At 71.9% G+C, this 728,274-nt stretch carries 712 protein-coding genes, 13 tRNA genes, 1 other RNA gene, 4 pseudogenes and 1 riboswitch (2 of these 731 cut by a window edge); of the genes and pseudogenes, 476 read left to right on the top strand and 254 right to left on the bottom strand.

Going from position 1 to position 728,274, the window contains the following annotated elements; genetic code table 11:
* The 4 genes from EJF31_RS10575 to EJF31_RS10560 all read left to right on the top strand — a co-directional run.
* Positions 1-124: the end of an MBG domain-containing protein gene (locus EJF31_RS10575; RefSeq protein WP_185736200.1), read on the top strand. 497 nt of this gene lie to the left of the window's left edge; the window shows 124 of its 621 coding nt (coding positions 498-621); the start codon falls outside the window, past its left edge; it ends in the stop codon at positions 122-124.
* A gap of 65 nt (positions 125-189) precedes the next feature.
* Positions 190-1,443, top strand: a complete 1,254-nt coding sequence (locus EJF31_RS10570) for an Ig-like domain repeat protein (protein WP_185736199.1) — start codon at positions 190-192, stop codon at positions 1,441-1,443.
* A 154-nt stretch (positions 1,444-1,597) separates the two neighbouring features.
* Positions 1,598-1,888 (top strand): hypothetical protein, encoded by a 291-nt coding sequence (locus EJF31_RS10565; RefSeq protein WP_125037003.1) that lies wholly within the window; start codon positions 1,598-1,600, stop codon positions 1,886-1,888.
* Positions 1,889-1,915: 27 nt separating this feature from the next.
* The gene (locus EJF31_RS10560) at positions 1,916-2,572 is read left to right on the top strand and encodes a hypothetical protein (RefSeq protein ID WP_125037002.1); all 657 of its coding nucleotides are present in this window, start codon (positions 1,916-1,918) and stop codon (positions 2,570-2,572) included.
* Positions 2,573-2,575: 3 nt separating this feature from the next.
* Here the strand turns inward: EJF31_RS10560 and EJF31_RS10555 are convergent, their stop codons facing one another.
* Positions 2,576-3,982: an ATP-binding protein gene (locus EJF31_RS10555; RefSeq protein WP_260430764.1), complete on the bottom strand. Its 1,407-nt coding sequence runs from the start codon at positions 3,980-3,982 to the stop codon at positions 2,576-2,578.
* Complete coding sequence (locus EJF31_RS10550; protein ID WP_125037001.1) at positions 3,979-4,662, bottom strand: response regulator transcription factor; 684 nt, start codon at positions 4,660-4,662, stop codon at positions 3,979-3,981. Before EJF31_RS10550 ends, EJF31_RS10555 begins: the two co-directional genes overlap by 4 nt.
* Before the next feature lie 214 nt (positions 4,663-4,876).
* Between EJF31_RS10550 and EJF31_RS10545 the strand changes: the two genes are divergently transcribed.
* On the top strand, positions 4,877-6,091 hold the full coding sequence (locus EJF31_RS10545; RefSeq protein ID WP_260430763.1) for an MFS transporter: 1,215 nt from the start codon (positions 4,877-4,879) through the stop codon (positions 6,089-6,091).
* On the opposite strand, the gene EJF31_RS10540 is transcribed toward EJF31_RS10545, so the two are convergent.
* Positions 6,075-6,263, bottom strand: a complete 189-nt coding sequence (locus tag EJF31_RS10540; protein WP_125037000.1) for a hypothetical protein — start codon at positions 6,261-6,263, stop codon at positions 6,075-6,077. The two genes, EJF31_RS10545 and EJF31_RS10540, sit on opposite strands and share 17 nt — an antisense overlap.
* A gap of 172 nt (positions 6,264-6,435) precedes the next feature.
* Here EJF31_RS10540 and EJF31_RS10535 point away from each other — a divergent pair, with 172 nt between their 5' ends.
* The 3 genes from EJF31_RS10535 (at position 6,436) to EJF31_RS10525 (ending at position 8,841) form a co-directional block, all read left to right on the top strand.
* Positions 6,436-6,921 carry a glutathione peroxidase gene (locus EJF31_RS10535; protein WP_125036999.1) on the top strand — a complete coding sequence of 162 codons (486 nt, stop codon included), beginning with the start codon at positions 6,436-6,438 and terminating at the stop codon, positions 6,919-6,921.
* Positions 6,922-7,010: 89 nt separating this feature from the next.
* Positions 7,011-8,384, top strand: coding sequence for an NAD-dependent malic enzyme (locus EJF31_RS10530; protein WP_125036998.1), 1,374 nt, complete (start codon positions 7,011-7,013; stop codon positions 8,382-8,384).
* A 25-nt stretch (positions 8,385-8,409) separates the two neighbouring features.
* The gene (locus EJF31_RS10525; protein ID WP_125036997.1) at positions 8,410-8,841 is read left to right on the top strand and encodes an SRPBCC family protein; all 432 of its coding nucleotides are present in this window, start codon (positions 8,410-8,412) and stop codon (positions 8,839-8,841) included.
* Here the strand turns inward: EJF31_RS10525 and ppgK are convergent, their stop codons facing one another.
* Positions 8,842-9,585 (bottom strand): polyphosphate--glucose phosphotransferase, encoded by a 744-nt coding sequence (gene ppgK, locus EJF31_RS10520; protein ID WP_125036996.1) that lies wholly within the window; start codon positions 9,583-9,585, stop codon positions 8,842-8,844. It abuts the gene before it with no gap.
* 99 nt (positions 9,586-9,684) lie between these two features.
* Here ppgK and EJF31_RS10515 point away from each other — a divergent pair, with 99 nt between their 5' ends.
* From EJF31_RS10515 to EJF31_RS10485, 7 genes are all read left to right on the top strand, one after another.
* Positions 9,685-10,236: a DUF4232 domain-containing protein gene (locus EJF31_RS10515; RefSeq protein ID WP_125036995.1), complete on the top strand. Its 552-nt coding sequence runs from the start codon at positions 9,685-9,687 to the stop codon at positions 10,234-10,236.
* Between the two features lie 73 nt (positions 10,237-10,309).
* Positions 10,310-11,083, top strand: coding sequence for a maleylpyruvate isomerase family mycothiol-dependent enzyme (locus EJF31_RS10510; protein WP_125036994.1), 774 nt, complete (start codon positions 10,310-10,312; stop codon positions 11,081-11,083).
* A gap of 78 nt (positions 11,084-11,161) precedes the next feature.
* Positions 11,162-12,595 (top strand): fatty acid desaturase, encoded by a 1,434-nt coding sequence (locus tag EJF31_RS22475; protein WP_125036993.1) that lies wholly within the window; start codon positions 11,162-11,164, stop codon positions 12,593-12,595.
* The gene (locus tag EJF31_RS10500) at positions 12,595-12,786 is read left to right on the top strand and encodes a ferredoxin (RefSeq protein ID WP_125036992.1); all 192 of its coding nucleotides are present in this window, start codon (positions 12,595-12,597) and stop codon (positions 12,784-12,786) included. The genes EJF31_RS22475 and EJF31_RS10500 overlap by 1 nt, the downstream gene beginning before the upstream one ends.
* Before the next feature lie 22 nt (positions 12,787-12,808).
* On the top strand, positions 12,809-13,399 hold the full coding sequence (locus tag EJF31_RS10495) for a TetR/AcrR family transcriptional regulator (RefSeq protein WP_260430762.1): 591 nt from the start codon (positions 12,809-12,811) through the stop codon (positions 13,397-13,399).
* A 9-nt stretch (positions 13,400-13,408) separates the two neighbouring features.
* Complete coding sequence (locus EJF31_RS10490) at positions 13,409-14,830, top strand: MFS transporter (protein WP_260430761.1); 1,422 nt, start codon at positions 13,409-13,411, stop codon at positions 14,828-14,830.
* Between the two features lie 69 nt (positions 14,831-14,899).
* A complete protein-coding gene (locus EJF31_RS10485; protein ID WP_125036991.1) occupies positions 14,900-16,117 on the top strand; it encodes a M15 family metallopeptidase in 1,218 nt (405 codons plus the stop codon).
* Between the two features lie 15 nt (positions 16,118-16,132).
* Here EJF31_RS10485 and EJF31_RS10480 read toward each other — a convergent pair whose 3' ends face one another.
* Positions 16,133-17,014, bottom strand: a complete 882-nt coding sequence (locus EJF31_RS10480; protein ID WP_221767520.1) for an alpha/beta hydrolase — start codon at positions 17,012-17,014, stop codon at positions 16,133-16,135.
* A 74-nt stretch (positions 17,015-17,088) separates the two neighbouring features.
* On the opposite strand from EJF31_RS10480, the gene EJF31_RS10475 reads away from it, so the two are divergent.
* From EJF31_RS10475 to EJF31_RS21835, 5 genes are all read left to right on the top strand, one after another.
* The gene (locus EJF31_RS10475) at positions 17,089-18,054 is read left to right on the top strand and encodes an NADPH:quinone oxidoreductase family protein (RefSeq protein ID WP_125036990.1); all 966 of its coding nucleotides are present in this window, start codon (positions 17,089-17,091) and stop codon (positions 18,052-18,054) included.
* 28 nt (positions 18,055-18,082) lie between these two features.
* Positions 18,083-20,020: a M13 family metallopeptidase gene (locus EJF31_RS10470; RefSeq protein WP_221767571.1), complete on the top strand. Its 1,938-nt coding sequence runs from the start codon at positions 18,083-18,085 to the stop codon at positions 20,018-20,020.
* A 116-nt stretch (positions 20,021-20,136) separates the two neighbouring features.
* On the top strand, positions 20,137-20,667 hold the full coding sequence (locus EJF31_RS10465; protein ID WP_125036988.1) for a hypothetical protein: 531 nt from the start codon (positions 20,137-20,139) through the stop codon (positions 20,665-20,667).
* Between the two features lie 67 nt (positions 20,668-20,734).
* A complete protein-coding gene (locus tag EJF31_RS10460; protein WP_125036987.1) occupies positions 20,735-22,840 on the top strand; it encodes a RecQ family ATP-dependent DNA helicase in 2,106 nt (701 codons plus the stop codon).
* 70 nt (positions 22,841-22,910) lie between these two features.
* Complete coding sequence (locus EJF31_RS21835) at positions 22,911-23,435, top strand: hypothetical protein (RefSeq protein ID WP_185736198.1); 525 nt, start codon at positions 22,911-22,913, stop codon at positions 23,433-23,435.
* Positions 23,436-23,454: 19 nt separating this feature from the next.
* Here EJF31_RS21835 and EJF31_RS10450 read toward each other — a convergent pair whose 3' ends face one another.
* The 3 genes from EJF31_RS10450 to EJF31_RS10440 all read right to left on the bottom strand — a co-directional run bounded on the left by EJF31_RS10450 (position 23,455) and on the right by EJF31_RS10440 (position 27,451).
* Complete coding sequence (locus EJF31_RS10450; RefSeq protein WP_125036986.1) at positions 23,455-24,705, bottom strand: acyltransferase; 1,251 nt, start codon at positions 24,703-24,705, stop codon at positions 23,455-23,457.
* Positions 24,702-26,681 carry a glycosyltransferase family 2 protein gene (locus tag EJF31_RS10445; protein ID WP_125036985.1) on the bottom strand — a complete coding sequence of 660 codons (1,980 nt, stop codon included), beginning with the start codon at positions 26,679-26,681 and terminating at the stop codon, positions 24,702-24,704. The genes EJF31_RS10450 and EJF31_RS10445 overlap by 4 nt, the downstream gene beginning before the upstream one ends.
* Before the next feature lie 281 nt (positions 26,682-26,962).
* Positions 26,963-27,451, bottom strand: a complete 489-nt coding sequence (locus tag EJF31_RS10440; protein WP_125036984.1) for a glutathione peroxidase — start codon at positions 27,449-27,451, stop codon at positions 26,963-26,965.
* A gap of 106 nt (positions 27,452-27,557) precedes the next feature.
* On the opposite strand from EJF31_RS10440, the gene EJF31_RS10435 reads away from it, so the two are divergent.
* Both EJF31_RS10435 and EJF31_RS10430 read left to right on the top strand, forming a co-directional pair.
* A complete protein-coding gene (locus EJF31_RS10435) occupies positions 27,558-30,296 on the top strand; it encodes a DEAD/DEAH box helicase (RefSeq protein WP_260430758.1) in 2,739 nt (912 codons plus the stop codon).
* Positions 30,296-30,985 (top strand): hypothetical protein, encoded by a 690-nt coding sequence (locus EJF31_RS10430; RefSeq protein ID WP_125036982.1) that lies wholly within the window; start codon positions 30,296-30,298, stop codon positions 30,983-30,985. Before EJF31_RS10435 ends, EJF31_RS10430 begins: the two co-directional genes overlap by 1 nt.
* Positions 30,986-31,002: 17 nt before the next feature.
* Here EJF31_RS10430 and EJF31_RS10425 read toward each other — a convergent pair whose 3' ends face one another.
* The 3 genes from EJF31_RS10425 to trxA are packed head-to-tail and all read right to left on the bottom strand — an operon-like array spanning position 31,003 to position 32,267.
* Positions 31,003-31,605, bottom strand: a complete 603-nt coding sequence (locus EJF31_RS10425) for a TetR/AcrR family transcriptional regulator (protein ID WP_260430757.1) — start codon at positions 31,603-31,605, stop codon at positions 31,003-31,005.
* Positions 31,606-31,650: 45 nt separating this feature from the next.
* Positions 31,651-31,914: a metal-sensitive transcriptional regulator gene (locus tag EJF31_RS10420; RefSeq protein ID WP_125036981.1), complete on the bottom strand. Its 264-nt coding sequence runs from the start codon at positions 31,912-31,914 to the stop codon at positions 31,651-31,653.
* Positions 31,914-32,267 (bottom strand): thioredoxin, encoded by a 354-nt coding sequence (gene trxA, locus EJF31_RS10415; protein ID WP_125036980.1) that lies wholly within the window; start codon positions 32,265-32,267, stop codon positions 31,914-31,916. The genes EJF31_RS10420 and trxA overlap by 1 nt, the downstream gene beginning before the upstream one ends.
* Before the next feature lie 102 nt (positions 32,268-32,369).
* Here trxA and EJF31_RS10410 point away from each other — a divergent pair, with 102 nt between their 5' ends.
* From EJF31_RS10410 to EJF31_RS10375, 9 genes are all read left to right on the top strand, one after another.
* Entirely contained in the window at positions 32,370-33,743 is a 1,374-nt protein-coding gene (locus tag EJF31_RS10410; protein WP_125036979.1) for an MBL fold metallo-hydrolase, read from the top strand.
* Positions 33,740-34,543, top strand: a complete 804-nt coding sequence (locus EJF31_RS10405) for a sulfite exporter TauE/SafE family protein (RefSeq protein ID WP_221767519.1) — start codon at positions 33,740-33,742, stop codon at positions 34,541-34,543. Before EJF31_RS10410 ends, EJF31_RS10405 begins: the two co-directional genes overlap by 4 nt.
* A 33-nt stretch (positions 34,544-34,576) precedes the next feature.
* Entirely contained in the window at positions 34,577-34,747 is a 171-nt protein-coding gene (locus tag EJF31_RS21830) for a hypothetical protein (RefSeq protein ID WP_185736197.1), read from the top strand.
* Between the two features lie 64 nt (positions 34,748-34,811).
* Positions 34,812-36,371, top strand: coding sequence for a carboxyl transferase domain-containing protein (locus tag EJF31_RS10400; RefSeq protein ID WP_185736275.1), 1,560 nt, complete (start codon positions 34,812-34,814; stop codon positions 36,369-36,371).
* A gap of 5 nt (positions 36,372-36,376) precedes the next feature.
* On the top strand, positions 36,377-38,347 hold the full coding sequence (locus EJF31_RS10395; RefSeq protein ID WP_125036977.1) for a biotin carboxylase N-terminal domain-containing protein: 1,971 nt from the start codon (positions 36,377-36,379) through the stop codon (positions 38,345-38,347).
* Positions 38,344-39,270: a hydroxymethylglutaryl-CoA lyase gene (locus EJF31_RS10390; RefSeq protein WP_125036976.1), complete on the top strand. Its 927-nt coding sequence runs from the start codon at positions 38,344-38,346 to the stop codon at positions 39,268-39,270. Before EJF31_RS10395 ends, EJF31_RS10390 begins: the two co-directional genes overlap by 4 nt.
* A 25-nt stretch (positions 39,271-39,295) precedes the next feature.
* Positions 39,296-40,402, top strand: coding sequence for a hypothetical protein (locus EJF31_RS10385; protein WP_125036975.1), 1,107 nt, complete (start codon positions 39,296-39,298; stop codon positions 40,400-40,402).
* Positions 40,399-41,547, top strand: coding sequence for a hypothetical protein (locus EJF31_RS10380; protein WP_125036974.1), 1,149 nt, complete (start codon positions 40,399-40,401; stop codon positions 41,545-41,547). Before EJF31_RS10385 ends, EJF31_RS10380 begins: the two co-directional genes overlap by 4 nt.
* The gene (locus EJF31_RS10375) at positions 41,544-42,758 is read left to right on the top strand and encodes a hypothetical protein (protein WP_125036973.1); all 1,215 of its coding nucleotides are present in this window, start codon (positions 41,544-41,546) and stop codon (positions 42,756-42,758) included. The genes EJF31_RS10380 and EJF31_RS10375 overlap by 4 nt, the downstream gene beginning before the upstream one ends.
* On the opposite strand, the gene EJF31_RS10370 is transcribed toward EJF31_RS10375, so the two are convergent.
* Complete coding sequence (locus EJF31_RS10370; protein ID WP_125036972.1) at positions 42,719-43,399, bottom strand: EcsC family protein; 681 nt, start codon at positions 43,397-43,399, stop codon at positions 42,719-42,721. The genes EJF31_RS10375 and EJF31_RS10370 overlap by 40 nt on opposite strands.
* On the opposite strand from EJF31_RS10370, the gene aat reads away from it, so the two are divergent.
* The 3 genes from aat (at position 43,398) to EJF31_RS10355 (ending at position 45,050) form a co-directional block, all read left to right on the top strand.
* Complete coding sequence (gene aat, locus EJF31_RS10365) at positions 43,398-44,111, top strand: leucyl/phenylalanyl-tRNA--protein transferase (protein WP_125037735.1); 714 nt, start codon at positions 43,398-43,400, stop codon at positions 44,109-44,111. The two genes, EJF31_RS10370 and aat, sit on opposite strands and share 2 nt — an antisense overlap.
* A gap of 70 nt (positions 44,112-44,181) precedes the next feature.
* The gene (locus tag EJF31_RS10360) at positions 44,182-44,598 is read left to right on the top strand and encodes a hypothetical protein (protein WP_125036971.1); all 417 of its coding nucleotides are present in this window, start codon (positions 44,182-44,184) and stop codon (positions 44,596-44,598) included.
* The gene (locus EJF31_RS10355; RefSeq protein WP_125036970.1) at positions 44,595-45,050 is read left to right on the top strand and encodes a hypothetical protein; all 456 of its coding nucleotides are present in this window, start codon (positions 44,595-44,597) and stop codon (positions 45,048-45,050) included. The genes EJF31_RS10360 and EJF31_RS10355 overlap by 4 nt, the downstream gene beginning before the upstream one ends.
* 5 nt (positions 45,051-45,055) lie before the next feature.
* Here the strand turns inward: EJF31_RS10355 and EJF31_RS10350 are convergent, their stop codons facing one another.
* Complete coding sequence (locus EJF31_RS10350; RefSeq protein WP_307718971.1) at positions 45,056-45,409, bottom strand: rhodanese-like domain-containing protein; 354 nt, start codon at positions 45,407-45,409, stop codon at positions 45,056-45,058.
* Positions 45,406-46,272, bottom strand: a complete 867-nt coding sequence (locus tag EJF31_RS10345) for an Fpg/Nei family DNA glycosylase (protein ID WP_125036969.1) — start codon at positions 46,270-46,272, stop codon at positions 45,406-45,408. Before EJF31_RS10345 ends, EJF31_RS10350 begins: the two co-directional genes overlap by 4 nt.
* Positions 46,273-46,433: 161 nt before the next feature.
* On the opposite strand from EJF31_RS10345, the gene EJF31_RS10340 reads away from it, so the two are divergent.
* Positions 46,434-46,688, top strand: a complete 255-nt coding sequence (locus tag EJF31_RS10340; protein ID WP_125036968.1) for a hypothetical protein — start codon at positions 46,434-46,436, stop codon at positions 46,686-46,688.
* A gap of 82 nt (positions 46,689-46,770) precedes the next feature.
* Entirely contained in the window at positions 46,771-47,985 is a 1,215-nt protein-coding gene (locus tag EJF31_RS10335) for an ATP-binding protein (RefSeq protein WP_125036967.1), read from the top strand.
* A 9-nt stretch (positions 47,986-47,994) separates the two neighbouring features.
* On the opposite strand, the gene EJF31_RS10330 is transcribed toward EJF31_RS10335, so the two are convergent.
* Positions 47,995-48,492: a GNAT family N-acetyltransferase gene (locus EJF31_RS10330; protein ID WP_185736196.1), complete on the bottom strand. Its 498-nt coding sequence runs from the start codon at positions 48,490-48,492 to the stop codon at positions 47,995-47,997.
* Between the two features lie 78 nt (positions 48,493-48,570).
* Here EJF31_RS10330 and EJF31_RS10325 point away from each other — a divergent pair, with 78 nt between their 5' ends.
* Genes EJF31_RS10325 through EJF31_RS10315 form a run of 3 tightly spaced genes read left to right on the top strand, consistent with a single transcriptional unit; the run spans position 48,571 to position 50,687 of the window.
* On the top strand, positions 48,571-48,942 hold the full coding sequence (locus tag EJF31_RS10325) for a VOC family protein (RefSeq protein ID WP_125036965.1): 372 nt from the start codon (positions 48,571-48,573) through the stop codon (positions 48,940-48,942).
* A 16-nt stretch (positions 48,943-48,958) separates the two neighbouring features.
* Positions 48,959-49,738 carry a glycerophosphodiester phosphodiesterase family protein gene (locus EJF31_RS10320; protein WP_125036964.1) on the top strand — a complete coding sequence of 260 codons (780 nt, stop codon included), beginning with the start codon at positions 48,959-48,961 and terminating at the stop codon, positions 49,736-49,738.
* Between the two features lie 10 nt (positions 49,739-49,748).
* Positions 49,749-50,687: a DUF5926 family protein gene (locus EJF31_RS10315; protein WP_125036963.1), complete on the top strand. Its 939-nt coding sequence runs from the start codon at positions 49,749-49,751 to the stop codon at positions 50,685-50,687.
* A 185-nt stretch (positions 50,688-50,872) separates the two neighbouring features.
* Here EJF31_RS10315 and EJF31_RS10310 read toward each other — a convergent pair whose 3' ends face one another.
* The 6 genes from EJF31_RS10310 to larB form a co-directional block, all read right to left on the bottom strand.
* Complete coding sequence (locus tag EJF31_RS10310) at positions 50,873-51,910, bottom strand: adenylate/guanylate cyclase domain-containing protein (RefSeq protein WP_260430756.1); 1,038 nt, start codon at positions 51,908-51,910, stop codon at positions 50,873-50,875.
* 7 nt (positions 51,911-51,917) lie between these two features.
* The gene (locus EJF31_RS10305) at positions 51,918-52,310 is read right to left on the bottom strand and encodes a Crp/Fnr family transcriptional regulator (protein ID WP_125036962.1); all 393 of its coding nucleotides are present in this window, start codon (positions 52,308-52,310) and stop codon (positions 51,918-51,920) included.
* Between the two features lie 181 nt (positions 52,311-52,491).
* Entirely contained in the window at positions 52,492-53,718 is a 1,227-nt protein-coding gene (locus EJF31_RS10300) for an arginine deiminase (protein WP_125036961.1), read from the bottom strand.
* 19 nt (positions 53,719-53,737) lie between these two features.
* Positions 53,738-54,334 carry a TMEM165/GDT1 family protein gene (locus tag EJF31_RS10295; protein WP_125036960.1) on the bottom strand — a complete coding sequence of 199 codons (597 nt, stop codon included), beginning with the start codon at positions 54,332-54,334 and terminating at the stop codon, positions 53,738-53,740.
* Complete coding sequence (larC, locus tag EJF31_RS10290; RefSeq protein ID WP_125036959.1) at positions 54,334-55,557, bottom strand: nickel pincer cofactor biosynthesis protein LarC; 1,224 nt, start codon at positions 55,555-55,557, stop codon at positions 54,334-54,336. The genes EJF31_RS10295 and larC overlap by 1 nt, the downstream gene beginning before the upstream one ends.
* On the bottom strand, positions 55,554-56,243 hold the full coding sequence (gene larB, locus EJF31_RS10285) for a nickel pincer cofactor biosynthesis protein LarB (RefSeq protein ID WP_125036958.1): 690 nt from the start codon (positions 56,241-56,243) through the stop codon (positions 55,554-55,556). Before larB ends, larC begins: the two co-directional genes overlap by 4 nt.
* Positions 56,244-56,374: 131 nt before the next feature.
* On the opposite strand from larB, the gene EJF31_RS10280 reads away from it, so the two are divergent.
* Positions 56,375-57,154, top strand: coding sequence for a VOC family protein (locus tag EJF31_RS10280; RefSeq protein WP_185736195.1), 780 nt, complete (start codon positions 56,375-56,377; stop codon positions 57,152-57,154).
* 10 nt (positions 57,155-57,164) lie between these two features.
* On the opposite strand, the gene EJF31_RS10275 is transcribed toward EJF31_RS10280, so the two are convergent.
* A complete protein-coding gene (locus tag EJF31_RS10275) occupies positions 57,165-58,010 on the bottom strand; it encodes a prephenate dehydratase (RefSeq protein WP_125036956.1) in 846 nt (281 codons plus the stop codon).
* Between the two features lie 102 nt (positions 58,011-58,112).
* Between EJF31_RS10275 and EJF31_RS10270 the strand changes: the two genes are divergently transcribed.
* On the top strand, positions 58,113-58,517 hold the full coding sequence (locus EJF31_RS10270; RefSeq protein WP_260430755.1) for a DUF4446 family protein: 405 nt from the start codon (positions 58,113-58,115) through the stop codon (positions 58,515-58,517).
* Between the two features lie 47 nt (positions 58,518-58,564).
* Positions 58,565-59,296, top strand: coding sequence for a hypothetical protein (locus EJF31_RS10265; RefSeq protein WP_125036955.1), 732 nt, complete (start codon positions 58,565-58,567; stop codon positions 59,294-59,296).
* Between the two features lie 6 nt (positions 59,297-59,302).
* Here EJF31_RS10265 and EJF31_RS10260 read toward each other — a convergent pair whose 3' ends face one another.
* Positions 59,303-60,877 (bottom strand): diacylglycerol kinase family protein, encoded by a 1,575-nt coding sequence (locus tag EJF31_RS10260; RefSeq protein ID WP_125036954.1) that lies wholly within the window; start codon positions 60,875-60,877, stop codon positions 59,303-59,305.
* 135 nt (positions 60,878-61,012) lie between these two features.
* On the opposite strand from EJF31_RS10260, the gene serS reads away from it, so the two are divergent.
* From serS to EJF31_RS10235, 5 genes are read left to right on the top strand one after another with little or no spacing between them, the layout of a single operon-like run.
* On the top strand, positions 61,013-62,281 hold the full coding sequence (gene serS, locus EJF31_RS10255) for a serine--tRNA ligase (RefSeq protein ID WP_125036953.1): 1,269 nt from the start codon (positions 61,013-61,015) through the stop codon (positions 62,279-62,281).
* Positions 62,278-63,129: an HAD family hydrolase gene (locus EJF31_RS10250; RefSeq protein ID WP_125036952.1), complete on the top strand. Its 852-nt coding sequence runs from the start codon at positions 62,278-62,280 to the stop codon at positions 63,127-63,129. Before serS ends, EJF31_RS10250 begins: the two co-directional genes overlap by 4 nt.
* Entirely contained in the window at positions 63,126-63,617 is a 492-nt protein-coding gene (locus EJF31_RS10245; protein WP_125036951.1) for a GNAT family N-acetyltransferase, read from the top strand. The genes EJF31_RS10250 and EJF31_RS10245 overlap by 4 nt, the downstream gene beginning before the upstream one ends.
* Positions 63,614-64,408 (top strand): Cof-type HAD-IIB family hydrolase, encoded by a 795-nt coding sequence (locus EJF31_RS10240; protein ID WP_125036950.1) that lies wholly within the window; start codon positions 63,614-63,616, stop codon positions 64,406-64,408. The genes EJF31_RS10245 and EJF31_RS10240 overlap by 4 nt, the downstream gene beginning before the upstream one ends.
* A 17-nt stretch (positions 64,409-64,425) precedes the next feature.
* Entirely contained in the window at positions 64,426-65,031 is a 606-nt protein-coding gene (locus EJF31_RS10235) for a hypothetical protein (protein WP_125036949.1), read from the top strand.
* A gap of 7 nt (positions 65,032-65,038) precedes the next feature.
* Here EJF31_RS10235 and EJF31_RS10230 read toward each other — a convergent pair whose 3' ends face one another.
* The 4 genes from EJF31_RS10230 to EJF31_RS10215 form a co-directional block, all read right to left on the bottom strand.
* On the bottom strand, positions 65,039-65,560 hold the full coding sequence (locus EJF31_RS10230) for a bacterial proteasome activator family protein (RefSeq protein ID WP_125036948.1): 522 nt from the start codon (positions 65,558-65,560) through the stop codon (positions 65,039-65,041).
* A 26-nt stretch (positions 65,561-65,586) separates the two neighbouring features.
* Positions 65,587-66,564 (bottom strand): NAD(P)H-quinone oxidoreductase, encoded by a 978-nt coding sequence (locus EJF31_RS10225; protein ID WP_125036947.1) that lies wholly within the window; start codon positions 66,562-66,564, stop codon positions 65,587-65,589.
* 24 nt (positions 66,565-66,588) lie between these two features.
* Positions 66,589-66,966, bottom strand: a complete 378-nt coding sequence (locus EJF31_RS21825) for a DUF6457 domain-containing protein (protein WP_185736194.1) — start codon at positions 66,964-66,966, stop codon at positions 66,589-66,591.
* A gap of 63 nt (positions 66,967-67,029) precedes the next feature.
* Positions 67,030-67,611, bottom strand: a complete 582-nt coding sequence (locus tag EJF31_RS10215) for a molybdenum cofactor guanylyltransferase (RefSeq protein ID WP_125036946.1) — start codon at positions 67,609-67,611, stop codon at positions 67,030-67,032.
* Positions 67,612-67,638: 27 nt separating this feature from the next.
* Between EJF31_RS10215 and EJF31_RS10210 the strand changes: the two genes are divergently transcribed.
* The 5 genes and pseudogenes from EJF31_RS10210 (at position 67,639) to EJF31_RS22310 (ending at position 70,641) form a co-directional block, all read left to right on the top strand.
* Entirely contained in the window at positions 67,639-68,403 is a 765-nt protein-coding gene (locus EJF31_RS10210) for a carbon-nitrogen hydrolase family protein (protein ID WP_125036945.1), read from the top strand.
* Positions 68,404-68,414: 11 nt separating this feature from the next.
* Positions 68,415-69,476, top strand: coding sequence for a hypothetical protein (locus EJF31_RS10205; RefSeq protein ID WP_185736193.1), 1,062 nt, complete (start codon positions 68,415-68,417; stop codon positions 69,474-69,476).
* A 41-nt stretch (positions 69,477-69,517) separates the two neighbouring features.
* Positions 69,518-69,751: a biotin/lipoyl-binding carrier protein gene (locus EJF31_RS10200; protein WP_125036944.1), complete on the top strand. Its 234-nt coding sequence runs from the start codon at positions 69,518-69,520 to the stop codon at positions 69,749-69,751.
* A gap of 35 nt (positions 69,752-69,786) precedes the next feature.
* Positions 69,787-70,467, top strand: a pseudogene (locus EJF31_RS22315) (HNH endonuclease family protein); the annotation flags it as partial.
* Entirely contained in the window at positions 70,459-70,641 is a 183-nt protein-coding gene (locus EJF31_RS22310) for an excalibur calcium-binding domain-containing protein (RefSeq protein ID WP_260430848.1), read from the top strand. The pseudogene EJF31_RS22315 and the gene EJF31_RS22310, both read left to right, overlap by 9 nt.
* 45 nt (positions 70,642-70,686) lie before the next feature.
* Here the strand turns inward: EJF31_RS22310 and EJF31_RS10190 are convergent.
* Both EJF31_RS10190 and EJF31_RS10185 read right to left on the bottom strand, forming a co-directional pair.
* A tRNA-Ser gene (locus tag EJF31_RS10190) sits at positions 70,687-70,774 on the bottom strand.
* 65 nt (positions 70,775-70,839) lie between these two features.
* Complete coding sequence (locus EJF31_RS10185) at positions 70,840-71,232, bottom strand: hypothetical protein (protein WP_185736192.1); 393 nt, start codon at positions 71,230-71,232, stop codon at positions 70,840-70,842.
* A 111-nt stretch (positions 71,233-71,343) separates the two neighbouring features.
* On the opposite strand from EJF31_RS10185, the gene EJF31_RS10180 reads away from it, so the two are divergent.
* The 3 genes from EJF31_RS10180 (at position 71,344) to EJF31_RS22305 (ending at position 72,325) form a co-directional block, all read left to right on the top strand.
* Positions 71,344-71,805, top strand: a complete 462-nt coding sequence (locus tag EJF31_RS10180; RefSeq protein ID WP_125036943.1) for a hypothetical protein — start codon at positions 71,344-71,346, stop codon at positions 71,803-71,805.
* Positions 71,806-71,871: 66 nt separating this feature from the next.
* Positions 71,872-71,965 (top strand) — tRNA-Ser (locus tag EJF31_RS10175).
* Positions 71,966-72,190: 225 nt separating this feature from the next.
* The gene (locus tag EJF31_RS22305; protein WP_260430753.1) at positions 72,191-72,325 is read left to right on the top strand and encodes a hypothetical protein; all 135 of its coding nucleotides are present in this window, start codon (positions 72,191-72,193) and stop codon (positions 72,323-72,325) included.
* A gap of 152 nt (positions 72,326-72,477) precedes the next feature.
* On the opposite strand, the gene EJF31_RS10170 is transcribed toward EJF31_RS22305, so the two are convergent.
* From EJF31_RS10170 to EJF31_RS10160, 3 genes are all read right to left on the bottom strand, one after another.
* Positions 72,478-73,473 (bottom strand): LuxR family transcriptional regulator, encoded by a 996-nt coding sequence (locus EJF31_RS10170; RefSeq protein ID WP_125036942.1) that lies wholly within the window; start codon positions 73,471-73,473, stop codon positions 72,478-72,480.
* Between the two features lie 207 nt (positions 73,474-73,680).
* Positions 73,681-75,489 carry a phosphoenolpyruvate carboxykinase (GTP) gene (locus tag EJF31_RS10165; RefSeq protein ID WP_125036941.1) on the bottom strand — a complete coding sequence of 603 codons (1,809 nt, stop codon included), beginning with the start codon at positions 75,487-75,489 and terminating at the stop codon, positions 73,681-73,683.
* A gap of 250 nt (positions 75,490-75,739) precedes the next feature.
* Positions 75,740-77,581: a phosphoenolpyruvate carboxykinase (GTP) gene (locus tag EJF31_RS10160; RefSeq protein ID WP_125036940.1), complete on the bottom strand. Its 1,842-nt coding sequence runs from the start codon at positions 77,579-77,581 to the stop codon at positions 75,740-75,742.
* A gap of 344 nt (positions 77,582-77,925) precedes the next feature.
* Between EJF31_RS10160 and EJF31_RS10155 the strand changes: the two genes are divergently transcribed.
* The 9 genes from EJF31_RS10155 to EJF31_RS10115 all read left to right on the top strand — a co-directional run bounded on the left by EJF31_RS10155 (position 77,926) and on the right by EJF31_RS10115 (position 83,806).
* A tRNA-Arg gene (locus EJF31_RS10155) sits at positions 77,926-77,998 on the top strand.
* A 167-nt stretch (positions 77,999-78,165) separates the two neighbouring features.
* Positions 78,166-78,549, top strand: coding sequence for an ATP-binding protein (locus tag EJF31_RS10150; protein WP_125036939.1), 384 nt, complete (start codon positions 78,166-78,168; stop codon positions 78,547-78,549).
* 122 nt (positions 78,550-78,671) lie between these two features.
* Positions 78,672-79,043, top strand: coding sequence for an STAS domain-containing protein (locus EJF31_RS10145; protein WP_125036938.1), 372 nt, complete (start codon positions 78,672-78,674; stop codon positions 79,041-79,043).
* A gap of 155 nt (positions 79,044-79,198) precedes the next feature.
* On the top strand, positions 79,199-79,921 hold the full coding sequence (locus EJF31_RS10140) for a GAF domain-containing protein (protein WP_125036937.1): 723 nt from the start codon (positions 79,199-79,201) through the stop codon (positions 79,919-79,921).
* Positions 79,918-80,670, top strand: a complete 753-nt coding sequence (locus tag EJF31_RS10135) for a GAF and ANTAR domain-containing protein (protein WP_260430751.1) — start codon at positions 79,918-79,920, stop codon at positions 80,668-80,670. The genes EJF31_RS10140 and EJF31_RS10135 overlap by 4 nt, the downstream gene beginning before the upstream one ends.
* A gap of 98 nt (positions 80,671-80,768) precedes the next feature.
* A complete protein-coding gene (locus tag EJF31_RS10130) occupies positions 80,769-81,182 on the top strand; it encodes a hypothetical protein (RefSeq protein WP_125036936.1) in 414 nt (137 codons plus the stop codon).
* 5 nt (positions 81,183-81,187) lie between these two features.
* Positions 81,188-82,585: a ferredoxin reductase family protein gene (locus tag EJF31_RS10125; RefSeq protein ID WP_125036935.1), complete on the top strand. Its 1,398-nt coding sequence runs from the start codon at positions 81,188-81,190 to the stop codon at positions 82,583-82,585.
* Between the two features lie 4 nt (positions 82,586-82,589).
* Positions 82,590-83,060: an FMN-binding protein gene (locus EJF31_RS10120; RefSeq protein ID WP_125036934.1), complete on the top strand. Its 471-nt coding sequence runs from the start codon at positions 82,590-82,592 to the stop codon at positions 83,058-83,060.
* Positions 83,057-83,806: an FAD:protein FMN transferase gene (locus EJF31_RS10115; protein WP_221767517.1), complete on the top strand. Its 750-nt coding sequence runs from the start codon at positions 83,057-83,059 to the stop codon at positions 83,804-83,806. Before EJF31_RS10120 ends, EJF31_RS10115 begins: the two co-directional genes overlap by 4 nt.
* 10 nt (positions 83,807-83,816) lie before the next feature.
* Here the strand turns inward: EJF31_RS10115 and EJF31_RS10110 are convergent, their stop codons facing one another.
* Positions 83,817-84,092 carry a MerR family transcriptional regulator gene (locus tag EJF31_RS10110; protein ID WP_125036933.1) on the bottom strand — a complete coding sequence of 92 codons (276 nt, stop codon included), beginning with the start codon at positions 84,090-84,092 and terminating at the stop codon, positions 83,817-83,819.
* Positions 84,093-84,232: 140 nt separating this feature from the next.
* On the opposite strand from EJF31_RS10110, the gene EJF31_RS10105 reads away from it, so the two are divergent.
* On the top strand, positions 84,233-84,658 hold the full coding sequence (locus EJF31_RS10105; RefSeq protein ID WP_125036932.1) for an Hsp20/alpha crystallin family protein: 426 nt from the start codon (positions 84,233-84,235) through the stop codon (positions 84,656-84,658).
* A gap of 5 nt (positions 84,659-84,663) precedes the next feature.
* On the opposite strand, the gene EJF31_RS10100 is transcribed toward EJF31_RS10105, so the two are convergent.
* A complete protein-coding gene (locus EJF31_RS10100; RefSeq protein ID WP_185736191.1) occupies positions 84,664-85,305 on the bottom strand; it encodes a response regulator transcription factor in 642 nt (213 codons plus the stop codon).
* Positions 85,306-85,534: 229 nt separating this feature from the next.
* Here EJF31_RS10100 and EJF31_RS10095 point away from each other — a divergent pair, with 229 nt between their 5' ends.
* Genes EJF31_RS10095 through EJF31_RS10085 form a run of 3 tightly spaced genes read left to right on the top strand, consistent with a single transcriptional unit; the run spans position 85,535 to position 87,347 of the window.
* Entirely contained in the window at positions 85,535-86,257 is a 723-nt protein-coding gene (locus EJF31_RS10095; RefSeq protein ID WP_185736190.1) for an HAD family hydrolase, read from the top strand.
* Between the two features lie 47 nt (positions 86,258-86,304).
* The gene (locus EJF31_RS10090; RefSeq protein WP_125036929.1) at positions 86,305-86,871 is read left to right on the top strand and encodes a DNA-binding response regulator; all 567 of its coding nucleotides are present in this window, start codon (positions 86,305-86,307) and stop codon (positions 86,869-86,871) included.
* Between the two features lie 38 nt (positions 86,872-86,909).
* A complete protein-coding gene (locus EJF31_RS10085; protein WP_125036928.1) occupies positions 86,910-87,347 on the top strand; it encodes a PGPGW domain-containing protein in 438 nt (145 codons plus the stop codon).
* On the opposite strand, the gene EJF31_RS10080 is transcribed toward EJF31_RS10085, so the two are convergent.
* The 3 genes from EJF31_RS10080 to EJF31_RS10070 all read right to left on the bottom strand — a co-directional run bounded on the left by EJF31_RS10080 (position 87,302) and on the right by EJF31_RS10070 (position 89,891).
* Positions 87,302-87,760 carry a hypothetical protein gene (locus EJF31_RS10080; protein WP_125036927.1) on the bottom strand — a complete coding sequence of 153 codons (459 nt, stop codon included), beginning with the start codon at positions 87,758-87,760 and terminating at the stop codon, positions 87,302-87,304. The genes EJF31_RS10085 and EJF31_RS10080 overlap by 46 nt on opposite strands.
* 77 nt (positions 87,761-87,837) lie before the next feature.
* Positions 87,838-89,373, bottom strand: a complete 1,536-nt coding sequence (locus EJF31_RS10075; RefSeq protein WP_125036926.1) for a PAS domain S-box protein — start codon at positions 89,371-89,373, stop codon at positions 87,838-87,840.
* A gap of 41 nt (positions 89,374-89,414) precedes the next feature.
* Positions 89,415-89,891 (bottom strand): response regulator transcription factor, encoded by a 477-nt coding sequence (locus EJF31_RS10070; RefSeq protein WP_185736189.1) that lies wholly within the window; start codon positions 89,889-89,891, stop codon positions 89,415-89,417.
* Positions 89,892-90,024: 133 nt separating this feature from the next.
* Here EJF31_RS10070 and EJF31_RS10065 point away from each other — a divergent pair, with 133 nt between their 5' ends.
* From EJF31_RS10065 to EJF31_RS10025, 9 genes are all read left to right on the top strand, one after another.
* Positions 90,025-90,387: a hypothetical protein gene (locus EJF31_RS10065; RefSeq protein ID WP_125036924.1), complete on the top strand. Its 363-nt coding sequence runs from the start codon at positions 90,025-90,027 to the stop codon at positions 90,385-90,387.
* Positions 90,384-91,049: a response regulator transcription factor gene (locus EJF31_RS10060; protein ID WP_125036923.1), complete on the top strand. Its 666-nt coding sequence runs from the start codon at positions 90,384-90,386 to the stop codon at positions 91,047-91,049. The genes EJF31_RS10065 and EJF31_RS10060 overlap by 4 nt, the downstream gene beginning before the upstream one ends.
* A gap of 444 nt (positions 91,050-91,493) precedes the next feature.
* On the top strand, positions 91,494-92,465 hold the full coding sequence (locus EJF31_RS10055) for a TerC/Alx family metal homeostasis membrane protein (RefSeq protein ID WP_185736188.1): 972 nt from the start codon (positions 91,494-91,496) through the stop codon (positions 92,463-92,465).
* A 59-nt stretch (positions 92,466-92,524) separates the two neighbouring features.
* Positions 92,525-93,316, top strand: a complete 792-nt coding sequence (locus EJF31_RS10050; RefSeq protein WP_125036922.1) for an SDR family NAD(P)-dependent oxidoreductase — start codon at positions 92,525-92,527, stop codon at positions 93,314-93,316.
* 94 nt (positions 93,317-93,410) lie between these two features.
* A complete protein-coding gene (locus EJF31_RS10045) occupies positions 93,411-94,274 on the top strand; it encodes an LLM class F420-dependent oxidoreductase (RefSeq protein WP_125036921.1) in 864 nt (287 codons plus the stop codon).
* Positions 94,275-94,431: 157 nt separating this feature from the next.
* Entirely contained in the window at positions 94,432-95,499 is a 1,068-nt protein-coding gene (locus EJF31_RS10040) for an ABC transporter permease (RefSeq protein ID WP_125036920.1), read from the top strand.
* 4 nt (positions 95,500-95,503) lie between these two features.
* A complete protein-coding gene (locus tag EJF31_RS10035) occupies positions 95,504-96,784 on the top strand; it encodes a substrate-binding domain-containing protein (protein WP_125036919.1) in 1,281 nt (426 codons plus the stop codon).
* 96 nt (positions 96,785-96,880) lie between these two features.
* On the top strand, positions 96,881-99,460 hold the full coding sequence (locus EJF31_RS10030) for an ATP-binding cassette domain-containing protein (protein ID WP_125036918.1): 2,580 nt from the start codon (positions 96,881-96,883) through the stop codon (positions 99,458-99,460).
* A gap of 163 nt (positions 99,461-99,623) precedes the next feature.
* Positions 99,624-99,884 carry a PspC domain-containing protein gene (locus tag EJF31_RS10025; RefSeq protein ID WP_125036917.1) on the top strand — a complete coding sequence of 87 codons (261 nt, stop codon included), beginning with the start codon at positions 99,624-99,626 and terminating at the stop codon, positions 99,882-99,884.
* Between the two features lie 83 nt (positions 99,885-99,967).
* Here the strand turns inward: EJF31_RS10025 and EJF31_RS10020 are convergent, their stop codons facing one another.
* Together EJF31_RS10020 and EJF31_RS10015 are read right to left on the bottom strand one after the other, a co-directional pair.
* A complete protein-coding gene (locus EJF31_RS10020; protein ID WP_125036916.1) occupies positions 99,968-100,357 on the bottom strand; it encodes a hypothetical protein in 390 nt (129 codons plus the stop codon).
* A 7-nt stretch (positions 100,358-100,364) separates the two neighbouring features.
* Positions 100,365-101,153: an N-acyl homoserine lactonase family protein gene (locus EJF31_RS10015; protein ID WP_125036915.1), complete on the bottom strand. Its 789-nt coding sequence runs from the start codon at positions 101,151-101,153 to the stop codon at positions 100,365-100,367.
* A 193-nt stretch (positions 101,154-101,346) separates the two neighbouring features.
* On the opposite strand from EJF31_RS10015, the gene EJF31_RS10010 reads away from it, so the two are divergent.
* The 6 genes from EJF31_RS10010 to EJF31_RS09985 are packed head-to-tail and all read left to right on the top strand — an operon-like array spanning position 101,347 to position 109,061.
* A complete protein-coding gene (locus EJF31_RS10010; protein ID WP_125036914.1) occupies positions 101,347-102,444 on the top strand; it encodes a zinc-binding dehydrogenase in 1,098 nt (365 codons plus the stop codon).
* A gap of 50 nt (positions 102,445-102,494) precedes the next feature.
* Positions 102,495-103,940 (top strand): NAD-dependent succinate-semialdehyde dehydrogenase, encoded by a 1,446-nt coding sequence (locus EJF31_RS10005; RefSeq protein ID WP_125036913.1) that lies wholly within the window; start codon positions 102,495-102,497, stop codon positions 103,938-103,940.
* Between the two features lie 7 nt (positions 103,941-103,947).
* Complete coding sequence (locus tag EJF31_RS10000; RefSeq protein WP_125036912.1) at positions 103,948-105,498, top strand: acyl--CoA ligase family protein; 1,551 nt, start codon at positions 103,948-103,950, stop codon at positions 105,496-105,498.
* Positions 105,495-106,637 carry a thiolase family protein gene (locus EJF31_RS09995; RefSeq protein ID WP_125036911.1) on the top strand — a complete coding sequence of 381 codons (1,143 nt, stop codon included), beginning with the start codon at positions 105,495-105,497 and terminating at the stop codon, positions 106,635-106,637. The genes EJF31_RS10000 and EJF31_RS09995 overlap by 4 nt, the downstream gene beginning before the upstream one ends.
* Complete coding sequence (locus EJF31_RS09990) at positions 106,634-106,987, top strand: Zn-ribbon domain-containing OB-fold protein (RefSeq protein WP_125036910.1); 354 nt, start codon at positions 106,634-106,636, stop codon at positions 106,985-106,987. Before EJF31_RS09995 ends, EJF31_RS09990 begins: the two co-directional genes overlap by 4 nt.
* Positions 106,988-106,991: 4 nt before the next feature.
* Entirely contained in the window at positions 106,992-109,061 is a 2,070-nt protein-coding gene (locus EJF31_RS09985; RefSeq protein ID WP_125036909.1) for an acetate--CoA ligase family protein, read from the top strand.
* A gap of 581 nt (positions 109,062-109,642) precedes the next feature.
* Here the strand turns inward: EJF31_RS09985 and EJF31_RS09980 are convergent.
* From EJF31_RS09980 to EJF31_RS09965, 4 genes are all read right to left on the bottom strand, one after another.
* Positions 109,643-110,731, bottom strand: coding sequence for a glycerol dehydrogenase (locus tag EJF31_RS09980; RefSeq protein ID WP_185736187.1), 1,089 nt, complete (start codon positions 110,729-110,731; stop codon positions 109,643-109,645).
* A complete protein-coding gene (locus EJF31_RS09975; RefSeq protein ID WP_221767516.1) occupies positions 110,728-111,714 on the bottom strand; it encodes a transketolase family protein in 987 nt (328 codons plus the stop codon). The genes EJF31_RS09980 and EJF31_RS09975 overlap by 4 nt, the downstream gene beginning before the upstream one ends.
* Positions 111,704-112,555 (bottom strand): transketolase, encoded by an 852-nt coding sequence (locus tag EJF31_RS09970; RefSeq protein ID WP_125036907.1) that lies wholly within the window; start codon positions 112,553-112,555, stop codon positions 111,704-111,706. Before EJF31_RS09970 ends, EJF31_RS09975 begins: the two co-directional genes overlap by 11 nt.
* A 68-nt stretch (positions 112,556-112,623) precedes the next feature.
* Complete coding sequence (locus tag EJF31_RS09965) at positions 112,624-114,423, bottom strand: sigma-54-dependent Fis family transcriptional regulator (protein ID WP_125036906.1); 1,800 nt, start codon at positions 114,421-114,423, stop codon at positions 112,624-112,626.
* Positions 114,424-114,652: 229 nt separating this feature from the next.
* Here EJF31_RS09965 and EJF31_RS09960 point away from each other — a divergent pair, with 229 nt between their 5' ends.
* The 9 genes from EJF31_RS09960 (at position 114,653) to EJF31_RS09920 (ending at position 129,244) form a co-directional block, all read left to right on the top strand.
* Entirely contained in the window at positions 114,653-116,302 is a 1,650-nt protein-coding gene (locus tag EJF31_RS09960) for an NAD(P)/FAD-dependent oxidoreductase (RefSeq protein WP_125036905.1), read from the top strand.
* Complete coding sequence (locus EJF31_RS09955; RefSeq protein ID WP_125036904.1) at positions 116,299-117,501, top strand: acyl-CoA dehydrogenase family protein; 1,203 nt, start codon at positions 116,299-116,301, stop codon at positions 117,499-117,501. The genes EJF31_RS09960 and EJF31_RS09955 overlap by 4 nt, the downstream gene beginning before the upstream one ends.
* The gene (locus EJF31_RS09950; RefSeq protein ID WP_125036903.1) at positions 117,501-118,511 is read left to right on the top strand and encodes a phosphotransferase family protein; all 1,011 of its coding nucleotides are present in this window, start codon (positions 117,501-117,503) and stop codon (positions 118,509-118,511) included. Before EJF31_RS09955 ends, EJF31_RS09950 begins: the two co-directional genes overlap by 1 nt.
* Positions 118,504-119,256, top strand: coding sequence for an SDR family NAD(P)-dependent oxidoreductase (locus EJF31_RS09945; protein ID WP_125036902.1), 753 nt, complete (start codon positions 118,504-118,506; stop codon positions 119,254-119,256). Before EJF31_RS09950 ends, EJF31_RS09945 begins: the two co-directional genes overlap by 8 nt.
* 19 nt (positions 119,257-119,275) lie before the next feature.
* Entirely contained in the window at positions 119,276-120,013 is a 738-nt protein-coding gene (fabG, locus tag EJF31_RS09940) for a 3-oxoacyl-ACP reductase FabG (RefSeq protein ID WP_125036901.1), read from the top strand.
* Between the two features lie 28 nt (positions 120,014-120,041).
* Positions 120,042-123,410 (top strand): exodeoxyribonuclease V subunit gamma, encoded by a 3,369-nt coding sequence (recC, locus tag EJF31_RS09935; protein WP_125036900.1) that lies wholly within the window; start codon positions 120,042-120,044, stop codon positions 123,408-123,410.
* Complete coding sequence (locus EJF31_RS09930) at positions 123,407-126,811, top strand: UvrD-helicase domain-containing protein (RefSeq protein WP_125036899.1); 3,405 nt, start codon at positions 123,407-123,409, stop codon at positions 126,809-126,811. The genes recC and EJF31_RS09930 overlap by 4 nt, the downstream gene beginning before the upstream one ends.
* Positions 126,808-128,559 (top strand): exodeoxyribonuclease V subunit alpha, encoded by a 1,752-nt coding sequence (gene recD, locus EJF31_RS09925; RefSeq protein WP_125036898.1) that lies wholly within the window; start codon positions 126,808-126,810, stop codon positions 128,557-128,559. The genes EJF31_RS09930 and recD overlap by 4 nt, the downstream gene beginning before the upstream one ends.
* A 73-nt stretch (positions 128,560-128,632) precedes the next feature.
* A complete protein-coding gene (locus EJF31_RS09920; RefSeq protein ID WP_125036897.1) occupies positions 128,633-129,244 on the top strand; it encodes an ACT domain-containing protein in 612 nt (203 codons plus the stop codon).
* Between the two features lie 22 nt (positions 129,245-129,266).
* On the opposite strand, the gene EJF31_RS09915 is transcribed toward EJF31_RS09920, so the two are convergent.
* Complete coding sequence (locus EJF31_RS09915) at positions 129,267-129,704, bottom strand: nitroreductase family deazaflavin-dependent oxidoreductase (RefSeq protein WP_185736186.1); 438 nt, start codon at positions 129,702-129,704, stop codon at positions 129,267-129,269.
* Between the two features lie 55 nt (positions 129,705-129,759).
* Between EJF31_RS09915 and EJF31_RS09910 the strand changes: the two genes are divergently transcribed.
* Genes EJF31_RS09910 through EJF31_RS09900 form a run of 3 tightly spaced genes read left to right on the top strand, consistent with a single transcriptional unit; the run spans position 129,760 to position 131,903 of the window.
* The gene (locus EJF31_RS09910; protein ID WP_125036895.1) at positions 129,760-130,677 is read left to right on the top strand and encodes a 1,4-dihydroxy-2-naphthoyl-CoA synthase; all 918 of its coding nucleotides are present in this window, start codon (positions 129,760-129,762) and stop codon (positions 130,675-130,677) included.
* Between the two features lie 15 nt (positions 130,678-130,692).
* Positions 130,693-131,217 carry a DUF4333 domain-containing protein gene (locus EJF31_RS09905; RefSeq protein ID WP_125036894.1) on the top strand — a complete coding sequence of 175 codons (525 nt, stop codon included), beginning with the start codon at positions 130,693-130,695 and terminating at the stop codon, positions 131,215-131,217.
* Positions 131,214-131,903: an NAD-dependent deacylase gene (locus tag EJF31_RS09900; RefSeq protein WP_125037725.1), complete on the top strand. Its 690-nt coding sequence runs from the start codon at positions 131,214-131,216 to the stop codon at positions 131,901-131,903. The genes EJF31_RS09905 and EJF31_RS09900 overlap by 4 nt, the downstream gene beginning before the upstream one ends.
* 73 nt (positions 131,904-131,976) lie before the next feature.
* Here EJF31_RS09900 and EJF31_RS09895 read toward each other — a convergent pair whose 3' ends face one another.
* Positions 131,977-132,735, bottom strand: a complete 759-nt coding sequence (locus tag EJF31_RS09895) for a TetR/AcrR family transcriptional regulator (protein WP_125036893.1) — start codon at positions 132,733-132,735, stop codon at positions 131,977-131,979.
* Between the two features lie 103 nt (positions 132,736-132,838).
* On the opposite strand from EJF31_RS09895, the gene EJF31_RS09890 reads away from it, so the two are divergent.
* The gene (locus EJF31_RS09890; RefSeq protein ID WP_125036892.1) at positions 132,839-135,037 is read left to right on the top strand and encodes an MMPL family transporter; all 2,199 of its coding nucleotides are present in this window, start codon (positions 132,839-132,841) and stop codon (positions 135,035-135,037) included.
* Here the strand turns inward: EJF31_RS09890 and EJF31_RS09885 are convergent.
* The 6 genes from EJF31_RS09885 to glgX are packed head-to-tail and all read right to left on the bottom strand — an operon-like array spanning position 135,012 to position 144,469.
* Positions 135,012-135,443, bottom strand: a complete 432-nt coding sequence (locus EJF31_RS09885) for a hypothetical protein (protein WP_125036891.1) — start codon at positions 135,441-135,443, stop codon at positions 135,012-135,014. The two genes, EJF31_RS09890 and EJF31_RS09885, sit on opposite strands and share 26 nt — an antisense overlap.
* The gene (locus EJF31_RS09880) at positions 135,440-136,615 is read right to left on the bottom strand and encodes a hypothetical protein (RefSeq protein ID WP_125036890.1); all 1,176 of its coding nucleotides are present in this window, start codon (positions 136,613-136,615) and stop codon (positions 135,440-135,442) included. Before EJF31_RS09880 ends, EJF31_RS09885 begins: the two co-directional genes overlap by 4 nt.
* A gap of 49 nt (positions 136,616-136,664) precedes the next feature.
* On the bottom strand, positions 136,665-138,224 hold the full coding sequence (locus EJF31_RS09875; RefSeq protein WP_125036889.1) for an FAD-binding oxidoreductase: 1,560 nt from the start codon (positions 138,222-138,224) through the stop codon (positions 136,665-136,667).
* 7 nt (positions 138,225-138,231) lie between these two features.
* Positions 138,232-139,974 carry a malto-oligosyltrehalose trehalohydrolase gene (treZ, locus tag EJF31_RS09870; protein ID WP_125036888.1) on the bottom strand — a complete coding sequence of 581 codons (1,743 nt, stop codon included), beginning with the start codon at positions 139,972-139,974 and terminating at the stop codon, positions 138,232-138,234.
* The gene (treY, locus tag EJF31_RS09865; RefSeq protein WP_125036887.1) at positions 139,971-142,259 is read right to left on the bottom strand and encodes a malto-oligosyltrehalose synthase; all 2,289 of its coding nucleotides are present in this window, start codon (positions 142,257-142,259) and stop codon (positions 139,971-139,973) included. Before treY ends, treZ begins: the two co-directional genes overlap by 4 nt.
* Before the next feature lie 20 nt (positions 142,260-142,279).
* A complete protein-coding gene (gene glgX / locus EJF31_RS09860; protein ID WP_220481417.1) occupies positions 142,280-144,469 on the bottom strand; it encodes a glycogen debranching protein GlgX in 2,190 nt (729 codons plus the stop codon).
* A 157-nt stretch (positions 144,470-144,626) separates the two neighbouring features.
* Here glgX and EJF31_RS09855 point away from each other — a divergent pair, with 157 nt between their 5' ends.
* The 9 genes from EJF31_RS09855 (at position 144,627) to EJF31_RS21820 (ending at position 153,216) form a co-directional block, all read left to right on the top strand.
* Complete coding sequence (locus tag EJF31_RS09855) at positions 144,627-146,078, top strand: MDR family MFS transporter (protein WP_125036886.1); 1,452 nt, start codon at positions 144,627-144,629, stop codon at positions 146,076-146,078.
* Between the two features lie 39 nt (positions 146,079-146,117).
* The gene (locus EJF31_RS09850) at positions 146,118-147,434 is read left to right on the top strand and encodes a serpin family protein (RefSeq protein ID WP_125036885.1); all 1,317 of its coding nucleotides are present in this window, start codon (positions 146,118-146,120) and stop codon (positions 147,432-147,434) included.
* A gap of 53 nt (positions 147,435-147,487) precedes the next feature.
* Entirely contained in the window at positions 147,488-148,633 is a 1,146-nt protein-coding gene (locus EJF31_RS09845) for an acyl-CoA dehydrogenase family protein (RefSeq protein WP_125036884.1), read from the top strand.
* Between the two features lie 74 nt (positions 148,634-148,707).
* Positions 148,708-149,451 (top strand): VIT family protein, encoded by a 744-nt coding sequence (locus EJF31_RS09840; RefSeq protein WP_373994698.1) that lies wholly within the window; start codon positions 148,708-148,710, stop codon positions 149,449-149,451.
* Positions 149,448-150,026 carry an RNA 2',3'-cyclic phosphodiesterase gene (thpR, locus tag EJF31_RS09835; RefSeq protein ID WP_260430747.1) on the top strand — a complete coding sequence of 193 codons (579 nt, stop codon included), beginning with the start codon at positions 149,448-149,450 and terminating at the stop codon, positions 150,024-150,026. Before EJF31_RS09840 ends, thpR begins: the two co-directional genes overlap by 4 nt.
* Positions 150,027-150,099: 73 nt before the next feature.
* On the top strand, positions 150,100-151,245 hold the full coding sequence (locus tag EJF31_RS09830) for a Re/Si-specific NAD(P)(+) transhydrogenase subunit alpha (RefSeq protein ID WP_125036883.1): 1,146 nt from the start codon (positions 150,100-150,102) through the stop codon (positions 151,243-151,245).
* On the top strand, positions 151,242-151,568 hold the full coding sequence (locus EJF31_RS09825) for an NAD(P) transhydrogenase subunit alpha (protein WP_125036882.1): 327 nt from the start codon (positions 151,242-151,244) through the stop codon (positions 151,566-151,568). Before EJF31_RS09830 ends, EJF31_RS09825 begins: the two co-directional genes overlap by 4 nt.
* A complete protein-coding gene (locus EJF31_RS09820; RefSeq protein ID WP_125036881.1) occupies positions 151,565-152,947 on the top strand; it encodes an NAD(P)(+) transhydrogenase (Re/Si-specific) subunit beta in 1,383 nt (460 codons plus the stop codon). The genes EJF31_RS09825 and EJF31_RS09820 overlap by 4 nt, the downstream gene beginning before the upstream one ends.
* 98 nt (positions 152,948-153,045) lie before the next feature.
* Positions 153,046-153,216, top strand: coding sequence for a hypothetical protein (locus EJF31_RS21820; protein WP_182541129.1), 171 nt, complete (start codon positions 153,046-153,048; stop codon positions 153,214-153,216).
* Between the two features lie 115 nt (positions 153,217-153,331).
* On the opposite strand, the gene upp is transcribed toward EJF31_RS21820, so the two are convergent.
* Positions 153,332-153,973 carry a uracil phosphoribosyltransferase gene (gene upp, locus EJF31_RS09815; protein ID WP_125036880.1) on the bottom strand — a complete coding sequence of 214 codons (642 nt, stop codon included), beginning with the start codon at positions 153,971-153,973 and terminating at the stop codon, positions 153,332-153,334.
* A gap of 149 nt (positions 153,974-154,122) precedes the next feature.
* On the opposite strand from upp, the gene EJF31_RS09810 reads away from it, so the two are divergent.
* The 21 genes from EJF31_RS09810 (at position 154,123) to EJF31_RS09710 (ending at position 175,396) form a co-directional block, all read left to right on the top strand.
* Positions 154,123-154,608, top strand: coding sequence for a tRNA adenosine deaminase-associated protein (locus EJF31_RS09810; protein ID WP_125036879.1), 486 nt, complete (start codon positions 154,123-154,125; stop codon positions 154,606-154,608).
* A gap of 20 nt (positions 154,609-154,628) precedes the next feature.
* Positions 154,629-155,063, top strand: coding sequence for a nucleoside deaminase (locus tag EJF31_RS09805; protein WP_125037721.1), 435 nt, complete (start codon positions 154,629-154,631; stop codon positions 155,061-155,063).
* A gap of 79 nt (positions 155,064-155,142) precedes the next feature.
* The gene (locus tag EJF31_RS09800; RefSeq protein WP_125036878.1) at positions 155,143-157,809 is read left to right on the top strand and encodes a family 78 glycoside hydrolase catalytic domain; all 2,667 of its coding nucleotides are present in this window, start codon (positions 155,143-155,145) and stop codon (positions 157,807-157,809) included.
* Between the two features lie 71 nt (positions 157,810-157,880).
* Complete coding sequence (locus tag EJF31_RS09795) at positions 157,881-159,011, top strand: FAD-dependent oxidoreductase (protein ID WP_125036877.1); 1,131 nt, start codon at positions 157,881-157,883, stop codon at positions 159,009-159,011.
* Between the two features lie 49 nt (positions 159,012-159,060).
* A complete protein-coding gene (locus EJF31_RS09790) occupies positions 159,061-160,002 on the top strand; it encodes a VOC family protein (protein ID WP_125036876.1) in 942 nt (313 codons plus the stop codon).
* Between the two features lie 14 nt (positions 160,003-160,016).
* Positions 160,017-161,189: a xylose isomerase gene (xylA, locus tag EJF31_RS09785; protein WP_125036875.1), complete on the top strand. Its 1,173-nt coding sequence runs from the start codon at positions 160,017-160,019 to the stop codon at positions 161,187-161,189.
* 10 nt (positions 161,190-161,199) lie between these two features.
* Positions 161,200-162,489, top strand: a complete 1,290-nt coding sequence (locus EJF31_RS09780) for a xylulokinase (protein WP_125036874.1) — start codon at positions 161,200-161,202, stop codon at positions 162,487-162,489.
* Between the two features lie 77 nt (positions 162,490-162,566).
* Positions 162,567-162,959 carry a DUF6379 domain-containing protein gene (locus tag EJF31_RS09775; protein WP_125036873.1) on the top strand — a complete coding sequence of 131 codons (393 nt, stop codon included), beginning with the start codon at positions 162,567-162,569 and terminating at the stop codon, positions 162,957-162,959.
* Positions 162,956-164,068 (top strand): sugar phosphate isomerase/epimerase, encoded by a 1,113-nt coding sequence (locus EJF31_RS09770; protein ID WP_125036872.1) that lies wholly within the window; start codon positions 162,956-162,958, stop codon positions 164,066-164,068. Before EJF31_RS09775 ends, EJF31_RS09770 begins: the two co-directional genes overlap by 4 nt.
* A gap of 9 nt (positions 164,069-164,077) precedes the next feature.
* Complete coding sequence (locus EJF31_RS09765; protein ID WP_125036871.1) at positions 164,078-164,710, top strand: TetR/AcrR family transcriptional regulator; 633 nt, start codon at positions 164,078-164,080, stop codon at positions 164,708-164,710.
* A 79-nt stretch (positions 164,711-164,789) separates the two neighbouring features.
* Positions 164,790-165,689, top strand: a complete 900-nt coding sequence (locus tag EJF31_RS09760) for a thioredoxin family protein (protein ID WP_125036870.1) — start codon at positions 164,790-164,792, stop codon at positions 165,687-165,689.
* Positions 165,689-167,215 carry a GMC oxidoreductase gene (locus tag EJF31_RS09755; protein WP_125037720.1) on the top strand — a complete coding sequence of 509 codons (1,527 nt, stop codon included), beginning with the start codon at positions 165,689-165,691 and terminating at the stop codon, positions 167,213-167,215. The genes EJF31_RS09760 and EJF31_RS09755 overlap by 1 nt, the downstream gene beginning before the upstream one ends.
* Entirely contained in the window at positions 167,212-168,387 is a 1,176-nt protein-coding gene (locus EJF31_RS09750; protein ID WP_125036869.1) for a Gfo/Idh/MocA family protein, read from the top strand. Before EJF31_RS09755 ends, EJF31_RS09750 begins: the two co-directional genes overlap by 4 nt.
* The gene (locus EJF31_RS09745) at positions 168,384-169,397 is read left to right on the top strand and encodes a sugar phosphate isomerase/epimerase (RefSeq protein ID WP_125036868.1); all 1,014 of its coding nucleotides are present in this window, start codon (positions 168,384-168,386) and stop codon (positions 169,395-169,397) included. Before EJF31_RS09750 ends, EJF31_RS09745 begins: the two co-directional genes overlap by 4 nt.
* Positions 169,394-169,591, top strand: a complete 198-nt coding sequence (locus tag EJF31_RS09740) for a hypothetical protein (RefSeq protein ID WP_125036867.1) — start codon at positions 169,394-169,396, stop codon at positions 169,589-169,591. The genes EJF31_RS09745 and EJF31_RS09740 overlap by 4 nt, the downstream gene beginning before the upstream one ends.
* Positions 169,588-171,090, top strand: coding sequence for a GMC oxidoreductase (locus EJF31_RS09735; RefSeq protein ID WP_125036866.1), 1,503 nt, complete (start codon positions 169,588-169,590; stop codon positions 171,088-171,090). Before EJF31_RS09740 ends, EJF31_RS09735 begins: the two co-directional genes overlap by 4 nt.
* Before the next feature lie 25 nt (positions 171,091-171,115).
* A complete protein-coding gene (locus EJF31_RS09730) occupies positions 171,116-171,895 on the top strand; it encodes a nuclear transport factor 2 family protein (RefSeq protein WP_125036865.1) in 780 nt (259 codons plus the stop codon).
* A complete protein-coding gene (locus tag EJF31_RS09725) occupies positions 171,892-172,704 on the top strand; it encodes a TIM barrel protein (protein ID WP_125036864.1) in 813 nt (270 codons plus the stop codon). The genes EJF31_RS09730 and EJF31_RS09725 overlap by 4 nt, the downstream gene beginning before the upstream one ends.
* Positions 172,685-173,647 (top strand): sugar phosphate isomerase/epimerase, encoded by a 963-nt coding sequence (locus tag EJF31_RS09720; RefSeq protein ID WP_125036863.1) that lies wholly within the window; start codon positions 172,685-172,687, stop codon positions 173,645-173,647. The genes EJF31_RS09725 and EJF31_RS09720 overlap by 20 nt, the downstream gene beginning before the upstream one ends.
* On the top strand, positions 173,644-174,621 hold the full coding sequence (locus EJF31_RS09715) for a sugar phosphate isomerase/epimerase (RefSeq protein ID WP_125036862.1): 978 nt from the start codon (positions 173,644-173,646) through the stop codon (positions 174,619-174,621). Before EJF31_RS09720 ends, EJF31_RS09715 begins: the two co-directional genes overlap by 4 nt.
* 1 nt (position 174,622) lies before the next feature.
* A complete protein-coding gene (locus EJF31_RS09710; protein WP_125036861.1) occupies positions 174,623-175,396 on the top strand; it encodes a TIM barrel protein in 774 nt (257 codons plus the stop codon).
* A 21-nt stretch (positions 175,397-175,417) separates the two neighbouring features.
* Here the strand turns inward: EJF31_RS09710 and EJF31_RS09705 are convergent, their stop codons facing one another.
* Positions 175,418-176,323, bottom strand: a complete 906-nt coding sequence (locus EJF31_RS09705) for a LysR family transcriptional regulator (protein ID WP_260430744.1) — start codon at positions 176,321-176,323, stop codon at positions 175,418-175,420.
* A 202-nt stretch (positions 176,324-176,525) separates the two neighbouring features.
* Here EJF31_RS09705 and EJF31_RS09700 point away from each other — a divergent pair, with 202 nt between their 5' ends.
* The 7 genes from EJF31_RS09700 (at position 176,526) to EJF31_RS09670 (ending at position 183,392) form a co-directional block, all read left to right on the top strand.
* Positions 176,526-177,446 carry a hypothetical protein gene (locus EJF31_RS09700; protein ID WP_125036859.1) on the top strand — a complete coding sequence of 307 codons (921 nt, stop codon included), beginning with the start codon at positions 176,526-176,528 and terminating at the stop codon, positions 177,444-177,446.
* Entirely contained in the window at positions 177,443-177,841 is a 399-nt protein-coding gene (locus EJF31_RS09695; protein WP_125036858.1) for a DUF6379 domain-containing protein, read from the top strand. Before EJF31_RS09700 ends, EJF31_RS09695 begins: the two co-directional genes overlap by 4 nt.
* Positions 177,838-178,848, top strand: coding sequence for a sugar phosphate isomerase/epimerase (locus EJF31_RS09690; RefSeq protein WP_125036857.1), 1,011 nt, complete (start codon positions 177,838-177,840; stop codon positions 178,846-178,848). The genes EJF31_RS09695 and EJF31_RS09690 overlap by 4 nt, the downstream gene beginning before the upstream one ends.
* Before the next feature lie 234 nt (positions 178,849-179,082).
* Entirely contained in the window at positions 179,083-180,363 is a 1,281-nt protein-coding gene (locus tag EJF31_RS09685; protein WP_125036856.1) for an ABC transporter substrate-binding protein, read from the top strand.
* Between the two features lie 81 nt (positions 180,364-180,444).
* Positions 180,445-181,404 (top strand): carbohydrate ABC transporter permease, encoded by a 960-nt coding sequence (locus EJF31_RS09680; protein WP_125036855.1) that lies wholly within the window; start codon positions 180,445-180,447, stop codon positions 181,402-181,404.
* Between the two features lies 1 nt (position 181,405).
* Positions 181,406-182,248 carry a carbohydrate ABC transporter permease gene (locus EJF31_RS09675; protein ID WP_125036854.1) on the top strand — a complete coding sequence of 281 codons (843 nt, stop codon included), beginning with the start codon at positions 181,406-181,408 and terminating at the stop codon, positions 182,246-182,248.
* A 61-nt stretch (positions 182,249-182,309) separates the two neighbouring features.
* Positions 182,310-183,392 carry an ABC transporter ATP-binding protein gene (locus tag EJF31_RS09670; RefSeq protein ID WP_125036853.1) on the top strand — a complete coding sequence of 361 codons (1,083 nt, stop codon included), beginning with the start codon at positions 182,310-182,312 and terminating at the stop codon, positions 183,390-183,392.
* On the opposite strand, the gene EJF31_RS09665 is transcribed toward EJF31_RS09670, so the two are convergent.
* Positions 183,382-184,791: an MFS transporter gene (locus EJF31_RS09665; protein ID WP_185736185.1), complete on the bottom strand. Its 1,410-nt coding sequence runs from the start codon at positions 184,789-184,791 to the stop codon at positions 183,382-183,384. The genes EJF31_RS09670 and EJF31_RS09665 overlap by 11 nt on opposite strands.
* A 231-nt stretch (positions 184,792-185,022) precedes the next feature.
* Here EJF31_RS09665 and EJF31_RS09660 point away from each other — a divergent pair, with 231 nt between their 5' ends.
* Genes EJF31_RS09660 through EJF31_RS09640 form a run of 5 tightly spaced genes read left to right on the top strand, consistent with a single transcriptional unit; the run spans position 185,023 to position 189,405 of the window.
* Positions 185,023-186,018 carry a sugar phosphate isomerase/epimerase gene (locus EJF31_RS09660; protein WP_125036851.1) on the top strand — a complete coding sequence of 332 codons (996 nt, stop codon included), beginning with the start codon at positions 185,023-185,025 and terminating at the stop codon, positions 186,016-186,018.
* Positions 186,019-186,027: 9 nt separating this feature from the next.
* The gene (locus EJF31_RS09655; protein ID WP_125036850.1) at positions 186,028-186,411 is read left to right on the top strand and encodes a DUF6379 domain-containing protein; all 384 of its coding nucleotides are present in this window, start codon (positions 186,028-186,030) and stop codon (positions 186,409-186,411) included.
* On the top strand, positions 186,408-187,367 hold the full coding sequence (locus EJF31_RS09650; protein ID WP_125036849.1) for a fumarylacetoacetate hydrolase family protein: 960 nt from the start codon (positions 186,408-186,410) through the stop codon (positions 187,365-187,367). The genes EJF31_RS09655 and EJF31_RS09650 overlap by 4 nt, the downstream gene beginning before the upstream one ends.
* Positions 187,364-188,341 (top strand): cyclase family protein, encoded by a 978-nt coding sequence (locus EJF31_RS09645; RefSeq protein WP_125036848.1) that lies wholly within the window; start codon positions 187,364-187,366, stop codon positions 188,339-188,341. Before EJF31_RS09650 ends, EJF31_RS09645 begins: the two co-directional genes overlap by 4 nt.
* The gene (locus tag EJF31_RS09640; protein ID WP_125036847.1) at positions 188,338-189,405 is read left to right on the top strand and encodes a hypothetical protein; all 1,068 of its coding nucleotides are present in this window, start codon (positions 188,338-188,340) and stop codon (positions 189,403-189,405) included. Before EJF31_RS09645 ends, EJF31_RS09640 begins: the two co-directional genes overlap by 4 nt.
* A 17-nt stretch (positions 189,406-189,422) precedes the next feature.
* Here EJF31_RS09640 and EJF31_RS09635 read toward each other — a convergent pair whose 3' ends face one another.
* The gene (locus EJF31_RS09635) at positions 189,423-189,953 is read right to left on the bottom strand and encodes a cupin domain-containing protein (RefSeq protein WP_125036846.1); all 531 of its coding nucleotides are present in this window, start codon (positions 189,951-189,953) and stop codon (positions 189,423-189,425) included.
* Positions 189,950-190,882: an MBL fold metallo-hydrolase gene (locus EJF31_RS09630; protein ID WP_125036845.1), complete on the bottom strand. Its 933-nt coding sequence runs from the start codon at positions 190,880-190,882 to the stop codon at positions 189,950-189,952. Before EJF31_RS09630 ends, EJF31_RS09635 begins: the two co-directional genes overlap by 4 nt.
* A gap of 118 nt (positions 190,883-191,000) precedes the next feature.
* Here EJF31_RS09630 and EJF31_RS09625 point away from each other — a divergent pair, with 118 nt between their 5' ends.
* On the top strand, positions 191,001-192,236 hold the full coding sequence (locus EJF31_RS09625) for a multidrug effflux MFS transporter (protein WP_221767514.1): 1,236 nt from the start codon (positions 191,001-191,003) through the stop codon (positions 192,234-192,236).
* On the opposite strand, the gene EJF31_RS09620 is transcribed toward EJF31_RS09625, so the two are convergent.
* Positions 192,191-193,132: a LysR family transcriptional regulator gene (locus tag EJF31_RS09620; protein WP_260430741.1), complete on the bottom strand. Its 942-nt coding sequence runs from the start codon at positions 193,130-193,132 to the stop codon at positions 192,191-192,193. The genes EJF31_RS09625 and EJF31_RS09620 overlap by 46 nt on opposite strands.
* Positions 193,133-193,183: 51 nt before the next feature.
* Here EJF31_RS09620 and EJF31_RS09615 point away from each other — a divergent pair, with 51 nt between their 5' ends.
* Positions 193,184-194,110, top strand: coding sequence for a LysR family transcriptional regulator (locus EJF31_RS09615; protein ID WP_125036843.1), 927 nt, complete (start codon positions 193,184-193,186; stop codon positions 194,108-194,110).
* A 62-nt stretch (positions 194,111-194,172) separates the two neighbouring features.
* A complete protein-coding gene (locus EJF31_RS09610) occupies positions 194,173-195,438 on the top strand; it encodes a hypothetical protein (RefSeq protein WP_125036842.1) in 1,266 nt (421 codons plus the stop codon).
* 3 nt (positions 195,439-195,441) lie between these two features.
* Here the strand turns inward: EJF31_RS09610 and EJF31_RS09605 are convergent, their stop codons facing one another.
* The 4 genes from EJF31_RS09605 to EJF31_RS09585 all read right to left on the bottom strand — a co-directional run bounded on the left by EJF31_RS09605 (position 195,442) and on the right by EJF31_RS09585 (position 197,480).
* Positions 195,442-195,723, bottom strand: coding sequence for a hypothetical protein (locus EJF31_RS09605; RefSeq protein ID WP_185736184.1), 282 nt, complete (start codon positions 195,721-195,723; stop codon positions 195,442-195,444).
* A gap of 121 nt (positions 195,724-195,844) precedes the next feature.
* Positions 195,845-196,627, bottom strand: a complete 783-nt coding sequence (locus tag EJF31_RS09595; RefSeq protein ID WP_125036839.1) for an alpha/beta fold hydrolase — start codon at positions 196,625-196,627, stop codon at positions 195,845-195,847.
* Positions 196,628-196,738: 111 nt separating this feature from the next.
* The gene (locus tag EJF31_RS09590) at positions 196,739-196,942 is read right to left on the bottom strand and encodes a cold-shock protein (protein WP_125036838.1); all 204 of its coding nucleotides are present in this window, start codon (positions 196,940-196,942) and stop codon (positions 196,739-196,741) included.
* A 151-nt stretch (positions 196,943-197,093) separates the two neighbouring features.
* Positions 197,094-197,480, bottom strand: coding sequence for a TraR/DksA C4-type zinc finger protein (locus EJF31_RS09585; protein ID WP_125036837.1), 387 nt, complete (start codon positions 197,478-197,480; stop codon positions 197,094-197,096).
* A gap of 47 nt (positions 197,481-197,527) precedes the next feature.
* Between EJF31_RS09585 and EJF31_RS09580 the strand changes: the two genes are divergently transcribed.
* Positions 197,528-197,839: a hypothetical protein gene (locus EJF31_RS09580; protein ID WP_125036836.1), complete on the top strand. Its 312-nt coding sequence runs from the start codon at positions 197,528-197,530 to the stop codon at positions 197,837-197,839.
* A 10-nt stretch (positions 197,840-197,849) separates the two neighbouring features.
* Here EJF31_RS09580 and EJF31_RS09575 read toward each other — a convergent pair whose 3' ends face one another.
* The gene (locus EJF31_RS09575) at positions 197,850-200,771 is read right to left on the bottom strand and encodes an AAA family ATPase (RefSeq protein ID WP_125036835.1); all 2,922 of its coding nucleotides are present in this window, start codon (positions 200,769-200,771) and stop codon (positions 197,850-197,852) included.
* A 187-nt stretch (positions 200,772-200,958) separates the two neighbouring features.
* Here EJF31_RS09575 and EJF31_RS09570 point away from each other — a divergent pair, with 187 nt between their 5' ends.
* Together EJF31_RS09570 and EJF31_RS09565 are read left to right on the top strand one after the other, a co-directional pair.
* The gene (locus EJF31_RS09570) at positions 200,959-201,177 is read left to right on the top strand and encodes a hypothetical protein (protein ID WP_125036834.1); all 219 of its coding nucleotides are present in this window, start codon (positions 200,959-200,961) and stop codon (positions 201,175-201,177) included.
* A 199-nt stretch (positions 201,178-201,376) separates the two neighbouring features.
* Complete coding sequence (locus tag EJF31_RS09565) at positions 201,377-202,390, top strand: Ltp family lipoprotein (RefSeq protein ID WP_125036833.1); 1,014 nt, start codon at positions 201,377-201,379, stop codon at positions 202,388-202,390.
* A gap of 154 nt (positions 202,391-202,544) precedes the next feature.
* On the opposite strand, the gene EJF31_RS09560 is transcribed toward EJF31_RS09565, so the two are convergent.
* The 3 genes from EJF31_RS09560 to EJF31_RS09550 all read right to left on the bottom strand — a co-directional run bounded on the left by EJF31_RS09560 (position 202,545) and on the right by EJF31_RS09550 (position 205,279).
* Positions 202,545-204,038, bottom strand: coding sequence for an MDR family MFS transporter (locus EJF31_RS09560; protein WP_125036832.1), 1,494 nt, complete (start codon positions 204,036-204,038; stop codon positions 202,545-202,547).
* Positions 204,039-204,265: 227 nt separating this feature from the next.
* A complete protein-coding gene (locus EJF31_RS09555) occupies positions 204,266-204,550 on the bottom strand; it encodes a hypothetical protein (protein ID WP_125036831.1) in 285 nt (94 codons plus the stop codon).
* Between the two features lie 99 nt (positions 204,551-204,649).
* Entirely contained in the window at positions 204,650-205,279 is a 630-nt protein-coding gene (locus EJF31_RS09550; RefSeq protein ID WP_125036830.1) for a hypothetical protein, read from the bottom strand.
* 236 nt (positions 205,280-205,515) lie between these two features.
* On the opposite strand from EJF31_RS09550, the gene EJF31_RS09545 reads away from it, so the two are divergent.
* The gene (locus EJF31_RS09545) at positions 205,516-206,334 is read left to right on the top strand and encodes a DUF4839 domain-containing protein (RefSeq protein ID WP_125036829.1); all 819 of its coding nucleotides are present in this window, start codon (positions 205,516-205,518) and stop codon (positions 206,332-206,334) included.
* A gap of 40 nt (positions 206,335-206,374) precedes the next feature.
* Here the strand turns inward: EJF31_RS09545 and EJF31_RS09540 are convergent, their stop codons facing one another.
* From EJF31_RS09540 to EJF31_RS09510, 6 genes are all read right to left on the bottom strand, one after another.
* On the bottom strand, positions 206,375-206,743 hold the full coding sequence (locus EJF31_RS09540; RefSeq protein ID WP_125036828.1) for a DUF6221 family protein: 369 nt from the start codon (positions 206,741-206,743) through the stop codon (positions 206,375-206,377).
* A 109-nt stretch (positions 206,744-206,852) separates the two neighbouring features.
* Positions 206,853-208,196, bottom strand: a complete 1,344-nt coding sequence (locus EJF31_RS09535; RefSeq protein WP_125036827.1) for an FAD-binding oxidoreductase — start codon at positions 208,194-208,196, stop codon at positions 206,853-206,855.
* Positions 208,196-210,319 carry an alpha/beta hydrolase fold domain-containing protein gene (locus tag EJF31_RS22120; RefSeq protein WP_221767513.1) on the bottom strand — a complete coding sequence of 708 codons (2,124 nt, stop codon included), beginning with the start codon at positions 210,317-210,319 and terminating at the stop codon, positions 208,196-208,198. The genes EJF31_RS09535 and EJF31_RS22120 overlap by 1 nt, the downstream gene beginning before the upstream one ends.
* A gap of 4 nt (positions 210,320-210,323) precedes the next feature.
* The gene (locus EJF31_RS09520) at positions 210,324-211,124 is read right to left on the bottom strand and encodes an ATP-binding cassette domain-containing protein (protein ID WP_125036826.1); all 801 of its coding nucleotides are present in this window, start codon (positions 211,122-211,124) and stop codon (positions 210,324-210,326) included.
* Positions 211,125-211,128: 4 nt separating this feature from the next.
* Positions 211,129-212,232 (bottom strand): ABC transporter permease, encoded by a 1,104-nt coding sequence (locus tag EJF31_RS09515; RefSeq protein WP_125036825.1) that lies wholly within the window; start codon positions 212,230-212,232, stop codon positions 211,129-211,131.
* A gap of 3 nt (positions 212,233-212,235) precedes the next feature.
* Entirely contained in the window at positions 212,236-213,228 is a 993-nt protein-coding gene (locus tag EJF31_RS09510; RefSeq protein ID WP_125036824.1) for a sugar ABC transporter substrate-binding protein, read from the bottom strand.
* Between the two features lie 193 nt (positions 213,229-213,421).
* On the opposite strand from EJF31_RS09510, the gene EJF31_RS09505 reads away from it, so the two are divergent.
* The 8 genes from EJF31_RS09505 to EJF31_RS09470 are packed head-to-tail and all read left to right on the top strand — an operon-like array spanning position 213,422 to position 219,693.
* On the top strand, positions 213,422-213,712 hold the full coding sequence (locus EJF31_RS09505) for a putative quinol monooxygenase (RefSeq protein WP_125036823.1): 291 nt from the start codon (positions 213,422-213,424) through the stop codon (positions 213,710-213,712).
* A gap of 6 nt (positions 213,713-213,718) precedes the next feature.
* On the top strand, positions 213,719-214,717 hold the full coding sequence (locus EJF31_RS09500; RefSeq protein WP_125036822.1) for a fumarylacetoacetate hydrolase family protein: 999 nt from the start codon (positions 213,719-213,721) through the stop codon (positions 214,715-214,717).
* The gene (locus EJF31_RS09495; RefSeq protein WP_125036821.1) at positions 214,714-216,105 is read left to right on the top strand and encodes an NAD-dependent succinate-semialdehyde dehydrogenase; all 1,392 of its coding nucleotides are present in this window, start codon (positions 214,714-214,716) and stop codon (positions 216,103-216,105) included. Before EJF31_RS09500 ends, EJF31_RS09495 begins: the two co-directional genes overlap by 4 nt.
* Positions 216,102-216,512: a VOC family protein gene (locus EJF31_RS09490; protein ID WP_125036820.1), complete on the top strand. Its 411-nt coding sequence runs from the start codon at positions 216,102-216,104 to the stop codon at positions 216,510-216,512. The genes EJF31_RS09495 and EJF31_RS09490 overlap by 4 nt, the downstream gene beginning before the upstream one ends.
* The gene (locus EJF31_RS09485) at positions 216,509-217,279 is read left to right on the top strand and encodes an SDR family NAD(P)-dependent oxidoreductase (protein WP_125036819.1); all 771 of its coding nucleotides are present in this window, start codon (positions 216,509-216,511) and stop codon (positions 217,277-217,279) included. Before EJF31_RS09490 ends, EJF31_RS09485 begins: the two co-directional genes overlap by 4 nt.
* 34 nt (positions 217,280-217,313) lie before the next feature.
* Complete coding sequence (locus EJF31_RS09480; protein WP_125036818.1) at positions 217,314-218,261, top strand: VOC family protein; 948 nt, start codon at positions 217,314-217,316, stop codon at positions 218,259-218,261.
* The gene (locus EJF31_RS09475) at positions 218,261-219,049 is read left to right on the top strand and encodes an SDR family NAD(P)-dependent oxidoreductase (RefSeq protein ID WP_125036817.1); all 789 of its coding nucleotides are present in this window, start codon (positions 218,261-218,263) and stop codon (positions 219,047-219,049) included. The genes EJF31_RS09480 and EJF31_RS09475 overlap by 1 nt, the downstream gene beginning before the upstream one ends.
* Positions 219,046-219,693 carry a DapH/DapD/GlmU-related protein gene (locus tag EJF31_RS09470; protein ID WP_260430738.1) on the top strand — a complete coding sequence of 216 codons (648 nt, stop codon included), beginning with the start codon at positions 219,046-219,048 and terminating at the stop codon, positions 219,691-219,693. The genes EJF31_RS09475 and EJF31_RS09470 overlap by 4 nt, the downstream gene beginning before the upstream one ends.
* On the opposite strand, the gene EJF31_RS09465 is transcribed toward EJF31_RS09470, so the two are convergent.
* Positions 219,694-220,929 (bottom strand): glycoside hydrolase family 1 protein, encoded by a 1,236-nt coding sequence (locus EJF31_RS09465; protein ID WP_125036816.1) that lies wholly within the window; start codon positions 220,927-220,929, stop codon positions 219,694-219,696. It lies immediately after the preceding gene.
* 367 nt (positions 220,930-221,296) lie between these two features.
* On the opposite strand from EJF31_RS09465, the gene EJF31_RS09460 reads away from it, so the two are divergent.
* From EJF31_RS09460 to EJF31_RS09445, 4 genes are all read left to right on the top strand, one after another.
* Complete coding sequence (locus tag EJF31_RS09460; RefSeq protein WP_260430737.1) at positions 221,297-222,475, top strand: HNH endonuclease signature motif containing protein; 1,179 nt, start codon at positions 221,297-221,299, stop codon at positions 222,473-222,475.
* A gap of 57 nt (positions 222,476-222,532) precedes the next feature.
* On the top strand, positions 222,533-223,948 hold the full coding sequence (locus tag EJF31_RS09455) for a glycosyltransferase (RefSeq protein ID WP_125036814.1): 1,416 nt from the start codon (positions 222,533-222,535) through the stop codon (positions 223,946-223,948).
* 75 nt (positions 223,949-224,023) lie between these two features.
* Complete coding sequence (locus EJF31_RS09450; RefSeq protein ID WP_125036813.1) at positions 224,024-225,178, top strand: S9 family peptidase; 1,155 nt, start codon at positions 224,024-224,026, stop codon at positions 225,176-225,178.
* Positions 225,179-225,198: 20 nt separating this feature from the next.
* On the top strand, positions 225,199-225,480 hold the full coding sequence (locus EJF31_RS09445; protein ID WP_125036812.1) for a DUF2218 domain-containing protein: 282 nt from the start codon (positions 225,199-225,201) through the stop codon (positions 225,478-225,480).
* 14 nt (positions 225,481-225,494) lie between these two features.
* Here the strand turns inward: EJF31_RS09445 and EJF31_RS09440 are convergent, their stop codons facing one another.
* Positions 225,495-226,535 carry a LacI family DNA-binding transcriptional regulator gene (locus EJF31_RS09440; RefSeq protein WP_125036811.1) on the bottom strand — a complete coding sequence of 347 codons (1,041 nt, stop codon included), beginning with the start codon at positions 226,533-226,535 and terminating at the stop codon, positions 225,495-225,497.
* Between the two features lie 189 nt (positions 226,536-226,724).
* Between EJF31_RS09440 and EJF31_RS09435 the strand changes: the two genes are divergently transcribed.
* The 9 genes from EJF31_RS09435 to EJF31_RS09395 are packed head-to-tail and all read left to right on the top strand — an operon-like array spanning position 226,725 to position 237,846.
* Positions 226,725-228,269: a sugar ABC transporter ATP-binding protein gene (locus EJF31_RS09435; protein WP_125036810.1), complete on the top strand. Its 1,545-nt coding sequence runs from the start codon at positions 226,725-226,727 to the stop codon at positions 228,267-228,269.
* Positions 228,266-229,297 carry an ABC transporter permease gene (locus tag EJF31_RS09430; protein ID WP_260430736.1) on the top strand — a complete coding sequence of 344 codons (1,032 nt, stop codon included), beginning with the start codon at positions 228,266-228,268 and terminating at the stop codon, positions 229,295-229,297. The genes EJF31_RS09435 and EJF31_RS09430 overlap by 4 nt, the downstream gene beginning before the upstream one ends.
* Positions 229,294-230,391: an ABC transporter permease gene (locus EJF31_RS09425; RefSeq protein WP_125036809.1), complete on the top strand. Its 1,098-nt coding sequence runs from the start codon at positions 229,294-229,296 to the stop codon at positions 230,389-230,391. The genes EJF31_RS09430 and EJF31_RS09425 overlap by 4 nt, the downstream gene beginning before the upstream one ends.
* Entirely contained in the window at positions 230,388-231,410 is a 1,023-nt protein-coding gene (rhaS, locus tag EJF31_RS09420) for a rhamnose ABC transporter substrate-binding protein (RefSeq protein ID WP_125036808.1), read from the top strand. Before EJF31_RS09425 ends, rhaS begins: the two co-directional genes overlap by 4 nt.
* A gap of 10 nt (positions 231,411-231,420) precedes the next feature.
* Positions 231,421-231,891, top strand: coding sequence for an L-rhamnose mutarotase (locus EJF31_RS09415; protein ID WP_260430735.1), 471 nt, complete (start codon positions 231,421-231,423; stop codon positions 231,889-231,891).
* Entirely contained in the window at positions 231,888-233,051 is a 1,164-nt protein-coding gene (rhaI, locus tag EJF31_RS09410) for an L-rhamnose isomerase (protein ID WP_125036807.1), read from the top strand. Before EJF31_RS09415 ends, rhaI begins: the two co-directional genes overlap by 4 nt.
* 3 nt (positions 233,052-233,054) lie before the next feature.
* Positions 233,055-235,133, top strand: a complete 2,079-nt coding sequence (locus EJF31_RS09405; RefSeq protein ID WP_125036806.1) for a bifunctional aldolase/short-chain dehydrogenase — start codon at positions 233,055-233,057, stop codon at positions 235,131-235,133.
* Positions 235,130-236,617, top strand: coding sequence for a rhamnulokinase family protein (locus tag EJF31_RS09400; protein WP_125036805.1), 1,488 nt, complete (start codon positions 235,130-235,132; stop codon positions 236,615-236,617). Before EJF31_RS09405 ends, EJF31_RS09400 begins: the two co-directional genes overlap by 4 nt.
* On the top strand, positions 236,614-237,846 hold the full coding sequence (locus EJF31_RS09395; protein WP_125036804.1) for an alpha-hydroxy acid oxidase: 1,233 nt from the start codon (positions 236,614-236,616) through the stop codon (positions 237,844-237,846). Before EJF31_RS09400 ends, EJF31_RS09395 begins: the two co-directional genes overlap by 4 nt.
* On the opposite strand, the gene EJF31_RS09390 is transcribed toward EJF31_RS09395, so the two are convergent.
* The 3 genes from EJF31_RS09390 to EJF31_RS09380 all read right to left on the bottom strand — a co-directional run bounded on the left by EJF31_RS09390 (position 237,843) and on the right by EJF31_RS09380 (position 241,123).
* Positions 237,843-238,190 (bottom strand): DUF779 domain-containing protein, encoded by a 348-nt coding sequence (locus EJF31_RS09390; RefSeq protein WP_221767512.1) that lies wholly within the window; start codon positions 238,188-238,190, stop codon positions 237,843-237,845. The genes EJF31_RS09395 and EJF31_RS09390 overlap by 4 nt on opposite strands.
* Positions 238,191-238,297: 107 nt before the next feature.
* Complete coding sequence (locus EJF31_RS09385; protein WP_125036803.1) at positions 238,298-239,821, bottom strand: aldehyde dehydrogenase family protein; 1,524 nt, start codon at positions 239,819-239,821, stop codon at positions 238,298-238,300.
* A gap of 87 nt (positions 239,822-239,908) precedes the next feature.
* A complete protein-coding gene (locus EJF31_RS09380; protein WP_125036802.1) occupies positions 239,909-241,123 on the bottom strand; it encodes a helix-turn-helix domain-containing protein in 1,215 nt (404 codons plus the stop codon).
* Positions 241,124-241,274: 151 nt separating this feature from the next.
* On the opposite strand from EJF31_RS09380, the gene EJF31_RS09375 reads away from it, so the two are divergent.
* A tRNA-Ser gene (locus EJF31_RS09375) sits at positions 241,275-241,364 on the top strand.
* A gap of 40 nt (positions 241,365-241,404) precedes the next feature.
* Here EJF31_RS09375 and EJF31_RS09370 read toward each other — a convergent pair.
* Together EJF31_RS09370 and EJF31_RS09365 are read right to left on the bottom strand one after the other, a co-directional pair.
* Positions 241,405-242,025 (bottom strand): bifunctional 2-polyprenyl-6-hydroxyphenol methylase/3-demethylubiquinol 3-O-methyltransferase UbiG, encoded by a 621-nt coding sequence (locus tag EJF31_RS09370; RefSeq protein ID WP_125036801.1) that lies wholly within the window; start codon positions 242,023-242,025, stop codon positions 241,405-241,407.
* Positions 242,026-242,055: 30 nt separating this feature from the next.
* Positions 242,056-243,159, bottom strand: coding sequence for an alkaline phosphatase family protein (locus tag EJF31_RS09365; RefSeq protein WP_125036800.1), 1,104 nt, complete (start codon positions 243,157-243,159; stop codon positions 242,056-242,058).
* Between the two features lie 146 nt (positions 243,160-243,305).
* On the opposite strand from EJF31_RS09365, the gene EJF31_RS09360 reads away from it, so the two are divergent.
* The 7 genes from EJF31_RS09360 to EJF31_RS09330 all read left to right on the top strand — a co-directional run bounded on the left by EJF31_RS09360 (position 243,306) and on the right by EJF31_RS09330 (position 249,793).
* The gene (locus EJF31_RS09360) at positions 243,306-244,769 is read left to right on the top strand and encodes a glycoside hydrolase family 32 protein (RefSeq protein WP_221767511.1); all 1,464 of its coding nucleotides are present in this window, start codon (positions 243,306-243,308) and stop codon (positions 244,767-244,769) included.
* A gap of 65 nt (positions 244,770-244,834) precedes the next feature.
* Positions 244,835-245,356 (top strand): gamma carbonic anhydrase family protein, encoded by a 522-nt coding sequence (locus tag EJF31_RS09355; RefSeq protein ID WP_125036799.1) that lies wholly within the window; start codon positions 244,835-244,837, stop codon positions 245,354-245,356.
* 37 nt (positions 245,357-245,393) lie between these two features.
* Complete coding sequence (locus EJF31_RS09350; protein ID WP_125036798.1) at positions 245,394-246,302, top strand: hypothetical protein; 909 nt, start codon at positions 245,394-245,396, stop codon at positions 246,300-246,302.
* Positions 246,299-246,607, top strand: coding sequence for a hypothetical protein (locus tag EJF31_RS09345; protein WP_125036797.1), 309 nt, complete (start codon positions 246,299-246,301; stop codon positions 246,605-246,607). Before EJF31_RS09350 ends, EJF31_RS09345 begins: the two co-directional genes overlap by 4 nt.
* 134 nt (positions 246,608-246,741) lie before the next feature.
* Positions 246,742-247,500, top strand: a complete 759-nt coding sequence (locus EJF31_RS09340; RefSeq protein WP_185736183.1) for a crotonase/enoyl-CoA hydratase family protein — start codon at positions 246,742-246,744, stop codon at positions 247,498-247,500.
* 47 nt (positions 247,501-247,547) lie between these two features.
* Positions 247,548-248,414 carry a MoxR family ATPase gene (locus EJF31_RS09335; RefSeq protein ID WP_185736182.1) on the top strand — a complete coding sequence of 289 codons (867 nt, stop codon included), beginning with the start codon at positions 247,548-247,550 and terminating at the stop codon, positions 248,412-248,414.
* Positions 248,414-249,793 carry a VWA domain-containing protein gene (locus tag EJF31_RS09330; RefSeq protein ID WP_125036794.1) on the top strand — a complete coding sequence of 460 codons (1,380 nt, stop codon included), beginning with the start codon at positions 248,414-248,416 and terminating at the stop codon, positions 249,791-249,793. The genes EJF31_RS09335 and EJF31_RS09330 overlap by 1 nt, the downstream gene beginning before the upstream one ends.
* A gap of 8 nt (positions 249,794-249,801) precedes the next feature.
* Here the strand turns inward: EJF31_RS09330 and EJF31_RS09325 are convergent, their stop codons facing one another.
* The 3 genes from EJF31_RS09325 to EJF31_RS09315 are packed head-to-tail and all read right to left on the bottom strand — an operon-like array spanning position 249,802 to position 252,415.
* The gene (locus tag EJF31_RS09325) at positions 249,802-251,106 is read right to left on the bottom strand and encodes a hypothetical protein (RefSeq protein WP_125036793.1); all 1,305 of its coding nucleotides are present in this window, start codon (positions 251,104-251,106) and stop codon (positions 249,802-249,804) included.
* Positions 251,103-252,041, bottom strand: a complete 939-nt coding sequence (locus EJF31_RS09320; RefSeq protein ID WP_125036792.1) for a hypothetical protein — start codon at positions 252,039-252,041, stop codon at positions 251,103-251,105. Before EJF31_RS09320 ends, EJF31_RS09325 begins: the two co-directional genes overlap by 4 nt.
* Positions 252,041-252,415, bottom strand: coding sequence for a putative T7SS-secreted protein (locus tag EJF31_RS09315; protein ID WP_125036791.1), 375 nt, complete (start codon positions 252,413-252,415; stop codon positions 252,041-252,043). Before EJF31_RS09315 ends, EJF31_RS09320 begins: the two co-directional genes overlap by 1 nt.
* A gap of 114 nt (positions 252,416-252,529) precedes the next feature.
* On the opposite strand from EJF31_RS09315, the gene EJF31_RS09310 reads away from it, so the two are divergent.
* Positions 252,530-253,789 (top strand): YncE family protein, encoded by a 1,260-nt coding sequence (locus EJF31_RS09310; RefSeq protein ID WP_125036790.1) that lies wholly within the window; start codon positions 252,530-252,532, stop codon positions 253,787-253,789.
* A 399-nt stretch (positions 253,790-254,188) separates the two neighbouring features.
* Here the strand turns inward: EJF31_RS09310 and EJF31_RS09305 are convergent, their stop codons facing one another.
* The gene (locus EJF31_RS09305) at positions 254,189-255,355 is read right to left on the bottom strand and encodes a pyridoxal phosphate-dependent aminotransferase (protein WP_125036789.1); all 1,167 of its coding nucleotides are present in this window, start codon (positions 255,353-255,355) and stop codon (positions 254,189-254,191) included.
* Positions 255,356-255,364: 9 nt separating this feature from the next.
* The gene (locus EJF31_RS09300) at positions 255,365-256,861 is read right to left on the bottom strand and encodes an FAD-binding protein (RefSeq protein ID WP_125036788.1); all 1,497 of its coding nucleotides are present in this window, start codon (positions 256,859-256,861) and stop codon (positions 255,365-255,367) included.
* A gap of 45 nt (positions 256,862-256,906) precedes the next feature.
* Between EJF31_RS09300 and EJF31_RS09295 the strand changes: the two genes are divergently transcribed.
* Both EJF31_RS09295 and EJF31_RS09290 read left to right on the top strand, forming a co-directional pair.
* Entirely contained in the window at positions 256,907-257,878 is a 972-nt protein-coding gene (locus EJF31_RS09295; protein ID WP_125036787.1) for a TlpA disulfide reductase family protein, read from the top strand.
* A 99-nt stretch (positions 257,879-257,977) separates the two neighbouring features.
* Complete coding sequence (locus EJF31_RS09290) at positions 257,978-259,489, top strand: potassium/proton antiporter (RefSeq protein ID WP_125036786.1); 1,512 nt, start codon at positions 257,978-257,980, stop codon at positions 259,487-259,489.
* A gap of 3 nt (positions 259,490-259,492) precedes the next feature.
* Here the strand turns inward: EJF31_RS09290 and EJF31_RS09285 are convergent, their stop codons facing one another.
* Both EJF31_RS09285 and EJF31_RS09280 read right to left on the bottom strand, forming a co-directional pair.
* Complete coding sequence (locus EJF31_RS09285) at positions 259,493-259,999, bottom strand: LytR C-terminal domain-containing protein (RefSeq protein WP_125036785.1); 507 nt, start codon at positions 259,997-259,999, stop codon at positions 259,493-259,495.
* A gap of 10 nt (positions 260,000-260,009) precedes the next feature.
* Entirely contained in the window at positions 260,010-260,306 is a 297-nt protein-coding gene (locus tag EJF31_RS09280) for a type II toxin-antitoxin system VapB family antitoxin (protein WP_125036784.1), read from the bottom strand.
* Positions 260,307-260,359: 53 nt separating this feature from the next.
* Here EJF31_RS09280 and EJF31_RS09275 point away from each other — a divergent pair, with 53 nt between their 5' ends.
* Positions 260,360-261,964 (top strand): helicase HerA-like domain-containing protein, encoded by a 1,605-nt coding sequence (locus tag EJF31_RS09275; RefSeq protein ID WP_125036783.1) that lies wholly within the window; start codon positions 260,360-260,362, stop codon positions 261,962-261,964.
* A 65-nt stretch (positions 261,965-262,029) separates the two neighbouring features.
* On the opposite strand, the gene EJF31_RS21815 is transcribed toward EJF31_RS09275, so the two are convergent.
* Positions 262,030-262,203, bottom strand: a complete 174-nt coding sequence (locus EJF31_RS21815) for a hypothetical protein (protein WP_182541089.1) — start codon at positions 262,201-262,203, stop codon at positions 262,030-262,032.
* Positions 262,204-262,326: 123 nt separating this feature from the next.
* Here EJF31_RS21815 and EJF31_RS09270 point away from each other — a divergent pair, with 123 nt between their 5' ends.
* Complete coding sequence (locus EJF31_RS09270) at positions 262,327-262,806, top strand: nuclear transport factor 2 family protein (RefSeq protein WP_125036782.1); 480 nt, start codon at positions 262,327-262,329, stop codon at positions 262,804-262,806.
* Positions 262,807-262,818: 12 nt separating this feature from the next.
* Here EJF31_RS09270 and eccCa read toward each other — a convergent pair whose 3' ends face one another.
* Both eccCa and EJF31_RS09260 read right to left on the bottom strand, forming a co-directional pair.
* Positions 262,819-266,799 carry a type VII secretion protein EccCa gene (eccCa, locus tag EJF31_RS09265; RefSeq protein WP_260430731.1) on the bottom strand — a complete coding sequence of 1,327 codons (3,981 nt, stop codon included), beginning with the start codon at positions 266,797-266,799 and terminating at the stop codon, positions 262,819-262,821.
* A gap of 100 nt (positions 266,800-266,899) precedes the next feature.
* Entirely contained in the window at positions 266,900-267,481 is a 582-nt protein-coding gene (locus EJF31_RS09260; protein WP_125036781.1) for a hypothetical protein, read from the bottom strand.
* Positions 267,482-267,594: 113 nt separating this feature from the next.
* Here EJF31_RS09260 and EJF31_RS09255 point away from each other — a divergent pair, with 113 nt between their 5' ends.
* The 8 genes from EJF31_RS09255 (at position 267,595) to EJF31_RS09220 (ending at position 275,799) form a co-directional block, all read left to right on the top strand.
* Positions 267,595-268,953 (top strand): hypothetical protein, encoded by a 1,359-nt coding sequence (locus EJF31_RS09255; RefSeq protein WP_125036780.1) that lies wholly within the window; start codon positions 267,595-267,597, stop codon positions 268,951-268,953.
* Between the two features lie 156 nt (positions 268,954-269,109).
* The gene (locus EJF31_RS09250; RefSeq protein WP_182541084.1) at positions 269,110-269,412 is read left to right on the top strand and encodes a WXG100 family type VII secretion target; all 303 of its coding nucleotides are present in this window, start codon (positions 269,110-269,112) and stop codon (positions 269,410-269,412) included.
* 29 nt (positions 269,413-269,441) lie between these two features.
* The gene (locus EJF31_RS09245) at positions 269,442-269,738 is read left to right on the top strand and encodes a WXG100 family type VII secretion target (RefSeq protein ID WP_125036778.1); all 297 of its coding nucleotides are present in this window, start codon (positions 269,442-269,444) and stop codon (positions 269,736-269,738) included.
* A gap of 101 nt (positions 269,739-269,839) precedes the next feature.
* On the top strand, positions 269,840-270,295 hold the full coding sequence (locus tag EJF31_RS09240; protein WP_125036777.1) for a hypothetical protein: 456 nt from the start codon (positions 269,840-269,842) through the stop codon (positions 270,293-270,295).
* The gene (locus tag EJF31_RS09235; protein WP_125036776.1) at positions 270,292-271,593 is read left to right on the top strand and encodes a hypothetical protein; all 1,302 of its coding nucleotides are present in this window, start codon (positions 270,292-270,294) and stop codon (positions 271,591-271,593) included. The genes EJF31_RS09240 and EJF31_RS09235 overlap by 4 nt, the downstream gene beginning before the upstream one ends.
* Positions 271,594-271,723: 130 nt before the next feature.
* Entirely contained in the window at positions 271,724-273,076 is a 1,353-nt protein-coding gene (gene eccD, locus EJF31_RS09230) for a type VII secretion integral membrane protein EccD (protein ID WP_125036775.1), read from the top strand.
* Between the two features lie 3 nt (positions 273,077-273,079).
* Positions 273,080-274,531 carry a type VII secretion protein EccB gene (gene eccB / locus EJF31_RS09225; protein WP_125036774.1) on the top strand — a complete coding sequence of 484 codons (1,452 nt, stop codon included), beginning with the start codon at positions 273,080-273,082 and terminating at the stop codon, positions 274,529-274,531.
* Entirely contained in the window at positions 274,522-275,799 is a 1,278-nt protein-coding gene (locus EJF31_RS09220; protein WP_125036773.1) for a S8/S53 family peptidase, read from the top strand. Before eccB ends, EJF31_RS09220 begins: the two co-directional genes overlap by 10 nt.
* 12 nt (positions 275,800-275,811) lie before the next feature.
* Here the strand turns inward: EJF31_RS09220 and EJF31_RS09215 are convergent, their stop codons facing one another.
* The 3 genes from EJF31_RS09215 to EJF31_RS09205 all read right to left on the bottom strand — a co-directional run bounded on the left by EJF31_RS09215 (position 275,812) and on the right by EJF31_RS09205 (position 277,818).
* Positions 275,812-276,582, bottom strand: coding sequence for a universal stress protein (locus EJF31_RS09215; RefSeq protein ID WP_125036772.1), 771 nt, complete (start codon positions 276,580-276,582; stop codon positions 275,812-275,814).
* A gap of 103 nt (positions 276,583-276,685) precedes the next feature.
* The gene (locus tag EJF31_RS09210; RefSeq protein ID WP_260430730.1) at positions 276,686-277,489 is read right to left on the bottom strand and encodes a hypothetical protein; all 804 of its coding nucleotides are present in this window, start codon (positions 277,487-277,489) and stop codon (positions 276,686-276,688) included.
* A 240-nt stretch (positions 277,490-277,729) separates the two neighbouring features.
* A tRNA-Ser gene (locus EJF31_RS09205) sits at positions 277,730-277,818 on the bottom strand.
* Between the two features lie 95 nt (positions 277,819-277,913).
* Between EJF31_RS09205 and ffs the strand changes: the two genes are divergently transcribed.
* The 7 genes from ffs to EJF31_RS09170 all read left to right on the top strand — a co-directional run bounded on the left by ffs (position 277,914) and on the right by EJF31_RS09170 (position 284,293).
* An RNA gene (ffs, locus tag EJF31_RS09200) (signal recognition particle sRNA small type) lies at positions 277,914-278,004 on the top strand.
* An 88-nt stretch (positions 278,005-278,092) separates the two neighbouring features.
* A complete protein-coding gene (locus EJF31_RS09195) occupies positions 278,093-280,207 on the top strand; it encodes a DNA polymerase III subunit gamma and tau (RefSeq protein WP_125036771.1) in 2,115 nt (704 codons plus the stop codon).
* Positions 280,208-280,274: 67 nt separating this feature from the next.
* Positions 280,275-280,652: a YbaB/EbfC family nucleoid-associated protein gene (locus EJF31_RS09190; protein WP_125036770.1), complete on the top strand. Its 378-nt coding sequence runs from the start codon at positions 280,275-280,277 to the stop codon at positions 280,650-280,652.
* A 12-nt stretch (positions 280,653-280,664) separates the two neighbouring features.
* The gene (gene recR / locus EJF31_RS09185; protein ID WP_125036769.1) at positions 280,665-281,264 is read left to right on the top strand and encodes a recombination mediator RecR; all 600 of its coding nucleotides are present in this window, start codon (positions 280,665-280,667) and stop codon (positions 281,262-281,264) included.
* A complete protein-coding gene (locus EJF31_RS09180; RefSeq protein ID WP_125036768.1) occupies positions 281,257-281,874 on the top strand; it encodes a DUF5063 domain-containing protein in 618 nt (205 codons plus the stop codon). Before recR ends, EJF31_RS09180 begins: the two co-directional genes overlap by 8 nt.
* 89 nt (positions 281,875-281,963) lie before the next feature.
* Positions 281,964-283,238, top strand: a complete 1,275-nt coding sequence (locus tag EJF31_RS09175; protein ID WP_125036767.1) for an aspartate kinase — start codon at positions 281,964-281,966, stop codon at positions 283,236-283,238.
* Positions 283,239-283,240: 2 nt separating this feature from the next.
* A complete protein-coding gene (locus EJF31_RS09170; RefSeq protein ID WP_125036766.1) occupies positions 283,241-284,293 on the top strand; it encodes an aspartate-semialdehyde dehydrogenase in 1,053 nt (350 codons plus the stop codon).
* A 33-nt stretch (positions 284,294-284,326) separates the two neighbouring features.
* Here EJF31_RS09170 and EJF31_RS09165 read toward each other — a convergent pair whose 3' ends face one another.
* A complete protein-coding gene (locus tag EJF31_RS09165) occupies positions 284,327-285,025 on the bottom strand; it encodes a hypothetical protein (RefSeq protein WP_125036765.1) in 699 nt (232 codons plus the stop codon).
* Positions 285,026-285,176: 151 nt separating this feature from the next.
* On the opposite strand from EJF31_RS09165, the pseudogene EJF31_RS22545 reads away from it, so the two are divergent.
* Together EJF31_RS22545 and EJF31_RS22110 are read left to right on the top strand one after the other, a co-directional pair.
* Positions 285,177-285,518 (top strand): annotated as a pseudogene (locus tag EJF31_RS22545) (helix-turn-helix domain-containing protein); the annotation flags it as partial.
* 254 nt (positions 285,519-285,772) lie between these two features.
* On the top strand, positions 285,773-286,441 hold the full coding sequence (locus EJF31_RS22110) for an integrase core domain-containing protein (protein WP_260430729.1): 669 nt from the start codon (positions 285,773-285,775) through the stop codon (positions 286,439-286,441).
* Positions 286,442-286,502: 61 nt separating this feature from the next.
* On the opposite strand, the gene EJF31_RS09155 is transcribed toward EJF31_RS22110, so the two are convergent.
* Together EJF31_RS09155 and EJF31_RS09150 are read right to left on the bottom strand one after the other, a co-directional pair.
* A tRNA-Pro gene (locus EJF31_RS09155) sits at positions 286,503-286,577 on the bottom strand.
* Between the two features lie 99 nt (positions 286,578-286,676).
* The gene (locus tag EJF31_RS09150; RefSeq protein ID WP_125036764.1) at positions 286,677-287,612 is read right to left on the bottom strand and encodes a metallophosphoesterase; all 936 of its coding nucleotides are present in this window, start codon (positions 287,610-287,612) and stop codon (positions 286,677-286,679) included.
* A gap of 27 nt (positions 287,613-287,639) precedes the next feature.
* On the opposite strand from EJF31_RS09150, the gene EJF31_RS09145 reads away from it, so the two are divergent.
* Positions 287,640-288,098 carry a GatB/YqeY domain-containing protein gene (locus tag EJF31_RS09145; RefSeq protein WP_185736181.1) on the top strand — a complete coding sequence of 153 codons (459 nt, stop codon included), beginning with the start codon at positions 287,640-287,642 and terminating at the stop codon, positions 288,096-288,098.
* 15 nt (positions 288,099-288,113) lie between these two features.
* Here EJF31_RS09145 and EJF31_RS09140 read toward each other — a convergent pair whose 3' ends face one another.
* Positions 288,114-290,483 (bottom strand): penicillin-binding protein, encoded by a 2,370-nt coding sequence (locus EJF31_RS09140; RefSeq protein ID WP_125036762.1) that lies wholly within the window; start codon positions 290,481-290,483, stop codon positions 288,114-288,116.
* 195 nt (positions 290,484-290,678) lie between these two features.
* Here EJF31_RS09140 and EJF31_RS09135 point away from each other — a divergent pair, with 195 nt between their 5' ends.
* Complete coding sequence (locus tag EJF31_RS09135) at positions 290,679-290,984, top strand: WhiB family transcriptional regulator (protein WP_182541618.1); 306 nt, start codon at positions 290,679-290,681, stop codon at positions 290,982-290,984.
* A 35-nt stretch (positions 290,985-291,019) separates the two neighbouring features.
* Here the strand turns inward: EJF31_RS09135 and EJF31_RS09130 are convergent, their stop codons facing one another.
* A complete protein-coding gene (locus EJF31_RS09130) occupies positions 291,020-292,207 on the bottom strand; it encodes an ArsA-related P-loop ATPase (RefSeq protein ID WP_125036760.1) in 1,188 nt (395 codons plus the stop codon).
* Positions 292,204-293,211 (bottom strand): ArsA-related P-loop ATPase, encoded by a 1,008-nt coding sequence (locus EJF31_RS09125; RefSeq protein ID WP_373994717.1) that lies wholly within the window; start codon positions 293,209-293,211, stop codon positions 292,204-292,206. The genes EJF31_RS09130 and EJF31_RS09125 overlap by 4 nt, the downstream gene beginning before the upstream one ends.
* A 95-nt stretch (positions 293,212-293,306) precedes the next feature.
* Here EJF31_RS09125 and EJF31_RS09120 point away from each other — a divergent pair, with 95 nt between their 5' ends.
* The 7 genes from EJF31_RS09120 (at position 293,307) to EJF31_RS09095 (ending at position 298,121) form a co-directional block, all read left to right on the top strand.
* A complete protein-coding gene (locus EJF31_RS09120) occupies positions 293,307-294,080 on the top strand; it encodes a CoA transferase subunit A (RefSeq protein WP_125036758.1) in 774 nt (257 codons plus the stop codon).
* Positions 294,077-294,709 carry a 3-oxoacid CoA-transferase subunit B gene (locus EJF31_RS09115; protein WP_125036757.1) on the top strand — a complete coding sequence of 211 codons (633 nt, stop codon included), beginning with the start codon at positions 294,077-294,079 and terminating at the stop codon, positions 294,707-294,709. Before EJF31_RS09120 ends, EJF31_RS09115 begins: the two co-directional genes overlap by 4 nt.
* Before the next feature lie 53 nt (positions 294,710-294,762).
* On the top strand, positions 294,763-294,921 hold the full coding sequence (locus EJF31_RS21810) for a DUF4177 domain-containing protein (RefSeq protein WP_167880347.1): 159 nt from the start codon (positions 294,763-294,765) through the stop codon (positions 294,919-294,921).
* 5 nt (positions 294,922-294,926) lie between these two features.
* Entirely contained in the window at positions 294,927-295,385 is a 459-nt protein-coding gene (locus EJF31_RS09110) for a RidA family protein (RefSeq protein ID WP_125036756.1), read from the top strand.
* A gap of 7 nt (positions 295,386-295,392) precedes the next feature.
* Positions 295,393-296,238: an NUDIX domain-containing protein gene (locus EJF31_RS09105; RefSeq protein ID WP_125036755.1), complete on the top strand. Its 846-nt coding sequence runs from the start codon at positions 295,393-295,395 to the stop codon at positions 296,236-296,238.
* Entirely contained in the window at positions 296,235-297,038 is an 804-nt protein-coding gene (locus EJF31_RS09100; RefSeq protein ID WP_125036754.1) for an MBL fold metallo-hydrolase, read from the top strand. The genes EJF31_RS09105 and EJF31_RS09100 overlap by 4 nt, the downstream gene beginning before the upstream one ends.
* Positions 297,039-297,203: 165 nt before the next feature.
* Positions 297,204-298,121, top strand: a complete 918-nt coding sequence (locus tag EJF31_RS09095) for a DUF559 domain-containing protein (RefSeq protein ID WP_125036753.1) — start codon at positions 297,204-297,206, stop codon at positions 298,119-298,121.
* Positions 298,122-298,162: 41 nt separating this feature from the next.
* Here the strand turns inward: EJF31_RS09095 and EJF31_RS09090 are convergent, their stop codons facing one another.
* On the bottom strand, positions 298,163-298,840 hold the full coding sequence (locus EJF31_RS09090) for a Crp/Fnr family transcriptional regulator (RefSeq protein ID WP_125036752.1): 678 nt from the start codon (positions 298,838-298,840) through the stop codon (positions 298,163-298,165).
* Positions 298,841-299,021: 181 nt separating this feature from the next.
* On the opposite strand from EJF31_RS09090, the gene nth reads away from it, so the two are divergent.
* The 4 genes from nth to EJF31_RS09070 are packed head-to-tail and all read left to right on the top strand — an operon-like array spanning position 299,022 to position 302,186.
* On the top strand, positions 299,022-299,699 hold the full coding sequence (gene nth / locus EJF31_RS09085; protein WP_125037711.1) for an endonuclease III: 678 nt from the start codon (positions 299,022-299,024) through the stop codon (positions 299,697-299,699).
* Positions 299,696-300,313 (top strand): TlpA disulfide reductase family protein, encoded by a 618-nt coding sequence (locus tag EJF31_RS09080; protein ID WP_125036751.1) that lies wholly within the window; start codon positions 299,696-299,698, stop codon positions 300,311-300,313. The genes nth and EJF31_RS09080 overlap by 4 nt, the downstream gene beginning before the upstream one ends.
* Positions 300,310-301,014 carry a CoA pyrophosphatase gene (locus tag EJF31_RS09075; RefSeq protein WP_221767508.1) on the top strand — a complete coding sequence of 235 codons (705 nt, stop codon included), beginning with the start codon at positions 300,310-300,312 and terminating at the stop codon, positions 301,012-301,014. Before EJF31_RS09080 ends, EJF31_RS09075 begins: the two co-directional genes overlap by 4 nt.
* Positions 301,011-302,186, top strand: coding sequence for a MarP family serine protease (locus EJF31_RS09070; protein WP_125036750.1), 1,176 nt, complete (start codon positions 301,011-301,013; stop codon positions 302,184-302,186). The genes EJF31_RS09075 and EJF31_RS09070 overlap by 4 nt, the downstream gene beginning before the upstream one ends.
* Before the next feature lie 33 nt (positions 302,187-302,219).
* Here the strand turns inward: EJF31_RS09070 and EJF31_RS09065 are convergent, their stop codons facing one another.
* From EJF31_RS09065 to EJF31_RS09045, 5 genes are all read right to left on the bottom strand, one after another.
* Positions 302,220-302,639: a phage holin family protein gene (locus EJF31_RS09065; RefSeq protein ID WP_125036749.1), complete on the bottom strand. Its 420-nt coding sequence runs from the start codon at positions 302,637-302,639 to the stop codon at positions 302,220-302,222.
* Between the two features lie 70 nt (positions 302,640-302,709).
* Positions 302,710-304,176, bottom strand: a complete 1,467-nt coding sequence (locus tag EJF31_RS09060) for a cation:proton antiporter (protein WP_125036748.1) — start codon at positions 304,174-304,176, stop codon at positions 302,710-302,712.
* A 214-nt stretch (positions 304,177-304,390) separates the two neighbouring features.
* Positions 304,391-306,391, bottom strand: a complete 2,001-nt coding sequence (gene acs / locus EJF31_RS09055; RefSeq protein WP_260430728.1) for an acetate--CoA ligase — start codon at positions 306,389-306,391, stop codon at positions 304,391-304,393.
* A gap of 120 nt (positions 306,392-306,511) precedes the next feature.
* Positions 306,512-307,156, bottom strand: coding sequence for a response regulator transcription factor (locus EJF31_RS09050; protein ID WP_125036746.1), 645 nt, complete (start codon positions 307,154-307,156; stop codon positions 306,512-306,514).
* A complete protein-coding gene (locus EJF31_RS09045) occupies positions 307,156-309,177 on the bottom strand; it encodes a histidine kinase (RefSeq protein ID WP_125036745.1) in 2,022 nt (673 codons plus the stop codon). The genes EJF31_RS09050 and EJF31_RS09045 overlap by 1 nt, the downstream gene beginning before the upstream one ends.
* 149 nt (positions 309,178-309,326) lie before the next feature.
* Here EJF31_RS09045 and EJF31_RS09040 point away from each other — a divergent pair, with 149 nt between their 5' ends.
* Positions 309,327-309,977 (top strand): hypothetical protein, encoded by a 651-nt coding sequence (locus EJF31_RS09040; protein ID WP_125036744.1) that lies wholly within the window; start codon positions 309,327-309,329, stop codon positions 309,975-309,977.
* On the opposite strand, the gene EJF31_RS09035 is transcribed toward EJF31_RS09040, so the two are convergent.
* A complete protein-coding gene (locus EJF31_RS09035) occupies positions 309,974-310,834 on the bottom strand; it encodes a class I SAM-dependent methyltransferase (RefSeq protein ID WP_125036743.1) in 861 nt (286 codons plus the stop codon). The genes EJF31_RS09040 and EJF31_RS09035 overlap by 4 nt on opposite strands.
* A gap of 54 nt (positions 310,835-310,888) precedes the next feature.
* On the opposite strand from EJF31_RS09035, the gene EJF31_RS22105 reads away from it, so the two are divergent.
* Positions 310,889-311,617, top strand: coding sequence for an oxidoreductase (locus tag EJF31_RS22105; RefSeq protein ID WP_125036742.1), 729 nt, complete (start codon positions 310,889-310,891; stop codon positions 311,615-311,617).
* Between the two features lie 261 nt (positions 311,618-311,878).
* Here EJF31_RS22105 and EJF31_RS09025 read toward each other — a convergent pair whose 3' ends face one another.
* Complete coding sequence (locus tag EJF31_RS09025) at positions 311,879-312,679, bottom strand: HAD family phosphatase (protein ID WP_125036741.1); 801 nt, start codon at positions 312,677-312,679, stop codon at positions 311,879-311,881.
* A gap of 141 nt (positions 312,680-312,820) precedes the next feature.
* Here EJF31_RS09025 and ssd point away from each other — a divergent pair, with 141 nt between their 5' ends.
* The 7 genes from ssd (at position 312,821) to EJF31_RS08990 (ending at position 317,611) form a co-directional block, all read left to right on the top strand.
* The gene (ssd, locus tag EJF31_RS09020) at positions 312,821-313,882 is read left to right on the top strand and encodes a septum site-determining protein Ssd (protein WP_125036740.1); all 1,062 of its coding nucleotides are present in this window, start codon (positions 312,821-312,823) and stop codon (positions 313,880-313,882) included.
* A 52-nt stretch (positions 313,883-313,934) separates the two neighbouring features.
* Positions 313,935-315,089 (top strand): TadA family conjugal transfer-associated ATPase, encoded by a 1,155-nt coding sequence (locus EJF31_RS09015; RefSeq protein WP_125036739.1) that lies wholly within the window; start codon positions 313,935-313,937, stop codon positions 315,087-315,089.
* The gene (locus tag EJF31_RS09010) at positions 315,086-315,853 is read left to right on the top strand and encodes a type II secretion system F family protein (protein ID WP_125036738.1); all 768 of its coding nucleotides are present in this window, start codon (positions 315,086-315,088) and stop codon (positions 315,851-315,853) included. The genes EJF31_RS09015 and EJF31_RS09010 overlap by 4 nt, the downstream gene beginning before the upstream one ends.
* Complete coding sequence (locus EJF31_RS09005) at positions 315,850-316,572, top strand: type II secretion system F family protein (RefSeq protein ID WP_125036737.1); 723 nt, start codon at positions 315,850-315,852, stop codon at positions 316,570-316,572. Before EJF31_RS09010 ends, EJF31_RS09005 begins: the two co-directional genes overlap by 4 nt.
* A gap of 150 nt (positions 316,573-316,722) precedes the next feature.
* A complete protein-coding gene (locus EJF31_RS09000) occupies positions 316,723-316,911 on the top strand; it encodes a DUF4244 domain-containing protein (protein WP_125036736.1) in 189 nt (62 codons plus the stop codon).
* A complete protein-coding gene (locus tag EJF31_RS08995; protein WP_125036735.1) occupies positions 316,908-317,270 on the top strand; it encodes a TadE family type IV pilus minor pilin in 363 nt (120 codons plus the stop codon). The genes EJF31_RS09000 and EJF31_RS08995 overlap by 4 nt, the downstream gene beginning before the upstream one ends.
* A complete protein-coding gene (locus EJF31_RS08990) occupies positions 317,267-317,611 on the top strand; it encodes an Rv3654c family TadE-like protein (RefSeq protein ID WP_125036734.1) in 345 nt (114 codons plus the stop codon). The genes EJF31_RS08995 and EJF31_RS08990 overlap by 4 nt, the downstream gene beginning before the upstream one ends.
* A gap of 7 nt (positions 317,612-317,618) precedes the next feature.
* Here the strand turns inward: EJF31_RS08990 and EJF31_RS08985 are convergent, their stop codons facing one another.
* On the bottom strand, positions 317,619-317,936 hold the full coding sequence (locus EJF31_RS08985; protein WP_125036733.1) for a hypothetical protein: 318 nt from the start codon (positions 317,934-317,936) through the stop codon (positions 317,619-317,621).
* A gap of 20 nt (positions 317,937-317,956) precedes the next feature.
* A complete protein-coding gene (locus EJF31_RS08980; RefSeq protein ID WP_260430727.1) occupies positions 317,957-320,299 on the bottom strand; it encodes a DEAD/DEAH box helicase in 2,343 nt (780 codons plus the stop codon).
* A gap of 169 nt (positions 320,300-320,468) precedes the next feature.
* Between EJF31_RS08980 and EJF31_RS08975 the strand changes: the two genes are divergently transcribed.
* Positions 320,469-320,807, top strand: coding sequence for an anti-sigma factor antagonist (locus EJF31_RS08975; protein WP_125036732.1), 339 nt, complete (start codon positions 320,469-320,471; stop codon positions 320,805-320,807).
* Between the two features lie 214 nt (positions 320,808-321,021).
* Positions 321,022-323,448, top strand: a complete 2,427-nt coding sequence (locus tag EJF31_RS08970; RefSeq protein WP_125036731.1) for a sodium-translocating pyrophosphatase — start codon at positions 321,022-321,024, stop codon at positions 323,446-323,448.
* 152 nt (positions 323,449-323,600) lie between these two features.
* On the opposite strand, the gene EJF31_RS08965 is transcribed toward EJF31_RS08970, so the two are convergent.
* Together EJF31_RS08965 and EJF31_RS08960 are read right to left on the bottom strand one after the other, a co-directional pair.
* Entirely contained in the window at positions 323,601-324,146 is a 546-nt protein-coding gene (locus tag EJF31_RS08965) for a hypothetical protein (RefSeq protein WP_125036730.1), read from the bottom strand.
* A 49-nt stretch (positions 324,147-324,195) separates the two neighbouring features.
* Positions 324,196-325,782 carry an Ig-like domain repeat protein gene (locus EJF31_RS08960; protein ID WP_125036729.1) on the bottom strand — a complete coding sequence of 529 codons (1,587 nt, stop codon included), beginning with the start codon at positions 325,780-325,782 and terminating at the stop codon, positions 324,196-324,198.
* 220 nt (positions 325,783-326,002) lie between these two features.
* Between EJF31_RS08960 and EJF31_RS08955 the strand changes: the two genes are divergently transcribed.
* Both EJF31_RS08955 and topA read left to right on the top strand, forming a co-directional pair.
* Complete coding sequence (locus EJF31_RS08955; protein ID WP_125036728.1) at positions 326,003-327,475, top strand: methyltransferase; 1,473 nt, start codon at positions 326,003-326,005, stop codon at positions 327,473-327,475.
* Between the two features lie 95 nt (positions 327,476-327,570).
* Entirely contained in the window at positions 327,571-330,303 is a 2,733-nt protein-coding gene (topA, locus tag EJF31_RS08950; RefSeq protein ID WP_125036727.1) for a type I DNA topoisomerase, read from the top strand.
* 45 nt (positions 330,304-330,348) lie between these two features.
* On the opposite strand, the gene cax is transcribed toward topA, so the two are convergent.
* Complete coding sequence (cax, locus tag EJF31_RS08945) at positions 330,349-331,437, bottom strand: calcium/proton exchanger (RefSeq protein WP_125036726.1); 1,089 nt, start codon at positions 331,435-331,437, stop codon at positions 330,349-330,351.
* Positions 331,438-331,493: 56 nt separating this feature from the next.
* On the opposite strand from cax, the gene tmk reads away from it, so the two are divergent.
* From tmk to EJF31_RS08930, 3 genes are read left to right on the top strand one after another with little or no spacing between them, the layout of a single operon-like run.
* Positions 331,494-332,159, top strand: a complete 666-nt coding sequence (gene tmk, locus EJF31_RS08940) for a dTMP kinase (RefSeq protein ID WP_260430726.1) — start codon at positions 331,494-331,496, stop codon at positions 332,157-332,159.
* Entirely contained in the window at positions 332,156-333,304 is a 1,149-nt protein-coding gene (locus EJF31_RS08935) for a DNA polymerase III subunit delta' (RefSeq protein WP_125036725.1), read from the top strand. The genes tmk and EJF31_RS08935 overlap by 4 nt, the downstream gene beginning before the upstream one ends.
* Positions 333,301-334,872: an alpha/beta hydrolase gene (locus EJF31_RS08930; RefSeq protein WP_125036724.1), complete on the top strand. Its 1,572-nt coding sequence runs from the start codon at positions 333,301-333,303 to the stop codon at positions 334,870-334,872. The genes EJF31_RS08935 and EJF31_RS08930 overlap by 4 nt, the downstream gene beginning before the upstream one ends.
* Positions 334,873-334,887: 15 nt before the next feature.
* On the opposite strand, the gene EJF31_RS08925 is transcribed toward EJF31_RS08930, so the two are convergent.
* On the bottom strand, positions 334,888-335,811 hold the full coding sequence (locus EJF31_RS08925) for a LysR family transcriptional regulator (protein ID WP_125036723.1): 924 nt from the start codon (positions 335,809-335,811) through the stop codon (positions 334,888-334,890).
* A 105-nt stretch (positions 335,812-335,916) separates the two neighbouring features.
* On the opposite strand from EJF31_RS08925, the gene EJF31_RS08920 reads away from it, so the two are divergent.
* The 4 genes from EJF31_RS08920 to EJF31_RS08910 all read left to right on the top strand — a co-directional run bounded on the left by EJF31_RS08920 (position 335,917) and on the right by EJF31_RS08910 (position 336,984).
* Positions 335,917-336,099: a hypothetical protein gene (locus tag EJF31_RS08920; RefSeq protein ID WP_125036722.1), complete on the top strand. Its 183-nt coding sequence runs from the start codon at positions 335,917-335,919 to the stop codon at positions 336,097-336,099.
* A gap of 144 nt (positions 336,100-336,243) precedes the next feature.
* A tRNA-Thr gene (locus EJF31_RS08915) sits at positions 336,244-336,316 on the top strand.
* Positions 336,317-336,464: 148 nt separating this feature from the next.
* Positions 336,465-336,746 carry a DUF5994 family protein gene (locus EJF31_RS22540; RefSeq protein WP_221767507.1) on the top strand — a complete coding sequence of 94 codons (282 nt, stop codon included), beginning with the start codon at positions 336,465-336,467 and terminating at the stop codon, positions 336,744-336,746.
* Positions 336,688-336,984: a DUF5994 family protein gene (locus EJF31_RS08910; protein WP_125036721.1), complete on the top strand. Its 297-nt coding sequence runs from the start codon at positions 336,688-336,690 to the stop codon at positions 336,982-336,984. Before EJF31_RS22540 ends, EJF31_RS08910 begins: the two co-directional genes overlap by 59 nt.
* Before the next feature lie 22 nt (positions 336,985-337,006).
* Here the strand turns inward: EJF31_RS08910 and EJF31_RS08905 are convergent, their stop codons facing one another.
* Positions 337,007-337,651, bottom strand: a complete 645-nt coding sequence (locus EJF31_RS08905; protein WP_125036720.1) for a hypothetical protein — start codon at positions 337,649-337,651, stop codon at positions 337,007-337,009.
* 194 nt (positions 337,652-337,845) lie between these two features.
* Here EJF31_RS08905 and EJF31_RS08900 point away from each other — a divergent pair, with 194 nt between their 5' ends.
* The gene (locus EJF31_RS08900; protein ID WP_125036719.1) at positions 337,846-338,931 is read left to right on the top strand and encodes an amidohydrolase family protein; all 1,086 of its coding nucleotides are present in this window, start codon (positions 337,846-337,848) and stop codon (positions 338,929-338,931) included.
* Here the strand turns inward: EJF31_RS08900 and EJF31_RS08895 are convergent.
* On the bottom strand, positions 338,919-339,692 hold the full coding sequence (locus EJF31_RS08895; RefSeq protein ID WP_125036718.1) for an IclR family transcriptional regulator: 774 nt from the start codon (positions 339,690-339,692) through the stop codon (positions 338,919-338,921). The two genes, EJF31_RS08900 and EJF31_RS08895, sit on opposite strands and share 13 nt — an antisense overlap.
* An 80-nt stretch (positions 339,693-339,772) precedes the next feature.
* Between EJF31_RS08895 and EJF31_RS08890 the strand changes: the two genes are divergently transcribed.
* The 11 genes and pseudogenes from EJF31_RS08890 to EJF31_RS08845 all read left to right on the top strand — a co-directional run bounded on the left by EJF31_RS08890 (position 339,773) and on the right by EJF31_RS08845 (position 349,475).
* On the top strand, positions 339,773-340,981 hold the full coding sequence (locus tag EJF31_RS08890) for a 4-hydroxybenzoate 3-monooxygenase (protein WP_125036717.1): 1,209 nt from the start codon (positions 339,773-339,775) through the stop codon (positions 340,979-340,981).
* The gene (gene pcaH / locus EJF31_RS08885; protein ID WP_125036716.1) at positions 340,978-341,748 is read left to right on the top strand and encodes a protocatechuate 3,4-dioxygenase subunit beta; all 771 of its coding nucleotides are present in this window, start codon (positions 340,978-340,980) and stop codon (positions 341,746-341,748) included. Before EJF31_RS08890 ends, pcaH begins: the two co-directional genes overlap by 4 nt.
* A complete protein-coding gene (gene pcaG / locus EJF31_RS08880) occupies positions 341,745-342,296 on the top strand; it encodes a protocatechuate 3,4-dioxygenase subunit alpha (protein WP_125036715.1) in 552 nt (183 codons plus the stop codon). The genes pcaH and pcaG overlap by 4 nt, the downstream gene beginning before the upstream one ends.
* 4 nt (positions 342,297-342,300) lie before the next feature.
* Positions 342,301-343,518 carry a lyase family protein gene (locus tag EJF31_RS08875; RefSeq protein WP_125036714.1) on the top strand — a complete coding sequence of 406 codons (1,218 nt, stop codon included), beginning with the start codon at positions 342,301-342,303 and terminating at the stop codon, positions 343,516-343,518.
* Positions 343,515-344,255: pseudogene (locus EJF31_RS22535) on the top strand (alpha/beta fold hydrolase); the annotation flags it as partial. The gene EJF31_RS08875 and the pseudogene EJF31_RS22535, both read left to right, overlap by 4 nt.
* Positions 344,256-344,339: 84 nt before the next feature.
* The gene (gene pcaC, locus EJF31_RS22530; RefSeq protein WP_373994716.1) at positions 344,340-344,693 is read left to right on the top strand and encodes a 4-carboxymuconolactone decarboxylase; all 354 of its coding nucleotides are present in this window, start codon (positions 344,340-344,342) and stop codon (positions 344,691-344,693) included.
* Positions 344,694-344,707: 14 nt separating this feature from the next.
* Positions 344,708-345,889, top strand: a complete 1,182-nt coding sequence (locus EJF31_RS08865; RefSeq protein WP_125036712.1) for a thiolase family protein — start codon at positions 344,708-344,710, stop codon at positions 345,887-345,889.
* Positions 345,886-346,545, top strand: a complete 660-nt coding sequence (locus EJF31_RS08860; protein ID WP_125036711.1) for a 3-oxoacid CoA-transferase subunit A — start codon at positions 345,886-345,888, stop codon at positions 346,543-346,545. Before EJF31_RS08865 ends, EJF31_RS08860 begins: the two co-directional genes overlap by 4 nt.
* The gene (locus EJF31_RS08855) at positions 346,542-347,204 is read left to right on the top strand and encodes a 3-oxoacid CoA-transferase subunit B (RefSeq protein WP_125036710.1); all 663 of its coding nucleotides are present in this window, start codon (positions 346,542-346,544) and stop codon (positions 347,202-347,204) included. Before EJF31_RS08860 ends, EJF31_RS08855 begins: the two co-directional genes overlap by 4 nt.
* Before the next feature lie 282 nt (positions 347,205-347,486).
* Complete coding sequence (locus tag EJF31_RS08850; protein WP_125036709.1) at positions 347,487-348,722, top strand: HNH endonuclease signature motif containing protein; 1,236 nt, start codon at positions 347,487-347,489, stop codon at positions 348,720-348,722.
* Positions 348,723-348,908: 186 nt separating this feature from the next.
* Positions 348,909-349,475 carry a TerD family protein gene (locus tag EJF31_RS08845; RefSeq protein ID WP_185736180.1) on the top strand — a complete coding sequence of 189 codons (567 nt, stop codon included), beginning with the start codon at positions 348,909-348,911 and terminating at the stop codon, positions 349,473-349,475.
* Positions 349,476-349,488: 13 nt separating this feature from the next.
* On the opposite strand, the gene EJF31_RS08840 is transcribed toward EJF31_RS08845, so the two are convergent.
* Together EJF31_RS08840 and EJF31_RS08835 are read right to left on the bottom strand one after the other, a co-directional pair.
* Positions 349,489-350,757 (bottom strand): SIR2 family protein, encoded by a 1,269-nt coding sequence (locus EJF31_RS08840; protein WP_125036707.1) that lies wholly within the window; start codon positions 350,755-350,757, stop codon positions 349,489-349,491.
* 37 nt (positions 350,758-350,794) lie between these two features.
* Positions 350,795-351,502, bottom strand: coding sequence for a helical backbone metal receptor (locus EJF31_RS08835; protein ID WP_125036706.1), 708 nt, complete (start codon positions 351,500-351,502; stop codon positions 350,795-350,797).
* 114 nt (positions 351,503-351,616) lie between these two features.
* Here EJF31_RS08835 and EJF31_RS08830 point away from each other — a divergent pair, with 114 nt between their 5' ends.
* Positions 351,617-352,945, top strand: coding sequence for a M23 family metallopeptidase (locus EJF31_RS08830; RefSeq protein WP_125036705.1), 1,329 nt, complete (start codon positions 351,617-351,619; stop codon positions 352,943-352,945).
* A gap of 21 nt (positions 352,946-352,966) precedes the next feature.
* On the opposite strand, the gene icmF is transcribed toward EJF31_RS08830, so the two are convergent.
* Together icmF and EJF31_RS08820 are read right to left on the bottom strand one after the other, a co-directional pair.
* On the bottom strand, positions 352,967-356,212 hold the full coding sequence (icmF, locus tag EJF31_RS08825; protein WP_125036704.1) for a fused isobutyryl-CoA mutase/GTPase IcmF: 3,246 nt from the start codon (positions 356,210-356,212) through the stop codon (positions 352,967-352,969).
* Positions 356,213-356,311: 99 nt separating this feature from the next.
* On the bottom strand, positions 356,312-358,567 hold the full coding sequence (locus EJF31_RS08820) for a SpoIIE family protein phosphatase (RefSeq protein WP_125036703.1): 2,256 nt from the start codon (positions 358,565-358,567) through the stop codon (positions 356,312-356,314).
* Positions 358,568-358,724: 157 nt separating this feature from the next.
* Here EJF31_RS08820 and EJF31_RS08815 point away from each other — a divergent pair, with 157 nt between their 5' ends.
* The gene (locus EJF31_RS08815; protein WP_182541020.1) at positions 358,725-359,066 is read left to right on the top strand and encodes an STAS domain-containing protein; all 342 of its coding nucleotides are present in this window, start codon (positions 358,725-358,727) and stop codon (positions 359,064-359,066) included.
* Positions 359,067-359,072: 6 nt separating this feature from the next.
* Here EJF31_RS08815 and EJF31_RS08810 read toward each other — a convergent pair whose 3' ends face one another.
* Together EJF31_RS08810 and EJF31_RS08805 are read right to left on the bottom strand one after the other, a co-directional pair.
* Positions 359,073-359,498, bottom strand: coding sequence for an ATP-binding protein (locus tag EJF31_RS08810; protein WP_125036701.1), 426 nt, complete (start codon positions 359,496-359,498; stop codon positions 359,073-359,075).
* Between the two features lie 11 nt (positions 359,499-359,509).
* On the bottom strand, positions 359,510-359,818 hold the full coding sequence (locus EJF31_RS08805; RefSeq protein ID WP_185736179.1) for an STAS domain-containing protein: 309 nt from the start codon (positions 359,816-359,818) through the stop codon (positions 359,510-359,512).
* A 64-nt stretch (positions 359,819-359,882) separates the two neighbouring features.
* Here EJF31_RS08805 and EJF31_RS08800 point away from each other — a divergent pair, with 64 nt between their 5' ends.
* Entirely contained in the window at positions 359,883-360,572 is a 690-nt protein-coding gene (locus EJF31_RS08800) for a heme oxygenase (biliverdin-producing) (RefSeq protein WP_260430725.1), read from the top strand.
* Here the strand turns inward: EJF31_RS08800 and EJF31_RS08795 are convergent.
* Positions 360,550-361,329, bottom strand: coding sequence for a putative protein N(5)-glutamine methyltransferase (locus EJF31_RS08795; protein WP_260430724.1), 780 nt, complete (start codon positions 361,327-361,329; stop codon positions 360,550-360,552). The two genes, EJF31_RS08800 and EJF31_RS08795, sit on opposite strands and share 23 nt — an antisense overlap.
* Positions 361,330-361,378: 49 nt before the next feature.
* On the opposite strand from EJF31_RS08795, the gene EJF31_RS08790 reads away from it, so the two are divergent.
* From EJF31_RS08790 to EJF31_RS08760, 7 genes are all read left to right on the top strand, one after another.
* Positions 361,379-361,753 (top strand): hypothetical protein, encoded by a 375-nt coding sequence (locus tag EJF31_RS08790; RefSeq protein WP_125036697.1) that lies wholly within the window; start codon positions 361,379-361,381, stop codon positions 361,751-361,753.
* A gap of 22 nt (positions 361,754-361,775) precedes the next feature.
* Positions 361,776-362,210 (top strand): hypothetical protein, encoded by a 435-nt coding sequence (locus EJF31_RS08785; RefSeq protein ID WP_125036696.1) that lies wholly within the window; start codon positions 361,776-361,778, stop codon positions 362,208-362,210.
* 94 nt (positions 362,211-362,304) lie between these two features.
* Positions 362,305-363,288 (top strand): DUF6454 family protein, encoded by a 984-nt coding sequence (locus EJF31_RS08780; RefSeq protein WP_125036695.1) that lies wholly within the window; start codon positions 362,305-362,307, stop codon positions 363,286-363,288.
* 35 nt (positions 363,289-363,323) lie between these two features.
* The gene (locus tag EJF31_RS08775; RefSeq protein ID WP_125036694.1) at positions 363,324-364,517 is read left to right on the top strand and encodes an NADH:flavin oxidoreductase; all 1,194 of its coding nucleotides are present in this window, start codon (positions 363,324-363,326) and stop codon (positions 364,515-364,517) included.
* A 21-nt stretch (positions 364,518-364,538) separates the two neighbouring features.
* Complete coding sequence (locus EJF31_RS08770; RefSeq protein ID WP_221767506.1) at positions 364,539-365,645, top strand: diacylglycerol kinase; 1,107 nt, start codon at positions 364,539-364,541, stop codon at positions 365,643-365,645.
* Positions 365,642-366,448, top strand: coding sequence for an SDR family oxidoreductase (locus EJF31_RS08765; RefSeq protein ID WP_125036693.1), 807 nt, complete (start codon positions 365,642-365,644; stop codon positions 366,446-366,448). Before EJF31_RS08770 ends, EJF31_RS08765 begins: the two co-directional genes overlap by 4 nt.
* Positions 366,449-366,458: 10 nt before the next feature.
* Positions 366,459-367,514, top strand: coding sequence for an MBL fold metallo-hydrolase (locus tag EJF31_RS08760; protein WP_185736178.1), 1,056 nt, complete (start codon positions 366,459-366,461; stop codon positions 367,512-367,514).
* On the opposite strand, the gene EJF31_RS08755 is transcribed toward EJF31_RS08760, so the two are convergent.
* Together EJF31_RS08755 and EJF31_RS08750 are read right to left on the bottom strand one after the other, a co-directional pair.
* Complete coding sequence (locus tag EJF31_RS08755; RefSeq protein WP_125036692.1) at positions 367,501-367,935, bottom strand: GNAT family N-acetyltransferase; 435 nt, start codon at positions 367,933-367,935, stop codon at positions 367,501-367,503. The genes EJF31_RS08760 and EJF31_RS08755 overlap by 14 nt on opposite strands.
* The gene (locus EJF31_RS08750) at positions 367,932-368,843 is read right to left on the bottom strand and encodes an alpha/beta hydrolase (protein ID WP_125036691.1); all 912 of its coding nucleotides are present in this window, start codon (positions 368,841-368,843) and stop codon (positions 367,932-367,934) included. Before EJF31_RS08750 ends, EJF31_RS08755 begins: the two co-directional genes overlap by 4 nt.
* A 91-nt stretch (positions 368,844-368,934) precedes the next feature.
* On the opposite strand from EJF31_RS08750, the gene EJF31_RS08745 reads away from it, so the two are divergent.
* The 9 genes from EJF31_RS08745 to EJF31_RS08705 all read left to right on the top strand — a co-directional run bounded on the left by EJF31_RS08745 (position 368,935) and on the right by EJF31_RS08705 (position 379,668).
* Positions 368,935-369,528, top strand: coding sequence for a carboxymuconolactone decarboxylase family protein (locus tag EJF31_RS08745; RefSeq protein WP_125036690.1), 594 nt, complete (start codon positions 368,935-368,937; stop codon positions 369,526-369,528).
* The gene (locus EJF31_RS08740; protein WP_125036689.1) at positions 369,525-370,394 is read left to right on the top strand and encodes an RNA polymerase sigma-70 factor; all 870 of its coding nucleotides are present in this window, start codon (positions 369,525-369,527) and stop codon (positions 370,392-370,394) included. The genes EJF31_RS08745 and EJF31_RS08740 overlap by 4 nt, the downstream gene beginning before the upstream one ends.
* 13 nt (positions 370,395-370,407) lie before the next feature.
* A riboswitch (TPP riboswitch) is annotated at positions 370,408-370,515 on the top strand.
* Positions 370,506-371,579 (top strand): thiamine ABC transporter substrate binding subunit, encoded by a 1,074-nt coding sequence (locus EJF31_RS08735; RefSeq protein ID WP_125036688.1) that lies wholly within the window; start codon positions 370,506-370,508, stop codon positions 371,577-371,579. It overlaps the preceding riboswitch by 10 nt.
* 35 nt (positions 371,580-371,614) lie before the next feature.
* Complete coding sequence (locus EJF31_RS08730; RefSeq protein WP_260430722.1) at positions 371,615-373,252, top strand: iron ABC transporter permease; 1,638 nt, start codon at positions 371,615-371,617, stop codon at positions 373,250-373,252.
* A 4-nt stretch (positions 373,253-373,256) separates the two neighbouring features.
* On the top strand, positions 373,257-374,258 hold the full coding sequence (locus tag EJF31_RS08725; protein ID WP_125036686.1) for an ABC transporter ATP-binding protein: 1,002 nt from the start codon (positions 373,257-373,259) through the stop codon (positions 374,256-374,258).
* 5 nt (positions 374,259-374,263) lie between these two features.
* Positions 374,264-375,310: a phosphatase PAP2 family protein gene (locus EJF31_RS08720; protein ID WP_185736177.1), complete on the top strand. Its 1,047-nt coding sequence runs from the start codon at positions 374,264-374,266 to the stop codon at positions 375,308-375,310.
* A gap of 193 nt (positions 375,311-375,503) precedes the next feature.
* Positions 375,504-376,820, top strand: a complete 1,317-nt coding sequence (locus EJF31_RS08715) for a C40 family peptidase (RefSeq protein ID WP_125036684.1) — start codon at positions 375,504-375,506, stop codon at positions 376,818-376,820.
* A 43-nt stretch (positions 376,821-376,863) separates the two neighbouring features.
* The gene (locus EJF31_RS08710) at positions 376,864-378,843 is read left to right on the top strand and encodes an acyl-CoA dehydrogenase (RefSeq protein WP_125036683.1); all 1,980 of its coding nucleotides are present in this window, start codon (positions 376,864-376,866) and stop codon (positions 378,841-378,843) included.
* 162 nt (positions 378,844-379,005) lie between these two features.
* Positions 379,006-379,668, top strand: a complete 663-nt coding sequence (locus EJF31_RS08705) for a class I SAM-dependent methyltransferase (RefSeq protein WP_185736176.1) — start codon at positions 379,006-379,008, stop codon at positions 379,666-379,668.
* Positions 379,669-379,698: 30 nt separating this feature from the next.
* On the opposite strand, the gene EJF31_RS08700 is transcribed toward EJF31_RS08705, so the two are convergent.
* The gene (locus EJF31_RS08700) at positions 379,699-380,196 is read right to left on the bottom strand and encodes an inorganic diphosphatase (protein ID WP_125037705.1); all 498 of its coding nucleotides are present in this window, start codon (positions 380,194-380,196) and stop codon (positions 379,699-379,701) included.
* Between the two features lie 177 nt (positions 380,197-380,373).
* On the opposite strand from EJF31_RS08700, the gene dacB reads away from it, so the two are divergent.
* The 13 genes from dacB to EJF31_RS08635 all read left to right on the top strand — a co-directional run bounded on the left by dacB (position 380,374) and on the right by EJF31_RS08635 (position 392,089).
* Complete coding sequence (dacB, locus tag EJF31_RS08695) at positions 380,374-381,738, top strand: D-alanyl-D-alanine carboxypeptidase/D-alanyl-D-alanine-endopeptidase (RefSeq protein ID WP_125036681.1); 1,365 nt, start codon at positions 380,374-380,376, stop codon at positions 381,736-381,738.
* A gap of 50 nt (positions 381,739-381,788) precedes the next feature.
* Complete coding sequence (locus EJF31_RS08690; protein ID WP_260430720.1) at positions 381,789-382,823, top strand: zinc-dependent metalloprotease; 1,035 nt, start codon at positions 381,789-381,791, stop codon at positions 382,821-382,823.
* Positions 382,824-382,851: 28 nt separating this feature from the next.
* Positions 382,852-383,826: a tRNA lysidine(34) synthetase TilS gene (tilS, locus tag EJF31_RS08685; protein ID WP_125036680.1), complete on the top strand. Its 975-nt coding sequence runs from the start codon at positions 382,852-382,854 to the stop codon at positions 383,824-383,826.
* A 92-nt stretch (positions 383,827-383,918) separates the two neighbouring features.
* Positions 383,919-384,632, top strand: coding sequence for a hypothetical protein (locus tag EJF31_RS08680; RefSeq protein WP_125036679.1), 714 nt, complete (start codon positions 383,919-383,921; stop codon positions 384,630-384,632).
* Between the two features lie 23 nt (positions 384,633-384,655).
* On the top strand, positions 384,656-385,207 hold the full coding sequence (gene hpt, locus EJF31_RS08675; RefSeq protein ID WP_125036678.1) for a hypoxanthine phosphoribosyltransferase: 552 nt from the start codon (positions 384,656-384,658) through the stop codon (positions 385,205-385,207).
* 126 nt (positions 385,208-385,333) lie between these two features.
* Positions 385,334-387,388, top strand: coding sequence for an ATP-dependent zinc metalloprotease FtsH (gene ftsH / locus EJF31_RS08670; RefSeq protein ID WP_125036677.1), 2,055 nt, complete (start codon positions 385,334-385,336; stop codon positions 387,386-387,388).
* A 2-nt stretch (positions 387,389-387,390) separates the two neighbouring features.
* Entirely contained in the window at positions 387,391-388,005 is a 615-nt protein-coding gene (gene folE, locus EJF31_RS08665) for a GTP cyclohydrolase I FolE (RefSeq protein ID WP_125036676.1), read from the top strand.
* An 8-nt stretch (positions 388,006-388,013) separates the two neighbouring features.
* Positions 388,014-388,874, top strand: a complete 861-nt coding sequence (gene folP / locus EJF31_RS08660) for a dihydropteroate synthase (protein ID WP_125036675.1) — start codon at positions 388,014-388,016, stop codon at positions 388,872-388,874.
* Positions 388,871-389,242: a dihydroneopterin aldolase gene (gene folB / locus EJF31_RS08655; protein ID WP_125036674.1), complete on the top strand. Its 372-nt coding sequence runs from the start codon at positions 388,871-388,873 to the stop codon at positions 389,240-389,242. Before folP ends, folB begins: the two co-directional genes overlap by 4 nt.
* Positions 389,239-389,808 (top strand): 2-amino-4-hydroxy-6-hydroxymethyldihydropteridine diphosphokinase, encoded by a 570-nt coding sequence (gene folK, locus EJF31_RS08650; RefSeq protein WP_125036673.1) that lies wholly within the window; start codon positions 389,239-389,241, stop codon positions 389,806-389,808. The genes folB and folK overlap by 4 nt, the downstream gene beginning before the upstream one ends.
* Positions 389,805-390,293 (top strand): DUF3180 domain-containing protein, encoded by a 489-nt coding sequence (locus EJF31_RS08645; RefSeq protein WP_125036672.1) that lies wholly within the window; start codon positions 389,805-389,807, stop codon positions 390,291-390,293. Before folK ends, EJF31_RS08645 begins: the two co-directional genes overlap by 4 nt.
* Before the next feature lie 9 nt (positions 390,294-390,302).
* Positions 390,303-390,896, top strand: coding sequence for a hypothetical protein (locus EJF31_RS08640; protein WP_125036671.1), 594 nt, complete (start codon positions 390,303-390,305; stop codon positions 390,894-390,896).
* 95 nt (positions 390,897-390,991) lie between these two features.
* A complete protein-coding gene (locus EJF31_RS08635) occupies positions 390,992-392,089 on the top strand; it encodes a GNAT family N-acetyltransferase (RefSeq protein WP_221767505.1) in 1,098 nt (365 codons plus the stop codon).
* A gap of 118 nt (positions 392,090-392,207) precedes the next feature.
* On the opposite strand, the gene EJF31_RS08630 is transcribed toward EJF31_RS08635, so the two are convergent.
* Positions 392,208-393,170, bottom strand: coding sequence for an ABC transporter ATP-binding protein (locus EJF31_RS08630; protein WP_125036670.1), 963 nt, complete (start codon positions 393,168-393,170; stop codon positions 392,208-392,210).
* A 35-nt stretch (positions 393,171-393,205) separates the two neighbouring features.
* Between EJF31_RS08630 and EJF31_RS08625 the strand changes: the two genes are divergently transcribed.
* The 7 genes from EJF31_RS08625 to EJF31_RS08595 all read left to right on the top strand — a co-directional run bounded on the left by EJF31_RS08625 (position 393,206) and on the right by EJF31_RS08595 (position 397,980).
* Entirely contained in the window at positions 393,206-393,913 is a 708-nt protein-coding gene (locus EJF31_RS08625; RefSeq protein WP_125036669.1) for an ABC transporter permease, read from the top strand.
* Positions 393,910-394,677, top strand: coding sequence for an ABC transporter permease (locus EJF31_RS08620; protein WP_125036668.1), 768 nt, complete (start codon positions 393,910-393,912; stop codon positions 394,675-394,677). The genes EJF31_RS08625 and EJF31_RS08620 overlap by 4 nt, the downstream gene beginning before the upstream one ends.
* A 65-nt stretch (positions 394,678-394,742) precedes the next feature.
* Positions 394,743-395,690 carry an ABC transporter substrate-binding protein gene (locus EJF31_RS08615; protein WP_125036667.1) on the top strand — a complete coding sequence of 316 codons (948 nt, stop codon included), beginning with the start codon at positions 394,743-394,745 and terminating at the stop codon, positions 395,688-395,690.
* A gap of 133 nt (positions 395,691-395,823) precedes the next feature.
* Entirely contained in the window at positions 395,824-396,465 is a 642-nt protein-coding gene (locus EJF31_RS08610; protein WP_125036666.1) for a hypothetical protein, read from the top strand.
* Complete coding sequence (locus EJF31_RS08605; protein ID WP_125036665.1) at positions 396,462-397,181, top strand: WXG100 family type VII secretion target; 720 nt, start codon at positions 396,462-396,464, stop codon at positions 397,179-397,181. The genes EJF31_RS08610 and EJF31_RS08605 overlap by 4 nt, the downstream gene beginning before the upstream one ends.
* Before the next feature lie 8 nt (positions 397,182-397,189).
* On the top strand, positions 397,190-397,618 hold the full coding sequence (locus EJF31_RS08600) for a hypothetical protein (RefSeq protein ID WP_125036664.1): 429 nt from the start codon (positions 397,190-397,192) through the stop codon (positions 397,616-397,618).
* The gene (locus EJF31_RS08595) at positions 397,615-397,980 is read left to right on the top strand and encodes a hypothetical protein (protein WP_125036663.1); all 366 of its coding nucleotides are present in this window, start codon (positions 397,615-397,617) and stop codon (positions 397,978-397,980) included. The genes EJF31_RS08600 and EJF31_RS08595 overlap by 4 nt, the downstream gene beginning before the upstream one ends.
* 20 nt (positions 397,981-398,000) lie before the next feature.
* Here EJF31_RS08595 and EJF31_RS08590 read toward each other — a convergent pair whose 3' ends face one another.
* Positions 398,001-399,107 (bottom strand): glycosyltransferase family 2 protein, encoded by a 1,107-nt coding sequence (locus EJF31_RS08590; protein WP_125036662.1) that lies wholly within the window; start codon positions 399,105-399,107, stop codon positions 398,001-398,003.
* Positions 399,104-399,850: an enhanced serine sensitivity protein SseB C-terminal domain-containing protein gene (locus tag EJF31_RS08585; RefSeq protein ID WP_125036661.1), complete on the bottom strand. Its 747-nt coding sequence runs from the start codon at positions 399,848-399,850 to the stop codon at positions 399,104-399,106. Before EJF31_RS08585 ends, EJF31_RS08590 begins: the two co-directional genes overlap by 4 nt.
* Before the next feature lie 54 nt (positions 399,851-399,904).
* Here EJF31_RS08585 and EJF31_RS08580 point away from each other — a divergent pair, with 54 nt between their 5' ends.
* From EJF31_RS08580 to EJF31_RS08510, 15 genes are all read left to right on the top strand, one after another.
* Positions 399,905-401,032, top strand: a complete 1,128-nt coding sequence (locus tag EJF31_RS08580) for a sulfotransferase family protein (protein ID WP_125036660.1) — start codon at positions 399,905-399,907, stop codon at positions 401,030-401,032.
* Positions 401,029-401,949, top strand: a complete 921-nt coding sequence (locus tag EJF31_RS08575; protein ID WP_125036659.1) for a glycosyltransferase — start codon at positions 401,029-401,031, stop codon at positions 401,947-401,949. Before EJF31_RS08580 ends, EJF31_RS08575 begins: the two co-directional genes overlap by 4 nt.
* A 164-nt stretch (positions 401,950-402,113) precedes the next feature.
* Entirely contained in the window at positions 402,114-403,022 is a 909-nt protein-coding gene (locus EJF31_RS08570; RefSeq protein WP_125036658.1) for a Rossmann-like and DUF2520 domain-containing protein, read from the top strand.
* An 8-nt stretch (positions 403,023-403,030) separates the two neighbouring features.
* Positions 403,031-403,945 carry a pantoate--beta-alanine ligase gene (panC, locus tag EJF31_RS08565; protein WP_125036657.1) on the top strand — a complete coding sequence of 305 codons (915 nt, stop codon included), beginning with the start codon at positions 403,031-403,033 and terminating at the stop codon, positions 403,943-403,945.
* On the top strand, positions 403,945-404,376 hold the full coding sequence (panD, locus tag EJF31_RS08560; RefSeq protein ID WP_125036656.1) for an aspartate 1-decarboxylase: 432 nt from the start codon (positions 403,945-403,947) through the stop codon (positions 404,374-404,376). Before panC ends, panD begins: the two co-directional genes overlap by 1 nt.
* A 9-nt stretch (positions 404,377-404,385) precedes the next feature.
* The gene (locus tag EJF31_RS08555; RefSeq protein ID WP_125036655.1) at positions 404,386-406,077 is read left to right on the top strand and encodes an L-aspartate oxidase; all 1,692 of its coding nucleotides are present in this window, start codon (positions 404,386-404,388) and stop codon (positions 406,075-406,077) included.
* Entirely contained in the window at positions 406,074-406,976 is a 903-nt protein-coding gene (gene nadC / locus EJF31_RS08550; protein WP_125036654.1) for a carboxylating nicotinate-nucleotide diphosphorylase, read from the top strand. The genes EJF31_RS08555 and nadC overlap by 4 nt, the downstream gene beginning before the upstream one ends.
* A gap of 3 nt (positions 406,977-406,979) precedes the next feature.
* Positions 406,980-407,753, top strand: coding sequence for a type III pantothenate kinase (locus EJF31_RS08545; RefSeq protein ID WP_125036653.1), 774 nt, complete (start codon positions 406,980-406,982; stop codon positions 407,751-407,753).
* A gap of 125 nt (positions 407,754-407,878) precedes the next feature.
* Complete coding sequence (locus EJF31_RS08540; protein WP_125036652.1) at positions 407,879-408,208, top strand: Lsr2 family protein; 330 nt, start codon at positions 407,879-407,881, stop codon at positions 408,206-408,208.
* A 38-nt stretch (positions 408,209-408,246) separates the two neighbouring features.
* A complete protein-coding gene (locus EJF31_RS08535; protein ID WP_125036651.1) occupies positions 408,247-408,924 on the top strand; it encodes a hypothetical protein in 678 nt (225 codons plus the stop codon).
* Positions 408,925-409,020: 96 nt separating this feature from the next.
* Positions 409,021-409,482 (top strand): WXG100 family type VII secretion target, encoded by a 462-nt coding sequence (locus tag EJF31_RS08530; protein WP_125036650.1) that lies wholly within the window; start codon positions 409,021-409,023, stop codon positions 409,480-409,482.
* Positions 409,479-410,447 carry a hypothetical protein gene (locus tag EJF31_RS08525; RefSeq protein ID WP_125036649.1) on the top strand — a complete coding sequence of 323 codons (969 nt, stop codon included), beginning with the start codon at positions 409,479-409,481 and terminating at the stop codon, positions 410,445-410,447. Before EJF31_RS08530 ends, EJF31_RS08525 begins: the two co-directional genes overlap by 4 nt.
* Positions 410,444-411,850: an alpha/beta fold hydrolase gene (locus EJF31_RS08520; protein WP_125036648.1), complete on the top strand. Its 1,407-nt coding sequence runs from the start codon at positions 410,444-410,446 to the stop codon at positions 411,848-411,850. Before EJF31_RS08525 ends, EJF31_RS08520 begins: the two co-directional genes overlap by 4 nt.
* Before the next feature lie 190 nt (positions 411,851-412,040).
* Complete coding sequence (locus EJF31_RS08515) at positions 412,041-414,623, top strand: ATP-dependent Clp protease ATP-binding subunit (protein WP_125036647.1); 2,583 nt, start codon at positions 412,041-412,043, stop codon at positions 414,621-414,623.
* 66 nt (positions 414,624-414,689) lie between these two features.
* A complete protein-coding gene (locus EJF31_RS08510) occupies positions 414,690-415,736 on the top strand; it encodes a glycosyltransferase family 2 protein (protein ID WP_125036646.1) in 1,047 nt (348 codons plus the stop codon).
* Here EJF31_RS08510 and EJF31_RS08505 read toward each other — a convergent pair.
* Positions 415,702-416,568 (bottom strand): A/G-specific adenine glycosylase, encoded by an 867-nt coding sequence (locus tag EJF31_RS08505; RefSeq protein WP_125036645.1) that lies wholly within the window; start codon positions 416,566-416,568, stop codon positions 415,702-415,704. The genes EJF31_RS08510 and EJF31_RS08505 overlap by 35 nt on opposite strands.
* Positions 416,569-416,679: 111 nt before the next feature.
* On the opposite strand from EJF31_RS08505, the gene EJF31_RS08500 reads away from it, so the two are divergent.
* Positions 416,680-417,429, top strand: coding sequence for a hypothetical protein (locus tag EJF31_RS08500; RefSeq protein WP_125036644.1), 750 nt, complete (start codon positions 416,680-416,682; stop codon positions 417,427-417,429).
* Positions 417,430-417,455: 26 nt separating this feature from the next.
* On the opposite strand, the gene disA is transcribed toward EJF31_RS08500, so the two are convergent.
* Together disA and radA are read right to left on the bottom strand one after the other, a co-directional pair.
* The gene (gene disA / locus EJF31_RS08495; RefSeq protein ID WP_125036643.1) at positions 417,456-418,538 is read right to left on the bottom strand and encodes a DNA integrity scanning diadenylate cyclase DisA; all 1,083 of its coding nucleotides are present in this window, start codon (positions 418,536-418,538) and stop codon (positions 417,456-417,458) included.
* Between the two features lie 46 nt (positions 418,539-418,584).
* Positions 418,585-419,994, bottom strand: coding sequence for a DNA repair protein RadA (radA, locus tag EJF31_RS08490; RefSeq protein WP_125036642.1), 1,410 nt, complete (start codon positions 419,992-419,994; stop codon positions 418,585-418,587).
* 143 nt (positions 419,995-420,137) lie between these two features.
* Between radA and EJF31_RS08485 the strand changes: the two genes are divergently transcribed.
* Positions 420,138-421,169 carry a LacI family DNA-binding transcriptional regulator gene (locus tag EJF31_RS08485; RefSeq protein WP_125036641.1) on the top strand — a complete coding sequence of 344 codons (1,032 nt, stop codon included), beginning with the start codon at positions 420,138-420,140 and terminating at the stop codon, positions 421,167-421,169.
* A gap of 7 nt (positions 421,170-421,176) precedes the next feature.
* On the opposite strand, the gene EJF31_RS08480 is transcribed toward EJF31_RS08485, so the two are convergent.
* The 3 genes from EJF31_RS08480 to EJF31_RS08470 all read right to left on the bottom strand — a co-directional run bounded on the left by EJF31_RS08480 (position 421,177) and on the right by EJF31_RS08470 (position 423,383).
* A complete protein-coding gene (locus tag EJF31_RS08480; protein ID WP_260430716.1) occupies positions 421,177-421,875 on the bottom strand; it encodes a class I SAM-dependent methyltransferase in 699 nt (232 codons plus the stop codon).
* Positions 421,875-422,513, bottom strand: a complete 639-nt coding sequence (locus EJF31_RS08475; RefSeq protein ID WP_125036640.1) for a VOC family protein — start codon at positions 422,511-422,513, stop codon at positions 421,875-421,877. Before EJF31_RS08475 ends, EJF31_RS08480 begins: the two co-directional genes overlap by 1 nt.
* A gap of 105 nt (positions 422,514-422,618) precedes the next feature.
* On the bottom strand, positions 422,619-423,383 hold the full coding sequence (locus EJF31_RS08470; RefSeq protein ID WP_125036639.1) for a hypothetical protein: 765 nt from the start codon (positions 423,381-423,383) through the stop codon (positions 422,619-422,621).
* Positions 423,384-423,416: 33 nt separating this feature from the next.
* Here EJF31_RS08470 and EJF31_RS08465 point away from each other — a divergent pair, with 33 nt between their 5' ends.
* The 7 genes from EJF31_RS08465 (at position 423,417) to EJF31_RS08435 (ending at position 429,284) form a co-directional block, all read left to right on the top strand.
* Positions 423,417-424,352, top strand: a complete 936-nt coding sequence (locus EJF31_RS08465) for a Ppx/GppA phosphatase family protein (RefSeq protein WP_125036638.1) — start codon at positions 423,417-423,419, stop codon at positions 424,350-424,352.
* 5 nt (positions 424,353-424,357) lie between these two features.
* Positions 424,358-425,161: a sugar phosphate isomerase/epimerase gene (locus tag EJF31_RS08460; protein WP_125036637.1), complete on the top strand. Its 804-nt coding sequence runs from the start codon at positions 424,358-424,360 to the stop codon at positions 425,159-425,161.
* A 57-nt stretch (positions 425,162-425,218) separates the two neighbouring features.
* Positions 425,219-425,932, top strand: a complete 714-nt coding sequence (locus tag EJF31_RS08455) for an ABC transporter ATP-binding protein (RefSeq protein WP_125036636.1) — start codon at positions 425,219-425,221, stop codon at positions 425,930-425,932.
* A complete protein-coding gene (locus tag EJF31_RS08450) occupies positions 425,929-426,666 on the top strand; it encodes an ABC transporter permease (RefSeq protein WP_125036635.1) in 738 nt (245 codons plus the stop codon). The genes EJF31_RS08455 and EJF31_RS08450 overlap by 4 nt, the downstream gene beginning before the upstream one ends.
* Positions 426,667-426,734: 68 nt before the next feature.
* A complete protein-coding gene (locus EJF31_RS08445; RefSeq protein WP_125037701.1) occupies positions 426,735-427,664 on the top strand; it encodes a proline dehydrogenase family protein in 930 nt (309 codons plus the stop codon).
* Between the two features lie 16 nt (positions 427,665-427,680).
* Positions 427,681-428,487: a pyrroline-5-carboxylate reductase gene (gene proC / locus EJF31_RS08440; protein ID WP_125036634.1), complete on the top strand. Its 807-nt coding sequence runs from the start codon at positions 427,681-427,683 to the stop codon at positions 428,485-428,487.
* A gap of 50 nt (positions 428,488-428,537) precedes the next feature.
* Positions 428,538-429,284 (top strand): alpha/beta fold hydrolase, encoded by a 747-nt coding sequence (locus EJF31_RS08435; RefSeq protein WP_125036633.1) that lies wholly within the window; start codon positions 428,538-428,540, stop codon positions 429,282-429,284.
* A 4-nt stretch (positions 429,285-429,288) separates the two neighbouring features.
* Here EJF31_RS08435 and trpS read toward each other — a convergent pair whose 3' ends face one another.
* A complete protein-coding gene (gene trpS, locus EJF31_RS08430) occupies positions 429,289-430,242 on the bottom strand; it encodes a tryptophan--tRNA ligase (RefSeq protein ID WP_125036632.1) in 954 nt (317 codons plus the stop codon).
* Positions 430,243-430,422: 180 nt separating this feature from the next.
* Here trpS and EJF31_RS08425 point away from each other — a divergent pair, with 180 nt between their 5' ends.
* From EJF31_RS08425 to EJF31_RS08405, 5 genes are all read left to right on the top strand, one after another.
* On the top strand, positions 430,423-431,610 hold the full coding sequence (locus EJF31_RS08425) for an acetoin utilization protein AcuC (RefSeq protein WP_125036631.1): 1,188 nt from the start codon (positions 430,423-430,425) through the stop codon (positions 431,608-431,610).
* A gap of 285 nt (positions 431,611-431,895) precedes the next feature.
* Positions 431,896-432,102 carry a helix-turn-helix domain-containing protein gene (locus EJF31_RS08420; protein ID WP_125036630.1) on the top strand — a complete coding sequence of 69 codons (207 nt, stop codon included), beginning with the start codon at positions 431,896-431,898 and terminating at the stop codon, positions 432,100-432,102.
* Positions 432,103-432,240: 138 nt separating this feature from the next.
* A complete protein-coding gene (locus EJF31_RS08415) occupies positions 432,241-432,342 on the top strand; it encodes a 30S ribosomal protein bS22 (RefSeq protein WP_008356322.1) in 102 nt (33 codons plus the stop codon).
* A gap of 18 nt (positions 432,343-432,360) precedes the next feature.
* The gene (locus EJF31_RS08410; protein ID WP_125036629.1) at positions 432,361-433,434 is read left to right on the top strand and encodes an NAD-dependent epimerase/dehydratase family protein; all 1,074 of its coding nucleotides are present in this window, start codon (positions 432,361-432,363) and stop codon (positions 433,432-433,434) included.
* Positions 433,427-434,569: a lysophospholipid acyltransferase family protein gene (locus tag EJF31_RS08405; protein WP_125036628.1), complete on the top strand. Its 1,143-nt coding sequence runs from the start codon at positions 433,427-433,429 to the stop codon at positions 434,567-434,569. The genes EJF31_RS08410 and EJF31_RS08405 overlap by 8 nt, the downstream gene beginning before the upstream one ends.
* Before the next feature lie 12 nt (positions 434,570-434,581).
* Here the strand turns inward: EJF31_RS08405 and EJF31_RS08400 are convergent, their stop codons facing one another.
* The 3 genes from EJF31_RS08400 to EJF31_RS08390 form a co-directional block, all read right to left on the bottom strand.
* A complete protein-coding gene (locus EJF31_RS08400; RefSeq protein ID WP_125036627.1) occupies positions 434,582-435,736 on the bottom strand; it encodes a DUF5667 domain-containing protein in 1,155 nt (384 codons plus the stop codon).
* A gap of 130 nt (positions 435,737-435,866) precedes the next feature.
* Entirely contained in the window at positions 435,867-436,655 is a 789-nt protein-coding gene (locus EJF31_RS08395) for a sigma-70 family RNA polymerase sigma factor (protein WP_125036626.1), read from the bottom strand.
* A gap of 118 nt (positions 436,656-436,773) precedes the next feature.
* Positions 436,774-437,661 carry an HAD family phosphatase gene (locus EJF31_RS08390; RefSeq protein ID WP_125036625.1) on the bottom strand — a complete coding sequence of 296 codons (888 nt, stop codon included), beginning with the start codon at positions 437,659-437,661 and terminating at the stop codon, positions 436,774-436,776.
* A gap of 65 nt (positions 437,662-437,726) precedes the next feature.
* Here EJF31_RS08390 and EJF31_RS08385 point away from each other — a divergent pair, with 65 nt between their 5' ends.
* From EJF31_RS08385 to hemB, 7 genes are all read left to right on the top strand, one after another.
* Positions 437,727-439,352, top strand: a complete 1,626-nt coding sequence (locus EJF31_RS08385) for a class I adenylate-forming enzyme family protein (RefSeq protein WP_125036624.1) — start codon at positions 437,727-437,729, stop codon at positions 439,350-439,352.
* Between the two features lie 3 nt (positions 439,353-439,355).
* On the top strand, positions 439,356-439,598 hold the full coding sequence (locus EJF31_RS08380) for a glutaredoxin family protein (RefSeq protein ID WP_125036623.1): 243 nt from the start codon (positions 439,356-439,358) through the stop codon (positions 439,596-439,598).
* Between the two features lie 203 nt (positions 439,599-439,801).
* Entirely contained in the window at positions 439,802-440,506 is a 705-nt protein-coding gene (locus tag EJF31_RS08375) for a redox-sensing transcriptional repressor Rex (RefSeq protein WP_125036622.1), read from the top strand.
* A 55-nt stretch (positions 440,507-440,561) separates the two neighbouring features.
* On the top strand, positions 440,562-441,854 hold the full coding sequence (locus EJF31_RS08370; protein ID WP_125036621.1) for a glutamyl-tRNA reductase: 1,293 nt from the start codon (positions 440,562-440,564) through the stop codon (positions 441,852-441,854).
* Positions 441,851-442,822 (top strand): hydroxymethylbilane synthase, encoded by a 972-nt coding sequence (gene hemC, locus EJF31_RS08365; protein WP_125036620.1) that lies wholly within the window; start codon positions 441,851-441,853, stop codon positions 442,820-442,822. The genes EJF31_RS08370 and hemC overlap by 4 nt, the downstream gene beginning before the upstream one ends.
* Positions 442,819-444,495, top strand: coding sequence for a uroporphyrinogen-III synthase (locus EJF31_RS08360; protein ID WP_125036619.1), 1,677 nt, complete (start codon positions 442,819-442,821; stop codon positions 444,493-444,495). Before hemC ends, EJF31_RS08360 begins: the two co-directional genes overlap by 4 nt.
* Complete coding sequence (gene hemB / locus EJF31_RS08355; protein ID WP_221767503.1) at positions 444,492-445,496, top strand: porphobilinogen synthase; 1,005 nt, start codon at positions 444,492-444,494, stop codon at positions 445,494-445,496. Before EJF31_RS08360 ends, hemB begins: the two co-directional genes overlap by 4 nt.
* Before the next feature lie 71 nt (positions 445,497-445,567).
* Here the strand turns inward: hemB and EJF31_RS08350 are convergent, their stop codons facing one another.
* On the bottom strand, positions 445,568-446,719 hold the full coding sequence (locus EJF31_RS08350) for a lytic transglycosylase domain-containing protein (protein WP_260430709.1): 1,152 nt from the start codon (positions 446,717-446,719) through the stop codon (positions 445,568-445,570).
* Between the two features lie 294 nt (positions 446,720-447,013).
* Between EJF31_RS08350 and hemL the strand changes: the two genes are divergently transcribed.
* The 6 genes from hemL to ccsB are packed head-to-tail and all read left to right on the top strand — an operon-like array spanning position 447,014 to position 452,986.
* Positions 447,014-448,354 (top strand): glutamate-1-semialdehyde 2,1-aminomutase, encoded by a 1,341-nt coding sequence (gene hemL, locus EJF31_RS08345; protein ID WP_125036617.1) that lies wholly within the window; start codon positions 447,014-447,016, stop codon positions 448,352-448,354.
* Positions 448,351-449,031: a histidine phosphatase family protein gene (locus EJF31_RS08340; RefSeq protein WP_125036616.1), complete on the top strand. Its 681-nt coding sequence runs from the start codon at positions 448,351-448,353 to the stop codon at positions 449,029-449,031. The genes hemL and EJF31_RS08340 overlap by 4 nt, the downstream gene beginning before the upstream one ends.
* Positions 449,028-449,618 carry a TlpA disulfide reductase family protein gene (locus EJF31_RS08335; RefSeq protein ID WP_125037699.1) on the top strand — a complete coding sequence of 197 codons (591 nt, stop codon included), beginning with the start codon at positions 449,028-449,030 and terminating at the stop codon, positions 449,616-449,618. The genes EJF31_RS08340 and EJF31_RS08335 overlap by 4 nt, the downstream gene beginning before the upstream one ends.
* The gene (locus EJF31_RS08330; protein ID WP_125036615.1) at positions 449,611-450,372 is read left to right on the top strand and encodes a cytochrome c biogenesis CcdA family protein; all 762 of its coding nucleotides are present in this window, start codon (positions 449,611-449,613) and stop codon (positions 450,370-450,372) included. The genes EJF31_RS08335 and EJF31_RS08330 overlap by 8 nt, the downstream gene beginning before the upstream one ends.
* The gene (locus EJF31_RS08325) at positions 450,369-452,012 is read left to right on the top strand and encodes a cytochrome c biogenesis protein ResB (RefSeq protein WP_125036614.1); all 1,644 of its coding nucleotides are present in this window, start codon (positions 450,369-450,371) and stop codon (positions 452,010-452,012) included. The genes EJF31_RS08330 and EJF31_RS08325 overlap by 4 nt, the downstream gene beginning before the upstream one ends.
* Complete coding sequence (ccsB, locus tag EJF31_RS08320) at positions 452,009-452,986, top strand: c-type cytochrome biogenesis protein CcsB (protein ID WP_125036613.1); 978 nt, start codon at positions 452,009-452,011, stop codon at positions 452,984-452,986. The genes EJF31_RS08325 and ccsB overlap by 4 nt, the downstream gene beginning before the upstream one ends.
* Positions 452,987-453,150: 164 nt before the next feature.
* Here ccsB and EJF31_RS08315 read toward each other — a convergent pair whose 3' ends face one another.
* On the bottom strand, positions 453,151-453,351 hold the full coding sequence (locus EJF31_RS08315; protein ID WP_125036612.1) for a hypothetical protein: 201 nt from the start codon (positions 453,349-453,351) through the stop codon (positions 453,151-453,153).
* Positions 453,352-453,395: 44 nt separating this feature from the next.
* Between EJF31_RS08315 and EJF31_RS08310 the strand changes: the two genes are divergently transcribed.
* Entirely contained in the window at positions 453,396-453,665 is a 270-nt protein-coding gene (locus EJF31_RS08310; RefSeq protein ID WP_125036611.1) for a DUF4229 domain-containing protein, read from the top strand.
* A gap of 19 nt (positions 453,666-453,684) precedes the next feature.
* On the opposite strand, the gene EJF31_RS22300 is transcribed toward EJF31_RS08310, so the two are convergent.
* Together EJF31_RS22300 and EJF31_RS08305 are read right to left on the bottom strand one after the other, a co-directional pair.
* Complete coding sequence (locus EJF31_RS22300; protein WP_260430708.1) at positions 453,685-453,816, bottom strand: hypothetical protein; 132 nt, start codon at positions 453,814-453,816, stop codon at positions 453,685-453,687.
* A 36-nt stretch (positions 453,817-453,852) separates the two neighbouring features.
* Positions 453,853-454,728, bottom strand: coding sequence for a 1,4-dihydroxy-2-naphthoate polyprenyltransferase (locus EJF31_RS08305; RefSeq protein ID WP_125036610.1), 876 nt, complete (start codon positions 454,726-454,728; stop codon positions 453,853-453,855).
* Between the two features lie 109 nt (positions 454,729-454,837).
* On the opposite strand from EJF31_RS08305, the gene EJF31_RS08300 reads away from it, so the two are divergent.
* The 7 genes from EJF31_RS08300 to EJF31_RS08270 all read left to right on the top strand — a co-directional run bounded on the left by EJF31_RS08300 (position 454,838) and on the right by EJF31_RS08270 (position 463,147).
* The gene (locus EJF31_RS08300; RefSeq protein WP_125036609.1) at positions 454,838-455,881 is read left to right on the top strand and encodes an AMP-binding protein; all 1,044 of its coding nucleotides are present in this window, start codon (positions 454,838-454,840) and stop codon (positions 455,879-455,881) included.
* Positions 455,878-456,840 carry an o-succinylbenzoate synthase gene (locus tag EJF31_RS08295; protein ID WP_125036608.1) on the top strand — a complete coding sequence of 321 codons (963 nt, stop codon included), beginning with the start codon at positions 455,878-455,880 and terminating at the stop codon, positions 456,838-456,840. The genes EJF31_RS08300 and EJF31_RS08295 overlap by 4 nt, the downstream gene beginning before the upstream one ends.
* Positions 456,837-458,432, top strand: a complete 1,596-nt coding sequence (gene menD / locus EJF31_RS08290) for a 2-succinyl-5-enolpyruvyl-6-hydroxy-3-cyclohexene-1-carboxylic-acid synthase (protein WP_125036607.1) — start codon at positions 456,837-456,839, stop codon at positions 458,430-458,432. The genes EJF31_RS08295 and menD overlap by 4 nt, the downstream gene beginning before the upstream one ends.
* An 89-nt stretch (positions 458,433-458,521) precedes the next feature.
* The gene (locus EJF31_RS08285; RefSeq protein WP_125036606.1) at positions 458,522-459,064 is read left to right on the top strand and encodes a VanZ family protein; all 543 of its coding nucleotides are present in this window, start codon (positions 458,522-458,524) and stop codon (positions 459,062-459,064) included.
* A 7-nt stretch (positions 459,065-459,071) separates the two neighbouring features.
* Positions 459,072-460,004, top strand: a complete 933-nt coding sequence (locus EJF31_RS08280) for a helix-turn-helix domain-containing protein (RefSeq protein WP_125036605.1) — start codon at positions 459,072-459,074, stop codon at positions 460,002-460,004.
* A gap of 45 nt (positions 460,005-460,049) precedes the next feature.
* Positions 460,050-461,918 (top strand): Na+/H+ antiporter, encoded by a 1,869-nt coding sequence (locus EJF31_RS08275; RefSeq protein ID WP_125036604.1) that lies wholly within the window; start codon positions 460,050-460,052, stop codon positions 461,916-461,918.
* Positions 461,919-461,977: 59 nt separating this feature from the next.
* The gene (locus EJF31_RS08270) at positions 461,978-463,147 is read left to right on the top strand and encodes a glycoside hydrolase family 3 N-terminal domain-containing protein (RefSeq protein WP_125036603.1); all 1,170 of its coding nucleotides are present in this window, start codon (positions 461,978-461,980) and stop codon (positions 463,145-463,147) included.
* Here EJF31_RS08270 and EJF31_RS08265 read toward each other — a convergent pair.
* Genes EJF31_RS08265 through EJF31_RS08255 form a run of 3 tightly spaced genes read right to left on the bottom strand, consistent with a single transcriptional unit; the run spans position 463,144 to position 465,097 of the window.
* Entirely contained in the window at positions 463,144-463,980 is an 837-nt protein-coding gene (locus EJF31_RS08265; protein WP_125036602.1) for an NAD(P)H-binding protein, read from the bottom strand. The genes EJF31_RS08270 and EJF31_RS08265 overlap by 4 nt on opposite strands.
* Positions 463,977-464,492, bottom strand: a complete 516-nt coding sequence (locus tag EJF31_RS08260) for a GNAT family N-acetyltransferase (RefSeq protein ID WP_125036601.1) — start codon at positions 464,490-464,492, stop codon at positions 463,977-463,979. The genes EJF31_RS08265 and EJF31_RS08260 overlap by 4 nt, the downstream gene beginning before the upstream one ends.
* Positions 464,489-465,097 carry a LysE family transporter gene (locus EJF31_RS08255; protein ID WP_125036600.1) on the bottom strand — a complete coding sequence of 203 codons (609 nt, stop codon included), beginning with the start codon at positions 465,095-465,097 and terminating at the stop codon, positions 464,489-464,491. The genes EJF31_RS08260 and EJF31_RS08255 overlap by 4 nt, the downstream gene beginning before the upstream one ends.
* Positions 465,098-465,152: 55 nt before the next feature.
* Here EJF31_RS08255 and EJF31_RS08250 point away from each other — a divergent pair, with 55 nt between their 5' ends.
* Complete coding sequence (locus EJF31_RS08250) at positions 465,153-465,788, top strand: MBL fold metallo-hydrolase (RefSeq protein ID WP_125036599.1); 636 nt, start codon at positions 465,153-465,155, stop codon at positions 465,786-465,788.
* Positions 465,789-465,798: 10 nt separating this feature from the next.
* Here the strand turns inward: EJF31_RS08250 and EJF31_RS08245 are convergent, their stop codons facing one another.
* The 3 genes from EJF31_RS08245 to EJF31_RS08235 form a co-directional block, all read right to left on the bottom strand.
* Entirely contained in the window at positions 465,799-467,274 is a 1,476-nt protein-coding gene (locus tag EJF31_RS08245) for an NAD(P)/FAD-dependent oxidoreductase (protein ID WP_260430706.1), read from the bottom strand.
* 87 nt (positions 467,275-467,361) lie between these two features.
* Complete coding sequence (locus tag EJF31_RS08240; RefSeq protein WP_125036598.1) at positions 467,362-468,627, bottom strand: isochorismate synthase MenF; 1,266 nt, start codon at positions 468,625-468,627, stop codon at positions 467,362-467,364.
* A gap of 69 nt (positions 468,628-468,696) precedes the next feature.
* Positions 468,697-469,563, bottom strand: coding sequence for a L,D-transpeptidase family protein (locus tag EJF31_RS08235; protein WP_125036597.1), 867 nt, complete (start codon positions 469,561-469,563; stop codon positions 468,697-468,699).
* 104 nt (positions 469,564-469,667) lie between these two features.
* On the opposite strand from EJF31_RS08235, the gene EJF31_RS08230 reads away from it, so the two are divergent.
* The 16 genes from EJF31_RS08230 to EJF31_RS08155 all read left to right on the top strand — a co-directional run bounded on the left by EJF31_RS08230 (position 469,668) and on the right by EJF31_RS08155 (position 486,949).
* The gene (locus EJF31_RS08230; RefSeq protein ID WP_125036596.1) at positions 469,668-470,357 is read left to right on the top strand and encodes a demethylmenaquinone methyltransferase; all 690 of its coding nucleotides are present in this window, start codon (positions 469,668-469,670) and stop codon (positions 470,355-470,357) included.
* Positions 470,358-470,498: 141 nt separating this feature from the next.
* A complete protein-coding gene (locus tag EJF31_RS08225; protein WP_125036595.1) occupies positions 470,499-470,858 on the top strand; it encodes an NADH-quinone oxidoreductase subunit A in 360 nt (119 codons plus the stop codon).
* A 13-nt stretch (positions 470,859-470,871) separates the two neighbouring features.
* A complete protein-coding gene (locus EJF31_RS08220; RefSeq protein WP_125036594.1) occupies positions 470,872-471,426 on the top strand; it encodes an NADH-quinone oxidoreductase subunit B family protein in 555 nt (184 codons plus the stop codon).
* Complete coding sequence (locus EJF31_RS08215) at positions 471,423-472,130, top strand: NADH-quinone oxidoreductase subunit C (RefSeq protein ID WP_125036593.1); 708 nt, start codon at positions 471,423-471,425, stop codon at positions 472,128-472,130. Before EJF31_RS08220 ends, EJF31_RS08215 begins: the two co-directional genes overlap by 4 nt.
* Positions 472,130-473,476 carry an NADH-quinone oxidoreductase subunit D gene (locus EJF31_RS08210; RefSeq protein ID WP_125036592.1) on the top strand — a complete coding sequence of 449 codons (1,347 nt, stop codon included), beginning with the start codon at positions 472,130-472,132 and terminating at the stop codon, positions 473,474-473,476. Before EJF31_RS08215 ends, EJF31_RS08210 begins: the two co-directional genes overlap by 1 nt.
* The gene (nuoE, locus tag EJF31_RS08205; protein WP_125036591.1) at positions 473,473-474,174 is read left to right on the top strand and encodes an NADH-quinone oxidoreductase subunit NuoE; all 702 of its coding nucleotides are present in this window, start codon (positions 473,473-473,475) and stop codon (positions 474,172-474,174) included. Before EJF31_RS08210 ends, nuoE begins: the two co-directional genes overlap by 4 nt.
* Positions 474,171-475,475: an NADH-quinone oxidoreductase subunit NuoF gene (gene nuoF, locus EJF31_RS08200; RefSeq protein WP_125036590.1), complete on the top strand. Its 1,305-nt coding sequence runs from the start codon at positions 474,171-474,173 to the stop codon at positions 475,473-475,475. The genes nuoE and nuoF overlap by 4 nt, the downstream gene beginning before the upstream one ends.
* The gene (locus tag EJF31_RS08195) at positions 475,472-477,889 is read left to right on the top strand and encodes an NADH-quinone oxidoreductase subunit G (protein WP_125036589.1); all 2,418 of its coding nucleotides are present in this window, start codon (positions 475,472-475,474) and stop codon (positions 477,887-477,889) included. Before nuoF ends, EJF31_RS08195 begins: the two co-directional genes overlap by 4 nt.
* Complete coding sequence (gene nuoH, locus EJF31_RS08190) at positions 477,886-479,202, top strand: NADH-quinone oxidoreductase subunit NuoH (RefSeq protein ID WP_260430705.1); 1,317 nt, start codon at positions 477,886-477,888, stop codon at positions 479,200-479,202. Before EJF31_RS08195 ends, nuoH begins: the two co-directional genes overlap by 4 nt.
* Positions 479,202-479,756: an NADH-quinone oxidoreductase subunit NuoI gene (gene nuoI / locus EJF31_RS08185; protein WP_125036588.1), complete on the top strand. Its 555-nt coding sequence runs from the start codon at positions 479,202-479,204 to the stop codon at positions 479,754-479,756. The genes nuoH and nuoI overlap by 1 nt, the downstream gene beginning before the upstream one ends.
* The gene (locus EJF31_RS08180) at positions 479,753-480,532 is read left to right on the top strand and encodes an NADH-quinone oxidoreductase subunit J (protein WP_125036587.1); all 780 of its coding nucleotides are present in this window, start codon (positions 479,753-479,755) and stop codon (positions 480,530-480,532) included. Before nuoI ends, EJF31_RS08180 begins: the two co-directional genes overlap by 4 nt.
* Complete coding sequence (nuoK, locus tag EJF31_RS08175) at positions 480,529-480,828, top strand: NADH-quinone oxidoreductase subunit NuoK (protein ID WP_125036586.1); 300 nt, start codon at positions 480,529-480,531, stop codon at positions 480,826-480,828. Before EJF31_RS08180 ends, nuoK begins: the two co-directional genes overlap by 4 nt.
* A 13-nt stretch (positions 480,829-480,841) precedes the next feature.
* Complete coding sequence (nuoL, locus tag EJF31_RS08170) at positions 480,842-482,785, top strand: NADH-quinone oxidoreductase subunit L (RefSeq protein WP_125036585.1); 1,944 nt, start codon at positions 480,842-480,844, stop codon at positions 482,783-482,785.
* Entirely contained in the window at positions 482,782-484,326 is a 1,545-nt protein-coding gene (locus tag EJF31_RS08165) for an NADH-quinone oxidoreductase subunit M (RefSeq protein WP_125036584.1), read from the top strand. Before nuoL ends, EJF31_RS08165 begins: the two co-directional genes overlap by 4 nt.
* Before the next feature lie 83 nt (positions 484,327-484,409).
* A complete protein-coding gene (gene nuoN, locus EJF31_RS08160; RefSeq protein WP_260430845.1) occupies positions 484,410-485,954 on the top strand; it encodes an NADH-quinone oxidoreductase subunit NuoN in 1,545 nt (514 codons plus the stop codon).
* On the top strand, positions 485,951-486,949 hold the full coding sequence (locus EJF31_RS08155) for a polyprenyl synthetase family protein (protein ID WP_221767502.1): 999 nt from the start codon (positions 485,951-485,953) through the stop codon (positions 486,947-486,949). Before nuoN ends, EJF31_RS08155 begins: the two co-directional genes overlap by 4 nt.
* An 8-nt stretch (positions 486,950-486,957) precedes the next feature.
* Here the strand turns inward: EJF31_RS08155 and rarD are convergent, their stop codons facing one another.
* Entirely contained in the window at positions 486,958-487,866 is a 909-nt protein-coding gene (gene rarD, locus EJF31_RS08150; protein ID WP_221767501.1) for an EamA family transporter RarD, read from the bottom strand.
* A 123-nt stretch (positions 487,867-487,989) separates the two neighbouring features.
* Here rarD and EJF31_RS08145 point away from each other — a divergent pair, with 123 nt between their 5' ends.
* The gene (locus EJF31_RS08145) at positions 487,990-488,379 is read left to right on the top strand and encodes a hypothetical protein (protein ID WP_125036582.1); all 390 of its coding nucleotides are present in this window, start codon (positions 487,990-487,992) and stop codon (positions 488,377-488,379) included.
* Positions 488,380-488,449: 70 nt separating this feature from the next.
* On the opposite strand, the gene EJF31_RS08140 is transcribed toward EJF31_RS08145, so the two are convergent.
* Complete coding sequence (locus EJF31_RS08140) at positions 488,450-489,550, bottom strand: 2-oxoacid:ferredoxin oxidoreductase subunit beta (RefSeq protein WP_125036581.1); 1,101 nt, start codon at positions 489,548-489,550, stop codon at positions 488,450-488,452.
* A complete protein-coding gene (locus tag EJF31_RS08135; RefSeq protein ID WP_125036580.1) occupies positions 489,547-491,484 on the bottom strand; it encodes a 2-oxoacid:acceptor oxidoreductase subunit alpha in 1,938 nt (645 codons plus the stop codon). Before EJF31_RS08135 ends, EJF31_RS08140 begins: the two co-directional genes overlap by 4 nt.
* A gap of 273 nt (positions 491,485-491,757) precedes the next feature.
* Between EJF31_RS08135 and EJF31_RS08130 the strand changes: the two genes are divergently transcribed.
* The 4 genes from EJF31_RS08130 (at position 491,758) to EJF31_RS08115 (ending at position 495,449) form a co-directional block, all read left to right on the top strand.
* Positions 491,758-492,768, top strand: coding sequence for a sulfate ABC transporter substrate-binding protein (locus EJF31_RS08130; RefSeq protein ID WP_125036579.1), 1,011 nt, complete (start codon positions 491,758-491,760; stop codon positions 492,766-492,768).
* A gap of 89 nt (positions 492,769-492,857) precedes the next feature.
* Positions 492,858-493,628, top strand: coding sequence for a sulfate ABC transporter permease subunit CysT (gene cysT / locus EJF31_RS08125; protein WP_260430704.1), 771 nt, complete (start codon positions 492,858-492,860; stop codon positions 493,626-493,628).
* Positions 493,621-494,448: a sulfate ABC transporter permease gene (locus tag EJF31_RS08120; protein ID WP_260430703.1), complete on the top strand. Its 828-nt coding sequence runs from the start codon at positions 493,621-493,623 to the stop codon at positions 494,446-494,448. The genes cysT and EJF31_RS08120 overlap by 8 nt, the downstream gene beginning before the upstream one ends.
* The gene (locus EJF31_RS08115; RefSeq protein WP_125036577.1) at positions 494,445-495,449 is read left to right on the top strand and encodes a sulfate/molybdate ABC transporter ATP-binding protein; all 1,005 of its coding nucleotides are present in this window, start codon (positions 494,445-494,447) and stop codon (positions 495,447-495,449) included. The genes EJF31_RS08120 and EJF31_RS08115 overlap by 4 nt, the downstream gene beginning before the upstream one ends.
* Before the next feature lie 111 nt (positions 495,450-495,560).
* On the opposite strand, the gene EJF31_RS08110 is transcribed toward EJF31_RS08115, so the two are convergent.
* Positions 495,561-496,052 carry a YajQ family cyclic di-GMP-binding protein gene (locus tag EJF31_RS08110; RefSeq protein WP_125036576.1) on the bottom strand — a complete coding sequence of 164 codons (492 nt, stop codon included), beginning with the start codon at positions 496,050-496,052 and terminating at the stop codon, positions 495,561-495,563.
* Positions 496,053-496,171: 119 nt separating this feature from the next.
* Between EJF31_RS08110 and EJF31_RS08105 the strand changes: the two genes are divergently transcribed.
* Positions 496,172-496,253 (top strand) — tRNA-Tyr (locus EJF31_RS08105).
* A gap of 92 nt (positions 496,254-496,345) precedes the next feature.
* Here EJF31_RS08105 and EJF31_RS21800 read toward each other — a convergent pair.
* The 3 genes from EJF31_RS21800 to EJF31_RS08095 all read right to left on the bottom strand — a co-directional run bounded on the left by EJF31_RS21800 (position 496,346) and on the right by EJF31_RS08095 (position 497,157).
* Positions 496,346-496,492 (bottom strand): hypothetical protein, encoded by a 147-nt coding sequence (locus EJF31_RS21800; RefSeq protein WP_182540912.1) that lies wholly within the window; start codon positions 496,490-496,492, stop codon positions 496,346-496,348.
* Positions 496,489-496,767 carry a hypothetical protein gene (locus tag EJF31_RS08100; RefSeq protein ID WP_125036575.1) on the bottom strand — a complete coding sequence of 93 codons (279 nt, stop codon included), beginning with the start codon at positions 496,765-496,767 and terminating at the stop codon, positions 496,489-496,491. The genes EJF31_RS21800 and EJF31_RS08100 overlap by 4 nt, the downstream gene beginning before the upstream one ends.
* A gap of 174 nt (positions 496,768-496,941) precedes the next feature.
* The gene (locus EJF31_RS08095) at positions 496,942-497,157 is read right to left on the bottom strand and encodes a hypothetical protein (RefSeq protein ID WP_125036574.1); all 216 of its coding nucleotides are present in this window, start codon (positions 497,155-497,157) and stop codon (positions 496,942-496,944) included.
* Positions 497,158-497,350: 193 nt separating this feature from the next.
* Here EJF31_RS08095 and EJF31_RS08090 point away from each other — a divergent pair, with 193 nt between their 5' ends.
* On the top strand, positions 497,351-499,036 hold the full coding sequence (locus EJF31_RS08090) for an alpha-glucosidase (RefSeq protein WP_125036573.1): 1,686 nt from the start codon (positions 497,351-497,353) through the stop codon (positions 499,034-499,036).
* Here the strand turns inward: EJF31_RS08090 and EJF31_RS08085 are convergent.
* Genes EJF31_RS08085 through EJF31_RS08065 form a run of 5 tightly spaced genes read right to left on the bottom strand, consistent with a single transcriptional unit; the run spans position 499,026 to position 503,310 of the window.
* A complete protein-coding gene (locus EJF31_RS08085; RefSeq protein ID WP_125036572.1) occupies positions 499,026-499,757 on the bottom strand; it encodes a ZIP family metal transporter in 732 nt (243 codons plus the stop codon). The genes EJF31_RS08090 and EJF31_RS08085 overlap by 11 nt on opposite strands.
* A 2-nt stretch (positions 499,758-499,759) precedes the next feature.
* Complete coding sequence (locus EJF31_RS08080; RefSeq protein WP_221767500.1) at positions 499,760-500,704, bottom strand: metallophosphoesterase; 945 nt, start codon at positions 500,702-500,704, stop codon at positions 499,760-499,762.
* Between the two features lie 19 nt (positions 500,705-500,723).
* Positions 500,724-501,191 (bottom strand): nitroreductase family deazaflavin-dependent oxidoreductase, encoded by a 468-nt coding sequence (locus tag EJF31_RS08075; RefSeq protein ID WP_125036570.1) that lies wholly within the window; start codon positions 501,189-501,191, stop codon positions 500,724-500,726.
* 32 nt (positions 501,192-501,223) lie between these two features.
* A complete protein-coding gene (gene fahA / locus EJF31_RS08070; protein WP_125036569.1) occupies positions 501,224-502,438 on the bottom strand; it encodes a fumarylacetoacetase in 1,215 nt (404 codons plus the stop codon).
* The gene (locus EJF31_RS08065; protein ID WP_125036568.1) at positions 502,435-503,310 is read right to left on the bottom strand and encodes a hypothetical protein; all 876 of its coding nucleotides are present in this window, start codon (positions 503,308-503,310) and stop codon (positions 502,435-502,437) included. Before EJF31_RS08065 ends, fahA begins: the two co-directional genes overlap by 4 nt.
* Positions 503,311-503,389: 79 nt before the next feature.
* Here EJF31_RS08065 and EJF31_RS08060 point away from each other — a divergent pair, with 79 nt between their 5' ends.
* The 3 genes from EJF31_RS08060 to EJF31_RS08050 are packed head-to-tail and all read left to right on the top strand — an operon-like array spanning position 503,390 to position 508,067.
* Positions 503,390-504,619, top strand: coding sequence for a homogentisate 1,2-dioxygenase (locus tag EJF31_RS08060; protein WP_125036567.1), 1,230 nt, complete (start codon positions 503,390-503,392; stop codon positions 504,617-504,619).
* A 48-nt stretch (positions 504,620-504,667) separates the two neighbouring features.
* Positions 504,668-507,052 carry an FdhF/YdeP family oxidoreductase gene (locus EJF31_RS08055; protein ID WP_125036566.1) on the top strand — a complete coding sequence of 795 codons (2,385 nt, stop codon included), beginning with the start codon at positions 504,668-504,670 and terminating at the stop codon, positions 507,050-507,052.
* Between the two features lie 19 nt (positions 507,053-507,071).
* Positions 507,072-508,067: a pirin family protein gene (locus tag EJF31_RS08050; RefSeq protein WP_125036565.1), complete on the top strand. Its 996-nt coding sequence runs from the start codon at positions 507,072-507,074 to the stop codon at positions 508,065-508,067.
* Between the two features lie 7 nt (positions 508,068-508,074).
* On the opposite strand, the gene EJF31_RS08045 is transcribed toward EJF31_RS08050, so the two are convergent.
* Positions 508,075-508,437 carry a TfoX/Sxy family protein gene (locus EJF31_RS08045; RefSeq protein WP_125036564.1) on the bottom strand — a complete coding sequence of 121 codons (363 nt, stop codon included), beginning with the start codon at positions 508,435-508,437 and terminating at the stop codon, positions 508,075-508,077.
* A gap of 107 nt (positions 508,438-508,544) precedes the next feature.
* Here EJF31_RS08045 and EJF31_RS08040 point away from each other — a divergent pair, with 107 nt between their 5' ends.
* The 3 genes from EJF31_RS08040 to EJF31_RS08030 are packed head-to-tail and all read left to right on the top strand — an operon-like array spanning position 508,545 to position 510,241.
* Positions 508,545-509,261 carry a flavodoxin family protein gene (locus tag EJF31_RS08040; RefSeq protein ID WP_125036563.1) on the top strand — a complete coding sequence of 239 codons (717 nt, stop codon included), beginning with the start codon at positions 508,545-508,547 and terminating at the stop codon, positions 509,259-509,261.
* Between the two features lie 39 nt (positions 509,262-509,300).
* Positions 509,301-509,888 (top strand): DNA-3-methyladenine glycosylase I, encoded by a 588-nt coding sequence (locus EJF31_RS08035; protein ID WP_125036562.1) that lies wholly within the window; start codon positions 509,301-509,303, stop codon positions 509,886-509,888.
* The gene (locus EJF31_RS08030; RefSeq protein WP_260430701.1) at positions 509,885-510,241 is read left to right on the top strand and encodes a hypothetical protein; all 357 of its coding nucleotides are present in this window, start codon (positions 509,885-509,887) and stop codon (positions 510,239-510,241) included. The genes EJF31_RS08035 and EJF31_RS08030 overlap by 4 nt, the downstream gene beginning before the upstream one ends.
* Positions 510,242-510,249: 8 nt before the next feature.
* Here the strand turns inward: EJF31_RS08030 and eda are convergent, their stop codons facing one another.
* Genes eda through zwf form a run of 3 tightly spaced genes read right to left on the bottom strand, consistent with a single transcriptional unit; the run spans position 510,250 to position 514,245 of the window.
* Positions 510,250-510,888 (bottom strand): bifunctional 4-hydroxy-2-oxoglutarate aldolase/2-dehydro-3-deoxy-phosphogluconate aldolase, encoded by a 639-nt coding sequence (gene eda / locus EJF31_RS08025; protein WP_125036561.1) that lies wholly within the window; start codon positions 510,886-510,888, stop codon positions 510,250-510,252.
* Positions 510,872-512,752, bottom strand: a complete 1,881-nt coding sequence (edd, locus tag EJF31_RS08020) for a phosphogluconate dehydratase (protein WP_125036560.1) — start codon at positions 512,750-512,752, stop codon at positions 510,872-510,874. The genes eda and edd overlap by 17 nt, the downstream gene beginning before the upstream one ends.
* Positions 512,749-514,245, bottom strand: a complete 1,497-nt coding sequence (gene zwf, locus EJF31_RS08015) for a glucose-6-phosphate dehydrogenase (protein ID WP_125036559.1) — start codon at positions 514,243-514,245, stop codon at positions 512,749-512,751. The genes edd and zwf overlap by 4 nt, the downstream gene beginning before the upstream one ends.
* A gap of 86 nt (positions 514,246-514,331) precedes the next feature.
* On the opposite strand from zwf, the gene EJF31_RS08010 reads away from it, so the two are divergent.
* From EJF31_RS08010 to EJF31_RS07995, 4 genes are read left to right on the top strand one after another with little or no spacing between them, the layout of a single operon-like run.
* The gene (locus tag EJF31_RS08010; RefSeq protein ID WP_221767499.1) at positions 514,332-515,519 is read left to right on the top strand and encodes an ROK family protein; all 1,188 of its coding nucleotides are present in this window, start codon (positions 514,332-514,334) and stop codon (positions 515,517-515,519) included.
* A 29-nt stretch (positions 515,520-515,548) separates the two neighbouring features.
* Positions 515,549-515,899 carry a CidA/LrgA family protein gene (locus EJF31_RS08005; RefSeq protein WP_125036557.1) on the top strand — a complete coding sequence of 117 codons (351 nt, stop codon included), beginning with the start codon at positions 515,549-515,551 and terminating at the stop codon, positions 515,897-515,899.
* On the top strand, positions 515,896-516,603 hold the full coding sequence (locus EJF31_RS08000; protein WP_125036556.1) for an LrgB family protein: 708 nt from the start codon (positions 515,896-515,898) through the stop codon (positions 516,601-516,603). Before EJF31_RS08005 ends, EJF31_RS08000 begins: the two co-directional genes overlap by 4 nt.
* A gap of 10 nt (positions 516,604-516,613) precedes the next feature.
* Complete coding sequence (locus EJF31_RS07995; RefSeq protein WP_125036555.1) at positions 516,614-518,014, top strand: amidase; 1,401 nt, start codon at positions 516,614-516,616, stop codon at positions 518,012-518,014.
* 9 nt (positions 518,015-518,023) lie between these two features.
* On the opposite strand, the gene EJF31_RS07990 is transcribed toward EJF31_RS07995, so the two are convergent.
* Positions 518,024-518,827, bottom strand: coding sequence for a thioesterase family protein (locus EJF31_RS07990; protein WP_125036554.1), 804 nt, complete (start codon positions 518,825-518,827; stop codon positions 518,024-518,026).
* Positions 518,828-518,857: 30 nt separating this feature from the next.
* Here EJF31_RS07990 and EJF31_RS07985 point away from each other — a divergent pair.
* The 6 genes from EJF31_RS07985 (at position 518,858) to EJF31_RS07960 (ending at position 521,188) form a co-directional block, all read left to right on the top strand.
* Positions 518,858-518,930, top strand: a tRNA-Thr gene (locus EJF31_RS07985).
* 54 nt (positions 518,931-518,984) lie between these two features.
* Positions 518,985-519,058, top strand: a tRNA-Met gene (locus EJF31_RS07980).
* A gap of 37 nt (positions 519,059-519,095) precedes the next feature.
* A complete protein-coding gene (gene rpmG, locus EJF31_RS07975; protein WP_121804265.1) occupies positions 519,096-519,266 on the top strand; it encodes a 50S ribosomal protein L33 in 171 nt (56 codons plus the stop codon).
* Between the two features lie 110 nt (positions 519,267-519,376).
* Complete coding sequence (locus EJF31_RS07970; RefSeq protein ID WP_125036553.1) at positions 519,377-519,778, top strand: MaoC family dehydratase N-terminal domain-containing protein; 402 nt, start codon at positions 519,377-519,379, stop codon at positions 519,776-519,778.
* A complete protein-coding gene (locus EJF31_RS07965) occupies positions 519,775-520,149 on the top strand; it encodes a MaoC/PaaZ C-terminal domain-containing protein (protein ID WP_125036552.1) in 375 nt (124 codons plus the stop codon). The genes EJF31_RS07970 and EJF31_RS07965 overlap by 4 nt, the downstream gene beginning before the upstream one ends.
* Complete coding sequence (locus EJF31_RS07960) at positions 520,142-521,188, top strand: UDP-N-acetylmuramate dehydrogenase (RefSeq protein ID WP_125036551.1); 1,047 nt, start codon at positions 520,142-520,144, stop codon at positions 521,186-521,188. The genes EJF31_RS07965 and EJF31_RS07960 overlap by 8 nt, the downstream gene beginning before the upstream one ends.
* Position 521,189: 1 nt before the next feature.
* Here EJF31_RS07960 and EJF31_RS22095 read toward each other — a convergent pair whose 3' ends face one another.
* Genes EJF31_RS22095 through EJF31_RS07945 form a run of 3 tightly spaced genes read right to left on the bottom strand, consistent with a single transcriptional unit; the run spans position 521,190 to position 524,071 of the window.
* A complete protein-coding gene (locus tag EJF31_RS22095; protein WP_221767498.1) occupies positions 521,190-521,798 on the bottom strand; it encodes a DUF4190 domain-containing protein in 609 nt (202 codons plus the stop codon).
* A 12-nt stretch (positions 521,799-521,810) separates the two neighbouring features.
* Positions 521,811-522,836 (bottom strand): adenosine deaminase, encoded by a 1,026-nt coding sequence (locus tag EJF31_RS07950; RefSeq protein WP_125036550.1) that lies wholly within the window; start codon positions 522,834-522,836, stop codon positions 521,811-521,813.
* A 14-nt stretch (positions 522,837-522,850) separates the two neighbouring features.
* Positions 522,851-524,071, bottom strand: a complete 1,221-nt coding sequence (locus EJF31_RS07945) for a pyridoxal phosphate-dependent aminotransferase (RefSeq protein ID WP_125036549.1) — start codon at positions 524,069-524,071, stop codon at positions 522,851-522,853.
* Positions 524,072-524,303: 232 nt separating this feature from the next.
* Between EJF31_RS07945 and EJF31_RS07940 the strand changes: the two genes are divergently transcribed.
* From EJF31_RS07940 to EJF31_RS07800, 29 genes are all read left to right on the top strand, one after another.
* Positions 524,304-524,376: transfer RNA gene (locus EJF31_RS07940), tRNA-Trp, on the top strand.
* 79 nt (positions 524,377-524,455) lie between these two features.
* The gene (gene secE / locus EJF31_RS07935; RefSeq protein ID WP_125036548.1) at positions 524,456-524,704 is read left to right on the top strand and encodes a preprotein translocase subunit SecE; all 249 of its coding nucleotides are present in this window, start codon (positions 524,456-524,458) and stop codon (positions 524,702-524,704) included.
* Positions 524,705-524,784: 80 nt separating this feature from the next.
* The gene (gene nusG, locus EJF31_RS07930; protein ID WP_125036547.1) at positions 524,785-525,618 is read left to right on the top strand and encodes a transcription termination/antitermination protein NusG; all 834 of its coding nucleotides are present in this window, start codon (positions 524,785-524,787) and stop codon (positions 525,616-525,618) included.
* A 106-nt stretch (positions 525,619-525,724) separates the two neighbouring features.
* A complete protein-coding gene (rplK, locus tag EJF31_RS07925) occupies positions 525,725-526,153 on the top strand; it encodes a 50S ribosomal protein L11 (protein ID WP_125036546.1) in 429 nt (142 codons plus the stop codon).
* Between the two features lie 79 nt (positions 526,154-526,232).
* Positions 526,233-526,955, top strand: a complete 723-nt coding sequence (gene rplA / locus EJF31_RS07920) for a 50S ribosomal protein L1 (protein ID WP_125036545.1) — start codon at positions 526,233-526,235, stop codon at positions 526,953-526,955.
* A gap of 75 nt (positions 526,956-527,030) precedes the next feature.
* Positions 527,031-527,975: a D-2-hydroxyacid dehydrogenase family protein gene (locus EJF31_RS07915; protein WP_125036544.1), complete on the top strand. Its 945-nt coding sequence runs from the start codon at positions 527,031-527,033 to the stop codon at positions 527,973-527,975.
* A 264-nt stretch (positions 527,976-528,239) separates the two neighbouring features.
* The gene (gene rplJ, locus EJF31_RS07910) at positions 528,240-528,893 is read left to right on the top strand and encodes a 50S ribosomal protein L10 (protein ID WP_125036543.1); all 654 of its coding nucleotides are present in this window, start codon (positions 528,240-528,242) and stop codon (positions 528,891-528,893) included.
* Positions 528,894-528,982: 89 nt separating this feature from the next.
* Positions 528,983-529,375, top strand: a complete 393-nt coding sequence (gene rplL, locus EJF31_RS07905) for a 50S ribosomal protein L7/L12 (protein WP_125036542.1) — start codon at positions 528,983-528,985, stop codon at positions 529,373-529,375.
* A 314-nt stretch (positions 529,376-529,689) separates the two neighbouring features.
* A complete protein-coding gene (locus tag EJF31_RS07900) occupies positions 529,690-530,643 on the top strand; it encodes an ABC transporter ATP-binding protein (protein WP_125036541.1) in 954 nt (317 codons plus the stop codon).
* Positions 530,644-530,647: 4 nt separating this feature from the next.
* Complete coding sequence (locus EJF31_RS07895; RefSeq protein ID WP_125036540.1) at positions 530,648-531,433, top strand: ABC transporter permease; 786 nt, start codon at positions 530,648-530,650, stop codon at positions 531,431-531,433.
* Between the two features lie 3 nt (positions 531,434-531,436).
* On the top strand, positions 531,437-532,264 hold the full coding sequence (locus EJF31_RS07890; protein WP_125036539.1) for an ABC transporter permease: 828 nt from the start codon (positions 531,437-531,439) through the stop codon (positions 532,262-532,264).
* A gap of 7 nt (positions 532,265-532,271) precedes the next feature.
* On the top strand, positions 532,272-533,555 hold the full coding sequence (locus EJF31_RS07885; protein WP_125036538.1) for an MCE family protein: 1,284 nt from the start codon (positions 532,272-532,274) through the stop codon (positions 533,553-533,555).
* Complete coding sequence (locus tag EJF31_RS07880; protein WP_125036537.1) at positions 533,552-534,586, top strand: MCE family protein; 1,035 nt, start codon at positions 533,552-533,554, stop codon at positions 534,584-534,586. The genes EJF31_RS07885 and EJF31_RS07880 overlap by 4 nt, the downstream gene beginning before the upstream one ends.
* The gene (locus tag EJF31_RS07875) at positions 534,583-535,563 is read left to right on the top strand and encodes an MCE family protein (RefSeq protein WP_125036536.1); all 981 of its coding nucleotides are present in this window, start codon (positions 534,583-534,585) and stop codon (positions 535,561-535,563) included. The genes EJF31_RS07880 and EJF31_RS07875 overlap by 4 nt, the downstream gene beginning before the upstream one ends.
* Positions 535,560-536,711: an MCE family protein gene (locus EJF31_RS07870; RefSeq protein WP_125036535.1), complete on the top strand. Its 1,152-nt coding sequence runs from the start codon at positions 535,560-535,562 to the stop codon at positions 536,709-536,711. Before EJF31_RS07875 ends, EJF31_RS07870 begins: the two co-directional genes overlap by 4 nt.
* Positions 536,708-538,105 carry an MCE family protein gene (locus tag EJF31_RS07865; RefSeq protein WP_125036534.1) on the top strand — a complete coding sequence of 466 codons (1,398 nt, stop codon included), beginning with the start codon at positions 536,708-536,710 and terminating at the stop codon, positions 538,103-538,105. Before EJF31_RS07870 ends, EJF31_RS07865 begins: the two co-directional genes overlap by 4 nt.
* Complete coding sequence (locus EJF31_RS07860; RefSeq protein ID WP_125036533.1) at positions 538,102-539,397, top strand: MCE family protein; 1,296 nt, start codon at positions 538,102-538,104, stop codon at positions 539,395-539,397. The genes EJF31_RS07865 and EJF31_RS07860 overlap by 4 nt, the downstream gene beginning before the upstream one ends.
* A complete protein-coding gene (locus tag EJF31_RS07855) occupies positions 539,394-539,981 on the top strand; it encodes a hypothetical protein (RefSeq protein ID WP_125036532.1) in 588 nt (195 codons plus the stop codon). The genes EJF31_RS07860 and EJF31_RS07855 overlap by 4 nt, the downstream gene beginning before the upstream one ends.
* Positions 539,978-540,784: a DnaJ domain-containing protein gene (locus EJF31_RS07850; protein ID WP_125036531.1), complete on the top strand. Its 807-nt coding sequence runs from the start codon at positions 539,978-539,980 to the stop codon at positions 540,782-540,784. The genes EJF31_RS07855 and EJF31_RS07850 overlap by 4 nt, the downstream gene beginning before the upstream one ends.
* 247 nt (positions 540,785-541,031) lie before the next feature.
* Complete coding sequence (rpoB, locus tag EJF31_RS07845) at positions 541,032-544,496, top strand: DNA-directed RNA polymerase subunit beta (protein WP_125036530.1); 3,465 nt, start codon at positions 541,032-541,034, stop codon at positions 544,494-544,496.
* 87 nt (positions 544,497-544,583) lie between these two features.
* Positions 544,584-548,465 (top strand): DNA-directed RNA polymerase subunit beta', encoded by a 3,882-nt coding sequence (locus tag EJF31_RS07840; RefSeq protein ID WP_125036529.1) that lies wholly within the window; start codon positions 544,584-544,586, stop codon positions 548,463-548,465.
* A gap of 80 nt (positions 548,466-548,545) precedes the next feature.
* Positions 548,546-549,823 (top strand): geranylgeranyl reductase family protein, encoded by a 1,278-nt coding sequence (locus tag EJF31_RS07835; protein WP_307718970.1) that lies wholly within the window; start codon positions 548,546-548,548, stop codon positions 549,821-549,823.
* Between the two features lie 176 nt (positions 549,824-549,999).
* Positions 550,000-550,803, top strand: a complete 804-nt coding sequence (locus tag EJF31_RS07830; RefSeq protein WP_125036528.1) for a 1-acyl-sn-glycerol-3-phosphate acyltransferase — start codon at positions 550,000-550,002, stop codon at positions 550,801-550,803.
* A 4-nt stretch (positions 550,804-550,807) separates the two neighbouring features.
* The gene (locus tag EJF31_RS07825) at positions 550,808-551,707 is read left to right on the top strand and encodes an NUDIX domain-containing protein (RefSeq protein WP_125036527.1); all 900 of its coding nucleotides are present in this window, start codon (positions 550,808-550,810) and stop codon (positions 551,705-551,707) included.
* Between the two features lie 62 nt (positions 551,708-551,769).
* A complete protein-coding gene (locus EJF31_RS07820) occupies positions 551,770-553,044 on the top strand; it encodes a hydroxyacid-oxoacid transhydrogenase (RefSeq protein ID WP_125036526.1) in 1,275 nt (424 codons plus the stop codon).
* Positions 553,041-555,836 carry an FAD-binding and (Fe-S)-binding domain-containing protein gene (locus EJF31_RS07815; protein WP_373994693.1) on the top strand — a complete coding sequence of 932 codons (2,796 nt, stop codon included), beginning with the start codon at positions 553,041-553,043 and terminating at the stop codon, positions 555,834-555,836. Before EJF31_RS07820 ends, EJF31_RS07815 begins: the two co-directional genes overlap by 4 nt.
* Positions 555,837-555,918: 82 nt before the next feature.
* The gene (locus EJF31_RS07810; protein WP_307718969.1) at positions 555,919-557,142 is read left to right on the top strand and encodes an SAM-dependent methyltransferase; all 1,224 of its coding nucleotides are present in this window, start codon (positions 555,919-555,921) and stop codon (positions 557,140-557,142) included.
* Positions 557,135-558,100 carry a hypothetical protein gene (locus EJF31_RS07805; RefSeq protein ID WP_125036525.1) on the top strand — a complete coding sequence of 322 codons (966 nt, stop codon included), beginning with the start codon at positions 557,135-557,137 and terminating at the stop codon, positions 558,098-558,100. The genes EJF31_RS07810 and EJF31_RS07805 overlap by 8 nt, the downstream gene beginning before the upstream one ends.
* Before the next feature lie 51 nt (positions 558,101-558,151).
* On the top strand, positions 558,152-559,156 hold the full coding sequence (locus tag EJF31_RS07800) for a DNA topoisomerase IB (protein WP_125036524.1): 1,005 nt from the start codon (positions 558,152-558,154) through the stop codon (positions 559,154-559,156).
* A gap of 4 nt (positions 559,157-559,160) precedes the next feature.
* On the opposite strand, the gene EJF31_RS07795 is transcribed toward EJF31_RS07800, so the two are convergent.
* A complete protein-coding gene (locus tag EJF31_RS07795) occupies positions 559,161-560,474 on the bottom strand; it encodes a PP2C family protein-serine/threonine phosphatase (protein WP_221767497.1) in 1,314 nt (437 codons plus the stop codon).
* A 42-nt stretch (positions 560,475-560,516) separates the two neighbouring features.
* Between EJF31_RS07795 and EJF31_RS07790 the strand changes: the two genes are divergently transcribed.
* Positions 560,517-561,011, top strand: a complete 495-nt coding sequence (locus tag EJF31_RS07790) for a macro domain-containing protein (protein ID WP_125036522.1) — start codon at positions 560,517-560,519, stop codon at positions 561,009-561,011.
* Positions 561,012-561,519: 508 nt separating this feature from the next.
* Here EJF31_RS07790 and serC read toward each other — a convergent pair.
* Positions 561,520-562,632 carry a phosphoserine transaminase gene (gene serC, locus EJF31_RS07785; RefSeq protein WP_221767562.1) on the bottom strand — a complete coding sequence of 371 codons (1,113 nt, stop codon included), beginning with the start codon at positions 562,630-562,632 and terminating at the stop codon, positions 561,520-561,522.
* Between the two features lie 50 nt (positions 562,633-562,682).
* Between serC and EJF31_RS07780 the strand changes: the two genes are divergently transcribed.
* On the top strand, positions 562,683-563,180 hold the full coding sequence (locus tag EJF31_RS07780) for a GNAT family N-acetyltransferase (protein ID WP_125036520.1): 498 nt from the start codon (positions 562,683-562,685) through the stop codon (positions 563,178-563,180).
* Here EJF31_RS07780 and EJF31_RS07775 read toward each other — a convergent pair.
* Positions 563,126-563,761, bottom strand: a complete 636-nt coding sequence (locus EJF31_RS07775) for a class I SAM-dependent methyltransferase (RefSeq protein WP_221767496.1) — start codon at positions 563,759-563,761, stop codon at positions 563,126-563,128. The two genes, EJF31_RS07780 and EJF31_RS07775, sit on opposite strands and share 55 nt — an antisense overlap.
* A 94-nt stretch (positions 563,762-563,855) precedes the next feature.
* Here EJF31_RS07775 and EJF31_RS07770 point away from each other — a divergent pair, with 94 nt between their 5' ends.
* Complete coding sequence (locus tag EJF31_RS07770; protein WP_125036519.1) at positions 563,856-564,431, top strand: hypothetical protein; 576 nt, start codon at positions 563,856-563,858, stop codon at positions 564,429-564,431.
* Position 564,432: 1 nt separating this feature from the next.
* Here EJF31_RS07770 and EJF31_RS07765 read toward each other — a convergent pair whose 3' ends face one another.
* Both EJF31_RS07765 and EJF31_RS07760 read right to left on the bottom strand, forming a co-directional pair.
* Positions 564,433-565,026, bottom strand: coding sequence for a GNAT family N-acetyltransferase (locus tag EJF31_RS07765; protein ID WP_221767495.1), 594 nt, complete (start codon positions 565,024-565,026; stop codon positions 564,433-564,435).
* Positions 565,002-566,105 (bottom strand): citrate synthase 2, encoded by a 1,104-nt coding sequence (locus EJF31_RS07760; protein WP_125036518.1) that lies wholly within the window; start codon positions 566,103-566,105, stop codon positions 565,002-565,004. Before EJF31_RS07760 ends, EJF31_RS07765 begins: the two co-directional genes overlap by 25 nt.
* A 122-nt stretch (positions 566,106-566,227) precedes the next feature.
* On the opposite strand from EJF31_RS07760, the gene pdxH reads away from it, so the two are divergent.
* From pdxH to EJF31_RS07740, 4 genes are read left to right on the top strand one after another with little or no spacing between them, the layout of a single operon-like run.
* Entirely contained in the window at positions 566,228-566,866 is a 639-nt protein-coding gene (gene pdxH / locus EJF31_RS07755) for a pyridoxamine 5'-phosphate oxidase (protein ID WP_125036517.1), read from the top strand.
* 60 nt (positions 566,867-566,926) lie between these two features.
* On the top strand, positions 566,927-567,559 hold the full coding sequence (locus EJF31_RS21795; protein WP_221767494.1) for a TetR/AcrR family transcriptional regulator: 633 nt from the start codon (positions 566,927-566,929) through the stop codon (positions 567,557-567,559).
* Positions 567,559-569,292 carry an ABC transporter ATP-binding protein gene (locus EJF31_RS07745; protein WP_125036516.1) on the top strand — a complete coding sequence of 578 codons (1,734 nt, stop codon included), beginning with the start codon at positions 567,559-567,561 and terminating at the stop codon, positions 569,290-569,292. The genes EJF31_RS21795 and EJF31_RS07745 overlap by 1 nt, the downstream gene beginning before the upstream one ends.
* Entirely contained in the window at positions 569,289-571,247 is a 1,959-nt protein-coding gene (locus tag EJF31_RS07740; protein ID WP_125036515.1) for an ABC transporter ATP-binding protein, read from the top strand. Before EJF31_RS07745 ends, EJF31_RS07740 begins: the two co-directional genes overlap by 4 nt.
* A gap of 254 nt (positions 571,248-571,501) precedes the next feature.
* Here EJF31_RS07740 and EJF31_RS07735 read toward each other — a convergent pair whose 3' ends face one another.
* From EJF31_RS07735 to EJF31_RS07590, 30 genes are all read right to left on the bottom strand, one after another.
* Positions 571,502-571,741 carry a hypothetical protein gene (locus EJF31_RS07735; RefSeq protein ID WP_125036514.1) on the bottom strand — a complete coding sequence of 80 codons (240 nt, stop codon included), beginning with the start codon at positions 571,739-571,741 and terminating at the stop codon, positions 571,502-571,504.
* Positions 571,738-573,783 (bottom strand): flagellar biosynthesis protein FlhA, encoded by a 2,046-nt coding sequence (flhA, locus tag EJF31_RS07730; RefSeq protein ID WP_125036513.1) that lies wholly within the window; start codon positions 573,781-573,783, stop codon positions 571,738-571,740. Before flhA ends, EJF31_RS07735 begins: the two co-directional genes overlap by 4 nt.
* A gap of 74 nt (positions 573,784-573,857) precedes the next feature.
* Positions 573,858-575,027, bottom strand: coding sequence for a flagellar biosynthesis protein FlhB (locus EJF31_RS07725; RefSeq protein ID WP_125036512.1), 1,170 nt, complete (start codon positions 575,025-575,027; stop codon positions 573,858-573,860).
* Between the two features lie 7 nt (positions 575,028-575,034).
* On the bottom strand, positions 575,035-575,796 hold the full coding sequence (locus EJF31_RS07720; RefSeq protein WP_125036511.1) for a flagellar biosynthetic protein FliR: 762 nt from the start codon (positions 575,794-575,796) through the stop codon (positions 575,035-575,037).
* Between the two features lie 17 nt (positions 575,797-575,813).
* Positions 575,814-576,083, bottom strand: a complete 270-nt coding sequence (locus tag EJF31_RS07715; protein ID WP_125036510.1) for a flagellar biosynthetic protein FliQ — start codon at positions 576,081-576,083, stop codon at positions 575,814-575,816.
* 7 nt (positions 576,084-576,090) lie between these two features.
* The gene (gene fliP, locus EJF31_RS07710; RefSeq protein WP_125036509.1) at positions 576,091-576,879 is read right to left on the bottom strand and encodes a flagellar type III secretion system pore protein FliP; all 789 of its coding nucleotides are present in this window, start codon (positions 576,877-576,879) and stop codon (positions 576,091-576,093) included.
* Positions 576,876-577,295: a flagellar biosynthetic protein FliO gene (locus EJF31_RS07705; RefSeq protein ID WP_125036508.1), complete on the bottom strand. Its 420-nt coding sequence runs from the start codon at positions 577,293-577,295 to the stop codon at positions 576,876-576,878. The genes fliP and EJF31_RS07705 overlap by 4 nt, the downstream gene beginning before the upstream one ends.
* 3 nt (positions 577,296-577,298) lie before the next feature.
* Entirely contained in the window at positions 577,299-578,117 is an 819-nt protein-coding gene (gene fliN, locus EJF31_RS07700; protein WP_125036507.1) for a flagellar motor switch protein FliN, read from the bottom strand.
* The gene (locus EJF31_RS07695) at positions 578,114-579,085 is read right to left on the bottom strand and encodes a flagellar motor switch protein FliM (protein WP_260430700.1); all 972 of its coding nucleotides are present in this window, start codon (positions 579,083-579,085) and stop codon (positions 578,114-578,116) included. Before EJF31_RS07695 ends, fliN begins: the two co-directional genes overlap by 4 nt.
* Positions 579,086-579,177: 92 nt before the next feature.
* Positions 579,178-579,636 (bottom strand): flagellar basal body-associated protein FliL, encoded by a 459-nt coding sequence (fliL, locus tag EJF31_RS07690; protein ID WP_125036505.1) that lies wholly within the window; start codon positions 579,634-579,636, stop codon positions 579,178-579,180.
* Positions 579,633-580,529, bottom strand: coding sequence for a flagellar motor protein MotB (locus tag EJF31_RS07685; protein ID WP_125036504.1), 897 nt, complete (start codon positions 580,527-580,529; stop codon positions 579,633-579,635). The genes fliL and EJF31_RS07685 overlap by 4 nt, the downstream gene beginning before the upstream one ends.
* Positions 580,529-581,296 (bottom strand): flagellar motor protein, encoded by a 768-nt coding sequence (locus EJF31_RS07680; protein WP_125036503.1) that lies wholly within the window; start codon positions 581,294-581,296, stop codon positions 580,529-580,531. Before EJF31_RS07680 ends, EJF31_RS07685 begins: the two co-directional genes overlap by 1 nt.
* Entirely contained in the window at positions 581,296-581,625 is a 330-nt protein-coding gene (locus tag EJF31_RS07675) for a flagellar FlbD family protein (protein ID WP_125036502.1), read from the bottom strand. Before EJF31_RS07675 ends, EJF31_RS07680 begins: the two co-directional genes overlap by 1 nt.
* A gap of 163 nt (positions 581,626-581,788) precedes the next feature.
* Entirely contained in the window at positions 581,789-582,649 is an 861-nt protein-coding gene (locus tag EJF31_RS07670; protein WP_125036501.1) for a flagellar hook protein FlgE, read from the bottom strand.
* 49 nt (positions 582,650-582,698) lie between these two features.
* The gene (locus tag EJF31_RS07665) at positions 582,699-583,163 is read right to left on the bottom strand and encodes a flagellar hook capping FlgD N-terminal domain-containing protein (RefSeq protein WP_221767493.1); all 465 of its coding nucleotides are present in this window, start codon (positions 583,161-583,163) and stop codon (positions 582,699-582,701) included.
* A 10-nt stretch (positions 583,164-583,173) separates the two neighbouring features.
* Positions 583,174-584,364: a flagellar hook-length control protein FliK gene (locus EJF31_RS07660; RefSeq protein WP_125036500.1), complete on the bottom strand. Its 1,191-nt coding sequence runs from the start codon at positions 584,362-584,364 to the stop codon at positions 583,174-583,176.
* Positions 584,361-585,323, bottom strand: a complete 963-nt coding sequence (locus EJF31_RS07655; protein WP_125036499.1) for a transglycosylase SLT domain-containing protein — start codon at positions 585,321-585,323, stop codon at positions 584,361-584,363. Before EJF31_RS07655 ends, EJF31_RS07660 begins: the two co-directional genes overlap by 4 nt.
* On the bottom strand, positions 585,320-585,781 hold the full coding sequence (locus EJF31_RS07650) for a flagellar FliJ family protein (protein WP_125036498.1): 462 nt from the start codon (positions 585,779-585,781) through the stop codon (positions 585,320-585,322). The genes EJF31_RS07655 and EJF31_RS07650 overlap by 4 nt, the downstream gene beginning before the upstream one ends.
* Positions 585,781-587,091, bottom strand: coding sequence for a FliI/YscN family ATPase (locus tag EJF31_RS07645; RefSeq protein WP_125036497.1), 1,311 nt, complete (start codon positions 587,089-587,091; stop codon positions 585,781-585,783). Before EJF31_RS07645 ends, EJF31_RS07650 begins: the two co-directional genes overlap by 1 nt.
* Positions 587,088-587,786: a FliH/SctL family protein gene (locus tag EJF31_RS07640; RefSeq protein ID WP_125036496.1), complete on the bottom strand. Its 699-nt coding sequence runs from the start codon at positions 587,784-587,786 to the stop codon at positions 587,088-587,090. Before EJF31_RS07640 ends, EJF31_RS07645 begins: the two co-directional genes overlap by 4 nt.
* Positions 587,770-588,771, bottom strand: coding sequence for a flagellar motor switch protein FliG (gene fliG / locus EJF31_RS07635; protein ID WP_260430699.1), 1,002 nt, complete (start codon positions 588,769-588,771; stop codon positions 587,770-587,772). Before fliG ends, EJF31_RS07640 begins: the two co-directional genes overlap by 17 nt.
* An 11-nt stretch (positions 588,772-588,782) precedes the next feature.
* Positions 588,783-590,387 carry a flagellar basal-body MS-ring/collar protein FliF gene (fliF, locus tag EJF31_RS07630; protein ID WP_125036494.1) on the bottom strand — a complete coding sequence of 535 codons (1,605 nt, stop codon included), beginning with the start codon at positions 590,385-590,387 and terminating at the stop codon, positions 588,783-588,785.
* Positions 590,384-590,722: a flagellar hook-basal body complex protein FliE gene (fliE, locus tag EJF31_RS07625; protein WP_260430698.1), complete on the bottom strand. Its 339-nt coding sequence runs from the start codon at positions 590,720-590,722 to the stop codon at positions 590,384-590,386. Before fliE ends, fliF begins: the two co-directional genes overlap by 4 nt.
* Positions 590,723-590,727: 5 nt before the next feature.
* The gene (locus tag EJF31_RS07620; protein ID WP_125036492.1) at positions 590,728-591,120 is read right to left on the bottom strand and encodes a flagellar basal body rod protein FlgC; all 393 of its coding nucleotides are present in this window, start codon (positions 591,118-591,120) and stop codon (positions 590,728-590,730) included.
* The gene (locus EJF31_RS07615; RefSeq protein WP_125036491.1) at positions 591,120-591,476 is read right to left on the bottom strand and encodes a flagellar basal body protein; all 357 of its coding nucleotides are present in this window, start codon (positions 591,474-591,476) and stop codon (positions 591,120-591,122) included. Before EJF31_RS07615 ends, EJF31_RS07620 begins: the two co-directional genes overlap by 1 nt.
* A gap of 144 nt (positions 591,477-591,620) precedes the next feature.
* A complete protein-coding gene (locus EJF31_RS07610) occupies positions 591,621-591,950 on the bottom strand; it encodes a hypothetical protein (RefSeq protein WP_125036490.1) in 330 nt (109 codons plus the stop codon).
* Positions 591,947-592,345 carry a flagellar export chaperone FliS gene (gene fliS, locus EJF31_RS07605; protein WP_125036489.1) on the bottom strand — a complete coding sequence of 133 codons (399 nt, stop codon included), beginning with the start codon at positions 592,343-592,345 and terminating at the stop codon, positions 591,947-591,949. Before fliS ends, EJF31_RS07610 begins: the two co-directional genes overlap by 4 nt.
* A 20-nt stretch (positions 592,346-592,365) precedes the next feature.
* The gene (fliD, locus tag EJF31_RS07600; protein ID WP_125036488.1) at positions 592,366-593,712 is read right to left on the bottom strand and encodes a flagellar filament capping protein FliD; all 1,347 of its coding nucleotides are present in this window, start codon (positions 593,710-593,712) and stop codon (positions 592,366-592,368) included.
* Positions 593,713-593,842: 130 nt separating this feature from the next.
* The gene (locus tag EJF31_RS07595) at positions 593,843-595,000 is read right to left on the bottom strand and encodes a flagellin (protein ID WP_125036487.1); all 1,158 of its coding nucleotides are present in this window, start codon (positions 594,998-595,000) and stop codon (positions 593,843-593,845) included.
* Between the two features lie 107 nt (positions 595,001-595,107).
* The gene (locus tag EJF31_RS07590; protein WP_260430697.1) at positions 595,108-595,953 is read right to left on the bottom strand and encodes a sigma-70 family RNA polymerase sigma factor; all 846 of its coding nucleotides are present in this window, start codon (positions 595,951-595,953) and stop codon (positions 595,108-595,110) included.
* 343 nt (positions 595,954-596,296) lie between these two features.
* On the opposite strand from EJF31_RS07590, the gene EJF31_RS07585 reads away from it, so the two are divergent.
* The 7 genes from EJF31_RS07585 to EJF31_RS07555 all read left to right on the top strand — a co-directional run bounded on the left by EJF31_RS07585 (position 596,297) and on the right by EJF31_RS07555 (position 601,940).
* Positions 596,297-596,773: a flagellar protein FlgN gene (locus EJF31_RS07585; protein WP_125036485.1), complete on the top strand. Its 477-nt coding sequence runs from the start codon at positions 596,297-596,299 to the stop codon at positions 596,771-596,773.
* A gap of 1 nt (position 596,774) precedes the next feature.
* Positions 596,775-598,136 (top strand): flagellar hook-associated protein FlgK, encoded by a 1,362-nt coding sequence (flgK, locus tag EJF31_RS07580; RefSeq protein WP_125036484.1) that lies wholly within the window; start codon positions 596,775-596,777, stop codon positions 598,134-598,136.
* Positions 598,133-599,020 carry a flagellar hook-associated protein FlgL gene (flgL, locus tag EJF31_RS07575; RefSeq protein ID WP_125036483.1) on the top strand — a complete coding sequence of 296 codons (888 nt, stop codon included), beginning with the start codon at positions 598,133-598,135 and terminating at the stop codon, positions 599,018-599,020. Before flgK ends, flgL begins: the two co-directional genes overlap by 4 nt.
* A gap of 28 nt (positions 599,021-599,048) precedes the next feature.
* Positions 599,049-599,438: a flagellar assembly protein FliW gene (gene fliW / locus EJF31_RS07570; RefSeq protein ID WP_125036482.1), complete on the top strand. Its 390-nt coding sequence runs from the start codon at positions 599,049-599,051 to the stop codon at positions 599,436-599,438.
* A 37-nt stretch (positions 599,439-599,475) separates the two neighbouring features.
* Positions 599,476-599,706 carry a carbon storage regulator CsrA gene (gene csrA / locus EJF31_RS07565; RefSeq protein WP_125036481.1) on the top strand — a complete coding sequence of 77 codons (231 nt, stop codon included), beginning with the start codon at positions 599,476-599,478 and terminating at the stop codon, positions 599,704-599,706.
* Between the two features lie 144 nt (positions 599,707-599,850).
* On the top strand, positions 599,851-601,458 hold the full coding sequence (locus EJF31_RS07560; protein WP_307718968.1) for an MDR family MFS transporter: 1,608 nt from the start codon (positions 599,851-599,853) through the stop codon (positions 601,456-601,458).
* Positions 601,459-601,499: 41 nt separating this feature from the next.
* Positions 601,500-601,940: a MarR family winged helix-turn-helix transcriptional regulator gene (locus EJF31_RS07555; RefSeq protein ID WP_125036480.1), complete on the top strand. Its 441-nt coding sequence runs from the start codon at positions 601,500-601,502 to the stop codon at positions 601,938-601,940.
* A gap of 96 nt (positions 601,941-602,036) precedes the next feature.
* Here the strand turns inward: EJF31_RS07555 and EJF31_RS07550 are convergent, their stop codons facing one another.
* The 3 genes from EJF31_RS07550 to EJF31_RS07540 form a co-directional block, all read right to left on the bottom strand.
* Positions 602,037-603,638 carry a glycoside hydrolase family 13 protein gene (locus EJF31_RS07550; protein WP_125036479.1) on the bottom strand — a complete coding sequence of 534 codons (1,602 nt, stop codon included), beginning with the start codon at positions 603,636-603,638 and terminating at the stop codon, positions 602,037-602,039.
* A 75-nt stretch (positions 603,639-603,713) separates the two neighbouring features.
* Entirely contained in the window at positions 603,714-604,478 is a 765-nt protein-coding gene (locus EJF31_RS07545; protein ID WP_221767492.1) for a hypothetical protein, read from the bottom strand.
* Positions 604,475-605,815 (bottom strand): deoxyribodipyrimidine photo-lyase, encoded by a 1,341-nt coding sequence (locus EJF31_RS07540; RefSeq protein WP_125036477.1) that lies wholly within the window; start codon positions 605,813-605,815, stop codon positions 604,475-604,477. Before EJF31_RS07540 ends, EJF31_RS07545 begins: the two co-directional genes overlap by 4 nt.
* A gap of 90 nt (positions 605,816-605,905) precedes the next feature.
* Between EJF31_RS07540 and EJF31_RS07535 the strand changes: the two genes are divergently transcribed.
* Positions 605,906-606,592, top strand: coding sequence for a metal-dependent transcriptional regulator (locus tag EJF31_RS07535; RefSeq protein ID WP_125036476.1), 687 nt, complete (start codon positions 605,906-605,908; stop codon positions 606,590-606,592).
* Positions 606,593-606,816: 224 nt separating this feature from the next.
* Entirely contained in the window at positions 606,817-607,188 is a 372-nt protein-coding gene (locus EJF31_RS07530) for a hypothetical protein (RefSeq protein WP_125036475.1), read from the top strand.
* 9 nt (positions 607,189-607,197) lie between these two features.
* Here EJF31_RS07530 and EJF31_RS07525 read toward each other — a convergent pair whose 3' ends face one another.
* Both EJF31_RS07525 and EJF31_RS07520 read right to left on the bottom strand, forming a co-directional pair.
* Positions 607,198-608,016, bottom strand: a complete 819-nt coding sequence (locus EJF31_RS07525) for an NAD-dependent protein deacetylase (protein WP_125036474.1) — start codon at positions 608,014-608,016, stop codon at positions 607,198-607,200.
* On the bottom strand, positions 608,013-608,282 hold the full coding sequence (locus EJF31_RS07520; RefSeq protein WP_125036473.1) for a DUF2277 domain-containing protein: 270 nt from the start codon (positions 608,280-608,282) through the stop codon (positions 608,013-608,015). Before EJF31_RS07520 ends, EJF31_RS07525 begins: the two co-directional genes overlap by 4 nt.
* Before the next feature lie 72 nt (positions 608,283-608,354).
* Here EJF31_RS07520 and EJF31_RS07515 point away from each other — a divergent pair, with 72 nt between their 5' ends.
* Positions 608,355-609,539 carry a trans-acting enoyl reductase family protein gene (locus EJF31_RS07515; protein ID WP_125036472.1) on the top strand — a complete coding sequence of 395 codons (1,185 nt, stop codon included), beginning with the start codon at positions 608,355-608,357 and terminating at the stop codon, positions 609,537-609,539.
* A gap of 36 nt (positions 609,540-609,575) precedes the next feature.
* On the opposite strand, the gene EJF31_RS07510 is transcribed toward EJF31_RS07515, so the two are convergent.
* A tRNA-Arg gene (locus EJF31_RS07510) sits at positions 609,576-609,648 on the bottom strand.
* 146 nt (positions 609,649-609,794) lie between these two features.
* Here EJF31_RS07510 and EJF31_RS07505 point away from each other — a divergent pair.
* A complete protein-coding gene (locus tag EJF31_RS07505; protein WP_125036471.1) occupies positions 609,795-610,487 on the top strand; it encodes a hypothetical protein in 693 nt (230 codons plus the stop codon).
* Between the two features lie 7 nt (positions 610,488-610,494).
* On the opposite strand, the gene argS is transcribed toward EJF31_RS07505, so the two are convergent.
* Positions 610,495-612,261: an arginine--tRNA ligase gene (gene argS, locus EJF31_RS07500; protein ID WP_125036470.1), complete on the bottom strand. Its 1,767-nt coding sequence runs from the start codon at positions 612,259-612,261 to the stop codon at positions 610,495-610,497.
* A gap of 167 nt (positions 612,262-612,428) precedes the next feature.
* Here argS and EJF31_RS07495 point away from each other — a divergent pair, with 167 nt between their 5' ends.
* Positions 612,429-613,643 carry an LCP family protein gene (locus tag EJF31_RS07495; RefSeq protein WP_125036469.1) on the top strand — a complete coding sequence of 405 codons (1,215 nt, stop codon included), beginning with the start codon at positions 612,429-612,431 and terminating at the stop codon, positions 613,641-613,643.
* 8 nt (positions 613,644-613,651) lie between these two features.
* The gene (locus tag EJF31_RS07490) at positions 613,652-613,837 is read left to right on the top strand and encodes a hypothetical protein (protein ID WP_125036468.1); all 186 of its coding nucleotides are present in this window, start codon (positions 613,652-613,654) and stop codon (positions 613,835-613,837) included.
* Between the two features lies 1 nt (position 613,838).
* On the opposite strand, the gene EJF31_RS07485 is transcribed toward EJF31_RS07490, so the two are convergent.
* The 3 genes from EJF31_RS07485 to EJF31_RS07475 are packed head-to-tail and all read right to left on the bottom strand — an operon-like array spanning position 613,839 to position 615,266.
* The gene (locus EJF31_RS07485) at positions 613,839-614,207 is read right to left on the bottom strand and encodes an MscL family protein (protein WP_125036467.1); all 369 of its coding nucleotides are present in this window, start codon (positions 614,205-614,207) and stop codon (positions 613,839-613,841) included.
* Positions 614,208-614,261: 54 nt separating this feature from the next.
* Complete coding sequence (locus EJF31_RS07480) at positions 614,262-614,882, bottom strand: SAF domain-containing protein (protein WP_125036466.1); 621 nt, start codon at positions 614,880-614,882, stop codon at positions 614,262-614,264.
* Between the two features lie 54 nt (positions 614,883-614,936).
* A complete protein-coding gene (locus tag EJF31_RS07475) occupies positions 614,937-615,266 on the bottom strand; it encodes an FmdB family zinc ribbon protein (RefSeq protein ID WP_125036465.1) in 330 nt (109 codons plus the stop codon).
* A gap of 71 nt (positions 615,267-615,337) precedes the next feature.
* On the opposite strand from EJF31_RS07475, the gene EJF31_RS07470 reads away from it, so the two are divergent.
* Complete coding sequence (locus EJF31_RS07470) at positions 615,338-617,974, top strand: penicillin acylase family protein (RefSeq protein WP_125036464.1); 2,637 nt, start codon at positions 615,338-615,340, stop codon at positions 617,972-617,974.
* Between the two features lie 628 nt (positions 617,975-618,602).
* Here EJF31_RS07470 and EJF31_RS07465 read toward each other — a convergent pair.
* Genes EJF31_RS07465 through EJF31_RS07455 form a run of 3 tightly spaced genes read right to left on the bottom strand, consistent with a single transcriptional unit; the run spans position 618,603 to position 621,426 of the window.
* Positions 618,603-619,718, bottom strand: a complete 1,116-nt coding sequence (locus EJF31_RS07465) for a glycoside hydrolase family 6 protein (protein WP_125036463.1) — start codon at positions 619,716-619,718, stop codon at positions 618,603-618,605.
* A gap of 9 nt (positions 619,719-619,727) precedes the next feature.
* Positions 619,728-620,765, bottom strand: coding sequence for a hypothetical protein (locus EJF31_RS07460; RefSeq protein WP_125036462.1), 1,038 nt, complete (start codon positions 620,763-620,765; stop codon positions 619,728-619,730).
* A gap of 1 nt (position 620,766) precedes the next feature.
* Complete coding sequence (locus EJF31_RS07455) at positions 620,767-621,426, bottom strand: TIGR03085 family metal-binding protein (protein ID WP_125036461.1); 660 nt, start codon at positions 621,424-621,426, stop codon at positions 620,767-620,769.
* Positions 621,427-621,524: 98 nt separating this feature from the next.
* On the opposite strand from EJF31_RS07455, the gene EJF31_RS07450 reads away from it, so the two are divergent.
* The 14 genes from EJF31_RS07450 to pyk all read left to right on the top strand — a co-directional run bounded on the left by EJF31_RS07450 (position 621,525) and on the right by pyk (position 638,943).
* Positions 621,525-623,375 (top strand): ABC transporter ATP-binding protein, encoded by a 1,851-nt coding sequence (locus EJF31_RS07450; RefSeq protein WP_125036460.1) that lies wholly within the window; start codon positions 621,525-621,527, stop codon positions 623,373-623,375.
* The gene (locus EJF31_RS07445) at positions 623,372-625,171 is read left to right on the top strand and encodes an ABC transporter ATP-binding protein (RefSeq protein ID WP_125036459.1); all 1,800 of its coding nucleotides are present in this window, start codon (positions 623,372-623,374) and stop codon (positions 625,169-625,171) included. The genes EJF31_RS07450 and EJF31_RS07445 overlap by 4 nt, the downstream gene beginning before the upstream one ends.
* 22 nt (positions 625,172-625,193) lie before the next feature.
* Positions 625,194-625,544 (top strand): phosphoribosyl-AMP cyclohydrolase, encoded by a 351-nt coding sequence (gene hisI / locus EJF31_RS07440; protein ID WP_182539058.1) that lies wholly within the window; start codon positions 625,194-625,196, stop codon positions 625,542-625,544.
* A complete protein-coding gene (locus EJF31_RS07435; RefSeq protein WP_125036457.1) occupies positions 625,537-626,145 on the top strand; it encodes a Trp biosynthesis-associated membrane protein in 609 nt (202 codons plus the stop codon). Before hisI ends, EJF31_RS07435 begins: the two co-directional genes overlap by 8 nt.
* A gap of 65 nt (positions 626,146-626,210) precedes the next feature.
* Positions 626,211-626,411 carry an HGxxPAAW family protein gene (locus EJF31_RS07430; RefSeq protein ID WP_125036456.1) on the top strand — a complete coding sequence of 67 codons (201 nt, stop codon included), beginning with the start codon at positions 626,211-626,213 and terminating at the stop codon, positions 626,409-626,411.
* A 98-nt stretch (positions 626,412-626,509) separates the two neighbouring features.
* Positions 626,510-626,833 (top strand): DUF2752 domain-containing protein, encoded by a 324-nt coding sequence (locus EJF31_RS07425; protein ID WP_221767491.1) that lies wholly within the window; start codon positions 626,510-626,512, stop codon positions 626,831-626,833.
* An 83-nt stretch (positions 626,834-626,916) separates the two neighbouring features.
* The gene (gene trpC / locus EJF31_RS07420; protein ID WP_125037684.1) at positions 626,917-627,699 is read left to right on the top strand and encodes an indole-3-glycerol phosphate synthase TrpC; all 783 of its coding nucleotides are present in this window, start codon (positions 626,917-626,919) and stop codon (positions 627,697-627,699) included.
* Entirely contained in the window at positions 627,696-628,934 is a 1,239-nt protein-coding gene (trpB, locus tag EJF31_RS07415; protein WP_125036454.1) for a tryptophan synthase subunit beta, read from the top strand. Before trpC ends, trpB begins: the two co-directional genes overlap by 4 nt.
* On the top strand, positions 628,931-629,728 hold the full coding sequence (gene trpA, locus EJF31_RS07410) for a tryptophan synthase subunit alpha (protein ID WP_125036453.1): 798 nt from the start codon (positions 628,931-628,933) through the stop codon (positions 629,726-629,728). The genes trpB and trpA overlap by 4 nt, the downstream gene beginning before the upstream one ends.
* On the top strand, positions 629,721-630,317 hold the full coding sequence (locus tag EJF31_RS07405; RefSeq protein WP_125036452.1) for an SCO family protein: 597 nt from the start codon (positions 629,721-629,723) through the stop codon (positions 630,315-630,317). The genes trpA and EJF31_RS07405 overlap by 8 nt, the downstream gene beginning before the upstream one ends.
* On the top strand, positions 630,314-631,186 hold the full coding sequence (gene lgt / locus EJF31_RS07400; protein ID WP_125036451.1) for a prolipoprotein diacylglyceryl transferase: 873 nt from the start codon (positions 630,314-630,316) through the stop codon (positions 631,184-631,186). The genes EJF31_RS07405 and lgt overlap by 4 nt, the downstream gene beginning before the upstream one ends.
* 197 nt (positions 631,187-631,383) lie before the next feature.
* The gene (gltB, locus tag EJF31_RS07395; RefSeq protein ID WP_125036450.1) at positions 631,384-635,925 is read left to right on the top strand and encodes a glutamate synthase large subunit; all 4,542 of its coding nucleotides are present in this window, start codon (positions 631,384-631,386) and stop codon (positions 635,923-635,925) included.
* A complete protein-coding gene (locus EJF31_RS07390; RefSeq protein WP_125036449.1) occupies positions 635,918-637,384 on the top strand; it encodes a glutamate synthase subunit beta in 1,467 nt (488 codons plus the stop codon). Before gltB ends, EJF31_RS07390 begins: the two co-directional genes overlap by 8 nt.
* A gap of 92 nt (positions 637,385-637,476) precedes the next feature.
* Positions 637,477-638,943 carry a pyruvate kinase gene (pyk, locus tag EJF31_RS07385; protein ID WP_125036448.1) on the top strand — a complete coding sequence of 489 codons (1,467 nt, stop codon included), beginning with the start codon at positions 637,477-637,479 and terminating at the stop codon, positions 638,941-638,943.
* Between the two features lie 9 nt (positions 638,944-638,952).
* On the opposite strand, the gene EJF31_RS07380 is transcribed toward pyk, so the two are convergent.
* The 3 genes and pseudogenes from EJF31_RS07380 to EJF31_RS07375 all read right to left on the bottom strand — a co-directional run bounded on the left by EJF31_RS07380 (position 638,953) and on the right by EJF31_RS07375 (position 639,848).
* Complete coding sequence (locus tag EJF31_RS07380; RefSeq protein ID WP_260430695.1) at positions 638,953-639,531, bottom strand: transcriptional regulator; 579 nt, start codon at positions 639,529-639,531, stop codon at positions 638,953-638,955.
* Between the two features lie 63 nt (positions 639,532-639,594).
* Positions 639,595-639,732: pseudogene (locus EJF31_RS22525) on the bottom strand (helix-turn-helix domain-containing protein); the annotation flags it as partial.
* A 30-nt stretch (positions 639,733-639,762) separates the two neighbouring features.
* Positions 639,763-639,848 (bottom strand) — tRNA-Leu (locus EJF31_RS07375).
* Between the two features lie 113 nt (positions 639,849-639,961).
* Here EJF31_RS07375 and EJF31_RS21790 point away from each other — a divergent pair.
* From EJF31_RS21790 to EJF31_RS07345, 7 genes are all read left to right on the top strand, one after another.
* Positions 639,962-640,126 (top strand): hypothetical protein, encoded by a 165-nt coding sequence (locus tag EJF31_RS21790; RefSeq protein ID WP_185736175.1) that lies wholly within the window; start codon positions 639,962-639,964, stop codon positions 640,124-640,126.
* A gap of 29 nt (positions 640,127-640,155) precedes the next feature.
* Positions 640,156-640,770: an ANTAR domain-containing response regulator gene (locus tag EJF31_RS07370; protein ID WP_125036446.1), complete on the top strand. Its 615-nt coding sequence runs from the start codon at positions 640,156-640,158 to the stop codon at positions 640,768-640,770.
* A 178-nt stretch (positions 640,771-640,948) separates the two neighbouring features.
* Positions 640,949-642,076, top strand: a complete 1,128-nt coding sequence (locus tag EJF31_RS07365; protein ID WP_125036445.1) for a branched-chain amino acid ABC transporter substrate-binding protein — start codon at positions 640,949-640,951, stop codon at positions 642,074-642,076.
* Between the two features lie 90 nt (positions 642,077-642,166).
* Entirely contained in the window at positions 642,167-643,183 is a 1,017-nt protein-coding gene (locus tag EJF31_RS07360; RefSeq protein ID WP_260430694.1) for a branched-chain amino acid ABC transporter permease, read from the top strand.
* Complete coding sequence (locus EJF31_RS07355) at positions 643,180-644,367, top strand: branched-chain amino acid ABC transporter permease (protein ID WP_260430693.1); 1,188 nt, start codon at positions 643,180-643,182, stop codon at positions 644,365-644,367. The genes EJF31_RS07360 and EJF31_RS07355 overlap by 4 nt, the downstream gene beginning before the upstream one ends.
* A complete protein-coding gene (locus EJF31_RS07350; RefSeq protein ID WP_125036444.1) occupies positions 644,360-645,145 on the top strand; it encodes an ABC transporter ATP-binding protein in 786 nt (261 codons plus the stop codon). The genes EJF31_RS07355 and EJF31_RS07350 overlap by 8 nt, the downstream gene beginning before the upstream one ends.
* Positions 645,135-645,848: an ABC transporter ATP-binding protein gene (locus tag EJF31_RS07345; RefSeq protein ID WP_125036443.1), complete on the top strand. Its 714-nt coding sequence runs from the start codon at positions 645,135-645,137 to the stop codon at positions 645,846-645,848. The genes EJF31_RS07350 and EJF31_RS07345 overlap by 11 nt, the downstream gene beginning before the upstream one ends.
* Before the next feature lie 48 nt (positions 645,849-645,896).
* Here the strand turns inward: EJF31_RS07345 and EJF31_RS07340 are convergent, their stop codons facing one another.
* The 4 genes from EJF31_RS07340 to EJF31_RS07325 all read right to left on the bottom strand — a co-directional run bounded on the left by EJF31_RS07340 (position 645,897) and on the right by EJF31_RS07325 (position 649,057).
* On the bottom strand, positions 645,897-646,646 hold the full coding sequence (locus EJF31_RS07340) for an amino acid ABC transporter ATP-binding protein (RefSeq protein ID WP_125036442.1): 750 nt from the start codon (positions 646,644-646,646) through the stop codon (positions 645,897-645,899).
* The gene (locus EJF31_RS07335) at positions 646,643-647,437 is read right to left on the bottom strand and encodes an amino acid ABC transporter permease (RefSeq protein WP_125036441.1); all 795 of its coding nucleotides are present in this window, start codon (positions 647,435-647,437) and stop codon (positions 646,643-646,645) included. Before EJF31_RS07335 ends, EJF31_RS07340 begins: the two co-directional genes overlap by 4 nt.
* The gene (locus EJF31_RS07330) at positions 647,434-648,249 is read right to left on the bottom strand and encodes an ABC transporter substrate-binding protein (protein ID WP_125036440.1); all 816 of its coding nucleotides are present in this window, start codon (positions 648,247-648,249) and stop codon (positions 647,434-647,436) included. Before EJF31_RS07330 ends, EJF31_RS07335 begins: the two co-directional genes overlap by 4 nt.
* A gap of 61 nt (positions 648,250-648,310) precedes the next feature.
* Positions 648,311-649,057 carry a DUF554 domain-containing protein gene (locus tag EJF31_RS07325; protein ID WP_185736174.1) on the bottom strand — a complete coding sequence of 249 codons (747 nt, stop codon included), beginning with the start codon at positions 649,055-649,057 and terminating at the stop codon, positions 648,311-648,313.
* A gap of 106 nt (positions 649,058-649,163) precedes the next feature.
* On the opposite strand from EJF31_RS07325, the gene EJF31_RS07320 reads away from it, so the two are divergent.
* The gene (locus EJF31_RS07320; protein WP_260430692.1) at positions 649,164-649,736 is read left to right on the top strand and encodes a GNAT family N-acetyltransferase; all 573 of its coding nucleotides are present in this window, start codon (positions 649,164-649,166) and stop codon (positions 649,734-649,736) included.
* Positions 649,737-650,349: 613 nt separating this feature from the next.
* On the opposite strand, the gene EJF31_RS07315 is transcribed toward EJF31_RS07320, so the two are convergent.
* A complete protein-coding gene (locus EJF31_RS07315) occupies positions 650,350-650,802 on the bottom strand; it encodes a hotdog fold thioesterase (protein WP_125036439.1) in 453 nt (150 codons plus the stop codon).
* A gap of 54 nt (positions 650,803-650,856) precedes the next feature.
* On the opposite strand from EJF31_RS07315, the gene polA reads away from it, so the two are divergent.
* On the top strand, positions 650,857-653,571 hold the full coding sequence (gene polA / locus EJF31_RS07310) for a DNA polymerase I (protein ID WP_125036438.1): 2,715 nt from the start codon (positions 650,857-650,859) through the stop codon (positions 653,569-653,571).
* Positions 653,572-653,576: 5 nt separating this feature from the next.
* Here polA and EJF31_RS07305 read toward each other — a convergent pair whose 3' ends face one another.
* Positions 653,577-654,839 (bottom strand): lipopolysaccharide biosynthesis protein, encoded by a 1,263-nt coding sequence (locus EJF31_RS07305; protein ID WP_125037679.1) that lies wholly within the window; start codon positions 654,837-654,839, stop codon positions 653,577-653,579.
* Between the two features lie 65 nt (positions 654,840-654,904).
* The gene (locus EJF31_RS07300; RefSeq protein WP_221767490.1) at positions 654,905-655,597 is read right to left on the bottom strand and encodes a class I SAM-dependent methyltransferase; all 693 of its coding nucleotides are present in this window, start codon (positions 655,595-655,597) and stop codon (positions 654,905-654,907) included.
* Between the two features lie 17 nt (positions 655,598-655,614).
* Here EJF31_RS07300 and EJF31_RS07295 point away from each other — a divergent pair, with 17 nt between their 5' ends.
* On the top strand, positions 655,615-657,282 hold the full coding sequence (locus tag EJF31_RS07295; RefSeq protein WP_125036436.1) for a hypothetical protein: 1,668 nt from the start codon (positions 655,615-655,617) through the stop codon (positions 657,280-657,282).
* 33 nt (positions 657,283-657,315) lie between these two features.
* Complete coding sequence (locus EJF31_RS21785) at positions 657,316-657,465, top strand: hypothetical protein (protein ID WP_182539019.1); 150 nt, start codon at positions 657,316-657,318, stop codon at positions 657,463-657,465.
* 11 nt (positions 657,466-657,476) lie between these two features.
* On the opposite strand, the gene EJF31_RS07290 is transcribed toward EJF31_RS21785, so the two are convergent.
* From EJF31_RS07290 to EJF31_RS07280, 3 genes are read right to left on the bottom strand one after another with little or no spacing between them, the layout of a single operon-like run.
* Complete coding sequence (locus EJF31_RS07290; protein ID WP_125036435.1) at positions 657,477-658,568, bottom strand: glycosyltransferase family 4 protein; 1,092 nt, start codon at positions 658,566-658,568, stop codon at positions 657,477-657,479.
* A gap of 1 nt (position 658,569) precedes the next feature.
* Positions 658,570-660,576 (bottom strand): hypothetical protein, encoded by a 2,007-nt coding sequence (locus tag EJF31_RS07285; RefSeq protein WP_125036434.1) that lies wholly within the window; start codon positions 660,574-660,576, stop codon positions 658,570-658,572.
* Positions 660,573-662,039, bottom strand: a complete 1,467-nt coding sequence (locus EJF31_RS07280; RefSeq protein WP_125036433.1) for a bifunctional glycosyltransferase/class I SAM-dependent methyltransferase — start codon at positions 662,037-662,039, stop codon at positions 660,573-660,575. Before EJF31_RS07280 ends, EJF31_RS07285 begins: the two co-directional genes overlap by 4 nt.
* 122 nt (positions 662,040-662,161) lie before the next feature.
* Between EJF31_RS07280 and EJF31_RS07275 the strand changes: the two genes are divergently transcribed.
* On the top strand, positions 662,162-663,010 hold the full coding sequence (locus tag EJF31_RS07275) for a 2OG-Fe(II) oxygenase (RefSeq protein WP_125036432.1): 849 nt from the start codon (positions 662,162-662,164) through the stop codon (positions 663,008-663,010).
* On the opposite strand, the gene EJF31_RS07270 is transcribed toward EJF31_RS07275, so the two are convergent.
* Positions 662,920-664,131, bottom strand: coding sequence for an acyltransferase (locus EJF31_RS07270; protein ID WP_185736173.1), 1,212 nt, complete (start codon positions 664,129-664,131; stop codon positions 662,920-662,922). The two genes, EJF31_RS07275 and EJF31_RS07270, sit on opposite strands and share 91 nt — an antisense overlap.
* Before the next feature lie 85 nt (positions 664,132-664,216).
* On the opposite strand from EJF31_RS07270, the gene EJF31_RS07265 reads away from it, so the two are divergent.
* Positions 664,217-665,146: a DUF3068 domain-containing protein gene (locus EJF31_RS07265; protein ID WP_185736172.1), complete on the top strand. Its 930-nt coding sequence runs from the start codon at positions 664,217-664,219 to the stop codon at positions 665,144-665,146.
* A gap of 16 nt (positions 665,147-665,162) precedes the next feature.
* Here the strand turns inward: EJF31_RS07265 and EJF31_RS07260 are convergent, their stop codons facing one another.
* Entirely contained in the window at positions 665,163-665,990 is an 828-nt protein-coding gene (locus tag EJF31_RS07260) for a class I SAM-dependent methyltransferase (protein ID WP_125036429.1), read from the bottom strand.
* A gap of 18 nt (positions 665,991-666,008) precedes the next feature.
* Here EJF31_RS07260 and EJF31_RS07255 point away from each other — a divergent pair, with 18 nt between their 5' ends.
* On the top strand, positions 666,009-666,926 hold the full coding sequence (locus EJF31_RS07255) for a phosphotransferase family protein (protein ID WP_125036428.1): 918 nt from the start codon (positions 666,009-666,011) through the stop codon (positions 666,924-666,926).
* A gap of 224 nt (positions 666,927-667,150) precedes the next feature.
* Complete coding sequence (gene rpsA, locus EJF31_RS07250) at positions 667,151-668,629, top strand: 30S ribosomal protein S1 (protein ID WP_125036427.1); 1,479 nt, start codon at positions 667,151-667,153, stop codon at positions 668,627-668,629.
* A 98-nt stretch (positions 668,630-668,727) separates the two neighbouring features.
* Here the strand turns inward: rpsA and EJF31_RS07245 are convergent, their stop codons facing one another.
* On the bottom strand, positions 668,728-670,641 hold the full coding sequence (locus EJF31_RS07245; protein ID WP_125036426.1) for an aryl-sulfate sulfotransferase: 1,914 nt from the start codon (positions 670,639-670,641) through the stop codon (positions 668,728-668,730).
* A 60-nt stretch (positions 670,642-670,701) separates the two neighbouring features.
* Here EJF31_RS07245 and EJF31_RS07240 point away from each other — a divergent pair, with 60 nt between their 5' ends.
* Positions 670,702-671,652, top strand: a complete 951-nt coding sequence (locus tag EJF31_RS07240; protein WP_221767489.1) for an aminoglycoside phosphotransferase family protein — start codon at positions 670,702-670,704, stop codon at positions 671,650-671,652.
* A gap of 40 nt (positions 671,653-671,692) precedes the next feature.
* Here the strand turns inward: EJF31_RS07240 and EJF31_RS07235 are convergent, their stop codons facing one another.
* From EJF31_RS07235 to EJF31_RS07225, 3 genes are all read right to left on the bottom strand, one after another.
* The gene (locus EJF31_RS07235; protein WP_125036425.1) at positions 671,693-672,973 is read right to left on the bottom strand and encodes an HNH endonuclease signature motif containing protein; all 1,281 of its coding nucleotides are present in this window, start codon (positions 672,971-672,973) and stop codon (positions 671,693-671,695) included.
* A 203-nt stretch (positions 672,974-673,176) separates the two neighbouring features.
* Entirely contained in the window at positions 673,177-674,424 is a 1,248-nt protein-coding gene (locus tag EJF31_RS07230) for a class I adenylate-forming enzyme family protein (RefSeq protein ID WP_260430691.1), read from the bottom strand.
* A gap of 29 nt (positions 674,425-674,453) precedes the next feature.
* A complete protein-coding gene (locus EJF31_RS07225) occupies positions 674,454-677,312 on the bottom strand; it encodes a M36 family metallopeptidase (RefSeq protein WP_260430690.1) in 2,859 nt (952 codons plus the stop codon).
* Between the two features lie 135 nt (positions 677,313-677,447).
* On the opposite strand from EJF31_RS07225, the gene coaE reads away from it, so the two are divergent.
* On the top strand, positions 677,448-678,050 hold the full coding sequence (gene coaE / locus EJF31_RS07220) for a dephospho-CoA kinase (RefSeq protein ID WP_125036423.1): 603 nt from the start codon (positions 677,448-677,450) through the stop codon (positions 678,048-678,050).
* 3 nt (positions 678,051-678,053) lie between these two features.
* Here the strand turns inward: coaE and EJF31_RS07215 are convergent, their stop codons facing one another.
* Positions 678,054-679,010, bottom strand: coding sequence for an RNA polymerase sigma factor RpoD/SigA (locus EJF31_RS07215; protein WP_125036422.1), 957 nt, complete (start codon positions 679,008-679,010; stop codon positions 678,054-678,056).
* Positions 679,011-679,181: 171 nt separating this feature from the next.
* Positions 679,182-681,353, bottom strand: coding sequence for a S9 family peptidase (locus EJF31_RS07210; RefSeq protein ID WP_125036421.1), 2,172 nt, complete (start codon positions 681,351-681,353; stop codon positions 679,182-679,184).
* A 23-nt stretch (positions 681,354-681,376) separates the two neighbouring features.
* On the opposite strand from EJF31_RS07210, the gene EJF31_RS07205 reads away from it, so the two are divergent.
* The 3 genes from EJF31_RS07205 (at position 681,377) to EJF31_RS07195 (ending at position 683,939) form a co-directional block, all read left to right on the top strand.
* Positions 681,377-682,099 carry a LamB/YcsF family protein gene (locus EJF31_RS07205; RefSeq protein WP_125036420.1) on the top strand — a complete coding sequence of 241 codons (723 nt, stop codon included), beginning with the start codon at positions 681,377-681,379 and terminating at the stop codon, positions 682,097-682,099.
* Positions 682,100-682,488: 389 nt separating this feature from the next.
* Positions 682,489-683,082 carry an allophanate hydrolase subunit 1 gene (locus EJF31_RS07200; RefSeq protein WP_221767488.1) on the top strand — a complete coding sequence of 198 codons (594 nt, stop codon included), beginning with the start codon at positions 682,489-682,491 and terminating at the stop codon, positions 683,080-683,082.
* Positions 683,079-683,939, top strand: a complete 861-nt coding sequence (locus EJF31_RS07195; protein WP_221767487.1) for a biotin-dependent carboxyltransferase family protein — start codon at positions 683,079-683,081, stop codon at positions 683,937-683,939. Before EJF31_RS07200 ends, EJF31_RS07195 begins: the two co-directional genes overlap by 4 nt.
* On the opposite strand, the gene EJF31_RS07190 is transcribed toward EJF31_RS07195, so the two are convergent.
* Positions 683,914-685,239 carry a DNA polymerase IV gene (locus EJF31_RS07190; RefSeq protein ID WP_125036417.1) on the bottom strand — a complete coding sequence of 442 codons (1,326 nt, stop codon included), beginning with the start codon at positions 685,237-685,239 and terminating at the stop codon, positions 683,914-683,916. The two genes, EJF31_RS07195 and EJF31_RS07190, sit on opposite strands and share 26 nt — an antisense overlap.
* A 137-nt stretch (positions 685,240-685,376) precedes the next feature.
* On the opposite strand from EJF31_RS07190, the gene EJF31_RS07185 reads away from it, so the two are divergent.
* Both EJF31_RS07185 and EJF31_RS07180 read left to right on the top strand, forming a co-directional pair.
* Positions 685,377-686,381: a DUF4192 domain-containing protein gene (locus EJF31_RS07185; RefSeq protein WP_125036416.1), complete on the top strand. Its 1,005-nt coding sequence runs from the start codon at positions 685,377-685,379 to the stop codon at positions 686,379-686,381.
* 9 nt (positions 686,382-686,390) lie between these two features.
* Positions 686,391-687,854, top strand: coding sequence for a glutamate-cysteine ligase family protein (locus EJF31_RS07180; RefSeq protein ID WP_125036415.1), 1,464 nt, complete (start codon positions 686,391-686,393; stop codon positions 687,852-687,854).
* Positions 687,855-687,858: 4 nt separating this feature from the next.
* On the opposite strand, the gene EJF31_RS07175 is transcribed toward EJF31_RS07180, so the two are convergent.
* Complete coding sequence (locus EJF31_RS07175) at positions 687,859-688,320, bottom strand: hypothetical protein (RefSeq protein ID WP_260430689.1); 462 nt, start codon at positions 688,318-688,320, stop codon at positions 687,859-687,861.
* Between the two features lie 125 nt (positions 688,321-688,445).
* Here EJF31_RS07175 and EJF31_RS07170 point away from each other — a divergent pair, with 125 nt between their 5' ends.
* The 8 genes from EJF31_RS07170 to egtD all read left to right on the top strand — a co-directional run bounded on the left by EJF31_RS07170 (position 688,446) and on the right by egtD (position 697,061).
* On the top strand, positions 688,446-688,847 hold the full coding sequence (locus EJF31_RS07170) for a universal stress protein (RefSeq protein ID WP_125036414.1): 402 nt from the start codon (positions 688,446-688,448) through the stop codon (positions 688,845-688,847).
* A 21-nt stretch (positions 688,848-688,868) separates the two neighbouring features.
* On the top strand, positions 688,869-689,435 hold the full coding sequence (locus EJF31_RS07165; protein WP_125037676.1) for an HhH-GPD-type base excision DNA repair protein: 567 nt from the start codon (positions 688,869-688,871) through the stop codon (positions 689,433-689,435).
* 165 nt (positions 689,436-689,600) lie between these two features.
* A complete protein-coding gene (locus EJF31_RS07160) occupies positions 689,601-691,100 on the top strand; it encodes an RNA polymerase sigma factor (RefSeq protein WP_260430687.1) in 1,500 nt (499 codons plus the stop codon).
* 134 nt (positions 691,101-691,234) lie between these two features.
* Positions 691,235-692,668 (top strand): FAD-binding oxidoreductase, encoded by a 1,434-nt coding sequence (locus EJF31_RS07155; protein WP_185736171.1) that lies wholly within the window; start codon positions 691,235-691,237, stop codon positions 692,666-692,668.
* A gap of 204 nt (positions 692,669-692,872) precedes the next feature.
* A complete protein-coding gene (gene egtA, locus EJF31_RS07150; protein WP_125036413.1) occupies positions 692,873-694,135 on the top strand; it encodes an ergothioneine biosynthesis glutamate--cysteine ligase EgtA in 1,263 nt (420 codons plus the stop codon).
* Positions 694,128-695,405, top strand: a complete 1,278-nt coding sequence (egtB, locus tag EJF31_RS07145; protein ID WP_125036412.1) for an ergothioneine biosynthesis protein EgtB — start codon at positions 694,128-694,130, stop codon at positions 695,403-695,405. The genes egtA and egtB overlap by 8 nt, the downstream gene beginning before the upstream one ends.
* A complete protein-coding gene (gene egtC, locus EJF31_RS07140) occupies positions 695,398-696,090 on the top strand; it encodes an ergothioneine biosynthesis protein EgtC (RefSeq protein ID WP_125036411.1) in 693 nt (230 codons plus the stop codon). The genes egtB and egtC overlap by 8 nt, the downstream gene beginning before the upstream one ends.
* On the top strand, positions 696,090-697,061 hold the full coding sequence (egtD, locus tag EJF31_RS07135) for an L-histidine N(alpha)-methyltransferase (protein WP_125036410.1): 972 nt from the start codon (positions 696,090-696,092) through the stop codon (positions 697,059-697,061). Before egtC ends, egtD begins: the two co-directional genes overlap by 1 nt.
* 13 nt (positions 697,062-697,074) lie before the next feature.
* On the opposite strand, the gene EJF31_RS07130 is transcribed toward egtD, so the two are convergent.
* From EJF31_RS07130 to EJF31_RS07120, 3 genes are all read right to left on the bottom strand, one after another.
* The gene (locus EJF31_RS07130) at positions 697,075-697,908 is read right to left on the bottom strand and encodes an EamA family transporter (RefSeq protein ID WP_125036409.1); all 834 of its coding nucleotides are present in this window, start codon (positions 697,906-697,908) and stop codon (positions 697,075-697,077) included.
* Positions 697,908-698,384: a DUF456 domain-containing protein gene (locus EJF31_RS07125; protein ID WP_125036408.1), complete on the bottom strand. Its 477-nt coding sequence runs from the start codon at positions 698,382-698,384 to the stop codon at positions 697,908-697,910. Before EJF31_RS07125 ends, EJF31_RS07130 begins: the two co-directional genes overlap by 1 nt.
* A gap of 79 nt (positions 698,385-698,463) precedes the next feature.
* Positions 698,464-698,697, bottom strand: a complete 234-nt coding sequence (locus tag EJF31_RS07120; protein WP_125036407.1) for a hypothetical protein — start codon at positions 698,695-698,697, stop codon at positions 698,464-698,466.
* Positions 698,698-699,067: 370 nt separating this feature from the next.
* Here EJF31_RS07120 and EJF31_RS07115 point away from each other — a divergent pair, with 370 nt between their 5' ends.
* The gene (locus EJF31_RS07115; protein ID WP_125036406.1) at positions 699,068-701,149 is read left to right on the top strand and encodes a type IIA DNA topoisomerase subunit B; all 2,082 of its coding nucleotides are present in this window, start codon (positions 699,068-699,070) and stop codon (positions 701,147-701,149) included.
* Positions 701,150-701,157: 8 nt separating this feature from the next.
* Here the strand turns inward: EJF31_RS07115 and EJF31_RS07110 are convergent, their stop codons facing one another.
* Both EJF31_RS07110 and EJF31_RS07105 read right to left on the bottom strand, forming a co-directional pair.
* Entirely contained in the window at positions 701,158-701,970 is an 813-nt protein-coding gene (locus EJF31_RS07110) for a hypothetical protein (RefSeq protein ID WP_221767485.1), read from the bottom strand.
* 68 nt (positions 701,971-702,038) lie between these two features.
* Entirely contained in the window at positions 702,039-702,914 is an 876-nt protein-coding gene (locus tag EJF31_RS07105) for a glycosyltransferase family 2 protein (protein WP_125036405.1), read from the bottom strand.
* Between the two features lie 95 nt (positions 702,915-703,009).
* On the opposite strand from EJF31_RS07105, the gene EJF31_RS07100 reads away from it, so the two are divergent.
* From EJF31_RS07100 to EJF31_RS07090, 3 genes are read left to right on the top strand one after another with little or no spacing between them, the layout of a single operon-like run.
* Positions 703,010-703,708 carry a glycosyltransferase family 2 protein gene (locus EJF31_RS07100; RefSeq protein WP_125036404.1) on the top strand — a complete coding sequence of 233 codons (699 nt, stop codon included), beginning with the start codon at positions 703,010-703,012 and terminating at the stop codon, positions 703,706-703,708.
* Between the two features lie 12 nt (positions 703,709-703,720).
* The gene (locus EJF31_RS07095) at positions 703,721-704,104 is read left to right on the top strand and encodes a DUF2304 domain-containing protein (RefSeq protein ID WP_125036403.1); all 384 of its coding nucleotides are present in this window, start codon (positions 703,721-703,723) and stop codon (positions 704,102-704,104) included.
* Entirely contained in the window at positions 704,088-706,160 is a 2,073-nt protein-coding gene (locus EJF31_RS07090) for a DUF6077 domain-containing protein (protein ID WP_125036402.1), read from the top strand. The genes EJF31_RS07095 and EJF31_RS07090 overlap by 17 nt, the downstream gene beginning before the upstream one ends.
* On the opposite strand, the gene EJF31_RS07085 is transcribed toward EJF31_RS07090, so the two are convergent.
* From EJF31_RS07085 to EJF31_RS07070, 4 genes are read right to left on the bottom strand one after another with little or no spacing between them, the layout of a single operon-like run.
* Positions 706,077-706,571: a carbonic anhydrase gene (locus tag EJF31_RS07085; protein WP_125036401.1), complete on the bottom strand. Its 495-nt coding sequence runs from the start codon at positions 706,569-706,571 to the stop codon at positions 706,077-706,079. The genes EJF31_RS07090 and EJF31_RS07085 overlap by 84 nt on opposite strands.
* A gap of 21 nt (positions 706,572-706,592) precedes the next feature.
* Positions 706,593-708,344 (bottom strand): MFS transporter, encoded by a 1,752-nt coding sequence (locus EJF31_RS07080; protein WP_125036400.1) that lies wholly within the window; start codon positions 708,342-708,344, stop codon positions 706,593-706,595.
* Positions 708,341-709,054, bottom strand: a complete 714-nt coding sequence (locus EJF31_RS07075) for an LppX_LprAFG lipoprotein (protein ID WP_125036399.1) — start codon at positions 709,052-709,054, stop codon at positions 708,341-708,343. Before EJF31_RS07075 ends, EJF31_RS07080 begins: the two co-directional genes overlap by 4 nt.
* Before the next feature lie 4 nt (positions 709,055-709,058).
* Positions 709,059-711,533, bottom strand: a complete 2,475-nt coding sequence (locus EJF31_RS07070; RefSeq protein WP_125036398.1) for a DNA topoisomerase (ATP-hydrolyzing) subunit A — start codon at positions 711,531-711,533, stop codon at positions 709,059-709,061.
* Positions 711,534-711,611: 78 nt separating this feature from the next.
* On the opposite strand from EJF31_RS07070, the gene EJF31_RS07065 reads away from it, so the two are divergent.
* From EJF31_RS07065 to EJF31_RS07055, 3 genes are read left to right on the top strand one after another with little or no spacing between them, the layout of a single operon-like run.
* Positions 711,612-714,314, top strand: a complete 2,703-nt coding sequence (locus EJF31_RS07065) for a bifunctional GNAT family N-acetyltransferase/acetate--CoA ligase family protein (RefSeq protein WP_260430684.1) — start codon at positions 711,612-711,614, stop codon at positions 714,312-714,314.
* Positions 714,315-714,335: 21 nt separating this feature from the next.
* Entirely contained in the window at positions 714,336-714,923 is a 588-nt protein-coding gene (locus EJF31_RS07060; protein ID WP_125036397.1) for a DUF5998 family protein, read from the top strand.
* Positions 714,920-716,068 carry an alkaline phosphatase family protein gene (locus EJF31_RS07055; protein ID WP_125036396.1) on the top strand — a complete coding sequence of 383 codons (1,149 nt, stop codon included), beginning with the start codon at positions 714,920-714,922 and terminating at the stop codon, positions 716,066-716,068. Before EJF31_RS07060 ends, EJF31_RS07055 begins: the two co-directional genes overlap by 4 nt.
* A 30-nt stretch (positions 716,069-716,098) precedes the next feature.
* Here EJF31_RS07055 and EJF31_RS07050 read toward each other — a convergent pair whose 3' ends face one another.
* Both EJF31_RS07050 and EJF31_RS07045 read right to left on the bottom strand, forming a co-directional pair.
* Complete coding sequence (locus EJF31_RS07050) at positions 716,099-717,322, bottom strand: hypothetical protein (protein ID WP_125036395.1); 1,224 nt, start codon at positions 717,320-717,322, stop codon at positions 716,099-716,101.
* 70 nt (positions 717,323-717,392) lie between these two features.
* The gene (locus EJF31_RS07045) at positions 717,393-718,046 is read right to left on the bottom strand and encodes a thymidine kinase (RefSeq protein ID WP_125036394.1); all 654 of its coding nucleotides are present in this window, start codon (positions 718,044-718,046) and stop codon (positions 717,393-717,395) included.
* Positions 718,047-718,090: 44 nt separating this feature from the next.
* On the opposite strand from EJF31_RS07045, the gene EJF31_RS07040 reads away from it, so the two are divergent.
* The gene (locus EJF31_RS07040; RefSeq protein ID WP_125036393.1) at positions 718,091-718,921 is read left to right on the top strand and encodes a sulfurtransferase; all 831 of its coding nucleotides are present in this window, start codon (positions 718,091-718,093) and stop codon (positions 718,919-718,921) included.
* Positions 718,922-718,945: 24 nt separating this feature from the next.
* On the opposite strand, the gene EJF31_RS07035 is transcribed toward EJF31_RS07040, so the two are convergent.
* Positions 718,946-720,952, bottom strand: coding sequence for an SDR family oxidoreductase (locus EJF31_RS07035; protein ID WP_125036392.1), 2,007 nt, complete (start codon positions 720,950-720,952; stop codon positions 718,946-718,948).
* A 69-nt stretch (positions 720,953-721,021) separates the two neighbouring features.
* Complete coding sequence (sepH, locus tag EJF31_RS07030; protein ID WP_125036391.1) at positions 721,022-721,969, bottom strand: septation protein SepH; 948 nt, start codon at positions 721,967-721,969, stop codon at positions 721,022-721,024.
* Between the two features lie 130 nt (positions 721,970-722,099).
* Here sepH and EJF31_RS07025 point away from each other — a divergent pair, with 130 nt between their 5' ends.
* The gene (locus EJF31_RS07025) at positions 722,100-722,741 is read left to right on the top strand and encodes a trimeric intracellular cation channel family protein (protein ID WP_260430682.1); all 642 of its coding nucleotides are present in this window, start codon (positions 722,100-722,102) and stop codon (positions 722,739-722,741) included.
* 7 nt (positions 722,742-722,748) lie between these two features.
* Here EJF31_RS07025 and EJF31_RS07020 read toward each other — a convergent pair whose 3' ends face one another.
* The gene (locus tag EJF31_RS07020) at positions 722,749-724,053 is read right to left on the bottom strand and encodes a D-arabinono-1,4-lactone oxidase (protein WP_125036390.1); all 1,305 of its coding nucleotides are present in this window, start codon (positions 724,051-724,053) and stop codon (positions 722,749-722,751) included.
* 9 nt (positions 724,054-724,062) lie between these two features.
* Positions 724,063-725,247: an MFS transporter gene (locus EJF31_RS07015; RefSeq protein ID WP_125036389.1), complete on the bottom strand. Its 1,185-nt coding sequence runs from the start codon at positions 725,245-725,247 to the stop codon at positions 724,063-724,065.
* A gap of 43 nt (positions 725,248-725,290) precedes the next feature.
* Between EJF31_RS07015 and EJF31_RS07010 the strand changes: the two genes are divergently transcribed.
* The 3 genes from EJF31_RS07010 (at position 725,291) to EJF31_RS07000 (ending at position 727,723) form a co-directional block, all read left to right on the top strand.
* Positions 725,291-726,388 (top strand): ferrochelatase, encoded by a 1,098-nt coding sequence (locus EJF31_RS07010; RefSeq protein ID WP_125036388.1) that lies wholly within the window; start codon positions 725,291-725,293, stop codon positions 726,386-726,388.
* Positions 726,385-727,218: an inositol monophosphatase family protein gene (locus EJF31_RS07005; RefSeq protein ID WP_125036387.1), complete on the top strand. Its 834-nt coding sequence runs from the start codon at positions 726,385-726,387 to the stop codon at positions 727,216-727,218. Before EJF31_RS07010 ends, EJF31_RS07005 begins: the two co-directional genes overlap by 4 nt.
* A 214-nt stretch (positions 727,219-727,432) precedes the next feature.
* Positions 727,433-727,723 carry a DUF4193 domain-containing protein gene (locus tag EJF31_RS07000; RefSeq protein WP_125036386.1) on the top strand — a complete coding sequence of 97 codons (291 nt, stop codon included), beginning with the start codon at positions 727,433-727,435 and terminating at the stop codon, positions 727,721-727,723.
* Between the two features lie 78 nt (positions 727,724-727,801).
* On the opposite strand, the gene EJF31_RS06995 is transcribed toward EJF31_RS07000, so the two are convergent.
* Together EJF31_RS06995 and EJF31_RS06990 are read right to left on the bottom strand one after the other, a co-directional pair.
* Positions 727,802-728,119, bottom strand: coding sequence for a DUF4235 domain-containing protein (locus EJF31_RS06995; protein ID WP_125036385.1), 318 nt, complete (start codon positions 728,117-728,119; stop codon positions 727,802-727,804).
* A gap of 9 nt (positions 728,120-728,128) precedes the next feature.
* Positions 728,129-728,274: the end of a DUF3093 domain-containing protein gene (locus EJF31_RS06990; protein WP_185736169.1), read on the bottom strand. 328 nt of this gene lie beyond the right edge of the window; the window shows 146 of its 474 coding nt (coding positions 329-474); its start codon lies off the right edge, out of view; its stop codon occupies positions 728,129-728,131.

Below are 728,274 nucleotides of genomic sequence, written 5' to 3'. Positions count from 1 at the left end.
GCGGGTGTGGCGAGTGTGGACTACACGTTGCCGGCCGGGACGGCTGTGGGTGAGTACACGATCGTGGCGACCTATTCGGGGACCGGCAACTTCGATGGGTCGATGGACAACTCGAAGAAGTTGACGGTCGGCAAGCGGGGCACCACCACGACCGCGGTGGACAGGTCCTCGACCTATTCGGAGCAGTCGGTGCAGGTGGCCCTGTCCGCGACGGTCGCGGCGACCGGCTCGTCGGTGGGTGCCGGCACGGTGAGCTTCCAGGTCAAGTCGGGTGCCACCAACGTGGGTGCGGCGGTGACCGGTGCCGTGAGTAGTGCGGGTGTGGCGAGTGTGGACTACACGTTGCCGGCCGGGACGGCTGTGGGTGAGTACACGATCGTGGCGACCTATTCGGGGACCGGCAACTTCGATGGGTCGATGGACAACTCGAAGAAGTTGACGGTCGGCAAGCGGGGCACCACCACGACCGCGGTGGACAGGTCCTCGACCTATTCGGAGCAGTCGGTGCAGGTGGCCCTGTCCGCGACGGTCGCGGCGACCGGCTCGTCGGTGGGTGCCGGCACGGTGAGCTTCCAGGTCAAGTCGGGTGCCACCAACGTGGGTGCGGCGGTGACCGGTGCCGTGAGTAGTGCGGGTGTGGCGAGTGTGGACTACACGTTGCCGGCCGGGACGGCTGTGGGTGAGTACACGATCGTGGCGACCTATTCGGGGACCGGCAACTTCGTGGGGTCCACCGATGGCTCCAGGAAGCTGACGGTCAGCAAGCGGGCCACCACCACCGTGGCGGCGGCGGTGTCGGACCAGACCTACTCGGCGACTGCTACAGCGCTGTCGCTGTCGGCCACGGTCTCGGCGATCGGCTCCTCGGTCAACGCCGGCACGGTGACCTTCCAGGTCATGAAGGCAGGCACCGTGATCGCTTCCGGCACCTCGACAACCGTTGCGGGAGGGGCAGCCTCCAAGGTGCTGACGCTCCCTGCAGGTGCGGCGGTGGGGCCCTACACCGTGCTCGCCACCTACAGCGGCACCAGCAACCTGGTCGGGAGCGAGGGAAGCCGTGGGTTCAGCCTCCTCTACGGATGGAACGGGTTCCTGCAGCCCGTCAACGACACTGCTCACCAGACCGGCCTGAACGAGAGCAAGTTCAAGCTCGGGCAGACCATTCCGGTGAAGTTCGACCTGACGAACCTTCAAGGCCAGGTCGTTCAGCAGACGGGTAGCCCGACGTTCTCCAGGTCAGACAACCTGGGTGCCTGTGACGCGACTGCATCAGCGGACACGGTGCCCACCGTCTCGCCCGACGCGTCGGCCGTGTACACCAGCACGGGTGGTCACTATCAGTACAACTGGAGCACGAAGGCCATGACAGCGGGCGAGTACAAGGTATTCGCGAACCTCGCAGATGGCACGAACCAGTTCGTCTACATCTGTCTGACGAAGTAGACGGCGCTCAAAACCAGAGGTCGGACCATCAGGGGAGATGCCGCTGATGGTCCGACCTCGTCGTGGTGACAACGGGCTCGGAGGACAGGGCTCCTGGTGATTTCACCCACCGGGGTCTGTCCACGGAGCCGTGCCTCGACATAGGTTCCCCTGCATGGGTGACCACTGGCGCACCGTGGACTGGCGAGCCGAAGTCCGCGACGCCGACCTTCTCGGGGAGATCGAGCGGTCGGTGCGAGCCCGACTGAGCGCTCTCGCCCACCTGCCATGGCTCGACGACGAGCGCGCGACGCTCCTGGACCACCTCGTGCCCCTCGGCGCGAGCGCCCTCGAACGCATCGACACCGTCTCGCGGGTCGCCCAGGAGCTGGACCGCTCCACCGACGACCAGCGCTCGGCGTTCTTCGCGGGTCTCCTCGGGCGCGCCGCCCCGGCGACCGCCTGACCCGTCGCCGCCCGGGATACTGGCCCGGTGAAGCGCGGATTCAGCACCAAGGCCTGGCTGCTCATCGCCCTCGTGGCGGTGATGATCAACCTGCCTCTCGTGCACAGCTCCATCACGAGCTGGCGTGTCGACCGCTCCGGCGTCGACGTCACCGCGACGGTGGTCGACGCCGAGACCGTTGCCGGCGAGAGCCCGCAGTACTTCGTGAAGTTCCACTTCAGCAAGGACGTCGACCCCGACCAGACGCTGTGGAGCGCTGACGTCGAGAAGGCGACGTACGACGACGCGAGCGCCAGCAAGCAGGTCGCCGTCCGCGTCCTCCCGGGCAACCCCGCGGCGTTCGAGGTCGACGGCCAGGCGCACAGCAGCCTCGGCCTGGTCGTCACGATCGTCGCCGACCTCGCCCTGCTCGGCATGGTGCTGCTCGCCTGGCGCTTCCGCGGCCGGCTGCGCCCCCAGCTCCGCGGCATCGCCGTCGACGACGTCGAGCGCTGCGCCCCGGGCTCCGCGCTCGAGCGCCTCGACGGCGACCTCTACCTCGTCCGCGGCGAGGTCTCGCACGTCGCCGATCACCAGGTCGTGATCGACCTGGGCGACCGCTCGATCGCGATCGAGCTCGACGGGCACAGCAACGACGTGGGCTACCAGCAGCCCGCGCAGGTGCGCGCCCGCCTCGTGGGGTGACCGTCAGGAGCGGTCGAGCGGGAGCAGCACACTGACGCGCATCGCGCCGTCGTGGGCGCACGCCGGAGCAGCCGCCACGGACCCGTAGGAGTGGTGGCGCCCGCCGCTGCACAGGCGGAGCTCACCACCCGACCGGACCACGAGTGCCTCGACGAGCGAGAGCCCCAACCCGAAGCCCTCCGTGGCCCGGGACTCTGGCGAGCGGGTGAATCGGCGGGTGGCGGTGGCGAGCAGCTCGGGCGACATGCCCGGCCCGCCGTCGACCACTTGGAGCCGGGCGCACTCGCCCACGGCGTCCACGCGCACCACGATGGGCGCGCCGCCGTGCCGGGCCGCGTTGTCGAGCAGGTTGCCCACGAGCTGATGCACGGCGGCGGGCGTCAGCCGCACCGGGACGGGGCCGGAGACCTCGGAGCCGGCGCCGCGGCGCCGCGCCTCCTCCGCCACGACGACGGCCAGGTCGCAGCCCTCGGTGTCCTCGGCGCTGCCGTGGCCCACGTCGAGGAGGTGCTCGGCCAGCTGCACCAGCCGGACCACGTCCGTCTCGATCTCGGCCAGCACGGCCTCGTGCTCGGCCACCGACCGGGTCCGGCGCCGGGCCAGCTGGACCCTGGTCGTGAGCAGGGTCAGCGGGGTGCGCAGCTCGTGGCTGGCGTCGTTGACGAAGTGCCGCTCGCGGTCCACCGCCTCCTCGAGGGCGTCCAGCATGGCGTTGAGCGTGTGGCCGAGGCGGGTCACCTCGTCGTCGCGCCCCTCCGGCACCTCCAGGCGGACGCCACTGGCGCCGGCGATGATGTCGTCCGCCTGGGCCCGGTAGCGGTCGACGGGGCGGAGCGCGAACCGCGCCAGGCGATCGCCGACGAAGGCCGTCACCAGCAACGCCCCGAAGAGCGCGGCGGCCAGCTGGCCGAGCAGCTCGAGCAGGGCCTCGTCGCGGTGGTCGCGTCGTACCGCCACGACGAGCACCGCCGCGGGCTGGGCCGGGCCGGTGGCGGGGATCCGGGTGGCGAGCACCCGCAGGGGGTTGCGGGTGGTCGGCAACAAGGCCCCGATGTCGCGGCGCACGGGCCCGTCCAGGGAGTCCCGCACGGTGGCCGGGGTGATCAGGGGCGAACCGTCGAGGGTGGGGCTGGAGGACAGGACCCGTCCCCGCCGGTCCAGCACCTGGTAGAGCTCGCTGCTCCCGAGCCGGCTCGCATCGGCCGTCGCGGTCCCGTCGGGCTGGATCAGGGGGATGAGGACCCGGGTGCTGGCGGCGAGGTCGCCGTCGAGCTGTCGGTCCAGGGCGAACTGCACGCGCCAGTAGACGAACCCGCCGGCCGCGGTCAGCACGACCAGCATCGTCGCGGAGAAGCCGGCGACCAGGCGCACGCGCAGCGGCAGCCGCGTGACGCGCTCGCGCAGGCTCACGGGTCGATCCGGTAGCCGGACCCGCGGAGCGTGCGGATCGTGTCGGTGCCGAAGGGCCGGTCGATCTTGGCGCGCAGGGCGGCGACGTGGACGTCGATGACGTTGCTGCGCACGTCGGTGTCGCCGTCCCAGACCTCGTCGAGGATCGTGAACCGGGTGACCAGTCGGCCGGCCCGGGACATCAGGAGCTCCAGGATGTCGAACTCCCGCGCCGACAGGGTGATCTCGGTGCCGCCACGGTGCACCCGCCGCCCCTCCCGGTCCAGGGACAGGTCGCCCACCTGCACCACGGCACCCTCGAGCTCGTCGGACCGAGCCCGCCGGTGCAGGGCCCGCAGCCGGGCGATCAGCTCGTCGAGGTCGAACGGCTTGCCGAGGTAGTCGTCGGCGCCCGCCTCGAGCCCCGCGATCCGGTCGGGCACGGACGAGCGGGCGGTCAGCATCAGGACCGGGGTCCGGACCCCCGCCTCGCGGAGCCGGCGGCAGACGGTCAGCCCCTCCAGCCCGGGCAGCATCCAGTCCAGCAGCAGGACGTCGTACGCCGCGTCGCCGACGTCCACGGCCGCCGCGAACGCCGCCCGCCCGTCCCCGACCACGTCCACGTCGAATCCGGCCTCGGTCAGCGACTGCTCGAGGAGGACGGCCAACCGGACCTCGTCCTCGGCGACGAGCACCCTCACGGCCTGCTCGTCTCACGGGTCCGGCTCACGCGCCGACCGTAGCCGTCGGACGATGAACGCGACATGAAAGCGATCCTGCTGCCGGCCGGTCTAGGTCCGCCGGGTGAAGGCGACCTAGAAGTACCCGCCGAAGGCGCGACATCCCGCAGCCACACGTCGGCGCGCAACCAGCCCACAGTCCCGGCAGTTGCGACGACTCGACCACAATGACCGCGTGACCGACGTACGAGAGCAGCCCACCTGGTCCCCGTGGCGCACGGTGGTGTGGTTCGGGGTGGTCAGCCTCGCCGCGGACATGGTCTATGAGGGTGCCCGGTCGATCACCGGACCGTTCCTGGCCTCGCTCGGCGCGAGCGCGCTCGTGGTCGGCGTGGTGACGGGTGCGGGTGAGGCCGCGGCGCTGGTGCTGAGGCTGTGGTCGGGGCCGCTGGCCGACCGGAGCGGGCGCTACTGGGCCCTGACGATCGTCGGCTACGGGCTGACGGTGGTGTGCGTGCCGCTGATGGCGGTGGCGCCGTTCCTCGGCGGCGCGGGACTCGCGTTCGGCGCCACGATGGTGCTGCTCGAGCGGACCGGCAAGGCGATCCGGAGCCCCTCGAAGTCCGCCCTGCTCGCCCACGCGGCACGGAGCGTCGGTCGCGGTCGCGGCTTCGCGGTGCACAAGGCGCTCGACCAGGTCGGCGCCTTCGCCGGTCCGCTGGTCGTGGCCGGGATGGTCGCGCTGACCACCCACACCTGGGCAGGCCTGGCCGCCCTCGCCGTCCCCGGAGTGATCGCGCTGGTGCTGCTCGCGGTGATCCGGGCGCGGGTGCCCGACATGACGGTGTACGACGAGCCGGAGGCGCCCCCCACCAGCGCGACCGGCGTGCGTGTCGACGCGCCGACGAAGCTGCCGCGCGACTTCCGGCTCTTCGCGCTCTCCTGCGCGGCCAGCACGCTGGGGCTGATGACCTTCGGGATCATCGGCTTCCACCTCGCCGACGCCAACCTGGTGCGACCCGCGCTCGTCCCGGTCGTCTATGCCGTGGCGATGGGCGTGGAGGCGATCTCGGCGCTGGCGACCGGCTTCGCCTACGACCGGATCGGGGCCAAGGTGCTGCTGGTGCTGCCGTTCCTCGTGGCCGCTGTGCCGCTGCTCGCGCTGGACGACCGCCTGGGTCTGGCCCTCACCGGCATCGTGGTGTGGGGGGCGGCCGTCGGCGTCCAGGACTCCACGGTCAAGGCGCTGGTGGCCGACCTGGTGCCGAGCGGTCGCCTGGCCACGGCGTACGGCGTGTTCGCGGCCTTCCAGGGCGCCGCGGCCCTGGCCGGTGGTGCGCTCGCCGGGTGGCTCTACTCCGGCGGGCGGCTCGACCTGGTGGTCGTGCTCGGCGCCTGCCAGGCGGTGTCGCTCGTGCTGCTGGCGGTCGTGCTCAGGCGGCGCGGCTGAGGGTGGCCGGGGCGGGGAGGACGTCGTTCGTCCCGTTCTCCGTCACCGACTCCTCCAGCGCGCTCGGCCGGCGCAGCTGAACGCTGGCGAACACGAGGACCGAGACCATGAGGACCGGTGCGAGCAGCACGAAGCCCATGGCGCCTGCGGTGAACACGGTGACGAACGACATCTCTCACTCCTGGGTGAAGGCGGGTGTGGACCGACTCCGTCGCGGGCCGGTTGCGGCCCGAGAGGACCGTGCCCAGCGCCGGTTATCGGAAACCTGGTCCAGACCTAGTTCGCCATGTGGTGTGCGACACGGTTGATGTTTGGAGTAACCCCCTGTTACGCATACTTGAAGCATGGCTCCCTCCCTCACCGACTTCTCCGCGCGCGCGATCGACGGCACCGACGTCGACCTCGCGACGTACGACGGCCAGGTGCTCCTCGTCGTCAACACCGCCTCCCAGTGCGGCTTCACCGGTCAGTACTCCGGCCTCCAGGAGCTGCACGACAGCTACGAGGACCGGGGGTTCAGCGTGCTGGGCTTCCCGTGCGACCAGTTCGGTGGGCAGGAGCCGGGCAGCGAGGACGAGATCGCGTCCTTCTGCGAGCGCAACTTCGGCGTCTCCTTCCCGCTCTTCGCGAAGGTCGACGTCAACGGCGACAACGCGCACCCCGTCTTCCAGTGGCTGCGCAAGCAGAAGAGCGGCCTGCTGGGCAACAAGATCCGCTGGAACTTCACCAAGTTCCTCGTCGACCGCGATGGCAAGGTGATCGGCCGCTACGCGCCGACCACGCCGCCGGAGAAGATCACCGGCGACATCGAGAAGGCGCTGGCTGCCTGATCGTCGGACGCGGGTGATCGCGGTCACTTCTGGTCGTTGCGGTCGGAGGTGACTTGCTCGTAACCACGGGCCGAGAGCAAGGTGCTGGCATGGCCGCCACCACCTCGTCGTACTCCATCACCATGCGCCTCTACACGGCGCCGGACCACGGGGTGGTGGGAGCGGTCGCGACCGCGATCGCCCAGGCCGGCGGCATCGTGACCGCCATCGACGTGGCGGAGTCCAGCCACGAGCGGCTCGTCGTCGACGTGACCTGCTCGGCCAGCGACGCCGACCACGCCAAGCTGCTCGAGGCCGCGGTCGACGCGGTGGCCGGCGTCGAGGTCCACAAGACCAGCGACCGGACCTTCCTGCTGCACCTCGGCGGCAAGATCGAGGTCGCCTCCAAGGTGCCGCTGAAGAACCGCGACGACCTCTCGATGGCCTACACCCCCGGCGTCGGCCGGGTCAGCATGGCGATCGCCGAGCACCCCGACGACGTCTGGCGGCTGACGGTCAAGGGCAACTCCGTCGCGGTCGTCACCGACGGCTCGGCCGTCCTCGGCCTCGGCAACATCGGCCCCGGCGCCGCGATGCCGGTGATGGAGGGAAAGGCCGCGCTGTTCAAGCGCTTCGCCGACATCGACGCCTGGCCGATCTGCCTGGCCAGCCAGGACACCGACGAGATCGTCCGGGCCGTCGAGATGATCGCCCCCGGCTTCGGCGGCATCAACCTCGAGGACATTGCGGCCCCGCGCTGCTTCGAGATCGAGGCGCGGCTGCGCGCCAGCCTCGACATCCCGGTCTTCCACGACGACCAGCACGGCACCGCGATCGTCGTGCTCGCCGCGCTGACCAACGCGCTGCGCGTGGTCCGCAAGCAGCTCGCCGACGTGCGGGTCGTGGTCTCGGGCGGTGGCGCCGCCGGCACCGCCATCGTCACGCTCCTGCTCGCCGCCGGCGTCACTGACGTGGTCGTGGTCGACCGGGCCGGCGCCCTGTCGGCCGACGACGACACCCTCGCCCCGGCGCACCGCGAGCTGGCGGCCGCGACCAACCCCCGCCGCGTCACCGGCGACCTGCACACGGTGCTCGCGGGCGCCGACGTCTTCATCGGCGTCAGCGCGCCGGGCGTGCTGCAGCCCGAGTGGATCAAGGACATGGCCGACGACGCGGTCGTCTTCGCGCTGGCCAACCCCGACCCCGAGGTCGACCCCGCCGAGGCCGAGAAGTACGCCGCCGTGGTGGCGAGCGGCCGCTCGGACTACCCCAACCAGATCAACAACGTGCTGGCCTTCCCGGGCGTCTTCCGGGGCCTGCTCGACGCGCGGGCCTCCGAGATCACCGTCGACATGCTGCTCCGGGCGGCCGAGGCGATCGCCCTGGTCGTCAAGGACGAGGAGCTCAACCCCAACTTCATCATCCCGACCGTCTTCCACCCCGACGTGCCCAAGGCGGTCGCCGCGGCGATCCGCGGTCACTGAGTGCGGGGAGGGCTAGCCTGAGCGCATGCCCAGCTTCGCGCACACCGAGACCGTCGCCGCCTCCCCGGAGCACGTCTTCACGATCATCGACGACTTCACCCGGACCCCGGAGTGGCTGACTCGCTGCACGGGCATCGACAAGCTCGAGGACGGCCCCAACCACGCCGGCCTGCCGCTGAAGTACCACTACAAGGACGGCAGCCGGACCGGCACGATGGACGGCGAGGTCGCCGCGCGCGAGCAGGACCGCCACCTCACCCTGCACTTCGTCGACAAGATGACCGACGTGACGGTCGACTTCAAGGTCGCGCCGATGGGTGCCGAGACGTCGCTGACCCACGAGATCACGATCCAGACCAAGGGCTTCGGCAAGCTCTTCACGCCGATGATCAAGCGGGCGCTGCCCAAGCAGACCCTCGACGCGATGACGAAGCTGAAGGCGCTCGCCGAGTCCTGATCAGCGGGTCGCGCAGAGCGCGGCCCCGACGATCCCGGCCTTGTTGCGCAGGGTCGCCGGGACGATCTCGGTGTCGATGTCGATCAAAGGCAGGAACTCGTCGGACTTCTTGCTGATCCCACCGCCCACGACGAAGAGGTCGGGCGAGAAGAGCATCTCCAGGGTCCGGTAGTACGTCGTGAGCCGCTCGGCCCACGTCGCCCAGGACAGGTCCTCGGACTCGCGGGCGCTGTTGGCGGCGCGCTTCTCGGCGCCGTGTCCGTCGATCTCGAGGTGCCCGAGCTCGGAGTTGGGCACCAGCACGCCGTCGTACACCAGGGCGGAGCCGATGCCGGTGCCGAGCGTGGTGACGATGACCAGGCCGTCGCGCCCGCGGGCGGCGCCGTACCGCACCTCGGCCAGGCCGGCGGCGTCCGCGTCGTTGACGACGTGCACGTCGCGGCCGGTCGCCCTGGTGAAGAGGGCGTCCGCGTCGGTGCCGAGCCAGGACTTGTCGATGTTGGCGGCGGAGTGCACCACCCCGTGGCGTACGACGCCGGGCACGGTCACGCCGACCGGACCCCGGGAGTCGGGGAACTGCTCGAGGATCCCCGCGAACACCTCCGCCACCGCCTCGGGGGTGGCGGGCTTGGGCGTCGTCGCGCGCACGCGCTCGGCCGCGAAGTCGCCGGTCCCGAGGTCGACGGGCGCCCCCTTGATGCCGGTGCCGCCGAAGTCGATGCCGAAGGGAAGGTCGCCGCTCATGGGCACAATCTCGCCGTCCGGAGGGCGGGAAGCAACCCCGGCGGCCCCGGCTGCGTGCCAGAGGTGAGGGCCCGTCCGGGCCCCGGACGGAGGACTACGATGGACATCAGGACCCGCCGGCACCCGATCGCCGCGATCGCCCCCACGGTCGCCGCCGCGCTCGCGCTGGCCCTGGGCGCCCCCACCCCCGTGGGCGCCGCGAGCGCGTCGGTCAACGGACCGTCCTCGGGGGACGTGCGCGTGTGCACCGGCCCCGACCTCACCGCGTCCAAGGGGGCCCTCGAGGGGGCTGCGGGGTCGCGCTTCCTCACGGTCCGCGTCACCAACGCCTCGGCGACCGCCTGCCAGACGATGGGCTACACGGCCTACCGGTTCCGCAACGCCGCCGGACCGATCGGGCACGAGTCGACGCCCAACACCGTCACCGACGGCACCGAGGGCGTCCCGGTCGTGATCGCTGCCGGGGCGACGGTGAAGTCGGTGCTGAGCTGGACCGACCCGGGGCCGACCGTGCCGAGCCAGTGCCACGCCAGGAAGACCACGGCGTTCCGGCTCAAGATCCACGACGTGGACCGCTACTACCGCCTGCCGCTGAAGGTCGACGTCTGCACGACGCTGAAGTACCGCCCCCACGGCACCCGGCTCCAGTGACGCGCGCCTGACGGGTCGGCCACCGGACGAAATATCGGAGGCCCGCGGACGGCCGAGGTGTCAGGCTCGGGGCATGCCCACCGAGCTCACCACGCCCCAGCACCTCGAGGGACTGCGTGCTGCCCTGGTCTCCTTCGTCCGGTACGCCGAGCGCGCCGGCCTCCGCGCGCCCGTCCCGACCTGCCCCGACTGGACCGTCCGGCACCTCGTCGCCCACCAGGGGATGGTGCACCGGTGGGCCGCGGCGGCACTGCGAGGCGAGCGGGTCGAGCCGGACGACCTCGAGCGGGAGGGCCGCTCCTCGCCCGACCCGCTGGAGTGGCTGCGCGACGGGGCCGTCGAGGTGGCCGCGGCGGTGACCAACGCGCCCGAGCGGGTGGCCGCGCCGGTGTTCCTGCTCGACGCCCCGCCGGCCCGGGCGTTCTGGGCGCGGCGGCAGTGCCACGAGACCACGATCCACGCCGTCGACGCGCTCGCGGCCTCACTGGGTCGCTACCCGCGCGGGTCGGAGACCTGGATCGACCCCGTGCTCGCCCGCGACGGCATCGACGAGCTGCTCGGCGGCTTCCTGCCCCGGCCGCGCTCGCGGCTGCGGCGCCCGGAGGAGACCACGCTGGTGGTGGCTCCCACGGACGGTCCCGACTGGTGGCGCGTGCAGATCGGCGCGCACCCGCCGGTGACCACGCGTCGTACGGGCCCGGTGGAGGAGGCCGACGTGACGCTCACCGGTCCCTCGGTCGGGCTCTACCTGACGTTGTGGAACCGGTCCGACGCCGAGGAGGACTGCGTCGACTCGCGGGGCGTGCTGGACGACTGGCGCGACCTGTCGGCGGTCCGCTGGGCCTGAAGTTTACAAAGATAGCCCTCTTGTCAAAGTGGTTTACAAACCCTATGGTCATGTAAACCCCGGCAGGAAGGTCCCCGCATGAGCACCGCCAACGCCACCGTCCCCCTCGGCTCGACCGAGGCGTGGAAGGACAAGAAGCGCTACCTGTGGCTGATCGGCCTCGTCGTCCCGAGCCTGGCGTTCATCGCCGGCGGGATGTGGGCGCTGACCGGGTGGGGCGTGTGGTTCTGGATCGGCCCGATCGTGATCCTCGGCGTCGTCCCGGCGATCGACCTGCTCGCGGGCCTGGACCGCTCCAACCCGCCCGACGACGCGATCGAGGCGCTGGAGAAGGACCGCTACTACCGCTGGATCACCTACCTCTTCCTGCCGATCCAGTACGTCGGCTTCGTCGGCGCCTTCTACGTCATCGCCCACGGCGCCGGCGGCTTCGGCGACCTGACCACGCTCGACAAGCTCGGTCTGGCGATCTCGATCGGCTGCATCGGCGGCATCGGTATCAACACCGCCCACGAGCTCGGCCACAAGAAGGAGGCCAACGAGCGCTGGCTGTCCAAGATCGCGCTGGCGCAGAGCTTCTACGGCCACTTCTACATCGAGCACAACCGCGGCCACCACGTCCGGGTCGCCACCCCGGAGGACCCCGCCAGCAGCCGGTTCGGCGAGAACTTCTACCAGTTCTGGCCGCGCACGGTCATCGGGTCGCTGCGCTCGGCCTGGCGGCTGGAGAAGCGGCGCTACGCCCGCAAGCAGCAGCACCCCTTCCGGCTCGGCAACGACGTGCTCAACGCCTGGCTGATGTCCGCGGTGCTGTGGGGCGGCCTGGTCGCCTGGCTGGGCGTGGGGATCCTGCCGTTCCTCGTCGTGCAGGCGGTCGTCGGCTTCTCGCTGCTCGAGGTCGTCAACTACATGGAGCACTACGGCATGCTGCGGCAGAAGGTCGGCGTCGGCGAGCGCCAGCGCTACGAGCGGGTCGACCCCTCGCACTCGTGGAACTCCAACAACATCGCGACCAACGTGCTGCTCTACCACCTGCAGCGGCACAGCGACCACCACGCCAACCCGACCCGTCGCTACCAGACCCTGCGCGACTTCGAGGAGAGCCCGGTGCTGCCCACGGGGTACGCCGGCATGATCGTGCTCGCGATCCTCCCGCCGGTCTGGCGCCGGGTGATGGACCCCCGCGTCATCGCCCACTTCGACGGCGACCTGACCCGCGCCCACCTCCAGCCCCGCAAGCGCGAGCGCATCCTCGCGGCGTACCCGCCCCCGGTGCCCGCCGACCGCGGCGCCGACGGCGACGTCACGGTGGCGGACGTCGAGGCGGTCGAGGTGCTGGCCGCGAAGTGCCCCGGCTGCTCCTACACCTACGACGTCAACGCCGGCGACGAGCACGAGGGCTTCGCCGCGGGGACGGCCTGGGCCGACATCCCCGCCGACTGGTGCTGCCCGGACTGCGGCGTGCGCGAGAAGGTCGACTTCATCCCCCTCAGCCGGAGCGAGGCCCTCTGATGCGCATCCACGTGGACCGCGACCGGTGCGAGGGGCTCGGCATGTGCGAGGCGATGGCGCACGAGTTCTTCGAGCTGGACGATGACGACGTCATGCACCTGCGCGACGAGACACCGGCCGAGGAGCACCGCGGGCAGGTGGCCGCGGCCGTGGCGTCCTGCCCGGTGCTCGCGCTGTCGCTGGTCGACTGACGCCGCTCCCTAGACTGGGTCCGTGACGACCGCCCCCGACCGAGCCCCCCTGACGGCGACGATGCGGGAGCGCGTGGTCGACGCGGCGGTGGCACTGACCACCGAGGTCGGCTGGGCCCAGGTGACGATGGCCCGGATCGCGGACCGGGTGGGGGTCTCGCGGCAGACCGTCTACAACGAGGTCGGCACCAAGCCGGGCCTGGCCGAGGCGATGATCCTGCACGAGCTCGACCGCTTCCTCGGCGTGGTCAACGTCGCCTTCGACGACGCCCCCACCGACCTGGTCGGGGCGATCCGGGGGGCGACCCGCGGGGTCCTCGAGCTGGCCCAGGACAACCCGCTCCTGCACGCCGTCGTCTCCGCGACGCACGGCGCCGACACCGAGCTGCTGCCGCTGCTGACGACCCACGCCGAGTCCCTGCTCGCCGCGGCCAAGATCGTCATCAAGGACCGGATCGAGCCCTACGCCCTCGCCCTCGACGACGAGCACCTCGAGGCCGCCATCGACATGGTCGTCCGGGTGGTGCTCAGCCACGTCATGCAGCCCTCGGCCTCCCCGGCCGACACGTCCGACGACATCGCCTGGATCGCCGCACGGGTGCTCCGCCCCTAGTCTGCAGACGTGGGCGAGCTCCTGGAGGCCGGCGGGGTCCGGATGGGCACGCCCGCCGGACGGGCCGTCGTGGCGGCTGCCCTGCTCGGCTCGGGCATGACGATGCTGGACGGCACGGTCGTCAACGTCGGGCTCCGCACGATCGGCGCGGACCTCGACGCGACGCTCGCCGAGCTCCAGTGGGTCTCCAACGGCTACCTCCTCTCGCTGGCCAGCCTGATCCTGCTCGGGGGCTCGCTGGGCGACCGGTTCGGTCGCGTGCGGGTGTTCAACGTCGGGACCGTCGCCTTCACACTCGCCTCGGTGCTGTGCGGGCTCGCGCCGACGCCGGAGGTGCTGATCGCGGCCCGCGTCCTGCAGGGGGCCGGCGCGGCGCTGCTGATGCCCGGCAGCCTCGCGATGATCCAGGGCGCCTTCGTGCGGGACGACCGGGCGGCCGCGATCGGCGCCTGGTCGGGCCTCGGGGGCATCGCGGCGGCGCTCGGTCCGTTCCTCGGCGGCACCCTCATCGAGTACGCCGACTGGCGCTGGATCTTCTTCATCAACGTCCCCATCGGCGCGCTGAGCGTGGTCGTCGCGACCCGGTCGGTGCCGGAGACGCTCGACCCGCACGCCCCGGCGCGGTTCGACGCGACCGGGGCGCTGCTCGCGTGCCTGGCGCTCGGCGGGACGACGTACGCGCTCATCGAATGGGGCCGGCCCCTCGTGCCCGTGGCCGTGGGGGTCGCGGTGCTGGCGGCAGTGGCGTTCGTGCTCGTCGAGCGGCGCAGCGACCACCCGATGCTGCCGCTGGGGATCTTCGCCGACCGCACCTTCAGCAGCGCCAACGCGATGACGCTCCTCGTCTACGCCGCCCTCGGTGCCGTGCTGTTCTTCCTGGTCCTGCAGCTCCAGGTCGTGGTCGGGTACGGCGCCCTCCGCGCCGGCATCTCCAGCCTGCCGATCACGGTCTGCATGCTGCTGCTGGCCCGGCGCGGTGGCCGGCTGGCGTCGCGGATCGGTCCGCGGATCCCGATGACCCTCGGACCGCTGGTGATGGCGGCGGGGGTGCTGCTGCTGACGCGGGTGGGCCCGGGGTCGACGTACGTGCTCGACGTGCTGCCGGGCATCACCGTCTTCGGGCTCGGCCTGCCGCTGCTGGTCGCGCCGCTGACGGCCACGGTGCTGGCGGCCGCGCCCGACGAGCACGCCGGCCTCGCGAGCGGGGTCAACAACGCGGTGGCCCGGGCGGGATCGCTGCTGGCCGTCGCCGCGCTGCCGCTGCTGGTCGGACTCCGGGGTGACGACTACGCCGACCCGGCCGTGCTCGACGACGCCTACCGCTCCGCGATGGTGGTGTGCGCGGCCCTGCTCGTGCTCGGCGGGTTGCTGTCGTGGGCGACGATCCGGACTCCGGGGGGCCTGGGCAGGTCCGGCGGCAGGTCGCGGTGACGTCACGATCGGCGGAGCGACCCGCACGGGTTGCCCACCCGACCTAGTCTGACCCGTGAGGGAGGGCACATGCCGAACGCGCGCGCACTGGCGGCACTGCTGCTGCCCCTCGCCCTGCTCACGACGGCCGGCTGTGACGGGAAGGCCGCGGCCAAGGACCCGGCCACCAGCCCGGCGGCCGCGACGTCCGGTGCGGGTGACCCGGGCACGAGCACCAGCCCCGTCGCCGACGCCGACCACGCGGTCGACCCGCCCGGCAAGCTGAGCGGCCGGCTCTACGCCGCCGACATGCTCGTCTACAGCCAGGACACCCTCAGCCCCGCGGTCGTGGAGCGGATCAAGCACCTGAAGGGCGTCACCCGCGTCGAGAGCCTCTCGATGGCCCAGGTCAGCATCGAGAACCACGCCCTCAACGTCGCGGCCGTCGACGCGGGCACCTACCGCAACTGGACGCCGTACGCCTCGGCCACCACGCAGGCCGTCTGGGACCGGGTCGCCGGCGGTGAGGTCGCGCTGCTCCCGGAGCTGAAGAAGCGGTTGCCGATCACCGGCAAGGGCTACCTCCAGCTCGGCTCCAGCAAGGACGCCCCCGAGCTGCACGTCGGCGCGTTCGCGCCGCAGATCCCCAACGCCATCGACGCCGTCGTCAACGAGAAGTGGGCCGACTCGCTGGGCATGAAGAAGGACAACGCGCTGCTGATCTACACCGGCAGCACGTCGCCGTCCTCGCTGCGCAAGCCCGTCGAGAAGGTCGCCGGCACGACCGCGTCGGTCCAGAGCCTCGACATCGTCGCGCGCGCCGGCCTGGACATCCACGCCAAGCAGACGGCGTTCCTCGTCGGCTCGGTCGCCGACGCGGTCGGCACCTTCAACTACACCGTGCTCGGCGGCGGCCGGATCGCGCCGGAGGCCTCGTGGGTCGCCTCCCACATCGCCACCGAGCAGGTCCCGATCCTGGGCAGCGTCACCTGCAACCGGCTGCTCTTCCCCCAGCTCACGGCCGCGCTCAACGAGGTCGTCGACCAGGGGCTGGCCGACAAGATCCACCCCGACGAGTACGCCGGGTGCTACTACCCGCGCTTCATCGCCGGCACCACGACGCTGTCCAACCACTCCTTCGGGCTCGCCCTCGACCTCAACGTGCCCGGCAACCAGCGCGGCACCGTCGGCGAGATGGACCGCCAGGTCGTCGCGATCTTCGAGAAGTGGGGCTTCACCTGGGGCGGCCGGTGGCACTACACCGACCCGATGCACTTCGAGATGAACTCGCTGGTCAGCCCCCGCTGAATCCACGCGTGAGTCTCAGGCGGGCGACGTACGACGCCTGATCTGCCCGGCGACCATCTCCATGGTCCGCCGCGCCCGCTCGAGGTCGTGCGAGAGGAAGTAGTGGTCGGCGCCGGGCGTCATGTCGGAGACGACCTCGACGCCGGCGTTGCGCAGCCGGGCGGCGTACTTGTCGCCGTCGGCGCGCAGGGTGTCCCGCTCGGCCGTGAGCACGACCGCGGGTGGCAGGGCGCGCACCGTGTCGGCCAGCAGCGGCGAGGCGTAGGGGTCCGCGCGGGTCGCGGGGTCGGGGAAGTAGACCCGGCGCACGAGCCTGCGCAAGGCGGGCGAGATCATCCCGGGCGCCCCGGTGTCGACCTCGGTCGCCACGTCGAGGGCCGGGACGCCGAGGACCTGCAGGACCGGCGCGAAGGAGCCGCGGTCGCGCGCCTGCAGGCAGGTGGCAGCCGCCAGCGCGCCGCCGGAGCTGAGGCCGCCGACAGCGACGCGGGCCCCGTCGATGCCGTGGTCACTGCCGCGCGTGGCGAGGTGGGCGGCGGCGTCGTGCGCCTCGTGCTGGGCGACGGGGTACTGCACGTAGGGGCCGGCGCGGAAGTCGACGTTGGCCACCACGACGCCCGCCCGGGAGGCGACGTACCGGCACCAGAAGTCGTCCATCTGCGGGTAGCGCATCAGGAAGGCGCCCCCGTGGAAGTGCACGTAGGCGCCGAGGGCGCGCCGGGCCGCGCGGACGGGGCGGTAGAGGTGGACCGGCACGTGGCCGTAGCGGGTGGGCACGCGGACCCTCTCGGGCTCCGGCAGGTCCTCGCCGGCGAAGCGGAGCTCGTCGCCGTAGCGGACGGTGAAGCGGGCGAGTGCGTGCATGAGCCCGGCACGGAGGGCGTCGTCGATCCTCACCTGTGCCGTTCGGAGCCGCTCGCGGATCGGATGGGCCGGTCGGCGAGCGGGCGCCGGTCGGTAGCGTGCCGGGCATGCGCGCCGTCCAGGTCATCACGCCCACCGGTCCCAGCGATCTCCAGATCCGCGACGTCGCCGAGCCGACGCCCGGCCCCGACGACGTGCTCGTCGAGGTGCACCGCGTCGGCATCTCCTTCCCCGACCTGCTGCTGAGCAAGGGGCAGTACCAGCTCAAGCCCGAGCCGCCGTTCACGCTGGGCGTGGACTTCGCGGGGGTCGTGGTCTCCGGGGGCGGGCTCGCTCCGGGGACGCGGGTCGCCGGAGTGGCGCCGTACGGCGCTGCCGGCGAGCTGGTCAGCAACCCGGCGGTCTCGACGTTCGCGCTGCCGGACTCGATCACCCTCGACGAGGGGGCTGCGCTGCCGATGAACTACCTGACCGCGCAGTTCGCGTTGGCCGAGCGCGGCGACCTGAAGGCCGGCGAGACCGTGCTCGTGCACGGCGCGGCCGGCGGCGTCGGCACCGCGACCATCCAGGTCGCGAAGGGCTACGGCGCCCGCGCGATCGCGGTCGTCTCGACCGAGGAGAAGGCCAAGGTCGCGCTGGCGGCCGGCGCCGACGAGGTGGTGCTGCTCGACGGCTTCAAGGACAAGGTCATGGAGCTGACCGGCGGCCGGGGCGTCGACATCGTCCTCGACGTGGTCGGCGGCGACGCCTTCACCGACTCGCTGCGGGTGCTCGGGGCACGGGGGCGGCTTCTCGTCGTCGGCTTCGCGTCCGGCCAGGGCATCCCCGAGGTCAAGGTCAACCGGCTCCTCCTCAACAACATCGACGTCCGCGGCGTCGGGTGGGGCGCCTACGCGATGATGCGGCCCGGCTACATGCACGAGCAGTGGGCCGAGATCCTGCCGATGATGGAGTCGGGCGTCATCAAGCCGCCGATCGGGGCGACGTACGCGCTCGAGGACTTCGGGCAGGCGCTGGTCGACATGGATGAACGCCGCACCCTCGGCAAGTCGGTCGTCCGGGTGCGCGACTGACCGATCGGTTACGGTCGGTCCCGTGAGCATGCTGGATGACGCCCGACCGGGCATGAACCCCGACATCCGTCCCCAGGACGACCTCTTCGGACACGTGAACGGGCGCTGGCTCGACGAGACCGAGATCCCCGCCGACCGCTCGAGCTGGGGACCCTTCGTCCAGCTGGCCGACGTGGCCGAGGAGCAGGTCCGCCGGATCATCGAGGACATCGCGTCCGCCGACCCGGCGTCGCTGGACGACGAGGCGCGCAAGATCCACGACCTCTACGCGTCGTTCATGGACACCGAGACAATCAACCACCGCGGGCTGCGCCCCGTCCGGCCGCTGATCGACGCGGTCGCCGCCCTGCGCGACACCCGCGACCTGGCGGCGTTCCTCGGCGAGTTCGAGCGGATCGGCGGGCACGGCCTCTTCGGCAGCTACATCGCCACCGACAACAAGGACTCCGACCGCTACCTCTTCCACCTCGTGCAGGGCGGCCTCGGGCTGCCGGACGAGTCCTACTACCGCGACGACAAGTTCGCCGAGGTCCGGGAGAAGTACGTCGCCTACCTGACCCGGCTCCTCGGCCTCGCCGAGCACGCCGACCCGGCCGGCGCCGCCGCGACCGTCCTCGCGATCGACACCAAGCTGGCGGCCGGCCACTGGGAGCGCGCGGAGACCCGCGACGTCCAGAAGACCTACAACCTCACGACGATGGCCGAGCTCAAGGAGCTGTGCCCGTCCTTCGACTGGGACGCCTACATCCGCAACCTCGGTGGCAACGAGCAGACGGCGGCCGAGTCGTGCGTGCGGCAGCCGTCGTACTTCGCGCACCTCTCGACGGTGCTCGACGAGGTCCCGATCGAGGACTGGAAGGCCTGGATGGTCGTCCACGTGTTGCGCTCGGCGGCGCCGTACCTCACCGACGACTTCGTCGAGACCAACTTCGACTTCTACGGCCGCACCCTCAACGGCACCCCCGAGCTGCGGGCCCGCTGGAAGCGCGGCGTCTCGCTCGTCGAGGGCGCCATCGGCGAGGCGGTCGGCAAGCAGTACGTCGAGCGGCACTTCCCGCCGACCTCCAAGGCGCTGATGGACGACCTGGTCGCCAACCTGCTCGCCGCCTACCGGCAGTCGATCTCCCAGCTGGACTGGATGACCGACGAGACGAAGGAGCGGGCCTACGAGAAGCTCGCGACCTTCCGGCCCAAGATCGCCTACCCCGACACGTTCCGCGACTACTCCGCGCTGCAGGTCTCCTCGGACGACCTGCTCGGCAACGTGGCGGCGGCGTCCGGCTTCGAGACCGACCGCGAGCTGGCCAAGATCGGCGGGCCGGTCGACCGCGACGAGTGGTTCATGCTGCCGCAGACGGTCAACGCCTACTACAACCCCGGCACCAACGAGATCTGCTTCCCCGCCGGCATCCTGCAGAAGCCGTTCTTCGACCCCGAGGCCGAGCAGGCCGAGAACTACGGCGGCATTGGCGCCGTGATCGGGCACGAGATCGGCCACGGCTTCGACGACCAGGGCGCGCAGTACGACGGCGCGGGCAACCTCAACGACTGGTGGACCGCCGACGACAAGGCGGCCTTCGAGGTGAAGTCCAAGGCCCTGATCGAGCAGTACGACGCCTTCGAGCCGCGCGCGCTGCCCGGCGAGCACGTCAACGGTGCGCTGACCGTCGGTGAGAACATCGGCGACCTCGGCGGCCTGACGATCGGCCACACGGCGTACCTCATCGCGCAGGGGGGCTCGGCCTCGGTCGAGGACCGCCAGAAGCTCTTCATGAACTGGGCCTACTGCTGGCGGACCAAGCGCCGCAAGGAGCAGGAGCTGCAGTACCTCACCATCGACCCGCACAGCCCGCCGGAGTTCCGCGCCAACATCGTGCGCAACCTGGCGGAGTTCCACGAGGTCTTCGAGACCGCCGAGGGTGACGGGCTCTGGCTCGACCCGGACCAGCGCGTCCGCATCTGGTGAGCCGCTGACCGAACGACACACCGAACCCCTCGGATCCGCCCCTCCCGGGCTGGATGCGAGGGGTTCGGTGTGTTCGGCGGTCGTCACTCCTTGCGCAGGGTCGTAATCTTGATTACATGATTACGAACGAATCCCTGGAGCGGGTCCGCGGCTGGTTCACCGGCCGCCTCCCCGCCGACTGGTCGGCCGGGTCCGAGGGCCCCGCCGAGGTCACCGTCGACCGTGAGGAGATCACGGTCCTGCTCGCCGTGCCCGACGTCGAGCTCGCCGCGGACGCCTCCGACGCCGAGCGCGCCGAGGCCCGCGCCGGCCGCGCCAAGGCGTTCCGCGAGGAGACCCGGGACGCCCGCATCGCCATCGCCCGCGAGGCCGAGCACCGCTTCGAGCGCAAGGTCTCGTGGGGCGTCCACGTCGGCGACCACGCCGAGCTCTGGACGCACGTCGCGGCCCCCGTCATGACCCGCCTGCGCCAGCCGCAGCGGCTCGTCCTCGACACCCTCGTCGACGCCGGCGTGGCCCGGTCACGCTCCGAGGCGCTGGCCTGGTGCGTGCGGCTCGTCGGGCAGCACGAGGAGGACTGGCTCGCCGAGCTCCGCGACGCGATGGGCGCCGTCGCCGACGTACGCAGCAAGGGCCCGGCAGCCTGAGGCCGATCCTGCGGACCCCTGTGGATGCGGTACGCCGACTGTCGGGACGCGCTGGTAGACAGGCGGCATGAGCCCCACCACGACCGACGCCCGTGACCGCGCCGAGGAGCACCTGCGGGCGCTGGTCGGTCGTGACGACGCGCGCCTGCGCGAGGACCAGTGGACGGCGATCGAGGCGCTCGCCGTCGACCGCCGCCGGTCCCTCGTCGTCCAGCGCACCGGCTGGGGCAAGTCGGCGGTCTACTTCGTCGCCACCCTGCTGCTGCGCGAGGCCGGGGCCGGCCCGACGGTCATCGTGTCCCCGCTGCTCGCGCTGATGCGCAACCAGATCGAGGCGGCCGAGCGGGCCGGCATCCGCGCGGTCACCATCAACTCCACCAACATCGAGGAGTGGGAGCCCACCCAGGAGGCGATCCGGGCGGGCGAGGTCGACGTGCTGCTGGTGAGCCCCGAGCGGCTCAACAACCCCGGCTTCCGCGACGAGGTGCTGCCACGGCTGGCCGCGACCTGCGGCCTGCTCGTCATCGACGAGGCCCACTGCATCTCCGACTGGGGCCACGACTTCCGCCCCGACTACCGCCGCATCCGCACCCTCCTGGGCGACCTGCCCGAGGGCATCCCGGTGCTCGCCACGACCGCCACCGCCAACGCCCGGGTCACCCAGGACGTCGCCGAGCAGCTGGGGGTCTCGACAGGCTCGACCACCGATGGCGTGCTCGTGCTCCGCGGGTCGCTGGACCGCGAGTCGCTGCGGCTGGGCGTGGTGCGCCTCAAGACCGCCGAGCAGCGGCTGGCCTGGCTGGCCGACCACCTTGCCGAGCAACCGGGCTCGGGGATCATCTACTGCCTGACGGTCGCGGCCACCAAGGAGATCGCCGACTACCTCCGGGCACGCGGCCACGACGTCCAGGCCTACTCCGGCCAGACCGACACCACCGAGCGGCAGGCCCTCGAGCAGGACCTCATCAACGGCCGGGTCAAGGCGCTGGTGGCGACCAGCGCGCTCGGCATGGGCTTCGACGCGACGCTCGGCTTCGTGGTCAACATGGGCGCGCCGGCGTCCCCGGTCGCCTACTACCAGCAGGTCGGCCGCGCCGGCCGCGGCACCGATGAGGCCACCGTCGTGCTGCTCCCCGCGATCGAGGACCGCGACATCTGGGCCTACTTCGGCTCGCTCGCCTTCCCGCGCGAGGAGCTGGTCCGCCAGACCCTGGCCGTGCTCGCCGACTCGCCCAAGCCGATGAGCACCGCCACGCTGGAGACCTACGTCGAGCTCAACCGCACCCGCCTCGAGACGATGCTGAAGGTGCTCGACGTCGACGGTGCGGCCCGCCGGGTGCGCGGGGGCTGGGAGGCCACCGGCGAGCCCTGGCAGTACGACGAGGAGCGCTACCGCCGCGTGGCCGAGGCCCGCGAGCGCGAGCAGCAGGCGATGCTCGACTACCTCCGCACCGACCGCTGCCGGATGCTCTTCCTCCGCGACCAGCTCGACGACCCCGAGGCCACCGCCTGCGGCCGCTGCGACAACTGCGGCGGGCTCGCGCTGTCGGCCGAGGTCAGCGAGAGCGCGGTGGAGGAGGCCGGGGCCCGGCTGTCCCGCCCCGGCGTCGTGCTGGAGCCCCGCAAGATGTGGCCCACGGCGCTGGCCAACCTCGGGGTCGACCTCAAGGGCAAGATCGCCGACGGGGCGAGCGAGGGCCGCGTGGTGGCCCGGCTCACCGACCTCGGCCACGGCCAGGCCCTGCGCGAGCTCTTCAAGCCCGGCACGCCCGACGGGCCGGTGCCGGTGCCGTTGGCCCGCGCGGTGGTCGACGTCCTGGGCGACTGGCGACCGCGGGTCGACGCGATCGTGGTGGTGGAGTCGGCGACCCGGCCCACCCTCACCGCCGACTTCGCCGACGGGCTCTCGCGGTTCCTCCGTGTGCCGGTGGCCGGCCGCTTCGCCATCGTGGACCCGTCGGTGGCCCCGGGCCAGGGGGCGATGAACAGCGCCCAGCGGGTCGCGGCCGTCGGCCGCCGCTACGTCCTCGAGGCCGAGGGCCTGGAGGGCCAGGCCGTCCTGCTCGTCGACGACCTCGTCGCCACCGGCTGGACGATGACGCTCGCCGCCCGGGCGATCCGCCGGGCGGGAGCCACGGAGGTCAGCCCGCTGGCGCTGGCCTCGGAGTCCTGAGGCGGGGCCGCTCAGGTCCGGGCCGCGGTTGCCGATGACTCCGGCACCACCACTCGGAAGGTAGGCCCCCGTGATCAAGCCCCGTCATCTCCTCGTCCCCGCCGCGACCGCCGCCCTGGTCCTCACGGCCGCCGGCGCGTTCGCCGGCCAGGAGTCCGCCAAGGACGCCGCCGGTGATGCGCCCTCGACCGCGGACATCACCCGCGTCACGGTGACCAACGGCGACAAGACCTTCACCGTCCGGGTGAAGCTGCACAAGGCCTCGGCCGAGCGGACCCACGTCGTGGCCACGCTGGCCCCGGCGACCGAGGGCGCGCCGACGTACGTCGTCCGCACGGTCGAGACCGGTCAGGGCAAGAAGGTCGGCGCGACCCTCGAGACCACGGCCGCCGGCGCGACCGAGGCCACGGCCGTCGACTGCGCCGGCATCAAGGCCGCGGTCTCCTCCGGCCGCAACGGGCAGGTCCACGTGCGCGTGCCGCAGTCCTGCTTCGGCGACGACGCCGGCGACTTCACCGTCGACGTCGTCACCGTCACCGGGGCCGGCGACGTCTCCGACGAGACCGACGACCCGATCGAGGTCGAGCAGGGCTGACCCGTCGACGCCGGGACGGTCAGGCCCGCGCGGGCTCCTCGGAGTCGTCCTGCTCCAGCGCGTCCGGCGACAGGTGCGCGTAGTAGTCGCGCGGCCGGCCGTCCTTGTCGATCATGCTGAGCATCCGCAGGCCCGCGGCCTCGACGGTGCGCGAGCTCAGCCACGCCAGCGCCAGGCTCGGGCCGATCACGATCGCGAACGTGATCATGAACCACGCGCCCGGGCGCGCCGCAGGGAGCAGACCCATCCAGCCGACGAGGCGCATGACCGGCTCGTGCAGGAGGTAGACGCCGTAGCCCAGCCCGCCGACCCAGGCGAGCGGCTTCCAGTCCAGGATCCGGGGCCACGGGCCGTCGTTGAGCACGATCGCGGACATCGCGACGGCGAGGGTGAGGGCATAGAGCGGGTGCCACCACTCGGTCGCGTTGGAGTCGAACGGGCGGACCATCACCAGCACGCCGGTGGCCGCGAGGCCGACGACGACCGCGGCGATCCGGGCCGGGCGTCCCAGCCGCACGCCGGCCGCGGCGAGGACCGCGAGGCCCATGCCGATGCCGAAGTCGGCGCCGCGGGACAGCGGCGAGAACCACACCGACCAGTTGGTCGGGTCCTGGTCGGTCAGCACGACCGACCAGAGCAGGTCGCCCAGGCCGACCAGCGTGGCCAGCACGGGTAGCACCGAGACCACCGCGAGGCGGCCGGCGCGCGACGTCGTACGACGCACCGCGCGGTTGACGAACGGCACGGCCAGGGCCATCAGCACGTAGAAGTGGAACTCCACGGCGAGCGACCAGGCCGGCCCGTCGGTCCAGAAGATGTAGGTGTCGCTGTAGACGTGCGTGAACGTCAGGTGCGTCAGCAGGTCCTGCCAGTGGCCGGGCCACACGGGGTTGGTGAGCCCCCACACGATCAGCACGATCGTGAAGTAGAGCGGCACCAGCCGCGCGAGCCGGCGGTAGAGCAGCACCCGGCCGGGGCGCCCCTCGCGGCCGTCGGCGGCGGCGCGGGCGACCGGCAGCCACAGCACCAGGCCGGACAGCACGAAGAACATGTCCACGAACAGGTCGGTGCCGAGCATCAGCTGGTGGGCCGTGCCCGACCACGGCCAGACGGACGTCGGTCCGGTGCGGTTGTTCTGGTAGGCGTGGAAGAACACCACGAAGAGGGCGGCGAGACCACGCAGCCAGCCCAGGGGGTAGACCGGGCGCGCGGGAGCGGGCTGCGCCTCGGTGGGGGTCTGGCGTCGGGGGTGGAGCTGGGTGACCGTCATGCTGCGACCTCCTGGGAGGTGGAGTCGGCGGGGGCGTCGCTGGTGCCGGCGCTGCTGGCCGTGCGGGGGGTGACCACCCACTGGTGCTCACCGCGCATCTGCTTGAGCTGGGCGACGCGGTTCACGAGGTTCTTGGCCTCGGTGTAGAAGACGAGGTTGGCGATCGCGGCCATGACGAACCACCGCGGGTGGCGGCGCATCTCGGGCGCGGCGAGCCGCCAGGCTGCCAGCGTCTGGAGCGGACCGGAGACGGTCACGAACAGCGAGATCAGCAGGAACATCGGCGAGCCCATGTCGATCCCGCCGTCGCGCCAGGCCAGGAAGCCGAGCAGCGGCCACGCGGACATGGCGATCCACGGGTAGAGCTCGCGCCAGCCCAGCAGGTAGACGACGCCGAGCTTCTGGCGCAGCCCCAGGTGGGGGGAGCGCAGGGTCGACACGAGGTGCCGCATCGAGACCTGGAACCAGCCCTGGGCCCAGCGGATCCGCTGGTTCCAGAGCGCCTTGGGGGTGTCGGGGGCCAGCTCGTGGCTGACCAGACCCGGGTCGTTCACGATCCGGCCGCCGGCCTCGAGCACGCGCATGGAGGCCTCGATGTCCTCGGTGAGGAAGGAGCCGCGCAGGCGGATCCGCTCGAGGGCCGAGGCACGCCAGTAGCCGTTCGAGCCGCCGAAGATGCCGAACCCGAAGGCCGCGGCGCGGCCCGGGTGGGCCACGGCGTAGATCTGCTCGAACTCGACGGCGACGAGCTTGGCCATCGCGGAGTCGGCGCCGTTGCGGATCACGCAGTGACCCTGGACGACGTCGGCGGGGTCCTCCGGGTCGCCGATCCAGCGCCAGGCGCGGTCGAAGGAGCCGGGCGCCGGGTGGTGGTCGGCGTCGAAGATCCCGACGAACTCGCCCTCGGCGACGCTGAGCGCGGCGTTGACGTTCTGCGCCTTGGAGGTGCTGTCGGCGACCTTGAGCACCGTCAGGTCCTCGTGCTCGAGCTCGAGCGCCCGGAGCTCGCCCTCGACGTCCAGCGGGACGGGGGTGTTGTAGGCGAGCACGATCTGGAGCCCGCCGGAGTAGCCCTGCTCGAGGAAGCGGTGCACGGTCTCGACGATCGTGTCGGCCTCGTTGGGGAGGTACGCCGCGATGACGGCCGTCGCGCGGGGCGTCGGCTCACCGGTGGCGTCGGGCAGCTTCGGCGGATCCAGTGCGAAGGAGCACTCGGTCCAGATGGTCAGGGCGGTCAGGCCCAGGGCGCCGACCAGCACCCAGTAGACCGCGCCGGAGACGTCCAGGCCGATGGCGTAGAACGCCACCAGCAGCAGGAACGGCATCACGACGGTGCCCACGGTCGCGGCGAGGACCTGGCGGCTGAAGGTGAACCCGTTGATCACCGGCGTGCGCTGGTTGGCGTGCAGGCCGAGCTGACGCGGCTGCAGGTCGCGCTGGCGCGTCGACTCGGCCGCGGCCGTGGTCGCGTGCTCCTCGGCGGCGCGGGCGTCCTGCTTGCGGGTGATCGGCGCCCAGCCGACCCCGAGGTCGGTGACCCCGGCCCGGTCGGCGCGGTCGTCCAGCTGGTCGGTGAGGACGTCGAAGACCTCGATGGCGTGGTAGGCCATCTCCTGCAGTCGCACCGGACGGGCGGCACGGTCCTCGTGGCGGAGCCGGAGGACCAGCTTGCCCCCGGGCGTCGCGGCGACGATCTCGCCGGGCTGCAGGTGACGGGTGAGCCGCTCGGCGGCGGCCCGGACCGTCGCGGGCTCGGGCCGCACGGGGGTGTTGACGTCGCCGTCCGGCGCGGACCAGACGGGGTCGATCACGGCGACGATCTCGCGTCGACGGATCGGGACCCCCGGCCGCGTGTCGGCGGGCAGCTCGAGGACGTCGGTGTGCGTCCCGACCCGGCCCGCCGTGTCGGCGGTCGCGCGGGTCTCGGGACGCTGGTCGGCATGGCCAGGATGGTCTGGGTGACGAGTGTGGGTCACGGCGGAACCTTTCGGTCGACGGACGTGCTGCTGGCACCGAGAGTCGAGGCGGGTGCGCGGACGTGGGTCCGGCCTCCCGGAAAGGCGCGCTGCGTGAGTCGCGCTGCAGAACTTGATCTTCCACCGTGACCAACGGGGCTGCCGGGTGCAAGTTCCGGGTGAGTGGCCCACCTCACGAAACGGCGGATCCCCGCGGGGATCCGCCGTGCGGCGCCCTCGAAATGGGTCGGCCGTCACACGTCAGAGGGGCGGGAGAATCGTCGGCCAGCCGACGGATCTCCTCAGGCGATGAGCTGCTGGATCGCCTGCACGACGAGGGCGTCGTCGGGCTGGACACCGGGGTTGAAGCGGGCCACGACGTTGCCGTCGCCGTCGATGAGGAACTTCTCGAAGTTCCAGGTGATGTCGCCGGCCTCGCCCTTCTCGTTGGGGACCTGCACCAGGTCGTCGTAGATGGGGTGCCGCTCGTCGCCGTTGACCTCGATCTTCTCCGTCAGCGGGAAGCTCACGCCGTACGTCGCGGAGCAGAACTCCGCGATCTCCTCCGAGCTTCCGGGCTCCTGGCCGCCGAACTGGTTGCAGGGCAGGCCCACCACGGTGAAGCCGTGGGCGGCGTAGTCCGCCTGCAGCTGCTCGAGGGCGGTGTACTGCGGCGTCAGCCCGCACTTGCTGGCGACGTTGACCAGGAGCGCGGGCTTGCCGCCGGTGATGTCGCCGAGGGTGGACTCGGTGCCGTCGAGGCGGGCGATCGGGTGCTCGAGGAGGCTCATGTCCTCGAGCCTAACCGGGCCGCCCGAGAGGTCTCGAGGAACGAACTGTCCCCGGCGCCCGTTAGCGTCTGAGTCCCGCACCGCGCCCGCCCGTCTGGAGGCCCGCTTGTCCTTCGTCCCCGTCACCGGGCCGGCGACCTTCCGGGCCGCGGATCCGCCGCGCGAGGGAGTCGTCGAGTTCAGCGACGACCGGAGGACCGTGGCGCTGCCGATCCGGGCGGCGCTGCCGGTGCTGACCAAGGCACACGCGCGTGACGACCTGCACCCCTCGGTCGGACTGCTCTCCGGGGCGGTGCTGCTCGGGATGAGGCTGGTCGCCGCCGGCAAGTTCGAGCCCGCACCCGAGGCCCGGAGCTGGCGGGTCACCGAGCTCGGCGACGACGACACCGACCGGCTGGAGATGCTGGCGAGGTCGACGGCCCACGGGGCCCTCGACGCCGCCGGCGCGGAGGGGCTCATCCGGCAGGTGCTCGACGCGGTCGCCGACGCGATGCCGCGCAGCGCCCCGGTCGCGGGCAGCACACCCCGGGCGGGTCGTCCCGCACCGCGGCGCCGCGGTCCCTCCGACGACTACGCCGCCCGGCTCCAGGCCCGGATCGACCGCCACCGCTCGCTGGCCGCCGACGACCGTCCCCACCTCGTGACCCTCTCGCTCCGGGTCGAGGCGGACGAAGAGGAGCTCGTCGCCGGCGCGGTGCGCCTCGTGCTCCAGGTCCACGACGAGCGCAACCACCTCATGGTCTGCGACGCCGGGGTGCTCTGGACCGAGTCGGGCCCGGGCGCGAGCCACGGGTTCGGCGACCGCGCCCGCACCCACGCCAGCATCGCCCTGCGCGCCGCCGCGGACGCCTGGCCCGTGCTCGACCGGCTCCTGGAGCTGCGCGTGCCCGACGAGATCACGCTCGACACCGACGAGCTGGTCAGCCTCCTCGACGTCGGGGTCGGGGCGCTCAAGGAGCGTGGCGTCGACGTGATGTGGCCCAGGAGCCTGGGTCGCGACCTCACCGCCACCACCGTCCTCGACCGGGCCAAGGCGCCCGGCCCGCCCCGCGAGGGCGACCTGGTGCCGACGATGTTCGGACCCGAGACCCTCTTCGCCTTCAACTGGCAGATCGCGCTCCACGGCGACTCGCTCACCGAGGAGGAGATGGACCAGCTCGCCAGCTCGGCGACCCCGATCCTCAAGCTGCGCGGCAACTGGACGGTCATCGACCCCGCGATCGCCCGGAAGGCCCGCAAGCGGCTGGTCCGGACGGTCAAGCCGGTCGAGGCGGTCGCGGCGGCGCTGACCGGGGTGGTCCAGGTCGAGCACACCGAGGAGCAGGTCGTCGTGGGGGCCTCGCTGCTCAAGGTCCGCGAGGAGCTGGTCACCGCCGCCACCCGGACGCCGGTCGAGCCGCCCGCCGGGCTCGAGGCCACGCTGCGTGACTACCAGCTCCACGGGCTGACCTGGCTGGTGGAGATGACCTCCCTCGGCCTCGGCGCCTGCCTGGCCGACGACATGGGCCTGGGCAAGACCGTCACGCTCATCGCCCTGCACCTCCACCGCCACCAGCACGGCGCGACCGGGCCGACGCTGGTCGTGTGCCCCGCGAGCCTGCTCGGCAACTGGGAGGCCGAGATCGAGCGGTTCGCCCCCGGCGTGCCCGTCCGCCGCTTCCACGGGACGCAGCGCTCGCTCGAGGGTCTCGACAAGCTCGACCACCGGAGGGACCCGGGGTTCGTGCTCACCACCTACGGCACCATGCGGGTCGACCACGAGACCCTGGCCGGCGTCGGGTGGGACCTCGTGGTCGCCGACGAGGCCCAGCACGTCAAGAACGCCCGGTCCTCGACGGCCCGCGGGCTGCGGGCGATCCCGAGCCGGGCGCGCGTCGCCCTGACCGGCACCCCCGTCGAGAACAACCTGACCGAGCTCTGGGCGATCCTCGACTGGGCCACGCCGGGGCTGCTCGGCAGCCGGATGGCCTTCCGCAAGGTCTGGGCCGGGCCCATCGAGTCGGGCCACGAGCCCACCAAGGCGCGCCAGTTCGGCGACCTGATCCAGCCGTTCCTGCTGCGCCGCAAGAAGTCCGACCCCGGGATCGCCCCCGAGCTGCCGGCCAAGACCGAGACCGACCACCCGCTGGGGCTGACCCGGGAGCAGGTCGTGCTCTACGAGGCCTTCGTCCGCGACACGATGGACCGCATCGAGCGCGCCGACGAGGAGATGCGACGCGGCCTGGTCCTGGCGCTGCTCACCGGCCTCAAGCAGATCTGCAACCACCCCGCCCACTTCCTGAAGCAGGCCTCGAGCCGGCTGGCCGGGCGCTCGGAGAAGCTCGACCTCCTCGACGAGCTGCTCGGCACGGTCCTGGCCGAGGACGGCGCGGTGCTGATCTTCACCCAGTACGTCGCCATGGCCCGGCTGCTCGAGAGCCACCTGACCGCGGCCGGCATCCCCCACCAGTTCCTCCACGGCGGCACGCCGGTCCGCGAACGGGAGGCGATGGTGCGCCGCTTCCAGAGCGCGCCCGACGAGCAGCCCGTCCCGGTCTTCCTGCTCTCGCTCAAGGCCGGCGGCACCGGCCTCAACCTCACCCGCGCCGACCACGTCATCCACTTCGACCGCTGGTGGAACCCCGCCGTCGAGGAGCAGGCGACCGACCGGGCCTACCGGATCGGCCAGACCCGGCCGGTCCAGGTCCACCGGCTCATCACGAAGGGCACGATCGAGGAGCGGATCGCCGAGCTGCTGTCCCGCAAGCGGGCGCTCGCCGACTCGGTGCTGGCCCGGGGCGAGGCGGCGCTGACCGAGCTCAGCAACGACGACCTGCGCGACTTCGTCACCCTGCGGAGCGACTGATGGCCGGCCCGGTCGTGCACCCACGCGTGGCCGCACGCCGCGGTGCCGCGCGGGCGACCCGCTGGTGGGGCAAGGCGTGGGTGCGGGCCGTCGAGGAGGCGGCGTACGCCGAGGACGACCTGGCCCGCGCCCGGGCGCTGTCCCGCTCGGGCCGGATCAGCGCCATCACGACCCGGCCGGGCGAGTTCGTGGCGGCCGTCGAGGGCGACCACGGCCTGTGGACCGTCGCCGGCACGGTCCCGGTGCTCGACGGCGCGGCCGCGGAGGCGCTCGTCGAGACCGTCGCCGCGGAGTCCGGCCGGGTGGCCGCCCTGCTCGGCGGCGACCTGCCGCACGACCTGGTCGAGCACGCTGAGGAGTCCGGGGTCGAGCTGCTGCCCTACGGCGGCGAGCTCGGCTCCAGCTGCCCGTGCGAGGCCTGGGTCGACCCGTGCGTGCACGCGCTCGCCGTCCTCTACCAGCTCGCGTGGCTGGTCGATGCCGACCCGTTCGTGCTGCTCCAGCTCCGCGGGCTGCCGCGCGACGAGCTGCTGGCCCGGCTCCACCAGCGCTCCGACGACACCCCGGCGGACGACGACGGAGAGCGCGACGTCGAGGCCGGGCTCGACGCGGCGCTGCGGGCGGCGCGGGTGCTCGACCTGGTCCACGACCCGGAGGACACCGACGCGCCCGTGGGCCACCTCTTCTAGGCGCCGCCCAGAAGGGCTCAGTAGTCGTCGGGGACGCCGAGCGCCCCGAGGGCCATCTGGCGGAGCAGGTCGTGCATGGGCAGGTCGGGCAGCAGGCCGCTGTGCGGGGTCGAGTTGATCAGGCCGAACGCCGCGTGCGCCATCGCCCGCGCGCCGTCCTGGTCGAGCTCGGCGTGGACCCGCCGGAGCTGTCCGGCCCAGAGGTCGACGTACTCCCGCTGGAGGGCGCGGACCCGCTCGCGGGCCTCGCTCGGCAGCGACTGCCAGTCGCGGTCCTGGACCACGATGAGCGGGCGGTGCCGCAGAGCGAAGTCGATGTGCCACTCCACGAGGGCGCCGATCGCACCTCGCGCGTCCGCCGACTGGGCGACCCGCTGCTCGCCGACGGTGAGCAGCTCCTGGCTGATCGAGACCAGCATCTCGGCGAGCACGGCGTCCTTGGAGACGAAGTGCTTGTAGAGGGCGGGACCTGAGATCCCGCAGGCGGCCCCGAGGTCGGCGACCGAGACGCCGTGGAAGCCGCGCGCCGCGAAGAGCTCGGCCGCCGTGGCGAGGATCTGCTCGCGACGGGTCGGCGGGGTCTCGGGCGGCGGCGCGCTGTCGGTCGCCTCGATGGTCACGCGATCTAGGTTAGCGGTCGTTAACGCACCCGGGAATCGCGTCGGTCACGCGAGGGAGAGGAAGAGCTTCTCCATCTTCTTCACGTCGAGGCTGTCGATGCCGTCGCCGCGGGTCAGGCACTGCTGCAGGCCGGTGGACACGATGGCGAAGCCCGCCCGGTCCAGGGCCTTGGAGACGGCGGCGAGCTGGGTCACGACGTCCTCGCACTCGCGGCCCTCCTCGAGCATCCGGAGCACGCCGGCCAGCTGGCCCTGGGCGCGCTTGATCCGGTTGATGACCGGTCCCATGTCCTGGGGGTCGAGCTTCATCAGTCCTCCTGGGCGGCGCGTGCCTCGGCCATGTCGAGCTCGCGTACGGCGGTGAGCACCTGCGCGAGGGCCTCCTTGGGCAGGGCACCCGGCTGCGCGAAGACGAGGGTGCCCTCCTTGAAGGCCATGAGTGTCGGGATCGAGGTGATCTGCGCGGCCGCGGCGAGCTGCTGCTCGGCCTCGGTGTCGACCGACCCGAAGACCACGTCGGGGTTGGCGACCGCCGCCTCCTCGTAGATCGGGGCGAACTGGCGGCACGGGCCGCACCACGACGCCCAGAAGTCGACGAGCACGATCGGGTTCTCCATGACGGTCTGCTCGAAGTTCTCGGCGGTCAGCGTGATGGCACTCATGGGCGGATCCTCCTCCTCGCGTGACTTGACGATACCCCAGGGGGTGTTATCTTGGTGGCGAGCCTATACCCCTCGGGGTATCGAAGGAAAGGGAACATCCGGATGCGAGACGTCGACCTCGACCAGCGCGAGCTCCTGACGATCCTCACGATCGAGACGCCGTCACTGGGTGACCGCAGCTACCTCGTGCACGACGGCGAGGTCGCCTTCGTGGTGGACCCTCAGCGCGACATCGACCGCGTCCTGGCCCTGCTCGACGAGCACGGAGTGCGGCTGACCCACGTCTTCGAGACCCACATCCACAACGACTACGTGACCGGAGGCCTCGCCCTGGCCCAGCACACGGGCGCGGCCTACCTCGTCAACGAGGAGGACGACGTCGCCTTCGAACGCACGCCGGTGCGCGAGGGTTCGCGGATCCGCGTGAGCGACCGGCTGCGGGTCACGGCCGTGGCGACGCCCGGGCACACCTTCAGCCACCTCAGCTACGTCCTCACCGACGGGAGCGACGACCTCGACGAGGCGGTGGCCGTCTTCTCGGGCGGGTCGCTGCTCTACGGCGCGACGGGTCGACCCGACCTGCTCGGCGCGGAGCACACCCACGACCTGGTCCACCACCAGTACGCCTCGGCCCGCAGGTTGGCGAGCCTGCTGCCCTGCGAGGCCAGCGTCCTGCCGACCCACGGGTTCGGGTCGTTCTGCTCGGCGACCCAGACGGAGGCGACCGAGTCGACGATCGGTCGCGAGCGCCGGGTCAACCCGGTCCTGCTCCAGGACGAGGAGACGTGGGTGGAGGAGCTGCTGGCCGGCCTGGATGCCTGGCCGACGTACTACGCCCACATGGCCCCGGCCAACCTCGTCGGCCCGGGTGCGCCCGACCTGGAGCCGCCGTCGCCGGCCGACGCGGCCGAGCTGCGCCGGCGGATCGCCGCCGGTGAGTGGGTCGTGGACCTCCGCCACCGGACGGCGTTCGCGCGCGGACACGCGCCGGGCACCCTGAACTTCGGCCTCGACGGGCCCTTCGTCACCTACCTGGGCTGGCTGATCCCGTGGGGGACGCCGCTGACCCTGCTCGCCGAGCGGGCCGAGGACATCGCCGCCGCGCAGCGCGAGCTGGTGCGGATCGGGATCGAGCGTCCGGTCGCCGCGGCGACCGGTGGTCCCCAAGGGTGGGCCGACCGGGTCGCCGGCTTCCCGACGGCGAGCTTCGCCGACCTGGTCCAGGTCCGCCACCACCGCGACGTGGTCGTCCTCGACGTACGCCGTGAGTCGGAGTTCGCCGCCGCCCGCCTCGACGGCGCGGTGAACATCCCCCTGCACGAGCTGGTCGACCGGATCGCCGACGTGCCGGCCGGCGAGGTCTGGGTGCACTGCGCCGGCGGCTATCGGGCGTCCGTCGCCGCCTCCGTGCTGGACGCGGCCGGGCGCCGGGTCGTGGCCGTGGACGACGTGTTCGAGAACGCGGTCGCCTCGTGACGGTCGCCGTCCTGGCCGCCGTGGCCGGCATCCTGATTGGCCTGGCGCTGGGGGCCCTGGGCGGCGGCGGCTCGGTGCTGGCGGTGCCGGTGCTCGTCGCGCTGGGCCAGAGTCCCCTCGAGGCCACCACCGGTGCGCTCGTCGTCGTCGGCGTCAGCGCGGCCACGGGTGCCGTCGCGGCCCGGCGGCGCGGCAACGTGCTCGTCGGGCGCGGTCTGGGGTTCGGTGCCGTCGCCCTGGGCGGTGCCTGGCTCGGGGCGCACCTCGCCCTGCGGGTCCCCGAGCCGGTGCTCCTCGGTCTGTTCGCGCTGCTCATGGTCGTCGTCGCGGTGACGATGGTGCTGCGGGCGCGCCGGCCGCTCCCCGAGGGGCGCGCCGGCGACGAGGAGCCGATCCTCGGTCTCCACCCCTTCGTGTGCCGCTGCCCCCGCGCCCTCCGGGTGCTGGTGACGGCCACCGGCGTCGGGCTGCTCACGGGCTTCCTCGGGGTCGGCGGCGGCTTCGTCGTGGTGCCGGCCCTCGTGCTCGCCCTCGGCCTCGCGCCCCGCGTGGCCGGCGGCACCTCGCTGGTCGTCATCGCCCTCACCAGCACCGCCTCCCTGCTCTTCCGCGCCGGCTCGGGCGTCCACCCCGCCTGGGACCTGGTGCTGCTCCTGGCCCTGGCGTCCTCGGCCGGCGCCGTGCTCGGCGCCCGGCTGGCCACCAGCGCCGACCAGGGCCGCCTGACGCGCGCCTTCGCCGGTGTGGTCGTCGTCGCCGCCCTCGTCACCGCCGGCCAGGCGCTCCCCAGCCTCGTCTGACACCATCCGTCCCCACCCCTGAAGGAGAACTCCATGTGTCGTCCCGTCCGATGCAAGACCTGCAGCAAGACCACCTGGGCCGGTTGCGGCCAGCACGTCGCGCAGGTGAAGGCCGTCGTGCCCGCCGCTGAGTGGTGCCCCGGCCACGCGAAGGAGGAGCGCGCCGCGTCCGGTGGGTTCCTCGCCCGGATGTTCGGGCGCTGACCCAGGGCCACGCCGTGGACGGCCCGGGTTAACGACCGCTAACCTTGGCTCCGTGAGCCAGGACATGAGGGCGCTCGTCGACGAGCTGCGAGACCGGTTGGCCGTGGCCCGCCAGGGCGGCAGCGAGGCGGCCCGCACCAAGCACACCGACCGCGGCAAGCTGCTCGTCCGGGACCGGGTCGACCGGCTCCTCGACCCGGGCAGCCCCTTCCTCGAGCTCAGCCCGCTCGCGGCGACGGGGATGTACGGCGCCAAGGATGGTGAGGAGGCCGTCCCCAGTGCCGGCGTCGTGACCGGCATTGGCCGGGTGAGCGGCCGCGAGGTCGTGGTCGTCGCCAACGACGCGACCGTCAAGGGCGGCACCTACTACCCGATGACGGTCAAGAAGCACCTGCGGGCGCAGACCGTCGCGGCCGACAACCACCTGCCGTGCGTCTACCTCGTCGACTCCGGCGGGGCGTTCCTGCCGATGCAGGACGACGTGTTCCCCGACCGCGAGCACTTCGGCCGGATCTTCTTCAACCAGGCCAACCTGTCGGCGCGGGGCATCCCGCAGATCGCCAGCGTGATGGGCTCCTGCACCGCCGGCGGCGCCTACGTCCCGGCGATGTCGGACGAGACGGTCATCGTCAAGGAGCAGGGCACGATCTTCCTGGGCGGTCCGCCGCTGGTGAAGGCGGCGACCGGCGAGGTCGTCACGGCCGAGGAGCTCGGCGGCGGCGACGTCCACGCACGCACCTCCGGTGTCGTGGACCACCTGGCCGAGGACGACGCCCACGCGCTCGCGATCGTGCGCAGCATCGTCGACACGTTCGAGCGCCCGGTCACCCGCTCGATCCCGGTGCACCCCGTCGAGGAGCCGCACGAGGACCCCGAGACCCTCTACGACGTCGTCCCGGCCGACACCCGCACGCCGTACGACGTGCGCGAGGTGATCCGCCGGGTCGTCGACGGCAGCCGCTTCCACGAGTTCAAGAAGCTCTACGGCGAGACGCTCGTCTGCGGCTTCGCCCGGATCTGGGGCCACCCGGTCGGGATCATCGCCAACAACGGCATCCTGTTCAGCGAGTCCGCGCTCAAGGGCGCGCACTTCATCGAGCTGTGCAACCAGCGCGGCGTCCCGCTGGTGTTCCTGCAGAACATCACCGGCTTCATGGTCGGCCGCGAGTACGAGAACCGCGGCATCGCCCGCGACGGCGCCAAGCTCGTCACCGCGGTCGCCTGCTCGGTCGTCCCGAAGTTCACCGTCGTCATCGGTGGCTCGTTCGGCGCCGGCAACTACGGCATGTGCGGTCGCGCCTACGACCCGCGCTTCCTGTGGATGTGGCCCAACGCCCGGATCTCGGTGATGGGTGGCGAGCAGGCGGCGTCCGTGCTCGCGACCGTCAAGCGCGACGGCATCGAGCTCAAGGGCGGGGAGTGGTCGGCCGAGGACGAGGAGTCCTTCAAGGCCCCGATCCGCGACCAGTACGAGGCGCAAGGCTCGCCGTACTACTCCACCGCCCGGCTCTGGGACGACGGCGTCATCGACCCCGCCGACACCCGCCGGGTGCTCGGCATGGGCCTGGCCGCCGCGTCGAACGCGCCGATCCCCGAACCCTCCTACGGCATCTTCAGAATGTGATGCGCATGTTGAACTCCGTCCTCATCGCCAACCGTGGCGAGATCGCGCTCCGCATCATCCGCGGCTGCCGGGCCGCGGGCCTGCGCAGCGTCGCGATCTACTCCGAGCTCGACCGCAGCGCGCCGCACGTCCGCGAGGCCGACGACGCCGTGCGCGTCGAGAGCTACCTCGACATCGACGAGGTGGTCCGCGCCGCCAAGTCGTCCGGCGCCGACGCGATCCACCCCGGCTACGGCTTCCTGTCCGAGCGGGCCGCCTTCGCGCAGGCCGTCGAGGACGCCGGCATCAAGCTGGTCGGCCCCTCCGCGACCGTCATGGAGCAGATGGGGCGCAAGGACGCCGCGCGCGAGATCGCGATCGCCGCGGGCGTCCCGGTGGTCCCCCGAGGCACGGGCGACTCCGGCGACCAGATGCAGTTCCCGGTCCTGGTCAAGGCTGCCGCGGGCGGCGGCGGCAAGGGCATGCGGATCGTCCGGGCCGAGGCCGACTTCGACGACGCCGTCGCGGCGGCCAAGCGCGAGGCCGCGTCCGCGTTCGGCGACGACACGATCCTGGTCGAGAAGTACGTCGAGCACGGCCGGCACATCGAGGTCCAGGTGCTCGCCGACGCCCACGGCAACGTCGTGCACCTCTTCGAGCGCGACTGCTCGACCCAGCGCCGCCACCAGAAGGTCCTCGAGGAGGCCCCGGCGCCCACCATCACCGACGACGTACGCCGCACCGTCACCGAGTCGGCCGTCGCCCTGGCCGCGCACGTCGGCTACGAGAACGCCGGCACCGTGGAGTTCCTGCTCGACGACGACACCGGGGAGGTCTACTTCCTGGAGATGAACACCCGCCTGCAGGTCGAGCACCCCGTCACCGAGTCCGTCGTGGTCGCGACGACCATGCACCAGCGGGCGACCGGCACGCCCGGCTCGCCGGTCGACCTCGTGCGCCTCCAGCTGCTCGTCGCGGCGGGCGAGGAGCTGCCCTTCACCCAGGACGACCTGACGGTGACCGGGCACAGCATCGAGGCGCGGGTCTACGCCGAGGACCCGTTCCACGGGTTCCTGCCGCAGGCCGGCACCGCCTCGATCGTGCGCTGGCCCGACGCCGACGCACCGGGCCGGCAGCGCAGTGCGGGGGTCCGGGTCGACGCGGCGCTCGAGAGCGGCAGCGTCGTCAGCACGTCCTACGACCCGATGCTCGGCAAGATCATCGTCACCGGCGCCGACCGCGAGGCCGCCCGCCGCGGCCTGGTCGCCGCCCTCGACGACACCGCGATCCTCGGGCTGACCACCAACCTGGGATTCCTCCGGGCGCTGGCGGCCAGCGACGAGTTCCGCGACGCCACGATCGACACCGCCTGGCTGGACACCGCCGAGGTCCCCGCGCCCGGCAACGACACGGCCCGGGTGATCGCTGCCTGGACGCAGGCCATGCTGGTCGCGACCGATGCCGGGCACCCCTTCCAGGCCGACGGCTGGCGCTCGGCGGGGCCCCACGCGCCGGTCATCGTCGAGCTGGACCGCCCGGTCACGGTCGACCGCGCCCGCGGCGTCGTGGACGACGGCACGACCGTGCACGAGGTCACCGAGCTGCTGGCCGAGCTGCACACCGTGGTGCTCACCATCGACGGCCGCCGCGAGCGCGCGGTCGTCAACGTGCAGCCGCACGTCGTGGAGGTCGCCCACCGCGGCCACCGCCACGTCTTCGAGCGCCCCGACGTCTTCGGCGACCATGCCGCCGACCTCGGCGACGGCACGATCCTCTCGCCGATGCCCGGCACCCTCCTCGACGTCCGCGTCACCGAGGGCCAGGCCGTCGCCGAGGGCGACGTCCTCGGCGTGATGGAGGCGATGAAGATGGAGCTCAGCCTCAAGGCACCCTTCGCCGGCACCGTCACCGCCGTCGAGGCCGCGACCGGCGACCAGGTCGCGCTGGGCGCGCGCCTCTTCCACGTCGAGGCCGACCACACCGGGGAGGACGCATGAGGACCCCCACCGTCGTCCCCGCCGCGGGGCTCCCCGAGCGGGTCACGATCTACGAGGTCGGCCCCCGCGACGGGCTCCAGAACGAGAAGGCGCTCGTCCCGACCGAAGTGAAGGCCGCGTTCATCGAGCGGCTCCTCGACGCGGGTCTCCCGATCGTCGAGGCGACCAGCTTCGTGCACCCCACGTGGGTGCCCCAGCTCGCCGACGCCGCCGACCTGATGACCCGCCTGGGCGCCCGGGGCCAGGACCTCCCGGTCCTCGTCCCCAACGACCGCGGCCTCGACCGGGCCCTCGAGCTCGGCTGCAAGCACATCGCGATCTTCGGCTCGGCCACCGAGACCTTCGCGCAGAAGAACCTCAACCGCAGCCTCGACGAGCAGTTCGCGATGTTCGAGCCGACCGTCACGAGGGCCCGGGCCGCCGGACTCGACGTACGCGCCTATGTCTCGATGTGCTTCGGCGACCCGTGGGAGGGCGGCGTGCCGGTCGAGCAGGTCGTCAGCGTGGGCAAGCGGCTCTTCGACCTCGGCGCCAGCCAGCTCAGCCTCGGCGACACGATCGGCGTCGGCACCGCCGGCCACGTGACGGCCCTGCTGGAGGCGTTCGTGGCAGCGGGGATGGCCACCGACCAGCTGGCGATGCACTTCCACGACACCTACGGGCAGGCCCTGACCAACACGTACGCCGCGTTGCAGGCCGGGATCACGACCTTCGACGCCAGCGCCGGCGGGCTCGGGGGCTGCCCCTACGCCAAGAGCGCCACCGGCAACCTCGCCACGGAGGACCTCGTGTGGATGCTGACCGGGCTCGGGATCGAGCACGGCGTCGACCTCGAGAAGGTCGTCGCGACCAGCGCGTGGATGGCCGGTCAGCTCGGGCGGCCGAGCCCGTCCGCAGTGGTGCGGGCCCTGGCCACGGCGTGAGGCGACGTACGGCAGAATCCACCCCATGAGTCGGGTCGTCCACCTGCACATCGGTGCTCCCAAGACCGGCACGACCTATCTGCAGGACCGGCTCTCGCTCAACGCGAAGTCGCTGGCCCAGCACGGCGTGCACTTCCCGACCCGCTCGCCGCTGGTCAGCCCTGGCCTGTTCCACTTCCGGGCCGCCCTCGACCTGCTGGGCCAGGACTGGGGCGGCGCCCCCGGCCACGCCCGCGGCAGCTGGGACGCGCTCATCCGGCGGGTCAACAAGCGCAGCGGCACGGTCGTGATCAGCCACGAGATCCTGGCTCCGGCCTCGCCCGAGAAGGTCGCCCGCGCGATGCGCGACCTGCGGGGCAGCGAGGTCCACATCGTCTACTCCGTGCGCGACCTCGCCCGCCAGATCCCGGCGGCCTGGCAGGAGAGCATCAAGCAGGGCCGCAAGTGGAGCTACCGCCGCTACCTCAACCGCATCGAGCGCGGCGACGCGTGGTTCTTCCGCGCCTTCGACATCCCCAACGTGCTCAGCACCTGGGGTGACGGCATCCCGCCCGAGCGGATCCACGTCGTCACGGTCCCCCAGAAAGGCAGCACCCAGCGCAGCGGCGGCGAGCTGTGGCTGCGCTTCTGCGAGGCCTTCGGCATCGACCCCGCGTGGGCGCCCCAGGACAGCACGGCCACCAACCGGTCGCTCGGCATCGCCGAGACGCAGGTGATCCGCCAGCTCAACCGCCGGATGGAGCGCGCCACCCGTCGTGAGGCGGAGTACGACGGCCTGATCCGCCAGATGCTCGCCCAGGACCAGCTGGTCAACCGGGACTCCGCCGCGGTCCGGCTGCCGCCGCGGCGCTTCCCGTGGGTGCTGGAGCGCACCGAGGAGTGGATCGACTGGGTCCGGGCCAGCGGCGTCGACGTCATCGGCGACCTGGAGGACCTGCGCCCGGTCATCCCCGCCGAGGACGACGTCTTCGTGCACCCCGACAAGGTCGGCGCCAAGAAACAGCTCAACGCCGCGATCGACGCCCTCGCGGCGATGACCTTCGAGGCCGCCAGCCGGCCCGACCCCGAGCGCCAGCTGGTGCAGCGGGTCCGGGCCCAGGCCCGCCGGCTCCGCTCCCCGGGCGGCTCGTGAGCCTCGGCGCGGCCCACGAGGACACCCCCGGCGTACGCCGTGCCTGGGCGTGGGTGGGTCACCTCCGCGCGGGCGGCACCACCGCCTGGCGGGACTGGGCGACCGAGGGCGAGGCGCGGGGGCGGATCCTCCCCGGGGCCCAGCAGCTCGAGCTCCTGCGCCGGCTCAACGAGGCGGGCCGTCCGAGCGCGGACCTGACCGCGCGCGTCCTCGACGCGTCGGCTCCCGGTCGCGGCCGGCCGGACCTCGAGCTCGTCGGCGTCATCGACCACGCGGCGTTCGGGCCGCCGCCGGTCGACCCGGCCGACCTCCCCGACGACGAGCTGATCCGGGTCGCCACCAGTGTCCTGGCCGACGACGTGGTCGCGGCCGGACTGCCGCGGACCCGCCGGCGTACGCCGCTCCAGCGGCCGTGGCGCACCCGCTACCGCCTGGTCGGCGACCCGTGGGTGGCCGACCCGGTCCGCGCCGAGCTGATCCGCCGCGGCCGGCCGCCGGGCGGGCGCGGCTGCGTCGTCCTGGTCGTGGGCCGCGCGGTCGACGCGATGGTCGTGGATGCCTGGACCCACCGCAGCCTCACCGAGGGCGGCCCCGACTGGGGCGACTGGCTGGACTCGGTCACCCACCAGCCCGGCCTGCCGCCCCGCGTCGACGTCCTGGGGCACGCGCGGCGCTGGTCCGACCGGATCGGCACGCCCCGCGTGCAGGTCGTCCTCGACCCGGCCCTGCTCCCGGGTCTCACCGGCACCCGCAAGCCGCTCCCGGCACCGCTGGAGCTGTCCGCCGACGCCACCGACCTGGCCCGCCGCACCGCTGCCGTCCTCGGCCTGCTCGTCGTGCCGAGCAAGCGCGAGGCGCTCCTGCGGGACACCCTGCGGCCCCGGCTCGCGGCCGACGACGGCCCGCCCCTCGTCGTACCCCCGGAGCACGCGGAGTGGCTGCGTCGTCGCGCCACGCGGATGCGGGCCCAGCTGCTCCGCGCTGGCTACGCTGTCCACGGCGATCCGGACGCGTTGCTGCCCCGGGACCGTCCGGGCGTGACCGCACCCGCGGACGCCGGTGTCCTGGCGCTGGCGCTGCGGCTGCTGCTGGAGGGTGACCGCGACGGGCGCGGTCCGCAACGAGACGGGGGAGAGACGGCGTGAGCAAGCGGGTCCTGCTGCACGTCGGCACCCCCAAGACCGGCACGTCCTACCTCCAGGACGTGCTCTTCCGCAACAAGCGGACCCTCGGCGAGGCCGACCTGCTCTACCCCGCCGACCGGTTCGACGCGCACTTCCTCGCCGCCCTCGACCTGATGCGGCTGCCCTGGGGCGGCCTGGAGACCGAGGCGATCGGCGCCTGGGAGCGGCTCGCCGAGCAGGTACGCCGCTGGGAGGGCACCGCCGTCATCAGCCACGAGATCCTGGCCACCGCCTCGCGGGCCCAGGCCGGGCGGGCGCTGGAGTCGCTGGGCCACCGGGACGGCACCGAGGTGCACCTCGTGCTGTCGGTCCGGGACCTGGTCCGCCAGATCCCGGCGGAGTGGCAGGAGAACGTCAAGCACCGCTCCACGATCAGCTACGCCAGCTTCCTCGACCAGATCCGGGACCCGGCCCGCGAGAGCCGGATCGCCAACTGGTTCTGGGGTGTCCAGGAGGTCCCGGACATCCTGGACCGCTGGGGCCACGACCTGCCGCCGGAGCGGATCCACCTCGTCACGGTGCCGCCCCCGGGTGGCCCGCGCGACCTCCTGTGGCGCCGCTTCTCCGGCACCTTCGGGCTCGACGGGCTCGATCTCGACCTCGAGGCCGAGCGCGCCAACCCCTCGATGGGCGTCCCCGAGACCGCCCTGCTCCGCCGGATCAACCGGTCGGTCAACCGGGTGCTCGAGCCGCCCGACTACCGGCCGCTCGTGCGCGAGCTGCTCGCCCACCAGACGCTGTCCCAGCGCACCGCCTCACCGCGGCTGGCCCTGCCGCCCGACGTGCACCCGTGGGCGCAGGAGGTCTGCGCGTCCTGGATCGAGGAGATCAAGGCGCGCGGCTACGACGTGGTCGGCGACCTCCAGGACCTCATCGGCCCCGAGCCGCCGACCCGCTTCGCCGACCCCGACCAGCCCAACGAGCGCCAGGTCGCCGGTGCCGCCGTCGACGCCGTCCGAGCGCTGCTGCTGGAGAACGCCCGGCTGCGGCAGTCCGAGGAGCGCCTCGGGCGCGAGCTCGACGAGACCCGGGCCGCGCTGTCGCGCTCCTACCTGCGACCGACGTACCGCCTCCGCGAGAAGCTCGTACGCCGGCTCCAGACCGGCCGGGCCGGCCGCGGGTTGCTCAAGGTCTACCGCCGCGCGCGCGGCAGGAGCTCCTTGTCCGCGTAGCGCCCGATCCGCCAGGTCGCGTAGCCGTCGGCGCCCATGCCGACCAGGCCGCCCACGACCGGCACCCGGCGACCGACCGTGATCGCGAGCCGCTTGCCGGCGACCTTCGTGATCAGGTCGGAGGCGACCTCGGCGGAGATGATCCGGTCCAGGTCGGGGTCGTGCGCGGGCGCGGTGGCCAGCGCCATGGGCGGGGCGGGCAGCTTGCGCGCCTTGACCAGGGCGTTGACCTTGTCCTCGCCCAGGAGCGAGGTCAGGACGGCGTTGCGGACGCGCGGGTCGTCGAGGTCGTAGCCGCGCAGGTGCGCGATGCCGGCGATCATCCGGCACTGCACCAGGGCGAGCCCGGAGATGTTGGCCGGGATCGTGACCGCGGCGGTGACCAGGCCGCCGATGTTGGTGACGAAGCCCTGGGCGCCGGCGTAGCGGACGTGGTTCTCGATCACCTCGTGGACCGCGCGGTCGACGTTGCCCCGCTGCTCGGCGAGCTGCTTGTCGGCCGCCTTCGCCGCCGGCGGGAACGGTCCGCCTCCGTGGATGGCCCGGTGCAGGGCCTCCCGCACGAACGAGGTCGTCAGGCCCGGCGCCACCTGCGTGATGCGCGGCGCGACCTGCTTGCCGAGGCTGCCCTTGATGCTCATGCCGCGATCCTACGGACGCGACCACTACCGTGGCGGCGTGCCCGTCGAGCCGCCCCCGTCCGCCTGGTCCTTCGGTGACCCCACGTCCTTCGACGACCTCGACGACCTGGTGGCGATCGGCGCCGACCTGGCCCCGGGCACGTTGCTCGCGGCCTACCGGCGCGGGCTCTTCCCGATGCCCTCGGGGACGCCGGGCGACCCTATGTACTGGTTCTCACCGGTCCACCGCGGGGTGCTGCCGCTGGACGGGCTGGTGGTCTCCCGGTCGCTGCGCCGCGCCTGCCGGGACCACGAGATCCGCGTCGACACGGCCTTCGCCGAGGTCCTGGACGCCTGCGCCGACCCGCACCGCGACTCCGGCTGGATCGACGAGGACATCCGGGCCGCCTACACGCGGCTGCACGACCTCGGGTGGGCGCACTCGGTGGAGGCCTGGCGCGACGGCCGGCTGGTCGGCGGCCTGTACGGCGTCGCGATCGGCGGGCTGTTCGCCGGGGAGTCGATGTTCCACCGCGAGCGGGACGCCTCGAAGGTCGCCCTGGTCGGACTCGTCGAGCGGCTGCGCGACCGGTATGCGGACGACCGGGTCCTGGACGTGCAGTGGTGCACGCCTCACCTGGCGACCCTGGGGGTGATCGAGGTGCCCCGGGCGGCGTACCTTCGACGTCTGCCCGTTGCCCTCGCGGTCCCGGCCGCCGAGGCTTTCGCCTGACCGGCGGTGCATGAACGCCGCGGGATGGGGCAGGGTGACGTACTGACGGACAAACCTTGAGGAGACCACCATGAAGCACGCCCTGATCGCCGCAAGCCTCGTGCTCGTGGCCGGCACCGCTGTCGGCTGCGGCAACGGCAGCGGCAGCGACAGCGGCGGCGCCCCGGCGGACGCGTCCCAGACCGAGTTCTGCGGCAACTTCGACGCCATCGCCAAGGACATCGCCGGGCTGGGTGCCAACGCGAAGCCCGCCGACATCGTCAAGGCCCTCAAGTCCGCCGGCACCAAGATCGAGGACACCGGCACCCCGAAGGACATCTCCGCCGACGCGCGCAAGGGATTCGAGCTGGAGGTCCAGAAGATCGGCGAGCTGCCCGACGACGCCAGCACCGCGGACGTCTCCAACCTCGCCCAGGACCTCAGCAAGGACGAGCAGGCCCAGGTCCAGGCCTTCGACGACTACGTCAAGAAGACGTGCCAGCAGTGACCGTCCGATCGCGCGTCGCGCTCGCGGCCTCCGCCCTGGTCCTCGCCGGCTCGCTGACCGCCTGCGGCGGGGGCGGCGGCGACAAGGCCTCCGACGCACCGGCGTCGGCGTCCAAGGACGAGTTCTGCACGGCGTACAACAGCCTCTTCGACGCCTTCAAGGACAACACGTCCGCGCCCTCGGACAGCGAGACCGTCAAGGCGATCAAGGACTGGGCGGCGAAGATGAAGGAGACCGGGACGCCGCAGGACATCCCCGACGACGCGCGCCGGGGCTTCGAGGCGATCATCGACACGGTCGCCAAGATCAAGGACGACGCCACCCAGGACGAGATCAAGGCGCTCACCGGGGCGCTGAACAGCTCGGACCAGAAGGACACCGAGGCGTTCGGCACCTGGGCCACCGACCTGTGCCCGCTGCCGATGCCCTCGTCCCCGCCGTCGGGCCCGTAGGGCCGTCAGACCACGTGGGGGTCGGCGCCGGACTCGCTCACCATCGAGCGTCCGGCGTCGGCCCACTCGACCATCCCGCCGTCGAGGTTGACCGCGTCGATGCCCTGCTGCACGAGGTAGCCGGTCGCCTGGGCCGACCGCCCGCCGACCCGGCAGACGACCAGTGTCTGGCCCTCCGGCAGCTCGGTGAGCCGCTCGGGCAGGTCCATCAGCGGGATGTGCACGGCGCCGTCGATGTGGCCGTGCTCCCACTCGACCGGCTCGCGGACGTCGAGCACCACGAGGCCGTCCGGGATCGGGTCCGGGACGCCGTCGACGGTCACGGTGGGGATCTGCTGGTGCATGGGTCTCCCGATCACTTGAGGAGCTTGGACATCCGGCGGTCCGCGAGGGGCTTGCCGCCGGTCTGGCAGGTCGGGCAGTACTGCAGGCTGGAGTCGGCGAACGACACCTCCCGCACGATGTCACCGCACACCGGGCAGGCCTGTCCAGTCCGACCGTGCACGGCGAGGTTGGACTTCTTCTCGCCCTTCAGCTCGCTGGCGTGCAGCCCGCGCGAGCGCTCGACGGCGGCGCCGAGGGTGTCCCGGATCGCGGCGTAGAGGGTCTTCAGCTCGCCGTCGTCGAGGCCGCCAGCCGGCTTGTACGGCGACATCCGGGCCGCGTGCAGGATCTCGTCGGAGTAGGCGTTGCCGATGCCGGCGATGGTGCCCTGGTGGCGCAGCACGCCCTTGAGCTGCTTGCGGCCCTCCCGCTGGAGGATCTCGCCCAGCACCTCGATGGTGAACGACTCGACCATCGGGTCGGGCCCCAGGCTCGCGATGCCCGGCACGTCGAGGGGGTCGCGGACGACGTACATCGCCAGGCTCTTCTTGGTGCCGGCCTCGGTGATGTCGAGCCCGGCGTCGTTGTCCAGGACGATCCGGACGGCGAGGGGGTTCTTGGTGCTCGGCTTGGGCGGGATCGTGGGCACCTCGTCGCGCCAGCGGATCCAGCCGGCGCGCGCGAGGTGCAGGCACAGGTGCAGCCCGGAGGCGTGGATGTCGAGGAACTTGCCGTGCCGCGTCACGTCGTCGACCAGCGTCCCCTCGAGTGCCGACAGCGGCGGGTCGAAGGTCTTGAGCGCGCTGAACGCGGCGATGTGGATCTTGACGATCGCGCGGTCCTGGAGCCGGCCCTTCAGGTCGAGGGCCAGGGCTTCCACCTCGGGCAGCTCGGGCACGGGCGCCAGTCTAGGTGGGTGTCGGGGGTGCTCGTGATCGTTCAATTGCTGGGAAAAGCACCTGTTCGCGGCCGGAACAGGTGCCGAACCGCGCAATTGAACGATCTGGTGCACCCCCGAAGCCAGAGACAGGGACCCGCCTGCGGAGGCATGATGGGGACATGGCCACCGCACGACCGCTGCCGGAGGCGGGCTCGATCTTCCTCGACGCCCGCGGCGGCGACCGCGCGCTGCGGGTCTCCTGGCACCACGAGTCCGGTCTGGTCGTGCTCTCCCTCTGGCGCGACAACGTCTGCGCCGGGTCGTTCCGGCTGGCCGTCGACGAGGTGCCCGAGCTGATCAGCATGCTCCGGGCCGGGCTCGACACGGCGTACGAGCGGGTGCTCACCCAGCCCGTCGCGCACCGCACCGCCTGACGGCCAACCGCGCTCCCGCGACACGATCGCCCTCCCTAGCTCAATCTAAGGTCGACCGTAGAGTCCGGGATACGGTCCGATCATGGACCCGATCCGCAACCCGTACGCCCCCGGCGCCGGCCAGCGCCCGCCGGAGCTGGCGGGCCGTGACGAGCAGCTCTCGGCCTTCGAGGTCGTCCTCGAGCGCGTCTCCCGCGGCCGCCCGGAGCGCAGCCTCGTCCTGACCGGGCTGCGCGGGGTCGGCAAGACCGTCCTGCTCAACGCGCTCCGCAGCGCCGCCGTACGACGCCACTGGGGCACCGGCAAGCTCGAGGCGCGACCCGACCAGGGGCTGCGCCGCCCGCTGTCCGGCGCCCTGCACCAGGCCGTGCGCGAGCTCGGCCACCCCCAGGCCGACGACGTCGACCACGTCCTCGGCGTGATCCGGTCCTTCGCCCAGCGCGACGCGGGCGCCAACGCCAAGCTGCGCGACCAGTGGAGCCCGGGCATCGAGGCGCCCGCCGTCCGCGGCCGCGCCGACTCCGGCGACATCGAGATCGACCTGGTCGAGCTGCTCACCGACCTCGGCGGGCTCGCGGCCGACGTCGGCAAGGGCGTGGCGATCTTCATCGACGAGATGCAGGACCTGGGCCCCGACGACGTGTCCGCCCTGTGCGCGGCCTGCCACGAGATCAGCCAGTCCGGCCTCCCGGTGATCGTGGTCGGCGCCGGCCTGCCGCACCTCCCGGCGGTCCTCAGCGCCAGCAAGTCCTACTCCGAGCGGCTCTTCAGGTACCAACGCATCGACCGGCTCGCCCGCGACGCCGCCGACCGCGCGCTCAGCACCCCGGCCGAGGACGAGGACGCGGCCTACACCGCCGACGCCCTCACCGCGATGTACGCCGCCACCGGCGGCTACCCCTACTTCATCCAGGCCTACGGCAAGGTCGTCTGGGACCTGGCCACCTCCTCACCGATCACGGCCGAGGACGTCGCGGTCGCCGCGCCGCAGGCCGAGGCGGAGCTGGCGGTCGGCTTCTTCGGCAGCCGCTTCGAACGCGCCACGCCCGGCGAACGGGAGTACCTCCACGCCATGGCCGACGCCGCCGTCGCGATCGCCGAGAAGGGCGAGGAGGAGCTCGACGAGATCCAGAGCGTCCCGACCGCCGACGTGGCGGCCGCGCTGGGCAAGAAGCCGCAGTCGCTCTCCCCGGCGCGCGACTCGCTGCTCAAGAAGGGGCTGATCTACTCCGGCGAGCGCGGCCGGATCGCGTTCACGGTGCCGCACTTCGGGCGCTACCTGCTCGAGCACGCCTGAGAAAAGACCTCAGCGCGCCTCGAGCTGGACCTCGGCCTCGGTCTCGCCGACCTTCGCGAACCCCAGCCGCTCGTAGAGCGCCCGCGCCCGCGGGTTGTCCTTCTCCACGCTGATCCGCGCCGGCAGCCCCGCGGCCCGCGCCTCGACGAGGAACTGCTCGACCAGGTGCGTGCCGATGCCGTGCTGCTGGTGGGCGGGCAGGAGCTGGATCCCCGCGAGCTCGCGGTGGTCCGGCGCCCGCACCACCCGCAGCCGCCCGGCCCGCTCGCCCTCGATCTCGATGACGTACGTCGTGCTGTGCTCCAGGTCGTCCGGCCGCACCGCGCCCACCTGCTCGGCGGTCCACGCCGAGAAGCCGCTGCGGAACTCGTGCTCGTCGAAGTCCTCGGGCACCCGTCCCTGCGCGACGGTCGCCACCAGCACCACGTCGGTCAGGAAGCCGACGTCGTGCGCGGTCGCCTCGCGCAGGTGCACGGACGGCTGCGGCGTCACCGGGTCGAGGCTCACTCGCGCACCGTACGTCGCGCCCCGTCCCGCTAGCATCCGTTTGCCGACATCGCCACGGTCACGGTCACGGGAGACTCCATGAACATCGTCCAGATCGCCCAGCACGCCGAGGACCTCGAGCGCGCGACCGCGTTCTACGCCGACCTCCTCGGGACGTCGCCGCGCGCGACCTACGACCCGCCGGGCCTGGTCTTCTTCGACCTCGGCGGGGTCCGGCTGCTGCTCGACCGGGTGGCTCCGAGCGCGCTGCACTACCTGGCCGTCGACGACATCGACGCGACGGTCGGGCGGCTGCGCGATGCAGGGGTGGCCGTGGAGAGCGAGCCGCACGTGATCTTCGGCCACGAGGACGACACGCTCGGCCCGGCCGGGACCGACGAGTGGCAGGCCTTCGTCCGCGACTCCGAGGGCAACCTCGTCGGCCTCGTCGAGCAGCGCGTCCGTTCCTGACCTCCGGGACATCACCGTGCGACCCCAGGTCGTCGCCCACCGCGGCGCCAGCCACGACAACGCCGAGCACACCCTCGGCGCCTACATCGCCGCGCTCGACGCGGGTGCCGAGGCGCTCGAGTGCGACGTACGCCTGACCGCCGACGGCCACCTCGTCTGCGTGCACGACCGCGACCTGCGTCGTACGGCGAGCACACGGGGGCTCGTGTCCACGATGGAGCTCGCCGACCTCGACCAGCTCGACTTCGCGTCGTGGAAGAACCCCTGGGCCGACCTCGACGAGGAGCGTCCGGAGCGCGACACCGACCTCGACAAGGTGCTCACCCTGCGCAAGCTGCTCGAGACGGTGGCCGACTACGACCGCCACGTCGAGATCGCGATCGAGACCAAGCACCCCACCCGCTACGGCGGCCTCGTCGAGCGCCGCGTCGTCGACATGCTCAAGCACTTCGGGTGGGACCGGCCCGGATCGCCGGCCCGGGTCATGTCGTTCTCGTTCACCGCGCTCCAGCGGGTCGAGCGGATGGCGCCCGACGTGCCGCTGGTGATGCTGGTCGAGAAGGCCCACCACTGGCCGATGCTGCGCCGCGCCATCGGGCCCGACTGGATCGTCGGCCCCGGCATCGAGGAGCTCACCGAGCACAAGAAGCTCGGCCGCCGGATCGCCGCCGCCGGCCACGACCTGCACGTGTGGACCGTCAACACCCCCGAGCAGCTCGCGCTGTGCCAGGACCTCGGCGTCAAGGCGGTCATCACCGACCGCCCGGCGTACATGCTGGAGCTGCTCGGCGTATAGGTTTCGCCGCATGGCGAAGCGCTCCCGCACCAAGGCCCGTGACACTGAGACCATCCCCGGCGAGGTCGGTCCCCGCCAGCCCTGCCCGTGCGGGTCGGGCCGGCGCTACAAGGCGTGCCACGGCGCGCCGGGCGGTGCCCCGGACGTGTTCGTCGGCCGGCCGTTCCAGGGCCTGCCGTCCGAGTGCGACGTCGTCGCGCTGCGCGAGCTGGTCCCGGCCGCGACCGCGCCGCTCACGTTGAAGGACGGCGTCGGCGACGGTCGACCCGTCCAGCTCTGCTCGCTGCTGCCGATGGCCGCGCCCGCGATGGTCCGCGACAGCGGCCAGATCTGGCTCGGCCTCCAGGTCCAGCACAACTTCGGCGACCCGGCCCGCGACCTCGGCGCCGTGCTGCTCAAGGCGTTGGAGTCCGAGCCCGGCATCGTCGGCCTGACCGACGCCCCCGGCGAGGGCCCGCGCCTGCAGGACCTCGTCGAGGGCGACAGCCTCGACGTGACCGTCCACGACGGCTTCGACTACTGGATCGCCGACGTCGACGACAAGGAGTCGATGGCCGCCGCGCTCGAGCAGGCCAACACCGCCGCGTCCCCGACCGCGCGGCTCGCGAGCGTCGAGGCGGCGTACTGGACCAACGTCGGCTCCAAGGAGCACCTGCGCTGGGTGATGCCCGAGCCCGAGAACGAGCTGCTCGACGCCCTCGCCCGCCTGCACGCCGCCGGCAAGGACGTCGTCGCGGAGGGATCGCGCTTCGTCGGCATGTTCCGCGCCCACGGCCTGCTCGCGCCCGTCTGGGACCTCCCGGTCGGCACCGGCGCGGCCGTCCTCGAGGAGCCGGCAGCCCGGTTCGCGGCCGACCTGGCCGAGGCGCTGGCCGACACCTCCGACCTGACCGCCGAGCAGCGGGCCGCCCGCTCGGGCCTGGCCAACCGGCAGGTCACGATCCGCTAGCGCGGCTCCGGCTGGCAGGTGGCCGGCAGGTGAACGCCCACTTTGTCGTGGATCACGCCAGATTGGTCGGACCCGCAGGTTGTGGTCCCCGGGCGGGTCCCGTAGTTTTGTAGTTGCCCGGTCGTTGTTGTGTCCCCCGTCGACAACGGCCGGGCTTTCACATTTCCTCACACCCCGTGCGTGGCTCAGGGCCGCCGCAGCACCCACGAGTGCAGCCGCGAGTAGCCCTTCACCGAGGTCCGCCGCATCCGCCGGAAGCGGTACGTCGAGCTCCCGGCGTCGGCGTGCGTCGCCGCGTCGTCGGCCCGGTCCTCCTCGAGGCCCGTGAGCGCGGCATAGGCGCCCTTGTCGACCAGCACCGTGTCGGGCCGGGCCACCGAGGTGAGCCGTGCCGCGATGTTGACCGTCGGGCCGAAGACGTCGCCCAGCCTGCTGGTCACCGGCCCGAACGCGATGCCGGCCCGCACGGCGGGAAAGTCGTCGGAGTCGTCGGCGCCGAGCTCGGTCAGGACGAGCGCGATCTCGGCCGCCGCCGCGACGTCGTCGGCCACGAAGAGCACCTCGTCGCCGATCGTCTTGATGATCCGGCCGCCGTGATCGACCACGATGCCGGTCGCCGCGTCCTCGAAGTGCTCGAGCCAGGCGACCAGCTCGGCCTCGGCGAGGGACTTGCTGCGCGAGGTGTAGCCGACGATGTCGGCGAAGCAGACGGCCAGATCGGAGACACCCTGGCCCGCGGACTCCCCGGCCAGCATCCGGCTGCCCGCGCTGGCCAGATGGCGGCGCCAGACATAGCTCTGGAGCTGGTCGACCAGCGGCAGCACCTGCTCGGAGAGGACCTCCAGCTGGGTGGCCGGGTCGGCGCCGGCCTCCCGGGCGACGTCGGCGAGCAGCAGCGTCTGCCACTCGGCCAGCCGCGCGAAGCTGCGGCCCCAGGTCCGGACCAGGGCCGCCTGCCGGTCGGGGCCGAGGATGCCGAGGTCGATCAGGTCGCGCGTCTGCCGCAGGGCGACGACGTCCGCCGGGGTGAACGCGACGTCGTCGTCGGCCGCGTGCGGGAAGCCGAGCTGGCGCCACAGCGCCTCGGCGACCTCCATGGGCACGCCCGCCTGCTCGGCGACCTCGAGCCGGGTCAGGCTGGGCGCCTCGCCCAGCAGCAGCCCCTCGACGGCCTCGAGGTTGTCACCCAGGTCGTGACCGAGCTCGTCCCCGGCGTCTGCCACCCGGGTCTCAGTCGGCCGCGTGCGTGCGGTCGCTCGCGAGCCGCTCGTCGGTGGCGGAGCTGATGGCCTTCTCGAAGGCCGGGACCTCGCTGCACAGCTGCCGCACCGTCTCGGCGCTGAGGTGGATCAGCTCGAGCGGGGTGAGGGCGACGATGGTCGCCGTGCGGAGCGAGTGGTTGACGATCGCGACCTCCCCGACGATGTCGCCGGGGCCGAGCTGGGCGATCTCGTCGCCGTGGCGGCGTACGGAGACGGTGCCGGACAGGATGATGTAGGCCTTGTCCGCCGCGGTGCCCTCCCAGATGGGGGACCACCCCTCGGGCACCTTCACCCCCGTGCCGGCGGCGCTGATGCGCGCGACCTCCTGCGGTGTGAACGTGTCGAAGAACGATTCAGCCATGGTGGTGCCTCTCGCGTGGTTGTCCTCCCCGGGCCACATCCTCGCGGACGGGACCGGGGAGGTCCAGCGTGACGATGCTTACCCGGGTCGTCGGGATAGTCCCCAACGCAATTGCTGTGGGGAAGCCGCCTTCACGACAATTTCGTTGGGGACTGTCCCCACGTGCAGTCCGGAAGTGGGCTCACCCGGCGGGCAGCGGCTCGCGGGAGATCGGGCAGCTCATGCAGCGCGGGCCGCCGCGGCCCGAGCCCAGCTCGGAGCTCGCGATCCGCACGACCTCGATCCCGGCCTCCTCCAGGCGGGCGTTGGTCTCGTCGTTGCGCTCGTAGGCCACGGCCACCCGCGGCGCCAGCGCCAGCGTGTTGTTGCCGTCGTCCCACTGCTCGCGCTCGGCGGTGACGGGGTCCAGCCCGGTGTCGATCTGGTGCAGGGTGTCGATCTGCATCGCCTTGGCGGCCGCGACCAGGAACGGCTCGGCGTCGGCGACGCGCAGCTCCAGCCGGCCCTCGTCCTCGTGGTCGCTGGTCATCGTCACGGCGTGGGCCATCAGCGAGTCGGCGACGTTGGGGTACATCACGATCTTGTCGACGTCGACCATGGTGGCGACGGTGTCGAGGTGCATCGTCGCGCGCTCCTGCGCGATCGGCACCGCGAGCACGGTGTGGGCCAGGCCGGCGTGGAAGACCTGGCGGGCGAAGCGCTCGACGCCGGCGGGCGTCGTACGCTCCCCGACGCCGACGGCGATCACGCCCGGGGCCAGGAGGAGCACGTCGCCGCCCTCGACGTGCTCGTGGTGCCAGCCGTGGATCTTGCGGGTGCCCTGGAAGCGGGGGTGCTCGGTGTAGATGAGCTCGGTCAGCTGGGTCTCGCGGGTCCGTGCGGGCATGGCCAGCGACGTGATCGCGACCCGGTCCTGGACCCAGACGCTGGAGTCGCGGGTGAAGAGCAGGTTGGGCAGCGGGTCGATGAGGAAGTCGTCGCTGGCGAACAGCGAGGTGACCAGGCCGAAGCCGCCGCGGACCTCGTCGTTGCGGATGCCGGCCGTGAGGTAGCCGGTGAGCTCCTCGGGCGAGGCGTCGCGCAGGGCGTGCGCGAGGTAGGTGCGCATCGTGTCGCCGAGGTGCAGGCCGGCCAGCGCGGTCGTGATCGCGTGGTTGCGCGCGTCCTCGCTCGCCAGGGTCTCGGTGAGCAGCTCGGTCAGGTAGAGCACCTCGACATCGCGGGCCCGCAGCGCCTCGGCGAAGGCGTCGTGCTCCTCCTGGGCGCGCGCGACCCACGGGATGCCGTCGAACAGCAGCTTGTCGTTGTTGCGGGGCGTCAGGCGCTTCAGCTCCGGCCCGGGACGGTGGAGCATGACGGTCCGGAGGCGCCCGACCTCGCTGTCGGCGCCGTGCGTGGGGTGACTCATGCGCCGAACTCTAGACGGCTCAGGCCAGCAGCTCGTAGGTCGTGATCCCGGCCAGCAGCAGGCACACCGCCGCCCCGACGTAGTGCAGCGCGTGCAGCGACACGAAGCGCATCAGGGTGCGCCCGGAGATCGCGGCGAGCCCGCTGACGACCAGGAGGGCGCCCAGGGCGCCGATGAACACGCCGACCGGGTCGTCGTACTTGGCGACCAGCGAGATCGTCAACAGCTGGGACAGGTCGCCCCACTCGGCGGCGAAGAGGATCAGGAAGCAGGTCAGCACGGCCCGCCAGCCGGTGGCGGCGGTCGCCTTCGCGGCGAACTCCGCCTCGTCCTCGCTGGCCAGGTGGTGGCTGCGCCCCTCGCGGAACAGCAGCACGGCACCGGCCAGGAAGATCGCGGCGGCGACCCCGCGGACGAGGTCCTGGGGCAGGAAGGTCACGGCGTGGCCCAGAGCCACGGCCACGACGGTCTGCACGGTGAACGCCAGGCCGACCCCGATCCAGACGAGGAGCGGGCGGTACTTCGTGGCGAGCACGAGGGTCGCCACGAACGTCTTGTCCGGCAGTTCGACGACGAAGATCGCGGCGAACGTCAGGGCGATGACGGCGAGGTCCATCAGTGTCCTTGCTTGGTGAAGGGGCGGGCGGCGGCGGCCGCGTCGGCGAGCACGTCCACGACCGGGCGGCCGAGGGCGGCGGCGGCGCGGGCCACGTCGTCGTACTCCGGCTGGGCGTTGACGACCTCGTCCCCGAGGCGGGCCAGCTTGACGGCGATCCGCTGGCCGTCGACCTCGACCGCGACCATCTCGCGGTCGAGGGCGTGCTTGCCGAGCGGCTGCTCACGCAGGCCGATGGTGGAGGTGTTGCGGAAGATCGCGGCGCGGACCTCGGCGGCCTTCGCGGCGGCGACGAGGACGCTGAGGGTGTGGGCCGGGCGGCCCTTCTTCATCAGGATCGGCGTGAGCCAGGCGTCCGACGCCCCGGCCTCGAGGAGCGCCGCGATCACCGCCGGCCACACCCGCGGGTCGAGGTCGTCGATGTTGGACTCGATGAGCAGCGGCGGCGCCTCGGTGGTCGAGCCCGCTTCGGTGGTCGAGCCTGTCGAGACCGCGCCGACCAGCAGGCGCAGCACGTTGGCGTGCCCCTCGGGATCCCGGCCGCCGGCACCGACGCCGATGGCCTCGGTCGTCATCGGCGGCTGCGGACCCCACCCGGTCGCGAGCGTGGTGAGCAGCGCGGCGCCGGTGGGCGTGCACAGCTCCATGGCCGGGGCACCCGGCGGTCCGGCGTACGACGGCACGCCCCGCAGCAGCTCGGCGACCGCCGGCGGGGGGACCGGCATGGCGCCGTGGGCCCCGCGGACCGTGCCCGACCCGACCGCGACCGGGCTCACGACCACGCTCGCTGGTCGAGCCTGCCGAGACCCGAGGTGGACGAAGCCCGCGCACACCCCGACCACGTCGGCGATCGCGTCGAGCGCACCCACCTCGTGGAAGTGGACGTCGAGCGGGTCGGAGCCGTGGACGGCGCCCTCGGCGACCGCCAGCCGCTCGAAGGTCCGGGTGGCGAGGTCGCGGACGGCCTGGTCGAGGGGAGCGGCGGCGAGCAGGTCGCGGATGTCGCGCCAGGAGCGGTGGTGGACCGAGTCGGTGATCTCGACGTGGCAGCGGGTCGCGGCGAAGCCGTTGCGGGTCACCCGCTCGACCGACAGGGACACCGGCTCCGGCGCGATGGCGTCGACCGCGCCCTGCAGGACCTCCAGAGGCACCCCGGCGCCCAGGAGCGCGCCGAGCAGCATGTCGCCGCTCGCGCCCGACGAGGCGTCGATCCAGATCGTCACGGGCGGACCTCGGCCCGCCGGGCCACCCGGGCGGCGAAGACGCCGGCGCCGTAGCCGTTGTCGATGTTCACCACCGTCACCCCGGGTGCGCAGGAGTTGAGCATCCCCAGCAGGGCGGCGATGCCGCCGAAGGAGGCGCCGTAGCCGACCGAGGTCGGCACCGCGACGAGCGGGACTCCGGTCAGGCCGCCGACCACCGACGGCAGGGCGCCCTCCATGCCGGCCACGACGACGAGGCAGTCGGCCGTCGCGAGCCGGTCCCGGACGGCGAGCAGCCGGTGCAGGCCGGCCACACCGACGTCGTCGATCCGGTCGACGCCGGCGCCGTGCACGCGGATGGTCAGCGCGGCCTCGGCAGCGACCGGGGCGTCGCTGGTGCCGGCGGCGACGACCGCGACCGTGCCGCGCGGCTCCGGGAGCGGGCCGAGGGTGACCGCGCGCGCCACGAGGTCGATCGTCGCGTCGGGGAGCGCGCGGCGTACGACGTCGAGGGACTCGTCGGACAACCGGGTCGCGAGGACGGCGCGCTCGGGGTGCTTCTCGTGGAGGGCCGACAGGATCGCCACGACCTGGTCGGGGGTCTTGCCGGCGCCGTAGACGACCTCGGGGTCGCCCGTGCGGGCCGCCCGGTCGACGTCGACGCGGGCGAAGCCGAGATCGGCGGTACGGGGGTCGTCCTGGTCCACGCAGAGAACCTACCTGCCTGTTCACCCGCGCGCCGTTGCCAGTGTCGGTGGGCGGGTGTTGGCTGATGGGTGGGGTCGAGACCCACCCGACCGGATGCACGTCCACAGACACGGAAGAAGGCGCACCACCCATGCCGAAGATCGAGTCCTACACCCAGGGCACGCCCAGCTACGTCGAGCTGATGACCCCCGACCAGCAGGCCGCCAAGGCCTTCTACGGTGCGCTGTTCGGCTGGGACGTCCAGGACGTCCCGCTGGACGACCAGGGCAACGTCTACCTCGCGGCCGAGAAGGACGGCGACTCGGTCGCCGGCATCAGCGGCCAGATGCCCGAGCTCGCCGGGCACCCCGCCTTCTGGGGCGTCTACCTGACCGTCGACGACGTGGACGCCACCGCGGCCAAGGTCGCCGACGCGGGCGGCAAGGTCGAGGCCGGCCCCTTCGACGTCATGGACCTCGGCCGGATGGCCTCCATCCAGGACCCCACCGGTGCCCGGGTCAACCTCTGGCAGGCCGGCGCCACCATCGGGACGATCCGCGCCAATGAGCCCGGCACCCCCATCTGGAACGAGCTCGTGTCCCCCGACCTCGAGACCGCCACGAAGTTCTACGCCGACGTGCTCGGCGTCGAGTGGCAGGCCCAGGACATGCCGGGTGGCTCCTACACGACCCTGGTCTCCGGTGGCCGTCCGGTGGGTGGCGCGATGCTGCCGCCGATGGAGGGCATCCCCCCGCACTGGAACGTCTACTTCAACGTCACCAGCGTCGACGAGACGGTCGCCCAGGCCGAGTCGCTCGGCGGCCAGGTCGTCGCCCCCGCGTTCGACGTCCCGGGCGTGGGCCGCATGGCCGTGCTGTCCGACCCGCAGGGGGCGATGTTCAACCTGATGCAGAACCCGTCCGAGGACTGAGCCCCGGGGCTCAGGCCCGGAAGTCGTCCGCGGGGTAGACCCCGAGGATCTTCACGTCGGTGGTGAAGAACGCCAGCTCCTCGAGCGCGTTCCTCACCCCGATGTCCTCGGGGTGCCCGTCGACCTCGGCGAGGAACTGGGTGGCGGTGAAGTGCCCGCCGACCATGTAGCTCTCCAGCTTGGTCATGTTCACGCCGTTGGTCGCGAAGCCGCCGAGCGCCTTGTAGAGCGCGGCCGGCAGGTTGCGCACGTTGAAGATGAAGCTCGTGACGACCGGCCCGTTGCCGGGCCGCGCCTCGACGTACTCCCGGGAGAGCACCACGAAGCGCGTCGTGTTGTGGTCCTCGTCCTCGACGTCGTCGGCGAGCACCTCGAGCCCGTAGATCTCCGCGGCCAGCGGCGGCGAGATGGCCGCCTGCGTGCGGTCCCCGGCCTCGGCCACCTCGCGGGCGGCGCCCGCGGTGTCGCCCGAGATGATCGGGCGCAGGCCGTGCTCGCGGATGATCTTGCGGCACTGCCCGAGCGCGTGCACGTGGCTGTGCACGGTCTTGATCTCCTCCAGCGAGGTCCCCGGCACGGCCATCAGGCTGAACCGGATCCGCAGGAAGTGCTCGGCGACGATGTGCAGCCCGGAGTCCGGCAGGAAGTGGTGGATGTCGGCCACCCGGCCCGCGATCGAGTTGTCGATCGGGATCATCGCCAGGTCCGCCTCGCCCGACTCCACCGCGGCGAACACGTCCTCGAACGACGCGCAAGCCAGCGCCTCCATCGCGGGGTAGTGCTCCTTGCACACGATGTGGGAGTTGGCGCCGGGCTCGCCCTGGTAGGCGATCCGGCGGGTCTGCTCAGCGGTCACGGCGTCAGTTTCCCACGGCCGCACCTCCCGATCCGGTGCTCGACCGAGGGGTGGCGAGCGCGCCTGCGCGGTCCGACCGGATGCCGCTCCTAGGCTCTCCCGGTGACCTTCCTCGCCATTGCCGCCCTCGTCGTCGCCCTGGTGGGGATGATCGTCTCCGTCATCGCGCTGCGCCGCCTCAGCGCCGGCCGCCGCGGGTCCGGTGCCGACGCCCTGCCCGAGGACGTGCACGGCCTGCGCCAGGAGGTCGCCGCCCTCCGCGCGGAGACCCGCGACGCGCTCCGCCACCTCGCCGTGGTCCGGTACGACGCCTTCGGCGACATGGGCGGCCACCTGTCCTGGTCGGTGGCGATCCTCGACGACGGCGGCAACGGCGTGGTCCTCACCTCGATCCACGGCCGCAGCGAGGCCCGCACCTACGCCAAGAGCATCGCCGGCTGGACCTGCGAGCAGCAGCTCTCGCCGGAGGAGGACGAGGCGATCGACCACGCCCGTCCCTCCCGCTGACCCGCCGTCGACGGCAACCGAACCCGTCCGGGGTGCATCCCACGGACATGAAGACGACGATCTCGGCCACGCTCCTCCTCGCCGCCCTCGCCCTGCCCACCCTGGCCGCCTGCGGGGGTGACCAGGGCGAGGAGAGCCGCCTCGCATCAGCTCACCCGCACCGCGGCGTGGCGCGATCCCCCGTGTCGGCGCCCCGGAAGTCCCCGGGACCTCGTGTCGGCTCCGCCGCCGGGCTCCCACGCCTCTTCCCGGCCGCGGTGGGCTCCGTCGGGGTGGGCGAGCCGGTCCCCGCAGACCTGCCGGGGCAGGCCGGCGCGACCGTGAGGATCGAGGGCCACGTGAGCCCGGACGGCGTCGCGGACGGTGACGTCGAGGTCGTGCTCGACGAGATGCGCGGACGGCTGCAGGCGCCGGTCTCGGCAGGGTGGCCGCCGGTGCTGCTGCGGCAGCCCCTGCACGACGGGTGGGGGGTCGTGGTGTCGCAGGAGGGCGGTGACTCGGACACGTGGACCGTCTTCACCACCGGGGACGGGCGGCTGGTGCGGGCGGTCCCGGACTCGGACGTCCCGATCGGGGGAGGATTCACCCGCGACGGCGAGCACGGCTACCTGAGCTGGCTGACCCCGGACGGCCACCTCTACACCCGCGTCGGGCTGTCGGCCACGGACCACTTCCGGGTGTGGAGCTGGGGCGTCGTCGGCGCCACCCTGCACGCGACCGACCTGGGCGTCGTCTGCCTGGACCTGATGGTCCAGCCGGAGCGCTACGGCACGTGCTGAGTCGGGTCAGCGGGGCACGCGGACCAGCGCCCGCCCGTGGATGCACTCCATGTGCAGCTCGCGGCCGGGACCGATCGAGTCGCCGTCGAGCTGGCGGGGGGTGTCGGTGGAGCACCGGATCACCACGGACGAGCCGGTCATCCGGTTGACCAGGTCGTCGGTGTGCTTGAGCTTGAGCAGCACCCGCCAGGCGAGCGGGATCCAGGAGAAGAAGTTGCGCGGGTGCAGGATCACCACGTCGAGCAGCCCGTCGTCGATCGCGGCGTCGGGGAGCAGCGGCAGGCCGGCCTGCAGGAAGCCGACGTTGCCGACCACGACGGTGCGGGCGCGGTGCCGGGTGAACTCCCCGCCGTCGACCGAGACCTCGATCTTCACGGCCGGGAACATCAGGGACTTCAGGCCGGAGAGGACGTAGGCGACCCAGCCGACCCGCTTCTTCAGGTCCTCGTTGACGCCCTCCATGATCGCGGCGTCGAAGCCCATGCCGGCCATCACCATGAAGTGGGTGTCCTCGATCCCGTCGCCGCCGACGCGGACCAGGTCGATGGCCCGGTCCTGACCGGTCAGGGCGACGTCGATGGCGGCGCGGAGGTAGAGCGGGATGCCCAGGTTGCGCGCCAGCAGGTTGCCGGTGCCGGCCGGGATGATGCCGACGGGGATGCCGGTGCCGGCCAGCTCCGCGCAGACCTCGCGGACGGTCCCGTCGCCGCCGCAGACGAGCATCAGGTCGGCGCCCTCGATCGAGGCGGCCTCGGCCATGCCGGTGCCCGGGTCCTCGACGGTCGTGTAGTGCCAGCTCGGCTCGGACCAGCCGGCCTCGCGCGCCATGGTGGACACGATCGAGCGGAACTGCCCGACGTCCTCGACCTTGATCGGGTTGAGCACCACCGCGAGCTTGCGCGCGGACGGCAGCACCTCGGGCAGTGGCTCGGCGCTCTCGGCGTGGCTGCGCGGCAGCGGGCTGTAGATCGTCAGGCCGAGCAGCACCATCCCGGCGCCGAGCAGCGCACCGGCGGTGACGTCGCTGGGGTAGTGGCGCCCGAGCAGCACGCGGTCGGCCATCACCACGAGCACGACGACCACGAGGCCGGCGTAGAGCAGTCGCCGCGTGCTGGCGCGCCGGATCAGCATCACGATGAGCACCACGCAGATGCCGGCGTACGCCGTCACCGACGAGGCGTGGCCGCTGGGGAAGGACTGGCTGTGCAGCAGGCCCTGGGGGTTCTGCCACGGGGGCCGGACGCGACCGAACTGGGACTTGAGGAACGTCGTCAGCAGCGAGGTGGACACCATGATGACCACGGCGAAGATCGCTGCTCGCCGGTGCCGCTTGAGCAGCATCGCGCCGGCCAGGATCGTGGTGAGCACGGTCATGCCCCAGGTCGCGAAGCACACCTCGATGACCTTCAGCGGCTGCCGGATCCACGTCGTGTCGACCGACCAGCTCTCCAGGCCCTTGCCCCGGTCGTCGAAGCTGTCGAGCGGGCCCCAGCCCTGCGTCACCGCGATCGCGATCAGCGAGAAGGCGGCGAAGCAGGCCAGTGCCCAGCTCAGCGTGACGAGGCGAGGTCGGTCGAGCATTCGCACAGTATGCCGGGGGACGGGCCCCCGACCCGTATCTCGGATGAGCCTCACCGGGAGAGGCCGTTAGCCTTGCCACATGACCTCACCCCACGACGAGCCTCGCTTCGCTCCCCTCGCCGCAGGGACCCCGAGATGATCGACCCGAAGGTGCTCCGAGACGACCCCGACCGAGTGCGCTCAGCCCAGGCCAAGCGCGGGCTCTCCGCCGACGTCGTGGACCGCGCCCTCGCCGCCGATGCCGCCCGGCGTACGGCGATCGCCGACTTCGAGGCCAAGCGCGCCGAGCAGAAGCAGCTCGGCAAGCTGATCCCGCAGGCGCAGGGCGAGGAGAAGCAGGAGCTGCTCGGCCGCACCAAGACGCTGGCCGCCGACGTCAAGGCCGCCGAGGCCGCCCAGACCGCCGCCGAGGCGGAGTGGCAGGGCGCCCTGCTCAGCATCCCCAACCTGGCCGCCGAGGAGTCGCCCGCCGGCGGTGAGGACGACTTCGTCCTGCTCGAGACCGTCGGCACCCCGCGGGAGTTCGACTTCGAGCCCCGCGACCACATCGAGCTCGGCCGGATGCTCGGCGCCATCGACCTCGACCGCGGCGCGAAGGTGTCGGGCTCGCGGTTCTACTTCCTCACCGGCGTGGGCGCCGAGCTCGAGCTGGCCCTGATCAACCTCGCCATGGAGCAGGCCCGTGAGGCCGGCTTCACCCAGGTTATCGCCCCGTCGCTGGTCAAGCCCCGCGCCATGGACGGCACCGGCTTCCTCGGCCAGGCCGCCGATGACGTCTACCGCATCGAGGGCCAGGACATGTACCTCGTCGGGACCTCGGAGGTCCCGATGGCGGCCTACCACTCCGACGAGATCCTCGACGGCGCCTCGCTGCCCCTGCGGTACGCCGCGTTCAGCCCGTGCTTCCGCAAGGAGGCCGGCTCGCACGGCAAGGACACCAAGGGCATCATCCGGGTGCACTGGTTCGACAAGGTCGAGATGTTCGTCTACACCACGCCGGAGGACGCCGAGGCCGAGCACCAGCGGCTCCTGGGCTGGGAGAAGCAGTTCCTCGACAAGCTCGAGCTGGCCTACCGCGTCATCGACGTGGCCGCCGGCGACCTGGGCCTCTCGGCGCAGCGCAAGTTCGACTGCGAGGCGTGGATCCCCACCCAGGGCAAGTACCGCGAGCTCACCTCGACGTCCAACTGCACCGAGTTCCAGACCCGCCGCCTCGACACCCGTGCCCGTCACGCCGGCGAGGTCAAGCCGGTCGCGACCCTCAACGGCACGCTCTGCGCGATGACCCGCACGATCGTGGCCATCCTGGAGACCCACCAGCAGGCCGACGGCTCGGTCCGGGTGCCGAAGGCGCTGCAGCCGTGGCTGCAGGGGCGCGAGTTCCTGAAGCCGATCGCCCCGTGACGAGCTGGCGGCCGCTGCTCGTCGCTCTCGACATCGACGGCACCCTCCTGAAGTGGGTGGAGGGCTCGGGCACCACCCACGAGGAGATCGCACCCGCCGTCCGCGACGCCGTGCGCCGCGCGCTCGACGCGGGCACCCAGGTGGTTCTCGCGAGCGGCCGCTCGGCGCACGGAATGACGCGCATCGCCGACCTGCTGGGCCTCCACGACGAGGAGTCGGAGCGGCTCTGGATCGTGGCCAGCAACGGCGCGGTCGTCTTCCGCTACCCCCCGCTCGAGGTGGTCCACGAGGAGACCTTCGACGCCCGCGCCGCGGTCGAGGCGGTGCTCCGACACCACCCCGACGCGCTGGTCGCGGTGGAGGAGCGCGGCGTCGGCTACCGCGTCAACCGACACTTCCCCGACGGCGAGCTCTCCGGGGAGATGAAGGTGACCACGGTCGACGACATCGTCTCCGGCCCGGTCAGCCGTGTGATCATCCGCGATCCCAACGCGACGGCCGACGACTTCGTCGAGCTCGGCCGCAAGCTCGGCCTGCACGGCACCAACTACGTCGTCGGCTGGACCGCCTGGCTCGACCTGGCTCCGGTGGGGGTCTCCAAGGCCTCCGGCCTGCAGTACGTCGCCGACGAGCTCGGCATCGCCGCCACCGACACCCTCGCCATCGGCGACGGCCGCAACGACATCGAGATGCTCCAGTGGGCCCACCGCGGCGTCGCGATGGGCCAGTCCGTCGAAGCCGTCCACGAGGCGGCCGACGCCGTCACCGCCTCGGTCTACGACGACGGCGTGGCCGTCGAGCTCGCCCAGTGGTTCCCCAACGGCACCGGCCCCGGGACACCGGCATGAGCCTGCCCGCCGTCGTCACCACCGAACGCCTCACCCTGCCGCTGTGGACCGCCGCCGAGGTGGCCGACCTGGTCGCCGGGCGCCGCCGCGAGGGCTGGCACCGCGACTTCCCCCGCGAGGACGACCGCGACGCCGCCACGATGTTCCACGAGGGCGACCCGTGGGGACCGCGCAGCATCGTCCGCGGCGCGACGGTGCTCGGCTCGATCGGCTTCTTCGGCCCACCCGACCCCGCCGGACCCGGAGGCGGGGTGCCCGAGACCGAGGTCGGCTACGGCCTGGTCGAGGAGGCGCGCGGTTGGGGCTTCGCCACCGAGGCACTCCGGGCCCTGCTGGCCGAGGCCGACGCCGCGGGGGTGAAGATCCGGGCCAGCGTGCTGCCCGGCAACAAGCCCAGCATCCGGGTGCTCGCCAAGTGCGGCTTCACCGAGCTGCGCGGCAGCGACGAGGACGGCCAGCTCGTGATGGCCCGGCCGCTGCCCCGGTGAGCCTGCCCCGGCTGGTCGCGACCGACCTCGACGGCACCCTCGTCCGCTCCGACGGCACGGTGTCGGACTACACGCGCGGGGTGCTGGAGGAGCTCGAGCGCCGCGGCGTACCCGTGGTCTTCGTCACCGGCCGTCCGCTCCGCTGGGCCGACGACGTCTTCCCCTACGTCGGGGGGCACGGCCTCGCGGTCGTCTCCAACGGCGGGCTGGTCTGGGACGTCGCGCGGTCCGCGGTCCACCTGATGCGCCCGATCGAGCCCCAGGTGGGGCTGGAGGTGTGCCGGCTGGTCCGGGAGGCCGTGCCGGGGTCGCGGTTCGCGGTGGAGACCCTGGCCGGGATCGGCCTCGAGCCGGACTTCCTCGAGCGGCACGTGGTGCCGGAGGGCAGCCGGCGCGGGGCGGTGGAGGAGATCTTCGACGAGCCGGCCCTCAAGCTGCTGGCCCGCCACGAGGACCTCGCTCCCCAGGAGTTCTGGGACGCCGCCGAGGCCGTCGTCCAGGGCCGCGTGACGATCACCTGGTCCTCGACGACAGCGCTGCTGGAGATGAGCGCGGCGGGGGTCACCAAGGCCTCGACGCTCGCCCTGCTGTGCGCCGACCTGGGCGTCGAGGCCGCCGACGTGATCGCCTTCGGGGACATGCCCAACGACCTGCCGATGCTCGACTGGGCGGGCACGTCCTACGCCATGGCCGATGCCCACCACACCGTCACCGAGCTCGCCGACCACGTCGCGCCCGGCCACGACGACGACGGGGTGGCCCGGGTGCTGGCTGGTGTCTTCGACCTGTGATCTGTTTCGATGTCCGGGTGCTTCACACCGTCTCCGCATCCGTCCCGAGAGCGGCCCTCCGCCTCGTCGCCGCCCTGCTGATCGCCGGGTGCAGCGTCGTCGTGCTCGGTCAGGGGCCGGCCTCGGCCTGCCCGGCGGCGTCCGGCAGCGGCACCACCCAGGACCACACGATGAACGTCAGCGACGTCTTCACCGGTGACGTGGCCGGCGTGACCCGCACCGACCGGACGATCACCTACGACGTGCGCGTCGACCGGGTCTACAAGGGCGACGTGCAGACCGCTGACGTGCTGGTGACGACCTCGGCCCGGGCGCGCAGCTGCACCGGCGTCGAGCTCACCAACGGCCGCAGCTACGTCTTCTTCGCCCAGGCCGGCGGGTCGGACCTCTCGATCGCCCGCGCCGACGGCACCGCCCGAGCCGGCGACCAGCTGGTCAAGCAGGTGGAGCGGCTGCTCGGCGACGGCCACGCGCCGACTCCGCCGGAGCCGAAGACCGCGACCTTCACCCGCGTCGCGCACGCCGAGCCGCCGACGCTGCCCCGCCTCGCAGCCCCCGGCCTCGCGCTGGTGCTGGTCGGCCTGCTCGGCCTCCTCGTCGTACGCCGCGTCGGCTCGCGCTGACCGGACGCTAGAGGTACATCCCGCCGGAGTCGCCCGGCTGCGGCGCGGCGTGATCACCCGCGTCGGCTCCCGGGTGTGCCTGCGGCGGCGTCATCCCGCCCGGGGGCAGGGCCCGGCGGATCTGCTCGAACTGCGCGCGCGAGGCCATCTGCTGCGCGTAGATCGCGGTCTGGATGCCGTGGAAGAGCCCCTCGAGCCAGCCCACCAGCTGCGCCTGCGCGATGCGCAGCTCGCCGTCGGAGGGGATCTCGTCGTCGGTGAAGGGCAGCGTCAGCCGCTCGAGCTCCTCGACGAGCTCGGGGGCGAGCCCCGCCTCGAGCTCCTTGATCGAGGAGCGGTGGATCTCCTTGAGCCGGATCCGGCTGGCCTCGTCGAGGGGCGCGGACTTCACCTCCTCGAGAAGCTGGCGGATCATGCTGCCGATCCGCATCACCTTGGCGGGCTGCTCGACGAGGTCGGTGATCGCGCGCTCCTCGTCGTCGTCCGGACCGATGAGGACGACCTGCTGCTCTTCGGGCTGTTCCGTCATGCCACCCACCCTAGGAGGCCGGGTGCTCACGTCGTGAGCAGGATCTTCCCCATGTGGTCGCCGGACTCCATCAGCGCGTGGGCCGCGCGCGCCTCCGCGAGCGGCATCGTGCCATGCACGACCGGCTGCACGAGCCCCTCGGCGACCAGCGGCCACACGTGCTCGACCACGGAGGCGCAGATGGCGGACTTCTCTGCCGTCGGGCGGGAGCGCAGGGTGGTGGCGATGATCGCGCCGCGCTTGCGCAGCAGGGCGTTGATGTCGAGCTCGGCCTTCGTGCCGCCCTGCATCCCGATGATGACCAGGCGCCCCTCCGTGGCGAGCGCCTCGACGTTGCGGCCGAGGTACTTCGCGCCCATGTTGTCCAGGATGACGTCCACGCCGCGGCCGTCGGTCACCTTGCGGACCACCTCGACGAAGTCCTCGTCGCGGTAGTTGATCGTCACGTCGGCACCGAGCGCCGCGCACGCCGCGAGCTTCTCGGCCGTGCCGCCGGTGGTGAACACCTTGGCCCCGAGCTCGGACGCGAGCTGGATCGCCATCGTGCCGATGCCGCCGGCGCCGCCGTGCACGAGGAAGGCCTCGCCGGGCTGCAGCCCCGCGACCATGAACACGTTGGACCACACGGTGCACGCCACCTCCGGCAGCGCGGCCGCGGTCACCAGGTCGACCCCCTCCGGGACCGGCATCAGCTGCCCGGCAGGTACGGCGACCTTCGTGGCGTACCCGCCCCCGGCCAGCAGGGCGCACGCACGGTCGCCGACGGCCCAGCCCTCGACGTCCGGACCGACCGCGGCGACGGTGCCGCTGCACTCCATGCCCATCACGTCGGACGCGCCGGGCGGCGGGGGGTAGAAGCCCATCCGCTGCAGGAGGTCGGCCCGGTTGAGGCCGGCCGCGGCCACGTCCAGCACGACCTCCCCGGGACCCGCCTCGGGGTCGGGGAGCTCGGCGACGGTCAGGACCTCGGGGCCACCGGGCTCGGTGGCGATGACGGCACGCATGCGAGCCACCCTAGGTGTCTGCCCTCACTCCTCCTCGTCGGAGTCCAGCAGGTCCTCGTCGTCGTCCTCGTCCTCGTCGTCCACGTCGGCCAGGTCGGCCGTGTGGTCCACGACGCTGTCGTCGGGGACCGGGTCGTCGATGTCGTCGGGGTCCGGGGCGTCCGCCGGCCGGTCCCAGCCCTCGGCGAGCGCCTGGGCGCGGGCCGCGAGGCGTTCGATCCCGTCGGGGTCGGCCCCGCGCACCCCGGCGGCGTAGCCGAGGAGGAAGGTCGTCACGGGTGCGGCGGGCCGCTCCACCTGGTGGGCCACGGTGCGGGCCAGGTCCAGCACGAGGCCCTCGTCGATCTCGGCCTCGAGGTCGAGCGCGTCGCACAGCTCATCGATCCAGTCGTGCAGGTTCACAGGGCTCAGGCTTGCGCGCAGCGGCCTCGCCCGCAACCCCAAACCGCCGCGATCGCGGGCCAATCAGCGATCGGAGGCCAGGTCGCGCAGGTCGGCCCACGTGTCGACGTCCACACCCTCGTCGGCCTCGGGCGCGATCGTCGCGAGGTCCAGACCGGCGAGGAGCCGGTGGAAGGCCATGCCGTGCTGGTCCTGGTGGTCGGGACGCACCTCCTCGAGGCGGTCCGCGCGCAGCACGCCCGCGAGCTGGCGCCGTCCGTCGGCCCCGGTGAGGAAGGCGCCGTCGTGCCCCTCCGCGGCCTCGTGCAGCCGCCGGAAGGTCAGGGCGGTCACGCGCGGCATGTCCACCGCCAGCACGCCCACCGTGCGCGGCGCGCGCAGGAGCGCGTCCCGTCCGGTGAGCAGCGCGGCCACGGGCCCGCCGAAGCGCGGGCTCTCGCGCGTGAACGTGACGGGCCGCGTGGTCGGCACCGGGTCGCCGACCACGACGACCTCGGAGGCGTCGATGAGGGCGTCCAGCGCGTGCTCGAGCAGGGTGCGGCCGGCGTACTCGACCGAGGCCTTGTCCGCGCCGCCGAGGCGGACGGCGGTGCCGCCGGCCAGCACGACCGCGCAGAATCCGGTGGTGCCGGGAGGGAGTTCCACGACCGCCAGTCTGACAGGCTGGGGACCATGGACCAGCTGCGCGTCGCCCTCGTCCAGCAGGCGTCCGCCCTCGAGCCGGAGGCCAACCGCCGGTTGCTCGCCGAGCTCACTCCCACCGACGCCGACCTCGTCGTCTTCCCCGAGGCGTTCGCCCGCGACTTCGGCGAGGCCGGGTCCGACGTCAGTGCACACGCCGAGCCGCTCGACGGCCCCTTCGCCACCGAGGTCGCGCGCCTCGCGGCCGAGCGCCGTACGACGATCGTCGCCGGCATGTTCGAGCCGGGCGCCGACCCGGGCCGCCCCTTCAACACGCTGGTCGTGCGCGGCGGGGCCGAGGCGGCCTACCGCAAGATCCACCTCTACGACTCCTTCGGCTACCGCGAGTCCGACCGGCTGACCGCCGGACCGCTGGAGCCGGCGGTCGTCGACGTGCAGGGCTGGAGGGTGGGCCTGATGACCTGCTACGACCTCCGCTTCCCCGAGCTGGCCCGCGCGCTCGTCGACCGGGGCGCCGAGGTGCTGGTCGTGCCCGCCGCCTGGGTCGCCGGGCCGCGCAAGGTCGAGCACTGGCGCACCCTCCTGCGCGCCCGCGCGATCGAGAACACCGTCTTCGTGGCGGCGGCCGGCCAGCCGGGTCCCCGCTACAGCGGGCACTCGCTCGTCGTCGACCCGCTCGGCGACGTGCTCGCCGAAGCCGGTGACGACAACCAGGCCCTGTCGGTCACGCTGGAGCGCTCGGTGCTGGACGAGGCGCGGCGTACCAACCCCTCGCTCGCCAACCGGCGTCTGTAACCTCTTCCGTCGTGTCCACGCACGTTCCGCGCCGCAGAGCGATCCGTCCGCCCTCGCGGTCCGAACGCCTGCGCGCGCGCCTCTCCGGCGGGGTCCTCGCGATCCGCCGGTCCCGCTTCCCCTTCCTGGTGTGGGCCGCCGTCGTGGCGGCGGGGCTGGCCGCGCTGGTGACCGCGATGGTCCCGGTCGGGCCGGAGTGGCTCGGCGGTGCCGGAGCGGTGGCCGTCGCCACCGCCTACACGTGGGGGCTCGCCGCGCGCACCGGTGGCCGCCCCGTCATCTTCAGCGCCCTCGCCCTGGCGATGGGCGTCGCGGTCCTGGTCTCCGACGAGCGGGTGCTGCGCACCGGCGCCGCGGTGATGACGTGCGTGGTGTCCGCCGTCCTGGGCGTCACCGCGACGGTCCCCGCCGTGCGCTTCGTCAACGCCTGCCGCGAGGCGTTCATCGCCACGCTGGTGGCCTCCATCGGCGGGCTCGCCACGGTCGGCTTCGAACCCGTCATCACCCTGGTCCGGTTCGAGTACGCCACGCTCGGCCTGTCCCTGCTCGGCGCCTTCGCCGTCGTCTTCCGGCTCGGTGCCGGCTTCCACGGCCTGGGCCGCCGCGGCATGCTCGCGGTGCTGCTCGGGTCGCTGGTGCTGGCGTTCACGCTCGCCTACGCCGAGCTGATCCGCCGCTACGGCCCGCCGGGACTCGTGGACCACCTCCTCGCGGGCGTGCACTGGAGCCGCGACCACCTCGGCGCCTTCCCCCGGCCGATCGAGGCCATGCTCGGGGTGCCAGCCCTCGCGTGGGGCTGCCACATGCGGGCCCGTCGCCGCCAGGGCTGGTGGGTGTGCGCGTTCGGTGCCGCCGCCACCGCCCCGGTCGCCCAGGCCCTGCTCAACCCCGCGATCTCCTACCTCGAGTGCGGCCTGTCCGTGCTCTACGGCCTGGTCGTCGGGCTGCTCATCGGCTTCGTGGTCATCCGCCTCGACCTGGCCTTCACCGGCCCCCGCGGCTCCCGTGCCCGGCGTGCCGAGGAGGCCGCCGCCGTACGCCCCGAGCCGCCGCGCACGCGCGCGCTGCTCTGAGGTGATTCCGGGTACCTGTCGGTAACGGCTAGGTTCGCTGCATGGCCCGCGAACAGGTGACCGAGATTCTCGCGGAGATGGTGGCCAACGTGATGAGCGTGGCCGTGTCTCCCGGAGACGCCGTGGCGGCGGGCGACACCGTCGTGCTCCTGGAGTCGATGAAGATGGAGATCCCGGTGATCGCGGAGGCCGCCGGCACCGTGCGCGGGGTCAAGGTCGGCCCCGGTGACGTCGTCCAGGAGGGCGACGTGCTGATCGAGCTCCTCCTGGGCTGACTGCCCACCCCTTGCTGACGTCGATCCCGCCCACGCTGCGCCGGTACGTCGCGGCCCTCGCCGCCGCCGGGCTGCTGGCGGTGTTGACCGGCTGCGCGCCCGCGGTCCATGCCACCGCGCCGGGCAAGCCCCACCGATCCGACCGGCCCGACCGGCCCCAGGCCGGGACGGCGCTGGCGCTGCTGGCCACGCTGCCGGTCAAGGGGCGGGCGCCGATGACCGGCTACGACCGGGACCGGTTCGGACCGGCCTGGCTGGATGCCAACCGCAACGGCTGCGACGAGCGCAACGACATCCTCGCGCGGGACCTGACGGGGACCCGGGAGCAGAACTGCCGGATCCTCGACGGCACCCTCATCGACCCGTACACCGGAGGGACCATCCACTACGTGTACGGCGACGGCGCCCTGGTCGACATCGACCACGTGGTCGCGCTCGGCAACGCCTGGGCGACCGGTGCCTCGCGGTGGTCGGTGCTCAAGCGGGCCGGGCTCGCGACCGACCCGCTGAACCTGCTCGCCGTGGACGCCTCCGCGAACCGGCAGAAGGGCGACGGCGACGCGGCCACCTGGCTGCCCCCGAACAAGGCGTACCGCTGCGCCTACGTGGCCCGGCAGGTCGCGGTGAAGGCGAAGTTCGGCCTGTGGGTGACGGCCCCGGAGAAGGGCGCCATCCAGCGCGTGCTCTCCCGGTGCCCCGACCAGCCGGTGCCGGCGGACTCCGGGGCCCCGGTCGAGGTCTCCCACCACATCACCGACCCCGGGGACGGGGACGGGTCCTACGCGAGCTGCGACGCGGCCCGGGCCGCGGGCGCGGCCCCGCTCCACCGGGGCGACCCGGGCTACGGGCCGCAGCTGGACGGCGACGGCGACGGGATCGCCTGCGAGTGAGGGCGCACCCGTCGGGCCGGCTGGCCCTGGCTGGCTGGCCCTGGCTGGCAGAGGGGGCGGGATTCGAACCCGCGGTAGGTCTCCCTACGACCGCTTTCAAGGCGGTTCCGATCGGCCGCTCCGGCACCCCTCCGTGTCGCGCGCGTCAGCGCACGAGCACGGGAGCAGTGTAGAGGGGAGGGTCGGGGCCCCGACGGGCTACTCCGACCCGCCGATCTCCATCTCGACCGCGTCGTAGGCCAGGTCGTGCATCCGCTGCACGTGGCGTGCGGCCTCCCGCAGCAACCGCTTCATCTCCACCCGGATCTCCTCGACCTCGGGGCTCTCGAGGACCATCGGCCCCATCGCGCTGAGCCGGCCGAGCAGCGCGTTGCGCTCGCGCAGGATGGTGCCGCCGCGGGCGGCGAGCCAGCCGTCCTGGGAGTGCTCGCCCTCGGCGATGAGGGCGTCGCGCAGCACGCCCATGCGTTGTCGGACGACCCAGCGCCAGTTGCCGAGCGGGACGCCGGTCTGGCGTGGGGCGTCGAGGGCCTGGTCGAGGCCGTGTAGGGCCGCGGCCATCCCGGCCGTCGGTGTGGACAGAGCGGTCATGGTGCCTCCCGGCGCTCCCGGTGTCGGGTGGAACTTCGAGTGTGACCCGCGCGACGGCCCGTGAACAAGGGCGATTGGCGCCCGAATGAGGTGTCTTGTTCAATCAACTCCATGGCTCTCCCGACCCCGTCCGACTATCGGCTCTCGCCCGCTCTCGGCGCCCGGTTGATGGGCCTGCTGCTGGTCGCCCTGGCGATCCTCCTGTTCGTCCTCACCGCCGCCGTCGCGGTCTTCCACCTGCCGCCCGACCTCCTGGTCGTGCTCGCGGTGCTCGGCGTCGTCGGCGTCTTCGGCGGCGGCTGGCTGCTGACCCGCAGGACGTACGTCGTCCGCCTCGACGCCGACGGCTACCGGGTGCGGTTCGTGCGGGGTGCCGGCGTCACGGCCGCGAGCTGGACCGACGTGGAGGACGCCGTCACGGCCTCCCCGCGCGGCATCCCCTGCGTCGTGCTGCACCTCAAGGACGGCCGCGCCACCACGATCCCGGTGGAGGCGCTGGCCGCGGACCGCGAGGACTTCGTGCGTGACCTGCAGGCCCACCTCCAGCGCGGCCAGGGCCTCACGCCGCTGTGACCCACCCCTGACCCGCCCCTGATTCGTCCCGACAGGTCCGGCCTTGTAGCCTGTGTCCCGCTGTCGGGAGGCGTCGCCTAGTCCGGTCTATGGCGCCCGCCTGCTAAGCGGGTTTGGGGCTAAAACCCCATCGAGGGTTCAAATCCCTCCGCCTCCGCCAGTGTCCGACCCCCGGAGACCCACTAGTCTCCGGGGGTCGGCTGCATTTCAGGGGCAGGTCAGGCGCAGGGCGTTTGCAGAAACCTGCAGACGGGCATCCTGAACTGCAGGAATGTGCAATGCACAAATGTGAGCCAACGATTGGCTGCCGCGCCGCACTGAACTGCCACAAACTCTTCCCAGGGCCTCCCGATGGGCCTAGGACATCAAGGTGGAGGGACCCCCCATGAACATTGCACGCAAGGTTGCGATTGCACTCGCCGCTACCGGCATCAGCCTCGGCCTTCTCGGAATCACCGCGCCCGCCCAGGCCATGGACACCAGCTGGGGCTGCGGCGGGTGCATCTCGACGGGGAAGTGACCTTCCCCCACCCACAGTTTTGAGACCGGGACCCAACTCACCCCCCACTTGTTCGGTCCTCGCGCCACCCCCCCGGCCGGTCTCAAACACACGAGGGCAGTGACCATCCGGTCACTGCCCTCGTGATTATTTCGAGTCTTTGAGGTGTCGGCTCAGCCCGACTCGTTGCCCGAGATCCCCTGGCTGCCCATCGTGTAGCCGAGCTGGAAGCGGGTCTCCGCCTCGTACTCCTCCTTGAGGTCGGCGATGTAGCCGGCGTAGGTGCGGGTGCTCACCCCCAGCCGCTTGGCGCTGGCGGGGTCGGCGTGTCCCTCGATCAGCATCCGGATCGTCATCGCCCGCTGCTCGGCGGCGATGTCCTTCATCATGCTGGTCTCGCGGTTGGTGAACGGGCGGGCCCGCTCCCAGGTGCGCTCGAAGATGTCGACCAGGTAGGCCACCACCGAGGGCTCCCGGATCGCCATGACCGCGCGGAGGTCCTCCTGGCCGGGGATGACCGCCACCCGGCGGTCGATGACGATCATCCGGTTGAAGAACTCGTCGAGGGTGCGCACCTCGGCGCCCCGCTCGGTCACCGCGGCGACGTACTTGTGGGTGACCGCGGAGCGGCGGGCGCTGTGCTGGTAGAGCGTGCGCATCTTGACGCCGCGCTCGAGGGCGGTCGTGTCGCGCAGGGCAGCACGGGCCAGCGTCTGCGGGTCGCGGCCGGTCTGGGGCTGCGCGGTGAGGATCTCCTCCTCGCACTCGGCCACGAGGCCGGCGATGAACGGGTCGATCGCCTCGTTGCGGATGTGGGTGAAGGGGCCGCGCTCGATGCTCTGCGGCGCCCGTCGCCACGCATGGGACAGGGACCCGAAGGCCTTCGCCCACTGCGAGGACTCCTCCAGGAGCTTGGCGCCCTCCTGGCCCAGCGGCGACACGATGCGCGACTGGACGCTGGTCGGATCGACCGGGACGTAGACGTCGGCGACCTGACCCGTGCTCAGCAGACCGAGCTCGACCAGCAGCCGGAAGGCCGCGTGCAGCGGCCCGTCGGGAACGACGCGTGGGTCGTGCGCAGAGAGCTCACCCGTCTCCGCGACCTCCTCGTAGAGCGAGGTGGCCTCGGATTCGAAGAGCGCACGATCCTCGGGACCGTAGGTGCCCACCCTGAACTTCCCCTTCTGCACGCCCCCGGAACCACTTCCGCGACCGATGATTCCACATGCGCCCCGCTGGCACCGGCTGCCCCACCATCCGGGCCGCGTCGCGACACGCCGCCGACACGCCGTGGGACGCGCCGTGGACGCGCCGAGGCCCCGTCCGCGAACGGACGGGGCCTCGGTCGGTGCTGCGGTGCCCCGGAGGACGTCGGCTCAGGCGCCCAGGCGGGCCTTGAGGCCGTCGAGCTCGGTCCAGAGCACGGCCGGGAGGTCGTCCCCGAACTTCTCGAACCACTCCTGGATCTGCGGGATCTCGGCCTTCCACTCCTCGACGTCGACGGCCAGGGCCGACGCGAGGGCGTCCTCGGACATGTCGAGGCCCTCGGTGTCGAGCGAGCCCGGGGCGGGCACGTGGCCGATCGGGGTCTCGACCGCGGCGGCCTGGCCCTCGATGCGCTCCACGACCCACTTCAGGACGCGGGAGTTCTCGCCGAAGCCCGGCCACAGGAAGCCGCCCTCGTCGTCGCGGCGGAACCAGTTGACGTAGAAGATCTTCGGCAGCTTCGCCGCGTCGTTCTCCTTGCCGACCGTGATCCAGTGGTTGAAGTAGTCACCGGCGTTGTAGCCGATGAAGGGCAGCATCGCCATCGGGTCGCGACGCACCACGCCGACCGCGCCGACGGCGGCCGCGGTGGTCTCCGAGGAGAGCGTGGCGCCGAGGAACGTGCCGTGGGTCCAGTCGCGGGCCTCGAAGACCAGCGGGACGGTCGTCTTGCGACGGCCGCCGAAGAGGATCGCGTCGATCGGCACGCCGCGCGGGTCGTCGTACTCGGCCGCGAGGATGTCGCACTGCTTGATCGGCGTGCAGTAGCGGCTGTTGGCGTGGCTGCTGAGCTCCTCGGACTCGGGGGTCCAGGGCTCGCCCTTCCAGGAGGTCGCCTTGGCCGGCGGATTCTCCAGGCCCTCCCACCAGACGTCGCCGTCCTCGGTGAGCGCGACGTTGGTGAAGACCGAGTTGCCCTTCTCGATCGTCTTCATCGCGTTGGGGTTGGTGTGGTAGTTCGTGCCCGGCGCGACGCCGAAGAAGCCGAACTCCGGGTTGACCGCCCACAGGCGGCCGTCCTCGCCCACGCGCATCCAGGCGATGTCGTCGCCGAGGGTCTCGACCTTCCAGCCCGGGATGGTGGGCTGGAGCATGGCGAGGTTGGTCTTGCCGCACGCGGACGGGAACGCCGCGGCGATGTACTTCACGACGCCCTGCGGGCTGGTGAGCTTGAGGATGAGCATGTGCTCGGCGAGCCAGCCCTCGTCGCGGGCCATGACGCTCGCGATGCGCAGGGCGTAGCACTTCTTGCCGAGCAGGGCGTTGCCGCCGTAGCCGGAGCCGAAGGACCAGATCGCGCGCTCCTCGGGGAACTGCACGATGTACTTGGTGTCGCTGCAGGGCCACGCGACGTCGGCCTGGCCGGGCTCGAGGGGCATCCCCACGGAGTGGAGGGCGGGCACGAAGTCGGCGTTCAGCTCCTCCATGCGCGCGAGGACGGCAGATCCCATCCGGGCCATCACGCGCATCGAGGCGGTGACGTAGGCCGAGTCGGTGATCTCGATGCCGAACATCGGCTTCTCGGCGTCCAGGTGGCCCATCACGAACGGGATGACGTACATCGTCCGGCCCTGCATGCAGCCCTCGTAGAGCTTGCGCATGAGCGCCTTCATCTCGTTGGGGTCCATCCAGTTGTTGGTGGGCCCGCAGTCCTTCTCGTCGACCGAGCAGATGTACGTGCGGTCCTCAACACGTGCGACATCGATCGGGTCGGAGGCGGCGTAGAAGGAGTTCGGCTTGATGGAGGGGTTCAGCCGGGTGAAGGTCCCGGTGGACTCGAGGGCGTTGGTGAGCTCGGTCCACTCCTCGTCGGAGCCGGTGCACCAGTGGATGGAGTCGGGGCGGGTCATCGCGGCGACTTCGTTGACGAAGTCGAGGATGCCCTGGTGGGTGGTGGGTGCCTGCGTCTCGGCGGTCATGCCATGTTCCCTCTCGCGCATTCGCGGTGGTCGCCTCCATGCGTGGAAGGCGCCGCCGGCCGTCGAGCGTATCGACGGTGTGTCGTGGAGTTGCTGGGTCCGGGGTGGCGTCGCTGCCGGCCCGGTGGGTCGCCGCGAGGCTATCGCGGGCGCCGTGGCGGCCCCTATTGGATCGATCAACGCAACCGGCGACGGAGCCGGCCCCTGACGGGAGCCGGCACCGTCGCCGGCGCGGGTGGTGCGGTGGTGGTCAGTCCTCGGCGGCCTCGAGGGCCGCGGCGACGCGGCGGTGCGCCTCCCAGATCTCCTCCGGCAGCCGGTCGAACTGGCGCAGGTGCTCCTCACGGAACCCCATCTCCTGCTTCCAGCGGTCCACGTCGATCGACAGGATGCGCTCGAGGTCCTCGGGCCGCGTGTCCATGCCGTCGAGGACGAGCTCGTCCTCGGTCGGGATGATGCCGACCGGGGTCTCGCGCCCCTTCACCTCGCCGTTCTTGAGCTGCAGCAGCCACAGCAGCGGTCGCAGGTTGTCCCGGTAGCCGTGCCAGAGGAAGTGGCCGTCCTCGGGGTCGCGCTGGAACCAGTTCACGTGGGCGAAGATCGGCTGCTCCTTCGCGGCGCCGACGATCTTGAGGTAGTGCGCGGCGTAGTCGCCCTCGCCGTAGGCCATGAACGGCCGGTTCGACATGGGGTCGTAGCGCAGCTGGCCCTCGACGCCCTCGGCCGCGGCGGTCGCCTCGGCGCCCAGGGTGAGGCCGTCGTAGACGCCCTCGGCCAGGTCGGTGATCGCACGAATCAGCGGCTCCCGGTCGCGGGTGCGGCCGCCGAAGATGATCGCGTCGATCGGCACGCCCTTGGCGGCGTTGTAGTCGGGCGCGATGTTGGGGACGTTGTCGAGCGTCGTGGTGAAGCGGCTGTTCGGGTGGGCCCAGGGCGAGGTGTCGCCCTCCTTGCGGTCCGAGATCGGCGCGCCCATCCAGTCCAGCCAGCCCTCGACGTCGGCCGGCGGCTCGGGGGTCCGGCCCTCCCACCAGACCTCGCCGGTCGTGGCGTTGTAGGCGATGTTGGTGAAGATCGTGCCGGTGCCCGGGTCCACGGAGTGCAGCGCGGTCGGGTTGGTCACCTCGTTGGTGTCCTTCGCGACGCCGAAGACGCCGTACTCCGGGTTCATCCCGTAGAGCCTGCCGTCGGTCTCGTCGACCCACAGCCACGCGATGTCGTCGCCGTAGAAGGAGACGTGGTAGCGCTCGCCGAGGGCGTCCGGCGCCAGCATCATCGCGAGGTTCGTCTTGCCCGAGGCGCTCGGGAAGCCGCCGCAGACGTGGTAGGTCTTGCCGGTCTCCTTGTCGTGGATCCCGATCAGCATGTACTGCTCGGCCAGGAACTTCTTCGACGTCCAGCCGTCGTACGCCGCCTGGCGCAGGCCGTGGGCGATCTTGCCGAGCAGTGCGTTGCCGCCGTAGGACGAGCCGAAGTGCAGGATCGTGCGCTCGTCGGCGACGGTCACGAAGTAGCGCTGGTCCTCGGGGGTGCCCTGGCCGAGGTTCTCCAGGTCGCCGGTGACGTGCACGGCGCGCACGAAGCTGTCGGGGTCCTCGAGCTCGTTGAGGAAGTCGACGCCCACGCGGGACATGCGGATCATGTGCAGCACGACCGTGCGGGTGTCGGTCAGCTCGACTCCGGCCGCCCAGGGCGCCAGCTCGTTGCCGGGGGGCGACATCAGGTAGGGGATGACGTACATCGTCTTGCCCGCCGAGGCGCCGCGCATGCGGTCCTCCAGGAGGGGCTTCATCTCCGAGGAGGGGCGCCAGTTGTTGTAGACGCCCTTGTCCTGCGGGTTGCTGGTGCAGACGATGGTGCGCTCCTCGGAGCGCGCGGTGTCCTTGTGGTAGCTGCGGGAGTAGTAGCGACCCTCGCCGGCCGGGAGCAGCTCGCCGGCGTCCAGCGCTTCCTGGATCAGCCGTGCGTCGTCAGCGGCGGTGACGACCTCGACGCGCTCGGCGCCGGTCAGCTCCGCGTAGTGCCGGACGTAGTCCCGGACTCGTGGGTTGGTGAGGCCTGCGGCATCCAGTGCCGCCTCGACGTCTGCCATCGTGATCGTTCCCTCTCGCGCTTCCCGGTGCGTCCCTGACGGGCCCGGACCGAGCCGTCGAGCGTATCGACGGAGGTGAAGTGGAGCTGCCGTTCAGATCGCTCGGCAACGTTGGCGGCGACTGGTCGTGCGAGGGTACTCCCGCGTCAGGGGGGCCTCATATTGGAACGTTCAACGGCTTGTGCGGGTGGTCACAGCGGGGTGGGGCGCATCATCGATCGAGGGGATTGAGGGCTCCGGCGGCGGGCGTGTGCACCGTCACGGCCGGTGAGCGACGTACTGATTTCGGCATCGCGCAAGGGGTCCGCTATCCTCGACCAGTCGTCGGGGCAACCGGACGGCATGCGCCTGTAGCTCAACGGATAGAGCATCTGACTACGGATCAGAAGGTTTGGGGTTCGAATCCCTACAGGCGCGCAGACCAGGACCGCAGGCAGCCAGCAGGCTGACCTGCGGTCCTGTGATTTTCCAGTCATGTTCGCCGCACCTCGAGAATGCCGACGTACAGTCGAAGGACGCGGCCACTCATGCCCGGACTTCGCACCGACGTAGGCCGCGACGCCTGTGTGGTGTTCTGAGGGCTGATGCCTGCCGCACGATGGTCGTACGACCTCGAGCTGCACCCGCGGCCGCAGAGCGTGGCCAGCGCCCGTCGCTTCGTCTCCGACCACCTGGTGGACCACGACCTGCCCCACCTGGTGGACGACGTGCGGCTGGTGGTCAGTGAGCTCGCCACCAACGCGCTGCTCCATGCCGGCACGTCCTTCGGCATCCTCCTGTGGGCGCGCGACGACCTGGTGGTGCTGGAGGTGCGCGACGGGTCTCCGGAAGGACCCTCCCTCGGGGCGGCCGCGGACACGGACACCAACGGCCGGGGAATCACGCTCGTGGGTGCGTTGAGCCGGGACTGGGGGGTCACGGACTACGTGGACGGCGCCAAGTCGGTGTGGGCCTCCTTCGACGGCTGACCCACGGCGGTGCCGTCCGGGCCAGCACGGCGGGGCCATGGACGCCCCTGCGGGTGCGGCGCAGACTGGAGGTTCGAAGGGCCCGGCCCCCGCCACCGTCGTGCAGAGCGGGAGTGAGGCACATGAACAGTCTGGTCCTCGTCGGGGACGGGCTCTCCATCCGGCTGTACGAGCGCGCCGCGTGGTCCGTGGTCGAGGTCGAGGGCGACCTGGACATGGCCTCGCTGCCGCTCCGTCACCGCATCCTCGCCGCGAGCGGCCCGCGCGTCGTCTTCGACCTGCACCGCGTCGCCTTCATGGACGCCAGCGGACTCGGTCTGCTCGGGGCGAGTCACGATGCCTCGGCCCGCGCGGGTGGGTCGGTGCGCGTCGCCGGCGCGACCGCCCACGTGCGCAAGCTCCTCGCGATCACCCACATGGACCGGGGCATCTCGGTCTTCGGCACCCTCGTCGAGGCCCTGGCCGCCCCGGCTCCGACGGGTGCGCCCACCTGAGGCGGGCGCCGTCGCCGGTCGCCGCCGGGTGGGGGCCGACCGGTGTAGCGTTCGGGCAGCGGTCCGATGTCGACACCGTGGGAGAGAGAGATGTCTGCTCGTCACGGTGCCGCCCTCGACCTGCCCGGCAGGAGCCGGGTCGGGCGTCGGGCCTGATGCCCACCCCCGGAGAGATCCTCCTGTCGCTGCTCCACCACGGGGACGGCGTCGGCTCCCTGCCCGAGACCCTGTGCCGCCGGGCCGCGGAAGACCTGTCGGCCGACGGGGTCGGCCTGACGCTGTTGAGCGACGCAGGGCACCGCCAGGTGCTGGCCGCCACTGCCGGCACGGCACGCGTGGTCGAGGAGCTGCAGGTGACGGCGGGGGAGGGTCCCAGCCTGGACGCCTGGCGCGAACGCCGGGTGGTGCTCCTGTCGGACGTCGCCCGGGTCGCCCCCGCCCGCTGGCCCGGACTCGCGCCCGCCCTGCTCGAGGAGGGCATCGGGGCGATCTTCGTCTTTCCCCTCCAGGTGGGCGACATCCGACTGGGGGTCCTCGACGTGTGCCGGACGACCCCGGGGAGGCTGACCGGCGAGCAGCTCGCCATCGGCCTCACCTACGCCGAGGTGGCGGTGACTGTCCTGCTCCACCTCCAGGAGGAGGGCGGCCTCGCCGCGGGTCTCGACAGCCGGCTGCTCGACCCGCTCGCCAGTGCCCCGCAGATCCACCAGGCCACCGGGATGATCTCGGTCCAGGCGGCCGTCGGCCTCGCCGAGGCACTCCTGCTCCTCCGCGCCCATGCCTTCGTCCACAGCCGGTCGGCACGAGACGTCGCACGGGACGTGGTGAACCGCACGCTGCACTTCTATCCTGACAACGACGGTGAGGCTGAGAGATGAGCACGACGGCGGGCCCCTCCGGGGGCGACATGAGCAGGGAGGGACGGCTCTCGCGCGTCTTCGTCGAGCTGGCCGACACCCTGGTCGACGACTTCGATGCGCTCGACATCCTGCACCTGCTGACGGAGCGGTGCGTCGAGCTGCTCGAGATCGACGCGGCCGGGATCATCCTCAGCGACCAGCGCGGCGGGCTGCAGTCGATCGCCTCCACCACCCACGAGGTGGGCCTGATCGAGATCTTCGTGCTGCAGAACTCCGAGGGGCCCTGCCTGGACTGCTTCCGGTCCGGCGATCCGATCGTCAACATCACCTTCGAGGAGTCCCAGCGCCGCTGGCCGATGTTCACCGCGGCGAGCACGGCCCTCGGCTACCGGACCACCCACGCCCTGCCGTTGCGGCTCCGCAACGAGGTGATCGGCGCCATGAACTTCTTCTCCGTGGGGGAGACGGAGCTCAACACCGAGGACCTCGCCCTGGGCCAGGCGCTCGCCGACGTCTCGACCATCGCCCTCCTGCAGGCGCGGGCGGTCCACGAGAAGGACCTGCTGGCCGAGCAGCTGCAGTACGCCCTCAACAGCCGGGTGCTGGTCGAGCAGGCCAAGGGGGTGCTGGCCGAACGCTTCAAGATCGACGTGGAGGAGGCCTTCACCCACCTGCGCTCGTTCAGCCGTCGGCACCGGGTGCCGCTGAGCGAGGTCGCCTCGCGCGTGATAGCGGGCACGCTCACGGTCGCGGACCTCGAGAGGTAGGCCGACCCGCTTCACAGGTGACCCACAGGTTCCTCCCACGGGTGGGCCAGCCCGCGCGGTGACTCTGGTCCTCAGACGGATAGACCTGAGGAGACATCGTGAGCGACGAGAAGCCCACCCCTGACGACGCCAGCATCCCCGCCAGCACCCCCGCCAGCGGCAGCCGCTGGGAGCCCGATGCAGAGACGCAGGCCCAGCCCGTCGACCCGCCGGCCGAGGCCGCGGCCGTGCCCCCCGCCGGGCAGCCGCCCCGCCCCCGGACCGGGTGGCGGACGTCGGTGTCGCGGAACCGCGCCGGCCTGGTCGGTGCGGCCGCCCTGCTCCTGGTCGTGAGCGCCGGTGGCGGGTTCGCGGTCGGCCGGGCGGCCGGTGACGGCCACGACGGTCACCGGGACCTCTCCTCCGACCACCGCGGCTTCGACGGCTCGGTGCCCGGCGGCGACCACGGCCAGCTCCCGCCGCCGGGTGCCCCCCAGGGCTCCGACGACCTGCAGGGACAGGAAGACGGGTGACCACGGTGACCCCTCCACGCGCGTCCCGGCGGCTCGACGCCCCGGCCCCGCTGGGGCGTCGGGCGCGAGCCGACGCGGTCGTCCGGCAGGCCTCGGGTTCGTTGCTGTGGCTGGGCCTCCTCCTCGTCACCTACTGGTGGGCGGCGGGGGGCGGCATCCAGGACCTCGGCGCCTGGGCCTCCGGCCTGACCTCGGTCGGGCGCCTGACCGGCCTGGTCGCCTCGGTGCTCCTCCTGGCGCAGGTCGCGCTGATGGCGCGGGTCCCGCGGCTGGAGTCCGCCTTCGGGCAGGACCGCCTCGCTCACCTCCACCGCATCGTCGGCTTCACGTCGTTCAACCTGATGCTCGCCCACGTCGTCACGATCACGTGGGGGTACGCCGGCGGGCAGCTGCCCGGCACGCCCGGCACGCTGTGGAACCTGACGGTCAACTACCCCGGCATGCTGCTCGCGGTCGCGGGCACCGCCTGCCTCGTCATGGTCGTGGTCACCAGCCTCCGTGCCGCCCGGCGCCGGCTCCGCTACGAGTCCTGGCACCTGCTGCACCTCTACGCCTACCTCGGCGTCGGCCTCGCCCTCCCGCACCAGCTGTGGACCGGGCACGAGCTGACCTCCTCCACCGCGCGCACCGTCTTCTGGTGGGCCGCATGGGGCGCCGTCGCCGGGGCCGTGCTGATCTGGCGGGTCGGGGTGCCGCTCGCGGTCAACCTGCGCCACCAGCTCCGGGTCACCTCCGTCGTCCCCGAGGGGCACGGGATCGTCTCGGTCTACCTGACCGGCCGCCGGCTCGACCTGCTGCGCGCCGAGGCGGGACAGTTCTTCACCTGGCGCTTCCTGGGCCGGTCCGGCTGGAGCCGGGCCAACCCCTACTCGCTCTCCGCGGCACCGGACGGCCGCAGCCTCCGCATCACCATCCAGGCCGTGGGCGACGGCAGCGCCGAGGCGCTCCGCCTGCACCCGGGGACCAGGGTCCTGGTCGAGGGCCCCTACGGACGGCTGAGCGCCCGGTCCCGCAGCCGCGGCAAGGTCGCGCTGATCGGCGCCGGCGTCGGGGTCACCCCGCTCCGGGCGCTGGCCGAGGGGCTCGACTACGCCCCCGGCGATGCCGTGCTCCTCCAGCGCTACGGCGACGACCGGCTCTTCGCCCGCGAGCTCGACGTACTGACCCACGAGCGCGGCCTCCGCGTCGTGCCGCTGCCCGGCCACCGCCGCGGCCGCGACTCCTGGCTCGGCGAGGTGGGCCACGGCTCCGACCTCGACCACCTGCACCGGTGGGTGCCCGACATCGCCGAGCGCGACGTCTACGTGTGCGGGCCGACCCCCTGGGCCGACCTCGTCGTCGAGGACCTCACCTCGGCCGGCGTGACCCCTGACCACATCCATCTCGAGACCTTTGCGTGGTGACCCGATGAAGCGAATCGTCCTGTGGTGCCTGAGCACCCTGTCCGTCCTGGTGCTGCTGTTCGGCTACCACACGTCGACGTCCTCGGTGCTGGCCACCAAGTCCCCGACCGCGATCGTGTCGAGCAGCACGTCGAGCCACAGCGCCGCCTCCACCAACTCGAAGTCGACCGGCTCCGGCAAGTCGACCCAGGCCCCCAAGACCAGCACGGTCACGGGCGCTGTCGCCCAGACCCAGTGGGGCCCGGTCCAGGTCCGGCTCACCCTGCAGGGCAGCTCGATCACCAAGGTCGAGGTCCTGCAGTACCCCAGCGGCAACGGGACCGACAGCCAGATCAACTCCTACGCGCTGCCGATCCTGGTCCAGGAGACGATGAACCAGCAGAGCTCCAAGATCGACATGGTCAGCGGGGCCACGGTCACGAGCACCGGCTACGTGCAGTCGCTGCAGAGCGCCCTGGACCAGGTGTCGGCATGAGGCGCGTCGAGCACGTGATGGGGATGCCGGTCAGCCTCGTGCTGCGGGGTCGGCACGCCGACGGCGAGGCCGGCGAGGCCGCCTGGCAGGACGCGCTGGCCAGCCTGCGCGAGGCCGACCGCGTCTTCAGCACCTGGCGCGAGGACTCCTTCATCTCCCGGCTGGGCCGCGACGAGATCGAGCTCGGGGCCTGTCCCCCCGAGGTCGCGGAGGTGCTCGGCCTCGCGGAGGCGGCGCGCCTGGAGTCCGACGGCGCCTTCGACGTACGACGGGTGGCCGCCGACGGCACGCGGGTGCTGGACACCGACGGCGTGGTGAAGGGGTGGGCCGTGCAGCGGGCCGCGGCGTGCCTGGCCGTGCTCGACGAGACCGACTACTGCCTGTCCGCCGGCGGCGACATGGTCTGCCGCGTCGTCGACCCGGACGCCGAGCCGTGGCAGATCGGGATCGAGGACCCGCGCGACCCGAGCCGGCTGATCGCCCGGATCCCCGTCCGCGACGGCGCCGTCGCCACTTCCGGCTCCGCACACCGGGGCGCCCACATCGTCGACGCGCGGACCGGTCAGGTGCCGTCCGGCGTCGCCTCGGTCACCGTGGTCGCGCCGGACCTCACGTGGGCCGACCTCGACGCGACCTCAGCCTTCGCGATGGGCGACGGCGCCCTGCCCTGGCTGCGGACACGGCCCGGCCGGGTCGGCCTGGTCGTCGCGGCCGACGGCACCGCCGAGGTCTTCGGCGCCGCCTGAGCGAGTCCGATCAGCGGCCGCGCGCCAGGCGCCGCCGCAGGCTCCTCACCTCGGCCTCGAGCGCCATCACCTTGCGGATGCCCGCGAGGTTGAGGCCCTCGCCGAGGAGCTCGCGGATCCGGTGCAACGTCTCGATGTCGTCCTCGCTGTAGATCCGCGTGCCGCCCTCGGTGCGACTCGGCCGGACCAGCCCGTGCCGCTCGTAGACGCGGAGGTTCTGGATCGCCATCGAGACCTTCTCGGCCGCGACGGAGATGGCATAGACCCCGCGCGTGCCCTCGACCATCCGACCTCCTCCTTCCGCCCGCCCGGGAAATTCCGGGGAGGGTCTTGATTTAGACCTGTTCCCCAGACTATAAGAAACCTGTAATCACGAATAGAGGTCTGCGCACCCGGCGTGGATCGAACCTCCAGGAAGGACATGTGATGTTGCTGCGTACGACCGACCCGTTCCGCGACTTCGACCGGCTGGCCCAGCAGCTGCTCGGCACCACCAACCGACCTGCCGTGATGCCGATGGACGCGTGGCGTGAGGGTGACACGTTCGTCATCGAGTTCGACCTCCCCGGCGTGGCCCGGGACTCCATCGACCTCGACGTCGAGCGCAACGTGCTGACCGTCCGCGCGGAGCGCGTCCCGCGCAACGGGGACTGGGAGATGCTCGCCGCCGAGCGGCCGCGTGGCGTGTTCAGCCGCCAGCTGGTGCTGGGCGACAACCTCGACCTGGACCGCATCGACGCGGCGTACGACGGAGGGGTGCTGACCCTGCGCGTGCCGGTCGCCGAGCGGGCCAAGCCGCGCAAGATCCAGATCGGCGGCCGGTCCGAGGACCCGGCGGTCCTGGAGGCCTGACGGCGTCAGGAGGGCGGCGTCCGCACGGCCCGGAAGCGGTCGGGCTCGAAGCCGTGGGCCATCGCCCACACGACGGCCTGGGCGCGCGTGGTCACCCCGATCTTGCGGTAGGCCGTGCGGATGTACGTCTTCACCGAGTTGATGCTCAGGCCGGCGCGGGTGGCGATCTCCTTGTTGGGGAGGCCGCGGACGATCAACGCCAGCATCTCCGACTCCCGGGCCGAGAGGCCGACGGTGTCGCCCGGCCAGCGGCCGAAGTCCTCGTCGGCGCGGGTGGCCGGGTCCGGCAGGACCCGCTCGCCCGCGGCGATCCGCTCGAGCGCGTCGACGATCTCCTCGCCGGACAGGCCCTTGGACAGGTAGCCGGCGACGCCATGGCTGACCGCCCGCTCGATGAGACCGGGGTCGAGGTTCCAGCTGAAGACGACCAGCCGCGCCGCTCCGTGCGGGACGAGCTCCTCCACGTCGAGGGCGTCGCCCTGCACCTGGCCGAAGGTGTCGTAGAGAACGATGTCGACATCGCTGACGACCGGCATCCGGCTGTCCAGCTCGACGACCACGACCCGGTCGCTGAACGGTCCGAGGACCGCGGCGATGCCGGCGACCACGAGCTCGTAGTCGTTGAGGACGGCGATCCGCAGGGGCATGGGTCGCACTCTAGGCCGATGGCCGGGGTGCCGACGGCGCGGACTGCAGTGCCTCCCGTCGGACTGCGTGAGCCCCGCTCGGTCACCGGCCGCCGGCACCCCGGGAACACCGTCCAGCGGACTGTCCAGGAACAGCCACACCCCGACGGGTGGGAACACCTTGCGGGGTGAGGTGAAGAGGTGCGCACACTGGAACCATCGGTCGTGCCGCAGCCACCGGGAGGACCACATGACCCACCATCACACCGCCACCGCGAACGCCCACGTCGAGGACCCCGTCGAGACGGTCGACGCCGTCCTCCTCGACCTCGACGGCACCCTGGTCGACTCCGTCTACGCGCACACGCTGGCGTGGAAGTCGGCCTTCCGTGACGTCGGCATGGACGTGCCGGCGCACCGGATCCACCGCGCGATCGGCATCAGTGGCGACCGCCTCGTCGCGCACGTCGCCGGCGACCGGGTCGAGGCCGCGGTCGGCGACGCCGTCCGCGACGCGCACCGGCGCCACCTCGACGAGCGACTCCACGACGTCGTCCCGACCGACGGGGCGCGCGACCTGCTCGAGGCGCTGCGGGAACGCGACGTGACGGTCGTGCTCGCCAGCGCCGGCGGTGCCGAGATCACCGGGCGGCTGCTCGACCTGCTCGAGGCGGCGAAGCTGCTCGACGAGGTCGTGACGGGCTCCGACGTCGACAGCGGCAAGCCGTCGGGCGAGCTGGTGGCAGCGGCGATGGCCGCGGTCGCCGCCGACCGGGCGGTGCTCGTCGGCGACACCGTCTGGGACGTGCAGGCGGCCACCGACGCCGGCATCCCGTGCGTCGGGCTGCTGACCGGCGGCATCGCCGAGTCGGAGCTGCGTGAGGCGGGCGCGATCGCGGTCTTCGACACCCCGCGCGACCTCGCCGAGCACCTCGACGAGGTGCTCCCGAGCGACAACCACCCGTTGGGGTGAGGTCTTCGGCTCGGGGAAAGGGCCGATGACTCACTAGCGTCTGGAGCGTGCCTGCGCCCATCACCCTGGGGACCGACGAGTCCTCCGAGCTGGTGACCGCGGGGCTCGGCGCGATGCTCGGTCGGCACAGCGAACGGATCCGGTTCGTGGCCTTCGACCCGGCTGCCCCGCCCGTCCCCGACATCGTGCTCTGCGACCCGCACGCCGCACCCGACGGCGCCGCACGCATGCACGAGCTGGTCGGTCTCGGCGCCCGCGTGGTCGCGTTCTCCTGGCGCGTCGACCCGGTCAGTGTCGAGCGTGCCCTGGCCGCGGGAGCGCTCGGCTACCTGCCGAAGTCGCTGACGTCCGAGGAGCTGGTGGCCGCCGTGGAGGAGGTGCACCGCGACGGCCTGGTGACCGTCCGGCCCCCGGTGCTGCCCGGCGAGGAGCTGACGACGCGCGAGAGCGAGGTGCTCGCGCTGGTGTGCCGGGGGCTGAGCAACGACGAGATCGGCGCCGAGCTCTACCTCTCCATCAACTCGATCAAGACCTACATGCGCCAGATCTACCGCAAGACGGCCATGACCCGGCGCGCCCAGCTCGTGGCGTGGGGGCTGCGCCGCGGCTACTGAACCGCGGCCTCCGACCAGGGATCTGACAGGGTGTGCCCATGAAGTCCGCCGCACGCCGGGTCGCGCTGGAGACCCTCGGCTGGATCCTCGTGGTGGCGGGCATCGCCGCCCTGGTCCTCCCGGGCCCAGGCCTGCTGATGGTGTTCGCGGGGCTGGCACTGCTGTCCCAGCAGTACGAGTGGGCCGAGCGCCGGGTCGAGCCGGTCAAGGAGCGTGCGCTCAAGGCCGCCGCCGAGGGCGTCGAGACCGTGCCGCGGATCGTGCTGTCGGTGGTCTTCGCGCTGCTGCTCGTCGCGGCGGGCGTGCTGTGGATCTGGAGGCCGGCCGCGCCGGGCTGGTGGCCGGTCGACGAGTCGTGGTGGCTCCTCGGCGGCTGGGGGACCGGCGCCACGCAGGTAGCTTCGGGCCTCATTGCGCTGGCCACGATCGTCTACAGCGTGCGGCGCTTCCGGATCCGCGGCGAGCGTCCGGACTGAGGGAGCTCCTGGGCCAGGGCCCGCGTGATCACGGTCGTCGCCGGGGGCGGTGGGGCGAGGAGCGGGTCGCAGTCGTAGGGCCCCGGGTGGCCGTTGAGCTCGGCGGCGAGCGCGAGTGAGACCCGGTCCAGGTGGGTGGCGTCCTCGAGGGTGGACAGCAGGTCGTACTCGTCGAGACCGGCCGCCAGGGCGAGGTCCAGCAGCTCGAAGCCGTGCCGCTTGCCCCAGCTGCGGAGCAGCTCGGAGGGGATCGCGGGGATGGGGGCGATCAGCCGCCCGGGCGTCGGCGCGATCCGTGGCACCGGGGGCAGCGGTGTGGTCGGAGCGGGCGCCGACGCCCGGGGGCGGACCAGGAGCCCGACCAGTGCGGCGCAGGCCGCGCCGACGAGGAAGAGCCCGAGTCCGGTGAACATGGCCCCCAGCCTCGACCTCGTTGCGTCCCGCCGTCAGGTGCGGAGGGGCCGACCCGCCTAGTGCGTGGGTACCAGGGTCACGACACCGTCACGACCGCGGACCCGCGCCGCGGGACCCAGAAGCGGAGGGTGGACCCGGGCCCGTCGGACTCCAGCCGGCACCAGCCCCCGGTGATCGTGGCCCGGTCGAGCATCGTGGCGAGCCCCCGGTGGCCGGCGCGCGGCTCGATCGTTTGAGGTACGCCGACCCCGTCGTCGATGACGGCCACCTCCACGCCCTCGTCGTCGGGGGTGATCAGGACCCGCACGTGGGTGGCGCGGGCGTGCTTGCGCACGTTGATCAGCGCCTCCTGGCCGATCCGGAAGGCCTGGGTCGCCAGCTCGTCCGGCAGGTCGAGGGAGCCTTCGCCCTCGACCTCCACCGTCCAGGTCATCGGGACGTGGGCGAACGTGTGGTCGGCGGCGTCGCGGAGCATCTTGGCGAGGTCGACCCCGGGCACCACCGGCTCGAGGTCGAAGAGCAGGTGCCGCAGGCCCGTCGTGACCGAGGAGACCGAGTCCTGGAGCCGGGCGACGCCGTCCTCGAGCTCGGGGGCGGCCTCGTGGATGCGCCGGCGCAGCAGGCCGAGCCGCAGGTCGACGGCCGCGAGTGCCTGCACCGAGTCGTCGTGGACGTCGGCGGCGATCCGGCCCCGCTCCTCCTCCTGGGCCAGCACGAGACGGCGCAGCAGCTCGGTGCGCTGCGCGGCCACCTCCTCGAGCCGGTCGCGCGAGTTGAAGGCCTCCAGGGCGAAGGAGAAGTTGTGGGCCACGGCCTCGAGCAGCCCCCGCATGCCCTCGTCGAAGAGGTGCGGGCGGTCCGAGCAGAGGGTCAGGGCGGAGACGGCCCGGCCGCCGCAGTGCAGCGGGATGGCCGCGGCGTCGACGATGCTGGTGGACGCGTCGTCGCGGTACTCGTCGTACACCGCCGTGCCCTCGCGCAGCGCCCGCGTGGTCGGCCCACCCTCCCGCGGGCCGTCGATGTTGCCGGCCGAGGCGACGACCTCGAGCGCGCCGTCGGGCGCGAGCCGGCCGATCCACGCGCCGTGGAACCGGCCGAACTCCACCGCGACCCGGCAGGTCTCCTCGTAGAGCGACTGGGCGTCCGCCGCCCGGACGATGGCCTCGTTGAACCGGGCCAGCGTGAGGTAGGACCGGTTGAGCTCGCGCAGCCGCGCCGCGGCGGCGAGCTGCTCGGTGACGTCGACGATGGTGGCGATGGTCCACAGGCCGTCGGCGGTGAAGGCCGGGGTCAGGCCGATGTCGCAGGGGAAGGTGGTGCCGTCCTTGCGGATGCCGCGGAAGAGCTCGTGCCCGCCGCGGTTGCGCGCGCCGGGGTTGGCGAAGTACGCCGAGAGGTTGCCCAGGTGGAGTGCCGCGTCCTCCTCCGGCACCAGGATGTCAATCGGCCGGCCGAGGACCTCGTCCTCGGTGTAGCCGAACGTGCTCAGTGCGGCCGGGTTGGCGTAGTCGATGCGGGCCTGCTCGTCGAACCCGATCACAGCCGGGCCGGCCGCGTCCAGGATGGCCCGGGTCATCGCGTCGATGCCGTGGCGGCGTGCGTCGTTGCTCATCCGAACCTCCCCGTGGGCCCGTCAACCGCTGCGGACAGGCCTCACGGTACGTCGGAAGTGGTGGGCGCGGGGGCGTCTGCGAGGAGCTGGCGCAGGGCATCGACGGCGCCGGGCACGGCCAGCACCACCTCGCCGTCGAGCGTGCGGGCGACCAGGTCGGGGAGCTGGGCACCGAGGCGACCCTTCCCGAGGTAGCCGGTGGCTCCGGCGCGCAGCATCGCGAGGATCCCGTTGGCGCCGACCTGCGCGGAGACGGCCACCACGACCGGCCCGGTCGAGCCGCCGGTGGCGGGGTCGACGGTGCGGGTCAGCCGCCGGGCGGCCTCGGGACCGCCGCCGGGCATCCGGATGTCGAGGAGCACCACGTCCGGGTCCTGCCGGTCCACCAGCTGCATCAGCTCGTCGCCGGTGCCCGCGATGCCCACGACCACGAAACGCGGGTCGTCCTCCAGGACGTCGACCAGCGCGCCGCGGAAGGAGAGGTCGTCGTCGGCGACGACGACGCGGATCGGGGGCACAACCTCCATCGTCCTCCGGGTCCGATCGCGCCGTGAGCCCGCTGGCGCACTAGCCCCTCTAGTACGTTGGCACTAGGAGGGTCGCGGGACCGGGCGGCCACGCACGGTGCAGGCCACTTTCGGGGGAGGGCGGATGGCGGACTACCCGCGGACCGAGCCGTTGTTCGCGCGGACCTGGCGGTTCCCGTCCGGGGGCTACCCGTCCCGATCGTCGATGGACGACATGCTCGACGCGCTGCTGCCCGGGATCGAGGCGCTGCCGGGCTACCGGGGCGCGACGGTGCTGGTGGAGCACGGCACCGGGGCGGTGCTGGCCACCGTGTTCTGGGACAGCGAGGAGCACCTGCGGGCCGCGATGGCGCGCGAGACCAACGCCGCCCGCGGCACCCTGGTCCTGACCGGCGGCGAGGCGTCGGAGTCCGCCACGCATGATGTCCTCATCAACAGGCCGGCCCCGCCGGTCTTCGACCGGGACCTGGGCAGGGTGGGGCGATGAGCGAGACCAGCGACCAGCACGACGCGCCGATCCGGGTGCTCGTCGTCGACGACCACGAGGTGCTCGCCGCGAGCCTGGCGCACGTGCTCGACGACGAGCCCGACTTCCTGAGCGTCGGCGTCGCCGGCACGCTCGAGAAGGCGCGCAGCATGATCCGCTCGACGGCCCCCGACGTACTCCTCCTCGACCACCGCCTGCCCGACGGTGACGGCGTCGCCGCGATCCCCGAGCTGCTCGCCCTGCGCCCGAGCCTGCGCGTGGTGGTGCTCACCGCCAGCGCGGCCGACCACGTGCTGGTTGCCGCCATCGAGGCCGGCGCCTCGGGCTTCCTGTCCAAGACCCGCAGCCTGGCCGAGGTCACCTCGGCCGTGCGGTCGGCCGCCACCGGCGAGGCCGTGATCAGCCCCGAGATGCTGGCCCGGCTGCTACCGCGCCTGAGCCGGGGAGGCGGGCGCCGCCACGAGGAGCTCACCGAGCGCGAGCGCGAGGTGCTCGACCTCGTCGCCGACGGACTCACCAACGCCGCGATCGCCGAGAAGCTCGTGGTCAGCGTGCACACCGTCCGCAACCACATCGCCAACCTCTCGGCCAAGCTCGGCGCCCACTCCAAGCTGGAGGCCCTCTCGATCGCCGTCCGTGAGGGCCTGCTTCCGGATCGGTGAGGCAGACCCTCTAGTACATCGGGGCCAGCCCGAGTCGGCACCTGCGTGGCATGTGGGCCGCCGCGGCCCCCGGCAGACTTGGCCGTGGCGTCGGGACGCTCCCCCGAGACCCGGCGCCGCCGGCCCGGCTCGGCGGTTCGTTGGTTTCACCCCTGGATCCAAGCGTCCGTCGGGTCGGGTCCCGAGGTCACCCCCGTGCCTCGGGCGGGTCCCGCCACGTGTCAGCCGCTGCTCCGTGGCGGGACTTCGCACGTGTCCGGGGAAGCAGGCCCGACGGCCCTCCGCTGGTAGCCTCCCGGGCGTTGGAGGGGAGTATTCCTTCGTCGACGTGTCGTCATCACGGACAGGCCCAGACCTGACCCGGTGCGTCGGGCCAGCCGTGACCGGCCGGCGGAAGAGACCTCCGGAGTCGATCGACGTCCGGAGTCTGCCGTGATCAGTGCCGTGTCCCCGTCCACCTGGGTCCTGACCCTGCTCTTCCTCGCCGCCGTGGTGGTGCTCGACCTGCGCGTCATCGCGCGACGCACGGGCGAGGTGACGCTCGCGTCCGCCGCCCGGTGGGTGCTGTTCTACGTCGCCCTGGCGCTGGCCTTCGGGGTGGTGCTGCTCAGGGGGCTCGGCGGCGACCTCGGGACGCAGTTCTTCGCCGGCTACATCACGGAGTACAGCCTCAGCGTCGACAACCTCTTCGTCTTCGTCATCATCATGCACAAGTTCGCGGTGCCCGGGCCGGCCCGCGACAAGGTGCTCTACATCGGCATCCTGCTCTCGATGGCCCTGCGCGGCGTCTTCATCCTGGCCGGGGCCGCGTTCATCTCCGCCGCCTCGTGGAGCTTCTACCTCTTCGGCGCGCTGCTGCTCTACACGGCGTACACGCTGCTCGTCGACGACGACGAGGACGCCGACTTCCAGGAGTACGGCATCGTGCGCGGGCTGCGGAAGGTGCTCCCCATGACCGACGGGTACGCCGGGGACGCGATCGTCGTGCGCGACGAGGCCGGCAAGCGCCGGTGGACCCCGCTGGTGATCGCGATCGCCTCGATCGGCGTCGCCAACGTGGTCTTCGCGCTCGACTCGATCCCCGCGATCTTCGGCCTCACCCAGGACGCCTTCGTCGTGATCACCGCCAACGCCTTCGCCCTGATGGGCCTGCGCCAGCTCTACTTCCTCGTCGGCGGGCTGCTGGAGCGGCTGATCTACCTCAACATCGGGCTGTCCGCGATCCTCGCCTTCATCGGCGTGAAGCTGGTGATCGAGGCGCTGCACGGCAGCGGGGTCGACGCGATCGGTTCGTGGGTGCTGCCCGAGATCGGGATCGTGACGTCGCTCGGGTTCATCGTGGCCGTGCTGGCCGCGGCGACGGTCGCGTCGCTGGCCAAGGGGCGGGTCGACGACCGGGTCAGCGACGCCGCCTGACCGGGGCTGTCGCAGATCGGCACAGCCGAGCAGCCGGATGGGCGCCTAGCGTCCCCGGCATGAGCGACCCGCGCACCGCCCTCGTCACCGGAGCCGGGCAGGGACTCGGCCTGGCCATCAGCACCCGGCTGGCGCGTGACGGGCACCGGGTGGTGATGGGCGACGTCGACGGGGACCTGGTCGCGGCCGCTGCCCTGTGCCTGCACGCGGCTGGTCACGACGTCACGAATGTCGCGTTCGACGTGACCGACGAGGAGGGGGTCGAACGGGCCTTCGCGGCCACCTTGGGCGAGGGGCCGCTGCACGTGCTGGTCAACAACGCCGGCATCATCTCGCGAACGCGCGCGGAGGAGTTCGACCCTGCGCGCTTCGACCTGGAGATGCTGGTCAACCTCGGCGGAACCATGCGCTGCAGCCGGGCGGCGTACCCCTACCTGGTCGCGGCGGCCTCGCCCGCCGTGGTCAACCTGGCGTCCGTCGGATCCACGTTCGGGCTACCGCACCGGCTCGGCTACAGCACCGCCAAGACCGGCATCGTGGGGCTGACCCGGACGCTGGCCGCCGAGTGGGGCCGCTCCGGGATCCGGGTCAACGCCGTGGCGCCCGGCTACATCGAGACGCCCATGATGCTGTCCGGATTCGACAGCGGGGCGCTCGACCGCGACCGGCTGCTCAGCCGGACGCCGCTGATGCGCTTCGGGCGTGCGGAGGAGATCGCCGCGGCGGTGTCGTTCCTGGTCGGGCCGGACGCGTCGTTCGTGACCGGCGTGGTCCTCGAGGTCGACGGCGGCATCACGATCGACGGCACGTTCCACCGCGACGAGCGCCACCGCAGCACTGTCCCGGACTGACCCGAACTGACACAGATCGCCCTCGGCACCCGGACCTACGTTCGCGGGAAGTGGCGGCGGGCCGTCCGGCGCCCGGAGTACCTGGAGGTACCCCATGAAGGTGGGCGTCTACGTCTTTGCGACCGATCTCGACCTCGACCCCGGCCCGCTGGCCGTGGAGATCGAGAGCCGTGGCTTCGACAGCATGTTCTTCCCCGAGCACTCCCACATTCCCGTCGCGCGGGAGACGGCGTACCCCGAGTCGTACGGCGGGGGAGTGCTGCCCGACTTCTACAAGCGCACCTACGACCCGTTCATCAGCTGCGCCTTTGCGGCAGCGGCGACGACCACCCTCGAGGTGGGAACCGGGATCTGCCTGCTGGCGCTGCGCGACGCCGTGCACACCGCCAAGCTGGTCGCGTCGGTGGACCGGCTGTCGGGCGGACGGTTCACGTTCGGCGTGGGGTTCGGCTGGAACGCCGACGAGTTCGAGACGCACGGGGCGGACTTCCGGACCAGGCACCGCAAGGTGCGCGAGCAGGTCGCCCTGATGCGGACGATCTGGACCGAGGACGTGGCCAGCTTCGACGGCGAGCACGTCTCGCTGCAGCCGAGCTGGTGCTGGCCCAAGCCCGTGCAGGAGCCCGGTCCGAAGGTCTACCTGGGGGGCAGCGGTCCCGTCACGATGAAGCACGCCGCGGAGTGGGCGGACACGTGGTACCCGACACCACCGATGGCCGATCCCGTGCTCGCCGAGTCGATCCCGCGCTTCCGTCAGATGGTGGAGGACGCGGGCCGTGACCCCGACTCCGTTCCCGTCGGTGTCGCGCCCGGGGCCGTGGACGAGGCGAGCCTCGACGCGTTCCGCGCCAACGGCGTCGCACACGTCAACATCGCGCTGGTCGCCGAGACTCCGGACCTCATGCTGCAGCAGCTGGACGACCTCACCAAGCTGCGCGTCTCGGTGCTGGGCCGGTGATGTTCCGGCTGGTGTCCCATCCGGCCGTCCCCCGGGTGTCCCACGGGGGCATGTCTCAATCTGACACGACGGCGGGAGCCGTCTCGTTCCTACTTTTCACCGTAGGAGAGACCGCGTGACAGCCGTCACGCGGGACCCGGTGGAAGGGAACGGACCGATGACGATGACCGCGGACGCAGCCGTCCCGACCCGTACGGCGCAGCGCCGTCCGGTGAGGCTGCCGGCGCAGGGCATCCTGCTCGCCAACGTCGCCCTCGTGGCCGTCGGCACGCTGGTGCTCAACGTCGACCTGTTCAGCCGCGCCAGCCTCTCGACCCTGACGCCGGTCATCGGCGTCATGGTCCTGATCGCGCTCGGCCAGGCCTTCATCATCGGCACCGGCGGCATCGACCTGTCGATCCCCGCGACGATCACGCTTGTCGGGATCATCGTGCTCAAGTCGGCCTCCGGCGACAACGCGGCCCTGCTGAAGGCGATCGCTTTGGCGCTGGTCGTGTGCCTCGGGATCGGGCTGGTCAACGGCCTGCTCGTCGAGGTCACCCGGCTGGACGCGCTGGTGGTCACCCTCGCGACCGGGCAGCTGATCGCCGGCGCGACCCGGATGTACCGGGGCCCGGTGCTCGCGGTCTCCAACGTGCCGTCGGACCTTTCGGACTTCTCCCGCAAGTCGGTGGGTCAGGTCAGCGTGATCCTGCTCGTGGCCCTCGCGGTGGCCGCCCTCGTCGCCATCTGGCTGAGGTACCACACCTCCGGACGGCGCCTCGCGGCCAGCAGCGTGGCCCGGGTGGCGGCGGAGAACAGCGGCCTGGCCGCGACCCGCCAGCGGCTGGTGGCGTGGATGACGGGCTCCTTCATCGTCGGGATCGGCGCGGTGGTCCTCGCGGGCCAGATCGCGACCCCCGACCTGACCCTGGGAGCGCCGTACCTGCTCACCCCCATCGTGGCCGTCGTCCTCGGCGGTGCGGCCATCAGTGGCGGACGGGTTCGTCCCGGTGCCACGGCGCTCGGCGCGTTGTTCCTCATGCTCCTCGAGCACATCCTCCGGGTCCGCGGCTACTCCTCGGGGGTCGCGCTCGCCTTCCAGGGCCTCGTTCTCGGTGTCGGGCTCACCCTCGTCGCCACCTCGAAGAAGTTCCGGTGGTCCCCGATCTCCGCCAAGCGCGGTGGAACCCCCAGTGCCCCGTCCACCCAGGACCCGGCAATGAACCAACAGAACCAGGAGTAACGCAATGGGCAACCTCATGCGCCGCTACGGCGGCCACCATGGCAGGGGAAAGCCGGCGCTGGCGGTCACTCTCACGGCCCTCGTGCTGGGAGTCACCGCGTGCAGCTCGGGCGACTCGAGCTCGCCGGGCACTGTCTCGGACTCCAGCGTCGTCGACCTGTCGACGATCACCGATGCGCAGGCGCAGGAGACGGTCAACAAGGCGCTCCAGACCGACACGGTCAAGCTCGCCGACCTCGACCCGACCGTGCAGGAAGCCTTCCGCCGGGCCTCGATCGAGCTGACCCCGGACCAGCTCGACAAGGCCTACGAGTGCTGGACCGGCACCAGCTGCACCGTCGGTGACGGCAAGACGACTCTCGGCATTGCCGAGGCCTACGGCCAGAACCAGTGGCGCAAGATCTCCAAGATGGAGGTCATCCTCCAGGCACTGACCTACCCCGACATCGGCAAGATCATCTACACCGACGCCCAGGGCGACCTCGCGAAGTTCCAGGCCAACGTCCGTAGCCTCGCGGCGCAGGGCGCCAAGGCGATCGTGAGCTACGACGACTTCGGCGCTGCGGCGCTGCCGGCGTTCGCGGCGGCCCAGGCCCAGGGAGCGAAGATCTCGACGTTCGTCGGCCCGGTGCCCGACGCGCCCCCCTCGTCCCTGGCCAACCAGGTGCACGGCGACGTGTGCGCGGTCGGCGAGGAGATGGCGAAGGTGGCCCAGGACGATCTCGGCCTGACCGGGGAGGTGGCCCTGCTCAACGGCACCCCGGGCAACCCGCAGGGTGCGACCTGGAACAAGTGCTTCGAGGACAAGCTGTCCGGCGGCCTGACCGTCGGCGCCAAGCAGGACACGGACTGGACCCTGGCGGGTGCGTTCAAGGCGGCGTCCGCGCTCGTCAGCTCCGGCAAGGACTACAGCGGCATCCTCTACGACTACGCCGACCCGATCCCGCAGGTCATCGACGCCTACGACAAGGCGGGCAAGAAGCCGCCGGCCATCATCACGTGGACCTCGAACAACGGCATGGCCAAGGTCTGGGAGAAGGCGCAGGGCACCGACCGGGCGTTCCCGATCTACTTCACCAACGCCCTGAACTGGGAGGGCCGGGTCTCGGTCACCGCGGTGATGAGCCTGCTGGCCGGTGACGACGCCGCGGCCGACATCACCGTCCCGCAGCCGTTCGTCGAGGCCAAGGCCGGGCTCTACCAGGCAGACCGTCCCGACGACTACCCCGGTCCGAGCGTCCTGGTCCCGGACGACCTGATGACGAAGATGCTCTCTGCCGGCTGACCAAGCCAGCCGGGGGCGGGGGCTCAGGTCCCCCGTCCCCGGCTGTTCCACATCACCCCACGTCACCCGCCCCACCCGAACCCAGGGGGTCACCCCATGTCCGACACCTCATCGACCGTCGTCCGCGACCGCGAGGACGCCGGCGTCGCGCCGGCCCCGCTCTTGACCGCGACCGGTCTCTCCAAGCGGTACGCCGCGGTCCAGGCGCTGCTGGACGTGAGCCTCACCCTCGCCCCGGGCGAGATCCACGCACTCGTGGGCGAGAACGGCTCCGGCAAGTCCACCCTGGTCGGCATCGTCAGCGGCACCGTCACCCGCGACACCGGCACCCTCGAGATCGCCGGCTCGACGGTCACCGCGGCCCGCCCGGTGGTGTCCCAGCGGCACGGCGCGATCACCGTCTTCCAGGACGGCTCCCTCATCGGCGAGCTGTCCGTGGCTCAGAACCTCTACCTCGGTACGGCGCCCGCGCACCGCCCCGCCTTCGGCAAGATGTCGGACTGGGCCGAGGGCGTGCTCAACACCTACGGCTTCGACATCGACACCGAGCTGAAGGCGTCGATCCTGCCTCCCGGGGACCGCCAGCTGGTGGAGATCATCCGCGCGGTCGCGGGGGAGCCGCAGGTGCTCATCCTGGACGAGGCCACCTCGGCGTTGGACTCCAACGGCGTCGACATCGTGCTGGACCTGATGCGTCAGGTCGCGGCGCGCGGGAGCGCCGTCCTCTTCGTGACCCACCGCTTGTCGGAGGTCATGCGGGTCGCCGACAAGGTGACGGTGCTGCGGGACGGCAAGTTCCAGGGCACGCACGACGCGTCGACCGTGACGCCGGCCGGACTCGTGGAGCTGATGGCGGGCACCCGCGTCGACCTCGAGTTCCCGGACCGCAACCCCGACGCCGACGGAGACGTGCTGCTAACGGCCTCGCAGCTCGCGGGGGCGGGGTTCGGCCCGGTGGATGTGGAGCTGCGCGCGGGCCAGATCATCGGCCTCGCGGGCGCCGACGGCAACGGGCAGCTCCCGTTCCTCAAGGGGCTCGCCTGCATCGGCGACAACCACGGCACGATCTCGGTGGCCGGGAAGCGCCTGCGCTCCTACACCAGCGCCGTCGACAACGGCGTCGTCTACCTGAGCTCCGACCGGCGCAACGAGTCGCTCTTCGGCGGCCTGACGATCGGCGACAACCTCGGGCTCGGCGTGTTGCCGGACCTGTCCTCGGGTGGGGTGATGCGGATCAGGCGGGAGAAGGGCTTCGTCGCGGACGCGATCGAGCGCTACCGGATCCGCGTCGGGCACCCGAGCCAGATGCCGGCCGAGCTGTCGGGCGGGAACCAGCAGAAGGTCGCGCTCTCGAGGGTGCTGGCGATGAAGCCCAACGTCGTGCTGATCGACGAGCCGACGCAGGGGGTCGACGTACGATCCCGCCTCGACATCTACCGATTCCTGCGCGCCATCGCCGACAGCGGCAGCGCGGTCGTCGTGGTCAGCTCGGACGCCTCCGAGCTCGCCGGCCTGTGCGACCGGATCCTCGTGATGTCCCGGGGCAGGCTCACGACCGAGCTGGCCGGCCAGGGCGCGACCGAGGAGTCGATCGTGGGCGCGTTCACGGTCGAGCACGAGCTCGCCGCCGACGCCGACGTGGTGGGTGTCGCCGCCGAGGCGCTGCCCGAGACGCCCCGCCGCCGTACGTGGCTGCAGCGGCACTTCACCGCCGATGGCGTCCGCCTCATCGCGCTGTCCGCGCTGATGGTCGGGCTGGCCTTGTTCGCCCAGTCGAAGAACTCGACATTCCTCTCCGAGCAGAGCCTCTACAACGTGATGCTCGTGGCGCTGCCGCTCGTCGCCGTCGCCGCAGCGCAGTTCTTCGTCCTGCTGGTCGGCGGCATCGACGTCTCCGTGGGCGCGACCATGACGCTCGCGGTCGTGCTGATGTCCTCGTGGGCGCAGACCGGCGGCGCGGGCAAGGTGCTGCTGATCGGCCTGGCCGTGTCCGTCTTCCTCGGTGTGGTGGTCGGCGGGCTCAACGCGTTCTTCGTCGAGCGGATCAAGCTTTCGCCGGTCATCGCCACCATCGCGACGCTGGGCATGGTCTCGGGCGTCGCCTACATGATGCGTCCCACCGCAGCCGGCCTGATCTCCCCGGAGCTGGGCGTGCAGCTGATGTTCAAGAAGGTCGGACCGGTCCCGGTCGCGCTCATCGCTGTCCTGGTCCTGCTCGTCCTCGCCGACGTGGTGTTCCGGCGTACTGGTGCGGGCCTGCGGATCCGGGCGGTCGGCCTCAACGGCGCCTTCGCGACCCGCCTGGGCATCCCCGCCAACCGCGTCCGCGCGCTCTGCTACGTCGTGTGCGCCGCCATCGCCGGGGCCGCCGGTGTGCTGCTGGCCGCCCAGGTGGGCATCGGTGACCCCAACGCGGGCAACTCGTTCACCCTGCTCGCCATCGCGGCCCCGGTGCTCGGAGGCGCTGCGCTCTCCGGCGGTCACGGCTCCCTCGTCGGGGCCGCCATCGGCGCCTCGATCCTGGTGTTGAGCCAGAGCCTCGTCACCGTGCTCGGCATGTCGGACGGCACCAGCTACGTCTTCGCCGGCGCTCTCACGCTCCTTGCCCTGCTGAGCTCGGGTGAGTCCCTTGCCCGGGTCCGCCGGCTCGCGCGGTTCCGCCTCGGCTCGTCCTGATCGCTCCCCCGTGCTCCCCCCGAGGTTCCCCCGAGGTTCCCCCGGGGGGAGCACGGGGGGTCGGTCAGGGCTGTGCCCGATGTGCCGACCTCCCGTCGCGGAGCACAGTCGAGGTGTCAGGGAACTGCCCCGGCGCAAGCGATCCGAAGGACGTGCACCACCCATGAACGAGATCAGTCAGAGCCTCGCCCGCCAGGGTCTTGTCCGCTCGCGGGGCCACCGCGTCCTGGGCGGCGTGTGCGCCGGCCTCGGCCGGCGGTTCGGCATCGGCCCGTGGATGTCACGGTTGCTCTTCGTGTTCGTGCTCATGGTCGTGCCCGGCAGCCAGCTCCTGCTCTACCCGGTCCTGTGGATCCTGATGCCGTCGGAGGAGACGGCCGGGGCGTTCCAGCAGACCCAGACCCCACCCCCCGCCGCTGCCTGACGTGCACGGCGCGCGACATCGCGACACGTCGACATGCCCCCGGTGCGGCGCTTCCGCCTGCATCCGGGGGCATGTCCTGGGAACTACTGGTGGGTGTGGGTGATCGCGTCCGCCATGGTGGGTGCGGCGACGGCAGCGCGCGTCTCCTGACGCTCCTGCTCGCGGTCGATGGCCCGTCCGTCCTTGAGGTACTTCGCGACCCACATCCGCCCCGCGCTCTCCGACATGTGGCACAGGCCGGGGACCTGGGGGTAGGACGAGCACAGGCTGCGGGTGGGTGGCCGCGGTGTCCCGGGGGGCGGTTCGTTGGGCTCGGCGGGCGTCGTACGCGATCCGGCGAAGCCGACCGAGGCCCAGGCCCGCCGCGCCTCCGCGCCGCACTCGCAGGGCGTGGACGGCGGCGGCGGACTGGGGGTCCAGCGTTCGGCGCGGGTACCGCAGGCGCCGCACCGGTAGTCGACCAGGATGCTCATGGTCGGCTCACTCGTAGCTGTACGGCGCGTGCCGCAGCTCTTTCCAGTCGTCGGGGTCGTGGGTGATCCAGATGGTCGCCTCCTCGGCCTCGGCGATGCGCTTGATGCGGCGCAGCGAGTCCAGGGCGACACGGGTGTCCCAGTCGATGGGGAAGTGGTACTCCATCTCCAGCGCTCCACGCAGGTGCACGGCGTCCCCGGTCAGCAGGAACGTCCGCGAGGCGAGCCGCACCTTCAGCGACAGCTCGCCGGGCGTGTGGCCGGGCATGGAGAGCAGGACCAGCGAGCCGTCACCGAACAGGTCAAGGTCGCAGCCGGGCACCTCACGCCAGTCGAAGTTGCGGGTCCGGGCCAGCTGGTCGGGCATGTAGCAGAACGCCCCGATCGGGGCGGGGTAGTGCGCGAAGGCCAGCTCACCCTTGCCCGCGTAGTGCTTGGCGTCCGGGAAGAGGTGCGTGCCGCCGGCGTGGTCGAAGTGGAAGTGCGAGGCGATCACGTGCGTCACGTCGCTGACCTTGTAGCCCAGCGCCTCGATCTGCTTGTCGACCGCCTGGTCCGGAGTGCCGCCGATGCCGAGCCCGTCGGCCAGCTCCTGGCCGTAGACCGCGACCGGGTCGACGATCGCCTCGGGCGCGATGCCGGTGTCGAAGAGGACGAGTCCCTTGGAGTGCTCGATGAGGAACGACGGCATCGGGATGGTGAGCATGCCGCTCAGCCCGTACATCAGGCTGTTGGCGTCGACGGTGAGCGTGGGGCAGTCCAGCGCCCACATCTTCTTTGCGAAACCCAGGGACATCGGCTCGTCCTTCCGTGCGGTGACTGGCTGCTCGAGGTGATGTCCCCACCCTCGGCCTCGCGTGCGCGGACGCGTCGTCCCACTTTGGAACAGCCCGGACAGGTCCCGGGACACACTGTCGCAAACTCGTACACGCGCCACCCCGCGCCAGGCCATCTGATGGGTGCACCAGCACTCGACGGAAGGGCAGGCCATGGGCACGGCAGCCAGCACGGGCAGGATCGCGGCACTCACGGGACCCGAGACCGTGGAGGTCAAGGAGTTCGACCTCCCCGACGTCGGGCCCGGCGCGGTGCTGCTGGCGGTACGACGAGCCAACGTCTGCGGCACCGACGTGCACCAGTGGCACTACGAGAGCGCCGTCCTGCGTGAGGCGGGCCTCGGCCATGAGTTCGTCGGCGAGATCGTCGCACTCGGCGAAGGGGTCACGACCGACTTCGCCGGGGAGCCGGTCGCAGTCGGCGACCGCGTCGTCCCCGTCTACTACCTGACCTGCCACAAGTGCCCGCCGTGCCTGCGCTCGGAGTTCAACCTCTGCCAGAACGGCCTGGCCGAGTGGAAGGTCCCGCCGGACGTCGCCCCGCACTTCCGCTCCGGCTTCGCGACGCACTACTACGTCTTCCCCGGCCAGTTCTTCTACAAGGTCCCCGACCAGGTCGACGACGCCACCGTCGCCGGTGCCAACTGTGGCCTCGCGCAGATGCTCTTCGTCCTCGACGAGGTGGGCATCGGGGCCGGCGACACCCTCGTCGTGCAGGGCGCTGGCGGCCTGGGCCTGTACGCCGCCGCGATCGCCCACGAGCGCGGCGCCCGGGTCATCGCGATCGACGCCGTGCCCGAACGGCTCGAGCTCGCCCGGCAGTTCGGGGCCACTGAGACCGTCAGCCTGGCCGACTTCCCCGACAGTCCCGACCGGGTGAAGCGGGTCCATGAGCTCACCGACGGCATCGGTGCCGACATGGTGCTGGAGGTGACCGGAGTGCCGGCGTCCTTCGTCGAGGCGATCGACCTTGCCCGGGTGGGCGGCCGCATCGCGTCGGTCGGCAACCTCAACGCCGACGCCACCGTGACCATGACGCCGGGTCTCGTGACCCGCAAGAGCGTCCACATCCACGGCGTCCTCCGCTACGACCCGTGGTACCTGCACAAGGCGATCGCCTTCCTCGCCCGTCGGCAGCACCTGCACCCGTTCGAGGCGTTCTCGGACCGCTCGTTCCCGCTGGCCGACGTGACCGAGGCGCTCCGGGCCGGAGAGAGCCGCTCGGTCGCCCGTGTCGCGATCGTTCCCTGACGCAGACCCCTGACCCCGACCCCGCCGTACTCCCGAAAGAGGCATCCACCGTGGACTTCCCGACTCAGCTCTTCCTCAACGGCGAGTGGAAGGACGCGTCCAACGGCGCGACCTTCGACGTCGTCGACCCCGCCACCGGCGAGGTGATCGCCCAGGTCGCCGACGCCACCGCCGACGACGTCCGTGCGATGGTCGAGGCGGCCGTAGCCGCGCAGGACGAGTGGGCCGCGACGCCCGCCGTCGAGCGGGCGGCGATCATGCACCGCGCCGTCCGGATCTTCGAGGACCGGATCGAGGAGCTGGCCCGGCTGCTCAGCCGCGAGCAGGGCAAGCCGCTGGCGCAGGCCGTGGGCGAGATGCAGTACGGCGTGGGCTTCATCGACTGGTTCGCGGAGGAGGCGCGCCGCATCCACGGATCGACGATCCCGGCCACCACGCGGGCCAAGCGCATCATCACGATCCGCCAGCCGCTCGGCGTGACCGCCTGCATCACGCCGTGGAACTTCCCCTCCCTCCAGATCCTGCGGAAGCTCGGTGCGGCGCTGGCGGCCGGCTGCACGATGATCGTGAAGCCGGCCGAGCTCACGCCGCTGTCGGCGCTGGAGATCGCGCGCGTCTTCGACGACGCCGGCCTCCCCCCGGGTGTGCTCCAGGTCGCGACCTCCAACGACGCCCCCACGGTGAGCGCGGTCTTCATGGCCGACGCCCGGGTGCGTGGCATCTCCTTCACCGGCTCGACCGAGGTCGGCAAGATCCTGATGCGCGGCGCGGCCGACACGATGAAGAGGGTCTCGCTCGAGCTGGGCGGGCACGCGCCGTTCATCGTCTTCGCGGACGCCGACATGGACCTCGTCGTCCGCGAGGCGATGGCCGTGAAGCTGCGCAACATGGGCCAGACCTGCGTCTCCGCGAACCGCTTCTTCGTGCACGAGGACGTCGCCGAGGAGTTCGGCGACCGGCTGGCCACGGAGTTCCGCAAGCTCATCGTGGGCAACCCCCTCGACGACGGCGTCGATGTCGGCCCGCTCGTCGAGGAGGCCGCGCTGGTCAAGGTCGAGGCCCACGTCGCTGACGCGCTCGAGCACGGCGCCCGCGTCGTCCTCGGTGGCAGCCGGGTCGACACGGGCGCCGACAGCAGGCTCTTCTTCGAGCCGACCGTGATCCTCGACGCCGACGACTCGATGCTGCTGGCGCGCGAGGAGACCTTCGGCCCGGTCGCGCCGATCTTCACGTTCCGCGACGAGGACGAGGTCGTGCGCCGTGCGAACGCCTCGGACTACGGCCTTGCCGGCTACTTCTTCACCCGCGACCTCAACCGCGCGATCCGGGTGGCCGAGAGGCTCGAGTACGGCACCGTCGGCCTCAACGACGCGCAGATCTCGGCCGTCCAGGCGCCGTTCGGCGGCGTCAAGCAGTCCGGCATCGGGCGTGAGGGCGGCCCGTTGGGCGTCGATGAGTACCTCGACACGAAGTACCTCTCCGTCGGCGGTCTGTGAGGCCCCGATGGCCGACTTCACCTTCACCGAGCTCACCCCGACGTCGTTCCTGGAGCGCTCGGCGCAGGTGTACGCCGACCGCACCGCGCTGGTCGACGGCGACCTGCGGCTGACCTACGGCGAGCTCGCCGGGCGCTGCCGTGCGTTGACCGGTGTGCTCGCCGACCTGGGCGTCGGCCCCGGCGACCGCGTGGCGGTGCTCGCGTCCAACTCCCACGTGCAGCTCGAGATGCACCACGCCGTGCCGCTGCGCGGCGCGGTGCTGGTGCCGATCAACATCCGGCTCTCGCCCGCGGAGGTCGGCTACATCCTCGAGCATGCCGGGGCGTCGCTGCTCGTCGTCTCCGTGGAGTACGTCGAGCTCGGGACGCGGGTCGCGGCCGCGGCCGGCGTCCCCCTGCTCGTGGAGGGGCCGGACTACGAGTCACGGATCGCGGGGGCGCGACCCGCGGTGATGCCGCTCGCCGACGAACGGTCCCTGCTCGGGATCAACTACACGTCCGGGACGACCGGGAGGCCCAAGGGCGTGATGACCCACCACCGCGGTGCCTACCTGCAGAGCCTGTCGCTGCTGGTGCACGGCCGGATGGACTCGTCGTCGACCTACCTGTGGACGCTTCCGATGTTCCACTGCAACGGCTGGTGCCTGACCTGGGGCGTCACGGCGGTCGGCGGCACGCACGTGTGCCTGCGGGCGATCGACCCGGAACGGATCTGGTCGCTGCTGCGGACCGAGGGCGTCACCCACTTCAGCGCCGCCCCGACGGTGCTGACCATGATCGCGGCCGCGTCGGGTGCCGACGGGCCGGCGTTGACGCAGCGGGTCGCCGTGCAGACCGGGGGGTCGCCACCGTCGCCCACGCTGCTGGCCAGGCTCGACCGGCTCGGGATGGACGTCACCCACCTCTACGGGCTGACCGAGACGTTCGGGCCGATCGGGATCAACGAGTGGCAGCCCGCGTGGGACGCCTTCGATGCCGACGCCAAGTCCCGGCTGCGCGCCCGCCAAGGGGTCGGCAACGTGATCGCCGAGCCCTTGCGGGTCGCCGACGACCGCGGGATCGACGTACCGCGTGACGGAGCGACGGTCGGGGAGATCCTGGCCCGCGGCAACGACCTGATGCTGGGCTACTACCGCGACGACGAGGCGACCGCGGCGGTCACGCTGGCCGGGTGGTTCCGCACCGGCGACCTGGCCGTGCACCACCCCGACGGGTACGTCGAGATCCGCGACCGCGCCAAGGACATCATCATCTCCGGCGGAGAGAACATCGCCTCCGTCGAGGTCGAACGGGCCATCGACTCGCACCCGGACGTCGTGGAGTCGGCGGTGGTCGGCGTGCCGGACGAGCGCTGGGGCGAGGTTCCGGTCGCGTTCGTGACCGTGCGCAACGGCTCGACCCTGACCGGCGAGGAGGTCGTCGCGCACGTCCGTGAACACCTCGCGGGCTTCAAGGTTCCCCGGCGCGTGCTGTTCGCCGAGCTGCCCAAGACGTCGACCGGGAAGATCCAGAAGCAGGTGCTCCGCGAGACCGCCGTCGCGGAGGTGACGTCGTGACGGCGCACCTGACCGGGGTCGGGGTGACCAGCTTCGGACGGCAGCCGGGGCCGGACTCCGTCGAGTGGCAGTGCACCGCCGCCGCCCTCGCGCTGGCCGACGCGGGCCTCGACCCCGACGAGGTCGACACCGTGATCGCGGGCTACTCGACCGTGGCCGGCCACCTGATGCCGGCCAACCTGTTCGCCGAGCGGTTCGGGATCAGGCCGGCCACGGCGTTCGGGATGAGCGTCGGCGGTGCGACCGGGCTGGCGATGCTCGCCCAGGCGGGGCGGCTGGTCGAGTCCGGCGCGGCCCGGCACGTGCTCGTCGTCGCGGGGGAGAACCGCGCCAGCGGCCAGTCGCGCGAGGCCTCCACCAGGGTCCTCGCGCAGGTCGGCGACGCGGCGTACGAAGTCCCCCTGGGCGGCACCGTGCCGGCGTACTACGCCCTGCTCGCCTCCCGCTACCTGTGGACCTACGGCCTCGCGCCCGAGGCGCTGGCCGAGCTGCCCGTGCAGATGCGTGCACACGCGAGCCGCAAGCTCGGAGCCCAGTTCCAGAAGCCGATCAGCGTCACCGACGTGCGCGGGTCGCGTCCGGTCGCCGAGCCGCTGCGGCTGCTCGACTGCTGCCCGGTCTCCGACGGCGGCGCGGCCTTCGTCGTGTCACGGGCGGCCACGTCGGACCGTTCCCTCGTGATCGCCGGAACCGGCCAGGCGCACCGCCACCAGCACCTCTCCGCCCTCGAGCCCGGCCAGACCGGTGCCGCGCAGGCAGCCCACCGGGCACTCGCCGAAGCGCAGGTGACGTGGGACGACATCGACGTGCACGGGATCTACGACAGCTTCTCGATCACCGTGGCCATGCTGGTCGAGGAGCTCGGACTGACCCCGCCGGGCCGGGCGGGCGCGTTCGCCAGGGCAGGCGCGTTCGAGGTCGACGGCCGTTTCCCGATGAACACCCACGGCGGGCTGCTGTCGTACGGGCACTGCGGCGTGGGTGGGGGCATGGCGCACGTCGCCGAGGTCGCCACCCAGCTGCGGCACGAGCGTGGCGCCTTCCAGGTCTCGGGGTGCGACGTGGGCTACGTCCATGCCGACGGCGGTGTGCTCTCCGCGCACGTCGGGCTGGTGCTGCGGCGAGGGGGCGGGTCGTGAACACCGAGCTCGACTGGACCCAGGGCGAACCGCGCATCCTGGTCTCCTCCTGCGGCCGGTGCAGCAACCAGTGGCAGCTCCCGCAGGTGCACTGCCCCGTCTGCGGCTCCGCCGACGTCGGTCGCCGGGTCTCAGCGGGCGCCGGAGTCTGCGTGGCCCTCACCCGCGTCCACGTCACCAGCGATGGCGGCGACCCGGTGTCGCTCGTCCTCGTCGAGCTCGACGAGGGCCCCCTGGTGATGGGCCGCGTCCACGACGACCTGCTCGAGCCCGGCGCCCGTGCCGCGGTCGAGTTCCACCCGACGGGTCCCGAGCACCGGCTCGTGCCCACCTTCGCCCGAGAGAGCTGACCCCATGAGCCTGGATTTCTTCCACCGACCCGCGTCCGTCGCCGTCGTGGGTGCGTCCGACGATCCGGAGAAGATCGGTGGCCGGCCGCTGCGCTACATGCGCGAGTTCGGGTACGGCGGCCTCGTCGTCCCGGTCAACCCGAAACGCGAGCAGGTGCAGGGGATGGCGACCGTCGCCCGCCTCGAGGACTCGCCTGTCGTTCCCGACGTCGCGTTGATCGGTGTGCCGGGTGAAGCCGCGGTCCGAGCGGTCGCCACCGCCGCCGACATGGGCGTGAAGGGCTGCGTCGTGATGTCGTCCGGTTTCGGCGAGACCGGACGGACGGAGGGTGCGGCCTTGCAGGCCGAGCTGCTGGGGCACGCCCGACGCACGGGCATGCGGATCGTGGGCCCGAACTCCCAGGGGCTCGCAAGCTTCCACTCCGGTGCGGTGCTTGGCTTCTCCACCCTGTTCACCGAGGAGCCGCCGGCCGATGGTCCGGTCGGCATCATCAGCCAGAGCGGGGCGCTCGCGTCCGTGCCGTACGGCATCCTCCGCAGGCGTGGCATCGGCGTGCGCTACGCCCACGGCACCGGCAACGACGCGGATGTCTCCGCCTCGGAGCTCGCGGTGACCGCGATCGACGATCCCGAGCTGAAGCTGTTGATGCTCTACCTCGAGAACGTCGGCGACCCGGAGTGGCTGGTGCAGCTGGGCGAGCGATCGCGCGCCAACGGCGTACCAGTGGTCGCCCTGGTGGGCGGGCGCAGCCAGCGCGGCAGTCGGGCCGCCGCGTCGCACACGGGCGCTCTGGCGACCGAGCGTCGGGTCCTCGACGCGTTCTTCGAGCGGGTCGGGATCTGGCAGGTCCAGAGCGTGCGGGAGCTGGTGTCCGCGAGCGAGCTCTACCTGCAGGACTGGGCGCCGACCGGGTCGTCGCTTGCGGTGGTCAGCAACTCCGGAGCGGTGTGCGTGCTGGCGGCCGACGCCGCCGAGGACGCGGGCCTGCCGCTCGCGTCCCTCGCCCCGTCCACGGTGTCACGACTCGTCGAGGAGCTCCCCGCGTTCGCCGCGACGACCAACCCCGTGGACGTGACCGCCGCGCTGCTGACCGACAGCAGCATCTTCGGTCGGGTGCTGCCGGTGCTCGGCGCGGACCCGTCTGTCGACGCCTGCCTGCTGGGGATCCCCGTCGCCGGGCGGGGGTACGACGTGGACCAGTTCGCCCGCGACGCCGCCACCTTCGCCGCGTCGGGCACGCCGTTGGTCTGCGCGATCCCGCAGCCCAACGTCGCCGCGCCGTTCGTGGCGCTCGGCCTCCCGGTCTTCGAGGAGGAGGCGTCGGCGCTGGCCGCGCTGGGGCAGTACCTCGCGCACCTTCGCCGGATGTCCAGGGCCGACACGCTGCCCCGGCCCGTGACCGGTGCCCGGCCATCGGTCACGCCCGGCGCCCTGAACGAGTCGGAAAGCCTCGCCGGGCTGGCCGAGCTGGGCATCCCGGTAGTGCCGCACGAGCTCGTGTCGTCCGCGGCGCAGGTGGGCGATGCCTTCACCCGGCTCGGGGTCCCCTCTGTCGTGGTGAAGGGGTGCAGCAGCGACGCGACGCACAAGTCGGAGCTCGGGCTGGTGCGGCTGCGTCGTACGTCGCCCTCGTCGGCGTCGTCGGCGGCCGCGGAGATCGCGGCCTCGGCGGCCCTGCACGGGCTCGAGCTGGACGGCTTCCTCGTGGCGCCGATGGTGTCGGGGCTGCACGAAGCGCTCATCGGCGCCCACCTCGACCCGGTGTTCGGTCCGGTCATGGTGATCGGTGCCGGCGGCGTGCACGTCGAGGCCGTGCCCGACACGCAGGTGCTGCTCGCGCCGTGCACCGTCGAGGAGGTGCACGAGGCGATCGCACGGTTGCGGCTGGCGCCGCTGCTGGCCGGCGTCCGGGGCGAGGAGGCCTCCGACGTCGACGCCTGGGCCAAGGCGGTGGTGCGTGCCTCCGAGGCGCTGGCCGATCCCACCTCCCCGGTTGCCGGGTTCGACGCCAACCCGGTCATGCTGCTCGCCGACGGAGTGGTGGCCGTCGATGCGGTGGTGCTGCGGCGCTGAGCGGTGCTCTCGTCACTCCGGTTTCTGGTAGGACAGCCGGACCGTGAACGACTTCAGGTCGTAGCGCGTCGTTCTCGACCCGCCCAGATCACGTCGTGGTCACCGGTGGCTGGTGCGCCCGCGCGCGTAGCCGACCGTCTCCCGGCGTCCAGGACCCTCGCTGCGCTCCGGCCGCTGCGCGGCGGCTTCGCCGTCCTTGACCCCGGGACCCGGACGGTCGGCCGGCGGCGCGCTGTCGGCACGGGCTCCGCCCGCGCCGCCCGCATGCGCGGCCGCCCGGAGCGGTGAGCTGTGAACCGAAATGTTCGCGATGGCCGCGGGTGGCGGTCGGTCAGCAACCGAACTCCAACGGTGGATGGTTGACGCCGCACCGCTGGCCGGGGACCCGCACCAGAAACGGTTGACTGCTCACCGCTCGGGGCCCGGGCGAGTGGGTCGACCGGCGAGGGAACAAATTTTCGATTATCCGCTGGTCAGCGGGCCGGGACTGTCGGTGGGGTCTGGTTGAGTCAGGTCATGGAGCAGCCGATGCCACTCAACGTCGGCCACCCGGGCCACCCGTGGATTCTCAGCCTCTAGCGTCACGCCCGACTCTCCACGTGCCCCTCGATCGCGAGGATCGCGTCGACGAGCAGGTCCTCGTCGACGGGGACGGCGAGGTTGGCGAGGTGCGGGGCGGTCATGGTGACCGCGGCAATGGCCCGGACCTCCTCGGCGGTCGAGTCGGGCATACCCAGCCCCGCGAGGGTGACCGGCAGTCCGCAGGCGACGAGGAACGCGCGCAGGTCGTCGATCTCGTCGGCCGACGCCCCCGTCACCCGCAGCTGGACCAGCGTCGCCCACGCGACGTGCTCGCCGTGCATGGCCGTGGAGGCGCCGCGAGCCCGCATGAGGCCGCGGGTCAGCGAGTGGGCCAGGGACAGTCCGCCGTTCTCGAAGCCCAGTCCGCTGAGCAGCACGACCGCCTCGACCAACGCCTCGAGGGAGTCGTCGACCTCGCCGCGCTCGCACGCCGCCAGGCCGGCGACCGCGTGCTCGCGCAGGACCGCGTAGCAGGCGTCGGCGAGGGCCGAGCCGACGAGCAGGGGCCGGGTGCCGAGCGCGGTCACCCCTGATCCGGCCCGGCACCCGGCAGCTTCGAAGGTCTTCGCGACCGCGTCCCCGACGCCGGATCGCAGGAACCGCACCGGCGCCGCCGCGACGAGGGCGGTGTCGACGACGACAGCGTGCGGGTTGGCGGGGAGTCGGTCGACCGCCGCCAGCCGGTGGTCGTCGTCGTACATCGCGACGGCGCCGCTCGTCGGCGAGTCGTTGGACGCCACGGTCGGGACGGTCACGACCGGCAGCCCCAGGCGGAGCGAGACCGCCTTGGCGGCGTCGAGGGCCTTCCCGCCGCCGACTCCGACGACGACCCCGGCGCCGACGGGCCTGCCAGCAGCGGCCAGTGCGTCCGCCGCGCCCGCGGTGATCTCGCCCCGCAGCAGGAGGAACGCCGGGGAGAGGTCGGCGAGCAGGGACGAGAGGCGGGCGCCCAGCAGGGACTGGACGTACGTGTCGGTTACGAGGAGGGGCCGTGGGCCGTAGGGAGCGAGGACCGGGGGCAGCAGGTCGAGCGCGTCGGGCCCCTGCACGTAGCGCAGCGGTCCGGCGAAGGCTCGGACCCCCGTCACACGCCCTCGACGACGGCCCGGAGCAGGCGCGGGAGGTCGATGCCGTACTTCGCCTCGAGGTACTCCTGCGACCCGCATTCGAAGAACGAGTCCTCCAGCCCGACCCGCACGACGGGCCGCAGCAGGCCGGCGTCGAACATCGCCTCGGTCACCAGCGTCCCCAGCCCGCCGGACTTCTTGTGGTTCTCGGCGATGACCAGCCGCTCATGGCGGGCCGCGAACTCCAGCACTCCGGCGGTGTCGAACGGTTTGATCGTCGGCACGTGCAGCACGCCGGCCTCCACCCCCTGCCCGGACGCGATGCGGGCACTGTCGAGTGCCCGGGCCGTCATGTAGCCGGTCGAGATCACGCCGACCTCGCGCCCTTCGCGGAGCTGCGCAGCCCGCCCCGGCACGAACCGGTAGTCCGGCCCGAGCTCGACCGGAACGTTGCCGCGCAGGAGGCGGACGTAGACGGTGCCGGGGATGTCGGCGACGGCACGCACGACCTGCTTCAGCTCCGTGGCGTCGCACGGGTCGATGATCGTGAGGTCGGCGATCCCGCGCATCATGTTCAGGTCCTCGGTGGCCTGGTGCGTGGCGCCGTACCCGTTCAGCAGTCCCGGCATCCCGGCGAAGATCTTCACGCTCGCCATCGAGTGCGCGCACGCGATGGCGACGAAGTCGTAGGCCCGGCGGGTGAGGAACACCGAGTACGTCGTGCAGTAGGCGATCTTGCCGGTCTTGGCCAGGCCGGCAGCGGTGAGCACCAGGTTCTGCTCGGCCATGCCCACGTTGAAGAAGCGTGAGGGGTGGGCGTCGCGGAAGGGCAGGATGTCGCTGTAGCGGCCCATGTCCGCGGTCAGCGCGACGACCTCGGGCCGCTCATGGCCGAGGGCGACGAGCTCGGTGCCGAACGGCGCCAGCTCGGTCTCCTTGTCGTCGACCTCGATCAGCTCACCCATGCCGCGGGTCTGGCCGAAGACGGCGGGTTCAGTGGTCACGGTTGGCCTCCAGCTCGTCCATGAACGACTCCCACTCCTCGTCGGTGACCCGCACGAAGTGGGCGCGGGGACGGGCCACGAGCGTCGGCACGCCGTGGCCCGGCGTCGTGCGCATCACGATCGCCTTCGGTCGTCCGTCGCGCTCCCGGCAGGCGGCCAGTGCGGTGGTCAGTGCCGCCACATCGTTGCCGTCCACCTCGTGGGTGTCCCACCCGAACGCCGTGAACTTGTCGGCCACGGGCTCGATCGCCACCGTGACGGGCCCGTCGGCCTGGATGCCGTTGCAGTCGATCAGCGCGACCAGGTTGTCGCAGCCGAACGTCGCCCCGCCCATCGCCGACTCCCAGGTCGAGCCCTCGTCGAGCTCGCCGTCGGAGAGCTCGCAGAACACCCGCGACGGGCGCCCGTCGAGCCGCTGTCCCAGCGCCATCCCGACCGCCTGTCCGAGCCCGTGTCCCAGTGAGCCGCCGACGATCTCGATGCCCGGCGTCACGTCGAAGGTGCTCATCGGGAGCCGCGAGCCGTTCAGTCCGTACGTCGGCAGCTCGGCCTCGTCGAGGTAGCCCGCGGCCGCGAGGGCGGCGTACATCGCGATCGAGTAGTGGCCGGTCGACAGCAGGAAGCGGTCGCGGTCGGCCCACTCCGGGTCGGCCGGGTCGTGGCGCAGCTCGTGGAAGTACAGGACGGCGAGGCAGTCGGCGATCCCGAGGCCCTGGGCGATGTAGCCCTCGCCCTTGCCGCGGGTCATCGTCATCATCAGGCGGCGCAGCTGGTGCGCCCGGTCTCGCAGTGCCGCGACGTCAGCGGGCGCGTGCGCCGGGTCGGTGAGGGTGGCTGGCATGCCCCAAGGCTCCGCCCGCGGCGGGGTCGCGCCCTGTCCCACATTGCGACAAGGCGCGAGCGGTCCGCCTAGAAGTACTGCTTGTCCGGGTCGAGCCGGTAGGCCTGGAGCTTGCGGTAGAGCGTCGAGCGGGAGATCCCGATCGACTGGGCGGCGGCCACCTTGTTGCCGTTGTGCTGCTTGAGCGCGCTGAGGATCGCACTGAGCTCGAGCTCCTCGATGGCGCTGAGGTCGCGCTTGCGGGAGTTGCCCTGCAGGTCCAGCGGCAGCGCCTCCGGCCGGATCTCCGGACCGAGGGAGGTCGAGAGGAGGCCGCGGATGGTCGCGTCGAGCTGGCGCAGGTTGCCCGGCCAGGAGTGGCGCATCAGGCAGCGGAGGGCGGAGGAGGAGAAGCGGAGCTCCTTGGGCCCGCGGTGCTTGTCGAGCATGGCCACCGCGGTCGGGGCGATGTCCTCCTGACGGTCGCGTAGTGGCGGCAGGGTGACCCGTCCGACGCCGACCGTGTCGACGAGGCGACGGTGGCCGGGGGTGGGTGCTCCACCGGTGGTCATCGTGGCCACGATGCGAGGCGCGTCGGGGAGGTCGTCGAACTGGTCGAGCAGGGCCGAGCTCGCGGCGGCCGCCTCGGGTGTGAGCGCCTCGAGGTGGCGGAGCAGGAGTGCTTCAGGACTGTTCTCGAGCTCCTCGCGCAGCAGGCTGACGAACTTCGTCGCGCCCTCGGCCCAGCCGGCGGCCGCATCGATGACGGCGATCTTGTCCGCGGTGACGTGCGCGGACTCCAGCACCGCCCGGGCCAGCGCGTACTTGCCGACTCCGGGCTCACCCTCGATCAGGATCGGGACGCCCTTGGCGGCCAATCGGGTGGCGTGCGCGATCGCCTGCACCAGCGCTGGACTCTTGCCGGGCAGCGTGATGGTGGGCCGCGGGGGCGCCACCAGGGCCAGCTCCTCGTGGGCCGCTGGCCGGTCGACGTCGAACTCCACGAGCGCGCCGATGATGCGGCCGTCGTTGATGACCGGCTTGCAGCGGGTGATCCGGAAGCGGTCGGTGGTGAGGCCGAAGTCGTCGGCCGCCAGCCCGGAGCCCAGCGCGATGCCGCGGACGTACTCCCACAGTGCTGCACGGTCGACGCCCTCGAGCAGGTCGGTGACCTTGGGGCCGGCGATGAAGATGTCCTGACCGACCGCGGCGACGGGGGCGCGCCGCGAACCGATGGCGACGAGGTACTCGTCGAGCAGCTGACGCTCACTGGTGGTCGCCTGGGCGAGCAGCCGGCTCTCCACCTCGGTGGCGGTGCTGGTCATCAGGGGGGTGAGCAGCGGGTTGCCGGAGGTGGCCCGGCAGTTCATCGTGATGACGCCCTCGAGGCGGCGGGTGATCGGGTGGTGCACGGGCACGCCGACACAGGTGAAGGGGCGCAGCGCCTCGGCCAGGTGCTCGGGGCCGGAGACCTGGATGGCGGCGTCCTGCTCGATCACGCTGCCGACGCCGTTGGTGCCGATCGACTCCTCGCTGATGCAGAACCCCACGTTGGAGTTGATCCGGTCCATCAGCGGCAGGATCCCCGGGTCGGAGACCCAGCGCTGGACCACGATCGCGTCGTGGTCGGAGAGCAGGACGCCGGCGTTGAGACCGGACAGCTCGTCGGCCAGCCGGGACAGGACCGGGTCGGCGGCCAGGCGCAGCGCGGCCCGGGCGTGGTGCTCGCCCCGGAAGGTCAGCGCCGGGTTGGCCAGGTCGGCGCCGCTCATGATCGAGCGCTTCCAGGACAGGAGGACCTGGGGCCGGACGTTGCGCGCGAGGTCGTCCGGGAGTGCCCCCTCGGACAACAAGTGCTCTCGTGCGGCGTCAACCAGCTTCAACGTCATGGCCCATCTCCTCATGCGGCGGCCCCCGAGCTGTGACCCCCATTACACCCCCGACCTGCGTTAACAGCGATGTAACTGCTCCAAATTGGGACACAACTGTGTTCCACCGTCCGTCCCACTCGCGTCCCGAAATGGGACATGGGCCCGCGCGCCCCGCTACCGACGATGAGTCATGCCCCGGCGGTCGACGTACGACCCGGGCCCCAGACAACGAGAAGGGATGCCAGCGATGAGCGACGCAGCGAACGGCGCAACGGAGTTGGACGGCGGGATCACCGAGGTGGACGCCGTCGTCATCGGGTCGGGCTTCGCCGGGCTCTACAGCATCCACCGGTTGCGCAACGAGCTGGGCCTCGAGGTGCAGGCCTTCGACAACGCCGGTGACGTGGGCGGCACCTGGTACTGGAACCAGTACCCGGGCGCCCGCTCCGACACCGAGGTCAACGCCTACTGCTACTCCTTCGACAAGGAGCTCTTCCACGAGTGGAAGTGGACCGAGCGCTACCCCCGGCAGGCCGAGATCAGGGCCTACCTGATGCACGTCGCCGACCGCTACGACCTGCGCAGGAGCGTCAAGTTCAACACCCAGGTCGAGAGCGCGGTCTGGGACGACGCCGCCGAGCGCTGGATCATCACCGCCGACGGCCAGAAGTACTCCGCCCAGTTCCTCGTCGAGGCCGTAGGGCTGCTGTCGGCCACGAAGGTGCCGCACTTCCCGGGCGAGGAGAACTTCCGCGGGGAGATCTTCCACACCGCACGGTGGCCCCAGGGGGAGGTGGACCTGGCCGGCAAGCGCGTCGGGGTGATCGGCACCGGGTCGTCCGGCATCCAGGTGATCGCCGAGCTCGCCCCGAAGGTCGGCCACCTCACCGTCTTCCAGCGCACCCCGCAGTGGGTGGTGCCCTCCCGACACCGCCCGATCTCTCCGGGGCTGCTCGACCAGATCGAGCAGGACTACGAGGGCTACTGGCGCGACGTCCTCTACTCCACGACCTGCTTCGGGTTCAAGGAGAGCGACATCGCCGCGGAGAGCGTCCCTGTCGAGGAGCGGGTGAAGCGTTTCGAGGAGGTCTACGAGGACGGCGGCGGCTTCCAGTACATGTTCGCCGCCTTCAACGACGTCGCCACCAGCCGGATCGCCAACGCCTCGGCCACCGACGTCATCTCCAAGAAGATCCGCGAGACGGTCAACGACCCGCACCTGGCCAACATGCTCATCCCGGGTGACCTCTACGCGAAGCGCCCGCTGTGCTGCGACAACTACTACGAGACCTACAACCGCGACAACGTCACGCTCGTCGACGTGCACGGCGACCCGATCGAGGAGATCACCGAGACCGGGATCCGGACCGCCGACGGCGTCGTCCACGAGCTCGACGTCCTCGTCCTCGCCACCGGGTTCGACGCCGTCTCCGGCAACCAGCTCAAGATCCACCACGAGGGTCGCGGCGGGGTGACCCTCAAGGACCGCTGGCACGACCGGCCTCGCACGCACCTGGGCCTGATGGCCGCGGCGTTCCCCAACCTGTTCATGATCTACGGCCCGATGGGCCCCTTCACCAACCAGCCGCCGGCCCACGAGGCCCAGGTCGACTGGGTGGCGCGGAGCATCGAGCACGTGCGTGCCAACAACCTCGGCACCATCGAACCGACGCAGGAGGCCGAGGACGCCTGGGTGGCGGAGTGCGACGAGATCGCGAACCAGACCCTGTTCTCCGTCGTGGACTCGTGGATCAACGGATCGAACATCCCGGGCAAGCCGGTGACCAACATGTTCTACATGGCCGGCATGGCGGCGTACATGGGCAAGATGCAGCACGAGGAGGACACGGGCTACCGGGAGAACTTCACCCTCGGCGGTGCCCGGGTGCCCGCGTGACCTTCGGCCTCGACCACTCGCCCGGCGTCCTCGACCTCGCGGCACGCACCTCGGCCTTCGTGGACGAGCACGTGCTGCCGGTCGAGGACGCCCACGGCGGGGACGTCGCCGTGGCCGGCGGTGACGACCTGCGTCGCCAGCTGCAGAAGCAGGCCCGGGACGAGGGACTGCTGAGCCCGCACGCACCGGTCGAGTACGGCGGCCTCGGGCTGGGCATGGTCGACCGGGCCCCGGTCTTCGAGGCGGCCGGCCGCTCGTTGTTCGGGCCGCTCGCGATCAACGGGGCCGCGCCGGACGAGGGCAACGCCCACCTGCTGGCCCACGTGGCCACCGCGGAGCAGAAGGAGGAGTACCTCCGGCCCCTCGTCAGCGGCGAGGTCAGGTCCGCCTTCGCGATGACCGAGCCGGCCCCCGGTGCCGGCTCGGACCCGACGGCGCTGTGCACGACCGCCACGCGGGTCCCGGGCGGCTGGCGGATCAACGGGCGCAAGTGGTTCATCACCGGAGCCGACGGGGCCGGGTTCTTCATCGTCATGGCGCGAACGTCGGGCAGTCCCGGCGACGGGCACGGCGCCACCATGTTCCTGAGCCCGGCCGACGTGCCGGGGATCGAGGTAGGCCGGCACATCACGACGCTGGACCGGTCGATGGTCGGCGGCCACTGCGAGGTCGACCTCCGCGACCTGTTCGTTCCCGACCACGGCGTGCTCGGCGAGGTCGACCGAGGCTTCGCCAACGCCCAGGTCCGGCTCGGCCCGGCCCGGATGACCCACGTGATGCGGTGGCTCGGCGCCGCCGTCCGCGGTCACGAGATCGCGCTGCGGCACGTCGCCGGGCGCGAGGCCTTCGGGTCCCGGCTCGCCGACCTCGGCATGGCACAGCAGCTCATCGCCGACAGCGAGATCGACATCGCCGCCACGAGGGCGCTGCTGCTGCGGGCCTGCTGGGAGCTCGACATCGGCGAGCGCGCATCGACCTCCACGTCGATCGCGAAGACGTTCGCCGCCGAGGCCATCGGCCGGGTCGTGGACCGTGCCATCCAGCTCTGCGGGGGACTCGGGGTCTCCGAGGACCTGCCGCTCGCGCGCCTGTCGCGCGAGGTCCGGCCGTTCCGGATCTACGACGGGGCATCCGAGGTGCACCGCTGGTCGATAGCGCGCCGCGCCGTCGGCCGCGCCGTCGCCGCGGGCGGTCGGTGATGACGCCCGCCCAGCTCGCCGGCGTGGCGGCGTACCTGTCGGACCGCGGCGAGACGGTCGCCGGCCCGCTCACCGCCACGCTCCTCGCCGGCGGGCGCTCCAACCTGACCTACCGGCTCGACGACGGGGAGAGCACCTGGGTGCTGCGCCGGCCACCGACGGGCGGGGTGATCGAGTCGGCGCACGACATGGCCCGCGAGTACCGCGTCGTCGAGGCGCTCCAGGGCACCGGAGTGCCGGTCGCCCGGGCCGTCGGCTGCGACCGTTCGCTGATGGTCCTGGACTCCCCGTACGCCGTCGTGGAGTACGTCGAGGGGCGCACGGTCCGCAGTCGCGACGACCTGGCCGGCTGGACCACCCCCGACTTCGACGCCTGCACGAACGGGCTGGTCGACGCCCTGGTCGCGCTCCACGCGGTGGACCCGGCCGACGTCGGGCTCGCGGACTTCGGGCGACCCGACGGCTACGCCGAGCGACAGCTGCGCCGCTGGTCGCGGCAGTGGGAGTCGATGGGTGCCGACGACCCGCGGGCGGGGCAGCTCCTGGCCCTGCTGGACGCGCGGGTGCCCACGCAGCGCCGTACCTCGATCGTGCACGGCGACTTCCGCGTCGACAACACCATCCTCGCCGTCACCGACCCCGGACGGGTGCTCGCGCTCGTCGACTGGGAGCTCTCCACCCTGGGCGACCCGGTCGCGGACGTCGCGCTGATGGCGGTCTATCGCCACCACGCCCTCGACGGCGTCCTGGGCATTCGCGCTGCCTGGACCGACGACCGGTTCCCCGGGCCGGCGGGACTGCGGGAGAGGTACGCCGACCGCGGCGGTGCCGAGCTCGACGCGTGGGACTTCCACCTCGGCCTGGCGTTCTTCAAGCTCGCGGTGATCGCCGAGGGAATCGCCTACCGGCACCGGCTGGGTGCCACCGAGGGTGAGGGCTACGAGGGGGTCGCGGCGACCGTCCCCGTCCTGCTCGAGGCGGGACTCGAAGCGGTGGGCACTCGTGCCTGAGCCCGTCGGTGGACGGAGCGCGCTCGTCACCGGCGCCTCCCGAGGCATCGGCCTGGGCATCGCCCGGATGCTCGCGGGTCGTGGCTTCTCCCTGACCGTCGCCGCCCGGGATGCCGGGCGCCTTGCCACCGTGGCCGACGAGCTGCGGTGCCTCGGCGCGTCCCGCGTGGTCCCGGTGCCCGGTGACCTCGCCGACCAGGCGTACCCCGCGGTGCTCGCGACGTCCCACCGCGACGCGTTCGGATCCCTCGACTGCCTGGTGCTCAGCGCGGGCGTCGGGACGGCCGGCAACCTCGCCGACTTCCCGGTGGAGCGCTTCGACAAGACCGTGGCGGTCAACGTGCGGGCCCCGTTCCTGCTGGTCCAGGAGTGCCTGCCGCTGCTGCGGGCGGCGGCGCTGGCCCACCCCGACCGCGGTGCCCGGGTGGTCGCGCTGTCCTCGATCACCGGCGTCCATGCCGAGCCCGGCCTCGCGGCGTACGGCGCCACGAAGGCCGCCCTCAACTCCCTCGTCGAGACCCTCAACGCCGAGGAGTCGGGCCGTGGGGTGAGCGCGACGGCCCTCGCGCCGGCGTACGTCGAGACCGACATGTCGGCCTGGGTCCGCGACGTGGTGCCGGCCGAGGAGATGATTCCGGTGAGCGACATCGTCGAGCTGGTCGCTGCGCTGGTCGGGCTGTCGGCCCGGTCGGTCGTGTCGCGGCTCGTCATCAGCCGTGCCGGGACCACCGGGTTCGGCGCGTAGAACAAGGGAGAGAGTCGAGATGTCACTTCTTCAGGGCCGCACGGCCGTCATCACCGGAGGGGCCCAGGGTCTGGGCCGCGCCATCGCCGAGCGGTTCGTGGCAGAGGGTGCTCGGGTCGTGATCGGCGACGTCGACCTGGCCGCGGCCACGGCCTGCGCGGCCGAGCTCGGTGACGGGGTGGCCACCGCGGTGCGCTGCGACGTGACGTCCGAGGAGCAGATGGACGCGCTGGTCGCGGCCGCGACGGAGCGCTTCGGGTCGCTGGACGTGATGGTCAACAACGCCGGGGTGCTGCGTGACGCGACGATGCGCAAGATGACGCTCGACGACTTCCGGCTGGTGCTCGACACGCACGTGCAGGGCACCTGGCTCGGTACCCGCGCGGCCGCGGCCGTGATGCGCGAGGCGGGGTCCGGGTCGATCGTGAACATGTCGTCGATCTCGGGCAAGGTCGGCAACCTCGGCCAGACCAACTACAGCGCGGCCAAGGCCGGCATCGTCGGGCTCACCAAGGCGGCGGCCAAGGAGGTCGCGCACGTCGGGGTCCGGGTCAACGCGATACAGCCCGGCCTGATCCGCACCGCGATGATCGAGGGGATGCGGGCAGACATCCTCGAGCAGCGGATGAAGGACATCCCCATGGGTCGCTTCGGCGAGCCGGCGGAGGTCGCGGCGGTGGCGACGTTCCTGGCGTCCGACCTGTCGTCGTACATGACCGGCACGGTCCTCGAGGTGACCGGCGGGCGTCACATGTGATGTCGGTGTCGGCCCCTAGGGTCGTCCCGTGACCGTCCACCTCCACCGCGCGCCGCGCACCGACCTGCTCGCCGACGCCCTCGGCGACCTGCTGGCGACCCCGCTGGAGGACCCGTTCGCCCAGGAGGTCGTCGTGGTGCCGGCCAAGGGCGTGGAGCGCTGGCTGACCCAGCGGTTCAGCCACCGCCTCGGCACCGGCCCGCGCGGGGGAGACGGGGTCTGCGCCGGGGTGCGGTTCCTCAACCCTCGCTCGCTGGTGAGCATGCTGCTCGACCGCGAGCGCGACGACGTGTGGGACCCCGACCGGCTGGTCTGGCCGCTGCTCGAGGTCATCGACGCGAGTCTCGACGAGCCGTGGTGCGCCACGCTCGCGACCCACCTCGGCCACGGGATGGCCGGCGAGGAGGGGCTGCTGCGGCGCAACCGCCGCTGGTCCGTTGCCCGGCGGCTGGCAGGCCTCTTCTCCTCGTACGCCGTGCAGCGACCCGCGCTCGTCACCGACTGGCGCGAGGGGCGCGACAGCGACGGGGCGGCGGCCACCCTCGACAGCGACCTCGCCTGGCAGGCCGAGCTCTGGCGGCGGCTGGTCGCTCACGTGGCGGAGCCCGCCCCCGACGTCCGGCACGCCGAGACGCTCGAGCGGCTGCGGTCCGGCGGCGACGGGCTCGACCTGCCGCCGCGGCTGTCGCTGTTCGGCCACACCCGGCTGCCCGTCACCGAGGTCGAGCTGCTCGCCGCGCTCGGGGAGACCCGCGACGTCCACCTCTGGCTGCCGCAGCCCTCGCCCGCCCTGTGGGACGCGCTCGCCGGGCTCGGGGCGCACCTGCCGCGCGACCTCGACGACTCCGCCGAGCTCGTGCACCACCCGCTCCTAGCCTCGCTCGGCCGCGACGCGCGGGAGCTGGCGCGCACGCTGTCGGGGGTCTCGACAGGCTCGACCACCGAAGGGAGCTCGACCGCCGAAGGGAGCTCGACCACCGACGAGGCGTCGATCCCGTCGTCGGTCGAGCCTGCCGAGACCCTGCTCGGCTGGCTGCAGTCCGACCTCCGCCACAACACCGCCCCCGACCCGGCCCTACGGACCGGCCGCACCCTGGCGGCCGAAGACCGCTCGGTCCAGGTGCACGCCTGCCACGGACCGGCCCGGCAGGTCGACGTGCTCCGCGAGGTGCTGGTCGGGCTGCTCCAGGACGACCCGACCCTCGAGCCGCGCGACATCCTCGTGATGTGCCCCGACATCGAGACGTTCGCGCCGCTGATCCAGGCCGGCTTCGGGCTCGGCGAGGTCGTCGACCACGGCCACCCGGCCCACCGGCTCCGGGTGCGGCTGGCCGACCGGGCGCTCTCGGCGACCAACCCGCTGCTGGCCGTCGCCGCGGCGCTGGTGGGGCTGGCGGGCGGTCGGGTCACGGCGAGCGACGTACTCGACCTGGCGGCGGGTGACGCCTGCCGCCGCCGCTTCCGCTTCACCGACGACGACCTCGGGCGGATCACCCGCTGGGTGACCGAGGCCGGCATCCGCTGGGGCGTCGACGCCGAGCAGCGGGCCGGCTTCGCGATGGAGCGGTTCGGTCACAACACCTGGCGGGCCGGGCTCGACCGGATCCTGCTCGGCGTCGCGATGAGCGGCGACGACCACCGCCACGTCGGCCGCGGGCTGCCGCTCGACGACGTCGGCAGCAACGACATCGACCTGGCCGGCCGGCTGGCGGAGTTCCTGCACCGGCTCGAGAGCTGCCTGCGCGCCCTCGACGCCGCGGGCGGCGTGGGTGAGTGGATGGCAATCCTCACCGAGGCCGTCCGTGGCCTCACCGACGTGCCGCTCGACGACGCGTGGCAGGTGCCGCAGTTCGAGCGCGAGCTGGCCCGCACGGCCGACTCCGCCGACGGCGGCGCGGTGCCGCTGCGGCTGGCCGACGTGCGCGCGCTGCTGGAGTCCCGGCTCGGCGGCCGGCCCACGCGCGCCAACTTCCGCACCGGCACGCTGACGGTCTGCACGATGGTGCCGATGCGGTCGGTGCCCCACCGCGTCGTGTGCCTGCTCGGCCTCGACGACGGGGTCTTCCCGCGGACCGGCTCGGTCGACGGCGACGACGTGCTCGCCCGCCGGCCCCTCACCGGTGAGCGCGACCCCCGCAGCGAGGACCGCCAGCTGCTGCTCGACGCCGTGCTCGCGGCGAGCGAGACCCTGGTGATCACCTACACCGGCGCCAACGAGCACTCCGGCGCCGGCCGCCCGCCGGCCGTGCCGCTCGGCGAGATCCTCGACGCCCTCGACCGCACCGCCGCCGCGCCCGTCCGCGACCAGGTGCTGGTGCGCCACCCCCTCCAGCCGTACGACGCCCGCAACCTCGCCGCCGGCGCCCTCACCGGCGACCGCCCGTTCAGCTTCGACGCGGCCGCACTGGCAGGTGCCCGGGCCGCGGTGGCCGAGCGGGTCCCGCCGCAGCCGTTCCTGACCGGCGAGCTCGCGCCGCTGCCGCGCGAGGACGTCCAGCTCGCCGACCTCCAGCGCTTCCTGGCCCACCCGGTGCGCGAGTTCCTGCGCAGCCGCCTCGACGTGTCCGCGCCGCTCGAGGCCGACGAGGTCGACGACGCCATCCCGATCGACCTCGACGCGCTCGCGCTGTGGGGCGTGGGTGACCGGCTGCTCCGCGAGGTGATGGCCGGCCAGGACCCGGTCGCGGTGATGACCGCCGAGCAGCTCCGCGGCACCCTCCCGCCGGGCGGGCTCGGCACCACCGCGCTCCAGCAGGTGGTGGAGGAGTCGCAGAAGCTCTTCACCCGCACGGCCCCGCTGCGCGAGGGCGTGGGCCGCTCGCTCGACGTCGACATCGACCTCGGCGACGGCCGACGGGTGACCGGCACCGTCTCGGGCATCTACGGCAGCAAGGTCGTCTCGCTGGGCTACTCCCGGCTCAAGGCGCGCCAGCGGCTCTCCTCCTGGGTCGACCTGCTGGCGCTGAGTGCGGCCTTCCCCGACGAGTCGTTCACGGCGCATGCCGTCGGCAAGGACCGGGCCGGCCCGCTGCGGGCCCTGTCCGGCCCGCTCGACCACCGCGCCACCAGCTGGCTGCGCGACCTGGTCGAGCTGCGCGACCTCGGCCTGCGGCGTCCGCTGCCCGTGCCGCTGGCCACGGCCCAGGCCTGGGCCGACGCGCACGCCCGCGAGCTCCGCGGCGACGACCGGCCGCCGGCCCACGCGGCCGCCCGCGCCTGGGTGACCGACCCCAACAACAGCTTCGGCATCCTCGGCGAGGACGCCGACGCCTCCCACGTCCGGGTCTTCGGCGAGCGGGCCCCGCTGTCGGTGCTCGTCGACGCCGGGCTGCCCGAGCTCGCCTGGCGCATCTGGGAGCCGCTGCTCAACGGCGGGGAGAGGGTGGGTGCGCTGTGACGACGACCCCGTTCGACATCCGGGACCCGCTGCCCACCGGGACCACCCTGCTCGAGGCCAGCGCCGGCACCGGCAAGACCTGGACCATCGGCGCGCTCGTGACCCGCTACGTCGCGCAGGAGGGCGTCCCGCTCGAGCGGATGCTGGTCGTGACGTTCGGCCGCGCCGCCAGCCAGGAGCTGCGCGAGCGGGTCCGCGCCCAGCTGGTCGAGGCCGAGCGTGCCCTGGCCGACGACCCCTCCCTGCCCGAGACGGGCCGCTCCGACCTCCTCGACCTGCTGGTCGACTGCACCGACGCGGAGCGCGTGCTGCGACACCGACGGGTCAGCGAGGCGCTGGCCAGCTTCGACGCGGCGACGATCGCCACGACCCACCAGTTCTGCTCGATGGTGCTCGGCTCGCTCGGCGTCGCCGGCGGCACCGACGCGCGGGCCCGGCTCGTGGAGGACCTCGACGACCTGGTCACCGAGGTCGTCGACGATCTCTACCTCCGCGCGTTCGCCTGGTCCGCCGACCGGCCGGTGTTCAGCCGGGGCGAGGCGATGGAGATCGCCCGCACCGCCGTCTTCGACCCGCAGGCCCGCCTCGAGCCCGCCGGTGAGGATCCCTCGACGCCGGTGGGCCGGAGGGTCGCCTTCGGCAACGCCGTCCGCACCGAGATGGACCGCCGCAAGCGACGGCTCGGGATCCTCTCCTACGACGACCTGCTGTCCCAGCTCGCGCACGCCCTCGAGGACGAGGACGCTCCCGCCCGGGCGCGGATGCGCCAGCGCTGGTCGATCGTGCTGGTCGACGAGTTCCAGGACACCGACCCCGTGCAGTGGCAGGTCCTCGACCGCGCGTTCACCGGTCACGCGACGATGGTGCTGATCGGCGACCCCAAGCAGGCGATCTACGCCTTCCGCGGCGGCGACGTCACCACCTACCTCCAGGCCGCCGAGACCGCCTCGACCCAGAAGACGCTCGCGGTCAACTGGCGCAGCGACGCCCCGCTGCTGGAGTCCTTCCAGACGATGCTCGCCGGCGCCGCGCTCGGGGACCCCCGCATCGTCGTGCACGACGTGGCCGCCCACCACGAGAAGGGTCGCCTGGCCGGCCTGCCCCACCCCGCACCGTTCCGGCTGCGGGTGGTGCGGCGCGACCAGCTCGGCAAGCGCGGGAGCAACCCGCTGACCGTCGGCGACGTGCGCCCCCACGTCGCGCGCGACCTCGCGCTCGACATCCGGTCGCTGCTGGCCTCGGGGGCGACCTTCGAGGGGCGGCCGCTGGAGCCGCGCGACGTCGCCGTCATCACCTACAAGCACGCCGATCTGGCCAACGCCCGCGAGGCGCTGCACGCCGTCGGCGTCCCAGCCGTGATCGCCGGTGGCGGCAGCGTGTTCGCCACCCCGGCCGCGGTCGAGTGGCTCGAGCTGCTCGAGGGTCTCGAGCAGCCGCACCGCTCCGGCCGGGTGCGAGCGGCGGCGCTCACGTCGTTCGTCGGCCACACCGTCCGCGAGCTCGACGAGCAGCGCGACGACCTCACCGACCACGTGGCCGACCGGCTCCGGCAGTGGGGCGAGGTGTTCTCGCTCCGCGGGGTCGCGGCCGTGCTCGAGGCCGCCACCGCCGCGGGGCTCCCGGCGCGCGTGCTGGCCCGGGTCGGCGGCGAGCGCCACCTCACCGACCTGCGGCACATCGGCGAGGCCCTCCACGAGGTCGCGCTCACGGAGCACCTCGGGCTCGTCTCGATGCTGACCTGGCTGCGCGGCCAGGTCGCCGAGGGGCGGGCCGGTCGCGGCACCGAACGGACCCGGCGCCTCGACTCCGACGCGGCGGCCGTGCAGCTGGTGACGATCCACGCGAGCAAGGGGCTGCAGTACCCCGTCGTCTACCTCCCTGCGCTGGCCGACCGCAACGTCCCCAAGCCGCGCAACCCCCTCTTCCACGACGACGAGGGCCGTCGGTGCGTCAACGTCGGCGGCGGGGGCGGCGCCGGCTGGCAGGACCACGTCCAGCGTTGGCTGGCGGAGGAGGGCGGCGAGTGGCTGCGGCTGCTCTACGTCGCCGCCACCCGCGCCCAGTCCCAGCTGGTGGCCTGGTGGTCGCCCACCCGCAACACCCCGGCGTCGCCGCTGCACCGGATGCTCCAGGGGCGTCGCCCCGGCATGCCCGACGTGCCGCTGGAGTTCATGAACCGCACCGACGACGAGGCCGCCGAGATCTTCGAGCGCTGGCGTGCGGCCGGCGGACCGGTCCCCGAGCCGGCGGTGCCGGCTCCCGCCGGGGCCGAGCCGCCGCGGCCCGTCCCGCCCGACCTGGCCGTCCGCACGTTCAGCCGCTCGGTCGACGTGACGTGGCGGCGAGCGTCGTACTCCTCCCTGACGGCCGTCGAGGCGCCGACCCTCGCGGCCGGCCTCGGCGGTGCGGTCGGCAGCGAGCCCGAGGTGGAGGCGAAGGACGACGAGGCCGTCACCGCGGCGTCGGCGCCGAGCGCGGCGCCCGTCGAGTCGGTGCCGTCGCCGATGGCGGACCTGCCCGTGGGTGCGACGTTCGGGTCGCTGGTGCACGCCGTGCTCGAGCACGCCGACCCGGAGGCCGACGACCTGCGCGCCGAGCTCGCGGCCCACCTCGCCGAGCAGCTGGTGCACTGGCCCGTCGACGTCGATCGCGAGGTCCTCGTCGAGGCGCTGGTGGCCGTGTGCGACTCGCCGCTGGGGCCGCTGGCCCCCACGACGCTGCGCGAGGTGCCGCTGCGTGACCGGCTCCGCGAGATGGAGTTCGAGCTGCCGCTGGCGGGCGGCGACCTCGCCGGCTCGGCCGGCACGGGCGACGTACGCCTCGGCGACCTCGCCCCGATGCTCCGTCGCCACCTGCCCGACGGTGACCCGGTGCGGGCCTACGCCGACGCCCTCGACCAGCCGCACCTCGGTGGGCAGGCGCTCCGCGGCTACCTCACCGGCTCGGTCGACGTGGTCCTGCGGCGGCGCACCGACGCCGGGCCGCGCTACGTCGTCGTCGACTACAAGACCAACTGGCTCGGCGCCCACGAGCAGCCGCTGACCGCCCACGACTACCGCCCCGAGGCGCTCGCCGGGGCGATGGGACACAGCGACTACCCCCTCCAGGCGCTGCTGTACGCCGTGGTTCTCCACCGGTTCCTGCGCTGGCGCCAGCCCGGCTACGACCCGGCGGTCCACCTCGGGGGCGTGCTCTACCTCTACCTGCGCGGGATGTGCGGGCCGGAGACACCGCTCGTCGACGGCGAGCCGTGCGGGGTGTTCTCGTGGCGGCCGCCGGTGGCGCTGGTCGAGGAGCTGTCCGACCTGCTCGACGGTGTCTCGGCAGGCTCGACAACCGAAAGCTGGCGAGGCTCGACAACCGAAAGCTGGCGAAGCTCGACAACCGGAGGCGCGCGATGACCGAGATCTTCGAGCCGCTGTCCGAGCAGGACTGGAGGCTGGTGGCCGGGGCGGCGGGGCTGCTCGGCGACTTCAACCGCGCGGGCGTGGTCGAGTCGACCGACGTCCACGTCGCGACCCGGCTGGGCGACCTCGCCGGCGAGGACGACGAGCGCGTCCACCTCGCGGTGGCGCTGGCCGTCCGGGCCGTCCGGCACGGCTCGGTGGGCGTCGACCTCGCCACGGTCCCGGCCATCGCCCCCGAGCTGCCGTGGCCCGAGGCCGACGGCTGGGCCGGCGCCGTGGCGGCCTCGTCGGTGCTGCTGGAGGGTGCGGTGCGGCTCGACCACGGGCTGCTCTACCTCGACCGCTACCACCGGCTCGAGGGACAGGTCTGCGACGACCTGCTCGAGCGGACCGCCCAGTCACCCCCGCCCGTCGACGAGGCCCACCTCGCGGCTGCCGTCGAGCGGGTGCGCGGTGCGCGGCTCAGCGCCGAGCAGGAGGCGGCGGCGGTGCAGGCCGTCCGCCAGTGGACCACCGTCCTCACCGGCGGTCCCGGCACCGGCAAGACCACGACCGTGGCCCGGATGCTCGCCCTGATCGCCGACCAGGCCCACGCCCGCGGCGAGCGGCTCTCGATCGCGCTCAGCGCTCCCACCGGCAAGGCCGCAGCCCGTCTCCAGGAGGCCGTCGAGGACGAGCTGCGCGGGATGCCGCAGGAGGACCGCGACCGGATCGGCCGGATCGAGGCGATGACCCTGCACCGCCTGCTCGGCTGGCGGCCCGACAACACCACCCGCTTCCGGCACGACCGCGGCAACCGCCTCAAGTACGACGTGGTCGTGGTCGACGAGTGCTCGATGGTCGAGCTGACCATGATGGCGCGGCTGCTCGAGGCCGTCCGGCTGCGGTCGCGGCTCGTCCTGGTGGGCGACCCGCGTCAGCTCACCTCGGTCGGCGCCGGCGCGGTGCTGTCCGACCTGGTCGCCGGCTACGAGGGCCGGCCCGGCAGCCCGGTCGTCTCCCTGACCGAGAACTTCCGCTCGACCGAGGACATCAAGACCCTCGCCGAGGCCCTGCGGCTCGGCGACGCCGACGCGGTGCTGGCCGCGCTGCGGGGCGGGTCCGCCGAGGTCGAGTTCGTCGAGACCGACGACCCCGGCTCGGCCCTGCGCGCGGAGACGGTCGCCTCGGCTCTCGCCGTACGCTCCGCGGCCGAGGCGGGCGACGCTGCCACCGCCGTGGCGGCCCTCGACCGGCACCGCCTGCTCTGCGCCCACCGCGAGGGACCCCACGGCGTCCGCCACTGGAACCACCAGGTCGAGCGCTGGCTGGGCGAGGAGACCGGGCAGGAGATCTGGTCGGAGTGGTACGTCGGGCGGCCGCTGCTGGTGACCAGCAACGACTACGCCCTGGAGATCTACAACGGCGAGACCGGGGCCGCGGTGCTGATGCCCGACGGCCGCCTCCGGGCGTTCATCGCGGGGTCGGGCCGGCTCCACGACTTCGCCCCCGGTCGCCTGGACGCGGTGGAGACCATGCATGCCATGACGATCCACAAGAGCCAGGGCAGCCAGGCCGACGCGGTCACCGTGCTGCTGCCGGACGAGGGCTCGCGGCTGTTGACGCGGGAGCTCTTCTACACCGCGGTGACGCGCGCCCGGTTCACGGTGCGGGTGGTCGGCACCGAGGCCGCCGTCCGCGCCGCCGTCGACAACCGCGCCCAGCGGGCCACCGGCCTGCGCCAGCGCCTGGCAGGTGCCTGACCGGGTGCTGGGCTGCGAACTCCGCCGGCAATCTGGGACGGCTAGGGTCGAGCCAACCGATCTTGGAGTAGACATGCCGTTCCTGCTGCGCGTGGAGCTTCCCGACGTCCCCGGGTCCCTGGGACGGGTGGCGAGCGCCATCGGTGAGGCCGGGGGCGACATCGAGGCCATCGAGATCGTCGAGAAGCGCCACGACGAGGGCACGGCCGTCGACGACGTGCTGCTCGAGATCGCGCCCGGGTCGATGCCCGACTCGATCGTGTCGGTCTGCAACGCCCTCGACGGCGTGCAGGTGCTGTGGATCAGCCGGTACGCCGCCGGCGGCAACCTCTTCCTCGACCTCGAGGCCGTGGAGGAGCTGACCACCGATCCGGCCGCCGCCCTCGACCGGCTCGTCGGCCTGCTGCCCGTGACCTTCCGGGCCGACTGGGCCGCCCGCGTCCACCGCGGCGGCAAGGTGCTCGGCCGCACCGAGGCCGCTCCCGAGGACCTCGACTTCGTCGACGTCGACGGCGCCGAGCGGATCAACCTCGAGGACGAGGTCAACATCTACTGCGGCGCCCGGCTCGACCAGGACGAGGTCGTGGTCATCGGTCGCCGCGGCGGCCCGGAGTTCCTCGACTCGGAGCTCGCACGCCTGGCCCACCTGGTCGGGCTCGCGGCCTCGATCGCCCGCAACGCCTGACGCGTCCGGGAGCCGCCGACCGTCAGTCGGTGCGCTCGAGCAGGAAGACCGGGATCTCGCGGTCGGTCTTCTTCTGGTACTCCCCGTAGGTCGGCCAGGTCGCCACGGCGTACTCCCACCAGTCGGCGCGCTCGTCACCTTCGACGATCCGGGCCTTGTAGGTGTGCTTCTCGGCGCCGTCCTGGAGGTCGACCTCCGGGTTGGCCAGGAAGTTGAAGTACCACTCCGGGTGCTCCGGCGCGCCGCCCTTCGACGCGATCGCGACGTAGGTGCCGTCGCGCTCCACGCGCATGACGGGGTTCTTGCGCAGGTTGCCGGACTTCGCGCCGACCGAGGTGATCACGACGACGGGGTAGCCGCCGAGGAAGCGGCCCTTCTCACCGTCGGTCGCCTCGTACTCGGCCACGTTGTCGCGGACCCACTCGGTCTTGCTGGGGACATAGGTGCCTGTCAGTGCCATGCCTCCCACAACACCATGTGTGAGACGGGGATTCCACGGGCACTAGGTTCTCCCCATGAGTGCGATCGACGGAGTCTCCGAGATCTTCGATGCCGACGCGTGGGACGTCGTGCCGGGGTTCGAGGACCTGACCGACCTGACCTACCACCGCGCCAAGGCGCACGGGACGGTCCGGATCGCCTTCGACCGCCCCGACATCCTCAACGCCTTCCGGCCGCACACGGTCGACGAGCTGCTCCGCGTCCTCGAGCACGCGCGCATCTCCAGCGACGTCGGCTGCGTGCTGCTGACCGGCAACGGCCCGAGCGACAAGAACGGCAAGTGGGCGTTCTGCACCGGCGGAGACCAGCGGATCCGCGGCCGCGCCGGCTATCAGTACGCCGAGGGTGAGACTGCCGACACCGTCGACAAGGCCAAGCTCGGCCGGCTGCACATCCTGGAGTGCCAGCGGCTGATCCGCTTCATGCCCAAGGTCGTGATCTGCCTGGTCAACGGCTGGGCGGCCGGCGGTGGCCACAGCCTGCACGTCGTGTGCGACCTGACGCTGGCCAGCCGCGAGCACGCGCGGTTCAAGCAGACCGACGCCGATGTGGGCTCCTTCGACGGCGGCTTCGGGTCGGCGTACCTCGCCCGCCAGGTGGGGCAGAAGTTCGCACGCGAGATCTTCTTCCTCGGCGACGAGTACTCCGCCGAGGACGCCTTCCGGATGGGCGCGGTCAACAAGGTGGTCGACCACGCCGACCTCGAGCGCGAGGCGCTGGAGTGGGGCCGCAAGATCAACGGAAAGTCCCCGACCGCCCAGCGGATGCTGAAGTATTCGTTCAACCTGATCGACGACGGGCTGGTGGGGCAGCAGCTCTTCGCGGGTGAGACCACCCGGCTCGCCTACATGACCGACGAGGCCACCGAGGGACGCGACCAGTTCCTCGAGAAGCGCGAGCCCGACTGGTCCCCGTTCCCCTGGTACTACTAAGGAGCCGTTCGCCCCATGAAGATCCCCGCCCTGAGGCTGGCCGCCGTGACCGTCTGCCTCCTCGCCGCCACCGCCTGCAACGCCGACGTCTCGGTCGGGGGCACCAAGCCGATCTCCCAGGCGGACCTGGAGAAGCAGCTCACCTCCATGTACACCCCGGACGACCCGACGGCCACCATCTCCACCACCTGCGACGGCGACCTGGACTCGAAGGTCGACGCCACCCAGAACTGCCACCTCGACGTGGGCAAGGAGAAGGCTGACGTACGCGTCACCGTCACCGCGATCGACGGGGGTGAGGCGAAGTTCGACGTGCTGTCCTACGTGCCTGCCGAGACGGTCGCGGCGACCGTCCAGAAGTCGCTGACCGACCAGGGCTACCAGGTCGACTCGATCGCCTGCGACGACGAGCTGATCGGCAAGGTGGGCGAGAAGACCACGTGCACGGCGAAGCCGGCCGACGGCGACGGCAAGATCGAGGCCACGGTGTCCAGCGTCGACGGGCTGATGGTCAACTTCGACTACAAGGTCGTCAGCTGAGAATCGTCGTCCTGACCGGTGCCGGCATCTCCGCCGAGAGCGGGGTGCCGACCTTCCGCGACGCCGACGGGCTGTGGGAGGGGCATCGGGTCGAGGACGTCGCGACGCCCGAGGCCTACGACCACCAGCCGATGGTGGTCCAGCGGTTCTACGACGCACGCCGGGCCGCCCTGGCCGCCGTCGAGCCCAACCTCGCGCACACCGCGCTCGCCCGGCTCGAGGGGCACCTCGGCGACGACTTCCTGCTCGTCACCCAGAACATCGACGACCTGCACGAGCGGGCCGGCTCCACCCGCGTGACCCACATGCACGGCGAGCTCCTGTCCGCGCTGTGCCGGGCGTGCGGCGGGCGCAGCCCGTGGACCGACGACCTCGCCGACCTGCCCCCGTGCCCGCGCTGCGGCGTCACCGAGCTGCGGCCCGACGTGGTCTGGTTCGGCGAGATCCCCTACGCCATGGACCAGATCCAGGTGGCCCTCGCCTCCGCCGACCTGTTCGTCTCGATCGGCACCTCCGGCGCCGTCTACCCGGCCGCCGGCTTCGTCCAGCTCGCCACGGCGTACGGCGCCCGCACCCTCGAGCTCAACCTGCAGCCCAGCGAGGGCACCCACCACTTCGCCGAGTCCCGCCACGGTCGGGCGGGGGAGCTCGTGCCGGCCTGGGTGGACGAGCTGCTGGGGTCGTAGAAGGGATAGTCCGGCACGTTTCTGTTGTGGAGAACGACCATCAACAACAGAAACGTGCCGGACTATCGCCCCGTCAGGCCGCCAGCCGCTCCCGCAGCAGCGCCTCGAGCCGGCCCCAGTCGTCGGCGAGGGCGACGCGCTGGCAGAAGGCGTGGACGGTGTCGATGAACATCTCGCCGCTGGTGATCACGCGTGGGTCCATGTGGCCGAAGACCTCGAGGGTCACGACGCCGTAGAGCATGGTCCAGCCCTGCATGTAGACCCAGACCAGGCCGCGGTCGGCGGGCGCGATCTTGTCGACCTTGGCCGGGATGAGGGGGTCGCGGACCGCCTCGGCGACGGCGGGGGGCAGCTCGTCGAGGGTGGGGATGGGGAAGCCGTGGTGCTCCCACAGGTCGTGCATCAGGTCAGTGAAGAAGTGGCCGGAGCTGGAGGCGGTGAGCAGCTCGCGGCGCAGGCACGAGGAGTCGGCGACCGGGTTGGCGAAGCACAGCGAGAACTCGCGGGCGTTGACCAGCGCCCACGCCCGGAACTCGACCGCCGCGCAGATCAGGCGGGCGGCCGGGTCGTCCGCGGGCGCCGTGGCCGCCGCGGCGACGAGCCGCTCGGTGGCCGCCTTGTCGATCTCGAAGGCGACCAGGTCGACGAGCTCCTGGTAGCTCGCGACGTAGCGGTAGAGCGCGGGGGCCGTCATCCCCATCCGGCCCGCGACGGCGCGCAGCGACAACTCCGCACCCTCGCCGAGGAGCTCGCGCGACGCGCGCACGATCTCCTCGAACGTCGCCTCGCGCTGGCGTTCGCGGCGGGTGGGTTCCTGCGTGCCTGTGGCCACTGACTGCCTCCTGGTCCCGGCCAGATCCCGGCCCCGAGCGGCGGGATCTTTACTTGACGCGGGAAGTTTACACCGTTTACGGTTTACACCGTTCACTTTCCTGATGTGTGTTCACGAGGAGGCCGCGATGATCGAGCGGTGGGGGGCCTTCGTGGCCCGACGTGCGGTGGCCGTGCTGCTGGCCGGCATCGTCCTGGCGCTGGCCGCGGGGGCCTATGGCCTGGGCGTCTTCGGCTCCCTGTCGCAGGGCGGCTTCGACGACAGCAGCTCGGAGTCGGCGCGCGAGCTCGCCGCCGAGCAGGACGCCTTCGGCAACAAGTCCGTCGACGTGGTCGCGATCTACAGCGACGCCACGCTCACCGCCTCCGACCCGGAGTTCCGAGCCGCGGTGAAACAGGTCGTCGCCGACATCCCGGCCGGCACCACCGCCTCGGTCGTGCCCTACTACGCGGCCCACGACCCGAGCATGGTCAGCGCCGACGGCCACGCCGCCCAGATCGTCATCTCGCTGGCCGGCAGCAGCCAGTCGGACTACCTCGACAACTACGACCGGCTCGAGCCCGCGCTCGAGGCCGACGGCCTCACCACCCACGTGGCCGGCGCCTTCGCGGTCTACGGCGACGTCAACAAGATCACCTCCGAGGACCTCGCCCGCGCCGAGGAGATCTCGCTGCCGGTCGTGGTGGTCCTGGCTCTGCTCATCTTCGGCAGCCTGGTCGCCGCGTCGATGCCGGCCCTCGTCGGCGCGCTCGCCGTGGTCGGCGCGCTCGCGCTGGTCCGCGTGATCACGCTGTTCACCGACGTGTCGATCTTCTCGGTCAACGTCATCTCGCTGCTGGGCATGGGCCTGGCCATCGACTACGCGCTCTTCGTGATCAGCCGCTTCCGCGAGGAGCTCGCCAAGCTCCCGGACGACGACCCCGACGCCGCCGCCACCGCGATCCGCCGCACGATGACCACCGCCGGCCGGACGGTGCTGTTCTCCGGCCTGACCGTCGCCGCGGCCCTCTCGAGTCTGCTGATCTTCCCCCAGAACTTCCTGCGCTCCATGGGGTACGGCGGCATCGCGGCCGTCGTGATCGCCATGCTCGCCGCCCTGACGGTGCTCCCGGCCGTGCTGCGCCTGCTGGGCCGCCGGGTGGACGGCGGACGCCTCCCGTGGCGCCGGCACCGCGCCGTCTCGGTCGGCGACGACCACGGTTGGTGGGCCCGCCTCGCCCACGGCGTGATGCGTCGCCCGGTGCTCGTGATCGTCGCGACGGTCGCGGTGCTGCTCGCGGTCGCCTCGCCCTTCCTCGGCGCGAAGTGGGGCAGCGTCGACTACCGCGTCCTGCCCTCCGACGCCCCGGCCCACGTCGCGGCCACCAAGCTCAACCAGGACTTCGGCCCCGAGATGTCGACCGCCAGCCTGCTGCTGCGGGGGACCACCCGGGCCGACGTGGCGGCGTACGTCGCCGAGGTCGAGGCACTGCCGGGTGTCGCCGGCGTGCACAAGGTCGACCAGCAGGGCGACACCACGCTGCTGCGGGCGGCGTGGCGGGGCAACAGCCAGACCGAGGCGTCGCAGGAGCTGATCCAGCAGGTCCGCGGGATCGACCCCGCCAGCGGCAGCGCCCTCGTCGGGGGCCAGACCGCCAACACCGTCGACCTCGTCGACTCCGTCGGCGCGCACCTGCCGTGGATGGGCCTGATCGTGCTCGTGGTCATGCTGGTGCTGCTGTTCATGGCGTTCGGGTCGCTGGTGCTCCCGGTCAAGGCCGTCGTGATGAACCTCTTCTCGATCACGGCGTCGTTCGGCGTGGTCACCTGGATCTTCCAGGACGGCCACCTCTCCGGGCTGCTGGGCTTCACCTCGATGGGCTTCCTCGACGCGACCAACCCGATCCTGATGCTGGCCATCCTGTTCGGCCTGTCGATGGACTACGAGGTCTTCCTGCTCTCCCGCGTCCGCGAGCAGTACGACCGCACCGGCGACAACGACCTCGCCGTGGCCACCGGCGTGCAGAAGACCGGCCGGATCATCACCAGCGCCGCGCTGCTGCTGGCCGTCGTGATCGGCGCCTTCGGCCTGTCCGGGATCGTCTTCATGAAGATGATCGGCATCGGGATGCTGGTCGCCCTGGTCATCGACGCGACCGTCGTCCGCGCCCTGCTCGTGCCCGCGACCATGAAGCTCCTCGGCCGCTGGAACTGGTGGGCGCCCGCGCCGATGCTGCGCTGGTGGGAGCGCTACGGCTTCCGCGAGACCGAGGAGCCGCGCGAGACCGCGCAGGTCCTCACTCGCGTCGGAGCCGACGGCTGAGCAGCGCGAAGGCCGCCACGGCCAGCGCCACGACGACGGCGGAGACGTAGACGGTCGGCATCTCCAGACCGTCGCCGTGGGCCTCGCTGCTGCGCGAGACGGCAGCGCCGGCGGCCAGGACGAGCAGGCCGGCGCCGAGACCGCACCACGCGGCGTACCTCCCGGCCACGTCGGCGGCCACCCGCCCGGCCAGTGCCAGTCCGGCGAGGAGCACGGCGTACGGCGACGCGTCGTCGAGCCAGGCCGGCAGGTTGGCCCACTGCTCGACGCCCGCGAACACCACGGCCAGCAGCCCCCCGCTGATAGTGAGCCCGAAGGCCGCCGCGGTGCCGGTCAGGACGGCGCTCACGGTCCGGATCCGTCGGGGCGGGCGGACGGGGGTGTCCACCGGGGTGTCGGCCGTCATCGGAACGCTCCCATCTGCTCGAAGAAGAAATCGAGGTAGCCCGCGGTCAGGCGCTGGGTCTCCTCGAAGTGCGCGATCGTGCTCTCGTAGTCGGCCGCGTCGGCCGGGTCGCCCGGGGGCGGGTGCGCGGTGTTGATCTGGAGGCCGGCCGCCCGGTGCGCACACTCGTCGACCCAGCCGCGCGTGTGCGAGCTCGACCACTCGTCGCCGCCGTGGCCCGTGTGCAGGCGGAAGTCGGTGCGGTAGATCCCGCCCGACGTGACGGCGTGCTCGGCCTGCCGGGGCACGACCCACTCCTCGTAGGCCCGGTGGTTGGGGACGAACGGCGACGCGTGCGGCGGCGCGCAGGCGTCGTCCACGAGGTGGGCGGCCGCGCCGAGGTGGTACATCGCCGTGGACCGGTCGCCGTGCCGCCAGGCCTGCACCGCCTCGGCGAACTGCTCCTCGGCCCAGGTCGCCGCGGACGGTCCGGAGATCGTGCCCTTGCCCGAGTGGGTCCACCAGTTGAAGAAGTGGTCGGGCATCTGGCTCGCCTTGTTCTTGCCGTCGGCGTCGACCGAACCGAGCTGGGCCCGCCACAGGTAGGACTCGCGGTGGGTGGTCGGCGAGCCGTCGGCGTTGCGGGCGTACGGCGCTGCCGGGTCGGCCGAGGACAGGAAGTCGGCCTCCGCGACGCGGCCGTCGTTGCGCAGGATCGTGACGGCCTGCTGCAGCAGGAAGGCGTGCGTGTCCACCTCGACCACGACCCCGTTGCCCGCCCGGAGCTGGGCGGCCGTGGCGCGCCGCGGCTCGTCGGCCGACCAGGCGCCGGCGCCGGCCACGGTGGCGACCTGCGCGACGACCGCGACCCCGAGCAAGGCGGGGACGGACGCCGATGTCGCGAGGGCACCGAGCCCCCAGGCGGCGACGGCCAGCGGGTCGATCGGCACCACCAGCAGGATGCCGAGGGCCAGCGCTGCCGCCGCTCCGGCGAGCACGTCGCGGACCAGGCGGGCGGGGGGACCGACCGGGTGCAGCGACGCACCGGTGGCCGACGCGGCGGCGCCGACGAGCGCCAGGGCGAGGGTGGAGAGCGGCGCGGCCGGCACGGTCGACACGACCACGAGCAGCGCCGCGGTGGCCAGCCCGACCTCGGCCGACACCGCGACGGGCACCCGGGTCCACGACGTCACGCCGCCGAGTCTCCCCGGAACCGCGGCGTGCTGCCAGCGACCCGCTCGGTCAGTAGTCCTGCGGCTGGGTGAAGAACCGGTCCGGGTCATAGGTCTCGCGCACGGATCGGAGGCGTCCGGCGTTGGCGCCGAAGTACGCCGTCGCCGGGTCCTCGATCGTCGCGTCGGCGTAGTTCACGTAGGCGTGCTGCCCCCACCAGCGCGACATCGTCGACCGGAAGCCGCGCACGTAGTCGTCGGCGGACGCCCCGGGACCCTGCGCGTACGTCGCGGTGTACTGCACGGTCGCCAGCGCCTCGCGGTGCACGAAGGCCGTCGCGTCGGGTGCGAGGTCGCGGACCCGGCCGCCGAGGGCGTCGATCGAGATGCCGGCCTCCAGCAGCCCGGTCGCGGCGGCGTCCTCGACCCGTCCGACGAGCGCCGCGACGCCCGCGTCGGGGAGCGGACCGTAGGCCACGTGGGACGTCGCCCCGAACGCCTCCCGGGTCAGGCCGCCACCCGGCGCGGTGGTGCAGCGCTCGATCGGGAGGTCGGTGCAGCCGGCGTAGGCCAGCATCGCGTCGCGGTAGGTCCGCCGGTGGTCCACGCGTACGCCGGGAGCGGGGACGTGGTCGAGGAGGCCGGCGAGCTGCGCGGTGAAGGCGTCGGCCGGCCCGGTCCAGGTGGCCGAGACCAGCAGCACGGGGCCGTCGGGGTGCTTCGTCCCGCCCAGTGCCTTGGTCGTCGACCACAGCCGCGGGTCGGCCCCGGGCGCCCACGCCTGCCAGGCCGGCAGCACGTCCGGGGCGGCCGAGAGCGGCCACTGCAGGAAGGCCGAGCCGACCTCGGGCGTCGCCGAGGTGCGCATCTCGAAGGACGTGACGACGCCGAGGTGTCCGCCGCCCCCGCCGCGCAGCGCCCAGAACAGGTCCGGGTCGTCGTCCGCGGTGACCCGGCGGATGCGCCCGTCGGCCGTGACCACCTCCATCGCGGTGACCGCGTCGCAGGTCAGGCCCAGGTCGCGCGTGAGGACCCCGACCCCGCCGCCGAGGGTCAGCCCCGCGATGCCGACCGTGGCGCAGGAGCCGCCGGCGATCGCGCGGCCGCGGCGGCCGAGGGTGTCGTAGACCGGGGCGAGCGCGGCGCCCGCGCCGATGGAGGCGGTGCCGTCGGCGGCCAGGTCGACGGTCGAGAGCGCACGGCAGTCGAGCACGAGCGCTCGCGGAGAGCCGCCGCCGGACCAGCCGGGGTAGCTGTGGCCGCCGGACCGGATCGCCACCGGCAGCCCGCGCTCCCGCGCGAACCCGATCGCGGTCGCCACGTCGCGCGCCGAGGCCACGGTCAGCACGGCGAGCGGCCGCTGGTCGTCGAAGCGCGGGTTCTGCAGCAGCCGCGCCACGTCGTACGCCGGCTCCCGCGGCAGCAGCAGCCGGCCCTCGACCGAGCGGGCCAGCCGCGCCCAGGTCGGCGGCGTGGGGGCCGGCGTGGTGCTGGGGGTCGTGGTCGGCGTGGGTGACGGGGACGTGCCGGGTGACTCGCTCCGGCACGAGGTGACCAGTCCGGCGGCACCGGCGGCACCGGCGGCGAGCACGCCGCGGCGGGTCCACGCCGCACCGCCGGAGGAGGTCACCCGATGATCATGGCGCGCCGACCAAGGCGCCGGCGTGCGGCGCGAGCGAGAGGACCGCGTCGGCCAGCGTCACGCCCGGTCCGGTGGCGAAGAGCAGGGTGTCGTCGAGCCCGACCTCGACCGTGACGGGTGCGTCGGCGAAGTTGACCACCATCGTGCTGGGGCCGCGTCGCATCGTGAACAGGTGCAGCACCTCGTCGGCGCTGCACCGGACCGACCCGAACGCCGGGTCGGTCAGCTCGGGCCTGGTCCGGCGTAGCTCGGCGAGCCGGCGGTAGGCCGCCAGCAGGTGGCTGCCGCGCGGCCCGTCGACCTCGGACCAGTCCAGCCGCGACCGCTCGAACGTGGCCGGGTCCTGCGGGTCGGGCACGACGGCCGGGTCCCAGCCCATCCGCTCGAACTCCGTGATCCGTCCCTCGGCGGTCGCCCGGCCGAGCTCCGGCTCGGGGTGGGAGGTGAAGAACTGGAACGGCGCGGACGCGCCCCACTCCTCGCCCTGGAAGAGCATCGGCGTGAAGGGGCCGGCGAGGGTCAGCAGGGCGGCGCAGCCGAGCTGGTGGTCGTCGAGCGTCGCGGTGATCCGGTCGCCGACCGCCCGGTTGCCGATCTGGTCGTGGTTCTGGCTGCACACCACCAGACGCCAGGTCGGCATCGCCACCGTGTCGATCGGAACGCCGTGGGCGCGACCGCGGAAGGAGGACCAGGTCCCGTCGTGGAAAAAGCCCCGCTCGCAGACCTTGGCCAGGGCGGCGAGCGGCTCGAAGTCGGCGTAGTAGCCGTCGGTCTCCCCGGTCAGCGCCACGTGCACGGCGTGGTGGAAGTCGTCGCTCCACTGCGCGTCGAGGCCGTAGCCGCGCGCCTCGCGGGGGGTGACCAGCAGCGGGTCGTTGAGGTCGGACTCCGCGATCAGGGTCAACGGCCGGCGCTGGTGCGCTGACAGGGCCGCAACCTCGACCGCCATCTCCTCGAGCAGGTGGACCGGCGAGGCGTCGGCCAGCGCGTGCACCGCGTCGAGCCGCAGCCCGTCCACGTGGAAGTCGGACAGCCACATCGCCACGTTGTCGAGGATGAGGCGACGCACCTCGGCGGAGTCCTCGCCGTCGAGGTTGACCAGGTCGCCCCACGTGTTGGCGCCGGCCTTGAGGTAGGGCGCGAACAGCGGCAGGTAGTTGCCCGACGGCCCGAGGTGGTTGTAGACGACGTCCTGGATCACGCCGATCCCGGCGGCGTGGCAGCCGTCGACGAAGCGCTGGTAGCCGTCCGGGCCGCCGTAGCCCTCGTGGACGGCGAACCAGCCGACCCCGTCGTAGCCCCAGTTGTGACTGCCGTTGAAGGCGTTGACGGGCATCAGCTCGACGAAGTCCACGCCGATCGAGCGCAGGTGGTCGAGCCGGGTCAGGGCGGCGTCGAAGGTGCCCTCGGGGGTGAACGTCCCGACGTGCAGCTCGTAGATCACCGACCCCGCCAGCTGGCGTCCGGTCCAGTCGCCGTCGGTCCAGGTGAACGCCCCGGCGTCGTGGGTTCGCGAGCGCTCGTGGACGCCCGCCGGCTGACGCCGCGACCGCGGATCGGGTCGGGGCGTGTCCTCCTCGTCGATCAGGTAGCCGTAGTCGACCTCCCCCTCCGGCACCGGGCCGACCGGTGTCCACCAGTCATCGGAACCACGTGCCATCTCGACGATCGCATCGCCCACCGACAGTCGCAGGCGGGTCGGTCGGGTCGCCCAGATGTCGAAGCGGCCGCGGGTCATGCGTCCTCCCGGACGAGCAGGGCGACCGGGTGGGTCGCCAGGATGTCGTCGAGCCGGTCCGAGACGGTCCGGCCGGTGAGCACGTCGGTCCAGGCGCCGTCGGGCAGGTCCAGCGTGGTCGAGTCCCAGCCGCCGCGCTCGGCGAGCCCGACCGGCAGCCGGGTCGCCACCGTGATCGCCCCGCCCCGGTCGAAGGCCAGGACGTGGTCGGCGGCCGGCCCGGTCGCCGCGATCCCGGCGTACGACGTGAACAGCTCGGGCCGGTCGCGCCGCAGCACGAGCGCCCGGTGGGTGACCAGCAGCTTGGCGAGCCCGTCGTCGTCGACGGAGTCGGTGAGCCGTCCCGACGATGCTCGAGCGAGCGCCGAGGCCCGCAGATCGAAGTCGACCGGCCGCCGGTTGTCGGGGTCGACCAGGCTCTGCTCCCAGAGCTCGGAGCCCTGGTAGACGTCGGGCACGCCGGGCATGGTGATCGACACCAGCTTGGCCGCGAGCGCGTTGCTCCAGCCCGGCCACGCGAGCAGCTCGACCAGCTCGGCGAGGACGGCCGCCACCTCCGGCGAGTCGAAGGCCGCGTCGACCGCCGCGTGCACGGCCGCCTCGTAGTCGGCATCGGGCTCGGTCCAGGTGGTCCGGTCGCCGGCCTCGCGCATCGCCTTCTCGGCGTACGCGTGGAGTCGCGAGCGGTAGTCCGGGTGCGGCGACGCGGGCCACGCGCCCACGATCGCCTGCCACAGCAGCGAGCCGAAGCCGGGATCGGGCAGCGGCACCAGCCCCAGCAGCCGGTCGAGCGCGGTGGCCCACTCCTCGGGCAGCTCGGCCAGCGCGGTGATCCGGGCGCGGACGTCCTCGCCGCGCTTGGTGTCGTGGGTCGACAGCGTGGTCATCGCGGCCGGCCATGAGGCCTGCCGCTCGACCATCGCCGCGTGGAAGCCGTCGACGTCGAGGGCGAAGACGCTCGGGTCGCCGCCGACCTCGTTGAGCGACGTCAGCCGCGACCAGCGGTAGAACGCGCAGTCCTCGACGCCCTTGGCCATCACCATCCCGCTGGTCTGCTGGAAGCGCTTGGCCGCGGCCAGGTCGGGGTCGGACAGCCACGGGAGCAGCACGTCGAACGTCTCGTCCAGGTCGGGGCGGTGCGAGCGGGCGAGCGTGAACGCCTCGTCGAGGTGGTGGCGCCCCTCGGGGAGGTAGGAGCGGTAGACCGGGAAGCAGGCGAGCAGCTCGCCGACCGCGTCCTCGGCCCGGTGGGCCGGGACGAGCGGGAGGTGCCGGCGCAGGTCGCGGACGATCCGCTTCACCTCGGAGTGCAGGATCCCGTCGGCCACCTCGCGCTTGGTCGCGTGGATCATCGCGTGCCAGTCGACGGCGCCACCGCGCAGTCGCGTCTCCAGCGCGTCGAGCGGCGCCTCGCCGGACGGGTCGGTGAGCACCCGGTCGACGTGCGCGAGGGCGTCGTACCCGGTGGTGCCGGCGGTCGCCCACGAGGCCGGCAGGGCCTCGCCCGGCTCGAGGATCTTCTCGACCAGGACGTAGGCGCCGCCGGTGAGCTCGGCCAGGTCGTCGAGGTAACCCTGCGGGTCGCGCAGCCCGTCGGGGTGGTCGACGCGCAGCCCGTCGACGAGCCCCTCGTCGAACCAGCGCCGGATCTCGCGGTGCGTCTCCTCGAAGACGGCCGGGTCCTCGACGCGCACGGCGGCCAGGGTGTTGACGGCGAAGAACCGGCGGTAGTTGAGGTTGTCGTCGGCCTCGTGCCAGTTGACGAGGCGGTAGTGCTGCTCGTCGTGCGTGGTCGTGCCGGGCGCGAGCGGGAAGCGCTGGTCGTGGTACCTGACCTCGCCGTCCGCCACGACGATCGCGTCCTCGTCACCGTCGCCGACGACCGGGATCTGGATCTTCCCGTCGCCGACCGTCCAGTCGATGTCGAAGGCCGAGGCGTGCTCGGAGTCCTGGCCGTGCTGGAGCAGGTCCCACCACCAGGCGTCGGCAGCCGGGGTCGCGACGCCGACGTGGTTGGGCACGATGTCGACGAGCACGCCCATGCCGAGCTCGCGCGCCGCCGCCGACAGGGCCGCGAGCCCCTCGGCCCCGCCGCGCGACTCGTCGATGTGGTCGTGGGCGACCACGTCGTAGCCGTGCTGGCTCCCGGGCTCGGCGGCCAGCAGCGGCGACAGGTAGACCCAGTCGGCCCCCAGGTCGCGCAGGTAGGGCAACCGGGAGGCCGCCGCAAACAGGTCGAAGTCGGCCGTGATCTGGAGTCGGTAGGTGCTCGTCGGTGTCCGCATGCGCTCCCCGTACGTCGCTCTCAGGTCCGGGTGGCCATCGACGCGACCGAGGCCGCGACGGAGTGGTCGGGCGTGGACTCGGGCTCGCCGTGCTCGCGGAGCACCACGAGGCTGCGCGAGTCCATGGTGAGCGTCGTCCCCGCCACGTGGGTGTCCCCGTCGGCCGAGCCGCCGGTGTCGATCACGACGTCCCACGCCGCGGCGTACTCGTCGGGCGGCAGGGTCACCTGGGCCGGGCCGTCGGCGTTGAAGTAGAGCAGGAAGTGGTCGTCGGTGATGGCGCCGCCGCGGGCGTCCTTGCCCTTGATGCCGTGACCGTTGAGGTACATCCCGATCGCCTGCGTGCCGGACTCCCAGTCGCCGTCCTCCATCGGGCGGCCGTCGAGGTGCAGCCAGACGATGTCGTTGAGGCGGTCGCCCTCCTCGCCGACGGCGCGCACGGTGCTGCCGGTGAAGAAGCGCTTGCGACGGAAGGTCGGGTGCTCCTTGCGCAGGCGCAGCACCGCCGAGGTGAACTCCATCAGCGGCTTGTCGACCTGGTCCCAGTGCACCCAGCTGATCTCGGAGTCCTGGGCGTAGGTGTTGTTGTTGCCCTGCTGCGTGCGGCCCAGCTCGTCGCCGTGCAGGAGCATCGGGACGCCCTGGGAGAGCAGGAGGGTGGCCAGGAAGTTGCGCTGCTCGCGGGCCCGCGCCGCCAGGATCTCCGGGTCGTCGGTCGGTCCCTCGACGCCGTGGTTCCACGAGCGGTTGTGGCTCTCGCCGTCGTTGCTGTCCTCGCCGTTGGCCTCGTTGTGCTTCTCGTTGTAGGACACGAGGTCGCGCAGCGTGAAGCCGTCGTGGGCGGTCACGAAGTTGATGCTCGCGACCGGGCGGCGGCCGCTGTGCTCGTAGAGGTCGGACGACCCGGCGATGCGCGAGGCGAACTCGCCCAGCGACGGCTCGCCGCGCCAGAAGTCGCGCACGGTGTCGCGGTAGGCGCCGTTCCACTCGGTCCACTGCGGCGGGAAGTTGCCGACCTGGTAGCCGCCGGGGCCGATGTCCCACGGCTCGGCGATCAGCTTCACCTGGGAGACGACCGGGTCCTGCTGCACGAGCTCGAAGAAGGTCGCGAGCCGGTCGACGTCGTAGAACTCCCGCGCCAGCGTGGCCGCGAGGTCGAACCGGAAGCCGTCGACGTGCATCTCGGTGACCCAGTAGCGCAGCGAGTCCATCAGCAGCTGGAGGGAGTGCGGGTGGCGGACGTTGAGGGAGTTCCCGGTGCCGGTGTAGTCGGTGTAGTAGCGGAGGTCGTCCTCCTCCAGCCGGTAGTAGGCGCCGTTGTCGATGCCCTTGAAGCTCAGGGTCGGGCCGAGGTGGTTGCCCTCCGCGGTGTGGTTGTAGACCACGTCGAGGATCACCTCGATGCCGGCGGCGTGCATCGACTTCACCAGCGACTTGAACTCCTGGACCTGCTGGCCCAGCGCCTGCTCGTCCCGCGCGGTCGCGGCGTAGTCGGCGTGCGGCGCGAAGAAGCCGAGGGTGTTGTAGCCCCAGTAGTTGCGCAGCCCCTTGTCCAGCAGCGTGCTGTCCTGGACGAACTGGTGCACCGGCATCAGCTCGATGGCGGTGACGCCGAGCTTGGTCAGGTGCGAGGTGATCGCGGGGTGCGCGAGGCCGGCGTACGTGCCGCGCAGGTCCTCGGGCACGTCCGGGTGCAGCTGGGTCATCCCCTTGACGTGGGCCTCGTAGATGACCGACTCGTTGTAGGGGATGTCGAGGCGGCGGTCGCCCTCCCAGTCGAAGAACGGGTTGATGACCACGCCGAGCGTCATGTGCGCGGCCGAGTCGTCGTCGTTGCGCGAGTCGGGGTCGCCGAAGTCGTAGCCGAACAGCGACTGGTCCCAGTCGATCTCGCCGGCGGTCGCCTTGGCGTAGGGGTCGAGCAGCAGCTTGTTGGGGTTGCAGCGCATCCCGATGCTCGGGTCGTAGGCCCCGTGCACGCGGTAGCCGTAGCGCTGCCCGGGCCGGATCGACGGCAGGTAGCAGTGCCAGACGAACGCGTCGACCTCGGTCAGCTCGATCCGGGTCTCCTTGAGCTTCTTGCCCCGCCCCTTGTCGAACAGGCACAGCTCGACGCGCTCGGCGGCCTCGCTGAAGATCGCGAAGTTGGTGCCACTCCCGTCGAACGTCGCCCCGAGGGGGTACGCCGCTCCGGGCCAGATCTCCACCATGTCGCCTCCACGCGTTCGCCGACCCCCGGTCGTACGACGCGCCGTGCGGCGGTCGCATTCTCTCGGTACCCGGTGATTGGAACGATCAAACCATACGCCGGAGTGGGCTGAGCCACCCTCGGGGAATGCCCTGCGCGGAGGCCCGGTTGGGCCGGGCATGACCGCCTCGGAGGAGCAGACCGCCATCACCCGCGCCAGCGTCGGCCTGCGCAGCGAGCGTGGCCCGGTGCTGCTGGCGGTGATGCTGAGCATCGGCCTGGTCGCCATCGACTCCACGATCCTGGCCACCGCCGTGCCCGCGGTCGTCGGCGACCTCGGCGGCTTCACGCAGTTCCCGTGGCTGTTCTCGGTCTACCTGCTGACCCAGGCGGTCGCGGTGCCCGTCTACGGCAAGGTCGCCGACCTCTTCGGCCGCAAGCCGGTGATGCTCCTCGGGATCGGGCTGTTCGTGGTCGGCTCGCTGCTGTGCGGCGTGGCCTGGGGGATGGGCTCGCTGATCGCCTTCCGCGCGATCCAGGGGCTCGGCGCCGGCGCCGTGCAGCCGATGGGCATGACCATCGTGGGCGACATCTACTCGATGGCCGAGCGCGCGAAGGTGCAGGGCTACATCGCCAGCGTCTGGGCCACGGCCTCGGTCGTCGGCCCGACCCTCGGCGGCGTCTTCTCCGACTACCTCACCTGGCGCTGGATCTTCTTCGTGAACCTGCCGATCGGCCTGGCCGCCGCGTGGATGATCATCCGCCGCTTCGACGAGCAGGTCGAGCGGCGCCCGCACCGCATCGACTACGCCGGCTCGGCGCTGCTCTCGGCCGGCGGCGTGCTGCTCCTGCTCGGCCTGCTCGAGGGCGGCGTCCGCTGGGCCTGGGCCTCCCCGGCCAGCCTGGCCGTGCTCGGGGCGGCGGTCGTGCTGCTCGTCGGCTTCGCGCTGGTCGAGCGCCGCGCCGCCGAGCCGGTGCTGCCGCCGTGGATCTTCCGCAACCGCGTCCTCAACGCGTCGTCGGCCGGGTCCCTGGTCGTGGGCGTGCTGATGCTCGGGCTCACGTCGTACGTCCCCCTCTATGCCCAGACCGTGCTCCACCACGACGCCGTCACCGCCGGCCTCGCGCTCGCCGCGATGACCATCGGCTGGCCGATCGCCGCGACCACCTCGGGACGCTTCTACCTCTCGGTCGGCTTCCGTGCGACGGCGCTGATGGGGGCGGCCTTCGCGGTCGCCGGCGCGGCGCTGCTGCTGACGGTCGACCCCGGCAGCTCGCTGGTGCACCTCGCGGCGCCGTGCTTCCTGATGGGGATCGGGTTCGGGTACGTCGCGAGCCCGGCCGTCGTGGCCGCCCAGTCGGCGGTGACCTGGAAGGACCGCGGCGTGGCCACGGCCGCCAACATGTTCGCCCGCTCGGTCGGCAGCGCGCTCGGCGTGGCCGCCTTCGGCGCGATCGCCAACGGCGTCGTCGCGGCCCGGGTCGCCGGCAAGGTCCCCGACCTCGAGCGGCTGCCCGCCTCGACCCTCGACCCCGCCATCCACGCGGTGTTCGTCGCCTCGGCGGTCTTCGCGCTGCTGCTCGTGGCCGTCGCGGTCGCGATGCCGCGGCGGGTCGAGCCCGCCACCTGAGGCCGGGAACCACCGTGGCGGCCGGTCCGTCCGACCGCTGTGGACCTGACTCGTCGCGACACCCTGCGCCTGGCCGTGCTGCTGGGCGCCCTCGTCCCGCTCGCCGCGTGTGACACCCGCGAGCCGTCGGTGCCGCCGACCCAGGGTCCGCTGCGGCTCGAGCTCGCCAGCTCCGGGCTGCGCCACCTGCCGGGTGACCCCGAGGCCGCGCCCGCGGCCGCGGCCTCGGTCCATGCCCTCGCCGCCGGGCTGTACGGCGCCCTGGCCGCCCAGCCCGGCAACATCGCGTTCAGCCCCTACTCGGTGGCCGTCGCCCTGACCATGACGGCCAACGGCGCCCACGGGCGGACGGCGCGCGAGATGCTCGACGTGCTCGGCGCCGCCGACCTCACCGCCCTGGACGAGGGCCTGGACGCGCTGACCCAGCAGGTCGAGGCGCTGGCCGGCCCCGTCGACGACGGCAGCCAGGACCCGCCCGAGATCGAGCTGTCCGCGGCCAACGCGGTCTTCGGCCAGCGCGACGTGCGCTGGGAGGGCGACTTCCTCGATGCCCTCGCCCGGTGGTTCGGCACCGGGATGCGGGTGGTCGACTACCAGCGCGACGCGGAGGGGGTGCGGCGGCTCATCAACGGGTGGACCTCCGACCAGACCCACGACCGGATCCCCGAGATCATCCCCGCGGGCGTCCTGGACCCGCTCACCCGGCTCGTCCTGGTCAACGCGCTCTACCTCAAGGCGCCGTGGGCCGAGCCGTTCATCAAGGAGCAGACCAAGGACCTCGCGTTCGGTCTTCCCGACGGCACCATGGTCGGGGTGCCGACCATGACCGCTGTGCTGGCCTCGACCGCACTGGGCAAAGGTGACGGCTGGCAGGCTGTGCGGATCCCGTACGCCGGCGGCGGGCTCGCCATGACGGTCGTGCTGCCTGACCGGGGCCGCCCGGCCGACGTACTCGCCCTGGTGGCGAGCGGCGGCCTCCCCGACATCCTGGGCTCCGTGGAGCACGCGTCGGTCGAGCTGTTCCTGCCGCGCTGGACCTTCCGCTCGACCAGCCCGCTGACGGACGTGCTGCCCGGCCTCGGCATGCCGACCGCCTTCGACCCCGACCGGGCCGACTTCTCCGGCATGACCAAGGACGCGCGGCTCTACATCTCGGAGGTCCTGCACGAGACGTTCGTCGCCGTCGACGAGGACGGCACCGAGGCGGCGGCCGCCACCGCGGTCGTGATGAGCGAGACCTCGGCGCTGCTCCCGGACACGACGATCTACGTGGACCGGCCGTTCCTCTTCGTCATCCACGACGTCGTCCACGGCACGCCGCTCTTCCTCGGACGGGTCGACGACCCGCGCGCGTGAGACGGGCCACGACGCCTGTTCGGCTCCGGTTACCCGGCAGTAGGATCGCGGCCATGAAGCGCGAGATCTACGACGAGGACCACGAGGCCTTCCGCAGCTCCGTCAAGGAGTTCCTGGACCGCGAGGTCGTGCCGCACCTCGAGGAGTACGAGCAGAACCACGGCCTGAGCCGCGACTTCTGGCTCGCCGCCGGCGCCCAGGGTTTCCTGGGCCTGGAGATCCCCGAGGAGTTCGGCGGGTCCGAGGCCGGCGACTACCGCTTCAATGCGGTGCTCACCGAGGAGCTGGCCAAGGTCAACATGACCCTGCCGAGCTGCGTGGGCATCCACGCCGACATCGTGGCGCCGTACCTCGTGCACCTGACCACCGACGAGCAGAAGAAGCGCTGGCTGCCGAAGTTCTGCAGCGGCGAGCTGCTCACCGGCATCGGCATGACCGAGCCCGGCGGGGGCTCCGACCTCGCCAACCTCAAGACCACCGCCGTCCGCGACGGCGACGACTGGGTCATCAACGGCTCCAAGACCTTCATCACCAACGGCGGCAGCGCCGACCTGATCGTGGTCGCCGCGCGCACCTCGCCGGAGAAGAAGGCCAAGGGCATCTCGCTGTTCGGCGTCGAGACCGACAAGGCCGGCTTCTCGGTCGGCCGGGTGCTCGACAAGGTCGGCCAGGACGAGTCCGACACCGCCGAGCTGGCCTTCGAGGACGTCCGGGTCAGCAACGACGACCTGATCGGCGAGCTCGACACCGGCTTCATCTCGATGATGCAGTTCCTGCCGCAGGAGCGCCTCGGCTCGGCGATCACCAACCTCGCCCACGCCGCGCAGATCCTCGAGGAGACCATCCAGTACGCCAAGGACCGCAAGGCCTTCGGCCAGGCGATCGGCAACTTCCAGCACAACCAGTTCCTGCTGGCCGAGCTGGTCACCCAGATCGAGGTCACCCAGGCCTTCGTCGACCTCTGCATCATGAAGCACACCCGCGGCGAGCTCACCCCCGTCGACGCCGCCAAGGCCAAGTGGTGGACCTCGCAGGTGCAGAACGACGTGCTCGACCACTGCGTCCAGCTGCACGGTGGCTACGGCTTCATGAACGAGTACCGCGTCGCCCGCGCCTGGCGGGACGCCCGCGTCACCAAGATCTGGGCCGGGTCGAACGAGATCATGAAGATGCTGATCGGGCGCGACCTGGGGCTCTGACCCCGCTCGCCCACCGGGCTGAGCCCAGCCTTCCCTTGCTTGCGGGGGACCGACACGGATCCGAGGATCTACCCATGACGATGGACACCGGCGACCTGCCCGACCTCGAGGTCGGCCCGCACGACGACGAGCCCCACGAGTCCGGTATCGGCAACCGCCTCAACTGGCTGCGGGCCGGCGTGCTCGGCGCCAACGACGGCATCGTGTCGACGGCCGGCATCGTGATGGGCGTGGCCGGCGCGACCAGCGACACCAACGCGATCCTGGTCGCCGGGGTGGCCGGCCTCTCGGCCGGCGCCCTGTCGATGGCGGCCGGCGAGTACGTCTCGGTCAGCACCCAGAGCGACTCGGAGAAGGCGCTGCTGGACAAGGAGCGCCGCGAGCTCGTCGAGGAGCCCGAGGAGGAGCTCGCCGAGCTGGCCGACATCTACGTCCAGAAGGGGCTCTCGGAGGAGCTCGCCATGCAGGTCGCGGTCGAGCTCACCGAGCACGACGCCCTCCGGGCGCACGCCGAGGCCGAGCTGAACATCGACCCCGACGACCTCACCAACCCCTGGCACGCCGCCTGGGCCTCGATGCTGGCGTTCACCGTCGGTGCCCTGCTGCCGCTGCTGACGATCACGCTCTTCCCGGACGGCTCGCGGGTGCCGGTGACGGTCGTCGCGGTCCTCATCGCCCTCGGCATCGCCGGCTGGATCAGCGCCAGGATGGGCTACGGCCCCTGGAGCCGCGCCGTGGTGCGCAACGTCGGCGGCGGTGCCTTCGCGATGGCCGTGACCTACGCGATCGGAGCGCTGCTCGGCACCCACGTGGGGTGACCCCCGCGATGAGGATGTTCGTGGCGCTGGTGCCGCCGGCCGAGGTGGTCGAGCACCTCGACGACTTCCTCGAGCCCCGGCGGGCCGCGGCCGACTTCCGGTGGGCCGCGCCCGAGCAGGTCCACGTCACGCTGGCGTTCCTGGCGCAGGTCGCCGACCGCCACCTCGACGAGCTGGTCGAGCGGCTGGGGCGCGCGGCGGGGCGCCGTACGCCGTTCGACGTGCGGATCGCCGGTGGCGGCGCCTTCCCCAACGTGGCGCGGGCCCGCGTCGTCTGGGCGGGGCTGGACCTCGACGAGCACGGGCGGACCGAGCTGGACCGGCTCGCGACCGGCGCCCGCGCCGCGGCGTCGCGGACCGGGATCGCCGTCGACGGGCAGCGGTTCCGCGCCCACCTGACCCTCGCCCGGCTGGGCCGGCCGGCGGAGGTGTCGGGCTGGGTGCGGCTGCTGGACGGCTACGCGGGGCCGGTCTGGCGGGCCGACCGGGTCGCCCTGGTGGCGTCGTACCTCGGCGAGGGACCGCGCGGCCGGCCGCGCCACGAGGTGGTCGAGGAGCTCCCGATCGGCGGCTGACTGTTGGATCCGTCACGACCACATCGGGTGAGATGCCTGTTCGGCATCCGGAATCTGGCCTAGGTTGCGACGCGTGAAGATCGCTGTAGCCAGGGAGACCCGTGACGGTGAGTCACGTGTCGCGATGGTGCCCGAGCTGGTCGGCAAGCTGACCGCGCTCGGGTACGACGTGGCCGTGGAGCCCGGAGCCGGACAGCCCGCCCTCATCGCCGACGACGACTACGAGCAGGCCGGCGCCACCGTCGAGGAGGGCGCGCTGCACGGCGCGGACCTCGTCGTGTCGGTGCAGCCGCTGAGCACCGCGACGATCCGGACGCTGCCCGCGGGCACCGCCACGATCTCGTTCCTGCCGACCAACCAGGAGCCGGACACCGTGCGCGACCTGCGCGACTGCGGGGTCACGGCGTTCGCGATGGAGCTGGTGCCGCGGATCTCGCGGGCGCAGTCGATGGACGCGCTGTCCTCGCAGGCGCTCGTGGCGGGCTACCGCTGCGCGATCGTCGCGGCGGGGATGCTGCGGCGCTTCTTCCCCCTCAACATGACCGCGGCGGGCACCGTCCCGCCGGCGGAGATCGTCGTGCTCGGCGCCGGTGTCGCGGGCCTGCAGGCGATCGCGACGGCCAAGCGGCTCGGTGCGGTCGTCTCGGCGTACGACGTCCGCGCGGCGGCCGCCGAGGAGATCCGGTCGATGGGCGCCAAGGCCATCGAGCTGGAGCTGGAGACGCTCGAGGGCGCCGGCGGCTACGCGCGGGAGATGACCGAGGACCGGGCGGCGCGCCAGCGCGAGCTGCTCACGCCGTACATCGCCAACGCCGACGCGCTCATCACGACCGCGGCCGTGCCCGGTCGGCAGGCGCCGATGCTGGTGACCGCGGAGATGGTCGAGCAGATGAAGCCCGGCTCCGTGGTCGTCGACCTGGCGGCCGAGACCGGCGGCAACGTCGAGGGCTCGGTGCCCGGCGAGGTGGTCCGGATCGGCAACGCCCAGGTGTGGGGCGGGCGCAACGTGCCCAGCCAGATGCCCGGGCCGGCCTCGAGGCTCTACGCCCAGAACGTCGTCAACCTCGTCACGCTGATGACGCGGACCGCCTCGGAGGAGCAGGACGCGGCGTTCGCGCCCGACTTCGAGGACGAGATCGTCGCGGGGTCGTGCGTGACCCACGACGGCACGATCCGGCACGAACCCACCCGACTGAACATCGAAGGGGCCCCCGAATGAGTGAGGCCGTCGTCTGGCTGACGATCTTCGTCCTGTCCGTCTTCGTCGGCATCGAGGTGATCTCCAAGGTCTCCTCGACGCTGCACACGCCGCTGATGTCCGGCGCCAACGCGATCCACGGGATCATCCTGCTCGGCGCGATCCTGGTCACCGGCGCGACCGACAACAACGTCGCGCTCGTCGTCGGCCTGGTCGCGATCGTGCTCGCCGCGGTCAACATGGTCGGCGGCTTCGTGGTCACCGACCGGATGCTGCAGATGTTCACGCGGAAGAAGCCCAAGGCTGCTGCCGCTCCCGCCTCCAGCGACGGGGGTGCCGCATGACGCCGACCTGGGTCCAGCTGACCTACCTCGCCTGCGCGGTCTGCTTCATCCTCGCGCTCAAGGGGCTGTCCGGGCCGAAGACCGCCCGCATCGGCAACATCATCGGCGCGGTTGCGGCCGTCGTCGCGGTGATCATCCCGTTCCTCTACCTCGACCTGAAGCACGTGCCGCTGATCCTGGTGGCGATCGCGCTCGGCACCGCCGGTGGTGTCCTCGGCGCGCAGCGCGTGCAGATGACCCAGATGCCGCAGATGGTGGCGCTGTTCAACGGCGTCGGCGGCGGCGCGGCCGCGCTGGTGGCGCTGCTGGAGCTGCGCGAGCTGGTGCCGGTCCAGGACTCGGTGAACTGGTTCGTGATCGTGGCGACCGCCTTCACGATCGCGGTCGGCTCGATCTCGTTCGCCGGCTCGATCGTCACGTTCGCCAAGCTCCAGGAGCTGATGACGTCGCGGCCCGTGGTCTTCCCCGGCCTGCGCTACGTCTTCCCGATCGCGCTGGCCTCCACGCTGGTGCTCTCGGTGCGGCTCGTCATCGACTCGCACGTCTGGCTCGGTGTCGTGCTGTGCCTGGTCGGCCTGCTGATCGGGCTGCTGCTCGTGCTGCCCGTCGGCGGCGCCGACGTACCGATCGTGATCTCGCTGCTCAACGCCTTCACCGGCCTCACGGTGGCGGCCGGCGGCTACGTGCTGTCCAACGTCGTGCTCCTCGTGGCCGGCACGCTCGTCGGTGCCTCGGGTACGTTCCTGACCCTGCTGATGGCCAAGGCCATGGGCCGCTCGGTCGCCAACATCCTCTTCGGCGCCCTCAAGGGCGGCTCGACCCTCGGCGCCGGCGTGGCCTCGGACCGTCCGGTCAAGTCGGCCGGGCCCGAGGACGTCGCGATCCTGCTGGGGTACGCCGACCGCGTGATCATCGTGCCCGGCTACGGCCTGGCCGTCGCGCAGGCCCAGCACACGCTCCGCGAGCTCGTCGACGTGCTGATCGCGCGCGGCACGAAGGTCGACTACGCCATCCACCCCGTCGCCGGCCGGATGCCTGGGCACATGAACGTGCTCCTCGCCGAGGCGCAGGTGCCCTACGAGCAGCTGATCGAGATGGACCACATCAACGGCGAGTTCAAGCACACCGACGTCGTGCTCGTCGTCGGCGCCAACGACGTGGTCAACCCGGCCGCCAAGACGACGCCCGGCGCCCCGATCTACGGCATGCCCATCCTCAACGCCGACGAGGCGCAGCAGATCGTCTTCATGAAGCGGTCGATGCGGCCGGGCTTCGCCGGCATCGAGAACGAGCTGCTCTTCGACCCGAAGACGACCCTGCTGTTCGGTGACGCCAAGGACTCGCTCGGCAAGCTGCTGAACTCCGTCAAGGCCCTCTGAGCCGGGTGCGGTTGGTTGCCGTTGGTGACCAAACGGCAACCAACCGCCCCGAAAACGTGCCGTTGGTGACCAAACGGCAGGTCGGGCGTTGACAGGGCATGACTGACGACGACGACCTGCGCCCCGGCCCGGACGGGCACCGGTACGACGCCCCCGAGTCCGACGAGACCCGGATCAACAAGGAGTGGGCCTACGCCGCGCTCGGCCTGCTGGTCCTGGTCATCCTGCTGCTGGTCGCGACCGGGACGGTCCAGGTCTTCCCGGGCTGACCGGGGTGTGTCGGGATCACCGGTTAACCGGTGATCCCTCCCGGGTGCGTGCGCAGGATCATCACGTCCCAGCGGGAAATGATGATCGTGCGCACGCAGAAGTGTGGGGCTGACCTCAGCCGGCGACGCCGTACAACCGGTCACCGGCGTCGCCGAGACCGGGCACGATGTAGCCCTTGTCGTTGAGCTTCTCGTCCATGGCGGCGGTCACGACGGTGACGGGCACGTCGAGCCCCTCCAGGTCCGCCTCGAGGCGGGCGCAGCCCTCGGGGGCGGCGAGCAGGCAGATCGCGGTGATGTGGTCGGCGCCCCGGTCGGTGAGGAACTTGATCGCCGCGGCGAGGGTGCCGCCGGTGGCCAGCATCGGGTCGAGGACGTAGCACTGGCGGCCGGACAGGTCGTCGGGCAGGCGCTCGGCGTACGTCGACGCCTCCAGCGTCTCCTCGTTGCGCACCATGCCGAGGAAGCCCACCTCGGCGGTCGGCAGCAGCCGCATCATCCCGTCGAGCATGCCCAGCCCGGCGCGCAGGATCGGCACGACCAGCGGCTTGGGCGTCGCCAGCTTCACGCCGGTGGTCGGGGCGACCGGGGTGTTGATCTGCGAGGGCTCGACGCGCACGTCGCGGGTCGCCTCGTAGGCCAGCAGCGTCACCAGCTCGTCGGCGAGGCGACGGAACGTCGGCGAGTCGGTGTTCTCGTCACGCAGGGCGGTGAGCTTGTGGGCCACGAGGGGGTGGTCGACGACGTGGGTGCGCATGGGCGAAACCCTAGTCCAGCCCGGCCGCACCCCCGACGCAGCGGTGGAGAATGCACCAGCCCGAAAGGGGCTTGGCCGCACGGATACGTTCTGACAGTCTGGAGACGTCCCCAACCCGAGGACACCAGTGCAGAGGGCGGAGGAGTGACATGTCCGACAGCATCGACGGAGTTGACTTCGCTCTCGCGGCCTACCGCGAGGAAGGCGTCTGGACGGTCCAGGAGCTCGCCCACGACGTGCTCGGTGACATCGACACGCTCTCCCACGCGCTGCGCCGGTTCCCCGGTGACGGCGGTGCGGTCGGGATGGTCGCCATCGACGAGGACTTCTTCCTGATCGTCCGGGTGGCCGGGTCCAGCACCCGCGTCCTGCTCTCCGACATCACCGCCGCCGACGAGTGGGAGCTCGCCGCCTCGGCGATCGCCTTCCTGGGCCTCCCCGAGCCGGAGGACGAGGACGACCAGGTCCCCGCCGGCGACCTCGACCTGCTCGGCGACCTCGGCATGCACGCCATGGACCTCGGCGTGCTGCTCGACGACTTCGACCTCTACCCCGACGAGATGCTCTCCGACGTGGCCCGGCGCCTCGGCTTCGGTGAGCTCTTCGACGACGCGGTCGGCCTCACCAACGCGTGACGGGTCCCTGGCGCGAGCCGATGCTCGCCGCCCTCGACGAGGCGCGCGCCGCCCTCGCCACCGGTGACGTCCCGATCGGCGCGGTCGTCCTCGACCCCGCCGGAGCGGTGATCGGCACCGGCCGTAACGTCCGCGAGGCCGACGCCGACCCCACCGGCCACGCCGAGGTCGTCGCGCTGCGGGCCGCCGCGAAGGCTCGCGGCGAGTGGCGCCTCGAGGGCTGCACGCTCGTCGTCACCCTCGAGCCCTGCACGATGTGCGCCGGCGCCGCCGTCCTCGCCCGGGTCGAGCGCGTCGTCTTCGGTGCGTACGACGAGAAGGCCGGTGCCGTCGGCAGCCTCTGGGACGTCGTGCGCGACCGTCGGCTCAACCACCGGCCCGAGGTGGTCTCCGGGGTGCTCGCCGCCGAGTCGGCCGCGCTCCTCGACGGCTTCTTCCGCGACCAGCGCGCCTGACCCCCGCATCGCCGCGGCCGATACCTGTCGTCCGTCCTGGTGATTGGTGCCGGTCCCGGCCCGGGCCGAGGCTGGTCCCATGCGCGTACGTGTGGAGCACCTCGACGAGACCACCGGCATCGGCGACCGCCGCCCCCGGCTGTCCTGGACCCTGCCGGCCGGGGTCTCCGAGCAGAAGGCCTACGAGCTCGAGCTCGACGACGGCACCAGCACGGGACGCGTCGACACCCCCGACAACGTGCTGGTCCCGTGGCCGGGTCGTCCGTTGCGGTCGCGGGAGCGCCGTACCGTCCGCGTGCGTGTGTGGACCGACCAGGGCGACCTCGGCTGGTCGGAGGAGACCGTCCTGGAGGCCGGCCTGCTCGAGCCCGGCGACTGGGAGGCCGGCTGGGTGCGCCCCGCCGAGGACGCCATCGCGGAGCCCGGCTTCCGGCCCGTCCACCTGCTCCGCGGCGAGCTCGAGATCGACAAGCCCGTCACCCGCGCCCGCCTCTACGCCAGCGCCCACGGCGTCTACGAGCCCTGGCTCAACGGCCACCGCGTCGGCGACATCGAGCTGGCGCCCGGCTTCACGGAGTACCACCACCGCCTCCAGGTCCAGACGTACGACGTCACGCAGCTCGTCCGCGAAGGCGTCAACGTGCTGGGCGCGATGCTGGCCGACGGCTGGTTCCGCGGCGAGGTCGGGGTGCTCCGCTCGTTCGACCAGTTCGGCGAGCGCACCGCCTTCCTCGCGCAGCTCGTCGTCGACCACCCGGACGGCTCGGTCACCGTGCTCGGCACCGGCCCCGGCTGGTCGAGCGCCCTGTCGCACGTCACCGCCGGCGACCTGATCGAGGGCCAGGCCGAGGACCGGCGGCTGGTCCGGCACGGCTGGTCCGAGCCGGGCCACGACGGAGCAGGCTGGGCGCCGGTCACCCACGCCGACCTCGGCCACGACCAGCTCGTCGCGTCGCCGGCCCCGCCGGTGCGCGTGGTCCAGGAGATCCGGCCGCGCTCGGTGGCCACCCTCGGCCCCGGCCACCAGGTCTTCGACCTCGGCCAGAACATCAACGGCCGGGTCCGGCTGCGCGACCTCGGCCCGGAGGACACCACGCTCGTCCTCACCCACGGCGAGTGGCTCGGCCCCGACGGCGACGTCACCACCGAGCACCTCAAGCCCACCGACATGCCGTTCCTCGACCGCGAGCTCCGCGCCGGCATGGTCGACACCGTCGTCTCCGCCGGCACGCCCGGCGACGAGTTCGACCCGCGCTTCACCACCCACGGCTTCCAGTACGTCCGCGTCGAGGGCCACCCCGGCAAGCTGACCGCCAACGACCTGACCGGGCTGGTCGTGCACACCGACCTCCGGCGTACCGGCTCCTTCACCTGCAGCGACCCGCGCGTCAACGCCCTGCACGAGGCGGCCGTGTGGAGCTTCCGTGGCAACGCCTGCGACATCCCCACCGACTGCCCGACCCGCGAGCGCGCCGGCTGGACCGGCGACTGGCAGCTCTACGTGCCGATCGCGTCGTTCCTCTACGACGTCGCCGGCTTCTCCACCAAGTGGCTGCGCGACCTGGCCGTCGGCCAGTGGGACAACGGTGTGGTCGGCAACATGGTGCCGATGCCGCCCGCCGAGGCTGCCGGCTTCTTCCAGGCCCTCAACGGCTCGGCCGGCTGGGGCGACGCGGCGGTGCTGGTGCCGTGGGAGCTCTACCAGGAGTACGGCGACGTCCGCGTGCTCGAGGAGCAGTGGCCCTCGATGGTGGCCTGGCTGGGCTTCGTCGAGCGCACCGCGGCCGAGCAGCGCCACCCCGACCGGGTCGCGGCCCGGCCCGACCCCGCCCCGCACGAGCGGCACCTCTGGGACGCCGGCTTCCACTGGGGCGAGTGGCTGGTGCCGGGGGAGGACCTCAGCGACTTCGGCGCGTTCCGGGCGAAGGACAAGTCCGACGTCGCCACGGCGTACTTCGCGCACACCGCGGCCCACGCCGCCCGTGTCGCGCGGGTGCTCGGCCGCGACGACGACGCGGTCCGCTATGCCCGCCTCGCCGGGGCGGTCGCGGACGCGTGGCGCCGGGAGTTCCTGGCCGACGGCACGATCACGCCGGAGAACCAGGCCAACCTGGTGCGGGCGCTGACGTTCGGGCTGGTCCCCGCGGAGCAGCGAGCCGCGACGGCCGACCGGCTCGCCACCCTCGTGCGCGACACCGGCACCCGCCTCGGCACCGGCTTCCTCGCCACCCCCGACCTGCTGCCGGTCCTCGCGGACCACGGCCACGCCGACCTCGCCTACGAGCTGCTGCTCCAGGACGCGCCGCCCTCGTGGATGGCGATGATCGACCGCGGCGCGACCACGGTGTGGGAGCGCTGGGAGGGCGTCGACGCCGACGGCGTGCCGCACGAGTCGCTCAACCACTACTCCAAGGGCGCGGTGATCGGCTTCCTGCACCGCTACGTCGTCGGCCTCCAGCGGCTCGAGCCGACCTGGCGGACCTTCCGCGTCCGGCCGATGCCGGGGGGCGGGCTGACGTCGGCCAGCGCCGAGCACGAGAGCCCGCACGGCCGGGTCGCGGCCGCGTGGCGGATCGAGCACGACGAGCTGGTGCTCGACGTGACCGTGCCGGCCGGCTGCTCGGCCGAGGTCGTCCTGCCGGACGGTACGTCGACCACCGCCGGCCCGGGCGACCACCGGCTCCGCGCCACCGTCCCCGCGCGTGCGGGCGGATCGGGTGCGCTGATGACGAGCATCGACATCTAGGGGTTCCCGGCTCGCGTCACGGGGCGGAAAGTTGGCCGCCTCAGCCAACTGCCTGCCAAGGAGCCCGTGAGATGACTGCCGTCCGTTCCGTTCTCGTCATCGGTGCCGGCGCCGCCGGAACCGCGACGGCGATCCTGCTGGCCGAGGCGGGCGTCGCCGTCGACCTCGTGGACGTGAAGCCCGACGTGAGCGCACTCGGCTCCGGCATCACCCTGCAGGGCAACGCCCTACGGGTGTTCCGCCAGCTCGGCGTCTGGGACGAGATCGAGGCGAAGGGATACGCCTTCAACAGCCTCGGCATCCGCGCGCCCGACCCGAACGGCACCCTCGTCGCGGAGATCCCGGACGCCCGCACCGGCGGCGCCGACCTCCCCGCCACCGTCGGGATGTACCGCCCCGAGCTGGCCCGGATCCTCGTCGACCGGGCCACCGCGGCCGGCGCCAAGGTCCGGTTCGACACGGCCCCGGCCGCGCTCGTCCAGGACGACGACGGCGTGGACGTGACCTTCTCCGACGGGTCCTCCGGCCGCTACGACCTCGTCGTCGGCGCCGACGGCATCCGGTCCTGGACGCGGCACGCCCTCGGCATCGAGCTGGAGACGCGGAGCACCGGCATGGGCATCTGGCGGACCTTCGTGCCCCGGCCCGCGAGCGTCACCCGCACGGACCTCGTGTACGGCGGCCCGTGCTACATCGCCGGCTACTGCCCGACCGGCGAGGACACGATGTACGCCTACCTCGTGGAGGAGGCACAGGACCGGAGCGGGCTCTCGCCCGAGGACTCCCTCGCCGTGATGCGGGAGCTCTCGCAGGCCTACCACGGTCCCTGGGACGAGATCCGTGAGTCGCTCACGGACCCCTCGACCGTCAACTACACCTGGTTCGAGGAGCACGTGCTCCCCGCCCCCTGGAACCGCGGCCGCGTGGTCGTCATCGGCGACGCCGCCCACACCTGCCCGCCGACCCTGGCCCAGGGCGCGGCCCAGGCCCTCGAGGATGCCGCCGTGCTCAGCGAGCTGTTGCTGAGCCACGAGACGCTGGACGAGGAGCTGTGGAGCGAGTTCGAGGCCCGCCGTGTCCCGCGTGCGACCGAGGTGGTCGAGGCGTCGGTGCAGCTCGGCCAGTGGCTCCTCGACGGCGTGCAGGGCGACATGCCGGCGCTGATGGGGCGGATGGCGCAGCTCCTCACCCCGCCCGCCTGAACCCGGCCCGGGCCCCACCCCACCCGACTTCACAGACACGGAGCGAAGCGTGACCGACGAACGCCTGATCACCCACCTGCGGCATGTCGACCTGGCCGTCCCCGACTACGACAAGCAGCTGGAGTTCTACACCAGCACCTGGGGACTCTCGGCCGAGACCACCGACGACGGCATCGCCTTCCTGGCCGCCGAGGGCTCGCCGGAGCAGTACTCCGTCCGGCTCCGCAAGGACACCGAGAAGCGCCTCGACCTCATCTCCTTCGGCGCCGCCAGCGCCGCCGACGTGGACGCGATGGCCGAGCGGCTGGGCACGGCCGGCGTGCAGCTGGTCACCGAGCCCGGCGCGCTGCAGACACCCGGCGGCGGCTACGGCTTCCGCTTCTTCGACGTCGACGGCCGCACGGTCGAGGTGTCGAGCGACGTGGAGGTGCGACAGCACCGCAAGATCGAGGAGGGCGAGTCGATCCCGGTCAAGCTCTCCCACGTCGTCATCAACTCTCCCAACCCCGAGGCGACGGTGGCCTTCTACGAGAAGCACCTCTCCTTCGCCCTGTCGGACACGCTCATGTCGCCGCACATGGGCGAGGTCATGTGGTTCATGCGGACCAACCGCTACCACCACAGCCTCGCGGTGGCCCGCGGCCCGCACGTCTCCCTGCACCACGCGTCGTTCGAGATGCGCGGCATCGACGAGTACATGCGCGGCACCGGCAGGCTCCTGCGGGCCGGCGTCGAGAAGGTCTGGGGTCCCGGGCGCCACATGGCCGGCAACAACACCTTCAGCTACTTCCTCGACCCGCACGGCAACACGGTCGAGTACACGACCGAGCTCGAGGAGCTCGACGAGGACACCTGGCACCCGCACATCTACGACTTCTCGAACCCCGAGGTCACCGACCAGTGGGGCACCGCCAACCCGATGAGCGAGTTCGTGGCCAAGCAGTCGTTCAACGACCCCGACCGGGGCGTCTTCGTCGCCCCGCCCGTCTGAAAGGACCACCCGACATGACCCGACAGCCCACCCCCGAGGACAAGTTCTCGTTCGGTCTCTGGACCGTCGGGTGGCCGGGTGGCGACCCCTTCGGCTCGGCCACGCGCCCGGTCCTCGACCCCTGGGAGTACGCCGGCAGGCTGGCCGAGCTCGGCGCCTGGGGGATCACCTTCCACGACAACGACGTGTTCCCGTTCGACGCCGACGCCGCCACCAGGACCGACCGGGTGACGCGACTCCGGGACGCCTGCGACGCGGCCGGGCTCGTCATCGAGATGGTCACGACCAACACCTTCACCCACCCGGTGTTCAAGGACGGTGGCCTCACCTCCAACGACCGCGGCGTACGCCGCTTCGGGCTGCGCAAGATCCTCGAGGCCGTCGACCTGGCCGCGGAGGTCGGCGCGACGACCTTCGTGATGTGGGGCGGGCGTGAGGGCAGCGAGTACGACGCGTCGAAGGACGTGCACGCCGCCCACGAGCGCTACAAGGAGGGCCTCGACACGATCGCGGGCTACATCAAGTCCCAGGACTACGACCTGCGCATCGGCCTCGAGCCCAAGCCCAACGAGCCGCGGGGCGACATCTTCCTGCCGACCGTGGGCCACGCGCTCGCGCTGATCGCCGAGCTCGAGCACGGCGACATCGTGGGTCTCAACCCCGAGGTCGGCCACGAGCAGATGGCCAACCTCAACTACACGCACGCCCTCGGACAGGCCCTGTGGTGCGGCAAGCTCTTCCACATCGACCTCAACGGCCAGCGCGGCCTGAAGTACGACCAGGACCTCGCCTTCGGGCACGGCGACCTCATGTCGGCCTTCTTCACCGTCGACCTGCTCGAGAACGGGTTCCCCTCCGGTGGCCCGACCTACACCGGGCCGCGGCACTTCGACTACAAGCCCTCGCGCACCGAGCACCTCGAGGGGGTCTGGGAGTCGGCGAAGGCCAACATCGCGACCTACCTGATGCTCAAGGAGAAGGCGCTGGCCTTCCGGGCCGATCCCCGCGTCACCGAGGCGATGAGGTACGCCGGGGTCTTCGACCTCGCCGAGCCGACCGTCGCCGAGGGCGAGTCCCTCGAGGCGTTCCGCGCCACCGATGACGGCTTCGACCCCGAGAAGGCCTCGGAGCGCGACTTCGGGTTCGTCCGGCTCCAGCAGCTCGCGGTCGAGCACCTGATCGGCTGAGGACCGGTCCGTGCCCCTCGTCGCCGGTGTCGACTCCTCGACACAGTCCTGCAAGGTCGTCGTCGTCGACACCGACCGCGGCACCGTGGTCCGTGCCGGTTCGGCGCGGCACCCGGCCGGGAGCGAGGTCGTACCCGACGAGTGGTGGCGGGCTCTCCAGACAGCGATCGAGGAGGCCGGCGGCCTCGACGACGTGGCTGCACTGTCGGTCGCGGGTCAGCAGCACGGGATGGTCGCGCTCGACGAGGACGGGCGGGTCGTCCGGCCCGCGCTGCTCTGGAACGACAACCGGTCGGGCGGCGCCGCCGCCGGGCTCGTCGACGAGCTCGGCGCCGCCGCCTGGGCCACGGCCACCGGGCTGGTGCCGGTGGCGTCGTTCACCGTGAGCAAGCTGCGATGGCTCGCCGACCACGAGCCCGAGCACGCCGCCCGCGTCGCAGCCGTGGCGCTGCCGCACGACTGGCTGACCTGGAAGCTGCGGGGGACCGGTCGCCTGGAGGACCTGACCACCGACCGTTCCGACGCGTCGGGGACCGGCTACTTCGACCCCGTCACCAACGAGTACCGCCGGGACCTGCTGGCCCACGCCCTGCGCAGGGACGTCTCCGCGGCCGAGGAGATCGTGCTGCCGAGGGTGCTCGGGCCACGCGAGGCGATCGACGGCCCCCTGGTGCTCGGCCCCGGCTGCGGCGACAACGCCGGCGCGGCCCTCGGCCTCGGACTGGAGCCCGGGGACGTGATGCTGTCCATCGGCACGTCCGGGGTCGTGGCCGCCGTCTCGGCGACCCCGACGCGTGACGTGACCGGACTCGTGGCGGGCTTCGCCGACGCCACCGGCCACTACCTCCCGCTCGCCTGCACGCTCAACGGGTCCCGCGTCCTCGACTCCGCCGCCACCCTGCTGGGGGTCGACCACGCCGGGCTGGACGCGCTCGCGCTCGCGGCCGCACCCGGTTCCGGGGGGTTGCGGTACACGCCGTACCTCGAGGGCGAGCGCACGCCCAACCTGCCCGATGCCACCGGGACCCTCGAGCAGATGACGCTGGCGAACCTCACCCGGGAGAACGTCGCGCGTGCCGCGGTCGAGGGACTGCTGACCCTGATCCGCGGGGCGCTGGACGCGATCCGCGAGCAGGGGACTGCGGTCCGTTCGGTCACCATGGTCGGAGGCGGCTCGCAGTCGCGGGCGGTGCAGACCCTGGCGCCCGACCTCCTGGGCACGTCCGTCCGGGTCCCCGACTTCGCCGAGTACGTCGCCCTCGGGGCGGCCCGCCAGGCCCGGTCCCTCCTGGACGCCTGACCCATCGGGGTGGGCGATGCGGTGCATCAGCAAAGAGGACTGCCCAGCCCGCCACCGCGCTCCTAGTGTCCGGGACTGTGATCAACGACCGACTCATCGACCCCGACTCGCTGGTGATCCAGCCCGGCCGCGTCTCGCTCGACGTCCGGATCCCGTGGTACCGGGCCGTGCCCGCCTCGTGCATCCACGACGTCACCGTCCACGTCGACGGCCGGCCGGTGCCAGCTGACTCGATGCGGTTCGAGCTGAACGGTCGGGAGCGACGCCTCGCCGAGTTCCCCGAGCTCGTCGACGAGTCGTGGTTCACGACCGACTCCCTGAGGGTCACCGGCGACCTGGAGGTCGCCCCTGCCGACGACCACGACGTGCTCGTCAACCTCAAGCTGTACATCCCCTACATCGTCACCGCCCACGGTGTCCTGATGATCGACGAGTCGCTGGAGACGAAGATGGCTGGAGCAACGCGATGACCGGCCTCGGCAGCCCCATCCAGGGCGTGACCCTCTACAGCTTCACCCGTGCCTTCCACGGTCGCCAGTACGACCTCGAGGGACTCATCCGCAAGGTCGCCGCCGACGGCATGGGACCCGGCCTGGAGATCATCGGGTTCTCCAGCTTCCGCGGGTTCCCCCACATCGACGACGCGTTCGCCGACTGGTTCCAGGGGTTGGTGGCCGAGACCGGGCTGGTGCTGACCGCCTGCGCGGTCAACACCGACGTCGGCATCCGCCGCGACCGGCTCCTCACCGACGACGAGCTCATCGCCGCCATGGAGCTCCAGATCACGGCGGCCGCCAAGCTCGGCTTCCCCCTCGCCCGCGTCCAGATCTCGCTGACCCCGGACTCGATGGAGCGGCTCCTTCCCCTCGCGGAGCGGCTGGGCATCACGCTGGCCATCGAGGTGCACGCGCACCACCACGCGCGCCACGACCTGGTCCAGGCCTTGGTCGAGCGCTACGAGAAGCTCGACTCGCCCCTGCTCGGATTCGTCGCGGACTGGGGCACCACCACCTCGGGGCTCGCTCCGTCGATGGTCGAGGCCTACCGACGACGAGGGGCCTCGCCGGAGTTCCTGGCCGCGGCAGATGCCTTGTGGAACCAGTACTACGACGAGGGCCCGCCGGTGGACGACGCCTCGCACGGAGGACGGTTCGGTTCCTTCATCGGGCTCGCCGCCCAGCACGGATCCCCCGAGCTGGGCATCGACCTCGCCATCAACGCGACCGGCCTCTTCGGCCCCGCGCGGGTGGAGTCGTGGCGCGAGCTGATGCCGTGGGTGCGCCACTCCCACGGCAAGTTCTTCGGCATCGACGCTGCCGGCGAGGAGCCGTCGGTCCCGGTGCGCGACATCATCGCGCTGCTCGTCGAGTCCGGCTACGACGGCGCCGTCTCCAGCGAGTACGAGGGCTGGCACTGGAACTACTGGGACGACGCCTTCGGGATCATCGCCGGCGAGCAGGCCCTGCAGCGCGACGCGGCCAGGGCTGCCGGGTCCCAGATGGTCGTCGATCCCGAGCGCGCCCGCACCCAGCTCGAGCGACACTTCGGACGGTCCCTGAGCGCCCGACCGTCGCCGTAGGCTCGACCCGTGAACAGCAGCCCGCTCGTCCGTGAGCCCCAGCAGGCGCGCAGCCGCAAGTCCTTCGACCGCGCCCTCGACGCGGCGATCGGCCTGCTCGTCGAGCGGGGGTCCGCGGCGTTCACCCTGCTCGAGGTCGCCCAGGCCGCGGGGGTGTCGACCGGCTCCATCTACGGCCGGGTGTCGAGCAAGGACGACCTGATCCGGGTCGCCCACGCGCGCGAGATGGAGCGCATCGCCCTCGAGACCACCGAGTCCTTCGCGGCCGCACCGCGGGACGGGGACGATCCCCAACGCGTGGTGTTCGCCGTGACCGCCCTGGCGAGCCTGCTGCGCGACAACGCCCCGGTGCTCTCCCCCTTCATGCTGCTCGCGCACCACGACCAGGTCATCGCCACCTCGGGCAAGGCCGCCTACGACGAGATGACCCGGCAGTTCGAGGCTGCCCTCCTGGGCAGCAGCCCGGCCACCGGCGGCCGCCGTGAGTCGGTCCGCTGGGCGTGCACCGTCGCCTACAGCGTGCTGGCGCGACAGCTCGCGCTCGGGAGCGACCCCGGCGCCGCCGCGGACTACGAGCTGGCCCAGGTCGTCAGCCGGTTGACCTCCATGATCTCGGCCTACCTGGCCTCCCCGGAGTCGTGAGACGGGCATCACCTCGGTCGATGGAGCGCATCCACAATCAGAACTGTCGTTCTGATCTGGTCGGCGCAAGACTGTCGACATGCCCGACACCTCCTCGCGCCTGACGGTCGGCGACCTCGCTCCCACGATCGAGCTCCCGGACACCGCAGGCCAGCTGCGCACGGTCCGGCCCTCGGAGAGCTCCGCCACGGTCGTCGTCTTCACCTCGAACGGCTGCCCGTACGCCCTGGCCTGGCACGACCGGATCCAGGCCCTCACCCATGACTACGCGGACCGTGGCGTCCTCGTGGTGCAGGTCGTGAGCAACGACGCCGAGCTGCAGCCCCTGGACTCGGTCGAGGGCATGGCGGCCCGCGAGGAGCGTGGCGAGATCGCCGGCCTCTTCCTGCACGACAGTGCCCAGTCCGTCGCGCGCGCCTTCGGTGCGACCGCCACCCCCGAGGTCTTCCTGCTCGACCAGGCAGGAGTGGTGCGCTACCACGGAGCCCCCGACCGGGACTTCGACGACCCGACGCTCGACGCCGCCTGGGTGCGCTCGGCGCTGGACGCCGTCCTGGACGGGCGGGAGCCGGAGCTCCCGACGACCCCGCCGGCCGGCTGTTCGGTCAAGTGGCGTGTCGATCTGCTCTGGTGGGCCGGCTGCCCCAGCCACGAGAAGGCCGCGGACCTGCTCACCACCACGCTCACGGAGATGAACCGCCAGGACGTGCGGGTCCAGCGGGTCGAGGTCACGAGTCCCGCCCAGGCGGCCGCCGCCGGGTTCCCGGGCTCGCCGACCTTCCACGCGGGCGGGGTCGACCTGTTCCCGGCTCCCGAGGCGCCCCCCGCCCTGGCCTGCCGCACCTACACGCTCGAGGACGGACGGGTCAGCCCCTTGCCCTCCGCCTCCCAGCTCGAGGATCGGCTGCGCGAGGCGCTGGTCCGCCCCTGGGAGCTACCCGGCTGGGTCGACTTCCGCAAGCAGACGGCGACCTCGTGATGGGGCGCCACTTCCCGGACGACGTCGACGTCGCGATCGTCGGCAGCGGCCCCACGGGTGCGGCCTACGCCCGCATCCTCAGCGAGCTCCGTCCCGACCTGCGCGTGGCGATGTTCGAGGTGGGCCCGGCCGTGACCGACCCGCCCGGCGCCCACGTGAAGAGCATCGCCGACGAGGACGCACGCGCCGACGCCCAGCACCGCTCCGAGGGACCGTCCAGCCCCGCCGCGGACGGCCGGCTCCGCCGGGCGGGCACCTTCCTGCTTGCGGACGGCTTCCAGCAGGCCGACGAGGACGGCATCCCGTCCGTCGCGATGTCCAGCAACGTCGGCGGCATGGGTGCGCACTGGACGTGCGCGTGCCCGCGGCCCGGCGACAGCGAGCGCATCACGTTCATCCCGGACCTCGACGACCTCCTCGCCGAGGCCGTCCGGCTCCTCGGCGTCTCGACCGACGCCTTCGACGACGCCCCGTTCGCCCACGAGGTGAGGCGGCGGCTGGCCACGGTCTTCGACGAGGGCCGCCCGGCGGAGCGCCGCGTCCAGCCCATGCCGCTCGCCGTCAGCGTGGGCGACGACGGGACCGTGACGTGGTCCGGGTCCGACGTCGTGTTCGGGCACGTCACCCGCAACAACCCGCGCTTCACCCTCCACGCCGAGGCACTCGTACGACGGGTCCTGGTCGAGGACGGCCGCGTCACCGGCCTCCAGCTCATCGACCGGACCGACGGCACCGTGCACGAGGTCAACGCCCGCGAGGTCGTCGTCGCTGCCGATGCCCTGCGGACCCCCCAGCTCCTCTGGGCCTCAGGCATCCGCCCCGTCGCGCTCGGCAGGTACCTCAACGACCAGAGCCAGATCATCCACGCCGTGCGCCTGCGTGATGTCGAGTCGACCACGGCCAGCCGGCTCGACCCCCGCGGCCGCACGACCGTGGTCCGGCAGAGCGGGGTCAGCTGGGTGCCCTACACCGACGCCGAGCCCTTCCACGGCCAGGTGATGCAGCTCGACGCGTCACCGGTGCCGCTCGCGCCCGGCGACGTGCCGGAGCCCGGCAGCATCGTCGGCCTCGGCTGGTTCTGCGCCAAGGAGCTCAGCGCCGAGGACCGGGTCACGTTCGACGCCACGGAGACCGACGGCTACGGCATGCCGGCCATGCGGGTCCACTACCTGCTGAGCGAGGCAGACCACGCGGTCCTCGACCGCGCACGCGACTCGATCAAGCGCGCCGCCGCGGCGCTCGGCGACCCGCTCGACCCCGAGCCGCGGACCCTGCCGCTCGGCGCCTCGCTGCACTACCAGGGGACCGTCCGCATGGGTGCCGTCGACGACGCCACCACGGTGTGCGACCCCGTGAGCCGCGTCTGGGGCGTCGACGGTCTCCGGGTCGCCGGCAACGGCGTCATCCCCACGTCCACGGCGTGCAACCCCACGCTCACGTCGGTGGCGCTGGCGGTCGCCGGTGCCCGCAACATCGCCGAGTCGCTGCCGGCCGCGCGGCCGATGCAGGAAGAGGTGTCCCGATGAGTTCGCTCCGGGTGGCCATGATCGGCCACGCCTTCATGGGGGCGGCCCACAGCCAGGCGTGGCGGGTGGCGCCCCGGTTCTTCGACCTTCCCGTCGATCCGGTCATGCAGGTCCTGTGCGGCCGCGACGCGGCGCGGGCAGCAGAGGCGGCCACGCGACTCGGGTGGGAGGAGAGCTCCGACGACTGGCGGGCGGTCATCGCCCGCGAGGACATCGACGTCGTCGACATCTGCACCCCGGGGGACAGCCACGCCGAGATCGCCATCGCGGCCCTCGCGGCCGGCAAGCACGTCATCTGCGAGAAGCCGCTCGCGAACTCCGTGCTCGAGGCCGAGGAGATGACGGCGGCGGCCGAGCAGGCGGCGCGGCAGGGCGTGCGGGCGATGGTGGGCTTCACCTACCGCCGGGTCCCGGCCGTCGCGTTCGCCCGCCAGCTGGTCGCCGAGGGTCGTGTCGGGGAGGTGCGCCACGTGCGCGCGCAGTACCTCCAGGACTGGATCGCGGACCCCGACGCCCCCCTTTCGTGGCGGCTGGAGAAGGAGAAGGCCGGCAGCGGGGCGCTCGGCGACATCGGCGCCCACATCGTCGACCTCACCCAGTTCATCACCGGACTCTCGATCAGCGAGGTGTCCGGCCAGCTCGAGACCTTCGTGAAGGAGCGGCCGATCGCCGCCGGTGCGACAGCAGGAACCTTGGGCGGAGGCGGCTCCGGAGTCGAGCGCGGTCCCGTGACCGTCGACGACGCGGCTGTCTTCCTCGCCCGCTTCGCCGGCTCCACGGCTCTCGGGGTCTACGAGGCGACGCGGTTCGCGACCGGTCGGAAGAACGCCATCCGCATCGAGGTCAACGGGTCCCGAGGCAGCCTCGCGTTCGACTTCGAGGACATGAACGTCCTCGAGCTCTTCGACGCCGACGAACCCGCCGGCACGGCCGGGTTCCGGCGCATCCTCGTCACCGAGCCCGAGCACCCGTACGTCGCTGCCTGGTGGCCGGCCGGTCACGGGCTGGGCTACGAGCACGGCTTCACCCACCAGGTCGTCGACTTCGTCACGGCGGTCGCCGCCGGCGAGCAGCCGACCCCGTCGTTCGCCGACGGACTCGGCGTCCAGCGTGTGCTGGACGCCGTCGAGACCAGCTCCGACACCCGCTCATGGCAGGAGATCAGCGCATGACCCGACCCATCACCCTCTTCACCGGCCAGTGGGCCGACCTGCCGTTCGAGGAGGTGGCGCGCCTTGCCTCCGAGTGGGGCTACGACGGCCTCGAGATCGCCTGCTGGGGCGACCACCTCGACCCCTGGCAGGGCGCCGAGGACGACGCCTACATCCAGGGCAAGAAGGACCTGCTCGAGAAGTACAACCTCGAGGTCTACGCGATCTCCAACCACCTCAAGGGCCAGGCGGTCTGCGACGACCCGATCGACGCCCGGCACCAGGGGATCCTCTCCTCGAAGGTGTGGGGCGACGGCGACCCGGAGGGCGTCCGCCAGCGCGCTGCCGAGGAGATGAAGTTGACCGCCCGCACCGCCGAGCGCCTCGGCGTGAAGACGGTCGTCGGGTTCACCGGCTCCTCGATCTGGAAGTACGTCGCAATGTTCCCGCCGGCGTCCGAGGAGATGGTCGCCGCCGGCTACCGCGACTTCGCCGACCGGTGGAACCCGATCCTCGACGTCTTCGACGAGTGCGGCGTGCGGTTCGCGCACGAGGTGCACCCCTCCGAGATCGCCTACGACTACTGGACGACGGTCGCGACCATGGAGGCGATCGGGCACCGCCCGGCGTTCGGCCTGAACTGGGACCCCAGCCACTTCGTCTGGCAGGACCTCGACCCGGTCGGTTTCCTGTGGGACTTCAAGGACCGGATCTACCACGTCGACTGCAAGGACGCGAAGCGCCAGACCGGCAACGGCCGCAACGGCCGCCTCGGTTCGCACCTGCCCTGGGCCGACCCGCGTCGCGGCTGGGACTTCGTGTCCACCGGCCATGGTGACGTCCCCTGGGAGCAGTGCTTCCGGATGCTCAACACGATCGGGTACGACGGCCCGATCTCGGTCGAGTGGGAGGACGCCGGCATGGACCGGCTCATCGGCGCCCCCGAGGCGCTGGACTTCGTCCGCCGCCTGGCCTTCGACGCCCCCGCGGCCTCCTTCGACGCCGCCTTCTCCACGGGAGCCGACTCATGAGCTCATTGCTGCACCGGATCCTTCTCGCCCTGGACTGCGACCCGCGGCCCGGGGCGCACACCCTCGCAGGTGGGGGGACGGTCACCGCCTGTGCCGCCCTGGGCTCGGTCGTCGGGAACGTGGCGACGATGCTCCTGCGGGACCGGAGACTCGTGTCGACCTGGCTCGACGAGCACGCGCAGGCGTCGAGATGAGCGCCCGCGTGCTCATCGTCGGCTCGGGTCCGACCGGCGCCACCTACGCCCGGCGCCTCCTGGACCGGTCGGACGCCTCCGTGCTCATGGTCGAGGCGGGACCGGCGCTGACCGACCCCCTGGGCATGAACGTCCGCAACATCCCCGACCCGGCCGCCCAGGCGGCGGCCAAGACGGCGTCCCAGGGCCCGAAGTCCGGCGTCGCCGGCGTTGCCGGCATCCCCACGGGGACCTCCGTCGAGGGCACGGTGACCGCCCGTCAGGGAACCCACCTGGTGGGCCGTGCCGCCGAGGGATCGACCGGCATGCCCGCGGCCGCCGCCGCCACCTGCGTCGGCGGGCAGGGTGCGCACTGGACCTGCGCCACCCCTCGTCCGGTCGGCAGCGAGCGCATCGACTTCCTGGAGGACGAGCTGGACACCCTGCTCGACGAGGCCGAGCGGTTGCTGCACACCACCCACGGTGCCTTCAGCGGAGCGCCCCAGGCCACCGCGCTCCTCGACCTCGTCGACAAGGAGTTCGCCGCGGACGGCCTGCTCGTCACGCCGCTTCCCGTCGCCGGCGACCCGCAGCCCGACGGCTCGATGCGGTGGTCGGGCACGGACGTCGTGCTGGGCGACCTCGCCGCACCGGGCGCGCACGCGGACCGGTTCGAGCTCCGCACCGGGACCCTGGCCGTGCGCCTGGTCCTCGAGGACGGCGCCGTCGTCGGTGCCGTCCTGCGCGACGTGCTCAGCGGCGCGGAGACCGAGGAGCGCGCCGACGCCGTCGTGGTGGCGGCCGACGCACTCAGGACACCGCAACTCCTCTGGGCCTCCGGCATCCGGCCCGAGGCGCTGGGCCGCTACCTCACCGAGCACCCGCTGATCTTCGGCGTCGTGGCGGTCAAGCCCGGTCTCCTCCCGCCCCTGGAGCCCGGCAGCGCCCCGGTCGACCCGGTCCGGGTCGTCGTGGGCGTCCGCTTCGACGAGGAGCGGCACCCCTTCCACGCCCAGCTGCTCTACAGCCCGGTCTGCCCGATCCCGCTCCCGCCCGACAGTCCCCACGCGGGCAATCCCGCGGGCTACGTCGGCATGGGCTGGGGGGTCCGCAAGTGGCCGCGGCCGGAGGACCGCGTGACCTTCCAGGACGACGCCCCTGACGAGAACGGGCTGCCCGGCATCCGCATCGCCTACGAGGTGACGGACCGGGAGCAGGCGCAGCTGACCGCCGCCCGCGCCGTCCAGGCCCGCGCCGCCGCCGCCCTCGGCGAGTTCATCGACGGCATGCCCGTCGTCATGCCGCCCGGCAGCTCCCTGCACTACATGGGCACGGTGCGCATGGGCGACACCGACGACGGCACCAGCGTCTGCGACTCCTGGTCGCGGGTCTGGGACGTGCCGGGCCTGCTCCTCGCCGGCAACGGCCTGATCCCCACGGCCAACTCCTGCAACCCGACGCTGACCAGCGTCGCGCTCGCCGTCCGCGGCGCCGACGCGCTGGCCGAGCGACTCAGCTGACCACCACCCGATCGAGAGGCACACGATGACCACCGTCGACGACACCACCCTGCTGCAGAGGCTGGCCGAGCTCGAGGCGCGGCTCGCCGCCACCGAGCTCCAGGCCGTGCGGGCCGCCGACCGGGGCGCGGTCGAGAACGTGTTCAACCGCTACATGCACCTGCACAACGCCTACGAGGACGAGCGCATCATCGAGGAGCTGTGGGCCAGGCCGGGCACCGACGGGATCCGGTCGCGCTACAACAACGTGGGGGAGTACACGACCTTCGAGTCGGTCACCGCCTACCACCGCGGCCGGCCGCGCCCGATCGGCAAGCTGCTCTTCCACTACACGACCACCCCCGTCATCGAGGTCTCGGCCGACGGGACCACCGCCAAGGGCATCTGGATCATGGCCGGGCTCGAGTCCGGCCTCATGGACCCCGAGATCGCCAAGGAGGCCCCCGACTACGTCTTCTCCGGCGGCGAGGTCGACGGCAAGCCGGTGTGGGCGCACTGGGTGTGGTGCAAGTACGGCGTCGACTTCATCAAGCAGGACGGTGAGTGGCGCATCTGGCACTTCCGTTGCTACGAGGTCGCCCGGGCCCCGTTCAACCGCGACTGGATCAGCTTCGCCAGCGACAACCAGCACAGCCACGACTCCCAGCTGGCCTGGTTCGGCGACGACGGCAAGCCGGTCTTCCTGCCCACCGTCGACGGCCCGATCGTGACCACGAGCTACCACCCGTACGCCAACGACACGGCGCAGAAGCTCGATCCCGAGCCGCCGACGCCGTACGCCGACTTCGAGGACACGTTCCGATGACGGGGCGCTCGCTGTCGGTGAACCTGGAGTACATGTTCCAGGAGGCCGGTGACGACCTGGCCGCGCGGGTGCGCGCCGCCGCGGCCGCCGGGTTCGACAAGGCCGAGATCTTCTGGACCCACGACCTCGACGCGCTCAGCGCTGCTCTCGAGGACACCGGGGTGCGGCTGTGGACCGTTCTCGTCGACCCGCGCACGACCCGGCTGGTCCTCCCCGAGACCCACGGCCAGTTCCTCGAGGACGTACGCCGCACTGTCGCCGACGCGGTCCGCCTCGGCTGCCCCCACGTCGTCGTCGGCTCGGGCCCGGCAGTTCCCTACCTCAAGAGGCCCGTCCAGATCGGCATCATGACCGAGGCGGTCGCCCAGGCGGCCACGATCGCGGCCGACGCCCACGTCACGCTGCTCGTGGAGGCGGTCAACACCCGCATGGACCACCCGGGGGTGCTCACCAGCCAGACCTCGGACTCGGTCGCCGTTGTCCGGGGAGTCGACTCCCCGAGCGTGCGCGTCCTCTACGACCTCTACCACTCGGTCGTGGAGGGGGAGGACCCCGAGACGGTGCTGCCGGAGGTCGTCGACCTGGTGGGGCACGTCCAGATCGCCGACGCTCCCGGCCGGGGACAACCCGGCACCGGGTCCATCGACTGGGCCGCCGCCTTCTCCCTCTTCGACCGCGTCGGCTACCGGGGGAGCGTGGGCATCGAGTGCTACCCGACGGTGCCCTCGACCCCGGACGCGCTCGCCTTCATCCAGAAGATCGCCGCCAGCCAGGAAGCGCAGGAGAGCAATGACCACGCACACCGGTGACGCCGAGCGGCGCATCAAGTGGAGCTACATGGACCACTGGCGCAGCAACGGCCCGTCCGGTCCCGTCGACCAGTGGCACTCGCACAAGACCATGTCCGCCTTCCTCAAGCAGATCAAGGCGACCGGCTTCGACGCGATCGACACCTTCGACTTCCGGATCTGGCAGATCTACGGCGACTACGGCGGCCCCGCGAAGTACCAGGAGATGGTCCAGGACCACGGGCTCGAGCGGATCGTCAACACGTTCCACGCAGCCGACTACGACGTGCGCAACTACGCCCCGCACCTGCCCGAGACGCACGAGAACATCCTCGAGGACTTCCGCGTCACGATGGGGCGCTGGTCGGAGATCCAGCTGGACAACATCATCGTGATGCCGGCGACGCTCTACTACGACATGGAGCCGGTGACCGAGGACAAGATCAAGTACACCGCCGACCTGTGGAACAAGGTCGGTGAGATCACCGCCGGCCACGGGGTGCGGCTCACCTGCCACCACGAGTTCTTCTGCGGCATCCAGAGCGAGCAGGACATCGACACGTTCTACTCGTTCACCGACCCCGACGTCGTGTCGCTGTTCGTGGACACCGCGCAGCACTGCATCGCCGGCGTCGACCCGGTGGCGCTCTACCGACGGCACGCGCACCGGGTGAGCGGCTTCCACTTCAAGGACACCCACGACGTCGCCGTCGGCGACGACCACCGGCACCGGCCCGACTCGGAGATCATGGCGCCGACGACCGGCAAGTGGTTCTACGAGATGGGAACCCCGGACGGCCTGGTCGACTTCGAGTCGATGATGACCGAGGTCCGCGACCAGGACTACCGGGGCTGGATCTCGGTGGAGCACGACAAGGCCAACAAGCAAGGCGGCGACTACTCCGAGAGCACCGCGGTGTCCCGGTGGTACGCCGCCAACGTCCTGGAACGGATCTACTCGTGAGCACGATCAGGTGGGGCTACGCCATCAACCAGTGGAAGCCCCAGTTCGACGACTTCGTCCGCCGTGAGCAGCACGAGCGGGCCCTCAAGACGATCTCCATCGCGGGCTTCGAAGGCGTCGAGCTCAACGCCGGCACCGGCCGCTGGGAGCCCCTGGGCAACCCCCAGCAGCTCGCGGCCAACTTCGGCGATGTCGCCGGATTCCGCCAGTTCCTCGCCTCGTGCGCGATCGACGCGGTCAGCAGCTGGGCCTGGGATCCCGCCGAGCGTTCGATGGAGCACCTCACAGGCCCGCTGTCGCCGCTGGTCGAGGGCGACCTCGCCACGATCGTCGAGCGGGCCGGCGAGTACGCCGCGGCGCTGGCCGAGCTGGGCGGGTCCGTCCTCCTCGTCCGGCCGGCACCCGGAGCAGGTGACGTCGACCCCCTCGACGACGCCGCGATCGACCGGCTGGCCGCCTGCTGGAACGCGGTGGGGCGTGCGACGGCCGACCACGGCATCCGGACGGCGCTCCACGTCGACTTCCTCTCCGCCCTGCGGCGGGAGGACGCGCTGGAGCAGCTCCTGGACCGGACGGACCCCGAGCTTGTCGGGCTGGCCCTCGACACCGGCGAGCTGGCCGCGGCCGGCATCGACCCGGTGACGGCCATCCGGCAGCACGCCGGACGGCTGTGGCACGTCCAGCTCAAGGACGCGCTCGCCGTCGACGACGCGGAGGAGTACCTCCAGCCGCACGCCCACTGGACCGTCCGGGTCCGGGGGGGCGAGCGCGAGGTCCCGCGATGGTTCGCGGAGCCCGGAGCCGAGGGCGGCCTGGTCGACACCCCCGAGGTGGTGCGCACCCTGATGGACATCGGCTACTCCGGCTGGGTCGTCGTGGAGAGCGACCAGAGCCCCCATCCCGCCGCGAGCGTCCTGCTCGCCGGCTACCTGGTGCAGCGCGAGCTGCGCCCCGTCCTGGAGAGGAACTCCTGACATGTACCAGCTGTCTCCCAACATCGAGCTGCTCTTCACCGAGGCGGGCGCGCACCCGGACCGGGTCCGCGCCGCGGCCGCGGCCGGCTTCGACGCCGTCGAGATGTGGGGTACGTCGACGGTCGACGTCGACGCGCTCGCCGCCGCGCTGGACGAGACGGGCGTGGCCCTCACCTCCGTCCTCGCCGAGCCCCGCACGAACTTCGCGCTCCCCTGGGAGACCCTGGACGCGTTCTTCGAGGGCCTGTCGAGGGGTGTCGAGGTCGCCCAGCGGCTGGGCGTCCCCCGCATCGTGCTCGGCTCCGGGACGGGGTTCGCCGGACAGAAGCGCGTCCAGAACCTCGAGCGGCTGGTCGAGGTCTTCAGCCAGGCGGTCGAGCGGACCGAGGGCTCGGGCGTCAAGCTCATCCTCGAGGCCGTGAACACCCGGGTCGACCATCCCGGCGCCCTGACCGACCGCACCGTCGACGCCGTCACCGTGGCCCGCGGCGTCAACAGCCCTGCCTTCGGGATCCTCTACGACCTCTACCACTCCATCGTCGAGGGCGAGGACCCGGCGACCGAGCTGGCGAACGCCGCCGGCCTGGTCGACTACGTCCAGATCGCCGACGCGCCGGGCCGCGGCGAGCCGGGCAGCGGCAGCATCGACTGGGCCGCCCAGCTCGGCGCGCTGAGGGCCTCCGGGTACGACGGGCCCCTCGGCCTGGAGTACTTCCCGACCGTGGCGTCGGAGCAGTCGGTCAAGCTCATCCGCGAGGTGGCCGCCACCGCCTGACCTCCGACCGCACCGCTGGGCTCAGGTGATCTCGATGCCGGCTTCGATCACGATGTCCCTGAGCCATCGGTGCGCGGGGTCCATCTCGTACATCGGGTGCCACCACATGGTCTCCACCAACGGGTCGGCGTCGAACGGCACGGGCACGACCCGGACGCCGAAGGAGCGGGCGAGGAGCTGACCGAGGCGCTCCTGGACCAGGGCGACCCGGTCGGTCCCCTCGACCAGCGAGCCCAGGGTCAGGAAGTTCTCCGTGACCACCTCGGTGTGTGGCTCCAGCCCCTGCATCCGCAGCTGCTGGACGGCCGTGGTGAACGCGGTCCGCTGGTTGAAGGTGAGCACCCACGGCAGCTCGGCCAGGTCCTCGATCGTCAGGTGGTCACCCACCTTGGGGTTGTCGACGCTGACGATGCAGGCCCAGTCGTCCTCGTAGATGTCGCGGTGCTTGAGGTCGGTCAGGAACCCGTGCGGCATGACGACGAGGTCGTGGGTGCGCATCGACTCCGGCGCAGCGTCCACGAGGCCGGGCGTGAGGCCGTAGATGTAGACCTTCGAGCGGGGCGAGCGCTCGCGCACCCGACGGGTGATGGCCGGCCCCAGCGACGCGGTGCAGTAGTCCGACATGACGATCGAGAAGTCACGCACGCTGGTGGTCGGGTCGAACTCCCCGTCGCGCACGAAGACCCGGTCGGTGGCGCGCAGGGCGGTCCGCGTGGGCTCGAGGAGCTCCTTGGCCAGCGGAGTCGGCTCGTAGGTGTTGCCGACCCTCGTGAGCAGCTCGTCGCCGAAGTGCCGGCGCAGCTTGGCCAGTGACGCGCTCATGGCCGGCTGGCTCAGACCGAGCCGCGCAGCAGCCTTGGTCACGCTCTGCTCCTCCAGGATGGCGTCGAGCGCGCGCAACAGGTTGAGGTCGACTTCACGGACCACTGCGCGCACGCTCCTCGGCACATTCGTCGATCCGATGGGGGTCATCGGTTGACTCGGCTTCCCCTATCGTTGCCGCTCCGGAAGGGTGATGCAAGGCACATCGCCAGCACCCGCGCCCCTCCGGAGGAACCTGTTGTCACGCCCTGCACGCCCCGCATCGGAGGGCAGCACGAGCCCGCTCACGGTGGCCTTCGTCGGCCCCGTGAGCGCTCAGGCGCGCGCGTTGGTGCAGGAGACGCACGCCGAGGTCATCGACGACGAGCACGCTGCTGACGTCGTCCACGTGACGGTGCCGGACCAGGCCGTCCCCGACACCGTCGACGGCCTGCTCGGGAGCGCGCGCACGGTGGTGCTGCACGCCCGCCCGACCGGCCTCGACCCCGAGGTCATCGGCCAGCTCACGGCCAACGCCCAGGGGGCGGGGGTCGTGGTCGCCGTGCCGTTCGTGCACCGCTACTACCCCATGGTCCGGCTCGCGAGGCGTCGCGTCCGCAGCGGCACCCCGGGCCCCCTGCACCTCCTGCACGGATGGTCGGCCCCGGGTGCCGTGGCTGCCTGGGGCGACCTGGTCGAGTTCATCAGCCGTCACCGGGTCACCCGCCTCTCGGCAGCCGGCGTCGACTCGATCAGGCCCGAGTCGGAGGGGGACGTCCCGGGGACCCCCGGCGCCCTGGCCGTCCTGTTCGAGACCGACCGGGGCGCGGTGGGCACGCTCGCAGTCAGCCAGACCCGTCCCGTCGAGGGCGGCACCCTGCTCGCCGCCCTGGACGGCGTCGAGGAGTCGATCGTCTTCCACGAGGGCCGTCCAGAGGTCCTCGACGTGATGGGACCCCGCAGCGCCCAGCGCTACCAGCGGGGCGTGGGCGCGGACGTGTCGCGCTACTCGACCCTGCCGGCCGGGCACCCGCAGGGCCACCACGACCTCTGGGCCTCCTTCATCAGGGACGCCCATGCGACGGGGGAAGGCGGTTCGCCCGACGGGCTTCCGACGCTCGTCGACCTCGCCCGCAGCGCGAGCATCCAGGCGGCCATCCGCGCCTCGCTCGCCACCTCGGGGTGGGCCCGCCTGGACCCCGACCTCGACCTGGAACCCCTGGACAGCACGGAAGGAAGAACAGCGTGACACTCGAAGCACAGGTGCTCGGCGACAAAGCCGTCCGCGCAGCAGAAGGCGGGTACGAGGTGGACCTCCACCTCGCGTGGTACCGGTCCCTGCCCTATTCCTGCCTCGAAGGCATCGACCTGACCATCAACGACGTGACCGTGGAGCGCGCGGCCCTCCGCGTGAACGTCGACGGCCGCGAGCTCGGGCTCGACGACCTGCCTGCACTCGACGACGAGTGGTGGTTCGTCCAGGACGCGCTCACCGTGCGCGTCCCCTCCGAGCAGGTCTCGGGACCGGGAGAGGAGATCGACGTGGACGTCATCCTGTCCACCCGGATCCCCTACATCATCATCGGGCCCGAGACTGCCCTCGTGCAGCGGACCCACGTCGCCAAGAAGGTGGTCGTGCAATGAGCATCATGCTGGGCACCACCCTGTACTCGATGACCAACGAGTGGCTCGCCGGCCAGTACACGCTGAGCAGCCTCATCGACGAGGTCGGACGCCGCGGCCTGGGCCCCGGCCTGGAGGTCATCGGCTTCCAGAGCCTGCGCGGATTCCCCTTCAACGTCTCCCACGACGACCAGCGCACCCTGCTCGAGGCCATCGACCGCAACGGCCTGGTCCCCACGTCCCTGGCCTCGAACGCCGACATCGCGCTCCGTGCGGACCAGTGGATGGACGCCGACCGCAGCGTGGAGTACATGCGACCCCAGATCGAGCTCGCGAGCCGCCTCGGCTTCCCGGTGGTGCGGACCCAGATCGGCCTCACCCCCGAGGTCCTGGAGAAGGTCGAGCCCATCGCCGCCAAGGCCGGCGTCAAGCTCGGCATGGAGGTGCATGCGCCCGAGGGGCCGAACACCCCCAAGGTCCAGGCGACCCGGGAGGCCTACGCCCGGATCGACTCGGAGTTCCTCGGCTTCGTCCCGGACTTCAGCAGCTGCATGCGCGCGATTCCCGTCGGGATGCTGGACAAGCTCCGACGCGACGGCCTCTCGGAGGCCGGTGTGGAGGCGCTGACCACGGCCTGGGAGGCACCCGGTGCGCCGTTCCAGCGTTACGGGCAGTTCGCGGCCCAGTGCGCGGAGCTGGGGGAGCCTGACCTCCCCGTCGGCTTCGCCCGACTCGTCTTCACGATGTTCGGGCGCGAGAACCTCGAGGACTGGCGCGAGGTGCTGCCCCAGGTCGTGCACATCCACGGCAAGTTCTACGACGTCGACGACGACCTGACCTCGCCGTCGATCGACTACGAGGGCATCATGCGCGTCTTCTCCGAGCTCGACCGCCCGGTGTCGATGTCGACCGAGTGGGAGGGCCACGCCTACCTCGACGCGGACGAGCAGGACGCCTTCGACATGGTCGCCCGGCACCACGCCATGTGCAGCAGGTTCCTCGGCGCCCAGAACCTCGCCACCGTCTGAGTCAACGCCCGACCTCGGCCCCCGCCCCTCGATGGGCGGGGGCCGAGTCGCGTCCGCGGCACTTCCGCCGCCCGGCACCGGCATGCGCAAAACCAAATTCCCGGTGCTGATTCGCGAGACTGATGACCGGGATCGGCAAACGTCGATTCCCGGATCGGTGGAGCATTGCGACAGTGGCGGAGTTCACACCAATGTCTGCCCGGCTTCGGGTGACGACCACTGAGAGAGAAGACCATGAACACAACCACGTGGCGCCGTCTCGGGGCCCTCGCAGTCCTGCCCCTCATCGGTGCGTCCCTGGCCGCCTGTGGCAGTGATGCCGACGCGGGCAGTGGTTCGCAGACCATCACGTTCGCCTACCAGATCGCCAACCCCAACGCGAAGAGCGTGTTCGAGACCCTGGCCCAGGAGTACGAGAAGACGCACGCGGGGGTGACGATCAAGACGAACCCCATCGCCCTCAACACCTACGGCAGCACCATCACGACGCAGCTCCAGGCCGGCAACGGCCCGGACGTGTTCTTCATCAACGCCGGTGGCGGCCAGGCCGGCTCCGTCGGGACCCTCGGTGAGGCGGGCAAGCTGCTCGACCTGACCGGGAAGGTGGCCGACGGCGCCGTTCCGGAGAACGCCGTGTCGTCGATGTCCTACAACGACAAGCTGGTGGCGGTCCCGGTCTACCTGGCCCCCGCCGGCATCATCTTCAGCCCGATGGCCGCGGAGAAGTCGGGCTTCAAGCTCGACGCGAACTCGACCATGGACGACGTGATCGCCCAGTGCAAGACCGTCGCCGACGGCGGTCAGGCCGTCTTCGGCCTCGCCGGTGCCATGGCCCCGAACACCGCCATCTTCACCTCCGCCATCGCCGCCTCCACCGTCTACGGTCCCGACCCCCAGTGGAACGAGGAGAAGGCGTCCGGCGAGAAGTCGTTCGCCGACACCCCGGGCTGGCGCGACGCCCTGCAGACGGTGAAGGACCTCTACGACGCCGGCTGCTTCCAGGAGGGCGCCGCAGGTGCCGGCTTCGACGCGCTCACCAACGGCATGGGCCAGGGCCAGATGCTCGGCTTCTCGGCGCCGGGTGGCGCGGCCAAGGACATCATGGACTCGACCGGTGGACACGTGACGCTGACCGTGGAGGCCATGCCGGCTCCCGCGGGCTACGACACCTACCTGATGGCGGGCACGCCCGACGCCATCGCCGGCAACGCGGCGAGCGGCAACAAGGACCTCGTCCTGGACTTCATCGACTGGATGTCCCAGCCCGCGCAGACCAAGGCCGCGGCCGAGGCCGCGGGTGACATCCCCGTGAGTGCCACGGACACCTCCAAGCTGCTGCCGCAGTACGCCGGCGTCGCCTCCCTCATCGACGAGGGCAAGGTCGCGCAGTACCCCTACATCGAGTGGCCGAACGGCGAGGTCTACAACGCGCTCGGCACCGGCGTGACCGGCCTCCTGACCGGTCAGATGTCCGTCGACGACGTGCTCGCGTCGCTGGACAAGGCCTGGGGCTGATCCCCCGATGACCTGGCGGCGGGGTTGGTGGTCAACCCGAGCGCCCCGCCGCCGGGCCATCGCAGGCAGGAAGGAACGAGGATGAGCGCGACGACACCGGTCGGCAACACGAAGGAGAAGGTCGTGGAGCTCGAAACCGAGGCGCCCGCGGTCCGGGACGATCGCACCAGCCGCGCCCGGCACGGAGTGCCGGGATGGTGGGCCCTTCCGGGCGTCGCCGTGGTGCTGGGACTCATCTACGTCCCGACGGCGATGGGCGGCTTCTACGCCTTCACCGACTGGAAGGGCATCGGTGGCTGGAACTGGGTCGGCCTCGCGAACTTCCGGGCGGTGTTCTCGGACAAGGAGCTCCTGGGGTCGCTCAAGAACACGGTGTTCCTGGCCTTCGGGTTCCTCGTCCTCACCAACTTCTTCGGACTCCTGCTCGCGCTGGCCCTCAACCGCAACCTGAAGACGCGCTACCTGCTCCGCACCCTGGTGTTCATGCCGGTCGTGCTGGCGCCGATCGCGGTGTCCTACGTCTGGAGCTTCATCTTCGCCTTCAACGGCCCGCTCAACCAGGCGCTCGGGAGCGTCGGCCTCGACTCGTGGCAGCAGGACTGGCTGGCCGACCCGACGCTGGCGAAGTACTGCGTGCTGGCGGTCATGGTCTGGCAGAACGTCGGCTTCGTGATGGTCATCTACCTCGCCGGCCTCGCCGCGGTCCCCATCGACATCGAGGAGGCGGCGGCGCTGGACGGGGCGGGGATGTGGAGCCGGTTCCGGTACATCGTGCTCCCGAGCATCAAGCCGTCGGTCGGCATCGCGACGACGCTGATGCTCATCCAGGGCCTGCGGGTCTTCGACCAGATCATGGCCCTGACCGGCGGGGGTCCCGCCGGCGCCACCCAGACGCTGGCCACCGAGATCTACCAGCAGACGATCGTCTTCGGGAAGTACGGCTTCGGGGCCGCGCTCGCTCTCCTGCTGAGCGTGATGATCCTCGTCCTGTCCAGCGTCCAGCAGCTCGCCACCCGCGACCGATCCGCCCAGGGAGCCTGACGTGTTCCGCTACCGCCGCCGCACCCTCGTCCTCGAGGTCGTCACCGTCCTTGCGGTCCTGCTCCTGCTGACGCCGTTCTGGATCCTGGTCATGACCTCGCTCAAGAGCGGCCCGGACGTCCTGACGACCCCGGCGTTCGAACCGCCGCAGCACCCGACGCTCGACAACTTCACCTCGCTGCTGTCGCCGTCGGCCAACGCGTCCAACAGCATCGTCAACGGCCTCGAGAACAGCGCCATCATCACGATCGGCAGCATCCTCGGCCTGGTGGTCTTCGGCTCGCTCACCGCCTACGCGCTGGTCCGGGGCAAGAGCCGGTGGACGACGCGTTCCTACTTCCTGTTCCTGATCGCCATCATCCTGCCCACGCAGCTGGGCGTCCTCCCGCTCTACGTCGAGGCGCGCAACCTGCACCTGGTGGGGTCCCGCATCGGCATGATCATCATCTACACCGGCGTGCTCCTGCCGCTGTCGGTGTTCCTGTACGCCGGGTTCTTCCGGACCCTGCCGACGGAGTACGAGGAGGCCGCGTCGATCGACGGCGCCTCGCGTCTCCAGACCTTCGTTCGCGTGGTCTTCCCGTTGATGTCCCCGGCGACCGGAACGGTCTCGATCCTGGCCGGCCTCATCGTGTGGAACGACTTCTTCACCCCACTGATCTTCCTCAACGGTTCGGCGCACCAGACCCTGCCCGTGGTCATGTACAACTACGTCGGCGCGCTGGTGTCCCAGTGGAACCTCATCTTCGCGATCGTGCTCATCTCGATGGTGCCGATCCTGACCTTCTACGTCGTGGCCCAGAAGCGCTTCATCCAGGGCTTCTCCGGTGGCCTCAAGAGCTAGTCGGTCGACTCATCCCGTTCGCGTGCCGGCGCCGAGCCCGCCGGTGAAGGAGAAGAACCCCATGGCAACAGTGACTTTCGAGAAGGCGCAGCGCTGGTATCCCGGGGCGGACAAGCCCGCGGTGCCGGGCCTGGACCTGGAGATCAAGGACGGCGAGTTCATGGTGCTCGTCGGTCCGTCGGGGTGTGGCAAGTCCACCTCGTTGCGGATGCTGGCGGGGCTGGAGGAGGTCAACGCGGGCAAGATCTTCATCGGTGACCGCGATGTCACCAAGACCCCGCCGAAGGACCGGGACATCGCGATGGTGTTCCAGAACTACGCGCTGTACCCGCACATGAGCGTGGCCGACAACATGGCGTTCGCGTTGAAGATGGCCAAGGTCCCGACCGAGGAGCGCAACAAGCGGGTGGCCGAGGCGGCCAAGATCCTGGGTCTGGAGGAGTACCTCGAGCGCAAGCCGAAGGCGCTCTCGGGTGGCCAGCGCCAGCGGGTCGCGATGGGCCGCGCGATCGTGCGCAACCCGCAGGTGTTCTGCATGGACGAGCCGCTGTCCAACCTGGACGCGAAGATGCGGGTCCAGACCCGCACCGACATCGCCAAGCTGCAGGCCGACCTGGGGGTGACCACGGTCTATGTCACCCACGACCAGGTCGAGGCGATGACGATGGGGGACCGGGTGGCGGTGATGAAGCTGGGTGAGCTGATGCAGGTCGACACCCCGCTGGGTCTCTACGACCGGCCGGCCAACCTGTTCGTGGCGGGGTTCATCGGCTCGCCGCAGATGAACCTGCTGGAGGCCCACAACGACGGTGGCAAGGCGCGGATCGGGGAGTTCACGGTCCCGGTCGACCCGGCTGCGGCGCAGCGGCTGACCAAGAACATCACCGTCGGGGTGCGTCCCGAGGCGTGGCGCCAGGTCGGCAGCGACGAGGGTGGCCTGCCGGTGCGGGTGACGGTGGTCGAGGAGCTCGGCGCGGATGCGTTCGTCTATGGCACCAGTGGTGTGGAGGGCACGCCCAACAACATCATCGTGCGGGTCAGCGCCCGGGACACGGTGCACAAGGGCGACACCCTCTACGTGACCACCGACCCGCACCACGTGCACGTCTTCGACACCGACACGGGGGCACGCCTCAGCGAGTGACCCCACGCTCCGAGAGCGTGCGGTCCGGGAGCATCAGCGACAGTCCGGCGCCCACCACGAACACGGCGGCCAGGGTCAGGAACAATGCGGGCAGCCGGGGAGCGATGCCGGCGGCGAGGACGCTGCCGATGGTGGCCGCGCCGATCGTGACGCCGAGCTCCCGCACCAGGTTCACCGTCGAGGTCGCCGAGCCGACGAGGTCGGACGAGACGGCGTCCTGCGCGACCGTGACGACCAGCATCATGAAGCAGCCCACGCCGACCCCGAGGACGAACAGGCCCGCAGCGGCCTGCCAGGGCTCCCAGGTGTCGTCGAGGCCGGCCAGGTACGCCAGCGCCACGGCGCAGGTGGCGCACCCGGCCAGCGGCAGCCGCCGGTAGCGGCCGGTGCGAGCGGTCCACCGCGCGGTGGTGGTGGTCGAGACCATCATCCCCATGACCAGGGCCAGCAGCAGCGCGCCCGACGAGGCCGGCCGCATCGACAGGACCTCCTGGACGATCGTCGGGACGTAGCCGACGAGGGCGAACACGGCGGCGCCGACGGCGAAGCCCAGGCAGCTGGCGATGACGACGTTCCGGTTGCGCAGGACACCGACGGGGATGAGGGGGTCCTGGTGCCGGAGCATGCGAACGACGAAGAGCCCTGCGCACAGCGACGTGACGGCGACTCCGGCCAGCGCCCACGGCGACCGCCAGGCCAGCTCGCGACCCAGCGTGCCGGTCAGCACGACCAGGCCCGAGACCGCGGCGACGTACAGGATCGAGCCCCGCACGTCGAGACGACCGTGGGCGCGCGGCCCGACCGGGTGAGGCACGGACCGGAACGCGAGCGCCACGGCCACGGCGCCCACGGGGATGTTCACCCAGAAGATCCAGCGCCAGCCCACCGTCTCGGTGAGCGCTCCACCCACCAGCGGCCCCAGCACGCTGGAGGTCGCATAGATCAGTCCGACGGGTGCCATGAACCGGCCCCGGTCCCGAGGGGACACGGCGTCGGCCACCACGGCCTGGGAGAGGACGAGGACTCCGCCGCCGGCCACGCCCTGCAGGGCTCGCAGGCCGATGAGCTGGGTCATGGTGGTCGCCACCCCGCACAGGGCGGAGGCGACCACGAAGCCGATGAGGCAGCCGAGGAACAGCTGACGACGTCCCTGGAGATCGCCCAGGCGCCCGTAGACGGGCATGGTGGCGGTCATCGCCAGCGTGTAGCCCGCGAAGACCCAGCCCATGCCGGCCCGGCCGCCGACGTCGTCGACGATCGACGGGAGCGCTGTGGCCACGATGGTCTGGTCGATCGCCGTCAGCAACGTGACGACCAGCAGCGAGACCTGGAGCGAGCGGTGTCCGAGCGGTGCGACCGCGAACGTGGACGCGCGAGAAGACAACGAGAGGTTCGGCACGAGACCGGTCCCCACCTTCTGGTGTGACGCGGCGAAGTGCGCGGAGCCCAGGCCATCTGCCTGGTCCGACGAGCCATCTCAGCAGAGGAGACCGACCCCGACGTCCCCGCCAGTCTAGGACAGGCGAGGGGTGCAGAAGGCCCGCAGATCGCATCGAAAGAGTTGATGGACGGCATCGCCAAGTGGGGGTTCCGTCTGCGCGCGCGGTCACCACATGCTGAGCAGGTGTCCATGATCAAGCGCGGAGTCAGCCTCTACAGCTACCAGGAGGAGTTCTTCCTCCGGACCCTGTCACTCGAGGAGTGCGTCGCCCACGCGGCCTCCGTGGGAGCCCGGGGGATCGAGGTGATCCCGGAGCAGTCGCTGCCCGGCTACCCGAACATCAGCGACGAGCAGGTCGCCCAGTGGCGGGGGTGGATGGAGCAGTACGGCACCACCACCAGCGCCACCGACCTCTTCCTGGACACCAAGCGGCACCGGGACCGGTGGCTCACCCACGAGGAGCAGGTCGCCTCCTTCCGCGCCGACATCGACCTCGCGGTCCGCCTCGGCGCACCGGTGATCCGGGCGATCATCAACACCCCGCCCGAGGTCATGCGGGACGCGGCCCCCTACGCGCGGGACCACGGCGTACGCCTCCTGCTCGAGGTGCACGCGCCCTTCCACTACTCGCACCCCTGGATCCTGGAGCACCTCGAGGTCATGCACGCCGAGGGCGGCGTCGGCCTGGGGCTGATGCCCGACATGGGCACGTTCGTCGAGCGGTTCCCGAGGGTCGTCTCGGAGCGTGCGATCCGGGACGGGGCCAAGCCCGAGCTGGTCGACTACATCGTCAAGCTGTACGACGACCACGGCGACACCCACGCGCTGATGGACATCGTCCACTACCGCGGCGGCGGACCCGTCGAGATGGGGCTGGCCCGGCAGGCCACGCACTTCATCTACCGCGACCCCGACGAGCTGCTGCCGCACATGGACCTCGTCGGCCATGTCCAGGCCAAGTTCTACGAGATGGTCGACGACTCCACGGAGTACTCCATCCCCTACGAGCGGATCATCCCGGTCTTCGAGAAGGGCGGCTTCACGGGCTACCTGTCCAGCGAGTACGAGGGCAACCGGCACATCCAGGACGCCTTCGAGGTCGACAGCCGGGAGCAGGTGCGCCGCCAGCACGCCATGTTCGCGTCCCTGCTCGGCGAGACCACCGACCAGCTCCAGGGCGCCTGAGGAGGACCCGTGTTCGACAAGTACATCGTGTGTGAAGACAGCCTGAGGACCACCGACGACGACCGCACCCACGGCCGCGTCGAGGTCCGGATGCCCTACTACCGGGGGCTGGGCCTCTCCATGGTCGAGGGAGTCGACCTCACGGTCGACGGGACACCCATTCCCGCCGAGGCCACCTCGTTCACGGTCCACGGGAACACCTACCCGATGACCGAGCTGCCGACCGTCCTCGACGACCGGTGGGAGATGGGCGAGCCGGCTCGCGTCGACTTCACCGTCGCCCAGCCGCTGCAGCCGGGCGAGCACGTCGTCAGCGCTGCCGTCCGGCTGCGCATCTCCTACATGCCGGTGCCGGGTGGCGGGCGCGACACCAAGACCCTCACGCTGGCATGAAGCTGGCCACCGCAGGACTGGGCGACGCGGGCGATCGCGTCGGCCTGGTGGAGGGTGACGCCTTCCACCCCTTCCCCGACGGCCTGACGATGCGCGCGGTGATCGACGGCGGTCTCGAACGCGCGCACCAGCTCGCCGCGCAGGCGCGCAGCGAAGACCCGGTCCCGCTGGCGCAGGTCGAGCTCAGGGTCCCGCTGGAGCCGGCCGCGGTGCGCGACTTCGTCGCGTTCGAGGAGCACGTCGAAGGCGTACGACGCAGCGTCGACGGCGCGACCGGCGTCCCCGAGGCCTGGTACGACGCCCCCACGTTCTACTTCACCAACCCGCACACGGTGATCGCCACGGGCCAGCCCGTGGCCTTCCCCGCGACCAGCGTCGCCCGGGACTTCGAGCTCGAGGTCGCCCTGGTCGTCGGCAAGGCGGGTCAGTCGCTCACGGCGTCGGAGGCGGTCGACCACATCTTCGGTTTCATGCTGATGAACGACTGGTCGGCCCGCGACATCCAGAGCGCCGAGATGAAGGTCGGGCTCGGCCCGGCCAAGGGCAAGGACTTCGCCACCACGCTGGGTCCGTGGATCGTCACCGTCGACGAGCTCGCCGAGCACCTCGACGAGGACGGGTTCCTCGACCTCGAGGCCACGGTCTCCGTCAACGGCGTCGAGGTGGGCCGGGACCTGATGAGCCACATGGGCTGGGGCTTCACCACCCTGCTCGCCTACGCGTCCCGCGACAGCCGGGTCCGCGCCGGTGACGTGCTCGGCTCCGGCACCACGGGCGGCGGTGGTTGCCTCGCGGAGCTCTGGGGCCGCCGTGGGCGGCAGGATCCGCCACCGCTGCGTGACGGCGACGTGGTCGAGATCAGCGTCCAGGGCATGGGCAGCATCCAGAACGTGGTGGCCACGGCCGCTCCCGCGCCCACGCTGCCGCCTGTCCGCCGGCGCGTCACGCAGTCGTGAGGCTCGACGACCTCGACCCCTCCGACCCGGAGGGGACCATCGCCGCGGCGGTCGAGCGGGTCTCCAACTGGGGACGCTGGGGGCAGGACGACGTCCTCGGCACCATGAACTTCCTCGACGACGCCACGCGGGCGGCAGCCGGCGGCCTGATCCGGTCGGGCCGGGCCATCTCGCTCGCCCAGGCCTTCGACATGGACGGACCGCAACGAGGGTGGCGCCGGCGTACGAACCCGATCCACACCATGCTCGACACGGGGACCGACGCGGTCGCCGGCATCCAGGGGTTCCCCCACGGACTCGGTGGCGCCGACGACATGGTGACGATGCCGCTGCAGTGCTCGACGCAGTGGGACGGGCTGGGCCACATCTTCGACCACGGGCGCACCTGGAACGGCCGGCCGGCCGACCAGGTCGTCACCAGTCTCGGCGACTCCCGCACGGGCATCGAGACGGTCAGGGACGTCATCGCTGGTCGGGCGGTCCTGCTGGACGTCGGCCGTGCCTTCGGCGTCGACGGCGAGCTCCCGGACGGCTTCGCGATCACCGAGGAGCACCTCGAGCGGACCATCGCGGCGCAGGGACCGAGCTCGGCCGTCGGCCGGGGCGACATCGTGCTCGTGCGGACCGGACAGCTCCGGCGCGCGCGCCGGGACGGCTGGGGGGAGTACGCCGGAGGGCCGGCCCCCGGGCTGTCGTTCACCACCGTCGACTGGCTGCACCGCACCGAGATCTCCGCGATCGCCACCGACACGTGGGGGTTCGAGGTCAGGCCCAACGAGTTCCACGAAGCGTTCCAGCCGCTGCACCAGGTGGCCATCCCGCACATCGGCCTGTTCCTCGGCGAGATGTGGGACTTCGAGGAGCTGGGTGAGGCCTGCGCGGCCGACGCGCGCTTCGACTGCTGGCTCACCGCAGCACCCATCCCGGTCACCGGTGCCGTCGGCGCCCCGGTCAATCCCCTGGCGGTCAGATGAAGCCCACGGTCGGCACCACGCTCTTCTCCTTCACCGACGAGTGGCGGTCGGGAGAGCTCACCCTGTCCGAGGTGCTCGCGCGGGTCGCCGGGCTCGGCCTGGGGCCCGACGTCGAGCTCGTCGGCTACCAGTCCTTCCGCGGTCTGCCCCACCCGACGACGGCGGAGGTCGAGCGCTTCCACCACGACGTGGAGCGTTCCGGCCTGCGTCCGACCGCCTTCGGCGTGTACGTCGACCGCGCGACGCCGGCCGGACGCTGGCTCACGACCGAGGAGAGCGCCGCGCAGCTCACCGAGCAGCTGCACGTCGCCGCCCGGCTCGGCTTCACGTCGACGCGGGCCACGCTCGGCATGGACCTCGCCGTGGTGGAGCGCGTCGTACCGGTCCTGGAGGAGCTGGGCCTCGTGCTCACCTTCGAGATCCAGGGTCCGCACACCCCGGACGCCCCTGACGTCACGACGCTGATCGCCTGGCTGGAGTCACATCCCGGCTCGCCGGTGGGGCTCACCTTCGACAGCTCGGTCGCGATGCCGGACCTGCCGGCCAGCTACCGACGGGCGCTACCTCGTCTGGGGGCGACGCCGGACATGGAAGCCCGGCTCGAGGAGGCGTGGCGGTCCGACGGGCCGCCGTTCCAGCGGCTCGGGCGGTTCCTCGCCACGCTGGACCGCGCCGAGGTGTCGGCGGACCTGCAGGAGCAGCTCGTGACGCCCTTCGTCCGCTTCGGCCACGGCGATCTCGCGGACTGGTGCCACGTGCTGCCCTGGGTGCGGCACGCCCACGCGAAGTTCTGGGACTGGGAGGACGTCGAGACCCAGGTGCTCGACCCGCACCGCGCCTTCGTGGCGATGCTCGTCGGGTCGGGGTACGCCGGCTCCATCTCGAGCGAGTTCGGCGGCATCGCCTGGCTCGAGCGCGACGGGCTCGACGTCTTCGACCTGACCCGGCAGCACGTCGCCTTCCTCCGGTCGGCCGTCGCGAGCGCCCAGGTGGTCCACTGTGTCGCGCGGGCCGAGCGGCTCGGGCTGAGGCCCTCGACGTACCTCGAGCTGGCCGGCTCCTGACGCCTGACCGCCTGCGGTCAGTCCCGCGGGCCGCCGCGCGTCAGCCCGGCGAGCCCGCCGGGAAGGGTGGCGGTGAGGGCGGGGTCGAACTCCCCGTCGACGAGCACGAACACCACGCGGGCCGTACCGTCGCCGCGGTTGGCCCAGGCATGGTCGGTGCCGCGCTGGACGACGATGTCGCCCGCGCGCAGGGTCACCTCGGAGTCGTCGAGGACCAGGGTGATCTCGCCCTCGAGGACGATCCCGTAGTCGACCGTCGCGGTCCGGTGCACCGGTGACTGGAGGCCGCGCTCGTCGAGGTGGCCGGGCGCGAACTCGTTGATCCGGATCTTCGTGCCGCGCTCGGGCGGCGGCACGGCGAGTGCGGCCAGGGTCGGCTCATCCTGGGTCGCGGTGATCGGAGCGGGCGCGCCCGCGGTGTTCCAGACCTCGTGGAAGGAGACGCCGTCGTCGGGCAGGTCCTTGCTGACCGGCACCGGTCCGTCGGAGAGCACGACCGACACCCCGGCGGACGTGTGGCCGGTGACGACCCTGCGCGGGATGCTCATGCGTGGCACGCGATCGGGCCGCCGTGGAAGGTGACCATGTCGGGCCACACCGAGGGCACGGTGAGCTTGGTGTCGACGGGGTTGCCGGCCAGCTCGGAGTAGGCCCGGTGCAGGTTGCCGACGAACCGCTCGGTCTCGGCCCAGCCGCTGTAGGGGTTGTCGCGGTGCTTCTGGGCGGCCTCGAGGGGCGTCAGCCCGGCGGCGTACGACGCTGCCGCGACCTCCTCGACGTACGCGAGGTAGGCGTCCATGTCGGCCAGCAGCCGCTCGACGTCCTCGCCGCGGCAGACGGGCCCGTGCCCGGGGGCAAGCACCGACGGCGCCAGCGCCTGCATCTGCGCGACCGCCCGCCGGAAGCCGGCGATCGAGCCCTCGAGGACGAAGGGCTGGCCGCCGTTGAAGGCCAGGTCGCCGCTGAAGAGGACGCGCTGCTCGGGCAGCCAGACGAGCACGTCGTTGGTGGTGTGCGCCGGGCCGCCGACGTGCAGCAGCTCGACAGGGAAGTCGGACAGGTGCAGGGTCATCCGGTCGGGGAAGGTCACGTCCGGCGGCCGCAGCGTCAGGTCGCCGTAGTCCGGCGCGGTGATGACCTTGGTGGCCTCGAGGCCGGCGTGCAGCACCATCTCGCGGCACTTGTCGTGCCCGATGATCGTGGTCTCCGGCGGCAGGAAGCCGTTGCCGTAGGTGTGGTCGGGGTGGTGGTGGGTGTTGACGAGCGCGCGCGGCGCGCCGACCGACACCTTCGCGATCTCGGCGAGCACGGCGCGGTTGCGCTTCTCCGTCGACGTCGTGTCGACCAGCACCGCCGTCCCGCGGTCGTCCACGACCACGCCGCAGTTGTTCACCATCCAGCCGCCGTCGGGCTGCACGTAGGCGTGCACGCCCGCGGCCAGCTGCTCCACGTACGGGTTTCCGTCATCCCAGGTCATGCCACCAGTCAGCCGCACGCACGCCCGCGGGACAAGGAGATCCGCCATCACCAGTGCCGATCCGAGGCATGGCCAACGGCGCGTTCCGCCCCCGCGCGGGCGCTGTTTGACTCGACCGGTGAGCAGCGCCGTCGACGACCCCACCTCCCGCCTCGCCGAGCGGACGGACGGCGCGATCCGCCTGCCCCTGCTGCTCTGCCTGGCCCTGCTGGGGGCGCTCGCCCCGATCGCCACGGACCTCTACCTGCCGGGCTTCCCGGCGATCGCGACCGACCTCGGCGGCGACGCGAGCGGGGTGCAGCTGACGCTGACCTCGTTCCTCGTCGGGCTCGCCCTCGGCCAGCTGGTGATGGGGCCGCTGTCGGACCGTTTCGGCCGCCGCCCTCCACTCGTGGTGAGCGCCGTCGTCTGCGTCGTCGCCGGTGCGGTCTCCGCGCTCGCGCCCAACCTCGGCGTCCTCGTCGGCGCCCGGCTCGTCCAGGGCATCGCGGGCGCGGGCGGCATGGTGATCGGCCGCGCGGTGGTCGCCGACCTGGCCTCGGGCCGGGCCGCGGCCAAGGCGTTCACGGTGATGATCACCGTCGGCGGCGTCGCGCCCGTGCTGGCGCCGCTGGCGGGCAGCCTGCTCGCCGGACCGGTCGGATGGCGCGGCATGCTCTGGGCGGTCACCGGCCTGTGCGTGCTGATGCTGGCCGCGGTCCTCGCCGGCGTACCCGAGACGCACCCGCGGGGCTCCGCCGCCACCGGCACGCCCTACGCCGACGGCGTACGGCGCCTCCTGCGGCACCGCGCCTACTGGTCGCACACCGCCGTCGTGGCCTGCTCGTTCGGCGTGATGATGGCCTACATCTCCTCCTCGCCGTTCGTCTACCAGCGGGTGCTGGGCCTCTCCGAGGTGGAGTACGGCGTGGCGTTCGGGCTCAACGCCGCCGGGCTGATCGCGACGGGTGCGGTCGTGAGCCGGCTCGTCGACCGGATCGAGCCGACGCGGATCATCGCCGGCTCCCTGTGCCTGCAGGTCGGAGCGACCCTCGCGCTGCTCCTGCTGGTGGTCGTCGACGCCCCGGCGTGGACCCTCGCGGTGGCGATCTTTTGGGCCGTGCTGAGCAACGGCGGCACCATCGGCACCTCCGCCGCCCTCGCGATGTCGCACGTCCGCGACGTCGCCGGGACGGGCAGCGCGTTCCTGGGCTTCAGCCAGTTCGCGCTCGGGGCGCTGGTCTCGCCGCTGGTCGGCCTCGGCGGCGACGGCTCGGCCCTCGCGCCGGCGGTCGTGATGGCGATCGCCTCGCTGTGCGCGGCCACCGCTCAGCTCTCGTCGCGCTCGACCTCGATGTCGACCGCCACGTCATAGAGCAGCCGCCGCAGCCACACGATCGCCGGGTCGTCGGCCCGGCGCGGGTGCCAGTGGGCGGCCTCGGTGATCTGCACCGGGTCGATCGGGGTCCGCGCGATCACGAGGTCGAGCGGCTCCAGGCAGCGGCGCGCCAGCCGGCTCGGCACGAACGCGCACATGTCGGTGCCGGCCACCGCGAAGGGCAGCGTCAGCAGGCTGGTCACCTGGACGAGCACGGTGCGGCCGGCCACGCCCTTCTGCTCGACCTCCACCTCGAGCGGCCGCGGTTGCTCGCCGGCGGACAGGAACTCCGCCACCGCGTGCGGCATCGCCGCGAGGTCCTCGAGCGTGAGGGCGCCGTCGCGGAGGTAGGAGTTGTCGCGCGCCACCACGCAGGCCAGCTCGTCGGTGAAGATCGGCTGGGTGCGGCCGGGCAGGTCGAAGCCGAGCGGGACGACGATCAGGTCGCGCCGCATCAGCTGGCCCTCGAACTGCTCCCGCGAGGCCGGCACGGAGTCGAAGGAGACCGAGCAGCCCGGCGCGTGCTCGTGGAGCAGCCGGATCAGCGGCTCGGCGAGCACGGTCATGGCGTACTCCGACATGCTCACCTCGAAGCGCTTCGTGCTCGAGGTCGGGTCGAACTCCCGCTCGTTGCCCAGCAGTGCCTCGGCCGCCTCGATCGCCTCGGCGACCAGGGGGCGCAGCTCCTCGGCGTACGGCGTGAGCTCGAAGCCGCGGCCCGTGCGCACCAGCAGCTCGTCGTCGAAGTGCTTGCGGAGCCGGGCGAGCGCGCCGCTCATGGCCGGCTGGCTCATCGTCATGCGGGTGCCGGCGCGGGTCAGGTTGCGCTCCTCGAGGAGCGCGTGGAGGGACAGCAGCAGGTTGGCGTCGACGTCCCGCAGCCCCTCGCTCACGCGCCGATCGTAGTGCGTGCGTGACGCCGATCACTGGGACAGACTGGCCGCATGTCCCTGGGCGGCACCGACCTCAACCTGCTGCTCCCCCTCAAGGTGATCCTCGAGGAGGCGAACGTGACGCGCGCCGGCCAGCGGCTCTCGCTCAGCCAGCCCGCGATGAGCGCCGCCCTGGCCCGCCTACGTCGCCGCTTCGACGACGAACTGCTGACCCGCAGCGGCCGCGACTACAAGCTCACCCCGTTCGCCGTGGAGCTGCTGCCGGAGGTGCAGCACGCGCTGCGGCTGATCGGCCGCGCGCTCGCGGTCGACGAGGTCTTCGACCCCGCCACCAGCCAGCGCACGTTCCGGATGATGATGAGCGACTACTCGATCGCGGTGGTCCACGAGCCCCTCGTACGCCGCGTCAGCGAGCTCGCTCCCGGCGTACGCCTCGCCATCGACCACCTCGGCGGCGGCCCGGACATCCGCTCCTCCGACCGGATCCTGCACGAGTGCGACGCGCTGGTCGCGCCGCTCGGCTTCGGCTTCCCGGGGGAGTCCCGGCCGCTGTGGCGCGACCGGATGGTCTGCATCGTCGACGCCCACCACCCGCGGCTGCGCGACGGTGCGTTGACGTTGGAGGACCTGGCCGCCCTCCCGCACGCCACGGCCTCCTTCGGCCCCGGCATCCTCACCCCCGTCGACCGCGTCTTCGGCGAGCTCGGCATCGAGCGTCGCATCGAGATGATCGTCTCCGGCTGGCTGCCGCTCTCCTTCGCCATCGAGGGCACCGACCTCGTCGCCGTCGTCCCCGAACGTCTCGCCCGCCTGGTCGTCCGCGACGGCGGCCCCATCGTCCAGGTCGAGCCGCCGTTCGGCGAGGTGCTGCTCGCCGAGGGCTACTGGTTCGGCCGGGACCGCCTCGCCGACCCCGCCCACCAGTGGTTCTTCGCCCGCCTCGACGAGGTCGGCGCCTCCCTCGCTCTGGGTGGTTGACGAGAGCCTGCTCCGGACCTCCGCGTAACGTCACGCGAAGGGAACCAACCAAGGAGCTCACGTTGGACAACGAAGTCGAGCTGATCAGTGACGGCGACGGCCTGGCCGTCATCGGCGAGTCGTCAGCCGTCGAACGATTCCTCGACACGCTGGGCCTGCCGTCGAAGGACCTCGGACTGCCGCGGCTCAGCAGGCTCCTGAACCTCGGGTCGGCCGGCCTGCAAGGGGCCTCGGCCCACGCGGCGGCTTCTGCGCAGGTCGCCGACTCCGCTCGTTGGGTGCGGCTGACCGAGGAGTCCGCGCGCAAGATCAAGGACCTCGGGGGTCTCACCCCGACCAAGACGCCCGGCGTCAGCCACGCCATGATCGGCAGGCCCGGCGCCAGCAAGTCGTGGATCCAGCTCGACAAGGGGCCGGGCCAGTTGCCCGCCAGCCCCAAGCTGCTCGCCGGCGCACCGGCGCTGATGGCCCAGCTCGCGATGCAGCAGGCCATGGACGAGATCACGGACTACCTGGCTGTCATCGATGCCAAGCTCGACGACGTCCTGCGCTCGCAGCGGGACTCCGTCCTCGCGCAGATGATCGGCGTCGGGCTCCAGATCGAGGAGGCCATGACGATCCGTGAGCACGTGGGTCGGGTCAACGAGATCACCTGGTCCAAGGTCCAGGCCTCCACGGGCACGATCGCGGACACCCAGGCCTACGCCCTGCTCCAGCTGGACGCGCTCGCCGAGAAGCTCGAGCGCAAGTCGACGATCGCCGACCTCATGAAGACTGCCAACGACGCGGAGGCGAAGACGCGAGAGTGGCTCGCCGTGCTCGCGCGCTGCTTCCAGCTCCAGGAGGGCATCGCCATCCTGGAGCTCGACCGCGTCCTCGAGACGGCACCCGAGGACCTCGACGGGCACCGCCAGGGCCTCAGGGCCGCCCGCCAGGAGCGGCTCGACACCATCTCCCGGAGCACCGAGCAGCTCGTCGCCCGGATCCACACTGCGGCCGCGAGGGCCAACTCCAGGGTCCTCTTCAACCCGATCCAGTCCCCGGCCGTCGTCCAGGCGAGCACCAGCGTCACCACGTCCGTGAGTGACTTCCACGAGCGACTCGGCATCGGCGCCGCCCGGGATTCCGTGGAGACGCGGCGGTGGGCCGCTGCCGCAGCAGACGTCCGCGACCTGGCGCGGACCAAGGGGGCCGACGCCGTCGGCGCTGGCAAGCGCCTCGGCACCGCGGCCCGAGGGCGGGCCGCCTCGGCCACGGAGAAGGCTGCGAACCGGGTCGCCGAACGGGCTCGACGGTGGCAAGGGCCGGACGACGACTCCACCGAGTAGCGATCAGTCCTGGGCGTAGGCCTGGGCAGGACCCGGCATCGGGTGCGCCCCGACGGTGATCTCCTCGCGCTGCGGGACCCGCTCGGCGATGGTCACTGCCGACACCGCCTCCATGCGGACCACGGCGTGCCGGTCACCGTTGGAGGCGAGGACGACGCCGAACCCGTCGACCGCAGCCACGACGCCGGTGATCCAGTGGCCGTCCACGAGGAGCTCCACCTCGAGGCCGTTGTCGTAGGCGCGGTTGAGCACGGTCCCGATCGTGTAGAGCGTCGAGATGCCCATGGTGACCCCCTCCCAGTCGGCCCCGTCCCACGAACCGATGACCCGCCACCGTGTCTTTCAGGTTAGGCCCATCCCGGACGCTCAGTGACGGAAATCGAACGATCCGATCCGGTCGGCTCGATCAGCGCGTCGCCGCCACCGCCGCGGCGATCACCTCGGCGCACTGCTGCGGCGCCTCGTCGGGGAGCAGGAACACCGAGCCGGGGAGCGTCACGATGGTGACGTGGGCCGCCGCCTGGAGGGTGGCGCGCTCGGCGTCCGAGAGGTCCCCGTCCCCCTTCTCGGCGTGCATCACCCAGACCGGCTGGCCGGTCGCGACCAGCTCGGCGGCGAAGTCCCGGTCCTGCGCCACGTAGTCGAGGTACGCCGCGCTCACCTTGACCGCGTCGCGCGCCTTGTTCTGCTTGAGGTCGGCGATCAGCTCCCGCTTGTGCGGCTCCCGGATCTTGGCGGACCTCACCATCACGGGCAGGAGGGTGAGCAGGGTGCCCATCGGCCAGCTGCCCACCTTCTGCGACAGCCGGACCACCTTCACGAAGAAGCCGGCCTCGTCCTCGGTGGTCATGCTGATGCCGAGCAGCACGGCCGGCCCGTGGAAGTGACCGGACAGGAGCATCTCCAGGGCCACCGAGGCTCCGTGGGAGAAGCCCACCACCACGTCACAGCTGTGTTCCTTGGCGAGCTCCCCGGCCCGGCGGGCGAGCCCGGGCACGGTCAGGTCGCCGGTCAGCGGTGCGCCGGCCATGCCCGGCAGCGTCGTGGCCACGAGGCGTACGCCGGCCAGCGCCGGCTCGGCCATCACGAGATCGAACGAGCGGGCCGCATTCGCCCCGCCCGGCAACAACAGCACCGATCGGTCGGCATCGACTGGCCCCGAGGTCAGCAGCTCCCAGGCATCCCTCATCTCAGACCTCCGCAACGACGTCCACTCCTGACGGTAGACCTCGTCAGACCGCCTGAGAAGACGCACGAAGGGCCCCGACCGCAGACGCGGTCGGGGCCCTTCGAGGATGGATCAGGAGACGCGAACGTTCTCCGCCTGCGGACCCTTCGGGCCCTTGGCGAGGTCGAACTCGACCTTCTGGTTCTCATCGAGCGACTTGTAGCCGCCGGACTGGATGGCGGAGAAGTGGACGAACACGTCCTCGCCGCCGTCCTCCTGCGAGATGAAGCCGAAACCCTTGTCAGCGTTGAACCACTTGACGGTGCCCTTGGCCATGATCTGTTCCCTTGTTCTCGTGCCGGGGGCGAGGTGCCCCCGAGCTGCTGAAGACATCCACCTGTGCTGATGTCCAGCGAACGGAAACCAGGAGTACGAGACACAAGCCGCGACATCGTGCGCGGCCAGGACGACTTGCAGAGCCGTCCCTTCAACTCCAGCGACGATACGGCATCGGCGGCGTTCTCGGGCTTCGGCGAAGCGCTGACGCACAGCCGATGCACGTGGCCGCCGCCGGCCGCGCCTCGAGCCGGGCCTTCCCGATGGGCTGTCCACACCGCTCACAGGTCCCGTAGGTGCCGTCCTCCAGGCGCTGGATGGCGGCCTCGACCTCGGCCAGATGACCCCGGACCTGCAGCACGAGCGCCGACACCTGCGACCTCTCGAACGCGATCGTCGCGCCCTCCGGGTCGTGCTCGTCGTCGGCGTTGCTGTCCCGGGACGCCGCCACCACACCCTCGAAGTCGCCAGTCAGGGCCGCCAGGCGCCGGAGCGCCACCCGGCGTTCGGCGTCGAGCAGGTCGCGGGCCGTGTCCATCCGTCCATGCTGACATCGCTTGCACAGGGTCTGGGTACGTTCGGAGGGTGACCTCCTCCGCGACGACCGCCCCGAGCCCCGCCGCCCGTCTGACGTCCGGGTCCTGGTGGTTCCGCTCCCCGGACGGGCGGCTGACCCTGTGGCAGCTGCCCAACCCGGCGCTGTACGTCTGGCTGGCCGCGGTGGTGCTGGGCAGGTTCGACCTCTCGGCCACGCACGCGACCGCTGTGGACGGGATCCGGCACGGGGCGCTGCTGGTCTGGGCGCTCGACGAGGTCGCCCGCGGCGCTAGCCCCTTCCGCCGCGTGCTCGGCCTGGTCGTCCTCGTCGCCCAGCTGGTCTCGCTCGTCCAGGCCTGAGCCGCCCACCTCACCTCGTCGCGGCGATCGCGCTGAGCAGGGGGACGTGCTCCCTGGCCTGCCGACCCGCCTTGCGCAGCAGCGTGGCCGCCGTGGAGGCCTGACCTCCGGCGAGCGCGACCTGTGCGGCTCGCCACCGGGCGTACGCCGCCTCGTGGGGGCGGTGGATCCCGTCCCACGCGGACGCGGCGGCCACCCAGAGCTCGACCGTCTGCTCGCCGGTGAGGCGGGCCAGCTCCGCGGCGTACGTCGCGTCGACGGCGGACGTGGCCACGTCCCGGTTGCAGTAGTGGTCGAGGGGGAGCGCGTCCGCGGCCGCGCGCGCCCGGTGCAGCCGATCCACGAGCTCGGCACGCTGTCGGCGACGGGCGGTGGGTCCGGTCAGCGCGACGATGTCGGCGGCCGCCCGGGCCATGAGCATGAACGTGTCGGAGCCGGGCGCCGGCACGCTCGCCGTGGCTCGCCACTCCAGGTCGGCGAGCAGCTGGTCGAGTGCCTGACGGGGCCGGCCGCACCACAGCTCCACATCGGCGGCCCAGGGGACGAACCAGGACCGGATGGTGGGGACCATCTCGTCGAGCGCACCGAGCCGGCTCACGGCCCCCGGTTCACCCCGCAGCGCGTCGAGCCGGGCGCGCTGCAGGCGGAGGGGATACCGGTCGTTGCCCGACGTGTCGTCGGTGACCGGGTCGATGAGGGCAGCGGCGCGGGTAACCCGTCCCTCGCGCAGGAATGCCTCCGACACGTTGACGAGCAGCATCGACGTCAGGAAGTCCTCGATGCCCCAGGTGGCCGCGGCCTCCAGCCCTCGCCGCGCGGCCTCCTCGACCGTGTCCGCGTCGGCGCCCTCCTGCAGCAGCATGTCGGTGTGGGCCAGGGCCGCCTCGATGTCGCCCACCGGGTCGGGACGGGCGAGGACCAGTGCTGTCAAGGCGGAGATCCGTGCGACCGCGTCCATCCGGTCGCCCGTCAGGTAGTAGTCGTGGCGGGCCTGGGCGACACGGTATCGGCGCTGAGCAGCCGGGTCGTCGAGCGCGAGGCTGACCTCGACCGCCCTGGCGAGGTCGGCCACGGCCTCAGCGGACCGGCCAAGGTTGATCTGGGCCGTGGCCCGCTCGTTGAGCGCTCGCGGATACCCAGCGAACGGCGGCAACTGCTCGTAGAGGGCGATCGACCTGTCCAGCAGCGGCAGCCCCGCCGCCGGTTGCTGGAAGAAGGTGCGATAGCCACCCACCCGGCCGTAGAGGTCGGCCGTCTCGTCCGGCGACAGGTCCGACGCCCACGCGAGGGCCCCCTCGAGGAGGTCCACGGAACGCCCGATCTGGCTCGAGCCCTCCAGGGCGTCGGCGGTCGCGGCGTACGCCGTCCACCGGCTGATGGGCGGGGAACCGGCGGGCGCCGCGTCGGGCGGCCACAGCTCCAGGACGCGCAGCCACTGCTCCGCGGCGCCGGCCATCGCGAAGCGGTCCTCCGCGGCCCGCGCGGCCCGAATCCGCCAGACCAGCTCCTGCGCGGGGTCGTCGGCGGCCTGCCAGTGCGTCGCGATCTCCGCCGGCGACGGGTCCGGTCCCGCGGCGAGCGCCTCCGCGAGCCGGCGGTGCTGCTCCGCGGCCTCGCCGGCGACCAGGCGACGACGGATCGCCTCGGCGAGGAGGGGGTGGCGCAGCTCGACCTCGCGCGGTCGCGAGGGCTCCGTCAGCAGTCGACGTGCGGCGAGGTCGCGCAGTCCGCTCGCGAGGCCTGCAGGAGGCAGTGGCGTGACGTCGGCCAGCTGGCTGTCGGTCAACGCCCGGTCGGCGACACCGAGGGCGCCGGCCACGGCCCAGGCCCCGTCTGCCAGACCCTCGAGGCGTCGGTCGAGCAGGTCGACCAGGAGCCGGGGCAGGTCGCCCGAGCCCTCGGGCGTCGCCGAGAGCTGGTCGGTGAAGAGGGGCTGACCCAGCGTGCGCTGGTAGACCCGGTCGACCAGGTCCGGATCGGCAGGGTGGGACAGCAGCAGCTCGAGCTGCTCCCCGGTCTCGTCACGGCTCAACGGGGCGAGCTCGAGGACGTCGGCGTCCGGCAGCCGGCGTACGACGGTGAACCAGTCGAGCGTGGCCGTGGCTGTGGCGGGGTCGTCCAGCCGCCACGTCCCGAGCAACGGCCACCTCGCGCCCCGGGCGAGCAGGTGCTCGAGCAGGTCGAGGGTGCCGGAGTCCGCCCAGTGCAGGTCTTCGATCAGCACCGCGAGCGGCCGGCTGCCGGCGAGCGCGGCCAGCGTCGCCTCGACGGCGGTGAACAGGCGTTGCCTGGACCAGTCGCCCTGGGGCTCAGGGTCGGTGCCGGTCGCGTCCAGCTCGGGCAGCAGCGCTCGCAGCGCGCCGGGCACGAAGGCGGCACACTCGGCCAGCGCCTCCTTGAGCCACTGGCCCTCGTCGAGCGCGTGGACCGCCCTCAGCGTGTCGGCGATCGGCAGGAACGGGACCTCGGTGGACAGCGGCAGGCAGCTGCCGCGGGCCACGAAGACGTCCCCCGCCTCGAGGGTGGCGGCGGTGCCGACGAGCCGGGTCTTCCCCAGCCCGGCCTCGCCGGCCACCAGCAGCAGGCCGCTGCCGGACTCGAGGTGCTTGCGGACGACGGCGAGCTCGCGGCGGCGACCCGCAATCCGGGGCTGGGCCGGGCTCGAGGCCTCGGTCGGCGTGCTGGCGGCGAGCCAGAGCGAGTGGAACTGCCCGACCTCGCCGTGCATCGCCTCCACCAGCACCTCGAGCACGCCCCAGGCGGGCAGCCGGGGTGCGGAGAAGACGCCGGAGACGGTGGTGTGGCTGCACCCCGCCTCGCGGGCCAGGACCCGCAGGCTCGGCCAGCCGGACCGGTGGTGCAGGTCGTGGAGCGCGTCGTTCAGGTCCCGCTGGGCTCCCGGCGGGATCGCGGGTCGCGGCAGTGCACCCACGTGACCTCCCGGGACAGGTACGACACGTCGGATCCAGCATGCGCCGGGACGAGGCGGGTGTCCACGAGCAGTCCGGCCGTCAACTTCTGTCAGCCGGCGTCAACCGGGGGTCGCGGGACTCGACCTTGGTGGTGTCCCCACTCCGGGGGTCAGTCCCCCGGAGGCCACTCTCCGAGAAGGAGCCACCATGAACGTCACCCTTGCGGCCGTCGTGTCCGTCACCGCTCTCGGCGCCCTCGCCGCCCCGCCCAGCCACGCCGCCATCCCCGTGCCCGACCCGATCGGTCACGTGGTCACCGACACCGGCCCGACGTCGTCGCCGGTTGGGACCGCCCCGGACCGTCCGTGCTTCGTGTGGCGGGCGCGCTGGAACTCCGCGCTCGACGGCCCCGAGCCGACCTGCTGACCCGGCGATCAACCCCCGTGCGGCAGCGCCCTAGCCCCCTTGGCCGCGAGCTCGGACCGACGGGTAGTCCTATCGGGCCAAATTCCGGGTTGCCCGAGGCTAGTCGGCTCAGTTCGAGGGACAGGGGTCGCGGAGCGAACTTACGGTCACGTCCACGCCAAGTCCGGTCGACGGACTCATATCTCGAGGATCTTGAACGATGAACGCGACTCCGCCTCCTGGCTGGTACCCCGACAACCTCGGCCCCGGTCTTCGCTACTGGGATGGCCAGCGGTGGACCGAACACACCGCGCCCGGAGGGAGCGACCCGAGTTCCGGTCACCCCTCGCCGGCGACGGTGACGCCTCTCGGCGGTGCAAACAAGACCTCACAGCAAAACTGGTTCCTGCGCCACAAGGTGCTCAGCGGTGTCGGGGCATTCGTCCTCCTCATGACGATCGTCGGAGCGATCGGCAGTCAGGGCGACGTTGCCACCCCTGCGGCGGCTGACACGTCCGTCGATGGCGGGGGCGACTCCGGCGGGGACGCGTCACCGACTCCTGAGCCCGTCGACACCGACGGAGATGGTGTCACCGACGAGGTCGACTTCCGTCCTACGGACCCCAAGATCCAGACGCGTGACGACCTGGACACCGACCGGGACGGGGTCAGCGATGGCGACGACTACCGGCCCAAGGACCCCAAGATCCAGACCCGGGACGACGTGGACACCGACCACGACAAAGTCCCTGACTACAAGGACGACTTCCCGCGCGACCCCAACTTCAGCAAGGACACCGATGGTGACCTCGTCCCCGACCAGTTGGACGCCTTTCCGAAGGATGCGCGGTACAGCAAGGACACCGACAACGACGGCGTCGCTGACGCCGAGGATGCCTTCCCGAGTGACCCGAGCCGGTCGAAGGTCACGCTGGCCATGGAGAACGCGCTCGAGTCTGCGCGCAACTACTTGAGCTTTTCGCCGTTCAGTCGACAGGGCCTCATCGACCAACTGTCGTCGAACTACGGCGAGGGATACGACCTTGCTGATGCCACCTGGGCTGTCAGCCAGCTGAAGGTCGACTGGCGGGAGCAGGCGGTCCGCTCGGCCAAGTCCTACCTCGAGATGACCTCGTTCTCCCGCCGGGGACTCATCGATCAGCTGTCGAGCGCCTACGGCGAGAAGTACACGCTGGCTGAGGCGATCTACGCCGTCGACAAGATCGGCCTCTGACCCGGGCCCCGCTCGCGCGTGGAAGCGGTGAGCCACGAACCGGTTCGGCGTTGAATCCGGTTCACCTCACACCCCTGAGAGCTCGAGCGGTGAGAGGTGAACCGTTTCCGTGACGGGGAAGGTTCACAGCTTACCGCCCGGGCGTCAGCCTCGCTCAGCCCTCGTGCGGCGTGAGCGGGACGGCCTCGGCCGGCGCGGGCAGCTGTGCCTCGGTCACGGCCTCGGGCTCGGGGACGTGCGCCCGGTTGGGCAGCTTGAGCAGCAGCCCGAAGACCAGCGTGGTCAGCGCGACGCCGAACCAGAAGCCCGCCGTCATGCCCCCGACCTGGGCCGTCAGCGGGTCGTCGCCCTGGCCGAGCAGGTGGGTCGTGCGCCAGGCGATCAGGGTGGCCACGATCGCCGTACCCATCGCGCCTGCGACCTGCTGGAGGGCACCGAGCAGCGAGCTGCCGTGGGAGTAGAGGTGCGGCGGGACGTCGCCGAGGCCGAGGGTGAAGACCGGCGTGAAGATCAGGGCCAGCGAGACCATCAGCAGCACGTGCGCGCCGAGGATCATCGGGATCGGCGTGGTGAGGCTGACCTGGGTGAGGATGCCCAGGGCCGCGATGGCCCCGAGGCCGCCGGGCACGACCAGCGGGCGGCTGCCGTGCTTGTCGAACCAGCGACCCACGCGCGGGCCGAGCAGGCCCATCGCCAGACCGCCCGGCATCATCAGCAGGCCGGTCTGCAGGGTGCTCAGGTCGCGGACGTTCTGGAGGTAGACCGGCAGGATCAGCATCGAACCGAACATGCCGGCGAAGGCGCCCGCCATGGTGAGCAGGGCGAGGCGGTACGTCGGGCGGCGGAGCGTGCGGAGGTCGAGCAGCGGCCGGTCCTCCCGCTGCAGGCGGATCTGCAGCGCGACGAACCCGGCCACGAACACCAGTCCGACGACCGCGAAGATCGCGCCCTCGGTGCGGGCGTCGCCGCCTCGGCCGAACTGCGCGAGGCCGTAGACGAGCGTGCCGAAGCCGATCGCGGAGAGCAGCACGCTGGGCACGTGGAGCGACAGGGCGCGGGGCTCGCCCACGTTGCGGAGCCGGGTGATGCCGACGATGCCGATGGTGGCGGCGATCGGCAGCACGATGCCGAACATCCAGCGCCAGCTGGCGACCTCGAGGATGAAGCCGGACGCGGTGGGGCCGAGGGCCGGCGCGGCCGACATCGCCAGCGTCACGTTGCCCATCACCTTGCCGCGGTCACCGGGCGCGACGATCGTCATCAGCGTCGTCATCAGCAGGGGCATCATCACCGCCGTGCCGGACGCCTGCACGATGCGACCCAGCAGCAGCACCCAGAAGACGGGGGCCGACGCACAGATCAGCGTGCCGATGCAGAACACCGTCATCGCCAGGCCGAACGCCTGCCGCGTCGTCACCCGCTGGAGGAACCAGCCGGTGATCGGGATGACCACGGCCATCGTGAGCATGAAGGCGGTCGAGAGCCACTGGGCGGTCGTGACGTCGACGGAGAACTCGCGCATCAGGCTCGGCAGCGCGTTGAACATGACCGTCTCGTTGAGGATCACGACGAACGCTGCTGCCACCAACCAGCGAAGGACGCCGTAGTCGGGGGCCTGGTCCGTGCCCGAGGAGACCGGAGAAGACATGGGGGTCCTTCAGTTCGAGGAGTGCTTGTGGTCGGCAACGCCGGACGTTCGCCTCAGCATTCCCGCTCAAGCCAACAGGATCGTGAACGCGGCCTCAACAGGTTTGCGCGCCCTTGTCCGCACCCGCGAGTCAGTGGAACATTCCGCCGCCTGCCGGCGCGGGCCCAACGTCCGCATCTGCCTGACGAGGTCCTGCCAACTACGACAGAAATGTCGCCAGCTGCTCGCTAGTCCTGGAGACGTCCCGCACGGTGGTGGGAGCGGCGTTTACGCCATGCGCGAGCACCGCGATTCCAGATCACGACTTGCTCTGAAATCTCCAGGAACGCAGCCAAGATCCTCTTGTCGATAGCACGGTTGCCGTTTGCGTTCACGTACGACCACTCGAGACCGAACTCGCGAATGATCTCCCGCACGGCTCGATCTTGGTAGAGGCCTCCGCGCTCCTCGACCTGATCCATCATCCACCGTGCTATTCGCCTTGCCATGAGGTCCTTCGGTTCTTCAGGCATAAGCGGAGCATAAATTGGTGCACCCGCTATACGGCCCGCTTCGACGAGCTCAGGCGTCGACGTCGTCGGATGGCGCGTCACTCCGCCGCGTAGCGGCGTTCATTCCCCAGCGGGATACCTCAGCCAATCGAAGAGTTCGTCCGACCAATCGCGGCGTCGCCCGACCCAGTCAGCCCATGCTTTGGGCTTCCAGCGAGCCAAGTCCTTGAGCATCTGTTCGATGGAAAGCACGTCGGCGAAGCCATACTTCTCGGTCACCGAGGTCCGTCCTTGGTCTGTGACGACTCCCCAAACAAGTACGGCACCATCCACTTGAACGTCGCGGCCCTGAATGGTGACTCGCTGCGCACCGGGTTGGGTAGCTGATCGCAGCAACTTCTGGAACGCCGCATTACGCGTGTGGTGATCCAATTGCTGCGGCTCCGTCAGCGTAAGGTACCGGTATTTCTCGAACTCGATCTCGCACTTCAGCTCCGTCACGAAGCGTGCACCATCCGTGGACCGCTCCAGAGTGAAGTCAAGGACGTGATACTTGGAGCCTGCGTCGTCCCACACAACTGGCCGACCCAGATCACGGTATGGCGACTCCTCGCACCGGGTCCATTGCCGGACGATCTCTTCGCTGAAGAACGCGAACATCCTCGACAGATAGGCGCCTCGCCCAGGCGTGTCACTGTGAAACAGCGCTTCCATGCCTATCGGCGACTCGTCGGGTGGCGGAGAGGACATGGACCCATTCTGCGCTGCCGTGGCGCTTGTTAAGGAGCACCAACCACCTCGACAGCGCGGTGCGAACCGGGCCACCTGTCCTCGGGGGAACGCACGGCTATGAGTCGATTCGAAAGTGGCGTCCCGGCCGGTCCGTGTGCGCGTCATACCGGCGTGTGTGTCGACGACGGGAGAAATTCAATGGCAGGGCGTCATAAAGAGTTGAGTCAGGCGCCCTTTACTTTAGGCTCGCATTCATGCAACGGCCGGCCGCTACAGGCATCACTTGCCTGATCCTGATCCTGCTCCTCGCGACAACTGCCTGCACCGACGACCAGTCCGCCCCGGTTGCGGAGGAGACCCCTCTGCGCGTGGCGGCTCCTGATGCCGCCGGCGATCTCGAGGGTGACAACTACGGAGATGTCGTGGACGCCCTCACCGCGGCCGGGTTCACCAACGTCGACACGGAAGTCATCCCGGACCTGATCACGGGCTGGCTCGTCAAGGACGGCGAGGTCGAGAGTGTCACCGTCGACGGAGTCAGCGACTTCGAATCGGGCGACGAGTTCGACCCCGACGTAGATGTGGTTGTCGCGTACCACACCTTCCCGGAGGAAGGGGCCGACGACGAGCCGTCTGAAACGCCTTCGGCGAGTCCCGCGGACGAGCCCACGGAGACTGCTTCGGCTGCTCCAGTCGTGCTGACCCCGGAGAACAACGCCGAACTCGCGGCCATGCTCAAGGTCGACCCCTGCGAAGGCAAGGACTTCGAGTTCGCGCAGAGGCATGAGGGGGAGACGATCGCGTTCGACGGATCTGTCGGCGCCATGGCGCATCACGGCAACTACGACACGCGTTACGACATCCTCATCGGCCCTGGCGACAAGGGCCCCAACACCGTCGACGGACCCACTTTTCAGTTCCGAGACGTGAACATGCTCGACCTCAACTTCGTCGGCAGAACTCCCAACAGGTTCGGCGTCGGCGACAAGGCGGAGTTCACTGCTGACGTTGCAGGGTTCAGCAGGTCCTCGTGTCTGTTCTTCCTTGAACCCGTCGAGACCAGGATGCGTTGAGGTTGGCCTCCCGAGTCCGAGGTTGCGGCGTCCGAGCGAGCTACAGCTTCGGAAGCTCGACGCCGGTCCGCCACTCGGGCCGATAGTCCGGGTGGTTCGAGTATCGCGCCGCCAAGAGCTTCAGCACCTCGGACCCGAGACCGGTGACCGGCCCACCCTCGAACGACGTGGCGGCGGCTGGTGGTCGCCCTTGCTCCTCTTCCATCGATTCCACCGTCAGGGCGACCAGTGCGAGGTCGGTGCGGACACGGTTGAGCAGTGCGGAGCGATCGAGAAACCTGCGTTCGAAGGCAGCGTCGTTCACGTGGAAGCCGAACATCGGCGTGTTCATGAGGATCAGGCCGATGTCGTGCCTCAGGCGGTCCTGAAGGAAGCGGAGAAGGCCAGGGTCATCGGACGTCGTATTCACGGGCGCCAAGGTAGAGACATGAACCGACACCGTGGGCGTGCGACGCCGGACCCAGGGGCGGCGTGGTTTCGAGACAGGCGCTGCGCGCCTTCCTCAACCAACAAGGGCGTCACTCCCAGTTGTTGGCGTTCTGGGCACCGTCCGGGCCGGCGAGGTAGCCGACGAAGAGTCCGTCGGGGTCGCGGTCGGCGCAGATGGCCTGGAGGCGGGTCCAGTTGTCGTCGGCCATGAAGCGGACCTGGCGGCGGGAGAGGTCGCCGTCGCCGAGGTACTGGCCGACGGTGACGGGCTCGAGGTCGGCCATGACGGAGGCCAGCCACTGCTGGTGGCGGGTGTCGTCGGCCTCGTCCTCCCACAGCACGTAGGACGCGAGGTAGATCTCCGACTGCATCGAGAACGCCATGTCGGGCAGCGTGCGGAGCGGGGCCATGCTGAACCAGATCGTGAAGGCCTTGTCGTTGGGCAGCGTCGTGTAGGCGCGGCGCATCGCGGGGACGACATCGGCGGCGGGGCCGGTGAGCCAGGCGTTGTCGACGGCCCATCGGTGGCCCTCGGGGTTGTCATCGAGCTGGCGCTTGCGCTGCTCGTCGAGGGTGGTGGGGACGGCGTCGAGGGAGAGCAGCGCCCGCGACAGCGCGGGGTTGGTGCGGAACGGCGCGAGCGCACGATCAGCCTCGGCCGCGTCGGAGACCAGCGCGACGGCGGTGACGAGCAGGACCGGGTCGGGGGCGAGGGAGTGGTCGGTCTTGGTGAGGGCGACGATCTCGACGGTGTCGGCGACCGAGGCATGCATGGAGTGCAGCCAGGTCATCACCTCGTCGAAGTCCTCGAGGCGATAGGCCTGCACGGTCTGGGCGATGTGGCCGGGCTTGGGGAGGGTGCGCAGGTGGAAGCGGGTGACGACGCCGGGGAAGCCCGGGCCGGCGCCGCGGGCGGCCCAGTAGAGGTCGGCGTTCTCGGTGGCCGAGGCCCGGACCAGCTCGCCGGCGGCGGTGACCACATCGACGGCCACGACGTGCTCCGCCGCCCAGCCCAGGCCGCGGGCGTTCCAACCCTGCCCGCCCTGGAGCAGGAAGCCGCCGATGCCGACGGTCGGGCAGTGCCCGCCGGGGAAGAAGCGCCCCTGCTGCTCGAGGTAGGGCGACAGCTCGGCGCCGCCGCGGACGGCGGGGGAGGCGGTCGCGATGCCGGTGGCGGCGTCGTACGTCATCTCCCGCAGCCCTCCCAGGTCGATCACGAGCGCGTCGTCGCGCACCGACCACTGGGCCCAGCTGTGCCCGCCGGAGCGTACGGCGACCTGCCAGCCGCGGGACCGCGCGAGCCGGACCGCGGCCACGACCTCGTCCTCGGTCGTCGGCCGCACGATCGCGGCCGGCTGCCGAGACGGGAGCCGCCGGTTGAAGACCCGCTCGACACGGGCCTCCTCGAAGCCGGGCTCCCCGCGCTGCAGCATCAGGCGGGGGCGACCAGCGCGCCGAGCGTCTGGCCCATGATCCGGCCCGGGTCGGCGCCCGGGGTGTCGGGGTGGATCTCCCACTCGGCGAGCTGGAGGCTGTTGTCGAGCACCATCTTGACGCGCGGGAAGCGGCGGGCCATGAAGGCGGGGAGCACGTCCTCGACGGAGGAGCCCGAGGTCAGCATCTCGGCCAGCACGACGGCGTCCTCGGCACACATCGCCGCGCCCTGCGCGATCAGCGGCGGGCACGCGTGGGCGGCGTCGCCGATGATGATCGTGCGCCCGCGGAACCACGGCTCGTCGACGCAGATCGCCTCGATCCACTGGTAGTTGACGATCGCGTCGTCGGCCAGGCTGTCGCGGACCTCGCCCCAGAGGCCGCCGTAGCCCTGGCCGCGCTCCTTGAGCAGCGCGCCGTGCGGGCCCTCCCCGACGAACGAGCGGTCGAGGTTCTCCTCGAGCAGGAAGGCGTAGCAGAGGTCCTCGGAGATGGGGGTGTAGCCGGCCTTGTACTTCGGGCCGCCGTAGTAGAGCTCCGAGCAGTCCATGCCGACCGGCCGCTTGGCGACGGTGCGCCAGATCCCCATGCCGACCGGGTGCGGCTGGGTCTCGATGCCGATCATCGAGCGGACCTGCGAGCGGATGCCGTCGGCGCCGACGAGCAGGTCGACGGTCTCGGTAGAGCCGTCCGACAAGGTCACCGTGACGGAGTCGCCGTGGTCGTCGATCGCGGTGATGGTGGTCTCGAGGCGTACGTCGACGCCGGCCTTCTCGACCTCGACGGCCAGGATGTCGGCGATGTCACCGCGGACCGCGCCCATCGTCCCGGGCAGGTCCGGCCCGCCCATCGGCGGCGTGGGGATCTCGGCCATCACGTGCCCGTCGGCGGTCTTGAGCCGCAGGTGGCTGAAGGGGAAGCCGTGCTCGGCGAGCTGGTCGTAGATGCCGACCGCGCGGAAGGCCTTGAGCGCGTTGCCTTGCAGGGTGATGCCGTGGCCGACGCCGCCGAGGGTGCTGCGCAGGTCGACGAGGACGACCTGGACGCCCTGCTGGGCGAGCGCGAGGGACAGCACGCCGCCGGCAATGCCGCCGCCGACGACGAGGACGCGGTCGACAGCGGGGGTGTGGGACTCAGCCATGGGGATCTTCTCCTCAGACGTCGTGACGGGGGCCGTCGCGGTGACGGCGTCGGCGATGAGCTGGAAGGCCTGTCCGACGGGCTCCACCTCGGCGGGCAGGTTCAGGAAGCCGTGCAGCACGCCGGGCAGCACGTGCCGCCGGACGTCGACGCCGGCCGCGGTGAGCGCGGCATGGAACGGCTCCTCGGAGCGGCGCAGGTCGTCGTGCTCGGCGTCGAGCATGAGGGTCGGGCAGAGCCCGGTCAGGTCGGCCAGCGCCGGCATGGCGTAGCCGTCCGCCGACTCGGGCGGACCGCCCACGTAGTTGGCGGTGATGCCCGCGGTGGCCTGCTCGGTGAAGCGCAGGAGCGGCGGCACCTCCGTCATCGCCGCCTGGATGTCGGGCGTCGTCGGCGGCAGGGTCGGGTGGAAGACGCCGTACGCCGGGATGAGGACCGCCGGCTGCCAGCCGTCCTCGTCGCGGAGCCTGAGCACCGCCGCCGTGGCGAGGTTGGCGCCGGCGCTGGCGCCGCCGACCGCGATCCGCCCGGGATCCCCGCCCAGGTCAGCCCCGTCGCGCACCCAGCGCACGACCGCGACGACGTCGTCCAGCGGCACCGGGTGGTGCACGCCGCCGATGGCGAGGCGGTAGTCCACGCTGACGACGACCGCGCCCGCGCGGGCGCAGACCTCGCGGGAGGTCCGGTCCGCCTCGGGCATGTCGAGGTCGCCCCCCACGAAGGCGCCGCCGTGCATCCAGACCAGGCACGGGTGTCCGGTCGGGGACGAGCCGGCGGGCGTGTAGACCCGCACCGGCACCGGGCCGTGCGGCCCCGGGACGGTCAGGTCGTGCGTCTCGACGTCGGGCGCGGCCGCGGCGTCTCGCCACTGCATGAACCCGTGGAAGCGCTCCTCCAGTGCGGGGTCGCTCATCAGCTGCTCGAAGGACTCGATGCCCTCGAGCAAGGGGAACCGCTCGACGTACGACGGGTGGACGGCCATGGCGTCAGACCGCCGAGGCGGCCGGGAACATCGACGGACGCGCGCCGGTGATCCAGCCGACGATGTGGTCGTTCTCGGTCTCGTCGAGACGTACGTCGGCGACCTTGCGTCCGCGGTTGAGCACCACGACCCGGTCGGCGACGGCGTGGCACAGGGGCAGGTCGTGCGTGACCAGGACGATCGCAATGCCCTGGTCGGCCATCCGGCGGATCAGGCCCTCGACGTTCTTGGTCTGCTCGTAGCCCAGCGCGGCGGTCGGCTCGTCGAGCAGCAGGATCCCCTGCGACTCGCCGTTGACGCGGATCGCGCTGCGGGCCAGGGCGACGACCTGGCGCTGGCCGCCGGAGAGCATCTCCACGGGGCGCGTCATCGGGGCGGTGCGGACGCCGAGGCGGTCCAGCTCGGCCTCGGAGCTCTTGCGCATCGCCTTGCGGTCGACGAAGCCGAGCCAGCCGAGCGGGCCGCGGCGCAGCACCTCCTGGCCGAGGTTGAGGTTGATCGCGATGTCCTGGGCCTCGACGAGGGCGAGGTCCTGGTAGACCATCTGGATCCCCGCGGCCGAGGCGTCGCTCGGCGCGTGGAAGTGCTTCTCGGCGCCGTGCACGTGGATCTGGCCGGCGGAGGGGCGGTGCGCCCCGGACATCACCTTGAGCAGCGTGGACTTGCCGGCGCCGTTGTCGCCGAGCAGGCCGACGACCTCACCGGGCTGGACGTGGAAGTCGACGCCGTCGAGGGCCCGGACGAAGCCGTAGTGCAGGTCGATGCCGGACAGGCTGAGGGCCGGCGTACCAGGGGAGGCGGTCATGGCCTCAGCCCTTCTTCTCGTGGACGGACAGGTTGGCGGTGGCCATCAGCCGGTTGGAGACGCTGGTCTGCAGCACCCGCTCGAACATCAGCGAGCCGAGCAGCAGCGCACCGGTCGCGACGGTGGCCCAGTAGGGCTGGATGCCGCGGATGGTGAGGCCGTTGGAGATGGTCGCCAGGATCAGCGCGCCGACCAGCACCCGCGGCAGCGAGCCCCGGCCACCGGTGAGGGCGACGCCCGCCAGGGCGACCGCGGTCAGGGCGCTGAAGATGATCGCCGGGCTGGCCGACGGGCTCGCCTCGGTGACGACCGCGGTCGTGACCAGGCCGCCGAGGGAGGCCAGCAGGCCCGAGATGACGAAGCCGAGGACGGTGTAGCGGCTGCTCTTGATGCCGGCGCGGCGGACGGCCTCGGCGTTGCCGCCGACCGCCATCAGGCGCAGGCCGTCGCGGGTGCGGGTGAGGAACACGGTGCCGACGACGAAGACCGCCGCGACGATGAAGACCGGCGCCGGGATGCCCGAGAACGTGCCGAACGACAGGTAACGGTGGGTGCCCATGAACTCGAGCTGGGTCAGCCCGGGGAACGTGTAGCCCCCGGCGACGACGGCCGCGAGGCCGGACAGCACCGAGAGCGTGCCGATGGTGACGATGATCGGGTTGAAGCCGCGCAGCGCGATCAGCCCGTTGAAGACGCCGACGACGACGCCGCAGGCGAGGCCGGCCGCGAGGCCGAGCCAGGTGGGGTAGCCGTGGGTGAGCAGCCATCCGCAGACACAGCTGGCGATGGCCGCCGTACCGGGGAGGGAGAGGTCCAGAACCCCGGTCATGATCCCCAGGCCGACCCCGGCCGCGAACAGCGCGGTGAGTGCCGCGGCGTTCGCGACCAGGGTGGCGTTGTCGATGGTGAAGAAGTAGGGCGAGGCCCAGAACGCGAAGACCACGATGAGCAGCCCCCAGAGGAGGAAGATGCCGCGGTCGCGCAGGAAGACCAGGACCGTCACGGCGCGCGGCATGTCACTGCCGGTGGCCGGTGCGGGGCGCTCGGTCGTCGTGGTCGACCCCGAGCTCTCGGAGCCGGGCACAGGTGTCGGGACGGTCATGGTCATGGCTCAGGCCCCGGCCTTGATGACCTTCTGGGGCACGGTCAGCTGCTGACCGTCCTTCGTGGGGTCGGCCATCATCGCGGTGAGCGTGTCGAAGGACTGCATCATGTCCTCGGCGAACTGCAGCGCCACGACGGCGTAGATCTTGCCGTCCTTGACCGCCTGCAGCACCTCGTCGTTGCCGCCGGTCTCGGTGGCGCAGGTGAGGTCCTTGCCGGCGGCGGCGAAGGCGCCGAGCGCACCGAGGGTGCCCTCGTCGTTCTGGCCGAAGACGGCCTGGATGTCCGGGTGGCCCTGGAGGGCGCTGCCCACGTCGGTCTGCGCCTTGGCCCGCTCGGAGACGGTCGTGGTGGCGACGATCTCGGCGTCGGGGGCGGTCTTGGCGAGCGCGTCCTTGACGGCGCCTTCGTACTCCGCCTTGCCGGCGGTGCCGGGGGAGGACTCCTCGAAGAGGACCTGCGCCGTGCCGTCGAGCTTCTCGTTGATGCAGTTGCCGAGCTCCTCGCCGGCCGCCTGGCCCTGGGCGAGGTAGTCGATCCTGTCGAAGGTGATGCCGGCCTGCATGCCGGACAGGCCGTAGTCCTCGGGCGTGCCGTTGAGCAGCAGCGCCACCTTTTTCTCCTGCGCGGTCTTCACCAGCGCGGACAGGGCGTTGGGGGCCACCGCGATGACCCACGCGCCGCCGGCCTTGCCGGACTCGACGACGCTCTGGAGGTCGGTGGCCTGCTTCTGCGGGTCGAGCGCCGGGTCCTGCACGGTGACGCTGAAGCCCTTGCTCTGGCCGTAGCCCTGGACGCCCTTGGCGAGGTCCTGCATGGCGGGGATCTGGAGCCCGAGGGGCGAGAAGACGATGTTCTTGGAACCGGAGCCCGAGCCGGCGTCGGTTGCAGCGCCCGCGGCGGGCTGGGTGTCGCCGCCGCACGCGGCGAGGAGCATGAGGCTCCCGGCGGCCACGGCGGCGAGGGCCGCCTTCCGCTTCGGGGTGGTCAGGGACGTCATGGTCTCTCCTGGAGCTCGGTGGCGGGCGGCGTGGCCGCTCTGTGTGGTCGGTCACAGGAAACCCCCGCCGTCGGGAGTCGGGAACCCCGATCGCAGTGATGCCAGCCATCGGCGTCGGCTCTTTCCCCCGGGGTCTTGCGCCGACCTAGCGTGATCGCGCCAGACATCTGAGAACTTCCGAGGGAGACACCCCATGCCGTACGTCGTCAGCGCCACCTGGACCGCCGAGCCCGGCCAGGAGGCCGTCGTGCTCGACGCGATCGAGAAGCTCGCTCCGCTCTCGCGCACCGAGCCGGGCAACCGCTTCTACCAGGCCTACCAGGACCCGGCCGAGCCGAGCGTCTTCCGCCTCTTCGAGATCTACGACGACGAGGAGGCCTACGCCGCGCACGGTGCGTCGGTGCACTTCAAGGAGCTTGCGCTGGAGCAGGCGATCCCCGTGCTCGCCCACCGCGAGCGCGCCTTCTACGAGACGATCGGCTGACCCGAGATGAGACTGGCCGCCTTCCGCCGCGTCACCGAGCCGGCGTCGACCCGGCACGTCGGCCTCGTGCTGGGCGACCAGGCGGGCTGGTCGCTGCACCCCTTCCCGTCCGGCACGGATCTCGTCGCCCTGCTGGCCGCTGACCGCGGCGAGCGCGAGGCCGCCGCCGACGAGGCCGCCCAGGGCGACGGCCTGCACCCCGACGAGGTCGTCCTGCTGCCGCCGGTCCAGCCGGTCGCGATGCGCGACTTCCTCACCTTCGAGGCGCACGTGGACGGCATGGAGCGGGGCGTGGGCAACCCGGGCACGCCCGTCGAGTGGTACGACGCCCCGATCTTCCTGTTCATGGCGCCGCACGCGGTGACGGGCGCCCACGACGACGTCGCGATGCCGCCGGACACCGAGCGGCTCGACTTCGAGCTCGAGCTCGCGGCCATCGTGTGCCGCGACGTGCGGGACGGCACCCCCGCGGAGGCGCGGGAGGCCATCGGTGGCTACTGCGTCATGAACGACTGGTCCGCGCGCGACGTGCAGGGCAAGGAGATGCGGCTCAAGCTCGGCCCGTCCAAGGGCAAGGACTTCGCCACCACCATCGGCCCGTGGGTCGTCACGCCCGACGAGCTCGAGGACTGCCGGGACGCCGACGGCTTCCTGGACCTGGAGATGTCGGTGCGCGTCAACGGCACCCGCGTCGGCCACGACCGCTCCGGCCACATGGGCTGGTCCTTCGAGCAGCTCGTCTCGCACGCGTCCCGCGCGTCGGCGGTCAAGGCCGGCGAGGTGCTGGGCTCCGGCACCTGCTCGTCCGGCTCGCTGGCCGAGCTGTGGGGGCGGACCGGGACGCTGACCCCGCCGCCGCTGCAGGTCGGCGACGTCGTCGAGATGACGATCGAGCGGCTCGGCACGATCCGCAACACCGTCGTCGCGCGCACCGGGACGGTCGCCGCCGTGGCCCCGGCCCGCCGGCGCGTGAGCGGGCGCGTGAGCGAGGCGGCGTCGGCATGACCCTCTCGGTCGTCACCACCAACCCGGCCTCCGGCGCGGAGATCGCCCGCTACGCGGCGTTCAGCGAGGCGGACGTCGACGCGACGCTGGGCGCTGCCCACGCGGCGTACGAGGTCTGGGCGGCGGAGCCGCTCGACGCCCGCACGGACCTGTTGCGGTCGGTGGGCAAGCTGCTGACCGAGCGGCGCGAGGAGTACGCCGCGCTGATCACCGCCGAGATGGGCAAGCCGCTCGCCGAGGCGCTGGCCGAGGTCGACAAGTGCGCCTGGAACTGCACGGTGGTGGCCGATCTTGCCCCCGGCTGGCTGGCCGATCACGAGGTGCCGAGCGCGGCAGCGCGGTCGTGGCTGTCCTACGAGCCGCTGGGCGTCGTCGTCGCCGTGATGCCGTGGAACTACCCCTTCTGGCAGGTGCTGCGCTTCGCGTGCGCGGCGCTCGTCGCCGGCAACGCCGGGGTGCTCAAGCACTCGCCCAACGTCACGGGCTGCGCGCTCGCGATCGAGGGGCTCTTCGCCGACGCGGGTGCGCCGGCGGGCCTGTTCGGCACGCTGGTGCTGGACGACGAGCAGCTCGCCGAGGCGACCCCGCGCATCATCGGCGACCCCCGGGTCGCGGCGGTGACCCTGACCGGCAGTGAGCGGGCGGGCGAGGCCGTGGGCCGCGCCGCCGGCCACTTCCTGAAGAAGAGCGTGCTCGAGCTGGGCGGTTCCGACCCGTTCGTCGTGCTCGCCGACGCCGACCTCGCGGCCGCCGCCACGGCCGCGGTGAAGTCGCGCTTCGGCAACAACGGCCAGAGCTGCATCGCCGCCAAGCGCTTCATCGTCGACTCGTCGGTGGCGGACGACTTCGTGTCGCTGTTGCTGGAGCGGGTGGCCCTGTTGGAGGTCGGGGACCCGGTCTCGCCCGGGACGACCGTGGGCCCGATGGCGCGGCCCGACCTGCGCGACGGCCTGCACCGCCAGGTCGAGGCGGCCGTCGCCGAGGGCGCCACGCTCGTCACCGGCGGTCACTCCATCGACGCTGCCGGCTGGTTCTACGCGCCGACCGTCCTCGACCACGTCGAGCCGCGCAACACGGCCTTCGACGAGGAGACCTTCGGCCCGGTCGCCGCGATCGTCCGGGCTCGCGACGACGACCACGCGGTCGCGCTCGCCAACGACACGTCCTACGGGCTCGGCGCCTCGGTGTGGAGCCGCTCGGACGCGCACGCCCTCGACGTCGGCCGCCGGATCCGGTCGGGTGCGCTGTTCGTCAACGCGATGGTCGCCTCCGACCCGCGGCTGCCGTTCGGCGGCGTCGGCCGCAGCGGCTACGGCCGCGAGCTCTCCGCCGAGGGAACGCGGGAGTTCACGAACGTGAGGACTGTCTTCGTCGGCGGTGAGTCATGACCCGGTTCGACCACGTGGGGCTCAACGTCGCCGACCTGGACGCGATGACTTCCTGGTACGCCGGCGCGCTCGACCTCGAGGTCGAGCTGGAGTTCGCGCTCGGCCACGTGCCGTTCCGCGGGGCCATGCTGCGGCACGCCGCGGGCTGGCGGATCGAGCTGCTGCACCGCTCGGGCGGTGTGCCCGGCATGCAGGCCGCCAGCCCGGTCGACGCTGCGCTCACCCACGGCTACGGCCACGTCGCGCTCGAAGTGCCCGACGTGGATGCGACGTACGACGCGCTGCTGGCGGCCGGCGCCACCGACCGGATGTCCCCACGACCCTCGCCCGAGCCGGGCGTGCGGATGGCCTACGTCGCCGACCCCGAGGGCAACCTCGTGGAGCTGCTCGACCGGGGTCCGGCATGAGCCGCCTCGCCGGCAAGGTCGCGCTGATCACCGGCGTCGGCGGCGGCATGGGCTTCGTCGCGGCGCGGATGTTCGCGGCCGAGGGCGCCCGGGTCGTCGGCTGCGACCTCGACAAGGACGGCGCCGCGCGGACCGAGGAGCTGGTCCGGGCCGCGGGCGGCGAGATCACCGTCATGGGCGGGGTCGACCTGGGTGACGCCGAGGCCGCGCGCGAGTGGGTCGACGCCGCGGTGGCGACGTACGACGGCATCGACGTGCTCTACAACAACGCCTCCACCCAGCGCTTCGGCGCGATCGACGAGCTGTCGATCGAGGAGTGGGACTTCACGATGCGCAACGAGCTCGACCTCGTCTACTACACGGTCCGCGCCGCGTGGCCGCACCTCAAGGCGCACGGCGGCGGCTCGATCATCAACGTCGGCTCGATCGCGGCGCTGCGCGGCGTGGAGTTCATGCCGCAGAACGCGCACGCCACCGCCAAGGCCGGCGTCATCGGACTCACCCTGCAGCTGGTCGTCGAGGGCGGGCCGCACGGCATCCGCGCCAACGTGATCAGCCCCGGCATGACCGAGACCCCCAACACCGCGCCGCTGCTCGCCGACCCGCCTGAGCGGATGCGCCGCGTCGTGCTCGACCGCATCCCGCTGGGCCGACACGGCCAGCCGGGGGACGTCGTCAACGCCGCGATCTTCCTGGCCTCCGACGAGTCCTCGTGGATCAGCGGCACCAACATCGTCATCGACGGAGGCGGCTCGGTCCTCGGCTGAGCAACGTCGTACGTCCAAGGAGAGAGAGAAGACCATGAGCCACCTCAACGAGCACGGCATCACCCACCTGCGCCACGTCGACCTGGCGGTGACCGACTTCGAGACCCAGCGCACCTTCTACCGCGACACCTGGGGCCTCACCGAGGTCGGCAAGGACGGCGACCTGTCGTACTTCGCGGCCGAGGGCTCCCCCGAGCAGTACGTCGTCCGCCTCCGCGGCGGTGACGAGAAGCGGCTCGACCTGATCTCCTTCGGTGCCGAGAGCGCGCAGGCCGTGGACACGCTGGCGCAGAAGCTCGGCACCGAAGGAATCCAGCTCGTCAGCGAGCCCGGCCAGCTGCAGACCGCCGGTGGCGGCTACGGCTTCCGGTTCTTCGACGTCGACGGGCGGACCATCGAGATCTCCAGCGACGTGGAGACCCGCCAGCACCGCGCGATCGAGGAGGGCGAGGCGATCCCGGTGCGGATCTCGCACGCCGTGATGAACTCCAACGACCCCAATCGCACGCGCGACTTCTACGCCAACACCCTCGGCTTCAAGCTCTCGGACACGCTCTGGAGCGAGCACATGGGCGAGATGATGCACTTCATGCGGTGCAACGACTGGCACCACAGCCTGGCGATCGCCAAGGGCCCGCACACGTCGGTGCACCACGTGTCGTTCGAGATGCGCGGCCTCGACGAGTACATGCGCGGCACCGGCCGCGTGATGCGCGCCGGCGTGAAGAAGATCTGGGGGCCGGGTCGGCACAACGCCGGCAACAACACGTTCTCCTACTTCCTGGACCCCAGCGGCAACACGATGGAGTACACGACCGAGCTCGAGAAGATCGAGACCGACGAGTGGCACCCCAGCCTCTACGACATCGCCGACCCGATGACCCAGGACGTCTGGGGCACCTCCGACCCGATGTCGGAGATCATCGCCCGCGACTCGTTCAACGACCCCGACAAGGGCGTCTTCGTCGCCCCGCCGGTCTGATGCCGGACCTCGCAGGCAAGGTCGTCGTCGTCACCGGCGCGGCCCGGGGACAGGGTGCGGCCGAGGTCGAGGCCCTGGCCCGGGCGGGCGCGACGGTGTTCGCCACCGACGTGCTGTCCGGGGAAGGTGCGGCGCTGGCGAAGGGGCTGGTGGCCGAGGGCCTCGACGTGGAGTACGTCGACCTCGACGTCACGTCCCTTGCCGACTGGGGCGCGCTCGCCGACCGGCTCCGTCGAGGACCTGGCCGCGTCGACGGGCTGGTCAACAACGCCGGCGTCGCGGCCCGCGAGCGGCTGCCGCACGTCTCGCTCGACGCGTGGCACCGCACGTTCGACATCAACGTGACCGGGCCGCTGCTGGGCATCCAGGCGCTCGTGCCGCTGATGCCGCCGGGCTCCTCGATCGTCAACATCTGCTCGGTCGCCGCGATGGCCGGGCACGCGGCAGCGGCGTACACCTCGAGCAAGTGGGCGCTGCGCGGTCTGACTCGTACGGCGTCCCTCGAGCTCGGCGCACAAGGCATCCGTGTCAACGCCGTGATGCCGGGCCTGGTCGACACGCCCCTGATGGCGTCGGCCTCGCCGGCCTTCACCGACGCGGCCCTCGCCGAGATCCCGCTCGGCCGGGTCGGCCTGCCGGCGGACATCGCGCCGACCATCGTGTTCCTGCTGTCGGACGACGCGGCCTACTACAACGGCGCCGAGATCGTCATCGACGGCGGCCTGACCGCCCACGTCTCGCACAAGGGGATCGCCGACGCGACGCGGAGCGCTACCGTCACGGCGTGAAGCGTCTCCTCAACGCCGTCGTGCATGCTGCCTGGCGCTGGGTCGACCGTGCCGGCGAGATCGTGCCGGGCACGCGTGCGGCCGAGGCCTTCGGGACGTTCGGCGCCGGCAGCAGCATCGGCTTTCCCCCGGCCACGCTCCTCAACACCGGCTCGATCCATGTCGGGGAGGACACGCTGATCGGGCGGCAGGTGACGCTGAGCGTCGGCTACGGCCCGGGCGACACCGACGTCCCCGCACGCGCCCTCGTGATCGGCGCCCGCTGCGTCCTCGGCGCCCGGACCAGCATCACCGCCCACTCCTCGATCGAGCTCGGCGACGCGGTGTGGTGCGGGCAGGGCGTCTTCGTCACCGACGCCAGCCACGGCTACCAGGACCCGACCCGCCCGATCGGCGAGCAGCTCGGGCCCCATCAACCGGTGCGGATCGGGTCCGGATCGTGGATCGGCCACGCGGCGGTCATCCTCCCCGGCGCGCAGATCGGCCGGAACGTCGTCGTGGCGGCCGGTGCGGTCGTCCGCGGCGAGGTGCCCGACCACTCCGTCGTCGCCGGCAACCCGGCCCGGGTGGTCCGGCACCTCGAGCCCGGCGTCGGCTGGGTCGGCACCGGGGGCGACGTACGGCCGGTGCTGGATGCGCTCTGATCAGGCCTGCTGCTTCACGTACGCCGCGTAGACCCCGGCGCTCGGCTTGGGAGTGCGCTCGAACGTCTGGCGGTCGACCGCGTGCAGGCCGAGCTGGTGGCCGTAGCCGAAGACCCACTCGAAGTTGTCCATGAGCGTCCAGTGGCAGTAGCCGAGGACCGGCACGCCCTCCTCGATCACCTCGAGCAGCCCGGCCAGGGACGGCTCGATGAAGGCGGTGCGGAGGGCGTCGTCGTCGGTGGACATGCCGTGCTCGGTGACCAGGACAGGCACACCGGTCGCCTCGTGCGCGTAGCGGACCGAGCCGGCCAGCGAGAGCGGCTCGATGGCGCTGCCCATCTGGTTGACCGGGACGCCGTCGGCGGGCGGGATGGGGCCGGACCCGTCGTACGGGATCCGCTCGTAGTTCTGGACGCCGACGTAGTCGTCGTCGCGGGCCAGCTCCAGCCAGCGCTCGTAGACCTCGGCGCGCTTGCGGTCACGGACCGAGGCGTCGTCGCCGACGACCACGTCGTCGACGATCGCGAGGGACAGCCCCACCGGCAGGTCCGCGCGGCGGGCCTTGATCGCGGCGCGGGCCGCGACGTGGCCGGCGGCCATGCCGTCGGCGAAGGCGTCCATCTCCTCGGGCAGCATCACGTTGGCCAGGCGGTACGCCGGCACGCCGGTCGCCTCGGTGGCCGCCTCGAGCGTCGTCCGCTCGAGCTGGCGGACGAAGTCCGGGAGGGCGATCCAGCTCAGCAGGCGGGTGAGGTTGGGCTCGTTCATGGTGACCGCGACCGCGATCCTGTCGCCGAACCGCGCCATGAGCGCGTCGCAGTAGCGGGCGAAGAGGGCCGGCGCCTCGGGGTCGAGCCAGCTGCCGCGCATCGCGAACCAGTGCGGCGACGTGAAGTGGTTGAACGTGACGATCGGGGCCATCCCGACCTCCAGGCACCGGTCCACGATCGCCTCGTAGTGGTCCAGCTCCTGCTCGGAGAACGTGCCCTCCTCCGGCTCGACCCGCGCCCACTCGACCGAGAAGCGGTAGGCGTTGAGACCCATGCCCTTGGCCAGGTCGATGTCCTCGCGCCACAGCTCATAGCCGTTGCAGGCCTTGCCGGAGGGCTCGCTGAACACCGACGGCACCACCTGCTCGGCGAACCAGGTGTCGCTGTTGGTGTTGTCGCCCTCGACCTGGTGGCCGGCGGCGGCGACGCCCCAGAGGAAGTCGGACGGGAAGGTGCGATCGGTCATGGACCCAGCATTCGGGCTGGCTCGATCGTGCGGAACGTGGCATCGGCGATACCTGCCATCAGCGGCATGTGCGTGCCTGCGCGCCGAGGCTTCGCTGCGGGACCTCGCGCCTTCGGCGCGTAGTTTTCAGATTTCCTTGGTCGCCGCAGGATTCGCACGAGGTGCCTCCGGGCCCTGATTCCCGGCTTTCGGTCGCTTGGCTCGACCGCTCGATCGAGGTTTCAAAATTCTCTCGATTCTTTACTTTTCTCGGTCCACAATAGGGGCTCTGGCCTGCGGTTTTGTCGGTGGGCCCTGCTGGAATTGACCCATGACAGCGATGGTCACCCAGCCGCCTCGACACCAGGTGTCACGCGCTGTCGAGGCCATGCAGTCGCAGCTTGCGGACCTGGCCGATGTGTCGCTCTGGTCGATGGATGCGGACGAGTCCGCGGCGACGCTGACGGCGGTGACGCGGCTGTCCGCTCAGTTGGCGGAGCTGGAGATGCGGGTCGCCGAGCACGCCAAGACCGTCGGCGTCGGGGACTCCGTCGGCGCGACCTCGACCACGAACTTCTGGGCCCATGCCACCCACCAGACCCGGACCGCGGCGTACGGGAAGATGCGGCTCGCGGTCGCGCTCGCCGCCCGGCCCGCGTTGCGTACGGCGGTCGCCGCCGGGGACGTCCTGGTGGACCAGGCGCGGGTGATCGTGGATGCGGTCGAGGTGCTCCCGGCCGAGCATCGCGACGAGGCGGAGGCAATGCTGATCAAGTTCGCCGCCGACCATGACGCGCAGGCGTTGAAGAAGCTGGGTCGCCGGATCCTGGAGTTCCTGGACCCCGAGGCCGCCGAGGCCCACGAGGCCAAGCAGCTCGAGGACGAGGAGCGTGACGCCGCCCGGTCCACGAAACTCACGATGACCGACGATGGCCACGGCAAGGTGCACGGACGGTTCACGTTGCCCTCGGCGCAGGCCGCGATGCTGAAGAAGGCGCTGCTGGCATTCGCGGCCCCGAAGCACCGCGCCGCGGTCGACGGTTCACTTGGAGAACGTCGGCCGTCGGCGGAGCGGATGGGACAGGCCTTCGTCGAGCTCATCGAGCGCTACCCCACCAAGAAGCTCCCCAAGGCTGGCGGCGTCAGTGCCACCGTCGTGGTCACCATGGACATCTCCACGCTGATGGGCGGCCTGAGAGCCGCCTCGTTGGACACCGGTGAGCGGATCACCGCCGGCCAGGCCCGCCGCCTCGCCTGTGAAGCAGGGATCATCCCCGCCGTGCTCGGTGGGAAGTCCCAGGTCCTCGACCTCGGCCGCAAGCGCCGCTTCCACACCGAGTCCCAGCGGATCGCGATGGCCATCGAGCAGGGTGGCTGCAACGCCGAGGGCTGTGACTGGCCGCCCGGCCTGTGTCACGGCCACCACCCCATCCCCTGGAGCGAGGGCGGCGAGACCAACAAAGACGGCATGCTGCTCTGCCCGCACCACCACGCCCGGGCCCATGACCCGAAGTTCACGATGACCAAACAGGCCGGCGGGAAGGTCGCCTTCACCAGGCGGACATAGGCCGCCTGCCCAATCCTTGGGTGTCGCCACGCACCGGATGGGTGGACGCTGAGGGTCGTGCACGAGATCAAGATCGCGCCCGCGGACGTGGACCGCCTCACCGGGCTGCTCTCACGCGAGCGCAAGGACCAGTTCGACGCGGTGGCTGCGGGTGCGCGCGAGTTCCTCGGGGGCCGCGTCGTCTGGAACGTCAACGCGACCGCCCACGGCGGCGGGGTGGCGGAGATGCTGCAGACGCTGCTGGCCAATGCGCGGGGGGTCGGCGTCGACACCCGGTGGCTGGTGCTGACGGGGAGCCCGGAGTTCTTCGCGATCACCAAGCGCCTGCACAACGTGCTGCACGGGGAGCCGGGGGACGGGGGAGAGTTGGGCGCCGCGGAGCACGCCGTGGTCGCGGAGGCGTTGCGGCCCGACCTCGCGGACATGGCGTCCCTGGTGAAGCCGGATGACGTCGTCCTGCTCCACGACCCGCAGACCGCGGCGATGGTCGGGCCGCTGCGCGAGACCGGGGCGAAGGTGGTCTGGCGCTGCCACATCGGTCGTGACACCCCCAACGCGCTGACCGACCTGGGCTGGGCCTTCCTGCGGCCGCTGATCGAGGCGGCGGACGCCTTCGTCTTCTCGCGCCGCAACTACGTCCCCGGGTGGATGGGGTGGGAGAAGGTGCACATCATCACGCCCTCGATCGACCCGTTCAGCGCCAAGAACGCACCGCTCTCCGACGCCGACGCGGAGGCGACGCTCGGTTACGCCGGGCTGCTCGACGGGGCCCGTGACCCCCGAGCCCTCACCTTCGCCAAGCGCAACGGCACCGTCGGGACCACGCGGCCGCATCGGGGCCTGGACCTCACCGGGGGCACGATCCCGTGCGAGGCGCGGCTCGTGGTGCAGATCAGCCGGTGGGACCGCCTCAAGGACATGACCGGCGTGATGCAGGGATTCGCCGACGCGGGTCTCCCCGACGACGTACACCTCCTCCTGGTCGGACCCGAGGTGTCCGGCGTCTCGGACGACCCCGAGGGATCGGGCGTGCTGGTGGAGTGCCGGAGCAGGTGGGACGGCCTGGCTCCCGAGCAGCAGAGCCGCGTGCACCTGGTCTGCCTGCCGATGGACGACGTCGACGAGAACGCCCACCTCGTCAACGCCCTCCAGCGCCGCGCCTCGGTCGTGGTCCAGAAGAGCCTCGTCGAGGGGTTCGGGCTGACCGTCACGGAGGCGATGTGGAAGGCCCGGCCGGTGGTGGCTTCGGCCATCGGCGGCATCCAGGACCAGATCGTCGACGGGGACAACGGGCTCCTGCTCGAGGACCCCCCCGACCTCGACGCCCTTGGTCGCGCCCTGGCGCGCCTCCTCGAGCAGCCCGACCTCGCGGCAGGGCTCGGCAACGCTGCCCGCGCCACGGTGCACGAGCGCTTCCTCGGTGACCGCCACCTCGAGGCGTACGCCGACCTCTTCGCGACCCTCCTCGTCTGAGGCATCGCGCCCGCCGATGCCCCGCATCACGACTGGCTGGTTCCCCGGCGGGAGATGGCCGGGCAGAGTCGCAGCATGTTCGAGTACTTCCCGACCAACTACATCTGGAGCCTCGGCGTCGCGGCCACGCTCAACAGCGGCGGCGCTATCGACGAGGTCGACCGGGCCTGCCGGCCGATCCGGGACGCGGCGGAGCGCGGCGACGCCGGCACCCGCGACCTGATGCTCGCGTGGAAGCGCGTCGCCGACCAGGTCGCCGAGCAGGCGCAGGAGGCCGAGAAGGCCGGGCACCTGCGCACCGCCGGGCAGAAGTACTTCCGGTCCGCGGCCTACGTATGCCAGGCCGAGCGGATGCTCAGCTCGAGCGACCCCGAGCGGATCCCCTTCTACCAGCAGGGGCTCGACGCGCTGCAGAAGTCCTTCGACCTGATCGACCCCGCCACCACGCGGGTCGCGATCCCCTTCGAGGGCAGCGAGCTCCCGGCGTACTTCCTCAAGGCGGAGCGGCCCGACGGGACCCCCGCCCCGACCATGATCATGTGGAACGGCCTGGACTCCACCAAGGAGCACATGTACACCTCCGGCTGGCCGCAGGAGCTCGCCCAGCGCGGCATCTCGACGCTGATGGTCGACTGCCCCGGCAGTGGTGAGGCCCTGCGGTTCCTCGGCCTGAAGTCCCGCGTCGAGACCGAGGACTGGGCGGCCGCCTGCGTCGACTGGCTCGAGACCCGCGAGGACGTCGACCACGACCGGATCGGGCTGGCCGGCTGGTCGCTCGGCGGCTACTACGCGCCGCGCGCCGCGGCGTTCGAGAAGCGGATCAAGCTCGTTGTCGCGTGGGGCGCCAACCACAACTGGGGCGAGGTCCAGAAGAAGCGCCTCGAGCGCGAGGGCGAGAACCCCGTCCCGCACTACTGGGAGCACGTCCTGTGGGTGTGGGGGTACGACGACCTCGACTCGTTCATCCAGGCCGCCGAGGCGGTCAACCTCAACGGCGTGGTCGAGCAGATCACCTGCCCGTTCCTGATCACCCACGGCGAGAACGACCGCCAGATCAACGTGAAGTACGCCCACCAGTCCTACGACCAGGCCGTCAACAGTCCCAAGCGGACGTTGCGCGTCTTCACTCCCGAGGAGGGCGCGACCGAGCACGTCGGTCTCGACCACCTGCCCCATGTCGGGGCCTACACCGCAGACTGGATCGAGGACACGTTCCTCGAGATGGCCTGACCCACCACACGAAGGACTTCATGCAGACGCGACACGGCACGATGAACACCGAGCGCCCCGAGCGCTACGCCAAGCAGCTCGCCGGCCACTGGGCCCGCAAGGGCAGCTCCGGCGAGGAGGACGGCGCGACCGTCATCCGCTTCGACACCGGCCAGGTGGTGGTGATGCGGGCCGAGCCCGGCACGCTGCGCATCGAGGCGTCGGTCCCCGACGACGGCGACCCCGACCGCTTCGCCCAGGTCGTCAAGGACCACCTCGAGCGGTTCGGCACGCGCGAGGAGCTCGACGTCGTCTGGGCCTGAGCCCACGACGACACTCAGCGCTGCGTCGAAGCCCGGGCGACCAGCTCGGGCGTGAACGTCACCTGCTGGTGGGCGTGCGCCTGGTTGCTCGCCTCGTCGAGGACGAGCTCGGCCGCCATCTTGCCGAGCAGCTGGCGCGGCTGGCGCACGGACGTGAGGGGTACGGCGGCCGCGGCGGCGAACTCGATGTCGTCGTAGCCCACGATGGCGAGGTCCTCCGACACCCGCCTCCCGGCCCCGATCGACTGCTGGAGCAGGCCGAGCGCCAGCAGGTCGTTGGCGCAGAACGCGCCGGTGGGCCGGCGCATGGTGGGGATGCCGGCCAGCCGTTCGCCGGCCGAGCGGCCCTCGGCCACGGTCAGCGCCTCGGTCGGGACGACCACCAGATCGTCCTCGGGGAGGCCGGCGTCGGTCCAGGCCGCCCGGGCGCCTTCGTAGCGGTCGTGCACCTGCCCGATGGAGAGCGGACCGCCGACGAACGCGACCCGGGTGTGCCCCCGGTCCACGAGGTGCTCGACGGCCAACCGACCGCCGAGCACGTCGTCCACAGCGACCGAGCAGAAGCTCTCGTCGTGCCGGATCCGGTCGACGATCACGACGGGCGTGCCGTGCCGCGCGATGGCGTCGAGGTGGGCGGCCTCGGGGTCGACAGGGGTGATCAGGATGCCCGCGACGCGCTGCTGCTGCAGGTGGGCGAGGTGCTTCTCCTCGCGGATCGTGCGGTTGTCGCTGTTGCAGATGAACAGCGACAGGTCGGAGGCCTCCGCGGCGTGCTCGATGCCCTGGGCGACGTCGGTGAAGAACGGGTTGCTCGCGTCGAGCATCACGTAGGCGAGGGTGCGGCTCTGCCCGGCCCGGAGCGCCCGGGCCGACTCGTTGCGCACGAAGCCGAGCTCGGCCATCGCCCGCTCGACCCGCTCGCGGGTGGCTGCGGAGACCCGGTCGGGGCGGTTGAGCACGTTGGAGACGGTGCCCAGGGAGACGCCGGCGCTGGCGGCGACGTCCTTGACCGACGCCCCACGGGCGCCCGGTGCGTGCCGCGCGTCGTTGACCATCTCCACCCCCCCTCGCCCGCCTCGTCCGTAGGCCGAATTGAAACGGTCAAACCGGCTGCCGTCAATCGGCCACCGGCGGATCACCCCAGAAATCTTCGACTGATTTGCGTCGAACCATTGACGCCTGTGATGGCAGTCACCTACCTTCGTGGTGTTCGAGATTGAAACCTTTCAAAAAGGAGCAACGCGATGCCAGGACCGGCCACCGGCCACGCAGCCCTCGAGCTGCGTGACGTCGCCAAGTCCTTCGGCTCCGTGGTGGCGCTGACGTCGGCCAGCCTGACCGTCCACGGCGGCTCGATCCACGCGCTCGTCGGTGAGAACGGCGCCGGCAAGTCCACCCTGGTCAAGATCGTCGCCGGCGTGCACCGCCGCGACGCGGGGGACTTCCGCTTCCACGGCGAGGACGTCGACTTCCACTCCACGGCCGACTCCAAGGCCGCCGGCATCGCGGTGATCTACCAGGAGCCGACGCTCTTCCCGGACCTCTCGGTCACCGAGAACATCTTCATGGGCCGCCAGCCCTACGGCCGGATGCGCCGCATCGACCGGACCGCCATGCACGCCGAGGCCACCCGGCTCTTCGAGCGCCTCGGCGTCGCGATCGACCCCCGCCGCCCGGCGCTCGGCCTGTCCATCGCCGACCAGCAGATCATCGAGATCGCCAAGGCCATCTCCCTCGACGCGAGCCTGCTGATCATGGACGAGCCGACCGCGGCGCTGAGCGGCGTCGAGGTCGAGCGGCTCTTCGCCGTCGCCCGCAGCCTGCGCGACGAGGGTCGCGCGCTGGTCTTCATCAGCCACCGCTTCGACGAGGTCTTCGCCCTCTGCGACATGGTCACCGTGATGCGCGACGGCGCCTACATCTCCACCGACGCCGTCGCGGACACCTCGGTCCCCGAGATCGTCTCCCGGATGGTCGGCCGCGAGGTCGCCGAGCTCTTCCCCAAGACCCCCGCCGAGGTCGGCGACGTCGTCCTCGACGTCGACGGCCTCACCTCGCCGGGCGTCTTCCACGACGTCTCCTTCCAGGTCCGGGCCGGCGAGATCGTCGGCCTCGCGGGCCTGGTCGGCGCCGGTCGCAGCGAGATCGCCCGGGCCGTCTTCGGCGTCGACCGGTACGCCGCAGGCACCGTGCGGCTGGCCGGCAAGGACGTGGCCGCGCACAGCCCCCGCGCGGCGATCCGGGCCGGCATGGCCTTCGTCCCCGAGGACCGCCGCAAGCAGGGCCTGGTCACCGAGGGCTCGGTCGCCCGCAACGTCGCCGGCGTGATCCGCCGCGGCCTCACCAGGGGCGGCCTGCTCACCAACCGGGCCGAGAACACCGCCGCCGGCCCGTGGGCCGGTCGCCTCGAGGTCAAGACCAGCGCCCTGGACATGAAGGCCGCCACGATGAGCGGCGGCAACCAGCAGAAGGTCGTCATCGCCAAGTGGCTGGCCACCAGCCCGCGGCTGCTGATCATCGACGAGCCCACCCGCGGCATCGACGTCGGCACCAAGGCCGAGGTCCACCGGCTGCTCTCCGAGCTGGCCGGCGAGGGCCTGGCGATCCTGATGATCTCCTCCGAGCTGCCCGAGGTGCTCGGCATGGCCGACCGCGTCCTGGTCGTCTGCGAGGGCCGGATCACCGCCGACCTCGACCGCGCCGACGCCACCCCCGAGTCCGTGATGCTCGCCGCCACCCGCACCTCGGCCGTCACCCACGCCCCCACCCAGCAGGAGGTCAGCGCATGACCGAGCTCATGCTGCAGCCCAGCCGCGTCTCACCCGTCCAGCGCGTCGTCGGCACCGTCCTGCGCTCCCGCGAGATCGCCGTCGCCGGCGTGCTCATCGCGGTGATCGTGGTCGCCACCGCCAAGAGCCACACGTTCCTCTTCAGCGGCAACGGCTGGCGCGACCTGCTCCTGACGCCGTCGATCCTGCTGCTCCTCGCGGTCGGCCAGACCGCGGTCATCGTGACGCGCAACGTCGACCTGTCGGTCGGCTCGACGCTCGGCCTCACCGCCTACCTGACCGGCCGGCTCTTCCTCGACCACCCCGGGCTCCCGATCGTCGCGGTCTTCCTGGCCGCCGTCCTGATGGGCGCCGTCCTCGGCCTCGTCAACGGCGCCCTGGTCGCCTTCGGCAAAGTGCCGGCGCTCGTGATCACCCTCGGCACGCTCTACATCTACCGCGGCATCATGCTCAGCTGGGCGGGCTCCAACCGGATCAACGCCTCGGACATGCCGCACGCCTTCCTCCGGCTCGGCACCCGCTCGATCGCCTCGATCCCGATCCTCACGATCATCTCGCTGGCCGTGCTCGCGCTCGTCGGCTACTACCTCTGGACCGCCCGCGGGGGTCGCGAGCTCTACGCCATCGGCTCCGACCCGGACGCGGCCACGCTCTACGGCCTCGACGTACGCCGCCGCGTGCTCGCCGCCTTCGTCCTCTCCGGCGCACTGGCCGGCCTGGCCGGTGTCGTCTACACCGCCCGCTACGGCACGGTCAGCTCCGGCGCCGGGTCGGGCATCGAGCTCCAGGCGGTCGGCGCCGCCGTCATCGGCGGCGTGGCGATCTTCGGCGGCAGCGGCACCGTCTGGGGCGCCGCGATCGGCGCCTTCCTGCTGGTCACCATCAACCGCGCGCTCCCCATCGTCGGCATCCAGGACTTCTGGCAGCGCGCCGTCGTCGGGGCCCTGATCATCAGCGCCGTCGTCCTCGACCGGGTCCTCTCGGCCCGGCAGGCCCGCAAGCTCATCGAAGCGAGGGACGAGTCATGACCACCACCCTGTCGCGGCCCGAGGGCCGGGCCACCCGGACCTACGCCGCCTGGTCCAAGCCGCTCTGGCAGCGCCTGCTGCTCACCCGCGAGGTGGCGGTCATCGCCCTCCTCGTCGCGGTCCTCGTCTACGCCAACGTCAACGTGCCCAACTTCGACAGCCCGCTGACGCTCTACTACCTCTTCCTCGACATCGCGCCGATCCTGCTGATCGCGCTGCCGATGACGCTGGTCATCATCACCGGCGAGATCGACCTGTCGGTGGCCAGTGTGGTCGGGCTGAGCAGCGTGCTGGTCGGCATCCTCCACCAAGACGCCGGCCTGTCGATCCCGGTCGCCGGGCTGCTGGCGATCCTGGCCGGCGCGCTGTGCGGCGCCTTCAACGGCTTCCTCGTGGCGTACGTCGGGCTCCCGTCGCTCGCCGTCACCATCGGCACCCTCGCGCTCTACCGCGGCCTCGCGGTCGGCCTGCTCGGCACCACCGCCAAGACCGACTTCCCCCAGAAGTGGACGGACCTGGCCAAGCAGCGCATCGTCGAGGGCTCGCCCTACCCCCTGATCCTGATCCCGATCGTGGTGCTCGCCATCGGCTTCGCGCTGCTGCTGCACTTCTCGCCCTTCGGGCGGGGCGTCTTCGAGATCGGCCTCAACTCCGAGGCCGCGCACTTCACCGGCGTCAACGTCGAGCTCACGAAGTTCTGGCTGTTCGTCATGGCCGCCACCGTCTCGGCCTTCGCCGGCATCTACTACACGCTGCGCTACGGCAGCGCCCGCGGTGACAACGCGACCGGCCTCGAGCTCCAGGTGATCGCCGCCGTGCTGCTCGGCGGGGTCTCCATCTTCGGCGGCCGCGGCGCCCTGCACGGCGTCCTCGCCGGCGTCGTCCTCATCGGCGTCCTGGCCAGCGCGATGCGACTCGAGTCCATCACGGTCAACGTCATCAACATCGTCACCGGAGTGCTCCTCGTGCTCTCGGTGATCTCCACCAGCTTCCTCGCGTGGCTCTCGGCCATGGCCCAGGCGAGGACGAACGGGGCGTTCCGCCCCGGCAGGCGCCGGCAGGCGGCGATGCCACACCGAAAGGGAGAAGAATGAAGTTCCAGAACCGGCGGCTCGCCGCCCTGGCCTCGGTGGCGCTGGTCGCCACCCTCGGCCTGACCGCCTGCGGCGGCGACAACACCTCGGCGAGCGCCAAGGACGGCAAGACGTCCGTGACGTTCCTGCCCAAGAACCTGGGCAACCCCTACTTCGACACCTCCGACGCCGGCGGCAAGAAGGCAGTCGGGGAGTTCGGCGGCACCTACTCCGAGGTCGGCCCGGACACCGCGACCCCGGACTCCCAGGTCCCCTTCATCAACACCGCGGCCCAGCAGGGCGTGGGTGCGCTGGTGGTCTCGGCCAACGACGCCAAGGCCATCTGCGACGCGTTGAACGAGGCCCGTGACGCCGGCACGAAGGTCGTCACCTTCGACTCCGACACCGACCCCGAGTGCCGCGACCTGTTCATCAACCAGGCCACCGCCGAGGGCATCGCCAAGACCGAGGTCGACCAGATCGCCGAGCAGATCGGTGACTCCGGCGAGGTCGCGATCCTCTCGGCCGCGGCCAACGCGACCAACCAGAACGCCTGGATCGACCTGATGAAGAAGGACCTGGCCGACAACCACCCGAACATCAAGCTCGTCGACGTGGTCTACGGCGACGACGACGACCAGACGTCCTTCGACAAGACCGCCGCGCTGCTGCAGTCGCACCCGGACCTGAAGGGCATCATCTCGCCCACCACGGTCGGCATCGCCGCTGCGGCCCGCTACCTGTCGACCTCCGATGCCAAGGGCAAGGTCGCGCTGACCGGTCTGGGCACGCCCAACCAGATGCGTGAGTACGTCAAGGACGGCACCGTGACCTCCTTCGCGCTGTGGAACCCGGGCGACCTGGGCTACCTCGCGGCGTACGCCGCCCAGGCCCTGGCCAACGGCGACATCACGGGCAAGGCCGGCGACACCTTCGAGGCCGGCGACCTGGGCTCGTTCACCGTCGAGGACGGCGGCACGGTCCTGCTGGGCGACCCGTTCGTCTTCGACAAGAGCAACATCGACGACTTCGACTTCTGAGTCGCAGTCGGTGGTCGAGCTTGTCGAGACCCCCACACCGGTCTCGGCAAGCTCGACCAACGAAGGAGCTCGACCGACGAAGGGCCTGATCATGCGCTACTGCTTCCAGCTCCAGGTCCGCCCCGACCGGATCGAGGACTACCGCGCCCGGCACGCCGCGGTGTGGCCCGAGATGCTCGACGCCCTGGCCGAGACCGGCTGGCGCAACTACTCGCTCTTCCTGCGTGACGACGGGCTGCTGATCGGCTACGTCGAGACCGACTCCCTGGCCGACGCGGTCGCCGGGATGGCCCGCACCGAGGTCAACGCCCGGTGGCAGGCCGAGATGGGCGAGTTCTTCGAGGAGCTCGACGGCGTCCCGCCCGACCAGGGGTTCCTGCTGCTGGAGGAGGTCTTCCACCTCGAGGACCAGCTCGCCCGGCACCCCGCCCCCACCCCCGATGGCCCCAGACGGCACCACCCGAGAAGTGATGTGAGATGACGACTTTCAACGAGATCGCCGGCCTCCTGGAGGCGCAGGCCATCGAGGTCCCCAGCTGGGCCTACGGCAACTCCGGGACCCGCTTCAAGGTCTTCGGCTCGCCCGGCACCCCGCGCACCGTCGAGGAGAAGATTGCCGACGCGGCCGCGGTCAACCGGTTCACCGGGCTCTCGCCGCTCGTCTCGCTGCACATCCCGTGGGACCTCGTCGACGACTTCGGCGCCCTGCGCCGCTACGCCGAGGACCTCGGCATCGGGCTGGGCACCATCAACAGCAACACCTTCCAGGACGACGACTACAAGCTCGGCGCCCTGACCCACACCGACCCCAAGATCCGGCAGAAGGCGATCGACCACCACTTCGAGTGCCTCGACGTCATGGACGCCACCGGGTCGCGCGACCTGAAGATCTGGCTGGCGGAGGGCTCCAACTACCCCGGCCAGGCCGACATGCGCGGCCGCCAGGACCGCCTCGCCGAGAGCCTGCGCACGATCTACGAGCGGCTCGGCGAGCACCAGCGACTGGTGCTGGAGTACAAGTTCTTCGAGCCGGCGTTCTACCACACCGACGTCCCGGACTGGGGCACGTCGTACGCCCATGTGGCCGCCCTCGGCGAGCGGGCGCTGGTCTGCCTCGACACGGGCCACCACGCGCCCGGCACCAACATCGAGTTCATCGTCGCCCAGCTGCTGCGGCTGGGGAAGCTCGGCTCCTTCGACTTCAACAGCCGCTTCTACGCCGACGACGACCTGATCGTCGGGGCGGCCGATCCCTTCCAGCTCTTCCGGATCCTCTTCGAGGTGATCCGCGGCGGCGGCTACGGGCCCGACTCGCCGGTGGCGTTCATGCTCGACCAGTGCCACAACATCGAGAAGAAGATCCCCGGCCAGATCCGCTCGGTGCTCAACGTCCAGGAGATGACCGCGCGGGCGCTGCTCGTCGACCGTGACGCGCTGACCGCGGCGCAGGAGGCCGGCGACGTGCTCACCGCCAACGAGGTCTTCATGGACGCCTTCTACACCGACGTACGCGCCGACCTCGCCGCGTGGCGCGAGGAGCGAGGCCTGCCGGGCAACCCGCTGCGGGCCTTCCTCGAGAGCGGCTACCAGGAACAGATCGAGACGGACCGCGTCGGCGGCACCCAGGCAGGATGGAACTGACAGATGTCCAAGACCGTGAACCCCGCTGCGGCCGAGCTGATCGCCCGCTCCAACCGGCTGGGCAGCGACCCGAGGAACACCAACTACGCCGGCGGCAACACCTCCGCCAAGGGCACCGAGACCGACCCGGTCACCGGTGAGCCCGTCGAGCTGCTGTGGGTGAAGGGCTCCGGGGGCGACCTCGGCACCCTCACCGAGTCCGGCCTCGCCGTGCTCCGGCTCGACCGGATGCGCGCGCTCGTCGACGTCTATCCCGGCGTCGACCGCGAGGACGAGATGGTCGCGGCCTTCGACTACTGCCTGCACGGCAAGGGCGGTGCCGCGCCGTCGATCGACACCGCGATGCACGGCCTCGTCGACGCCCCGCACGTCGACCACCTGCACCCCGACTCCGGCATCGCCATCGCGACGGCCGCCGAGGGCGAGGCGCTGACCAAGGAGATCTTCGGCGACCGCGTCGTGTGGGTGCCGTGGCGCCGGCCCGGCTTCCAGCTCGGCCTGGACATCGCCTCGATCAAGGAGGCCAACCCGCAGGCGGTCGGCTGCATCCTCGGCGGCCACGGCATCACGGCCTGGGGCGACACCAGCGACGAGGCCGAGGCCCACTCGCTGTGGATCATCGAGACGGCCGCGGCGTACATCGCCGAGCACAGCAAGCCCGAGCCCTTCGGCCCGCCGCTCGAGGGGTACGCCGCCCTCCCGGAGGCCGAGCGCCGCGCCAGGGCCGCGGCGATCGGCGCCACGATCCGCGGGATCGCCTCGCAGGACCGGCCGATGGTCGGCCACTTCACCGACTCCGACGTCGTCCTGGACTTTCTCGCCTCGAGCGAGCACCCGCGGCTGGCCGCGCTCGGCACGTCGTGCCCCGACCACTTCCTGCGCACCAAGGTGAAGCCGCTGGTCCTCGACCTGCCCGCCTCGGCCTCGGTCGAGGACACGGTCGCGCGGCTGCAAGAGCTCGCGGTGGCCTACCGCGAGGACTACCAGGGCTACTACGACCGCAACGCGGTCTCGACAGGCTCGACCACCGAAGGGGGGTCGACCACTGCATGGCCGGCGATCCGCGGTGCCGACCCGCTCATCGTGCTCGTGCCGGGCGTGGGGATGTTCTCCTACGGCAAGGACAAGCAGACCGCCCGCGTGGCGGGGGAGTTCTACACCAACGCGATCAACGTGATGCGCGGCGCCGAGGGGCTGTCGACGTACGCGCCCATCGACGAGGCGGAGAAGTTCCGCATCGAGTACTGGGCGCTGGAGGAGGCCAAGCTCCAGCGGATGCCCGCGCCCAAGCCGCTCGCCACGCGGATCGCGCTGGTCACCGGTGCGGCCGGCGGCATCGGCAAGGCCACCGCCAGGCGGCTCGCCGCCGAGGGTGCCTGCGTCGTGATCGCCGACCTGTCGCTGGAGAAGGCGCAGGCGGCGGCTGCCGAGATCGGCGGACCGGACGTGGCCGTCGGTGTCGCGGCCGACGTCAGCGACGAGGCGGCCGTGCAGGCGATGGTCGACGCGACCGTGCTCGCCTTCGGCGGCCTCGACCTCGTCGTCAACAACGCCGGGCTGTCGCTGTCCAAGTCCCTGATGGACACCACCGCGGCCGACTGGGACCTCCAGCACAACGTGATGGCCAAGGGCTCGTTCCTGGTCTCCAAGGCGGCGGCGCGGGTGCTGATCGACCAGCAGATGGGCGGCGACATCGTCTACATCTCCTCGAAGAACTCGATCTTCGCCGGCCCCAACAACATCGCCTACTCCGCCACCAAGGCCGACCAGGCCCACCAGGTCCGGCTGCTCGCGGCCGAGCTCGGCGAGCACGGCGTCAAGGTCAACGGCGTCAACCCCGACGGCGTCGTCCAGGGCTCCGGCATCTTCGCCAGCGGCTGGGGCGCCAACCGGGCCGCGGTCTACGGCGTGGAGGAGAAGGATCTCGGCAAGTTCTACGCCCAGCGCACGATCCTCAAGCGCGAGGTGCTGCCCGAGAACATCGCCAACGCCGTCTTCGCGCTGTGCGGCCCGGACATGACCCACACGACCGGCCTGCACATCCCCGTCGACGCAGGCGTGGCGGCAGCGTTCCTGCGATGAACCCCCACAACCGTCGGGTCGTCGCGGTCGACCTCGGTGCCACCTCCGGGAGGGTGATGGTGGCCGAGGTCGGCCCCGACACCCTGGAGCTCACCGAGGTCCACCGCTTCCCCAACGGCGCCGTCGAGGTGGGGGGCTCCCTGCACTGGGACGTCCTCGGCCTGCACCGCGAGATCCTCACGGGAGTGCGGGCCGCCGCTGCGGCCGGTCCGGTGCACGGCATCGGCATCGACTCGTGGGCCGTGGACTACGGGCTGCTGGACGAATCCCAACAATTGCTGGGGAATCCTCACTCCTACCGCGACTCCCGCACCGACGGTGTGGCCGCGCAGGTGCTCAACAAGGTCGACGCGACCGAGCTCTACGAGCGCACCGGCGTGCAGCAGCTGCCGTTCAACACGATCTACCAGCTGGTGGCCGCGGCCGGCACGCCCGCGCTCGAGCAGGCGGCGACGCTGCTGCTCCTGCCCGACCTGCTCGGCTTCTGGCTCACCGGTGAGGTCGGCGCCGAGCGCACCAACGCCTCCACCACCGGCTTGTACGACGTCCGCGCCCGCACCTGGGCGCCCGACCTGGCCGACCGGGTCGGCATCCCGTCGGCGATCCTGCCGCCGCTGCGGTCGGCCGGCGATGTGGTCGGCACCCTGCTGCCCGACGTGGCCGCCGAGGTCGGCCTCACGACCGGCGTGCCCGTCGTCGCGGTCGGCTCGCACGACACCGCCTCCGCGGTCGTCGCGGTGCCGGCGGGCGACGAGCCCTCGGCGTACATCTCCTCGGGGACGTGGTCCCTCGTCGGCCTCGAGCTCGACGAGCCCGTGCTGACCGAGGCCGCGCGCGCCGCGGACTTCACCAACGAGGGCGGCGTCGACGGCACCGTCCGCTTCCTCAAGAACGTCATGGGCCTGTGGGTGCTCTCGGAGTCGCTGCGCGCCTGGGGCGGCGTCGACCTGGCAGGCCTGCTGGCCGAGGCCGAGGCGGCCGAGCCGCTGCGCACGGTCGTCGACATCAACGACGTCTCGCTGCTGCCCCCGGGCACGGCGACCAGCAGCATGCCGACCCGGCTGGCCGCGCTGGCCCTCGCCGCGGGGGAGCCGGTGCCGGAGACCCCGGCGCAGGTCGCCCGCTGCATCCTCGACAGCCTCGCGCTGGCCTACCGCCGCCACGTCCGTGAGGCGGCGGCCCTGGCGGGCGTGCCTATCCAGGTCGTGCACGTGGTCGGTGGTGGCTCGCGCAACGCGTTCCTCTGCCGGCTGACCGCCGACGCCTGCGGGCTGCCGGTGCTCGCCGGACCCGCCGAGGCCTCGGCGCTGGGCAACGTGCTGGTCCAGGCGCGCACCCTCGGCGTCGACCTGCCCGACCTCGCCGCGATGCGCGCGCTGGTCCGATCCACCCACGAGCTCGTCCGCTACGAACCCCGCAGCGGACTCGACTGGGACGCCGCGGAGTCGCGCGCGTTCCCGCACCATGATGGAGTCATCGCATGAAGCGGCAGCTGCCCAAGCGACGCGACCTGGCGCCCCTGCTCACGTTCAAAAAGCCGACCCTCTCGCCACGGGAGCGGCGGCTCGCCTCCGCGCTGACGATCGAGGACCTGCGACGGATCGCCAAGCGGCGTACGCCCAAGCCGGCCTTCGACTACACCGACGGCGCCGCCGACGGCGAGGTGTCGCTGGCCCGGGCGCGGGAGGCCTTCGCCGACGTGCAGTTCAACCCGGCGATCCTGCGCGACGTCTCGCACGTCGACACCTCGCGCGACGTGCTGGGGGCGCCGAGCGCGCTGCCCTTCGGCATCGCGCCGACCGGCTTCACGCGGATGATGCAGGCCGAGGGCGAGATCGCCGGCGCGACCGCGGCCGGCGCCGCGGGCATCCCGTTCTCCCTGTCCACGATGGGCACCACGTCGATCGAGGACGTCGCGGCCGCCAATCCCGACGGCCGCAACTGGTTCCAGCTCTACATGTGGAAGGACCGCGACCGCTCGATGGCGCTGGTCGACCGGGCGGCCAAGGCGGGCTACGACACGCTCCTCGTGACCGTCGACGTGCCCGTCGCGGGCGCCCGGCTGCGCGACGTACGCAACGGCATGACGATCCCGCCCACCCTGACCCCGCGCACGGTCGCCAACGCGATCCCGCGGCCGGCCTGGTGGATCAACTTCCTCACCACCGAGCCGCTGGCCTTCGCCTCGCTCGACTCGTGGTCGGGCACCGTGGCGGACCTGCTGGACACGATGTTCGACCCGACGGTGACCTACGAGGACCTCGCCTGGATCCGCGACCAGTGGCCCGGCAAGGTCTCGGTCAAGGGCGTGCAGACCGTCGCCGACGCCCGCCGCCTCGCCGACGCCGGCGTCGACGCGATCGTGCTGTCCAACCACGGCGGCCGCCAGCTCGACCGCGCGCCCATCCCCTTCCACCTGCTGCCGCAGGTGGTCAAGGAGGTGGGCAGCGACCTCGAGGTCCACCTCGACACCGGGATCATGTCCGGCCAGGACATCGTCGCCGCGGTCGCGCACGGGGCGCACTTCACCCTGATCGGCCGGGCCTACCTCTACGGGCTGATGGCCGGCGGCCGTCCCGGCGTCGACCGGGCGATCGAGATCCTCCGCGGCCAGGTCGAGCGGACCATGAGGCTGCTCGGCGTCAGCACCCTCGACGAGCTCGAGCCGGGCCACGTCACGCAGCTGGCCCGGCTCGGCCCGCGGCCGCTCTAGGCGTCCATCAGCCGGGAGCGGACCAGGAACCGCACGCCGTACGGCGCCTCCAGCGAGAAGCCCGCGCCGCGGCCGGGGACCACGTCGATGGTGAGGTGGGTGTGCGACCAGTACTCGTGCTGGGACGCCGACATCCACACGGGCACCGCCCGGTCCAGCCCGACATCCAGTGAGCCGAGGTGCACGTCCGCGTCGCCGGTCAGGAAGTCGCCGTCGGGGTAGCACATCGGCGCCGACCCGTCGCAGCAGCCGCCGGACTGGTGGAACATGACCGGCCCGTGGGCCTCGGTGAGGCAGCGGACGAGCGCCGCCGCCTCACCGGTGATGTCGACGCGCTGACTCACGTCGCGCACCTGACTGGGTTTCGACACGCTCCGTCGCGACCTCGCAAGCTCGGTCGCGGTCGCTGCTCAACCACCATCGATCGCATCGACTTCGTCGCCGCGATCACTCAGAAGAACCCGAGTGCGTCGGGTGAGTAGGACACCAGCAGGTTCTTGGTCTGCTGGTAGTGGTCGAGCATCATCTTGTGCGTCTCGCGGCCGATGCCGGACTGCTTGTAGCCGCCGAACGCCGCGTGCGCGGGGTAGGCGTGGTAGCAGTTCGTCCAGACCCGGCCGGCCTTGATCTCGCGGCCGGCGCGGAAGGCCTGCGACCCGTCGCGCGACCAGACGCCGGCGCCGAGGCCGTAGAGGGTGTCGTTGGCGATCTTGAGCGCGTCGGCCTCGTCGTCGAAGGACGTCAGCGACACGACCGGCCCGAAGATCTCGTCCTGGAAGATCCGCATCGAGTTGTCGCCCTCGAAGATCGTCGGCTGCACGTAGTAGCCGTCGGCCAGGTCGCCCTCGAGCACGGTCCGCTCGCCGCCGGTGAGGATCTTCGCTCCCTCCTGCTTGCCGATGTCGATGTAGGACAGGATCTTCTCGAGCTGGTCGTTGGAGGCCTGGGCGCCGATCATCGTGGCGTCGTCGAGCGGGTTGCCCTGGATGATCTTCTCCACGCGGGTCACGGCGTCGCCGACGAACTCCGGGTACATCGACCGCTGCACCAGCGCCCGCGACGGGCACGTGCAGACCTCGCCCTGGTTGAGCGCGAACATCGCGAAGCCCTCGAGGGCCTTGTCGTAGAACGCGTCCCGCTCGGCGGCGACGGAGTCGAAGAAGATGTTCGGGCTCTTGCCGCCGAGCTCGAGGGTCACCGGGATGATGTTCTGGCTGGCGTACTGCATGATCAGCCGCCCGGTCGTGGTCTCGCCGGTGAAGGCGACCTTGGCGACGCGCGAGGACGACGCGAGCGGCTTGCCCGCCTCCACGCCGAAGCCGTTGACGACGTTGAGCACACCGGCGGGCAGCAGGTCGCCGATCAGCTCCATCACCTTGAGGATCGACCACGGGGTCTGCTCGGCCGGCTTGAGCACGACGCAGTTGCCGGCGGCGAGCGCGGGCGCGAGCTTCCACACGGCCATCAGGATCGGGAAGTTCCACGGGATGATCTGGCCGACGACGCCGAGCGGCTCGTGGAAGTGGTAGGCCATCGTGTCGCCGTCGACCTCGCCGATGCTGCCCTCCTGGGCGCGCAGGCAGCCGGCGAAGTAGCGGAAGTGGTCCACGGCCAGCGGCAGGTCGGCGGCCAGGGTCTCGCGGACCGGCTTGCCGTTCTCCCAGGTCTCGGCGACCGCCAGCATCGGGAGGTTCGCCTCCAGCCGGTCCGCGATCGCCAGCAGGATGTTCGAGCGCGTGGTGGTCGACGTACGACCCCACGAGGGGAAGGCGGCGTGCGCGGCGTCGAGGGCGGCCTCGATGTCCTCGGCGGTGCCACGTGCGATCTCGGTGAACGGCTTGCCGTTGACGGGCGAGATGTTCTCGAACCAGTCGCTCTTGATCGGCTCGACCCACTCGCCACCGATGTAGTGGCCGTAGCGGCTCTGGAGGGTGACGAGCGAGTCGGGCTGTCCGGGCGGTGCGTAGACGGTCATCGGGTGCTCCTGTGGTCGCGAGTGGTGACGAGGGTCACAACGCTAGGAAGCGGCACGTTGCGCGGACGTTGCGCGACGTGTGGCGACCTACAGGAGCTCGCGGTCCAGGCGCGCGATCTGGCCGTCGACCAGCGGCCGCAGCGGGGAGGTCGGCGCTACGACCGCGCGCTGAGCCTGCCACATGTCGTAGTCGTCGCGACCCCAGGCCGAGCGCGTCCACGCCGACATCAGGTCGGGCTCGCGGCTGGCCAGCAGGGCATGGCGGAGGGAGCCCTCCAGCTCGTCGCGGAGGCGTACGACGCCGGGGGCCGTCGAGCGCGGCAGCAGCGGGCCGCAGTAGGTGCGCATCGCCGCGCGCAGGTCGCCCGCCGCCAGCTGGGCCTCGACGGCCAGCCAGTCACCCGTCAGGCCGGCGGCGAGCCGGTAGGGCCGGGACGCGAGCAGCTCCTCACCGAGGAGGTGGCGCAGCCGGTTGAGCTCGGCGCGCAGCGTCGAGGAGGCGCCGTCGTCCTCGTAGAGGAGCACGGCCAGCTCGTCGCCCGACAGCCCGCGCGGCGCGGCCGCGAGGAGCAGCAGGATCTCGCTGTGCCGTGGCGTCAGCCGGACGGTGCGCACCTGGCCGCGGCCGTCGTCGACGGTGAGCAGCGACTCGGTCCGGCCCAGCGACTCCAGCAGGACGCGTACGCCGTGGGGTGACCCGGTCCGCGGACCGGGAGTCGTCAGCACCTCACGGGCGAGCTCGGCCTCGGCCAGCCGGGCGGCCGCCCGCACCATCGCCATGGTCTGGGGGACCACCACCCGGTCGCCGCCGGTGACGTCGAGGACGCCCAGCAGCTGCGCCGTACGCGGGTCGTGGATCGGCGTCGCCGCACAGCTCCACGGCTGGACGCTGGCGCGGAAGTGCTCGGCGCGGGTGATCGTGACGGGCTGGTCGAGCGCGAGCGCGAGACCGGGCGCGTTGGTGCCGGCGAGCCGCTCGTCCCAGTTGCTGCCTTCGACGAAGCCGATCTTCTCGGCCTCGCGCAGCGTCGCCGGCGTCCCGCAGACCCACAGCAGGTGGCCGGCCGCGTCGGAGATCGCCATCATCGCGTCGCAGTCGCGCACCGCTTGGCCGAGGACGTCGTCGAGCAGCGGGAAGACCCGGGCCAGCGGGTGCGCCTCACGGAGGTCGCGGAGCTCGTCGGTGGCCAGGATGACGGGGGCGTCGACCCGGTCGGTGGACACGCCGGCAGCCGCCGATCGCTGCCACGACTCGGCCACCTCGGCTCGCATGCCGCGACGGGTCATGAGGTCAGTAGACATGGCCGGGCCGCACCTCGTGAATGGTTCCGTGTGATGGACGTCTCCCGGGCAGGGTCGCCCGCCGGAGGTTGCAACAACGTTGCATCGCCCCACCCGGGCGGGTCCGCAGCCCGATTTCACCCGCCGGGAGTGCTCCGGTAATCTCTCCCGCGGTGGCGTGTCCGAGCGGCCGAAGGTGCATCACTCGAAATGATGTGTGGGGTCAAACCCACCGTGGGTTCAAATCCCACCGCCACCGCCATGTGACGAGGACCGGATCCCGACGGGGTCCGGTCCTCGTGTCATCTCCGCCGCGCGCGGACGACGACGTCGTGCAGGGTGGCCGCGCCGCTGCCGCGGTCGGTGAGCGTGCGGATGTGCTCCCCGGCGGTCACGACCTCCCACCGGTCGGCGTCGAGCAGGGCGGCGACGCGCTCGGCCGTGGCGGTGGCCTCCGTGGGCGGCTGGTGCCCGTGTCCGTGGCCGTGGCCGGCCTCGGCGGACGCCAGGTGCCCGACGACCAGCAGCGTGCCGCCGGGGGCGACCCACTCCGCGATCCGCGCGTAGAACGCGAGCTGCGGGATCGCCGGGTGGGCGTAGTGGGTGGTGACGAGGTCGTACGCCGTGTCCGGCTCCCAAGTCCCCAGGTCGGCCTCGACCCAGTCGATCCCCGCACCGGTGTCGCCCGCCCGCGCCGCCGCGCGGGCGAGCACCTCGGCGGAGATGTCGGCGGCGGTGACCCGCCAGCCCTGCCCGGCCAGCCAGACCGCCTCGGCGCCCTCGCCGCAGCCGGCGTCCAGGGCGGTGCCCGGCGCCAGGTCCGCGGTCTCGGCGACCAGCCACGGGTTGGGCGGGATCGCGCCGCCCGACCCGGCCTCCTGCCAGTGCTTCTCCCAGTACGCCCTGTCGAACTCGTGCGTCATGCGCCCAGCCTGCCAGCCGGGGGCGAGGCGCTACCCGGCGTACACGTCGCTGCCGAAGCCGGTGGCGTTCTGGGCGTAGCCCAGCGGCGCCAGGCCGAACGTGTCCTCGATGGTGCGCAGCAGGCCGTAGTGGTTGTACGCCGTGTCGTTGGTCGAGCCGGGCGTGATGAACGGCGAGACCAGCACCGCGCCGGTGCGGCCGCCGCCCATGCCGTAGATGCCGGGCATCGGGGAGTTGGGGCCGGGGCCCTCGCCGCAGCACGCGTCGGCGCCGGACGGGCTCCCGGTGTCGGCCTCGTCGAAGGTGACGACCAGCAGGCCGTCCTGCTGGTAGGCCGGGGAGGCGAGGATCCGCGGGATCCAGGTGCGCAGCCACTGGTCGGCCGTGGCCAGGCCGCCCGGGCGGCCGTCGACGCAGGGGCTGTCGTGGCCGTCGTTGCAGAGGTTGGGCGTGATGTAGGTCAGGTTGGCGGTCGTCGCGGTCGAGGCCAGGTCGCCCTGGAGCTGCCCGAGGTCCACGTCGTTCTGCGCGCAGGACGGCGAGGACGTGATGCTCTTGAAGTAGACGAAGGGGTTGTGGCGGGCGGCGTACTGGTCGCCGACCTTGGCCTTCTGGGTGTCGTCGGCCGCGTTGGCGGCGGGGTGCCGGCAGGGCGTCCCCATGTCCTCCATGTAGCCGCGCCAGGTCAGCCCGGCCGCCGTCAGCTGGTCGGCCACGGTCGTGACGTTGCTGGGGTAGACGCAGCCCTGGCCGACGGCCTGGCCCGGCGCCACCGTCGCCGTCTGCACGAAGTCGGAGTAGGTCTGGCAGTCGCCCTGGGTCTGCGGGTTGGGCCCCTGGCCGCTGATCTGGGCGAGGTAGTTGGGCAGGCTGTTGTGCGCGGTGCCGTAGTAGTGGGTGAGCAGCTGGCCCTGGCTGCGCAGCTCCGAGCTGATGTAGGGCGCGGGCGAGCCGGGCCCGAACGTCTGGTCGTAGCCCTTGTTCTCCAGGTTGACCACGAAGACGTGGCCGACGGGCGGGTTGGCGGCGGCGGCCTCGGCCGGTGGCGTGCCCCCGGTGAGGTGGCCCGCGACGACCAGGGCGGGCGCCGCCAGGGCGATGGCGGCGAGGACGGTGCGGCTCGAGAAACGCATCGGTTGGGTGCTCCTGTGCTCGGACTGATCCCCCCGATCGCGGGGACCGTTCCCCGGAGGGACGGGTCCCAAACGACCCCCACGACGCGGGCGCCGGTTGTGGACGGGGGCTGGTCGGTGACCGGCGGGGCCGACAGACTGCGGCGGTGACCGAGGACGAATTCCGGCCCGGCTTCCACTTCACGCCGGCCCGCCACTGGATGAACGACCCCAACGGGCTGGTCCACCACGACGGCACCTGGCACCTGTTCTTCCAGCACAACCCCGAGGCCAACGAGTTCGGGCACGTCAGCTGGGGGCACGCCTCGAGCCCCGACCTCGTGCACTGGACCGAGCACTCGGTGGCCCTGCGCGCCAGCGAGTCCGAGCTCATCTACTCCGGCTCGGCCGTCCTCGACGCGCACGACACCTCGGGCCTCGGTGACGGCACGGCGCCGCCCCTCGTGGCCGTCTTCACCAGCGTGTACGCCGACCGGCAGGCGCAGTCGCTCGCGCACAGCCTCGACGGCGGCGCGACCTGGACGCCGTACGCAGCCAACCCGGTGCTCGACCGTGGGTCGACGGAGTTCCGTGACCCGAAGGTGTTCTGGCACGCGACCGGACCCGACGAGGGCCACTGGGTGATGGTCGCGGTCGAGGCCGACCAGCGACTGGTGCTGCTGCACCGCTCCGACGACCTGCGGCACTGGACGCTGCTCAGCACCTTCGGCCCCGGCACTGGTCCGGAGGACTTCTGGGAGTGCCCCGACCTGTTCGCCCTGCCGGTCAACGGCGACCCGGCCGACCGACGGTGGGTGCTGGTCGTCAGCGTCAACCCAGGCGGGGTGGCCGGCGGGTCCGGGACCAGGTGGTTCCTCGGCGACTTCGACGGGACGACCTTCACCGCCGCCGACACCGCTGCGGACGCCGTGGACGCGCCGGTCCGCGAGCGTCGCTGGCTCGACTGGGGCCACGACCACTACGCGGCCGTCAGCTACGACAACGCCCCCGACGGCCGGCGGGTCATGATCGGCTGGATGGGCAACTGGGCCTACGCCCACGACATGCCCACCACGCCCTGGCGCGGCGCCATGGCCCTGCCGCGCGAGCTGTCGCTGCGCACGGTCGAGGGCGTCGTCACCCTGGTCCAACGGCCGGTCGCCGAGCTCGCCGTCCTCGAGGGCACGTCGACCGCGTGGGCGCCGTACGACCTCGTGGGGGAGCGGGTGCTGCCCGGGGGAGAGCGCTACCGGCTCGACGTGACGTTCGAGCACGGGGACGCCCACGACTTCGGGCTCGACGTGTGCGTCGGCCCGGGCGCGGCGACCCGGCTCCGCTACGACCCGGCCGCCGGGCTGCTCTCCCTGGACCGGACGGCATCCGGCGAGACCGCGTTCAGCCCGGCCTTCGCCGCCGTCGACTCGGCGCCCGTCGCCCTCGCCGACGGCCGGCTGCGCCTGGAGGTCTGGGTCGACCGGTGCTCGGTCGAGGTCTTCGCGCAGGGCGGCACCGCCTGCCTGACCCAGCTGGTGCTGCCCGACGCCGCGGCCACCGCGCTGGCGTGCGTGTCGACCGGAGGGATCACGCGCGTCGTCGAGCTCTCGCACACCCCGCTCGCCCGCGCCCGCTGACCGGCGCGCCCCGGCGGTTGGTGTGGAATGGCCTCACCAGACCCCAACCCAGCGAGGCGGAGCCCGTGTTCCTGTACGAGTTCGAGGGCAAGCGCCCCACGGTTCATCCCGACGCGTTCGTGGCCCCCACCGCCACCCTGATCGGCGACGTGACCGTCGAGCAGGGCGCCAGCGTCTGGTACGGCGCGGTCATCCGCGCCGACATCTGCACGATCGTGATCCGTGAGGGGTCGAACATCCAGGACAACTCCGTGCTGCACGCGGCCCCCGGCGAGACCCTCGTCGTCGGGCCGGACGCGACCGTCGGACACGGCTGCGTCGTGCACTGTGCCGAGGTCGGCGAGAAGGCCCTGGTCGGCAACGGCAGCACACTGCTCGACCACGCGAAGATCGGCGCCGGCTCGCTGGTCGCCGCCGGGTCCGTCGTGACGCCGGGCGCCGAGATCCCGCCGGGGGTCGTCGCGGCGGGCATCCCCTGCAAGCCGACCAAGCCGATCGAGGGCACGTCCTCGGAGTTCTGGGTGGAGACCAACCCGCCGTACTACCAGGAGCTCGCCAAGCGCCACGCGGCGTCGTTGGCCGACTAGCCTTGGGGCCTCGCTCCCACACGTCTCGGAGAACTCCGTGCTGCCCACCACCCGCGGCCGGCGACGCCTCGCCGCGCTGACGCTCGTCCTGCTCCCGACGGCGCTGCTCACGCCGCTCGTGCCGTTCGCGGCCGACGCCAGCGCCCCCGTGGTGACCGGCCAGTCCGCGCCGGCCACCGACGACCCCGGCGACGACCCGACCAACAACACCCAGGGCGACCTGCAGCTGGTGACGTCGTCGCTGCCGTCGTTCAAGGCCGGCCAGGAGGGCTGGGTCAGCCTGATCTGGACCGCCGGCACGGACATGTGCGACATCCGGGTCACCACGAAGTCCAAGACGGTCGGGGTCACCTACCCGACCAACACGGGCGGCTTCTCCTCGATGTACATCAACAGTGCGCTGGCCGAGGGCAACTCCGACTACACCGCGTTCAAGCTGACCGCGCCGGCGACTGCGGGTCCGCAGGAGATCGAGTTCGAGGCGACCTACACCCGCCTCAAGGACTCGGCCACCCTCAAGAAGGCCGACAACCTCGTCGTCAAGAACGTCACCGACTGCTCGGGCAACTCCGGCAAGGTCAAGCAGACGATCTCGCTGCCCGTCACCGCAGCGAGCGGCCCGGCCGTCACCCTGGCCACTCCTTCGCTGTCGCTGCGCGCGGGCGGCCCGACCTGGGTCTCGATCGGCTTCACCGGCAACGCACCCGGGCTCGACAACTTCCGGGTCACGCTGACGCCGCCGGCCGGCTTCGAGGTCGTCTACCCCGGCGACGGGTCGTCGAGCGGCCTCGCGCAGGGGACCCGGCTCGGCGTCGGCGCGACCGACGCCGCCGGCGTACGCCTCGACCCGCTGGTCACGCCCGCCGGCACCTACTCCGTCCCCGTGAAGGCGACGTGGGACGGCGGCAGCTTCACCGGCACGATCTCGGTGACGGTGACCCGATGAGGCGCGGCCTGATCCTCGCTGCCGCGCTGTTCGCCCTGACGGCCTGCGGGGGCGGTGGCGATGGTGGCGCCGCAGCGCCCACGAGCGCCGACGAGCAGGCCTTCCTGGACGCCACGGCCAAGCATCTCTGCACGGTGCAGTCGACGGTGTACGACGACGCAGCCGAGCTCTCCGCGGCGTACGACGCGGCGCCGGACGTGCCGGGCGTCCCCGCCGCCACGGTGTCCACCCTGGCCAAGCGCCTCACCACCGATCCGGCGTTCTCCCAGCGGCTGCTGCAGGAGGTCAGGACGACCTGCGGCTGAGCCGGACCGCGACCCCCGGGGACGAGCGCCAGCGCCACCGCCGTCTGCAGGCTGGGCCGCCGCGGATGGCCGGATCAGGGCCCAAGGTCCCGGGGTCCGGGTGCGGTTCGTCCGCTCGTGCCTACGCTGGCCCGGTGACCGTCCACGTCGAACGTTCAGGCCCCGTCACCACCGTCGTCCTCGACCGGCCGCACGCCCGCAACGCGGTCGACGGCCCGACCGCGACCGCCCTCGCCGAGGCGTTCCGCGCCTTCGACGCCGACGCGACCCAGTCGGTCGCCGTCCTCACGGGCGCGGCGGGCACGTTCTGCGCCGGCGCCGACCTGAAGGCCGTCGGCACGCCCGAGGGCAACCAGGTGACCCCCGACGGCGACGGCCCGATGGGGCCGACCCGGATGCGGCTCTCCAAGCCGGTGATCGCGGCGATCGAGGGGCACGCGGTCGCCGGCGGCCTCGAGCTGGCCGCCTGGTGCGACCTCCGGGTCGCCGCGGAGGACGCCGTGCTCGGGGTCTTCTGCCGGCGCTGGGGGGTCCCGCTCATCGACGGCGGCACGTTCCGGCTGCCCCGGCTGATCGGCCACAGCCACGCGATGGACCTGATCCTCACCGGCCGCCCGGTCGACGCCGCCGAGGCGCTCGCCATGGGCCTGGTCAACCGGGTCGTCCCCTCCGGCACGGCGCTCGCCGCGGCCCAGGACCTGGCCCGGCAGCTCGCCGCGTTCCCCCAGGAGTGCCTGCGCCAGGACCGGCTCAGCGCGCTGGAGTCCGAGGGGCTGACCGAGGAGCGGGCGATCGTCGTCGAGCACGACCACGGCGTCACCTCGCTGCGGGCCGGCGCGCTCGACGGGGCCGCCCGGTTCGCGTCGGGTGAGGGACGGCACGGGGCGTTCTGAGCGGACTGCGCCGACCCCGCCCGGACCGCACGCCCTACGCTGCACGGGTGACCTGGTTCTCCTCACCGACAGACGCCGCGACCCGCCTGGGCGAGCACGGCTACCTGGCCGATCCGGCCACCGCGACGACGGCGTACCTCGCGGGCGCCCTCGAGAAGCCGCTCCTCGTGGAGGGCCCGGCCGGCGTCGGCAAGACCGAGCTGGCCAAGGCGGTGGCGCGCGCGACGGGCGCGGACCTGGTGCGGCTGCAGTGCTACGAGGGTCTCGACGAGGCCCGCGCGCTCTACGAGTGGAACTACAAGAAGCAGCTGCTCCGCATCCAGGCCAGCCAGGGTGACGGGCAGTCGTGGTCGGAGACCCACGACGACATCTTCACCGACGAGTTCCTGCTGACCCGGCCGCTGCTGACCGCGATCCGCCGCGAGGAGCAGACGGTGCTGCTCATCGACGAGGTCGACAAGACCGACGTCGAGGTCGAGGGGTTGCTGCTCGAGGTGCTCTCGGACTTCCAGGTGACCATCCCCGAGCTCGGCACGGTCGAGGCCGTACGCCGCCCCTTCGTGGTGCTCACCTCCAACGCGACCCGTGAGCTGTCCGAGGCCGTGAAGCGTCGCTGCCTCTACCTGCACCTGGACTACCCCGACGCCGAGCGCGAGCGCGAGATCGTCACCTCCCAGGTGCCGGGTCTGGAGGACAAGATCGCCGAGCAGCTGGTCGCCACGATCGGCCGGCTCCGCGAGCTGGAGCTGAAGAAGGCGCCCTCGATCGCGGAGTCCGTCGACTGGGCCCGCACGCTGATCGCGCTCGAGATCCGCGACCTCGACGAGAAGGCGATCTCCGACACCCTCGGCGTCGTCCTCAAGCACGCCTCCGACCAGGACCGTGCGGTCCGCGAGCTCAAGCTGCGCTCCTGATGGACAGCGGGCTGGTCGACCGGCACATCGCCTTCCTCGAGGCGCTGCGCGGGGCCGGCCTGCCCGTGTCGCTGGCCGAGGACATCGACGCGTTCGCGGCGCTCGGCGTGCTGCCGTGGGACGAGCGGGCCACCGTCCGCGAGGCGTACGCCGCCACGCTGGTCAAGAAGCACGCCCAGCGACCCACCTTCGACGCCCTCTTCGACCTCTACTTCCCGCGGATGGTCGGCGAGGGTGCCCGGGCAGCGGAGGACACCGGCGACGACAGCGACCCCGGTGTCCGCGACAACGCGCAGGCCCTCCGCGACTTCCAGGAGCGGCTGGCCGAGGCGCTCGCCGACGACGACCGGGAGCGGCTCCAGCAGCTGGCCGCCGAGATGGTCGGCCGGTTCGGCGCGATGCCGGGTCGCGGGCCGGGCCTGTCGTCGTGGTCGGCGTACACCGCCCTCCAGCGGGTCTCCCCGGCCGAGCTCACCGACCGGATCGTGCAGGGGCTGCTCGCCGAGGGCCGGGTCGACGACGAGGCCGCGCGGGTCGCCGGCCGCCGGGTCGGCAGCTTCACCCGGATGGTCGAGGACGACGCCCGCCGCCGGATCGCGGAGGAGAAGGGGCCCGACCACGTCGCCAACGTCGCCGTCCGCCCCTCCATCGACCGGCTCGACTTCACCGCCGCCCGCAAGGCCGACCTGGAGGAGATGCGCCGCGAGATCTACCCGCTCGCGCGCCGGCTCGCGACCCGCCTCACCCAGGAGCACCACGCCCGCCGCCGCGGACCGCTCGACTTCCGGCGTACGGTCCGGGCCTCCATCTCCACCGGCGGCGTCCCCCTGACCACGCACCACAAGCCCAAGCGCCCGCACCGCACCGAGCTCGTCGTGCTGTGCGACGTGAGCGGGTCGGTGGCCAACTTCGCGCAGTTCACGCTGCTGCTGGTCTTCGCGCTGCGCGACCAGTTCCAGAAGGTGCGCGCGTTCACGTTCATCGACCACGTCCACGAGGTCACCGAGCACTTCAAGCCGGGTGCCGACGTCGTCGACGTGATGACCGACCTGGCGGCCAGCACCGCCCACGCGGCGCTGTGGGGGCGCACCAACTACGGCCGGGCGTTCGCGAAGTTCCAGGAGAACCACGCCGACGCCCTCGGCCCCAAGACCTCGCTGCTCATCCTCGGCGACGCGCGCTCGAACTACAGCGACCTGAACGCCGCCACCCTGCGCGAGATGGCCGACCAGTGCCGGCACGCCTGGTGGCTCAACCCCGAGCACACCCGCCACTGGGACACCGGCGACTCAGCCGCCGGCACCTACGCCGAGATCGTCCGGATGGTCGAGTGCCGCAACCTCACCCAGCTCGGCGAGCTGGTCCACAACATCCTGTAGGGGCGGGCTCAGCCCGCGAGGTAGCCCAGCTCCTGCAGCCGCCCGATCTCGGCCCGTAGCTCGGGGTGCGCCGCCCGGTCGGCGGCGCGTCCGCCGGCCACGTAGCTCGGCGCGCCCACCGACGGCCCACCGTCGAAGACGACGGTCAGCCGGTGGGGTGCGGCGGCGTTGACGAGCGAGCCGAGGACGGCGACGGGGTCGGCGCGGTCCTCCAGTGACAGCACCCGTGTGGTCTCCGGGATGCGGGGCACCTGTGCGGAGGGGGCGCCTGCGGTGACGACCTGCTCGATCACGAACGCGTCCGAGGGCTCGGCGGCCGCGAGCTCGGCGGCGAGCGCGCCGCCCTGCGCCGACCCGACCAGCATCACCCGCGCCGCCGGGTCGCCGTCGGTGGCCGACTCCAGCGCACGCACCACCTGGGCGGCGTACGACGCGTGGTCGCCGCTGACGAGCCGCAACCGGCGCGGGGACCCGCCGTGGGGGCCGGGGAGGTAGGCGATGTAGCGACTCCCGGACACCTTCTGCACGGACACACCGGACTCGGTGCCGGCGAGGGTGGCCATCAGGTCCTCGAGCGAGGCGGGCGCGGATGAGGAGGACGGGTCGGCCGCGGGGTCCGACGCCGGGGGCTCGACCAGCGCGCCCGCGACGTCCCGGAGCGCGGCGCCCGGGTCGGGCACGAACGTGACGATGCCGGCGGCCCGGAGTCCGGCTCGCGCGGCCAGCCGCCCGGACTCGCCGTGCAGCACGGCCGTGGTCAGCAGCGAGCGCATCTGCAGGCCGTCGAGCAGCCCGCCGCCACCGCTGGTGACGTGGTCCATCAGCTCGGGGTTGTTCTCGGCCAGCTCGCCGAGATAGGAAGCGACCCCGTCGCGGTCCAGCGCGTCGGTCTCGATCAGGCCGGCGGACACGATCGCCCCGCCGAGCGCGACGCCCGGCGCGAGGTAGCCGACCGCACGCCCGGCGATCGAGCCGAGCGTCTTGTAGGCGGCGTCCTGGAGCTCGTCGATCCACCGGTAGGTCAGCACGGTCGCACGCACGATCAGCGCATCGGCGTCCAGCTCGACCGACCGTGACAGCAGGCCGTGGCGACCGGTCGTCGCGGCGCGTACGTCGCCCTCCGCCTGCGCCCACGTCGGCCGCGACAGCTCCGCGGAGTCGGCCACGTCCGGGTCGGCGAGGACCTCGGCGCCGAGCTTCGCCCGGGCGCGCATCTCGTCGCCGGACGCCTCGAACAGGTCGGCCAGGCGCAGCATCCGGTCGTACTTGTCGTCGAGGTCGTCGAGCACCGTGGTGCCGGTGCGCTCGCTCATGCGGTCACCTCCGCGAGGACCGGGGCCAGTTCGGACGCGAGGTCGAAGGGCTCGACCCGGCGCAGGTCGACGCGGTGCACGCCGTCGACGGTGTGGGGGTGCAGGGCGCGCCAGCCGTCGGCGAGCAGCACCCACGAGACGACGCCGACGACGGTCGTGTCGGAGCCCGAGACGTCGGCGACCAGTGCGCGCAGCCGGCCACGGTGCTCCGTGATCAGGGCCGCCAGCGCGGTGGCGACGTCACCGTCGGCGTACGGCGTGCCGGTGGCGTCGAGCGTCTCGCCGGCGTGCTGGGAGACGAGCACCGGCAGCAGGTCGGAGCGCCCGGAGCGGACCGCCTCGACGGCGGCGTCGGCGAGCTCGAACGGCAGGTCCAGGGCGGCCGGGACGGCCGAGTCGTGCAGCGCCAGGTCCTCGGGGACGGCCGCGACCCGGGCCAGCTCGTGCGGCCACTGGCCGGTGGCGAACCACGCGAGCTCGAAGACGATCCCGTCGACGGTGGCGAGCGTCGCCACGGCGCCGCCGGCCTGCCGGTGCCAGGCCTTGGCCTGCACCCCGGCGACCGCGACGTCCAGGTCGAGGGCGACCTCGGGCGTGGCCAGGAGTCCGACGGCGCCGAGCAGGCCCTCGTCCACCGCACCGTCGGGGGTGCACAGCCCGCGGCGCACCAGCGTGGTGTCCGGGTCGTGCAGGGAGTCGAGCGCGTCGGCGTACGCCTCGTCCTCGATCGATCCCGGTCCGCGGCCGAGGCGACCGTCGAGCGGGTTGTCGCCCATGGGCGCGGTCGGGGCAGTCGGGTCGAAGGGCAGCGGCGCGCCGCCGGCCCGCTCCGCGACGAGCCGGAGCTCGGGCAGCGTCAGGGCCACCCGGCGGGGCAGCGCCTCGAGGAGCCCGGGGGTCGGGGGAGGTGGGGTGCCGAGGTCGATGGTCGGCATCAGCGCGCTCCCTCGGCGTCGACGGTCACGGCCAGCCAGTCCCGGTGGCCCGAGGGTGGCGGGACGAAGCCGCCGGAGCCCGTGTCCTCGAGCCGGGTCGCCCTGCGCTCGGTGTCGGCGATGGCGTCCTTGAGCCGATCGACCTCGTGCAGGTGCCGCTCGAGGGAGTCGGCGGCGGTGTCGTGGTGGGCGGCCGCCTCCCGGAGCCGGGCGGCTCGGTCGCGCACCCGCTCCCGCATGGCGTCGGCGGCCCGTCCGGTCCAGCCGATCGACTCGGTCTGCGCGACCAGCTGGTCGGCCGTCGAGCGGATGTCGGCGCCCTGTTCCCGCAGCTGGCTGGCGCGACGACGCATCACGTCGGAATCCCCGTACATCTCTTCACAACCTTTCCGAGACACCGGCCCCTTGCCCGCTCCACCGGCCGGCGAAACACGGCGTCCGCAATGCGGCCGCCGTAACCGACGGCCCGGGCAGGTCGTTGCCCAGCCATGCCCCCCGCCCTCGCCCGCGCGTCCGCACCGGTCGTCGCCCTGGTCGTCGCCCTCCTCCTCGCCGGCATCTGGGGGGCGTCCCCCGCCGGCGCCACCGAGCTCCAGCACAAGGGCCCCGACGTACGCCGGATGGTGTTCGTCGGCAACAACTGGGACGGCACCGCCGACATCGTCGACCCGGGGACGTTCGAGAAGGTCGGCCGGATCAACGTCATCCCGGACAAGGACGCCCGGATGCAGGAGATCGCCACCAACCCCGACCGGATGGCCTACTTCCTGGCCATCCGCGAGGAGATCGGCGAGGGGAACGACCAGTTCGTGGACGATCTCTACTCCTCCAACGACGGCCGGCTGCTGATCGCGTCGCGCCCGTCGTTCGCGGACGTGGTCGCGATCAGCCTGGAGACCAAGCAGATCGTGTGGCGCTTCGCCGTCGACGGCTACCGCTCGGACCACATGGCGATCTCGCCCGACGGCACGCGGGTCGTGGTCAGCGCCTCGACCGCCAACGTCGTGCACGTCCTCGACGTCGCCACCGGGCAGCAGGTCGGCCAGTTCCCCTCCGGCGGCTCGCCGCACGAGTCGGTCTTCATCGACGGCGGCACCAAGATCCTGCACGCCAGCATCGGCATGGTCTACAGCCCGCTCGACGACCCGGCGCTGGACCCGAGCAAGCAGGAGCGGGTGCTGGAGATCGTGGACGCGTCGACCTACAAGGTGCTGCGGAAGTTCGACCTCCGCAAGGCCCTCGACGAGCGCGGCATGACCAAGACGTCGACCGCCGTGCGCCCGATGACGCTCTCGCCGGACGACAAGACGTTCTACTTCCAGGTGTCGTTCTTCCACGGGTTCCTGGTGATGGACCGGGCCAGCGGCAAGATCACGCGGGTCAAGCACCTGCCCAACCTGGTGCCGAACACCCCGCGCGAGCAGTACCTCCTCGACTCCGCCCACCACGGCATCGCGATGAACCCCGAGGGCACCAAGATCTGTGTCGCCGGCACGATGTCGGACTACGCGACCGTCGTGGACGCCCGGACCTTCAAGACCGGCAAGCTGCTCAAGAACGGGCTCAAGCCCTACTGGGTCACCCCCAGCTGGGACGGCACCTACTGCTACATCTCGTGGAGCGGCTCGGACAAGATCTCCCGGATCTCCTACGCCACCGGCCGGGTCGTCAGCAGCGTGAAGGTCGGCGACCACCCGCAGCGGGTCCGCAACGCGTTCGTCGCCAAGGACCTGGTCGACAAGCTGTAGCCGCAGCCCCGCTGGTTGTGGAGCGAGCGCCAGCGCCCTTCGCTGGTTGAGGAGCGAGCGCCAGCGAGCGTCTCGAAACCCGGTGAGCCGGGAGTCGGTCCGGTGTCGGAGGTGTGGCTCGTGCCGGGGTGTGTGCGCCGGCGCGGGTGGCCTGGCCGGCCGCATGCGCGGGCGCCCTGGTCTGGTGACTGGGCTGAAGGTGCTGTGTGCGCAGGATCATCATTTCGGGGCGCTCGGTGATGATCCTGCGCACTCTTGGGGGCGGAATCGCCGGTTGACCGGCGATTCCGCCCCCACCGATCCGGCTGGCCCGAATGCACGGCCCGCCACCACCGACACCCGGACCCCAAGGCCGGACCTACCTCGTCACGCCCTTGGGCACTATCTCGTTCAGCTGTGTCAGCGAGGCAGCACCGACGACAGTCGGTCGAGCGCGAGCTCGATGTCGCTGCCCGGCCCCGCGAAGCTGAACCGCACGAAGCGGCCGCCCTGCTCGGTGTCGAAGTCGATGCCGGGAGCGACCGCCACGCCGGTGCGGGCCAGCAGGTCGTGGGCGAAGGCCATCGTGTCGTCGGTGAGGTGCCCGACGTCGGCGTAGGCGTAGAACGCCCCGTCGGCCGGCGCGAGCTCGGTGATCCCCAGCTGCGGCAGCCCGTCGAGCAGCAGCCGGCGGTTGACGGCGTAGCGGGCGACGTGGCCGTCGAGCTCGGCGTACGACGCGTCGTCGAAGGCCGCGAGGCAGGCCCGCTGGGCGATGACCGGGGGACAGATCGTGAAGTTCCCGGTCAGCACGTCGGTCGCCCGTCGCAGCCGGTCGGGCACGAGCATCCAGCCGATCCGCCAGCCCGTCATGGAGAAGTACTTCGAGAAGCTGGAGAAGACCACCGCCTCCCGGCTGGTCTCCCACGCAGACCGCGCGAGATGGGGCTGGGCGTACTCGATGCCGTGGTAGATCTCGTCGGAGATCAGCTGCACCCCGTGCTCCTCGCACCAGGTGGCCAGCGCCGCGAGCTCGGCCGGCAGCAGCATCGTGCCGGTCGGGTTGGCGGGGCTGGCGACGACGAGGCCCTTCAGGTCGGGCACCGCCGCGACCTGCTCGACCGTCGGCTGGAAGCGGGTCTCCGGGCCTGTCGGGATCTCGACCACCTCGATGCCCAGCGCGGTCAGCACGTTGCGGTAGCAGGGGTAGCCGGGCCGCGCCATCGCCACCCGGTCGCCGGGCTCGAACGCCGCGAGGAACGCCAGCAGGAAGCCGCCGCTGCTCCCGGTCGTCACGACCACTTCGTCCGCGCTCACGTCGATGCCGTGCGCCCGCTTGTGGTGGGCGGCGATCGCCTCGCGCAGCTCCACGATCCCCGCCGCCGGGGTGTAGCCCAGCGGGTCGCCGGACCCCAGCAGCCGCACCGCCTCGTCGCGCACCGGCACCGGCGCGCCCGTCATCGGCTGCCCCGCCAGCAGGTTGAGCAGGTCGCCGTGGGTGCGCTGGCGCTCGGTCGCCGCCGCCAGCAGGTCCATGACGTGGAACGGCGGGACGTTGGCGCGGGACGCGACCTCGAGCCTGCTCATGCAGCGACGTTAGCGGCCGGCGGCCCGCCGCCCGGCCCGCCGCCCGAAGAACGAGCCCTCACCGAGCTGGGTGCCCGAGCAGTAGCCCGCCCCGTCCTGGGCGATGTTCGAGGCGCAGGCGCCGGCGGCGTACAGCCCGGGGATCACCGAGCCGTCGGGCCGCTGCACCTGGGCGTCGACGGTCGTGCGCATCCCGCCCAGCGTGAAGCCGGCGTAGAGCGCGTGGCCGAGCGTCAGGTCGTAGACGCCCCACGGGCCGACCGCCTGCGGCGCGAGCCAGTCGGGGTGCTTGTGGAAGTCGGGGTCCTCGCCGCGTGCGGCGTGCTCGTTGTAGCGATCGAGGGTCCGGGCAAGGGAGCCGGCCGGCACGCCGAGCCCCTCCTCCATCTCCGCGACCGTCTCGTAGCCGTCGAGGAACGGGACCAGCGGCATCTTGGGGTGCTCGACGTGCTCGCTGTCGACGATGAGGTACGCCGCGTGGCCCGGCTGCGCCAGCACGTGTGCCGACGTGCGCGCGTGGTAGCTGTCCTCGGCCACGAACCGCTCGCCCAGCCGGTTCACGATCACCCCGGTCACCAGCACCGACGGCGGGTAGAACGGCGCGGTGATGAACGGCTCGTCCAAGTGCCGCAGCTCCGCGCCGACCGACTGGCCGAGCCGGATCCCCAGCCCGTCGTCGTACGTCGATCCCAGCGTGAACAACTTGGAGCCCAGGGTCGGCGTGTGCGCGGCGACCATGTCGGCGTTCATCACGAACCCGCCCGCGGCCAGCACCACCGCCCCCGCCCGGACCACGCCGGTCTCGGTGAACCGTCGCCAGCCGACCCCGACGACCGCCCCGTCGTTCCCACGGGTGGTCGAGCTTGTCGAGACCAGGTTGGTCGCGCCGGTCTCGTAGCGCACCTCGACGCCGGCCTCCTCGACCCGGGCGCGCAGCAGGTCCATCACCAGCCGGGTGCCCTCGGTGTCGCCGGCGACGGGCACCTTGTGGCCGCGCGGGGCGGGCACGGCCTGCTCGCGGTAGGGCCACACCTTCTCGTTGCCGGTGTACATCAGCCCCTGGGTGCCGGGCTGGATGACGGCCTTCTCGGCGTAGTAGGAGCGCTCGAACTCGAAGCCGAGCGACTCCAGCCAGTCGAGGTGCTCGACCGACCCGTCGCAGTAGGCCCGGATCTTGTCGGGCTCCGGCTCCTTGGTGGTGGCCATCAGGTAGGCGTACATCTGGTCGGCGGAGTCCTCGTGCCCGGTCGCCCGCTGCACGGCGGTCCCGCCGCCGAGGTAGAAGTGGCCGCCGGACATGCTCGACGTCCCGCCGTGCACCGCCGCCCGCTCCAGGAGCAGCACTCGCGCGCCGGCCCGGGCCGCCTCGAGGGCCGCGCAGCCGCCCGCGATGCCGAACCCGATGACCACGACGTCCCAGGACTCGGAGTCCGGGAGCCCGTCGAGCACGGACGCGGGCAGCACGTCGGGGACGGTCGTGCCCGACGTGACGGGGGTGGCGCTCATGCGCCCAATCTAGAACATGTTTCAGTTTCGTGCGATCCTGTCCCGGTGCTGACCCTGATCGACGTGGACGGCCGCGAGCACGACGTGGCGGCCGGTCTCGACGACGACGTCGCCCTGGCGGCCGCCCTGGGCTGGACCCTCAAGCCGCAGGGTCTCTGCCGCGGCGAGACCTGCGTGCCGCTGCTGGGGCGGACCGTCGCCGACGCGCTCGGCCTGCTCGTGGCCCGCGACGAGGAGCACGGGGTGGTGGCCGTGGTGCCGAGCGCCGCGACCCGGGCCCGGGAGCTCGCCGACGGACGCGCGCCGAGCCTCACGCTGTCCGACGTCGATGGCATCCCGGTCAGCTTCGACGACCTCTCCGGCGCCAAGCGGGTCCTGGTCACCTGGGCGTCGTGGTGCGGCTGCCGCCACGAGCTGGCCGGCTGGCAGCGGGTCCAGGACGAGCTCGCCGACACCGGGCTCCGGCTCTTCTCCGTCGCCCTCGACGCCGACCCGGAGGACGCCCGGCCCTGGATCGGGGCCGGCCACCCGACGTACCCCGTCGCGGTCGACACCGCCCACGTGACCGCCGAGCGCTACGGCATCACCAACGTCCCGTCCGTGGTCTGGGTCGACGAGCACGACCGGATCGTCAAGCCCCCGACCATCGCGCCGGGCGACGACCAGTTCGTCGCGTGGACCCGGATCGACAGCGAGCAGCACCACGACCTGCTGCGGCGGTGGGCCCGCGAGGGGGAGCTGCCGGAGAGCGCCCGGGCCGACGCGCCGGCCCGCACCGACGAGGAGCAGCGGGCCCTCGCGGAGCGACGGGTGGCGGCCCACCTGCAGCGGCGCGGCCTCACCGACGCCGCCCACCGGCACCTCGCGACGGCCCAGGAGCTCGCGCCGTGGGACTGGACGGTGCGGCGCGGGGGCATCGCGATGACAGGCGGCGACCCCTTCCTGGGCGAGGAGTTCACCGCGTTCTGGGAGGAGTGGGACGCCTCCGGGCGGCCGGGCTACACCCCCACGACCTGACCGCGCGGCGGCGTCCGGCGCCACGTCGCCGGACCCGTCGCGACCACCCGTCTGGATAGAGTGCGGTAGGAGCCGCCCACGACAGACGCGAGGTGACTTGTGACGTTCGACGTCCACCAGCTCGACACCTTCCTGCTGGTGGGCTCCGCCGTCACCCTGCTGGCCATCCTGGCCGTGCGGTTCTCCTCCCGCACCGGCCTGCCCAGCCTCCTGGTCTACCTGCTGATGGGCGTCGCGCTGGGCGAGTCCGGCGCCGGCATCGGCTTCGAGAACGCCGAGCTCGCGCACTCCCTCGGCTTCGCCGCCCTCGCGGTGATCCTGGCCGAGGGCGGTCTCACCACCAGCTGGCGCGAAGCGCGGCCCTCGATGCCGCTCGGCCTGTCGCTGGCCACCCTGGGCGTCGCCGTCTCGGTCGGGGTGGTGGCGCTGAGCGGCCACTACCTGCTGGGCCTGCCCTGGGAGCTCTCCGTCCTGCTCGGCGCGGTCACCTCGCCGACCGACGCGGCCGCGGTCTTCTCGGTGCTCCGGGTGGTGCCGCTGCCACGACGGCTGACGGGTGCGCTCGAGGCCGAGTCCGGGCTCAACGACGCCCCGACCGTCGTGCTCGTCACGCTGATCTCGTCGGGCGCGGTCGCCGACCACGGCGCCCTCGGCGCGGTCGGGATCGTCGCCTACGAGCTGGTCGCCGGCGCCGGCCTCGGCCTGCTGGTCGGCCTCGGCGGTGCCTGGGTGATGCGCCGCGCGGCGCTGCCCTCCTCCGGCCTCTACCCCCTCGCCGTCATCACGCTGACGTTCCTGGCCTACGGCACCGGCGCCGCGGTGCACGGGTCCGGCTTCGCCGCGGTGTACGTCGCCGCGCTGGTGCTCGGCAACGCCGAGCTCCCGCACCGCGCGGCCACCCGGTCCTTCGCGGAGGGCGTCGCCTGGCTGGCCCAGATCGGCCTGTTCGTCATGCTCGGCCTGCTGCTCTCGCCCGCCCGGCTCACGCCGTCGATCGTCGGCCTGGCCATCGTCGCCGGCCTGATCCTCACCTTCGTCGCCCGGCCGCTCTCGGTCCTCGTGAGCGCCGTCGTGTCCCCGATGCCGTGGCGCGAGCTGACGTTCCTGTCCTGGGCCGGTCTGCGCGGGGCGGTCCCGATCGTGCTCACCACCATCCCGCTCGCGGCCGGGGTCGACGGGGCGCAGCGCCTCTTCGACCTGGTCTTCGTCATGGTCGTGCTCTACACGCTGCTCACCGGTCCGACCCTGCCGCTGGTGGCCCGCTGGCTCAAGGTCGCCCGCCGGTCCGAGCCGCGGGGCCTGGAGGTCGAGGCCGCGCCGCTCGAGCGGATCGCGGCCGACCTGCTCCAGGTCTCCATCGCCCCCACCTCCCGGATGCACGGCGTCGAGGTCGGGGAGCTGAGGCTGCCCAAGGGTGCGTCGGTGTCGATGGTGATCCGCGACGGCGAGACGCTGGTGCCCGAGCGGCGCACCGTCCTGCGGCACGGCGACGACCTGCTGGTGGTGACCCCGCGCAAGATGCGCGAGGCGACCGAGCAGCGGCTGCGGCAGGTCAGCGAGGGCGGGCGGCTGGCCCAGTGGCTGGGCGCCGAGAAGCGACGTACGACGTGAGCGTCAGCGGATCGGCGGGCTGCAGATCGTGGTGTCCTCGCGGGCGGTGACCTTGCCCTTGCCCTTGGCCAGCTTGTTGAAAGCGTCGCCCACCATCACGACCACGCCGGCGCCGGGGGCGTTGCGACGCACGATCTTCGTGCCCGGGCCGAGCTTGCTCGCCACGAGGAGGACCGCCGGGCTGGTGGGCTCCTTCGTCCAGATCTCCGCCCGGGACACGCTGGTCCCGTGGGGCGCGTTGCCGCTGTCGCCGGCCCCGAAGCCCTGGTCGGTGAAGAGCCCCATCGTCCGGCCGGCCAGGCCCTCGCGGGTGCCGGCGTTGAAGACGCTGACCGTCACCTGGCTGGGATAGACCTTGTCGCCGGCCGAGACCGACGTGTCCACGCAGGTCGGGAGGTCGGCCTTCCCCGGGAACGGCTCGGTCAGCGCCGACCAGCCCCAGGCGCCGCCGACGAGGAGGAGCAGGCCGAGGACCACCATCGTGGCCGCTGACTTCACGCCCTGGCGCATCAGGCGGCCCTCACGACGCCATCGTGTGGACGCGGGCGTGCAGGACGTTGCGCTGCTGGAGGGCCGCGCGCAGGGCGCGGTGCAGGCCGTCCTCGAGGTAGAGCTCGCCGTGCCACTCCACGACGTGGGCGAAGAGGTCGCCGTAGAACGTGGAGTCCTCGTCGAGCAGGGCGGCCAGCTGGAGGGTGTCCTTGGTCGTGACCAGCTCGTCGAGCCGCACCTGCCGCGGCGGCACCGTCGCCCAGGCCCGGGACGTCAGCCCGTGGTCGGGGTAGGGACGTCCCTCGCCGACGCGCTTGAAGATCACGTCGCGACTATAACGAGCAACCGGGTGCGCCCGGCACGCTCTACGCTCGGCCCATGACCGAGACGCCCGCGTCCGTGCCCGGCTCCGACACCCCGGCTGACACTCCGGCTGACAACCCGATCGTGCAGGCCGTCGCGCCGGGCTACGCCTTCGAGGGGGCCGCCCTCGAGCTCGGCGGCCTGATGCTGGACGCCACGACGCTCTCCGACGTGCACATCCGGATCCCGCTCGCCATGCTCAACCGGCACGGCCTCGTGGCCGGGGCCACGGGCACCGGCAAGACCAAGACCCTCCAGCTGCTGGCCGAGCAGCTCAGTGCCAACGGCGTCCCGGTCTTCGCCGCCGACATCAAGGGCGACCTGTCCGGGCTCGGCGCGCCGGGGGCCACCAACGACAAGATCACGGCCCGGGCCGCCTCGGTCGGCCAGACCTGGACGGCCACCGGCTTCCCGGTGGAGTACTACGCCCTCGGCGGCCAGGGCAGCGGGATCCCGCTGCGGGTCACCATGACCGCCTTCGGCCCGACCCTGCTCAGCAAGGTGCTCGGCCTCAACGACACCCAGGAGTCCAGCCTCGGACTGGTCTTCCACTACGCCGACCAGGCCGGCCTGCCGCTGCTCGACCTCGCCGACCTGCGGGCGGTCGTTGGCTACCTCACCAGCGACGACGGCAAGGCCGACCTCAAGGAGCTCGGCGGCCTCTCCTCGGCCACGGCCGGCGTGATCCTGCGCGAGCTGATCGCCTTCTCCGACCAGGGCGCCGACGCGTTCTTCGGCGAGCCGGAGTTCGAGGCCTCCGACTTCCTCCAGACCACGCCGGACGGCAAGGGCCTGATCAGCCTGATCGAGCTGCCCAACCTCCAGGACCGGCCGGCGGTCTTCTCGACGTTCCTGATGTGGCTGCTCGCCGACCTCTTCCACGACCTGCCCGAGATCGGCGACGCCGACCGCCCGCGACTCGTCTTCTTCTTCGACGAGGCGCACCTGCTCTTCCACGACGCGAGCGCCGCCTTCCTCGACCAGGTCGCCCAGACGGTCCGGCTGATCCGCTCCAAGGGCGTCGGGGTCTTCTTCGTGACCCAGAGCCCCACCGACGTCCCCGACGACGTCCTGGCCCAGCTCGGCTCCCGCGTCCAGCACCAGCTCCGCGCCCACACCCCCAACGACGCCAAGGCGCTCAAGGCCACGGTCAACACCTACCCCCGAAGCGCGTACGCCGACCTCGGCGAGGTGATCACCGGGCTCGGGATCGGCGAGGCGATCGTGACGGTGATGAACGAGCGCGGAGCCCCGACCCCGGTCGCGTGGACCCGGCTGCGGGCCCCCGAGTCGCTGATGGGGCCGGTCGACCCGGCGCAGATGGCCGCGGTCGTGCAGGCCAGCCCCCGCAACGCCAAGTACGCCACCGCGGTCGACCGGGAGTCGGCCCGCGAGAAGCTGGCCGCCAAGCTCGAGGCCGGCGCGGCCAAGCAGGCCCAGGACAAGGCCCAAGACGAGGCCGCGCCGAAGGCGCCCTCCAAGGCGCCCTCGAAGCCCAGGGCGACCAAGCAGGACGAGGGTCTCTTGCACGACGTCGTCACCTCGTCGGCCTTCAAGGACCTGATGCGCACCGCCGCCCGCGAGGTCGTGCGCGGGATGTTCAAGACCGGCCGCCGGTAGGCGCCCCACGCGCCTGCCGACGACCGGTCCCGTCGTGCTCGGTCAATCCCCCTGAGGTGCTGCTGTCAGGCGGACCACCGCACGGAGTCGTCGACGAAGTCGGCGAGTGCGTGGACGCCGCGGAGGTCCTCGCGGGCCTCCATCAGCGACGTGAGGGCGGCAGAGTGACGGGTGCGCAGCGCGGTCCGCTGCTCCGCCACCTTGTCGAAGCTTCCCTCGATGAGGTTGGTGCTCTCCATGTCGGCCTCCTGACTGGTGTTCGGTGTTGGAACCACCCTCTGCTGCCGACATCGCCGGAAGGTTGACCAGGCGTTACATCCAGGTCAACCGGGGCCCGAATCCCTGTGATCTAGATTGCTTTCGTGGACTCGACCGCCGACACCTCCGCCGACACCGCCGCCGACATCACCGCGATCAGCCAGCTGAAGTACCGCTACCTGCGGACCCTGGACACCAAGCAGTGGGACGACTTCGAGGCCTGCTTCCTGCCCGAGGCGACCGCCGACTACAACGGCCTGCGCTTCGAGGACCGCGACGCCCTGGTGGCCTACATGCGCGAGAACCTCGGCCCCGGGATGATCACAATGCACACCGTCCACCACCCCGAGGTGACCGTCGACGGCGACCACGCCACCGGCCGGTGGTACCTCCAGGACAAGGTGGTCGTCGAGGCCTTCCGCTTCATGCTCGAGGGTGCCGCGTTCTACGAGGACACCTACCTGCGCACGGCGGACGGCTGGCGCGTCTCGCACACGGGCTACCGGCGTACGTTCGAGCTGACGTGGAACCTCGACGACCTGCCGGGCCTCACGGTGAAGGGCCCGGGCGAGCACACCCACTGACCCCGCGCGCACCTACAGTGTGTTGTCGGTCCACGCCATCTGGACGACCTCGATGCCACGGTCGCGCGAGACGAGCCGGCCGCGACCCGGGGGCGCGGGCTGGGGCTTGACGTTGCCGAGCAGCGGACCCTCGTCGGGGCTGCCCGAGAGCAGCAGACCGGGCATGGCCAGGTCCCGCATCGACTGCAGCACCGGCTCGTAGAGCGCCCGCGAGGCACCGCCGGACCGCCGCGCCACCGCGATGTGCAGGCCGGTGTCGCGGGCCTGCGCCATCAGCGGCTGCAGCGCCTGGATCGGCGAGCTCTGCTGGGTGGCGACGAGGTCGTAGTCGTCGACGACCACGAACACCTCGGCGCCGGACCACCAGGACCGGTTGCGCAGCTGCTCGGGCGTCACGTCGGGGCCGGGGATGCGGTTCTCGAGGTAGCTGGCCAGGTCGCGGATCGCCGGTTGGGCCTGGGTCGCGGAGGTCAGGTAGTTGAGGAGGTACTCGTCGGGCACCTCGCCCAGCAGTGAGCGCCGGTAGTCGACGATCACGATCTGCGCGTCCTTGGGGGAGCGCGTGCGCATGACCTCCTTGACGTAGGCGCGCAGCACGGCGCTCTTGCCCGACTGCCCGTCGCCGAAGACGAGGAGGTGCGGCTCGGCGTCGGGGTCGAGCGCGACCGGCGCGAGCTCCTTCTCGTTGATGCCGAGCACCAGGCGCCGGTCCTCGGCGGCGGGCGACGCCTGCGCGAGCACGGTGTCGAGGTCGATGCGCTCGGGCAGCAGCCGCAGCTTGGGCCCGGACTCGCCGGTCCACGCGGCGGTGACGCGCTTGACCAGCTCGTCGACGCCGTCGCCGAGGCTCTCGGCCTCGGGCCGCCCGTCGATGCGCGGCAGCGCGGCGAGGAAGTGCAGCTTGCCGGGCACCAGGCCGCGACCGGCCCGCCCGGCCGGCACCAGGGCGGCGATCTTGCGGTCGATCTCGGAGTCCATCGGGTCGCCGAGGCGCAGCTCGAGCCGGGTGCCGAACATGTCGCGCATGGCCGCGCGGAAGTCGGCCCAGCGGGATGCGCCGGTGATGATGTGCAGGCCGAAGGTCAGGCCGCGGGAGGCGAGCTGCTGCAGCTCGATCTCGATGTCGTCGAAGTCGGCCCGGAGCGTGCTCCAGCCGTCGACGACGAGGAACACGTCGCCGTAGCCGTCGTCGGCGCGGCCCTGCGCGCGGCGCGACCGGTAGGTCTCGATCGAGTCGATCCCGTTGGCGCGGAAGTAGGCCTCGCGCCGGTCCACGATGCCGATCACCTCGGCCAGGATCCGGCGTACGACGTCGGGCTCGGAGCGGGTGCCGACGCCCGCGACGTGGGGCAGCTGGGCCATCGGCGCGAACGTGCCGCCACCGAAGTCGAGCACGAAGACCTGGGTCTCCAGCGGCGTGCTGGTCAGCGCCAGGCTGGTGACGACGGTGCGCAGGAGCGTGCTCTTGCCGCTGCGGGGGCCGCCGACGACCGCGACGTGGCCGCTGGCGCCGCTGAGGTCGACGGTCAGGGTGTCGCGGCGCTGCTCGCGCGGGCGGTCGACGGTGCCGAGCGGGATCACCAGTCCACCGAGGCCGCGCCACTGCGGCGAGACCAGGCCGAGGGCGGGGTCCTCGGTGAGGTCGGGCATCAGGTCGTCGAGGGTGTCGGGGACGTCGAGCGGCGGCAGCCAGACCTGGTGGGCGGCGGGGCCGTGGCCGACCATGTGGTCGACCGCGATGTCCAGCAGCGAGGCCTGCTCGCCCTGCTCGGGGGCCACCACGACCTCCGGCTCCGGCTCGGCCACGTCGAGGGTGTGCACCTCGGAGATCGTGAACGGGAGGATGCCCCGGAGGTGGCCGCCCTCGTCACGGCGGACCCGCTGACGACCCGACGGCGGTCCGGAGACGTAGGCCGCCTTGAAGCGCAGCATCGAGGTCGGGTCGGGCTTGAGGTAGCCCAGGCCGGGGATCGGCGGCAGCTCGTAGGCGTCCGGGACGCCGAGCACCGAGCGGGACTCGCCGGCGCTGAAGGTGCGCAGGCCGACCCGGTAGGACAGGTGCGACTCCAGCCCGCGGAGCCGGCCCTCCTCGAGGCGCTGCGAGGCGAGCAGGAGGTGCAGCCCGAGCGACCGGCCGAGCCGGCCGATGGCCACGAAGAGGTCGATGAACTCGGGCTTGGCCGACAGCATCTCGGAGAACTCGTCGACCACGATGAACAGCGACGGCATCGGCTCGAGGTCCTCGCCCGCGGCCCGCGCCTTCTCGTAGTCGCGGATCGAGGCGAAGTTGCCGGCCTCGCGGAGCAGCTCCTGCCGGCGCACCATCTCGCCCGAGAGGGCGTCCTGCATGCGGTCGACGAGGGTGAGCTCCTGGGCGAGGTTGGTGATCACGGCGGAGACGTGCGGCATCTCCGACATCCCGGCGAACGTCGCGCCGCCCTTGAAGTCGACGAGCACCATGTTGAGCTGCTCGGGGGAGTGCGTCATGGCCAGCCCGAGCACGAGGGTGCGCAGGAACTCCGACTTGCCCGAGCCGGTCGCGCCGATGACCAGGCCGTGCGGGCCCATGCCCTGCTGGGCGGACTCCTTGATGTCCAGGTGCACCATGCCGCCGCCCTCGCCGAGGCCGATCGGCACGCGGAGGCGGTCTCGGGCCGGGCGCGGTCGCCACGCGGCGGCCGGGTCGAAGGTGCGTACGTCGCCCAGCGCCAGCAGCTCCATGAAGTCGGTGGGACCGGTGATCTCGCCGGCGGTGCCCTCCGCGGGGCCGGAGGCGATCGTGTGGAGCGGGGTCAGCCGGCGCGCGAACGCCTCGGCGGTGGCCGGGTCGCACTGGTCGGCCCGCGCGCGGATCGGCTCCTCGCGCAGCCGGAGCGCCGCGACGGTCGGCCGCCCGTCGGCGGCCGGCGGGCCGTCGACCTGGATCCGCAGCCGGCTCGCGTCGTCGAGCTCGTCCCACCGGGCGGGCAGGTCGAGGAGGGTGACGCCGTGCAGGCCGTCGGGCGGGATGACGTGGTTGCCGGGCGGCAGCGTCGCGCCGTCGACGACCAGCAGGATGTGCGGCGTCGCCGGTCGCTCGTCCGCGCCGAAGCGGGGCCGCTCGCTCAGGTCCGGCGGCAGCAGGGCCGCCAGGTCGGCGAGGTTGGTCGTGACCAGGCGCATCGGCCCGACGGCGTCGGACTGCCGGCCGCTCAGCGCGTGCGGGAGCCACTTGACCCAGTCCCAGTGGGCGAGGTTCTGCTCCGAGGAGAGCACCGCGACGACGAGGTGCTCGGGGGAGTGGAAGGCGGTGGCCGAGCAGATCATCGCCCGGGCCAGCGAGCGGGCCTCCTCCTCACCACCGCAGATCTCGACCCGGTCGAAGGCACGCAGGTCGATGGAGGCGGGCAGGTCGGGCTGGAGGCGGTGCACGACCAGCAGGCGGTGCAGCGCGGACGCCGCCGCCGGGTCGACCTGGTCGATGGGCGCGCTCTCCGGCGGCACCAGCTCGAGGGACAGCGGCTGTGCGCACAGGCCGTAGCGGACGTGCAGGAACCGCGGGTCGGACGCGCCGTGCTCCCAGACCCGGGAGCGCTCCTCGGCGATGGCGGGCAGCGCGGCCGGGTCGGGGTGGTGCCAGGTCAGCGCCCGGCGCTGCTGGTCGGCGGCGTCGCGGGCGATCTTGCGGACGTTGCCGAGGTAGCGGAGGTACTCCGTGCGCGAGCCGGTGACCTGCTGGGTGCGCTGCTTACGCTGCCGGTCGAGCTGGACGATGATGAAGCCGAGCGTGGCGAAGAGGAACATGCCGGCGGCGATGTAGCCGCGGCCGCCGGCCGAGGAGCCCATCGAGGCGACCAGCACGATCGAGCCGAGGCTGCCGAGCATCGGGATGGCGTTCATGAGCACGCCGCTGGCGCCCTCGTTGGGCTCGATCTCCGGGGGCGGCTGGAGCACGATCTGGCCGGTGGGCATCTCGGGCTCGTCGACCCGTCCCCCGCGAAGCGTCGTACTCACGCATGTCCCCCTGCTGTCGTTGCCCGATCACTGCGACCACCTGCGAGCGCCCGACGATGATAAGTGCGGGCGGCACGGGGGGACACCGGTCGAGCGCCGCCTACTTCAGCTGCACCGTCGCGAGGACGGAGTCGATGATCTCCTGAGGATTCCTCAGCGTGTTGTGGAGCTTGAAGACCACGGTGACGACGTAGCCGTCGTGCTCCAGGCCGTAGGCGTCGTACGTCGTCCCGATGGTGGCCATGCCGTGCACGTGGAACGCGGGCTCTCCGGCCAGCTGCGTCTCCGGCATCACCTGGCCGTGGGTGTAGCTGCCGGTGCGGATGTCGAGCCGTGCCATCTGCTGCAGGGAAGGTTTCGCGCCGAAGGCGCTGATCACACTGAGCCCCACGACCGAGAGCCCGTTGTCTGGCACGGCGTCGACCGTCTGGTTCTTGACCAGCGTGGTGACGGGCCACCCCTGCGGCGCGTTGACCGAGGCGGTCGCGGTGTCGAGCAGCCCGCCGCTCGCCGGCTCCACCGACGGGCTCGGCGATGCCGGGGACGAGCCGGACGGGGAGGATCCCGACGACGCGGGCGGATCCGCGACGGCGTCGTTGCCGCCACAACCCGACAGCATCGAGGCGGCGACGAGCAGGGCGGTGGCGACGCCGGTGACGCGTGCGCGGCGGGTCGTGGTCATGTGTTCCCCCGAGAGATTGGGCTGTGCGGGCGATGATAGGCGGGGCGCCCGGGAGCGACTAGCCTGCGTGACGACGGGCGGCGGGCGCCCGTCGTGGACGACCGGGGGGCGACGTGGCGGCAGCGACCGGGGGCAGCCTGGCCCTCAGCGTCCATGGCCCGCTCGGGGTCCTCGACCTCCTCGTCCCGGCCGGAGCGGCCGCGACCGACGTCGCCCGGGAGTACGCCGAGCAGTCGGGCCTCGCCGCCGTCCCCGTCCTCTACACCCGGCTCGGCCAGCACCTTCAGCCCGACGTCGCGCTGGCCGACGTCGGCATCGGCACGGGCGCGGTCCTCGTCGCCACCACCGAGGTCCAGCGCCTCGGCGGTTCGGTGCTCCCCCGTGAGACCCACCCGGGCGAGGATCGGCCGGGCCCGCTCTCCGTGCTGTGGTTCGCAGGGGCGGTCATGACGGCCGTGCTCGCGGCCTGGTTCGCCCGGTCCGGATCCGACACGCGGCGCGAGGCCACGGTCGTCCTGCTGGTCGTCGCGGCGGTCCTGGGCGTCCTCCCCCTCGGACGGTACGCCGCCCATCGCCTTCTCGCGGTGCCGGCGTTCGCCGGATCGGCGGCGTTCGTGCTCGCCTGGGACCCCCAGCCGGCCCGTATCCCCACCGTCCTCGGCGTGGCCGCCCTGGTCGCGGCCGTCGCGGCGGCCGTGGCGCGCACCGTCGACCGCCGCAACGAGGAGGCACTGCAGGTCTGGGTGACGGTCGGCGTCGCGGTGTTCGCCGTCACCGGCCTGGCCGCCCTGCTGGGCTTCCCGCCGCGGGTGCCCTGGGCGCTGCTGCTGGTCGCGGCCATGCTGGCCGCGCGCTTCGTGCCCGGGTTCGCGGTGGACGTGCCCGACCAGTACCTCATCGACCTCGAACGCCTCGCCGTGAACGCGTGGTCCGCCCGGGAGCGGGCGACGGGCCGGCGCGGTCGCTCGGTCGTGCCGCCCTCCGCGGTCGCCACCGTGGCCGCCCGCGGCACCCGCATCGTCACGGCGTACGCCGTCGCGATCCTGGCCGTCACGTCCGTCTCCGCGCCCCTGCTCCTGGGCACGGCCACGCTGTCCCTCGACCGGATGGGCGCGCGGTGCCTTGTCCTCCTGTGCGGCTGCAGCCTGGTCCTGGCCGGACGCAGCTACCGCCACGCCGCGGCTCGGGCCCTGCTCCGCGCGGCCGGCCTCGTCTGCTGGTCCGCGGTGCTGGTCGCCGCGCTGACCTCGCTGCGGTCCGGCGCCGGCACCCCGCTCGCGGGCATCGCCATCACCACGGCGGTCGCGGTGCTGGTCGCGGCCGTCGCCACCGGGCGCGGCTGGCGCTCGGCCTGGTGGTCGCGCCGGGCGGAGATCGCCGAGGCTCTCTGCGGATCCGCCGCCGTCGCGTCGGTCCTGGTCGCGACCGGGGTCTTTCGTGCGGTGTGGGAGTCCATCCACATCCAGGTCTAGCGGATGTTTAGTGCCCGGGGCCCTCGGGCAGACCGCTGATGTCGGCTGCGCCACACGGTCGGCACGAGTATCGAACGAAACACCCATCAAATTCTCGAGCGGCGACATGCCGCCACGGGGGAAGGAAATGGCGACATGTCGAACAACGCTCCCGAAATGGGACAGGGCGAGAAGACGCTCTCCAAGGCCGCCGGCATGGTGGTCGACGCAAAGAAGGACTTCGACGGTTTCAGCCGCAAGCTCGACGGCCAGATCGCCGGGCTCCAGGGCAAGTGGGCCGGAGCCGGTGGCTCCGCGTTCTTCCAGCTGCACCAGGCGTGGACCGAGAAGCAGAACGTGATCACGAACGCGCTCAACGAGTTCGAGGCCTCGCTGCAGTCCACCGAGAAGGACAACATGAGCACCGACGAAGCCCAGTCGGCCAACTACAACCGGACCGCCGGCCGCCTCGGCGGCTGAGCCTCCACCAGGGAACAGGAGTGACTGAAATGAGCCTCGACGGACTTCGCGTCAACCACGCCGGCCTCGACACCGCGTCCGAGGACATGGGCCGCACGGTCAAGGACATCGACGACCGCCTCAACCGCCTGGAGCAGGAGCTCGCGCCGCTGCGCAGCGACTGGTCCGGTAGCGCCCAGCAGGCCTACACCACGGCCAAGGCCAAGTGGGACGGCGCCATCCAGGACATGCGCAACCTGCTGGAGGAGACCTCCAAGGCGGTCTACCAGTCCAACGCCGAGTACAAGGCCGCCGACCAGCGCGGCGCCGCGTCCTTCGACATCTGATCGATCCGGATTGCGACCTCGACGGGGTCGGTCCACCTGCTGGGTGGCCCGGCCCCGTCGGCGGCGTTCTTCGTCAACACCAACGGGGTAGGTGAGTGCCCATGGGTTTCATGGGGATCTTCAACAGCATCGAGAACGTGATCCAGTCGATCGGCGACGAGATCAACGTCGACCAGGGCATCCTGGACGACGTCAAGCGCCAGCTCCACGAGTCCCAGACGGGGCTCGAGGGGATCCGCTTCGACGACCTCCGGCTTCCCGTGTCCGCCTTCGGGGGAGCCCACTCGGGCAACGAGCTGGGGGGACACCACACGGCGGCCCACCAGGTCATCAGCGAGACCCTGCACGGCTTGCTCTCCGACCTCACGCGATTCCGCGACGGGATCGTCGACGCGGAGAAGTTCCTGGAGCAGGCCGACACCACCAGCGCCGCCGACCTCGACCACAAGAAGCACGCCGTCGAGGCACTCGTCAGCGCCTCGGCCGGCTCTGACGCGGACCGGGCCAACCACGAGGCACGCAACCACTACCTCGGCAACGGGGGTGGCCACCGATGAACCAGGGTCCCCACGAGGCCAGGCTCCGGGCGATCGACGCGCTGGCCAACAAGGCCGCCGTCGACCACACGCGGCAGGTCTGGACGCACGGCGGACAGGTGCTCGACGACATTGCCCGCACCCTCGCCGCCGCCGCCGTTCCCATGAAGGGCCAGCTCGGCACGGCGACCGGCCAGGCCGCCCACGACGCCTTCGTGAAGGCGGCCGGCAACGTCTCCAAGCGCAGTGTGCAGATGGTCGAGGCCGGCACGGCGCTCCTCATCGCCGCCGCCGCCATCGAGCACTCCGAGCAGGTGCGGACGAAGCTGGACAACAACCCGCTCGGGCCGGCGCCAACCCCGCCGACCACGACACCGGGGTCCAGCCACCCGGACGACGTCGACAAGCAGCGCGCCTACCACTCCCAGCAGGCCAGCTACAACGCCGCGGCCCAGCAGCGCGAGAGCGAGGCGGAGGCGGCCAACACCCACATGGACACGCAGTACGCCCAGGCCTCGGACCTGCTCAAGAAGGTCCACGGCAAGCCCGACCCGCAGCCGACCGGCCCCACGAGCCCGACCGGCCCGGGTGGTGGCGGTGGGGGCACGCTTCCGGGCGGCGGCTCGCGGACGCCGACGGGCACGCACCACTACACGCCGACCGGCGGGCACGTCCCGACCGGCACCGGGCACCACGTTCCCACCGACGGCGGCGGCGGCGATCCCGGCTACGACCCCCACCACCCCACCCACACCGACACCGGCGGCGGCACGGGTCAGAGCGGCCTCCCCGCGACGCCGATCGACGGCTACCCGACCACGCCCAGCACCGGCATCCCCGGTGCGAGCGTGCCGACGAGCGGCCCCGGTGGCATCACCGGCTCCACCGTCGGTGGCATCGCCGGCGCGGTCGGTGGCGGCGCGATCGGCGGCATGACCGGCATCGGCGGCGCCGTACGCGGTCCGATGGCCGTGCCCACGGGCTCCAGCGCCGGTGGCACGAGCTCGGGCCAGATCGGCGCCAGCTCGCGCAGCGCCGGCGCCGCACGCGGTGCGCTGGGACGCAGCTCGGGCCTCGCCGAGGAGGGCGCGGCCGGCGGCCGCAGCGGAGCGGCCTCGTCGGCCCGCAGCGCCGGCGGCGGAACCCGCGGCGGCGGCAAGGCCGGCTCGCGCGGTGCGGCCGGCGGCCGCGGCACCGGAGCCTCCGGCGGCCAGGGCGGCAAGAACAAGAAGGACCCGAAGAAGAAGGGCACGGAGTTCTTCGAGGACGAGCAGGACTGGGTCGACGACGAGGGCGCCGCGCCCGGCGTCATCGGCTGATCCACAGCAGCACGTGCGCCCGCCCGGGGCGGCCCTCAGGGGTCGGCCCGGGCGGTAGCATCTCAGCGGTCCGGGCCCGGACCCGCGGCGTGAGCGTCGGCGGGGTCCACACGATCTTGGGGGAGAGACGATGAGTCAGGCGCCCGTCAGCGCATCCGGTCTGGTGCGGGTCACGGTGGCCTCTGGCACCCGTCGCGTCGACCTCGTCCTGCCCGGGGCGGTGCCCGTCGCCGAGCTCGTGCCCGAGCTCGCGCGCAGCGTCGGCCTGCTCGACGCCTCCACCGTCTTCGGCGGCTACCACCTCGTCACCGCCGAGGGGCGCGAGCTCGCCACGGACTCCGGCCTGGTCATCCAGGGCGTCGAGGACGGCGGCCTGCTCACCGTCACCGCCGGCATCGACGACGCCCCGCCGCGCGTCTACGACGACGTCGTCGAGGCGATGACCGACATCGTCGAGCGCGACCTCAAGCCGTGGGAGCCCGCCTCCGGCCGGCGTACGGCGCTCGCCGCCGCCGGACTGCTCATGGCGCTCGGCGCCGTGGCCCTGCTCATCCAGCGCGGGTCGATGCTCGCGGGGGTCGCCGCGGCGGTCGTCGCGCTGGCCCTCGTGACCGGCGGCATCGTGCTCTCGCGAGCCCAGGACGAGCCCGAGGCCGCGGTGGCGGTCGCCTGGATGGGGTCGTTCTACGCCGCGGTCGCCGGGCTGATGCTCGTCACCGACGGGCGGTTCTTCGGCCTCCCCGTCGCCGCGGCCGGTGCCGGGGCGCTGCTGGCCGGCCTGGTGTCGCTGGTCGGCCTGGGCGAGGGCCGCACGCTGGTCATCCCGCCGGTCGTGGTGGGCGCGATCTTCCTGGCCACCGGCGTCGTCATGAACACCGCGACGTTCGACCCGGCGGTCGTGCTGACCGTCGCGCTGGTCCTGGTCGTGATGGCCGGATCCGTCTTCCCCTGGCTGGCCCTCGGGGCCACCGGCACCAACGTCGACCAGCTCTTCACCACCGAGGACATCACCGCCGACCCCGCCGAGATCGACCCCGGCCGGGTCGGCGCCGACGCCCGGGTGGCGCACGAGATCCTGGTCGCGGTGTCCGCCACCGTCGGCCTGCTGCTCGTGCTCATCGCGCCGCTGGCGGTCTCGCTGGGCCTCGCGGGCACCCTGCTGGCCCTGGTCGCCTGCGTGGTCGTGATGCTCCGGACCCGCCAGTACCGCACCGGCTCCGAGGTCCTGGTCGGGCTCGTCTCCGGCATCCTCGGTCTCGTGTCCGTGGCGATCTCGCTGCTGTGGATGCATCCCGAGTGGCGGCCGACCGCCGCGGTCGCGCTGGCCGCGACCGGCGCCGTGCTGCTCGCGGTGACGCTGCTGCCCGCCACGCCGTCGGTGCGACGCGGCCGGTTCGGCGACATCGCCGAGTCGGTGAGCCTGCTCGCCCTGCTGCCGCTGCTCGTGGTCGCCGTCGGCATCTTCGCCTCGATCCGGGGCTGAGCGATGGCCACCAAGCGCGACCTCGTCGAGGCCCACGCCTTCAGCCGCCGGCGGCTGGTCACCGCCTTCGTCTCCGGCGCCCCCGGCGGCCGCGAGGTCGAGCCCGCCCGCCCCGGCCGCACCATCGTCGGCGGCCTGGCGCTCGCGGTCCTGCTCGTCGCGGGCGCCGCCATCGCCGGCGTCTTCGCCCCGCGCGACGCCCAGGACTGGAACAAGCCCGGGCTGATCCTGTCCAAGGAGACCGGCGCGGCCTACGTCATCCTCCAGGAGAGCGACCACCCGGTGCTCCGCCCGGTCATCAACATCACCTCGGCGCGCCTGATCCTCGAGGGCGATGTCGAGCCGACCCTCGTCTCCCAGCAGACCATCGACGAGCAGACCGTCGGGGAGGACATCGGCATCCTCGGTGCCCCGGCCAGCCTGCCGACCCCGGGGCTCCTGATCGACGGCGGCTGGACGGCCTGCACCGCCGCCGGCCACGGCACCCGCGTCGACGTCGCCGAGAAGCCGCAGGCGCCGCTCGACCCGACGACGGGCTTCCTCGTCGAGAACGCCGGCACCTACTACGTCATCGCGCAGAGCCGCGAGGGCAACGGCGCCACGCCCGGCGCCTACCGTTTCGAGCTCCCGGCGTCGCGGTCCGACGACGACCTCGACAACATGCTGCGCGAGCTCCAGCTGCCGATCCGCGAGTCCGCGACCCAGGTGCCGACGGAGTGGCTCAACCTCTTCCCGGCCGGCGGTGCGCTCGACTTCCCGACGTTCGGGGTCCGGGGGATCGGCGACACCCCGTCGTACGCCGGCGACCCCGGCGTTCCGGAGGACGCCCGCGTCGGCGACGTCATCGTCGACGGCGACAGCTCGCTGCTGCTGACCGCGGACGCGCCGACCTCGCTCGACCCGTTCTCGCTCGCGGTCTACTCCCACACCGAGACTCCCGCGGGTCGCCCGATGCCCGGCACGCACCGGGTCGGCCAGCACCCGTGGATCCAGGAGGCACCGCTGCCGACCGGGGCCCAGACCGAGCCCCCGTTCGGGGCCGCCCACTGGCCCGCCGCGGCCTTCACCGCCCCGGCGGGCGACCCCTGCGCCCGGCTCGTCACGGCCCCCGGCCAGGCGCCCAGCGTGGCCCTCGCCTCGGCCCCCAGCGAGGCCGCCTCGGCGTCGACGCTGCCCGCCGACAAGGTCGTGCCCGTGGTCGACTCGGGCCGTGGCGCCTACTTCCTGTCCGGTGACTGGGAGAGCACCGACACCGGCTCGCCGTTCGTCGTCGACGCCAAGGGCAACAGCTACCCGCTCGAGGGGCAGGACGCCGCGGCCCGCCTGGGCTACGGCGACCACCCGGTCGTGGTCGTCCCCGACAGCTGGACCAAGCTCTTCGGGGTCGGCGTGCCGCTCTCGGTCGACGACGCGCTGTGCCGGCCGCACCCCGTCGAGGACACCTCGTGCCTGTAGTTCCCCGGACGGCGGTGACGGCCGTGGCACTGGCCGCCGCTTCGCTGGGCCTCGTCGCACCGGCCCACGCGGAGCCGGAGGCCTACTCCTGCATGGGTCTCAGCGACAACACCGCCCGCGTGACCGACTCCTCCACCAGCGTCCCCTACGAGCTGCTCGGCATCGACCGGGCGCAACAGCTGCTCAAGGCCGAGGGCAGGTCACCCGGCGGTGGTCTCTCGGTCGCCGTCGTCGACTCGGGGATCTCCGACAGCAGCGGCCTGGTCACGGTGGCCGGCCGGAGTCCCTGGCCCCACCGGGACGTCACCGACCCGCACGGCACCGCCGTCGCCGGGCTGATCGCGGCCCGGGCCCGAGGTGACAAGCCGACCGGTATCGCCCCCGGTGCGAAGCTCGTCGACGTCCGCGTCTACGACGGGTCCGACACCGGCGGCGCCGACGACATCGACACCGACGACGTCGTCGCGGGGCTCGACTGGGTCGCCCAGCACGCGTCGGACTACTCCATCCGGGTCGTCAACATCTCCCTGGGGCTGACGCCGACGACCGACCTCAAGCGGGTGGTGCACCACCTCGTCCACGACCTCGACATCGCCGTCGTCGCGTCGTCCGGCAACCGGCCCCAGGACGAGACCGACCTGCTGTGGAGCCGCTTCAACAGCGAGGACGGCACCGACACCGGGCCCGGCGAGGACGCTGCCGACGCGGTCTACCCGGCGGCGTACGACGACGTCATCGCGGTCAACGCCACGCAGGGCGGACCGGTCGACCGCTCACAGCCGCTGAGCGCCGCGGTGCTCCCCAACTCCCAGACCGATCTCGCTGCCCCGACGTTCTACGGCGTCAGCATCGGGGTGAACGGCAGCACCTGCCGGATCGACCAGGTCGCGACGTCCTGGGCGGCGGCGGAGGTGAGCGGCGTCGTGGCTCTGCTGCGGACGGCCTACCCGCGCGACACCGTGGCCCAGATCCGCGCCCGGCTGGAGAACACCGCGACCGGCACCCCGCTGGACCGGACGAAGTTCGAGGGCAACGGCGTGGTCCAGCCGGTCGAGGCGTTGACCCGGCCGCTGCACCCGCGCAAGGACGGCACCCTCCCGCGGGCGACCGGCGAGGAGCAGAGCAACGTCCGCGCCGCGGCCCCCCAGCCCCAGGCCGACGTACTCGCCGCGACCCGCCACCACGCCGTCTGGTGGGGGCTCCTGGGCGGCGGCGCGCTGCTCGTGGCCCTGATGCTGCGGCCGGTGCTCGCCCGCCGGCGCGACTGAGGACGGCCGGGCTCAGGTCGGGACGACCGCGACGGGGCAGGGCAGCAGTCCGCAGAGGTCGTGGTCGACGGCACCGTGGATGACCCGCGCCAGCCCCGCGTGGGCCGGGCTGCGGCCCACGACGAGCAGGTCGGCGTCCCAGCTGTGCTCGAGCACCTCGTCGAGCGGGCCGCCGTGGTCGGCGTGGAGCTCGACGTCGATGTGGCCCAGGCCCGCCTCCACCCAGGACTGCAGGCGTTCGCTGGCGACCCGTCCCTGGGCCTCCACGCTGGCCGCCGGGTGCCTGAGCCCACGACCGACGAGGTGGGACTGCCAGGCGTGGACGACGACGAGCGTGGCGCCGCGGCGGTCGGCCTCCCGGGCCGCCCACAGCAGGGTCCGCCGCGACTCCTCGGCACCCTCGACCGCCACCACCACCCGGCCGCGCAGGGGAGTGGCCCGGCCGGGGGTCGGGACCACCACGACCGGGCAGCGGGCGCCGCGCAGGCACTCGGCGGTCACGTGCGAGACGTGCCCGGCCCCGGCATGCCCGCCCAGCACCAGGAGGTCGGGCGCGGCGGCGAGGAGGGCCTCGGCGGGGCGCCCGTGGACGGCCGCGCTGACCGTGCCGGCCGGCAGGTCCGGGTGCGCGTCACCGGACAGGACGAGGGACACCTCGACGTCCTCGTGCCAGGCGTGCACGAGGGTGAGGCGGGTGTTGCGGAGCCGGGCGGCGTCCGCGGCCCAGCGGACCGGCGCGCCGGTGTCGCGCCTGCCGCTCGTACCGACCACGACGCCTGCCATGCGGGCTCCCAGGACCAGATCCGAAATCAGAACTGCGTCCCCCTCACTCACCGTTGTAGCGGGAGGGGGACGCAGTTGCAAGGGTCGAGCCCGGTGACCTTGGTCAGTCCTTCGCGACCTCGGCGTGGGCCCGCTTCTCGGTGACGTCGGCGCGGGTCACCGAGAGGTACACGACGGTGAGCAGGATGGTGCCGAGGAACAGCACGCTGGTCCACAGGGTGCCCAGCGCCAGGCCGCCCTCGGACTTGTCGGCGCTGAGGAGGTCGCCGATGTTGGCGCCGAGCGGGCGGGTCAGGATGTAGGCCAGCCAGAAGGACAGGACCGGGCCCATCCCGACCTTCCAGGCGACCAGCACGGCCAGGATCAGGCCGAGCGGCAGCAGCACGGACTGGCCCGGACCCCAGCCGGTGAGCTCGAGCGTCCAGTCGCCGACCGCCGTACCGAGGGCGAAGGTGACCAGCACCGTCAGCCAGTAGAAGGACTCGCGCGGCGTCGTGACGATGGAGTGGATCGACAGGGTGCGCTCCCGGGCGTACCAGATGCCGAAGACCGCGGCGAGCAACACGGCGAAGATCGTGGAGGACACCGCGAGCGGCACGCCCTGGGCGTCCGTCAGGTTGTCGGTGAGCAGCGTGCCGACCACGCTGATCAGCACCACCGCCGTCCAGTAGACGCCCGGCACGTAGCGGTCGAGGCGGAACTGGAAGACCATCACCACCAGCAGGGCGGCCGAGAAGACCAGGGTGGTGTTGGTGAGCCCGAAGCCGAGGGTCTCGTTGATGTAGTCGGCGAAGCTCTCGCCCACCGTGGTGCACAGGATCTTGATGATCCAGAAGAACACCGTGACCTCGGGGACCTTGTTCAGCATCTGGCGGCGCGCGGTGGCGACCTGCGGTGTCGTCGTCATGTAGGCCACCGTCGCTGAGGCGCCCTGCCATCAACCTGACTGGCGGGGTGTCGGTCCCACCCGTCACAGCTTCACCATGAGAAGTGGGTGGGTCTGCACTTCTCACGGTGAACTCACCATGAGAAGTGACGCTTCGCCGACTTCTCATGGTGAAGCGGCGTGGCCACCCGGCCCGCTGGCCGCCGCCGCTCCGGCCCGAAATGCACTCGAGGGCGCCGACCGTGTCGACGCCCTCGAGAGTGGCGGAGGTAGGGGGATTCGAACCCCCGAGGGCTATTAACCCAACCCGCTTTCCAAGCGAGCGCCATAGGCCACTAGGCGATACCTCCGCGGAGGAGGCTACCGGTCGGCGTCCGGGCGATGAAATCGGCCTCCCCGGGTGGCCGTGTTGGTCCGCCCGAGGCCCTCACCTAGACTCTGCGCCAACCCCCCGCGTGGCGGCATCTCACCGAACTCCCCCAGGGCCGGAAGGCAGCAAGGGTAGGCGAGCTCTGTCGGGTACGCGGGGGGCCTCTTCGTCTCCGGAGGCCTCCACAGCCCCGTACGCCGACCGCCGGTCACCGCGCGCTACCCGGTGTCGGCGCGGGTGGTTAGGGTTCAGGCGTGGAGTCACCCCTCGCGTTGTACCGCCGCTACCGGCCCGAGACGTTTGCCGAGGTCATCGGCCAGGATCACGTCACGACGCCGCTGCGAGCCGCGCTCGCGAACAACCGGGTCAACCACGCCTACCTCTTCTCCGGGCCGCGCGGCTGCGGCAAGACCACCTCGGCCCGGATCCTGGCCCGCGCGCTCAACTGCGAGCTCGCGCCGGTGGCCGACCCGTGCGGCGAGTGCGACAGCTGCCGTGACCTGGCGCGCGGCGGTCCGGGCTCGATCGACGTCATCGAGATCGACGCGGCCTCCCACGGCGGTGTCGACGACGCCCGCGACCTGCGCGAGAAGGCGTTCTTCGCGCCGGTGCGCAGCCGCTACAAGGTCTACATCATCGACGAGGCCCACATGGTGACCACGCAGGGCTTCAACGCCCTGCTCAAGCTGGTCGAGGAGCCGCCGCCCCACCTGCGCTTCATCTTCGCCACCACCGAGCCCGACAAGGTGCTGCCGACGATCCGGTCGCGGACCCACCACTACCCCTTCCGGCTGATCCCGCCGCGGCTGCTCTCCTCCTACCTCTCCGAGCTCTGCGAGAAGGAGCAGGTCTCCATCGAGCCGGCCGCCCTGCCGCTCGTGGTGCGGGCCGGTGCCGGTTCGGCCCGTGACACCCTGAGCGTTCTCGACCAGCTGCTCGGCGGCGCCGGGCCCGAGGGCGTGACCCACCAGCTGGCCACGGGTCTGCTGGGCTACACCCCCGACTCGCTGCTCGACGAGGTCGTCGACGCGTTCGCGGCCGGCGACGGCTCGGCGGTGTTCGGCGTGGTCGACAAGGTGATCGAGACCGGTCAGGACCCGCGCCGCTTCACCGAGGACCTGCTCCGCCGCCTGCGCGACCTCGTCATCGTCGACGCCGTGCCGGACGCCCCGGCGACCGGCCTCATCGACTGCTCCGAGGACCAGGGCGAGCGGCTGGTCGCCCAGGCCGCCCGCTTCGGCAGCGCCGAGCTCAGCCGCGCGGCCGACCTCGTCGCCTCCGGGCTGACCGAGATGCGGGGCGCGACCGCGCCGCGGCTGCTGCTGGAGCTGATCGTGGCCCGGGTCCTGCTGCCCGGCGCCGACCACTCCACCGACGGCCTCGCCGCGCGCCTCGACCGGATCGAGAAGCGGATCGCGATCACCGGGGTGCCCTCGGCCACCGCCGCGCCCCAGCCCGCCGTCCCCCAGCAGGACCGGCCCGCCCAGGTCCACGTGACCAGCGACGTCGTCGCGCCGACGCCGGCCCCCGTCCGCCCCGAGCCGGTCGCCGAGCCCGCGCCCATCCCCGAGCGCACGCCCGAGCCCGAGCCCGTCCGGGCTCCGGCCCCGCCCGAGCCCGAGCCGACCGCCCCTGCGGCCGCCCCTGCGGCCGCCCCCGCCGCGGCCCCCGCGGCCGGCGGCGGGCTGTCGCTCATCGACGTACGCCGCCTCTGGCCCGACATCGTCGACGCCACCAAGCTGCGCCGCCGGGTCACCTGGATGCACCTCACCCAGAACTGCCAGGTCGTCTCGATCGAGGGAAACGTGCTGACCCTGGGCTTCCCCAACGCCGGCGCCCGCGAGTCCTTCGACAACGGTGGCAGCGCCGAGATCGTGCGCCAGGCGGCGATCGACGTGGTCGGCGCCGACTGGCGGATCGTGACCATCGTCGACCCCGGAGCCCAGGCCGACGCCGGCCAGCGCCCGCCCGCGCCGGCCCCGGCGGCTCCCGACCCGGCTCCCGCCGCGCCGGCGGTCTCCGACGCGCCGGAGCAGGCGGCAGCGCCGGTCAGCCCGCCCGCGTGGGTCTCCGACGAGCCCGAGACCCCGACGGCCCAGGCGCCGACGTCGCCCGCCCCCGAGGCCGGCGCCCCGGAGGCGCCGCCGGCCCGGGAGAAGGCCGGCCCCGAGGCGATCGCGGCGGCCAAGGCCGCCATCCAGTCCACCCGCCAGTCGGGCGAGGAGGCGGCCCGTTCCGACGATGCCGCCGAGCGTGACGCCGACGCCAGCCTCGACGACGTCGACGCCGACCACCAGGGCCTCGCCGGGGCGGAGCTCCTCCAGCGCGAGCTGGGTGCGAGGGTGATCGAGGAGATCCGGCACCAGTGAGCGACCCCGGTCGTTCGACCCACCAGAGCAGCAGTCCGGCACCACCCCACGAGTCAGAGGTGACCTCATGAGCCAGAACCCCTTCGACGCCCTCGGCGGAGCCGGCGGCTTCGACATGAACGCGCTGCTGCAGCAGGCGCAGCAGATGCAGGAGCAGCTCGCCAGCGCGCAGCAGCGCCTGACCGAGACCACGGTCGACGGCACCGTCTCCGGCGGGGCGGTCACCGTGACCGTCAACGGTGTCGGCGAGGTCGTCAACGTCGACATCAAGGCCGGCGAGTTCGACGGCAGCGACGCCGACGACCTCTCCGACCTGGGCGACATGATCGTCGCCGCCTACCGCGACGCCAAGGCCCAGGCCGACGCCCTCGCCGGGGAGGCCCTCGGGCCGCTCGCCGGTGGCGGCGGTGCCCCGGGCGGCCTGCCCGGCCAGCTGGGCTTCTAGGAGCGCCCACCGATGTACGAAGGCGTCGTCCAGGACCTCATCGACGAGCTCGGCAGGCTGCCGGGCGTCGGTCCCAAGAGCGCGCAACGGATCGCCTTCCACCTGCTCCAGGCCGAGCCGGCCGACGTGCGTCGTCTCGCCGACGTGCTGATCGAGGTCAAGGCCAAGGTGAAGTTCTGCTCCATCTGCTTCAACGTCTCCGAGGACGAGCAGTGCCGGATCTGCCGCGACCCGCGTCGCGACGGCACGGTCCTGTGCGTCGTGGAGGAGTACAAGGACGTCGTCGCGATCGAGCGCACCCGCGAGTTCCGGGGCCGCTACCACGTCCTCGGCGGGGCGATCTCGCCGATCGACGGCATCGGCCCCGAGCAGCTGCGGATCCGCGAGCTGATGATGCGGCTGGCCGACGGCACCATCACCGAGACCATCCTCGCCACCGACCCCAACCTCGAGGGCGAGGCCACCGCGACCTATCTCACCCGCATGCTCAAGCCGCTCGGCTTGCGCGTGACCCGATTGGCGAGTGGACTGCCCGTAGGCGGTGACCTCGAGTACGCCGACGAGGTCACCCTGGGACGAGCGTTCGCTGGGAGGCGGTCTGCCGATGACTGAGACACCCGAGAGCCGGATCGACGGCGCGACCGAGGAGTTCGCGACCCAGATCGCCGACCAGGTCGAGAGCTTCCTGATCGCCGTGCAGGCCATCGCCCGCGAGGCCGACGGCGGCCGGGCGATCTCGCTGCTGCTGCTCGAGATCAGCCAGGTCCTGCTGGCCGGTGCCCGCCTCGGCGCCCAGAGCGACTTCGCGCCCCGCGCCGAGTACCAGCCCGACGTCGGCCCCGAGCCCGACATCGACGCCCTCCGGCTGCGGCTGGCCGAGATCCTCGGCAACGTCGACACCTACAGCTTCGTGTTCGACCCCTACGTGCCCGAGGCCGTCGAGAGCCAGCTCTCCGACGACATCGCCAGCATCGCCACCGACCTCGAGAACGGCCTGCGCCACTACCGCCTCGGCAACATCGACGAGGCCCTGTGGTGGTGGCAGTTCTCCTACGTCTCCTCGTGGGGCAACCTCGCGGGCGCCGCGCTCAACGCGCTGCTCTCGGTCGTGGCCCACGACCGCCTCGACACCGAGATCGCCTTCGAGGAGGAGCAGCTCGCCGTGGCCGAGGAGATCCTCGAGGCTGAGATGCGGGAGTCCGGCGAGCGCGCTCCCCGCTAGACTCGAGGCCGGTCGCAGCGCAGCGCGGCGTGGCCCGGCCGGTCCGGGCGAGCGACCTCGAGACGCCATCGACCTCCGAGGAACCAGCTGTGGGCATTGTCGTGCAGAAGTACGGCGGTTCGTCCGTCGCCGACGCCGCCGGCATCAAGCGGGTGGCGCAGCGCATCGTCAACACCCGCAAGGCGGGCAACGACGTCGTCGTCGTGGTCTCCGCGATGGGCGACACGACCGACGAGCTGCGTGACCTCGCTGAGCAGGTGACCCCGCTCCCGCCGCCGCGCGAGCTGGACATGCTGCTCACCGCCGGCGAGCGCATCTCCATGGCCCTGGTGGCCATGGCGATCGCCCAGCTGGGCCACAAGGCGCAGTCGTTCACCGGCTCCCAGGCCGGCGTGATCACCGACTCGGCGCACGGCAAGGCCAAGATCATCGACATCACGCCGGGCCGGATCGAGACCGCGATCAAGGACGGCGCGATCGCGATCGTGGCCGGCTTCCAGGGCGTCTCCCAGGACACCAAGGACATCACCACGCTCGGCCGCGGCGCCTCCGACACGACCGCCGTCGCGCTCGCGGCCGCCCTCGGCGCGGACGTGTGCGAGATCTACAGCGACGTCGACGGCGTGTTCACCGCCGACCCCCGGATCGTCCCGACGGCCCGCAAGCTCGACCGCGTCTCCACCGAGGAGATGCTCGAGATGGCGGCCTCCGGCGCCAAGATCCTCCACCTGCGGTGCGTCGAGTACGCCCGCCGCTACAACATGCCGATCCACGTGCGCTCCTCCTTCTCGCAGAAGGAAGGCACCTGGGTGGTCCCCGACTCGCACAAGGGAGAAGAAGACATGGAGCAGGCGATCATCGCCGGCGTCGCGCACGACGTCAGCGAGGCCAAGATCACCGTGGTCGGAGTGCCCGACAAGGTCGGCGAGGCCGCCCGCATCTTCGAGGCCCTGGCCGCGACCGAGGTCAACATCGACATGGTCGTCCAGAACGTCTCCGCCGCTGCCACGGCGCTGACCGACATCTCCTTCACGCTGCCCCGCGCCGACGGACAGGCGGCCATGGGAGCGCTGGCGCGCATCCAGGACGAGGTCGGCTACGACAAGCTGCTCTACGACGACCAGGTCGGCAAGGTCTCCCTGATCGGCGCCGGCATGCGCTCGCACCCGGGCATCACGGCCAAGTTCTTCGCCGCGCTGGCCTCCTCGGGGGTCAACATCGAGATGATCTCCACCTCCGAGATCCGGATCTCCGTGATCGTCGACGAGGCCCAGGTCCCCGACGCCGTCCGCGCCACCCACACCGCCTTCGACCTCGACTCCACCGAGGTCGAGGCCGTCGTCTACGGCGGGACGGGCCGCTGATCATGGGCATCAACATCGGCGTCGTCGGCGCCACCGGACAGGTCGGCGTCGCCATGCGCCAGATCCTCGAGGAGCGTGCCTTCCCGGTCGACCAGATCCGCTTCTTCGCCTCCGCCCGGTCCGCCGGCAAGGTGCTGCCCTTCACGGGCCCCGGTGGTGAGCAGAGCGTGGTCGTCGAGGACGCCGAGACCGCCGACCCGACCGGGCTCGACATCGCGCTCTTCTCCGCGGGTGCGACCACGTCGCGTGCGCTGGCGCAGAAGTTCGTCGACGCCGGCGTCATCGTCATCGACAACTCCAGTGCCTTCCGCAGGGACCCCGCGATCCCGCTCGTCGTCGCCGAGGTCAACCCCGAGGCGATGGCCGGGGTGGTGGAGGCCGGACGCGGCATCATCGCCAACCCCAACTGCACGACGATGGCCGCGATGCCGGTCCTCAAGCCGCTGCACGACGCGGCCGGCCTCGTGCGTCTGATCGCCTCGACCTACCAGGCCGTCTCCGGCTCCGGCGTCGCCGGCGTGGAGGAGCTCGCCGGACAGGTCGCCGCAGCCGGCGACAAGGCCCGTGAGCTGGCCTACGACGGCCAGGCCGTGACGTTCCCGGAGCCGGACAAGTACGCCCGCACGATCGCCTACAACGTGCTCCCGCTGGCCGGCTCGATCGTCGACGACGGCCTCAACGAGACCGACGAGGAGCAGAAGCTCCGCAACGAGTCCCGCAAGATCCTCGGCATCCCCGACCTGCGGGTCTCCGGCATCTGCGTGCGCGTCCCGGTCTTCACCGGCCACTCGCTGGCGATCAACGCCGAGTTCGCCCAGCCGATGCCGGTCGCCCGCGCGCGCGAGCTGCTGGCCGACGCCCCCGGCGTCGAGCTGTCGGAGATCCCCACGCCGCTCCAGGCGGCCGGTCAGGACCCGTCGTACGTCGGGCGCCTGCGCCAGGATCCTGGCGTCGACGACGACCGCGGGCTGGCGCTGTTCATCTCCAACGACAACCTGCGCAAGGGCGCGGCCCTCAACACGGTGCAGATCGCGGAGCTGATCGCCCGACGCTGAGCTCGACCCTCAGCCCGACCCTCGGCCCGACCCTCAGAGGTCGGCCGGCTCGATGAAGGCCGTCGTCACCCAGTGGGCGAGGGCGAAGGTGAGCACCGAGAACAGCGGGATGACGATGATCATCCACCAGTTGAAGAGCACGTCGACGAGGAACAGCAGCGCCAGGACGGCCAGCAGGCCGACGGCCAGGAAGCTGGTGCTCCCGGGGTCGGTCACCCCGAACGCCCGCAGCAGCAGCGAGCCCAGGAAGACCATCGCGATCATGATCGCGAGGAGCAGCAGGAAGCCGGGGCCGCCGCACGACGAGGTGCCCTTGGCGACCTCGCAGAGGTGCAGGGAGCCCCAGGTCAGCCCGACGGTGATCACGCCGACCAGGAGGCCGGTGAGGACCGCGGCGGTCATCCCGCCGACGGCGGGCAGGCTGCGGCGGGGCGGGCGGGGCGTGCGGGCGCGACGGGCGCCCGGCTCGGGCTCCGGCTCCGGGGCAGGCATCGAGGCGGTCGCCGGAGCTGGCGCGGGGGCGGGTACCGGAGCGGGCTCGGGTGCGGGCTCGGGTGCGGGCTCGGGCTCGGGCTCCGGCTCGGGCTCGCTCTCGAAGATCGTGGTGGGCGTCTCGTCGTGGGGTTCGGGCGGTGCGTCAGCGGGTGCGGACTTCCTGCGCCGCCGGCGGCCGAACCCCAGCGAGGGCAGCTCCAGCGACGGTCCGCCGTTTCCCTGATCCTCTTCAGCCATGGCCGTGAGTTTGCCAGATGCTCCCGCCGTCGCGGTGCGACCGTCCCGGAAATGCGTCAGGGGCCGGATCCTGGTGGATCCGGCCCCTGACGGCCTCGGGAGAGACCTGCTGTCGGGCTGACAGTGTGCTGGCTCAGGACATACCGGACACATGTCTCACGACATCCCGGACACGACACCCCCGCGACCGGGCAGGTGTCATGACACCTGTCGAGATCCTCCCGTCATGTCGAAGGCCCGCCTGGTCATCACCGCCGTCACCGTCGAGAAGCGACCAGTCGCCGAAGTGGCCGCCACCTACGGCATGGCCCGCTCCTGGATCTACGAACTCCTGACCCGCTACCAGGACGAGGGCGAGGCCGCCTTCGAACCCCGATCACGGCGCCCCAAGACCTCGCCCAACGCAACCCCAGCCGAGACCATCGAGCTGATCCTGCGACTGCGCAAGGAGCTCCTCGATGAGGGTCACGACGCCGGCGCCGACACGCTCGTGTGGCACCTCCTCCAGCACCACCGCGTCACCGTGTCCCGAGCCACCGTCCACCGGATCCTGACCCGCCATGGCGCGGTCACCCCGGAGCCGAAGAAGAAGCCGAAGTCGTCCTACATCCGGTTCGAAGCAGCGATGCCGAACCAGACCTGGCAGTCCGACTTCACCCACTACCCGCTGACCGACACCCACGCCTTCCCCACGGGCGTCGAGATCATCACCTGGCTCGACGACTGCAGCACCGCTACGCCCTGCACGTGTCCGCGCATCGGGCGATCACGACCCCGATCGTCAAGGCCAGCTTCCGAAAAGCCGCAGGTCAGCACGGCATCCCCGCGTCAACGCTCACCGACAACGGAATGGTCTACACCGTCCGCCTCGCCGGCATCGGCCGCCAAGGAGGCCGAAACAGCTTCGAGCAGCAACTACGTGACTGGCACGTGGTCCAGAAGAACTCTCGCCCCAGCCACCCCACCACCTGCGGCAAGGTCGAACGCTTCCAGCAGACCATGAAGAAATGGCTACGCGCCCAGCCCGTGCAGCCCTCGACCATCGCCGAACTGCAGGCGCTACTCGACCGATTCGTCGCCGAATACAACCATCGCCGCCCGCACCGATCGCTACCGCACCGGGCCACCCCGGCAACGCTCTACGACTCGACGCCCAAGGCCCTGCCAGGCCCCAGCCGCGCCCCCGACACCCACGACCGGATCCGCCACGACCGCGTCGACAAGTCAGGCACCGTCACCCTGCGCGTCGCCGGCCAAATGCGCCACATCGGAGTCGGACGAACCCACAAGGGAACCCACGTCATCCTGCTCGTCCAGGACCTGGACGTCAGGGTCGTCCACGCCATCACCGGCGAACTCCTCCGCGAACTGACCATCGACCCCAACAGGGACTACCAGCCACGAACCCCGAAATGACGAACACCCGAACCCACTTCCGTGGGTTCGGGTGTCCTCGATGTCCTGAGACATCACACTGTCGGGCTGACAGGATTTGAACCTGCGGCCCTCCTCGTCCCGAACGAGGCGCGCTACCAAGCTGCGCCACAGCCCGAACATGGACCGGATCGACTCGATCCGCCCACGAGCAAGGGAGCATACCCGAGCACGGACGGGCTCTTGAAATCGGCCCAATCCCTGGGGAGGGAGGGGCTCAGGACCGCCGCGGCGTGAGCGTCAGGAGCGTCGCCTCGGGGCGGCAGGCGACCCGGATCCGGGCGTAGGGGCTGGTGCCCAGACCGGCCGACACGTGCAGCCAGGTCGACCCCGGGTCGCCGTCGCGGGAGTCGGCCGGGTGGCGGTGCAGGCCCTTGGCACGGGCGGGCTCGAGGTCGCAGTTGGTGGTCAGGGCGCCGACCCCCGGCAGGCAGACCTGGCCGCCGTGGGTGTGCCCGGCGATGATCGCGTCGTAGCCGTCGGCGGCGAAGGCGTCCAGGACCCGCAGGTAGGGCGCGTGGGCGACCGCGAGGCGTACGTCGGCGGCGGGGTCGGCCGGTCCGCGCACCTCCTCGAGCCGGTCGTAGTCGAGGTGCGGGTCGTCGACGCCGGCGAACGCGAACGTCGTGCCCGCCACCTCGAGGGCGCCGTGCCGGTTGGTCAGGTCGAGCCAGCCGGCGTCGGAGAACGTCGAGCGGAGCTCGCGCCACGGCAGCTGGGGGGTGTGGGTGTTGCGCTTGCCGTCGTCGGGCAGCAGGTAGCGCAGCGGGTTGCGCAGGCTGGGCGCGAAGTAGTCGTTGGACCCGAACACGAACACGCCCGGCAGGTCGAGCAGCGGCCCGAGCGAGTCGCGGACCACCGGCACGGACGCCATGTGGGCGAGGTTGTCGCCGGTGTTGACGACCAGGTCGGGCTCCAGGCGAGACAGGCCCCGCAGCCACTCCTGCTTGCGGGTCTGGCCGGGCGTCATGTGCACGTCGCTGAGGTGGAGCACGCGCAGCGGCCGATGGCCCGGTGGGAGCAGCGGGACCGAGACGTGCCGCAGCGTGTAGGCACGCGCCTCCCACGCGGCGTACGTCGTGAGGCCGGCGCCCGCGACCGCGCCGGCGGCGGCGAGGCCGCGGAGGGTGCGCAGGGCGGGGGAGGGGCTCACCTCGGCAAGGCTGCCACAATGACGTCCATGAGTGCTCTGAAGGACCGTCTCCGCGCCGACCTGACCGCCGCCATCAAGGCGCGCGACGAGGTGCGCTCCTCCACGCTGCGGATGGTCCTGACCGCGATCACCAACGCCGAGGTCGCCGGCAAGGAGGCCCGCGAGCTCAGCGACGACGACGTCATCGGCGTGCTGTCCAGCGAGGGCAAGAAGCGCCGCGAGGCGGCCACCGCCTTCGAGGAGGGTGGCCGCGCCGAGATGGCGGCCAAGGAGAAGGCCGAGGCCGCGGTGATCGCTGACTACCTGCCCGAGCAGCTCTCCGCCGACGACATCGCCACCCTGGTCACCGCCGCGATCGCCCAGGTCGGCGCGGCCGGTGAGGGCATGAAGGCGATGGGCAAGGTGATGGGCGTCGTCACCCCGCAGGTCAAGGGCCGAGCCGACGGCGGCGCGGTTGCCGCGGAGGTCCGCCGCCAGCTCGCCTGAGGCGGCCCGAGCGACTCAGCGGTGCTTGCCGCCGTGCTTGCCGCCTCCGCCGTGGTGGTGGCCCGGGGGTCTCGGCGGTGGCGGCGGGTTGCCGGTCGACTGGTAGATCGTCACGGTCTCGCCGCTGCTCGACTCCGAACCGCCTGTCGGGTAGGTGTAGGCGACGGTGTCCTTGGAGTACGTCGAGGGGCGGTAGCCGCCCAGGACGTAGGTGAACCCGGCGGCCTCGATGGCGGCCTCGGCCGAGCCGATGTCGTAGCCGTTGACGTCGGGCACCGTGGCCATGACGCCGGCGACGTCGTCGGGCGAGGGCTGGACGAAGTCGTCGTTGGGCAGGGTGTCGTCCACGACGTGCATGGCCTCGGCCCACATCGGGCCGGCGAAGCCTGAGCCGGTGGCGGTGTAGACGTAGTTGCCGCCGACGTACTGTCCGGCGAGCTTGAGCGGCCGGCCGAGCTGGTCGGCGCCGGCGATCATGCCCGCGGTCGCGATGTGCGGGGTGTAGCCCACGAACCACACCGACTTGCCGTCCTGGGACGTTCCGGTCTTGGCCGCCGACGGCACGCTCAGGTTGGTGTGGCCGAGGTCGTAGCCGAAGCCGCCCGGCTCCTGCACGCCGCGCAGGACGTCGCTGACCGCGTCAGCGGTGCTCTGCGGCATCACCTGCTGGCACTGGCTCGGGAACTCCTTGATGGTGTTGCCGCCGGAGTCCTCGATCGCGGTGATCGGGCGGGCATCGCAGTGGAGGCCGCGCGCGCCGAAGGTCGCATAGGCCTCGGCCATCTCCAGCGGGCTGGCGTTGTCGACGCCGAGGGTGAAGGTCGGCACGCGCTCGGCGCCGTTGCCGTACTGGTCGCCCTTGGGGTCGGTCAGGTCGACGCCCATCTCGCGGGCCAGCTTGAACGGCTCGCACACGCCGGTGAGCGCCTCGAGCTGGAGGTAGAACGTGTTGACCGACTTCTGGGTGCCGCGGTAGACGTCCATGACGCCGTCGATGGTGGAGTTGCTGACGTCGAAGGTGCCGGCGAACGGCGGCTCGCCCGGGCAGTTGGCGTAGTCGGCCTGGTTGAAGGTCATCGTGTGCTGGGCGTTGAAGGTCTTGGACAGCGGGATGCCCTGGTTGATGGCGGCCGCCAGCACGAAGGCCTTGAACGTCGAGCCGGCCTGGAAGCCGGCGGAGTCGCCGTACTTCTGCGGGACGACGTAGTTGAGGTAGGTCTGGCCGGCCTTGCGGTCCCCGCCCATCGGGCGGGACTGGGAGATCGCCTTCACGTCGCCGGTGCCGGGCTCGATCATGGCGAGCGCGCCGATGGCCTGGTCGGTCGGGAAGACGTGGGCGCGGACCGACGCGTCGGCGGCGTCCTGGTCGCGCAGGTCGACGGTGGTGCGGATGGTCAGGCCGCCGGAGTAGAGCAGGCTCTTGCGGTCCTTGACCGAGCGACCCAGCGAGGGGTCGTGGAGGAGCCGGTTGACGACGTAGTCGCAGAAGAACGGCGCCCGCGAGAAGACGCAGCCGTTCTTGGACGCGACCACGTGCAGGCCGAGCTTCTGCTTCTTGGTCTTGGCGGCCTTCTCGTGGCTGATCACGTTGAGCTCGGCCATCCGGTCGAGCACGACGTTGCGGCGCTCGATGGCCCGGTCGGGGGAGTTGGTCGGGTCATAGCCGGTGGGGTTCTTCACCAGGCCGGCCAGGACGGCGGACTGCCGGAGGTTGAGGTCCTTGGCGTTGACGTCGAAGTAGTGCCGGGCGGCGGCCTGGATGCCGTAGGCGCCGTCGCCGAAGTAGGCGATGTTGAGGTAGCGCTCGAGGATCCAGTCCTTGGAGTAGTGCTGCTCGAAGGCGATGGCGTAGCGCAGCTCGCGCAGCTTGCGCGCGTAGGTGTCGTCGGTCGCCGCCTTCATCTCCTTCTTGGTCTTCGCCTGGCTCAGCAGCGTCAGCTTGACCATCTGCTGGGTGATCGAGGAGCCACCCTGGACCACGCCGCTGCTGGCCTGGTTGGTGATGAGGGCGCGCAGCGTGCCCTTCAGGTCGAGGGCGCCGTGCTGGTAGAAGCGGTAGTCCTCGATGGCGACGATCGCCTTGACCATGGTCCGCGAGATCTGGTCGAGCGGGACGTTGATGCGGTTCTCGTCGTAGAGCGAGGCGATCACGTTGCCCTGGGAGTCGACGATGCGCGTCTTCTGGGCCAGCGCCTCGGTCTTCAGCTCGGCCGGCAGCGCGTCCATCGTCGTCGCGACGTTGCGGGCCCCGATCCCGATCACGCCCGCGAACGGGATCGCCAGCCCGGCCACGACGACGCCCATCACGACGGCGACGGCGAGCATGACGCCGAGGTGGGAGGCGACGCGGCCGGCGGAGAGTCGCTCGTTGCGGGGCACGGACATGCGCTCCAGACTACGGGAGCGCCGGAGCCCCAACCTAGTCGTGATCACATCGAACTAGTCACTTCGGACTACGACAATTGAGTCGAAGAGGTCTGCCTGTCTTGTCGCGTCTCACATAACTTCTTTACTTGAGGGGACTCTCCCGGATCGCACGTCATGGGGACGTGAACCGATCCCGGACGATGTGGGGACATCATCATGTGGGTAGAAGATTGGACGCCGGCCGCTGCGTGCCGCCAGGCGCAGCCGGACCAGCTGTTCGTGCGTGGTGCGGAGCAGAACAAGGCCAAGCAGCTGTGCGCGGGTTGCCCCGTGCGCACCGAGTGCCTCGCTGAGGCGCTCGACAACCAGATCGAGTGGGGCGTCTGGGGAGGGATGACCGAGCGCGAGCGCCGGGCACTTCTCCGCCGCCGCCCGGCTGCCTCGTGGCGAGCGGTCCTCGAGGCCGCCCGCGAGCAGGGCAGCCCGGTCACCGCCAAGTCCGGCGCGCTGCACGTCTGACGGGCTCGCCCCGCGGTGACGCGGGGCGTTTCGTCTCAGGCCTGCTCGCCTGCCAGGAGTGCGCCCACGCGGCGCAGCCCCGACAGGTCGTGCACGTCTCCGGCGAGCGCCGGCACCACCGCCGTGGGCACCTCCGGGTGGGCCGCGGCGAACCGGTCGCGCAGCAACGCCTCGCGCTCGACCATCCGGGTCTGGTCGGCGTGCAGCCGCAGCAGGCCGGCCGTCAGCGAGCCCTCCTCCGCCTTGCGGAGCCGCGCGGACGCCGCCATCGCCTCGTCGGCCGACAGGGCACCCTCCGGCTCGGGGCTGGCGCGGTTGACCACCAGCCCGGCCAGCGGCATGCCGTCCTCGCTCAGGCGCTCGACGAAGTACGCCGCCTCGCGCAGCGCGTCCGGCTCGGGTGCGGCCACCACCAGGAACGCCGTGCCGTCGGCCTGCAGCAGCTCGAAGGTCTTCTGGGCCCGCTGGCGGAAGCCGCCGAAGAGGGTGTCGAAGGCCGCCACGAAGGTCTGCATGTCCCGCAGCACCTGCGCCCCGAGGATCTTGGTGAGCGCGTTGGTGATCAGGCTCAGCCCCGCCGTCATCACCTTGGCCGGTCCGCGTGCCGGCGCCAGCAGCAGCCGGATGAACTTGCCGTCCAGGAAGCTGGAGAGCCGCTCGGGCGCATCGAGGAAGTCCAGGGCCGAGCGCGACGGCGGGGTGTCGACGACGATCAGGTCGTAGGTGCCGGTGCGCTGGGCCTCCTGGTGGATCTGGCCGAGCTTCTCCATCGCCATGTACTCCTGCGTGCCCGCGAACGAGCTCGACAACGCGATGTAGAAGGGGTTCTCCAGGATCTGCTTCGCCTTCTCCGGGGTGGCCTGGCTCTCCACCACCTCGTCGAAGGTACGCTTCATGTCCAGCATCATCGCGTCGAGCGCGCCGCCGCCCGCGGCGTCGACGCCGACCACGGGGCGGGGGGTGTTGTCGAGCGCCTCGATCCCCATCGACTGCGCGAGCCGCCGGGCCGGGTCGATGGTCAGCACCACGACCTTGCGGCCGCGCTCGGCCGCGCGCAGGGCCAGGGCTGCGGACGTCGTGGTCTTGCCGACCCCGCCGGACCCGCAGCACACGATGATCCCGGTGTGCGGGTCGTCGAGGAGCGCGTCGACGTCGAGGTGGCCGGCCCGCGAGTCGGACTGGGGGCCGCGGCGCGCGTGGGCGTGGCTCGTCGGGGTGTTCATGCCATGCCCTGCTTCCTCAGCTCGGCGGCGAGCTCGTAGAGCGCGCCGAGGTCGACGCCACCCGCCAGGCGGGGGAGCTCGTACGACGGAACTCCGAGACCCGCCACGATCTCGCGCTGCGTGTCCTCCAGGGACCGGCGCTCGGCGTGGTCGGCCGCCTCCGACAGCAGCCCCTCGACGAGGTCGTCGCCGTCCTCGACGCCGGCCTGCTTGAGGTCGGCGCGGACCTGGTCGGCGTCGATCCGGCCCTCGCGTGCCGCCGCGAGGTCGTCGGCGTCGAGGTCGCGCGGCCGGACCAGGTTGACCACCACCCCGCCGACGGGGAGCCCCGCCCGGCGCAGCTCGTCGATGCCGTCGGAGGTCTCCTGGACCGGCATCTCCTCCAGGACCGTCACGAGGTGGACGGCGGTGCGGGCGGAGCGGAAGAGCGTCATGACGGTGTCGGCCTGGCTCTTGACGGGTCCGACCTTCGCGAGCCCGGCCAGCTCGTTGTTGACGTTGAGGAACTGCGTGATCCGGCCGGTCGGCGGCGCGTCCAGCACGACGGCGTCGTACTGGATCGCCTTCTTGTTGCGGCTGTTGCGCTGGGCGGCCTCGAAGACCTTGCCGGTCAGCAGCACGTCGCGCACGCCGGGAGCGATCGTGGTGGCGAACTCGATGACGCCGAAGCGGTCCAGGGCCCGACCGGCCCGGCCGAGCTTGTAGTACATCGAGAGGTACTCCAGCAGCGCCGACTCGGCGTCGATGTGCAGCGCGTGCACGGTGCCGGGGGTCCCGTCGGGGCCCTTGAGGCCGGTCGCGAGGCGGCGCTCCTCGTAGGGCAGGGGGTCGACGTCGAACATCCGGGCGATGCCCTGGCGCCCCTCGACCTCGCACAGCAGCACGTTCCTGCCGTGGGAGGCCAGGGCCAGGGCGAGGGCAGCGGCGACGGTGGACTTGCCGGTCCCGCCCTTGCCCGTGACGACGTGGAGGCGCACCTTCGGCCAGTCGGACATGTGTCGCAGCGTAGGCGGTCGCCGTCTGGAGTGTGAGTGGCAGCCATACGGGAGTGACCGGCGTCATGACTAGGATCGCCGGAGTCGAACAGGGAGGAACCGGCGTGGACAAGGTCGTGGGCAGTGCTGCCGAGGCGGTCGCCGACATCGCGAGCGGATCGACGCTCTCGGTCGGCGGCTTCGGGCTCTGCGGGATTCCGTCGGTGCTGATCGAGGCGATCCTCGACAGCGGCGCGAGTGACCTCGAGGCGGTGTCGAACAACTGCGGCGTCGACGACTGGGGGCTGGGCCGGCTGCTGATGGCCAAGCGGCTGCGCCGGATGGTCTCCTCCTACGTCGGGGAGAACAAGGAGTTCGCGCGGCAGTACCTCCACGGCGAGCTCGAGGTCGAGCTCACCCCGCAGGGGACGCTGGCCGAGCGGATGCGGGCCGGCGGCTCGGGCATCCCGGCGTTCTTCACCGCGACCGGCGGCGGCACCCAGGTCGCCGAGGGCGGCCTGCCGTGGAAGTACGACGCCGACGGCAACGTGATCGTGTCCTCCCCGCCGAAGGAGACCCGTGACTTCGGGGGTCGTGAGTACGTCCTGGAGGAGGCCATCGTGGCCGACTTCGGACTGGTGCGGGCCTGGAAGGGCGACCGCCACGGCAACCTCGTCTACCGCGACTCCGCGCGCAACTTCAACCCGCTCGCCGCGATGTGCGGTCGGGTCACGATTGCGGAGGTCGAGGAGCTCGTCGAGCCCGGCGAGCTCGACCCCAACCACGTGCACACCCCCGGCGTCTTCGTGCAGCGGGTGGTCGCGCTGACCCCCGAGCAGGCCGCCGACAAGCGGATCGAGAAGCGCACCGTGCGACCCCGGACCGAGGAGCAGGCATGAGCTGGACCCGTGAGGAGATGGCCGCCCGGGCGGCCTCGGAGCTGACCGACGGCTCCTACGTCAACCTCGGCATCGGGCTGCCGACGCTGGTGCCCAACTACGTCGCCGACGACGTGGAGCTGGTGCTGCAGTCCGAGAACGGCATCCTCGGCGTGGGTGCCTACCCGGTCGAGGGCGAGGAGGACGCCGACCTGATCAACGCCGGCAAGGAGACCGTCACGCTGCGTCGCGGGGCCTCGTTCTTCGACTCGGCCACGTCGTTCGGGATGATCCGCGGCGGCAAGATCGATGCCGCGATCCTGGGCGCCATGCAGGTCTCGGCCGCCGGCGACATCGCCAACTGGATGATCCCCGGCAAGATGGTCAAGGGCATGGGCGGCGCGATGGACCTGGTCCACGGCGCCAAGCGGGTGATCGTGCTGATGGAGCACGTGGCCAAGGACGGCACCTACAAGATCGTCAACGAGTGCTCGCTGCCCTACACCGGCCGCGCGGTCGTCGAGCGGATCATCACCGACCTCGCGGTGATCGACGTACTCCCCGACGGCGGTGGCCTCAAGCTCGTCGAGCTGGCCCCCGGCGTCACCGAGGACGAGGTCCGGGAGAAGACCGAGCCCGAGCTCGCCTGAGGCCTGCAGGAGGCCTGCCGGACCGCTCGGAGCGCCCGAGTAGGGTGCCGGGCATGACCAAATGGGAGTACCTGACGGCGCCGATCCTGACGCACGCCGCGAAGCAGATCCTCGACAACTTCGGCTCCGACGGGTGGGAGCTGGTGCAGATCGCGCCGGGCATGAACCCCGAGAACCTCGTCGGCTACTTCAAGCGTCCGCTGGAAGGGTGAACACCATGAGCACTCCCGAGGAGCGCCTGGCCGCGATCGGCCTGTCCGTGCCCGAGGTGGCCAAGCCGGTCGCGGTCTACGTGCCCGCCGTCCGCAGCGGCAACTACGTCTTCACCTCCGGCCAGCTGCCGATGAAGTCGGGCGAGCTCATGGTCACCGGCAAGGTCGGCGGCGAGGTCACCCAGGAGGAGGCCGTCGCCTGCGCCCAGCAGTGCGCGCTCAACGCGATCGCCGCCGTGAAGGCCGAGATCGGCGACCTGTCGCTCGTCAAGCGGATCGTCAAGGTCGTCGCCTTCGTCGCGTCCACGCCGGACTTCACCGGCCAGCCGCAGGTCGCCAACGGAGCGTCGGAGCTGTTCGGCGCGGCCTTCGGCGACGCCGGCGTCCACGCCCGCTCGGCGGTCGGCGTCCCGGTCCTGCCGCTCGACGCCCCGGTCGAGGTCGAGATCATGGTCGAGGTCTGAGCGACCCGTGCAGCGCATCCCGCTCCCGCAGCAGCTCGTCGACCAGGCCGCGGCGTACGCCGACGGGACGGCGACGCCCGCCGAGCCGCGCGACGCCGCGACCGTGGTCCTGCTCCGACCCTCGCCCGAGGGGCCCTCGGTCTACCTGCTGCGCCGGCAGGCGTCGATGGCGTTCGCCGCGGGCATGTGCGTCTTCCCCGGCGGCGGCGTCGACCCGCGCGACTTCGACCACTCGGTCGCCTGGGCCGGCCCGACGCCTGCGGAGTGGGCGGGGCGGCTGGGGGTCGACGAGCCGAAGGCACGGGCGCTGGTCTGTGCCGCGGTCCGCGAGACCTTCGAGGAGTCCGGGGTGCTGCTGGCCGGCACCGCCGACGAGATCGTCGCCGACACCACCGGTGAGGACTGGGAGGCCGACCGCCTCGCGCTGGAGGCCCGGGAGCTGGCGTTCACCGAGTTCCTGGACCGACGCGGACTGGTGCTACGCACCGACCTGCTCGGCGTCTGGGCCGGCTGGCTGACGCCCGTCTTCGAGCCGAAGCGCTACCGCACGTGGTTCTTCACCGCGCTGCTGCCCGAGGGTCAGGTGACCCGGGACGTCTCCTCGGAGTCGTCGTCGGTCACGTGGCTGCCGGCCATGTCGGCCGTCTCCGCGGTGGAGTCCGGCGACATGTTCATGATGCCGCCGACGTACCTCACCTGCCTGGAGGTGGGGCAGTTCGCCGAGCCCGCGGGAGTGCTCGCGGAGGCGTCCGGTCGGGGGGTCGAGATGTTCATGCCCGAGGTGGTCCCGGAAGGCGAGGAGTTCGTGCTGTCCGTGCCGGAGCGGTGCGCCGGGTTGCTGGCCTCGCGATGACCTGGTCCGGGGGGACGTTCGGCGAGCGGGGCGCGTGCGTCCTGGCGCCCAACGCCGACATGATGACCCTCGACGGCACCAACACGTGGGTGCTGCGGGAGCCCGACGCCCGGCGCTCGATCGTGGTCGACCCAGGGCCCTCGATCCTGTCCCACCTCGACGCGGTGGCCGATGTCGCCGGCGAGGTCGGCCTGGTGCTGCTCACCCACCACCACGCCGACCACTCCGAGGCGGCCCGCGAGTTCGCCGAGCGGATGGGCTGCGGGGTGCGCGCCCTGGACCCGGCCTACCGGCTCGGCTCCGAGGGCCTGGCCGACGGTGACGTCGTCGCGCTCGACGGCCTCGAGGTGCACGTCGTCGGCACGCCCGGACACACGGCCGACTCGCTGTCGTTCCTGCTGCCGGCCGAGCGGGTGGTCCTCACCGGCGACACGGTGCTGGGCCGCGGCACCACGGTCGTGGCGCACCCCGACGGTCGGCTCGGCGCCTACCTCGACTCGCTCGACCGGCTCCACGCGCTGGCCGCCGAGCACGAGCTCGCCGCCATCTGGCCCGGCCACGGGCCGGTCATCGACGACGCCCTCGGCGCGCTCGACTACTACATCGCGCACCGCCGGGAGCGGCTGGCGCAGGTCGAGGCCGCCGTCGGGACACTGCGGGCGACGGGCGGCGACGAGTCGCTCACCGACGACGAGCTGCCCCGACGCGTGGTCGAGATCGTCTACCAGGACGTCGACCCCGTGCTGTGGGGCGCGGCCGAGCTGTCCGTGCGAGCCCAGCTGGCCCACCTCCAAGGTTGAATCGGGACTTTCCGTCACTCGAGTCGGTACTTCCCGTCAGGCGAGTCGGAATCTGTGGCCGTCGACGGGCCATGAGCCGTCCACAGGTGGACCTCGACACGTGGGTCACCACAGACCGGGGGAGGACGGACGCGCGAGGACCCGCTCGACGCCGAAGGTCGTCGGATGGAGAGCATCTGGCCCGCCCACCCGTTCACCCTCGCAGCGCTGCGGGAGCGGGGGCTCCGGCCCTCGGACGTACGCCGGGGACTGCGCCGCGGTGAGCTCAGCTCGCCCCTACGAGGCGTCTACCTCCGCTCGGATGTGCCGGACACGCTGGAGCTGCGGGTGGCGGCGGTCGCCCAGGTCGTCACGCCCCATCACGTCGTCACCGACCGCACGGCCGCATGGCTGCACGGTGTCGACGTCCACTCCTTCGCCGAGCACGACGTCCCGCTCCAGGTCGAGGTGTGCGCGTTGCGCTGGCACGAGCCGACGTCGCTGCCCGGCGTAGACGGTCGGACCCGGGACCTCGCGCCGGACGACGTGATGACAGTCCACGGTCTCCGCGTCACCACCCCGTTGCGCACCGCGCTTGACCTCGGCTGCTGCCTGCGGCGCCGTGAGGCCTTCGGCGCGATGGTCGCCCTGGCGCACGAGCACGGACTGACCCGGGCCGAGCTCCTCCGGGAGCTGGCGCGACGCTACGGCCGCCGGCGGGGGGTGATCCAGGCACGGCGGCTGGCGGCGCTGGTCGACCCGCGGATCGAGTCGCAGCGGGAGGCCTGGGTGTTCCTCGAGATCGCCGAGGCCGGGCTCGCCCTGCCCGAGCCGCAAGTGTGGATCGAGGTCGACGGCGTGCCCACGTTCCGGCTCGACTTCGCCTATCGCCGCGCGCGGGTGGCGGTGGAGTACGACGGCGAGGAGGCGCACGAGGGCAGCGACCAGCGCGAGTACGACGAGCGCCGTCGCGCCTGGCTGCGCGCCCACGGGTGGACCGTCATCGTCGTACGTGCCGGTGACTTCACCGGGGACGCACTGACCCACTGGCTCCAGCTGGTCAGCGAGGCACTGCGGTCGTCGTACACCACCCGGAGGTGGTGACCGGAACTACCGACTCGAGTGACGAGAAGTCCCGATTCGACTCAGCGGGCGCGGCGGGCCAGTCGCTCGACGTCCATGATCACGACCGAGCGCGGCTCGAGGCGCAGCCAGCCGCGCGACGCGAAGTCGGCCAGCGCCTTGTTGACGGTCTCGCGGGAGGCGCCGACCAGCTGGGCGAGCTCCTCCTGCGTGAGGTCGTGGTGGACGTGGACGCCGTCGTCGGCGGTGCGGCCGAAGCGGTCGGCGAGGTCGAGCAGCGCCTTGGCCACGCGGCCGGGTACGTCGGAGAAGACCAGGTCGGCGACGACGTCGTTGGCCTTGCGCAGGCGGCCGGCCAGCTGGGCGAGGAGGCCACGCGCCACGACGGGACGGCCCTCGAGCCAGCGGAGGAGGTCCTCGTGGGAGAGCGAGGCGAAGGACGCGTCGGTGACGGCGGTGACGGTGGCCGAGCGCGGGCCCGGGTCGAAGAGCGAGAGCTCGCCGAACATCTGGCCGGGGCCGAGGATCGCGAGGAGGTTCTCGCGGCCGTCGGAGGACGTGCGGCCCAGCTTCACCTTGCCGTCGAGGACGACGTACAACTTGTCGCCGGAGTCGCCCTCGTGGAACAGCACGTCGCCGCGACGCAGCCGGCTCTCGGTCATGGACGACCGCAGGGCGGTGGCAGCCTCGTCGTCCAGCGCGCTGAACAGCGGCGCCTGACGCAGTACGTCGTTGTCCACGGATCCTCCTTGTGACGGTGCCGCCCCACACGGGCGCCGGGCTGATCCTAGCCAGTGCAATAGGTCACAGGAACAACCGCGTGCGGGAAGTCGGTCTCGGGACGGTCCGGAGCACCTGACCGGGGGGTCGGTGGTCCGCCGTACGCTGGGGCTCGTGCCCGCCGCCGAAACCAGGACCGGGATGGTCCGCCGCGCCCGGAAGATCGACCGGGTGCTGGCCGATACCTACCCCGACGCACGCTGCGAGCTCGACTTCGACAACCCCTTCGAGCTGCTCGTGGTCACCGTCCTGTCCGCCCAGACGACCGACAAGCGGGTCAATGCCGTCCGGCCGACGCTCTTCGCGGCCTACCCCGACCCCGAGTCGATGGCGGCCGCCGAGCGGGACAAGCTCGAGCAGATCGTGGGCCCGCTCGGCTTCTTCCGGGCCAAGACCGAGTCGCTGCTCAAGCTCAGCCAGGCCCTCGTCGAGCGGTACGACGGGCAGGTGCCTGGCCGGCTCGAGGACCTCGTGACGCTGCCGGGGGTGGGCCGCAAGACCGCCAACGTGGTGCTCGGCAACGCCTTCGACGTCCCCGGCATCACCGTCGACACCCACTTCGGCCGCCTCGCGCGCCGCTTCGGCTGGACCGCGGAGACCGACCCCGTGAAGGTCGAGCACGCGATCGGCGAGCTGTTCCCCAAGCGGGACTGGACGATGCTCAGCCACCACCTGATCTGGCACGGCCGCCGGATCTGCCACGCCCGCAACCCCGCGTGCGGGGCCTGTCCGGTCGCCCGCTGGTGCCCGGCCTACGGCGAGGGACCGGTCGACCCGGTCGCGGCGGCCAGGCTCGTGAAGACCGAGGGCCGCGCATGAGGCGGACCCTGACGGCGCTGCTCATGGTCGCCGGGCTGGTGGTCCTGGCGGGCTGCACCGCGCCCGAGAAGGCCACGACGAGCCCGAGTGCGTCCAGTGTCGACGTCGACACCCCCACGCTGCGCGACATGCGCAAGGCCGCGGGCGTCGAGCCCTGCGCCGACGGCGGTGCCACGGCGGTCGACGGAGGCCTCCCCGCGCTGACCCTGCCCTGCCTGGGCGGCGGGCACGACGTGGACCTGTCCTCGCTCAAGGGTCCGATGGTGGTCAACCTCTGGCAGGCCTTCTGCGGGCCGTGCCGCGAGGAGATGCCCGCCCTGCAGGCGTTCTACGCCGACCATGGTGACCAGGTGGCGGTCGTCGGCATCGACTACCAGGACGTCCAGCCCGAGGCCGCGCTCGAGCTGGTGAAGAAGACCGGTGTCACCTACCCGCTCGTGGCCGACCCGGGCGGCGACCTCAACGGCAACGGCGCGTTCCCGCGGGTCCGCGGCCTGCCCTACCTCGCGTTCGTCGCAGCTGACGGCTCGCTCGCGTACGTCGGGGCCGGCGGCGTCTCCTCGGAGCAGGAGCTGGTGGACCTCGTCCACGAGCACCTCGGGATCGACCTGTGAGCCCCGCGCTCCCGGACTGGCTGCGGCCGGTCGAGGCGGCCGCCGCGTCGATCACGGTCCACGACCTGACGCGCTTCATGCCGCCCGACGACCACGACGGCCGCTACGGCGCGGTGCTGATGCTCTTCGGCGAGGGGCAGCGGGGCCCCGACCTGCTGCTGACCGAGCGCGCCCACCACATGCGCTCCCACCCCGGGCAGGTGTCCTTCCCGGGCGGCACGATCGACGAGGGGGAGACCCCGGTCGAGGCGGCCCTGCGGGAGGCCTGGGAGGAGACCGGGCTCGACCCCGACGGGGTGGAGGTCTTCGCCGACCTGCCCGAGCTGTGGCTGCCGCCGAGCAACTTCGCGGTCACGCCGGTGCTGGGGTGGTGGCGCGAGCCCACCGAGGTCCGGGTCGTCGACCCCGACGAGGTGCACGCCGTCTACCGCGTGCCGATCAGCGAGCTGGTCGACCCGACGCACCGGATCGTCGTACGCCACCCCGGTGGCTGGGTCGGTCCGGGCTTCCTGATCGGGGAGGACAAGGACGTCATCCTCTGGGGCTTCACCGCCGGCATCATCGCCCGGCTCTTCGAGTTCCTCGGCTGGACACGGGAGATCGAGGACGCCCCCGTCCGTGACCTTCCGGGCTACATGCTGCAGGGTGATCCCCCGAGACGGGACTTCAAGCCCAACACCAGATTCGAGGATCGCCGGTGAACCTGCTCGACTGGTTGTTGGTCGTGCTCGTCCTGGCCTACGCCCTCTCGGGCTACTGGCAGGGTTTCGTGACCGGCGCGTTCGCCACCGGGGGCCTGCTGCTCGGCGGCCTCTTCGGCGTGTGGCTGGCCCCGGTCGCCCTCGGCAACGCCACGCCGTCCCTGCTGGTCTCCCTCGGGGCGCTGTTCATCGTGATCCTGTCCGCCTCGCTCGGCCAGGCGGTGCTGCAGTTCGTCGGCGCCAAGATCCGCGACCGGATCACCTGGCAGCCGATCCGGGCGATCGACGCCGTGGGCGGTGCCGCGCTGTCGGCGGTCGCCGTGCTGCTCGTCGCCTGGGCGCTGGGTGTCGCCGTGTCCGGCACGCGCATCGGCGGCATCACGCCGCTGGTCCGCAACTCGGTGGTGCTCGCCGAGGTCGACCGGGCGCTGCCCTCGTCGGCGGGCGGCGTGCTCCAGGCCTTCAACAACGTCGTGGGCACCAGCTTCTTCCCCCGCTACCTCGAGCCGTTCGCCCCCGAGCGCATCGTCGAGGTCGGCCCCGGCCCCCAGCGGCTGCTCAAGGACCCCGACGTCGAGAACGCCGGGCCCAGCGTGCTCAAGGTGCGCGGCACCAACGTCTGCGGGCGTGGGGTCGAGGGCAGCGGCTTCCTCTACGCCGACAACCGCCTGATGACCAACGCCCACGTCGTGGCCGGCGTCCGCCACCCCGAGGTCGAGACGAGCGATGGCGCCGTGCCCGCTCAGGTCGTCTACTACAACCCCGACATCGACGTGGCCGTGCTGTCCTTCGACGACGGCGGCGTCTCGCCGCTGTCCTTCGACACCACCGCCAAGGAGCGCGAGGGCGTGGCGATCCTGGGCTACCCCCAGGACGGGCCGTACGACGTGGAGGCCGGCCGGATCCGCTCCGAGCAGCGGCTCCGCTCGCCCAACATCTACGGCGACGGCACCGTGATCCGCGAGGTGTTCTCGCTGCGCGGGCTCGTCCGCCCCGGCAACTCGGGCGGGCCGATCGTGTCCTCGGCCGGCGACGTGGTCGGCGTGGTCTTCGCCGCCTCCGTCACCGACTCCCAGACCGGCTATGCGCTGACGGCCGACCAGGTCGCCAAGAGTGCCGAGGCCGGGAAGGCCAGCGACACCGAGGTGTCGACCGGCGACTGCGCCAGCTGAGCGGAGCCGGCGTGTCGAGACCCGAGCTGGGGCTCAGGAACGGCCCTTCAGGGCGGCGGGGATCTGCCGGCCCTGCTCGATCGCCTTCTCCGGCGGGCCGACCTTCTTGAGCTTCTTCACGCCCACGAAGACCAGCAGGCCGGCGAGGAGCAGGTAGAAGCCGAAGACGATCAGGAAGGCCCAGTGCAGGGCCAGGCCGTGGCCGTTCCAGTTGATGAAGTAGGCGATCGCCACCGAGAGCATGATGACCGCGAGCACGGCCAGGAACCCGGCCGCCGCGAACAGGCCGACGCCGAGGCCGCCGTTGCGGACGCTCACCTTGAGCTCGGACTTGGCCAGCTCGATCTCCTTGGAGATCAGGGTGGAGATGTCGCGGCTGGCGTCGGTGACCAGACGACCGATGGTCGGGTCGCCTGCCTGGGGCGTGGCTGCCTTGACCGGTTCGTTGCTCAACGTGTGTCCCTCGTCTCGGCCGGATGGCTTGCAGGCCAGACCCTACCCAACAGCTCGACGGAGGTCAGTCTCAGGCGCGCGCGGTGAACGTCGCGGTCAACGCGTCCGCCTCACCGGGGTCGGCGATCACCAGGACGACGTCGCCCGCGCGCAGCTCGCTGTCGCCCCGCACGGGCAGCAGGCGGCCGTCGCGCACGACCAGGCTGACCCAGGCGTCCTCGGGCAGGCAGTCGAGGTCGTCGATGCGCCGCCCGTCGGCCGGTGAGCCCGGGGTGACGGTGAGCTGGTGGGCGCTCTCGGGCTCGTCGGCGAGGCGCACGCCCAGGGCCCAGGGCTGCGGCTCGGCGGTCCGCATCGGCAGGTGCAGCCAGCCGGCCACCGACGGCACCAGGCTGCCCTGGACGAGCACGGAGAAGAGCACGACCACGACGACGATCGCGTAGAGCCGCTCGGCGCCGGGCACGTGGTCGGCCAGGATGAACGAGCCGAGCAGGATCGGGACCGCTCCCTTGAGCCCCGCGAACAGCACGAAGGCCAGCTCGTTGCGCTCCATCCGGGCGGGCAGCAGGCACAGGCCGACGAACACCGGCCGGACCACGAAGGCCAGCACGGCGGCGATCGCGACGCCCGGGACCCACACGTCGAGGCGGGTGAGCTCGGCCAGGTCGACGGTCAGTCCGAGCACGACGAACGCGACGATCTCGCCCAGGCTGGCGAGCGCGGAGTGGAACCGCTCGATCTCCCGCTTGTACGGCGCCCTCGCGTCCCCGAGCAGGATGCCGGCGACGAACACCGCGAGGAACCCGGAGCCGTGCGCGAGGGTGGCTGCGCCGTACAGGACCAGGACGCCGGCGGCCGTGCGCAGCGCGTAGAGGCCCTCGCTGGGCAGCGGCACCGCGCGCATGAACCACAGCAGCGCCCGGCCACCGCCCACGCCGACCAGCGCGCCGACGCCCATCTGCAGGGAGAACTCGGCGGCAATGTGGACGAACGCCCCGCCGCTGATGCCCCCGGCCGTGATCAGGCTGGCCATCAGGGCGATGCCGACCGGGTCGTTGGCGCCGGACTCGCCCTCGAGGATGGTGCCGCTGCGGCCGGAGACCTCGCGCTGGCCGAGCACCGAGAACACGACGGCCGGGTCGGTCGGGGAGATCGCGGTCGCGACCAGCATCGACGGGAACCAGTCGAGCCCGACGGCCATGTGGATGAAGACGGCGATCGCGCCGGCCGTCAGGAACGTGCCGAGCACGCCGACGACCAGGATCGGGACCGCCGCCTCACGGACCCGGCGCGCGCCCATGTGCATCCCGCCGTTGAACAGGATGCAGACCAGCGCCAGGCTGACCAGGCGTTCGACCGTCCGCTCCGGCGGCTGGTGCACGGCCGGGACGGCCTGGACGGCGACCGCCGCGGCGACGAGGACCAGCAGCGGGGCCGGGACCTTGGTCCGCTCCGTCAGCCGGTTGGAGAGCAGGGCCAGGAGCCCGACCCCGGCGACGAGCAGGACCTGGCTGGCGAAGTCGGCGGTGTCGGTCATCGAGCTCCGTCGGGTAGGCATGGCAAGGACATGCCGACCAGACTTCCCGGCGCACCGCGTCTCAGCCTATCGCCGACCCGTCGTTTCTTGACGCGAGAAAGCGCCGACCCGTCGCTTGTTGACGTGCTGGGCGTGAACGAGCGACGGGTCGGCGTCGTACGACGTGAAGAAGCGACGGGTCGGCGTCGTACGGCGTGAAGAAGCGACGGGTCGGTCAGTCCTCGTTGCTGGAGCCGATGCCCTCCGAGATCAGGTTCATCACCGAGGAGTCGGCCAGCGTGGTGACGTCGCCGACCTCTCGGTGCTCGGCGACGTCCTTGAGCAGGCGGCGCATGATTTTGCCCGAGCGGGTCTTGGGCAGCTCGGGGACGATCATGATCTGGCGCGGCTTGGCGATCGCGCCGATCTCCTTCTGCACGTGGCGGCGCAGCTCCTCCACGATGTCCTCGCCGCCGTCGCCGGCGGAGTCGCGCAGGATCACGAACGCACAGACGGCCTGGCCGGTGGTCTCGTCGGCCGCGCCGACCACGGCCGCCTCGGCGACCTTGGGGTGCGAGACCAGCGCGGACTCGATCTCGGTGGTGGAGAGGCGGTGGCCGGAGACGTTCATGACGTCGTCGACGCGGCCGAGCAGCCAGATGGCGCCGTCCTCGTCGCGCTTGGCGCCGTCGCCGGCGAAGTAGAAGCCCTGCTTGGCGAAGCGCGACCAGTAGGTCTCCTTGAAGCGGTCGTCGTCGCCCCAGATGGTGCGCAGCATGGCCGGCCACGGCTCCTTGACGACGAGGTAGCCGCCGGAGCCGTTGGGGACGGACTCGCCGGCCTCGTCGACCACGTCGGCCTCGATGCCGGGCAGCGGTCGCATCGCCGAGCCGGGCTTGCCGGCGGTCACGCCGGGGAGCGGGGAGATCAGGATCTGGCCGGTCTCGGTCTGCCACCAGGTGTCCACGATCGGGCAGCGCTCGCCGCCGATGACCTCGCGGTACCACATGTAGGCCTCGGGGTTGATCGACTCACCGACCGACCCGAGCAGCCGGATCGAGGACAGGTCGCGCTCGTCGGGGATCTCGCGGCCCTGCTTCATGAACGTCCGGATCGCGGTGGGCGCGGTGTAGAAGATGGTGACGCCGTACTCGGCGACGATGTCCCACCAGCGGCCCTTGTGCGGGGCGTCGGGGGTGCCCTCGTACATCACCTGGGTCGCGCCGTTGGCGAGCGGGCCGTAGACGAGGTAGGAGTGTCCGGTGACCCAGCCGACGTCGGCGGTGCACCAGTAGACGTCGGTGTCGGGCTTGAGGTCGAAGACGGCGTGGTGGGTGTACGACGTGCCGGTGAGGTAGCCGCCCGTGGTGTGCAGGATGCCCTTGGGCTTGCCGGTGGTGCCGGAGGTGTACATGACGTAGAGCGGGTGCTCGGCGTCGAAGGGCTCCCAGGCGTGCTCGGTCGAGGCGCTGCCGACGGCGTCGTGCCACCACACGTCGACCGCGTCGTCCCAGCCGTGGTCGCCGAGGTCCTGGCCGGTGCGCCGCACGACCAGCACGTGCTCGACGTCGAAGCCCTCGGAGGAGGTCTTGGCGCGGGCCTCGTCGACGGCCGGCTTGAGGGCGGACGGTGCGCCGCGGCGGTAGCCGCCGTCGGCGGTGACGACGACCTTGGCCTGGCAGTCGACCAGGCGCGAGGCGAGCGCGTCGGAGGAGAAGCCGCCGAAGACCACGGTGTGCGGGGCGCCGATCCGCGCGCAGGCCAGCATCGCCACGACGGTCTCGGGGATCATCGGCATGTAGATCGCGACCCGGTCGCCGGCGCCGACGCCGAGCGCGGTCAGCGCGTTGGCTGCCTGGCACACCTCGCGCTGGAGGTCGGCGTAGGTGATGGTCCGCTTGTCCTCGATCGGCTCGCCGACCCAGTGCAGGGCGACCTTGTCGCCGCGGCCGGCCTCGACGTGCCGGTCCACGCAGTTGTACGCCGCGTTCAGCTTCCCGCCCGTGAACCACTTCGCGAACGGCGGGTTGTCCCAGTCCAGGACCCGGTCCCACTTCTCGGCCCAGTCGAGGCGCTCGGCAGCCGCGGCCCAGAAGGCCTCCCGGTCCGACGCGGCCCGGTCGTAGGCCTCGGCCGTGACGTTCGCGTGGGCCGCGAGCTCGGCCGGCGGCTCGAACGTCCGGTCCTCACGGCTCAGGTTGGACAGGGTCCCACCTTCGATGGACTCAGTGCTCACGACAACTCCCTCAACAGCTTCCTGTGGTGACTCACGCCACCCTAGGACCTGTGCCGGTGGCGGCGTCCAGCCTGCCCCGGCCGAGGTTGCCGGGAGGTTGCCGCGAGCAGGGCGCAGGGGTCAGCGCTGCAGCCACGCGAGCACCGCTCGGACCCGCCGGTTCTCGTCGGTGGACACCGGCAGGTCGAGCTTGGTGAAGATGCTCGACACGTGGCTCTCGACGGTGCGCAGGTCGATGTGGAGGCCCGTGCCGATGGCGCGGTTGCTCAGCCCCTCGGCCATCAGCCGCAGCACCGACGTCTCACGGTCGGTCAGGCGCGTGAGCTGCGAGGCCAGGTCGCCGCGTCCCAGCAGGTGCGTCACGACGTCCGGGTCGAGGACCGTGCCGCCGTCGCGCACCCGGTTCAGCGCCTCGACCAGGACCCCGACGTCGGTCACCCGGTCCTTGAGCAGGTAGCCCAGGGCACGCGGGTGGCGGCGTACGAGGTCGGTGACGTAGCGGGCCTCGAGCGACTGGGAGAGGAGCAGGACCCCGAGATCGGCGTAGGTCTCCTTGAGCACCACCGCGGCGCGCGCGCCCTCGTGCTCGTAGGTCGGGGGCATCCGGATGTCGACGACGGCGACGTCGGGGCGGTGCTCGGCCACGGCCGCCAGCAGGCTGTCGGCGTCACCCACGCCGGCGACGACGGTCATGCCCGCCTCGGTGAGGAGTCGGGCGAGCCCCTCGCGCAGCAGCGTGGAGTCGTCGGCGAGCACAATCCTCATCAGGCCACCCCGTCGAGGGGCGCCGCAGGCCCGGCGGGCAGCCACACGCGGAGCCGGGTGCCACCGCCGGCGGGTGACCGCAGGTCCCACGTCCCGGCGGCGGTCGCGACCCGGTCCCGCAGCCCGCGCAGGCCCAGGCCCTCCGGGTCGGCGCCCCCGCACCCGTCGTCGCCGACGGCGACGACGACCCCGTCCCCCGAGGCCTCGACGGACAGCTCGATGGCGGTCGCGCTCGCGTGCCGGCGGGCGTTGACGACCGCCTCGCAGGCGATCATCCAGACGGTGAACGCGACGGCCGGCTGGAGCGGCGGCGTCCGCACCGAGACCGACACCGGGACCGGGGAGTGGCGTGCGAGCTCCTCCAGCGCCGCCTCGACGCCGCCGTCGGCCAGCGTCGACGGCAGCAGGCCGTCGGCCAGCGCCCGCAGCTCGCGGACCGCCTTCCCGACCGACACGACGCCCCCGGCGAGCGCGCTCCTCATCCGGTCGGGGTCACCATTGAGCTCGGCCGCGCGGAGCTCGAACGCGATCGCCAGCAGGGACTGCTGGGCGCCGTCGTGCAGGTCCCGGCCGATGCGCCGGCGCTCCTCGTGCTGCGCCTCGAGCAGCCGGTGCCGCGAGGCGCTGACCTCCTCCAGCCGGCGGGCGAGCTCGGCGCGCAGCCGCACGTTGTCGAGCTCCCCGGCCACGATCGAGGTCACGGCCCGCGCCGTGCGCTCGTCCACGGTGGCGGGGTCGTAGACGACTCGCGCCACGGCCCGGCCATGGCGTACGGCGTCCGCCGCGGTGGCTCCCGCCTCCGCGGGCCGGCCGTCGGCGCGGATCCATCCGCCCGACTCCTCGTCGGCGAAGACGGCGTGGGCGGTGGGGTCCGCCAGGGCGCGGGCGAGCAGGGCGTCCAGGTCGACGCCGGTCGGCGCGGCCGCGAGCCCCTCGCGGGCCACCCGTTCGGCCCGGTGCCGTTGCCGGTCGAACCGGCGGGCGACCTGGTCCTGGAGCCAGTCCCGCAGGGGGAGCGCCACGAGCGCCGCCGCGGTCGCACCGAGGGTGGCCGCGAGCTCACCGGAGCCCGACCAGGTCCCGAGGCCCCGGGTGGCCAGCAGGACGACGGCGGCGTACACGAGCACGACGAGCGCAGACAGGATCCCGTAGACGACCGCGCGGGTGAGCACGCGCTCGACCTCGTAGAGCTGGAACCGGAGGACCGACAGCCCGGCCGCGGCGGGCACCAGGACGATGAAGCCACCGGTGGCCCAGATGAGCACCGAGTCGTGCCCGGTCATCGAGCTCGCGAACGACACGACCACGAAGAGCGGCAGCGGGACCACCACCAGCGCGAGCCACAGCAGGGGCCGCCGCTCGTCGGCCGAGGAACGCCGGAAGCGCACCAGCAGGGACGCGGCGGCGCCGATCAGCCCGACGCCGACGGCGAGGATCGCCACGACGCGCAGCGGGTCGAGCACCGGAGCGAGGGACGGCAGGGCCCAGGGGTTCTCGACGGCCCGGTACGGCGCCTCGAGCTGCCGGGTCCCGACCAGCGAGCAGGCGAGGTAGACCGCGCCCGCCGCCACCGTGTGCCGGGCGAGCGCTCGCCAGCGCGGGCCAAGAGTGTGTCCCGTGGGCGTCAGGTGGAGCACGAGTGCGACGAGGACCAGCCACGGGGCGAAGCTGACGTCGCCGGCGACGGCGGCCAGCCGGGCGCGGCCCGAGGGGTCGTGGGCGACCAGCAGCCGCGCCGCGGCGTACTCGTCGATCACGCCCGAGAGCAGGAGGCTCGCGGCCAGGGCGAGGAAGAGCCACCCGACCGGGTGCGCCGGTCGTGCCCAGGCGAGGAATCCTCCGGTCGCCGCGGCGCTGCCGATGGCCGCCGTCACGACCCAGGTCGCCCCGTGCAGCTGTCGGAGCTCGGCGTGGCCGGACGTGGCGAGGTGGACGTCGCTCGCGACCAGTGCCACGAACGTCGCCACCTCGAGCCCGAGGACGACCACGACGGCCGTCCGGCTCACCGCGGTGGGGGCCATGGACTGATGCTGACACCACTCGGTGGTCCCCACGTCCGTGTTCGCACGGAGAGCCGACCCCCGGCCCACCCCGATGCGTCCGGCCCTGGGCGGTCCCACGATCGGAGGAGGGCCCGACGAGCGGACCCGGACCCGAGAGGACCACCCCGATGACCACCACCACTTCCCCTGTCACCACAGCCCTGAGCGCCTCCGCCATCGACGCCGACCTGCCCGGCCGCCGGGTGCTCGTGGGGCTGTCCGCCGCCTATCTCGTGCTGTTCGTCGCCCTCTTCCTGCTCAGCGGGGGTGAGATCGCGAACGACGCACGCGGCTCCACCGTGATCAAGGAGTTCAGCGGCAGTCATCTCTTCGTCCAGGTCACCGGCTACGGCATGGTCGTCGCCGCGGCAGTCGTCGTCTTCTGGGGCACCGCCCTGCGGCGTCGCCTCGGCGGGACGTGGACCGCCGACCTCGTGGCGGCCGGCGCTCTGGCGATGGGGATCACCCTCGTCGGGTGGGTGGTCACGGCCTTCGCCCTCATGCACGCCGTCGACACGGGTGTCCCCGAGGTGGCCCAGGCCGTCAACATCCTGGACAACTCCAACTTCGTCCCGGCGATGCTCGCGCTGACCTGCATGATGATCGGCGCCGGGCTCTCCGGACTCAGGTCCGGTCGGCTGCCGCGGTGGCTCGCGGTCGCGTCGATCGTGCTCGGGGCACTGGCCCCGCTCGGACCCGGCGCCTTCCTGCCGTTCGCGCTGTTCCCGCTGTGGGCCGTGGTCGTCTCGACGCAGGTCCGGCTGGACCCGACCCGCTAACGGAAGTCGATGAGCAGCATGTCGGTGTCCGTGCCGTCCGAGACCTCGCCCTCCGGGGCGGGGTCACCGGCGTCGTCGGGCGCCCCGGGAGCGGAGTCGTCCTCGGCGGCGCCGGGGCGCGGCTGGTCGATCACGGTGGCCCGGAAGCAGCTCACGACGTAGGGCAGCTGCATCCCGTCCATGCCCCGGCCGTAGTCGTCGTAGAACGCCAGCACCTCGGCCAGCTTGGCCTCGCGCTCCTCCGGCGGCAGCACCGCGACGTTGGAGCGGCTGAGCACCAGGTCCTGGATGGAGTCGCGGTCGACGATCTGCCAGGACTTGAACGCCATGTCCTCGACGAAGCCGAACAGCGCCGACTGCACGATCGGCTCGGCCGGCTCGCGGAGCTGGTCCTGGGTCCCGATCAGGTGGCCGAGCTTGCGGACCCACGGGATCCGCTCGTCGCGCTGGTTCCACACGACGGCCAGCCGGCCGCCGGGCTTGAGGACCCGGGCGATCTCGGGCAGGGCGCGGTCCAGGTCGAACCAGTGGAAGGCCTGGGCAGAGACCACCACGTCGACCGAGCGGTCGGCGAGCGGGATCTCCTCGGCCCCGGCGATCGACGTACGGACGTCGGGGAGGTGGCGGCCCAGCAGGGCGAGCATCGCGGGGTCCGGGTCCGTGGCGTGCACGTCGTGGCCCAGGGCGACGAGCTGTGCGGTCAGCTTGCCGGTGCCGGCGCCCAGCTCGAGGACGGTGACCGGCTGCTCGCCGACCAGCCAGGCCGCGGCCTCGCGGGGGTACGTCGGCCGCCCGCGGTCGTAGGCCTCGGCCACGGAGCCGAAGGATCGCGCCCAGGTGGGGGTCTCGTCACTCATCATCGGCAGGCTACCGGCTCGGTGGCGGGACACCGGTCGTTAGCCTTCACGTCCATGAGCGCGGATCCCCTTGCCTGGTTGACGTCCCTCGAGGGCGTGCCGTCCGCGTACGCCGCCGCGCGGGACGGCATCGACGTGATGCTGCGCGACCGCGGGCTGCGCCGCACCTCGCCCGAGACGACCGCCGAGTCGCTCCTGCGGGGCGCGCACGCCAGCGCTGCGCTCGAGGGCTCGTCCTCGTCGCTGACCGACGTGCGTGAGGGGACCGGGGACGAGATCGCCCAGGACGCCCTGCGGGTGTCCACCGAGCTGTTGTCGCTGGCGCCGCTGCTCGCCCGGACGCCGCTGCAGGCGCTGGCCCGGATCCACGCGCTGGCCGGCTCCGCGACGCTGCCCGCCGACCAGCTGGGCCGCCCCCGGGACGCCGCGTCCGCGGACCGGCTGCGGGGCCTGGCCGAGCTCCTGACCGCGCCGACCGCCGCCCCGGCCCTGCTGGTGGCCGCGGTCGTGCACGCCGACCTGGCCACCGCGGCGCCGTTCGGGTCGCACAACGGACTCGTCGCGCGGGCCGCCGAGCGGCTCGTGCTCGTCGCGCGCGGCGTCGACGAGAAGTCGCTGGTCGTCCCGGAAGCCGGACACCTGGCCCTGCGGTCGGCGTACGAGTCGAACCTCCGGGGCTACCGCGAGGGCGGGCGCCCCGGTGTCCAGGCGTGGGTGCTGTACGCCGCGGAGGCGTTCGCCGCGGGCGCCGAGGCGAGCCCGCTGCGACGGGCGGCGGAGTAGGCCCAGCTGGTCTGGACATGCGAGCGGCACCCGACTCACCAGGGATTCGGATGCCGCCGCTGACACGTGAACCCGATGGCTACCAAGCGTGCAACATCTAACTGCTGCCCCGGGATTTTCCCGTTGTGGCATGCACCCTCAGGAAGGGTAGATCGCCGCGTGGGTACCCGGATCACGTGCTGCTCTGGAGTTCTGCTCTCGTTTCTACGCGCTCCCGGAGCGACCTTCAACCCTTGACTTTTGAGGTCATCGCGGCGGTCGTCAGGCCCCGAGGCGGCGCTTGCGGGCATTGGCCCAGATGACTCCGCCAACCGCGACCACCCCACCGACCGCGAGCGCGGCGAGGGCCGGCTTGGCCGGCGGGAGGGGCACCCGCCCGCGCAGCGCGACCGGCTTGACGAAGACCAGCACGGGCCAGCCCTTGCCGGCCGCGATCTTGCGGAGGTCCCGGTCCGGGTTGACCGCGTGGGGGTGGCCGACCGCCTCGAGCATGTGCACGTCGGTGACCGAGTCGCTGTAGGCGTAGCTGCGGGACAGGTCGTAGCCGACCCGCTCGGCGAGCTCGCGGATCGCCCGCGCCTTCTCCTCGGCGTAGGCGTAGTACTCGATGTCGCCGGTGTAGCGGCCGTCCACGATCTCCATGCGGGTGGCGACGACCCGGTCGGCGCCGAGCATCTCGCCGATCGGGCCGACCACCTCGGCGCCCGAGGTGGAGACGATGACGACGTCGCGGCCCGCGAGGTGGTGCTCCTGGATCAGCTGCACGGCCTCGTCGTAGACGATCGGGTCGACGATGTTGTGGAGGGTGTCGGCGACGATCTCGCGGACGGTCGCGACGTCCCAGCCGGCGCAGAGCTGCGACATGAACTGCCGCATCTTCTCCATCTGGTCGTGGTCGGCGCCGCCCACGAGGTAGACGAACTGGGCGTAGGCCGACCGGAGCACCGCGCGCCGCGAGATCAGGCCGCCGGCCTGGAAGGGCTTGGAGAACGCCAGGGTGCTCGACTTGGCGATGATCGTCTTGTCGAGGTCGAAGAAGGCCGCGGTGGGGCGGGACGCCATGCGGTCATCGTAGGGGCGCGGGTGCCCGCACCTCCTCGTGTGGGCCGTCACTCGTTCCGGGCGTCCTGTCCGGGATGCGTTGTCCACAGGCCGGGCGACGTCCGGATTGGGGTGGCCGGGTGCCCGGGAACCATCCGCGGCATGACCACTCCGCTGTTCATCACCCGCGACGACACGCTCCTCGACGACCTGCTGCGGCTCTCCGCGGCCGCCGGGGTGACCCCCGACGTGGCCCACGACGGCGGTGCCGCCCTGCGCGGGTGGTCCGCCGCGTCGCTGGTCCTGCTCGGCGCGGACCTGGTGGACGAGGTGGCCCACCTGTCGCCGGCACGCCGCGGCGCGGTGCATGTCGTGACGTGGGGTCCGGCGCCTGCGGAGATGTTCCGGGCGGCCCTGCGGGTCGGTGCCGAGACCGTCACGGACCTGCCGCGGTCGGACGCGTGGCTGACCGAGGTGCTCACCGACGCCGGGGAGGGGGCGCCGTCCCGGGGGCAGGTGCTGGGGGTGATCGGCGGGTCGGGCGGGGCCGGGGCGACGACGCTCGCCTGCGCGCTCGGCCAGGTGGCGGCGCGCACGGGGGACGCGCTGGTGGTCGACGCCGACCCGCTCGGTCCGGGGTGCGACCGGATGCTCGGGCTGGAGGACGTCGACGGGGTCGGCTGGGAGGCGCTGGTGCAGACGACCGGGCGGCTCAGCGGCCGCTCGCTGCGCGAGGCCGTGCCCCGGCGGGGACCACTCGGCGTGCTCGGCTGGCGCCCGGGGCGCGGGGTGCACGCCGGACCCGCCACGCTCCAGGCGTTCGCGGTGCGCGAGGCGCTCTCGGCGGCCCGTCGTGGGCACGACACCGTCGTCGTGGACCTGCCCCGCACCCCGGACCCCCTGGTGGACGAGGTCGTCGCCCGCTGCGACCGGGTGCTGGTCGTCGTCGTGCCGACCGTCGGGGGCGTGGCCTCCGCGGCCCGCCTGTGCGCCCGGCTCGCCGATCGGTCCCGGCTGCGGCTCGTGGTCCGCGGCACCGGCATCGTCCCCGAGCGGATCGCGCGGGTGACCGGCGTGCCGGTGCTCGCCTCGATGGCCGACCAGCGGGGACTCTCGGAGGCCGTCGACCTCGGGATGGGGCCGGTGCGGTCGCGTCGCGGACCCTTGGGCCGGGCGGTCGTCGACCTGCTGGCCCAGCTGCGCGTGATGGGGGCCGCGGCATGAAGTCACCCCACGAAACCGCTCGCTGCGCTCACGCTTCCGCGGGGACCCCGGCATGACGGGCGACCTCGAGGCGGTCCGCGAGCGGCTGGCGCGCGAGCCGGGCGACCTGACGCCCCACCGGGTCGCGGTCGCGCTGCGCGAGTCGGGCCGGCCGGTCGGGGACGCGACGGTGCTGGCGGTCTACGAGGCGCTGCGGCGCGACGTGGTCGGCGCGGGACCGCTGGAGCCGCTGCTGCGGCTTCCCGGCGTGAGCGACGTACTCGTCAACGGTGCGGAGCACGTCTACCTCGACCGCGGCGAGGGCCTCGAGCCCGCCGACGTCCGCTTCCCCGACGAGGAGTCGGTCCGCCGCCTGGCCCAGCGCCTCGCGGCCCTGGGCGGTCGTCGGCTCGACGACGCCAGCCCGTACGTCGACCTCCGTCTGGCCGACGGCAGCCGCTTCCACGCCGTGCTGTCGCCGGTGTCCCGGCCCGGCACCGTGATCTCGCTGCGCGTGCCACGGGCCACCGCCTTTTCCCTCGCCGAGCTGGTCGAGGCCGGCACCCTCGCCGCCGCCACGGCCCGGCTGGTCGCGGCGGTCGTCGAGGCGCGGCTGGCGTTCCTGGTCACCGGCGGCACGGGCACCGGCAAGACGACCCTGCTCTCGGCCCTGCTCAGCCTGGTCGACCCACGGGAGCGCCTGGTCCTGGTCGAGGACGCGAGCGAGCTGCGCCCCGACCACCCGCACGTGGTCGGCCTCGAGAGCCGGCCGCCCAACATCGAGGGGGCCGGCGCCATCGACCTCCGCACCCTGGTCCGTCAGGCGCTGCGGATGCGGCCCGACCGCCTGGTCGTGGGGGAGGTGCGCGGGGGCGAGATCGTGGATCTCCTCGCCGCCCTCAACACCGGCCACGAGGGAGGCTGCGGCACGCTCCACGCCAACTCGGCCCTCGATGTCCCGAGCCGGGTGGAGGCGCTGGCTCTCGCCGCGGGGCTGGGACGCGAGGCCGCGCACAGCCAGCTCGCCTCGGCCGTGGACGTGGTCCTGCACCTCGGCCGCGATCGCGACGGACGCCGCCGGCTGCGGCAGGTGGCGGTGCCGGTGCGCACGTCCTCCGGCCTGGTGGCCATGGAGTCCGCTCTCGACCTGGCGCCCGACGGTCGGGCGGTGCCCGGGGCGGCGGCCGCGCGGCTCGACGCCCTGCTGGCTCGGCGGCGGTCGGCGTGATCCTCGCGGCCGGCTGCGCGGCCCTCACCGTGCTCCTGCTGCTGCCGGGCCGACCGACGATGCCCACGGCCCGGGCCCGGCCACTCCGGCCGTCGCTCGCCGTGGCCGGTCTGCTGCTCGGCGGGTCGGTGGTGGCTGTTCCCGGCCGCCGAATGGTGCTGCTCGTGATCGGAGCCGGTGTGCTGGCCGGCGCTGCCCACCTCGTGGTCGCACGGCGTCGGCGGCTGACCGCCCGGGCCACGGCCCAGCGAGTCCGGGAGACCTGCGAGCTGCTGGCCGCGGAGCTCGCGGCCGGGCAGCCGCCCGGTGCCGCGCTCGACCGGGCCGCCGCCTCCTGGCCACCGCTCGCGCCGGCCGCCGGGGCGTTCCGGGTCGGGGCCGATGTGCCCTCCGCCCTGCGCGGCCTGGCCGACGACCCCGGCTGCGGAGACCTGCGGCTCGTCGCGGCTGCCTGGCAGGTGGCGCACCGCACCGGGCAGGGGCTCGCCGAGGCGGTCGACCGGGTGGCCCGCGACCTGCGCGCCGCGGCGGCCACGGGCCGCGTCGTGGACGGCGAGCTGGCCTCGGCGCGCGCGACGGCGCGCCTGGTGGCCGGGCTGCCCGTCCTGTCCCTGGCGATGGGCTCGGGGGCCGGGGGCGACCCCTGGGGCTTCCTGCTCGGCCACCCGGTCGGGCTCGCCTGCCTCGCTGCGGGCCTGGTGTTCGGCTTCGCCGGGCTCGCCTGGATCGAGGCCATCGCCCGGGCCGTGGACGCCGGACCGTGAGCCTTCAGGCGTGGCTCGCTGTCGTCTCCGCGGCCGCGGCCGCGTTCCTCCTCGTGCCCGGGCGGCCCCGTCTGCCGCGCGGGCCGGCCGCCGCCGTGCCGCCGGCGCCGGGGCCGGGTGGGTTGCGGCGCCACCGACTCCTGCTCGCCCTCCTCGCCGGAGCGGGCGGTGCGCTCTTCGTCGGCGGCCGCGCCGGGCCGGTGGCGGGGCTGGCGGTCGCGGTCGCGGCGTGGGTGGTGGCCGGACGCGCGGAGCCCGCCGACGTACGCCGTCGCCGGGCCCTGGTCCGCCGCGACCTCCCGCACCTCGTCAGCCTGCTGGCCTCGGCCCTCCGGTCCGGCACGGCCCCCGGGGACGCGCTCCGGCTGGTCTGCGCCGCCCTCCCCGGTCCCGCAACCGAGCGCCTCGACCGGGTCGCCGCCCGGCTCGCCCTCGGCGTCGACCCGGTCGAGGTGTGGGGCTCGCTCGCCGACGACCCCGAGCTGGCGCCGCTCGGACGCGCCCTGGCCCGGGCGCAGGCGACGGGCGCCTCGGTCGTGCGCTCGGTGGAGCGTCTCGCCGACGAGCTCGGCGAGCGGGCGCGGGGCGACGTCGAGGAGCGCGCGCGGGCGGTCGGCGTGAAGGCCGCCGTCCCGCTCGGCCTGTGCCTGCTGCCGGCCTTCGTGCTGATCGGGATCGTCCCCCTCGTGGCAGCCCTGCTCACCTCGCTCGACCTGTAGCGGCCGGGAGGCCACGAGTCGTCCACCGTCGGCCGTCGCGAACCCTCCGTCCCCAGGCGGCGTCCACGTTCCGGCGCGACGTCCCCGAGGTGGCCGAGGGTCGGAGCACGAGGCCGCGCCGCGGCCGTCTTGCACCCAGGAGGTCCCCTCATGACAGCACCGTCCGCCCACCCGACCCGGCAGGCCGAGCGCGGCATCACGACCGCCGAGTACGCCGTCGGCACCGCCGCCGGCGCCGGGCTCGCCGGCCTGCTCTACAAGCTCCTCACCGGCGGCTTCGGCGACCAGCTGCTGCACACGCTCTTCGACCACGTGCTCTCGCTGCTGGGCGTCGGATGAGGCGAGCCCCCGGGCAGCGGGGCGCCGCGACGGCCGAGCTCGCCCTGGCGATGCCGCTGCTGCTCGCGGTCACCGTCGGGCTGGTCTGGCTGCTCTCCGTCGGGGCGGCCCAGGTCCGGATCGTCGACGCGGCGCGGGAGACGGCCCGGGCCGCCGCCCGTGGAGATGCCGAGGGACTGGCGGTGGCGCGGGGGCTCGCCGTGGCCCCCGACGGCAGCCGGATCACGCTCGGGTCCGACGGCGACCGGGTGACCGTGACCGCGACCGGGGAAGTAGCGGGGCCGGCCGGGCTGTTCCGGTTCGTGCCCGGCGTGCACCTGCACGCGACCGCGGTGGCCGCGGTCGAGGAGGTGCCGTGAGCCGGCGCGACGAGCGCGGTTCGGTCACGCTCGTCGTGGTGGCCTGCGCCGGGGTCCTGCTCGTCCTCGGCGCGGCCCTGGGGGTGGTCTCGGCGCTCGTGAAGGCCCATCGCGACGCGCAGTCGGCCGCCGACCTGGCCGCCCTCGCGGCCGCGCAGGCGGCGGCCCGAGGGGGTGACCCGTGCGGCGTGGGATCGGGGCTGGCCTCGGCCAACGGAGCGGTGCTCGTCGGCTGCTCGGTGACCGGCCGGGAGGTCCTGGTGCGCGTGCGCGTCGCGGGCCCGCACTGGCTGGGTCAGCTCGACGACCTCGAGGCCGAGGCGCGGGCCGGACCCGGGTGAGCCGGGGTCAGAGCGAGTGCTCGCCCCGGTGCTGCTCGCGGGTGTCGGTGTCGTCGTCGGCGCGCTCGGACTCGACGCGGTCGAGCTTGCGGGAGAGCTCGTTGAGCTTCTTGGCGTCGCGGCGGTGCTGGATCGACCGCTTCGTGCCGAACTTCATGATCGAGAACCCCCACAGCACGGCCACGCCGGCGGCCACGCCGAAGAAGAACACGGCCGCAGCCGACACGTCGGTGCCGAGGAACTGCGCCGTCCCGTCGGCCGTGAAGAGGCCGGCGAGCACGACGAGCGCGCCACCGAGCATGAGCAGGAGCCCCAGGATCACCATGGTGGTGACACTACTCGCGGCTACCGCGGTGTGCCGCTGTCGGTGCCGAGCAACACGTCGAGGAGGCGGGTCGCCCCGGCCTTGTCGAGCGGGTTGTTCTGGTTGCCGCACTTGGGCGACTGGATGCACGACGGGCAGCCCTCGTCGCAGGAGCAGGACGCGATCGTGTCGCGGGTCGCGGTCAGCCACTCGCGGGCCGCCCGGAAGCCGCGCTCGGCGAAGCCGGCGCCGCCGGGGTGGCCGTCGTAGACGAAGACCGTGAGCATCCCGGTGTCGGGGTGGACAGCGGTCGAGACGCCGCCGATGTCCCAGCGGTCGCAGGTGGCGAAGAGGGGGAGCAGCCCGATCGAGCAGTGTTCGGCGGCGTGGGCGGCGCCCGGCAGGTCCGCCGCGACCAGGCCGGCCTCGTCGAGCACGTGCTGGGGGACGGTCCACCACACCGCACAGGTGCGCAGCGACCGCTCGGGCAGGTCGAGGGGCTCCTCGCCGAGCACGTCGCCGCCGGGCTGCCGGCGCTTGAGGAACGACACGACCTGGTGGGTCACGTCGACCTCGCCGAAGGAGAGGCGGCAGCCCGCCCAGTCGCGGTGCTCGCGCTCGCCCACGATCGCGATGTCGGTGATCTCGCGGGCGGTGGTGGAGTAGTCGGGCTCGGCGCGCTCGATGACCGCCACGTGCTCCTCGAGGTCGAGCGACTGCACCAGCCAGGTCTCGCCGCGGTGGACGTAGACCGCGCCGGGGTGGGCCGTGCCGTGGGCGCTGGAGGCGTCGACGGTGCCGATGACGCGGCCGGTCTCGGACTCGACGAGCTGCACGGGCGCACCGCCGGTGGAGCGGATGTCGGCCAGGTCGGAGGCGCGGCGCCGGTCGGTCCAGAACCAGCCGCGCGGTCGCTTGCGCAGCAGCCCGGCGCCGGTGAGCAGGTCGAGCACGTCGCGCGTGGTCGGCCCGAAGAGCGGCAGGTCGGCCTCGGTGAGCGGGGACTCGTGGGCGGCCGCACACAGGTGGGGGCCGAGGACGTGGGGGTTGGACGGGTCGAAGACCGTCGCCTCCACGGGTCGCCCGAGCAGCGCCTCGGGGTGGGTCACGAGGTAGGTGTCCAGCGGATCGTCGCGGGCGACGAGGATGCCGAGCGCGTCCTGGGCGCCTCGGCCGGCCCGGCCGACCTGCTGCCAGAGCGCGGCGCGGGTGCCGGGGAAGCCGGCCATCAGCACCGCGTCGAGGCCGCTGATGTCGATGCCGAGCTCGAGCGCGTTGGTCGCGGCGAGTCCGGTGAGCTCGCCCCGGCGCAGGGCCCCCTCGATCGCGCGCCGCTCCTCGGGCAGGTAGCCGCCACGGTAGGACGCCACCCGGGACGGCAGCGAGGGGTCGACCTCGGCGAGCAGCTCGGCCGCGGTCAGCGCGACCTGCTCGGCGCCGCGGCGGGACCGGACGAAGGCGAGGGTGCGCACGTCCTCGGCGACCAGGTCGGCCAGCAGGTCGGCGGTCTCCGAGGAGGCGGCCCGGCGGACGGGGGCGTGGTTCTCACCGGCGTGCGACGTGAAGGGGGGCTCCCACAGGGCCAGCGCGACGCGGCCGCGGGGCGAGGCGTCGTCGGTGACCGCGAGCACGTCGAGGCCCGTGAGCCGGTGGGCCGCCACCTCGGGCTCGGCCACCGTGGCGGAGGCGAGGACGAAGGTCGGCGACGCGCCGTAGAGGGCGCAGATCCGGCGGAGCCGGCGCAGCACGTGGGAGACGTGGGCGCCGAAGACGCCGCGGTAGTGGTGGCACTCGTCGACCACGACGTAGCGCAGCGAGCCCAGGAACGACGCCCAGCGGGCGTGGCCGGGGAGCAGCGAGCGGTGGAGCATGTCGGGGTTGGTGAGGACGTACTCGCCGTAGTCGCGCGCCCAGTCGCGCTGGTCGCGGCCGGAGTCGCCGTCGTGGGTGGTCACCCGGACGTCGAGGTCGAGCGCGGCCAGCCCGGCGAGCTGGTCCTGGGCGAGCGCCTTGGTCGGGGCGAGGTAGAGCACCGTGGCGCCGCGCTGCCCGCGCTCGCCCCGCGCGGAGCGGATCGCCGACAGGGCCGGCAGCTGGTAGGCGAGGGACTTGCCCGAGGCGGTGCCGGTGGCCAGGACGACGTGCTGCCCGGCGTGGGCGGCGTCGGCCGCGGCCGCCTGGTGCTGCCAGGGGAGCACGACCCCGCGCGCGGTGAACGCGGCGACCACGTCGGGCGCGGCCCACGCGGGCCACGCGGCGGTCACCGCGGCGCGGGGCGGGAGCATCTCGAGGTGGGTGAGCCGTCCCTCGCGACCGGGGACGGACGTCAGCCGGTCGACCAGCGCGGCCACCTCGAGGGGGCGTCGGACGAGGGCTTGATCCACGTCTCCAGTGTCGCAAAGGGCGCCGACAGCGCCCTCGGCCGCACGCTGAGGTTTTACTTCTTTGTGCGCGCGGCCACGTCGCGTGGTTTGATGATGCTGGCCGATGATCGACCCTGCATCTGCTTCGCCGATCCGGCTCCGTGAAACCAGTGCCATCAGGAGAGAACCCGTGGACCTGACTCTTGCAACGCGAGACGTCGATGGGAAGACCATCGTCAGTGTCGGCGGCGAGATCGACGTCTACACCGCCCCCAAGCTTCGGGACAAGATCACCGAGCTCGTGGCTGGCGGCGTCTACGACCTCGTCATCGACATGGAGGACGTCGAGTTCCTCGACTCCACGGGTCTCGGTGTGCTCGTCGGCGGCCTCAAGAAGGTGCGTGCCCACGACGGCTCGCTCCAGCTGGTCTGCAACCAGGACCGGCTCCTGAAGATCTTCCGGATCACCGGCCTGGCCAAGGTCTTCGTGATCCACGAGTCGGCCGACGCCGCACTCGCCGGCAACTGACCGGCAACTGACCGGCGCCTGAGCGCCGGCTGACCGCCGGCCCGCGGCCGCTCCGCCGGCCCCGGCTCGCTCCGGCCTGCCCGGCGTACGTCGGCCGACACCGACGCGCCGTGTGGCCCGCGTCACATCTTCCTGCTGCTGGGACCTCACCCGTGCGTAGACTCCGGCTCGTTCGTGATCTGCATCACTCCCTTGAGCTCGCAGGAGGAATCACATGGCGGGGATCAACCCGTTCGTCGTCGACGTCTCCGGAGGCAACCTCGTCCTGGTCATCGTCGTCGCCCTGATCGCGCTGGGCGCGCTCGCGATGGCGTGGATGTTCCGCCAAGAGGTTCTTGCCGCCGGTGAAGGCACCGACAACATGAAGAACATCGCGCAGGCGGTGCAGGAGGGCGCCAACGCCTACCTGCAGCGGCAGTTCCGGACGCTCGGCATCTTCGCCGCCATCGCGTTCTTCCTGCTCCTGGCCCTGCCCGCGGACGACGCGGCGGTGAGGATCGGTCGCTCGATCTTCTTCCTGGTCGGTGCCGGATTCTCGGCGACGGTCGGCTACCTCGGCATGTCGCTGGCGGTGAAGGCCAACCTCCGGGTGGCCGCGGCCGCCGAGACCGAGGGTCGCGACCCCGCCATGAACATCGGCTTCCGCACCGGCGCCATGGTCGGCATGCTCACCGTCGGCCTGGGCCTGTTCGGCGCCAGCGTCGTGGTGATGCTCTTCAAGGACCACGCCCCGCACGTGCTCGAGGGCTTCGGCTTCGGCGCCGCCCTCCTCGCGATGTTCATGCGGGTCGGCGGCGGCATCTTCACCAAGGCGGCCGACGTCGGTGCCGACCTGGTGGGCAAGGTCGAGAACAACATCCCCGAGGACGACCCGCGCAACGCCGCGACCATCGCCGACAACGTCGGTGACAACGTGGGCGACTGCGCCGGCATGGCCGCGGACCTCTTCGAGTCCTACGCCGTGACCCTGGTGGCGGCGCTGATCCTCGGCTCGCAGGCCTTCGGCGACAAGGGCCTGGTCTACCCGCTCCTGATCCCCGCCATCGGCGCGCTCACCGCGGTCGCGGGCGTCTACCTCTGCAAGCCGCGTCCGGGTGAGAACGGCCTGACCACGATCAATCGGGCGTTCTACATCTCCGCGGGCATCGCGGCCGTGGCCTCGGTGGTGCTGTCCTTCGTCTACCTGCCGGGCAGCTTCGCCGACTTCACCAACGTGACCGGCACCGACATGGGTGGCGCCAGCGGCAGCCCGCGGCTGATCGCCTCCACGGCCGTCGTCATCGGCATCGTGATGGCCGCCGGCATCCTGGCCCTGACCGGCTACTTCACCGGCACGGAGTACCGCCCGGTCAAGGACGTCGGCAAGACCTCGCTCACCGGCGCGGCCACCGTGATCCTGTCCGGCCTCTCGGTCGGCTTCGAGTCCGCGGTCTACACGACCCTGGTCATCGGCGCGGCGGTCTTCGGGGCCTTCCTGCTCGGCGGCGCGACCCTGACGGTCAGCCTCTTCGCGGTGTCCCTGGCCGGCTGCGGCCTGCTGACCACGGTGGGCGTCATCGTCGCGATGGACACCTTCGGCCCGGTCTCGGACAACGCCCAGGGCATCGCGGAGATGTCCGGCGACGTCTCGGAGCACGGCGCGCAGATCCTCACCGAGCTCGACGCGGTCGGCAACACGACCAAGGCGATCACCAAGGGCATCGCGATCGCCACGGCGGTGCTCGCGGCGACGGCGCTGTTCGGCTCCTACTCCACCTCGGTGGGCGAGGCGCTGGCCAAGGCCAACCCGGCTCGCGACGAGTACGCCCTGCTCAACTTCAACGTCTTCAACCCGGCCGTCCTGGTCGGCATGCTCCTCGGCTCGGCCGTGGTGTTCCTCTTCTCCGGCCTCGCGATCAACGCGGTCGGACGGGCCGCGGGCGCCGTGGTCTTCGAGGTGCGCCGCCAGTTCCGCGAGATCCCCGGGATCATGGAGGGCACGGGTCGCCCGGAGTACGGCAAGGTCGTCGACATCGTCACCAAGGACTCGCTCCGCGAGCTGGTGACGCCCGGCCTCCTGGCCGTGCTGGCCCCGGTCGCCGTCGGCTTCGGCCTCGGCGTGACGGCCCTGGCCGGCTTCCTCGGCGGTGCGATCAGCACCGGCACCCTGATGGCGGTCTTCCTGGCCAACTCCGGTGGCGCCTGGGACAACGCCAAGAAGCTCGTCGAGGACGGCAACCACGGCGGCAAGGGCTCCGAGGCCCACGCGGCCACGGTCATCGGCGACACCGTCGGCGACCCGTTCAAGGACACCGCCGGCCCGGCGATCAACCCGCTGATCAAGGTGATGAACCTGGTCTCGCTGCTGATCGCCAGCGCCGTCGTGTCGATGGGTGTCGGCAAGGACCAGAACGACGCGCTGCGCATCGTGATCGCGATCGTGGCCGTGGCGATCATCGCGGTGGCGGTCTACATCTCCAAGCAGCGCGAGGTGGCGATCGGCTCCGACGACGACGCCGTGCCCGCCGCCCCGGTCCCCGTGGCCGACCCGGCCGGGGAGACCCGCGAGCGGGCCTTCGTGCCCGACGCCGGTCCGGTGGCCCCGGTCGACCAGGTGGAGGACCCCGACGCCACCCGGCAGTTCCAGCCGCCCGCGCACTAGGCGGCAGCACGCACGAACGACACCGGCCCCGGAGCGCTTCGCTCCGGGGCCGGTGTCATTTCCCGGAGGCAGCGGTCAGGGGATGACCTTCACCTGCACCCGGTGCCGGGCGTAGCGCACACCGGCGTCGAAGTAGCGGTGGAAGTGCCGGGTCAGCGCCAGGAGGTCGCGCGGCGCCATCTTGATGCAGCCTGCGGAGCGGTAGTCGTTGATCTTCGGCCACTCCCAGCGGCAGATCTGGTCGCCCTTCGTGTCCGCGCACTGCTGGTTGCCGGCGCCGGTCTCGGTGTGGATGAACAGGTCGTGCCGGACCGTGCCGTGCGGCAGGCCTTGGCGCCGAGGAAGAACACCCGGCCGTGGATCAGGCTGCCGGCGTAGTCGTCGCGCTGGACGAAGGAGTAGCGGCCGTTGGGCAGCCAGCCCCGGTTGCGCACGCACTCATGGGTGGTGTCGGGCCCGCCGAACCCCGAGCCGGCCCGCCACTCGCGGTGCTCGGTCATCTCCCAGGTGCCGTCGGGGTCCTGGCGCCAGGCGCGCCAGACGACCCGGCTGTCCCAGGGGTGCTGCGCGTCCTTGTCGAAGGTGATCAGCGCGCGGACCGGGCGCCGGTCCGTCGCTCCGTCCCCGGCGTACGACGGCGGGCCGGTCGTGGTGCCCAGGAGCAGGAGGGGGAGCAGGAGCAGGACGAGCCGGCGCATGCTGCATTGAAACAGCACGCGCCGGCCCGGTCCGGGAGGTCGCGCCCGGCTACTTCTTCACGGTCAGCTTGAGCACGCGGGAGCGCGAGCCGGACACGGCGGCCGTGCCGGCGTACACCGCACGCAGCTTGTGGAGCCCCGGCTTGAGCTTCGTGAGCCGCACCGACGCCTTGCCGGAGGTGAGGCGCACCTTCTTGAGGACCTTGCTGCCGTCCATGATCCTGACGGCACCGGCGGGCTTGGCCAGGCCCGGGACCTTCAGCGCGAGCTTCATCACCGCCGCGCTGCCCTTGCGGATCGTGCTCTTGGCGAGGCTCGCCGACAGCGTCGAGGCGAGCTTGGCGACGTGGATGTTGGCGGTCGTGAAGGACCCGGGCCTGTAGGCCGGCCGGGTCGCGGTCACGACCACGGACAGGTCCTTGCCGGCGTCGACCCCCTGGACCTGGTACTGCTGGCCCACGGCGCCGGGGATGGCCACTCCGTTGCGCTGCCACTGGTAGCCGAACGCCGGCTCCGCCCCGCCCTCGGTGCCGCCGGTCCAGGTGCCGGGGGCGGCGGTCAGCAGCCGTCCGACCTTGCCGGTGCCGGACGCGGTCGGCTTGGTGACGTAGGTGATCGGGTCGCCGACGAGCGGGGTCACCGTCGCGCTGGTGATCGTGGCGTCGGTGAAGCCGTCCTTGTGGCCGGTCACCTTCACGGCGATCGCGTGCCCGAGGTCGAGGGCCGTCAGGTCGTACGTCGCGAGCGTGGCGCCGGCGATGGGCGCGTCGTCGCGCAGCCACTGGTACTTGTTGGTGGCGTCGGCGGGGTTCCAGGTCGGGCCCTGGAGCGCCAGCCTGGTGCCGACCTTCTTCGGGCCGGTCACGGTCACGTCGCCCGCGGGGGTGACCGCGGGGTTCGGGGCCAGCGGGATGCCCAGCGCGTCGCTGGTCTCGGTGACGAGCGGCAGCCCGGACAGGAAGCCATTGACCTGCACCCGCAGCTGGTGGCCGGCGTCGTCGAGCGTGGGCACGTAGGAGGGGTGGTCGGCCCCGGGGATGGGGGCGCCGTCGCGCAGCCACTGGTAGGTCGTCCTCACGCCGGGCAGGCTCCACAGGGGCTCGGTGAAGGTGATCAGCTGGCCCACCTCGGCCGTCGCGGGCAGGTCCAGGACGCTGAGAAGCGTGAGCGCGTCGGTGCCCGGATCGGTGCCACCACCACCGCCGCCGCCCCCACCGCCCGGGTCGGCCGGGATCGGGATCGCGTTGCTGAAGGTGTCGACCGGCAGCTGGCCGAGCAGCGTGCCGGTGACCTGGGCCATCACGACGGAGCCGGCGTCGGAGACGACGGGGACGTAGGAGCCGCCGGTCGCGCCCGGGATCGGCGCGCCGTTGCTGAGCCACTGGACCGAGCTGGTCACGCCCGGGAGGTTCCAGGTCGGCATGGTCAGGGCCAGCGGTGACCCGACCGCCCCGGTGCCCGCGATGACCGGCGTCGTCACCGCGGCCAGCGGGTCGAGCAGCCCGCGCGCGGCCGGTGGGTGTGCCGGGCCGGGTCGGGCCTCGGCGACCCCGGCGAACCCGAGCGCCGGAACTGCGAAGGTGGCGGCCACGAGTGCCGATGTCAGTGTCGATCCGATCGCGCGGCGCAGCCTCATGCGGTGCTTCCCTCCGTTGCCCGTGCGGCCCCCGTGCCGCGCGGATGGGTGTGGTGCTGCCCGCGAATCTAGGAAGCGGATCGGGCGATCTGGCCCGCTTTGGCCATGAGATGGCCCGTTCGGACTACCCCACCATGGCCGAGAGGGGGGTCACGTCGCCTTGACCCCGGCGGCGACCGGACGTGCCCAGGACAGGTGGTCGGCCCTACGGTGGTCCGTTGTGACGACGAGCGACCTTCCCCAGCGGCTCCGCAACGCCCTCGCCCTCGCGGGCTTCACCTACGACGCCGTCGCCGAGGTGCTCGGGCCCGTCGGCCACGCGGCGCTCGGGCGCAACGAGACCACGCCCGGTCTCCGGCAGACCGCGGGCGGCTCGCCCCTCGACACCCTGATCCGGCTCTTCCTCCTCCAGACCCCGGTCGACCTGGCCGCCGCGGAGGCGGCCCTCCCCGGCCTGCTGGACCGGCTCTCCGCCGAGGGCTTCATCGAGCAGACGGTCGGCGAGGTGGCCGCACGGCTGGACGTGCGCCCCTACGCGACCGGCGACCGCGACTTCTGGGTCGTCAGCGACCTGACCCCGGGCCTGGACGGCAGCCACAGCCGGGTCGGCCCCGAGCACGTGCTCGGCATCAGCTCGGCGTCCACGTCGCTGGCGCAGCTGACCCTGCGCGAGCCGGTCGCGTCCGCCCTGGACCTCGGCACCGGCTGTGGCGTCCAGGCCCTGCACCTGGCCGGCCACGCGGCCCGGGTCGTGGCCACTGACGTCAACGCGCGGGCCCTGCGCCTGACCCGCTTCAACGCCGCGCTCAACGACCTGGCCGCGGCGATCGACGTGCGCGACGGGTCGTTCTTCGAGCCCGTCGCGGACGAGCGCTTCGACCTGGTCGCGACCAACCCGCCCTTCGTCATCTCGCCGGCGACCGGTGAGCGGCTCGTCTACCGCGACTCCGGCCTCCCCGGCGACCGCGTCGTCGAGGACATCGTCCGGGCCGCGCCGCGGCACCTGAACGAGGGCGGCGTGTGCCAGGTGCTGGCCAACTGGGTGATCGCGCAGGGCCAGCCGTGGGATGAGCGGCTCGCGCCGTGGGTCGCCGACGACTGCGACGCGCTGGTGGTGCAGCGGGAGGTCATCGACCCCGCGTCCTACGTCGAGCTGTGGCTCAAGGACGCCGGGCTGCACGGGGCCGCGGACTACCTCGTCCGCTACGACACCTGGCTGTCGTGGTTCGAGGAGCAGGGCATCGAGGGGATCGGCTTCGGCTGGATCAACCTCCGTCGCCGGGCCTCGACAGGCTCGACCACCCGGGACTTCCTGTCGTGGCCCTACGAGGTGCAGCAGCCGGTCGCGCCCGCGATCCGCGAGTGGTTCGCGGCCGTCGACGTGCCCGTCGACCTCGACTCCCGGCTCGTCGTACGCCCCGACGTGCAGCAGGAGACGATCGGCCAGCCCGGCGCGGAGGACCCCGAGACGGTCGTCCTGCGCCAGCAGCTCGGCCTGCGCCGGGCCCGCAAGGCCGACACCGTGGAGGCGGCGCTGGTGGGTGCTTGCGACGGCGAGCTGACCGTCGGCCAGATCCTCGACGCGCTCGCCCAGCTGCTGGACCTCGACGTCGCCGAGACCCGCACGACGTACCTTCCAGTCGTGAGGGAGCTGCTCGTCGAGGGCTTCCTCGAGGCGCCGGGCGACAGCTAGGGGTGGACCGACGCGCTACCGTGTTCGGCCGTGAGCCCCATCGCGGGGCGCGGCAACGGATCTGAACCGCATCTGAAGGCAGGAAACAGCAGCCAGTGGCACACAAGTTGGTGATCGTCGAGTCCCCGGCGAAGGCCCGCACCATCGGCGGGTACCTCGGCCAGGGCTATGTCGTCGAGTCCTCCATCGGCCACATCCGCGACCTCCCGAACAACGCCGCGGACACGCCGGCGAAGATCAAGGACAAGCCGTGGGGCCGCCTCGCGGTCGACGTCGAGAACGGCTTCGAGCCCTACTACGTCGTGCCGCGCGACAAGAAGTCGCACATCGCCAAGCTCAAGTCGCTGCTCAAGGACGCCGACGAGCTCTTCCTCGCCACCGATGAGGACCGCGAGGGGGAGGCGATCGCCTGGCACCTCCTCGACGAGCTGAAGCCGAAGAACATCCCCGTGAAGCGGATGGTCTTCCACGAGATCACCAAGGCCGCGATCCTCGCCGCCGCCGACAACCCCCGCGAGCTCGACATGGACCTCGTCGAGGCCCAGGAGGCGCGCCGCATCCTGGACCGCCTCTACGGCTACGAGGTCTCCCCGGTGCTGTGGAAGAAGGTCATGTCCGGCCTGTCCGCGGGCCGCGTGCAGTCCGTCGCGACCCGGCTGGTCGTCGACAAGGAACGCGACCGGATGAAGTTCCGGATGGCCTCCTACTGGGACCTCGAGGGCACCTTCGACGCCGGCAGCAAGCACGAGCAGCGGATGTTCCCCGCCAAGCTGCACTCCGTCGACGGCGCCCGCGTCGCCCGCGGCTCGGACTTCGGCCAGGACGGGCTCCTGAAGGACTCGGTCTCGACAGGCTCGACCACCGGGAAGAGCGTCGTCCACCTCGACCGGGCCCGGGCGGAAGCCCTGGCGGCCGCGCTCGAGGACGCGACATACGACGTCCGCTCGGTGGAGTCCAAGCCCTACCGGCGATCGCCGTACGCGCCGTTCCGTACGACCACGCTGCAGCAGGAGGCCTCGCGCAAGCTGGGCTTCAGCGCCTCCTCGACGATGTCGGTGGCGCAGCGGCTGTACGAGAACGGCTTCATCACCTACATGCGTACCGACTCCACGACCCTGTCGGACTCCGCCGTCGGTGCGGCGCGGTCGCAGGTGCGCGAGCTCTACGGCGCGGAGTACCTCCCCGACAGCCCGCGGACCTACGCCTCCAAGGTCAAGAACGCCCAGGAGGCGCACGAGGCGATCAGGCCTGCCGGCGAGTCGTTCCGCACGCCCGCGCAGACCGGTCTCACCGGTGACCAGTTCCGGCTCTACGAGCTGATCTGGATGCGCACGGTGGCCTCGCAGATGAAGGACGCCGTCGGCCAGTCGGTCACGATCCGCCTCGGCGGCGGGGCCGCCACCGGCGAGGACGTCGTCTTCTCCGCGTCCGGTCGCGTGATCACCTTCCACGGCTTCCTCAAGGCCTACGTCGAGGGCACCGACGAGGACGCCCAGAAGGACGACGCCGAGACCCGGCTGCCCGCGCTGGTCGAGGGCGACGCCGTGTCGGCCGCCTCCGTCAGCGCGTCCGGCCACGAGACCAAGCCGCCGGCCCGCTACACCGAGGCCACGCTGATCAAGGAGCTCGAGGAGCGCGAGATCGGCCGCCCGTCGACGTACGCCTCGATCATCGGCACCATCCTCAACCGCGGCTACGTCTACAAGAAGGGCACGGCGCTGGTGCCGGCCTGGCTGGCGTTCTCGGTGATCCGGCTGCTGGAGGAGCACTTCACGCGGCAGGTCTCCTACGAGTTCACCGCCGAGATGGAGGACGTGCTCGACGAGATCGCGGCGGGCCGCAAGGACCGCAACACCGAGCTCGGCGAGTTCTACTACGGCTCCGAGCGGCTCAAGGGCCTGCACGCGCTGGTCACCGAGCTCGGCGACATCGACGCCCGCGAGCTGGCGACCTTCCCGATCGGCGACCCCGAGGCCGGCATCAACCTGCGCGTGGGTCGCTACGGCCCCTACCTCGAGGGTCCCGACGACGAGGGCAACCCGATCGGCAAGCGGGCCAACGTGCCGGACGACCTGCCGCCGGACGAGCTCACCATGGCCAAGGCCAAGGAGCTCTTCGAGAACCCCGCCGGCGAGGAGATCGAGCTCGGCGTCCACCCCGAGAGCGGTCTCGAGGTCGTGGCGAAGAACGGCCGCTTCGGCCCCTACGTCACCGAGATCCTGCCCGAGGACGCCCCCAAGAACGCCAAGCCACGCACCGGCTCGCTCTTCAAGTCGATGTCGCTGGACACGGTCTCGCTCGAGGACGCCGTCAAGCTGCTGTCGCTGCCGCGCGTGGTCGGCGTCGCCGAGGACGGCGAGGAGATCACCGCCCAGAACGGTCGCTACGGGCCCTACCTCAAGAAGGGCACCGACTCCCGGTCGCTGACCTCCGAGGACCAGCTGCTCACCATCACCCTGGACGAGGCGCTGCGGATCTACGCCCAGCCCAAGCAGCGTGGCCGCGCCGCGGCCGCCCCGCCGCTCAAGGAGCTCGGCAACGACCCGGTCTCCGGCCAGCCCGTCGTGGTGAAGGCGGGCCGCTTCGGCGAGTACGTCACCGACGGCGAGTACAACGCCACGCTCCGCAAGGACGACTCCGTCGAGGAGATCACCATCGAGCGGGCGGCCGAGCTGCTCGCCGAGCGGCGCGCCAAGGGTCCGGCCAAGAAGACGGCCAAGAAGGGCGCGAAGAAGGCGCCCGCCAAGAAGTCGGCGGCCAAGAAGACCGCGACGAAGAAGTCGGCGGCCAAGAAGACCACCAAGAAGGCTGCCGCCAAGAAGTCCTGATCATCGGACGTTCCCCGGCACCGGGTGTCGGGGAACGTGCCGGGCTCAGCCCCACCAGAACGCGGTGGCGATCACGCCGTACAGCGCGATGAGGGAGGCGCCCTCGAGCCAGGTGGACTCGCCGTCGAAGGCGATGAACGCGGCCAGGATGATCGCGAGCAGCAACGAGACGACCAGCATCGGGCTCAGCACCAGCGTGAGCGTGGCGAGCCCGAAGACCTGGGAGACGATCACGAGCACCGGCGCGAGGACCAGCGCGATCTGGATCGGGCTGTTGAGCACGATGGAGAAGGCGTACTCCGAGCTGCCGCGGGCGGCGAGCTGGACGCCCACGACGTTCTCGATGGCGTTGCCGGCGATCGCCACGATCACCAGGCCGGCGAAGGCCTGCGAGATGTTCAGCGAGTCCATGGCCGGCTGGAGGGCGACGACGAACCAGTCCGAGACGAACGCGGCGAGGGCGCCGGCGACGGCGAGCAGGGCGATCGCCAGCCAGAGCGGCCAGCGGGGTGCCTCGTGGCCGGCGGGCTCGCCGGCTGTGTCGTTCGCGTCCTTGCGCAGCGAGAAGGGCAGCGACAGCGCGAACAGGCCGAGCAGGATCACCGAGACGATCATCGAGAAGGTCTGCTCGTGCTCGCCGGCCGGCGAGTGCACGAAGTGCGCCAGCGACGGGATCGCCATCGCGGTCACCGACAGCAGCATGAGCACCACGATCGTGCGCGCGCGCTCCGAGCCCAGCTGCTGGGTGCCGTGCTTGAGGCCGCCGACGAGGAAGGCCAGGCCCAGCACCAGGAGCAGGTTGGCCAGGATCGAGCCGACGAGCGCGGCGCGCACGACGTCGACGAGCCCGGCGCGCAAGGAGAAGATGCAGATGAACAGCTCCGGCAGGTTGCCCAGCGCCGACTGGAGCACCCCGGTCGCGCCCGGGCCGAACCGGTCGCCGAGCTGCTCGACGCTGCGTCCGACGAGCGAGGCGAGCAGGCACACGGCGGCGGCCGAGACCAGGAAGGCGACCACGGAGTTCCACCCCCCGAAATGGGCCAGGCCCGCGAGCGCCACGAGGGCAGCGCCACCCCCGACGACGATCCAGTCCGAGCGGATGAACGTGGGCGAGGCGGTGGCCGCGGTCGTCATGGACCGCACGCTACCGGCGCCCGCGGCTGTGGGTGCGCGCCTCTAGGCTGTGCCGCGTGACCGACTACCCGGGCAACTACGCCGCCACCGGCGTCTTCGTGTGCTTCGAGGGCGGCGAGGGCTCCGGCAAGTCCACGCAGTCCCGGCGGCTGCGTGAGGCGCTGGAGGCCGACGGCTTCGACGTCCTGCTGACGTTCGAGCCCGGGGACACGCCGGTCGGCAAGGAGATGCGCCGCATCGTCCTGAGCCCCGAGACGGGCGCGCTGTCCGACCGCACCGAGGTCCTGCTGTACGCCGCGGACAAGTCCGAGCACGTCGACACCGTCGTCCAGCCGGCGCTCGACCGGGGCGCGGTCGTGGTCACCGACCGCTACGTCGACTCCACGCTGGCCTACCAGGGCGCCGGGCGCACCCTGCCGGTCGCCGAGGTCGAGTCCGTCGCCCGATGGGCCACCCGCGACCTGCGGCCGCACCTGACGGTCGTGCTCGACCTGAGGCCCGAGCAGGGGCTGGCGCGCTTCGAGGAGCGCGACCGGATCGAGGGCGAGTCGCTGGAGTTCCACGAGCGGGTCCGCGCGGCGTTCCTGGCGATGGCCGCGGCCGACCCCGACCACTACCTCGTCCTCGACGCGCGCGCCGCCGTCGACGACATCGCGGCGGCGGTCCTCGACCGGGTCCGCCCGCTGCTGGGCCAGGCCCAGGGTCATGGGGAGCGACGATGACAGTCTGGGACGGCCTGGTCGGCCAGCACCGCGCCGCCGAGGCGCTGCGCACCGCCGCCGAGGGCCACGGGATGACCCACTCGTGGCTGTTCACCGGCCCGCCCGGGTCGGGCCGGTCCAACGCCGCCATCGCCTTCGCAGCAGCCCTGGAGTGCGAGCAGGCCGGCTGCGGCACCTGCCACGCCTGCCACACGGTGCTCTCCGGGTCGCACGCCGACGTGTCGGTGATCCGCACCGAGAAGCTCTCGATCGGCGTCGACGAGGTCCGCGACCTGGTCCGCCGCGCCGCGCTCGCCCCGGTCGGGCGCCGTTGGCAGGTCCTCATCGTCGAGGACGCCGACCGGCTCACCGACCAGGCCTGCAACGCCCTGCTCAAGGCCATCGAGGAGCCCACCGACCGCACCGTCTGGATGCTCTGCGCGCCCACCGTCGAGGACGTCCTGCCCACGATCCGGTCGCGGTGCCGCCTGGTCACGCTCACCACCCCGACCGCCGAGGACGTCGCGGCCTTCCTCCGCCGCACCGACGGCGTCGGCGACGCGCTGGCGTCGTACGCCGCCCGCGCCAGCCAGGGCCACATCGGCCGGGCCCGGGCGCTCGCCCGCGACGAGGCGACCCGCAACCGCCGCCGTGAGGTCGTCGGGATCCCGGCGCGGCTCACCACGCTGGGTGCCTGCATGACGGCCGCGGCCAACCTCGCCGACGTGACGAAGGAGGAGGCCGACGCGATCACCAGTGACCTCGACGCTCGGGAGAAGGTCGACCTCGACTCCGCCTACGGCGTGGTCGAGCGCGGCCGTCGCCCCCGGGAGTACGCCCCGGCCCTCGCCGCCCTCGAGCGCGGGCAGAAGACGCGCGCCAAGCGCCGTCACCTCGACGTCGTCGACCGGAGCCTGATGGACCTCGTGTCGGTCTACCGCGACGCGATCGCCGTGGCGACCGGTGCGCCCGGGGCTCTGGTCAACGAGGAGATCCGCGGCGACGTCGCGCAGCTGGCCCGCACCGCCACGCCCGAGCTCAACCTGCGGAGGATCTCGTGGATCTTCGAGGCACGGGAGCAGATGCTGGAGTTCAATGTCCCCGTGGCCCTCGCGCTCGAGTCGATGATGGTGGCGCTCAAGGCGCCCGACGGGAGTGCGCGGTGAGGTCGACGGCCGTCAAGGTCGTCGCGATCCTGGTCGTCGTCGGGCTCCTGGTCACCGGCGGTGCCATCGCCGCCCTCGTCGCGTTCCGGTCCGACCCGTCGTCCTCGTCGAGCAGCTCCGGGCCCGCGCCGACCACGACGCCGCAGCCCGACGCGACCCAGCCGCCCGCCGCCGACCTCGCCGCCTACTACCACCAGAAGCTCGACTGGTCGCCGTGCCGCGACAGCTTCGAGTGCGCGACGCTGACCGTCCCGCTCGACTACGCGCGCCCCGGCGGGACCGTCATCAAGCTGTCCCTGCTCAAGGTGCCTGCCGCAAACCCCGGCGCCCGGGTCGGGTCGCTCGTGGTCAACCCGGGAGGGCCGGGCGCGCCCGGCACGTCCTACGCCGCCTCCGCCAAGGACGTCTTCCGCCAGCCGCTGCTCGACCACTTCGACATCGTCGGCTTCGACCCGCGCGGCACCGGCGACTCCGACCCGGTCGACTGCCTCAGCGACGAGCAGCTGGACACCTACATCGCCTCCGACCCCGACCCGGACACCCCGGCGGAGAAGCGCGCCTACATGCGCTACGTCGACGAGCAGGGCGCCGGCTGCGTCGCCCGCTCCGGCAAGCTCGCCTCGCACGTCTCGACGATCGAGGCGGCGCGCGACATGGACGTGCTGCGCGCGGCTCTCGGCGAGTCGAAGCTGACCTACCTCGGCGCGTCCTACGGCACCAAGCTGGGAGCGACGTACGCCGACCTCTTCCCGCAGAAGGTCGGGCGGCTCGTCCTCGACGGCGCCGTCGACCTGTCGATCGGTCCGCGCGAGCTGGCCCTCGAGCAGGCGGCCGGCTTCCAGACCGCGCTCGAGGCCTACGTCCAGAACTGCGTCGACTCCACCGACGGCTGCTTTCTCGGCAGCACGGTCGACGAGGGGCTGGCGAAGATCAAGGCGTTCCTCGACCAGGTCGACCAGCAGCCGCTGCAGACCAACACCGACCGCGAGCTGGCCGTCGGCAACGCGTTCCTCGGGATCGTCGCGCCGCTCTACAACCGCGACTACTGGTACATCCTCAGCCAGGCGCTGCGCTCGGGCTTCTCCGGCGACGGCAGCACGCTGCTGCTGCTCTCGGACCTCTACACCTCGCGCAACCAGTCGGGCGGCTACGACGACAACTCGATGGAGGCGCTCTACGCCATCAGCTGCCTCGACGAGCCCTACGCGATCCCGGAGTCGCAGGTCGCGGCCAACCTGCCGGCCTTCGAGAAGGCCTCGCCGACCTTCGGCGACGTCTTCGCCTGGAGCCTGACCAACTGCGGTGGGGTCCAGGCGCGCACCACCGAGAAGCCGCGCACCGTGCGGGCGGCGGGGGCCGCGCCGATCGTCGTCATCGGCACGACCCGCGACCCCGCCACGCCCATGCAATGGGCGGTCCACCTCGCCGCGCAGCTGGAGTCCGGGGTGCTGATCCGCCGCGACGGCGACGGTCACACCGGCTACAACTCCGGCAACGACTGCGTCGACGAGGCCGTCGAGTCCTACCTCATCGACGGCACGGTGCCGCAGGACGGGCTGTCCTGCTGATTCGCGCCGGCATCGTCAGCGCGGGTGGACCGGCTCGGCGATGGCCTGGATCCGGGTGGTGGCGAGCTCGATCATCAGCCGCGCGGCGGGGGACAGGGTCGCGCCCTGGCGGTGCACGATCGCGAGCGTGTCGAACTGCCGGGGACGCAGCGAGACCCAGCCTGCTCCCGGGGCGAGCCGGGGGAGCAGCTGCTCGGCGGCGCCGCGCGGGATGACCGAGTCGGCCAGCCCCATGCCGACCAGCTCGACGGCGGTCTCGACGTCCTCGACCTCGATCCGGGTCTGCGGGTTGCGGCCGGTCTCGTGCAGCATCTGGCGCAGCACGATGCGGGTCGAGTCGTCGGCGCGCCAGGTCGTCTCGGGCATCACCAGCGAGGCCTGCGAGAGCCGGTGCGCGGTGACCGGCGAGGTGAGCTTCTCGGGGTCCGCGCTGATGTAGACGAGCTCGTCGCGGGCCACCGGGGTGACCTGCATGCCCTCGCTCACGGTCGGTACGGCGATCATCGCGGCCTCGATCCGGCCGCGGCGCAGGTCCTCCTGCACGTCGGTGGAGTTCTGGCCGATCAGCTCGACCCGGACGCCGGGGTGGCGGGCCAGCACGTCGGCCACGAGCCCGGCGCCGGCGTACAGGCGTGCGGTGCCGAACATCCCGAAGCGGATCGTCCCGGTCTCCAGCGAGACCACGCTCTCGGCGGCGCGGCGGGCCTCCTCCGCCGCCGCGATGGTGGCCTCGGCGTGCGGGCGCAGCGACTCGCCGACGGCGGTCGGCACGACACCGCGACCGACGCGGTGGAAGAGCGGTGCGCCGAGCGACTTCTCGAGCGTGCGGATCTGCTCGGAGACGGAGGGTTGCGCGTAGCCGAGCTCCTCGGCGGCGGCGGTGAGGGAGCCCTGCTCGTAGGTCGCCAGGAAGCAGCGGAGCTGGTGCAGCGAAAGCATAGGAATCTCCTTCGGGTTCTATCGGAAAGAGAGGCTACCCCTATGACTTGAAAGGTCGGATCATTGTGGGTGCACCCGTCTGCCGTCCTCGAGAGGGAGGTCCTCATGTTCGACCACCACTGCACGTCCTGCGACAAGCGTGAGCTGATCTTCCCGAGCCAGATCACCTCCATGACCAACACCGACCACGGCATCGTCGTCGCCTTCACCTGCTGGTGCGGCGCGGACCAGACGATGACCACCGGTCGCGCCGCCGCACAGGCCCGTGAGGTCACGCTCGCGGCCTGAGCCTCCTGCGAACCAGTCGTTCGGCACGCGTCCAGCAGTGCCGATCCACCGGGGACGTGCGCCGGTTTCACAACCGGATGGAGACGCACCTATACTTCCCCGGGTTGCCCGGACCCATGGTCCACGGATCGTCCCGGGCAGCGCGCCGCCTTAGCTCAGTCGGTAGAGCATCTCACTCGTAATGAGAAGGTCGTCAGTTCGATTCTGACAGGCGGCTCGGACACGGAACCGCCCCTCGCCTGCGCCCAGCAGGAGAGGGGCGGTTCGTCGTCCAGGGGGATCACCGGGGTCGGCGTAGGCTGGGGACAACCACCTGTCGAGGGCGAGCTCGCTGAGCTCCCAAGGGCAGACGAAGGGTGGACGTCATGACGACGTCACCGACCGTCCCGGCGCCGCACGCCGCGTTGCGCCTCCAACTCCAGGACCACTCGGGCTCCAGTCCCATCGACGGGGCGTGGTGGCCGCACTCGCGTGACCTGCACGTCGAGGTCGCCGATCTGGTCGACCACTTCCCGCTCCTCAGCGGTCGGATCGACCGGCTCCTGTTCTCCCGGGCCGGACTGGGACCTCGGCCCCGCGGGAAGCCCCGTGCCACGCAAGGTCCCGACCGCTCGCGGCCCCATCAAGGTGGGCTCGTTCCCGAGTGACGACACGCACCTGATGGTCCTGAAGATGTCCTCGGGGCGGCGTCTGCGCCTGCTGGTCGTGCCGGACGACACCCCGCCCGAACGCGCCCGGGAGCTCATGACCCGCTCCGCGAACGAGCACGGCCACCGCGCCGCTGCCGATCTCCTCGGCATCGCGCGCGCCGGTCGCGAGGACCGGGGCAGCCAGGTCTGGGACGACGACGGCGGCGGCTACGGGCCGGTGGCGCCGACCGACTGAGCCCGGTCCCGCTCGAGGGCGATCACTCTGCGCCGACCGAGTCGTGCACCTCGAGGTGGCCGACGTGGCGGAGGCGGAGGGAGCCGGAGTACCCGTCGACGAGGCCGACCACGACGTCGACCTCGGCTCCCGGGAGCGTGCGGAGCGCGACCGACCAGGCGTTGCGGCCGTGGTCGTGCTGCTCGGCGCTGAGCGAGAGGGAGTCGGCGTCGAGCCCGAAGGCCGTCGCGGCGCCCCGGCGGGCCCGCAGGATGGCGGCGTCGCGGGGGATGGGGGCGGAGTCGGGCGTGCCGGTCGCGGCGAGGAGGCCGTGGAAGGCGCGGATGACCACGTCGGTGGCGACCTGCTCGATCGCGGCCGCGCCGGTCCCGGTGGTGACGAGGACGCCGATCTCCAGCACACCGGGGCTCGCGCCCCAGCTCGTGTGCCAGCGGTGCTCGTGCAGCGAGTAGTGCCGCGGCGTCGCGGCGTCGAGGAAGAGGACCGGCTCGAGACCGGCGAGGAGGCCCTGCTCGTCGAGGAGGCGGCCGCCGTGGCCGTCGGCCTCGGGCACGGGGAGGTCGAGCAGGAACTGCAGGTCCGCCGCGCTGCCGGGCCGCGTCCGGTAGCCCACCTGGACCCGCACCAGGTCGAGCGGGCCGAACCGGAGCAGCGGCGACGCGGACATGCGTGGGTGCCTCCCGAGCCGCGGCGCCGGATGCGCCAGGTGGCTCTCGTCCCATCGAAGCGGTCCCGGGGCCGGGTTCAATCCCCAACTGTGGGGACCGGCGGTCCGACCGCGCCGTTTCCGTGCGGTGGAGCCGCGATCCTCCGTGGTGGCGGTGCTCGGAGCTCGCCCGACGCCCGGTCCGGGGAGGCTGCATGGAGGTGGCGACCGACGCGGTGCGCCTCGTCGACCACCATGCCCACGGCGCGCTGCGCGCCGCCCCCAAGCGCCGCTCCGCCTTCGAGGCGATGCTCGGCGGCAGCCCCCTCGACTCGCAGCTCGGCTTCTCGGTCCGGCGGTGGTGTGCTCCGGCCCTGGGACTCGACGAGCACGCGACGGCCGAGGAGTACTGGTCCGCCCGCGGCGCCCTGGGTGAGCCCGAGGTCAACCGCCGGCTGCTCGGGGCGGCCGCGGTGTCGACGTACCTCCTCGACACGGGGTACGACGTGGGCTCGGTGCTCGCGCCCGCGGAGCATGCCGCGGCCTCCGGCGCCGCGGTGCACGAGGTCGTGCGGCTGGAGAGCCTCGCGGCGTACCTCCTGCGTCGCACCGACGACCCGGTCGCGTTCGTCGCGGCCTTCCCCGCCGCGCTGCACGCCGCGACCCGCGACGCGAAGGCGACCGTCGGCGCCCTGGCCCACCGGTGCGGCTTCGACCTCGACCCCGGGCGGCCGAGCGAGGACGCGGTGCGGCAGGCGGCGGACCGCATGCTGCAGGCCGGGGAGGAGCAGGTGGCCGACCCGGTGCTCGAGCGGCACCTGCTGTGGTGCGCGATCGACCTGGGCCTGCCCGTGCAGGTGCAGTGCGGCCACGGCGACGCCGACCTGGACCTGCCGCACGCCAACCCGCTGCTGCTGAGCGGCTGGCTGCGGGCCACCGAGGCGAGCGGGGTGCCGGTCGTGCTGCTCCACGGCTACCCGTTCCACCGGGAGGCGGGCTACCTGGCCCGGGTCTTCGCGCACGTCCACGTCGACGTCGGGGCGGGCTTGGCCCAGGTCGGCAGTCAGGCCCGTCAGGTGGTGGCCGAGTCGCTGGAGCTCGCGCCGTTCACCAAGCAGCTCTACTCCTCCGACGCCTGGGGGCCGGCCGAGCTGCACCTGCTCGGTGCCCTGCGCTGGCGGCGCGCGATGGCGCAGGTGCTCGGCGCCTGGGTCGGCGAGGACGAGTGGTCGGCCGACGACGCGCTGCGCGTCCTGCACCTCATCGGCCACGAGAACGCCGAGCGTCTCTACCGGCTCTGAGGCTCCGACACCTCCGCCGGGAGCCGCCGGCCGATCCCGCGCGCCGCGACCTGGAGGGCGGCGACCAGCCGCGGCCGGTCGTTCTTCAGCGAGGGCACGACCATGCCGAGGGCGGCCACGACGCGGGTGCCGCTGCGGATCGGGACGGCCACCGAGCAGGCGCCCGGGCTCATCTCCTCGACCGTCGTGGCGTGGTCGTCGCGCAGCACCCGCGCCAGCTGGCGCTGGAGGGTGCCCGGCTGGGTGATCGTGTACGCCGTGATGCGGGTCAGGTTGCCCAGGACCTCCTGCTGCACCTCCGGCGGGGCGTGCGCGAGCAGGACCTTGCCGACCGCCGTGGCGTGCAGGGGCAGCCGGGACCCGACGGTGCTGACGATCGGCACGGAGGTGTTGCCCCGCAGCCGGTCGAGGTAGAGCACCTCGAGCCCGTCGCGGACCGCGAGGTGCACGGTGGCCAGCGTGGCGCCGTACAGGTCGTGGAGGTGGGGCGAGGCCAGCTCGCGCAGGCCGGTCTGCACGGGTGCGAGCAGGCCGAGGTCCCACAACCGGCGGCCCACGACGTAGTGGCCGTCCCGGGTCCGGGAGAGCGCGCCCCACTCGACCAGCTCGCCGACGAGCCGGTGCGCGGTCGGGAGCGGCAGGTCCGCCCGGGCGGCGAGCTCGGTGAGGGTGAGCCGCCGGTGCTCGTCGTCGAAGGCGCCGAGCAGGGACAGGGAGCGGCTGGTGACGCTGGTGCCGGGCCGCGCGGTGTTGCCTGCCATGGGTGACAGTCTGCCCGCGACTTCCGCTCAGCGGAAGTCAGGCGTGGTGACGACCGCCACCCGGGTCGCAGACTCTCCCCATGACCAGCCCCGTCCGCACCCGCACCACCGTCGGCATCGTCGGCGCTGGCCCCGCCGGCCTGATGCTGGCCCACCTGCTCGCGCTCGCCGGCATCGACTCCGTCGCCGTCGACCTGCGCAGCCGCCGCGAGATCGAGGAGACCCACCGCGCGGGCATCCTCGAGCAGGACAGCGTCCGGCTGCTCGTCGACACCGGTGTCTCCGACCGGGTGCTGCGCGACGGCTACGAGCACGAGGGCATCGAGCTGGCCTTCGGCGGCGCCGGGCACCGGATCGACTTCCGCGGCCTGGTCGGGGCGAGCGCGCAGCTCTACCCCCAGACCGACGTCTTCATCGACCTCGCTGACGCACGGGAGCGCGACGGGGGCGACGTACGGTTCGGCGTCACCGACGTCGCGGTGCACGACCTCACCGGACCGCAGCCCGGCATCACGTTCACCGACGCGGACGGGGTGGCCCAGGAGGTGCGCTGCGACTACCTCGTCGGCGCCGACGGCTCGCGGAGCCTGTGCCGGCGGATGGTCCCCGAGGACAGCCGCCGCCAGTTCTTCCGGGAGTACCCCTTCGCGTGGTTCGGGATCCTCGTCGAGGCGCCGCCGAGCGCCCCCGAGCTCGTCTACAACCACTCCGAGCGCGGCTTCGCGCTGCTCAGCCAGCGCACCGACACCCTGCAGCGGATGTACTTCCAGTGCGATCCCGCCACCGACGTCGCCGACTGGTCCGACGACCGGATCTGGGAGGAGCTCGGCGCCCGCGTCGGCGCCAACGGCTACACGCTCCGGGAGGGGCCGATCACGTCGAAGTCCGTGCTCCCCTTCCGCAGCTTCGTCCAGGAGCCGATGCGGCACGGCAACCTGCTGCTCGCCGGCGACGCCGCCCACACGGTGCCGCCGACCGGCGCCAAGGGCCTCAACCTCGCGCTCGCCGACGTGCGGGTGCTGGCCGAGGAGCTCGAGCGGGCGATCCGCAAGGACGACGCTTCGACGCTCGACGACTACACGACCCGCGCCCTCGGCCGGGTCTGGAAGGCCCAGCACTTCTCCTACTGGATGACCACGATGCTGCACGCCCTGCCCGACGCCACCCCCTTCGACGTACGCCGCCAGCTCGGCGAGCTCGCCCTCGTCACCGGGTCCGAGGCGGGATCGACGTACCTCGCCGAGGCCTACACCGGCTGGCCCGCCACGACCGCCAGGAGCACCCGATGACCGCACCCGAGCCGGAGACCCAGGCGACGATCAGCGACGAGATCGCCGCGATCGCGAAGGCCCACGAGGCCGCCGGGATCGAGGAGACCCAGCCGCGGCTCGACTACCCGCCCTACCGCTCGAGCCTGCTGCGGCACCCCACCAAGGACCTGCACCACGCCGACCCCGAGGGGATCGAGCTGTGGGCGCCGGTCTTCGGCGAGCGCGACATCGACCCGCTCGAGGCCGACCTGACCATCCAGCACGGCGGCGAGCCGGTCGGGGAGCGGATGCTGGTCACCGGCCGGGTCGTCGACGGCGAGGGACGGCCGGTGCGCGGCCAGCTCGTCGAGATCTGGCAGGCCAACGCCGGCGGGCGCTACGTCCACAAGCGGGACCAGCACCCGGCCCCGCTCGACCCGAACTTCACCGGCGTCGGACGCTGCCTCACCGACGCCGACGGCACCTACGCGTTCACCACGATCAAGCCGGGGCCCTACCCGTGGCGCAACCACCGCAACGCGTGGCGCCCCGCGCACATCCACTTCTCGCTGTTCGGCACGGAGTTCACCCAGCGGATGGTCACCCAGATGTACTTCCCGGGCGACCCGCTCTTCGCGCTCGACCCGATCTACCAGGCGATCGTCGACCCGGCCGCCCGCGCCCGGCTCGTCGCGACCTACGACCACGACCTGACGACGCCCGAGTGGGCGACCGGCTACCGCTGGGACATCGTGCTGACCGGCAGCCACCGCACGCTGATGGAGCCCGAGGGGGACCACGCATGAGCACGCTCGTCCCGACACCGGGCCAGACGGTCGGCCCGTTCTTCCACTACGCGCTGCCCTACCCGGGCGACCGCGACCTGGTCCCGCCGGGCTCGCCGGGCTCGGTCCGCCTCCACGGCACGGTGTACGACGGCGCCGGCAACCCGGTCCCCGACGCGCTCGTCGAGATCTGGCAGCCGGACCCCGAGGGCCGGGTCGTGCAGGCGCAGGGCTCGATCCGCCGCGACGGCCACACGTTCACCGGCTTCGGCCGGTCCAGCAGCGACCGGCTCGGCGGCTACACGTTCACGACCCTGCCGCCCGGCCCGATGGCGCCGGGGAGGCCGGCGTACTTCGCGGTGACGGTGTTCGCCCGCGGGCTGCTCAACCGGCTGTTCACGCGCGCCTACCTGCCGCTGGCCGACGGGGCGAGCGACCCGGTCCTCGACGGGGTCGACCCCGACCGGCGGGCCACGCTCGTGTGCGCGGCCGACGAGCAGGGCTACCGGTTCGACGTGCGGCTCCAGGGCGAGGGCGAGACCGTCTTCCTCACCTATCCGGGACACTGAGGACGTGAGCGCGCTCCTGTGGCCCGGCGACGACCGCGCCGGTGACCTGATGTCGGACGTGGACGTGCTGGCCGCGATGGTCGAGGTCGAGCAGGCGTGGTTGTCCGCGCTGGTCGAGACGGGCATCGCGCCGGCGTCGGCGAAGGCCGACCTGCGCGGCCTCGTCACCGCCGACGACCTCCCCGCGATCGCCGCGGCCGCGGAGGCCGGCGGCAACCCGGTGATCCCGCTCGTCGCGCTGCTGCGCGACCGCTCCGGGAGCACCTGGGTGCACCGCGGGCTGACCAGCCAGGACGTCGTGGACAGCGCGCTGGTGCTCGCCGCGCGGCGGGCCCTGGGCCGTGTCACGGACCAGCTGCGGGCCCAGGCGCAGACCCTCGTCTACCTCGTCGACGAGCACCGGCCGACCCCCATGGTGGCTCGCACCCTGACCCAGCACGCCGTGCCGACGACGTTCGGGCTCAAGGCCGCGGTCTGGCTGACCTCCGTCCTCGACGCGTACGACGACGTCGCCGCGCTCGCCTACCCCCTGCAGCTCGGGGGAGCCGCCGGCACGCACGCGGCCCTGGTCGAGCTCGGGGGACCGGAGGCTGCCCGTGCCTGCGTGGCCGAGACCGCCCGCACCCTCGGGCTCGCCCCGTCGCCGCCCTGGCACACCACGCGGACGGCGGTGACCCGGATCGGCGACGCCGCCGTGCGGTGCACCGATGCCTGGGGCCGGATCGCCGGCGACGTCCTGGTCCTCGCGCGCCCGGAGATCGGCGAGCTCGCCGAGGGCGCCGGTGGCGGGTCGTCGACGATGCCGCACAAGGCCAACCCGGTGCTCTCGACCCTGGTCCGCCGGGCGGCCCTCACGACCCCGCAGCTGGCCGCCACGCTGCACCTCGCCGCCGCCCAGCAGGTCGATGAGCGGGCCGACGGTGCCTGGCACGCCGAGTGGGAGACCCTGGCGACCCTGCTCCGTCGTACCGCCGTGGCCGGAGGGCAGACCTCGGACCTCCTCGCGGGGCTGCGGGTCCGCGGTGACCGGATGTGGGACACCCTGAAGGCCGCCCGGTCCGACATGCTGGCCGAGCAGCGCACCATGGCCGCGCTCGTCGACCGCGAGCCGGCCGAGAGCTACCTCGGGCTCACCGACGACCTGGTCGACGCGGTGCTGGCCCGCGCCTACGCGACCCTCGACCGGACCCACGACCGGAACGACCAAGGAGAACACCCGTGACCGTCACCGCCGTCCGCCTCGGAGGGCGCCCCGACCTGCCGCTGCTGCTGCTCGGGCCCTCGCTCGGCACGTCCGCCACGGCCCTCTGGTCCGACGCGGCCCGTCACCTGGCGCAGGACTTCCAGGTCGTGGCGTGGGACCTGCCCGGCCACGGCAGCAACCGCACCCCGGTCGAGGACCCGGTCACGATCGCCAGCCTGGCCGCCGACGTGCTCGACCTCGTCGACACGATGGTCGAGAGCTTCACGCCGGTCTCGTTCCACTACGCCGGCGACTCCGTCGGCGGCGCGGTCGGCCTCCAGTTGCTGCTCGACGCGCCCCACCGGGTCGCCTCGGCCACCCTGCTGTGCACCGGCGCCCGGATCGGCACGGCCGAGTCGTGGACCGAGCGCGCCGAGCTCGTCGGCACGTCCGGCACCCCGGCCGTGGTGAGCGCGTCGGCCCAGCGCTGGTTCGGCCCCGGCTTCCTCGACCGCGAGCCCGACCGTGGCTCCGCGCTGCTGCACTCGCTGGCCGACGCCCGCGACGACGGGTACGTCGCGGTGTGCCGCGCGCTGGCGGCGTTCGACGTACGCGACCGGCTGGGGGAGATCAAGGTCCCGGTCCTCGCCGTGGCCGGCGCCGAGGACGTCGCCACCCCGACCGCCGGGCTCGCCGAGATCGCCGACGGGGTCGCCGACGGCCGCCTCGTGGTGCTCGACGGCGTCGCCCACCTCGCGCCGGCCGAGGCTCCCGAGGTCGTGGCGCGGCTGATCCGCGGCCATGCGCACGGCGAGCCGGAGCGGGACGACCTGACCGTCGGCCAGGTCCGCGAGCAGGGGATGGCCGTCCGCCGCGAGGTCCTCGGCGACGCCCACGTCGACCGGGCGACCGCCGCCGCGACCGACTTCACGCGCGACTTCCAGGAGTTCATCACCGAGTACGCCTGGGGCGGGGTGTGGACCCGTCCCAGCCTCGACCGCCGCGCCCGCTCGATCGTCACGCTCACCGCGCTGGTCGCCCGCGGCCACCACGAGGAGCTCGCCATGCACGTCCGCGCCGCCCGCACCAACGGGCTGAGCGTGGAGGAGATCAAGGAGGTGCTCCTGCAGACCGCCATCTACTGCGGAGTGCCCGACGCCAACACCGCGTTCCGGATCGCCCAGCAGGTGCTGGCCGAGCTCGGCGACGCCTGACCCCGGAGAGCTTGATGACCGAGTCCTACCTGTACGCCGCCGCCCGCACGCCCTTCGGGAGGTTCGGCGGCGCGCTCGCCGACGTACGTCCCGACGACCTCGCCGCCGTGGCGCTCTCGGGGGTGCTCGCCAAGGCGCCGGGCCTCGACCCCGCCACGATCGGCGACGTCGTGTGGGGCAACGCCAACGGGGCCGGTGAGGACAACCGCAACGTCGGCCGGATGGCCGTGCTGCTGGCCGGCCTGCCCGTCTCCGTCCCGGCCACGACCGTCAACCGGCTCTGCGGTTCGTCGCTGGATGCCGCGATCCTGGCCTCGCGCACGATCGAGTCCGGCGACGCCGACGTCGTGATCGCGGGTGGCGTCGAGTCGATGACCCGTGCGCCCTGGGTGCTGCCGAAGCCGTCTCGCGCCTACCCCGCCGGCAACATGACGGCCGTGTCGACCACTCTCGGATGGCGGTTGGTCAACGAGCGGATGCCGGCTGAGTGGACCGTCTCGCTGGGCGAGGCCAACGAGCAGCTGCAGGAGAAGTTCTCGATCTCCCGCGAGCGCCAGGACGCCTTCGCCGGCCGCTCGCACCGGCTCGCCGACGAGGCCTGGTCGGCGGGGTTCTACGACGCGCTCGTGGTGCCGGTGCCCGGCGCGGACCTCGCCCGCGACGAGAGCATCCGACCCGGGACGACGCCCGAGACGCTCGCCGGGCTCAAGCCGTCGTTCCGCCCTGACGGCACCATCACGGCCGGCAACGCCTCGCCCCTCAACGACGGGGCCTCGGCGCTCGTGATCGGTTCGGAGGCCGCGTCGTCGCGGATCGGGCTGTCCCCGCTCGCCCGGATCGCCGGGCGCGGGGTGTCGGCGCTGGAGCCGCAGCTGTTCGGGTTCGCGCCCGTCGAGGCCGCCGACCGCGCCCTCGCCCGGGCCGGGATCACCTGGGCGGACGTGTCCGCCGTCGAGCTCAACGAGGCCTTCGCCGTGCAGTCGCTCGCTTGCGTCGACGCCTGGGGGATCGACCCCGAGATCGTCAACGCCAAGGGCGGCGCGATCGCGATCGGCCACCCGCTGGGTGCCTCCGGCGCGCGCATCCTCGGCACGCTCGCCGCACGGCTGCAGGAGTCCGGGGACCGCTGGGGCGTCGCGGCGATCTGCATCGGGGTCGGCCAGGCGCTGGCCGTGGTGCTGGAGAACGTGGCATGACGACCCTCCACACGTCGTACGACGAAGCCGTTGCGGACGTCGCCGACGGCTCGACCGTGCTGGTGGGCGGCTTCGGCATGGCCGGCATGCCCGTCGAGCTGATCGACGCGCTGATCCGGCAGGGCGCCACCGACCTGACCGTCGTCTCCAACAACGCCGGCAACGGCGAGACCGGCCTGGCCGCGCTGCTCGCCGCCAAGCGGGTCCGCAAGATGGTCTGCTCGTTCCCGCGGCAGTCCGACTCCTGGGTCTTCGACGGGCTCTACCGCGCCGGCGACATCGAGCTCGAGGTCGTGCCCCAGGGCAACCTCGCCGAGCGGATGCGCGCCGCGGGCGCCGGGATCGGGGCGTTCTTCTGCCCGACCGGCGTTGGTACCCCGCTCGCCGAGGGCAAGGAGGTCCGCGAGATAGACGGCCGCACCTACGTCCTGGAGTACCCCATCCGCGGCGACGTCGCCCTCATCGGCGCCCACGTCGCCGACCGGATGGGCAACCTCGTCTACCGCAAGACCGCCCGCAACTTCGGGCCCGTCATGGCCACGGCCGCGACCACGACGATCGCGCAGGTCTCGCGGGTCGTCGACGTCGGCGGCCTCGACCCGGAAGTGATCGTGACCCCCTCCATCTACGTCGACCGGGTGGTGTGCCCCGCATGAGCGCTTCTCCAGTGACCACGGCTCCGCTGACCAAGGACGAGATCGCAGCCCGGATCGCGGCCGACATCCCCGCCGGCTCGTTCGTGAACCTCGGCATCGGCCAGCCCACGCTGGTCGCCGACCACCTCGCCGCCGACTCCGGCGTCGTGCTCCACACCGAGAACGGCATGCTCGGCATGGGGCCGGCTGCCGTTGGCGACGAGATCGACACCGACCTCACCAACGCCGGCAAGATCCCGGTCACCGAGCTGCCGGGGGCGTCGTACTTCCACCACGCCGACTCCTTCGCCATGATGCGCGGCGGCCACCTCGACGTGTGCGTCCTCGGCGCCTTCCAGGTCTCCGCCTCCGGCGACCTCGCCAACTGGCACACCGGCGCCCCCGACGCCATCCCGGCCGTCGGCGGCGCCATGGACCTGGCGATCGGCGCCAAGAAGGTCTTCGTGATGATGACCCTCTTCGCCAAGGACGGCACCCCCAAGCTCGTGCCTTCCTGCACCTACCCCCTCACCGGGGTCGGCTGCGTCGACCGCGTCTACACCGACGTCGCGACCTTCCAGCTCTCGTCGTCCGGGGAGGTCACGGTGCTCGAGACCTTCGGGATCTCGTACGACGACCTCGCCTCCCGCCTCGACGTCCCCCTCACCCTCGGTGGTTGAGGAGCGAGCGCCAGCGAGCGTCTCGAAACCTGGTGACGAACGTGGGGCCTTGATCGCCGTCCGTTGGCTGCGGGACCTCGCGCCTTCGGCGCGTATTTCTAGAATTTGGGTGGTCACCGCAGGGTTCGCACGAGGTGCCTCCGGACCCTGCTTCCCTCTTTTCGGCTTCTTCGCTCGACCGCTCGATCGACGTTTCAAGATTCTCTTCATTCTTTACCTTTCTCGGCCCCAATAGGGGCTCTGGCCTGCGGTTTTGTCGGTGGTCCCTGCTGGAATTGACCCATGACAGCGATGGTCACCCAGCCGCCTCGACACCGGGTGTCGCGCGCTGTCGAGACCATGAAGTCGCAGCTTTCTGAGCTCTCGAATGTGGCGCTCTGGTCGATGGATGCGGACGAGTCCGCCGCGACGCTGACCGCGGTGACGCGGCTGTCCGCCCAGCTCGCCGAGCTCGAGATGCGGGTGGCCGAGCACGCCAAGGCCGTCGGGGTCGGTGAGTCCGTGGGGGCCTCGTCGACCACCAACTTCTGGGCGCACGCGACTCATCAGACCCGGACGTCTGCGCACGGGAAGATGCGGCTCGCCGTCGCGCTGGCCACAAGGCCCGCACTCCGTACGGCGGTCGCGGCCGGTCAGGTTCTCGTGGAGCAGGCCCGGGTGATCGTGGACGCCGTCGAGGTCCTCCCGGCCGAGCACCACGACGGGGCCGAAGCGATGTTGATCAAGTTCGCCGCGGACCACGACGCGAAGGCGTTGAAGGTGCTGGGCCGGCGGATCCTGGAGTTCCTCGACCCCGAGGCGGCCGAGGCACACGAGGCCAAGCAGCTCGAGCGCGAAGAGCGCGACGCCGCCCGATCCACGAAGCTGACCATGACCGATGACGGGCACGGCAAGGTGTACGGCCGGTTCACCCTCCCGTCCGCGCAGGCGGCGATGTTGAAGAAGGCGCTGCTGGCGTTCGCCGCCCCCAAGCACCGGGCCGCGGTCGAGGGTGGGCTGGGTGAGCGTCGGCCGTCGGCGGAGCGGATGGGGCAGGCGTTCGTCGAGCTGATCGAGCGCTACCCGGTCAAGCGCCTCCCCAAGGCCGGCGGTGTCAACGCCACGGTCGTGGTGACGATGGACATCTCGACCCTGATGGGCGGCCTGAAGGCGGCCTCGCTGGACACCGGTGAGCGGATCACCGCCGGCCAGGCCCGCCGGCTGGCCTGTGAGGCGGGGATCATCCCCGCCGTCCTGGGTGGGAAGTCCCAGGTCCTGGACCTGGGCCGCAAGCGCCGGTTCCACAGCGAGTCCCAGCGGATCGCGATGGCCATCGAGCAGGGCGGCTGCAACGCCGAGGGGTGTGACTGGCCGCCGGGTCTGTCTCACGGGCACCACCCGATCCCGTGGAGCCTGGGCGGCGAGACGAACAAGGACGGCATGTTGCTCTGTCCGCACCACCACGCCCGGGCACACGACCCGAAGTTCACGATGACCACACAGACCGGCGGGAAGGTCGCCTTCACCAGGCGCACATAGGCCGGCACGATCCATCTGTGAGCCTTGATCACGACGGTCGAGCCAGGCGACCGAAAGCCGGCAAGCAGGGCCCGGAGGCACCCCGTGTGAACCCTGCGGTGACCACGTCATTCTCTGAACCGCGCCGTAGGCGCGGCCACCTGCACCCGACGGGTACGTTCGAGACACCAACGACGGGAGGACCACGTGATCGAGCTCGCCAAGGGCCAGGAGCTGGCGCTGACCACTGCGGACGGGGCTCCGCTCACCCGGCTGCGCCTCGGCGTGGGCTGGGACAAGGAGCGGACGGCGGGGTTCATCGGGACCGGGGCGCCGGAGGTGGACCTCGACGCGTCGGTGGTGGAGTTCGCGGAGGGGAAGCTGTTCGACCTCGCGTTCTACAACAACCTGGCGACCGGGGACGGGTCCGTGGTGCACCGCGGGGACAACAAGACGGGGCGCGGCGAGGGCGACGACGAGGTCATCGACATCGACCTCGGGCGGGTCTACGCGAAGGCGGACACCCTGGTCTTCCTGGTCAGCAGCTACCAGGGCCACACGCTGGAGTGGATCAACCACGCCTACTGCCGGCTGGTCGACGACCAGGACGTCGAGCTGGTGCGGTTCACGCTGACCGGTGGGGTGCCGCAGACCGGCCTCGCGATGGCCAAGCTCTTCCGTGACGGCGACGGGTGGCGACTGCGCGCGATCGGTGAGGGCATCGCGGTCAAGGTCCCGACGGAGTCGGTGGCGGCCCTCCAGCGCTTCCTGTGACGACCCGGGGAAATCAGACCGGGGCGTAGACGCGAGCCAGCTCGCGGAACAGCTCGCCCCACCCGTGCGCGACCTCCGTGGCGCCCAGCGCGAGCGCGCGGTGCCGGTCCTCGGCGCTCACCGGCTCCTGGGCGAGTACGACGACGATGGCGCGGGCGTCCTCGGCGCGCATCGTGCGCAGCAGGGTCTCGGCGACGGGCAGCCCGTCGCAGCCGGCGGCCCAGTCGGCGATGACGAGGTCCGCGTCGTGGTCGCGCAGCCAGGCGGCCGCCTCGGTCGCCGACCCGACCTGCACCATCCGGCTGCGCCCGCCCGAGTCCGCGGCGGCGTCGGCGAGCACCCGGCGACCGTAGGCGGTGTCCTCCGGCGACGAGTCGACCCACAGGACGGTCCGCCCGTCGAGCGCGGCACCGATCTGGGCCCGGGGGTTCGTGGCGTCGTGGATGGCCCGCAGCACGCGGTCGAAGCCGCCCCAGTCGGTGCCCCCGGCGGTGTCGAAGGAGATCGCCCCGAGCCCCTCGTGGCTGTGCAGGTAGCGGGCCTGGTGCTCGGCCACGTCCGGGAGGACGGCGTACGCGACCGGCGGGTCCTCGTCCCGCTGGTCGATCATCGCCAGGACCTCGGAGCGGAGCTCGTTGAGGTAGGCGTCGGTGAACGAGACGCCGAGGAACAGGATCGTGTTGGTGGCGAAGAGCGAGCGCAGGAAGGTCATGTACGCCGGGCTGCTGTAGAGCCGCTCGCGGTAGTCGCGCTGGGTGAACACCACGCTGTCGCCGACCGGCCCCACCTCGCCGTGGAGCTTCACGACCGGGGCACCTGGGGCGTCGTCGCTCCAGTACCGCGGCTCCCACCAGCGGTGCGGCGGGTCGCGCAGGATCCGCTGGTAGGCGTCCGGCCCGGGGACGTCGCCGACCAGGAACGGGTCGAAGTTGGTGGTCATGATCGCGTCGAACGGGATGCCGGCGAGCAGCTGACGGCGCTCGGCGATCGCCTCCGGGTGGCCGTCCTCGGCCAGCACCTCGGCCAGCGCCGGGTCGAAGCCGTCGCCCATCGCGGTGTGCAGGATCTGGGCGGCGGCCTCGAGGTCGCGGGAGCCGCCGTTGTCCACGAGGCTGGTCAGCCAGGCCGCCGTCGCGTCGTCGAGCTGCGCGCGCTGCCCGAGCCCGCGCAGGAGCATCTTCCACGCAGGGACGGCCGGGGCGGCGAAGCCGGCGCCGACGAAGGCGACGCAGCGCCCCTCGATGATCTGGCTGACCAGGTGTTGCGGGATCGAGTCGTCCACCCGCAGGACCCTAGTGTCCTGAGGCGGCCGCGTCCGGTCATCGCGTCAACGTGCGGTGCGCCTCCACCAGCGACGGGCCGTACCACGTCAGCAACCGCCCGCTGACGAGCCGGACCGGCGTCCGCGTGAAGGCCTCGGGGCCGTCGTCCTCGGTGAAGACGTACGGCTCGTCCGGGAGCAGTACGGCGTCCGCCGCGGCCGCATCGAGCTCGGCCAGGTCCACGTGCGGATAGCGGTCCTCGTGGCCCGCGTAGACGTTCTCCAGACCCAGCCGCCGGGCCAGGTCGCCGGTGAACGTCCGGCTGCCGACGACCATCCACGGGTCGCGCCAGATCGGGATGACGACCCGCTCGGTCACGGCCGGGAGGGGACCGCACCACAGGGTCCGGGCCTCGGCCAGCCAGGCGGGCCGAGGCCACCCGAGGACGTCGTCGAAGAGCCGCTCGAACGTCTCGACCGCATCGGGGACGGTCTCGATCTCGGTCACCTCCACGCGCACGCCGGACTCGCGGAGGCGTCGCACGTCGAGCTCGCGGTTCTCCTCCTTGTTGGCGATCACCAGGTCGGGCTCGAGCGCCCGGATCGCCGCCAGGTCGGGGTTCTTGGTGCCGCGCACGCGGGTCACGTCGAGGTCGGCCGGGTGGGTGCACCAGTCGGTCGCACCGACCACGGCGTCGCGGCGCACCGAGACCAGGGCCTCGGTGATCGAGGGCACCAGCGAGACGACCCGGGACAGCGCGCTCATGCGCCCGACCGTATCGGCGCGTCATCAATTCAGGTGAGCCCGGCTCGCGTTCCGGCCCGCGATCCGGGGTCGGACCCGAACCCTCGAAGGCATGGACCTTGGGGGGACACGACCGTGGCTGCGCGCGCCCTGATCGCGAAGGGGATCGCGACCGGCGTCGCGGTGCTCGCCGTGACGACCGTGGCGACGGCACCTGCGAGCGCCGCGCCCGCCCCGCTCCTCGACACCCGGACCCACCAGACCGGCGGCGCCCACTGGCAGAAGCAGCGTCACCACGCCGGCCACGGCAGCGACGAGGCCGGGAGCCGTGCGGACCGCGAGGCCGAGGCCGCCGACCGGGCTGTCGCGCTGGCCGCCGCGTGGCACCTCGACCCGGACCTGCTCGTGCCCCACGCAGGCGACAGCGCCACGACGGCGGCGGCACGCCAGCAGCTCGCCCAGACCTATGCCGCCCTGCACGCGGCCGTCGACGCCTACGACGCGGCCCGCACCGAGGCCACCAAGGCCGCCGCACGTGCGGACGCGGCGGCGAAGGCCCTCGTCGCTGCCCGTGCCGCGGCGACGAAGGCCGCCGCGGACTACGAGCGCGAGCGGGCGCTCTTCGTGTCGGCGATCGACCAGGGCTACGTCTCCAGCTCCGTCGGGGCGCTCGGGATGATCCTGTCGGCGGACACCGACGAGGACCTGGTCACCGGGATGGTGGTCCTCGAGCAGCTCAGCAGCACCCAGTCCAACGTGGTCGTCGACGCCGAGAAGGCCCGCAAGCGGCTCGAGTGGGCCACGGTCGCGGTCGGCAACGCCGACCTCGCCGCCCGCACCGAGCTCGCCGCAGCCCGTACGGCGCTCGCCGCGGCCGAGACGGCCCGCAGCAAGGTCGTGGCCGCGATGGCCGTCGCCCGGACGGTCCTGGAGAACTCGGTCATCACCGACCGGCTGGCCACGATCCGCGCGAGCTCGGCCACGGTCGCCGCCGAGGCCGCGGCCGCCTCCCGCGCCTACGCCTCGGGCGAGAAGGCCGTGAGCTTCCCGCTGCCCGCGGGCGCGTCGTACCGCGACCAGGACAACTGGGGCCATCGCAGCAAGCACTGGGCGAGCGTCCACACCGGTGACGACTTCTCCACCGCGTGCGGCACGCCGGTCCTGGCCGTCACCGACGGCACGATCACCATCCGCACCGACCAGCGCTGGTCGGGCCCGTGGCTGCTGGTCGACAGCACCGGCGACGGGCAGCTCAGCACGTGGTACGCCCACATGCAGGCGCTGACCGTCAGCAACGGGCAGTACGTGCGGGCCGGCCAGCAGATCGGCGTGGTCGGCGAGCGCGGCAACGCGACCGGCTGCCACCTCCACCTCGAGGTGCACCCGGTCGGGGGCGGCCTCTACGAGGACAGCACCGACCCCGAGACCTGGCTGCACGCGGTCGGCGCCTACCCCGGGGCCTGACCCGGCCCTGACCCCGGAGCGTCAGACGTTGCGGCGGTACTGCCCGCCCACCTCGAAGAACGCCTCGGTGACCTGGCCCAGCGAGCAGACCCGCGCCGCGTCGACGAGCACCGCGAACACGTTCTCGCCGGTGATCGCGGCCTCCTTGAGCCGGGCGATCGCCGCCTCGGCCTCGGTGGCGTGCTCGGCCTGGAAGGCGCGGACCCGCGCGAGCTGGCCCTCCTTCTCGGCGTCCGTCGCGCGCGCCAGCTCGACGTGGACGGGGGTGCCGTCGTCGGCCTTCGGGTTGCGGAACGTGTTGACGCCGATGATCGGCAGCGAGCCGTCGTGCTTGCGGTGCTCGTAGAGCATCGACTCGTCCTGGATCCGGCCACGCTGGTAGCCGGTCTCCATCGCGCCCAGCACTCCGCCGCGCTCGTTGATCCGGTCGAACTCCGCCAGCACGGCGGCCTCGACCAGGTCGGTGAGCTCGTCGATCACGAACGAGCCCTGGAGCGGGTTCTCGTTCATCGCCAGGCCCCACTCGCGGTTGATGATCATCTGGATCGCGAGCGCCCGGCGCACCGACTCCTCGGTCGGGGTCGTCACGGCCTCGTCGTAGGCGTTGGTGTGCAGCGAGTTGGCGTTGTCGTAGATCGCGATGAGCGCCTGCAGCGTGGTGCGGATGTCGTTGAAGTCCATCTCCTGCGCGTGCAGGGAGCGACCGGACGTCTGCACGTGGTACTTCAGCTTCTGCGAGCGCTCGTTGGCGCCGTACTTCTCCTTCATGGCCACGGCCCAGATGCGGCGGGCGACGCGACCGATGACGGAGTACTCCGGGTCCATGCCGTTGGAGAAGAAGAACGACAGGTTGGGCGCGAAGTCGTCGATGTCCATGCCGCGCGCGAGGTAGGCCTCGACGTAGGTGAAGCCGTTGGCGAGGGTGAACGCGAGCTGGCTGATGGGGTTCGCCCCGGCCTCGGCGATGTGGTAGCCCGAGATCGAGACGGAGTAGAAGTTCCGCACCTGGTGCTGGATGAACCACTCCTGGATGTCGGCCATCATCCGCAGGCTGAACTCCGTGGAGAACAGGCAGGTGTTCTGGCCCTGGTCCTCCTTGAGGATGTCGGCCTGGACCGTGCCGCGGACGTTGGCGACGGCGTGCGCGGCGAGCATCGCGCGCTCCTCCTCCGACGGCTCGCGGCCCTCCTTCTCGCGGAACGCGTCGACCTGCTGGTCGATCACGGTGTTGAGGAAGAACGCCAGCACGGTCGGGGCCGGGCCGTTGATCGTCATCGACACCGACGTCGACGGCGAGACCAGGTCGAAGCCGCCGTAGAGCACCTTCATGTCGTCGAGCGTCGCGACGGAGACGCCGGACGTGCCGACCTTGCCGTAGATGTCGGGGCGCTCGTCGGGGTCGCGGCCGTAGAGGGTGACCGAGTCGAAGGCCGTCGAGAGCCGCTTGGCGTCGCCGTCGGCCGAGAGGATCTTGAAGCGGCGGTTGGTGCGCGCCGGGTCGCCCTCGCCGGCGAACATCCGGGCCGGGTCCTCGCCGTCGCGCTTGAAGGGGAAGACGCCCGCGGTGAAGGGGAAGTGGCCGGGGAGGTTCTCGCGGCGCCAGAAGCGGACGAGCTCGCCGTGGTCGGCGTACGACGGCAGCGCGACGCGCGGGATCTTGTTGCCCGAGAGGGACTCCCGCGTCAGCCGCGTGTGGATCTCCTTGTCGCGGACCTTCGTGACCATCTCGTCGCCGGAGTAGGACTCCACGACGGCGGGCCAGCCCTCGATCTGCTGCGCGACCTCGGTCGGCAGGTCCTGGCGGGCCTTCTCCAGCAGGGCCGGGACGTCGCCGAGCCCCTCGGTGGTCGAGCCCGTCGAGACCAGCTCGCCGGCGACCAGGTCGAGGCGCTGCACGCGGCGCGCGGCCTCGGCCAGCGTCTCGGTGCGGGCGTGGTACTTGCGCACGGTCTCGGTGATCTCGGCGAGGTAGCGCACCCGGTCGCTCGGGACGACCTGGCGGATCCCCGACGAGTGGCGTACGTCGACCGCCGGCAGCGTGCCCTCGTCGACGGGCAGCCCGCGGTCGGCGAGCAGGCCGCGCAGGTGCTGGTAGAGCGCGGTCACGCCGTCGTCGTTGAAGGTGGCCGCCGAGGTGCCGAAGACGGGCATGTCGGAGGGCTGCTTGCCGAACGCCTCGCGGTTGCGGACCAGCTGGCGACCGACGTCGCGCAGCGCGTCCTTGGCGCCGCGGCGCTCGAACTTGTTGATCGCCACGACGTCGGCGAAGTCGAGCATGTCGATCTTCTCCAGCTGCGAGGCGGCGCCGAACTCCGGCGTCATGACGTACATCGAGGTGTCCACGAACGGCACGATCGCGGCGTCGCCCTGGCCGATGCCGGGGGTCTCCACGATGACGAGGTCGAAGCCCGCGGCCTTCACGACGTCGATGACGTCGCCGAGGTGGGCGGGCAGCTCGTGGGCGCCGCGCGTGGCCAGCGAGCGGAAGAAGACCCGGTCGCCGTCGAGGGAGTTCATCCGGATCCGGTCGCCGAGCAGCGCGCCGCCGCCCTTGCGCCGGGTCGGGTCGACCGCGATGACCGCGACCCGCAGCTTGTCCTGCTGGTCCACGCGGAAGCGTCGTACGAGCTCGTCGGTGAGGGACGACTTGCCCGAGCCGCCCGTGCCGGTGATGCCGAGGACCGGGACCGTGTGGGCTGCGCCGGCCGCGCGGAGCTGCTCGAGCATCGCGGCCGGCAGGTTGCCGCCCTCGGCGCCGGTGATGGCGCGCGCGATGGCGAACCGGTCGCCGCTGAGCACCTGCTCGGCCCCGACCTGCTTGCCCGCCCACAGGTCGAAGTCGCAGTCCTTGACGACCGAGTTGATCATCCCGACGAGGCCCATCCGCTGGCCGTCCTCGGGGGAGAAGATCGTGACGCCCGAGGCGCGCAGGCGCTCGATCTCGTCGTGCACGATCACGCCGCCACCGCCGCCGACGACCTTGATGTGGTCGGCGCCCTGGGCGCGCAGCGACTCGACGAGGTACTCGAAGTACTCGATGTGGCCGCCTTGGTAGGACGAGACCGCCACGCCCTGGGCGTCCTCCTCCAGCGCCGCGTCCACGACCTCCTGCACCGAGCGGTTGTGGCCGAGGTGGATGACCTCGGCGCCCTGGCTCTGGAAGATCCGCCGCATGATGTTGATGGAGGCGTCGTGGCCGTCGAACAGGCTCGACGCCGTCACCAGGCGCACGGGGTGGGTGGGGGTGTGGAGCTCGGGCTTGGCCACGGAAGGTCACCTCACGGGTAGGAGTTCACCCAAATAGTAGGACGTCCTACTAAATGGGGCCAGTTGAGGGCGCACCGCCTCCCGTGGCGGGAGCGGGCGTCAGCGCACGGTGACGGCGAGCACGGTCGTGTCGTCGCCCCCGCTGCCGGGGACGGCCGCGAGCACCCGGTCCACCCAGGCCTCGAGCCCGGCCTCGTCCGGGCCGGTGCCGGCCGACTGCTCGAGCAGGCGCAGGTTGTCGAACAGGTCGCTGCCGCGCCGCTCGACCAGGCCGTCGGTGAACATCAGCAGCGTCGCCCCGGGAGGTACGTCGATCGCCAGTGCCGTGGCCAGCCCGGAGCCCAGCCCGAGCACCGGCCGCGCGGTCGGGCGCAGCGTCAGCGTCGGGTCGGTGGAGAGCAGCAGCGGCGCCGGGTGCCCCGCGCTGGCGGCCTCGAGCCGACGGGCCTCCCGGTCCACCACGACCACCAGGGCCGAGGCGATCTGGTCGTCGACGAGGTCGGCCACGAAGCGGTCGAGCTTGTCGAGGCTGGAGCCGATCGCGTCGCCGGTGAGCAGGTAGGCACGCAGCGCCGCCCGGACCTGCATCATCGCGGCCACGGCCTCGACCCCGTGGCCGGCCACGTCGCCGATCACGAAGGCCGTGCGGCGGTCGTCGATGCGCACGCAGTCCCACCAGTCGCCGCCGAGCTGGTAGGAGGCGGCCGAGGTGTAGCGGACGGCGACGTCGAGGCCCTCGAGGCGAGGGGCCCGCTCGGCGAGCACGCTGCGCTGGAGCGACTCGGCCACCTGGATCTGCTCGCGCGACCGCTTGAGCAGCAGGCCGTTGAGCTGGGCGCGCAGGTGGTCGGCCGCCTGGTTGTCCTCGTCGGACCACGGCCGGCTGTGGCCGCGGACGACCTCACGCCACTTGTCGAAGGACTTGCGCGGCGAGAGCCGCACGGCGGCGCCCTCGCTCGAGGCGAGCTCCTTGTTGCGGGGGTCGCCGCCCCAGTCGACGGTCTGCTCGAACTCCGGTCGCAGCCAGACCAGCCAGCGGTCGGGGAGGGTGCCGATGGCGAGCGCCCCGGCCGGGAGGTCGGCGTACTGCTCGAGGCGGGGGTCGAGTCCCGCGACGTGCTCGGTGCTCCCGATCGAGCTGTCCTCGGGGCTGAGCAGGGCGCTGGCGATGAGCGGCAGCGCGGCCTGCGACGGGACGACGCCGCGGGTCTGGAGGCGGCCGTCGGCCCACATCGCGACGCCGTTGGCCTGCATCAGGCCGGCCAGCTCGGGGTCGTCGAGGAGGGCGTCGAGGACCGGCTCGCTGGTGCCGGCCAGCCGGCCGAGCATGCGCGCGAGCAGCTCGCTGGTGGCCAGGGCGCGGCTGCTGGCGTCGGCGCGCTCCCGCTCGGCGATCTGCTGCGAGGCGACCTGGCTGAGGAACTCCGCGGCGGCGCGGGCGTCCTGGCTGGGACGGTGCGGGCCTGAGTAGTGGTGGCAGGCGACCAGGCCCCAGAGCTCGCCGTCCTGCACGAGCGAGAGGGACATCGAGGACGTGACCCCCATGTTCTGGAGGTACTCCAGGTGGATGGGGGAGACGCTGCGCAGCGTCGAGTGGGACAGGTCCAGCGGCGCCTGGGCGACCGGGTCGAGGATCGGGTGCAGCGGCACGGGCGTGTAGTGGACGTCGGCGATCAGCCGCGTCCAGTTGACGGTGTAGAGCCGTCGTGCCTGGGCGGGGATGTCGGTCGCGGGGTAGTGCAGGCCCAGGAACGGGTTGAGGTCATCGCGCCGCTCCTCGGCGATCACCTCGCCGTTCCAGTCGCGGTCGAAGCGGTAGACCATGACACGGTCGAAGTCGGTCAGCGCCCGGACCTCGCGGGCCAGCTGGGCGGCCAGGCCGACGGTGCTGGTCTCGGCGGACAGCCGGGCCATGGCGCTCCGGGCGGACTGGTAGGTCAGGAGCACCGACCGCGGCCGGCCGACGGTCTCGATCTCGATCACGAGCCGGCTGGACGAGCGGTGCAGTGTGACGTCGACCTCGCGGCCGGCCAGCGAGCCGGGCAGCGACTCGGGCAGGCTGATGATCAACGGCTCGCGGAAGGTCGCCTCGACGAGCCGGCGACGGACGGCGTCCTCGACGGCGTCACCGACGAGGGACGCGAGCGTCCTGCCGATGGCCTCCTCCGCGGCGACCCCCACGAGCTCCTGGCAGTTGGCCGAGGCGACCGCGACGTGCATGGTCCCGGGGTCGACGGCGAGGAGCATCCCGTGGGGCTGGATCGCCCCGGGGATGTGGATCGGCTCGTCCTCGCAGTTGGTGAGGTCTGCGGGGGCGTAGGCCGGCGTGTGCCGGCCGTCCGGGGTCGCGCTCATGGGTCCCTTCCCGAACCGGTCCACGGCCACCGTGGCCGGATCGGGCCACCGTATCCCGTCGAGAGCCCCCCGGGCACGACGGATGTGCCCACCCCTGAGGGTGAGCACACCCGTGGGGGTGATGGGGGACGCGCGATGGATGTCTAGGGTTGGCGCCGTGTTGGAACGGACCTTTGAGGCAGACCTGCTCGACCGGACGCTGCGTGTGCGCGGCGAGGTCGACGACTACGGCATCATCGCGCTGCGCAACCTGCTCGCCGAGCACGGCACTGCGCCGGGCAGCCGGCTGGTGGTGGACCTCAGCGGGGTCGACTACCTGCCCAGCGTCGCGGTCGGGGTGCTGACCCGGGCGTTGGCCTCGGCGGACCGGACCGGCGCCGACCTGTCGCTCGTGGCCGCCCAGGGCTCCGTGGCCCAGCGGGTCCTGATGGTCTGCGCCCTGCCCTACCGCCTCGGCGACCGCGACGACACCCCGCCGGACGCCGACGTACCTGCCTGACGGCTCTCAGGCGAGCGGCAGCACCGCGGTCACCCGCGTGCCGGCCGTGTGGTCGACCCACCACCGCGAGGTGAGGGCCTCCACCATGGCGAGCCCGCGACCGCGCGCGGCCAGGACGTCGGGGGGCATGACGTGCGGCTCGGTCTCCCCGCCGCCGTCGAGCACGCTGACCTCCAGTGCCTCGTCCTGGAGCGCCCAGGACACCTCGAGCCCGTCGTGACGGTCGGGACGGCCGTGGTCGAGCCCGTTGGCGACCAGCTCGCCCAGCACGATCGCCGCGTCCTGGACCACCTGGGCGTCGAGGTGCTTGTGGCGCAGGAATCCCGCGAGCAGCACCCGCGCTGCGCGGTTGCTGCCCATCTCGAACGGCAGCTCGTGCACCTCGAAGCGGGTCTCCTGCTGGGTGCCCTCGCCCGCGGGCGCGTCGTTCACGGCCGGGCCGTTCAGGACATCTCGTGCGGGAGACCGCAGATCGTCAGCACCCGCTGGGCGACGGAGCCCTCCGCGGCGACGAGCCCGATGTCGATGCCCGCCGCGCCGGCCTTGCGCTGGGCCGCGGCCACCACGCCGACGGCCAGGCTCGGGAAGTAGTCGACCCCGCCGAGGTCGATCCGGATCGGGCGGCTGAACTCGCGGGTGTACTTCGCGATGTCCTCGCGGAGCGCCACGCCCGCGACCTCGTCGATCTCGCCCCGGACGGTCAGGACCGAGGAGGTCTCGTCGAAGCCGCTGGAGTACGCCTGTTCGTCCACGGCCCGAGAATAGTCGCCCGCCGCCCCGACCGACACCCGGCCGATGCCGGGTAGCGTTCGGGGCGTGGACCACCAGCCCCAGCCCGCGCTCTCCGACGCGATGCGCGAGGGCTCCCGACTCGAGCACGAGGAGGCCGAGGCCAGCCCGTTCGTCTCCGACCTGGTCGGCGGCCGGGCCCGGCCCGCGCAGTACGCCGCCTACCTGCGCCGGCTGCGCGTCGTCTACGCCGCCCTCGAGGACGCCGTCCGGGACCGCCGCGAGCACCCCGCCGTCGCCGGGGTCCACGACGACGCGCTGGCGCGGACCGACGCGCTCGAGGCCGACCTGGCCCACTGGGCGCCCGGCCGGGAGCCGGCCGTCGCGTCCCGGGCGGCCGAGGCCTACCGCGCCCGGATCGACGCCGCCCGCCTGCGCCCGCACCTGCTCGTGGCCCACCACTACACGCGCTACCTCGGCGACCTGTCCGGCGGCCGGGTGCTGGCCCAGGCCCTCCGTCGCGAGTACGCCGACCAGGGGCTGGACTCCGCCGGCCTGGCGTTCTACGACTTCCCCGAGATCCCCAAGCCGGTGCCCTACAAGCGCGACTACCGCGACCGGCTCGACGCCCTGCCCCTGTCGGACGCCGACCGGGCCGAGGTCGTCGAGGAGGTCCGGCGGGCCTTCCGGCTCAACCGCGACCTGTTCGCCGAGGTGGCCGACCCGCACGTCGACGCCGAGACTGATGCAGAGCTCAGCGGGGCGCTCGACCGATGACGCAGGTCCCGCCGACCTCGTCGTCGGCGGCGACCTCGGCCACCAGGCCGGCCCGGGTCACGAGCGCGGCGGTCGCCGGCGCCTGACGGTCGCTGGTCTCGATCAGGAGCGCGCCGCCCGGCCGCAGCCAGTCGGTCGCTCCCGCGGCCACCCGCGCCTGCAGGTCGGTCCCGTCGGGTCCGCCGTCCAGCGCGACCCGGTGCTCGTGGTCGCGCGCCTCCGGTGGCATCAGGGCGATCGCCCCCGTCGGGACGTACGGCGCGTTCGCGACCAGCACGTCGACCCGGCCGCGCAGCCCGCCCGGGAGGGCGTCGTACAGGTCGCCCTCGAGGACCCGCTCGGGCGGCAGGTTGCGCCGGGCGCAGGCGACGGCGGCGGGATCGACGTCGGCGGCCCAGACCTCGGCCGCCGGGTCGCCGGCCAGCAGTGCTGCCCCCAGGGCGCCGGTCCCGCAGCACAGGTCGAGGACGACCCCGCCGGGCGGCAGCAGCGCCCGGGCGCGGGAGACGAGGAAGGCCGAGCGCTGCCGCGGCACGAAGACGCCCGGCGCCACCGCGACCCGCAGCCCGCAGAACTCCGCGAACCCGACGACCAGCTCCAGCGGCGTCCCGGCCACGCGCGCCGTCACCATCCCCTCGAGGGCGGCGGCGTCCGCGGCGGCCTCGACCAGCAGCCGGGCCTCGTCCTCGGCGAAGACGCAGCCGGCCGTCCGCAGCCGCACCACGAGGGCGGCGAGGGCGGCCGGGGACAGGGTCAAGGTCGGCTCCGGTGCGAGGCGGGTGGGCGCGCTGGACGATGATGGTCGCATGCCTGACCTGCCCACCACGGCGCTCGACCAGCTCACCTGGGTGTGCGTCGCGTACGCCGCCGTGGTCACCGTCGCCGCGCTCGTGGTGACCCTGCGCCGCATCCCGCGGCCGCCGCTGCTCGACTCGACCGTGTGGGTCCTCGAGCTGCTGATGGCCGTGCGGGCCGTCGCCGGCCTGGGCACCATGCTCAAGGGCGACCGGCCGGCCGAGATGTCGGCCCACATCGGCTACCTCGTGGCCTCGGTGTGCGTCCTGCCCATCGCGATGCAGTCGATCGCCGACGACCGCGGCCGCTGGTCCAGCGGCGTGGTGACGGTCGCGGCACTCGCGGTGACCGTGGTCGCCGTACGCCTCCAGATGACGCTCGCCTGACCCCCAGCCCGACAGGAACCACGTGACCGAGACGACCACCCAGCCCGAGTCCGACCACGCGGGCCGCAGCGGCCCGCACAAGGTGCTGCTCGCCTTCTATGCGCTCTTCACCCTCGCCGCCGGCGCCCGCGCCGCCGTCCAGCTGGCCACCGACGCCGACAGGGCGCCGGTCGCCTACACGCTGTCGGCCGTCGCCGCGCTGACGTACGCCGCGGGCTGGGTCGCCATCCGCCGCGCCTCGGTCGGCCACACCGGGCTGGCCAGCGTGCTGCTGTGGGTCGAGCTCGGCGGCGTGCTCACCGTCGGCACCCTGTCGCTGGTGCAGCGCGACTGGTTCCCCGACGCGTCGGTGTGGTCCGACTACGGCATCGGCTACGGCTTCGTGCCGGCGGTGCTCCCGATCGCCGGGCTGCTCTGGCTGCGGCGCCAGAAGGTCGCGGGCGTCACAGCCTCCTGAGGGCACTCGTCGGTCACTGGCCGTCGCCGGGTCGCCGGACGTTCACCGGGGCGGGGCAGCGTCGCGGGGTCTGCCCACCCCCGAAGGAGACGACATGTCCCGCATCCCCCTCCGCCTCGTGACGGCCACGGCCGCCCTGGGCCTCGCCGTCGGCGGCGCCCTGATGGCCACCGGGGCCGACGGCGCCTCGGCACCCGGCGCCACCGGCACCGACGGCGCCCTGGCCACCGGCTTCGCCAAGGTCACCCGGAACACGCCCTGGACCGAGGTCGGCAAGCTGCACCTGGACTTCAACACGTTCCACACCGAGGGCCTGGCGATCACCGACAAGCACATCTTCCTGTCGTCGGTCGAGATCATCGAGCCGACCCAGAAGTACCCCAGCCCCGTCGGCGGCTACGACCGCACGCCGGGCAAGGGCGTCGGCCACCTGTTCGTGATGGACCGGCAGGGCCACCTGCAGAAGGACATCGTGCTCGGCGAGGGCGACATGTACCACCCGGGCGGCATCGACTTCGACGGCCACAACGTCTGGGTCCCGGTCGCGGAGTACCGCCCCGACAGCGCCTCGATCATCTACAAGGTCGACGCCACCACCCTCAGGGTCTCCGAGCAGTTCCGCGTCCAGGACCACATCGGCGGCATCGTCAAGGACGACACGACCGGCGACCTGGTCGGCAACACGTGGGGCTCGCGGAAGTTCTACGCGTGGAGCCCGACGGGTCAGCAGGAGTCCACGTGGTCCAACCCGAGCCACTTCATCGACTACCAGGACTGCCAGTACGTCGCCTCCGCCAAGGCGATCTGCAGCGGCGTCGCCAACCTGCCGCAGACGCCGACCGCCGGCGGCTCGGCCGCGACGTACGAGCTCGGAGGGCTGGCGCTGGTCGACCTGCACACGCACGCCGTCCTGCACGAGATCCCCTTCCAGCAGTGGTCCGAGGCCGGGCACGTGATGACCCGCAACCCGGTCAAGATGGCGGCCGACGGCTCGCACCTGACGCTGTGGGCGGCACCGGACAACGGCGAGGAGGCCGGCGGCACCGAGCTCTACACGTTCACCGCCGACGTCTCCTGAGGCCCCTGTTCTGGAACGTGTTCTAGATTGAGCCCGTGACCGCCGCAGTCCCCGACGTCTTCGCCCCCGCCGCGCTCGGCCCGGTCCGGCTGCGCAACCGGACGGTCAAGGCGGCGACCTTCGAGGGGCGCACGCCGCACGGCCAAGTGACCGACGAGCTCATCGACTACCACCTGGCCGTGGCGCGCGGCGGGATCGGGCTGACCACGGTGGCCTACCTCGCTGTCGCCCCCGAGGGTCGGACCCACCGCGAGCAGGTCGTGGTGGGGGAGTCGACCGTGGCCGGCTTGGCGCGGCTCGCCGACGCGGTCCACGGGACCGGGGCGGCGATCGCGGGCCAGGTCGGGCATGCCGGCCCGGTCGCCAACGGTCGCTCCAACGGCTCACGCGCCCTGGCGGCCTCGCGCATGCCCAGCCCGCTGTCGATGCAGATGGTCGGCTCCGCGAGCGAGCGGGACCTGACCCGCATCACGAAGCAGTACGTCGCCACCGCACGCACCCTCGTGACCGCCGGATTCGACGTGCTCGAGCTGCACATGGCGCACAGCTACCTCATCTCCAGCTTCCTCGCGTCCGGGCTCAACCGGCGCCGCGACCGCTGGGGCGGCTCGCTGGAGAACCGCGCCCGGCTGGCCCGCCAGGTCGCCCGCGCCGTGCGCGAGGAGGTCGACGGCGAGGTGGCCGTGACGGCCAAGGTGTCGCTGGGCGACGGCTTCCGGGGCGGGGTCACGACCGAGGAGGGGCTCGAGGTCGCCCGGCTCCTGGAGTTCGACGGGACCCTCGACGCGCTCCAGCTCAGCGGCGGCAGCTCGCTGATGAACCCGATGTACCTCTTCCGCGGGGGTGCGCCGGTCGCGGAGTTCGCCGCCGCCATGCCGCTGCCGGTCCGGGTCGGGATGCGGGTGGCGGGCGGGTCGTTCCTCAAGGACTACGCCTTCGAGGAGGCCTACTTCCTCGAGAAGGCGCGGACCTTCCGGGCCGGTCTCGCCATGCCGCTGATGCTGCTCGGCGGCATCAACCGCCGCGACACGATGGACCTGGCCATGGCCGAGGGGTTCGACTTCGTGGCGATGGGCCGCGCCCTGCTCCGCGAGCCCGACCTGGTCGACCGGCTCCGGGCTGGCCGCCAGGACGCCGGTGTGTGCATCCACTGCAACCGCTGCATGCCGACGATCTACACCGGCACCCGCTGCCCGGTCGTCGAGGAGACCGCCCTTCCGCAAACCTAGAACCTGTTCTAGATTGCTGGCATGGTCAAGACAGGCTCGACCACCGGGCTGCCCCTCAAGGTCGTCGTGTGGTCCACCGGCACGGTCGGCCGGCACGCCATCGCCGGGATCGACCGGCACCCCGACCTCGAGCTGGTCGGCGTCTGGGTCAGCAACCCCGAGAAGGTCGGCCGCGACGCCGGGATCCTGGCCGACCTCGGCCGCGAGCTGGGGATCGAGGCCACGAACGACCGCGACGCGCTGCTCGCCCTGCGACCCGACTGCATCGTGCACACCGCGATGGCCGACGACCGCGTCTTCGAGTGCATCGAGGACCTCTTCGGCTTCGTCGAGGCCGGCGTCAACGTGGTCTCCAGCGGGCCGGTCCTGCTCCAGTGGCCCGACCGGATCCTGCCGCCCGAGATGCTCGACCGGCTCGCCGACGCCGGGGCGCGGACCGGCGCCAGCCTGCACGTCAACGGCATCGACCCGGGCTTCGCCAACGACGTGCTGCCGCTGAGCCTGACCAGCCTGTCCCAGCGCATCGACGAGGTGCGGGTGATGGAGATCGCCGACTACTCGACCTACTACCAGCCGGTCGTCATGCAGGACATCTACGGCTTCGGCAAGCCCCTGGACCACCGCCCGATGCTGTGGGAGCCGGGCATCCTGACCATGGCGTGGGGGAGCGTGGTCCGCCAGCTCGCGGCCGGCCTCGGCATCACCCTCGACGAGCCGCTCACCGAGGAGGTCGACCGCCGGGCCGCCGAGGTCGACACCAAGACGGCAAGCGTCGACATCGAGGCCGGGACCATGGCGGCCGTGCGGTTCCAGGTGATCGGCAAGGTCGACGGAGTGCCGCGCGTCGTGCTCGAGCACGTCACCCGCACCGCCGAGGACCAGGTGCTCGAGTGGGCCCAGCCGCCCGAGGGCGGCGGCTGCTACCGCGTCGTGATCACCGGGGAGCCCTTCATGCAGTGCGACTTCGTGCACCACGGCGAGCACGGCGACCACAACGTCTCCGGGATGATCGTGACCGCGCAGCGCCTGGTCAACGCCGTGCCCGCCGTCGTCGCGAGCCCGGGCGGGCTCGTCACCGCGCTCGACCTGCCGCTCGTCACGGGCAAGGGCCTGGTGGCGCACGCATGACGATCCTGGACCGGTTCACGCTCACCGACCACGTCGCCGTCGTCACCGGCGCCGGCCGCGGGATCGGCGCCGCTACCGCGGTGGCGTTCGCCCAGGCGGGTGCCGACGTGGTGCTCTCCGCCCGGACCGCCCACCAGCTCGACGCGGTCGCCGACCAGGTCCGTGCCGCCGGCCGCCGCGCCCTCGTCGTCCCGGCCGATCTCAGCGACACCGACGCCGTGGCCGGGCTCGCGCAGGCGGCATACGACGAGTTCGGCCGGCTCGACACGGTCGTCAACAACGTCGGCGGCACCATCCCCAACGCCTTCCTCGACACCGACGTGGCCTACCTCGAGGAGGCGTTCCACTTCAACGTCTCGACCGCCCACGCGCTCTCGCTCGCGGCGGTCCCCCTGATGCTCAAGGGCGGCGACGAGGGGCAGAAGTCGATCGTCAACATCTCCTCGATGATGGGCCGGGCCTCCGGTCGCGGCTACCTCGCCTACGGCACCGCCAAGGCCGCCCTCGCGCACTGGGCCCGGCTCGCCGCCACCGACCTCGCCCCAAGGATCCGGGTCAACGGGATCTTCGTGGGCTCGGTGATGACCTCCGCGCTGGAGTTCGTGGCCGGGGTGCCGGAGATGATGGAGCAGATGGAGACCAAGACCCCGCTGGGCCGGGTCGGCGAGGCCGAGGACATCGCGGCCGCCGCGCTCTACCTCTGCTCGCGGGCCGGCCAGTACGTCACCGGCAAGATGCTCGAGGTCGACGGCGGCATCCAGCAGCCGAACCTCGACCTCCACCTCCCCGACGTCACCACCTAGGGTCGGCGGGGTGACCAGCACCAGCACCGCCCACGCGAAATCCCCGGACTCCGGCCAGCACTGGACCGAGCCGGGTGCGTGGCGGGTCGCCGAGGGGATCCACCGGATCCCGCTGCCGCTGCCGATGGACGGTCTCCGGGCCGTCAACGTCTACGTCCTCGAGACCGAGCGCGGCCTGACGCTCGTCGACGGCGGCTGGGCGATCGAGGAGAGCCGGACGCTGCTGGAGAAGTCGCTGGCCGGGATCGGGTTCGGCCTGCGCGACATCACCCGCTTCCTCGTCACGCACGTGCACCGCGACCACTACACGCAGGCGGCCGTGATCGGCAAGGAGTACGGCGCCCACGTCAGCCTCGGCATCGGCGACAAGCCGACCCTCGACCTGATGCACCACCACGACGACGTCGACGAGGACCCGACCCTCGCCGTGCTTCGCACTGCCGGCGCCCACGAGATCGCGGAGAAGTGGCAGAAGTTCACCGACGGCCGGATGCCCGACCTGTCGATGTGGCACTACCCCGACACCTGGCTCGACGGCGACCACGAGATCGAGATCGGCACCCGCACCCTGCACGCGGTGCACACCCCCGGCCACACCCAGGGCCACTTCGTCTTCGCCGACCACGCCGACGGGATCCTCTTCGCCGGCGACCACGTGCTGCCCACGATCACCCCGTCGATCGGCTTCGAGCCGGTCCCGGTCGAGCAGCCGCTGCGCGACTTCATGGCCTCGCTCACCAAGGTCCGCGAGCTGCCGGACCTGCGGCTGCTGCCGGCCCACGGCCCGCTCGCGCCGTCCTCCCACGCCCGGGTCGACCAGCTGCTCGACCACCACGAGCACCGGCTGGAGCTCTGCCTCGCGGCGCTGGCCGGCGGCCCGGCCACGGCGTACGACGTCGCGGGCGAGCTGCCCTGGACCCGTCACGAGCACCGGCTCGCCGACCTCGACGAGTTCAACGGCGCGCTCGCGTCGATGGAGACCAAGGCCCACCTCGAGCTGCTCGTCGCGCGGGGTCAGGCGACCCGCGAGGTGACCGACGGCGGGGTCGTCTTCACCCGCGCGTGAGCCGCATCGGGACGTGCGGGATGCCGTCCTCGAGGAACTCCGCCCCGTCGGCCACGAAGCCGAACCCGGCGTACCACCCGGCCAGCGGCACCTGCGCGTCCAGCACCACGTCGCGGTCGGGGCAGACCTGCAGGGCGGTGCCCATGACGAGGTCCGCCAGCCCGCGGCCGCGGGCCTCGGGCGTCAGCACGACGCGGCCGATCCGCCAGGTGCTCGCGTCGTCGAGGACCCGGGCGTAGCCGAGCAGCTCGTCACCGCTGTCGCGCAGCAGCACGTGCCGGGTGCCGGGCTCGACGTCGCGACCGTCGAGGTCGGGGTAGGGACACGCCTGCTCGACGACGAACACGGCCTGCCGCAGCCGCCACACGTCGTACGCCGTCCGGGCGTCGAGTGCGGCGAAGGGGACCGCGGTGATGTTCACCGGAGGAACTCCAGCGTCTGCTTCCACGCCCGCCGGGCCTCGGGGACCAGCGGCAGCAGCGGGTAGACGTGGATCAGGTCGGGGGCCTCGACGTAGGTGAGCTCCCACGTCGAGGACAGCGCCCGGTCGGCCAGCATCCGCACCCCGGGGGCGAGCAGGTCGCGGGTGCCGCAGAACATCAGCGTCGGCGGCAGCCCGTCGAGCGGCGCCAGCCCCGGCGAGACCTCCGGGCGCCCCAGGTCCTCGTCCCGCCCCGCCCACCACGAGGCGTAGGCGTGGAGCTTGCCGAGGAAGAGCCACGGGTCGCGCTCGGCGAAGGCCGCCGTGTCCGGCGCGCTGGTGGTCAGGTCGATCCACGGCGACAGGAGCAGCAGCCGCTCCGGCTGCGGCCCACCCCGGTCGCGCAGCGCGAGTGCGATGGCCATCGCCAGGCCGCCGCCGGCCGAGTCGCCGCCCAGCACGACCGGCCCGTCGGCGCACCAGCGGGCGGCGAGGTCGACCAGCGCGTCGTGCGAGTCGCGCCAGGTGTGCTCGGGCGCGAGCGGGTAGTCGGGCAGCACGATCCGGGCGCGCAGCGCCCGGGCCAACCGGGCCACGTAGCGCACGTGGAAGGGGTCGATCGGGGCCATGAAGCCGCCGCCGTGCACCCAGACCACGGTGCGCTCGGGCGTGATGCCGCGCGGCGTGACGACGTACGACAGGAAGTCGCCGGCCGGTCCGGTCAGCGTCTCGGTCGTGACGTCGTACCGGCGCGCGAAGCCCGGCACGATCCGGGTCGGCAGGGTGCGGTCCAGCCCGGCGTGCCAGCGCTCGACGCGGGCGCGCTCGGCCTCCTCGGTGTCGAGCTCGCGGGACTTGCGCAGCTTGGGCACGCCCCACGCGAGGAGCTGGTGGGTGGGACTCGGCATGCCGCGACCCTGTCACAGGCCGGTGTCACAGATCGGCGGCGGCCGGTGTCTGGATGGGTGACCGCTGAAAGACACGACACCAGGAGCACCGATGCCCAGCACCTTCCGGATCCCCCGGGCCACGATCACCGGCCTCTACGGCCGGGTCCTGTCCGCCTACGCCCGCCGCACCTACGGGCAGGTCCCCGACAACGCCTACGTCCTGTGGCACCACCGCCCGGTGCTGAGGGCGGTGCTCGGCTTCGAGCAGAAGGTGGCGAAGTGGGACCGCCTCGACCCGACCCTGAAGTCCTACGCCCAGCTCGCCAGCGCCGGGGTCATCGGCTGCAGCTGGTGCCTGGACTTCGGCTACTTCCTCGCCCACGACGAGGGGCTCGACCTCGCCAAGGTCCGGGAGGTGCCGCGCTGGCGCGAGTCGGACGTCTTCACCCCGCTGGAGCGCGAGGTGCTGGCCTACGCGGAGGCCATGAGCCACACGCCGCTGACCGTCACCGACGAGATGGTCGGCCGGCTCGTCGACCAGCTCGGGGCCGAGGCCGTCGTCGAGCTCACCCAGATGATCGCCCTGGAGAACATGCGCTCGCGCTTCAACTCCGCCGCCGGGCTGCAGAGCCAGGGATACTCCGACGTCTGCGAGCTGCCGCTCGCTACTGTCGCGTCAGGCCCGACCAGCGAGGTGTCATGACCACTGCGACCGATGCGTTCGTCACGCACCGCAACCTGCTCTTCACCGTCGCCTACGAGATGCTCGGGTCCGCCGTCGACGCCGAGGACGTGCTCCAGGAGACCTGGCTGCGCTGGCACGAGGTCGATCTCACCGCGGTGCGCGACGAACGCGCCTACCTGGTCCGGATCACGACCCGGCTCGCGCTCAACCGGATGCGGACGATGGCCCGCCGCCGCGAGCAGTACGTCGGCCCGTGGCTGCCCGAGCCGCTGCTCACCACCCCCGACGTCGCCGAGGACGTCGAGCTCGCCGACAGCGTCTCGATGGCGATGCTGCTGGTCCTGGAGACCCTGAGCCCGACCGAGCGGGCGGTGTTCGTGCTGCGGGAGGTCTTCGACGTCGGGTACGACGAGATCGCGGCCGCCGTGGACAAGTCGCCGGCGGCGGTCCGCCAGATCGCCAGCCGGGCCAGGGCGCACGTCGACGAGCGTCGCCCGCGCTCCGACGTCACGCCCACGCAGCGCGACGAGGTGATCGCGAAGTTCCTCGGGGCGACCGCGACCGGCGACCTCCAGGGCCTCATGGACGTGCTCGCCCCCGACGTCGTGCTGATGACCGACGGCGGCGGCTTCAAGAAGGCCGCGCTGCGCCCGATCCTGGGCCGCGACAAGGTGCTGCGGTTCCTGGAGGCCGTGATGCCCGAGGACGGGTCGGCCGAGCTGGTGCTCGTCAACGGCGCCCCCGGCCTGCGGCTGCTCGTCGGCGGCGTGGTCGACGCGATCGGCACGATGCTGGTCGAGGACGGCCAGGTCACCGGCCTCTACATCGTGCGCAACCCCGAGAAGCTGGCCCGGCTGGACGGGGTGATCGCCCTGACTCGCTGACGACTAGTCTGGAGGGACATGACAGGGGAGCACGCCCGACGTGCTGAGAGTGCGGATCCGCCGCAGACCCTATGAACCTGCTCCGGTTAACACCGGCGAAGGGAGTCCCAGATGAAGTCATCGCGCGCGCTGGCGGCGATCTGCACGGTCCTGCTCGTCCCCGTCCTCGGGTCCTGCTCGGTGATCGGCCAGGGCGACGACAGCCCGGCCACGACCGCCGCGGGCAAGGTCAAGGACGTCGTCCTGGTCACCCACGACTCGTTCGTCCTGCCCAAGAAGGTGGTCAAGGACTTCGAGGCCCAGACCGGCTACCACCTCGTGGTCAAGGCGTCCGGCGACGGCGGCACGCTCACCAACAAGCTCGTCCTGACCAAGGACGACCCGACCGGCGACGTCGCGTTCGGCGTCGACAACACCTTCGCCTCCCGCGCGCTGGACGAGGGTGTCTTCGCGCCGTACTCCTTCGACGCCCCGGCCGGTGTCTCCGCCTACGACCTCCCCGGCGACGACGCCCACGCGCTCACGCCCGTCGACAACGGCAACGTCTGCGTCAACGTCGACGACACCTGGTTCAAGGCCCACGACCTGGCCGAGCCCCGGACGCTCGACGACCTGACCGACCCGGCCTACAAGGACCTGTTCGTGCTGCCCGGTGCGGCCACGAGCTCGACGGGGATGGCGTTCCTGCTCGCCACGGTCTCGGCGTACGGCGACGCCTGGCCGGACTACTGGAAGAAGCTGATGGACAACGGCGCGCGCGTCACCGCCGGCTGGTCCGACGCCTACGAGGTCGACTTCACCCAGGGCGGCGGCAAGGGCGACCGGCCGATCGTGCTGTCCTACGACTCCTCGCCCGCCTTCACCGTCCCGAAGGGCGCGACGGCGTCCACCACCCACGCGCTGCTCGACACCTGCTTCCGCCAGGTGGAGTACGCCGGCGTCCTCGACGGCGCCGCCAACGTGCCCGGGGCCGAGGCCTTCGTGCGGTTCCTGACCTCCTCGGAGGTGCAGGAGGCGCTGCCCGAGAGCATGTACGTCTTCCCGGTCGTCGACGGCACGCCGCTGCCGGCCGACTGGGCCTCGTACGCCACCCAGCCCGACCAGCCCTACGCCGTCGACCCGGCCGACGTGGCCGCCCACCGCGACGAGTGGCTGCGCGAGTGGAGCGACGTCACCTCGCAATGACCACTCGTTGGTCGAGCTCCGCTCGGTGGTCGAGCTTGTCGAGACCCCTGACCCTCGCCGCGCTGGCGCTCCTGCCGGTCGCGGTGCTGGGCGTCTTCTTCGTGCTGCCGGTGAGCGGCATGCTGGCGCGCGGCTTCTGGCCGGACGGATCGTTCGACCCCGGCGGGGTGATCTCGGTGCTCGGCCGGCCGCGGGTGCACCGCGTCCTGTGGTTCACCGTCTGGTCGGCCTCGGTCGCGACCGTGGTGTCGGTGCTGCTCGGGCTGCCGGCGGCGCACGCCCTGCACCGGCGGGAGTTCCCGGGCCGGCGGGCGCTGCGCGCGGCCCTGCTCGTCCCGTTCGTGCTCCCGACGGTGGTGGTCGGCGTCGCCTTCCGTGAGCTGTTGGGGGAGTCCGGTCCGTTGGGCTTCCTGGGCCTGGACGGCACCCCGGTGGCGATCGTGGCCGGCCTGGTCTTCTTCAACGTGGCGGTCGTGATCCGCGCGGTCGGCGCCTCGTGGGAGTCCCTCGACCAGCGGCCGGCCGACGCGGCCGCCGCGCTGGGAGCCAGTCCGGTGCAGGTCTTCCGCACGGTCACCCTCCCGGCGCTGCGCCCGGCGATCGTGTCGGCGGCCAGCGTGGTGTTCCTGTTCTGCGCGACCGCCTTCGGCGTCGTGCTGACCCTCGGCGGGCTGAGGTACTCCTCGGTCGAGACCGAGATCTACCTCCTCACCACCAACCTGCTCGACCTCCAGGGCGCCGCGGCGCTGTCGGTGCTCCAGCTCGTCGCCGTCCTGGCGCTGCTGCTCGTCGCCGGGCGGCTGCGGGCCGTGCCGGACCCGTCCGTCTCCCGCGTGCTGCCGCGGCCCCGGCGGCTCTCCCGCCGGGACTGGCCGGGCGCGCTGGCGACACTGCTCCTCGTCGTGCTCGTCGCGCTGCCGATCGGCACCCTCGTGCTCGGCTCCATGCAGGTCGAGGGGTCCGGCTGGGGCCTGGACAACTACCGGGCGCTCACCACGCGCGGCACCCACCAGGCGCTGCTGGTCCCCGTGACCGACGCCCTGGTCACCTCACTGCGCACCGCCGTCGACGCGACCTGGATGTCGCTCTCGCTCGGCCTCCTCGTGGCGGTGGTCGTCACCCGGCGGTCCCGCTCGCGGTCCGAGCGCCGGGTCCGCGCCACGCTCGACGGCTTCTTCATGCTGCCGCTCGGCGTCTCGGCGGTGACGCTCGGCTTCGGCTTCCTCATCACCCTCGACCACCCGCCGCTCGAGCTGCGCGACTCCCCGCTGCTGGTGCCGATCGCCCAGGCCCTCGTGGCGCTCCCCCTGGTGGTCCGCACCATCGTGCCGGTGCTCTCGGGCGTCGACGACCGGCAGCGCCAGGCCGCCGCCTCGCTCGGGGCCGGACCGCTGCGCGCGGTGCTGACCGTCGACCTGCCGGTGGTCTGGAAGCCCCTGCTGGCCGCCAGCGGCTTCGCGTTCGCCGCCTCGCTCGGCGAGTTCGGCGCGACGTCGTTCCTCGCCCGCGACGAGCACCCGACCGTCCCGGTCGTCATCTTCCGGCTGATCGGGCACCCCGGCCCGATGAACTACGGCATGGCGCTGGCCGCCTCCGTCGTCCTCGCCGCGACCACGGCTGTCGTGATGCTCGTGGTCGAACGGCTCCGGGTGCCGTCCGTGGGAGCCTTCTGACGCCATGCTCGAGCTCCAGCACGTCTCCGTCTCCTACGACGGCCTGCCCGCCGTCGTCGACGTCTCCCTCGACCTGCCCGTCGGGGAGGTGCTCGCCGTCCTCGGCCCGTCCGGCTGCGGCAAGTCCACGCTGCTGCGCGCCGTCGCCGGCCTCGAGCCGGTCGCCGCGGGCAGCATCACCTGGGACGGCGCGGACCTGCGCGGCGTACCGACCCACAAGCGTGGCTTCGCACTGATGTTCCAGGACGGCCAGCTCTTCAACCACCTCACGGTCGGCCGCAACGTGGGCTACGCGCTCCGGCTCCGCCGCGCCCCCCGCATCCCCGCCCGCGTCGAGGAGCTGCTCGACCTCGTCGGCCTCCGGGGGTACGCCGATCGCCTGCCGTCGACCCTGTCCGGCGGCGAGCGCCAGCGGGTCGCCTTGGCCCGGTCGCTGGCCGTCGAGCCACGGCTGCTCCTGCTCGACGAGCCGCTGTCCGCCCTCGACGCGGGGCTGCGCGAGCGGCTCGCCGTCGACCTGCGCGGCATCCTCCGGGCCGCCGGCACGACCGCGCTGATGGTCACCCACGACCACGAGGAGGCCTTCACCGTCGCCGACCGGCTCGCCGTGATGCGTGCCGGCCGGGTCGTGCAGGAGGGCCCGATCGCCGAGGTCTGGCGGACGCCCGCGGACCCGGAGACCGCGCTGTTCCTCGGCTATGCCCGCGTCCTGCGCGACGCCGCCGCCCGCACCGTGCTCGCGTCGGCCGGGCTCCCGCCCGCGCCGGCGGTCGCGGTCCGTCGCTCGGCGATCGACGTCCGGGACGGCGGTGGGCTGGTCGGCACCGTGCTGGCCAGCCGGGCCACCCCGGAGCAGGTCCGGCTGGTCGTCGATCTCGAGGGCGTCGGCGAGGTCGACGCGGTCGCGTCGCTGGACGCCCACGCCGCACCGGGTGAGACGGTTCACTGTGCGGTGGATCCCACACGGCTGGCGATCCTGCCGATGACCGACGCATCCCTAGACTGACGCCCGTGTATCGCCGCGCCTATGCCCTGCTCGTGGGGATCGCTGTCGTCATGGGTGGTCTGGCGATCCTGACGGCGGTCCTCCTCGACAAGAAGCTCGCCGACCCCGACGGCTTCCTCGGGCCCTCGTGGCTGCGCCTGCCGATGCTGGTTGGCAGCGCCTTCCTGATCGACCTCGTCCCCCGGACGGTGTGGCAGTCGAAGGGGAAGTTCCCCCTGATGGCGCCGATCTGGCGCGCGCGGGTGAGGACGCACTGGACGCGGGAGCGGATGACGCTCGTGGTGATGGGTGTCGTGTGCTTCTACATCACCTACGTCAGCTACCGGAACCTCAAGTCCTACCTGCCGTTCGTCTCCACGACGAAGTACGACCGCACGCTGCACCTGCTCGACCGGGCCCTGATGTTCGGCCACGAGCCCGGCCTGCTGCTGCACGACATCTTCGGCACCAGCTTCATGGCCTACTTCCTGTCCTACGTCTACCTGTGGTTCCTGCCGTTGGTGCCGCTCGCACTGACCGCGTGGCTGGTCTGGTCGCGGAACCTCACCTTCGGCTACTGGTTCGCCACGTCCCAGTGCATCGCCTGGGCGCTTGGCACGCTGTCCTACTACGCGCTGCCCACCCTCGGCCCCGGCCTGGCCTACAGCTACGTCTACTCCGACCTGCCGGACACGCCGACAGCGAGCCTGATGGCGTCGTTGCAGAACACCCGGATCGAGGTCATCAAGGGCGGTCTCGAGGGCGTGGTCCAGTCGGTCGCCGGCTTCGCCAGCCTGCACTGCGCGATCACGCTGCTGGTCGCCCTGATGGTGCAGTTCACGCTGCGCTCGAAGATCCTCAAGTGGGTCTTCTGGGTCAACTTCGGCTGCACGGTCGTGGCCACCCTCTACTTCGGCTGGCACTACATCGCCGACGACGTCGCCGGCATCATGATCGCCTTCGTCTCCTTCTACGTCGGCGGCGTCGCCAGCGGCCAGAAGTTCGAGCGCCGGGGCCTGCACTCGCACCCCACCTCCACCACGTCGGCCGTCCCCGTCGACCACGACGTCTGACGCCACACGTCGATTCGTCGAGAACTACATTGTTGTAGTTCGCAAGCCGACACGCCGGTGACGCAAGAAAAAATTGGGGAAGTTGTTTCCTTTGTGACAGAAGTTCACTAACGTTCTTCGAGTGCCTCGGGCGATGGGGAAGTCGCCCGAGGCACTACCAGTCGAAGAGCCAGGGAGACCACACGTGCGGATCATGGGGATCGCAACGGCGGCCGCGCTGACCCTCGCGTTGGGGGTCTCCTCGGGGGTCACCGCGGGGATCGCCGCCGCCGACGACCACGGGATGCCGTCGCGCCAGGACGTGCACGACGCCAAGGTCGCCGTCCGCGACAAGGCCACCGACGTGGCCTCGGTGCGCGCCCAGCTGGTGCTGGCCAACCAGCGCCTCCAGGCCTCGGCCGTGAAGGCGGCCCAGGCCGCCGAGGCCTTCAACGGCGCCCGCTACGAGGCGCAGCAGGCGCGGCTCGCCGCCCACGCCGCGCAGGTCCACTCCGACGTGGCCGCCGCCGACGTCGAGCGCCAGCGCGCTGTCTACAGCGACGCCCTGGTCACCTCCTACGAGCTCGCCCCGGGCCTGACCGCCCTGTCCGCGATCGCGAAGTCCGACGGCATCACGACCGTCATCGAGCGCGCCACCACCATGCAGAACGCCGAGGGTGCGCTCGACGGGCACTACGACGAGTTCCGCGCAGCGGCGACGCTCGCAGACGTCGCGACGCGACAGGCCGACCAGGCCCGGGACGCTGCCTCCGCCGCCCAGGACGCGGCCCGTGCGGCGCGCGACACGGCCCGCGCGGCTGCGGCCGCCGCGGCCTCCGACGCCCGCGCGATCGCGGCCCGGAAGACCGAGCTGATCACCCAGCTCGCCCACCTCCAGCACGTCAGCGTCGCGCTCGCCGCTCGGCGCCAGGCGGCCCTCGAGGCGCAGGCCCAGGCCGCGGCCGCCGCGGCCGCCCAGGCCGAGGCCGAGGCGGCGGCGCAGGCCGCAGCCCAGCAGGCCGCCGCGGCAGCAGCCCAGCAGGCCGCCCAGCAGGCGGCGCAGCAGCAACAGCAGCAGGACGCTCCCGCGCCGAGCAGCCCGACGACCCCGACGACCCCGACGCCACCGCCGGCCCCGCCGGCACCCCCCGCCCCGCCGGCCCCCGCGGGTGGTGCCCAGGGTGCCGTCGACTTCGCCCGCGCCCAGCTCGGCGAGCCCTACCGGTGGGGTGCCGCGGGCCCGGACGCCTGGGACTGCTCCGGCCTCACGATGGGTGCCTGGCAGGCCGGTGGCCGCTCGCTGCCGCACTACTCCGTCGCGCAGTACGAGCAGTCCACGCCGATCCAGCCCTCCGACCTGCAGCCGGGCGACCTGGTCTTCTGGGGGTCCTCCAGCGACCCGTCCTCGATCTACCACGTCGCGATGTACGTCGGCGGCGGCATGATCATCCACGCCCCGCGCACCGGCCGGCCGGTGTCGGAGGAGTCGCTCTACTACTGGATCCCGCCCAACTTCTACGCACGCCCCTGACCGTCCCCGCCCCGTCCCCGCCCGGTCCCGGTAGCGTTCGGTCATGGCAACCGACACCGCCGCCCCACCGTCCTCCGAGGGCGCGGGCGCACCGCGGCACACCCCGCCCGATGTGGACGTCGCGGCGCTGACCGCGCTGCTCGACGGCAAGTACGCCGAGGTCCGCGGCCTGGTCCGCACCAACCTCGCCGAGTACGCCTCGATCCTCGAGGAGGCCGAGACGCTCGACCGCGACGCGTTCCGCGAGCGGGTCAAGCAGGTCGTGGTCGAGATGGCCTCGACCGGCCAGACCGGCATGGGCTTCCCCGAGGAGTACGGCGGCGGCGGCGACATCGGCGCCTCGGTGGCGGCGTTCGAGACGCTGGCGCTCGGCGACCTCTCGGTCCTGGTCAAGGTCGGCGTGCAGTTCGGGCTGTTCGGCGGCGCGATCCTCCAGCTCGGCACGCAGGAGCACCACGACGCCTACCTCGCGCGGCTGGTCACCGGCGAGCTGATGGGCTGCTTCGCGATGACCGAGTCCGGCCACGGCTCCAACGTCCAGGCACTCGGCACCGTCGCGACCTACGACGTGGCGACCGAGGAGTTCGTCATCACCACCCACGGCGAGCAGTCCCGCAAGGACTACATCGGCAACGCGGCCAAGCACGCCGAGCTGGCCGTCGTCTTCGCCCAGCTCGAGGTGGGCGGCGAGGGGCGCGGGGTGCACGCCTTCGTCGTGCCGATCCGGGAGAAGGGCAAGCCCTGCCAGGGCGTCCGGATCGAGGACGACGGCGCCAAGATGGGGCTCAACGGCGTCGACAACGGCCGCCTGTGGTTCGACGGGGTCCGCGTCCCGCGCGGCGCCCTGCTCAACCGGTTCGCCGACGTGTCGGCCGCGGGCGTCTACGAGTCCGCGATCGAGAACCCCAACAAGCGCTTCTTCACCATGCTCGGCACCCTCGTCCAGGGCCGCGTCTGCGTGGGCGGCGCGAGCATCAACGCCAGCAAGGTCGCGCTGGCCATCGCGGTGAAGTACGCCCTGCGCCGCCGCCAGTTCGAGGCGTCGTCCGACGAGCACGAGGAGCTGCTCCTCGACTACGGCATGCACCAGCGCCGGCTCTTCCCGCTGCTCGCCCGCACCTACGCGCTGCACTTCGCCCAGGAGGTCGTGGCCGGCCAGCTCCACGACGTCTTCTCCGGGATCAGCGACGACGAGCACACCCGTCGTGAGCTGGAGTCCCGCGCGGCCGGCACCAAGGCGCTCGGCACCTGGCACGGCACCCGCACCATCCAGGAGTGCCGCGAGGCGTGCGGCGGCGCCGGCTACCTCGCCGTCAACCGGTTCACCGCGCTCAAGGCCGACAGCGACGTGTTCACGACCTTCGAGGGCGACAACCACGTGCTGCTCCAGCTGGTCGCCAAGGGCCTGCTGACCGACTACTCCAGCGAGTTCTCCGACCTCGACCAGTTCGGCATGGTCCGGTTCGTGGCCGGGATGGCGGTCGAGACCGTCATCGAGCGGACCAACGTCCACAAGCTCCTCGAGCGGGTCAAGGACCTGCTGCCCGGCGGCGACGACTGGGACCAGGAGGCCGGGCTCATGGACCCCGACTACCAACTCCAGATGCTCCGCTTCCGCGAGGAGCACATGCTCGCCGGCGTCGCGCGCCGCCTCAAGCGCGGCATCGACAACGGGATGAACCCCGGCGTGGTCTTCTCCCGCGTCCAGGACCACGTGATCGCGGCCGCCCGGGCGCACGTCGAGCGGCTCGTCCTCGAGGCCTTCGTCGCCAAGGTGGGTGCCCTGCCCGACGGCGACCTCAAGGTGGCGCTCAACCTGCTCTGCGACCTGCACGCCCTGTCCACGATCGAGGCCGACCGGGCCTGGTTCATGGAGCACGGCCGGCTGACGGTGCAGCGGTCCAAGTCGATCAGCCGCGAGGTCAACCGGCTCTGCCGCCGGATCCGGCCGATCGCCGAGGACCTGGTCGACGGCTTCGGCGTACCTCCCGAGATGCTGCGTTCGCCCGACCTGGTCGGCTGACGTGAAGGTCCCGGGCTCAGGCCGCCCACCCTCATGCCGTGGCCTGCTGCGCGGCGCGCTGCAGGCGCCCGGCTGCGTTGTCGTCGGTCATCGGGACTCCGTCCCGCCTCCCTCCTCCGCCTTGCCGGACATCCCGCATCACGCCGCTCGCGACGGCCAGGCATGAGAGTGCCCGGCCTCGGCTCCTGGAGCGAGGATCCGCTCTGGGCGTCGTTCTACGACTGGAGCGTCGAGCACCCGCAGCTGGGCGGGATGCTGTGGAGGCTGGGGATCGGGAGCGACCTGCGCAGGCTCTACCGCGCGGCCGCCGAGATCGGCCGCCAACCGTCCGGCGCGCGCATCCTCGACGTGCCGTGCGGTGGGGGCGTGGCCCTGCGCGGGCTGCGGCGCGACCAGGGGGTCGAGTACGTCGCCGCCGACATCGCCCAGGCCATGCTCGACCGGACGATGCACGCGGCCGGCGAGCGGGGCGTGGCCGACCAGGTCCGGCCGCGGCTGGCCGACGTCGAGGAGCTGCCGTTCGACGACGGGTCCTTCGACCTGGTCGTCTCGTTCACGGGGCTGCACTGCTTCCCCGACCCTGCGCGGGCGATGGTCGAGATGGTGCGGGTGCTGCGACCGGGCGGCGTCATCACCGGGAGCGCCCTGCTCAACGACACGGGCGCCCGCTACCAGCCCCTGCGGGTGGCGGGCCGGGCAGCGGGCCTGCTCGGGCCCGGCTGCACCGGCGACGACGTCACGCGGTGGATGTCCGCGGGAGGGGTCGGCGAGGTGTCACTGGAGATCAGCGGCGCGATCGGCTACTTCCGAGGCGTACGCCGCTGACTCCCGCGACGGCTCAGCGGAGGGGTGGCGTCAGTGGATGGCGCCGGGGTTGTCGATGAGGCGCTTGAACGACGCCTCGACCTCGGCCTCGGCCTCGGTGCGGCCGACCCACTCGGCGCCCTCGACGGACTTGCCGGGCTCGAGGTCCTTGTAGACCTCGAAGAAGTGCTGGATCTCGAGGCGGTCGAACTTCGACACGTGCGAGATGTCGCGCAGGTGCTCCTGGCGCGGGTCGGTCGCCGGGACGCACAGGACCTTGTCGTCGCCGCCGGCCTCGTCGGTCATGCGGAACATGCCGATCGCGCGGCACTTGATGAGGCAGCCCGGGAACGTCGGCTCCTGGAGGATGACCATCGCGTCGAGCGGGTCGCCGTCGAGGCCGAGGGTGTTCTCGATGTAGCCGTAGTCGGCGGGGTACTGCGTCGACGTGAACAGCGTCCGGTCGAGGCGGATGCGGCCACTCTCGTGGTCCACCTCGTACTTGTTGCGCTGTCCCTTGGGGATCTCCACCAGTACGTCGAACTCCAGCACGTCTTTCCTCCGCGAGCGTCATCGGCCCCTGCGGGCCGGGTGTCCATGTGGGCCCAGCGTCTGGGCCGTGGCCAGTCTCCCGCACAATGACCCCAAAAGCGCAGTCGGAAGGGGCAAAGGGTGGCGAGACGTGACACACGCCACTGGCCGGACCCCTTCCTCCGTTGGGTTCCCGTGGTCCTGGTGCTCGCCGTGCTGGTGGCGGGAGGGACGACCTACGGGCTGCAGCGGGCGGGGATCGGGGACGCCGACCCGGGCACCGACCCGGCTGCCGTCGCACCGCCCGCCGGGTTGACGCTGCCGGCGTACGCCGCCCCCGCTGCCGTGGCCCCGGCCGCCGTCGACGGGCCGCTGGCGCCGGCGAAGGTGCGCCGGGCGCTCGCCCCGGCCCTGGCGGACCCGGACCTCGGCCCCGACGTGCTCGCCCTGGTCACCCGGCTCGACGGGACGCCGGTCTTCTCGCAGGCCGACGGGGCCGCCACCCCCGCCAGCACGATGAAGCTGCTGACGACGGCCGCGGCCCTCGAGGTGCTCGGTCCCGAGCACACCTTCCAGACCCGCGTGGTCTCCGGGCAGCACCACCAGGTCGTCCTCGTCGGCGGGGGAGACCCGCTGCTCGCCTCGGCCCCCTCGAAGGACGCCTACCCGGTGACCGCCAACGTGGTGGACCTGGCCCGTCAGACCGCCAAGGCCCTCAAGGACAAGGGCATCCGGCGCACGAGCGTCGGCTACGACACGTCCCTCTTCAGCGGCCCCGGCGCCAGCACCCACTGGCCAGACGACTACCTGCCCGACGGCGTCGTGACCCCGATCGGTCCGCTGTGGGTCGACGAGGGCCACACCCCGAGCGGGCTCGGCCGGGTGGCCGACCCGGCCCTCGAGGCGGCCCGCGCCTTCGCGGCCGCCCTGACGGATGCCGGCATCACCGTCGCCGGACGGCCGACCGAGGCGACCGTCCCGTCGACGGCGCCGCCGCTGGCGTCGGTCGACTCGCCGCCGCTCTCCCAGATCGTCGAGTGGACCCTCACCTGGTCCGACAACGAGGCCGCGGAGGTGCTCGCCCACCAGGTCGGACTGGCCACCGGCCGGGCCGGCTCGTTCACGGGTGGTGCCGCCGGCGTACGCGCCGTGCTGGACGAGCTCGGCGTCCCGCTGGACGGTGCGGTCCTGCACGACGGGAGCGGTCTCTCCCGCCAGGACCTCCTCGACCCCGGCACCCTGGCCGCGGTGCTCCAGGCCGCCGCGTCGGCCGACCACCCCGAGCTCCGGCCGTTGCTCAGCGGGTTGCCCGTCGCCGCGTTCAGCGGCTCGCTGGTCGACCGCTTCGCCGACTCCGTGCCCGCGGGGCGCGGGCGGGTCCGGGCCAAGACCGGCACCCTCAGCGGCGTCAGCGCCCTCGCCGGGGTCACGACCGACCTCGACGGGCACCCGATGATCTTCGTCCTGATGGCCGACCGGGTGGCGCTCACCGACACCGACGCCGCCCGCGAGGCCCTCGACGACCTCGCGGCCTCGCTGGCCGCCTGCCACTGCGGCTGAGCGCCCCTCGTCCGGCTCCGCACCTTTCGCCAGCCGCGTAGGGTCTCGGCATGAACTCGAGCATGGTCGACTGGGACCTCGCGGTGTCGCTGGGCTCGCGCCTGGCGGGTGAGGGCCCTGACGTGACCCGCGCCGAGGCGGAGCGCGCGGTCGCCGAGCTCCGTGCCGGGGCCGACCGGTCGACCGGCCTCGTCCGCGAGTTCACCGGACTCGTCGCGGCCGAGCGCACGGCACCCGTCCTGATCGTGGACCGGCCCGGCTGGGTGCAGGCCAACGCCGACGGCTTCGCCACCATCCTCGCGCCCGTGATCGAGAAGCTCGCCTCCAAGAAGGGCCCCCCGAGCGGGCTGTCCCTGGCGATCGGCTCCCGGGTGACCGGGGCCGAGGTCGGTGCGCTGCTCGGGTTCCTGGCCGGCAAGGTCCTCGGCCAGTTCGACCCCTTCCACGACCCCTCCGGCCGGCTGCTGCTGGTCGCGCCCAACATCGTGCACGTCGAGCGCGAGCTCGACGTCGACCCGACCGACTTCCGGCTCTGGGTCTGCCTCCACGAGGAGACCCACCGGGTCCAGTTCACCGCCGTCCCGTGGATGCGCGACCACCTCTTCGGCGAGATGCAGGCCATCGCGGAGACGATGGAGCCGAGCCGGTTCCTCGACGACGGCATCAAGCGGATCACCGAGGCGCTGAAGGGTGGCCGCGAGAGCGGCCAGAGCCTCATCGACATCATCGGGACGCCCGAGCAGAAGGAGATCGTCGACCGGGTCACCGGCGTCATGTCCCTGCTCGAGGGCCACGCCGACGTCGTGATGGACGGCGTCGGGCCGTCGGTCATCCCCTCCGTCGAGCACATCCGCCGCCGCTTCAACGAGCGCCGCAAGGGCGTCGGCACCCTCGACAAGATCCTGCGTCGCCTGCTGGGCCTCGACGCCAAGATGGCGCAGTACCGCGACGGGGCCGCCTTCGTGCGCGGCGTCGTGGACAAGGTCGGCATGGACGACTTCAACGCCGTCTGGGAGCGCCCGGAGAACCTTCCCTCGAAGGCCGAGATCACCGACCACGCCGCCTGGATGGCCCGCGTCCTCTGACCCGACAGACCTGACCGGATCCGACCGCATGAGCCTGCACCCCGCCGTCGCCGCCGTCCGCCTCGGCGTACGCCGGAGCCTGGCCGACCTGCCGCCCGGAGCGACCGTCGTGGTCGCCTGCTCCGGGGGCGCCGACTCCCTGGCGCTGCTCGCGGCCACGGTCTTCGAGGCCGGCAAGGGCGGCTGGCACGTCGTCGGCGCCACCGTCGACCACGGGCTGCAGGAGGGTTCGGACGAGCGGGCCGCACGCGTCGTGGCCCAGATGGCGGAGCTCGGGGCGGCGGAGACCTTCTCGGCGCGGGTGCGCGTCGAGGGGGGCGGGCTCGGCCCCGAGGCGGCCGCCCGCGAGGCCCGCTACGCCGTCCTCGACGAGATCGCCCAGCGGGTGGGGGCCGGGGCGGTGCTGCTCGGCCACACGCGTGACGACCAGGCCGAGACCGTCCTGCTGGGCCTGACCCGCGGGTCCGGGGGCCGCTCGCTCGCCGGCATGCGCCGCGCCTTCGACCGCTACCGCCGCCCCCTCCTCGACGTGGCCCGCGCCGACACGGTCACCGCCTGCGAGGTGGAGGGCATCGTCTTCTGGAGCGACCCGCACAATGACGACCCGCGCTTCACCCGCTCCCGCATCCGCACCCGCGTCCTGCCGCTCCTCGAGGACGAGCTCGGGCCCGGCGTCGCGGAGACCCTGGCCCGCACCGCCGACCAGCTCCGCGTCGACATGGAGCACCTCGACGACCTCGCCGACGACCTGCTCCTCGCCGCAGCCCGCCCCGACGGGCTCGACCTCGACGTCCTCGAGCCCGCCCCCACCGCCGTACGCCGTCGGGTGCTGCGCCTCGCCGCCCTCGCCGCCGGCTCCCCGGCCGCGGAGCTCTTCCACGACCACGTCCTCGCCATGGACGCCCTGGTCACCGGATGGCGCGGCCAGAAGTGGATCGACCTGCCCGGACACCTGCGGCTGGTCCGTGCCGAGAGGCTGCTGGCCTTTCGACGATCCGAGTGACCCGTTCGGGCCATTCACGACGATTTCCCGGAAATCGGGGTTGCGCCTCCCTAGCGTCACTCGATGGCACCACTGCCACGAGAGGAACCGTCATGGGGAAGCACCGCACCGCCGTCGTCCTGACCGCCCTGGCGCTGTCGCTGCTGGGCGTCGCCCCCGCGCAGGCAGACGACGCCAACCTCCCCCTGATCCAGGGAGTCGTCGTGGACCAGTTCGGCAATGCCGTGGACAACGTCAACGTGGAGGCCACCCGCCCGACGGGCGAGGTCGCCGCCTCGTCCCTCACCTATGCGAGCCAGTGGCCCCACGGCCCCCAGCACGGCTACTTCTTCCTCGCGGTCGGACACAAGGGTGACTTCGCGCTCACCTTCGAGCGGTCGGGCTTCGCGCCGCTCGAGATGGACGACGTCCTGGTCAAGCGGCGCCTCCAGCGGGTGTCGCTCGGTGAGATCACGATGACCAGGCTGGTCCCGACGACCACGACCGCCACCCTCACCGACGACTCGATCCCGGTCGGCGACCGGGGCGAGGTGACCTTCAAGACCGTCAGCAAGCAGGTCACGCCCGTCCCGGGCGAGGCCAAGGTGACCGTCGACGGCGACAAGGTCGACACCGTGACGCTGAAGAAGGGTGCGGGCAGGCTGACGCTGCCCAGGCTGGGCGCCGGCACCCACGACGTCCAGGTCCTGTTCCTGGGCGACCCCGACACGGGCGTGCTGCCCTCGAAGTCCAAGGCCGTGGAGCTCACCGTCACCAAGAAGAAGAAGCACCACCACCGCTTCGTCGCCCGCCCGAACGCCTGGTGACCCCCTGATCTAGGCTGCTCGGCATGGACGCGTCCCACGTGGAGAACGACCTCGTCAACGTGCTCTTCACCGAGGCCCAGATCCAGGGTCGCCTCGCGGAGCTGGCCAAGGAGATCGAGGCCGACTACGACGGCAAGGAGCTGCTGATCGTCGGCATCCTCCGCGGTGCCGTGATGGTCATGGCCGACCTGGCCCGCAGCTTCGGCCGCCACGTCGAGATGGACTGGATGGCGGTGTCGTCCTACGGGTCGGGCACCAAGTCCAGCGGTGTCGTCCGGATCCTCAAGGACCTCGACACCGACATCTCCGGGCGCCACGTCGTCATCGTCGACGAGATCATCGACACCGGCCTCACGCTGTCGTGGCTCACCTCCAACCTGACCTCGCGCAACCCCGCGAGCGTCGAGATCTGCACCCTCCTGCGCAAGCCCGAGGCCCTGCAGATGCCCGTCGACGTCAAGTACGTCGGCTGGGACATCCCCAACGAGTTCGTGGTCGGCTACGGCCTCGACTACCGCGAGAAGTACCGCAACCTGCGCGACATCGGGACGCTGGCCCCCCACGTCTACTCCTGAGCCGGGCACCGAGCCGGGCACCGAAATCGGCTCCGCCGCCCCCGGGCTGGCGTCGCCTGCGAGAATGTCGGTAGCCGACGGGCGTGTACCGTCGACCGTTCAGATCAACGCGTCCGAGAGAAGCCTGTGAAGCGCATATTCAAGGGTCCCTGGCTGTGGATCGTCCTTGCCGTCGTGGGCGTCCTGCTCGCCCTGCAGTACCTCGCGCCCAACGGCGGGTACGACGAGGTCGCCACGTCCACCATGAGCGAGTACATCGCCAAGGGTGAGGTCAGCGAGGTCACCTTCGTCGACGGTGACCAGCAGATCAAGGCCACGCTGGACGACAGCGTCGACCGGTCCGGTGGCAACAAGATCACGACGTACTGGATCGACGGCACCCAGCAGACCTTCCAGGACGCCGTCCAGGCCCAGGTCGACAAGGGCACGATCGAGAAGTACACCGACGAGGTCGCCAAGCCGAGCCTCATCGGGTCGATCCTGGCCACCCTGCTGCCGTTCGCGCTGATCATCCTGCTGTTCCTGTTCCTGATGAACCAGGTCCAGGGCGGCGGCGGCCGCGGCGTCATGCAGTTCGCCAAGTCCCGCGCCAAGCTGATCTCCAAGGACATGCCGAAGACGACGTTCTCCGACGTCGCCGGCTGCGAGGAGGCCATCGAGGAGCTCGGCGAGATCAAGGAGTTCCTCCAGGAGCCCGCCAAGTTCCAGGCCGTCGGCGCCAAGATCCCCAAGGGCGTGCTGCTCTACGGTCCTCCGGGCACCGGCAAGACCCTGCTCGCGCGCGCCGTCGCCGGCGAGGCCGGCGTCCCCTTCTACTCCATCTCCGGCTCCGACTTCGTCGAGATGTTCGTGGGTGTCGGCGCCAGCCGGGTCCGCGACCTGTTCGAGCAGGCCAAGGAGAACGCCCCGGCCATCGTCTTCATCGACGAGATCGACGCCGTCGGTCGCCACCGTGGCGCCGGCATGGGCGGCGGCCACGACGAGCGCGAGCAGACCCTCAACCAGCTTCTCGTCGAGATGGACGGCTTCGACGTCCGCGGCGGCGTCATCCTGATCGCCGCGACCAACCGTCCCGACGTGCTCGACCCGGCACTGCTGCGCCCGGGCCGCTTCGACCGCCAGATCCAGGTCGACGCCCCGGACCTCAACGGCCGCCACATGATCCTCAAGGTGCACTCGCGCGGGAAGCCGATGGCCCCCGACATCGACCTGCTCTCGATCGCCCGGCGCACCCCCGGATTCACCGGCGCCGACCTGGCCAACGTGCTCAACGAGGCCGCGCTGCTCACCGCGCGCGGCAACCAGAAGCTCATCACCGACGCGTCGCTGGACGAGGCGATCGACCGGGTGATCGCGGGTCCGCAGCGCCGCACCCGCCTGATGAGCGAGAAGGAGAAGCTGATCACGGCCTACCACGAGGGCGGCCACGCCCTGGTGGCCGCGGCGCTCCCCGGCACCGACCCGGTCCACAAGATCACGATCCTGCCGCGCGGCCGGGCGCTGGGCTACACCATGGTGCTGCCCGACGAGGACAAGTACTCCCAGACCCGTTCGGAGATGCTCGACAAGCTCGCGTACATGCTGGGCGGCCGGGCCGCGGAGGAGATGATCTTCCACGACCCGACGACCGGTGCCGGCAACGACATCGAGAAGGCCACCTCGCTGGCCCGGGCCATGGTCACCCAGTACGGCATGACCGAGCGCCTCGGCGCGATCAAGCTGGGCGAGTCCAACTCCGAGCCGTTCCTGGGCCGCGACTTCGGGCACCAGCGCAACTACTCCGAGGACGTCGCCGCGATCGTCGACGAGGAGACCAAGAAGTTCCTCGCGACCGCCCACCAGGAGGCCTTCGACATCCTCGAGGAGAACCGCGACGTGCTCGACGCGCTCGTCCTGGCCCTCCTCGACAAGGAGACCCTCGACAAGGCCGAGGTGGCCGCCGTCTTCGAGCCGCTGCGCCGACGCCCCGCGCGCCCGGCCTGGACCGGCTCCCCGGACCGCAACCCCTCCGAGCTGCCGCCGGTCGAGGTGCCGCAGGAGATCCGTGACCGGGCCGCCGCCAACGGCGCCTCCCACGGCCACGAGGCCGGTGCGGGCGCGATCATCACGCCCCCCGGCTCCGGTGGCGACGTGCACGGCCAGCCCGGCCTGGGCAACGACTCGGGACTGCCGAACGCCTAGCCATGACCGACAGGATCCACGCGGTGGAGCGCGCTCCCGAGGACGTGCCCCCCTTCGACCACGCCCGCGCCGAGGCGGCCGTCCGCGAGCTGCTCTACGCGATCGGGGAGGACCCCGAGCGTGAGGGGCTGCTCGAGACCCCGGCCCGGGTCGCCCGGGCCTACGCCGAGCTCACCAGCGGCCTGCACCTGCGGCCCGAGGACGTCCTCACCACGACCTTCGACATCGGCCACGACGAGATGGTCCTGGTCCGTGACATCGAGCTCTGGTCGATGTGCGAGCACCACCTCGTCCCCTTCACCGGTGTCGCGCACGTCGGCTACATCCCGGCGGAGACCGGCAAGATCACCGGGCTGTCGAAGCTGGCCCGGCTCGTCGACGTCTACGCCAAGCGCCCGCAGGTCCAGGAGCGGCTGACGACCCAGGTCGCCGACGCCGCCATGAAGATCCTCGAGGCGCGCGGAGTGATCGTCGTGATCGAGGCCGAGCACCTCTGCATGACGATGCGGGGCGTGCGCAAGGCCGGCGCCCGCACCATCACCTCGGCGGTCCGCGGCATGATGCACAACGCCGCCACCCGCTCCGAGGCGATGGCGCTCATCCACCGCAACCGGTGAGTCCGTCGATGTCCCCGGGGATCCTCGCGCCGATCGGCCGGCCCCGGCTGATGGGCGTCGTCAACGTCACCCCCGACTCGTTCTCCGACGGGGGCCGGTGGCTGGAGTCCGACGCCGCGATCGAGCACGGCCGCGAGCTGCTGGCCGACGGTGCCGACGTCCTGGACATCGGCGGGGAGTCGACGCGGCCCGGCGCGACCCGGCCACTGGTCGAGGAGGAGCTGGAGCGCGTCGTCCCGGTGATCACCGCGCTCGCCGCCGAGGGGGCCGTCGTCTCGGTGGACACGATGCGCGCCGAGGTGGCCGAGGCCGCGGTGGCGGCCGGCGCCACGATCGTCAACGACGTGTCCGGCGGACTCGCCGACGAGCGGATGCTGGCGGTCGTCGCCGACGCCGGGGTCGCCTACGTGGCGATGCACTGGCGGGCCCACAGCGAGCACATGGCCGACTTCGCGACGTACGACGCCCCCGGCGGCATCGTCCGTGCCGTGCGCGACGAGCTGGCCCGGCGCGTCGATGCCGCCGTCGCCGCGGGGGTCGAGGCCGACCGGATCGTGCTCGACCCGGGGCTCGGTTTCGCCAAGCAGGGCGAGCAGAACTGGCAGCTGCTCCGCGGCCTGGGCGAGGTCCTGTCCCTGGGCCACCCGGTGCTGGTGGGCGCGAGCCGCAAGTCGTTCCTCGGGACGCTGCTGGGCGACGAGCACGGGCCCCGTCCCGTCGACCAGCGCGAGGCCGCCAACGTCGCCCTGACCGTCGAGCTGGCCAGGGTCGGTGTGTGGGGCATCCGCGTCCACGACGTACGGTCCAGCCACGACGCGCTGCGCGTCGTCCACCGCCTGCACGACCCGCGACAGGAAGGCCAGGAGTGACCGACGAGCTCGCCGTCCTCGGCATCGAGTGCTACGGCCACCACGGCGTCTTCGACTTCGAACGACGCGAGGGCCAGACGTTCGTGATCGATCTCGCACTGGGCATCGACACCACGCCTGCGGCCGCCTCGGACGACTTGCGCGACACCGTCGACTACGGAAGTCTCGTTGCCTCGGTGCAAGCCGCCGTGGAGAACGATCCGGTCGACCTGATCGAGACCCTGGCCCAGCGGATCGCGGGTGTCTGCCTCTTGGACATTCGTGTTGAATGGGTGCGGGTCACGGTCCACAAGCCGGATGCACCCATCGAGGCGACGTTCGCGGACGTCGCCCTGACGATCACCCGAACACGTGAGGGCGAGAAGTGACTGAGACCCCCAACCCCAACATCATCGACGCGGACACGCTCACTGGTGAGATGCGCCCGATCCGCCGTGCGGTGCTGGCACTGGGGTCCAACCTGGGTGAGCGGCTGACGGCCCTGCAGGGCGCCGTCAACGCGATCGCGGACACGCCGGACGTGTGGGTCACCGGCGTCTCGCCGGTCTACGAGACCGAGCCCGTGGACTGCCCCGAGGACGCCAAGAACTACCTCAACGCCGTCGTCACCGTGGACACCACGCTGGCCGCGACGCGCCTGATGGACCGCGCCCTGGCCATCGAGGACGCCTTCGAGCGCGAGCGCAGCGAGGTCAAGAACGCGCCCCGCACCCTCGACGTCGACCTGATCGTGGTCGGCGACCGCCGCAGCGACGAGCCCGCCCTGCGCCTGCCGCACCCGCGTGCCGCCGAGCGTGCCTTCGTGCTGCAGCCGTGGTTCGACCTCGAGCCCGACGCCGAGTTCCCCGAGCTCGGTCCGGTCGCGCTCCTCCTCGAGAAGGCCGACAGCAGCGGCGTGACGCGTCGGGACGACCTGACGCTCGAGATCCAGTGACGGCCGACCCGCCCGAGGGGGAACCCTCGGGTGGGCACCTCCGCCCGACGTCCGGTGGCGTCCTCGTCGGGTGGGCGCTCGCCGGCCTCGTCGGGGGCTGGCTCCTCCACGGGTACGCCGAGCGCTACATGGCGGCCGCCCCCGTCGTCACCTGGGCCCAACCGCTGGCCCTGCTCCTGGTCGCCGCCATCCTCGGGACGACCGCGTGGCTGACCTACCGCTCGGTCCACGTCCACCGCCAGCGGCCCGAGGCGCACCGGATGGTCAACCGACTGGTCCTGGCCCGCGCCTGCGCGCTGGTCGGGGCCCTCATGGCCGGGGGGTACGCCGGCTACGCGCTGTCCTGGCTGGGGGTCCAGAGCGACCTCGCCTCCCAGCGTGCCTGGCGGTCCGCGGCCGCTGCGGTCGCCGGTGTGGCGATCGCCATCACAGCGGTGCTCCTCGAGCGAGCGTGTCGCGTCGGTTCCGACGGTGACGACACCTAACCTGCTTTCATGCCTTCCCCTCAGTCTCGAGCCCCCAAGGCTCGTCGTCGGCAGCGGAGCACCCGCCTCACTGTTGCCGTCGCGCTCATCGTGATCTCGGCGCTGGTCGTCCTCGGCGCCGTCCTCAGCGGCTCGTGGTTGCTGGTCGCCGTCGCTGCCGTGCTCGGCGTCGTCCTCGGCGCCGCGGCCACCCGCATCACCCACTCCGAGCTGATGGAGACCCGACGTGAGGCGGCCCGCGACCGGGCCGAGCAGGCACAGGCCTACCGCGACCTGACCGTCACCCGCACCGCCGAGCACGCGGAGTTCTCCGCGGCCATGCAGGCCCGCATCGACGCCCACGAGCACTCCATCTCCGAGCTCGAGGTCGCGCTCACCTCGGCCCAGAAGCGGGCCGCCGAGGCCACCCGCAAGATGAACGCCGAGGCCCGCCGCGCCGACGTCGCCGAGACCGAGGGCCGCGACGTCACGGTCCGTCTCGACGAGGCCGAGGAGCGCGCCGCCGAGGCGATCGTCCGGGTGGCCGAGCTGGAGCAGGAGATCGACGTACTCCGTGCCGAGCTGGACGCCTGGCTCTCCACCGGGGTCCGCCGCCACGCCTGAGCAGGCCTCCCGGGGCTGAGACCCAGACCACGCCGACCCGTCCGCTGCACGCGGGCGGGTCGGTTGTTCTTGCCGGGTACGGCAGAATCCGCAGGGTGATCCCCGAGGACAGCAGGTTCGAGAGTGACCCCGACGTCGTCCTGGAGGAGACGCTCGAGGAGTCGGGCCTCCCGAAGGGCTGGACGGTGGGCACGCCCGACCCGTCCGACCGCTTCGACGTCGCCCGCCTGACGCAGCTGCTGCGCGGCCACGAGCGCGAGGGCCGCGGCTGGGCCGCCTCCGGCGTCGACGACGTCATGGTCGAGGTCTCCGAGCACGGCCTCCGGATGCGCGAGAACGTCGTCGTCCGCGACGGCCACGGCGAGATCCGGGCCTGGGGCAGCGTCCACGACCGGGCCGCCGGCCGGATGCTGTTCGTGCACATCGTCGAGCGCGGGATCCCCGACAAGGTCTCCGACGCCTGCTCCGACGTGCTCTTCGAGTGGGCGGTGGGCCAGGCGAAGGCCGTGGGCGCGGCCCGCGGCCTCGACGTGCAGCAGATCGACACCGGTGCGTTCGCCGACGACGAGCGGCAGCACCGCTGGCTGTCCGGCGCCGGCTTCGAGCGGGTCCGCACCTGGTGGCAGATGACCCGTCCGGTCACCCCCGACGAGGCCGACCTGACCGGCGACCCCGACCACTGGGAGAAGGACGGCGTGACGTTCCGCCTGGTCCGCCGCCAGGGCTCGGGCATGCCCGACGAGGACGACCTCCGTGAGCTGCACGAGGTGCTCGAGGGCGCCTTCGTGGACCACTTCAACCACTACGAGGAGACCTTCGAGGAGTTCGTGCACCGGCTCCGCGAGGACCCCGGCCACCGCTGGGACCACTGGTGGCTGGCCGAGCTCACCGACGGTGAGGGCCCGCAGCCGGTCGGCTGCCTGGTCGGCACGGTCTCGGAGAGCGCCCAGGGCCCCGACGGCTCGTACGTCGCCTACCTCGGCGTCCTCGAGGCCGCCCGCGGCCGCGGCGTGGCCAAGGGCCTGCTCCGCACGATCATCGCCGACGCCGCCGCGCGTGGCCGCGACCGCGTCGGCCTCGAGGTCGACGCCGACTCCCCGACCGGCGCCGCCGGGCTCTACACGTCCATGGGCTGGAAGACGAAGTACGTCACCGAGTCCTGGCATCGGGATGTGCCGGTCGACCTGGCGTGAGGAACGAACGCCGGGTCGCTGTCCGGCCAGGTTGAGCAAGCCCCGCGACCGAGGAACGAGGTCGCGACGGGCGCGTCGAAACCCATGAGGTGGGCAGCCGCAGTTCCCTCGGGCACCCTCAGTCGGCCAGCGACGCCCGCAACGCCCGATGGATCCCGTTGGGCGTCAGGACACCCACGAACTGAGCACCCTGCTTGACCCCGAGCATCGGCCGGTCGTCCCGCAGCAGGACCGCGAGGGCCTCCTCGAGCGTGGAGGAGACATCGATGGCGGCGCCCAGGTCGCCCATGCTCACGCCGTCGAGCGGCTCGAGGTGGGCGGGGTCGATGGGGGTGACGGCGAGCCGACGCAGGCCGCGCGTCGAGCCCACGAAGTCGGCCACGAAGTCGTCGGCCGGACGGCCGAGCAGCTCGGCGGGGGTGGCGTACTGGGCGAGCCGGCCGCCGGCGGCGAACACCGCCACGCGGTCGCCCATCTTCACGGCCTCGTCGATGTCGTGGGTGACCAGCACGACGGTCTTGCCCAGGTCGCGCTGCAGTCGCAGGAACTCGTCCTGCAGTCGCACCCGCACGATCGGGTCGACGGCGCCGAAGGGCTCGTCCATCAGCAGCACCGGCGGGTCCGCGGCCAGCGCGCGGGCCACGCCGACCCGCTGGCGCTGACCGCCGGAGAGCTGGTGCGGGAAGCGGTCGGCGTACGTCGCGGGGTCCAGGCCCACCAGCGCCATCAGCTCCTCGGCCCGCGCCCGGGCGGTGGCCTTCGACTCGCCGTACAGCAGCGGGACGGTCATGACGTTGGTCAGGATCCGCTGGTGCGGGAAGAGCCCGACCTGCTGGATGACGTAGCCGATGCCGCGGCGCAGCTTGACCGGGTCGACCCGCGTGACGTCGCGTCCGTCGATCTCGATCGTGCCGGTGGTCGGCTCGATCAGCCGGTTGATCATCTTCAGGGTCGTGGACTTGCCGCACCCGGACGGCCCGACGAGCACGACCAACTCGCCCGCCTCGACGTCGAGGTCGAGGGACTGCACCGCCACGGTGCCGTCGTCGTAGGTCTTGCCCACCCCGGCCAGTCGGATCATCGGCTGCTCGTCCCGGAGCCGGTAACGTCCATGCCGTGACCCTACTCGCGCAGGTGGCGACCGCTGCGCAGCCGAGCTGCTACAGCCGCCTGACCAACGAGTGGTTCTGCGGCCAGTACCTCCACGACCGCCGTGCCGACATCGTCGACGCGACCGTGCAGCACCTCCAGATCACGGTGTACGCCGTGGCGCTGGGCATCGCGATCGCCTTCCCGTTGGCGCTGCTGGCTCGCCGCCTGCCGCGCCTGGAGACGACCATCCTGGGCGCCAGCACCGCGCTCTACACGATCCCGTCGCTGGCACTGCTGCCACTGCTCGTGCCCTTCACCGGCCTGGAGATGCGGACCGTCGTGATCGGGCTGGCGCTGTATGCGCTCACGATCCTGGTCCGCAGCATGCTCGAGGGGCTGCGCTCGGTCCCCGACGACGTGCGCGAGTCGGCGGTCGGGCTCGGCTACGGCGCCTCACGGCTGCTGCTGCGGGTCGAGCTGCCCCTGGCGCTGCCGGTGATGATGGCCGGGCTCCGCGTCGCGACCGTCTCGACCGTCGCGCTGACCACCGTCGGCACCCTCGTGTCCTACGGGGGACTGGGCAACCTGATCTCGGACGGGGTGTTCACCAACTTCCGGGCCGAGCTGATGGCGGCGGCCATCCTGTGCGTCGTCCTCGCGGTGGTCCTCGACCTCCTGATCGTGCTGGTCCAGTGGCTGCTGACCCCCTGGACCCGGGGAGCTCAAGCATGAGGGTCTTCAGCGACACCTGGGCCTACCTCAGCGCCGGCTCGAGCTGGACCGGCGACCGCGGCCTGCTGCACCTGATGCTCCAGCAGCTCCTCCTCACCGGCACCGCCCTCGTCATCGCCCTGGTGCTGGGCCTGCCGCTGGCCCTGTGGCTGGGCCACCTCGGCCGCGGCGGCCTCCTCGCCGTCAACATCTCCAACGTCGGCCGGGCGGTCCCGACCTTCGCCCTGCTCGCCCTCTTCGTCACCGCCGACTTCCCCGGGACCCGCGAGTTCGGGCCCTACGGGCGCGCCGGCCTGGCGACCCTGCTGGCACTGGCGTTGTTCGCGCTGCCACCGATCATCACCAACGCGTACGTCGCGGTGCGTGAGGTGCCCGCCGACGTGAAGCAGGCCGCGGACGGCATGGGCATGACCGGACTGCAGAAGTTCCGACGGGTCGAGCTCCCCCTCGCCACGCCCCTCGTCCTCTCCGGGATCCGGCTCGCGCTGGTGCAGGTCTGGGCCACCGCGACCATCGCCGCCCTGGTCGCCGGACCCGGCCTGGGCCGGGTCATCACCGACGGCTTCGCCCGCAACGAGTTCGGCAAGGGCATCGCCGGCGCCGTCGTCGTCGCCGTCGTCGCCCTGGTCCTCGAGCTCGTCGCCGCAGCGGCCCAGCGGGCGCTCGACCCGGTGCCGCGCGCGCCGAGACGCAATCGTGACGGCGGAATGTCCGGGGGACGTCCTAGTGTTGCAGCGTCGGACGCCGAATCCGTCGGCGCCTGAGCGCCGTTCCCAGCACCACCGGACACGCGCGGGCCGGACCCGCGGGACACAGAAGGTAGAAGCCCATGAAGCTCCGACGTTCCCTGCTGACGGTGCTTTCCGTCGGCTCGATCCTGCTCGCCACCGCGTGCGCGGGTGACAACCTCTCGTCCAAGGACACCTCGTCCAGCTCGCCGTCGAGCGCCGACCAGGGCGACCTGACGATCGCCAGCCAGAGCTTCGGGGAGGCCGCGCTCGTCGCGGAGATGTACAACCAGCTCCTGACCAAGGCCGGCTACCACGTCGACGTGAAGCTGGTCGACAGCCGCGACGCCTACATCGGGATCTTCCCCAAGAGCGTCGACGTCGTCCCTGAATACGTCGGCGGCATCGTCAACGAGCTCAACGCCCGGGCCAACGGCGACAAGGCCAAGCCCTTCGAGGCCGGCGACGGCGCCCAGCTCGCCGCCGACGGCAAGAAGCTGCTCGACGACGCGGGCATCACGCTGCTCGACGTCTCGTCGGCGACCGACACCAACGCCTTCTTCGTCACCCAGAAGTACTCCGACGACAACGGCGTCACCAAGCTGTCCGACCTGTCCGGCAAGTCCGTGGTCCTCGCGGCGGCCGACGACTGCGAGGGCCGTCTCGACTGCGAGGCAGGCCTGTCCGACGACTACGGCATCACGATCAGCAAGATCCTGCCGCTGGGCTACGCCAGCGACCAGACCTACAAGTCCGTGATCGACGGCGAGTCCCAGCTGGGCGAGACGAGCACGACCGACGGCACCCTCGCCTCCCAGGGCCTGGTGGTCCTCGAGGACGACCAGCAGATCCAGCCGGCCCAGAACCTCGTCCCCGCCGTCGGCACCCAGTTCCTGGCCGACCACCCGGACGTCGCCGATGTCCTCAACCCGCTGATGGCCGCGCTGACGACCGAGAAGCTCACCGAGCTCAACGGCCGGATCTCGGTGGACCGTGAGGACCCGAAGGCCGTGGCCACGGACTTCCTCACCTCCGAGGGCCTGCTCTGAGGATCGCCTGATGGCTGGCTGGACCACCCGGGCGGCTGGTCCAGCCGGCTGATTTCCGCGCGCCGAATCGTGTTTGGGGCGGCGATCGTCGGGGACCATCCCACAGTTGCCGACGATCGATAGGGGGATGTCGATGGCTGCCGAGGTACACGCATCGTTCTCGGGCATGAGGAAGTACGCCGAGCTCTGCCGCGACCAGCAGAGGTTCATCGACAAGGTGGACGAGCTGGTCAACGGCCAGTGCGCCGACTTCGGAGCCTTCACGGGCTTCATGGCGATGTTCTCGGGTTCCTACAAGGAGGCGCACGCCACCGTCGCGGAGGAGGTGCGCCGGGCCGCCAGGGGTGCCGGCGACCTGGGGGCCAACATCACCGCCGTCCTCCACGACTTCCGCACGACCGACGAGGGTGTCAAGAACGACCTGGGCAAGCTCGACGTCAAGGTCGACGCCGCCCACCTCGGCCACCTCGCCGGTCACGAGGGTGGCCCCGGCCTCCCGACGCCGATCAAGGTCGGCAACGCCGCGTTGAGCTACCTCGACCACGCCAGCGACGTGGCCGAGCACATGCCCCAGCACCTCGCCGGCCTGCCGGGTCGGACGCCACCGCTGCCCGACGCCGACATCCGCGGCCTGCCGACCGATGGTGTCGAGCTGGTCAGTCAGGTGACCGACACCATCGCCGCCGGGGAGTCGATGAGCGACGCCCAGGACGACGAGAACCTCTACGAGGACTTCGAGAACCGCCACCAGCACCACGAGGAGGCCCACCGATGAGCGTCGCCTTCGCCGACCCGAGCGGGCTCCTGGTCCCGCACACCTCGAACGCCGAGTCGGACATGATCGACTCGATCCGCAGCGAGTGCGGGTTCATCCTGCAGACGGTGGACTGGATCGCCCGCAAGCTCGGCTACGACCTGATCGGGGCCATCATGGATCCGATCGCCGGTGACTTCTCCTCGGTCGACGCGATGCGCATGGACTGGCACGGCATCGCGGGCGCCATGGACACCATCAGCCGCAACTACGCCTCGATGGCCGACAACGTGCCGACGATCTGGACCGGGGAGGCCGCCGACGCCGCCCGGGCGCGGCTGTCGAAGATGGCCGAGGCCCACGGCACCCACTCCGAGGCGGCCGACCTGATGGCGATGCAGATGGCGAACATGCTGGCCGCGGTGACGGAGGCCTGCAAGCTCGTCGCCGGGGTGCTCGGCCTCCTCGAGGAGCTGGTGCTGTCGTTCTCGCTGGCCAAGTGGGCCAAGGAGATCCTGACCATGGGGTCGGGCGTGCGACGCGCGATCACCCTCATCGACAAGGCGATCACCTTCATCAAGGGCCTCAACAACGTGATCCCCCCGATCCTCAAGGCCGCCGCGCTGATGGCCGCCATGTTCAAGGCCCTGAACATGGCCTTCATGCTGCCGATGTCCGCCGGTCAGCAGGCCGACGCCGCCAACCACATCGACGACACGGCCGCGGCCGGCTGGTAGGGCGAGGCATGAGTGAGGAGCAGCTGGCGGCCCTGAGGGCCGACATGCGCGAGGCCCTGGCCGAGATGCAGCAGGTGTCCGACGAGCTGCGGGCCCAGAGCGCCTCGCTGCTCGCCGAGGTGGAGATCGAGCGGGCGCAGCTGCGGGCCGCGCGGGAGCAGGCCGAGGCGGAGTACGCCGAGCAGGCGCGCGACGGCGAGGCCGGCCGGGCCCGCGAGGAGCTGCAGCGCCGCATCGACGAGGAGGAGACCACCTGGCGCGCCGTCATGTCCGGGGAGGACCAGCACTGGAGCGCGGTCGAGGTGCGGGAGGAGATCGTCGGCGATGCCCGCACCGAGGTCGACCGCCTCGAGGTCGACGACCCCGAGATGGCCCGGCGCTACCGCGAGCACGCCACGCTCCGCGAGGGTGACAGGATCGGGGAGTGGACCCCGTGACGAATCCCGTCGGCAGCCGCCGCGACATGACCCCGGAGCAGGACGAGGCGATCAACCGCACCGTGAAGCGGCTGGAGTGGCTCGCGCTGCTGCGCGGAGCGCTTCCGCTCTGCTTCGTAGGGTTCGGCGTGGCCGGTCTCTACGCCTGGATCGCCAGCACGGGGGACGACGCCGTCCAGACGTTCTGGATCGGAGTCCCGCTCGGCATCATCGGCTCGATCCTCGCGATCGTCGGCTATCGCGGTCGGCTCCGGGAGATCCGTCGGCCCGGGGACCCCAACACCAGGCACTACCCGTGGCTGTTCATCGGCTGGGTCGTCGTGGTGGCCGGCCTGCTGATCCCGCCCTACACCGCCGGCTGACCCACCTGCCCGAGGACCTGTCAGGCCTCGTGCTCCCGCAGGGCGAGGGCCTCGCGGTCGACGGAGTCCGGGTCGATGACCGGGACGTAGATCCGCGGCCCGTCGTCGTCGGTGACCCGGTCGACCGGCCGCCCGAGGCCGGCGGCGTACTCCATCACGGCGGCCGCGTCCGCGCGGCGGTCCTGCTCGACCAGCCAGCCGGTCAGCCGGTGCACGGGCGGCAGGCCGCTGTGCACCAGCGACCGGTCGCCCCACATCTCGACCACGCCGGCCCGGAGCAACGACCACCACTCGTCGGGGCAGCCGGGGATCTCGGTGAAGTAGCGGTGCAGGTCGCCGGCCAGGACCCGGTCCCGGAAGACCTCCAGGACCTGGGGATCGGCGTACTCCTCCACGGCGTGCAGTGCCATCCGCTTGGTCTCCCACCGGTCGGCGAGGTCCTGCAACGACGAGCGCTGCTGCGTGATCGAGGTGCCGTCCTGACGGATTCGCCAGTGGTAGACGACCTCGGGGAGGACGTCGAAACGGCCGGCGAGGAAGGCCCGCGTCGTGGTCGGCTGGTCCTCGTAGCGGACGCCCTCGGGCCACGACAGGCCGGCGGACTCCCAGAACGAGCGGCGGAACATCTTGTTCCAGGCGAAGACGTCGCCGAGGATCTCGGGGTGGTCGGTGATGCCGACCGCGAGCCGTCGGGTCGCGTGCAGGCGCCGCATCCACGGCGGCTCGTGCAGACCATCGGGCTCCCACCGCACGATCGACCCGGTGGCGAAGTCGGACCCCGACCCTTCCAGCGACCGGACCAGTGTCGACCAGGCGTCGCGCGGCACGACGTCGTCGGAGTCCAGGAAGGTCACGTAGTCGCCGGTGACGTGCCGCAGTCCCTCGTTGCGCGCCGCGCCCAGCCCGTGGTTGTCGGTGTGCACCACCCGGACACGCGGGTCACGCGCGGCGTAGGCATCGGCGATCGCCCCGGACCCGTCGGGGGAGCCGTCGTCGACGACGACCACCTCGACGTCGCGGTGCCGCTGCTCGAGGGCGGAGTCGAGGCAGGCCGGCAGCCAGGCCTCGACGGCGTAGACCGGGACGACGACGCTCACCAGGGGCGCGCGGCGGCGTCCGAACCTCATGCGCCGGAATCTACCGACAGGAAGGGGTCGACCGAGTCGGTCGCGAGCGGCTCGCCGGGAGCGGCGTACATGATGTCGAGCGTGCGGCCGCCCAGGTCGCCGACGGCCTCGCCCATCCCGGCCAGCACCTGCTCGCGGGGGAGCGTGGTGCGTAGGCCGAGGAGGTAGCCCTGCAGGCCGTCGGGGTACTCGATCCACGCGAGGGTCGCCGTCTCCACCCCACCCAGCCCCGAGAGGTACGTCGACAGCCGGTCGACGAGACCGTCCGGCACGCTCGCCGGCCGGCCGACGTTGACGGTCGTCTCGGCCTCGACAGTGCGGCTGGGGGCCCCCGGGACGACCCCGGCCATCAGGTCGGACATCTCCGGGACGGTGAACTCCTTGCCGTAGTCGTTGTGCGGGTTGAGCAGCAGCGGAAGGTTGGCGCGCACGAGCATGCCGAACAGCCCGCGGCCCTCGATGCCGCGCACCTCGTACTGGCCCTCGGTCAGCCCCATCGCGGCCGCGAACGCGGCGTAGCGGTCCGGGGAGGTGAAGGCGACCGCGAGCGGCACCTCGCGATGGTCGTTGATCGTGAGCGGGTGGAACTGGTCCGTGGCGGAGCCGGGGGTGCCGGGCACACCGAGCATGGTGGCCATCGCGGCGTCCGTGAACCGCTGCGACGCCTGCGCGTCGTCGCGGGAGTCGGCGGCTGCGACCAGCAGCTCCTCAAGGGGTGTGAGTGGGGTCTCGGCGTGCGTCATGGTGCCCACCTTCACATGTCGCCGCCCGCGCGCAGAACGGTAGGCTCCCTGCTCGTGACGACCCCCACCAGTGGCCCCACCAATGCCCCGACGCCGGCCGACCCCGCGGACCTCTCCCCGGAGGCCTACCCGCGCAAGGTCCTCTTCGTGGCCGGAGCCGGCCGCAGCGGCACGAGCACGATGGCCGGTCTCATGCAGATCCTGGGCCTCCACGTCCCGCAGCCCGAGGTCGTCGCCGACGAGACCAACCCCAAGGGCTTCGGGGAGCCGGCCTGGGCCGTCGAGCACCACGACCGCCTCCTGAAGGAGGCCGGCGTCCAGGTCAGCGACGCCCGTCCCGACGCGTGGTTCGAGACCGGCCGGGTCAGCACCCGCGAGCCGGAGCGGATCAAGACCGCCGAGTGGCTGGAGAGCCACTTCTCGGAGTCCCCGGACTACACCGAGCTGGTCGTGAAGGACCCGCGGCTGAGCTGGTTCCTCTCGCTGTGGCGCGTCGCCGCGATCCGCACCGGCGCCACGCCCGTCTTCGCGACGATGCTGCGCCCGCCGGCCGAGGTCGTGGGCAGCAAGCAGAAGTACTACGCCAACCGGCTGGGCTCGGCCCACCTCGCCGCGTCCTGGCTCAACATGCTCCTGCACACCGAGCGCGCGACCCGCGAGTCCGTCGCGGACGGCGGTCGCTCCTTCGTGCGGTACGCCGACCTCCTCGACGACTGGACCAAGACCACGATGCAGGTCGGGGAGCAGCTCGACCTGCAGCACCTCCTGCACGCCAAGAGCGAGGCGATCCGCGACGGGCACCGCTTCGTCGACCCCGGCCTGCGCCGCGTGACCCAGTCGCTGGCCGACCTCAACCTGCCGCCGCGCCTGCACGAGATCACCGGCGACACCTGGCACGAGCTCAACAAGCTCGCCGACCCCGGCGGTGACACCCCCGAGGTGCACGCCGCGCTCGACTCGCTCCGTGAGGCCTACGTCGAGCTCTACGAGGAGGCCGAGGCCATCTCGCGCTCGTCGGTGGTCGCCGCCGAGCAGCGTGTCCGCAAGCAGGGCAAGGGTGCTCCCCGCCCGGCCGCCCCGGCGCCCTCGTCGCTGGTCGACAAGGTGCCGCACGACCTGCGCGCCAAGATCCCGCCGAGCGTGCGCCGCGGCGTGCGCAAGGCACTCGGTCGCAGCCGGTGACGGGGACCCGCACGGCCACGGGGCTGAGCAACCTCGAGGGCCACAGCGACTTCGACATCACCTGGCCCTGGACCCGGCCCGGCGGGCTGCGTGCCGGCACGACCGCGGTGCTGCGGGTCAAGGACGAGGCGCCCAGCCTGCCGTTCGTGCTGCCCCCGTTGCTGCGGGCCTGCGACCACGTGCTGGTCGTCGACAACGGCTCGACCGACGGCACGCCCGACGTCGCGGCCGAGACCGCAGCGAAGGCCGGGCTGGCCGACAAGCTCACCCAGGCGACGTACCCCTTCTCGGTGGCGCGCGCCGGCGCCGAGCACCTCGCCCAGCACGAGCTGTCGGTGCACTCGCTGGCCTACTTCTACAACTGGTGCTTCGCCCAGGTCGGGACCCGCTACTCCTGGAAGTGGGACGGCGACATGGTGCTGACCACCGAGGGTGAGGTCTCGATCGCCGACCTCGGCTGGCAGGTCGGCGACGTCCAGTCGATCATCCGCGTGCCGCGCCACGGCCTCTACCTGGCCGACGACCGCACCGGCTACCTCGACCTCGGCCTGCGCAACGCCGAGGAGTGGGGCTTCCCGATCGGGCCGGACTTCATCTACACCAAGGCCTACGAGTGGGAGATCCGGACGACGCCCGAGGGCGTCCGCTCGATCGGCCTGCCGCAGGGCATGTGCGTGGAGCTGAAGTACCTCGACGGCGACGAGTTCGCGCACTGGACCGACCCGGAGTCGTTCGCGACCAGCTTCCGCAACAAGCGCAAGCGCCGCGAGTGGGAGGTCTTCAACGCTCTCAAGGACGGGACCGTCCCCGAGGGCGTCGTGGAGCTCCGCGCCCCCTCCGGCACCCACATCGTCGACTACGTCACCCACGAGTGGCTGCCCCGCGCCCCGCGCCCCCTGCAGGTGGGCCCGCGCTGACGGACCGGTGTCGGACACGTCACGTCCCGGTCCGTTCCCAGGCGGGGATGCACCCGCGTACATTCGACGTTGCACTGAAGTACCACTGACGAGCACACCGTCCGGTACCCACACCGGCCCCCGCGAGGGGGTGGTCGGAGGGACTGGAACGAAAGGTTCGCTACATGACGCACCACTTCACCGTGGGCGTCGTCGGCGCTGGACGCGTCGGCGCCGTCCTCGCCTCCGCGCTGGGCGCCGCGGGCCACCACGTCGTGGCCGCCGCCGGCGAGTCCGACGCCTCCCGTGCCCGCATCGCAGCCCTGCTGCCCGGTGCCGTCAACGAGAAGCCGACCGCCGTCGCCCGCGCCTGCGACCTGCTGCTGCTCACGGTCCCCGACGACATGCTCCCCAACGTCGTCCAGATGCTCGCCGCCAGCGGCGCGATCTCCGCCGGCCAGACGGTCGTGCACACCTCGGGCCGCCACGGCCTCGCGGTCCTCGAGCCCGCTGCCGACCTCGGCGCCCACGTCATCGCCATGCACCCCGCCATGACCTTCACCGGCACGGCCGTCGACCTCGACCGGCTCGTCGGCTGCGTCTTCGGCCTCACTGCCGGCCCGGCCGACAAGGCCGTCGCCGAGTCCCTCGTCGCCGACCTCGGCGGCCGCCCCATGTGGGTGCCCGAGGAGATGCGCACGCTCTACCACGCGGGCCTGGCCCACGGCGCCAACCACCTCGTCACCCTGGTGACCGAGGCGATGGAGGTGCTCGCCGCGGCCGGCGCCGACGACCCGGCCGGCACCCTCCGCCCGCTGCTGACCGCCGCGCTCGACAACGCGCTGGCGCAGGGCGACGCCGCCCTGACCGGGCCGATCGTCCGCGGCGACGTCAACACGGTGCGCGCCCACCTCGCCGACATCGCCGCCAACGCGCCGCAGACGCTGGCGTCGTACGTCGCCATGGCCCGCGCGACGCTCGACCGGGTGGTGACCGACGGTCGCCTCCTGCCCATCCGTGCCGCGAGCATCCGGCTCGCCCTCGACGAGGCCGTCGCCACCGCCGCCGGCCGCTCCGGAGTCCCCCTGACGTGAGTGCTGACATGAGCGCCACCCCTGCCCTGGCCGGCACCCGCGCGGAGCTGGCCGCCCTGCTGTCCGCCGCCCGTGCGTCGGGTCGCCGGGTCGGCTTCGTGCCGACCATGGGTGCCCTGCACGAGGGCCACGCCAGCCTGATGCGGGTCGCCCGCGACGAGGTCGGCGACGGCCCGGTCGTCGTCTCGATCTTCGTCAACCCCCTGCAGTTCGGGGAGGGCGAGGACCTCGACCGTTATCCCCGCACCCTCGAGACCGACCTGAAGCTGTGCGAGCGGGAGGGCGTGGACATCGTCTTCGCGCCGTCGGTCGAGGAGGTCTACCCCGGTGGTGAGCCGGAGGTGACGATCGAGCCCGGCCCGCTGGCCACGGTCCTCGAGGGCCGCACCCGCCCCGGCCACTTCCGCGGGGTGCTGACGGTGGTCGCCAAGCTCTTCGGGCTGGTCCGGCCCGACGTCGCCGTGTTCGGGCAGAAGGACTACCAGCAGCTCGCGCTGATCCGGCGGATGGTGCTCGACCTCAACCTCGCCGTCGACGTGGTCGGCGCCGAGACCGAGCGCGAGCCCGACGGACTGGCGCTCTCCAGCCGCAACCGCTACCTCGACGAGGAGCAGCGCCGCGAGGCCGTCGTCCTCAGCCGCACCCTGCTGGCCGCCCGCGAGGGAGCCGAGTACGGCGTGGACGTCGCCCTCGACGCGGCCCGGGCGGAGCTGCGCACCTCCACCGTGGTCGACCTCGACTACCTCGAGATCACCGCCCCCGACCTCAGCGAGCTCCCCACCGACGTACCCGCCGGCACCGAGGCGCGGGTGCTCATCGCCGCCCGCGTCGGGAGCACCCGGCTCATCGACAACATGCCCCTGATCCTCGGGGCCCCACCCGCTGCCCGACCCGCCGCCACCGAGACCCAGGGAGACGCCTGATGCTCCGCACCATGATGAAGAGCAAGATCCACCGGGCCACCGTGACCCAGGCGGACCTCCACTACGTCGGGTCGGTGACCGTCGACGAGGACCTGCTCGAGGCGGCCGACCTGCTGCCCGGCGAGCTGGTCCACATCGTCGACGTCACCAACGGCGCCCGGATCGAGACCTACACGATCGCGGGGGAGCGTGGCTCCGGCGTGCTCGGCATCAACGGCGCCGCCGCGCGCCTGGTGCACCCCGGCGACGTCGTCATCCTGATCGGCTACGGCCAAATGGAGACGGCCGAGGCGCTCGAGCTGAAGCCGCACGTCGTCTTCGTCGACGCCGACAACAAGATCCTCGCGACGGGCTTCGACCCGGCCGAGACCTTCGACGGCGCCGGTCTGGTCCGTGGCGACTCCGTCCAGCCGTCGGGGGCGGGGCGCTAACCTGCGCCCATGGCCGACACACCCGTACGCCGGGTCCCCGGGCGCCTGACCGCGCCCGCCCCGGGCTGGACCACGACCTCCGACGTGGTGGTCATCGGCTCCGGCATCGCGGGGCTCACCGCCGCGCTGCGCCTGCGCGGTCAGGTCGACAAGATCCTGGTCGTCACCAAGGACGTCCTCGCCGCCGGCTCGACCCAGTGGGCGCAGGGCGGCATCGCCGCCGCGCTCGGCCCGGGTGACACACCGGCGCAGCACGAGGTCGACACCCTCGTCGCCGGTGCGGGTGCCTGCGACCTCGAGGCCGTCCGGGCCCTGGTCACCGAGGGGCCGGAGGCGGTCCGCGAGCTGATCGCGCTCGGCACCCGCTTCGACCACAGCCCCGAGGGCGAGCTGTCGCTGACCCGCGAGGGCGGCCACCACCGCGACCGCATCGCGCACGCCGGCGGCGACGCCACCGGCGCCGAGATCCAGCGCGCCCTCATCGCCGCCATCGAGCAGGCCCCCGAGATCGAGGTCGTCCAGCACGCCCTCGCGGTCGACCTGCTGCTCGACGGCCCGGCCGGCGAGGGCGCCATCGCCGGCGTGACCCTGCACGTGATGGGCGAGGGCCAGCGCGACGGCGTCGGCCTGGTCCGCTGCCGGGCCGTGGTGCTCGCCAGCGGCGGCCTGGGCCAGGTGTTCTCGCAGACGACCAACCCCGCGGTCTCCACCGGTGACGGCATGGCGGTCGCCCTGCGGGCCGGCGCGGTGCTGCGCGACCTGGAGTTCGTGCAGTTCCACCCGACGGTGATGTACCTCGGCCCCGAGTCCCGCGGACAGCAGCCGCTCATCTCCGAGGCGGTCCGCGGTGAGGGGGCCTTCCTCGTGGACTTCGACGGCGCACGCTTCATGCAGGGCGTCCACGAGCTGGCCGACCTCGCGCCGCGCGACGTGGTCGCCAAGGCGATCATGCGCCGGATGATGGAGACCGGGCAGCCGCACATGTGGCTGGACGCCCGCCACCTCGGTGCGGAGTTCTGGGAGCGACGCTTCCCCACCATCCTTGCGACGGCCCGCGCCCACGGCATCGACCCGGTCACCCAGCTGATCCCCGTCGCCCCGGCCTGCCACTACGCCTCGGGTGGCGTCCGCACCGACCTGTGGGGCCGCTCCAGCGTGCCCGGCCTCTACGCCACCGGCGAGGTCGCGTGCTCCGGCGTGCACGGCGCCAACCGGCTCGCGTCCAACTCGCTCCTCGAGGGCCTCGTCTTCTCCCGCCGGATCGCGACCGTCCTGCCCGGCGAGCTCCACCCCTGGTCCGAGCCGGTCACCGACACCCGCACCCACGGACTGGTCCCGGGGTCGGTCCGGGCCGAGCTGCAGGAGGTGATGACCTCCCGCGTCGGCGTGCTGCGCAACGCGACCGGCCTCGAGGAGGCTGGCGTCCTCCTCGACAAGCTGGCGGGCGTCCCCGCCGAGGCCGTCGACCAGGAGTCCTGGGAGACCACCAACCTCGTGACCATCAGCGCTGCGCTCACCGGGGCCGCCGCCCTGCGCGAGGAGACCCGCGGGTCGCACTGGCGCGAGGACTTCCCCGAGCGCGACGACATCCGTTGTGCCGGGCACTTCGACACCGTCATGGCCGACGGGGAGACGACGATCGAGTTCGTCCCCGCAGCACCCACCGACCCCTCCCACCCCGCACCGCAGGAGCACCCGTGATCACCCGCACGCCGTACGACGCCCTCCCGGCCGAGCTCCTGGAGGAGCTGGCCGCCGCGGGCCTGGACGCCAAGGCCGTCTACGACGCGGTTGTCCTCGCCGTGGCCGAGGACCTCCCGGGCGAGGACGTCACGAGCGTCGCGACCATCCCCGAGTCGGCGCGGGGAGTCGCCGACTTCGCGGCCCGCGAGCCGGGAGTCGTCGCCGGGCTCACGGTCGCTGCCCTGGTCTTCCACTACGTCATGGGCGACGAGGTCGTGGTGGCCGACCGGCTCGCCGACGGCTCGCGCGTCGCCGCCGGTGACGTCGTGATGCGAGTCAGTGGCCCCACCCGGGGGTTGCTCACCGCCGAGCGCACCGCCCTCAACTACGCCAGCCACCTCTCCGGCGTCGCCACCGCGACGGCGGCGTGGGTGGACGCCCTCGCGGGCACCCGCGCACGGGTCCTCGACACCCGCAAGACGCTGCCGACCTACCGCGCCCTCCAGAAGTACGCCGTCCGCTGCGGGGGCGGCGTCAACCACCGGTTCTCGCTGTCGGACATGGCCATGGTCAAGGACAACCACGTCGTGGCCGCGGGCGGCGTGGTGCCCGCCTACGAGGCGGTCCGTGCCGCCTACCCCGACCTGCCGGTGGAGGTCGAGGTGACCGACCTCGACCAGCTGCGCGAGCTCCTCGAGGCGGGCTGCGACCGGATCCTGCTCGACAACATGGACTCCCCGACGATGGCCGAGGCCGTCGCGATCACGGCCGGCCGCGCCACGCTCGAGGCCTCCGGCGGGCTGACCTTCGGGCGTGCCCGCGAGGTCGCCGAGACCGGCGTCGACTTCATCTCCGTCGGTGCCCTCACCCACTCGGTGAAGGTCTTCGACATCGGGCTCGACCTGCAGGACGCCTAGGCCATGCCGCTCCTCGCCGCCGACATCGGCAACAGCCACACCGTGCTCGGCCTGGTCGAGGACGGCGAGGTCGGCGCGGACTGGCGGGTCGCCACCGACGATCGACGTACCTCCGACGAGTGGGCGGTGCTCCTCAACGGGCTGCTCGGCGACCTGCGTCCGACGGTCACCGGCGTCGCGGTCTGCTCGACCGTGCCGTCGGTCCTGCACGAGTGGCGCGAGATGCTCGCCCGGCACTTCGCCGACGTGCCGCACGTCGTCGTCGAGCCGGGCGTCCGCACCGGCGTGCCGGTCCTCATGGACAACCCGCGCGAGGTCGGCTCGGACCGGATCATCAATGCGCTGGCCGCTGCCACGAAGTACGGCGGTCCCGCGATCGTGGTCGACTTCGGAGGCACCGCCACGACCTTCGACGTGGTCAGCACCCAGGGGCAGTACGTCGGCGGCGCCATTGCACCCGGTATCGAGATCTCCCTCGAGGCGCTCGGCGCGCGCGGTGCCCAGCTGCGCAAGGTCGAATTGCTGCGGCCGCGTTCGGTGATTGCCAAGAACACCGTCGAGGCGCTTCAGTCGGGAATGGTTTTCGGGGTCGCGTCCCAGGTCGAGGGAATCGTGGCCCGGATGACCGCGGAGCTCGGCGTCGAGGCGCACGAGATGAACGTCATTGCGACCGGTTATCTCGCGCCTCTGGTATTCGACGAATGCCGGTGTTTCACCGCGTCCGACCCGTGGCTCACCCTGCGCGGCCTCGAGCTGGTGTTCACCCGCAACAGCTGACGCATATCGCGCAGATCTGGAAAGGGCCTATTCGGCGAGCACGGGAGAATTCTTTTCCTCCTGTGCCATGATGCATTCGAAATCCCCCGTATTCAGCATGCATTTCTATGAATGAGGTAATGCAGATGGCTCAGAAGGTCCACATCGTCCTGGTCGACGACCTCGACGGAAGCGAGGCCACCGAAACCGTTTCCTTCGGCCTCGACGGCACGTCCTACGAGATCGACCTCAACGACAAGAACGCCGCGAAGCTGCGCGACGTCCTGGCCGGCTACACCGGTCACGCCCGCAAGGTCGGCGGCGCCTCTCGCCGTGGCCGCAAGTCCTCGGCCGCCTCCGCGTCGGGCCCGAGCGCCCGCGAGATCCGCGACTGGGCCCGCTCCAACGGCTACGACGTGCCCGACCGCGGCCGCGTCTCCGCCGACGTGCGCCAGGCCTTCGACGCGGCCAACTGACACGTGCGGCGACCGCCGGGCCGACCTATCGTCTTCGCATGCGCTTGCTGACTCGGGCGGCACTCGCCGCTGGCCTGCTGACGATGAACGGCCTGGCGGTCGCCTGCTCGGAGGACAACCCCCTCGACAACGCCTCGACCTGCCCGGGGTCGACCTGCACGGCGGAGCTCCAGGACCTCGTCGACGCCGTCGGGGCCGTCGACGGGGTCCACGCGGTGACCGAGGCGCACCGCGAGCACGTCGTCGGCAAGCCCGAGCGCGTGCTCGTCGAGGTCGACGCGGCCCCGACCGACGACGCTGCGGGTGAGTCGATCGCCAACGACGTCGCCGACGTGATCGAGGCCTCGCCCATCGCGCCCGAGCAGCTCGCGGTCACCGTGACGTGGCGGCCCGCAGACATGGTCGACCACCCGGTCGAGTTCACCAGTCACCAGGCGCCGCCCGGGGGGCGCTGTGCCGACTCCGGGTGCTCCAGCGAGCTGGCCGCGCTGGTCGCCGACGTACGCGCCCGCTACCCCGATGCCTCGGGTGTCCGGGCCACCCTGGAGGGCGGTCGTGTCGACGTGTCGGGACGCTGGGAGGGCGCCGGAGACGCCCCTGCCGTGGCCGTGGCCGGCCTGGTCCACGACTCGGAGGTCCGCGGCTACGACACGACGGTCGTGACCCTGGTGGAGCGGACTCCGCACCAGGTGGAGGTACGCCGCGGCGGGTGGTGACCCCGAGCGGCTCTCCACAGGTCGCTGGGGTCGGGGTTTGGGCCCGTTCCGCGTGCGGAATCCCTACGGTGTCCGCTCGGAGACCAGGAGTCAGACATGTACGGGGAACCCAGCAAGATCCGCGAGGTCGCGGAACGGCTCGAACGTCGCGCAGACCAGCTGCGCACGGAGGCCGACGACCTGCACGCAGCCAGCCAGGAGACCGGGTGGGTCTCGGTCGCGGCCGACCGCATGCGCGCCCAGGCGACGCAGCGGCGTGACGAGCTCCGGGGCGTGGCCCGGGAGTACGACGAGGCCGCGCAGAAGGTCCGTGACCACGCGGCCGAGGTGCAGCGGCTCCTCGACCTGATCGCCACCATCGAGCACCAGGCCCGCGCCATCATCGCCGGCGCCATCGACCGGGTGAAGGACGCCGTCTCCGACGTGATCGGTGGCATCAAGGACGCACTCACCCCCGGCGACGAGCACGACAAGCGCCTCGCCGAGACCCCCTTGCCCCCACCCGGCCACAAGGACTGGCTCGACATGCCCGACGTGATCCCCGGGATCCGGCTGTGAGCCCCGTGGTGCGCGTGGCCACGCGCCCGGCGGAGGCCGTCCCCCTCGTCCCGTGGCGGGTCCGGCTGCGCCTGGACGAGCTGGTGCTGGCGGCCCGGCTCGCCGGCGACGTACCCCTCCCGGTGCGCGTCGACACCGACGGCGGCCACCGGCTCTCCGACCGGCTCTCCGGCACGCCCCTGAGCCAGGCACGCTCCCTCCTCGCAGCCTCCCTCGCCCGGGTGGACGACGACGGCCCGTCCGGGGCCCGCGCGTCGCTGCAGGACCAGGAGCTCCTCGACGGCGACGACGTCGACCCTGCGGTCGCGTCCGCCCTGGTGGTCCTCGCGACCGGACCGCTCGGCCTCCAGCTCGACGTCGCGGTGGAGCGTGCGGCGGGGACCTCGCGGCTCCGTTGCTGGTTCGGCGTCGCGCCCGGCATGGTCGTCCAGCTCTCGACCGGCGACGGCCTGGACTACGAGCTCGCCTGGTTCGACCCGGCCCTGTGGGTCTCCCAGCTCACCCGGGCCGTGACCGTCGAGCCCTGGGCGTCCTCGACGGCGCCGATGGCCCTGCCCGACTACGTCTCCCTGCCCAGCGAGCTGCTGGCGGGGAGCGAGAAGGCCCACGACGAGCAGCGCACCGACCTGGTGCCGGCGATGGCCGCGGCGCATGTCGGGCGGGTCCGGCTCGGCGAGCCGGGCCACGTCCACGAGGCCGACCTCGAGGAGGTCCTGGCCCTGCTCGGCACCCTCGGCCGGGCCTGCCGCGGCCGGCTCCGGCTCCTCGCGCTGCGTCGCGATCGCGCGGAGGACCCGGCGGTGCTGTCCTGGCTCCTCTTCGACGACGGCTGGCACGAGCTGCGGCCGGGCAGGGACGCGACGAGCGTCCTGCGCCGACGCGACACCCGGGACGTGGGCCTGTTCAGCCTGCCCGTGGTCGACGCGGTCGCGCGGCCGGCCGCGGGCGCGGGGGAGGAGCGATGAGCACTCCCGACATCACGGTGAGCGGCGGCGCCGGGGGCATCGACGCCCGCTACACCGACATCGAGCGCCTCGGTCACCTCTACGGCGACCTCGGTGGCCGGCTCGCAGGTCAGGCCTGGGACGACAAGCTCGAGGCGGCCGACGGCGACCTGCTCGCGTCCGCGATCCTCTCGCCCGGCACGTTCGCCTCGGCCGAGGGCGCCATCCTCGACGCGACGTACGGGCCGCGCGGCCTGGTCGCCCGGGCTGTCGTCCTGGAGGCCGAGAGCTTCTGCTTCGTCGCGGTGGTCGAGATCTACCGCACCGCCGACGACCTGCGTCACGCCGCGATCGAGTCCCTGTCCTACGGCCTCGGCTTCATCGTCGGCGTCGACCTGCCCGGCGTCCTCCTCACCGGGGCGGTCGTCTACGGAGGGTTGCGGCTGGGCGGGATGAGCAACGAGGACCTGGTCGCCTTCCTCGAGGACCACCCGGAGCTCGCGGAGACGCTCGTCAACGGCGGCGGCGGGCTGCTCGACGGCATGTCGGTGAACCCGCTCACCGGCCCGCTGATGGGGCTGCTCGGGCTCGACGGCTTCCACCCCGACACGGGCTCGGCCGCCGACGACCTGGGCGACCTGCTCTTCGGCGACTACCACGGGACGCTCAACCCCGACTACACGCCGCCCGACGACTTCCACCTCGGCTCCCCGACCAGCGTCCAGGGCCTGATGGACAACCTCGGCACCGTCAACGACCTCGAGGACGGCGTGATCAGCGTGCAGCAGGTCGTCGGGCCCGACGGCACGGTGCGCTGGATCGTCGACCTGCCGGGCACGGACCACTTCATGGACGAGCACGCGATCCGCAACATGGGCTCCAACATGAACCTCATCGCGGGTGACGACACGGCGTACGCCGAGGCGATCCAGCAGGCGATGCAGGCCGCCGGGGTGAGCCCGGGCGACCCGGTGATGCTGGTCGGGCACTCGCAGGGCGGGATGCAGGCGGCGGCGCTCGCCGCCGACCCCGACTTCCCCTACCACGTCACCCATGTCGTGACCGCCGGTGCGCCGATCGCGACCTCGGGGATCCCCGACCACGTGCAGGTGCTGTCGCTGGAGAACTCCGCCGACCTCGTCCCGCACACCGACGGCGAGCCCAACCCGGCGACAGCCCACCACACCACCGTGACTGCGGACCTGCCGCACGGCTCGTTCGCGGGTGACCACGACCTCGGCACCTACGCCCAGATCGGCGCCGCGGTCGACGGCAGTGACGACCCGTCGGTCCAGGCAGCGCTGGGGAGCATGCACGACTTCCTCACCGGCCAGCCGGGCCAGCTCGGGACCCAGACCTTCCAGACCGAGCAGGGCGACCAGATCCGACCGGCCGACCTGCCGCTCCTCGACCTGATGCCCTGACCCGGTGACCTGACCCGATGCCCGAGGACTCCGGCCTCTCCTGTGCCGTGATCCGGACGCGTGTTCGCTGAGAGCGGAGCGCGGATGTGCGCGATCCGGGAACGCGTAGGCTGGTGCCGGGGTTAGTCCTGGTGTCCCGTCCCGTGGGACACACGCACGGGGCGGCCCCGGATCTTGAGGAGAGATGCGCATGTTCGAGCGGTTCACTGACCGAGCTCGTCGGGTGGTCGTGCTGGCCCAGGAAGAGGCCCGCATGCTCTCCCACAACTACATCGGGACCGAGCACATCCTGCTCGGCCTCATCCACGAGGGCGAGGGCGTCGCCGCCAAGGCCCTCGAGAGCCTCGACATCTCGCTCGAGGCCGTGCGTGCGCAGGTCGAGGAGATCATCGGCCAGGGCCAGCAGGCCCCGAGCGGACACATCCCCTTCACCCCTCGCGCCAAGAAGGTCCTCGAGCTGTCCCTGCGCGAGGCGCTGCAGCTCGGCCACTCCTACATCGGCACCGAGCACATCCTGCTCGGCCTGATCCGTGAGGGCGAGGGCGTCGCCGCCCAGGTGCTGCAGAAGCTCGGCGCCGACCTCAACCGCGTGCGCCAGCAGGTCATCCAGCTGCTGTCGGGCTTCCAGGGCAAGGAGTCGTCCGCCTCGGGCGCCGCGGCGAGCGGGTCCGCGAGCGACGCGCCGTCCTCCTCGCTGGTGCTCGACCAGTTCGGCCGCAACCTCACCCAGGACGCCCGCGAGGGCAAGCTGGACCCGGTCATCGGCCGGGAGCAGGAGATCGAGCGGGTCATGCAGATCCTCTCGCGGCGCACCAAGAACAACCCCGTCCTCATCGGCGAGCCCGGCGTCGGCAAGACGACGATCGTCGAGGGCCTGGCCCAGGACATCGTCAAGGGCAACGTCCCCGAGACGCTCAAGGACAAGCAGATCTACACCCTCGACCTGGGTGCCCTGGTCGCCGGCTCGCGCTACCGCGGTGACTTCGAGGAGCGCCTGAAGAAGGTGCTCAAGGAGATCCGCACCCGCGGCGACATCGTGCTGTTCATCGACGAGATCCACACCCTCGTCGGCGCCGGCGCGGCCGAGGGCGCGATCGACGCCGCCAGCATCCTCAAGCCGATGCTGGCCCGCGGCGAGCTGCAGACCATCGGCGCGACCACCCTCGACGAGTACCGCAAGTACCTCGAGAAGGATGCCGCGCTGGAGCGGCGCTTCCAGCCCATCCAGGTCGCCGAGCCCTCGATCGCCCACACGATCGAGATGCTCAAGGGCCTGCGCGACCGCTACGAGGCGCACCACCGCGTCACCATCACCGACGAGGCCCTGGTCTCCGCGGCGACGCTGGCCGACCGCTACATCTCCGACCGGTTCCTCCCGGACAAGGCCATCGACCTCATCGACGAGGCCGGCTCGCGCCTGCGCATCCGCCGGATGACCGCGCCCGCCGACCTGCGCGAGTACGACGAGAAGATCGGCGACGTGCGCCAGCGCAAGGAGGCGGCGATCGACGGGCAGGACTTCGAGGCCGCGGCCCGCCTGCGCGACGAGGAGAAGCAGCTCATCCTGAAGAAGTCCGAGCGCGAGAAGCAGTGGCGCGCCGGTGACATGGACGAGGTCGCCGAGGTCGACGAGGAGCTGATCGCCGAGGTGCTCGCCGTGGCGACCGGCATTCCGATCGTCAAGCTGTCGGAGGAGGAGTCGACCCGCCTGCTCAACATGGAGGACGAGCTCCACAAGCGTGTCATCGGCCAGGAGGAGGCCGTCAAGGCGATCTCCCGTGCCATCCGGCGTACCCGCGCCGGCATGAAGGACCCCAAGCGGCCCGGTGGGTCGTTCATCTTCGCCGGCCCCTCGGGCGTCGGGAAGACGTGGCTGTCCAAGACGCTCGCCGAGTTCCTCTTCGGCGACGAGGACGCGCTGATCCAGCTCGACATGAGCGAGTTCGGCGAGAAGCACACGGTCTCGCGGCTCTTCGGGTCCCCTCCCGGCTACGTCGGCTACGAGGAGGGCGGCCAGCTCACCGAGAAGGTCCGCCGCAAGCCGTTCTCCGTCGTCCTCTTCGACGAGGTCGAGAAGGCCCACCCGGACATCTTCAACAGCCTGCTGCAGATCCTGGAGGAAGGTCGCCTGACCGACTCCCAGGGCCGGGTGGTGGACTTCAAGAACACCGTCATCATCATGACCACCAACCTCGGCACCCGCGACATCTCCAAGGGCGTCAACCTCGGCTTCCAGCAGGGTGACGGCGCGGGCTCCTACGAGCGGATGAAGGGCAAGGTGTCGGAGGAGCTCAAGCAGCACTTCCGTCCCGAGTTCCTCAACCGTGTCGACGAGATCATCGTGTTCCCGCCGCTGACGCAGGAGCAGATCGTCGCCATGGTGGACAACATGATCGCCGGCCTCGAGCTGCGCCTGAAGGACCGCGACATGTCCCTCGAGCTCACCCAGGTCGCCAAGAACCTCCTGGCCGAGCGCGGGTTCGACCCGGTGCTGGGTGCGCGGCCGCTGCGTCGCACCATCCAGCGGGAGATCGAGGACGTGCTCGCCGAGAAGATGCTCTTCGGCGAGGTCGGCCCCGGCCAGATCGTGCTGGTCGACGTGGAGGGCGAGGGCCCGACGGCGAGCTTCACGTTCAAGGGCCAGAAGATCGGGGTGCTCCCGGACCTGCCGCCGTTCGAGACCGCGGGCGTCGAGCTCGGCGACGCGCTGGTCGAGGGCCCGGACGACTCCGAGGGCCCGATCGACGTGCCGAAGTCCGGCGACACCGACTGACCCACCGCTGATCGGCAACCGCAGGCCCGGACTCCTTCGAGTCCGGGCCTGCGGCATGATCGGGGCATGCTCGTCACCGCCAGCACGGTCAAGGACACGCTGCCCAACATCCAGCGGTTCGTCAGCGGCAACCTCGCCGGCGGCGTGGACCACCTCTTCGTCTTCCTCGACGCGGGCGACCCCGAGGTGCGCGCCTGGCTCGACGAGCACCCCCACGTCACGTGCGTGCGCACCGACAGCGCGTGGTGGCAGGGCGACCGGCCCGACCAGCTCAACGTCCGGCAGCGGGTCAACGCCAACACCGTCCGGGCCCTGCTGAGCGCGGTCGACGGGGTCGACTGGCTCTTCCACATCGACGCCGACGAGATCATCCAGGTCGACCGGTCGATGCTCGACACCGTGCCGGCCGACACCCGGGTCGTGAAGCTGGCCCCGCTGGAGGCGGTCAGCCGCAAGAGCTGGGACGGCGACCCGACGTGGTTCAAGCGCCTGCTCGACAAGGACGACCTGACGCTCCTCCAGACCCTCGGCGTCCTGGACCGGCCCTCCAACGGCGCCTACTTCCACGGCCACGTGGACGGCAAGTCCGGCGTGCGTCCGGCCCTCGACGTCTGGCTGACCCTGCACCACGGCGTCGACGCCGCCAAGGAGGAGCTGCCCTCCTTCCAGGACGACTCGCTCCGCCTGCTGCACTACGAGTCGTTCTCGGGCGAGGACTTCGTGCGCAAGTGGACGTCGATCCTGGCGGCCGGGCCGATGGCCAACTTCCGCCCGGCCCGCGAGCCCACCGCGATCGCCCTGCGGACCCTGATCGGCAAGGGGCTGACCGAGGAGCAGGCGGCGCCGTACCTCATGCGCATCTTCGAGCGCACCACCGAGGACGACTTCGACACCCTGCGCGACCTCGGGCTGCTGGTCGAGGTCGACCCGCGGCAGGGCACGCACCAGCCGGCGGACTTCCCGGCGCTCGACGAGGTGCGCGGCATGCTCGAGCGGGTCGCCGCGGAGCCGAAGCGGGCCTTCCACCCGGGCGAGCCCGTGGCCGCCGCCCAGAAGGTTCTGGACGCCGTGACCGGGGTCAGGGGAGGGCGTAGCTTCCTGCGTCGGTCCTGACCAGGAGGCCGTCCGCGAGCAGGCTGGCCAGGCAGCGGGTGCGCTGGGCCTCGTCGGCCCAGGCCGTCTCCAGGCGGCCCGGTGGCACCGAGCCCTCGGCGTCGCGGAGCACGGCGAGCAGCCGGCCGCGGCACTGGCGGTCGGTGCCGGCCCAGGTCTGGACCTTCCGCGGCGGACCGTCGTACGACGGCTTGCCGGCCGCCCGCCAGGCGCACAGCCCCGCCACGGGGCAGTCGCCGCACCGTGGGTTGGCCGCCGTGCACACGAGGGCGCCGAGCTCCATCACCGCGACCGACCAGGTCGCCGCCGTGGGCTCGTCCTCGGGGAGCAGGTCCTGGGCGACGTCACGCTCGGCCCGCGTCACCGAGGCGGCGGGGAACTCCACGCCCGACACGGCGCGCGCGAGGACGCGGCGGACGTTGGTGTCGAGCACGACGTGGCGCCGCCCGTGGGCGAAGGTGGCGATCGCCGCGGCGGTGTAGTCGCCGATGCCGGGCAGCGCCCGGAGGTCGTCGTACGACGCGGGCACCTCGCCGCCGTGCTCGGCGACGATGGCGGTCGCGGCCGCGTGCAGCCGCAGGGCCCGGCGCGGGTAGCCGAGCCGGCCCCAGGCGCGGACGGCCTCGCCGGAGGACTCGGCGGCGAGGTCGCCGGGCGTGGGCCACCGGGTGAGCCACTGCTCGTGGACGGGCAGCACCCGCGCCACCGGCGTCTGCTGGAGCATGAACTCCGAGACCATCACCGACCAGGCGGACGCCTGCACGCCACGCCACGGCAGCTCGCGGGCGTGGTCGTCGTACCACGCGAGGACGGGGTCGTGGAGGGCGCTCATCGCGGTCCATTCTGGGCAACGCCCGTCCCGACAGGGAATCCGGGCCCGATCTCGTGCGGACCGTCGGTGTGGCAGCGCCGGACGGGGCCCGGCCTTGACTAGCGTTGCGCCATGACCGCCCTGACTCGTGGCCCGCTGCCGGCCCGCGTGTACTGGACGCGTCGGCTCCTCGTGCTCGGGACCGCGCTGGCCCTGGTGGTCGTGATCGCCCGCGTGCTCACCGGCGGCAGCGACGCCTCGTCGGCTGACGCCCGCGCGACGCCCGTGGCCGCCGCGCCGACCGTGACGGTCACGCCGAGCAGCACCCCCGTGGCCACCACGACGAAGAAGCCGGGCAAGCACCACAGCCACGCGCCCGTCCTCGCCGCCCCGAGCGGCCCGTGCTCGGACGAGGACATCGCGGTCGAGCCCGACGTCAAGCAGCCGGTCGCCGGGTCGGACGTGCGCATCGTCCTGAAGCTGCGCACCCTCACCGAGGAGGCCTGCACCTGGCGGGTCTCGAAGGACACGCTGACGGTCAAGGTCACCTCCGGCAAGGACGAGATCTGGTCCAGCCGCCAGTGCCCGAGGGTGGTCCCCACCGAGGACGTCGTGGTCCGCAGGGCGGTCACCGAGACGGTCGCCCTCACCTGGAACGCCAAGCGCTCCGACGACACCTGCTCGCGCTTCACCGACTGGGCGCTGCCCGGCTACTACCACGTGGTGGCCGCCGCGCTGGCCGGTGAGCCCGCCGACCTGCAGTTCAAGCTGGACGCCCCGTCCGGCCCGGTGATCACCCGGTCGCCCTCGCCGACCCAGTCGCCCCACCAGAGCAAGCACGGCGGTCGCCCGCAGGCGCCGTCGCCCAGCAGCTCCCACTGAGTCGAGTCGGCGCAACTGCCGATGGGTCAGACGTAGCGCTCGAGGATCGTCGACTCGGCGAGGCGGGACAGGCCCTCGCGGACACTGCGCGCGCGGAGCTCGCCCACGCCGTCGACGGCCTGCAGGTCGTCGACGCCCGCGGAGAGCAGCTTCTGGAGCGTGCCGAAGTGGTCCACCAGCCGGTCGACCACGGACGTGGGCAGGCGGGGAACCTTGGCCAGGAGACGGTAGCCGCGCGGGGCGACCGCGCCGTCGAGGTGCTCGCCGGTGCCCAGGCCCAGCGCGCGAGCCGCGGCCGCGGGGTCGACGAGCTCGGTGGGGGAGAGCGACTCGAGCCGCTCCAGCAGCGCCTCGGGGCTCTTCTTGCTCCGTCCGGCGGGGAGGTAGTCGCGGATCACGAGCTCCCGCTCGGCGTCGACGCCGGTGATGAGCTCCTCCAGCTGCAGCGAGAGCAGCCGGCCGTCGGTGCCGAGCTCGAGGACGTAGTCCTCGATCTCGCGGGCGATCCGGGTGACCATCTCGAGGCGCTGGGCGACGACGGCGACGTCGCGGACGGTGACGAGGTCCTCGATCTCCAGCGCGGAGAGCGTGCTGGCGACCTCGTCGAGGCGCAGCTTGTAGCGCTCGAGGGTGGCCAGGGCCTGGTTGGCGCGGGAGAGGATCTGGCCGGAGTCCTCGAGGACGTGGCGGGTCTCCCCGACGTACGCCGCGATGATCTGCATCGACTGCGACACCGAGATGACGGGGTAGCCGGTCTGCTTGGCGACCCGGTCGGCCGTGCGGTGACGGGTGCCGGTCTCCTCGGAGGGGATCATGTGGTCGGGCATCAGGTGCACCGCGGCCCGGTGGATCCGCGTGACGTCCTTGTCGAGGATGATCGCGCCGTCCATCTTGGCCAGCTCGCGCAGGCCCGTGGCGGTGAAGGGGACGTCGAGGGTGAAGCCGCCGGTGGCGATCGACTCCACGGTGCGGTCGATGCCCAGCACGATCAGCGCACCGGTGCGGCCGCGGAGGATCCGCTCCAGCCCGTCGCGCAGGGCCGTGCCGGGGGCGATGGACGCCAGCGTCGCGCGCAGGCGCAGCGTGTCGTCCGAGCGATCCGTGGCCACCACGCCGTCCTCCGTTTCGGCTTGCGGCGTTGAACTGGCCGCGGGGTCAGTCTAGGTCACGCGCGCTGGGTTGATCGCGCTTGGTGAAGTGCAGCAGTCGCAATGCGGACACGATGTCCGGGACGTCGAGCACCCTCATGCCCTCCACGACCCACGACTCGGGCTGGCGCGTCGAGCGCGCGCCCGGCTCTGCGGGCACGATCGCGACCTGGAAGCCGAGGCGGGCGGCCTCGGCGATGCGCTGCGGGAGGTCGCGCACCCGGCGCAGCTCGCCGGCCAGGCCGATCTCGCCCATGGCGACCACGCCGCGGGGTGCGGGCACCCCGGTCGTGGCGCTCGCGATGGCGATGGCCACGGCGAGGTCGCTGGCGGGCTCGCTGAGCCGGGCGCCGCCGACGGTCGAGGTGAAGACGTCGTTGTTGTGGAGCCGGATCCCGCAGTGCTGCTGGAGGATCGCCAGCACCATCGCGACGCGTGAGGAGTCCAGGCCCGAGGTGGTGCGGCGTGGCTTGTCCGACGGCGTCGGGGTGACGAGGGCCTGGACCTCGGCCAACAGGGGCCGGCGCCCCTCCATCGTCACTGCCACGCACGTCCCGGGGACGTTGGCGTGGTGGCGCTCGACGAACAAGCCCGTCGGGTCGGTGACGGCGGTGATGCCCTCCGCGGACAGGTCGAAGCAGCCGACCTCGTCGACCGGGCCGAAGCGGTTCTTCATGGCGCGCACCATGCGGAAGCGGGAGTTGCGGTCGCCCTCGAAGTGCAGGACCACGTCGACGACGTGCTCGAGCACCCGCGGGCCCGCGATCGAGCCGTCCTTGGTCACGTGGCCGACGATCACGGTGGTGATGTTGCGGGTCTTGGCCACCCGGATCAGCGCGGCGGCCACCTCCTTGACCTGGGTGACGCCACCGGGCACGCCCTCGATCCCGGACGCCCCGATGGTCTGGATCGAGTCGACCACCAGCAGGGTCGGCCGGACCTGCTCGATGTGGGTCAGCACGGCGCCGAGGTCGGTCTCGGCGGCGAGGTAGAGCTCGTCGTGGACGCCGCCGGTGCGGTCGGCGCGCAGCCGCACCTGGGAGGCGGACTCCTCGCCGGTGACGTAGAGCGTGCGGTGCTGGTAGCGGGCGGTCTGGGCGGCCACCTCGAGGAGCAGCGTGCTCTTGCCGACCCCGGGCTCGCCGGCGAGCAGGATCGCGGCACCGGGGACCAGGCCGCCGCCGAGGACGCGGTCGAGCTCGGGCACCCCGCTGGTGCGGAACTGGGAGTCCTCGACCGAGACCTGGCCGATCGGCACGGCGGCGCGGGTGACGGGTGAGGCGACGGCCCGCAGCACCGGCGCCGCGGCCTCCGCGACCGAGCCCCAGGCCTGGCACTCACCGCAGCGGCCGACCCACTTGCCGGTCTCCCAGCCGCACTCGGTGCACCGGAACGCGGGACGGGGTGACTTCGACATGACGGGAACGCTAAGCGATGGCACCGACAGGACCGGGACGCGATAGCCGTGGCGCCGAGACCGGCCTCGCCTATGCTGTGGTTGGAACGATCAAGTGAGCCGGACCGCGGGGGCGGGGCCGGCCTCGGGAAGGGGGCGTCACGGTGTCATCGACTGCCGGACGTACGTCGGCCACCCCGCCGACCCTCGCGGACGTCGCCGAGCTCGCAGGCGTCTCGCGCCAGACGGTCTCCAACGCCGTCAACAATCCCGACCTGCTCCGCGAGGACACCCTCGCGCGCGTGCAGGAGGCCATCGACGAGCTGGGCTACTCGCCCAACCGGGCAGCCCGCAACCTGCGCACCCGCGCCTCCCACCTGATCGGCATGCGGATGAACCCCGCCCAGGAGGGCACCGCCAACGCCACGATGGACCGCTTCGTCCACTCCCTGGTGGAGACCTCCCGCGAGGCGGGCTACCACGTCCTGCTCTTCGGCGGCGACCACGAGGACCCGCTCGCCGGCTACGACGACCTCCTCCGCTCCACCGCCGTCGACGCCTTCGTCATCACCGACACCTATCTCGGCAACCCGCAGGCGTCGTGGCTCGGCGCCCGGCGCGCCCCGTTCGTCGCGTTCGGCCGGCCGTGGGACCACCCCGACGCCACCCACCCCTGGGTCGACGTCGACGGCGCCGCCGGCACCGACCTCGCGACCACCCACCTGCTCGACAGGGGCCACGAGCGGATCGCCTGGATCGGCTGGCGCAAGGACTCCCGCATCGGCGAGGACCGGCGCTCGGGCTGGTCGCGGACGCTGCGCTCGCGCGGCCTGGCCACGACGGGGCTGGCCTCCCGCGTCGAGGACACCGTCGCCTCCGGCCGCGAGGCGAGCGCGGTGCTCCTCGACGAGGCGCAGCCCTCGGCGTTCGTGTGCGCGTCGGACACCCTGGCCATGGGAGTGCTCCACACGCTGGCCGAGCGCGGCCTGGCCCCCGGGCGGGACGTGGCGGTGGTCGGCTTCGACGACAGCCAGGTGGCCCAGGTCGTGCCGCCCGGCCTCACGTCGGTCCGGCAGCCGCTCGAGGACGTGGCCGCCGAGATCGTGAAGGCCCTCGAGGGCCTGCTCGGCCACCCGCCCTACGTCGGTCCCGGCGTGCTCCTCGAGCCCACCCTGGCCGTGCGCGGCAGCAGCTGAGCCCCGCTCAGAAGCCCTTCGACCAGAGGTTGACCGCGTAGTCCACCTCGGTGCCGGTGTGGCCGGCGAGGATCTCCTCGGCCAGCTCCCGGGTGAACTCGATCCCCACCACCGCCTCCAGGTCGGCCCGCGACGCGAAGGACCACCGCATGTCGACCGGCGTCCGCGTCCAGCCGCGCGTCGACCAGAAGCGCTCCACCGTGTCGGGGTCCACGGTCGGGTAGCCGCGCCGGAACCAGCCGCCGAAGGTGGAGCGGCTCGCGTCGTTGTCGATGACGAACGCAGTCCCGCCCCGGCGTACGACGCGGTCCAGCTCGGCGAGCCCGGGCTCGCAGCCCGGGCCGAAGAAGTAGGCCCACCGGGCGTGCACCACGTCCACCGACGCGTCGGGCAGCGGCACCGCCTGGGCGGTGCCGGCCAGCACGGTCACGTGCGGCAGGGCCCGGGTGCGACGGCGGGCGATCGCGACGAGGTCCGGATGAGGCTCGACGCCGGTGACCGAGGCCGCGGTCGTGGCGAACCGGGGCAGGTGGAAGCCGGTGCCGCAGCCGAGATCCAGCACGTGCCGCCCGGACCAGTCCGCGATGCCGCGCATCGCCGTCTCGAGCAGGCCGTCGGGGTCGACGGCGCGGTTCTCGATCTCGTACGTCGCCGCGTGGTGCCAGATGTTGGGGCTCGGGATCGCCCCGGGCTCGGGCCGACCCACTAGATGCGAACGAGACCGTTCGGCGTCTGGACCTGTGCGGCGATGATGCCGGGCGTGCCGTGCGGGGCGACCCACTCGACCTTGACGTCCTCGAGCGGGGCCTCGACGGTCTCGCCGAGCCACTCGCTGACCCGCTGCGGGTCGCCGGCGATCTCCAGGCACGCGAGCGAGAAGGCCGTGTCGGCGCCGGCGCTGGGGTGCAGCTCGGCCGGCGACTCCCACTGGATGAAGAACGGCAGCTGCGGGTCGGCGATCAGCCCGTTGATGCCGATCTGCTTCCACAGCAGCTCGGTGCCGTCGGGGCGGTGCCGGTAGCCGGAGGCGGCCTCACGGCCGAGCCGCGACTCCACGACCGCGATGTCGTCGACCGCGACGACCCAGCCGAGCCAGCCGCCACCGAGGGCCGACCGGGCCCGCACGGCCTGGCCGAAGGGGGCCTTGTCCGAGGCCGGGTGGTCGAGCACCTCGACGATCTCGAGGTAGGTGTTGTCGGCCAACGGCATGATCATGTTGCGGGTGCCGAAGCGTGGGTGCACGCCTCCGTCGACGAAGTCCCGGCCGAGCAGTCCCCCGAGGCGCTGGGCGGTGCTGGCGAGACCATCCGGTCCTGCGGCGTAAGAAAGATGGTCCAGGCGCATGCCAAGCATTCTCGGACAGTGCCTGTCAACACCCGCACGGCGGGGTCAGGTTCTCTTGATGTCGAGATGTCTGGCGGATCGGTCGGTGTGCAGGTCCCGTGCAGGTCAGTGCGGGTCGGCGGGGTGCAGCGCCAGCGCCGACCGGGACCGCACGTGCGTCTCGCAGTGCCGCACCAGCTCGTCGTACGCCGGCTTGCCCATCAGCTCGGTGAGCTCGGGCTCGTGGGTGACGTAGACCGGCTCGAGGGCGACGTGCGCCTCGGTGTTGCCCGAGCAGTACCAGTCCAGGTCGTGGCCGCCCGCGCCCCAGCCGCGTCGGTCGTACTCGCCGATCGAGACCTCGGTGTAGGTCGTTCCGTCCTGGCGCTCGACGTTGCGGAAGGTCCGCCGGATCGGCAGCTGCCAGCACACGTCGGGCTTGGTCTCGAGCGGGTTGCGCCCCTGCTGCAGCGCCAGCCCGTGCAGCGCGCAGCCGGCGCCGCTGTGGAAGTCGGCCCGGTTGTGGAACACGCACGCCTGCTGCCCGTCGACCACGATCGTGAGCGTCTTGCGGTCGCCCTCGTCGTCGGTCTCGATCCAGTCCTTCTTGCGGGCCGCGCGACCCCGCGGCTTGAACTGCCACTGCGTCTCGTCGAGCTGCTCGACGTACGACGCCACCCGCTTCTCGTCGTCCTTGTCGGCGAAGTGCGCGCCGAGGGTGCAGCAGCCGGTGTCGGGGGCGGTCTCGTAGATGCCCTGGCAGCCCTGGCCGAAGATGCACATGAACGACGACGTGAGCCAGGTCAGGTCGCAGCGCATCACCTCGGACTCGTCACCGGGGTTGACGAACTCGACATAGGCGCGGGGAAAGACGAGGTCCACTTCGGGCACGCCCCCAACCTACCCGCCGGGTAGCCTCGGACCATGCGTCTGGGCGTCCTCGACATCGGCTCCAACACCGGGCACCTGCTCGTCGTCGACGCGCACGGTGGTGCGGCCCCGTTGCCGGCGTTCTCCTACAAGGAGCCGCTGCGGCTGGCCGAGCACCTCGACGACGCTGGAGCCGTGTCCCAGACCGGCATCGACGCCCTCACCGCCTTCACGGCGCAGGCCCTCGTGGTCGCCGAGGACAAGGGCTGCGAGGACATGCTCGGCTTCGCGACGTCCGCCGTCCGCGACGCGGTCAACAGCGAGGCCGTGCTCGACCACGTGCACGAACGCACCGGCGTGCGCATCGAGGTGCTCTCCGGGGAGGACGAGGCGCGGCTGACGTTCCTCGCCGTACGCCGCTGGTTCGGCTGGTCGGCCGGCCGCCTGGCGGTCTTCGACATCGGCGGCGGCTCGCTGGAGATCGCCGGCGGCAAGGACGAGGCTCCCGACGTGGCCTGGTCGCTGCCGCTGGGCGCGGCGAGGCTGGCGCGGCAGTTCTTCGGGGGCGCGCGCCCCGACGACGAGGCGATCCGCCAGCTCCGCAAGGAGATCCGCGCCGAGATCGCGCGCGATGCCGGCAATCTGCTGCGGGCCGGGTCCCCCGACCGGGCGGCCGCCACGTCCAAGACGTTCCGCTCCCTGGCCCGGATCTGCGGTGCCGCTCCGTCCGGTGACGGACCCCTCGTGCCGCGGTCGCTGCCGCTGCAGCAGCTGCGCGAGTGGATCCCCAAGCTCATCGCGATCCCGCCCGACGAACTGGCCGACCTGCCCGGGGTCTCGCCGAGCCGGACCCACCAGATCGTGCCCGGCGCGCTGGTCGCCGAGGCCTGCATGGACATCTTCGACCTCACCGAGCTCGAGATCTGCCCGTGGGCGCTGCGCGAGGGCGTCATCCTGGAGCGCCTCGACCAGATCAGCGTCCTGGGCTGAGTCGCGTGACTTCCCGGACCTCTCCCCGCATCGGCCTCTCGACGGCCTCGGTCTACCCCGAGTCGTCGGCGCACGCGTTCGGCTACGCCGCCACGTTGGGGTACGACGCCGTCGAGGTGATGGTCGGGATCGACGCCCTGTCCCAGCAGACGTCCGCGGTCAAGCAGCTCTCCGAGCACCACGGCATCCCGATCTGCGCGATCCACGCACCCTGCCTGCTGTTCACCCAGCGGGTCTGGGGGACCGAGCCGTGGGGCAAGCTCGAGCGCTCGGCCGAGATGGCGGCCGAGGTCGGCGCCGAGGTGGTCGTCGTGCACCCGCCGTTCCGGTGGCAGAAGGAGTACGCCCGCGACTTCGTCAACGGGATCGCTGCGATCGAGTCGTCGACCGGCATCGCGTTCGCGGTGGAGAACATGTACCCGTGGCGGGCCTCCTCGAGGCGGGGCATGGAGATGTACCTCCCCGGCTGGGACCCCTCAGAGGAGTCCTACGCCAACACCACGATCGACCTCTCGCACGCCGCGATCGCCCAGTCCGACCCGATCCTGATGGCGCGCCGGCTCGGCGACCGGCTGCGGCACGTGCACCTCACCGACGGCACCGGGTCTGCCAAGGACGAGCACCTCGTGCCCGGGCGCGGGTCGATGGGGGCCGCCGCGTTCGTGCAGCACCTCGCCCGGTCCGGCTTCGCCGGCGAGATCGTGCTCGAGATCAACACCCGCAAGGCGAGCGGCCGCGAGGAGCGTGAGGCCGACCTGCGGGAGTCGCTCGACTTCGCCCGCGAGCACCTGGCCGTGCCCACCCCCTGACCCCGACTCGGCTGCGGCAACCCACCAGCAGCCCTCCGCAGGCGCACAATGCAACGCATGACGAGCAACGCGGTGGAGGTGCGTGACCTGGACGTCGTGCGCGGCGGGCACGACGTGCTGCGCCACCTCGACCTCACGATCGGCGGCGGCGTGACCGGCCTGCTCGGCCCGTCCGGCTGCGGCAAGTCCACCCTGATGCGCGCCCTGGTCGGCGTGCAGCGCCTCGCCGGCGGCACCGTCACGGTCTTCGGCGAGCCCGCCGGCTCGCCCCCGCTGCGCGACCGGATCGGCTACGTCACCCAGGCCGCCAGCGTCTACGACGACCTCACCGTCGCCGAGAACCTCGCCTTCTTCGCCCGCGTCCTCGGCGTGGGGAGGAGCGAGGTCGACCGGGCCGTGGAGCAGGTCGACCTGGGCCGGCACCGCGACCAGGTCGTGGGGCAGATGAGCGGCGGCCAGCGCTCGCGCGCCAGCCTCGCGGTCGCGCTGCTCAAGACCCCCGACCTGCTGGTGCTCGACGAGCCGACGGTCGGCCTCGACCCGGTCCTGCGCCGGGACCTGTGGGCGCTGTTCCACCGCCTCGCCGACGACGGGGCCGCGGTCTTCGTCTCCAGCCACGTCATGGACGAGGCCGACCGCTGTGACCGGCTGCTCCTGATGCGCGAGGGACGGATCATCGGCGACGGCAGCCCGCGGGAGATCCGCGAGCAGACCGGCGCCTCGGACATCGAGGCCGCGTTCCTCGCCATCGTGGAAGCGGACGCGGCGTGACGCCCCGGATCACGTTGGCGGTCGCCACCCGAGTCCTCACCCAGCTCCGCCGCGACCACCGCACCCTGGCGATGCTGCTGGTCCTGCCCTGCCTGCTGATCACCCTGCTCTGGTGGATGTACGACGCCACCAGGGGCACGCTGTTCGACCGGGTCGGCCCGGCCCTGCTGGCGATGTTCCCGTTCATCGTGATGTTCCTGGTGACCAGCGTGACCACCCTGCGCGAGCGCTCCAGCGGCACGCTCGAGCGGCTGCTGGCCATGCCGATGGGCAAGCTCGACTTCCTGCTCGGCTACGCCCTCGCCTTCGGGGTCGTCGCGGCCGTCCAGTCGGTGCTCGCGGTGAGCATCGCGGTCGGCCTGCTCGGGCTCGAGGTCCAGGGCCCGGTCTGGCTGCTCACCCTCGTCGCGGTCGCCGACGCCGTCCTCGGCACGGCCCTGGGCCTGTTCGTCTCGGCGTTCGCGCGCACCGAGTTCCAGGCGGTGCAGTTCATGCCTGCCCTGGTCATCCCGCAGATCCTGCTGTGCGGGCTGTTCGTGCCCCGCGACCTGCTCCCGGACGTCCTCTCGGCCGCGAGCGACGTCCTGCCGCTGTCCTACGCCGTCAACGCGATGCAGACCCTCACCCGCACCTCGGCCACGGGCGACGTGTGGCGCGACCTCGCCGTCGTCGCGGGTTTCGCGGTCACGATGCTGTGCCTGGGGGCGGCCACCCTGCGCCGTCGTACGCCGTAGCCGGCCCCCGGTCGACTCCGCCGCTTGGGACCTGCCCGGCCTCTCGGCGTAACCTCTGCCGCATGTCCCTGCTCCGTCAGCCGATCCTGCTGCTCGCCCGCAGCGAGCAGATCAAGAAGCTCGTCAGCACCATGCCCGTCTCGGCCGGCATCGTCACGAGCTACGTCCCCGGTGAGACCACCGACTCCGCGGTGGATGCCACCGCCGGCCTGGTCGGCGACGGTCTCAAGGTGACCCTGGACTTCCTCGGCGAGGACACCCTCGACGTGGAGCAGGCCGACGCGACCGTCGCGGCCTACCTCGACCTCCTCCAGGCCCTGGCGGCGCACGGGCTGACCCGCGGCGCCGAGGTGTCGGTCAAGCTCTCGGCCGTCGGCCAGGCGATCCCGGACAACGGCGACAAGATCGCCCTCGAGAACGCCCGGACCATCTGCCGGGCCGCCCGCAACGCCGGCACCACGGTGACCCTCGACATGGAGGACCACACCACCACCGACCGCACCCTCGCGACGCTGCGCGAGCTGCGCAAGGACTTCCCCGAGACCGGCGCCGTGCTGCAGGCCTACCTGCACCGCACCGAGGCCGACTGCCGTGCGCTGGCCTACGAGGGGTCGCGTGTCCGGCTGTGCAAGGGCGCCTACAAGGAGCCCGAGAGCGTCGCCTTCCAGGACCGCCTCGACGTCGACCGGTCCTACGTGCGCTGCCTCAAGGTGCTGCTCGCCGGCCAGGGCTACCCGATGATCGCCACCCACGACCCGCGCATGGTCGAGATCGCCAGCTCGCTGGCGAGCCGCTACGGCCGCGCGCAGGGGTCCTACGAGTTCCAGATGCTCTACGGCATCCGGCCCGAGGAGCAGAAGCGCCTCGCTTCCAGTGGCGAGACCATGCGCGTCTACATCCCCTACGGCCAGGAGTGGTACGGCTACCTGATGAGAAGGCTCGCTGAGCGCCCGCAGAACCTGTCATTCTTCGCGAAGTCCCTGATCTCGAAGAAGTAGCACCGGAGGCAGATCCATGGCGCAGCAGACCGCGATCCTCGGGGCGGGCGTGATGGGCGAGACCCTCCTGTCCGGTCTCGTCCGCGCCGGCCGCCGGGTGGACAACCTGCTCGTCGGCGAGAAGCGCGCCGAGCGCGCCAAGGAGCTCGAGGACCGCTACGGCGTCGCCGTCGTCTCCAACCTCGAGGCGGCTACGAAGGCCGACACGCTGGCGCTCGTCGTCAAGCCCCAGGACATGGCCGACCTCCTCCGGGAGATCGCGCCCGCCCTGCGGCCCGGCCAGCTGATCGTGTCCCTCGCGGCCGGCATCACCACGGCGTTCATCGAGTCGCACGTCCCCGACGGCGTCGCGGTCGTCCGGGTCATGCCCAACACCCCGGCGCTCGTCGACGAGGGCATGGCCGCGATCTCGCCCGGCTCCCACTGCGACGAGCACCACCTCGCTGAGGCCGAGGCGCTGATGGCCTCGGTCGGCAAGGTGCTGCGCATCCCCGAGCGCCAGCAGGACGCCGTCACCGCCATCTCCGGCTCCGGCCCGGCCTACATCTTCTTCGTCGTCGAGTCGATGATCGAGGCGGGCGTCCACCTCGGCCTGCCCCGCGCCACGGCCACCGACCTCGTGGTCCAGACCCTCGTCGGCTCGGCCAAGATGCTGCGCGAGACCGGCACGCACCCGACCGTCCTGCGTGAGCAGGTCACCTCGCCGGCCGGCACCACCGCGGCCGCGCTCCGCGAGCTGGAGATCCACCGGGTCCGCGCGGCGTTCCTGGCCGCCATGGAGGCCGCCCGCGACCGCTCCCGGGCGCTCGCCGAGGGCAGCTGACCCCCGCAAAGAGGATGCGCCCGGACCGCGCCGGCTGACACGATCGGGCGATGTCGATCCTCCACCACCGTGACGAGGGCTCCGGCCCCGTCGTCGTCCTGATCCACGCCGGCGTCGCCGACCTGCGGATGTGGCAGACCCAGGTCGAGGAGCTCGTCCCGGGCCACCGCGTCGTCCGCCCCGACCTCCGCGGCTACGGCCACACACCGCTGGAGCCCGGCGACCCCTACACCGACGCCGAGGACGTCCTCGCCCTGCTCGACCACCTCGGCGTCGAGGACTTCGCGCTCGTCGGGGCGTCCTACGGCGCGTACGTCGCCCTCCAGCTCGCGACCGCCGTCCCCGAGCGGGTCGAGCGCCTCGTGCTGCTCGCGCCGCTGGCCGAGGTCGCCGAGCCCGACGACCGGCTGCGCGACTTCTGGCGACGCGAGGGCGAGCTGGTGGAGGCCGGCGACCTCGACGCCGCGACCGACCTCAACGTCGCGACCTTCGTCGGGCCCGACGCGGCCGAGGACGCCCGCGAGCTGGTCTGGAAGATGCAGCGCGGCATCTTCGAGCACCAGGGCACCCCCGACCACGCCGAGGGTGGCGAGCTGCCGGTCGACCTGGCGCGCCTGGCCATGCACACGACCGTCGTCGTCGGAGCGCACGACCTGCCGTTCTTCGTGCAGACCGCCCACGAGCTGGTGCGGGCACTGCCGGACGCCGAGCTCGTCGAGCTGCCGTGGGCGGGCCACCTCCCCTCGCTCGAGCGCCCGCTCGAGACCGCGCACCTGGTCCGGATCGGCGTCGGCTGACGGCTCACGCGAGACCGATCGCGGCCTCGGCCGCGGCCAGCACCGGTGCGGTCACCTCGCGGCACCGTGCCGCGCCGGCCGCGAACACGTCGGTCACGTGCGCCGCGTCCGCCGCGAGGTCGTCGTAGCGCTTCCGGATCGGCTCGAGCTCGGCCACGACCGCGTCGGTGACCGCCTTCTTCAGCGCGCCGTAGGTCGTGATCCCCTGCCGGTCGCCCCCGCATGCCTCGAGGATGTCGAGCAGGTTGGTCACCCCCGGCTTCGCGGCCCGGTCCGCGCGCACCGCCGCCGGCCCCGTCTCGGAGTCGGTGACGGCTCGAGCCACCTTGCGGCGTACGACGTCGGGGGAGTCGAGCAGGAAGATCGACCCCGCCGCGTCGGCCGACTTGCTCATCTTGCGTGTCGGGTCGGCCAGGTCCATCACCCGCGCGCCGGCCGCGGGGGTGGCGATGGACGGCACCGTGAACACCGCGCCGTAGGTCGCGTTGAACCGGATCGCCAGGTCCCGGGTCAGCTCGACGTGCTGGCGCTGGTCGTCGCCGACCGGGACGACGCTCGGCCGGTAGAGCAGGATGTCGGCGGCCATCAGCACCGGATAGGTGTAGAGCGAGACCCGCGTCGACGCCACCCCGCGACCCTTCTCCTTGAACTGGATCATCCGGTTGAGCTCACCGGTGTGCGCCGTGCACTCCAGCAGGTGGGCCAGCTGGGCGTGCGCCGGGACCCGGCTCTGCCGGAACAACGTGGCCCGGTCCAACCCCACCGCCAGGAGCAGGGTGGCCATCTCGGAGGTGCGGTCGCGCAGCAGCACCGGATCGTGGGCCGTCGTCATCGCGTGTAGGTCGGACAGTCCGTAGAAGGCGTCCTCCTGCCGGGCCGCCATCGGGCGCAAGGCGCCGAGCAGGTTGCCGAGGGTCAGTCGACCGGAGGGGGTGATCAGGGAAAGGGTGCGGGTCATGGGTGTCTCCTGGGGTGAAGAGCCCACGGGACGCCCGGAAATGACGAACGGCCGCCCATGGGCGGCCGGGTGAAGTGCGTGCTTCAGGTCGTGGTCCGCCGTCAGGCGGGCCACCACTGGGTGGAGCGGTTCGTCAGCACACGACGATCATAGGGCGACCGACGGGGTAGCGTCCGGCTCATGGACTGCTCCGGACCCGCCTCGGTCGTCTTCGACCCGTCGCTGACCGAGTACAACTTCGGCGCGTCCCACCCGATGAGCCCGATCCGGGTCGACCTGACGATGCGGCTCGCCGAGGAGCTCGGCGTCCTCGACCGGGGCCTGACCGTCGTGCCGGCGCCCATGGCCGACGACGACCTGATCGCCACGGTCCACGACCGCGGGCTGATCGAGGCGGTCACGCGCTGCGGGACCGTCCCGGGCGCGTACGACGAGGAGCGCGGACTCGGCAGCGACGACAACCCGGTCTTCGAGGGCATGCACCGGGCCGCGGCCCACGTGGTCGGCGCCAGCGTCGAGGCGTTCCGGCAGGTCTGGTCCGGCGAGAGCCTGCACTCGGCCAACATCGCCGGCGGCCTGCACCACGCGATGCGCGACCGTGCGGCCGGCTTCTGCATCTACAACGACATCGCGGTCGGCATCCAGTCGTTGCTCGACCAGGGCGCCGAGCGGGTGGCCTACGTCGACGTCGACGTCCACCACGGCGACGGGGTGGAGAAGATCTTCTGGAACGACCCGCGGGTGCTGACGATCAGCCTGCATGAGACGGGTCAAATGCTCTTCCCCGGGACGGGCTTCCCCAACGACTCCGGCGGCCCCGACGCCCCGGGCAGCGCGGTCAACGTCGCGCTCCCGCCCGGCACCGGTGACGGCGGCTGGCTGCGCGCCTTCCACGCCGTGGTGCCGCCCCTGCTGCGCGAGTTCAAGCCGGAGGTGCTGGTGTCCCAGCACGGCTGCGACTCCCACATCGAGGACCCGCTGGCCCACCTGATGCTGACCGTCGACGGCCAGCGCGCGACGTACCTCGCCCTGCACGACCTGGCACACGAGGTCGCCAACGGCCGCTGGGTGGTCCTGGGTGGCGGTGGCTACGCACTGGTCGAGGTCGTCCCGCGCGCCTGGACCCACCTGCTGGCCATCGTCGCCGGCCACCCGCTCGATCCGGCGACCGAGACCCCGCCGGGCTGGCGGGAGCACGTCCGCACCGCGCTGGGGCGGCAGGCGCCGTTCCGGCTCACCGACGGCCGGGTCCCGGCCTACCGCGACTGGTCCGAGGGCTATGACCCCGACACGTGGCTGGACCGCGCCATCCACGCGACCCGCACCGAGGTCTTCCCGCTGCACGGCCTCGACCCCCTGCCGTACTGACCGGGTGCGGGGCGGTCCGTGGGCTGCGGGGGAGGGGTCGGGCCGGGCCGCCGAGGGGCTCCGGATGAGTCGTGCTGGCCGCTGCGCCACCGAGAGTGAGACGACTCCGACGGCAACCAAAGTAAAGGTGGGGGGTTAAATGCAACCCGACACGCCGGGCCGAACGGTGTCTCTTGCGTCAATCCCTTCCCCATGAGTCACATCAGGCTCTATTCTCACCCTGCGCGATGCGTGCATGCACTGGTGGGGAAGCCAGTGGCGCCTCGCAAAGAAAGTCGGTGCACGATGGCTACCAACTCGTCCGGGGACATCTCCGAAGCGAAGTTCCTGACCGTTGCCGAGGTGGCCGCGATGATGCGCGTCTCCAAGATGACCGTCTACCGCCTGGTCCACAACGGCGACCTCGCCGCGGTGCGCGTCGGGCGTTCCTTCCGCGTCCGCGAGGAGGACGCCAACGACTACATCCGGAAGAGCTTCTACAACGCCGGCTGACCCCGGCCGCTCCCTCAAACAGCACCCACGTGGTCCACTTCGGAGACTCGGATTCTGCGGGCCGCACAACGACGGATAGGCTGTCCGGGTCTGCCGGGCGACTCCCGGCGTGACTCATCAGCATGTGAGAGGTTTCCCGTGGGTTCTGTCATCAAGAAGCGGCGCAAGCGCATGGCCAAGAAGAAGCACCGCAAGCTGCTGAAGAAGACGCGCGTCCAGCGTCGCAAGCTCGGCAAGTAGCCACCCCATCGGACCGTCATGGGCTCGGTAGGCAGGGTCGGCAAGGTCGTTCTCGTCACCGGGGTCTCACGTGACCTCGGTCGGCGGTTCGCGCGTGCCGTGGCCTCCGACCCGGCGGTCTCCCGGGTCATCGGCGTCGACGTCGTCCCCCCTCGCGGGGATGTCGGAGACGTCTCGTTCGTGCGGGCCGACATCCGCAACCCCGTCATCGCGAAGATCATCGCCAAGGAGGACGTCGACACCGTCGTCCACATGAGCGTGATCGCGACCCCCGGATCTGCCGGGGGGCGCAACACGATGAAGGAGCTCAACGTCATCGGGACGATGCAGCTCCTCGCGGCCTGCCAGAAGGCGCCCAGCCTCCAGCACCTGGTCGTGAAGTCGACGACGACGGTCTACGGCGCCAGCAGCCGCGACCCGGCCATGTTCACCGAGGACATGGAGCCGCGGCGCGCGCCCCGGGCGGGCTACGCCAAGGACGTCGCGGAGATCGAGGGCTACGTGCGCGGGTTCGCCCGGCGCCGGCCCGACGTGCGTGTGACGATGCTCCGCGCGGCCAACGTGATCGGCCCCAACGTCACCAGCCCGATCACCTCCTACTTCCGGCTGCCCGTCATCCCCACGGTCCTGGGGCACGACGCCCGGATGCAGTTCCTGCACGAGCAGGACCTCATGGACGTGCTCTCCCACGCCGTGCGCAACGACGTCCCCGGCACCTTCAACGTCGCCGGCGACGGCGTGCTGATGCTCTCCCAGGCCGTACGCCGGATGCAGCGGCCCTCCGTGCCGATGCCGGCCTTCGCCGTGGGCAAGGTGGGGTCCACCCTGCGCCAGGCACGCGTCGCGGAGTTCTCTCCCGAGCAGCTCAGCTTCCTCACCTACGGGCGTGGGGTCGACACCACCCGGATGCGCCGGGTGCTCGGCTTCGACCCGAAGTACTCCACCGCCGAGGCGTTCGCCGACTTCGTCTCGCTGCTCCCGCCGACCGGCGGCCGCTCCGAGCGGGTGCTCGCCGGACTGGCCCGTCAGCTGCCGCCGCCCGGCCCGACCCTCCCGCCGCCCCCCGAGCCCGTAGGAGCCGACCATGGGTGACGCCGAGATCATCCCGATCGGCACGCGCGGCCGACCCGGTCGCGGCACCGGCAAGGCGCCGAGCTCCGCCGCCCGCAGCCTCGCTCCCGGGGCGCGCCCGGCGGCCGCCGCCCAGCGCAAGGCGGCGCCCAAGGCCCCCACCGAGCCGGTGCTCGAGCACGACGACGAGCAGGTGATCGAGATCCCCGTGGCCGACGAGGCGCGGGTGCCGGTCACGACCGCCGAGCGGTCGCCGCTGGGTGGCATCCCTGCGGGTGACTGGCTGGGCGCCTTCCAGCACGCCGCCCGCGAGGTGTTCGGCGACCAGTGGGAGCCGCAGCTCGCGCGCTTCCTGGCCTTCCTGCGCCGCCGGGTCACCGGCGACTACGTCGTCGACGAGTACGGCTTCGACGCCGAGATCACCCAGCGCTTCTTCATGGCCGCCCTGCGGCCGATCGCGGACAAGTGGTTCCGCATCGAGGTCCGCGGTGCCGAGAACATCCCCACCGACGGCGGCGCCCTGGTGGTCTCCAACCACTCGGGCACCATCCCGGTCGACGGCCTGATGACGATGGTCTCCATCCACGACACGACCGGGCGCTACCTCCGCCCGCTCGGGGCCGACCTGGTCTTCAAGCTGCCGGTCGTGAGCACCCTGGCCCGCAAGGGCGGCGCGACCCTCGCCTGCACCGAGGACGCCGAGCGGATGCTCAGCGGTGGCGAGCTGGTCGGCGTGTGGCCCGAGGGCTTCAAGGGCATTGGCAAGCCCTACTCCGACCGCTACAAGCTCCAGCGCTTCGGCCGGGGCGGCTTCGTCGCGGCGGCGATCCGCACCGGCGTGCCGATCGTGCCGCTCTCGGTCGTGGGTGCCGAGGAGATCTACCCCCTGGTCGGCAACGTGCCGTCCCTGGCGCGGCTCCTGGGGCTGCCCTACATCCCGATCACGCCGTTCTTCCCGCTGCTCGGCCCGCTCGGACTGGTGCCGCTGCCGTCCAAGTGGCTGCTGGAGTTCGGCGAGCCGATCCGCACCGACGAGTACGAACCCGGCGCCGCCGACGACCCGATGCTCGTCTTCAACGTCACCGACCAGGTGCGCGAGACCATCCAGCAGACGCTCTACTCGCTGCTGATGAAGCGGCAGTCCGTCTTCCGCTGAGGCTGCCGCCGGTCAGGGAGTGGTCAGGCCGCCGGTGACGTCGCCGACGGAGTCGCCCGCGTCCTGGAGGATCTGACCGACGTCGGGCAGCGACGGGCTGGAGGTCGGCGAGGTCGTGCCGCCGCCGGTGAGGCCCTGCGTCAGCGTCCCGATGGGGTCGTTGGCGTTGGCGCCGGTGCCCTGCTGGGTCGTGGTGCCGCCGGCCTGGGTCGTCTGGTCGGGAGGCGTGAGGACGCTGCCCGGGGGCAGGCTGGCGTCGACGCCCGGGACCTGCGGGTGGTTCTTCTTGCCGCCGGGGTTGTTGCCCGGACGGATCGGCGAGCCGGCGGTGTGCACGGCGCCGGTGGCGTCGGTGCCCGAGGCGACGGGGGCGAGGATCGACGGGATCTGGGTGATGCCGCCCGCGCACGTGGGGCAGGCCTGGTGGGCCGCCGCGTCGATCGTGATCAGGACCTGGGCGGCGTGCATGAGCTCGTCGCGGGCCTCGGCCGGCACGACCGGCTCGAGGGCGACCAGCTCGTGGAGGCTGGTGGCGGCGAAGTCGCGCAGCTCGGTGATCGAGGCCTGGTCGCCGCTGTCGGCGTAGTCGGACAGCAGGAGGTCGGAGGCCTCCGCGGCCTGGTCGGTGAAGGTGTTGAGGGTGTCGGCGATGGCGAGGTTGTCCTGGAGGTCGCCGCCGCGGCTGAGCTGGGTGACCTCGTCGAGGCGGCCCGAGGCGTTGGCCAGGAGGGTTGCGCCCTTCTCTCCCTGGCCCATCGCCACGCCCGTCTCGGCGTTCTCGATGGCCCGCTTGATCGGGTAGAGCACGTCGCCGGGCAGTGCGCTCTGGGCGGCCATCGCCATCGAGGTCGTGGCGCCGACCAGCGCGAGACCACCGACGGCGGCGGCGATGCGGCGGTCGCGGGCGGTCTTGCGGGCGGGGAGCGTGAGGCGGGCGGCCTGCTCGTCGATCGCGGCGGGGACGAGGGCGGTGACGGCCTCGGCCAGGAGCTGCTCGCGCAGCGAGGCGACGAAGGCGGGACGGGCGGACACCGGGGGCGTGTCACGGAGGGCGCCGACGAGCTCGAGGAGGTCGGCGTACCGCGCGTCGGACCCGGAGGTCGAGGGAGCCTCGACCTGGGCTGCGAACTCCTCGGCGCGCCGTCGCGCCGCGAACACGGGTGTCATCTCGTCCGTCCTGTCACGTCATCGGCGAGGTCCCGGTGGAGGGGCCTCGACGTGGACATCAACGACGTGTGGGCGGGCGAGGTTACGGCGCAGATCACATCGGTAGTGGGGATTTCAACGAGGGTGCTCATCAGTCCCGGATCCCCTCGGGCATCAGCTTGGCGAGGTTGCGGACCCCGCGCAGCTGGAGCTGCTTCACGGCGCCGTCGCTGCGGCCCAGGACCGCTGCGGTCTCGGCGATCGACATGCCCTGCAGGAAGCGCATGATGAGGCAGTCGCGCTGCTCGTGCGGGAGCTCCTTGAGGGCCTTGAGGAGGACCTCGTTGGTGAGGCCCGCCAGCACCGAGGACTCCGGGCCCTCGGTGGCGTCGTCGTGCAGGCCCATGTCCTCGGTGGTCAGCTCGAGGCGGGTGCGGCCGGCCTTGAAGTGGTCGGTGGCGAGGTTGCGGGCGATGGTCATCAGCCAGGCGCCGAAGTCCTTGCCCTGCCAGCGGAAGTTGGTCATGCTCCGCAGCGCCCGGAAGAACGTCTCCGAGGTGAGGTCCTCGGCCAGCGTCGTGGAGCGGGTGCGGTAGAAGAGGAAGCGGTAGACCGACGACTGGTAGTGGTCGTAGAGCAGGCCGAACGCCTCGGAGTCGCCCGTGCGGGCGAGCTCGACGAGGGCGATCAGGCGGGTGCGGTCGGCCTCGGACTCCTCGGAGGACGTCGCCAGGTCGGCGTCGCCGAAGCCGTCGGGACCCGACGGGTCGCCGAGCGAGGTGTTGACCTCGTCGTCGGCGAGCGCGGACATGAGGAGGAAGACTGCGTCGCCGGGTGCAGTTGCGGCACCGCCGGCGAGGGCCGGGCCGAGGAGCATCTGGGCAACGGCAGCACGGAGCGCGTCGAACCCGCGCTCGAAATCATGGCCGCCCCACGACATGGTGAATGCCCTCCCGATAGCTTCCCCCGAAGCCTTCGTCATGGTACGGCTGTGCACCGAGGCATGTGAACCCTTCGGTAACAAAACGTGGGCCATGCCACGTTGGTAAAGAAGCGGTTCAGCGACGACGTCCGCGCAGGGCCACCCCGGCCGCGACGGCGCCGCTCGTGGCGCCGGCGAGGGCGCCGGCCAGCAGTCCGGCCCGGGCCGCCTTGCGCCCCGTCCGGTAGTCGCGGATCCGCCATCCCGCGTGGCGCGCGTGGGCGCGCAGGCGCGCGTCCGGGTTGATCGCGCAGGGGTCGCCGACCATGGCCAACATCGGCAGGTCGTTGTAGCTGTCGGAGTAGGCCGAGCAGGCCGAGAGGTCGAGGTTCTCCCGCGCGGCGAGCGCCTTCACGGCCTCGCCCTTGGCGGGCCCGTGCAGGAGGTCGCCGACCAGGCGGCCGGTGTAGACCCCGTCCACGTGCTCCGCGACCGTGCCCATCGCGCCGGTCAGCCCGAGGCGCCGGGCGATGATCGAGGCGATCTCGATGGGGGCGGCGGTGACGAGCCAGACCCGCTGGCCCTGGTCGAGGTGGAGCTGGGCGAGCGCGCGGGTGCCGGGCCAGATGCGGTGGGCCATGGCCTCGTCGAAGATCTCCTCGCCGAGCTCCTCCAGCTCCTGCACGGTGTGGCCGGCGATGAAGCTGAGCGCGGAGTTGCGGGCGTCGGCGACGTGGGCGGGGTCCTCGACCCCCACGATCCGGAAGTAGGCCTGCTTCCAGGCGGCCCCGGCGATCTCGCGGGTGGTGAAGAACTTGCGCCGGTGCAGCCCGCGGGCCAGGTGGAAGATGCTGGCGCCCTGCATGACGGTGTTGTCGACGTCGAAGAACGCGGCCGACGTCGGGTCCGCCGGGGTGTCCAGCGCGGTCTCGACCTCAGCGGCGGCAGCGGCAGCCTCGCCGGCCAGGGTCGAGCGCTGCTTGAGGTCCAGCGGCCGGCGGCTCTTCTCGGGCGGCGGGGTCACACGCGCAGCGTAGACCCCATCCGGACGGCTCCGCGGGCCCTGCCCGCGTGTGGAATCATCCCCCCATGCCTGACAAGCCCTCCGGGCACACGGACCTGGCCGACCTGGTCGCGGACGCCGCCGCCGAGAGCCCCGACCGACTGGCGCTCGTCGAGGCAGGGGGCCGCAGCCTCACGTGGGGCGAGCTCGACGACGAGGTCGGGCGGATCGCCACCGGCCTCGGTGCCGCGGGGGTCGTCGCCGGGCACCGGGTCCTGATCGCCGTCGGCAACCGCATCGAGTTCGTGACGACGTACCTCGGGGTGCTGCGCGCCCAGGTCGTCGCCGTCCCGGTCAACCCCCGGGCCACCGCGGGCGAGATCGCCCGGATGATCGCCGACTCGGGGTCCCGGATGGTCGTGACCGACACCGACACGGTCTCGACGGTGCGCGAGGCGGTCGGCCATGTCGTCGCCGCCCTCGAGGGCAACACCGCCGGGCTCGGCGACTTCGACCAGGACCTGCTGTCGCGCGCGGTGAGGCCGCGGATCGTCGTTGTCGGCGGCACCCTGCTGCCGGGGGAGCGCTCCTACGACCACCTGCGCGCCGACACGGCCCGTCCGGTGCCGCCGCTGCAGGACCCCGAGAAGCTGGCCGCGCTCCTCTACACCTCCGGCACGTCCGGCCGTCCGCGGGCCGCGATGCTGACCCACCGCGCCCTGCTGGCCAACATCGAGCAGGTCGCCCAGGTCGAGCCCAAGATGATCCACGGCGACGACGTGGTGCTCGGCGTGCTGCCGCTCTTCCACGTCTACGGCCTCAACGCCGTGCTCGGCGGGGTGCTCCGGCACCGGGCCAAGCTCGTGCTGGTCGACCGCTTCGACCCGCAGGGGACCCTCGACCTCATCGAGGACGAGGCCTGCAGCGTCGTCCCGGTGGCGCCGCCCGTCTTCGCCTACTGGCAGCCGGTCGACGGCCTCGAGGAGCGGCTCGGCCCGGTGCGGCTGATGCTGTCCGGCTCGGCGCCGCTGTCGCCCGAGCTCGTCACGGCGTTCACCGCACGCACCGGCATCCCGGTACACCAGGGCTACGGGCTGACCGAGGCCTCGCCGGTCGTGACCAGCACGCTGTGCAGCCAGGAGCTCCAGGCCGGGTCGGTCGGCGCCGCCCTGCCCGGCATCGACATCCGCCTCGTCGACGACTCCGGACGCACGCCCGCGGGCGAGGACCCCGGGGAGATCCAGATCCGCGGCGCCAACCTCTTCAGCGGCTACTGGCCCGACGGTGCCGGCGGACCCGACGCCGACGGCTGGTGGTCGACCGGCGACGTGGGATTCCTCGATGCCACGGGCGACCTCTTCCTGGTCGACCGGCTCAAGGAGCTGGTCATCGTCTCGGGCTTCAACGTCTACCCGGTCGAGGTCGAGGAGGTCATCCGCGAGGTCGAGGGCGTGACCGAGGCGGCCGTGATCGGTGTCGACGACCCCGTCACCGGCGAGGCCGTGGTCGCCTACGTGCGCTCCACCGACGGTGACCCGGCGACGGTCGAGGCCGCGGTGCGGGCCCACTGCGAGAAGCGGCTGGCCCGCTTCAAGCAGCCCAGCCGGATCGAGGTCGTCGACCAGCTGCCCCTCACGGTGACCGGCAAGGTCCAGAAGGGCCGGCTGCGGACCATGGAGCGCCGCCGCGCCCTCGGCCTGCTCGAGGGCTGAGTGGTGGCCGCCCGCGTCACCCTCTACTCCCGGCCCGGGTGCCACCTCTGCGACGACGCGCGCACCCGCATCGCGGCCGTCTGCCAGGAGCTCGGGGAGGAGTACGTCGAGGTCTCCATCGACGACGACCCCGACCTGCAGGCGCGCTTCGGCGAGGAGATCCCGGTGACCTTCGTCGACGGTCGTCAGCACGACTTCTGGCGGGTCGACCCCGACCGCCTGCGTGCCGCCCTGGCCCGGCCCTGACCCCGCCATGACCCACCGGTAGCACCCCGGAGCGCGTGGGTCATCTCACATGTGCTAGCCGACCCCGTGTGCGGCCCGGCTGGTGGCCCGGACCAGCCTCCCGTCTCGGTTTGTTCTCACGTTCACAAACTCCTACAGTGATCGAGCCGCATGGACGAGAACGGGCTGTTCCCCGCCCGGATCCCGCGGCCGAATCCATAGGCATGGAGACGAGAGCCTTGACCGCACGGACATCCCCCGAGAGCGCCCGGGACATCCCCGAGGCCACCGTCGCTCGGCTGCCCGTCTACCTCCGCGCCCTGACCACGCTCTCCGAGCAGGGCACCGGCACCTGCTCGTCCGAGGACCTCGCCGCCGCAGCGGGCGTGAACAGCGCCAAGCTCCGCAAGGACCTCTCCTACCTCGGCAGCTACGGCACCCGCGGCGTCGGCTACGACGTCGACTACCTGCGCTACCAGATCGCCCGCGAGATCGGGGTGACCCAGGACTGGCCCGTGGTCATCGTGGGCATCGGCAACCTGGGCCACGCGCTCGCCAACTTCTCCGGCTTCCGCAGCCGCGGCTTCCGCGTCGTCGCCCTGCTCGACGCCGACCCGCAGCGCCACCGCGAGGTGGTCGCCGGGATCGACGTACGCCCCTTCGACGACCTCGAGCAGATCGTCCACGACCACGGCGTGGCCATCGGCGTGATCGCGACCCCGGCGCTCGCCGCCCAGGACGTCGCGGACCGGATGGTGGGCTGCGGCATCAGCTCGATCCTGAACTTCGCACCGGTGGTGCTCTCGGTGCCCGAGGGGGTGGACGTCCGCAAGGTCGACCTCTCCATCGAGCTGCAGATCCTCGCCTACCACGAGCAGCGCAAGGCGCACGGCGAGGCAGTCGTCGAGGCCGGGGAGGCCACCGCATGAGCCACTACACCCCACGAAACTGCTCGCTTCGCTCACGCTTCCGCGGGGACCCCGAATGAGCGTCCTGGTCGTGGGCATCTCCCACAACTCCGCACCCGTCTCCCTGCTCGAGCGCGTGGCTCTCGACGCCGACGGCGTGCACAAGCTGGTCCACGACGCGGCCTCGTGCGAGCACGTCACCGAGGCCACCGTCATCTCGACGTGCAACCGGCTGGAGATCTACGCCGACGTCGACCGCTTCCACGGCTCCGTCGAGGAGGTCTCGCGGCTGCTGGTGCAGCGGGCCGGCGAGACCGCCGAGGCGATGCTGCCGCACCTCTACGTCCACTACGACGACGGCGCGGTCTCCCACCTCTTCCAGGTGGCGGCCGGGCTCGACTCGATGGCCGTCGGTGAGGGGCAGATCCTCGGGCAGACCCGCGAGGCGCTGCGGCTGGGCCAGGAGCTCGGCACCGTCGGCTCGGGCCTGAACACCCTCTTCCAGCAGGCCCTCCGGGTCGGCAAGCGCTCGCGCGCCGAGACCGACATCGACCGGGCCGCCCCCTCCCTGGTGACCGCGGCGCTCGAGCGCTCCGGTGCCGCCGTCGGCGACGTCGCCGGCAAGCGGGTCGTCGTGGTGGGCGCCGGTGCCATGGCCGGCCTGTCGACCGCCACGGTGTCCAGGCTGGGCGCCGCCCACGTCACCGTCGTCAACCGGACGGCCGGCAACGCCGACCGCCTCGCGGGGCAGTACGGCGCCCGCCCGGCGCCGCTGGCCCAGCTCCCCGCCGAGCTCGCGCAGGCCGACATCGTGATCACCTGCACCGGCGCCACCGGCGTGCTGGTCACCACCGACATGGTCCGCGAGGCCCGGCCCGACGGCCGGCCGCTGGCCCTCATCGACCTCGCGCTCCCGCACGACGTCGACCCGGCCGTGGCCGACCTGCCGGGCGTCACCCTGATCAACCTCGCCGAGCTGGCCGAGGAGCTGCGCACCTCCGTGACCGGTCAGGAGGTCGGCAACGTCCGCCGGATCGTGGCGCAGGAGGTCGCGGCCTTCCTGTCCGCGCGCCGCCAGGCGAGCGTCACCCCGACCGTGGTCGCCCTCCGCTCGATGGCCACCTCGGTGGTCGACGCCGAGATGGAGCGGCTCTCCGGTCGACTGCCGGATCTGGACGAGGACTCCCGTGCCGAGGTCCTGCAGGCGGTCCGCCGCGTGGCCGACAAGCTGCTCCACCAGCCGACCGTGCGGGTCAGGGAGCTGGCCAACGAGACCGGCGCCGTCTCCTACGCCGCCGCCCTCGCCGAGCTCTTCGCGCTCGACCCCGAGGCCGTCGACGCCGTCACCCGACCGGAGGGACTTGCATGACCGAGCCCGTCCGCATCGGCACCCGCCGCTCCCTCCTCGCCACCACCCAGGCCGGCCACGTCGCCGAGATGGTGCGCGAGCGTCTCGGCCGCGAGGCCGTGCTCGTCGAGGTCACCACCGAGGGCGACCTCAGCCAGGCCTCGGGCGTCCCGCTGGCCGGCTCGTCGAACACCGGTGTCTTCGTCGGCGCGCTCCGGGACGCCCTGCTGCGCGGTGACGTGGACGTCGCGGTGCACTCGCTCAAGGACCTCCCCACCTACCCGCACGAGGGCGTCGCGCTCGCCGCCGTACCCCTCCGCGAGGACCCGCGCGACGTGGTCGTCGCCCGCGACGGGCTCACCCTCGGGGAGCTCCCGGTCGGCAGCCGCGTCGGCACCGGCTCGCCTCGGCGCGTGGCCCAGCTGCACGCGCTCGGCCTCGGTTTGGAGATCGACGGGATCCGCGGGAACGTGGACACCAGGATCGGCAAGGTCCGCTCCGGCGAGTACGACGCCGTGGTCCTGGCCCGTGCGGGCCTGGCCCGGATCGGCCGGCTCGACGAGGCCACCGAGGTGCTCGACCCGCTGCAGATGCTCCCCGCCCCCGGGCAGGGTGCCCTGGGCATCGAGTGCCGGGCGGACGACGCCGATCTGCTGGGACAGCTGGCACTGCTCGACGACCGGCCCACGCACGCGGCGGTCGCCGCCGAGCGCGCGGTGCTGGCCACTCTCGAGGGCGGCTGCTCGGCGCCGATCGGGGCGCTGGCGGAGGTCGTCGAGGGAGAAGACGGGGACGAGATCTGGGTCAGGGCGATCGCCCTGTCCCTCGATGGGGGCCTGTCGGTGCGGATGTCCGCATCGGGGGGCCCGAACGACGCCGTTGGCGTCGGGACCCGCCTGGCGAACGAGATGCTCGCCGACGGGGCTGCACGGCTGGCAGACCGCCTGGAAGACCGCCTGGAAGACACAGACAAGAGGCAGAACGCATGACGCGAGGCAAGACCACCACCACCTCGACCACGGGAGCCACCCGGGGCTGGGTGTCGTTCGTCGGCAGTGGCCCGGGTGACCCGGGTCTGCTCACGGTCCGTGCCGTCGACCTGCTCAAGCAGGCCGACGTCGTCGTCACCGAGGTGCCCGAGCACGCGGGCCTGGTGCGCAGGCTGCTCGGCCTCCCCACACCCGTGGTCGCCGAGGAGGGCGAGGAGCAGGCGCCGGTCGCCGGCCCCGAGATCGTCGACGGCGGCTTCGGCGAGGACGGCCAGCCGCTGACCCACGCGGCCCGGGCCAAGGTCGTCGTCAAGCACGCCAAGAAGGGCGCCCGCGTCGTGCGCCTGATGGCCGGCGACCCGTTCCTCTACGCCTCCGGTCCCGAGGAGGCCCAGTCCTGCGTGAAGGCCGGGCTCGGCTTCGAGGTCGTCCCGGGCGTCTCCTCGGTCAGCGCGGTCCCGGCCTACGCCGGCATCCCGCTCACCACCAAGGACAACCGCGAGATGGCCGTGGTCACCTGCGGTGACAAGGTCGACTGGTCGCAGTACGCCGACAAGCGCACGCTCGTGCTGCTCTCGGCCGTCGGCATGATCGGCGACATCGCCAAGGCGCTCGTCGACGCCGGCCGCTCCCCGCGGACCCCGGTCGCCATGACCCGCGTCGGCACCACCACCGAGCAGGCCACCGTCGTCTCCGACCTCGAGCACGTCGCGGCCGACGCCCGCGCCGCCCGGATGGCCCCGCCGGCCATCACGGTGATCGGCGACGTGGTCGACCTCCGCGAGACGCTGTCGTGGTTCGAGACCAAGCCGCTGTTCGGCTGGCGCGTGCTGGTGCCCCGCACCAAGGAGCAGGCCGGCTCGCTCTCCGAGCGCCTGCGCGGCTACGGCGCCGTGCCGGAGGAGGTCCCGACCATCTCCGTCGAGCCGCCCCGCAACCCGCTGCAGATGGACAAGGCCGTGCGCGGCCTCGTCGAGGGCCGCTACGAGTGGATCGCCTTCACCTCGGTCAACGCCGTCAAGGCGGTCCGGGAGAAGTTCGAGGAGTACGGCCTCGACGCGCGTGCCTTCTCCGGCCTGAAGATCGCCGCGGTCGGTGACAAGACCGCCCAGGCCATCGCCGCCTGGGGCCTGCGCGCCGACCTCGTGCCGTCCGGTGAGCAGTCCGCCGCCGGCCTGCTCGAGGACTGGCCCGAGTACGACGAGCTGCTGGACCCGATCAACCGGGTCTTCCTGCCGCGCGCCGACATCGCCACCGAGAACCTCGTGGCCGGCCTGATCGACCTCGGCTGGGAGTGCGACGACGTCACGGCCTACCGCACGGTGCGGGCCACCCCGCCGCCGGCGCCGACCCGTGACGCGATCAAGACCGGCAAGTTCGACGCGGTCGTCTTCACCTCGTCCTCGACGGTGCGCAACCTCGTCGGCATCGCCGGCAAGCCGCACCCCTCGACGATCATCGCCGTCATCGGCCCCGCCACGGCCAAGACGGCCGAGGAGCACGGGCTCCGGGTCGACGTGCTGTCGCCCAAGCCCGACGTGGACGCGCTGACCGACGCGCTCGCCGACTTCGGCGCCGCCCGTCGCGACGCCATGGTCGAGGCCGGCCAGCCGGTCACCAAGCCGTCCGAGCGCAAGCCCTCCGCCCGCCGGAAGGCCTCCACCTCGCGATGACCGAGCCCGTCGTGCCCCCGGTGTCCGGACCGATCGTCCGGCCCCGTCGCCTGCGCACCACCCCGGCCCTGCGCCGGATGGTCGCGGAGACGTCGCTCGAGGCCCGGCAGCTGGTGCTGCCGGTCTTCGTGCGGGAGGGGCTCGACGCGCCCCGCCCGATCGGCTCGATGCCCGGGGTCGTCCAGCACACCCGCGGGTCGCTGCTCAAGGCCGTCACCGAGGCGGCCGAGCTGGGCCTGGGCGGCGTGATGCTCTTCGGCATCCCCTCGGCCAAGGACGCCGTCGGCTCGGGGGCGATCGACCCCGCGGGGATCCTGAACGTCGCGATCGCCGACGTGGTCGCCGAGGTGGGTGACGCGCTGACCGTGATGAGCGACCTGTGCCTCGACGAGTTCACCGACCACGGCCACTGCGGCGTGCTGGCGGCCGACGGGTCGGTCGACAACGACCGGACCCTCGCGGTGTACGCCGAGATGGCGCGGGCCCATGCCGCCGCCGGCGTCGACATGGTCGGGCCCAGCGGCATGATGGACGGGCAGGTGCGGGTGATCCGCGAGGCGCTCGACGCCGCGCAGCACACCGACGTCTCGATCCTGGCCTACTCCGCGAAGTACGCCTCCGCATTCTTCGGCCCCTTCCGTGAGGCCGTCGACTCCTCGCTGGTCGGCGATCGACGTACCTACCAGCAGGATCCCGGCAACGCGGTCGAGGGCGTCCGGGAGACGCTGCTCGACGTCGCCGAGGGCGCCGACATCGTGATGGTGAAGCCGGCCCTGGCCTACCTCGACGTGATCCGCCGGGTGCGCGACGCCGTCGACGTCCCGGTCGCGGCGTACAACGTCTCCGGCGAGTACGCCATGCTCGAGGCCGCCGCCGCCAACGGCTGGATCGATCGTGAGTCGGCCATCCTGGAGACCCTCACCTCCATCCGCCGCGCCGGCGCCGACATCGTGCTGACCTACTGGGCCGCCGAGGCAGCGAGGCTGCTCGCCCGTCGCTGACCGACGGACCCGCACATGCAGAACGGCCCCGGACCGATGGTCCGGGGCCGTTCTCGTTGTCTGGCTGGTGCTCAGTTGCCCGTCAGGTCGGCCACGCACTGGTCGAACGCGTCGTTGGCGGAGAGCGGGTTGTCGACCAGGCCCTGGGCGAGGCACTCGGCGGTCGCCTGGGCGACGGTGAGCACCTCGTCGACCGGCGGCACGGACGGCGTCGGGAGCGGGGGCAGGGTCGGCGTCGGGACCGGGAGGCCGCCACCGCCGCCACCGCCACCGGGGGTGGCCGGCGTCGTGGGCGGCGGGGTGGTGGGCTGGCCGGGGTCCTGGGTCGGCTCGTTGCCGGGGCCCGGGTTGCCGCCGGTCGTGTGGTGCGGGTGCCTGACCGGGTGGTGGTTGCGGACCGGGCCGCTGTGGACGCCGGTCTCGGGGACGAGGTAGCCGGCGGCGGTCGTGGAGGTCGGCACCGAGGTGAAGTCGCCGTCCATGTAGGCCTGCATGATCGACAGCACCAGGTCGACGTAGCTGCTGGAGTGGTTGTAGCGGTAGACCGAGGCGTGCTGGCCCTTGACCGTCGACAGGTCGTCGTTGCCCGAGCACAGGTAGACCGCGGTCGCCAGCGAGGCGTCGTCGATGTCCTGCGGGTTGCGCTGCGCGTCGCCGTCGGCGTCCACGCCCACGACCGACCAGGTCGAGGGGATGAACTGCATCGGGCCGACCGCGCGGTCGAAGCGGGTGTCGGCGTCGTACTGGCCGGCGTCGGTGTCGCGGATCAGCGAGGTGTTGTGCTTGCCGTTGAGCGCGATGCCGTAGATGCCGGGGTGGGCCACGCCGTTGGCGTCGAGGTGGTTGCCGTTGGTGCGGCCGTGGTCGGACTCGACCCGGCCGATCGCGGCGACCAGCTGCCAGGGCAGGTTGCAGGTCTTGTCGGCGGAGTTGATGACCGTCTCGGCGCGCTGGTAGGCGGCCAGGGCGGCGGACGGGATGCCGGAGGTGGAGGCGGTGGTGACGGCCTGGTGGGCGTTGCCCACGCCGGGAGCGACGGTGCCGGGCACCGAGACGCTGGCCGGGGCCTCGATGGCCTCGGTCGGGACGCTCGTGCCGTCGGGCAGGATCTGGGACGGGTTCTCGTCGGCGGAGGCGGCCTCCGTGGCTCCGACGCCGGCGATGCTGGCCGTCCAGGCAGCCGACAGCAGCGCCAGTGGCACGAGTGCCGAGGCCTTCTGCATGCGACCGAATCGCGGTGTTGACATCGCGTTGCTCTCCCTGTTGTTTCACGCTACCTGTCGTGCTCCCTCAAGCACCACGTGTGACGTGATAACGAATGCTGTCACAGCGAGTTACGGGCGGCCCCTGTGTGACCACCGTCGCACACGCTCGAGGGAAGCACTTCTGAAACGACCCTTCCCCACGCTCGTGACGGCGAAACAACGGGCCTGGTCGAGTGGTCCAGCCCACCCGCACGTGGGGGCTGGGGTGACCTCGGCGGGGACCGGTTGATCGCGTCGAGGACAATCGCAGGTGTGACCCCCGTCGAGACTGCCCAGACCGCGACGTCCGCAGCGCTGTTCGAGCGCGCCCGCGCGGTCACCCCCGGCGGCGTGAACTCCCCGGTCCGCGCCTTCAACGCGGTCGGCGGCACCCCTCGCTTCATCCGGTCGGCCCGCGGCGCCTGGCTCACCGACGTCGACGGCAACGACTACGTCGACCTGATCTGCTCGTGGGGGCCGATGCTGCTGGGCCACGCCCACCCCGAGGTGCAGGCGGCCGTCACCGACGCCGTCTCCCGCGGTACGTCGTACGGCACGCCCACCCAGCCGGAGGTCGAGCTGGCCGAGGAGATCGTGGCCCGCGCCCCGGTCGAGAAGGTCCGCTTCGTCTCGTCGGGGACCGAGGCGACGATGTCCGCGATCCGGCTCGCCCGCGGCTTCACCGGCCGGGACGTCGTGGTGAAGTTCGCCGGCTGCTACCACGGTCACGTCGACTCGCTGCTGGCCTCGGCCGGCTCCGGGCTGGCGACCTTCGCGGTGCCCGGGACGCCCGGCGTGCCCGAGTCGTCGACCGCCCTGACGCTGGTCCTGCCCTACAACGACCGGGCCGCGGTGGAGCAGGCCTTCGCCGAGCACGGCGACCGGATCGCCTGCCTGATCACCGAGGCGGCGCCCGGCAACATGGGCGTCGTCCCGCCCGAGCCCGGCTTCAACGCGTTCCTCGCCGAGACCTGCGCCCGCCACGGTGCGCTCTTCGTCAGCGACGAGGTGATGACCGGCTTCCGCGCCAGCCGCACCGGCCAGTGGGGCCTCGACGGCGCCGTCGAGGGCTGGAAGCCCGACCTGGTGACCTTCGGCAAGGTGATGGGCGGCGGCTTCCCGGCGGCGGCCTTCGGCGGCCGCGCCGACGTGATGTCGCGGCTCTCGCCCGAGGGGCCCGTCTACCAGGCCGGCACGCTCTCGGGGAACCCGATCGCCACCACGGCCGGGCTGACCACGCTGCGGCTGGCCACCGACGAGGTCTACGACCACATCACGGCGGCCGGGGAGACCATCAAGGCCGCGGCCGCCTCCGCCCTGGCGGAGGCCGGCGTGCCCCACGTCGTGCAGGCCACCGGCACGATGTTCTCGGTCTTCTTCACCGACCCCGCCGACGGCCCGGTCCGCGACTTCGCCGACGCCTCGCGCACCGACTCCGCGGCGTACGCCGCCTTCTTCCACGCCATGCTCGACCGGCAGGTCTACCTCCCGCCGTCGGCGTACGAGGCGTGGTTCCTGTCCTCCGCCCACGACGACCGCGCGGTGCAGACCGTGCTGGACGCCCTGCCCGCGGCCGCCCGTGCCGCGGCCGCCGCCTCCGAGGGACCCCGATGAGCCAGACGCCCGACACGATCGTCCACCTGCTGCGCCACGGGGAGGTCCACAACCCCGAGGGCGTGCTCTACGGCCAGCGCGACGGCTTCCACCTCTCCGACCTCGGCCGCCGGATGGCCGAGAAGGTCGCCGACGCGATCAAGGAGCGCGACATCGTGCACCTGGTGTCCTCGCCGCTCGAGCGCGCGCAGGAGACCGGGCAGCCGCTGGCCGACGCCCGGGGGTTGCAGATCGTCACCGACCCGCGGGTGATCGAGTCGACCAACGTCTTCGAGGGCAAGCGCTTCGGCAAGGGCGACAACGCCCTCAAGAGCCCCGCCACGTGGCGGCACCTGTGGAACCCCTTCAAGCCGTCGTGGGGCGAGCCCTACAAGGACATCGCCGCACGCATGATGGCCGCGGTGCACGACGCCCGCGAGGCCGCGGCCGGTCACGAGGCCGTGATCGTGTCCCACCAGCTGCCGATCTGGACGACCCGGCTGCACGTCGAGCAGCGCTCGTTCCTCCACGACCCGCGCAAGCGCCAGTGCACGCTGTGCTCGCTCACCTCGTTCCACTTCGTGGGCGACCGGCTGACCCAGGTCTCCTACTCCGAGCCGGCGGGCGACCTGATCCCGACCGGGGACAAGAAGGCGCCCTTCTCGGCCGGCGGCGCGACCGAGGAGAAGCGGCCCTGACCACCCGACTCCGCGCCGCGACCGGCGCCGCGCTTGCCTGCCTGCTCCTGCTGACGGGCTGCAACGGCCTGTCCGGGACCGGTGACAAGGGCTTCGTCACCGGCGACGGCTCGGTCACCGAGGTCGCCCCGTCCGACCGCGGCGACGTCGTCGGGCTCACCGGCAGCGACCTCGACGGCCAGGACGTCGACATCGCGGCCTTCCACGGCAAGCCCGTGGTGGTCGTGGTCTGGGGCTCCTGGTGCACCCCGTGCCGGGCCGAGGCGCCGGACGTGGTGGCCGCCGCCAACGAGCTCGGCGACAAGGCGCAGTTCCTCGGCATCAACATCCGGGACGCCTCGACCGACCAGGCCAAGGGCTTCGTGCGCACCTTCGACGTGCCCTACCCCTCGGTGTTCTCGCCCAAGGGTGACGCCCTGCTGGCCTTCCGGGGCACGTTGACGCCCAACTCGATCCCGAGCTTCGTCGTGCTCGACGGCCAGGGCCGGGTCGCGGCGAGCATCATCGGTGAGCTGCCCTCGACCCAGACGCTGGTCGACCTCGTGGGCGACGTGGCCAAGTCCGGCAAGGTGACCGCGGATGGGTGAGTGGTTCCGCGACACCGCTGCCTCCGGCTCGCTGGTGCTGGCCGTCCCGGTCGCGCTCATCGCCGGGCTGGTGTCCTTCTTCTCCCCGTGCGTGATCCCGCTGCTGCCGGGCTACCTCTCCTACGCCACCGGCCTCTCCGGCGCCGACCTCGCGTCCGGTGAGGCTGAGGTGCGGCGCGGACGGATGCTGGCCGGGTCGCTGCTGTTCGTGCTCGGCTTCTCCTTCGTCTTCGTCGCGATCGGCACCGCCTCCGGCGCCGTCGGTGACTGGCTCTTCGCCTGGCGCGACACGCTCACTCTCGTGCTCGGCGTCTTCACGATCGTGCTCGGCGTCGCCTTCGCCGGCTTCATCCCGCTGCTCCAGCGCGACTGGCGGGTGCACAAGGTGCCCGCCGTCGGGCTCGCGGCCGCGCCGCTGCTCGGCGTGCTGTTCGGCCTCGGCTGGACCCCCTGCATCGGCCCGACGCTCGCCGCGATCACCACGCTGTCGCTCAACGAGGCGACCGCCGGCCGCGGCGCGTTCCTCTCCGCCGTCTACTGCGTCGGCCTCGGCCTCCCGTTCGTGGTGGCCGGCCTGGCCTACCGCCGGGCGCTGGGCGCCTTCTCGTTCGTACGCCGCCACGAGGCGTGGGTGACCCGGCTCGGCGGCCTGATGCTGGTCGTCGTCGGCGTCCTGCTCGTCACCGGGCTGTGGGACCACGCGGTCACCTGGATCCAGCTGCACCTCGTCAACACCTCGCAGGTGAGCGTGTGAGCGCCCCGACCGACCAGCCGACCAACCAGCGGCCCGAGGGGCACGTCGAGAACCTCGACGAGGACGGCCGGGCTCCCGTCCGGCGCCCCGGCGAGCTGAATGTCCGCGAGCTGCTGCGCTGGACGTGGCGCCAGCTCACCTCGATGCGAACCGCGCTGGTGCTGCTGCTCCTGCTCGCCCTGGCGGCGATCCCGGGCTCGCTGATCCCGCAGACGGGCGTCGACTCGCTCAAGACGTCGCGCTGGCAGGACGCCCACCCGCAGCTCACGCCGGTCTACGAGAAGCTCGGGCTCTTCTCCGTCTACGACTCCGCGTGGTTCTCCGCCATCTACCTGCTGCTGATGGTCTCGCTGGTCGGCTGCATCGTGCCCCGCACGTTCGTCTACTGGCGGGCCCTGCGGTCCCAGCCCCCGCGGGCGCCCCGCAACCTGACCCGCCTCGCCGACCACGCGTCGTACACCACGGACGTGGCGGAGGACGAGGTCCTCGCCGGTGCTGCGGCGGTGCTGCGCAAGCGGCGCTACCGGGTCCGCATCGAGGGCGACGCCGTCTCCGCCGAGCGCGGCTACCTGCGCGAGGCCGGCAACCTGCTCTTCCACCTGTCCGTGCTGGTCGTGCTCGTCGGCTTCGCCCTCGGCGGTCTCTTCGGCTACAAGGGCGGCGTGATCCTGGTGGTCGGCAACGGCTTCTCCAACAACCTCACGCAGTACGACGACTTCGTGCCCGGCAGCCTGTTCAAGTCCTCGGACATGGAGCCGTTCTCCTTCGACATCAAGGACTTCTCGGTCGACTGGCTCACGTCCGGGCCGCGGGCCGGCATGGCGCGCGCGTTCGACACCCAGCTGACCTACCGCGAGTCGCCGACGTCGCCGGAGAAGAGCTACGACCTCAAGGTCAACCACCCGCTGACGGTCGGCAACACCGAGGTGTTCCTGATCGGCCACGGCTACGCGCCGGTCATCACGATCCGCGACGGCAAGGGGCACAAGGTCTACAGCGGCCCGACGGTCTTCCTGCCGACCGACCAGAGCTTCGCGTCGTTCGGCGTCGTCAAGGCCCCCGACGCCGAGCCGACCCAGATCGGGCTGGAGGGCGAGTTCTACCCGACGGTGGCGTTCTCCAAGCAGACCGGCTCCTACTTCTCGGCGTTCGGCGACACCCTCGACCCGCTCGTCTCGATGCTCGTCTACACCGGCGACCTCGGGATGGACGACGGGACGCCGCAGTCGATCTACGCGCTCAACAAGGCCGGCACGACGATGCTGACCAAGAAGAACGGCGCGCCCTACCGGATCGACCTGCGCCAGGGCGACACCGTGACGCTGCCCCAGCACCTCGGGACGGTCAGCTTCGACGGCATCCAGCGCTGGAACAAGATCCAGATCAGCCAGACCCCCGGCAAGCGGATCGCGCTCGCCGGCGTGATCCTGGCCCTCGCCGGCCTCCTGGGGTCGCTGTTCATCCGTCCGCGTCGCGTCTGGGTTCGTGTCCGGCGCGAGGGGGACGGCACACTGGTCGAGGCGGCCGCGCTCGACCGCTCGGGCGGCGGTGACGTCGCCGTCGTGCTGGACGAGATCGTGGCGGCGCTGCCGGGGGCCCCGGAGCGTGCCGACAAGAATTCCGAGAAGGAGCAGTCGTGACCGACGCCGCATGGGAGACCCTCAGCAACCAGGCCGTGGCGGCCTGCGGGGTGGTCTACTTCCTCGCGCTGCTCGCGCACCTCGTCGAGTGGTCCTCGCTGCGCAAGGTGCCGGCCGACACGGTCAAGGCCGGCTCGGGCGCTTCCTCGCGCGGCGGGGTCGCCGTGGCCACGGGCGGGACGCCGGACGCCGACGCCAGCCGTCGTACGGCCCTGTTCGGCCGGCTGGGCCTGATGCTCACCGGGCTGGCGGTCGCGCTGCACTTCGTGGGGCTGGTCGGCCGCGGGATGGCCGCGGACCCCAACCGGGTGCCGTGGGGCAACATGTACGAGTTCACGCTCAGCGGCACCTTCGTCGTCGGCCTGCTCTACCTGGTGCTGAACCGCCGTTTCGGGCTCTCGTGGATGGCGCCGATCGTGGTCGGCTTCATCCTCACGCTGCTGATGGTCGCCGTGCTGTGGCTCTACGAGCCCGTCGCGCCGCTCACCGAGGCCCTCGACTCCTACTGGCTCGTGATCCACGTCGTGTCCGCGATCCTCGCGACCGGCGCGTTCACGCTCGGCGGCATCACGTCGGCGATCTACCTCGCCAAGGCCAAGTGGGGCGGCGCGGAGACGGGGCCGCTCGCCCGCGTGCCGTCGCTGGCCGTGCTGGACCGGGTCTCCTACCGGATCCACGCCTTCGGCTTCCCGGTGTGGACCTTCGCGGTGCTGATCACCGGTCCGATCTGGGCCCACCAGGCGTGGTCGTCCTACTGGAACTGGGACCCCAAGGAGGTCTGGGCGTTCATCACCTGGGTCGTCTACGCGGCCTACCTGCACGCCCGGTCGACCGCCGGCTGGAAGGGGCGCAACGCCGCCCTCCTCGCGCTGCTCGGCCTGGCCACCCTGTGGTTCAACTTCATCGGGATCAACTACTTCTCGAGCACCAGCCAGCACTCCTACGCCGCGCCGGAGATCTCCCAGCTGAAGTGAGCCGGGGGTGGTCGTCCGGGGCTGGCCGTCACAGCTTCACCATGAGAAGTGGGTGAGCCGTCACTTCACACGGTGAGCTCACCATGAGAAGTGACGCTTCGACACCTTCACATGGTGAAGCGGCGTGGGTGCAGTCGCCGGCTCGGACCCAGGGTCGGAGCCGCTCAGGCGTCCGGGTCCTCGGGGTGCTTGCGGCGCCGGTCGAGGTCGCGGAGGAAGTCCGGGTCGTCGTCGGGACCGAAGGGCCGGGGCGGGGTGCGCGGGGCGCGGGGTGCGGGCGGCATGATCCCGCGGCGCTGGATCACGCGGGTCGTCAGGTAGACGGCGATCGCGATCAGGATCACGACGATCAGGAACTTCAGCACCCCTCCAATGTAGGCGCCACCTGGTCACCGCCTACTCTGAACGGGTGAAGGAGTTCGTGGTTTACACCGGTTTGAGGATCGCCCTGTTCGTTGCCTGCTCGGCGCTCGTCACCGGCATCTGGCTGCTCGCGTTCCACCGGGTCGACATCTGGGCGATCGTCATCTCGTTCGTGCTGAGCGGCGTGGCCTCGTACTTCCTGCTCAACCGGCAGCGCGAGGCGTTCGCCCGCCGCGTCGACGAGCGGGCGCGCCGCGCGACGTCCCGCTTCGAGGAGATGCGGGCGCGCGAGGACGCCGACGAGCCGCAGGTCTGAGCCCGGACCGGCAGCAGGCTCAGCGGCGGCGGTTGAGCTGCCGGTTGATGCGACCCTCGGACTGGCCGAGGATCTTCGCGAGCAGCGGCACACGCATCCGCCACGCGACCACGACGGCCACCACGAGGGCAACGACGATCAGGAACCACATGCCTGAAGCGTACGTCGATCCCGCCCGCGCTGTCCGTCAGCGGCAGGCGACGAGCGCCACCGCCACGAGCGCGGCCCAGAGCAGCTCGGCGAGGCCGGTCTGCTGCAGCACCGGGATCAGGCCCGGTCCGGTCGCTCCGCCGAGCACGGTCCGCAGTGCCCGGACCGTGACGACCAGGAACAGCAGCCCGACCAGCGCGCACCGCGTCGTCGTCGCGGCGACCGCGACCACCGCCACGGTGGCCGCGAGGACGAGCAGCGCGTAGAGCCCGCGGGTGCGGGCGTCACCCAGCAGCACGGCCAGGGTGCGCTTGCCGGCCACGGTGTCGGTGGGGATGTCGCGCAGGTTGTTGACCACCAGGATCGCGCAGGCGAGCGCCCCGATGCCGACCGCCGCCCACAGCGCGGCCCACTCCCACGTCTCCGTCTGCACGTAGGTGGTGCCGATGACCGCGACCAGGCCGAAGAAGACGAACACCATCACCTCGCCGAGGCCGAGGTAGCCGTAGGGCTTCGAGCCGCCGGTGTAGTACCAGGCCGCGACCACGCTGACCAGGCCGACCGCGACCAGCCACCACGCCGTCGTGGCGGCGAGGACGAGGCCCGCGGCCCCGGCCACGCCGAAGGCCAGGAAGGCCGCGGTCTTCACGGCCCGCGGGGACGCGGCCCCCGAGCCGACCAGCCGCATCGGGCCGACCCGCTCGTCGTCGGTGCCGCGGATCCCGTCGGAGTAGTCGTTGGCGTAGTTGACCGCCACCTGGAGCGCGAGGCTCACCACGAGGGCGAGCAGGGCCTTCCACCAGACCGCGCCGTCGGCGTACGCCGCGACGCCAGTGCCGGCCAGGACGGGAGAGACGGCGGCCGGGAGGGTGCGGGGCCGCGCGCCGGCGAGCCACTGCTTCGGTGTTGCCACCGGAGGATTCAAGCAGCCGGGACCGTGGAGTGCCGCTCCAGGTAGCGCTCGGCCGCGCGGGCGGTGGGCGCGGCAACGGATGCCACCACGGTGGACTAGCGTCCGTCGCATGGAATACCTGCGGCCGGTGGGCGGGCCGAGCGCCGCGGTCGTGGCCGCGCTCGACGCCTGGCTGGGCGCGACGACGGAGCCCGAGCCGCTGGTCGTCGAGACCTCCGGGTCGACCGGCCGTCCCAAGCGGGTGGTGCTGTCACGGCGCGCCGTGCTCGCCTCGGTGCGGGCCACCGAACGCCGGCTGGGGGCGTCGGGTCGCTGGCTGCTGACCCTGCCGCCGTCGTACGTCGCGGGGCTGCAGGTGGTCTGTCGCTCGCTGGTCGCCGGGCAGGAGCCGGTGCTGCTGGAGGCGCACGGCTCGTTCGCCGAGGCCGCTGCGCGGGTCGGCGGTGGTGGATTCGTGTCCCTGGTGCCCACCCAGCTGCACCGGATGCTCGACGACGACACCGACACGGCGGCCCTGCGGTCGTTCCACACGGTGCTGCTCGGTGGCGGCCCGATCGAGGAGTCGCTGCGCGCCCGCGCGGCCGCGGCCGGCGTGCGGGTCGTCGGGACCTACGGGTCGTCCGAGACCGCCGGCGGCTGCGTGTACGACGGCTATGCGCTGGACGGCGTCGCCCTCGCGATCGGCCCCGACGGCCGCATCCGGATCGGCGGGCCCACCCTCTTCGACGGGTACGACGGCGACCCGGAGCTGACCGCCGAGACCCTGGTCGACGGGTGGTTCCTCACCTCCGACGCCGGCCGGCTCGACGACGACGGCCGCCTGCACGTGCTGGGCCGGCTCGACGACGTGGTGATCAGCGGCGGCGTCAACGTGCCGACGCCGGCGGTCGCCGTACGCCTCCGGTCGCACCCGTCGGTGCGAGCCGTCGAGGTGCTGGGCGTGCCCGACGCGGAGTGGGGCCATCGTGTCGTCGCGTTCGTGGTGGTCTCGACGACAGGCTCGACCAACGGATTGTCGCTGCAGGACGCGCGTGACTGGGTGGCCGAGGTGCACCCGCGCTCGTGGGCGCCGCGCTCGCTCGTGCTCCTGGAGGAGCTGCCGCTGCTGGCCAACGGCAAGACCGACCGGCTGCGGCTGCGGGAGCTGGCATGAGGGTCTTCTCGATCCCGATGCGGACGCGCTTCCGCGGCATCACGGTGCGCGAGGGGGCCCTGCTGCAGGGGGACGCTGGCTGGGGCGAGTGGAGCCCCTTCCTGGAGTACCCGCCCGACGTCGCCGAGCCGTGGCTGCGCTGCGCGGAGGAGGCCGCGGCGGGCGACTGGCCGGAGGCGCTCCGGTCGTGGGTGCCGGTCAACGTGACCGTGCCCGCGGTCGGTCCGGAGCGCGCCGACGAGATCGTGCGCGCGGGCGGCTGCACGACCGCGAAGGTCAAGGTGGCCGAGCCCGGCCAGACGCTGGGTGACGACCTTGCGCGGCTCGAGGCGGTCCGGTCCGCGCTCGGTCCGGCCGGGAAGGTCCGGGTGGACGCCAACGGCGGCTGGTCGGTCGAGGAGGCGGTGGCGGCGATCCGGCTGCTGGATCGGGCGGCGGGGGGCCTGGAGTACGTCGAGCAGCCCTGCGCCACGGTCGAGGAGCTCGCGACGGTGCGGCGTGCGGTCGACGTACCCATCGCGGCCGACGAGTCGATCCGCCGCGCCGCCGACCCCTACCGGGTGCGCGACCTCGAGGCAGCCGACATCGCCGTGCTCAAGGTGCAGCCGCTCGGCGGGGTTCGGGCGTGCCTGCGGATCGCCGAGGACATCGGGCTGCCGGTCGTCGTGTCGTCCGCCCTGGAGTCGTCGGTGGGGATCGCGGCCGGGGTCGCGCTGGCGGCCGCGCTGCCGTCGCTGCCGTACGCCTGTGGGCTCGCCACCGTTCAATTGCTGACGTCCGACGTCGTGGACTCCTCCCTGCTGCCGGTGGACGGGGCGCTGCGGGTGGGGGTGCCGTCGGTGTCGCTCCCGTCCCTGGACGCGCTCGCGGCGACGCCGGACCGGGTTGCCCACTGGGAGGCGCGGCTCGCCGAGGTGCGCGCCTGGCGGGCCGCGCTCGGGCAGGATGGCGCCTCGTGAACCCCTCGACCGAGCTCGCCCGCGCCGTCGTCACGGCCCTCGTCGAGGCGGGCGTCCGCGAGGTCGTGGTCGCGCCGGGCTCGCGCAACGCCCCGCTGTCCTTCGCCTGCTTCGACGCCGCCGACGACGGCCTGCTCCGGCTGCACACCCGCATCGACGAGCGGTCGGCCGGCTTCCTGGCCCTGGGCCTGACCCGGGGCGGCTCGCGCGCCGCCGTCGCGTGCACGTCGGGCACCGGCGTCGCCAACCTGCACCCCGCCGTCCTCGAGGCGGCGCATGCCGGGGTCGGGCTGGTCGTGGTGACCGCCGACCGCCCCGAGCGGCTGCGCGGCACCAACGCCAACCAGACGACTGATCAGCTCGGCATCTTCGGGCCGCTGGTGCCGACGGTGGCGGTGTCGGCGGGGGCCGCCGTGCCCGCTGTCGGCGAAGGCCTGGTGCACCTCAACGTGCACCTGGACGAGCCGCTCGTGCCGGACGACCGGGCGTCGTTTTCCGCGCAATTGCTGGGAAAAGCACCGACCCGGCGCGGATTCGGGTGGTTTTCCCAGCAATTGAACGATGACGCGCGCCTGCCGATCGGCCCGCGGACGGTGGTCGTGGCCGGTGACGACGCCGGTCCGCCGGCGCGGGTGCTGGCCGAGCGCGCCAACTGGCCGCTGCTCGCCGAGCCGACGAGCGGCTCGCGCACCGGCGAGAACGCGCTGCGCTGCTACCGGCTGCTGTTGGCCACCGACCTGGCGGCGCAGGTCGAGCGGGTGGTGGTGCTCGGTCACCCGACCCTGTCCCGCCCGGTCTCCCGGTTGCTGGCCCGCGAGGACGTCGTGGTGGTCGCGGCACCGGCCCTCGGGGTGTGGGCCGAGCGGCCGTTCCGCGTCGACGCCGTCCTGGAGTCGATCGAGGTCGACGAGGCCGACGACCCCGCCTGGCTGGACGCCTGGCGCGAGGCCGACCGGTCGGTGGCCCGCCAGCTGGACGGGCTGCTGGCCGCCGAGGCCGACCTGACGCCGTACGAGGTCGCGGGCGCCGTGGCCCGCGCACTCCCGGCCGGCGGCCAGCTCGTCGTGGGTGCCTCGAGCCCGATCCGCGACCTGGACCTCATGGTGCCGCGCTACGACGTCGGCGCGCGCCGCAAGGTGATCGCCAACCGCGGCCTGTCCGGCATCGACGGGGTCGTCTCGACCGCGATCGGCGCGGCGCTCGGCCGCGAGAGCAGCAGCCGCACCATCGCGCTGATGGGCGACGTGACGTTCCTCCACGACGCCAACGGCCTGGTGCTCGGGCCGCACGAGCCGCGACCGGACCTCATGGTCGTGGTCGTCAACGACGACGGCGGCTCGATCTTCGCGATGCTGGAGCAGGGCGACGAGCAGTACGCCGATCGCTTCGACACCCTCTTCGGCACCCCGCACGGCGTCGACCTGGCCGGCCTCTGCGCCGCCACCCGCACGCCGCACTGGCGGGTCGAGTCGCTGCCCGAGCTCGAGCACGCCCTGGCCCAACCCAACGGGGGCATCGAGGTCGTCGAGGTGCGGGTCCGCCGCGACAACCGCCGCGAGCTCGACGCCCGGATCCGCGCGCTCCGCCCCTGACGCCGGGGACGTCATACGACCCGGCTGCCCGCACGACGAGCTCGCATGACGTCCACGGCTTCGGACAGCAGCGGGCCTACTGTCGGCCCGTGAGCGATCTCCGGGCCGTTGCGTCGATCATCCTCGGGCTGCGCCAGACGCAGGTTGCGTTGGCCGTCGGGGTGCTCCTCCTCGCGCCCCTCTCGGCGTACGCCGCCCGCCGCGTCGGGTGGTCCGCGCACCGGATCCTGGCGGCGGCGGCCGCCGGCATGGGCGTTGCCCTGGTGCTCGCCACGACGCTGGGCCGCTATCGCGACGGGCTCATGTTCGGGCTCGGCCGATCCTGCCTGCGCACCTCGGTCGGGCTGGGCACCCCGGAGCAGCAGCTCAATCTCGCCCTGTTCGCGCCGGCTACGTTCTTCGCCGTGGTGGCGACCCGGCGCCTCCGCCTCGTGCTGGTGTCGGCCCTGCTGCTGAGCCTCGGCGTCGAGGGGATCCAGCTCGTCACCGACCTCGGCGCCTGCCAGACCTCCGACGTGGCGCTCAACCTCGCGGGGGCTGTTGCCGTGGCGGTGCCCGCTCGCCTGCTCGTCGCGGTCGCGTTGCGGAGAACGCAAGAACCATCAAGACAGACGGCGACGACTCGCCGATGATCGGTGCATGAGCACCGCCACGAAGACGCAGGTCGACACGTTCGCCGACTTCGTCGACCACCTCGCCGAGGCGCTGGACGACCCCGACGGCGGGCCGGCGTCGGGCGCGGAGTGGGCGGCGCGGCTGCACTTCTCGCGGTTCCACTTCGACCGGATGATCCGGTCGGTGGCGGGCGAGCCGCCGGCGTCCTTCCGCCGACGGATCCTGCTCGAGCGGGCGGCCTACCGCATGATCACGACCGGGGCGCCGCTCCTCGACATCGCGGTGGAGGCGGGCTACGGCTCGCACGAGGCGTTCACCCGCGCCTTCACCAAGGCCTACGGCGTGCCGCCGGCGACGTGGCGGCGCAAGCCCGGCCACATCCAGATCGCCGCGCCCAGCGACGTGCACTTCCACCCACCCGGCAGCCTCCGGCTGCCCGCACGAGACAAGGTGACCTCCATGGACCTCCTCACGAAGATGGTCGAGCACCACGTCTGGCTCACCGGCGAGATGGTGCGGCTGGCCGAGCGGCTCACCGACGAGCAGCTCGACGAGCGCATCGAGCTCAACGTCGACGAGGACGAGCAGACGATCCGCTCCCTGCTGTCCCGGCTGATCGGCCAGATGGGCATGTGGAACGCCGCGATGGCCACCCGCGACTACGACTGGTCGGTCGAGGAGCACGAGTCGCTGTCCTCGATGCGCGAGCGCCTCGCGACGGAGGGGGCGACGTACCTCGCCCACGTCCGCGGCGTCGTCGAGGCCAACCGCCTCGACGACACGTTCGTCGACGCGCTGTGCGAGCCGGCGGAGGTCTTCACGTACGGCGGGATGATCGCCCACGTGCTGACCTTCGCCGCCCACCGCCGCACCCTGGTCGTGCTGGCGTTCGGCCGGCACGGCATCGAGGAGCTCGGGTGGGGCGACCCGATGCTGTGGGTGGCCCAACCCGCCTGACGAGCGGCTCACCCCACCCGACCGGCCGTCCGTGACAATGGCCGGGTGGAGATCGCCTTCTTGCTGGTGGCGCTCGCGGTCGGCGTCCTCACCGTCACCGCGCTGGCCGACCGGATCGACGTGCCTGCACCGCTGCTGCTCATCGTCGCGGGGGTCGCGGCGTCGTACGTCCCGGGCGTGCCGGAGGTCCACCTCGAGCCCGAGGTGGTGCTGCTCGGCCTGCTGCCGCCGCTGCTCTACGCGACCGCGATCCAGACCAGCCTCGTCGACTTCAACGCCAACCGGCGCGCGATCCTGCTCCTCTCGGTCGGGCTCGTCGTCTTCACCATGCTGGGCATCGGCGGCCTCGTCCACCTCACCCTCACCGGCGTCACCTGGCCGGCCGCCTTCGCGATCGGCGCGGTCGTGGCGCCGCCCGATGCCGTCGCCGCCACGGCCATCGCCCGCCGGATCGGGCTCCCACGGCGGATCGTGACGATCCTCGAGGGGGAGTCGCTGCTCAACGACGCCACCGCCCTCGTCGCCCTCCGTACGGCGATCGCCGCGACGGGCAGTGGGGTCGTGATGTGGCGGGTGGGTGCGGACTTCGCGCTGGCCGCCGGCGGCGGGGCCGCGATCGGCTTCGGCTCGTTCGTGCTGGTCGCCTGGCTGCGCAAGCGGATCACCGACCCGCTGCTGGACACCGCGATCTCGTTCGTGGTCCCGTTCGCGTCCTACATCCTGGCCGAGGAGGCACACGCCTCCGGCGTCATCGCCGTGGTCGTGGCGGGTCTGCTGCTGGGGCACAAGGCGCCGATCATCCAGACCGCGCAGTCGCGGATCGCGGAGCGGATGAACTGGCGCACGATCGCCTACGTCCTGGAGAACACCGTCTTCCTGCTCATCGGGCTCCAGGCCCAGTGGCTCTTCCGCGACGTCGGCGACAGCAGCCTGTCGACCGGGCGCATCGTCGGCGTCTGCGCAGCGACGCTGGCCGGGGTGGTCGTGCTGCGGATGGTGTGGGTGTTCGTGGCCCGCTACCTGCTGGTCCGGCCCGGGCCCGACCCGGACACGGGTCACCGCCCGCCGTGGCAGTTCACGTTCATCCTCGGCTGGGCCGGGATGCGCGGCGTGGTGACGCTGGCCGCGGCGTTCGTCATCCCCGACACCACCCCGCACCGCGAGATCCTGCTGCTGGTCGCCTTCACCGTCGTGGCCGGCACCCTCTTCGTCCAGGGCCTGACCCTGCCGGTCATCGCGCGGCGCCTGGCCGTGCCCGCCCCGGACCCCATGGACGACGCCCTGGCCCGGGCCACCCTGCTGCAGCAAGCGTCCAAGGCGGGCTACGAGGAGCTCGAGCGGATGGAGTACGAGGACCCGCACGGCATCTGCGACCTGATCCGCCAGCGCATCGACCAGCGCAACTACGCGGCCTGGGAGCGGCTCGGCACCACCGCCGACGAGGAGGCGCCGAGCGACCTCTACGCCCGGATCCGGCTGGCGATGATCGACGCGGAGCGCAAGCGGGTGCTGGAGATCCGCAGCTCGGGCCGGGTCGCGTCCGAGGTGGTCTCGGAGGTGCTCACGATGCTCGACGTCGAGGAGTCGATGCTGGACGTGGCGACCCAGCAGCGCGAGGAGCTGCGCGCGAGCACCGCCACGACCCGGGCCCGCCGGGGCGAGCAGTGCGCCGACCTCGAGCACCACCCGGCCGTCGAGACCTCGGACGTCGGCGTGTGCCAGGCGTGTGTCGAGGACGGCACCCGCTGGGTCGCCCTGCGCCAGTGCCTCGACTGCGGCAACGTCGCCTGCTGCGACTCCTCGCCGCGCCAGCACGCCAGCGCCCACTTCCGCGAGTCCACGCACGCCGTCATGCAGTCCGCCGAGCCGGGCGAGGACTGGCGCTGGTGCTACGTGCACCACCTGACGGCCTGACCGCAGCCCTCCGTTAGGGTCGTGCGGCCCCCCGCCGTATCACCCAGGAGCCACCGGTCTTGCTGACGACCTCCTCCCGTCCTGCCCTCGTTCGTCTCCTCACCGCCTTCCTCCTCGCCGCAGTCCTCACCGCAGCACCGCCGGCCGACGCCGGACAGCAACCCTCGGCCCCCGAGCGCACCCGCGCCGAGCGGGTCCTGCACCGGATGACGCTCCCGCAGCGCGTCGGCCAGCTCTTCATGGTCGGCAGTCCGGCCACCTCCGTCGACGCCGCCACCCGCCGCGAGATCGGCCGGTTGCACGTCGGCAGCGTGATGCTGACCGGGCGCAGCTACGCCGGCACCCGCCGTACCGCGCGCGTCGTCCACGCCCTCGAGTCGCGGGCCACCTGGGCGGCCACCTCCGGCGCCCGGCTGCTCGTCGCCACCGACCAGGAGGGCGGCCAGGTGCAGGTGCTGCACGGGCCCGGGCTGGACGAGATGCCGACCGCCCTGGGTCAGGGCGGCTGGGGCCTGGCCCACCTGCGCGGCGCGGCGGGCCGCTGGGCCCGCCAGCTCCGCGCCAGCGGTGTGAACATGAACCTCGCGCCCGTCCTCGACACCGTCCCCGGCCCGCGGGCTGCTGCCAGCAATGAGCCGATCGGACGCTACGACCGGGAGTTCGGCTACACCCCCGTCCGGGTGTCGCGGCACGGCCTGGCGTTCGCGCGCGGCATGGCCACCCACGGGATCGCACCGTCGGTCAAGCACTTCCCCGGCCTGGGCCGGGTCCGCGGCAACACCGACACGACCGCCCGCGTGGTCGACCGGGTGACCCGCCGGCACGACCCCTACCTGGAGCCCTTCCAGCACGCCGTCACCGCCGGGGTGCCGTTCGTGATGATGTCCTCGGCCGTCTATGCCCGCCTCGACCGGCACCACCCGGCCGCGTTCTCCGGCTTCGTGATCCGCACGATGCTGCGCTCGGACCTCGGCTTCGACGGCGTCGTGGTCTCCGACGACCTTGCCAACGCCCGGCAGGTCGCGCGCTGGTCGCCCGGCGTCCGGGCCGTGAAGTTCCTGCACGCCGGCGGCGACCTCGTCCTCACCGTCAGCCCGCGCGTGGTCCCGGCGATGGTGCACGCGGTGCTCGAGCGGGCGCGCCACGACGAGCGCTTCCGCGCCCGCGTCGACAGCGCCGCGTTGCGCGTCCTGGAGGCCAAGGACGACCAGGGCCTCCTGGGCCGCTAGCCCCGGAGCGCATCCTCCAGCGACCGGGCGGCGTGGCCCGTGAGGCGGCGTACGTCGTCGGTCACCTCGGCGACCGAGCCGTCCCGGATCGCGGTGTAGGTGCTCACCCAGGCGTCGAGCTGCCAGTCCTCGGCGTCGTACTCCGCCCGCCGCGACGCGTAGGCCTCCTCGACCGTCTCGTCCTCGAACCGCAGGTCGCGACCGAGCACGGCACCCGCGCGGGTGGCGACCTCGGCCAGGGTGAGCGTCTCCGGCCCCGTCAGCGTGTACGTCGCTCCCGCGTGTGTGGCCGGGTCGCGCAGCACCGCCACCACCGCGTCCGCCACGTCCGCCCGGGCGACCGCGGCCACCCGGCCCTCCCCGGCCGGACCGCGGATGGCGCCGGTCCGGTCGGCGAAGAGTGGCAGCACGTCGGCGTAGAAGTTGTCGCGGAGGAACGTCCAGCGCATGCCGCTCTCGCGCAGCGCCTGCTCGGCGTCGTGGTGGTCGCGGCCGAGCGTGAACGTGGCGTCGGGGGCCGCACCGGCGAACGACGTGTAGACGACGTGGCCGACCCCGGCCGTCGCGGCCGCGTGGATGAACCGGCGGTGCTGGTCGCGGCGGTCCTGCGCCTCGGCGCCGGAGACCATGAGGAGCAGGTCGACACCCTGCAGTGCCGCCACGGCCGAGGCCTCGTCGGCGTAGTCGGCGACCCGGACCTCCAGTCCGAGGTCGGGGGCGCGGGACGCGTCGCGCACGACCAGCAACGGGTCGAGGTCGGCGAGCGCGGGGGCGACGAGGCCGCCCAGGGCTCCGGTGGATCCGGTGAGGGCCAGGCTTGAACCAGCGGTCATGCGGGGTCAACGGCGGACGGCGCCGCCTGATTCCGCACCATCCGGGCGTGCAGGCCCTCGCGCTCGAGCTCGGTGTGCCCGTCGCGGCGGAAGCCCTGCCGCTCGTAGAACGCGATCGCGCGGTCGTTGCCCTCCAGCACCCACAGGCTCGCCGGGGCGTCGCCGATGGAGGCCACGAGCAGGGCGTGCCCGACGCCGGTGCCCCACACCGCGGCCCGGGCGTAGAGCGCCCACAGCTCCAGGCCGGTGCGGTCCTCGTCGCGGACCGGTCCCGAGGAGACGAAGCCGACCAGCCCGTCGGTCGTCTCCGCGACCAGGGTGTTGGTGCTCTGCCCGAGGATGCCGCGCCACTTGTCGATCCGCTGGGCGACCTGCGTCCGACGCTCGTCGAGCACCTCCTGCGGGACCAGCCCGGTGTAGGCGTCGTCCCAGCAGTCGAGGTGCAGGTGGGTCAGTGCCTCGGCGTCGTCGGGGACCGCCAGGCGGATCGTCAGGGTGTCGGGCGTGCTCATGGCAGCATCGTATGAACGGCCAGGCCCGCGATGACCACCGCGGAGACCAGTCCGGTGACGAGGTGGCCGCGCTGCCCGGTCGCCACGCGTCCGAGGGCCGCGCCGCCGCCCGCCAGGAGGAGCTGCCAGGACGCGGAGGCCACGAAGGCCGCGAGCACGAAGACGCAGCCCTCGAGGGCCGAGGAGACGAGGTGCCGGTTGCCGAGCACGACCGCGGCGAAGTAGACGACGGTCGCCGGGTTGACGGCCGTGATGCCGACGAACATCGCGTAGGCGCGGAGCGCCCCGACCGGCGAGGCCGCCCGCGGCCGGCCCTGCGTCGCGATCGCGTGGGCCGCGGTGAGGCCGGCGATGACCAGCAGCACGACGCCCGAGACGATCCGGAGCGGCGTGGCCACGGGCTCCAGCAGCGTCGACAGGGCGGCGCCGGCCACGACGGCCAGGGCGGCGTACACCCCGTCGACGGTGGCGATCCCGAGGGCCGCGCAGGCGCCGACCCGGAACGACGTCCGGGCCGTGAGCGCCACGAGGAACGCCCCGACCGCGCCGATCGGGATCGCGATCGCCCAGCCGGTGACGAGACCGGAGACGACCACCTCGAGCACCCCCGGATTCTGGCGGGGGCGGACCCCTCACGGCCAGCGGATTAGCGTGGGGCCCATGAGGATCACGAAGTTCGGTCACGCGTGCGTCCGGATCGAGCACGACGGGCGCACCGTCGTCCTGGACCCCGGGGTCTTCACCGACCCGGAGGCCGTCGACGGCGTCGACGCGGTGCTGATCACCCACGAGCACCCCGACCACTACCTGCCCGACCACCTGCGCCGCACCGACGCGCCCGTCTTCACGATCGACGCCGTGGCCGCGCGGATCCGCGAGGACGCCCCCGACGTCTTCGAGCGCACCACCGTGGTCGCGCCGGGGGAGTCCTTCGACCCCGGCATCCCGGCCCGGGCGGTCGGCGAGCTGCACGCCGTGATCCACTCCGAGTTCCCGCGCTTCCACAACTCCGGCTACGTCCTCACGGCCGGTGACGAGAAGGTCTTCCACCCCGGCGACGCGCTCACGCCTCCCGGTGAGGCGGTCGACGTGCTCCTCGTGCCGGTCTCGGCGCCGTGGATGCGCGCCTCCGAGGCGATCGAGTTCGCCCGGGCCGTCAAGGCGCCACGCAACCTCGCGATCCACGACCGGGTCTACAGCGAGGCCGGCCTCGGCATCGTCGACGGCCACATGAACGTGTTCCTGCCGAAGGAGGGGCTGTCCTACGTGCGCCTCGCCGACGGCGCCGACCTGTGACCCGGTGGGGTCAGGCGTACTCGTAGTCGTCGACCGGGAAGCTCGCCGCCTCGCGGTGCGTGTTGATGGTCGAGCTGGGCCGCAGCAGCGCGGCCTCGCCGTGCTGGTTGAAGTAGTAGCTGCGCGCCGTCGCGCACTGGCCGAGTGAGAAGACCGAGTCCTCCAGCCGCTCGGTGACCCAGCCGAGGAAATCCTCGTTGGCCGGGTCGCGGACCTCGAAGCTGCTGGCCCCGCGCCGCGCCACCTCCGAGAGCAGGCGGTCCATGTGCTTCATCTGGCCCTCGATGGTCGTGAAGTAGGAGAGGCCCGAGTAGGAGTAGGGCGACGCGAGGCTCAGGAAGTTGGGGAAGCCCGGCACGGCGATGCCCTGGTAGGCCTGGAAGCGGGTCGCGCGCCACCAGGCGCCGAGGTCCTTGCCGTCGCGCCCGACGACGCTGATCGCCGGGAAGTTGGCGTCCCACATGTCGAAGCCGGTGGCCAGGACGAGTACGTCGACCTCCGTCTCCCGGCCGTCCGCGGTGACGATCCCGGTCGGGGTGATCCGCCGGATCGACGTCGTCTCGAGGTCGACGTGCGGCTCGGTGAAGGCCGGGTAGTAGTCGTTGGAGAACGTCGGCCGCTTGCAGCCGAAGGAGTAGTCGGGCGTGAGCTTCGCGCGGAGCTCGGGGTCGGCGACCTGCCTGGCCAGGTGCCGCCTCGCGATGGCGGCCGCCCCGCGGTTGAGCAGGTTCCACTGCCGGTAGTGCAGGACGGCGGCGACCATCACCAGCTCGAGCACGCTGGTGTTGACCTTGCGGGCCGCGCGCTGGGTGGCCGGGACCCGGGCGAAGAGCCGCTGCACGGCCTTCGGCATCTCGCGGTCCATCTTGGGCGTGACCCAGATCGGGGTGCGCTGGAAGACGGTCAGGTGTGCGGCCCGCCGGGCCAGCTCGGGGATCAGCTGCACGGCGGTGGCGCCGGTGCCGATGATCGCGACCCGCTTGCCGTCGAGGTCGGCGTCGTCGTCCCACCTCGCCGTGTGCAGGACCGTCCCGGCGAAGTCGTGGACTCCCTCGATGTCCGGCATCCGGGGCTGGGAGAGGAAGCCGGTGGCGGTGATCAGGTAGCGGCCCCGGACCGGCTCGGCGCCCGCGACCCGGACCTCCCACTCCTGGGCGACCTCGTCCCAGGTCGCGCCCTCGACGACCTGCCCGAAGCGCATGTGCCGGCGCAGGTCGTAGCGGTCGGCGACGTGCACGGCGTACTGCTTGAGCTCGGGGCCGCGGGCGTACCAGTGCGACCACCAGGGGTTGGGCTCGAAGGAGTAGGAGTAGGTGACGCTCGCGATGTCGACGGCCAGGCCGGGGTAGCGGTTGACGTGCCACGTCCCGCCGAGGTCGTCCTCGCGCTCGAGGACCACGAAGTCGTCGATGCCCAGCCGCTTGAGCTGGATGGCCGCGCCCATGCCGCCGAAGCCGGCGCCGACGATGACTGCCTGATGGGTCACAGTCTAATGAATATCGTTCAATAGGCTGGTTGGCAAGGGGTCGGGGCGATGCCCTGCGCGCGGGGTCCCAACTCGCGGCCGAGCACCTCAGGGAGCGGACAGCGCGTCCCGCACGGGGACGAACTTCGCCTGCGACTCGGCCAGCTCGGCCTCGGGGTCGGAGTCGGCGACGATGCCGCAGCCGGCGTAGAGCCGCACGGCCGAGCCCTCGAGGCGGGCCGAGCGCAGCGCGATGCCCCACTCGCCGTCACCGCTGGCGTCCATCCAGCCGACCGGCCCGGCGTAGCGGCCGCGGTCCATGCCCTCGATCTCGGCGATCAGGGCGGTCGCGACGGGGGTGGGGGTGCCGCCGACGGCGGCCGAGGGGTGCAGCGCCTCGGCCAGCTGGAGCGAGGAGACCGTCGCCGCGTCGTGCACCACCCCGGCCACGTCGGTGGCCAGGTGCATGACGTTGGGCAGGTGCAGGACGAACGGGGATTCCGGCACGTTCATCGACTGGCAGTGCGGGTCGAGCGCGTCGGCGACCGACCGGACGGCGTACTCGTGCTCCTCGAGGTCCTTCGACGAGCGGGCCAGGGTCGCGGCCAGCGCGAGGTCGCGGGAGTCGTCACCGGTGCGGCGGATGGTGCCGGCCAGCACGCGCGAGGTGACCAAGCCGCGCTCGCGGCGCACCAGCATCTCCGGGGTCGCGCCGAACATGTCGTCGACGTGGAAGGTCCAGCACATGCCGTAGGTCTCGGCCAGCCGCCGCAGCGGCCAGCGCACGTCGATCGGCGCCTCGGCGGTCGCGACCAGGTCGCGGGCGAGGACGACCTTCTCCAGGTCGCCGGCGTTGATCCGGGCTACGGCGTCGGCGACGACCGACATCCAGCGCTCACCGTCCAGCGCGCCGTCGGCGAAGGAGACCTCGACCGGCGCGACCGGCTCGTCGGCCACGCTGAGGACCTCGGGACGGTCCAGGCCGCCGCGCGAGATCGTCGTCAGCCAGGTCGTGTCGCCGCGCCGGCCGACCACGACCTCGGGGACCACGAGCACCGAGTCGCCCGGCTCGTCGGCGAAGGCGAAGGTGCCGAAGCAGACCAGGCCGGTGCCCGGCTCGCCGACCTCGTCGCGCACCACCGCGCGCGCGGTCGTCTCGGCCCACCACTTCACGGCGTCGGCGAAGCGCGTCGCGCCCTGCGTCCGGATCTCGGCGGCCACGCCCCAGCCGACCAGGCCCTCGTCGCGGCGCAGCCACGTCACGGGGCGGTCGGTGGGCAGTAGGTCGAGCAGCGAGCCGTCGTGGCCGTCCAGCCGGACCGTGCGCACGACGAGAGGGGAGGCCTGCTCGCCGGGGGTCGCGCTGGTCGTCACGAGGGTGAAGCGTACGCCGGTGACCGAGGCCACTCCCGCGACACCCGGGCGGTCAGGGTCAGGCCCGGCTCACGACCAGTAGACGACCACCGCGTCGCCGACCCGCACCTGGGCGAAGAGCTTCGCCAGGCCGTCGTAGTCGCGGACGTTCACGCAGCCGTGCGACGCCCCGGCGTACCCCCGCGCGGCGAAGTCGCTCGAGTAGTGCACGGCCTGGCCCCGCGAGAAGAACATCGAGTACGGCATCTCGGAGCCGTAGAGGTGCGAGACGTGGTCGGCGTCCTTGACGTAGACGTGGAAGAGGCCCTCGCGGGTGGGGGAGTACGACGCCCCGAAGCGCACGTCCAGCGTCTGCAGGACCGTGCCGTCCACGACCCAGCGCAGGGTCTGGCTGGTCTTGTCGATGCACAGCACGCGACCGACCTTGCAGCGGGCGTCCAGCGCACCGGGCTGGTTGCCCAGGTTGTACATCGCGGCGTGGGTCGGGGTCAGCGTCATCTCGTGCAGCCGGTCGAGGGTGCGCCGGTCCACGTCGCCGGTCGCCGGGAAGCCGCGCTTGTCCTGGAAGCCGCGCACCGCCTCGACGGTCGCCGCGTCGTAGGTGCCGGTGACGTCGCCGTAGAGCCAGTCGATCGCCACCAGTCGGGCCTGGAGGTCACGGACCTCGTCGCCGCTCGCGCCCGGACCGAGCAGGGTGGGGCCCGGCGTGAGGGTCGGCGTGGGGGTAGGTGTGGGCTCGGGCGCCAGCGTCGGGGTGGGCGCCACCGAGCGAGTCGGGCTCGCCGTGGGCGTCACCAGGTCGGCGGGGTGGCCGACCGGTCCGGCCCCGGCGCGTCCGGCGTCGTACTGCTTCACGGCCAGGCCGGCGCCGTAGGCGGCGCCGCACAGCAGGGCGGAGACCAGCACCGTCAGGAACAGTGCGCGCAGTGCTCTCATCACGAACTCCCGGGGAAGAGGAAGCCATTCCGAGCTTCCAGTGTCAGCAGGGAGACGCCCGATCCGGGGATTTGGTTGCGCGCGCCGCGTCGTACCCTTCCCGCGTGGCCCGTGCAGAGCTCGACAAGCAGCCGTCCGACGTCCGACGCATGTTCGACGCGGTCGCGCGTCGCTACGACGTGACCAACGACGTGCTCTCCCTCGGCCAGGACCGGCGGTGGCGGCACGACGTCATCGAGGCCGTCGACCCGCAGTACGGCGAGCGGGTGCTCGACCTCGCGGCCGGCACCGGCACCTCGAGCCAGCCGTTCGCCGACCGCGGTGCCGTCGTGGTCCCGTGCGACTTCTCCCTCGGCATGCTCCAGGTCGGCAAGCAGGCCAAGCCACACCTGCCCTTCACCGCCGGCGACGGCACGCAGCTGCCGTTCGCCGACGAGACCTTCGACGCGGTCACCATCAGCTTCGGGCTGCGCAACATCGTCGACCCGCTGCAGGGCCTGCGCGAGCTGCGCCGGGTGACCCGCCCCGGCGGTCGTCTCGTGGTGTGCGAGTTCAGCCACCCCACCTTCGCGCCGTTCCGCACGGTCTACATGGAGTACCTCATGAAGGCCCTCCCCGCCGTGGCCCGCGCGGTCTCGTCCTCCCCGGACGCCTACGTCTACCTCGCGGAGTCGATCCGGGCCTGGCCGGACCAGCAGGGCCTGGCCGACCTGGTCGCCGAGGCCGGCTGGCAGAAGCCCGAGTGGCGCAACCTCTCGGGCGGCATCGTCGCCCTCCACCGCGCCACCCGGTAGTGACCCCGACCCCGGGGTGCGACGTCCCGGGGCGAGTGGCAGACTGTGTCCTGCGCCACTTAGTGATTCAGTTCACAAAGTCACAATCCGATCGCGACGGCGGTCGGGCGAGGCGCCGGGACAGAGAGGAAACGCTGCGGCATGGAGCTCTACACGCCGGTGCTGGCGCTGGCCCTCCTCGCTGCGCTCTTCGCGGGTGGGTCCGTGTTGATGAGCGCGGCCGTGGGCCCCAAGCGCTACAACCGGGCCAAGCTCGACTCCTACGAGTGCGGCATCGAGCCGACCCCGCAGCCGGTCGGCGGCGGGCGGTTCCCGGTGAAGTACTACATCACCGCGATGCTCTTCATCGTCTTCGACATCGAGATCATCTTTCTCTACCCCTGGGCCGTCTTCTTCGACTCCCTGAAGCTCTTCGGGCTGGTCGAGATGGTCCTGTTCATCGCCACCGTCTTCGTCGCCTACGCCTATGTGTGGCGTAGGGGCGGCTTGGAATGGGACTGAGAGGCAACACCCCGTGGGTCTTGAAGAGAAGCTTCCGTCCGGCGTCCTGCTGACGACCGTCGAGGGCGTCGCGGGCTACATGCGCAAGGCCTCGTTCTGGCCGGCGACGTTCGGCCTGGCCTGCTGCGCCATCGAGATGATGACCAGCGGCGGTCCCAAGTACGACCTCGCGCGCTTCGGCATGGAGGTCTTCCGGGCCAGCCCGCGGCAGGCCGACCTGATGATCGTGGCCGGCCGGGTGAGCCAGAAGATGGCCCCCGTCCTGCGCCAGATCTACGACCAGATGCCCGAGCCCAAGTGGGTGCTCGCGATGGGCGTCTGCGCCAGCAGCGGCGGCATGTTCAACAACTACGCCGTCGTCCAGGGCGTGGACCACGTCGTCCCCGTCGACATGTACCTCCCCGGCTGTCCGCCCCGGCCGGAGATGCTGATCGACGCGATCCTCAAGCTGCACGACCAGGTCCAGCACGCCAAGCTCGGCAGCAACCGCCTCGCCGAGATCGAGGAGCAGGAGACCGCCGCACTGCGGGCGCTGCCGACCTCCGAGATGAAGGGCCTGCTCCGGTGAGCGACCAGACCCCCGACACCACCCCGGCCACGCCGGCGCCGCGCGACGAGGTCCGCCCCGTCGGCACCCGCCAGGGCATGTTCGGCGTGCGCGGCAGCGGCGACACCAGCGGCTACGGCGGCCTGAACGCGCCGATCGTCTACCCCGGTGACGCCCAGCGCCCCTACGGCGGCTGGCACGACGAGGTCGCCGACGCCCTCGAGGCCCGGCTCGCCGACGACGGCCTGGCCGCCGCGATCGGCCGCGTGGTCGTGCACCGCGGCGAGATCACCTTCCACGTACGCCGTGAGGACCTGCTCGCCGTCGTCCGCCACCTCCGCGACGACCCGGCGCTGCGCTTCGAGCTGCTCTCCGGCGTCAGCGGCGTGCACTACCCCGACGACGCGGGCCACGAGCTGCACGCGGTCTACCACCTGCTCTCGATGACCCACAACCGCCGGATCCGCCTCGAGGTCAGCGCCCCCGACGCCGACCCGCACATCCCGTCCGTGGTGGCGACGTACCCGACCGCCGACTGGCACGAGCGCGAGACGTTCGACATGTTCGGCATCGTCTTCGACGGCCACCCGGCGCTCACCCGGATCCTGATGCCCGACGACTGGCCGGGCCACCCGCAGCGCAAGGACTACCCCTTGGGCGGCATCCCCGTCGAGTACAAGGGCGGCACCATCCCGCCGCCGGACCAGCGGAGGTCGTACAGCTGATGACTCAGGACATCTACGCAGGCACCAGCGACACGACCGAGGGTCGGGTCTTCACGGTCACCGGCCAGGACTGGGACTCCATCGTCGACGGCATCCGTGCCGGCAGCATGGACGAGGCCGACGAGCGGGTCGTGGTCAACATGGGCCCGCAGCACCCCTCGACCCACGGCGTGCTGCGCCTGATCCTCGAGCTCGAGGGCGAGACGGTGACCGAGGCCCGCTGCGGCATCGGCTACCTCCACACCGGCATCGAGAAGAACATGGAGTACCGCTCCTGGGTCCAGGGCGTCACGTTCTGCACCCGGATGGACTACCTCTCGCCGTTCTTCAACGAGATGACCTACGTGCTGGGCACCGAGCGGCTGCTCGACATCGAGGACCAGATTCCCGAGAAGGCCCAGGTCATGCGGGTCCTGCTCATGGAGCTCAACCGGATCTCCTCCCACCTGGTCTGCATCGCCACCGGCGGCATGGAGATCGGCGCGCTGACCGTCATGACGATCGGCTTCCGCGAGCGCGAGCTGGTCCTCGACCTCTTCGAGCTGATCACCGGCCTGCGCATGAACCACGCGTTCATCCGCCCCGGCGGCGTCGCCCAGGACCTGCCGCCCGGCGCCCTCGACGAGATCCGCGACTTCATCGCGCTGATGAAGAAGCGGCTCCCCGAGTACGCCGCGCTCTGCAACGCCAACCCCATCTTCAAGGCCCGCCTCGTCGACGTCGGCCACCTCGACCTCGAGGGCTGCCTGGCGCTGGGCCTGACCGGTCCGCCGCTGCGCGCCACCGGCTACCCGTGGGACCTGCGCAAGACCCAGCCCTACTCCGGCTACGAGGACTACGACTTCGAGGTGCAGACCTGGGACTCGTGCGACTCCTACGGCCGCTTCCGGGTCCGGCTCGCCGAGATGTGGGAGTCCCTGAAGATCATCGAGCAGGCCGCCGACCGGCTCGCCGGCCTCGAGGGCGCCCCGGTCATGGTCGCGGACAAGAAGATCGCCTGGCCCAGCCAGCTCGCGATCGGCTCCGACGGCATGGGCAACAGCCTCGACCACATCCGCCACATCATGGGTGAGTCGATGGAGGGCCTGATCCACCACTTCAAGCTGGTGACCGAGGGCTTCCGCGTGCCGCCCGGCCAGGCCTACGTGCCGATCGAGTCGCCGCGCGGCGAGCTCGGCGCCCACGTGGTCTCCGACGGCGGCACCCGCCCCTTCCGGGCGCACTTCCGCGACCCGTCCTTCACCAACCTGCAGGCCACGAGCGTGATGAGCGAGGGCGGCATGGTCGCCGACGTCATCGTCGCGATCGCGTCCATCGACCCCGTGATGGGAGGCGTCGACAGGTGACCGCCCTCGACGACAAGACCTACGCCGAGCTCGAGGACATCGCGGCTCGCTACCCCGAGAAGCGCTCCGGCCTGCTCCCGATGCTGCACCTCGTGCAGTCCACCGAAGGCCGGATCACGCCCGAGGGCATCGAGGCCTGCGCCGACATCCTCGGCATCTCGGCCGCCGACGTCAGCGGCGTCGCGACGTTCTACACGATGTACAAGCGCAAGCCGGTCGGCGACTACCACGTCGGCGTCTGCACCAACACGCTGTGCGCGGTGATGGGCGGCGACCTGATCTTCGAGCGGCTCAAGGAGCACCTCGACGTCGGCAACGACGAGACCACCGCCGACGGCAAGATCACCCTCGAGCACGTCGAGTGCAACGCGGCCTGCGACTACGCCCCGGTGATGATGGTCAACTGGGAGTTCATGGACAACATGACCCCGGAGTCGGCCACCCGGCTGGTCGACGACCTCCGTTCCGGCGTCGAGGTCACCTCCACCCGCGGCCCGCGCATCTGCACCTGGCGCGAGGCCGAGCGGGTGCTCGCCGGCTTCCCCGACGACCGGGCCGACGAGGGCCCGGGCGCCGGTCCTGCCTCGCTGGCCGGTCTCAGGATCGCCCGCGAGCGCGGCTGGACCGCCCCGGTCTCGGCAGGCTCGACCACCGGTACGGGCTCGACCACCGATGCGACCACGCAGGAGGGCAAGTGAGCCTGACCCCGGTCCTCACCGACAACTGGGACGCCGAGCGCAGCTGGACGCTCGCGTCGTACGAGGAGCACGGCGGGTACGCCGCCCTCGACAAGGCGCTCGGCATGACCCCCGACGCCGTGATCGAGGAGGTCAAGGAGTCCGGCCTGCGCGGCCGCGGCGGCGCCGGCTTCCCGACGGGCATGAAGTGGGGCTTCATCCCGCAGGACAACCCCCGGCCGAAGTACCTCGTCGTCAACGCCGACGAGTCCGAGCCGGGCACCTGCAAGGACATCCCGCTCATGATGGCCACGCCGCACACCCTCGTGGAGGGCGTGATCATCAGCTCCTACGCGATCCGGGCCAACAAGGCGTTCATCTACATCCGCGGCGAGGTGCTCCACGTCGTACGCCGGGTGCAGCGCGCCGTGCAGGAGGCCTACCTCGCCGGCCACCTCGGCAAGGACATCCACGGCTCGGGCTACGACCTCGACGTCGTGGTGCACGCCGGTGCCGGCGCCTACATCTGCGGCGAGGAGACCGCGCTGCTGGAGGGCCTCGAGGGCCGCCGCGGCCAACCCCGCCTGCGCCCGCCCTTCCCCGCCGTCGCCGGCCTCTACGCCAGCCCGACGGTCATCAACAACGTCGAGTCGATCGCGTCGGTGCCCAGCATCATCGGCAACGGCCACGCGTGGTTCGCCTCGATGGGCACCGAGAAGTCCAAGGGCTACGGCATCTTCTCGCTCTCGGGCCACGTCACCACGCCCGGCCAGTACGAAGCCCCGCTCGGCATCACGCTGCGCGAGCTGATCGACCTCGCCGGCGGCATCCGCGAGGGCCACGAGCTGAAGTTCTGGACCCCCGGCGGCTCCAGCACCCCGCTGCTGACCGCCGAGCACCTCGACGTGCCCCTCGACTTCGAGGGCGTCGGCGCGGCCGGCTCCATGCTCGGCACCCGCGCGCTGCAGCTCTTCGACGAGACCACCTGTGTGGTCCGCGCGGTGCTGCGGTGGACGGAGTTCTACAAGCACGAGTCGTGCGGCAAGTGCACGCCCTGCCGCGAGGGCACGTGGTGGCTGGTGCAGACGCTGGCCAAGCTCGAGAAGGGCCAGGGCAGCGAGGCCGACCTCGACCTGCTGCTCGACCAGTGCGACAACATCCTGGGCCGCTCGTTCTGCGCGCTCGGCGACGGCGCGACGAGCCCGATCTCCAGCTCGATCCAGTACTTCCGCGACGAGTACCTCGCCCACCTCAGCCACGGCGGCTGCCCGTTCGACCCGGCGGCCTCGACCGCCTTCGCGCCCGCAGGAGCCAGCGCATGAGCACGACCCCCGACGTGACGACGGACCTCGTCTCGCTCACCATCGACGGCATCCAGGTCAGCGTCCCCAAGGACACCCTGGTCATCCGTGCCGCCGAGCAGGTGGGCGTGCAGATCCCGCGCTTCTGCGACCACCCGCTGCTCGCGCCCGTGGGCGCCTGCCGCCAGTGCCTGGTCGACATCCCCGACGCCGGCAACGGACGCGGCTTCCCCAAGCCGCAGGCCTCGTGCACGCTGCCGGTCGCCGAGGGCATGGTCGTCAACACCCAGGCCACCAGCGAGGTGGCCGACAAGGCGCAGCAGGGCGTCATGGAGTTCCTGCTCATCAACCACCCGCTCGACTGCCCGGTCTGCGACAAGGGCGGCGAGTGCCCGCTCCAGAACCAGGCCATGACCAACGGTCGCGGCGAGTCCCGCTTCTCCGCCGGTGGCGGCGTGAAGCGCACCTACCCCAAGCCGATCAACATCTCCGCGCAGGTGCTGCTCGACCGCGAGCGCTGCGTGCTCTGCGCGCGCTGCACCCGCTTCTCCGAGGAGATCGCCGGCGACCCCTTCATCGCGCTCATCGAGCGGGGTGCCCTCCAGCAGGTCGGCATCTACGAGAAGGAGCCGCTGGAGTCCTACTTCTCCGGCAACACCATCCAGATCTGTCCGGTCGGTGCGCTGACCTCCGCCGAGTACCGCTTCCGCTCCCGGCCCTTCGACCTCGTCTCGACGCCGAGCGTGGCCGAGCACGACGCCTGCGGCTCCGCGATCCGCGTCGACCACCGTCGCGGCAAGGTGATGCGCCGCCTCGCCGGCAACGACCCCGAGGTCAACGAGGAGTGGATCACCGACAAGGACCGCTTCGCGTTCACCTACGCCACGCAGCCCGACCGGCTCACCCACCCGCTGGTCCGCGACACCGACGGCAGCCTGCGTCCGGCGTCCTGGACCGAGGCCTTCGCGGTCGCGGCCCGCGGCCTGAACGACGCCGGGGCGTCCGCCGTCCTGACCGGCGGCCGGGTCACCGCGGAGGACGCCTTCGCCTACAGCAAGTTCGCGCGCGTGGCCCTGGGCACCAACGACATCGACTTCCGGGCCCGCCCGCACTCCGCGGAGGAGGCGGCGTTCCTGGCCGCCGAGGTCGCGGTGACCGGCCCCGAGGGTGGCGCCGTCACCTACTCCGACCTCGAGAAGGCCACCGCCGTCGTGCTGGCCGGCCTCGAGCCGGAGGACGAGGCCGGTGCGATCTTCCTGCGTCTGCGCAAGGCGTCGCGTCGCCACCGCACGCGCGTCGTCGCGATCGCCCCGCTCACCACGCGCGGGCTGACCAAGATGAACGGTCAGCTCGTCCCGACCGCGCCGGGGGAGGAGGCCGCCGCGCTCGACGCCCTGGTGTCGCACGGGGACTACGGCCTCGACGCCACCGGCGTCATCCTGGTCGGCGAGCGGCTCGCGACGTCGCCGGGCGCGCTGTCCGCCGCCGCCCGCCTGGCCCGCACCACCGGAGCCCGGCTCGCCTGGGTCCCGCGGCGGGCCGGTGACCGCGGCGCCGTCGAGATGGGCTGCCTGCCCAACCTGCTGCCCGGTGGTCGTCCGGTCGCCGACCCCGCCGCCCGTGTCGACGCCGCCACCTCGTGGGGCGTCGTCGGGCTGCCCGAGGCCGAGGGCCGCGACGGCGACGCGATCGTCGCCGCGCTCGCCGCCGGCGAGATCGGCGGCCTGGTCATCGGCGGCGTCGACCCCGACGACACGACCGATCCCGCCGCCACCCGCGCCGCGATCGAGTCCGCCCGCTTCGTCGTCGCCCTCGAGCTGCGCGAGACCGACGTGACCCGCGCGGCCGACGTCGTCTTCCCGGTCGCCCCGGTGACCGACAAGGCCGGCCTGTTCGTCAACTGGGAGGGTCGCGTGCGGCCCTTCGAGGCCGTCCTCGGCACGCCCGGCTCGCTGCCCGACCTGCGGGTGCTCTCCGGCATCGCCGAGGAGCTCGCGCAGCTCGGTCGCGGCAACGCGCTCGGCTTCCGCACCGTCGCCGAGGCCCGCGACCAGATCGAGGACATGGGCCCCTGGGACGGCGAGCGCGCCCCGGCGATCGACGTACCCACCCCGGCGGCGGCCGCCGCCCCGGCCGGCGCGCTGCGCCTCGCGACCTGGAAGCCGATGCTGGACAACGGCTCTCTCCAGGCCGGTGACAAGCACCTCGCCGCCACCGCCCGCGTGCCCGTGGCCCGCGTCAGCCAGGCGGTGTACGACGCCGTCGGGCCGACCGTCACCGTCAGCGGCGACCGCGGCTCGATGACGCTGCCCGCCGAGGTGGCCGACGTCGTCGACGGCGTCGTGTGGGTCCCCACCAACTCCGTCGGGTCGGGCGTCCTGGCCGGCCTGGCCTCGCCCGGCTCGACCGTGACCGTGAAGGGAGCGGACCTGTGATCTCGACGATCAACGTGCTGGCCGCCGACGACCTCTCGGCGTTCGGCCACGACCCGTGGTGGGTCATCACCATCAAGACCGTCCTGATCTTCCTGGTCCTGGTGCTGCTCACGCTGTTCAACATCTGGTGGGAGCGCCGGGTCGTTGCCCGGATGCAGCACCGGATCGGCCCCAACGTCAACGGGCCCTTCGGCCTGCTGCAGTCGCTGGCCGACGGCGTGAAGCTGGCGCTGAAGGAGGACATCATCCCGAAGGCCGCCGACAAGGTGGTCTTCCTGCTGGCCCCGGTGATCGCGGCCGTGCCGGCCTTCGTGACGTTCTCGGTCATCCCGTTCGGCCCGACCGTGAAGGTGCCGTTCAGCGACGTCCGCACGCCGCTGCAGCTCACCGACATGCCGGTGGCCGTGCTGTTCGTGATGGCCATCGCCTCGATCGGCATCTACGGCATCGTGCTCGGCGGCTGGTCCTCGGGATCGACGTACTCCCTGCTGGGCGGGCTGCGCTCCAGCGCCCAGATGATCTCCTACGAGGTCGCGATGGGTCTGGCCCTCGTCGCGGTCTTCCTCTACGCCGGCTCGATGTCCACCAGCGAGATCGTCGCCGCCCAGGACAAGTTCTGGTTCGGCCTGATCCTGGTCCCGTCGTTCGTGATCTACACGATCTCGATGGTCGGCGAGACCAACCGCGCGCCGTTCGACCTCCCCGAGGCCGAGGGCGAGCTGGTCGGCGGCTTCCACACGGAGTACTCCTCCCTGAAGTTCGCGCTGTTCTTCCTCGCCGAGTACATCAACATGGCGACCGTCTCCGCGCTCGCGACCACGCTCTTCCTGGGCGGCTGGCACGCGCCGTGGGGGCTCATCAACATCTGGCCCGGCGCCGACACGGGCTACTGGCCGGTGCTGTGGTTCTTCGGCAAGGTGCTGTTCTTCATCTTCGTCTTCATCTGGCTGCGCGGGTCGCTGCCGCGGCTGCGCTACGACCAGTTCATGGCGTTCGGCTGGAAGCGGCTCATCCCGATCTCGCTGGTGTGGATCATCGCCGTCGCCACGATCCGCTCGGTGTCGCTCGACGGCGGCGTCGACCGCCAGTACCTCCTCATCGGCATCGGCGTGCTCGCCGTCCTGTTCCTCGCGCTGTTCTTCATCGGCGAGTCCGAGGAGGAGCCGACGGTCACCGAGACCGAGGAGTCCGGGCGCGCCACGGGCGGCTTCCCCGTCCCGCCGATGCCTGCCGGTGGTGCCGTCCGCGGCGCGGCCGTCCCGCTCACGTTCGAGTCCCGCACGTCCACTGTCGCCGCTGGGGAGGACCTCTGATGGCTGAGTCCAAGGGCATGAAGGAACAGTTCTGGGACCCCATCGCGGGTTTCGGCGTCACGTTCCGCACCATGTTCAAGAAGGTCGTCACCGAGCAGTACCCCTTCGAGAAGCTGCCCACCGCGCCGCGGTTCCACGGCCGGCACCAGCTCAACCGCTGGCCCGACGGCCTGGAGAAGTGCATCGGCTGCGAGCTGTGCGCCTGGGCCTGCCCGGCCGACGCGATCTACGTCGAGGGTGCCTCCAACACCGAGGACGAGCGGTTCAGCCCGGGTGAGCGCTACGGCCGCGTCTACCAGATCAACTACCTGCGCTGCATCCTCTGTGGCCTGTGCATCGAAGCCTGCCCGACCCGCGCGCTGACGATGACCAACGAGTACGAGCTGGCCGACGACAACCGTGCCGACCTGATCTACGAGAAGTCCGACCTCCTCGCTCCGCTCCTGCCCGGCATGGAGCAGCCGCCGCACCCGATGCGGCTCGGCGACGACGAAGGCGCCTACTACCGGGGCCAGTACGCCGCCCCCGCCCCGACCGAGGAGATCGTGCCGTGATCGCCTTCTGGTGCCTCGCACCGATCATGACCCTGGCGGCGCTGGGCATCCTGTTCGTCCGCAAGGCCGTGCACGCCGCCCTGCTCCTGGCCGTGGTGATGATCAGCCTGGCCATCCTCTACGCCGCCCTGGACGCGCCGTTCCTGTTCGCCGTGCAGATCATCGTCTACACCGGCGCGATCCTGATGCTGTTCCTCTTCGTGCTGATGCTCGTCGGCGTCGACGCCTCCGACTCGGTCGTGGAGACGATCCGCGGCCAGCGGGCTCTGGCCATCGTGCTCGGCCTGCTGCTCGGCCTCGTGCTCGTGGTGGCGCTCAGCCAGATCTCGCTGGGGTCGGCCGTGGGCCTGGACACCGCCAACGCCGGAGGCAACATCCAGGGCCTCGCCGCGGTGCTGTTCTCCCAGTACGTCTTCGCCTTCGAGGTCACCAGCGCCCTGCTGATCACCGCGGCGATGGGCGCCATGGTGCTGGCCCACCGCGAGCGGCTCACGCCCAAGCCCACCCAGGCGATGCTGGCCGCCCAGCGCGTCCGCGACTACGGCGAGAAGGGCCTGCACCTCGGCCCGCTGCCGCCCCCGGGCGTCTTCGCCCGCAACAACGCGGTCGACACCCCGGCCCTGCTGCCCGACGGCACCGCCTCGGAGGCCTCGATCAGCCGGGTGCTCGCCGCGCGCGGCACGGTCCGGTCCGCCCCGGCGCTCGCCGAGGACATCGAGGGCGTGCAGCGCTCGCTGGCCGGCCGGACCACCGACGAGGAGGAGACCGACGCATGAGCATCACTCCCTACATCGTGCTCTCCGCGATCCTGTTCACGATCGGCTGCGTGGGCGTGCTGACCCGGCGCAACGCGATCGTGGTGTTCATGTGCGTGGAGCTGATGCTCAACGCCTCGAACCTCGCCCTCGCCGCCTTCTCCCGCCAGCACGGCAACCTCGACGGCCAGATCGCGGCGTTCTTCGTGATGGTCGTCGCCGCGGCCGAGGTCGTGGTCGGGCTCGCGATCATCATGACCATCTTCCGGACCCGTCGCTCGGCCTCGGTCGACGACGCGAGCCTGCTGAAGTACTGAGGAGTCCGCCCAGATGTACGCCCTGCACGAAGCCGTGCCGATCCCTGTCGTGGACCCGGGCCAGGCCGACGGCGTCTACGCGCTGCTGTGGCTGGTCGTGGCGCTGCCGCTGGCCGGCGCCGCGATCCTGCTCGTCGGCGGCGCGATCGCGCCGAAGCCCTTCGACCGGTTCGGCCACCTGCTCGGCACCCTGCTGCCGATCGGCTCGTTCGCGCTCAGCCTGGTGATGTTCCTCGGGCTGCTCGGCCGCGACGCGGGCGACCGCCAGGTCGGCCAGCACCTCTACACCTGGTTCGAGGTCGGCCACCTCAACGTCGGCATGGACCTGCTCTACGACCCGCTGTCGGCGCTGTTCCTGCTGCTGATCACCGGGGTCGGCTCGCTGATCCACGTCTACTCCATCGGCTACATGGAGCACGACCCCCGGCGCCGCCGGTTCTTCGGCTACCTCAACCTCTTCGTCGCCGCCATGTTGATGCTGGTGCTCTCGGAGAACTACCTCGGCCTGTTCCTGGGCTGGGAGGGCGTCGGCCTCGCGTCGTACCTCCTCATTGGCTTCTGGCAGCACAAGCCCAGCGCGGCGGCGGCGGCCAAGAAGGCCTTCGTCATCAACCGCGTCGGTGACATCGGCATGTCCCTGGCGATCATGCTGATGTTCGTCCAGTTCGGGACGACGAGCTTCTCGGGCATCTCCGCGGTCTCCTCGGGCGCGAGCGACAACGTCCTCAACGTCCTCGGCGTGCTGCTGCTGCTCGGCGCCTGCGGCAAGTCGGCCCAGGTGCCGCTGCAGTCCTGGCTGCTCGACGCGATGGAAGGCCCGACCCCGGTCTCGGCGCTGATCCACGCGGCCACCATGGTGACCGCCGGCGTCTACCTGATCACCCGCTCCAACTTCATCTTCGAGCTCGCGCCGACCGCCCAGACCGTGGTCGTGGTCGTCGCCTGCGTGACGCTGCTCTGGGGTGCGGTCATCGGATGCGCCAAGGACGACATCAAGAAGGCCCTGGCCGGGTCGACGATGAGCCAGATCGGCTACATGATGCTGGGCGCCGGCCTCGGCGTCGGTGGCTACGCGTTCGCGATCTTCCATCTGCTCACGCACGGCTTCTTCAAGGCCAACATGTTCCTCGGCGCCGGCTCGGTCATGCACGGCATGGACGACGACGTCGACATGCGCCACTACGGTGCGCTGCGCAAGGCCATGCCGGTCACGTTCCTGACCTTTGCGATGGGCTACCTCGCGATCATCGGCTTCCCGGGCTTCTCCGGCTTCTGGTCGAAGGACAAGATCATCGAGGTCGCGCTGGCCGACAACTGGCTGGTCGGGCTGTGCGCCCTGCTCGGCGCCGGCGTCACGGGCTTCTACATGACCCGGCTGATGCTGCTGACCTTCATCACCGACAAGCGCTGGGCCAAGGGCGTCCACCCGCACGAGTCGCCGAAGGTCATGACGATCCCGCTCATGGTGCTCGCGGCCCTGTCCGTGCTCGGTGGCCTGATGCTCGCGGGCGGCTGGATCCAGGACTTCCTGTCCCCGGTCGTCGGCACGCCTCCCGAGGAGGACCTGCCGGTCCCGGCCCTGGTGATCTCGCTGCTCGCCGTCCTCGTCGTGGCCGTCGGTGTCGCCACCGCCTGGTTCCTCGTCGGCAAGCGCGACGTGCCGCGCACCGCCCCGCAGGACGTCTCCTTCGTCACCCGCGCAGCCCGCGCCGACCTCTACGGCGACGCGATCAACGACGGCCTCGTGGTCAACCCCGGTCGCCGCCTCGTCGGTGGCCTGCTCGGGATGGACCGCCACGGCGTCGACGGTGTCCTCACCGGCGGCCCGGTCGCGATCGGTGCCGTGGCGCTCACGCTGCGCAAGGTCCAGAACGGCTTCGTCCGCTCCTACGCCCTCTCCCTGCTCGGCGGCGTCCTGCTCGTCGTGCTCGCTCTCCTGGCGGTGAACCTCGCATGACCCCCTGGCTCACGATCCTGATTGCCGTGCCGCTCGTCGGCGCGCTGCTGGTCGCGTTCGTCCCGAAGGCCCCCGGCTCGGTGCTGCCCAGGCAGCTCGGGGTCGCGGTCTCGCTGCTGACGCTGGCGGTCGCCGTGGTGATCGCCGCGCAGTACGACACCGGCGGCGGCATGCAGCTGACCGAGGACCACGAGTGGATCCACGCGTTCGGCGTCCACTACGCCCTCGGCGTCGACGGGCTCGGCCTGCTGATGATCCTGCTGACGGTCGTGCTCGTGCCGATCGTGCTCGTCGCCTCCTGGCACGACGCCGACTCCTCGAACCCGTCGGCGTTCTTCGCCTGGGCGCTGGCGCTCGAGGGCCTCTCGCTGGCGGTCTTCGCGGCCACCGACGTGTTCCTCTTCTACGTCGTCTTCGAGGCGACGCTGATCCCGGCGTACTTCCTGATCGGCGGCTTCGGCCGTGAGGGCCGGGCCTTCGCGGCGCTGAAGTTCCTCATGTACCAGCTCGGCGGCGGCTTGGTCATGCTCGCCTCGGTCATCGGCCTGTACGTCGTCTCCGCCCAGGCCGGCCGCCCGACGTACCTCCTCTCCGACCTCGCGAACCTCGACATGTCCACCAGTGCCGAGCGCTGGCTGTTCGCCGGGTTCTTCATCGCCTTCGCGGTGAAGGCGCCGCTGTTCCCGCTGCACACCTGGCTGGCCGACACCACCGAGAAGGCCACGCCCGGCACCAGCGTGCTGCTGGTCTGCGTGCTCGACAAGATCGGCACCTTCGGGATGCTGCGCTTCTGCCTCGGCCTCTTCCCCGAGGCCTCCAAGTGGGCCACGCCGGTCGTCTTCGCGCTCGCGCTGATCTCGATCGTCTACGGAGCGCTCATCGCCATCGGCCAGGACGACGTGCTGCGCCTGATCGGCCTCACCTCGCTCAGCCACTTCGGCTTCATCACCCTGGGCATCTTCGCGTTCAGCTCGCAGGGCGGCTCCGGCGCGATCCTCTACATGGTCAACCACGGCATCGCGACCGCGGCCATGTTCCTCATCGCCGGCTTCCTGATCCAGCGCAAGGGCACGTCCCTGATCAGCCAGATGAGCGGGCTGGAGAAGACCGCGCCGGTCCTCGCCGGCACCTTCCTCGTCGCCGGCCTGGCCACCCTGGGCCTACCCGGCCTGAGCCAGTTCGTCTCCGAGATCCTGGTGCTGATCTCCGCCTTCGACCGGGCCTGGTGGGCCGGTGCGATCGCGGTCAGCGGCATCGTCCTGGCCGCCGTCTACGTGCTGTGGATGTACCAGCGCACGATGACCGGCCCCGGCTCCCCGGACGACGCCGCCAACGTGGGCGTGCGCGACCTCGACCGCCGCGAGCTGGCGGCCGTCGTGCCGCTGATGATCGGGCTCGTGCTCTTCGGCTTCGTGCCCGGCCCGCTGCTCGACGTCAGCAACCCGACCATCGACACCCTGCTCCAGCACACGGGCGTCAGCGACGACGAACCCGTCGTACCCGCTGCCGGGTCCGGCACGGCTGAGGAAGGCCAGCAGTGAACAGCCTCGTCACCCCCCTCGTGGACCCGCTCGTGGACACGGTCTTCACCAAGCCCCACATCGAGTACGCCCAGCTGTGGCCGATGCTCCTCGTCTTCGGCGTCGCCTGCGCGGGCGTCCTCGTCGAGGCGTTCCTGCCGCGTGAGCGTCGGTACGTCGTCCAGGCCGCCCTCGCGGTGGCCGGGCTCGTGGCCGCCCTCGTCGGCACCGCCTTCGTGGCCGCCGACCTCCCCGACCTCGGCAACGGCGCCGCCCACGGCCTGATCGCGGCCGAGGGCACGATCGTGGTCGACGGCCCGACCGTCTTCTTCTGGGGCCTGATCCTGCTCTTCGCGACCGGCGGCGTGCTGCTCTTCGCCGAGCGCCGGCTCGAGGGCGGCGTCTCGGCCTTCGCCGGCCAGGCTGCTGCGCTGCCCGGCACCGAGGCCGAGCGCCAGGCGTCCACGCAGGGCCTGGACCACACCGAGGTCTACCCGCTGCTGATGTTCGCGGTCGGCGGCATGCTGCTCTTCCCGGCCGCCAACGACCTGATCACGATGTTCGTCGCGCTCGAGGTCCTCTCGCTGCCGCTCTACCTGCTCTGCGGCCTGGCCCGGCGCCGGCGCCTGCTCAGCCAGGAGGCGGCGCTGAAGTACTTCCTGCTCGGCGCGTTCTCCTCCGGCTTCTTCCTGTACGGCGCCGCGCTGGTCTACGGCTTCGCCGGCTCGATGCAGCTCTCCGACATCAACGAGGCCGTCCGCAACGACACCGACAACTCCGCGCTGCTGCTGATCGGCATGGGCATGCTCGCCGTCGGCCTGCTCTTCAAGGTCGGTGCCGCGCCGTTCCACGCGTGGACCCCCGACGTCTACCAGGGCGCCCCGACCGCGGTCACCGGCTTCATGGCCGCGTGCACCAAGGTCGCCGCCTTCGGCGCGATGCTCCGGCTCTTCTACGTCGCCTTCGGCTCCGACCGCTGGAGCTGGCAGCCGATGCTCTGGATCATCGCGATCCTGACGATGGTGGTCGGTGCGGTCCTCGCGGTCGTGCAGACCGACGTGAAGCGGATGCTCGCCTACTCGTCGGTCGCCCACACCGGCTTCCTCCTGACCGGCGTCCTGGGCGTCCAGAGCGCCGCCGACCTCGCCGACGGCCAGGTCACGTCGCTGCAGGCCGTGCTGTTCTACCTGACGACGTACGGCTTCGCCATGATCGGCGCCTTCGCCGTGGTCACCCTGGTCCGCGACTCCGGCGGCGAGGCGACCCAGTTCGCGCGCTGGGCCGGCATCGGGCGCCGCTCGCCCCTGCTCGGCGGCCTGTTCGCGTTCTTCCTGCTGTCGATGGCCGGTATCCCGCTGACCGCGGGCTTCGTGGGCAAGTGGGCGGTCTTCACCGTCGCCCTGTCCGCCGGCGCCTGGCCGGTCGTGATCTCCGCGGTGCTGTGCAGCATCGTCGCGGTGTTCTTCTACGTGCGGGTGATCGTGCTGATGTTCTTCGTCGAGGGAGAGGGTGAGCTGGCCGCGGTCGCCAAGCCCTCGCTGCTGACCTCCGGCACCATCCTGGTGGGCGTCGCCGCCACCCTCGTGCTGGGCGTCGTCCCGGGCCCGGTTCTCACGCTCGCGGCGCATGCAGGAGAATTCATCAGGTGAGCACCTCTGACCTCGCGCTTCCCGTCACCGACGTGGCCCTCGAGACCCGCCTGCGTGACCGGATGGCGGAGGTCGAGAAGGCCCTCGCCGGCCACGTGCAGTCCCGCGCCCCGTTCGTGACCGAGGCCGCCAGCCACCTCATGGAGGCCGGCGGCAAGCGGTTCCGCCCGCTGCTGGTCCTGCTCGCCGCCGAGTGCGGCGACCGGGCCGGCTCCGACGAGGTCGTCACGGCGGCGTGCGTGGTCGAGCTGACCCACCTCGCCTCGCTCTACCACGACGACGTCATGGACGAGGCCGACCTGCGCCGCGGCGCCCCGTCGGCCAACTCCCGCTGGGACAACCACGTCGCGATCCTCACCGGCGACTTCCTCTTCTCCAAGTCCTCCGAGCTCACGGCCGAGCTCGGCCCGGACGCCGTCAAGATCCAGGCGCTGACCTTCACCCGCCTCGTCGAGGGCCAGATCCTGGAGACGGTGACGCCCGGCCCCGGGGAGGACCCGCTCGCGCACTACCTCGACGTGGTCGCCGGCAAGACCGGCTCCCTGATCGCCACGTCGGCGCGCTACGGCGCGCGCTTCGGCGGTGCGTCCCGCGAGGTCGAGGAGGCGCTCACGGCGTACGGCGAGATCGTCGGCAGCGCCTTCCAGCTCTCCGACGACATCCTCGACATCGCCTCCGAGTCGGACGAGTCCGGCAAGACGCCCGGCACCGACCTCCGCGAGGGCGTGCCGACCCTGCCCGTGCTGATGGCCCGCGCGTCCCAGGACCCCGCCGACGGCCGCCTGCTCGAGCTGCTCGACGCCGACCTGACCGACGACCAGGTCCACGCCGAGGTCCTCGACCTGCTCCGCAAGCACCCGGCCATGGACGAGGCCCGCGCCTACGTCATCGCCCGCGCGCAGGAGGCGAAGGCACTCCTGGCCGTGCTGCCCGACGGTCCCGTCCGGGAGGCCCTCGAGGCCTTCGCCGACATCGTGGCGGTCCGCTCGGCCTGAGCGGGCTGTCAGGCGGTGCTCGCGACGACCGTCAGCCGCAGCTGACGGCGGCGGTGCGTGACGAGCTCGACGGTGAAGATGGCCAGCGCCACCCACACCAGGACGAAGCCCGCCCACCGGCCGGCGGGCATGTCCTCGTGGAAGTACAGCACGCCCAGCGCGAACTGCAGGATCGGCGCGAGGTACTGCAGCAGCCCCAGCGACACCATCGAGACGCGCGTGGCGGCCGCTCCGAAGCAGATCAGCGGGATGGCGGTCACGATGCCCGCGCTGGTGATCAGCAGTGCGTGCGGCAGGCCGTGGGTGCCGAAGTTGGACTCACCGTGCGCCACCAGCCAGCCGATGTACAGCGCGGCGAAGGGCGCGACCAGGGTCGTCTCCAGGGTGAGGCTCTCCACCGCGCCGACGTTGGCGGTCTTCTTGGCCAGCCCGTAGCTGCCGAACGAGAAGGCCAGCACGATCGCCACCCAGGGCAGGTGCCCGTAGTCGAGCGTGAGCACGCCGACCGCCGCGCCGGCGACCCCCATCGCCACCCACTGCAGGGGGCGGAGCCGCTCCCCGAGGATGAAGACGCCCATCAGCACGGTGACCAGCGGGTTGATGAAGTAGCCCAGCGACGTCTCGACGACCCGCCCGTTGTTGACGCCCCAGATGTAGGTGAACCAGTTGACCGTGATCACGGCCGCGGCGAGCGCCAGCAGGGTGAAGACCCGCCGGTCGCGCAGCAGCGCGCGGAACTGCGTCGTACGCCGCAGGGCGACGACGAGCAGCCCCATGGTGACCACGGACCAGAGCATCCGGTGCGCGAGGATCTCCATGGCGCCGGCCGGCTCGAGCAAGGGCCAGTAGAGGGGGAACGCGCCCCAGATGCCGTAGGCGGCGACCCCCAGTGCCAGCCCGCGTCTCGATTCCCCCACCGCCGCAGTCTAGGTCGGGGGTGGCGCCCGCCCCGCATCGTGCGCTCCGGGTGGTTTGGCGCTGGCAGGTGATGGGCAGATACGGGCTCAGAGGAACACACTCAAGCATCCAGGGGGAAACACATGCGGATCCACCGCGTCATCATCGGGCTCGTCGCCCTCGTCATCGCCGTCGCGATGACGCTGGTCGTCGGGACTGGCGCCGAGGCAGCCGACAAGCCGAAGCACGAGGTCATTGCGAAGGGCATCGAGCCCACGCCGAACAGGTTCTTCGTCAAGGGGCAGGTCAAGCCGACCTACGCCAACGCGCCGCTGGTGATGGAGAAGAAGGACTGCGGCTCGTGCGACTGGCACGCGTGGAAGAAGTTCTCGACCCACGACGACAGCCACTACAAGCTGCGCGTCTACGGCCCGGGCAAGGGCAGCCAGAAGACCTGCTACCGCGTGAAGGTCCCGCCCACGCAGAAGTTCGCGCTCTCGCGCTCGCAGGGGCTCTGCATCGTCAAGCTCTGACGCACCGGCAACGACGAAGGGCCTCTCCTCTCGGGTGGAGGCCCTTCGCGCTGTCCGCGGCGGGTCAGCGTCAGACGACCGTCCAGGTGTCGCCGCCGCCGATGAGGGCGGCCAGTCGCTCGGTGGGTTCACCGGGGGCGGCGTCGCGGGCCGTGGCGATCTGGCCGCGGGCCCCGTCGTCGTACGCCGGGCGCTCGACCTGGCGGAAGATCCCGATGGGCGACTGGTTGAGGTAGCCGGAGTCGGTGAGCCGCGAGATCGCGAAGGCGGTCGTCGGGTCGGGGTTGTGGGCGTCGTGGACCAGCAGCGCGTCCGCGGCCACCTCGCCGTGCCCGGTGCCGACGGTGACGACCTTGACGCCGCCGCCCTCGGTGTCGCGGACCAGGCCCTTGCTGCCCTCCACGCCGAACCGGATGGGCTCGCCGTGGACCAGCGGGATGATCGCGTCGGCCTTGGTGTCGTTGTTCTTGATCGCGTCGAAGGCGCCGTCGTTGAAGATCGGGCAGTTCTGGTAGATCTCGACGAAGGAGGTGCCGCGGTGCGCGGCGGCCGCGGAGAGCACGTGGGTGAGGTGCTTGCGGTCGGAGTCGATGGTGCGGGCGACGAAGGACCCTTCGGCGCCCAGGGCGAGGGAGACGGGGTTGAAGGGGTGGTCGAGTGAGCCCATGGGGGTGGACTTGGTGATCTTGCCCGCCTCGGAGGTGGGGGAGTACTGGCCCTTGGTGAGGCCGTAGATGCGGTTGTTGAACAGCAGGATCGTCATGTTGACGTTGCGGCGCAGGGCGTGGATGAGGTGGTTGCCGCCGATGGAGAGGGCGTCGCCGTCGCCGGTGACGACCCAGACGGAGAGGTCTTCGCGGGCGGTGGCGATGCCGGTGGCGATGGAGGGGGCGCGTCCGTGGATGGAGTGCATGCCGTAGGTGTCGAGGTAGTAGGGGAACCTCGAGGAGCAGCCGATGCCGGAGACGAAGACGATGTTCTCGCGGCGGAGGCCGAGCTGGGGGAGGAAGCCCTGGACGGCCTTGAGGACGGCGTAGTCGCCGCAGCCGGGGCACCAGCGGACCTCCTGGTCGGAGGTGTAGTCCTTGCCGGTCTGGGGTTCGTCGTTGGTGGGCACGCCCTCGACGCCGGAGCGGAGTCCGGGGAACGGGAGCTCGGTAGACGTGGTCACTTGCCCACCTCCTGGGTGGTCAGGGTTGCGGAGAGGTCGACGTCCACGCCCTCGGCCTGGGAGACGAGCTCGCCGATGGCCTCGGCGAGCTCGGCCGCCTTGAGGGGCAGGCCGCGCACGTGGTTGTAGCCGATGGCGTCGACGAGGTACTTGGCGCGCAGCAGCATCGAGAGCTGGCCGAGGTTCATCTCGGGCACGAGCACCTTGTCGTAGCGCTTGAGGATCTCGCCGAGGTCGTTGGGGAACGGGTTGAGGTGGCGCAGGTGCGCCTGGGCGACGTTGTATCCGGCCTTGCGCACGCGGCGTACGCCGGCACCGATCGGGCCGTAGGTCGACCCCCACCCGAGCACCAGGACCTTCGCCTCGCCGCTGGGGTCGTCGACCTCCAGCGGAGGCAGCGAGTTGGCGATCCGGTCGACCTTCGCCTGGCGGATGCGGACCATGAAGTCGTGGTTGGCGGGGTCGTAGGCGATGTTGCCGTGCCCGTCGCCCTTCTCCAGGCCGCCGATGCGGTGCTCGAGGCCCGGGGTGCCGGGGATGGCCCAGGGACGCGCGAGGGTCTCCTCGTCGCGGAGGTAGGGCCAGAACTCGGTCGCCTCGCCGTCCTCGCCGCTGCCGTGGTTGTGGCCGGTGGCGAAGGCGGGGTCGATGACGGGGAGGTCGGCGATCTCGGGGATCCGCCAGGGCTCGGAGCCGTTGGCGAGGTAGCCGTCGGAGAGCAGCATGACCGGGGTGCGGTAGGTCACCGCGATCCGGGCGGCCTCCAGCGCGGCGTCGAAGCAGTCGCCCGGTGACTGCGGGGCCACGATCGGGACCGGGGCCTCGCCGTTGCGGCCGAACATCGCCTGGAGCAGGTCGGCCTGCTCGGTCTTGGTCGGCAGGCCGGTGGAGGGGCCGCCGCGCTGCACGTCGACGACCAGCAGCGGGAGCTCGGTCATCACGGCCAGGCCGATCGCCTCGGACTTCAGCGCGATGCCGGGGCCGGAGGTGGTGGTGACGCCGAGGGAGCCTGCGAAGGAGGCGCCGATCGCGGCACCGATGCCGGCGATCTCGTCCTCGGCCTGCAGCGTGGTCACGCTGAACGCCTTGTGCTTGGACAGCTCGTGGAGGATGTCGGAGGCCGGGGTGATCGGGTAGGACCCCAGGAAGATAGGCAGCCCGGACTGCACGCCGGCCGCGACCAGGCCGTAGGCCAGGGCCAGGTTGCCGGTGATGTTGCGGTAGGTGCCCGCGGCCATGGGAGCGGGCTTGATCTCGTAGGAGACCACGAACGTCTCGGTGGTCTCGCCGAAGTTCCAGCCGGCCTTGAAGGCGGTGATGTTGGCGTCGCGGATGTCGGCGACCTTGGCGAACCGCTTCTCCAGGAACGTGATCGTCGACTCGATCGGGCGGCCGTACATCCAGGACAGCAGGCCCAGGGCGAACATGTTCTTCGCGCGGGCGGCGTCCTTGCGGGACAGGCCGAACTCCTTGACCGCCTCGACGGTCATGCCGGTCAGGTCCACGGGGTGCACGGCGAACTCGCCGAGCAGGCTCCCGGCGTCGCCGATGCTGTCGAGCGGGTTGGCGGTGTAGCCGGCCTTGGTCAGGTTGCGGGCGGTGAAGTCGTGGGTGTCCACGATGATCGTGGCGCCCTTGGGCAGGTCGCCCAGGTTGGCGCGCAGCGCGGCGGGGTTCATGGCGACCAGCACGTCCGGGGCGTCGCCCGCGGTCAGGATGTCGTGGTCGGCGAAGTGGACCTGGAACGACGAGACGCCAGGAAGCGTGCCCTGGGGAGCCCGGATCTCCGCGGGGAAGTTGGGCAACGTCACCAGGTCGTTGCCGAAGACCGCCGACTCCTGCGTGAACCGGTCACCGGTCAGCTGCATCCCGTCACCGGAGTCGCCGGCGAACCTGATGATCACGCGGTCGAGCTGCTTGACCTGCTTTGTCACCGCAGCATCCCTACTTCCTTGACCCAGTCGAAACACGTTCCAGTCCTGCGCGCCCACAGCGTGGGCCCGGCTCCCCACGATACCGGGGAGCCACGGGGTGGCGGACGGTGCTTCCGGGGGTGGGACGAGCCCGGGTCTGCGGCGTCTCGGGACGCGATGCGCGGGGCGTGACCCACGACACGCGTCCATAAATCTGACTCGAACACTAAAGTCGACTAGCATTCCCGACATTGACGAGAAACGCCCCGACTCGCGGGGCGGGAAAGAGATGGCATGAACAACACGATCAAGGCTGCCGCGGCCATTGCGACCGTCGGGGTGCTGGCCTTGTCGGGGTGCTCCAGTGACTCCTCTGCCAGCGACGCGAACACGCTCAACGTGGTCGGATACTCCGTCCTCGAATCGGCCAACTCCGGCGTCATCGACGCCTTCAACAAGACTGCCGACGGCAAGGGCGTCGACATCAAGGGTTCCTACGGCGCCTCCGGCGACCAGGCCCGCGCCGTCATCGCCGGTGCCGACGCTGACGAGGTTCACCTCTCCCTCGAGCCCGACGTGACCAAGCTGGTCGACGAGGGCATCGTGGCCGACGACTGGAAGGACAACGACACCAAGGGCATCTGCACGCAGTCGCTCGTGGTGATGGTCGTGAAGTCGGGCAACCCCAAGCACATCGACAGCTGGGACGACCTGACCAAGCCCGGCATCGGCATCGTGACCCCCAACCCGGCCTCGTCCGGCTCCGCCAAGTGGAACCTCCTCGCGGCCTACGGCTCGGTCCTCGCCGACGGCGGCTCCGACGCGGACGCCGAGGCCTACATGAAGAAGTTCTTCGGCAACATCGCCGCCCTCCCGGACAGCGGCCGTGACGCCACGACCGCGTTCACCAGCGGCACCGGCGACGTCCTGCTCTCCTACGAGAACGAGGCCATCCTCGCCCGCCAGAACGGCACCGACTTCGACTACGTCATCCCGGACTCCTCGTTGCTGATCCAGAACCCGTGCGCGGTCACCAAGGACGCGGCGCCGGCGGCCGAGAAGTTCCTGGAGTTCCAGAAGAGCGACGAGGGCCAGAAGCTGTACGCCGAGACCGGCTACCGCCCGCTCGTCGACGTCCCCGGCCTCAACGTCGAGGGCGCCAACGACCCGGCCAACCCGTTCCCGAACCCGGCCAAGCTGCTCACCATCGACGACAACTTCGGTGGCTGGGACGAGGCCAACACGAAGTTCTTCGACGAGAACGACGGCATCATCACCAAGATCCAGGCGGAAGCGAACCAGTAATGGCGACCACTGCTCCTGTCGCGGGAGCTGTGGGGGGCCGGTCGGCGCGCAAGCGCCGATCGGCCTCGTCCGGTTCCTCGCTGTCCGCGGTGTCGGGGCTCGGCCTCGGCGTCGCCATGATCTGGTTCAGCCTCCTGGTCCTCATCCCTCTCGCTGCCGTGGTCGTCAAGGCCTCCGGTGGCGGCTGGGAGACGTTCCAGGACGCCGTGACCAACAAGCAGACCCTGGCCGCGCTGCGGCTGACGGTCTTCACGTCCCTCGGTGTGACCGCGTTGAACATGGTCATGGGAACGATCATCGCCTGGGTGCTGGTTCGTGATCGTTTTCCTGGCAAGGCCATCCTCGACCTGGTCATCGACATCCCGTTCGCGCTGCCGACGATCGTCGCCGGCCTCGTGCTGCTCTCGCTCTACGGTCCGGGCAGCCCCGTCGGCGTGCACGCCAGCAACACGCGGATGGCGGTCTTCCTCGCCATCGCCTTCGTGACGCTGCCGTTCGTCGTCCGCACGGTGCAGCCGGTCCTGGAGGAGATGGAGACCGACGTCGAGGACGCCGCGGCGTCGCTCGGCGCGAGCCGCATCACCACCTTCCGCCGGGTCGTGCTCCCGACGCTCGTGCCGGCGATCTTCGCCGGGGCCGCGCTGTCGTTCGCCCGCGGCATCAGCGAGTACGGCTCGCTGGTCCTGCTGAGCGGCAACCTGCCCTACCGCACGGAGGTCACCTCGGTGCGGATGCTGTCCTACCTCGAGGGTGGTGACACGGCCTCCGCGGCCGCCGTCGCGACCATCCTGCTCGTGGTGGCGCTGCTGGCGATCGTCGCGCTCGACGTGATCCAGAGGAGGGTGGCGCGCCGTGGCTAGCTCCGCAGTCAAGAACGAGTCCCTGCTGGTGAAGTGGGGCCTGCGCCTGCTCGTGGTCGGCTACCTCTTCTTCCTGGTCGCCTGGCCCACCTCGCTGGTGGTGAAGGAGACCTTCGCCCACGGCACCCAGGGCATCCGCGAGGCGCTGGCCGACCCCGACGTCGTGCACGCGCTGCAGCTCACCGGGCAGGTCGCCGTCGCGGCGGTCCTGATCAACCTGGTGTTCGGCGTGGGCATGTCCCTGCTGCTGGTCCGGTTCAACTTCCCGGGCAAGCGCATCCTCTCGGCGCTGATCGACGTACCCCTGTCGGTCTCGCCGGTCGTGGTGGGCCTGGCCCTGGTGCTGGTCTACAACGGCCGCTTCGGCTGGTTCGGCCCGACGCTGGAGGCCAACGGCCTTCAGGTCATCTTCGCCAAGCCCGGCATGATCATGGCGACCTGCTTCGTGGCCCTGCCGCTGGTGATCCGCGAGGTCGTGCCCGTGCTCGAGGAGATGGGTGACGACCAGGAACAGGCCGCGCGCAGCCTCGGTGCCAACGCCTGGCAGACGTTCCGCCGGATCACCCTGCCCGGCATCAAGTGGGCGATCGTCTACGGCGTCGTGCTCAGCCTGGCCCGGTCCCTCGGTGAGTTCGGCGCGGTGAAGGTCGTCGCCGGCAACATCGGCGGCGAGACCCAGGTCGCGACCGTCCTCGTCCAGCAGAAGTACCAGAACTTCCAGCAGGAGACGGCCTACTCGATGTCGTTCATGCTCGCCTTCGCGGCGGTGCTGTGCCTCATCGTGGTCGCCCTGCTGCGTCCGAAGGAGGACAAGAAATGAGTATCGACGTCTCCGGCGTCTCGAAGCGCTTCGGCGACTTCGTCGCCCTCGATGACGTGTCGGTGTCCCTGCCGACCGGCCAGCTGACCGCCCTGCTCGGGCCGTCGGGTGGCGGCAAGTCCACCCTGCTCCGGATCATCGCCGGCCTCGACAGCGCCGACGAGGGGTCGGTCAGCATCGAGGGCACCGACGCCACGAAGCTGCCGCCGCAGAAGCGCAACGTGGGCTTCGTGTTCCAGCACTACGCGGTCTTCAAGCACATGACCGTGGCCAAGAACGTCGCGTTCGGCCTCGAGATCCGCAAGCGGCCCAAGGCCGAGATCGCCGCGAAGGTCGACGAGCTGCTCCGGCTCGTCCACCTCCAGCAGTTCGCCCACCGGCTGCCCTCGCAGCTCTCGGGCGGCCAGCGTCAGCGGATGGCACTCGCGCGCGCCCTCGCCGTGGAGCCGAAGGTGCTGCTCCTCGACGAGCCGTTCGGTGCGCTCGACGCCAAGGTCCGCAAGGAGCTGCGCGACTGGCTGCGCCGCCTGCACGACGAGGTGCACGTGACGACGGTGTTCGTGACCCACGACCAGGAGGAGGCCCTCGAGGTCGCCGACGAGATCGTGGTGATCAACGACGGGCGCGTGGAGCAGGTGGGCACCCCCGACGAGCTGTACGACGCCCCCGCGAGCGACTTCGTCATGTCGTTCCTCGGCGAGGTCACGACGCTCGGCGGCGTACTGCTCCGTCCGCACGACATCACCGTGTCGCTGGCGCCCACCCTCGCGGGTGCCGTGCCCGGCCGGGTGACGCGGGTCCTCCGCGTCGGCTTCGAGGTGCGGGTGACCGTCACCGCCGAGGACGGCTCGGACATCACCGTCGTGATGACCCGGACCCACGCCCGCTCGCTCGGGATCGACGAGGGCGTCCAGGTCTGGCTCACCCCGGAGAACGGCGCCCTCACCGTGCCGGTCATGAAGAAGCGGACCGACGACTCGCTCCTGGAGTCCGCCGTCTGACCGCGAGAGGGCACTCTCCGGCACTCTGAACGGGGTGAGAGGGCACTTCGAGGCAGCACCACTGCCTCGAAGTGCCCTCTCGCGTGTCTGGGAGTGCCCCCCAGTGCCGCGTCAGCGGTAGTTGGTGAACTGCACCGCGAAGTCGAGGTCCTGGCCCTTGACCAGCGCCTGGACGGCCTGGAGGTCGTCGCGCTTCTTGGAGGAGATCCGGAGCTCGTCGCCCTGGATCTGGGCCTTGACGCCCTTGGGGCCCTCGTCGCGGATCAGCTTGGAGATCTTCTTGGCGTCCTCGGAGGTGATCCCCTCCTTGAGGGTGATCGAGATCTTGCTGACCTGGCCGGACTGGCGCGGCTCGGAGGCGTCGAGGATCTTCAGGCTCTGGTTGCGCTTGATCAGCTTGTCCTTGAAGACGTCGAGGACGGCGGTCGCGCGGTCGTCGGCCGACGCCTCGATCTCCACGCCCGTGTCGCCGGACCACTCGATCTTGGCGCCGGTGCCCTTGAAGTCGAAGCGGGTGGCGACCTCGCGTGCGGTCTGTCCGAGGGCGTTGTCGACCTCCTGGCGGTCGAGCTTGCTGACGATGTCGAACGACGAGTCGGCCATGGTGTCTCCTCCTGCTGCGGGGCCCGCCGGGGGTCCCGGCGGTTTTCGTCTGGCGATGTGGCTGCGCTATTGTTTCGCCTTGCTGCCGACCGGCCAAACGCCGGTGGCGCGGCACCCCAGGCAGGTTGCCCGAGCGGCCAATGGGAGCGGACTGTAAATCCGTCGGCTTTGCCTTCGAAGGTTCGAATCCTTCACCTGCCACGAACGCCCCCGGTCTCCACCGACCGGGGGCGTTCCTCGTCTGAGCTGTGGAGTTGTGGTGCGGTGCCGGGGAGGCAGCCCCGCCGCGGTGACTACTTGCCGTGGGGGCAGCTGACCCAGGTGACGACGTAGCCGTCGGGGCAACGCTTGGTGCTGGTCACGAGGCCGCCGTGGCGGCGGATGTCGACGACGCAGGAGCACAGCTCCCCGGAGGCGACGGTGACGGTGTGCCAGGTCATTGTCCGCTCCGCCCCAGCAGCTGGACGCGCTCGCCGTTGAGGAGCTTGCCGCGGAGCGGGTGCTCGTCGCGGGTCTTGGTGACGTTGAACCACCCGTCCCAGTACATCGAGTCGGGACCCGGCATGCCCGGACCGGACGCGAGGCGGACGTAGCCGACCTCCTTGTCCTGGTCGAGCACGCACGCTCCGTCGGTGATCGGGGAGCCGAAGGCGTCGCGCAGGAAGTGCTCGTGCTGGTGGTGGTAGTGCTGCTGCGGCTGCTGGTCGATGCTCATCTGGCTCCCCTCCCGGAGTCGTGGTTTCGATGTCGGGATGATGCTCGTCGCGGCCGCCACCAAACCGGTCTGTCGCCCACGTCACGCGGTGCGCCCGGAGGTGACCGGATGACGGGTGGAGAGCCGCGTTCGGGTCCGGCATCCGGCGCGCGGAGCCGGGCCCGGCTCAGTGGCTCAGTGGCTGCGCTGTGGGGCCGGCACGGGGACCGGTGAGGTGCGGTCGGGGTGCAGGCGCCGGTCGACGCCGCAGTCGCGGCCCGCGGTGCTCGCGCAGGAGACGAGCCCGACGTCCAGTGGATCGACGCGGTCGTCGGCATGCACCACGACCACGGCGCCGAGCGAGATGGTGACGGCGAGGGTGGCGATCGCCGTACGTCCGTCGAGGATCATCTGGCTCCCTCCCGGAGTGTTGCCCAGGACCTGAGCCTGCGCACGGGAGGGGGCCGCCAAACGGGCTTGTCGGCGAGATCACCGACGATGCGAACGTCGGTGCGGATGCCGGAACGGTGGCGCCCGATCGGTCCGACATCCGGCGGTACGGTGGTCCGACGTCGAAGCCGCCGCCGATCGGAAGGCCCCCGCCATGACCCCGTCCGAGCCCTGGTGGAAGTCCGCCGTGGTCTACCAGATCTATCCGCGCAGCTTCGCCGACAGCAACGGCGACGGCATCGGTGACCTGCCCGGCATCACGGCCCACCTCGACCACCTCGTGGCCCTCGGCGTCGACGTGGTGTGGCTGTCCCCGGTCTACCCCTCGCCGCAGGACGACAACGGCTACGACATCTCCGACTACCAGGACGTCGATCCCGTCTTCGGCTCGCTGGCCGACCTGGACCACCTGCTCGCCGAGCTGCACGCCCGGGGCATGAAGCTGGTGATGGACCTGGTCGTCAACCACACCTCCGACGAGCACCCGTGGTTCGTCGAGTCGCGCGCGTCGAAGGACAACCCCAAGCGGGACTGGTACTGGTGGCGGCCACCAGCCGCCGACGGCGGCCAGCCCAACAACTGGGGCTCGTTCTTCTCCGGCTCCGCCTGGGAGCGCGACGAGGCGACCGGCGACTACTTCCTGCACCTGTTCAGCCGCAAGCAGCCCGACCTCAACTGGGAGAACCCCGAGGTGCGGCAGGCGGTCTACGCGATGATGCGCTGGTGGCTGGACCGCGGGGTCGACGGGTTCCGCATGGACGTCATCAACATGATCTCCAAGGACACAGCGCTGCCCGACGGCCAGCGGGCCGCGGGAGCGCCGTACGGCGACGGGGGGCCGAGCTTCCTCAACGGGCCGCGCATCCACGAGTTCATCCAGGAGATGCACGCCGAGGTCTTCGAGGGTCGTGAGGCGGAGCTGATCACGGTCGGCGAGATGCCGGCGGTCACCGTCGAGCACGCCGTCCTGTTCACCGACCCCGAGCGGCGCGAGCTCGACATGGTCTTCCAGTTCGAGCACGTGGGCCTCGACCACGGGCCGGGCGGCAAGTGGGACGTGCGCACCCTCGACCTCCGTGACCTCAAGCGGTCGCTGGGGCGCTGGCAGGAGGCGCTGGCCGAGCGCGGCTGGAACAGCCTCTACTGGAACAACCACGACCAGCCGCGGATCGTGTCGCGCTTCGGCGACGACGGCGCGCACCGGACGGCCTCGGCCACGATGCTCGGGACCGTGCTGCACCTGCACCGGGGGACGCCGTACGTCTACCAGGGCGAGGAGCTCGGCATGGCCAACGTCGGCTTCGAGCGGGTGGACCAGCTGCGCGACATCGAGTCGCTCAACCACCACGCCCACGCCGTCGCCGGCGGCGCGGACCCGGCTGCGGTGATGGCCGCCATCGCCGCGATGGGGCGCGACAACGCACGGACCCCGATGCAGTGGGACGCAGGCCCGCAGGCGGGCTTCACGACCGGTACGCCGTGGATCGACGTCAACCCCGACCACGAGACCGTCAACGCGGCCGCCCAGGTCGGTGTGGAGGGCTCGGTCTTCGAGCACTACCGGCGCCTCGTGGCGCTCCGGCACGACGAGCCGGTGGTGGCTCTCGGTGACTTCACGATGCTGCTGCCGGACCACCCGACGGTCTATGCGTTCACCCGCCGCCTCGGCGACGACGAGCTGCTGGTGCTGGGCAACTTCTCGGGCGCGCAGGTCGAGCTGCCCGAGGAGGTGGTCGAGCGGGACGCCGCACTGCTGCTGGGCAACCTCACGGGTGACGTCGACCCGGCGGTGCTGCGACCGTGGGAGGCGCGGGTGCTGCGCCGGACCGTCACTGGATGACGCTGAGCGCCCCCGCCACCAGGAATCCCGCGACGGTGAACAGGCCGACGGCCCGGCCGCCGTGCTGGTGCGCCTCGGGGGTCATCGAGTCGGCGAGCATCATGAGGACGGCGCCGCCGGCGAAGGCCTCGGCCGGCGCGGCGATGCCGGTCAGGTGCCCGGCCAGGGCGTTCCCGAGCAGCGAGGCGACCCCGCAGGCGGCGGTGAGCCCCGTCCACATCCAGAAGATCCGTTGCTGCGTGGTGCCGGACGCCTCGAGGCTGGTCGTGCCGGCCAGGCCTTGCGGCACGTTGGAGACGAAGATCGCCGCGAGGAACGCCAGGCTCAGTGACCCGCCCAGCGCAAGGGTCAGGCCGAGGATGAAGGCCTCGGGGATGCCGTCGAGGAGCGCCCCGAGGAACATCGCGGCGCCGCTGCCCTCCCCGGCCTGCTCGGACGAGGGCTTGATGCGCTGCCGGTGCTCGCCGCCGCGGGAGTCGATCAGCAGGTCGCCGAGGTAGTACGCCGCTGCGCCGCCGACGAAGCCGAGCACCGGCGCGATCCCGTGCCGCAGGCTCTCCTGGGGGACGAGCTGGTAGGCGACCGCGCTCAGCAGCGTGCCCGCGCCGAAGCCCATCAGCAGGCCGACCGCCCGGGTCCGGTGTCCGAGCGGCTTCGCGAGGGCCTGGCCGACGTAGAGCGATGCCGACGAGAACGCGCCCCAGAACAGGGCCATCCACATGGTCAGTCCTCCCCGTCGGCACTGCTCGTGTAGAAGCCGGAGCTCTTGCGCGACAGGATCTCGCGCCGCTCCTCGGGGCTGAGCGACTCGACCTGTGCCACGACGTCGGCGGGGAAGCCGCTCACCTCGGGGGCATCGGCCAGCGGGACGAGCGTGGTGACCACGCGGTCGTCGTACACGTGGAGCACGTTGACCGACTGGTGCCCGTCGACGCCGGACACGAAGCGGTCGACGGGCGCCGGGTCGGAGGTGTAGCAGGTCGCGGAGGCCACGGAGACCGGGATCCCCGCGAACGTGGAGTACGACGAGAAGTGGAAGTGGCCGCCGAGGATGCCCCGCACGTCGGTGCCCTCGAGCACCGCTGCCAGCCGGTCCTGGTCGAGGAGCTCGATGATCTCGGCGGCGCGCAGCATCGGCACCGGGATCGGCGGGTGGTGCAGCGCGAGCAGCGTGCCGTGCGGCGCCGGGGTGCTGAGCACGTCGGCCAGCCAGGTGAGCTGCTCGTCGGTGATCTCGCCGTGGTGGTAGTCCGGGACGCTGGTGTCGAGCGCGACGATCCGCAGCCCGTCGACGTCGTGGACCCGGTCCTGGGGACGCTCGGCGCCGTCGGGGCCGGCATCCTCGTCGAACAGCGCCCGGGCGTACGGCGGTCGCTCGTCGTGGTTGCCCATCACCCAGACGACCTGCGCCCCCATCGCGGCCGCGGCCGGCTCGACGACCTCGCGCAGCCGGGCGTACGCCGCAGGCTCGGCCTTGTCGGCGAGATCGCCGGTGAACACGAGCGCCTGGGGCGGTGGGTCGACGTGAGCCAGGCGCGCCAGGGCTCGCTGCAGGCCGGCGACGGTGTCGATGACGCCGTACTGGAGCCGATCGGCGAGCAGGTGGGGGTCGCTCACGTGCGCGACGACGTGGTGGGGCGCGGGGTACTGGCCGAGCTGGACGGGCACGACGCCCAACCTAGCGAGGTCAGGCGCGCTCCAGCAGGAAGACGGGGATCAGCCGGTCGGTGCGGGCCTCGTACTTCGCGTAGTTGGGCCAGGCGCGCAGCATGACCTGCCACATCCGGGCCCGCTCCGCGCCCTCGAGCTCGCGCCAGCGGACGGTCGTGGTGCGACCGCCGATGGTGATCTCGGCGGTCTCGGTGGCGCGCAGGTTGCCCACCCACAGGGGCATCTTCGGTCCGCCGAAGTAGGAGCCCGCGATCAGCCACTTGCCGTCGTGCGGGACGCACAGCAGCGGCGTCGACCGCGGGATGCCACTCTTGCGACCGGGCACGGTCAGCGTCAGGTTGGGCAGTCCCGCGACGTCGAGCAGGCTCACCCGGCCCTTCGTGACGCGCTGGAGCGTCGTGTCGACGGTGACGACCTGGGGGAGGAGCTTCGGCATCCAGGAGAGCGCCCCGATGCGGACGGCGAGGGGAGTCAGCAGGCCCATGGGCCAGATCCTACTGACAGTGAGAACGTGTTCTACCGGGCGGGTTCGATCCGCCCGGTGACCTCGCCGAGTGCGATCCGGCCGCCGGACGTGCCGGGGGCGGTGTAGCGGAGCACGACCTCGTCGCCGTCCTCGAGGAACGTGTGGCCTCCGGCGAACGGCTCGGTCCCGCCCCAGCTCAGCTCGAGGAAGGAGCCGCGCTGGTCGCGGTCGGGGCCGCTGATCGTGCCCGAGCCGTAGAGGTCGCCGGTGCGCAGCGAGGCGCCGTTGACCGTGATGTGGGCCAGCATCTGCGCTGGCGACCAGTACATCGAGCGGTACGGCGGGCGGCTGACCACCTCGCCGTTGAGCTCGATCTCGACGTCGATGTCCAGCCCGCGCGCGGTGTCGGGGGACAGGTAGTCCAGCGGCCGCGGGTCCTGTCCCGGGAGGTCGACCCAGGCGGCGTCCAGCGCCTCGACGGGCGTCACCCACTGGCTGATCGAGGTCGCGAAGGACTTGCCCAGGAACGGCCCGAGCGGGACGTACTCCCAGGCCTGGATGTCGCGGGCCGACCAGTCGTTGAGCCCGACGACGCCGAAGACGTGGTCGGCGAAGGCGTCGACGGTCACCCGGTCGCCCATGGCCGTCGGTGTGCCGACCACGAAGCCGAGCTCGGCCTCGATGTCGAGGCGGCGGCTGGGTCCGCAGGTGGGGGTGTCCTCGGTCGGGGCCTTCCGCTGCCCGCACGGCCGGACCACGGGGGTGCCGGACGCGACGACGGTGCCGGAGCGCCCGTGGTAGCCGACGGGCAGGTGCCGCCAGTTGGGCAGCAACGGCTCCTGGTCGGGGCGGAAGATCCGGCCGACGTTGGAGGCATGGTCGAGCGAGGCGTAGAAGTCGACGTAGTCGGCGACCTCGACCGCGAGGTGCATCGTCACGTCCTCCAGCGGCACGAGGTGCGGCTCGACCAGGTCCCGCTCGGTCTCGTCGGTGAGCAGCCCGGTCAGCCAGCGCCGCACCGACGTGCGGACCGCCCGCCCCTCGGCCATCAGGGCGTTGAGCGAGGACTCCTGGAAGACGTGGTGCACGTCGAGCATCTCGGCGGCCGCGACCGGCGCGAGGTCCAGGACCCGGTCGCCGATCCGGACGCCGACGCGCGGGTCCTCACCGGGTCGCGAGAACACGCCGCACGGCAGGTTGTCGACGTCGAAGAGGGAGCCGGCGGCGCCCTCGACCCAGGTGGCGGCGGCCGTGGGGGTGCTCATGAGTGGTCCTCCAGGAGTCCGAGGGCGATCAGGTCGTCGAGCGGCTCCGTGACGCTGCACGAGCCGAAGGAGGTGAACCACCGGCGGGCCCCGCCCAGGTCCTCGGCCCGGGCGGCCGCGGCGAGGGTGGCGCCGTCCCGCTCCTCGAGGGTCGCGACGACCTCGTCGAGCCCGGCGCCGTCGAAGGCGCGACGGGTCGCGAGCAGCACGTTGAGGAAGCCGTGGTGCTCGAAGCCGCCGTCCGCTGCCGGGCCGGTGTGCCGCACCGCGTTGTGCAGCCCGGCGGTGCACTTGAAGGGTGTCTCTCGGTCCAGCGCGGCGTCGATCCAGCGGGCCAGCGCGTGGGCGGCGGGGAAGAGGTGGGCCTCGAGCCCGCCGGTCCGGAACTTCAGCCGCAGCTCGCGCTCGGCCGCCACGTCCGCGGCCGCCAGCCAGGTGGCCGTCGACCCCGCGTGCGGCAGCTCCAGGAAGACCGGGGTGTCGTCGCCCATCAGGCCCTCGTCGCGGGCCGCGTCGACCGCGGCCACCACGCGACGGGCGTTGCCGGGCAGGTCGTCGAGGTCGCGCAGCGCGATCTCCAGCCCCGCCACGGGGTGCTGGTGCCGGGCGGCCAGCCGCAGGGCGCCCGCGATCGCACCGGCGCCACCGGTCACCACGACCGACACCGGGATCTCGACGGGCTCGACCACCGAGGCGCCGACCTCGGGGAGCCTCACGTCGGTGACCACGAACGACGCCACGAACGGCGCCGACCAGTGCCCGCGGCGATCGACGTACGCCGTGACGGCGTCGGCGAGGGGTGTCTCGGCAGGCGGGAAGATGGCCGCGTCGTCGACCAGTCCGGCCCAGGCGGGTTCCAGAGTGGAGGTCACGCGGCTACTCTAACCAGCAGGCAGATAGCGGACGAATCGTTCGATTATCGGACAATAGGCGAACAGGCAGACTGGCACCATGGCGCACTACCGGCAGGTCGGCGAGGTCCCCCCCAAGCGGCACACGCAGTTCCGCGATCCCGAGGGACGGCTCTACTACGAGGAGCTGATGGGGGAGGAGGGCTTCTCCTCCGACTCCTCGCTGCTCTACCACCGGGGCGTGCCGTCGGCGATCGTCGGCGCGGACGTGTGGGAGCTGCCCGACCAGACGCGCACTCCCAACCACCCCCTCAAGCCGCGCCACCTCAAGCTGCACACCCTCGAGACCGGGCCCGACGCGGTGACCGGCCGGCGGCTGGTGCTCGCCAACAACGACGTCCGGATCAGCTACGTCGTCACCGGCGGCCAGGACTCCGGGCCCTCCCCGCTCTACCGCAACGCGATCGGCGACGAGTGCGTGTACGTCGAGACCGGCAGCGGCACCGTCGAGACGGTGTTCGGCACGCTGGCCTACCGGCAGGGGGACTACGTCGTCGTGCCGCGGGCGACCACCCACCGCTGGGTCCCCGCCGAGCCGAGCCGGCTCTACGCGGTGGAGGCCAACAGCCACATCGCCCCGCCCAGGCGCTACCTCTCCCGCTACGGACAGCTGCTCGAGCACGCGCCCTACTGCGAGCGCGACCTGCACGGGCCCGTGGGGCCGCTGCTGGCCGAGGATCCCGACGCCACCGACGTCGAGGTGCTGGTCAAGCACCGCACCTCGGCGGGCATCGTCGGCACCCGGATGACCTACGCGACCCACCCGTTCGACGTGGTCGGCTGGGACGGCTGCCTCTACCCCTACACGTTCAACATCGACGACTACATGCCGATCACGGGCAAGATCCACCAGCCGCCGCCGGTCCACCAGGTCTTCGAGGGCCACAACTTCGTGATCTGCAACTTCCTGCCCCGCAAGGTCGACTACCACCCGCTGGCGGTTCCGGTGCCCTACTACCACTCCAACGTCGACAGCGACGAGGTCATGTTCTACGTCGGCGGCGACTACGAGGCGCGCAAGGGCTCGGGCATCAACATCGGCTCGATCTCGCTGCACCCGGGCGGGCACGCCCACGGTCCGCAGCCCGCCGCGATCGAGGCGTCGCTGGGCGCCGAGTACTTCGACGAGTCGGCCGTCATGGTCGACACCTTCGCCCCGCTCGACCTCGGTGAGGCCGGCGTCGCGGCCGAGGACCCGGCGTACGCCTGGACGTGGGCGGGCCGTGGCCTGGAGGGTGACGACAACCCGGCGGTGTTCAGCAACAGCTGAGCTGGCGCCCGGTGCATCGGCTGTTGACCACCGGGTAAGGATGTAGGCATGAGCCGCAAAGCACCCCGCCAAGACATCGACGAGTCGGAGCTGGAGGTCGAGGACTCGGCCCACGCGGCCGCGGGGGTGACCGCGGTCGCGGTCAGCATGAAGAGGGCACTCGAGCAGATGGGCCCCGTCCGCACGGCGCAGACACTGCTGAAGCTCAACCAGGTCGACGGGTTCGACTGCCAGGGCTGCGCCTGGCCCGATCCCGACCCGGAGCACCGGCACACCGCGGAGTTCTGCGAGAACGGCGCCAAGGCGGTCACCGAGGAGGCCACCCTGAGGCGGGTGGACGCGGACTTCTTCCGTGAGCACTCGCTGGAGGAGCTCGCAGGCAAGACCGACTACTGGCTGGGCCAGCAGGGTCGGATCACCGAGCCGATGGTCAAGCGCGCCGACGCCACCCACTACGAGCCGATCTCGTGGGACGGCGCCTTTGAGCTGATCGGGCGGCACCTCAACGGCCTGACGAGCCCGGACGAGGCGGTGTTCTACACCTCCGGCAAGACCTCCAACGAGGCCGCCTTCGCCTACCAGCTGTTCGCGCGCGCGTTCGGAACCAACAACCTGCCGGACTGCTCCAACATGTGCCACGAATCGACGTCGGTGGGTCTCGCCGAGGTGATCGGGATCGGCAAGGCGTCCGTGACCCTGGAGGACGTCCACAACGCCGAGCTGATCATCATCGCCGGCCAGAACCCCGGCACCAACCACCCACGGATGCTGACCGCCCTGGAGATCGCGAAGAAGAACGGCGCGAAGATCATCGCCGTGAACCCGCTCAAGGAGGCGGGGCTGGTCCGCTTCAAGAACCCGCAGAAAGCCAAGGGCGTCGTCGGGCACGGCACCGCGATGGCCGACCTGCACCTGCCCGTCCGGATCAACGGAGACCTGGCCCTCTTCCAGGCTCTCTCGGCGCTGCTGCTGGAGGGTGGCCACCTCGACCAGGACTTCATCGACCAGCACACCTACGGCTTCGAGGCCTGGGCCGACCACCTGCGCGCCCTGGACTGGGACCTGGTCCTGCGCTCCACCGGCCTGACCCGTGCCGTGATCGAGGAGGCCGCCGGCATGCTGGCCGCGTCCAGCAAGACGGTGATCTGCTGGGCGATGGGGATCACCCAGCACCGCAACGGCGTCGCCACCGTCAAGGAGATCTCCAACCTCGCCTTCCTGCAGGGCAACATCGGCAAGCCCGGTGCCGGCCTGTTCCCGGTGCGCGGCCACTCCAACGTCCAGGGCGACCGCACGATGGGGATCTGGGAGCGGCCGCCCGGCCACTTCCTCGACTCGCTGCGCGACGAGTTCGGCTTCGAGCCGCCGCGCGAGCACGGCTTCGACGCCGTGGCCGCCGTCAAGGCGTTCCGTGACGGGAGGGCGAAGGTCTTCTTCGGCATGGGGGGCAACTTCGTCTCGGCCATGTCCGACACCGCCGTCACCGAGGACGCCCTGCGTCAGGCCGACCTCACCGTGCACGTCTCCACCAAGCCCAACCGCTCCCACGTCGTCACTGGGCGCGAGGCGTTGATCCTGCCGGCCCTGGGTCGCAGCGAGAAGGACCTCACCGGGGGGCGGTCGCAACGGGTCACGGTCGAGGACTCGGTGTGCTCGGTGCACGCCTCGCAGGGGCCGCTGAAGCCGGCGTCGAAGCAGCTCAAGTCCGAGGTGGACATCATCTGCTCGATGGCGCTGGCCACCCTCGGGGACCGCCATGACCTGCCGTGGCGGTCGTTCCGCGACGACTACACCGAGATCCGGCGCCGGATCGCTCGCGTCGTGCCCGGCTGTGCGGGGTACGACGAGAAGGTCGACCAGCCTGGTGGGTTCGTGCTTCCCCACCCTCCGCGCGACACCCGCACGTTCCCCACGGAGAAGGACAAGGCGATCTTCACGGTCAGCCCGACCGAGGTGCTGCACGTGCCCGAGGGACGACTGCTGCTGCAGACGATGCGCTCGCACGACCAGTTCAACACCACGATCTACGGCCTCGACGACCGCTATCGCGGCATCAAGAACGGCCGCCGGGTGGTCTTCGTCAATCCCGACGACATCGTGGCGCTGGGTCTGGAGGACGGCCAGATGGTCGACATCGTCAGCGAGTGGCAGGACGGCACCGAGCGCATGGCGCCGAAGTTCCGGGTGGTCTCCTACGACACCCCGCGCGGTTGCACCGGCGCCTACTACCCCGAGGCGAACGCATTGGTGCCCCTCGACTCCAAGGCCGAGGGCAGCAACCAGCCGGCGTTCAAGTCCGTGGTCGTGCGGCTCGAGCCGCACGCCGCCGAGCTGCCGGCCGTGGGGCGCGCCGAGGTGGAGGAGCCGGAGGCGTCCGAGGAGGGTCGTGGCGATGAGGAGAAGCGCCATGTCGAGCCGGACCACCTGAGCTGACCCGCGCCACAATGGAGCCGTGAGCAACCTCGAGGACGACCCGGACGAGCTCAGCTGCGCGAGCGGCTCTCCCCATGGGGTCCAGATACTGACGCCGCGCGAGGTGCCGCTGGGCGGTCCCCGTGCCATGCACGTACGCCGGACCCTGCCCCAGCGCGACCGCTCCCTGATCGGCGCGTGGTGCTTCGTGGACCACTACGGTCCCGACGACGTCACCGACCGCGCGGGGATGAGCGTCGCGCCGCACCCGCACACCGGGCTGCAGACCGTGAGCTGGCTGTTCTCCGGCGAGATCGAGCACCGCGACAGCGCCGGCAACCACGCGATGGTCCGTCCCGGCGAGGTCAACCTGATGACCGCCGGGCGGGGGATCAGCCACTCGGAGGTGTCGACGCCGGCCACGACCGAGCTGCACGGCGCCCAGCTGTGGGTCGCGCTGCCGGACGACGACCGCGACGCCGAGCCCGGCTTCGCGCACCACGCGCCGGAGCCGGTCACGGGCGACCGGTGGGAGGCGCGGGTGTTCCTCGGTTCGCTGCTGGGTGACACGTCGCCGGTGCCGACGTACACGCCGCTGCTGGGTGCGGAGATCCTGCTGCAGCCGGGCGGGAGCCTCGACCTCGAGGTCGACGAGGCCTTCGAGCACGGCGTGCTGGTCGACACCGGCGTCGTCGAGGTGGCCGGCGTCGAGGTCAAGCAGCACGACCTGGCCTACGTGCCACCGGGGCGCACCCGCCTCACCCTCGCCGCCCGCGAGCAGCCCGCACGGGTCCTGCTCCTGGGCGGACCGCCGTTCGGCGAGTCCATCGTGATGTGGTGGAACTTCGTGGGGCGCACTCACGAGGAGATCGTGGCCTTCCGGCAGGAGTGGCAGGACCAGCTCACCCGGGACGGCCGCGTGGTCCCGGACTCCCAGGAGATGGCCGACGGCCGGTTCGGGATCGTGGTGGACGACCACCTGCCGCCGATCCCCGCGCCCGAGCTCCCGAACGCCCGGTTGAAGGAACGTCGCTGACCGAGGTTCAGGCCTTCGTGGCGGGCTTGGGCTTCTTCACCTTGGGCGGGAGCGTCGCGACGTACTCACGCGCACGTTCGACCCAGGCCGTGGCCTGCTCGTCGGTGAAGGTCGCCGGCAGCGAGAGGTAGCCGCCCATCGGGCGCTCCGCGGGGCCGAAGGGCCCGCTGCCCTCGATGCCCCGGAGCTCCTCGAGCGACTCGGGGTCGAGCTTCACGCCGATGTTCGGGCTGAACAGCCCGGCGAACATGTTGCCGTTGACGAACGCACCGAGGCTGCCGAACATCGGTTTCACCTCGACGCCCGGGCCCTCGGGCACGAGGTCACGGAAACGGGCCTTGTCCTCGTCGGTGTGCTTGGGCATCTTCATGCGTCGATCCTTCCACTCCCGTGTCGGCTCCGGAGGGCCCGGCACTGGTCATCACATGGTCATATTTCTTCGTTGTGCCCGCCGACCGCCGGCAGCACAGTGGGTCCATGACCGACGAGCACGACTTCAGCGGCCTGAAGGCCACCTTCCTCAACTGCACGCTCAAGCGGAGCCCGGAGCTCAGCCACACCGAGGGCCTGGTCGACGCCAGCGCCGCGATCATGTTCAAGCAGGGCGTCACGGTGGAGGTGATCCGGCCGGTCGACCACGACATCGCGACCGGCGTCTATCCCGACATGCGTGAGCACGGCTGGGCCACGGATGCCTGGCCCGACATCTACCCGCAGATCCTCGACAGCGACATCCTGGTGGTCGCCGGCCCGATCTGGCTGGGGGACAACTCGAGCATCACCAAGAAGGTCATCGAGCGGCTCTACGCGCTGAGCGGGATGCTCAACGACAAGGGCCAGTACCTCTTCTACGGTCGCGTCGCCGGCTGCCTCATCACCGGCAACGAGGACGGCATCAAGCACTGCGCCCAGAACGTCCTCTACAGCCTCCAGCACATCGGCTACACGATCCCGCCGAACGCCGACGCCGGCTGGATCGGCGAGGCCGGCCCGGGTCCGTCGTACCTCGACCCGGGCAGCGGCGGGCCCGAGAACGACTTCACCAACCGCAACACGACCTTCATGACGTGGAACCTCATGCACCTGGCCAAGATGCTCAAGGACGCCGGCGGCGTGCCGGGCTACGGGAACCAGCGCTCCGAGTGGAACGCCGGCACCCGCTTCGGCTGGGAGAACCCGGAGTACCGCAGCTGAGCGATCAGGCTGTCGGCGGGCTGCGCTTGGATGGGGGACATGAGCAGCGGACCCGTGACGGGCGAGGACGGCATCGCCCGCTGTCCCTGGGGCGCGACGCCCGGGGTCATGCAGGACTACCACGACACCGAGTGGGGGATGCCCGTCAGCGGCGACACCGCGGTCTTCGAGCGGCTGACCCTCGAGGCGTTCCAGTCGGGGCTCTCGTGGTCCACGATCCTCAACAAGCGCGACAACTTCCGGGCGGCGTTCGACGGGTTCGACCCCGAGATCGTGGCGGCCTACGGCGCCGACAAGGTCGCCGCGCTGATGGCCGACGCCGGCATCGTGCGCAACCGGCTCAAGGTGGACGCGACCATCGTCAACGCCCGGGCCCTGCTGGCGATGGACGGCTCCCTGGAGGAGTTGGTCCGCTCGTTCGCGCCCCCGGTGCAGCCCGCGCCGCGCACCACCGGCGAGCTGCCGGGCAGGTCGCCGGAGTCACTGGCCCTGTCGAAGGCCCTGAAGAAGCAGGGCTTCACGTTCGTCGGCCCGACGACGATGTATGCCCTCATGGAGGCCGTCGGCATCGTCGACACCCACCTGGTGGGCTGCCACCGCCGGGGAGCGGGGACAATGGCGGGGTGAGCGACCCCGCGGCCCCCCCGCCGCCGCCACGCCGGCGGCACCTGATGGACCCCAACGCGCCGCGCCCGACCCCCCGCCCCTCCTCGGGCATGAGCATGGGTCAGGTCCAGCGGTGGGTGATGTCCGTGCTGGCGGTCACCACGATCGGCCACCTCTCGGCGGGCCTGGTCGTCGCCGCGATCTACCTCGACACCACGCGCCCGGGTGCGCAGGTCGGCGTCGACGTGATCGCCGGGATCATCGGCGTGCTCGGCGTCGCGGCCGGCTTCCTGATCCACCAGAAGAGCCCGCTCCGGCCCTGGCTGCTGCTCGGGCTGCTCCCCGCGCTCGTCGGGCTCTACTTCATCCTCTGACCCAGCGCTCAGGCGAGGGCGGCGGCCTCCGCTGCGAGCCGCTCGATCCGCGCCCAGTCCCCGGCGGCCACGGCGTCCGCGGGGGTCAGCCAGGAGCCGCCGACGCAGCCCACGTTGGGCAGGGCGAGGTACGACGGTGCCGTCGCGGCCGTGATCCCGCCGGTCGGGCAGAAGCGAGCGGCCGGCACCGGCGACGCGATCGACTTCAGGAACGCCGCACCCCCCGACGCCTCGGCGGGGAAGAACTTCAGCTCCGTGAGGCCGGCCTCGAGCGCGCCGAGCACCTCCGAGACGGTGGCTGTGCCGGGCAGGAACGGCAACCCCGAGTCGAGCATCGCGCCCAGCAGGGCCTGGGTCGTCCCGGGTGAGACGAGGAACTGCGCGCCCGCGTCGAGCGCCTCCTTGGCCTGGCCCGGCGAGACGATCGTGCCCGCGCCGACCAGGATCTCCGGCACCTCGTCGGCGATCGCACGGATCGCCTCCAGCGCGACGGGGGTCCGCAGGGTCAGCTCGACGACGGGCAGCCCGCCCGCGGCGAGGGCCCGCGCGATCGGGACGGCGTCGGCGAGCCGGTCCACGACGACGACCGGCACCACCGGGACGACGTCGAGCAGCGAGCGCTCAGTGTTCTCAGGCGTGCTGGACAAGGGGCACCTCCTGCTGCGGGACGGCCACGCCCGGGAAGACGCTGGCGCCGGTGTCGGCGGTGCCGACGGTGGCCCGGAACGCCGCGAAGAGCTCGCGTCCGGTGCCGGCCCAGTCGGCTCCCTGGGGAGCGCCACCGGTCGCCTCGCGCGCGGCGAGCTCGGCCCGCTCCACGTGGACGTCGAGCAGGCCGGTCTCGGCGTCGACCGTGACCAGGTCGCCGTCGTGGATGCGGGCGATCGCGCCGCCGAGGGCGGCCTCGGGTGTCACGTGGATGGCGGCCGGCACCTTGCCCGAGGCGCCGGACATCCGGCCGTCGGTCACCAGGGCGACCCGCTGCCCGCGGTCCTGGAGCACGCCGAGGGCGGGGGTCAGCTTGTGCAGCTCGGGCATGCCGTTGGCGGCCGGGCCCTGGTAGCGGATCACGGCCACGAAGTCGCGGCCGTCGAGCGCGCCGTCGCCGAAGGCGGCCAGGAAGTCGTCCTGGTGGTCGAAGACCACGGCCGGGGCGGTGACCGAGCGGTGCTCCGGCTTGACCGCCGAGGTCTTGATGACCGCCCGGCCCAGCGGACCGGACAGCATCCGCAGCCCGCCGTCGGGGGCGAACGGGTCGTCGGCGGGGCGCAGCACGTCGAGGTCGAGGGACGCCTTGGGGCCCTCCTCCCACGTGAGCTCGGTGCCGCGCAGCCGCGGCTCGGTCGTGTACCGCCAGAGGCCGTGCCCGGCGATGGTCCGGACGTCCTCGTGCAGCAGCCCGGCGCGCAGCAGCGTGTGCACCAGGAAGCCGATCCCGCCCGCTGCCTGGAAGTGGTTCACGTCGGCCTGGCCGTTGGGGTAGATCCGGCACAGCGACGGGACCACGGCCGACAGGTCGGACAGGTCGTCCCAGGTCAGCACGATGCCGGCGGCGCGGGCGATCGCGACCAGGTGCATCGTGTGGTTGGTCGAGCCGCCGCTCGCGAGCAGCGCCACGCAGGCGTTGACGATCGCCTTCTCGTCGACGATCTCGCCGATCGGCGTCGGCTCGCCGCCCTGCGGCGTGATCGCGGTGACCCGCTCGCCGGCCGCCTTCGTGAGCGCCTCGCGCAGCGGGGTGCCGGGGTTCACGAACGAGGAGCCGGGCAGGTGCAGCCCCAGCACCTCCATGATCAGCTGGTTGGAGTTGGCCGTGCCGTAGAACGTGCACGTGCCGGCCGAGTGGTACGACGCCGCCTCGGCCTCGAGCAGCTCGGCGCGGCCGACCTTGCCCTCGGCGTACAGCTGACGGATCCGGGCCTTCTCGCCGTTGGGCAGGCCGGAGGTCATCGGCCCCGCCGGGACGAAGACGGTGGGCAGGTGCCCGAAGGACAGGGCGCCGATCAGCAGCCCGGGCACGATCTTGTCGCAGACGCCGAGCATCAGCGCGCCGTCGAACATGTCGTGGCTGAGCGCGATCGCCGTCGACATCGCGATCACGTCGCGGCTGTAGAGCGAGAGCTGCATGCCGTCGCGGCCCTGGGTGATGCCGTCGCACATGGCGGGCACGCCGCCGGCGAACTGCGCGATGCCGCCGGCGCGGATCACCGACTTCTTCAGCACCGCGGGGAAGGCCTCGAACGGCTGGTGCGCCGAGAGCATGTCGTTGTAGGCCGACACGATCGCGACGTTGGGCTTGGTGCGGCCGCGCAGCGCCTGCTTCGCCGGGGCGTCGGAGGCGGCGAAGCCGTGCGCGAGGTTGGCGCAGGCCAGACGACCGCGGGCGGGACCGCGGTCCGCGGCCTGCCGGATCCGGTCGAGGTAGGCGGTCCGGGTCGGCGCGCTGCGCTCGACGATCCGGGCGGTCACCTCCCTGATGACGGGGCTGAGGGTGGGGTGGCGCTGGCTCATTGGTCGGACTCCTGCCAGGAACGGCCGTCGCGCTCGAGGAGAGTCGCGGCGGCGGTGGGCCCGCTCGTGCCGGCGGGGTAGCGCTTGGGCCGGTCGGGCGAGGTCGCCCAGCGGGTGAGGATCGGTTCGACCCACGTCCACGCGGCCTCGACCTCGTCGCGGCGCATGAACAGGGTGGGGTTGCCCTTGATGACGTCCATGAGCAGCCGCTCGTAGGCGTCGGGGCTGCGCTGCTCGAAGGTCGTGGCGTAGCTCAGGTCGAGCGAGACCGGCCGCAGCCGGATCCCGCCCGGGCCGGGCTCCTTCGCCGTCAGGTGCAGGCGCATGCCCTCGTCGGGCTGGATGTGGATGTGCAGCCGGTTGGGCTCGGTGGTGCCCTCGCTGTGGGGGAACATCGCGTGCGGCGGCGGCTTGAAGACGACCACGATCTCCGAGGCCCGGCGGTCCATCCGCTTGCCGGTGCGCAGGTAGAACGGCACGCCGGCCCAGCGCCAGTTCTGCACCTCGGTGCGCAGCGCGACGAAGGTCTCGGTCTTGCTGCCGCTGTGCCCCAGGTCGTCGGTGTACGACGGCACCGCGACCCCGTCGACGAGCCCGGCGGTGTAGCGGCCGCGGACCGTGTCGTGGTCCACGCCCTCGGGGGTCATCGGCTTGAGGGCCTGGAGGACCTTGAGCTTCTCGTCGCGGACGGTCTCGCGCCCGATGTGCGACGGCGGCTCCATGGCGACCAGGCAGAGCAGCTGCAGGAGGTGGTTCTGGACCATGTCGCGCAGCGCGCCGGCGTGGTCGTAGTAGCCCCCGCGCTCCCCGACGCCGAGCTCCTCGGCGACGGTGATCTGCACGTGGTCGACCCAGTGGGAGTTCCACATGGGCTCGAGGAACGTGTTGGCGAAGCGGGTGACGAGGAGGTTCTGGACGCTCTCCTTGCCGAGGTAGTGGTCGATCCGGAAGATCTGCGACTCGGCGAAGACGCGACCGACGGCGTCGTTGACGGCCCGCGCGGAGGCGACGTCGTGGCCGATCGGCTTCTCGAGCACCACGCGCGCGGCGTCGTTGACGACCCCGATCGCCTCCAGGTTGTCGCAGATGGCGCCGAAGAGGGACGGGGCCACCGCGAGGTAGAAGACGCGGGCGGCGGTCTCGTGGTCGGGACGGTCCTTGAGCAGCGCGTGCAGCCGGTGCCACTCGTCGGGCTCGTGCGCGTCCAGGGTCAGGTGGTGGAGCCGCGCCAGGAGGCGGTCCACGGCGGGGTCGGTGAGGTCCTCGGGGGCGACGTACGTCGTCAGGGCGGCGCGCACCTCGGCGCGGTAGCCGTCGTCGTCGAGCTCGGCGCGCGACACGCCGACGATCCGGGTGTCGGCGGGCAGCTGGCCCTCGAGGTCGCGCAGGTAGAGGGCCGGCAGCAGCTTGCGCAGCGCGAGGTCTCCGGTCCCGCCGAACACGGTGAAGTCACACGCGGAGGGGATCGCGTGCGGGGTGGCGGTCTGGTCCATGCGTCCACCGTCTCAGGAAGTTTGGATCGTTACAAGCACTACTAAGGTTTTTTTGAGATCAAAGAGGGCGAACTATGATCCGAGCCATGACGACCGCCACCCCGGCCAGCGCCGGCGAGCTCCTCGAGCTCGTCCGCACCGGCCGCGCCGAGACCCGCTCGGGCCTGCGCTCGATCACCGGCCTCTCGCGCACCGCGGTCGTCTCCCGCGTCCAGGCGCTGGCGCAGGCAGGCCTGCTGCTCGCGGGGGAGGAGCTGGCCTCGACCGGCGGCCGTCCCCCTGGTGCGCTGCTGTTCAACAAGGACGCCGGCGTGGTCCTCGCCGTGGCGATCGGCCGCTCCCGCAGCCAGCTCGCCGTCTTCGACCTCGACGGCACCGAGATCGCGGCCGACTCCCGCGACCACGAGGTCGGCGTCGGACCCGACCGGCTGATGACCGAGGTGGCCGCGCGGCTCACGACGCTGCTCGAGGGGGTCCGCCCGCCCGTCGCCGCGATCGGCCTCTCGCTGCCCGGCACCGTCGACACCGAGCGGGGGGTGAGCCTCGACTCCCCGGTGATGGCCGGCTGGGACGGCGTCGAGCTGGCGCCGTACCTCGCAGGTGTCACCGCCCCCGCCGTCGTTCCCCTGTACGTCGCCAACGACGCGGACGTCCTCGCCCGCGCCGAGCTCCTCGGCCGCCGCGACGACCTCCGCGACGACCTCCGCGACGTGCTCGTCGTGAAGGCCTCCACCGGCCTCGGGCTCGGCATCGTCGCCGACGGGCGCGTGCTGTCCGGGCACCTCGGCGCCGCCGGCGAGATCGGCCACACCAAGCTGGAGGTCGCCGACGGGCTGCCCTGCCGCTGCGGGTCCACGGGCTGCCTCGAGACCGTGGCCGGCGGCTGGGCGCTGTGCGCGCAGATGGCCGCCAACGGCCGCCCGGTCGGGCACGTCCGCGAGCTCGTGGCACTGGCCCTCCAGGGTGACGCCGAGGCGCGCCATCTCGTCCGCGAGTCCGGCCGCCACGTCGGTGAGCTGCTCGCGATCGCGGTCAACCTGCTCAACCCGCAGGCGGTCGTGGTGGGCGGCGACATGGCCGGTGCGTTCGACATGTTCGCCGCGGGTCTCCGCGAGAGCGTCTACGCCCGGGCCGGGGCGCTCGCGACCCGCGACCTGCACTTCCTGCCCGCCACGCACGGCGACCGGGCCGGTCTGGTGGGCTGTGCCGCCCTCGCGCTCGACCACGTGCTGGCACCGTCGGCCGTCGACGCCCGGCTGGCCGCCCACGCCTGACCGCGCCCGCCGGCTGCCATGATGCGCGGGTGATCAACGGGTTGACCTGGGTGCTCGGCTGCCAGCTGGTGGGCGAGGTGCTGGTCCGCCTGACCGATGCCCCGGTCCCCGGGCCGGTGGTCGGGATGGTCGTGCTCTTCGTGCTCCTCCGCGTACGTCGCTCCGGCGACGACGCGACGGTCGTGCGCGCCGCCGCCGGGTTGCTGCGGCACCTGCAGCTGCTGTTCGTCCCGGCGGGTGTCGGGGTGATCGTCTACCTCGGCACGATCCGCGACCACGCCCTGCCCCTGGTCGCCGGGCTGGTGGTCTCGTGGGCCCTGGGGCTCGCCGTGGTCGGCTGGACGACGGTCGCGCTGGAGCGGCTCGGAGCCCGCCGGTGAGCGAGACCTGGGCCTGGGCGAGCCACTCGCCGGTGTTCTTCGTGCTGCTGACGCTGGTCGCCTACCGCATCGGCCGCGAGGTCCGGGACCGCACCGGCGGCCATGCGCTCGCCCAGCCGGTCCTCGTCGCCATCGTGCTCGTGGGTGCGACCCTGTCGGTGCTGGACGTCGACTACGCCGACTACCGCGACGGCACTGCCCTGATCTCGTTCCTCCTGGGCCCGGCCACGGTCGCGCTGGCCGTCCCCCTGCACCGCCAGGCGCACCGCCTGAAGGGCTTCGTGGTCCCGTTGCTCGTCGCGATCCCGCTCGGCGCGGTGGTCTCCGTGTCGACGGCCGTCGTGCTCGTGGAGACCCTCGGTGGGGGCGACCTCCTCGCTCGCACGATCGCCCCGAAGGCCGCCACGACCCCGGTCTCGATCGCCCTGTCGGAGACGGCGGGTGGGCTCCCGTCGCTCACCGCGGTGCTGACGATCCTGGCCGGCATCCTGGGCGCCGTGGCCGGGCCGGCCGTGCTCACCCTGCTCCGGGTCCGCGACCGGCGCGCCCGCGGGCTGGCGCTCGGCGCGGTCTCGCACGGCATCGGCACCTCCCGCGCCCTGGTGGAGGACGAGACCGAGGGCGCCTTCGCCGGCCTGTCCATGGGTCTGACGGCGCTCGCCACCAGCCTGGTGGTGCCGATCCTGATGGCCGTCCTGCTCTAGTTTTGTGAGCATGACGCGCGTGCACGCCTTCGGAGACGACGCCCTCGGGGACCTCGACGCGGTCGGCCTGGTCGACCGGATCCAGCGCCGGGAAGTGGGTGTCCCCGAGGTGGTCGAGGCCGCGATCCTGCGCGTGGAGAAGGTCGACCCGCAGCTCAACGCGGTCGCGTACGAGGCCTTCGACCGGGCCCGCGCCGAGGCGGCCGATCCGCGCGGCGGCTTCTTCGCCGGCGTCCCGACCTTCGTCAAGGACAACGTCGACGTGGCCGGCATGCCCACCCGCCAGGGCAACGACGCCTACGACGCGCCCCCGGCCCGGCGCGACGGCGACTTCGCCCGCATGTTCCTCGCGACCGGCCTCGTCCCGCTCGGCAAGACCCAGCTCAGCGAGTTCGGCTTCAGCCCGTCGGCCGAGCACCCGCGGCTCGGTGCCGTCCGCACCCCGTGGAACCCCGACCACAGCGCTGGGGCCTCCTCCGCCGGCTCCGCGGCGCTGGTCGCGGCGGGCGCCGTGCCCCTCGCCCACGCCAACGACGGCGGCGGCTCGATCCGGATCCCGGCGGCGGTCAACGGGCTCGTCGGCCTCAAGCCCACCCGCGAGCGGCTGGCGCAGGACAAGCTGATGCGGGACATGCCGGTCCGGATCATCAACGACGGCGTCGTCACCCGCTCGGTCCGCGACACGGCGGCCTTCCTGCGCGAGTCGGAGAAGGTCTACCGCGCCCTGCACCTGCCCCCGATCGGCGACATCACCCGGCCGGGCAAGCGCCGGCTCCGGGTCGCGCTGGTGACCGAGGGGGTGGGCGTCGGGGTCTCGCCCGAGGTGCACGACCTCACCCTCAAGACGGCCCGGCTGCTCGAGGAGCTCGGCCACACCGTCGAGCCCGTCCCGGTGCCCGTGGACGACCAGTTCAAGGACGACTTCCTGCTCTACTGGTCACTGCTGGCCTTCAGCCTGGTCCGCGGCGGCCGCCGCGCCAACGGCCCCACCTGGGACCCCGCCCGCCTCGACAACCTCACCCTCGGACTGGCCCGGCACGCCGGCCGCAACCTGCACCGCGTGCCGGGGGCCATCCTCCGGCTGCGCCGCTCGGCCAAGGTCTCCGCCGCCTTCTTCGGGCAGTACGACGTCATCCTCAGCCCCACGCTCGCCACCGAGACCCCGCGGGTCGGCCACCTCGACCCGACCCGGAACTACGAGGACGTCATCGGACGGATCCTGGAGTGGGCGGCGTTCACGCCGCTGCAGAACGCCACCGGGGACCCGGCGATCTCGCTGCCGCTCGCCACCACCGCCGCCGGGCTCCCGCAGGGCATGCACTTCACCGCGCCGGCCGGCCGCGAGGCCCGGCTCCTCGAGCTCGCCTACGAGCTCGAGGAGGCACACCCCTGGGCGCGCATCCAGGACTGAGCGGGACGGTCAGCGGGGCACCACCAGGAGCGCCTGGGCGGACCGCGCGACCAGCCCCAGGCCGTCGTACGCCGCGGACGTGGCCACGCCGACCGAGCCTGTCGACAGCGTCGTCTCGGCGTCGAGGCAGACCCACGCGCCGACGGGCGGGCGCAGCACGTGCACGCTCAGCTCGGTGTTGAGGAACCCCCACTCGCGCACGTCGAGCGCCGCCGAGGCTCCGGAGGCCGAGTCGACGCAGGCCAGCAGGCGCTGCACGGGCGAGGTCTCCTCGCCCTCGACGAGCCGCGGCGGCCGCATCCAGACGATGCCCGGGCCGGCCTCCTCGACCGAGCCCTTGATCCAGCGCCACTCGACCGCGTCGAGGTAGCCGCCGTGCCAGCCCTCGGGCCGCGGACGGGTCTCGCCGTCCTCGGGGGAGTGGGCGAGCGGGGTCGGCTGCCCGGGGCCCGACGTCGACACCGGGAAGACCCAGGCGTGGGCCCGGGCGACCGTGCGGCCGGCCTCGACGTCGTACAGCTCGGCGCCAACGAGCTGCACTGAGCGGCCCGGCCGCAGCACCGACGCGGACAGCGTCAGGGTCGCGACGGGGACCGGTCCGAGCAGCTCCATGGTGAAGCGGCCGATCGTCCACGAGGCGCCGGCGAGGCGCTCGATCCCCCGTGCCAGGAGGGCCGCCGGAGGGCCGCCGTGCTGGGCATCCGGCGACCACGGACCGGCCGTCGAGGGCGTCGGTTCGACCCATTCGCGACCGTCCGGAGAGGCCTCGAGAAGCCTGTAGAAACAGGGGTGTGGGGCCGATTTTTCGTTCACGTGTCCCTCTGTGTATTGTTCTCGGTCGTTGCCCCTTTAGCTCAGTCGGCAGAGCGTCTCCATGGTAAGGAGAAGGTCTACGGTTCGATTCCGTAAAGGGGCTCTGGGTGTGGGATTGCGTCGGCCAGTATTCTGGCCGGCGTGCCCCTGTCCCGGTGGCGGGGTAGCTCAGGTGGTTAGAGCACACGGCTCATAATCGTGGTGTCGCGGGTTCGAGTCCCGCCCCCGCTACTCAGTTTCGACCAAGACGCAACAGCAAGGACTTCCCGTGGCCAGCAAGAGCTCCGACGTTCGCCCCAAGATCACGCTCGCGTGCGTGGACTGCAAGGAGCGCAACTACATCACCAAGAAGAACCGCCGCAACGACCCTGATCGTCTCGAGCTGGCGAAGTTCTGCCCGCGCTGCCGCAAGCACACCGCGCACCGCGAGACCCGCTGACGCCTCGTCGTCACCACAGCTTTTCCACCGACCCGCCCGGACCTCCGGGCGGGTCGGTTGCATTTCGGGCCAACCGATCGGCCGCGGTCGCGGTTCGTTAGGTTGGAGGCATGCCCGTGGACCAGTCGCTCGTTGGCAAGACGTTCCCGCCGAGCCGCCCCTACTCCGTGTCGGAGGACAACATCCGGGAGTTCGTCGCCGCCACCGGCGGCACCTACGCCGGTGGTCCGGCCCCGGCGACCTTCCCGATCGTGCTCGCCTTCGACGCCATGAACGCCTTCCTCGAGGCCGAGGCGATCGACCTGTTCCGGATCGTGCACGGCGCCCAGGACTTCGCCTACGAGCGACCGGTCGTGCCCGGTGACGTCCTCACCGCGACGCTGACCGTCGCGACGCTGCGCCAGATCGCCGGCAACGACATCATCGGCACCACCAGTGCGATCACCGACGAGTCCGGTGCCCTGGTCTGCTCGACCTCGGCGACGCTCGTCCACCGAGGAGCGGACGCATGAGCCTCCCCACCCAGACCTTCACGATCACCCGCGCCGACCTCGTCGCGTACGCCGGCGCCAGCGGCGACCACAACCCGATCCACCAGGACGAGTCGGTCGCGCTCAGCGTCGGGCTGCCCGGCGTGATCGCCCACGGCATGTTCACCATGGCCCTGGCCGCCCGCGCCGTCGAGGCGTGGTTCCCGGGTGCCGAGGTCGTCTCCTTCGGCTGCAAGTTCACCAACCCGGTCGTCGTCCCCGCCGAGGGCGGCGTCGACATCGAGGTCGCCGGGGCCACCAAGGAGGCCGACGGGCTCACCACGGTGTCGCTGACCGTCACCTGCGACGGGCAGAAGGTCCTCGGCATGCCCAAGGCCGTCCTCCGTGGCTGAGCTGCTCGGCGCCCACACCACCCTGCGCATCGGGGGCCCGGCCCGCCGCTGGGTCACGGCCCGCACCGAGGCCGAGCTGATCGCGGCGGTCTCCGAGGCCGACGCCGCCGGTGAGCCGCTGCTGGTCCTCGGCGGCGGCAGCAACCTCGTCGTGGCCGACGAGGGCTTCCCCGGCACGGTCGTCCAGGTCGCCACCCGCGGGGTCGCGGTCGATCTCGAGCCGGGTGAGGACCCGACGTGCGGCGGGGTCCTGGTCACGGTCGCGGCCGGCGAGCCGTGGGACGAGCTCGTCAGCGACGCCGTCGAGCGCGGCTGGGTGGGGGTCGAGGCCCTCTCCGGCATCCCCGGGCTGGTCGGCGCCACCCCGATCCAGAACGTCGGCGCCTACGGCCAGGAGGTCTCCCAGACCATCGCGTCGGTCCGGGTGTGGGACCGCACGCTCCAGGGCGTGCGCACCTTCGCCAACGCCGACTGCGGGTTCGGCTACCGGCACAGCCGCTTCAAGGCCGACCGGCTGGACGCCTGGGGCGGCCGCCACGTCGTGCTGTCGGTGACCTTCCAGTTCCGCCAGGGCAGCCTCGGCGCCCCGGTGGCCTACGCCGAGCTCGCCCGGACCCTGGGCGTTGAGCAGGGCGGACGCGCCCCGGCGGGCGACGTACGCCGCGCGGTGCTGGGGCTGCGGCGCGGCAAGGGCATGGTGCTCGACCCCGACGACCACGACACGTGGAGCGCCGGCTCGTTCTTCACCAACCCCGTGGTGCCCGCCGGGCAGGTCCCCGAGGGCGCCCCCGCCTGGCCGCAGGCCGGCGGCCTCGTGAAGACCAGCGCGGCCTGGCTGATCGAGCACGCCGGGTTCACCAAGGGCCACGGGTCCGACCGCGCCGCCCTGTCGGGCAAGCACACGCTCGCGCTCACCAACCGCGGCGGCGCGGGCTCCGCCGACGTGCTCGACCTCGCGCGCGAGGTGCGCGACGGGGTCGAGGCACGCTTCGGCATCCGGCTCGTCAACGAGCCGGTCCTGGTCGGCTGCGAGCTGTGAGCTACCGGTAGGTCGTGGTGCTGCTCGTCGTGGCGCCCACCGCGAGCAGCGCGATCACGCCGACCACGAACAGCAGCCCGATCACCAGCAGGACCGTGCCGATGATGCCCATGATCCGGCCCGCGTTGGCCTGGTCGCGGCCGCCGTACTGACCGGGGCTGGCGTCGATCTCGCGCACCGCACGCGCACCGATCCGCCACGCGAAGGGTGAGAGCACCAGCGTGATGCCGCCGCAGAAGACGATGCCGGCGAGGGCGACCAGGCTGAGCACGAACGCGGTCGTCGACGACGGGTGGTTGGGCAGCGCGGGCTGCGCGTAGCCGTAGGGAGCCTGCGGGGCGGGGTAGCCGGGCTGGGGCTGGCCGTAGGGGTTCTGCTGCGCGTAGGGCTGGGTGTACGGCGCCGCCGGCGGCTGGCCGTAGGGGTTGGCCTGCGGCGCGGGGTACTGCGGCGGGACCTGGCCGTAGGGCGGCTGTGGAGCGCCGTACGGCGGCTGCGCCTGCGGGTCCTGCGGCGCCGCCGGGGGCTGCTGGCCGTAGGGCGTGTGCGTCGGCGGCAGGGACTCACCCTGGCCGGCGTCGCCCGGGTTCTCGGAGTCAGAGGTGCTCACGAGGCCATCTTGTCAGGGCCGGGCGGGTTCCGCGGCCAACCACTCGTCGACCTCGGCGATGAGTTCCTTCTTGGTCTGGTCGGGCGCCCGCGAGGCCCGGATCGACATCCGCCCCAGCTCGGCGAGCTGCTCGTCGTCGAGGTCGTGGGCCGCGCGCATGGTGGCGTACTGCCCCGCGAGGCGCGAGCCGAACAGCAGCGGGTCGTCGGCGCCGAGCGCCACGGTCGCGCCGGCGGCGAGCAGCGCCGGAAGCGGCACCGAGGTGAGGTCGGAGTAGACGCCCAGCGCCACGTTGGACACGGGGCACACCTCGAGCGCCACGCCCGCCTCCACGATCCGGTCCAGCAGGGCGGGGTCCTCCGCGGAGCGCACCCCGTGGCCGAGCCGGCCGGCGTGCAGCTCGTCGAGGCACGTCCGGACGTGCTCGGCCCCGCGCAGCTCGCCCCCGTGGGGGGCCAGCAGGAGCCCGGCGCGCTCCGCGATGGCGAAGGCCGGCGCGAACTCCGCCGTCGTGCCCCGTCGTTCGTCGTTGCTGAGCCCGAAGCCGACCACGCCACGGTCGGCGTACTGCGCCGCGAGCCGCGCCAGGGTCCGGGCGTCGAGCGGGTGCCGGGTCCGGTTGGCCGCCACGACCACCGCCATCCCGAGGCCGGTCTCCCGCGTGGCCTCCCGGACGGCGTCCAGCACGAGGTCGAGGAAGGCCGTGATGCCGCCGAAGCGGGCGGCGTAGCCGCTCGGATCGACCTGGATCTCCAGCCAGCGTCCGCCGTCGCGGACGTCGTCCTCGGCCGCCTCCCGCACCAGGCGGCGTACGTCGCCCTCCGTGCGCAGCACGGACCGCGCCACGTCGTAGAGCCGCTGGAACCGGAACCAGCCCTTCTCGTCGGCCGCCGACAGCTGCGGCGGCCAGTCCGAGACCAGCGAGTCGGGCAGCACGATGCCGTCCCGCTCGGCCAGCTCGAGCAGCGTCTCGTGACGCATCGAGCCGGTGAAGTGGAGGTGGAGGTGGGCCTTGGGCAGCGCCGTCAGGTCGCGCATCCGGGGGTCGAGGCTCAGGCGAAGAGCTTCTGGAGGCGGGTGATGCCCTCGATGATGTCGTCGTCGCCCAGGGCGTAGGAGAAGCGCAGGTAGCCCGGCGACCCGAACGCCTCGCCCGGGACTGCGGCCACCTCGGCCTTGTCGAGGATGTACTCGGCCAGCTCGGCCGAGGTCTCGATGCGGGTGCCGTCGTACTCCTTGCCGAGCAGGCCCTTGACCGAGGGGTAGGCGTAGAACGCGCCGGTCGGGGTCGGGCAGAGGACGCCGTCGATCTCGTTGAGCATCGTGACGATCATCTTGCGCCGGCGGTCGAAGGCCACCTTCATCTCGTCCACGGCGGTCAGGTCGCCCGAGACGGCGGCCAGGGCAGCCCGCTGCGCGACGTTGGAGACGTTGGAGGTCGCGTGCGACTGCAGGTTGGTGGCTGCCTTGACCAGGTCGGCGGGGCCGATCATCCAGCCGACCCGCCAGCCCGTCATGGCGTAGGTCTTGGCGACGCCGTTGACGACGACGCAGTTGTCCTGGAGGAAGGGGCACAGCACCGGCATCGAGCCGGTCTCGACGCCGTCGTAGACCAGGTGCTCGTAGATCTCGTCGGTCAGCACCCACAGGCCGTTGTCCTCGACCCACTGGCCGATCGCGCGGATCTCGTCGGCGGTGTAGACCGAACCCGTCGGGTTGGAGGGGGAGACGAAGAGCAGCACCTTGGTGTGCTCGGTGCGGGCGGCCTCGAGCTGCTCGACGGTGACCTTGTAGTCCTGGGTCTCGTCGGCCAGCACCTCGACGGCGGTGCCGCCGGCGAGCTGGATCGCCTCGGGGTAGGTCGTCCAGAACGGCGCCGGCACGATGACCTCGTCGCCGGGGTCGATCATGGCCGCGAACGCCGCGTAGATGGCCTGCTTGCCGCCGTTGGTGACCAGCACGTTGGCCGGCTCGATCACCAGGCCGCTGTCGCGCAGCGTCTTCTCGACGATCGCCTTCTTCAGCTCCGGCAGGCCGCCGGCGGGGGTGTAGCGGTGGTTCTTGGGGTCCCGGCACGCCTCGACCGCGGCCTCGACCACGTAGTCCGGCGTCGGGAAGTCGGGCTCGCCGGCGCCGAACCCGATCACGGGACGACCCTCGGCCTTGAGCGCCTTGGCCTTCGCGTCGACCTTCAGCGTCGCGGACTCGGCGATGGCGCCGATCCGCTTCGAGACGCGGCGGGCGCGGGGCTGGCTGGCGTTCTGGGAGCTCATGGCACCATCGTAGGGGCGGGTCGTCTCGGGGCCACGCGGGGTTTCACGGCCAGGTCCACGGCAAGGTCCACGGCAAGGTCCACGGCCGGTCCGGGCGGGGAGCGCGTCGAGCACTCCCCGGTTTGGACTCCGCGTTGCTCTTCCCCGTAGACTCCCCGTTTGTGGTTTTCCCACATGCTTCGGCGTGCCCTCACCAGGGCGCCCCGGGCGTCGCTCCACCGGGAAATCGCGGAGGGCACTAGCTCAACTGGCAGAGCATCGGTCTCCAAAACCGAAGGTTGGGGGTTCAAGTCCCTCGTGCCCTGCAGGAAATGTGATGCAGGATCAACTGTGTGACGGCCGGTCGACCACGACCAGCCGGTCGATCGAGGAGAGGTGACGAACGTGTCGGACAGCAAGGCCGTCCGCGGTTCGCGTGAGAGCAGGACCGAGAAGCGCACCAGCCTCCCGGTGTTCTACCGGCAGGTCGTCGCCGAGCTCCGCAAGGTCGTCTACCCGACCCAGGAGCAGCTGGTCACCTACTTCCTGGTCGTCATGGTCTTCGTCATCTTCATGATGGCGCTGGTCGCGGCACTGGACCTGGGCTTCGGCAAGCTGATCTTCGCGGTCTTTGCCGGCAACACCACCCAGTGACCGGACACCCGGACGACTGACCCAGCGGGACCGCCCGCCCCGTCCGGCCCCCGGCCGGACACCAGATTGGACATCCAGTAGTGACGGAGCAGCACGTGTCGGAGCAGTACGACTCGGTCGAGACCGAGGAGACGGTGACGTCCCCCGAGGGTGACGCGCCCGTCGAGGAGACCGCCGAGGTCGAGCAGGCCGAGGCCACCGACGAGACCGTCGACGAGACCACCGGCGAGATCGCCGACGAGACCACCGGCGAGATCGCCGACGACGCCGACGACGCCCCGGACGAGAACGACCCGCTCGAGGTCTTCCGCCGCGAGCTGTGGGCCAAGCCCGGTGACTGGTTCGTCGTGCACACCTACTCCGGCATGGAGAACAGGGTGAAGTCGAACCTCGAGAACCGCATCATCTCCTTGAACATGGAGGACTACATCCACGAGATCGTGGTCCCCACCGAGGAGGTCGCGGAGATCAAGAACGGCCAGCGCAAGATGGTCCGCCGGACCGTCCTGCCCGGCTACGTCCTGGTCCGCATGGACCTGACCGACGAGTCGTGGGCCGCGGTCCGCCACACCCCCTCGGTGACCGGCTTCGTCGGTCACAGCCACCAGCCCGTGCCGCTGAGCATGACCGAGGTCGAGAACATGCTCGCCCCCGCCGTCGTCGCTCGCGCCGAGGCCGAGGCTGTCGCCGCCGGCGCTCCGTCGCCCTCGGGTGGCACCGCCGCGAAGAAGCCCGTCGAGGTCGCCGACTTCGACGTGTCCGACTCGGTCATGGTGGTCGACGGTCCGTTCGCCACGCTCCACGCGACGATCACCGAGATCAACGCCGAGTCCCAGAGGGTCAAGGCCCTCGTCGAGATCTTCGGCCGGGAGACCCCGGTCGAGCTGAGCTTCTCCCAGATCCAGAAGGTCTGAGCAGCAAGCCCCAGCGAAGCAACACCCAGGTGGCAGAGCAAGGGTCGGCGTACCGGCCTCGAGCTCGACAAGACCACGACGTACAACACAAAGGATCCTGAGAAGAATGCCTCCCAAGAAGAAGATCGCTGCCCTGGTCAAGGTGCAGCTGCAGGCCGGTGCCGCGACGCCGGCCCCGCCGGTCGGTACCGCCCTCGGTCCGCACGGCGTGAACATCATGGAGTTCTGCAAGGCGTACAACGCGCAGACCGAGTCCATGCGCGGCAACGTGATCCCGGTCGAGATCACCATCTACGAGGACCGCTCGTTCACGTTCGTCACGAAGACCCCGCCGGCCGCCGAGCTGATCAAGAAGGCCGCCGGTCTCAAGAAGGGTTCGGGCGTCCCGCACAAGGAGAAGGTCGGCAAGCTGACCAAGGACCAGATCCGCGAGATCGCCACCACGAAGCTCCCCGACCTCAACGCGAACGACATCGACGCCGCGATGAAGATCGTCGAGGGCACCGCCCGCTCCATGGGCGTCACCACCGACTGACCTCCGGCGCACAGCCAACACCCCGTGGCAGGGCCGCGCTGGCCCACCGAAGACCACACTTCGTAGAAACGAGAACACCATGCAGCGCAGCAAGACCTACCGCGCGGCGGCGGACACGTTCGACAAGGACGAGCTCTACGCCCCGCTGGCCGCGATCAAGATCGCGAAGACGAGCAGCAAGAAGAAGTTCGACGAGACCGTGGACGTCGTCATGCGCCTCGGCGTCGACCCCCGCAAGGCCGACCAGATGGTCCGCGGCACGGTCAACCTCCCGCACGGCACCGGCAAGACCGCCAAGGTCCTGGTGTTCGCGAACGCCGACAAGGCCGAGGCTGCCCGCGAGGCCGGCGCCGACGTCGTCGGTGGCGACGAGCTGATCGAGAAGGTCGCCGGCGGCTGGCTCGACTTCGACGCCGTCGTCGCGACCCCGGACATGATGGGCAAGGTCGGTCGCCTCGGCCGCGTCCTCGGTCCCCGCGGCCTCATGCCGAACCCGAAGACCGGCACCGTGACGCCGGACGTGGCCAAGGCCGTGTCCGACATCAAGGGCGGCAAGATCGAGTTCCGCGTCGACCGCCACGCCAACCTGCACTTCATCATCGGCAAGGCCTCCTTCGACGAGGTCCAGCTCGCGGAGAACTACGCCGCGGCGCTCGACGAGGTGCTGCGTCTCAAGCCGGCCAGCTCCAAGGGCCGCTACATCAAGAAGGTCACCTTCTCCACGACCATGGGCCCCGGCGTCCAGGTCGACCCCAACCGCACCAAGCACGTCGCGGTCGAGGACGACGCCGCCCAGGCCTGACGCACCTCGCGCGCACCACGCGCACCCGACGCCCCGGTCACCTCCTGGTGACCGGGGCGTCGTACGTTCTGGGGCATGCGCTGCGTGATCCTCGACGACTACCAGGGCGTGGCCCGCGGCCTGGCCGACTGGTCCTCGCTGGAGGCCGACGTCGACGCCGTGACCGAGCACCTCGACGGGGACGCGCTGGTGGAGCGACTCGCGGGTGCCGAGGTCGTGGTGGTGATGCGCGAGCGGACCCCCGTGACGCGCGAGCTGGTCGAGCGGCTGCCCGACCTGCGGCTCGTGGTGACCAGCGGGATGCGCAACGCCTCGATCGACCTCGCGGCCTGCGCCGAGCGGGGGATCACGGTCTGCGGCACGGCCTCCTCCTCGACCCCGCCGGTCGAGCTCACCTGGGCGCTGGTCCTCGGGCTCGTGCGCCGCGTGGTGCCGGAGGCGACCGCGTTCCGGGAGGGCGGCCCGTGGCAGTCCACGCTCGGCGCCGACCTGGCCGGGGCCACGCTCGGCGTGGTGGGGCTCGGCAAGATCGGCAGCCGGGTCGCCGCGATCGGTCGCGCCTTCGGGATGGAGATCGTGGCGTGGAGCCCGCACCTCACCGACGAACGGGCCGAGGCGGCCGGAGTGCCGCGTGCCCGGTCGCTGACCGAGCTGCTCGCGGCCAGCGACGTGGTCACGCTCCACCTGGTGCTGTCCGGGAGCACGCGCGGCCTGATCGGGGCGGCGGAGCTGGGGGAGATGCGGCGGTCGGCGTACCTCGTCAACACCTCGCGCGCCGGGCTGGTCGACACCGACGCCCTGGTCGAGGCGCTGCGTGCCGGCCGGATCGCCGGCGCCGGCCTCGACGTGTACGACGTGGAGCCGCTGCTCGCCGACCACCCGCTGCGCTCCCTGCCGACCGTGCTCGGCACGCCCCATCTGGGCTACGTCACCGAGGGCAACTACCGCACCTACTTCACCGAGGCCGTCGAGGACATCGCGGCCTGGCGAGCCGGGGAGCCGGTCCGGGTGCTGGGCTGACCATGCCTGAGCAGGCGGGGGTGGACCTCGATTTGGCCAGCGTGGCCGGCACCCGTAGTCTTTCCGACTGAAACCAGAGACCGCCGGTGGTCATGCCGCATCAGCAGCACGACCGAAGGTTCCGCGAAGAGCGGACGGCCTGCGCAGGTGTCAGAGCACGACCCGGATCCATGCGGTCCGATGTCCACGCCCTGAGCGCCCGCGCTCAGGGCGTTCGTTGTTCTCCGGGCCTCCGCGGTGGTCTCCCAGTCCGGAAGGAGACCCATGGCGCGGGCAGACAGGCAAGCAGCCGTGGCGGAGATCGTTGAGTCCTTCAACGGTTCCGCCGGTGCTGTGCTGACCGAGTACCGCGGTCTCACCGTGAAGCAGCTGCAGGACCTGCGGCGCTCTCTCGGTGCGAACGCCAACTACGCCGTGGTCAAGAACACGCTGGCCAAGATCGCCGCCACCGAGGTGGGCATCGAAGGCTTCGACGACCTGCTCACCGGCCCGACCGCCATCGCCTTCATCAACGGCGACGTGGTCGAGGCGGCGAAGGGTCTGCGTGACTTTGCCAAGGCCAACCCCACCCTGGTCATCAAGGGTGGCGTCCTGGACGGCAAGCCTCTCGACGCGAAGGAGGTCGCCAAGCTGGCCGACCTCGAGTCGCGCGAGGTGCTCCTGGGCAAGATGGCGGGCGCGATGCTCGCCTCCCTGTCCCAGGCCGTCTACCTGCTCAACGCCCCCATCGCCCAGGCTGCCCGGCTCGCCGGTGCGCTGCAGGCGAAGGCCGAGCAGGACCCCTCGATCCTCGCAGGTGGTGCCGGCACGCCGGCCGCCGCCGAGGAGGCCCCGGCCGCGTCCGACGACGCTGCCGAGGTCCCCGCTGACGAGGCCCCCGCTGCGGAGGCCTCCGAGGGCGAAGCCACCGAGGCCTGAGCAGCAGCTCGGACCCCGGTTACCCACCACCTGAAACCCGGCCCGGTTCCCCACGAGGGGCGGGCCACCGAATGGAAGGAAACGCCACCATGGCGAAGCTCACCACCGACGAGCTGCTCGACGCGTTCAAGGAAATGACCCTCATCGAGCTCTCCGAGTTCGTGAAGCAGTTCGAGGACACCTTCGGCGTCACCGCTGCCGCTCCGGTCGCCGTTGCCGCTGCCCCCGCCGCCGGCGGTGCCGCTGGCGGTGCCGACGCTGCTGACGAGCAGGACGAGTTCGACGTCGTCCTCGAGTCCGCTGGCGACAAGAAGATCAACGTCATCAAGGAGGTGCGCGCTCTCACCTCCCTCGGTCTCAAGGAGGCCAAGGACCTGGTGGAGTCCGCCCCCAAGGCGATCCTCGAGAAGGTCGACAAGGCTGCTGCCGAGAAGGCCAAGGAGGCCCTCGAGGGCGCCGGCGCCACCGTCACCGTCAAGTGACGTCTCGCTAGTCGCTGACAGGGGCGGCCACCCGATCCGGGTGGCCGCCCCTGTTGCCATTTCTGCCCGAGTGTGTGTGTCCCGGCCCGGGCCTGTGGGGCTCGGAACGGTCTGGACCAGCGTGTGATCGCCCACACAGCCCCGCCGGTGACGCGGGGGGAATATCCGCGTAACCTCGCCGCGGGACATCCGTTGTTACTCACCAGTGGGGTTTTGCCCACGCGGGTTTGTGTGCCCACTTCTCGGGGGAGATACGAGCAGGACGCAGGATGCGCGCTGGGTGCCAGCGCGACCGACGGAGAGGGAGAGTCGCCGTGGGCGTGGAGATCAAGGTCGACGACCTGAGCAAGTCGTTCGGCAAGCAGCTCATCTGGGGCGACGTGACCCTGACCGTCCCGGCGGGTGAGATCTGCGTGATGCTCGGCCCGTCCGGCACCGGCAAGTCGGTCTTCCTCAAGACCCTCATCGGCCTGCTCAAGCCCGACAAGGGCTCGATCATCATCGAGGGCACCGACATCGCGAGCTGCTCGGAGAAGGACCTCTACGAGATCCGCAAGCTCTTCGGCGTGCTGTTCCAGGACGGCGCGATGTTCGGCTCGATGAACCTCTACGACAACGTCGCCTTCCCGCTGCGCGAGCACACCAAGAAGTCCGAGTCCCAGATCCGCGACATCGTCATGGAGAAGATGGACCTCGTCGGACTCATCGGCGCCGAGACCAAGCTCCCGGGCGAGATCTCCGGCGGCATGCGCAAGCGCGCCGGCCTGGCCCGCGCCCTGGTGCTCGACCCCGAGATCGTGCTCTTCGACGAGCCGGACTCCGGCCTCGACCCGGTCCGCACGTCGTTCCTGAACCAGCTGATCATCGACCTGAACGCGCAGATCGACGCGACGTTCCTGATCGTCACCCACGACATCAACACCGCCCGCACGGTGCCCGACAACATCGGCCTGCTCTACCACAAGCACCTGGCCATGTTCGGCCCGCGCGAGATGCTCCTGTCCTCGGAGGAGCCGGTCGTGCGCCAGTTCCTCAACGCCCAGCGCGTCGGCCCCATCGGCATGTCCGAGGAGAAGGACGCCGACGAGCTCGAGGCCGAGAAGGACCAGGAGCTGCCCCCGCTGCCGCCGATCCCGCTGCAGCAGGAGCCGTCCAACGGCATCCCGCGCCGCAGCCAGCGCGAGCCGGGTGCCTGGTGCCGTGAGAACGGCGTGACGCCGCCCCCGGGCTCGTTCGCGCAGAACATGAACATGACGATCGGCGGCTGACCGCGTGGCCACCCTCACCGCTTCTCGGGCGCTCGCGCCGATCGGCACCGCAGGCAAGCTCTTCGCCTTCGGTCTCGACGTCGGCCGCGGGTTGTTCCGACGACCGTTCCAGATGCGGGAGTTCCTCCAGCAGGCCTGGTTCATCGCGTCGGTCACCATCGTGCCGACCGCCCTGGTCGCCATCCCGTTCGGCGCGGTCATCGCGCTGCAGGTCGGCGGGCTGATCAAGCAGTTCGGCGCGCAGTCGTTCACGGGTTCGGCGGCGGTGCTCGCCGTGGTCCGTGAGGCGGGCCCGATCGCGACCTCGTTGCTGATCGCCGGGGCCGGTGGCTCCGCGATCGCGGCGGACCTCGGCGCCCGCAAGATCCGCGAGGAGCTCGACGCCATGATGGTGCTGGGCATCGACCCGATCCAGCGCCTCGTCGTGCCCCGCGTCCTCGCGTGCATGCTCGTCGCCGTCTTCCTCAACGGACTCGTCAGCGTCGTCGGCGTGGCCGGAGGCTATGTCTTCAACGTCGTCCTCCAGGACGGCACACCAGGTGCCTACCTAGCGAGCTTCACAGCGCTCGCGCAGCTACCGGACCTCTGGCAAGGCATGGCCAAGGCCCTGGTCTTCGGACTGATCGCCGCGATCGTCGCCTCCTACAAGGGCATGAACGCCAACGGCGGTCCGAAGGGTGTCGGTGACGCGGTGAACGAGTCCGTCGTCATCACCTTCATGCTCCTGTTCGTCGTCAACTTCGTGATGAGCGCGATCTACTTCCAGCTCGTCCCACCGAAGACGGGTTAGCCGATGGCCAACATCAAGGCGGTCTACGCCAAGCCGCTCCAGACCCTCGACAGTCTCGGCGAGGAGCTCGCGTTCTACGTGCGGGCCCTCAGCTGGACCCCGCGCACGATCCGCCGCTACAAGAAGGAGATCCTGCGCATCCTGGCCGAGGTCACCCTCGGCTCGGGCGCGCTCGCGGTCATCGGCGGCACGGTCGGCGTCATCACGGCCATGTGCTTCTTCACCGGCACCGAGGTCGGTCTCCAGGGCTACGCCGCCCTCAACCAGATCGGCACCGCTGCCTTCTCGGGCTTCGTCTCGGCCTACTTCAACACCCGCGAGATCGCGCCGCTGGTCGCGGCGATCGCACTGGCCGCCACCGTGGGCTGCGGCTTCACGGCCCAGCTCGGTGCCATGCGGATCTCCGAGGAGGTCGACGCGCTCGAGGTCATGGCGATCCCGTCGCTGCCGTTCCTGGTCACCACCCGGATCATCGGCGGCCTGATCGCGATCATCCCGCTGTACGTCGTGGGCCTGTTGTCGTCGTACTTCGCGACGCGCCTGACCGTCACCAAGTTCTTCGGGCAGTCGACCGGCACCTACGACCACTACTTCAACCAGTTCCTGCCTCCGGGCGACGTGCTCTGGTCCTTCGGAAAGGTCTTGGTGTTCGCGGTCGTCGTGATCCTCATCCACTGCTACCACGGCTACACCGCCTCGGGCGGCCCTGCTGGTGTGGGGGTGGCCGTCGGCCGCGCCGTCCGCACGAGCATCGTCGCGATCAACGTCATCGACCTCTTCCTGTCGATGGCCATCTGGGGCACCACCACGACCGTCCGGCTGGCGGGGTGATCGGCCGATGAAGCTCGCCTCCAGCCACAAGGTCCTCGGCATCGTCTTCCTGGCGATGCTCCTCGGCGGCGTCTACCTGACCTACGGCATCTTCAGCAAGAAGTTCGTCAAGTACGACGAGGTCACGCTGCAGACGTCCTCGATCGGCCTCCAGCTGCCGGCGCGCGCGGACGTGAAGATCCGCGGCGTCATCGTCGGCGAGGTCCTCAAGTTCGACACCGACGCGGAGGGCGCCGTGCTGACCCTGGGGATCTACCCCAGCCAGCTCGACACCATCCCCGCCAACGTGACCGGCTCGATCGTCCCCAAGACGCTGTTCGGCGAGAAGTACGTCTCCCTCGTCGTCCCCGACCAGCCGGCCGCCGACCACATCGCGGAGGGCGCCAACATCGCCCGCACCAAGGTCTCCATCGAGGTCGAGAAGGTCCTCTCCGACCTCTACCCGCTGCTGCGCACGGTCCAGCCGGCCGACCTCAACATGACCCTCAACGCGATGGCCACGGCCCTCGAGGGCCGCGGCGAGTCGATCGGCAAGAACCTCGAGACGGTCGACAGCTACCTCAAGCGGGTCAACCCGCAGATCCCCGACATCGTCGACGACCTGAAGCTGACCTCGCAGGTCTCCGACACCTACGCGCAGGCGATGCCCCAGATCGCGGACATCCTGCGCAACACGATCAAGACGACCACGACGCTCGAGGACCGGCAGGTCAAGCTCAAGGCGCTGTTCACCGACGTGGCGGCCTTCTCCGACACGGCCAAGAGCTTCCTCGACGACAACGGCGACAACCTGATCCGGCTGAGCAAGGTCAGCTCCGAGCAGCTGCGCGTCTTCGCGAAGTACGCCCCGGAGTTCTCGTGCCTGACCAGCGGCATCGTCAACGCCGGCAAGCTGCAGGCCGAGGCCTTCCGCAACTTCACGCTGCACATCGTGCTCGAGCCGCTGCCCAACCAGCCGCGTGGCTACAACGCCAACGACGTGCCGCGCAACGGCGAGAACCGCGGGCCCAACTGCCTGCACCTGCCCTCGCCGCCGTGGTCGCAGAGCAACCCGGTCCGGCACCAGCCCGACTTCAACGACGGCGTGGACGAGCCGACCGGCAAGGGCACCTCGCGTGTCGCCCCCAGCTACTACCGCAACGGAGCAGGCCTCGTCGGCAGCTCCCAGGAGTCTGACTTGCTGAAGTCCCTGCTCGGACCGGCCCTCGGCCTCACCGCGGACGACGTGCCGGACCTCGGCGTCCTGCTCATCGGCCCGATGGCGCGCGGAGCGGAGGTGTCGCTGCGATGAAGATGCTCGACAAGCGCACCGCAGGTGACCTCACCAAGCTGCTGATCTTCATCGTCGTCACGACGCTGGCGACCGGCGTCCTGGTGGTCACGATCGGCAACATCACCTTCGGCGGGAGCAAGGAGTACAAGGCCGAGTTCGTCGACGCCACCGGCGTCGTCAAGGGCGACGACATCCGCATCGCGGGCGTCAAGGTCGGCGTGGTCAAGAACGTCGAGATCGTCGACCGGACCCGCGCCATGGTGACCTTCACCGTCCAGGACGAGACGCCGCTGAGCAAGGCGACCCACGCCGCGATCCGCTACCGCAACCTGGTCGGCCAGCGCTACATCTCGCTGGACAACCAGATCGGCGACACCGCGACCCTGGGCGAGGGCGACACCATCCCGGTCTCGCAGACCTCGCCGGCCCTGGACCTGACCGTGCTGTTCAACGGCTTCAAGCCGCTGTTCCAGGCGCTCTCGCCCGAAGACATCAACAAGCTCTCCTACGAGATCGTCCAGGTCTTCCAGGGCGAGGGCGGCACCCTCGAGGGCCTCCTCGCGCACACCGCCTCCGTGACCGGGACCCTCGCCGACCGCGACCAGCTCATCGGCAGCCTCGTCGACAACCTCAACCAGGTGCTCGACCACATCGGTGACCGGGACGACCAGCTGAATCAGCTGATCACGACCTTCCGCACCTTCGTGGCCGGCCTGAAGGGCGACCGCCAGGCGATCCTCGGCTCGCTCGACCAGATCTCCCAGCTCTCCGTGCAGACCGCCGACCTGGTCTCCGGCATCCGTGACCCCTTCGTCGAGGACGTCAAGCAGCTCAACGCGCTGGCCGGCAACCTCGACCGCGGCAAGGGCGAGCTCGACCGCGCCTTGCAGGTGCTGCCCATCAAGCTGAACAAGGTCGGACGCACCGCGGCGTACGGCTCCTGGTTCAACTTCTACCTCTGCGAGTTCCACGCGAAGGTCCGGCTCACCGCCGGCCAGAGCATCCCCGTGGACTACAAGACCGGTTCCTCAAGGTGTGATCTCGGATGAGCCTCCCGTTCCGCGAACGCAACCCCGTGATCATCGGGGCCGTCAGCCTCGCCGTGATCGCGGTGATGATCCTGGCCGCCTTCCGGGCCCAGGACCTCCCGCTGATCGGCGGCGGCGACACCTACTACGCCGCCTTCTCCGAGTCCGGCGGGCTCAAGGCCAACGACGAGGTCCGCATCGCCGGTGTCCGCGTCGGCAAGGTCGAGAAGGTCGAGCTCGAGGGCGACCACGTGCGGGTCACCTTCCGGGTCGACAGCGGTGCCGACTTCGGGACCGACTCGCACGCCGCGATCAAGGTCAAGACGCTGCTCGGCGCGATGTACCTCGCGCTCCAGCCGGCCGGCTCCGGCCAGCTGAAGGCGGGCAGCGAGATCCCGGTCGAGCGGACCAGCTCGCCCTACGACGTGGTCGACGCGTTCTCCGGACTCGCGCAGACCTCGGAGCAGATCGACACCGACCAGCTCGCCAAGTCGCTGACCACGCTCTCCGACCTGACCCGCAACACCCCGGAGGAGTTCAAGGGCGCGCTCGACGGCGTCTCCCGGCTCTCCACGTCGATCGCCTCGCGCGACACCCAGATCAACTCCCTGTTGAAGAACCTCAACCGGGTCTCGACCGTCCTCAACGCCCGCGACGGCGACATCATCGGGCTGATGAAGGACTCCGACGTCCTCTTCCAGGCACTGGTCAAGCGGCGCCAGGCGGTCCACAACCTGCTGGTGTCGACCTCGACCCTCTCGAAGGAGCTGACCGCCCTGGTCCAGCAGAGCCGTGCCGACCTCAAGCCCGCGCTGAGCCACCTCGAGAACGTCGTCGCGGTGCTGAACAAGAACGAGGACAACCTCGACAACAGCCTGCGGCTGATGGCGCCGTTCTACCGCGTGTTCGCCAACACGCTCGGCAACGGACCGTGGTTCGACACCTACATCCAGAACCTCCCGCCCGTCCCGGCCGCGCAGGGTGGGGGTGTCGGATGAGCATCCTCAAGCGGGCGATCGTCCCGGCGGTGATCGTGGCCCTCGTGGTCGCGGCCGCGCTGACCATGTTCCGCGGGGGCGACCAGAAGACCCTGGTCGCGCACTTCCCGCGCACGATCTCGATCTACGAGGGCAGCGACGTCCGGATCCTCGGCGTCCCGGTCGGCAAGGTCACCAAGGTGACGCCGTCCGGCACCGACGTGGTCGTCGAGATGGCCTACGACCCCAAGATCCAGGTGCCGGCCGACGCGAAGGCCGTCATCATCGCCCCCTCGATCGTGGGTGACCGCTACGTGCAGCTCACCCCGACCTACAAGGAGGGTGACCAGGTCATCGCCGACGGCGAGGTGCTCGACACCGATCGCACCGCGGTCCCGCTCGAGCTCGACCAGATCTACTCCAGCATCGACCAGCTCACGGTCGCGCTGGGCCCGACGGGTGCCAACAAGACCGGTGCCCTGTCCGACCTGCTCGAGACCACCGCCAAGAACTTCGGCGGCGAGGGCGCGCAGTTCCACCAGACGATCGAGAACTTCAGCAAGCTCAGCAAGACGCTGGACGACAACAAGGACGAGCTGTTCGGGTCCGCCCGCCAGCTGGAGGGCTTCATCAACACCCTCGCCAAGAACGACACGACCGTGCGCAGCTTCAACCAGTCGCTCGCCAACGTCTCGTCCATGCTGTCGGGAGAGCGCAACGAGCTCGCCGCGTCGCTGAAGAACCTCGCCACGGCGATGACCCAGGTGTCGTCGTTCGTGAAGGAGAACCGCGACGCGCTCGGACGCAACATCAAGGGGCTGAACCGCGTGGCCAAGGTGCTCGTGCACCAGCGCAACAACCTCGACGAGGTCCTGACCGACGCGCCGCTGGCGCTCAACAACCTCGCGCTGACCTACAACCCGCAGGCCGGCACGCTGGACACCCGCTCCAACCAGGGCGAGCTCGGCCAGCAGCTCACCTCGGACCCGGCGGCGTTCCTGTGCTCGATCCTGGAGCAGGGCGACTCCGGGGGCTCGACCTGCAACCTGCTCCAGCAGGCGCTGCCCCGGACCGGCACGTTCGGTCAGGGCGCCGTGCCCGCCTCGCTCACCAAGCCGCACGACCGGTTCGACCTGTCGCTCGGCGGACTCGTGGAGGTGCGGCGATGAAGGCCCTCAAGCTGCTGCTCGTCCTCGTGGCCGGCAGCCTGGCGCTCACCGGCTGCAAGTTCGACGTCTACCAGCTGCCCCTGCCGGGCGGCACCGACGTCGGCAGCAACCCGATGACGATCAAGGTCGACTTCGCCGACGTCCTGGACCTCGTGCCCAAGTCGACGGTCAAGGTCAACGACGTCAGCGTCGGGCAGGTCACCGACGTGGAGCTGGTCGGCTACCACGCCGAGGTCACGCTGAAGATGCGCAACGACATCGACCTCCCCGACAACGCGATCGCCGAGATCCGCCAGACCAGCCTGCTGGGCGAGAAGTTCGTCTCCCTCAGCCCGCCGCCCGAGGGCGCGAGCAGCAACCCGCTGCAGTCCGGCGACGTGATCCCGCTCGACCACACCGGGCGCAACCCCGAGGTCGAGGAGGTGCTCGGCGCGCTCAGCCTGGTGCTCAACGGCGGCGGTGTCGCCCAGCTCAAGACCATCGCGTCCGAGCTCAACAAGGCCCTCGAGGGTCGCGAGGACTCCGCGCGGTCGGTGCTGGACCAGATCAAGGTCCTGATGACCCAGCTCGACGACAACAAGGCGTCGATCGTCAAGGCGATCGACTCGCTGAACAACCTCGCGGTCTCCGTGCACAAGCAGGAGGGCTCGATCGACGCGGCCCTCGAGCAGCTGCCGAGCGCCCTCACCTCGCTCGACCAGCAGCGCGGTGACCTGGTCAAGATGCTGAAGGCCCTCGACCGTCTCAGTGGCGTCGGCGTCCGGGTCATCCAGGCCTCGAAGGACTCGACCATCGCGACGTTCCGCCAGCTCCAGCCGGTGCTGACCGAGCTCGCCGCGTCGGGTGACGACTTCGTGAAGTCGTTCAACGTGTTCCTGACCTACCCGTTCGTCGACGAGGTCGTGGGTCGTGACCCGCAGGTCGCCCGCAACCTGCACATGGGTGACTACACCAACCTGTCGATCGAGATGGACATCTCCCAGGACGGCGGCGACGGCTCGGGCACCCCGACCCTGCCGACCAACCTGCCGACGATCATCGACCCGACGGTCATCCTCGACAACGTGACCAAGTGCCTGCAGAGCGGGGACATCACCAGCAAGGCCTGCCAGAAGGTCCTGGCCTCGCCGGAGCAGCTGGCCAAGCTGCAGGCCGAGTGCAAGAAGAAGAAGAACGAGAAGAAGGACGTGTGCAAGCAGCTCAACGCGTTGCCGGGTCTCCCGGTGCCCAGCAGCAGCGGCGGGCTGCCCACCTCGCTGCCCTCGCTCCCGGGCGTCGGCCGGACGGCCATGTTCTCCTCGTGGGGCCCTGACGGTCCGACGCTCGGCCAGCTGATGAAGCTCTACAACCCCGCGCTCGTCAGCCTGCTCGTCCCCGGGATGGTGACCCAGTGATCACACGTCGTACCAAGGTCCAGCTCCTGGTGTTCGTCCTGATCACCCTGCTGGGCGTGAGCTACGTCGGCGGCCGCTACGCGCGGCTGGACCGGCTCGTCTTCGACGACTCCTACACCGTGATCGGGCACTTCCAGGACTCCGGCGGCATCTTCGCCGGCGGCGAGGTCTCCTACCGCGGCGTGCGGGTCGGCCAGGTGCAGAAGCTGCAGCTGACCGATGACGGCGTCGACGTCTACATGGACGTCGACAAGTCCTTCGACACGATCCCCGCGGACACCCTGGCCGTCGTCGGCAACCGGTCCGCGGTCGGTGAGCAGTACGTCGAGCTCCAGCCGCAGGTGGACACCAAGCCCTACCTCGTCAACGACTCCGAGATCGCCCAGGACGACACCCGGACCCCGATCCAGACGAACACGATCCTCACCGATCTCTCCAACACCGTGGAGTCGGTCAACAAGCCGGCGCTCAAGACCACGGTCACCGAGCTCGGCAAGGCCTTCGGTGGCACGGGCCAGGACCTGCAGCGGATCATCGACACGGGCAACTCCTTCATCCAGTCGGCCAACGACAACTTCGACGTCACCACCGCCCTGATCAAGGACAGCAACACCGTGCTGCACGGCCAGGTCGACTCGACCTCGGCGATCAAGACGTTCGCGCGTGAGCTCTCGCTCTTCAGCGGCACCCTGGCCGGGTCCAACCCCGACCTGATCAAGCTGATCGACAACGGCTCGGTGACCGCCAACCAGCTGCGGACCTTCCTCGAGGACAACCGCGTCGACCTGGGCGAGCTCGTCAGCGAGCTGGTCACCACCGGTGACGTCATCGTCAAGCACCTGCCCGGCATCGAGCAGGTCCTGGTGATCTATCCCTACGTGGTGGAGGGCGGCTTCACCGTCGTTGCCAAGTCCCCCGACACCGGGCTCTACGACGCCCACTTCGGCCTGATCCTGACCCAGGACCCGAAGGTCTGCGAGCACGGCTACGAGGGCACCAACATCCGCCCGCCGCAGGACGGCAGCAACGCGCCCATGAACGAGAACGCGCGCTGCACCGACCCGCCCTCCCAGACCGACCCGCGCGGCGCGCAGAACGCCGCCCCGCACCGTGCCCCGGCCAACTACCGGGCGCCCGTGATCGCCTCCTACGACCCCGCCAGCGGCAAGCTTGCGTGGGGTGACAAGGTGGACCCCACCCTGACCTCGCCGGGCACCCCGGCGCCCGCAACCCTTGGAGAGGAGTCGTGGAAGTGGCTGTTCCTCCAGCCCCTGATGAAGACGCAGGAGTGACGAGCAGCAGTCCCACCGACTTCTCGGCCGGGTCCTCCACGGGGGAGCGTTCCGGAGCCGCGACCTTCCGGGTCGTGCTCGCCGGTGTGCTCGTCCTCGTCCTCCTGGCGTCCGCCGGCACCCTCGTCTGGCTCCTCGCGAGCCGTCGCGGGGAGGCCGACGACCTCCAGGCCCAGCGCGAGAAGGTCATGGCCGTCTCCGAGCAGTTCATGCTGCGCGTCAACACCTACGGCCCCGACCTGCTCGACTCCCACGGCCAGATGCCGAAGTACCGCGAGCTGGTCGAGGGCGTCATCACCCCGAAGTTCAAGACCTCCTTCGACCAGGGCGTCACCGCCGCCGAGCAGACCGTGGCCAAGGTGGGCGTCGCGCGCACCGCCAAGGTGTTCGCCGTGGGCGTCTCCGCGATCGACGCCGACTCCGCCACCGCGCTGGTCGCCGGCCAGTTCGTCAACTCCTACCCCAAGGGCAACTCCCGGGTGAACGACCAGCCCGCGCCGTTCCGCGTCGAGGTGACGCTGGTGAAGACCGACGGCACCTGGCTGGTCGACAACTTCACGCCCGTGACGGGAGAGGCCCAGTGAGCGCCCCCAGCTGGTACGACGTCCTCGACGTCGAGCCCGACGCGTCCGCCGAGGAGATCCGGGCGGCCTGGAAGGCCCGGATCGCCGACCTGGAGCCCACCGACCGCAAGTTCCGCGTGTGCAACGAGGCGGCCGAGGTGCTGCTCGACCCGACCCGCCGGGCGGCGTACGACCGGGAGCGCGCTGGCACCCCGGCTCCGGAGGCCAAGGGCTCCCTGCTCCCCTCGGCGATCACGGACCTGCGCAAGCCGAAGAAGGCCAAGACGCCCGCGGTGGGGGAGCCGACGGCCGCCCCCGCCACCACGAGCCGTCGCCTGGTCCCCGGGTGGGCCCTGCTGGTGCTCGCGGTCCTGACCGTCGCGGTCATGGGCGTGGCGGCCTGGGTCGCGGTCACGCAGCCCTCGGACGCCTCCGTCGAGGACTCCACCCGCGCCGCGCAGAGCGCGGCCGAGCGGGCCGTGGGTCCGATCCTGAGCTACAACGCCCTGCACCTCGACGAGGACCAGCAGGCCGCGGAGTCCTACATGACCTCCAAGTACCGCGAGGACTACGACAAGCTCTTCGAGGTGATCAAGCAGAACGCCCCGCAGACCAAGACGATCGTCAAGGCGCAGGTCGTGGCCTCGGGGATCGTCCGGTCGGGGGAGGACCGGGTCGACGTGCTCCTGTTCGTCAATCGGCCGACCACCAACAAGGACCACTCGACACCGGTCGTGTTCAAGGACCAGGTGACGGTCACGATGCAGAAGGTCGACGGGGAGTGGCTGGTCGACGACATGGCGACCTCCCCCGTGAGCCAGTAGGACCCCAGCGGTATCCGGAGTCGACCGACGCGCCGTCGGCCACGTCGCTTGACCGACGGGCCGGCGGCGTTCATCATCTTTCGCAACGTGTCGTCACGGGTGACGAAAGCCGGTATTGTGTCGCGCCCTTGATTCGGGTACTGTTGCGCGTTGCGCCTGCCCTCAAATGCGAATCCGCCTGCCCGGTGGCTGATTTAGTGGTCGGTAGGCGATCTCCCCCGCAAGCGTTCCCGTCGAAGGACACCTCTTGGCCGCGCGCAGCACCACTGGTAACTCCCGCCGCATCTCTTTCGCAAAGATCAAGGAACCGCTCGAGGTTCCGCAGCTCCTCGCCCTCCAGACCAACAGCTTCGACTGGCTGATCGGCAACGACGCCTGGAACGAAGCGGTCGAGCGCCGCCGCGCCGACGGCGAGGACGTCTCCAGCAAGTCCGGTCTCCAGGAGATCTTCGAGGAGATCTCCCCGATCGAGGACTTCTCCGAGACGATGTCCCTCTCGTTCGAGAACCCGGTCTTCTACGACCCCAAGTACACCGTCGACGAGTGCAAGGAGAAGGACTTCACCTACTCCGCTCCGCTCTACGTCTCGGCGGAGTTCACCAACAACGACACCGGTGAGATCAAGGGCCAGACCGTGTTCATGGGCGACTTCCCGCTCATGACGCCCAAGGGCACCTTCGTCATCAACGGCACCGAGCGTGTCGTGGTGTCCCAGCTCGTCCGCTCGCCCGGTGTCTACTTCGAGCGCACGGCTGACAAGACCTCCGACAAGGACATCTACACCGCGAAGCTCATCCCCTCGCGTGGTGCCTGGCTGGAGTTCGAGATCGACAAGCGCGACATGGTCGGCGTGCGCCTCGACCGCAAGCGCAAGCAGAACGTCACGGTGCTGCTCAAGGCCCTCGGCTGGACCAACGAGCAGATCCGCGAGGAGTTCGGCCAGTACGAGTCGATGATGCTGACCCTGGAGAAGGACCACACCCAGGGTCAGGACGACGCGCTGCTCGACATCTACCGCAAGCTGCGTCCCGGCGAACCGCCCACGCGTGAGGCCGCCCAGACGCTGCTGAACAACTACTACTTCAACCCCAAGCGCTACGACCTGGCCAAGGTCGGTCGCTACAAGATCAACAAGAAGCTCGGTCTCCTCGAGGCGTTCGACCAGCAGACGCTGACCATCGACGACGTCGTCGCGGCGATCAAGTACATCGTGGCGCTGCACGACGGCCAGGAGCAGCTCGAGACGCCGCAGGGCACCCTCGACATCGCGGCCGACGACATCGACCACTTCGGCAACCGCCGCATGCGCACGGTCGGCGAGCTGATCCAGAACCAGCTCCGCACCGGTCTTGCCCGCATGGAGCGCGTGGTCCGCGAGCGGATGACGACCCAGGACGTCGAGGCCATCACGCCGCAGTCCCTGATCAACATCCGTCCCGTGGTCGCGGCGCTGAAGGAGTTCTTCGGCACCTCGCAGCTCTCGCAGTTCATGGACCAGACCAACCCGATCGCCGGCCTGACGCACAAGCGTCGCCTCTCGGCGCTGGGTCCCGGTGGTCTGTCCCGTGACCGCGCCGGCATGGAGGTCCGCGACGTCCACCCGTCGCACTACGGCCGCATGTGCCCCATCGAGACGCCCGAAGGCCCGAACATCGGTCTGATCGGCTCGCTGGCCTCCTACGGCCGGATCAACCCGTTCGGCTTCGTCGAGACCCCCTACCGCAAGGTCGAGAACGGCAAGGTCACCGACAAGATCGACTACCTCACCGCCGACGACGAGGACCGCTACGTCATCGCGCAGGCCAACGCGCCGCTCGACGACAAGAACCGCTTCGTGGAGGAGCGCGTCCTGGTCCGCCAGAAGCGTGGCGAGGTCGACGCGATCCTGCGTGAAGAGGTCGACTACATGGACGTCTCGCCGCGCCAGATGGTGTCGGTCGCGACGGCCCTGATCCCCTTCCTCGAGCACGACGACGCCAACCGTGCGCTCATGGGTGCCAACATGCAGCGCCAGGCCGTGCCGCTCATCACGAGCGACTCGCCCCTGGTCGGCACCGGCATGGAGTACCGCGCCGCCGTCGACGCCGGTGACGTGGTCGTCGCGACCAAGGCCGGTGTGGTCAAGGAGGTCTCCGCCGATCTCGTCGAGACCATGAACGACGACGGCACCTACTCGACGTACAAGCTGGCGAAGTTCCGTCGCTCCAACCAGGGCACCTGCATCAACCAGCGTCCGCTGGTCAGCGAGGGTGACCGCCTCGAGGTCGGCTCGCCGATCGCCGACGGCCCCTGCACCGACGACGCCGAGATGGCGCTGGGCACCAACCTCCTCGTGGCCTTCATGCCGTGGCAGGGCCACAACTACGAGGACGCCATCATCCTGAGCCAGCGCCTGGTCCAGGAGGACGTCCTCACCTCGATCCACATCGAGGAGCACGAGGTCGACGCCCGCGACACCAAGCTCGGCCCCGAGGAGATCACCCGGGACATCCCGAACGTCTCCGAGGAGATGCTGGCCGACCTCGACGAGCGCGGCATCATCCGCATCGGCGCCGAGGTCACCACCGGTGACATCCTCGTCGGCAAGGTCACGCCCAAGGGCGAGACCGAGCTGACCCCGGAGGAGCGCCTGCTCCGCGCGATCTTCGGTGAGAAGGCGCGCGAGGTCCGCGACACCTCCATGAAGGTGCCGCACGGTGAGTCCGGCACGGTCATCGGCGTCCGCGTGTTCGACCGCGAGGACGGCGACGAGCTGCCCCCGGGCGTCAACCAGCTGGTCCGCGTCTACGTCGCTCAGAAGCGCAAGATCTCCGTGGGTGACAAGCTCGCCGGCCGTCACGGCAACAAGGGCGTCATCGCGAAGATCCTGCCGATCGAGGACATGCCGTTCATGGAGGACGGCACCCCGGTCGACGTCGTGCTGAACCCGCTCGGTGTGCCGCGTCGTATGAACATCGGCCAGATCCTCGAGCTCCACCTCGGCTGGCTCGCCAAGCAGGGCTGGGACCTCAACCTCTCCGACGACAAGAACGACGCGGAGTGGAAGCAGCGCCTGATCAAGATCCACGCGGACAAGGCAGAGCCGAACACCAAGGTGGCGACGCCGGTGTTCGACGGTGCCCGCGAGGACGAGATCACCGGCCTGCTCGGCTCGACGATCCCCAACCGCGACGGCGTCCGGATGATCGACGAGACCGGCAAGGCGCACCTGTTCGACGGCCGCTCCGGCGAGCCGTTCCCGCAGCCCGTCTCGGTCGGCTACATGTACATCCTCAAGCTGCACCACCTCGTGGACGACAAGATCCACGCGCGCAGCACCGGCCCCTACTCGATGATCACGCAGCAGCCCCTGGGCGGTAAGGCCCAGTTCGGTGGCCAGCGGTTCGGCGAGATGGAGGTCTGGGCGATGGAGGCGTACGGCGCCGCCTACGCCCTGCAGGAGCTGCTGACGATCAAGTCCGACGACGTGCCCGGTCGCGTCAAGGTCTACGAGGCCATCGTCAAGGGTGAGAACATCCCCGACTCCGGCATCCCGGAGTCGTTCAAGGTGCTCATCAAGGAGATGCAGTCGCTCTGCCTCAACGTGGAGGTGCTGTCGCAGGACGGCACGGCCATCGAGATGCGCGACGCGGAGGAGGACGTCTTCCGTGCCGCCGAGGAGCTCGGCATCGACCTGTCCCGCCGCGAGCCCAGCTCCGTCGAAGAAGTCTGAGCGCACGGTCGGCGCGCCCTCCGGGGCGCGCCGGCCCCCTCAGTCCTCAGCCACACACAGAATTTCTAACGAAGGATTGCAGCCATCGTGCTCGACGTGAACTTCTTCGACCAGCTTCAGATCGGCCTGGCCACCGCGGACGACATCCGCACCTGGAGCCACGGTGAGGTCAAGAAGCCGGAGACCATCAACTACCGCACGCTCAAGCCGGAGCGTGACGGCCTCTTCTGCGAGAAGATCTTCGGTCCCACCCGGGACTGGGAGTGCTACTGCGGCAAGTACAAGCGAGTCCGCTTCAAGGGCATCATCTGCGAGCGCTGCGGCGTCGAGGTGACCCGGTCCAAGGTGCGCCGTGAGCGCATGGGCCACATCGAGCTCGCCGCGCCGGTCACCCACATCTGGTACTTCAAGGGTGTCCCCAGCCGCCTCGGCTACCTGCTCGACCTCGCCCCGAAGGACCTCGAGAAGGTCATCTACTTCGCGGCGTACATGATCACCTCCGTCGACGAGGACGCCCGCCACCGCGACCTGTCCTCGCTCGAGGGCAAGGTCGGCCTGGAGCGCGAGCGCCTCGAGAAGCGCCGCGACCAGTCCATCGAGGACCGCGCCCGCAAGCTCGAGGAGGACCTCGCCGCCCTCGAGGCCGAGGGTGCCAAGGCCGACCAGCGCCGCAAGGTCAAGGACGGCGCCGAGCGCGAGATGAAGCAGCTGCGTGACCGCGCGCAGCGCGAGATCGACCGCCTCGACGAGGTGTGGAACACCTTCAAGTCCCTCAAGGTCCAGGACCTCATGGGCGACGAGATGCTCTACCGCGAGATGAAGAACTGGTTCGGCAAGTACTTCGAGGGCCACATGGGCGCCACGGCGATCCAGAAGCGCCTCCAGGACTTCGACATCGAGGCCGAGGTGGAGTCGCTGCGCGACACCATCGCCAACGGCAAGGGCCAGAAGAAGGTCCGCGCCCTCAAGCGCCTCAAGGTCGTCGACGCGTTCCGCAAGACCGGCAACAAGCCGCAGGGCATGGTCCTCGACGCCGTCCCGGTCATCCCGCCGGACCTGCGCCCGATGGTGCAGCTCGACGGTGGCCGCTTCGCGACCTCGGACCTCAACGACCTGTACCGCCGCGTGATCAACCGGAACAACCGCCTCAAGCGGCTGCTCGACCTCGGTGCGCCGGAGATCATCGTCAACAACGAGAAGCGGATGCTCCAGGAGGCCGTCGACTCGCTGTTCGACAACGGCCGTCGTGGTCGCCCCGTCACCGGCCCGGGCAACCGGCCGCTGAAGTCGCTCTCCGACATGCTCAAGGGCAAGCAGGGTCGCTTCCGCCAGAACCTCCTCGGCAAGCGCGTGGACTACTCGGGCCGTTCGGTCATCGTGTCGGGTCCGCAGCTGAAGCTGCACCAGTGCGGTCTGCCCAAGCAGATGGCGCTGGAGCTCTTCAAGCCCTTCGTCATGAAGCGCCTCGTCGACCTCTCGCACGCGCAGAACATCAAGTCCGCCAAGCGGATGGTCGAGCGCGCGCGTCCGGTCGTGTGGGACGTCCTCGAAGAGGTCATCACCGAGCACCCGGTGCTGCTCAACCGTGCACCCACCCTGCACCGCCTCGGCATCCAGGCCTTCGAGCCGCAGCTGATCGAGGGCAAGGCCATCCAGATCCACCCGCTCGTCTGCTCGGCGTTCAACGCCGACTTCGACGGTGACCAGATGGCCGTCCACCTGCCGCTGTCCGCGGAGGCGCAGGCCGAGGCCCGCATCCTGATGCTGTCGACGAACAACATCCTGAAGCCGTCGGACGGTCGCCCCGTGACCATGCCGACCCAGGACATGATCATCGGCCTGTTCTTCCTCACCACCGACCGCGACGGCGAGCCGGGCGAGGGGCGTCACTTCTCCTCGCAGGCCGAGGCGATCATGGCGCTCGACAAGGGCGAGATCTCGCTGCAGAGCCAGATCAAGCTGCGCGTCGAGGGCGTCGTCCCGCCGCTCGAGCTCGAGCTCGGCGCGGACTGGGAGGAGGGCCAGTCGCTGACCCTCGACACCACCCTGGGCCGCTCGATCTTCAACGACACCCTGCCGGCCGACTACCCCTACGTGAACTACGAAGTGGGCAAGAAGGCCCTCGGCGCGATCGTCAACGACCTCGCCGAGCGCTACACCAAGGTCGAGGTCGCGGCGTCCCTGGACGCCCTGAAGGACGCCGGCTTCCACTGGGCCACCCGCTCGGGTGTCACGGTCTCGATCGACGACGTCACGACGCCGGAGAACAAGATCGAGATCCTCTCCGGCTACGAGAAGCAGGCCGAGAAGGTCCAGAAGCAGTTCGAGCGTGGTCTCGTCACCGACGAGGAGCGCCGCCAGGAGCTCATCGAGATCTGGACGCAGGCGTCGAACGACGTGGCCCAGGCCATGGAGAAGAACTTCGACCGCAAGAACCCGATCTTCATGATGGTCGACTCGGGTGCCTCCGGAAACATGATGCAGATCCGTCAGGTCGCGGCCATGCGTGGTCTGGTGGCCAACCCGAAGGGCGACATCATCCCGCGCCCGATCAAGGCGAACTTCCGTGAGGGCCTCTCGGTCCTGGAGTACTTCATCTCCACCCACGGTGCTCGCAAGGGTCTGGCCGACACCGCGCTCCGCACCGCCGACTCGGGCTACCTGACCCGTCGTCTGGTGGACGTCTCGCAGGACGTCATCATCCGTGAGGACGACTGCGGCACCGAGCGCGGTCTGCCCAAGCGGATCGGCGAGCGTCGTGAGGACGGCACGGTCGTCAAGCACGAGAACGCCGAGACCGCGGCGTACGCCCGTTCGGCGGCCACCGAGGTCACCCACCCCGAGACCGGCGACGTGCTGGTCGAGGCGGGCGGCGACCTGGGCGACGTCAAGATCGGCGAGCTCGTCGCGGCCGGCATCGAGGAGGTCAAGGTCCGCTCCGTGCTGACCTGTGACGCCAAGACCGGCACCTGCGCGAAGTGCTACGGCCGTTCGCTGGCGACCGGCAAGCTCGTCGACATCGGCGAGGCGGTCGGCATCATCGCCGCCCAGTCGATCGGTGAGCCCGGCACGCAGCTGACCATGCGTACCTTCCACACCGGTGGTGTGGCCTCCGCAGACGACATCACGCAGGGTCTGCCCCGCGTGGTCGAGCTCTTCGAGGCCCGCTCGCCCAAGGGTCGCTCGCCGATCTCCGAGGCCGCCGGCCGGGTGGAGATCGAGGAGACCGACAAGACCCGGAAGATCCTCATCACGCCCGACGACGGCTCCGAGGTGCAGGAGTACCCCGTCAGCAAGCGCTCGCGCCTGCTGGTCGCCGACGGCGAGCACATCGAGGTCGGCCAGATGCTGACGGTCGGTACCCCCGACCCGCAGGACGTCCTGCGCATCCTGGGTGTCCGCAAGGCGCAGGAGCACCTCGTCGACGAGGTGCAGAACGTCTACCGGTCGCAGGGTGTGTCCATCCACGACAAGCACATCGAGATCATCGTGCGGCAGATGCTGCGCCGGATCACGGTCATCGAGTCCGGCGAGACGAACCTGCTCCCGTCCGACCTCGTCGACCGCGTGCTGTTCGAGAAGGAGAACCGTCGCGTGGTCTCCGAGGGCGGCAAGCCGGCCTCGGGTCGCCCGGTCCTCATGGGCATCACCAAGGCCTCGCTCGCGACCGAGTCGTGGCTGTCGGCGGCCTCCTTCCAGGAGACCACCCGCGTCCTCACCGACGCGGCGATCCACGGCCGTTCGGACTCGCTGCGCGGTCTGAAGGAGAACGTCATCATCGGCAAGCTGATCCCGGCTGGCACCGGCCTCGAGCGGTACCGCAACATCCGGGTGGAGCCCACCGAGGAGGCCCGCGCCGCGGCGTACTCCGTGACGGGCTACGACTCCTACGACTACGAGTTCGGCAACGCCGGCTCCGGTCAGGCCGTCGCCCTGGACGACTTCGACTTCGGTTCCTACCAGAACTGAGCGCGAAGCACTGATCCACGCGAGACCCCCGTCGCCCGAAAGGGTGGCGGGGGTCTCGTCATGTCCGGGGTGCTGAGAGGATGGCGACCGTGAGTGGGATGCCTGCGGGGACCGATGTCCTGGTGGTGGGGGCCGGTCCGGCGGGGTCGGCGGCCGCGGCCTGGGCTGCGAAGGCCGGACTGGACGTGGTGCTGGCCGACGCGCAGGTCTTCCCGCGCGACAAGACGTGCGGTGACGGACTGACGCCGCGGGCGATCGGGGAGCTGCAGCGGCTGGGCCTGGAGGACTGGCTGCGCGCGCACACGGTCAACCGGGGCCTGCGCGCCCACGGGTTCGGGCAGACGCTCCTGCTGCCCTGGCCGGGCGGCACCCTGCCCGACTGGGGCTCGGCCGTGGCCCGCACCGAGCTGGACGACCACCTGCGCACGACGGCGATCAAGGCCGGCGCGCAGGCGGTCGACGGCGCCCGGGCGATCGACGTACGCCTCGAGGGCGGCCGGGTGGCCGCCGTGGTGTTCGAGCGGTCGGGCACGGGCGGCAAGACGATGTTCGAGGTGACCTGCAAGCGCCTGGTCGTGGCCGACGGGGTCCGCTCGCCGCTGGGCAAGCTGCTCGGACGGGAGTGGCACCGCGAGACGGTCTACGGCGTGGCCGGACGCTCCTACGTGCGCTCGGGCCTGAGCGACGACCCGTGGATCAGCTCCCACCTCGAGCTGCGCGGCCCCTCGACAGGCTCGGGGACCAAGGGCGAGATCCTGTCGGGCTACGGCTGGATCTTCCCGCTGGGCGACGGCGAGGTGAACCTCGGCGTCGGCACCCTGGCCACCGCCAAGCGGCCGGCGAACGTCGCGATCAAGCCGCTGATGAGCTACTACGCCGAGGAACGCCGTGAGGAGTTCGAGCTCGAGGGCGACCTGCGGGCGCCGACGTCGGCGCTGCTGCCGATGGGCGGTGCGGTCTCGAACGTCGCGGGGCCCAACTGGGCGCTGATCGGCGACGCCGCGGCGTGCGTGAACCCGCTCAACGGCGAGGGCATCGACTACGGCCTCGAGACCGGGCGGCTGGTCGCCGAGATGCTGTCCGAGGGGCGCGAGCTGGGCGCCGCCTGGCCGGCACTGCTGCGCGAGCACTACGGGGAGTCGTTCTCGATCGCGCGCCGGCTCGCCGGGCTGGTCACGGTGCCGCGACTGCTGCCCGCGCTGGGCCCGGCCGGCATGCGCTCGGACTGGCTGATGACGCTGGCGCTGCGCTGGATGGGCAACCTGGTCACCGACGAGGACCGGGATCGCTCGGCGCGGGTCTGGCGCTGGGCCGGCAAGCGCTCGATTGCCCGGGACGCGCGACCGCCCTTCGCCTAGGCGTGTCGCCCAAGTCGGCGCCGTCGCGAGCGTGGTTTCGCGCCGTATCTGGCAAGGCGGAGGTGCGAAGGCGGGACGGAGTCCCGTCGAGTCGCCGACAACGCCGCCAGATCGGATGCGAGACCACGCGCAGCAGGCGCACCGACTTGGGCGACACGCCTTAGGCTTCCCGCACGATGGCGAGCTGGTACGGAGTCACGATCGCGCTGGGCCGGGCCGCCATGTACGGGCTCGACATCACCACGCGCTGGCGGGGCGAGGAGCACCTTCCGACCAGCGGCCCGGTGCTGCTGGCGAGCAACCACGTCTCCTACCCCGACTTCCTCTTCATCGGCAGGGCCGCGCTGAGCCGGGACCGCTACGTGCGCTTCATGTGCCGCCACGACATCTGGAACGTGCCGGTCGTGCGCGACGCGATGACCTCGATGCGGCACATCCCCGTCGACAGGGAGGCCGCCGCAGCGGCGTACCTCCGGGCCCGCTCGCTGCTCGCCGAGGGCGAGGCGGTGTGCGGGTTCCCGGAGGCCGGGATCTCCTACAGCTACGCGGTGCGCTCGATGATGCCCGGTGTGGCCGCGCTGGCCCGGGAGACCGGGGTCCCGATCGTGCCCGTGGTCGTCTGGGGCAGCCAGCGGCTCGCGAGCGTGGGCCGGCGCGTCGACGGCAGGGAGCCGCGGCCCGACCTCCGGCGCGGGCGCACCGTCGACGTCCGCTTCGGCGAGCCGATCGCCGTGTCGCGCGACGCGGACCTGGTCGCCACGACCCGGGACCTGGGCGAGCGGCTCACCGGGATGCTGGAGTCGGTGCAGCGGCTTCCGGTGCACCGACCCCGCGCGGGGGAGTACGCCCCCTGGTATCCCGCGCACCTCGGGGGGCACGCGCCGGACCGCCGGGAGGCGCTGCTCTACGACGACGTGCCCCGCAGCGCGGTCAGGCCGACCTGGGGGCCGCCGCTGCCGGATCCGGCCCGGATAGGTTGAGCCCGTGGGCACCTACCCGAAGCGGCAGCGGGTCGCGGCGTACGCCGTCATCCTCCGCGAGGACCGGATCCTGCTGAGCCGCCTCGCGGAGCGGGTGACCAGCGAGGAGCTGTGGACCCTGCCCGGTGGCGGGCTGGACCACGGCGAGGACCCGCGCGAGGCGGTGGTCCGCGAGATCCACGAGGAGACCGGCCTCGACGCGCAGGTCGGCGAGACCGCGCACGTCTACTCCTTCCACCAGCCTCGGACCCGCCGGGACGGCCGCGGCGTCGATGCCCACTCGCTGCGCATCGTGTACGACGGGTGGGTGGCCTTGGACGCCCCCGAACCGCACGTGGTGGAGGTCGACGGGTCGACGTCGGAGGCGGCCTGGGTGAAGGTCGCGGACGTGCTGGACGGGACCGTGCCGGTCGTCGGGCTGGTCACCGAGGCGCTGGCCGACCACCGGCCGCACCGCAAGCAGCGGATCGCGGCGTACGCCCTGGTGACCCGCGAGGACACCGTGCTCCTCACCCGGATCTCGCCGCAGGGCTTCCACACCGGCGCCTGGACGTTGCCGGGCGGCGGCATCGACCACGGCGAGGCCCCCCGCGCCGCGCTCGAGCGCGAGGTGCTCGAGGAGTGCGGGGTGGCCTGCGCGGTCGGGGAGCTGCTCGACGTCCACGACCTGCACTTCGGCGGCACCGCTCCCTCGGGGCGGGACGAGGACTTCCACGGGGTGCACCTCCTCTTCGAGGGCACCGTCGCCGACGATGCCGAGCCGCGCGTGGTCGAGGTCGGCGGGACGACCGACGCGGTCGCGTGGGTGCCGCTCGCCGACGTCGCCTCGGGCGCCGTCGAGGTGCTGGACCTGGTCCGGCACGCCCTCGAGGTCCGCGCATCGCGACGGTCGGATCGCGGCTGACGGTGCTGTCCGGACCTCGTCGGCGGTCCCGGGGCCACCGCACGGCCCGTTAGGTTGGGGGCATGAGCGAGACGGTGTTCACCTACGCGGCTCCCGCGCTCAAGTTCGGGATCGGGGCCTCCGCCGAGGTCGGCCACGACCTCGTCCAGTACGGCGCCCGCCGGGTCCTGCTCGTCACGGACGCCGGCGTGGCCGCCACGGGCCACCCCGCGCGGATCGCCGAGCAGGTGGCGGCGCGCGGCGTGGAGGTCGTGACCTTCGACGGGGTGCGGGTCGAGCCGACCGACGACTCGATGCGGCTGGCCATCGACTTCGCCCGCGCGGAGGGCCCCTTCGACGCGATCCTCGCGGTCGGGGGCGGGTCGTCGATCGACACCGCCAAGGCCGTCAACCTGCTCACCACCAATCCCGGTGAGCTCATGGACTACATCAACGCGCCGGTCGGCAAGGCGCTCGCGCCGACGAAGCCGCTGCTGCCCCTCGTGGCCGTGCCGACGACCACCGGCACCGGCGCCGAGAGCACCACGATCTGCGTGCTGGACGTGCTCGCGCTCAAGGTCAAGACCGGCATCAGCCACGCGCGCCTGCGTCCGACCCTGGCCGTGGTCGACCCGGCACTCACCGTCAGCCAGCCGGCGCTGGTCACCGCGGCCTCCGGCATGGACATCCTGTGCCACGCGCTCGAGAGCTACACCGCCCGCTGGTTCGCCGACTTCGACGCCAAGCAGCCCGAGCAGCGGGTGCCCTACTGCGGCGCCAACCCGATCGCGGACATGTGGTCGGAGAAGGCACTGTCGTTGCTCGCCGGGGCGTTCCGCAGCGCGGTGCGGGAGGGCGGCGACCTGACGGGGGTGAGCGGGGCCCGGGAGCAGATGGCGATGGCCGCGACGTTCGCCGGGCTCGGCTTCGGCAACGCCGGCGTCCACATCCCGCACGCCAACGCCTACCCGATCGCGGGCCGGGTCCGCGACTACCGTCCGGCCGGCTACCCCGACGACGAGGCGATCGTGCCGCACGGCATGGCCGTCTCGCTGACCGCGCCCGAGGCCTTCCGCTTCACCTTCGAGGCCGCGCCCGAGCGGCACCTGCACGCCGCCCGGCTGCTCGACCCGGCCGCCGAGGGCGACGGCCCGGACGTGCTCCCGCGCGTCCTGAGCACCCTGATGCGCGACATCGGGATCCCCAACGGGCTGGCCGAGGTGGGCTTCGGCGACGCCGACGTGGACGACCTCGTCGAGGGCTCGCTCAAGCAGCAGCGGCTGCTCGCCACCGCACCCCGACCCGTGACCGACGACGACCTGGCCGCGGTCTTCCGCGGCTCGATGGAGCACTGGTGAACCACGCGCAGGACCTGGTCGGCGAGCTGCGCCGCCGCGGCGTCGACGACGTCTCCGACTCCACGCTCACCCGCGCGCTCTACTCCTCGGACGCCTCGCTCTACCGCGTCGTCCCCCAGGCGGTGGCCCGGCCCCGGCACGCCGACGAGCTGCTCGCGATCCTCGACGTCGCCCGCACCCTGCGCGTGCCGGTCACCATGCGCGGAGCCGGTACGTCGATCGCCGGCAACGCCGTCGGCCCCGGCATCGTGGTGGACACCCTCAAGCACCTCAACCACGTCCTCGCCATCGACCCGGAGACCCGCACCGCCCGCGTCCAGCCCGGGGTCGTGCACGCCGACCTCCAGCGCGCCGCCGCCCCGCACGGGCTGCGCTTCGGCCCGGACCCCTCGACGCACACCCGCTGCACGATCGGCGGGATGATCGGCAACAACGCGTGCGGCTCGCGGGCCCTGGGCTACGGCCGCACCGTCGACAACGTCGCGGGCATGCGGGTCGCCTTCGGGACCGGCGAGGTCGCCACCACCGGTCCCTTCACGGACGGGCCGGGCGCCGTCGGCGTCGGGCTGAACGACCTCGTCGACGGCCACCTCGGCCACGTCCGCACCGAGTTCGGCCGCTTCTCGCGGCAGGTCAGCGGCTACTCCCTCGAGCACCTGCTGCCCGAGCGGGGCCGTCGCCTCGACCGCTTCCTCGTCGGCTCCGAGGGCACCCTCGCGCTGGTCCTCGAGGCGACCGTCGACCTCGTCGTCGACGAGCCCGACCGGCTGCTCGTCGTGCTCGGCTACCCGTCGATGGCGGAGGCGGCCGACGCCGTACCCGCCCTGCTCGCCAGCGCCGGCACCCGGCTGATCGCCTGCGAGGGCCTCGACGCACGCATCGTCGACCTGGTCCGGGCCAAGGGCAACGCCGTCCCCGACCTGCCGCGCGGCGCCGGCTGGCTCTTCGCCGAGGTCGCGGGGGAGGGCGCCGACGCGATCGCCGCCCAGCTCGTGGCCGCCGCCGGTGCCCTGGAGAGCCGGGTCGTCTCCGACGCCGGCGAGTCCGCGGCGCTGTGGCGGATCCGCGAGGACGGCGCCGGCCTGGCCGCCCGCAGCCTCGCGAGCCCGGCCTACTCCGGCTGGGAGGACGCCGCCGTGCCCCCCGAGCACCTCGGCGCGTGGCTGCGCGACTTCGACGAGCTGCTCGCCGCGCACGACCTCGACGGGGTGCCCTACGGCCACTTCGGCGACGGCTGCGTGCACGTCCGCATCGACTTCCCCTTCGAGCACGGGGGCGACGAGGACCGCGGCCGCCGGGTCTTCCGCGACTTCCTGACCGCCTGCGCCCACAAGCTCCGCGACTACGGCGGCTCGCTGTCCGGTGAGCACGGCGACGGCCGTGCCCGGTCCGAGCTGCTCCCGCTGATGTACGACGCGGAGTCGCTGCGGCTGTTCGCGGCTGCCAAGGCGATCTGTGACCCCGACAACCTGCTCAACCCCGGCAACATCGTCGACCCCGCGCCGCTCGACGCCGACCTGCGTCCGGTCCGGCCGCGGCAGCGGGTCAGGCCCGGCCTGCAGTTCGTGCACGACGGCGGCGCGATGGGCAACGCCGTGCACCGCTGCACGGGCGTCGGCAAGTGCGTGGCTCCCAAGACGACCGGCGTCATGTGCCCCTCCTACCTCGCGACCCGTGACGAGAAGGACTCCACCCGCGGACGCTCGCGGGTGCTGCAGGAGGCCCTCGACGGCGAGCTCGTCGGTGGCCTGGCCGACCCGGCCGTGGGCGAGGCGCTGGACCTCTGCCTGGCCTGCAAGGGCTGCGCGTCGGACTGCCCCACGGGCGTCGACATGGCGACCTACAAGGCCGAGGCCCTGCACCAGCAGTACGCCGGCCGCCGCCGCCCCCGCAGCCACTACACGCTCGGGCGGCTGCCGCAGTGGGCGGCGCTGACCGCGCCCGTCGCGCCGCTCGCCAACCGGATGCTGAAGGTCAAGCCGTTCGCGGCCCTGGCCCGCGCCGCCGGGGGCATCGACCAGCGACGCTCCATCCCGGCGTTCGCGCCGACCACCCTGCGCAAGGGTCTCGACAAGCTCGACCACCGAGGGACCCCGGACGTGTGGATCTGGGCCGACTCGTTCACCGACCACTTCCTGCCCCAGTCCGGCCACGCCGCGATCCGGGTCCTGGAGGCGGCCGGCCTGACCGTGCGGGTCATCTCCGAGGACGCCTGCTGCGGCCTGACCTGGGTGACGACCGGCCAGCTCGACAAGGCCCGCTCGATCATGGAGCGAACCCTCGCCACGCTCGCGCCGTACGTCGCCAGCGGCGTCCCCGTCGTCGGCCTCGAGCCGTCCTGCCTGGCCACGCTGCGCAGCGACGCGGTCGAGCTGACCGCCGACCCCCGGGCGGCCCAGGTCGCCGGCGGGGTGCTGACCTTCGCCGAGCTGCTGACCCGGCTCGACTGGACGCCGCCGGACCTGACCGGCGTCGAGGTCGTCGCCCAGCCGCACTGCCACCAGAGCGCGATCCTGGGCTGGTCGGCCGATGAGGCGCTGCTGAAGCGGGCCGGCGCCACGGTCACCCGGGTGGCCGGCTGCTGCGGCCTCGCGGGCAACTTCGGCATGGAGAAGGGCCACTACGAGGTGTCGGTCGCGGTCGCCGAGACGCACCTGCTGCCCACGGTCCGCGCCCACCCCGACGCGGTGGTCCTCGCCGACGGGATGTCGTGCCGGGTCCAGCTCGACGACCTCGCGGGTGTGCCCGCGATGCACCTCGCCGAGCTGCTGGCTTCTAGACTCGACGCGTGAATCCCCGCCATCGCCGCCTCGTCATCCCGGTGGCCCTGGTGGCACTGCTCCTGCTCGTCATCATCGCCTCGGTGGTCAACAAGTGAGTGCTGAACCCCTCCTGCGTGTGCTCGCCAAGATGCGCGTCCACCTGCTCGACCCCGAGACGCTGGTCAAGGCCGTCGCCTCCGGGCGCCAGAAGGGCCAGCAGACCCGCTGGAAGCGCGTCGAGCTGCGCTACGTCGACCTCAAGGCCGGCCGCCACCTGCAGGTCACGGCGTACGACGAGACCCAGGCGCACACCTCCAACCACTCGGTGGGGGACGAGGCGCGGGACGCCGTCGACGGGCTGCTGGACGAGCCGTTCGCCAACTGGCACGTCGAGACCACGACCCAGAGCCACCAGGTCCGGGTGACCAAGAAGCTCGAGGCGATGCTGCACACCACCGAGCGCGCCGAGGAGGTCGAGGTCGACCGCGGCCACGACCGCGACAAGGAGCGGCTGCTCGCCGAGGACGACCCGGTCTTCCGGGCGATCGGGCTCACCGACGCACAGGGACGGCTGAAGCCGAGCCGGCAGGCGAAGTACCGCCAGGTCGAGGAGTTCCTGCGGCTGCTCGACGCCTCGGTCACCGAGGCGATGGCCAAGGGTCAGCTCCGCACGCCCACCGTCGACGAGCCGCTGCGGATCGTGGACCTCGGCTGCGGCAACGCCTACCTGACCTTCGCCGCCCAGCGCTTCCTGACCTCCGTCCGCGGGCTGCCCGTCGTCGTCACCGGCGTCGACGTGAAGGAGCAGTCCCGCGAGCACAACAGCAAGGTCGCCTCCGACCTCGGCGTGGACGCGCAGTTCGTCGTCGGCTCGATCTCCGGTGCCCAGCTCGACCGGGCGCCCGAGGTGGTGCTGGCCCTGCACGCCTGCGACACCGCCACCGACGAGGCGCTCGCCCGCGCCGTCGGGTGGGAGGCCCAGCTGGTGCTGGCCGCGCCGTGCTGCCACCACGACATCGCCGCGCAGCTCCGCAAGGCCCCGACCCCCGCCCCCTACGCCATGCTCACCCGCCACGGCATCCTCCGCGAGCGCCTCGCGGACACGCTCACCGACGGGCTGCGGGCCTCGCTGCTGCGGATCGAGGGCTACCGCGTCGACGTGGTGCAGTTCGTCGAGAGCCAGCACACCCCGCGCAACACCATGCTCCGGGCCGTCCGGACGGGGGCGCCGGTCAAGGGCGGCGGCGTGCGCAAGGAGTACGACGACCTCGTCGCCACCTGGGCGATCCGGCCGCGGCTGGCCGAGCTGCTCGCCGAGCTCCCGGGCCATGGCTGACCGGATCCTCGGCGTCCTGGCCGCGGTGCCGTTCCTGCTCGGGACGGTCTCCTCGTCCGGCACCCACGGCACGACGGCCTTCACGTTCGCCGACCCCGAGATCATCGAGTCCAGCGCGCTGGTCGTGCAGGACGGTCTGTTCCTGACCAGCAACGACTCGGGTGACTCCGGGCGCGTGTTCGCGGTCGACCCGGCCACCGGCCGCACCGTCGGGGTCACGCACTGGTCGCCGGACCCCGTCGACGTCGAGGCGCTCGCGCCGGCCGGGCCCGGCCACGTCTGGGTGGGCGACATCGGCGACAACGGCGAGGACCGCGACTCGGTCAGCATCACCCGCATCCCGGTCGGGGCCGCCGACGCGACGGTCGACGAGCCGGCGTACGAGCTGGTCTACCCGGACCGCGCCCACAACGCCGAGACGCTGCTGTCCGACCCGCGCACCGGCCGGGTCTACGTCGCGACCAAGGATGTCTTCGGCGGTCGGCTGTACGCCGTGCCGAAGCACCTCTCGGCCACCTCGCCCAACCGGCTGAGGGCCGTGGGGGACGTGCTGCCCATCGCGACCGACGGGGCGTTCTTCCCCGACGGCCGGCACCTCGTGCTGCGCGACTACTCGATGGCCGTCGTCTACGCCTTCCCCTCGATGGAGAAGGTCGGGGAGTTCCGGCTCCCGGTGCAGGACCAGGGCGAGGGGATCGCGGTCGACGCCCGCGGCACGCTCTTCGTCAGCTCCGAGGGCCAGCACGAGCCGGTGCTGCGGGTCTCGCTGCCGGCCGAGGTGCGTGACGCCCTCACGCCGCCGTCCGCGGCCACCGCACCGCCGTCACCCTCACCGGGGGTGCCCGACCGGTCCATCGGCATCCGGGTCGACGACCGGCCGGTCTGGCCGTGGCTGCTCACCGGCGGCATCGGCGTCGCCGCCCTGGTCGTGCTGCTGCGCTCGCTGCGGCCGCGCTGACCCTCCTGCGGGTGAGCCGCGACCTTGGTCGCGCTGGCTAGGCTCCCGGCCATGCCGCGGACCCGTCGCTCCTCGCCCGACCAGCCCGGCTGGACCCGTCGTCGTGCCGGCCGGGGCTTCGTCTACCTCGACGAGGACGGCGGCCGGCTCCCCGAGGAGCACGCCCAACGCGCGCGGGACCTGGTGATCCCGCCCGCGTGGGAGGACGTGTGGATCTGCCCGTGGCCCAACGGTCACCTCCAGGCCGTCGGCACCGATGACGCCGGGCGGCGTCAGTACCTCTACCACCCGGACTTCCGGGCCCGGCGGGACGCGGAAAAGTTCGACCGGATGCTGGAGTTCGGCAAGGGGCTGACCCGGGCGCGCGAGCTCGTCCTGACCGACCTCGGGCGCGAGGGGATGCCGCTGGAGCGGGCCTGCGCGGCCGCCGTACGCCTGCTGGACCTCGGCTACTTCCGGATCGGCAACGACGTCTACGCCGACACCAACGGCAGCTTCGGCCTGACCACGCTCGAGCGGCGCCACGTGCGACGCCGGCAGGACCGGCTGGTCTTCACGTTCACCGGCAAGTCCGGCGTCGACCACCGCATCGAGATCGACGACGCCGTGGTGATCGAGGCGATCGACATCATGCGGCGCCGGCGCGGGCAGGACCTGCGGCTGCTGTCCTACAAGGACGGGCGCTCCTGGCGGTCGATGCTGCCGGCGCTGGTCAACGAGTACGTCCGCGCGAGCACCGGACTCGAGGCCACCGCGAAGGACTTCCGGACCTGGCACGCGACCGTGCTGGCGGCCGCCGCCCTCGCGGAGACCGACGAGCCGGGGGAGACCCAGGCGTCCCGCAAGCGTGCGGTGTCGGGCGCGATGAAGGAGGTCGCGTCGTTCCTCGGCAACACGCCCACGCTGGCGCGGTCGTCGTACGTCGACCCGCGCGTGATCGAGGCCTACGAGCAGGGCCGGACGATCCGGGGCACCACCCGGCGGAGCCATGACACCCCCGACGCCCGGCAGGCGGCCCTCGAGCGCGCGACGCTGCGGCTGCTGACGGCGGCGTAGTCGCTCATCCGTCGCTGGCGCGCACCCGGTCGGCCCCGTGGGCGCTGTCGCGGTCCCGCCCGTGGTGGCCGTGCCAGTCGAGGCACAGGACCGTGGCGTCGTCGCTCAACGCCTGCCCGGTGGCCTCGAGCACCCGGTCGGCGAGCGCCCGGACCGCCTCGCGCGGGTGCAGTCCGCGGGTCTGCGCGATCTCGCGGGCGAGGTCGACGTCGACGGCGTTGCGCTCCAGCATGCCGTCGGTGACGAAGACGATGCGGTCGCCCGGCTCCAGGGTCAGCTGGTTGCCGTTGTAGGTGGTGCCGGGGAACAGGCCGAGGGGGAGGTCCACGGTCAGGTCGAGGGTGCGCACGTGCGGTCCGCGTGCGAGGTACGGCGCGACGTGGGCCGCGTTGACCAGCTCCATCGACCCCGTGCGCAGGTCGACGCGGCCGATCAGGCCGGTGACGAAGTCCTCGAGCCCGATCTGCTCGGCGTGCTCGGTCAGCGCAGCGTTGGTCGAGGTGACCTGCTCGAGGAGGGAAGCACCCTGGTTGCGCGCGTTGCGCAGGCTGCCCACGCACAGCGTGGCGGTGAGGGCTGCCGCGACGCCGTGTCCCATCGCGTCGGTGAGGGACAGGTGCAGCAGGTCGCGCGCCAGGCTGAAGTCGAAGGTGTCCCCGGCGATGCCCGCCGCCGGCTCCAGCCACCCCGCGAGCGTGAAGGACCCTGCTTCACACGTCTGGGGGCCGGGAAGCAGTCGGTGCTGGATCTCGGCGGACAGGCTCAAGGGACGGGTGCGCTGTCCCCACTCGTAGAGGTCGGTGTGGCGACGGTTGGCGATCACCACGAAGGCCAGCAGGTGGGCCAGCCTCGAGATCTCACCCACGTGTTCTTGTGAGGGCTCCTGGGGCAGCACGATCTCGAGGAGTCCGATGACCTCGCCACGCTCGGTCACCGGGGCCAGCACGCGCCACAGGCTCAGGTCCTCGGCCTCGGCCCCCGGCTGGCCGGGCGCCACCACCCGCACCTGCTGGGAGCGCACCGCCTGCTCGGCCGGTCCCCCGTCGAAGGGAAGGACCGTTGCTGACTCCTCGAGGGACCGGCGCTCGTTGCGCCCGAGCGGGTCGGGGGTCTCGGCCCCGTCGTCGGCCTCCAGCCGGACGTGGGCGAGCCGCACGAGGGCCCGCCCGGAGAGGTCGGCGATGAGGAAGGAGATCCTGGAGGCACCGAGGGCGAGTCCGAACTCACGCGTGACGGCCTCGACGGCCTCGACCGGGGACGCGGCCTCAGCCGCGTCGAGCACGCCCGCCACGATTCCCAGCCCTCCTGTCGGCCTCACCTTTCGCAGCATAGGGCCGGGGGTCGGGCTAGCGTCGGGTCCATGGAGATCACGGTGGTCCAGGGGGACATCACCCGCCAGCAGGTCGATGCCGTCGTGAACGCGGCCAACAACCGGATGCGCGGCGGGAGCGGTGTCGACGGCGCCATCCACCGGGCCGGAGGCCCGGCCGTGCTGGCCGACTGCGTCGCCCGCTTCCCGCACGGGCTGGCCACCGGCGACGCCGGCTGGACGACGGCGGGGGAGATGGCGGCCACGTGGGTGATCCACGTCGTCGGCCCCAACCGCACGGCCGGCCAGACCGACCGCGGCCTGCTCACGTCCTGCTACCGCCGCGCGCTGGAGGTCGCCGACGAGCTCGGCGCCGGATCGGTGGCGTTCCCGCTGGTCAGCGCCGGGGTCTACGGCTGGCCCAAGGACGACGCGATCGCCGCCGCCCTCGAGACGTTCCGGGCGGTCGACACCGCCGTGGCCGAGGCCCGGCTGGTGGCGTTCGACGGGGCGACGTACGAGCTGATGCTGGCGGCACTGGGCTGAGTCCTTGGCTGAGTTCTTGGGCCGGATGTGGCGCCCGCGCGCGTGGCCGACCGTCTCCCGGCGTCAAGGAACCTCGCTGCGCTCGGTCCGCTCCGCGGCGGCCTGCGGCCGTCCTTGACTCCGGGACCCGGACGGTCGGCCGAGCGGCGCGCTTGCCGGCACGGGCTTCGCCCGCGCCGCCCGCATGCGCGGGCGCCTTGAACGGTGGGCTGTGAACCGAATTGTTGCCGGTGGCGGCGGTAGTGGTGAGTCATCAACCGAACCACTGCGACGGAAGGTTCAAACCTCACCGCTGACCGGGGACGCCGTGCCAGGAACGGTTGACTCCTCACCGCTCCGGGCAGGGGCGCGTCAGCAGGCCGGTGGTGTGCGTGGTGTTCGATCCTGACAGTGGATCGGACCCGATGGGCGCCCAGAATCGAACAGAGCGCACACCAGCAGTTGAATGTCCTTGGTGTGCGCCTGGGGCGGGGAGGCGGCGCACCCCACCGGGACCCGCGCGCCGGGGTCAGGCGTGCTCCACCACGTAGTCGATGCAGGCGGTGAGTGCCTCGACGTCGGCGGGGTCGACGGCGGGGTACATCGAGATCCGCAGCTGGTTGCGCCCGAGCTTGCGGTAGGGCTCGGTGTCGACGACGCCGTTGGCGCGCAGCGTGGCCGCGACGGCGTCGGCCGAGATCGCCTCGTCGAAGTCGATGGTGCCGATCACGAGCGAGCGGTGGTCGGGGTCCGCGACGTACGGCGTGGTGTACGACGTCTTCTCGGCCCAGCCGTAGAGCGCGTCGGAGGAGGCGGTGGTCCGCTCGACCATGCCGGGCAGGCCCCCGGAGGCGTTCATCCAGTCGAGCTGCTCGGCCATCAGGAAGAGGGTCGCGACCGACGGGGTGTTGTAGGTCTGGTTCTTGCGCGAGTTGTCGATCGCGGTCGGGAGGTCGAAGAAGGCGGGGATGTGCCGCCCGCTGGCGGCGATCTCGTCGGCCCGGGCCAGGGCGGCCGGCGACATGATCGCGATCCAGATGCCGCCGTCGGAGGCGAAGCACTTCTGCGGAGCGAAGTAGTAGACGTCCGACTCGGTCAGGTCGACGGGCAGCCCGCCCGCGCCGGACGTCGCGTCGATCAGCACCAGCGCCTCGTCGGCGGAGGTGCCGGCGGGGCGGCGCACCGGTGCCATCACCGCGGTCGAGGTCTCGTTGTGGGCCCAGGCGTAGGCGTCGACGCCCTCCTCGGCCACGGCCACGGAGCGCGAGCCGGGGTCGGCCTTGAGCACCGACGGCTCGGCCAGCCACGGGGCGTCGGCGGCGGCCTTGGCGAACTTCGAGGTGAACTCGCCGAAGGACAGGTGCTGGCTCTTCTCCCGGATCAGGCCGAAGGTCGCCACGTCCCAGAACGCCGTCGCGCCTCCGTTGCCGAGCACGACCTCGTAGCCCTCGGGCAGGTCGAACAGCGACGCGAGCCCGTCCCGCACGCGGCCCACGAGGTCGCGGACCGGGGCCTGCCGGTGGGAGGTGCCCATCAGCGACGCGCCGGTCGCGGCGAGCGCGTCGAGGTGGCCGGTCTGGATCTTCGAGGGACCCGCGCCGAAACGCCCGTCGGCGGGGAGCAGGTCGGCGGGGATCGTCAGCACCCCCCTATTCTGGCACCCCGATTCGGGCCACCCCGGGAGGAGTCCAGATGCCCGTCACCCCGGCGCTGCTCGAGATCCGTCGCGTGGCCTACGGCCAGCCGGACGCGATGCGGCTGATCGACGAGGTCCAGGCGGAGTACGTCCAGCGCTACGGCGGCCCCGACGACACCCCCCTCGACCACGCGATGTTCGAGCCACCGCTGGGCAGCTTCTACGTCGCCTACGGCGACGGCGAGCCGGTTGCGACGGGCGCCTGGCGGCGTACGTCCGTGCGCGCGCTGGACGCGAGCGACGCCGCCGAGATCAAGCGGATGTACGTCGTGCCGTCGGCGCGTGGGGCGGGCGTGGCGCGCGCGGTGCTCGCCCACCTCGAGGCGACCGCGAGCGCGGCCGGCATCGACGTGCTGGTCCTCGAGACCGGCATGAAGCAGCCCGAGGCGATCGCGCTCTACACCTCCTCGGGCTACGAGCCGGTGCCCGGCTTCGGCTACTACAGGGACGAGCCGCTCTCCCGCTGCTTCGGGAAGCGGCTGACCACGAGGTAGCGCTCGTCGGTGATCTCCCGGCCCCAGTACGCCGGCTCCGGCAGCAGGGTCAGGTCTGCCTGGCGCCCGACGGAGGCGAGCAGCTCGACGGTCTCGCGCGCGGCCAGCCCGGCCCCGTTGAACCAGCGACCCTCGACCAGGAGCAGGCGGCCGCCCGGCGCGAGCAGCGCCTCCCAGCGCCGCAGCGCGTCGACGGGGTCGGGCAGCGCCCACAGCACGTGGCGGCACAGGACGACGTCGTAGGCGCCGGCCTCGAACGGCGGGGCCGAGGCGTCGCCCTCGACGTAGGAGACGTCGGTGCGCGAGCCGGCCTTGGTGCGGGCGAGGCGGACCATCTCGGGGGAGAGGTCGAGGCCGTCGACGCTCCACCCGGCGTCGGCGAGCAGCAGCGAGAGGGTGCCGGTGCCGCAGCCGAGGTCGGCGGCCCGGCCGGGGGCCTCGGGCAGGTTGCGCAGCAGCAGCTCGCGCCAGACCTGCCGCACGGCCGGGTCGCGCAGGCCGTGGTCGGGGGCCTCGTCGAAGGCCGCGGCCTCGGCGTCCCAGATGTCCCGCTGCTCGTCCAGGTCGTACTCGTCGGTCACATCACCATCCGATCACGGGCGCTCGGGTTCCCCGGACAGACGCGCACGGGCGACCTAGCCTCGATGGCTGTTCGACTCACTCGGGAGCCCCCTCATGACCACACTGCTCGGCCGCACCGTCCGCGTCCTGCTCGTCGCCCTCACCCTCGCCCTGGCCGCGCCGGCCGTCGCCGGCGCCTCGCCCGAGGACTACCCGCACTACCAGCCGCAGACGAAGTGCTCACCCAAGGCGAAGCCCGGCACCGTCTACCTCGGCCACTGGCTGGTGCGGAAGTACGGCGGGGCGTTCGGCGGGATCTCCCGGCCGTGCGGCTCGGGGGGCACGTCGGAGCACAAGGAGGGCCGGGCCTTCGACTGGTCCCTCGACGCCGGCAGCGACCACGACCGCGCCATCGCGAAGGCGTTCATGGAGCGAGTGCGCCGCACCGACTCCCACGGCAACACCGACGCGTGGGCGCGGCGGATGGGGATCATGTACTGGATCTGGTCGGACCACATGTACTCCGCGTGGGACGGCTACCGCGCCGAGCCCTACCTGAGCAGCAGCTGCAAGACCAGGACGAAGTGCTCCAAGACGCTGCGGCACCGCAACCACCTGCACATCTCGCTGACCCGCAAGGGCGGCAAGGGCCTGACCAGCTGGTTCGAGGGCCGGCTCGATCAGGGCTGACTCAGGTCTGGGCTGCTGCCCACTCAGCGCGGCTGATCTCGTAGAGCACCTCGCCCTGCTCCCAGCCCTGGACGGGCTCCTCCCACTCCTGGACCCAGGAGTCGGTGTGCCGCAGGCCGACGCGGGCGAGCACGGCACGGGAGGCGGTGTTGACCGCCATCGTCGAGGCGAGGACCCGCTCGACGCCCGGCACCCCGAACGCCTGGTCCACGGTCGCCCGCGCGCCCTCGGTGGCGAGGCCGCGGCCCCACGCCGCGCGGCGCAGGCGGTAGCCCAGGCCCGCGACGGAGGGGTCGGCGGCGAACGACGAGGCCGACCACCAGCCGACGAACTCCCCGGCGGACCCGTCGCCGGTGAAGCCGACCCAGTAGCCCAGCCCGCGGGCGACGTCGCTCTGCGGGCCGCGCCGCTGGTCCCACTCGACGAGTGTCTCCTCGGGCGTGGCCGCCCGCCCCCGGATGAACGCCATCACCTCCGGGTCGGCGTTCAGCGCGACCAGGAAGGCGAGGTGCTCGTCCGCGACCGGGACCAGCGTCAGGCGGTCGGTGTGCAGCGTGGGGAGGTCGGGGCTCAGCCCGCCCACTCGGCCTTCCACCCGGTGACCTCGTCGGCCTTGCGCGCCGCCGGCCCGGTGTAGATGGCCGACGGGCGGATCAGCCGGCCGGTCTTCTTCTGCTCCAGGATGTGGGCCGACCAGCCGCCCGTGCGGGCGCAGGTGAACATCGAGGTGAACATGTTGGCCGGCACCTCGGCGAAGTCCAGGACGATGGCCGCCCAGAACTCCACGTTGGTCTCGAGCACGCGGTCGGGACGGCGCTCGCGGAGCTCGGCCAGCGCGGCCTGCTCGAGCGCCTCGGCGACCTCGTAGCGCGGGGCGTTGAGCTCGCGCGCCGTACGGCGGAGGACGCGGGCGCGCGGGTCCTCGGCGCGGTAGACGCGGTGGCCGAAGCCCATCAGTCGCTCGCCCTTGTCGAGCAGCCCCTTGACGTACGCCGTGGCGTCGCCGGTCTCCTCGACGTCGGCGATCATCCCGAGCACGCGCGACGGGGCGCCGCCGTGGAGCGGGCCGCTCATCGCGCCGATCGCGCCGGAGAAGGCCGCGGCGACGTCGGCGCCGGTGCTGGTGATGACGCGGGCGGTGAACGTCGAAGCGTTCATGCCGTGCTCGGCGGCGGAGGACCAGTAGGCGTCGATCGCCTGGACGTGGAGGGGGTTGGCCTCGCCCTTCCAGCGGATCATGAAGCGCTCGGCGAGCGTGTGGCCCTGGTCGACCTCGCTCTGGGGGACGATCGGCTGGCCGAGGCCGCGGGCCGCCTGGGCGGCGTACGAGAGGACCATGACCGCGACCCGGCTCAGGTCGAGGCGGGCCTGTTCGTCGGAGATGTCGTAGGTCTGCTTCATGCCGAGCATCGGCGCGAGCATGGCCACGCCGGCCTGGACGTCGGCGCGGACGTCGCCGGTGTGGATCGGGATGTTGTAGGGCTCGGCGGGCGGCAGGCCGGGCTGGTACTCGCCGTCGATGAGGAGGCCCCAGACGTTCTCGAACGGCACGCGGCCGACGATGTCCTCGATGTCGACGCCGCGGTAGCGGAGGGCGGAGCCCTCCTTGTCGGGCTCGGCGATCTCCGTCTCGAACGCAACGACACCTTCGAGTCCGTGGTGTACCTCAGTCATGCGCGCGCGACTCCTTGATCTCGGGGCGTCGAGCGGAGGGTTACCGCTCGGGAACATGTGCCGCAGGCATTCTGCACCCGCAGGCGCCCGAGCGACAGGATCGGGTCGGTAGCGTCCTCCTCATGGACCTGGCTTCGCTCCGCAACGAGTACTCCCGGGCCGGGTTGGTCGAGTCCGACCTGGCACCCGACCCGTTTACGATGTTCGACCGGTGGATGCGCGAGGTGGTCGAGGCCGGGGTGTACGACGCCAACGCGATGGTCGTCGCCACGGTCTCCGCATCCGGGGCGCCGTCGTCGCGGATGGTGCTGCTCAAGGGCGTCTCGCCCGCCGGCTTCGTCTTCTTCACCAACACCGGGTCGCGCAAGGGCCAGGAGCTCGCGGCCAACCCGGCCTGCTCGCTGCTCTTCCCCTGGCACCCGCTGGAGCGCCAGGTCCGCGTCGACGGGGTCGCCGACCCGCTGCCGCGGGCGGACGTCGAGGCCTACTTCGCCTCCCGCCCGCGCCGCTCGCGGCTCGGCGCCTGGGCGTCGCACCAGTCGAGCGTCGTGGCCGGCCGCGAGGAGCTGTCCGCGGCGTACGACGACGTGACGGCCCGCTTCCCCGAGCCCGACGACGTGCCGGTCCCCGACGAGTGGGGTGGCTACCTCGTCCGCCCCGAGGCGGTGGAGTTCTGGCAGGGGCGGCCGGGGCGCATGCACGACCGGCTGGTCTACCGGCGTACGCCCGACGGGTGGCGGACGGAGCGGTTGGCGCCGTAGGTGACGGACTATCCCGCAATCCGCTTGTGAGTGAGCACTCACTCACTTACGATATCGGGCATGACTCCCCGAGGTGAGCGGGCGCGGCCGATGTCGCCCGACGAGCGGCGCGACGCGATCGTGGCCGCGACCGTGCCGCTGCTGGCCCAGCAGGGCGGCACGGTGACGACCAAGGAGATCGCCGAGGCCGCGGGCATCGCGGAGGGCACGATCTTCCGGGTCTTCAAGGACAAGCGCGAGCTGTTCATGACCGTGGCGGAGCAGGTGATGAACCCGCCGGGCGGTCGCGAGGAGATGGCGGCCTACCTCGCCGGCACCGACGACCTGCGGGCCCAGATGGTGCTGGTCGTGGAGCGGCTCGTGGCCCGGATGGAGCAGGGCATGCTCGTGATGATGGCGCTGCGGTCGGTCTTCATGGCCGAGGGTCCCGACAAGCACGCCAAGCACGAGAAGCCCGGCCCGCCGCCCTTCATCGTGGAGTCCAACCGCCAGCTGATGCGCAACCTCACCGAGGTGCTCTTCGAGCCGCACGCCGCCGAGCTGCGGGTCGCGCCCGCCACGGCAGCCCTGGTCCTGCGCAGCCTGGTCTTCGGCGCCTGGCACCCGGGCATGCCGTTCTCCGAACACCCCTTCACCCCCGACGAGGTCGCCGACGTCGTCCTCAGGGGCATCGCCGAGCCAGGGAACCACTGATGCTGATCCGCCTCGTCCGCACCTACCTCCAGCCCTACAAGGGCCTGCTCGCGCTGGTCGTGCTGCTGCAGTTCACCGGCACGGTCGCCGCGCTCTACCTGCCCAGCCTCAACGCCGACATCATCGACAAGGGCGTCACCCAGGGCGACGTCCACTACATCCTGCGCACCGGCGGCGTGATGCTCGCCGTGGCGATGCTGCAGATCGGCTGCTCGGTCGCCGCCGTGTGGTTCTCCGCCCGGACGGCGATGGGCTTCGGCCGCGACGTACGGTCCGAGATCTTCCAGCGGGTGGGGTCGTTCTCGCAGCGCGAGGTGCAGCACTTCGGCGCCCCGAGCCTGATCACCCGCGAGACCAACGACGTCCAGCAGGTGCAGATGCTCGTGCTGATGTCGTGCACGCTCATGGTGGCGGCGCCGATCATGATGGTCGGCGGCGTCGTGATGGCGATGCGCGAGGACCTCGGCCTGTCCTGGCTGCTCGCGCTGGCCATCCCGGCCCTGCTCGCGTCGGTGGCGTTCATCGTGACCCGGATGGTGCCGAGCTTCCGCGTCATGCAGGAGCGCATCGACGAGGTCAACCGGCTGCTCCGCGAGCAGATCACCGGTGTCCGCGTGGTCCGCGCGTTCGTCCGCGAGCCGCACGAGACCGAGCGCTTCGCGGCCGCCAACCAGGACCTCACGGTCGTGGCGGTGCGGGCCGGGCGCTGGCTGGCCACGATGTTCCCCACCGTGATGCTGATCCTCAACGTCTCCTCGGTGGCGGTGCTGTGGTTCGGCGGCCACCGGGTGGCCAACGGCGACATGCAGGTCGGCGCGTTGACGGCCTTCCTGGCCTACCTCGTGCAGATCCTGATGTCGGTGATGATGGCGACCTTCATGCTGATGATGGTGCCGCGCTCGGCCGTCTGCGCCGACCGGATCATGGAGGTCCTCGACACCGCGACCTCCGTCGTGCCGCCGGCCGCGCCGGTCCAGCACGTCGTCGAGCACGGCACGCTGCGGTTCGAGGACGTCGAGTTCACCTACCCGGGCGCCGACGTCCCCGTCGTACGACGGGTGTCCTTCGAGGCCCAGCCGGGCCAGACGGTGGCCGTCATCGGGTCGACCGGCGCCGGCAAGAGCACGATGGTCAACCTCGTGGCGCGGCTCTTCGACGTCACCGGCGGCCGGGTGCTCGTCGACGGGGAGGACGTCCGCGACCTCGACCCCGACCTGCTGTGGTCGGTGCTGGGGCTGGTGCCGCAGAAGGCCTACCTCTTCTCAGGCACCGTCGCGTCCAACCTGCGTCACGGCAACCCCGACGCCACCGACGAGGAGCTGTGGGCGGCGCTGGAGATCGCGCAGGGTCGCGACTTCGTCGCGGCGATGCCCGAGGGGCTGGAGAGCCCGATCGCCCAGGGCGGCACCAACGTCAGCGGCGGCCAGCGGCAGCGGCTCGCGATCGCGAGGGCCCTGGTGCGCAAGCCCGAGATCTACCTGTTCGACGACTCCTTCTCCGCCCTCGACCTCGCCACCGACGCCCGGTTGCGGGCCGCGCTCAAGCCGGTGACCCGCGAGGCGACGGTGCTGATCGTGGCCCAGCGGGTCTCGACCATCCGCGACGCCGACCTGATCCTCGTCGTCGAGGACGGCCAGGTCGTCGGCCGCGGCACGCACGACGAGCTGCTCGAGACGTGCGAGACCTACCGGGAGATCGTCCAGTCCCAGCTGAGCGCGGAGGAGGCGGCATGAGCGGCACGCTCAAGGAGACCGAGCGGATCCAGGCCGGACCGGGTCCGGGCCGCGGCCCGTTCGGCGGCGGCATGGTCGGCCAGAAGGCCTCCCACTTCAAGCCGTCGGCCAAGCGGCTCGTCTCGCGGATGGCGCCCGACAAGCCCAAGGCGATCGCCGTGGTCGGGCTGGCCGTGGTCAGCGTGTTCCTGTCCGCGATCGGCCCGCGCATCCTCGGCAAGGCGACCGACCTGATCTTCGCCGGCCTGATCGGCCAGCGGCTCCCCGCCGGGGTCACCAAGGCGCAGGCCGTCGAGGCGCTCCGCCAGCGGGGCGACGACCGGTTCGCCTCGATGGTGTCCTCGATGGACCTGACGCCGGGCCAGGGCGTCGACTTCGGCGCGGTGGCCGACGTGCTCCTGCTCGTGCTCGGGGTGTACGTCGCCGCCTCGCTGCTGGCCTGGCTGCAGGGCTACCTGCTCAACGACGTCGTGCAGGGCACCGTGCTGCGGATGCGCGCCGAGGTCGAGGACAAGGTCAACGCGCTGCCGCTGTCCTACTTCGACCGGCAGCCGCGCGGTGAGCTGCTGAGCCGGGTCACCAACGACATCGACAACATCAGCCAGACCCTGCAGCAGACGATGAGCCAGCTGCTCACCTCGCTGCTGACCGTGCTCGCGGTGCTGTCGATGATGTTCTGGATCTCGCCGGTGCTGGCGCTGGTCGCGCTGGTCTCGGTGCCGATCTCGATGCTGGTCACCCGCGCGGTGATGAAGCGCTCGCAGGGCATGTTCGTCGAGCAGTGGCGCCGTACCGGCACCCTCAACGCGCACATCGAGGAGACCTTCTCGGGCCACGCGCTGGTCAAGGTGTTCGGCCGGCAGCGCGAGGTCGAGGCGACCTTCGACGCCGAGAACGAGCGGCTCTACGAGGCGTCCTTCGGCGCGCAGTTCGTCAGCGGACTGATCATGCCGGTGATGATGTTCGTCGGGAACCTCAACTACGTCGTCATCGCCGTCCTCGGCGGGCTCCGGGTCGCCAACGGGTCGATGTCGCTGGGCGACGTACAGGCGTTCATCCAGTACTCCCGCCAGTTCACCCAGCCGCTCACGCAGGTCGCCTCGATGGCCAACCTGCTGCAGTCGGGCGTCGCGTCGGCCGAGCGGGTCTTCGAGCTACTCGACGCCGACGAGCAGTCGACCGAGCTGACCGGGGCCGCCGCGGTGCCCGGGGCGCGGCACGGCGAGGTGCGCTTCGAGCATGTGTCGTTCTCCTACGACGAGGCGACGCCGCTGATCGAGGACCTGTCGCTGGTGGCCGCGCCGGGCCAGACCGTCGCGATCGTCGGGCCGACCGGTGCGGGCAAGACGACGCTGGTCAACCTGGTCATGCGGTTCTACGAGGTGACCGGCGGCCGGATCACCCTCGACGGCGTGGACATCGCCTCGATGCCGCGCTCGGCACTGCGCTCGCAGATCGGGATGGTCCTGCAGGACACCTGGCTGTTCGCCGGGACGATCCGCGACAACATCGCCTACGGGCGCCCGGGCGCGACCGAGGAGCAGATCCTCGAGGCGGCGCGGGCGACGTTCGTGGACCGGTTCGTGCACTCGCTGCCCGACGGCTACGACACCCACATCGACGAGGACGGCTCCAACCTGTCCGCCGGCGAGCGGCAGCTGGTCACCATCGCCCGGGCCTTCCTGGCCTCGCCGGAGCTGCTGATCCTCGACGAGGCCACGTCGTCGGTCGACACCCGCACCGAGCTGCTGCTGCAGCACGCCATGGCGGCCCTGCGCACCGACCGGACGTCGTTCGTCATCGCGCACCGGCTCTCCACCATCCGCGACGCCGACCTGATCCTGGTGATGGAGGACGGCGCGATCGTCGAGCAGGGCACCCACGAGTCGCTCCTGGCCGCCGACGGTGCCTATGCGCGGCTGTACAACGCGCAGTTCGCGGCGGCGGTGGCGTGAGCGACTGCCGCAGACAAATGCCTTGATGCGACGACCGGGGACACCTACCGTGGTGGGACACGGGAAAGGAGGTGGTCCGAAGAATGAATTCTTGTGGGACGCGTGAGGTGGCTGCGCGCTAGCAGCAACCGTCAGCGAAGTACTGCTGGCAAATCCAACGCAGACACCCGACCCGCAGGTGATCCGGTCATCACGTCCACCGGAGCGGGCCTCATCCCGAGGTCCACACCTGCGGGTCGCTGCATTTCCCGCCCTCAGACGGTCGGCAGCTCCTCGGTCGCGGCCTCGTCGGCCCGCTCCCGGCGCGTCGCGGCGAGCGCGTCGGTGGTGAGCGAGGCGGCGAGGGACAGCACGATCCAGATCCCGACGGCGCACAGGCCGAGCCGGACCAGGGCCACGTCGAGCGACACGGTCCCGGAGACGAGGGCGCCGTACAGCGCGGGGGAGGTGATCAGCAGCGCGCCGCAGACGACGGGCCAGGACAACGGGTTCATGCAACAGCTCCTGCCGGCAGCTCGGCGCCGATGACGCCCTCGGACCTGATCTGCTCGGCACCCGTGAGCTCCTGGTAGGACAGCACCGCGAGGCGCGGCACGATCGGGTGCACGAGACGACGTACGGCGGCGCGCACCTGCGGGGCACACACCAGCACGGGCCGGATGTTCCGGTTCTCGACGTCGGTCGCGAGCTGCGCGAGCCGGGTGATCAGCGCCTGGCTGGTCTCCGGGTCGAGCGCGATCGTCGCGCCGAGGTCGGTGGGCCGCAGCGACTCCAGGATCCGCTGCTCGAGCTGCGGATCGAAGGTGAGGACGTGCAGCGCCTTGTCGACGAGGTACGGCGCGGCGACCGCTGGGCCGAGCGCCAACCGGGCCGCCTCGACGAGCGCGTCGAGCTCCTTGGTGCGCGCGGCACGCAGCGAGAGCGCCTCGAAGATCCGGACCAGGTCGCGGATCGAGACCCCCTCCTCGAGCAGCGACTGCAGGACCCGCTGGATCTCGCCGAGGCTGAGCTGGGCGGGGGTGAGCTCCTCGACGACGACCGGGTGGCTGCGCTTCACGACGTCGGTCAGCATCCGGACGTCCTCGCGGCCGAGGAGGCGCGCGGCGTGCTGGGTGACGACCTCGGCGAGGTGGGTGGTCACGACCGAGGCGCGGTCCACGACGGTGGCGCCGGACAGCTCGGCCTGGCTGCGCAGCTCGGCCGGGATCCACTTGGCCTCCAGGCCGAACACCGGCTCCTGGGTGGGCTCGCCCGGGAGCGAGCCGAGGAAGTCGCCGATCGCGAGGACGCAGCCGGGGGGCGCCTCGCCGCGGGCGACCTCGATGCCGAACAGCAGGATCGCGTAGGTCCGCGAGGGCAGCTCGAGGTTGTCGCGGGTGCGCACCGGCGGCGCCACGATGCCGAGGTCGACGGCGATCTTCCGGCGCAGCGACTTGACCCGCTCGAGCAGGTCGCCGCCGACGTTGGTGTCGACGAGGTCGATCAGGTCCGCGGAGAGCTCGAGGCCGAGCGGGTCGACCTGGATCTCGGCCGCCAGTAGCTCGGGGGTGTCGGCGGACGCGAGGGCCGGCGCGGCCGTCTCGGGGGCCGGGGCGTCGGCGGCCTCCTGCACCCGCGACGACGCGATCAGCATCAGGCCGCCGGCCAGTACGAAGGGAATCTTGGGCAGCCCCGGGATCAGGCACAGCGAGAACGCCGCGAAGCCGGCCACCCGCAACGGCATCCGGTTGGCGGTGATCTGCCGGACGATGTCGGAGCCCATGTCGTCCTCACCGGTCGACCGGGTGACGATCAGGCCGGTGGCGACCGAGAGCAGCAGCGCGGGGATCTGGGAGACGAGGCCGTCACCGACGGAGAGCAGCGAGTAGGTGTTGATCGCGTCGCCGAAGGCCATGCCGTTCTGCCCGACGCCGACCGCGAAGCCGCCGATGAGGTTGACCAGCGTGATGATGATGGCCGCGACCGCGTCGCCCTTCACGAACTTCGAGGCACCGTCCATCGCGCCGTAGAAGTCCGCCTCCGCGTGCACCTCGGCCCGCCGCTTGCGGGCCTGGTCCTCGTCGATCAGGCCGGAGTTGAGGTCGGCGTCGATCGCCATCTGCTTGCCGGGCATCGCGTCGAGGGTGAAGCGGGCGCCGACCTCGGCGACCCGACCGGCACCGTTGGTGATGACGGTGAACTGGATGACGAGCAGGATCGCGAACACGATGAGGCCGACGATCAGCGAGCCACCGACCACGAAGTGGCCGAACGTGTCGATCACCTTGCCGGCGTACCCGTTGAGGAGCACGAGCCGGGTGGCGCTGACGTTGAGCGCGAGCCGGAACAGCGTCATCACCAGGATGACGGCGGGGAACGCCGCGAAGTCGAGGGGCCGCGCCACGAACATCGCGGTCATCAGCACCAGCAGCGCGCCGGTGATGTTGAGCGCGATGAGCAGGTCCAGGACGATCGCCGGCAGCGGCACGACCAGCATCACGACGATCATCACGATGCCGACCGGCACACCCAGCTGGGTCAGCCGCTTGAGGGCCATGGACTCGTCCTTCGGGGTCGATCGGTGCGGCGCCGTCCCTGGCACTTCGCGACTCCGTCCTGGCGTCCCCGGTCCTATCGGCCGGTCGTGGGCCCGGCTGAGGCGTTCGGGGAGACCGGCTCCTCCGTCGTACGGCGCCGCCGGCCGAGGGCCGGGACGGCCGGGAGGTCCTCCTCCACGCGCGGGCTGCGGTGCTCGCCGCCGGAGGCGCCGCGCGAGCGGCGGCTGATCACGAACGCCAGGACCTGAGCGACCGCGGCGAACAGCTCCGGCGGGATCTCGTGGCCGACCTGGGTGGAGGTGTAGAGCGCCCGGGCGAGCGGGACGTCGCGGACCAGGGGCACGCGGTGCTCCCCGGCCCGCTCGCGGATCGCGGCGGCGATGGCGCCGGCGCCGCGGGCGACCACGCGGGGGGCGCCCCGCTCGGGCTCGTAGCGCAGCGCGATGGCCACGTGGGTCGGGTTGACCAGCACCACGTCGGCGGTGGGGACGTCGGCCATCATCCGGTTGCGGGCGGCAGCGAGCTGGCGGGCCCGCATGGCGCCCTTGACCAGCGGGTCGCCCTCGGACTGCTTGTGCTCGCGCTTGACCTCGTCCTTGGTCATCCGGGTCTTCTTGCCGACCCGGCGGCGCTGCACGAGGTAGTCGAGGACGGCCATCAGCAGGCCGGCAACGGCGACCGAGCGGATCATCGAGCCGGCGTGGTCGGAGACCCCGGCGAGCACCACCGGGATCGGGATCAGCCCGCCGAGGTAGGGCATCATCCCGCGCACCGCCGACCACACGAGCAGGCCCACGACGGCGCTCTTGAGCAGCATCTTCGCGCCCTCCCACAGCGCCTGCGGGCCGAAGAGCCGCTTGGCGCCGGAGATCGGGTTGAGCTTGGAGAGCTTGGGCTTGACCGACTTGGTGGCGAGGAAGAAGCCGCCCTGTGCCAGCGCGCCCGCGACGCCGATGAGCATGATCCCCGAGCCGAGGATGATCACGGCCTTGAAGGCATGCACGAGCCCTTCGTGCAGGATCCGGAACGCCATGCCGGTGCTGGCCTCCCCGCCGGTCGACAGCGAGGTGGCCATCAGGTCGCGCAACGTGCCCAGCTCGTGGCCGAGCAGGCTCGGCAGCGCGGCACCGACCAGCAGCACCGCGGCCCACCCGCCGAGCTCCTGGGTGCGCGGGACCTGCCCCTCCTTGCGGTTCTCCTTGCGCTTCTTGGCGGTCGGCTTCTCGGTCTTCTCCTCGCTCACGGCCTCATCACCCCGCTCCGGAGAGGGCGGCCATCGCCTGGGTGGCGAGCTCCGCGAGCCGCGACACGGCGGGCGGCAGGACCGGGAAGGACAGGCCGAGCAGGAGGAGCGTGAGCCCGATCTTGGCCGGGAACATCACGTTGATGGCGTTGAGCTGCGGTGCGATCTTGGTGAGCAGCGCCAGGCCCAGGTCGGCCAGGAAGAGCACGGCGATCATCGGCAGCGCGATCTGCACGGCGGTCGCGAAGAACATCCCGAAGGCGCGCACCAGGACGTCGTCGGCGCCGGACCAGTCCGGGGTGGTGCCGAGCGGCAGGAAGTGGAACGTCCGGAGCAGCCCGCCGAGCACGAGCAGGTGGCCGCCGCTGACGAAGAGCAGGACGGTGGCCAGCAGCTGGTGGAACTTGCCGAAGACGGTGTTGGAGTTCATCGACAGCGGGTCGAAGCCCTGGGCCAGCGCGAAGCCGCCGAACACGTCGATCATCGAGCCGGCCGCGGCCACGGCGGACAGCAGCAGGTGGGTCACGAAGCCCATCGCGACCCCCACCAGCACCTGGGTGGCGACGTTGAACAGCAGCCCCACGGTGTCGAGCGGGATCGCGTCGCCCGCGGGGGCGACCGCGAACGCGAGGCCCAGCGCGAGGACGAGCTTGGCCATCGTGGGGATGCTGCGTCCGGCGAACGGCGGCACGACGGCCAGCCACGCCAGGATCCGGATCGAGGCGAGCAGGAACGCGACGAGCGGCTCGCCCCCCACGGTGAGGGTCATCGGACGGTCACCCGGGCTCAGCCGAGCATGGAGGGGAGCGCCTCGAAGAGGTCGGTGGTGAACGTGATCAGCGTGTGCAGCATCCAGTTGCCGCAGACCAGCAGGGCCAGGCCGACGCCGAGCAGCTTCGGCACGAACGCCAGCGTGACCTCCTGGATCTGGGTCATCGACTGGAAGAGCGAGACGGTGAAGCCGATGACCAGCGAGGTCATCAGGATCGGCGCGGAGAGCTTCAGCGCGACGACCATGGTGCGCAGGGCGATCTCGATGATGGCGGTGTCGGTCATGGGTGTCCTACTGGTAGCTCGCGACGAGTGACTTGATGACCAGTGCCCAGCCGTCCACCAGGACGAAGAGCAGCAGCTTGAAGGGCAGCGACACCATCACCGGCGGCATCATCATCATGCCGAGCGCCATCAGCGCCCCGCTCACGACGATGTCGATGACGAGGAACGGGATGAAGACGATGAAGCCGATGATGAAGGCCTGCTTGAGCTCGCTCAGCACGAACGCCGGCACCAGCGTCGTCGTCGCGACGTCGCCACGGTCCTTCGGCATGTCCTTGCCGGCGACGCTGGTGAGCAGCTCGAGCTCGTTGTCGTCGGTGTTGTCGAGCATGAAGCCGCGCAGCGGCTGGATGCCGTCCTCGAAGGCGACCGACGCGGTCTTGTCGCCGTTGAGGTAGGGCTGAACGCCGGCGTCGTTGATGGCCGAGAGCACCGGCCCCATGATGAACAGGCTGAGGAAGAGCGCCAGGCCGGCCAGCACCTGGTTGGGCGGCGTCTGCTGCAGGCCCAGCGCGTTCCGGGTCAGGCCGAGGACGACCAGGATCTTGGTGAACGCCGTGCAGGTGAGCAGGATCGCCGGCAGCAGCGAGATCAGGGTCAGCCCGATCAGCACCGTCACCGACGTGGACGGCTTGTCGGTCAGGCCGCCGAGGTCGATGGTGACGCTGTCGCCGGCGGCGGGCCCGCCCGGACCCCTGGGGCCGGTGGGATCGGCGTACGCCGCCGTGGTGCCGAGGACGAGCCAGGTGACGATGCCGAGCGCGGTGCCGAACGACCAGAGGAGGAGGCGCCTCACGACGCGCGCCCGGTCGCGGCCGCGAGGGCCTGCTTCCAGGTGTCGGGGCTGAGCACGGACCCGGCCAGCGGACTGTTGCCCGGTGCCGGGACCAGCGCCGGCTTCTCGACGACGTCCGCGCGGCGCTTGCCGGCGACGGGCACGACGACCTCCGGGACGGCCGGCTGGGCGACCTCGGAGGGGTCCAGCTCGGCGAGGACCCGGACCTGCTGCTCGGTGGTGCCGAGGACGAGGACGCGGGAGCCGACGGTCACGACGGAGACCGAGGTGGTGCGGGTCAGGGGCTGGCGGTGCAGCACCCGGACCAGCGCCCCGTGCTGGCCGCGCATCCGCTTGGAGCCGAAGCGCGCGATGAGCAGCAGCAGGCCGACGACGACGGCCAGCGAGAAGACCAGCCGGACGGTGAGCTCGAGCACCGGTCAGCCCACCGCAGCGTCGGTGACGATCTCGGTGATCCGCAGGCCGAAGTCCTCGTCGACGACGACGACCTCGCCGCGGGCGATCAGGCGGCCGTTGACCAGCAGGTCGGCGGGGCTGCCGGCGGCGCGGTCGAGCTCGAGCACCGCGCCGGGCGAGAGGTCGAGGAGCTCGCGGACGGTCATCCGGGCCCGGCCGATCTCGACGGTGACCTCCATGTCGACGCCGTGCAGCAGCTCGATGCCGCGACTGCGGAGCGGGCCGCGGGCGCCGATCAGCTGCTGGCCGTCGCCGGCGGCAGCGGCCGCGGCAGCGACGGGGAAGGCCGGGGCGGCGGCGGGGGACTGCTCGACCTCGGCGGCGAGCGCGGGCGCGTAGAGGGCCGAGCGCAGCGTGTAGTCGGGGACGAGGACCGCGGCCGACGTGGTCCGGCCGACCAGCGCGGAGGCGGAGAACGAGGAGCCCAGGTCGGCAGTGACCAGGGACAGGTCGACGGCGCGGGCCGCGCCCACGCGGGCGTGCAGCGCCTCGCCGATGGCGTCGAGGGTCGGCTGCAGCGCGGAGGCCAGGTCGAGGCCACCGAGCGGGCTCGACTCCAGCGCCTGCACGAGCTCGTCACCGACGAGCACGGCGACCCGGCCCGAGAGCTGGCCCTCGAGCTCGGCGATGACCGCGCCGGCGTACCCGCGGACGACGTCGGGCGTGCCCGGCTGCGCGGCGGCCGGGGTGAGCGGCTCGGGCGACGGCAGCACCTGCGCGGCGGCGGTCGCGACGCTCAGGGCGAGCCGGGCCTCGTCGGTGGGGAGCGGGACGGTGGTCATGCGGTCTCCTTCGGGGTGCCCACGATCAGGGCGGCGAGCCGGGGGCCGCGGGCACCCGCGGTGGCGTGGGCGAACGTGGTCCCGTCGACGACGACCTCGAGGGGTGCGGCGGCGGGGTGGCCGAGGCGTACGACGTCGCCCGGGGCCAGGTCGGTGAGGTCACCGGGGCCGAGCACGGTCGGCCGGACCCGGACGGCCACCTCGACGGGGACGCCCTCGAAGCGGTGCCGGAGCTCGGCGGCGGACAGTGCCCGCTGGGAGCGCTCCCGCTCCGAGACCGGCACCGGGGCGGCGGCCTTGACCAGGTGGGGGAGCAGGCCGGCGAACGGCAGGCAGATGGTCATCCGGTAGCCGCGCTCGTTGATCCGCAGCTCGAACGCCGCGACGACCATGACGTCCGAGGCGCCGGCGACCTGCGCGAACTGCGGGCTGTACTCCACGCCGGTGACCATCGGGTCCAGCGGCACGATGCCGGCCATGGAGTAGCGCATCTCGCCGAGGAGCCGCTCGATCATGCCGCCGGCGATGCCGGACTCGATCTCGCTGAGCGGCCGCTGCGGCTGCTTGGTGCTGCCCGGGCCGCCGAGCATGTGGTCGATGCAGGTCATGGTCGCCTGCAGCGGGATCTCGAGCACGCCGCTGGTGTGCATGGGCTCGGCGGAGAACATCGTGAGGTACGTCGAGGCGTCCAGGCTGTCGACGTACTCCGCGTAGGTGCGCTGGTCCACCGAGCTCAGCGTGACCTGGCAGACGGTGCGCAGCGAGGACGTGAAGACCGTGGTCGCCTGCCGGGCGAAGCCGTCGAAGGCGACCTGCAGCATCCGGCCGTGCTCGCGGGAGAGCTGGATCGGGCGCCGGAAGTCGTAGGAGACCGGCTCCGCCAGGGCGCGCCGACGCGACCGGCCGACCGGGAGATCGGCGCCGGGCTGCCCGGGGGCAGGCGTGGACGGGACGGCGGAGCGGAGCACGTCTGGACCATTCGGCGTGCTCGCGGCCGTCCTGAGGGGAAATCGGCTCCCCGAAATCGCTACCGGTGACTCACGGGCGAGTCACCGGTGACTCACTGGGTGACGAACTCGGTGAAGTACACCCCCATCACGTCCCCGTCGTAGCTCTCGCTGAGCGCCTTGACCAGCTTCTTCTTCAGCGCGTGGCGCGACGCCGGCCGGGAGACCTGCGCGACCGGGAGGCCGCTGAACAGCTCGATCGTGTCGTCGAGGGCCTTGCTGCCGTCGAGCTTGCCGGCGCTGTCGGTGAGCTGCAGGGCGAGCCCGATCTTGAGGTAGTGGCCCGAGGCGAGGTTGATCTGGGTCGACTCCAGCGACATGATCTCGCCCGGCTTCGGCTCCGCGCTGCCGCCCGGCTTGAGCACGAACCAGTAGCCGGCGCCACCGACCAGGGCCAGCACGATGATCAGGATGCCGAGCAGCTTCTTCCTGCTGCGGCCATCCTTCGCGGTGGCCTCGGCGGCCTCGGGCTCGTCCGGGGCCGTCGGCTTGAGTGCGGTCACGGTGTTCACGATTCTCCTTCGGTCCCGGAACGGCTCCGGGCTACGTCGTCCAACAGGTCCCGCGACTCCGACGGGATCCCCGACAGCACGACGATGTCGACGCGCTTGTTCACCTGCTGCGAGCCCGGTCGGGACGGGTCCTCCAGCGGTCGTTCGTGGCCGAAGGCCGACATCGAGAGCCGGTCCTGCGGGATGTGCCCGACCTCGTTCATCCGGCGCAGCACCGTGACGGCCCGTGCGGCGGAGAGGTCCCAGTCGGTGGCGTAGTACTTCGGGTGCACGTCCACCTGGTTGGTGTGGCCGTCGATGCGCAGCGGGTCGGGGACGTCGCGGAGCACCGGGGCGAGGGTGTCGACGACCAGCTGGCCGCGGGGGCTGAGCACGGCGACGTCGGCGCGGAAGACCACGTGCTTGCTGACCAGGCTGACGACCAGACCGCGGTCGTCGATCGTCGTACGGACGTCGTCCTGGAGGCCGTGCTTGGCCAGCGCCGACTCGAGGCGGGCCCGGATCTTCTCCAGCCGCTTCACCTCGGTCTCGGCCTCGGTGTACTTCGCGCGTTGCAGGACCCGCTCCTGGCCCTGGACGGCCGCGACCACCTGGGCCTTCTGGTCGGCGGGCAGGCCCTGGAAGGACTTGTCGGAGACGAGCTCCTCGGCCACCGTCTCGCCCTCGCCGTCGAGCAGCGCGTCGCTGCCCTTCATGAACGACGACTGCTGGCCGAAGCCGTCGGCCAGGCCGGAGCGGAGCGCGTTGTACTTCTTCTCGTCGACCGAGCTCATCGCGAACATCACGATGAACAGCACCATCAGCAGGGTGAGCATGTCCGCGTAGGTGACCAGCCAGCGCTCGTGGTTCTCGTGCTCCTCCTCGTGCCCGCGGCGGCGTCGACGGGAGGCCATCAGGCGGCCTCGGTCTCGCGCTGCTCGGCCGGGAGCAGGGAACGCAGCCGCTGCGCGACGATGCGCGGGTTGGAGCCCGCCTGGATCGCGGCGACGCCCTCGATGACCAGCTCCATGCGCTGCGTGTCGAGCTCGCCGAGCCGCTTGAGGCGGGCCGCGATCGGCAGGAAGATCGCGTTGGCCGAGAGCACGCCCCACAGGGTGGCGATGAAGGCGCCCGCGATGAGGTGGCCGAGCTCCTCGGGCTGGGCAAGGTTCTCCAGCACGTGCACCAGGCCCATGACGGTGCCGACGATGCCGATGGTGGGGGCGTAGCCGCCGGCCGCGGCCCAGAACTTCGCGGCCTGCTTGGCCTCCGACTCCTGCGCGCTGATCTCGGACTCGAGGATGTCGCGCAGCTCGTCGGGGTCGGTGCCGTCGATCGCGAACGTCACCGAGCGCACCAGGAAGTCGTCGTCGATGTCCTTGAGCTCGTCCTCGAGCGACAGCAGCCCCTCTCGGCGGGCCTTCTCGGCCAGCGACACGATCTGGGTGACGAGCTCGCCGGCCTGCGGGGCGGGGGCGGTGAAGGCGCGCTTGAGCCCGCCGAACGCCAGCTTGGCGTCGCCCATCGTGCCGCCGGCCAGCGAGATCAGCAGGGTCGCGCCGAAGACGAGCAGCATCGGCGGGAACGTCACCAGGCTCATCGGGTTGCCACCCTCGAGCACGTTGGACACGATCACGACGACCAGCGCCACGACGACGCCGATCAGGGTTGCCGGATCCATCAGGACTCCGAGCTCGTGCGCCGGGCCGCCGCGACCTCGGTCAGCTCCGTGACGGTGCCGAGGCGGCGCGGCTCGTCGGTGCGGTGGGTGGAGGGCCCGCCGTGACCCGCGTGGTGGCCCGGCTGCTCGAACGCCAGGACGTTGCTCATCGCGATGATCTCGCCGCGGTGGCGCCGTACGGCGGAGACGATCTGGTCGACCGAGTCGGTCACGACGTACTTCTTGCCGTCGACGAGCGTCACCACCGTGTCGGGGGTCGCGTCGACGCGTTCGATGAGGTCCGCGTTCAGGGCGAACACCGAACCGGAGAGTCGCGTGAGCGTGATCATGGGCGCACCATCCTTGTGCCGTACACGAGGAGCCATCCGTGGCTCCTCGACGTATCCCTTCGGCAGGGTCGCGGCCGACCTGAGGGGTATCGCCCCGAGGACGACAGAAGCCCGCCCTCCCCCATGGGAAGGCGGGCCCTGTGCCGGATCCGCGAGCGGCGGGTCAGCGTTTGATGTTGACGAGGTCCTCGAGCACCTGGTCGGAGGTGGTGATGACGCGCGAGGACGCCTGGAAGCCACGCTGGGCGAGGATCAGGTTGGTGAACTCGGCAGCCAGGTCGACGTTGGACATCTCCAGCGCGCCGCCCATGAGCGAGCCGCGGCGGCCCTCGCCGGAGACGCCGTACGACGGCTTGCCGGAGCTCGCGGTGGCGGCGAACGAGGTGTCCCCGACCTTGGCGAGGCCCATCGGGTTGTCGAAGTCGGCGAGCTCGATCTGGGCGATGTCGTGCTGCTTGCCCTCGAAGTTGCCGGTGACCTTGCCGTCGGCGCCGATGGTGTAGGACGTCAGCTTCAGGTCGGGGGTCGCCGGGTTCCCGTCGTCGTCCCACGTCTGGGGCAGCTTGATGTCGCCGGCCGTGCCGGTGTGCGCGCCCGCGGCGTCGAACGTCGTGAAGCCCTGGACGCGACCGCCGTCGGGCGCGACCAGCATGCCGGTCTCGTCGAAGGTGAAGTCACCGGCGCGGGTGTAGACCTCCTGGTTGCCCTTGGCCAGCACGAACATGCCGTCGCCCTGGATCATCAGGTCGGTCGAGCGGCCGGTCATCTGGGCGGAGCCCTGGCCGAAGTTCGTGCTGGTCGCCGCGACCTGCACGCCGAGGCCGACCTGGATGGGGTTGCGGCCGCCGAGGCCGTTGCTGCCGGCGGACGCACCGGTGAGCATCTGGCTCAGGGTGTCCTGGAAGACGGTGGTGCTGGACTTGAAGCCGATGGTGTTGGCGTTGGCGATGTTGTTGCCGGTGACGTCGAGCATGACCTGGTTGACGCGCAGGCCGCTGATGCCGGCGAAGAGCGAGCGAAGCATGGGTTTCCCTCCCTGGGAATGAGCGTGCTGGGGTGGAGCGGAAGGTGGATCAGGGGGTGGACGGCGTGTCCGGGGTCGGGTCGTCGGTGCTGGGCGGCGTGTACGGCGCGCCCACGGTCTGGACCTGGCCGAGCGAGACCAGGGCCCCGTCGACGACGAGCATCGGACCGTTGGCGTCGAAGGTGACCGACTGCACCGTCCCCGACACCGACCCTCCATCGGCATCGAGATAGGTCACCGGCTTGCCCACCAGGTTGCTGGCCCCGAAGGAGACCTGGGCGGAGAGCAGGGCCGAGGTCTGGTCCGCGACGTCCTGCATCTTCTCCAGGGACGTGAACTGCGCCGACTGCGAGAGGAACTGGCTCGAGTCGGCAGGGTTCATGGGGTCCTGGTAGCGCAGCTGGGCGACCAGCAGCTGCAGGAACATCTCCTTGTCGGGACCCGACGTGCCCGGCGCCGGGGTCGTCTGCTGGTACATCCCGGTCGAGACGGGCTCGACGGACGGAATGGACACGTTCACCTCCTCACACGGTCACGTCGAGGCCCGCACGGGCTCGCGTGACCGACTCGCTTCGGCGCAACGGGCTCGTCGCGTCGGGGGTGCCGTCCATGGCGGTGCTGCTTCCACGTGGGGGGGACTGGCCGGGCCGGCCGTCCTGCCGGCCGTCCTGCTGGGCCTCGGCCTGCCGGTTGCCGGCGCCCGCGCCGCCGGCGAGGTCGCCGCGGACGTCGGTGCCGGTGGCGGTCTGGGTCGTCGGGGCGACGGGGGTCGCGGTCCCGCCGGAGCCGGACGGCAGGTCGCGTACGACGACGCGCGCGTCCGTGCTGCCCACGGCGTCGAGCAGCCGGCGCAGCTCGGGCGTGCCCTCGACCAGCGCACGGTGGGCCTCACCGCCACTGGCGGACAGGCTGACCTGGAGCTCGCCGCGGCGGCTGGTCAGCACGACGCGGACCTCGCCGAGGTTCTCCGGCTGGAGGCGGACCGTGACCCGCTTCGGGCCGTCGCCGAGCCCGGCCACCCGGAGCACCTCCGGGAACACCTGGTGGGTGACCCGGACTGTGGGGGACGAGGTCGTCGCGGGCGGGGTTGCCGTCATCGCGGTCGGGGCAAGGGGGGCGGCCGGCGCGGCCACCGTCGCGGCCACTGGGTTGACCACCGGGGTGGGCGCGGGCTGCTGGGTCGGCTGGGCCTGCTCGGTGGCGGGCGCCGGCGCCGGGGCGGTCACGGTCACGGTCGCGGTCGCGGGGAGCGACTGGGGTGCAGTCGACTCGGGCCCGGCAGCGGTCGCGGCCGGCTCGCTCGCGTCGCCGGCGGGCGGAGTCGTGGCGGTCCGGGCAGTCGCGGCGGCCACGACGGCGCGGAGGAGGACGGGCGGCAGGACCAGGCCGGGCACGGCGGTGGGGACGGCGTCGTCAGCGGGCTCGGCGTCGTCGGCGTCGTCGGTGTCGTCGGTGTCGTCACCGCCCGCGAGCGGTGCGTCCTCAACCGTCGTGGCGGCGGGAACCGGTGACCCCTCACCGCCCACCGGGACCGGCGGTGCGCCATCAACCGTCGGGGCGGGCGATCCGGGTGAGGACTCACCGCCCGCCTGGCCGAGCAGGTCCTGGACGAGCGCGAGGAAGTCGGCGCCGGCGGTGGGCATCGCGGCACCGGGGGCGGCGGGTGCGCCGGGCACGCCGATGAGGGCGCCGAGCGCGAGGGTGGCGTCGGTCATGCGTGCTCCAGCTTCGCGAGGATCGAGCGGACGTACTGCTGGGTCTCGGGGTAGGGCGGGACGCCGCCGTAGCGCAGCACCGCGCCGGGCCCCGCGTTGTAGCCGGCCAGCGCCAGGTCGGTGCCGCCGAAGCGGTCGAGCAGGCTGCGCAGCAGCTTCGCCGCGCCGTCGACGGCCTGGGTCGGGTCGAAGCTGTTGGTCACGCCGAGACCACGAGCGGTCGCGGGCATCAGCTGCATCAGGCCCTGGGCGCCGGCGGGGCTGACCGCGGTCGCGTCGTACCCCGACTCCTGGCCGGCGACGGCGGCGAGCAGGGCCGGGCTCACGCCGAACTTCTGGCCGGCGGCCGCGAAGAGCCCGGCGTACGGCGTCCCCGCGGCGACCTTGTCGCCCACCGGGAGCGCCCCCGTGGTGGCCGTGGGCGTGGCGTCGTCGACGATCCGACGGATCGCCGTGGGGGTCTCGTAGACAGGCCCGACCCGGACGTCGAGCCCGGGGCGGGGCGCCTCGATCATCTGGCCGTCGCCGATGTAGATGCCCACGTGGTGCACGGGCGACCCGAAGGCGAGGATGTCGCCGGGCTGCGCGTCGGCGAGGCTCGCGACCGGCCGTCCCGCCCTCGCCTGGTCACCGGAGACGCGCGGCAGGTCGTAGCCGAGGTTGGCGTAGACGTGCTGCACGAGCCCGGAGCAGTCGAGGCCGGTGTCGGGGTTCGTGCCGCCCCAGACGTAGGGCACGCCGAGGTACTTCCGCGCCTCCGCGACGACGGCATCGCCGGAGCGGGCGCCGTACGTCGGGGCGGCCGACGTGGTCGGCGGGGTCCCGGAGGTCGGGGCGAGCGCGCCGGTCGAGGTCATGGCGGCCGCGAAGGCGGCCCCGCCGTTCGCGCCGACCGGTGCCAGCAGGGCCAGCTGGGCCTGGATCTGGGAGATCCGCGAGGTCACGTCGCTGACGCTCATGCGACACCCCCGCGATCCCGGGTGTGGGCCCCCGCGTTGCGGCGCCACAGGTCCTCGGCGATGCCGTCGAGCTCCTTGACCTCGCGGCGCCCGTGCTCCTCGGCGCGGGCCTGCGCGCGGCGCTCGATGAGCGACTCGACGGCGGCCAGCCGGGTGCGGTCGACGTGCCACTGCTCGCGTGCGGCGAGGCTGACGAGGGAGGCGGACTCCTGCGTGCCGCGGGCGGTGCCGAGCGCGTGGCCGATGGCGGCGACGGCGTACTGGCGGGCCGCGAAGTCCGTGAGGTCGCCGACGGTGTGCGCGGGCATGCTGGCGAGCTGCTCCTGCAGCTCGGCCACACGACGTGCGGCGGCCTGCTCCTCATGGAGTGCCGTCACCAGGCCGAGCCGGCTGTCGCGCTCGCGGACGCCGCGCACGCGGGCGACCACCTGCAGGTGGGAGTCGGGGGAGCGCGACATCAGGCGACCAGCTCGTGCAGCGCCGACCAGGTGTCGGCGGAGGAGGTGACGTCGTCCATGTCCTGGCGCAGGAACGCCTCGATGTGCGGCATCAGGGCGAGCGCGTCGTCGGCGTCGCGGTCGGTGCCGGGGACGTAGGCGCCGATCTCGACGAGCTCGCGCACGTTGCGGTGGGCGGCCAGCAGGCGGCGGAGTCGTACGGCGTCCTGCCGGGCTCCCGGTCCGGTCACGGCGTTCGCGACGCGGGAGATCGACTCGAGCACGTCGATGGAGGGGAAGTGCCCGGACGTGGCGAGCTCGCGGGACAGCACGACGTGGCCGTCGAGGATCGAGCGTGCCGAGTCGCCGACCGGGTCCTGGAGGTCGTCGCCCTCGACGAGGACGGTGTAGAGCCCGGTGATACTGCCCTCGGGCGAGGTGCCGGCGCGCTCGAGCAGCTGGGGGAGGAGCGCGAAGACGCTCGGCGGGAAGCCGCGCGTCGCGGGCGGTTCGCCGGCGGACAGGCCGATCTCGCGCTGGGCGAGGGCCACGCGCGTCAGGCTGTCCATCATCAGCACGACGTGGCGTCCGCTGTCGCGGAACCACTCGGCGATCCGGGTCGCCACGAAGGCCGCACGGAGCCGGACAACGGCCGGCTCGTCGGAGGTCGCGACGACCACGACGGAGCGGGCCAGACCCTCGGGGCCGAGGTCGTTCTCGAGGAACTCGCGCACCTCGCGGCCGCGCTCTCCGATCAGGGCGATCACCGAGAGCTCGGCGTCGGTGCCGCGCGCGACCATCGACAGCAGGCTGGACTTGCCGACGCCCGAGCCGGCCATGATGCCGAGCCGCTGGCCGCGGCCGCAGGGGGTGAGGGCGTCGAGCGCCCGCACACCCAGCCCGAGCTGGTGCTCGATCCGGGGACGGGAGAGGGCGGCGGGGGCGGGGTGCTCGACGGTGACGTGGTCGAGGTCGAGGTCGGACCCGAGGGGCAGGCCGTCGAGCGGCCGACCCAGGCCGTCCAGGACGCGGCCGCGGAGGGACTCGCCGACCCGGATGCGCAGGCCGCCACCGGTGGACCGGACGGCATCGCCCGAGCGCAGGCCGGTGGTCGACCCGAGCGGCAGGCAGGTCAGGACGCCCCGGGTGCTCGCGACGACCTCGACCGGCACGGGGCCGGCCGGGCCGGACACCTCGAGCAGGTCGCCCACGGCCGCGGGCACGCCGGTGACGGTCAGGTGCAGGCCCTGCAGGTCGGCGATGCGGCCGAGCTGGACGGGCCGGACCGCGGCGAGGGCGCGCCCGAGGTGGGCGGGGGTCAGGGTGCTCATCCGAGCACCTCGCGGAGCCGCTCGAGGGCGCTGGTGATGCGCAGGTCGACCACGGTGTCGTCGGTCTCGACGACCGCGTCACCCAGCTCGAGGTCGGCGTCGGGCAGCACCCGGACGCCGTAGGGCGCGAGGTCCGCGGCGGCGGCCGGGGCGATGCCGGGGTTCAGGCGGACCCGGGCGACGGCGTCCTCGGGCAGGGCGGCGACCACGCGTCGTACGACGTCGCGGCCGGGGTCGTGGCTGGCGTCGAGCTCGCGGGCGAGCAGCGCCCGGGTCACCTCGAAGGCGAGGTCGGTGGCCTGGTCGCCGATCCGGTCGCAGATCTCCTTGGTGGCGGCGTACAGGTGCTCCGCGGCGCGGACCAGGGCGTCCATGGCGGCGGCGTGCTCGTCCTCACGGCGCTCCTCGGCGCGGCGCAGCCGCTCCTCGGTCTCCCGGGCGGCCTCGGCCGCCGCGGCCTCGGCCTCGCGGCGGCCCTCGCCCCAGCCGGTGGCGTAGCCCTGGGCCTGCGCGGCACTCCGGGCCCGCTCGGCCAGGCCGCCCAGGGCGGCCTCGGTGATCTCGTCGCCGAGCACCGACTCGTCGCCGAGCCGGGTCCACACGCCGCCGCGCAGCTCGGGCCGGTCGGCGGCGCGCAGCTCGGCCGCGGCGTACGGCGCGTCGGCGCGGAGCACGGCCTCAGACGACGAGCTCATCGTCGCTCCCGCGGCGGACCATGATCTGGCCCTGCTCCTCGAGCTGGCGGATGGTGCGGATGACGCCCTGCTGGGCCTCCTCCACCTGGGTCAGCCGGACGGCGCCGAGCAGCTCGACCTCCTCGAGCAGCGCCTGGCCGGCCCGCTCGGAGAGGTTGCCGACGATCTTGGCGCGGACCGCGTCGCTGACGCCCTTGAGCGCCAGCGCGAGCTCGGCGTTGTCGACCTGCCGGACGACCATCTGCACCGAGCGGTCCTCGAGGTTGACGATGTCCTCGAACATGAACATCCGGCTGCGCACGTCGTCGGCCAGCGCCGCGTCGAGGGCCTCGAGGCCCTCCACGATCTGGCGCTCGGTGACCCGGTCGGACCGGTTGATGATGTTGACGAGGGGGTCGACGCCGCCGACCCGCGACATGTCCGCGGGGTGCAGCACCGACGACAGCTTGCGCTCGAGGCTGGCCTCGACCGAGCGGATGATCTCCGGGGACGTGCGGTCCATGACCGCGATCCGGTGCGCCACCTCGGCCTGCAGGGCGGGGGAGAGCCCGGACAGCACGAGCGAGGCCTTCTCGGGCGTCATGTGCGCGAGCACCAGCGCGATGACCTGCGGGTGCTCGTCGGCGATGAACGTGCGCAGCTGGGCCGGGTCGGCGCGGAGCAGGAACTGGAAGGGCATCTGCACCGCCGCGGCCTGCAGCCGCGCGATGATCTCGGCGGCCTTCTCGTGGCCGAGCGAGGACTCGAGCATGCCCTGCGCGAAGCTGAGCCCGCCCTGGGCGAGGTGGGCGCGGGCGGTGGCCAGCATGTTGAACTCCGACATCACCGACTCGATCTCGGCGCCGCCGATGTCGTCGAGCCGGGCGATCTCGGCCGAGATCGCCTCGACCTCGGTGTCGTTGAGGTGCTTGAGCACGGAGGCCGCCTTCTCGCGGCCGAGCTGGATCAGCACGATCGCGGTCTTGCGGATGCCCTCGGTGGTCATCGCGGGAGCCATCACGGGCGTTCCACCAGCCAGCCGCGGAGCAGGGCGGCGACGTCCTCGGGCTGGCGCTCGACGAGGTCGGCCAGCTCCCGGCGCATCTCGTCGGCCGCGTTGTTCTCCGACCGCTCCAGGGCCGCGAGGGCGGGCGAGGTCTCGATGGCGGCCGTGGTCGTCGTACGGCGGGAGGCGTCCTGGCGCAGCTGCTCGACGAGGTACGTCGTGGCGTCCTCGCGCTGCTTGGCCCTGCGGCGCCCGCGCAGCCAGGCGAGGAGGACGGCCAGGGCGATGGCGACCGCGATGCCGATGTTGCGGAAGAGCGCCATGTCGCGGGCCTTCTTCTCGGCGGCCTTGGCGGCGGCGAGCTCGGCGGCGGCGGCGTTGTCGGCGGTGCGGTCGAAGGCCATCGTCGACACGTCGAGGGTGTCGCCCCGCTTCTTGTCGATGCCCATCGCCGCGGCCACCATCTTCTGCACGTCGGACGGGTTGATCATCCGGGCGGCCGCGGTGTCGAGCACGACGGCGGCGTGGAGCGAGTTGATGCTGCCCGGCGCGGTCTCGCGGTGCTCGACGACGGTGCCGACGGCGTTGTCCTCGGTCACCGACTCCTTCTTGTACGACGAGGAGCCGCTGCCGCCGGTCGCGCCGACCCCCGGGCCCATCTGTCCGTCGGGTCCGACGACGCCCGTGGAGCCTCCGCCACCGCCGGGGCCCGCGTAGGTCTCGGTCTGCGAGGACGACGACAGCGGAACGGCGTTGTGGTCGGTCGTGTAGGTCGTCGTGTCCTGCACGGCCTTGTCGAAGTCGAGGTCGGCGGTCACCTGCACGGTGGAGTTGCCCGGCCCGAGCACCCGGTCGAGCACGCTCTGGACCTTGGCGCTCATCTGGTTCTGGAAGTCGGTCAGCTGCTGGTCGCGGCTGCTCGCGCCGAGGCCGGCGGCGTCGCTGCTGGAGAGCATCCGCCCCTGGGCGTCCGCGACGGTCACGTTCTCCGGGGTGAGCCCGTCGATGCTGGAGGCGACCAGGTGCACGACCGACTGGACCTGCTCGGGCGTGAACGTGGTGCCGGCCGAGGTGTCGAGCATGACCGATGCGGTGGGCGGGTCCTGCTGGTCCGCGAAGACCTTGGCCGGCGGCAGCGCCAGGTGCACGATCGCGGCGTCGACGCCGTCCATCGCCTCGATGGTCTTGGCGAGCTCGCCCTCCATCGCGCGCTTGAAGTCGGTCTGCTCCTGGAACTGCGAGGTCGAGATGCTCTGGTTGTCCAGCAGCGAGTAGCCGCCGCCGCTGTCACCGCTGTTGCCGGGCAGGCCCTTGCCGCTGAGCGCGATCCGGGTCGCATAGACCTGGTCCTTGGGCACCATGACCGTGCTGCCGTTGTTGGCCAGCTCGTAGGGGACGCCCTCGGCGTCGAGCTCGTCGATCACCGCCGAGGCGTCGCTGGAGGCGAGGTTGCTGAAGAGCGGCGCGTAGTTGGGGGTCGCCGCCCAGCGGAAGACCATGAGGGCCGCGAGCAGCACCGCGGCGCCGCCGATGATCGCCACGACCTTCTGGCCGGTCGTGAACGCGAGGAAGGAGTCACGCACGCGGGCGAGCGAGCGCGAGAGGTTCTGCTTCATCCGACCTGCATCCGCATGATCTCGTTGAAGGCCTCGAGGGCCCGGTTGCGCACGGCCACGGTGAGCTGCGTGCTGACCGAGGCCTCGGTCGCGGCGATCGTGTAGTCGTGGATGTTGTCGAGGTCGCCGGTCGCGGCCTTGACGGCCAGCTGGTCACTGCGGTCCTGGACCTGCTCGAGCCGGTCGATGCCGTCGAGCACCATCGAGCCGAACGCGTGGCCCGAGGCCGACTGCACGCCGGAGCCGGCGGTCGCAGCGGTGGCCGGATTCGTGGGGAGCGTGGGGGCGACGTACGGCGTGAAGCCGCTCATCTGCACGCCCTCGATGCCGGACATGCTCATCAGCCACGACCGATCTGCAGCGCGCTGCTGTAGGTGTCCTGGGCGTCCTTGGTGACCTGGACGGAGGCCTGGAAGCCGCGCTGGGCCATGACGAGCTGGGTCATCTGGCTGGCGAGGTCGATGTCGGGGGCGCGGACGTAGCCGTCGGCGTCGGCCAGCGGGTTGGACGGGTCGTTGACGAGCCGGCCGGTGGCGTCGCCGAGCGCGATGCCGGTGACCTCCACGCCGCCGCCGGCCGCCGAGGCGAGGACCGGCATCTGGGCCTGGAAGGCACCCTGGCTGGTCGGGGTGATCGTGTTGACGTTGGCGATGTTGTTGGCCAGGGCGTCCAGCCACGTCTGGTGCGCGCCGAGCGAGGAGCCGGCGATCCGGAGCAGGTCGAAGGCACCCATCACTGGCCGCCCGCGGCGGTCTTGATCAGGTCGAAGCGGTCGCTCGTGGCGCGCGTGAGGACCTGGTACTGGAACTGCGACTGCACCGCCGCCAGCGTCTCCTTGCGGAGGTCGACGTTGTTGCCGTTGGCGCCGACCGGGGTGTCGGTGGGCGTCTCGGTCGGCACGACCGCGGCGCTCAGGTCGCCCGAGGAGATCGCCGCGCGCAGGCTGGTCTCGAAGTCCACGCTCGTGGCGCGGTAGCCGGGGGTGTCGACGTTCGCGATGTTGTCAGCGATGACCCGCTGGCGCAGGGCGATGCCGTCGAGGGCCGAGCTGAGCACGGCTCCGACGGCGTCGGGGAATGCGAAGGACACGCCTGCCTCCGAGAAGCGACGAGGGCGGTGCCGTTCCTTCGGCGGGGTCGAGCGATCCGTGCTCAGGGCTCCATTCGGCTCCCCGGGACGGCACCTGAGCGGAATCGTCCGCCCATTTCGCCGACCCGGAGCAACTGCCGGGGATCAGGCGTCGACGTCGACGTACACGGGGCGTCCGGCACGACCCGTCGCGCGGTCCACGCGGTCGGCGAACTCGTGCTGGCGGCGCAGGTCGCCGAGCCGCGCGGCCAGGGCTTGCTGGACGCGCTCCTGCCGGGCCCTGATCGTCAGGGCCCGCTCCACGAGGTCGGCCGGGATGGGGCCGGCGAGCTGCGGCTCGTCCCACGACTCCATGTCCGCCGCGGCCGGGTCGTCCAGCATCCTCTCGGCGTGGATCACGTCGAGCTCGAGGCGGTCGAGCGCGGTCTCCCAGTGCAGGTGCTGGCGGTACTCGGTCGGGAGCGCCGTCCTCATGCGCTGACGGACATCAGGCCGAGCGCGGCCTCACGCCAGGTGTCACGCAGCACCACGACGGTGTTGAGGCAGAAGTCGGTGATGCGTTGGTCCTTGGCGATGTTGGCGCGGACGAGCTCGCCGTGGAGGTAGTCGTAGAGCGAGGCCAGCCCGGGCCCGCCCTCCCAGCCGTCGGCGTTGAGGCTCGCGTTGAGCTCGAGCACGATCTCCTGCGCGTGCAGCAGGGGCTCGTGGGCCTGGCTCGGCTGGCCGGACTTCAACGCCGCGGAGGCCCGCTCGAGGTCGAGCACGAGGCGTTCGTAGAGCATCACGAGCAGCTGCGCCGGGCTGGCGGTCTGCACGGAGGCGGCGAGGTAGGTCTCGCGTCCGGCGGCGGCCGTCTTGGAGGGGTACATCATCGATTTCCTTCCGTGGTTCACGATGAGGTGGGGAGGTGGGCGAGCTGTCCGGCGAGCCAGTTCCCTTGGCTCTGCAAGTTGGACAGTGCGGTTTCCAGTGCGGTGTAGGTCTGTTGGAGGGAGGTACGCCGCAGGGCGAGGCGGTCGTCCCAGGCGGCGATGTCGTCGCTGAGTCGGTCGATGGTGGTCTTCCGGCCGGTGATGGCGGCGGTGATCGTCCCCGTCGTGCCGTCGCTGGCGGACTTCGCGACCGCGGCGACGCGGGCGGCGAAGCCGTTCGCGGATGCCGAGGCGCTGGTGGTGAACTTCGCAGCGGTCCCGGCCGGGTCGGCGGCGTAGGCCTTGTCGAAGGCATCACCGCCGAAGACGAGCTTGCCGAAGCGGTCGGTCTGGATCCCGAGGCTCGCCATCGACGTGTTGTCGCCGCCGAACACCGTGTCGGCGAGCGCACCGCGGAGGCTGCGGACCGTCGGGTCTCCCGAGAGCGGTCCTGCCGCGGTGGTGCTGGTGGCACTGGCGCTCTGCGAGTCGATGGAGCCGAGGACGCCGTTGAGCTGGTCCACGAGCGCCTTGACGGTCGCACGCACGGACGAGGAGTCCTGGGCGACGGTGATCGTGCTTGTCCTGCCCGGGGTCGCGTCACCTGACAGCGTCAGGCTGATGCCGGGTGCGAGCTCGGTGAAGGTGTTCGTCGACGACGTCGCCGTGATTCCGAGACCGAGACTGACCTGGGCGTCCTGGCCCGCGCGTACGGCGGCGCCGCCGAGCAGCGCGCTCCCGTCGGCGTTGGTGAGGGTGAAGTCGGACGTGGCACCGGTCTTGGTCGACTGCGTGAGGAGGCGGTAGCTGCCATCGGCGACGCGGAGTGCGGTGGCGGTGACACCGGTGTCCGCGGTCGAGCCGTTGATGGCGGCGACGAGTGACTGGAGGGAGCCGTCGCCGGTCGCGAGGTCGTGGACGATCCCGTCGTGGGTCGTGAGGTGGACCGACGAGCCGGTCACGACGGCGGAACCGGTCAGGGGGGCAGCGTCGTTGAAGCCGAGCTGGTGCGCGAGGGCGAGCCGGTCGACGGTGACCGCGAAGCTCGCGGGTTGGGCGGCGCTGCCGGCGGTGACGGTGACGTCGGATGTCGACGACGTGCCCTTCAGGGTCTGCCAGGCGGACGGCTTGGCCAGCGACTCGGCCCGGCTGCTGAGCAGGGAGACGTCGGTGTTGAGCGACTGGAGCGCCGAGACGACGGACTTCTGGGTCGTCTGCTGGCTCTTGAGACGGTTCTGGGGGACCGCCTCGAGCTGCATGAGCTGGTCGATGATCGAGGCGGTGTCGAGCCCGCTCGCGAGGCCGCTGATGCTGCTGGTGGCCATCAGTCCTCCATCACTCGCTCGGTCGGGTCAGGTCCGCGGGGCGAAGGCCCCGGTGTCCCCGGGAGGGCGAGCCCTCCCGGGGACCAGGTTGTCATCGGCGCGACCGTCTCCGACGGCCGCGCCGTCGACGTCAGCGCAGCAGGGAGAGAACGCCCTGCGGGGCCTGGTTGGCCTGCGCCAGCATGGCCGTGCCGGCCTGCGACAGGATCTGCGAGCGGGTGAAGTTCATCATCTCGCTGGCCATGTCGGTGTCGCGGATCCGGCTCTCCGACGCGGACAGGTTCTCGACCGCGACGTTGAGGTTGTTGACCGTGTGCTCGAACCGGTTCTGGTAGGCACCCAGCTGGGCACGCGCGGTGGAGATGTTCTTGATCTGCGCGTCGATGCGCGAGATCGAGTTCTGCGCGTTGGCAGCCGAGCTGTAGTCCAGACCCGTGCCCGCGGCGGCGACCGAGGCGCCGACACCGGTGCCCGGGCTGGCCTGGGTGCCGGCCGTGTTGCCGCCGACGACCGTGGCACCGCTCTTGGACTGGACGACCAGCTTGTTGCTCGAGTCCACCGACGCCGTCAGGTCCGACGAGAACGCCGAGTCCTTGTTGAGGGTGTCGGCCAGCTGCTGGACCGTCTTGATGCTGCCCGCCGCGCCGACCGAGGCCGACGTGATGGTGCTGTCGACGCCGCCCTTGGAGGTGGTGAAGGTCATCGCGCCGGTGACGTTGGTCGGCGTGAGGACGTCCATCGAGACGCCGGACGCTGCCGAGCCGAGGGTGTTGGCGATGGCCTTGACGTTCGCGCCGGACAGGTCGACGGCGATCTGGGAGTTCGCGTCACCGTCGGCGCCGACCTGGAACTTCAGGGTGCCGGCCGAGCCGTCGAGCAGCTTGGTGCCGTTGAAGTTGGTCGACTGGCCGATCCGGTCCAGCTCCGAGACGAGGCTGTCCGACTCGGTCTTGATGTTGGCGCGCGCGTCGGCGTTGTTGCTGTCGTTGGCGCCCTGGACGGCCAGGTCGCGCAGACGCTGGAGCACCGAGTGCACCTCGGTCAGCGCACCTTCCGTGGTCTGCACGACGGAGACGCCGTCCTGCGCGTTGCGGACGGCGACCTTGAGGCCACCGACCTGCGAGCGCAGGCCCTCGGAGATCGCGAGACCGGCGGCGTCGTCGGCGGCGCGGTTGATGCGGAAACCGCTCGACAGCTTCTCGAGCGACTTGCTCATCTGGCCCTGGGTGACCGACAGGTTGCGGTACGAGTTCAGGGCGTCGATGTTCTGGTTGATGCGAAGACTCATGATGAATCCCTCCTGGATGTTCGAGTCAGAGCTGGAGTCCGTCCGTGGGCTCCGTGCCTGTTCCTTCGGCCGGGAGGAGTGCGGGTTGAGGAACTTCGCGGAAGTTTCTAGGCCGTGGCATTGACCGGCGTGCCGCCGGCCATGCGGCGTACGCCGGCGGCGTGGCGGGTCGCCACGGCGGCGAAGTAGGCCTCGCGGCGCTGGGCTGCGCAGCCCTGCGGCCGGGCGTGCGGCACGACGAGCTCGGGCTCGAGCTCGTGGTTGAGCGCGTCGCGCAGGAGGATCAGTGCCTCGGCCCGGATCTGGGAGATGCGGGACTCCGAGACGCCGAGGGTCTCGGCGATCTCGGCCATCGGCCGCTCGTTGAGGAAGTACTGCTCCACCACGACGCGCATCCGCTCGGGCAGCTCGGCCACGGCCTCGGAGAGGTAGGTGAGCCGCTCGGCGTGCTCGGCCTGGACCTCCGGGCTGGGCGTGGTGCTGACCAGGGTCTCGGCGAAGGAGTTGTCCTCCGACGCGTGGAGGGAGAGGACCTGGGCGCGGGCCACGTCGTCACCGTTGGCGACGACCTCCTCGACGGAGAGGCCGGCGGAGCTGGCGACCTCGGCGTCCGTCGCGGGACGGCCCAGGGTGTTGGCCAGCGTGGTGCGGGTGGCGTCGAGCTCGCGGGCGCGACGGCGGACCGAGCGCGAGGCCCAGTCGATGCTGCGCAGCTCGTCGACGATGGCGCCGCGCACGCGGGTGGCGGCGTACCGGCTGAAAGGGACGCCACGCGACTCGTCGAAGGCGTGCGCAGCCTGCACGAGGGCGGCGAGTCCGGCCGAGGTGAGGTCGTCGCGGTCCACGTGGGACGGCACCCTGGCGATGGTCTCGCGGACGATGTGTCCGACCAGTGCCATGTGCTGAACGATCAACGCCTCGGATCCCGGCGGGACGTTGTGGTGGGGGGTCACGATCGGCGATTGTTCAGTCCACCGGGCGCCGCTGTCCGGGTTTTTGCGAAGGAAAGTAAAGAGAATTTCATATGAGCGGGCCGCGGCGGCCGAAGGGAACCGTTCGGTCCTCGGCGTCATCCTCCGAACGGTCATCCGGCATGGCCCGTCCGGGTCAAACCCGCGGGTAACCTGCCGTTGACCTGCGATCGCGAGGGCGTCGCGGTGCCCACGACGATAGCCCGGGGGAGGCCCCGCGTGGGCCGCTTCGACACTCTTCGGCCAAACGCCTCAGTAACCGCGCTCCCTGCCGATGGTGGTGGTGACACCGAAAACCACCGCGCACGAGTGAGGGGGCCGCATCGTGGAGAAGTTGTCACTGATCCTCTGGCGTGAGCGCGAGCTGCTGGAGACGCTGCACTACCGGCTCGAGGTCGAGCAGCTGGTCATGGCCCACGGCCAGACCCGCTGGCTGGCAGCCGCAGCCCGCGACGTCGAGACCGTCCTCGACCAGGTCCGCGACGTCGAGCTGATGCGTGCGATCGCCGCCGACGAGGCCGCCGCGGTCCTGGGCCTCGCGCCCAACCCCAGCCTGTCGGGGCTGATCGCCGCCGTCGACGAGCCCTGGTCCTCGATCCTGGCCGACCACCGCGACGCGTTCGCGGCGACCAGCGAGGCCATCACCCGCGTCGCCGAGGCCAACCGCGGCCTGATCTCCGCGGGCCTCCGTGCCGCGCACGAGACGCTGCTCGGCCTGAGCGGGTCCGCGCAGACCTACACGCCCTCCGGCACCACGGTCGGCGAGTCCGCCCGCAGCGTGCAGCTGGACCGGAGCCTGTGACGTGAGCGGGACGTTCTCTTCTCTCAACACGGCCCTGAGCGGGCTGCGCTACCAGCAGATCGCCCTGGACGTGGCGGGCACGAACGTCGCGAACGCGACGACCGAGGGCTACGTACGCCGTCGCGTGGCCGGCGAGACCCTCGCCCCGGGGGTGACCCCGGCGCTGTGGTCGCGCTCGCAGGACTACGGCAACGGCGTCCGCGCGACCGGGATCACCCGGCTGGTCGACCCGTTCCTCGACGCCCGCTCGCGGGTCGAGCACGGCAACCAGTCCTACCTCGACACCCAGGCTGCGGTCCTCGCCCGTGTCGAGACCGGCTTCGCCGAGCCCGGCGACAACGGCGTCTCGGCCGCCGTGACGGACTTCCGCAAGTCCCTCCACGACCTGGTCAACGCGCCGGGCAGTGAGGCCGCGCGCAGCCAGGTGCTGGGCAAGGCAGGCACCGTCGCCGACGCCATCCGCTTGCAGGCGCACAACGTGTCCACGGAGATCGCCGACCAGCGCGGTCGCCTCGGGGTCACCCTGACCGAGGTCAACACGGTCGCCGCCGACCTCGCGGACACCAACCGTTCGCTCGCCTCCGCGAAGCTCGCCGGCTCCGACGCCACCACGCTCGCCGACACCCGCGACCGGCTCGCGCTGCGGCTCTCGGAGCTCACGGGTGCGACCGCGACGGTCCGCGACGACGGCGGCATGGACGTCGCCCTGAACGGGGTGTCGCTGGTCAGCGGCCAGTCTGCCGGGACGGTCAGCGCCTCGGTCGGTAGCCCGACCAACTTCACGATCGGCCCGGCGGGCACCACGGTGCCCGGCACGCTCGGGGGGATCGTCGGCGCGGTCGCCGAGCTGGTCGACCACACCCTCCCCGACTATGCCGCGGGCCTGGACGCGATCGCCAAGGACTTCGCCGACGCGTTGAACACCCAGCACGCTGCGGGCTACGACCTGGCGGGCAACGCGGGCGGCCCGTTGTTCTCCTACGACCCTGCCGATCCCGCTGGCAGCCTGCAGGTCGCCGTCACCGACCCGGCGCTCGTGGCCGCGTCGTCGGTGCCCGGCGGCGGTCTCGACGCCGGCAACGCCGACGACCTGATCGGCGCCATCGCGGTCGAGGACCCCTACCAGCGCTTGGTCAACGGCTTCGGCACCCAGGTCGCCTCCGTCCGCCGCCGCGCCGACAACCAGCAGGCCCTGACCAACCAGGTCGACAACAGCCGCGAGCAGCTCGCCGGCGTCAACCTCGACGAGGAGACCGTCAACATGCTCACCGCCCAGCGGTCCTACGAGGCCGCCGCCCGGTTGATGACGACCCTCGACTCCGTCCTCGACACCCTCGTCAACCGCACCGGAATGACCCGATGACCGTCACCCGCGTCACCCAGACCATGCTCAGCCGCCGAGCCCTCGACGGACTGCAGGCCGGCCTCGGCCGCGTCTCGCGCGTCCAGGAGCAGCTCTCCACGGGCCGGATCATCAACCGGCCCTCGGACGACCCGACCGGCGCCACCGCGGCGATGCGGTTGCGCTCGTCGGTGGCGGACCAGCAGCAGTACGCCCGCAACGCCAACGACGGCGCGGGCTGGCTCGACCACATCGACACCACGCTGGGCTCGATGACCAGCCAGGTCCGCCGCGCCCGTGAGCTGGCGATCGGTGGCATCAACGGCGCCGTGGGAGGCCCGTCGCGCGAGGCGATGGCGACCGAGGTCGACCAGCTCCGCGCCGGGCTGATCGGCGACGCGAACGCGACGTACCTCGGCCGTCCGGTCTTCGGCGGCATCACCTCGGGCGCCGCGGCGTACGACGCCACGGGGGCCTACATCGGCAAGCCGGGCGAGGTCGTGCGCACCGTGGCGGACGGCGTGAAGGTCCGCGTCGACCAGGACGGTCCGTCGGCGTTCGGGATCGACGGCGACTCGGTCTTCGACCACCTCGCGACGCTGTCCACCGCGCTGCGCGCCGGTGACCAGGCCGGGATCGCGACGGCGATCGACGTGCTGGACAAGGACGGCACCCGCATCACCAACGCCCGCACCGACGTCGGGACGCGCGCGGCCCGGATCGAGCAGGCACACGCGCTGGCCGGTGACGCCGAGCTGTCGCTGACCTCGGCACTGTCCGAGATCGAGAACACCGACCTGCCCAAGGCGACCGTGGACCTGCAGCTCCAGCAGGTCGCCTACCAGGCCGCCCTCGCGGCGACCGCGAAGGTCATCCAGCCGAGCCTGATGGAGTTCTTGCGATGATGGCCCCGTCCCTAGCGGTTGGAGACCCATGACCGACGTGCCCGTCATCGAGATGGTGCGGCCGATGCCCGGATTCCCCGAGCGCCGGCGCTTCGCGCTGGTGCAGCTCGACGACGACGGCGTGCTCTGCAGCATGACGTCGCTGGACGAGCCGGACCTGCGCTTCCTGGTGGCCCCGCCGGGCCGCTTCTTCCCCGACTACGCCCCCGAGGTCGAGGACGACGTGCTGTCCGACCTCGCGATCGAGTCCTCCGACGACGTACTCCTGCTGGTGGTCCTCAACGCCGCCGGCGGCTCGCTGGCCACGACCACGGCCAACCTCGCCGCCCCGGTCCTGGTCAACCCGACCACCCGGCGCGGCGGGCAGATCGTCCTGGACGCCCCCGGCCTGCCCGTCGCGGCGCCCCTGCTCGGGTGAGTCGGCTGCGCTCGGGCGCTACCGGTAGCGTGGCGGCATGCTGGTTCTGAGCCGTCGTCCGGGGGAGAGCGTCGTCCTCGGCGAGGACATCACCATCACGATCCTCGAGGTGCGCGGCGACGTGGTCCGCGTCGGCATCGACGCCCCGCGCTCCCTCAAGGTCCACCGCGCCGAGCTGCTCGCCCAGCTCGAGGAGAGCAACCGCCAGTCGGCGTCCCCGAGCGAGGACGTCGTCGCCAGCCTCACCCGCGCCCTGCACCACGACTGACGCCGACCCGTCGTTCGTTGACGGCGTACGGCGCCCACCCGTCGCGTGTTGACGAGTGGCGGACGTCTCATTGGTTGCCGGATGCAACCTTTTCGGAATATAGTTGCCGTTAGCAACCTTATTCTCCCCGTGAAGCGAGCATCCGTGAGCAGCCATACCGTCCCCCCGTCCACCCCCACGTCGGGCCCCGCCTCGACCGAGGCCGCCGTCGCGATGACGCACCGCGAGGTGATGGAGGCGCTCAGCGGCCTCCTGCTCGCCATGTTCGTCGCGATGCTGTCGAGCACGGTCGTGAGCAACGCGCTGCCGCGGATCGTCTCGGACCTGCACGGCAGCCAGTCCGGCTACACGTGGGTCGTCGTCTCGACGCTGCTGGCCATGACCGCGACCACCCCGATCTGGGGCAAGCTGGCCGACCTGTTCAGCAAGAAGCTGCTGGTGCAGAGCGCGCTGGTCATCTACTCCGTCGGCTCGCTGGTCGCCGCGGTCGCCCCCAACATGGGCGTCCTGATCGGCGCCCGCGTCGTCCAGGGCCTCGGCGTCGGCGGCCTGACCGCCCTCGTCCAGGTCGTCATCGCCACGATGGTCTCCCCGCGTGAGCGCGGTCGCTACTCCGGCTACCTCGGCGCGGTCTTCGCGCTCGCCACCGTCAGCGGCCCGCTCATCGGCGGCGTGATCGTGGACAGCGCCCTCGGCTGGCGCGGCTGCTTCTTCGTCGGCCTGCCCGTCGCCCTCGCCGCGTTCATCCTGCTCCAGAAGACCCTGCACCTGCCGGTCGTGAAGCGCGACGTCCGGATCGACTACCTCGGCGCCACGCTCATCGTCTCCGGCGTCTCGATCCTGCTCGTGTGGGTCTCCCTCGCCGGCAACCAGTTCGCCTGGGGCTCGGCCACCAGCGCGCTGCTCGTCGTCGCGGGCCTGCTCGTCGTCGCCGCCGCGGTGTACGTCGAGGCGAAGGTCGCGGCCGAGCCGATCATCCCGCTGCGCCTGTTCAAGGACCGCACCACCGCGCTCGCCACCGCCGCCTCGGTGTTCATCGGCGTCGCGATGTTCGGCTCCACGGTCTACCTCAGCCAGTACTTCCAGCTCGCCCGCGGCATGAGCCCCACCCGCGCGGGCCTGATGTCGATCGCGATGGTCGGCGGCCTGCTCGTCTCCAGCATCATCACCGGCCGCATCATCAGCGACACCGGCCGCTGGAAGCGCTGGCTGGTCGGCGGCATGGTCCTCGTGATCGCCGGGCTCGGCCTGCTCGGCCAGGTCGACGACACCACCAACCTCGCGGTGGTCGGCCTGTTCATGGCGATCCTCGGCCTCGGCCTCGGCGCCACCATGCAGAACCTCGTCCTCGCCGTGCAGAACAACGCCACCCAGTCCGACATGGGTGCGGCCAGCTCGGTCGTCGCGTTCTTCCGCTCGATGGGCGGCTCGATCGGCGTCTCGGCCCTCGGTGCGCTGCTCAGCCACCAGGTCGCCGACAAGGTCGCGTCCGGCCTGGCCGCGATCGGCGTGAGCACCGACGGCGCCGAGAGCCACTCCATCCCGGACCTGGCCACCCTGCCGGCGCCGGTGCGGGTCGTCTTCGAGCACGCCTTCGGCGCCTCGATCGGGGAGCTCTTCCTCGTCGCGATGCCCTTCGCGGTGCTCGCCCTGGTCTGCGTGTCCTTCATCCGCGAGGTGCCGCTGCGCACCACCAACCTGACCGAGGCCGACCTCGCCCCCGAGGCGACGTCCGAGCTCGCGGCCCGGTGACCACGGTGAGCACCACGACCTCCGGCCCTACGATCACCCGGGTGAGCGCGTCCCGCCCCGAGTCGCTGCGGCAGCTCGAGCACGAGGTCGGCGTGCTGATCCGGCGGATCAGGCGCGTCATCGGCGAGCGGTCGCGTGCGGTCCACCCGGACCTCCAGCCCGCGTCGTACCTCCTGCTGGCCTACCTCGCCGAGAGCGGTCCGATGCGGTCCTCGGCGATCGCCGGGACCTTCGACGTCGACAAGGGCGCCATCAGCCGCCAGGTGCAGCACCTGGTCGACCTCGGCCTGGTCGACCGGCAGCCGGACCCCGACGACGGCCGGGCGACGCTGGTCTCGGCGAGCAAGAGCGCCGTACGCCGCCTGGCCGAGGTCTCCTCGGAGCGTCGGCGCTGGCTCGACGAGCGACTCTCGGACTGGTCCGACGACGACCTGCGCGGGCTGGTCGAGTCGCTCGGTCGCTACAACGGCGCGCTCGACTGAGGTCCGTCATCGTTCAATTGCTGGGAATGACACCTGCTCCGGACCGGAACAGGTGCCATTCGGCGCAATTGAACGATTGCGCGCAACCCCGGAAGGTCAGCCCAGCCAGACCGCGGTGTCGGGCGGCAGCTTGCCGCCCTCGACCGCTCCGCTCGCGAGCAGAACGTCGCCCGCCGGGAGCGCGACGGCTGCGGTGCCGCAGTTCAGCACGACGGTGACCGGCCCGCGGCGGAACGCGAGGACGTCCGCGCCCAGGTCGATCATCTCGACGTGGTCGTCGATGCCGGTCGTGTGGGCACGCCGCGCCGCCAGCGCCTCGCGGTAGAACGAGAGCGTCGAGGTCGGGTCGTCCTGCTGCGCCTCGACCGAGAGCCCCGCGTAGGACGAGGGCTGCGGCAGCCAGGGCTGGCCGGTGCCGGGGCCGAAGCCGAACGGCGCGGCCGTGCCGCTCCACGGGATCGGCACGCGGCAACCGTCGCGGCCCTCCTCGCCGGTGCGGAACCACGACGGGTCCTGCCGGAAGTCCGGGTGCACCTCGTCCTGCTCCAGGCCGAGCTCCTCGCCCTGGTAGAGGTAGGCCGAGCCGGGCAGCGACAGCATCGTCATGGTCGCGGCCTTCGCGCGGGCGAGGCCGACCGGGCCGCCGCCGTAGCGCGTCACGTGCCGGACCACGTCGTGGTTGCTCAGCACCCACGTGGGTGAGGCGCCCACCGGGGCCAGGGCGTCGAGCGTCCCGGTGATCACGTCCGCGAACGCCGGGGCCGACCACGGCGCGAGCAGCCAGCTGAAGTTGAAGCTCTGGCTCATCTCGTCGGGCCGCACGAAGCGCGCCATCGACTCGGGAGTCTGGGTCCAGGCCTCGGCGACGGTCATCCGGTCGCCGTCGTACTTCTCCAGGATCCGGTGCCAGCGGCGGTAGACGTCGTGCACCTCGGGCTGGTCCCACATGGGCTCGTCGCGCAGGGTGCGCTCCACCATGCTCGAGGGCGGCGCGGCGGAGGCAGCGGAGGCCCCGGGGACCTCGTCCTCGGCGATCTCCTGGTCGCGCAGGCTCTCGACCTTGAAGAGCCCGTGCGCCACGTCGACGCGGAACCCGTCGACCCCGCGGTCGAGCCAGAACGTCAGCACGTCCTCGAACAGGTCGCCGACCTCGGGGTTGCGCCAGTCGAAGTCGGGCTGGGTGCTGTCGAAGAGGTGGAGGTACCACTGGCCATCCTCGACGCGCGTCCACGCGGGACCGCCGAAGACCGACTCCCAATTGTTGGGCGGCAGTTCGCCGGCCTTGCCGCGGCCGTCGCGGAAGAGGTAGCGCGCGCGCTCGGGGCTGCCGGGGCCTGCGGCCAGGGCGGCCTGGAACCACTCGTGCTGGTCGGAGGAGTGGTTGGGGACGAGGTCGACGATCACCTTCAGGCCGAGCTCGTGGGCACGGTCGAGCAGCGCGTCCGCGTCGGCGATGCTGCCGAAGAGCGGGTCGACGTCGGTGTAGTCCGCGACGTCGTAGCCGTGGTCGTTCTGGGGCGAGGTGTAGAAGGGCGTGATCCACAGCGCGTCGACGCCAAGGTCGCGCAGGTAGGGCAGTCGCGAGGTGATCCCCGGCAGGTCGCCGATGCCGTCACCGTCGAGATCGGCGAAGCTGCGGACGTAGACCTGGTAGGTGACCGCGTGCCGCCACCACTCGTTTTGAACGTTCAAACCCATGGGACACGATCCTTCCCAAGACGCCCCGCCGTGGTCAACCCGGCGTGGTCGGACTCACGGCCGCCGGGGAAGGCCTCAGGCGAACGCCGCCGGGTCCACCGCCACCCACACGTGCTCGGCGGTCGCGACCACGCGCCCGTCGGAGTCGTAGAGGGCCGAGGCGGTGAAGGTCTTGCGCCCCTCCTGCCCGCGAGCCAGCCCGACGACCACGTGCTCCTCACCGATCACCGGCAGCGCGTCCACACGGGCGGTCATGCCGACGAGCACCATCAGCCGCTCGGTCAGGTCGCCGGCCCAGCCCCCGATGCAGTCCAGCGCCGCCCAGGTCACCGGCAGCGACGCGCGCGGCAGCTCGTCGCGGGTCTGCTGGAAGTCGTCGCCGGTGCTGGGGTGCGGCCGCCAGACGGCCGCGATCCGGGTCGCGCCGTCCTGCTCGGTGACCGGCCCCGCGAAGATCCGCAGCCCGTCGCCCTCGGCCCGGTCGGTGCCGCAGGCGAAGCAGGTGGGGAAGGGGTGCGAGACCAGACCGGGGTAGGAGGCCATGGCGGCCCGCGCCTCGGCCGGCGACACCGGCTCCACCACCACCGGCTCGTCGTCCACGATGCTCGCCCGGGCCACCACGGCACCGCCGAACGTCGCGACGGTCGCGCCGTCCTCGTCGGCCACCGACATGGGGGTGTCGAGCGGCGGCGGCTGCCGCAGCGCGACCCGTACCGTCGGCCAGGACCGGGCCCGCGGGTCGGGGTCGACCAGGGCCGCCAGGGCGCCGGAGGTCCAGCCGCCGTTGCCCGACGACGGCGGCCCGCAGAACCGGCGCGGCACGATCAGCTCCCGGGTCATCGTCTGATGCTCTCCCATCGGCTCAGGGCCTCCTTGCGTTCGGTCGCGTGGTCGACCACCGGCAGCGGGTAGCCCACCTCGCGCCGGGTCGCCTCGTCGGGGTCGTGCGGGTCGGACACCCCGGCCAGCTCGGGCACCCACTGCCGGACGTAGGCGCCGGCCGGGTCGAACTTGCGACCCTGGCTGGTCGGGTTGAAGACGCGGAAGTACGGCGCGGCGTCGGTGCCGCACCCGGCAGTCCACTGCCAGCCGTGCTGGTTGGAGGCGAGGTCGCCGTCGACGAGCCAGCGCATGAAGTGGCGGGCGCCGTGCTGCCACTCGTGGTGCAGGTCCTTGACCAGGAAGCTGGCCACGATCATCCGCACCCGGTTGTGCATCCAGCCGGTCGCGCGCAGCTGGCGCATCCCGGCGTCGACGACCGGGAAGCCCGTGCGGCCCTCCCGCCAGGCCTCGAAGGCCGCGCCCGGCCCGTCGTGGGACATCTTCGCGAACTCCGGGCGGAGGTAGTCGCGCGCGGTCTCGGGCCGGGCGGCGAGGACGTCGGCGTAGAACTCACGCCAGGCCAGCTCCTTGCGGTAGGTGGCCGCCCCCTCGCTGCGCAGCCGCGCCAGGTCGGCGAGGAGGGTGCGCGGGTGGATCTCGCCCCACTTGAGGTGCACCGACATGTGGGAGGTGCCGTCGACGCCCGGCTTGTCGCGGTCGTCGGCATAGTCCGCCACCCGGTCGAGGAAGTCGCTCCACCGGCGCCGCGCCTCGGCCTCGCCGGCCGCCGGCAGCGCCACCCCGCCGGGCAGGGCCGGCTCGGGGAGGCCGACGGTGTCGTCCAGCGCCAGCCAGGAGCCGTGCTTCGGGGCGTCGACGGGTCCACGCCAGCCGTGGTCGGCCCACGCCTTCGAGAACGGCGTGAAGACCTTGTAGGGCTCGCCGGACCCGTTGGTCACCCGCCCCGGCGCCACGGCGTACGGCGAGCCGGTGCGGACCAGGTCGATCCCCGCATCGCCGAGGGCGGCCGAGACCCGCACGTCCCGGGCCCGGCCGTAGGGGCCGAAGTCGGCGGCCACGTGGACCCGACCCGCGCCGACCTCACGGGCCGCGGCCGGCACCCGCTCCACGGGGTCGCCCTCGACGACGGACAGCGAGGCACCCAGCTCGCGCAGCGACTCGTCGAGGGCACGCAGCGAGGCGGCGAGGTAGGCGCGGCGCACGTCGCCGGAGGGACCCCACAGCGCCGGGTCGAGCACGAAGAGGGGGAGCACGTCCCCGTCGGCGCAGGCCTCGAGCAGGGCGGGGTTGTCCCCGAGGCGGAGGTCGCGGCGGAACCACATGACGGCTGGCATCGACCCCCATGCTGCCACCCGCCCCCGACACCCCCCGACGACAGCGACCGGGCCGGCCCCGCGCGCGGGGCCGTAGGACAGAATGGCCCGGTGAGCGATCTGATCGACACCACCGAGATGTACCTCCGGACCATCTACGAGCTGGTCGAGGAGGGCATCGTCCCGTTGCGTGCCCGGATCGCCGAGCGCCTGCACCAGAGCGGCCCGACGGTCTCCCAGACCGTGGCGCGCATGGAGCGCGACGGCCTGCTGACCGTCGAGGGCGACCGCCACCTCCAGCTCACCGACGAGGGGCTCCGGCTCGCCACGCGGGTGATGCGCAAGCACCGCCTCGCCGAGCGGCTGCTCACCGACGTGATCGGCCTCGACTGGGAGTTGGTGCACGAGGAGGCGTGCCGCTGGGAGCACGTCATGTCCGAGACCGTCGAGCGGCGCCTCGTCGAGCTCCTCGGCCACCCCACGGAGTCGCCCTACGGCAACCCGATCCCGGGCCTCGACGAGCTGGGTGAGAGCTCGGTCAGCGAGGACTTCATGGACGGCGTCGAGTCGCTGTCCCGCGCCGCGACCAGCGGCGAGGGCCGGGTCCTGGTGCGCCGCATCTCCGAGGAGATGCAGAAGGACGAGTCGCTGATGAGCGCGCTGCGCCGGGTCGGCGCCCTGCCGGACAAGACCGTCACAGTCATCGCCACCGAGGAGGGCGTGCTGGTCGGGTCGGGTGGCGAGACCGCCGAGATCGTGCCCGAGGCGGCCGACCACATCTTCGTGCGCAAGCTCTGACGCCTGCGGGATTCCGGACCTGTCGGGTCCGCAATCGACCGGTCTGGACGTCTCGTCCCACAGGGCGAATCTTTACCTTCTTGTGGATCTCCCGTGGATCTTTGCCGGGTACCTTCTGCGCAACCCGTGGCCGTCGGACCACAGGGTGTCGTCGGGGGACGGCACGGTCCGACGAGGTGGTCGCGGCACTCGGTCGGGGGACCGGCACAAGGGGGACACGCACCATGGAGCTCATCGAGGTCGTCGAGCTGGCACCGGGACGCGAGGACGACACGGTCGTGATCGCCCATTCCGCGACGAGCCTGACGCGGGGGCTGGAGTTCGGCGAGGCCGTGGTCCTGCGCACCGCTGAGGGTGACCACTGGACCGCCAAGGTCCGCGACATCGGCTTCGAGGTCGACGACACCGTCTACACCCTCGACCTGGGCGCGCGCCTGCCCGACGACCTGGCCGCCGACCGGCTCGAGGGCCTCGACCCGCTGCGTCACGACCTGGAGCTGCACGAGGTCGTCGACCTGCTCGGCGACCTGCGCCGCCGCGGCGACCACGAGGCCGGCCCGACCGCTCTGGCCGACCTCCCGTTCGCGACCGTCTGACCCGCGGGCTCAGGCGGCCAGCGCCACCAGGAACTCGCTGCAGCCCACCTCGAGCTTGTACGCCGCCAGCTCGTCGCCGCGGGTCGTCCCGCGGTTGACGATCACCACCGGCGTCCCTGCCCGGGCCGCCCGGCGCACGAACCGGAAGCCGCTCATCACCGTCAGCGACGAGCCCGCCACCAGCAGCGCACCGTCCTGCTCCGGCAGCGCGTCGACCGCGGCGTAGCACCGCTCGACCCGCGGCGCCGGGACGTTCTCGCCGAAGAACACGACGTCGGGCTTGAGCACCCCGCCGCACTGCTCGCAGCCGGGCACCACGAACCCGGCGGTGTCCTCGAGGTCGACGTCGCCGTCGGGCCGGGTCGCGACCGCGGCGTGCCGCGCGGAGAAGTCCGGGTTGAGCTCGCCCAGCCGCGCCTGCAGCGCCGCCCGCGGCGACGTCGCCCGGCAGTCCAGGCACACGACGTCGGCGATCCGGCCGTGCAGCGCCACCAGGCTCCGCGACCCGGCCCGCTCGTGCAGGCCGTCGACGTTCTGGGTGATCAGCAGCCCGGGGTCGAGGCGGGCCAGCGCGTGGTGCCCCTCGTTGGGGTCCGCGCCCTTCATCCGCCCCCAGCCGAGGTGGCTGCGCGCCCAGTAGCGCTGCTGCGCCTCCGGCCCGCTCACGAACTCCTGGTAGGTCATCGGCATCCGCGCGGGGCTGTCCGGTCCGCGGTAGTCCGGGATCCCCGAGTCGGTCGACAGCCCCGCCCCGGTCAGCACCACGAGCGGCCGGCCGCGCAGCAGCGCCAGCGCGTCGGCGTACGTGGAATCGACCGAGACCGTCATCGGGCGTAGCGCAGCTGGGCCCGCGCGCGGGCCTTGTCGGCCTCCACCTCGCGGTTCTTCGGCGGGGCCGTCGTGACGAGGTCGTCGATGAGGTGCTGCGTGAGGTGCGCGATCTCGCGGACCGCCTGGTCGAACACCGCCTGGTTGGCGGCCGACGGCTTGGTCGTCCCGCTGACCTTGCGGACGTACTGCAGCGCCGCCGCGGTGACCTCGTCACGGGTCGCGGGCGGCTCGAAGTTGTTGAGGGGGCGGATGTTGCGGCACATGCGACCACGGTACGACGGTCCGGAGGGCGGCACCCCCTCGTCGCGGCGACGTCCGGGTGCAAAACTGGCGGTATGTCCGCTCCCCGCAACGCTGACCGCGAGTTCGACGTCGTCCTGTTCGGAGCCACCGGGTTCACCGGTCAGCTCACCGCCGAGTACCTCGCCCGGCACGCCCCCGACGGCCTGCGCTGGGCGCTGGCCGGCCGGAGTCCCGAGAAGCTCGAGCGGGTCCGCGACCGCCTCGCCGACATCGACCCCGAGCTGAAGCTCCTCGAGCTGCTGCACGCCGACGTCGCCGACCCGGCCTCGCTGGCCGACGTCGCCGGCCGCGCCCGCGTCGTGATCACCACCGTGGGCCCCTACATCACCTTCGGCGAGCCGCTCGTCGCCGCGTGCGCCGAGGCCGGCACCGACTACGTCGACCTCACCGGCGAGCCGGAGTTCGTCGACCTGATGTACGTCGCCCACCACGCCACCGCCGAGCGCACCGGCGCCCGGATCGTGCACGCGTGCGGCTTCGACTCGATCCCGCACGACCTGGGCGCCTGGTTCACCGTGCAGGAGCTCCAGGCGGCCGGCCCGGTCACGGTCCGCGGTGTCGTCCGCGCCAGCGGCATGGCCTCCGGCGGCACCTTCCACTCGGCGATGACCGCGCTGTCGCGCACCAAGCTGGTCAAGCAGGCCGCCGTCGCCCGCCGCCGCGCGGAGACCCGCCCGGAGGGTCGCTCCTCCAAGGCCGTCGCCGCCCGGCCGCACCGCGACAAGCTGCTCGGCTACTGGCTGCTCCCGTTGCCGACGATCGACCCGAGCATCGTGGCCCGCAGCGGCGCCGCGCTGGCGTCGTACGGCCCGAAGTTCCGCTACTCCCACTTCGCCGGCACCAAGACCCTCCGGTACGCCGCCGGCGGGGCCGGTGCCGTCACCGCCCTCGGCCTGGCGGCGCAGGTCAAGCCGCTGCGCAACGCCCTGCTCGGCCGGATCAAGCAGGGCGAGGGCCCGGGGGAGGCCAAGCGCGAGAAGTCCTGGTTCACCGTCGACTTCGTCGGCGAGGGCGACGGTCGGGTCGTCCACACCCGCGTCTCGGGCGGCGACCCGGGCTACGGCGAGACGTCCAAGATGCTCGCCGAGTCGGCCCTGTGCCTGGCCTTCGACGACAACCCGGACGTGGCGGGCCAGGTCACCACCGCCCAGGCGATGGCCGAGAACCTCAAGGCCCGCCTCGTCGCCGCCGGCATCCGCTTCGAGGTCATCGACTGAACAAACCCGTCCGGCGGCCGATCGGCCGCCGGACGGTGCCCCAGGCAAGAGTCGAACTTGCGACCTTTCGCTTAGGAGGCGGCTGCTCTATCCACTGAGCTACTGGGGCGGGTGACGTGATGTCGACGCACATCTTGTCATTCGGGCGGGCGGCGTAACGAACCGCACTCGCCGCGACAAGTAGTGGACAGATGGGCGTACTGTGCGCCACGTCACACCGCCCGGCACGCCGGGCCCGTTCACGGGAGGACCCCCATGGCGCTGCTCAGCCACTCCGCGTTCAAGCTCGTCTCGGCCACGTCGGCGATGGCCGTCGCCGGCCTGCTCACGCTCTCGGCCCCCTACGCCAGCGCCGCCAGCGGCGACTCCGACCACGACGGGATGCCCAACCGCTGGGAGATCCGCCACGGCCTGAACCCCCACAAGGCCGACGCCCGCGGTGACAAGGACCGCGACGGGCTCCGCAACATCCAGGAGTTCCGCCACCACACCGACCCCAGCGACCAGGACACCGACAACGACGGCGACGACGACGGCGACGAGGTCGGCGACGACTCCTCGACCACCGACCCGACCGACAGCGACACCGACGACGACGGCACCGTTGACGGTGACGAGGACGCCGACCACGACGGTGTCGACAACGAGGACGAGGACGACGCCGAGGAGTCCTGCCAGGCCGACGACGGCGACGCCGACCAGGACGGCATCGACAACGAGGACGAGAACGACTTCGGCACCAACGCCCACGACGCCGACTCCGACGACGACGGCAGCCCGGACGGCGCCGAGGACTCCGACGGCGACGGCACCGACAACCAGACCGAGGACGACGCCCAGGACGACGCCGACGACCAGGGCGAGGACGAGACCGACCAGTGCCAGTCCGGCGACCAGGGTGGCAGTGACGACGCCAAGGCCGGGACCACCTGGTACGTCGTGCGCTGAGAGGCGGCTACATCCGCTCGGGTGACCCCATCCCGAGCAGGCCGAGACCCTGGTCGAGCACGGCCAGGGTCACTCGGCACAACGTCAGGCGCGAGGCCCGCACGTCGAGGTCGTCGCCCTTGAGCACCGGGCAGTTGTCGTAGAACGTCGTGAACGTCTGCGCGAGCTCGAAGAGATAGGTGCACAGCCGGTGCGGCTCGAGGGCCTCGCCGACCTGCACCACGACCGGCGCGAAGCCGAGCAGCGCCAGCATCAGCGCGCGCTCCGCCTCCTCGCCGACGCGGACCTCACCGGCCACCGCCCCTGCCTCGTCGGCACGGCGCAGGATCGACCGGATCCGCGCCGCGGCGTACTGCAGGTAGGGGCCGGTGTTGCCCATGAGCGAGACCATCCGGTCCAGGTCGAAGGTGTACTCGCTGTCGTGGGCCACCGAGAGGTCGGCGTACTTCACCGCCCCGATCCCGACCTGGCGCGCGATCACTGCCCGCTCCTCCTCGTCGAGGTCCGGCCGCGACTCCGCGAGGCCGGCGGCCGCCCGGGCGACCGCCTCGTCGAGCAGCGCCCGCAGCCGGATGGGGGCGCCGGAGCGGGTCTTGAGAATCTTGCCGTCCGGGCCGAGCACGTTACCGATCTGGACGTGCACGACCTCGACGTCGGCGGGCAGCCAGCCGGCCTCGCGGGCGGCGGCGAAGACCATCCGCAGGTGCAGGTCCTGGGGCGCGCCGATGACGTAGAGGACCCGGTCGGCGTGCAGGTCGGTGACCCGGTGCCGGATCGTGGCGAGGTCGGTGGTGGCGTAGCCGTAGCCGCCGTCGCTCTTGCGGATGATCAGCGGCTGCGGCTTGCCCTCGCGGCCGGTGAAGCCGTCGAGGAAGACGCACAGCGCGCCGTCGCTCATCGTCGCGATGCCCTTGCGCTCCAGCTCGTCGCAGATGCCGGGCAGGTCGTCGTTGTAGTTGCTCTCACCGGCCAGGTCGTCGTCGGTGAGGGTCACGTCGAGGAGCGAGTAGATCGAGTTGAAGTACGTCGTGGACAGCTCGATCAGCTCGTGCCAGAGCCGCAGGGTCTCGGGGTCGCCGGCCTGGAGCGAGACCACCCGACGCCGGGCCCGGGCGGCGAAGTCCTGCCCGCCGGCGGCCTCGTCGGCGTCGAACTTCGCCCGGGCGGCCTGGTAGAAGGCGTTGGGGTCGCTGACGAGCAGCTCGGCCTCGGGGGAGTGCTCGCCGACCTCGAGCAGGTGCTCGATGAGCATGCCGAAGGGGGTGCCCCAGTCGCCGATGTGGTTCTGTCGCACGACGCGGTGGCCGAGGTGCTCCAGCGTCCGGGCGAGCGCATCGCCGACCACGGTGGTGCGCAGGTGCCCCACGTGCATCTCCTTGGCCACGTTGGGCGCGGAGTAGTCGATCGGGACGACCAGCGGCTCCTGCTCCGGTACGGCGAGCCGCGGGTCGGCGGCCAGCGCGGTGACCCGGTCGGCGAGCCACTGGTCGGCCAGCGTCAGGTTGACGAAGCCGGGTCCGCTCACGACCGGCGCCTGGGCGACCCCGGCGACGTCGAGGTGGGCCACGATCGCGTCGGCGACCGCCCGCGGGTTGCTGCCCAGTCGCTTGGCCAGCGCGAGCGCCACGTTGGCCTGGTAGTCGGCGAACTGCGAGGGCCGGATGACCGGGTCGACCTCGGCGTACTCCGGTCCGAAGGCGGCGCCGAGCGCACGCTGGAGTCGGTCGGTGAGCACGTCGCTGGGGAAGCCGGTCACGGCGCGAGGGGCGGTCATGCGGCTCAGGGTATGCGGGTCCGGTCACACTCGCGGACGCGAGGGTTTGGGCGAGGGTTTGTCGGAACAGGCTGGTCAGCGAGACCATTTGGATCTTGCGCGTAAGTTCGCCATGCCGTGATTCACGCGCCGCCCCTGATGCATGCCCCCGATCGTGAAGGTGACCGATGTCTGACGCTGAGCAGACCGATGCCCAGCCCGACAACGGCGCGCCCAAACGCCGGGGCAAGGTGCGCAAGAGGCACACGGTCGCCAAGGTGCTGCTGGTCAGCGTGGTCGTGCTCGGTCTCGTCACCGGCCTGTCGGTGGTCTTCATCTACCGCCACCTCAACGGCAACCTCAACGTCGTCGACCTGACCAACCAGCTCGGCAACCGTCCCGACAAGGTCAAGGTCGAGGGCCCCCAGGAGCCGCTCAACATCCTGGTGATGGGCTCCGACAGCCGCGACTGCAGCGGCTGCAACATCGACAACCTCACCGGCGGTGGCCAGCGCTCGGACACCACGATCCTGCTCCACCTGTCCGCGGACCGGTCCCGCGCCTACGGCATCAGCATCCCGCGCGACTCCGCGATCGACCGGCCCACCTGCAAGGCCGAGGACGGCAGCGACATCCCCGGCGGCACCCACGTGATGTGGAACGAGGCCTACTCGGTGGGCGGCCCCGCCTGCACGATCCGCCAGTTCGAGCAGCTCACCGGCGTGCTCGTCGACCACTTCGTGGTCGTCGACTTCGAGGGCTTCAAGGGCATGGTCGACGCCGTCGGCGGCGTCGAGGTCTGCATCCCCGAGCCCGGCATCGTCGACCACGCCCACGGCATCGACCTGCCCGCCGGCACCCGCAAGCTCGAGGGCCAGCAGGCGCTCAACTACGTGCGCGAGCGCTACGTCGTCGGCAACGGCTCCGACGTGGGCCGGATGAAGCGCCAGCAGGCGTTCATCGCCTCGATGGTCCACCAGGTGCTCTCGGCCGGCACGCTCGCCAACCCCTACAAGATCGTCCGGTTCCTCGAGGCCGCGACCAAGTCGCTGACGCTCGACAAGGACATCGGCTCGCTGAAGAAGCTCGGGGACCTGGGCTACCAGTTCCGCAACATCGGCCTGGACAAGATCCAGTTCCTGACGATCCCCAGCATCCCCGACCCTGCCGACCCCAACCGCCTCGTGTGGACCCCCGCGGCCAAGCAGGTCTGGGACAAGATCGCCAAGGACGAGCCGCTGACCAAGCGCCTTGCCACCGACGTGATCACGCCCGGCAACCTGCCGAGCTCGGGCGGCACGTCCTCCTCGCCCAGCGGCTCCGGCTCGCCGAGCGGCTCGGGCAAGGGCGGCCCCAACGAGGCTGACGCGCAGGCGCTCGCCGACGCGGGCCTCTGCACCTGAGGGTGACCGTGGCCGAGAAGAAGCCCGAGGGCAGACCCGAGACCGCGTGGGAGCGCCGCAAGCGCCTCGCGACGGTCTTCGGCGACGTGCTGCCGGACACCACCAGCGACGAGCGTGAGCCCGGCTCCCGGGAGTCCGGCGAGGAGCGGGGCGAGGCCTGGCTCAAGGCGCAGGTCCCGCCCCACCACGGGTAGGTCAGAGGCCGCCGCCCTGGCGGGTGGCCAGCAGGTCGCGGATCTCGGTGAGCAGCGCGATGTCGGCCGGCGTGCCGGTCGGCTCGGCCGGGAAGAAGCGCTCCTTGGCCTTCGTGTAAGGCATCACGATCAGGTAGTAGACGACCGCGGCCATGATCAGGAAGGCGATCAGCGCCGTCAGCCAGGCGCCCACGTGGATGCCGTGCGGGGTGTAGTTGGAGAAGTCGGGGGTGCCGCCCACCTTGCCGACGAGGTCCATGATCAGCGCCACGGTGGCGGTCACGACGGCCGCGAACGCGCCGGCCATGATGAAGGCGACGGCCAGCTCGACCAGGTTGCCGCGCAGGATGAAGTTCTTGAATCCGGTCATGGTGTGACTCCTTCTGTGCCCCGAGGGAAGCGGCGGTGATGTGACTCCGCGACGCTACTGCGAAAGGGCGAACGTCAGGAAGAAGCGCACCGCGGCGTCCGCCAGCGCCTCCACCTCGCCTCCCGGCACCCCGAGCACCACCAGTCGCCCCTGCGTCCCCTCCGACCGGTCGGGCGCCGGGATCGCCAGCACCGGCGCGTCCGCCGCCACCGTCGTCGCGCCCGCCCCCTGCGGGTCGGTGGCCACCACGTCGACCCGGTCGCCGACGCGCAGCAGCGCGACGGCCCCTCCGTCCGGGAAGCGCACCGGCACGGCGGTCAGGCCCGGGTAGCCGCCGGTCAGCGCCGGACCCACCAGGCGTACGTCGGTGACCGGCTCGCCCCGGCGCAGCGGAGCCGCCAGAACCCGCCCCGCCGCGTCCGCGGCGATCCCGTCCGGCACGGTCCCGGGTGCGTACGACGCCTCCGCCAGGTCGGCGCGCGCCAGCACCGATCCCGCCGGCAGGTCGTGCGCGGCGACCAGCACCGTGATGCGGTGCGGCGGCGGCGCAACGGCCGCGTGCACGCCGGAGCCGACTGCGACGGCGGTCAGGGCGGCGGCGAGCAGGCGCCGGTGGCGCAGCACCCCGCGGCGTACGCGGACGAGGAGGCGGCGAGCGCGGTCGGAGCGGGACATGGCCCCGACGCTAGGCAGGAATCCGTCCGCGCGGGACGGCTCTCCACAGGGGCGTCAGTCGGAGGAGCTGCTGGAGGAGCTGCTGGACGAGCTCGTGGACGGGGTGCTGGCCTTCTCGGCGGTCTTCGTCGAGGTGGTCGACGAGCCCGACGACGAGCTGGAGGAGTCCGACGTGCTGCTGGCGGCGGGCGTGCTCGACGACGAGCCGTTGCGGCTGTCGGTGCGGTAGAAGCCGGAGCCCTTGAAGACCACGCCGACGGCGTTGAAGACCTTGCGCAGCTTGCCGTTGCACGACGGGCACTCGGTGAGCGCGTCGTCGGAGAAGCTCTGGAACTGCTCGAAGTCGTGGCCGCACTCGGTGCAGGCGTACTGGTAGGTCGGCACGGTTCTCCTCAGGTTCTGGCACTCGGCCCTGACGACTGCCAATGGTACGTCACGGCAGAATGGCCTTCACCATGACGACCACCACCCCCGCCGGCTCCGCCCCTTCTTCCCCCGGCGCCACCGTGGCCGCCTGGTGGCGGCAGTTCCGCGGGCTGCCGCGGCCCCTGCGGGTGGCGTCGTACGTCGCCCTCGGCCTGGTGCTCGTCCTGGTCGCGGGCCTGGTCACCGGCGTGGTCCTGGTGCGCCGGCCGCTGCCGCAGACGACCGGCACCATCGACGTGCCGGGGCTCAGCGCAGACGTGACCGTGGTCCGCGACGACCACGGCATCCCGCAGCTCTACGGCGACAACCTCGACGACCTGATGCGCGCGCAGGGCTACGTGCACGCCCAGGAGCGGTTCTTCGAGATGGACGTGCGCCGGCACGCCACCGCCGGCCGGCTGGCCGAGATGTTCGGCGAGCCCGCGCTCGAGAGCGACGAGTACGTCCGGACCATGGGCTGGCGCCGGGTCGCCGAGCGCGAGCTGGCGCTGCTCGAGCCGGAGACCCGCGAGGCCCTCGAGGCCTACTCCGACGGCGTCAACGCCTACCTCGACACCCACTCACCGAGCCGGATCGCCGTCGAGTACACCGTGCTGAACGCCGGCGGCCTCGACTACGAGCCCGAGCACTGGACCCCCGTCGACTCCCTGTCCTGGCTCAAGGCGATGGCCTGGGACCTGCGCGGCAACATGACCGACGAGATCGACCGGGTGCTGGCCCTGGCCGACCACAGCGCCCAGCAGGTCGCCAGCCTCTACCCGCCCTACCCCTACGACGAGAACGCGCCGATCGTCGGCCGGGGCACGGTCGTCGACGGCGTCTTCGAGCAGGACGCCACCACCGGCGGCACCCGCAACCCGCAGCGTCCGGCGTTCACCGCCGGCGCCCGGTCGGCGCTGCGCTCGCTGCGCGACGGGCTGGACCGGATGCCGTCGTTCCTCGGGCGCGGCGAGGGCATCGGCAGCAACAGCTGGGTGGTCGACGGCAAGCACTCGGCGACCGGCGAGCCGCTGCTGGCCAACGACCCGCACCTCTCGACCTCGCTGCCCGGCGTGTGGATGCAGATGGGGTTGCACTGCACGACCCTGTCGCCGAGCTGCCCCCTGGACGTCGCCGGCTTCACGTTCTCCGGCGTGCCCGGCGTGATCATCGGCCACAACCAGGACATCGCCTGGGGCTTCACCAACCTCGGTCCCGACGTCAGCGACCTCTACCTCGAGAAGGTCGAGGGCGACCGCTGGCGCTACGACGGCAAGCTGCTGCCGCTGCGCACGCGCACCGAGACGATCAAGGTGCGCGGCGGCGAGGACGTGACGCTGACCGTCCGCTCGACGCGGCACGGCCCGATCCTCTCCGACGTGTCCGACCAGCTCGCCGACGTGGGCGAGGAGGCCCGGGTCGAGGGCGCGCCGGCGCTGCCCGACGGCACGTCGTACGCCGTGGCGCTGGAGTGGACCGCCCTGCACCCCGCGCCGACGGCCGACGCGATCCTCGAGCTGGACAAGGCCACCGACTGGCGCTCCTTCCGGGCGGCCGCCGCCGACTTCGCCGTGCCGGCCCAGAACCTCGTCTACGCCGACCGCGAGGGCCACATCGGCTACCAGGCGCCCGGCCGCGTGCCGATCCGCAAGTCCGGCAACGACGGGCTGCTGCCGGTGGCCGGCTGGCGGCCGGAGAACGACTGGACCGGCGACTACGTGCCGTTCGACGGGCTGCCGCAGGTCCTCGACCCGGCCGAGGGGTTCATCGTCACGGCCAACCAGGCCGTGATCGGGCCGGACTACCCCTACCACCTGACCGACGACTGGGACCGCGGCTACCGCGCCCAGCGGATCCGCGACCTCATCGACTCCGAGCAGGAGCTCTCGGTCGACGAGATGGCCGCGCTCCAGCTCGACGACCACAACCCGATCGCCCCGACGCTGGTGCCGTTCCTGCTCGACGTGAAGCTGCCGCGCGGCTACCACTCGGCCGGCCAGCAACTGCTGCGGACGTGGGACTTCAGCCAGCCCGCCGACAGTCCCGCCGCGGCGTACTTCAACGTCGTGTGGCGCAACGTCCTCGCCGACACCTTCCACGACGACTTCGACAAGGACCTCTGGCCCGACGGCAACGAGCGCTGGATCGCGGTCATGGAGACGCTGCTGCGCGACCCCTCCAACGCCTGGTGGGACGACCGGACGACCGACACCACCGTCGAGACGCGCGACGACATCCTCACCCGGGCCCTGCTCGAGGCCCGCGACGAGCTCACCCGCCGCGAGTCGGTGAGCCCCGACGACTGGACCTGGGGCCACCTGCACCAGCTCGACCTCCAGAGCCAGACGCTCGGCAAGTCCGACATCGCGCCGGTGCGCTGGCTGGTCAACCGGGGCCCGTGGGAGGTCGGCGGCAGCAGCTCGGCCGTCGACGCGACGTCGTGGGACGCCGCCGACGGCTACGACGTCACCAGCGCCCCGTCGATGCGGATGGTGGTCTCGCTCGGCGACTTCGACGAGTCCCGCTGGATCAACCTCACCGGCGTCTCCGGCCACCCCTTCAGCGCCCACTACACCGACCAGACCGACCTGTGGGCCGACGGCGAGACCCTGCCGTGGCTGTTCACCCGCTCGGCCGTCGAGGACGCCGCGAAGGCGACCCTCACGCTGCGGCCCGCGGGCAGTTAGCCCGCTGAGGGCTTTTCGCCCGCTGCGCGGGCGGATTCCGCTGCGCGGGGCAGCCTCCCCGGGGGTTCCTCCACCCGGCTGGGCCGGTGGGACGCTCCCGTGGACCCCACGCACGTCGCAGGGTCGGACGCGTCGCCGCCCCCGAGGCCCGCGGTGGGTTGCGGTCCGCTGGGGCGGCGCCACGCACGACTTTTACGCGCCGTGCGTGGGGTCCCCGTCCGCGCCCCACCGTCCCGGCTGCTTCCCGGCCACCGGGCGGGCGGGGATCAAGGGTCGCCAACCGACCCGTTCCGGGCTGACGCGGCATGTCCCTCGGCTTGCGGCAGCGCGGACCGGGTGGTCGACCGGACCTTGTTTCCCCGCCCGCCCGAGAGCCCGGGGACGGCCCGGGGACGGCGGGACGCGCACGCGGGGCCGAGGCGCGTCGCATAAAAGGCGTGCGCGGCGCCGCGCGGCGGCCCGGAAGGAAACCGCCTGGACGGCGACGCGTCCGCCCAAGCGACGTGCCTCGCGTCCCGCGGGAGCGGCACGCCGGCCCCACCCCGGAGCCCGACGTCCCGGGGAGGCTGCCCCGCGCAGCGGCAACCGCCCGCGAAGCGGGCGACAAACAAGCGGCCGCAACCGCGGCCTACTGCCAGGGAGTCGTCCGCGCCAACGTCAGCGCCCGCTTCATCACGAACGGGCTCGCCTGGTCGAACAGCCAGGGTCGGCCGAACCACAGGTAGCCGTCGGCGTACGCCGCCGCCTTGAGGCGCTGCCCGAGCGTCAGGCCCCAGGCCGGGTTGGCGACATCGGTCGTCGGCGGGATGCCGAGGGTGACGCAGTGGTGCTGGGTCTTGTCCTGGCAGGTGTAGGCGTTGTCGAAGTCGGGGCCCTTGTAGGTGTAGCCGCGGAAGGGCTGGCCGTTGGAGGAGGTGTTGACGACGAAGTGCTTGTCGAGGATGCCCTTCTCCGCGAGGGCCTGGGCCACGGCGGCGCCGTAGTCCACCTCCTCGGCGACCGAGTCGTAGTGCGTGGAGTTGAAGGCGAACCCGCGGACCATGCTGATCCCTGCGGGCATCAGGATCTTCAGGGCGGTCTTGGGGTTGCTGCGGTTCCAGTCGGCGGCGCCGGCGTCGATGTAGATCGTGGTGTTCGGGTTGGCGCTGAAGGTCTTCGCGGCGTAGCGGATCATCCGCGACGGCAGCTTCGAGCCGTTCTTGGCGCACAGCGCGAAGGGGCCGTCGGGCTGAAGGATCATCGCGACGTACGTCGACCCGATCGCGGCGGCCGCGTTGCGCACCCACTTCTTGTAGCTGGCGACCTCCGCTGTCGTGGGCAGTCGGTTGCAGACCCGGTCGTTGCCCTCCCAGGGGACCATCCGGAAGATCGCCATCTGCACCATCACGTCGGGGTCGCCCCCGGTGGCGCTGGCGACGAGCTTGTGGATGCGGTCGGCGATGTCCCGGTCGGCCACCCACTTGCCGTACCACTGCGCCTTGGGCTGCAGCACGATCTTGTCGAGCAGCTCCTTCTTGCGCCCGGTCGCCTTCGTCCACGGCTCCCAGGCCATGTCCTGCGGGCCGAGGTAGACGCCCCACGGGTGGGCGGCGAGGGGGTTGCCGGGGAGGGGGATGATCGGCCCCGCCGCAGCCGAGGTGTGGTCCTGCGGGGCGAGGGTCAGCGGCAGCGCAACGCCCAGAACCGCCACGCCGATGCGACGCAGGACCCGGGACAGCGCACCCGAAGGGGGGTTGGGGAGCACCCGAAAATGCTAGCGGCGCAGCAGCCCCAGCGGGACGGAATAGAGCCGACGGACCTCGGGATGTGACACCACGAGGGTGTCCCCGACGATCGCTGCCGCGACGTTCTCGGTGGTGGGGCCGGCATCGTCGATGACGAGCGGGTCGCCGATCGTCCGGGTGGCCGTGTCGATCCGGCTGACCGTCGGCCCGACCTGGCCCACGACGTACACGTCGTTGCCGTCGGCGACCACGGCGTCGGCGTGGTCGAGCGGGAAGCGGGCCACGACCTTGCCGGTCACCTCGTCGACGCCGATCACCCGCGACTGCACGGTGCAGGCCACCCAGACCACGTGGTCGACCCACGCGAGGCCCTGCGGGGTCAGGCACCGGCGGTCGAGCGGGACCGTGCGGGCCTCGTAGTCGCTGCACTCGGGGAGGTGGGCTGCGCAGTCGTGGACGAGAAGGAGCCGAGTGAGGGAGGCGTCGACGTAGTTGGCGACCCACGCGCCCCGGTCCCCGATCGCGACGAGCCGGGGGCCGGCCCCCGTGCGCAGGTCCTCGACGACGTCGCCGGATGCGGGATCGACGCGCAGCACCCGGTCGTGGGCCTGGTCGACCACCCAGAGGGAGGTGCCGTCCCAGGCCAGGCCCTCGGGCTCGCTGCCCGCCGGCTTGAGGTGGACAGTGCGGTCGACCTGGCCGGTGTCCGGGTCGATCCGGACGATCGTGCCGTCGCGGATCACGCTCACCCACACCCCGTCCGGGGTGGCCACGAGCCGCAGAGGCGCGCTGCCCACCGGGACCTCGTGGCCGTGGACCGTCAGGATGCTTCCGGAGTCAGGCAGGGCGGCCCAGGCATGGGAGCCGACGGCCGCGACGCCGACCGGCCGGTCGGGGACGTCGGTGACGGTGACGCCGGCCGGGGGAGTGAAGGTGGGCTCGTCGGAGACCACGTCGGAGGAGCCGGCGGGGGAGCCCGGCTCGGCGACCCCCGGGTCGGCGTCGGTCGAGGTGCAGCCCGCGAGCAGGAGGCCCGACAGCGCAGCGACCGCCAGCAGGCCCCGCACGTCAGAAGCCCAGCTCGGCGCGCCGCAGCGCCGCGATCCGGTCGGGCGGTCCGGAGAACTCCACGTCGCGGAACTCGGCGCGACCGAAGAGGAACATCACCAGCTCCGACGGGAGTCCGCGCACTACGACCGGGTCGTCGCCGCGCCGCAGGGTCGCGTGCGCGTCGGTGTCGGACCGCTCGATGCGCACCGGCACGCCGGCCGGCCGCACCAGTCCCCGGCCCCCGAGGCGGATCGCGCGCCACAGCCGCGAGCGGTCGCTCTCGCTGAGCTCCCGCGGCTCCCACCCGGGCTGCGCCCGGCGCAGGTCCTCGTGGTGGACGAAGTACTCCAGGGTGTTGAACGCGACGTCCACCGGCGGCAGGGCGTACGGCGTGAGGCCGGGCCGACGCAACCGCTCCACGAGCACCGCGAAGTCGCGGCGGCCGACACGCTCCATCGCCTTCTCGGTCAGCACCTCCAGCCCGGGGACCGCGATGCCGGTCGCCCCCAGCGGGCTGTGCTCGCGCACGAGGCAGTGCTCGACGAGCTGCTTGGCCGTCCAGTCGCCGCACAGCGTGGGGGCGTCCTCGCCGACGGCCAGCGCGGTGTCGCACATCGCGACCCGCTCCCGCCGCGCGAGCGACGTACTGCCCGTGAGCGCGCTCAGGGAGAGGGTCATGGCGGTGATCGTAGGGCCGATGCCGGGCCGCGCGGGAGGAAGCAGGACGCAACCCCCGGGAATGGGGTGTCGTCGGTGTCGCCGACTACCCTGAGCCAGTGGCAGATGAACGGGTGGAGCGTCGCCCCGCGACGACGCGGCAGGGCTTCTCGGTGCTCCTGGTGGCGATCCGTCGCGAGCCCTGGATCTTCACCCTCTCCGCGGTCGGGAGCCTGCTCTTCGGCGCGTTGACCGTGGCCGACGCGTGGGTGCTCGGCTGGTCCACCGACCACGTCGTGCTGCCGGCCTTCAAGAACGGCGAGATCGGCAACGGCCTGCTGGTCGCGATCCTCGCGCTCTTCGTCGGCGTGGCCATCCTCCGGGCGGTCGGCATCGTGGCGCGCCGCCTGGGCGCGGGCGTCATGCAGTACCGCATGCAGGCCCACACCCGCCGCGCCGTGACGAGGCAGTACCTCTCCCTCCCCATGGAGTGGCACCAGCGGCACCCCACCGGGCAGCTGCTCTCCAACGCCAACTCCGACGTCGAGGCGGCCTGGGGCCCGATCGCCCCGCTGCCGATGGCGGTCGGCACGGTCGCGATGATGGTGATCGCGGTCGTCCAGATGTTCGCCGCCGACCTGGTCCTGGCGTTCGTCGGCCTCCTCGTCTTCCCGCTCGTCATCGCCGCCAACATCGTCTACCAGCGCGTCGCCTCGCCGCTGATGACCCGGGCGCAGCAGCTGCGTGCCGAGGTCAGCGAGGTCGCCCACGAGTCCTTCGACGGCGCGATGGTCGTCAAGACCCTGGGTCGCGAGGGCGAGGAGACCGCACGCTTCGCGGAGAAGGCCCACGAGCTGCGTGACGTCAACATCCGCGCCGGCCGGATCCGCGCCGCCTTCGACCCGGTCCTGGCCGCCCTGCCGAGCTTCGGCGTCCTCGTCGTGTTGGCCGTCGGCGTCGACCGGGTGATGAGCGGCGCGACTGCGGCCGGCGACGTCGTCACCGTCGCCTACCTGCTCACCATCGTCTCCTTCCCGATCCGCTCGATCGGCTGGCTCCTCGGCGAGTTCCCGCGCAGCGTCGTGGGCTACCGCCGCGTGCGCCAGGTGCTGGACGCGACCGGCGAGATGCCCTTCGGCGAGACCCCCGCCCCGTCGGGCGACGACCCGGCCGGCGCCCACCTCGTCGTCGACCACCTCAGCTACTCCTACGACCCCGACCAGTCGCTGCTGTCCGACGTGAGCTTCGAGGTGCAGCCGGGCCGGACGGTCGCCATCGTCGGCGCCACGGCGTCCGGCAAGAGCACCCTGACCACCCTGATGACCCGCCTCGTCGACCCCGACGGCGGCCGCATCCTCGTCGACGGGGTGGACCTCCGCGACCTGGCGCGGGGCGAGCTCGCCGCGGCGATGGCCGTGGTCCCGCAGACCGCCTTCCTCTTCGACGACACCGTGCGCGGCAACGTCACCCTCGCCCACGACGACGACGCGACCATCTCCGACGACGAGGTCTGGGCGGCGCTGCGCGCGGCGCAGGCCGACGGCTTCGTCGCGGCCCTGCCGCACGGGCTCGACACCCGCCTCGGCGAGCGCGGTACGTCGCTCTCCGGTGGCCAGCGCCAGCGCATCTCGCTGGCCCGCGCGCTGGTCCGCCGGCCGCGGGTGCTGATCCTCGACGACGCCACGTCCGCGGTCGACCCCGAGGTCGAGGCCCGGATCCTGGGCGCCCTGCGCGACGGCGACCGCGGCACCACCCTGGTCGTCGTGGCCTACCGCAAGGCGACCATCGGGCTGGCCGACGAGGTGGTGCACCTCGAGGAGGGCCGGATCGCCGACCGCGGCACCCACGCCGAGCTGCTGCGCCGCAGCAGCTCCTACGCCCACCTCGTCAACGCCTACGAGCAGCACGCCGAGCACGCCGGGCTGGCCGGCCACGCCGGCGAGACCGAGATGGCGGGGGATGCCTCATGACCACGCTCGCCCCCGACGGAACCCGCATGGAGACCGGCGAGGACCTGCCGGCCCTCGAGACGATCCGCCGCGGCGTCCACCACTCGCCCGAGCTCCGCGAGGGCATCGGGATCACCCTGCTGCTGGCCGTGCTCGCCAGCATCGGCCAGGTGGTCGTGCCGATCGCCGTGCAGCAGACCCTCGACCACGGCCTCGACGCCGCCGGCGGCCCCGACCTGCGCTTCACGGTCCTGATGGGGATCGGTGCCGCGGTCGCGCTGGCGGTGACCAGCTGGGCGTCGTACGCCATGACCAGCCGGCTGTTCACCAGCTCCGAGCGCGGCCTGGCCACGCTGCGGATCAAGGCGTTCCGCCACGTCCACGACCTGCCGCTGCTCACCCAGAACACCGAGCGCCGCGGCGCCCTGGTCTCGCGCGTCACCAGCGACGTCGACCAGGTCAGCCAGTTCCTGGTCTTCGGCGGCCTGATCTTCGTGGTCAGCGTCGGCCAGATCCTGGTCGCGACGGTCCTGATGGTGGTCTACAGCTGGCAGCTCGCGATCGTCGTGTGGGTCTGCTTCGCGCCGCTGTTCCTCTCGCTGCGCTACTTCCAGCGCAAGCTGTCCGACGCCTACGGCACGGTCCGCCGCCAGGTCGGCGTGATGCTGTCCGCGATCTCCGAGCCCGTCGTCGGTGCCGCGGTCGTCCGCTCGTACGCCGTCGAGGACCGCACCCAGCGCCGCATCGACACCGCGATCAGCACCTACCAGGCCGCCAGCACCCGCGCCCAGGGCTTCACGGCGTTCTCGTTCTCCCTCGGCGGCATCTCGGCCGGCCTGGCCAACGCCGGCGTGCTCATCGTCGGCATCTGGCTCGGCTTCGCCGGCGACATCACCGCCGGCAAGGTGCTGGCCTTCGCGTTCCTCGTCTCGCTGTTCGTCGGTCCCGTCCAGATGGGCACCCAGATCCTCACCGACGCCCAGAACGCCATCGCCGGCTGGCGCCGGGTGATCGGCATCCTCGACACCCCGGCCGACCTGGTCGACCCCGGCAGCGACGGCCAGGTGCTGCCGCGCGGCCCGATCGACGTGCACTTCGAGGACGTGACGTTCTCCTACCCCGGCGGGCCGCCGGTGCTGCGCGACGTGACGATGGAGATCGCGGCCGGCCGCCGCGTCGCGATCGTGGGGGAGACCGGCTCGGGCAAGTCGACCTTCGCCAAGCTCCTCACCCGGTTGATGGACCCGGCCGAAGGTGCCGTGCTCCTCGACGGCGTCGACGTCCGCGAGATCGCGCAGGTCTCGCTGCGGCGCAGCGTGGTGCTGGTGCCGCAGGAGGGGTTCCTCTTCGACGACACCATCGCCGCCAACGTCCGCTACGGCCGGCTCGGCGCGACCGAGGCCGAGATCCTCGCCAGCGCCGACCAGCTCGGTCTCGGCGACTGGGTCGCCGGCCTGCCGCGGGGGCTCGAGACCCGCGTCGGCCAGCGTGGTGAGTCGTTGTCGGCCGGCGAGCGCCAGCTCGTCGCGCTGCTGCGTGCCCACCTCGCCGACCCCGACCTGCTCGTGCTCGACGAGGCCACCAGCGCGGTCGACCCGGCCCTGGAGATGCGCATCGGTCGCGCCCTCGAGACGCTGATGAGCGGCCGGACCTCCGTCACGATCGCCCACCGCCTCTCCACCGCCGAGAGCGCCGACGAGGTCGTCGTGGTCGACAAGGGCCGGATCGTCCAGCGCGGCCCGCACCGCCAGCTGGTCGCGGAGGACGGCGTCTACGCCGGCCTGCACGCCAGCTGGGTCAGTCAACAGGGCTCGTGACCCACCCGCGATACTGGAGCCCGTGACCACCCTCGACCCCGCGATCGCCGACCGCCTCAAGCGCACCGACACCGGACTGGTGCCGGCGGTGGTCCAGCAGCACGACACCGGCGAGGTGCTGATGCTCGGCTGGATGGACGACGAGGCGCTGGCCCGCACGCTCACGACCGGGCGGGCGACCTACTGGAGCCGCTCCCGCCAGGAGTACTGGGTCAAGGGCGACACCTCCGGCCACGTCCAGTGGGTCAAGGAGGTCCGGCTCGACTGCGACGGCGACACGCTGCTCGTCAAGGTCGACCAGGAGGGCGCGGCCTGCCACACCGGCGACCGCACCTGCTTCGACGCCGACCTGCTCGGATCCGCCGATGGCTGAGCGGTCCCGCCGCCGCACCTTCGGGCCGGTCGTCCTGCTCGGCCTCGCCGCCGGCACCCTCACGGCCGTCGCCGGCAACAAGACCTGGGCCACCGTCGACGTCTCGGCGCGGTCCACCCGCCTGGGCGCCGACTGGTACATGGGCTTCGGCGGCAGCGTCGACGCCGGCAAGATGCCCGTCACCACTGCCTTGGCCCTCGTCGTGCTCGCCGCCTGGGGCGTCGTCCTGGTCACCCGGGGACGCGTACGCCGCGGGGTGGCCGTCCTCGGTGCGCTGGCGGCGATCGGCACCCTCGCGGCCGTCGTCGTGGGCTGGTCCCAGGTCGGCGACTCGCTCCGCGCCGACCTCTCCGGGGTCGGAGTCCTGCACGCGAGCACCAGCCACACCGGCTGGTTCTGGGCAGCCGCCGTGGGCGCCGTCCTGTCGGTCCTGAGCAGCGTCCTGGCCGTCCTGCTCACGCCTCAGTGGCCCGAGATGGGCAGCCGCTACGACGCCCCCACCGGCGGCGACGACCCGGCGCCGCCGGCCACGCCGCTGGAGGAGCAGACCAACATCGACCTCTGGAAGGCGATGGACGAGGGCCACGACCCCACCGCCTGACCCGGCGCCGGCACCGGCTGAATAGACTGTGCCCCGCACGACCGATCCCGCCCCGAGGAGCACGCATGTCTGACAACCACGGCAACACCCCGGCAGCCTGGAGTGCCGTCGCGGTCGGCCTCCTCGCCTTCCTGGTCGGTGGCATCGGCCTCATGCTCGACCCGGTCTCGATGACGATCTTCTGGATCGGCGTGGCCATCGGCGTCGGCGCCATCGTGCTCTACGTCGTGATGGCCAAGCTCGGCTACAACACCGAGAGCCACTGACGGACACCCTCGCGCGCTCGGGCACCGGCCGCCTGCAGCGGCTGGCCTCCCCGCTCGCCGTCGGCGCGGCCGCGGCCGCCGGAGCGGTCGCCCTGCACGTGCGCGACCCGCACATCGACGGCTCCTGGGGGCACTGCCCCACTGCGCTGCTCGGCTTCTGGTGCCCGCTGTGCGGGAGCCTCCGGGCGGTCAACGACCTGACCCACCTCGACCTCGGCGCCGCCGCGTCGAGCAACCTGCTCCTCGTCGTGGCCCTGCCGGTCGTCCTGGTGCTGTGGGTCCGCCGCCTCGTTGCGTGCTGGCGCGGCGGACCGGCGCTGGCGCCCGTCGCCGTCGCGCCGACCGTCTGGTGGACGCTGGCGGTCGTCGTCACGGCGTTCACCCTGGCCCGCAACGTCCCGGGCTCCTGGCTCGCTCCCTGATCCCGTCTCGGTCGGGCAACCGCGCGGGTGAGAGGCTAGGGACCGGCCACCCGCACCCACGCTTCCCTGAGATGGAGGACCCGATGTCCGTGCTCGACGACATCGTCGCCGGCGTACGCATCGACCTCGCCGCCCGGGAGGCCGCCACGCCGATCGCGGACCTGCGCGCCGCGCTGGCCGACGTCGACCCGCCGCGTGACCCGATGCCGCACTTCCGGGCAGCCGGCTCGAGCGTGATCGCCGAGGTCAAGCGCCGCAGCCCCTCCAAGGGCGCGCTCGCCGACATCCCCGACCCCGCGGTGCTCGCCACGGCCTACGCCGCGGGCGGAGCCGCCGCGATCAGCGTGCTCACCGAGGAGCGCCGCTTCGGCGGCAGCCTGGCCGACCTGCGGGCGGTGCGCGAGGCGGTCGACACCCCGATCCTGCGCAAGGACTTCATCGTCACCGGCTACCAGCTGGTCGAGGCCCGCGCGGCCGGCGCCGACCTCGCGCTGCTGATCGTCGCCGCGCTCGACGACAGCGAGCTGACGCGCCTGCACGACATGGCCCGCGAGCTCGGCCTGACCGTGCTCGTCGAGGTCCACGACGAGGCCGAGACCGAGCGGGCCGTGGCCCTCGGTGCCGAGCTGATCGGCGTGAACGCGCGCAACCTCAAGACGCTGGAGATCGACAGCGACGTCTTCGGGCGGCTGGCGCCGCTGGTGCCCGACGACCGCGTGAAGGTGGCGGAGTCCGGCATCTTCGGTCCCCAGGACGTGCAGCGCTTCGTCGGGGAGGGGGCCCGCGCGGTCCTCGTCGGCGAGGCGCTCGTGAAGGACGGCGACCCGCGTGGAGCGGTCGCCGCGATGACGGGAGTCGAGGCATGACCACCACCACCTGGGACGCCGACGAGCGCGGCTGGTTCGGGGGGCCCGAGCACGGTTGGGGCGGCCGGTTCATGCCCGAGGCGCTCGTGGCCGCGCTCGACGAGCTCACCGTCGCCTGGCAGGACGCCATGGCCGACCCGTCGTTCGTCGCGGAGTTCGAGGCGATCCTGCGCGACTACGCCGGCCTGCCGAGCCCGCTCTACTTCGCCGAGCGGCTCTCGGACAAGGTCGGCGCCCGGATCCTGCTCAAGCGCGAGGACCTCAACCACACCGGTGCCCACAAGATCCGCAACGTGCTGGGCCAGGCCCTGCTGACCAAGCGGATGGGCAAGACCCGCGTCATCGCCGAGACCGGCGCCGGCCAGCACGGCGTCGCCAGCGCGACGGCCGCCGCCTACTTCGGCCTCGACTGCACCGTCTACATGGGCGCCGTCGACACCCGCCGCCAGGCGCTGAACGTCGCCCGGATGAACCTCCTCGGCGCCAAGGTCGTGCCGGTCGAGTCCGGCTCCGCGACCCTGAAGGACGCCATCAACGAGGCGCTCCGCGACTGGGTCGCCAGCGTCGACCACACGGCGTACCTCTTCGGCACCGCCGCCGGCCCGCACCCCTTCCCCAGCATGGTCCGCGACTTCACCCGCGGCATCGGCGACGAGGCCCGCGCCCAGTGCCTCGAGCAGTACGGCGCCCTCCCGGACGCCATCGCCGCGTGCGTCGGCGGCGGCTCCAACGCCATCGGGCTGTTCACCGCGTTCCTCGAGGACGAGGGCGTCGAGATCTTCGGCTTCGAGGCCGGGGGAGACGGGGTCGACACGCCCCGCCACGCCGCCACGATCCACGCCGGCCAGTCCGGTGTCCTGCACGGCGCGCGCACCTACGTCATGCAGGACGAGGACGGCCAGACCGTCGAGTCGCACTCGATCTCGGCCGGCCTCGACTACCCCGGCGTCGGCCCGCAGCACGCCCACCTCGCCGCCACCGGTCGGGCGACCTACCTGCCCGTGACCGACGACGAGGCCATGCAGGCGCTCGCGCTGCTCAGCCGCACCGAGGGGATCATCCCGGCCGTCGAGTCCGCCCACGCCGTCGCCGGCGCGCTGCGCCTGGCCGCCGAGCGCCCGGGCCAGACGATCCTGGTCAACCTGAGCGGCCGCGGCGACAAGGACATGGGCACCGCCATCGAGTACTTCGGGCTCGGCAACCCCGACGAGGTCACCGAGGAGCCGGTGGGATGACGACACGCATCGCGTTCGAGAAGGCGAAGGCCGACGGCCGCGCCGCCCTCGTCGGCTACCTGCCGGCCGGCTTCCCCGACGTGGCCGGCGGCATCGACGCGCTCCGGGCCATGGTCGAGGCGGGGTGCGACATCATCGAGGTCGGTCTGCCCTACAGCGACCCGGTCATGGACGGCCCCACCATCCAGGCCGCCGCGCAGCAGGCGCTCGAGGGCGGCATCCGCACCACCGACGTGCTCCGCACCGTCGAGGCGGTCGCCGCCACCGGCACGCCGACGGTCGTGATGACCTACTGGAACCCTGTGGAGCGCTACGGCGTCGAGCGGTTCGCCGCCGACTTGGCGAGCGCCGGGGGAGCGGGCCTGATCACGCCCGACCTGACGCCCGACAGCGGACCCGAGTGGATCGCGGCGGCCGACGCGCACGACCTCGACAAGATCTTCCTCGTCGCCCCGTCCTCGACCGACGAGCGGATCGCGATGACCACCGCGGCCTGCCGTGGGTTCGTCTACGCCACCGCCGTCATGGGCGTCACCGGCGCCCGCACCACCACCAGCGACCTGGCCGGCCCGCTCGTCGCCCGCACCCGCGCGGCCACCGACCTTCCGGTGGGCGTCGGCCTCGGCGTCAGCAACGGCGACCAGGCGGCCGAGGTGGCGTCGTACGCCGACGGCGTGATCGTCGGCTCGGCGTTCGTGCGCGCCCTCCTGGACCACCCCCACGACCGGGCCGCCGGCCTCCGGGCGCTGACCGCGCTCACCGAGGACCTGGCCGGTGGGGTGCGGCGTGCGTAGGACCCAGCTCGCCGTCCTGTCGCTCGTCCTGCTCGCCGGGTGCAGCACCGCCGACGGCAAGGCAGCGACGCTCCAGGGCATCACCCTGGACCAGCCCTACGTCGTCCCGTCGACCCCGCTGACCGACACCTCCGGTGCCAGCTACTCGCTCACGAAGGACACCGACAAGCCGCTCACGCTGGTGTTCTTCGGCTACACCAACTGCCCCGACATCTGCCAGGTCGTGATGTCCACGCTGGCCAGCGCGATGACCCGCCTCGACGCCAGCGACCGCGCCCAGGTCGACGTCGTCCTGGTCACCACCGACCCAGCGCGCGACACCGGACCGGTGCTGACCCGCTACCTCTCGCACTTCGACCCGACGTTCATCGGGTTGACCGGCGACCTCGACACGATCGCGGCGATCGGCAGGCCGATGGCGGTCGCGGTCGAGCAGGGCAAGAAGCTGCCCAGCGGCGGCTACGAGGTCGTGCACAACACCCAGGTCAGCGCGATCGGCAGCGACGACAAGGTCCACATCCTCTGGACGCAGGACACGTCCGCCGCCACGATCGCCTCCGACGTACACCTGCTGCTGGAGAAGTCATGATCACCTCCCTGTCGATCCCGAGCCCGTCCCAGGGCGTCTGGTACCTCGGCCCGGTCCCCATCCGGGGCTACGCCCTCGCGATCATCCTCGGCATCGTCGTCGCGATCTGGATCGCCGAGAAGCGCTGGGTCGCGCGCGGCGGCAAGGACGGCGAGGTCAGCGACCTGGCGATCTGGGCGGTGCCCTTCGGCCTCGTCGGCGGCCGGATCTACCACGTGATGACCGACCACGCGCTCTACTTCGGCGAGGGCAAGCACCCCATCGAGGCGCTCTACGTGTGGCGCGGTGGCCTCGGCATCTGGGGCGCGATCGCGCTCGGTGCGCTGGGCGTGGTGATCGGCGCGCGACGCAAGGGCATCCGGCTGCTGCCCGTGCTCGACGCGATGGCGCCGTCGGTGCTGGTGGCGCAGGCTCTCGGCCGCTGGGGCAACTGGTTCAACCAGGAGCTCTTCGGCAAGCCCACCGACCTGCCCTGGGGCCTGGAGATCGCCCCGGAGAACCGGCCGCTGGGTTACGAGCAGTACTCCACGTTCCACCCGACGTTCCTCTACGAGTTCCTGTGGGACCTCGGCGCCTTCGGCTTCGTGGTCTGGGCCGACCGCCGGTTCCGTCTCGGCCACGGCCGGGTGATGGCGCTCTACGTCATGGCCTACACCGTGGGCCGCGGCTGGATCGAGATGCTCCGCATCGACGACGTCGAGCTCAAGGACGTCGGTGGGCTGCGCTTCAACGTGTGGACCTCGATCGTGCTGTTCGTCGCCGCCGCCGTCTACTTCGTCGTCTCCAGCCGTCGCCGCCCCGGTCGCGAGGAGCAGGTGTACGTCGGTCGCCCCGACGAGACCGTCGCGTCCGTGGAGACCTCAAACTAGGGCGCTCGTCACGCGTCCGCGCCGCGGTCGGGCCCTGCTCGGCCCGATCATCCGGTGGTAGCCTGAGTCCTCCGCTAGGGCCAATGTCGTCCCCTGCAATGCACGATCTGCAGTTCCTCTTGCACGGCCGAATCTGCCTGATGTGAGCTCGGCACCAGCCGGGCCGCACGGCACAGACGACGACGGGAGAATGCCCGGTGCCTTTCCAGCACGCATTCCCGCCGCCCCAAGGGCTCTACGACCCCCGCCACGAGCACGATGCGTGTGGCGTGGCGTTCGTCGCGACCCTGACCGGCGTTGCCAGCCACGACATCGTTGCCAAGGCGCTCACTGCGCTGCGCAACCTCGAGCACCGCGGCGCCGCGGGTGCCGAGCCCAACTCCGGCGACGGTGCCGGCATCCTCATGCAGGTGCCGGACGCGTTCCTGCGCGACGTCGTCGACTTCGACCTCCCGGCGCAGTTCGCCTACGCCGTCGGCACCGCCTTCCTCCCCGGTGACGAGGAGGAGATCGCCAAGACCCGCCGCCGGATCGAGGAGATCGCCACGGAGGAGGGCCTCGCGGTCCTCGGCTGGCGTGACGTCCCGACCGACCCCGACATCCTGGGCGCGACCGCGCTCGGCGTGATGCCGGCCTTCAGCCAGGTGTTCGTCTCCGGTGCCGCCTCGCGGCTGTCCGGGATGGCCCTGGAGCGGCTGGCGTTCGTGCTGCGCAAGCGCGCGGAGCACGAGACCGACGTCTACTTCCCGTCGCTGTCCTCGCGCACGCTCGCCTACAAGGGCATGCTGACGACCGACCAGCTCGACAAATTCTTCCCCGACCTGACCGACCCGCGGGTCGCGTCGGCGATGGCCGTGGTCCACTCGCGGTTCTCCACCAACACCTTCCCGAGCTGGCCGCTGGCCCACCCGTTCCGGTTCATCGCCCACAACGGCGAGATCAACACCGTCATGGGCAACCGCAACTGGATGCGGGCCCGTGAGGCGCTGCTGGCCTCCGACCTGATCCCCGGCGACCTCGAGCGGCTCTACCCCATCTGCACCCCCGGTGCGTCGGACTCCGCGTCGTTCGACGAGGTGCTCGAGCTGCTGCACATGGGCGGCCGCTCGCTGCCCCACTCGGTGCTGATGATGATCCCCGAGGCGTGGGAGAACCACACCGAGATGGACCAGAAGCGCCGCAGCTTCTACGAGTTCCACTCCGCGCTCATGGAGCCGTGGGACGGCCCGGCGTGCGTGGTGTTCACCGACGGCTCCCAGATCGGTGCGGTCCTGGACCGCAACGGCCTGCGCCCCTCGCGCTACTGGGTCACCGACGACGGCCTGGTCGTGCTGGCCTCCGAGGTCGGCGTGCTCGACATCGACCCCGCGACCGTGGTCCGCAAGGGCCGCCTCCAGCCGGGCCGGATGTTCCTCGTCGACACCGACGAGCACCGCATCATCGAGGACGAGGAGATCAAGTCCGAGCTCGCGGGGGAGCACCCCTACGACGAGTGGCTGCACGCCGGCCTGATCCACCTCGACGACGTCACCGAGCGCGAGCACGTCGTGCACACCCACGCCTCGGTCACCCGTCGCCAGCAGGTCTTCGGCTACACCGAGGAGGAGCTCCGCGTCCTCCTCACCCCGATGGCCAACACCGGCGCCGAGCCGATCGGCTCGATGGGCACCGACACCCCCATCGCGGCGCTCAGCGCCAAGCCGCGGCTGCTGTTCGACTACTTCGCGCAGCTGTTCGCCCAGGTCACCAACCCGCCGCTGGACGCCATCCGCGAGGAGCTCGTCACCTCGCTCAACGGCACCATCGGCCCCGAGGCCAACCTGCTCGAGCCGCAGCCCGCGTCCTGTCGCCAGGTCGTGCTGCCGTTCCCGGTGATCTCCAACGACGACCTCGCCAAGATCCGCCACATCAACCGTGACGGCGACATGCCCGGCTTCATCACCCACGTCGCCCGCGGCCTGTACGACGTCGAGGGCGGCGGCACCGCGATGGCCGAGCGGATCGAGGAGATCTGCCAGGAGGTGTCCGGTGCGATCGCCGACGGCGCGCGCATCATCGTGCTCTCCGACCGGCACTCCACCGCCGAGCTCGCGCCGATCCCGTCCCTGTTGCTGACCGGAGCGGTCCACCACCACCTGGTCCGCGAGAAGACCCGCACCCAGGTCGGCCTGCTGGTCGAGGCCGGCGACGTCCGCGAGACCCACCACGTCGCGCTGCTCGTCGGCTACGGCGCCGCCGCGGTCAACCCCTACCTCGCCATGGAGTCCGTCGAGGACCTCGCGCGCGAGGGCTACTACGTCAAGACCGAGCCCGAGGCGGCCGTCGCCAACCTCGTGAAGGCGCTCGGCAAGGGCGTGCTCAAGGTGATGTCCAAGATGGGCGTCTCCACCGTCGCGTCCTACACCGGAGCCCAGATCTTCGAGGCAGTCGGCCTGTCGCAGTCCGTCGTGGACCGCTACTTCACCGGCACCACCTCCAAGCTCGGCGGCATCGAGCTCGACACGATCGCCGAGGAGGTCGCCCGGCGCCACGCCGCGGCGTACCCCCGTGGCGGCATCGCGCCGGCCCACCGCGAGCTCGAGATCGGCGGCGAGTACCAATGGCGCCGCGAGGGCGAGCCGCACCTGTTCGACCCCGACACGGTCTTCCGCCTCCAGCACGCCACGCGCGCCGGTCGCTACGACGTGTTCAAGCAGTACACCCAGCGCGTGGACGAGCAGTCCGAGCGGCTGATGACGCTGCGCGGCCTGTTCCGCTTCAAGGACGGCGCGGCCACCGGGCGCACCCCGATCCCGATCGAGGAGGTCGAGCCGGTCTCCGAGATCGTCAAGCGCTTCTCGACCGGTGCGATGTCCTACGGGTCGATCAGCCAGGAGGCCCACGAGACCCTCGCGATCGCGATGAACCGGCTGGGCGCGAAGTCCAACACCGGTGAGGGCGGCGAGGACCCCGACCGGCTCTACGACCCCGAGCGCCGCAGCTCGATCAAGCAGGTCGCGTCGGGTCGCTTCGGTGTCACGTCGGAGTACCTCACCAACGCCGACGACATCCAGATCAAGATGGCGCAGGGCGCCAAGCCCGGCGAGGGCGGCCAGCTGCCCGGCCACAAGGTCTACCCGTGGGTGGCCAAGACCCGGCACTCCACGCCGGGTGTCGGGCTGATCAGCCCGCCGCCGCACCACGACATCTACTCCATCGAGGACCTGGCGCAGCTGATCCACGACCTCAAGAACGCCAACCCGTCGGCCCGCGTGCACGTCAAGCTGGTCTCCGAGGTCGGCGTCGGCACGGTCGCGACCGGCGTGTCCAAGGCCCACGCGGACGTCGTGCTGATCTCCGGCCACGACGGCGGCACCGGCGCGAGCCCGCTGACCTCCCTCAAGCACGCCGGTGGTCCGTGGGAGCTCGGCCTGGCCGAGACCCAGCAGACGCTGCTGCTCAACGGCCTGCGCGACCGGATCGTCGTGCAGACCGACGGCCAGCTCAAGACCGGCCGCGACGTCGTCGTGGCCGCGCTGCTCGGCGCCGAGGAGTTCGGCTTCGCGACCGCACCGCTGGTCGTGTCGGGCTGCATCATGATGCGCGTCTGCCACCTCGACACCTGCCCGGTGGGCGTCGCCACCCAGAACCCCGTCCTGCGGGAGCGTTTCTCCGGCAAGCCGGAGTTCGTGGTGACGTTCTTCGAGTACGTCGCCGAGGAGGTGCGCGAGCTGCTCGCCGAGCTCGGCTTCCGCAGCCTGGAGGAGGCGATCGGCCACGTCGAGACCCTCGACGTCGCCGAGGCGGTCGACCACTGGAAGGCCGCGGGGCTCGACCTCTCGCCGATCCTGCACATGCCCGAGCTCCCCGAGGGCGCGGCGCTGCACAACACGACCGGCCAGGACCACGGCCTCGACAAGGCCCTGGACAACGAGCTGGTCCGGATCGCCGAGCCCGCGCTGGAGCGGGGCGAGCCCGTCCGCGCCCAGCTCGAGGTCCGCAACGTCAACCGCACCGTCGGCACGATCCTCGGCCACGAGGTGACCAAGCGCTACCGCGGCGAGGGCCTGCCCGACGGCACGATCGACATCACCTTCACCGGCTCCGCCGGCCAGTCGTTCGGCGCGTTCGTCCCGAGGGGCATCACGCTGCGCCTCGAGGGCGACGCCAACGACTACGTCGGCAAGGGTCTGTCGGGCGGCCGGATCGTCGTACGTCCCGACCGGGCGGCGACCTTCGACGCCTCCCAGCAGATCATCGCCGGCAACGTCATCGGCTACGGCGCCACCTCGGGCCAGATCTTCCTCCGCGGTGTCGTCGGCGAGCGCTTCTGCGTCCGCAACTCCGGCGTCCACGCGGTCGTCGAGGGCGTCGGTGACCACGGCTGCGAGTACATGACCGGCGGCATCGTGGTCATCCTCGGCCAGACCGGGCGCAACTTCGCGGCCGGCATGTCCGGCGGCTACGCGTTCGTGCTCGACCTCGACGAGGGCCGGGTCAACCAGGAGCTGGTCGACCTCGGCAAGGTCGAGGGCGACGCCGCCGACGAGCTGCACGCGCTGGTCAGCGCCCACTTCGAGGAGACCGGGTCGACCGTCGCGGAGGAGCTGCTGGCCGATTGGCCGGCCGCCCTCGCCCGGTTCACCGAGGTCATGCCCAGTGACTACAAGCGGGTCCTCGACGCTCGTGCGGAGGCCCTCGAGGAGGGCCTCGACGAGGAGCAGGCAGCGGCCCGGATCATGGAGGTGCTTCATGGCTGATCCCAAGGGCTTTCTGAAGGAGGGCCGCGAGGTCGCCACGCGTCGTCCGGTGGACGAGCGCGTCAAGGACTGGAACGAGGTCTACCCGGACGGCATCGGCCGGGCCCTGCTGCCGATCATCAGCAAGCAGGCCGGACGCTGCATGGACTGCGGGATCCCGTTCTGCCACCAGGGCTGCCCGCTTGGCAACATCATCCCCGAGTGGAACGACCTGGTCTGGCGTGACGACTGGGAGGGCGCGATCGAGCGCCTGCACGCGACCAACAACTTCCCGGAGTTCACCGGTCGCCTGTGCCCGGCCCCCTGCGAGACCGCCTGCGTCCTGGGCATCAACCAGGACCCGGTGACCATCAAGAACGTCGAGGTCTCGATCATCGACAGGGCGTGGGAGTCCGGCTACGTCCGGCCCCAGCCGCCGGAGTGGCTCTCGGGCCGCACGGTCGCCGTGATCGGCTCGGGCCCCGCCGGCCTGGCCGCCGCCCAGCAGCTCACCCGCGCCGGCCACACCGTGGCGGTCTACGAGCGCGCCGACAAGATCGGTGGCCTGCTGCGCTACGGCATCCCCGAGTTCAAGATGGAGAAGAAGCACCTCGACAAGCGCCTGGACCAGATGCGCCGTGAGGGCACCGTCTTCCGGGCCGGCGTCAACGTCGGCGAGGAGCTGACCGGGGCCAAGCTGCGCGAGCGGTACGACGCCGTCGTGCTGGCCATGGGCGCCACCGAGGCCCGCGACCTGCCGGTCCCCGGGCGTGAGCTCGGCGGCATCCACCAGGCCATGGAGTTCCTCCCGCAGGCCAACCGGGTCTCGCTCGGCGAGGAGGTCGAGGGCCAGATCACCGCGACCGGCAAGCATGTCGTCATCATCGGCGGCGGCGACACCGGCGCGGACTGCCTCGGCACCTCCACCCGCCAGGGCGCGGCCTCGATCACGCAGCTCGAGATCCTGCCCGAGCCGCCGACCGAGCGGCCCGCGGGTCAGCCCTGGCCGACGTACCCCATGACCTTCCGCGTCTCCTCGGCCCACGAGGAGGCGGGGGAGCGGGTCTACGCCGTCTCCACCCAGGAGTTCCTCGGTGACGAGGACGGCAACGTCCGGGCCCTGCGCCTGGTCGAGGTCTCCTTCGAGGGCGGCAAGCTCGTCGAGCACGAGGGCACCGAGCGGGAGATCCCGGCCGAGCTCGTCCTCTTCGCGATGGGCTTCACCGGCCCCGAGAAGCCGGGTCTCGTCGAGCAGCTCGAGGTCGACCTCGACGAGCGCGGCAACGTCGCGCGCGACAACGGCTACATGTCCTCGGTCCCCGGCGTCTTCGTGGCCGGCGACGTGGGCCGCGGGCAGTCGCTCATCGTCTGGGCGATCGCCGAGGGCCGTGCCGCGGCGGCCGCCGTCGACACGTTCCTGACCGGGTCGACCACGCTGCCGGCGCCGATCCCGCCGACCGCACGGCCGCTCGTCGTCTGACACACCAGCCCCACACCAGCACCGCGCCCCCGCCGTCTCGGCGGGGGCGCGGCGTGGTTGTTGGAACGATCTAACCCGGCTAGGGTTCTCGGGTGCGTAGAGCCAAGATCGTCTGCACCCTCGGCCCGGCCACCGCGTCCCCGCGACGCATCAAGGAGCTGGTGTACGCCGGCATGGACGTGGCCCGTCTGAACATGAGCCACGGGTCCCACGAGGACCACGCCGAATCCTACCGCCTGGTGCGCGAGGCGTCGGACACCAGCGGCCACGGGGTCGGCATCTTCGCCGACCTGCAGGGCCCGAAGATCCGGCTCGAGACCTTCGCCGACGGTCCCGTGCAGCTGCGCCGCGGGCAGCAGTGGACGATCACCACGCGCGACGTCGAGGGTGACGCCGAGATCTGCGGGACGACGTACAAGGGACTGCCGGGCGACGTGAACGTCGGCGACCCGATCCTCATCGACGACGGCAAGGTGCGGCTCCGGGTGACCGGGGTCGACGACACCGACGTGACGTGCGACGTGCTGGTCGGCGGCAAGGTCAGCAACAACAAGGGCATCAACCTGCCCGGCGTCGCGGTGTCGGTGCCCGCCCTGTCGGAGAAGGACATCGAGGACCTGCGCTTCGCGCTGCACCTCACCGTGGACTTCATCGCGCTGAGCTTCGTCCGCAACGCCCAGGACGCCGAGGACGTGCGCCGCATCATGCGCGAGGAGGGCGTGATGCTGCCCGTCATCGCCAAGATCGAGAAGCCGCAGGCGGTGGAGAACCTCGACGAGGTGATCGCGGCCTTCGACGGCTTCATGGTGGCGCGCGGCGACCTCGGCGTGGAGTGCCCGCTCGAGGACGTGCCGTTCCTGCAGAAGCAGATCATCGAGAAGGCGCGACTCAACGCCAAGCCGGTCATCGTGGCCACCCAGATGCTCGAGTCGATGATCTCCAACCCCGCGCCGACGCGCGCCGAGGCCTCCGACGTCGCCAACGCCGTGCTCGACGGCGCCGACGCGGTGATGCTGTCCGGCGAGACCAGCGTGGGGGAGTACCCCGTCCACACGGTCGAGACCATGGCCCGGATCATCACCGCCACCGAGAAGCACGCGATGGAGGGCGTCCTGGGCCAGGTCAAGGAGATCGACTGGGACCCGCACACCCGCTCCGGCGTGATCGCCAAGGCAGCCGAGGAGGTCGCCGAGCGGGTCGAGGCGAAGTACGTCGTCGCGTTCACCAAGTCGGGTGACTCCGCCCGCCGGATGTCGCGCCTGCGTGGCCCGATCCCCGTCCTGGCGTTCACGCCCGAGGCGTCCGTGCGCTCGCAGCTGTCGCTGTCGTGGGGCGTCGAGACGTTCAAGACCCTCGAGGTCGAGCACACCGACGAGATGGTGCGCCAGGTCGACGAGCAGCTCCTCCAGATCGGCCGCGTCGAAGAGGGCGACCTCGTGGTCATCATCGCCGGCAGCCCCCCGGGCATCCCCGGCTCGACCAACGCGTTGCGGATCCACCGGATGGGCGACGCGATCAACGAGGCGGCCCCGGCCTACCGTCGCAAGCAGACCCCCTGACGGGCGGCCTCAGTCCTTGGGGCCGATGAGGGCGTCCAGGCGGGCCACGTCCGCCCGCCGCGACACCGAGACGGTCTTCCAGTTGGACTGTCGCCACGCGACCCCCGCGAGGTCGAGCGCCCAGCAACAGAGCTCCCGGATGTCTGCCGAGTTGTTGGTGAACTGCCACCGCGGGTAGTCGTACCGCCTGCGCTCACCGGCCACGACCCGGCTCGTCCAGTTGCGCACCCGCGACCCGTCGGAGTGGAAGAGCCCGCGCAGGAACGGGGCCGGGTGGGCGACGACGACCTCCCGCTGCCACTCGTCCAGGACGATGGGCCGCTCGTGCTTGCGCCCCGGCCCGTGCTGGGGGAAGAGGCACGGCCAGTGCTTCCAGGACACCGTCGTGACGACGCAGCCGGGCACCCGACGAGTGTGCGGCCTGCCGCCCGGCTTCACTCGGCTCATCAGGCGCGCAATGCGCACATTGGCGCGGGTGTACGTCGCATCGTTGAAGACGTGGAGGTTGAAGACGTCGCGTCTGCCGCGGGTGATGTGGCCGTCCCCGAGGTACCAGCCGAGCAGCTCGGCGTAGGCGGCCGTGTCCAAGGGACCGTCGTCGCATCTCGGGCACGGAGGGGCCAGGTGGGTCTGTCCACGGGGGAGTCCCCGCCGCTGGTAGTCGCGCCGCCACCGGCGGATCGTCTTGACGGCGACACCGTGGCGCCGTGCGTTCTCGGCGTCGGGCATTCCCGCGTCGGAGGCACGCAGTGCGCTGTCGACGGTCTCCTGGGGTCGGACGTGGGGCACACGAGCAAGTCTCGGGTGCCCCACCGACAGTGGTGCCGGGTGTGGGATTCGAACCCACAAGCCCTTTCGGGCAGTGGTGTTTGAGACCACCGCGTATGCCGTTCCGCCAACCCGGCCCGAGCCGCGGAGATCGTATCTGATCACCATCCCAGGTCGCCCCTTGGCCAAACACTACTAATCAACTATAGTTACATGAGAAGAGGCCGTGCCAGCACACCGGGAGTTCCCCATGTTCAGTCCCACGCAGTGGAGTCGGGTCAGCAACCAACGGGCGGTCGACAACGCCCGGGCTGCGGCGACCGAGCTGAGCCGGCTCCGGGTGGAGCGGGAGGACGTCGAGCTGTTCCTCGCCGAGGTCGCCGAGCGGCACACCGCGGCGACCCAGCCCGCCTGAGCGGACCGCCTGCCGATAATCTGTGCGGCGTGACCCAGCAGGAGAACGCCCCCACGCCGTCCGGCACGCGCCGCGTCGTGATCGCCGAGGACGAGGCGCTGATCCGCATGGACCTCGCGGAGATGCTCACCGAGGAGGGGTACGACGTGGTGGGCCAGGCGGCCGACGGCGCGAAGGCGATCGAGCTCGCCGAGTCCCTCCGCCCCGACCTGGTCATCCTCGACGTGAAGATGCCGGTCCTGGACGGCATCGCGGCCGCCGAGCGGATCGCCAGCAACCGCATCGCACCGGTCGTCATCCTGACGGCGTTCTCCCAGCGTGACCTGGTCGAGCGGGCGCGCGATGCCGGCGCGATGGCCTACCTCGTCAAGCCCTTCAGCAAGGGCGACCTGGTGCCGGCCATCGAGATGGCCGTGAGCCGCTTCTCCGAGCTGACGATGCTCGAGGGCGAGGTGGCCGACCTCCAGGAGCGGCTCGAGACCCGCAAGGCCGTCGATCGCGCCAAGAGCATCCTCCAGCAGCAGCTCCAGCTCTCCGAGCCCGATGCCTTCCGGTGGATCCAGAAGACCGCGATGGACCTGCGTCTCTCGATGCGCCAGGTCGCCGAGGGCGTCGTGACCCACGGCCCCGGCATCGCCGGATGACGCGCTGTCGACGCCCGATCGGTGCTCCGCGGCGCATGTCGCCCAGATCACAAATCAACAACGCAACCGAACTTGCCGAAGAAATTCCACCGTCGCCGCTCGCCAAGCACTAGTTTGACGGCCATCGACACGCTTCGCGCCCATCGGCGCGGGGTTTGAGCCCGATGGAGGGACTTCCATGATTCGCTTCTCCAAGTCAGCCCGGATGTTGGCCGTGGTGGCCGCCGCCGGTCTGGCGCTCAGCTCCTGCGGCAGCGACAACAAGACCGACAATGCCTCCAGTGGCAGCTCCGGCGGCAGCGAGCTCTGCGGCAAGAACCTTGCCTTCCTCGGCGCGCTCACGGGCGACGCCGGTGCTCTCGGCCAGAACATGGTCGGCGGCATCGAGCTGGCGCTCAAGGAGTACAACGACAAGCACGCCGACTGCCAGATCGGCCTGAAGAAGTTCGACTCGCAGGGCAGCCCGGACACCGCTCCGGGTCTGGCCACGCAGATCGTCAACGACGACACCATCTTCGGCCTCATCGGCCCCGGCTTCTCCGGTGAGTCGCTCGCGACCGGCAAGACCTTCTTCGAGGCGGGCCTCCCGTCGATCAGCCCCTCGGCCACCAACGTGACCATCACCCAGCAGGGCTGGACCACGTGGCACCGGGTCATCGGCAACGACGACGCCCAGGGCGCGGCGGACGCGAAGTACCTCACGGACAACGGCGCCGCCAAGGTCTACGTCATCGACGACGGCCAGGACTACTCCAAGGGCCTCGCCGGCAAGGTCACCGACACCCTCGGCGACGCCGTGGTCGGCACCGACCAGATCTCGGTCGGCCAGACGGACATGTCCGCCGTGGTCACCAAGGTCAACGCCGCCAAGGCGGACGCGGTCTTCTACGGTGGCTACTACACCGAGGCCGGACTGCTCGCCAAGGCGCTGCGCCAGGGCGGCTTCAAGGGCACGTTCATGTCGGGTGACGGCTCGGAGGACCCGAACTTCGTCAAGGTCGCGGGTGCGCAGGCCGCCGAAGGTGCGGTCCTCTCTGCTCCCGCGGGTCCGCCCCCGGCCGACTTCGGTGCCACGGGCCTCTACGCCACGCAGTCCTACGACGCCGCGAACATCTTCCTCGCGGCGCTCGACAGCGGTGCCTCCACGGGCCAGGAGATCAACGACTTCATCGGCAGCTACACCGCCGATGGCGTCAGCGGCCCGATCGAGTTCGACGCGAACGGCGACATCACGCAGTCCAAGATCTACGCCTACTTCGTCAAGAACGGGGAGCTCGACGTCGAGAACCCCCAGGCGATCTCGTGATCCGTTGATCTGACGCACAAACCCGGGCTGCGGCCGGGGGGAGACCTTCTCCCCGGCCGCAGCTACTCAGATCGGCTGAGGAGAACTTCTGTGGATTTCGGCGCCCTGTTCGGCAGCTTGGACAACTTCCTCAGCTTCACCATGGGTGGGCTGGTGTTCGGGGCGATCTACGCCCTCATCGCGCTCGGCTACACGATGGTGTACGGCGTTCTCCAGCTCATCAACTTCGCCCACTCCGAGGTCTTCATGTACGGCACGTTTGCCGTCGCATGGGTCTTCATCGCGTTGCACGGCACCGGCTCGGCGACGTGGAGCCTCGGCCACGCGATCCCCTACCTCCTGGTCGCCCTCGTCGCGGCCATGCTCCTCTCGGCGGGTGTGGCGTTGCTCCTCGAACGCCTGGCCTACCGCCCCCTGATCAACAAGGGGGCACCGAAGCTCATCGCCCTGATCTCGGCCATCGGTGCGTCGTTCGCGCTGGCCGAGGCGATGGGCCTCCGCGACCGCATCACGAGCTGGGTCGGCCTGGACGGCAAGCTCGCCAACTACGTCGCGCCCAACAAGGCTCGCGACGTCTTCTCCAACCCGGTCTCCATCCAGCCGAACGGACTCTTCTCCGTCGGCGGCTACGAGGTCACCGACGTCGACCTCGTCATCGTCGTCGCGGCGCTCGTGATGATGATCGCGCTCGACCAGTTCGTCCGCCGCACCCGCTTCGGTCGCGGCATCCGTGCCGTGGCCCAGGACCCGGAGTCCGCGGCCCTCATGGGCGTCAACTCGACGCGCGTCGTCCAGCTGACCTTCCTGATCGGTGGCCTGATGGCCGGTGCGGCGGCCACCCTCTACATGATGAAGATCGGCTCGACCCGCCAGAACGCCGGCTTCCTGCTGGGCGTCAAGGCGTTCACCGCCGCCGTCATGGGCGGCATCGGCAACCTCCGCGGCGCGCTCCTCGGCGGCCTGATCCTGGGCGTCATGGAGAACTGGGGCTCGGCCGTCTTCGGCTCGGAGTGGAAGGACGTCGTCGCCTTCATCCTCCTGGTCCTGATCCTGCTGGTCAGGCCGTCGGGCCTGCTCGGTGAGTCGCTCGGAAAGGCACGCGCATGATGGGCCGCGACCTGGGCATCGCCCGCCGTTGGGACCGCGTGGTCGACGGCTACCAGTCCTCGTCCCGGCCGGTGAAGATCGTGGCCGTCACCTTGGTGCTCGTCCTCGCCTACGCGCTGCCCCTGCTGCGGCCGCCGATCATCACCACCCAGAGCATCGACTTCGGTGGCGTGATGTTCCGCGTCATCGCCTTCGCGCTCGTCGCCCTGGGCCTCAACATCGTCATCGGGTACGCCGGCCTCCTCGACCTCGGCTACGTCGGCTTCTACGCGTGCGGCGCGTACACCACCGCCGTGCTGACGACCTATCACTGGCACTGGCCGTTCTTCCTGGCGCTGCCCGTGGCGATCCTGGTCACCATGGTGACCGGTGTCGTGCTCGGGGCGCCGACCCTGCGCGTGCGCGGCGACTACCTCGCCATCGTCACGCTGGGGTTCGGAGAGATCATCCGGATCACGGTCACCAACGTGGAGTGGCTCGGTGCTGCGGCGGGCATCAAGGACATCGCCCACCCGAACAACATCGGCAAGGCGCCGACGCCGCCCTTCGACCCGGGTGGCATGTTCGCGATCCCGCGCCTGACGTGGCAGGGCTTCGTCCCCACGGTCGACCACAAGCACGAGACGCACGTGCTGATCTTCGGCGCGCTCGACGCGATCCCGTACTACTGGCTCGTGCTCACCGTCCTGATCCTCGTCCTCATCGGCGACCGCCTGATCAAGGCGAGCCGGGTGGGCCGGGCGTGGGAGGCCACGCGCGAGGACGAGGATGCGGCCGAGCTGATGGGCGTGCAGACCTTCAAGTACAAGCTCATGGCCTTCGCGCTCGGCGCGGCGATCGGCGGCCTCTCCGGCTCGTTCTACGCCAGCAGCCAGAGCGGCTACATCAACCCCTTGAGCTTCCCGCTCCTGCTGTCGATGCTGTTCGTGGCCTCCGTCATCGTCGGTGGCGCCGGCAACCGCTGGGGAGCCATCGCCGGCGGTGCCCTGGTGGCCTACCTGCCGGAGCGGTTCCGCGACTTCGCCGACTATCGCCTGCTGGTCTTCGGCCTCGCGCTCACCGTCCTGGCGGTGTGGCGGCCCGAGGGACTGCTGCCACCACGCCGGACCCGGCGGGCCAAGAAGGCCGAGGCACAGATCGAGGCCCTCGAAGAGGGCGAGCTGGACGAGGTGGACCATGCCTGAGGCACGCGCACTGCTCGAGGTCGACAACGCGACCCTGCGTTTCGGCGGCCTGACCGCCCTGGACCAGGTCACCTTCGACATCCGCGAGGGCGAGATCCTGGGCCTGATCGGGCCCAACGGCGCCGGCAAGACCACCTGCTTCAACGCGATGACGGGTGTCTACCAGTTGACGTCGGGCCAGATCCGCTTTGACGGCGCCTCACTGGCCGGCCGCAAGCGCCACACGATCACCAAGCTCGGGATGGCCCGGACCTTCCAGAACATCCGCCTGTTCAAGGCGATGACGGTGCTCGAGAACGTCATGGTCGGGGCCGACGCCCACAGCAAGGTGAGCTTCTTCGAGGCACTCTTCCGGCTGCCCCGGCACCGGCGCACCGAGGCCGCCGCGCTCGCCCGGGCCAAGGAGCTGCTGGACCTGGTGGGGATCACGGCCCGTCACGACGAGCTCGCCACCAACCTGTCCTACGGCGACCAGCGGCGGCTCGAGATCGCCCGTGCCATGGCCACCAACCCCAAGCTGCTCTGTCTCGACGAGCCGGCCGCGGGCTTCAACCCGGCCGAGAAGCAGCGGCTGATGGAGCTGATCCGGAAGGTGCGCGACCAGGGCATCACCGTGCTGCTCATCGAGCACGACATGCGCCTGGTCATGGGCGTCACCGATCGCATCGTCGTCCTGGAGTTCGGGCGCAAGATCGCCGAGGGCACGCCCGCGGAGATCCGCGACAATCCTGCGGTCATCGCCGCCTACCTGGGAGTGGACGAAGAAGATGCTTCTTGAGGTCGAGGGCCTGTGCGTCAACTACGGACACATCGAGGCGATCCGCAACATCAGCTTCTCCGTCGAGGAAGGCACGATCGCGACCCTGATCGGCGCCAACGGCGCCGGCAAGACCACCACGATGAAGACGCTCTCGGGCCTGCGCAAGGTCCGTGAGGGCAAGGTGATCTTCGCGGGCAAGGACATCACCCACATCCCGCCCTTCGAGCGGGTCAAGATGGGGCTGAGCCAGTCGCCCGAGGGACGCGGCATCTTCCCGGGCATGACGGTGCGCGAGAACCTCGACATGGGCGGCTACGTCCGCCGGGACAAGGCCGGCCTGGCGGCCGACCTGGAGCGGGTCTTCGGCCTGTTCCCGCGGCTCCAGGAGCGTTTCGACCAGGTGGCCGGCACGATGTCCGGTGGCGAGCAGCAGATGCTCGCGATCGGGCGGGCGCTGATGGCGCGGCCGCGCCTGGTCCTGCTCGACGAGCCGTCGATGGGGCTGGCCCCCAAGCTGATCCAGCAGATCTTCTCGATCATCACCGAGATCAACAAGCAGGGCACCACCGTCCTGCTCGTCGAGCAGAACGCCGCCCAGGCGCTCAAGCGGGCCCACACCGCCCACGTGCTCGAGACCGGCGAGATCAAGCGGTCGGGCACCGGCGCCGAGCTGGCCGGCGACGACGCCGTGAAGGCGGCGTACCTCGGCGGCGACCTCTGAGCTGACCGACCCCCGCAGGGGGCCGGTCAGGGACGGCTCAGAGGACCCTCAGAGAACCTTGGACAGGAACGCCTTGGTGCGGTCGTGCTGGGGGTCGGCGAGGACCTGACGCGGGTCGCCCTCCTCGACGATCACGCCGCCGTCCATGAACGCGAGCCGGTCGCCGACCTCACGGGCGAAGCCCATCTCGTGGGTGACGACCATCATCGTCATGCCCTCGGCAGCCAGGTCCTTCATGATCGACAGGACGTCGCCGACCAGCTCGGGGTCCAGGGCCGACGTGGGCTCGTCGAAGAGCATCATGTCGGGGTCCATCGACAGGGCACGGGCGATCGCCACGCGCTGCTGCTGGCCACCGGAGAGGTGTGCCGGGTAGGCCTTCTCCTTCTCCGACAGGCCGACCTTGGCGAGGTTCGCCCGCGCCACCTGGACCGCCTCGTCGCGCGAGCGCTTCTTGACGCGGCGCTGTGCCACGCAGAGGTTGGCCAGGACGTCCATGTGCGGGAACAGGTTGAACTGCTGGAAGACCATCCCGATCCGGCTGCGGACCGCGTCGAGGTCGGTCTCCGGGTCGGTGATGTCGATGCCCTCGACGAGGATCCGGCCCGAGGTCGGCTCCTCGAGGCGGTTGACGCACCGCAGCAGGGTCGACTTGCCCGAGCCGGAGGGGCCGATGACGCAGACGACCTGGCCCTGGTCGACCCGGAAGTCGATGCCCTTGAGCACCTCGTTGGTCCCGAAGTACTTGTGCAGGTCGGAGACCTGGATCGCGGGGGTGGCGCTGGCGGTCGTCGTCATCGAGATGCCCTCTGCTGTCGGCGTTCGAGATGGGCGACCAGCTGGGTGGCCGGGATGGAGATCACGAGGTACACCAGGGCGATCGCGAGCAGGGGGCTGGCGTTGGCGTACGTCGTCAGGCCGTTCTGGCCGAAGGACGTCAGCTCGACCTGGTTGGCCTGCATGCCCACGATCGCCAGGAGCGAGGTGTCCTTGACCAGGAGGATGAACTCGTTGGTCAGGGGCGGGATCACGATCCGGACCGCCTGCGGCAGGATCACGGTGACCATCGTCCAGAGACCGTTCATGCCCAGCGAGCGGGCCGCCTCGTGCTGGCCCTTGGGCACCGCCTGGATGCCGGCGCGCAGGGTCTCGGCCATGTAGGCCCCCGACACCAGGATCAGCGCGATGATGCCGGCGCCGATCGTGCCGCCCGGAGGGATCCAGCCGAACGCCAGGGGCACGCCGAGCGCCATGAAGATGATGACGACCAGGGCCGGCAGCCCGCGGAAGAACTCGATGTACGCCGTGGCCAGCCAGCGGTAGAGCCGCAGAGGGGACAGCTTCATCAGTGCCAGCACCAGCGCCAGCAGGATGCCGCCGGCGAAGGCGGTCACGGTGTACTTCACCGTGTTCTTCGCCGCGGTCAGGATGATGTCCGGCCACAGCTCCTTCCACGTGTCCTTGTCGAGGAAGTTGGCCGAGATCGCGTCCCGGTTGGCCCGGAGGACGACGAGCAGGACCACCGCCGCCAGGACGGCGTACAGCGTGCCGTCCCGGAGGCGGCGGCGGGTGGAACGCTTGAGGGTCACTTGGCTGTCGCGAAGTAGGAGTCGTAGATCTTCTGGTAGCTGCCGTCGGACTTCATGTCGCCGAGCGCCTTGTCGACCGCGTCGATGAGACCGGTGTTGGTCTTCTTCATGGCGAAGCCGTACTTCTCACCGGTGTCGTAGGTCTCGACGACCTTGAACGCGCCGTTCTGGCTGGGGTCGTTCTGGTGGTCGATGTTGACCGGGAGGTCCTGGAGCAGGGCGTCGACCTGGCCGGCCTTGAGGGCGGCGTACATCTCACCGTCGCTGGGGAAGACCACGATGTCCGCGCCCGAGGCGTGGTCGTTGGCGTAGGCCTCGCCGGTGGTGCCCTTCTGGACGCCCACCTTGACGCCGGAGAGGTCGGAGATGCTGGCGATGCCGGAGTCGGCGCCGACGAGCAATGACTGCTCGGAGTCGTAGTAGCCGTCGCTGAAGCCCATCGCCTGCTCGCGCTCGGGCGTGATGGTCATGGCGCTGGCCACCAGGTCGCACTGGTTGGAGTTGATCGCGAGCCCGCTCTTCAGGGCGTCGAAGGAGGAGTCCTTGATCTCGACCTTGACGTCCAGCTTGGCCGCGATGGAGTTCACGACGTCGACGTCGAAGCCCTTGAAGCCGGTGGCGGCGGACTTGTCGAAGTCCTCGAAGGGCGGGTAGGGGACGTCCGAGCAGACGGTCAGGGTGCCGTCGCTGATCAGCCCGAGGTCGTTGCCGGAGGTGGACGTGGAGGAACCACCGGAGGAACACGCGGTCATGCCGAGCGCGAGGGCCGACAGGGTGGCGGCCACGAGGGCGCGCGAAGGTCGATTCTGCATGCGGCCAATTTTAGTGCTGTCCCGGCCGGTGTGGTCGGGCGAACCGCCGACCGCGGGCGTCTCAGGTGTACGACGAAACGATCTCGACCAGGACCGGCGCCACGAGCAGCGCCGGCAGGAGGTCGGCGACCGGGATCTCCCGGATGCGAAGCAGGCGCAGGGCCACGCCGACCAGGAGCAGGCCGCCCGTGGCCGTCAGCGCCGACAGGTGCGGATCGGGCAGCACGTCGCCGAGCAGGAAGCCGAACAGTGTCAGGCTGCCCTGGATCACGACCACGGTCAGCGCGCTGGCGGCGACCCCCCAGCCGAACGACGCCGCGAACGCGATGGCCGCGAAGCCGTCGAGCACGGACTTGAGGAACAACTGGTCTGCACCATTGCCGAGGCCGTCGTTGAGCGATCCCAGGATCGTGAGCGGGCCCGTGCAGAACAGCAGCGAGGCGGTCACGAAGCCCTCGATGAAGCGGTGTCGCTCGACGGTGCCGTGGTCGCCGGACAGCCGGGTCTGCAGCCAGCCGCCGAACGACTCGACCCGCTGCTCGAGCCGGAGCAGCGACCCGGCGATGCCGCCGATCAGCAGTGAGCCGAGCACGATCAGCATCGGGGCGCTCGAGCCGACGGCGTCGGCCAGCCCGTCGTCGAGCACGGCCATCGCCGACGTGGCGGCGATCAGCAGGGTGACCAGACCGAGCGCGTCGGTGACCACGTCGCGGGTGCGGACGGGCAGGCGGTTGCCCAGGAGGACACCGATGGTGGCTCCGAGAAGCACGGTCGCCACGTTGACGAGGGTGCCGATTCCGGCGATCACGGGGTCTCCTCTGACAATCCGGGGAGGCTGAGCGTAGTCTCGCGCCCGTGGGTCGCAGATCGGGGGACCAAGACGCGCTGCCCACTCAACTCCGGAAGGCGGGACGATGAGTCGTTCGCTGGTGTCCTTGCGTTGTGCGCTGCCGTCCGACGCACCCCAGCTGGCTGTGCTGTGGAGCGACGTCATCCGACGCGTCGAGCACGACGAGCAGGTCGCCGACCTGGTGTCGGTGATCGAGTCGGCCGCCACCTCCGACACCGAGCGCCTCGTGGTCGCCGAGTACGACGGCGAGCTGGCCGGCGCGGTCTACCTCCGCATCACCCCGCTCAGCCCCATCAACCTCGAGCCCACCGTGCAGGCCATCTCGCCGCACGTCCTCCCGCAGTACCGCCGCAAGGGCGTCGGTCGCTCGCTGATGGACGCCGCGGTGTCCTACGCCGAGGAAAATGGCGTCGGCCACCTCGCCACCGCCGCGGCCTCGGCCTCCCGCGACGCCAACCGCTTCATGGCCCGCCTGGCGCTCGGCCCGCAGGCAGTCTTCCGCGTGGCCACCACCCACGCGGTCCGCTCCAAGCTCACCGCCCAGAGGCCTGCGCTGCAGCGCACCAGCGGTCGCCAACTGACCCACGTCCTCGCCGCGCGCCGGTCGTTGCGGCGCGCGCAGAGCACTCCGTCCTGAGGTTGTCGCCCGCTTCGCGGGCGGGTTGCCGCTGCGCGGGGCTGCCTCCCCGGGAGGTCGGGCTCCGGGGTGGGGCCGACGGGGCGCTCCCACGGGCCCGAGCCCGTCGCTTGGTCGGCGCGTCGCCGCCCCCCCTGACGCCCGCACGTGGTTACGGCCCGCTTGGGGCGGCGCCACGCGCGACTTTTATGCGACGGGCGTCGCGCCCGCGTGCGCGTCCCGCCGTCCCCGGGCCGTACCCGGGCTCTCGGGCGGGCGGGGGTGAAGGGTCGTCAGGTGACCCGTTCCGTGCTGACGCGGCATGTCCCTCGTCTTGCGGTAGCGCAGCCACGGTGGTCGACCGACTCCTTCACCCCCGGCTGCCCGGGGCTCGGGAAGCAACCCGGGACGGTGGGGCGGGCACGCGGGGCCGACGCGCGGCGCATAAAAGGCGTGCGCGGCGCCGCGCGGCGGCCCGGAAGGAAACCGCCTGGTCGGCGACGCGTCCGCCCAAGCGCCGTGCTCGGGCCCGTGGGACCGCGCCGCCGGCCCGCAACTGCTGGAGAGCGCCCCGGGGAGCAAGCCCCGCGCAGCGGAAATCCGCCCGCGAAGCGGGCGACAACCCCGGAGCGACTCAGCCCACCCGCTCCGCGGGAATGAGCGCGCAGGTGATCCGCGAGGTGCAGACCCGCTTGCCGCGCTCGTCGGTGATCACGACCTCGTAGCACGCCGACGTGCGGCCGAGGTGGATCGCGGTGGCGACGCCGGTGACCGTGCCGGAGGTGGCTGCGCGGTGGTGGGTGGCGTTGATGTCGACGCCCACGGCGACCTTGTCGGGCGCGGCGTGGGCGTAGGAGCCCACGGAGCCGAGGGTCTCGGCGAGGACGACGGACGCGCCGCCGTGCAGCAGCCCGAACGGCTGGGTGTTGCCCTCGACGGGCATCGTGCCGACCACGCGCTCGGCCGACACCTCGTGCAGCTGGATGCCCATGCGGTCGTTGAGCGCGCCCATGCCCTGCGGCATCGCGGCGACGTACTCCTCGATCGTCATCTGGTCGTGCGGACGGTGTGCGGAATCGGCGCTCATGCGGCCATTGTTGCCGACGGTCCGGCTGTCCATGGCGACGGATAGAGTCGCGGGGTGCCTGAGCTCGCTGCCACTCCTGTCGACACCGCCCGCCCCCGTCTGCTCCTGCTGGACGGCCACTCCCTGGCCTACCGCGCGTTCTTCGCGCTCCCGGTGGACAACTTCTCGACGACGACCGGCCAGCACACCAACGCGGTCTACGGCTTCACCTCGATGCTCATCAACGTGCTCCGCGACGAGCAGCCGACCCATGTGGCGGTCGCGTTCGACGTCTCGCGCCAGACGTTCCGCATGGAGGAGTACGCCGAATACAAGGCCAAGCGCAACAAGACCCCCGACGAGTTCAAGAGCCAGCTGCCGCTGATCGAGGAGGTCCTCGACGCGCTGCGCATCCCGTTCCTGAAGAAGGACGGCTACGAGGCCGACGACATCATCGCCACCCTGGTCACGCAGGCGCTCGCCGACGACCTCGACGTCCTGATCCTCACCGGCGACCGCGACTCCCTGCAGCTGGTCACCGACCACTCCACGGTGCTCTACCCCATGCGCGGGGTCTCCGACCTCGCCCGGATGACGCCGGAGGCCGTCGAGGCCAAGTACGGCGTGCCGCCCCACCGCTACCCCGAGATCGCCGCGCTGGTCGGGGAGGACTCCGACAACCTGCCGGGCGTGCCCGGCGTCGGCCCCAAGACCGCGGCCAAGTGGATCAACCAGTACGACGGCCTCGACAACGTCATCACCCACGTCGACAAGATCACCGGCAAGGCCGGAGACAACCTCCGCGCGCACCTCGGCGACGTGATGCGCAACCGCCGCCTCAACGCGCTGGTGCGCGACCTCGACCTCGAGCTGACCCCGGCCGAGCTGGCCGTCCGCGCCTGGGACCGGCAGGAGGTGCACACGCTCTTCGACAGCCTGGAGTTCCGGGTGCTGCGCGACCGGCTCTTCGAGACGCTGCAGTCCGAGGAGGAGATCGACGACTCCGGCTTCGAGATGGCCGGGCAGCGCCTGGCCCGGGGCGAGGTCGCCGGCTGGCTGGCCGAGCACGCCGCCCCCGCGTCCGGCGTCCGCACCGGCGTCTCCCTGACCGGCACGTGGCGGGCCGGCACCGGCGAGGTGTGGTCGGTCGCGCTCGCGGCGCCCGACGGCACAGCCGCCTGGTTCGACGCCACCGAGATCAGCCCCGACGACGACGCGGCGGTGGCCGCCTGGTTCGCCGACCCCGCCAGCGCCAAGGTTCTCCACGACGCCAAGGGGCCGATGCTGGCGCTCGCCGCGCGGGGCTGGCCCCTTGCCGGACTGGTCAGCGACACCGCACTCGCCGCCTACCTCGTCCGCCCGGACCAGCGCTCCTACGACCTGGCCGACCTCACGCTGCGCTACCTCAAGCGCGAGCTCAAGCAGGAGACCGCCGACAGCGGCCAGCTCACCTTCGACAGCCTCGAGGGCGCCGACACCGGCGCGGCCGACACCGCGATGCTGCACGCGCGCGCCGTCCTCGACCTCGCCGAAGCTCTCGACACCGCCATCGACCAGCACGGGGGAGCCCAGCTGCTCGCCGAGATCGAGCTGCCGCTGGTCAACCTGCTGGCCCGCATGGAGCAGATCGGCATCGCCGTCGACACCGACCACCTCGAGTCGCTCGAGGGCCACTTCGCCGGTGAGGTGAAGAAGGCCGCCGAGGAGGCCTTCGGCGTGATCGGCAAGGAGATCAACCTCGGCTCGCCCAAGCAGCTCCAGGTGGTGCTCTTCGACGAGCTCGACATGCCCAAGACCAAGCGCACGAAGACGGGCTGGACCACCGACGCCGACGCCCTGCAGCAGCTCTACGAGAAGACCGAGCACCCCTTCCTGCTCGCGCTGCTGCGCCACCGCGACGTGACCCGCCTGCGCCAGACCCTCGAGGGCCTGCTCAAGACCGTGGCCAGCGACGGCCGCATCCACACCACGTTCAACCAGCTGATCGCCGCCACCGGCCGGCTCTCCAGCACCGACCCCAACCTCCAGAACATCCCCGTCCGCACCGAGGAGGGCCGCCGGATCCGTGAGGGCTTCGTCGTCGGGGCCGGCTACGAGTGCCTGATGACGGCCGACTACAGCCAGATCGAGATGCGGATCATGGCCCACCTGTCCGAGGACGCCCTGCTCATCGAGGCGTTCAAGTCGGGCCAGGACTTCCACTCCATCACCGCGGCCCGGGTCTTCGGCGTCCCGGCCGAGGACGTCACCTCCGAGATGCGGGCCAAGATCAAGGCGATGAACTACGGCCTGGCCTACGGCCTGTCGGCGTTCGGCCTGAGCCAGCAGCTCCGCATCGAGCCCGGCGAGGCGCGGGGCCTCATGGACGAGTACTTCCAGACCTTCGGCGGGGTCCGTGACTACCTCGCCGGGGTCGTCGACGAGGCCCGCCGCAGTGGCTTCACCGAGACCATCCGCGGCCGTCGCCGCTACCTCCCCGACCTGACCAGCGACAACCGGCAGCGCCGCGAGATGGCCGAGCGGATGGCCCTCAACGCGCCCATCCAGGGCTCGGCCGCCGACCTGATCAAGGTCGCGATGCTCAACGTCGAGGCCGCGCTCGCCGAGTCCGGGCTGCGCTCACGGATGCTGCTCCAGGTCCACGACGAGCTCGTGTTCGAGGTCGCCGAGGGGGAGCGGGAGGCGCTCGACGCGCTGGTGCGCGCGCAGATGGGCGGCGCGGCCGACCTCGCCGTTCCGCTCGACGTCTCCGTCGGCACCGGCCGCAGCTGGCACGAGGCCGCGCACTAGGCAGGTCAGGCGGGCGGTGCGGCCGGTGCGGCCGGGGCGGCCGGGGCGGGCAGCCGCATCCGCCACAGGCTGAGCGCCAGCAGCAGCACGAACAGCGCGCCGTCGACCACGGTGACGGCCAGGATCAGTCCGGTGAGGGAGTGGATCCACGCGCTGGCGCCGACCAGGCCCAGCACGGCCAGCCACACGACGTACGCCGACCGGGTGCCCTGGCGCGCCAGCACGCTGTAGACGAGCAGCTGCAGCATCGAGAGCAACGTGCCGATGACGGCGAAGCGCCAGAGGTAGGACTGGATGTCGAGGTAGCCGTCGCCGCCGACGAAGACCATGGCGATGCTCGAGAGCAGCCAGGCGCCGAGGGTGCAGACGACACCGATGACCGCGACCGCGGCGAGGCTGCGCACGAGCGCCCGGCGCCGCTCCTCGACCGTCGACATCGACGGGAAGGCGACCACGACCACGAACTGCGGCAGGAACAGCACCGCCTTGGTGAGGATCAGGCCGCCGGCGTAGAGGCCTGCGTTGTGGTCGTCGAGGATGTTGCGGGCGACCACGATGTCGAGGTTGGAGAGCACGAAGAAGGCGAGCAGCGCCTGGGAGCTGATCAGCGTCTCGCGCACGATCGGCCGGGCGAGGTGGTCCTCGCTCGTCTCGCCCTCGTCACGGCCGTGACGCAGCGCCCACCAGCCGATGACGGCGGGCACGAACAGGCCGACCACCACGCCGAACATCGCCGAGGTCTCGCTGGGCCGCCACAGGATGAAGGCGGTGCCGATGAGCAGGCGCGGGACGCCGACGGCCATGTAGACGCCGGCCAGCGGCAACCAGCGGCGCTCGCCCTGGAGGATGCCGGCCTGGCCGCCCATGATCGTCAGCGGGACGGCGGCGACGGCGAGCAGGATCGCGGGGACGATGCTGTCGAGCCGGAGCAGCACCCACACGGCGGGGGAGGCGAGCAGCATGACGCCGCCGAGCACGAAGGCGGCCTTGTAGGTCACCGCGAGGATGACCTGCTCGATCTGGGCGACGTGGCCCGGCGTCGCCGAGATCCGGCGGGCGGCGGTGGCCTGCAGGCCGAGCTGGAGCACGGCGATCACCATGAGCAGCGCCATCAGGCCGGCGATGGCACCGTAGTTGCTCGGGCCCATCAGCCGGGCCGCGACCATCTGGAAGCCGTAGGTGGCGACGTTCATCACCGCCATCGCGACCGCGATGCCGGCGCTGCCGCGGAGGAGTCCGCGCAGACGGCTGGGTGCTTCCCCCGTCATGGTGCTCACGACTCGAGCCTAGATGGTCACCCTGTCCGGAACCTGACCGGAGACCCTGAACAGGCTCAGAACGGGTCGGCCGCGCCCTGGTGGCCGAGCAGGCGCGCCAGCGGGCGCAGCCGGAGCCGGAGCAAGACCTTGACCACGAGGTTGCGCACCCACCACGGCAGCTCGGCCAGCATCCGGAGCCGGTCGCGGCGCGAGGGTGGCGTGACCTGCAGCCGGGCCAGCGACCCGACGCGGCCGGCGTAGCGCAGCGACCGCGACGGCAGGACGTCGCGCAGCAGGGCGGTCGTGACGCCGAGGGAGGAGAACGCGTCGTGGACCAGCACCCAGCCCCCGGGGGTGACGTGGTCGGCCCAGTGCAGGTCGTCGCGGACCGTCCAGTGGTCGTGCTTGCCGTCGACGTAGACGAGGTCGAGCGGGCCGGACCAGTCCCGGCGGACGTCGGCGCTGGTGGCGACGCGGACGTCGACCCGGCCGGCCACCCCGGCCCGGGCCAGGTTGGCGCGGAAGGACTGCTCGGTGCCGGGCGCGCCGTAGCGCCAGTCGGAGGGGAACGGGTCGACCGCGACCAGCCGCGCACCGACGGGGAGCGCGGCGGCGAGCACGATCGCCGACCGGCCGTGGTGGCTGCCGATCTCGACCGCGACACCGCCGGGGGGCACCCGTGACGCGGCCTCGCGCAGCAGCGTCGCCTGGTCGGGCGTGAGCCAGCCGGGGATCGCCTCGAAGTCGCCGACGGGGCGGGGAGTCACGGCCATAGGGTGAGCCTATGCGTCGACGGCCCCGGGATCTCGCGCTCGACGCGTGGCCCCTGCTGCTCGCCGTCGTGCTCACCCTGCCGCTGCTCACCCACGGCGGCTACCCGCTGGCGCGCGACCTGGTGTTCGTCCCGCACCAGCCGTGGACCGACGCCTCGGTGGGTCTCGGCGACGCGGCGCCGCGGGCGGTGCCGCTCGACGCGGTGGTCTCGCTGCTGACGAAGCTCGTCGACGGGGGAGTGCTCGCCCGGCTCGTCCTGCCGCTCGTCCTCGCGACCGCGGGCTGGGGCACCCACCGCCTGGTCCGCGACCTCGGCACCGTCGGCCGGCTCGCCGCCGGCGGCTTCGCCGTCTGGAACCCGTACGTCGTGGAGCGGCTCGCGCTGGGGCAGTGGGCCCTGCTCGCGGCGTACGCCGCACTCCCGTGGCTGGTGATGGCGGCCCGTCGCTTCCGCGAGGGCGGCGGCCCGCGCGACCTGGGCGCCGTGACCGCCTGGCTCGGCCTGGCCGCCCTCACCCCGACGGGGGGCGCCCTCGGCGCCCTGGTCGCGCTGGTGACCGGCGCCCGTCGTGCCCGCCGCACCTGGTGGCTGGTGGGTGTCGGCGTGCTGCTCAACCTGACCTGGCTGGTCCCGTCGCTGCTCGGCCCGGGTGGCGGCACGTCCGACCCGGCCGGGGTCGACGCGTTCTCCGCCGGGGCGGAGGGTCCCGGGGGAGTGCTGACCGCGCTGGTGGGCCTCGGCGGCATCTGGGACGCGCTGAGCGTGCCGGCCACCCGCGACTCGTGGTGGTCGACCGTCACGGCGGTGCTGGTGGTGGCCGTCCTCGCCATCGGCGCCCGCCGGGTGCCCGACGTGCGCCGCCTGGCCGTGCTCGGCGGTGTAGGGCTGCTGCTGGCGTTCGCGTCGAGCGTCCCCGGGGGCGACGACGTCGTCCGCTGGCTCGTCGACACCGTGCCCGGAGCCGGCCTGCTGCGGGACAGCCAGAAGTTCCTCGCGCCCTTCGTGGTCCTCGTCGCCGCGTCCTTCGGCGTCGCCGCCGACCGCGCCGTCGCCGCCGTGCGCGCCCACGGGCCCGAGGTGGTGCTCGCCGTAGCCCTGCTCGCGGTGCCCCTGCCCGTCGCGCTGGTGCCCGACGGCCCGGGCCTGACCTGGGACACGGTGCGACCCGTCGACTACCCCGCGGGCCTGGACCAGGTGGCCGCCCTGATGGACGCGGGTCCGGCGGGCGCCCGCGTCGTCACGCTCCCGTGGCGCTCCTATCGCGTCTTCTCGTGGGGCAACGGGCTGAGCTCCTCCGACCCCGCGCTGCGCTGGTTCGACCGTCCCGTCCTGGTCTCGACCGACCTCCAGGTCGGCGACACGCGCATCGACGGGGAGGGTCCGGACCAGCCCGACCTCACGACCGCCCACGACGTCACCTGGGTGCTGGTCTACCTCGACGACCCGGCTGCAAAGCGGCTCGACGTCGGTGGGCTGGACGCGGTCTACCGGGACGATCAGGTCGCGCTCTACCGCGTCCCCGGCGCCGCGGTCCCGCCTGGCGCCTCGACCGGAGACCGGGCGCTCGTCGGGCTCGTCGACGCCCTCGCGCTCCTGGTCGTCCTCGCCGGCCTCGGGGCGGCCCTGTCGCGTCGTCGAGTGCGTCACGAAGAACCCGTGAAACGTCAGACGCCCTGATACGCTCTGCCACGCCAGAGAGAGGGAGGCACCGTGCCGCTGCTGCTGAAGTTCCTGCTGCCCGCCATCGCGGGTGGCTTGACCGCGTCCGTGACGATGTACGGCGTGGTGTACTCGCAGACCAAGGCGCCGTCCACCAACCCGGCCAGCCAGCCGATCATGGTCTACGGCGACCAGTCCTGACGCCGGACTGATCAGCCCCGCTGCGCCTCGCGCAGCACCTTCTCCACCACGTCGGTCGTCCCTGACCACGAGAACTCCGCCGCGCGCTCCGTCGCCCGGCGACCCAGCCGCTCCCGCAGCTCCGCATCGGTGAGCAGCGTCCGCACGTGCGACACCAGGCCGTCGAGGTCGTCGGCCAGCAGCCCCGTGCACCCGTCCACGACCGACTCGGCCGTGCCGCCGGCGTACCGGTAGGCGACGGTGGGGGTGCCCTGCACGGCGGCCTCCAGGACCGCGAGCCCCCAGCCCTCCTTGACCGAGGGCAGCACCATCAGCCACGACTCCCCGAGCAGCCGGTCGCGGGTCGCCGCGTCGACGTGGCCGTGGAATGTGACGGCGTCTTCCAGGCCGAGGCGGCGCACCTCCGCGAGGAGCTCCTCGTGCCACCAGCCCTCGCCGATCACGTCGAGGTGCAGCCCCTCCACCTCCCGACGGAGTACGTCGATCGCCGCGAAGGCGTGCTCGACCTGCTTGTGCGGCACCAGCCGCGCCAGCACCGAGACGCGGGGCGTGGCCGACCGGGTGGCGCCGGCCGGCGCGGTGGAGATCCCGTTGCGGACCACGGTCAGCGACGACCGCGGGATGCCGATCGAGGCGAGGTCGTCCAGGGAGGCCTGCGAGACCGTGAGGTGCGGGTGCCGCCGGTAGAGCCACGGCGTGACGCGACGCTCCACGAACCAGCCGAGGTTGCCCCAGAAGCCGGGGTAGATGATGTGCCACTGCTCGCGGTGGACGTGGTGGACCAGCGCCACCAGGCCGCGCCGCCGGACCAGCGGCGCTCCGAAGGGGAGCCCGTTGATGACGTCGACGACCACGTCGCAGGACCGGCCGCGGGTCGCCAGCCACAGCAGCCCCCGGAGGTAGACCGTGAGCCGGCCGCCGAGCCGCACGATCTCCACGCCGTCCAGCGAGGACCGGGCCGCGGAGCCGGGGTGGCGGGCGCACAGCATCGTCACGGTGTGCCCGCGCCGGACCAGCTCGCGGGCGACCTCCTCCACGAACACCTCCGACCCGCCGCCGTCGGGGTGGGTGGAGTCCCGCCAGGTCAGGAACGCGACGCGCACCTCAGCCGCCCGTCAGCTCGGTGCACACCGGCGGGGCGAGGCCGCGCTCGACGCTGACGCCGATGCCGCGGGCGGCCGCGGCGGCGGTGTCGACCACCGGGGTGATGTCGATGGGGTGGGTGACCCAGTCCTCGTCGTACTCCGAGGACGGCACGTAGCCGACCTGCCCACCGGGCGTCGAGCTGACCTCGGCGTAGCCGAGCTCGGCGCGGTCGAGGATGCCGACCCGGATGCTGCCGGGGTTGAGGATGTCGAACCACTGCCCGGGCTGGCTGCCGTAGCGGGTGACGAGCAGCAGCCGGGCCCGGCCGTCGCCGTCCGTCTGGATCCACACGGTGCTGGGGATCTGGGTGCCGACCCGCGCCAGCAGCACGCGGGTGGCGTCGGCGGACCGGCTGACCGTGACCGAGACGACGAGGCTGCGTCGCTCCACGAGCAGCCACGGCGTCGCGTCCTCGCCGGTGGCGAGGTAGAGCGCGTCGCAGTCGCCCTGCACGTAGATCTCGTCGGTGCGTCCCTGCTCGGGCAGCCCCGTGCCGTGGGTGACCAGCGCCCGCTGGGCATCGGGGGTGAGCCGGTGCTGGAGGTCGAGGTACGACGCGAGCTGCGGTCCGCCGTACGTCGTGGCGGCGGCGGCGTAGCCGGTCAGCATCGCCGCGCCGGTCGAGAACACCGTGGCCAGCGCAGCCAGCCCGACGAAGGCACCGAGCAGCAGGTGCCGGCCCCGCAGCCAGTGGGTCAGCGCCACCGTGCCGACGGCGCCGCCCAGCACCAGCGCGGGCACGAACTCGCAGGTGTAGCGGAAGGCGAAGTAGCCGTAGGCCATGACGCCGCCGGTGACGAGCACGCCGGCGATGAGGGGGAGCCGGAGCATCCGGCGCGGCAGGTCGACCCCCGGGCGGAACAGCACCGGCACCGACAGCACCGTCAGCGCGAGCAGCCACGGCATGAAGGCCGTGACGCTGCCGGTGCGGTAGCTCTGGTCGAGGAAGGCCCCGTCGTAGGCGCGAGCCGGGTGGGACGGCGTGGTGACGAAGGGGAAGTAGTCGGTGAAGCGGATGCCGTCGAGGCGGAAGTAGGCCATGAACGCGGTCGGGAAGAACTGCAGCCCGGTGATGGTCCCGCCGTTGACGGCGAGCGCCTCGCGGCGGTGCGCGTTGAGCGAGGTCCACACCTGGTCCTCGAGCGGGAAGAGGTAGGGGTTGCGGAACTTCGCGTAGTTGAGCGCCACGCCCGCGAGGACCGGCAGCACGCCCGCGACCACGACGGCCCAGCCGGACCGGCGCCGCAGCCGGTGCACGCGGCCGGACAGCAGCCAGACGCCGACCCCGACCGTGGCGAGGCAGACCGCGAAGCCGCCCGTCGTGCGGGTCATGACCGCCCCGAGGTCGAAGGCGAGCAGCCAGCCGATCGCGGCGGGGGCGGGGAAGCGCAGCACGCGGAGCATCCAGTACATCGCGCCGAGCACGAACGGCACGGCCCAGGCGTAGACCTCGTGGTAGACCCACGGCAGGGAGGCGTCGTAGGTCAGGGTGGTGCCACCCAGCGCCAGCGCGAGGAAGACCGCGATCGACCCGGCCTCGAGCCGGGTGAGCTCCTCCTGGCCGCACATCAGGTCGCGCACCAGCCAGACCAGCCGGGTGGTCACGACCGCGAGCACCACGAAGGCGAGGGCCATCGACAGCAGCGTCAGCCGGCCGTCGTACTCGTGGGTGGTCGCGAGCACCGGCATCCGCAGGATCGCCGGCCAGGGCCCGAAGTACATGTACGTGTGGCCGCGCAGCACGAAGCCCTCGATCGACAGGCTGTCGTCGGGCACCCAGAGGTGGCCGGCCATCAGCGCCCGCGCCTGGATGTCGAAGAAGTTCGAGGCATAGCCCAGCCCGCTCGCCCGGCGGGTGAGGCTGGTGCCCCAGTCGAGCAGCGTCAGGAGGTAGGCAGCGGCACCGACGGTGACACCCGAGGCGGTCGCGACCGTGCGCCGCCGGGCAGCCACGTCAGGGCTCAAGCGCGCTCCAGGCGGTAGAGGAACTGGTAGCCGAACATGGTCGGCCACATGCGCGTGGCCGCCCGGTCGGCGACCGCGACCCTACCCGCGATCCGGGCCGCGCGGTCGCTCGCGGCGCCGCGCTCGAGGATGTCGAACGGCGACCCGACGGTCTCGCGCTCGACGATCCGCAGGCCGCACTGGGCGATCAGCCGCTCGAAGCTCTTGCGGGTGAAGAACCGGACGTGGCCGTGGTCGAGCGGGCCGCGCTGGTCGTAGTCGAAGGTGCCGGTGGCCGCGCGGGCGCGGGGGTACCAGTGACCGAAGTTGGGCACCGACACCAGCACCTCGCCGTCGTCGGCCAGCCGGCAGGCGATGTCGGTGAGCAGCCGCTGCGGGTCGACCACGTGCTCGAGCACGTCGCCCGCGACCACGACGCGGTAGCCCGTGCCGGCGTCGGCGGGCAGGCCGGCGTTGAGGTCGGCCTCCACGAAGTGCTCGACGCGCTCCGCGACGCCCTCGTGCTTGACGAGGTCGACGCCGGTGACGCGGTGCCCGTAGGCGCCGGCGAGCGCGGCGAACTGGCCGTCGGAGCAGCCGACGTCCAGCACCCGCGACGGCGCGACCGCCGACAGCCAGCGCAGCAGCACGCCGTGCGAGGAGTGCTCGGAGGGCTTGAGCTCGTAGGCGTCGAGGTCGGGGCCTGCCGTGGCGGTCTCGCCGAAGCCCATCCGGCGCATCCGGAACTTCACCACGTCGACGCTGACGTCCTTGGCGTACTTCATGCCGTTGACGTAGCAGATCTCGTCGCCGTAGTAGGTCGGGATCGGCACCTCGACGATCCGCTTCCCCTGGGCGTGCAGGCCCAGGATGATCTCGGTGTCGAAGTCGAAGGCGTCGGTGTACGACGCGAGGTCGAGGTCGGCGAGCGCGTCGACGCGGTAGGCGCGGTAGCCGCTGTGCCACTCGGTCAGCTGCAGGCCGGTCAGCTTGTTCTGGAAGCTGGTGAGGATCTTGTTGCCGACGAACTTGTACATCGGCATGCCGCCCTCGAGGGCGCGGCCGCGCTCCATCATCCGGGAGCCGAAGACCGCGTCGGCGTCGCCGTTGGCCAGCGGGGCGACCAGGTCCTCGATGCGCTCGGGGGCGTACTGCCCGTCGCCGTGCAGCAGCACCACGATGTCGAGGCCGTGCTCGATCGCCCAGGCGTAGCCCGCCTTCTGGTTGCCGCCGTAGCCGAGGTTCTCCTGGTGGCGGACGACGGTGAGCGGCAGCGTCGAGCCGCTCTGGAACCGCAGGCCGACCTCGTAGGTGTCGTCGGAGCTGGCGTCGTCGCACACGAGCACGTGGTCGACGGTCTCGGCGAACGACGCGGGCAGCCGCGACAGTGTCTCGGCGAGCGTGCCGGCGGCGTTGTAGGCGACGACGAGGACGCCGACGCGCGGTGCCTGCTTCGCGGGGCCGGGCTTGATGGGGTGCTGCATTGATTTCTCCCTGACGGTCCCCAACCCAGCCACCGGTCGCGGCTGCCTCCCATGAGGGACCGGGACGGGATTCTATCCGCTGCACGGGGCCGCGACCGCCGCTTCGTGGCACACTTCCGGCCATGCCGGACAGCTCGCTCATCGACTACGCCCGCCTCGAGCAGGACCTCGACGGCAAGGCGGCCGCCTACGCCGCGGCCGCGCCGTTCCCACACGTCGTGATCGACGGCGTCCTGCTGCCGGAGGTCTTCGACAAGGCGGCCGGCGAGTTCCCCGGCATCACCGACGAGTTCTGGAAGGGCTACCTCCACGTCAACGAGACGAAGTACTCCAACACCCAGCCCGACTCGTGGGGGCCGACCCTCCACGACGTGGCGAAGGAGTTCTGCTCGTCGGAGTTCGTGGCCTACCTCGAGAAGCTGACCGGCATCGACGACCTGATCCCCGACTGGTCGATGGACGGCGGCGGCCTGCACCAGACCCTGACCGGCGGCCACCTCAACATCCACGCGGACTTCACCACCCACCACACCCACGAGGACTGGGCGCGGCGGGTCAACATCCTGCTCTACCTCAACACCGAGTGGCGCGACGAGTGGGGCGGCAAGCTCGAGCTCTGGGACAAGGACATGACGGCCTGCCAGGCGAAGGTCACCCCCGCCGGCAACCGGATGCTGGTGTTCACCACGGCGTACGACACCTTCCACGGGCACCCCGACGGCCTCACCTGTCCGCCGGACGTCGCGCGCCGGTCGATGGCGCTCTACTACTTCACGCAGGGCACCGACGTGGAGCGTCGCTCCACCAACTACCGGGCGCGCCCGGAGGAGTCCGGGCTCAAGAAGGCCGCCATCGGCGCCGACCGGATCGCGCTCGACGTCTACGACCGGGTGAAGCGTCGCTTGGGCATCAAGGACGAGTCGGTCAACCGCCTGTTGACCCGCATCGACCGGCTCCGCCGCCGCAAGTAGGGCCACACCCCCGCGGACAGCTCCTCCCAGACGGGCGAGCGCAGCAGCGTGGTCACCCGTCGCTCCGCGACCCGGTGGCCGAACCACACCATCGCCGCGCACACCAGCACGGCGAGGACGGTCCGCGCCTGCCAGCGCCACTCATGGGTGTGCCGGGAGACGAAGTAGAAGACCGGGTAGTGCCACAGGTAGATGCCCAGGGACCAGCGGCCCAGCCAGGTCAGCACCTTGTTGCCGACCGCGCGCGTCACGGCGGGCGGCGGCACGGCCAGCGAGCAGCTGACCACGAACGTCACCAGGGCGGCGTCCAGGAGCAGGCCCCACCAGGAGAAGTACGACGCGTTGCTGACGTTGAGGTGCAGCAGCGGCACCAGCGCGAGCAGGCTCACGGTCGCGGCCGGGCGTGCGTAGGGCCGCAGCGACCCGAGGTAGGGCAGGGCGGCCGCGGCGAGGGCGCCGGCGACGGGCGCGTCCATCCGGACGGTGGAGCGCAGCAGCGAGACGTAGAGCAGCTCGGTGCCCGAGACGTGGAAGCGCCACCACGCGCACAGCACGAGCAGGGCGCCGAGCGCGACGACCAGCCAGGCCCGGTGGCGGCGCAGCAGGTGCACCAGCAGCAGGATCACGACGAAGACCTGCAGGTCGACCGAGAGGTACCACAGGTGGCCCAGGTCGGATCGGGCCGCGACCGAGTGGCCCTGGAGGTACCAGTTCCACGTGTAGGTGCCGATGTGCAGGACCGACGCCCGGGTCACCTTGTCCGAGAACGGGTCGCCGAGGTCGAAGACCGAGACCAGCACGACGACGCCGAGCAGCAGGTAGAGCTGTCCGGAGAGTCGCAGGAAGCGACGTACGAATGCGACGGCGGGGTTGAGGCCGACGGGGGAGTCCAGGCCGCGGAGCAGCGCGCGCGTCGAGACGAAGGCGCCGACCACGAAGAAGATCGAGACGCCGTAGTTGCCGCTGCGGAAGATCGCCGACGGCACGGCGTGGTCGGAGATCCACGTGACCGGCCAGAGCGCCCAGCCGTGGGAGACCACCACCAGCAGGATCGCGATGCCCCGGATGCCGTCGAAGACGTCGACGCGGCGCGCGGGCGCGGTGGGGAGGTCGGTGGACACGGCACGAACTCTAGTGAAGACAGTTACCCGCCGGTCAGTGCTGTTACAGTTCGGCCGTTCTGCACGTGCTCTGGGAGGGGATTCTGTGCGTAGAAAAGTAGGAGCGGCGCTCGCCTTCGTGGGCGGCTTCCTCGTCGTCCTCGCCATCCTCGCCCAGGCGTATGCGCCCGGTGCCCTGGAGAAGACGCCGATCGACGTCAACACCACGACGGAGCTCGAGGGCACCGCCCAGCTGCCGGACGCCTCGGGCGACCTGCAGGAGACGCCCGTCAAGGCCTACAGCATCACGCACACCGACTCGGAGAAGTCCGACGACAACGTCGCGGTCTTCCAGAACTTCGCCTGCCTGGTCAAGGACGAGGGTGACGTCACGACGTGCGTCTCCGCCGACGACCCGCAGGACCGCCTGATCAACGCGTCCGAGGACAACTTCGCCGCGGACCGCGTCGACGCGCTGGCCGTCAACGACCCGAAGTACCTCCCGGCCGACGCCGTGCCGCACGAGGGCCTGGTCAACAAGTGGCCCTTCCACTCGAAGAAGACGACCTACCCCTACTGGGACACGGTCCTGCAGACGACGGTCGACGCGAAGTACGACCGGACCGAGACCCTCGACGGTGTCGAGTGCTACGTCTACGTCGCGACCGTCTCCGACGCCCCGGCCGAGGTGTCCGACGGCATCCAGGGCACCTACACCGACGAGAAGGAGTTCTTCATCGAGCCCCTGACCGGCGGCATCGTCGACCAGCGCGAGCACCAGCAGCGCTTCACCGACAACGGTGACGTCCTGCTCGACCTGACGCTGGCCTTCACCAAGGACCAGGTGCAGACCTTCGCCGACGACATCGGCGGCCAGGCCGACCAGCTCAACACGCTCACCAAGACCGTCCCGGTCGTCGGCTACGCCGTCGGCATCCCGATGCTGCTCATCGGGCTGGCCCTGCTGTTCCTCGGCCGCAACGGCTCCGCACCGAGCGCGCCCAGCCGCCAGCCGGTTGCCGCCGGCAGCAAGTAGCCACCAGCCCCGAACGTCAGTCGCGCAGCTCGGCACCGAAGATCGCGGTGCCGGGCGTGTAGCGTCCGCGCGTCCCGGACCAGCCGCCCCAGACCCGGTCGTGGCCCTCGGGCCACTCCGGCTCCAGCAGGTCGGTGATCCGGAAGCCGGCCCCGGCCAGCAGGGCGACCCAGTCGCCCAGCGTGCGGTGGTGCTCGACGTAGGACACCACGCCGGTGAGGTCGTCGATCTCGACGTACGGCGTGCGGTCCCAGTAGGACTGGCTCGCCACCAGGCCCGGCTCGCCCGGGTCGTCGGGGAACATCCACCGCGTCGGGTGGGTGATCGAGAAGGCGTAGCGGCCGCCGGGCCGCAGCACGCGCGCGGTCTCCGCGACGGCCCGCTCGATGTCGGCGACGAACTGGAGCGCGCCGAAGGACGAGAACACGACGTCGAAGGTGTCGTCGGCGAACGGCAGGTGCGTGGCGGTGCCGAGCACCGACGGCACCACGATGCCGGTGTCGAGGTCGATCCGGCGCGAGTGCTGGAGCTGGCGGTGGCTGAGGTCGAGGCCGTAGGACCGGCCGCCGCGGTCGCGCACCCAGCGCGAGCACTGCCCGGCGCCGGAGCCCACCTCGAGCACGTCCTTGCCTGTGACGTCGCCCAGGATCCCGGCCTCCGCCTCGGTCAGCCCCTCCGGGCCCCACACGAAGCCGGCGTCGCCGAGGAACTCGCCGTGGGTCGCCTGGTACTCGTCGGCGTAGCGGTCCCAGTCGGGTCCGTTGGCGTGCCGGGACTCGGCCTCGTCCACCGGCCGCCGCTCGACGCGGACGGGGGGATGTGCGGGTGCTGCGTCGGCGTCCACGACCGGCAGACTACTGCCATGGACCCCGCCGGCACCGACCTCGCCTCCCTCACGCCGCTCGCCGGCGGCTGGTCGGGGCAGACCTTCCTGGCCGGCGTCGCCGGTGAGCAGTCGGTGGTGCGGATCTACGCCGAGCCGGGCCCGCGTGGCGACGCGGCCCACGAGGTCGACGCGGCCCTCCTGCGGCTGGTGCGCGGGCTGGTCCCGGTCGCCGAGGTCCTCGAGGTGCGCCGGGCCGACCCCGCCACCGGGATGCCCGCCCTCCTGGTCACCTCGCACCTGCCGGGGGAGCGCGGCGACTTGCTGCTGCCCACCCTCGACGCCCCCGCCCGTGCCGAGCTCGGCGCCCGGCTCGCCGGGATCCTGGCCGACCTGGGCGGGATGCCCTTCCTGCGCTCGGGCCCGTTCGTCGACGGCGACCTGCGGATCGGCAGCTTCTGGCCGGACGGGCAGGACGTCGACGGGCTCCCGGCGTACGTCGACCTCGCGACGCCGCAGCTGGGCTGGTGGACCCCCGACGAGCTCGACGGGCTCCGCGAGGTCGCCGTCGACGCCCAGGCGCTGCTCGACACGGTCGGCCGGGTCTGCCTCGTGCACAGCGACTTCAACCCCAAGAACCTCCTTGTCGACCCCCGGACCCTCGAGGTCACCGGGGTCCTGGACTGGGAGTTCGCGCACTCCGGGCACCCCTTCACCGACCTGGGCAACCTGCTCCGCTTCGAGCGCGACGAGGACTTCACCGCGGCCGTCCTGGCGGCGTACGCCGACCGGCGCGGGACGACGCCGGCCGACGCCCTGGCCCTCGCCCGAGCGGCCGACCTGTGGGCGCTGGTGGACCTCGCGACCCGCCGCAGCGTCAACCCGGTCGCGGCCGCGGCCGACGTACTGCTGCGCGAGGTGGCCCGCAGGCGTGATCCGGGGGCCGTCCCCGCCTGAACCACCGCCTGGGCCACGCCTGCGGTCAGGGGCGCCCGCGGTTGGACTCCCGCGTGCGCCGCGGCGTAGTCTTGGACACTGCGCCTGCAGTCTGCCTGGGTCCCAGACCGAGTGGACACTGGCTCGCTATCAAGCCTCACCGTCGGTGGGGCGTCTCATCGGTAGTGAAACCGGACTTCCGGCGTGCCCGCACGACTTCATCCATCCAAGGACCCAACTCCCTTATGACGAGCACCATCTCGATCCTTCCCGATTACGACGCGCCGCAGGTTGCGGTCAACGACATCGGTTCTGAAGCAGACTTCCTCGCGGCCATTGACGCGACCATCAAGTACTTCAACGACGGCGACATCGTCGAGGGCACCATCGTCAAGGTCGACCGTGACGAGGTCCTCCTCGACATCGGTTACAAGACCGAAGGTGTCATCCCTTCCCGTGAGCTCTCGATCAAGCACGACGTCGACCCCTCCGAGGTCGTTTCCGTGGGCGACAAGGTCGAGGCCCTGGTTCTCCAGAAGGAGGACAAGGAAGGCCGTCTGATCCTGTCCAAGAAGCGCGCCCAGTACGAGCGCGCCTGGGGCACGATCGAGCAGGTCAAGGAAGAGGACGGTGTCGTCGAGGGCACGGTCATCGAGGTCGTCAAGGGTGGTCTCATCCTGGACATCGGCCTGCGTGGCTTCCTGCCCGCCTCGCTCGTCGAGATGCGCCGCGTGCGCGACCTGCAGCCCTACGTGGGCCAGACCCTCGAGGCGAAGATCATCGAGCTCGACAAGAACCGCAACAACGTGGTCCTGTCGCGTCGTGCGTGGCTCGAGCAGACCCAGTCCGAGGTTCGCCACGGCTTCCTGACCCAGCTCCAGAAGGGCCAGATCCGCAAGGGTGTCGTCTCCTCGATCGTCAACTTCGGTGCGTTCGTGGACCTCGGCGGCGTCGACGGTCTCGTCCACGTCTCGGAGCTGTCCTGGAAGCACATCGACCACCCGTCCGAGGTCGTCGCCGTGGGCGACGAGGTCACCGTCGAGGTCCTCGACGTCGACATGGACCGCGAGCGTGTCTCCCTGTCGCTGAAGGCGACGCAGGAGGACCCGTGGCAGCACTTCGCCCGCACCCACCAGATCGGCCAGATCGTGCCGGGCAAGGTCACCAAGCTGGTGCCCTTCGGTTCGTTCGTCCGCGTCGAGGAGGGCATCGAGGGCCTGGTGCACATCTCCGAGCTCGCCGAGCGTCACGTCGAGATCCCCGAGCAGGTCGTCCAGGTCAACGACGACGTCATGGTCAAGATCATCGACATCGACCTCGAGCGTCGCCGGATCTCGCTGTCGCTCAAGCAGGCCAACGACACCGCCACCGCGACGGACGTCGAGGAGTTCGACCCGACGCTCTACGGCATGACGGCGACCTACGACGAGCAGGGCAACTACGTCTACCCCGAGGGCTTCGACCCGGAGACCGGCGAGTGGCTCGAGGGCTTCGACGAGCAGCGTGCGGTCTGGGAGGAGCAGTACGCCAAGGCGCACGCTCGCTGGGAGCAGCACGTCAAGCAGCAGGCCGAGGCCGCCAAGGCCGAGGTCGAGGCCGGCGAGGCCACCTCGTACTCCAGCGGTGGCACCGAGTCCACCGAGGCGGAGTCCGAGGGCGGCTCGCTCGCGTCCGACGAGGCGCTGCAGGCGCTCCGCGAGAAGCTCACCGGCGGCGCCAGCTGATCCGCAGGTAACTGCCTCAGCACCCGCTGAACACACGCGAGGGCCCGGTCACCACACGGTGACCGGGCCCTCGTGGCATGTGCGCGGGAGTACGGCGGTCAGCGGGTGACGGCGAGGGCGGTGACGGCGTCAGCGGCCATTCCGCCTGAGGCGTACACCTGGAAAGCGATGTGCTTGCCGCGTGACACGGCCTTGGTCCGGTGCACGACGACCCGGATGGTCCAGGTCTGGCCCTGGTCGAGCTCAGGCGTCACCACGTCACGCTTCGTGAGCTCGTGGGTGATGTCGTGCCCGCCGTGGAAGTAACGCACACGGAAGGCCTTCGAGTCCGAGCCGGCCTGCACCGCGTAGGCGAAGGTGGAGCTGCGGTTCCTGAGCCGGACGTGGAACGTCGCCTCGTCGCCAGGGTGGACGAGGCGCACCTGTACGTGGCCGTTCTGCCACGTCCCACCCGCTTTGCGGATCTTGAGGTCCGGGCGCCAGACGGGATCGCCGATCACGCTGGGCGGGGCGCGGAACGCGCGGTAGGAGAACCAGCCGGGCGCAGTGAGTGACCACGACTCGTTGCCGTCGGTGGTCACCTCGCTGACGAACGGCGGGGTGTCGCCCGTGCTGTCCTGGCTGGCCGACCAGCCGACCACCGTGGTGCCGTCCCAGAGGCGCTGGGCGTTGCCGGCGAAGGCCGCGTAGCGGCCGGGCTTCTCGAAGCTCCAGACCCGGGTGGCGGTGTGCGCAGCCTCATCGAGGGCGTACTCCACGACGCGGGTCTGCGGCCGAGCGATCCGGGCGCCGGTCGGGTTCGCCGGGTCCGGGCACATGTTCGCCGTCTGCGGAGCGACCGGGCCGCTGGTGTCCTTGCGCGAGCCGTTGTCGAAGAGCAGCAGGTGCCCGTTGGGCAGGATCCGCGCGTCGTGCTGGGCGCAGAAGCCGGCGTACGGGTCGTCGAGGAAGGTGAAGTCGCCGTCCTGGCCGCCCATCTTCCAGATGACGTCGCCGGGCGCGAAGCCGTCGTGGGCGCCGGTGGCGATCCGCATGACCTGGCCGAGGTTGCGGAACGACGCGAGCAGGTCGCCTCCTGCCAGCACCTGCACGGAGTTGATGTGGGCGTAGTCCTGGCCCTTGCCGCCGAGGACGTAGCCCTCGGACGGGTCGGCGTGACCCTTGCTCGTCCACGTGAAGGTCGCGTGGCCCGCGGCGTCCTGGATCTGGATCACGGCGTCCAGCCACTGCTTCCCGTCGTCGTACGTCGACCGGTGGTACCCGACCAGCACCACGCGGCCGTCGGGGAGGTACTGCACGTCGTGGAAGTCGGTGTCATGGGCGGTGATGCCGAGCTCGGGGACGGGCGCCAGTCGCCGGGTGCCGGTCTCGTGGAAGGACGCGTCCAGCTCGCGGACGCGGTAGCCGTACTCCGACGGGGTGTCGTCTGGGCCGTCCTTGACCGGCTCGAAGACGGTGTAGGCCGGGCCGTAGCGCTGGGGGGTGAAGTCGTTGGGCTCGGGCGCCTCGCGGACGTGGGTCGGCACGCCGTGGTTGTCGAGCACCGCCTCGAACGAGTGGGCCGACAGGAAGCTGCTCAGGCCCACGAGCACGTGGCCGGGCGAGCCCGTGCCGGCGCTCGTGATCGTCGGGAAGCCCGTGGGCAGGTAGATCCAGGACTGGTGGCTCGTGCCGGCGGAGTCGGCGATCGCGACGGCGACCTCGTCGCCGGGGACGAGGTCGGTCAGCGTCAGCGGCTGGCCGTTCGTCGCCGGGATCCCGTTGACAGTGATCGTGCCGTCGGTGTCGGTGGTGCCGGCCGTGACGGTCAGGGTGCCGTCGGTGGTGTCGTCGGTGTGCACCGCGTAGCGGTCGGTGCCCGCGTCGTACGACGGCCAGGTGCTCACGCCGGCACCCTCGATTGTGACGCTGTGGGCCGGGGCGTCGGCGGCCTGGGTGGGAGCGGTCAGTGCGAGCAGCTGGAGAGCGGTGACGGCCACTGCCGCGACGAGGACCCCGGGACGCCACTGCATGGCGTCACCCTAAGGCCCCGGCCAGCGGCCGGGCTGCGAAACTCGGTTGTGCCTCCGCGTGTGGCCGCGATCATGGGGCCGGTGAGCCCAGTGCCCTCGGAGTCGACCCACCTCGCCCCTGACGTGGATGTCGTCGCCCAGCTGATTCGCGACCAGGCCCCGCACCTGGCCGACCTGCCCGTCAGGGTGAGTCCCGCATCAGGCAGCAGCAACTGGGTCTTTCGCCTGGGTGAAGCCCTGTCCGTGCGCCTTCCGCGGGCGGACGAGTACGTCGATGACCTGCTCAAGGAGGTTCGCTGGCTGCCCCACCTCGCCCCCCACCTCGTCAGCCCCGTCCCTGGTGTGATTGCCGTCGGCGAGAGCAGTCAGGCATTCCCTCGGCCCTGGGCCGTCCTGTCGTGGCTCCCCGGAGACCTCCCGCACGCACTCGACGAGGCCCAGCAGGTCCGGTTCGCGGAGACCCTGGGTGCCTTCGCGCAGAGCCTCCACGCGGTCGACACCACGGGGGCCCCGCGCGGTGCCGAGCACTGGGGATACCGGTGCGGCGAACCTGTGACCGACCAGATCGACACCTGGGCCGAGAGGGCCGCGACCGCCTTGGCCGACCGGTTCGACGCGGCAGCCGTCCGCGAAGCCTGGCGGCGCCTACGCCGCGTCCCGGCGGCCACGCAGCCTGTCTGCTGGGTGCACACCGATCTGTCCGCCGAGAACGTGCTCGTCGGCGACGACGGACGCCTCGCGGGGGTGATCGACTTCGGTGGCCTCGGCATCGGAGATCCGTCCGTCGACCTGCTCTACGCGTGGAGCCTGCTCGATGCGCCAGCTCGGGACGTGCTCCGCGCCGCCGCCGGGGCGGACGAGGCCACCTGGGCCAGGGCTCGGACATGGGCCTTCGTCGGCCCGGGCCTGTTGACCATCGCCGGCTATCGCCACTCCATGCCCGCCCGGAGTGAGCGTCTCGGCTCGATGGTCGAGAGCATCGCAGCCGAGGTGGGCGTGGAACTGCGCTGAAGCGTGCCTGTGGCCCCGCCGATGGCGGGGTACGGGGCGGTCAGGCTCGTCGGCGATGCGCGGGGTCGCGGGTGACGTCGAGGGTACCCTCGTGGTCGACGAGGTAGCTGTGGCGATGGGGGCTGGTCCACAGGAAGGTGCCGGGCTCGAGCTGGGTGTAGCGCCAGCCGCCATGGGTCTTCAATCGGTGATGGCGCCTGCAGAGCGGGGCCAGGTTGCACGGGCACGTAGGGCCGTCGTCGCCCCAGGGGACGACGTGGTCGCAGTCGCACGGGCGGGCTGGTCGAGTGCACCAGGGGAAGACGCAATGGCCGTCGCGGAGCCGGACGCGCTCGGCGATGCGGTCGGGGACCTCGTAGGCGTCGGTGCGGACGTGGTCGGCGAGGTCGATGACCGGCTTCACGACGACCGCGAGGTCAGGGTTGCGGGTCCACTCACGGACTTGCTCGGTGGTGATGATCGTGTCGGTGTTCTCCAGGCGTGCGATGCCGGCCCCGTCGCCGGTGAGCTCCTGCTCGCCGAGGTGGACGTAGAGCACCAGCTGCTGGCCGGTCCTGCCGGTCTGGTTGCGGGCGAGGTCGCCGAGGGCCATGGAGCGGCGGACGTCCAAGGACTCCTCGCAGCCGGCCTCCTTGAGGCGCTGGGCGCCGGCGGCGACGGCGTCCTCGAGGTCGAGGGCGTCGCGGAGGTCGAGCTCGCCCCAGCACCGGCTGGTGCCGTCGAAGGAGACGCGGCGACTGTCGATGACGAAGTGACGACGGTCGGCGGCCTCCTGGCGCTTGCGCTCGGCGACCTCGGGGTCGTGGCGGGCGATCGCCTCGTCGATGAGGCGATCTGTGGTGACGGGGCCGATCTTGTGGGCGACATGGGTGATGTGGCGGTCGACGTACGCCGCGGCGTCGGGGGAGAGGGCCATCGTCTGGCGGGCGATCCGGCGGGCGCGCCAGGCGGGGAGCTCGCAGCGCTGGACCCGACCCCACAGGCCGGCCAGGCGGTGGCGTAGCTCGACCGCCTCGCCGATGTAGGCGGCACCGACGTCGGTCGGGAGGCCGACCGCCGCGGCGAACTCGGCCACGGAGAACTCCGCGACCAGCGGCGCTCCCGGCCCGGCGACGGCGATGCCCGTGTCACCGAACCCGGCGGCCCAGCGGGTGGCGGCGTCGTCGATCGAGGCGGTCGAGTGCATGGCGGCCCAGTCGGCCGCGAGCTCGAGCAGCCGGCACTCCGCCGCCTGGGCGACCTGCTTCTCGGCGCGGACCGCGGCGAGCACCTCGGCCGGGGTCTCCGGCCGGGTGTCGGGTGCGGTCAGCGTCGCGGTCATGGGTCCATTCCAGCAGCGACCACCGACATTCCTGCAGGTCAGAGGGGCTTTTCCACAGGGTCTGGCGAAGTTCTTCGGTAAAGAAGTCTGGCGACTACAGCACGTCGAGCGGCGCAGCCGGCCCGGCACGATCCCGACGCTCGGCACCCTGGGTTTCGAGGCTCGTCGCTGGCGCTCCTCGCACCTCAACCGACGGCGGTCGCTCAGGTGCGGGGCAGCTGGTCGCGGCGAACCTTCCCGGTCAGCGTGCGCGGCAGCTCGTCGAGGAACGTCCAGGTCTTGGGGCGCTTCGGGGGCGCGAGCCGCTCCCGCGCGAAGGCGTCGAGCGAGGCGGAAGAGGCGGTGCCGACCACCGCCGCACACACTCGCTGCCCCCACCGGTCGTCGGGGACGCCGTAGACGGCCACGTCCACCACCGAGGGGTGCTCGCGGAGAGCGTGCTCGACCTCGAGGGGGTAGACGTTGACGCCGCCGCTGATGATCAGGTCCTCGCGGCGGCCGTCGAGGTAGAGGTAGCCGTCGTCGTCGAGGCGGCCGAGGTCGCCGACGCTGAATCGGTCACCGCGCCAGGCCGCCGCCGTCTTCGCGGGATCGCCGTAGTAGGCGAAGCGGGCGTGCTCGGGCACGCTGCACCAGATCGTCCCGTCCTCGTCGAGGTGCAGCGCGCGCCCGGGTCGGGCGCGGCCGACGGTCCCGGGACGCGCCAGCCACTCCTCGCTGCGGCAGGCGGTGAACTGCCCCTCGGTGGAGCCGTAGAACTCCCACGTCGAGCCCGCCGGGAACAGCTCGATCAACCGCTCCTTCACCGCCGCCGGGCACGGCGCTCCGGCGTGGGCGACGAGGCGGAACGACGAGAGATCGGGTACGCCGACCTCGTCCCAGTGCGCGAAGAGGCGCTGCAGGTGCGTCGGCACGCAGAACACCGTGGTCGGCCGCTCGCGTTCGATCGCGGCCGTGACCGCGGCGGGATCGAACGGTCCGGGCACGACCATCCGGCCGCCCGCGAGCAGCGTCCCCATCCCGAACCGCAGCGGCGCGGAGTGGTAGAGCGGGCTGAGCACGAGGTTCACGTCGGTGGAGGTGAAGCCCCAGAGCTCGCGCTCCTCGGCCACGAGCGCGGACGCCTGCTCGTCGGACAGCAGCCCGCTGAACACGCCCTTCGGCACGCCGGTCGTCCCGCTGGTCACGTGCATGGGCCGGCCGCGGGGGAGCCGCGAGTCCGACGGAGGGACGGTCGCACGCAACGCGGCAACGGCCTCGTCGGACTCCACGACCAGGTCGGGCTCCAGCCCGGCCAGGATCCGCTCCCGCTCGTACGCCGTGAGCCGCGGGTCCAGCGGGATCGGGAAGATCCCGGCGGCCAGCAGGGCCATCACCAGCTCGACGTACGCCACCGAGCCGGGGACGAGCAGGGCGACCCGGGATCCCTCGCGCAGCTCGACTCGATCCACGCGAGGGACCCTACGGGTCGTCGCCCGGCCTAGGGCGCCTCGGTCCCGAAGACCGCCATCTCGGACACGTCCGCGAAGCTGCAGCCAGAGTAGGGACCGCTGGGGCAGCTGGATCCGAAGCTCGGCGTCTGGTTGCTCAGGATCCAGAACTTCACGTAGCGGACGCCGGTCGTGCCGGCCGTCGGCGCGATCGAGTTGAGCGTGCCGTTGTCCGCGGAGGTGAAGGTGCCCTGGGCGGCGGTCGTCCACGTGACGCCATCGACCGAGGTCTCGATCCGGTAGCCCTTGGTCGCGGCCGTCGGGTCGTCACCACACGTCGCGTTGGGGTCGACCCCGAACGACGTGATGTTGACGTTGGTGTGCATGTCGACGACGGCGAACTTCGGCACGAACGTCCCGGTCGGGTCACCCTGGTCGTTGCCGGCCGTGCTGCCCCAGCCGGTGCCGAGGCTCAGGTCGATCAGCCCGCCCGGACCACAGCCGTAGGCCGTGTAGTCGCCGCCGTTGAAGTCGACGATCTCGGCGCCACCGCTGGTGGACGCGAAGTCCCGGGTGATGAGGAAGTTCGTCGGGGCGCTGGAGGTGCTGTCGACCGCCTTGGCCTGGGGGAAGTAGCCGGGGCCGAAGGCCACGACCTTCTGGTAGGTGCCGGCGTAGAGCCCGCCGATCGAGTAGCTGCCGTCGGCCGCGGTGGTGTCGGTCGCCGCGTCACCCTGGCCGGCCACCGCCACGAGCGCGCCCGCGACGGGGTCGCCGGTGGTCGGGTCGGTCACGACGCCGCTGATCGTCTGGTCGGCGGGTCCGGTCGGCGGGGTGTTGAAGTCCTCGGCCGGGTCGTCGTCGGCGCCGTTGATGGCGCCGGCGAAGAAGCCCATGCCGCGATGCGCGAAGACGTTCCAGATGGCGGCGTTGTGGCTGCCGCTGTAGGCCACGTTGTCGGCCTGCACGATCGCGTTGCGCATGTCGAGGAAGGACGGGTCGTCGGCCGAGATCGACATCGCGCGGGTGATCAGACGGTCCGCGACGGCCGGGCCCAGCTTCTTGCGGAGGTCCCAGAGGGTCTGGCCCCAGATCTCTCCGCTGGCGTGCACCTCCGCGCCGGGGATGACCGTGGCGAAGTCGCCGTAGGTGTAGCCGCCGCGCGACCCGTCGATCCGGGTGCAGCCCTTGGCGGTGGAGCCCACGGCGCAGTCGACGTCCATCGTGCGGATCAGCGGCTGGCCGACGGAGACGTACTTGCCGACGAGCAGCTCGCCGGACTTGCTGGTGTCGGGCTGGAAGCCCTTCTTCACCAGGTAGTCCATGGCGTAGTAGTCGCTCCAGGCCTCGCCCATCGATCCGGGCTGGATGTCGTTGAGCGTCGAGACGCCGCCCGCGTCGACCACCAGCCGGTTGGACAGTCCGTGGGTGTACTCGTGGTAGAGCACGTCGGCCTCGAAGGCCGAGCTGGTCGGCAGGAAGGGCTCCTGGTTGTCGCTCGCGCCGGGGAAGTGGAAGAGGTACATCTGCATGGTCGGCGACTGGCCGTCCGGAGGCGTGTCCATGTTGGCGTTGTCGATGTGGTTGCCGTCGGGGAAGCCGTTGCCGGTGTCGGCGCCGTCCAGCGCGTTGAGCTTCACCGGGTCGTGGTCGGACGTCTCGAAGTTGCCCGCCGCGCTCGTGAAGCTGATCGGCGCCTTCGTGAGGTAGTCGTGGAAGTTGCTGGCGAGGTAGAACGCCTGGGCGACGTCGGCGTTCATGTTGGTGCGCCAGGAGTCCTTCTTCTTCGGGTTCCAGGTGCAGACGTAGTGCGACGAGCAGAACTTCGAGGCGGTCGAGCCGAAGTGGACAAGGCTGAACTGCGCGCCGCTGCTGGTGCCGGGCACGGGAGTCTTCTCGTTGTTGTCGCGCTGGTTGTTGTCGTTGATGTCGGCCCACGCCACCACGCTGTTGCCGGCGAGCGTGGTCGCGCTCTTCTTCAGCCAGCCGCGGCCGACGAAGTTGACGACCTTGGGCTTCCCGCCCTTGGCGGCGCCGGGGTAGTTGTCGTAGACGTAGGAGTCGCCGTCGGCGGAGTCGGTGGTCGAGCGGCGGAAGAGCACCGCGCCCGACGTGGCGTCGACGACGTGCTGGTAGGCGCCGCCGCCCGCGTGGACGTACGTCGACCATCCGGCGCGCAGGCCGCTGCGGGTCAGGAACCACACCGGGCTGGCCTGGTCGCCGGCCGCGGCGGTGGTGCCGCCGACGTTGCGGGCGGCCGTCGATCGGGCCGCGGCCGCGTCGAGCGAGCCGGTGCCGGCCGCGGCGGCGAGCGCCTGCAGTCCGTGGACCGGGCTGCCCTGGACGGCGAGCACGCGGCCGTCCCGGGTGACCTGCACCTTGAGTCCGTTGCCGAAGACGGGCCGCCCGGCGGCGTACTGCTGCCAGGAGAGGTGGTGCAGGCCCATGTCGTCGACGTAGTCCTTGCGGAACCGCAGGGTCTGCAGGTCGGCGGCGTCGAGGCCGAGCGCCGAGGCGTGCTGGCGGACGTAGGCCAGCGCGATCGAGCGCGCCGGGGCCGTGGAGCGGCCCGTGAGGAACCCGTCGAGGCGGCCGACGTTGCGGACCGTGCCGGTCAGCGGGTCGAAGTCGAGGAGCGCCTGGCTGCCCAGCGAGCGCTGCCAGGCCCGGTCGGCCTTGCTCAGGCCGGAGAGGCGCTGGCGCTCGGCGCGGACGATGGCCTTGTTGCCCAGGCGCCGGGCGTCGAGGTAGCCCGGGGTCCGGGCGGCGTCGTGGCGGACGCTGCTGGAGGCGAGCCGGGAGGTGGGCTGCTGGATGGCCGCCTGGCTCGGCAGTCCCAGCATGGTCACGGCCAGCGCAGTGGTGGCGACGGCGGCCGAGGCCACCCAGGTCTTCTTGGCATGGATCACGGCGGAGCCCCCGGAGTGTGAGGTCGTACGGCGCCCCTCGGCGCCATGCTCGAACCTAGGCACCAGCGGGCTACCGCGCCATCCCCCCGATGGGCTACGCGACGGCGCGTCGCCCTGGTCTGGGAGCATGCGCGCATGCGAGTGGGACTGACCGGCGGCGTGGCCTCGGGCAAGAGCACGGTCTCGGCGATGCTGGCCGAGCTGGGCGCGATCGTCATCGACGCGGACCTCCTGGCCCGCGAGGTCGTCGCGAAGGGCACCGACGGGCTGACCGAGGTCGTGGCCGCCTTCGGGCCGGGCGTGCTGACCGCCGACGGCGAGATGGACCGGCCGGCGGTGGGCGCGATCGTCTTCGCCGACGAGGCGAAGCGACGGGTCCTCGAGGGGATCATCCACCCGCGGGTCCGGGCCCGGAGCGCCGAGATGGAGGCGGCGGCCGGCCCCGACGACCTCGTCGTGCACGACATCCCGCTGCTCGCCGAGACCGGGGGCGCGCGCGTCTTCGACGCGGTCGTGGTGGTCGACGTCCCCGTCGAGGTGCAGGTGGAGCGGATGCTGCGGGACCGCGGCTGGACCCGGGAGGACGCCGAGTCCCGGATCGCCGCCCAGGCCACCCGCGCGGACCGGCTGGCGATCGCCACCCACGTCATCGAGAACACCGGGACGCTCGAAGACCTCCGCCAGCGTGTGGCGGAGGTCTTCGAGGAGCTGGTCTCGGCAGGCTCGACCGACGAATAAGGGTCAGGCGGCGAGGTCCGGGTCGGCGAACCGGCGCAGCTTCTGCAGCGCCTCCCGCTCGAGCTGGCGGACCCGCTCGGCGGAGATGCCGTGCTTGAGGCCGATGTCGGCCAGCTTGTGCTGGCGACCGTCGACGAGGCCGTAGCGCGAGCGGATGATGTCCGCGGCACGGTCGTCGAGCTGCCCGACCAGGCTGTTGAGCCGGTCGCGGGACTCGACGTCGATGAAGTTCAGGTCGGGCCCCGGAGCCGTCTCCTGGGCCATCAGGTCGCCCAGCGAGGTGTCGCCGTCCTCGTCGACGGGGGAGTCGAGGCTGACGTGCTCGCGGCCCCACGCCATGAGGTCGAGGACGCGGTCGACGTCCATGCCGAGCTCGGTGGCGATCTCCTGCGGGTCGGGGTCACGGCCGAGCTGGCGCTCGAGCGTGCGGCGGGCGCCGCCTACCTGGTTGAGCTCCTCCACGACGTGCACGGGGAGCCGGACCACCCGCGCCTGCTGGGCGATGCCGCGGGTGATCGCCTGCCGCACCCACCACGTGGCGTAGGTCGAGAACTTGTAGCCCTTGGTGTAGTCGAACTTCTCGACCGCCCGGATCAGGCCGGTGTTGCCCTCCTGGATCAGGTCGAGCATGGGCATCTGGGCCCGGCCGTACTTGCGCGCGATCGAGACGACCAGGCGCAGGTTGGCGGTGATGAACGTGTCGACGGCCTTGCGGCCCTCCTCGGCGAGCCACTCGAGCTCCTCCTCGGTCGCCGCGAGCGGCGCACCGCCCTTGCGGCGGCCCACCCGACCCTCGGCCAGGAGCGCCTCGGCCATCAGGCCGGCCTCGATGGTCTTGGAGAGCTCGACCTCGGTGGCGGCGTCGAGGAGGGGGTTGCGTGCGATCTCGTCGAGGTAGAGGCCGACGCTGTCGCGGCCTTCGATCTCCCGGGTCCCGGCAGTTGCGGTCCGTGTCGCCATGGGACGCCCTCCTCTGCTGATGGGCACTCTCACCGGAGTGCCTCGCGATTTGTCCAACGTCCCGGCGTACCCGGAGATTCCCGGGACATGTGGGGTTGTGTTGGGCCTTCGTTGCAAAGGACGCGTGGGGATTGGTCAGAGTTGCACGCCGCGGCAACTCTCAGGGACTTCTCAGTCGGCGGCAGGGTCGGCGAGGCCCATCCGGTCCAGGATCCAGGCCAGCGAGAACGCCCGGTCGTGCCATGACTTGTAGCGCCCCGAGACGCCGCCGTGCCCGGCCGACATCTCGGTGCGGAGCAGCACGTCGCGCCGCCCGACCGCCGTCGCGCGGAGCTTGGCGACCCACTTGGCCGGCTCGACGTAGAGCACCCGGGTGTCGTTGAGGGACGTCTCGGCCAGGATCGGTGGGTAGTCGGTCGCGATCACGTTCTCGTACGGCGCATAGCCGCGCATCGTCGCGTAGACCGTGGGGTCGTCCTCGGGGTTGCCCCACTCGTCGTACTCCGTGACGGTCAGCGGCAGGCTCGCGTCCAGCATCGTGGTCAGCGCGTCCACGAACGGCACCCCGGCGACGATGCCGCCGAAGAGCTGCGGCGCCTGGTTGGCGACCGCGCCCATCAGCAGGCCGCCGGCGCTGGCACCCTCCGCGACGAGGCGCTGGGGGGTGGTCCAGCCCGTCTCCACGAGGTGGCGGGCGCAGGCGATGAAGTCGGAGAAGGTGTTCTGCTTGTTGAGCATCTTGCCGCCGTCGTACCACCGGCGGCCCATCTCGCCGCCGCCGCGCACGTGCGCGATCGCGAAGCCGGCGCCGCGGTCGAGCAGCGAGAGCCGGGCCACGGAGAAGTAGGGGTCGATCGAGGCCTCGTAGGCGCCGTAGCCGTAGAGCAGGACCGGGATCGGGCCCGCGTCCCGGGCACCGCGCCGGCACACGATCGAGATCGGCACCTGCTCGCCGTCCTCGGTGGGCGCCCAGAGCCGGTGCTCCTCGTAGTCGGCGGGGTCGTAGCCGCCGAGCACGGGCGTGCGGCGGAGCAGCGTGAGCTCGCGGGTGCGGACGTCGTAGTCGTAGACCGAGGAGGGGATGGCCATCGAGGTGTAGCCCAGCCGCACCGTCGGCTGGTGGAAGCCGGGGTTGCCGCCCGAGCCAACCGTGTAGACCTCCTCGTCGAACTCCACGAGGTAGTCGTCGGTGATGGGGGCGGCCGGGTCGTCGCCGAGCTCGAGCACGCGGAGCTGGGTCAGCCCTTGGCTGCGCTGGTGGACGACGAGGTGGCCGGCGAAGGCGTCGACGTCCTCGAGGCGTACGGCGCTGTCGTGCTCGATCAGCGGCACCCAGGCGTCCGGGTCGGTGGTGGCGCAGGGGGCCGTCGCCAGCTCGAAGTCGGCGCCGGTGTGGTTGTGCAGCACCAGGAACCGGTCCTCGCCACCGAGGACGGCGTGGTCGAGGGAGTACTCCAGCCCCTCCACGCGGGGAGCGAAGACCTGCAGGCCCTTCTCGGGCGCCTCGGCGTCGAGGAAGTGGTACTCCGACGTGGTCTTGGAGCCCGAGGCCACCATCAGGAAGCGGTCGCTGCGCGTCCGCCCGGTGCCGACCCAGAAGCGCTCGTCGGTCTCGTGGAAGACCAGCTCGTCGTCGGTCTGGGGCGTGCCGAGCCGGTGCCGCCAGATCTTGTCGGCGCGCCACGCCTCGTCGGTCGTCGTGTAGTAGAGCTCGCCGCCGTCGCGGTCCCAGGTCGCGCCGCCGAGCACGCCGGAGATCTCGTCGCCGAGCAGCTCGCGGGTCCGCAGGTCCAGGACGCGCACGGTGTAGCGCTCGTCGCCGACCACGTCGGTGGAGTAGGCCAGCAGGTGGCCGTCGGGGCTCACCGCGGAGCCGCCGAGGGAGAAGAACTCGTGGCCCTCGGCGAGCGCGTTGAGGTCGAGCAGCAGCTCCTCGCCGGGCAGGGCCGGCTCGTCGGGGGCGCAGTCCTGGGCCGGCTGCGGGGGAGTCCAGTCGTCCGGGTCGTTGACCGGCACGCGGCAGGAGACGCCGTACTCCTTGCCCTCGAAGGAGCGGCCGTAGTACCAGTAGCCGCGGTTGCGCGTCGGCACCGACAGGTCGGTCTCGAGGGTGCGGGCCTTGATCTCGTCGAAGATCGCCGCGCGCAGGTCGGCGAGGTGGGCGGTGCGCGCCTCGGTGTAGGCGTTCTCGGCCTCGAGATGGGCCACCACGTCCTCGGAGTCCTTCTCGCGCAGCCACTCGTAGTCGTCGGTGCGCGTCTCGCCGTGGATCTCGCGGGTGGTGGGGCGACGCTCCGCGACGGGCGAGTGCGGGACGAGCTCGGGTGTTGCTTCGGGGGACATGCCGAGAACGCTAGCGTCGGGGGGTGCACCGATCCTCCATCGACCTCAACGCCGACCTCGGCGAGGAGGTGACCGACGACGCGGCGCTGCTCGCGGTGGTGACCAGCGCGAACGTCGCCTGCGGCTACCACGCCGGCAACCCGGTGATCATGCGCCGGGTCTGTGAGGAGGCGGTGCGGCTGGGCGTGGCGGTGGGGGCGCAGGTCTCCTATGCCGACCGGGAGAGCTTCGGCCGGGTCGCCCGGGACGTGCCGTTCGACCGCCTCCGCGAGCAGGTGGCCGACCAGGTGGGGGTGCTGACCGCGATCGCGGTGTCCTGCGGGACCACCGTCGACTACGTCAAGCCGCACGGCGCGCTCTACCACCGGGTGGTGCGCGACCCGGAGCAGGCGGCCGCGGTGCTCGCCGGCTCCGGCACGCTGCCGGTGCTGGGGATGCCCGGCGGCCTGCTGCTCGACCAGGCTGCCGCGGCCGGGCGACGCGTGCTCCGCGAGGGCTTCCCCGACCGGGCCTACGGGGACGACGGGTTGCTGCTGCCACGCACCGAGCCGGGTGCGGTGCTCTCCGACGGGGAGGTGATCGCCGCCCGGGCCGTCGAGCTGGCGGGCTGGACCGAGCCGCGGCTGGACTCGCTGTGCGTGCACGGTGACAACCGCGGCGCGGTCGACCACGCCCGCGCCGTACGACGGGCGCTGGAGGCGGCTGGTCTGGTCCTGTCGGGGCTCGGGAATCCTCCACAGGACTGAGCCAATCCTGTGGAGGAACGGGCTCGACCTGTGGACTCGCAGGGCCGTTCTGTGGAGGGCGTTGTGGGACCGCAGGAATGTCGGGAAATGTTTCTCGAAAGCCTTGCGGGCCCACGCTGCGGGGCATAGAACTCTCCCTACCAGATCGACACCGGCCCAGCCGGGGACGAGCTGGGGATCGACCAGGAGCAAGGATCCAGACGGCGAGGCAACTCGCCGCGTCGGCCCGGTGACGGGGGCGGCGGGGTCGGAGCGAGAGGTCGGTGGACCGGGCGTCACCGTTTCCGGTCAAAGCCGAGGGGTTCGGTGATGCTCATACCATCGCCGAACCCCTCACCCCATTTTCCCACCCTCACGTACCTCGGGTCCACGCGGTGTTGACTGGTCCCGTGCTGACCAGGACCGCCGGGCCCCACGCCCTCCTCGTGGAGGTCGCCGACGCGGCCGAGGCGCTGTCGCTGGCCACGTGGGCGCGGGCACTCCCGGCCGACGCGGTCGAGGTGGTCCCCGCAGCCGCGACCGTGCTGTTCGACGGCGTGCCGGATCCCGCTCGCCTGGTCGACGCCCTGGCGGGGTGGTCGCCCACCGGGTCGATGCCCTCGGGACCGTCGGTCACCGTCCCGGTCCGCTACGACGGGCCCGACCTGACCTTCGTCGCCGAGCGGTGGGGGACCGACGAGGCCGGGGTCGTCGCCCGGCACACGTCCCTGGAGTTCGTGGCGGCCTTCTGCGGCTTCGCGCCCGGCTTCTCCTACCTCGCCGGCCTCCCGGTGGAGCTCGCCGTGCCGCGGCTGGAGACCCCGCGCCCGAGCGTGCCCGCCGGGTCGGTCGGCCTGGCCGGCTCCTGGTGCGGCGCCTACCCCACCGCCTCGCCCGGCGGCTGGCGGCTGCTCGGGACCACCGACGCGCCGCTGTGGGACCAGGACCGCGCATCGCCCGCGTTGCTGCCGCCGGGCACGCGGGTGCGGTTCGAGGCCGTGTGAACGCCGACTGGACGGTGCTGGCCGCCGGGACGCTCACCACGGTGCAGGACCGGGGGCGGCCGGGGCACGCCCACCTCGGCGTGCCGCGGGCGGGTGCCCTCGATGCGCCGGCCGCCGCGCTGGCCAATCGGCTCGTCGGCAACCGGGTCGGCGACGCGGTGCTCGAGGTGACGTTCGGTGGGTTGGTGGTGCGAGCCGGGTCGGGGCGCTGGGTCGCGGTGACCGGCGCCCCCGTCCCGGTCACGGTCGACGGCGAGGCCCGGTCCCACGGCGCCCCCGTGTGGGTCCCGGCCGGCGCCACGCTCGCCCTCGGCACCCCGTCCGCCGGCGTGCGGTCCTACGTGGCGGTGGGCGGGGGTGTCGCGGTCGAGCCCGTGCTGGGCTCGCGGTCCACCGACACGCTGGCCTGGGTCGGGCCGCCGCGGGTCACCGACGGCACGGTCCTGCCGGTGGGGGAGCCGACCGGCGACCCGCGCTCCCACGACACGCCGCGGCCGCCCCGGCCCGGCCGGCTGCGACTGCACGCGGGGCCGCGCGCGGACTGGTTCGCGCCGCGGGCCCTCGAGCGGCTCGCGGGAGCGACGTACACGGTCCGGACGGAGTCCAACCGGATCGGGCTGCGCCTCGACGGGCCCGCGCTCGAGCGGATCCGCGACGGCGAGCTGGCCAGCGAGGGGATGGTGCTGGGGGCGGTGCAGGTCCCGCCGGACGGGCAGCCCGTGGTGTTCCTCGCCGACCACCCGCCGACCGGGGGCTACCCGGTGGTCGCGGTCGTGGACGAGGCCGACCTGTGGCAGTGCGCGCAGCTGCGCCCCGGCGACGAGGTAGGGTTCAGCCTGCTTGCTCGTCCTCGGTGACGGGCGGCCGCCACGCGCTGAGCTGCGGGTCGTCCTCGGGGTAGGACCGGACCGGCCCGGCGGGGGACTCCGCGGTCTCGAAGCGCACGGTGACCACGCCGCGCCCGGCACCCCAGACCCACCCGCGGCCCATCTCGGCGTGCTCGACGTCCATGCCCGGCGCCCAGGTGCTGCGCCGGGTCGAGGGTGGCTCGACGACCTCGGGCGGCTCCTCGGCCTCGTCGGTCGTCTCTCCGAAGAGGTCCTCCTGGATCCAGTCGGCGAGGCCGGAGACGCCCACGCCGAGCAGTCGGACGCCGCCGGAGGTGTCGAGGTCGGTGAGCAGGCCGCGGGCCAGGCGCGCGATGGTCGCCGTCGAGTCGGTGGGGGAGTGCAGCGTGGAGGAGCGGCTCAGGGTCGTGAAGTCGTGGAGCCGCACCTTGATCGAGACGGTGCGTCCGGAGAGTCCGTGCTTGCGCAGCCGCTCGGCGACCTCGCCCGCCTGCCGTGTCAGCAGGCCCTCCATGAGCCGCCGGTCGGTCAGGTCGGTGTCGTAGGTGCCCTCGACGCTGACCGACTTGGCCTCGCGCTCGGGCACCACGGCCCGGTCGTCCTCGGCGCGCGCGAGGTGGAACAGGCCGGTGCCGTGGGCCTTGCCCACCAGGCGCACCAGCTCGTCGAGGCCGACCGCCTCGAGGTCGAGCACCGTGTGGATGCCGGCGCGACGCAGCCGCTCGGCGGTGGCCGGCCCGACGCCGGGGATCACCGTAACGTGCATGGGACGCAGCAGCTCGGCCTCGGTGCCGGGCGGCACCACGACCAGGCCGTCGGGCTTGTCGAGGTCGCTGGCGACCTTGGCGATGAACTTCGAGGTGCCCAGGCCGACCGAGGCGGTGAGTCCCCGCGTGGCCTCGCTGACCCGGCCGCGCAGCTCCTCGGCGAACGCGGTCACCGTCGGCACCTCGAGGTCGGGGAGCCCGGCCTGCTCGAGGTCGACGAACGCCTCGTCCAGCGACAGCGGCTCCACCAGGGGGGACACCGACCGGAGCAGCGACATCACCGCGGTGCTGGCCTCGCGGTAGGCGTGGAAGCGGCCGGTGAGGAAGGCGGCGTGCGGGCACCGCGACCGGGCCTCCCGGGTCGACATGGCCGAGCGGACGCCGTACTTGCGGGCCTCGTAGGACGCCGTGGCGACCACGCCGCGACCCCCGACACCGCCCACCACGACCGGCTTGCCCCGCAACGAGGGCTTGTCACGTTGCTCGACGGCCGCGAAGAAGGCGTCGAGGTCGAGGTGGAGGAGGGAGGCGTGCGCGCGCACGGGCGCAACGTACCGCGAGCCACCGACGGTCCCGCCCAGCGCCACGAGTCGTCCACAGGCCACGGCCGCGTACGCCGTGTGCACAGCCGTTGCCCGGCGGCCCCCGCAGGGTCGGCGGCGGTGGGGAGCCTCTGCCCATGACACGAGAGACCAGCCGCCATGCCCCCACGTTCGTCGCCCGCAGCCCCGAGGACCTCCTGGCCGTCGTGCCCGTGGTCCTCGGCTTCGCCCCGACCGACTCCGTCGTGATGCTCACCTTCGGCGGCGCCCGGCCCTTCCACGCCCGCGTCGACCTGCCCCACGACCCGGGCGACGTCGCGGAGGTCGTCGGGGCCCTCGTGGACCCGGCCGTGCGGCACCGCGTCGGGCGGGTCGTGCTCGTCCTCTACTCCGGCAGCGACCAGCCGGCGCGACGCGTCGCCAACGCGCTCGCGAGGTCGCTGGAGCGGTCCGGCATCGCCGTGGTCGACTGCCTGCGCACGGACGGCCAGCGGTGGTTCCCCCTGCTGGGGCGCCATCCCGGGGTGCCGGCCCACGGGGTCCGCTACGACGTGACCGGCCACCGCTTCGCGGCCGAGGCCGTGGTCGAGGGCTTCGTGACCCACGCCAGTCGCGACGACCTGGCGCGCTCGGTCGCCGCCGACCCCGCCCGGGTCGCCGCGGTGGAGGCGGCACTGGCGGGGGTGGACACCTCGTCCGGGAGCTGGCGGGACGCCGCACTGCGGATGATCCGGCTGGTCACCACCCACACGGGTCTCGGCACCGTCGCCACCGACGATGAGCTGGCTCAGCTTGTGGGCGACCTCCGCGTGGACGAGGTCCTCGAGATGGCTGTGGAGCTGCTCGAGCGCGAGACGGCTCGGGACGATGTGGCGTTCTGGACCGACGTGGTGCGCCGGACCCCTGCACCGGCGTTGGCCGGCCCGGCCGTGCTCCTCGCTTTCGCCGCATGGCTGGCCGGGCACGGAGCCCTTGCCTGGTGCGCGCTCGACCGGGTGGTCGAGGTCGATGCGGACAACGCTTGGGCCGGTCTGTTGGCCCGCCTGCTCGAGCAGGCGGTGCCACCCCAGGTCTGGGGCGACCTCGAGCCGCCCGGGACGGACACGGATTCACACGCTCACGAGAGCCCCGATGTCGCCTAGGGTGCGCGCATGGGCGAAGAAGTCGAAGCACAGGAGTTCTCCCGCGCCGACCGCACCCGGCACCGGGAGAAGGTCCGGCGCTGCCTCGACGTCTTCGCCCGGATGCTGCGCGAGGAGCGCTTCGACACCGACGACCCGATGACCGGGCTCGAGGTCGAGCTCAACCTCATCGACGAGCGCGGCGACCCGGCCCTCAAGAACGCCGAGGTCCTCGAGGCGATCGCCGACCCGGCGTTCCAGACCGAGCTCGGCCAGTTCAACATCGAGATCAACGGCGCCCCGGCCAAGCTCCGCGAGGGCGGGCTGACGACGTTCGAGGAGTCCCTGCGCCGCAGCCTCAACGACGCCGAGACCAAGTCCGCCGCGGTGGGCGCCCACATGGTCATGATCGGCATCCTGCCGACGCTGGCCGAGGGCCACATGTCCCTCGGCAGCCTGAGCGCCAACCCGCGCTACCGGCTGCTCAGCGAGCAGATCCTCAACGCCCGCGGCGAGGACATCACCATCTCGATCTCGGGCCCGGAGCGCCTCGAGACCACGGCTGACTCGATCGTCCCCGAGGCGGCCTGCACCAGCACGCAGTTCCACGTGCAGACCTCGCCGGACCAGTTCGCCGCCTACTGGAACGCCTCCCAGGCGATCGCCGCCGTCCAGCTCGCGGTGGGCTCCAACTCGCCCTACCTGCTCGGCAAGCAGCTGTGGCGCGAGACCCGGATCCCGTTGTTCGAGCAGGCCACCGACACCCGCAGCGAGGAGCTCAAGGCCCAAGGGGTCCGGCCCCGCGTGTGGTTCGGCGAGCGGTGGGTGACCTCGGTCTTCGACCTGTTCGAGGAGAACGTCCGCTACTTCCCCGCCCTGCTCCCGGTCACCGAGGAGGAGGAGCCGCTCGAGGTGCTCGAGTCCGGCGGCACCCCGACCCTGGCCGAGCTGCGCCTCCACAACGGCACGGTCTACCGATGGAACCGTCCGGTCTACGACATCGCCGCAGGGGTGCCGCACCTGCGCGTCGAGAACCGCCTCCTCGCCGCCGGCCCGACCGTGGCCGACACCATGGCCAACGCGGCCTTCTACTTCGGCCTGGTCCGCACGGTCGCCGAGAGCGAGCGGCCGCTGTGGTCGCAGATGTCGTTCAGCGCCGCCGAGGAGAACTTCCAGGTCGCCGCCCAGCAGGGCGTCGACGCCCAGATCTACTGGCCGGGGGTCGGCCAGGTCCGCGCGACCGAGCTGATCCTGCGCCGCCTCCTGCCGATGGCCCATGCCGGCCTCGACGAGTGGGGCGTCGAGCCCGAGGTCCGCGACCGGCTGCTGGGCATCGTCGAGCAGCGCTGCCTGACCGGCACCACCGGCGCCGACTGGTTCGTCCGGCGGATGGAGCAGCGGTCCGACATGGAGCGCTTCGACGCCCTGCGCGCCACGCTGCTGGACTACCGGGAGGCCATGCACAGCAACGAGCCGGTGCACACCTGGTCCTGACGGCTCACCGGCCGGCCGGACGGACCCGCTTCCAGACCCGGCCGACGCCGCTGCGCGGGTCCCGCCAGCCGCGCCGGGTCACCACCACCATGGTGAGCGGCCTCCCCGCCTCCGCGGTCGCCGCGCGCGCGGCAGCCAGCCACGCGGCGTCGGCGTCCTGGAGCTCCAGCCCCCCGGTGCGGGTCAGCCAGGCGACGGGGGAGTCGTCACCCGTCCGGGCACAGCGGCGCAGCATCGCGGCGACCACGTCGGTCCGCAGCGTGTGGTCCTGCGGCTCGTCGGGGCCGAAGGCGAAGACCGCCTGGGCGCCGCCCGGCTGGCCGACGTGCAGCAGGGCAGGGTGCACGCGCCGTGGCTCGGAGCGCGCGTGGTCGACCACCGCGAGGCGCAACAGGGCCCGGAGCGCGGGCTCGACCGGCGCCGCGATCCCTTCGCCGCGCTCGTCGGTCCCGCCCGTCCCGTCCATCCGGCCAGCGTGCCGCACGGCGCCGGATCGTGGGCGCGCCTCTCCACAGGCTCCCCCTCAGGGTCGGAGTTCGGTAGGTTGCCCGCACGGGCCGCAAGGCCGGCACAGCATCGGGAGGAGCGACGATGACCGTCGTGGTGGGCTACGTGGCCAAGCCGGAGGGCGAGGCAGCACTGGTCAAGGCGATCGAGGAAGCCAAGCTGCGCGGCACCAAGCTGGTGGTGGTCAACTCCCACCGAGGTGGCCAGGAGTTCGACGCCGACGCCGCCAAGCAGGCCGAGACCGAGATGGACGCCGTGCGGGCCCGCCTCGACGAGGCCGGGGTGCCCTACGACCTGCGCCAGCTCGTGCGCGGCTTCGAGCCCGCTGAGGACCTGATCAGCATCGCCGAGGCCAACGGTGCCCAGCTGATCGTCATCGGGCTCCGACGCCGATCGCCGGTCGGCAAGCTGATCCTCGGCAGCAACGCCCAGCGCATCCTGCTCGACGCGCACTGCCCCGTCCTCGCGGTGAAGGCCGGCGACTAGCCTCGGCCCATGCCTTCCGACATGGCCATCCACATCACCGGTGACGACCACGCCGACCAGGTCCTCACCGACGATCCGTTCGCGCTGCTCGTCGGCATGATGCTCGACCAGCAGTACCCCATGGAGCACGCCTTCCGCGGCCCCGCCAAGGTGCTCGACCGCTTCGGCACCCTCGAGCCGGCACGGATCGCCCAGGCCGACCCCGAGGAGTTCAAGGCGCTCTGCTCCACGCCGCCGGCGATCCACCGGTTCCCGGGCTCGATGGCCGCCCGGCTCCAGGAGCTCGCGGGCCTCGTCGAGGAGAAGTACGACGGCGACACCGCGCGGCTGTGGTCGGAGGCGACCAGCGGCAAGGACCTGCTCAAGCGGGTCATGGAGCTGCCCGGCTTCGGCAAGCAGAAGGCCCAGATCTTCGTGGCCCTGCTGGCCAAGCAGCTCGGCGTGCGCCCCGAGGGCTGGGAGGCCGTGGTGGGCGACTACGCGCTGGAGGGACACCGCTCGGTCGCCGACGTGGTGGACCCGGCCTCGCTGCAGAAGGTGCGGGACTTCAAGAAGGAGAAGAAGGCCGCCGCGAAGGCCCAGGCCTGACCTCGTGCCCCGCCGCTGGACGTGGATGACGCGGCGCACATCCGGGGGAATGCCCGGACCTCAGGTGCGCCGTGGCAGAATGAACCCCGCGGCTCTTGACGATAGCGGGCCTTGCCGCGCCCCCATGTGGCCCGCGACCTGGTTTTGACTGTCAGTTGACGAGAGGTGTTCGTGTCCTCGAACGCGCGCAAGATGCTCCTGCCTGCCGAGGTGCTCACGCACCCTGCCGTCGTGGCCCTGATCGATCGAGGGACCCCCACCGGCAGCCTGACCCCGGAGGAGGTGCGTCAGGCCAGTGAGGACGCCCGCATCGAGCCCAAGCACCTGAAGGGCCTGCTGGGTCACCTCAGCTCGCTGGGCATCTCCGTGCACGTGACCGCGTCCAGCACGCGTGCCGTCGCGGCCACCTCGGCCCGCAAGACGACCACGGCCAAGACCGCCGCCAAGAAGGCGCCGGCCAAGAAGACCGCGGCGGCCACCACGGCGTCCGCGACCACGGCCGCGCCGGCCAAGAAGGCCGCGGCGAAGAAGACCACGACCCGCAAGGCGACCGTGGTCGACGCCGAGACCGTCGAGGTCGAGGTCCCCGTCCTCGGTCCCGACGGCAAGAAGATCCTCCCCGACGTCCCCGACGAGCAGTTCGAGAAGGACGTCGCGACCGACCCGACGATCAAGGAGGACGAGAAGGAAGGCTCCTTCGTCGTCTCCGACGCCGACGACACCGGCGAGCCCGAGCAGCAGGTCATGGTCGCCGGCGCGACCGCCGACCCGGTCAAGGACTACCTCAAGCAGATCGGCAAGGTCCCGCTGCTCAACGCCGAGATGGAGGTCGAGCTCGCCAAGCGGATCGAGGCCGGCCTGTTCTCGGAGGAGAAGCTCAACAAGGGCGGCAAGATCACCCCGAAGGTCCACGAGGAGCTCGAGTGGATCGCCGAGGACGGCCGTCGCGCCAAGAACCACCTCCTCGAGGCCAACCTGCGCCTCGTCGTCTCGCTGGCCAAGCGCTACACCGGCCGCGGCATGCTCTTCCTGGACCTGATCCAGGAGGGCAACCTCGGTCTGATCCGCGCGGTCGAGAAGTTCGACTACACCAAGGGCTACAAGTTCTCGACCTACGCCACGTGGTGGATCCGTCAGGCCATCACCCGCGCCATGGCCGACCAGGCCCGCACCATCCGCATCCCGGTGCACATGGTCGAGGTCATCAACAAGCTTGCGCGCGTCCAGCGCCAGATGCTCCAGGACCTGGGCCGCGAGCCCACCCCGGAGGAGCTGGCCAAGGAGCTCGACATGACCCCCGAGAAGGTCATCGAGGTCCAGAAGTACGGCCGCGAGCCCATCTCGCTGCACACCCCGCTGGGTGAGGACGGCGACTCCGAGTTCGGTGACCTGATCGAGGACTCCGAGGCGATCGTCCCGGCCGACGCCGTGTCGTTCACGCTGCTCCAGGAGCAGCTGCACGCCGTCCTCGACACGCTCTCCGAGCGCGAGGCGGGTGTGGTCAGCATGCGCTTCGGCCTCACCGACGGCCAGCCCAAGACCCTCGACGAGATCGGCAAGGTCTACGGCGTGACCCGCGAGCGGATCCGCCAGATCGAGTCCAAGACGATGTCGAAGCTGCGGCACCCGTCGCGCTCGCAGGTCCTGCGCGACTACCTCGACTGATCGACGCGCCCTACCTGCTGAACAGGCTCGGCACGTGCCCAATAGTGGGGATTCTTCGCCTCGGCGTGCGGCCTAGGTTCGGAAGTTGGTGAACCACCGACAACCGGGCGAAGGGCAGTGCAATGACAGTCTCCATGGCGACCCTCTCGGGACCCCAGACGCAGATCAGTGACGCGAGCCTCGACGAGCTCAGGATGATCGTGCGCGGCGACGTGCTGACCCGGGAGGATCCCGGGTACGCCGCGGTGCGGCCTGCCTACAACGCGATGCATCCGGGACTTCCCTCGCTGGTGGTCCGGCCGACCGGAGCCGCCGACGTGGTCGTCGCGGTCAACTTCGCCCGGGCCAACGGGCTGGTCGTCGCCGTCCGCGGCGGTGGGCACTCGGTGGCCGGACTCTCGAGCGTGGACGGCGGCCTGCTCATCGACCTCGCGCGGATGAACGGCGTCGTCGTCGACCCGGAGGCCCGGACGGTGCGTGTCCAGGGCGGGGCGCTGATCGGCGACATGGACCACGAGACCCAGGCGTTCGGGCTCGTCGCCCCGTCGGGCATCGTCTCGGACACCGGCGTCGCCGGGCTGACCCTCGGTGGTGGGGAGGGCTGGCTGCGGCGCAAGCACGGGCTCGCCATCGACAACCTGCTCTCGGCGCAGGTGGTCTGTGCCGACGGCGAGCTGCGGACCGCCTCCGCGGACACGAACCCCGACCTGTTCTGGGCGCTGCGTGGCGGTGGCGGCAACTTCGGTGTCGTCACCTCGTTCACCTTCCGGTGCCACCCCGTGGGCCCGATCGTGGCCTTCGCCGGCGTGTTCCACCCGGTCGAGGACGCCGAGAACGTCTACCGGAAGTTCCGTGAGTGGGCCGCGACGGTGCCCGAGGAGATCTCGGCGATGATCGGCTGCACCACGCTCCCGGCCAGCGAGAACACGCCGCCGGAGATCCACAACAGGCCGTTCATCGTGACCGGTGCGCTCTACTCCGGTGACTCCCTGGAGGGCCAGAAGATCATCCAGCCCCTGCGCGAGATCGGCACGCCCCTCGCGGACATCTCGGGCCCCCTCCCGTTCGCCGGCGTCCAGGCGGCCTTCGACGAGTTCTTCCGGCGCGGGACCCTGCGCAGCTACTGGAAGTCGACGTTCGTGGAGGAGCTGACCGACCCGATCCTCGACATCATCATGGACAAGGCGCGCAGCCGCCCGAGCGACCGCGTCTTCGTGATCGCCTTCCAGATGGGTGGCGCCATCAACCGCGTGGATGCGGGGGAGACGGCCTACAGCGAGCGGTCGGCCAACTGGATGATCTCGATCGACGGCAACTGGGCCGACGCAGCGGACGACGACCGGGTCATCTCCTGGGTCCGCGAGGCCTGGGCCGAGGTGCACGCGCACGGCACGGGCACCCAGTACCTCAACTTCACCGGCGTCGAGGGCGAGGGGGTGACGGCGGGCGTGGAGAGCGCGTTCGGCCAGAACCTCGCCCGGCTGGCAGAGATCAAGGCGAAGTACGACCCCCAGAACCTCTTCCGCCTCAACAACAACATCGTCCCCACGGCGGGAGCCGGTATCTAGGGCCCGCCGGAAGGAGCTCCGGGCAGGCAACGCCCCGTCGAAGGTTCGCTGAACAGCCCGCTCGGGTGGTTGGGATTGTCGGTGCCATGCGGTAGGCATGGGAGAGCACGACAACTTTCAACGAGGACGGTCCCGGCGGGGCCGCCCCCGCACCGACCCGCGGCTGCCCGCAAGGGTGGCCGGTCCGGACCTGGAGGGGGCGGAATGACCGCTCAGAGCATCACCAGCACGATCCCCGACGACCCGCTCGACAGCGTCCTCGACGGCGTCGACGACGCCCACGCGCGCATCGCCGCCGGCGCCCTGCGGCCCGACACCGCCCACCGGGTCGGTCTCGAGCTGGAGTTCCACCTCGTCGACCTCGCCGAGCCCGCACGGCGTCCCTCCTGGCCCGCGGTCCAGGCCCTGCTCGCCGGGCTCCGCCCGATGCCCTCGGGCAGCTCGGTGACGCTCGAGCCCGGCGCCCAGATCGAGCTGTCGACGCCCCCGCGGGCGGACGTGGCGGCCGCCGTCGAGGCGCTGGCCGCCGACCGGGAGGCGCTGCGCACCGCCCTGACCGAGGCCGGCTTCGGGGCCGCACCCCTCGGCGCCGACCCGGCGCGACCCGTGCGGCGGGTCAACCCGCACCCCCGCTACGAGGCGATGGAGCGACACTTCTCGGCGATCGGCTGCGCCGGCCCGGGCCTGGAGATGATGACCGCCACGGCCGCCCTCCAGGTCAACGTCGACGCCGGTCCCGTGGCCGGTTGGCCCGCCCGGATGGCGCTGATCCGCTCGCTGGTCCCGGTGCTGGTGGCGACCTCGGCGAGCTCGTCGTACCTCGCCGGACGTTCCTCCGGGTGGCACTCCATGCGCCAGGAGACCTGGTACGGCATCGACCACGGCCGCACCGACCCGATCACCGCGGGCGCGCCGCCGGAGCGGTGGGCCGACTACGCGCTGGCCGCCCCGGTGATGCTGGTCCGCGACGGGGCGGCCCTGGCTCCGATCACGCGTCGCGTCTCTTTCGGTGAGTGGGTCGCCGACCCCGCGGCGATCGGGCGGCCCGTCACGGCTGCCGACCTCGACTACCACCTCACGACCCTGTTCCCGCCGGTCCGGCCCCGCGGCTACGTCGAGATCCGCTGCCTGGACGCCCTGCCCGACCGGTGGTGGCCGGCCCTGGCCGCCCTGACGGTCACGCTCCTCGACGATCCCGCGGCCGCCGACGCCGCCGCCGAGCTCTGCGAGCCGGTCGCCGGATCGCTCGACGAGGCGGCCCGCAGCGGACTGGCCGACCCCGCGCTGCGCGCGGCCGCCGCGGCCTGCGCCGGGATCGCCGTCGCCCACTGCCCGCCCGCCCTGAAGGACGACGTCGAGCGGCTCGCCGAGCTCCTGGTTGCCGGGCAGACACCCGGCGACGAGCTCCGGCACGTCGCCGACACCCGCGGACCTCTGCACCTGCTCGAGGAGGAAGCCCGTGCGTGAGCCCGTCGCCCGCGGGCTCGAGGGCGCCCGCGCCCGCACCCTGGGCCTGACCGACTTCGACGACGGCGAGCTCACCGCCCAGCACAGCGTGCTGATGAGCCCGCTCGTCTGGGACCTCGCCCACATCGGCCAGCAGGAGGACCTCTGGCTGCTCCGCGGCGGCAACGCCGCGGCCCAGGGGCTGCTGTCGGCCCGGGTCGAGAAGCTGTACGACGCCTTCGAGCACCCCCGCGCCAGCCGGGTGACCCTGCCGCTGCTCACCCCCCGGGAGGCCCGGAGCTACCTCACCGACGTCCGGGGTCGCGTCCTCGACGGGCTCGAGCGGGCCGACGAGGAGCGGCTGTTCCCCTACGTCATGGTCGAGCAGCACGAGCAGCAGCACGTCGAGACGATGCTGGCCACCCACCAGCTGCGCGACGGCGAGCCCCTCCTCGGCGCGGGCGCAGCCCTGCCGCCGGGGCGACCGGTGCCGTCCGACAGCGTGCTCGTCCCCGCCGGCCCGTTCACGCTGGGCGTCGACGGCGACCGGGAGCCGTGGTCGCTCGACAACGAGCGTCCGGCCCACACGGTCGACCTGCCGGCCTTCCGGATCGCCCGGGTTCCGGTCACCAACGCCGAGTGGCAACGGTTCATCGACGCCGGCGGCTACGACGAGCCGCGGTGGTGGTCCGCACGCGGGTGGGAGCACCGGGTCGCCGCGGGCCTCGAGCGTCCGCTCTTCTGGGCTGCCGACGGCTCGCGCCGCCGCTTCGGGATCGTCGAGGAGCCGCCGGCCGACGAGCCCGTCCAGCACGTCTGCTTCTTCGAGGCCGAGGCCTACGCGGCCTGGGCTGGTGCCCGGCTGCCCACCGAGCAGGAGTGGGAGAAGGCCTGTGCCTGGGACCCGGTCGCGGGCCGGCGCCGGCGGTGGCCGTGGGGCGACTCGGAGTGGACGCCCGCCCTGGCCAACCTCGGCGGCGACGCGCTCCGTCCGGCACCCGTCGGCGCCTACGGGGGCGGCGCCTCGGCCTACGGCGTGGAGCAGATGGTCGGCGACGTCTGGGAGTGGACCTCGTCCGGCTTCGAGCCGTGGCCGGGCTTCGCCCCGATGCTCTACTCCGCCTACAGCGAGCCCTTCTTCGGCGGCGACTACCGCGTCCTGAGGGGAGGCTCGTGGGCCGTCGCCGGAGCCTCGATCCGGCCGTCCTTCCGCAACTGGGACCACCCGGTCCGACGGCAGATCTTCTCCGGGGTGCGGCTCGCGTGGGACGTGGAGGCGCCGCATGTGTAGGCACCTGGCCTGGCTGGGTGCCCCGCGCACCGTGTCCTCGCTGGTCCTCGAGCGCCCTCACGGGTTGCTCCAGCAGTCCTGGGCGCCGCGTCGCCAGCGGCGCGGCCTCCTCAACGCCGACGGCTGGGGTGTCGGCCTCTACGCCGAGGGCCGTCCGGAGCCCGTCCGCTGGCGGTCCTCGCGGCCGCTGTGGAGCGACGCGTCGTTCGCCTCGGTCGCGCCGGTGCTGGGCTCGGGGGCCGTGCTCGCCGCCGTGCGGTCCGCCACGGTGGGGATGCCGCCCGACGAGACGGCCGCCGCGCCCTTCACCGACGGCCGCTGGCTGCTCTCGCACAACGGCCGCGTGGACCGCTCGGTGCTGCCGGCCCGCAACGACGCCGAGTCGGTGTGCGACTCGGCGATCCTGGCGGCCCACGTCTTCGCCCAGGGGCCCGAGCGCGTGGGGGACACCGTGCGCGCCGTCGCGGCCCTCGATCCCGGCGCGTTCCTCAACCTGCTGCTCACCGACGGTCGGCAGGTCCTCGCCGTGACCTGGGGCGACCCCCTCAGCTACCTCGTCGAGCCCGACGGGGTCGTCGTGGCCAGCGAGCCCTGGGACGACGACCCGCGCTGGGTCGACGTGCCCGACCACCACCTGTTGAGCGTGACCCCGTCGGGGGTCGCCATGACTGCACTGGAGCCCTGATGTCCGTCTCCGACTTCGACGTCCACCTCGACCCCGGCGGTCTCGCCGACCAGATGGCCCGCGACGTCCGGGCCGGCCTCGGCTCGACCCCCAAGACCCTGCCGCCGAAGTACTTCTACGACGCCCGCGGCAGCGAGCTCTTCGACGAGATCACCCGCCTCCCGGAGTACTACCCGACCCGCACCGAGCGACTGATCCTCGACGAGCGGGTCGCCGAGATCGCCGCGGCGACCGGAGCCGAGACACTCATCGAGCTCGGCAGCGGCACGTCGGAGAAGACCCGCCTGCTGCTCCGGGCGCTCTCCGACGCCGGCACCCTGCGCCGCTTCGTGCCCTTCGACGTCGACCCGGCGGTCCTCAAGGACGCCAGCGCCGCCGTTGCGGAGGAGTTCCCCGGCGTCGTGGTCTCACCCGTCGTCGGCGACTTCGAGCGCCACCTCGGCCAGCTGCCCCGCGGTGGCCGCCGGATGCTGGCCTTCCTCGGCTCGACGATCGGCAACCTCGACCCCGGCCAGCGCGCCCGCTTCCTCGCGGACGTGCGCGGCACGCTCGCCGCGGGGGACTCGTTCCTGCTCGGCACCGACCTGGTCAAGGCACCGGACCGGCTCGTCGCGGCGTACGACGACGCCGCCGGCGTCACCGCCGCCTTCAACAAGAACGTCCTCGCCGTGCTCGACCGCGACCTCGGCGCCGACCTCGACCCCGACGCGTTCGAGCACGTCGCGGTCTGGGACGCCGAGCAGGAGTGGATCGAGATGCGGCTCCGCTCGCTGCGTGACCAGACGGTCCGGATCGCGGCCCTCGACCTCGAGGTGTCCTTCGCGGAGGGCGAGGAGGTGCGCACCGAGATCTCGGCGAAGTTCCGCCGCGAACGGGTCGCCGAGGAGCTTGAGGCGGCCGGCCTGCGGCTCACCCACTGGTGGACCGACCCGGCCGGCGACTTCGCCCTGTCGCTGTCCGAGCCCGCGTGAGCGCCCGGCGGGCTCAGCCCGCCGCGACCATCGCCACCGCGACCGCGCACAGGCCCAGGCCGACGGCCTGGGCGCGATGGACGTGCTCGCGCAGGACGGTGGCGGCCAGCAGCACGGTGAAGGCGGGATAGAGCGAGGCGATCACCGCCGTCACCGAGAGGTAGCCGTGGTGGGTGGCGACGAGGAACGCCCCCATCGCGAGGCCCCCGAGCGCACCGCTGACCAGGCCGGTGAGCGCCAGGGGCTCCCGCGGCAGCCACGGGGTACGCAGAAGGGAAGCGATCGCCACGACCGTGAGCGCGGCGACGAGCTGGTTGAGGGCGAGCGGCAGGAATCCGGCCCGCTCGGGGACCTGGGCGAGCGCGGCGAAGAGCGTGCCGAAGCCGAGGCCGGCCAGGACGCCGTCGGCCAGCCCTGCGCCCATCCCGGCGCCCAGCCCGTCGACCGGCTCCCGGGACACCAGCCAGATCCCCGGCAGCGCGAGCGCGATCCCGATCCACACGAGCACCGCGGGGCGCTCGCCGCCGAGCAGGCCGGCCAGCACCGGCAGGAGGGCGGCGCCGACGCCGGACACCGGGGCGACCACGCCCATCCGGCCCGAGGCGAGGCCGCGGTAGAGGAACGCGGTGCCGAACCCGTTGCCCAGCCCGGCCACCACGCACCAGGCGAGGTCGGTGCGGGTGGGGGATCCGGAGGTCACGAAGGTCAGCGTCAGCACGAGCAGCCCACCGCCGAACTGGGAGAGCAGCGCCACGGCCCAGGGGCTGACCCGCTGGGAGAAGAACCCGCCCACGAAGTCGGACAGCCCGTAGGCGACCGCCGCGAGCAGGGCGAGCGCGATCGCCATCAGGTGACCACGACCCCGATGATCCAGACCCACGTGGCGGCGAGGGCCGCGACGAGCTCGATGAGGATCGAGAGGCCGACGACGCGGAGCGCGGCCTTGGTCGAGGGCCAGGCCCGATCCTGGCCGACCCGGCCGACCTCGGCGAGGTAGACGCCCAGGACGAAGCCGAGGAACAGGCCCACCACGGGCACGACGAAGAACCCGACGAAACCGAGCGCTGCCCCCATCCACTGGGTCGAGGCGGGGATGCCGGACGCCTTGAGCCGGCGGCCGGGGACGACGTACTTCACCACGGTGCCGCCCACGAGCAGGACCGCCGCGAGGCCGGCGACGGTCCAGGCGGTGGCCGTGCCGAGGGAGACCGCCCACGCCAGGATCCCCAGCAGCACCAGCACCGAGCCGGGCAGCACCGGGACGATGATCCCGACGAGCCCGACGGCGATCACCAGGGCGACGAGGACTTCGGTGCCGGTCACGAGCGAGAGCCTCTCACGGGGACGACGAAGGCCCCGGACCGTGGTCCGGGGCCTTCGTGGGTGTCTAGGGAGTGGGTGTTCAGTGCTCGGCGTCAGGCGCCGCCGCGGGAGTGTCAACCAGCTTGTGGGTCTCGTCGACGACGTTGGCCGCGATCTCGCGGAGCTTGTCGCCGTGCTCACGAGCGTGGTGGGCGCAGAACAGGAGTTCTCCGCCGGTCTGGAGCTCCACGCGAAGGTAGGCCTGGGCTCCGCAACGGTCGCAGCGGTCCGCAGCGGTGAGCGCGGCGGAGCTGGGGGCAACTGCAGTGGTCACATCGGCCTCATTTCTTGATCGGTGTCTGGTCAACGTAACCGCCGGGTGGTTGATTCCCGTCGGGCTGTGTCACCGGACACGTCATCTCATCATGGTCTGTCTTCCCCGCCGTCATGGGTTTCAAGCTTCGAAATCCACTTCTGTGATGAAGACGCCTAGCCCTTGCAAGTGTGACGCGAGTGCGACCTGGCTGGTTGCGGTTCGAAAAACCCGAGCCCATCGTGTCCACATCGTGACAAGTCCACCTGCGTCCAACGCTAGACCTGTGCCCGGCCCACCCCCGGCAGGCGAGCCTTCTACGAGCTCCGGCGTGTCGCAGGTAGATTCGTAGCCGTTCACCCGGCCGGATTTCCCGACCCGCCGGACCCCGTTGCGCTGCAGGAGCCCCACGATCGACAACACGTACAACGCCGCCCATCTCCTGGTCCTCGAAGGCCTCGAGGCGGTTCGCAAGCGTCCCGGCATGTACATCGGCTCCACCGACACGCGCGGTCTCATGCACTGCCTGTGGGAGATCATCGACAACGGCGTGGACGAGGCCCTCGCGGGCGCGGCCCACCGCGTCGAGGTCACCCTGCACGCCGACGGCTCGGCCGAGGTCCACGACGACGGACGCGGCATCCCGACCGACAAGGAGCCCAAGACGGGTCTCCCCGGTGTCGAGGTCGTGGCGACCAAGCTGCACGCCGGCGGCAAGTTCGGCGGCGGCTCCTACGTGGCCACCGGAGGCCTGCACGGCGTCGGCCTCTCCGTGGTCAACGCCCTCTCCTCGCGCATGGACATCGACGTCGACCGCTCGCCGTCCCAGCAGGGCCTGTCCTTCCGCCGCGGCACCCCCGGCGTCTTCGACGGCGACGCCCCCGACGCGCCGTTCGAGCCCCGCTCCGGGCTGACCCGCAAGGGCGGCCGGGTCGCCAAGGGCAGGAGCGGCACCCGCATCCGCTTCTGGCCGGACCGCCAGATCTTCACCAAGGACGCCCGCTTCGAGTTCGAGGGGCTGCTGGGCCGGGCCCGCCAGACGTCGTTCATCGTCCCCGGCCTCGAGCTGGTGATCCGTGACCTGCGCGGCGACCAGCTGGTCGAGGAGAAGTTCCGCCACGACGGCGGCATCGCGGAGTTCGCGGAGTTCCTGGCCAAGGACGAGGCCGTCACCGACATCCTTCGCCTGCAGGGCACCGACACCTTCACCGAGACGGTGCCGCTGCTCGACGACAAAGGCCACATGACCCCGCAGGAGGTCGAGCGCGAGCTGGGCGTGGACGTGGCCGTCCGGTGGGGCACCGGCTACGACACCGAGCTGCGGTCCTTCGTCAACGTGATCGCCACCCCCAAGGGCGGCACCCACGTCAGCGGCTTCGAGCAGGCCATCACCAAGACGTTCAACGACGTGATGCGCTCCACCAAGGCGCTCAAGGTCAACGACCCCGACGTCATCAAGGACGACGTGCTCGAGGGCATGACCGCGGTCGTGACCGTGCGGCTCGCCGAGCCGCAGTTCGAGGGCCAGACCAAGGAGATCCTGGGCACCCCGGCGGTCCGCACCGCCGTGCGCAAGGTCGTCTCCGCCGAGCTCAAGGCGTTCCTGACCTCGAGCAAGCGGCTGGAGAAGGCCCAGGCCAAGCTGGTCATGGAGAAGGTCGTCGGAGCGTCCAAGACGCGCATCGCGGCCCGCCAGCACAAGGAGACCCAGCGCCGGAAGAACGCCCTGGAGTCCTCGGCGCTGCCCTCCAAGCTCGCCGACTGCCGGGCGTCCGACAACGACCGCACCGAGCTGTTCATCGTCGAGGGTGACTCCGCGCTCGGCACGGCCAAGCTGGCCCGCGACTCGGAGTTCCAGGCGCTCCTGCCGATCCGGGGCAAGATCCTGAACGTCCAGAAGGCCTCGGTCGGCGACATGCTCAAGAACACCGAGTGCGCCTCGATCATCCAGGTCGTCGGCGCGGGCTCGGGCCGCACGTTCGACCTCGAGGCCCGGCGCTACGGCCGGATCATCTTCATGGCCGACGCCGACTCCGACGGCGCGCACATCCGGTGCCTCCTGGCCACGCTGTTCTTCAAGTACATGCCCGACCTGATCACCGAGGGCCGCGTCTACACGGCGGTGCCGCCGCTGCACCGGATCGAGCTGTCCAACCCCAAGAAGGGGATGGACAAGTACGTCTACACCTACTCCGACGCCGACCTGCAGCGGAAGCTCGCCGAGCTGAAGAAGAAGAACGTCCGGTGGAAGGATCCCGTCCAGCGCTACAAGGGTCTCGGTGAGATGGACGCCGACCAGCTCGCGGAGACCACCATGGACCCGCGGCACCGCACGCTGCGCCGGATCACGGTCGACGACGCCGAGGTCGCGGCCAGCGTGTTCGAGCTGCTGATGGGCTCCGAGGTCGCCCCGCGCAAGGAGTTCATCGTGCAGGGGGCCTACGAGGTGGACGTCGAGGCCCTCGACGCCTGACCTCCGCGTCAGGCGTCGACCGGGATCGGCTCCTGGATGTCGTGGCCCGAGCGGTGCGCCCAGGTCACCAGCGCGGCGATCGCCACGCACAGGATCGCGGTGAGGCGCAGGTCGCCGAAGCCCAGGCCGTTGCCGATCGCGTGGTCCTTGCCGATCCAGTCGGCGAACGACGCGCCCAGCGGACGGGTCAGGACGTAGGCGGCCCAGAAGGCCAGCGTCGCGTTGACGCCGAGACGCCAGGCGGCGAGCGGCACGAGGATCGCGGCCAGGAACAGGAAGCCCGACGGCAGGAAGCCCAGGTGCATGGTCAGGCCGGTCAGGTCGCCGACCGCGGTGCCGAGCGCGAACGTCGCCAGGACCGTGGCCCAGTAGAAGCGCTCGCGGCGGCGGGTGTCGACGTGGTGGATCGACAGGGTGCCCTCGGAGCGGTGCCACCACGTGAAGAGCACGGCCACGGCGGCGGCGTAGAACGCCGAGGTCACGTAGTAGGACAGCCCGGTGGCCACGTGCAGGATGTCGGCCATGATCGTGCCGAAGACCGCGACCATCGAGACGCAGAACCAGTACGTCGGGGCGTGGTAGCGATCGCCGCGCAGCTGCAGCCACAGGGCGAGGACGAAGCCGCCGACGCCGACGATGCCGCCGAGCACCAGGCTGGTCTCGCCGAGGCCATCGGAGGCCGCCTCGCCCATGCCGGTGGTGAGGATCTTGATCACCCAGAAGAGCGCCGTGATCGCGGGCACCTTCGCCGCCAGCGGCTCGCGCGGGCCGCGGGTGCGGTCGGGGGTCGGGGTCTGGAGGTCGGTGAGGGATGCAGTCACCGGGCCGACGGTAGGAGCGCGGGTCTGTCAGCCACCTGACAGCGACGCCCTTTCTGGCATGACCTGCATCACGCGAGGGTGTGCCGGGCGAGGGTCCTGGCGGTGGTCCAGTCGCCGGCGCGGGCGGCCCGCGGCAGCAGGCTCGCGGCGTGCAGGCGGGAGGTGAGGTGCACGCGGGCCGCCCGGGCCGCATGCCCCCAACCCTGGGTGCGGAACGCGACCGCCTCGGCGGCGAAGAACGCGCGCTCCTCGACGAAGCGGCGGCCGTCGAGGGCGGCGTCGGAGCTGACCGACGCGGCGTGGCGGCGGTAGGCGAACGTCACGGCTGGGTCGAAGGCCAGGCCGCCCCCCTCGCGCGCGACGTCCAGCAGCAGCGCCAGGTCGAGGACCACCTCCAGCCCGGGCCGGAACCCGATCCGGCGTACGGCCTCGGTCCGCCAGCCCAGCGCGGGGAAGTAGGTCCAGTTGCCCCGCAGCAGTCCGGCCGCGAGCGCCTCGCCGGCGAGCAGCGACACGTGCCGCGGCCCCAGCCTCGCCTTGACGCGGTCGGCGAGCGGGCGGACCGAGCGACCCTCCGCGTCGATCGCCCGGACGCCGGGCTGCGCCACGACCGCCTCCGGGTGGGCCTCGAGCAGCCGGACCAGCCCCGAGAGGTGGCCGGGCAGCATCACGTCGTCCTGCCCCATCACCACGAGGTACGGCGCCTCCGCGAGCTCGAGGCAGCGGCGGAAGTTGCCGTTGACGCCCAGGTTCTGGGTGTTGCGCACGACCTCGACCCGGTCGTCGGCCAGGGTGGCGGCCCAGTCGCGGGTCGTCGGGTCGGGGTCCGCGTCGTCGACGAGCACCAGGCGCAGGTCGGCGTGGTCCTGGGCCAGGGCGCTGAGCACGGCCTCGCGCACGAGGGCGGGGGAGCCGTAGGTGGGCAGGAGCACGTCGACACGCACGATCCGCAGCCTAGGGCGGGTCACTGAGAGGACTCTCAGTGACACCCTCGCGTCCTCTCAGGCTGGCTGCAGGAACGGGTGTCTAACTTGTTGACGTGTCAGATGGTCGCAACCGGCGTGACGTCTGGGTGGTCGTGCCGGTCCACAACGAGGCCCCGGTCCTGCCCGGGGTCCTCGCCGAGCTGCTCGCGGTGTTCCCGCACGTCGTCTGCGTGGACGACGGCAGCACCGACGGCTCCGGCGAGGTGGTCCGACGCTCGGGCGCCCACCTGGTCACCCACCCGCTCAACCTGGGCCAGGGTGCGGCGCTGCAGACCGGCCTCGAGTACGCCCGGAGCATGCCGGGCGCCGGCATCCTGGTGACGTTCGACGCCGACGGCCAGCACGCCGTCCACGACGCGGCGGCGATGGTCGAGCGGCTCCGCACCGAACCGCTCGACGTGGTCCTCGGCACCCGCTTCGGCGGCGAGCGCCCGGCCGGGATGCCGCTGCTGCGGGCGGCGGTGCTGCGCGCCGCGGTGCGGCTCAGCCCGCGGCTGCGTCGCCTCGGCCTCACCGACACCCACAACGGGCTGCGGGCGTTCACCGTCGACGTGGCCAGGCGGCTCGATCTGCGCGCGAGCCGGATGGGGCACGCGTCCGAGCTGGTCGCCCAGCTCGACGAGCAGGGGTGGCGGATCGGCGAGCAGCCGGTGCAGATCGCCTACACGGAGTACTCCCGCGCCAAGGGGCAGCACCTGCTCAACGGCGTGAACATCATCGTCGAGGGCATGGCCCGTGGCCGGAGGGCGTGAGGCACCGTGCTGATGATCCAGTTCTGCCTCGCCGTCGGAGCGCTGCTGCTGACCGCCTACTTCTTCACCCGCCGGCGCAGCGCCGAGACGTCGGCCCTGGTCACGCTGGCCTTCTGCGCCTTCGTGCTGCTCTCGATCTACGCTATGCTCGCGCCGCGGCACGTCACCGCCCTCGCGCACCTGCTCGACGTGGGCCGGGGCACCGACCTGCTCATCTACGGCCTGGTCTGCGCCTTCGCCCTGAGCACCATCGCGGTCTACTTCCGCTTCCAGGACCTCCAGCACGAGCTTGTCCTGGTGGCGCGCGCGTCCGCGATCGACCGGGCGCACCGCGAGAACGCGCACCTCTCCGTGGGCCCGGTCCCGCAGGACGCGCCGGGTGACGAGCCCGCCTGACCCGGGCGACCGCGCCGGTGCGGCGCTGGACGCGCTGCTCGACGCCGTCGTCGCGGCCTTCGCGGGGTGGACGCTGTGGTACGAGTTCGCCCTCGCCGCCCGCCTCGACCTCTGGGGGCCCTCGCTGGTCTGGCTCGTCGTCACGGCGGTCGCCGTCCCGGCGTACGTCGTCCGCGCGGCGCTGCGCCCGGGCCTGCCCGCCGTGCCGGAGGACGCCACGCCCCGCTGGGGGCGCGGCCCGCGCCTGGCCTGGTTCGCTGCCGCGGGACTGCTCGCGGCCACCCTCGTCCTCCATCTGGGCCTTCACCTCGGTGGCCTGCTGCCGGTGGTCGTGGCGATGGTGCTCGTGCTCGCAGCCTCGGTGGTGGCCTCGAGCGGCCCGGCCACGCCACCCGGCCCTGACGCCGAGGGCGTGCCCGCCGTCGGGCTCCCGTCCCACCTCGTTGCGGTGACCGCCTCGGCCGGTCTCGCTGTGCTCGCCTCGGCCCTGGTCAAGGGGGACGCCGACGACGTCTTCTACGTCAACCGGTCGACCTGGATCGCCGAGCACGGCGTCGCCGCCCTGCGGGACACGATGTTCGGGGCGGAACGGTTCCCGTCGACGTACGGCGGTGGCCTCCCGCTGTCGTCGGTCGAGGGCCTGGTCGGCGGCCTGGCCCACGACCTGCACGCGCAGGTCGGGACGGTGACCTACCTCGCCGCGGTCCCGCTCCTCGCGTTCCTGGCCGGGCTCGCGACCTGGCGGCTGGTCCGGGCCTGGGCGCCGCGGCGGCCGCTGCTGGTGTTCCTGGTGGCCGAGGCGTTCCTGCTGCTCAGCGGGGCGAGCGTCCAGGGCGGCTACTTCATCACCCGGATCTGGCAGGGCAAGGTGATCGCCTCGTGCGTGCTGGTGCCGCTGATCTGGGCGGCGGTGGCCCGCGTGCACCGCCACGCCGGTCGCGGTGACCTCGCGATGCTGGGGGCGCTCGGTGTCGCCTTCGTCGGGCTCAGCTCGACCGCCCCGATCCAGGTGCCGATGATCGCCGGGCCGGTGCTGCTCGCTGCCGCGTTGCTGCGTCGCCGCTCGCTGGCGCTCGGCGCCGTCGCCCTGCTCGCGGCGCCCATCACCAGCGGCCTCGTGCAGCTCCTGGACCGGGGGAGCGGCCAGGTGGCCCCCGAAGGGGCCGGGGTCGCCTATGCGTGGCGGCTCGCGTTCGGGACCGAGCCGGCCATGGTGGCGCTGGCCCTCGTCGCGATCGTCCTCGGGTCGCTGCTGGCGCGCGGCGGTCGCGCCCTGCCGGTGGTCTGCGCGGGCCTGGCGGCGCTGGCCACCCTCCTCCCCGGCGTGTTCGGGCTCTTCGACGCGCTCACCGGCGCCGGCCCGGTCGCGTGGCGGCTGCTGATCGAGCTGCCCCTGGGAGTCCTGGTGGGCCTGCTGGTGGCCGCGCCGGCGTACGGGGCCCGGCGGCTGCCGCGCCCGGTCGTCCCCGCGACCGTGCTGGTCGTGCTCGCGGTCGTGATGACGAGCCAGGGCCTCGGCGTGTGGGACCGCGGGGCCGGCGCCCACGCCGCGTGGCCGCCGGCCTGGAAGGTGGACGCGACCGCGCTCGGGGAGGTGCGGGCGCTCGTGCGCGACCCGGTGCTCACCGCCGAGCCCGGCCCGTGGCTGCTGCCCGAGCACGACATGGGCGTGCTGGCGCAGGTCACGACGCGCCGCTTCGCGGTGGTCCCGCGGGAGTTCTACCTCGACGGGCTGCGCGGCCCCGGTGCGTACGTCGCGGCGCGACGGACGCTGTACGCCGTGGAGGCCCGGCGGCCGCTGCCGACCGTGACGGCCGCCCGCCGCGCACTGGACCTGCTGGGCGTGGCGGTCGCCTGCGTGAAGCCGGCCGACACCGTCCGGGCGCGGCTGCTCGCGGCCGCGACGGGGACGCCGAGCCGCGAGGTGGCCGGACTGGCCTGCCACTTGCTGCCGGTCAGGCGGACCGACGGCTCAGAACTTCGGGTCGAGCAGGCCCGTGTCGACGTCGTAGACGAACCCACCGACCAGCACGCTGTCGGGGATCAGCGGGTGTGAGCGCACCCGGCGCACGTCCTCCTGGAGGGACGCGAGCTGGTCCTCCACGACGTGGAAGTGCTGCCACGAGGCGTCCTGCCCGGCCGACGCGCCGACCCGCTCGCGCAGCTCGGCCTCGGTGTTGGAGGCCATCGCGCACCGGGTGTGGGGGACCACGAGGATCCGCTCGACGCCCAGGAGGTGCACACCCAGCACGAGGGCCTCGAGCGCGGCCTCGGTGACGCGGCCACCCGGGTTGCGGAAGATCTTGGCGTCGCCCGGCTTGAGCCCGAGCATGTTGAGGGGGTCGATGCGCGAGTCCATGCAGGTCACGAGCGCGACACCGGCGTGCGCCACGCCGTCGAAGCCGCCGAGCGCGAAGTCGGCGGCGAAGGAGCGGTTGGCCTGGAGGAGGTCGTCGAAGTCGTTCACGGGGGTGACGCTAGCGAATCCTCAGCCGCCGGCGCGGAGCGCCTGCGCAGTGTGGACAGCCCGCGTGGGCGCCGTACGGAACAGGGCGAGGGCGAGCACGGCGGCGAGCACCGCGCAGACGGCGGCGCCGGCGAAGACGGTGTGCTCCTGCGCGATGCCGGCGACACGCAGCAGGTCGCTGAACTCCTGGCAGCGGCTGGAGCCGTGGCAGATCTCGCGGGCGGTGGGCAGGTCGGCCTGCTCGGCGTAGTAGCGCCGCAGCCCGATCGTGGTCAGCGCCGAGATCCCGACCAGCATCCCGACCATCCTGCTCACCACGACCAGCGCGGCGGACAGGCCGTGCACCTCGTCGTCGGTGCTGGCCAGCACGGCGGCGTTGACCGGCGCCAGGGCCAGTCCGAAGCCGAAGCCGCCCAGCAGGAGGGGGACGTTCGCGGACAGGTCGTCCAGGCTGGAGAGGCCCCAGTGGCTCATCAGCGTGAAGCCGAACGCCGCGAGGGCCATGCCCACGGCCGTCACGGCCCCGGCCGGGAGGTTCCGGGTGAGGTAGCCGCCGAGGACCGCGCCCACGGGAAGGGCGACGAGGAAGCGCACGAGGACCAGCGCGGCGAGCAGCTGCGAGTCGGGGTAGACGGTGGTCCGCGCGAAGATCGGGATGTCGATGAGGGCCGCGATCAGCGCCGCCCCGATGAAGAAGCTGACCAGCATCGCGCCCCAGGCCGGGGCGCGGCGCAGGGCACCGCGTGGCACCAGCGGCGCCTCGGCGCGGCGCAGGTGGACGGCGAAGCCGATGGCGGCGACCGCGGCGCCGAGGAGGTACCAGAGCCCCTGGTCGGAGAAGACCTGCACCTTCGGGTCGGCGGTCGCGAAGGCGAGGATCACGCCCGCCAGCGCGGCGGCCAGGAAGAGGGCACCGACCAGGTCGGCCTCGCGCATGCTCCGGCCCCAGCCGCGCAGGTCGACCAGCGGGCGTCGGGCGGTCAGGCAGCGGGCCACGAACAGGACGGCGGCCACGATCGTGACGGTGCCGAGCGGGGTCAGCCAGCGTCCGTCGCCGGCCCACGGGATGAAGAGCTGGCCCCACGTCAGGTCGCGCATGAGCTGGCTGGGCCGGGTGAAGACGAGGGCGCCGGTGGCCAGCGTCACCAGCAGCACTCCCGCGCCCAGGACGTCCGGGCGGGAGGGCCTCGAGACGCTCGCCGGGGCTCGCTCCTCGGCCACCGAGAGGCCGCGGATCGCGGCGGCGAGGACGAGCCCGACGGCGAGGTTGACCAGGAAGATCGCCCGCCAGTCGGCGACGGCGAGGACGAGCGCGCCGAACAGGGGCCCGATCACGCTGCCGAGCTCCTGGACGGCGGAGACGACGCCGAGGGGTACGCCGCGGCGCTCGGCGGGGTAGAGGTCGGCGACGAGCGCCAGGGTGGCCGGGACGAGCCCGCCGCCGCCGACGCCCTGGAGGAACCGACCGCTCACGAGCGTCGGCATGTCGTAGGCCAGCGTGGTGACCAGCGAGCCGACCGCGAACAACACGAGCGCGGCGACCAGCACCGGCACTCGCCCACGCAGGTCGGCGATGCGGCCGATCAGCGGGAGCATCGCGACGTACCCGAGCAGGAAGCCCGAGACGATCGGTGCCGCCCGCTGGAGCTGGTCGATGGGGATGCCGACGCTGCCCATCATGTCCGGCAGGGCCAGCACCACGACGTAGGTGTCGGCCGCGGCGAACGCGACGGCGACCGCCGCGAGGCCCAGCAGGAGCCGGGCCGACCTCATGGGGCCGTGATGTCCTTGTCGGTCCCGTAGTCGTCGAAACCGATCGTGTAGGTCATCGCGTCGGAGTCCTTGTAGAACACGCCCGTGAGGGTGGCCTCGCGGAGCTCGCCGTCGCTGGTGACGGTGTAGGTGGCGTCGAAGTCGCCCGACGCGCTCGGGATGACGTTCTTGACCGCGGTGTCGGGGACGGTGCCGGTGTACTCGGTGAGGATCTCGGAGTTGTCGGCGCCGCCGCGGACGCTGTCGCCCTTCTTGAGGTCCGTGGTGGCCGCGAGCAGCGAGGAGAAGCCCTTGTCCGGGCTCATCAGCTGGGCCGGGTCCGGGGCGCCGTAGTCGGCCGGGTCGACGTCCTGCCAGCCCGGGGTCAGCGGGATCTGGGCGTAGACCTTGCCGTCGACCGCGATCACCGGCACGTCGAAGGGCTGGCCCGCGAGCACGACCGTGATGCTGCCGTCGAAGGCGGGCGCGTGGGTGCCGATCCCGGACGCGTCCTGGATGCCCTGGACGCCGGAGGGCAGGTCCTTGGTGGACAGCGAGATGTTGACGCCGGTGGTGTCGTCCAGCGTCGACTTGGCCTGCGCCAGCACCTGCTCGGGCGACTTGCCGTCGGAGGCGTGGGAGTCACTGCCGCTGCAGCCGCTCAGTGCGGCCGAGAGGGTCACGGCGCCGGCGAGCAGGAGGGCAGCGAGTCGCGTCGCGGGAGGGAGCATGGCGTCACCCTTCCACAGAGGTGGCTGCCGCCAGGCGCAGGCCGACGGGGCCGGCGCAGGCGGCCAGGGCCTGGCTGAGGGGCACGCCGGAGCCGTCCCGTCGCCCGTTGGCCTCCGGCAGGTCGACCGGGGCGCCGCTCGAGGCGGCCGCCCGTGCGGGCGCGTCGCCGGCCCAGGCGAACACCAGGGCGTCCTCGCCCTTGAGGAAGCGGTGGCAGCGGACGCCGCCGGTCGCGCGGCCCTTGGGTGGGTACTCGGTGAACGGGGTGACCTTGACCAGGCCGGGCTCGGTGCCGGGCAGCGCGGTCGAGGAGCCGGACGAGGTGACGACCACGGCCGTGGCCGGGTCGACGGCACCGAACCACCGGACGTGCTCGCCGGCGGAGAGCCGGATGCCGGCGATGCCGCCGCCCGAGCGGCCCTGCGGCCGGACGCCGTCGGCGCCGAAGTGCAGCAGCTGGGCGTCGGTGCTGATGAAGCAGAGGGTCTCCTGGCCGGTGACCAGGTCGAGCGCGCCGACGACCTCGTCGCCGTCCTTGAGCCCGATCACGTCCCACTCGTCCCGCCCGAGGACCTCGGGGTTGACCCGCTTGACGACGCCCTGGCGGGTGCCGAGCGCGAGGCCCGGGCCGTCGGTGGGCAGCGCGGTCAGCGCGAGGGCCCGCTCGCCGGGCTCGAGGAGGAGCACCTCGCTCAGCGGCACCCCGCCCTGGAGGTTGGGGTCGTTGGCCGAGCCCGGGATCGAGGGAAGGTCGAGCACGCCGAGCTTGAGCACCCGGCCGCGCGAGGTGACCGCGCCGATCTCACCGCGCACGGTGGTGCGGACCGCCGAGACGATCACGTCGTGGTTGGTGCGGCCGCCGCCGGACCCCAGCGCCTCGTCGGAGGACGAGCGGGCCAGCAGGCCGCTGGAGGACAGGAAGGCGAAGCACGGGTCGTCGGCCACCTCGAGCGGCACGGCCGTGGCGGTCACGGTGGTGCCGGCCGACTCCAGCAGCACGGTGCGTCGGGGCGTGCCGTAGGTCTTGGCGACCTCGGCCAGCTCGTCGGAGACGACCTTCCGCAGCAGCGCCTCGTCGCCGAGGATCGCGTCGAGCTCCTCGATGGTGCGCTGGAGCTCGGACTGCTCCTTCTCCAGCTCGATCTTGCTGAACTTCGTCAGCCGACGCAGCTGCATGTCGAGGATGTACGTCGCCTGCGGCTCGGTCAGGTCGAAGACCGACATCAGCCGCCCGCGCGCCATCTCGGAGTTGTCGCTGGTCCGGATCAGCTGGATGACCTCGTCGATGTCCAGGATCGCGATGAGCAGGCCCTCGACCAGGTGCAGCCGGTCGGCGGCCTTGGTGCGCCGGAACTGCGAGCGGCGGCGCACCACGTCGTAGCGGTGCCCGAGGAAGACCTCGAGCATCTCCTTGAGGCCCAGCGTGCGCGGCTGGCCGTCGACGAGCGCGACGGTGTTGATGCCGAAGGAGTCCTCCATCGGCGTCTGGCGGTAGAGCTGCTCGAGGAGCGCCTCGGGGTGGAAGCCGTTCTTCACCTCGATGACCAGCCGCAGGCCGTTGCTGCGGTCGGTGAGGTCCTTGATGTCGGAGATGCCCTGGATCTTCTTGCCCTGGACCAGGACCTTGATCCGCTCGATGACCTTCTCGGTGCCCACGCCGTAGGGGAGCTCGGTGATCACGATGCCCTTGCGGCGCCCGATCGTCTCGATCCGGGCGGTGGCGCGCATCTTGAACACGCCGCGACCGGTCAGGTAGGCGTCGCGGATGCCCTCGAGGCCGACGATCTTGCCGCCGGTCGGCAGGTCGGGGCCCGGGATGAAGCGCATCAGCCCGTCGACGTCGGTCCCGGGGTGCAGGATCAGGTGCCGCAGGGCCTGGACGACCTCGACCAGGTTGTGCGGCGCGATGTTGGTGGCCATGCCGACCGCGATGCCGGTCGTGCCGTTGACGATCAGGTTGGGGATCGCGGCCGGCAGCACCGACGGCTCGAACTCCCGGCTGTCGTAGTTGGGCTTGAAGTCGACGGTGTCCTCGTCGATCGAGGCCGTCATCGCCACGGCGGCCGGGGCCATCCGCGCCTCGGTGTAGCGCATGGCGGCGGGGGAGTCGTCGGGCGAGCCGAAGTTGCCGTGCCCGTCGATGAACGGCACCCGCATCGACCAGGGCTGGGCCATTCGGACCATCGCGTCGTAGATCGCGCTGTCGCCGTGGGGGTGCAGCCGACCCATGACCTCACCGACGACGCGCGCGCTCTTGACGTGGCCGCGGTCGGGCCGCAGGCCCATGTCGTTCATCGTGTAGAGGATCCGGCGCTGCACGGGCTTGAGGCCGTCGCGCGCGTCCGGGAGCGCGCGCGAGTAGATGACCGAGTAGGCGTACTCCAGGAAGGAGGAACGCATCTCGTCGCCCACGTCGATGTCGAGGATGTGCTCCTCGAAGTCGTCGGGCAGGTCCTGCTTCGTCGTACGCCGCGCCATGGGTCCATTGTCCTGCCTGCCGTTCCGGGATTCCGCACGGGCACGCCGCGTTGGCCCCTGCACGCTAGATTTCCCCGTGTGACTGGCGTGACTTCCTCCGACGAGGCCCCCCCGAGGCACTGGGAGGCCGACGTCCTGCTGCGGGACGGCCGCACGGCCCACATCCGCCCGATCACGTCCGCCGACGCCGAGCTGCTCGTGGAGTTCTACGCCCGGGTGTCGGACCAGTCGAAGTACTACCGCTTCTTCTCCCCGATGCCGCACCTCTCCGAGCGCGACGTCGCCCGCTTCACCCAGGTCGACCACGTCAACCGCGTCGCCTTCGTGCTCACGCTGTCGGGCAAGATGATCGCGGTCGGGCGGTACGACGTGGTCCGCCCGCGCGAGGCCGAGGTGGCCTTCCTCGTGGAGGACCAGCACCAGGGCCGCGGCATCGCCCAGCTGCTGCTGGAGCACCTCGCCCAGGCCGGCCGCGAGCGCGGGGTCGACCGCTTCGTCGCCGAGGTGCTGCCGGACAACAGCCGGATGATCCAGACCTTCCGGGACGCCGGCTACCGGGTGGCCAGCGAGTACGAGGACGGCGTCCTCATGCTGGAGTTCCCGATCGACCCGACCGACACCGCGATCGGCGTGATGATCAACCGCGAGCACCAGGCGGAGTCGGCCTCGATCCACAAGTTCTTCAACCCGCGCTCGGTCGCGGTCATCGGCGCCAGCCGCCGGCAGGACACGATCGGCCAGGCGCTGGTCCGCAACCTGGTGATGGGCGACTTCACCGGCCGCGTCTACGCCGTCAACCCGGCGGCGGCCGCGGTGTCCGGCATGCCGGCGTACAAGTCCGTGGCCGAGATCCCCGACGAGGTCGACGTCGCGATCGTCGCGGTGCCGGCCGAGGCCGTGCAGGACGTGGTCCTGGACTGCGCCGCCAAGGGCGTGCACGGACTGGTCGTCATCTCCTCCGGCTTCGCCGAGACCGGCGAGGAGGGCCGCCAGCGGCAGCGCCGCCTCGTGGGCCTGTCCCGCTCCTATGGGCTGCGCCTGATCGGCCCCAACTGCCTGGGCATCATCAACACCGACCCGCAGGTCGGCCTCAACGCCTCGCTGTCCCCGCTGATGCCGCCGCGTGGCCGCGCCGGCTTCTTCTGCCAGTCCGGCGCGCTCGGCTCGGCGATCCTGGAGAAGGTGAACAACCGTGGCCTGGGTCTGTCGACGTTCGTCAGCGCCGGCAACCGCGCCGACGTCTCGGGCAACGACCTCCTGCAGTACTGGGAGGAGGACGACTCCACCGAGGTCGTGCTGCTCTACCTCGAGTCCATCGGCAACCCGCGCAAGTTCTCCCGCATCGCCCGCCGGGTCTCGCTGCGCAAGCCGATCATCGCCGTCCGGTCCGGCCGCACCACCCAGGGCGTGCCCATGGGCCACGCGGTCCGCCGGATCGCCGCGCCGCCGCAGGCCGTCGACGCGATGTTCCGCCAGGCCGGCGTGATCCAGGTCGACACCCTCGAGGAGATGTTCGACGTCGCGCAGCTGCTGGCCCACCAGCCGCTGCCGCGCGGCCGCCGGGTCGCCATCGTCGGCAACTCCGACGCGCTCGGCCTGCTGGCCGCCGACGCCGCCGCGGCGGTCGGACTCGTCGTCAACAAGTCGGTGCCGCTGGGCGCCGACGCGACCGCCGAGGACTTCGAGGACGCGCTCGACGCGGCCATCGACGACCCGGAGGTCGACTCGGTCGTCGCCGTCTACATCCCGCCGCTCAACGTCTCCGGCGAGGACGTCGCCAACGTGCTGGCCGCGGTGGGCGAGCAGTCGGACAAGCCGCTGGTCTCCTCCTTCCTCGGCGCCGAGGGCGTCCCCGAGCTCCTGCGTGTCCCCGACGTCGCCGGCTCCACCGCCGGCCGCGGCTCGGTGCCGTCCTACCCCGCCGTCGAGGCCGCGGTGCGCGCGCTCGCCCGCGTGGTCGAGTACGCCGTGTGGCTGCGCACCCCCGACGGCCCGCCGCCCGGCCCCGACGAGGTCGACCACGCCACGGCCAAGCGGATCGTCAACAAGCTGCTGGCCGAGCACCCCGACGGCACCGAGCTCGCCGACGACGTGCTGACCGAGCTGCTCGCCGCCTACGGGATCGAGCTGTGGTCGGCGCGCCCCGTCGCCAACGCCGACGAGGCCCGCGAGGCCGGTGCGGCCTTCGGCTGGGACGTCGTGCTCAAGGCCACCGCCGATCACCTCCGCGAGCGGCCCGACCAGGCCCACGTGTGGCGCAACATCGACACCCCCGAGGAGATGGACGACGCCTGGACGTCGCTCAACCTGCGGATCACCGACGCCGACAAGGCCGGGTTCGTGGTGCAGAAGAACGCCCAGCCGGGGGTCCCGATCGCGGTCCGCAGCATCGAGGACCCGCTGTTCGGCCCGGTCGTCTCCTTCGGCATCTCCGGCCCGCTCATCGAGCTGGTCGCCGACAAGGCCTACCGGATCCCGCCGCTGGGGGAGCGCGACGCCGCCGCCATGGTCCGCGAGATCAAGTCGTCGCCGATGCTGTTCGGCTACCGCGGCAGCGAGGTCGTCGACGTCGCCGAGGTGGAGCGGCTGATCCGGCGGGTGGCCCAGCTCCAGAACGACGTACCCCAGATCAGCTCGCTGGAGCTCTCGCTCGTGCTGGCCGGCGCCAACGGTGCGACGGTGCTGACCGCCGCCGCGCGGGTCGACCCGGTGGCGGACCCGCGCTCGGACTGGTTCGTGCGGCGAATGCCCGACCACCCCGGCGACACCATCCCGAACTGACCCGCGTGACAGACTGCACGCATGCGTAGCAGGACGACCGACGACTCCGACCGTGCCCTCGAGCTGAGGGAGGCCATCGACCGCACCGGCTACTACCCGGAGGTCGTGGCCGACGGGGTGGAGGCCGCGGTCGGCGGTGAGCAGGTGGTGTCGTTCTACGTCCACCACGAGCCCACCTTCGAGCGCGACGAGGTGCGCCGCCACCTGAGCGTGGTCGTGCTGACGCCGACCCGGCTGGTGCTGGCGCACACCGACGAGCACACGGGCGACGACCTGCTGCCCGAGCCCTACACCTCCACCTCGACCGAGGCGGTGCGGCTGAGTGCCGTGAAGTCGGTCGTGGTCACCCGGATGATCGCCAACCCGACGTCCGGACCGCAGCCCGCGGCCGAGGCGGTCATGACGATCGGCTGGGGCGGCGTCAGCCGGATCGACCTCGAGCCGGCCGCCTGCAACGACCCCGAGTGCGACGCCGACCACGGCTACACCGGCGTCCTCGCCTCCGACGACTTCTCGCTGCGGGTCTCGGCCGCTGCCGACGGCAAGGACGCCGTCGCCGGGCTGCTCTCCTTCGCCGAGTCGCTGTCCGCGCGGACCCACCAGGCGTGAGCCCCGGGGTCCCGGACGTCGGCTTCGTCGAGCCGGCGTACCACCAGCGCTCGCTCGGCGACGTCGTTCCCGCCGTCGCCGACGCGCTGGGCACTCCGCTGCTCCCCGGGGTCGACCCGGAGCCCAGCACCCTGGTGCTGCCGCCCGCGCCGGCGTACGTCGTCTTCCTCATCGACGGGCTCGGTGCCCGGCTGCTCGAGCGCTACGCCCACGCCGCGCCGTACCTCTCGAGCCTGCTGGTCGGCCAGGAGCCCGCGACCGCGGGCGTCCCGTCGACGACCGCGACCAGCCTGACCTCGCTCGGGACCGGCCTGACCCCGGGCGCGCACGGCCTCGTCGGCTTCACCTCGCGGGTGCCGGGCACCGGCAAGCTGCTCAACGCGCTGCTGTGGGACAAGGACGTCGACCCCACCGAGTGGCAGCCGCACACCACCGCCTTCTCCCGGCTGCGCAGCCGGGGCGCGACCGTCACGGTGGTGAACAAGCGGTCCTTCGCGGGCTCCGGCCTGACCGTCGCGGCCCACCGCGGTGCCGACTTCGTCGGCGCCGACAAGGTGGGGGAGCGGATCGCGGCCGTGCTGGAGGCGTCGTCGGAGCGTCCCTCGCTGACCTACCTCTACGACGGCGACCTCGACTGGACCGGGCACCGCTACGGCGTCGCGTCGAGCCAGTGGCTGCTGCAACTGTCGATGATCGACTCCGAGGCCGAGCAGCTGCGCGAGACGCTGCCGCCGGCGACCCGGCTGCTCGTCGTCGCCGACCACGGGATGATCGACTCCGCGCCGGAGTCGCGCGTCGACGTCGACGAGGTCCACGAGCTCCGCGACGGGGTGGCGCTGCTGGGCGGCGAGGCCCGCTTCCGGCACCTCTACTGCCAGCGCGGCGCCGTCGACGACGTCGTCGCGACCTGGCGCGAGCACCTCGGTGACCGCGCCGACGTGATGACCCGGCAGGCGGCGGTCGAACGCGGGTGGTTCGGCGTGGTGCACCCCGGCGTGCTGCCGCGCCTCGGCGACGTGGTCGTCGCGTGCCGCGCGGACACCGCGATCCTCTCGACGACCGACTTCCCCTACGAGGCCACCCTGGTGGGCCTGCACGGGTCGCTGACGCCGGAGGAGATGCTCATCCCGATGGTCGTGGACTGAGCATCCCCTCCGGGGCGCGTCCGACCAGCGTCAGTTGAGCGCCATCCGGGGCTCGCCGTTGAGCAGCCCGGTGCCGGAGATGGTGCAGGTGCCGCTGCGCGGGGCGCCGGCGTTGTAGGCCTGTCGCACGCAGGAGCGGGTGGCCAGCTGCGCCCAGTAGTTCGGGTGCAGCGACTCCTGGACGTAGTACGGCGAGCCGGAGCAGCAGGTCGACACCGTACGGATCTGGTTGACCCACTCGGTCTTGTCGACCGCGCCGGCCTGGGTCCAGCTGGTCAGGCCCTTCTCCTCGTAGAGGCCCACGGTGTTCTCGCACAGCCGGCGGCCGTTGAACGCCGAGGCCAGGTTGAGGGTCTTCACGTTGGTCAGGCCGGCGTCGGTGGCGGCACCGGTCACCGCGGTGTTGATCGTCGGCAGCGCCACGTCGTTGGCCCAGTCGGCGTCGGAGTTCCAGAAGCCGCAGCCGCCGGTGTCCTGCCGGCTGAAGCCGGACTCGCCGTACCGGATCCCGGCGCCGCGGGGGAGCGGCGAGGCGTAGTTCTGCACCAGCAGCGTCCACGAGGTGTCGGAGTAGCCGGCGTTGCGCATGGCGGTGCGGATGTTGGTGTACGCCGCGGCGATGCGCGCGCGGACGGCGGCGACGTTGCCGGCGGTGAAGTTCGAGGTGACCGAGCTGTCGTCCTTGCAGTAGTCCTTGGCCCAGGTGGGCGAGGTCAGGAAGTCGCTCACGCAGGTCTGGACGATCGAGCCGAAGTTGAAGTCGTTGCCTCCGATCGAGACCGCGACCATCTTCACGTTGTGGGTGCCGGCGAAGTTCTGCAGCAGCTTGGCCTGGCCCAGGTGCCCGGCGCCGTCGTCGTAGAAGTCGAGGCCGGGCTTGAAGTAGCTGCCGGTGGTGGTGTTGGTCTGCGAGCCCGAGCAGGCGAGGTTCATGCCGCTGACGCCGCCGCCGATGTAGGCCTCGGCGGACTTGCTGCGGTGGCAGCGCTCGATCGTCTCGCTGCTGCCGTTGTCGTAGTAGGCGCTGGCGCCGAGGGCATCGGCGTACGCGCTGGAGGTGTTGGAGCTGCCGGCCCAGCGGCCGGCCTCGCCGGAGATGTAGGAGTCACCGACGGTGACCACCCAGGGCGAGCCCACGCCGGGGCCGTCTGCCTGGGCGGGGGCGGGCGCGGTCAGGGCGACGAGGAAGCCGGCGCCCAGGGTGAGGGCGAGGCCGAGGAGGAACCCGGAACGGGCAGGACGGAATGTCGACACGTGGTCTCCCGAGAAGGATGCGTGCGGAGTGGCGACGGGGGTGACGCCTCGGGAAACGTAGTGGCGCGGATCAGCCGAAGGGAAGGGGTTCGGGCGCCAGTGAGACGGCCTTGGCCCGGGCGGCCGTGAGCCGGCGGCGGTGGTGCTGGCGGCACAGGACCTCGTAGGCGACGTCCGCGGGCACCGCGTCCATCTCGTCGACGTCACCGACCACGATCACGTCGCCCTCGACGACCATCACGCCGTTCTCGGTGCGGGCGTTGTGGGTGGCCCGCTTGCCGCACCAGCACAGCGCCTCGACCTGCAGCACGTTCATCCGGTCGGCAAGCTCGACGAGCCGGGCGCTGCCGGCGAACAGGTTGCTGCGGAAGTCGGTGAGGATGCCGAACGCGAACACGTCGATCTGCAGCTCGTCGACGACCTTGGCGAGCTGGTCGATCTGCTCGCGCGTGTAGAACTGGGCCTCGTCGCAGATCATGTAGTCGATCCGGCTACCCGCGGTCAGGCTGCGGACGACGTAGTTCCAGAAGTCGAAGTCGGAGGCCACCTCGGTCGCCTCGAGAGTCAGGCCCAGCCGGCTGGACAGCGTCGCCTCGCCGGCCCGGTCGTGCGTGGTGAAGATGCGGCCCACCCGCCCACGCGCCGCGTGGTTGTGGTTCGTCTGGAGCGCGAGGGTGCTCTTGCCCGAGTCCATGGTCCCGGTGAAGAAGTGCAGTTCAGCCACGGGTCACGATCCTTTCACAGACCCGTGTGCGTGAGGATGTCCGCATGACCGGTCCGTTGATCTCGGCGTCCGAGCTGGCCACCCTGCTGGCGTCCGGCTCGCCCCGCCCCACCGTCCTCGACGTCCGCTACCGGATGGGCGGACCGTCCGGACCGGACGAGTTCGCCGCCGGCCACGTCCCCGGAGCGGCGTACGTCGACATGGACAGCGAGCTCGCCGCGCCGCCCGGCCCGGGCGGTCGCCACCCGCTGCCCGACGTCGCCGTCTTCGAGGCCGCCATGCGCCGCGCCGGGGTCTCCGGCTCGCGGCCCGTGGTCGTGTACGACGACTGGGCGGCCCACGCCGCCGGCCGCGCCTGGTGGCTGCTGCGCTTCCACGGCCACCCCGACGTGCGCGTGCTCGACGGCGGCTGGGCCGCCTGGGTCGCCGAGGGCGGCGAGGTCTCGGCAGGCTCGACCACCGAGGTGGGCGACTTCGTCGCGCGTCCCGGCCACCTGCCGATGGTGGAGGCCGACGGCGTCCCCCGCGTCGCGGTGCTGGTCGACGCCCGCGCCGCCGAGCGCTACCGCGGCGAGACCGAGCCCATCGACCCGGTCGCCGGCCACATCCCCGGCGCCGTCAACGTGCCCACCGCGTCCAACCTCGCCCCCGACGGCCGCTTCCGGCCGGCCGAGGAGCTGCGGGAGCTCTACGCCGCCGTCGGCGCGACGCCCGAGGCCGGCGAGCGCGGCGAGGTGGCGGCGTACTGCGGGTCCGGCGTCACCGCCGTCCACGACATCATCGCCATGGAGGTCGCCGGCATCCGGGCGGCGCTCTACCCCGGCTCGTGGTCGGGGTGGATCACCGACCCCGACCGGCCGGTGGAGACGGGCTGAGGTTCGCCGCGGCTCCGCCGCGACTCACCAGTGAATGCCCTTGAAGACCTTCGCGAGCATGATCTGCTCCGACTCCCGCGTGCCGCCGGAGACGTCGCCCTTGGCGGCGGCCGAGTCGGGGAACACGTGGTAGGCCATGTTGAGGACCCGGAAGGCGAGCTTGGGGGCGACGGTGTGGGCGATCGCCCCGGCGTTGCCGAGCATGGTGTTGATCTCGTGGGGACGCTCGACCATCGCCTTGATGACCAGGTCGGCCGCCTGCGCGGGCGAGATCGTGGGGAACTTGTCGTAGATCTTGGTCGGCGCGATCATCGGCGTCCGCACCAGCGGCATGTGGATGCCGGTGAAGGTGATCCCGTCGCCGACGAGCTCGGAGGCGACGACGTTGCTCCACGAGTCCAGCGCCGACTTGGAGGCGACGTACGCCGAGAAGCGCGGCGGGTTGGTCTGCACGCCGATGGAGCTGATGTTCACGACGTGGCCGCGCTTCTGCTCGCGCATCGTCGGCAGCAGGCCCATCACGAGGCGGATCGCGCCGAAGTAGTTGAGCTGCATGGTGCGCTCGAAGTCGTGGAAGCGGTCGTGCGAGAGCTTCAGTGACCGGCGGATGGAGCGTCCGGCGTTGTTGACCACGAAGTCGACCGACGGCAGCTCGGCGGTGATCTGCTCGCAGAGCGCGTCGATGGCCTCGAGGTCGGACAGGTCGCACGGGAAGACGTGGGCCTGGCCGCCGCGCAGCTCGATCAGCGACTTGGTGTCCTCCAGCTTGTCCTTGCCGCGGGCCACGAGCACCGGGATGCCGCCCGCCTGGGCGACCTTGAGCGCGGTGACCTGGCCGATGCCGGACGAGGCGCCGGTGATCACGACGTGCTTGCCGGCGAGCGCCTCCCGGATGGAGGAGTCGCGGCCGGTGGACTCGTCGAGGTTCTCCTCCCAGTAGCCCCACAGGGTCCGGGCGTAGGACTCCAGGTCGGGCACGCCGATGCCGGAGCCGGCCAGCGCCTTCTCGGTGCGGCGGGAGTCGAAGACGGCCGAGAAGTTGACGTGGCCCAGGACCTCGGCGGGCACGCCGATCCGGCCGGTGACCTGGTCGAGGACTGACTGGACGAGGCCGTTGCGGACGAGGCCGGAGATGATCGACGAGGGGCGCAGGGCACGCGGGACCAGGGAGAACGGCAGCGCGCGGGTGAGGCGTCGGTCGACGGGTGTCGCGAACTGCGGGGCACCCGCGGCCGCGCAGAACGCGTTGATCATCTCCACGACCGGCTGCGGCTCGGGGTTGACCAGGTGGAAGGCCTCGCCGTCGTGGCCGGGCACGTGGGCCAGGTGGTCCATGGCCTTGGCGACGTAGTCGACGGGCACCACGTTGGTGTCGCCGAGGTCGACGCCGACCAGCGGCAGCCAGGCGGGGAGGTTGTCGCGCATGAGCTTCATGAGCGGGAAGAAGTAGTAGGGGCCGTCGACCTTGTCCATGGCCCCGGTCTGCGAGTCGCCGACCACGATCGCGGGCCGGTAGACGCGCCACGGCACGGTGGCCTCGTCGCGGACGATCTTCTCCGACTCGTACTTCGTTCGGTGGTACGGCGAGGGGAGGTGCTGGCCCTCCTCGAACATCGTCTCGTCGAAGGTGCCGTGGTACTCGCCCGCCGCGGCGACCGAGGAGACCTGGTGGAAGCAGCCGGCCTTCAGGGCACCGGCGAGCTCCAGGGCGTTGCGGGTGCCACCGACGTTCATCGTCTGGTTGGTGGCGTCGTCCGCGGTCATGTCGTAGATCGCGGCGAGGTGGAAGAAGTGGTCGATCGAGCCGGCGTGCTCGGTGACCCACTTCTTGGCGACGCCGAGCCCGGACTCGGAGAGGTCGCCGGTGACCGGGGTCACCCGGTCGGAGCCCCAGCGCTTGATGAGCTTCTGCATGCGTGGCAGCGAGCCCTGGCGCACCAGGACGAAGATCTCGCCCTCGCGGTGGTCGATGAGCTCCTGGACGAGGTGTCGGCCGATGAATCCGGTGGCGCCGGTGACGAAGTACGACATGGCACGCGAGACTACCCGTAAGTAACCTCTGGCGTCAGGGCCCAAACTGTGACGGCGTACGTCACACGGTCAGTCGTTCTTGCCGCCGCCGAACATGATCTCGTCCCAGCTCGGGACCGACGCGCGGCCGCGGCTCTTCTTGACCGGACGGCGGCTCGGGGGCTCCTCGTCGGCGGGCTGCGCCGGCTCGGGCTCCGGCTCGTGCTCGTCGCGGGCGGCCGCGTCGGCGGCCTCCTCGGCGAGCTCGGCCTGCTCCTCGACGACCTCCTGTGGCAGGTCGTCGGCAGGGGGCTCGTCGGTGAGGAAGGCCTCGAGCGGCATGTCGCTGACCAGGTCGATCGCGTCGTCGCCCAGGGGCAGCTCGTCCTCGGGGACCGAGGTGAGCCGGCGCTGCCGGGCCTGGCGGAGGTCGTCGCGCGGCGTCGGGGCCGCGACGCTCGGGACCTCGCCGAGCAGCCAGCGGGCGTCCTCGTTCTCGGCCGTGACGTAGTTGCCCGGGGCGTCGAAGGTGAAGTGCCCCGAGCCCTTGCGCTTGCTGGTGGTGTAGTCGCCGGTCAACGCCCAACGGCCGTCCTCGCGCCGCCAGGCGTCCCACTCGACGCTGGCGGGGTCGACGTTGATGGAGCGCAGGTGGTGGGCGACGACGTCGCCGAGCGTGCGCGCGCCGCCGGCGGAGTCGGCGTTCTTGCGCCGCACCGAGGACCGCTGGGCGCGGTCCGCGACGTGCTGGCGCTCGGCCAGCACGGGCGCGGCGAACGCCATGATCTTGTCGACCGTCGTGTGCGCGGCCTCGGCCACGGCGTCCGGGGTCTCGCCGGCGCGGATCCGCGCCTGGATGTCGCGGGGGCGAAGGGTGCTGTCCATCTCTGTCTCCAACTTGCCGGTGCGACCGTGATCACCGCTGAGGGCGGACCGGAGACGGGTGTCGATGTCGAGGGTGAACTCGACCCCCTCCTCGTTGATCAGGAGCAGGCGCTTCCCGTCGTCGCTCACTCCAGCGAGCGTGAGGTGCGCCATGGGTGTCGGGCTCCGTATCGATTCGGTGCGGGGTCTCCGCGTCTTCGGTGCGCCGAGCCTACGCCAGCGACCCCGCTCCGTCGGGTTGCCTTGCCGGGTCGGGAGCGGCGGCCGACGCTAGCCTCGTCACGTGTCTGCCCCGATCAACGAACCCGCCGCGACCTTGGTCGTCCTCGACCTGGCCGGCATCTTCGTCTTCGCCATCTCCGGCGCGCTCGTGGCGGTCCGCAAGGAGCTCGACGTGTTCGGGGTCCTGGTGCTGGCCGGTACGACGGGCCTGGGCGGCGGCTTCCTGCGGGACGTGCTGATCGGGGCGACCCCGCCGGCGGCCCTGGCCGACTGGCGCTACCTGCTCGTGCCGGTGGGTGCCGGGCTGCTGACGTTCTGGTTCCACCCCGCCCTGGGCCGGATGGAGCGCAGCGTCAACGTCCTGGACGCCTTCGGGCTGGGGCTCTTCTGCGTGACCGGGGCGCTCAAGGCGCTCGACTACGGGCTCGGCCCGGTGCCCGCGGCCCTGATGGGCATGGTGACCGGGATCGGCGGCGGCATGGTCCGCGACGTCCTGGCCGGGCGCGTGCCGACGATCTTCCGGGGTGAGCTCTACGCCACCCCGGCCCTCGCCGGGGCCTTCCTCGCGGTGCTGGGCGACCACCTCGACGCGCCGCTGTTCGTCACGGCCGCCGTCGGCGGCGGTCTGTGCACCGTGTGGCGGCTGCTCGCCATCTGGCGGCACTGGCAGGCCCCGGTGCCGACGGGGTCCGCCAGCGTGTGAGCGTGGGTCAGTCCCCGAGAACCTTGCGGAGGTGGCCGTTGGCGAAGACCCGGTCGGGGTCGAGTCGGTCGCGCAGGGCGAGGAAGTCGGCGAACCGCGGGTAGGCCGGAGCGAGGTCCGCGGCGGTGCGGGTGTGCACCTTGCCCCAGTGGGGGCGACCGTCGGCGTCGCGCATGATCGCCTCCACCCCCGCGAAGTACGCCGTGTGGTCGGCGTCGCGGTGGGTGTGGAACGCCAGGTAGAGGGAGTCCCGGCCGTAGGCGGTGGACAGCGGCACGTCCTCGGCCGGGGCGACCCGGATCTCGACGGGGAAGCTGATCCGCCACGGCGAGGCCTCCACCGCGCGGCGTACCTCCCGCAGGGCGTCGAGGCCGGCCTCGCGCGGCAGGGCGTACTCCATCTCGCGGAAGACCACGTCCCGCCGGGCGGTGAAGACCCGGTGCGCCACGTCGCTGTAGGTGCGCGCCGACAGCACCCGCGACGAGACCTGGTTGACCCGCGGGATCGCCGCCGGCACCCGGTTGGTGGCCCGGCACAGCGCGCCGAAGAACGTGTTGGAGAGGAAGTCGTCGTCCAGCCAGGACCGCCAGCGGGGGAGCGGCCGCGCCTCGCCCGGGTCGGCGTCGAGCCGGTCGTTGCGCTTGGTGAGCATCCGGTCGGTGTGCGGGAACCAGTACATGTCGACGTGGTGGCTGCCGGCGACCATCTCGTCGAAGGAGGCCAGCGCCTCGTCCCACCCCATCGGCTGCTCGTGCGCCTCGAGGAGGAACAGCGGCTCCACGCGGAACGTCACCGTCGTGAGGATGCCCAGCGCCCCGAGGCCGACCCGGGCGACGTCGAGGACGTCGGGGTTCTCGGTCGGGGTGGCCCGCAGCACCTCGCCGGTCCCGGTGACCAGCTCGAGGCCGGCGACCTGCGAGGCCAGCCCGGCGGCGACGCCACCGGTGCCGTGGGTGCCGGTCGAGATGGCGCCGGCGAGCGTCTGCTCGGCGATGTCGCCCATGTTGTGCAGGCTCAGCCCGAGGCGCTCCAGCCCGGCGTTGAGGACCTTGAGGGGGGTGCCGGCCAGCGCCGTCACGGTCATTGCGTCCCGGTCGACGGCGACGATGCCGGTGAGGGCGGTGGGGGAGAGCAGGGTGTGCTCGGGCGCCGCGATCGAGGTGAAGCTGTGCCCGGTGCCGGCCATCTTGACCGTCGTCCCGTTGGCCCGCGCCTTCTCGACCAGGGCCACGATCTCCGCGGTGTCACGCGGCTCCTCGACCACCACGGGCGTCGCCGACTCCAGCCCCGACCAGTTGCGCCACTCGCTCACGTCGCCAGCCTAGGTCGGGGGTCGGTCGCGCGGCAGCGTCTGCGCGGCCAGCGCGCCGACGAGTCCGGCCGCGACGCAGACGAGGTACGCCGCGGACGCGCCGTGCGCGTCGATCACCAGGCCCGCGACGGTCGCCCCGGGCGCCACGCCCGCGACCAGCCCGGTCTGCAGGATCGCCATCCCCTCGGTGAGCCGGCCGGACGGCACGGTGCCCTCCGTGAGCGACAGCGAGGCGATCAGGGTCGGGGCGATGGCGAAGCCGCCGACGAGCAGGACGACGCCCATCAGCCAGATCGTCCCGACGAAGTGCAGCGGCACCATCGCGGCGAGCATGCCGACGGCACCCCAGCGGACCCGGATCGTCGGGCCGCGTCGCCAGGAAACCGCGCCGCTGAGCAGCCCGGCCACCATGCTGCCGAGCGCCCACAGGGCGAGCAGGCCGCCCGCCCAGCCGGGGCTTCCCTGCTCGGCCGAGAACGCCACGGTGGTCACCTCCGCCGCCCCGAAGAGCACGCCGAGCGAGGCCGCCACGACCGTGAGCGGGGCGACGGTGGCCCACGGCATCGGCGGTCGCGGTCCGCTGGCCTGGTGGTGCGGGTGGGCCGGCGGCTCGGTCGCGCGCTGCGCGCAGAAGGCCAGCGTCCCGCCCACGCAGGCGACGACGGCCACGGCGAGCCCGGCCGCGGGATCCCACGCGGTGGCCAGGACCGTGATGACGATCGGCCCCACCATGAAGACCACCTCGTCGGCGACCGCCTCGATCGCGAAGGCCGTCTGCACCTCGCTCGGGTCGTCCAGGGCGTGCGACCACCGGGCCCGGACGCACGACCCGACCTGGGGCAGGGTGCCGCCGGCCATCGCGGCGAAGAGGAAGGAGGCCGCTGCCGGCCAGTCGGCCCGCACCGAGACGACGAGCAGCACCATCGTGACGCCGAAGGCCGCGGCGGCCACCGTCAGCACCCGCGCCTGCCCGAGCCGGTCGACCAGGCGGCCCTGGAGGATCGCCAGCACCGCGTTGGTGAGCATGTAGGCCGCCGACACGGCACCCGCGACGCCGTAGGACCCGGTGGTCGTGGAGATCAGCAGGACGATGCCCAGGCCCACCATCGAGATCGGCAGCCGCGCCACCAGCCCGGTGGCGCTGAACAGCAGCGTGCCGGGCCGCGTGAGGACCCGGCGGTAGGACGTGAGCACCGGCCGACTCTAGGCGTGCGGGCCCCCTCCCTACGATGGGGCCATGCCGACGCCCGACCCCGCCCAGCCCTGGGCGCCGTACGACGCCCTCCTTCTCGTCTCGTTCGGTGGCCCGGAGGGCCCCGACGACGTGGTGCCGTTCCTGGAGAACGTCACCCGTGGCCGCGGCATCCCCCGGGAGCGGCTGGAGCAGGTCGGGGAGCACTACTTCCAGTTCGGCGGCCGCTCGCCGATCAACGACCAGAACCGCGAGTTCATCGCCGCGCTGCGCGACGACCTGTCCGCCGCGGGCATCGACCTGCCCATCTACTGGGGCAACCGCAACTGGGACCCGTACCTCGCCGACACGCTGCGCCAGATGGCCGCCGACGGCATCACCCGCGCGGCCTGCTTCGTCACGAGCGCCTACTCCTCCTACTCCAGCTGCCGCCAGTACCGCGAGAACCTCGCCGACGCCGTTGCCGACGTGGAGGGCGCGCCGCAGCTCGACAAGCTGCGCCACTACTTCAACCACCCCGGCTTCGTGGAGTCCGTGGTCGACGCGACCCTGGCCGCGCTGGCCGACCTGCCGGCGGCCGTCCGCGAGGGCGCCCACCTCGCCTTCGTCACCCACTCCGTGCCGGAGACGATGGACGAGGCCAGCGGCCCCGATGGTGGCGCCTACACCGCCCAGCACCTCAGCGTCGCCGAGGAGGTCGTCGAGCGGGTCCGCCAGGAGACCGGTCGGCGCCACCAGCACGAGCTCGTCTTCTGCTCGCGCTCCGGCGCCCCGCACGTCCCGTGGCTCGAGCCGGACGTCAACGACCACCTGCGCGAGCTGCACGACCTCGGCACGTCCGCCGTGGTGATGGTGCCGATCGGCTTCGTCTCCGACCACATGGAGGTCATCTACGACCTCGACACCGAGGCGATGGCCACCGCCGAGAAGCTCGGCCTGCCCGCCACCCGGGCGGCGACGGCGGGCATCGACCCGCGCTTCGTCGCGGTCGTCCGCGACCTGCTCCTCGAGCGGGCCGCCGTCGAGCGCGGCGCGGAGGTGCAGCGCCGGGCGGTCGGCAGCATGCCGGCGCTCTGGGACCGCTGCCCGGTGGGCTGCTGCGCCAACCCGCGCGGCGAGCGCCCCGCCCTGTGCGGCCAATGACGTCCGGGCCGTCGGACCTCGACACCGGGGACCTGGCCCGGATCGCCCTGGAGGTCGCCCGCGAGGCGGCCGCCCTGGTCCGGGGCCGCAAGGCCGGCGGGGTCACGGTCGCCGACACCAAGACCAGCGTCGTCGACGTCGTGACCGAGGCCGACCGGGCCAGCGAGGAGCTGATCCGACGCCGCCTGCTCGAGCACCGCCCCGACGACGCGATCCTCGGCGAGGAGGGCAGTGACCGCCCGGGCACCACCGGTATCCGCTGGGTCGTCGACCCGATCGACGGGACCGTGAACTTCCTCTACGGCATCCCGCAGTACGCCGTCTCGATCGCCGCCGAGCTCACCACCCCCGACGGGGTCGAGGTCGTGGCCGGAGTCGTGCTCAACGCCGCCACCGGCACCGAGTACGTCGCCCACGTCCGCCCCGACGGGTCAGCCACCGCGACCCGGGACGGCGCGGCGATCGGCGTACGAGGTCCGGCGCCGCTGGCCCAGCGCCTGGTCGGGACCGGCTTCTCCTACGACGCCGGGCTGCGCGAGATCCAGGCCCGCGCGCTGGTCGACCTGCTGCCGCGGATCCGCGACATCCGGCGGCTGGGCGCGTGCGCGCTCGACCTGTGCGGGGTCGCCGAGGGCAGCCTGGACGGCTACGTCGAGGAGGGCGTCAACCTCTGGGACCACGCCGCCGGCGGGCTGGTCGCCAGGGCCGCGGGCGCCACCACGGAGCTCACCACGGGCGCCGGTGGTCGAGACCTGCTGTTGTGTGCTCCGACACACGGTTTCGAGGAGTTCCGGGAGGCCGTCCGCACAGCGGGGTTCCTCGCCCGCTGACGGGTCAAATGACCCCGGAACTCCCACGGATCCGTGGGCGTTGTGGGGGAATAGCCGGACACCACCAGATGTTCATGCGTCGCACGGCGAGACCGGCGTGCACACATCCCTCCGGATGGTGCACAATCTGGCGCCGACGCGAGGACAAAGGTCGTACACATGGCCAGCCACACGGCCAGCCACATGGGATGCAGGGTTTTGAGGGGAGTGACGGATGGCGACTGACTACGACGCACCGCGCAAGAACGAGGACGAGCAGTCCGAGGAGAGCATCGAGGAGCTCAAGGCACGTCGCCACGACAAGAACTCCGGCAAGGTCGACGAGGACGAGGCGGAGGCCGCCGAGTCCTTCGAGCTGCCGGGTGCCGACCTGTCGCACGAGGAGCTCGCCGTCGAGGTGAAGCCCAAGCAGGACGACGAGTTCACGTGCATGAGCTGCTTCCTGGTGCACCACCGTTCGCAGCTGGCGGATGCCAAGAAGATGATCTGCAAGGACTGCGCCTGAGCGCAGGCCGCACCGGCAACAGCAAAGGCCGCAACCCCTCGGGGTTGCGGCCTTTCGCGTTGCTGGAGCGTTGGTGGGTCAACTGGCGGGGGCCGGCGCCTTCGACGCGTCCTGGCCGTCCTTCTGGAGGTCCGGCGGCAGGTGGCCGGTGGACTTCGCGTAGTACTCCGCGGCCCGCCGGGTGGCCAGCATGCGGGCAAGAGCGATGAACGTGCCGCTCACGCTCGCCCACGCCACGGCCTCCCACAGGGCCACGTCGGGGTCGGCCGGGTTGGCGGGCGGGTTCTTGCCCGTCGCCGCCCTCCAGCCGGTGTTGAGGGTCTTCTTCGCGACGGCGGCGGCGCCGAGCGCCGCACCGAGGGAGAAGACGGACCAGACCTTCGAGCCAGATGCCATGGGACGACCTTACCCAGCCGTGCGCCGAGCATTCAGGGCGGCGGCCAGCTCCTCGGGGTGGCGGGTGCTGACCAGCCAGTACGGCGTGGGGTCGGCCGGGTCGCTGATCGCGACCTTGACGGCCCGCTTGAGGTAGGGCCGCAGCAGCAGGAACG

Origin of the sequence: Nocardioides sp. LS1 (genome assembly GCF_003865225.1) — a bacterium.
Classification (GTDB): domain Bacteria; phylum Actinomycetota; class Actinomycetes; order Propionibacteriales; family Nocardioidaceae; genus Nocardioides; species Nocardioides ginsengisegetis.
This window is presented reverse-complemented; position numbering and strand designations above follow the sequence as displayed.

Coding starts and splice junctions, on each gene's coding strand:
- EJF31_RS10565 (WP_125037003.1), top strand. CDS start 1,598: ATGGGTGACCACTGGCGCACCGTGGACTGGCGAGCCGAAGTCCGCGAC.
- EJF31_RS10540 (WP_125037000.1), bottom strand. CDS start 6,263: ATGTCGTTCGTCACCGTGTTCACCGCAGGCGCCATGGGCTTCGTGCTG.
- EJF31_RS10535 (WP_125036999.1), top strand. CDS start 6,436: ATGGCTCCCTCCCTCACCGACTTCTCCGCGCGCGCGATCGACGGCACC.
- EJF31_RS10530 (WP_125036998.1), top strand. CDS start 7,011: ATGGCCGCCACCACCTCGTCGTACTCCATCACCATGCGCCTCTACACG.
- EJF31_RS10525 (WP_125036997.1), top strand. CDS start 8,410: ATGCCCAGCTTCGCGCACACCGAGACCGTCGCCGCCTCCCCGGAGCAC.
- ppgK (WP_125036996.1), bottom strand. CDS start 9,585: ATGAGCGGCGACCTTCCCTTCGGCATCGACTTCGGCGGCACCGGCATC.
- EJF31_RS10515 (WP_125036995.1), top strand. CDS start 9,685: ATGGACATCAGGACCCGCCGGCACCCGATCGCCGCGATCGCCCCCACG.
- EJF31_RS10510 (WP_125036994.1), top strand. CDS start 10,310: ATGCCCACCGAGCTCACCACGCCCCAGCACCTCGAGGGACTGCGTGCT.
- EJF31_RS22475 (WP_125036993.1), top strand. CDS start 11,162: ATGAGCACCGCCAACGCCACCGTCCCCCTCGGCTCGACCGAGGCGTGG.
- EJF31_RS10500 (WP_125036992.1), top strand. CDS start 12,595: ATGCGCATCCACGTGGACCGCGACCGGTGCGAGGGGCTCGGCATGTGC.
- EJF31_RS10485 (WP_125036991.1), top strand. CDS start 14,900: ATGCCGAACGCGCGCGCACTGGCGGCACTGCTGCTGCCCCTCGCCCTG.
- EJF31_RS10475 (WP_125036990.1), top strand. CDS start 17,089: ATGCGCGCCGTCCAGGTCATCACGCCCACCGGTCCCAGCGATCTCCAG.
- EJF31_RS10470 (WP_221767571.1), top strand. CDS start 18,083: ATGCTGGATGACGCCCGACCGGGCATGAACCCCGACATCCGTCCCCAG.
- EJF31_RS10465 (WP_125036988.1), top strand. CDS start 20,137: ATGATTACGAACGAATCCCTGGAGCGGGTCCGCGGCTGGTTCACCGGC.
- EJF31_RS10460 (WP_125036987.1), top strand. CDS start 20,735: ATGAGCCCCACCACGACCGACGCCCGTGACCGCGCCGAGGAGCACCTG.
- EJF31_RS10450 (WP_125036986.1), bottom strand. CDS start 24,705: ATGACGGTCACCCAGCTCCACCCCCGACGCCAGACCCCCACCGAGGCG.
- EJF31_RS10440 (WP_125036984.1), bottom strand. CDS start 27,451: ATGAGCCTCCTCGAGCACCCGATCGCCCGCCTCGACGGCACCGAGTCC.
- EJF31_RS10430 (WP_125036982.1), top strand. CDS start 30,296: ATGGCCGGCCCGGTCGTGCACCCACGCGTGGCCGCACGCCGCGGTGCC.
- EJF31_RS10420 (WP_125036981.1), bottom strand. CDS start 31,914: ATGAAGCTCGACCCCCAGGACATGGGACCGGTCATCAACCGGATCAAG.
- trxA (WP_125036980.1), bottom strand. CDS start 32,267: ATGAGTGCCATCACGCTGACCGCCGAGAACTTCGAGCAGACCGTCATG.
- EJF31_RS10410 (WP_125036979.1), top strand. CDS start 32,370: ATGCGAGACGTCGACCTCGACCAGCGCGAGCTCCTGACGATCCTCACG.
- EJF31_RS21830 (WP_185736197.1), top strand. CDS start 34,577: ATGTGTCGTCCCGTCCGATGCAAGACCTGCAGCAAGACCACCTGGGCC.
- EJF31_RS10400 (WP_185736275.1), top strand. CDS start 34,812: ATGAGGGCGCTCGTCGACGAGCTGCGAGACCGGTTGGCCGTGGCCCGC.
- EJF31_RS10395 (WP_125036977.1), top strand. CDS start 36,377: ATGTTGAACTCCGTCCTCATCGCCAACCGTGGCGAGATCGCGCTCCGC.
- EJF31_RS10390 (WP_125036976.1), top strand. CDS start 38,344: ATGAGGACCCCCACCGTCGTCCCCGCCGCGGGGCTCCCCGAGCGGGTC.
- EJF31_RS10385 (WP_125036975.1), top strand. CDS start 39,296: ATGAGTCGGGTCGTCCACCTGCACATCGGTGCTCCCAAGACCGGCACG.
- aat (WP_125037735.1), top strand. CDS start 43,398: ATGCCGCGATCCTACGGACGCGACCACTACCGTGGCGGCGTGCCCGTC.
- EJF31_RS10370 (WP_125036972.1), bottom strand. CDS start 43,399: ATGAGCATCAAGGGCAGCCTCGGCAAGCAGGTCGCGCCGCGCATCACG.
- EJF31_RS10360 (WP_125036971.1), top strand. CDS start 44,182: ATGAAGCACGCCCTGATCGCCGCAAGCCTCGTGCTCGTGGCCGGCACC.
- EJF31_RS10340 (WP_125036968.1), top strand. CDS start 46,434: ATGGCCACCGCACGACCGCTGCCGGAGGCGGGCTCGATCTTCCTCGAC.
- EJF31_RS10335 (WP_125036967.1), top strand. CDS start 46,771: ATGGACCCGATCCGCAACCCGTACGCCCCCGGCGCCGGCCAGCGCCCG.
- EJF31_RS10325 (WP_125036965.1), top strand. CDS start 48,571: ATGAACATCGTCCAGATCGCCCAGCACGCCGAGGACCTCGAGCGCGCG.
- EJF31_RS10315 (WP_125036963.1), top strand. CDS start 49,749: ATGGCGAAGCGCTCCCGCACCAAGGCCCGTGACACTGAGACCATCCCC.
- EJF31_RS10305 (WP_125036962.1), bottom strand. CDS start 52,310: ATGGCTGAATCGTTCTTCGACACGTTCACACCGCAGGAGGTCGCGCGC.
- EJF31_RS10300 (WP_125036961.1), bottom strand. CDS start 53,718: ATGAGTCACCCCACGCACGGCGCCGACAGCGAGGTCGGGCGCCTCCGG.
- EJF31_RS10295 (WP_125036960.1), bottom strand. CDS start 54,334: ATGGACCTCGCCGTCATCGCCCTGACGTTCGCCGCGATCTTCGTCGTC.
- EJF31_RS10280 (WP_185736195.1), top strand. CDS start 56,375: ATGCCGAAGATCGAGTCCTACACCCAGGGCACGCCCAGCTACGTCGAG.
- EJF31_RS10265 (WP_125036955.1), top strand. CDS start 58,565: ATGAAGACGACGATCTCGGCCACGCTCCTCCTCGCCGCCCTCGCCCTG.
- EJF31_RS10260 (WP_125036954.1), bottom strand. CDS start 60,877: ATGCTCGACCGACCTCGCCTCGTCACGCTGAGCTGGGCACTGGCCTGC.
- serS (WP_125036953.1), top strand. CDS start 61,013: ATGATCGACCCGAAGGTGCTCCGAGACGACCCCGACCGAGTGCGCTCA.
- EJF31_RS10245 (WP_125036951.1), top strand. CDS start 63,126: ATGAGCCTGCCCGCCGTCGTCACCACCGAACGCCTCACCCTGCCGCTG.
- EJF31_RS10230 (WP_125036948.1), bottom strand. CDS start 65,560: ATGACGGAACAGCCCGAAGAGCAGCAGGTCGTCCTCATCGGTCCGGAC.
- EJF31_RS10225 (WP_125036947.1), bottom strand. CDS start 66,564: ATGCGTGCCGTCATCGCCACCGAGCCCGGTGGCCCCGAGGTCCTGACC.
- EJF31_RS10210 (WP_125036945.1), top strand. CDS start 67,639: ATGGACCAGCTGCGCGTCGCCCTCGTCCAGCAGGCGTCCGCCCTCGAG.
- EJF31_RS10200 (WP_125036944.1), top strand. CDS start 69,518: ATGGCCCGCGAACAGGTGACCGAGATTCTCGCGGAGATGGTGGCCAAC.
- EJF31_RS10185 (WP_185736192.1), bottom strand. CDS start 71,232: ATGACCGCTCTGTCCACACCGACGGCCGGGATGGCCGCGGCCCTACAC.
- EJF31_RS10180 (WP_125036943.1), top strand. CDS start 71,344: ATGGCTCTCCCGACCCCGTCCGACTATCGGCTCTCGCCCGCTCTCGGC.
- EJF31_RS22305 (WP_260430753.1), top strand. CDS start 72,191: ATGAACATTGCACGCAAGGTTGCGATTGCACTCGCCGCTACCGGCATC.
- EJF31_RS10165 (WP_125036941.1), bottom strand. CDS start 75,489: ATGACCGCCGAGACGCAGGCACCCACCACCCACCAGGGCATCCTCGAC.
- EJF31_RS10160 (WP_125036940.1), bottom strand. CDS start 77,581: ATGGCAGACGTCGAGGCGGCACTGGATGCCGCAGGCCTCACCAACCCA.
- EJF31_RS10150 (WP_125036939.1), top strand. CDS start 78,166: ATGCCTGCCGCACGATGGTCGTACGACCTCGAGCTGCACCCGCGGCCG.
- EJF31_RS10145 (WP_125036938.1), top strand. CDS start 78,672: ATGAACAGTCTGGTCCTCGTCGGGGACGGGCTCTCCATCCGGCTGTAC.
- EJF31_RS10140 (WP_125036937.1), top strand. CDS start 79,199: ATGCCCACCCCCGGAGAGATCCTCCTGTCGCTGCTCCACCACGGGGAC.
- EJF31_RS10135 (WP_260430751.1), top strand. CDS start 79,918: ATGAGCACGACGGCGGGCCCCTCCGGGGGCGACATGAGCAGGGAGGGA.
- EJF31_RS10120 (WP_125036934.1), top strand. CDS start 82,590: ATGAAGCGAATCGTCCTGTGGTGCCTGAGCACCCTGTCCGTCCTGGTG.
- EJF31_RS10115 (WP_221767517.1), top strand. CDS start 83,057: ATGAGGCGCGTCGAGCACGTGATGGGGATGCCGGTCAGCCTCGTGCTG.
- EJF31_RS10110 (WP_125036933.1), bottom strand. CDS start 84,092: ATGGTCGAGGGCACGCGCGGGGTCTATGCCATCTCCGTCGCGGCCGAG.
- EJF31_RS10105 (WP_125036932.1), top strand. CDS start 84,233: ATGTTGCTGCGTACGACCGACCCGTTCCGCGACTTCGACCGGCTGGCC.
- EJF31_RS10100 (WP_185736191.1), bottom strand. CDS start 85,305: ATGCCCCTGCGGATCGCCGTCCTCAACGACTACGAGCTCGTGGTCGCC.
- EJF31_RS10095 (WP_185736190.1), top strand. CDS start 85,535: ATGACCCACCATCACACCGCCACCGCGAACGCCCACGTCGAGGACCCC.
- EJF31_RS10085 (WP_125036928.1), top strand. CDS start 86,910: ATGAAGTCCGCCGCACGCCGGGTCGCGCTGGAGACCCTCGGCTGGATC.
- EJF31_RS10080 (WP_125036927.1), bottom strand. CDS start 87,760: ATGTTCACCGGACTCGGGCTCTTCCTCGTCGGCGCGGCCTGCGCCGCA.
- EJF31_RS10075 (WP_125036926.1), bottom strand. CDS start 89,373: ATGAGCAACGACGCACGCCGCCACGGCATCGACGCGATGACCCGGGCC.
- EJF31_RS10065 (WP_125036924.1), top strand. CDS start 90,025: ATGGCGGACTACCCGCGGACCGAGCCGTTGTTCGCGCGGACCTGGCGG.
- EJF31_RS10060 (WP_125036923.1), top strand. CDS start 90,384: ATGAGCGAGACCAGCGACCAGCACGACGCGCCGATCCGGGTGCTCGTC.
- EJF31_RS10050 (WP_125036922.1), top strand. CDS start 92,525: ATGAGCGACCCGCGCACCGCCCTCGTCACCGGAGCCGGGCAGGGACTC.
- EJF31_RS10045 (WP_125036921.1), top strand. CDS start 93,411: ATGAAGGTGGGCGTCTACGTCTTTGCGACCGATCTCGACCTCGACCCC.
- EJF31_RS10040 (WP_125036920.1), top strand. CDS start 94,432: ATGACGATGACCGCGGACGCAGCCGTCCCGACCCGTACGGCGCAGCGC.
- EJF31_RS10035 (WP_125036919.1), top strand. CDS start 95,504: ATGGGCAACCTCATGCGCCGCTACGGCGGCCACCATGGCAGGGGAAAG.
- EJF31_RS10030 (WP_125036918.1), top strand. CDS start 96,881: ATGTCCGACACCTCATCGACCGTCGTCCGCGACCGCGAGGACGCCGGC.
- EJF31_RS10025 (WP_125036917.1), top strand. CDS start 99,624: ATGAACGAGATCAGTCAGAGCCTCGCCCGCCAGGGTCTTGTCCGCTCG.
- EJF31_RS10020 (WP_125036916.1), bottom strand. CDS start 100,357: ATGAGCATCCTGGTCGACTACCGGTGCGGCGCCTGCGGTACCCGCGCC.
- EJF31_RS10015 (WP_125036915.1), bottom strand. CDS start 101,153: ATGTCCCTGGGTTTCGCAAAGAAGATGTGGGCGCTGGACTGCCCCACG.
- EJF31_RS10010 (WP_125036914.1), top strand. CDS start 101,347: ATGGGCACGGCAGCCAGCACGGGCAGGATCGCGGCACTCACGGGACCC.
- EJF31_RS10000 (WP_125036912.1), top strand. CDS start 103,948: ATGGCCGACTTCACCTTCACCGAGCTCACCCCGACGTCGTTCCTGGAG.
- EJF31_RS09985 (WP_125036909.1), top strand. CDS start 106,992: ATGAGCCTGGATTTCTTCCACCGACCCGCGTCCGTCGCCGTCGTGGGT.
- EJF31_RS09970 (WP_125036907.1), bottom strand. CDS start 112,555: ATGCCAGCCACCCTCACCGACCCGGCGCACGCGCCCGCTGACGTCGCG.
- EJF31_RS09965 (WP_125036906.1), bottom strand. CDS start 114,423: ATGACGTTGAAGCTGGTTGACGCCGCACGAGAGCACTTGTTGTCCGAG.
- EJF31_RS09960 (WP_125036905.1), top strand. CDS start 114,653: ATGAGCGACGCAGCGAACGGCGCAACGGAGTTGGACGGCGGGATCACC.
- EJF31_RS09950 (WP_125036903.1), top strand. CDS start 117,501: ATGACGCCCGCCCAGCTCGCCGGCGTGGCGGCGTACCTGTCGGACCGC.
- fabG (WP_125036901.1), top strand. CDS start 119,276: ATGTCACTTCTTCAGGGCCGCACGGCCGTCATCACCGGAGGGGCCCAG.
- recD (WP_125036898.1), top strand. CDS start 126,808: ATGACCGAGATCTTCGAGCCGCTGTCCGAGCAGGACTGGAGGCTGGTG.
- EJF31_RS09920 (WP_125036897.1), top strand. CDS start 128,633: ATGCCGTTCCTGCTGCGCGTGGAGCTTCCCGACGTCCCCGGGTCCCTG.
- EJF31_RS09915 (WP_185736186.1), bottom strand. CDS start 129,704: ATGGCACTGACAGGCACCTATGTCCCCAGCAAGACCGAGTGGGTCCGC.
- EJF31_RS09910 (WP_125036895.1), top strand. CDS start 129,760: ATGAGTGCGATCGACGGAGTCTCCGAGATCTTCGATGCCGACGCGTGG.
- EJF31_RS09905 (WP_125036894.1), top strand. CDS start 130,693: ATGAAGATCCCCGCCCTGAGGCTGGCCGCCGTGACCGTCTGCCTCCTC.
- EJF31_RS09890 (WP_125036892.1), top strand. CDS start 132,839: ATGTGTGTTCACGAGGAGGCCGCGATGATCGAGCGGTGGGGGGCCTTC.
- EJF31_RS09885 (WP_125036891.1), bottom strand. CDS start 135,443: ATGACGGCCGACACCCCGGTGGACACCCCCGTCCGCCCGCCCCGACGG.
- treZ (WP_125036888.1), bottom strand. CDS start 139,974: ATGACCCGCGGCCGCTTCGACATCTGGGCGACCCGACCGACCCGCCTG.
- treY (WP_125036887.1), bottom strand. CDS start 142,259: ATGCGGACACCGACGAGCACCTACCGACTCCAGATCACGGCCGACTTC.
- glgX (WP_220481417.1), bottom strand. CDS start 144,469: ATGGTGGAGATCTGGCCCGGAGCGGCGTACCCCCTCGGGGCGACGTTC.
- EJF31_RS09855 (WP_125036886.1), top strand. CDS start 144,627: ATGACCGCCTCGGAGGAGCAGACCGCCATCACCCGCGCCAGCGTCGGC.
- EJF31_RS09845 (WP_125036884.1), top strand. CDS start 147,488: ATGAAGCGCGAGATCTACGACGAGGACCACGAGGCCTTCCGCAGCTCC.
- EJF31_RS09840 (WP_373994698.1), top strand. CDS start 148,708: ATGACGATGGACACCGGCGACCTGCCCGACCTCGAGGTCGGCCCGCAC.
- EJF31_RS09825 (WP_125036882.1), top strand. CDS start 151,242: ATGAGTGAGGCCGTCGTCTGGCTGACGATCTTCGTCCTGTCCGTCTTC.
- EJF31_RS09820 (WP_125036881.1), top strand. CDS start 151,565: ATGACGCCGACCTGGGTCCAGCTGACCTACCTCGCCTGCGCGGTCTGC.
- EJF31_RS21820 (WP_182541129.1), top strand. CDS start 153,046: ATGACTGACGACGACGACCTGCGCCCCGGCCCGGACGGGCACCGGTAC.
- upp (WP_125036880.1), bottom strand. CDS start 153,973: ATGCGCACCCACGTCGTCGACCACCCCCTCGTGGCCCACAAGCTCACC.
- EJF31_RS09810 (WP_125036879.1), top strand. CDS start 154,123: ATGTCCGACAGCATCGACGGAGTTGACTTCGCTCTCGCGGCCTACCGC.
- EJF31_RS09805 (WP_125037721.1), top strand. CDS start 154,629: ATGCTCGCCGCCCTCGACGAGGCGCGCGCCGCCCTCGCCACCGGTGAC.
- EJF31_RS09800 (WP_125036878.1), top strand. CDS start 155,143: ATGCGCGTACGTGTGGAGCACCTCGACGAGACCACCGGCATCGGCGAC.
- EJF31_RS09795 (WP_125036877.1), top strand. CDS start 157,881: ATGACTGCCGTCCGTTCCGTTCTCGTCATCGGTGCCGGCGCCGCCGGA.
- xylA (WP_125036875.1), top strand. CDS start 160,017: ATGACCCGACAGCCCACCCCCGAGGACAAGTTCTCGTTCGGTCTCTGG.
- EJF31_RS09770 (WP_125036872.1), top strand. CDS start 162,956: ATGACCGGCCTCGGCAGCCCCATCCAGGGCGTGACCCTCTACAGCTTC.
- EJF31_RS09760 (WP_125036870.1), top strand. CDS start 164,790: ATGCCCGACACCTCCTCGCGCCTGACGGTCGGCGACCTCGCTCCCACG.
- EJF31_RS09755 (WP_125037720.1), top strand. CDS start 165,689: ATGGGGCGCCACTTCCCGGACGACGTCGACGTCGCGATCGTCGGCAGC.
- EJF31_RS09750 (WP_125036869.1), top strand. CDS start 167,212: ATGAGTTCGCTCCGGGTGGCCATGATCGGCCACGCCTTCATGGGGGCG.
- EJF31_RS09745 (WP_125036868.1), top strand. CDS start 168,384: ATGACCCGACCCATCACCCTCTTCACCGGCCAGTGGGCCGACCTGCCG.
- EJF31_RS09740 (WP_125036867.1), top strand. CDS start 169,394: ATGAGCTCATTGCTGCACCGGATCCTTCTCGCCCTGGACTGCGACCCG.
- EJF31_RS09735 (WP_125036866.1), top strand. CDS start 169,588: ATGAGCGCCCGCGTGCTCATCGTCGGCTCGGGTCCGACCGGCGCCACC.
- EJF31_RS09730 (WP_125036865.1), top strand. CDS start 171,116: ATGACCACCGTCGACGACACCACCCTGCTGCAGAGGCTGGCCGAGCTC.
- EJF31_RS09725 (WP_125036864.1), top strand. CDS start 171,892: ATGACGGGGCGCTCGCTGTCGGTGAACCTGGAGTACATGTTCCAGGAG.
- EJF31_RS09720 (WP_125036863.1), top strand. CDS start 172,685: ATGACCACGCACACCGGTGACGCCGAGCGGCGCATCAAGTGGAGCTAC.
- EJF31_RS09710 (WP_125036861.1), top strand. CDS start 174,623: ATGTACCAGCTGTCTCCCAACATCGAGCTGCTCTTCACCGAGGCGGGC.
- EJF31_RS09690 (WP_125036857.1), top strand. CDS start 177,838: ATGAGCATCATGCTGGGCACCACCCTGTACTCGATGACCAACGAGTGG.
- EJF31_RS09685 (WP_125036856.1), top strand. CDS start 179,083: ATGAACACAACCACGTGGCGCCGTCTCGGGGCCCTCGCAGTCCTGCCC.
- EJF31_RS09680 (WP_125036855.1), top strand. CDS start 180,445: ATGAGCGCGACGACACCGGTCGGCAACACGAAGGAGAAGGTCGTGGAG.
- EJF31_RS09670 (WP_125036853.1), top strand. CDS start 182,310: ATGGCAACAGTGACTTTCGAGAAGGCGCAGCGCTGGTATCCCGGGGCG.
- EJF31_RS09660 (WP_125036851.1), top strand. CDS start 185,023: ATGATCAAGCGCGGAGTCAGCCTCTACAGCTACCAGGAGGAGTTCTTC.
- EJF31_RS09650 (WP_125036849.1), top strand. CDS start 186,408: ATGAAGCTGGCCACCGCAGGACTGGGCGACGCGGGCGATCGCGTCGGC.
- EJF31_RS09640 (WP_125036847.1), top strand. CDS start 188,338: ATGAAGCCCACGGTCGGCACCACGCTCTTCTCCTTCACCGACGAGTGG.
- EJF31_RS09635 (WP_125036846.1), bottom strand. CDS start 189,953: ATGAGCATCCCGCGCAGGGTCGTCACCGGCCACACGTCCGCCGGGGTG.
- EJF31_RS09630 (WP_125036845.1), bottom strand. CDS start 190,882: ATGACCTGGGATGACGGAAACCCGTACGTGGAGCAGCTGGCCGCGGGC.
- EJF31_RS09615 (WP_125036843.1), top strand. CDS start 193,184: ATGTCCCTGGGCGGCACCGACCTCAACCTGCTGCTCCCCCTCAAGGTG.
- EJF31_RS09605 (WP_185736184.1), bottom strand. CDS start 195,723: ATGGGCATCTCGACGCTCTACACGATCGGGACCGTGCTCAACCGCGCC.
- EJF31_RS09595 (WP_125036839.1), bottom strand. CDS start 196,627: ATGAGGGATGCCTGGGAGCTGCTGACCTCGGGGCCAGTCGATGCCGAC.
- EJF31_RS09590 (WP_125036838.1), bottom strand. CDS start 196,942: ATGGCCAAGGGCACCGTCAAGTGGTTCAACGCTGACAAGGGTTTCGGC.
- EJF31_RS09585 (WP_125036837.1), bottom strand. CDS start 197,480: ATGGACACGGCCCGCGACCTGCTCGACGCCGAACGCCGGGTGGCGCTC.
- EJF31_RS09570 (WP_125036834.1), top strand. CDS start 200,959: ATGAACGTCACCCTTGCGGCCGTCGTGTCCGTCACCGCTCTCGGCGCC.
- EJF31_RS09565 (WP_125036833.1), top strand. CDS start 201,377: ATGAACGCGACTCCGCCTCCTGGCTGGTACCCCGACAACCTCGGCCCC.
- EJF31_RS09560 (WP_125036832.1), bottom strand. CDS start 204,038: ATGTCTTCTCCGGTCTCCTCGGGCACGGACCAGGCCCCCGACTACGGC.
- EJF31_RS09555 (WP_125036831.1), bottom strand. CDS start 204,550: ATGCCTGAAGAACCGAAGGACCTCATGGCAAGGCGAATAGCACGGTGG.
- EJF31_RS09550 (WP_125036830.1), bottom strand. CDS start 205,279: ATGTCCTCTCCGCCACCCGACGAGTCGCCGATAGGCATGGAAGCGCTG.
- EJF31_RS09545 (WP_125036829.1), top strand. CDS start 205,516: ATGCAACGGCCGGCCGCTACAGGCATCACTTGCCTGATCCTGATCCTG.
- EJF31_RS09535 (WP_125036827.1), bottom strand. CDS start 208,196: ATGCTGCAGCGCGGGGAGCCCGGCTTCGAGGAGGCCCGTGTCGAGCGG.
- EJF31_RS22120 (WP_221767513.1), bottom strand. CDS start 210,319: ATGGCCGTCCACCCGTCGTACGTCGAGCGGTTCCCCTTGCTCGAGGGC.
- EJF31_RS09520 (WP_125036826.1), bottom strand. CDS start 211,124: ATGACCGCCTCCCCTGGTACGCCGGCCCTCAGCCTGTCCGGCATCGAC.
- EJF31_RS09515 (WP_125036825.1), bottom strand. CDS start 212,232: ATGACCATGACCGTCCCGACACCTGTGCCCGGCTCCGAGAGCTCGGGG.
- EJF31_RS09510 (WP_125036824.1), bottom strand. CDS start 213,228: ATGACGTCCCTGACCACCCCGAAGCGGAAGGCGGCCCTCGCCGCCGTG.
- EJF31_RS09505 (WP_125036823.1), top strand. CDS start 213,422: ATGCCGTACGTCGTCAGCGCCACCTGGACCGCCGAGCCCGGCCAGGAG.
- EJF31_RS09500 (WP_125036822.1), top strand. CDS start 213,719: ATGAGACTGGCCGCCTTCCGCCGCGTCACCGAGCCGGCGTCGACCCGG.
- EJF31_RS09495 (WP_125036821.1), top strand. CDS start 214,714: ATGACCCTCTCGGTCGTCACCACCAACCCGGCCTCCGGCGCGGAGATC.
- EJF31_RS09490 (WP_125036820.1), top strand. CDS start 216,102: ATGACCCGGTTCGACCACGTGGGGCTCAACGTCGCCGACCTGGACGCG.
- EJF31_RS09485 (WP_125036819.1), top strand. CDS start 216,509: ATGAGCCGCCTCGCCGGCAAGGTCGCGCTGATCACCGGCGTCGGCGGC.
- EJF31_RS09480 (WP_125036818.1), top strand. CDS start 217,314: ATGAGCCACCTCAACGAGCACGGCATCACCCACCTGCGCCACGTCGAC.
- EJF31_RS09475 (WP_125036817.1), top strand. CDS start 218,261: ATGCCGGACCTCGCAGGCAAGGTCGTCGTCGTCACCGGCGCGGCCCGG.
- EJF31_RS09465 (WP_125036816.1), bottom strand. CDS start 220,929: ATGACCGATCGCACCTTCCCGTCCGACTTCCTCTGGGGCGTCGCCGCC.
- EJF31_RS09460 (WP_260430737.1), top strand. CDS start 221,297: ATGCAGTCGCAGCTTGCGGACCTGGCCGATGTGTCGCTCTGGTCGATG.
- EJF31_RS09450 (WP_125036813.1), top strand. CDS start 224,024: ATGTTCGAGTACTTCCCGACCAACTACATCTGGAGCCTCGGCGTCGCG.
- EJF31_RS09445 (WP_125036812.1), top strand. CDS start 225,199: ATGCAGACGCGACACGGCACGATGAACACCGAGCGCCCCGAGCGCTAC.
- EJF31_RS09440 (WP_125036811.1), bottom strand. CDS start 226,535: ATGGTCAACGACGCGCGGCACGCACCGGGCGCCCGTGGGGCGTCGGTC.
- EJF31_RS09435 (WP_125036810.1), top strand. CDS start 226,725: ATGCCAGGACCGGCCACCGGCCACGCAGCCCTCGAGCTGCGTGACGTC.
- EJF31_RS09430 (WP_260430736.1), top strand. CDS start 228,266: ATGACCGAGCTCATGCTGCAGCCCAGCCGCGTCTCACCCGTCCAGCGC.
- EJF31_RS09425 (WP_125036809.1), top strand. CDS start 229,294: ATGACCACCACCCTGTCGCGGCCCGAGGGCCGGGCCACCCGGACCTAC.
- rhaS (WP_125036808.1), top strand. CDS start 230,388: ATGAAGTTCCAGAACCGGCGGCTCGCCGCCCTGGCCTCGGTGGCGCTG.
- rhaI (WP_125036807.1), top strand. CDS start 231,888: ATGACGACTTTCAACGAGATCGCCGGCCTCCTGGAGGCGCAGGCCATC.
- EJF31_RS09405 (WP_125036806.1), top strand. CDS start 233,055: ATGTCCAAGACCGTGAACCCCGCTGCGGCCGAGCTGATCGCCCGCTCC.
- EJF31_RS09400 (WP_125036805.1), top strand. CDS start 235,130: ATGAACCCCCACAACCGTCGGGTCGTCGCGGTCGACCTCGGTGCCACC.
- EJF31_RS09395 (WP_125036804.1), top strand. CDS start 236,614: ATGAAGCGGCAGCTGCCCAAGCGACGCGACCTGGCGCCCCTGCTCACG.
- EJF31_RS09385 (WP_125036803.1), bottom strand. CDS start 239,821: ATGACCGTCTACGCACCGCCCGGACAGCCCGACTCGCTCGTCACCCTC.
- EJF31_RS09380 (WP_125036802.1), bottom strand. CDS start 241,123: ATGTCTACTGACCTCATGACCCGTCGCGGCATGCGAGCCGAGGTGGCC.
- EJF31_RS09370 (WP_125036801.1), bottom strand. CDS start 242,025: ATGACGCACGAGTTCGACAGGGCGTACTGGGAGAAGCACTGGCAGGAG.
- EJF31_RS09365 (WP_125036800.1), bottom strand. CDS start 243,159: ATGCGTTTCTCGAGCCGCACCGTCCTCGCCGCCATCGCCCTGGCGGCG.
- EJF31_RS09345 (WP_125036797.1), top strand. CDS start 246,299: ATGAGGCGCGGCCTGATCCTCGCTGCCGCGCTGTTCGCCCTGACGGCC.
- EJF31_RS09330 (WP_125036794.1), top strand. CDS start 248,414: ATGGACAGCGGGCTGGTCGACCGGCACATCGCCTTCCTCGAGGCGCTG.
- EJF31_RS09325 (WP_125036793.1), bottom strand. CDS start 251,106: ATGAGCGAGCGCACCGGCACCACGGTGCTCGACGACCTCGACGACAAG.
- EJF31_RS09320 (WP_125036792.1), bottom strand. CDS start 252,041: ATGCCGACCATCGACCTCGGCACCCCACCTCCCCCGACCCCCGGGCTC.
- EJF31_RS09315 (WP_125036791.1), bottom strand. CDS start 252,415: ATGTACGGGGATTCCGACGTGATGCGTCGTCGCGCCAGCCAGCTGCGG.
- EJF31_RS09310 (WP_125036790.1), top strand. CDS start 252,530: ATGCCCCCCGCCCTCGCCCGCGCGTCCGCACCGGTCGTCGCCCTGGTC.
- EJF31_RS09305 (WP_125036789.1), bottom strand. CDS start 255,355: ATGAGCAGGCTCGAGGTCGCGTCCCGCGCCAACGTCCCGCCGTTCCAC.
- EJF31_RS09300 (WP_125036788.1), bottom strand. CDS start 256,861: ATGAGCGCCACCCCCGTCACGTCGGGCACGACCGTCCCCGACGTGCTG.
- EJF31_RS09285 (WP_125036785.1), bottom strand. CDS start 259,999: ATGCGCCAGGGCGTGAAGTCAGCGGCCACGATGGTGGTCCTCGGCCTG.
- EJF31_RS09275 (WP_125036783.1), top strand. CDS start 260,360: ATGACCGAGACGCCCGCGTCCGTGCCCGGCTCCGACACCCCGGCTGAC.
- EJF31_RS21815 (WP_182541089.1), bottom strand. CDS start 262,203: ATGGAGAGCACCAACCTCATCGAGGGAAGCTTCGACAAGGTGGCGGAG.
- EJF31_RS09260 (WP_125036781.1), bottom strand. CDS start 267,481: ATGACCACGACCCGCCGCGCACGCGTCACCGGCGTCGCCACCGCCCTG.
- EJF31_RS09250 (WP_182541084.1), top strand. CDS start 269,110: ATGGGACAGGGCGAGAAGACGCTCTCCAAGGCCGCCGGCATGGTGGTC.
- EJF31_RS09245 (WP_125036778.1), top strand. CDS start 269,442: ATGAGCCTCGACGGACTTCGCGTCAACCACGCCGGCCTCGACACCGCG.
- EJF31_RS09240 (WP_125036777.1), top strand. CDS start 269,840: ATGGGTTTCATGGGGATCTTCAACAGCATCGAGAACGTGATCCAGTCG.
- EJF31_RS09235 (WP_125036776.1), top strand. CDS start 270,292: ATGAACCAGGGTCCCCACGAGGCCAGGCTCCGGGCGATCGACGCGCTG.
- eccD (WP_125036775.1), top strand. CDS start 271,724: ATGAGTCAGGCGCCCGTCAGCGCATCCGGTCTGGTGCGGGTCACGGTG.
- eccB (WP_125036774.1), top strand. CDS start 273,080: ATGGCCACCAAGCGCGACCTCGTCGAGGCCCACGCCTTCAGCCGCCGG.
- EJF31_RS09215 (WP_125036772.1), bottom strand. CDS start 276,582: ATGGCAGGCGTCGTGGTCGGTACGAGCGGCAGGCGCGACACCGGCGCG.
- EJF31_RS09210 (WP_260430730.1), bottom strand. CDS start 277,489: ATGACGACGACACCGCAGGTCGCCACCGCGCGCCGCCAGATGCTGAAC.
- EJF31_RS09190 (WP_125036770.1), top strand. CDS start 280,275: ATGAGCCAGAACCCCTTCGACGCCCTCGGCGGAGCCGGCGGCTTCGAC.
- recR (WP_125036769.1), top strand. CDS start 280,665: ATGTACGAAGGCGTCGTCCAGGACCTCATCGACGAGCTCGGCAGGCTG.
- EJF31_RS09180 (WP_125036768.1), top strand. CDS start 281,257: ATGACTGAGACACCCGAGAGCCGGATCGACGGCGCGACCGAGGAGTTC.
- EJF31_RS09170 (WP_125036766.1), top strand. CDS start 283,241: ATGGGCATCAACATCGGCGTCGTCGGCGCCACCGGACAGGTCGGCGTC.
- EJF31_RS09165 (WP_125036765.1), bottom strand. CDS start 285,025: ATGGCTGAAGAGGATCAGGGAAACGGCGGACCGTCGCTGGAGCTGCCC.
- EJF31_RS09145 (WP_185736181.1), top strand. CDS start 287,640: ATGAGTGCTCTGAAGGACCGTCTCCGCGCCGACCTGACCGCCGCCATC.
- EJF31_RS09140 (WP_125036762.1), bottom strand. CDS start 290,483: ATGTCCGTGCCCCGCAACGAGCGACTCTCCGCCGGCCGCGTCGCCTCC.
- EJF31_RS09130 (WP_125036760.1), bottom strand. CDS start 292,207: ATGAACACCCCGACGAGCCACGCCCACGCGCGCCGCGGCCCCCAGTCC.
- EJF31_RS09115 (WP_125036757.1), top strand. CDS start 294,077: ATGAGCTGGACCCGTGAGGAGATGGCCGCCCGGGCGGCCTCGGAGCTG.
- EJF31_RS21810 (WP_167880347.1), top strand. CDS start 294,763: ATGACCAAATGGGAGTACCTGACGGCGCCGATCCTGACGCACGCCGCG.
- EJF31_RS09110 (WP_125036756.1), top strand. CDS start 294,927: ATGAGCACTCCCGAGGAGCGCCTGGCCGCGATCGGCCTGTCCGTGCCC.
- EJF31_RS09100 (WP_125036754.1), top strand. CDS start 296,235: ATGACCTGGTCCGGGGGGACGTTCGGCGAGCGGGGCGCGTGCGTCCTG.
- EJF31_RS09095 (WP_125036753.1), top strand. CDS start 297,204: ATGGAGAGCATCTGGCCCGCCCACCCGTTCACCCTCGCAGCGCTGCGG.
- nth (WP_125037711.1), top strand. CDS start 299,022: ATGGTCCGCCGCGCCCGGAAGATCGACCGGGTGCTGGCCGATACCTAC.
- EJF31_RS09080 (WP_125036751.1), top strand. CDS start 299,696: ATGAGGCGGACCCTGACGGCGCTGCTCATGGTCGCCGGGCTGGTGGTC.
- EJF31_RS09060 (WP_125036748.1), bottom strand. CDS start 304,176: ATGACCGACACCGCCGACTTCGCCAGCCAGGTCCTGCTCGTCGCCGGG.
- EJF31_RS09050 (WP_125036746.1), bottom strand. CDS start 307,156: ATGAGGATTGTGCTCGCCGACGACTCCACGCTGCTGCGCGAGGGGCTC.
- EJF31_RS09045 (WP_125036745.1), bottom strand. CDS start 309,177: ATGGCCCCCACCGCGGTGAGCCGGACGGCCGTCGTGGTCGTCCTCGGG.
- EJF31_RS09040 (WP_125036744.1), top strand. CDS start 309,327: ATGACCACCACCACTTCCCCTGTCACCACAGCCCTGAGCGCCTCCGCC.
- EJF31_RS09035 (WP_125036743.1), bottom strand. CDS start 310,834: ATGAGTGACGAGACCCCCACCTGGGCGCGATCCTTCGGCTCCGTGGCC.
- EJF31_RS22105 (WP_125036742.1), top strand. CDS start 310,889: ATGAGCGCGGATCCCCTTGCCTGGTTGACGTCCCTCGAGGGCGTGCCG.
- EJF31_RS09025 (WP_125036741.1), bottom strand. CDS start 312,679: ATGGCGTCCCGCCCCACCGCGGCCTTCTTCGACCTCGACAAGACGATC.
- ssd (WP_125036740.1), top strand. CDS start 312,821: ATGACCACTCCGCTGTTCATCACCCGCGACGACACGCTCCTCGACGAC.
- EJF31_RS09015 (WP_125036739.1), top strand. CDS start 313,935: ATGACGGGCGACCTCGAGGCGGTCCGCGAGCGGCTGGCGCGCGAGCCG.
- EJF31_RS09000 (WP_125036736.1), top strand. CDS start 316,723: ATGACAGCACCGTCCGCCCACCCGACCCGGCAGGCCGAGCGCGGCATC.
- EJF31_RS08995 (WP_125036735.1), top strand. CDS start 316,908: ATGAGGCGAGCCCCCGGGCAGCGGGGCGCCGCGACGGCCGAGCTCGCC.
- EJF31_RS08985 (WP_125036733.1), bottom strand. CDS start 317,936: ATGGTGATCCTGGGGCTCCTGCTCATGCTCGGTGGCGCGCTCGTCGTG.
- EJF31_RS08970 (WP_125036731.1), top strand. CDS start 321,022: ATGGCGGGGATCAACCCGTTCGTCGTCGACGTCTCCGGAGGCAACCTC.
- EJF31_RS08965 (WP_125036730.1), bottom strand. CDS start 324,146: ATGCGCCGGCTCGTCCTGCTCCTGCTCCCCCTCCTGCTCCTGGGCACC.
- EJF31_RS08960 (WP_125036729.1), bottom strand. CDS start 325,782: ATGAGGCTGCGCCGCGCGATCGGATCGACACTGACATCGGCACTCGTG.
- cax (WP_125036726.1), bottom strand. CDS start 331,437: ATGACGACCGCGGCCACCGCCTCGCCCACGTTCATCCGCTCGGACTGG.
- EJF31_RS08935 (WP_125036725.1), top strand. CDS start 332,156: ATGACAGTCTGGGACGGCCTGGTCGGCCAGCACCGCGCCGCCGAGGCG.
- EJF31_RS08925 (WP_125036723.1), bottom strand. CDS start 335,811: ATGCTTTCGCTGCACCAGCTCCGCTGCTTCCTGGCGACCTACGAGCAG.
- EJF31_RS08920 (WP_125036722.1), top strand. CDS start 335,917: ATGTTCGACCACCACTGCACGTCCTGCGACAAGCGTGAGCTGATCTTC.
- EJF31_RS22540 (WP_221767507.1), top strand. CDS start 336,465: ATGACGACGTCACCGACCGTCCCGGCGCCGCACGCCGCGTTGCGCCTC.
- EJF31_RS08905 (WP_125036720.1), bottom strand. CDS start 337,651: ATGTCCGCGTCGCCGCTGCTCCGGTTCGGCCCGCTCGACCTGGTGCGG.
- EJF31_RS08900 (WP_125036719.1), top strand. CDS start 337,846: ATGGAGGTGGCGACCGACGCGGTGCGCCTCGTCGACCACCATGCCCAC.
- EJF31_RS08895 (WP_125036718.1), bottom strand. CDS start 339,692: ATGGCAGGCAACACCGCGCGGCCCGGCACCAGCGTCACCAGCCGCTCC.
- EJF31_RS08890 (WP_125036717.1), top strand. CDS start 339,773: ATGACCAGCCCCGTCCGCACCCGCACCACCGTCGGCATCGTCGGCGCT.
- pcaH (WP_125036716.1), top strand. CDS start 340,978: ATGACCGCACCCGAGCCGGAGACCCAGGCGACGATCAGCGACGAGATC.
- pcaG (WP_125036715.1), top strand. CDS start 341,745: ATGAGCACGCTCGTCCCGACACCGGGCCAGACGGTCGGCCCGTTCTTC.
- pcaC (WP_373994716.1), top strand. CDS start 344,340: ATGGCCGTCCGCCGCGAGGTCCTCGGCGACGCCCACGTCGACCGGGCG.
- EJF31_RS08865 (WP_125036712.1), top strand. CDS start 344,708: ATGACCGAGTCCTACCTGTACGCCGCCGCCCGCACGCCCTTCGGGAGG.
- EJF31_RS08860 (WP_125036711.1), top strand. CDS start 345,886: ATGACGACCCTCCACACGTCGTACGACGAAGCCGTTGCGGACGTCGCC.
- EJF31_RS08855 (WP_125036710.1), top strand. CDS start 346,542: ATGAGCGCTTCTCCAGTGACCACGGCTCCGCTGACCAAGGACGAGATC.
- EJF31_RS08850 (WP_125036709.1), top strand. CDS start 347,487: ATGACAGCGATGGTCACCCAGCCGCCTCGACACCGGGTGTCGCGCGCT.
- EJF31_RS08835 (WP_125036706.1), bottom strand. CDS start 351,502: ATGAGCGCGCTGTCCCGGGTCGTCTCGCTGGTGCCCTCGATCACCGAG.
- EJF31_RS08820 (WP_125036703.1), bottom strand. CDS start 358,567: ATGAGCGCGACCCCGGACGGCCGGCACACGCCGGCCTACGCCCCCGCA.
- EJF31_RS08790 (WP_125036697.1), top strand. CDS start 361,379: ATGCCTGACCTGCCCACCACGGCGCTCGACCAGCTCACCTGGGTGTGC.
- EJF31_RS08780 (WP_125036695.1), top strand. CDS start 362,305: ATGTCCCGCATCCCCCTCCGCCTCGTGACGGCCACGGCCGCCCTGGGC.
- EJF31_RS08770 (WP_221767506.1), top strand. CDS start 364,539: ATGGTCAAGACAGGCTCGACCACCGGGCTGCCCCTCAAGGTCGTCGTG.
- EJF31_RS08765 (WP_125036693.1), top strand. CDS start 365,642: ATGACGATCCTGGACCGGTTCACGCTCACCGACCACGTCGCCGTCGTC.
- EJF31_RS08750 (WP_125036691.1), bottom strand. CDS start 368,843: ATGCCGAGTCCCACCCACCAGCTCCTCGCGTGGGGCGTGCCCAAGCTG.
- EJF31_RS08745 (WP_125036690.1), top strand. CDS start 368,935: ATGCCCAGCACCTTCCGGATCCCCCGGGCCACGATCACCGGCCTCTAC.
- EJF31_RS08740 (WP_125036689.1), top strand. CDS start 369,525: ATGACCACTGCGACCGATGCGTTCGTCACGCACCGCAACCTGCTCTTC.
- EJF31_RS08735 (WP_125036688.1), top strand. CDS start 370,506: ATGAAGTCATCGCGCGCGCTGGCGGCGATCTGCACGGTCCTGCTCGTC.
- EJF31_RS08725 (WP_125036686.1), top strand. CDS start 373,257: ATGCTCGAGCTCCAGCACGTCTCCGTCTCCTACGACGGCCTGCCCGCC.
- EJF31_RS08715 (WP_125036684.1), top strand. CDS start 375,504: ATGGGGATCGCAACGGCGGCCGCGCTGACCCTCGCGTTGGGGGTCTCC.
- EJF31_RS08710 (WP_125036683.1), top strand. CDS start 376,864: ATGGCAACCGACACCGCCGCCCCACCGTCCTCCGAGGGCGCGGGCGCA.
- EJF31_RS08705 (WP_185736176.1), top strand. CDS start 379,006: ATGAGAGTGCCCGGCCTCGGCTCCTGGAGCGAGGATCCGCTCTGGGCG.
- EJF31_RS08690 (WP_260430720.1), top strand. CDS start 381,789: ATGAACTCGAGCATGGTCGACTGGGACCTCGCGGTGTCGCTGGGCTCG.
- tilS (WP_125036680.1), top strand. CDS start 382,852: ATGAGCCTGCACCCCGCCGTCGCCGCCGTCCGCCTCGGCGTACGCCGG.
- EJF31_RS08680 (WP_125036679.1), top strand. CDS start 383,919: ATGGGGAAGCACCGCACCGCCGTCGTCCTGACCGCCCTGGCGCTGTCG.
- hpt (WP_125036678.1), top strand. CDS start 384,656: ATGGACGCGTCCCACGTGGAGAACGACCTCGTCAACGTGCTCTTCACC.
- folE (WP_125036676.1), top strand. CDS start 387,391: ATGACCGACAGGATCCACGCGGTGGAGCGCGCTCCCGAGGACGTGCCC.
- folP (WP_125036675.1), top strand. CDS start 388,014: ATGTCCCCGGGGATCCTCGCGCCGATCGGCCGGCCCCGGCTGATGGGC.
- EJF31_RS08640 (WP_125036671.1), top strand. CDS start 390,303: ATGCCTTCCCCTCAGTCTCGAGCCCCCAAGGCTCGTCGTCGGCAGCGG.
- EJF31_RS08630 (WP_125036670.1), bottom strand. CDS start 393,170: ATGATCCGACTGGCCGGGGTGGGCAAGACCTACGACGACGGCACCGTG.
- EJF31_RS08620 (WP_125036668.1), top strand. CDS start 393,910: ATGAGGGTCTTCAGCGACACCTGGGCCTACCTCAGCGCCGGCTCGAGC.
- EJF31_RS08615 (WP_125036667.1), top strand. CDS start 394,743: ATGAAGCTCCGACGTTCCCTGCTGACGGTGCTTTCCGTCGGCTCGATC.
- EJF31_RS08610 (WP_125036666.1), top strand. CDS start 395,824: ATGGCTGCCGAGGTACACGCATCGTTCTCGGGCATGAGGAAGTACGCC.
- EJF31_RS08605 (WP_125036665.1), top strand. CDS start 396,462: ATGAGCGTCGCCTTCGCCGACCCGAGCGGGCTCCTGGTCCCGCACACC.
- EJF31_RS08600 (WP_125036664.1), top strand. CDS start 397,190: ATGAGTGAGGAGCAGCTGGCGGCCCTGAGGGCCGACATGCGCGAGGCC.
- EJF31_RS08590 (WP_125036662.1), bottom strand. CDS start 399,107: ATGAGGTTCGGACGCCGCCGCGCGCCCCTGGTGAGCGTCGTCGTCCCG.
- EJF31_RS08585 (WP_125036661.1), bottom strand. CDS start 399,850: ATGACGCACGCCGAGACCCCACTCACACCCCTTGAGGAGCTGCTGGTC.
- EJF31_RS08570 (WP_125036658.1), top strand. CDS start 402,114: ATGACGCACCACTTCACCGTGGGCGTCGTCGGCGCTGGACGCGTCGGC.
- panC (WP_125036657.1), top strand. CDS start 403,031: ATGAGCGCCACCCCTGCCCTGGCCGGCACCCGCGCGGAGCTGGCCGCC.
- panD (WP_125036656.1), top strand. CDS start 403,945: ATGCTCCGCACCATGATGAAGAGCAAGATCCACCGGGCCACCGTGACC.
- EJF31_RS08555 (WP_125036655.1), top strand. CDS start 404,386: ATGGCCGACACACCCGTACGCCGGGTCCCCGGGCGCCTGACCGCGCCC.
- EJF31_RS08545 (WP_125036653.1), top strand. CDS start 406,980: ATGCCGCTCCTCGCCGCCGACATCGGCAACAGCCACACCGTGCTCGGC.
- EJF31_RS08540 (WP_125036652.1), top strand. CDS start 407,879: ATGGCTCAGAAGGTCCACATCGTCCTGGTCGACGACCTCGACGGAAGC.
- EJF31_RS08535 (WP_125036651.1), top strand. CDS start 408,247: ATGCGCTTGCTGACTCGGGCGGCACTCGCCGCTGGCCTGCTGACGATG.
- EJF31_RS08530 (WP_125036650.1), top strand. CDS start 409,021: ATGTACGGGGAACCCAGCAAGATCCGCGAGGTCGCGGAACGGCTCGAA.
- EJF31_RS08520 (WP_125036648.1), top strand. CDS start 410,444: ATGAGCACTCCCGACATCACGGTGAGCGGCGGCGCCGGGGGCATCGAC.
- EJF31_RS08515 (WP_125036647.1), top strand. CDS start 412,041: ATGTTCGAGCGGTTCACTGACCGAGCTCGTCGGGTGGTCGTGCTGGCC.
- EJF31_RS08510 (WP_125036646.1), top strand. CDS start 414,690: ATGCTCGTCACCGCCAGCACGGTCAAGGACACGCTGCCCAACATCCAG.
- EJF31_RS08505 (WP_125036645.1), bottom strand. CDS start 416,568: ATGAGCGCCCTCCACGACCCCGTCCTCGCGTGGTACGACGACCACGCC.
- EJF31_RS08500 (WP_125036644.1), top strand. CDS start 416,680: ATGACCGCCCTGACTCGTGGCCCGCTGCCGGCCCGCGTGTACTGGACG.
- radA (WP_125036642.1), bottom strand. CDS start 419,994: ATGTCGAAGTCACCCCGTCCCGCGTTCCGGTGCACCGAGTGCGGCTGG.
- EJF31_RS08475 (WP_125036640.1), bottom strand. CDS start 422,513: ATGCGCCTGGACCATCTTTCTTACGCCGCAGGACCGGATGGTCTCGCC.
- EJF31_RS08465 (WP_125036638.1), top strand. CDS start 423,417: ATGCGTCTGGGCGTCCTCGACATCGGCTCCAACACCGGGCACCTGCTC.
- EJF31_RS08455 (WP_125036636.1), top strand. CDS start 425,219: ATGACGAGCAACGCGGTGGAGGTGCGTGACCTGGACGTCGTGCGCGGC.
- proC (WP_125036634.1), top strand. CDS start 427,681: ATGGCGCAGCAGACCGCGATCCTCGGGGCGGGCGTGATGGGCGAGACC.
- EJF31_RS08435 (WP_125036633.1), top strand. CDS start 428,538: ATGTCGATCCTCCACCACCGTGACGAGGGCTCCGGCCCCGTCGTCGTC.
- trpS (WP_125036632.1), bottom strand. CDS start 430,242: ATGACCCGCACCCTTTCCCTGATCACCCCCTCCGGTCGACTGACCCTC.
- EJF31_RS08425 (WP_125036631.1), top strand. CDS start 430,423: ATGGACTGCTCCGGACCCGCCTCGGTCGTCTTCGACCCGTCGCTGACC.
- EJF31_RS08420 (WP_125036630.1), top strand. CDS start 431,896: ATGGCTACCAACTCGTCCGGGGACATCTCCGAAGCGAAGTTCCTGACC.
- EJF31_RS08410 (WP_125036629.1), top strand. CDS start 432,361: ATGGGCTCGGTAGGCAGGGTCGGCAAGGTCGTTCTCGTCACCGGGGTC.
- EJF31_RS08405 (WP_125036628.1), top strand. CDS start 433,427: ATGGGTGACGCCGAGATCATCCCGATCGGCACGCGCGGCCGACCCGGT.
- EJF31_RS08400 (WP_125036627.1), bottom strand. CDS start 435,736: ATGACACCCGTGTTCGCGGCGCGACGGCGCGCCGAGGAGTTCGCAGCC.
- EJF31_RS08395 (WP_125036626.1), bottom strand. CDS start 436,655: ATGTCGTGGGGCGGCCATGATTTCGAGCGCGGGTTCGACGCGCTCCGT.
- EJF31_RS08385 (WP_125036624.1), top strand. CDS start 437,727: ATGCCTGACAAGCCCTCCGGGCACACGGACCTGGCCGACCTGGTCGCG.
- EJF31_RS08375 (WP_125036622.1), top strand. CDS start 439,802: ATGGAGACGAGAGCCTTGACCGCACGGACATCCCCCGAGAGCGCCCGG.
- EJF31_RS08370 (WP_125036621.1), top strand. CDS start 440,562: ATGAGCGTCCTGGTCGTGGGCATCTCCCACAACTCCGCACCCGTCTCC.
- hemC (WP_125036620.1), top strand. CDS start 441,851: ATGACCGAGCCCGTCCGCATCGGCACCCGCCGCTCCCTCCTCGCCACC.
- EJF31_RS08360 (WP_125036619.1), top strand. CDS start 442,819: ATGACGCGAGGCAAGACCACCACCACCTCGACCACGGGAGCCACCCGG.
- hemB (WP_221767503.1), top strand. CDS start 444,492: ATGACCGAGCCCGTCGTGCCCCCGGTGTCCGGACCGATCGTCCGGCCC.
- EJF31_RS08350 (WP_260430709.1), bottom strand. CDS start 446,719: ATGCAGAAGGCCTCGGCACTCGTGCCACTGGCGCTGCTGTCGGCTGCC.
- EJF31_RS08340 (WP_125036616.1), top strand. CDS start 448,351: ATGAGCCAGACGCCCGACACGATCGTCCACCTGCTGCGCCACGGGGAG.
- EJF31_RS08330 (WP_125036615.1), top strand. CDS start 449,611: ATGGGTGAGTGGTTCCGCGACACCGCTGCCTCCGGCTCGCTGGTGCTG.
- EJF31_RS22300 (WP_260430708.1), bottom strand. CDS start 453,816: ATGTGGTTCCTGATCGTCGTTGCCCTCGTGGTGGCCGTCGTGGTCGCG.
- EJF31_RS08300 (WP_125036609.1), top strand. CDS start 454,838: ATGGAATACCTGCGGCCGGTGGGCGGGCCGAGCGCCGCGGTCGTGGCC.
- EJF31_RS08295 (WP_125036608.1), top strand. CDS start 455,878: ATGAGGGTCTTCTCGATCCCGATGCGGACGCGCTTCCGCGGCATCACG.
- EJF31_RS08280 (WP_125036605.1), top strand. CDS start 459,072: ATGAGCACCGCCACGAAGACGCAGGTCGACACGTTCGCCGACTTCGTC.
- EJF31_RS08265 (WP_125036602.1), bottom strand. CDS start 463,980: ATGACCGCTGGTTCAAGCCTGGCCCTCACCGGATCCACCGGAGCCCTG.
- EJF31_RS08260 (WP_125036601.1), bottom strand. CDS start 464,492: ATGAGCACGCCCGACACCCTGACGATCCGCCTGGCGGTCCCCGACGAC.
- EJF31_RS08250 (WP_125036599.1), top strand. CDS start 465,153: ATGAGGATCACGAAGTTCGGTCACGCGTGCGTCCGGATCGAGCACGAC.
- EJF31_RS08235 (WP_125036597.1), bottom strand. CDS start 469,563: ATGAGAGCACTGCGCGCACTGTTCCTGACGGTGCTGGTCTCCGCCCTG.
- EJF31_RS08225 (WP_125036595.1), top strand. CDS start 470,499: ATGGAGCTCTACACGCCGGTGCTGGCGCTGGCCCTCCTCGCTGCGCTC.
- EJF31_RS08210 (WP_125036592.1), top strand. CDS start 472,130: ATGACTCAGGACATCTACGCAGGCACCAGCGACACGACCGAGGGTCGG.
- EJF31_RS08195 (WP_125036589.1), top strand. CDS start 475,472: ATGAGCACGACCCCCGACGTGACGACGGACCTCGTCTCGCTCACCATC.
- nuoI (WP_125036588.1), top strand. CDS start 479,202: ATGGCTGAGTCCAAGGGCATGAAGGAACAGTTCTGGGACCCCATCGCG.
- nuoK (WP_125036586.1), top strand. CDS start 480,529: ATGAGCATCACTCCCTACATCGTGCTCTCCGCGATCCTGTTCACGATC.
- nuoL (WP_125036585.1), top strand. CDS start 480,842: ATGTACGCCCTGCACGAAGCCGTGCCGATCCCTGTCGTGGACCCGGGC.
- EJF31_RS08165 (WP_125036584.1), top strand. CDS start 482,782: ATGACCCCCTGGCTCACGATCCTGATTGCCGTGCCGCTCGTCGGCGCG.
- nuoN (WP_260430845.1), top strand. CDS start 484,410: ATGCTCCTCGTCTTCGGCGTCGCCTGCGCGGGCGTCCTCGTCGAGGCG.
- EJF31_RS08145 (WP_125036582.1), top strand. CDS start 487,990: ATGCGGATCCACCGCGTCATCATCGGGCTCGTCGCCCTCGTCATCGCC.
- EJF31_RS08130 (WP_125036579.1), top strand. CDS start 491,758: ATGAACAACACGATCAAGGCTGCCGCGGCCATTGCGACCGTCGGGGTG.
- EJF31_RS08115 (WP_125036577.1), top strand. CDS start 494,445: ATGAGTATCGACGTCTCCGGCGTCTCGAAGCGCTTCGGCGACTTCGTC.
- EJF31_RS08110 (WP_125036576.1), bottom strand. CDS start 496,052: ATGGCCGACTCGTCGTTCGACATCGTCAGCAAGCTCGACCGCCAGGAG.
- EJF31_RS21800 (WP_182540912.1), bottom strand. CDS start 496,492: ATGACCTGGCACACCGTCACCGTCGCCTCCGGGGAGCTGTGCTCCTGC.
- EJF31_RS08100 (WP_125036575.1), bottom strand. CDS start 496,767: ATGAGCATCGACCAGCAGCCGCAGCAGCACTACCACCACCAGCACGAG.
- EJF31_RS08095 (WP_125036574.1), bottom strand. CDS start 497,157: ATGATCCTCGACGGACGTACGGCGATCGCCACCCTCGCCGTCACCATC.
- EJF31_RS08090 (WP_125036573.1), top strand. CDS start 497,351: ATGACCCCGTCCGAGCCCTGGTGGAAGTCCGCCGTGGTCTACCAGATC.
- EJF31_RS08085 (WP_125036572.1), bottom strand. CDS start 499,757: ATGTGGATGGCCCTGTTCTGGGGCGCGTTCTCGTCGGCATCGCTCTAC.
- EJF31_RS08075 (WP_125036570.1), bottom strand. CDS start 501,191: ATGGGCCTGCTGACTCCCCTCGCCGTCCGCATCGGGGCGCTCTCCTGG.
- fahA (WP_125036569.1), bottom strand. CDS start 502,438: ATGAGCACCCCCACGGCCGCCGCCACCTGGGTCGAGGGCGCCGCCGGC.
- EJF31_RS08060 (WP_125036567.1), top strand. CDS start 503,390: ATGGCGCACTACCGGCAGGTCGGCGAGGTCCCCCCCAAGCGGCACACG.
- EJF31_RS08055 (WP_125036566.1), top strand. CDS start 504,668: ATGAGCCGCAAAGCACCCCGCCAAGACATCGACGAGTCGGAGCTGGAG.
- EJF31_RS08045 (WP_125036564.1), bottom strand. CDS start 508,437: ATGAAGATGCCCAAGCACACCGACGAGGACAAGGCCCGTTTCCGTGAC.
- EJF31_RS08040 (WP_125036563.1), top strand. CDS start 508,545: ATGACCGACGAGCACGACTTCAGCGGCCTGAAGGCCACCTTCCTCAAC.
- EJF31_RS08035 (WP_125036562.1), top strand. CDS start 509,301: ATGAGCAGCGGACCCGTGACGGGCGAGGACGGCATCGCCCGCTGTCCC.
- edd (WP_125036560.1), bottom strand. CDS start 512,752: ATGAGCCAGCGCCACCCCACCCTCAGCCCCGTCATCAGGGAGGTGACC.
- zwf (WP_125036559.1), bottom strand. CDS start 514,245: ATGGACCAGACCGCCACCCCGCACGCGATCCCCTCCGCGTGTGACTTC.
- EJF31_RS08010 (WP_221767499.1), top strand. CDS start 514,332: ATGACGACCGCCACCCCGGCCAGCGCCGGCGAGCTCCTCGAGCTCGTC.
- EJF31_RS07995 (WP_125036555.1), top strand. CDS start 516,614: ATGACGCGCGTGCACGCCTTCGGAGACGACGCCCTCGGGGACCTCGAC.
- EJF31_RS07970 (WP_125036553.1), top strand. CDS start 519,377: ATGCCCGTGGACCAGTCGCTCGTTGGCAAGACGTTCCCGCCGAGCCGC.
- EJF31_RS07965 (WP_125036552.1), top strand. CDS start 519,775: ATGAGCCTCCCCACCCAGACCTTCACGATCACCCGCGCCGACCTCGTC.
- EJF31_RS07950 (WP_125036550.1), bottom strand. CDS start 522,836: ATGCGCGACCTGACGGCGCTGCCCAAGGCCCACCTCCACCTCCACTTC.
- EJF31_RS07945 (WP_125036549.1), bottom strand. CDS start 524,071: ATGAGCTCCCAGAACGCCAGCCAGCCCCGCGCCCGCCGCGTCTCGAAG.
- rplK (WP_125036546.1), top strand. CDS start 525,725: ATGCCTCCCAAGAAGAAGATCGCTGCCCTGGTCAAGGTGCAGCTGCAG.
- rplA (WP_125036545.1), top strand. CDS start 526,233: ATGCAGCGCAGCAAGACCTACCGCGCGGCGGCGGACACGTTCGACAAG.
- EJF31_RS07915 (WP_125036544.1), top strand. CDS start 527,031: ATGCGCTGCGTGATCCTCGACGACTACCAGGGCGTGGCCCGCGGCCTG.
- rplJ (WP_125036543.1), top strand. CDS start 528,240: ATGGCGCGGGCAGACAGGCAAGCAGCCGTGGCGGAGATCGTTGAGTCC.
- rplL (WP_125036542.1), top strand. CDS start 528,983: ATGGCGAAGCTCACCACCGACGAGCTGCTCGACGCGTTCAAGGAAATG.
- EJF31_RS07890 (WP_125036539.1), top strand. CDS start 531,437: ATGGCCAACATCAAGGCGGTCTACGCCAAGCCGCTCCAGACCCTCGAC.
- EJF31_RS07885 (WP_125036538.1), top strand. CDS start 532,272: ATGAAGCTCGCCTCCAGCCACAAGGTCCTCGGCATCGTCTTCCTGGCG.
- EJF31_RS07880 (WP_125036537.1), top strand. CDS start 533,552: ATGAAGATGCTCGACAAGCGCACCGCAGGTGACCTCACCAAGCTGCTG.
- EJF31_RS07875 (WP_125036536.1), top strand. CDS start 534,583: ATGAGCCTCCCGTTCCGCGAACGCAACCCCGTGATCATCGGGGCCGTC.
- EJF31_RS07870 (WP_125036535.1), top strand. CDS start 535,560: ATGAGCATCCTCAAGCGGGCGATCGTCCCGGCGGTGATCGTGGCCCTC.
- EJF31_RS07865 (WP_125036534.1), top strand. CDS start 536,708: ATGAAGGCCCTCAAGCTGCTGCTCGTCCTCGTGGCCGGCAGCCTGGCG.
- EJF31_RS07835 (WP_307718970.1), top strand. CDS start 548,546: ATGGCGACCGTGAGTGGGATGCCTGCGGGGACCGATGTCCTGGTGGTG.
- EJF31_RS07830 (WP_125036528.1), top strand. CDS start 550,000: ATGGCGAGCTGGTACGGAGTCACGATCGCGCTGGGCCGGGCCGCCATG.
- EJF31_RS07820 (WP_125036526.1), top strand. CDS start 551,770: ATGAGCGAGACGGTGTTCACCTACGCGGCTCCCGCGCTCAAGTTCGGG.
- EJF31_RS07805 (WP_125036525.1), top strand. CDS start 557,135: ATGGCTGACCGGATCCTCGGCGTCCTGGCCGCGGTGCCGTTCCTGCTC.
- EJF31_RS07800 (WP_125036524.1), top strand. CDS start 558,152: ATGCCGCGGACCCGTCGCTCCTCGCCCGACCAGCCCGGCTGGACCCGT.
- EJF31_RS07790 (WP_125036522.1), top strand. CDS start 560,517: ATGGAGATCACGGTGGTCCAGGGGGACATCACCCGCCAGCAGGTCGAT.
- EJF31_RS07780 (WP_125036520.1), top strand. CDS start 562,683: ATGCCCGTCACCCCGGCGCTGCTCGAGATCCGTCGCGTGGCCTACGGC.
- EJF31_RS07770 (WP_125036519.1), top strand. CDS start 563,856: ATGACCACACTGCTCGGCCGCACCGTCCGCGTCCTGCTCGTCGCCCTC.
- EJF31_RS07760 (WP_125036518.1), bottom strand. CDS start 566,105: ATGACTGAGGTACACCACGGACTCGAAGGTGTCGTTGCGTTCGAGACG.
- pdxH (WP_125036517.1), top strand. CDS start 566,228: ATGGACCTGGCTTCGCTCCGCAACGAGTACTCCCGGGCCGGGTTGGTC.
- EJF31_RS21795 (WP_221767494.1), top strand. CDS start 566,927: ATGACTCCCCGAGGTGAGCGGGCGCGGCCGATGTCGCCCGACGAGCGG.
- EJF31_RS07745 (WP_125036516.1), top strand. CDS start 567,559: ATGCTGATCCGCCTCGTCCGCACCTACCTCCAGCCCTACAAGGGCCTG.
- EJF31_RS07740 (WP_125036515.1), top strand. CDS start 569,289: ATGAGCGGCACGCTCAAGGAGACCGAGCGGATCCAGGCCGGACCGGGT.
- EJF31_RS07735 (WP_125036514.1), bottom strand. CDS start 571,741: ATGAACCCGTTGTCCTGGCCCGTCGTCTGCGGCGCGCTGCTGATCACC.
- flhA (WP_125036513.1), bottom strand. CDS start 573,783: ATGGCCCTCAAGCGGCTGACCCAGCTGGGTGTGCCGGTCGGCATCGTG.
- EJF31_RS07720 (WP_125036511.1), bottom strand. CDS start 575,796: ATGACCCTCACCGTGGGGGGCGAGCCGCTCGTCGCGTTCCTGCTCGCC.
- EJF31_RS07715 (WP_125036510.1), bottom strand. CDS start 576,083: ATGACCGACACCGCCATCATCGAGATCGCCCTGCGCACCATGGTCGTC.
- fliN (WP_125036507.1), bottom strand. CDS start 578,117: ATGACCACCGTCCCGCTCCCCACCGACGAGGCCCGGCTCGCCCTGAGC.
- EJF31_RS07685 (WP_125036504.1), bottom strand. CDS start 580,529: ATGGCCTCCCGTCGACGCCGCCGCGGGCACGAGGAGGAGCACGAGAAC.
- EJF31_RS07680 (WP_125036503.1), bottom strand. CDS start 581,296: ATGGATCCGGCAACCCTGATCGGCGTCGTCGTGGCGCTGGTCGTCGTG.
- EJF31_RS07675 (WP_125036502.1), bottom strand. CDS start 581,625: ATGATCACGCTCACGCGACTCTCCGGTTCGGTGTTCGCCCTGAACGCG.
- EJF31_RS07670 (WP_125036501.1), bottom strand. CDS start 582,649: ATGCTTCGCTCGCTCTTCGCCGGCATCAGCGGCCTGCGCGTCAACCAG.
- EJF31_RS07660 (WP_125036500.1), bottom strand. CDS start 584,364: ATGACCGACGCCACCCTCGCGCTCGGCGCCCTCATCGGCGTGCCCGGC.
- EJF31_RS07655 (WP_125036499.1), bottom strand. CDS start 585,323: ATGAGCGTCAGCGACGTGACCTCGCGGATCTCCCAGATCCAGGCCCAG.
- EJF31_RS07650 (WP_125036498.1), bottom strand. CDS start 585,781: ATGTCGCGCTCCCCCGACTCCCACCTGCAGGTGGTCGCCCGCGTGCGC.
- EJF31_RS07645 (WP_125036497.1), bottom strand. CDS start 587,091: ATGAGCACCCTGACCCCCGCCCACCTCGGGCGCGCCCTCGCCGCGGTC.
- EJF31_RS07640 (WP_125036496.1), bottom strand. CDS start 587,786: ATGAGCTCGTCGTCTGAGGCCGTGCTCCGCGCCGACGCGCCGTACGCC.
- fliG (WP_260430699.1), bottom strand. CDS start 588,771: ATGACCACCGAGGGCATCCGCAAGACCGCGATCGTGCTGATCCAGCTC.
- fliF (WP_125036494.1), bottom strand. CDS start 590,387: ATGAAGCAGAACCTCTCGCGCTCGCTCGCCCGCGTGCGTGACTCCTTC.
- fliE (WP_260430698.1), bottom strand. CDS start 590,722: ATGTCCGGCATCGAGGGCGTGCAGATGAGCGGCTTCACGCCGTACGTC.
- EJF31_RS07620 (WP_125036492.1), bottom strand. CDS start 591,120: ATGGGTGCCTTCGACCTGCTCCGGATCGCCGGCTCCTCGCTCGGCGCG.
- EJF31_RS07610 (WP_125036490.1), bottom strand. CDS start 591,950: ATGAGGACGGCGCTCCCGACCGAGTACCGCCAGCACCTGCACTGGGAG.
- fliS (WP_125036489.1), bottom strand. CDS start 592,345: ATGTACCCCTCCAAGACGGCCGCCGCCGGACGCGAGACCTACCTCGCC.
- fliD (WP_125036488.1), bottom strand. CDS start 593,712: ATGGCCACCAGCAGCATCAGCGGCCTCGCGAGCGGGCTCGACACCGCC.
- EJF31_RS07595 (WP_125036487.1), bottom strand. CDS start 595,000: ATGAGTCTTCGCATCAACCAGAACATCGACGCCCTGAACTCGTACCGC.
- flgL (WP_125036483.1), top strand. CDS start 598,133: ATGACCGTCACCCGCGTCACCCAGACCATGCTCAGCCGCCGAGCCCTC.
- fliW (WP_125036482.1), top strand. CDS start 599,049: ATGACCGACGTGCCCGTCATCGAGATGGTGCGGCCGATGCCCGGATTC.
- csrA (WP_125036481.1), top strand. CDS start 599,476: ATGCTGGTTCTGAGCCGTCGTCCGGGGGAGAGCGTCGTCCTCGGCGAG.
- EJF31_RS07550 (WP_125036479.1), bottom strand. CDS start 603,638: ATGGGTTTGAACGTTCAAAACGAGTGGTGGCGGCACGCGGTCACCTAC.
- EJF31_RS07545 (WP_221767492.1), bottom strand. CDS start 604,478: ATGACCCGGGAGCTGATCGTGCCGCGCCGGTTCTGCGGGCCGCCGTCG.
- EJF31_RS07540 (WP_125036477.1), bottom strand. CDS start 605,815: ATGCCAGCCGTCATGTGGTTCCGCCGCGACCTCCGCCTCGGGGACAAC.
- EJF31_RS07530 (WP_125036475.1), top strand. CDS start 606,817: ATGGAGCTCATCGAGGTCGTCGAGCTGGCACCGGGACGCGAGGACGAC.
- EJF31_RS07525 (WP_125036474.1), bottom strand. CDS start 608,016: ATGACGGTCTCGGTCGATTCCACGTACGCCGACGCGCTGGCGCTGCTG.
- EJF31_RS07520 (WP_125036473.1), bottom strand. CDS start 608,282: ATGTGCCGCAACATCCGCCCCCTCAACAACTTCGAGCCGCCCGCGACC.
- EJF31_RS07515 (WP_125036472.1), top strand. CDS start 608,355: ATGTCCGCTCCCCGCAACGCTGACCGCGAGTTCGACGTCGTCCTGTTC.
- EJF31_RS07505 (WP_125036471.1), top strand. CDS start 609,795: ATGGCGCTGCTCAGCCACTCCGCGTTCAAGCTCGTCTCGGCCACGTCG.
- argS (WP_125036470.1), bottom strand. CDS start 612,261: ATGACCGCCCCTCGCGCCGTGACCGGCTTCCCCAGCGACGTGCTCACC.
- EJF31_RS07495 (WP_125036469.1), top strand. CDS start 612,429: ATGTCTGACGCTGAGCAGACCGATGCCCAGCCCGACAACGGCGCGCCC.
- EJF31_RS07485 (WP_125036467.1), bottom strand. CDS start 614,207: ATGACCGGATTCAAGAACTTCATCCTGCGCGGCAACCTGGTCGAGCTG.
- EJF31_RS07480 (WP_125036466.1), bottom strand. CDS start 614,882: ATGTCCCGCTCCGACCGCGCTCGCCGCCTCCTCGTCCGCGTACGCCGC.
- EJF31_RS07470 (WP_125036464.1), top strand. CDS start 615,338: ATGACGACCACCACCCCCGCCGGCTCCGCCCCTTCTTCCCCCGGCGCC.
- EJF31_RS07455 (WP_125036461.1), bottom strand. CDS start 621,426: ATGACCCTCTCCCTGAGCGCGCTCACGGGCAGTACGTCGCTCGCGCGG.
- EJF31_RS07445 (WP_125036459.1), top strand. CDS start 623,372: ATGACCACGCTCGCCCCCGACGGAACCCGCATGGAGACCGGCGAGGAC.
- EJF31_RS07435 (WP_125036457.1), top strand. CDS start 625,537: ATGGCTGAGCGGTCCCGCCGCCGCACCTTCGGGCCGGTCGTCCTGCTC.
- EJF31_RS07430 (WP_125036456.1), top strand. CDS start 626,211: ATGTCTGACAACCACGGCAACACCCCGGCAGCCTGGAGTGCCGTCGCG.
- trpC (WP_125037684.1), top strand. CDS start 626,917: ATGTCCGTGCTCGACGACATCGTCGCCGGCGTACGCATCGACCTCGCC.
- trpB (WP_125036454.1), top strand. CDS start 627,696: ATGACCACCACCACCTGGGACGCCGACGAGCGCGGCTGGTTCGGGGGG.
- trpA (WP_125036453.1), top strand. CDS start 628,931: ATGACGACACGCATCGCGTTCGAGAAGGCGAAGGCCGACGGCCGCGCC.
- lgt (WP_125036451.1), top strand. CDS start 630,314: ATGATCACCTCCCTGTCGATCCCGAGCCCGTCCCAGGGCGTCTGGTAC.
- EJF31_RS07390 (WP_125036449.1), top strand. CDS start 635,918: ATGGCTGATCCCAAGGGCTTTCTGAAGGAGGGCCGCGAGGTCGCCACG.
- EJF31_RS21790 (WP_185736175.1), top strand. CDS start 639,962: ATGTTCAGTCCCACGCAGTGGAGTCGGGTCAGCAACCAACGGGCGGTC.
- EJF31_RS07365 (WP_125036445.1), top strand. CDS start 640,949: ATGATTCGCTTCTCCAAGTCAGCCCGGATGTTGGCCGTGGTGGCCGCC.
- EJF31_RS07355 (WP_260430693.1), top strand. CDS start 643,180: ATGATGGGCCGCGACCTGGGCATCGCCCGCCGTTGGGACCGCGTGGTC.
- EJF31_RS07350 (WP_125036444.1), top strand. CDS start 644,360: ATGCCTGAGGCACGCGCACTGCTCGAGGTCGACAACGCGACCCTGCGT.
- EJF31_RS07345 (WP_125036443.1), top strand. CDS start 645,135: ATGCTTCTTGAGGTCGAGGGCCTGTGCGTCAACTACGGACACATCGAG.
- EJF31_RS07340 (WP_125036442.1), bottom strand. CDS start 646,646: ATGACGACGACCGCCAGCGCCACCCCCGCGATCCAGGTCTCCGACCTG.
- EJF31_RS07330 (WP_125036440.1), bottom strand. CDS start 648,249: ATGCAGAATCGACCTTCGCGCGCCCTCGTGGCCGCCACCCTGTCGGCC.
- EJF31_RS07320 (WP_260430692.1), top strand. CDS start 649,164: ATGAGTCGTTCGCTGGTGTCCTTGCGTTGTGCGCTGCCGTCCGACGCA.
- EJF31_RS07315 (WP_125036439.1), bottom strand. CDS start 650,802: ATGAGCGCCGATTCCGCACACCGTCCGCACGACCAGATGACGATCGAG.
- EJF31_RS07305 (WP_125037679.1), bottom strand. CDS start 654,839: ATGACGGGGGAAGCACCCAGCCGTCTGCGCGGACTCCTCCGCGGCAGC.
- EJF31_RS07295 (WP_125036436.1), top strand. CDS start 655,615: ATGCGTCGACGGCCCCGGGATCTCGCGCTCGACGCGTGGCCCCTGCTG.
- EJF31_RS07280 (WP_125036433.1), bottom strand. CDS start 662,039: ATGCAGCACCCCATCAAGCCCGGCCCCGCGAAGCAGGCACCGCGCGTC.
- EJF31_RS07275 (WP_125036432.1), top strand. CDS start 662,162: ATGCCGGACAGCTCGCTCATCGACTACGCCCGCCTCGAGCAGGACCTC.
- EJF31_RS07255 (WP_125036428.1), top strand. CDS start 666,009: ATGGACCCCGCCGGCACCGACCTCGCCTCCCTCACGCCGCTCGCCGGC.
- rpsA (WP_125036427.1), top strand. CDS start 667,151: ATGACGAGCACCATCTCGATCCTTCCCGATTACGACGCGCCGCAGGTT.
- EJF31_RS07245 (WP_125036426.1), bottom strand. CDS start 670,641: ATGCAGTGGCGTCCCGGGGTCCTCGTCGCGGCAGTGGCCGTCACCGCT.
- EJF31_RS07235 (WP_125036425.1), bottom strand. CDS start 672,973: ATGACCGCGACGCTGACCGCACCCGACACCCGGCCGGAGACCCCGGCC.
- coaE (WP_125036423.1), top strand. CDS start 677,448: ATGCGAGTGGGACTGACCGGCGGCGTGGCCTCGGGCAAGAGCACGGTC.
- EJF31_RS07215 (WP_125036422.1), bottom strand. CDS start 679,010: ATGGCGACACGGACCGCAACTGCCGGGACCCGGGAGATCGAAGGCCGC.
- EJF31_RS07210 (WP_125036421.1), bottom strand. CDS start 681,353: ATGTCCCCCGAAGCAACACCCGAGCTCGTCCCGCACTCGCCCGTCGCG.
- EJF31_RS07185 (WP_125036416.1), top strand. CDS start 685,377: ATGACACGAGAGACCAGCCGCCATGCCCCCACGTTCGTCGCCCGCAGC.
- EJF31_RS07180 (WP_125036415.1), top strand. CDS start 686,391: ATGGGCGAAGAAGTCGAAGCACAGGAGTTCTCCCGCGCCGACCGCACC.
- EJF31_RS07175 (WP_260430689.1), bottom strand. CDS start 688,320: ATGGACGGGACGGGCGGGACCGACGAGCGCGGCGAAGGGATCGCGGCG.
- EJF31_RS07170 (WP_125036414.1), top strand. CDS start 688,446: ATGACCGTCGTGGTGGGCTACGTGGCCAAGCCGGAGGGCGAGGCAGCA.
- EJF31_RS07165 (WP_125037676.1), top strand. CDS start 688,869: ATGGCCATCCACATCACCGGTGACGACCACGCCGACCAGGTCCTCACC.
- EJF31_RS07155 (WP_185736171.1), top strand. CDS start 691,235: ATGGCGACCCTCTCGGGACCCCAGACGCAGATCAGTGACGCGAGCCTC.
- egtA (WP_125036413.1), top strand. CDS start 692,873: ATGACCGCTCAGAGCATCACCAGCACGATCCCCGACGACCCGCTCGAC.
- egtC (WP_125036411.1), top strand. CDS start 695,398: ATGTGTAGGCACCTGGCCTGGCTGGGTGCCCCGCGCACCGTGTCCTCG.
- egtD (WP_125036410.1), top strand. CDS start 696,090: ATGTCCGTCTCCGACTTCGACGTCCACCTCGACCCCGGCGGTCTCGCC.
- EJF31_RS07130 (WP_125036409.1), bottom strand. CDS start 697,908: ATGGCGATCGCGCTCGCCCTGCTCGCGGCGGTCGCCTACGGGCTGTCC.
- EJF31_RS07095 (WP_125036403.1), top strand. CDS start 703,721: ATGATCCAGTTCTGCCTCGCCGTCGGAGCGCTGCTGCTGACCGCCTAC.
- EJF31_RS07080 (WP_125036400.1), bottom strand. CDS start 708,344: ATGAGGTCGGCCCGGCTCCTGCTGGGCCTCGCGGCGGTCGCCGTCGCG.
- EJF31_RS07075 (WP_125036399.1), bottom strand. CDS start 709,054: ATGCTCCCTCCCGCGACGCGACTCGCTGCCCTCCTGCTCGCCGGCGCC.
- EJF31_RS07070 (WP_125036398.1), bottom strand. CDS start 711,533: ATGGCGCGGCGTACGACGAAGCAGGACCTGCCCGACGACTTCGAGGAG.
- EJF31_RS07060 (WP_125036397.1), top strand. CDS start 714,336: ATGCGTAGCAGGACGACCGACGACTCCGACCGTGCCCTCGAGCTGAGG.
- EJF31_RS07040 (WP_125036393.1), top strand. CDS start 718,091: ATGACCGGTCCGTTGATCTCGGCGTCCGAGCTGGCCACCCTGCTGGCG.
- EJF31_RS07035 (WP_125036392.1), bottom strand. CDS start 720,952: ATGTCGTACTTCGTCACCGGCGCCACCGGATTCATCGGCCGACACCTC.
- sepH (WP_125036391.1), bottom strand. CDS start 721,969: ATGGCGCACCTCACGCTCGCTGGAGTGAGCGACGACGGGAAGCGCCTG.
- EJF31_RS07010 (WP_125036388.1), top strand. CDS start 725,291: ATGCCGACGCCCGACCCCGCCCAGCCCTGGGCGCCGTACGACGCCCTC.
- EJF31_RS07005 (WP_125036387.1), top strand. CDS start 726,385: ATGACGTCCGGGCCGTCGGACCTCGACACCGGGGACCTGGCCCGGATC.
- EJF31_RS07000 (WP_125036386.1), top strand. CDS start 727,433: ATGGCGACTGACTACGACGCACCGCGCAAGAACGAGGACGAGCAGTCC.
- EJF31_RS06995 (WP_125036385.1), bottom strand. CDS start 728,119: ATGGCATCTGGCTCGAAGGTCTGGTCCGTCTTCTCCCTCGGTGCGGCG.